At 64.2% G+C, this 905,253-nt stretch carries 843 protein-coding genes, 1 tRNA gene, 12 pseudogenes and 3 riboswitches (1 of these 859 only partly in view); of the genes and pseudogenes, 482 read left to right on the forward strand and 374 right to left on the reverse strand.

Features of this window, described 5'->3' with window-relative positions; genetic code table 11:
- The 9 genes from HAP40_RS13645 to HAP40_RS13685 all read left to right on the forward strand — a co-directional run.
- Window positions 1-944, forward strand: the 3' portion of a protein-coding gene (locus HAP40_RS13645) for a Bug family tripartite tricarboxylate transporter substrate binding protein (RefSeq protein ID WP_166817307.1). 25 nt of this gene lie to the left of the window's left edge; 944 of the gene's 969 nt are visible here — the last part of the coding sequence; its start codon lies off the left edge, out of view; its stop codon occupies window positions 942-944.
- Window positions 941-1,426, forward strand: a complete 486-nt coding sequence (locus HAP40_RS13650; protein WP_166817306.1) for a tripartite tricarboxylate transporter TctB family protein — start codon at window positions 941-943, stop codon at window positions 1,424-1,426. The genes HAP40_RS13645 and HAP40_RS13650 overlap by 4 nt, the downstream gene beginning before the upstream one ends.
- Window positions 1,426-2,925: a tripartite tricarboxylate transporter permease gene (locus tag HAP40_RS13655; protein WP_166817305.1), complete on the forward strand. Its 1,500-nt coding sequence runs from the start codon at window positions 1,426-1,428 to the stop codon at window positions 2,923-2,925. Before HAP40_RS13650 ends, HAP40_RS13655 begins: the two co-directional genes overlap by 1 nt.
- Before the next feature lie 53 nt (window positions 2,926-2,978).
- Complete coding sequence (locus HAP40_RS13660) at window positions 2,979-3,779, forward strand: NYN domain-containing protein (RefSeq protein WP_166817304.1); 801 nt, start codon at window positions 2,979-2,981, stop codon at window positions 3,777-3,779.
- An 85-nt stretch (window positions 3,780-3,864) separates the two neighbouring features.
- Complete coding sequence (locus HAP40_RS13665; protein WP_166817303.1) at window positions 3,865-5,667, forward strand: adenine deaminase C-terminal domain-containing protein; 1,803 nt, start codon at window positions 3,865-3,867, stop codon at window positions 5,665-5,667.
- A 152-nt stretch (window positions 5,668-5,819) separates the two neighbouring features.
- Complete coding sequence (gcl, locus tag HAP40_RS13670; protein WP_166817302.1) at window positions 5,820-7,610, forward strand: glyoxylate carboligase; 1,791 nt, start codon at window positions 5,820-5,822, stop codon at window positions 7,608-7,610.
- A gap of 11 nt (window positions 7,611-7,621) precedes the next feature.
- A complete protein-coding gene (gene hyi / locus HAP40_RS13675) occupies window positions 7,622-8,407 on the forward strand; it encodes a hydroxypyruvate isomerase (protein ID WP_166817301.1) in 786 nt (261 codons plus the stop codon).
- A gap of 11 nt (window positions 8,408-8,418) precedes the next feature.
- Window positions 8,419-9,306, forward strand: coding sequence for a 2-hydroxy-3-oxopropionate reductase (locus tag HAP40_RS13680; protein WP_166817300.1), 888 nt, complete (start codon window positions 8,419-8,421; stop codon window positions 9,304-9,306).
- A 113-nt stretch (window positions 9,307-9,419) separates the two neighbouring features.
- Window positions 9,420-9,803: a DUF1236 domain-containing protein gene (locus HAP40_RS13685; RefSeq protein WP_166817299.1), complete on the forward strand. Its 384-nt coding sequence runs from the start codon at window positions 9,420-9,422 to the stop codon at window positions 9,801-9,803.
- 42 nt (window positions 9,804-9,845) lie between these two features.
- On the opposite strand, the gene HAP40_RS13690 is transcribed toward HAP40_RS13685, so the two are convergent.
- From HAP40_RS13690 to HAP40_RS13700, 3 genes are all read right to left on the reverse strand, one after another.
- A complete protein-coding gene (locus tag HAP40_RS13690; protein WP_166817298.1) occupies window positions 9,846-10,223 on the reverse strand; it encodes a VanZ family protein in 378 nt (125 codons plus the stop codon).
- 62 nt (window positions 10,224-10,285) lie between these two features.
- On the reverse strand, window positions 10,286-10,882 hold the full coding sequence (locus HAP40_RS13695) for a thiamine pyrophosphate-dependent enzyme (protein WP_166817297.1): 597 nt from the start codon (window positions 10,880-10,882) through the stop codon (window positions 10,286-10,288).
- Between the two features lie 8 nt (window positions 10,883-10,890).
- On the reverse strand, window positions 10,891-11,457 hold the full coding sequence (locus HAP40_RS13700) for a thiamine pyrophosphate-binding protein (RefSeq protein WP_166817296.1): 567 nt from the start codon (window positions 11,455-11,457) through the stop codon (window positions 10,891-10,893).
- Window positions 11,458-11,712: 255 nt separating this feature from the next.
- Between HAP40_RS13700 and HAP40_RS13705 the strand changes: the two genes are divergently transcribed.
- Window positions 11,713-12,762 (forward strand): hydroxyacid dehydrogenase, encoded by a 1,050-nt coding sequence (locus HAP40_RS13705; protein WP_166817295.1) that lies wholly within the window; start codon window positions 11,713-11,715, stop codon window positions 12,760-12,762.
- Between the two features lie 117 nt (window positions 12,763-12,879).
- Window positions 12,880-13,329 (forward strand): flagellar basal body rod protein FlgC, encoded by a 450-nt coding sequence (locus HAP40_RS13710; protein WP_166817294.1) that lies wholly within the window; start codon window positions 12,880-12,882, stop codon window positions 13,327-13,329.
- Between the two features lie 71 nt (window positions 13,330-13,400).
- Here the strand turns inward: HAP40_RS13710 and HAP40_RS13715 are convergent, their stop codons facing one another.
- Entirely contained in the window at window positions 13,401-14,342 is a 942-nt protein-coding gene (locus HAP40_RS13715) for an ornithine cyclodeaminase family protein (RefSeq protein ID WP_166817293.1), read from the reverse strand.
- 153 nt (window positions 14,343-14,495) lie between these two features.
- Here HAP40_RS13715 and HAP40_RS13720 point away from each other — a divergent pair, with 153 nt between their 5' ends.
- Entirely contained in the window at window positions 14,496-14,708 is a 213-nt protein-coding gene (locus tag HAP40_RS13720) for a hypothetical protein (protein WP_166817292.1), read from the forward strand.
- A gap of 3 nt (window positions 14,709-14,711) precedes the next feature.
- On the opposite strand, the gene HAP40_RS13725 is transcribed toward HAP40_RS13720, so the two are convergent.
- From HAP40_RS13725 to HAP40_RS13750, 6 genes are all read right to left on the reverse strand, one after another.
- Window positions 14,712-15,287: a GNAT family N-acetyltransferase gene (locus HAP40_RS13725; protein ID WP_166817291.1), complete on the reverse strand. Its 576-nt coding sequence runs from the start codon at window positions 15,285-15,287 to the stop codon at window positions 14,712-14,714.
- Window positions 15,288-15,293: 6 nt separating this feature from the next.
- Window positions 15,294-17,651 carry an Orn/Lys/Arg decarboxylase N-terminal domain-containing protein gene (locus tag HAP40_RS13730; protein WP_166817290.1) on the reverse strand — a complete coding sequence of 786 codons (2,358 nt, stop codon included), beginning with the start codon at window positions 17,649-17,651 and terminating at the stop codon, window positions 15,294-15,296.
- Window positions 17,652-17,748: 97 nt separating this feature from the next.
- Complete coding sequence (locus HAP40_RS13735) at window positions 17,749-19,953, reverse strand: xanthine dehydrogenase family protein molybdopterin-binding subunit (RefSeq protein ID WP_166817289.1); 2,205 nt, start codon at window positions 19,951-19,953, stop codon at window positions 17,749-17,751.
- Between the two features lie 7 nt (window positions 19,954-19,960).
- On the reverse strand, window positions 19,961-20,977 hold the full coding sequence (locus HAP40_RS13740) for an FAD binding domain-containing protein (protein WP_166819517.1): 1,017 nt from the start codon (window positions 20,975-20,977) through the stop codon (window positions 19,961-19,963).
- Entirely contained in the window at window positions 20,974-21,465 is a 492-nt protein-coding gene (locus tag HAP40_RS13745) for a (2Fe-2S)-binding protein (RefSeq protein ID WP_166817288.1), read from the reverse strand. The genes HAP40_RS13740 and HAP40_RS13745 overlap by 4 nt, the downstream gene beginning before the upstream one ends.
- A gap of 142 nt (window positions 21,466-21,607) precedes the next feature.
- A complete protein-coding gene (locus HAP40_RS13750; protein WP_166817287.1) occupies window positions 21,608-22,087 on the reverse strand; it encodes an Lrp/AsnC family transcriptional regulator in 480 nt (159 codons plus the stop codon).
- 140 nt (window positions 22,088-22,227) lie between these two features.
- Between HAP40_RS13750 and ald the strand changes: the two genes are divergently transcribed.
- On the forward strand, window positions 22,228-23,343 hold the full coding sequence (gene ald, locus HAP40_RS13755; protein ID WP_166817286.1) for an alanine dehydrogenase: 1,116 nt from the start codon (window positions 22,228-22,230) through the stop codon (window positions 23,341-23,343).
- A 3-nt stretch (window positions 23,344-23,346) separates the two neighbouring features.
- Here ald and HAP40_RS13760 read toward each other — a convergent pair whose 3' ends face one another.
- The 4 genes from HAP40_RS13760 to HAP40_RS13775 all read right to left on the reverse strand — a co-directional run bounded on the left by HAP40_RS13760 (window position 23,347) and on the right by HAP40_RS13775 (window position 28,220).
- Window positions 23,347-23,982 carry a 2-hydroxychromene-2-carboxylate isomerase gene (locus HAP40_RS13760; protein ID WP_166817285.1) on the reverse strand — a complete coding sequence of 212 codons (636 nt, stop codon included), beginning with the start codon at window positions 23,980-23,982 and terminating at the stop codon, window positions 23,347-23,349.
- A gap of 193 nt (window positions 23,983-24,175) precedes the next feature.
- Window positions 24,176-26,086, reverse strand: a complete 1,911-nt coding sequence (locus tag HAP40_RS13765) for a flavin-containing monooxygenase (protein WP_166817284.1) — start codon at window positions 26,084-26,086, stop codon at window positions 24,176-24,178.
- The gene (locus HAP40_RS13770; RefSeq protein WP_166817283.1) at window positions 26,083-26,730 is read right to left on the reverse strand and encodes a TetR/AcrR family transcriptional regulator; all 648 of its coding nucleotides are present in this window, start codon (window positions 26,728-26,730) and stop codon (window positions 26,083-26,085) included. Before HAP40_RS13770 ends, HAP40_RS13765 begins: the two co-directional genes overlap by 4 nt.
- Window positions 26,727-28,220: an AMP-binding protein gene (locus tag HAP40_RS13775; protein ID WP_166817282.1), complete on the reverse strand. Its 1,494-nt coding sequence runs from the start codon at window positions 28,218-28,220 to the stop codon at window positions 26,727-26,729. The genes HAP40_RS13770 and HAP40_RS13775 overlap by 4 nt, the downstream gene beginning before the upstream one ends.
- Window positions 28,221-28,391: 171 nt before the next feature.
- On the opposite strand from HAP40_RS13775, the gene HAP40_RS13780 reads away from it, so the two are divergent.
- The 7 genes from HAP40_RS13780 to HAP40_RS13810 all read left to right on the forward strand — a co-directional run bounded on the left by HAP40_RS13780 (window position 28,392) and on the right by HAP40_RS13810 (window position 34,681).
- Window positions 28,392-29,651 carry an ABC transporter substrate-binding protein gene (locus HAP40_RS13780; protein WP_166817281.1) on the forward strand — a complete coding sequence of 420 codons (1,260 nt, stop codon included), beginning with the start codon at window positions 28,392-28,394 and terminating at the stop codon, window positions 29,649-29,651.
- A gap of 90 nt (window positions 29,652-29,741) precedes the next feature.
- Window positions 29,742-30,644: a branched-chain amino acid ABC transporter permease gene (locus HAP40_RS13785; protein ID WP_166817280.1), complete on the forward strand. Its 903-nt coding sequence runs from the start codon at window positions 29,742-29,744 to the stop codon at window positions 30,642-30,644.
- Window positions 30,641-31,660: a branched-chain amino acid ABC transporter permease gene (locus HAP40_RS13790; protein WP_166817279.1), complete on the forward strand. Its 1,020-nt coding sequence runs from the start codon at window positions 30,641-30,643 to the stop codon at window positions 31,658-31,660. Before HAP40_RS13785 ends, HAP40_RS13790 begins: the two co-directional genes overlap by 4 nt.
- A 2-nt stretch (window positions 31,661-31,662) precedes the next feature.
- A complete protein-coding gene (locus tag HAP40_RS13795) occupies window positions 31,663-32,418 on the forward strand; it encodes an ABC transporter ATP-binding protein (protein WP_166817278.1) in 756 nt (251 codons plus the stop codon).
- The gene (locus tag HAP40_RS13800; protein WP_166817277.1) at window positions 32,415-33,128 is read left to right on the forward strand and encodes an ABC transporter ATP-binding protein; all 714 of its coding nucleotides are present in this window, start codon (window positions 32,415-32,417) and stop codon (window positions 33,126-33,128) included. Before HAP40_RS13795 ends, HAP40_RS13800 begins: the two co-directional genes overlap by 4 nt.
- A 165-nt stretch (window positions 33,129-33,293) precedes the next feature.
- On the forward strand, window positions 33,294-33,512 hold the full coding sequence (locus HAP40_RS13805; protein ID WP_166817276.1) for a hypothetical protein: 219 nt from the start codon (window positions 33,294-33,296) through the stop codon (window positions 33,510-33,512).
- A gap of 110 nt (window positions 33,513-33,622) precedes the next feature.
- Window positions 33,623-34,681, forward strand: a complete 1,059-nt coding sequence (locus tag HAP40_RS13810) for a YeiH family protein (protein ID WP_166817275.1) — start codon at window positions 33,623-33,625, stop codon at window positions 34,679-34,681.
- A 95-nt stretch (window positions 34,682-34,776) separates the two neighbouring features.
- On the opposite strand, the gene HAP40_RS13815 is transcribed toward HAP40_RS13810, so the two are convergent.
- Window positions 34,777-35,664, reverse strand: a complete 888-nt coding sequence (locus HAP40_RS13815) for a LysR family transcriptional regulator (protein ID WP_166817274.1) — start codon at window positions 35,662-35,664, stop codon at window positions 34,777-34,779.
- Between the two features lie 243 nt (window positions 35,665-35,907).
- Here HAP40_RS13815 and HAP40_RS13820 point away from each other — a divergent pair, with 243 nt between their 5' ends.
- The 14 genes from HAP40_RS13820 (at window position 35,908) to HAP40_RS13885 (ending at window position 52,339) form a co-directional block, all read left to right on the forward strand.
- Window positions 35,908-36,720 carry an MBL fold metallo-hydrolase gene (locus tag HAP40_RS13820; protein WP_166817273.1) on the forward strand — a complete coding sequence of 271 codons (813 nt, stop codon included), beginning with the start codon at window positions 35,908-35,910 and terminating at the stop codon, window positions 36,718-36,720.
- A gap of 253 nt (window positions 36,721-36,973) precedes the next feature.
- Complete coding sequence (locus HAP40_RS13825; RefSeq protein ID WP_166817272.1) at window positions 36,974-38,146, forward strand: fumarylacetoacetate hydrolase family protein; 1,173 nt, start codon at window positions 36,974-36,976, stop codon at window positions 38,144-38,146.
- Window positions 38,147-38,549: 403 nt separating this feature from the next.
- Window positions 38,550-39,515: a galactofuranose ABC transporter, galactofuranose-binding protein YtfQ gene (gene ytfQ, locus HAP40_RS13830; protein WP_166817271.1), complete on the forward strand. Its 966-nt coding sequence runs from the start codon at window positions 38,550-38,552 to the stop codon at window positions 39,513-39,515.
- Window positions 39,516-39,628: 113 nt separating this feature from the next.
- A complete protein-coding gene (locus HAP40_RS13835) occupies window positions 39,629-41,173 on the forward strand; it encodes a sugar ABC transporter ATP-binding protein (RefSeq protein WP_166817270.1) in 1,545 nt (514 codons plus the stop codon).
- Window positions 41,170-42,162 (forward strand): ABC transporter permease, encoded by a 993-nt coding sequence (locus HAP40_RS13840; RefSeq protein WP_166817269.1) that lies wholly within the window; start codon window positions 41,170-41,172, stop codon window positions 42,160-42,162. The genes HAP40_RS13835 and HAP40_RS13840 overlap by 4 nt, the downstream gene beginning before the upstream one ends.
- Complete coding sequence (gene yjfF, locus HAP40_RS13845; protein WP_166817268.1) at window positions 42,159-43,139, forward strand: galactofuranose ABC transporter, permease protein YjfF; 981 nt, start codon at window positions 42,159-42,161, stop codon at window positions 43,137-43,139. Before HAP40_RS13840 ends, yjfF begins: the two co-directional genes overlap by 4 nt.
- On the forward strand, window positions 43,136-43,912 hold the full coding sequence (locus HAP40_RS13850) for a FadR/GntR family transcriptional regulator (protein WP_166817267.1): 777 nt from the start codon (window positions 43,136-43,138) through the stop codon (window positions 43,910-43,912). The genes yjfF and HAP40_RS13850 overlap by 4 nt, the downstream gene beginning before the upstream one ends.
- Window positions 43,909-44,835: a Gfo/Idh/MocA family protein gene (locus HAP40_RS13855; protein WP_166817266.1), complete on the forward strand. Its 927-nt coding sequence runs from the start codon at window positions 43,909-43,911 to the stop codon at window positions 44,833-44,835. Before HAP40_RS13850 ends, HAP40_RS13855 begins: the two co-directional genes overlap by 4 nt.
- 2 nt (window positions 44,836-44,837) lie before the next feature.
- Entirely contained in the window at window positions 44,838-45,914 is a 1,077-nt protein-coding gene (locus HAP40_RS13860; RefSeq protein WP_166817265.1) for an aldose epimerase family protein, read from the forward strand.
- Window positions 45,914-46,792, forward strand: a complete 879-nt coding sequence (locus HAP40_RS13865) for an SMP-30/gluconolactonase/LRE family protein (protein ID WP_166819516.1) — start codon at window positions 45,914-45,916, stop codon at window positions 46,790-46,792. The genes HAP40_RS13860 and HAP40_RS13865 overlap by 1 nt, the downstream gene beginning before the upstream one ends.
- Before the next feature lie 72 nt (window positions 46,793-46,864).
- A complete protein-coding gene (gene chvE, locus HAP40_RS13870) occupies window positions 46,865-47,935 on the forward strand; it encodes a multiple monosaccharide ABC transporter substrate-binding protein (protein WP_166817264.1) in 1,071 nt (356 codons plus the stop codon).
- A 130-nt stretch (window positions 47,936-48,065) separates the two neighbouring features.
- Window positions 48,066-49,643: a multiple monosaccharide ABC transporter ATP-binding protein gene (mmsA, locus tag HAP40_RS13875; RefSeq protein WP_166817263.1), complete on the forward strand. Its 1,578-nt coding sequence runs from the start codon at window positions 48,066-48,068 to the stop codon at window positions 49,641-49,643.
- On the forward strand, window positions 49,640-50,830 hold the full coding sequence (mmsB, locus tag HAP40_RS13880; protein ID WP_166817262.1) for a multiple monosaccharide ABC transporter permease: 1,191 nt from the start codon (window positions 49,640-49,642) through the stop codon (window positions 50,828-50,830). The genes mmsA and mmsB (HAP40_RS13880) overlap by 4 nt, the downstream gene beginning before the upstream one ends.
- 252 nt (window positions 50,831-51,082) lie before the next feature.
- The gene (locus HAP40_RS13885) at window positions 51,083-52,339 is read left to right on the forward strand and encodes an ATP-binding protein (protein ID WP_246741111.1); all 1,257 of its coding nucleotides are present in this window, start codon (window positions 51,083-51,085) and stop codon (window positions 52,337-52,339) included.
- 25 nt (window positions 52,340-52,364) lie between these two features.
- Here HAP40_RS13885 and HAP40_RS13890 read toward each other — a convergent pair whose 3' ends face one another.
- A complete protein-coding gene (locus tag HAP40_RS13890; protein WP_256380475.1) occupies window positions 52,365-52,496 on the reverse strand; it encodes a hypothetical protein in 132 nt (43 codons plus the stop codon).
- Between the two features lie 194 nt (window positions 52,497-52,690).
- Here HAP40_RS13890 and HAP40_RS13895 point away from each other — a divergent pair, with 194 nt between their 5' ends.
- The 15 genes from HAP40_RS13895 (at window position 52,691) to HAP40_RS13965 (ending at window position 67,803) form a co-directional block, all read left to right on the forward strand.
- Window positions 52,691-53,269, forward strand: coding sequence for a cytochrome c oxidase subunit 3 family protein (locus tag HAP40_RS13895; protein ID WP_166817261.1), 579 nt, complete (start codon window positions 52,691-52,693; stop codon window positions 53,267-53,269).
- Window positions 53,269-53,529, forward strand: a complete 261-nt coding sequence (locus HAP40_RS13900) for a cytochrome C oxidase subunit IV family protein (RefSeq protein ID WP_166819514.1) — start codon at window positions 53,269-53,271, stop codon at window positions 53,527-53,529. The genes HAP40_RS13895 and HAP40_RS13900 overlap by 1 nt, the downstream gene beginning before the upstream one ends.
- 94 nt (window positions 53,530-53,623) lie before the next feature.
- Complete coding sequence (locus HAP40_RS13905) at window positions 53,624-54,076, forward strand: c-type cytochrome (protein WP_166817260.1); 453 nt, start codon at window positions 53,624-53,626, stop codon at window positions 54,074-54,076.
- A gap of 38 nt (window positions 54,077-54,114) precedes the next feature.
- The gene (locus HAP40_RS13910) at window positions 54,115-55,461 is read left to right on the forward strand and encodes a cbb3-type cytochrome c oxidase subunit I (protein WP_166817259.1); all 1,347 of its coding nucleotides are present in this window, start codon (window positions 54,115-54,117) and stop codon (window positions 55,459-55,461) included.
- A 62-nt stretch (window positions 55,462-55,523) separates the two neighbouring features.
- Window positions 55,524-56,333, forward strand: a complete 810-nt coding sequence (locus HAP40_RS13915; RefSeq protein WP_166817258.1) for a CbbQ/NirQ/NorQ/GpvN family protein — start codon at window positions 55,524-55,526, stop codon at window positions 56,331-56,333.
- A 10-nt stretch (window positions 56,334-56,343) separates the two neighbouring features.
- Window positions 56,344-58,260, forward strand: a complete 1,917-nt coding sequence (locus HAP40_RS13920) for a nitric oxide reductase activation protein NorD (RefSeq protein ID WP_166817257.1) — start codon at window positions 56,344-56,346, stop codon at window positions 58,258-58,260.
- 76 nt (window positions 58,261-58,336) lie between these two features.
- A complete protein-coding gene (locus tag HAP40_RS13925) occupies window positions 58,337-59,002 on the forward strand; it encodes an HAD family hydrolase (protein ID WP_166817256.1) in 666 nt (221 codons plus the stop codon).
- 8 nt (window positions 59,003-59,010) lie between these two features.
- Window positions 59,011-59,961, forward strand: coding sequence for a sugar-binding transcriptional regulator (locus HAP40_RS13930; protein ID WP_166817255.1), 951 nt, complete (start codon window positions 59,011-59,013; stop codon window positions 59,959-59,961).
- 281 nt (window positions 59,962-60,242) lie between these two features.
- Complete coding sequence (locus tag HAP40_RS13935) at window positions 60,243-61,556, forward strand: ABC transporter substrate-binding protein (RefSeq protein ID WP_166817254.1); 1,314 nt, start codon at window positions 60,243-60,245, stop codon at window positions 61,554-61,556.
- A gap of 91 nt (window positions 61,557-61,647) precedes the next feature.
- Entirely contained in the window at window positions 61,648-62,520 is an 873-nt protein-coding gene (locus HAP40_RS13940) for a carbohydrate ABC transporter permease (protein ID WP_166817253.1), read from the forward strand.
- 3 nt (window positions 62,521-62,523) lie between these two features.
- On the forward strand, window positions 62,524-63,354 hold the full coding sequence (locus tag HAP40_RS13945) for a carbohydrate ABC transporter permease (protein WP_166817252.1): 831 nt from the start codon (window positions 62,524-62,526) through the stop codon (window positions 63,352-63,354).
- A gap of 14 nt (window positions 63,355-63,368) precedes the next feature.
- Window positions 63,369-64,376, forward strand: a complete 1,008-nt coding sequence (locus HAP40_RS13950) for an ABC transporter ATP-binding protein (RefSeq protein ID WP_166817251.1) — start codon at window positions 63,369-63,371, stop codon at window positions 64,374-64,376.
- Window positions 64,377-64,407: 31 nt separating this feature from the next.
- Window positions 64,408-65,181: an SDR family NAD(P)-dependent oxidoreductase gene (locus HAP40_RS13955; protein WP_166817250.1), complete on the forward strand. Its 774-nt coding sequence runs from the start codon at window positions 64,408-64,410 to the stop codon at window positions 65,179-65,181.
- Between the two features lie 37 nt (window positions 65,182-65,218).
- A complete protein-coding gene (locus tag HAP40_RS13960; protein WP_166817249.1) occupies window positions 65,219-66,862 on the forward strand; it encodes an FGGY-family carbohydrate kinase in 1,644 nt (547 codons plus the stop codon).
- A gap of 5 nt (window positions 66,863-66,867) precedes the next feature.
- The gene (locus tag HAP40_RS13965) at window positions 66,868-67,803 is read left to right on the forward strand and encodes a carbohydrate kinase family protein (RefSeq protein ID WP_166817248.1); all 936 of its coding nucleotides are present in this window, start codon (window positions 66,868-66,870) and stop codon (window positions 67,801-67,803) included.
- Between the two features lie 7 nt (window positions 67,804-67,810).
- Here HAP40_RS13965 and HAP40_RS13970 read toward each other — a convergent pair whose 3' ends face one another.
- Complete coding sequence (locus tag HAP40_RS13970; RefSeq protein ID WP_166817247.1) at window positions 67,811-68,698, reverse strand: LysR family transcriptional regulator; 888 nt, start codon at window positions 68,696-68,698, stop codon at window positions 67,811-67,813.
- Between the two features lie 144 nt (window positions 68,699-68,842).
- Here HAP40_RS13970 and HAP40_RS13975 point away from each other — a divergent pair, with 144 nt between their 5' ends.
- The 8 genes from HAP40_RS13975 (at window position 68,843) to HAP40_RS14010 (ending at window position 77,013) form a co-directional block, all read left to right on the forward strand.
- Window positions 68,843-70,264 (forward strand): amidase, encoded by a 1,422-nt coding sequence (locus tag HAP40_RS13975; RefSeq protein ID WP_166819513.1) that lies wholly within the window; start codon window positions 68,843-68,845, stop codon window positions 70,262-70,264.
- Between the two features lie 84 nt (window positions 70,265-70,348).
- Window positions 70,349-71,299, forward strand: a complete 951-nt coding sequence (locus HAP40_RS13980) for an ABC transporter permease (RefSeq protein ID WP_166817246.1) — start codon at window positions 70,349-70,351, stop codon at window positions 71,297-71,299.
- The gene (locus HAP40_RS13985) at window positions 71,296-72,183 is read left to right on the forward strand and encodes an ABC transporter permease (protein ID WP_166817245.1); all 888 of its coding nucleotides are present in this window, start codon (window positions 71,296-71,298) and stop codon (window positions 72,181-72,183) included. Before HAP40_RS13980 ends, HAP40_RS13985 begins: the two co-directional genes overlap by 4 nt.
- Before the next feature lie 2 nt (window positions 72,184-72,185).
- Window positions 72,186-73,181: an ABC transporter ATP-binding protein gene (locus HAP40_RS13990; protein ID WP_166817244.1), complete on the forward strand. Its 996-nt coding sequence runs from the start codon at window positions 72,186-72,188 to the stop codon at window positions 73,179-73,181.
- Window positions 73,178-74,188, forward strand: coding sequence for an ABC transporter ATP-binding protein (locus tag HAP40_RS13995; RefSeq protein WP_166817243.1), 1,011 nt, complete (start codon window positions 73,178-73,180; stop codon window positions 74,186-74,188). Before HAP40_RS13990 ends, HAP40_RS13995 begins: the two co-directional genes overlap by 4 nt.
- Before the next feature lie 56 nt (window positions 74,189-74,244).
- On the forward strand, window positions 74,245-75,741 hold the full coding sequence (locus HAP40_RS14000) for an ABC transporter substrate-binding protein (RefSeq protein ID WP_166817242.1): 1,497 nt from the start codon (window positions 74,245-74,247) through the stop codon (window positions 75,739-75,741).
- A 314-nt stretch (window positions 75,742-76,055) separates the two neighbouring features.
- Complete coding sequence (locus tag HAP40_RS14005) at window positions 76,056-76,679, forward strand: amidase family protein (RefSeq protein WP_246741110.1); 624 nt, start codon at window positions 76,056-76,058, stop codon at window positions 76,677-76,679.
- Window positions 76,666-77,013: a hypothetical protein gene (locus HAP40_RS14010; RefSeq protein ID WP_246741109.1), complete on the forward strand. Its 348-nt coding sequence runs from the start codon at window positions 76,666-76,668 to the stop codon at window positions 77,011-77,013. Before HAP40_RS14005 ends, HAP40_RS14010 begins: the two co-directional genes overlap by 14 nt.
- Before the next feature lie 20 nt (window positions 77,014-77,033).
- Here HAP40_RS14010 and HAP40_RS14015 read toward each other — a convergent pair whose 3' ends face one another.
- Window positions 77,034-77,861 (reverse strand): class I SAM-dependent methyltransferase, encoded by an 828-nt coding sequence (locus tag HAP40_RS14015; protein ID WP_166817241.1) that lies wholly within the window; start codon window positions 77,859-77,861, stop codon window positions 77,034-77,036.
- Between the two features lie 413 nt (window positions 77,862-78,274).
- Between HAP40_RS14015 and HAP40_RS14020 the strand changes: the two genes are divergently transcribed.
- Complete coding sequence (locus HAP40_RS14020; RefSeq protein ID WP_246741108.1) at window positions 78,275-79,519, forward strand: glycosyltransferase; 1,245 nt, start codon at window positions 78,275-78,277, stop codon at window positions 79,517-79,519.
- Window positions 79,520-79,814: 295 nt separating this feature from the next.
- On the forward strand, window positions 79,815-80,789 hold the full coding sequence (locus HAP40_RS14025; RefSeq protein ID WP_166817240.1) for a magnesium transporter CorA family protein: 975 nt from the start codon (window positions 79,815-79,817) through the stop codon (window positions 80,787-80,789).
- Window positions 80,790-80,831: 42 nt separating this feature from the next.
- Here HAP40_RS14025 and HAP40_RS14030 read toward each other — a convergent pair whose 3' ends face one another.
- Window positions 80,832-81,458: an alpha/beta hydrolase gene (locus HAP40_RS14030; RefSeq protein ID WP_166817239.1), complete on the reverse strand. Its 627-nt coding sequence runs from the start codon at window positions 81,456-81,458 to the stop codon at window positions 80,832-80,834.
- A complete protein-coding gene (locus HAP40_RS14035; protein WP_166817238.1) occupies window positions 81,455-82,393 on the reverse strand; it encodes a ring-cleaving dioxygenase in 939 nt (312 codons plus the stop codon). Before HAP40_RS14035 ends, HAP40_RS14030 begins: the two co-directional genes overlap by 4 nt.
- 129 nt (window positions 82,394-82,522) lie before the next feature.
- Between HAP40_RS14035 and HAP40_RS14040 the strand changes: the two genes are divergently transcribed.
- The 4 genes and pseudogenes from HAP40_RS14040 to HAP40_RS14055 form a co-directional block, all read left to right on the forward strand.
- Window positions 82,523-83,452 carry a LysR family transcriptional regulator gene (locus tag HAP40_RS14040; RefSeq protein ID WP_166817237.1) on the forward strand — a complete coding sequence of 310 codons (930 nt, stop codon included), beginning with the start codon at window positions 82,523-82,525 and terminating at the stop codon, window positions 83,450-83,452.
- A 450-nt stretch (window positions 83,453-83,902) separates the two neighbouring features.
- Entirely contained in the window at window positions 83,903-84,379 is a 477-nt protein-coding gene (locus HAP40_RS14045; RefSeq protein WP_166817236.1) for a hypothetical protein, read from the forward strand.
- Between the two features lie 137 nt (window positions 84,380-84,516).
- Entirely contained in the window at window positions 84,517-85,518 is a 1,002-nt protein-coding gene (locus HAP40_RS14050; protein ID WP_246741107.1) for an acetylserotonin O-methyltransferase, read from the forward strand.
- A 46-nt stretch (window positions 85,519-85,564) separates the two neighbouring features.
- Window positions 85,565-85,747 (forward strand): annotated as a pseudogene (locus tag HAP40_RS14055) (LysR family transcriptional regulator); the annotation flags it as partial.
- 46 nt (window positions 85,748-85,793) lie between these two features.
- Here HAP40_RS14055 and HAP40_RS14060 read toward each other — a convergent pair.
- Window positions 85,794-86,663 carry a LysR family transcriptional regulator gene (locus HAP40_RS14060; protein WP_166817235.1) on the reverse strand — a complete coding sequence of 290 codons (870 nt, stop codon included), beginning with the start codon at window positions 86,661-86,663 and terminating at the stop codon, window positions 85,794-85,796.
- Window positions 86,664-86,769: 106 nt separating this feature from the next.
- Here HAP40_RS14060 and HAP40_RS14065 point away from each other — a divergent pair, with 106 nt between their 5' ends.
- Both HAP40_RS14065 and HAP40_RS14070 read left to right on the forward strand, forming a co-directional pair.
- Complete coding sequence (locus HAP40_RS14065) at window positions 86,770-87,873, forward strand: HlyD family secretion protein (protein ID WP_166817234.1); 1,104 nt, start codon at window positions 86,770-86,772, stop codon at window positions 87,871-87,873.
- Between the two features lie 62 nt (window positions 87,874-87,935).
- Window positions 87,936-88,997: an FUSC family protein gene (locus tag HAP40_RS14070; RefSeq protein ID WP_166817233.1), complete on the forward strand. Its 1,062-nt coding sequence runs from the start codon at window positions 87,936-87,938 to the stop codon at window positions 88,995-88,997.
- Between the two features lie 122 nt (window positions 88,998-89,119).
- Here the strand turns inward: HAP40_RS14070 and HAP40_RS14075 are convergent, their stop codons facing one another.
- A complete protein-coding gene (locus HAP40_RS14075) occupies window positions 89,120-91,813 on the reverse strand; it encodes a hybrid sensor histidine kinase/response regulator (RefSeq protein WP_166817232.1) in 2,694 nt (897 codons plus the stop codon).
- Complete coding sequence (locus HAP40_RS14080; protein WP_166817231.1) at window positions 91,810-92,853, reverse strand: ABC transporter substrate-binding protein; 1,044 nt, start codon at window positions 92,851-92,853, stop codon at window positions 91,810-91,812. The genes HAP40_RS14075 and HAP40_RS14080 overlap by 4 nt, the downstream gene beginning before the upstream one ends.
- Before the next feature lie 292 nt (window positions 92,854-93,145).
- On the opposite strand from HAP40_RS14080, the gene HAP40_RS14085 reads away from it, so the two are divergent.
- From HAP40_RS14085 to HAP40_RS14095, 3 genes are all read left to right on the forward strand, one after another.
- Window positions 93,146-93,901 carry a hypothetical protein gene (locus tag HAP40_RS14085; RefSeq protein WP_166817230.1) on the forward strand — a complete coding sequence of 252 codons (756 nt, stop codon included), beginning with the start codon at window positions 93,146-93,148 and terminating at the stop codon, window positions 93,899-93,901.
- 68 nt (window positions 93,902-93,969) lie between these two features.
- Window positions 93,970-110,304 (forward strand): leukotoxin LktA family filamentous adhesin, encoded by a 16,335-nt coding sequence (locus HAP40_RS14090; protein ID WP_166817229.1) that lies wholly within the window; start codon window positions 93,970-93,972, stop codon window positions 110,302-110,304.
- Between the two features lie 11 nt (window positions 110,305-110,315).
- Window positions 110,316-112,001: a ShlB/FhaC/HecB family hemolysin secretion/activation protein gene (locus HAP40_RS14095; protein WP_166817228.1), complete on the forward strand. Its 1,686-nt coding sequence runs from the start codon at window positions 110,316-110,318 to the stop codon at window positions 111,999-112,001.
- Window positions 112,002-112,200: 199 nt separating this feature from the next.
- Here HAP40_RS14095 and bluB read toward each other — a convergent pair whose 3' ends face one another.
- From bluB to cobU, 3 genes are read right to left on the reverse strand one after another with little or no spacing between them, the layout of a single operon-like run.
- On the reverse strand, window positions 112,201-112,833 hold the full coding sequence (gene bluB / locus HAP40_RS14100; RefSeq protein ID WP_166817227.1) for a 5,6-dimethylbenzimidazole synthase: 633 nt from the start codon (window positions 112,831-112,833) through the stop codon (window positions 112,201-112,203).
- A gap of 4 nt (window positions 112,834-112,837) precedes the next feature.
- Complete coding sequence (gene cobS, locus HAP40_RS14105; RefSeq protein ID WP_166817226.1) at window positions 112,838-113,620, reverse strand: adenosylcobinamide-GDP ribazoletransferase; 783 nt, start codon at window positions 113,618-113,620, stop codon at window positions 112,838-112,840.
- On the reverse strand, window positions 113,617-114,120 hold the full coding sequence (gene cobU / locus HAP40_RS14110; RefSeq protein ID WP_166817225.1) for a bifunctional adenosylcobinamide kinase/adenosylcobinamide-phosphate guanylyltransferase: 504 nt from the start codon (window positions 114,118-114,120) through the stop codon (window positions 113,617-113,619). Before cobU ends, cobS begins: the two co-directional genes overlap by 4 nt.
- Window positions 114,121-114,242: 122 nt before the next feature.
- On the opposite strand from cobU, the gene cbiB reads away from it, so the two are divergent.
- Together cbiB and cobD are read left to right on the forward strand one after the other, a co-directional pair.
- Window positions 114,243-115,184 carry an adenosylcobinamide-phosphate synthase CbiB gene (gene cbiB, locus HAP40_RS14115; protein WP_166817224.1) on the forward strand — a complete coding sequence of 314 codons (942 nt, stop codon included), beginning with the start codon at window positions 114,243-114,245 and terminating at the stop codon, window positions 115,182-115,184.
- Between the two features lie 11 nt (window positions 115,185-115,195).
- On the forward strand, window positions 115,196-116,161 hold the full coding sequence (cobD, locus tag HAP40_RS14120) for a threonine-phosphate decarboxylase CobD (RefSeq protein WP_166817223.1): 966 nt from the start codon (window positions 115,196-115,198) through the stop codon (window positions 116,159-116,161).
- Here the strand turns inward: cobD and HAP40_RS14125 are convergent.
- Both HAP40_RS14125 and cobO read right to left on the reverse strand, forming a co-directional pair.
- A complete protein-coding gene (locus HAP40_RS14125) occupies window positions 116,150-117,598 on the reverse strand; it encodes a cobyric acid synthase (RefSeq protein WP_166817222.1) in 1,449 nt (482 codons plus the stop codon). The two genes, cobD and HAP40_RS14125, sit on opposite strands and share 12 nt — an antisense overlap.
- A gap of 24 nt (window positions 117,599-117,622) precedes the next feature.
- Window positions 117,623-118,258, reverse strand: a complete 636-nt coding sequence (cobO, locus tag HAP40_RS14130; protein ID WP_166817221.1) for a cob(I)yrinic acid a,c-diamide adenosyltransferase — start codon at window positions 118,256-118,258, stop codon at window positions 117,623-117,625.
- A gap of 40 nt (window positions 118,259-118,298) precedes the next feature.
- A riboswitch (cobalamin riboswitch) is annotated at window positions 118,299-118,520 on the forward strand.
- Window positions 118,521-118,614: 94 nt separating this feature from the next.
- On the opposite strand from cobO, the gene HAP40_RS14135 reads away from it, so the two are divergent.
- The 7 genes from HAP40_RS14135 to cobJ are packed head-to-tail and all read left to right on the forward strand — an operon-like array spanning window position 118,615 to window position 126,522.
- Window positions 118,615-118,989 (forward strand): DUF1636 family protein, encoded by a 375-nt coding sequence (locus HAP40_RS14135; RefSeq protein WP_008554367.1) that lies wholly within the window; start codon window positions 118,615-118,617, stop codon window positions 118,987-118,989.
- Complete coding sequence (gene cobW, locus HAP40_RS14140) at window positions 118,986-120,020, forward strand: cobalamin biosynthesis protein CobW (RefSeq protein ID WP_166817220.1); 1,035 nt, start codon at window positions 118,986-118,988, stop codon at window positions 120,018-120,020. Before HAP40_RS14135 ends, cobW begins: the two co-directional genes overlap by 4 nt.
- Window positions 120,020-123,268 carry a cobaltochelatase subunit CobN gene (gene cobN / locus HAP40_RS14145; protein WP_166817219.1) on the forward strand — a complete coding sequence of 1,083 codons (3,249 nt, stop codon included), beginning with the start codon at window positions 120,020-120,022 and terminating at the stop codon, window positions 123,266-123,268. Before cobW ends, cobN begins: the two co-directional genes overlap by 1 nt.
- Window positions 123,265-124,428 (forward strand): precorrin-3B synthase, encoded by a 1,164-nt coding sequence (cobG, locus tag HAP40_RS14150; protein WP_166817218.1) that lies wholly within the window; start codon window positions 123,265-123,267, stop codon window positions 124,426-124,428. The genes cobN and cobG overlap by 4 nt, the downstream gene beginning before the upstream one ends.
- Window positions 124,428-125,057, forward strand: coding sequence for a precorrin-8X methylmutase (locus HAP40_RS14155; RefSeq protein ID WP_166817217.1), 630 nt, complete (start codon window positions 124,428-124,430; stop codon window positions 125,055-125,057). Before cobG ends, HAP40_RS14155 begins: the two co-directional genes overlap by 1 nt.
- A 2-nt stretch (window positions 125,058-125,059) precedes the next feature.
- On the forward strand, window positions 125,060-125,791 hold the full coding sequence (locus HAP40_RS14160; protein ID WP_166817216.1) for a precorrin-2 C(20)-methyltransferase: 732 nt from the start codon (window positions 125,060-125,062) through the stop codon (window positions 125,789-125,791).
- The gene (cobJ, locus tag HAP40_RS14165; RefSeq protein WP_166817215.1) at window positions 125,788-126,522 is read left to right on the forward strand and encodes a precorrin-3B C(17)-methyltransferase; all 735 of its coding nucleotides are present in this window, start codon (window positions 125,788-125,790) and stop codon (window positions 126,520-126,522) included. Before HAP40_RS14160 ends, cobJ begins: the two co-directional genes overlap by 4 nt.
- Here cobJ and HAP40_RS14170 read toward each other — a convergent pair.
- Window positions 126,498-127,244 (reverse strand): cobalt-precorrin-6A reductase, encoded by a 747-nt coding sequence (locus tag HAP40_RS14170; RefSeq protein WP_166817214.1) that lies wholly within the window; start codon window positions 127,242-127,244, stop codon window positions 126,498-126,500. The two genes, cobJ and HAP40_RS14170, sit on opposite strands and share 25 nt — an antisense overlap.
- On the opposite strand from HAP40_RS14170, the gene cbiE reads away from it, so the two are divergent.
- The 8 genes from cbiE to cobT all read left to right on the forward strand — a co-directional run bounded on the left by cbiE (window position 127,243) and on the right by cobT (window position 134,438).
- Entirely contained in the window at window positions 127,243-128,424 is a 1,182-nt protein-coding gene (gene cbiE / locus HAP40_RS14175) for a precorrin-6y C5,15-methyltransferase (decarboxylating) subunit CbiE (protein WP_166817213.1), read from the forward strand. The two genes, HAP40_RS14170 and cbiE, sit on opposite strands and share 2 nt — an antisense overlap.
- Window positions 128,421-128,789 carry a cobalamin biosynthesis protein gene (locus HAP40_RS14180; RefSeq protein ID WP_166817212.1) on the forward strand — a complete coding sequence of 123 codons (369 nt, stop codon included), beginning with the start codon at window positions 128,421-128,423 and terminating at the stop codon, window positions 128,787-128,789. The genes cbiE and HAP40_RS14180 overlap by 4 nt, the downstream gene beginning before the upstream one ends.
- Window positions 128,786-129,568: a precorrin-4 C(11)-methyltransferase gene (gene cobM, locus HAP40_RS14185; RefSeq protein ID WP_166817211.1), complete on the forward strand. Its 783-nt coding sequence runs from the start codon at window positions 128,786-128,788 to the stop codon at window positions 129,566-129,568. Before HAP40_RS14180 ends, cobM begins: the two co-directional genes overlap by 4 nt.
- On the forward strand, window positions 129,568-130,878 hold the full coding sequence (locus HAP40_RS14190) for a cobyrinate a,c-diamide synthase (protein WP_166817210.1): 1,311 nt from the start codon (window positions 129,568-129,570) through the stop codon (window positions 130,876-130,878). The genes cobM and HAP40_RS14190 overlap by 1 nt, the downstream gene beginning before the upstream one ends.
- Window positions 130,875-131,606, forward strand: coding sequence for a uroporphyrinogen-III C-methyltransferase (cobA, locus tag HAP40_RS14195; RefSeq protein ID WP_166817209.1), 732 nt, complete (start codon window positions 130,875-130,877; stop codon window positions 131,604-131,606). The genes HAP40_RS14190 and cobA overlap by 4 nt, the downstream gene beginning before the upstream one ends.
- A gap of 39 nt (window positions 131,607-131,645) precedes the next feature.
- A riboswitch (cobalamin riboswitch) is annotated at window positions 131,646-131,865 on the forward strand.
- 37 nt (window positions 131,866-131,902) lie between these two features.
- A complete protein-coding gene (locus tag HAP40_RS14200) occupies window positions 131,903-132,580 on the forward strand; it encodes an energy-coupling factor ABC transporter permease (protein ID WP_166817208.1) in 678 nt (225 codons plus the stop codon).
- Window positions 132,581-132,625: 45 nt separating this feature from the next.
- Window positions 132,626-133,375, forward strand: coding sequence for a precorrin-6A synthase (deacetylating) (gene cobF / locus HAP40_RS14205; protein ID WP_166819510.1), 750 nt, complete (start codon window positions 132,626-132,628; stop codon window positions 133,373-133,375).
- Between the two features lie 10 nt (window positions 133,376-133,385).
- The gene (gene cobT, locus HAP40_RS14210) at window positions 133,386-134,438 is read left to right on the forward strand and encodes a nicotinate-nucleotide--dimethylbenzimidazole phosphoribosyltransferase (RefSeq protein WP_166817207.1); all 1,053 of its coding nucleotides are present in this window, start codon (window positions 133,386-133,388) and stop codon (window positions 134,436-134,438) included.
- Here cobT and HAP40_RS14215 read toward each other — a convergent pair.
- Window positions 134,431-135,003, reverse strand: coding sequence for a histidine phosphatase family protein (locus HAP40_RS14215; RefSeq protein ID WP_166817206.1), 573 nt, complete (start codon window positions 135,001-135,003; stop codon window positions 134,431-134,433). The two genes, cobT and HAP40_RS14215, sit on opposite strands and share 8 nt — an antisense overlap.
- A 72-nt stretch (window positions 135,004-135,075) precedes the next feature.
- Window positions 135,076-135,277: riboswitch (cobalamin riboswitch) on the forward strand.
- A 113-nt stretch (window positions 135,278-135,390) separates the two neighbouring features.
- Here HAP40_RS14215 and HAP40_RS14220 point away from each other — a divergent pair.
- The 8 genes from HAP40_RS14220 to HAP40_RS14255 all read left to right on the forward strand — a co-directional run bounded on the left by HAP40_RS14220 (window position 135,391) and on the right by HAP40_RS14255 (window position 146,646).
- A complete protein-coding gene (locus HAP40_RS14220; protein WP_166817205.1) occupies window positions 135,391-137,748 on the forward strand; it encodes a TonB-dependent receptor in 2,358 nt (785 codons plus the stop codon).
- Window positions 137,749-137,760: 12 nt separating this feature from the next.
- Window positions 137,761-139,194: a PepSY domain-containing protein gene (locus HAP40_RS14225; protein ID WP_166817204.1), complete on the forward strand. Its 1,434-nt coding sequence runs from the start codon at window positions 137,761-137,763 to the stop codon at window positions 139,192-139,194.
- 170 nt (window positions 139,195-139,364) lie between these two features.
- Window positions 139,365-140,798 carry an NAD-dependent succinate-semialdehyde dehydrogenase gene (locus HAP40_RS14230; protein ID WP_166817203.1) on the forward strand — a complete coding sequence of 478 codons (1,434 nt, stop codon included), beginning with the start codon at window positions 139,365-139,367 and terminating at the stop codon, window positions 140,796-140,798.
- Between the two features lie 369 nt (window positions 140,799-141,167).
- Window positions 141,168-142,772 carry an ABC transporter substrate-binding protein gene (locus HAP40_RS14235; protein WP_166817202.1) on the forward strand — a complete coding sequence of 535 codons (1,605 nt, stop codon included), beginning with the start codon at window positions 141,168-141,170 and terminating at the stop codon, window positions 142,770-142,772.
- A 17-nt stretch (window positions 142,773-142,789) separates the two neighbouring features.
- On the forward strand, window positions 142,790-143,731 hold the full coding sequence (locus HAP40_RS14240) for an ABC transporter permease (RefSeq protein WP_166817201.1): 942 nt from the start codon (window positions 142,790-142,792) through the stop codon (window positions 143,729-143,731).
- Window positions 143,728-144,651 carry an ABC transporter permease gene (locus HAP40_RS14245; RefSeq protein WP_166817200.1) on the forward strand — a complete coding sequence of 308 codons (924 nt, stop codon included), beginning with the start codon at window positions 143,728-143,730 and terminating at the stop codon, window positions 144,649-144,651. The genes HAP40_RS14240 and HAP40_RS14245 overlap by 4 nt, the downstream gene beginning before the upstream one ends.
- Before the next feature lie 19 nt (window positions 144,652-144,670).
- Complete coding sequence (locus tag HAP40_RS14250; RefSeq protein WP_166817199.1) at window positions 144,671-145,660, forward strand: ABC transporter ATP-binding protein; 990 nt, start codon at window positions 144,671-144,673, stop codon at window positions 145,658-145,660.
- The gene (locus HAP40_RS14255; protein WP_166817198.1) at window positions 145,657-146,646 is read left to right on the forward strand and encodes an ABC transporter ATP-binding protein; all 990 of its coding nucleotides are present in this window, start codon (window positions 145,657-145,659) and stop codon (window positions 146,644-146,646) included. Before HAP40_RS14250 ends, HAP40_RS14255 begins: the two co-directional genes overlap by 4 nt.
- 28 nt (window positions 146,647-146,674) lie before the next feature.
- Here the strand turns inward: HAP40_RS14255 and HAP40_RS14260 are convergent, their stop codons facing one another.
- From HAP40_RS14260 to HAP40_RS14320, 13 genes are all read right to left on the reverse strand, one after another.
- The gene (locus HAP40_RS14260) at window positions 146,675-147,883 is read right to left on the reverse strand and encodes an ABC transporter substrate-binding protein (protein ID WP_166817197.1); all 1,209 of its coding nucleotides are present in this window, start codon (window positions 147,881-147,883) and stop codon (window positions 146,675-146,677) included.
- 27 nt (window positions 147,884-147,910) lie between these two features.
- A complete protein-coding gene (locus HAP40_RS14265) occupies window positions 147,911-149,656 on the reverse strand; it encodes a class I adenylate-forming enzyme family protein (protein WP_166817196.1) in 1,746 nt (581 codons plus the stop codon).
- A 249-nt stretch (window positions 149,657-149,905) separates the two neighbouring features.
- Window positions 149,906-150,193 carry a YciI family protein gene (locus HAP40_RS14270; protein ID WP_061848728.1) on the reverse strand — a complete coding sequence of 96 codons (288 nt, stop codon included), beginning with the start codon at window positions 150,191-150,193 and terminating at the stop codon, window positions 149,906-149,908.
- Window positions 150,194-150,268: 75 nt separating this feature from the next.
- Entirely contained in the window at window positions 150,269-151,243 is a 975-nt protein-coding gene (locus HAP40_RS14275) for a sugar ABC transporter substrate-binding protein (protein ID WP_166817195.1), read from the reverse strand.
- A 42-nt stretch (window positions 151,244-151,285) separates the two neighbouring features.
- Window positions 151,286-152,263, reverse strand: a complete 978-nt coding sequence (locus HAP40_RS14280) for an ABC transporter permease (RefSeq protein WP_166817194.1) — start codon at window positions 152,261-152,263, stop codon at window positions 151,286-151,288.
- Entirely contained in the window at window positions 152,260-153,210 is a 951-nt protein-coding gene (locus tag HAP40_RS14285) for an ABC transporter permease (protein WP_166817193.1), read from the reverse strand. The genes HAP40_RS14280 and HAP40_RS14285 overlap by 4 nt, the downstream gene beginning before the upstream one ends.
- Window positions 153,203-154,726, reverse strand: coding sequence for a sugar ABC transporter ATP-binding protein (locus tag HAP40_RS14290; protein WP_166817192.1), 1,524 nt, complete (start codon window positions 154,724-154,726; stop codon window positions 153,203-153,205). The genes HAP40_RS14285 and HAP40_RS14290 overlap by 8 nt, the downstream gene beginning before the upstream one ends.
- The gene (locus HAP40_RS14295; protein WP_166817191.1) at window positions 154,723-156,117 is read right to left on the reverse strand and encodes an FAD-linked oxidase C-terminal domain-containing protein; all 1,395 of its coding nucleotides are present in this window, start codon (window positions 156,115-156,117) and stop codon (window positions 154,723-154,725) included. Before HAP40_RS14295 ends, HAP40_RS14290 begins: the two co-directional genes overlap by 4 nt.
- A 55-nt stretch (window positions 156,118-156,172) precedes the next feature.
- Window positions 156,173-157,057, reverse strand: coding sequence for an intradiol ring-cleavage dioxygenase (locus tag HAP40_RS14300; RefSeq protein WP_166817190.1), 885 nt, complete (start codon window positions 157,055-157,057; stop codon window positions 156,173-156,175).
- Window positions 157,058-157,072: 15 nt separating this feature from the next.
- Window positions 157,073-157,975 (reverse strand): NAD(P)-dependent oxidoreductase, encoded by a 903-nt coding sequence (locus HAP40_RS14305; protein WP_166817189.1) that lies wholly within the window; start codon window positions 157,973-157,975, stop codon window positions 157,073-157,075.
- Window positions 157,976-157,996: 21 nt separating this feature from the next.
- Window positions 157,997-159,364: an amidohydrolase family protein gene (locus tag HAP40_RS14310; protein WP_166817188.1), complete on the reverse strand. Its 1,368-nt coding sequence runs from the start codon at window positions 159,362-159,364 to the stop codon at window positions 157,997-157,999.
- 4 nt (window positions 159,365-159,368) lie between these two features.
- Window positions 159,369-160,448: a maleylacetate reductase gene (locus HAP40_RS14315; RefSeq protein WP_166817187.1), complete on the reverse strand. Its 1,080-nt coding sequence runs from the start codon at window positions 160,446-160,448 to the stop codon at window positions 159,369-159,371.
- Window positions 160,445-160,768, reverse strand: coding sequence for a Dabb family protein (locus tag HAP40_RS14320; protein WP_166817186.1), 324 nt, complete (start codon window positions 160,766-160,768; stop codon window positions 160,445-160,447). Before HAP40_RS14320 ends, HAP40_RS14315 begins: the two co-directional genes overlap by 4 nt.
- A 107-nt stretch (window positions 160,769-160,875) precedes the next feature.
- Between HAP40_RS14320 and HAP40_RS14325 the strand changes: the two genes are divergently transcribed.
- Complete coding sequence (locus HAP40_RS14325; RefSeq protein ID WP_166817185.1) at window positions 160,876-161,799, forward strand: LysR family transcriptional regulator; 924 nt, start codon at window positions 160,876-160,878, stop codon at window positions 161,797-161,799.
- 50 nt (window positions 161,800-161,849) lie between these two features.
- Here HAP40_RS14325 and HAP40_RS14330 read toward each other — a convergent pair whose 3' ends face one another.
- Both HAP40_RS14330 and HAP40_RS14335 read right to left on the reverse strand, forming a co-directional pair.
- Window positions 161,850-163,055 carry an MFS transporter gene (locus HAP40_RS14330; protein WP_166817184.1) on the reverse strand — a complete coding sequence of 402 codons (1,206 nt, stop codon included), beginning with the start codon at window positions 163,053-163,055 and terminating at the stop codon, window positions 161,850-161,852.
- 102 nt (window positions 163,056-163,157) lie between these two features.
- Window positions 163,158-164,510 carry a glycosyltransferase gene (locus HAP40_RS14335; protein WP_166817183.1) on the reverse strand — a complete coding sequence of 451 codons (1,353 nt, stop codon included), beginning with the start codon at window positions 164,508-164,510 and terminating at the stop codon, window positions 163,158-163,160.
- 565 nt (window positions 164,511-165,075) lie between these two features.
- Between HAP40_RS14335 and HAP40_RS14340 the strand changes: the two genes are divergently transcribed.
- The 6 genes from HAP40_RS14340 (at window position 165,076) to HAP40_RS14365 (ending at window position 170,729) form a co-directional block, all read left to right on the forward strand.
- Window positions 165,076-165,801 (forward strand): response regulator, encoded by a 726-nt coding sequence (locus tag HAP40_RS14340; RefSeq protein WP_166817182.1) that lies wholly within the window; start codon window positions 165,076-165,078, stop codon window positions 165,799-165,801.
- Window positions 165,802-165,972: 171 nt separating this feature from the next.
- Window positions 165,973-166,593 (forward strand): DUF1127 domain-containing protein, encoded by a 621-nt coding sequence (locus HAP40_RS14345; protein ID WP_166817181.1) that lies wholly within the window; start codon window positions 165,973-165,975, stop codon window positions 166,591-166,593.
- Complete coding sequence (locus HAP40_RS14350) at window positions 166,583-166,813, forward strand: hypothetical protein (protein WP_166817180.1); 231 nt, start codon at window positions 166,583-166,585, stop codon at window positions 166,811-166,813. Before HAP40_RS14345 ends, HAP40_RS14350 begins: the two co-directional genes overlap by 11 nt.
- 132 nt (window positions 166,814-166,945) lie before the next feature.
- Window positions 166,946-167,809: a cytochrome-c peroxidase gene (locus HAP40_RS14355; protein ID WP_246741105.1), complete on the forward strand. Its 864-nt coding sequence runs from the start codon at window positions 166,946-166,948 to the stop codon at window positions 167,807-167,809.
- Between the two features lie 14 nt (window positions 167,810-167,823).
- Complete coding sequence (locus HAP40_RS14360; RefSeq protein WP_246741104.1) at window positions 167,824-170,307, forward strand: two-component system VirA-like sensor kinase; 2,484 nt, start codon at window positions 167,824-167,826, stop codon at window positions 170,305-170,307.
- 143 nt (window positions 170,308-170,450) lie between these two features.
- The gene (locus HAP40_RS14365; RefSeq protein WP_166817178.1) at window positions 170,451-170,729 is read left to right on the forward strand and encodes a hypothetical protein; all 279 of its coding nucleotides are present in this window, start codon (window positions 170,451-170,453) and stop codon (window positions 170,727-170,729) included.
- A 29-nt stretch (window positions 170,730-170,758) separates the two neighbouring features.
- Here the strand turns inward: HAP40_RS14365 and HAP40_RS14370 are convergent, their stop codons facing one another.
- Together HAP40_RS14370 and HAP40_RS14375 are read right to left on the reverse strand one after the other, a co-directional pair.
- Entirely contained in the window at window positions 170,759-172,294 is a 1,536-nt protein-coding gene (locus tag HAP40_RS14370) for a glucosamine inositolphosphorylceramide transferase family protein (protein WP_166817177.1), read from the reverse strand.
- A gap of 29 nt (window positions 172,295-172,323) precedes the next feature.
- Window positions 172,324-173,499: a glycosyltransferase family 4 protein gene (locus tag HAP40_RS14375; RefSeq protein WP_166817176.1), complete on the reverse strand. Its 1,176-nt coding sequence runs from the start codon at window positions 173,497-173,499 to the stop codon at window positions 172,324-172,326.
- Window positions 173,500-173,783: 284 nt separating this feature from the next.
- On the opposite strand from HAP40_RS14375, the gene HAP40_RS14380 reads away from it, so the two are divergent.
- Entirely contained in the window at window positions 173,784-175,874 is a 2,091-nt protein-coding gene (locus HAP40_RS14380; protein WP_166817175.1) for a GumC family protein, read from the forward strand.
- A gap of 44 nt (window positions 175,875-175,918) precedes the next feature.
- Here the strand turns inward: HAP40_RS14380 and HAP40_RS14385 are convergent, their stop codons facing one another.
- Window positions 175,919-177,265, reverse strand: a complete 1,347-nt coding sequence (locus tag HAP40_RS14385) for a lipopolysaccharide biosynthesis protein (protein WP_166819508.1) — start codon at window positions 177,263-177,265, stop codon at window positions 175,919-175,921.
- A gap of 464 nt (window positions 177,266-177,729) precedes the next feature.
- Between HAP40_RS14385 and HAP40_RS14390 the strand changes: the two genes are divergently transcribed.
- Window positions 177,730-178,953 carry an FAD-dependent oxidoreductase gene (locus HAP40_RS14390; protein ID WP_166817174.1) on the forward strand — a complete coding sequence of 408 codons (1,224 nt, stop codon included), beginning with the start codon at window positions 177,730-177,732 and terminating at the stop codon, window positions 178,951-178,953.
- Between the two features lie 28 nt (window positions 178,954-178,981).
- Here the strand turns inward: HAP40_RS14390 and HAP40_RS14395 are convergent, their stop codons facing one another.
- Window positions 178,982-180,118, reverse strand: coding sequence for a GNAT family N-acetyltransferase (locus HAP40_RS14395; RefSeq protein ID WP_166817173.1), 1,137 nt, complete (start codon window positions 180,116-180,118; stop codon window positions 178,982-178,984).
- A 228-nt stretch (window positions 180,119-180,346) separates the two neighbouring features.
- Between HAP40_RS14395 and HAP40_RS14400 the strand changes: the two genes are divergently transcribed.
- The 26 genes and pseudogenes from HAP40_RS14400 (at window position 180,347) to fhuB (ending at window position 237,104) form a co-directional block, all read left to right on the forward strand.
- On the forward strand, window positions 180,347-181,651 hold the full coding sequence (locus HAP40_RS14400; RefSeq protein ID WP_166817172.1) for an O-antigen ligase family protein: 1,305 nt from the start codon (window positions 180,347-180,349) through the stop codon (window positions 181,649-181,651).
- Window positions 181,648-182,670: a glycoside hydrolase family 5 protein gene (locus HAP40_RS14405; RefSeq protein ID WP_166819507.1), complete on the forward strand. Its 1,023-nt coding sequence runs from the start codon at window positions 181,648-181,650 to the stop codon at window positions 182,668-182,670. Before HAP40_RS14400 ends, HAP40_RS14405 begins: the two co-directional genes overlap by 4 nt.
- A gap of 525 nt (window positions 182,671-183,195) precedes the next feature.
- Window positions 183,196-185,571: a TonB-dependent receptor gene (locus HAP40_RS14410; RefSeq protein WP_166817171.1), complete on the forward strand. Its 2,376-nt coding sequence runs from the start codon at window positions 183,196-183,198 to the stop codon at window positions 185,569-185,571.
- Between the two features lie 359 nt (window positions 185,572-185,930).
- Window positions 185,931-186,158, forward strand: coding sequence for an MbtH family protein (locus tag HAP40_RS14415; RefSeq protein WP_166817170.1), 228 nt, complete (start codon window positions 185,931-185,933; stop codon window positions 186,156-186,158).
- 20 nt (window positions 186,159-186,178) lie between these two features.
- Window positions 186,179-186,934: a thioesterase II family protein gene (locus HAP40_RS14420; protein ID WP_166817169.1), complete on the forward strand. Its 756-nt coding sequence runs from the start codon at window positions 186,179-186,181 to the stop codon at window positions 186,932-186,934.
- Complete coding sequence (locus HAP40_RS14425; protein WP_166817168.1) at window positions 186,903-187,871, forward strand: TauD/TfdA family dioxygenase; 969 nt, start codon at window positions 186,903-186,905, stop codon at window positions 187,869-187,871. Before HAP40_RS14420 ends, HAP40_RS14425 begins: the two co-directional genes overlap by 32 nt.
- A gap of 90 nt (window positions 187,872-187,961) precedes the next feature.
- Window positions 187,962-197,702 (forward strand): non-ribosomal peptide synthetase, encoded by a 9,741-nt coding sequence (locus tag HAP40_RS14430; protein ID WP_166817167.1) that lies wholly within the window; start codon window positions 187,962-187,964, stop codon window positions 197,700-197,702.
- 2 nt (window positions 197,703-197,704) lie between these two features.
- The gene (locus HAP40_RS14435) at window positions 197,705-204,271 is read left to right on the forward strand and encodes a non-ribosomal peptide synthetase (RefSeq protein WP_166817166.1); all 6,567 of its coding nucleotides are present in this window, start codon (window positions 197,705-197,707) and stop codon (window positions 204,269-204,271) included.
- A 196-nt stretch (window positions 204,272-204,467) separates the two neighbouring features.
- A pseudogene (locus HAP40_RS14440) lies at window positions 204,468-210,239 on the forward strand (amino acid adenylation domain-containing protein); the annotation flags it as partial.
- Between the two features lie 313 nt (window positions 210,240-210,552).
- On the forward strand, window positions 210,553-211,059 hold the full coding sequence (locus tag HAP40_RS14445) for an AMP-binding protein (RefSeq protein ID WP_334270988.1): 507 nt from the start codon (window positions 210,553-210,555) through the stop codon (window positions 211,057-211,059).
- Window positions 211,060-211,323: 264 nt separating this feature from the next.
- Complete coding sequence (locus HAP40_RS14450; RefSeq protein WP_334270989.1) at window positions 211,324-211,539, forward strand: hypothetical protein; 216 nt, start codon at window positions 211,324-211,326, stop codon at window positions 211,537-211,539.
- On the forward strand, window positions 211,523-212,116 hold the full coding sequence (locus tag HAP40_RS14455) for a phosphopantetheine-binding protein (RefSeq protein WP_334270990.1): 594 nt from the start codon (window positions 211,523-211,525) through the stop codon (window positions 212,114-212,116). The genes HAP40_RS14450 and HAP40_RS14455 overlap by 17 nt, the downstream gene beginning before the upstream one ends.
- 64 nt (window positions 212,117-212,180) lie before the next feature.
- Window positions 212,181-212,678 (forward strand): condensation domain-containing protein, encoded by a 498-nt coding sequence (locus tag HAP40_RS14460; protein ID WP_334270991.1) that lies wholly within the window; start codon window positions 212,181-212,183, stop codon window positions 212,676-212,678.
- Window positions 212,596-215,502, forward strand: coding sequence for a condensation domain-containing protein (locus tag HAP40_RS14465; RefSeq protein WP_334270992.1), 2,907 nt, complete (start codon window positions 212,596-212,598; stop codon window positions 215,500-215,502). Before HAP40_RS14460 ends, HAP40_RS14465 begins: the two co-directional genes overlap by 83 nt.
- 13 nt (window positions 215,503-215,515) lie before the next feature.
- Window positions 215,516-216,676 (forward strand): AMP-binding protein, encoded by a 1,161-nt coding sequence (locus tag HAP40_RS14470; protein ID WP_334270993.1) that lies wholly within the window; start codon window positions 215,516-215,518, stop codon window positions 216,674-216,676.
- A 545-nt stretch (window positions 216,677-217,221) separates the two neighbouring features.
- Window positions 217,222-217,296, forward strand: a complete 75-nt coding sequence (locus tag HAP40_RS14475; RefSeq protein ID WP_334271024.1) for a hypothetical protein — start codon at window positions 217,222-217,224, stop codon at window positions 217,294-217,296.
- 333 nt (window positions 217,297-217,629) lie between these two features.
- Window positions 217,630-218,097, forward strand: a pseudogene (locus tag HAP40_RS37315) (condensation domain-containing protein); the annotation flags it as partial.
- Window positions 218,089-219,381 carry an AMP-binding protein gene (locus HAP40_RS14480; RefSeq protein WP_414645399.1) on the forward strand — a complete coding sequence of 431 codons (1,293 nt, stop codon included), beginning with the start codon at window positions 218,089-218,091 and terminating at the stop codon, window positions 219,379-219,381. The pseudogene HAP40_RS37315 and the gene HAP40_RS14480, both read left to right, overlap by 9 nt.
- Window positions 219,378-219,887: an AMP-binding enzyme gene (locus tag HAP40_RS37465; protein WP_422653178.1), complete on the forward strand. Its 510-nt coding sequence runs from the start codon at window positions 219,378-219,380 to the stop codon at window positions 219,885-219,887. Before HAP40_RS14480 ends, HAP40_RS37465 begins: the two co-directional genes overlap by 4 nt.
- 55 nt (window positions 219,888-219,942) lie before the next feature.
- A pseudogene (locus tag HAP40_RS14495) lies at window positions 219,943-220,116 on the forward strand (hypothetical protein); the annotation flags it as partial.
- 205 nt (window positions 220,117-220,321) lie between these two features.
- Window positions 220,322-220,654, forward strand: a complete 333-nt coding sequence (locus tag HAP40_RS37275; RefSeq protein WP_349259201.1) for a condensation domain-containing protein — start codon at window positions 220,322-220,324, stop codon at window positions 220,652-220,654.
- Window positions 220,558-220,893 (forward strand): annotated as a pseudogene (locus HAP40_RS14505) (condensation domain-containing protein); the annotation flags it as partial. The gene HAP40_RS37275 and the pseudogene HAP40_RS14505, both read left to right, overlap by 97 nt.
- A 120-nt stretch (window positions 220,894-221,013) precedes the next feature.
- On the forward strand, window positions 221,014-233,109 hold the full coding sequence (locus HAP40_RS14510) for an amino acid adenylation domain-containing protein (RefSeq protein WP_334271027.1): 12,096 nt from the start codon (window positions 221,014-221,016) through the stop codon (window positions 233,107-233,109).
- A gap of 4 nt (window positions 233,110-233,113) precedes the next feature.
- Window positions 233,114-234,094, forward strand: a complete 981-nt coding sequence (locus tag HAP40_RS14515; RefSeq protein ID WP_166817164.1) for an alpha/beta hydrolase — start codon at window positions 233,114-233,116, stop codon at window positions 234,092-234,094.
- An 84-nt stretch (window positions 234,095-234,178) separates the two neighbouring features.
- Window positions 234,179-235,111, forward strand: a complete 933-nt coding sequence (locus HAP40_RS14520; RefSeq protein WP_166817163.1) for an ABC transporter substrate-binding protein — start codon at window positions 234,179-234,181, stop codon at window positions 235,109-235,111.
- Window positions 235,098-237,104: a Fe(3+)-hydroxamate ABC transporter permease FhuB gene (gene fhuB, locus HAP40_RS14525; protein ID WP_166817162.1), complete on the forward strand. Its 2,007-nt coding sequence runs from the start codon at window positions 235,098-235,100 to the stop codon at window positions 237,102-237,104. The genes HAP40_RS14520 and fhuB overlap by 14 nt, the downstream gene beginning before the upstream one ends.
- A 6-nt stretch (window positions 237,105-237,110) precedes the next feature.
- On the opposite strand, the gene HAP40_RS14530 is transcribed toward fhuB, so the two are convergent.
- The gene (locus HAP40_RS14530) at window positions 237,111-237,965 is read right to left on the reverse strand and encodes an ATP-binding cassette domain-containing protein (protein ID WP_166817161.1); all 855 of its coding nucleotides are present in this window, start codon (window positions 237,963-237,965) and stop codon (window positions 237,111-237,113) included.
- Entirely contained in the window at window positions 237,962-239,062 is a 1,101-nt protein-coding gene (locus HAP40_RS14535; protein ID WP_166817160.1) for a siderophore-interacting protein, read from the reverse strand. Before HAP40_RS14535 ends, HAP40_RS14530 begins: the two co-directional genes overlap by 4 nt.
- 261 nt (window positions 239,063-239,323) lie before the next feature.
- Between HAP40_RS14535 and HAP40_RS14540 the strand changes: the two genes are divergently transcribed.
- From HAP40_RS14540 to HAP40_RS14550, 3 genes are all read left to right on the forward strand, one after another.
- Window positions 239,324-241,024 carry a cyclic peptide export ABC transporter gene (locus tag HAP40_RS14540; RefSeq protein ID WP_208024779.1) on the forward strand — a complete coding sequence of 567 codons (1,701 nt, stop codon included), beginning with the start codon at window positions 239,324-239,326 and terminating at the stop codon, window positions 241,022-241,024.
- Between the two features lie 177 nt (window positions 241,025-241,201).
- Entirely contained in the window at window positions 241,202-242,263 is a 1,062-nt protein-coding gene (locus HAP40_RS14545; RefSeq protein WP_166817159.1) for a GNAT family N-acetyltransferase, read from the forward strand.
- 23 nt (window positions 242,264-242,286) lie between these two features.
- Window positions 242,287-243,582, forward strand: a complete 1,296-nt coding sequence (locus HAP40_RS14550; protein ID WP_166817158.1) for a lysine N(6)-hydroxylase/L-ornithine N(5)-oxygenase family protein — start codon at window positions 242,287-242,289, stop codon at window positions 243,580-243,582.
- Here HAP40_RS14550 and HAP40_RS14555 read toward each other — a convergent pair.
- On the reverse strand, window positions 243,579-244,196 hold the full coding sequence (locus HAP40_RS14555; RefSeq protein WP_166817157.1) for a 4'-phosphopantetheinyl transferase family protein: 618 nt from the start codon (window positions 244,194-244,196) through the stop codon (window positions 243,579-243,581). The genes HAP40_RS14550 and HAP40_RS14555 overlap by 4 nt on opposite strands.
- Before the next feature lie 311 nt (window positions 244,197-244,507).
- On the opposite strand from HAP40_RS14555, the gene HAP40_RS14560 reads away from it, so the two are divergent.
- Entirely contained in the window at window positions 244,508-244,933 is a 426-nt protein-coding gene (locus HAP40_RS14560) for a hypothetical protein (protein ID WP_166817156.1), read from the forward strand.
- On the opposite strand, the gene HAP40_RS14565 is transcribed toward HAP40_RS14560, so the two are convergent.
- The 19 genes from HAP40_RS14565 to HAP40_RS14655 form a co-directional block, all read right to left on the reverse strand.
- Window positions 244,899-245,525 carry an FMN-dependent NADH-azoreductase gene (locus HAP40_RS14565; protein ID WP_166817155.1) on the reverse strand — a complete coding sequence of 209 codons (627 nt, stop codon included), beginning with the start codon at window positions 245,523-245,525 and terminating at the stop codon, window positions 244,899-244,901. The two genes, HAP40_RS14560 and HAP40_RS14565, sit on opposite strands and share 35 nt — an antisense overlap.
- Before the next feature lie 6 nt (window positions 245,526-245,531).
- Window positions 245,532-247,106: an isochorismatase family protein gene (locus tag HAP40_RS14570; protein WP_166817154.1), complete on the reverse strand. Its 1,575-nt coding sequence runs from the start codon at window positions 247,104-247,106 to the stop codon at window positions 245,532-245,534.
- A 24-nt stretch (window positions 247,107-247,130) separates the two neighbouring features.
- A complete protein-coding gene (locus HAP40_RS14575; protein WP_166817153.1) occupies window positions 247,131-247,979 on the reverse strand; it encodes an MBL fold metallo-hydrolase in 849 nt (282 codons plus the stop codon).
- A gap of 31 nt (window positions 247,980-248,010) precedes the next feature.
- The gene (locus HAP40_RS14580; protein ID WP_166817152.1) at window positions 248,011-248,895 is read right to left on the reverse strand and encodes an amidohydrolase family protein; all 885 of its coding nucleotides are present in this window, start codon (window positions 248,893-248,895) and stop codon (window positions 248,011-248,013) included.
- On the reverse strand, window positions 248,892-250,013 hold the full coding sequence (locus HAP40_RS14585) for a vWA domain-containing protein (RefSeq protein WP_166817151.1): 1,122 nt from the start codon (window positions 250,011-250,013) through the stop codon (window positions 248,892-248,894). Before HAP40_RS14585 ends, HAP40_RS14580 begins: the two co-directional genes overlap by 4 nt.
- Entirely contained in the window at window positions 250,010-250,891 is an 882-nt protein-coding gene (locus HAP40_RS14590; protein ID WP_166817150.1) for an AAA family ATPase, read from the reverse strand. Before HAP40_RS14590 ends, HAP40_RS14585 begins: the two co-directional genes overlap by 4 nt.
- Window positions 250,892-250,901: 10 nt before the next feature.
- Window positions 250,902-251,924 (reverse strand): xanthine dehydrogenase family protein molybdopterin-binding subunit, encoded by a 1,023-nt coding sequence (locus HAP40_RS14595; protein WP_166817149.1) that lies wholly within the window; start codon window positions 251,922-251,924, stop codon window positions 250,902-250,904.
- A 1-nt stretch (window position 251,925) separates the two neighbouring features.
- On the reverse strand, window positions 251,926-253,518 hold the full coding sequence (locus HAP40_RS14600) for a xanthine dehydrogenase family protein molybdopterin-binding subunit (RefSeq protein WP_166817148.1): 1,593 nt from the start codon (window positions 253,516-253,518) through the stop codon (window positions 251,926-251,928).
- A gap of 9 nt (window positions 253,519-253,527) precedes the next feature.
- Window positions 253,528-254,004 (reverse strand): (2Fe-2S)-binding protein, encoded by a 477-nt coding sequence (locus HAP40_RS14605; RefSeq protein WP_166817147.1) that lies wholly within the window; start codon window positions 254,002-254,004, stop codon window positions 253,528-253,530.
- Window positions 254,005-254,016: 12 nt separating this feature from the next.
- Window positions 254,017-254,835, reverse strand: a complete 819-nt coding sequence (locus HAP40_RS14610; protein WP_166817146.1) for an FAD binding domain-containing protein — start codon at window positions 254,833-254,835, stop codon at window positions 254,017-254,019.
- Between the two features lie 2 nt (window positions 254,836-254,837).
- Complete coding sequence (locus HAP40_RS14615; protein ID WP_166817145.1) at window positions 254,838-255,281, reverse strand: SRPBCC family protein; 444 nt, start codon at window positions 255,279-255,281, stop codon at window positions 254,838-254,840.
- A 2-nt stretch (window positions 255,282-255,283) separates the two neighbouring features.
- Entirely contained in the window at window positions 255,284-255,721 is a 438-nt protein-coding gene (locus HAP40_RS14620) for an SRPBCC family protein (protein ID WP_018643039.1), read from the reverse strand.
- A gap of 10 nt (window positions 255,722-255,731) precedes the next feature.
- The gene (locus HAP40_RS14625; RefSeq protein WP_166817144.1) at window positions 255,732-258,635 is read right to left on the reverse strand and encodes a flotillin family protein; all 2,904 of its coding nucleotides are present in this window, start codon (window positions 258,633-258,635) and stop codon (window positions 255,732-255,734) included.
- A 25-nt stretch (window positions 258,636-258,660) separates the two neighbouring features.
- Window positions 258,661-259,494, reverse strand: coding sequence for a phosphoenolpyruvate hydrolase family protein (locus HAP40_RS14630; RefSeq protein WP_166817143.1), 834 nt, complete (start codon window positions 259,492-259,494; stop codon window positions 258,661-258,663).
- Window positions 259,495-259,497: 3 nt separating this feature from the next.
- Complete coding sequence (locus tag HAP40_RS14635; RefSeq protein WP_166817142.1) at window positions 259,498-261,711, reverse strand: ABC transporter permease; 2,214 nt, start codon at window positions 261,709-261,711, stop codon at window positions 259,498-259,500.
- Window positions 261,704-262,486, reverse strand: coding sequence for an ABC transporter ATP-binding protein (locus HAP40_RS14640; protein ID WP_035699142.1), 783 nt, complete (start codon window positions 262,484-262,486; stop codon window positions 261,704-261,706). The genes HAP40_RS14635 and HAP40_RS14640 overlap by 8 nt, the downstream gene beginning before the upstream one ends.
- Window positions 262,479-263,561 carry a branched-chain amino acid ABC transporter permease gene (locus HAP40_RS14645; protein ID WP_166817141.1) on the reverse strand — a complete coding sequence of 361 codons (1,083 nt, stop codon included), beginning with the start codon at window positions 263,559-263,561 and terminating at the stop codon, window positions 262,479-262,481. Before HAP40_RS14645 ends, HAP40_RS14640 begins: the two co-directional genes overlap by 8 nt.
- Window position 263,562: 1 nt before the next feature.
- Complete coding sequence (locus HAP40_RS14650; RefSeq protein ID WP_166817140.1) at window positions 263,563-264,573, reverse strand: branched-chain amino acid ABC transporter permease; 1,011 nt, start codon at window positions 264,571-264,573, stop codon at window positions 263,563-263,565.
- Between the two features lie 191 nt (window positions 264,574-264,764).
- A complete protein-coding gene (locus tag HAP40_RS14655; protein ID WP_166817139.1) occupies window positions 264,765-265,592 on the reverse strand; it encodes a helix-turn-helix domain-containing protein in 828 nt (275 codons plus the stop codon).
- On the opposite strand from HAP40_RS14655, the gene HAP40_RS14660 reads away from it, so the two are divergent.
- Complete coding sequence (locus HAP40_RS14660; RefSeq protein WP_166810901.1) at window positions 265,494-265,697, forward strand: hypothetical protein; 204 nt, start codon at window positions 265,494-265,496, stop codon at window positions 265,695-265,697. The two genes, HAP40_RS14655 and HAP40_RS14660, sit on opposite strands and share 99 nt — an antisense overlap.
- A gap of 19 nt (window positions 265,698-265,716) precedes the next feature.
- On the opposite strand, the gene HAP40_RS14665 is transcribed toward HAP40_RS14660, so the two are convergent.
- The 3 genes from HAP40_RS14665 to HAP40_RS14675 form a co-directional block, all read right to left on the reverse strand.
- On the reverse strand, window positions 265,717-266,967 hold the full coding sequence (locus HAP40_RS14665) for an ABC transporter substrate-binding protein (protein WP_166817138.1): 1,251 nt from the start codon (window positions 266,965-266,967) through the stop codon (window positions 265,717-265,719).
- Between the two features lie 206 nt (window positions 266,968-267,173).
- Complete coding sequence (locus HAP40_RS14670; RefSeq protein ID WP_166817137.1) at window positions 267,174-267,908, reverse strand: SDR family NAD(P)-dependent oxidoreductase; 735 nt, start codon at window positions 267,906-267,908, stop codon at window positions 267,174-267,176.
- Window positions 267,909-267,918: 10 nt separating this feature from the next.
- Complete coding sequence (locus HAP40_RS14675) at window positions 267,919-268,959, reverse strand: LacI family DNA-binding transcriptional regulator (protein ID WP_166817136.1); 1,041 nt, start codon at window positions 268,957-268,959, stop codon at window positions 267,919-267,921.
- 191 nt (window positions 268,960-269,150) lie between these two features.
- On the opposite strand from HAP40_RS14675, the gene HAP40_RS14680 reads away from it, so the two are divergent.
- The 9 genes from HAP40_RS14680 to HAP40_RS14720 all read left to right on the forward strand — a co-directional run bounded on the left by HAP40_RS14680 (window position 269,151) and on the right by HAP40_RS14720 (window position 278,840).
- The gene (locus tag HAP40_RS14680) at window positions 269,151-270,449 is read left to right on the forward strand and encodes an ABC transporter substrate-binding protein (RefSeq protein WP_166817135.1); all 1,299 of its coding nucleotides are present in this window, start codon (window positions 269,151-269,153) and stop codon (window positions 270,447-270,449) included.
- Window positions 270,450-270,508: 59 nt separating this feature from the next.
- The gene (locus HAP40_RS14685) at window positions 270,509-271,396 is read left to right on the forward strand and encodes a carbohydrate ABC transporter permease (RefSeq protein WP_166817134.1); all 888 of its coding nucleotides are present in this window, start codon (window positions 270,509-270,511) and stop codon (window positions 271,394-271,396) included.
- Window positions 271,397-271,400: 4 nt separating this feature from the next.
- Window positions 271,401-272,228, forward strand: coding sequence for a carbohydrate ABC transporter permease (locus tag HAP40_RS14690; RefSeq protein ID WP_166817133.1), 828 nt, complete (start codon window positions 271,401-271,403; stop codon window positions 272,226-272,228).
- A 7-nt stretch (window positions 272,229-272,235) separates the two neighbouring features.
- Window positions 272,236-273,240 carry a zinc-dependent alcohol dehydrogenase family protein gene (locus HAP40_RS14695; RefSeq protein WP_166817132.1) on the forward strand — a complete coding sequence of 335 codons (1,005 nt, stop codon included), beginning with the start codon at window positions 272,236-272,238 and terminating at the stop codon, window positions 273,238-273,240.
- Window positions 273,241-273,246: 6 nt separating this feature from the next.
- The gene (locus HAP40_RS14700; RefSeq protein WP_166817131.1) at window positions 273,247-274,320 is read left to right on the forward strand and encodes an ABC transporter ATP-binding protein; all 1,074 of its coding nucleotides are present in this window, start codon (window positions 273,247-273,249) and stop codon (window positions 274,318-274,320) included.
- The gene (locus tag HAP40_RS14705) at window positions 274,317-275,276 is read left to right on the forward strand and encodes a sugar kinase (protein WP_166817130.1); all 960 of its coding nucleotides are present in this window, start codon (window positions 274,317-274,319) and stop codon (window positions 275,274-275,276) included. Before HAP40_RS14700 ends, HAP40_RS14705 begins: the two co-directional genes overlap by 4 nt.
- On the forward strand, window positions 275,273-276,310 hold the full coding sequence (locus HAP40_RS14710; RefSeq protein ID WP_166817129.1) for a tagatose 1,6-diphosphate aldolase: 1,038 nt from the start codon (window positions 275,273-275,275) through the stop codon (window positions 276,308-276,310). The genes HAP40_RS14705 and HAP40_RS14710 overlap by 4 nt, the downstream gene beginning before the upstream one ends.
- A 39-nt stretch (window positions 276,311-276,349) precedes the next feature.
- Window positions 276,350-277,474: a mandelate racemase/muconate lactonizing enzyme family protein gene (locus HAP40_RS14715; RefSeq protein WP_166817128.1), complete on the forward strand. Its 1,125-nt coding sequence runs from the start codon at window positions 276,350-276,352 to the stop codon at window positions 277,472-277,474.
- Between the two features lie 187 nt (window positions 277,475-277,661).
- The gene (locus HAP40_RS14720; RefSeq protein WP_166817127.1) at window positions 277,662-278,840 is read left to right on the forward strand and encodes an acyl-CoA dehydrogenase family protein; all 1,179 of its coding nucleotides are present in this window, start codon (window positions 277,662-277,664) and stop codon (window positions 278,838-278,840) included.
- 27 nt (window positions 278,841-278,867) lie between these two features.
- Here HAP40_RS14720 and HAP40_RS14725 read toward each other — a convergent pair whose 3' ends face one another.
- Window positions 278,868-279,995 carry a GlxA family transcriptional regulator gene (locus HAP40_RS14725; RefSeq protein ID WP_208024778.1) on the reverse strand — a complete coding sequence of 376 codons (1,128 nt, stop codon included), beginning with the start codon at window positions 279,993-279,995 and terminating at the stop codon, window positions 278,868-278,870.
- On the opposite strand from HAP40_RS14725, the gene HAP40_RS14730 reads away from it, so the two are divergent.
- Window positions 279,994-280,821 carry a dienelactone hydrolase family protein gene (locus HAP40_RS14730; RefSeq protein WP_166817126.1) on the forward strand — a complete coding sequence of 276 codons (828 nt, stop codon included), beginning with the start codon at window positions 279,994-279,996 and terminating at the stop codon, window positions 280,819-280,821. The two genes, HAP40_RS14725 and HAP40_RS14730, sit on opposite strands and share 2 nt — an antisense overlap.
- A gap of 18 nt (window positions 280,822-280,839) precedes the next feature.
- Here HAP40_RS14730 and HAP40_RS14735 read toward each other — a convergent pair.
- The 4 genes and pseudogenes from HAP40_RS14735 to HAP40_RS14750 form a co-directional block, all read right to left on the reverse strand.
- A pseudogene (locus HAP40_RS14735) lies at window positions 280,840-282,117 on the reverse strand (carbamoyltransferase); the annotation flags it as partial.
- A complete protein-coding gene (locus HAP40_RS14740; RefSeq protein WP_166817125.1) occupies window positions 282,054-283,832 on the reverse strand; it encodes a hypothetical protein in 1,779 nt (592 codons plus the stop codon). The gene HAP40_RS14740 and the pseudogene HAP40_RS14735, both read right to left, overlap by 64 nt.
- Before the next feature lie 182 nt (window positions 283,833-284,014).
- Window positions 284,015-285,052 (reverse strand): Bug family tripartite tricarboxylate transporter substrate binding protein, encoded by a 1,038-nt coding sequence (locus tag HAP40_RS14745; protein WP_166817124.1) that lies wholly within the window; start codon window positions 285,050-285,052, stop codon window positions 284,015-284,017.
- 209 nt (window positions 285,053-285,261) lie between these two features.
- Entirely contained in the window at window positions 285,262-286,233 is a 972-nt protein-coding gene (locus HAP40_RS14750; protein ID WP_166819504.1) for a LysR family transcriptional regulator, read from the reverse strand.
- Between the two features lie 155 nt (window positions 286,234-286,388).
- Between HAP40_RS14750 and HAP40_RS14755 the strand changes: the two genes are divergently transcribed.
- From HAP40_RS14755 to HAP40_RS14800, 10 genes are all read left to right on the forward strand, one after another.
- Window positions 286,389-287,009, forward strand: a complete 621-nt coding sequence (locus tag HAP40_RS14755; protein WP_166817123.1) for a UbiX family flavin prenyltransferase — start codon at window positions 286,389-286,391, stop codon at window positions 287,007-287,009.
- A gap of 26 nt (window positions 287,010-287,035) precedes the next feature.
- A complete protein-coding gene (locus HAP40_RS14760) occupies window positions 287,036-288,457 on the forward strand; it encodes a UbiD family decarboxylase (protein ID WP_166817122.1) in 1,422 nt (473 codons plus the stop codon).
- Window positions 288,458-288,581: 124 nt separating this feature from the next.
- A complete protein-coding gene (locus HAP40_RS14765) occupies window positions 288,582-289,421 on the forward strand; it encodes a helix-turn-helix transcriptional regulator (protein WP_166817121.1) in 840 nt (279 codons plus the stop codon).
- A 130-nt stretch (window positions 289,422-289,551) separates the two neighbouring features.
- On the forward strand, window positions 289,552-292,563 hold the full coding sequence (locus HAP40_RS14770; RefSeq protein ID WP_166817120.1) for a xanthine dehydrogenase family protein molybdopterin-binding subunit: 3,012 nt from the start codon (window positions 289,552-289,554) through the stop codon (window positions 292,561-292,563).
- Window positions 292,560-293,375 carry an FAD binding domain-containing protein gene (locus HAP40_RS14775; protein ID WP_166817119.1) on the forward strand — a complete coding sequence of 272 codons (816 nt, stop codon included), beginning with the start codon at window positions 292,560-292,562 and terminating at the stop codon, window positions 293,373-293,375. Before HAP40_RS14770 ends, HAP40_RS14775 begins: the two co-directional genes overlap by 4 nt.
- On the forward strand, window positions 293,372-293,890 hold the full coding sequence (locus HAP40_RS14780) for a (2Fe-2S)-binding protein (RefSeq protein WP_166817118.1): 519 nt from the start codon (window positions 293,372-293,374) through the stop codon (window positions 293,888-293,890). The genes HAP40_RS14775 and HAP40_RS14780 overlap by 4 nt, the downstream gene beginning before the upstream one ends.
- Window positions 293,883-295,427 carry an AMP-binding protein gene (locus HAP40_RS14785; protein ID WP_166817117.1) on the forward strand — a complete coding sequence of 515 codons (1,545 nt, stop codon included), beginning with the start codon at window positions 293,883-293,885 and terminating at the stop codon, window positions 295,425-295,427. The genes HAP40_RS14780 and HAP40_RS14785 overlap by 8 nt, the downstream gene beginning before the upstream one ends.
- A 30-nt stretch (window positions 295,428-295,457) precedes the next feature.
- Window positions 295,458-296,264: an enoyl-CoA hydratase/isomerase family protein gene (locus HAP40_RS14790; protein ID WP_166817116.1), complete on the forward strand. Its 807-nt coding sequence runs from the start codon at window positions 295,458-295,460 to the stop codon at window positions 296,262-296,264.
- Window positions 296,265-296,335: 71 nt separating this feature from the next.
- Window positions 296,336-297,667: an MFS transporter gene (locus tag HAP40_RS14795; RefSeq protein WP_166817115.1), complete on the forward strand. Its 1,332-nt coding sequence runs from the start codon at window positions 296,336-296,338 to the stop codon at window positions 297,665-297,667.
- Window positions 297,668-297,724: 57 nt separating this feature from the next.
- Window positions 297,725-299,437 carry a GMC family oxidoreductase gene (locus HAP40_RS14800; protein WP_166817114.1) on the forward strand — a complete coding sequence of 571 codons (1,713 nt, stop codon included), beginning with the start codon at window positions 297,725-297,727 and terminating at the stop codon, window positions 299,435-299,437.
- Window positions 299,438-300,194: 757 nt separating this feature from the next.
- On the opposite strand, the gene HAP40_RS14805 is transcribed toward HAP40_RS14800, so the two are convergent.
- From HAP40_RS14805 to HAP40_RS14815, 3 genes are all read right to left on the reverse strand, one after another.
- Entirely contained in the window at window positions 300,195-301,373 is a 1,179-nt protein-coding gene (locus tag HAP40_RS14805; protein ID WP_166817113.1) for an MFS transporter, read from the reverse strand.
- 86 nt (window positions 301,374-301,459) lie between these two features.
- Window positions 301,460-302,101: an HD domain-containing protein gene (locus HAP40_RS14810; RefSeq protein WP_166817112.1), complete on the reverse strand. Its 642-nt coding sequence runs from the start codon at window positions 302,099-302,101 to the stop codon at window positions 301,460-301,462.
- Between the two features lie 328 nt (window positions 302,102-302,429).
- The gene (locus HAP40_RS14815; protein ID WP_166817111.1) at window positions 302,430-303,605 is read right to left on the reverse strand and encodes an alkene reductase; all 1,176 of its coding nucleotides are present in this window, start codon (window positions 303,603-303,605) and stop codon (window positions 302,430-302,432) included.
- A 118-nt stretch (window positions 303,606-303,723) separates the two neighbouring features.
- Between HAP40_RS14815 and HAP40_RS14820 the strand changes: the two genes are divergently transcribed.
- Entirely contained in the window at window positions 303,724-304,635 is a 912-nt protein-coding gene (locus HAP40_RS14820; RefSeq protein WP_166817110.1) for a LysR family transcriptional regulator, read from the forward strand.
- Window positions 304,636-304,685: 50 nt separating this feature from the next.
- Here the strand turns inward: HAP40_RS14820 and HAP40_RS37320 are convergent, their stop codons facing one another.
- The gene (locus HAP40_RS37320; RefSeq protein ID WP_166817109.1) at window positions 304,686-304,892 is read right to left on the reverse strand and encodes a helix-turn-helix transcriptional regulator; all 207 of its coding nucleotides are present in this window, start codon (window positions 304,890-304,892) and stop codon (window positions 304,686-304,688) included.
- 813 nt (window positions 304,893-305,705) lie between these two features.
- Between HAP40_RS37320 and HAP40_RS14825 the strand changes: the two genes are divergently transcribed.
- The 4 genes from HAP40_RS14825 to HAP40_RS14840 all read left to right on the forward strand — a co-directional run bounded on the left by HAP40_RS14825 (window position 305,706) and on the right by HAP40_RS14840 (window position 307,839).
- Window positions 305,706-306,086 (forward strand): hypothetical protein, encoded by a 381-nt coding sequence (locus tag HAP40_RS14825; protein ID WP_166817108.1) that lies wholly within the window; start codon window positions 305,706-305,708, stop codon window positions 306,084-306,086.
- On the forward strand, window positions 306,016-307,062 hold the full coding sequence (locus tag HAP40_RS14830) for a transglycosylase (protein WP_166817107.1): 1,047 nt from the start codon (window positions 306,016-306,018) through the stop codon (window positions 307,060-307,062). Before HAP40_RS14825 ends, HAP40_RS14830 begins: the two co-directional genes overlap by 71 nt.
- A gap of 210 nt (window positions 307,063-307,272) precedes the next feature.
- Window positions 307,273-307,650: a hypothetical protein gene (locus HAP40_RS14835; RefSeq protein WP_166817106.1), complete on the forward strand. Its 378-nt coding sequence runs from the start codon at window positions 307,273-307,275 to the stop codon at window positions 307,648-307,650.
- Between the two features lie 57 nt (window positions 307,651-307,707).
- Window positions 307,708-307,839, forward strand: a complete 132-nt coding sequence (locus HAP40_RS14840) for a hypothetical protein (RefSeq protein WP_256380441.1) — start codon at window positions 307,708-307,710, stop codon at window positions 307,837-307,839.
- 686 nt (window positions 307,840-308,525) lie between these two features.
- Here the strand turns inward: HAP40_RS14840 and HAP40_RS14845 are convergent.
- On the reverse strand, window positions 308,526-308,912 hold the full coding sequence (locus tag HAP40_RS14845) for a recombinase family protein (RefSeq protein ID WP_246741102.1): 387 nt from the start codon (window positions 308,910-308,912) through the stop codon (window positions 308,526-308,528).
- 88 nt (window positions 308,913-309,000) lie between these two features.
- Between HAP40_RS14845 and HAP40_RS14850 the strand changes: the two genes are divergently transcribed.
- From HAP40_RS14850 to HAP40_RS14865, 4 genes are all read left to right on the forward strand, one after another.
- Entirely contained in the window at window positions 309,001-309,219 is a 219-nt protein-coding gene (locus HAP40_RS14850) for a hypothetical protein (RefSeq protein WP_208024777.1), read from the forward strand.
- Window positions 309,220-309,289: 70 nt separating this feature from the next.
- Window positions 309,290-309,874 carry a DUF3124 domain-containing protein gene (locus HAP40_RS14855; RefSeq protein WP_166817105.1) on the forward strand — a complete coding sequence of 195 codons (585 nt, stop codon included), beginning with the start codon at window positions 309,290-309,292 and terminating at the stop codon, window positions 309,872-309,874.
- Between the two features lie 343 nt (window positions 309,875-310,217).
- Entirely contained in the window at window positions 310,218-311,660 is a 1,443-nt protein-coding gene (cls, locus tag HAP40_RS14860; RefSeq protein WP_166817104.1) for a cardiolipin synthase, read from the forward strand.
- A 272-nt stretch (window positions 311,661-311,932) separates the two neighbouring features.
- Window positions 311,933-313,375: a potassium channel family protein gene (locus HAP40_RS14865; RefSeq protein ID WP_246741101.1), complete on the forward strand. Its 1,443-nt coding sequence runs from the start codon at window positions 311,933-311,935 to the stop codon at window positions 313,373-313,375.
- Between the two features lie 990 nt (window positions 313,376-314,365).
- Here the strand turns inward: HAP40_RS14865 and HAP40_RS37470 are convergent.
- A pseudogene (locus HAP40_RS37470) lies at window positions 314,366-315,213 on the reverse strand (transposase); the annotation flags it as partial.
- A 193-nt stretch (window positions 315,214-315,406) separates the two neighbouring features.
- Window positions 315,407-315,634, reverse strand: a complete 228-nt coding sequence (locus HAP40_RS14875) for a hypothetical protein (RefSeq protein ID WP_166817103.1) — start codon at window positions 315,632-315,634, stop codon at window positions 315,407-315,409.
- Window positions 315,635-315,996: 362 nt separating this feature from the next.
- On the opposite strand from HAP40_RS14875, the pseudogene HAP40_RS14880 reads away from it, so the two are divergent.
- A pseudogene (locus HAP40_RS14880) lies at window positions 315,997-316,779 on the forward strand (TrkA C-terminal domain-containing protein); the annotation flags it as partial.
- 376 nt (window positions 316,780-317,155) lie between these two features.
- Here HAP40_RS14880 and fabI read toward each other — a convergent pair.
- The 5 genes from fabI to pflB all read right to left on the reverse strand — a co-directional run bounded on the left by fabI (window position 317,156) and on the right by pflB (window position 323,877).
- Window positions 317,156-317,938 (reverse strand): enoyl-ACP reductase FabI, encoded by a 783-nt coding sequence (gene fabI, locus HAP40_RS14885; RefSeq protein WP_166819500.1) that lies wholly within the window; start codon window positions 317,936-317,938, stop codon window positions 317,156-317,158.
- A gap of 299 nt (window positions 317,939-318,237) precedes the next feature.
- Window positions 318,238-319,107 carry a formate/nitrite transporter family protein gene (locus HAP40_RS14890; protein ID WP_166817102.1) on the reverse strand — a complete coding sequence of 290 codons (870 nt, stop codon included), beginning with the start codon at window positions 319,105-319,107 and terminating at the stop codon, window positions 318,238-318,240.
- A 27-nt stretch (window positions 319,108-319,134) separates the two neighbouring features.
- Window positions 319,135-320,766, reverse strand: a complete 1,632-nt coding sequence (locus tag HAP40_RS14895; protein ID WP_246741100.1) for an aspartate:alanine exchanger family transporter — start codon at window positions 320,764-320,766, stop codon at window positions 319,135-319,137.
- Entirely contained in the window at window positions 320,767-321,594 is an 828-nt protein-coding gene (gene pflA / locus HAP40_RS14900) for a pyruvate formate-lyase-activating protein (RefSeq protein WP_166817101.1), read from the reverse strand.
- Window positions 321,595-321,609: 15 nt separating this feature from the next.
- Window positions 321,610-323,877, reverse strand: coding sequence for a formate C-acetyltransferase (gene pflB / locus HAP40_RS14905; RefSeq protein ID WP_166817100.1), 2,268 nt, complete (start codon window positions 323,875-323,877; stop codon window positions 321,610-321,612).
- Window positions 323,878-324,234: 357 nt separating this feature from the next.
- Between pflB and HAP40_RS14910 the strand changes: the two genes are divergently transcribed.
- Both HAP40_RS14910 and HAP40_RS14915 read left to right on the forward strand, forming a co-directional pair.
- Window positions 324,235-325,200, forward strand: a complete 966-nt coding sequence (locus HAP40_RS14910) for a phosphate acetyltransferase (protein ID WP_166817099.1) — start codon at window positions 324,235-324,237, stop codon at window positions 325,198-325,200.
- A 5-nt stretch (window positions 325,201-325,205) separates the two neighbouring features.
- A pseudogene (locus HAP40_RS14915) lies at window positions 325,206-326,409 on the forward strand (acetate/propionate family kinase).
- A gap of 210 nt (window positions 326,410-326,619) precedes the next feature.
- Here the strand turns inward: HAP40_RS14915 and HAP40_RS14920 are convergent.
- Window positions 326,620-327,072 (reverse strand): hypothetical protein, encoded by a 453-nt coding sequence (locus tag HAP40_RS14920; RefSeq protein WP_166817098.1) that lies wholly within the window; start codon window positions 327,070-327,072, stop codon window positions 326,620-326,622.
- Window positions 327,038-327,490 carry a hypothetical protein gene (locus tag HAP40_RS14925; protein ID WP_166817097.1) on the reverse strand — a complete coding sequence of 151 codons (453 nt, stop codon included), beginning with the start codon at window positions 327,488-327,490 and terminating at the stop codon, window positions 327,038-327,040. The genes HAP40_RS14920 and HAP40_RS14925 overlap by 35 nt, the downstream gene beginning before the upstream one ends.
- Before the next feature lie 328 nt (window positions 327,491-327,818).
- Here HAP40_RS14925 and HAP40_RS14930 point away from each other — a divergent pair, with 328 nt between their 5' ends.
- The 3 genes from HAP40_RS14930 (at window position 327,819) to HAP40_RS14940 (ending at window position 330,341) form a co-directional block, all read left to right on the forward strand.
- The gene (locus HAP40_RS14930) at window positions 327,819-328,685 is read left to right on the forward strand and encodes a carbonic anhydrase (RefSeq protein WP_166817096.1); all 867 of its coding nucleotides are present in this window, start codon (window positions 327,819-327,821) and stop codon (window positions 328,683-328,685) included.
- 495 nt (window positions 328,686-329,180) lie between these two features.
- Window positions 329,181-329,627 (forward strand): potassium channel family protein, encoded by a 447-nt coding sequence (locus tag HAP40_RS14935; protein WP_166817095.1) that lies wholly within the window; start codon window positions 329,181-329,183, stop codon window positions 329,625-329,627.
- Between the two features lie 24 nt (window positions 329,628-329,651).
- Window positions 329,652-330,341, forward strand: coding sequence for a MarC family protein (locus HAP40_RS14940; protein WP_208024776.1), 690 nt, complete (start codon window positions 329,652-329,654; stop codon window positions 330,339-330,341).
- A gap of 32 nt (window positions 330,342-330,373) precedes the next feature.
- Here the strand turns inward: HAP40_RS14940 and HAP40_RS14945 are convergent, their stop codons facing one another.
- Complete coding sequence (locus tag HAP40_RS14945; protein ID WP_166817094.1) at window positions 330,374-331,057, reverse strand: helix-turn-helix domain-containing protein; 684 nt, start codon at window positions 331,055-331,057, stop codon at window positions 330,374-330,376.
- A gap of 301 nt (window positions 331,058-331,358) precedes the next feature.
- Here HAP40_RS14945 and HAP40_RS14950 point away from each other — a divergent pair, with 301 nt between their 5' ends.
- Entirely contained in the window at window positions 331,359-331,982 is a 624-nt protein-coding gene (locus HAP40_RS14950; protein WP_166817093.1) for a response regulator transcription factor, read from the forward strand.
- A 240-nt stretch (window positions 331,983-332,222) separates the two neighbouring features.
- The gene (locus HAP40_RS14955; protein WP_334270999.1) at window positions 332,223-332,534 is read left to right on the forward strand and encodes a response regulator; all 312 of its coding nucleotides are present in this window, start codon (window positions 332,223-332,225) and stop codon (window positions 332,532-332,534) included.
- 13 nt (window positions 332,535-332,547) lie between these two features.
- On the opposite strand, the gene HAP40_RS14960 is transcribed toward HAP40_RS14955, so the two are convergent.
- From HAP40_RS14960 to HAP40_RS14970, 3 genes are read right to left on the reverse strand one after another with little or no spacing between them, the layout of a single operon-like run.
- Window positions 332,548-333,138: an invasion associated locus B family protein gene (locus tag HAP40_RS14960; RefSeq protein WP_166817091.1), complete on the reverse strand. Its 591-nt coding sequence runs from the start codon at window positions 333,136-333,138 to the stop codon at window positions 332,548-332,550.
- A gap of 23 nt (window positions 333,139-333,161) precedes the next feature.
- Entirely contained in the window at window positions 333,162-334,040 is an 879-nt protein-coding gene (locus tag HAP40_RS14965) for an alpha/beta hydrolase family protein (RefSeq protein WP_414645401.1), read from the reverse strand.
- Window positions 334,041-334,063: 23 nt separating this feature from the next.
- On the reverse strand, window positions 334,064-335,752 hold the full coding sequence (locus HAP40_RS14970; protein ID WP_166817089.1) for an aspartate:alanine exchanger family transporter: 1,689 nt from the start codon (window positions 335,750-335,752) through the stop codon (window positions 334,064-334,066).
- Window positions 335,753-335,889: 137 nt separating this feature from the next.
- On the opposite strand from HAP40_RS14970, the pseudogene HAP40_RS14975 reads away from it, so the two are divergent.
- The 5 genes and pseudogenes from HAP40_RS14975 to HAP40_RS14995 form a co-directional block, all read left to right on the forward strand.
- Window positions 335,890-336,012 (forward strand): annotated as a pseudogene (locus HAP40_RS14975) (DUF1275 domain-containing protein); the annotation flags it as partial.
- 44 nt (window positions 336,013-336,056) lie between these two features.
- Entirely contained in the window at window positions 336,057-337,760 is a 1,704-nt protein-coding gene (locus HAP40_RS14980) for a SulP family inorganic anion transporter (RefSeq protein WP_166817088.1), read from the forward strand.
- 135 nt (window positions 337,761-337,895) lie between these two features.
- Window positions 337,896-340,649: a decarboxylase gene (locus tag HAP40_RS14985; protein WP_166817087.1), complete on the forward strand. Its 2,754-nt coding sequence runs from the start codon at window positions 337,896-337,898 to the stop codon at window positions 340,647-340,649.
- Window positions 340,650-340,667: 18 nt separating this feature from the next.
- A complete protein-coding gene (locus HAP40_RS14990) occupies window positions 340,668-342,368 on the forward strand; it encodes an aspartate:alanine exchanger family transporter (RefSeq protein ID WP_166817086.1) in 1,701 nt (566 codons plus the stop codon).
- 23 nt (window positions 342,369-342,391) lie between these two features.
- Window positions 342,392-342,826 carry a hypothetical protein gene (locus HAP40_RS14995; protein ID WP_166817085.1) on the forward strand — a complete coding sequence of 145 codons (435 nt, stop codon included), beginning with the start codon at window positions 342,392-342,394 and terminating at the stop codon, window positions 342,824-342,826.
- A 43-nt stretch (window positions 342,827-342,869) separates the two neighbouring features.
- On the opposite strand, the gene ppk2 is transcribed toward HAP40_RS14995, so the two are convergent.
- On the reverse strand, window positions 342,870-343,670 hold the full coding sequence (gene ppk2 / locus HAP40_RS15000; protein ID WP_166817084.1) for a polyphosphate kinase 2: 801 nt from the start codon (window positions 343,668-343,670) through the stop codon (window positions 342,870-342,872).
- 21 nt (window positions 343,671-343,691) lie between these two features.
- Window positions 343,692-344,144, reverse strand: coding sequence for a hypothetical protein (locus HAP40_RS15005; protein ID WP_166817083.1), 453 nt, complete (start codon window positions 344,142-344,144; stop codon window positions 343,692-343,694).
- 165 nt (window positions 344,145-344,309) lie between these two features.
- Here HAP40_RS15005 and HAP40_RS15010 point away from each other — a divergent pair, with 165 nt between their 5' ends.
- From HAP40_RS15010 to HAP40_RS15060, 11 genes are all read left to right on the forward strand, one after another.
- Entirely contained in the window at window positions 344,310-344,720 is a 411-nt protein-coding gene (locus HAP40_RS15010) for a hypothetical protein (protein ID WP_246741366.1), read from the forward strand.
- Window positions 344,713-345,945, forward strand: a complete 1,233-nt coding sequence (locus HAP40_RS15015; RefSeq protein ID WP_166817081.1) for an HlyD family secretion protein — start codon at window positions 344,713-344,715, stop codon at window positions 345,943-345,945. The genes HAP40_RS15010 and HAP40_RS15015 overlap by 8 nt, the downstream gene beginning before the upstream one ends.
- 18 nt (window positions 345,946-345,963) lie before the next feature.
- On the forward strand, window positions 345,964-346,377 hold the full coding sequence (locus tag HAP40_RS15020; RefSeq protein WP_166817080.1) for a hypothetical protein: 414 nt from the start codon (window positions 345,964-345,966) through the stop codon (window positions 346,375-346,377).
- 194 nt (window positions 346,378-346,571) lie between these two features.
- A complete protein-coding gene (locus tag HAP40_RS15025) occupies window positions 346,572-347,246 on the forward strand; it encodes a DUF2092 domain-containing protein (RefSeq protein ID WP_246741099.1) in 675 nt (224 codons plus the stop codon).
- A complete protein-coding gene (locus HAP40_RS15030) occupies window positions 347,243-347,527 on the forward strand; it encodes a hypothetical protein (protein ID WP_166817079.1) in 285 nt (94 codons plus the stop codon). The genes HAP40_RS15025 and HAP40_RS15030 overlap by 4 nt, the downstream gene beginning before the upstream one ends.
- A gap of 94 nt (window positions 347,528-347,621) precedes the next feature.
- Window positions 347,622-349,505, forward strand: coding sequence for a sensor histidine kinase (locus HAP40_RS15035; protein WP_246741098.1), 1,884 nt, complete (start codon window positions 347,622-347,624; stop codon window positions 349,503-349,505).
- Between the two features lie 160 nt (window positions 349,506-349,665).
- Window positions 349,666-351,363 carry a DUF3300 domain-containing protein gene (locus HAP40_RS15040; protein WP_166817078.1) on the forward strand — a complete coding sequence of 566 codons (1,698 nt, stop codon included), beginning with the start codon at window positions 349,666-349,668 and terminating at the stop codon, window positions 351,361-351,363.
- Entirely contained in the window at window positions 351,360-352,277 is a 918-nt protein-coding gene (locus HAP40_RS15045; protein WP_166817077.1) for a DUF2950 domain-containing protein, read from the forward strand. Before HAP40_RS15040 ends, HAP40_RS15045 begins: the two co-directional genes overlap by 4 nt.
- Window positions 352,261-352,731 carry a hypothetical protein gene (locus HAP40_RS15050; protein WP_166817076.1) on the forward strand — a complete coding sequence of 157 codons (471 nt, stop codon included), beginning with the start codon at window positions 352,261-352,263 and terminating at the stop codon, window positions 352,729-352,731. Before HAP40_RS15045 ends, HAP40_RS15050 begins: the two co-directional genes overlap by 17 nt.
- 349 nt (window positions 352,732-353,080) lie before the next feature.
- Window positions 353,081-354,145, forward strand: coding sequence for an NAD(P)H-dependent flavin oxidoreductase (locus tag HAP40_RS15055; RefSeq protein ID WP_166817075.1), 1,065 nt, complete (start codon window positions 353,081-353,083; stop codon window positions 354,143-354,145).
- A 446-nt stretch (window positions 354,146-354,591) separates the two neighbouring features.
- Complete coding sequence (locus tag HAP40_RS15060; RefSeq protein ID WP_166817074.1) at window positions 354,592-355,473, forward strand: helix-turn-helix domain-containing protein; 882 nt, start codon at window positions 354,592-354,594, stop codon at window positions 355,471-355,473.
- Window positions 355,474-355,675: 202 nt separating this feature from the next.
- On the opposite strand, the gene HAP40_RS15065 is transcribed toward HAP40_RS15060, so the two are convergent.
- Together HAP40_RS15065 and HAP40_RS15070 are read right to left on the reverse strand one after the other, a co-directional pair.
- Entirely contained in the window at window positions 355,676-356,392 is a 717-nt protein-coding gene (locus HAP40_RS15065) for an SDR family NAD(P)-dependent oxidoreductase (protein ID WP_166817073.1), read from the reverse strand.
- A 204-nt stretch (window positions 356,393-356,596) separates the two neighbouring features.
- Window positions 356,597-359,131 (reverse strand): ATP-binding protein, encoded by a 2,535-nt coding sequence (locus HAP40_RS15070; RefSeq protein ID WP_246741097.1) that lies wholly within the window; start codon window positions 359,129-359,131, stop codon window positions 356,597-356,599.
- Between the two features lie 603 nt (window positions 359,132-359,734).
- Between HAP40_RS15070 and HAP40_RS15075 the strand changes: the two genes are divergently transcribed.
- The 3 genes and pseudogenes from HAP40_RS15075 (at window position 359,735) to HAP40_RS15085 (ending at window position 363,023) form a co-directional block, all read left to right on the forward strand.
- Window positions 359,735-360,508: a winged helix-turn-helix domain-containing protein gene (locus HAP40_RS15075; RefSeq protein WP_166817071.1), complete on the forward strand. Its 774-nt coding sequence runs from the start codon at window positions 359,735-359,737 to the stop codon at window positions 360,506-360,508.
- Between the two features lie 300 nt (window positions 360,509-360,808).
- Window positions 360,809-361,792 (forward strand): helix-turn-helix domain-containing protein, encoded by a 984-nt coding sequence (locus HAP40_RS15080; RefSeq protein WP_166817070.1) that lies wholly within the window; start codon window positions 360,809-360,811, stop codon window positions 361,790-361,792.
- Window positions 361,793-362,292: 500 nt separating this feature from the next.
- Window positions 362,293-363,023, forward strand: a pseudogene (locus tag HAP40_RS15085) (response regulator).
- Between the two features lie 224 nt (window positions 363,024-363,247).
- On the opposite strand, the gene HAP40_RS15090 reads toward HAP40_RS15085, so the two are convergent.
- Window positions 363,248-364,210 (reverse strand): helix-turn-helix domain-containing protein, encoded by a 963-nt coding sequence (locus HAP40_RS15090; protein WP_166817069.1) that lies wholly within the window; start codon window positions 364,208-364,210, stop codon window positions 363,248-363,250.
- Window positions 364,211-364,565: 355 nt separating this feature from the next.
- Between HAP40_RS15090 and HAP40_RS15095 the strand changes: the two genes are divergently transcribed.
- Window positions 364,566-365,093, forward strand: coding sequence for a cupin domain-containing protein (locus HAP40_RS15095; RefSeq protein ID WP_166817068.1), 528 nt, complete (start codon window positions 364,566-364,568; stop codon window positions 365,091-365,093).
- 71 nt (window positions 365,094-365,164) lie between these two features.
- Here HAP40_RS15095 and HAP40_RS15100 read toward each other — a convergent pair whose 3' ends face one another.
- Window positions 365,165-366,400: a dienelactone hydrolase family protein gene (locus HAP40_RS15100; protein ID WP_166817067.1), complete on the reverse strand. Its 1,236-nt coding sequence runs from the start codon at window positions 366,398-366,400 to the stop codon at window positions 365,165-365,167.
- 101 nt (window positions 366,401-366,501) lie between these two features.
- Entirely contained in the window at window positions 366,502-366,867 is a 366-nt protein-coding gene (locus HAP40_RS15105) for a hypothetical protein (RefSeq protein ID WP_166817066.1), read from the reverse strand.
- A 339-nt stretch (window positions 366,868-367,206) separates the two neighbouring features.
- Between HAP40_RS15105 and HAP40_RS15110 the strand changes: the two genes are divergently transcribed.
- From HAP40_RS15110 to HAP40_RS15125, 4 genes are all read left to right on the forward strand, one after another.
- Window positions 367,207-368,073, forward strand: a complete 867-nt coding sequence (locus HAP40_RS15110) for an FAD-dependent oxidoreductase (protein WP_208024775.1) — start codon at window positions 367,207-367,209, stop codon at window positions 368,071-368,073.
- Window positions 367,982-368,887, forward strand: a complete 906-nt coding sequence (locus HAP40_RS15115) for a cytochrome b5-like heme/steroid binding domain-containing protein (protein WP_208024774.1) — start codon at window positions 367,982-367,984, stop codon at window positions 368,885-368,887. Before HAP40_RS15110 ends, HAP40_RS15115 begins: the two co-directional genes overlap by 92 nt.
- Before the next feature lie 444 nt (window positions 368,888-369,331).
- Window positions 369,332-370,525 (forward strand): M14 family metallopeptidase, encoded by a 1,194-nt coding sequence (locus HAP40_RS15120; RefSeq protein ID WP_166817065.1) that lies wholly within the window; start codon window positions 369,332-369,334, stop codon window positions 370,523-370,525.
- Between the two features lie 235 nt (window positions 370,526-370,760).
- Window positions 370,761-371,999, forward strand: coding sequence for a cytochrome P450 (locus HAP40_RS15125; RefSeq protein ID WP_166817064.1), 1,239 nt, complete (start codon window positions 370,761-370,763; stop codon window positions 371,997-371,999).
- A 290-nt stretch (window positions 372,000-372,289) separates the two neighbouring features.
- On the opposite strand, the gene prpB is transcribed toward HAP40_RS15125, so the two are convergent.
- A complete protein-coding gene (gene prpB, locus HAP40_RS15130) occupies window positions 372,290-373,213 on the reverse strand; it encodes a methylisocitrate lyase (RefSeq protein ID WP_166817063.1) in 924 nt (307 codons plus the stop codon).
- 21 nt (window positions 373,214-373,234) lie between these two features.
- Complete coding sequence (locus HAP40_RS15135; RefSeq protein ID WP_166817062.1) at window positions 373,235-374,413, reverse strand: 2-methylaconitate cis-trans isomerase PrpF family protein; 1,179 nt, start codon at window positions 374,411-374,413, stop codon at window positions 373,235-373,237.
- Window positions 374,414-374,663: 250 nt separating this feature from the next.
- Here HAP40_RS15135 and HAP40_RS15140 point away from each other — a divergent pair, with 250 nt between their 5' ends.
- From HAP40_RS15140 to HAP40_RS15195, 12 genes are all read left to right on the forward strand, one after another.
- Window positions 374,664-375,368 carry a GntR family transcriptional regulator gene (locus HAP40_RS15140; RefSeq protein WP_166817061.1) on the forward strand — a complete coding sequence of 235 codons (705 nt, stop codon included), beginning with the start codon at window positions 374,664-374,666 and terminating at the stop codon, window positions 375,366-375,368.
- A 210-nt stretch (window positions 375,369-375,578) separates the two neighbouring features.
- Window positions 375,579-377,099: an FAD-dependent tricarballylate dehydrogenase TcuA gene (tcuA, locus tag HAP40_RS15145; protein WP_166817060.1), complete on the forward strand. Its 1,521-nt coding sequence runs from the start codon at window positions 375,579-375,581 to the stop codon at window positions 377,097-377,099.
- Complete coding sequence (locus HAP40_RS15150; RefSeq protein WP_166817059.1) at window positions 377,096-378,085, forward strand: MmgE/PrpD family protein; 990 nt, start codon at window positions 377,096-377,098, stop codon at window positions 378,083-378,085. The genes tcuA and HAP40_RS15150 overlap by 4 nt, the downstream gene beginning before the upstream one ends.
- 97 nt (window positions 378,086-378,182) lie before the next feature.
- A complete protein-coding gene (locus HAP40_RS15155; protein ID WP_166817058.1) occupies window positions 378,183-379,340 on the forward strand; it encodes an ABC transporter substrate-binding protein in 1,158 nt (385 codons plus the stop codon).
- 70 nt (window positions 379,341-379,410) lie between these two features.
- The gene (locus HAP40_RS15160; RefSeq protein ID WP_166819495.1) at window positions 379,411-380,280 is read left to right on the forward strand and encodes a branched-chain amino acid ABC transporter permease; all 870 of its coding nucleotides are present in this window, start codon (window positions 379,411-379,413) and stop codon (window positions 380,278-380,280) included.
- Complete coding sequence (locus tag HAP40_RS15165) at window positions 380,277-381,263, forward strand: branched-chain amino acid ABC transporter permease (protein WP_166817057.1); 987 nt, start codon at window positions 380,277-380,279, stop codon at window positions 381,261-381,263. Before HAP40_RS15160 ends, HAP40_RS15165 begins: the two co-directional genes overlap by 4 nt.
- The gene (locus tag HAP40_RS15170) at window positions 381,260-382,021 is read left to right on the forward strand and encodes an ABC transporter ATP-binding protein (protein ID WP_166817056.1); all 762 of its coding nucleotides are present in this window, start codon (window positions 381,260-381,262) and stop codon (window positions 382,019-382,021) included. The genes HAP40_RS15165 and HAP40_RS15170 overlap by 4 nt, the downstream gene beginning before the upstream one ends.
- A complete protein-coding gene (locus HAP40_RS15175; protein ID WP_166817055.1) occupies window positions 382,014-382,721 on the forward strand; it encodes an ABC transporter ATP-binding protein in 708 nt (235 codons plus the stop codon). The genes HAP40_RS15170 and HAP40_RS15175 overlap by 8 nt, the downstream gene beginning before the upstream one ends.
- A gap of 37 nt (window positions 382,722-382,758) precedes the next feature.
- Window positions 382,759-383,652, forward strand: coding sequence for an NAD(P)-dependent oxidoreductase (locus HAP40_RS15180; RefSeq protein WP_166817054.1), 894 nt, complete (start codon window positions 382,759-382,761; stop codon window positions 383,650-383,652).
- A gap of 67 nt (window positions 383,653-383,719) precedes the next feature.
- Window positions 383,720-384,679 (forward strand): Bug family tripartite tricarboxylate transporter substrate binding protein, encoded by a 960-nt coding sequence (locus HAP40_RS15185; protein ID WP_166817053.1) that lies wholly within the window; start codon window positions 383,720-383,722, stop codon window positions 384,677-384,679.
- Between the two features lie 9 nt (window positions 384,680-384,688).
- The gene (locus HAP40_RS15190) at window positions 384,689-385,492 is read left to right on the forward strand and encodes an N-acyl homoserine lactonase family protein (protein WP_166817052.1); all 804 of its coding nucleotides are present in this window, start codon (window positions 384,689-384,691) and stop codon (window positions 385,490-385,492) included.
- An 87-nt stretch (window positions 385,493-385,579) separates the two neighbouring features.
- Window positions 385,580-387,058 carry an aldehyde dehydrogenase gene (locus HAP40_RS15195; protein WP_166817051.1) on the forward strand — a complete coding sequence of 493 codons (1,479 nt, stop codon included), beginning with the start codon at window positions 385,580-385,582 and terminating at the stop codon, window positions 387,056-387,058.
- A gap of 171 nt (window positions 387,059-387,229) precedes the next feature.
- Here the strand turns inward: HAP40_RS15195 and HAP40_RS15200 are convergent, their stop codons facing one another.
- The 13 genes from HAP40_RS15200 to HAP40_RS15260 form a co-directional block, all read right to left on the reverse strand.
- On the reverse strand, window positions 387,230-388,675 hold the full coding sequence (locus HAP40_RS15200) for a GntP family permease (protein ID WP_166817050.1): 1,446 nt from the start codon (window positions 388,673-388,675) through the stop codon (window positions 387,230-387,232).
- A 48-nt stretch (window positions 388,676-388,723) separates the two neighbouring features.
- Window positions 388,724-389,740: an urea transporter gene (gene yut / locus HAP40_RS15205; RefSeq protein ID WP_166817049.1), complete on the reverse strand. Its 1,017-nt coding sequence runs from the start codon at window positions 389,738-389,740 to the stop codon at window positions 388,724-388,726.
- A gap of 36 nt (window positions 389,741-389,776) precedes the next feature.
- The gene (locus HAP40_RS15210) at window positions 389,777-390,727 is read right to left on the reverse strand and encodes an urease accessory protein UreD (RefSeq protein ID WP_166817048.1); all 951 of its coding nucleotides are present in this window, start codon (window positions 390,725-390,727) and stop codon (window positions 389,777-389,779) included.
- On the reverse strand, window positions 390,724-391,365 hold the full coding sequence (gene ureG / locus HAP40_RS15215; protein WP_166817047.1) for an urease accessory protein UreG: 642 nt from the start codon (window positions 391,363-391,365) through the stop codon (window positions 390,724-390,726). The genes HAP40_RS15210 and ureG overlap by 4 nt, the downstream gene beginning before the upstream one ends.
- 19 nt (window positions 391,366-391,384) lie before the next feature.
- Window positions 391,385-392,104, reverse strand: coding sequence for an urease accessory protein UreF (locus HAP40_RS15220; protein WP_166817046.1), 720 nt, complete (start codon window positions 392,102-392,104; stop codon window positions 391,385-391,387).
- The gene (gene ureE, locus HAP40_RS15225) at window positions 392,088-392,780 is read right to left on the reverse strand and encodes an urease accessory protein UreE (RefSeq protein WP_246741096.1); all 693 of its coding nucleotides are present in this window, start codon (window positions 392,778-392,780) and stop codon (window positions 392,088-392,090) included. Before ureE ends, HAP40_RS15220 begins: the two co-directional genes overlap by 17 nt.
- 7 nt (window positions 392,781-392,787) lie before the next feature.
- Window positions 392,788-394,509 (reverse strand): urease subunit alpha, encoded by a 1,722-nt coding sequence (locus tag HAP40_RS15230; protein ID WP_166817045.1) that lies wholly within the window; start codon window positions 394,507-394,509, stop codon window positions 392,788-392,790.
- Window positions 394,510-394,555: 46 nt separating this feature from the next.
- A complete protein-coding gene (locus HAP40_RS15235) occupies window positions 394,556-394,993 on the reverse strand; it encodes an urease subunit beta (RefSeq protein WP_166817044.1) in 438 nt (145 codons plus the stop codon).
- A 20-nt stretch (window positions 394,994-395,013) separates the two neighbouring features.
- Entirely contained in the window at window positions 395,014-395,316 is a 303-nt protein-coding gene (locus HAP40_RS15240; protein ID WP_166817043.1) for an urease subunit gamma, read from the reverse strand.
- 144 nt (window positions 395,317-395,460) lie between these two features.
- Entirely contained in the window at window positions 395,461-395,619 is a 159-nt protein-coding gene (locus HAP40_RS15245) for a hypothetical protein (RefSeq protein ID WP_166817042.1), read from the reverse strand.
- Window positions 395,620-395,642: 23 nt separating this feature from the next.
- A complete protein-coding gene (locus HAP40_RS15250; RefSeq protein ID WP_166817041.1) occupies window positions 395,643-396,758 on the reverse strand; it encodes an AI-2E family transporter in 1,116 nt (371 codons plus the stop codon).
- Between the two features lie 22 nt (window positions 396,759-396,780).
- Window positions 396,781-397,104, reverse strand: a complete 324-nt coding sequence (locus HAP40_RS15255) for a hypothetical protein (RefSeq protein ID WP_246741095.1) — start codon at window positions 397,102-397,104, stop codon at window positions 396,781-396,783.
- Window positions 397,105-397,261: 157 nt separating this feature from the next.
- Window positions 397,262-397,474: a DUF6894 family protein gene (locus tag HAP40_RS15260; RefSeq protein ID WP_166817040.1), complete on the reverse strand. Its 213-nt coding sequence runs from the start codon at window positions 397,472-397,474 to the stop codon at window positions 397,262-397,264.
- Between the two features lie 239 nt (window positions 397,475-397,713).
- Here HAP40_RS15260 and HAP40_RS15265 point away from each other — a divergent pair, with 239 nt between their 5' ends.
- Entirely contained in the window at window positions 397,714-398,427 is a 714-nt protein-coding gene (locus HAP40_RS15265) for a Bax inhibitor-1/YccA family protein (RefSeq protein ID WP_166817039.1), read from the forward strand.
- Window positions 398,428-398,485: 58 nt separating this feature from the next.
- On the opposite strand, the gene HAP40_RS15270 is transcribed toward HAP40_RS15265, so the two are convergent.
- From HAP40_RS15270 to HAP40_RS15300, 7 genes are all read right to left on the reverse strand, one after another.
- The gene (locus HAP40_RS15270) at window positions 398,486-398,989 is read right to left on the reverse strand and encodes a DUF1269 domain-containing protein (RefSeq protein ID WP_166819492.1); all 504 of its coding nucleotides are present in this window, start codon (window positions 398,987-398,989) and stop codon (window positions 398,486-398,488) included.
- 185 nt (window positions 398,990-399,174) lie between these two features.
- Window positions 399,175-400,899, reverse strand: coding sequence for a complex I subunit 5 family protein (locus tag HAP40_RS15275; protein WP_246741094.1), 1,725 nt, complete (start codon window positions 400,897-400,899; stop codon window positions 399,175-399,177).
- A gap of 56 nt (window positions 400,900-400,955) precedes the next feature.
- The gene (locus tag HAP40_RS15280) at window positions 400,956-401,297 is read right to left on the reverse strand and encodes an NADH-quinone oxidoreductase subunit K (RefSeq protein WP_166817037.1); all 342 of its coding nucleotides are present in this window, start codon (window positions 401,295-401,297) and stop codon (window positions 400,956-400,958) included.
- Window positions 401,294-402,241 carry a hydrogenase subunit MbhD domain-containing protein gene (locus HAP40_RS15285; protein ID WP_334271002.1) on the reverse strand — a complete coding sequence of 316 codons (948 nt, stop codon included), beginning with the start codon at window positions 402,239-402,241 and terminating at the stop codon, window positions 401,294-401,296. Before HAP40_RS15285 ends, HAP40_RS15280 begins: the two co-directional genes overlap by 4 nt.
- Complete coding sequence (locus HAP40_RS15290; protein WP_166817036.1) at window positions 402,238-402,531, reverse strand: monovalent cation/H(+) antiporter subunit G; 294 nt, start codon at window positions 402,529-402,531, stop codon at window positions 402,238-402,240. Before HAP40_RS15290 ends, HAP40_RS15285 begins: the two co-directional genes overlap by 4 nt.
- Complete coding sequence (locus HAP40_RS15295; protein ID WP_166817035.1) at window positions 402,528-402,818, reverse strand: monovalent cation/H+ antiporter complex subunit F; 291 nt, start codon at window positions 402,816-402,818, stop codon at window positions 402,528-402,530. Before HAP40_RS15295 ends, HAP40_RS15290 begins: the two co-directional genes overlap by 4 nt.
- On the reverse strand, window positions 402,811-403,308 hold the full coding sequence (locus tag HAP40_RS15300; protein WP_166817034.1) for a Na+/H+ antiporter subunit E: 498 nt from the start codon (window positions 403,306-403,308) through the stop codon (window positions 402,811-402,813). Before HAP40_RS15300 ends, HAP40_RS15295 begins: the two co-directional genes overlap by 8 nt.
- 513 nt (window positions 403,309-403,821) lie before the next feature.
- On the opposite strand from HAP40_RS15300, the gene HAP40_RS15305 reads away from it, so the two are divergent.
- From HAP40_RS15305 to HAP40_RS15325, 5 genes are all read left to right on the forward strand, one after another.
- Window positions 403,822-404,898 (forward strand): efflux RND transporter periplasmic adaptor subunit, encoded by a 1,077-nt coding sequence (locus HAP40_RS15305; protein WP_166819491.1) that lies wholly within the window; start codon window positions 403,822-403,824, stop codon window positions 404,896-404,898.
- Window positions 404,895-407,951 (forward strand): efflux RND transporter permease subunit, encoded by a 3,057-nt coding sequence (locus HAP40_RS15310; protein WP_166817033.1) that lies wholly within the window; start codon window positions 404,895-404,897, stop codon window positions 407,949-407,951. The genes HAP40_RS15305 and HAP40_RS15310 overlap by 4 nt, the downstream gene beginning before the upstream one ends.
- 596 nt (window positions 407,952-408,547) lie before the next feature.
- A complete protein-coding gene (locus tag HAP40_RS15315; RefSeq protein ID WP_246741092.1) occupies window positions 408,548-409,582 on the forward strand; it encodes an ATP-binding protein in 1,035 nt (344 codons plus the stop codon).
- A gap of 91 nt (window positions 409,583-409,673) precedes the next feature.
- Window positions 409,674-410,303, forward strand: a complete 630-nt coding sequence (locus HAP40_RS15320) for a response regulator (protein WP_166819489.1) — start codon at window positions 409,674-409,676, stop codon at window positions 410,301-410,303.
- Window positions 410,304-410,464: 161 nt separating this feature from the next.
- Complete coding sequence (locus HAP40_RS15325; RefSeq protein WP_166817032.1) at window positions 410,465-411,100, forward strand: response regulator; 636 nt, start codon at window positions 410,465-410,467, stop codon at window positions 411,098-411,100.
- A 774-nt stretch (window positions 411,101-411,874) separates the two neighbouring features.
- On the opposite strand, the gene HAP40_RS15330 is transcribed toward HAP40_RS15325, so the two are convergent.
- Genes HAP40_RS15330 through HAP40_RS15340 form a run of 3 tightly spaced genes read right to left on the reverse strand, consistent with a single transcriptional unit; the run spans window position 411,875 to window position 414,468 of the window.
- Window positions 411,875-412,870 carry an ABC transporter substrate-binding protein gene (locus HAP40_RS15330; RefSeq protein WP_166817031.1) on the reverse strand — a complete coding sequence of 332 codons (996 nt, stop codon included), beginning with the start codon at window positions 412,868-412,870 and terminating at the stop codon, window positions 411,875-411,877.
- A 21-nt stretch (window positions 412,871-412,891) separates the two neighbouring features.
- On the reverse strand, window positions 412,892-413,701 hold the full coding sequence (locus tag HAP40_RS15335; protein ID WP_166817030.1) for an ABC transporter ATP-binding protein: 810 nt from the start codon (window positions 413,699-413,701) through the stop codon (window positions 412,892-412,894).
- Window positions 413,698-414,468: an ABC transporter permease gene (locus HAP40_RS15340; protein ID WP_166817029.1), complete on the reverse strand. Its 771-nt coding sequence runs from the start codon at window positions 414,466-414,468 to the stop codon at window positions 413,698-413,700. The genes HAP40_RS15335 and HAP40_RS15340 overlap by 4 nt, the downstream gene beginning before the upstream one ends.
- A 106-nt stretch (window positions 414,469-414,574) precedes the next feature.
- Here HAP40_RS15340 and HAP40_RS15345 point away from each other — a divergent pair, with 106 nt between their 5' ends.
- Genes HAP40_RS15345 through HAP40_RS15355 form a run of 3 tightly spaced genes read left to right on the forward strand, consistent with a single transcriptional unit; the run spans window position 414,575 to window position 418,048 of the window.
- The gene (locus tag HAP40_RS15345; protein WP_166817028.1) at window positions 414,575-415,702 is read left to right on the forward strand and encodes a mandelate racemase/muconate lactonizing enzyme family protein; all 1,128 of its coding nucleotides are present in this window, start codon (window positions 414,575-414,577) and stop codon (window positions 415,700-415,702) included.
- Window positions 415,702-417,297: a GMC family oxidoreductase gene (locus HAP40_RS15350; RefSeq protein ID WP_166817027.1), complete on the forward strand. Its 1,596-nt coding sequence runs from the start codon at window positions 415,702-415,704 to the stop codon at window positions 417,295-417,297. Before HAP40_RS15345 ends, HAP40_RS15350 begins: the two co-directional genes overlap by 1 nt.
- A 28-nt stretch (window positions 417,298-417,325) precedes the next feature.
- A complete protein-coding gene (locus HAP40_RS15355) occupies window positions 417,326-418,048 on the forward strand; it encodes a GntR family transcriptional regulator (protein ID WP_166817026.1) in 723 nt (240 codons plus the stop codon).
- Window positions 418,049-418,053: 5 nt separating this feature from the next.
- Here HAP40_RS15355 and HAP40_RS15360 read toward each other — a convergent pair whose 3' ends face one another.
- The 9 genes from HAP40_RS15360 to HAP40_RS15400 all read right to left on the reverse strand — a co-directional run bounded on the left by HAP40_RS15360 (window position 418,054) and on the right by HAP40_RS15400 (window position 428,593).
- Window positions 418,054-419,844 (reverse strand): chloride channel protein, encoded by a 1,791-nt coding sequence (locus tag HAP40_RS15360; RefSeq protein WP_166817025.1) that lies wholly within the window; start codon window positions 419,842-419,844, stop codon window positions 418,054-418,056.
- Window position 419,845: 1 nt separating this feature from the next.
- A complete protein-coding gene (locus HAP40_RS15365) occupies window positions 419,846-420,820 on the reverse strand; it encodes a formylglycine-generating enzyme family protein (RefSeq protein ID WP_208024772.1) in 975 nt (324 codons plus the stop codon).
- Window positions 420,821-420,822: 2 nt separating this feature from the next.
- A complete protein-coding gene (locus tag HAP40_RS15370) occupies window positions 420,823-422,466 on the reverse strand; it encodes an arylsulfatase (RefSeq protein WP_166817023.1) in 1,644 nt (547 codons plus the stop codon).
- Window positions 422,467-422,498: 32 nt separating this feature from the next.
- The gene (locus HAP40_RS15375; RefSeq protein ID WP_166817022.1) at window positions 422,499-423,272 is read right to left on the reverse strand and encodes a GntR family transcriptional regulator; all 774 of its coding nucleotides are present in this window, start codon (window positions 423,270-423,272) and stop codon (window positions 422,499-422,501) included.
- 4 nt (window positions 423,273-423,276) lie between these two features.
- A complete protein-coding gene (locus HAP40_RS15380) occupies window positions 423,277-424,329 on the reverse strand; it encodes an ABC transporter ATP-binding protein (RefSeq protein WP_208024771.1) in 1,053 nt (350 codons plus the stop codon).
- The gene (locus HAP40_RS15385) at window positions 424,326-425,165 is read right to left on the reverse strand and encodes a carbohydrate ABC transporter permease (protein WP_166817021.1); all 840 of its coding nucleotides are present in this window, start codon (window positions 425,163-425,165) and stop codon (window positions 424,326-424,328) included. The genes HAP40_RS15380 and HAP40_RS15385 overlap by 4 nt, the downstream gene beginning before the upstream one ends.
- On the reverse strand, window positions 425,162-426,097 hold the full coding sequence (locus tag HAP40_RS15390) for a carbohydrate ABC transporter permease (RefSeq protein WP_166817020.1): 936 nt from the start codon (window positions 426,095-426,097) through the stop codon (window positions 425,162-425,164). Before HAP40_RS15390 ends, HAP40_RS15385 begins: the two co-directional genes overlap by 4 nt.
- Before the next feature lie 3 nt (window positions 426,098-426,100).
- A complete protein-coding gene (locus tag HAP40_RS15395) occupies window positions 426,101-427,495 on the reverse strand; it encodes an ABC transporter substrate-binding protein (protein ID WP_166817019.1) in 1,395 nt (464 codons plus the stop codon).
- Between the two features lie 315 nt (window positions 427,496-427,810).
- The gene (locus tag HAP40_RS15400; protein ID WP_166817018.1) at window positions 427,811-428,593 is read right to left on the reverse strand and encodes a DeoR/GlpR family DNA-binding transcription regulator; all 783 of its coding nucleotides are present in this window, start codon (window positions 428,591-428,593) and stop codon (window positions 427,811-427,813) included.
- Window positions 428,594-428,845: 252 nt separating this feature from the next.
- On the opposite strand from HAP40_RS15400, the gene HAP40_RS15405 reads away from it, so the two are divergent.
- From HAP40_RS15405 to HAP40_RS15430, 6 genes and pseudogenes are all read left to right on the forward strand, one after another.
- On the forward strand, window positions 428,846-429,865 hold the full coding sequence (locus HAP40_RS15405) for an ABC transporter ATP-binding protein (protein WP_166817017.1): 1,020 nt from the start codon (window positions 428,846-428,848) through the stop codon (window positions 429,863-429,865).
- A 49-nt stretch (window positions 429,866-429,914) separates the two neighbouring features.
- Complete coding sequence (locus tag HAP40_RS15410; RefSeq protein WP_166817016.1) at window positions 429,915-431,192, forward strand: ABC transporter substrate-binding protein; 1,278 nt, start codon at window positions 429,915-429,917, stop codon at window positions 431,190-431,192.
- A 45-nt stretch (window positions 431,193-431,237) separates the two neighbouring features.
- On the forward strand, window positions 431,238-432,158 hold the full coding sequence (locus HAP40_RS15415) for a carbohydrate ABC transporter permease (protein ID WP_166817015.1): 921 nt from the start codon (window positions 431,238-431,240) through the stop codon (window positions 432,156-432,158).
- On the forward strand, window positions 432,155-432,964 hold the full coding sequence (locus HAP40_RS15420; protein ID WP_166817014.1) for a carbohydrate ABC transporter permease: 810 nt from the start codon (window positions 432,155-432,157) through the stop codon (window positions 432,962-432,964). Before HAP40_RS15415 ends, HAP40_RS15420 begins: the two co-directional genes overlap by 4 nt.
- Window positions 432,964-433,839 (forward strand): endonuclease/exonuclease/phosphatase family protein, encoded by an 876-nt coding sequence (locus tag HAP40_RS15425; RefSeq protein WP_166817013.1) that lies wholly within the window; start codon window positions 432,964-432,966, stop codon window positions 433,837-433,839. The genes HAP40_RS15420 and HAP40_RS15425 overlap by 1 nt, the downstream gene beginning before the upstream one ends.
- A gap of 6 nt (window positions 433,840-433,845) precedes the next feature.
- Window positions 433,846-434,223, forward strand: a pseudogene (locus tag HAP40_RS15430) (NUDIX hydrolase).
- A gap of 497 nt (window positions 434,224-434,720) precedes the next feature.
- Here HAP40_RS15430 and HAP40_RS37335 read toward each other — a convergent pair.
- A complete protein-coding gene (locus HAP40_RS37335; RefSeq protein ID WP_414645383.1) occupies window positions 434,721-435,014 on the reverse strand; it encodes an amidase family protein in 294 nt (97 codons plus the stop codon).
- A 191-nt stretch (window positions 435,015-435,205) separates the two neighbouring features.
- On the opposite strand from HAP40_RS37335, the gene HAP40_RS15440 reads away from it, so the two are divergent.
- The gene (locus HAP40_RS15440; RefSeq protein WP_166817012.1) at window positions 435,206-435,343 is read left to right on the forward strand and encodes a hypothetical protein; all 138 of its coding nucleotides are present in this window, start codon (window positions 435,206-435,208) and stop codon (window positions 435,341-435,343) included.
- Here HAP40_RS15440 and HAP40_RS15445 read toward each other — a convergent pair.
- Window positions 435,340-436,434: a site-specific integrase gene (locus tag HAP40_RS15445; RefSeq protein ID WP_166817011.1), complete on the reverse strand. Its 1,095-nt coding sequence runs from the start codon at window positions 436,432-436,434 to the stop codon at window positions 435,340-435,342. The genes HAP40_RS15440 and HAP40_RS15445 overlap by 4 nt on opposite strands.
- A 169-nt stretch (window positions 436,435-436,603) precedes the next feature.
- Between HAP40_RS15445 and dusA the strand changes: the two genes are divergently transcribed.
- On the forward strand, window positions 436,604-437,563 hold the full coding sequence (gene dusA / locus HAP40_RS15450) for a tRNA dihydrouridine(20/20a) synthase DusA (RefSeq protein WP_246741364.1): 960 nt from the start codon (window positions 436,604-436,606) through the stop codon (window positions 437,561-437,563).
- A 31-nt stretch (window positions 437,564-437,594) separates the two neighbouring features.
- On the opposite strand, the gene HAP40_RS15455 is transcribed toward dusA, so the two are convergent.
- The 5 genes from HAP40_RS15455 to HAP40_RS15475 all read right to left on the reverse strand — a co-directional run bounded on the left by HAP40_RS15455 (window position 437,595) and on the right by HAP40_RS15475 (window position 442,672).
- Complete coding sequence (locus HAP40_RS15455; RefSeq protein ID WP_166817009.1) at window positions 437,595-438,149, reverse strand: TIGR02281 family clan AA aspartic protease; 555 nt, start codon at window positions 438,147-438,149, stop codon at window positions 437,595-437,597.
- A 28-nt stretch (window positions 438,150-438,177) separates the two neighbouring features.
- Window positions 438,178-438,381, reverse strand: a complete 204-nt coding sequence (locus HAP40_RS15460; RefSeq protein ID WP_166817008.1) for a DUF1289 domain-containing protein — start codon at window positions 438,379-438,381, stop codon at window positions 438,178-438,180.
- A 44-nt stretch (window positions 438,382-438,425) separates the two neighbouring features.
- Window positions 438,426-440,021: a sensor histidine kinase gene (locus tag HAP40_RS15465; protein ID WP_166817007.1), complete on the reverse strand. Its 1,596-nt coding sequence runs from the start codon at window positions 440,019-440,021 to the stop codon at window positions 438,426-438,428.
- A 156-nt stretch (window positions 440,022-440,177) separates the two neighbouring features.
- Window positions 440,178-441,569, reverse strand: a complete 1,392-nt coding sequence (locus tag HAP40_RS15470; protein WP_166819486.1) for a sodium:proton antiporter — start codon at window positions 441,567-441,569, stop codon at window positions 440,178-440,180.
- Window positions 441,570-441,799: 230 nt separating this feature from the next.
- Window positions 441,800-442,672: an NAD(P)-dependent oxidoreductase gene (locus HAP40_RS15475; protein WP_166817006.1), complete on the reverse strand. Its 873-nt coding sequence runs from the start codon at window positions 442,670-442,672 to the stop codon at window positions 441,800-441,802.
- A gap of 183 nt (window positions 442,673-442,855) precedes the next feature.
- Here HAP40_RS15475 and HAP40_RS15480 point away from each other — a divergent pair, with 183 nt between their 5' ends.
- From HAP40_RS15480 to HAP40_RS15495, 4 genes are all read left to right on the forward strand, one after another.
- The gene (locus HAP40_RS15480; RefSeq protein ID WP_166817005.1) at window positions 442,856-443,296 is read left to right on the forward strand and encodes a VOC family protein; all 441 of its coding nucleotides are present in this window, start codon (window positions 442,856-442,858) and stop codon (window positions 443,294-443,296) included.
- 106 nt (window positions 443,297-443,402) lie between these two features.
- Window positions 443,403-444,539: an Mrp/NBP35 family ATP-binding protein gene (locus HAP40_RS15485; RefSeq protein ID WP_166817004.1), complete on the forward strand. Its 1,137-nt coding sequence runs from the start codon at window positions 443,403-443,405 to the stop codon at window positions 444,537-444,539.
- Between the two features lie 206 nt (window positions 444,540-444,745).
- Window positions 444,746-445,834 (forward strand): TRAP transporter substrate-binding protein, encoded by a 1,089-nt coding sequence (locus HAP40_RS15490; RefSeq protein WP_166817003.1) that lies wholly within the window; start codon window positions 444,746-444,748, stop codon window positions 445,832-445,834.
- A gap of 164 nt (window positions 445,835-445,998) precedes the next feature.
- A complete protein-coding gene (locus HAP40_RS15495) occupies window positions 445,999-447,087 on the forward strand; it encodes a TRAP transporter substrate-binding protein (protein ID WP_166817002.1) in 1,089 nt (362 codons plus the stop codon).
- Window positions 447,088-447,552: 465 nt separating this feature from the next.
- On the opposite strand, the gene HAP40_RS15500 is transcribed toward HAP40_RS15495, so the two are convergent.
- Window positions 447,553-447,762, reverse strand: coding sequence for a hypothetical protein (locus HAP40_RS15500; RefSeq protein WP_166817001.1), 210 nt, complete (start codon window positions 447,760-447,762; stop codon window positions 447,553-447,555).
- Window positions 447,763-448,094: 332 nt separating this feature from the next.
- Between HAP40_RS15500 and HAP40_RS15505 the strand changes: the two genes are divergently transcribed.
- Window positions 448,095-448,769, forward strand: coding sequence for a response regulator transcription factor (locus HAP40_RS15505; RefSeq protein WP_166817000.1), 675 nt, complete (start codon window positions 448,095-448,097; stop codon window positions 448,767-448,769).
- A gap of 85 nt (window positions 448,770-448,854) precedes the next feature.
- Window positions 448,855-450,174, forward strand: a complete 1,320-nt coding sequence (locus HAP40_RS15510) for an ATP-binding protein (protein WP_166819485.1) — start codon at window positions 448,855-448,857, stop codon at window positions 450,172-450,174.
- Window positions 450,175-450,265: 91 nt separating this feature from the next.
- Here the strand turns inward: HAP40_RS15510 and HAP40_RS15515 are convergent, their stop codons facing one another.
- From HAP40_RS15515 to HAP40_RS15535, 5 genes are all read right to left on the reverse strand, one after another.
- Entirely contained in the window at window positions 450,266-451,942 is a 1,677-nt protein-coding gene (locus HAP40_RS15515) for a TRAP transporter large permease (protein WP_166816999.1), read from the reverse strand.
- A 27-nt stretch (window positions 451,943-451,969) separates the two neighbouring features.
- Window positions 451,970-452,551 (reverse strand): TRAP transporter small permease subunit, encoded by a 582-nt coding sequence (locus HAP40_RS15520; RefSeq protein ID WP_166816998.1) that lies wholly within the window; start codon window positions 452,549-452,551, stop codon window positions 451,970-451,972.
- Between the two features lie 167 nt (window positions 452,552-452,718).
- Complete coding sequence (gene moaA, locus HAP40_RS15525; RefSeq protein WP_166816997.1) at window positions 452,719-453,753, reverse strand: GTP 3',8-cyclase MoaA; 1,035 nt, start codon at window positions 453,751-453,753, stop codon at window positions 452,719-452,721.
- Window positions 453,754-453,872: 119 nt separating this feature from the next.
- Window positions 453,873-454,355 carry a hypothetical protein gene (locus HAP40_RS15530; protein WP_166816996.1) on the reverse strand — a complete coding sequence of 161 codons (483 nt, stop codon included), beginning with the start codon at window positions 454,353-454,355 and terminating at the stop codon, window positions 453,873-453,875.
- Window positions 454,356-454,490: 135 nt separating this feature from the next.
- On the reverse strand, window positions 454,491-455,183 hold the full coding sequence (locus tag HAP40_RS15535; RefSeq protein ID WP_166816995.1) for an HAD family hydrolase: 693 nt from the start codon (window positions 455,181-455,183) through the stop codon (window positions 454,491-454,493).
- A 161-nt stretch (window positions 455,184-455,344) separates the two neighbouring features.
- Here HAP40_RS15535 and rpiA point away from each other — a divergent pair, with 161 nt between their 5' ends.
- The 4 genes from rpiA to HAP40_RS15555 all read left to right on the forward strand — a co-directional run bounded on the left by rpiA (window position 455,345) and on the right by HAP40_RS15555 (window position 458,431).
- The gene (gene rpiA / locus HAP40_RS15540) at window positions 455,345-456,064 is read left to right on the forward strand and encodes a ribose-5-phosphate isomerase RpiA (RefSeq protein ID WP_208024770.1); all 720 of its coding nucleotides are present in this window, start codon (window positions 455,345-455,347) and stop codon (window positions 456,062-456,064) included.
- Window positions 456,061-456,603 (forward strand): DUF2059 domain-containing protein, encoded by a 543-nt coding sequence (locus HAP40_RS15545; protein WP_166816993.1) that lies wholly within the window; start codon window positions 456,061-456,063, stop codon window positions 456,601-456,603. Before rpiA ends, HAP40_RS15545 begins: the two co-directional genes overlap by 4 nt.
- 46 nt (window positions 456,604-456,649) lie before the next feature.
- Window positions 456,650-458,038: a glutathione-disulfide reductase gene (gene gor, locus HAP40_RS15550; RefSeq protein ID WP_166816992.1), complete on the forward strand. Its 1,389-nt coding sequence runs from the start codon at window positions 456,650-456,652 to the stop codon at window positions 458,036-458,038.
- Between the two features lie 84 nt (window positions 458,039-458,122).
- Window positions 458,123-458,431, forward strand: coding sequence for a hypothetical protein (locus tag HAP40_RS15555; protein ID WP_166816991.1), 309 nt, complete (start codon window positions 458,123-458,125; stop codon window positions 458,429-458,431).
- A 12-nt stretch (window positions 458,432-458,443) separates the two neighbouring features.
- Here HAP40_RS15555 and HAP40_RS15560 read toward each other — a convergent pair whose 3' ends face one another.
- Genes HAP40_RS15560 through HAP40_RS15570 form a run of 3 tightly spaced genes read right to left on the reverse strand, consistent with a single transcriptional unit; the run spans window position 458,444 to window position 460,760 of the window.
- On the reverse strand, window positions 458,444-458,629 hold the full coding sequence (locus HAP40_RS15560) for a hypothetical protein (RefSeq protein WP_166816990.1): 186 nt from the start codon (window positions 458,627-458,629) through the stop codon (window positions 458,444-458,446).
- A 60-nt stretch (window positions 458,630-458,689) separates the two neighbouring features.
- Window positions 458,690-459,916 carry a carboxylate-amine ligase gene (locus HAP40_RS15565; RefSeq protein ID WP_166816989.1) on the reverse strand — a complete coding sequence of 409 codons (1,227 nt, stop codon included), beginning with the start codon at window positions 459,914-459,916 and terminating at the stop codon, window positions 458,690-458,692.
- Between the two features lie 19 nt (window positions 459,917-459,935).
- Complete coding sequence (locus HAP40_RS15570) at window positions 459,936-460,760, reverse strand: class II glutamine amidotransferase (protein WP_166816988.1); 825 nt, start codon at window positions 460,758-460,760, stop codon at window positions 459,936-459,938.
- 428 nt (window positions 460,761-461,188) lie between these two features.
- Here HAP40_RS15570 and HAP40_RS15575 point away from each other — a divergent pair, with 428 nt between their 5' ends.
- The 5 genes from HAP40_RS15575 to HAP40_RS15595 all read left to right on the forward strand — a co-directional run bounded on the left by HAP40_RS15575 (window position 461,189) and on the right by HAP40_RS15595 (window position 464,060).
- A complete protein-coding gene (locus tag HAP40_RS15575; protein WP_166819484.1) occupies window positions 461,189-461,569 on the forward strand; it encodes a nuclear transport factor 2 family protein in 381 nt (126 codons plus the stop codon).
- A 422-nt stretch (window positions 461,570-461,991) separates the two neighbouring features.
- The gene (locus tag HAP40_RS15580; protein ID WP_166816987.1) at window positions 461,992-462,459 is read left to right on the forward strand and encodes a TerB family tellurite resistance protein; all 468 of its coding nucleotides are present in this window, start codon (window positions 461,992-461,994) and stop codon (window positions 462,457-462,459) included.
- Window positions 462,456-462,812 (forward strand): hypothetical protein, encoded by a 357-nt coding sequence (locus HAP40_RS15585; protein WP_166816986.1) that lies wholly within the window; start codon window positions 462,456-462,458, stop codon window positions 462,810-462,812. The genes HAP40_RS15580 and HAP40_RS15585 overlap by 4 nt, the downstream gene beginning before the upstream one ends.
- Window positions 462,809-463,444, forward strand: a complete 636-nt coding sequence (locus HAP40_RS15590) for a TerC family protein (protein ID WP_166816985.1) — start codon at window positions 462,809-462,811, stop codon at window positions 463,442-463,444. Before HAP40_RS15585 ends, HAP40_RS15590 begins: the two co-directional genes overlap by 4 nt.
- A 31-nt stretch (window positions 463,445-463,475) precedes the next feature.
- The gene (locus HAP40_RS15595) at window positions 463,476-464,060 is read left to right on the forward strand and encodes a TIGR00645 family protein (protein WP_166816984.1); all 585 of its coding nucleotides are present in this window, start codon (window positions 463,476-463,478) and stop codon (window positions 464,058-464,060) included.
- Window positions 464,061-464,174: 114 nt separating this feature from the next.
- Here HAP40_RS15595 and HAP40_RS15600 read toward each other — a convergent pair whose 3' ends face one another.
- On the reverse strand, window positions 464,175-465,257 hold the full coding sequence (locus HAP40_RS15600) for a substrate-binding domain-containing protein (protein WP_166816983.1): 1,083 nt from the start codon (window positions 465,255-465,257) through the stop codon (window positions 464,175-464,177).
- A gap of 112 nt (window positions 465,258-465,369) precedes the next feature.
- On the opposite strand from HAP40_RS15600, the gene HAP40_RS15605 reads away from it, so the two are divergent.
- A complete protein-coding gene (locus tag HAP40_RS15605; RefSeq protein ID WP_166819483.1) occupies window positions 465,370-466,854 on the forward strand; it encodes an aldehyde dehydrogenase family protein in 1,485 nt (494 codons plus the stop codon).
- Between the two features lie 186 nt (window positions 466,855-467,040).
- Window positions 467,041-467,304 (forward strand): hypothetical protein, encoded by a 264-nt coding sequence (locus tag HAP40_RS15610; RefSeq protein ID WP_166816982.1) that lies wholly within the window; start codon window positions 467,041-467,043, stop codon window positions 467,302-467,304.
- A gap of 49 nt (window positions 467,305-467,353) precedes the next feature.
- On the opposite strand, the gene HAP40_RS15615 is transcribed toward HAP40_RS15610, so the two are convergent.
- Genes HAP40_RS15615 through HAP40_RS15635 form a run of 5 tightly spaced genes read right to left on the reverse strand, consistent with a single transcriptional unit; the run spans window position 467,354 to window position 471,811 of the window.
- Window positions 467,354-468,640 carry an MFS transporter gene (locus tag HAP40_RS15615; protein WP_246741090.1) on the reverse strand — a complete coding sequence of 429 codons (1,287 nt, stop codon included), beginning with the start codon at window positions 468,638-468,640 and terminating at the stop codon, window positions 467,354-467,356.
- 45 nt (window positions 468,641-468,685) lie between these two features.
- Window positions 468,686-469,129 carry a cupin domain-containing protein gene (locus tag HAP40_RS15620; RefSeq protein WP_166816981.1) on the reverse strand — a complete coding sequence of 148 codons (444 nt, stop codon included), beginning with the start codon at window positions 469,127-469,129 and terminating at the stop codon, window positions 468,686-468,688.
- A 23-nt stretch (window positions 469,130-469,152) separates the two neighbouring features.
- Window positions 469,153-469,953: an alpha/beta fold hydrolase gene (locus tag HAP40_RS15625; RefSeq protein ID WP_166816980.1), complete on the reverse strand. Its 801-nt coding sequence runs from the start codon at window positions 469,951-469,953 to the stop codon at window positions 469,153-469,155.
- A gap of 48 nt (window positions 469,954-470,001) precedes the next feature.
- The gene (locus HAP40_RS15630) at window positions 470,002-470,550 is read right to left on the reverse strand and encodes an NAD(P)H-dependent oxidoreductase (RefSeq protein WP_166816979.1); all 549 of its coding nucleotides are present in this window, start codon (window positions 470,548-470,550) and stop codon (window positions 470,002-470,004) included.
- Between the two features lie 28 nt (window positions 470,551-470,578).
- Window positions 470,579-471,811, reverse strand: coding sequence for an acyl-CoA dehydrogenase family protein (locus HAP40_RS15635; RefSeq protein WP_166816978.1), 1,233 nt, complete (start codon window positions 471,809-471,811; stop codon window positions 470,579-470,581).
- Window positions 471,812-472,231: 420 nt separating this feature from the next.
- Between HAP40_RS15635 and HAP40_RS15640 the strand changes: the two genes are divergently transcribed.
- Entirely contained in the window at window positions 472,232-472,999 is a 768-nt protein-coding gene (locus HAP40_RS15640; RefSeq protein ID WP_166816977.1) for a LuxR C-terminal-related transcriptional regulator, read from the forward strand.
- A gap of 34 nt (window positions 473,000-473,033) precedes the next feature.
- Here the strand turns inward: HAP40_RS15640 and HAP40_RS15645 are convergent, their stop codons facing one another.
- Complete coding sequence (locus HAP40_RS15645) at window positions 473,034-473,930, reverse strand: alpha/beta fold hydrolase (RefSeq protein WP_166816976.1); 897 nt, start codon at window positions 473,928-473,930, stop codon at window positions 473,034-473,036.
- Window positions 473,931-474,110: 180 nt separating this feature from the next.
- Here HAP40_RS15645 and HAP40_RS15650 point away from each other — a divergent pair, with 180 nt between their 5' ends.
- From HAP40_RS15650 to HAP40_RS15660, 3 genes are read left to right on the forward strand one after another with little or no spacing between them, the layout of a single operon-like run.
- Window positions 474,111-475,499 (forward strand): class II 3-deoxy-7-phosphoheptulonate synthase, encoded by a 1,389-nt coding sequence (locus HAP40_RS15650; RefSeq protein WP_166816975.1) that lies wholly within the window; start codon window positions 474,111-474,113, stop codon window positions 475,497-475,499.
- A gap of 4 nt (window positions 475,500-475,503) precedes the next feature.
- Window positions 475,504-475,857, forward strand: a complete 354-nt coding sequence (locus HAP40_RS15655; protein ID WP_166816974.1) for a diacylglycerol kinase — start codon at window positions 475,504-475,506, stop codon at window positions 475,855-475,857.
- A 23-nt stretch (window positions 475,858-475,880) separates the two neighbouring features.
- Window positions 475,881-477,638 (forward strand): NAD+ synthase, encoded by a 1,758-nt coding sequence (locus HAP40_RS15660; protein ID WP_166816973.1) that lies wholly within the window; start codon window positions 475,881-475,883, stop codon window positions 477,636-477,638.
- A 26-nt stretch (window positions 477,639-477,664) separates the two neighbouring features.
- On the opposite strand, the gene HAP40_RS15665 is transcribed toward HAP40_RS15660, so the two are convergent.
- From HAP40_RS15665 to HAP40_RS15685, 5 genes are all read right to left on the reverse strand, one after another.
- Entirely contained in the window at window positions 477,665-478,057 is a 393-nt protein-coding gene (locus HAP40_RS15665) for a cytochrome C oxidase subunit IV family protein (RefSeq protein WP_166816972.1), read from the reverse strand.
- Between the two features lie 9 nt (window positions 478,058-478,066).
- Window positions 478,067-478,789: a heme-copper oxidase subunit III family protein gene (locus HAP40_RS15670; protein WP_166816971.1), complete on the reverse strand. Its 723-nt coding sequence runs from the start codon at window positions 478,787-478,789 to the stop codon at window positions 478,067-478,069.
- Between the two features lie 14 nt (window positions 478,790-478,803).
- Complete coding sequence (locus HAP40_RS15675) at window positions 478,804-479,508, reverse strand: cytochrome c oxidase subunit 3 (RefSeq protein ID WP_166816970.1); 705 nt, start codon at window positions 479,506-479,508, stop codon at window positions 478,804-478,806.
- Window positions 479,505-481,283: a cbb3-type cytochrome c oxidase subunit I gene (locus HAP40_RS15680; RefSeq protein WP_166816969.1), complete on the reverse strand. Its 1,779-nt coding sequence runs from the start codon at window positions 481,281-481,283 to the stop codon at window positions 479,505-479,507. Before HAP40_RS15680 ends, HAP40_RS15675 begins: the two co-directional genes overlap by 4 nt.
- A 78-nt stretch (window positions 481,284-481,361) precedes the next feature.
- The gene (locus HAP40_RS15685) at window positions 481,362-482,195 is read right to left on the reverse strand and encodes a cytochrome c oxidase subunit II (RefSeq protein WP_166816968.1); all 834 of its coding nucleotides are present in this window, start codon (window positions 482,193-482,195) and stop codon (window positions 481,362-481,364) included.
- Between the two features lie 564 nt (window positions 482,196-482,759).
- Here HAP40_RS15685 and HAP40_RS15690 point away from each other — a divergent pair.
- Window positions 482,760-483,668 carry a DUF2189 domain-containing protein gene (locus tag HAP40_RS15690; protein WP_166816967.1) on the forward strand — a complete coding sequence of 303 codons (909 nt, stop codon included), beginning with the start codon at window positions 482,760-482,762 and terminating at the stop codon, window positions 483,666-483,668.
- Window positions 483,669-483,722: 54 nt separating this feature from the next.
- On the opposite strand, the gene HAP40_RS15695 is transcribed toward HAP40_RS15690, so the two are convergent.
- Together HAP40_RS15695 and HAP40_RS15700 are read right to left on the reverse strand one after the other, a co-directional pair.
- Window positions 483,723-484,907 (reverse strand): DUF2865 domain-containing protein, encoded by a 1,185-nt coding sequence (locus tag HAP40_RS15695; RefSeq protein WP_166816966.1) that lies wholly within the window; start codon window positions 484,905-484,907, stop codon window positions 483,723-483,725.
- Between the two features lie 131 nt (window positions 484,908-485,038).
- Window positions 485,039-485,344 carry a hypothetical protein gene (locus tag HAP40_RS15700; protein ID WP_166816965.1) on the reverse strand — a complete coding sequence of 102 codons (306 nt, stop codon included), beginning with the start codon at window positions 485,342-485,344 and terminating at the stop codon, window positions 485,039-485,041.
- Between the two features lie 290 nt (window positions 485,345-485,634).
- Between HAP40_RS15700 and cysS the strand changes: the two genes are divergently transcribed.
- From cysS to HAP40_RS15720, 4 genes are all read left to right on the forward strand, one after another.
- Window positions 485,635-487,017, forward strand: coding sequence for a cysteine--tRNA ligase (gene cysS, locus HAP40_RS15705; RefSeq protein WP_166816964.1), 1,383 nt, complete (start codon window positions 485,635-485,637; stop codon window positions 487,015-487,017).
- Between the two features lie 115 nt (window positions 487,018-487,132).
- Window positions 487,133-487,624, forward strand: a complete 492-nt coding sequence (locus HAP40_RS15710) for a GNAT family N-acetyltransferase (RefSeq protein WP_166816963.1) — start codon at window positions 487,133-487,135, stop codon at window positions 487,622-487,624.
- The gene (gene cimA, locus HAP40_RS15715; protein WP_166816962.1) at window positions 487,621-489,219 is read left to right on the forward strand and encodes a citramalate synthase; all 1,599 of its coding nucleotides are present in this window, start codon (window positions 487,621-487,623) and stop codon (window positions 489,217-489,219) included. The genes HAP40_RS15710 and cimA overlap by 4 nt, the downstream gene beginning before the upstream one ends.
- 139 nt (window positions 489,220-489,358) lie before the next feature.
- Complete coding sequence (locus HAP40_RS15720) at window positions 489,359-489,736, forward strand: VOC family protein (RefSeq protein WP_166816961.1); 378 nt, start codon at window positions 489,359-489,361, stop codon at window positions 489,734-489,736.
- 3 nt (window positions 489,737-489,739) lie between these two features.
- On the opposite strand, the gene HAP40_RS15725 is transcribed toward HAP40_RS15720, so the two are convergent.
- Entirely contained in the window at window positions 489,740-490,345 is a 606-nt protein-coding gene (locus HAP40_RS15725; protein ID WP_166816960.1) for a TIGR00730 family Rossman fold protein, read from the reverse strand.
- Window positions 490,346-490,546: 201 nt separating this feature from the next.
- Between HAP40_RS15725 and HAP40_RS15730 the strand changes: the two genes are divergently transcribed.
- The 4 genes from HAP40_RS15730 to HAP40_RS15745 all read left to right on the forward strand — a co-directional run bounded on the left by HAP40_RS15730 (window position 490,547) and on the right by HAP40_RS15745 (window position 495,092).
- Window positions 490,547-492,505, forward strand: coding sequence for an ABCB family ABC transporter ATP-binding protein/permease (locus HAP40_RS15730; RefSeq protein WP_166816959.1), 1,959 nt, complete (start codon window positions 490,547-490,549; stop codon window positions 492,503-492,505).
- Between the two features lie 78 nt (window positions 492,506-492,583).
- Entirely contained in the window at window positions 492,584-493,282 is a 699-nt protein-coding gene (locus tag HAP40_RS15735) for a phosphatidylserine decarboxylase (RefSeq protein WP_166816958.1), read from the forward strand.
- Between the two features lie 86 nt (window positions 493,283-493,368).
- Window positions 493,369-494,250 (forward strand): CDP-alcohol phosphatidyltransferase family protein, encoded by an 882-nt coding sequence (locus HAP40_RS15740; protein WP_166816957.1) that lies wholly within the window; start codon window positions 493,369-493,371, stop codon window positions 494,248-494,250.
- Between the two features lie 122 nt (window positions 494,251-494,372).
- Window positions 494,373-495,092: an RraA family protein gene (locus HAP40_RS15745; protein WP_166816956.1), complete on the forward strand. Its 720-nt coding sequence runs from the start codon at window positions 494,373-494,375 to the stop codon at window positions 495,090-495,092.
- 16 nt (window positions 495,093-495,108) lie between these two features.
- Here HAP40_RS15745 and HAP40_RS15750 read toward each other — a convergent pair whose 3' ends face one another.
- Complete coding sequence (locus tag HAP40_RS15750; RefSeq protein ID WP_166816955.1) at window positions 495,109-495,402, reverse strand: hypothetical protein; 294 nt, start codon at window positions 495,400-495,402, stop codon at window positions 495,109-495,111.
- 404 nt (window positions 495,403-495,806) lie between these two features.
- On the opposite strand from HAP40_RS15750, the gene HAP40_RS15755 reads away from it, so the two are divergent.
- From HAP40_RS15755 to HAP40_RS15785, 7 genes are all read left to right on the forward strand, one after another.
- Window positions 495,807-496,580, forward strand: a complete 774-nt coding sequence (locus HAP40_RS15755) for a motility protein A (protein WP_166816954.1) — start codon at window positions 495,807-495,809, stop codon at window positions 496,578-496,580.
- Between the two features lie 33 nt (window positions 496,581-496,613).
- Window positions 496,614-497,441, forward strand: a complete 828-nt coding sequence (locus HAP40_RS15760; RefSeq protein ID WP_166816953.1) for an OmpA/MotB family protein — start codon at window positions 496,614-496,616, stop codon at window positions 497,439-497,441.
- A gap of 172 nt (window positions 497,442-497,613) precedes the next feature.
- The gene (locus HAP40_RS15765) at window positions 497,614-499,515 is read left to right on the forward strand and encodes a potassium transporter Kup (protein ID WP_166816952.1); all 1,902 of its coding nucleotides are present in this window, start codon (window positions 497,614-497,616) and stop codon (window positions 499,513-499,515) included.
- 141 nt (window positions 499,516-499,656) lie between these two features.
- The gene (locus HAP40_RS15770) at window positions 499,657-501,585 is read left to right on the forward strand and encodes a potassium transporter Kup (protein ID WP_166816951.1); all 1,929 of its coding nucleotides are present in this window, start codon (window positions 499,657-499,659) and stop codon (window positions 501,583-501,585) included.
- A 159-nt stretch (window positions 501,586-501,744) separates the two neighbouring features.
- Entirely contained in the window at window positions 501,745-502,071 is a 327-nt protein-coding gene (locus HAP40_RS15775; protein WP_166816950.1) for a rhodanese-like domain-containing protein, read from the forward strand.
- Between the two features lie 8 nt (window positions 502,072-502,079).
- Window positions 502,080-503,258, forward strand: coding sequence for an aminotransferase (locus HAP40_RS15780; RefSeq protein ID WP_166816949.1), 1,179 nt, complete (start codon window positions 502,080-502,082; stop codon window positions 503,256-503,258).
- Window positions 503,259-503,265: 7 nt separating this feature from the next.
- Window positions 503,266-504,390, forward strand: coding sequence for a polyamine ABC transporter substrate-binding protein (locus tag HAP40_RS15785; protein ID WP_166816948.1), 1,125 nt, complete (start codon window positions 503,266-503,268; stop codon window positions 504,388-504,390).
- Window positions 504,391-504,493: 103 nt separating this feature from the next.
- Here the strand turns inward: HAP40_RS15785 and HAP40_RS15790 are convergent, their stop codons facing one another.
- The 6 genes from HAP40_RS15790 to HAP40_RS15815 all read right to left on the reverse strand — a co-directional run bounded on the left by HAP40_RS15790 (window position 504,494) and on the right by HAP40_RS15815 (window position 509,304).
- Window positions 504,494-505,426 carry a lipid A biosynthesis lauroyl acyltransferase gene (locus HAP40_RS15790; protein ID WP_166816947.1) on the reverse strand — a complete coding sequence of 311 codons (933 nt, stop codon included), beginning with the start codon at window positions 505,424-505,426 and terminating at the stop codon, window positions 504,494-504,496.
- Between the two features lie 8 nt (window positions 505,427-505,434).
- A complete protein-coding gene (locus HAP40_RS15795) occupies window positions 505,435-506,712 on the reverse strand; it encodes a beta-ketoacyl-ACP synthase (RefSeq protein ID WP_166816946.1) in 1,278 nt (425 codons plus the stop codon).
- Between the two features lie 46 nt (window positions 506,713-506,758).
- Complete coding sequence (locus HAP40_RS15800; protein ID WP_166816945.1) at window positions 506,759-507,964, reverse strand: beta-ketoacyl-ACP synthase; 1,206 nt, start codon at window positions 507,962-507,964, stop codon at window positions 506,759-506,761.
- Entirely contained in the window at window positions 507,961-508,431 is a 471-nt protein-coding gene (locus HAP40_RS15805; protein ID WP_166816944.1) for a 3-hydroxyacyl-ACP dehydratase FabZ family protein, read from the reverse strand. The genes HAP40_RS15800 and HAP40_RS15805 overlap by 4 nt, the downstream gene beginning before the upstream one ends.
- Window positions 508,432-508,441: 10 nt before the next feature.
- Window positions 508,442-508,729, reverse strand: a complete 288-nt coding sequence (locus tag HAP40_RS15810; RefSeq protein WP_007592476.1) for an acyl carrier protein — start codon at window positions 508,727-508,729, stop codon at window positions 508,442-508,444.
- Between the two features lie 233 nt (window positions 508,730-508,962).
- Window positions 508,963-509,304 (reverse strand): hypothetical protein, encoded by a 342-nt coding sequence (locus tag HAP40_RS15815; protein WP_166816943.1) that lies wholly within the window; start codon window positions 509,302-509,304, stop codon window positions 508,963-508,965.
- A 327-nt stretch (window positions 509,305-509,631) separates the two neighbouring features.
- Between HAP40_RS15815 and HAP40_RS15820 the strand changes: the two genes are divergently transcribed.
- On the forward strand, window positions 509,632-510,255 hold the full coding sequence (locus HAP40_RS15820) for a ParB-like protein (RefSeq protein ID WP_166816942.1): 624 nt from the start codon (window positions 509,632-509,634) through the stop codon (window positions 510,253-510,255).
- 17 nt (window positions 510,256-510,272) lie between these two features.
- Here the strand turns inward: HAP40_RS15820 and HAP40_RS15825 are convergent, their stop codons facing one another.
- Window positions 510,273-510,428 (reverse strand): hypothetical protein, encoded by a 156-nt coding sequence (locus HAP40_RS15825; protein WP_166816941.1) that lies wholly within the window; start codon window positions 510,426-510,428, stop codon window positions 510,273-510,275.
- A 264-nt stretch (window positions 510,429-510,692) separates the two neighbouring features.
- Between HAP40_RS15825 and HAP40_RS15830 the strand changes: the two genes are divergently transcribed.
- Window positions 510,693-510,836 carry a hypothetical protein gene (locus HAP40_RS15830; RefSeq protein ID WP_166816940.1) on the forward strand — a complete coding sequence of 48 codons (144 nt, stop codon included), beginning with the start codon at window positions 510,693-510,695 and terminating at the stop codon, window positions 510,834-510,836.
- A 197-nt stretch (window positions 510,837-511,033) separates the two neighbouring features.
- A complete protein-coding gene (locus HAP40_RS15835) occupies window positions 511,034-511,201 on the forward strand; it encodes a hypothetical protein (protein WP_166816939.1) in 168 nt (55 codons plus the stop codon).
- A gap of 127 nt (window positions 511,202-511,328) precedes the next feature.
- Here the strand turns inward: HAP40_RS15835 and HAP40_RS15840 are convergent, their stop codons facing one another.
- Window positions 511,329-513,068, reverse strand: a complete 1,740-nt coding sequence (locus tag HAP40_RS15840) for an ATP-binding protein (RefSeq protein ID WP_166816938.1) — start codon at window positions 513,066-513,068, stop codon at window positions 511,329-511,331.
- A gap of 448 nt (window positions 513,069-513,516) precedes the next feature.
- On the opposite strand from HAP40_RS15840, the gene HAP40_RS15845 reads away from it, so the two are divergent.
- Entirely contained in the window at window positions 513,517-514,485 is a 969-nt protein-coding gene (locus HAP40_RS15845) for a catechol 2,3-dioxygenase (RefSeq protein WP_166816937.1), read from the forward strand.
- A gap of 13 nt (window positions 514,486-514,498) precedes the next feature.
- Here HAP40_RS15845 and HAP40_RS15850 read toward each other — a convergent pair whose 3' ends face one another.
- A complete protein-coding gene (locus tag HAP40_RS15850) occupies window positions 514,499-518,026 on the reverse strand; it encodes a molybdopterin cofactor-binding domain-containing protein (RefSeq protein WP_166816936.1) in 3,528 nt (1,175 codons plus the stop codon).
- Window positions 518,026-518,508 carry a (2Fe-2S)-binding protein gene (locus HAP40_RS15855; protein WP_166816935.1) on the reverse strand — a complete coding sequence of 161 codons (483 nt, stop codon included), beginning with the start codon at window positions 518,506-518,508 and terminating at the stop codon, window positions 518,026-518,028. Before HAP40_RS15855 ends, HAP40_RS15850 begins: the two co-directional genes overlap by 1 nt.
- A 250-nt stretch (window positions 518,509-518,758) precedes the next feature.
- On the opposite strand from HAP40_RS15855, the gene HAP40_RS15860 reads away from it, so the two are divergent.
- The 8 genes from HAP40_RS15860 to HAP40_RS15895 all read left to right on the forward strand — a co-directional run bounded on the left by HAP40_RS15860 (window position 518,759) and on the right by HAP40_RS15895 (window position 526,997).
- Complete coding sequence (locus HAP40_RS15860) at window positions 518,759-520,216, forward strand: 6-hydroxynicotinate reductase (RefSeq protein ID WP_208024941.1); 1,458 nt, start codon at window positions 518,759-518,761, stop codon at window positions 520,214-520,216.
- Window positions 520,213-521,106: a UPF0280 family protein gene (locus HAP40_RS15865; RefSeq protein WP_166816933.1), complete on the forward strand. Its 894-nt coding sequence runs from the start codon at window positions 520,213-520,215 to the stop codon at window positions 521,104-521,106. Before HAP40_RS15860 ends, HAP40_RS15865 begins: the two co-directional genes overlap by 4 nt.
- 15 nt (window positions 521,107-521,121) lie before the next feature.
- A complete protein-coding gene (locus HAP40_RS15870) occupies window positions 521,122-521,706 on the forward strand; it encodes an amino acid synthesis family protein (protein ID WP_084803796.1) in 585 nt (194 codons plus the stop codon).
- Between the two features lie 80 nt (window positions 521,707-521,786).
- Window positions 521,787-522,989 carry an ABC transporter substrate-binding protein gene (locus tag HAP40_RS15875; RefSeq protein ID WP_166816932.1) on the forward strand — a complete coding sequence of 401 codons (1,203 nt, stop codon included), beginning with the start codon at window positions 521,787-521,789 and terminating at the stop codon, window positions 522,987-522,989.
- Window positions 522,990-523,149: 160 nt separating this feature from the next.
- Window positions 523,150-525,039, forward strand: a complete 1,890-nt coding sequence (locus HAP40_RS15880) for an ABC transporter permease (RefSeq protein ID WP_166816931.1) — start codon at window positions 523,150-523,152, stop codon at window positions 525,037-525,039.
- A complete protein-coding gene (locus HAP40_RS15885) occupies window positions 525,036-525,827 on the forward strand; it encodes an ABC transporter ATP-binding protein (protein ID WP_166816930.1) in 792 nt (263 codons plus the stop codon). The genes HAP40_RS15880 and HAP40_RS15885 overlap by 4 nt, the downstream gene beginning before the upstream one ends.
- The gene (locus tag HAP40_RS15890; RefSeq protein WP_166816929.1) at window positions 525,824-526,528 is read left to right on the forward strand and encodes an ABC transporter ATP-binding protein; all 705 of its coding nucleotides are present in this window, start codon (window positions 525,824-525,826) and stop codon (window positions 526,526-526,528) included. The genes HAP40_RS15885 and HAP40_RS15890 overlap by 4 nt, the downstream gene beginning before the upstream one ends.
- Window positions 526,529-526,541: 13 nt before the next feature.
- Complete coding sequence (locus HAP40_RS15895) at window positions 526,542-526,997, forward strand: MarR family winged helix-turn-helix transcriptional regulator (protein WP_166816928.1); 456 nt, start codon at window positions 526,542-526,544, stop codon at window positions 526,995-526,997.
- Window positions 526,998-527,010: 13 nt separating this feature from the next.
- Here HAP40_RS15895 and HAP40_RS15900 read toward each other — a convergent pair whose 3' ends face one another.
- Window positions 527,011-527,700 (reverse strand): hypothetical protein, encoded by a 690-nt coding sequence (locus HAP40_RS15900; protein WP_166816927.1) that lies wholly within the window; start codon window positions 527,698-527,700, stop codon window positions 527,011-527,013.
- A 121-nt stretch (window positions 527,701-527,821) separates the two neighbouring features.
- On the reverse strand, window positions 527,822-529,018 hold the full coding sequence (locus HAP40_RS15905; RefSeq protein WP_166816926.1) for an amidohydrolase family protein: 1,197 nt from the start codon (window positions 529,016-529,018) through the stop codon (window positions 527,822-527,824).
- A 157-nt stretch (window positions 529,019-529,175) separates the two neighbouring features.
- On the opposite strand from HAP40_RS15905, the gene HAP40_RS15910 reads away from it, so the two are divergent.
- The 5 genes from HAP40_RS15910 to HAP40_RS15930 all read left to right on the forward strand — a co-directional run bounded on the left by HAP40_RS15910 (window position 529,176) and on the right by HAP40_RS15930 (window position 532,402).
- A complete protein-coding gene (locus tag HAP40_RS15910; RefSeq protein WP_166816925.1) occupies window positions 529,176-529,949 on the forward strand; it encodes a ferredoxin--NADP reductase in 774 nt (257 codons plus the stop codon).
- Between the two features lie 106 nt (window positions 529,950-530,055).
- Window positions 530,056-530,379 (forward strand): hypothetical protein, encoded by a 324-nt coding sequence (locus tag HAP40_RS15915; protein WP_166816924.1) that lies wholly within the window; start codon window positions 530,056-530,058, stop codon window positions 530,377-530,379.
- 88 nt (window positions 530,380-530,467) lie between these two features.
- Window positions 530,468-531,739, forward strand: a complete 1,272-nt coding sequence (locus HAP40_RS15920; protein WP_166816923.1) for a cytochrome P450 — start codon at window positions 530,468-530,470, stop codon at window positions 531,737-531,739.
- Between the two features lie 145 nt (window positions 531,740-531,884).
- Window positions 531,885-532,070, forward strand: coding sequence for a hypothetical protein (locus HAP40_RS15925; RefSeq protein WP_166816922.1), 186 nt, complete (start codon window positions 531,885-531,887; stop codon window positions 532,068-532,070).
- A gap of 89 nt (window positions 532,071-532,159) precedes the next feature.
- The gene (locus HAP40_RS15930) at window positions 532,160-532,402 is read left to right on the forward strand and encodes a hypothetical protein (protein ID WP_166816921.1); all 243 of its coding nucleotides are present in this window, start codon (window positions 532,160-532,162) and stop codon (window positions 532,400-532,402) included.
- Window positions 532,403-532,439: 37 nt separating this feature from the next.
- On the opposite strand, the gene HAP40_RS15935 is transcribed toward HAP40_RS15930, so the two are convergent.
- The gene (locus HAP40_RS15935; RefSeq protein WP_166816920.1) at window positions 532,440-533,684 is read right to left on the reverse strand and encodes a DUF763 domain-containing protein; all 1,245 of its coding nucleotides are present in this window, start codon (window positions 533,682-533,684) and stop codon (window positions 532,440-532,442) included.
- A 123-nt stretch (window positions 533,685-533,807) separates the two neighbouring features.
- Between HAP40_RS15935 and HAP40_RS15940 the strand changes: the two genes are divergently transcribed.
- Entirely contained in the window at window positions 533,808-534,950 is a 1,143-nt protein-coding gene (locus HAP40_RS15940; protein ID WP_166816919.1) for a mechanosensitive ion channel family protein, read from the forward strand.
- Window positions 534,951-535,005: 55 nt separating this feature from the next.
- On the opposite strand, the gene HAP40_RS15945 is transcribed toward HAP40_RS15940, so the two are convergent.
- A complete protein-coding gene (locus HAP40_RS15945) occupies window positions 535,006-535,986 on the reverse strand; it encodes a tripartite tricarboxylate transporter substrate binding protein (RefSeq protein WP_166816918.1) in 981 nt (326 codons plus the stop codon).
- A gap of 115 nt (window positions 535,987-536,101) precedes the next feature.
- Between HAP40_RS15945 and HAP40_RS15950 the strand changes: the two genes are divergently transcribed.
- From HAP40_RS15950 to HAP40_RS15975, 6 genes are all read left to right on the forward strand, one after another.
- On the forward strand, window positions 536,102-536,812 hold the full coding sequence (locus tag HAP40_RS15950; protein ID WP_166816917.1) for a TetR/AcrR family transcriptional regulator: 711 nt from the start codon (window positions 536,102-536,104) through the stop codon (window positions 536,810-536,812).
- 31 nt (window positions 536,813-536,843) lie between these two features.
- Window positions 536,844-537,728, forward strand: a complete 885-nt coding sequence (locus tag HAP40_RS15955; RefSeq protein WP_166816916.1) for an amidohydrolase family protein — start codon at window positions 536,844-536,846, stop codon at window positions 537,726-537,728.
- A gap of 65 nt (window positions 537,729-537,793) precedes the next feature.
- On the forward strand, window positions 537,794-538,507 hold the full coding sequence (locus HAP40_RS15960; protein WP_008552603.1) for a PIG-L deacetylase family protein: 714 nt from the start codon (window positions 537,794-537,796) through the stop codon (window positions 538,505-538,507).
- Complete coding sequence (locus HAP40_RS15965; RefSeq protein ID WP_166816915.1) at window positions 538,504-539,187, forward strand: 4-carboxy-4-hydroxy-2-oxoadipate aldolase/oxaloacetate decarboxylase; 684 nt, start codon at window positions 538,504-538,506, stop codon at window positions 539,185-539,187. Before HAP40_RS15960 ends, HAP40_RS15965 begins: the two co-directional genes overlap by 4 nt.
- Window positions 539,188-539,211: 24 nt before the next feature.
- A complete protein-coding gene (locus HAP40_RS15970; RefSeq protein ID WP_166816914.1) occupies window positions 539,212-540,081 on the forward strand; it encodes an ABC transporter substrate-binding protein in 870 nt (289 codons plus the stop codon).
- Complete coding sequence (locus HAP40_RS15975) at window positions 540,081-541,001, forward strand: NAD(P)-dependent oxidoreductase (protein WP_414645384.1); 921 nt, start codon at window positions 540,081-540,083, stop codon at window positions 540,999-541,001. The genes HAP40_RS15970 and HAP40_RS15975 overlap by 1 nt, the downstream gene beginning before the upstream one ends.
- Here the strand turns inward: HAP40_RS15975 and HAP40_RS15980 are convergent, their stop codons facing one another.
- From HAP40_RS15980 to HAP40_RS15990, 3 genes are all read right to left on the reverse strand, one after another.
- Complete coding sequence (locus HAP40_RS15980; RefSeq protein ID WP_166816913.1) at window positions 541,002-541,322, reverse strand: hypothetical protein; 321 nt, start codon at window positions 541,320-541,322, stop codon at window positions 541,002-541,004.
- A gap of 174 nt (window positions 541,323-541,496) precedes the next feature.
- Window positions 541,497-542,702 (reverse strand): amidohydrolase family protein, encoded by a 1,206-nt coding sequence (locus tag HAP40_RS15985; RefSeq protein WP_166816912.1) that lies wholly within the window; start codon window positions 542,700-542,702, stop codon window positions 541,497-541,499.
- Window positions 542,703-542,782: 80 nt separating this feature from the next.
- Window positions 542,783-544,024: an amidohydrolase family protein gene (locus HAP40_RS15990; RefSeq protein ID WP_166816911.1), complete on the reverse strand. Its 1,242-nt coding sequence runs from the start codon at window positions 544,022-544,024 to the stop codon at window positions 542,783-542,785.
- A 148-nt stretch (window positions 544,025-544,172) separates the two neighbouring features.
- On the opposite strand from HAP40_RS15990, the gene HAP40_RS15995 reads away from it, so the two are divergent.
- Window positions 544,173-544,589, forward strand: coding sequence for a nuclear transport factor 2 family protein (locus HAP40_RS15995; protein ID WP_166816910.1), 417 nt, complete (start codon window positions 544,173-544,175; stop codon window positions 544,587-544,589).
- Here HAP40_RS15995 and HAP40_RS16000 read toward each other — a convergent pair.
- Window positions 544,586-545,344, reverse strand: coding sequence for a GntR family transcriptional regulator (locus tag HAP40_RS16000; RefSeq protein ID WP_166816909.1), 759 nt, complete (start codon window positions 545,342-545,344; stop codon window positions 544,586-544,588). The genes HAP40_RS15995 and HAP40_RS16000 overlap by 4 nt on opposite strands.
- A 189-nt stretch (window positions 545,345-545,533) precedes the next feature.
- Between HAP40_RS16000 and HAP40_RS16005 the strand changes: the two genes are divergently transcribed.
- The 4 genes from HAP40_RS16005 to HAP40_RS16020 are packed head-to-tail and all read left to right on the forward strand — an operon-like array spanning window position 545,534 to window position 549,692.
- Window positions 545,534-546,397, forward strand: coding sequence for an ABC transporter ATP-binding protein (locus HAP40_RS16005; protein ID WP_414645385.1), 864 nt, complete (start codon window positions 545,534-545,536; stop codon window positions 546,395-546,397).
- Entirely contained in the window at window positions 546,397-547,173 is a 777-nt protein-coding gene (locus tag HAP40_RS16010; protein WP_166816907.1) for an ABC transporter permease, read from the forward strand. The genes HAP40_RS16005 and HAP40_RS16010 overlap by 1 nt, the downstream gene beginning before the upstream one ends.
- Window positions 547,174-547,216: 43 nt before the next feature.
- Complete coding sequence (locus HAP40_RS16015) at window positions 547,217-548,242, forward strand: ABC transporter substrate-binding protein (RefSeq protein ID WP_166816906.1); 1,026 nt, start codon at window positions 547,217-547,219, stop codon at window positions 548,240-548,242.
- Window positions 548,243-548,258: 16 nt separating this feature from the next.
- Window positions 548,259-549,692 carry an amidohydrolase family protein gene (locus HAP40_RS16020; protein ID WP_166816905.1) on the forward strand — a complete coding sequence of 478 codons (1,434 nt, stop codon included), beginning with the start codon at window positions 548,259-548,261 and terminating at the stop codon, window positions 549,690-549,692.
- A gap of 70 nt (window positions 549,693-549,762) precedes the next feature.
- Here HAP40_RS16020 and HAP40_RS16025 read toward each other — a convergent pair whose 3' ends face one another.
- The 5 genes from HAP40_RS16025 to HAP40_RS16045 are packed head-to-tail and all read right to left on the reverse strand — an operon-like array spanning window position 549,763 to window position 554,294.
- Window positions 549,763-550,902 (reverse strand): ABC transporter substrate-binding protein, encoded by a 1,140-nt coding sequence (locus tag HAP40_RS16025; RefSeq protein ID WP_166816904.1) that lies wholly within the window; start codon window positions 550,900-550,902, stop codon window positions 549,763-549,765.
- 20 nt (window positions 550,903-550,922) lie between these two features.
- A complete protein-coding gene (locus HAP40_RS16030) occupies window positions 550,923-551,900 on the reverse strand; it encodes a branched-chain amino acid ABC transporter permease (protein ID WP_166816903.1) in 978 nt (325 codons plus the stop codon).
- Window positions 551,897-552,751 (reverse strand): branched-chain amino acid ABC transporter permease, encoded by an 855-nt coding sequence (locus tag HAP40_RS16035; RefSeq protein ID WP_166816902.1) that lies wholly within the window; start codon window positions 552,749-552,751, stop codon window positions 551,897-551,899. The genes HAP40_RS16030 and HAP40_RS16035 overlap by 4 nt, the downstream gene beginning before the upstream one ends.
- Window positions 552,748-553,491, reverse strand: coding sequence for an ABC transporter ATP-binding protein (locus HAP40_RS16040; protein WP_166816901.1), 744 nt, complete (start codon window positions 553,489-553,491; stop codon window positions 552,748-552,750). Before HAP40_RS16040 ends, HAP40_RS16035 begins: the two co-directional genes overlap by 4 nt.
- Complete coding sequence (locus tag HAP40_RS16045) at window positions 553,488-554,294, reverse strand: ABC transporter ATP-binding protein (protein WP_166816900.1); 807 nt, start codon at window positions 554,292-554,294, stop codon at window positions 553,488-553,490. The genes HAP40_RS16040 and HAP40_RS16045 overlap by 4 nt, the downstream gene beginning before the upstream one ends.
- A gap of 334 nt (window positions 554,295-554,628) precedes the next feature.
- Between HAP40_RS16045 and HAP40_RS16050 the strand changes: the two genes are divergently transcribed.
- A complete protein-coding gene (locus HAP40_RS16050; protein ID WP_166816899.1) occupies window positions 554,629-555,537 on the forward strand; it encodes an amino acid ABC transporter substrate-binding protein in 909 nt (302 codons plus the stop codon).
- A gap of 228 nt (window positions 555,538-555,765) precedes the next feature.
- On the opposite strand, the gene HAP40_RS16055 is transcribed toward HAP40_RS16050, so the two are convergent.
- The 3 genes from HAP40_RS16055 to HAP40_RS16065 form a co-directional block, all read right to left on the reverse strand.
- Window positions 555,766-556,977: an acyl-CoA dehydrogenase family protein gene (locus HAP40_RS16055; RefSeq protein WP_166816898.1), complete on the reverse strand. Its 1,212-nt coding sequence runs from the start codon at window positions 556,975-556,977 to the stop codon at window positions 555,766-555,768.
- A 34-nt stretch (window positions 556,978-557,011) separates the two neighbouring features.
- Window positions 557,012-558,130: a glycoside hydrolase family 172 protein gene (locus HAP40_RS16060; RefSeq protein WP_166816897.1), complete on the reverse strand. Its 1,119-nt coding sequence runs from the start codon at window positions 558,128-558,130 to the stop codon at window positions 557,012-557,014.
- Window positions 558,131-558,231: 101 nt separating this feature from the next.
- Window positions 558,232-559,857, reverse strand: a complete 1,626-nt coding sequence (locus HAP40_RS16065) for a long-chain fatty acid--CoA ligase (RefSeq protein WP_166816896.1) — start codon at window positions 559,855-559,857, stop codon at window positions 558,232-558,234.
- Between the two features lie 165 nt (window positions 559,858-560,022).
- On the opposite strand from HAP40_RS16065, the gene HAP40_RS16070 reads away from it, so the two are divergent.
- The 7 genes from HAP40_RS16070 (at window position 560,023) to HAP40_RS16100 (ending at window position 565,889) form a co-directional block, all read left to right on the forward strand.
- On the forward strand, window positions 560,023-561,882 hold the full coding sequence (locus tag HAP40_RS16070; protein ID WP_166816895.1) for a flavin-containing monooxygenase: 1,860 nt from the start codon (window positions 560,023-560,025) through the stop codon (window positions 561,880-561,882).
- Window positions 561,883-561,887: 5 nt separating this feature from the next.
- Window positions 561,888-562,688, forward strand: a complete 801-nt coding sequence (locus HAP40_RS16075) for a shikimate dehydrogenase family protein (RefSeq protein ID WP_166816894.1) — start codon at window positions 561,888-561,890, stop codon at window positions 562,686-562,688.
- A 108-nt stretch (window positions 562,689-562,796) separates the two neighbouring features.
- A complete protein-coding gene (locus HAP40_RS16080; RefSeq protein ID WP_166816893.1) occupies window positions 562,797-563,615 on the forward strand; it encodes a lytic murein transglycosylase in 819 nt (272 codons plus the stop codon).
- A 198-nt stretch (window positions 563,616-563,813) separates the two neighbouring features.
- Window positions 563,814-564,035 (forward strand): hypothetical protein, encoded by a 222-nt coding sequence (locus HAP40_RS16085; RefSeq protein ID WP_007592399.1) that lies wholly within the window; start codon window positions 563,814-563,816, stop codon window positions 564,033-564,035.
- Between the two features lie 12 nt (window positions 564,036-564,047).
- The gene (locus HAP40_RS16090) at window positions 564,048-564,470 is read left to right on the forward strand and encodes a hypothetical protein (RefSeq protein WP_166816892.1); all 423 of its coding nucleotides are present in this window, start codon (window positions 564,048-564,050) and stop codon (window positions 564,468-564,470) included.
- Window positions 564,471-564,848: 378 nt separating this feature from the next.
- A complete protein-coding gene (locus HAP40_RS16095) occupies window positions 564,849-565,295 on the forward strand; it encodes a MaoC family dehydratase (RefSeq protein ID WP_166816891.1) in 447 nt (148 codons plus the stop codon).
- A 96-nt stretch (window positions 565,296-565,391) separates the two neighbouring features.
- The gene (locus HAP40_RS16100) at window positions 565,392-565,889 is read left to right on the forward strand and encodes a hypothetical protein (RefSeq protein ID WP_166816890.1); all 498 of its coding nucleotides are present in this window, start codon (window positions 565,392-565,394) and stop codon (window positions 565,887-565,889) included.
- Window positions 565,890-565,974: 85 nt separating this feature from the next.
- Here HAP40_RS16100 and HAP40_RS16105 read toward each other — a convergent pair whose 3' ends face one another.
- A complete protein-coding gene (locus HAP40_RS16105; RefSeq protein ID WP_166816889.1) occupies window positions 565,975-569,163 on the reverse strand; it encodes an efflux RND transporter permease subunit in 3,189 nt (1,062 codons plus the stop codon).
- 165 nt (window positions 569,164-569,328) lie between these two features.
- On the reverse strand, window positions 569,329-570,573 hold the full coding sequence (locus HAP40_RS16110) for an efflux RND transporter periplasmic adaptor subunit (RefSeq protein WP_166816888.1): 1,245 nt from the start codon (window positions 570,571-570,573) through the stop codon (window positions 569,329-569,331).
- Between the two features lie 199 nt (window positions 570,574-570,772).
- On the opposite strand from HAP40_RS16110, the gene HAP40_RS16115 reads away from it, so the two are divergent.
- Window positions 570,773-571,378, forward strand: coding sequence for a TetR/AcrR family transcriptional regulator (locus HAP40_RS16115; protein ID WP_212286260.1), 606 nt, complete (start codon window positions 570,773-570,775; stop codon window positions 571,376-571,378).
- A gap of 28 nt (window positions 571,379-571,406) precedes the next feature.
- On the opposite strand, the gene HAP40_RS16120 is transcribed toward HAP40_RS16115, so the two are convergent.
- The 4 genes from HAP40_RS16120 to HAP40_RS16135 form a co-directional block, all read right to left on the reverse strand.
- Window positions 571,407-572,885, reverse strand: coding sequence for an amidase (locus HAP40_RS16120; protein ID WP_166816887.1), 1,479 nt, complete (start codon window positions 572,883-572,885; stop codon window positions 571,407-571,409).
- Window positions 572,886-573,081: 196 nt separating this feature from the next.
- A complete protein-coding gene (locus HAP40_RS16125; RefSeq protein WP_166816886.1) occupies window positions 573,082-574,449 on the reverse strand; it encodes an MFS transporter in 1,368 nt (455 codons plus the stop codon).
- Window positions 574,450-574,523: 74 nt separating this feature from the next.
- Window positions 574,524-576,053, reverse strand: a complete 1,530-nt coding sequence (locus HAP40_RS16130; RefSeq protein ID WP_166816885.1) for an aldehyde dehydrogenase — start codon at window positions 576,051-576,053, stop codon at window positions 574,524-574,526.
- On the reverse strand, window positions 576,050-576,700 hold the full coding sequence (locus tag HAP40_RS16135) for a GntR family transcriptional regulator (protein ID WP_166816884.1): 651 nt from the start codon (window positions 576,698-576,700) through the stop codon (window positions 576,050-576,052). Before HAP40_RS16135 ends, HAP40_RS16130 begins: the two co-directional genes overlap by 4 nt.
- A gap of 155 nt (window positions 576,701-576,855) precedes the next feature.
- Between HAP40_RS16135 and HAP40_RS16140 the strand changes: the two genes are divergently transcribed.
- The 5 genes from HAP40_RS16140 (at window position 576,856) to rnz (ending at window position 582,498) form a co-directional block, all read left to right on the forward strand.
- Window positions 576,856-577,629, forward strand: a complete 774-nt coding sequence (locus HAP40_RS16140) for an alpha/beta fold hydrolase (RefSeq protein ID WP_166816883.1) — start codon at window positions 576,856-576,858, stop codon at window positions 577,627-577,629.
- Window positions 577,630-577,939: 310 nt separating this feature from the next.
- Entirely contained in the window at window positions 577,940-579,157 is a 1,218-nt protein-coding gene (locus HAP40_RS16145) for a multidrug effflux MFS transporter (RefSeq protein ID WP_166816882.1), read from the forward strand.
- A 15-nt stretch (window positions 579,158-579,172) separates the two neighbouring features.
- Entirely contained in the window at window positions 579,173-580,570 is a 1,398-nt protein-coding gene (gene guaD, locus HAP40_RS16150; RefSeq protein ID WP_166816881.1) for a guanine deaminase, read from the forward strand.
- 15 nt (window positions 580,571-580,585) lie between these two features.
- A complete protein-coding gene (locus HAP40_RS16155; protein WP_166816880.1) occupies window positions 580,586-581,569 on the forward strand; it encodes an antibiotic biosynthesis monooxygenase in 984 nt (327 codons plus the stop codon).
- A 26-nt stretch (window positions 581,570-581,595) separates the two neighbouring features.
- A complete protein-coding gene (gene rnz, locus HAP40_RS16160; protein ID WP_166816879.1) occupies window positions 581,596-582,498 on the forward strand; it encodes a ribonuclease Z in 903 nt (300 codons plus the stop codon).
- A gap of 20 nt (window positions 582,499-582,518) precedes the next feature.
- Here rnz and HAP40_RS16165 read toward each other — a convergent pair whose 3' ends face one another.
- Together HAP40_RS16165 and HAP40_RS16170 are read right to left on the reverse strand one after the other, a co-directional pair.
- A complete protein-coding gene (locus HAP40_RS16165; protein WP_166816878.1) occupies window positions 582,519-583,250 on the reverse strand; it encodes a DUF3750 domain-containing protein in 732 nt (243 codons plus the stop codon).
- A gap of 97 nt (window positions 583,251-583,347) precedes the next feature.
- Complete coding sequence (locus HAP40_RS16170; protein WP_246741089.1) at window positions 583,348-584,190, reverse strand: IclR family transcriptional regulator; 843 nt, start codon at window positions 584,188-584,190, stop codon at window positions 583,348-583,350.
- A gap of 105 nt (window positions 584,191-584,295) precedes the next feature.
- On the opposite strand from HAP40_RS16170, the gene HAP40_RS16175 reads away from it, so the two are divergent.
- The 10 genes from HAP40_RS16175 to HAP40_RS16220 all read left to right on the forward strand — a co-directional run bounded on the left by HAP40_RS16175 (window position 584,296) and on the right by HAP40_RS16220 (window position 593,187).
- Entirely contained in the window at window positions 584,296-585,216 is a 921-nt protein-coding gene (locus HAP40_RS16175; protein WP_166816877.1) for a dihydrodipicolinate synthase family protein, read from the forward strand.
- A gap of 22 nt (window positions 585,217-585,238) precedes the next feature.
- Window positions 585,239-586,684, forward strand: a complete 1,446-nt coding sequence (locus HAP40_RS16180) for an FAD-binding oxidoreductase (RefSeq protein WP_166819479.1) — start codon at window positions 585,239-585,241, stop codon at window positions 586,682-586,684.
- Window positions 586,681-587,787: a four-carbon acid sugar kinase family protein gene (locus HAP40_RS16185; RefSeq protein ID WP_166816876.1), complete on the forward strand. Its 1,107-nt coding sequence runs from the start codon at window positions 586,681-586,683 to the stop codon at window positions 587,785-587,787. Before HAP40_RS16180 ends, HAP40_RS16185 begins: the two co-directional genes overlap by 4 nt.
- Entirely contained in the window at window positions 587,784-588,821 is a 1,038-nt protein-coding gene (pdxA, locus tag HAP40_RS16190) for a 4-hydroxythreonine-4-phosphate dehydrogenase PdxA (RefSeq protein ID WP_166816875.1), read from the forward strand. Before HAP40_RS16185 ends, pdxA (HAP40_RS16190) begins: the two co-directional genes overlap by 4 nt.
- A gap of 13 nt (window positions 588,822-588,834) precedes the next feature.
- The gene (locus tag HAP40_RS16195) at window positions 588,835-589,965 is read left to right on the forward strand and encodes an iron-containing alcohol dehydrogenase (RefSeq protein WP_208024769.1); all 1,131 of its coding nucleotides are present in this window, start codon (window positions 588,835-588,837) and stop codon (window positions 589,963-589,965) included.
- Window positions 589,966-590,025: 60 nt separating this feature from the next.
- On the forward strand, window positions 590,026-590,997 hold the full coding sequence (locus tag HAP40_RS16200; RefSeq protein WP_166816873.1) for a Bug family tripartite tricarboxylate transporter substrate binding protein: 972 nt from the start codon (window positions 590,026-590,028) through the stop codon (window positions 590,995-590,997).
- A gap of 487 nt (window positions 590,998-591,484) precedes the next feature.
- A tRNA-Gln gene (locus HAP40_RS16205) sits at window positions 591,485-591,558 on the forward strand.
- 411 nt (window positions 591,559-591,969) lie between these two features.
- Window positions 591,970-592,335 (forward strand): hypothetical protein, encoded by a 366-nt coding sequence (locus tag HAP40_RS16210; RefSeq protein WP_166816872.1) that lies wholly within the window; start codon window positions 591,970-591,972, stop codon window positions 592,333-592,335.
- A complete protein-coding gene (locus HAP40_RS16215) occupies window positions 592,325-592,762 on the forward strand; it encodes a helix-turn-helix domain-containing protein (RefSeq protein WP_166816871.1) in 438 nt (145 codons plus the stop codon). Before HAP40_RS16210 ends, HAP40_RS16215 begins: the two co-directional genes overlap by 11 nt.
- On the forward strand, window positions 592,759-593,187 hold the full coding sequence (locus HAP40_RS16220; RefSeq protein ID WP_166816870.1) for a DUF6941 family protein: 429 nt from the start codon (window positions 592,759-592,761) through the stop codon (window positions 593,185-593,187). The genes HAP40_RS16215 and HAP40_RS16220 overlap by 4 nt, the downstream gene beginning before the upstream one ends.
- A 23-nt stretch (window positions 593,188-593,210) precedes the next feature.
- On the opposite strand, the gene HAP40_RS16225 is transcribed toward HAP40_RS16220, so the two are convergent.
- The 6 genes from HAP40_RS16225 to HAP40_RS16250 form a co-directional block, all read right to left on the reverse strand.
- The gene (locus HAP40_RS16225; RefSeq protein WP_166816869.1) at window positions 593,211-593,885 is read right to left on the reverse strand and encodes a hypothetical protein; all 675 of its coding nucleotides are present in this window, start codon (window positions 593,883-593,885) and stop codon (window positions 593,211-593,213) included.
- Window positions 593,876-594,619, reverse strand: coding sequence for a terminase (locus HAP40_RS16230; protein WP_166819478.1), 744 nt, complete (start codon window positions 594,617-594,619; stop codon window positions 593,876-593,878). The genes HAP40_RS16225 and HAP40_RS16230 overlap by 10 nt, the downstream gene beginning before the upstream one ends.
- Window positions 594,619-595,263: a hypothetical protein gene (locus HAP40_RS16235; protein WP_166816868.1), complete on the reverse strand. Its 645-nt coding sequence runs from the start codon at window positions 595,261-595,263 to the stop codon at window positions 594,619-594,621. The genes HAP40_RS16230 and HAP40_RS16235 overlap by 1 nt, the downstream gene beginning before the upstream one ends.
- Window positions 595,264-595,463: 200 nt before the next feature.
- Window positions 595,464-595,652, reverse strand: a complete 189-nt coding sequence (locus HAP40_RS16240) for a hypothetical protein (protein ID WP_166816867.1) — start codon at window positions 595,650-595,652, stop codon at window positions 595,464-595,466.
- A gap of 475 nt (window positions 595,653-596,127) precedes the next feature.
- Window positions 596,128-597,828 carry an AAA family ATPase gene (locus HAP40_RS16245; RefSeq protein WP_166816866.1) on the reverse strand — a complete coding sequence of 567 codons (1,701 nt, stop codon included), beginning with the start codon at window positions 597,826-597,828 and terminating at the stop codon, window positions 596,128-596,130.
- A gap of 138 nt (window positions 597,829-597,966) precedes the next feature.
- Entirely contained in the window at window positions 597,967-598,554 is a 588-nt protein-coding gene (locus HAP40_RS16250; RefSeq protein WP_166816865.1) for a hypothetical protein, read from the reverse strand.
- Between the two features lie 95 nt (window positions 598,555-598,649).
- On the opposite strand from HAP40_RS16250, the gene HAP40_RS16255 reads away from it, so the two are divergent.
- Window positions 598,650-598,946, forward strand: a complete 297-nt coding sequence (locus HAP40_RS16255) for a hypothetical protein (RefSeq protein WP_166816864.1) — start codon at window positions 598,650-598,652, stop codon at window positions 598,944-598,946.
- Between the two features lie 3 nt (window positions 598,947-598,949).
- On the opposite strand, the gene HAP40_RS16260 is transcribed toward HAP40_RS16255, so the two are convergent.
- Entirely contained in the window at window positions 598,950-599,264 is a 315-nt protein-coding gene (locus HAP40_RS16260) for a hypothetical protein (protein WP_166816863.1), read from the reverse strand.
- Complete coding sequence (locus HAP40_RS16265; protein ID WP_208024768.1) at window positions 599,261-599,752, reverse strand: helix-turn-helix transcriptional regulator; 492 nt, start codon at window positions 599,750-599,752, stop codon at window positions 599,261-599,263. Before HAP40_RS16265 ends, HAP40_RS16260 begins: the two co-directional genes overlap by 4 nt.
- A gap of 129 nt (window positions 599,753-599,881) precedes the next feature.
- Here HAP40_RS16265 and HAP40_RS16270 point away from each other — a divergent pair, with 129 nt between their 5' ends.
- Genes HAP40_RS16270 through HAP40_RS37340 form a run of 3 tightly spaced genes read left to right on the forward strand, consistent with a single transcriptional unit; the run spans window position 599,882 to window position 600,787 of the window.
- Window positions 599,882-600,310, forward strand: a complete 429-nt coding sequence (locus HAP40_RS16270; protein WP_166816862.1) for a hypothetical protein — start codon at window positions 599,882-599,884, stop codon at window positions 600,308-600,310.
- On the forward strand, window positions 600,307-600,468 hold the full coding sequence (locus HAP40_RS16275; protein ID WP_246741087.1) for a hypothetical protein: 162 nt from the start codon (window positions 600,307-600,309) through the stop codon (window positions 600,466-600,468). The genes HAP40_RS16270 and HAP40_RS16275 overlap by 4 nt, the downstream gene beginning before the upstream one ends.
- Window positions 600,452-600,787 carry an HNH endonuclease gene (locus HAP40_RS37340; protein WP_414645402.1) on the forward strand — a complete coding sequence of 112 codons (336 nt, stop codon included), beginning with the start codon at window positions 600,452-600,454 and terminating at the stop codon, window positions 600,785-600,787. Before HAP40_RS16275 ends, HAP40_RS37340 begins: the two co-directional genes overlap by 17 nt.
- 123 nt (window positions 600,788-600,910) lie before the next feature.
- Here the strand turns inward: HAP40_RS37340 and HAP40_RS16280 are convergent, their stop codons facing one another.
- From HAP40_RS16280 to HAP40_RS16330, 11 genes are all read right to left on the reverse strand, one after another.
- Window positions 600,911-602,350, reverse strand: a complete 1,440-nt coding sequence (locus HAP40_RS16280; protein ID WP_166816860.1) for a discoidin domain-containing protein — start codon at window positions 602,348-602,350, stop codon at window positions 600,911-600,913.
- 42 nt (window positions 602,351-602,392) lie between these two features.
- On the reverse strand, window positions 602,393-603,256 hold the full coding sequence (locus HAP40_RS16285; protein ID WP_166816859.1) for a hypothetical protein: 864 nt from the start codon (window positions 603,254-603,256) through the stop codon (window positions 602,393-602,395).
- Between the two features lies 1 nt (window position 603,257).
- Window positions 603,258-603,956 (reverse strand): hypothetical protein, encoded by a 699-nt coding sequence (locus HAP40_RS16290; RefSeq protein ID WP_166816858.1) that lies wholly within the window; start codon window positions 603,954-603,956, stop codon window positions 603,258-603,260.
- The gene (locus HAP40_RS16295) at window positions 603,953-604,177 is read right to left on the reverse strand and encodes a hypothetical protein (RefSeq protein ID WP_166816857.1); all 225 of its coding nucleotides are present in this window, start codon (window positions 604,175-604,177) and stop codon (window positions 603,953-603,955) included. The genes HAP40_RS16290 and HAP40_RS16295 overlap by 4 nt, the downstream gene beginning before the upstream one ends.
- Complete coding sequence (locus HAP40_RS16300) at window positions 604,174-604,689, reverse strand: hypothetical protein (RefSeq protein ID WP_166816856.1); 516 nt, start codon at window positions 604,687-604,689, stop codon at window positions 604,174-604,176. Before HAP40_RS16300 ends, HAP40_RS16295 begins: the two co-directional genes overlap by 4 nt.
- Before the next feature lie 4 nt (window positions 604,690-604,693).
- Window positions 604,694-605,431 (reverse strand): hypothetical protein, encoded by a 738-nt coding sequence (locus tag HAP40_RS16305; RefSeq protein WP_166816855.1) that lies wholly within the window; start codon window positions 605,429-605,431, stop codon window positions 604,694-604,696.
- Window positions 605,432-605,471: 40 nt separating this feature from the next.
- On the reverse strand, window positions 605,472-605,672 hold the full coding sequence (locus HAP40_RS16310) for a hypothetical protein (RefSeq protein WP_166816854.1): 201 nt from the start codon (window positions 605,670-605,672) through the stop codon (window positions 605,472-605,474).
- A gap of 93 nt (window positions 605,673-605,765) precedes the next feature.
- Complete coding sequence (locus tag HAP40_RS16315; protein WP_166816853.1) at window positions 605,766-605,987, reverse strand: hypothetical protein; 222 nt, start codon at window positions 605,985-605,987, stop codon at window positions 605,766-605,768.
- A 175-nt stretch (window positions 605,988-606,162) separates the two neighbouring features.
- A complete protein-coding gene (locus HAP40_RS16320) occupies window positions 606,163-607,428 on the reverse strand; it encodes a tyrosine-type recombinase/integrase (protein ID WP_166816852.1) in 1,266 nt (421 codons plus the stop codon).
- 234 nt (window positions 607,429-607,662) lie between these two features.
- Window positions 607,663-608,889, reverse strand: a complete 1,227-nt coding sequence (locus HAP40_RS16325) for a peptidase S8/S53 subtilisin kexin sedolisin (RefSeq protein WP_166816851.1) — start codon at window positions 608,887-608,889, stop codon at window positions 607,663-607,665.
- A 68-nt stretch (window positions 608,890-608,957) separates the two neighbouring features.
- Entirely contained in the window at window positions 608,958-610,016 is a 1,059-nt protein-coding gene (locus tag HAP40_RS16330; protein WP_166816850.1) for a DUF3616 domain-containing protein, read from the reverse strand.
- Between the two features lie 272 nt (window positions 610,017-610,288).
- On the opposite strand from HAP40_RS16330, the gene HAP40_RS16335 reads away from it, so the two are divergent.
- The gene (locus tag HAP40_RS16335) at window positions 610,289-610,651 is read left to right on the forward strand and encodes a DUF1428 domain-containing protein (protein ID WP_166816849.1); all 363 of its coding nucleotides are present in this window, start codon (window positions 610,289-610,291) and stop codon (window positions 610,649-610,651) included.
- Window positions 610,652-610,657: 6 nt separating this feature from the next.
- Here HAP40_RS16335 and HAP40_RS16340 read toward each other — a convergent pair whose 3' ends face one another.
- The 3 genes from HAP40_RS16340 to HAP40_RS16350 form a co-directional block, all read right to left on the reverse strand.
- Window positions 610,658-611,227, reverse strand: a complete 570-nt coding sequence (locus HAP40_RS16340) for an invasion associated locus B family protein (protein ID WP_166816848.1) — start codon at window positions 611,225-611,227, stop codon at window positions 610,658-610,660.
- A gap of 64 nt (window positions 611,228-611,291) precedes the next feature.
- Complete coding sequence (locus tag HAP40_RS16345; RefSeq protein ID WP_166816847.1) at window positions 611,292-614,438, reverse strand: multidrug efflux RND transporter permease subunit; 3,147 nt, start codon at window positions 614,436-614,438, stop codon at window positions 611,292-611,294.
- Window positions 614,435-615,598: an efflux RND transporter periplasmic adaptor subunit gene (locus HAP40_RS16350; protein WP_166816846.1), complete on the reverse strand. Its 1,164-nt coding sequence runs from the start codon at window positions 615,596-615,598 to the stop codon at window positions 614,435-614,437. Before HAP40_RS16350 ends, HAP40_RS16345 begins: the two co-directional genes overlap by 4 nt.
- 344 nt (window positions 615,599-615,942) lie before the next feature.
- Between HAP40_RS16350 and HAP40_RS16355 the strand changes: the two genes are divergently transcribed.
- From HAP40_RS16355 to HAP40_RS16380, 6 genes are all read left to right on the forward strand, one after another.
- Window positions 615,943-616,182, forward strand: a complete 240-nt coding sequence (locus HAP40_RS16355) for a hypothetical protein (protein ID WP_166816845.1) — start codon at window positions 615,943-615,945, stop codon at window positions 616,180-616,182.
- A 400-nt stretch (window positions 616,183-616,582) separates the two neighbouring features.
- Window positions 616,583-618,982 carry a TonB-dependent receptor gene (locus HAP40_RS16360; RefSeq protein WP_166816844.1) on the forward strand — a complete coding sequence of 800 codons (2,400 nt, stop codon included), beginning with the start codon at window positions 616,583-616,585 and terminating at the stop codon, window positions 618,980-618,982.
- A gap of 2 nt (window positions 618,983-618,984) precedes the next feature.
- Window positions 618,985-619,674 carry a Fe2+-dependent dioxygenase gene (locus HAP40_RS16365; RefSeq protein ID WP_166816843.1) on the forward strand — a complete coding sequence of 230 codons (690 nt, stop codon included), beginning with the start codon at window positions 618,985-618,987 and terminating at the stop codon, window positions 619,672-619,674.
- Window positions 619,671-620,633, forward strand: a complete 963-nt coding sequence (gene exbB, locus HAP40_RS16370) for a tonB-system energizer ExbB (RefSeq protein WP_166816842.1) — start codon at window positions 619,671-619,673, stop codon at window positions 620,631-620,633. The genes HAP40_RS16365 and exbB overlap by 4 nt, the downstream gene beginning before the upstream one ends.
- Before the next feature lie 3 nt (window positions 620,634-620,636).
- A complete protein-coding gene (exbD, locus tag HAP40_RS16375) occupies window positions 620,637-621,095 on the forward strand; it encodes a TonB system transport protein ExbD (protein ID WP_166816841.1) in 459 nt (152 codons plus the stop codon).
- Between the two features lie 11 nt (window positions 621,096-621,106).
- The gene (locus HAP40_RS16380; RefSeq protein ID WP_166816840.1) at window positions 621,107-621,928 is read left to right on the forward strand and encodes a TonB family protein; all 822 of its coding nucleotides are present in this window, start codon (window positions 621,107-621,109) and stop codon (window positions 621,926-621,928) included.
- Here HAP40_RS16380 and HAP40_RS16385 read toward each other — a convergent pair.
- From HAP40_RS16385 to HAP40_RS16395, 3 genes are all read right to left on the reverse strand, one after another.
- A complete protein-coding gene (locus tag HAP40_RS16385; RefSeq protein WP_166819477.1) occupies window positions 621,916-622,338 on the reverse strand; it encodes a hypothetical protein in 423 nt (140 codons plus the stop codon). The two genes, HAP40_RS16380 and HAP40_RS16385, sit on opposite strands and share 13 nt — an antisense overlap.
- 62 nt (window positions 622,339-622,400) lie before the next feature.
- Window positions 622,401-623,081 (reverse strand): site-2 protease family protein, encoded by a 681-nt coding sequence (locus HAP40_RS16390; protein WP_166819476.1) that lies wholly within the window; start codon window positions 623,079-623,081, stop codon window positions 622,401-622,403.
- A gap of 77 nt (window positions 623,082-623,158) precedes the next feature.
- Complete coding sequence (locus HAP40_RS16395) at window positions 623,159-624,022, reverse strand: LysR family transcriptional regulator (RefSeq protein WP_166816839.1); 864 nt, start codon at window positions 624,020-624,022, stop codon at window positions 623,159-623,161.
- Between the two features lie 90 nt (window positions 624,023-624,112).
- Here HAP40_RS16395 and HAP40_RS16400 point away from each other — a divergent pair, with 90 nt between their 5' ends.
- A complete protein-coding gene (locus HAP40_RS16400; protein WP_166816838.1) occupies window positions 624,113-625,021 on the forward strand; it encodes a DMT family transporter in 909 nt (302 codons plus the stop codon).
- A 2-nt stretch (window positions 625,022-625,023) separates the two neighbouring features.
- Here HAP40_RS16400 and HAP40_RS16405 read toward each other — a convergent pair whose 3' ends face one another.
- The 5 genes from HAP40_RS16405 to HAP40_RS16425 all read right to left on the reverse strand — a co-directional run bounded on the left by HAP40_RS16405 (window position 625,024) and on the right by HAP40_RS16425 (window position 630,101).
- A complete protein-coding gene (locus HAP40_RS16405; RefSeq protein ID WP_166816837.1) occupies window positions 625,024-625,416 on the reverse strand; it encodes a GFA family protein in 393 nt (130 codons plus the stop codon).
- A gap of 7 nt (window positions 625,417-625,423) precedes the next feature.
- Entirely contained in the window at window positions 625,424-626,170 is a 747-nt protein-coding gene (locus tag HAP40_RS16410) for an SDR family NAD(P)-dependent oxidoreductase (RefSeq protein WP_166816836.1), read from the reverse strand.
- Window positions 626,171-626,187: 17 nt separating this feature from the next.
- Window positions 626,188-626,919, reverse strand: coding sequence for an SDR family oxidoreductase (locus tag HAP40_RS16415; RefSeq protein ID WP_166816835.1), 732 nt, complete (start codon window positions 626,917-626,919; stop codon window positions 626,188-626,190).
- Between the two features lie 133 nt (window positions 626,920-627,052).
- Window positions 627,053-628,879 (reverse strand): IlvD/Edd family dehydratase, encoded by a 1,827-nt coding sequence (locus tag HAP40_RS16420; RefSeq protein ID WP_166816834.1) that lies wholly within the window; start codon window positions 628,877-628,879, stop codon window positions 627,053-627,055.
- Window positions 628,880-629,000: 121 nt separating this feature from the next.
- The gene (locus HAP40_RS16425) at window positions 629,001-630,101 is read right to left on the reverse strand and encodes a LacI family DNA-binding transcriptional regulator (RefSeq protein ID WP_166816833.1); all 1,101 of its coding nucleotides are present in this window, start codon (window positions 630,099-630,101) and stop codon (window positions 629,001-629,003) included.
- 201 nt (window positions 630,102-630,302) lie between these two features.
- Here HAP40_RS16425 and HAP40_RS16430 point away from each other — a divergent pair, with 201 nt between their 5' ends.
- The 14 genes from HAP40_RS16430 (at window position 630,303) to HAP40_RS16495 (ending at window position 643,085) form a co-directional block, all read left to right on the forward strand.
- Window positions 630,303-631,364 (forward strand): ABC transporter ATP-binding protein, encoded by a 1,062-nt coding sequence (locus HAP40_RS16430; protein ID WP_166816832.1) that lies wholly within the window; start codon window positions 630,303-630,305, stop codon window positions 631,362-631,364.
- Window positions 631,365-631,419: 55 nt separating this feature from the next.
- A complete protein-coding gene (locus HAP40_RS16435) occupies window positions 631,420-632,733 on the forward strand; it encodes an ABC transporter substrate-binding protein (protein WP_166816831.1) in 1,314 nt (437 codons plus the stop codon).
- Between the two features lie 64 nt (window positions 632,734-632,797).
- A complete protein-coding gene (locus tag HAP40_RS16440) occupies window positions 632,798-633,745 on the forward strand; it encodes a carbohydrate ABC transporter permease (protein ID WP_409363726.1) in 948 nt (315 codons plus the stop codon).
- Window positions 633,746-633,747: 2 nt separating this feature from the next.
- Window positions 633,748-634,623, forward strand: a complete 876-nt coding sequence (locus tag HAP40_RS16445; RefSeq protein WP_166816830.1) for a carbohydrate ABC transporter permease — start codon at window positions 633,748-633,750, stop codon at window positions 634,621-634,623.
- A gap of 63 nt (window positions 634,624-634,686) precedes the next feature.
- Window positions 634,687-635,673 carry a D-erythronate dehydrogenase gene (gene denD / locus HAP40_RS16450; RefSeq protein ID WP_166816829.1) on the forward strand — a complete coding sequence of 329 codons (987 nt, stop codon included), beginning with the start codon at window positions 634,687-634,689 and terminating at the stop codon, window positions 635,671-635,673.
- A 23-nt stretch (window positions 635,674-635,696) separates the two neighbouring features.
- A complete protein-coding gene (locus tag HAP40_RS16455) occupies window positions 635,697-636,671 on the forward strand; it encodes a sugar kinase (protein ID WP_166819474.1) in 975 nt (324 codons plus the stop codon).
- Between the two features lie 25 nt (window positions 636,672-636,696).
- A complete protein-coding gene (gene eda, locus HAP40_RS16460) occupies window positions 636,697-637,347 on the forward strand; it encodes a bifunctional 4-hydroxy-2-oxoglutarate aldolase/2-dehydro-3-deoxy-phosphogluconate aldolase (RefSeq protein WP_166816828.1) in 651 nt (216 codons plus the stop codon).
- 59 nt (window positions 637,348-637,406) lie between these two features.
- The gene (locus tag HAP40_RS16465) at window positions 637,407-638,576 is read left to right on the forward strand and encodes an acetyl-CoA acetyltransferase (protein WP_166816827.1); all 1,170 of its coding nucleotides are present in this window, start codon (window positions 637,407-637,409) and stop codon (window positions 638,574-638,576) included.
- Between the two features lie 140 nt (window positions 638,577-638,716).
- The gene (locus HAP40_RS16470) at window positions 638,717-638,923 is read left to right on the forward strand and encodes a hypothetical protein (protein WP_166816826.1); all 207 of its coding nucleotides are present in this window, start codon (window positions 638,717-638,719) and stop codon (window positions 638,921-638,923) included.
- A 124-nt stretch (window positions 638,924-639,047) separates the two neighbouring features.
- The gene (locus HAP40_RS16475) at window positions 639,048-640,247 is read left to right on the forward strand and encodes a CaiB/BaiF CoA transferase family protein (RefSeq protein WP_166816825.1); all 1,200 of its coding nucleotides are present in this window, start codon (window positions 639,048-639,050) and stop codon (window positions 640,245-640,247) included.
- Window positions 640,248-640,255: 8 nt separating this feature from the next.
- On the forward strand, window positions 640,256-641,392 hold the full coding sequence (locus HAP40_RS16480) for a thiolase family protein (RefSeq protein ID WP_166816824.1): 1,137 nt from the start codon (window positions 640,256-640,258) through the stop codon (window positions 641,390-641,392).
- Window positions 641,389-641,748: a Zn-ribbon domain-containing OB-fold protein gene (locus HAP40_RS16485; RefSeq protein WP_166816823.1), complete on the forward strand. Its 360-nt coding sequence runs from the start codon at window positions 641,389-641,391 to the stop codon at window positions 641,746-641,748. The genes HAP40_RS16480 and HAP40_RS16485 overlap by 4 nt, the downstream gene beginning before the upstream one ends.
- A 481-nt stretch (window positions 641,749-642,229) precedes the next feature.
- The gene (locus tag HAP40_RS16490) at window positions 642,230-642,757 is read left to right on the forward strand and encodes a carboxymuconolactone decarboxylase family protein (RefSeq protein ID WP_166816822.1); all 528 of its coding nucleotides are present in this window, start codon (window positions 642,230-642,232) and stop codon (window positions 642,755-642,757) included.
- Between the two features lie 25 nt (window positions 642,758-642,782).
- Entirely contained in the window at window positions 642,783-643,085 is a 303-nt protein-coding gene (locus tag HAP40_RS16495; RefSeq protein ID WP_166816821.1) for a nucleoside triphosphate pyrophosphohydrolase family protein, read from the forward strand.
- A gap of 88 nt (window positions 643,086-643,173) precedes the next feature.
- Here HAP40_RS16495 and glsA read toward each other — a convergent pair whose 3' ends face one another.
- From glsA to HAP40_RS16515, 4 genes are all read right to left on the reverse strand, one after another.
- Window positions 643,174-645,021 carry a glutaminase A gene (gene glsA, locus HAP40_RS16500; RefSeq protein WP_166816820.1) on the reverse strand — a complete coding sequence of 616 codons (1,848 nt, stop codon included), beginning with the start codon at window positions 645,019-645,021 and terminating at the stop codon, window positions 643,174-643,176.
- Between the two features lie 21 nt (window positions 645,022-645,042).
- Window positions 645,043-647,118 carry a TRAP transporter permease gene (locus tag HAP40_RS16505; protein WP_166816819.1) on the reverse strand — a complete coding sequence of 692 codons (2,076 nt, stop codon included), beginning with the start codon at window positions 647,116-647,118 and terminating at the stop codon, window positions 645,043-645,045.
- Between the two features lie 134 nt (window positions 647,119-647,252).
- Window positions 647,253-648,419, reverse strand: coding sequence for a TAXI family TRAP transporter solute-binding subunit (locus tag HAP40_RS16510; RefSeq protein WP_166816818.1), 1,167 nt, complete (start codon window positions 648,417-648,419; stop codon window positions 647,253-647,255).
- Between the two features lie 144 nt (window positions 648,420-648,563).
- Window positions 648,564-648,785: an acetyl-CoA carboxylase biotin carboxyl carrier protein subunit gene (locus tag HAP40_RS16515; RefSeq protein WP_166816817.1), complete on the reverse strand. Its 222-nt coding sequence runs from the start codon at window positions 648,783-648,785 to the stop codon at window positions 648,564-648,566.
- Between the two features lie 94 nt (window positions 648,786-648,879).
- Between HAP40_RS16515 and HAP40_RS16520 the strand changes: the two genes are divergently transcribed.
- From HAP40_RS16520 to HAP40_RS16545, 6 genes are all read left to right on the forward strand, one after another.
- Window positions 648,880-649,854, forward strand: a complete 975-nt coding sequence (locus tag HAP40_RS16520) for an IclR family transcriptional regulator (RefSeq protein WP_166816816.1) — start codon at window positions 648,880-648,882, stop codon at window positions 649,852-649,854.
- Window positions 649,784-651,343 carry an acyl-CoA carboxylase subunit beta gene (locus HAP40_RS16525; RefSeq protein WP_166816815.1) on the forward strand — a complete coding sequence of 520 codons (1,560 nt, stop codon included), beginning with the start codon at window positions 649,784-649,786 and terminating at the stop codon, window positions 651,341-651,343. The genes HAP40_RS16520 and HAP40_RS16525 overlap by 71 nt, the downstream gene beginning before the upstream one ends.
- A 107-nt stretch (window positions 651,344-651,450) precedes the next feature.
- Window positions 651,451-653,145 (forward strand): GMC family oxidoreductase, encoded by a 1,695-nt coding sequence (locus HAP40_RS16530; protein ID WP_166816814.1) that lies wholly within the window; start codon window positions 651,451-651,453, stop codon window positions 653,143-653,145.
- 438 nt (window positions 653,146-653,583) lie between these two features.
- Complete coding sequence (locus HAP40_RS16535; RefSeq protein WP_166816813.1) at window positions 653,584-655,011, forward strand: TadE/TadG family type IV pilus assembly protein; 1,428 nt, start codon at window positions 653,584-653,586, stop codon at window positions 655,009-655,011.
- Window positions 655,012-655,023: 12 nt separating this feature from the next.
- On the forward strand, window positions 655,024-655,581 hold the full coding sequence (locus HAP40_RS16540; protein ID WP_166816812.1) for a TadE/TadG family type IV pilus assembly protein: 558 nt from the start codon (window positions 655,024-655,026) through the stop codon (window positions 655,579-655,581).
- Window positions 655,581-656,234, forward strand: a complete 654-nt coding sequence (locus tag HAP40_RS16545) for a TadE/TadG family type IV pilus assembly protein (RefSeq protein WP_166816811.1) — start codon at window positions 655,581-655,583, stop codon at window positions 656,232-656,234. The genes HAP40_RS16540 and HAP40_RS16545 overlap by 1 nt, the downstream gene beginning before the upstream one ends.
- Before the next feature lie 7 nt (window positions 656,235-656,241).
- Here HAP40_RS16545 and HAP40_RS16550 read toward each other — a convergent pair whose 3' ends face one another.
- The 5 genes from HAP40_RS16550 to HAP40_RS16570 form a co-directional block, all read right to left on the reverse strand.
- Entirely contained in the window at window positions 656,242-657,711 is a 1,470-nt protein-coding gene (locus tag HAP40_RS16550; protein WP_166816810.1) for an FAD-binding oxidoreductase, read from the reverse strand.
- A 77-nt stretch (window positions 657,712-657,788) separates the two neighbouring features.
- Window positions 657,789-658,052, reverse strand: coding sequence for a hypothetical protein (locus tag HAP40_RS16555; protein WP_166816809.1), 264 nt, complete (start codon window positions 658,050-658,052; stop codon window positions 657,789-657,791).
- A gap of 65 nt (window positions 658,053-658,117) precedes the next feature.
- Window positions 658,118-659,407: an MFS transporter gene (locus tag HAP40_RS16560; protein WP_166816808.1), complete on the reverse strand. Its 1,290-nt coding sequence runs from the start codon at window positions 659,405-659,407 to the stop codon at window positions 658,118-658,120.
- 115 nt (window positions 659,408-659,522) lie between these two features.
- A complete protein-coding gene (locus HAP40_RS16565) occupies window positions 659,523-660,719 on the reverse strand; it encodes an acetyl-CoA C-acyltransferase (RefSeq protein WP_166816807.1) in 1,197 nt (398 codons plus the stop codon).
- A 290-nt stretch (window positions 660,720-661,009) separates the two neighbouring features.
- Complete coding sequence (locus HAP40_RS16570) at window positions 661,010-661,780, reverse strand: enoyl-CoA hydratase (protein WP_166816806.1); 771 nt, start codon at window positions 661,778-661,780, stop codon at window positions 661,010-661,012.
- Between the two features lie 155 nt (window positions 661,781-661,935).
- Here HAP40_RS16570 and HAP40_RS16575 point away from each other — a divergent pair, with 155 nt between their 5' ends.
- Both HAP40_RS16575 and HAP40_RS16580 read left to right on the forward strand, forming a co-directional pair.
- Window positions 661,936-662,463: a PaaI family thioesterase gene (locus tag HAP40_RS16575; protein WP_166816805.1), complete on the forward strand. Its 528-nt coding sequence runs from the start codon at window positions 661,936-661,938 to the stop codon at window positions 662,461-662,463.
- 70 nt (window positions 662,464-662,533) lie between these two features.
- Window positions 662,534-663,154 (forward strand): TetR/AcrR family transcriptional regulator, encoded by a 621-nt coding sequence (locus tag HAP40_RS16580; protein ID WP_166816804.1) that lies wholly within the window; start codon window positions 662,534-662,536, stop codon window positions 663,152-663,154.
- 113 nt (window positions 663,155-663,267) lie between these two features.
- Here the strand turns inward: HAP40_RS16580 and HAP40_RS16585 are convergent, their stop codons facing one another.
- On the reverse strand, window positions 663,268-664,176 hold the full coding sequence (locus HAP40_RS16585; RefSeq protein ID WP_166816803.1) for a LysR family transcriptional regulator: 909 nt from the start codon (window positions 664,174-664,176) through the stop codon (window positions 663,268-663,270).
- Between the two features lie 102 nt (window positions 664,177-664,278).
- Between HAP40_RS16585 and HAP40_RS16590 the strand changes: the two genes are divergently transcribed.
- From HAP40_RS16590 to HAP40_RS16625, 8 genes are all read left to right on the forward strand, one after another.
- Window positions 664,279-665,775, forward strand: coding sequence for a CoA-acylating methylmalonate-semialdehyde dehydrogenase (locus tag HAP40_RS16590; RefSeq protein WP_166816802.1), 1,497 nt, complete (start codon window positions 664,279-664,281; stop codon window positions 665,773-665,775).
- A 24-nt stretch (window positions 665,776-665,799) separates the two neighbouring features.
- Window positions 665,800-666,945: an isobutyryl-CoA dehydrogenase gene (locus HAP40_RS16595; RefSeq protein WP_166816801.1), complete on the forward strand. Its 1,146-nt coding sequence runs from the start codon at window positions 665,800-665,802 to the stop codon at window positions 666,943-666,945.
- On the forward strand, window positions 666,942-668,009 hold the full coding sequence (locus HAP40_RS16600) for an enoyl-CoA hydratase/isomerase family protein (protein ID WP_166816800.1): 1,068 nt from the start codon (window positions 666,942-666,944) through the stop codon (window positions 668,007-668,009). The genes HAP40_RS16595 and HAP40_RS16600 overlap by 4 nt, the downstream gene beginning before the upstream one ends.
- Before the next feature lie 27 nt (window positions 668,010-668,036).
- Complete coding sequence (gene mmsB, locus HAP40_RS16605) at window positions 668,037-668,924, forward strand: 3-hydroxyisobutyrate dehydrogenase (RefSeq protein ID WP_166816799.1); 888 nt, start codon at window positions 668,037-668,039, stop codon at window positions 668,922-668,924.
- Window positions 668,925-669,051: 127 nt separating this feature from the next.
- A complete protein-coding gene (locus HAP40_RS16610; RefSeq protein ID WP_166816798.1) occupies window positions 669,052-670,770 on the forward strand; it encodes an AMP-binding protein in 1,719 nt (572 codons plus the stop codon).
- Window positions 670,770-671,249, forward strand: coding sequence for a MaoC family dehydratase (locus tag HAP40_RS16615; protein ID WP_157332382.1), 480 nt, complete (start codon window positions 670,770-670,772; stop codon window positions 671,247-671,249). The genes HAP40_RS16610 and HAP40_RS16615 overlap by 1 nt, the downstream gene beginning before the upstream one ends.
- A 233-nt stretch (window positions 671,250-671,482) precedes the next feature.
- Complete coding sequence (locus tag HAP40_RS16620) at window positions 671,483-672,400, forward strand: SDR family NAD(P)-dependent oxidoreductase (protein WP_166816797.1); 918 nt, start codon at window positions 671,483-671,485, stop codon at window positions 672,398-672,400.
- Window positions 672,401-672,438: 38 nt separating this feature from the next.
- Entirely contained in the window at window positions 672,439-673,620 is a 1,182-nt protein-coding gene (locus HAP40_RS16625; RefSeq protein ID WP_246741086.1) for an NAD(P)/FAD-dependent oxidoreductase, read from the forward strand.
- A 99-nt stretch (window positions 673,621-673,719) separates the two neighbouring features.
- On the opposite strand, the gene HAP40_RS16630 is transcribed toward HAP40_RS16625, so the two are convergent.
- The 3 genes from HAP40_RS16630 to HAP40_RS16640 are packed head-to-tail and all read right to left on the reverse strand — an operon-like array spanning window position 673,720 to window position 677,108.
- A complete protein-coding gene (locus HAP40_RS16630) occupies window positions 673,720-674,799 on the reverse strand; it encodes a D-TA family PLP-dependent enzyme (RefSeq protein ID WP_166816796.1) in 1,080 nt (359 codons plus the stop codon).
- Between the two features lie 3 nt (window positions 674,800-674,802).
- Window positions 674,803-676,614: an ABC-F family ATP-binding cassette domain-containing protein gene (locus HAP40_RS16635; protein WP_166816795.1), complete on the reverse strand. Its 1,812-nt coding sequence runs from the start codon at window positions 676,612-676,614 to the stop codon at window positions 674,803-674,805.
- A gap of 2 nt (window positions 676,615-676,616) precedes the next feature.
- Entirely contained in the window at window positions 676,617-677,108 is a 492-nt protein-coding gene (locus HAP40_RS16640) for a YaiI/YqxD family protein (protein ID WP_166816794.1), read from the reverse strand.
- 107 nt (window positions 677,109-677,215) lie between these two features.
- Here HAP40_RS16640 and HAP40_RS16645 point away from each other — a divergent pair, with 107 nt between their 5' ends.
- Window positions 677,216-678,016 carry a hypothetical protein gene (locus HAP40_RS16645; RefSeq protein WP_166816793.1) on the forward strand — a complete coding sequence of 267 codons (801 nt, stop codon included), beginning with the start codon at window positions 677,216-677,218 and terminating at the stop codon, window positions 678,014-678,016.
- A gap of 39 nt (window positions 678,017-678,055) precedes the next feature.
- Here the strand turns inward: HAP40_RS16645 and HAP40_RS16650 are convergent, their stop codons facing one another.
- A complete protein-coding gene (locus tag HAP40_RS16650; protein WP_166816792.1) occupies window positions 678,056-680,428 on the reverse strand; it encodes a xanthine dehydrogenase family protein molybdopterin-binding subunit in 2,373 nt (790 codons plus the stop codon).
- Window positions 680,429-680,636: 208 nt separating this feature from the next.
- On the opposite strand from HAP40_RS16650, the gene HAP40_RS16655 reads away from it, so the two are divergent.
- A complete protein-coding gene (locus tag HAP40_RS16655; RefSeq protein ID WP_166816791.1) occupies window positions 680,637-681,710 on the forward strand; it encodes a Ppx/GppA phosphatase family protein in 1,074 nt (357 codons plus the stop codon).
- A 1-nt stretch (window position 681,711) separates the two neighbouring features.
- Entirely contained in the window at window positions 681,712-682,428 is a 717-nt protein-coding gene (locus HAP40_RS16660; protein WP_166816790.1) for an RlmE family RNA methyltransferase, read from the forward strand.
- On the opposite strand, the gene HAP40_RS16665 is transcribed toward HAP40_RS16660, so the two are convergent.
- Together HAP40_RS16665 and HAP40_RS16670 are read right to left on the reverse strand one after the other, a co-directional pair.
- Window positions 682,425-684,038 carry a calcium-binding protein gene (locus HAP40_RS16665; protein WP_166816789.1) on the reverse strand — a complete coding sequence of 538 codons (1,614 nt, stop codon included), beginning with the start codon at window positions 684,036-684,038 and terminating at the stop codon, window positions 682,425-682,427. The genes HAP40_RS16660 and HAP40_RS16665 overlap by 4 nt on opposite strands.
- 374 nt (window positions 684,039-684,412) lie before the next feature.
- On the reverse strand, window positions 684,413-685,903 hold the full coding sequence (locus HAP40_RS16670) for an MFS transporter (RefSeq protein ID WP_166816788.1): 1,491 nt from the start codon (window positions 685,901-685,903) through the stop codon (window positions 684,413-684,415).
- Window positions 685,904-686,358: 455 nt separating this feature from the next.
- On the opposite strand from HAP40_RS16670, the gene guaB reads away from it, so the two are divergent.
- From guaB to HAP40_RS16685, 3 genes are all read left to right on the forward strand, one after another.
- Window positions 686,359-687,852 (forward strand): IMP dehydrogenase, encoded by a 1,494-nt coding sequence (guaB, locus tag HAP40_RS16675; protein WP_166816787.1) that lies wholly within the window; start codon window positions 686,359-686,361, stop codon window positions 687,850-687,852.
- A gap of 248 nt (window positions 687,853-688,100) precedes the next feature.
- Entirely contained in the window at window positions 688,101-689,123 is a 1,023-nt protein-coding gene (locus HAP40_RS16680) for an NADP-dependent oxidoreductase (protein WP_166816786.1), read from the forward strand.
- 193 nt (window positions 689,124-689,316) lie between these two features.
- Entirely contained in the window at window positions 689,317-689,622 is a 306-nt protein-coding gene (locus tag HAP40_RS16685; protein WP_166816785.1) for a hypothetical protein, read from the forward strand.
- A 1-nt stretch (window position 689,623) separates the two neighbouring features.
- Here HAP40_RS16685 and HAP40_RS16690 read toward each other — a convergent pair whose 3' ends face one another.
- Both HAP40_RS16690 and HAP40_RS16695 read right to left on the reverse strand, forming a co-directional pair.
- Window positions 689,624-690,463: a metallophosphoesterase family protein gene (locus HAP40_RS16690; protein ID WP_166816784.1), complete on the reverse strand. Its 840-nt coding sequence runs from the start codon at window positions 690,461-690,463 to the stop codon at window positions 689,624-689,626.
- Between the two features lie 70 nt (window positions 690,464-690,533).
- A complete protein-coding gene (locus tag HAP40_RS16695; protein ID WP_166816783.1) occupies window positions 690,534-691,148 on the reverse strand; it encodes an acriflavin resistance protein in 615 nt (204 codons plus the stop codon).
- A 155-nt stretch (window positions 691,149-691,303) separates the two neighbouring features.
- Between HAP40_RS16695 and HAP40_RS16700 the strand changes: the two genes are divergently transcribed.
- Window positions 691,304-691,726, forward strand: coding sequence for an MAPEG family protein (locus HAP40_RS16700; RefSeq protein ID WP_166816782.1), 423 nt, complete (start codon window positions 691,304-691,306; stop codon window positions 691,724-691,726).
- A gap of 57 nt (window positions 691,727-691,783) precedes the next feature.
- Window positions 691,784-693,085 carry an RsmB/NOP family class I SAM-dependent RNA methyltransferase gene (locus HAP40_RS16705; RefSeq protein WP_166816781.1) on the forward strand — a complete coding sequence of 434 codons (1,302 nt, stop codon included), beginning with the start codon at window positions 691,784-691,786 and terminating at the stop codon, window positions 693,083-693,085.
- Between the two features lie 152 nt (window positions 693,086-693,237).
- On the opposite strand, the gene HAP40_RS16710 is transcribed toward HAP40_RS16705, so the two are convergent.
- From HAP40_RS16710 to HAP40_RS16720, 3 genes are all read right to left on the reverse strand, one after another.
- Complete coding sequence (locus tag HAP40_RS16710; RefSeq protein WP_008141931.1) at window positions 693,238-693,447, reverse strand: cold-shock protein; 210 nt, start codon at window positions 693,445-693,447, stop codon at window positions 693,238-693,240.
- 263 nt (window positions 693,448-693,710) lie between these two features.
- On the reverse strand, window positions 693,711-694,043 hold the full coding sequence (locus tag HAP40_RS16715) for a DHCW motif cupin fold protein (protein WP_166816780.1): 333 nt from the start codon (window positions 694,041-694,043) through the stop codon (window positions 693,711-693,713).
- 64 nt (window positions 694,044-694,107) lie between these two features.
- Window positions 694,108-695,364, reverse strand: a complete 1,257-nt coding sequence (locus HAP40_RS16720) for an MFS transporter (RefSeq protein ID WP_166816779.1) — start codon at window positions 695,362-695,364, stop codon at window positions 694,108-694,110.
- A 92-nt stretch (window positions 695,365-695,456) separates the two neighbouring features.
- Between HAP40_RS16720 and HAP40_RS16725 the strand changes: the two genes are divergently transcribed.
- The gene (locus tag HAP40_RS16725) at window positions 695,457-695,909 is read left to right on the forward strand and encodes a winged helix-turn-helix transcriptional regulator (RefSeq protein WP_166816778.1); all 453 of its coding nucleotides are present in this window, start codon (window positions 695,457-695,459) and stop codon (window positions 695,907-695,909) included.
- A gap of 18 nt (window positions 695,910-695,927) precedes the next feature.
- On the opposite strand, the gene HAP40_RS16730 is transcribed toward HAP40_RS16725, so the two are convergent.
- Entirely contained in the window at window positions 695,928-696,299 is a 372-nt protein-coding gene (locus tag HAP40_RS16730) for a nuclear transport factor 2 family protein (RefSeq protein WP_166816777.1), read from the reverse strand.
- A gap of 148 nt (window positions 696,300-696,447) precedes the next feature.
- On the opposite strand from HAP40_RS16730, the gene guaA reads away from it, so the two are divergent.
- Together guaA and HAP40_RS16740 are read left to right on the forward strand one after the other, a co-directional pair.
- A complete protein-coding gene (guaA, locus tag HAP40_RS16735; protein WP_166816776.1) occupies window positions 696,448-698,046 on the forward strand; it encodes a glutamine-hydrolyzing GMP synthase in 1,599 nt (532 codons plus the stop codon).
- Between the two features lie 53 nt (window positions 698,047-698,099).
- Window positions 698,100-699,002 carry an HNH endonuclease gene (locus tag HAP40_RS16740; RefSeq protein WP_166816775.1) on the forward strand — a complete coding sequence of 301 codons (903 nt, stop codon included), beginning with the start codon at window positions 698,100-698,102 and terminating at the stop codon, window positions 699,000-699,002.
- 196 nt (window positions 699,003-699,198) lie between these two features.
- Here the strand turns inward: HAP40_RS16740 and HAP40_RS16745 are convergent, their stop codons facing one another.
- Complete coding sequence (locus HAP40_RS16745; protein WP_166816774.1) at window positions 699,199-699,753, reverse strand: YdeI/OmpD-associated family protein; 555 nt, start codon at window positions 699,751-699,753, stop codon at window positions 699,199-699,201.
- 75 nt (window positions 699,754-699,828) lie between these two features.
- On the opposite strand from HAP40_RS16745, the gene HAP40_RS16750 reads away from it, so the two are divergent.
- Window positions 699,829-701,082 (forward strand): serine hydrolase domain-containing protein, encoded by a 1,254-nt coding sequence (locus HAP40_RS16750; RefSeq protein WP_166816773.1) that lies wholly within the window; start codon window positions 699,829-699,831, stop codon window positions 701,080-701,082.
- A gap of 6 nt (window positions 701,083-701,088) precedes the next feature.
- Here HAP40_RS16750 and HAP40_RS16755 read toward each other — a convergent pair whose 3' ends face one another.
- Window positions 701,089-702,639, reverse strand: coding sequence for a carboxylesterase/lipase family protein (locus HAP40_RS16755; protein ID WP_166816772.1), 1,551 nt, complete (start codon window positions 702,637-702,639; stop codon window positions 701,089-701,091).
- 127 nt (window positions 702,640-702,766) lie between these two features.
- On the opposite strand from HAP40_RS16755, the gene HAP40_RS16760 reads away from it, so the two are divergent.
- A complete protein-coding gene (locus tag HAP40_RS16760) occupies window positions 702,767-703,558 on the forward strand; it encodes an AraC family transcriptional regulator (protein ID WP_166816771.1) in 792 nt (263 codons plus the stop codon).
- An 84-nt stretch (window positions 703,559-703,642) separates the two neighbouring features.
- The gene (locus HAP40_RS16765) at window positions 703,643-704,524 is read left to right on the forward strand and encodes an AraC family transcriptional regulator (protein ID WP_166816770.1); all 882 of its coding nucleotides are present in this window, start codon (window positions 703,643-703,645) and stop codon (window positions 704,522-704,524) included.
- A 76-nt stretch (window positions 704,525-704,600) separates the two neighbouring features.
- Here HAP40_RS16765 and HAP40_RS16770 read toward each other — a convergent pair whose 3' ends face one another.
- Window positions 704,601-704,951, reverse strand: a complete 351-nt coding sequence (locus HAP40_RS16770; protein WP_166816769.1) for a cupin domain-containing protein — start codon at window positions 704,949-704,951, stop codon at window positions 704,601-704,603.
- Between the two features lie 175 nt (window positions 704,952-705,126).
- On the opposite strand from HAP40_RS16770, the gene HAP40_RS16775 reads away from it, so the two are divergent.
- Both HAP40_RS16775 and HAP40_RS16780 read left to right on the forward strand, forming a co-directional pair.
- Complete coding sequence (locus HAP40_RS16775) at window positions 705,127-705,789, forward strand: SRPBCC family protein (protein ID WP_166816768.1); 663 nt, start codon at window positions 705,127-705,129, stop codon at window positions 705,787-705,789.
- Window positions 705,789-706,151, forward strand: coding sequence for an ArsR/SmtB family transcription factor (locus HAP40_RS16780; RefSeq protein ID WP_166816767.1), 363 nt, complete (start codon window positions 705,789-705,791; stop codon window positions 706,149-706,151). Before HAP40_RS16775 ends, HAP40_RS16780 begins: the two co-directional genes overlap by 1 nt.
- A gap of 57 nt (window positions 706,152-706,208) precedes the next feature.
- Here the strand turns inward: HAP40_RS16780 and HAP40_RS16785 are convergent, their stop codons facing one another.
- Entirely contained in the window at window positions 706,209-706,709 is a 501-nt protein-coding gene (locus tag HAP40_RS16785) for a peptide deformylase (protein WP_166816766.1), read from the reverse strand.
- A 77-nt stretch (window positions 706,710-706,786) separates the two neighbouring features.
- Between HAP40_RS16785 and HAP40_RS16790 the strand changes: the two genes are divergently transcribed.
- Both HAP40_RS16790 and HAP40_RS16795 read left to right on the forward strand, forming a co-directional pair.
- The gene (locus HAP40_RS16790; protein ID WP_166816765.1) at window positions 706,787-707,371 is read left to right on the forward strand and encodes a TetR/AcrR family transcriptional regulator; all 585 of its coding nucleotides are present in this window, start codon (window positions 706,787-706,789) and stop codon (window positions 707,369-707,371) included.
- Window positions 707,372-707,457: 86 nt separating this feature from the next.
- Entirely contained in the window at window positions 707,458-708,036 is a 579-nt protein-coding gene (locus HAP40_RS16795) for a DUF308 domain-containing protein (RefSeq protein WP_166816764.1), read from the forward strand.
- A gap of 17 nt (window positions 708,037-708,053) precedes the next feature.
- Here HAP40_RS16795 and HAP40_RS16800 read toward each other — a convergent pair whose 3' ends face one another.
- Complete coding sequence (locus tag HAP40_RS16800) at window positions 708,054-708,512, reverse strand: cupin domain-containing protein (protein ID WP_166816763.1); 459 nt, start codon at window positions 708,510-708,512, stop codon at window positions 708,054-708,056.
- Window positions 708,513-708,884: 372 nt separating this feature from the next.
- On the opposite strand from HAP40_RS16800, the gene HAP40_RS16805 reads away from it, so the two are divergent.
- Complete coding sequence (locus tag HAP40_RS16805) at window positions 708,885-710,105, forward strand: MFS transporter (RefSeq protein ID WP_166816762.1); 1,221 nt, start codon at window positions 708,885-708,887, stop codon at window positions 710,103-710,105.
- A gap of 79 nt (window positions 710,106-710,184) precedes the next feature.
- Here the strand turns inward: HAP40_RS16805 and HAP40_RS16810 are convergent, their stop codons facing one another.
- The 4 genes from HAP40_RS16810 to HAP40_RS16825 form a co-directional block, all read right to left on the reverse strand.
- Window positions 710,185-710,586, reverse strand: coding sequence for an ester cyclase (locus tag HAP40_RS16810; RefSeq protein ID WP_166816761.1), 402 nt, complete (start codon window positions 710,584-710,586; stop codon window positions 710,185-710,187).
- 57 nt (window positions 710,587-710,643) lie between these two features.
- Window positions 710,644-711,516 (reverse strand): bifunctional helix-turn-helix transcriptional regulator/GNAT family N-acetyltransferase, encoded by an 873-nt coding sequence (locus HAP40_RS16815; RefSeq protein ID WP_166816760.1) that lies wholly within the window; start codon window positions 711,514-711,516, stop codon window positions 710,644-710,646.
- Window positions 711,517-711,630: 114 nt separating this feature from the next.
- Window positions 711,631-711,780: a hypothetical protein gene (locus tag HAP40_RS16820; protein WP_166816759.1), complete on the reverse strand. Its 150-nt coding sequence runs from the start codon at window positions 711,778-711,780 to the stop codon at window positions 711,631-711,633.
- Window positions 711,781-711,891: 111 nt separating this feature from the next.
- Window positions 711,892-712,251 carry an MmcQ/YjbR family DNA-binding protein gene (locus HAP40_RS16825; RefSeq protein WP_166816758.1) on the reverse strand — a complete coding sequence of 120 codons (360 nt, stop codon included), beginning with the start codon at window positions 712,249-712,251 and terminating at the stop codon, window positions 711,892-711,894.
- 204 nt (window positions 712,252-712,455) lie between these two features.
- Here HAP40_RS16825 and HAP40_RS16830 point away from each other — a divergent pair, with 204 nt between their 5' ends.
- The 5 genes from HAP40_RS16830 (at window position 712,456) to HAP40_RS16850 (ending at window position 718,368) form a co-directional block, all read left to right on the forward strand.
- The gene (locus tag HAP40_RS16830; protein WP_166816757.1) at window positions 712,456-714,111 is read left to right on the forward strand and encodes an acetolactate synthase large subunit; all 1,656 of its coding nucleotides are present in this window, start codon (window positions 712,456-712,458) and stop codon (window positions 714,109-714,111) included.
- A 107-nt stretch (window positions 714,112-714,218) separates the two neighbouring features.
- Window positions 714,219-716,057: a chloride channel protein gene (locus HAP40_RS16835; protein ID WP_166816756.1), complete on the forward strand. Its 1,839-nt coding sequence runs from the start codon at window positions 714,219-714,221 to the stop codon at window positions 716,055-716,057.
- Between the two features lie 12 nt (window positions 716,058-716,069).
- The gene (locus tag HAP40_RS16840; RefSeq protein WP_018646107.1) at window positions 716,070-716,417 is read left to right on the forward strand and encodes a Lin0512 family protein; all 348 of its coding nucleotides are present in this window, start codon (window positions 716,070-716,072) and stop codon (window positions 716,415-716,417) included.
- A gap of 4 nt (window positions 716,418-716,421) precedes the next feature.
- Entirely contained in the window at window positions 716,422-717,114 is a 693-nt protein-coding gene (locus tag HAP40_RS16845) for a GNAT family N-acetyltransferase (RefSeq protein WP_166816755.1), read from the forward strand.
- Window positions 717,115-717,183: 69 nt separating this feature from the next.
- Window positions 717,184-718,368, forward strand: a complete 1,185-nt coding sequence (locus HAP40_RS16850) for a serine hydrolase domain-containing protein (protein WP_208024767.1) — start codon at window positions 717,184-717,186, stop codon at window positions 718,366-718,368.
- A gap of 243 nt (window positions 718,369-718,611) precedes the next feature.
- Here the strand turns inward: HAP40_RS16850 and HAP40_RS16855 are convergent, their stop codons facing one another.
- The gene (locus HAP40_RS16855) at window positions 718,612-719,952 is read right to left on the reverse strand and encodes an RtcB family protein (protein WP_166816754.1); all 1,341 of its coding nucleotides are present in this window, start codon (window positions 719,950-719,952) and stop codon (window positions 718,612-718,614) included.
- A gap of 538 nt (window positions 719,953-720,490) precedes the next feature.
- Here HAP40_RS16855 and HAP40_RS16860 point away from each other — a divergent pair.
- From HAP40_RS16860 to HAP40_RS16870, 3 genes are all read left to right on the forward strand, one after another.
- Window positions 720,491-721,156 carry a DUF429 domain-containing protein gene (locus HAP40_RS16860; protein ID WP_166819471.1) on the forward strand — a complete coding sequence of 222 codons (666 nt, stop codon included), beginning with the start codon at window positions 720,491-720,493 and terminating at the stop codon, window positions 721,154-721,156.
- Between the two features lie 148 nt (window positions 721,157-721,304).
- Window positions 721,305-721,691 carry a hypothetical protein gene (locus tag HAP40_RS16865; RefSeq protein ID WP_166810899.1) on the forward strand — a complete coding sequence of 129 codons (387 nt, stop codon included), beginning with the start codon at window positions 721,305-721,307 and terminating at the stop codon, window positions 721,689-721,691.
- 85 nt (window positions 721,692-721,776) lie between these two features.
- A complete protein-coding gene (locus tag HAP40_RS16870) occupies window positions 721,777-722,481 on the forward strand; it encodes a glutathione S-transferase family protein (protein ID WP_166816753.1) in 705 nt (234 codons plus the stop codon).
- Between the two features lie 7 nt (window positions 722,482-722,488).
- On the opposite strand, the gene HAP40_RS16875 is transcribed toward HAP40_RS16870, so the two are convergent.
- The 3 genes from HAP40_RS16875 to HAP40_RS16885 form a co-directional block, all read right to left on the reverse strand.
- Window positions 722,489-723,262 (reverse strand): sulfite exporter TauE/SafE family protein, encoded by a 774-nt coding sequence (locus HAP40_RS16875; RefSeq protein ID WP_166816752.1) that lies wholly within the window; start codon window positions 723,260-723,262, stop codon window positions 722,489-722,491.
- A gap of 3 nt (window positions 723,263-723,265) precedes the next feature.
- A complete protein-coding gene (locus HAP40_RS16880; protein WP_166816751.1) occupies window positions 723,266-723,898 on the reverse strand; it encodes a TetR/AcrR family transcriptional regulator in 633 nt (210 codons plus the stop codon).
- A 199-nt stretch (window positions 723,899-724,097) separates the two neighbouring features.
- Window positions 724,098-724,469 (reverse strand): tRNA-binding protein, encoded by a 372-nt coding sequence (locus HAP40_RS16885; RefSeq protein WP_166816750.1) that lies wholly within the window; start codon window positions 724,467-724,469, stop codon window positions 724,098-724,100.
- Between the two features lie 104 nt (window positions 724,470-724,573).
- Between HAP40_RS16885 and HAP40_RS16890 the strand changes: the two genes are divergently transcribed.
- Window positions 724,574-724,933, forward strand: coding sequence for an ArsC family reductase (locus HAP40_RS16890; protein ID WP_166816749.1), 360 nt, complete (start codon window positions 724,574-724,576; stop codon window positions 724,931-724,933).
- Between the two features lie 3 nt (window positions 724,934-724,936).
- Here the strand turns inward: HAP40_RS16890 and HAP40_RS16895 are convergent, their stop codons facing one another.
- A complete protein-coding gene (locus tag HAP40_RS16895) occupies window positions 724,937-725,617 on the reverse strand; it encodes a PAS domain-containing protein (protein ID WP_208024766.1) in 681 nt (226 codons plus the stop codon).
- Between the two features lie 316 nt (window positions 725,618-725,933).
- On the opposite strand from HAP40_RS16895, the gene HAP40_RS16900 reads away from it, so the two are divergent.
- The 7 genes from HAP40_RS16900 (at window position 725,934) to HAP40_RS16930 (ending at window position 732,407) form a co-directional block, all read left to right on the forward strand.
- Window positions 725,934-726,689 carry an ABC transporter ATP-binding protein gene (locus HAP40_RS16900; RefSeq protein ID WP_018317619.1) on the forward strand — a complete coding sequence of 252 codons (756 nt, stop codon included), beginning with the start codon at window positions 725,934-725,936 and terminating at the stop codon, window positions 726,687-726,689.
- Window positions 726,682-727,428: an ABC transporter ATP-binding protein gene (locus tag HAP40_RS16905; RefSeq protein ID WP_166816748.1), complete on the forward strand. Its 747-nt coding sequence runs from the start codon at window positions 726,682-726,684 to the stop codon at window positions 727,426-727,428. Before HAP40_RS16900 ends, HAP40_RS16905 begins: the two co-directional genes overlap by 8 nt.
- 33 nt (window positions 727,429-727,461) lie before the next feature.
- Window positions 727,462-728,685 (forward strand): ABC transporter substrate-binding protein, encoded by a 1,224-nt coding sequence (locus HAP40_RS16910; RefSeq protein ID WP_166816747.1) that lies wholly within the window; start codon window positions 727,462-727,464, stop codon window positions 728,683-728,685.
- Between the two features lie 71 nt (window positions 728,686-728,756).
- On the forward strand, window positions 728,757-729,620 hold the full coding sequence (locus HAP40_RS16915; RefSeq protein WP_166816746.1) for a branched-chain amino acid ABC transporter permease: 864 nt from the start codon (window positions 728,757-728,759) through the stop codon (window positions 729,618-729,620).
- A 1-nt stretch (window position 729,621) separates the two neighbouring features.
- Window positions 729,622-730,590 carry a branched-chain amino acid ABC transporter permease gene (locus tag HAP40_RS16920; RefSeq protein WP_166816745.1) on the forward strand — a complete coding sequence of 323 codons (969 nt, stop codon included), beginning with the start codon at window positions 729,622-729,624 and terminating at the stop codon, window positions 730,588-730,590.
- 155 nt (window positions 730,591-730,745) lie between these two features.
- Complete coding sequence (locus HAP40_RS16925; RefSeq protein WP_166816744.1) at window positions 730,746-731,390, forward strand: DUF47 domain-containing protein; 645 nt, start codon at window positions 730,746-730,748, stop codon at window positions 731,388-731,390.
- Window positions 731,391-731,399: 9 nt separating this feature from the next.
- Window positions 731,400-732,407 carry an inorganic phosphate transporter gene (locus tag HAP40_RS16930; RefSeq protein ID WP_166816743.1) on the forward strand — a complete coding sequence of 336 codons (1,008 nt, stop codon included), beginning with the start codon at window positions 731,400-731,402 and terminating at the stop codon, window positions 732,405-732,407.
- On the opposite strand, the gene sugE is transcribed toward HAP40_RS16930, so the two are convergent.
- Entirely contained in the window at window positions 732,400-732,714 is a 315-nt protein-coding gene (sugE, locus tag HAP40_RS16935) for a quaternary ammonium compound efflux SMR transporter SugE (RefSeq protein WP_166816742.1), read from the reverse strand. The genes HAP40_RS16930 and sugE overlap by 8 nt on opposite strands.
- Before the next feature lie 158 nt (window positions 732,715-732,872).
- Here sugE and HAP40_RS16940 point away from each other — a divergent pair, with 158 nt between their 5' ends.
- From HAP40_RS16940 to HAP40_RS16975, 8 genes are all read left to right on the forward strand, one after another.
- Window positions 732,873-734,495, forward strand: coding sequence for a peptide chain release factor 3 (locus tag HAP40_RS16940; RefSeq protein ID WP_166816741.1), 1,623 nt, complete (start codon window positions 732,873-732,875; stop codon window positions 734,493-734,495).
- 222 nt (window positions 734,496-734,717) lie between these two features.
- Window positions 734,718-735,296 (forward strand): hypothetical protein, encoded by a 579-nt coding sequence (locus HAP40_RS16945; protein ID WP_166816740.1) that lies wholly within the window; start codon window positions 734,718-734,720, stop codon window positions 735,294-735,296.
- A gap of 72 nt (window positions 735,297-735,368) precedes the next feature.
- Complete coding sequence (locus HAP40_RS16950; RefSeq protein ID WP_166816739.1) at window positions 735,369-735,953, forward strand: NnrU family protein; 585 nt, start codon at window positions 735,369-735,371, stop codon at window positions 735,951-735,953.
- A 73-nt stretch (window positions 735,954-736,026) separates the two neighbouring features.
- Window positions 736,027-737,619, forward strand: a complete 1,593-nt coding sequence (locus HAP40_RS16955; protein ID WP_166816738.1) for a class I adenylate-forming enzyme family protein — start codon at window positions 736,027-736,029, stop codon at window positions 737,617-737,619.
- Between the two features lie 168 nt (window positions 737,620-737,787).
- Window positions 737,788-738,441: a tetratricopeptide repeat protein gene (locus HAP40_RS16960; protein ID WP_166816737.1), complete on the forward strand. Its 654-nt coding sequence runs from the start codon at window positions 737,788-737,790 to the stop codon at window positions 738,439-738,441.
- A gap of 30 nt (window positions 738,442-738,471) precedes the next feature.
- Window positions 738,472-739,023 (forward strand): hypothetical protein, encoded by a 552-nt coding sequence (locus HAP40_RS16965; RefSeq protein ID WP_166816736.1) that lies wholly within the window; start codon window positions 738,472-738,474, stop codon window positions 739,021-739,023.
- Window positions 739,024-739,071: 48 nt separating this feature from the next.
- Complete coding sequence (gene der, locus HAP40_RS16970; RefSeq protein WP_166816735.1) at window positions 739,072-740,454, forward strand: ribosome biogenesis GTPase Der; 1,383 nt, start codon at window positions 739,072-739,074, stop codon at window positions 740,452-740,454.
- A complete protein-coding gene (locus HAP40_RS16975) occupies window positions 740,451-741,707 on the forward strand; it encodes a TCR/Tet family MFS transporter (protein WP_166816734.1) in 1,257 nt (418 codons plus the stop codon). The genes der and HAP40_RS16975 overlap by 4 nt, the downstream gene beginning before the upstream one ends.
- A gap of 172 nt (window positions 741,708-741,879) precedes the next feature.
- Here HAP40_RS16975 and HAP40_RS16980 read toward each other — a convergent pair whose 3' ends face one another.
- The 17 genes from HAP40_RS16980 to HAP40_RS17060 form a co-directional block, all read right to left on the reverse strand.
- The gene (locus HAP40_RS16980; RefSeq protein ID WP_166816733.1) at window positions 741,880-743,106 is read right to left on the reverse strand and encodes an ABC transporter substrate-binding protein; all 1,227 of its coding nucleotides are present in this window, start codon (window positions 743,104-743,106) and stop codon (window positions 741,880-741,882) included.
- 167 nt (window positions 743,107-743,273) lie between these two features.
- On the reverse strand, window positions 743,274-744,419 hold the full coding sequence (locus HAP40_RS16985; protein ID WP_166816732.1) for a hypothetical protein: 1,146 nt from the start codon (window positions 744,417-744,419) through the stop codon (window positions 743,274-743,276).
- Between the two features lie 82 nt (window positions 744,420-744,501).
- A complete protein-coding gene (locus tag HAP40_RS16990) occupies window positions 744,502-745,242 on the reverse strand; it encodes an SDR family NAD(P)-dependent oxidoreductase (RefSeq protein ID WP_166816731.1) in 741 nt (246 codons plus the stop codon).
- 147 nt (window positions 745,243-745,389) lie between these two features.
- Window positions 745,390-746,913 (reverse strand): amidophosphoribosyltransferase, encoded by a 1,524-nt coding sequence (gene purF, locus HAP40_RS16995; protein WP_166816730.1) that lies wholly within the window; start codon window positions 746,911-746,913, stop codon window positions 745,390-745,392.
- Window positions 746,914-746,940: 27 nt separating this feature from the next.
- A complete protein-coding gene (locus HAP40_RS17000) occupies window positions 746,941-747,570 on the reverse strand; it encodes a CvpA family protein (RefSeq protein ID WP_166816729.1) in 630 nt (209 codons plus the stop codon).
- Window positions 747,571-747,736: 166 nt separating this feature from the next.
- A complete protein-coding gene (radA, locus tag HAP40_RS17005) occupies window positions 747,737-749,182 on the reverse strand; it encodes a DNA repair protein RadA (protein ID WP_166816728.1) in 1,446 nt (481 codons plus the stop codon).
- Window positions 749,183-749,253: 71 nt separating this feature from the next.
- The gene (locus HAP40_RS17010) at window positions 749,254-749,664 is read right to left on the reverse strand and encodes a hypothetical protein (RefSeq protein ID WP_166816727.1); all 411 of its coding nucleotides are present in this window, start codon (window positions 749,662-749,664) and stop codon (window positions 749,254-749,256) included.
- 39 nt (window positions 749,665-749,703) lie between these two features.
- Complete coding sequence (locus HAP40_RS17015; RefSeq protein WP_166816726.1) at window positions 749,704-750,423, reverse strand: sulfite exporter TauE/SafE family protein; 720 nt, start codon at window positions 750,421-750,423, stop codon at window positions 749,704-749,706.
- 57 nt (window positions 750,424-750,480) lie between these two features.
- Window positions 750,481-751,398, reverse strand: a complete 918-nt coding sequence (locus tag HAP40_RS17020; protein WP_166816725.1) for a ribokinase — start codon at window positions 751,396-751,398, stop codon at window positions 750,481-750,483.
- A 13-nt stretch (window positions 751,399-751,411) separates the two neighbouring features.
- Entirely contained in the window at window positions 751,412-751,858 is a 447-nt protein-coding gene (rpiB, locus tag HAP40_RS17025; RefSeq protein WP_166816724.1) for a ribose 5-phosphate isomerase B, read from the reverse strand.
- 68 nt (window positions 751,859-751,926) lie between these two features.
- Window positions 751,927-752,721 carry a transporter substrate-binding domain-containing protein gene (locus tag HAP40_RS17030; RefSeq protein ID WP_166816723.1) on the reverse strand — a complete coding sequence of 265 codons (795 nt, stop codon included), beginning with the start codon at window positions 752,719-752,721 and terminating at the stop codon, window positions 751,927-751,929.
- 19 nt (window positions 752,722-752,740) lie between these two features.
- Window positions 752,741-753,499 carry an amino acid ABC transporter ATP-binding protein gene (locus HAP40_RS17035; protein WP_166819469.1) on the reverse strand — a complete coding sequence of 253 codons (759 nt, stop codon included), beginning with the start codon at window positions 753,497-753,499 and terminating at the stop codon, window positions 752,741-752,743.
- A gap of 1 nt (window position 753,500) precedes the next feature.
- Window positions 753,501-754,169, reverse strand: a complete 669-nt coding sequence (locus tag HAP40_RS17040) for an amino acid ABC transporter permease (RefSeq protein ID WP_166816722.1) — start codon at window positions 754,167-754,169, stop codon at window positions 753,501-753,503.
- A 7-nt stretch (window positions 754,170-754,176) separates the two neighbouring features.
- Window positions 754,177-754,860 carry an amino acid ABC transporter permease gene (locus tag HAP40_RS17045; RefSeq protein ID WP_166816721.1) on the reverse strand — a complete coding sequence of 228 codons (684 nt, stop codon included), beginning with the start codon at window positions 754,858-754,860 and terminating at the stop codon, window positions 754,177-754,179.
- Between the two features lie 10 nt (window positions 754,861-754,870).
- Window positions 754,871-755,770, reverse strand: coding sequence for an NAD(P)-dependent oxidoreductase (locus HAP40_RS17050; RefSeq protein WP_166816720.1), 900 nt, complete (start codon window positions 755,768-755,770; stop codon window positions 754,871-754,873).
- A gap of 52 nt (window positions 755,771-755,822) precedes the next feature.
- On the reverse strand, window positions 755,823-756,563 hold the full coding sequence (locus tag HAP40_RS17055) for a FadR/GntR family transcriptional regulator (RefSeq protein WP_166816719.1): 741 nt from the start codon (window positions 756,561-756,563) through the stop codon (window positions 755,823-755,825).
- A gap of 366 nt (window positions 756,564-756,929) precedes the next feature.
- Window positions 756,930-757,202 (reverse strand): hypothetical protein, encoded by a 273-nt coding sequence (locus HAP40_RS17060; protein WP_166816718.1) that lies wholly within the window; start codon window positions 757,200-757,202, stop codon window positions 756,930-756,932.
- A 368-nt stretch (window positions 757,203-757,570) separates the two neighbouring features.
- On the opposite strand from HAP40_RS17060, the gene HAP40_RS17065 reads away from it, so the two are divergent.
- Window positions 757,571-758,347, forward strand: a complete 777-nt coding sequence (locus HAP40_RS17065) for a potassium channel family protein (RefSeq protein WP_166816717.1) — start codon at window positions 757,571-757,573, stop codon at window positions 758,345-758,347.
- A gap of 234 nt (window positions 758,348-758,581) precedes the next feature.
- Window positions 758,582-758,950 (forward strand): GFA family protein, encoded by a 369-nt coding sequence (locus HAP40_RS17070; RefSeq protein WP_166816716.1) that lies wholly within the window; start codon window positions 758,582-758,584, stop codon window positions 758,948-758,950.
- A 3-nt stretch (window positions 758,951-758,953) separates the two neighbouring features.
- On the opposite strand, the gene HAP40_RS17075 is transcribed toward HAP40_RS17070, so the two are convergent.
- Window positions 758,954-759,724, reverse strand: coding sequence for an exodeoxyribonuclease III (locus tag HAP40_RS17075; RefSeq protein WP_166816715.1), 771 nt, complete (start codon window positions 759,722-759,724; stop codon window positions 758,954-758,956).
- A 39-nt stretch (window positions 759,725-759,763) separates the two neighbouring features.
- On the opposite strand from HAP40_RS17075, the gene HAP40_RS17080 reads away from it, so the two are divergent.
- On the forward strand, window positions 759,764-759,982 hold the full coding sequence (locus tag HAP40_RS17080) for a hypothetical protein (protein ID WP_166816714.1): 219 nt from the start codon (window positions 759,764-759,766) through the stop codon (window positions 759,980-759,982).
- Between the two features lie 149 nt (window positions 759,983-760,131).
- On the opposite strand, the gene alr is transcribed toward HAP40_RS17080, so the two are convergent.
- Window positions 760,132-761,442, reverse strand: a complete 1,311-nt coding sequence (alr, locus tag HAP40_RS17085; RefSeq protein WP_414645386.1) for an alanine racemase — start codon at window positions 761,440-761,442, stop codon at window positions 760,132-760,134.
- Between the two features lie 40 nt (window positions 761,443-761,482).
- Window positions 761,483-762,994: a replicative DNA helicase gene (locus HAP40_RS17090; protein ID WP_166816712.1), complete on the reverse strand. Its 1,512-nt coding sequence runs from the start codon at window positions 762,992-762,994 to the stop codon at window positions 761,483-761,485.
- A gap of 553 nt (window positions 762,995-763,547) precedes the next feature.
- Here HAP40_RS17090 and HAP40_RS17095 point away from each other — a divergent pair.
- Window positions 763,548-763,754, forward strand: coding sequence for a transcriptional regulator (locus HAP40_RS17095; protein ID WP_166816711.1), 207 nt, complete (start codon window positions 763,548-763,550; stop codon window positions 763,752-763,754).
- A 63-nt stretch (window positions 763,755-763,817) separates the two neighbouring features.
- Here the strand turns inward: HAP40_RS17095 and HAP40_RS17100 are convergent, their stop codons facing one another.
- Entirely contained in the window at window positions 763,818-765,068 is a 1,251-nt protein-coding gene (locus HAP40_RS17100; RefSeq protein WP_166816710.1) for an SAM-dependent methyltransferase, read from the reverse strand.
- A gap of 280 nt (window positions 765,069-765,348) precedes the next feature.
- Between HAP40_RS17100 and HAP40_RS17105 the strand changes: the two genes are divergently transcribed.
- The 3 genes from HAP40_RS17105 to HAP40_RS17115 all read left to right on the forward strand — a co-directional run bounded on the left by HAP40_RS17105 (window position 765,349) and on the right by HAP40_RS17115 (window position 767,353).
- Window positions 765,349-766,167 (forward strand): hypothetical protein, encoded by an 819-nt coding sequence (locus tag HAP40_RS17105; RefSeq protein WP_166816709.1) that lies wholly within the window; start codon window positions 765,349-765,351, stop codon window positions 766,165-766,167.
- A gap of 110 nt (window positions 766,168-766,277) precedes the next feature.
- Window positions 766,278-766,874 carry a TetR/AcrR family transcriptional regulator gene (locus HAP40_RS17110; RefSeq protein ID WP_166816708.1) on the forward strand — a complete coding sequence of 199 codons (597 nt, stop codon included), beginning with the start codon at window positions 766,278-766,280 and terminating at the stop codon, window positions 766,872-766,874.
- 11 nt (window positions 766,875-766,885) lie between these two features.
- Entirely contained in the window at window positions 766,886-767,353 is a 468-nt protein-coding gene (locus HAP40_RS17115) for a PaaI family thioesterase (protein ID WP_166816707.1), read from the forward strand.
- A 115-nt stretch (window positions 767,354-767,468) separates the two neighbouring features.
- Here the strand turns inward: HAP40_RS17115 and rplI are convergent, their stop codons facing one another.
- The 4 genes from rplI to rpsF all read right to left on the reverse strand — a co-directional run bounded on the left by rplI (window position 767,469) and on the right by rpsF (window position 769,975).
- A complete protein-coding gene (rplI, locus tag HAP40_RS17120) occupies window positions 767,469-768,071 on the reverse strand; it encodes a 50S ribosomal protein L9 (protein ID WP_166816706.1) in 603 nt (200 codons plus the stop codon).
- Window positions 768,072-768,119: 48 nt separating this feature from the next.
- The gene (locus tag HAP40_RS17125) at window positions 768,120-769,097 is read right to left on the reverse strand and encodes a DUF2232 domain-containing protein (RefSeq protein ID WP_166816705.1); all 978 of its coding nucleotides are present in this window, start codon (window positions 769,095-769,097) and stop codon (window positions 768,120-768,122) included.
- Between the two features lie 132 nt (window positions 769,098-769,229).
- Window positions 769,230-769,469 (reverse strand): 30S ribosomal protein S18, encoded by a 240-nt coding sequence (gene rpsR, locus HAP40_RS17130; protein WP_007592020.1) that lies wholly within the window; start codon window positions 769,467-769,469, stop codon window positions 769,230-769,232.
- Between the two features lie 5 nt (window positions 769,470-769,474).
- Window positions 769,475-769,975, reverse strand: coding sequence for a 30S ribosomal protein S6 (rpsF, locus tag HAP40_RS17135; RefSeq protein ID WP_027542989.1), 501 nt, complete (start codon window positions 769,973-769,975; stop codon window positions 769,475-769,477).
- Between the two features lie 342 nt (window positions 769,976-770,317).
- Here rpsF and HAP40_RS17140 point away from each other — a divergent pair, with 342 nt between their 5' ends.
- From HAP40_RS17140 to gmk, 9 genes are all read left to right on the forward strand, one after another.
- Entirely contained in the window at window positions 770,318-771,022 is a 705-nt protein-coding gene (locus HAP40_RS17140; RefSeq protein ID WP_166816704.1) for a TetR/AcrR family transcriptional regulator C-terminal domain-containing protein, read from the forward strand.
- A 3-nt stretch (window positions 771,023-771,025) separates the two neighbouring features.
- Window positions 771,026-772,051 (forward strand): fatty acid desaturase family protein, encoded by a 1,026-nt coding sequence (locus HAP40_RS17145; protein ID WP_166816703.1) that lies wholly within the window; start codon window positions 771,026-771,028, stop codon window positions 772,049-772,051.
- 172 nt (window positions 772,052-772,223) lie between these two features.
- A complete protein-coding gene (fabD, locus tag HAP40_RS17150; protein ID WP_166816702.1) occupies window positions 772,224-773,183 on the forward strand; it encodes an ACP S-malonyltransferase in 960 nt (319 codons plus the stop codon).
- A gap of 11 nt (window positions 773,184-773,194) precedes the next feature.
- Window positions 773,195-773,932, forward strand: coding sequence for a 3-oxoacyl-[acyl-carrier-protein] reductase (gene fabG, locus HAP40_RS17155; RefSeq protein ID WP_166816701.1), 738 nt, complete (start codon window positions 773,195-773,197; stop codon window positions 773,930-773,932).
- A 312-nt stretch (window positions 773,933-774,244) separates the two neighbouring features.
- Complete coding sequence (locus HAP40_RS17160) at window positions 774,245-774,484, forward strand: acyl carrier protein (RefSeq protein WP_008551805.1); 240 nt, start codon at window positions 774,245-774,247, stop codon at window positions 774,482-774,484.
- A gap of 107 nt (window positions 774,485-774,591) precedes the next feature.
- On the forward strand, window positions 774,592-775,857 hold the full coding sequence (gene fabF / locus HAP40_RS17165; protein ID WP_166816700.1) for a beta-ketoacyl-ACP synthase II: 1,266 nt from the start codon (window positions 774,592-774,594) through the stop codon (window positions 775,855-775,857).
- A gap of 125 nt (window positions 775,858-775,982) precedes the next feature.
- Window positions 775,983-777,281, forward strand: a complete 1,299-nt coding sequence (gene mltG, locus HAP40_RS17170; protein ID WP_166816699.1) for an endolytic transglycosylase MltG — start codon at window positions 775,983-775,985, stop codon at window positions 777,279-777,281.
- A 113-nt stretch (window positions 777,282-777,394) separates the two neighbouring features.
- Entirely contained in the window at window positions 777,395-778,282 is an 888-nt protein-coding gene (locus tag HAP40_RS17175) for a YicC/YloC family endoribonuclease (RefSeq protein WP_166816698.1), read from the forward strand.
- Window positions 778,283-778,285: 3 nt separating this feature from the next.
- Complete coding sequence (gene gmk, locus HAP40_RS17180; protein WP_166816697.1) at window positions 778,286-778,945, forward strand: guanylate kinase; 660 nt, start codon at window positions 778,286-778,288, stop codon at window positions 778,943-778,945.
- Here the strand turns inward: gmk and HAP40_RS17185 are convergent.
- The 3 genes from HAP40_RS17185 to HAP40_RS17195 form a co-directional block, all read right to left on the reverse strand.
- Window positions 778,878-780,107: a hypothetical protein gene (locus HAP40_RS17185; protein WP_166816696.1), complete on the reverse strand. Its 1,230-nt coding sequence runs from the start codon at window positions 780,105-780,107 to the stop codon at window positions 778,878-778,880. The two genes, gmk and HAP40_RS17185, sit on opposite strands and share 68 nt — an antisense overlap.
- 150 nt (window positions 780,108-780,257) lie before the next feature.
- Window positions 780,258-780,758, reverse strand: coding sequence for a hypothetical protein (locus HAP40_RS17190; protein ID WP_166816695.1), 501 nt, complete (start codon window positions 780,756-780,758; stop codon window positions 780,258-780,260).
- A gap of 26 nt (window positions 780,759-780,784) precedes the next feature.
- The gene (locus tag HAP40_RS17195; protein WP_166816694.1) at window positions 780,785-782,131 is read right to left on the reverse strand and encodes a caspase family protein; all 1,347 of its coding nucleotides are present in this window, start codon (window positions 782,129-782,131) and stop codon (window positions 780,785-780,787) included.
- On the opposite strand from HAP40_RS17195, the gene HAP40_RS17200 reads away from it, so the two are divergent.
- Window positions 782,112-782,540, forward strand: coding sequence for a hypothetical protein (locus HAP40_RS17200; protein WP_166816693.1), 429 nt, complete (start codon window positions 782,112-782,114; stop codon window positions 782,538-782,540). The two genes, HAP40_RS17195 and HAP40_RS17200, sit on opposite strands and share 20 nt — an antisense overlap.
- A gap of 425 nt (window positions 782,541-782,965) precedes the next feature.
- Window positions 782,966-783,322, forward strand: a complete 357-nt coding sequence (locus HAP40_RS17205; RefSeq protein ID WP_166816692.1) for a hypothetical protein — start codon at window positions 782,966-782,968, stop codon at window positions 783,320-783,322.
- A 115-nt stretch (window positions 783,323-783,437) separates the two neighbouring features.
- On the opposite strand, the gene HAP40_RS17210 is transcribed toward HAP40_RS17205, so the two are convergent.
- Window positions 783,438-783,776 (reverse strand): H-NS family nucleoid-associated regulatory protein, encoded by a 339-nt coding sequence (locus tag HAP40_RS17210; protein ID WP_166816691.1) that lies wholly within the window; start codon window positions 783,774-783,776, stop codon window positions 783,438-783,440.
- Window positions 783,777-784,318: 542 nt separating this feature from the next.
- Here HAP40_RS17210 and HAP40_RS17215 point away from each other — a divergent pair.
- Together HAP40_RS17215 and HAP40_RS17220 are read left to right on the forward strand one after the other, a co-directional pair.
- The gene (locus HAP40_RS17215; protein ID WP_166816690.1) at window positions 784,319-785,041 is read left to right on the forward strand and encodes a hypothetical protein; all 723 of its coding nucleotides are present in this window, start codon (window positions 784,319-784,321) and stop codon (window positions 785,039-785,041) included.
- A 1,353-nt stretch (window positions 785,042-786,394) separates the two neighbouring features.
- Entirely contained in the window at window positions 786,395-786,715 is a 321-nt protein-coding gene (locus HAP40_RS17220) for a low affinity iron permease family protein (protein WP_166816689.1), read from the forward strand.
- A gap of 18 nt (window positions 786,716-786,733) precedes the next feature.
- Here HAP40_RS17220 and HAP40_RS17225 read toward each other — a convergent pair whose 3' ends face one another.
- Window positions 786,734-787,429: a Crp/Fnr family transcriptional regulator gene (locus HAP40_RS17225; protein WP_166816688.1), complete on the reverse strand. Its 696-nt coding sequence runs from the start codon at window positions 787,427-787,429 to the stop codon at window positions 786,734-786,736.
- A gap of 17 nt (window positions 787,430-787,446) precedes the next feature.
- A complete protein-coding gene (locus HAP40_RS17230; protein ID WP_166816687.1) occupies window positions 787,447-787,680 on the reverse strand; it encodes a hypothetical protein in 234 nt (77 codons plus the stop codon).
- 158 nt (window positions 787,681-787,838) lie between these two features.
- Here HAP40_RS17230 and HAP40_RS17235 point away from each other — a divergent pair, with 158 nt between their 5' ends.
- Window positions 787,839-788,570: a Crp/Fnr family transcriptional regulator gene (locus HAP40_RS17235; protein ID WP_166816686.1), complete on the forward strand. Its 732-nt coding sequence runs from the start codon at window positions 787,839-787,841 to the stop codon at window positions 788,568-788,570.
- Window positions 788,571-788,638: 68 nt separating this feature from the next.
- Window positions 788,639-788,866, forward strand: a complete 228-nt coding sequence (locus tag HAP40_RS17240; protein ID WP_166816685.1) for a hypothetical protein — start codon at window positions 788,639-788,641, stop codon at window positions 788,864-788,866.
- 66 nt (window positions 788,867-788,932) lie between these two features.
- Here HAP40_RS17240 and HAP40_RS17245 read toward each other — a convergent pair whose 3' ends face one another.
- The 9 genes from HAP40_RS17245 to lptF all read right to left on the reverse strand — a co-directional run bounded on the left by HAP40_RS17245 (window position 788,933) and on the right by lptF (window position 798,372).
- On the reverse strand, window positions 788,933-789,103 hold the full coding sequence (locus HAP40_RS17245; protein WP_166810897.1) for a hypothetical protein: 171 nt from the start codon (window positions 789,101-789,103) through the stop codon (window positions 788,933-788,935).
- Window positions 789,104-789,343: 240 nt separating this feature from the next.
- Window positions 789,344-789,577 (reverse strand): hypothetical protein, encoded by a 234-nt coding sequence (locus tag HAP40_RS17250; protein WP_166816684.1) that lies wholly within the window; start codon window positions 789,575-789,577, stop codon window positions 789,344-789,346.
- Between the two features lie 74 nt (window positions 789,578-789,651).
- A complete protein-coding gene (locus tag HAP40_RS17255) occupies window positions 789,652-790,710 on the reverse strand; it encodes an alcohol dehydrogenase (protein ID WP_166816683.1) in 1,059 nt (352 codons plus the stop codon).
- Window positions 790,711-790,732: 22 nt separating this feature from the next.
- Window positions 790,733-791,590, reverse strand: coding sequence for a 16S rRNA (adenine(1518)-N(6)/adenine(1519)-N(6))-dimethyltransferase RsmA (rsmA, locus tag HAP40_RS17260; RefSeq protein WP_166816682.1), 858 nt, complete (start codon window positions 791,588-791,590; stop codon window positions 790,733-790,735).
- A complete protein-coding gene (gene pdxA, locus HAP40_RS17265; RefSeq protein ID WP_166816681.1) occupies window positions 791,590-792,615 on the reverse strand; it encodes a 4-hydroxythreonine-4-phosphate dehydrogenase PdxA in 1,026 nt (341 codons plus the stop codon). The genes rsmA and pdxA (HAP40_RS17265) overlap by 1 nt, the downstream gene beginning before the upstream one ends.
- Window positions 792,615-793,550, reverse strand: a complete 936-nt coding sequence (locus HAP40_RS17270) for a SurA N-terminal domain-containing protein (RefSeq protein WP_166816680.1) — start codon at window positions 793,548-793,550, stop codon at window positions 792,615-792,617. The genes pdxA (HAP40_RS17265) and HAP40_RS17270 overlap by 1 nt, the downstream gene beginning before the upstream one ends.
- Window positions 793,551-793,619: 69 nt before the next feature.
- A complete protein-coding gene (locus HAP40_RS17275; protein WP_166816679.1) occupies window positions 793,620-796,109 on the reverse strand; it encodes an LPS-assembly protein LptD in 2,490 nt (829 codons plus the stop codon).
- The gene (gene lptG / locus HAP40_RS17280; RefSeq protein ID WP_166816678.1) at window positions 796,109-797,206 is read right to left on the reverse strand and encodes an LPS export ABC transporter permease LptG; all 1,098 of its coding nucleotides are present in this window, start codon (window positions 797,204-797,206) and stop codon (window positions 796,109-796,111) included. Before lptG ends, HAP40_RS17275 begins: the two co-directional genes overlap by 1 nt.
- Window positions 797,203-798,372, reverse strand: a complete 1,170-nt coding sequence (gene lptF / locus HAP40_RS17285; RefSeq protein WP_166816677.1) for an LPS export ABC transporter permease LptF — start codon at window positions 798,370-798,372, stop codon at window positions 797,203-797,205. Before lptF ends, lptG begins: the two co-directional genes overlap by 4 nt.
- A gap of 342 nt (window positions 798,373-798,714) precedes the next feature.
- Here lptF and HAP40_RS17290 point away from each other — a divergent pair, with 342 nt between their 5' ends.
- From HAP40_RS17290 to HAP40_RS17300, 3 genes are all read left to right on the forward strand, one after another.
- On the forward strand, window positions 798,715-800,214 hold the full coding sequence (locus tag HAP40_RS17290) for a leucyl aminopeptidase (RefSeq protein WP_166816676.1): 1,500 nt from the start codon (window positions 798,715-798,717) through the stop codon (window positions 800,212-800,214).
- A gap of 7 nt (window positions 800,215-800,221) precedes the next feature.
- On the forward strand, window positions 800,222-800,674 hold the full coding sequence (locus HAP40_RS17295) for a DNA polymerase III subunit chi (RefSeq protein ID WP_166819468.1): 453 nt from the start codon (window positions 800,222-800,224) through the stop codon (window positions 800,672-800,674).
- Between the two features lie 156 nt (window positions 800,675-800,830).
- Window positions 800,831-801,322 carry a hypothetical protein gene (locus HAP40_RS17300; protein WP_166816675.1) on the forward strand — a complete coding sequence of 164 codons (492 nt, stop codon included), beginning with the start codon at window positions 800,831-800,833 and terminating at the stop codon, window positions 801,320-801,322.
- Between the two features lie 69 nt (window positions 801,323-801,391).
- On the opposite strand, the gene HAP40_RS17305 is transcribed toward HAP40_RS17300, so the two are convergent.
- Together HAP40_RS17305 and HAP40_RS17310 are read right to left on the reverse strand one after the other, a co-directional pair.
- Window positions 801,392-801,865, reverse strand: coding sequence for a hypothetical protein (locus HAP40_RS17305; protein ID WP_166816674.1), 474 nt, complete (start codon window positions 801,863-801,865; stop codon window positions 801,392-801,394).
- Window positions 801,866-801,889: 24 nt separating this feature from the next.
- Entirely contained in the window at window positions 801,890-802,258 is a 369-nt protein-coding gene (locus HAP40_RS17310; RefSeq protein WP_166816673.1) for an antibiotic biosynthesis monooxygenase family protein, read from the reverse strand.
- 95 nt (window positions 802,259-802,353) lie between these two features.
- Between HAP40_RS17310 and HAP40_RS17315 the strand changes: the two genes are divergently transcribed.
- On the forward strand, window positions 802,354-802,824 hold the full coding sequence (locus HAP40_RS17315) for a MarR family winged helix-turn-helix transcriptional regulator (protein WP_166816672.1): 471 nt from the start codon (window positions 802,354-802,356) through the stop codon (window positions 802,822-802,824).
- 169 nt (window positions 802,825-802,993) lie between these two features.
- Complete coding sequence (locus HAP40_RS17320; protein WP_166816671.1) at window positions 802,994-803,962, forward strand: tripartite tricarboxylate transporter substrate-binding protein; 969 nt, start codon at window positions 802,994-802,996, stop codon at window positions 803,960-803,962.
- A gap of 153 nt (window positions 803,963-804,115) precedes the next feature.
- On the opposite strand, the gene HAP40_RS17325 is transcribed toward HAP40_RS17320, so the two are convergent.
- The 3 genes from HAP40_RS17325 to HAP40_RS17335 form a co-directional block, all read right to left on the reverse strand.
- On the reverse strand, window positions 804,116-805,975 hold the full coding sequence (locus tag HAP40_RS17325) for an ABC-F family ATP-binding cassette domain-containing protein (RefSeq protein WP_166816670.1): 1,860 nt from the start codon (window positions 805,973-805,975) through the stop codon (window positions 804,116-804,118).
- 56 nt (window positions 805,976-806,031) lie between these two features.
- Window positions 806,032-806,205, reverse strand: coding sequence for a hypothetical protein (locus HAP40_RS17330; RefSeq protein WP_166816669.1), 174 nt, complete (start codon window positions 806,203-806,205; stop codon window positions 806,032-806,034).
- Between the two features lie 225 nt (window positions 806,206-806,430).
- Window positions 806,431-806,694 carry a sulfur globule protein precursor gene (locus tag HAP40_RS17335; RefSeq protein ID WP_166816668.1) on the reverse strand — a complete coding sequence of 88 codons (264 nt, stop codon included), beginning with the start codon at window positions 806,692-806,694 and terminating at the stop codon, window positions 806,431-806,433.
- A gap of 251 nt (window positions 806,695-806,945) precedes the next feature.
- Here HAP40_RS17335 and ndk point away from each other — a divergent pair, with 251 nt between their 5' ends.
- Entirely contained in the window at window positions 806,946-807,368 is a 423-nt protein-coding gene (ndk, locus tag HAP40_RS17340) for a nucleoside-diphosphate kinase (RefSeq protein WP_166816667.1), read from the forward strand.
- Between the two features lie 44 nt (window positions 807,369-807,412).
- Window positions 807,413-808,273 (forward strand): TerC family protein, encoded by an 861-nt coding sequence (locus HAP40_RS17345; RefSeq protein ID WP_166816666.1) that lies wholly within the window; start codon window positions 807,413-807,415, stop codon window positions 808,271-808,273.
- A gap of 237 nt (window positions 808,274-808,510) precedes the next feature.
- On the opposite strand, the gene ppx is transcribed toward HAP40_RS17345, so the two are convergent.
- The 4 genes from ppx to HAP40_RS17365 all read right to left on the reverse strand — a co-directional run bounded on the left by ppx (window position 808,511) and on the right by HAP40_RS17365 (window position 813,676).
- On the reverse strand, window positions 808,511-810,013 hold the full coding sequence (gene ppx / locus HAP40_RS17350; RefSeq protein WP_166816665.1) for an exopolyphosphatase: 1,503 nt from the start codon (window positions 810,011-810,013) through the stop codon (window positions 808,511-808,513).
- Window positions 810,014-810,028: 15 nt separating this feature from the next.
- On the reverse strand, window positions 810,029-812,221 hold the full coding sequence (locus tag HAP40_RS17355; RefSeq protein WP_166819467.1) for an RNA degradosome polyphosphate kinase: 2,193 nt from the start codon (window positions 812,219-812,221) through the stop codon (window positions 810,029-810,031).
- 142 nt (window positions 812,222-812,363) lie between these two features.
- A complete protein-coding gene (locus HAP40_RS17360; protein WP_166816664.1) occupies window positions 812,364-813,041 on the reverse strand; it encodes a DnaA ATPase domain-containing protein in 678 nt (225 codons plus the stop codon).
- 92 nt (window positions 813,042-813,133) lie between these two features.
- Complete coding sequence (locus tag HAP40_RS17365) at window positions 813,134-813,676, reverse strand: CDP-alcohol phosphatidyltransferase family protein (protein ID WP_166816663.1); 543 nt, start codon at window positions 813,674-813,676, stop codon at window positions 813,134-813,136.
- A 152-nt stretch (window positions 813,677-813,828) separates the two neighbouring features.
- Between HAP40_RS17365 and purM the strand changes: the two genes are divergently transcribed.
- Complete coding sequence (gene purM / locus HAP40_RS17370) at window positions 813,829-814,902, forward strand: phosphoribosylformylglycinamidine cyclo-ligase (RefSeq protein ID WP_166816662.1); 1,074 nt, start codon at window positions 813,829-813,831, stop codon at window positions 814,900-814,902.
- Between the two features lie 14 nt (window positions 814,903-814,916).
- On the forward strand, window positions 814,917-815,570 hold the full coding sequence (gene purN / locus HAP40_RS17375; RefSeq protein ID WP_166816661.1) for a phosphoribosylglycinamide formyltransferase: 654 nt from the start codon (window positions 814,917-814,919) through the stop codon (window positions 815,568-815,570).
- An 82-nt stretch (window positions 815,571-815,652) separates the two neighbouring features.
- Here purN and HAP40_RS17380 read toward each other — a convergent pair whose 3' ends face one another.
- Entirely contained in the window at window positions 815,653-815,859 is a 207-nt protein-coding gene (locus HAP40_RS17380) for a cold-shock protein (RefSeq protein ID WP_008551638.1), read from the reverse strand.
- Window positions 815,860-816,217: 358 nt separating this feature from the next.
- Here HAP40_RS17380 and HAP40_RS17385 point away from each other — a divergent pair, with 358 nt between their 5' ends.
- Window positions 816,218-817,336, forward strand: coding sequence for an autotransporter outer membrane beta-barrel domain-containing protein (locus tag HAP40_RS17385; RefSeq protein ID WP_166816660.1), 1,119 nt, complete (start codon window positions 816,218-816,220; stop codon window positions 817,334-817,336).
- A gap of 69 nt (window positions 817,337-817,405) precedes the next feature.
- Here the strand turns inward: HAP40_RS17385 and HAP40_RS17390 are convergent, their stop codons facing one another.
- Window positions 817,406-818,446 (reverse strand): LysR family transcriptional regulator, encoded by a 1,041-nt coding sequence (locus HAP40_RS17390; RefSeq protein WP_166816659.1) that lies wholly within the window; start codon window positions 818,444-818,446, stop codon window positions 817,406-817,408.
- A gap of 77 nt (window positions 818,447-818,523) precedes the next feature.
- Between HAP40_RS17390 and HAP40_RS17395 the strand changes: the two genes are divergently transcribed.
- From HAP40_RS17395 to HAP40_RS17415, 5 genes are all read left to right on the forward strand, one after another.
- Entirely contained in the window at window positions 818,524-819,135 is a 612-nt protein-coding gene (locus HAP40_RS17395) for a hypothetical protein (RefSeq protein WP_166816658.1), read from the forward strand.
- Window positions 819,122-819,742 carry a GNAT family N-acetyltransferase gene (locus HAP40_RS17400; protein WP_166816657.1) on the forward strand — a complete coding sequence of 207 codons (621 nt, stop codon included), beginning with the start codon at window positions 819,122-819,124 and terminating at the stop codon, window positions 819,740-819,742. The genes HAP40_RS17395 and HAP40_RS17400 overlap by 14 nt, the downstream gene beginning before the upstream one ends.
- Before the next feature lie 25 nt (window positions 819,743-819,767).
- The gene (locus HAP40_RS17405) at window positions 819,768-820,331 is read left to right on the forward strand and encodes an isochorismatase family protein (protein ID WP_166816656.1); all 564 of its coding nucleotides are present in this window, start codon (window positions 819,768-819,770) and stop codon (window positions 820,329-820,331) included.
- 31 nt (window positions 820,332-820,362) lie between these two features.
- The gene (locus HAP40_RS17410) at window positions 820,363-820,530 is read left to right on the forward strand and encodes a hypothetical protein (RefSeq protein ID WP_166816655.1); all 168 of its coding nucleotides are present in this window, start codon (window positions 820,363-820,365) and stop codon (window positions 820,528-820,530) included.
- 164 nt (window positions 820,531-820,694) lie between these two features.
- Window positions 820,695-822,077, forward strand: coding sequence for an aspartate aminotransferase family protein (locus HAP40_RS17415; RefSeq protein WP_166816654.1), 1,383 nt, complete (start codon window positions 820,695-820,697; stop codon window positions 822,075-822,077).
- A 91-nt stretch (window positions 822,078-822,168) separates the two neighbouring features.
- On the opposite strand, the gene rnd is transcribed toward HAP40_RS17415, so the two are convergent.
- Both rnd and HAP40_RS17425 read right to left on the reverse strand, forming a co-directional pair.
- The gene (gene rnd, locus HAP40_RS17420) at window positions 822,169-823,317 is read right to left on the reverse strand and encodes a ribonuclease D (protein WP_166816653.1); all 1,149 of its coding nucleotides are present in this window, start codon (window positions 823,315-823,317) and stop codon (window positions 822,169-822,171) included.
- 353 nt (window positions 823,318-823,670) lie between these two features.
- Window positions 823,671-824,570: a LysR family transcriptional regulator gene (locus HAP40_RS17425; protein ID WP_166816652.1), complete on the reverse strand. Its 900-nt coding sequence runs from the start codon at window positions 824,568-824,570 to the stop codon at window positions 823,671-823,673.
- 103 nt (window positions 824,571-824,673) lie between these two features.
- Between HAP40_RS17425 and HAP40_RS17430 the strand changes: the two genes are divergently transcribed.
- On the forward strand, window positions 824,674-825,663 hold the full coding sequence (locus HAP40_RS17430) for a zinc-dependent alcohol dehydrogenase family protein (RefSeq protein ID WP_166816651.1): 990 nt from the start codon (window positions 824,674-824,676) through the stop codon (window positions 825,661-825,663).
- A gap of 76 nt (window positions 825,664-825,739) precedes the next feature.
- Here HAP40_RS17430 and HAP40_RS17435 read toward each other — a convergent pair whose 3' ends face one another.
- From HAP40_RS17435 to HAP40_RS17460, 6 genes are all read right to left on the reverse strand, one after another.
- Entirely contained in the window at window positions 825,740-827,074 is a 1,335-nt protein-coding gene (locus HAP40_RS17435; RefSeq protein ID WP_166816650.1) for an ABC transporter substrate-binding protein, read from the reverse strand.
- A gap of 11 nt (window positions 827,075-827,085) precedes the next feature.
- Window positions 827,086-827,955: a carbohydrate ABC transporter permease gene (locus tag HAP40_RS17440; RefSeq protein ID WP_166816649.1), complete on the reverse strand. Its 870-nt coding sequence runs from the start codon at window positions 827,953-827,955 to the stop codon at window positions 827,086-827,088.
- On the reverse strand, window positions 827,952-828,902 hold the full coding sequence (locus tag HAP40_RS17445) for a carbohydrate ABC transporter permease (RefSeq protein WP_166816648.1): 951 nt from the start codon (window positions 828,900-828,902) through the stop codon (window positions 827,952-827,954). The genes HAP40_RS17440 and HAP40_RS17445 overlap by 4 nt, the downstream gene beginning before the upstream one ends.
- Window positions 828,899-829,753 carry a phosphodiesterase gene (locus HAP40_RS17450; RefSeq protein ID WP_166816647.1) on the reverse strand — a complete coding sequence of 285 codons (855 nt, stop codon included), beginning with the start codon at window positions 829,751-829,753 and terminating at the stop codon, window positions 828,899-828,901. Before HAP40_RS17450 ends, HAP40_RS17445 begins: the two co-directional genes overlap by 4 nt.
- A gap of 394 nt (window positions 829,754-830,147) precedes the next feature.
- Window positions 830,148-830,405 (reverse strand): hypothetical protein, encoded by a 258-nt coding sequence (locus HAP40_RS17455; protein ID WP_208024765.1) that lies wholly within the window; start codon window positions 830,403-830,405, stop codon window positions 830,148-830,150.
- A gap of 18 nt (window positions 830,406-830,423) precedes the next feature.
- Window positions 830,424-831,896 (reverse strand): protein adenylyltransferase SelO, encoded by a 1,473-nt coding sequence (locus HAP40_RS17460; RefSeq protein WP_166816646.1) that lies wholly within the window; start codon window positions 831,894-831,896, stop codon window positions 830,424-830,426.
- A gap of 197 nt (window positions 831,897-832,093) precedes the next feature.
- Between HAP40_RS17460 and aspS the strand changes: the two genes are divergently transcribed.
- Window positions 832,094-833,866: an aspartate--tRNA ligase gene (aspS, locus tag HAP40_RS17465; RefSeq protein WP_166816645.1), complete on the forward strand. Its 1,773-nt coding sequence runs from the start codon at window positions 832,094-832,096 to the stop codon at window positions 833,864-833,866.
- Window positions 833,867-834,026: 160 nt separating this feature from the next.
- Here the strand turns inward: aspS and HAP40_RS17470 are convergent, their stop codons facing one another.
- Window positions 834,027-835,988: a hypothetical protein gene (locus HAP40_RS17470; protein ID WP_166816644.1), complete on the reverse strand. Its 1,962-nt coding sequence runs from the start codon at window positions 835,986-835,988 to the stop codon at window positions 834,027-834,029.
- Window positions 835,989-836,236: 248 nt separating this feature from the next.
- On the opposite strand from HAP40_RS17470, the gene HAP40_RS17475 reads away from it, so the two are divergent.
- Together HAP40_RS17475 and HAP40_RS17480 are read left to right on the forward strand one after the other, a co-directional pair.
- Complete coding sequence (locus HAP40_RS17475) at window positions 836,237-838,546, forward strand: NADP-dependent malic enzyme (RefSeq protein WP_166816643.1); 2,310 nt, start codon at window positions 836,237-836,239, stop codon at window positions 838,544-838,546.
- 296 nt (window positions 838,547-838,842) lie between these two features.
- Window positions 838,843-839,295 (forward strand): DoxX family protein, encoded by a 453-nt coding sequence (locus HAP40_RS17480; RefSeq protein ID WP_166816642.1) that lies wholly within the window; start codon window positions 838,843-838,845, stop codon window positions 839,293-839,295.
- A gap of 4 nt (window positions 839,296-839,299) precedes the next feature.
- On the opposite strand, the gene HAP40_RS17485 is transcribed toward HAP40_RS17480, so the two are convergent.
- The 4 genes from HAP40_RS17485 to HAP40_RS17500 all read right to left on the reverse strand — a co-directional run bounded on the left by HAP40_RS17485 (window position 839,300) and on the right by HAP40_RS17500 (window position 843,339).
- A complete protein-coding gene (locus HAP40_RS17485) occupies window positions 839,300-839,851 on the reverse strand; it encodes a dihydrofolate reductase (RefSeq protein WP_166816641.1) in 552 nt (183 codons plus the stop codon).
- A gap of 4 nt (window positions 839,852-839,855) precedes the next feature.
- A complete protein-coding gene (locus HAP40_RS17490) occupies window positions 839,856-840,881 on the reverse strand; it encodes a polysaccharide deacetylase family protein (protein ID WP_166816640.1) in 1,026 nt (341 codons plus the stop codon).
- Window positions 840,882-841,047: 166 nt separating this feature from the next.
- On the reverse strand, window positions 841,048-841,617 hold the full coding sequence (locus tag HAP40_RS17495) for a glutathione peroxidase (RefSeq protein ID WP_166816639.1): 570 nt from the start codon (window positions 841,615-841,617) through the stop codon (window positions 841,048-841,050).
- Window positions 841,618-841,716: 99 nt separating this feature from the next.
- Window positions 841,717-843,339, reverse strand: a complete 1,623-nt coding sequence (locus tag HAP40_RS17500) for a L,D-transpeptidase (RefSeq protein ID WP_166816638.1) — start codon at window positions 843,337-843,339, stop codon at window positions 841,717-841,719.
- Between the two features lie 208 nt (window positions 843,340-843,547).
- Between HAP40_RS17500 and HAP40_RS17505 the strand changes: the two genes are divergently transcribed.
- Window positions 843,548-844,096, forward strand: a complete 549-nt coding sequence (locus HAP40_RS17505) for a CreA family protein (protein WP_166816637.1) — start codon at window positions 843,548-843,550, stop codon at window positions 844,094-844,096.
- On the opposite strand, the gene HAP40_RS17510 is transcribed toward HAP40_RS17505, so the two are convergent.
- A complete protein-coding gene (locus HAP40_RS17510) occupies window positions 844,086-844,295 on the reverse strand; it encodes a hypothetical protein (protein WP_166816636.1) in 210 nt (69 codons plus the stop codon). The two genes, HAP40_RS17505 and HAP40_RS17510, sit on opposite strands and share 11 nt — an antisense overlap.
- 12 nt (window positions 844,296-844,307) lie before the next feature.
- A complete protein-coding gene (locus HAP40_RS17515) occupies window positions 844,308-844,652 on the reverse strand; it encodes a hypothetical protein (RefSeq protein WP_166816635.1) in 345 nt (114 codons plus the stop codon).
- A 59-nt stretch (window positions 844,653-844,711) separates the two neighbouring features.
- Between HAP40_RS17515 and HAP40_RS17520 the strand changes: the two genes are divergently transcribed.
- Complete coding sequence (locus HAP40_RS17520; protein WP_166816634.1) at window positions 844,712-844,876, forward strand: hypothetical protein; 165 nt, start codon at window positions 844,712-844,714, stop codon at window positions 844,874-844,876.
- Between the two features lie 35 nt (window positions 844,877-844,911).
- Entirely contained in the window at window positions 844,912-845,274 is a 363-nt protein-coding gene (locus HAP40_RS17525; protein ID WP_166816633.1) for a hypothetical protein, read from the forward strand.
- 12 nt (window positions 845,275-845,286) lie between these two features.
- Here the strand turns inward: HAP40_RS17525 and HAP40_RS17530 are convergent, their stop codons facing one another.
- Window positions 845,287-845,532 (reverse strand): DUF6719 family protein, encoded by a 246-nt coding sequence (locus tag HAP40_RS17530; protein WP_166816632.1) that lies wholly within the window; start codon window positions 845,530-845,532, stop codon window positions 845,287-845,289.
- Window positions 845,533-845,598: 66 nt separating this feature from the next.
- A complete protein-coding gene (locus HAP40_RS17535) occupies window positions 845,599-847,086 on the reverse strand; it encodes a PLP-dependent aminotransferase family protein (RefSeq protein WP_166816631.1) in 1,488 nt (495 codons plus the stop codon).
- Between the two features lie 72 nt (window positions 847,087-847,158).
- Between HAP40_RS17535 and HAP40_RS17540 the strand changes: the two genes are divergently transcribed.
- The 5 genes from HAP40_RS17540 (at window position 847,159) to kynU (ending at window position 852,444) form a co-directional block, all read left to right on the forward strand.
- On the forward strand, window positions 847,159-847,884 hold the full coding sequence (locus tag HAP40_RS17540; RefSeq protein WP_166816630.1) for a pyridoxamine 5'-phosphate oxidase family protein: 726 nt from the start codon (window positions 847,159-847,161) through the stop codon (window positions 847,882-847,884).
- A 56-nt stretch (window positions 847,885-847,940) separates the two neighbouring features.
- The gene (locus HAP40_RS17545) at window positions 847,941-849,218 is read left to right on the forward strand and encodes an ArgE/DapE family deacylase (RefSeq protein WP_166816629.1); all 1,278 of its coding nucleotides are present in this window, start codon (window positions 847,941-847,943) and stop codon (window positions 849,216-849,218) included.
- 332 nt (window positions 849,219-849,550) lie between these two features.
- Window positions 849,551-850,360, forward strand: a complete 810-nt coding sequence (locus HAP40_RS17550) for an alpha/beta hydrolase (RefSeq protein WP_166816628.1) — start codon at window positions 849,551-849,553, stop codon at window positions 850,358-850,360.
- Between the two features lie 33 nt (window positions 850,361-850,393).
- A complete protein-coding gene (gene kynA, locus HAP40_RS17555; protein WP_166816627.1) occupies window positions 850,394-851,233 on the forward strand; it encodes a tryptophan 2,3-dioxygenase in 840 nt (279 codons plus the stop codon).
- Window positions 851,234-851,241: 8 nt separating this feature from the next.
- Window positions 851,242-852,444, forward strand: coding sequence for a kynureninase (kynU, locus tag HAP40_RS17560; protein ID WP_166816626.1), 1,203 nt, complete (start codon window positions 851,242-851,244; stop codon window positions 852,442-852,444).
- Window positions 852,445-852,558: 114 nt separating this feature from the next.
- Here the strand turns inward: kynU and HAP40_RS17565 are convergent, their stop codons facing one another.
- Window positions 852,559-853,347 carry a cobalamin-binding protein gene (locus HAP40_RS17565; RefSeq protein ID WP_166816625.1) on the reverse strand — a complete coding sequence of 263 codons (789 nt, stop codon included), beginning with the start codon at window positions 853,345-853,347 and terminating at the stop codon, window positions 852,559-852,561.
- A gap of 118 nt (window positions 853,348-853,465) precedes the next feature.
- Between HAP40_RS17565 and HAP40_RS17570 the strand changes: the two genes are divergently transcribed.
- Together HAP40_RS17570 and HAP40_RS17575 are read left to right on the forward strand one after the other, a co-directional pair.
- Window positions 853,466-853,864 (forward strand): PaaI family thioesterase, encoded by a 399-nt coding sequence (locus tag HAP40_RS17570; RefSeq protein WP_126258398.1) that lies wholly within the window; start codon window positions 853,466-853,468, stop codon window positions 853,862-853,864.
- Window positions 853,865-854,016: 152 nt separating this feature from the next.
- Entirely contained in the window at window positions 854,017-854,622 is a 606-nt protein-coding gene (locus HAP40_RS17575) for a GNAT family N-acetyltransferase (protein ID WP_166816624.1), read from the forward strand.
- Between the two features lie 59 nt (window positions 854,623-854,681).
- Here HAP40_RS17575 and HAP40_RS17580 read toward each other — a convergent pair whose 3' ends face one another.
- The 3 genes from HAP40_RS17580 to HAP40_RS17590 form a co-directional block, all read right to left on the reverse strand.
- A complete protein-coding gene (locus HAP40_RS17580; protein WP_166816623.1) occupies window positions 854,682-854,987 on the reverse strand; it encodes a hypothetical protein in 306 nt (101 codons plus the stop codon).
- 95 nt (window positions 854,988-855,082) lie between these two features.
- On the reverse strand, window positions 855,083-855,769 hold the full coding sequence (locus tag HAP40_RS17585; RefSeq protein WP_166816622.1) for a DUF2161 domain-containing phosphodiesterase: 687 nt from the start codon (window positions 855,767-855,769) through the stop codon (window positions 855,083-855,085).
- Between the two features lie 98 nt (window positions 855,770-855,867).
- Window positions 855,868-856,548, reverse strand: coding sequence for an SDR family oxidoreductase (locus HAP40_RS17590; protein WP_166816621.1), 681 nt, complete (start codon window positions 856,546-856,548; stop codon window positions 855,868-855,870).
- A gap of 129 nt (window positions 856,549-856,677) precedes the next feature.
- Here HAP40_RS17590 and HAP40_RS17595 point away from each other — a divergent pair, with 129 nt between their 5' ends.
- Entirely contained in the window at window positions 856,678-857,406 is a 729-nt protein-coding gene (locus tag HAP40_RS17595; RefSeq protein ID WP_246741085.1) for an SGNH/GDSL hydrolase family protein, read from the forward strand.
- 17 nt (window positions 857,407-857,423) lie between these two features.
- On the opposite strand, the gene HAP40_RS17600 is transcribed toward HAP40_RS17595, so the two are convergent.
- On the reverse strand, window positions 857,424-858,167 hold the full coding sequence (locus HAP40_RS17600; RefSeq protein ID WP_166816619.1) for a tyrosine-protein phosphatase: 744 nt from the start codon (window positions 858,165-858,167) through the stop codon (window positions 857,424-857,426).
- 72 nt (window positions 858,168-858,239) lie between these two features.
- Here HAP40_RS17600 and HAP40_RS17605 point away from each other — a divergent pair, with 72 nt between their 5' ends.
- Window positions 858,240-858,566 (forward strand): MliC family protein, encoded by a 327-nt coding sequence (locus HAP40_RS17605; protein WP_166816618.1) that lies wholly within the window; start codon window positions 858,240-858,242, stop codon window positions 858,564-858,566.
- 111 nt (window positions 858,567-858,677) lie between these two features.
- On the opposite strand, the gene HAP40_RS17610 is transcribed toward HAP40_RS17605, so the two are convergent.
- The gene (locus HAP40_RS17610; protein WP_166816617.1) at window positions 858,678-858,881 is read right to left on the reverse strand and encodes a DUF2735 domain-containing protein; all 204 of its coding nucleotides are present in this window, start codon (window positions 858,879-858,881) and stop codon (window positions 858,678-858,680) included.
- 540 nt (window positions 858,882-859,421) lie between these two features.
- On the opposite strand from HAP40_RS17610, the gene HAP40_RS17615 reads away from it, so the two are divergent.
- The 4 genes from HAP40_RS17615 (at window position 859,422) to HAP40_RS17630 (ending at window position 862,928) form a co-directional block, all read left to right on the forward strand.
- The gene (locus HAP40_RS17615; RefSeq protein ID WP_166816616.1) at window positions 859,422-860,456 is read left to right on the forward strand and encodes a glutamine synthetase beta-grasp domain-containing protein; all 1,035 of its coding nucleotides are present in this window, start codon (window positions 859,422-859,424) and stop codon (window positions 860,454-860,456) included.
- Window positions 860,457-860,655: 199 nt separating this feature from the next.
- Complete coding sequence (locus HAP40_RS17620; RefSeq protein ID WP_166816615.1) at window positions 860,656-861,357, forward strand: GrlR family regulatory protein; 702 nt, start codon at window positions 860,656-860,658, stop codon at window positions 861,355-861,357.
- A gap of 33 nt (window positions 861,358-861,390) precedes the next feature.
- A complete protein-coding gene (locus HAP40_RS17625; protein ID WP_166816614.1) occupies window positions 861,391-862,074 on the forward strand; it encodes a substrate-binding domain-containing protein in 684 nt (227 codons plus the stop codon).
- Between the two features lie 32 nt (window positions 862,075-862,106).
- On the forward strand, window positions 862,107-862,928 hold the full coding sequence (locus HAP40_RS17630; protein WP_166816613.1) for a tetratricopeptide repeat protein: 822 nt from the start codon (window positions 862,107-862,109) through the stop codon (window positions 862,926-862,928).
- Window position 862,929: 1 nt separating this feature from the next.
- Here HAP40_RS17630 and HAP40_RS17635 read toward each other — a convergent pair whose 3' ends face one another.
- Window positions 862,930-863,388 carry a hypothetical protein gene (locus HAP40_RS17635; RefSeq protein WP_166816612.1) on the reverse strand — a complete coding sequence of 153 codons (459 nt, stop codon included), beginning with the start codon at window positions 863,386-863,388 and terminating at the stop codon, window positions 862,930-862,932.
- A 107-nt stretch (window positions 863,389-863,495) separates the two neighbouring features.
- On the opposite strand from HAP40_RS17635, the gene HAP40_RS17640 reads away from it, so the two are divergent.
- Together HAP40_RS17640 and HAP40_RS17645 are read left to right on the forward strand one after the other, a co-directional pair.
- Window positions 863,496-863,645: a hypothetical protein gene (locus HAP40_RS17640; RefSeq protein ID WP_166816611.1), complete on the forward strand. Its 150-nt coding sequence runs from the start codon at window positions 863,496-863,498 to the stop codon at window positions 863,643-863,645.
- A gap of 308 nt (window positions 863,646-863,953) precedes the next feature.
- Window positions 863,954-864,658, forward strand: a complete 705-nt coding sequence (locus HAP40_RS17645) for a hypothetical protein (RefSeq protein ID WP_166816610.1) — start codon at window positions 863,954-863,956, stop codon at window positions 864,656-864,658.
- A 195-nt stretch (window positions 864,659-864,853) separates the two neighbouring features.
- Here the strand turns inward: HAP40_RS17645 and HAP40_RS17650 are convergent, their stop codons facing one another.
- Window positions 864,854-866,308 (reverse strand): FAD-binding oxidoreductase, encoded by a 1,455-nt coding sequence (locus HAP40_RS17650; RefSeq protein ID WP_166816609.1) that lies wholly within the window; start codon window positions 866,306-866,308, stop codon window positions 864,854-864,856.
- Between the two features lie 106 nt (window positions 866,309-866,414).
- Here HAP40_RS17650 and HAP40_RS17655 point away from each other — a divergent pair, with 106 nt between their 5' ends.
- On the forward strand, window positions 866,415-867,113 hold the full coding sequence (locus HAP40_RS17655) for a winged helix-turn-helix transcriptional regulator (protein WP_166816608.1): 699 nt from the start codon (window positions 866,415-866,417) through the stop codon (window positions 867,111-867,113).
- Window positions 867,114-867,452: 339 nt separating this feature from the next.
- Here the strand turns inward: HAP40_RS17655 and HAP40_RS17660 are convergent, their stop codons facing one another.
- The 6 genes from HAP40_RS17660 to HAP40_RS17685 all read right to left on the reverse strand — a co-directional run bounded on the left by HAP40_RS17660 (window position 867,453) and on the right by HAP40_RS17685 (window position 872,675).
- Window positions 867,453-867,623, reverse strand: coding sequence for a hypothetical protein (locus tag HAP40_RS17660; protein ID WP_166816607.1), 171 nt, complete (start codon window positions 867,621-867,623; stop codon window positions 867,453-867,455).
- On the reverse strand, window positions 867,620-868,954 hold the full coding sequence (locus tag HAP40_RS17665; RefSeq protein WP_246741084.1) for an amidase: 1,335 nt from the start codon (window positions 868,952-868,954) through the stop codon (window positions 867,620-867,622). The genes HAP40_RS17660 and HAP40_RS17665 overlap by 4 nt, the downstream gene beginning before the upstream one ends.
- A gap of 97 nt (window positions 868,955-869,051) precedes the next feature.
- On the reverse strand, window positions 869,052-870,401 hold the full coding sequence (locus HAP40_RS17670; protein WP_166816605.1) for a TRAP transporter large permease: 1,350 nt from the start codon (window positions 870,399-870,401) through the stop codon (window positions 869,052-869,054).
- On the reverse strand, window positions 870,398-871,000 hold the full coding sequence (locus tag HAP40_RS17675; RefSeq protein WP_166816604.1) for a TRAP transporter small permease subunit: 603 nt from the start codon (window positions 870,998-871,000) through the stop codon (window positions 870,398-870,400). Before HAP40_RS17675 ends, HAP40_RS17670 begins: the two co-directional genes overlap by 4 nt.
- A 113-nt stretch (window positions 871,001-871,113) precedes the next feature.
- Window positions 871,114-872,241, reverse strand: coding sequence for a TRAP transporter substrate-binding protein (locus HAP40_RS17680; RefSeq protein WP_166816603.1), 1,128 nt, complete (start codon window positions 872,239-872,241; stop codon window positions 871,114-871,116).
- A 155-nt stretch (window positions 872,242-872,396) separates the two neighbouring features.
- Complete coding sequence (locus HAP40_RS17685) at window positions 872,397-872,675, reverse strand: hypothetical protein (protein WP_166816602.1); 279 nt, start codon at window positions 872,673-872,675, stop codon at window positions 872,397-872,399.
- A 264-nt stretch (window positions 872,676-872,939) separates the two neighbouring features.
- On the opposite strand from HAP40_RS17685, the gene HAP40_RS17690 reads away from it, so the two are divergent.
- A complete protein-coding gene (locus tag HAP40_RS17690) occupies window positions 872,940-874,562 on the forward strand; it encodes an ABC-F family ATP-binding cassette domain-containing protein (protein WP_166816601.1) in 1,623 nt (540 codons plus the stop codon).
- Here the strand turns inward: HAP40_RS17690 and HAP40_RS17695 are convergent.
- A complete protein-coding gene (locus HAP40_RS17695; RefSeq protein ID WP_414645387.1) occupies window positions 874,559-875,542 on the reverse strand; it encodes a glycerophosphodiester phosphodiesterase family protein in 984 nt (327 codons plus the stop codon). The two genes, HAP40_RS17690 and HAP40_RS17695, sit on opposite strands and share 4 nt — an antisense overlap.
- A 144-nt stretch (window positions 875,543-875,686) precedes the next feature.
- On the opposite strand from HAP40_RS17695, the gene HAP40_RS17700 reads away from it, so the two are divergent.
- Complete coding sequence (locus HAP40_RS17700; protein ID WP_166816600.1) at window positions 875,687-876,562, forward strand: MBL fold metallo-hydrolase; 876 nt, start codon at window positions 875,687-875,689, stop codon at window positions 876,560-876,562.
- A 138-nt stretch (window positions 876,563-876,700) separates the two neighbouring features.
- On the opposite strand, the gene HAP40_RS17705 is transcribed toward HAP40_RS17700, so the two are convergent.
- The gene (locus HAP40_RS17705; RefSeq protein WP_166816599.1) at window positions 876,701-877,801 is read right to left on the reverse strand and encodes a DUF937 domain-containing protein; all 1,101 of its coding nucleotides are present in this window, start codon (window positions 877,799-877,801) and stop codon (window positions 876,701-876,703) included.
- Window positions 877,802-878,679: 878 nt separating this feature from the next.
- Window positions 878,680-878,928, reverse strand: coding sequence for a hypothetical protein (locus tag HAP40_RS17710; RefSeq protein WP_135165309.1), 249 nt, complete (start codon window positions 878,926-878,928; stop codon window positions 878,680-878,682).
- A gap of 196 nt (window positions 878,929-879,124) precedes the next feature.
- On the opposite strand from HAP40_RS17710, the gene HAP40_RS17715 reads away from it, so the two are divergent.
- Window positions 879,125-879,589: a cupin domain-containing protein gene (locus HAP40_RS17715; RefSeq protein ID WP_166816598.1), complete on the forward strand. Its 465-nt coding sequence runs from the start codon at window positions 879,125-879,127 to the stop codon at window positions 879,587-879,589.
- Between the two features lie 6 nt (window positions 879,590-879,595).
- Here the strand turns inward: HAP40_RS17715 and HAP40_RS17720 are convergent, their stop codons facing one another.
- A complete protein-coding gene (locus HAP40_RS17720) occupies window positions 879,596-880,558 on the reverse strand; it encodes an alpha/beta hydrolase (protein WP_166816597.1) in 963 nt (320 codons plus the stop codon).
- A gap of 159 nt (window positions 880,559-880,717) precedes the next feature.
- Here HAP40_RS17720 and HAP40_RS17725 point away from each other — a divergent pair, with 159 nt between their 5' ends.
- Complete coding sequence (locus HAP40_RS17725; protein ID WP_246741083.1) at window positions 880,718-880,972, forward strand: nitroreductase family protein; 255 nt, start codon at window positions 880,718-880,720, stop codon at window positions 880,970-880,972.
- Between the two features lie 362 nt (window positions 880,973-881,334).
- On the opposite strand, the gene HAP40_RS17730 is transcribed toward HAP40_RS17725, so the two are convergent.
- Genes HAP40_RS17730 through HAP40_RS17745 form a run of 4 tightly spaced genes read right to left on the reverse strand, consistent with a single transcriptional unit; the run spans window position 881,335 to window position 883,941 of the window.
- Window positions 881,335-882,456: an HD-GYP domain-containing protein gene (locus HAP40_RS17730; RefSeq protein WP_166816595.1), complete on the reverse strand. Its 1,122-nt coding sequence runs from the start codon at window positions 882,454-882,456 to the stop codon at window positions 881,335-881,337.
- A gap of 53 nt (window positions 882,457-882,509) precedes the next feature.
- Entirely contained in the window at window positions 882,510-882,836 is a 327-nt protein-coding gene (locus tag HAP40_RS17735; protein ID WP_166816594.1) for a PilZ domain-containing protein, read from the reverse strand.
- Window positions 882,833-883,222 carry a DUF2336 domain-containing protein gene (locus HAP40_RS17740; RefSeq protein ID WP_334271029.1) on the reverse strand — a complete coding sequence of 130 codons (390 nt, stop codon included), beginning with the start codon at window positions 883,220-883,222 and terminating at the stop codon, window positions 882,833-882,835. Before HAP40_RS17740 ends, HAP40_RS17735 begins: the two co-directional genes overlap by 4 nt.
- Window positions 883,177-883,941, reverse strand: a complete 765-nt coding sequence (locus tag HAP40_RS17745; RefSeq protein ID WP_256380440.1) for a DUF2336 domain-containing protein — start codon at window positions 883,939-883,941, stop codon at window positions 883,177-883,179. Before HAP40_RS17745 ends, HAP40_RS17740 begins: the two co-directional genes overlap by 46 nt.
- A gap of 297 nt (window positions 883,942-884,238) precedes the next feature.
- Here HAP40_RS17745 and HAP40_RS17750 point away from each other — a divergent pair, with 297 nt between their 5' ends.
- Window positions 884,239-885,192: an AraC family transcriptional regulator gene (locus HAP40_RS17750; protein ID WP_166816593.1), complete on the forward strand. Its 954-nt coding sequence runs from the start codon at window positions 884,239-884,241 to the stop codon at window positions 885,190-885,192.
- Between the two features lie 50 nt (window positions 885,193-885,242).
- The gene (locus HAP40_RS17755) at window positions 885,243-885,833 is read left to right on the forward strand and encodes an NADPH-dependent FMN reductase (RefSeq protein WP_166816592.1); all 591 of its coding nucleotides are present in this window, start codon (window positions 885,243-885,245) and stop codon (window positions 885,831-885,833) included.
- A 6-nt stretch (window positions 885,834-885,839) separates the two neighbouring features.
- On the opposite strand, the gene HAP40_RS17760 is transcribed toward HAP40_RS17755, so the two are convergent.
- The 3 genes from HAP40_RS17760 to HAP40_RS17770 form a co-directional block, all read right to left on the reverse strand.
- Window positions 885,840-887,921 (reverse strand): methyl-accepting chemotaxis protein, encoded by a 2,082-nt coding sequence (locus HAP40_RS17760; RefSeq protein ID WP_166816591.1) that lies wholly within the window; start codon window positions 887,919-887,921, stop codon window positions 885,840-885,842.
- A 97-nt stretch (window positions 887,922-888,018) separates the two neighbouring features.
- Entirely contained in the window at window positions 888,019-888,804 is a 786-nt protein-coding gene (locus HAP40_RS17765; RefSeq protein ID WP_166816590.1) for a 2-keto-4-pentenoate hydratase, read from the reverse strand.
- A 14-nt stretch (window positions 888,805-888,818) separates the two neighbouring features.
- Window positions 888,819-889,406: a TetR/AcrR family transcriptional regulator gene (locus HAP40_RS17770; protein WP_246741082.1), complete on the reverse strand. Its 588-nt coding sequence runs from the start codon at window positions 889,404-889,406 to the stop codon at window positions 888,819-888,821.
- 124 nt (window positions 889,407-889,530) lie between these two features.
- On the opposite strand from HAP40_RS17770, the gene HAP40_RS17775 reads away from it, so the two are divergent.
- The gene (locus HAP40_RS17775) at window positions 889,531-890,007 is read left to right on the forward strand and encodes a tautomerase family protein (RefSeq protein WP_166816588.1); all 477 of its coding nucleotides are present in this window, start codon (window positions 889,531-889,533) and stop codon (window positions 890,005-890,007) included.
- Window positions 890,008-890,048: 41 nt separating this feature from the next.
- On the forward strand, window positions 890,049-890,825 hold the full coding sequence (locus HAP40_RS17780; protein ID WP_166816587.1) for a crotonase/enoyl-CoA hydratase family protein: 777 nt from the start codon (window positions 890,049-890,051) through the stop codon (window positions 890,823-890,825).
- Here HAP40_RS17780 and HAP40_RS17785 read toward each other — a convergent pair whose 3' ends face one another.
- From HAP40_RS17785 to HAP40_RS17810, 6 genes are all read right to left on the reverse strand, one after another.
- Entirely contained in the window at window positions 890,826-891,269 is a 444-nt protein-coding gene (locus tag HAP40_RS17785; protein ID WP_166816586.1) for a DUF1810 domain-containing protein, read from the reverse strand. It lies immediately after the preceding gene.
- Between the two features lie 162 nt (window positions 891,270-891,431).
- The gene (locus HAP40_RS17790; RefSeq protein ID WP_166816585.1) at window positions 891,432-891,713 is read right to left on the reverse strand and encodes a helix-turn-helix transcriptional regulator; all 282 of its coding nucleotides are present in this window, start codon (window positions 891,711-891,713) and stop codon (window positions 891,432-891,434) included.
- A 10-nt stretch (window positions 891,714-891,723) separates the two neighbouring features.
- Window positions 891,724-892,146, reverse strand: coding sequence for a hypothetical protein (locus HAP40_RS17795; RefSeq protein WP_166816584.1), 423 nt, complete (start codon window positions 892,144-892,146; stop codon window positions 891,724-891,726).
- The gene (locus tag HAP40_RS17800; protein WP_166816583.1) at window positions 892,139-892,432 is read right to left on the reverse strand and encodes a hypothetical protein; all 294 of its coding nucleotides are present in this window, start codon (window positions 892,430-892,432) and stop codon (window positions 892,139-892,141) included. Before HAP40_RS17800 ends, HAP40_RS17795 begins: the two co-directional genes overlap by 8 nt.
- A gap of 2 nt (window positions 892,433-892,434) precedes the next feature.
- Window positions 892,435-892,824 (reverse strand): hypothetical protein, encoded by a 390-nt coding sequence (locus HAP40_RS17805; RefSeq protein WP_166816582.1) that lies wholly within the window; start codon window positions 892,822-892,824, stop codon window positions 892,435-892,437.
- An 87-nt stretch (window positions 892,825-892,911) separates the two neighbouring features.
- Window positions 892,912-893,325: a hypothetical protein gene (locus HAP40_RS17810; RefSeq protein ID WP_166816581.1), complete on the reverse strand. Its 414-nt coding sequence runs from the start codon at window positions 893,323-893,325 to the stop codon at window positions 892,912-892,914.
- 197 nt (window positions 893,326-893,522) lie between these two features.
- Here HAP40_RS17810 and HAP40_RS17815 point away from each other — a divergent pair, with 197 nt between their 5' ends.
- From HAP40_RS17815 to HAP40_RS17875, 13 genes are all read left to right on the forward strand, one after another.
- A complete protein-coding gene (locus tag HAP40_RS17815) occupies window positions 893,523-893,738 on the forward strand; it encodes a hypothetical protein (RefSeq protein WP_166816580.1) in 216 nt (71 codons plus the stop codon).
- A gap of 5 nt (window positions 893,739-893,743) precedes the next feature.
- A complete protein-coding gene (locus tag HAP40_RS17820; RefSeq protein ID WP_166816579.1) occupies window positions 893,744-893,983 on the forward strand; it encodes a hypothetical protein in 240 nt (79 codons plus the stop codon).
- Entirely contained in the window at window positions 893,961-894,161 is a 201-nt protein-coding gene (locus HAP40_RS17825; RefSeq protein ID WP_166816578.1) for a hypothetical protein, read from the forward strand. The genes HAP40_RS17820 and HAP40_RS17825 overlap by 23 nt, the downstream gene beginning before the upstream one ends.
- Window positions 894,158-894,658: a siphovirus Gp157 family protein gene (locus HAP40_RS17830; RefSeq protein ID WP_166816577.1), complete on the forward strand. Its 501-nt coding sequence runs from the start codon at window positions 894,158-894,160 to the stop codon at window positions 894,656-894,658. Before HAP40_RS17825 ends, HAP40_RS17830 begins: the two co-directional genes overlap by 4 nt.
- Before the next feature lie 13 nt (window positions 894,659-894,671).
- Window positions 894,672-895,145 carry a hypothetical protein gene (locus HAP40_RS17835; RefSeq protein ID WP_166816576.1) on the forward strand — a complete coding sequence of 158 codons (474 nt, stop codon included), beginning with the start codon at window positions 894,672-894,674 and terminating at the stop codon, window positions 895,143-895,145.
- Between the two features lie 8 nt (window positions 895,146-895,153).
- Window positions 895,154-895,831, forward strand: coding sequence for a Rad52/Rad22 family DNA repair protein (locus HAP40_RS17840; RefSeq protein WP_166816575.1), 678 nt, complete (start codon window positions 895,154-895,156; stop codon window positions 895,829-895,831).
- On the forward strand, window positions 895,818-896,231 hold the full coding sequence (locus tag HAP40_RS17845; protein ID WP_166816574.1) for a hypothetical protein: 414 nt from the start codon (window positions 895,818-895,820) through the stop codon (window positions 896,229-896,231). Before HAP40_RS17840 ends, HAP40_RS17845 begins: the two co-directional genes overlap by 14 nt.
- Window positions 896,228-896,701: a hypothetical protein gene (locus tag HAP40_RS17850; RefSeq protein ID WP_166816573.1), complete on the forward strand. Its 474-nt coding sequence runs from the start codon at window positions 896,228-896,230 to the stop codon at window positions 896,699-896,701. Before HAP40_RS17845 ends, HAP40_RS17850 begins: the two co-directional genes overlap by 4 nt.
- Before the next feature lie 60 nt (window positions 896,702-896,761).
- Window positions 896,762-897,058, forward strand: a complete 297-nt coding sequence (locus HAP40_RS17855) for a DUF968 domain-containing protein (protein ID WP_166816572.1) — start codon at window positions 896,762-896,764, stop codon at window positions 897,056-897,058.
- Entirely contained in the window at window positions 897,055-897,258 is a 204-nt protein-coding gene (locus HAP40_RS17860) for a hypothetical protein (protein ID WP_166816571.1), read from the forward strand. Before HAP40_RS17855 ends, HAP40_RS17860 begins: the two co-directional genes overlap by 4 nt.
- A 1-nt stretch (window position 897,259) precedes the next feature.
- Window positions 897,260-897,574 carry a hypothetical protein gene (locus HAP40_RS17865; RefSeq protein ID WP_166816570.1) on the forward strand — a complete coding sequence of 105 codons (315 nt, stop codon included), beginning with the start codon at window positions 897,260-897,262 and terminating at the stop codon, window positions 897,572-897,574.
- Between the two features lie 9 nt (window positions 897,575-897,583).
- Complete coding sequence (locus HAP40_RS17870; protein WP_166816569.1) at window positions 897,584-898,009, forward strand: DUF1376 domain-containing protein; 426 nt, start codon at window positions 897,584-897,586, stop codon at window positions 898,007-898,009.
- Window positions 898,010-898,201: 192 nt separating this feature from the next.
- Window positions 898,202-898,711 (forward strand): hypothetical protein, encoded by a 510-nt coding sequence (locus HAP40_RS17875; protein ID WP_166816568.1) that lies wholly within the window; start codon window positions 898,202-898,204, stop codon window positions 898,709-898,711.
- Between the two features lie 206 nt (window positions 898,712-898,917).
- Here the strand turns inward: HAP40_RS17875 and HAP40_RS17880 are convergent, their stop codons facing one another.
- Window positions 898,918-899,166, reverse strand: a complete 249-nt coding sequence (locus HAP40_RS17880) for a DUF6894 family protein (RefSeq protein WP_166816567.1) — start codon at window positions 899,164-899,166, stop codon at window positions 898,918-898,920.
- A 969-nt stretch (window positions 899,167-900,135) separates the two neighbouring features.
- Here HAP40_RS17880 and HAP40_RS17885 point away from each other — a divergent pair.
- Window positions 900,136-900,462, forward strand: coding sequence for a nuclear transport factor 2 family protein (locus HAP40_RS17885; protein ID WP_166816566.1), 327 nt, complete (start codon window positions 900,136-900,138; stop codon window positions 900,460-900,462).
- A gap of 203 nt (window positions 900,463-900,665) precedes the next feature.
- Here the strand turns inward: HAP40_RS17885 and HAP40_RS17890 are convergent, their stop codons facing one another.
- The 3 genes from HAP40_RS17890 to HAP40_RS17900 all read right to left on the reverse strand — a co-directional run bounded on the left by HAP40_RS17890 (window position 900,666) and on the right by HAP40_RS17900 (window position 902,982).
- Window positions 900,666-900,908: a helix-turn-helix domain-containing protein gene (locus HAP40_RS17890; RefSeq protein WP_166816565.1), complete on the reverse strand. Its 243-nt coding sequence runs from the start codon at window positions 900,906-900,908 to the stop codon at window positions 900,666-900,668.
- A complete protein-coding gene (locus tag HAP40_RS17895; protein ID WP_166816564.1) occupies window positions 900,895-901,557 on the reverse strand; it encodes a recombinase family protein in 663 nt (220 codons plus the stop codon). The genes HAP40_RS17890 and HAP40_RS17895 overlap by 14 nt, the downstream gene beginning before the upstream one ends.
- 123 nt (window positions 901,558-901,680) lie before the next feature.
- Window positions 901,681-902,982 (reverse strand): AAA family ATPase, encoded by a 1,302-nt coding sequence (locus HAP40_RS17900; RefSeq protein ID WP_166816563.1) that lies wholly within the window; start codon window positions 902,980-902,982, stop codon window positions 901,681-901,683.
- Window positions 902,983-903,872: 890 nt separating this feature from the next.
- Here HAP40_RS17900 and HAP40_RS17905 point away from each other — a divergent pair.
- A complete protein-coding gene (locus HAP40_RS17905; RefSeq protein WP_208024764.1) occupies window positions 903,873-904,259 on the forward strand; it encodes a hypothetical protein in 387 nt (128 codons plus the stop codon).
- A 736-nt stretch (window positions 904,260-904,995) separates the two neighbouring features.
- Entirely contained in the window at window positions 904,996-905,184 is a 189-nt protein-coding gene (locus HAP40_RS17910) for a hypothetical protein (RefSeq protein WP_166816561.1), read from the forward strand.
- The last annotated feature ends 69 nt before the right edge of the window (window positions 905,185-905,253 follow it).

Here is a 905,253-nt window from a genome sequence, read left to right on the forward strand (position 1 = left end):
TCGGCGCAGCCGTCGCGCTGACCCTGGCGGCAGCCACGCCTTCCGTTGCCCAGCAGCTCGAGCTCAAGCTGATGGCGCCGGCCGCACCCGGCGGCGGCTGGGACCAGACCGCGCGCTCGATGCAGCAGGCGCTGGTGGCTTCGGGCGTCGCGCGCAGCGTGCAGGTCACCAACGTTCCGGGCGCGGGCGGCAGCGTCGGCATCGCGCAATTCGTCAACGGCGCCAAGAGCGACGGCAACCAGCTGATGGTCAACGGCTTCGTCATGGTGGGTGCGCTCGCCATGAACAAGTCGCCGGTGACGCTGGAGCAGGTGACGCCAATCGCGCGCCTCACCGAGGAAATCCAGGTGATCGTGGTGCCCGCGAATTCGCCGATCAAGACGGCGCAGGATCTCGCCGCCGCGGTGAAGGCGGATATCGCCAAGGTGACCTTCGCTGGCGGCTCGGCCGGCGGCGTCGACCATGTGATGGCCGCGTTGTTCGCCGGCGCGGTCGGCGCCGATGCGAAGAAGATCAACTACATCCCGTTCTCCGGCGGCGGCGAGTCGCTGGCGGCGATTCTCGGAGGCAAGGTCACCGCGGGCATTTCGGGGCTCAGCGAATATGAAGGGCAGATCAAGTCCGGCAAGCTGCGCGCGATCGGCGTGACCTCGGAGAAGCGCATCGCCGGCAGCGATATCCCCACCTTCAAGGAACAAGGCATCGACCTCGTGATCGCCAACTGGCGCTCGGTGGTCGCGCCTCCCGGCATCACGCCTGAGCAGCGCAAGACCTTGAGCGATGCGGTCGAGAAGATGGTGAAGTCGGACGCCTGGAAGGAGATCCTCAAGCAGAAGGGCTGGGACGACGCCTATCTCGGCGGCGACGCCTTCGCCGACTTCCTGAAGAAGGAAACGGCGCGCGTCACCGACGTGCTGAAATCGGTCGGCCTCGTCAAGTCATGACCTCAGGCGATCCGGCCCAGCCGCCGCGGCGCGTCGATCGCGCCGGCCTCGTCATCGCAGCATTGCTTGCGGTGCTCGCCGCGGTCCTGGTCTGGGACGCGCGCGGCCTGTCATCCACCACGATGTACGGCATGGGCCCGGAGGCGATGCCGATCGTGGTCGCCAGCGGCCTTGCGCTGCTTGCGATCGGCAGTTTCGTCGACGCGCTGCGCGGCAATCTGCCGGCGCGCGAGAGTTCCGATCCAGTGCCGGTGGTTCTGATCCTCATTGGCCTTGCGCTCCTGATCGCCATCATCGGCTTCGGCGGCGGCTTCATCCTGGCGACGTCGGCGCTGTTCGTGACGACCTCGGCGGCCTTCGGGCGCCGCGCCATCCTCGTCGACAGCGTCATCGCGCTCGTGATGTCGACCCTCATCTACCTCGCGTTCTACCGCCTGCTGACGCTGAGCCTTCCGACCGGCCCGCTGGAGCGACTGCTGTGATGGACACTTTTGCGGCGCTGGCCCACGGCATGGCGGTCGCCGTCCAGCCGATGAATCTTCTTTATGCGCTGATTGGCGTGTTCCTTGGCACAGCCGTCGGCGTGCTGCCCGGCATCGGCCCGGCGTTGACGGTCGCGCTGCTGCTGCCTGTCACCTACAAGCTCGATCCCGGCGGCTCGCTGATCATGTTTGCCGGCATCTATTACGGCGGCATGTATGGCGGATCGACCACCGCGATTCTCATCAACACGCCCGGCGAGAGCGCCTCGATGGCGACCGCGCTCGAAGGCAACAAGATGGCCAAGGCCGGCCGCGGTGGCCCGGCGCTCGCGACCTCCGCGATAGGCTCCTTCGTCGCCGGCACCATCGCGACCATTGGGCTCGCGTTCCTTGCGCCGTGGCTGGTCGATTTCGCCGTGCGCTTCGGGCCTGAGGATTATTTCGCGCTGATGTGCGTCGCCTTCGTCACGGTATCGGCGACCTTCGGCGATTCACCGGTCCGCGGCCTGACCAGCCTGTTCATCGGCCTGACGCTCGGCCTCGTCGGCATCGACAAGCTGACCGGCCAGGCTCGGCTCGCGTTCGGCGTTCCTGAATTGCTCGACGGCGTCGAGGTGACGACGCTCGCGGTCGGCCTGTTCGCGGTGGGCGAGGCGCTCTACGTCGCATCGCGCCGCCACCACACCGAGGAAAAGCTGGAGCCGGTGCGCGGCTCGCTGTGGATGACGAAAGACGACTGGAAGCGGTCGTGGAAGCCGTGGCTGCGCGGCACCATGTTCGGCTTCCCGATCGGCGCGCTGCCTGCCGGCGGCGCGGAGATCCCGACTTTCCTGTCCTATTCCGCCGAGAAGCGGCTCACGAAACACCCCGAGGAGTTCGGCAAGGGCGCGATCGAAGGCGTCGCGGGACCGGAAGCTGCCAACAATGCCTCCGCCGCCGGCACGCTGGTGCCGCTGCTCACGCTCGGCCTGCCGACCTCGGCGACGGCCGCGATGATGCTGGCAGGCTTTCAGCAATACGGCCTCAACCCGGGGCCGCTGTTGTTCGCCGAGCGGCCCGATCTGGTCTGGGGCCTGATCGCCAGCCTGTTCATCGCCAACGCGATGCTGCTGGTGCTCAACCTGCCCCTGGTCGGCCTGTGGGTGCGGTTGCTCGCGATCCCGCAGCCCTGGCTCTATGCCGGCATTCTCGTCTTCGCGACCATGGGCACCATCGCCGCAAAGCCGTCGGTGGTCGAATTGTCGATGCTGGCCGGCTTCGGTGTGCTTGGCTTCCTGATGCGCCGGTTCGATTTTCCGATCGCGCCCGTCGTCGTCGGCCTGATCCTCGGACCGATCGCCGAGAGCCAGCTGCGCCGTGCGCTTGCGATCAGCCTCGGCGATCCCATGGCGCTGGTGCAGAGCCCGATCTCGGCAACGCTGCTCGCGCTGGCGCTGATCGCGCTGCTGGCGCCTTTCGTGCTGAAGGGGCTCGGGCGGTTCAAGGCGAACGAGGATTAGCCCTTCCGACGCATGCATGTTCTAATGCTGCGTCCATCTCTTGGGGAAACGCCATGCCGTCGGAACTTCGTTCGCCCCGTCTCGCCGTCCTGATCGATGCCGACAATGCCTCCGCGAAGATCGCGGATGGACTGTTCGAGGAGATCGCCAAGATCGGCGAGGCCAGCGTTCGCCGCATTTACGGCGACTTCTCCAACGCGCGGTCCAGGGGCTGGGCCGATATTCTGTCGAAGCATGCCATCATCCCACAGCAGCAATTCGCTTATACGACGGGAAAGAATGCTTCCGACATAACGCTGGTCATTGACGCAATGGACCTGCTTCACAGCGGTCGGTTCGATGGCTTCTGCCTTGTTTCATCCGACAGCGATTTTACCCGTCTGGCCGCTCGCATCCGGGAGCAGGGCATTGATGTCTTTGGGTTCGGAGAGCAGAAGACACCGGAGAGCTTCAGGCAGGCCTGCCGAAGGTTCGTCTACACGGAGAACCTGCTTGCCGGCACGGCAACCACCCAAGACGCCGCCGTGAGGTCCTCGTCGCTTCAGCCGTCCGATGCCGCCACGCCCATCATCAAGAAGGTCATCGCCCAGATGGAGAGCGAGGACGGTTGGGTTGCGCTCGGTGAGGTTGGAAAGCGGCTCGCCAATCTAGCTTCCGATTTCGATCCGAGGACCTTCGGCTTCCGCAAGCTGAGCGACCTCGTCCGAAAGACGAATTCGTTCGAGATTGATGAGACAAACGGCCGGTCCCTGCGGATTCGGGTCAAGGCATCTGCCGCACCACCCCCGAAGAGGCGGAACTCGCCCAGAACTCCAAGGTCGGGGGCCGCAAGTAGTTCGGCGCCTAAAGCCTAAGCAGGGCGTGCCGTTATATTTGAGCTTGCCCGGCTGGACACAGGGCGTAACCATCGCTCGGACGTAACGTCACGCGAGGGTCCCGATGACCAAACTTACCCGCTTCGCCGTCGCGCCGCTGCACAGCATGACGCGGCGCCTTGCCGATGTTGCCTCGGCGCGCGTCGCACCGGATCTCGTCGTCACGGGGGCACGAGTACTATCGACCTATTCGGAGCGCATCCACGCGAACCGCGAGGTCTGGATTGCCGGCGGCCGCATCGCCGCGGTGAAGCCATCAGGCATGGCGAAGAAGATCTGGAGCGGCGTGTCGCTCTATGACGCGGCAGGCGGCATCATTGCGCCGGGGCTGGTCGATCCGCACATCCACATCGAATCCTCGATGGTGACGGCCTGTGCCTACGCGGAAGCCGCGCTGCTGAACGGCACCACCACGATCTTCTGCGACAGCCACGAGATCGGCAACGTCATGGATGTCGCCGGCGTCGAGGCGATGCTGGAGGACGCGCGGCAGGCGCCGCTCTCGATCTTCCTGACGGTGCCGAGCACGGTGCCGGCGACGTCGGCGGAACTGGAAACCGCGGGCGGCGACCTCACGCCGGACAAGATCGCGGGCCTGTTCGACCGCTGGCCGGAAGCGGTGGCGCTCGGCGAGAAGATGGACTTTGTCCCCGTCACCATGGGCGACGAGCGCAGCCACGCCATCCTGGCGGCAGCGCTGAAGCGGGGACGGCCGGTGTCCGGTCACGTCTACGGCCGCGAATTCGTCGCCGCCTATGCGGCGTCCGGCGTCACCGACACCCATGAGGCGATCGACCGCGACATTGCCGACGATCTGCTCGACGCCGGCGTCTGGGTCTTCCTGCGCGGCGGTCCGCCGACCACGCCCTGGCATTCGCTGCCGCAGGCGATCCGGACGGTCACCGAGCTCGGGGCCTCGCACAAGCGCACCGCCGTGTGCACGGACGACCGCGATGCCGACGACCTGCTGCTGTTCGGCCTGGACTGGGTGGTGAGGGAAGCCGTGAAGGCGGGGATGTCACCGGAACAGGCCTGGTCGATGGGCTCGCTGCATGGCGCGACACGCTTCGGCATGGAGGGCGATATCGGCGGACTCGGTGGCGGCCGCCGCGCCGATCTCGTGCTGATGGACGATCAGCTCAAGCCGCAATGCACCTGGTATGGCGGCGAACTCGTGGTCGAGCACGGCAAGATCACGCCGCGTCTCGATCAGGCGCTGTCGCAGCGATACCAATATCCCAGGACGGCCTATGCGACGGTCAAGCTGCCGGAGGCGATGAAGTTGACGCCGGAGCTGCCGGTGAAAGCCTGCACCGTCAACGCGATCAAGACCGCGTTGCCCGGCATCACGCTGATCCACGAGAAGGTTGCGGTCGAGCCCGTCGGGGATTGGCCGTCGCTGTTCGCGCGCTACGGCCTGTGCTTCGTCACGGTCGTCGAGCGTCACGGCAAAACCGCGGGCAATGTTGCCCATGGCCTGCTCAAGGATTTTGGCCTGAAGCGCGGAGCGGTCGCGTCCAGTGTGGGGCATGACAGCCACAACATCATCGTCGCCGGAACCAACGAGCCGGATATGCGCGTGGCTATCGCTGCGATCAAGGACCACCAGGGCGGCGTATGCGTCGTCGCGGACGGTCAGGTGAGGGCGCTGGTTCCGCTGCCGATCGCGGGGCTGCTCTCCGACAAGCGCGTCACGGAGGTGGCCGAAGAGGTCAAGGCGCTCAAGACCGAATGGACGGAGGCCGGTTGCACCATTCCCTACATGGGCTTCAATTTGATTCCGCTATCGGTCATTCCGGAAATTCGCATCACCGACAAAGGCCTCGTGCTGGTGCCGCAGATGGAGCTGGCGCCACTGTTCGAGTGATCTGCTTTCACGTGTATCTCGATCTAACCGACTGAGACCGCCACGATTTTTCCGCGGCTGCCGCATCGTGGAAAATAAAATCGATCTCGTTGAGATCGCACCGTGCAGACCGGATGATCTCGCTCGCTGACGCAACTCAAGCGAGGTCCGATATGGCGAAGATGCGAGCCGTCGATGCTGCCGTGCGAATTCTGGAGAAGGAAGGCATCTCGACTGCCTTCGGGGTTCCCGGGGCCGCGATCAATCCGCTTTACTCGGCGCTGAAGAAGCGCGGCTCGGTCCGCCACATCCTGGCGCGCCATGTCGAGGGCGCCTCGCACATGGCCGAAGGTTATACGCGGGCGAAGGCCGGAAATATCGGTGTCTGCATCGGCACGTCAGGGCCGGCCGGCACCGACATGATCACCGGGCTTTACTCGGCGATCGCCGATTCCATTCCGATCCTCTGCATCACCGGGCAGGCGCCGCGGGCACGGCTCTACAAGGAGGATTTTCAGGCCGTCGACATCGAGTCGATCGCAAAGCCCGTGACCAAGTGGGCGGTGATGGTGCGCGAGCCGGCGCTGGTCCCGCGCGTGTTCAGCCAGGCTTTTCACGTGATGCGCTCGGGCCGGCCGGGGCCGGTGCTGATCGACATGCCGCTCGACGTGCAGCTCGCAGAGATCGAGTTCGACGACGAGACCTACGAGCCGCTGCCGGTCTACAAGCCTGCCGCAACGCGCAAGCAGATCGAGAAGGCGCTGGAGATGCTCAACGCGGCCGAGCGTCCGCTGATCGTCGCGGGCGGCGGCATCATCAACGCCGATGCGTCGGACCTGCTGGTCGAATTCGCCGAGATCGCCAACGTGCCTGTGGTGCCGACGCTGATGGGGTGGGGCGCGATCCCCGACGACCATGTGCTGATGGCCGGCATGGTCGGGCTCCAGACCAGTCACCGCTACGGCAACGCGACGCTGCTGGAATCCGATTTCGTGCTCGGCATCGGCAATCGCTGGGCCAACCGCCACACCGGCTCGGTCGAGACCTATACCAAGGGCCGCAAGTTCGTCCACGTGGACATCGAGCCGACCCAGATCGGGCGTGTGTTCAATCCCGATCTCGGCATCGTCTCTGACGCGAAGGCGGCGCTCGAGCTCTTCGTCACCGTCGGCAGGGAGTGGCGCCGGTCGGGCAGGCTCCGCGAGCGCCAGGCGTGGCCCGCGTCCTGCCGTGACCGCAAGAAGACGATGCTGCGCAAGAGCCATTTCGACAACGTCCCGATCAAGCCGCAGCGCGTCTACGAGGAAATGAACAAGGCGTTCGGCCGCGACACCACCTATGTCACCGTGATCGGCCTGTCGCAGATCGCCGGCGCGCAGTTCCTCGGCGTCTACAAGCCGCGCAACTGGATCAATGCCGGCCAGGCGGGACCGCTCGGCTGGACGTTGCCGGCGGCGCTCGGCGTGCGCGCCGCATGCCCGGATCGCGAGATCGTCGCGCTCTCGGGCGACTACGACTTCCAGTTCCTGATCGAGGAGCTCGCAGTCGGTGCGCAATTCAATCTGCCCTACATCCACGTCGTCGTGAACAATTCCTATCTGGGCCTGATCCGCCAGGCCCAGCGCGGCTTCGACATGGACTATCACGTCCAGCTCTCCTTCGAGAACATCAACGCGCCCGAGATCGGCGTGTACGGCGTCGACCATGTGACGGTCGCCGAAGGCCTCGGCTGCAAGGCGATCCGCGTCACGGACCCGAAGGACACGCAGGCGGCGTTCGCGACCGCGCGCGAATTGATGGCCAAGCACCGTGTGCCTGTGGTGGTCGAATTCATCCTCGAACGCGTCACAAACATCGCGATGGGCACGGAGATCGACAACATCGTCGAGTTCGAGGAGGTGCTGGACCTGCCGCTCGACGAGGTCGGGACCAAGCGGGCCGGCGTGCTGCAGCCGGCGGAATAGGGGAGAGCATCATGCCGAAATTCGCCGCCAACCTCACCATGCTCTTCAACGAGATGCCGTTTCTCGATCGCTTTGCTGCTGCGAAGGCGGCGGGTTTCTCCGGGGTCGAGTATCTGTTTCCCTATGACTTCGACAAGGCGCAGCTGCGCGAGCAGTTGGAGGCTCACGGACTGACACAAGTGCTGCACAATTTGCCGGCCGGCAACTGGGCGGCAGGCGAGCGCGGCATCGCCATCCTGCCCGATCGCACCAGCGAATTCCGCGACGGCGTGTTCCGCGCCATCGACTACGCCAAGGCGCTCGATTGCGAGCAGCTCAACTGCCTCGTCGGCATCGCGCCCAGCGGTGCCGATCCGCGCGAGCTTCAGGAGACACTGGTCGGCAATCTGCGCTTCGCGGCCTCGACGCTGGCGCGGGAAAACATCAAGCTGCTGGTCGAGCCGATCAACACGCTGGACATTCCTGGCTTCTACCTCGATGGCACCGAGCAGGCGGTCCAGCTCATCTCCGAGGTGCGGTCGAGCAATTTGTTCGTCCAGTACGACATCTATCACATGCAGATCATGGAGGGTGATCTCGCCCGCACCATGCAGGAATATCTCCCGCAGATTGCGCACGTGCAGCTTGCCGACAATCCCGGCCGCCACGAGCCAGGCACCGGCGAGATCAACTATCCCTTCCTGTTCCGCCACCTCGACGCGATCGGCTATCGCGGCTGGGTCGGCTGCGAATACAAGCCGCGCACCACGACGCTCGAAGGGCTCTCGTGGCACGCGGCACAGACGTTCGAGACCTGAGGAAACAAGACATGATTGACATCGGCTTCATCGGAGTTGGCACCATGGGACGGCCGATGGCCGGCCATCTCCTTGACGCGGGCTATCGCGTACTCCTGCACGACGTTTCGCCTGTCGCACCCGAGCTGATCGCCGCCGGCGGAATCGCCTGCAAGTCGGCCAAGGAAGTTGCCGAGGAGGCGGATGCGGTCATCATCATGGTGCCGGATACGCCGCATGTGGAAGCGGTGCTGTTCGGCAAGGATGGCGTCGCGAGCGGCATTTCAAAGGGCAAGATCGTCGTCGACATGAGCTCGATCTCGCCGCTGGCGACCAAGGAGTTCGCAAAGGAGATCGAGGCGCTGGGCGCCGATTATCTCGACGCGCCGGTGTCGGGCGGGGAGGTCGGCGCAAAAGCTGCGAGCCTCACCATCATGGTCGGCGGGCCCGAGCGCGCCTTCGGCACCATGAAGCCGGTCTTCGACAAAATGGGCAAGAACATCACGCATGTCGGCGCCAATGGCGACGGTCAGACCACGAAGGTCGCCAACCAGATCATCGTCGCGCTGACGATCGAAGCCGTGAGCGAAGCGCTGCTATTTGCATCCAAGGCCGGGGCGAACCCTGCACTGGTGCGCAAGGCGCTGATGGGCGGGTTCGCATCGTCGCGGATTCTGGAGGTCCATGGCGAGCGCATGGTGAAGCGCAATTTCGATCCGGGCTTCCGCATCGAGCTGCACCAGAAGGATCTGAATCTGGCGCTCGAAGGCGCGCGTGCGCTCGGCCTCTCGCTGCCGAGCACGGCGGTGGCGCAGCAGTTGTTCTCGTCCTGCACGGCGCATGGCGGCAAGGCCTGGGATCATTCCGCAATGGTGCGTGCGCTGGAACTGATGGCAGGGCACGAGATCGCCGCGGTCTGATCTGTTACCGCGTAACAGTCTCTGGATTGGCGCGTCTTTGGCCGCAGGGGAACCGGAACAATGCTTCGGCCCCGCGGTTGATGGCGCATAACAACCACTGGAGACTTAAGGACATGAAAACCCGTCTTGCGATTTCGTTGGCTGCCGCCTCGCTGCTGGCGTCGAGCGCAGCCTTTGCCCAGTCGACGACCGAACAGGGCGCCAGGGACGGCGCGCGCGCGGGCGGCGACATTGGCGGTCCTATCGGCGCGATGGTCGGCGGCACCGTCGGTGCGGCCGTTGGCGCCGGTCTCGAAATTCCGAATGCGATCCTGGGTGGAATCCCGCGCAGTGAATCGGTTGTCGTAGAGGAGCGCGTCGTGGTCGGCGAACCCCTGCCTCCGAGGGTGGTGCTGCGCCCGGTGCCGAACTACACCGAGTACCGCTATGCGGTCGTGAACGACCGCCGCGTGATCGTCGAGCCGCGCACGCGCCGCGTGGTCAAGATCATCGACTGATCTGCGCTAGCCTAAGCGCTGAGAAGTTGGCCCTGCGGCGTGTCACTCCGCGGGGCCTTCGCTCGTCAGGGCCGAATTTGCGCGAAGCCAGCTTATGGCCCAATCGGCAGCGGCCGCGAGCGCAAAGCCGACGCAAGCAGTGGAGGCATCGACCAGAAAATCCTCCAACCGCGCATGGCGTCCGGGTGCCCAAAATTGCATCAGTTCGAGCACGCCGATCAGGACGACCGCAACCGCAGTGGTCAGCAGGCGTCGCCGCCGATAGGCGATGCCGAAGGCCAGCCCCACCAGGATGAAGGCGAGCGCATGCTCGCCATCCTGACCGAGGTCGGAATGGGGCCGCAGGCCCGGCGGGCCGAGGGTTGCGAAGGTGACGGCGGCTGCGAGCAGCCAGGCAAAGGAACGAATGAAAATGGACATCCAGACCGCTTAGCACGGATTTGGCGGGGCTGTCGCGAGGTCGGTTAGTTAATGACAAAATGTTAAAGGGGCTCGCGGACACCGAGCCCGTGCATGAAGCGCTCCCGGATTTGTACGGGGTCCCTGCGGGTGGTGCCGACGCCGGGCTTGTCGTCGATGCGGACCGCGATCAGGCTCGGCTCGTCAGCCGACATGGCCGCCTCCACCAGCCGCTCGAAATCCTCCTCGTCCGCGGCCCAGGCGCTCTTGGCGAGGCCCGAGCCGAGCGCGATGGCGACGATGTCGGCGACGTTCGCTGCCGGCGTCGGCTGCGCGCCGGTGATTTGGTAGATGCCGTTGTCCATCACGATCATCGTGAGGTTCTTCGGCCTCAAGGCCGCAATCGTCGAGAGCGCGCCGAGCTGCATCAGCAGCGAGCCGTCGCCTTCCAGCGCGACGACGTGCCGGTCGGGCTGCGCCAGCGCCACGCCGAGCGCGATCGGAAAGGCGAGCCCCATGCTGCCCAGCATGTAGAAATTCTGCGGGCGGTGGCCGGCGGCCCAGAGATCGAAATTGGTGTTGCCGATGCCGCCGATCACGGCTTCCTCGTGCTTGAGCCTGGCGATCAGGCGCGAGGTCACATCAAAGCGGTTCATCACCTTGGTGTTGCGGGTGTTCATGGCGGCGCTCACTTGTCGAAGACCTTGCCGCCGGTGAGCAGCGGATTGAGGATCAGCGCCACCGGCGCCTGCGTGGTGACAGCCTGCTTGATCGAGCGGTCGGCGATGAATTCGAGCTCGTCGAGCCGGGTGATGGTGTGGTGCTCCAGCGCCAGCGAATCCAGCACCGGACGCATGGTGCGGCAGACCAGCGACTGGCCGTAGTTGAACTCTCCGAGCGTGCCGCGCTCGGAGACGAACATGATCAGCGGGATCTGGTAGGGCACCGCGAGCGAGGCCAGCACGTTGGCGAGCGTCGCAAAGCCGGAGGTCTGCATCAGCACCGCGCCGCGCCGTCCGCCCATCCAGGCCCCGGAGACGATGCCGACCGCTTCCTCCTCGCGCGCGGCGGCAAAGGTGGTGAAGAAGGGGTCGGCGTGCAGATTCTTGATCAGCGGCGTCAGCACGCGGTCGGGAACGTAGGGGATGAGGCTGATCTCGTTCCGCTTCAGGGTTTGCAGGACGATGCCGTGCCAGCTGCTCTCGCCGGCCCCCTGTGCCGCCTGGGGCGAGGTCTTCTGCTCCGCAATCGCCATTGCGTTCTCCCTTGCGCCGCGCATGCTTCTTGGTCTTGGCCATCGTTCTGGCCGTCGCGGCGGTCCGCCGAACTTGACGCGGCGGGCGGGATTGTCAACATGTCCGGGCCGGCACCGTGATCTGCGCCAGACGGCCTGCCGTGGCCGGCGTCGCCATGTCATATAGGCGGCAACGAAAAGCGGGAGGAAGCACGAAGGAGCGCGTGTCGCGCTGGCCTTGCCGATATCCCTCGCGAGCGAGCCGGAAGGGTCCTGATGTCCGTCAACAACAAGCGCGTCTTCTACGTCAAATACCTGGCCAATCCGATCTATATCGACATCCTGAAGGCGCGGCCCGACGTCCGGCTCGATCGCATCGAGAACGAAAGCCCCGAGGATTTCTATGCGCCCATCCTCAGCGCCGCCCATGTCTACCAGGTCGGCGCGGCCCGCGATGAACTGGCGCCGCATTTCCATGTCGATGCCGCCTTCCTGAAGCGCACGCCGAACTTGCTGCTCGTCTCCAGCAATGGCGCGGGCTTCGATCCTGTTGACGTCGAGGCCTGCACGGACGCGGGCGTCGTGGTGGTCAACCAGTCCGGCGGCAACGCCCATTCGGTCGCCGAGCATGCGCTGGCGATGATGCTGACGCTGTCAAAGCGCATCATCCAGTCCGACCGCCGCCTGCGCCGCGAGCGCGACGTCAACCGCAACGAGCTCGTCGGCAACGAGGTCGAACACAAGACCGTCGGCATCATCGGGCTCGGCAATGTCGGCCGGCGCATCGCCGCGCTGTGCAAGGGCCTGCTCGGGATGAAGGTGCTGGCCTATGATCCCTATCTGTCGGCCGAGGTCATGGCGGAGCGGGGCGGGGAGAAGGTCGAGCTCGACGAGCTGCTGCGCCGGTCCGATTTCGTCTCGATCTCGTGCCCGCTCAACAAGGGCAGCCGCAACATGATCAGCGTGCGCGAATTCGGGCTGATGCAGCCGCATGCCTATTTCGTCACCACGGCGCGCGGCTTCATCCATGATGAGGACGCGCTGCTCCAGGCGTTGCGCGACAAGCGCATTGCGGGTGCCGGCCTCGACGTCTGGTCCAAGGAGCCGCCGCCGCCGGAGCATCCGCTGCTCCAGCTCGACAACGTGCTGGCGAGCCCCCATACCGCGGGGGTGACCATCGAGGCGCGTCAGAACATGGGTCGCATCGCCGCCGAGCAGGTGCTGGAGACGCTCGACGGCAAGCGCCCGCCGCGCATCATCAATCCCGAAGTCTGGCCGCGCTATGCGGAGCGCTTCAAGCAGGCATTCGGCGTGACGCCGGGGTAGGGGCCCGCCAGGTTTGTTCGTGCTCCGACCGTTGGTTACGAGGATCAGAACAGAAAGCGGCGGATTTTACTGATGGCATAAGTGAACGCGTATCGCTTGTGCTGTACTTGAAAGTCCATGAACGTATTCTCGATTGCGACATCTGGACTTTCTGCGGCGAGCTTGCGCGTGAACGTGGCGGCGAGCAACATCGCCAATGTTCGCACGAACGGCCCGCTGCCTTCGGCAGGCGGATCGGATCCTGCAGCGAGTGCGGCCGGTTCGAGCATTGGCCCGGCTTTTCCCCCGGCCTATGTGCCGTTGCGAGTGGATCAGGTTGCCCAATCGAGCGGCGCGACCGCGGGCGGTACGGTTGCGACCGTGTCGGCGGTCTTGCCGAGCTTCACATCCCAGTCCGACCCGAGCTCTCCGTTCGCAAACCAGGACGGCCTGGTCGCAGCGCCGAATGTCGATCTCGCTGGTGAATTCGTTCAGCTGGCCACCGCGAAGTACAGCTTCATTGCCAATGCGAAGGTCATTCAAGCCTACGCGGAAACGACAGAGTCGCTGCTCGACATCACGGCGTGATGCTTGATGTCAGCTTGCTTCGCCAGCCCTCGCTCATCCCCCTTCACTGGCGCGACGGCGGGATAGGGCGTCTACCCCAGCTTTGCGCCGAGCTGCTGGAACACGGCTTCGCAGGTCATGAGGTCAAGATGGCCGCCGCCCGCGTTCTTGAAGAACGTGATGTCTGAAGGTGATGTCCGCCCCTGCACGCGGCCGCCGGCGAGGTCGTAGAGGTCTCCGAGGACATCCTTGTCGCTGATTGCGCCGCTGGCGATCGGCTGCAGGATGTCGCCGACACCGTGAAAGGCGGATTCCCGACGGTCCACGAAGACGCGCGACAGCTTTGCCGCCTCGTCGTCGGCCTCCCGCGTTTGTGGCGTGTAGCCGCCGACGAGGTCGAGATGCGTGCCGGGCCGCAGGTTGCGGCCTTTGATCAACGGATGATGCGCGCGGGTGCAGGTGGTGATGATATCGGCCTCTCGCGTTGCCGCGTCGAGGTCCGTGATCGTCTCCGCCTTCACGCCTTCCCTTGTCAGTCGCTCCGCGAGATTGGCCGCCCGCTCGGCGCTCCGATTCCAGATCAGCACACGTTGTAGCGAGGGCCGCACGGCGCGATGGCCCCGGATCAGCCACTCGGACATCTCACCGGCGCCGACGCAAAGCAGGGTCTCGGCGCCGGGCGACGCAAGCAATTTCGTGCCCAGCGCGGAATCGGCCGCGGTGCGCCAATGTGTGATCTCGGTCCCGTCCATTGCCGCGAGCGGTTTTCCGTCGGTGCCGTCGAACAGCACGCACACGGCTTGCACCGCCGGCATCTTGCCTCCCGCCAGATTGGCCGGGAAGCTGGTGAACATCTTGCTCGCCATGTAGCGGCCGGGATCGACGGCGCTGCGAATGACGTACTGCCCTTTCTCGTCTCCCAGAAAAGCGTCCAGCACCTCCATCTTCGGACGGCGATGCGCCGCTTCCAGAGCCGCAATGAGGATCGGAAAGGTCAGAACTTTCGTGACTTCTGTATCGGAGACAAAGTGCAAAGCAAATCCTCGTGGCTTGCTGCCGGCATTTTCGCCTTTAGCCCCGGCCGGCTGGTTCCGCAATCGCTTGCTCGAGTTTGATCCGCGTCAAAATCTCCTTCCCCCGTGCGGCCTAAATGGGATTAGAGTGCCGCCGGGCAGGCAGGAGGTCCCATGTCAACCTATGTCGTCAAGTTCATGAAGGACGTGCTCGGTCAGTACGGCCGGCAGATCGAGGTGTGCCAGGGCACGCTCGAAATTGACGCCTCCGACGAGAACGAAGCCAGAGAACGGGCCAAGGCGAAGTTTTGCAAGGATCAAGCCTTGCATCATTGGTCACTGCATGCCGACCGCATCCAGGTCAGAGCGGCTGACTTTCCATCGTGAACCTTACCGGCCAGGCGTCGTGACGGGCGGGGCTGCCGTCGTGCCTGCGCCGAGCGACCGCTGTACCATCACGGTGTCGGACCAGCGGCCGTGGCGATAGGCGACGCCGCAGAGCAGGCCGGCGCGCGCGAAACCGAACTTTTCGTGCAGCGCCAGCGAGGGCGCGTTGTCGGCATCGATATAACCGATCATCTGGCGGAAGCCCGTCGCCGCGCAGGCGTCGATCAAGCCCTGGAGCAGCAGCCGTCCGATCCCGCGGCCGAGATGCTCGTGATGAACGTAGATGGAATGCTTGGCGGTGTAGCGATAGGCCGGCCGCTTGCGGAACTGCACGGCATAGGCATAGCCCACGACCTCCCCGCGAAACGTCGCGACCAGATGCGGCAGGCGGGTCTGCTTAAGGTTCTTGCGGCGGTCGCGCAGATCGTCCGGCTCGGGCGCGCCGGTTCCCTCGACGTCGCGCGGCACGCCGTTGCGGACGTGATGGCGGTAAATCGCCAGCATCGCCTCGACATCGCCCTCGCGTGAGGGCCGGACCAGAACCTGTTCGTCACTTGCGCGCGCGGCTGTTTCGTTCATCGGCACCTACTCGGCAACGACGTAAGTATAGAGCCCGATGCGGCCGTTCGCATCGATCTCCTTGTAGACGCCCTGAATTTCCACATCGAACCCTGGAAACGTGTTGAAGCACGTCTCGAACATCCTGAGATAATCGATCATGGGCTTGGCCCGTTCGTTCAGCCTTTCGCCGGGGACGATGGTGGCGATGCCGGGCGGATAGACCACGAAAGGCGTGGTGGCGATGCGGCCCGCGATCGCCTCGATTGGCAGATAGTCGACGTCGTTCTTGAACAGATAGCGCGCGGCCTCGCGGGGCGACATCGCGATCTCAGGCATGTGCTCGGGCATGAACTGCCGCGCCTGCAGCGCGCTGACGTCGGCGGCGCGGAAGAAGCGATGCATCTCGCCGCAGAGGTCGCGCAGCCGTGCACCGGCATAGCGCGCCTGCCGCCGCTGGTAGAATTCCGGGATGACGTCGGCCAACAGCGCGTTGTCGTCGTGCAGCTTCTTGAACGCGACAAGTCCCGAGATCAGCGTGCCGGCCTTGCTCGCCTCGACGCCGGGTGTGAGCAGGAAGAGCAGGGAGTTGAGGTCGTTTTTCTCCGGGACGATGCGGTTCTCGCGCAGATATTGCGCGACGACCGGCGCTGGGATGCCGTGTTCGGCGTAGGCGCCGGTGGTGCGATCGAAGCCGGGCGTGAGCAAGGTCAGCTTGTTCGGGTCGGTCATGGCAAAGCCTTCGGTGAGGCCGGGGAAGCCATGCCAGGCGCTGTCGGCAGAGAGCTGCCACCGCGCGGGATTGGTGGCGAGCTCATCGGTGGACAACGTTTCCCAGGCGACGTTGTGCGCGGCGCCGGGGCGGCTGACGTCGGGAATGGCGACGCGATCCGGAACGAACGGCTCGAAGAACCACCGTCTATCGGGGTTCTGCTCCTTCTCCTCGAATTCTCGGCGCATCGCGCGAATCTTCTTGCGGAGCTCGATGCCGAGGCGGATCGTGTCGTCCCACAGCACTTCGCCCGAGCGGCCCTTCATCATCTGCGCACCGACGTCGAGTGAGGCGAACAGTGGATAGAACGGCGACGTGGATGCATGCTGCATGAAGCTCTCGTTGAAGCGGCGGTGTTCGACGCGCCGCTTCTGGCCGCGGATGTGGCGGTCCTTGATGTGGATCTGCGAGGCCTGCGAGAAGCTTGCGAGCTGCTTGTGGGTCGACTGCGTCGCGATGATGCCGGGTGCCTCGGGGGGAAGATTGGCCAGGCCCATGGCGAAGCGGCCGGCATAGAGCGGGTGGAACTTCATGAAGCCGGCCCAGGCCTCATCGAACAGGATGTAGTCGCAGAGATGGCCGATGCGCTTGAGGATCATCTCGGCGCTGTGGATCGTGCCGTCATAGGTGCATTGCTCGACGACGGCGACGCGGAACGGCCGTTCCTTGCGCCAGGCGTCCTTGTCCGTGACCAGGGGATGATGGCGGATCGTCTCGCGCAAGGCCTTCTCGTCCAGCAGGTCCCAGCGCATCGGGCCGATCAGGCCCCAAGCATTGCGGACGGTCGGCACGTAGATCGGGACGCCGCCATTGATCATCAGCGCGCCGTGATGGGCGGCCTTGTGGTTGTTGCGGTCGAACAGCACGAGATCGCCGTCGGTGACGAGGGCGCCGAGCGCGACCTTGTTCGAAGTCGAGGTGCCGTTGAGCACGAAATAGGTCTTCTCCGCACCGAAGATCTGCGCGGCCTCCTTCTGCGCCCTCAGCGCGGGACCTTCATGCGTGAGGAGGTCGCCGAGATCGAGCACGGAATTGTCGAGGTCGTCGCGGAACACGGACTCGCCGAGATGCTCGACGAAGACCCGGCCGATCGGGCTGCGGTTGTAGAACACGCCGCCATTGTGCCCCGGGCAGGTCCAGAGCTGGTTGCCTTCCTCGGCATAGTCGACCAGCGCGCCGAAGAACGGCGTCTTCAGCGTCTCCGCATATTGCTTCAGCCGGCTGATCAGGTTCTTGGCGATGAAGGTCGGTGTTTCCTCGGACAGGAAAACATAGCCGTCGATGAAGTCGAGCACTTCGACCGGCAGATCCTCGAACCGCTTGCGGCGGATCAGGAGGATAATCGGGAAGTCGAGGCCGCGGCGCCGCATCAAGTTGATCAGCGCGGAAGTCTTGCCCTCGAGGCCCTTCTTGCCCCAGTCCACCACCATGCAGCCGATCGCGGCGTCGGTCTGCACCGCCATCTCCGCGTCTTCCAGCTTGCGGGCCCGGACCACCTCGAAGCCGGAGCGCTGGATCTCCTCGATGATCTGGTTGAAACGGACGCCTTCGAGATCGTCGGCGTCGAACACAGGTGCGGCGAACAGGAAGTTGAAGCGCTTGAAATAATCCATTGTCTGTCCCGGATGTGCGAGCGACACAGCTCTCTGCACATTTGATGACAGTTAGATGACGGTCATCGGATCCATGCGGCGATCGTGTGACGGGCGATCAGTCCAGTAGCTTGTCCAGCGTGATCGGGAAGCGCCGGATGCGCTTGCCAGTGGCGTGATAGACCGCATTCGCGATCGCCGCAGGCACGCCGACGATGCCGATTTCGCCAAGGCCCTTGACGCCCAGCCTGTTGATCCGGTCGTCGGGCTCGTCGACGAAGATGACGTCGATGTCGTGAACGTCGGCATTTACGGGAATGTGGTACTCGGCGATGTTCGCGTTCATGATGCGGCCGAAGCGGTGATCCATCAACGTCTCCTCGTGCAGGGCCATCCCGATTCCCCAGACGACACCGCCCATGATCTGGCTGCGGCCCGTCTTGGTGTTCAGGATGCGCCCAGCGGCGACCGCGCTCACGACCCGCGTGACGCGAATGACGCCGAGCTCTTCGTCCACCTTGACCTCGGCGAAGACGGCAGAATGCGTGTTGCGTGCGTGCGACTTGTCGTCGGCGAACTCGTTCAGCTTCTCTTTCTCGATCCGTTCGACCTGGCCATGGCGCATCGCATCAGCAATAGATACGGACCGGCTGCGGTCGGCGGCCTTGGCGACGGTGCCGCCGAGGAGAACGATGTCTGGCGCATCGACGCCGGCGAGTGGCGAGGCGGGAATGGCCTTGGCATATCGCGCGAGTTCACGGCGAATCTCCTCGGCTGCTCCCAGCACGGCGTGGGCGCTCGAGGCGGCCATCCACGAGCCGCCTTCCACGGGTGCCTGCGGTAGAGACGAGTCCGCGAGCTTGACGCTGATGTTCTCGATCGGCAGCCCGAGGGAATCGGCCGCGACCTGCGCCACGATGGTGTACGTGCCGGTTCCGATATCGGACGCGGCGCAGGAGACCTCGGCATGACCATTGGCCGTCAGCACGATGCGGGCGGCGACCGGCATCTGCAGCGCCTCCCAAACCCCTGTCGCCATGCCCCATCCGACGAGTTCCTTGCCGTCGCGCATCGAGCGGGGGGCGGGTTTGCGGCGGCTCCAGCCGAAAGCTTCCGCGCCGCGGGCGTAGCAGTCGCGCAACTGCTTGCTGGTGTAGGGCAGGTCTCCGCTCTGGTCGCGATCCGAGTAGCACTTCAGGCGCAGCTCGACAGGGTCGAGCTTGAGCGCGACGGCCAATTCGTCCATGGCACATTCGAGCGCGCAAACGCCTGTGGCGGCACCGGGTGCCCGCATGTCGCAGGGAGTGGCGACGTCGAGTTGGGCGAGCTTGTGGGAAAAGTGGCTGTTGCGGCTCTCGTAGAGCTGCTCCGCCCAGCCGGTATCGTTGCGCGCGAAATCCTCATAGCGTGAGGTGACGGCAATGGCTTCGTGGGTGACCGCATCGAGCGTGCCGTCCGGCTTTGCGGCGAGCGCGACGTGCTCGATGGTCATGGGACGATAGCCCAGGCCGTACATCTGCTGCCGGGTCAGCACCACGCGGACAGATCGCTTCAGTGCGAGCGCGGCAAGCGCTGCCAACACCACCTGATGCTGCGGCCGCAGGCCTGAACCGAAGGCGCCGCCGACATAGGGCGAGATCACGCGGATGTCGTCCGGCTTCTTGCCGAAAACGCTGCAGAGAAACTTCTGCACGTTCTGAACGCCTTGCGTCTTGTCGTAGACCGTGAGCCTGCCCCTGCCGTCCCAGACCGCCGTTGTCGCGTAGAGCTCCATCGGATTGTGATGCTCGCTCGGAATGACGTAGTCTGCCGCATGATGGACGGCCGCCCGCTTCAATGCTGCTGCGGCGTCACCACGCGGCTTGTGCGGTTGATCCACTTTGACAGCCTTGCCGCGTTCGGATTCGAGGTCGGTTGCAAACTCCTCCGGCTCATATTCAACGCGAACGCGTGTTGCGGCGAACTTGGCGGTCTCCCAGTCCTCGGCGACGACCAGTGCGATCGGCTGGCCGTTGAACTTGATCCCGTCGTCATAGAGTGGGCGGAAAGGCGAGCCCTTCTCGGGCGCCACCTCGTCCTTCCAGGCTTCGTCCTTGTCGGCGAGGGGCGGGCGATGCACATGGGTGAGCACGTCGACGACGCCCTTCACCTTGAGTGCGTCGGCGGTGTCGAGCCGAGTGATACGCCCGCGCGGAATGGTGGCCTCGACGACGAAGCCGTGGAGGAGACGCTCTGCTGCGAATTCGCCGGCATATTTGGCGGAGCCTGTGACCTTTGCCCGGCCGTCGACGCGCGACGTTGGTGTTCCGACATAGGCGTTCATCGGTCCCTCACGCGACCTTCTTGTGGGTTTGTGATTGCGGCGTGGCGCTTGTGGCCTGCATCAGCGTGCGCACAATGGCTCGACGCGCGAGCTCGATCTTGAATCCGTTGTGCGAATGAGCAACGGCTCCCTGCAGCAGCAGGTCGGCGGCGTGGCCGAAATGATCCGGTGTCGCCGCCTGGCCGCGCAATGCCGCTTCGGCCTCGAGGCTTCGCCATGGCTTGTGAGCCACGCCGCCGAGCGCCAGGCGCGCTTCGCCGATCGCGTTGCCCTCCAGTTCGAGCGCGGCCGCGACCGAGACCAAAGCAAAAGCGTAGGACAGGCGGTCGCGGATCTTGAGATAGCTGTAGTTTCGGGCAAGGCCAAGCGGCGGCAGCTCGATTGCGGTGATGATCTCTCCGCGGCCCAGAATCGTATCGAGATGAGGCTTGTCGTCCGGAAGCCGATGAAAGTCGGTCAGCGCGACGGTGCGCGTACCGGTGGAACCCGCGATGTGCACGAGCGCGCCGAGCGCGGCCAGCGCCACGCTCATGTCGGATGGGTTCGTCGCGATGCAGGATTTGCTGGTGCCGAGGATTGCGTGGTTGCGGTTGAGGCCATCGAGTGCAGAGCAGCCCGTGCCGGGGCTTCGCTTATTGCAAGGCGTCGTGGTGTCATAGAAATAGGCGCAGCGCGTTCGCTGCATCAGATTGCCGCCCACCGAGGCCATGTTGCGCAACTGCGCGGAAGCGCCGGCCAGGATGGCGCTGGCGAGCAGGGGGTAGCGCTGTTCGATCAGCGGATGGTAGGCGAGATCCGAATTCGGCACCAAAGCGCCGATCCGCAGGCCGCCGTCGGCGGTCTCCTCGATGTCGCGAAGCGGCAGGCGCGATATGTCGATGAGCCGAGTGGGCCGTTCGACATCCTCCTTCATCAGGTCGATCAGGTTGGTGCCGCCGGCAATCAACTTCGCGCCTGGATCGGCGATCAGCAGGCGAATGGCGTCGGCGATATCGGTGGCGCGGGAGTACTGGAAGTTGTTCATGGCCGGCCCATTGCCTGCTGGATCGCGGCGACGATGTTCGGATAGGCGCCGCAGCGGCAGAGATTTCCGCTCATGAGCTCTCTGATCTCGTCGGCATCCCGGGCGTGACCTTCGGCCAGAAGGCCGGTCGCCGAGCAAATCTGTCCCGGCGTGCAATAGCCGCACTGAAAGGCGTCGTGGTCGATGAAGGCCTGTTGCAGGGGATGCAGCGCGCCATTCTTAGCCAAGCCTTCGATCGTCGTGATCTCGGCGCCATCCTTCATGACAGCGAGCGTTAGGCACGAATTGACGCGCCGGCCGTCGATCAGAACGGTACAAGCGCCGCATTGACCGTGATCGCAACCCTTCTTGGTGCCGGTCAGTTCGAGATGATCGCGCAACGCGTCCAGGAGCGTAGTCCAGGGCATGAGATCGAGCTCGTGGCCGATGCCATTGACGACGAGACGAATGGGAATGCGTTCGGGAAGCTCATGCGTGGCGTCGCTCATGTCCTGCTCCCTGCGACGGCGACCAAGCCGAGACGTCAGCCGTGCTGACGCGGAGGCGCCGTCGCCTCCGCTTGCCATGGCGTCCAACGGACAACCAGCCGCTTGGTTCCTTGCCGAGATTATTGCACCCGCGATGAAGCGGTCAGCGTTTCGCCTCGCCGAACACCACCGTCGGCACCGCGCGGTTGACGATCTCGCGAAGTGCAAAGCTGGACTGCACCCGGGCGACGCGCGGCAGGCGCGACAGCTCGGTGCGGTGGATGCGCTCGAAATCCTGGATGTCGCGGGCGAGCACGATCAGAATGTAATCATCCATTCCCGACATCAGGAAGCAGCGCACGACGGAGGGGCATTTCACTACCTCCGCCTCGAACGCTTTCAGCGCATCGTCGCTCTGGCTCTCCAGCGCAATCCGGACCAGCACCGTCGTCGTGAGGCCGAACTGCGCCAGATCGAGCGCGGCCTGATAGGCCTGGATGTAGCCGTCGTCTTCCAGCGCCTTCTGCCGCCGTGCCATCGCCGTGCTCGACAGGCCGATCTTGTTGGCAAGCTCGGTGTGGCTGGCCCGCGCATTGGTCGTGAGTTCCGCGAGAATGGCGAGGTCTTTCCGGTCGAGGGCCAAGGTTTGGTTTCCAGCGTGAAAGGACATTTCCGCGCCGGAAACCGGCGCGCGAGGCGCGAACCTAGCGGATTTTTGTTCGAAACCAAACCGTCGCCATCGCTACGATGATGAACGGAATCAATACTTTGAAGGAGCTGAGGATGCGCGTCGGCGTTCCCAAGGAGATCAAGGTGCAGGAATATCGCGTCGGGCTCACTCCGGGCGCGGTTCGTGATTATGCCGCGGCCGGCCACCAGGTGACGGTCGAGACCGGCGCCGGCAGCGGCATCGGTGCGTCCGACGACGTGTATCGGCGGGCAGGGGCGACGATTGCCGAAAGCGCCCGCGAAATCTTCGCCAAGTCCGACATGATCGTGAAGGTGAAGGAGCCGCAGAAGAGCGAATGGGTCCAGCTCGGCGAGAACCAGATTCTGTTCACTTATCTCCATCTTGCGCCGGATCCGGAGCAGGCCAAGGGCCTGCTTGCCTCCGGGTGCACCGCGATCGCCTATGAGACCGTCACGGACCCAAGCGGTCACCTCCCACTGCTCGCGCCGATGAGCGAAGTCGCCGGCCGCCTTGCGATCGAGGCTGCCGGCGCCGCGCTCAGGCGGTCTGCCGGCGGCCGCGGTCTGCTGCTCGGCGGGGTGCCGGGCGTGCAGCCGGCACGGGTGGTCGTGCTCGGCGGCGGCGTGGTGGGAACGCAGGCGGCGCGCATGGCCGCAGGGCTCGGCGCCGAAGTCACGGTGATCGACCGCTCGATCCTCCGGTTACGCCAGCTGGATGATCTCTTCATCGGACGCGTGCGTACCCGCTTCTCGACGATCGAATCGGTCGAGGAGGAGGTGTTCGCTGCCGACGTCGTGATCGGCGCGGTGCTGGTGCCGGGCGCAAGTGCGCCGAAGCTGGTCACGCGCGCGATGCTGAAGTCGATGCAGCCGGGCGCGGTTCTGGTCGATGTCGCGATCGACCAGGGCGGCTGCTTCGAGACCTCGCATCCGACCACGCACACGGAGCCGACCTACGAGGTCGACGGCGTCGTGCATTATTGCGTCGCCAATATGCCCGGAGCGGTGCCGGTGACCTCGAGCCAGGCGCTGAACAATGCGACGCTGCCGTTCGGGCTGCTGCTCGCTGGCATGGGCTTGGCCGCGGTGCAGGAGAATCCTCACCTGCGCAACGGCCTCAATGTCCATCGTGGCCGGATTACGAACAAGGCGGTGGCGGAGAGCCTCGGGCTGGAGTTTGCTCCGGTGGAGAGCGGGCTGGCGGCGTAGCGATTACGTTGGCTTTCGGTGACGGGTGCCGAGCGCTGCCTCGATCGTCTCTGGGCGCTCAATTCGCTCGATCAGCATGTCGATGCGGTCTCCGCCCCAGAACAGCTCGCCGTTGAACACCATGGTGGGCACGCCGAACACGCCCAGCGCTTCGGCCTCGTCGATGATGCGGTCATGCTCGGCGCGGGCAGGGCCGTTCGCATAGGCCTCGAATGCGCTCGCCGAGCCGCCGCACGATGTGATGACATCCGCGATCGCTGCGAGATCGTCGATCTCCAGCTCATGGCTCCAGAATTTGCGGAACACCGTCTCGTGGTAGGGGCGGAAGAAGCCGTGCCGCTGGGCGAACAGCATACCGACGCTAGAATAGAAGGCGTCGTAGATCCGCCGCGGCCCCTTCATGACGAGCCCTTGCGCATTGGCATAGCGCCGCGCGTCCATATAGGCGTAGCGCACCTTGCGCCAGAAATGCGGCGTGCGCTCCTCGACCTTCCCCATGAACTCGGCGATGCGTAGGGTGTAGGGCAGCCATTCGAGCGCGACGCCGTGCGTCTCTTCAAGCGCGAACAGCCGCTTATTCGCCACGAACGCGTAAGGACTCTTGTAGTCGGTGTAGACGCAGACGATCGGCTTGGACATTGGCGAACTTCCTTTCGAACGAGCGGCATTGCCTGCGATGCGGGAGACTCATGCCGCATGTTCCGTCATTGCGAGCGCAGCGAAGCAATCCTGACTAGCTCCGCGGAAGGATTCTGGATTGCTTCGCTGCGCTCGCAATGACGACGTGGCAAGAGCGCAGCGTTACCGCTCAGCCGGTCCGCGGCGACAATAATCACCCCTTCGTCAGCCTGTATTGCCTCAGATCCGGATCATGCGTCATGCGCCAGTAATCCACGAACCGCCACGGCATCGCCGAAAACACGCGGCCGCTCGCATTGCGGTAGTAAGTACTCATGCCCGGGTGGGTCCAGATCATCGCCTCGTGCTCGGCATCGACCTTGCTGACGTAGTCGTCGAGCACGTCCTGGCGGACGTCGATGGCGGCGACGTCGTGCTCGATCATGTCAGCGAGACAGGCCGAGATGTAACGGCTCTGGCATTCCGACTGGAAGATGACACTGCCACCGTGGGCGGGCCCGGAATTCGGTCCGAGCATGCAGAAGAAGTTCGGAAAGCCCGGGACGGTGAGGCCGAGATACGCAGTCGGATTGTCGTTGGCCCAGGCCTCGCGCAAATCCTTGCCGTCGCGGCCGCTGATGTTGAGGCGCGCCGCCATCTCCGTGACCCTGAAGCCTGTCGCAACCACGATGACGTCGGCGGGGCGGTGTCTGCCGTCGGCGGTGACGATGCCGCCTTCGTCAAAACGGTCGATCGCGTCGGTGACGAGCTCTACATTCGGCCGCGTCAGGGATTTGAACCAGTTGTTGTCGAGCAAGATGCGCTTCCCGTAGGGCGGATAGGCTGGCACGCATTTTTCGATCAGATCGGGCCGGTCCTTCAGCTCGGATAGGATGAAATCGGTCAGCTCCTGGCGGTGCCGGTCATTGCCCTTGTTGACGGCGCGCTCCGGGTGCGGCCACGCCGGGTCCTTGCGCAGGAAAGGCAACAGACCGTCGCCGTAGCGCCAGAACATGTTGAAGCGATACCACTGCACATAGAATGGAAGGTGCGCCAGCAGCCAGCGCGCGCCCTCGCTGATCGGATCGGCATAACCCTTCACCGGCCGTGCCCATTGCGCGCTGCGCTGATAGACGGTGACCGAAGCCACACGTCCGGCGATTGACGGCACCAGCTGCATCGATGTCGCACCGGTGCCGATCACTGCGACATGCTTGCCGTCGACGTTGATGTCGTCCGACCATAGCGCCGAGTGCAGGATCGTGCCCTTGAAGTCTTGCTCCCCTTCGAAGTGGGCGCGCGAGGGATCGTTGAGCTGGCCGATGGCCGACACCAGCGCGGTGGATTCGAAAGTCTCTTCGCCGGTCTTCGTTCTGAGCGTCGATATCCAGCGCCGCTTGCCTTCGTCCCAGCGCGACGAAGTTAGCTCCGTGTTGACCCGCAAATGCTTGCGGATACCATATTCGTCCGCGACCTTCTGGAGATAGCCGAGCAGCTCCTCGCGCTGGCAGAAATAGCGGGTCCATGCATTGCCGGAGCCGAACGAGTAGGAATAGGAGTGGTTCGGCGTGTCGACGCCGCATCCGGGATAGCGGTTGATCCACCAGGTGCCGCCGAGCTCGGCGTTCTTCTCGACGATGGTGTAGCGAATGCCGAGATGGCCAAGCGCGACGCCGAGCGCGATGGCACAGACGCCCGCGCCGACGATCAGGACATGCTGGTCGGCAAGCTTGTCGTCGGCAGGACGCTTTGTCCAGCGTGCCTGGCGCGGCACGAAGCCCATCTCCTCGCGCATCAACGGGGCATATTCCGGCGCGACATTCTCGCCGAGACAGGCGCGCATCATCTTCAGGAGCAGCTCGTCGCCGGGATCGGTGATCACGGGCTTCGGCGTGCCGTTGGCGAAGAGCTCGACGACTGCGGCGCGGATCTCGTCCTGGATATTGCCGGGCACACCGGCCTCGGGATCGGGAATGAGGCGAATGTCGCGCTTGGGCAGATAGGGCGGGGCAAGCCATTTCTCGTCGCCGGTCATGTGCACCAGCACCATCAGGAGACAGCGGATGTCGCCTTCGGCGATCGTGGAGGCGAGATCGAGCGGCTGGTGTGGAGATGCGATGTTCATGGCGTGTCCTGATCTCCGGATGCAGTGAAGAGGCCGCGCGTCATCAGCTTGCGATAGGCGGAGATGACGTGGTCGGGCACGACGGTGACGCCGCCGTCCGAATAGGAGTAGCGGCGGCTGAGATAACCGCGCGAGCCCATCAGCATGTGGACGATCGCCTCGAATTCCTCGTCGCTGTAGTCTTCGATGGCGCCTGCAAGGCGAGCTCGGCGCAGGATGCGGACATAGGCGGTCGCGATGTTGTCGAGATGCTTCTGGTAGCCGATGGGTGCGAAGAATTCGGCCTCGTTGAGTATGCGGAGGAATTCCGGAACCTCGCGGATGAAATCGAAGAAGGCGGCAAAGCGCGCGATTTCCTGCCGCGCCGCGTCCGCCGTGCCTGTGCGCACGCGGATGAACTCGACCATGTCGAGACCGATCTTGGGCAGAAGCTGGTCGAGCAGCTCCTGCCGGTTCTCGAAATGATTGTAGAAGGTGCCTTGCGCGACGCCGGCTTCCTCGGTGATGCGCGCGACCGAGGCCTCGGCATAGCCATGCTTGCCGACGACCTTGGTGGCAGCCTCGAAAATCTTCTGCTTGGTCCAGGCGTTGCGCTCGACCCGGTTGAGCTTCGTCACTTTCGCGGTGGCTGGAGTTTGCGTCATGCCACGGTCTCCAGTTCAGCGCGCAGCACGCGCTTGAGGATTTTTCCGGATGGATTGCGCGGCAAGCTGCTGCGGATGACGAGCTGTTTCGGTACCTTGAAGCTCGCAAGCCGCGCGCGGCAGTGCGCGGTGAGGGCAGGGAGGTCGAGGCGGGCGCCCTCGGCCAGCACGACGATCGCAACCGGCCGCTCCCCCCAGCGCGGATCGCGCAGACCGATCACCGCGACCTCACGCACCTCCGGCAGATCATAAATGACGCGCTCGACCTCGGAGGAGGCGATATTCTCGCCGCCGGAGATGATCATGTCCTTCTTGCGGTCGGTCAGGTACAGAAAGCCGTCCTCGTCGAGATAGCCGATGTCGCCACTGCGGAACCAGTCGTCGAAGAAAGCCGATGCCGTCTTTTCCGGATCCCTCCAATAGCTGCGCGTGATTTTGGGGCCGCGCAGGCAGATCTCACCGTTGACGTTCGGCGGCAGCGTCTTGCCGTTTTCGTCTCGGATCTCGATCTCGACATGGGCGATGGCGCGTCCGGTCGAGCCGATCTTCTCGATCTCGCGGCCTTTCTCCATGAAAGTGTCGCCGCCGACGGTCTCGGTGAGGCCATAGGCGTCGATATAGCGCGCGTTGCGGAAGTACTCTGAGAAGGCGCGGATTCGCAGCTCCGGCGTCTTCTCGCCGCCGCCAATCGCCCATTGCAGGCTCGAGACGTCGTAGCGATCGCGTGTCGGGCAGGTGAGCATCGCGGTGGTCATCACAGGCGCGAACCACGCCGCGTTGAGCCTGTCTTCTGCGATCGCCGCGAGCGCCGTCTCCGGTTCGAAATTGCGTTCGATGCGGATGAAGCCGCCATGCCAGAGCACGGCGATGCCCGGCAGGTCGAGCGCGCCGACGTGATAGAGCGGGCCGACGACGAGAAGGCGCGTGTCGGCGCCGAGACCGAGCGCGATCGTCTGGTCGGCGGATTTCCAGTAGAAATTATCGTAAGTGAGCATCACCCCCTTGGGGCGGTCGGTCGTGCCCGAGGTGTACATCAGTCGCATCAAATCGGATGGTTGGCGGACATGCATGGGCGCGGGCGGCGTGCCGCCTGCGAGATGCGTGATGCTCTGCTGGGCGGCTTCGTTCAGCGCGACAATCGTGGCACCCGCTGCATTCGCGGCGAGTTCTTCATCGGCGATCAACAGCCGCGCGCCGGCATTGCCGGTGATGTAGCCGACCTCGTCGCGCGAGAGGCGGAAGTTGATCGGCAGGCACACCGCGCCGAGGTGGCTGGTCGCGAAGACAAGCTCCAGGAACGCCGCGCTGTTCTTCATCAGCAGGGCCACGACATCGCCGGCGCCGATGCCCTGCGTGGCGAGCCAGCCTGCAACCCGGCGGACGCGCGCATCGAAGACCGCGTAAGAGATTTCTTCGCCGCGATATTTCAGCGCAGGCCGGTCCGGCGTACGCCGTGCATGAAAGGCGATGAAGCTCGACAGGTTGATCATTGCGCTTGTTTTGAGCCGGTTGCGGCCTCATCCCCTCCATCGATGAATTCTGACTCGTAATTCATCTTTGGCTTGACGTCACCCCCCTTGCTCTGAAATCCTTGGAAACACGGAGACGAGACGATCTCCGGCAGGGATCAGGAAACGCCGACCCGAGAGAGGGAGGGGAAAATGACGAGAACCCGCACGCCGGGCATCAGCCGCCGTTCGACACTGGCGCTGATGGGCGCCGGTGCAATGACATTTGCCGCGCCGCGGGTGGCGCGGGCGCAAGCCAAGACGATCAAGATCGGGATGCCGACGATTCTGTCGGGTCGCGTCGCGCAGCTCGGCACGTCTTCGCGCAATGCCGTGATGCTCGAGGTCGAGAAGGTCAACGCTGCCGGCGGTCTCGCCGGCCGGCAGATCGAGATGGTGATCCGCGACTCCAAGGGCCAGCCGCAGGAAGCCGCTCGCGTCGCGCGCGAGCTCGTCAACACCGATGGCTGCGAATTGCTGCTCGATGGCGAGGCGTCCTCCGGCTCGTTCGCGGTGCACGAGGTGGCGCGCGATCTCGGCGTGCTCTGCATCCACACTTGCTCGGAGGCATCGTCGCTGACGGCCGATCCGAAGCAGCACATCCCGAACGCGTTCCGCTGCGTGCGCCAGGGCATCCACGATTCCATCGTCGGCGGCAGCTATGCCGCCTCGATCGCGAAAGCCAAGGGCCTGAAGAAATGGGCGACCTGCTCGCCGGACTATGCCTATGGCCGCGACACCACCGGCGAATTCACACTGTATCTGAAGCGCTTCGCGCCTGACGTCGAGATCGTCAGCGAGTCCTGGCCAAAGCTGTTCCAGCCCGATTACACCGAGGTGGTGACGAAGATTCTTCAGGCCAAGCCGCAGGCCCTGTACTCCTGCCTATGGGGTGGCGATCTCACCTCCTACATCGATCAGGCCAACATCTATGCGATGTTCAGCCAGATGGAGGTGTTCGCGGTCAACATGGCCGACTACACCGCGCTCACGGTGGTCAAGAACCTGCCCAAGGGCATCCACTCCGGCAACCGCTACATCAAGACCTTCCCCACTACGCCGGAGAACGCCGCCTGGGGCGATGCTTACAGGGCGAAATACAACGAATATCCCACCAACTGGTCGTGGCAGAACGCGACGGCGGTGATGTTCCTGGCCGAAGCCGCCAAGAAGGCGAACGCGGCCGACGGCAAGAAGATCGCGGAGGTGCTGAAGGGCCTCACCATCAAGTGCCCGTTCGGCGCCGACGGCACCGTGACGATGCGCGGCGACGACCACACGCTGGTCGGCTACGCCATCGGCTGGGGCACCACGATCCCGCAGGAGCCCTACGTCCCCGAGGTCAAGGCAGGCGACTGGAAGACCATCTTCGAGCTCGAAGCCGAGTGGAAGAAGAGCAAGGGCTACACCTGATCTGAAATGCCGGCGGAGGCGGGTGACCGTCTCCGCCGCTTCGCCTGGCCCTCCGCGCCGTATCGGGCGCGCTGCAATGAAAGTGCTCCTGTGGATCTCGACGCGCTCGCCGGTTGCCTCTCCAGCTCCGCCTGTCTGGTGACGCAGACAACCAGCGGCCTCATCATCGGCATGCTGCTGTTCCTCGTCGCGGTCGGGCTGACGCTGATCTTCGGCGTGCTCAAGGTCGTCAACTTCAGCCACGGCGCCTTCTACATGTTCGGCGCCTATTTCGCGATGACGGCCTATCAGCTCACCGGCAGTTTTGCGCTGGCGATGCTGGCCGGCGCGGCCGGCACCGCCATTCTCGGCCTGATCTTTGAGCGCGTCTTCATGAGCCGAGTCTATGGCGCCGACGTGCTGATGCAGTTGCTGGTATGTTACGCCTTTGTGCTGATCTTCGACGATGTCGTGCGCATCATCTGGGGGCCGGAGTTCAAGTCGATGGGCATGCCGGCGGCGTTCCAGGTGATGCCGCTGTTCATCGCCGGCGGCGTGGTGCCGCCTTATTATCTCTTGCTGATCGGTGTTGCGCTGGTCGCCGCGATCGTCCTGGGCATCGGCCTGTCGCGCAGCCGTATCGGCAAGGTCATCCGCGCCGCTGCACACAATCCCGGCATGGTCTCGGCGCTCGGCATCAACACCGGTCTGATCTATGGCGGCGTGTTCGCACTTGGCGGCATGCTGGCGGGACTTGCCGGTGCGCTGGCCGCGCCCGTTCGCTCGCTGACCCCCGGCATGGGATTTTCGGTCCTGATCGAGTCATTCATCGTCACCGTGATCGGAGGGATGGGATCGATCCTGGGCGCGCTGATCGGCGCGCTGCTGCTCGGGCTGATCCGTTCATACGGCTCGCTCGGCTTTCCCTTGTTCACGGAAGGGCTGATGTATCTGTTCATGGTGATCGTGCTGGTTTCCAAGCCCACAGGCCTGTTCGGCAAGGAGGCGGCATGACCGAGCTGGAGGCCGGGCGAGCGCAATCGTTGATGCCGGTGCGGAACGCCGCCGCGTTCCAACGCTATCGCGACGTCCTGATCGCGCTGATCGCCTTTGCCGTGCTGGCGAGCCTGCCGCTGTTCACGGGCAGCAAGGCGCTGCTTGATTTCGTCATTCGCTGCTCGGCCTACGGCCTGTTTGCGACTTCACTCAATTTGCTGGTCGGCTATACCGGCCTGACCTCCTTCGGTCACGGCATGTTCTTCGGCCTTGGCGCCTACAGTTTCGGCTTGATCATGCAGAAGCTCGGCGTGCCCATTCCGGTCGCCTTCGTCGCGACGCTGGCGATCACGGCGGTGGTCGCCGCGATCATCGGCGCGATCTGCGTGCGGCTGAAGGAGATCTATTTCGCCTTCGTCACGCTCGCGTTCCAGATGCTGATCCATTCGACGATCCTGTCCTGGGCGTCCTTCACCGGCGGCGATCAGGGCCTGCGCGGCGGCATTCCGCGACCGGTCTTTCTCGGCATCGATCTTTCCAACCACGTCCATCTCTATGTCGCGAGCTGCGCACTGCTGATCATTGGGCTGCTCGCGATGCGCCAGATCGCGCAATCGCCGTTCGGCTACACGCTGCGCATGATCCGCGACAACGCCGCGCGCGCGAGCTTTCTCGGCATCGACGTCTGGCGCGCCAAGCTCACCGTGTTCGTGCTGGCGGCACTGTTCGCGTCGATGGGTGGCATGGTGATGGCGCTGTTCGTCTCCGGTGCCTATCCGGAATTCGCCTATTGGACGATCTCGGGCGAGGGCATCTTCATCAACATGCTCGGCGGCGTCTCGACCTTCCTGGGGCCGATGGTCGGGACCGTGCTGCTGCTTCTGCTCAACGACACCGTCACGCGCTTCACCGAATACCACGGCATCGTGCTCGGGATCGTCATCCTGTTCTTCGCGCTCGGCCTGCGCAAAGGCCTTTTGGATTTCGTCGCCGAATGGGTGGCGCATCGCCGCGATGCAGGCGAGGGGCGCTGATCATGCTCGAGATCCGCAACCTTGCAAAATCATTCGGCGGCGTGAAGGCGACCAACGACGTCTCGCTTGACTTTCCCGACGGCTCGCTCACGGCCGTGATCGGACCGAACGGCGCCGGCAAGAGCACCTTCTTCAACCTGATCACCGGCGCGTTGAAGCCGGATTCCGGACAGGTGCTGCTCGACGGCGTCGAACTCGCCGGCCGCTCACCGCCGGAGATCGTACGCCACGGCATCGGCCGCGCCTTCCAGGTCGCCAGCATCTTCAAATCGTTGACGGTGCAGGAGACCATGCTTGCCGCCGTCAGCGCTGACCAGCGTACCTCGGCGGTGTTGCACAAGCGCTTTCCGCTCCTCGAGACGCGCGACCGCGCCGAGCATGTGATGGAGCTGCTGGGCCTCGCCGGCAAACGCCATCGCACGGCCGCCACGCTGTCGCACGGCGATCAGAAGCTGCTCGATATCGCTTTGGCTCTGGTGCTCGATCCAAAGGTGCTGCTACTGGACGAGCCGACCGCCGGCATGGGCCCGGAAGAACGCTGGCGCATGATCGACAAGGTGCGCGAGCTCTGGGAAACCCAGAAGATCACCGTCGTGTTCATCGAGCACGACATGGACATCGTGTTCAAGATCGCGCCGAAGATCGTCGTGCTCTGCTACGGCCGTATCCTCGCCATCGGCACGCCTGACGAGATCCGCAACAACAGCGCCGTGATCGACGCCTATCTCGGCACCGAACATGCGGGAGCTGCCGCATGAGCGGTGCCGTCATCGAAGTCGCCGATCTCGATGTCTATTACGGAACCAGCCAGATCCTGTTCGGCGTCGGCCTGTCGGTGCGGCAGGGCGAGACCATGGCGCTGCTCGGCCGCAACGGCGCGGGCAAATCGACGACCATGAAGGCGATCATGGGGCTGGCGCCGCCGCGGCGGGGAAGGGTCAGCCTGCGCGGTGCGGTGATTTCCGGCCTGAAGCCGCACGCGATCGCGCGCGCCGGCCTTGGCTTCGTGCCGGAGGACCGCCAGATTTTTCCGGAGCACACGGTCGAGGACAATCTCGTCATCGGCCAGAAGAAGGGACCGGAGGGCCAGGACGAGTGGCCGATCAAGCGCATCTATGAGGTGTTTCCACTCCTGGAACCGCTGCGCCACCGTATCGCCGGTCGCCTCTCCGGCGGCGAGCAGCAGATGCTCGCGATCGCGCGTACGCTGATGGGCAATCCGGCGCTGCTGCTGCTGGATGAGCCGAGCGAGGGCCTCGCGCCGATCATCGTGCAGCGGATCGGCGAGCTGCTGCGGCAGCTCCGTCAGCTCGGATCGACCGTGCTGATCGCCGAGCAGAACATGCATTTCTGCCTGGGGCTGGCGAGCCATGCGACGATCATCGACAAGGGCCAGATCGTCTATGCCGCCGGCATCGACGAGCTGAAGGCCAACGAAGCGATCCGGCGGCGGTACTTGGCCCTGTAGGCCGGGCGCGGTGTCCAAATAGGCCGAAAGAAGAAAACTATTGTTCGGCAGTGATCCAACGGAAGGAGTTTTCCTTCGGAAGGACAAAAACGCCAATCGCTTCCATTGCTGTTTCGGGCCGAAACGACGACATTCCCATCAGAATTTGATGGATTGGCCAGAGCCATGGAACGCACCGGATTTGAACCCTTCGGCGAGCAATTGGTGTCCGCAACGGACACCCAGACGCGGTCGCGTGCGTCAAAGCTCCTGCTGCGGGCTGGTACCGGCCTGTTCTGGTCCCTGGTCGCCGGGATCGTGCTGGCGCGCGCCGCCTTTTTCGAGCCCGGCATCTATGACGGTTTCAGCCGCGTGGCTTCGCTTGCCAAGAGCCTGATCTTCTGACGCCGGTCATTCCGGGCTGAGGATAGAACTTCCCTCGGGCCTGATATGTCGAAAACATATTTCCCTCTCGGGTCGCGCTGCGTATAAATCTTTCTCCTTGGGAGAGATTTGTGTCGCAGAATCAAGCATCCAGCCCGGCCGACGCCAAGCCGGCCACAGTCGCGAGCCGCATTGCGGCGCTGATTCCCGGCATTCTCCTTTGCGTTCTGGTCGCCGGTGTCTCGGCCCTGCTTGAGCGCGCCGAGCTGGGCATGTTCGAGCATCCCTACGTCGAAGCCCTGGTGATGGCGATCCTGCTCGGAATGGTGCTGCGCAGCTTCTGGAAACCGGCGCCGCGCTGGCAGGCCGGCATTGCCTTCAGCGCCAAGCAGCTTCTCGAAGTCGCGGTCATGCTGTTGGGTGCCTCGATCAGCTTTGCCGCGATCGCGGCCTCGGGCATCGCGCTCCTGGCCTCGATCGCGGCCGTTGTTGTGATCGCGCTCTGTGTTTCCTTCGGCCTCAGCCGCATGCTCGGTCTGTCGACGCGACTGTCGATCCTGATTGCCTGCGGCAACTCGATCTGCGGCAATTCCGCGATCGCCGCCGTGGCTCCGATCATCGGCGCCAACAATGACGAGATCGCGTCTTCGATCTCCTTTACCGCGATCCTCGGCGTGATGATGGTGCTGGGCCTGCCGCTGTTGATTCCGCTGTTGCAATTGTCTGCGACGCAATATGGCATCCTCGCCGGCCTGACCGTCTACGCCGTGCCCCAGGTGCTGGCCGCGACGGTGCCGGCCGGCCTCGTCTCGACGCAGATCGGCACGCTGGTCAAGCTGATGCGGGTCCTGATGCTCGGCCCAGTCGTCGTCGGCCTGTCGCTGGTCGCCTCGCGCTGGCAGAGCGACGCCAAGAAGGCCAATGTCGGTTTCTTCCGTCTGGTGCCCTGGTTCATCCTCGGCTTCCTCGCACTCGCGACCCTGCGGTCCCTGGAGATCGTGCCCTCCACGGTGGTCGGACCCGTGACCAAGATCACCGGCTTTCTCACCGTGGTCTCGATGGCTGCCCTGGGCCTCGGTGTCGACGTGCGCGTGCTGGCCAATGTCGGCGGCCGCGTGACGGCCGCCGTGACGCTGTCGCTGATGCTGCTGCTCGGCATCAGCATCGCACTGGTGCACTGGTTCAAATGAAGCGGGAGCGGTCCTTGCCTGCTCCGCTGGAGCGGCAAGATGGCGAGGCGGAGTTGTTCGCCGGGGGCGGGCCCTCGCAACACGCGGCGCGCAGGCTATTGTCGAGAGAGTCGCAGCGCGTTCGCTAACGCAGACAGCGCAGCAGGCTGATGCTGACGGCTTGGATAGTACATGAAGAAGCCGGGAGTTGGCGGCGTCCAGTCCTCCAGGACACGAACAAGCTGCCGCTTCGCAATGTATCCTGCGACCTGCTCTTCATAGGCGAGACCGAGGCCAACTCCATCGAGCGCCGCCTGAATCACCAAGTGAGTATCGTCGACGATGAGCGGGCCATTGACGCCCATCCTGACCGACTGTCGTCCGCGTTCGAACTCCCATCGATATGGACCGCCTGGTAGACGAAGGGTTATGCATCGATGTTCATTCAGATCTTTCGGCTTTTGCGGGATGGGTCGTGACGCGAAATAGCGGGGCGATCCCACGACGGCCAACCGCAGTTGCGGCGTGACCCGCACTGCGATCATATCCTTTTGTATGTACTCGCCAAGCTGAATGCCGGCATCGAACTCGCCTGCAACGAGGTCAACAGGGCCAGTGGTGGTGACAACGTCGAGAACGATGTCAGGATAGGCCTCAGCGAACGCCGTGAGCCGCGGCAACAATACCATCACGGCGGCCGAGCGCGACATCGCAATTCGAAGGCGCCCGGCGGGTCGGTGCCGTATGCTTCGGGCTCTGTCGAGGGCACGAGCGATTTGCTCCAGTGCCGGAGCCAAGTCTTCCAAAAGAGCTGCCCCTGCAGCGGTTGGTGCGACGCTCTTCGTCGTTCGAGCAAGAAGCTGCAACTCGAGCCGCTGCTCAAGCCCGCGGATCGTGTGGCTCAGGGCAGATTGAGACACACCCAGCTTTACGGCCGCCCGTGTGAAGCTCCGTTCACGAGCGACCATCGCAAACGTAGCAAGCTCGTTCAGTTCGTTTCTCATGACTTATGAATATCGCTCATGACCCTATTCAATGCAATCCGCATAGTCTCATAAGCTACTTCGTCGTAGGACTTGCCGGCGTGCTTCGAGGCTCGGTACCGAAACGGCCAGACGGCATGGACCGGTTCGATGTAACAGCTCGTCAGGATAGCTAATGGACACGGATGTTCGCGCCTTGCGCTTATTAGCGCAGACCTATTTCGACGCCGCCTGTGAACTGCTCGAGATCGCAGCGGTGGCCTCATGATCGTTACAACCCACAGCGATAATGTCCTCTGCGGCACTTCGGGAGGACGGTGCATCTGGTCTCTCTCGGACGGCTATCTCGACATGCCGGCGGATCTTTTGCGGGACGCGCAGAATAGCCCTGTGCTGCAAGCCATGCAGGCAGAGGCGCTTCGGCTCTCCGTCAATTGCTTCGCTCTTGCAGGCCCGGGCACTGAGCGCGTTCTGATCGACTGCGGAGGAGGGGGCTGGGCACCGACAGTGGGGCGTCTGGAGCAGACCATGGCGGAGGCCCGGATCGATCTTGCGTCGATCACGCTCCTGGCGCTCACCCACACTCATCAGGATCATGTGCGCGGGCTTTTGACCCCCGACGGTCGAGTGCTCTTGCCAAACCTGAAGGCGATCATGATTGCCGAGGCGGCTGTGGAGAGTTTTCTCGCCGACGTGCACCTTGCGCGGTTTCGGCCCTTGCTGTGGCCCATACGGAATGGCGACCAGGTCGCTGGGGGACTAAAGGCGATTGCCTTGCCCGGTCATGCTCCCGGTCACATCGGCTACACGCTGGACACGAACGAGGACCGTTTCCTGTTCTTCGGGGACGTCGTTCACGTGCCTGGCTTGCAGTTCGGCAATCCCACGTTCAGTTGGGGCTATGACGACGATCAACCCATTGCACGCGCAACCCGCCTGAAGGTGCTCCATGACGCGGCCGAGGCGGGGACGTGGATCGCCGGAGCGCATCTTGGCTGGCCAGGCATCGGTCGCGTGGCGCGCAAGGGCGAAGCATATGGCTTTGAGCCGGCATGGGGCTCGCCGGACAGGCGATGACCCAAAGGGGAGAATGGAAACGAGCGCGTCGGGAGGAAGCTGGATCACGTTCGCTGCATGATGACGCGGGTCTGCGCATCAAGCGCGCCGAAAGGCTCGTCGAGCGGCGCGTCGCGGCGCTGAAGGCGCGGGCTGGGGCATAGCGGCCCTCGCCGCTGCTCTGGACTTCCGGAGCCAGACGTTTATTGGTCTTCGCCAAAGTGACCGGTCAGCGGTTGACGCGGCCGGTCGAAAAGCAGCGAGGACGCCAGCCATGACCACATTGTCGGTGAAAGACCTTCTCCCCGAGGACGGAACGCGGGGCACGTTGGCGGGCCGCGTCTGGCTGCCGCAGGTGAGTGGCCCCGCCGTGGTCGCCGTGCGGAGCGACGGTGTCTTCGATGTCACCGCAAAATTTCCGACCATCAGCGCGCTCTGCGAGGAAGACAATCCGGCCGGGGCGCTTGCCGCGACCAAGGGCGAGCGTATCGGCGACCTCGAAGCGATCGTTGCGAACACGGCGCCCGATGGGCGCGACCCGAAAAAACCGTGGCTGCTCGCCCCCGTCGATCTCCAGACGTTGAAGGCCGCCGGCGTCACCTTCGCCATCTCGATGCTGGAGCGCGTGATCGAGGAGCGGGCCAAGGGCAATCCGGCCTCGGCCGACGCGATCCGGAAGGAGGTGACGCGGCTGATCGGCGACGATCTGTCCAAGCTCAAGCCCGGCTCGGATCAGGCGATGCATCTGAAGCAGGTGCTGATCGACCAGAACGCGTGGAGCCAGTATCTCGAAGTCGGCATCGGCCCCGATGCGGAGGTCTTTACCAAGGCCCCGACACTGTCCTCCGTTGGCACCGGCATGGATGCCGGTCTGCATCCGAAATCGACCTGGAACAACCCCGAGCCGGAACTGGTGCTGTTCGTGTCGAGCCGCGGCAAGATCGTCGGCGGTGCGCTTGGCAACGACGTCAATTTGCGCGACTTCGAGGGGCGGTCGGCGCTGCTGCTGTCGAAGGCCAAGGACAACAACGCCTCCTGCGCGATTGGGCCATTGCTGCGCCTGTTCGATGACAGCTTCACGCTCGACGACGCACGCAAGCTGGACATCAGCCTCAACGTGAAGGGCGCGGACGGCTTCGTCCTCAACGGCCATTCCTCGATCAGCAAGATCAGCCGCGATCCAACCGATCTGGTCGAGCAGACCATCGGCAAGGTGCATCAATATCCGGATGGATTCGTGCTGTTTCTCGGCACGATGTTCGCGCCCGTCGAGGATCGCGACGCGCCGGGGCAGGGGTTCACCCATAGGCGCGACGACATCGTCACGATCGCCGCACCCCAACTCGGCAAGCTCGTCAACCGCATGCGCACGAGCGATGAGTGCGAGCCGTGGAGCTTCGGCATCGGCGCGCTGATGAAGAACCTGGCGCAGCGGAAGCTGATCTAGCTCTTCGCCACTGCGGGCTCTCCGCGAGTCGATTGGTCGACATACGCAGGCCTCATCGTCAGCGCAACGAAGCAATCCAGTGTCTTTCCGCGGGAGGATTCTGGATTGCTTCGCTGCGCTCGCAATGCCGGGAAGAGAGGCTGCGGATTGCACTATCAACGGCGTCGCCCGACCGCCCATAATTTCTTCATCCGCGCGTTGCATAGCCGGAACAAAATCGCGCTTAGCGTGTCAAAGAGGTGCCCGCTGTCGCTTGATTGCGCTTTCCACCAAATAGTCAAATAATATGACTAGTCGGAACGCACCTTCCGTGAAATAGTGCCTCCTGCCGCCTCGAAGGCCGGCCTGCGGGTGCCATGCTACCAATCGGCGCCCCGGATAAACATCTTGGGAGACACGCCTGATGACCCTCAAAGCCCTCCTTGCGGCCAGCGCCACGGCCGCGTTGCTGCTCGCTCTGCCGGCAAATGCCGCCGAGCTCACCATCGGATTCTCGCAGATCGGATCGGAATCCGGCTGGCGCGCGGCCGAGACCTCGGTCTCCAAGCAGGAAGCCGCCAAGCGCAAGGTCAACCTCAAGATCGCCGACGCGCAGCAGAAGCAGGAGAACCAGATCAAGGCGATCCGCTCCTTCATCGCGCAGAACGTCGATGCGATCTTCCTCGCGCCGGTCGTGTCGACCGGCTGGGATTCGGTGCTGAAGGAAGCCAAGGAAGCCAAGATCCCGGTCGTGCTGCTCGACCGCGACATCGATCCCTCCGGCAAGGATCTCTATCTCACGGCCGTCACCTCCGACAGCGTGCACGAAGGCGCCGTCGCCGGCGACTGGCTCGCCAAGACCGTCGGGACGAAGGCCTGCAACATCGTCGAATTGCAGGGCACGGTCGGCGCCAGCGTCGCCGCCAACCGCAAGAAGGGTTTCGACACCGCCATCGCCAAGCATCCGAACCTGAAGGTGGTGCGCAGCCAGACTGGCGACTTCACCCGCGCCAAGGGCAAGGAGGTGATGGAAAGCTTCATCAAGGCCGAAGGCGGCGGCAAGTCGATCTGTGCCGTCTATGCTCACAACGACGACATGATGGTCGGCGCAATCCAGGCGATGAAGGAAGCCGGCCTCAAGCCGGGCAAGGAGATCCTCACCGTCTCGATCGACGCTGTCCCCGACATCTTCAAGGCGATGGCCGCCGGCGAAGCCAACGCGACGGTCGAGCTGACGCCGAACATGGCCGGTCCTGCGCTCGACGCCATTGCAGCCTTCAAGGGCAAGGGCACGGTTCCGCCGAAGTGGATTCAGACCGAGTCCAAGCTCTACACCGCCGCCGACGATCCGCAGAAGATCTACGACAGCAAGAAGGGGCTCGGTTACTGAGGCGCAATGCGCCGGGCCGCCCTCGTGGTCCGGCGCACGCCTTCGAAACCGTTGTGTTAACGGCTAGGCCGGGTGTCCGCCTCATCGCGGGCATCGGTGGGAGTGACGTTGCCATGGAGAACAGCCCCGATCCGGCTCCGGCCCTTCTGGAGGTGCGCGGGATCAGCAAGAGCTTCGGTGCTGTGCGTGCGTTGCAGGAGGTCAACTTCACGCTGCGCGCCGGTGAGATCCATGCGCTGCTCGGCGAAAACGGTGCCGGCAAATCCACGCTGATCAAGGTAATCACCGGCGTGTTTCCGCGCGATGCCGGCATCGTCAGGATCGGCGGCGAAGAAATCGCCCCGCGCTCGGCCAAGGCCGCACTTCAGGCCGGCATTGCCACCGTCTACCAGGAGGTCAATCTGCTGCCGAACCTCTCGGTGGCGCAGAATCTGTTCCTCGATCGCCAGCCGATGCGCTTTGGCATCGTGCGCGAAGGCGAGATGCGGCGTCGCGCCAAGGCGCTGCTTGCAGACTTCGGCCTCGACATCGATGTCGCCGCACCGCTTGGCAACTATTCGGTCGCCATCCAGCACGTCACCGCGATTGCGCGCGCCGTCGACCTCTCCGCGCGCGTGCTGATCCTGGACGAGCCGACCGCGAGCCTCGACCGCCACGAGGTCGAGATCCTTTTCGGCATCATGCGCCAGCTCGCAAAGCGCGGCATCGGCATCGTCTTCGTCAGCCATTTCCTCGATCAGGTCTACGAGATTTCCGACCGCATCACGGTGCTGCGCAACGGCCGCCTGGTGGGGGAGCGCGAGACGGCTTCGCTGCCGCGGCTCGATCTGATCCGGATGATGCTCGGCCGCGAGCTGGCCGAGACCACCAGCGCGCGCGCGACTGCCGCCGGGCACAAGCCGCGCGAAATCTGCGCGAGCTTCGAGGGTTACGGCAAGGCTGGCTATGTCGCGCCGTTTAATCTCGAGCTGCGCCATGGCGAGGTCGTAGGTCTTGCCGGCCTGCTCGGTTCGGGCCGCACCGAGACGGCGCGGCTGGTGTTCGGTGCCGAACGCGCCGATCGCGGGCAGGCGAGGGTGGAGGGCGCGCCCGTGCGGCTGCAGTCGCCGCGCGACGGCGTTCGCCACGGTTTTGGCTATTGTCCCGAAGAGCGCAAGACCGACGGCATCGTCGCGGAGCTCAGCGTGCGCGAGAACATCGTTCTCGCGCTCCAGGCCAAGCGCGGCCTGCATCGCCCGTTGTCGCGCCGCGAGCAGGACGAGATCGCAAGCCGCTACGTCAAGATGCTCGACATCCGCCCGCCCGATCCGGAGCGGCCCGTAGGCCTGCTCTCCGGGGGCAACCAGCAAAAAGTGCTGCTGGCGCGCTGGCTCGCGACCTCGCCGCGGCTCCTGGTGCTGGATGAGCCGACCCGCGGCATCGATGTCGGCGCGCATGCCGAGATCATCCGCCTGATCCGTGAGCTCTGTGACGACGGCCTCGCACTGCTCGTGATCTCTTCCGAGCTCGACGAGATCGTGACCTATTCCGACCGCGTCGTGGTGCTGCGCGACCGCGCGCATGTCGAGGATCTCGCGGGCGAGGCGATCGACGTCGGCAGCATTCTCGCCGCCATCGCCGCCGACGGCAAAGCCATCGCGCATGAGGGGCGGGCATGACAGCGCTGCTGCCGCGCCGCGGCCTTGCCCAGATCCTCGCGCTGATCGTCATCCTGGCAGTCGATCGCGCGGTGTCGCCGCAGTTCTTCGACCTGCGTCTCCAGGACGGCCGGCTGTTCGGCAGCCTGATCGACGTGCTCAATCGCGGCACGCCGGTGGCGCTGCTCTCGCTCGGCATGGTGCTTGTCATCGCGACGCGCGGCATCGACCTGTCGGTCGGCGCGGTCATGGCGATCTCGGGCGCCATCGCCGCAAGCTTTGCCGACAGTCATGGTCTGCCGGTGGTGCTGGCGGCTGCGCTGGGTGCCGGACTCGTCTGCGGCCTCTGGAACGGCTTCCTCGTCGCCGTGCTCGGCATGCAGCCGATCGTAGCGACGCTGATCTTGATGGTGGCGGGACGCGGTATCGCCCAACTCATCACCGAAGGGCGCATCGTCACCTTCTCCTCGCCTGATCTGGTCTGGCTGGGCAATGGTGCAGTGCTCGGCCTGCCGGTGCCGGTCGTGATTGCCTTGGGCATGCTGATCCTGACCGCCGCGGTGGTGCGAGGCTCGGCGCTCGGGCTGCTGATCGAGGCGACCGGCGGCAATGCCAGGGCGAGCGAGCTTGCCGGCGTCGGCACTCGTGCCATGATCCTGGCCGTTTATGTCTGGTGCGGGGTCTGCGCCGCGCTCGCCGGCGTGATCGCGGCGGCCGACATCATGGGAGCCGATGCCAACAATGCCGGCCTTTGGCTCGAGCTCGATGCCATCCTCGCCGTGGTGATCGGCGGCACTTCGCTGTTCGGTGGCCGCTTCAGCCTCATGCTCGCGGTGTTGGGAGCCCTGATCATCCAGACCATGAACACCGGCATCCTGCTGTCGGGCTATCCGCCCGAGTTCAATCTGCTGGTCAAGGCGGTGGTGGTGCTCGCGGTGCTGCTGCTGCAATCGCCGAAACTGTCCGGAATTGCCGGGTTCGCGGCACGGCTGCGGAGGACGAAAGCATGAAAGGCCTGCCGCCCGTCCTCATCACGGCGATCGTGCTCGTCGCGGGCTTTGCGCTCTGCGCGATGCAATTCCCCAACATCGCCTCGACCCGCGTGGTCGGCAACCTCCTCACCGACAACGCATTTCTGGGGATCGTCGCGACCGGCATGACCTTCGTCATCATCTCCGGCGGCATCGATCTATCGGTCGGCTCGGTCATCGGCTTCACCACGGTGTTCGTGGCGCTGGCGATCGAGCGCTGGGGTGTGCCGCCGCTGGTCGCCTTCGTCGCGATACTCGTTCTCTCGGCGGGGTTCGGGGCTGCGATGGGCGCCGTAATCCATGCCTTCGACTTGCCGCCCTTCATCGTCACGCTGGCCGGGATGTTCCTGGCACGCGGTGCGAGCTTCCTGCTCTCGACGGAATCGGTGCCGATCACTGCGCCGGTCTACTCCACCGTGTCGGACTTCGCGCTGCGCATGCCCGGCGGCGGACGGCTGACGGCGGTCGCGATCATCATGCTAGTGATCGTGATCGGCGGCGCCCTGCTGCTGCAACTCACCAGGTTCGGCGCCAATGTCTACGCGCTCGGTGGCAGCCGGGCGACCGCAAGCCTGATGGGCGTTGCCGTCGGCAAGATGACGGTGAAGATCTACATGCTGTCGAGCCTGCTGGCTGGCATCGCCGGCATCGTGTTCTCCTTCTACACGAGCGCCGGCTACTCGCTGTCCGCCGTCGGCGTCGAGCTCGACACCATCGCGGCCGTCGTGATCGGCGGCACCCTGCTCACGGGCGGACAGGGCTCGGTGATTGGCACCTTCCTCGGCGTCCTGATCCAGGGCCTGATCCAGACCTACATCAATTTCGACGGCACATTGTCGAGCTGGTGGACCAAGATCGCGACCGGTGTCTTGCTGTTTGCTTTCATCGCCTTGCAGCAGGGGCTGGTCGCGCTCGCGCGCCGGCCGGTGAAGGCGAGCGCGGGAGCTGCCTCATGACTTCGCGCATCGTCGTCATCCCGACGCGGCGGGCCCACTCCAACCATGCGGAAGTGGCTCGTTCGATCGGCGTCGACATCATCGCCGGACGCTATGCGGAGGGGACGCGGCTGCCCGGTGATGCCGAAATGATCGCGATGTTCGGCGTTTCGCGCCCGGTGCTTCGCGAGAGCGTGAAGACCCTGGTCGCCAAGGGCCTGCTCACCACCAAGGCACGCGTCGGCACCGTCGTGCGCGAGCGCGCGGCCTGGAACATGTTCGACGCCGATGTCTTGGCCTGGCATCTGGATGCCGGCATCGACAAGCGCTTCCTCAATGACCTTGCCGAGATACGTCTGGCTGTCGAGCCGCGCGCCGCGATGCTGGCGGCGGCGCAGCGATCGGAGGAAGATCTCGTCGAGCTTCGACGCTGCATGGACCGTATGCGACTTGAAGCGTCCGATTCCGTCGGCTTTGCCGACGCCGACCTCGCGCTCCACGTTGCGGTGGCGCGCGCCTCCGGAAACCTGTTCATGCGCTCGATCGGGCATGTCATCGAGGCTGCGCTGCGCGCCTCGTTCCTGCTCAGCGCCCCGGTCGAGCCGGAGGATCGTGACACCGTGCTGCTCTGGCATCAGAAGATCGTCGATGCCATTGCGGGGGGCGATGCCGATGCCGCCTCGGAGGCGATGGTCTACGTCATTCACAACGGCATGCGCCGCCACGAAGGCACGGTGATCGAGACCGTGCAAGCCGAGGCGCTTCCGTCAATCGATACTGGAGAACAACCGTGACAGACCTTCGCATCGCCATCGTCGGCTTCGGCAAGATCGCGCGCGACCAGCACGTCGGTGCGATCGGCGCGACGGCGGGCGCGACGCTCGCGGCTGTCGCCAGCCGCAACGCCTCGCTGCCGGGACTGCCGCATTTCGCGACGATTGAAGAATTGCTGGAGAAGGGACCGCCGATCGACGCGGTCTCGCTCTGCACGCCACCGCAGGTGCGCCGCGCCCAGGCTGCTGCGGCGCTGGCCGCCGGCAAGCATGTCATGCTGGAGAAGCCGCCGGGCACGGGCATCGCCGAACTCGATCCGCTGATCGCAATGGCGGCGGGTGCGAAGCGGACGCTGTTTGCGACCTGGCATTCGCGCTACGCGCCGGCGGTCGAGCCGGCACGGCAATGGCTCGCCGGGCGCCGCATCGCCTCGGTGCACATCAGCTGGAAGGAGGACGTGCGCGTCTGGCATCCCGGGCAGGGCTGGATCTGGGAGCCGGGCGGCCTCGGCGTGTTCGACCCCGGCATCAACGCGCTGTCGATCCTGACCCACATTCTGCCGCAACCCGTGTTCGTCACCGCGGCCGAGCTGGCCTTTCCGGCCAATTGCCAGGCGCCGATCGCCGCGAATCTGTCGTTGACGGACATCGGGGGCCTGCCGGTCAGCGCCGAATTCGACTTTCGCCAGACGGGACCCCAGAGCTGGGATATCGTGGTGGAAACCGACCAGGGACGGTTGACCCTGTCGAATGGGGGAGCGCGCATGGCGATCGACGGCAAGGTGCTTGCCGAAGCGCCCGACGAGGAATATCGCGGGCTCTATCGGCGTTTCGTCGCGCTTGCCGCGACCGGCGCAAGCGATGTCGATCTGGCGCCGCTTCGCCTCGTCGCCGACGCCTTCCTGCTCGGCAGGCGCTCCGTCGTCGAACCGTTTGTGGACTGACCATGGCCGCATCAAGGATCACAAGAGACGTTTTTGGAACGCTGCCGGACGGCCGCAAGGTCGAGCGCATCGTGCTGCGCGGGGAGGGCGGCTTCGAGGCGCGCATCATCACCCATGGCGCGGTGCTGCAAGCGCTGATCGCGCCCGACGCCAATGGTAGCCATGACGACGTCGTGCTTGGCCATGACGCGTTCGCGGGCTATTTCGCCGAACGAAAGTTCCTGGGCGCCACGGTCGGCCGCTATGCCAACCGCATCGCCAAAGGGAAGTTCTCGCTCGACGGCGAGACGGTGCAGCTTCCCGTCAACAACGGTCCCAATGCGCTGCATGGCGGGCTCGATGGTTTCGATCGCAAGCTCTGGGAGATTGCGGAGATCGATGAGGGCGCTGCGCCCGCGGTGACGCTCACTTATGTCAGTCCGCATGGCGAGGAGAATTATCCTGGTCGTCTCGACGTCCGCCTGACCTATCGCATCACGGGTCCGACCGAGCTGTCGCTCACCATGGACGCCCGCACGGACCGGCCGACCATCGTCAACCTCACCAACCACAGCTTTTTCAATCTGGAGGGCGCGACGTCCGGCACGCCCATTCTCGATCACAAGCTGACCGTTGCCGCCGACCATTTTCTCGCGATTGATCCCACGGCCATTCCGCTTCCGGAGCCGCCGCGCAGCGTTGCCGGCACGCCGTTCGATTTTCGCGAGGCTCGAGCAGTCGGTGCGCGGATCCGCGAGAGCGATCTGCAATTGCAGAGCGGCAGGGGTTACGACCACACCTACTGCCTGGGCCGTGACGGCAAGCTCGCGTTCGCAGCGCGGCTGGAGGCGCCGCGCTCGGGGCGTGTCATGGAGCTGTTCACCGACCAGCCCGGACTTCAGGTCTATTCCGGCAATTATCTCGACGGCACGATTTCGGGGAAGGGCGGCAAGCTGATCCGGCAATCGGATGCCATGTGCCTGGAGCCGCACGTCTGGCCCGACGCGCCGAACCGGCCGGATTTTCCGAGCCCTCGGCTGGCGCCCGGGGAGGTCTACCGCCATCACACGGTCTATCGCTTTTCGGTGAGGTCACCATGATGGAACAGGTGCCCACGTCCGTCCTCTCGGACCATCCCTGCCATCTCGGCGAGGGGCCGACCTATGACGCGACCACCGGCACGGCGTGGTGGTTCGATATCCGTGAAGGGCTGCTGTTCGAGGCGCAGCTCGGCAGCGGCAGCGTCCGCGTTCACGCACTCGGCCGGATGGCGAGTGCGCTCGGGCGGATCGATGCCGAACGGCAATTGATCGTCGCCGAGGACGGCCTCTATGTCCGCAAGCTCGCCAACGGCGCCATGACGCTGCTCTGTCCGCTCGAAGCCGACAATCCTGCGACGCGCTCCAATGACGCGCGCGTGCATCAATCCGGCACGTTCTGGATCGGCACGATGGGCCGCAAGGCGGAGCCGGGGGCGGGCGCGATCTATGCGTTCCATCGCGGCAGGATCTCGCTGCTGTTTCCCCGCATCAGCATCCCCAACTCGATCTGTTTCTCGCCGGACGGCGCGATCGGCTATTTTGCCGATACCGCGCGCGCGGTGCTCTACGCGGTGCCGCTCAATCCCGCGACCGGCCTGCCGCGCGGCGAGCCCGAGGTGTTGCTGCGACACACCGGCATCGGCGGCCTCGACGGCTCGGTGTGCGATGCCGACGGGCGGATCTGGAACGCGTGCTGGGGTGCGAGCCGCATCGACGTCTACTCTCCACAGGGTGAGCGCCTGCGCTCGCTCAGCGTGCCGGCGAAGCAGGCGAGCTGTCCCGCGTTCGTCGGTCCGGATCTGTCGCGCCTCCTCGTCACCTCCGCCTGGCAGGACATGGACGCGGCGACGCGCGCCGCTGATCCGCAGGCAGGCCAAACCTTTCTGCTCGAGGCAACAGCGCGCGGTCGCGCGGAGCCCGACGTCAAGCTCGCATAGGAGATCCGAAGCAACCCGACCCGACGTCCTCGACGAAACGAAGAACAGTCTGACACCCAAAGGGAGTGAAACATGCTGAAACTGAAGACCACATTTCTGGCGCTGGCGCTGGCCGGCGCTGCGACCATGGCCACAGGCGTCGCCGCCTCTGCCCAGAAAGCGACGGTCGGCATCGCCATGCCGACCAAATCCTCGGCGCGCTGGATCGACGACGGCAACAACATGGTCAAGGTGCTGAAAGAGCGCGGCTACAACACCGACCTGCAATATGCCGAGGATGACATTCCGAACCAGCTCTCGCAGGTCGAGAACATGGTGACCAAGGGCGCGAAAGCGCTGGTGATCGCCGCGATCGACGGCACCACGCTGTCCGACGTGCTCAAGCAGGCGAAGGCAAAGGGCATCACCGTGATCGCCTATGACCGCCTGATCCGCGGCACGCCCAATGTCGACTACTACGCGACCTTCGATAATTTCCAGGTCGGCGTCCTCCAGGCGCAGTCGATCGAACAGGGGCTCGGCCTGAAGGAAGGAAAGGGGCCGTTCAACATCGAGTTGTTCGGCGGCTCACCCGACGACAACAATGCCTACTTCTTCTACAACGGCGCCATGAGCGTGCTGAAGCCCTATATCGACAGCGGCAAGCTCGTCGTCGCGTCGGGCCAGATGGGCATGGACAAGGTCGCGACGCTCCGCTGGGACGGCGCCACCGCGCAGGCGCGCATGGACAATCTGCTCAGCGCCTATTACGGCAACAAGAAGATCAATGCCGTGCTGTCGCCCTATGACGGCATCTCGATCGGCATCATCTCCTCGCTGAAAGGTGTCGGCTATGGCAGCGCCGACCAGCCGATGCCCATCATCTCCGGTCAGGACGCCGAGGTGCCCTCGATCAAGGCGATGCTGCGCGGCGACCAATACTCGACCATCTTCAAGGACACCCGCGACCTCGCCAAGGTCACGGCTGACATGGTCGATGCAGCACTCGCCGGCAAGCAGGTCACCGTCAACGACACCAAGACCTACGAGAACGGCGTCAAGACGGTGCCGTCCTATCTGCTCAAGCCGGTGGTGGTCTACAAGGACAATTGGGAGAAGGTGCTGGTCGACAGCGGCTACTACAAGAAGTCGCAGTTCCAGTAGATTTCTCGTGCCGTCGTTCCGGGGCGCCCGAACGGCGAACCCGGAACCTCGAGATTCCGGGTTCGATGCTTCGCATCGCCCCGGAATGACGGCGGAGGGACTGACGAAAGTTTCCAGGGACACGAATGCCATGACCGCCATGCTGGAGATGCGCAACGTCAGCAAGAGCTTTGCCGGTGTGCAGGCGCTGCGCGACGTCAACTTCTCGGTTGAGGCCGGGCAGATCCACGCGCTCGTCGGCGAGAACGGCGCCGGCAAGTCGACGCTGATGAAGGTGCTGAGCGGGGTCTATCCGCACGGCAGTTACGAAGGCACCATCGAATTCGAGGGCGAGGAGCGGCGCTTCCGCGACATCAACGATTCCGAGGCGCTCGGCATCATCATCATCCATCAGGAGCTGGCGCTGATCCCGCTGATGTCGATCGCGGAAAACATCTTCCTGTCGCATCCGCCGTCGAAGCTCGGGGTGATCGACCGAGACGAGGTTTACCGGCGTACGCGGGAGCTGCTCGCGCAGGTCGGCCTGAAGGAATCGCCGGATACGCTGATCACCGATCTCGGCGTCGGCAAGCAGCAGCTCGTCGAGATCGCCAAGGCGCTCTCCAAGCGGGTGCGGATGCTGATCCTGGACGAGCCGACCGCGAGCCTCAACGAGGCCGACAGCGCTGCCCTGCTCGAACGCCTCATGACATTTCGCGAGCAGGGCATTGGTTCGATCCTGATCTCGCACAAGCTGAACGAGGTCGCCAAGGTCGCCGACCACATCACGGTGCTGCGCGACGGCCGCACGGTCGACAGCATCGATTGCCATGCCGAGCCGATCCAGGAGGACCGGATCATCCGCAGCATGGTGAACCGCGATATGGCGCACCGTTTCCCGGACCGCAGCGCGACGATCGGCGATCCCGTGCTCGACGTCGCGAACTGGTCGGTCCATCACCCCATTCACCCCGAGCGGCAGGTGATCAAGAACGTCAATTTCAGCGTCAAGCGCGGCGAGGTCGTGGGCATCGCCGGCCTGATGGGTGCCGGCCGTACCGAATTCGCCATGAGCCTGTTCGGCCGCTCCTGGGGCACCAGCATCAGCGGCAGCCTCCGGCTCGAGGGCAGGGAGATGACGCTACCGAACGTCGCGGCCGCGATCGACGCCGGCCTTGCCTATGTCACCGAGGACCGCAAGCAACTCGGCCTGATCCTCGCCGATGACGTCCGCAAGAACATCACGCTGGCGAGCCTCGACCAGGTCGCGCCGGGGCGGGTGATCGACGACATCGCCGAGCTGAAGGTCGCGAGCGACTACCGCAACCGCATGCGCATCCGCTGCTCCGACGTCTACCAGGAGACCGGCCAGCTCTCCGGCGGCAACCAGCAGAAGGTCGTGCTGTCGAAATGGCTGATGACCGACCCCAAGGTGCTGATCCTGGACGAGCCGACGCGAGGCATCGACGTCGGTGCCAAATACGAGATCTACTGTATCATCAACGAGCTGGCGGAGGCCGGCCGCGGCGTCGTGGTGATCTCCTCGGAGATGCCAGAGCTGCTCGGCATCTGCGACCGCATCTGCGTCATGAACGAAGGCGCCTTCGTCGGCGAGTTCAGGGGATCCGAGGCGACGCAGGAAAAGATCATGCGCGCGATCATGCGCAATGAGAGAAGCAACGAAGGCGGCGCTCATGCGACCGCGGAGATGGGAGGATCGCAGCCATGACCGACAAGACGGTGTCGCTGCCCGAGGAGCGCCGGCACGGCAGCTTCATCAAGAACAACTTGCGCAACTACGGCATGCTGATGTCGCTGGTCGCGATCATGCTGTTCTTCCAGATCATGACGGGCGGCACGCTGTTGCAGCCGCTCAACCTGACCAACCTTGTGCTCCAGAACAGCTATATCGTCATCATGGCTTTGGGCATGCTGCTGGTGATCGTCACCGGCCATATCGACCTTTCGGTCGGCTCGGTCGCGGGCTTCATCGGTGCCGTAGCCGCCGTGCTGATGGTGACCTACAAGGTCGACTACACGCTCGCCTTCATCGCCTGCCTGCTGGTGGGCGCCGCGATCGGCGCCGCGCAGGGCTATTGGGTGGCCTATTTCAAGATACCGTCCTTCATCGTGACGCTGGCGGGCATGCTGGTGTTTAAAGGGCTTGCGCTCGCGGTGTTGCAGGGCCAGTCGCTTGGGCCGTTCCCGGCGACCTTCCAGAAGCTGTCGTCGGGGTTCATTCCGGAGCTGTTGCCCGAGGCGGGTACGCTGCATCCGACCTCAATGTTGATCGGCGCGGTGCTTGCGCTCGGTCTCGTCTATGCCAGCGCCAAGGGCCGCTCGCGCGAGCAGTCGCATGGCATCGAGGTCGAGCCGTATGCGTTCTTCCTGGGCAAGAGCGTTCTTTTGGCCTGTGCCGTGCTTTATTTCACCTATCTGATCGCCTCGCATCGCGGCCTGCCGAACGTGCTGGTCATCATGACGGCACTGATCGCGCTCTACGGGTTCGTGACGCGCCGCACGGTGGTCGGCCGGCAGATCTACGCCGTCGGCGGCAACGCCAAGGCGGCGAGCTTGTCGGGCATCAAGACCGAGCGGCTGACCTTCCTCACCTTCGTCAACATGGGCGTGCTCGCCGCGCTCGCCGGCCTCGTCTTCGCTGCGCGTCTCAACACGGCGACCCCGAAGGCCGGTCTCGGCTTCGAGCTCGACGTCATCGCCGCCTGCTTCATCGGCGGCGCCTCGGCCTATGGCGGAGTGGGGCGCGTCGGCGGTGCCGTGGTCGGCGCCATGATCATGGGCGTGATGAACAACGGTATGTCCATCCTCGGCATCGGCATCGACTATCAGCAGGTCATCAAGGGCCTGGTGCTGCTGGGGGCGGTGTGCATCGACGTGTATAACCAGCGGCGCTGACGCTTCGCAGCCCGGATGGAGCGTAGCGCAATCCGGGTTGTCTCCGCGTGGCGAGATTGCCCCCGCATTTCGCTGCGCTTTGTGCGGGCTACGGTCTACAAATATTGCCCACGGGTTCCAGGGCGGCCTTGCAATGTGTCCCAGCCTGAAACGTCGCACGGCCGGTGTGTACCGTTGATCTAGATCAACCGGTGACCGGTTTCGTGCTAATTTCATGCAACTGGCGGAGGGGCGATCACGGGGGGAACCCGAGTGACGAGCATTGTGAGGTCATCGCCGGCCTCGGAGGTGACGCTGGTTTCGACGTTGCCGGCGTTGCAACTGATCTACGATACGGCCCCGATTGGGCTTGCCTGTCTGTCGCTAGACTGCCGATACCTGTTGATCAACCAGCGGCTGACCGAAATCTGCGGCATATCCGTCGAGGGCCATCTCGGGTGCACGGTCAGGGATTGCGTGCCTGCGCTGGCGGATTCCGTGGAGCAGATCGTGCGATCGATCGTCGCAACGGGCGATCCCGTGATCGGCATCGAGGTGGCGGGGCAACGGGCCGATCAGCGCGAGGACCGCTCCTGGGTCACCTATTGGCATCCGCTGCGAATGCCTGATGGCGAGATCGTCGCGATCAACGTGGCGGCGGAAGAGATCACCGAACGCAAGCGCGCAGAGCGGGAGATCCGCAGCGCCAGGGATGCGGCGGAGACCGCGCTTCGGCATTTGCGCGATATCCAGGACACCCTGATCGAGGCCGAGAAATTGGCGGCCCTCGGGCGCATGGTCGCCGGTGTCGCCCACGAGATCAACACGCCGCTCGGCAGCAGCCTGACGGTCGCCTCGACGCTCCAGCGCAAGGCAGAGCAGTTCGCGGCGGAAGTCGCGCGCGGCAATCTCAAGCGTTCCACATTGACCGGATTTCTGGAGCTGGTGACCGATGCATCGGCACAGCTTGTCACCAATCTCGGCCGCGCCGCCGAACGGGTGCAGTCCTTCAAGCAGGTGGCGGCCGACCAGACCGTGTCACACCGGCGTAGCTTCGACGCCGGCGAGCTGACGGGCCAGGTTCTCTCCCAGTTTGAGCGGCAGTTGCGCACGCGCGATATCGCGCTCAGTCTTCACAGCGAACCCGGCCTTGCCATGGACAGCTACCCGGGACCATTCGGCCAGGTGTTGACCAATCTCGCCGTCAACGCGATGACGCATGCCTTCTCCGGCGGCGAGACCGGGAAGATCCACGTATCGCTACGCACCGTAGATCATGGTCACGTCGAGCTGCTGTTTGCCGACGACGGTTGCGGCATGGCTCCCGACGTGGAGCGACGGGCCTTCGACCCGTTCTTCACCACCCGCCGGCATGACGGCGCGAGCGGCCTCGGTCTGCACATCGTCCACAGCATCGTCGTCGATCGATTGGGCGGCCAGCTCCGGCTCGAGAGCAAGCCGGGGGGAGGCACAAGGTTTCAGCTCATTCTGCCGAGAAGGGCGCCCGACCGGTGGTCCGTCGAGAGCTGATCGCACCCTGATCGGAGCAACAGGATTACTGCGTCGTGAACAACACCGTCGCGATCGCGACGGCGAGGCTCACCGCCGATACGGTCGCGACCGTCGACAGCACGCCCATCCGGCGGAGCGCGATGGCAAACGCGATGATGATGGGTGTCGCGGTCATCAGTCCAATCTGTGCATCGCTCATAGGGTCGTTCGTCGTTTCGTGGAACCGCCGGATGTATGCATCCTATGACGGCGCGGCTGGCGGGATGTTGCGTTAGCGCAAACGTCCACGCCGCTTGCCCTCTTTGTGCAGCATCAAAGTGGAACCGCGCCGTCGCGGTATCGTCTTCGCATCTTCGATGCGGAAAGCAGATGTCGGCAACGGATTGCGAGCAACGGGAAACCGGCTGGGGAGTTCTCGAAGATCTCCCCGGCGATCCCATGATCTGGGTTTTGATCTTCAGTGAGCTCGCCGCCTTCGGCCTGTTTCTCGGCGCCTTCAGCGTCGCCCGTGCGATCCATCCCGCGACGTTCGCGGCAGGGCAGGCCACGCTCGATGCACATCTCGCCGGGATCAACACCGTCGTTCTGGTGACCAGCGGATGGGCCGCGGCCCGCGGGACGGCTGCCGCGCGTGGGGGCCGCAGGCAGGCCGCGCGCGGCTGGCTGTTTGGCGCCATCGCGCTCGGCGCATTCTTCATCGCAGTCAAGTTGTTCGAATATGCAGGGGAGATCGCCCAGGGAAATGGTCTGGAGACCAGCCCGTTCTTCACCCTCTATTTTCTGCTCACCGGCTTCCACCTCCTGCATGTCGGCCTCGGCATCGTGATCCTGGCCGTAGTTTCCCGGAATGCCGAAGCATCTGGCGTGGAGACGGGTGCCGCCTTCTGGCACATGGTCGATCTCTTGTGGGTCGTCATGTTCCCGATCATCTATCTGGTGCAGTCGTGATTCCGGGGCGTCTCGACGTCACCTGGATCGCGCTGATCGGTCTTGCGCTCGCGACCATTCTGGTCCCATCGCTTGTGGCGCGTCCACTCCTCGGCAATGCCCTGCTGCTGGCATTTGCGGCCCTCAAGGGGCACCGTATCGTGCTCGATTTCCTCGACCTTCGGGCTGCGCCCGCGCTCTGGCGCGGTCTCGTCAGCGCATGGCTCTTCATCGTGCTGTTGCTTGCCTGGCTCGCATCCGCTGCCGTCGCCCTGATCTGACGCGCTCATTGCGCCCTGACAAAGAACACGCCGGGCAAGTCGGCAATAAATCGCAGCATCGCTTTTTGCAGGACTCAACCGGAAAGGATTGGCAATGGCTGAACGCCTGACCAAGTCGGCCGCTCGAAACGTCTTCTACGGCGGCTCGGCCTTTTTCTTCGCCATCTTCATCGGGCTGACGGCGCACAGCCACTACTACATGGCCACGACCTCCACCGATGCCAAGACGCTGACGTCCTCGGTGGCCCGCGGCAAGCATGTCTGGGAGAAGCACTCCTGCATCAACTGCCACACGCTGCTCGGCGAAGGTGCCTATTTCGCGCCCGAAGTCGGCAACGTCTGGGATCGCTGGGGCGGCAACGAGGACCCGGCGGGTGCACGCGAGACGTTGAAGGCCTGGATGCAGGCACAACCTTCAGGCGCGCCGGGTCGGCGGCAGATGCCGCAGTTCAACCTCACCGATCAGGAGCTCAACGATCTCGCCGACTTCCTGCAATGGACCTCTACGATCAAGCGCCAGGAGTGGCCGCCGAACAAGGCCGGTTGAGCGCATCGCTTCCTGAATCCCTCAAGAGAGAGCCAGAGATGAAATATCAGACCCAGAAAGTCGCGATGCTGTATTTCTACGGCGCGCTGACGCTGTTCCTCGCGCAGGTCCTGTTCGGCCTTGTCGCCGGAACGATCTACGTCCTGCCCAACACGCTGTCGACCCTCCTGCCGTTCAACATCGTCAGGATGATCCATACCAACGCGCTGATCGTGTGGTCGCTGATCGGCTTCATGGGTGCGACCTACTTCCTGCTTCCGGAAGAGACCGAGACCGAGCTGTACAGCCCGCTTTTGGCAAAGATCCAGTTCTGGATGTTCTTCGGCGCGGCGGGTGTGGCCGTGGTCGGCTATCTCTTCCACTACCATGAGGGCCGCGAGTTCCTCGAGCAGCCCTTCATCATCAAGATCGGCATCGTCGTCGTCTGCCTGATGTTCCTGTTCAACGTGACGATGACGGCGCTGACAGGTCGCAAGACCACCGTCACGAACATCCTGCTGTTCGGGCTGTGGGGCGTTGCGATCTTCTTCCTGTTCGCCTTCTACAATCCGATCAATCTGGCGGTCGACAAGATGTACTGGTGGTACGTCGTCCATCTCTGGGTCGAGGGCGTCTGGGAGCTGATCATGGCCTCCATTCTCGCCTATCTGATGATCAAGCTAAACGGCATCGACCGCGAGGTCGTGGAGAAATGGCTCTACGTCATCATCGGCCTTGCGCTGTTCTCGGGCATCCTCGGCACCGGCCATCACTTCTACTGGATCGGCGCACCGGGCTATTGGCGGTGGATCGGCTCGCTGTTCTCCACGCTGGAGGTCGCTCCGTTCTTCACCATGGTGATCTTCACGGTGCAGATGACCTGGAAGGCCGGCCGCAAGCATCCGAACCGCGCTGCGCTGCTGTGGTCGGTCGGCTGCTCGGTGATGGCGTTCTTGGGAGCCGGCGTCTGGGGCTTCCTGCACACGCTGTCCTCGGTGAACTACTACACCCACGGCACCCAGGTCACCGCTGCGCACGGCCATCTCGCCTTCTTCGGCGCCTATGTGATGCTGAACCTGTCGGTGATGGCCTACGCGATCCCGCAGCTCAAGGGACGCGCGCCCTACAATCAGTGGCTCTCCATGGCGAGCTTCTGGATCATGTGCACGGCCATGATGGTGATGACCTTCGCGCTGACCTTTGCCGGCGTGGTCCAGGTTCACCTCCAGCGCGTGCTCGGCCAGGGCTACATGGACGTGCAGGACCAGCTCGCGATGTTCTACTGGGTCCGGCTCGGCTCCGGCGTGTTCGTGGCGATCTCCGCTCTGATGTTCGTCTGGGCGGTGCTGGTGCCCGGCCGCGAGAAACAGGCGACGATTCCCGCCGCGCTGCAGCCGGCCGAGTAAATGCAAACGGCGGCCGTGGTTCGCCGCGGCCACCCGCTTCCCGAACAAACCGGAGAGACGTTATGAAAGCTGTCCTTCACACGGTGACCTCGGCTCCCGAGCTGCCGGCCTATGTTCCATCCGGAAACGAATGCGGGCTGTTCGAGCATGCCTGGCGACGCCGGCTGCCGGTCCTGCTCAAGGGCCCGACCGGTTGCGGCAAGACGCGTTTCGTCGCGCATATGGCGGCGCGGCTGGGATTGCCGCTTCACACCGTCGCCTGTCATGACGATCTCACCGCGGCCGATCTCACCGGCCGCTATCTGCTTCGCGGCGGCGACACGGTGTGGACCGATGGTCCGTTGACGCGCGCGGTTCGCGAGGGCGGCATCTGCTATCTCGACGAGGTGGTCGAGGCGCGCAAGGACGTCACCGTGGTGCTTCATCCTCTGACCGACGACCGCCGTATCCTGCCGCTGGAGCGCACCGGCGAGGAATTGGTGGCGCCGAGCAGCTTCATGCTCGTGGTCTCCTATAATCCCGGCTACCAAACGCTGCTCAAGGCGCTGAAGCCGTCGACGCGGCAGCGCTTCGTCGCCATCGAATTCGGCTTCCTGCCGCCGGAGCAGGAGATCGCCGTCGTGTCCGCCGAAAGCGGACTGCCGCCGGAGCGCGTGCGGCCGCTGGTCGGGCTGGCTGGCCGGCTGCGTGCGCTTAGGGGCCACGACCTGGAGGAGGGCGTCTCGACCCGGCTCGTGGTCTATTGCGCGAGCCTGATCGCCGCCGGCACGCCGATCGCCGATGCCGTGCTTGCCGGCATGATCGAGCCGCTCACCGACGATGGCGACGTCAAGGCGGCGCTGCTGGACGTCGCGCGTGCCGTGATCGGCTGAGGCTGCTGCGATGCTCGATTTCCTCGAACTGGAGGAGACGGTTGGCCGCGCCTGGCACCGGATGGTCGGTGGCACCGCGAGCTACCCGGTCCACGACGATCACGCCGTCACGCTCGCCGAGGTGAGGAGCCGGCTTACGGTGACGTTCCGCGCGCTCGGCGGCGAGACCGGTGTGCAGATCGCGAGCGCAAGCGCGCGAAACTCCGCGCACCGGCTCGGCTGGCGGCAACGCATCGGCCTTGGAGACGAGCGCCTCGAGCAGCCGGGCCGCGACGCCGCGACGATCTTCCTTCCCGATCGCATCGCGATCTTCGCCGACCGCGCACTGAACGCATCGCTCTATCGCTGGCTTGCTGCGTGGTTCGCGGCCGCACCGGTCGAGGCGATCAAGGAAGCCGATCCGCTGCGGCGGGATCTTCTGGTGTTGCGCCGGGCGAGTGAGACCGCGGTCTGGGTGCTCACGGAGTTCCCGGGGCTTGTCGCCGATTACGCGCAGCTTGCCGCGGCCACCGCCGCCGCTCGGCCTCGTCGTCCTTTGCCGCGCATTGAGCAGGAGATCGAACAGATCGTCCTGGCATTGCTCGGCGCCGGAAAGGCGCCCGCAGGCAAGCTGTGGCCGGCGATGATGGGGACGGGCCCGCTGCCCGACAAGGCGCCGCCGGGCTATCGCTCCATCCTGCCCTGTCCGCTCTGGGGCGACTGCTGGACGCGCCAGCTCTCGCCCGCGCATGCGGGTGAAGACGAATGCGTGCCGGGCGCGGCACCTGCGCCCTCGGACGATCGTAGACGGTTTGCCGCCCGCGAGCGCGAGGACGATTCAAACCGTCGCGATCCCTTCGTGCTCAATCGCATCGAGAAGATCCTGGCGATGGCCGAGATGGTGAATGTCGATCGTCCGGCCGATGACAGCGAAGACGAGGATGCGCAGAAGGCAGCCGACGATCTCGAGGAGATCACGCTCAGCCGCCGCAGCGGAAAGCCGGCGACACGGCTCAAGTTCGATCTCGACCTTCCGCCCGAGGCGCTCGATGCTTCTCCACTGAATGCGGATCTCACCTATCCCGAATGGGACTACCGCAGCAGCTCCTATCTGCCCAATCATTGCCGCGTGCTCGCTGGCGCGGCCTCCGAGCGGGGCGAGGACTGGAAACCGGATGATGCCATGCGCCGGCACATCCGCCAGGTGCGCCGCCGCTTCGAGGTGTTGCATCCGCGTTACGAAGTGATGCGCGCCCAGACCGACGGTCACGACCTCGATCTCGACGCGCTCGTCCGCGCACGGTGCGACCTTCGTGCCGGCAGCAGCACTGGCCTCGCCCGCATTCACGTCGCGATGCGTCCGCAGGGTCACGATCTCGCCGTCACGCTGCTCGTCGACGTCTCGCTCTCGACCGATGCCTGGGTCGACGGTTATCGCGTAATCGACGTCGAGAAGGAGGCGCTGCTCGTGCTCGCGCACGGGCTGTCGGCCTGCGGCGACCACAACAGCATCGTGACCTTCACGTCCCGTCGACGGTCCTGGGTGCGGCTCGAAACCGTCAAGGCGTTCGGCGAGCCGATGAGCGGGGCGGTGGAGCGCCGCATCGGCGCGCTCAAGCCGGGCTATTACACGCGGATCGGCGCCGCGGTGCGCCATACCTCGGCCGAGCTCGCGCGGCAGCCGCAGCGCAAGAAGCTGCTGCTCGTCCTCACCGACGGCAAGCCCAACGATGTCGACCATTATGAAGGCCGCTTCGCGGTCGAGGACGCCCGCAAGTCCGTGCAGGAGGCGCGCCGGCTCGGCTTTGCCGCATTCGGCGTGACCGTGGATGCGACGGCGCAATCCTACTTCCCGACCCTGTTCGGCCGCGGCGGCTACGCCATCGTCGGCAACATCAAGCGGTTGCCCGCTGCGCTGCCGGCGATCTACCGGCAACTGGCGCATTGAGGGACAGCAGATGGCACCCACGGCTCGCCCGTACTGAGCTATTGCTCATTTGATGAGCATATGATCGAATGATCGGATGGACCAGGCCCGGCCAACACCCGATCTCATCATCTTCGATTGCGACGGCGTGCTCGTCGACAGCGAGCTGTTGAGTTGCCGCTGCCTGTCCGACGTGCTGGCCGAGTTCGGCTTCGCACTCACCGAGGCGCAGGCGCTCGAGCTCTTTCTCGGACGTAGCACCAAGGCGATCGAGCAGCATTATCGCAATCTCGGGCAGATCGTGCCGGATGGCTTCCTGCCGCGATTGAAATCGCGCGTGCTCGAGACGTTTGCCGCATCGCTCGAACCGATCCCCGGGGTGAGGGCGGTGGTATCGGAACTGACGGTACCGTTCTGCGTGGCCTCGTCCAGCGACATCGACCGTGTATCGCTTTCGCTCGACGTCACCGGCCTCAGGCCGCTGTTCGACGATCGCATCTACACGGCTCAGATGGTCAGACACGGAAAGCCCGCGCCCGATCTCTTCCTTCATGCGGCCGCGCAAATGCGCGCCTCGCCAGCGCGCACGCTGGTGATCGAGGACAGTGTCAGCGGCGTGCAGGCGGGCAAGGCGGCCGGCATGACCGTCTGGGGATTTGTCGGCGGAAGCCATTACAGCGCCCGGGACGGGCGGGCTATATTGTCCGCTGCCGGGGCCGATCGGGTCTACGGACGCATGAGCGATTTCTGGAAGGACGTCTGACGCCTGCCATGGCCGCCGAAAACGAGAAATCAAGGCTCGATGACGCCGCGCGTGCCGGCTGGCTCTATTTCATTGCCGGCCATACCCAGGACGAGATCGCAAAGATGCTCCAGGTCTCGCGCGCCTCGGCGCAGCGCCTGGTCTCGCTCTGCCTCGCGGAGCGGCTGATCACGTTTCGGCTCGAGCATCCCATAGCCGCCTGCATGGAACTGGCGGCGCGGCTGAAGGAGCGCTTTGATCTCGTTCACTGCGAGGTGGTGCCGGCCGACCCTGCGGCGCCGCAAGCCACCGCGGGCATTGCCGAGCGCTGTGCCAATTTGCTCGATTCCACGCTTCGCTCGGAGACGCCTGTCATCGTCGCGCTCGGCACCGGCCGCGCGGTACGCGCCGCTGTCGAGCGCGTCACGCCGATCGACCGGCCCAACCACCAGATCGTCTCGCTGGTCGGCAACATCTCCGCCGACGGCTCGGCGAGCTTCTACGACACCGTCGGCCGGCTCGCCGACCGCACCGGCGCGCGGCACTATCCGATGCCGCTGCCGTTCCTGATGTCATCGGAGGACGAGCGCAACAAGATGGTCCGCATCGAGCCGATCGCCAAGGTGAAAGCGGTCGCGGCCAAGGCGGACTTGCGCCTCGTCGGCGTCGGTCAGATGGACCAGAAGGCGCAGGTGCATGTCGACGGCTTCGTCACCCGTGACGAATTGTTCGAGATGATGCGGTTGGGCGCTATCGGCGAGATCACCGGCTGGGCCTATGACTCCAAGGGCCGCCTGCTCAAATCCGGCACCAACAAGCGCCTGACCAGCATTCCGCCGGAGGTCCCGGCCAAAACCATCACGATCGGCGCTGCGGTCGGTGCTGCGAAGGTTGGAGCAATCGCGGCGGCGCTGAGCGGGGGCTTGATCAACGGCCTGATCACCGACGAGACGACGGCACGGGCGATTCTGGAGCGATAGGGCGCGACCTCTCCACTTGCTCTCCACCTGCCCATGGTCCGCGAAGGCGGACGATCCGGTGCGCCGTGGCCCGGGTTGAGACAACAAACCCACTGGACGGAGTACTGGATGCCCGCCTGCGCGGGCATGACAGCGAGAGTGCGGCGGCATCTAATCCCGCACCGCAGCACTCATAAGTTGCCGAAGCGCCCGCGCGCCTGCTTGACAAGCGTCATCCCAATGTTGAACATACGCCCAACGCGTGGGCATATGCTCAAAGACGCGACTCAAGGGAGGTCACCGTGAAACATGTCCTGGGCGCCGTCTGCGGCGCGTCCTGCCTGCTGCTGGCCGTCCCCGCGATGGCCGAAACGACCCTGACGATCGCCACCGTGAACAACGGCGACATGATCCGCATGCAGGGACTTACGAGCGAATTCACCAAGAAGAATCCGGACATCACCGTGAAATGGGTGACGCTGGAGGAGAACGTGCTGCGCCAGCGCGTCACCACCGATATCGCCACCAAGGGCGGCCAGTTCGACGTCCTCACCATCGGCACCTACGAGGTGCCGATCTGGGCCAAGAAGGGCTGGCTGGTGCCGCTCGCCAATCTCGGTGCCGATTACGATGTCGCCGATCTCCTGCCCAAGATCAAGGACGCGGTCTCCGCCGACGGCAAGCTCTACGCCGCGCCGTTCTACGGCGAGAGCTCGATGGTGATGTACCGCACCGATTTGTTCGAGAAGGCTGGCCTGAAGATGCCGGAGAAACCGGCCTGGGATTTCGTGATCGACGCCGCCAAGAAGCTCACCGACAAGAGCGCCGGCACCTACGGCATCTGCCTGCGCGGCAAGGCCGGCTGGGGCGAGAACATGGCGTTCCTTTCGGCCATGGCCAATTCCTACGGCGCGCGCTGGTTCGATGAGAAGTGGCAGCCGCAGTTCAATACGCCGGAATGGAAGGCGACGCTCACGACCTACGTCAACCTGATGAAGGAAGCCGGCCCGCCCGGCGCGAGCTCCAACGGCTTCAACGAGAATCTGGCGCTGTTCAACGCCGGCAAATGCGCGATGTGGATCGACGCCACGGTCGCGGCGTCCTTCGTCACCAACCCGAAGGAGTCCAAGGTCGCCGACAAGGTCGGCTTCGCGCTCGCGCCCAACACCGGGCTCGGCAAGAACGCGAACTGGCTGTGGGCCTGGAACCTTGCGATTCCCGCCGGCTCGAAGAAGACCGAGGCGGCCGAGAAGTTCATCGCCTGGGCGACGAGCAAGGACTACACCAAGCTTGTGGCGTCGAAGGAGGGCTGGGCCAACGTACCGCCGGGCACGCGGACCTCGCTCTACAACAACGAGGACTATCTGAAGGTCGCTCCCTTCGCGAAGCTGACGCTGGCCTCGATCGATGCCGCCGATCCGAACAAGCCGACGGTGAAGCCGGTGCCGTATGTCGGCGTTCAATACGCCGCGATCCCCGAATTCCAGGGCATCGGCACGCAGGTAGGTCAGCAATTCTCCGCCGCGCTCGCAGGATCGATGACAGTCGATGCCGCACTGACGGCCGCGCAATCGGCGACCGAGCGCGAGATGAAGCGCGCCGGCTACATCAAGTGAACCCGGGCTCTTCCTCCTGAGCTCAGACTTGCGGCCATTCGATCCACTCGCGGATGGATGGCCGCCTTCTTCCCCGAAGGAGAAGCCAGGGATGGCGACCCGGCAGACGCAGCTTCTTGCGCGCTCGCTCCTGACGCCAGCCGTCGGGCTGCTCTTCGTCTGGATGATCGTCCCGCTCGCGCTGACGATCTATTTCTCGACGCTGCACTACAGCCTGCTCGATCCCGGCTCGGAATCCTTCGTCGGCCTGGAAAATTTCCGCTACTTCCTCACCGATCCCGCCTTCCTCGCCTCGCTCCAGAACACGCTGGTACTGGTCGGCTCGGTGCTGGCACTCACCATCCTGCTCGGCATTCCGCTCGCGCTATTGATGGACCAGCCGGTGATCGGGCGCAATTTCGTCCGGCTGATGGTGATCGCGCCGTTCTTCGTGATGCCGACGGTGAGCGCGCTGGTCTGGAAGAACCTGCTGATGCACCCGGTGTCCGGATTGTTCGCCTGGCTCGTCTCGCTGATCGGCCTGACGCCGATCGACTGGTTCAACGATGTGCCGCTGTTCGCGGTGATCCTGATCGTGACGTGGCAATGGTTGCCGTTCGCGACGCTGATCCTGCTGACCGCGCTGCAATCGCTCGACGAAGAGCAGAAGGAAGCCGCGGAGATGGACGGTGCCAGCGCGGTCTCGACTTTCATCTACATCACCCTGCCGCACCTTGCGCGTCCGATCACCGTGGTGATCCTGATCGAGACCATCTTCCTGCTCACCGTGTTCGCCGAGATCTTCGTGACCACCGGCGGCGGGCCAGGCCTGCAGACGACCAACATCGCCTTCCTGATCTATTCGCAGGCACTGATCCAGTTCGACGTCGGCAGCGCCTCCGCGGGCGGCCTCGTTGCCGTCGTGATCGCCAATGTCGTCGCCTTCTTCCTGGTCCGCGTCGTCGGCCGCAATCTGGAGGCATGACGCATGGCACGGATGGCGACGAGGCGGCGGGTGGTGGTCTCGACGATCGGGGCGTGGTTCTTCGGCTTTCTGATTTTCTTTCCGATCCTGTGGATGGTGCTGGCGAGCTTCAAGACCGAGCTCGAAGCGTTCGCGGTCCCGCCATCCTTCCTGTTCTTCCATTGGACCACGGAGAACTACGCAACCGTGCAGGAGCGCAGCGACTATCTGCACCACGCGATGAACTCGATCATCATCGCCGGCGGCTCGACGCTGATCGCGCTTCTGATCGCCATTCCCGCGGCTTGGTCGATGGCATTCTCCCCGACCAAGCGCACCAAGGACGTTCTGCTCTGGATGCTCTCGACCAAGATGATGCCGCCGGTTGGCGTGCTGGTGCCGATTTATCTGATCTACAAGACTTTCGGCCTGCTCGATTCCCGCATCGGCCTCGTCTTGATCCTGTGCCTCGGAAACTTGCCGATCGTGATCTGGATGCTGTTCACCTATTTCAAGGAAATCCCGCGCGACATTCTGGAAGCCGCGCGCATGGACGGCGCCACCATCGGCCGCGAGCTCGTCTATGTCCTGACGCCGATGGCAATCCCGGGACTTGCGTCCACGCTGCTGCTCAATTTGATCCTGGCCTGGAACGAGGCGTTCTGGACGCTCAACCTGTCGACCTCAAACGCCGCGCCGCTCACCACGTTCATCGCGTCCTATTCGAGCCCGGAAGGGCTGTTCTGGGCAAAGCTGTCGGCGGCCTCGACGCTGGCGATCGCGCCTATTCTCGTCCTCGGTTGGTTCAGCCAGAAGCAGCTCGTGCGCGGGCTCACCTTCGGCGCGGTGAAGTAGGGGGCTGCCGGATCATGGGTCAGATCACACTTCGGGGCGTGCAGAAATCCTTCGGCCCCGTGCACATCATCAAGGGCGCCGATTTGGACATCGCCGACGGCTCCTTCGTCGTGTTCGTCGGTCCCTCCGGCTGCGGCAAGACCACGCTGTTGCGATTGATCGCGGGGCTCGAGGACGTCACCGGCGGCAGCATCCTGATCGATGGCAAGAACGTCGTCGACACGCCGCCTGCCAAGCGCGGGCTCTCGATGGTGTTCCAGTCCTACGCGCTCTATCCGCATATGAGCGTCCGCGGCAATATCGGCTTCGGCCTGAAGATGGCGGGCCTTGCCAGGGACGAGATCAATCGCAAGGTCGAGGCGGCCGCCGCGACGCTGAACCTCACGCCCTATCTCGACCGCAAGCCGCGCGAGCTTTCCGGCGGCCAGCGCCAGCGCGTCGCGATCGGACGCGCCATCGTGCGCGAGCCCAAGGCGTTCCTGTTCGACGAGCCGCTCTCCAACCTCGATGCGGCGCTGCGCGTCCAGATGCGCATCGAGGTGACGCGGCTGCAGAAGCAGCTCGGCACCACCGCGATCTACGTCACCCACGACCAGGTCGAGGCCATGACCATGGCCGACAAGATCGTCGTGCTCAACGGCGGCAAGATCGAGCAATATGGCTCGCCGCTGGAACTCTACGAACGGCCCGCCAACCTGTTCGTCGCCGGCTTCATCGGCTCGCCCAGGATGAATTTCGTCACCGGCGAGCCCGCCTTGCAAAAGGGGGCGGCGACGATCGGCGTCCGGCCGGAGCATCTCAAGATCGAGCGCGACGGCGGCGGAGGCTGGCAGGGCACGATCGCGGTGGCCGAGCATCTCGGCAGCGATACCTTTCTTTACGTCGATGCCGGCCCGATCGGCATGCTGACGGCGCGCTACATCGGCGAATTGAGCCTGCATGCCGGCGACCGAGTGTCGCTGGCGCCGGACCCTGCGCGCATCCATCGCTTCGACGAGAGCGGCAACGCGCTTCGGGGCTGACAAGAAACGGCAAGAGAACGGAAAGACCAACATGTACCTGGACAAATTCAAGCTGAGCGGCAAGACCGCGTTCATCACCGGCGGCGGACAGGGCATTGGGCTCGCCTGCGCCGAAGCGCTGGCCGAGGCTGGCGCGAGAGTCATCATCGGTGACCGCGACGGCAAGGTCGCCGACAGCGCAAAGGCCAGCCTCAAGGCCAAGGGCTACGACGTCGAGACCGCGATCATGGACGTCACCGATACCAAACGTGTGGCGGAGGTCGCGGGCGACCTCGCCGCCCGTCACGGCAAGGTCGACATTCTCGTCAACAATGCCGGCATCGCGCGCAGCGAGACCCCGGCCGAGACCGTCACCGACGAACACTGGCTCAACGTGATCGACGTCAACCTCAACGGCACCTTCTGGTGCTGCCGCGAGTTCGGCAAGCACATGCTGAGGGCCAAGAGCGGCGCCATCGTCAATGTCGGCTCGATGAGTGGGTTCATCGTCAACAAGCCGCAGGAGCAGTGCTTCTACAATGCCTCCAAGGCCGGCGTGCACCATTTGACCAAGTCGCTCGCGGCCGAGTGGGGTGCGCGCGGCATCCGCGTCAACGCGGTGGCGCCGACTTATATCGAAACGCCGCTCAACGCCTTCGTGAAGAGCAATCCGAGAATGTACGACGCCTGGATCGGTGGAACTCCGATGGCGCGGATGGGGCAGGTCGAGGAGATCGCCTCCGTCGTGCTGTTCCTCTCTTCGGAGGCCGCGAGCCTGATGACCGGCAGCATCGTGCTGGTGGATGGCGGCTATACTTGCTGGTAGGCTTGCGTCAAAGCTGGCGAAGCGACCGGGAGCGACAATGCCGCGAGCCTATATCGGCGTCGACGTAGGGACCACGAGCACGCGGGCAGGGGTGTTCGACGAGGCCGGCACGCTGCTCGCAATGGCACGGCATCCGATCCGGATCTGGCACGAGGCCGGCGATATCGTCGAGCAGTCGTCCCAGGACATCTGGGACGCATGCGCGGCATCGGTCCGCGCCGCGATGACGGAAGCTGCCATTGCGCCCGAGAGCATCGGCGGTATCGGCTTCGATGCCACTTGCTCACTGGTGGTGCTCGACGAGGCGGGTGAGCCGGTCACCGTCAGCGCTTCCGGCGATCCTCAGCGCAACGTCATCGTCTGGATGGACCATCGCGCCACGGCCGAGGCGCGGCTGATCAACGAGACCGAGGATGCCGTGCTGCGCTATGTCGGCGGCTCGATCTCGCCCGAGATGGAGATGCCGAAACTGCTGTGGTTGAAGCGGCACCTTCGCAGCAGTTTCGACGCGGCCGGCCACTTCTTCGATCTGGCGGACTACCTGACCTGGCGTGCGACCGGCTCGCTCCAGCGCTCGACTTGTACCGTCACCTGCAAATGGAACTATCTCGCGCATGATGGCCGCTGGAGCGCGCCGTTCTTCCAGCGCATCGGGCTGTCGGATTTCGCCAGCGAGAAATACGCCCGCATCGGCACCGAGATCGTCGCTCCGGGCACACGGCTCGGTGCAGGTCTCACCCGAACTGCCGCGGCCGACCTTGGCCTGTCGCCGGGCACGCCGGTCGGCGCCTCCCTGATCGATGCCCATGCCGGCGGCATCGGCGCGATCGGTGGACGCGACGGATCGGGTGACGCGGCCGATGTCTGCGATCGCCTCGCCTACATCATGGGAACGTCGGCCTGCATCATGGCGACGACGAGGGAACCTTGTTTCGTGCCGGGCGTGTGGGGCCCTTATTATTCCGGCATGGTGCCGGACTTCTGGCTCAATGAAGGTGGCCAGTCGGCCGCGGGCGCGGCGATCGACCATCTGCTCAAATCGCATCCGGGGCATGCCGAGGCGAGTGCGGCGGCGCGCAAGGAGGGCGTCGACCTCATCGACTTCCTCGAACGCCGCATCATCGCGCGCGCAGGCGATGCCAGCCGCGCCGCGTTGCTCGCCCACGACGTCCATGTCCTGCCTGAGTTCATCGGCAACCGCTCGCCTTACGCCGATCCCGACACGCGCGCGGTGATTGCGGGCCTCGATCTCGACACCGACGTCGGGTCGATGGAGCGGCTGTTCGTCGCCGGCCTGTGCGGACTTGCCTACGGGCTTGCCGAGGTGATCGAGGCTTTTGCCGCGCATGGCGTGCGCTCCAGCATCATGATTATGGGCGGTGGCGCCAGCCGCAGCCCGCTTGTGCGGCAGATCATGGCCGACACGACCGGTCTCACGGTCGCGCTGCCGCAGACGAAGGAGCCGGTGCTGCTGGGCGCCGCGATGCTGGGGGCGGTGGCCGGTGGCGCCTATGCTTCCATCGGCGAGACCATGGCCAGGATGTCGGCGCTGGGGCGCAAGAGCGAGCCGACCGCGTCCGACATGGCCGCGTTTCACGGCCGCAAGCGCGAGGTCTACAAGCTGCTGCGCGACGTTGATCGCGGCAGCCGCGCGGCAATGCGCGACATCGCGAGAGGTTGAAGCGGATGCTGATGACCAGCGGCGATGCGTTGATCGATTTCGTGCCGACGCGAAACGCCGACGGCCGCGAAGCGGTGATGCCGGCGGTCGGCGGCTCCTGCCTCAACGTCGCGATCGGCCTGGCACGGCTGGGCGCGCCGACCGGTTTTGTCGGCGGCATCTCGACCGACCTGTTCGGACGGATGATCGCCGATCACGCCGCGGCGTCGAATGTCGAGCTCGATCTTGCCACCCGTAGCGATCACCAGACCACGCTCGCCTTCGTGCGGATCGTCGCGGGCGAGTCGCACTATGCGTTCTATGATGCCGAAACTGCGATGCGGGAATGGACCTATCGGCGCGGAACAATTCCCTTCGACAGGGTCGAAGCGCTGCATGTCGGCTCGACCACGTTGGTCAATGATCAAGGCGCGGCGGAGGCGATGGCGCTGATCGCCGACGCGCGGGCGTCATCGACGATCTCCTTCGACCCGAATTGCCGTCCGAACCTCGTCAAGGACAAGCCGGCCTATCTCGCGCACATGGCCGCGTTCGCCGCCAAGGCCGACCTCATCAAGATGTCCGATGTGGATTTCGCCTATCTCTTCGGCGACGAGCCGTATCGGCAGCGGGCGACGGCGCTGCTCGGGCAGGGCGCGAGCCTCGTCGTCGTCACCCGCGGCAACGATGGCGCGATGGCCTGGCACGCGGAAGCAGGGCAGATCGAGGTCGCCGCGCCTGAGGTCAAGGTGGCCGACACGATCGGGGCGGGCGACAGTTTTCAGGCGGCGTTGCTGTTCGCCCTGCACAAGCAGGGTCGCATTGCCCGGCAAACCTTGAAGGGCATCGCTGCCGACGAGCTCCGCCGCGCGCTGTCCTTCGCCGCCAATTGCGCCGGCCTCACGTGCACCCGTCCGGGCGCCGATCCACCCTGGAGCCACGAGATCAGCTGGCGTTTGTAGCGTCGCCTCACATCCGCGCGACGGCCTTCTCGGCGCATTTGAGGAAGGTTCCGATCAGCGGACTCTGGGAATCCCGCCGCCAGCAGACCGCGATGTCGAGGGAATCGGTGACGTCGCGCAGGGGTCTGAATACGATGCCGCGTGGCGCGCCGAGCTGCGCGCAAGCCGGCAGGATGGCGAGACCTTCGCCTGCCAGAACCAGGCTCATCGCCGAATGCACCGTCTCCACCCGGCTGGCGATCGGCATCACCACCTGATGCCGGCGCAACAAGGGCACGACGGCGGAGGAGGCGGGCCCATGGTCCGGATGCGGGAGCGCTATGAGCGGGCGGCCCTGCAGCCGGGCCATCGGCACGGACGTCAGGCGGGCGAGCGGCGAGCGGATCGGCATGGCCAGCATCAAGGGCTGTGCGCCGATCCGTGCCACCTGGATCTCGGGATGGTTGATGGCCGGCATGCATAGCGCGACCGTGACGCTGCGGTCGAGCACGCGGGCCTCCCGCGTCGAGGCGCTGAGCTCGGCGAAGCCGAGGTCGACGCCGGGAACCGCGCGGCGGAGCTCGGGGATGAGCCGCGGCAGCATCGCATTGGCCAGCACGAACATGTAGCCTACCGACAGCCGTCCGCGCCGCCCCGAGGCAACCGCGCGCGCGGCTTCGGCCCCGTCGGCCGCAAGGGCGAGCGCTTCGCTGGCACGCGCCAGCAGCGCCCGTCCCGCCTCGGTCAGGTCCATGCCGCGGGTGCCGCGGCGGAACAGCGGGGCGCCGATCTCGGCCTCGAGCTTGCGAATCTGGACCGAGAGCGGCGGCTGCGCCATCCGGAGCAGCTCGGCGGCCTTGCCGATGCTTCGCGCCTCGGCGACGGCGACGAAATAGCGGAGCCGGCGGAGATCCATTGGCATACCGAAAATGTATGGGTTAGCGCTCAAAATCGTATTGGACGGCGAGTTAACAAAACTGTCATTCTCGCTGTCAATGCCTTGTCAATACTTGTCAATGCCTGGGCCAACGGCGGCCCGCCTTCGGAGCGTGATTTGACGATGAACGGCGATCCCTGTCTGCTGTCCGCAACCGAATTGCGCGGCCTCGTTGCGCGAAAGCAGATTTCGCCCGTCGAGATCGTCCGCGCCGTGCTCGCACGCGCCGAGGCGCGCCAGGCCGAATTGAACTGCTTCATTACGTTGTGCGGCGACGATGCGATCGCAGCAGCGCGCGAAGCCGAGCGCAAGGTGATGGCCGGCGAGCCGCTCGGTCTGCTGCACGGCCTCCCCGTCACCGTCAAGGACATCGTCAACACCAAAGGTGTGAGAACCACCTTCGGTGCCGTTCCCTACAAGGACAATGTGCCGGCCGAGGATGCCGTCGCGGTAGCGCGGCTGCGCAGCGAGGGCGCGATCCTGATCGGCAAGACCACGACGCCGGAATTCGGCAGCAAGTGCCTGACGGACTCGCCGTTGTTCGGCCGCACCCGCAACGCGTGGAGCGCGGAGCGCTCTTCCGGCGGCTCCAGCGGCGGTGCGGCAGTTGCCGTTGCGAGCGGCATCGCGCCGCTCGCGATCGCGACCGACGGCGGCGGCTCGACGCGAATTCCCGCCGCCTGCAACGGCGTGGTGGGCTTGAAGCAGAGCAACGGCGTGATCCCGCACAGTCAGGCGCTGGACGCGTTCGGCAACCAGACTTATGTCACGCCGACCACGCGCACCGTCGCCGACACCGCGCTGATGATGCAGGCGATGGCAGGCGAGGACGCTTGCGATCCCTGGTCGATCAGCATTCCCGTGCCCGATTTCGTCGGCGCCGCCGCCGCTCGTGGCGATCTGCGCGGGCAGAGGGTCCTTTACTGCCTGACGCCGCCGGGCCGTCCGGTCTCCGCCGATGTCGCCGCCAGCTTCAAGGCAAGCCTTGACCTTCTGGCGGGGCTCGGCGCCGAGATCGAGGAGTTCTCCGGCGACGACTTCGACATCGAGCCGATCTGGCGCGCCATCAACCACACGGTCTGGCGCACGCGCTTCGCAAAGCTCGCGGCCGAGCATAAGGACGAGCTAAGCGAGGCGTTTCTCAAGCAGCTCGCGCTTGCGACCGAAGTCAGCGGCGTCGACTATCAGGAGGCGATGTTCGCGCGCACCGCGCTGTTCCGCCGGGTGCAATCGCTGCTTGCGCGCGGGCACCTGCTGGCGATGCCGACACTGACGCGCACCGCGCTGCCGATCGAGCAGGACCTTTTCGGCACCATCGAGATCGACGGCAGGCATTTCGACAGCGTCCGGCCGCATTGGTTTCCCTGGACCATGCCCTTCAACATGACCGGTCATCCCGCGGTCAGCCTGCCCTGCGGCTTCGGCCGCGACGGTTTGCCGATCGGGCTCCAACTCGTCGGCCGTTTCCGCGGCGACGCCGAATTGCTGCGCGTGAGCGCGCTGTTTGAGGCTTCGAGCGATCTTCTGTCCCGCCGGCCGGCTTGAGGAGACGGACATGCCGCAAAGAGCTTGCCTCCGGCGTCCAGACATGTTGATCGTGCCGTGGGTGAGCCCTGAAGCCGAGTACGCATGAGCGTCTTTGTCCTCCGACGTCTGTTGACATTGCTGGCGACGCTGGTCGGCGCGTCGCTGATCATCTTCCTGGTGTTGGATGCGCTCCCCGGCAACGCCGCGCAGATGCTGATGGGCGCCGATGCCTCGGCAGACGCGGTCCGCGCGCTCACCGTCAAGCTCGGGCTCGACCAGCCGCTGGCGGTTCGCTATCTGCACTGGATCAAGGGGCTTCTCTCCGGCGATCTCGGCAACTCCTATGTCTACGGCACGCCGGTCGCCAGCCTGATCGCGGAGCGGCTGGTGCTGACCGTTCCGCTCGCGATCATGGCCATGACCATCACGGTGACGCTGGCGCTCTCCGCCGGCATCTACACCGCCGCCAACCACAACAAGCTCGGCGATGTCGGCGTGATGTCGCTGACGCAGGTCGGCATCGCGTTGCCGAATTTCTGGTTCGCGATCCTCCTGGTGCTGTTGTTCTCGGTGCGGCTGCAATGGCTGTCGGCGGGCGGCTTTGCCGGCTGGGAGGACGGCATCTGGCCGGGCGTCAAGTCGCTGCTGCTGCCGGCGATCTCGCTCGCCGTGGTGCAGGCCGCGATCCTCGCCCGCGTCACACGCTCCGCCGTGCTGGAAGTGCTGCGCGAGGACTTCGTCCGCACCGCGCGCGCAAAAGGGCTTGGCAAGCGCGAGGTGCTGTGGAGCCATGTTCTGCGCAACGCCATGATCCCCGTGATGACCGTGATGGGGCTGCAATTCGCCAATCTGCTCGCCGGCACCATCGTGATCGAGAACGTGTTCTACCTGCCGGGCCTCGGGCGGCTGATCTTCCAGTCGATCGCCAACCGCGACCTGATCGTGGTTCGAAACTGCGTGATGCTGCTCGCCGCCATGGTCGTAATCGTCAATTTCGTGGTCGATGTGCTCTACGCCTTCATCGATCCCCGCATCAAGGTCCACGATTTGTGAGCGCGCCCATGACCATCGACGCGCCGCTCGCAACGCGGCCGCTGCCGCCCCGCACGTTCTGGCGCCGCGCACTGCGCCATCGCAGCTTCGTGCTCGGCGGTGCGCTGAGCCTGCTGGTGCTCGCCTCGGCGCTGTTGTCGCTGGTGTGGACGCCCTGGTCGCCCTACGAGATCGACATTGCCTCGAAGCTGCGGCCGCCGTCGGCCGCGCACTGGCTCGGCACCGATTCCTTCGGCCGCGACATCGTTTCGCTGCTGCTCGCCGGCGCGCGTTCGACCATCATGGTCGGCATCATCGCGGTGAGCATCGGTCTCACCTTCGGCGTCTGCCTCGGCCTGATCGCATCTGCCAAGCGCGGCTGGACCGAAGAGATCATCATGCGGTTCGCCGATTTCAGCTTCGCCTTTCCGGCCGTGCTGTCCGCGATCATGCTGGCCGCGGTGGTGGGACCGGGCATGGTGACCTCGATCGTCGCGATCGGAATCTTCCAGATCCCGACGCTGACGCGGCTGACGCGTGGTTCGGCCAACGCGATCTGGGCGCGCGAATTCGTGCTGGCCGCGCGCGCGGCGGGGAAGGGGCGCTTCCGCATCACCATCGAGCACGTGTTGCCGAATATCCTGTCGATCCTGATCGTGCAGGTCACGATCCAGTTCGCGCTCGCCATTCTCGCCGAAGCTGCGTTGTCCTATCTCGGTCTCGGCACCCAGCCGCCGCAGCCATCCTGGGGCCGCATGCTGAATGATGCGCAGACGCTGCTGTTCCAGTCGCCGATGCTTGCGGTCTATCCGGGTGCTGCGATCGCGATCGCCGTACTCGGCCTCAATCTTCTTGGTGACGGATTGCGCGATCTGCTCGACCCTAGACTGGCGCGGGAACGGTGACAATGGCCGATCCCGCAACCATGCCGCTGATCGAGGTCGCCAATCTCGGCGTCCGCCTCAACACCAGCCGCGGGCCTGCGCAGGCCGTGCGCGGTGCCGGCTTTGCGCTCAAGCGCGGCGAGACGCTCGGGCTCGTCGGCGAATCCGGTTGCGGCAAGTCGGTGACGGCGTTGTCGCTGATGGGGCTCTTGCCGGACAGCGCGGTCGTCACCGGCAGCATCAAGCTGGACGGCAATGAGCTCGTCGGGCTTTCCGATGGGGATTATTGCCGCCTGCGCGGCAACCGCATCAGCATGATCTTCCAGGAACCGATGACCGCGCTCAATCCGATGCACACGATCGGTCATCAGGTCGCCGAGCCGCTGCGGCGTCACAAGAAATATTCGGCGTCGCAGGCGCGGCGCGAGACCATCGCCTTGCTCGACCGCGTCGGACTGCCCGATCCGGCACGGCGGGTCGATGCCTATCCGCACCAGTTCTCCGGCGGTCAGCGCCAGCGCGTCACCATCGCGATGGCGCTCGCCTGCGAGCCGGATCTTTTGATCGCGGACGAGCCGACCACCGCGCTCGACGTCACCATCCAGGGCCAGATCCTCGATCTCATCGCCGATCTCGTCGAGGAGCGCGGCATGTCGATGATCCTGATCTCGCACGATCTCGGCGTCATCGCCGAGAATGTGCAGCGCATGATGGTGATGTATGGCGGCACCGTCGTCGAGAGCGGGCCGACCGACGAGGTGTTCCGCCGTATGGGACATCCTTACACGCAGGGCCTGTTCCGTGCCCGGCCCAAGCTCGGCGCGCGCAAGGGGACGCGGCTGACGACGATCTCGGGCACGGTGCCGGAACTCGCCGATCTGCCGTCCGGGTGCACCTTCTCCGATCGATGTCCGCTCGTGATCGACCAATGCCGCGCCGCACTGCCGCCGATGGTGGATGTCGGCCCCGGCCACTTCGTGCGTTGCATCCGAACCGACGTCGGAGTGCTGACCGCATGATTGCCGCTGCAGAGCCGCTTCTCGAAGTGAAGGATCTGGTGCAGCGTTACACGCTGCCGCGCGAAAGCCTGTTCCGTCCGCCGGGGCAGGTCCGCGCGCTGAACGGTGTCACCGTGCAGGTCCAGGCCGGCAAGAGCCTTGGCATCGTCGGCGAATCCGGCTCTGGCAAGTCGACCTTCGCACGGGTCGTGATGGCGCTGGAGCGGCCGACGTCGGGCCAGGTGGCGCTGCTCGGCCGCGATCTCAACCGCATCCCGGCCGACGAACTGCGACGTGCGCGCCGCGATTTCCAGATGGTGTTTCAGGACCCCTACGGCTCGCTCGATCCGCGCCAGACCATCGCCCGTATCGTCGCCGAGCCGCTGACGGTGCTGGAAGGCGCAGACCGCACCACGTTCCGCGACCGCGTCGCCGCGGTGCTGCGCCAAGTGGGGTTGCGCGACGCGGACATGGAGAAATATCCGCACGAATTCTCCGGCGGCCAGCGCCAGCGCATCGCCATCGCGCGCGCCTTGATCACGCAGCCGAAGCTGATCGTCGCCGACGAGCCGGTCTCTGCGCTCGACGTCTCCGTGCAGGCGCAGGTGCTGAACCTGATGCAGGACCTCCAGGAGCAGTTCGGCCTCAGCTACATCCTGATCAGCCATGACCTCGCCGTCGTCGACTATCTCTGCGACGAGGTCGCGGTGATGTATCTCGGCCGCATCGTCGAGCAGGGCCGCCCCGAGGATCTGTTCGAGCGCTGTGCCCATCCCTACACGCGCGCGCTTCTGGATGCGGTGCCACGGGCGCGGGCCGGCGGCGGCCGGCGGCGGCGCGGGGCCCAGGCGATCGCCTCGCAGTCGACGGCGGCCACCGGATGCCCCTATGTCTCGCGCTGCGCCCTTGCTGACCAGCATTGCCGCGAGGTTCCGCCTGAGTTACGCAAGATGGGCGAGAGGCACCTTGCCGCCTGCCACAAGGCCGAGGCCGTCATGGCGTTGCCGCAGGCGGCAATGGAAGGTTAGTCTCCAGAGCAGGATTGGCGTAGGCTTAAAGAGCAGAGCAGGCCGGGGAGTTACGCATGTTGAGGAAACTATCGATCGTCGCTTTTGCCGCCGCGTTCATCGCGGCGCCTTTGCCCGTACTGGCACAGGGAAAGAAGGACAGCGTCGTCATGGCGATGGCGCTGGAGCCGCCGGGGCTCGATCCGACCAATGCCGCCGCTGCCGCGATCGCCGAGGTCACGCTCTACAACATCTACGAGACCCTGACCAAGATCAACGAGGACGGCTCCGTCTCGCCGCTGCTGGCTGAAAGCTGGACGGCCTCGCCCGATTTGAAGTCCTATACGTTCAAGCTGCGCAAGGGCGTCAAATTCCATAATGGCGAGCCGTTCAATTCGGCCGCGGTGAAATTCTCATTCGAGCGCAACGCCGCGCCAACCAGCACCAACAAGGACAAGAGCCTGTTCCAGGCTTTCGAGAAGGTCGAGGCGCCTGACGCCGACACCATCGTGGTCACGCTGAAATATGGCGAGCCGAACCTGCCGTTCCTGCTGGGGCAGGCGAGCGGCTCGATCGTCGAGCCCAAGAGCGCCGCCACCAACGTCACGCAGCCGGTCGGCACCGGACCTTATCAGCTCGGGGCGTGGGCGAAGGGCTCCTCGATCACCCTGACCAAATGGGCCGACTACCGCAACGCCGCTGCGGTCAAGCTGTCCAAGGTGACGATCCGCTTCATCTCCGATCCGGCGGCGCAGGCCGCCGCGCTGCTCTCGGGCGACGTCGATGCGTTCCCGCGCGTCGCCGCGCAGCGCACCATCGCGCAGTTCAAGGCCGATCCGCGCTTTACGGTTCTGGTCGGCGGCTCCAGGGCCAAGACCATCGTCGGCATCAACGAGAAGAAGAAGCCGCTCGACGACGTCCGCGTCCGCCGCGCCATTCTCGCCGCGATCGACCGCAAGGCGATGATCGACGGCGCCGTCGACGGCTTCGGCACGCCGATCGGCAGCTTCTACGTGCCGGGCGCGCTCGGCTATGTCGACACGACGGGCATCAACCCCTACGACCCCGAAAAGGCCAAGAAGCTGCTCGCTGAAGCCGGCGTCACCACGCCGCTCGAATTGTCGCTCAAGCTGCCGCCGCCGTCCTATGCGCGGCAGGGCGGCGAGATTCTCGCGGCTCAGCTCGCCAAGGTCGGCATCGTCGCCAAGATCGAGAACGTCGAGTGGGCGCAGTGGCTTTCGCAGGTGTTCGCCGGCAATGGTCCGCACAATTTCGATCTCACCATCGTCAGCCACGTCGAGCCGTTCGACCTCGTCAAGATCACCGAGCCGGACTACTATCTGGGCTACAACAACGAGGCCTTCAACGCGCTCTACAAGCAGATCGTCTCGACGCCAGATGAGGCCGGCCGCGCAAAGCTGCTCGGCGATGCCCAGCGCATGCTGGCCACCGACGCGGTCGCCGGCTTCCTGTACCAGCCGCAGCTGATCACCATCACCAGCAAGAAGCTGAAGGGCGTCTGGAAGGACGTTCCGCAATTCGAGAACGATTTCTCGACCTGGTACTGGGAGTAGGGGCGGCGTCCGTTCCTTGCCCTCTCCGCTCACGGGAGAGGGCAGCTCCAAACAAAAAGTGCAAAAACAACCCCATGCACAGTAGACGGGGCCAGTGATTTCAATGACTTGCCAGACCGCCTTGTGCAGCTCGTGCGGAGACGCGGTGCCGTTAACACCGGCAATATGGGACCATCGCGGCCTCATGGTTCGGGACGCGCCGTCAGGCGAGGCACGCCATGAAGAAACCGGCGATGCGCGCGCTGCTACGACTGTTGTCGGCGCCAAGGCGCAAAGCACCCTCAAGCTCGATCATGCGCCGATGAGCGATATCGTTGCTGTATCCGGCCAGCCAGAACGGCCTCGTCACGGTGAAGCCCACCGTGGGACTGGTCAGCTGTGCCGGCATCCTGCCGATCTCGCATAGCCAGGACACCGCAGGTCCCATGACGCGCACCGTGCGCGATGCGGCGATGCTGTTGAATGCGCTTGCGGCCGAGGATCCGCTCGATCCTGCAACCGAGCGGCAGCGGCGGCCGACCGATTACACTGCCGATCTCACCGGCGATGCGATGAAGGGCGCCCGCATCGGCGTCCCAAGCGACCCGGCCGATCTCCTGAACGATCGCTATTACGACAAGCTGCCGCCGGGATCGGCCAAGGCGATGGCTGACGCGATCAAGGTGCTGGAGGATCTCGGCGCGGTCATCGTACGCGCGAACATTCCGACGGCAGGCTGGATCGGTGGGCCGGGGACGAGCATGAATGTGCTCAACCGCAATCCGCTGAGCCGCAACAAGGGCAACGTGGCGACGCCGCCGATCGTCTTCCTCTACGAGCTGAAGCGCGATCTCAATCTTTACCTCCGTCGGACATCGTGGCCTTCAACGAGGCGAATGCGGAGCGGACGCTGCGGTTCGGCAGGACCTGTTCCTCGCCGCCGACATGACCAGGGGTGACCTCAGCGAGCGCGAGTACAAGTCGGCACGTGCCATGGATCTGCTCTCCGCGAAGACACGTGGCATGGACGCCTACATGAACCAGCACAAGCTCGACGCGGTGCTGTTTCCCGGCGCGAGCGGCTGTGTGATCGCGGCGAAGGCGGGCTATCCCAGCGTCATGGTGCCCGGCGGTTTCATCTCGGGCGCCGACGACAGGGACACGCCCGAATATCCGCTGGGCGTCACCTTCGCAGGCCGAGCCTGGAGCGAGCACAAATTGTTGTGTCTGGCCTACGCCTATGAGCAGGCCTCCAACATGCGCCGGCTGCCGCCGGGATTATCCGCTCTTTAGATATTTCTCATCCGTGTCAGTCAGGTTTCGGTCTTCGTCGCATGCCCATACAGCACGTTGGCCTCGACCGCTGCCATGCCGTGGTCGCGAATATAGTCGAGGCAACTCGTGCGCACCCGCTCGCGTTGGGTCGCATTCAGCTGCTCGATCGTGCCGCGATAGCCTGTTCCCAGCACCATCGGCCACCAATCCTCAGGTGAGCGCAGGCGATGCTGCCTGGTTTCCGGTTCTATGTCGGGCGCGTGCGCGCCGGCCGAGGCAAACAGCTCGTGCAGGGCTTCCGGTTCTGAAATCCGATCCCATGGATTGAACCCTCGGTAGAGATCTGGCCGCTGCTGCCGCACCGCATTCCAGAACACGGTGCTCGCAGGCTCGAAGAACCGTGGTCCCCAGGTGGTGATCGCGAGCCGCCCATTTGGCCGCACCAGTTTCCACAATGTCCGTACGGCTTGCTGCATGTCCGGCACGAAGAAGATGCCGAAAACGCAGATGACCGCGTCGAAGGTCGCAGGCGGAAGATTCAGTTCGAGCATGTCGCCCACGCGAAATTCGGCGTTGTCGAGCCCGCGTTCATTGGCCCTGGCTCTGGCGGCTTCAATCATGTGCTCGGCGAGGTCAACGCCGAGAACCAATCCATCGGGGCCGACAGCCTTCGCGGCCGGAAGCGCGGAGGCTCCGGTTCCGCAGCAGACATCCAGGATGGTGCTGCCGGCCCTTAGCTGGAGCCGCGAGATAGTGGTCTGACCGGCGTGGTCCCAGAAGGTATTGGCGGCGTGGTTGTAGAAGTCGGTTGCCGCGGCGTTGTACGCGGACAATGCACTCGACCTCGCTTCGATCGGCGTGCCCATGTGGATGCCTCCTTATCGGGATCGCATCGACACTCTGGCGCTGCGTTGCCGACGTTTCACCCGGATTCCTGTTACGAATGTAATCTCTCGACGTTGTGTGCGAGGTGACGATCGAGCCTCGCTTTGACCCCGCGTCAAAGCGCTGCGTTTCCTTCGCTGTGACCGCTTTGTGTCACAGGTGGGAGTCCTCATCCCTACAGACGTAACCATCCTACTTTGAACGGACATCGTTCAGTAGTGGCGTCCCGCTTCATGTGTGAGGCGGGGCGCGCGGACTGAGGCGCGCCCTAACCTCTGTCCGGAAGCCTGCATCGGCTTGCCGCAGACCGACTTCAACACCGCGAAGGAAGGGTTTGATGATGTCGTATCGATTTCTGTTGGCGTCGTGGGGGACTCTCGGGAACTTGAGTCCCATGCTGACCGCGGCGCGGCGGCTGCGCCGAAATGGACACCATGTCCGGGTGATGGCGGATCCGGCGATGCGGCCCGAGGTCGAGACCTCCGGCTTTCCATTCGTCACATGGCGCCGCGCCCCGACCGGAACGGCTGCCGATCCCGTCGACGTCTCGAACATCCAGGATTTTCTCCGCCGGGCCGTCTTCGATCCCGCCGGGCTCTATGCGGCCGACCTGCGGGATGAGATCGAGCGGATGCCGACGGACGCCGCTCTGGTGCTCGACGCGCTCTTTGGCGGCACGCTCGGGGCTGAGGCATCCGGCGTGCCCTTCGCGCTTCTGTCACCTCATGTCAGCCTTCGGCCTCTGCCGGGAATGCCGCCGGTCACGAGCGGATTGACCCAGCCGGAGACGCCGGAAGAACGCGCCGAGATCGACGCCGCCAATGCGAAGCAGGCCGAAACGATCAACGAGTTTCTGCCCCATCTCAATCGCACGCGTGCCAGTCTCGGCCTTGCTCCGCTGGCTGATGTGTTCGACTTGTTCGATCGCGCCGACCGGCTCCTGCTCGCGACCAGCCGGGCGTTCGATTTTGAGGCCGACGCGCTGCCCGACAATTTCCGCTACGTCGGACCGTTACTGGATGTGCCGACCTGGTCGCAATCCTTGCAAGCTGAGGCGTGGCGCGCGCCATGGCCGGTCGCATCGGGGCGTCCGCGCGCGCTGATCGCCTGCAGCACCGGCGCGCAGGGGCAGCACGATATGTTTCAGCGCATGATCGACGCCATGGGATCGCTCGAGATCGATGCGCTTGCGACCGCCGGTCCCAATCTCGACGTTGCCGATCTCAGGGCTCCGAAGAACGTGCATCTGACCAGGGGCGCGCCCCATGACCTCGTCATGAAGAATGTTTCCGTGGTGATAGCGCAGGGCGGCCACGGAACCACGACACGTTCGCTGATCAACGGACTGCCGCAGCTCATTCTGCCGATCGGACGAGACCAGGCTGCCAACGCCGCGCGCGTCGAGGCGAAGGGGGCGGGGCTTCAACTGCCGCCTTCGGCCTCCGAAGCGGACATTGCCGCAGCGGTGAGCCGGTTGATCGCGGAGCCGCAATTCACATTGGCGGCGCGTCTGATCGGCGAGGCCATGAAGGCCGACATCGATCGGTCCGGCCTCGTCGACGAGATGGAGGCGATCGCCGCCGCCGGCCGCGCCGCGAGACAGCTATCGAAGAGGCTGTCACTGCGAAAATCGGCCTGAGCTTGCGGCCATCCCGCGAGACGCTCGCCTTGGGGCGGGCCCTCAGGATGAGGTCGGAGTGTGGCCGCTGTTTCCGCGGGCAAGGCTGCCGCTGAGCTCTCATCCTGAGGAGCCCGCAAAGCGGGCGTCTCGAAGGACGAGGCGCTCGCGCAGGTCGCGCCAGGGTCATACGCGATTGTCCTGGGACGAGGTCGGTGCGCTTCGCTTGGCGCTCATGGACATTGAACGTTCGGAACCCTCATGCGTTAGTCGGCAGATCAGGCCGGCATGACGATGTGGCTACGGAGTTCGGTTCTTGCTCAAGCTGTACAGGTGGCCAACCGACGATTGGCAAGGCATCGGCGCGGAAATGCCCTCGGAGATCATCTGGGCCGATCTGCTGAATGCGACGGACGAGGAAAAGCGGTTCGTCGAGAAGCTGCTCAAAATTCGGATCCCGAGCGAGGACTCGCTCAGCGAGATCGAGGCGTCGAGCCGCCTGATCTTCGAGCACGGTACGCTTTATCTCGGCTCGCCCGCGGTCCGGCTCAACGAGGACAACGACGCCGAGATCACGCCGGTGGGCTTTATCATCGGCCCGCATGTGCTGGTGACGGTGCGCTTTGCGGAGCTGCCGATCTTCGACCAGATCGGCAAGCGCGTCGGCTCCGATGACAGTCTCGAGAACGGCATGTGCGTCTTCACGAGCCTGCTCGAAGCCATGATCGACCGCGGCGCTGATGCCCTGGAGCATCTCGCTGCGAGGGTCGACACGCTTTCGCGGGGCGTCTTCAAGGGCGGGCTTGTGCGCAGCAAGCGGCCGGTCCGCTCCAGCCGCAGGATGCGCGAGGCACTGGAGAACATCGGCGAATTGGCCGACCGTCTTGCCAAGACGCGCGACGTCCTGTTGGGCGTCGGACGAATTGCTTCGTTCGCCGGCGATGTGGGCAGCGAGTGGATCACGGAGGCGTCGAAGAAGCGCCTTCACGCAGTTTCGAAAGATGTCGCTTCGCTCAACGATTACGAGACGCGTCTCACAGACAAAATTCAGCTTCTGCTCGACGCCGTGCTCGGCTTCATCAACATCCAGCAGAACGAGCTGTTCAAGATCCTGACGATCGTGTCCGTCGTCGGCGTGCCGCCGACGATCCTCGTCGGTATCTGGGGCATGAACTTCAAGCATATGCCCGAGCTGGACTGGACCTTTGGCTATCCGCTGGCCTGGCTCGCGATCCTGGCGAGCGCCTTGTTGCCGCTGGTCTGGTTCAAGCGGCGTGGCTGGTTCGATTGATGGCAGCGGCGCACCGCCGGGCAACGATGCGCCGCTGTTCAACTATGCTGCCTTGGCCTCGACCTTGCCGATCCAGTCACGGGCGAGCGTCACGTCGGCCTGCGACAATTGATGGCCCACCGGCAGGACCCGGTGGGTCACGCTCGCGCCTGCTTGCGAGAGCAGGGCGGCAAGCTTAGCCGAATTGCTCGCCGGCACGATCGGATCAGTCTGCCCGGACAGTAGCAGGATCGGCTTGCTGCCAAGCTCGGCCTTGGGCGGATCCGACAGCGGCACCATGGCGCGCAGCAGGATCGCGCCTGCGAGCACGTCCGGCCTGAGCAGCAACAGTGCCGCGGCGATGTTGGCGCCGTTGGAGAAGCCGACGGCGACGGGCGCGGCGATGCCGTATTGCTCTCGCGCCTCCGCGACGAAGTCGCCGAGTTCGCGTGCGCGGTGGCGCACATCCTCCTCGTCGAACACGCCTTCGGCGAGACGGCGGAAGAAGCGCGGCATGCCGTGCTCGAGCACGCGGCCGCGCGGCGAGAGCAGGGCGGCGCCGGGCGAGATCATCCTGCCGAGCCCGAGCAGGTCATTCTCGTCGCCGCCGGTGCCGTGCAGCAGCAGCAGTGGAGGGGAACCCGCGCTCGTCGCGGGCTCGAAGCGATGGATGAATTCAGTTGCGGTCATGACGCGGTCTCTTCCAGGTTCGGCAGAACGCCCTCGATCTGCTTGCGATGCTGTTCGAGGAAAACAGGCAGCTTCAGGTCGCGGCCCAGGGTCGCGACGGGTTCGTCGACGGCAAAGCCGGGGATGTCGGTTGCGATCTCGAACAGCACGCCGCCGGGCTCGCGGAAGTAGATCGAGCGGAAGTAGTTGCGGTCCCGCTGCTCGGTCGGGTGCAGGCCGTGATTGCTCACGAGCTTTTGCGCCATCTTGCCCTGCTCGGCATCGTCGGCCGCGCGGAAGGCGATGTGATGCACCGAGCCGCCGCCCTGGTGTCCGCGCAGAAAACCCTTGGCCTCATAGATGTCGACGACACTGCCCTCGGCATCGCCCGGTGCCTTGAAGCGGATCACCGAGCCTTCGCGTCCGGTCTCCTTGAAGCCGAACACATCGGTGAGGACGGAAGCCGTCTTCGCGGCGCTGTCGAGCAGCAGCGTCACGCCATGGAAGCCGCGGATCGCATGCTCGGCCGGCACGTCGCCATTGCTCCAGCCGGGCTCGTTCTCGGCACCGGGAATGCCGACCAGCGCGAGCGCCATGCCGTCGGGATCGATGAACGGCAGCACGGACTCGCCAAAGCGCTTTTCCAGGGCCTCGTAACGAATGCCCTTCTCGGTGAACCGCTGCGTCCAATAGCCGAGCGAGCGCTGCGGCACGCGGAAGGCGGTCTGATGGGTCTCGCCGACGCCGCGGCGCCCGGCCGAAACGCCAGCCCAGGGGAAGAAGGTCAGGATGGTGCCGGGGCGCCCGGTCTCGTCGCCGTAATAAAAGTGATAGGTGCCGGGATCGTCGAAATTGACCGTCTTCTTGACGAAGCGCAGGCCGAGATCGCGGGTGTAAAAGCCGAAATTGCGGATGGGATCGCCGGCGATCGCGGTGACATGGTGCAGTCCAGACATTTGTCGTCCTCCAGATTCGGGGAGCGGTCTTGCTCTGGACGGAAATATCGTTCTGCTTTGGATTGGAGACAATCCATGCAAATATGACGACTATGTCTACGATTTGGAAACAATCGCCGGGGCCGGCCCTTGGATAAGGTCGCCAGCCTCCGCGCCTTCGTGAAGGTGGTCGAAAGCGGCAGCTTTGCCGAGGCCGGCCGGCAGCTGCGGCTGTCGCGCTCGGCGATCAGCAAATACATCGCCGACCTCGAGGAGAGCCTCGGCGTCCAGCTCCTGAACCGGACCACCCGGCACGCCAGCCCGACCGAGAACGGCCAGCGCTATTTCGAGCGCGCGGTCGTGATCCTCTCGGAGATCGAGGCGGCTGACCAGGCCGTGACGCAGGCCCAGTCGGCGCCGCGAGGTCTGCTCCGCGTCAACGCGCCGATGTCGTTCGGCACCATGCGGCTCGGGCCGATGCTCGCCGATTTCATGGCGCGTTACCCGGAGCTCCAGCTCCAGATCGTGCTCAGCGACGATCTGCTCGATCCTGTGCAGGACGGCTTTGACGTGACGTTGCGGATCGCGGAATTGGAATCCTCCAGCCTGATCGCGCGAAAAATCACGCCGGTGGCGCGCATGATCTGTGCTTCGCCCGACTATCTCGCGCGCCACGGCACGCCGGGGCATCCGCAGGATCTGCGCGAGCATGCCTCGCTGACCTACGGTTTCCTGCTCACCGGCAATCAGTGGAAGCTCACAGGTGCCGACGGCGATCATTGGATCCAGCCGGCCTGGTCGCTCTGCGTCAACAATGCCGAGGTGCTGCGCGACGTCGCGATCAAGGGCAGGGGGCTGGCGCTGCTGCCGGAGTTCATTGCCGCCGATGCGTTGAAGAAGGGCGAGCTGCGAACGGTGCTGGATGATTATTCTGCGCCGCCGCTCGCGCTCTATGCGGTCTATCCGCCGACCCGGCATCTGTCGGTGAAGGTGCGGCTGTTCATCGATTTTCTGGTCGCGCGGTTCGGGCGGGAGGATGAGGAAGTTGGCGGGCGCAGGCGTGCGGAGGCTGGGTCGTGAAGCCACGAATCTGCCGGGGCAACGGCTCGCAGCGATCTGTCGCCATAGGTCATGAAGGCGAGCTACACGGCGGCCAGTCTAGGGATCTGCCTTTGAATTGGTGAGCGGCATGGGTTCTCCCATTGTCAACGTTGTTGACAGCGATTCCTCGGAATTGCTCTTGCGCGAACGATTGGATGAAGTCCGGCAACCAGCAGAGGCCACAATAGTCGTGCCTTTGCTGAGAGTCCCGCGCAGTGGCCGGATACGATTATACCGCAACTGATAATTGAACTTTATTTCCGTGGCTTGGGACTCATATTGGCGCCCCGACTTCGCGACTCAGGACACAGAGAGTTCAGCCGCGGCCGGGGCGTTGCAGAGGGCTCTCTTCCGTGCCACCGCGAAGAGCCTGGCACGATGAGTAGCCCGCACTTCTCGACTTGGTTTCAACAAGCGCAGGAGGAAGCTATGCGGAAGTCTCTCACCTTTTTCCTTTCTGGCGTGGCATTGGCCGTCGCGGCGTCAACCGCCGTAGCCGGCGAGCGGGTGCTCGAATTCAAGCTCGTCACCAAGCCGCTCGACCTCAAGGTCATAGAGGCCGCAAACGTCGAAGGACAGACGGTCGTGTCTGGCAAATTCTTCGGGGTGGCCGTCTTCAGCGATGGCCGTATCGGCGTGAAAGAGTTCGTCAATGCTTCGGACTTGCTCAAGGGGTCGGGCCCCTTCTTCGGCTATAGCACTTACACGTTCGAGGAAGGCTCGATCACGGCGCGGTACACCGGATCGGCCAAAGACGGCAAATCGACGGGCGAGTACACGATCCTGTCGGGCACAGGCGCCTATGCGAACGCCACGGGTACGGGAACCATCGAAAGCGCGCCGAATCCGTTCAAGGGCGTCAACCTGCTCAACATAAAGCTCGTCGTCAAAACCTCCGGCTCATGACGGCGCAATGTTGACAGGTCCTGCACGAAGGAAGTGATCCCTTGCATGGCGTATTGGCCCGGCCGGCGGCGGCATTGCCGGCCGGGCGATACGCTGAAGAACCGACTGGAGTTGACCGACACCTTGGAGATTGTGACGTGACGCTCAATCCCTGGCTCGACATGCTCAACTTGATCAATGGCTTTCAGGTAACGCAGGCCATCAGGGTCGCGTCAACACTCCGAATCGCGGATCATCTAAAGGATGGAGCGCGTTCCGCTGAGAAGTTGGCTTCCTTGACGGAGAGCAACGCAGACGCGCTCTATCGGTTGCTGCGTGCACTCGCCGGCGTTGGTATCTTTCGCGAAGGCCCGGACCGAACCTTTGCTTTGACTCCGATGGGTGATTGCTTGCGGACAAACTCGGCAACGCCCATTGGCGGCTGGGCAGAGCATGTCGGCAATACTGCCTATTGGCAGGCGTGGGGACACTTGTTGCATAGCGTCCGCACCGGAGGGAACGCATTCAGAGATCTTCATGGCGAAGATGTCTGGGAGTACCGCGCCAAGCATCCTGAAGCTAACGCCATCTTCAACCGCGCAATGACCGACATGTCTCGAGGCGGCGGCGAGGCGATAGTCAAGGCTTACGATTTCTCAAGCTTTCGACATGTTGTGGACGTGGGGGGCGGACAAGGCACGCTGTTGGCGGTTATTTTGCGAGCCTGCCCACGGGCCCGTGGCACGCTGTTCGACCAGCCCCAAGTCATTGCGGGAGCGAAGACGCAATTGCAAGCGCATGGCGTAGCCGACCGCTGCGAAGTCATCGGCGGTAGCTTTTTTGATGCGGTGCCGGAAGGCGGAGACGTTTATGTGATGAGACACATCATTCACGATTGGGAGGACGACGAGGCCACAGCTATCCTCAAATCCTGCCGTCGGGCCATGATCAAATCGGCAAAGCTGCTGCTCGTCGAGCGCACCGTGGCGCCCCCCAATCAATTGCCGGGAAAATTCAGTGATCTGAATATGCTTGTTGCACCTGGAGGCCGAGAGCGGACCAGCGAAGAATATGCCGCCCTGTTCGAAAAATCCGGTTTTGAACTGACCCGAGTCTTGCCGGCTGGTGGCTTCAATGTCGTGGAGGCTCGGCCCTGTTGATCGTCCATCAAATTAGGCCTTGGTCCATGCCTGCTTCGGGTCACAAGCTGATGCGTCGAAGAATGGCGAGCTGCGGACGGCGCTGGACGATTGTTCTGCGCCGCCGCTTGCGCTCTATGCGGTCTATCCGCCGACCCGGCATCTGTCGGTGAAGGTGAGGTTGTTCATCGACTTTCTCGTCGAACGTTTCAACCGCGAGGACGAGGCGGCGTCAGGCCGGCCGAAATGATCCGCGCGGAAGAGTCGGGCCGAGATCTGTCGGCTCCGGTCTGACTTCACGCCACCGCTTTAGCAATGAAGTTGCGGACGATCTTCGAGGTCTCGCCACGCCGAAACGCCAGAGTCAAGCGCGCGACTGGGGAGTCCCCTTTGACCTCACGATAGGTGACGCCGGTGACTTGAAGCTGGCGCATCGACGCCGGTACCAGCGAAAAGCCAAGCTCGGCTGCCACCAGGCTGACGACCGAGCTGATCTGAGGCGCGGACTGCCCGAGGGTCGGCTCGAAGCCCGCCCGCCGACAGGCCGTGATGACGGTGTCAACCCAGGCCGATCCGCGCGGCGTCAGAATGAGCGGATCCCCCTTCAGCCTGATGAGATCGATTTCAGTCGACTTCGCCTCCGGATGGCTTGCGGGCAATACGACGAGCATCGGCTCGCTGGAGAGGCGCCGAAACTGCAGATCGTCCTCGCCCTCATTGGGGCGCAGGAACACCGCGTCCAGCTCGCCGTCCCGTAGGCCCGCAATGAGGCGGGCTGTACTCGCCTCCTCGAGGGTCAGATCCACATCGGGATAAGCCCGGCGAAACGATCGGATCGTCGAGGTGACAACAGGACTAAATGGGGCCGAGTTGGTAAAGCCCACCCGGAGCGATCCGATTTGACCCCGCGCAGCCCTTTGAGCCGCTCGAATGGCGCGCTCCGCCTGCATAGGAATGACCTGCACGTTCTCCAGAAATGCGCGCCCCGCCTCGGTCAGTTCGGCACCTTGGGGAATGCGATGGAAGAGCGCAGCCCCGACTTCGGCCTCAAGATCCTTGATCTGCTGGCTCAGCGGCGGCTGCCCAATTCCAACCCGCGCAGCGGCGCGTGTGAAATTTTTCTCCTCTGCAACCGCGAGGAAATAGCGGATGTGGCGAAGTTCCATGCCAGTGCCAAAAGCTATCGAGATCGTTCTTCCTATATATTTGACTGCACGTCGCCAGAAATCAAATATCCCTTATTGGGAGGCTGACTGACCTGGACGATCGAAATTGGACCAGAACCTGAATGTCATCCTGAAAGGCAAGTCCATCCCTGAGCCGACGGTCAGGGACAAAGAGCCAAGTCTTCCGTTTGCTGTAACTTCGCTGTCCGCGATACCCGAACCCGATCGATCGCCCATTCCTTCACGACGCCGGCGTGCCCTGCTGTTTCTCCTTGCCGTTGCAGCAGCTGTCTTGGCTTGGTGGATATCGGGCTATCTGTTCGCCTACACGGACGACGCATACGTCACGTCCGATGTGCTGTCGATCACGCCGGAAGTCACGGGTCCGATCGCAGCGGTTCTTGTGAAGGACAACGAATGGGTGAAGCGAGGAACACTCCTTTTCACCATCGATCCGGTTCCGTTCAGATTGGCTGTCGAGCAAGCGCGCGCGGAGGAGGCGCGAACTGAGGCTCAGCTGCCGGTCGACCGGGCACAGTTGCAGGTTCTGCAGGCGCAGAAGGAAGCGGCGGGTGCTGCCGCGAGCCTTGCGGCGGCAAATCTGCGCCGTGACACGCCGCTTGCCCAGTCCGGTACGATCTCCGTCCAGGCCCTCGACACGACGCGTACCACCGAGAAGCAAAGCGCGGCCCAGCAACATGCCGCCGAAGCTGCCTTGAAGAAGGCGAACGAGACGCTCAACCTGGATAAGGCTGCCGTTTCATCGGCCCACGCTGCACGTCTTCTCGCCGAATGGCGCCTGGACCGCACCAAAGTTGTGGCGCCCGTCGATGGTTACGTGACGCATCTTGCCATTCAAACTGGCGACATGGCTTCTACGAGCCACGCAGCGGTCGCGATCGTGGATGGAAACGCCTGGCGCGTCGTTGCCAATTACAAGGAATATTATCTACGGCACCTGCATCCCGGCGGCACCGCCTGGATCTGGCTCGACAGCAATCCATGGCATTTCTACCGCGCGCGCATCCAGGGTCTGGCGCACGGCATTAGTCGCCAGCGAGGGAGCGAGACGCTCGTCCCTTACGTATCTCCAACGGTGAACTGGATCCGACTGCAACGACGGATTCCAGTTCGATTCACGCTGCTCGAATCTCCTGGGAGCGACCAGCTGTTCATGGGCGCCGACGCTCGCGTCCTGGTCATCTACTGATTGGGAGAACCTTGACGATGCCGCTCCTGATATCGGCCCTGCGACCGATACCGCGAGCCCTGGTGCGTGAGCTCAAATCGCTCGAGCTTCGCGGCCCGCGCGCCAGAGAGGCAGCAAAACGCGTGCTGTCGGTGTTGGTCGCTGTCGCAACGTCATCCGTTCTCAACCTTGATGATCTCTCCTGGGCGGCGTTCAGCGGCTACATGGTGATGCGTGGCAGCGTCGCCGAGACGTTCCAGCGGGGACTCATGCGCATCGTGGGCACCGCTGGTGGAGCACTGCTGGGACTCCTGCTGGCGCCCGGGACTGCGAATGACCCTTTGCTGTTGATGGTTTTCCTCTTCATTGTGTCATGGATCGGCACCTTTCAGTCGCTGACGACCAACTACAGTTACGCATGGCTGTTCTTTGGCCTTACGGCCGGGATGGTGACCACCGAGGCGCTCGCCTCGCCAGACGCTGTCGTGCATTTCGCAGCCACGCGGGTGGCGGAGATTACGGTCGGAACGTGCATGAGCCTTTTCGTTGCAAGCCTGTATTCGGATACGGCAGGCCGCAGGGAACAACATGCCAACGACGTGCTCTGGTGCGGACGCCTGCATGATGTCTTGAATGAGAACTGGCTGCGAGAGCATTGGCTGCTGCTCGAGCACTGTACACGCGCGGCGCTGGCCGTCGCCTTGCTACCTCTCATCTGGCGGTGGTTCGGCATCGAGGATTTCTCACAAACTGCGATCACCTCGTACGTCATCATGATCGTCCCATCGGCCGCGGTGGGGGATCGCCGATACGCCGCGATCTACGAGAGGATCGCCCACAGGACGCTCGGATGCCTGCTTGGTAGCGCGTTCGCTCTTGTCTCTATTGGCCTGTTCGGCACGGGATTGCCGGTAACCGTGCTCACCCTCGCTGCCGGCGTCTGGGTTGGCTGCCAAATTCAGACGGGACGGGAGATCAACTATCTCGGAACGCAGTTCACGCTCGGGCTTCTCGTCACCCTTGTTCAGGGACCGGCTCCGATCACAGATATCACCCCCGGGCTGGAGCGTTTTGTTGGCATCGCGATCGGCTCCGCCATGCTGTGTATGACGACCTGCCTTTGGCCCTTGGTTCAAGACAAGTAGCGTCTCCGACGGAAGCTGACCGCCTTCTTCCCAATGTCGGCCGCCCCTTCGTCGTATGCCCCCTCCAGCGGCTGGACATCGCGCATGCGATCCTCGATCACGCTGATTGATGGGGACACGGTCTAGCCGACGAAGCGCTGCTCGGCTGGCAGAAGCAGGTCGTCTAGCGCCCTCATCGATGCCTGCCGTAGCGCGGCGAGTTCGCGGGCGGCACTTTGGCACTGGGTGGGGGACATCGAAGCCACAGCCAGTTCCACTTCGCGGCACTGCTCGAACAGGCGCACGAGTCCGAGCGCGCTCGCAGCGCTGCCGAGCTGATGCGCGGACCGCGCGAGCTGCCTGCGATCGCCGGCTGCCGCAGCCGTCGTGATGTCCTTGATCAGGTCTTCACCGGTCTGCGCCAGCAAGGCGTGCAGCTTCGCGATTTGCGCAGGCCCGAGCAACTCCTTCTGGTCGTCGAGAAAGTGCCGGTCGATCAATTCGGCCGCGGCGCGTTGCGCTGCCGCCGGTTCGTCCTTGGGATCGTCCTCGATCGCCTCGCGCAGCGCGTTGATCAGGATCGGCTTGCTGACGACCCTGGCGATGCCGGCGCCGGCGAGCCGTTCGCGGGCGCTGGTCGACACGTCGGCGGTTACGGCGATGATGCGCGGCATCCTGGGCAGATCGAGCTTGCCGATCCGCGACGCCGCCTCCACCCCGTCCATGTCCGGCATGTGCAGATCCATCAGGATGACGTCGAACGCCTGGTCTCGGGCGAGCTCTATGGCCGATGCGCCGTTCCTCGCGATCATGGGGCAATGGCCGAGCTTGTTCAGGATCGCTTCGCCGACCTCGCAATTGACGGGATCGTCGTCGACCAGCAACACGCGGAGGCGTCGCGAGGACGGCGCAAGCGCGCCTTGCGCGATGCCGTTTCCGGCAAGGGCCAGCGGCACTTCAAGCGTGAACGTGCTGCCTGCGCCCGGCGTGCTCTCAACCGTCAGCTCGCCGCGCATCAAGCGGGTGAGGCGCCGCGCGATCGCAAGGCCAAGGCCCGTGCCGCCGAACCGCCGCGCGATGCTGTCGTCGGCCTGGACGAAATCCTCGAAAATCCGCTCGTGCAGCTCGGGCGCGATGCCGATGCCGGTGTCGCGAACGCTGACGCGCAGCAGGACGTGATCGTCGTGCCGCTCGGCCGTCGCGCTCAAGCCGATCCCGCCGCTGGGGGTGAACTTGATCGCGTTGCCGATCAGGTTGAGCAGGATGCGATTGAGCCTGACGGGATCGCCATGCACGACGGTGTTGACCGTGGCATCGGAGGCGAGATCGAAGGTCAGATTCTTGCCGATGGCTTGCGGACGCAGCAGATCGGCCGCAGCCTCGATGAGCTGGTCGAGCCGGAAGTCGCGCGTCTCCAGCATTTCGGTGCTGGCCTCCAGGCGGGCATATTCCAGCACTGCATCGACCAGTGCGATCAGCGTCTCGCCCGATGCGGCCGCGGTGGCGAGATGGCGCCGCTGGGTCTCGCTGAGGCCGCCGTCATTCAGCAATTGCAGCACGCCCATGACGCCGTTCAGCGGCGTGCGCAGCTCGTGGCTGACGACGGCGAGGAAGCGCGACTTGGTCTCGTTGGCCGCCACGGCCGCGCTGCGCGCGCGCTCTGCGGCGTCATGCTCGGCCAGCGCATGATCGCGCGCCTTCTCGAGCTCGGAGGTCCGCTCGACCACCTTGCGCTCGAGCGTGGCATAGGACTCCCGCAAATGCGCGGCCATCCGGTTGAACTGGTCGCCGAGCGCCTCCAGCTCGTCACCGGTCTTGATCGCGAGTCGCTGGCCGAGATCGCCGCTGCCGATCCGCTTCGCGCCCTGCGTCAGCATCTGGATCGGCACGGTCATGCGCCGGCTGAGAAAGAGCGATACCAGCACCGCGCAGGCCAGCAGGATGACCAGCAGAAGCGTCGAGCGCCCGATCGACGCATAGATCGGCGCGTAGGCTTCGGTGAGCGGCAGTTCCACGAACACCAGCCAGCCGAGCGAGGGCACCGTCGCATAGGTCGACAGCACGCGCTGGCCGGACAGATCCTCCTTGACGAGGCCGCTCGATGGCGGCCCGACTCCGTCGAGCGCGGCACGCACGTCCGCATGTCCCGACAGATCGCTCCGCTGCAGCGCCCGCCACAGATCGGGATGCGCGATCAACACGCCCATGCGATCGACCACATAGGCCTTCCCGGTGTTGCCGACCCTGATCCCGGTGACGAGGTCCCAGATGAAGCGCAGATTGACCTCGGCGACGATCACGTCAGGAGCGCGGCCGGTGCCGCGCGTGGCGAGCGTCATGAACGGCTCGGTATCGCCGAAGAAGTAGACGGGCCCGTAATAGGCCCGGCTGTCATTGGCACCGCGAAAGGCCGGCGTGGTGGAGAGATCGAGCTTGCTGCCGATCCTGTCGGCGACGCGGCGTGACACGCGCACCTGCTCGCGGCCTTGCGCGTCGAGCTGGGCGATTTCCGCGATCGCGGGCGAGAGGCGCAGGAGGCGGATGGCGTTCAGCCGCTCGTCCTCGTTGGTCGCCAGCTCCGGGGGCAGGCGGGAGAGCCATCTGATCTGGTTCTCGATCTGGCCGACGAACTGGCCGATCTGGATGGCCGCGGACGCCGCCTGCTCGCGCTGGGTCGCCGCCAGCAGCTGCTTCTGCTCGCGATAGGAGAACCAGACGTCGAAGCCGGTGTTGACGGCAAGCGCGGCAAAGGCGAGGGCAACGATCGAGTAGAGATATTTTCTGAACAGCCGGCCGGGAGGCGTCCGCAACGGTTCCTGGTCGGCCGTCTCGTTCACTCGCGGATCTCGTCGGCGCGCGCGAGCAGCGTGAACGGGATCGTCAGTCCCAGCGCGCGGGCGACCGTGCGGTTGATCAGCAGCTCGTATTTCCGCGGCGATTGCACCGGCAGATCGCCGGCCTTGGTGCCGCGCAGGATGAGATCGACGTAATCCGCCGAGCGCACTTCGAGCGTCGGCCCGTAGCTCATCAGCCCGCCGGCATCCATGAAATAGTGGAACGGATAGATGGTGGGCACGCGATATTTGTCGGCCGCCGCGACGACCGCCTTGCGGTTGACGACGAGGAAGCTGTCGACCAGTGCGACCATCGCCGCCTTGGGCGGTTCGGAAAAGCGCTTGACGGCCTCGTCGATCTCCGCGGGCGCGTTGACGGGCGCCGGGATCGCGGACACGCCGCTCGCCGCGGCCTCCTGCTCGATCGATTCGAGGAAGAAGCGCCCGCCGCGCGGCGTGGTCGCGGGATTGAACAGGATGCCGACACGCGTGACGTCGGGCACGGCCTCGCGGATCAGCTGAAGCCATTTGCCGCCCATCTCGGCGGTGCTGTTGGTGAAGCCGGTGACGTTGCCGCCGGGATGGGCGAGGCTTTGGACGAAGCCGTTGCCGACGGGATCGTTGGCGGTGGCGAACACGATCGGGATGGTCTTGGTGGCGGCCAAGACGGCCGCGGTTTCGACCGTCGAGCCGGTCAGGATCACGTCCGGCTTGAGGTCGAGCAGCTCCTGAACCGCCGCCTTCAGCCGATCCGGTGCACCGAAGGTCGAACGCAGCTCGAGGCGGAAGTTGACGCCTTCGACCCAGCCCCGCTGCCTCAAGCCGACGATGAGGCCACCCAGGCGGGAGGTTGCGCTGTTGATCATGCTTCGTCTGGTCAGCTCGTCGTCGAGCGGCAACGCGGTCAGCGAGGCGACGATCCGCACGCGATCGGACGTTGCGCCGAGCGCAATCCATCCTGCGGCGGTTGCGCCCACGAGGCGGAGGACGTCGCGGCGGGCAACCGCCGGCACAGTGTGGGCAGGAGCGGGCCGCTCGATCATGAAATGCTTCGCAAAACTTTCCCCAGGCGGTTTGCATAACGCGAAAGGCTGGTGACCACAATTGATGAAAAAATGCGCTTGTGAATGTTCATTCGCAGCGTTTGGCAGCCCGATACCGTATGCCTTTGCTGCCAAAGAGTCGCTGTTTCGAGCTTTGTCTTCTCCGTGACGCTTTGTAACGCCTTGTGGCGTTGCAGCAATTTCCGTCCGGTTGAGCTGACGGTTCGGGGAAGCCGATTTCGCTGCTGCTGATTTTTGAAGCGTTGTTTCAGGTTTGTTTCGAAGGTTTTCGATGCGCAAAATCTATCTCGTTCCGGCCCTGGTCGGCCTGCTCACCTCCGTTGCAATCGAGCCGCTCGCGGCCCAGGGCGCCGTGCCCAACCAGGTCGCCGTGCCCAAGCAGAAGGCCGCGCCGGCGCCCAAAGCCAGCGCTGCCGCGGCGCCGGTTGCCGCCGGCGCGACAGCGGCGGCCGCAGCCGAGACACCTGCGGCAGAGGACAAGACCAAGGCGATCGACGGCTTTCGCTCCGCCAAGTTCGGCATGAACGAGACCGACGTTCGCGCGGCGATGGCAAAGGACTTCAGCCCCAAGCCCGACGCGATCAAGATACAGGACAACGCGTCCGAGCTGACGCGCAGCCTGCTGCTCTCCGCGCCGGAGCTGCTGCCGAACGGCGGCACCGCCGAGCTCTCCTACGTGTTCGGCTACAAGTCCAAGTCGCTGATCCAGGTTGGCGCGGTCTGGTCGAAGGGGACCGACGCGGCGATGACGCCCGAGAAGCTGTTCTCCAACGCCAACATCCTGCGTGCCCATTTCATGGGCGAAGGCTTCAAGCCCGACTCGATCGCGGTCAACATGCCCGTCGCCGGCGGCATCGTGATGTTCCGCGGCAGCGACGCCAAGGATCGGTCGGTGATCCTGCTTCTGCAGGGGACGTTCGAGACCAAGGAGAACAACCGCGTGCTGACGCCGACCAGCCTGCTGCTGTTCTACGTCGCCGACGCCAAGAGCCCCGACATCTTCAAGCTTCCGCCCGGCCAGTTTTGATGCTGGACGATCACAACATTCTCCCACCGGTCGTGGATCGGCGCCAATGCCGATGAAGAGGATCTGAAATGCGCGGACCATCTGCGAGGCGGGACACTGACGAACGCGGCTTGCGCAAACTTGCGCATTTCCGTTCGATGTCGCTGCTCTGCGCGATGCAGATGGTCTTCCTGCCGGTGTACAGCGTCCGTGTTCAGGCGCAGACCGCGAACGTCATCGTTCCCGACGGCCGCACCGGCACCTCGTTGCAGACCTCCGGCAACGTGACCAACGTCACGACGTCGACGGTCTCCGGCAACAACGCCTTCAACTCGTTCTCGCAGTTCAGCGTCGGGCAGGGCAACACCGTCAATCTGCAGCTGCCGACCGGCACGCAGAACCTCGTCAACATCGTTCGCGACGCCCCGGTCTACGTCAACGGCACGCTGAACTCGTACATGAACGGCTCAATCGGCGGTAACGTCTATTTCGCCGATCCCAAGGGTTTCGTGGTCGGCCGCAGCGGCGTGGTCAATGTAGGCAGCCTCAACGTCTCGACGCCGACGCGCGAGTTCACCGACAGCCTGATCGGCCCGCAGGGGCAGATCAACCAGTCGGCCGTCGGCAATCTGATGGCTGGCTCGTTCCCGGTCTCGCCGGACGGCAACATCCGCATCTATGGCCGCGTCAATGCCCAGGACGGCGTGCGTCTGACCGGGCAGAACGTCTATGTTGGCGGCGCCAGCCAGCGCGACATCGCCAATCTCGATCACGCCGCGAAATTCGCCGCTTCGGTCAATTCCAAGGGCCTGCGCAGCGCGAGCGCCATCAGCGTGCGCAACGGCTCGATCCATATCGGCGCGGTCAACGATGCCAGGGTCAACGGGCGCCTGACCGCGCGGAGCACCACCTCGACGCCTGGCAACATCACCGTTCAGGCCGGCAACAACATCGAGATCGGCAAGAACGCCAAGCTCAACATCGCGAGCAGGACCGGTGATGCCGGCGAGATCCGCCTGAAGGCGGCGCAGAACCTCACCGTTGCGGGCGGGGCCGCCTTCAATGCGAGCTCGAAGACCGGCAATGCCGGCCTGGTCGATTTCAGTGCAAACGGGATCATCGACGTCGGCAGCGGTGTGTCCGTCAAGGTTGCCGCGCCGAACGGCAAGGCGGGCACGTTGCTGTTCGATCCGATCGATCTGGTGATTGGCGACGCGAGCCAGGGCGACACCGGTGTGACGCTGTCGAACAGCTCGATCGTGAATGCGCTCAACGGGCTCAGCGCCGGTGCCGACTACCTCATTCAGGCGGATCATTCGATCACGCTCGCCGCGCACGCGGTGATCGATGCCCGCCGTCTCGATGGTTCCGGCCATTCGACCGGCAACGCCAACAACGTCATCATCGACGCGCCGAATATCGAGATCATGAATGGCGCGCAGATCCTGGCCCAGTCGGTCAATTTCGGCGGAACCTCCTACGCCGACGGCAATGTGACGCTGAGGGCCACGGCGAGCGATATCAAGCTGTCCGGCCAGGCCACCGCGGCGACGGCGATCATCGTCGACGGCAAGATCACCGGCGGCACCGTCTCGATCACCGCGACCTCGACCGCCGTGTCGAGTTTCCTGGACGGCTCGCCAGTCGGGGCCTTGGCGCTCGTCGGCTCGACGCTTGCCGGCTCGCTGCTCGGCCTCAACGGCGGCTACGTCGCGGCCAGCGCCACGGCGACCATCAACATCAACAGCCATGCCGACATCAACGGCCGTGGCGATGTCACCATTTCCGCGCATGCATCGGAGACCGCCTCGGATCCGGCGGTCGCGTCCACCTTGCTCGGCAGCCTCACGCCGGTCGCGGCCGGTGTGGTCGTCGGCAAGATCGACGGCGTTGCCACGACCAACGTCGCCTCGGGCGCGACGATCAATGCCGGCGGCAATCTCGAGATCAAGGCGCTCAACGATGCGACCCTCGCCGTCTCGGCCGTCGCCGCGTCGACGAGCGCTCAGATCGTCCCGACGGTGGCCTATTCCAAGGGATCGGTGACGACGATCGCGAACGTCGAGAGCGGCGCGCATCTTGCTGCGGGTACGGTGAACACCAGCGGCAGCACGCTGAAGGTGCGTGCGATCAACAACAATTCGTTCTCGACCAGCGCAACGTCGGTTGCGGCGCCCGGACTGGGAGCGAGCGGCGCCGTCGGTGGCGCGTTCGCCATCAGCGACATCACGACGTCCGTGACCGCGACGCTCGGCGCATCGCTCGGAACCGATACCGCCAACCGGATGAACGGTTCCGTTCTGGTCGAGGCGACGTCCGACACGACGAGCAATTCCACGATGGCTTCGTCGATCGCAGGCCTGCCGGCGCTGATCGCGGCGATCGAGCGAGGACTGCGCGCCGTCACCGCGCCGACGTCCATCATCCAGGACCACATGTCCTCGCTGGTGCCGCTGAACTTCAATTTCAAGGCCGCGGGCGCGCTTTCCCTGGCCAACAGCACCCAGAGCGCGACCGCTGCAATCGCGCAGAATCCGAGCGGCGGCGCGCCGAGCATCTATGCCAGCGGCAACGTCGCCGTCGCCAGCAACGTCATCGATCGCGGCGTTCGCAGCAATGCGACGGCCAGCGCGATCACCAAGGACGTGGTGTCTGGCGAGAGCACGGCCATCAGCGCGGCCGTCGCCTGGGGCAATTTCACCCACAACTCGAACGCTTATGTCGGCAACGGAACCCTGGTCAACGCGGCGAACATCGCCGTCGACGCGACCACCGAGCTGCCCATCACCAACACCTGGCTGAAATGGGATGGACTGGGTGCGGTGCTGAGCCACCTGAACGGCAATCTCGGTGTCGGCGGCAACATCCTGACCAGCTACGCCAATGCCACGGCGGACGCCGGCGACACGATCGGCATTTCCGGTTCGCTGAACCATTTCGTCGTGAACAACAACACGACGGCATGGGTCGCGGGCAGCGCGAGCCTGACGGCGACGTGCACGAGCGCGACATGCAGCAGCAGCTGGGCGGCCGGGATGGACAACGGCGACCTCCACACCTACAACGCCAGCATCCAGATCGCGGCGACCACGACCACGGCGTCGATCGACGCCGCCGGCAATGTCGGCACGCTCGGCTTCCTGACCGGCAACACGTCGGGCGGCTCTTCGGTCGGCGGCGCGCTCAATCTCGTTCAGTTCAACACCAACACCATTGCCGGCGTTTCGGACCGCGCGACGGTGCGGGCGGCGGACGACATCGCCGTCAACGCGATCACGTCCGACAAGTTCGTCGCCGTCGCGCCGTCGTCCGGCAAGGCCGCGGGCGCGCTGGCGCTGAACGGCATCACCTCGCTCGGCTTCCTGAACAACACGACCCATGCGTCGATCTCGAGCCAGGCCACCGTCTATGCCCCGACCGTCGGCATCCTGGCGCAGCAGGACATGTCGGTCGTGACGCTGTCCGGGGCGATGAGCCGGAATAGCAGCGGCGGCTCCGCGGTCGGATTGTCGGTCGCCTATTTGGGAGCCAATGCCGACACCTCCGCCTATATCGGCGATAACCATTCCGACATTCGCCCGGGCGTGTTCAGCTCCAACGATCCGTTTGCCGGCAACAGTGGCGGGAGCGGGGCGGTCAACGTCGACAATCTCACGATCAGCGCGACCACCTCGGGGCGCATCACCGCGGCTGCCGTGGCCGCGTCGATTTCGGAGCCGGCGGCCTCCAGTTTCTCCGACAAGGCGGGCGCTGCAGGTGCCGGCGCAACCGGAGGAACCAGCGGCGTGACGACGGCCGCGAGCAAGATCGGCTCGACTTCGGGATCGAGCACCGACGGCTTCAGCCTCGACCTCGCCGGCAGCTCGTCCGTCAGCGACGTCTCGTTCGGCACCAGCGCCTATATCAGGAACACGACGGTCAACAAATACACCACGACCGGCGCGGTGGCGACGAACACGATCGTCCAAGCGCTCAACGACACCATCCTCAGCAACGGTTCCGGCTCAGCGGCACTCAATCTGGCCGGAGCGTCCGCCCAGGGGGCTGCGATCGGCGGCGCCATCGCGGCGGCGATGTCCAACAATGCGACGCTCGCCTACATCTACGGCACCACCATGAACAACCAGAGTTCGGTGACGGTGCAGGCGCTCAATGGCGGCTCGGAGACCGTCGTCGCCATCGGCGTGGCGGGATCGAAATCCAACGCGGCCTCGCTGTCGGCCTCCGTCGGCATCATCACGGATAGCGCCAACGCCTATATCGAGAGCTCGACGATCACGGGGCAGGCAAGCGGTGTCAATCGGGCGCTCGAGGTGGATGCCTACCAGACTACGAACGTCGCGATCGGCGGCGGCTCGCTCTATATTTCGGGTGGCCAGGCCGGCGTCGGCATCGGATTGACCTATGCTTCGATCGCCGACCCCACCGGAGGAAATGCGACCGACGCGCACATCCGCAGCAGCTCGATCTCGAACTACGACACGCTGCTGGTGATGGCCGACACCGCCAGCGTCATTGCGGCCGGTGCGGCCTCGGGCGGGGCAGGGTCCAACGGTCTTGCCGGCGCGATCGTCGTCAGTGAGATCACGCCCACCACGACGGCCTACATCAGCAGCGGTTCGACCGTGAACATCAGCGTCGGGCGCGTGACGGTGCTGGCGGATAGCGGTGCGGTGTCGGCGCTGGACACGGCGCTCGGCAACCTCGTCAAGAAATCGAACAACAATCTTCTCGCCTCGGACACGTGCACCGTCGCCGGCGGCACGGGCGGGCAGAACTGCATCGACTTCGGTGCGGCCGCGCTCAACGGCGGCACCGGCAACGGTCCGGGCGCCAGCATCATCTCCGTTGCTGGCCTGATCCAGGCCGGCAAGAACAATGTCGGGGCCTCGATCGTCTATAACACCATCGCGACCACGCATTCGGCCTATATCGCCAACGTCCTGATGTCGGCGGGCAGCAACGGCAATGTCAGCGTGAGTGCGGTCGATTCCTCGAAGATTCAGGCGGTCACGATCGGCTTTGGTCTTGCGACCGGACAGTTTGCGGGCGTCGGCGGCACCACGATCAGCAGCATCTCCAACACTGTTTCGGCGGCCATCGGCAACAGCCAGTCGAGCACGACGCAATCGAGCGTCACGGCCAGGAACGTGTCCGTCACCGCGACAGACAATTCCAGCATCACCGGAAACGCCGCCGTCGCGGGTGCCTCGACGCAAGGCAGCGCCGCGGGCCTGGCGTTGGTGAACAGCAGCATCGCCAACAATGTCAGCGCCGGTGTGACCGGCTCCAAGCTGATCGCCTCGGGCAACGTCGCGATCGGCGCGAACTCCAACGCCAGCATCTCGACCGTGGCCGTCGGTATCGCGATGTCCTCGCAGGTGGGGCTGGCCGGCTCCGTCGCCACCAATCTGATGGGCACGAACGTCACGGCCAGCATCACTGCCGCCGGCGCCAACGGCATCAATGGTGCCGACGTCACCGCCACCAACAATGTCGCCGTGATCGCCGGCAACAACGACAAGGCGGCGGTGTTTGCCGGCGCCGTGTCGATCAGCAAGGGCGCGGCCGGTGGCGCGGGCTCGCTGGTGACCAACCAGATCACCGGGACCACCGCGGCCTATATCAGCGGGGCGAACACCAAGGTCGATGCACTCGGCACCAGCTCGACCGATACCCTCTCGGTCAACAACGGCACGCTCGTCCATGCCTTCGATCTCGGCACGGCCCGCGCGCCGAGCGACACGACGCCCGATCTCTCGGAGAACCAGGACACCGTGCGCGGCCTCGCCGTCGTCGCCAGCTCGCACCAGGCGGTCGTGACCAACGTCGCTTCGCTCGCCGCGAGCAGCGGCATCGCCATCATGATCAACCCGATCACCAATGTGATGAGCGGGGCGACCCAGGCCTATATCGACAGTGCGGCCATCGACACGCGCCTGACTTCGTCGACGCTGGCGCCCCAGATCGAAGTCGCGGCGTCGAGCTTCTCCTATTCCGGCGCGTTCGGCGCCGGCATCGTTCCGCCGACCGGAAACGGCGGCGGCGGCGCCACCATCATCAGCACGACGATGTCGCGCGGGACATTCGCATACATCACCAATGCCACAGTTGGCGGCGTGCAGTCGTCGAGCCCGACGGTCGGCGCCGTCACGGTGAAGGCCAATGCCGAGCAGGATGCGTCCTCGATCGCGGTCGGCTTCAACACCGGCTCGGTCGGGCTGAACGTGTTCCTGGCGACGACGGAAGCCTATGTCGACGGCGGCGCGCTGACGGCCTCGTCGCTAACCGTGAACGCCAACAACAACACCGGAATCTTCTCCGCGAACGGCTCGGGCGCCTATGGCAGCCAGGCCGCGATCGGCGCGGCCTTTCTGGTCCAGGTCTCCTCGAACCGGACCGAGGCCTATGTCGGCGACGAGTTCCACTACCAGGGCAACGGCGCCGCGCACACCACCGCGCTCAATCTGAGCGGCGCGCTCGACGTCGAGGCCACCACCAAGAACCGCTTCGAGGCCTATGCGGTGGGCGGCGCGCTCTCGACCGGCACGGCGGCGATCGCCGGCATGGCCAACATCGAGATCGCCAACAACACTACCATCGCCGGCGTCTACGACACCACGCTGCAATCGGTGACAGGCGGCGCGGCCGGCGCGGTCACCATCAATGCGACCGAGGACGTCGCGATCAAGGAGATCGCCGGCGCGCTCGCGGTCGGCGCCAGCGGGGCCGGGGTCGGCGTCGGCGCCGCCGCCAACATCGTCGCGTTCAAGAGCCAGACCATCGCGGAAAGCCGCAACAGCAATCTAAATTCGTCCGGCGCGATCAACGTCAATGCGCTCAGCACCAAGGAAGTACTGTCCTACGCGGTGACGGCCGGCATTGGCGGCAGCGTCGGCATCGGTGCGACCGTCGGTGTCATCATGATCGGCACCAACACCGCCGATCCCGACACGCAGGGGCAGCAGACCGGCCAGCTCAACCAGAATGGCAACGGAACGATCGCGGCAGTGAACGCGAGGACGAGCACCGCGCAGGGCAGCGATGCGGTCGCGAGCGGGACGGCCGGTAATCCCAACAGCGCCAACGTGACGTCGACCTACAACGTCAGCAACGTGCTCACCGGCGGCGATGACGGCGTCACCGCGCAGATCGCCGGCGGCAACGTCACGGGCACGCAGGTCAATGTCGGCGCCACCAGCGCCAATGCGGCCAAAATGTATCTGCTCGGCGCAGGCTTTGCGAAGAACGTCGGCATCGGCGCCGGTATCGGCTACACCAGCGTCAACAGCAGCGTGCTCGCAAATCTGAGCGCGATCGTGTCCGCGCCGACCGTGACTGTCGCGGCGGTCGTCAGGGATGCCAGCACCGGGCCTTATGGCGGCAAGACCATCGACACCGAGGCGATCGCGGGCGGCGCGGCGCTTTACTTCGGCGCCCAGGCAGCGGTGGCCTTCGGCAATGTCACCAACACCGTGACGGCCCAGCTCGGCGGCCAGGTCACCGGCACGGGCGGTACCGGTGTCGCCGTCATGGCGCAGGACTCCACGACCCAGTCCGTCTTCACGGGCGGCGTCACCGCCGGAGCCGCGGCGGTCGGCGCCTCGGTGGCGACGGCCGGACGGTCGAGCTCGGTCGCGGCGAAGGTTCTGGACGATGCGACCGTCAATGCCTCGACGCTCGCGGTGGGCGCGGCGGGAGCCGGCAAGTTGTCGACGACCGCAACGGCACTCGGCGGCGGCATCCTCGCTGGCGTCGGCGCGGATGCGGAGGCGCACGAGAATTCGACCGTGACCGCAGAGATCGGCGCGGGTTCCTCGATCACCACCTCCGCGACCGGTGTCGGCACCTTGGTGACGGCATCGGTTACGCCCAATCTGTCGAGCGAGGCGATCGGCGTCTCGGTGGGGGGCGGTGCAGTTGGCGTCGCCATCGCCCAGTCGACGGTCGGAGCCACTGTTACGGCTGATGTCGGCGACAACACCGTCTTCTCGGGCGGCGCGCTCGCCGTGACCGCGATGGCGCTCGTCCCGATCATCGGCACGCAGACCAATACGGACGGAAGCACGACGACGCTCTATGGCACGACGACCTGGGCCAAGGCGCTCGCCGGTGGCGGCGGCTCGCTGATCGGCGCGCAGGGCAGCTACGCCAGGGCTTCCCAGAACGCGACCGTCAGCGCGTATGGGGGAACCGGGATCGAGCTTCCCAACGCCGATGTGCTCATCGCGGCGCAGAACGACAGCGCTCAATACGCCGAAGCGACCGGCCTTTCGAGCGGCTTCCTTGCCCTGGGCGCGACCGTCGCCCAGACCTCGTCGAACGCGCATACCTACGCCTATCTGGGCGCGCCCGCGGACATGGATAACCTCAACCGCGCCAACTACACCGGCATCCTCGAGATCACGGCCACCGGCACGGATGCCAATGTCTCCAACGCGACGGTGGGCGCGGGCGGCACCTATGCCGGCGCGGCGGCGGTCGCCACGACCAACTCCACAGCCGTGACCAACGCGCGGTTCGACGGTGGCACGACGGATGACACACTCTATTTCGGCGGCATCAAAGTCGCGGCAGAGCACACCACCAACTATGCCGCGAGCGGCGACGCCTTCCAGGCGTCCACGGCCGGCGTCTCCGCCGGCAAGGCGCAGAACGACGTCACTTCGACCACCACGGCCGAGATCGGAACCCACCTGATCATCAACTCGGATGGCGGCGACATGGTCGTCACGTCCAAAGATAACGTGAACCAGGCCGGTGGCGGCGCGCGTTCGGGCTCCGGTGGCTCGTTCTCCGGTGCTGCTGCGCTGAGCGACTCCGATGTCACCCAGACCGTCACCACCAATATTGGCGCCGGGACGATCCTGAGCCTCAACGGTGACCCGCGGACGGCGATCGGCGTGATCGACATCGAGGCCTATAACACGCTGAACACCAGGGACACGGCGAGCCTCGCTACGGCCAGCTTCTTCGCCGGCGGCGGCGCCGAATCCAACATGACGGCGAACGCCACCCTCGCGGTCAACATCCATGCCCGGGAGCTGTTCAGCGTCGGCAAGATCTTCATCGGCACGGCTGCGAAGATGGCGGCGTCCAACAATGCCAATGCCAGTCTCTACGGCGCGATCGCGGGCGTTGGCGCCAGCACCAACACCTGGGTCCACGCCAACCAGGACGTCACCGTCGACAGCGGCACGACGATCCAGGCCTGGCGCGACATCAACATCTTTGCCGGCATGTCCGGCGATACCATCACCTTCAGCAGCATCCAGGCGACTGCGACGACGGTCGTCTACAACAATACCGCCATTCCGATCTCGACCCTCTACCGCGGCACGGCCAATGCCGGCGACGACAGCACCCTGACGCTCTCCGACGGTTCGCGTGTGCTCGGCGTTCGTGACATCTACCTGGGCGCAACCCAGGGGCAGGTCACCGCCTCCGGCAACGGCAGCAACTACAATCCGTATCTGGACATCTTCAGCGCCAAGAACAGCGACAACCACAGCCTCACCAGCGGAACCGGCGATGTCGCGCTCAACGGCCTGGTGGTGGCGGGCATCAACAGCGACGTGCTCATCACCATCGATCTCGGTGCAGGCGCGCCGACCCTGAGCACGACGAGCCCGTACTCGTCGCTGTCATCCACGCTCGAATACGTCTCCGATATCGATCATTTCAGCCCGGTGAAGAGCTGGAACCACCAGACGGTGCAGTACACCATCGTCGGCGGCTTCAACCCCTACCAGAACGTCGTCAACCAGCTCGTTACGCTGACCGGCCTCACCGAGACGCAGATCCGGAGCGCGCTCGCGGTGCGGACCCCGACGCCGACGATGGCGCCGTCCGGCGCCGATCCGACCGGCGATATCCAGCGCCAGATCAACGCGTTGATCCAGCAGGCGCCGTATACCTCCGACGCCCCTGGCAATGCCTTCGCGTTCGGCGACATGCTGGTGTCTGCTGGCAACGTCTCGATCCTTGCGCAGAAGCTGACCGGAAACAGCCTCGCCGGTCATTCGGCGCCAGCGGTCATCGCGCGCGGTTCGCCGATGATCAAGGTCGAGAACCGCGGCCTCGACTTCATGGACTTCGCGAACCTCACTGTCACCAATGTCACCGGCGGCAACATCACCTACCGTCAGGTCAACCATGTCGATCCGGATTCGCATTCCAACGTGACCTTCACCGCCACGCCGAGCGCGACGCCGATCATCGACATCTCGGCGACCTACAACCGCGTCGATCCCGACAGCGGACTCGGCGTCGACGGCAGCGGCAACCAGCTGACCCGCAAGCCCGACATCTATTTCGACGGCATCGTCACCAACGAGGGCGGTCTGCTCAAGATCACCAACAATCTCGGCAGCATCGTCGCGTCGCAGTCGCTCAATGCCGCCACCATCCAGATGGTGGCGCCGAACGGCTCGTTCGTGTTCCTTGGGGGAATCGGCAGCTTCTACAACTCCAACCACGATGTCACCGCGCAATGGGCTGGTGTCCAGTACAAGCCGGCGGACAACGACACGCTGACGGCGGTGATGGCGGCGGCGACCTACCTCGGCGCCTATGGCGCATACGAGTACAGTCCGCATATCGGCGCAGGCGGCAATCACCCGTATTTTTACTACTGCTGCGTCGACGGCAATACGGGCGTTCAGCAAACGGCCGCCAACAGCACGATCTTCACCGCGCGCATGCTGATGACGTATTACGACGGCCTGTCGCTCTATTCGGCAATCTTCCTGCCGATGGGATCCGGCGCGCCCGGTAACGGCAACCCGAACGCCGGCAGCGTGGGCAGCACCGCCACCCTCGCGGCGATGGAAGGTCCGACCGTTCAGACCATCACGACCGCGCCCTGGGAGCGGAATACCTATACGGGCCAGGGCGTCTACAGCAACACGACCTACGATTACACCACGACCTCGACGGACGCCCAGGGCAATACCGTCACCACCAACCACACGTCGACGTTCTACTCGCCGTTCAACTGCTCGGGATGCTCGGCCTACTTCCAGGTCGTCAATGTCCAGAATGACGTGATCACGCCGAGGACCGCGGCCACCAACGCTCAGTCGAACTGGAGCTCGACCACGCCCTCGGGATACCAAAACCCCGCGAACGCGCCCTTCATCCTCGGCCAGGCGATCATCATCTCGGCGGGTGTCATCAACGTCAACGGCCTCATCCAGAGCGGCACGAGCAGCAATTACTCGGTCGACATCGGCGGCGGTGCATTGTCCGCCATCAACAGCCTCAAGAGCGACAGCGCGGCCTTTGCCCAGGCCCAGGCCAACGCGCGGAACGGCAGCTATTACGACATCACGGCCGCTGCGACGACGCAGGTCGCCAGCGATCTCAAGATCGGAGTGAGGTACAACGCGCTCACCGACCAGATCCTCGTGAACGGCGTGGTGCAGGGCTCGGGCGGCTACGTCTATCTGAACGGCAAGATCATCTCGACCTCGACCGACGGCACGTCCCAGGGCACGATCGCGGTCAAGGGTGGTGCCGGCTCGATCACGGTCAACAACACGACCGGGCTCCAGCTCGTCACCAACACCATCAACACCGGCGTCAGCGCGCCCAGCGTGATCCAGATCGTCGATCAGCTCCAGCAGCAGACGACCTGGTACGTCTACAATCCTTCCGCTGCGGGCGCGCAGCAGGTGTCGACGTACAGGACGGCTGGCGTCAATGCGAGCGCGTACACCGCCGCGATGCTGACCGGTATGAGCGGAACTGCGAACATCCAGTACGCGGTGAAGCCCAACATGTACTACCAGTGGGTCGACACGGCGACGCTCGATCGTCCGGCGACCAGCACGCAGTTCGATTATGGCTGGCACTACACGCCGAATGCGGCGACCGGTGAAAATTGGACCCGCACCATCAGTCTGGTCGAGAACGTGATGCAGGCCACGGGCGGCGGCGGCAACACCGGCCAATTGCAGACTGCGAATTTCCAGGAAGTCATCACCGCGACCGGTTCGTACCACGATGCCGGCGGCAACACCCATCCCGACAAGTGCTGCGGCACGGACGCCCAGTTCAACTGGTACCAGCAGATCTACGATCACCTGACCCTGACGCTGACCAACACGGTCAAGGCGTCGAACCCGATCAATATCCAGTTCAGCGGCGGCGGCGCGAGCACTGTCAATGTCAGCTCGAATTCCGGAATCGTCATCAACGGGCCGATCAACAACCTGTCGGGGTCGACGACGGTGATCGCCACCGGTGCCAATTCGGCCATCACGTCCGGGGCGAACGCGAACAACCCGATGATCTCGGGCAAGAACGTGACGCTCCAGGCCGATGGCGGCATCGGTTCGCTCGGCGCGAACGGCGTTCCCGTCCAGGTGCAGGTCTACGGCGGCAATCTGACCGCCACCTCGATCGATCGCGACATCGCGATCGCGGCCGTCGGCTCGCTCTCGATCAACCAGGTCGCCGTCACGTCGGGTGTCTCCGGCCGCGCGCCGCAGGGCAGCGTCTTCATCTCGGCGACCGGCGACATCAACTCGGTGGCCGCTTACAACGTCGCCACCCCTGTGGTGATCGGCAAGAATGTCGAGATCAACTCCAGCGCCGGCGCGATCGGCGCGACGAGCGCCGTCGTCAACGGCGCGTCCACCCTGACCAACATCAATCCTCTGGTGATCCAGGCGACGGGCACCACGCAGGCCGACGGCGCGGTCGACGGCGGCGTTCTCGACAGTGCTTCGGCTACCGGCACCTACATCGTCCAGTCCAAGGGTGATTTGCGCCTCGGCACGATCCAGTCGACCGGCGGCCCGGTCTTCCTGGAGGCGGCGGGGTCCGACGGCAACCAGGCCAGCATCCTGAACGGGCGGGCAGTGGTTGGTCTCACCCCTGCGCAGACCCAGCATCTCCAGAGCGTCTGGGCGAGCCTCGACCTGCTCAGCGGCAACGCCGCGACCAACGCCGTCAACAGCTACCAGTCCATGGTGACGTCGGCCTATAACGACTACTTCCAGCTCAAGAACATCGCGTTCCCGAACGGCACCACCTACGCTCCGACCTCGGTCGGCCTGACGGTGCTGCGGGCGCAGGTGGCCGCCAAGCTCGGCATCGACCCCGCCAACGTCACGACGACGCAGATGAAGAACGAGGCCACGACGCGGTTCCTGAGGGATCAGTTCCTGCTCGGCCAGATCACCACCGACCAGCTCAAGAGCTCGCTGACGACCTTGCTCGGCACCGCTCCGGCGGACCCGCTGGGGACGCTGTTCGGCAGCTCGCTGTCGTCGACCCTGTTCACCAAGCTGTTCGATGGCGTCTCGACGGCCAATCAGCGCATGCCGAGCAATACGGCGCTGCAGACGGCGCTCAATGCCTACAATGCGAGCTACACCTACACGCTCGCGTCGACCGAGCGGGTCTACGGCATCATCACCGCGGGTTCGCAGTGGACGCAGAGCCAGCTCGCCTACACGGTGTCGTCGTCGGCCGTCGGTGCGGCTCCGCCGCCGATCGACGACAATGTCATCGCGAATGTCAGCGCCAACCAGATCATGCTCTACGCGCCGCGCGGCTCGGTCGGCAATTCGGCCGCGCCCCAGACGTTCACCTTCACCAGCGTCGATTCCTCGTCGCTGACGCCGGAGCAGAGGGGCCTGCTCGCCACGGCCGGCCCCGGCCAGCTGACCGTCGGCGCGGTCACGGACCCGACGACCCATGTCACGACCTATACCGTCAGCCTGTCGCAGCAGAACCTCGTCGTCGTCGACAACCCGATCGCGATCTCGGCCAAGGCGCTGACCAATATCTATCTCGGCAGCAAGAACAGCCTCGCGCTCGGCGGCGTCACCGCCAATTACGGCCCGATCGTCGCGGCACAGGCCAACGGCATCGAGGTGACCGGCCGCGGCGACGTCAAGCTCGACGCCGTCACCAGCGTCTCCGCCAATGCGAGCGGGCCGGTGATATCAGGTGACATCGGCAACCTGACCCTGATTGCCGAGCATGGCAATGTCGGTACCAGCTCGAACGCGCTCCAGATCGCGTTCGCCGACCCCGGCAACGACCAGCTCGACCGGGTCTCGTCGGCGCAGGGCATCTATGTGAAGCAGACCACCGGCGATCTCATCCTCGGCAACATTTCCGCCGGCAATGCGATCCAGCTCGCCGCAACCGGCAGCATCTTCGCCGAAGCCGGCTTCACCGACCGCACCGCGATCCACATCCTCGGCACCGACCTCGACCTGCGCGCCGGCGGCGATATCGGCTTCAACGGCTCGGCCTTCCAGCCGCTCCAGGTGAACATCTCCGGCGCGCTGACCGGCTCGGCCGTCGGCGACCTCAGCATCCTCGCGGTCACCGGCGACCTCGTGGTCGGCGGCACCTCCGGGACGCTGACGGCCGGCGGTGCTCTGACGCTGAACGTTTCGCGCGGCGCGCTCACCGTCAATGCCGACATCACCAGCGGCGCCCTGATGCAGCTGCTCGCCAACCGCGGCATGACCTTTGCGGCCGGCACCAGCGCGGCGCCGGTGGTTGCGACCAGCAGCTCGAATGGTGTCACGCTGGTCGCAGCGACGCTGTCGATGGGCGCCCATGCGGCCATCAATGCGGCCGGACTGATCTCGGTGACCACAACGGGCGATGCGGCGATCGGTCAGCTGAACTCGTCGCTGTCCTACGCGGCGGCCTCGAACGCACCGTCGATCATCGTCACCGCCGGCGGCGTCGCCTCGCTTGGAGCGATCATCGACAATGGCGACGGCCAGACCAAGTTCGTCGCGTCCGGCGCGGGCTCCGAAGTTTCGCTGAGCGCATCGAACGGCATCGGCAACGCGACCAGCCGGTTCATCCTCAGCGCCGCACGGCTGTCGGCCAGCGCGAGCGCCGGCGACATCTACGTCAAGGTTCTCACCGACATCGAGGCGAGCCTGTTGTCGGCAGCGAGGGGCAGCGTGGACATCATCGGCACGGGCGGCCTGACGCTCGACCAGGTGGTGGCGGGCACGGCAACGGGCGCGAGCGGCAGGTTCAGCGCCGTCGCGAACAACGGCAGCATCGTCATCGGCACCGCCGACAGCAGCGGCTCGCAGACGGTCCATGCCACCCAGAACGTGACGTTCAACGCGCTGGCCGCCACCGGCAATGCCGGCGATGCCGGCAATATCAACGTCACCGCCGACAACGGCTTCATCTTGGCGCAGACGGTGACGTCGGGCGGCGCAACCACGCTCGGCTCGGTGTCGGCCAACGGCTCGGCAAGGCTGATCGCGGCGGGAACCAATACCGGCCACAATCTCACGACGTCGACCGGCAACGCCGTGCTGCAAGGCACCGTCGTCCGTTGGGACAATCTCGGTGTCGGCGGCTCGCTCGGCGTCACGGCGACGACGGGTGCGATCACGCTCGGAACGGCCGTGAGCGGCGGCACGCAGACGCTGCATGCCGTGAACGACATCGTCTTCAGTCAGCTCACGACCACGGGCATCGCGGGCGATGCCGGCGATATCGACCTGCGCTCCGACACCGGTTCGATCCGGGGCGGGTCGATCTCCGCCAACGGCGACACGCGTTTCGTCTCGGCGGGCGCGATCTCGCTCGACCGCATCCGGGGCAACACCATCAAGCTGACTTCGCCGGGCGACCTCACGATCGGCTGGGTCAGCGTGGTGAAGCAGCTCGACCTCGCGGCCGACACGATCAACGTCAACGGTGAGCAGGTCCGCTCGACGCCGGCGATCCCGCTCATCATGAACATCACCGGCTATAATGGCGGCGTCGCGAAGTCCGCCAACGTCTCGATCGACCCCGACCACATCATCATCAACCAGTTCAGGGCGGTGGATGCGACCTTCTGGACCGACGCGCCTGCCGTCTCGATCGTCAACGGCTATATTCCGGGCCAGCTGATGCTCACCACCGCGAACGCGCAGGTGCTGCTCAACAATCGTACGCCGGCGCCGTCCAATTGGCCTGCGCTCCAGCTCTACCAGCCGGGCGGCGTGTTCACGATGAGTCAGATCGGCAACGCCAATGTCAGCAATGCCTATGTGGTGTTCTATACCGGCAACATCTCGGCGACCGTGACCAATTACGGTCCGACCCACACCTGCTGCTACGACTTCACCGGCGCCAGCATGGTGCGCAACATCTCGGTCGACGGCGAGGGCAACGAGAGCATCGAGACCTGGCTCGCGAAGAAGGACGGCGGGACGTTCTATCTGCTCGGCCTCTCCGGCCAGGCGAGGCTCGACGCACTGCTGACGCCGCGTCCGGTCGAGACCATCGGAGCCGGCCCCGCCGTCAACATCGAGGGGCTGAGCGACATGCGCAAGCTGCGCCAGAAGGGGCAGCGCGCGGGACGACCGGGCTGGAAGGATGCGGCGATCGAAACAGTGAAACCGGCAATCGGCCGTCTGGCAGAGGCATGGTGACGGGATTGGGCATGCGGGCTCTGCGGGCAGCGTTGGCGTTCGGGTTGGCAGCGTCCTGCATCGCCTCCGCGCGCGCCCAATCGATCAATCCCGGCGTGATTCAGAACGACATCGACCGCCAGCGACGGCAGCTCGAGCAGCAGAGTGCGCCGCCCAAGCTCACAGGGCCGGCGGTGATCGGCGGCGAACGGGAAAAGTCCCAGCTCCTGAAGCCGGGTGGGCCGAAATTCCGCCTGCGCAAGGTCACGTTTAACGAGTCCAAGTTCATCACGCCGGCGGAGCTGGACGAGATCGCGAGGAAGTATGTCGGCAAGGATGTCGACATCGCCGCGCTGTTGCAGCTCGTTGCCGACATCAACGCCGTCTACGCCGCGCGCGGGATCGTCACCGGCATCGCCACGCTGCCGGAGCAGGACGCCAAGGGCGGCATCGTCCGCGTCAAGCTCACCGAAGGCCGGCTCCAGAAGACGACCGTCGAGGGCAACAAGCAGACCCGTACCGACTATATCCTCGATCGCGTGAAGGCGCCCGAAGGCGAGGTCCTGGACGTTCCCAAGCTCAACCGCGACGTGATCTGGTTCAACCGCACCAACGACGTGCAGATCAAGGCGCTGCTCCAGCCCGGTACGAGTTTCGGTCTGACCGATCTCCAGTTCGCGGTGATCGAGCCCCCGGTCGACACCTGGCAGCTCTTCGTCGACAACCAGGGCGTGGAGAACACCGGCCGCTGGGAAGGGGGCACCTTCTACAAGCGCCATGGCCTGTTCGGCGTCGATGACCGCCTGACCCTCTACGGGGTCCGCTCCGACGGCAATCTCAACGGCAATGCCGCCTACAGCATTCCGGTCAATCCCTGGGGCGGCCGCGTCGGCGTCAGCTACACCGAGGGCAAGATCAAGATCATCCAGGGGCCGTTCGTCGCGCTCGACGTCACCGGACGCTCAAGCCAGGCTTCGGTCAATTTCAGCCAGCCGGTCTGGGTGACCCAGGACTGGCTGGTGCTGCTCAACGCAGCCCTGACCGAGGGCAAGACGGTCAGCCGCTTCGCCACGGTCGCCGTCACCGACGATCACTACGACAGGGCCACCGCCGGCGTCTCGGTGACCAAGTCCGGCAACACCTATTCGATCACGGTCTCGCCCGCCGTGAACTACATCGAATGGCAGGATCACGTGCTGGGCTACAACCGCACGTTCAACACCTATACCGGCTCGTTGCTCGGAACCAGCGCGGCGGGACCGGCGAATTTCAGCGCCAATGTGCTGGCGAGCTGGCAGTACACTCAGGAAAAGCTGCTGCCTGGCGACCAGGTCTTCTCGATCGGCGGTCCCACCACCGTGCGCGGCTATCCCTCCAACTCGGCGTCCGGCGACAGCGGCTATTATTTCAATGCAGAGCTGCACTACAATTGGTCGCAATGGCTGAGGGGTTTCGACACCTACATCTTCACCGACTGGGGCGCGGTGTATTCGACATTCCCTGGGGTCACCGAGCTCGCCTCGGTCGGGGTCGGCTTCTCCTGGACCTACGCGCCGTGCATGACGTTCGAGGCAAATTACGCGACGCCGCTGAAGATGGCGGTCTCGACCCAGAACCATTACGAAGCCTATGGCCGCATCATCTTCCGGCCGTTGCTGATGTTCCAGAAGGAAGCCCCCGCGCCCGTGGCGGCGGTCGCCGGCAAGAGCAGGTCGTAGCCGCGCGCTGCCTCGTGCCCCGGACGCAGCGCAGCGCCACTTTGGCGGTGCGCTGCAGAGCCGGGGTCCAAGCAGCGGCAAGTGCTGTGGCTTCCTGGGTCCCGGCTCTGCGGAGCGTCACTGCGTGCCGCACCGCGTCGGGGACACGAAGATTGTTGCCCGACGCTGCGCTTGCAATGACGGAGGATGGTGCGGCGTGCTACCGCCGCAGCGTAAATTCCGTTGCGCTGCGCCGATGCTCCCATTTCGCCTGCTCCAGCTCGGGCCGGTCGCATTCGGCTTCCGGATAGCCGATGCAGAGATAGGCGATGAATTTCCAGGATGGCGGCACCTCGAGGATGGCGTGAATGCGATCCGGATTGAGGATCGACACCCAGCCGAGGCCGATGCCTTCGGCCCGCGCGGCAAGCCACATCGCGGTGATCGCGGCGACCACGGAATATTCCGTCGTTTCCGGCATCGTCGCGCGGCCGAGACCGTGGCCGATGTCGCTTTCCTTGTCTGCGAACACGGCGAGGTGGCCGGGCGCCTGTTCGAGGCCCGACAATTTGAGCGTGGCATAGCGCGTCGCGCGCTCGCCGGCATAGGCGTTCAGGGCATCGGCGTTGCACGATGTGAAATCGTCGACCACGGCGCGGCGGCATGCCGGATGGTCGACGATGACGAAGCGCCAGGGCTGGCTGAGGCCGACCGAGGGCGAGAGGCACGCGGTCTCGATCAGGCGATCGACGGCACCGTCCGGCAGCGGGTCCGTTCGAAAGCGGCGCACGTCGCGGCGCCACACGAACAACTCGCGCAATTTCTGGCGGAAGATGTCGTCGAACTCGACCATGAGGTCAGCGTCCCATCTGGAAGGAAGCGGTCACCAGCAGGATCAGGATCTCGCCCGTCTGCTCGAACGCACCGAGGATGTCGCCAGTCTGCCCGCCGATCTGGCGGACGGCGAGCCGCGCCAAAATCAGGCCGGCGAGTGTTAGCAGGATCAGGGCGGTCAGCGCCTTGCCCGGCCCGAGCGCGAGGGCGAGAACGAACGTCCCAAGTGCGAAGGCGATGGCCACGCTGCGGCCTGGCGGCGATCCCGCGCCGGCCGACAGACCGTCGGGCCGCGCGGGCGGCACCAGCGACATGAAGGCGGGCACGCCGGCGCGGGCAGCCGTGTGCGCCGCGCACAGTGCGAGCATCACAGCAAAAGGATTGGCGATCGCCGCGAGCGCACCCCAGCGCAAGCCGAACGACAGGATCAGCGCGCAGACCCCGTAAGTGCCGATCCGGCTGTCGCGCATGATCTCGAGCTTGCGTTCGCGCGTGCGCCCGCCGCCGAGTCCGTCGGCGGTGTCGGCAAGCCCGTCCTCGTGCAGCGCGCCGGTGATGAGGGCGGTCGTGGCCAGCGCGAGCAGGGCGGCAAGGTTTGGCGTCAGTCCGACGCGGATGGCGACCTTGTAGACGAGCGCGCCGGCAAGTCCGACCAGTAGTCCCGCGACAGGCAATGCCCAGGTCGCGCGCGCGATCGCGCCGTCGCCGGCGGGCTTCGCCGATGCCACGGGAAGGATCGTGACGAAGGATGCGGCCATCCTGAGATCGGCGACGAGGTCTTTCAAAAGTTCCACGCGCGGCGTCATTTCAGTTTCATCGGCAGGCCGGCCACGACGAACTCGACTTCGTCGGCAGCAGCCGCGGTGACCTGGTTCATGATGCCGGCGGCGTCGCGAAAGCTGCGCGCCAGCGCATTGTCGGGCACGATGCCGAGACCGACTTCGTTGGTGACGAGTACAACCGGGCTTTTCAGCCGGGGCAGGGCGCCGGCAAGCGCCTCGACCTCGCGCTCCCAGTTGCGCTCCGCATGCATCAGGTTGGAGAGCCACAGGGTCAGGCAATCCACCAGCCTTGCGCCGCCGCCATCGCTTGCGACCAGCGCGGGAACGAGATCGAGCGGCACCTCGCGTTCGATCCAGTCGGTTTCGCGGCGCGCACGATGCCTGGCGATGCGCGCTTCCATTTCGGTATCAAGCGCCTCGGCCGTCGCGACATAGACGGGCCGGCCGGGAAAGGCCTTCGCGCGCGCTTCCGCACGCGTGCTCTTGCCCGATCGCGCTCCGCCCGTGATCAAGATGACGGCCATCAAAATCTCCTGTCGGGCAGCACTAATCACCAATCACGGCCAAAGACAAAGCCGAAATCAGCCAGGCGGGGGCTTGCGCTCCGGGTTGGCTTTGCGCAACAGGAGCGGGACAGGAGACGAATGTGGGCTTTGCGGGGGCGATGGTGGTGGCGATGGCGGTGGATGCCCTTCTGGGCTGGCCGTCGTGGCTGTTCGCCCGGATCGGCCATCCCGTGACCTGGCTGGGCCGGCTGATAGAGGCCATCGACACCGCGTGGAATCGCGCGTCCGATCCGCCGGCGCTGCGCCGCGCTGCTGGCGTCGCTGGCGCGCTGCTGGTCATCACGCTCTCCGTTGCAGTCGGCGCGGTGGTTCAGTCCTTGCTACCATGGGGCTGGATCCAGATCGCGCTGGTCGGCATCCTCGCCTGGCCGCTGGTCGCGCTGCGCTCGCTGCATGATCATGTGGCTGCCGTCGCAAAGCCGTTGAGCGCCGGTGACGTCGCCGCTGCGCGAGACGCGGTCTCGCGCATCGTCGGCCGTGATCCCGCGGCGCTCGATGAAGCCGGCATCGCGCGCGCGGCGATCGAGAGCCTCGCGGAGAACGCCTCCGACGGCATCGTGGCGCCGGTTTTCTGGGGTGCGCTGTTCGGCCTGCCCGGCATCTTCGGCTACAAGGCGATCAACACGCTGGACTCCATGATCGGCCATCGCAGCGAGCGGCACGAAGCCTTTGGCTGGGCTGCCGCGCGCATCGACGATGTCGCCAATTTCATTCCGGCGCGCCTGACCGGATTCCTGTTCGTGCTGCTGGCGCCAAGGCGATCGGAGGCGCTGGCGTGCATAACGCGCGATGCGCGCCGTCATCGTTCGCCCAATGCCGGCTGGCCGGAAGCGGCCATGGCCGGCGCGCTCGGCGTGCGGCTCAGCGGCCCCCGCATCTATCACGGCAGCGTCACCAACGAGCCCTGGCTCAACGAAGGCGGGCGCGAGCCGCTCGCTGCTGATATCGACGAGGGCCTGGCCGTGTATCGCCGCGCCATGCTGCTGCTCGCCGGCCTGCTTGCGATCCTGGCCTTCGCGTGAAACAACGGGGCATGCGCGAGCACGGTGGAAATCTCGATCTGGCCCAGCAGCGGTTTGGCGGACGCGCTGAGGACTGGATCGACCTCTCGACGGGGATCAACCGGCTGCCCTACACGGTCGGCGAGGTGAACGGCCGCGCTTGGAGCGCGTTGCCGTCGCGCGCCGAGATCGAGGCGCTGCATCAGGCCGCGCGGCACGCCTACCGCACGAGCGCGCCGATCGTCGCGATGGGAGGTGCGCAGGCTGCCATTCAATTGCTGCCGCAACTGGCGGCGCCCGGCCGCGTGCGCATCCTCGCACCGACCTACAATGAATATGCGGGGGTGCTGTCGGCCGCGGGCTGGGACGTCCAGGAGGTCTCCGGGCTGGACGCGCTGGCGGGCGCGGACCTGGCGATCGTCGTCAATCCCAACAATCCCGATGGCCGGACGTTTACGCCGGAGGATCTGCTTGCGCTTTTGCCGCGTGTTAACCGTCTCGTCATCGACGAGAGCTTCGCCGATGCGGTTCCGCAGCTGTCGCTTGCGTCCGAAGCGGATCGGCCGGGGCTGCTGGTGCTGCGCTCATTCGGAAAGTTTTACGGTCTTGCCGGCCTTCGCCTTGGCTTCGCGATCGGAAATGCGGCCGACGTCGGCAAGCTCGCGGCGATGTCGGGTCCATGGCCGGTGTCGGGCGCGGCAATCGAAATCGGCTGTCGCGCCTTGCGCGATGATGCCTGGGCCGAGACCACATCCGCGCGGCTTGTTCGCGATTGTGTACGTCTCGATGAGATGGCGTGCGGTCAGGGATGGACGCTCGTTGGTGGCGCGCCGCTGTTCCGTCTCTACGAAACTCCGGATGCACTTGCCGCGCAGGAGAAGCTCGCGCGTGGTCAAATCTGGTCGCGCGTGTTCGGGCGAGAACCGACATGGCTACGCCTCGGCCTTCCCGGCAGCGAATCCGAATGGATTCGCCTTGCCGAAGCCCTAGCGCGCTAGCGCGAGCAGACCGTCAACGTCGAGATGCTTTTCGATGTGATCGGCGAGGGCGTCGAGCGCACTCTCGACCCTGGCATGATAGGGCTCGTCGCCTGCGGGGATGTCGAGCTTGGCCAAGAACGCCTTGCGGAAATCATCCGACGTGAATACGCCGTGCAAATAGCTGCCCTGCACGCGCCCGTCGCCCGAGATCGCGCCTTCCGGCTCGCCATCCACGGTCGCAAATGGCCGCGCGCGATCCGGCCCATTGGTGCGGCCGATGTGGATTTCGTAGGCCTGGATAGGTTGCCCGGTCGCTGCATGCACGGCCGCAACGCGCGTCAGCGTCTTCTGCGGGCTCATCACCGTTGTCACATCCAGCAGCCCGAGGCCCGGCGTGTCGCCCGCAGGGCCCTCGATCCCATCGGGGTCGGCGACGCTGCGCCCGAGCATCTGATAGCCGCCGCAGAGGCCGAGCACATGGCCGCCCCTGCGGTGATGCGCGATGAGGTCGATGTCCCAGCCCTGCGCGCGCAGGAAGGCGAGGTCGCCGCGGGTGGATTTGGAGCCGGGGATGATGACGAGGCGCACGTCGCCGGGAATGGCATCGCCCGGACGCACCATGACGAGATCGACGCCGGCCTCGAGCTTGAGCGGATCGAGATCGTCGAAATTGGCGATCCGCGACAGCGCAAGGCAGGCGATCTTGCACTGGCCCGGCTTGCGCGCGTCGCTCAGGCCCAGCGCATCCTCGGCCGGCAGCTCGCCGGCGCGTGCGAACCAGGGCAAGACGCCCAGGCCGCGCCATTCGGTCTTCTGCGCGATCAGCCTGTAGCCGTCGTCGAACAGCGTGGGATCGCCGCGAAACTTGTTGATGACAAAACCCTGGATCATCGCGGCATCGTCAGGATCGATCACCGTCTTGATGCCGACGAGCTGGGCAATGACGCCGCCGCGGTCGATGTCGCCGACCAGCACGACCGGAACGTCCGCCTTGCGCGCGAAGCCCATATTGGCGATGTCGGCCTTGCGCAAATTCACCTCGGCCGGACTGCCGGCGCCCTCGACCAGCACGAGATCGGCGCGCGCCTTCAGGCGCTCGAAACTTTCCAGCACCGCGCCCATCAGTGACGGCTTCATCGCCGCATAGTCGCGCGCCCGCGCGGTGGCGATGCGCTTTCCATGCACGACAACCTGCGCGCCGACATCTGTCTCGGGTTTGAGCAGCACCGGGTTCATGTCGGTGTGCGGCTCGACGCCGGCGGCGAGCGCCTGCAGCGCCTGGGCGCGGCCGATCTCGCCGCCATCGACGGTGACAGCCGCGTTGTTCGACATGTTCTGCGGCTTGAACGGGAGCACGGGCAGGCCGCGCCGCGTGAAAGCGCGCGCGAGACCGGCGACGATGAGCGACTTGCCCACGTCCGAGCCGGCCCCCTGGATCATCAATGCGCGCGCCATGGTGTTTTCAGAAACTTGGTGCCGTCAGAACTCGACGCCCGCCTGCCCCTTGATGCCGGAGCGGAAGGGATGCTTCACCAGCGTCATCTCGGTGACGAGATCGGCGATCTCGATCAGCTCGTCCTTGGCGTTGCGCCCGGTGAGGACGACATGCGTCATCTCAGGCTTCTGCGTCGTCAGGAATTCGACCACTTCGGCGATGTCGAGATAGTCGTAGCGCAGTGCGATGTTGATCTCGTCGAGCACGACCATGCGCAGGCTCGAATCGCGGATCAGCTCCTTGGCCTTCTCCCAGCCGGCGCGGGCGGCGGCGATGTCGCGCGCGCGGTCCTGCGTCTCCCAGGTGAAGCCTTCGCCCATGGCGTGGAACTGGCAGAGGTCGCCGAAATGGCCGGTGAGCAGGCGCCGCTCGCCGGTATCCCAGGCGCCCTTGATGAACTGCACGACCGCGCAGGGAAAGCCATGGGCGACACAGCGAACGATCATGCCGAAGGCCGAGGAGGACTTGCCCTTGCCGGCGCCCGTGTGGACGATGATGAGGCCTTTTTCGCCGCTCTTGGTCGCCATGATCTTGTCGCGCGCGGCCTTCTTCTTCGCCATTTTTTGGGTGTGGCGGGCGTCGCTTTCCTCGCCCGTTTGGGTCTCCGGTTCAGGTGTCATCGGTCCCGGTCCTTCGGCTTGACAAGTGGCGGCCGGCGGCAAATGGTGGGCCGGCGTTGGTTCCTGTCCTATGACAGGCGAAGAGGGAATGCGATAGGGTCCGAATCGGCAAGATTTGGGTCCAAAATGCAGCCGCCCCCGCGACCGTGACCGGAGAGATGCCCGAAGCCACTGACTCCCAAAAGGGAATCGGGAAGGTGGGGATCGAAGGGCAAAACCCTGCTCCGCAAGCCGGGAGACCTGCCAGCGCGGACGATTTTGGACCGGCGGACGGGGTGTTCCGCGACGGGGAAACGGGCCTCCAAAAAACGGTCCGTGCGCCTCTTCGCTTCCCGCTGTTTATTCTGGAAGGGGCGATGACGGTCACACTTCACGTCTGCATTACCTGCCGCGCCGGCCAGACGCTTGGCGAGGGCGAGACGACGCCCGGCAAGCGCTTGCATGGTGCGATCCTCGACGCCGGCGTGCCCGACGGCGTCCAAGTGGTTCCCGTCGAATGTCTGTCGGCCTGCAGCCAGGGCTGTTCGGTCGCGCTCAGCGCGCCCGGCCGCTGGTCCTATGTCTACGGCCGCCTGTCGGATGCGAATGCGCATGATGTCGTCGCGGGCGCGGCGGCCTACGCGGCCGCACCCGATGGCCTCGTGCCCTGGCGCAGCCGCCCGGAAATCTTCCGCAAGCAATCGCTTGCCCGCATTCCCCCCATTGCCGTCGTGCCGGAGGCCGCCGAATGAACTCGCTCGCAAAAGTCCCCGTCACGGTGGTCACCGGTTTCCTCGGCTCCGGCAAGACGACGCTGATCCAGCATCTGCTCGCCAATCCGGGCGGCAAGAAGCTCGCCGTGCTCGTCAACGAGTTCGGCAGCGAGGGGGTCGATGGCGAGATCCTGAAGTCCTGCGCCGACGCCAATTGTCCGGAGGAGAACATCGTCGAGCTCGCCAATGGCTGCATCTGCTGCACGGTCGCCGACGATTTCATTCCGACCATGGAGCAGCTCCTGGCGCGCCCGGTGCGGCCCGATCATATCCTGATCGAGACCTCGGGCCTGGCGTTGCCAAAACCGCTCCTGAAGGCGTTCGACTGGCCAGAGATCCGTTCGCGCATCACCGTCGACGGCGTGATCGCGCTGGCCGATGCCGAAGCCGTCGCGGCCGGCCGCTTCGCGCCCGATCCCGCCGCGGTGGAAGCGCAGCGCGCGGCGGACGAGAACCTCGATCACGAGACGCCTCTGTCCGAAGTGTTCGAGGACCAGATCGCCTGCGCCGACATCGTGCTGCTGACCAAGGCCGATCTTGCGGGCACGGCGGGAATCGAAGCGGCCAAGGCCGCGATCACCGCCGAGATGCCGCGCCGAGTGCCGATGCTGCCCGTCACTGACGGTGCGGTCGATGCGCGCGTCATCCTCGGTCTCGGTGCTGCCGCGGAGAACGATCTCGCGGCGCGTCCCTCCCATCATGACGGCGAGGAGGAGCACGAGCACGACGATTTCGCCTCGGTCGTGATCGACCTGCCCGAAGTGGCCGACATCGACGCGCTGGTCGCATCGGTCCAGAAGCTGGCGCGCGAGCAGAACGTGCTGCGGGCCAAGGGCTATATTGCCGTCGCAGGCAAGCCGATGCGCCTGTTGCTGCAGGCGGTCGGCGAGCGTGTGCGCCATCAGTTCGACAAGCCCTGGGGCGCAGGTGTCAGGCAGTCGAAGCTCGTCGTGATCGGCGAGCACGGCGATATCGACGAGGGCGCGATCAAAGCGGGACTCGGTGTCTGATGCACGTCGTCTTCCGCGAGAGCCGCGGTCTCGAGGAGACCGCGACGCCAAGAGACATCGGCCAGGACCCGGCCGATCTCGTGGTGCTCTCGTATTCGGATTCCGACCTTGCCGCGTTCGCGGCCGGCTGGCGGCGCGGCCGGCGCGGCCTGCCGTCGCTGCGGCTCGCCAACCTCGCAGAGCTCCGTCATCCGCTCTCGGTCGACACCTATATCGAGCGCACGCTGTCGCAGGCGCGCGGCATTCTGGTGCGGCTGATCGGCGGTGAGTCCTACTGGGCGTACGGGCTCGCGGCCCTGCAGCAACTTGCGAAGGATCGCAACATCGTGCTGGCCGTGTTGCCGGCGGACGGCCGCGATGACACGCGGCTCGATGCGTATTCGACCTTGCCGGTCTCGACACTGCGCCGGCTCAAGGTGCTCTGCGACACCGGCGGTCCGGTCGCCGCGCAGGCGGCGATTGCGCAGCTCGCGCTGGCCTCGGGTCTCTATGCGGGGCCGGTCGTCGGTGAAATGATCGTGCCCGAGATGGGATTTTATGATCCGGCGCGCAGTGTCATTGCTGCGCCGGTGGGCGGCGAGGGGAAACCGCGCGCGCTGGTGACGTTCTATCGTTCCTATCTCACCGCTGCCGACACCGGCCCGATCGATGCCCTGATCGCCGCGCTGCTCGAGAAGGGATTTGACGCCTATGGCGTGTTCGTCACCTCGCTGAAGGCTCCGGGCGTTGCCGATTGGCTGCGCGCGCATCTTGCGCAAAATCCTGCGGCGGCGATCGTCAACGCGACCGCGTTCTCGGGCCTGGGCGATGACGGCACGACGCCGTTCGATGCCGCGTCCTGTCCGGTGTTCCAGGTCGCGCTCTCGACGGCGCGGCGCGAGGATTGGGCGGAGTCGCTGCGCGGCCTGTCGCCCGGTGATCTCGCGATGCATGTGGTGCTGCCCGAGGTCGATGGCCGCCTGTTCGCGGGCGTTGTGAGCTTCAAATCCGCTGCGGAGCGCGATCCCGAGCTGCAGTTCTCGCATCTGGCGCACAGGCCCGATGAGGAGCGCGTGAGCGCCGTTGCCGCGCGCGTGGCGGCCTGGCGCCGTCTTGCGGAGACGCCGGCCAGCGAAAAGCGACTGGCGCTCGTGCTCCCGAATTATCCGGGCCGGCCGCACCAGATCGCGCATGCGGTGGGGCTCGATGCGCTGGCGTCGGTAGAAGCCTTGGCGTCCGATCTCGCGGAGGCCGGCTTCGATGTTGCGCCGGTCGATGCGCTCGGCGAAGCGCTGCTGAAGCAGTGTTTGACCTGGAGCGTGGCCGATTATCGCGCAGCGCTTTCGCGCCTGCCGCAATCCCTGCAGGACGATCTCGCGCAGGCCTGGGGCGCGCCGGAGAATGATCCGAGCTGCCGCGACGGCGCGTTCCACTTCGCCGCTGTCGCGTGCGGCAAGTCGATCGTCGCGGTCCAGCCCGAGCGCGGCGATACGTCCGCGCGCGATACCGACTATCACGATCTCGCGCGCACGCCGCGCCACTCCTATGTCGCGTTCTATCTGTGGCTCCGAGAGCAAGGCAGCGATGCCGTCGTGCACATGGGGGCGCATGGCACGCTGGAATGGCTGCCCGGCAAATCCGTGGCGCTGTCGTCGGGCTGCTGGCCGGAGGCCCTGATCGGCGATCTCCCCGTCATCTATCCCTTCATCGTTAACGATCCCGGCGAGGCCGCGCAGGCCAAACGGCGTATCTCGGCCGTCACTATCGGCCACCTGCCGCCGCCGCTTGCGGCGTCCGTCGTGCCGGAGGGGTTGCGCCGGCTCGAACGCCTGCTCGACGAATATTCGACCGCCGACGGACTTGATCCCGCGCGCCGCCAGCGCTTGATCGCAGCGATCCGCGACGAGGCGCGTGCGGCAGGCCTCGAAAATGATCTTGGCCTCGATGCATCGGCAGCGCCCGCCGAAGCGATCCCGCGAATCGACCGTTTCGTCTGCGATCTCAAGGAGAGCCAGTTCGGCGATGGCCTGCACGTGTTCGGCCGCGGCGCCTGCGGCGAAGCGGAGCGCGATGCGCTGCACGCCGCGCTCGCAGGCCGGCGCATTGCGCCGGGGCCGTCGGGCTCGCCCTATCGCGGGCGGCAGGACGTGCTGCCGACCGGCCGCAATCTCTTTGCCGTCGATCCGCGCGCGGTGCCGACGCCATCGGCGCATGCGCAGGGCATCAGGCTCGCCGAAGAGCTGCTCCGCCGGCACTTGCAGGATCATGGCGATTGGCCCAAGGGCCTCGTCGTCGACCTCTGGGGCTCGGCAACGATGCGCACCGCGGGCGAGGAGTTCGCGATGGCGCTGCATCTGGCCGGCCTTGCGCCGCGCTGGGATCACGCCGCCGGGCGCGTCACCGGCTACGACATCATCGCGCCGGCCGAGCTCGGCCGCCCCCGCATCGACGTCACGCTGCGCGTTTCCGGCCTGTTCCGCGACGTATTTTCCGGCCTGGCGCAATTGTTTGAAGCCGCCGCCGAGGCGCTCGCGAGCCGCGAGGACGAGGGCGACGAAAACCCCTATCGTCACCGTGCTTCCCGCGTGTTCGCGCCGCGGCCCGGACAATACGGCGTCGGCCTGTCGGCAATCCCCGATGCCTTCACACCCGAGACGCGTGATGCCGCCGGCGAAGCCTGGCTGTCGGCATCGTCCTGGGCATTCCAGGCGGATGGCGCGTTGCAGCCGGATCGCGCCGGCATCGAACAGCGGCTCGCATCCGCTGACGCGTTCGTCCATGTACAGGACCTGCCGGAAACGGATCTCTTGCTCGCCGCCGACTATGCCGCGCATGAAGCCGGTATTGCGGCCGCAGCGGCGCATCTCGGTGCGGCAGGGCCGGCGCTCTATCACCTCGACACGACACGCCCCGACCAGCCGCACGCGCGCACATTGACCGAGGAAATCTCGCGCGTGGTCCGGGCCCGTGCAGCCAACCCGGCCTGGATCGCCGGCATGCTGCGCCACGGTTTTCGCGGGGCGGCCGAGATCACCGCAACGCTCGAGCACATGGCCGCCTTCGCGCATCTGGCCGACGCCGTGCCGCCGCATCTGTTCGATCTCTACTACGATGCGACGCTCGGCAATGACGATGTCCGCGCCTTCATGGCGCGCGAAAACCCGGCGGCGCTTGCTGCGATGGAGACATGCTTCACCCGCCTGCATGAGGCCTCGCTCTGGCGAACGCGCCGCAATTCGATCGCGGCTGCGCTGCGGGAGGCATCATGAGCGCGTCGGTGGTCAAGGGCTGGTGTCCCGGCGCGCTGCGGCCGATGCAATCGGGCGACGGGCTCGTGGTCCGCGTGCGCCCGTTCGGTGGGCGGCTCGAGGCAGCGCAGATCGCCGGCCTTGCGGAACTCGCCGATCGGCACGGCAATGGCCTGATCGACGTCACGAGCCGCGCCAATCTCCAGATCAGGGGTGTCAGCGATCAGAGCCACCGGCCGCTGCTCGACGGCCTCGCGCGGCTGACATTACTCGATCCTGACCCGGAGACGGAAACGCGCCGCAACATCCTGGTGACGCCGTTCTGGAGCCCCGGCGACGAGACGCAGGCGCTCGCGGCCGAGCTCGAGGAGGCGCTTGCCAATAGCGCGCTCGCACTTCCGACAAAATTCGGCTTTGCCATTGATGACGGCAGGTCGCGCGTGCTGGCCGGCGATTCCGCCGACGTGCGCATCGAGCGCGATCGCAGTGGCCGGCTCCTGGTGCGCGCCGACGGTGCGAGGCTCGGCCGTTCCGTCGGGCGTGGCGGCGCCGTGCCGACTGCGCTCGCGCTCGCAAACTGGTTCATCACGTCCGGCGGCATCACGGGTGGGCGAGGGCGCATGGCGGCGCACATCGCTTCCGGTGCGGCATTGCCCGGAACCTTGCGCGGAGAGACCGAGCCGGCCCCTGTGATGGCCGCGCTGCGGCCTGGACATTATCCGCAAGGCGCGATGGTCGGGGTCGCGTTCGGTCAGATGCTGCACTCGACCCTGCATCAATTCGCCGGTTGCGGACACGCCCTGCGCATGACGCCGTGGCGGATGGTTCTCAGCGAAGGCAAGCGTGCGATGCCGAACGGGGCGGGTCTCATCACTGAGCCTCATGATCCCGCGCTGCGCGTCATTGCCTGTAGCGGCGCGCCGCGCTGCCGCGAAGCCCATGCCGACACGCGCGCGCTTGCCGCCGCGCTCGCCCCGCGCATCGCGCCCGACACGCGACTTCACGTCTCCGGCTGCGCCAAGGGCTGCGCGCATTCCGGCACCGCCGCGGTGACGCTGGTTGCGACCGGCGCCGGCTTCGATCTCGTCCGCGGCGGCTCGACGCGCGACGAGCCTGCCTTGCGCGGCCTGAACGGCGCCGACATCGTCAGCGATCCCTCCATCCTGGTCGGAGGACACTGATGCCGCATATTTACGAGACCGACGGCGCGGCGATCTACCGGCAATCCTTCGCGACCATCCGCGCCGAGGCGGATCTTGCCCGCTTTTCGCCCGAGGAGGAACAGGTGGTGGTGCGGATGATCCACGCCGCCGGCATGGTCGGCCTCGAGGCGCATATCCGCTTCACGCCGGGCATGGCGGCCGCTGCACGCGCGGCCTTGCAGAAGGGGGCGCCGATCCTGTGCGACGCGCGCATGGTTTCGGAGGGAATTACGCGCGCGAGATTGCCCGCGGCCAACGCCGTGATCTGCACGCTCGGTGACGCCGCCGTTCCCGCCCTCGCGCAGTCCATGCGCAACACGCGTTCGGCCGCCGCGCTGGAGCTCTGGAGGCCGCATCTGGGTGGCGCGATCGTCGCGATCGGCAACGCGCCGACCGCGCTGTTTCACCTGCTGAACATGCTGGAGGACCGCGACTGTCCGCGGCCGGCAGCGATCATCGGCTGCCCCGTCGGCTTCGTTGGAGCTGCCGAATCCAAGGCCGCGCTGATGGCCGATCCGCCGGTGCCGGCGCTGACGGTCGAGGGCCGCCTCGGCGGCTCCGCGATCACGGTTGCTGCCGTAAATGCATTGGCGAGCCGGAGCGAATAGAGATGGGGCGCATCATCTGCTGCGGTCTCGGCCCCGGCGATCCTGATCTGATGAGCGTGCGTGCCGACCGCACGGTGCGCGGGGCGCAGCATGTCGCCTATTTCCGCAAGAAGGGCAGGCCGGGTCAGGCGCGTCGCATCGTCGAGGGCATGCTGGCTGCCGGTGTCACCGAATATCCGATGGAATATCCTGTCACCACCGAGCTTGCCTTCGACAGCCCCGAATACGTCCAGTTGCTCGCCGGCTTCTACGACGAATGGGCCGAGCGCCTGGCACGGCTTTCGCGCGCGGTCGACGTCGTCGTGCTGTGCGAGGGCGATCCCTATTTCTACGGCTCCTTCATGCATCTGCACGCGCGTCTGCAGGGCCGCGTCGAGATCGAGGTGATCGCGGGCATTCCCGGCATGGTCGGCTGCTGGAACGGCGTCGGACAGCCGATCGCGCTCGGCGACGACGTCACGACGGTGTTGATGGGCACGCTTCCCGAAGACGAGCTCGAGCGGCGCATGCGCGATTCCGATGCGCTCGTCGTCATGAAGACCGGCCGCAATCTCGCGAAGGTGCGCCGCGCGCTCGCATCCGCCGGGCGGCTGGACGATGCCTGGCTGGTCGAGCGCGGCACCATGCCGGGCGAGCGTGTCGCGCGGCTCGCGGAGATCGATGCCGACGACTGTCCTTATTTTGCGATCGTGCTCGTGCACGGCAAGGGCCGGCATCTGGACGCGGCCGAATGACGGGCACGCTGACCATCGCGGGCCTCGGGCCTGGCAGCGACGCGCTGGTGACGCCGGAAGTCTCCGCCGCGCTCGCAGCTGCCACCGATATTCTGGGCTATGCGCCCTATGTCGCGCGCGTGCCGCCGCGAGCCGGGCTCACCTTGCATCCGTCGGACAATCGCGAAGAGCTGCAGCGCGCGAGCCAAGCCCTGCAGCTCGCGGCCGAAGGCGGCCAGGTCGTCGTTGTCTCCTCCGGCGATCCCGGCGTGTTCGCGATGGCCTCAGCCGTGTTCGAGGCGCTCGAACAGGCGCCGCAATATCGGGAGCTGCCGATCCGCGTGCTGCCGGGCATCACGGCGATGCTGGCGGCGGCTGCCCGCGCCGGCGCGCCGCTCGGCCATGATTTCTGCGCGATCAACCTCTCCGACAATCTCAAGCCCTGGGCGGTGATCGAGAAGCGCCTGCGGCTTGCGGCGGAGGCTGATTTTGCCATCGCGATGTACAATCCGCGCTCGGCGAGCCGGCCGGAAGGGTTTGGCCGCGCGCTTGCGACGCTTCGCGACGCCGGCTGCGGCGAGCGGCTCGTGATCTTCGCGCGCGCGATCAGCGCGCCGGATGAGAAGATCCAGGCCGTCACGCTGAACGAAGCGACGCCCGAAATGGCCGACATGCGCACGCTTGTCATCGTCGGCAATTCGCAGACGCGCCGCGTCGGCCGCTGGGTCTATGCGCCGAGGCGGGCAGAATGACCAAGCCACTGCATGATCTCGGCCACGCTCTCGACCCGCAAACGTTCCGGCAATTGCGGTCGCGAGATCATGATCACGGGCAGGCCGAGCATGCGGGCCGCCTCGAGCTTGGCGCGCGCGCCGTCGCCGCCGGAATTGCGGGCGACGATCCACGCGATGCCGCGCGTGCGCATCATCTCAAGCTCGCCGTCGAGGGTGAAGGGGCCGCGCGACACGATCACGTCGGCCGCGAAGGGCAGGGGCGATTCGGGCGGGTCGACGAAGCGCAGCGTGTAGATGTGCTGCGGCTTCATCGCGAATGGCGCGATGTGCTGGCGGCCGATGGCGAGGAAGACTCTTGCCGGCGCCTCGGGCAGCGCGGCGACGGCGGCATTGACGTCGACGGCCTCGATCCAGTCGTCGCCGGGCGTTTTGGTCCAGGGCGCGCGCTCCAGTGCAATCAAAGGCGTGCGGTTGTCCGCACACGCCGCGGCGGCGTTGCGGCTCATCTCGGCGGCGAAGGGATGCGTCGCATCGATCACATGCGTGATGCCTTCGCGGCGGATGTAATCGGCAAGCCCGCTCACACCGCCGAATCCGCCGATGCGGGTCGGCAATGGCTGATCGGCCGGCGCGCGGGTGCGACCGCCATAGGAATACACGGCCTCGATGCCGGCACGCGCGATCTCCGCGGCGAGCAGGCTCGCATCGGCGGTTCCGCCCAGAATGAGGGCGCGAATCATGACTGATCCCTGGCTGACCATCATCGGTATCGGCGAAGATGGCCTTGCCGGCCTCTCCGAGGCAAGCCGAAAGGCGCTTGCCAGGGCAGAAACGGTCTTCGGCGGTAAGCGCCATCTTGCGCTCGCGGAAGTCGGCAGCCGCGGCCGTCCATGGCCGTTACCGTTCGACGCCGACGTCGTGCTGAGCTGCCGTGGGAGGCCTACGGCGGTGCTCGCTTCCGGTGATCCGTTCTGGCATGGCGCCGGAGCGGGCCTTGCTGAGAGGCTGAGTGCCGGCGAGTGGATTGCGTATCCCGCGCCGTCGACCTTCTCGCTCGCTGCCGCGCGGCTGGGCTGGCGTCTCGAAGCCGTCATTTGTCTCGGCCTGCACGCCGCACCATTCGAACGTCTCGTTCCGCATCTTGCGCATGGGGCGCGGATCATTTGCCTCCTGCGTGATGGCAAGGCGGCCAATGATCTTGCGAGATGGTTGACGGATCGCGGATGGGGCGCTTCTGCATTCTGGGCTCTCGCCGCGCTCGGCGGGCCGCGCGAAAATGTCCGGGAGCATTGCGCAAAGGACTTTGCCGGTGATCTCGCCGGAAATCTGGTCGCAGTCGCCGTGGAGGCGAGGGGCGCACCGGGCATTTCCCGCAGCTCGGGACTGCCGGACGATCTCTTCGTCCATGACGGCCAGATCACCAAGCGGCCGGTGCGCGCGCTCGCGCTATCGGCGCTGGCGCCGCGTGCCGGCGAGCGGCTGTGGGACGTCGGCGCCGGCTCGGGCTCGATCTCGGTGGAGTGGGCGTTGTGTGGGGGGACGGCGATTGCGATCGAGGTTCGCGAGGATCGCGTTGCCCATATTCGCGGCAATGCGGCAGCGTTCGGATTGGCGCATCGGATCAGTATCGTCACGGGACGGGCGCCCGACGCACTGGATTCACTGGACGCGCCGGACGCCGTCTTCATCGGCGGTGGTCTCGATAGCGCGATGTTCGATGCGATCTGGTCCCGACTGCCTCCGGGGGCGCGGCTGGTTGCACACTCCGTCACGCTGGAGACCGAAGCGCTGCTCGGCGAGCTGCACCGGCGCCACGGCGGCGAGCTGATGCGGATCGAGGTCGCGCATGCAGCCCCACTCGGTCGCTACCGTTCCTGGGAGGCGGCAAGACCTGTCGTGCAGTGGAGTGCGGTCCGATGAAGGTCGCCGGATTCGGATTCAAGCAGGATGTGACGCTGGCCGCGCTGCGCGAGGTGTTGCTGGCGGCCGGCGGACCGGAAGGCCTCGCTGCGATCGCAACGGTCGGCGACAAGGCTGACGCACAAGTGCTCAAGCAGCTCGCGCTCGAATGCGGCGTGCCGATCAAGGCTGTTCCTGCCGATACGCTTGCGAGCATCGATACGCCGACGCAGTCAAAACGCGTTGCGGAAAGGTTCGGCGCCGGATCGGTCGCCGAAGCCGCGGCGCTCGCAGCGGCCGGCCCGCGCGCGCGACTGATCGCAACGCGGGTGGTCTCGCAGGATCGCACCGCGACCGCCGCGATCGCCGAAGGAGACGGCGCATGACGGTGCATTTCATCGGCGCCGGGCCAGGCGCTGCCGACCTCCTGACATTGCGCGGACGCGACCTGATCGCGGCCTCTCCGGTCTGCCTCTATGCCGGGTCGCTGGTGCCGGAGGGGGTGCTGGCGCATTGCCCGCCCGGCGCGCGCATCGTCAACACCGCGCCATTGTCGCTCGAGGCGATCATCGCGGAGATCGCCGCCGCGCATGCGGTAGGCAAGGATGTGGCTCGCTTGCATTCCGGCGATCTCTCGATCTGGTCGGCGATGGGCGAGCAGCTCCGCCGCCTGCGTGCGCTCGGCATTCCCTATACGGTCACGCCGGGCGTTCCGTCTTTCTCCGCCGCTGCAGCGGCACTGGAGACTGAGCTGACGCTGCCCGGCCTTGCGCAGACGGTGGTGCTGACGCGCACGCCGGGCCGCGCCAGTGCGATGCCCGAAGGCGAGAAGCTCGCCGCCTTCGCCGCCACTGGTGCGGTGCTCGCGATCCATCTGTCCATCCATCTGATCGAAAACGTCGTTGCCGAGCTGACGCCGCATTACGGTGCGGACTGTCCGGTCGCGGTCGTCTGGCGCGCGAGCTGGCCGGAGCAGCGTATCGTCCGCGCGACGCTCGGGACCCTCGATGCGGCGGTGGGCGGCGAAATGGAGCGCACCGCGCTGATCCTGGTCGGCAAGACGCTGGGCGCTGCGGATTTCGACGAGAGCCGCCTCTATGCCGCCGACTATGACCGCCGCTATCGGCCGGTCGGCGCCGCGCCGCGATTTCCGGAGGCGACGTGATGGCGGCCGGCCTCGTCATCTCCGCGCCGGCCTCCGGCGTCGGCAAGACCACGCTGACGCTGGCGCTCGCCCGCGCCTGGCGCAATCGCGGCCTGAACGTGCAGTGCTTCAAGAGCGGCCCCGACTATATCGATCCCGCCTTTCACGCCGCCGCCACGGGACGCGCCTCCGTCAACATCGATAGCTGGGCGATGGATCGCGGCACCGTCGCGCATCTCGTCAGCCGCGGTGTGGACGCCGATGTCGTGCTTGCCGAGGGCTCGATGGGCCTGTTCGACGGTGTCGCTGCGCGCGGCGTCTCCGGCACCGGCGCCACCGCTGATATTTCGGAGATGCTGGGCTGGCCGGTGGTGCTGGTGATCGATCCTTCTGGACAGGCGCAGACCGCGGCGGCGATCGCCGCAGGCCTTCGTGACTATCGCAAGGGCGTGCACCTTGCCGGCGTCGTGCTCAACCGCGTCGCCAGCCCGCGTCACGAAGCTCTCGTGCGACGTGCGCTCAACGACGCGGGCATTGCCGTGTTCGGCGCGCTGCCGCGCCACGCCGAGATCAGTCTGCCGAAGCGACATCTTGGCCTCGTGCAGGCCGAGGAGCAGGCGGAAATCGGCAAGTTGATCGACGAGGCCGCGCGCTTCGTCGCCGAGCATGTCGATCTCGAGGCGGTGCTACGATCGGCAGCGAACTGGACGCCAGAGCCTGCGGCGAACGGCCTGAACGTGACGCCGCCCGGTCAGCGCATCGCGCTGGCCCGCGATGCGGCGTTCTCTTTCGTCTATCCGCATATGCTGGAAGGCTGGCGCGCGGCCGGTGCCGAGATCGTGCCGTTCTCGCCGCTGGCCGATGAAGTGCCCGACGCAAGCGCCGATGTCTGTTGGCTGCCCGGCGGCTATCCCGAGCTTCATGCCGGCAGGATCGCGGCCAACGCACGCTTTCGCAGCGGCTTGCAGGCCTTTGCCGAGACCAGGCCCGTGCATGGCGAATGTGGGGGCTATATGGTGCTGGGTGCCGCTCTGACCGACGGCGATGGTATCAGCCATGAGATGGCGGGGCTGCTTGGTCTTGAGACCAGCTTTGCCAAGCGCCGCATGCATCTGGGCTATCGACTTGCCGAACTGGCTGCGCCGATGCCGGGGCATCACATCGGCGCGCGCCTGCGCGGCCACGAGTTCCACTACTCGACCATCCTCACCCAGCCCGACACGCCGCTGGCGGTCGTGCACGACGCAACCGGCGCGGTCATCGCCGAGACCGGCTCGCGGCGGGGACAGGCCACCGGCACATTCTTCCATCTGATTGCGGAGGACCGGTGAGCGGTTTTGTCTCCTTCATCTCCGCCGGCCCCGGCGATCCCGAGCTCCTGACGGTGAAGGGCGCCGCGCGGCTGCGCCAGGCCGACGTCGTGCTTTATGACGATCTTGCCTCCGGCGCGATCCTCGACCTCGCCCGGCCCGGTGCCAATCTCGTCGCAGTGGGGAAACGGGCCGGGCGGCCCTCGACCAAGCAGCACCACGTCAACCGACTTTTGGTCGACTATGCCGCGACAGGCTCGCGCGTGGTGCGCCTCAAGTCCGGCGATGCCGGCATTTTCGGCCGGCTCGAGGAGGAGCTTGAGACGCTGCGCGATGCCGGCATCGGCTACGAGATCATTCCGGGCGTCACATCCGCCTGCGTCGCCGCCGCTCAGGCCGGCATTCCCCTGACCCGGCGGCACACCTCGCGGCGGGTGCAGTTCGTGACCGGGGCCGACGTCACCGGTGAGCTGCCGCCAAACCTGAATTGGGCGGCGTTGGCGGATCCGGAGGCGACCACGGTGGTCTATATGGGCCGGCGCACTTTTCCGGCGCTTGCCGCAAGATTGATCGAGCATGGTCTCGCTGCGGATACGCCGGCGCTGTTCGCGGAATCCCTTGGCCGTCCCGACGAGCGACTGGTCCGCACCACCATTGCCGAGCTCGCCGAGCAGCTTGCGCGCGGCGGCGCCGCTTCCACGGCCGCCGTCATCCTGTTCGGGGCGCTGGCGGGGGATTATCGCTCATGATCGCCGCGCTTCGCCCCTTGACGCAAGCTCTGCGAAAGGGGCACACAGGAGAGGCATGGTGCTCGACGCGGCGCAAAGCGCCGGAGCATAATTGGGAATGGGGATGGGCGGACCCAGTTGCGGCGCCCAAAACCCCAGCCGCCCCCGCGACTGTAAGCGGTGAGGGGCTCCGATCAGCCACTGGGCCGCAAGGCACGGGAAGGCCGGAGAACCCCAGTGAACCGCGAGCCAGGAGACCGGCCGTGCACGTTTTTGGGCCAAGGCCGTCGGGTGTGACAGCAGGAAGGATCTGAGCCATGCATATCGAGCCAGGAGTGGTGACGGGCGCCAAGCTCGTGTTGAGTTACGCAACCGGCATCGCGGCAGGCGGCGTTGCCTTGAAGCTCGCAGTCGAGACCGTGCGCGAGCAGGGCGTCGGCTCGTTCGCCGCGCGCACGCTGGCCACCACGGCCCTCGTGTTCGTTTTCTTCGAGATCCTGCCGCACTTCCCGGTCGGGGTGTCGGAGGTGCATTTCATCCTCGGCTCGACGCTGTTCCTGCTGTTCGGCGCTGCGCCTGCCGCCTTCGGCCTCGCATTCGGCCTGCTGCTTCAAGGCCTGCTGTTCGAGCCGGTGGACCTGCCGCAATACGGCATGAACGTGACCACGCTGCTGGTGCCGCTGTTCGCCATTCAGGCCATCGCCACGCGCATCATCGGTCGCAACACCGCCTACGTCGATCTGAAGTACGGTCAGGCGCTGGCGCTTTCGACGACCTATCAGGCGGGCGTGATCGCCTGGGTCGCGTTCTGGGCGCTCTATGGCTCGGGCTTTGCGATGAGCAACCTCGCCAACATCGCAACCTTCGCGGCCTCCTATGCGCTGGTCATCGTGATCGAGCCGCTGGCCGATCTCGCCGTGCTGGCGCTGGCAAAGTCGCTGCGCGGTGTCACCGCGCCTGGCCTCGTCACTCCGCGCCTGCACAACGCGGCGTAAGAGATCAGCGAAGGGCGGCCGGTGCGGCCGCCCTTCGCGCTCGCGATGCTCACGCTCTCCCTGATAGGCATCGGTTGCGGCGATCCCGCGCAGCTCACGCGCGCCGCGATCGCTGCCATCAACGCCGCCGATCTCGTCCTGATCCCGCGCAAGGGGACGGCGAAATCCGATCTTGCGGATCTGCGGCGGACCATCTGCGCGGAGGTGCTCACCAGCGCGCGTGCGCGCATCGCCGAGTTCGATCTTCCCGTGCGCGACGCAGCCGAGGCGGATTACCGCAAGGGCGTGGACGATTGGCACGATGCCGTGGCCGCGACCTGGTCGCAGACGATCGCAAATCATCTCGAAGGCGACGGCAGGGTTGCGCTGCTGATCTGGGGCGATCCTTCGCTCTATGATTCCTCGCTGCGCATTGCGCGGCGGCTCGATCCACCACCGGCAATCGAGGTCGTGCCCGGCATCACCTCGATCCAGGCGCTGTGTGCGGCGCATGCGCTGCCGCTCAACGACATCGGCGAGCCGTTCCTGGTCACGACAGGCCGTCGCCTGCGCGAAGGCGGCTGGCCGCAAGGCGTCGACACCGTGGTGGTCATGCTCGACGGCGGCGCGGCGTTCCAGTCGCTCGATCCGGCCGGCCTCCACATCTGGTGGGGCGCTTACCTCGGCATGCAGGATCAGGTTATCATGTCTGGTCCGCTCGCCGAAGTCGGCCCGCGCATCGTCGCCCTGCGGCAAGAGGCGCGCGAGCGGCATGGCTGGATCATGGACAGCTACATTCTCAAGCGCCTGATGTAAGCGAGGCAGCATGCTCCCCGAATGGGTCTACAAAAAGTGCGCCGAGATCTCTGCCGTCCATCGCGAGGCGGCGATTGCGCGGCAGGCGCAACTGACGAAGCCGACCGGTGCGCTCGGACGGCTGGAGCAACTCGCGATCGAACTGGCCGGCCTTCAGGCGACCGGGCAGCCACGTGCCGCGCGCGTGCCGATCATCGTCTTCGCCGGCGATCATGGCATCGTCGCGCAGGGCGTGTCGGCCTATCCGCAAGAAGTGACCATCGCGATGATGGCGAATTTTGCCGCCGGCGGCGCCGCGATTTCGGTGCTGGCGCGCGAGCTCGGCTCCAGCCTGGAGGTGATCGACGCCGGCACGCTCGCGCAAGGAAAGATGGCGGGCGTCGTTACCGACAAGCCGCGCTCTGGCACGCGCGATTTCAGCGTCGAAGCCGCGCTCATACCTGCCGAGTTGGCATCCGCCTTCGAAACCGGTCGGCGTGCGGTCGCGCGCGCGGAGGTCCATCAGCCCGATCTTCTTGTCTTCGGAGAGATGGGCATCGGCAACACCACGGCGGCGGCGGCGATTGCAGCAAGCCTGCTCGGCATCAACGCCGAGGAGATCGCGGGCAGCGGTACCGGTGTCGATGCGGCCGGCCGCACGCACAAGGCGCGCGTGATCGACGCTGCGATCGCGCGCCATGGCATTGCGGGAGCGGCGCCGGAGCAGATCCTGTGTGCCGTCGGCGGTTTGGAGATCGCGGCGATCTGCGGCGCGATCATCGCGGCTGCGCAAGCGCGCATTCCCGTATTGATCGACGGCTTCATCGTGTCGGTCGCAGCGCTGGCGGCGGTGCGGATCAACCCGTCGTGCCGGCCATTCCTGCTGCCGTCGCACCAGTCGGCGGAGCAGGGACATCGGCTGGTGCTCCGCGCGCTCAACGTGCAGCCGCTGATCAGCCTCGATCTCAGGCTCGGCGAGGGATCGGGCGCGGCGGTCGCGCTCCCCCTCGTGAGGCTCGCCTGCAGCCTTCACAACGGCATGGCAACCTTTGCGCAGGCCAATGTGCCTGACAGGCCTAGCTGATCCGTTGATTGACCGACACGACACGCCAGCCGCTGGCGAGCCGGTCGATCCGGGTCAGCGACAGCGGATCGATCACGAAGCGCAGCGCTGCTTCGGGTGTGAGATCGAGCGCGATGCAGAGCACCGCGCGGATCGTGCCGGAATGCACGACGAGCGTTGCTGGTCCAGCTCCGACCCGTGCGAGCCCCAGCCGGGCGCGCACGACCTGATCCTCAAAGCTCTCGCCGCCCGGCGGCCGCCCGTGCGCCGGATCGCTCCAGAACCGCGCGTAGGCCTCGTCGCCTTCCGCGGCGATGTCGTCATGCCGGCGGCCGGTCCATTCGCCAAAATCCTGCTCGCTGAATTCGGGCATCAGCTCGGGTGCAAGTCCCAGCGCTCGCGCGGTCTCGACCGTGCGCCGCGACGGGCTGGCGTAGCTCGCGGCGCCTTTCGGGAGGTGCTGCCGCAGCGCCTGCAATGGCCTGGGATCGCCGAGATCGGCCGGCGCGTCGGCCGCATGGATCGTCCCTTTGATGCCGTCGACCGGCGCATGCCGTATCAGCCAGAGGAAGGTCTCGCCTTCCATGCTCGCCTCCAAGGAAGTTGGCCACTGTGGCCATCGCGCCGCAACTAGCACATTGACTCTATCTCGACGGTAATCCTAGATGCTCGCGACGGTTTTCCCGAGAGGGAATGAAAAGGGAATGCGGTGCGGGGACATTGTCCCCAATGCCGCGGCTGCCCCCGCAACTGTAAGCGGTGAATCCTTCGTCGGAAGCCACTGGGTCCTCGGTCCCGGGAAGGCGACGAAGCGGTCACGACCCGCGAGCCAGGAGACCTGCCGTCAGCCGTGGTCACACGCGAAGTGTCGGTCGGGGAGTACAGACATTCGGCTTCATCGGACGGCTTAAAAGCCCAGGATGAGACCTCGTTCGCTGTGACGTGCCACTGACGTCATACCGAGGCCTAAACCGTGCCTTCCATCCCGGGTGTACGACCACGCAAATTCCTGCTCGCGTCTGCGGCGCTTACGTCGCTGGCCGCCGCCGATGTTCCTGCCGCGCTGGCGCAGCAGGCCCGCGAACCCGTGCCGCCCGTCGAGGTGTCGCCCGCTCAATCCCGCAAGCAGGCGAGGCCAGTCAGCCGGGAGGCGCAGAGCACACGCCGTGCGGCTGCACGCAGGCCGGCGGCCGCATCCGCAGTGCCCAAGCCTGTCTTTCCAACCGATGCAGCGCAAACGCCGCTCAACACCAATGTGATCGCCGAAAGCGCCTCGCGCCTCGGCTTGACGGTGCAGGAGACGCCCGCGACCGTCGAGGTGATCTCGGCCCGGACCATGCGCGAGCAGGGCTATCGCACCGTGTCCGAGGTGGCGCAGGGCGCGGTCGGCGTCACCTCCGGCGACAATCCGGCCGAGCCCGCGGCCTTCTCCATGCGCGGCTTCACCAACAGCCAGATCAACACGCTCTACAACGGCATCAAGATCGGCCCGCAGAACATGACCTCGCGGATCACGGATACCGCGAATCTGGAAGCCGTGGAGTTCGTGAAAGGCCCGGCTTCGGTGATGTCGGGCGAAGGCGCCGCCGGCGGCGCGATCAACCTCGTCACCAAACAGCCGTACACCGGTCCGATCCGGAACGAGGCGGATTTCTCCTGGGATTCGCTGAACTCGTTCCGCGCGCATTATGGTTCGGGCGGCAGTACCAATGTGCAGGGCTTGGACTATCGCTTCGACATCAGCCGCGCCTCACTCAATGGTTTTGCCGACGACACCAACACCAAGACGTTCGACGTCTCCGGGCAGCTCAACTATCGCGTCTCCGACAGCCTCAAGATCTGGGGCGCGATCGAGTATCGGGAGGACCGCTCCAAGGCCTATTGGGGTGCGCCGCTGGTGCCGATCGCCTACAGCGGCGCGCACGCGACGAGCGGCATTGTCTCCGGCAACTACGTCTCCAACTACAACGGAACCAATCTCGGTGCCGTCACCATCGACGACCGCACCTTCAACACCAATTACAACGTGCTCGACAATCGCAACGTGGCACAGGAGGTCTGGCTGCGCGGCGGCTTCGAGCTGAAGCTGGCGCCGGACCTCACGCTGAAGAGCCAGGCCTATGGCTATGGCGCGGAACGCTCGTGGTTCAACAACGAGATCGAGGCGTTCAATTCCACCACGAACCTGGTCGATCGCGAGCGCTTCTATGTCGCGCACAGCCAGCGTCTGGTCGGCAACATCACCGACCTGATCTGGGACAGCAATATTGCAGGCTTCGACAACCGGCTAGTGACGACGCTGTCGTCGAGCTATCTCGATTTCGTCAGGCCCGGCGCGGCAAACTTTCCCGGCGATTCCGTTTCGCTGGTCGATCCCAACCGCGGGTTTTACGGCCTGCTCACGACGCAGCAGCAGACCGCGCGCATCGACAACGAAGCGCTGTCGTTCGAGGACCGGCTGAGGCTGACACGCAGCTTCGCGCTGGTCGGCGGCCTGCGCGTCGAGCATATCGGCCTCGACCGCAATTCGACCGACGTCAACGGGCTGGTGAAGGCGGGCTTCCCGTTCACGAATGACTGGGCCCCGGTGACGGGTCGGATCGGCTACACCTGGGATGCCATTCCCGGGCTGACCTTCTACAGCCAGTACGCCACCGGCGCCGACGTCGCGGCGAACAACATCTTCCTGCTGGGGCCGACCCAGCCGCTCGACCTGACCACCGCGCGCACCTATGAGACCGGTGTCAAACATCTGTTCTGGGACAACCGGGCGGAGTGGTCGTTCGCGGCCTATGACATCCTGCGCAAGAACGTCTACGCCGCGGCCGGCGGCATGCAGCTCAACATCGCCGGGCGGCAGGAATCGAAGGGCGTGGAGCTTGCGGCGGCCATCCGCCCGATCGAGCCGTTGCGGCTGTGGGGCAACATCGCCTATGTCGACGCGCGCTATGCCGACTATAATTTCGTGGGCGGCTCGTTCTCCGGCAACACGCCGCCGAACGTGCCGCGCATCGTCGCGAACGCCGGCGCGTCCTGGCGCTTCTTCACGCCCTGGCCGGTGGAGCTCGGCATCACCGGCCGTCACGTCGGCGATCGTTACAACACCGACGCCAACGTCGTGACGATGAAGGCCTACACGGTGGCCGACGTCTATGCCTTCGTCGACATCCCCAGAACGGTGTTCAACGCGGTCGACAAGGCCCGCCTGACGTTCCGCGTCCGCAACATCACCGACAAGCGCTACGCGATCTGGGGCGATCCGTTCTATCCCGATCAGATCCTCCTGGGCGCGCCGCGCACCTACGAACTCTCGGCGGCGTTCAAATGGTGAGGCCTTGAGCGCATGCTGAGCGCGATCGTCCTGTTGCACCGCTGGCTCGGGATCGCGTTCTGCCTGCTGTTTGCGATGTGGTTCGCGACCGGGATCGTGATGCACTTCGTTCCGTTTCCGTCGCTGACGGCAGCGGAGCGATTTGCCGGACTCGTGCCGCTGGATCGCGGCGAAACCAGGATTTCGATCGCAGACGCCGTGGCGGCGAGCGGGATCGCGGATGCTACGCGCGTTCGGCTGATCCAGCGGAGCGATGGCGCTGTCTACATCGTGTCGGGCCTGTCCGGCTCGCGCGCGGTCCGTGCTTCCGACGGGCAGGATGCGGCCGTGATGTCCGCCGATGTCGCACTCGCCATCGCAGAAGGTCATGCCCGTCAGCGCGGGCTCGATGTGGCACGGGCTGCGATCGTCGCGAGATCGAACTACGACCAATGGAGCGTGCCGAACGGTTTCGATCGTCATCGTCCGTTGTTTCGCGCTGCTCTCGGCGATGCCGCTGCAACGGAGATCTATGTCTCGTCGCCGACCGGCGAGATCGTGCTTGATACGACGCGTAGCGAACGCGCGTGGAATTGGGCCGGCAGCGTGCTGCACTGGATCTATCCGACGGTTTTGCGACGCAACTGGGCGCTGTGGGACCGGGTGGTCTGGACGCTGTCGCTGCTGGCGCTGATCGCAGCATTGCTCGGTGCGGTGCTCGGAATCGTGCGGATCCAGCCGCGCGCAGGCCGGATCTCTTCGCCATACCGGGGCTGGCATGCGCTGCATCATCTTATAGGCCTTGCGGCGGCGGTCTTCCTGCTGAGCTGGATTTTCAGCGGCTGGCTCTCGATGGATCACGGCCGACTGTTCTCGCGCGGGCAATTAACCCCGACGGAGGCCGGCGTGATGAACGCCGCGCCGGATTGGAGAGAGGCCGCATCGCTCGATCGGCAGCCAATATCTCCCTCGGCTCGCGAGGCCGAATGGTTGGCCTTCAACGGTAACATCTATCGGCGCGATCGGATCGGCCTGCACGGTCAGACATTGATCAGCGCGGGAGGTGCGCCTCGCGACGGAGGGGCGGCATTCCTGGATGTGCACGAGATCGGGGCGTTGACGGCGCGCCTCGCCGCTGGCTGCACCGCACCGTCGCTGCTCGCCGGCAACGATGACTATCCGGCGCGATCCGTGATCCCGGGTGCACCGGTCTACCGCTCCGCCTGTGGCGACCTCTGGTTCGATGTCGACGGCGCCGATGGCAGCGTGCTGCAAAGACTGGACCCGTCGCGGCGCGCTTATCGTTGGCTCTACGGTGCGCTGCACACGCTTGATTTTCCGATTTTTCTGGCCCATCCGCGGCTGCGTGATGTCGTGATCGTCGGCCTCTGTGCGCTCGGGCTGGTGTTCTCCGTCACCGGCATCGTCATCGGTTGGCGGCGCTTGCGATCCTCGCTGGCAGCCTGAAATGAGCCGCAATTTGCGGCTCGATCCGGTACCGGGTCAGCAGACCAGCAATGCCTTGTGGCGGCATCATTGATCCTTTTCGCCGGCGGCCTTTCGGTGTAGCTCTGCGCTCGCCCGAAACGGCGGCACCGACCCGTCGAAGCCCGAAAATCATGCAGGAGACAGCAAGGATGTACCCGAAAGTTCAGATGTTCATTGCCGGCGAGTGGACCGACGGCACGTCCGGCAAGTCGGAGGACATCCTCAATCCCGCCACCGGCCAGCCGATCGGCAAGACCCCGCACGCCTCGAAGGCCGATCTCGACCGCGCGCTGGTGGCCGCCAAATCCGGCTTCGAGGTCTGGCGCAAGATGTCGCCGTTCGACCGCTACAAGCTGATGCGCAAGGCCGCCGACATCATCCGCTCGCGCGCCGCCGAGATCGCGCCGGTGATGACGATGGAGCAGGGCAAGCCGGTGGTGGAAGCGCAAGGCGAGACCATGCTGGCCGGTGACCTCATCGACTGGTTCTCCGAGGAAGCCCGCCGCGCCTATGGCCGCATCGTGCCGCCGCGGATGGGCAATGTCTCCCAGCTCGTGACCAAGGAGCCGGTCGGCCCGGTCGCGGCCTTCACGCCGTGGAATTTCCCGATCAACCAGGCCGTGCGCAAGATCTCGGCCGCGCTCGCTGCGGGCTGCTCGATCATCGTCAAGGGCCCGGAAGAAACGCCGGCGAGCTGCATGGAGCTGGTGCGCGCCTATGCGGACGCCGGCATTCCCCCGGGCGTCGTCCAGCTCGTGTTCGGCGTGCCGTCGGAAGTGTCCGAATATCTCATCCCGCATCCGATCATCCGCAAGATCAGCTTCACCGGCTCGACCGCGGTCGGCAAGCACCTGGCCGCGCTCGCCGGCCTGCACATGAAGCGCGTCACCATGGAGCTCGGCGGCCACGCGCCGGCGATCGTGTTCGCGGATGCCGATCTCGACAACGCCGCAAAAATCCTGTCGGCCAACAAGTTCCGCAACGCCGGCCAGGTCTGCGTCTCGCCGACGCGCTTCCTGGTGCATGAAAGCGTCTACCAGCCCTTCGTCGACAAGTTCGTCGCTGCCGCCAAGAGCCTGAAGGTCGGCAATGGCCTCGACAAGGACACCCGCATGGGTCCGCTGGCGAACCCGCGCCGTGTCGACGCCATGGAGGGCTTCGTCTCCGACGCGGTCCAGCGCGGCGCCAAGGTGCAGGCCGGCGGCAAGCGGATCGGCAATGAAGGCTTCTTCTTCGAGCCGACCGTGCTGACCGACGTGCCGCGCGATGCGCGCATCATGAACGAGGAGCCGTTCGGACCTCTTGCGCCCATCACCTCGTTCCGCAGCTATGACGAGGTGGTGGCGGAAGCGAACCGCCTGCCTTACGGCCTTGCGGCCTATGCCTACACGACCTCGACCAAGACGATGCAGGCGATCGGCGCCGACGTCGAGAGCGGCATGGTCTCGATCAACCATCACGGCCTCGCGCTGCCGGAAGTGCCGTTCGGCGGCATCAAGGATTCCGGTTACGGTTCCGAAGGCGGCCTCGAGGCGATCGAGGGGTATCTCAACACGAAGTTCGTCACGCAGGCGAGCGCGTAACGCGCAAGAAGAGTGCAGGGCGGGTTAGCCTTGCGACTGTGCGCAGCGCAGTCTGCAAAGGCTAACCCTCCCTGCGACGCTGCCGGTGGCCGTGATCGTGGCCCCGCCAGTCCCTTCGCAGGTGCCGGAAGGGCATCCGTCGTCCCTCCGTGATGAGGGTCCGAAGGAAGCGAAACTCCCGCAATACAAGCCGCGAGAGCGATGTGCCGTGTTTGATCACGGCAACGTCTCCCAGGATGCGCGACGTCCCAGCCAAATCCCGCTGGCGAAGGCGGAATTAGTGGCATACCATTTGCACGCCAATGGGTTCTGGTTTCACCCGCCCTTGGCCAATGATGGCCGGCATCACGGCAATAGTGGGAGGACTTCATGGATCGCAGGACCGTATTGAAGGGACTGGCCGGCGCGAGCAGTCTGGCGTTGACGGGCGGCCTCTCGGCGCCTGCGCTGTCGCAAGGCGCTTCCGCGCGCACGCTGCGTTTCGTGCCTCAGGCCAACCTTGCCAATTTCGATCCGATCTGGGGCACCCAATATGTCGTGCGCAATGCCGCCGCGATGGTCTGGGACACGCTCTACGGCATCGACGCGCAGCTGCAGCCGCAGCGGCAGATGGTCGAGTCCGAGGAGACCTCCGACGACGGCAAGACCTGGACGTTCAAGCTGCGCCCGGGCCTCAAATTCCACGACGGCGAGCCGGTGCTGGCCAAGGACGTCGTTGCGAGCCTGTCGCGCTGGGCCGCGCGCGATCCGATGGGCCTGATGATCATCCCGATCCAGCAGGAATTGACCGCTGTCGACGACCGCACCTTCAAATGGGTCTTGAAGCAGCCTTTCCCGAAAATGCTCTACGCGCTGGCCAAGAACAACGCGCCGTGCTCGTTCATCATGCCCGAGCGCATCGCCAAGACCGATCCCTTCAAGCAGATCACCGAATATGTCGGCTCGGGTCCGATGAAGTTCGCCAAGGGCGAGTGGGTGCCCGGCGCCAAGGCCGTGTTCGAGAAGTTCGCCGACTACGTCCCGCGGCAGGAGAAGGCATCCTGGCTCGCCGGCGGCAAGCAGATCATGGTCGATCGCGTGGAATGGATCGTGATGCCGGACCCGGCGACCGCCGCGGCCGCATTGCAGAACGGCGAGGTCGACTGGTGGGAGAACCCGATCGCCGATCTCGTGCCCGTGCTGAAGAAGAACAAGAACATCAGCGTCGATATCGGCGATCCCCTCGGCAATATCGGCTCGTTCCGCATGAACCACCTGTTCGCGCCGTTCAACGACGTGCGGGCGCGGCGCGCGGTGCTGATGGCGCTCAGCCAGGAAGACTATATGCGCGCGATCGTCGGTGACGACGACGCGTTGTGGAAGTCGCTGCCCGGCTTCTTCACGCCGGGCACGCCGCTCTACAGCGAGATGGGCGGCGAGATCCTGAAGGGCAAGCGCGACTTCGACGCCGCCAAGAAGCTGCTGGCCGAGAGCGGCTATTCCGGTCAGCCGGTGACGTGTCTGGTGGCGCAGGACCAGCCGATCACGAAGGCGCAGGGCGACGTCACTGCGGACCTCCTGAAGAAGCTCGGCATGAATGTCGACTTCATCGCCACCGATTGGGGCACGGTCGGCTCCCGCCGCGCCGCAAAGACGCCGCCGGGACAGGGTGGCTGGAACATGTTCCACAGCTGGCACGCCGGCGCCGATTGCATCACGCCTGCCTCCTACACCGCCATTCGCGCCAATGGCGACAAGGCCTGGTTCGGCTGGCCCACCAGCGCCGGCACCGAGAAGGAGGTGACATCCTGGTTCGAGGCCAAGAGCCTCGACGAGGAGAAGGCCGCGGTCGGTCGCCTCAACAAGGCCGCGCTCGACGACGTCGTCTATGCGCCGACCGGTTTCTTCCTGACCTACACGGCCTGGCGCAAGAACATTTCGGGCATCGCCAAGGGGCCGCTGCCGTTCTTCTGGGGGGTGTCGAAGTCCGCATGATCGCGCGCTGAAGCCAGATGCTCTCCTACATCCTCCGTCGCATCGTCGCGACCTTGCCGGTGATGGCGATCGTCGCGCTGTTCGTGTTCAGCCTGCTCTACATCGCGCCGGGTGATCCCGCCGTGGTGATCGCGGGCGACCAGGCGAGCCCGGAGGATGTGGAGCGCATCCGCCAGAGCCTCGGTCTCGACCGTCCGTTCCTGGTCCAGTTCGGCAGCTGGGTCTGGCGCATCCTGCACGGCGATCTCGGCACCTCGATCTTCACCAACCTTCCGGTGTCGGCGATGATCGGCCAGCGGCTGGGACCGACGCTGTCGCTGATGACCATCACGCTGCTGCTCACGATCGTGGTCGCGGTGCCGCTCGGCGTGGTGGCGGCGTGGAAGGCCGGCAGCCTGATCGACCGCGTCATCATGGGCTTTGCCGTGTTCGGCTTCTCATTGCCCGTCTTCGTGGTCGGCTACATGCTGGCCTACATCTTCGCGCTCGAGCTGGAATGGCTTCCGGTGCAGGGCTATACGCCGCTCAGCTCGGGCTTCTGGCCATGGCTGGAGAATCTGATCCTGCCGGCGATCGCGCTCGGCTGCGTCTATATCGCGCTTGTCGCGCGCATCACCCGCGCCGCCATGCTCGAAGTGTTGCAGCAGGATTATATCCGCACCGCGCGGGCGAAGGGGCTCGGGCAGGGCGGCATCCTGTTCATTCACGCGCTCAAGAATGCGGCGGTGCCGATCGTGACCGTGATCGGGATCGGCATCGCGCTCCTGATCGGCGGCGCGGTGGTCACCGAAAGCGTGTTCGCGATCCCCGGCCTCGGCCGGCTCACGATCGATGCGATCCTGCGCCGCGACTATCCCGTGATCCAGGGCATCGTGCTGCTGTTCAGCTTCGTCTACGTCCTCGTCAATCTGATGATCGACGTCATCTACACGCTCGTCGACCCGAGGATCCGCTATTGACCGATACGACCGTCAATCCGCAATCGCTCCCGGCCGGTCTCGTCGTCGCGCCGCAGCTGCCTGAGATCCTCCGCCCGGTCACGATCCGGCGCGGCTTCGTCGGGCTCCTGCGCGGACATCCCACCGTTGCGATTGGTGGCGCGTTGTTGCTCACACTGGTCCTGATCGCGATCTTCGCGCCTTATCTCGGGACGGTCGATCCGACGGCACTCGCGCCCGCCAAGCGCACGCGGGCGCCATCGGCCGCTTTCTGGTTCGGCACCGACGTGCTCGGCCGCGACATCTATTCGCGCGTGCTGTTTGGCGCGCGGGTCTCGCTCACGGTCGGGCTGTCGGTTGCGATCTTTGCATCTGTCGCGGGCCTCGCCATCGGCATGGTCTCCGGCTTCATCCGCTGGGCCGACGGCATCCTGATGCGGTTCATGGACGGACTGATGTCGATCCCGCCGATCCTGCTTGCGATCGCGCTGATGGCGCTGACCCGCGGCAGCGTCGGCAACGTCATCCTCGCCATCACCATCGCGGAGATTCCGCGTGTCTCGCGCCTCGTCCGCAGCGTCGTGCTGTCGCTGCGCGAGCAGCCCTATGTGGACGCGGCGGTCGCCTGCGGCACGCGTACGCCGATGATCATTTTGCGCCACATCCTGCCCAACACGGTGGCGCCGATGCTGGTGCAGGCGACCTATATCTGCGCCAGCGCCATGATCACGGAGGCGATCCTGTCTTTCATCGGCGCGGGCACGCCGCCGACCATTCCGTCCTGGGGCAACATCATGGCCGAGGGCCGCGCGCTGTGGCAGGTCAAGCCCTACATCGTGTTTTTCCCGGCGGCGTTCCTTTCGGTCACCGTGCTTGCGGTGAACCTGCTCGGCGACGGCCTTCGCGATGCGCTCGATCCGCGCATGGCCAAGAGCCTGTGATGTCGCGAGGCTGATCACGATGGCGCTGCTCGAAGTCGAGAACCTCCAGACCCATTTCCGCACCCCCGGCGGCATCAACCGCGCGGTCGACGGCGTGTCCTTCCACGTCAACGAGGGCGAGACGCTGGCGATCGTCGGTGAGTCCGGTTGCGGCAAGTCGGTGACGTCGATGTCGCTGATGCGGCTGATTCCGGAGCCGCCGGGCAGGATCGCCGGTGCGATCCGCTTTGCGGGCAGGGACCTCCTGCGGCTCTCCGATCGCGAGATGCGCGCGATCCGCGGCAACGACATCTCGATGATCTTCCAGGAGCCGATGACGAGCCTGAACCCGGTGCTCACCGTCGGCCGCCAGATCCGCGAGACCCTGATGATCCATCAGGGCCTCGACAAGCAGGCCGCCGAGGCGCACGCCGTCGAGATGCTGACGCTGGTCGGCATTCCCGAGCCGAAGCGCCGCGTGCGCGAATATCCGCATCAGCTCTCCGGTGGCATGCGCCAGCGTGTCATGATCGCGATCGCGCTCGCCTGCAACCCGAAGCTCCTGATTGCGGACGAGCCGACCACGGCGCTCGACGTGACGATCCAGGCGCAGATCCTCAAGCTGATGCTGGATCTGAAGCGCCGGGTCGGCGCCGCCATCATCCTGATCACCCACGATCTCGGCGTCGTCGCCGAAATCGCCGAACGCGTCATGGTGATGTATGCCGGCCGCAAGGTCGAGGAGGCGCCGGTGGCCGAGCTGTTCCGCTCGCCGCGCCATCCCTATACGCAAGGCCTGCTCGGCGCGGTGCCGAAGCTTGGCTCCTCGCTGGCCGGAACGGCGACGCGGCTCGCCGAGATTCCCGGGCAAGTGCCTGACTTGCGCAAGCCCATCGCCGGCTGCGTCTTCGCCGGCCGCTGCGCGCGTGCGACCGATCTGTGCCGGCAATATGCGCCGGGGCTCGAAGAGAAAGGGGCCCGTCACATCGCGGCCTGCCATTATGCGGCCAAGGGAGCCGTCGCGGCATGAGTCCTCCGCTGCTCCAGGTCAACGACCTCAAGAAGCATTTTCCGGTCAAGAGCGGCCTGTTCGGCCGCAAGTCCGAACGGGTTTACGCCGTCGACGGCGTGTCGTTCGAGATCGCGCGCGGCGAGACGCTGTCGCTGGTCGGCGAGTCCGGCTGCGGCAAGTCGACGGTCGGGCGCGCCATCCTGCGGCTGTTCGACATCACCGCGGGGCAGGTGATCCTCGACGGCCAGCGGATCGACGACGCCGCGCCGAGCACGATGCGCCAGATGCGCCGCCGTGTGCAGGTGGTGTTCCAGGATCCGTTCTCGAGCCTTAATCCGCGGATGCGCGTGCGCGACATCCTGGCCGAGCCGATCCGCAATTTCGGCCTCGCCAAATCGGCGGAAGACCTCGAGGTCCGCGTCACGGCGCTGATGGACACCGTGCGCCTGCCGCGCGAGGCGCTCAATCGCCGGCCGCACGAGTTCTCCGGCGGGCAGCGTCAGCGCATCGGGATCGCGCGGGCGCTTGCGGCCGAGCCCGAGCTGATCGTCTGCGACGAGGCGGTCTCCGCGCTCGACGTCTCGGTCAAGGCGCAGATCGTCAACCTGCTCCAGGACCTCCAGCGCGAGTTCGGCCTCGCGCTGCTGTTCATCAGCCACGATCTCGCGATCGTCGAGCACATGACCCACCGCGTCGCGGTGATGTATCTCGGCAAGATCGTCGAGGTCGCCCCGCGCCGCGAGATCTTTGCGGCACCGAGGCATCCCTACACCAGGGCGTTGCTGTCGGCGGTGCCGCTGCCAGAGCCCGGCGCCCAGCGCAATCCCATCATCCTCAAGGGCGACGTGCCGAGCCCGATCAATCCGCCGAAGGGATGTCGCTTCCACACCCGCTGCCCGCTCGTCTTCGATCGCTGCCGCAGCGAGGAGCCGACGCTGCGATCGGTCGGACCGGAGCAATGGGTGGCCTGCCATCTCGAAGACGCTGCGCCGGCGACGGCTTGAACAGCCGCCGCCGCGCGCTGGTCCGGACCTACTCCACGGTCACGGCCGTGACCTGGACCCAGTCATTGCCGTCGAACTTCTGCACCACCAGCCGCTTGAACGGCACGTAATTGTCCGGCGTCGTATTGTAGGTGGTGCCGGGCAGCAGCGAGGGCGCAGCCACGTTGTTCAGATGCGTGGCCTGATACAGCAGGTTCTCGCGCGTCAGATTGTCTCCGCAGCCCTCGATGATCTTCCCCATGATGTAAGCGAACGAGTAGACGGCAAAGCCGATCTCGTTCTTGGGATCCTCGTTTGGAAGATACTTCTTCATGAAGGCTTGATAGGCGACGACATCAGGGTCCTCAGCCCATTTCGGGCTCGACACCTGCTTGTAGGGCGTTGCCGCGATGATGCCGGTGACGGAATCGAAGCCGGCGGCCTCGAGGAATTGCCGGCCGACCGACGGGCTGACGACGAGCTGCAGCGGCTTCCAGTCGAGCTCATAGGCCTTCTTCATCGATTGCGAGGCAGCCTTGCCGAGCGAGACGTTGAAGAAGACGTCGGCGCCCGAAGATTTGAGCTGTGCGACCTGCGAATCCATCGTGGGATCGGTCAGCTCGTAGGTGACTTCCTTGACGATCATGGTGGAGGCCTTGTCGCCGAGGCCCTTCTTGAACCCGGAGACGTAGTCGCGGCCGAAATCGTCGTTCTGCATGAGGATCGCGACCTTCGCGTCCGGCTTCACCGACAGCAGGTACTTCGCGAGGATCTCGCCCTCGGTGCCGTAGAGATGGAACGCCGGCGTCGACCATTTGAACGCCTTCGGCTGATTCCATTTGTTGGCGCCGGTCGAAACCAGCAATTGCGGGATGCCTTTGCTGTTGAGGTACTTCTGCACGGAGGATTGCGCGGCGGTGCCGGACGAGCCGAACAGCGCGAGCACGCCGTCGCTCTCGACCAGCTTGCGGGTCTGCTCGACGGTCTTGGGCGGCGAGAACGCATCGTCGAGCGAAATCAGATTGATCTTGCGGCCGTTGATGCCGCCCTTCTCCTCGTTGAGCATTTTGAAATAGGCGACTTCGGTGCGGCCTTGGATGCCGTGGATCGACAGCGGGCCGCTATAGGGCATGGTCTGGCCGAGCTTGACTTCGGTGTCCGAGGCGCCTTCGTCGTATTTCTTTTCAGCGGCAGTGGCGCTTGTCGCAAAGAGGAGCCCGGCGGACAAGGCCGCGATCGCCGACAACAGTCTCTTCATTTCATCCTCCCGATCTTGTTTTGTTATTCACCCTGATCCGGGCGCACTTGCCTTTGCGGCGAGTTCTTCGCGGAGCTGGCGCTTGACGATCTTGCCACTGGCGGTGCGCGGCAGCTCCTCGGTGCGGATATCGACATGGACGGGCAGCTTGAACGCGGCGAGCCCGGGGCGCAGGTGCGCGATCACCTGTGCCTCGGTCAGCTGCGATCCGGCCCTCGCGCGCACGACGGCGCCGACGAGCTCGCCGAGCACGCGGTCGGGAATAGCGACGATGGCGGCCTCAAAGATATCGGGGTGCGCGAGCAGGGCGTCCTCGATCTCGACGCAATAGACGTTCTCGCCGCCGCGGATCAGCATGTCCTTGGCGCGATCGAGCAAATAGACAAAACCTTCCGCGTCCATCCGGACGATGTCGCCGGTGCGATACCAGCCGTCGCGAAATGCAGCTGCCGTCGCCTCCGGATTGCTCCAATAGCCCTTCACGACGTTGCCGCCGTAGATCTCGAGCTCGCCGATGGCGCCTGTGGGCAGAACGTTTCCGGCCTCATCGATGACACGGAGATCGCAACCGGGAACGGCCGGTCCGACGGAGTCGGGGTGCGCGAGATAATCCTCGGCTCCGTTCGAGGTCGAGACCGAGGACGTCTCTGTGGCGCCGTAGCCTGTAGCCCCGAACTTGCCCGGGAAGAGAGCCGCGACTTTCCGCGTCAGCTCTGGCGACGCGGCCGCGCCGCCATAAGAGAGCCCTTCGAGGCTCGAGACGTCGCGCCGCTCGAAGTCGGGCGATTCCAGCAATTGCCATGTCATCGACGGCACGCCGGACATGGCGTTGATGCGCTCGCGCTCGATCAATTCGAGTGCAGCCTCCGCGTTCCATTTGCGCATCAGTACGATCTTCGCGCCGTTCGCGAGCGCCGGAATCATGATCGAATGGCACCCCGTGACATGGAAGAATGGCACTGGCAGCAGCACCGCCTTCTGCGTCTCCGGCGGCGCGGGCAGGGGATCGCCGCGCCGGATCGCGGCGCGTGCGCCCGAGAACGTGATGTTCACGAGGTTGCACATGATGTTGCGATGCGTGCCCAGCGCGCCCTTGGAGCGGCCGGTGGTGCCCGACGTGTAGAGAATGGTCGCGTCGTCGTCGGGATGGATGTAGCGGTCGGGCGGCGGCCGGTCCGGCAAAGCGCCGTATTGCGACGGTGGCCCGATCAAATCCTCCAGCGCAGTGGTTTCGCCCCGAATTTCCGGCGCAGCCCGCACTGCGATCAGCGCGGCAGCGTGATCGGCCGCGAGCGATTTGAGACGCGCCAGCCGCTCGCCGTCGACGATAGCGACGTTCGCGCCGGAATCGCGCAGGCCGTAGGCGAGGTCGTCTCCGGTTCCCCAGGCATTGAGGGGTACCGCGATTGCGCCAATGGTCGTTGCGGCCCAGAACGCGATCGGCCATTCCGGGAAATTCCGCATGGCGATGGCGACGCGGTCGCCCTTCTTTACGTCGAAATCATCGGCCAACCGCCACGCCAGCGCGGACACCGCGCGATAATGTTCGGTGAAGGTGAGCCGCTCGTCCTCGAAGACGAGGAAGGTGCGGTCGCCCCAGGCCTTGCTGGCCTCGAATATCGCCCGGAGATCGCGATGGGCCTTCTTGTAGACCCGGACAGGACGTCCCGCGACGTCGATCGTCTCCATCTCGAACGGCGCACCGGGAGCGGAGAGGATGCGGTAAGTTTCGTCGAGCGACACCGCCGGCCAATCGCGTCGCCCGCCTGTCATGAGACCAACCTGCGAGGCGAGGCCACGAGTGACGGCATGCGCTTTCCTCCGCTGAACACGGCTTGTCGTGCACCGAGCATTGTTGGCGCGACGCAGTCGTCGCCGCGCGTCAAAAGCTTCGGTGATGCGGAGGAAGCTGACTTGCGTTGACCTGCTGGCGAGCTCTCACCGATCCGCGAGGGGTGATATGCAGCCAGCAACTGGTCAGCGCTGGCGCAGTCGTGGCGCCCGCGCTTGATTTGGCCGGTCTCAACCCTGCCGGCGCAGGAAGCCCGTGATCGTCACTTTCTCCCAGATGCCGGCCGCGGCAAAGGGATCGGCGCGGTTGAAGGCCTCGACCTCATTGCGGCCGGGCGCCTCGATCAGGAACAGGCTGCCGATCATCGTCCCGCCATCGTCGGAGACGAGCGGGCCGGACATCACGATCTTGACGCCGAAGCGCGAGGTGTCGCTCAGGAAGGACTTGTGGGCGTCGTAATTGGCGAGCCGGGTCGGCAGTGCGCCGGCGCGGTCGACGGCGTGAATGGCGAACAGCATGGTGTCTCCGTGTCTTGCGTCGATTCTTGGGACGGCCGCAGGAGCGGCCGTCCGGGTTTGTGGTGATCGGCTGGCTTATTTCGCGCTGAGCTTGCCGGCGTCCTCGAAGGTCGGGCAGGTCCGCTGCTCCAACGGCACGTCGAACGGCTGGTAATTGTCCTTGGTGATGACGGTCGGCTTCAGCACGATCTCGCTGATGACCGGCTGACTGCGCAGGGAGCGGATCGCCATCATGGTGCCGAGGCAGCCTTGCGCGAATCCGTTGTAGTCGCCGCTCGCCAGCAGCTTGCCGGATTTGATCGCGTCGATCGCCTCCTTGGTGCCGTTGATGCCGATCACCTGCGCCTTGCGGTTGGCGCCGTCGAGCGCCTCGATCGCACCGACCGCCATGGCGTCGTTGGCGGCGAGCACGCCGTCGATCTGCGAATTCGACTGCATCAGATTCTCCATCACCTGGAGCGCCTGGAGCCGCTGATAGTTTCCGGGCTGCGAGGCCAGGAGCTTGGCGCCCGGCGCTTCCTTCAGCGCGTCGTTGAAGCCGCGGACCCGGTCGACATTGGTCAGCGAGCCCTTGACGCCCTCGATGATGACGATGTTGCCTTTGCCGCCGAGCGTCTTGAGCAAGAAGCGCGCGGTCTCGAGCCCGAGGCTGTAATCGTCGGCGCCGACGAAGGACAGGAACTTGCCGCCGGCCGAACGGTCGGTGATGTTGATGACCGGAATCTTGGCTTCGTTGATCTTCTCGACGCCCGGCACCATCGCCTTGTAATCGACCGGCGTGAACACGATCGCGCTCGGCTTCTTCACCACGACGTCCTCGATCTGGCTGAGCTGCTCGGGGATCGAGTCCGGCTTGGTCGGGATGTATTGCAGCGTCTTCGCGTTCAGCGACTTCGCCATGTTGTCGGCGCCGACCCGCACCGTCTGGAAGAACGGGTTGGTCTGGTTCTTGGTGAAGACGGCGATGGTCTCGCCGTCCGCATGTGCTTGCGTGGTGAACGCAGCCGCCATCAGCAGCGGCAGCGCCATATAGCCCAGTTTCCGTTTCATGTTGCCTCCATCCCTCATTTTGCTTGTTGGAACCTCAAGAACTCATTGCGTGCGGCGGCGGGTCTTCATGTCGAGCCAGACCGCGAGGATGACGATGACGCCTGTGACGAGCGGCTGCCAGTTGGCGCTGACCGAGAGCAGGTTCATGCCGTTCAGCACCAGCGTCAGGATCAGCGCGCCGATGAACGTGCCGAACACGGTGCCGACGCCGCCGAACAGCGAGGTGCCGCCGATCAGCACGGCCGCGATGGCGGGCAGCGTCAGGCTCTCGCCGATATCGGCCTCGGCCGAATTCAGCCGCGACAGGAAGATGATCGAGGCGAGCCCGGCCATGGTGCCGGAGACCGCGTAGACCAGCAGCAGGCGACGCGCGACCGGAATGCCGGAGAGCCGTGCCGCGACCGGATTGGCGCCGATGGCATAGATCTCCTGCCCCCAGATCGTGCGTTGCGCGAAGAACGTGCCGATGCCGAGGAACACCAGCAGCAGATAGACCGGGATCGGCAGGCCGAACAGATAGCCGCTGCCAATCTGTCGGAAGCCGGCCGGGAAGCCGTGCAGGGTCTCGCCCGCCATGTACCAATAGGTGAGGCCGTTTAGCACCCAGAGCATGCCGTAAGTAGCGATGAAGGAGGGGATGCGCAGCGCCGTGACCATGACGCCGTTGAGGAGGCCAACGACGCCGCCGCAGGCAAGCCCGGTGAGGATGCCGAGCGCCGGCGAGCCGGTCTTGTGGATCACGGTCCCAGCGATGCAGGCCGAGAGCGCGACATTGGCGCCGACGGAGAGATCGAGGCCTGCGGTCAGCACCACCAGCGTCAGTCCGGAGGCGATGAAGAAGGTCAGGCTCGCTTGCCTCAGCACGTTGAGGATGTTGCCGAGGCTCAGGAAGGAGTCGCTGAGCACGGCGAGCACCGCGCAGATCAGGAACGCTGCGAGCAGGCGATAGAAGACCTGGATCGCGTCCTGCGACAGAAAGGAGCGGGGCGGCATCATCGCCTCTTTGGTGATGTCGGTCATGCGCGGCTCCTGAGGCCGTCGAGGAACAGTGCGAGGATGACGAGCACGCCGACGCTTGCCACCTGCACCGAGGACGGCAGCGAAATCAGGTTCAGCCCGTTGCGCAGCACGCCGACGGAGAGGACGCCGAGCAGCGTGCCGAGCAGCCAGCCATTGCCGCGCTCGAACGAGGTGCCGCCGACGGCAACGGCCGCGATGGCATCGAATTCAAGCCCGAGGCCGGCGGTCGGGTGGCCGGAGTTCATCCGCGCGGTCATCAAGAGACCGGCGATGCCGGCCATCGCGCCGCCGATTGCGTAGACCGCGATCAGCAGCCGGTTCGGCGAGAGACCGGCATAGCGCAGGGCCTCGCGGTTGCCGCCGAGGGCGAAGATGTAGGTGCCGAAGCGGGTGTGATAGAGCAGGCCGTGGAAGACCGCATAGGTCACCAGCGCCATCACGATCGGAACGGGGATACCCAGAAGCGTCGCCGAATAGATGTCGCGCACGCTGTGCGGAATGCCGACCACGCTCTGGCCGTCGCTGACGATCAGCGACAGGCCCTGCGCCATGCCCAGCGTGCCGAGCGTCGCGACGAAGGGCGGGATGCCCAGGATGGCGACGAGCCAGCCGTTGGCGACGCCGAAGGCCGTGCCGACCAGCAGGCCGGCCCCGAGCCCCAGCAGCATCGAGTGGGTCGCGAGCGACACGATCGCGACGCAGAGCGAGGTCAGCGTCAGCACCGCGCCCATCGACAGGTCCAGCCCCTCCGTCATGATGATCAGCGTCATCGGCAGTGCGAGCATGGTCAGGATGGTGGACTGCACCAGCACATTGGAGAGGTTGGCGACCGAGAGGAAGCCGGGCGCGATCACGCTGAACAGCGCGATCAGCAGCACCAGCACCATGGCAACGCCGGGAATGCGTTGCAGCGGATTGGGTTCCGAGACGATCGCGGCTTCACGCATGATGCATCCCCAGTCGCACGATGTTCTCCTCGGTCAATTCGTTGCGTGTCAGGTGTCCCGCGATGCGGCCCTCGCGCATCACATAGGCGCGGTCGCAGACATGGCAGATCTCGACCTGCTCGGACGAGATCATCAGGGCGGCCGCGCCTTCCGCGACAAGGCGGTCGATCAGGGCAAAGATCTCCGATTTGGCGCCGATGTCGATGCCGCGCGTCGGCTCGTCGAAGATGAAGAGCTTCGAGCCGGCCGCCAGCCATTTGCCGATCACGACCTTCTGCTGATTGCCTCCCGAGAGCAGGCCGACGGTCTGGCGCGCGCTCGGGGTTGCAATGCGCAGCTGCCGGATCAGGCCGTCGGATGTGCGCTGCGCGCTGCGCTGGTCGAACAGGCCCCTCGGGAACAGCTTTCGCAGCGCCGACACCACGAGATTGTCGCTCACCGAGCGCAGCAGCGCGAGGCCCTCGCTCTTGCGGCTTTCCGGGATCAGCGCGATGCCGCGGCGGGCGGCAAGGTCGGGCTCGCCGGAAATGATCTTGCCGTCGAAGATGATCTCGCCCGATGTCACGGGATCGGCGCCGAAGATGGCGCGCGCGACCTCGCTGCGGCCGGAGCCGACCAGGCCGCACAGGCCGACGATCTCGCCCCGGCGCACCTCGATGTTGATGTCGGAGATGCCGGTCGCCGCGCTCAGGCTCTTGACCTCGAGCAACACGTCCCCGGGCTTGTCGGCAAAATTGCGCGGATAGGTCATGTCGACGTTGCGGCCGACCATCATGCGCACGAGCTGGTCCGGCGTGACGTCGGCCGGCCGGACGCCGTCGATGCGGCGACCGTCGCGCAGCACGGTGATGCGATCGCCGAGCGCGAACACCTCGGCCATACGATGCGAGATGTAGACGATCGAGACGCCGTCGGCCTTCAGCCGGCCGATCAGCGCGAACAAGAGTTCGGTCTCTCGGTCGGACAGCGCCGCGGTGGGCTCGTCCATGACGAGGATGCGGGCGTTCTGGCTGATCGCCTTCGCGATCTCGACCATCTGCTGCTGCGCCACGCCGAGCTTGTCGACGGTGGTGGAGGGATCGATGTCGAAGCCGATGGTGCCGAGCACGCGCCTTGCGTCGGCCAGGATCTGGCGGCGGTCGATGGTGCCGGGGATGCGGCCCTTCGGCTCGCGGCCGAGAAAGATGTTCTGGGCGATGTCGAGATAGGGGACGAGCGAGAATTCCTGGAAGATCACTGCAATGCCGAGCTTCTGTGCATCGGCGGTCGAGGAGATCGCGACCTTCTCGCCCTTGTAGTAGAACTCGCCGGCGTCAGCGCGGTAGGCGCCGCACAGCACCTTCATCAGGCTCGACTTGCCGGCACCGTTCTCGCCCAGCAGCATGTGGACTTCGCCGGGGTGGACGGCAAAGGACACGTCGTCCAGTGCCTTGACGCCGGGAAACTCCTTGCTGATGCCGCGCAGTTCCAGCAGCGGTGTGGGCGAGGTGACTTCGATGGGGAGCGCGTCGCTCATGCCTTGGCTCCGCTCGCAAAGATCTTTCCAGGATTCATCAAGCCATTCGGATCGAGTGCAGCCTTGATCGATCGCATCACGTCGACGGCCTCGCCGAGCTCGTCGGTGAGATAGCCGATCTTGCCGAGACCGATGCCGTGCTCGCCGGTGCAGGTGCCGTCCATGGCGATGGCGCGGGCGACCATGCGGGCCTGCAGCGCCTTGGCGCCTTCGGCCTCTTCGGGTCTGGCCGGGTCGATCAGAATCAGCATGTGGAAATTGCCGTCGCCGACATGGCCGACGATCGGAGCCGTAAAGCCGTGCTCGTCCGCATCGCGGCGCGTCTCGGTCAGGCATTCCGCCAGCCGCGAGATCGGCACGCAGACATCGGTGATCACGGCGCGCGCGCCGGGCCGCAGGCCGAGTCCCGCATAGAGCGTGTTGTCGCGGGCGTGCCAGAGCCGGCTGCGGTCTTCCGGCGCCTTGGCCCAGGCAAAGCCGTGACCGCCGTGGTCGGCGGCGATGGCCTGCGCGGCCTCGGCCTGCTCCGCGACGGAGGTCTCGGAGCCGTGGAATTCGAAGAACAGGGTCGGGGCCTCACGATAGCCGAGCTTGGCATAAGCGTTGATGCCGCGCATCATGACGTCGTCGAGCAGCTCGATGCGCGCGACGGGGATTGCGGACTGGATCACGGAGATCGCGGTGTCGACGGCGTCGTGGAGTGTGTCGAAGCTGCAGACCGCGGCCGAGATCGCCTGCGGCACGGGGTGGACCTTCAGCGTGATCTCGGTGATGATTCCGAGCGTGCCCTCCGCGCCGACGAACATGCGCGTCAAATCGTAGCCGGCCGCCGACTTGCGCGCGCGCTTCGCGGTCTGGATCACGCGTCCGTCAGCCAGCACCACCTCGAGTGCCATGACGTTGTCCTTCATGGTGCCGTAGCGCACCGCCATGGTGCCGGAGGCGCGCGTCGAGGTCATGCCGCCGATCGAAGCGTCGGCGCCGGGGTCGATCGGAAAGAACAGGCCCGTGTTGCGCAGCTCCGCATTGAGCTGCTTGCGCGTGATGCCGGGCTGCACCACCACGTCCATGTCGCTGTCGTGCACCGCCAGCACCTTGCTCATGCGCGCGAAGTCGAAGCAGACGCCGCCCGCGACCGCGGCCGCATTGCCTTCGAGCGAGGTGCCGGCGCCGAACGGGACGATCGGCATGCCCGCGCTGGCGCACAGTTTCACGATCTCGGCGACCTCCTGCGTGGTTTCAGGAAAGACGACGATGTCGGGCGGCAGGCTCTGATAGTGTGACTCACTCTGCCCATGCTGATCGAGCACGCCGCGCGCGACGCTGGCGCGCGGACCGATCATGCCGGTGAGGCGCTCGGCCAATATGCCCGTGTTGACCCGCGGTCCCATCCTCAGCTCCCGTCTGCTCCCTGTTGCCGGACTCTTGTTTGGTCCGTCGTTCAGCTTAAGCGGCTCTCGCGTTGCTCGCGAGCTGCTTCAGGCCGAAATCGTAGTTGAGATGAAAATACTCGCTGTCCACCATGCGACCATCCGGCGCACGGGCGGCGGGCTGACGGACGAACTCCCGGACCAGGCTGTCCTTGACGCCGAATACGACGTCGCTGTCGAGATATTGGTCGCCCGCAACGAAGACGTGCGTCACCAATTGCTCGAAACCGGGCGCCGAGATCATGAAGTGCACATGGGCAGGGCGCCAGGGATGGCGGCCCTGGACCTCCAGCATCTCGCCGACCGGGCCGTCATGCGGAATGGGGTAGGCCGCGGGCTTGATCGACCAGAAATGGAAACGGCCACTGGCATCGGTTTGGAAGCGGGCGCGCATCGCGAGATCGCCGATGTCGTCGAGCTGCTGCACGTCGTAATAGCCGTCGTCGTCGGAATGCCAGACGTCGACGGTGGCGCCCGCAAGAGGCTTGCCGTCGACGGTCGAGACCGAACCGGTGACCAGCATGGGATCGCCTTCCATCGGACCGGAGATGTCAGCGCCGCTGTCCCTCTCCGGCGCGGCCTGGACGAAGAACGGCCCGAGCACCGTGGTCTCGGTCGCGCCTTCCGGCACCGGGTGATTGATCGCGTCGACCAGCATGGAGACGCCGAGCGTGTCCGAGAGCAGGATGAACTCCTGGCGCTTGTCGTTGCACATGTGCCCGGTGCGGGTCAGGAAGTCGATGCCGTACTCCCATTCCTTCTGGGTCGGCCGCACCTCGCGGACGAAGGCGTGAAGATGGCGCACCAGTGCTTCGCTGACCTCTTTGATCCGCGGATCCGTTGCGCCCGCGATCCGCTCCAGCACCGCATCCGTGATCGTGTTCTCGTTGAAGTTACGCATGGAGGCCTCCGTTGATCACAGCTTCGGTTCGCCGAGGCCGGACAACCGTTCGAGATGCTTGACGGTCGCAATGAAGTCGGTCTCGCCGTCGCCCTGCGCGACCAGCGAGCCATAGGTCTCGCGCACCTGCGCCGCGAGCTGCAGCGGCACGCCGACGGCGTGGCCGGCACCGAGGATCAGGTCGAGATCCTTGGCCATCTGCTTGCAGGAGAAGGTGGACTCGAAATCGCGGTTGCGCAGCGGCGTGGTCTTGTACTTCACCATCGGGGACGCCACCGCGCTGTCGTCCAGCACCTTCAGGATGTCCTGCCACGCAATGCCGCCCTTGCGCGCCAGCGCCAGGCTCTCGGCCATCATCGCCGCGGACACCGCGATCATCAGATTGACGGAGAGCTTTGCGTAGCGTGCTTCCTCGGCAGGTCCGAGATAGGTCTGGGCGCGGGTGAAGGCGGCGAACAGCGGCTTTGCGCTTTCAAAGGCGTCCTTCGGCCCCGACACGAAGCAGGTCAGCGCGCCGGTGTGCACGATGCTGGCGTTGCCGGAGACCGGGGAACGCAGATAGGCAATGCCGCGTGCCTGCGCAGCGGCGGCAACCTCTGTCGAAGCCTCAACACTGACGGTACTGGTTTCGATCAGAACGGCTCCGGGCGGCATCGCGGCGATGAGGCCCGTGGGGCCAAGCAGCGCGCCGCGCAGGGCAGCGTCGTCTGGCAAGGAGGTCACGACAGCGGCCTTGCCGCCGACGGCCTCGGCCGGCGATGCGGCTATCGTAATGCCTTGCGCGCGTGCCTCGCTGATCCGCGCCGCGCTCTGGTCGAACGCAGTGACGGAAAAACCGGCCTTGGTGACCAGTACCGACATCGGCAGGCCCATCTTGCCGATCCCGATGAAAGCAACATTCTTCGAGGCGTCAGTCATTGTCGTTGTCCATTGGCGCCGTCAGGCAGCGCGTCCCTGTCGTTCGATGTCCTGCACCAGCCGCTGGCCGGATTGCGCAAGCAGCTGCTTCTTGGTCTCCAGCCCGTCAACCAGCAACTGGCCATTGCGCTTCTTCCAGGTGCCGCCGATCATGACGGCCTCGATGTTGGCAAGGCTGGTCTGCATCACGACGGTTGCGACGGGATCGTGCACCGGGAAGAGGTTGAGGCCGGAGGCGTTGATGATGACGAGGTCGGCGAGCTTGCCCGGAGTCAGCGAGCCGATCTGGTGCTCGCGGCCAAGCATGCGGGCGCCTTCCGTCGTGATCCAGCGCAGCGCTTCGCGGACGGGAATGGTGGTGGTCACCGGAATGGTCCCGCTGGTCTTGCGCGACTCCGCATTGTCGAGCGCCCGCTGCATCGAGAGCGCGACGCGGGCGGCGGCGAAGAGGTCTCCCGCCAGCACGGATTCGAGATCAATGCCGACCGTCGGCCGAACGCCGCGCTTCAGGAGGCGTCCGGTGATCGGGAAGCCGTGGCCCTGGATCATTTCGTTCTCTGGTGTCACCGAGAAGGACACGCCGAGATCGACCATCCGGTCCAGGAGATCATCGGGCAGATCGTTGCCGTGGACGATGTTGATGCCGGCGCCGACGAGCCCGGCCTCGATCAGCTTCTCCCAGCCGCCGGACGTCTTGGCCGGACCGCCGCCCTGGTGCATCGAGGCGATCAGCTTGAGCTCGCGCGCCAGGCGGAAATCGTGCATGGCGACGTCGAGCGTCGAATAATGCGGGCCGAGAATGGCCAGGCCCAGCGTGACGAGACCGTCGCGATCGGCGAGGGGGCCGGCGAGCAGCCGCTCGACCTCGCGGCGCGGATGCGGCACTTCCGAGAAATGCGGCTCGCCGGGCTTCGGCTCGGGTTTCGGCGAGCCGTGGAAGAAGGCGGCGCGGATGCCGCTCTCGATCAGGCCGCGCACGGCAGCGTCGGTATGATCGGGTGTCGGGTTGTTGTGGCACCAGTCAACGAGTGTGGTGGTGCCGCAATTGATCTGGTTCAGTGCGCCGACGAGGGTTGCGATGTGGATGTCATCCGGCCGGAAGACAGTTGCGAGCCCGGCGTGCATGCGCCGGAAATATTCGAGCAGCGTCCAGTTCGCGGCATAGCCGCGCAGTGCCGTCTGCCAGGTGTGCATATGCGCGTTGATGAGACCGGGGATGACGATGCGTCCGGCACCGTCAACGATCTCAGCCTCGCCGCTGCCGAGGTCAATCGACGGCCGCACGTCGACGATACGATTTCCCTCGACCAGCACGTCGCCGGCAGGGAGATCGCCGATCGCGTCATCCATGCTGATGACGGTGGCGGATTTGATGAGCGTGCGCCGCATCGCCTCAAGCCGCAGCTTTAATGGCAGTCGGCGGCTCGCCGGCCCAGGCACGTGCAATCAAGTCGCGAATGGCGTTTCGCTCGAGCGAACGTGGATTCCAGTAGGCATTCGTCACCGCCAGATCGGCCGCCTTGTCGATGCCGCTTTCGGGCATGCCGACGTCGCGTAGGGCGACCTTGGCGCCCAGTCGCTTGGCAAGTTCGAAAAGCCCCTGCGATGCATCGGCCGCTCCGATCGCGCGGGAAATGCGTGCCATCGCTTCGGGCACGGCCGGTGCGTTGTAGGCGAGCGCGTGCGGCAGCACGATGGTGTGGGTTTCGGCGTGCGGCAGGTCGAAGGTGCCGCCGAGCGTGTGGCAGAGCTTGTGATGCAACGCCATGCCGACCGTGCCGAGGCAGACGCCGCAGAGCCAGGCACCGTAGAGCGCTTCGGTGCGGGCCTCGCGGTCATCAGCCTTGGCGGCGATGGCGGGCAGGGCACGCGCGAGCGCGCGGATGCCTTCTTCCGCCATCAGGCAGGTCACGGGGTTGGTGTCGCGCGCATAGAGCGCCTCGACGGCATGCGCGATGGCGTTGATGCCGGATGTGACGGCCAGACTCGCGGGCAGCGTCAAGGTCAGATCGACATCGTAGATCACGGTCTCCGGCAGCACGGCGGCGTCGCGCACCGTGGTCTTCAGGCCGTTCTCGGTCTGGCCGACGATCGGCGTCATTTCCGAGCCGGCATAGGTGGTGGGGATGCAGAGCTGGTTGATGCCGGTGCGCAAGGCCAGCGCCTTGCCGAGGCCCGTGGTCGAGCCGCCGCCGAGCGAGACGACGCAGTCGGCATCGCACGCCTTCATCGCGGCGAGGGCACGTTCCGTGACCTCGACCGGCGTGTGCATCGTGGCGCCGGGAAAGATGCCGGCATAGAGCGGGCCGAGCGGCACGCCAAGGCTCTTGCCCTGCGCCTCCTGCTGCGGCGTCGTCAGCACCAGCGCACGCTTGCCGCCGAGCCGCTCGACCTCGGCTTTGGCGGAGGCAAGCGTTCCGCTGCCGAACACGACGCGGCAGGGCAGGTTTTCAAAGGTGAATGAACCGATCATGCGCCGGTCTCTTTGATGGGATAATCGACCTGGAAGCGCCCGATCCGCAAGTCACCCAGCGCCTCGCGCACGCGCAGATGTTCCGGGTGATTGGCATAGGACGCGAGCGCCGCCTGGTCGGTGAATTCGGAGAACAGGACCACGTCGCAGGCGTAGTCGACCGCGCTGACGTCCATGCCGACTTCGATATGGGTGAGGCCGTCGATCCGGCCTTTGAGGCCCTCGAACAGGGTCTTGACCTTGACCCGGGCGGCGGAGCGCTCCTCGGGGGTCTCCCCGCGCAGCCGCCACATCACGATGTGCCTGATCGGCCCCGACATTTCCTGGTTTCCTCGCCTGCGATTATGCTTCGTTGGTGTCATTTTGCCTTGCAGAAAATGGAAATAAAGGTCAAAATTTGTAAGTCTCTTTTCCTTATTATGCAAAAATGGACCGGCTGCTCCAACTCGAGGTCTTCTCCAAAACCGCCGAACTCGGCAGTCTTTCCAAAGCTGCCGAAACCCTGCGGATGTCCAACGCGGCCGCCAGCCGTCATCTCAGTGCGCTGGAGGAGCGGCTCGCCGTCCGGCTGATCGAGCGCAACACGCGCCGGCAATGGCTGACCGAAGCAGGGCAGGAGCTGCTGCAGCGTTGCAGCACGCTCTTGAACGAGCTCGCCGAAGCCGAGGATGCCGTCTCCGACCGCGCTCTGTCGCCGAAGGGCATGCTGCGCGTGACGAGCTCGCTGTCCTTCGCGATGATCTACCTCGCGCCGATGCTGCCGGCCTTCCGCGCGCTCTATCCCGATCTCAGCGTGCAGATCATCAGTGCCAACCGCTATCTGGATTTCATCGAGGCCGGCATCGACGTTGCGATCCGCACGCGCGAGCACGAGCCGGATTCCAACATCATCGTCCGCCGCATTGGCCAGATGCATCGTGTGCTCGCGGCAGCTCCCTCCTACCTGGAGAAGCACGGCAGGCCGGAGCATCCCGCCGATCTCGCCCGCCACAACATGCTGATCTACAACCTCGCCAACGATCCCTATTCGCTGCGGCTGAGCCAGGGCAGCACGACGCAGACGGTGCGGATCGCGCCGACGCTCGACAGCAATGACGGCCAGATCATCTGTGGCGCGGCGCGCGCAGGGCTCGGAATCCTGATCCAGCCGCTCTACATCGTGCAGGGCGATATCGCGGCCGGCCGGCTGGAGCCCGTCCTGATGGGCTGGGAGCTGCCGCTGCTCACCATGAACATCGCCTATCAGAACCGCGTCAGGTTGCCCGCCAAGATCAGGGTCTTCTCGGACTTCCTGGTCAGTCACATCCGCGAGCATTCGCAGCCAGGGATCTGGATCGACGCGGCGAAGTAGCGTTGAAGCAGATTATGAAGCGCGTGGTACGTTCGGCCGCCGCGTTGGTCTCACGTTGCGAGTGGGCGTCCGGCCGAGCGGGTAAATCGCAAATAGAGAGTCAGCGCCAACAGCGTCGTCGCCGCCATCACGGCCGCCATCGACAGCGCGCTGCGTCCGTCGAAGAGCAGCGCAACCAGGCCGCTCGCGATCGCGCCGGAACCCAGTTGAATGGAGCCTGCCGCGGCGCTGACCGCGCCGGCGATATCGGGCAAAGGCTGCATCGTGGCATTCATGAGGTTCGGCATGCTGAGGCCGAAGGCCAGCGCAACCACCATCAGAAGCGAGGTGACCAGGGCAGGCGGGCTCAGGCCGGCCAGGGTCGTCACGAGCATCGTGCTGGAGGCGACAAACAACAGCACCAGGCCAACCGTCAGCACGTCCGCGGGCGCGACGCCACGGCGGCCCAGCTGGCCGTCGAGAAAAGCGCCAAACATCACCGCCGCCGAGCAGGCGCTGAAGATCATGCCGTATTGCTGCGGCTGCAGGCCGGCGACTTTGATGAAGTACAGCGAAGAGCCCGTGACATAGGCAAACACGGCGGATCCGGCGGCGGCGCCGATCAGGATGAAGGCCATCGAAACCGGGTGCGTGACGATGCGCAGATAGTCCTTGAGGACTGTAAACGCCGCAATGCGATTGGCAGCATCGAACTTCGCACTCTCGGCCAATCCGTACAGCACCGTCGGTATCAGGATGAGTCCGGCCACGGCCTGAGCTGCATAGATCAGGCGCCATCCCCCGATCGCGAGCAGAGCCGCACCGGCAGTTGGTGCAATCACGGTGACCACGTTGATGGCTATCATGACGCTGCCGATCTTCGCGCGTCCCGACGCCTCGTCGAACAGGTCGCGGATGACCGCGAAAATCGTTGTCGTGCCGGCCGCGCCGACGCCCTGAACCGCGCGGCATATCAGCAGCATCGGCAGCGATTGCGCTGCCGCGCAGGCAAGGCTTGCGAACACGAATAGCACGAGGCCGAACACGACGACCGGCTTGCGGCCAACCCGGTCGGAGATCGGTCCGTAGAGAAGCGGCGCAATCGCAAGACCTAGCATGTAGACGCTCATCGTCAGGCCAACATGCGAGGGGCTTGTTCCGAGCGCAGCGCCGGTCGCGGCCAGCGCCGGAAGGTTGATGTCGATGCCGGAATACGGCACGGCGGCGAGGAAGCCGAGCACAACGGTAAAGGCGGCGGAAGCAGGCTGGATCTTCATGGTCGTTCACGGGCGATGGAGCGTGGGAAGGAGGGGAAGGGGACGGTCCCCTCCTTCCCCGGGCGGTGGTCAGTTGCAGCGGTCAGATGACGTCAGCGCGCGTCAGCTCACCTGGCGATGCACCTGCATGCCGCCTGTCTCCATCGCGCCGGTTCGTCGCGTCTCGTCCCCATCGGCGACGAGGCGCTTGATGATCCGCAGCACCGCCGAACGGGTCCCGATGCTGGAGAACTCGTCAGCCATTCGTGAGGCACGCATGCGATAGGCCGGACGATCGAGCACGGTGCGCACCGCCTCGCGCAACGCCTCGGGCGTCGGCTCGTTGGTGGCGAGATTGAGGCCGACGCCGGACCACGCCACGCGCGCATTGACGTCGGCCTTGTCCTCCGTCAGGCCCGCCGTGACAAGCGGAATGCCGAAGCTCATGGCCTGGTTGACGCTGCCATAGCCGCCATTGGTGACGAGCGCGTCGACGCGCGGCAGCAGCCATTCAAACGGCAGATAGCTCGCCAGCCGTGCATTGGACGGGATGGGGCCGGGAATGGCGTCAACCGGGCGGCCGCCGGCCGTCGCGATAACGAGTACGTCAGGTTCGTTCGCCAGCGCCTTGAGTGTTGGGGCGACCAGGAGGTCGAAATTGTGATTGGCCACCGTGCCCTGGGTCACCAGCACCACCTTTTTCGAGCCGTCGAGTTCGTCAGCCCAAGGCGGCAAGGGAACCTGATCCCGGATGATGGGTGGTGTGCCGACGAAATGGACCGTCGAAGGAAACCGTCGCGGAAATTCGAAGCTCGGCACCGACAACTGCATATAGGCATCGGCGAGTTCGATGACGGAATGGAACAGCGGTATCGTCACGGGTCGGACGCCGTAGGATTTCAGCACCTTGTTCAGGCTGCGCAGCACGGGCTGATCGACGTTGACGTCGTACTCGTCCGCGATGACGGCGTATTGCCGGCGCTGCTCTTCCGTTGTCGCCGGCGGCAGGCCGACGAAGTTCGGTGCACCGTCATCGCGCGCCCAGTGCAGGAACGACGTCCCGCACAGAACGACGGGCGGCCGTTCCTCGCGCGGGCCGAGCAGCATCGGCAGGATGCCGAAGATCATGTCGTCGCCGACGATGACGTCGGCCTGAAAATGCTCCAGCGACTCGTGGAGGCCCTGGTTCTGCGCCGGGATGGCGTCGACGAAGATGCGTTCGCAGGCGACGCGCAGCCATTCGGGCCCCGGTGCGATGGTCTTGAGCTCCGGCACCACCGAGAGAATGTCGCGCAAGTCGAAATCGGCGCCTTTCGGAAGCGCAAAGAATTTCGCCCCGCTGGCCTCGACGCGGGCGCGAAACACGGTGCCTGTCAGGAACGCGATCTCGTGGCCGTCGGCGATGAGGATGTCGGCAATCGCCAGCATCGGATTGAGATGGCCTGTCGCAGGCGTCGAAGCGAAGAGAATTTTCATGTGATCGATCCTCTGATTCTCGAACGGCGGTCTGGTGCCGGTCGATGAGCAGAGGTGAAATGTCGGCATCGCCGTTACGGGAAAACTTCGCGGCAGCCGCGAAATGGTTACGGCGGCAACGCAACGTGGCTTTGTGACGACGCAGGCTCTCGGGAATCGGCGCCGTATTACAATTGTAACCGTCGCCGGCCGCGCTCAACGAGGCCGCAATTCGGCGTGCGATCTGGAAAAATAGCAGCGGGTTGCGCGGGCGCCGCGTCCGCTCAAGTAGTAAATGGTAGGGATCACAAGTCTTCACGACTAGGAGATTTGGCGCGATGCGACGGATAAATGACCTAGTTCGCGGTCCAAGATCGCGAACGTTATTGTTCGTCGCCGGTACATATCTAGATACGCCGTCGGTAAATGATCGTTCGTTTCGGACAGTCGAAATTCCCGCCGGCGGACCGCGTGCCTTATTTTCCGCTTCAGCCGGAGCAGTCTTTTGCCTGTCCAGACCCTGACATTGCGCGGCAAGCGGGATTGGCCTGAGGCAGGCTCCTGGGGCAAGTTTGAGAGACCAAATATGTTGGCAGACGTCGGCCATATCATCGTCGTCGATGACGACACCACCCTACGGCAAATGGTGATCAAATATCTGGAAGAGCATAACGTACCGAGCAAGGCCGCATCCACTCGGGCCGAACTGCATCGGCATCTGGAAGGAGCGCAGCCCAGCCTGATCATCCTCGATCTCCAGCTGGGAAAGGACGATGGCCTCGACATGCTCAGGGAAATCCGTGCGCAGTCCGATGTGCCTGTCATCATCACGACGGGGCATCGGCCCGATGAAATCGACCGCATTGTCGGCCTCGAGCTCGGCGCTGACGATTACATCATCAAGCCGTTCAGCCTGAGGGAGCTGCTGGCGCGGGTCCGCGCCGTGTTGCGCCGTCAGGAGATGGGCCGGGCCGCGCGCGCTCGCGATCCGGAGCGCGGCGGCTATCGCTTCAACGGCTGGAAGCTCGAACGCCGTGGCCGAAGGCTGCTGGATGAAAAAAACGAGCAGGTTCCCTTGAGCAAGGGCGAATACGCGCTGTTGCTGGCCTTTCTTGAAGCGCCGCAACGGCCGCTGACCCGCGAGCACCTGCTGCAGGCGACCCGCGTCCACGAAGACATCTTCGACCGGAGCATCGATGTTCAGGTATTGCGGCTGCGGCGCAAGCTGGAGACCGATCCGAGCGCACCGCGCATCATCCAGACCGAGCGCGGCGTTGGTTACGTCTTCACGCTCCCCGTAGAACCATTCTAATTGCGCTACGAACGAAAACCCGGATCAGTAACGATGGAAAGCCTGCCGGCGATACTGCAAACGTGGCGCCGCCGGGCTGCGTCTGTAACCTTTTTCGGCGTGGCGGTGACGGTGACGTAACAGGGCGGCTTCAGTGTCACTCCTGCAAACATCGTGCAGGAGAATCATCCGATGCTGGAACAGCAACTGCCTTCAAGCGTGAGCCGGATCGTTCGGCCGTCCCAGCGGCGGAGCGGCGTCAACGCGCACGGCCTGGTTCTGCCGGGTGATCGGGGCGACATGGCTCGCGCCACGCGGGACATGTCGAAATACACGGGGCCGTCGGCTGTGGTGCTTTCGGCGGATACGGAGCGTCCGGCCACCGCTTGGTGGTGGGTGGCGCTGGCGTTCTTCATGGAAGGCTTTGCGGTTTACGGCGCGTCGATGCATCCGATCGCGGTTTTCCCGGTCGATGAGGCGTCGGTTTCCGCAAATCCGCACCAGGCCCGCCCCGCCGGCAATCAGCATCCCGCCGTGGTGCACGAGCAGGGCGCCTTTCATGCCTTGGATGGATCCAACATCATCGCGCCTGGTGTCGCCGCGTGGGCCGAGCAACGTTCGCGCGACCGCAGAAATCGGCTCGCCGGGCTCGGGGAGCAGATTATGGCGTTGTGGATGTACTGGCGCAGGGAGCAGGAGATCAGACGGGCCGTCACGGCGCTTGCGCAATACGACGACCGGACCTTGCGGGATCTCGGGATCCAGGGCCGGGCGGACATCGAGCGAATGGTGAGGTACTGCCATGATTGCTGATGCGATCTTCTGCGCAATCGCTGGGTTGGACTACTACCACGCGATTGCCTGCGCGCTCATCCCGCGCGGCCTGGAGACCGGCTTGATGCTGTACGGTTGGACAAGACGGCTGATCGATGCGACAGCGAGAGCCCGCCTCATCGATCAAGAAGACTTGAAGGTCGGAGGCGAATTGTGCCGCAACGATATATTGTTGAAGTGCGCGATAACGCCTACTTGAGGCGAAGTGTCCGGATCTCCCCAGACTCGTTCGTTGCGTGAGCTGATGCCGTGGCGCCCTGCCGTGGCCGTCTGTGTGTTGGTCGTCAGTGGCCTCCAGCCCTCGCCGGCACCGCCACGGGCGGCGCCTCCGATGCCGCCCGCCTTGCGCGGCATGGACGAGCCGATCACGCCGATGCCGCCGGCTCCTGCGCTCGATCCGCGAAAGGTCCAGCTCGGTGAACGCCTCTTTGGCGACCGGCGTCTGTCGCGCGATGATTCGAAAAGCTGCTTGTCATGCCACGACATCAGCACGAATGGCGCGAGCACGAGGCCGCACGACGTCGATCTGGACGGCGCGGAGCTGCCGTTCAATACGTTGACCGTCTTCAACGCAACCCACAATTTTCGTTTCGGCTGGGAAGGAAAATATCGCGAGGTCGGCGCAGACGTCACGTCGTCGCTGGTCAACCCGCGGATCATGGGCAGCGATCTGAACACGATCGCGAACAAACTCAAGCAGGATCCTGTGGTACGCGCCGGCTTCTTCGCGGCCTATGGCCGCGGTCCGGATGGCGACAACATCGTCGATGCCCTCGTCAATTATGAGAAGACGCTGGTGACGCCCGGCAGCAGGTTCGATCGCTGGCTCGAGGGCGATGGCACCGCGTTGAGCTCCGAGGAATTGGAAGGATATCACCAGTTCAAATCGCTGGGCTGCGTCTCTTGCCATCAAGGTGTCAATGTCGGCGGGAATCTGTTTCAGCGTCGCGGCATATTTCATCCTCTGTCCTCGCCGGACCCGGCCATTCTGCGCGTGCCGAGCCTGCGCAATGTCGGAACGACCCCACCTTACTTTCACGATGGCAGCGCACCGACTCTGGAAGAGGCTGTCCGGAAAATGGGGGTATCTCAGTTAAACGCGACTCTGACAGACCATCAAATCAAGGCGATCGTCGCCTTTCTCCGCAGCCTGACCGGAGAATACCGCGGCGCCCAGGTCGGAGGTGAGCCATGAAAGTCGCCCCCGCGATGGTCGGTGTGGCGTTCCTGCTCGCGCTGCTAACCTGGCTTCTGCTGAACGGCCTGAATTTGAACTCGGACCGCTATGACCGCCAAACGCAGGCGCTTTCCGACTTCACCCGGTTCGAGCGCGCCGTGAACCGCGAGGTGCTGACGTCACGGGCCGGCCTGTCGAAGAATTACGATGCCCTCGTCGCCATGGTGGATGCCTACGACGCCGCTCTAGTGCGGCTTCGCGAGGCGGCCGACACGGACAAGGAGCAGATTGCCGCGATCGACGTGCTGGCGGCGCGTGCCGCCAGGCAGGAGGAGTTGATCGAGCAGTTCAAGAGCAAGAACGCCCTGCTCCGGAATTCCTTCACCTATTTCAGCCTGTTCAGTTCCCGTCTGTCGTCGTCGAACGACAGGCCGCTGGTGGCGGATGTCTCGGCGCTTTCCGCGGCGATGCTGCAACTGACGCTCGACACGTCCGATGCCACCGCGGGCGAGCTGCAGTCCCGGCTCGACAATCTCGAACGCCTGCAGATCACGTCCGAAGACAACGAGCTGCTGCACGCTGCCGTTGCGCACGGCCAGCTGCTGCACGACCTGCTTCCGGATGTCGACGCCATTCTGAAGGCGTTGGTTGCCGAGACCAACAACCGTGAGCAGGATGCGGTCCATGCGCTGATCGTCAAGCGCCAGATCGCTGCCCGGGTGGCGGCACGCAAAAATCGCTTGTTGCAGTATCTCACGTCACTGCTGCTGCTCGGTGCTCTCGTCTATTTCGGCCTGCTGTTGCGCGCCCGCGCCAAGGCCCTGCGCCGTCGCGCCGCATTCGAGCATGTGATCGCAAATATCTCCATGCGCTTCATCGAGTCGCATGGCGATGGCCTCCGCGGTCATGTTGAGAGTGCGCTCGAGGAGCTTGCGGGATTTATCGGTGCGGACAGGGCTTATTTCGCGTGGTCGGCGGCGGGGACCGACAATGTCTACGGGTGGGTACGCGAGGGTGTTCGCCTCGACGCGACCTGGCCGAACCGGGCACGCGATCTGGCCCAGCGCTACGATGATCGCGAGGATGCGATCATCTACATACCCAGGGTCCGGCCATCGTATCCCGACGATCTGGCGAACCTCCTCGACGAAGCCGGAATTCGCGGCTGGCTGTGCATTAAGGCTGCGTCCGGACACGGACATGCCGCCATTCTCGGCTTCGACGCGATAGAGGCCGCTGCGCTAAGCCAGTGGGCCGAATTTGCGCTCTTCCGCACCGCCTTCGATGCGATCCGCAACGCCGTGGGACGCGTGGTCCTCGAGCAGGAGAAGGAGCGGCTCCAGGCAAGCCTGCAACAAGCTCGGCGGATGGAGACGATCGGCACCTTCGCCAGCGGCATTGCCCACAACTTCAACAATATCGTCGGGGCGATCCTCGGCTATGTCGAGATCGCTGAAGCCGGCATCAAGTCGGGAACCCGGTCCGCGACGAACCTCGCCGAGATCCGCCGGGCCGGCGAGCGAGCGAGTGAGCTCGTCGGCCAGATTTTGACTTTCGGCCGGCGTAGCCAGGGACGACAGGAGCGCATCTGCATGAGTACGCTGGTGGCCGAAACCGAGGCGCTGCTCGCCGCATCGTTGCCTGCGCATGTGAAGTTTGTGGTCAGCCAGCGTGCTGAGGGCATCGTCGTCTCCGGCGAGCCGGCGCAATTGCAGCAGGTCATCCTCAATCTTTGCAACAACGCCGCCCAGGCGATGGAACAGCCCGGCACCATCGACCTGCAGATCACCGAACGGGAGGTCATGCATTCCTTGTCGATCGGGCGGACCGGGTTGCTGCGTGGACGCTTCGCCGTCATCTCGGTCTCCGATCCGGGGCTGGGAATGGACGAAGCGACGCTGGAGCAGGCGTTCGAGCCGTTCTTCACGACGCGCTCGGAAGGCAATGGTCTCGGGCTTGCGACGGTCAGGGAGATCGTCGAGCAGCACGGCGGCGCGGTGGCGGTGCGGAGCACCGTTGGCGCCGGGACACGCTTCGACGTCTGGCTGCCGTGCGGGTCGCTGGACGAACCGATATCGGTGCAGCACGCGCCGTCGCTCGCGTTGCGCGGCAATGGGGAAACCGTTCTGGTGTTCGAAGCGGACCGTAAGCGATTGCTGCGCTACGAGGAGATTCTCGCAGCGCTCGGTTACGAACCGGTCGGATTCTCGGTACTGGCCGAGGCCGAAGCGGCCTGCCGCGCCGCGGGGACCCGTTTCGACGCGGCGCTGGTGTGCCATGTGCCGGGAGGGTCCTCGCTCGATCTTGCCTACCTGCTGCATGATGTGGCGCCGCATCTGCCAATCATTCTCGCAAGCCCCTCGATGCATCACTTTGCTGCGCCCTTGCTTGCGACCGCGGGCGTCTCCGAGCTCGTCCATCATCCGTTGATGTCGGCCGAGCTCGCCGCGGTGCTGTCGCGATGCCTCGCGGCGTCGGCAAGCAAACGAATGAAGCGCATAGCCACCGCCGGCTAGCGACTGCCGAACGGTGCATCATCTATTTCACAGGTAACGCGATCTCGGAGGCGGGAAGCCTTCATGTAACTCCTTCGTTCTATCCATCGCATCAGGTTGCTCGTCTCGAAGTGACCCAACCCGATCGCGATAGGAGAATGATGATGTCCAACCGATGTGGTCCGATGGTCGTCGCCGCCTTGCTCTTGTTCGGCTCGTCCTCCAACGGCGCAGATGCCGAAGCGATGACAGGCGCCGGGATCCGCAAGATTGCGTCGGCCGGCGACATGGCTTCGGCCGAGCGATCCCGGGTGCCTATAGGTCACCGGCAGCCGCGCCCACGTGACATTCCGCTGAGTGCCGGATTGACGCCGGTCGATGCCGAGCTGCGGCGCCTCGACGCTGACGTCGACAGGAAGCTGATCATCTGCCACGGCTGTTGACACGGTTGCCGGCCGCGCCTTGGCGTGCGTCAGCAGGCAGTGGATGGACTGGTTCGTGTGGGCACGAGCGCCGATGGAAGTCTGCTCGCGAAAACGCGAATCTTGGGCTGGACGCGCGATCCGTCGATCACCTCCAGCCGGCCGCAGCGGTTCAGCGTATGCAGCTTGCGCCCGGGCCATGCCGGTCCGGGCGCTATGGAGTGGCGGACGATCTGCTTGAATGTCGTCGGCGACAATTCGACGATCTCCGCCAGCGCAAGTGCTGCACCGTATCCGTCGGCACAATTCTGAATGGGGCGCCACAGTTTGTCATCGATGGTGACGAAGTGCCCCGCCGGTCGCGTGCTCGCACGATCGATCAGGATCGGATTGCTGGCATGGGGCAACCAGGGACCCAGGAGGCGATCGGCGTAGTAGATCGCCAGCGAATCCGAATAGCCACCCGTTCCGTCGCGCCAGGCTCCAAAGAGATAGTACAGTCCATTGTGCCGCGTGATCGTGGCATCGGCGAGTTCGAGTCCGGCAAGGAGCGTGGTGTGCCGCTCCCATTTGTCTGGAAAACGAACGCATTTGTAGAGCGCGACGTCACCATGGAGGGAGCTCTCCGGAATCATCCACAACGCGCCGTCGTCCTCGATCAGGAACGGATAGGAGAGGTGCCAGGGCTCCTCCAGCACCGGCACGACTTTCCCAACCGGACCCGCGTCATTGAACTCGATGGCTGAAATGGTGCCCTTGCCAACCCTGTGATCGAGATCTTCAAAGAAGACGAATGTTCGTCCCTGCCATTTGATGGGAAACGGGTCGGCGTAGAAGTGATTGCCGGGATCGCCCAGCACATTCCATCCTGGCCCGGATAGATCTCCGCTCTGCCAGACGCCTGGGCCGTCGTTGAAGCGCCATCCGACATGCCAATGCGGAGCATAGCAGCAGAGGCGATAGATCTCCTTGGCGATCGATACGGTGAGGCCACGCGCGACAAAAGCCGCCGGGTGGCGGCCGGTGCCGTCTCCGGCTGGACGCGCCAGTTGCGGCACGATGCGCGGGCGTTCCGACAGAATTGCCGCCACCAGGGTCAGGGTTCGCGCCATGACGGTTTCGAGCGCGCCGCTCAAGCCGGCTGCGATCTCTGCGGATGGGTGACCGCGATCGAGGACTGCGCCGTCGATCTCGTTGACGATCTCGATCACCGGCAGGTCGCCGGCGAGAATGGCGGCGAGAGCAGCGTTTTCGCCAGCGGCTCCGTTGAAGAGAGGGCGCAGATACAGCCGGGCGGAACAGTTGGGAGCGCGCGCGGCCCCCGTAAAATCGACGATCACGTCGGCCGTGCCAATGCGGGCCTGCGTCGATTCCGGGCTGATCTTCAGCTTGCCGGCACCGCTGTGCTTGCCCCTGTGCAACACCATGCGTTCGAGCTCGAACAGCGCGTCGAGCCCCGTGGGGCGCGCCTCTGTCGTCGCCGTCCAAGCGATTTGAAGCGGGACGTCCCGGCCGTCGATCGACAGCGTCTCGCGGTCCATCCAGCGCCGCGCATGCTCACGTTCACAGCGAAACTCGATGATCATGTCGAGCCAATCTATTCCAACGTACCCCGTCAAAGGACTTGGCTGAGAAGCCGAACGTATTCCTCCACCATGGCGTCTACCGAATAGCGCAACCGCAGGCCTTTGGCGTTTTGTCGCAGTTCGTCACTCAGTTGCTGGTCCGTCAGAAGCCGTGAGACGGCCGCCGACAGTTTCGTGTGATCGGAGGCATCGACGAACAGCGCCGTCGGCTTTCCTTCGAAGGACAGCACCTCGCGCAGGACGGGAAGATCGGTGACCACGGAGGGAACACCGGCGTTTGCGGCCTCGACCGCAGCCAGACCGAAGGTTTCGGCCTGCGTCGGGAAGACGAACACGTCCAGACAGGCGAGAAAGTCTGCCATCCTGCGCGGGGGGATTTCGCCGAGCAGATACAGCCGGTCCGACACTTTCAAGTCGTCAGCCAGCTGCCTCAGCCGGGCCTCGTCGGCGCCCTGTCCGGCCAGCGCCAGGTGCCAGGAAGGCTCCTCCGGCAGCAGGCGTATTGCCGCATCAAGCCGCTTGTGCGGATGCAGCCTCGCCGCGCAGCCGAGCAGGATGCGATCGGGCGGCAGGTTGAACGTCGCTCGTGCGGCGTCCTTCGACAGGGTGAGGGCCTTGTCGTCGAAGCCGTGTGGGACATGGACCATGCGTGACCGATAGGCCGCCGGGTAGCGCGAATATTCGCGTTCCATGTCATGCGAATTGAGCGTGATGCGGTCGAAGAAGCCGAGGCTGCCCATGACGATGTCGGCCGTGCGGACTGGCCAGTTCATCGACAGCGCGGATGAAACCTGGTTGGCGATGACAGGCGCGCGGCAGACGAGGCGCGACACGCCGGCGCCGATGACATTGCCGAAATGCTGAAACGTCAGCACGGCGTCGGGCTTGCTGGTGCTGATCTGACGGCCGAGCGTCCACAGCATTCGCGCCAGGGCCACCGGATGTCCCGGCCGGCTCGCAGCGCAGTAGAGCGTATCGGGAGGCTCGTCGAACGAGTCCGACTTGCGGAAGAAGAAGAGATTGGTGACGCGGTGGCCGCGGGCGGAGAGGCCGGCTCCGAGCAGCCTGGAGATCTCCTGCGCGCCGGCGTTCTCGGCCTGGGTCTGTACGAGAAGGACGTGCAGCTTCCGTCCGCTACCGGTGGGCGGCGTGAGTGCTGTCGCAGCCGTCGCGCCCAACTCCTTGTTTGGCTGGTAATGGAGCACGGATCCCGACCCGCTGAAGAAACGAAATTTTCACCTTCTTGATCCGGTACCTACCATGCGAGCATCCCGCGGACACCGACTAGCAACAAACGGAGTTAATGCACGGATTGCCGGAACGGCATCCTTCGCGAGGGAATTCTGCTGGTTCCCAAAGCAAGTTAAGCTAGCGTATTAACCAATTGGTCATGCTCGCGAACGCGGCGGGTAACTGCGGATTAACCATAGATATTTACGGTGGAGCAGGCCACTGAACAGTGTTCGCCAGTTGAATCCGAGTAAAGTCCATGACGTTCGGTCGCCGCGCAGAGCCGACAAGTTCCGGATCGACCGGCGTCGCCGCGTCGTGGAGCCGGACGTCGTCGAACGGTGAGACCGGCAAGACCGGCGCACGCGTTGGCGGCGCACTCACTGCGACCGGCGCGCTCGCCTTCCTTCGCGCAAACGTTCGACGGATCTTGACGCTCGCTCTCGCGATTTTCGCGTTCGGCGCGGTCGTCCTGCTGGTGATTCCGACCAGATATGCCGCGACCGCACTGGTCGTCGTCGATCCCCGCGAGCAACGTGTCACCACGGAGCAGGACGTTCTGCCGGGCATAGGGCAGGATAGCGCCGCGCTGCAGAGCCTGGTCGAGGTCGCGAAGTCCGACGGCTTTCTCAAGCCGCTGATCGAAGAGCTCAAGGTTCGCGACGACCCGGACCTTTCCGGCGGATACACCGACCCCGCGCGCCTGCTCGAGCGTTTCCGCAACCGCCTCGACATTTCCCGTCGCGGGCTGACCTATGTCATCGCCTTCCGGTTCACTTCGAACCGGTCCGAGCGGGCCGCCTACTACGCCAACGCCATTGCCGAAGCTTTCGTCGCCAGACAGAGCCGCATCCGCACCGAGGCGACCGACGAGGCCGCCGATTGGCTCGGCGGCCGGCTCAAGACCTTGAGCGACCGGCTGAAGGCGTCGGAGGACGCCGTTGCCACGTTCAAGCTCGAGCACAGGATCGTCAACGCCGGCAAGGATGCCACGACCCAGCAATTGCGGGTGACCGAGCTGTCGCAGCAAGTGGCCGCTGCGCGCGCGCGGACCGAGGAAGCCAAAGCCCGCTACGAGCAGGCGCAGCGCGACGTGAAGGCGAATGTCGAGAGCCCCGTCAAGCAGGATCTCCTCAGCGCGCTGCGGGGCCAGAGATCGGCGCTCAACGATCAGATTGCGCAGAAGCGGGCGGTGCTCGGCGATCGCCACCCCGACCTCGTGATGTCTTACAGTCAGCTGAACGATCTGAACCGCCAGATCGAGGTCGAGCGGAAGAAGGGCATCGATACCGCAAAGTCGGAATACGAGGCGCAGCGCGACCAGCAGAAGGCGCTCGAAAGCCAGATGAAGGCGGCTGAATCGCAGCTCCTCGTGGATGGTCAGGCTCTGGTCAAGCTCCAGGAGCTGCAGCGCGACGCCGAGGCCAACAGGAACATCTACGAGCAATTCCTCTCGCGGTCCAAGACCACAAACGAGCAGCGACTGCTGCAGAGCTCGCAGACCAAAATTGCCTCGTCCGCCATTCCACCGCTTCGCTCGACCCTTCCGCCGCTGTCCCTGCTGCTCGCCGCGCTCGCGATCGGTTCGCTGCTGACATCGACGGCGGTCGTTGTCGCAACGGGACGCGGAGTAGGCCGGTCCGTCCCGGACGTTCGTGATCCCGAACCGGCTCAACGCCAGCCCGGGGCATGGACACGTCCGCCCGTGTGGGCCCGCATTCCCGATCTGGCGTCCGGCGAGGTCAGCCGGAACATCTGGCAAGGCCCGGTGTCTCCGACGGAGCTCGATCTCGGTCCCCATCTAGAGCCGCTGCTAGACAGGCTCGAGAAATTGCCGGGGCCGTTGGGGAAGGTCGTTCTCGTGATGTCGGTCGGGAAGCGTGCCGGCGGCAACACCGTCGCGCGGTCGCTGAACCGGTGGGCCGTGAACAGTGGAAAGCTGAGCGTGCTGATCCGCGTCGAGCCGGACCTCGGCGGTACCGGAACTCACCTCGCCAAGGCGCCAGCGGACGGCACGACCACGGCGGATTTTCGCAGCGTCGACGAACTTCTGCGCGCGGGCAGGAGCCCCGAGCCGTCGCCCACGGACGATATTCGTTCGGAGTTCGATCTGATCATCGTTCACGCAACGTCGCTTGCCCTGCAGCCGGAGGCGGCGGCGCTGGCTGCTCATGCCGATCTGGTAATTCTGGTTGGCCGCGAAGACGCAATCGATTCAGCCGCAATCCGCAGGGTGACGGCTGCGCTCTCCCGCTTTGGCAGCGTGCCGACCGGGATCGTCGTCAATCGTGTGCCGGCGGATCCTTCGTCGGCTCAACGTCGCGGCGAGGCGCTCGGCTTGGCCGGTTGAGGGCGCCGGGCTGCGCCGTTCCCGCGGCGTCTTCAACTAACCCCTTAATCGCCTGCGTCGGCGCCGCGGACGGCATAGGTGCCGCGTTTCGGTCCACCGAAGCGCAAGAGCGCGAGAATCGAAGGATCAACTCCGGTCCGCCGGCGACAGAGCACGTTGAGCGCGATGGTCGCAAGCGCCAGCGACACCGTGGCGGAGATCGCCGCGCCAAGCACGCCGAGCCAGGGAATCAGTACGAGAAATCCGACCAGCCGCAAGGCCACGTTCGCCGCGACGACGGGGACATAGATGCGCTCATGGCCGGTGAGCTGCAAGATCGCCGCAGACGGGCCGCCCGCTGCCTGAAACGCCGTTCCGATCGCCAGCACGATCAGGACCCCGTGCTGCGCGGCGAAATGAGGCCCGAACAGGTTGAGAAGATAGGGCCCGCCAATCCAGATCAGGAAGAGGCCGCTGATCACGCAAAGCCCGGTCACTTCCGCCATCAGCTGCAATGTCCGCTCGAACTCCTGATGGTTCTTGCTGAAGTACAGCGAAGGAAGCCGGCGCGCCCCGAAACTGTACAGCGCGGCCGACAGCATGGCGAAGATGTTGGCAAGACGCGAGGCGGCGAAATAGATTCCGGCGGTCGCCGGATCCAGCATCCAGTAAACCAGAATGACGTCGAAATACTGGTTCGCGGCTTCGAGGACGGACGCAATCCAGAAATGCAGCGCGCTCGATCTCCAGCGGGACGGCTCGGTTCGTGCCGCCGTATCGCGGAGATCCGGCAGAGCCCGCGCAATCGAAATGACCTGTGCAATCAAGCCAGCCGACATTACGATCGTCATCACGGCAAACAGTTCGGCGGGATCGAGCCGTCCATGGCCGAACATGAATGCGAGCAGGAACAGGACGACGCCGAGCCGCCAGAAGAACTCCCTGTTTCCTTCCCCCATGAGGATGCTGACCAGCGAGCGCGCAATCTGGCTGCCCAGCATCAGCCCCGCATTCACGGCGGTATAGGCGGACACGGCGAGGATCAGCAGCCACCAGTCCCCCTTCATGTACGCCGCGACCGCGATGGCACCGATCACGATCAGCATCGCGACCGAGGAAATCTTCAGGCTCGATAGCAGCACACCCTTGGTGAGATCGGGCCGATTTCCCACCTGATACTCGTTCAGGAAGCGCACCAGGAGCGCTTCCTGGCCGACCAGGCCCACGACCGATGCGATCTGGGCGACCGAAAGCCAGGTCGCAAAGATGCCGAACCCATCTGGCGACATCGTCCGCGCGGCGAGCGAGAACAATGCAAACGCAAGCGCGCCGCTACCAACCTTGAGAAGGATGGTCCCGGCGACACCGCGCGTCACATCGCGCCGCATGAACTGGATGATGGATTGGATCATGGAGGCTAAAGGGCAACTCTCCCCTGAGGAGATACGTTCCGATACCGGCGCCAGCCTAGCATGCCGAAAAATCGCGAGTGTTAATGAGCGGCTGTGAGGATGTTGCCGGCCAGAACGACGTCGCAGCTCGGTCGGTTGGTTCACGGTGGTACATCGCCGTCTCCATTGTCCCAGATCAAGCAAAGCCCGGTTCGACCGAATGGCGGCACAGGGCTGCATTGACGGCCGAAGGAAAACGATCGGCCGTTTGAGTGCGGAATGGCCGGCCGGAATGGCCGCCGATCTGCCAAAGCGCGAACTTTGCAGAGCCTGCCGAGCAAAGTCCGTGCCGGGACATCGCTGGTTCCGATCGGTCTTCTGGTTCATTAACCTCGATTGCCGGAAATGATCGCTTTCGGCCCTGCGATGCGACATCAGGCGAGAAAATTGCACGTGGAGCCACGTTAATCGTGGGGACCTGGACCATGACGTCGGACAGAACCGTGACCGAGCCGCTCGCCGCTGCCGGAAGCGCGACGATCGCCGCGGACATCGCGATCGTCGGCGGCGGTCTTGCGGGATCGCTGGCGGCAGCTGTTCTTGCGCGTGCAGGGCATCGCGTGGCTCTGATCGACAAGCGTGCAGTCTATCCGGATGAGTTCCGGGTCGAGAAAATCGGAGGCCCTCAGCTGGAGACATTCCGCAGGCTGGGCTTCATCCGCGGCCTCGAAAGCGCCGCCTGTCCATACGACCGCGTGCTCAACATCAGGGAAGGCAAGGTGGTCGATGTCAGCGTCGGCCAGGCCTATGGGCTTCCCTATGCCGATCTCGTCGCCATGGCGCGCGGCCAGTTGCCCGATCCATCCAGCCTGATCGTCGACGAGGTCACTGCGATCAACTGCAGCGACGACGCCCAGCATCTCGAGCTTGCCTCCGGACGGCGCGTCACTGCGCGCCTCGTGGTTCTGGCCACGGGCATGGCAGGAGTTCTCGGCTACAAGCTCGGCATCAGGCGGCGCGTGCTGGCCGCGGGCCACTCGGTTTCGTTCGGATTCACGATCGCCCGCCGCGACGGCGCGCCGTTCGATTTCAAGGCGCTGACCTGTTACGGCGAGCGCACGGCGGACGGCGTTGACTACCTCAGCCTGTTTCCGGTGCGCGCGGGTATGCGGGCGAACCTCTTCATGTTCCGCGATCCGACCGATCCGATCATGCGCGAGCTGCGCCGCGAGACGGAAGCGACGGTTCTGCGCCTGCTGCCGGGATTGCAGACCTATCTCGGCGATTTCCACGTGGTTGACCGGATACAGAACTGGGTCATGGACCTCTCCGTCGTCGAGGGACACCTTCGGCCCGGCGTCGTGCTGATTGGTGATGCCTTCCAGACCAACTGTCCCGCCGCAGGAACCGGCGTCGCCCGCCTGCTGACGGACGTCGAACGTCTTTGCACCGAATATGCACCGCGGTGGCTCACGACGCTTGGCATGAGCCGAGAGAAGATCTCGGAGTTCTATTCCGATCGCGACAAGGTTGCGGCAGACCAGCAATCATTGAAGATGGCGCGATTCCGCCAGGCCCTGACCTCGCGCAACGATCTCGGCTGGGACGTGCGCCGACGGCTGCACTTCCTGCGGCGTAGCCTCACCCATCGCGTCGATCAGATGCGGCCAGGCTGGCTCGCGCAGGTCCGCAGTGCACTTCGGGCCTGAGTCTCGCGGCCGTCTCGCCTCGCGCTCATCAGCGCGTCGGCGTCGAGGTGCGGGGCGGCAGGAGCTTGAACTCCAACATGCGCTTGGCGGCCAGTTTGAGCCAGGGAGCCTGCTCCAGCGCGAACAACGCCACGGCACCTGCGGTGCTGCCGGCCTGCGCGACTGCCCACATCGGCGACGGCCGACCGCCGAACAGCTTCTTGTACGGCTCGTCGCCAATGGTGAAATCGAGCATCTGGTCGCCGCGTTCGATGCAATCTCTCGCCACCTGTTCGAACATCAGCGCACCCAGCGACTGGCTCTTGTAGCCGGCGATGTCGAAGGCGCTCATGATGACGTGGAATGTGCCCTGATGGCACAATCCGAGTACGGCGGCGATCACGTCGCCGTCCATCTTCATGGCATAAAGGCGCACGAAGGAGCCAAGGCCGCGGAGCGCCACGTCAGCATAGAAGCCGAAATATTCGGGGCGCTGAAGCAGGTCACCGTCGCCCTGCGATTGAAACCGCGGACCGCGAAACTTCTTCATCACTTTCAGCGCCTCGAGGGTTGAGGCTTCGTCGTTGCAGCATGAGAAGCTCAACGCGCCTTTCTTCTGGAGCTGGCGGTATTTCTTCGCGAGCTCCTTCTGATAGGAGCGATCCATCGCACTGGTCCGCCATTGCTCGAACGGCGCGATCAGAACGGTCGCATAGGCATTGGTATCCATCGAGACGCGGCGCGGCGCGGCTAGGAGGCTCTCGACCGGAAGCCGTCCGTCCGGGAGCTTGGTCATTCGAAGCAGGTCGAAAGGGCGCAGGAGGGCTCGAAGCTCGGTGCACGCGCTCTCATCAGCGAGCAGTTGCGAAAACACTCCCGGGCCGCAAACCGGCGTCAGATAGTCGGAAACGCGGAGGTCGGCGAATTCGATGGTTCGTATCGGACCACGCCGGATCCGCAGCAGGGGCAGCAGCATCGCAAGCGCGCGCGTCGCGCGATGGCGGACCACGACGACGAGAGGTGTTGCCCCCGCATGAGGCGCCAGCCGGGCGTAGAGGCTGTGCAGCCAGAGTGGATGCTGGAACGCGGTGGCGGCGGAGTTGCCGAACAGCTCAGCGTATTCCGGGGACAGAAAATCGAACGCCTGTTCGATGGCGATATCGAACGTGCTGCTGGAACTGTTCATGCGCAACCAGGGAAACCGGACAATCCGTCAAAATTCGATCGAGCTCGATCGGCGCCTTATAGCAGGGTCGTTACAAGCGACACACTGTCGCGGTACGATTTGCGTTAATGCACCGGGCCGGAGCTCTTGTCGTTACCAAATCCTTAAGCTCCGGCATCGTACGAGCCGGAGTGCCGGACATCGACCGCGCTAGCAAATTATTAACCGACCTTAAGGAAGGTCGGATCCATGGCCAGCCTGCAGACCGAGGTGGATTCCGGGGCACTCGAGAGCGCGTTCTGGGAGACGCGCAGCGTTGGCGTTGAGAAAATCGCCCGAATTGCAATCAGCTGCTCGATCACCGTCAACGTGGTCGCGTCGATGGGCATCTTCAACGCGAAGCTTCTGCCGCCGGAACTGACCTTTGTGCAACAGGCCGTGGCGCTTCTGATGTGGGGCGTCCTCATCTACGCAAGTGCATTCGTGCGTCCGCGTCTGCGGCTGCAGCTCAATCCCGATCTGATCGTACTGCTCGCTTTCTACGCCTTCGCCGTCTTCTCCGTGTTCTGGTCGAGCCTGAGCGCGGCAGCGCTCATGAAGAGTGCCGCGCTCGCGATGACGACCTTCGGCGCATTCTGCCTCGTCACCCGCATCGACATCGACGAGGTCGTGAAGGCCACGTCCCATGGGCTCTTCATTCTGGTTGCCGCATCGGCATTCTGTGCGCTCGCCGTCCCCGATATCGGGATCGACCAGACATGGATGCACAGCGGCCAATGGCAGGGTGTCTATGAATCGAAGCAGACGCTCGGCTTCGTCGGCGCATATCTGATGTTCTTTGCCTGCTATCGCATGATGACGGGACAGGGCTGGCTGGCCTTCCTCGTGGTGTTCCTTCTGGCCTCGACGTGCGTCCTGGCGTCGGAATCGCGCGGTGCCGGTGCCGTTGCCCTGGCCGCCTGCGCACTGCTCGTGACCTCGATGTGGTCGGTTGGCTGCATGAGGGTCTATACGATCCTGCCGTTCGTGATGTGCATTCTGGCCGGTATCCTGTTTCTCTATTTTTACGTCACGGGATACGACGCCATCCATGTCGGCGACGCGAGCATCAATTTCACCGAGCGGACGTTCATCTGGCACTACGCCATCAGCCAATTCAATGACGCGCCGTTGCTCGGATTCGGAATCAACGGCTTCTGGACGGTCCCGTCGATCTACGATTACTTCGAGCAGAACCACGGCTGGGTGCTCGACAATTATCACAGCGGTTACATCGCGATCCTGATGGAAACCGGATTTCTGGGATATGTGCTGTTCGCCGCCAGCGTCCTTCTGTTCTCGAACAAGATGCTGCATCTGATTTCGACGCGATCCATCGATCGGTCGCACTGCGCCCTCATCATCGGATTTGTCGTCCTCAGCTTTCAGACCAATTTCACCGAGACGACGTTTCTTCGCTCGACGATGTTCACGTCGGTGCTCCTGGTGTCCTTCCTCCTCGCAACGTGCAGGCCGGTGCCGGAGCTTCAGTCGCTGGAGACGGATGCGAGATGACCGCCATCCGAGCCCCATGGTCGCGAGGCTTCAGGCTTGTCGCGGCGGCATTCGTCCTTGCGTCGCTCTCCGCCGCCCACGGGACCGAGCAGGCAGCTGCCCGTAACGTTCCGAAACTCGGGCGTGGCATCAACATTCTCGGTTATGACGGAATCTGGGATGGCGGTCGGAACGCGCCATTCCGCCTGGACAATCTGGCGACGATCAAGAAGGCCGGGTTCGCGCACGTCAGGATCAACTTCTTCGGCTTCAAGTTCATGGGCCCCGAGAACGTCCTGGACGAGATCGTGCTGAGGCGGCTCGATGCCGTCATCGAGGAAGTCCTCGCGAGGGGGCTCATTCCCATCGTCGACGAACACGATACGCACATCTGCCAGCGCGACGTTTCCGAATGCGCTCCGAAGCTCAGGGCGTTTTGGCGGCAGATCGCCGAGCGATACGCCGGTAGGTATCCCGAACTCGTCTTCGAGATCCTGAACGAGCCGGGCGGGCTAATGACGTCGTCCAGCTGGAATACGCTCCTCAATGAATGCCTCGAGATCGTCCGTCGCACCAATCCGGAGAGGCCGGTCATCGCCGCCGTTCTCAATATCGATGAGATCCCCATCGACGAACTGGCTCTGCCGGCCGACGACCGGAACCTGATCGTGACGTTTCACTACTACGCGCCGATACGATTCACGCATCAGGGCGCGCCGTGGTCGCAGACATTTTCGCGGATCGGGCCGCTGGATTGGGGCAGCGCGGACGACGAAGCGAACGCTGCCGCCGACTTCAGGAAGGTGAGCGTCTGGGCGGAGAAGGAAAAGCGTCCGATCTATCTCGGCGAATTCGGAGTGTATGAGCGGGCGCCATCCGACGGTCGCCTGAGATATTTGTCATTCGTGGCGAGAAGCGCCGACAGGCTTGGCTGGTCATGGGCCTATTGGCAGTTCGATCATGACTTCGCGGCCTTCGACAGCGCTCGTCAGGCCTGGAAACCGGACATCCTGCGCGCCCTGATCCCGCCGCAGCGTTGAAGCGATCGCGCTGGCCTTCACGGCTCTCCTGCACGCCGCTGGCTCTATGACACGAGGAACGTCGCCGGTGGCGGAGAGGGTGACATTCCGCGCAGTGTCTCCGCCGCAACAGTATGTGGATATCGGATGCTCTGGTTCCGCTCCGAGGCCATCCTGCTTCGTCCTGGAGCGCGCGAGGAAGAGTCCAAATCGCACCAACCGGGTTTGCGATTTCAGTGACGGGCCGGAAGAGCCGGTGCAGGAAATACCCGCATGAGCGATACGCAACCTATTCGACTCGATCGAATATCTGGCACGTAGTGACATCGCGTCGTCCGGCTTCTGCATGCAGAACGATGATTAGAACGATTAGAAAATAGAAAGATTCAAAATTCGAGCGGCGACTTCGACGCCGACAGCGATCGTTCAATCGCGACGGTTTGTCGTGCAGCCTTAGACAGCTTCTAGCTCCCAATCCCTTCTCGGACCACCCTCCTATGTTAGGAAGCGCGGGGACGTGCTTGCCAGTGGAATTGGGGTGCAGGAATGACGCGTGAACTTTCGGCCAGGAAAATCGTGCGTACGCTATCGCTGGGGGCAGTGAGTTATCTCGCGCTGTCGCTGGAATCGTCGGGCGAATTTCGGCAGGCGTTTGCGCAAGCGAATCTGCCGCCGGTGACCGTCGATGCGTCCAAGCCGAGAGTTCGGCAGCCGATTCAGAGATCCCAGTCGACGCGCGGATCGCGGGGGCAGAGATCCGTCGCTGCGGCGGCTCCGCGCCAGGCCGCGCCCGTTCCCTATGTTGTGCCGTCGACCGGTACGATCGGCACGGTGCCGCCCGCCTATGCAGGCGGCCAGGTCGCAACCGGGGGAAGTCTCGGTCTCCTCGGCAATCGCGGCGTAATGAACACGCCGTTCAATCAGACGAGCTATACCGCAGAGCTGATACAGAACCAGCAAGCACGCACAATCCGTGACGTCCTCGCCAACGATCCCTCAGTCAGGGTCATTCAAGCCGCGGGCGGTGGTGCGGACAGTCTTTTCATTCGCGGCTTCTACTACGACAGTGGCGACTATGGATTGAACGGTCTCTACGGAATCGCCCCATATTACTCTTCGGGTGCGAACTTCGTGGAGCGCGTTGAAGTGCTGAAGGGCCCCAGCGCATTGCTCAATGGCATGACGGCCGGTGGTACCGGTGTTGCCAGCGGTGGCGCGGTCGGCGGAAGCGTCAATCTGATCACAAAGCATGCGCCCGACTTCGACATTACGCAGCTCACGGCAACCTACGTTTCAAAATCGCAGTTTGGCCAGAACGTTGACGTTGCTCGCCGCTACGGCGAGCACAAGGAGTGGGGCGTTCGGCTGAACAGCACCTACTCGAACGGCAACACGCCCTGGAACCGCCAGACCGATGAATTCGGAAACGCCGTTCTGGGCCTCGACTATCGCGGGGAGCGTGTGCGCGCGGCAGTCGATATCGGATACCAGGCCGACAATCTGAATCCGCCGATGCGCTTCTTCAACATCCCGGCCACGACAACGTTCATTCCGCCGCCACCAAAAGCGGGGCTGAATTTCCAGGTCCCGTGGGCCTATTATGCCCCGACCGATTTCTTTACGACTGCCAGAGGCGAAGTGGATGTCACCGACTGGATGACCGCCTATGGGGCGTTTGGCTACCACGACAGCAACATCAACTATGCCTATCCGTCGCCCAATATCTCCAACGTCGCGGCGGGCGCGTTGACGTCTCCGCCCGGCGTCTCCCAATTGGGAGGTTTGTGGTCGCGGCCGTTTGCTGGCAAGGAAACCTTCGAGACGCTCGCGGGCGAGGCTGGTATCCGGGCAACGGTGGATACGGGTCCTGTCAATCATGCGGTGAACGTCAATTACTCGATTAATGACCGGACCTACAATCAGAGGGTCTGGACCCGCTCGAACAATGCTCTTGCGGATCTGATTTTCTGGAATCTGTACACCGAGCCGACAAACATCGCGAAGCCCAATTTCTCGACGCTATCTGCCAGCCAGACCACCGGGGTATCTCTCTCGAGCGTCGGCGCTTCCGACACGATGTCGATCCTCAACAAGCGCGTTCAGCTCACGCTTGGCGTTCGCCGTCAGACCGCTGGAACGGAAGTGACGAACTTCCTCACCCCGGCGTCGAGCCGGCCCGAGCAGGACACGTCCGTCTGGAGTCCGGCCTACGCACTTCTCGTCAAGCCGGTCGAGAACGTCGCGCTCTACGCGAACTACATCGAAGGTCTCCAGACGCCCGTTGTGGTCAGCGGCGCATTTGCGAACGTCGGGACCGTTTTCCCGCCGGCGCAGACGAAACAGGCTGAAGGCGGCATCAAGATCGACGCAGGCCGATTCACGACCACGCTGAGCGTGTTCGACATCAGCCAGCCGAGCATCATTTCGGTGGGGACCGGCGTTACAGCGATTCAGCAACTCAACGGCAGGCAGCGAAATCGGGGTGCGGAGCTCAATGTTTTCGGCGAGATCACGCCCGACATCCGCGTTCTCGGCGGCGTCGCCCTGATCGATGGCGTGCAGGAGCAAACTCAAGGCGGCATCAACAACGGAAAGGCGGCGGTCGGCGTGCCCGTCGTCAACGTCAATTTGAACGCGGAATGGGATACGCCGTTTGTCCCTGGTCTTACCTTCACGGGCAGGGTCATCTATACCGGGTCGCAGTACGTCAACGTCGCCAATACGCTGACTTTGCCCGAGTGGACGCGTTTCGATATTGGGGCGCGATATACCTTTATTTCTCCCTGGAACGGAAAGCCGATCGTCGTGCGCGCCAATATCGAAAATGTCGGCAACAAGGCGTACTGGGCTTCAGCCTATAGCGGGGTCATCACGCTTGGTGCGCCTCGGACCTATCTGGTGTCCACCACCTTCAATTTTTGAAATACCTGTCACTCGGAAGTTACGCCGCCGCGGTTGATCCGCGGCGGCGTTGTTTCGTCGTGAGCCATTCAATGCAATTGATGACAGTGCGATGAAAGAGTGCCCCGCGACAAAACGCGCGATCATGTCGCGTCGAAAAAGTTCCTCCTTGTGCAGTTAGAATTACAGCAATCCGCGACGTGTCCTGAAATCCCGATATTTTTCCGCGTGTTGGTGCGCAAGCGCGGAGGTTGCATTGTGCTCGTCCGTCGCCAGTTTTGAGGTCTTAAAAAGAGGCGCGTCGATATTGCTTTGACCCTCGTCTGCTTCTGACCTACTCAAACGTCTCTGCTTTCGCTTTTCGAAGAGGGGACCGAGTCATGATGGTGTTCGACAGGGACGACGTCACCTTCACCGTCGTCGTCAACCACGAAGAGCAATATTCCATCTGGCCGACGTTCAAGGAGATTCCCGGCGGCTGGAAGGCGGTGGGCAGGACCGGCAGCAAGAAGGAATGCCTCGATCACATCGAACAGGTGTGGACCGACATGCGTCCGCTCAGCTTGCGCAAGTTCATGGACGACGCGGCGCCTCGGCAGTCGTCGTAGTCGGCGGAGTTGGTCTTTCGATGCGGCTTCTTTGTCTGCCTTACTCCGGCGGCAGTGCCATGTTCTATGCGCGGTGGCGAAGGCTTCTGCCGTCGTGGATCGACGTGCGGCCGGTGGAATGGCCCGGGCGCGGCGCGCGCATGGACGAGCCGCTGCCGACCGATCCGCGTGTATTGGCAGCGCAACTCGCTGCTGAGCTTGGCGCGCAGCTCGATGGTCCTTACGCATTGTTCGGGCACAGCCTCGGCGCGGTGATCGCGTTCGAGCTTGCGCATGGACTGCTCGATCGCGGCGTGCCAGCGCCGACCGTTCTCTTCGCTTCGGGTGCGGAAGCACCGTCGGTTCGGGACGTCAGCAAGTGGCGCGAGCCGCTGAGCGACGAAGCTCTGATGCAGGAGTTGCGCGATCTCCAGGGCACGCCCGACGAGGCCCTGTCGAATGCGGAACTGATGCGATCCGCGCTGCCGGTGCTCCGCGCCGACTTCCTGATGTGCGGAGCCTATGTCTACCGGCCGCGTCGTCCGCTGCCATGCCCCGTCCATGTCTTCGCCGGCACGGACGACGAGACCGGCCGCGAAGCGCTCGAGGCCTGGCGGCAGGAGACCTCGACCTCATTCACGCTCGATATGCTGCCGGGGCATCACTTCTTCATTCACACGCAGCAGGCCGAACTGATCGATCGGATCGGTGCGGCGCTGGCCCGGCAATCGGGTCGATCGATTGATTTGCATCGGAGCGAGGATCATGAGCGCGTTCTCCGTCCAGCCACTCATTGAGGGCAGAACTCTTCCGCTGCTGCTCAAGGCAGATGCGGCCGGGCAGCCGCTCGGCGAAGCGCTGCCAATGCTGCGCGAGACGATCGACCGGAACCTGATCGACAGCGGCGGCATCGTGTTCCGCGACTTCTCGCTCGATGGTCCGGATGCGTTTCGGGCCTTCGCGGCCGATTTCGGTCACCCGCTGCTCACCTACGAGTTCGGATCGACGCCGCGTTCGCAGGTGATCTCGGGGGTCTATACGTCAACGGAGTATCCGCCGCACCAGCATATCCCGCTGCACAACGAGCAGGCCTATACCCGCGATTGGCCGATGAAGATCTGGTTCTATTGCATGCAGCCGGCGCTGGAAGGCGGGGAGACGCCGATCGCCGACAGCCGCGTCATCTATCGCGACATGCCGCCAGCCATTCGCGAGCGGTTCGCCGACAAGGGCGTGATGTATGTGCGGAACTACGGCAATGGCCTCGACGTCGACTGGCAGCAGGTGTTCGGCACCGAATCCAGAGCGGAGGTGGAAGCTTACTGCGCGCGCCACGACATCGAATGCGAGTGGAAGGAGGATGGCGAGCTTCGTACGCGCCAGATCTGTCAGGGCACGGCGCAGCACCCGGTCACGGGTGAGTGGGTCTGGTTCAACCAGGCACATCTCTTCCACGTCTCCAACCTCGAGCCGGAGGTACGCGAGAGTCTGCTCGACGTGGTCGATGACGAGGCCGACCTGCCGCGCAACGTCTTCTACGGCGATGGCTCGGCGATCGACGATGAGACCTTGTCGACGGTCCGAACCGTTCTCGAGAGGCACAAGATCAGCTTTCCCTGGCAGGCCGGCGACGTCGTGATGCTCGACAACATGCTCACCGCGCACGCACGTGCTCCGTTCAAGGGGCCGCGCAGGGTGATTGTCGCCATGGCCGAGGCTCATCGACAGGAGTGATCGGCAGGGCTGATCAGCAAGGTGATCGGCGGCGCTCGCCATGCGGGCGGTGAGGATTTCGGGCCCGCGGCCGGACAGGGATTCGAGAACATGGACAAAGCCAACCTCGTCGAACGCCTGCGGGAACACGCTGCCTTGCGATCCGAGAAGCTGGCGTTGCGGTTCCTGGAAGGCGACGACGTCGCCGATGAGCTGACATTTGCCGCGCTCGATGGCCGGATCAGGGCGCTGGCTGCGTGGCTGCAGCAGAGTGGCGGCGCAGGCGAGCGGGCGGTGATCCTGCTTCCGAGCGGGATCAATTATGCCGTGGCGTTTTATGCGTGCCTGTATTCGGGCGTGATCGCCGTTCCGGCCTATCCGCCGGAGGGCGGCCCCGAGCGCTATGCCGGACGTCTCAACGGCATCTTGCGGGATGCGGCACCTCGCTTCATCCTGGCGGACACGGCTCTGCGCGCCGTCATCGAAGCAACGCTGCCGGAACTAGGCAACGTGGAAATCGTTGCGGTGGATACCATCCCGTCCGAACTCGCGTCGGACTGGCGCGAGACGAGGCCCGCCGCCGACGCGATCGCGTTTCTCCAGTACACGTCCGGATCGACGTCGCAGCCGAAAGGCGTTTGCGTCTCTCATGGCAATCTGGCGGCCAACGAGCGGGCCATTGAAGCGCTTGCTGGCGGAACGCCGGACGACGTCTTCGTGAGCTGGCTGCCGCTCTATCACGACATGGGGCTGATCGGTGGGCTCCTGAACCCGCTGTTCACGGGTTTTACCGGCGTCTTGATGTCACCGCGGAATTTCCTCGAGCGGCCGCGACGCTGGCTCGAGGCCATCGACCGCTGCGGCGGCACGTTGAGCGGTGGCCCCGACTTCGCGTATGCGCTGTGTGCCGACCGCATTTCGGACGAGACGATCGGCCGGCTGGATTTGAGCCGATGGAGATTCGCATTCTCGGGGTCGGAGTTTGTCCGCCGGACCACCCTGGAGAAGTTCGGCAGCCGGTTTGCGCGCGCCGGGTTCAATCGGCGGGCGTTGACAGCTTGCTATGGCCTTGCCGAAGCGACGCTGCTGGTCACCGGCGGCGACATCACCGTCGACGCGGTCAGCCATACGCTCGACACCGCGGAGCTTGCCGCGGGCCGCATTGCGAGCGCCAGCGTGGGCACCGATCTGGTGGCATGCGGCCGAACCGCTGCAGGCCACGACACGCGCATCATGCGTGTCGACGGCTCGGCCGTGGCCGAGGCAAATGAGGTGGGGGAGATCTGGGTCGCCGGTCCCAGCGTCGCACTCGGCTACTGGAACAATCCCGACGCGACGCATCAAGCCTTCGTCGAGCGGGCCGGCACGCGCTGGCTGCGGACCGGCGACGTCGGTTTCATTCGCGATGGGGTGCTGGTCGTGGCCGGACGCCTCAAGGACCTGCTGATCGTACGCGGGCAGAACGTCTATCCGACGGATGTCGAGCAGGCGGTCGAAGCCGAGGTCGAATCCGTCCGCAGCGGGCGGGTTGCCGCATTTCCGGTCGAAATGGACGGGCGTGAAGCCATCGGCGTGGCAGCGGAGTTCAGCCGCGCCGTACTCAAGCGCAGCGATCCGGAAACGCTCGCGCATGCGATCGGCGAGGCCGTGCTCCGGCAGGCGCAGGAATATCCGGCGGTGATCGCTCTGCTGAACCCACAAGCGATGCCGTTGACCACCAGCGGCAAGCTGCAGCGGTCGGCCTGTGCGGCGCGCCTCGCCGACAACACCCTCGACAGTTTCATGGTGTTCGACAGGGGCCGTCGCCGCGGCGGCGGATCCTTGACGGCGCCGGCGACCGCTACCGAGCGTACCGTCGCCGCGATCTGGTGCGACGCGCTTGGCGTCGCCGTGGTCCATCGCGAGGACGATTTTTTTGTGCTGGGCGGAAACTCGATCGCGGCCGGGCAGGTCGCCGCGGCGATCCGGGACCGCTTGAACGTGGAAGTGGAGCTGCGTGCCTTCTTCGACGCGCCGACGCTTGCGGCTTTCGCTGACCAGATCGATGCCCTCGCGAGAACAGGTGCTGGCCGGGCGCTGCCGCCAATCCCGTGGGCCGCCTCGGCCGATCGCGCCATGCTGTCGCACGCACAGGAGCGGTTGTGGTTTCTCTGGAACATGGATCCGGCCGGGACCGCCTACACGGTTGCAAGCACGATCGGTCTGAAGGGACGGCTCGACCATGCCGTGCTGTCGCGCGCTTTCGGTGAGATCGTCCGTCGTCACGAGATATTGCGCACCACGTTCATCGCCAGGGACGGCCGTGGAACGCAGCTCATCCACGATGTCATGAGCATTGGCATCCGGCACGAGGATGTCCGGTCCTATCCTGTGCAGGAACGGGCCGAGTGCGTGGAGAAGCTCAGGCAATCCGAGCTCGGCAAACCGTTCGATCTCGTGAACGGGCCGCTATTGCGCGCGGTGTTGCTTCAGCGCGCCGACGATGCTTATGAGCTGCTCCTTCTTGCCCATCACATCATTGCCGACGGCTGGTCGCTCGACGTGTTGCTCGCAGAGCTGGCCGCGCTCTATCGTAGCGGCATCGGTCAGGGCGCGAGCGTGCCGGCGATCCCGGCGATTCAATATGCGGACTTTGCGGCCTGGCAGCGAAATTGGCTCTCCGCAGGCGAGGGCGACCGGCAGCTCGCGTATTGGCGCGCCAAACTCGGCGACGTTCATCCGGTCCTCGCATTGCCGCATGACCGGCCCCGTCCGGCGGTCCAGAGCCATGCCGGCGATACCATTGGCCTTCCGATCGACGGCGCACTCGCCGCCCGGCTGCGGGTTATCGCCGGGAAACAGCGCGTCAGCGTCTTCATGCTGCTACTCGGCGCATATCAAGCGCTGCTCCATCGCTACACCGGACAGAGCGATATGCGCGTCGGCGTGCCGATCGCAGGACGCCGGCACACGCAGATCGAGCGGTTGATCGGATGCTTCGTCAATACGCTGGTGCTGCGAGCCGAGATTGTCGGCGAATCGAGCTTCCCGAGCCTGCTGCAGCAGGTCAAGAAATCGGTGGTCGAGGCACTATCGCACCAGGACCTTCCTTTCGACATGCTGGTCGACGGCGTCAGGCCCGAACGCAGCGGCGGCCACAATCCGCTGTTCCAGGCCAAGTTCAACTACATGACGGCACCGGAAGGATTCTCCGGCGTCGAGGGGCTCACCGCCGAAATCGATATTGCCGATCTTGCGGGCTCGCACTTCGATCTCGCGCTCGACGTCATCGATGGCGCCGTCGGCATGAAGGTCACGTTCAACTACGCCACCGATCTGTTCGATCGTCCGACCATTGCGCGGCTGGCGGCGCAATTCGGTTCGATGCTGCGCCAGATCGCCGACAATGCCGAACGGCGGATATCGGACTTCGCCATCGACAGTGAGCACCGGCAGACCGTGCCAAAGCAGGCTGCGGCGTTCGACTTCACTGACGTGCTCAGCCTTCACCGCGCATCGACCGCCGATAGACGGAACGCCGTAGCCGTTCGATGCGGCCAGGAGCAACTGACCATTGCTGATCTCGAGCGCAGCTCGAACCGCATCGCGCATGTCCTCACCGCCAAGGGCGTGGCGCGCGAGACACCGGTCGCGTTGTGGATCGAACGCTCGCCGGCCTTTGTGGCCGCCTTGCTCGGTGTGCTCAAGGCCGGCGGTGCCTATGTCCCGCTGGATCCGAAATGGCCGCTCGAGCGTATCCGCCGCATCCTCAAGGACGGCGGCATCGACATCGTGCTGGCGGCGGGCGAGAAGTTGGCGGATGCGCGCGGGCTCGGCTGCCTGGTGCTCGATGCGGAGGCAGAGGCTGCGCACGCGGAGGTGTCGAGTCTGCCGCTCGACACGACCATACACCCGGAGCAGACGGCCTACGTCATCTATACGTCGGGATCGACCGGCGCGCCGAAGGGCGTCAGCGTTTCGCACGGCGCCCTGGCCAACTACGTGCAGGCCCTGTTGCAACGCCTGGAACCGCGTCCGTCGGCGAACATGGCGATGGTTTCGACGGTGGCGGCCGATCTCGGCCACACCGTCCTGTTCGGTGCGCTCGCATCCGGCCGAACGCTGCATCTGCTGTCTCCGGAGGCGGTGTTCGACGCGGATGCGTTCGCGCAAGCGATGCGCGAGGGTGAGATCGACATTCTCAAGATCGTGCCGAGCCATCTGCGCGGGTTGCTCAACGCCTCGCGGTCGGCCGATCTTCTGCCTCGCGACACGCTCATCCTCGGGGGAGAGGCTTGCGACCAAGCACTATTGGTTGAAGTCCGGCGCTTGCGGCCGGACTGCCGGATTCTGAATCACTACGGGCCCACGGAAACGACGGTCGGCGCGGTGACGCATGCGTGCGCGGCTGAACGCGAGGACGGCCCGATTCCGATCGGATTGCCTCTTGCAAATCTGCGCGCCCATGTGCTGGACGACGCGCTGAATGAGGTGCCGATCGGCGCTACCGGCGAGCTCTATATCGGCGGAGCCGGTCTGGCGCGCGGTTATCGCGGTGCAGCGGGCCTGACTGCGGAACGCTTCGTGCCGGATCCATTCGGGATTGCGGGCGAGCGGCTCTACCGGACCGGGGATCGTGTCCGCTGCGACGGAGCGGGCCGGCTGATATTCCTGGGCCGCGCCGATGACCAGATCAAGTTGCGCGGCTATCGCATCGAGCTTGGCGAGGTCGGGCGCGTCATCAAGTCGTTGCCGGGGATCGACGATGCGGTGGTGGTCCCGCGTGCGATCGGGGCGAGCGCCGAGCGCCAGGAGCTGGTCGCCTATTGTGTGCCTGAGAGCGGCGCTGGTCCGCAGGCCGACGCGATCAAGCAACAATTGGCTGCGGTCGTGCCGGACTACATGGTGCCGGCGCACATCGTCATGTTGGCGCAACTGCCGCTGACGCCCAACGGAAAGATCGATCGTCGCGCGTTGCCCGAGCCGGCTGAAGACGAGACCTCCGCCGGCTATACTGCACCCGAGGGGGATGTTGAAGTTGCGATCGCGGCGGTCTGGTGCGAAGTGCTCGGCCGCGAGCGTGTCGGTCGCAATGACAATTTCTTCGAGCTCGGCGGCGATTCCATCCTCAGCCTGCAGATCATCGCCCGCTTGCGCAAGCGCGGCATTCGGCTGACTCCGAAGCAGATCTTCAGCCAGCAGACCGTTGCCGGACTGGCGACGGTCGCCGTCATATCGAAGGTCACGACCGCGAAGAAGGAGAAGCCGGACACGGCCTCGAGCAGTGGCGATGCCGGGCCTGGCCCGCGTCACCTGATGCCGATCCAGGCGCGCTTTTTTGCCGAGGATATCGGCAATCGGGATCACTGGAATCAGGCCGTTCTGCTGCGGCCTCAAACGCAGATCGACTGGGAGACGCTGCGGCGCGCGCTTGTCGTCATCGTGGCGCACCACGATGCGTTGCGCCTGCGATTCAAGAAGATGGATGGCGCCTGGCGGGCGGAGCAGGGGCCACCACCGGTGTCGTCCGAACTGTTATGGAGTCACGCAGACGTCGGCGGCGCGGCGGAGATCGCCGAGCTTGCCCGCGCCGCGCAGCAAAGCCTGTCGCTATCGTCGGGCCCACTGCTGCGGGCGGCCGGCATGGACCTCGCCGATGGCGGCCAACGGCTGCTGCTCGTGATCCACCATCTCGTCGTCGACGGCGTGTCCTGGCGTATCCTGCTGGAAGACCTGGCGTCGGCCTATGATCAGCTGGAGCGCGGCGGTCTCGTCACGCTGGCTCAGAAAAGCGACTCCTATGCCTGGTGGAGCGAGCGGCTGCATGCCTATGCGGCCTCCGCGGACATCGCGGCCGAGTTGCCCCATTGGCTGGATTGCGGGGCCGGCGCGCGCCTGCCATGTGATGATGATCATGGCGACGTCGATCGCGTCGGTGACGGCGGCGAGGTGTCGCTCGTGTTTGATACCGACCTGACGTCACGGCTGCTCGAACAGGCGCCCGCCGCCTATCGGACCCAGGTCAACGACCTGCTGCTTGCCGGTCTCGCGCGTGCGGTCTCGCGTTGGAGCCGGCACGACGAGGTCACGGTGGAGCTCGAAGGCCACGGCCGGGAGGATATTTTTCCGGACGCGGATGTATCGCGTACCGTGGGCTGGTTCACGACGGCATTCCCGGTCCGGCTTGAAGATGCGGGTGCCGACGAGCCGAAGTTGATCAAGGCAGTCAAGGAGACACTTCGTGCGATTCCGAATCGCGGGCTCGGCTATGGCCTGCTGCGCCATCTCGGCTCCGAGCGGCAGCGCCAAGCCCTCGCGCAATTGGCGGAGCCGCAGATCGTCTTCAACTACCTGGGTCGGTTCGACGGCAGCGTCGGGACAACCCAGCGCTTCTCCTTCGCACCGGAGAGTGCGGGTCCCTCGCGCAGCGCCACGGCGCCCATGCGCGGATGGTTGAACATCAATGGCCTCGTGCGTGACGGCCGGCTGGAATTGTCTTTTGGATATGGACGCAAGCGCTACCGGCACGCGACGGTCGAGCGACTGGCGGCGCATTATCGGGATGCGCTGCATGAACTGGTCGGGCATTGCTGTAATGGTGCGTTCGGCCTCACGCCATCGGATGTTCCATTGTCCGGGCTCGCTCAGGTTGACCTCGATCGGCTAGCCACGACCTTGGATCTTCGCGGTATCGAAGACATCTATCCGCTCTCGCCGATGCAGCAGGGCATGCTGTTCCATGCGCTGCGTGATGGTGCCAACGACGCCTATGTGAACCAGGTCGGGCTCGAGCTGTTCGGCGTCGATGCCGGCCAGCTGCGAGCCGCGTGGCAGGCGGTCAGCGATCGCCATGCCGCCCTGCGGACGGGGTTTGTCTGGCAGAACCTGTCCGGCGCAGCGCAGCAGGTGGTGCATCGCCATGTGACCGTGCCGTTCGTCGAAGAGGACTGGCGCGGCGGCTCGCATGTGGATCTGGAGGCTGCGCTGGCCGAGATATCCCGGCGTGACCGCGAGTTGGGCTTCGACGTTTCACAGCCACCTCTCCAGCGCATTCGCCTGATACGTCTGGATGACAGCCGTCACTGGCTGATCTGGACCCATCATCACATCTTTGTCGATGGTTGGAGCTCGGCTCGGTTGGTCGCGGAAGTGTTGCAGCAGGCGAGCGACGGCAGGCTACCGGCCGTGCAGGGCAGCTATCGCGACTACATTGCGTGGCAAAGGAGCCGCGATCACGAAAGTGCCGAGACATTCTGGCGCGAGGCGTTGGCGGAGCTCGAAACGCCGACGTTGCTCGCGAATGCGTTGGTGACCACCAAGCTCTCCGGCGAAGGCCACGCCAGCATCGGACTTGCCGTAGATGCGATGCTGACCGAACGCCTGAAGTCGTTCGCAAAGCACGAACGCGTGACGCTCAATACGCTCATACAGGGTGCTTGGGCCCAGTTGCTGCGCAGACATTCGGGACAGTCCGCGGTCTCTTTCGGCGTGACCATATCCGGTCGTCCGGCCGAACTGCCCGGCTCGGAGGAGATGGTGGGTCTCTTCATCAACACGCTTCCCATCGTCGATGCGCCGAGCCCCCAGGCCACCGTCGGCGATTGGCTACGCCAGCTGCAGGAGCAGAACCTGGCTCTGCGGGAGCACGGCTGGACGCCGCTCTACGAGATTCAGCGCCTCGCCGGCCATGCGGGGCAGCCGCTGTTCGACACGATCCTGGTGTTTGAGAACTATCCCATCGAGGAAGGATTGCTGCGGGGCAGGGAGGGCGGCCCTCGGCTGGGGAGTGTGGCGCATGTGACGCCGACGAACTACGCGCTGGCGGTTGCGGTGTTTGCCGCAAGCGACAGGCTGAACATCGAGTTCAATTATGATCCGTGCCGGTTCGACGAGGCGACAGTCCTTCGTCTTCGCGACGTTCTGCACGGATTGCTGGAACAGATCGCAGCGGATGCCGAGCGGGTGCTCGGAGATCTCAGGGCAGCGGCAGATCAGGATGCACGACGAATTCTCGAATGGAGCAGCGCAGCGCAGCCGACGTCGGCATCGTCCTGTGCCGACGTCGTGACCCACATCGAAGCGCAGGCCGCGCAGGCGCCGTCCGCCGTTGCCATCGTATGGGGCGACCGGCGGATCTCCTATGGCGAGTTGAACAAGCGTGCCAATGCGCTGGCACGGCGGCTTTGCCTTTGGAATCTTGGCCCGGATCGGCTGGTCGGCATTGCCCTGACGCGAAGCCCGGACATGATCATGGCACTGCTCGCGGTGCTGAAGGCCGGCGGCGCCTATTTGCCGCTTGATCCGGAATATCCGGCCGAGCGGCTTTCCCATATGCTGCGCGACAGCGGCGCGGCGTTGGTCCTGACGCAGGGCGTGCTGCTCGAGTCGCTCGCGCCGGTGCTGCGCGAAGCCGGGGTCGAAGCGCTCTGCATCGAAGAGTCAGCTTCGCCCGTCGGCGAGGACAGCGGCAACCTGGACGTCGAACTGCATCCGGACAGCCTGGCCTATGTCATCTACACGTCGGGATCGACGGGAATGCCCAAGGGCGTGGCTGTTGCGCGCGGGCCGCTCGCGATGCATTGCGAAGCGATCGGCCGGCTGTACCGCATGACGTCGCGCGACCGCGAGTTCCAGACGGCGTCGATCAATTTCGATATCGCCCACGAGCGTTGGCTGGTGCCTCTGATGACGGGTGGCTCGCTCGTCCTGCCCTCGAAGCCCGGCCTCTTGATCGAGGATCTCGTCAACGAGATCGCACGTAGTGCGGTGACCTCGATCTTCCTTCCGCCGGCCTATGCGGATCAATTGAGCGCGGCGTTGCGGCAGAGCGGGCGCAGGCTCGCGATCAGGGCCTGTATCGTTGGCGGCGAGGCTTGGTCGGATACAGGGATCAAGGCATTTCGCGCCTCTGCCGATGTCGATCTCCTGGTCAACGCCTACGGCCCGACCGAGACGGTGATCGCACCGACGGCATGGATCGTCGATGACGCTGTACTGACACCTCACCAACCGGCACCAATCGGGCGGCCCGTCGGTGCGCGGTCCGTGCACATCCTCGATTCCGACCTGAACTTCGTCCCTGTCGGTGTCACTGGCGAGCTGTTCATCGGTGGCGTTGGCCAGGCCCGCGGCTATCTGAACCGGGAGGCGCTGACTGCGGAACGGTTCGTCCCCGATCCGTTCGGCGACAGCGGCACGCGGCTCTATCGCACCGGCGATCTCGCGCGCTGGCGGGACGACGGCGTGATCGAGTATGTCGGCCGTGCAGACCAGCAGGTGAAGATTCGCGGCTTCCGCATCGAGCTCGGAGAGATCGAGGCGCACCTGCTCGAGCAGCGCGGCGTGCGTGCGGCGGCCGTTGTGGCCGGCGAGGGCAGGACCGGTCGCCAATTGTTCGCTTACGCGAGCGGTGAGCCGTCGCTCGACGGCCGAGCCTTGCGCGACGCACTGTCCGCCATTCTGCCGGATTACATGGTGCCGTCGGTCGTGACGGTACTGGAGCGATTGCCGCTCACTCCCAACGGGAAGATCGATCGGCGGGCACTGCCGGCGCCGGGCGAAGACGCGTTGGCGCGACGCTCCTACGTAGCGGCCGAGGATGAGATCGAGCTTGCGCTGGCCGGGATCTGGGCGGAGTTGCTCGGCGTCGACCGCGTCGGGCGCAACGACCACTTCTTCGAGCTCGGCGGGCATTCCCTGCTCGCCGTGCGGGTGCTGAGCCGGGTGTCGCAGGAGATTGGTGTGTCGATCGCGATCTCGGATCTGTTCGCTCACCCAGACCTTGCGTCATTTGCACGCGTCGTGTCGATCAGGCTGATCGAGCAGGAATTCGATGCCGAGGAGCTCCAGGAACTCGTCGGAGCGGAGCAGTGAGCATGGCTGAGGCGGCGAAGCCGAGTTTGCGAGATCTCGATCCCCAGCAGATGAGAAAGCTCGTCTCGCTGGCCAGGGACCGCGGCCGGAATGCCGACAGGACCGGCGCTGGGGCGATTCCCGTGGTGGCGCGTGACGGATGTCTGGAGATGTCCTTTGCGCAGCAACGCCTCTGGCTGCTGGCGCAACTCGATGGTGCCAATTCCAGCTATCACATACGTGGCGCATTGCGGCTTTCGGGCGAGCTCGACGTCAAGGCGCTGCGACGGAGCATCGACCGTCTGTTCGCGCGCCACGAAGCGCTACGCAGCGTCTTTCGCGTCATCGACGATCAGCCGTGCGTGGTGCTGCTGCCCCCCGATGACCACGTGCCGTTGCTCGAGCAAGATTTGCACCGCCGGGACGATCGCGAGCAGGAGCTCGCGCACCTTTGCCGTGAGGAGGCGGCGGCGCCGTTCGATCTGGCCGCAGGACCGTTGATCCGCGGCCGCCTGATCCGGACCGCGGAGCGGGAATATCTCTTTCTGCTCACCCAGCATCACATTGTCTCCGACGGCTGGTCGATCGGCGTGCTCGTGCGCGAGCTCGGTGCTCTCTACCTGGCGTTCGTCGCCGGCAAGGGCGATCCCCTGCCGCCATTGGCCATCCAGTATCCGGACTATGCCGCCTGGCAGCGACGATGGCTGTCGGGCGAGCGATTGCAGCGGCAGGTCGACTATTGGCGAGAGGCGCTGGCAGATGCCCCTGCCGTGCTCGAAATACCGACGGACCGGCCGCGGCCGCCGGTCAGGGCGCTCGCCGGTGCGTCCTTGCCGATCGAGATCGATGCGGAGCTGGCATCCGGCATCCGGCGACTGGGTCAGTCGCATGGCGCCAGCGCTTTCATGACGTTGCTGGCGGCCTGGGCAGCGGTGTTATCGAAACTCTCCGGGCAAACGGATATCGTCATCGGTACGCCCACGGCCAACCGAAACAGGCCCGAGATCGAAGGCCTGATCGGATTCTTCGTCAACATGCTCGCAATCCGTGTCGATCTCGCGGCCGAGCCCAGCGTCGCCGAGCTGCTCCGCCGGGTCCGCACCGCTGCAATCGCGGCGCAGGATCATCAGGACCTGCCGTTCGAGCAGGTCGTCGAGATCGTTCAGCCGCTGCGAGGGCTGGATCAGACGCCGGTCTTCCAGGTCGTGTTCGCCTGGCAGAGCAACGAGTCAGGGGCCCTCGAGCTGCCCGGCCTCAAGGTCGAGGTTGCCGACATCCCGCTCCAACGGGTCAAGTTCGATCTCGAGCTTAATCTAGGCGAGATGGATGGACGCATTCTTGGTTCTCTGAACTATGCGACGTCGCTGTTCGATGAGGCAACGATCGGGCGCTACCGGGACTATCTATTGGCCCTGCTGCGGGCCATGGTTGCCGATGCGGACCAGGTGGTCGATCGAATCGATATTGTCGGCGCCGAGGAGCGCAGACGCGTTATCGAAACGTGGAACGAGACGGCGGTACCGTTTCCCTGTGAGCGCTGCATCCACGAATTGTTTGCGGAGCAGGTGAGAGAGACGCCGGATGACGCCGCGCTGGTGTTCGAGGATGTTCGTCTGAGCTACGGCGAACTCGATGCGCGAGCGAACAGACTTGCGCGGCGCTTGATTGCCTTGGGTATCGCGCCGGACCAGCCCGTCGCGATATGCCTGCCGCGCGGCATCGCCATGGTGGTGAGTCTGCTGGCCGTGCTGAAGGCGGGGGGTGCCTATCTGCCGCTCGATCCCGCCTATCCGGCGGAGCGGCTGCGTCAGATCGTCGACGACGCCGGGCCGAAAGTGCTGATTGCTGACGAAGCGGGAAGCGCGATGTTCGCGCACGGAACCTGCGAGATCGTCGGTCCCGACGCGGACGCATCGACCGTCGCAGGGCTGGCGACGTCGGATCCGATCGAGCTCGTTGATGGACTGACCTCGCGAAGCCTCGCTTACATCATCTACACGTCCGGCTCGACCGGCAGGCCAAAGGGGGTGATGGTCGAGCACCGTGGCCTGGTGAATCTGGCCTTGGCGCAGCGGGCGCTGTTCAACGTCAATTCAAGCAGCCGCGTCGTGCAGTTTGCATCGTTCAGCTTCGATGCCAGCATCTGGGAAATTGTCATGGCGCTGTGTTCGGGCGCCACGCTGTTTCTGGCCGGCTTGCGAGAACATCAGGATACACCGGAGTTGCTCGGCTTCCTCGCCGAGAACGCGATTACGCATGCGACCTTGCCGCCGGCAATGCTGCACGGACGTGACGATCTCGACCGGCTGGCTTCGCTGCGGGTTCTCGTTCTGGCCGGTGAATTGCCGAGGGCCGAGCTGATCAAGGGATTGCCTGCCGGCATCGCCGTTTTCAACGGTTACGGGCCGACGGAGGCGACGGTCTGCGCCACGAGCTGGCTGCGAACGCCGGGTTTTGACGGCGACGCTGCCCCGATCGGCCGCCCGCTGCCGAATGCGCGGATCTATCTCCTGGACCGGTTCGGCGCGCCCGTTCCGCTTGGCGCGGTCGGCGAAATCTGGATCGGCGGAGCCGGAGTTGCGCGCGGTTATCTCAATCGTGCCGATCTGACGGCAGAACGCTTCGTGCGCGATCCCTTCCACGGCGATGCGGATTCGCGCATGTACCGCACCGGTGATCTCGGGCGTTATCTGCCGGATGGCAATATCGTTTTTCTTGGCCGCAACGACCACCAGGTCAAGATCCGCGGGTTCCGCATCGAGCCGGGGGAGATCGAGTTTCGGCTCAACGAGCACGCCGACGTGGTCGATTCCGTCGTGCTGGTGCAGCGCGACCATGGCGGCGATATGCGGCTGGTCGCCTATGTGGCCGCGCGTCGCGACGACGGCGCGGGGCTCGACGCCGGTGAATTTGCCGGCGCGATGCGCGAGCATCTGCGTGCGCGGCTGCCGGACTACATGGTGCCGTCAGCCTTCGTGCGCCTCGATGCGTTGCCGCTCACACCGAACGGCAAGATCGACCGCAAGGCGCTGCCGGCACCGGAAGACGATGCCTATGCGCGACGGCGCTTCGAACCGCCGCAAGGCGATGTCGAGCGGATTGTCGCGAATGTCTGGGCCGAGCTCTTGGGCGTCGATCGCGTTGGACGCTGCGACCACTTCTTCGAGCTCGGCGGCCACTCGCTGCTCGCGGTCCGCATGCTGGAGCGCTTGCAGCGGCATGCGCTGAGAGCGGACGCGCGCACGCTGTTCGCAAAGCCGGTGCTGGCGGACTTTGCCGCCAGTCTCGATGGCGGCAAACAAGCCGACGTCCCGGTCAACCGGATCACCCGGCAGACGACGGCGATCACGCCCGAATTGTTGCCGCTGATCGCGTTGACGCAATCGGACATCGACGGCATCGTGGCCGGCGTTCCCGGCGGCGTTGCCAACATCCAGGACATCTACGGCCTCTCGCCGCTTCAGGATGGTATCCTCTTTCATCATCTGCTGTCGAAGGAAGGCGATCCATATCTGCTGGCCGGCCAGATGGCATTTGCCAGCCGCAACCTGCTCGATCGCTATCTCGACGCGGTGCGCCAGGTGGTCGACCGACACGACATCCTGCGAACGTCCATCGTGTGGAACGGCCTGGCCACGCCGGCACAAGTCGTTTGGCGGCAGGCGCCCCTGGTCGTCAGCGAAGTCGTGCTGGATGGCGAAGGCCCGGGGGAGGAGCAGCTCGCGAGGCGCTTCGACCCGCGCCTCCATCGGATCGAGCTCGGCAAGCCGCCGCTGCTGCGATTTGCGGTTGCCGCCGATCCCAAATGTGGGCGCTGGCTGCTCCTGGTCCTGCTGCATCACCTGATCGGCGATCACTCCACGCTGGAGGTGATGCACGACGAGGTCGGGAAGATCCTCTCCGGGCGGAGCCACGAATTGCCGCCGCCATTTCCGTTCCGGAACCTGGTGGCGCAGTCGCGCGGCTCGGCAGCAACGGACGAGCACGAGCGCTTCTTCCGCGGCATGCTCGCCGACATCGATGAGCCGACCACGCCCTTCGGACTGGACCGGGTGCACGGGGACGGTGGCGGCGTGACCGAAGCCCGGCGGACGCTGCCTGAACAGCTGAGCGCAAGGCTCCGTGCGCAGGCGCGGCGGCTGGGCGTCAGCCTGGCCAGCCTTTGCCATCTCGCCTGGGGGCAGGTGGTGGCGCGAACCAGCGGGCGCGAGCGCGTCGTGTTGGGGACCGTCCTGTTCGGCCGCATGCAGGCCGGCACCGGGGGCGACCGCACCATGGGCTTGTTCATCAACACCTTGCCGCTGCGGCTCGATCTCGATGATACCGCGGTTGAGGACAGTGTTCGTGATGCACATCGCCGGCTGACCGAACTGATGGCGCACGAGCACGCCTCACTGGCGCTTGCGCAGCGATGCAGCGGCGTCGTGGCGCCGGCGCCTCTGTTCAGCGCAATCCTGAACTATCGGCACAATGCAATGCCCGCCGATCTGGCTGCCGACAGGGACAATACCGGCATCGAATGGCTCGGCGGCGAGGAGCGCACCAACTATCCGCTGATGCTGGCCGTCGAGGATTATGGCCAGGCGCTTGGTCTGACCGCTCAGATCGTCCAACCGTTCTCGGCCGACCGCATCTGCGCCTTGATGCAGCAGACGCTCGATCAGTTGGCCGGGATGCTGGAGCACGCGCCGCGCGCGCCGGTCCGGCAGCTCGACATCCTGCCTGCCGAGGAGCGCCAGCTGTTGCTGGAGGCTTGGAATGGGACGCAGGCGTGTCTTCCGCGAGAACCGTTCGTCGCGCAGTTCGAGACCCAGGTCCGGAAGTCGCCCGAGGCGGTCGCGCTGGTGTTCGGCGAGACGGAGCTGAGTTACGCCGCGCTGAATGTGCGTGCCAACCGGTTGGCGCGGCGATTGCGCGACCACGGCGTCGCGACCGATACCGTGGTCGGGCTGGCGCTCGACCGCGGCGTCGAGATGCTGGTCGCGCTGCTGGCCGTGTTGAAGGCGGGCGGGGCCTATCTGCCGCTCGATCCGGACTACCCGCCGGAGCGGCTGGCGCACATGCTGCGCGACAGCGGTGCGGCGCTGGCGCTGACGCAAAAGGAATTGCGCGGTCAGTTCGCCGCCGTGCTGGCAGAGACCGGGGCCGAGGCGTGGCTGCTCGATGACGAGGACGGCGAGGGTGGGGATGCCGCCGATCTCGACGTCGCCGTGCACGCCGAGAGCCTTGCCTATGTGATCTACACCTCGGGCTCGACCGGCCTGCCCAAGGGCGTGATGGTCCGCCACGACGCCGTGACGAACTTTCTGGCGACCATGGCGGAGCAGCCCGGCATGACGGCCGGCGACCGCGTGCTCGGCTTGACCTCGCTGTCCTTCGACATCGCGGTGCTGGAGCTGTGGCTGCCGCTGACGATCGGCGCCTGCGTGGTGCTGGCGGATCGTGCGGCTGCGCATGATCCTGCCAAGCTCAAGGCGATCGTGCAGCGGCACGGCGTGTCGCTGATCCAGGCTACGCCATCGACCTGGCGGATGCTACTCGATCATGACGGCCCTTCGCTGCCGGCGAACTGCCGGGTGCTGTCCGGCGGCGAGGCGCTGCCGCCGGATCTGGCGCGGCGGCTGGTCGGGCAGGCCGGCGAGGTCTGGAACCTGTACGGCCCGACCGAGACCACGGTGTGGTCGGCGCGTCACCGGCTCGATGCACAGGACGATCGTCCGTTGCTCGGCGGTCCGATCGGCAACACCACGCTTTACGTTCTCGACGGGGACCTCAACCTCGCGCCGGTCGGCGTCGCCGGCGAGCTCTATATCGGCGGGAGCGGACTGGCGCGCGGCTATTGGCGGCGCGGCGGCCTGACGGCGGAGCGCTTCATCCCTGATCCGTTCGGTGCACCGGGGGCGCGGCTGTACCGCACCGGCGACGTGGCGCGGTGGCGCGCCGACGGCGTGCTCGACTATGTCGGCCGTGCCGACCACCAGGTGAAGATCCGCGGCTTCCGCATCGAGCTCGGCGAGATCGAGGCGCGGCTGCAGGCGCAGGATGGCGTCCGTGCGGCCGTGGTGGTGGCGCGCGAGGCCGGCGCCGGCCGCCAGCTGGTCGGCTATGTCAGCGGCGAGGCGCTGGATGGCGCCGCGCTCAAGACGGCGCTGTCCTCGCTGCTGCCGGACTACATGGTGCCGGCGCGGATCGTGGTGCTGGAGCGACTGCCGCTGACGCCGAACGGCAAGATCGATCGCAAGGCGCTGCCGGCGCCGGATCAGCTCGCAACGTCCGTCGCGCATGTGGCGCCGCGCACGCCGGCCGAGGCGGCGCTGGCTGCGATCTGGGCCGATCTGCTGCGCCAGCCCAATATCGGCGTCACCGACAATTTCTTCGAGCTCGGCGGCGATTCCCTGATCGCCGTCCAGCTCGTCAGCCGCATCAAGCGCGATCTCGGCCACGACCTGCCGCTCAACCGTCTGTTTGAGATGACGACCGTTGAGACCATGGCGGCTGCACTGGGCCTTGAGAGTGAGACCGAGAAGCGGAGCGGCGACATCGCCGCGATGCTCGACATGTTGAAGGAAGTCGAACTGTCCGATGAGTGACACGGCAACCACGCAAAAGAAGCAGCTTCGCGACATCTCGCGGCGCCTGATGCGGCTCGACGCCGGCAAGCAGCACGCGTTCCTGTCGCAGCTCGCGGCCAAGGGCGTCAACCTCGCCATGCTGCCGATCGTGCGTCAGGGGCGCAAGCGGGCGCCGCTGTCCTTTGCGCAATCCCGCCTCTGGTTCCTGTGGCGGATGGATCCGGGTAGCGCCGCCTACAACATCTCGGCAACGGTGCGCGTGCGGGGCAAGCTGCAGCCACGCGCGCTGCAACAGGCGTTCGATGCGCTCGTTGCGCGTCATAGCGCGCTTCGCACCGTGTTTCGGCAGGACGGGGAAGCCGCCGAGCAATTCATATGCGATCCGCAACCGGTCGCGTTGCGGTATGTGACCGTCGATGGCGAAGACCGTGAAGGACGGGTGCGTTTGCTGGCGCGGCAGGAAGCTTCGCTGCCGTTCGATCTCGAAGCCGGCCCGCTGATGCGCGTGGCGTTGCTGACGCTGGACGAAGGCGATCACTTCCTCGTCGTCAGCCTGCACCATATCGTGACCGACGGCTGGTCGATGGGCGTGCTGGTCGACGAATTCTGGAAGCTGTACGCGGCATTCGCTTGCGGTGAAGCACCGGCCTTGCTGGAGCCGGAGATCGATTATGCCGACTACGCCGATTGGCAGCGGCTCTGGATGAGCGCGGTCGATGGCGAGCGGCAGGTCGACTATTGGACCAGGCGTCTCGCGGATCCGGCCGTGCTCCAGCTGCCGATTGACCGGCCGCGCCCGGCGGTCCCGGACCTGGCGGGATCGGCAGGTCGCATTTCGCTCGATCCGGCGCTGGCAGATGGCTTGCGCGCTCTGGCGCGGCGCCGCCGCACGACACTTTTCGTCGTCATGCTGGCGAGCTTCAAGCTGCTGCTCCATCGCTACACGGGCCAAGCCGACATCAATATCGGCGTGCCCGTCGCCAACCGGTACCGCGACGAAGCACGCGGCGTGATCGGCTTGTTCGTCAACACCCAGGTGCTTCGTACGCAGATCGAGGGCCGCGCGGCGATCGCGGACTTCATCGCGACGGTCCATGCGGCCACCATCGAGGCACAGGAGAACCAGGATCTTCCGTTCGAACGACTGCTCGAGATCCTGCAGCCGACGCGCAGCTTGAGCCAGAATCCGCTGTTCCAGGTTCTCTACAATCACCAGCGCCGTCGGGCATCGGGCAATCCACTCGATCGGACCGACCTCCAGATCGAGACGATCGACGCCGAGGTTGACACGGTCAAGTTCGACCTCGCGCTCGATACGGACGAAGGGCCATCAGGCGAAATCCGCGCGATCTTCACCTACGCGACGGCGCTGTTCGAAGCGGCGACGATCGAGCGTCTGACCGCGCATTGGACCACGATACTGAAGGCGATGGTTGCCGACGACACGCAAGCGACCGCCGATGTGGCGTTGCTCTCCGAACAGGAGCTGGAGCGGCTGCGACAATGGAATCGTGCCGATGACGGAACGACAAGCTCATCGTTCACGCCGGTGCACCGGACGGTTGCACGGCTGGCTGCCGAAACGCCCGATGCGCCCGCGCTGGTCTTCGGCGACGAAGACATCACCTATGCCGAGCTCAACCGGCGCGCCAATCGCCTCGCGCACCACCTGATCCGCCTGGGCGTCGGGGGCTCCGACCTTGTCGGCGTCTCGGCGCGACGCTCGCCGCATCTGATCGTGGCGCTGCTCGCCATCTTGAAGACGGGGGCGGCCTATCTGCCGCTCGATCCCGAGCATCCGGCCAGGCGGCAGGTTGGCGCCATCCGCGATGCCGGCGCGCGTGTCGTGCTGGTCGATGCGGATGGTTCGGCGCTGACGCCGCCGCCATCAGGCATCGAGGTCGTTCCGCTCGATGCGATCGACCTTGCGCGGGAGAGCGAAGGCGATCCGGAGATCGCGGTGGCCGCGACCAGCCTTGCCTATGTGATCTACACCTCCGGCTCCACCGGCATCCCCAAGGGCGTCGCGGTCGAGCACGGACCGTTCGCGATGCATTGCGAGGTGACCGCCGGGCTCTACGACATGAACCGGCGCTCGCGCGAGCTGCACTTCCTGTCCTTCACCTTCGATGGTGCCCATGAGAGGCTCTGGACCGCGTTGACCTGCGGCGCTGCGCTCGTGATGCGCGATGCCAATTTGTGGTCGGCCGAGCAGACCATCGAGGTTTTGCGCCGGCAGCGCGTCACCAACGCCGGGTTTCCGCCCGCCTACCTGCAACAGCTCGCCGACTTCGCGATGTGGCGCGGCGATCCGCCGCCCGTGGAGCTGTATTCTTTCGGCGGCGAGGCCATGCCCAAGGCTGGCTTCGACAAAGTCAAGCGCGCGCTCAAGCCGCGGACTTTGATCAACGGCTACGGGCCGACGGAAACCGTGGTGACGCCGCTGGTCTGGAAAGTCGATGCCAGCGAGGAGATCGAGGGCAATTACGCGCCGATCGGTCGTCCGGTAGGCCGTCGCTCAGCCTATATTCTGGACGGTGATCTCAACATCGTTCCGGTCGGCGTGACCGGCGAGCTGTTCATCGGCGGCGAGGGACTTGCCCGCGGTTACTGGCGGCGCGCCGGGCTGACGGCCGAACGCTTCGTCCCCGATCCGTTTGGCGCGCCGGGCGCGCGGCTCTATCGCACCGGCGATCTGGCCCGGTGGCGTGCCGATAGTGTGATCGAATATGCAGGCCGCTCCGATCATCAGGTGAAGATCCGCGGTTTCCGGATCGAGCTCGGCGAGATCGAGGCATGGCTGATGCGGCAGGCTGGCGTGCAGTCGGCCGTGGTCGTTGCCCGCGAAGCCGGCGTCAGCCGCCAGTTGGTCGGCTATGTCGCCGGCACTGGCCCGTTCGACGAAGCGACGATGCGCGCGGCGCTCTCGGACGAGTTGCCCGACTACATGGTGCCGGCCCGCATCGTGCGGCTGGAGCGGCTGCCGCTCACCGCGCACGGCAAGATCGATCGCGACGCCTTGCCGGCGCCCGAGACGCCCATCGCAACGGCCGCACATGTCGCGCCGCGCTCGACGGCCGAGACAGCGCTCGCCGCGATCTGGGCTGAGCTGCTGGGTCAGCCCGTCATCGGTGTCGAGGACAATTTCTTCGAGCTCGGCGGCGATTCCATCATCTCGCTGCAACTGGTCGGCCGCGCCCGCCAGGCAGGCCTGCTGATCGAGCCGCGTGACGTCTTCCGGCATCAAACCCTGCAGGAGCTGGCGCGCGTGGCGCGGCGCGAGGACATGGCGAAGGACATCGCGCCTGAAACTGATGTCGAAGGCCGCGAGCATCCGCTTCTGCCGATCCAGTTGCGGTTTTTCGGCGAGGATGCAGGGGATCGCCATCACTGGAACCAGGCCGTTCTGTTGATGCCGAAGTCACCGCTCGACTGGAAGCTAGTCGAACGCTCGATCGCCGCTCTCGTCGCGCATCACGCGGCCTTGCGCCTGCGTTTCGAGGAGGTTGATGGCGACTGGCGCGCGACCTATGGCTCGTCGCCCGCGATATCGGAGCTGCTTTGGATTCGCACTGGCGTTCGCGATGCGGCCGAGGTCACGGATGTTGCCTCCTTGGCTCAGGCCAGCCTGGCGCTGGCCGGGCCGCTGCTGCGTGTGGTCGGTATGGACCTCGCGGACGGCAGCCAGCGCCTTCTGGTGGTCGTGCATCACCTTGTCATCGACGGTGTATCATGGCGCGTGCTGCTCGAGGATTTCGCGACGGCGTACGATCAGCTCCGCCAAGGCGCAGCTTCGGTCGCGCTGGCGAAGAGCGAGCCTTATGCGGCCTGGGGCGCGCGGTTGCAGGCCTATGCCGCGACCGATGAGCTGACCGCCGAGTTCGACTATTGGCTCGATCGAGGATCGCAGGCCGCGTTCCCCTGCGACGATGCTCATGGCGGAGTCGACCGGGTTGCCGACGGCGAGGAAATCTCGCTGGCATTCGACGCAGGATTGACGACGCGGCTGCTGAAGGAAGCCCCGTCCGCTTATCGCACCCAGGTCAATGATCTCCTGCTGGCCGCGCTTGCACGCGCCGTGTCGCGCTGGAGCGGAATTGAGGATGTCGTCGTCGAGCTCGAAGGGCACGGCCGTGAGGACGTCTTCGCCGGTGCGGACGTGTCACGCACCATTGGCTGGTTCACCACGGCCTTTCCGGTTCGTCTGCCGGGCGGCTCAAGGGATGACGCCGCGCTGATCAAATCCGTCAAGGAAGAGCTCCGCGCCGTTCCCAACCGGGGACTGGGTTACGGCGTCCTGCGCCATCTCGGCTCAGAAGCGCAGCGCGACGCGCTGAGCGCGCTTGCCGAGCCGCGTATCGTCTTCAACTATCTCGGCCAGTTCGATTCCAGCATGGGTGAGCACACGCCCCTCCAGTTGGCGCCCGAGAGCTCCGGGCCGATGCGCAGCGACAGCGCGCCGCTTGGCCGCTGGGTTAGCATCAACGGACAGGTCGGCGACGGACAATTACGCCTGTCGTTCGCCTATGGCCGCAGGCGTTACCGGCGGGAAACGATCGAGCGCCTTGCGGAGCATTATGCTTCGGCCCTGCGCGAACTCGTCGCGCATTGCACGGGGAGCGCCCGCGGCGTGACGCCGTCAGACTTCGCACTGTCGGACTTGAGCCAGACCGATCTCGATGCGCTGGTCGCAACGGCCGACTGTCGTGAGATCGAGGACATCTATCCGTTGTCGCCGATGCAGCAGGGAATGCTCTTCCATGCTTTGCGTGATGGCGAGAGCGGCAACTACGTCAACCAGATCGGTCTGGAGGTCCGCGGCCTCGATGCCGGCCGGCTGCGCGCAGCCTGGCACGAGGTCAGCGCGCGGCACGCCGTGTTGCGAACCGGATTTGCGTGGCGCGACCTGTCGGGGGCGGCGCAGCAGGTGGTCTATCGCTCCGCGCATTTGCCATTTGAGGAAGAAGACTGGCGCACGCAGGCGGTCGTCATGGGCGTCAAAGAGCTCCGGGCTGCGCTCGCGCGCGTCTCGCAAGCCGAGCGCGCCAAGGCATTTGAGCTGTCGCAAGCGCCGCTGCAGCGGGTCCGGCTGATCCGGCTCGACGACGCACGCCACTGGCTGATCTGGACGCACCACCATATCCTGCTCGACGGCTGGAGCGCGGCGCGCTTGATGGCCGAGATCCTGCAGCATGAACGCGGCGAAGGCTTGCCGGCCGTGAAAGGCCGCTATCGCGATTACATCGCGTGGCTGCAAAGGCAGGACCGCAATGCGTCGACGTCGTTCTGGCGCACCGTGTTGTCAGAATTGGAGGAGCCCAGTTTTCTCGCGGACGCACTGGGAGGGCCTGCAACCGGCGGTGCTTCCGGCCATGGCTCGCTGGACCTGCTGCTCACGGCGGATCTGACGGCAGGCTTGCAGGCGTTTGCCAGGCGCGAGCGCGTCACGCTGAACACGCTGGTGCAAGGCGCCTGGGCCCAGTTGCTGCGTCGTCACACCGGCCAGCGCGCGGTCTGTTTCGGTGCGACGGTCTCCGGCCGGCCGGCCGAGATCGGCGGGGCCGAGGACATGGTCGGCCTGTTCATCAACACGCTGCCCGTCGTCGATCAGGCAAGCCCGCAAGCCGAAGTAGGGGCGTGGCTGCGCGACCTCCAGACGCACAACACGGACCTGCGCGATCATGGCTGGATGCCGCTCTACGAAATTCAGCGCCTCGCCGGGCGATCCGGGCGCGCGCTGTTCGACAACATTCTCGTGTTCGAGAACTACCCGATCGATCAGGCGCTGCGAGGCGAGAGCGAAGGCGGTCGCCGGTTCGGCCGGGTCGACCAGATCTCGATCACCAATTATGCGCTGACTGTGGCGGTGTTCGCCAAGCCCGACGGCATCAATCTGGGTTTTCGCTACGATCGAGGCCGCTTCGACGACGACCAGATCAGATATCTGCAAGCCTCGCTGTCGCGGCTGCTGGCCAGGATCGTGGAACACGCGTCGCGGCCGCTTGGCGCGCTCGACCGCCTCGATGCCGACGAAGCGCGGAAGGTGCTCGGCTGGAGTGGCAGCGTCGAGCGGGCGCCGACGTCTGGCGATGGCATCGTCGCGCAGATCGAAGCCCGTGCCGCGGCCTCGCCATCTTCTGTCGCATTGATTTTCGAGAGCCAGCAGATCAGCTACGGCGAGCTGAACGCACGCGCCAATCGGCTGGCGCGACGCTTGCGAGACCACGGGATCGGTCGCGACCGGCTGGTCGGCCCTGGCGCTCGAGCGCAGTGTCGAACTGATCGTCGGTGTCCTGGCCGTGCTGAAGGCCGGTGGCGGCTATCTGCCGCTCGATCCCGACTACCCGTCCGATCGCCTCCTTCACATGCTCCGCGACAGCGGGTCAGCGTTGCTACTGACCCAGGAACGGCTGCTCCCGGACCTGGCGCCGGTGATCGCGGATGCGGGCGCCGAGGCCTGGACCATAGATGGAGAGGGTGTATCTCGCATTGAGGAGTCCGCCGACAACCCTGATGTCGCGCTTCATCCGGACGGTCTGGCCTATGTCATGTATACCTCGGGCTCGACCGGCGTGCCCAAAGGCGTGGCCTGCTCGCATCGCGCGCTTGCGGGGCGGCTTGGCTGGATGCAGGCGGAATATCGTCTCGATGTCGGCGAGACTTTGCTTCACAAGACCCCGTTCAGCTTCGACGTCTCTGTCTGGGAGATCCTGTGGCCGCTCGCAACCGGCGCGCGGCTTGCGATCGCGGCTCCGGGGGCACATCGCGAGCCGCGGGCTTCTTGTGGATGCCGTCATCGCCCATGACGTGACGACGCTGCACTTCGTGCCGCAGATGCTCGAGCATTTCGTGACCGAGCCCGGAGCAACCCGCTGCTCCTCGCTCAAGCGCCTGTTTGCCGGCGGCGAGGCGTTGTCGCTCCGACCTGATGTCGCGCGTCCTCGCGGCATTTCCCGATGTCCGGTTCGACAATCGCTACGGTCCGACCGAAGCCCTGATCAACGCCACCTATTGGACCTGCCGCAACGAGGGTGCAGCGCGCGTGCCGATCGGGCCGCCCCATTCCCGGCGTGACGATCCGCATCCTCGACGCCGATCTGAACATGGTTCCGGCAGGCGTGACGGGCGATTTGTACATCGGCGGGGAAGGTCTGGCGCGGGGCTATTGGCGGCGCGAAAAGCTGACGGCGGAACGCTTCATTCCCGATCCCTTTGGCGAAGCCGGTGAGCGGCTCTATCGATCGGGAGATCTGGCGCGATGGCGGGCCGATGGCGCGATCGACTAATGTCGGGCGCGCGGACCATCAGATCAAGATTCGCGGCTTCCGCATCGAGCTTGGCGAGATCGAATCGCGGCTGCTTGATCAGCCCGGCGTTCGCGCTGCCGTCGTGGTGGCGCGAGAAGTCGGCGCCAGCCAGCAGCTCGTTGGCTATGTCAGCGGCACGGGGGAATTGGAAGAGGCAGGCTTACGGACCGCGCTGTCGACTGTCCTGCCCGATTACATGGTGCCGCCGAGAATTGCGGTGCTGGAGCGGCTGCCCTTGATGCCGAGCGGCAAGGTGGATCGCCAAGCGCTGCCGGCACCCGACATGGCTCAGGGACATGCGGAGCATCAGGCGCCACGCACGCCGGTCGAGATCGTCTTTGCGGCGATCTGGGCCGAGCTGCTCGGCCGGCCAGCGGTCAGCCTCACCGACAATTTCTTCGAGCTCGGCGGCGATTCGATCATCTCGCTCCAGATGGTGAGCCGCGCCCGGCGCGCCGGATACCTCATGGAGCCGCGAGACGTCTTTTCAGCATCAGACGCTGGAAGCGCTGGCACTCGCAGCGCGGATCGAGCAGCGCGCGGGGACGCCCGCTGACCAGGGGCAGGCCACCGGACCGCATCGGCTCTTGCCGATTCAGTCCCGCTTCTTTGCGGAGGGCATGGAAAATCGGGATCATTGGAATCAGGCGGTGCTGTTGCAGCCGAGAGATCGCCTCGACTGGGATGTGATGCGGCGCGCACTCGCCGCCGTGATCGATCACCATGACGCGCTGCGCCTGCGCTTCGAGGCGAGGCACGGGGGCTGGCATGCCGAGCACGGCGCTGCTCCGGCTGCGGACGCGCTGCTCTGGGTCCGGCAGGCGATCGACCGCGACTCCGTGACGGCGCTGGCATCGTCGGCGCAGGCAAGCCTGTCGATCTCCGGCGGCTTGCTGTTGCGGGCGGTCGGAATAGATGTCGCCGATGGCAGCCAGCGCTTCGTGATCGTGATCCACCATCTGGTGGTCGACGGCGTGTCATGGCGCATTCTGTTCGAGGACATCGCTTCCGCGTACACGCAGCTTGCGCAGGGCGATGCCACCGGTCGCGCTTCCGCCGAAGAGCCACGCGTACGCGCTGTGGGGACAGCGCTTGCGGGAATACGCAACGTCGCCTGAACTGGCGACGGAACTGTCCTACTGGACGGCCGCGGCGCGAACGCGGATATTCCCTGCGACGACGATCATGCGGCATCGATCGCATGCGGATGCCGACGAAGTCCTGTTGTCATTCGAGAACGAATGGACGCAGCGCCTGCTGACCGATGCGCCGTCGGCCTATCGCACGCAGATCAACGACCTTCTCCTTTCCGGCCTTGCACGTGCTGTCTGGCGGTGGAGCGGGCAGGATGAGGTTCTGGTCGAACTGGAGGGGCATGGCCGCGAGCATCTCTCCGGCGATCTCGATCTCTCGCGCACCGTCGGCTGGTTCACGACGGCCTTTCCTGTGCGTCTGGCCGGCGGCTCGCAAGAATCCTCTCTGTTGATCAAGACCGTGAAGGAGGAGCTTCGCGGCATTCCCGGCCGCGGGCTGGGTTACGGCCTGTTGCGCCATCTCGGCTCCGAAGCGCACCGCATGGCGCTGTCGCACGTCGCCGAGCCGAAGATCGCCTTCAACTATCTCGGCCAGATCGACGGCGGCGACGCAGAGGCGGCGCTGTTCACGATGGCGGCGGAAAGCGCCGGCCCGTCACGCGATGCATCGAGCCCATTGCAACGATGGCTGAGCGTGAACGGCACGGTGCGTAATGGCCGGCTGCAGCTGTCATTCGGCTTCGGCCGGAAGCGCTATCGGCGCGAGAGCGTCGAGCGACTGGCCGCCTTGTACGAGGCTGCGTTGCGGGAGCTGGTCGACCACTGCACTGGCGGCGCCTGCGGCCTGACGCCATCCGATGTGGCATTGTCGGGGCTTGATCAGGCCGAGCTCGACAGGCTGGCGCTGGATTGGCGCGAAATCGAGGACATCTATCCATTGTCGCCGATGCAGCAGGGCATGTTGTTCCATGCGATGCATGACGGCGAGAGCGGGCTCTACGTCAATCAGGTCGCCGCCGAGATCCGCGGCCTCGATGCCGGAAAATTGCGCCGCGCCTGGCAGGCGGCCAGCGATCGCCACGCGATGCTGCGGACCGGATTTGCCTGGCGCGATCTGTCGGGCGCGCCGCAACAGGTCGTCTATCGACGGGCCGAAGTGCCCTTTGCGGAGGAAGATTGGCGTGCGCGAAGTGCAGCATGGGACCAGGCGCAGCTGGACGCGGCGCTGGCCCGCGTCTCGCGGCAGGAGCAGGCTGCCGGGTTCGACCTGTCACGGCCGCCCTTGCAGCGGGTCCGGCTGATCCGGCTCGGCGACGACAGGCATTGGTTGATCTGGACGCATCATCACATCCTGCTCGACGGATGGAGCTCGGCACGGTTGATCGCCGAGGTCATGCAGCATAATGGCGAGGGGCGTCTGCCGGCATTGCACCATCGTTATCGCGACTACATCGCGTGGCTGAAAGGCTACGACAGCAATGCTTCGGCGGCGTTCTGGCGCAATGCGACGGCAGAACTGGACGAGCCGAGTTTCCTGGCAGACGGCCTGGCCGAACGGGCGGACGCGCAATCGTCCGGTCACGGCATGCTGGCGCTCGAGCTGGCCCCTGACCTGACCGCACGGTTGCAGGAATTCGCGGTGCGTGAGCGGATCACGATGAACACGCTGGTGCAGGCGGCATGGGCGCAGTTGCTGCGACAGCACACCGGGCAGGGGACAGTTTGCTTCGGTGTCACCGTGTCGGGCAGGCCGCCTGAGCTCGCCGGGGCCGAAGAGATGGTCGGCTTGTTCATCAATACGTTGCCGGTCATCGACGGCGTCAGCCCACAGCAGACGGTCGGCGTATGGCTGCGCGAGTTGCAGGATCGCAATCTGGCCTTGCGCGAGTTCGGCGCGACCCCGCTCTATGAGATCCAGCGCCTGGCGGGGCGTCCCGGGCGGCCGCTGTTCGACAGCATCCTGGTGTTCGAGAACTATCCTATCGACCGCGCGCTGATCGGGACGGACCGGCAGATCCAGGTCGGAAAGACGCGGATCGTCGAGACCAGCAATTACCCGTTGTTCGCCAGCGTCGGCGTCGATGACCGCCTGCGCCTCGTCTTCAACTATCGGCGCAAGCATTTCGACGAGGCGCAGATCGCGAGGCTACAGCAGGCCTTTGTGCGGCTGATCGAAGCCCTGAGCATCGATGCCGATCGACCGGTCGGCATGATCGCGGCCCGCGATCCCGCGGATGTCGTCCTGCTCGAACGGGCGAACGACACGCGACGAGATCAACCGCGCGAGGGAATTGTCGCGCAGTTCGAGGCCCAGGTCCGGAAGTCGCCCGAGGCGGTCGCGCTGGTGTTCGGCGGGACGGAGCTGAGTTACGCCGCGCTGAATGCGCGTGCCAACCGGTTGGCGCGGCGATTGCGCGACCGCGGCGTCGCGACCGATACCGTGGTCGGGCTGGCGCTCGACCGCGGCGTCGAGATGCTGGTCGCGCTGCTGGCCGTGCTGAAGGCGGGCGGGGCCTATCTGCCGCTCGATCCGGACTACCCGCTGGAGCGGCTGGCGCACATGCTGCGCGACAGCGGCGCGGCGCTGGTGCTGACGCAAGAGGAATTGCGCGGTCAGTTCGCCGCCGTGCTGGCGGAGACCGGGGCCGAGGCCTGGTTGCTCGACGCGCAGGATGGCGAGGGCGGGGATGCCGGCAATCTCGACGTCGCCGTGCACGCCGAGAGCCTTGCCTATGTGATCTACACCTCCGGCTCGACCGGCCTGCCCAAGGGCGTGATGGTCCGCCACAACGCCGTGACGAACTTCCTGGCGACCATGGCGGAGCAGCCCGGCATGACGGCCGGCGACCGCGTGCTCGGCTTGACCTCGCTGTCCTTCGACATCGCGGTGCTGGACTGCTGCCGCTGACGATCGGCGCTGCGTGGTGCTGGCGGATCGTGCGGCTGCGCATGATCCTGCCAAGCTCAAGGCGATCGTGCAGCGGCACGGCGTGTCGCTGATCCAGGCTACGCCATCGACCTGGCGGATGCTACTCGATCATGACGGCCCTTCGCTGCCGGCGAACTGCCGGGTGCTGTCCGGCGGCGAGGCGCTGCCGCCGGATCTGGCGCGGCGGCTGGTCGGGCAGGCCGGCGAGGTCTGGAACCTGTACGGCCCGACCGAGACCACGGTGTGGTCGGCGCGTCACCGGCTCGATGCACAGGACGATCGTCCGTTGCTCGGCGGTCCGATCGGCAACACCACGCTTTACGTTCTCGACGGGGACCTCAACCTCGCGCCGGTCGGCGTCGCCGGCGAGCTCTATATCGGCGGGAGCGGACTGGCGCGCGGCTATTGGCGGCGCGGCGGCCTGACGGCGGAGCGCTTCATCCCTGATCCGTTCGGTGCACCGGGGGCGCGGCTGTACCGCACCGGCGACGTGGCGCGGTGGCGCGCCGACGGCGTGCTCGACTATGTCGGCCGTGCCGACCACCAGGTGAAGATCCGCGGCTTCCGCATCGAGCTCGGCGAGATCGAGGCGCGGCTGCAGGCGCAGGATGGCGTCCGTGCGGCCGTGGTGGCGCGCGAGGCCGGCCGCGCGCCGCAGCTGGTCGGCTATGTCAGCGGCGAGGCGCTGGATGGCGCCGCGCTCAAGACGGCGCTGTCCTCGCTGCTGCCGGACTACATGGTGCCGGCGCGGATCGTGGTGCTGGAGCGACTGCCGCTGACGCCGAACGGCAAGATCGATCGCAAGGCGCTGCCGGCGCCGGATCAGCTCGCAACGTCCGTCGCGCATGTGGCGCCGCGCACGCCGGCCGAGGCGGCGCTGGCTGCGATCTGGGCCGATCTGCTGCGCCAGCCCAATATCGGCGTCACCGACAATTTCTTCGAGCTCGGCGGCGATTCCCTGATCGCCGTCCAGCTCGTCAGCCGCATCAAGCGCGATCTCGGCCACGACCTGCCGCTCAACCGTCTGTTTGAGATGACGACCGTTGAGACCATGGCGGCTGCACTGGGCCTTGAGAGTGAGACCGAGAAGCGAGCGGCGAACATCGCCGCGATGCTCGACATGTTGAGGAAGTCGAACTGTCCGCATGAGTGACACGGCAACCACGCAAAAGAAGCAGCTTCGCGACATCTCGCGGCGCCTGATGCGGCTCGACGCCGGCAAGCAGCACGCGTTCCTGTCGCAGCTCGCGCCAAGGGCGTCAACCTCGCCATGCTGCCGATCGTGCGCTCAGGGGCGCAAGCGGGCGCCGCTGTCCTTTGCGCAATCCCGCCTCTGGTTCCTGTGCGGATGGATCCCGGGTAGCGCCGCCTACAACATTCGGCAACGGTGCGCGTGCGGGCAAGCTGCAGCCACGCGCGCTGCAACAGGCGTTCGATGCGCCTCGTTGCGCGTCATAGCGCCTTCGCACCGTGTTTCGGGCAGGACGGGGAAGCCGCCGAGCAATTCATATGCGATCCGCAACCGGTCGCGTGCGGTATGTGACCGTCGATGGCGAAGACCGTGAAGGACGGGTGCGTTTGCTGCGCGGCAGGAAGCTTCGCTGCCGTTCGATCTCGAAGCCGGCCCGCTGATGCGCGTGGCGTTGCTCGACGCTGGACGAAGGCGATCACTTCCTCGTCGTCAGCCTGCACCATATCGTGACCGACGGCTGGTCGATGGGCGTGCTGGTCGACGAATTCTGGAAGCTGTACGCGGCATTCGCGTTGCGGTGAAGCACCGGCCTTGCTGGAGCCCGGAGATCGATTATGCCGACTACGCCGATTTGGCAGCGGCTCTGGATGAGCGCGGTCGATGGCGAGCGCAGGTCGACTATTGGACAGGCGTCTCGCGGATCCGGCCGTGCTCCAGCTGCCGATTGACCGGCCGCGCCCGGCGGTCCCGGACCTGGCGGGATCGGCAGGTCGCATTTCGCTCGATCCGGCGCTGGCAGATGGCTTGCGCGCTCTGGCGCGGCGCCGCCGCACGACACTTTTTCGTCGTCATGCTGGCGAGGCTTCAAGCTGCTGCTCCATCGCTACACGGGCCAAGCCGACATCAATATCGGCGTGCCCGTCGCCAACCGGTACCGCGACGAAGCACGCGGCGTGATCGGCTTGTTCGTCAACACCCAGGTGCTTCGTACGCAGATCGAGGGCCGCGCGGCGATCGCGGACTTCATCGCGACGGTCCATGCGGCCACCATCGAGGCACAGGAGAACCAGGATCTTCCGTTCGAACGACTGCTCGAGATCCTGCAGCCGACGCGCAGCTTGAGCCAGAATCCGCTGTTCCAGGTTCTCTACAATCACCAGCGCCGTCGGGCATCGGGCAATCCACTCGATCGGACCGACCTCCAGATCGAGACGATCGACGCCGAGGTTGACACGGTCAAGTTCGACCTCGCGCTCGATACGGACGAAGGGCCATCAGGCGAAATCCGCGCGATCTTCACCTACGCGACGGCGCTGTTCGAAGCGGCGACGATCGAGCGTCTGACCGCGCATTGGACCACGATACTGAAGGCGATGGTTGCCGACGACACGCAAGCGACCGCCGATGTGGCGTTGCTCTCCGAACAGGAGCTGGAGCGGCTGCGACAATGGAATCGTGCCGATGACGGAACGACAAGCTCATCGTTCACGCCGGTGCACCGGACGGTTGCACGGCTGGCTGCCGAAACGCCCGATGCGCCCGCGCTGGTCTTCGGCGACGAAGACATCACCTATGCCGAGCTCAACCGGCGCGCCAATCGCCTCGCGCACCACCTGATCCGCCTGGGCGTCGGGGGCTCCGACCTTGTCGGCGTCTCGGCGCGACGCTCGCCGCATCTGATCGTGGCGCTGCTCGCCATCTTGAAGACGGGGGCGGCCTATCTGCCGCTCGATCCCGAGCATCCGGCCAGGCGGCAGGTTGGCGCCATCCGCGATGCCGGCGCGCGTGTCGTGCTGGTCGATGCGGATGGTTCGGCGCTGACGCCGCCGCCATCAGGCATCGAGGTCGTTCCGCTCGATGCGATCGACCTTGCGCGGGAGAGCGAAGGCGATCCGGAGATCGCGGTGGCCGCGACCAGCCTTGCCTATGTGATCTACACCTCCGGCTCCACCGGCATCCCCAAGGGCGTCGCGGTCGAGCACGGACCGTTCGCGATGCATTGCGAGGTGACCGCCGGGCTCTACGACATGAACCGGCGCTCGCGCGAGCTGCACTTCCTGTCCTTCACCTTCGATGGTGCCCATGAGAGGCTCTGGACCGCGTTGACCTGCGGCGCTGCGCTCGTGATGCGCGATGCCAATTTGTGGTCGGCCGAGCAGACCATCGAGGTTTTGCGCCGGCAGCGCGTCACCAACGCCGGGTTTCCGCCCGCCTACCTGCAACAGCTCGCCGACTTCGCGATGTGGCGCGGCGATCCGCCGCCCGTGGAGCTGTATTCTTTCGGCGGCGAGGCCATGCCCAAGGCTGGCTTCGACAAAGTCAAGCGCGCGCTCAAGCCGCGGACTTTGATCAACGGCTACGGGCCGACGGAAACCGTGGTGACGCCGCTGGTCTGGAAAGTCGATGCCAGCGAGGAGATCGAGGGCAATTACGCGCCGATCGGTCGTCCGGTAGGCCGTCGCTCAGCCTATATTCTGGACGGTGATCTCAACATCGTTCCGGTCGGCGTGACCGGCGAGCTGTTCATCGGCGGCGAGGGACTTGCCCGCGGTTACTGGCGGCGCGCCGGGCTGACGGCCGAACGCTTCGTCCCGATCCGTTTGGCGCGCCGGGCGCGCGGCTCTATCGCACCGGCGATCTGGCCCGGTGGCGTGCCGATAGTGTGATCGAATATGCAGGCCGCTCCGATCATCAGGTGAAGATCCGCGGTTTCCGGATCGAGCTCGGCGAGATCGAGGCATGGCTGATGCGGCAGGCTGGCGTGCAGTCGGCCGTGGTCGTTGCCCGCGAAGCCGGCGTCAGCCGCCAGTTGGTCGGCTATGTCGCCGGCACTGGCCCGTTCGACGAAGCGACGATGCGCGCGGCGCTCTCGGACGAGTTGCCCGACTACATGGTGCCGGCCCGCATCGTGCGGCTGGAGCGGCTGCCGCTCACCGCGCACGGCAAGATCGATCGCGACGCCTTGCCGGCGCCCGAGACGCCCATCGCAACGGCCGCACATGTCGCGCCGCGCTCGACGGCCGAGACAGCGCTCGCCGCGATCTGGGCTGAGCTGCTGGTCAGCCCGTCATCGGTGTCGAGGACAATTTCTTCGAGCTCGGCGGCGATTCCATCATCTCGCTGCAACTGGTCGGCCGCGCCGCCAGGCAGGCCTGCTGATCGAGCCGCGTGACGTCTTCCGGCATCAAACCCTGCAGGAGCTGGCGCGCGTGGCGCGGCGCGAGGACATGGCGAAGGACATCGCGCCTGAAACTGATGTCGAAGGCCGCGAGCATCCGCTTCTGCCGATCCAGTTGCGGTTTTTCGGCGAGGATGCAGGGGATCGCCATCACTGGAACCAGGCCGTTCTGTTGATGCCGAAGTCACCGCTCGACTGGAAGCTAGTCGAACGCTCGATCGCCGCTCTCGTCGCGCATCACGCGGCCTTGCGCCTGCGTTTCGAGGAGGTTGATGGCGACTGGCGCGCGACCTATGGCTCGTCGCCCGCGATATCGGAGCTGCTTTGGATTCGCACTGGCGTTCGCGATGCGGCCGAGGTCACGGATGTTGCCTCCTTGGCTCAGGCCAGCCTGGCGCTGGCCGGGCCGCTGCTGCGTGTGGGTCGGTATGGACCTCGCGGACGGCAGCCAGCGCCTTCTGGTGGTCGTGCATCACCTTGTCATCGACGGTGTATCATGGCGCGTGCTGCTCGAGGATTTCGCGACGGCGTACGATCAGCTCCGCCAAGGCGCAGCTTCGGTCGCGCTGGCGAAGAGCGAGCCTTATGCGGCCTGGGGCGCGCGTTGCAGGCCTATGCCGCGACCGATGAGCTTGACGCCGAGTTCGACTATTGGCTCGATCGAGGATCGCAGGCCGCGTTCCCCTGCGACGATGCTCATGGCGGAGTCGACCGGGTTGCCGACGGCGAGGAAATCTCGCTGGCATTCGACGCAGGATTGACGACGCGGCTGCTGAAGGAAGCCCCGTCCGCTTATCGCACCCAGGTCAATGATCTCCTGCTGGCCGCGCTTGCACGCGCCGTGTCGCGCTGGAGCGGAATTGAGGATGTCGTCGTCGAGCTCGAAGGGCACGGCCGTGAGGACGTCTTCGCCGTGCGGACGTGTCACGCACCATTGGCTGGTTCACCACGGCCTTTCCGGTTCGTCTGCCGGGCGGCTCAAGGGATGACGCCGCGCTGATCAAATCCGTCAAGGAAGAGCTCCGCGCCGTTCCCAACCGGGGACTGGGTTACGGCGTCCCTGCGCCATCTCGGCTCAGAAGCGCAGCGCGACGCGCTGAGCGCGCTTGCCGAGCCGCGTATCGTCTTCAACTATCTCGGCCAGTTCGATTCCAGCATGGGTGAGCACACGCCCCTCCAGTTGGCGCCCGAGAGCTCCGGGCCGATGCGCAGCGACAGCGCGCCGCTTGGCCGCTGGGTTAGCATCAACGGACAGGTCGGCGACGGACAATTACGCCTGTCGTTCGCCTATGGCCGCAGGCGTTACCGGCGGGAAACGATCGAGCGCCTTGCGGAGCATTATGCTTCGGCCCTGCGCGAACTCGTCGCGCATTGCACGGGGAGCGCCCGCGGCGTGACGCCGTCAGACTTCGCACTGTCGGACTTGAGCCAGACCGATCTCGATGCGCTGGTCGCAACGGCCGACTGTCGTGAGATCGAGGACATCTATCCGTTGTCGCCGATGCAGCAGGGAATGCTCTTCCATGCTTTGCGTGATGGCGAGAGCGGCAACTACGTCAACCAGATCGGTCTGGAGGTCCGCGGCCTCGATGCCGGCCGGCTGCGCGCAGCCTGGCACGAGGTCAGCGCGCGGCACGCCGTGTTGCGAACCGGATTTGCGTGGCGCGACCTGTCGGGGGCGGCGCAGCAGGTGGTCTATCGCTCCGCGCATTTGCCATTTGAGGAAGAAGACTGGCGCACGCAGGCGGTCGTCATGGGCGTCAAAGAGCTCCGGGCTGCGCTCGCGCGCGTCTCGCAAGCCGAGCGCGCCAAGGCATTTGAGCTGTCGCAAGCGCCGCTGCAGCGGGTCCGGCTGATCCGGCTCGACGACGCACGCCACTGGCTGATCTGGACGCACCACCATATCCTGCTCGACGGCTGGAGCGCGGCGCGCTTGATGGCCGAGATCCTGCAGCATGAACGCGGCGAAGGCTTGCCGGCCGTGAAAGGCCGCTATCGCGATTACATCGCGTGGCTGCAAAGGCAGGACCGCAATGCGTCGACGTCGTTCTGGCGCACCGTGTTGTCAGAATTGGAGGAGCCCAGTTTTCTCGCGGACGCACTGGGAGGGCCTGCAACCGGCGGTGCTTCCGGCCATGGCTCGCTGGACCTGCTGCTCACGGCGGATCTGACGGCAGGCTTGCAGGCGTTTGCCAGGCGCGAGCGCGTCACGCTGAACACGCTGGTGCAAGGCGCCTGGGCCCAGTTGCTGCGTCGTCACACCGGCCAGCGCGCGGTCTGTTTCGGTGCGACGGTCTCCGGCCGGCCGGCCGAGATCGGCGGGGCCGAGGACATGGTCGGCCTGTTCATCAACACGCTGCCCGTCGTCGATCAGGCAAGCCCGCAAGCCGAAGTAGGGGCGTGGCTGCGCGACCTCCAGACGCACAACACGGACCTGCGCGATCATGGCTGGATGCCGCTCTACGAAATTCAGCGCCTCGCCGGGCGATCCGGGCGCGCGCTGTTCGACAACATTCTCGTGTTCGAGAACTACCCGATCGATCAGGCGCTGCGAGGCGAGAGCGAAGGCGGTCGCCGGTTCGGCCGGGTCGACCAGATCTCGATCACCAATTATGCGCTGACTGTGGCGGTGTTCGCCAAGCCCGACGGCATCAATCTGGGTTTTCGCTACGATCGAGGCCGCTTCGACGACGACCAGATCAGATATCTGCAAGCCTCGCTGTCGCGGCTGCTGGCCAGGATCGTGGAACACGCGTCGCGGCCGCTTGGCGCGCTCGACCGCCTCGATGCCGACGAAGCGCGGAAGGTGCTCGGCTGGAGTGGCAGCGTCGAGCGGGCGCCGACGTCTGGCGATGGCATCGTCGCGCAGATCGAAGCCCGTGCCGCGGCCTCGCCATCTTCTGTCGCATTGATTTTCGAGAGCCAGCAGATCAGCTACGGCGAGCTGAACGCACGCGCCAATCGGCTGGCGCGACGCTTGCGAGACCACGGGATCGGTCGCGACCGGCTGGTCGGCCTGGCGCTCGAGCGCAGTGTCGAACTGATCGTCGGTGTCCTGGCCGTGCTGAAGGCCGGTGGCGGCTATCTGCCGCTCGATCCCGACTACCCGTCCGATCGCCTCCTTCACATGCTCCGCGACAGCGGGTCAGCGTTGCTACTGACCCAGGAACGGCTGCTCCCGGACCTGGCGCCGGTGATCGCGGATGCGGGCGCCGAGGCCTGGACCATAGATGGAGAGGGTGTATCTCGCATTGAGGAGTCCGCCGACAACCCTGATGTCGCGCTTCATCCGGACGGTCTGGCCTATGTCATGTATACCTCGGGCTCGACCGGCGTGCCCAAAGGCGTGGCCTGCTCGCATCGCGCGCTTGCGGGGCGGCTTGGCTGGATGCAGGCGGAATATCGTCTCGATGTCGGCGAGACTTTGCTTCACAAGACCCCGTTCAGCTTCGACGTCTCTGTCTGGGAGATCCTGTGGCCGCTCGCAACCGGCGCGCGGCTTGCGATCGCGGCTCCGGGGGCACATCGCGAGCCGCGGCTTCTTGTGGATGCCGTCATCGCCCATGACGTGACGACGCTGCACTTCGTGCCGCAGATGCTCGAGCATTTCGTGACCGAGCCCGGAGCAACCCGCTGCTCCTCGCTCAAGCGCCTGTTTGCCGGCGGCGAGGCGTTGTCGCTCGACCTGATGTCGCGCGTCCTCGCGGCATTTCCCGATGTCCGGTTCGACAATCGCTACGGTCCGACCGAAGCCCTGATCAACGCCACCTATTGGACCTGCCGCAACGAGGGTGCAGCGCGCGTGCCGATCGGGCGCCCCATTCCCGGCGTGACGATCCGCATCCTCGACGCCGATCTGAACATGGTTCCGGCAGGCGTGACGGGCGATTTGTACATCGGCGGGGAAGGTCTGGCGCGGGGCTATTGGCGGCGCGAAAAGCTGACGGCGGAACGCTTCATTCCCGATCCCTTTGGCGAAGCCGGTGAGCGGCTCTATCGATCGGGAGATCTGGCGCGATGGCGGGCCGATGGCGCGATCGACTATGTCGGGCGCGCGGACCATCAGATCAAGATTCGCGGCTTCCGCATCGAGCTTGGCGAGATCGAATCGCGGCTGCTTGATCAGCCCGGCGTTCGCGCTGCCGTCGTGGTGGCGCGAGAAGTCGGCGCCAGCCAGCAGCTCGTTGGCTATGTCAGCGGCACGGGGGAATTGGAAGAGGCAGGCTTACGGACCGCGCTGTCGACTGTCCTGCCCGATTACATGGTGCCGCCGAGAATTGCGGTGCTGGAGCGGCTGCCCTTGATGCCGAGCGGCAAGGTGGATCGCCAAGCGCTGCCGGCACCCGACATGGCTCAGGGACATGCGGAGCATCAGGCGCCACGCACGCCGGTCGAGATCGTCTTTGCGGCGATCTGGGCCGAGCTGCTCGGCCGGCCAGCGGTCAGCCTCACCGACAATTTCTTCGAGCTCGGCGGCGATTCGATCATCTCGCTCCAGATGGTGAGCCGCGCCCGGCGCGCCGGATACCTCATGGAGCCGCGAGACGTCTTTCAGCATCAGACGCTGGAAGCGCTGGCACTCGCAGCGCGGATCGAGCAGCGCGCGGGGACGCCCGCTGACCAGGGGCAGGCCACCGGACCGCATCGGCTCTTGCCGATTCAGTCCCGCTTCTTTGCGGAGGGCATGGAAAATCGGGATCATTGGAATCAGGCGGTGCTGTTGCAGCCGAGAGATCGCCTCGACTGGGATGTGATGCGGCGCGCACTCGCCGCCGTGATCGATCACCATGACGCGCTGCGCCTGCGCTTCGAGGCGAGGCACGGGGGCTGGCATGCCGAGCACGGCGCTGCTCCGGCTGCGGACGCGCTGCTCTGGGTCCGGCAGGCGATCGACCGCGACTCCGTGACGGCGCTGGCATCGTCGGCGCAGGCAAGCCTGTCGATCTCCGGCGGCTTGCTGTTGCGGGCGGTCGGAATAGATGTCGCCGATGGCAGCCAGCGCTTCGTGATCGTGATCCACCATCTGGTGGTCGACGGCGTGTCATGGCGCATTCTGTTCGAGGACATCGCTTCCGCGTACACGCAGCTTGCGCAGGGCGATGCCACGGTCGCGCTTCCGCCGAAGAGCCACGCGTACGCGCTGTGGGGACAGCGCTTGCGGGAATACGCAACGTCGCCTGAACTGGCGACGGAACTGTCCTACTGGACCGGCCGCGGCGCGAACGCGGATATTCCCTGCGACGACGATCATGCCGGCATCGATCGCATTGCGGATGCCGACGAAGTCCTGTTGTCATTCGAGAACGAATGGACGCAGCGCCTGCTGACCGATGCGCCGTCGGCCTATCGCACGCAGATCAACGACCTTCTCCTTTCCGGCCTTGCACGTGCTGTCTGGCGGTGGAGCGGGCAGGATGAGGTTCTGGTCGAACTGGAGGGGCATGGCCGCGAGCATCTCTCCGGCGATCTCGATCTCTCGCGCACCGTCGGCTGGTTCACGACGGCCTTTCCTGTGCGTCTGGCCGGCGGCTCGCAAGAATCCTCTCTGTTGATCAAGACCGTGAAGGAGGAGCTTCGCGGCATTCCCGGCCGCGGGCTGGGTTACGGCCTGTTGCGCCATCTCGGCTCCGAAGCGCACCGCATGGCGCTGTCGCACGTCGCCGAGCCGAAGATCGCCTTCAACTATCTCGGCCAGATCGACGGCGGCGACGCAGAGGCGGCGCTGTTCACGATGGCGGCGGAAAGCGCCGGCCCGTCACGCGATGCATCGAGCCCATTGCAACGATGGCTGAGCGTGAACGGCACGGTGCGTAATGGCCGGCTGCAGCTGTCATTCGGCTTCGGCCGGAAGCGCTATCGGCGCGAGAGCGTCGAGCGACTGGCCGCCTTGTACGAGGCTGCGTTGCGGGAGCTGGTCGACCACTGCACTGGCGGCGCCTGCGGCCTGACGCCATCCGATGTGGCATTGTCGGGGCTTGATCAGGCCGAGCTCGACAGGCTGGCGCTGGATTGGCGCGAAATCGAGGACATCTATCCATTGTCGCCGATGCAGCAGGGCATGTTGTTCCATGCGATGCATGACGGCGAGAGCGGGCTCTACGTCAATCAGGTCGCCGCCGAGATCCGCGGCCTCGATGCCGGAAAATTGCGCCGCGCCTGGCAGGCGGCCAGCGATCGCCACGCGATGCTGCGGACCGGATTTGCCTGGCGCGATCTGTCGGGCGCGCCGCAACAGGTCGTCTATCGACGGGCCGAAGTGCCCTTTGCGGAGGAAGATTGGCGTGCGCGAAGTGCAGCATGGGACCAGGCGCAGCTGGACGCGGCGCTGGCCCGCGTCTCGCGGCAGGAGCAGGCTGCCGGGTTCGACCTGTCACGGCCGCCCTTGCAGCGGGTCCGGCTGATCCGGCTCGGCGACGACAGGCATTGGTTGATCTGGACGCATCATCACATCCTGCTCGACGGATGGAGCTCGGCACGGTTGATCGCCGAGGTCATGCAGCATAATGGCGAGGGGCGTCTGCCGGCATTGCACCATCGTTATCGCGACTACATCGCGTGGCTGAAAGGCTACGACAGCAATGCTTCGGCGGCGTTCTGGCGCAATGCGACGGCAGAACTGGACGAGCCGAGTTTCCTGGCAGACGGCCTGGCCGAACGGGCGGACGCGCAATCGTCCGGTCACGGCATGCTGGCGCTCGAGCTGGCCCCTGACCTGACCGCACGGTTGCAGGAATTCGCGGTGCGTGAGCGGATCACGATGAACACGCTGGTGCAGGCGGCATGGGCGCAGTTGCTGCGACAGCACACCGGGCAGGGGACAGTTTGCTTCGGTGTCACCGTGTCGGGCAGGCCGCCTGAGCTCGCCGGGGCCGAAGAGATGGTCGGCTTGTTCATCAATACGTTGCCGGTCATCGACGGCGTCAGCCCACAGCAGACGGTCGGCGTATGGCTGCGCGAGTTGCAGGATCGCAATCTGGCCTTGCGCGAGTTCGGCGCGACCCCGCTCTATGAGATCCAGCGCCTGGCGGGGCGTCCCGGGCGGCCGCTGTTCGACAGCATCCTGGTGTTCGAGAACTATCCTATCGACCGCGCGCTGATCGGGACGGACCGGCAGATCCAGGTCGGAAAGACGCGGATCGTCGAGACCAGCAATTACCCGTTGTTCGCCAGCGTCGGCGTCGATGACCGCCTGCGCCTCGTCTTCAACTATCGGCGCAAGCATTTCGACGAGGCGCAGATCGCGAGGCTACAGCAGGCCTTTGTGCGGCTGATCGAAGCCCTGAGCATCGATGCCGATCGACCGGTCGGCATGATCGCGGCCCGCGATCCCGCGGATGTCGTCCTGCTCGAACGGGCGAACGACACGCGACGAGATCAACCGCGCGAGGGAATTGTCGCGCAGTTCGAGGCCCAGGTCCGGAAGTCGCCCGAGGCGGTCGCGCTGGTGTTCGGCGGGACGGAGCTGAGTTACGCCGCGCTGAATGCGCGTGCCAACCGGTTGGCGCGGCGATTGCGCGACCGCGGCGTCGCGACCGATACCGTGGTCGGGCTGGCGCTCGACCGCGGCGTCGAGATGCTGGTCGCGCTGCTGGCCGTGCTGAAGGCGGGCGGGGCCTATCTGCCGCTCGATCCGGACTACCCGCTGGAGCGGCTGGCGCACATGCTGCGCGACAGCGGCGCGGCGCTGGTGCTGACGCAAGAGGAATTGCGCGGTCAGTTCGCCGCCGTGCTGGCGGAGACCGGGGCCGAGGCCTGGTTGCTCGACGCGCAGGATGGCGAGGGCGGGGATGCCGGCAATCTCGACGTCGCCGTGCACGCCGAGAGCCTTGCCTATGTGATCTACACCTCCGGCTCGACCGGCCTGCCCAAGGGCGTGATGGTCCGCCACAACGCCGTGACGAACTTCCTGGCGACCATGGCGGAGCAGCCCGGCATGACGTCCGCCGACCGCGTGCTCGGCTTGACCTCGCTATCCTTCGACATCGCGGTGCTGGAGCTGTGGCTGCCGTTGACGATCGGCGCCTGCGTGGTGCTGGCGGATCGTGCGGCCGCGCATGATCCTGCCAAGCTCAAGACGATCGTGCAGCGGCACGGCGTGTCGCTGATCCAGGCTACGCCATCGACGTGGCGGATGCTGCTCGATCATGACGGCGCTTCGCTGCCGGCGAGCTGCCGGGTGCTGTGCGGCGGCGAGGCGCTGCCGCCGGACCTGGCGCGGCGGCTGGTCGGGCAGGCCGGCGAGGTCTGGAACCTGTACGGCCCGACCGAGACCACGGTGTGGTCGGCACGTCACCGGCTCGATGCACAGGACGATCGTCCGCTGCTCGGCGGCCCGATCGGCAACACCACGCTTTATGTTCTCGACGGGGACCTCAATCTCGCGCCGGTCGGCGTCGCCGGTGAGCTCTATATCGGCGGCGCCGGACTGGCGCGCGGCTATTGGCGGCGCGGCGGCCTGACGGCGGAGCGCTTCATCCCTGATCCGTTCGGTGCACCGGGCGCGCGGCTGTACCGCACCGGCGACGTGGCGCGGTGGCGCGCCGACGGCGTGCTCGACTATGTCGGCCGTGCCGACCACCAGGTGAAGATCCGCGGCTTCCGCATCGAGCTCGGCGAGATCGAGGCGCGGCTGCAGGCGCAGGATGGCGTCCGTGCGGCCGTGGTGGTGGCGCGCGAGGCCGGCGCCGGCCGCCAGCTGGTCGGCTATGTCAGCGGCGAGGCGCTGGATGGCGCCGCGCTCAAGACGGCGCTGTCCTCGCTGCTGCCGGACTACATGGTGCCGGCGCGGATCGTGGTGCTGGAGCGACTGCCGCTGACGCCGAACGGCAAGATCGATCGCAAGGCGCTGCCGGCGCCGGATCAGCTCGCAACGTCCGTCGCGCATGTGGCGCCGCGCACGCCGGCCGAGGCGGCGCTGGCTGCGATCTGGGCCGATCTGCTGCGCCAGCCCAATATCGGCGTCACCGACAATTTCTTCGAGCTCGGCGGCGATTCCATCGTCTCGCTGCAAATGGTGAGCCGCGCGCGGCGCGAAGGCGTGCTCATCGAGCCGCGCGACGTGTTCCGGCATCAGACCATCGAGGCGCTGATTGCAGCGTCCCGAGAGGTCGGCCCCGGCGAGGACGCCCCGGCATCGGAGCGCGGCTCGCTCGCGGGGCTTGCCAGCGAGCAGCTCGAACGGCTTGGTCTGGACTCAAGTCGCGTCGAGGACGTCTATCCGTTGTCGCCGATGCAGCAGGGCATGCTGTTTCACAGCCTGCGCGATGCCGGCAGCGGCGTCTACGTCAACCAGGTCAGTGTCGAGATCCGCGGCCTCGATCCGGAGCGACTGGGCACAGCATGGCGCGAGGTGAGCGCGCGCCATCAGATGCTTCGGACCGGCTTCCTGTGGCGTGAGCTCTCCGGTTCCCCGCTGCAAGTGGTCTATCGCGACGCCATGGTGCCGTTCGAGCAGGACGACTGGCGCGGTCAGGCGACCGACGACGAACGGATTGCGGCAGCCCTTGCCGAGGAGCGCGCCGCCGAATTCGATCTCCAGGCGCCGCAACTCCAGCGGGTGCGGCTGCTGCGGCTCCAGGACGACTTCTACCGGCTGATCTGGACCTATCATCATATCCTGATGGACGGCTGGAGCTCGGCCAGGTTCGTCGGAGAGGTCCTGGAATGCTATTACGGGGGCACGCCCGCTGCGAACGCGACGCGCTATCGTGACTACATCGCCTGGCTGCTGGCGCAGGACGCCGGGGCTGCCGAAGCTTTCTGGCGCGAGCAGCTCAAGGGCTTCGACCAGCCGACGCAACTCGCCGATGCCTTCGGCGCGCGCCGGCATCAGGCATCGGGCCATGAGCGCTGTTACACGCGTCTCGGAGAGGCCGCGACCGCGGAACTGAAGGCGTTTGCGCGTCGGGAACGTATCACGTTGAACACGATCGTCCAGGGCGTGTGGGCGCTGCTGCTGCAGCGCTATACCGGCCAAGGCACCGTGACGTTCGGCGTGACGGTCGCCGGTCGTCCGGCCGGTCTCGACGGGTCGCAGCAGATGCTCGGACTCTTCATCAACACGCTGCCTGTGATCGAAACGCTTCCGCCCGCCAGCGCCATCGGAGAATGGCTGCGCGCGCTGCAGGACCGCAATTCGGCGATCCGGGACTACGAGCACACGCCGCTCTATGACATCCAGGGCTGGGCCGGCCGCGCCGGCCAGACGATGTTCGACAGCATCATCGTCTTCGAGAACTATCCGATCGAACGCAGCATGCACGGCGGCGCGGGCGCGTTGCAGTTCAGCGGCCTGAAGAATGTCGATGTGACGAACTATCCGATGGACCTGTCGGTGCTCGTCGAAGATACGCTTCAGGTCGAATACACCTACATGCCGAGCCATTTCACCGCGGCGCAGGCGATGCAGATCAAGACGCAGTTCGAGCATTTGCTGGCAGCGCTGACGCGGGACGCCGCGGCCTTGCTCGGCGGCATCGGTCCCGTCACGGAACTCGACGCCGCGCTTGCGGATCGTTGTAATCGTCACGCGACGTCAAGCGCCCCGCTGCCGCCGGTGCACGAGGCGATCAGCAGCCATGCGCGGCATCATCCGGAGCGGACGGCGCTGACCATCGGCAGCTCGGTGCTGTCGTTCGGGGACTTCGAGCGCAGGGCCAACCGTCTGGCGCATCACCTGATCGCCCGTGGGCTCAAACCCGAGCAGCGCGTCGGCGTGGTGGTCGAGCGAACCGCAGTCACGATGATTGCGCTTTTGGCCGTCCTCAAGGCGGGCGGAGCCTACGTTCCACTCGATTCTGAGCTGCCATCGGAGCGGCATGCGTTCGTCATGCGCGATGCAGCAATCGCGTTCCTGTTGACGGGACGGCTCGAGATCGAGGGCAGCCCGGACGGTATCGAGAGAATCTCGCTGTCGACGTTCGAATTCGACTCGGGACCCAACCATCCGCCGCAGCCTGAACTGCATCCCGAAAACCTGGCCTATCTGATCTACACCTCGGGCTCGACGGGGACGCCAAAGGGCGTCGCCGTCGCTCATGGGCCGCTGGCGATGCACTGCCACGTCACCGGCAGCCTCTACGAGATTGACGAAAGTTCCTGCGAGCTGCATTTTCTGTCGCTGGCCTTCGACGGCGCTCATGAGCGCTGGCTGACGGTCCTGTCGCACGGCGCGCGGCTGTTGATGCGTGACGGTGAATTGTGGACGCCGGAGAAGACGGTCGAGAACCTGCACGCCCATCGCGTCAGCCATATCGGATTGCCGCCGGCCTACCTCCAGCAGGTCGCCGAATGCGTCGAGCAGAACGGCAATCCGCCGCCGGTCAAGCTCTATTCGTTCGGTGGCGAGGCGATGCCGAAGGCGGGCTTCGACAAGGTCAGGCGCGTTCTCAAGCCACGCATCCTGATCAATGGTTATGGCCCGACCGAGACCGTCGTCACGCCGCTGGTCTGGAAGGTCGATGGCACGTCGGACTGCGACACGCCCTATGCGCCGATCGGCGTTCCGGTCGGTGACCGCCGCGCCTACATTCTCGATGCCTCACTCGACATCATTCCCGCCGGTGTCGCGGGCGAGCTTTATCTCGGCGGTTTCGGGCTGGCGCGCGGCTATCACGGCAAGGCGGGCATGACCGCGGAGCGGTTCGTGCCTGATCCCTTCTCGACGGTGCCGGGCGCCCGGCTGTACCGCACTGGCGATCTGGCGCGATGGCGCGACGACGGCACGGTCGAATATCTCGGTCGCAGCGATGATCAGGTGAAGGTCAACGGCTTCCGGATCGAGCTCGGCGAGATTCAGACCTCGCTGCTCCGCCACGAGGCGATCGCGCAGGCGGCGGTGGTGGCAGTGCCGAGCGCAGCTGGAAATCAGCTCATCGCCTATGTCGCGCCGAAGGCGGCAGGTGACGCCGCGTCCGATGCGGCCGAGGCGCTGGTCGAGCGGCTGACCGGCTTTCTGAAGCAGATCCTGCCGGCCTATATGGTGCCGTCGCGGATCATGGTGCTGGAGCGGTTGCCGACATTGTCGAGCGGCAAGATCGACCGGCGTGCATTGCCCGCGCCCGACGCGTCGATGCGGAGCTTCGTCGCGCCGCAAAGTTCGGCGGAGACGGCTATGGCGCGTCTGTGGTCCGAGATTCTGAAGGTGCCGCAGGTCGGCGTCACCGACAATTTCTTCGAGCTCGGCGGCAATTCGATTCTGTGCCTCAAGGTCGTGGCGCGGGTCCGCCAGGACAAGACGTTCGGAATCGAGATCAAGCTGCGTGACCTGCTTCAGAAGCCGACGATTCGTGCCCTGCTCGCCGGCAGCGCCAACGTGACGTCCGCCGTCGCGCCGGCACCGCCGGCGCTGCTGCCGCTGAATGCGGCGGTTCGCGGCGAAGCTCCGGTGTTCTGCGTGCATGGCGGCTTCGGCACAGTGTTCGACTACGGCCCGCTGGCGCGCCGTCTCGAAGGGCGCCGGCAGGTGATCGGCCTGCAATCGAGAATGCTGGTCGATCCGTCGTGGATCGACAGCTCGCTCGAAGCGATGGCCGTGGACTATGCGGCCGAGATCCGGAGGATGCAGCCGCGCGGTCCCTACGGCCTGGTCGGCTGGTCGCTGGGAGGGCTGCTGGTCAGTCTCGTCGCGGCCGAGCTCGAACGCGGCGGTGAGCGCGTCGATCGTCTTGCGCTGGTCGACAGCTTCGTGCCGCGACAGCTGGACGGATCGGGCCGGCCGGAGGCGATTGCCCACTGGGCCGATGGCCTCGCCGGATTGCTGTCGGCCGTTCTTCCGAACGCTGCGGTCTCTCGCATCAGGGCGCAGGTCGAGGCAGCGAAGCGCGCTGACTTGCCGGAGACGCCGGAGAGTATCCGCGATCTGGTCGCCTCTGTTGTGGAGCAGGGCAGGAGCGTGAGGGCAGACGATGCGTTGCTCGGCGCGGACGACCTATCCGCCGCGTTTGCGGTCGGACGGCATCTCAACAGGCTGGCGCAGAACGCGACGCTGCCGCGCGAGCTCGCAGCCACGCCGCTCTGCTGGTGGACGTCGCCGCGTCTGGCGCAGCGCGATCGGCTGGAATTGCAGCTGCCGACGGCGGTCGATCGGGGCGTGGTGGGCGACAACCATTTCACGATCCTGAAGGACGCCAGCCTGCTGGATGATATCTGCAGCCTGCTCGTGCCGGCGATGATGTCGACGATTGCGCAGGATACCGTTCCGGAACCGGCGGAGTGAGCCTTTGAGCCTTGATCCAGATATCGCCGCATTGCTCGAGATGGTGCAGGCCGGCACCGAAAGCGGCGCGCGCATTCCGTTTCCACAGCTGACCGCCATGCAGGCCCGCGCCGATTTCGATGCGTCCTCGCCGCTGCTCGATGTCGACCCGCCGGCGCTTGCCTGCGAGCGGCGTCTGTCGCTGCCGACGCGGGATGGCGCGATGATCGAGGCGCGGCTGTACGCAAGGGAGACGCCGAGCGATCGCAGTCCTGTTCCGGTCCTCCTCTATATGCACGGGGGCGGCTTCGTCGTCGGCAGCCTCGATTCGCATCAGCCGTTGTGCCGCGGTCTCGTCGAGGACAGTGGCGCCGCCGTGCTGTCGATCGGCTACAGGCTTGCGCCTGAGCACAAGTTTCCGAAGGCCTTCGAGGATGCAGCCGATGCGCTGGCGTGGATTGGCCGCGAAGGTCACGCGATCGGACTCGATACGCGCCGCGTGGCCGTCGGCGGCGACAGCGCCGGCGGGACGCTTGCCGCTGCGCTCGCGATTGAGGCGAAGACAAATGCGAGCCTTCCGCAGCCCGTGCTTCAGGTTCTCGCCTATCCCGGCCTCAGCTCGCGACAGACCTCCGCCTCCTACGAAAGATATGGCTCCGGCCATCTCCTGGAGCGCGGCACCGTCGACTGGTTCTTCCGGCAATATCTGCGTGATGATTCAGATCGCGACGATTGGCGCTTTGCACCGCTTGCCGCGGACGATCTGTCGGGTCTGGCGCCGGCATTCATCGTCCTCGCCGAGTTCGATCCTCTGGTGGATGAGGGGCGTGACTATGCGGCACGCCTCAGCGCGGCCGGCGTCCCCGTCGACATGCGCGTCTATCCCGGCATGATCCATGAATTCTTGCGCATGGGGAATGTCGTGGCCGATGCCTTGCACGCGAGGGCGGCGATCGGGCAGGCGCTCGCAGATGCCTTTCGCGCCGCTGGAGAAAGGGCGGCATGATATGGAAATGCGGCGCGAACGAGGGTATGTCATGACTGTCGCTATCCTGCGGCCGCTCTGCAAGGGGCTCCCCAACCGAATTCCATGAGCACGTTTGTCCCAGACCACAGGCTGTCCCGCCGCGCCTTTCTCGGCGCGGGCGCGGCGATCGGAGGCACGGCGCTTGCCGGTGCATGGCCGATGGCATTTGCCCAAACCGGTGGATCGCGATCCGGGCCCCGCGTCGCCGCGCTCGGCTGGGCCTGCGCCCAGACGATACTGGCGCTCGGCGTCGTGCCGCTGGTGATTCCCGAGATCGAGCGCTATGGCCGGCTCGTCGTCGAGCCCGCCGTCCCGTCCGGCGTGCAGGAGATCGGCCTGCGCTCGGAGCCAAATCTGGAGCTGCTGCAGAGCTTCGCGCCTGACATCATCATCATCGATCCCAGCATCGCTGCCGCCGTCCCCCGGCTCAAGCTGATCGCGCCGGTCGAGATGTTCACGATCTTCAGGCCAGGCGGGCATCCTTTGGACACGGCGCGACGTTCGACGATGGAGCTTGCCAAGCGTCTCGGGGTGCAGGGGGCCTGCGAAGCCTATTTCGCGCGCTTCGATGTCGCCATGGCCGGCTATCGTGAGCGGCTCCGCGATCGCGGCGGCAAGCCGCTCTACCTCGTCAGCGAGATCGCGCGCAACCGCGCGCTCGTGTTCGGCCCGAACAGCCTCTATCAGGAGGTGCTCGATCAGTTCGGATTGAAGAACGCCTGGACCGGGCAGAGCGGCCCATGGGGCTACACCAGTGTGGGGCTCGAAGTGCTCGCCGCGGTTCCGGACGCGCGGCTGGTGCTGATGACCTCGCGCGTCGCCGACGTCGAGGCCTTGCTGAAGGCAAGCCCGGTGCTCCGGACCCTGCCGTCCCTTCGGTCGCATCGGCTGACGGTTTTGGACAATCAGTTTTTCTATGGCGGCGTGCCGGCGGCGGAACGTTTCGCTCGGCTTCTCGCCGAACGTCTGCCACGGGAAAGCCATGAGCAAGGTTGAGGCGCTGCCGGCCCGGTCCGGCTTCAACATGAATCCGGCGGTGCTGATCGGGTTGCTGGTGGCGGCCGCGGCTGCGCTCACCTGGCGCAATCTGTCCGGATATCTGCCCGCGGGCGCATGGCTGCCGGTGTTATGGCAGCCCGAGGTCACCGATCCGCAGCAGATGCTGGTGCATTACACCGTGTTTCCGCGCATCGCGGTGGCGCTGCTGGCCGGCGCAGCCCTTGGCCTCGCCGGCACCGTCTGTCAGCAGGTGCTGCGCAATCCGCTTGCCGAACCAAGCACTCTCGGCGTCCTGAATGGCGCCTATCTCGCATTGGCTGTGACGACCCTGTGGGCACCCTCGTTGCTGGTCTTCGGCCGCGAGTGGATCGCGTTGCTCGGCGGCTTCGCTGCATTCCTGTGTGTATTCGGTCTGACCTGGAAGCGAGCGCTGTCGCCTGTCATCCTGGTTCTGGCCGGGTTGATCGTCAGCTACTATTGCGCCGTGACCACCCAGGCGCTGGTGCTGCTCAACCACGAATATCTGATCGGCCTGTTCATCTGGGGCGCGGGCTTCCTCAATCAGCAGGACTGGAGCAACGTCACGTTCCTGGCGCCGCGGCTGCTGATCTCGATCGTCCTGATCGCGGCGATGGTTCGTCCGCTGACCCTGCTCGGCTTCGACGACGAGACCGCGCGCAATCTGGGCCTCGGATTGACGAGAGCACGGGTCTTCGCGCTCGTCATCGCGATCGCGCTCAGCGCGTCGGTCGTCAGCGTGGTCGGCGTCATGGGATTTATCGGCCTGTCCGCGCCGGCCATCGTCATGCTGTCGGGCGCGCGCCGTTTCCGCGACCGGCTGATCTGGGCGCCGCTGTGCGGCGCCGTGCTGCTGTGGCTGACGGATCAGCTCGTGCTGTTGATCCCGCCCGGTTATCGCGAAATGCCGGCCGGTGCTGTGACGGCCCTGATCGGCGCACCCATGTTGCTCCTGTTGCTGCCGCGGCTGCGGTCCGCCATGCCGATGGGAAACCTCACGCCATCCACTCCGCCGCGTCTCGACCACCCCTGGCGCGTGACCCTGTTTGCTCTCGCCTTGTTGCTTCTCGCCGTCTGGATCGCGCTCGCCCTGGGTGTCGGCTCCGACGGCTGGCACTGGAGCGGTTTGTCCGGCTTGCAGGAATTCTGGCCATGGCGCTGGCCGCGCGTGGTGTCGGCGCTGGCGGCGGGTGCGACATTGGCGGTCGCCGGCACGCTGCTGCAACGGATGACCGGAAACCCGATGGCCGCGCCGGAAGTCATGGGCATCAGCTATGGCGCCGCGATGGGCGTGATCGTTCTGCTCTATCTCTTTCCTGCTCACACGCGGCTGGCGCAGATCGCGGCGGCCGGGATCGGCGCCTTCATCGTGCTGGCGCTGGTGCTGTTGTTCAGCCGCCGGTCCGAGTTCAGTCCGGAACGCGTGCTGCTGGCTGGTGTCGCCATGAGCGCGGCATTCGGCGCGATCATCGCCATGGCGCTCGCCACCGGCGATCCGCGCATCGGCACGCTGCTGTCGCTACTCACCGGCTCGCTCTACCAGATCGGTCCGGCCGAAGCCGCTATCCTCGCCGCCGCGGCGCTCGTTCTGCTGATCATGGTGCCGATGCTGTCGCGCTGGCTCGACATCCTGCCGCTGGGACCGGCGACTTCACGTTCGATCGGCATCTCGCTGGTGAGGAGCCGGATCATCATCATGCTGCTGACGGCCTTGCTGACGGCAACGGCGACGCTGATGGTGGGTCTTCTGAGCCTGGTAGGCTTCATCGCGCCGCACATGGCGCGGATGATGGGGGCGCAGCGCGCGCTGCATCAAGCCGCGCTGGCCGCGTTGATCGGGGCGATCCTGATGGTCACGGCGGATTGGGCCGGACGCATGGTGATCTTTCCGTTCCAGATGCCCGCCGGGATCTTCGCCATGATGCTTGCCGGCCCCTATCTCATCTGGCTGCTGCGGCCGCAGCGCGGTTGACGGCGCTTACCGCGCGAAGCTGATGAGATGGCCGTGATCGGGTGACGGCATTACGCCCATCGGGATGCCGTAGATGGTTTCGAGCTCGGCGGGCGTCATGATCTTGTCCGGCGTGCCACGGGCAATCAGCTTGCCGGAATGGAGCGCGATGATCTCGTCGCAGAAGCGGGCAGCCATGTTGACGTCGTGGAGCACGACGACCACGCCGAGATTGCGCTCGCGAGCGAGCTGCTTGACCAGCGACAGCACCTCGATCTGATGGGCGATGTCCAGCGCCGAGGTCGGTTCGTCGAGCAGCAGGCATTCGGCATCTTGCGCGACCAGCATGGCGATCCAGACCCGCTGGCGCTCGCCGCCCGACAGCGTATCGACCAGGCGGTCCGCGAACGGCTCGATATGGGTCAACGCCATGGCGCTTTCGACCTTCTCGCGGTCGATATCGCCGAACCGGCCGAGCGCCCCGTGCCAGGGATAGCGGCCGAGTGCGACCAACTCCTTGACCAGCATGCCGGCGGCGGGCGGCGTCTGCTGCGGCAGGTAGGCGACCTTGCGGGCGTAGTCCCGATCGCTCCAGGCGCGCAGCGCGCGGCCCTCGAAATGAATCGTTCCTGACGAGCTTGGCTGCTGGCGCGCCAACAATTTCAGCAAGGTCGATTTACCGGAGCCGTTATGCCCGATCAGGCCGACGACGCTGCGCGCGGGAAGCGACAAGGAGAGCGGTTCGAGCAACGCGCGCCCGGCCACCGCGAAGCCGACCTGGTCGAGCTCGAACAAGGGTGCCGGTACATTGGGTGAGGCCTGCGCGATATCGGTCGGCAAGGCGAGCGCTGCTTCGCCCGGCTGCGCCTGTTGGAACGTCATGGTTGGCGCAGGCTCCAATATGCGACGGCCAGATGCTGGTCGCGCGCGAGCTTTCGCTCGTCGCGCAAATGATCGCGCAAGGCCTTCAGCGCCTGCGCCTCACATGCGACCCAGGCGAAGACCTCCCGATGGTCCGGCCATTGCACCGCCTTGACGGCGTCGACCAGCAGCTGCGTCGTCCCGGCCGGCCGGCCCGCGCGATGCAGCCAGCGGATCGCGACGCCGCGCGGCGCGACCAGCGGAACTTCCTCGTCCCGGTCGGCGACCTCGATGAAGACTTCGCCCGTCGCCGTCGCCGGCAGCGTCTCGAGAATTCGGGCGATGGCGGGCAGGGCGGTTTCATCGCCCGCCAGCAGCAGCCAGCGCGCCGGACGAATGGCTCGGCCGAGCGGGCCGGCCATGCCGCAGATGGCGCCGGCCTTCGCGTTGACGGCGAACGCCGAGCCAGGTCCGGCGTGATCATGGACCACGAAGTCGATATCGATCTCGCGGCTCTCCAGGTCGATACGGCGGATCGTGTAATAGCGGGTAAGGGGCCGGCGGTCGGGCTCAGGCCACAGGATACGTCCGTCCGGGGCGGGCCACGGCCATTCGGGCTTGGCGAGGCCTTCGGGAGGGAAGTACAGCCGCACGTGAAGGTCGTCGTCATTCACGAAACGGGCGATATCCTCGCCGGTGAAGGTCAGCCGGCGCATGTGCGGCGTCAGGGTGATCGCGGCCTTCAGCCGCACTTCCCGGAAGTTGGCCAGTGTGCCGCCGTTGGATTCATGGCCGGACCAGATGATGGTCGGGGCAATGTCGCCCGCGAACTCGATCACATGCGAGGCGACGACCGAACGCAGCATTTCGAGATTGCCCTTGTCGTCGGCCTCGACGCGGATCTTGAGCGCGTCGGCCTCGACGGCGAGGGAACTGCTGCCGAACGGCAGTTTCGCCACCATGAGGCCATCCCGGTCCTCGAAGGCGATGTCGTGCTCGGCGAGATGATCGATCATCCGTGCAGCAAGGCCGGCGGCATCGGGAAGTGCGATGCGGGTTTCGGAGATAAGCGGGTCCAAAGTCATTCTCCATCGGGCCTGCCCGATGCTGGCCTGCAAGCGCTTCGATGTCCGGATGTCGCGGCCTGGCACGGCGCTGGATCAAAATCCTGCTCGCTCGCCGGCTGCGATGCAAAAGCGGTACTACCCGCATCATATTAAAGGCATTGCCGATCCCAAATTAGAATCCATCGAAAGAGCGGAGAAAATAAGCGCTGGAAGTGCGGTGCCGCCATCATGTATGCGCATCGCATCGGCACGGCTTGTTCTGATGCTGACGGGCCGTATAGGTTCGCCCAGGTCTTCTCCAGCGCGGCTCTCATGATGAACTCACCAAGCGGCCTGACGGCGCAGATCCTGCATCTCCTGCGGCCCTACTGGCCGCTCGTGCTCGGCGGCGTCGTTCTGGGTGTGGTGGGCGGCGCCAGCGTCGCGGCGCTGCTCGCGGTGGTCAATCGTGGACTCTATGCCACGCAGGCTGACGTCGTCACGCTGCTCCTCGCGTTCGCGGGCCTCTGCCTCCTGATCCTGATCGGTTCCATCGGAGCCGACATCAGCGCCAATTACGTCGGGCAGCGGATCATCGCCGAGCTTCGCAAGTCGCTGGCGGCCAGGATCCTGGCCGCGCCGATCGATCAGCTCGAAATCTACCGCACGCATCGCCTGATTCCGGTTCTCACGCAGGACGTGGATACGATCAGCGATTTCGCGTTCTTCTTTTCGTCCTTCTTCGTGTCGCTCGTGATCGCGCTCGGCTGCATGGTTTACCTGGCGGTGTTGTCGTGGCCTCTCTTCCTGATCACGGGAGCCGTCATCGTCCTGGGGTCGCTCGCGCATGGATATGCGAGGACCCGGGGCGTCCACGGCTTCAACGTGGCGCGCGATTCGGAAGATCAGCTGCACAAGCAGTATCGGGCGATCGCCGAGGGCGCCAAGGAGCTGCGTCTCAATCGCGTCCGGCGCCGGCGCGTCTATGTCGAGCAGCTCCAGCAGACCGTCGACCGGATCAGCTCGGTGCAGATCAGGTCGATCAATCTGTTCGTGACGGCGCGGGCGTTCGGGACGATGCTGTTCTTCGTCGTGATCGGCGTCGCTCTGACCTTGCGCCCGTTCCTGTGGCCCGACAGCCCCGCCGCGGTGTCCAGCGGCTTCGTTCTGGTGCTGCTCTACATGCGCGGACCCATCGATCAGGTCATCGGCATTTTGCCGGCGCTTGGGCGCGCCCAGGTCGCAATGCGCCGCATTGCGGAGCTCTCGGAGCAGTTCTCGACTCCCGAGCACGATCTGCTGGTCACTGCTCCCACTGCGCCGGGCAAGACTGCAATCGAATCCATCGAGCTCCGCGGCGTGACCTATGCTTTTCGCGCCGTACCGGGCAGTGAGCCCTTTATCCTTGGGCCGGTCGATCTGCTTGTCCGGCAGGGAGACATCGTCTTCATCGTGGGACAAAATGGCAGCGGAAAGACGACGCTCATCAAGCTGTTGCTGGGCCTCTATGCGCCGCATGGCGGCACGGTGCTACGCGACGGCGCTCCCGTCCTGACGGAGACGCGAGACGATTACCGCCAGCTCTTCACGACCATTTTTTCCGACTACTATCTTTTCGAAGATCTCATCCGCGGAGACGGCGTGGTTCCCGATGTCGCGGAGCGCTACCTCGAGCGGTTGGAGGTCGCGCACAAGGTCTCGGTCGAAAACGGCGTGTTTACGACGACGGATCTGTCGACCGGACAGCGCAAGCGATTGGCCCTGATGAATGCGTGGCTCGAGGAACGCCCCGTTCTCGTATTTGACGAGTGGGCCGCGGATCAGGATCCGGCGTTCCGCCACATCTTCTACACGGAGCTGCTGCCCGATCTGAAGCGTCTCGGAAAGACCATCATCGTGATTTCACATGACGATCGCTATTTCGGGATTGCGGATCATCTGGTGCGCCTGCGCGGGGGCAAGATCGTCGCAAGCGAGGCGAGGAGCGATAACGTTGCGGGGCCTTCCGCGGTTCCAACCGGCGCGCCGCTTTAGACACATTGTAGCGAATTGCTGGTGCTTTTGTCGCACGCAAACGACGGCTTGCGATCCGCTTTGCGACAGGTTGTCAGATTTGTAGAGAATCTAATCTGCGTGTGCGCGCATTTCTTGTCAGCCTGTACGCGAGTGATCTACACCACGCCTCAGCGATGATCGAGATGCGAGGGCCGGATGAACAAGGCTTCGGATTCCGGGACCGGACCTCGTGCGTTTCCGGTCGGCCCATATTCCGCTCTGACCGTCTCCCAGGAGGACGATCGGCTTCGCGTCGTTGCCCGCGACGTGACGGCACTGGAGCTTCGCCTTCGAGAGCGCGTCGATCACCTCGAGGTCCTCAACGCGTCTGACGACCGTGAGCTTGCGGTACGGGCCGTGTCTGCATCGGCCGAGGCGCTGTTCGCCTGGCGGCCGGGTGTCGATCGGCTCGTTCTGCATTTCGTCGGTAGAGCCTCGCTTGCGCGGGAGCTGATCGATGGCGGCCTCGCCATCATGTCCGAGGGGCAGCCGGTGCTGCTTCCCGAGCTGGTCATGCAGCGGCGCGACAATTGGCTGGTGAACCCGGAACGACCGCCGTTGCCGCAACTCCACGTCATGACGGACGGCAAGCGACATCCGCGACGCGCCGCAAAGCCGACGGGAAAAGTGTACGGCCGGTTCATCCCCTGGTTGTCGCAGGTCATCTCGTTTCGCGTGGCCGACCTCGAGAACGACCTCCATTTGCTGCATCGCTGGATGAATGACCCCCGCGTCGATGCGTTTTGGAACGAGGCGGGCGATCTCGACAAGCATCGACGATATCTGGCCGGCATCCTGGCCGATCCTCACATGCTGCCGCTGATAGGCTGCTTCGGTGATGAACCGTTCGGCTATTTCGAGCTCTATTGGGCCAAGGAAAACCGCATCGCGCCGTTCTATGATGCCGACGACTATGACCGGGGATGGCACGTGGTCGTGGGCGAGGACGTCTTTCGCGGGGGGCGCTACATCAGCGCGTGGTTGCCTTCGTTGATGCACTACATGTTCCTCGATGATTGCCGCACGCAGCGGATCGTCGGTGAGCCGGCGGCGGCGCATTCCCAGCAGCTTCGCAATCTCGAACGCTCGGGCTTTGCCAGGATCAAGAATTTCGACTTTCCCCACAAGCGCGCGACCTTGGTGATGCTGTTGCGCGAACGCTTCTTCGGCGATCGGCTCTGGCTTCCGGCGGCTGCCGGTCCGGCGGTCTCGTCCTAAAAGCGCGAGCGGAGCGCGGTTTCATGTCTCAACTTGCGATCGAGCACGACGTCATCGGCGTCGGATTCGGACCTTCCAACCTCGCGCTCGCCATCGCATTGGACGAATGCGCGAAGCGTTCGCGGCAAAAATGCGCGCCGCTGTTCGTGGAGAAGCAGCCGCATTTCACCTGGCATGGTGGCATGCTGCTTCCGGGCAGCGACATGCAGATATCGTTTCTCAAGGACCTAGTTTCGCTGCGCGATCCGACCAGTCCCTTCACCTTCGTGAACTACCTGCACAAGCGCGGCCGCTTGCTGGATTTCATCAACTGCCGCACGTTCTATCCGAGCCGGGTCGAGTTCAACGATTACCTCCAATGGGTGGCGGGCCATTTCAAGTCGCAGTCCGCCTACGGTGAAACCATCGTCGCCGTCGAGCCGGTGACGGCCGGGCAGACGGTGACGTCGCTGCGGGTGCATTCACGCTCGCTCGCCGGCGGAGAGACCGTGCGCCTTGGACGAAACCTCGTGGTCGCGGCGGGAGGCCAGCCCTATGTCCCGCAGGTGTTTGCCAAGGCTCATGACGATCGCAGGCTGCTGCATTCCAGCCGCTATCTCGACCTGATCGAGCGCGTCGTCCCGCAAGGTCGGGCAGCGCGCGTCGCCATCGTCGGCGGCGGACAGAGCGCGACCGAGGTGACGGTCGACCTCCATGGCAGACGTCCCGAGGCGCACATCGATCTGATCTTTCGCGGCCACGCCCTCAAGCCGTCCGACAGCAGCCCTTTCGTCAACGAGATCTTCAACCCCGGTTATACCGACTTCGTCTACACGCAGCCCGCCGAGCGGCGGGACGCAATCGTCCGCAACTTTCGGAATACGAATTATGCCGTGGTCGATTCCGACCTGCTGGACCAGTTGTACCGGTTGCTCTACCAGCAGCGCGTCGGTGGCGACGAAAGGATCGTGTTGCGTCCCCGCAGCGAGATTACGAACGTGGACGTGGGACCGGACGGTATCGAATTCGGCCTGGTCGACAAATTCCGTGGCGAAAGCCGCCGTTCGACCTATGACGTCGTGGTCCTGGCGACGGGATACGACAGGGAAACGCCGCACGGATTTCTCGATCCGGTCCGCCGCTACATTCGCGATGCGGCGTTGGATCGCAACTACAGGCTCGTCACCAGCCCGGCATTCCGGCCGCAGATCCATCTCCAGGGATATTCGGAATCCTCGCACGGCCTGAGCGACACGCTGCTGTCGGTGATTGCCATGCGGTCCCAGGAGATTGCGGAATCGCTGCTCTCGACGATCTCGCGCCGGGAGCTCATCGCCTAGCTCGCGGTGATCAGGCGCCATTGCTCTGCCGGACCAAGTGCCTCCGGCACCGCGAGCACGGCCGGAGAGGGGCCCGCATCGACGATCAAGGTGTGCGGCGAAACCGCAAGGCCGACGCCTGCGGCCTTGAGGATCGCCTCCTTCAACGTCCAGTAGCGAAGAAAGAGACGGGAGCGCAGCGCCTCCGGCGTTCGTGCGAGCGTCTTGCGTTCCTCCGGCGACAACGCGATGTCGACCATCTCGTCCAGATCGGACATCTGGCGCAGCGGCTCGATATCGACCCCGATCGGCATGTAGGCCGCTGCGACGGCGACCGCGCCTCTGGCATGGCTCAGGCTGAAGTCGAAGCCTTTGGCGCTGCCGACGAGCCGGGGTTTGCCCAGCGGCGAAGTCGCGAACCGTAGTCGATCGGCTGCTCGTCCCGTCAGGGCACCCAACAGCAGGCGCGCGCCGGCGTGTGCGGCAAGATAGCTCATGCGGTCTTCCACGTGGAGAAATCGCGCCAGCCGGCTGGATTCCTCGGGGTCGAGCAGCTTTCTCGCTTCGTCGGCACGGGGTGCCGCATGGTTGCCGTGCGCCTCGCAGCGCAAGCCATGTGTTGCGCCAAGCCACAAGAGAATCTCCCATGGACTCTGGAACTCGCCTGAACCCACGATGCAGGGATCCGGCAGGGATCGCAGGCGCAGCTGGGCAGGCGGGGCGGCAGATTTGACGGCGATCGACCAAACGAAGGCCTCGCCTGCGAGCCCAGCCGAGAACGCACGTGCAAATGCTCCGTATCCCGTCTCCAGTTGCCTCATCTCCTCGCATTCGCGATGTCCGACCGGCGCAATTTGCCGCGTTCCAATATCGATTTGGAGCGCGGTCTATCTAGAACTTGTCTAATCGAGATCAACCAAGGCGTGTACAGCTGGGACAACGCCGGATGGCTCTGGTAGAGGTGTTCTTAGAACGATCTTTGGAATGTTTGCAGGTTCGGGTGGAACTGACCGTGAGGAAGGCCTTCGAGCAAAGCCACAGCCATTTGCCGGAGAGAATTGCAGTCATATTGGTTCACAGCCCGCTTGCGGCGCTGATCGGCAAAGAGCCGGTGACCCGCATGAGCTATCTCCTCGAGATTGCCTCGCTCCATACCAGGGCCGAACTGCTCGCGCAGCCGGGGCTGGGACGTTCGGGCCTGCGCCGGATCGAGAAGTGGATGGCCTTTCACGGGCATCGTACGCGCGACGTCAATGAGAGCCTCGATAGCGTCATTTGCCAGTTTGCGTTCCGCCGCGCTTCGGTTCGAAAGGGGCATCGTCGCTCTCTGTCCTTCATTAGAAATTTGCAGCCATTGCAGCGAGGCGTTTAGAGGCCCGTTCCCGGGCGGCTTCGACCGATGGCCGCGGTCCGGTGGTCGGGCCGATCGCCACGAAACGGACGTCGCTGATGCCAATGAAGCGCAGGACCTCGCGCAGATAGGGCGTGGCCATATCGATGCGGCCGCGGTTCATGCCGGTGGAAAAATCGCTGCCGCTGGCGAGGACCACCAGCGTCGGCCGGTCCTTCAGCAGCGGGATATATCCCTGCGACGGATCGAATCGAAAGGTGAGCCCGGGCTGGACGATGATGTCGATGAACTGCTTCAGCTTGTAGGGAACGCCGAAGTTCCACATCGGCGTCGAGATCAGTACGCGATCGGCGAGTGAAAGGCGCAGCGCCATGCGCTCGGCCTCGGCAAAACCGGCGCGTTGAGCATCGCTGAAGCCCTGACCGTTCATGCGGGCATATTTGGCTTCGAGGATCGGACCCGCGAAATCGGGCATCCGCTCGCGCCAGAGGTCCGCGACGTCGATGTCCCAATCGGGATGGAGCTGACGAAACCGATCAAGGAAAACCTGCGCGCAGGCACCCGATTCTGAATCGGGGCGGGGCGAGCAGGAGAGGTGCAGGAGCTTCGGCACTGTGCATCATCCCAGCGCCCGGATGACCGTATCCGCCCTGGTCACGACGGCGACGTTCTGCATGGCAAAGTTGATCGAGGCATTGTGCCAGTCGGCATTCATGGTCGAGCAGCAATCCTCGGGAACGATCATGAAATAGCCCTTGTCGGCGCCGGTGCGTGCGGTGTGCTCGACCGACATGTTGGTCCAGGCGCCGGTATTGATGATCATGTCGCGACCGGTTGCCTTGAGGATCGTCTCCAGCCGCGTGCCCTCCCACGCGCTCATCCGCATCTTCTCGACGACGAAGTCGCCGGGCCGCGGCTCCAGGCCGGACACGGGCGCCGCCCCCCAGCTTCCGCGCACCATTGCCTTGCTGTCGACGAGGCCCTCGAACAGCGGCGCGTTCAGCGTGACGCCGGGTGCGCCGGGCTCGACGATGAACCAGACATGTATGATGGCGACGCCACGGGCGCGCGCGGTCTCGGCGAGGCGGCGGACGTTCTCGATCACATGCTGCTGGCGTGCGTGCTGGGGAGCGCCGGACTCGGCAAAGGCGCCGCCGTCCATGACGACGTCGTTCTGGAGGTCCTGGATGATCATCGCGCAGCGCTGCGGATCGAGCCGCATCTCGCCCTCGGCGAGAATGGGTGCCGCCGGCGCGAAGCTTGGCGTTGCACCACTGCCGCTTCGCCGGCCGTTCATATGGGGCTCGTGCCGCGGGCCGGCCTTGGTCGGGATCGCGTACACCGAATGGGTCGAGGTCAGGTACAGCGTGCGGAAATCCGGCCCGCCCCAGGCGAGGTTGGCGACGAGCTCGGGCACGCGGACCTTGCCGAGCAGCTCGCCGTGCGGCGAATAGACCCAGATGCCGCCGGGCGCGGTCACCCAGACATTGCCGTGCTGGTCGCACTTCATGCCGTCGGGCAGGCCGGGCTCGAGCTCGGAGCGGATGCCGCTCGCGAACACGCGCGCGTTCGACAGCGAACCGTCACCATCGACGTCGAAGACGCGGATCAGCGCCTGCACGGTGTCGTTGACGTAGAGCAGCCTCTCGTCCGGCGAGAAGCACAGCCCGTTCGGCTGGTCGAACAGGTTGCGGTCGACGACGAGCTTCGGTTCGCTGCCGGGCACGAGGCGATAGACGCCCTGAAAGCCGAGCTGTCGCGGCCGCTCGACGCCATAGACCGGCATGCGGCCGTACCAGGGGTCGGAGAAATAGATCGCGCCGGACGAATGAACGCAGACATCGTTCGGGCTGTTGAGCTCCTGTCCCCCAAAATGCGAAGCCAGCACCTCGCGTCGTCCGTCCGGACGTTCGCGGACCAGCGAGGAGGTCGCGTGTTCGCAGACGATCAGGTTGAGCTCGGCATCGTAGGTCATGCCGTTGCACTTGTTGGAGGGGCGCTTGACCTCGACGACGCCGCGCCGCGCGTCCCAGCGCCGCCGCACGTCGGCCGGCATGTCCGAGAACAGGAGATGATGATCGACCGGATGCCAGATCGGCCCCTCCGTGAAGTCGAAGCCGGTACCGACCTGCGCGACCGGCGCATAAGGGTCGATCAGGGTCTCGAATTCGGCGCGCAAGGTGACGTGCGTCATCGGTCGATGTCCTCAGAGATCGCGTCAGGCCGGAAACCAGTTGCGCGGGGGCAGGGACTGCACGATCGGTCCGGGGACCTGGTCATGCAGCCGCCCGACCACATGGCCGCCTTCGATCTTGGCGGGACGATCGTGCACGGGAAGGAGATAGCGCGAGCTGCTCAGCAGCTTCTTGATCGCCGCCTTTTCCGCGCGTTTGCTGGTACCGTGGTTGCCGGTGGTGCGCGGCTCCCAATCGTGGATTTCGTTGAAGGGCGTCACGATCTGGTCGTTGAAATCATAAATCACGTCGCCGCAAATGGTGGCGATGCCGTCGGCGGTCTCGACGATGATGTTCATGGAGCCCTCGGTGTGGGCATTGGCCGCGTCGCAATAGACGCCCGGCATCAGCTCGATCGGGCCGGTGATCTCCAGGTCGAGGAAGCGCAGCGCGCTCTTGGTGTGCAGGCGGTCGATCAGGTGCTTGATGTCGGGCGCAGGATATTGCGGGTGCATCAGGCCGGAGACGGAGTATTCGAGCTCCTTGCGATTGAGGACGACGGTCGTGTTCATCGGAAACAGATCGTCCTTGCCGGCGTGGTCGATGTGCAGATGGGTATGGCAGACGAAGCGGACATCGCCCATGCGCACGCCGTGGCGCGCGAGCTGGTTCTCGATCATGTGCTCATGGTATTGCAGGCCCCGCATGCCCAGCGTCTCCATGATCTGGTTGGAGCGATAGCCGGTGTCGACTACGACCGGATATTTGCCGCCGAGGATCAGGAAGCCCAGGGTGAGGACGCGGCGGGTGCGGCCGCAGTCGCGGCCGAGCACCAGGAAGCTCGATTCCAGCTCGATATCGCCATAGTCCAGGATCTTGATCTCCAGCGCCATTCGTTGCCCTCCCTCGTCTGTTTTTTGTCTGTCAAAGCCGATAGACGCGCGTCGCGGTGGTCCTGAAGATCGCGTCCTGCTGCGCCGGGCTGAACGGTGCGGCCGCAGCGCGAAACGCATCGACGAGCTCGCGATAACTAGTCCATAGCTTCTCGATCGGGAAATTGGAGCCGAACAGACAGCGCTCGGCGCCGAAGATCGCAACTGTGTCGGCGAGCACGGCGGCGATGTGTGCAGGATCGTTGCGATGGATGAAGGTGCCGAGCCCGGAAAGCTTCGACACAACGTTCGGGCAGGCCGCAAGCCGCGCCATGCCGGCGCGCCAGGCGGCGCGGCCTGCAGGCGAGAGGTCCTCCGGCATGCCGGCATGCTGGAGGATGAAGGTCACCTTTGGACAGGCGTCGGCCAGCTCGGCGGCTTCCGGCATCTGCGGGGTGAACACCTGCAAATCGAAGCTCCAGCCATAGTCGGCGAGACGTGCGACGTTGCGGCGGATCATTGGATCGGCACAGAGATCGCGGCGGGCTGCAAAACGGTAGAGCGGGTTCTCGTGCCAGTGCAGCTGCATGCGCACGCCGCGCAGGAGCGGATAACGCTTGAGGCGATCGAGCTGGGGACGGACGTCCTCGACGGCGAAATTGGCGTAGGCGACGATCGCGTGCGGCCAGCCGCGCTCGTCGGCGGTCTGCTGCACCCAGGCGGCCTCGTCCTCGAAACGGTCGTTGGCCCAGTTGGTCTGCACATAGACCGAGCGTGTGACGCCGGTGCCCTTGAGATCGTCGAGATATTCCTGGATCGGATAATCGCGCCGGATCGGCTCGTAGGGACCGAAGATCCGCGGCTGCATGGGGCCGATCAACCAGGGAAGGTCGGCCTGCCGCCAGATATGATGATGTCCGTCGACAATATCGGTCACGCCGCTCTCCTTCTTCCCAACACCAGAATATGCGCCACGATCGACGCGCTCGAGCCGCCATCCACGAGGTCATCGACGAAGCGCTCGATGGCGACGAGCGCCTCCGTCTGGGGGCGGAAGGCCGGGCTTGTGGCGAGCGGTGTCAGCCAGCTCAGACGCCAGGCCCGGCGCGACAGCTTCGCGACGGCATCGCGAAGCGCGTCGGGTTCGCCGCGTTCGAGCCCATCGGAGACGACGATCACGGCGGCGCCGCGCGCGTAACCGCCGAAGCGGGGAACAGCGAGAAACGCCTGCAGCGCGTCGCCGATGCGGGTGCCGCCGTCCCAGTCGCTGACGAGGTGGGCGGCCGCGTTCAACGCCTGCTCGCGACGCTTCATCCGCAACGGGCGGGTGATCCGCGTCAGCCGCGTGCCGAAAGTGAAGACCTCGACACTGGGGGCCGCCTGCACCAGCGCATGCGCGAGCTTCATGTTCTCCTCGGTGCGGCTCTTCATCGAACCCGAGACGTCGATCAGCAGCAATATCTTGCGTGGCCGCTGCCGCCGCTTGAGCTGACCGAGCCGCAGGATCTCGCCGTCGCTGCGGACGGTGTCGCGCAAGGTGCGGCGAAGGTCGGCAAAAGGTCCGCGGCGGGCGCGCATGCGCCGGTGGCCGCGCCGCCGTGGCAGACGTCGCGGCGCTTCGCGTGCCAGGCGGCGTAGCGCGTCCAGGGTCGGCGTGGCCCCGAAGCGGCGCTCGACCAGGGCCTCGCTTCGGGTCGCGGTGAGTCCGGACTCGCTCGCCTCGTCGGAGAGCAGGGGCTCCTCGTCGCCGCGGCCCTCTTCCTGGAGCCGGACCGTCTCGTCGTCCTCCCCCTCGTCGTCGCGCGTAATCGCCTCGCTGCCGCGGAAGTGGAGATCGAACAGCCGGTCGAAGGTGGCGCGACGTTCGGGCGGCGGAGCCAGCGTCGCCAGTGCAGCTTGTCGGATATCCGCGAGGCTGCCGGGGCCGAGCAGCTCGATCGCCGCCAGGAACGTCGTGGTCTGCTCAGGCGCCACGGCAAAGCCGTTCGCGCGCAGCAGTGGAACGAAGGCTACGAAGACGCGCGCGGCGCGCGGGAGCTGCGGCTCGGTGCTCATGCGGTCGCCTCCGCCAGCATCGCATCGAGCCGCGGCGAGATGAAGTGAAGGTCCTCCTCGTCCTTCAGCGCCACGCCGATCGACCGCTTGAATGCGTCCGGCCACCGCGCGCCGCCCTTGTGAAGGAGCGTCGCCGCCTCGGCCCAGTCGACGGCCTCGGCGATCCCCGGCGCCTTGCTCAGCGGCTCGCGGCGCAGCCTTTCGACGGCTGAGACGACCGCGCGGGCCGTGGCTTCAGCCACGCTGGAAGCGCGCATCATGATGATTCGCGCTTCGCGCTCAGCGGTCGGATAGTCGATCCAGTGATAGACGCAGCGGCGGCGCAGGGCTTCATGCAGGTCGCGCGTCCGGTTCGAGGTCAGCACGACCACGGGGCGCTCCGCCGCGCGCACGGTGCCGCGCTCGGGAATCGAGATCTGGAAGTCGGAGAGGAATTCGAGCAGGAACGCCTCGAACTCCTGGTCGGCGCGGTCGATTTCGTCGATCAGCAGCACAGTGGAATCGGGCGCACGGAGCGCCGCCAGCATCGGCCGCTCGATCAGGAACGTCTCGCCGTAGATGTCGATGCCCTCGTCACCGGCCTGGCGGATCGCCAGCATCTGGCGCGGGTAGTTCCATTCGTAGAGCGCAGCGGACGCGTCGATGCCCTCATAGCATTGCAGGCGGATGAGGCGGCGGCCGAGCACGGCGGCGATCGCCTTGGCCGCTTCAGTCTTGCCGACGCCCGGCGCGCCCTCCAGCAGCAGCGGCTTGCCGAGGGCAAGGCCGAGATAGGCGGCGGTCGCGAGGCCCTCGTCGGCGAGGTAATAGGCCGCGCGCAGCGCCTTCCCCAGCGCCTCCGGGCTGTCGATGCCGACGATGTTGCTGCGAACCGCCACGGCCGATCCTCTAGCGCCGCGCCTGCGGCCGCGCGCCGCCTTGCGCCTTGATCGCGCGCAGCACCTTTTCGGGGGTGATCGGCAGCTCGTCGATGCGCACGCCGACCGCGTTGAAGATCGCGTTCGCAACGGCCGGGAGGACGGGGTTGGCGCACATCTCGCCGGGGCCTTTCCCCCCGAACGGACCATCAGGGGCAGGCCGCTCAAGCACTGCGATATCGTGCGGGCAGATGTCGCCGGGGCCCGGCATCAGATATTCGACGAAGTCGCGGGGGCCGTGAGCGGGATCGGGATAATACGGCTCCGGCGTTTCGTAGAGCGCGTGGCTGACGCCCATCCAGGCGCCGCCGACCAGTTGCTGCTCGACGAGACGCGGGTTGAGCGCACGGCCGAGTTCATAGGCGGAGTCCATGCGGACCATCGCGACCTCGCCGGTCTCATCATCCACCTCGACCTCGGCAACGAGGCAGGCATGGGCATAGCAGGTCGCCGGCGACATCTCGCCGGTTTCGGGATCGACGTTGGAGAGCGGCACCAGGAAGATGCCACGACCGGAGATGGTCTTGCCCTGCTTGAATTGCGCGGCGATGGCGACGTCCTTGGTCGAGATCGAGCGATGGGGCGCGCCCTTGACGTGAATGTTCCCGCGCCCGTCGGTGTCGAGATCGGCGGCGTTGACCTCCAGTTCCTCGGCCGCCGCCTCCATCATCACGCCGCGCGCTTCGCGGGCGGCAGCCATTACGGCATTGCCGACCCGATGTGTGCCGCGCGAGGCGAACGAGCCCATGCAGTGCGGGCCGGTGTCGGAGTCCGCCGTGTCGACATAGACGTCCTCGACGGGGACGCCGAGCGTCTCGGCGCAGATCTGCCGCGTCACCGATTTCATGCCCTGGCCGAGATCGATCGACGACAGCGCCACAGTGAACTTGCCGCTTGGATTGGAGTGAACCAGCGCCTGGCTGGGATCCCCGCCGAGGTTCATGCCGATGGGATAGTTGATCGACGCCATGCCGCGTCCGCGATGCCTCGTCATCTCAGCGTCTCCTGGTGCCGAACACGGACGAGAACCGGGTCGCGCCGTGCGATGGGGCGGCCGGGCGCGGCGGCGGGGGTGGCGGTGCTGGCGGCGGCGGCTCGCGCGGCGGTTCCCGCGTCGCGCTCACCGGCGCGCGATCATAAGTCGTGCGCTGCTGTACAGGCGCGGCGGGCCGGCTACGCGAATCCGTCGGGGTCGGCGGGATCGCGGCGCGGCTGCCGCCGCCATCCTTGCGGGAGGAGGCACGCCTGAACTCGTCGCGGATCGGCCACTTGGCCTTTTCGGCGGCAACCTGAACGCATTCGATCAGTGCCGTGTTCTTGGCCTCGCGGCGATGGGCCTTCATGTCGCCGTCGCGATAGGCGTTGAGGATGCGAAACTCCATCGGATCCATGCCGACGAGGTTTGCGAGCTTGTCCATCTGACACTCGATGGCAAAGTCCATCGCGGTAACGCCGAAGCCGCGCATCGCGGTTGCCGGCGTGCGGTTGGTGAAGACGCAATAGACGTCACCGTGCACGTTCGGAATGGTGTAGGGACCGGGCAGATGCGCAGCGCACTTCACGGCGGCATAGCTGGATAGTCGCGTGTAAGCGCCGCTGTCGAAATAGGCGCGGATCTTGCGCGCGACGATGCGGCCGTCGCGCATGACGCCGTCCTTGATGTAGATGCGTTCGGCGCCACGCGGCGGGCCGTATTGCATCTCCTCCTCGCGCCCGAACACGTAGCGGACGGGACGCCCGGTCAGCATTGCGCCGAGAATCGCGAGCGGTTCGGTCAGGGTATCCACCTTGCCGCCGAAGCCGCCGCCGACGGTGCCGCCGATGAAATGGAAGGTGTTGGAGGGGACGTCGAGGATCTTGGCGCAGGTGTCGACTGAGAAGAACAGCGCCTGGGTCGAGGTGTAGACGACGTAGCGGCCATTGGTGTCGGGCGCGGCAATCGCGCCATTGGTCTCGGTCGGCGCATGCTCGATCGGCGACATCTGGTAGCGCTGTTCCAGCACGTGGTCGGCACTGCCGAGCGCTGCATCGGCGTCGCCGAACCGCAAACGCTGGTGATCGTAGACGTCGTGATAGATGAAGGCGTTCTTCGGATAGGTCTCGTTGACCACGGGCGCCCCGGGCTTGAGCGCGTCCTCGACGTCGAACACGGTCGGCAGCGGCTCGTAATCGACCTTGACCTTTGCAATGGCCTCGAAGGCCTCACGTTCGCTGTCGGCGACGATGGCGAGGATCGGCTCGCCCTTGTAGCGGACCTTGTCGACGGCCAGCGACGGCTCGTCGTCCTTGCCGAAATTGATCAGGCTGAGAAGCGTGTTGAGATTGACCGGAACATCGCTGCCGCGGATGATCCGGCGTACGCCGGCAGAGCGTTCTGCGTCCGTGGTATCGATGCGGCGCAGCCTTGCATGGGCCTGGGTCGAGCGAACGACCTTCAGGTGCAGCATGCCCTGGAGCATATGATCGTTGAAATAGCTCGACGTGCCCGTGATGTGGCCGAGCATGTCCTGGCGCTGTGTGCCCTTGCCGATCTCCTTGAGATTGTCGTCGCGCTCGTCGGCGAAGATGTCCTTGCGTAACTCGAGCATGGTTTGACCTCAGGCGCTGGCCCGGCCGCCGGCGGCGGCGAGGATGGCATTGATGATCGGCTCGTAGCCGGTGCAGCGGCAGATGTTGCCGGAGATTGCTTCAATCACGTCGGCCCGGCTCGGGGAGGGATTGCGGTCGAGCAGCGCCTTTGCGGCCATCAGCATGCCCGGCGTGCAATAGCCGCACTGGGCGGCAAAATGATCGGCGAACGACCGCTGCAGCGGATGCAGATTCGGGCCTTGCTTCATGCCATCCAGTGTTTCGACGGAACGGCCGGCAACGGCCTCGGCCAGCGTCAGGCAGGAGAGGTGGATTTCTCCGTCAACCAGAACGCTGCAGGCGCCGCAGCCCCCCTGGCCGCAGCCGAATTTCGGCGTCATGTCGCCGATCAATTCGCGCAGCGCGACCAGCAGGTTGGTGCCGCCATCGACGAAGATCGCGACGTCGCGGCCGTTATGACGAAATTGCAGAGGCGTCTTGGACATGGCGGTCCCTGTCTATTCCTGGCCGGACAGCAGACGGCGCAGATGCACGCCGACAATCTCGCGGCGGTACCAGGCGCTGCTGAGCGCGTTGTCGGATGGCGATGTTCCCTCGGACGCTGCGGATGCGGCCGCCGCGATGGTCGCGGCATCCAGCGAGCGGCCTTCGAGCGCACGTTCCGCTCCCTTGGCACGGATCTGGGTCGGCGCCATCGAGCCCAGCGCGATCCGGGCGCCGGCAATGCGGCCGCCGCTGACCGGCAGATGTGCGGCCAGCGTGATGACCGAGCCACCTTTCGGCTTGATGCGGGCCACCTTGCGATAACGAAAGGCCTCAGCGCTCGCCGGTCGGGTGCAGGAGACCGAGAGCACCAGCGCGCCGGACTGCCGCTCGCGCGATTGCAGGAACTCCTCGATCGCGACGTCACGGGCGCCGAAGCTGCCTTGCACCGCGACCGTTGCGTCGAGCGCCAGCAGCGCCACGGTGAAATCGCCGTAGGGGTTCGGCGCGAAGAGATTGCCGCCGACCGTGCCCATGTTGCGCACGGCGGGGCCTCCGATCGAACGGGCGGGTGCGTGCAGGAAGGCGAGGTCGCGTTCGGCGAGGACGCGCGCGAAGCTGACGCCGGCTCCCAGCGTGACGCGCGGGCCCGACGCGTCGATCCGGGTCAGCGCCTGGTCGCTGGCGCGAACGATGGTCGATACCGACACGTCGCCCTCGTTGAGCGCCCGCATCACCAGCGTGCCGCCGCCGAGATAGCGGGCGCTGCGATCCGAAGATAATGCCCCGGCGGCCTCGCCGGCACTGGCAAAGGTTTTCACCGTTACAGCCATGGCTAGGCGACCTCCTTCAGGTGGCGGCGGATTGCCTCGAATCCGGCCTGGTAGATGTCTTCCGCGACCATATGGGTGATGCGGTCCTTGTCCTCAGGTCTGGTGGTGAAGCGCGATTCCCAATGCCAGAAGGTGCGGTCGCCGTCGGTCACCGGCAACAGGCGGACATGAGCGACGTAGTTGAACATCGGCACCGGCGTATCGAGCAGGCAATAGCTGAAGGATTGTTCGAGGTCGGAGAGCGCGAGCAATTGCTCGCGCAGCTCGGAACCATCCCTGAGCTTGAAGCGCCTGACGCAGCCGATCTTGTCGGCGGATTGCGCGCGCTCGATCGAGGAGGTCGCGACCGCCGGATGCCAGCGGTCGTGGCCGTTGAAATCCCGCAGCACGCTCCACGCCGCGTCCGTCGGGGCGTCCAAGATCGTGCTCTTGACGATATGCGGCACGCCTAGCCTCCGAACACGCGCTTCAGGGCGTCGAAGCCGCCCTGAAAGACGCCGCCGCCGATATTGCTGACGAGCTCGGTTTCCCGCTCGGGCGCGCAGTCGAATTCGGCGGTCCATTCCATGAAGGTCTGGTCGCCGTCGGTGACCGGCGTCAGCCGCAGCGTCGCGACGTAGTTCTCGACGCCCATTGGCGATTCCAGGATCGAATAGGTGCAGAACATGTCGTAGTCGGAGAGGCCAAGCAGCTTCTCGCGGATGCGGTCGCCATTGCGCAGGCGGAAATCCCTGACGCAGCCGATCTTGTCGGAGGGCTCGCCGCCCTCGATGCGGCTTTCGGCGATGGCGGGATGCCAGTTCGGCAGGCCGTTGAAGTCGCGCACCCGCGCCCAGACGCGGTCGTTGCGGGCGTTGACGACGGTAGAGACGTAGACGCGGGCCATGGTTCAGACCTCAGCTCTTCTTTCGCGGCCCGCGCTCGGCCGGTGGCTCGCCACCCTCGGCTGCAGGCGGGGAGGCCGCGGGCTTGTCGCCGCCACCGCCGCTCTTGCGTGCGGAATCCTTGATGCCTTGCATGTCGCGGGCCTCGCGGATCAAGCCCGGCATTTTGGCGAGACTGCCGCCCTCGACGCCGATGTCGGACAGGATGGAGTCGATCAGCGGCGCCTGGACCCGGTAGCGCAGCGCCGAATCGATCACCTCGTCGGTGGCGCTGCGGCCGCCGTTGCCGCCATGCCCATTGCCGTTGAGGCCGTCGACCTGGAGAATGCGGATGCCCTCGATCTTTTCCATCGGCTTGACGCTCTCGCGGACGATGCCCTCGATGCGGTCGAGCAGCTTTCTGCGGAACAGCGAGTAGCGCGCCTGGTCGGTGAGCACGTTCTCGGCCTCGTTGAGCATCCGCTGCGCCTCGGCCTCGACCGCGGCGCGGACGCGCTCGGCCTCCGCGGCGATGCGGGTTTCCTCGGCCTGTTTCTCGGCGAGCAGCACCTCGACGGTCTTGCGGCGCTTGGCGATTTCGCTTTCGCGCGCCGTCACCACGCGCTCGGCGGCTTCGGTCGCTCGTATCCGCGCTTCTTCTGCGGCGGCGCGGGCTGCCGACTCCTCCAGCGACTTCTGATGGATGGCGATGGCCTTCTCCATCAGCACCGTCTCGACGTCCTTCTCGCGGTTGACCTCGAGCTTGCGCAGCTCGCGCTCGCGGCCGACGCGGGCTTCGTCGAGGCCGCGGTCCGAGGCGATGCGCGCGCGCTCGACCTCCTCGCGGGAGGCGATCTCGGCTTCCTGCAGGGATTGCACGCGGGCGACCTCGAGCTGCTCGATGGCGCGGCGGCGTTCGATGCGGGCAGCCTCCAGCGCCTGCTCGCGCGAGACGTCGGTGGTCTCGACCTCCTTGCGCGCGACGATCTCGGCCTGCCGGACCTGGCGGTCGGCGTCGATCCGCTCGGACTTCTTGGTTGACAGTGCGATGACGCGGTCCTCGTCGGCGATCTCGATCGCCTTCTTCTGCTCGATGTTGAGCACCTCGCGCTTCTTGGAGGAGTTGATGCGCTCGGCCTCCAGCGCCAGGTCGACCGTGATGCGCTGGCGTTCGATGGCGTCGCGCCGCTTCAATTCGGCCGCCTCCAGGACGCCGGTCCGCTCGATTTCGAGCGAACGCGTGTCGCGTTCGGCCTGGATGCGTTCGGCCGCAACCGCCTTCTCCTGGGCGATGCGGGCCGCCTCGATCGCCTCGCGCGAGGCGATATCGGCTTCCTCGACGGCGCGGTTGCGGGCGATCTCCAGCGAGCGCACGCGCTCCTCCTGCGCGATGCGCGAGGCTTCCGTGGTCTCGCGCGCGGTGATGCCGGCGACGTCGAGCGCCTGGTTGCGCTCGATTTCCAGTTGCCGCGTGTTCTGCTCGGCGGCGATCCGTTCGGCGGCGAGCGTCCGCTCGCGGGCGATGCGGGCGGCTTCGACCGCGCGCTGCGCCTCGATCTCGGCCTCCTGGATGGTTCGCACCTGCTGGATCTCCAGCGCGCGAGTCCGCTCGTCCGAGGAGATGCGTTCGACATTGACGATCAGCGTCTGGGCGATGCGGGCCTTCTCGGTGGCCTCGCGCGCGGCGATCTCGGCCTCGTCGACCGCACGCGTGCGCTCGATCTCGCGGCGCCTCGTCTCCTCCTCGTTGGCGATGCGGGCATCCGTGACGACACGATCCTGCTGGATCCGCGCCTTCTCGATGGCTTCGCGCGCGGCGATCTCGGCTTCCTCGACCGTGCGCATCCGCTCGATCTCACGCTGGCGGACCTCACGCTCCGAAGCGATGCGGGTGGTGTCGATCGAGCGCTGGTTGGCGATCCTGGTCTTCTCGATCTCCTCGCGCGCCAGCAGCTCCTTCTCCTCGATGGTGCGGGTCCGCTCGATCTCCTTCTGGCGTGTCTCGCGCTCGGAGGCGATGCGAGCCTCCGCGATCGCCTGGTCGTTGGCGATGCGGGCGCGCTCGATGGCCTCGCGGGCGGAGATCTGCGCCTGTTCGGCCTCGGTCTCGCGCAGCGCCCGTTCGCGGGCCACTTCCGTGCGCTGCAGCGCGCGGCGCATCTCAATGTCGCGTTCCTGCTCCAGGCGCGCGGTCTCGCTCTCGCGCTCGATCTCCAGCGCCTGCCGCTCGGCTTCGAGATTGCGGGTGCGGATCTTGATCATCGAGTCCTGCTCGATGTCGTTGCGCAGCTTGCGCCGGGCTTCGATGTCCTCCATCAGCCGCGTCAAGCCCTCGGCGTCGAAGCGGTTCGAGGGGTTGAAGAACTCGAGATCGGTCTGGTCGAGATCGGTGATCGCGACGGATTCCAGCTCGAGGCCGTTCTGGGCGAGGGCCTCGGCGGCATTGGTCTTGACCCGTGCGACATAGTCGCCGCGCCGCTCGTGCATCTCCTCCATGGTCATTTCGGAGGCGACCGAGCGGATCGCGGAGATGAATTTGCCGGCCAGCAGTGCATGCAGCTGTCCGGGTTCCATGGTGCGGCGGCCGAGCGTCGCCGCGGCGATCGAGACGGCCTCGCGGGTCGGCTGCACGCGGACATAGAAGTCGGCCTCGATATCGACGCGCATGCGGTCGCGCGTGATCACGGCATCCTGCCTGGAGCGGACGATGCCCATCGGCAGCACGTTCATGTTGACCGGCGTGTAGTCATGGATGAACGGGAGCACGAAGGCGCCGCCGTTGATCACCACGCGTTCGCCGAGGAAGCCGGTGCGGACGAACGAAGTCTCCTTGGAGGAGCGATGGTAGAGCCAGTTCACGATGTAGACGCCAACCACGATCACGACGATCGCGACGATCAGCCAGAGGATCAATTCACCGATCAGATTCCCCGACATCTTTCCCTCCCTCGTACCTTCGGCGTTACCGCGCGCCGATCGCCTTGAATTGACGCACCTGTTCCGTCAGCGCCCGCTCCACGGGCAGCCGCTCCATCGAGGAGGCGCCGTAGAAGCCATGGCAATGGCGGGTGTTCTTCATGATGAAATTTGCGTCGGCGGGATCGGCGATCGGACCGCCATGCGCCAGCACCAGGATATCCGGATTGACGCTGAGCGCGGCGGACGCCCAGGTGTCGATCTGGGCGGGGCAGTCCTTGAGCTTCGGAGCGGTCTGCGCGCCGATCGAGCCGCCGGTGGTCAGGCCCATGTGACAGACGATGATGTCGGCGCCGGCGATCGCCATCGCAGCGGCTTCCTTCTCGCTGAAGACATAGGGCGTCGTCAGCATGTCCTTGTCGTGCGCCTTGGCGATCATGTCGATCTCCAGCGCATAGGACATCCCGGTCTCTTCGAGATTGGCGCGGAAGGTGCCGTCGATCAGGCCGACGGTCGGAAAGTTCTGGACGCCGGCAAATCCGAGCGCCTTCAGCTGGTCGAGAAACACGTCCATGTCGCGGAACGGATCGGTGCCGTTGACCCCGGCGAGCACCGGCGTCCTGGTGACCACGGGCAGCACTTCGTTCGCCATTTCGAGCACGATGGCATTGGCATCACCGTAAGCCATCAGGCCCGCGAGCGAGCCGCGGCCGGCCATTCGATAGCGGCCGGAATTGTAGATGACGATCAGGTCCACCCCGCCGGCCTCTTCGCATTTTGCCGACAGCCCCGTGCCGGCGCCGCCACCGACGATCGGCTCGCCGCGGCGCGCCATATCGCGAAACCGCTTCAGCAGAGCTGCGCGTTCAAACCTCGCCATCGGTCACCTCGCTAGTCTCCGCCGCACACCCGTGCGACCGAACAGGATTCGGAACGCACCGACGATGGCGGCGGCAAAGTCGGGATCGTTGATGTTCTTGGGGATACGAATGAGCTGACGATTGCCGGTCTGCCGCACGGTGCGCTCCAACGTGCGGAACAGCGCCGCGTCGGCGTCGGGGTCCCAGAATGGCTGGCCGCGCGCATCGAGCGCGGAAACGCCGCCCTCTGGCAGGAAGAAGCGCACGGGGCCATCCATCTGGTTGAGCCGTTCGCCGATCCAGCGGCCCATGCGCTCGTTCTCTTCGGCCGTCGTCCGCATCAGCGTCACCTGCGGATTGTGGACGTGGAGTTTGCGGCCGCGATAGCGTTCGGGAATGGTCTCCGGCGCGCCAAAATTGACCATGTCGAGCGCGCCCACCGAGCCGACATAGGGCAGGCGGCTGCGAATGATCGCGCCGAAGCGGTCGTCCGTCGCGGGAAACACGCCGCCCATCAGCAGGTCGCAGATCTCGGTTGTGGTCAGGTCGATCACGCCGGCGAGCTGGCCGGACTCGACGAGCTTCTCCATGGAACGGCCGCCGACGCCGGTGGCGTGGAAGACCAGGCACTCGAAATCGTCGCGCAGCTCGGCCGCGATCTTCTGCACGGCCGGTGTCGTGACCCCGAACATGGTGATGCCGACCGAAGGCAGCCCGGCGCCGGCCGTTCGCTCCCTGGCCTCGCGCCCTTCGATCCGCGCCTTGACCATGCCGGCGATCGCATGGGCACCGTTGGCCAGCACCGCCCGCGAGATCGCGTTCAGCCCCTGCACGTCGGTGACCGAGTACATCATCGTGATGTCGGCCGGTCCGACATAGGGCCCGACATCGCCGGAGGCGACGGAGGAGATGATCAGCTTGGGCACGCCGACGGGAAGCGTGCGCATGCCCGGGGCGACCAGCGAGGCGGCGCCGGAGCCGCCGGCCGAAATCACGCCTGCGACATTGCCCTGGCGCCGCAGCCAGCTGGCAAACGCATCTGCCATGGCGGTCACGGCCGCCCCGCGATCCGGGCCGAACACGGCGGAGCCGCCGCGACCGTGGTTGAGGGCGATCTCCTGCGCGGAGACATCGCAGGATGAATGCCTGCCGCTGGTCGAAACATCGACCAGCCGCGTGCGCAGGCCGCTTTCCGCGATGATGTCGCGGATGAAGCGCAGCTCCTGGCCTTTGGTGTCGAGCGTGCCGACGACCAGCACGACGGGTGGCCCGGAGGCCTGCGTCGTTGTCGGCTCGCGCTTGCGCCGCGCGGTCTCGTCGAGCCGCGCGACCTGCGTCGAGAGGGTACGCGCGGCCGCTTCGATGCGGGCGATCGGCACCGGCTGCGACCATCTTGTCGGGAGGGTCGGGTTGGAGATGTAGATTCGGACCGGGCCGTCGCGGCGGACCGCCGGTGCCGGCTTGGCTTCGGCGCCCGGTGCGGCGACGTCGATATCCGGCTCGAGCTCGGCGTGAAGCCCGACGCCGAGCAGTCGCTGCTGGAGCTCGCGGTCGGCGGCGAGGCGCGCGGAGTCGATGATGCGGTTGATGCGGCCGTTGACCATGATCGCGACGTTGCGCGAGATCGCGGTGGCAACGCCGATGTTCTGCTCGATCACGAGCACGGACATGTCGCCGTCCTCCCCCAAGCGCAGCAGCATCTCCTCGACCTGCGCCACGATGACGGGCGCGAGGCCTTCGGTCGGCTCGTCCATGATCAGGAGCTGCGGATTGGTGAGCAGCGCGCGCGAGATCGCCAGCATCTGCTGCTCGCCGCCGGAGAGCTGGCCGCCTCCATGGTCCTTGCGCTCGGCCAGACGCGGAAAGGTCTCGTAGATGCGCTCGACCGTCCAGGCGCCGGGCCGCATGCCGCCGGCGAGCCGCAGATGCTCGTCGACGCTGAGCGAGCGCCAGAGGCGGCGGCCCTGCGGCACATAGCCGACACCGAGCCGGGCGATCTGGGCCGGCGGCCGCCGCGTGATGTCCTCGCCGCGGACGCGGATCGAGCCGCCACTCACGGCAACCAGCCCCATGATCGCCTTGCAGAGCGTCGTCTTGCCCATGCCGTTGCGGCCGACCACGGAGAAGACGCCGCCCTCCAGCGTGAGATCGACCCCCTGCAGCGCGTGCGAATGGCCATAGTAGACGTCGAGGCCGCGGACCTCGAGCGCTGCGCTGGTGCGGCGGGCCTCATTCATGGCCGCCTCCAAGATATAGCTCCTGGACTTCCGGGTCGGACTGGATCTCCTGCGGCAGGCCTTCCTTGAACACGCGGCCGTTGTGCATCATCGTGACGCTCTCGACGACGCGCAAGGCGACGTCCATGTCGTGCTCGATGATGATGTAGCCGATATGCGCCGGCAGCGAGGTCAGGATTTCGATCAGCTCGGCGCGTTCTGTCGGCGACAGGCCTGCGGCCGGTTCATCGAACAGGACGAAGCGCGGCGCGCCGGCGAGCGCGAGCGCGATCTCGAGCTGGCGCTGCTGGCCGTGCGCGAGCTCGGCCACGCGCTGGTCCTTCACGGCGGAAAGATGCACGGCCTGCACGAGATTGTCGGCCGCATGCATCAGGGCATCGTTCTGTCCCGGGCGCAGGAACGAGAAGCGCCCGCGCGAGACGCCACGGCAGGCGAGATAGACGTTGTCCTGCACGGTGAGGCCGGGGAACAGCGCCGAGATCTGGTAGGTCCGGCGCAGCCCGCGTCGGATGCGCTCATAGGGCGGGAAATGCGTGACGTCCTCGCCAAAGAAGCGGATGGTGCCGGAGGAGGGCGGGAAATCGCCGGTAATGCAGTTGAACAGCGTGGTCTTGCCGGCACCGTTGGAGCCGAGCACGGCCCGCCGCTCGCCGGGACGCACGGTGATGGTGACGTCGGTCAGCGCGGCGAGTGCGCCGAACAATCGCGTCACGCCGCGCAGCTCCAGCGCAGCGCCGGCACCGACGGCGGAGAGGCGCTGGGCGACGCTATCCATGACTGCGCCCTCCGGGGGATCGGTCGGCGCCGCGGCGCTGACGCTGGCGCCAGCGCTGCCACAGGCCAATGACGCCATCCGAAGACCAGAACACGATGGCGAGGAAACCGAGCCCGATCAACAGGCGGAAGCGGTTGCCGTCGAGCCCGAGCCTGACCAGGAAGTCGAGCGCGAAGGTACGCAGCAGCACGAAGATCAGCGCACCGATGAAGGGGCCGATCGGGCGTGTGATGCCGCCGACGACGGCGATGATCAGCACGTCGATGCAGGCGCCGACGCTGACCGAGCCCGGCGAGATCTGGCGGTAGTTCCAGACCTGGAGCACGCCGGCCAGCGCGGCCACGAAGGAGGCAAAGGCATAGGCGGCGACGCGATGCGCATTGACGTTGAAGCCGAGCGCGGCCATGCGCCGCGGATTGTCGCGCACGCCCTGGAGAGCCAGGCCGAAGGGCGCGCGCGAGAGATATTCGACTGCGAAGTAACAGAGCGCGGCGACCGCGAGCACGACGTAATAGAAGGGAATGTCGGCGCGCCAGTTCACGCCCCAGAAATGCGGCGTGGCCACGGTGTTGATGCCGGTATGGCCGTTGAAGATCGCCCAGTTCTGGTTGGTGAAATAATAGAACGCCGCGCCGATCGCGAGCGTGATCATGATGGTGTAGATGCCTTCGGTGCGCACCGCGAGCGCGCCGCCGAGGGTGCCGAAGGCGGTCGCCAGCGCCAGCGCCATCGGCACCGCGAGCCACCACGGCCAGCCCAGGCTGATATTGGCGTTGCCGCTGACGCCGAACACGGCGACCATATAGGCCGAGAAGCCGGCGATGGTGAGCTGCATCAGGCTGACCATGCCGCCATAGCCGGCGAGGAACATCAGGCTCAGCGCCATGGTGCCGAGGATCAAGGTGGAGGCGAAGATCTCGATCAGGAAGAAGCCGTTGGCGATCAGCGGCATGATCACGAGAATGACCGCGACGATCCAGGCCGCGGGATGGTTGATCTCCGGCCACGTCCGCGCCGGGCGCTGCGCCATGGTGGCGGGCTGCAGGGTAACGCGGCTATCGTGGGCGAGCGACATCTCAGCGCCTCGCCAATAGGCCTTGCGGCCGGATGGCCAGCACCAGCACCATGATCAGGAAGGTCACGACGATGGCGTAGGTCGGGATGTAGACCGAGCCGAGCTGTTCGGCGAGGCCGATGATGAGCGCGCCGAGCGCCGCGCCGGGAATCGAGCCCATGCCGCCCACGATCACGACGACGAGCGAGGCCAGCAGGAAGCGGATGTCCTCGCCGGGCGACAATGACTGGAAGGTGCCGCCGACGACGCCGGCGATGCCGGCAAGTCCCGCGCCGAACGCGAACACCAGCACGAAGACGAGCTGGATGCGCACGCCGGTCGCAGCTAGGATATCGCGATCGTCGACGCCGGCGCGGATGATCATGCCGACGCGGGTGCGGTTGAGCGCGAGCCACATCGCCACGCCGATGACCACGGAGGCGGCGAAGATCACGAGCCGCACCAGCGGATATCTGAGATAGACCGGCTCGCCCGAGGATTTGATGGCCGTGACCAGCGGCAGCTCTATCGGACCGATCAGCCAGTTCGGCGTCTGGATCTGATAGAAGTTGCCACCGCAAGCCCATAGCATGAGGTCGGCGAACACGATCGAAAGCCCGATCGTCACCATGGTCTGCCTGAGATCCTGTCCCTCCATCCGGCGGAACACAAGGACCTGAAGCAGGACACCGACCAGGGCGGTCAGGATGAAGGCGGCGATGAAGCTGAGGATCCAGGACCCGGTCGATGCGCTGACGGCGTAGCCGACATAGCCGCCGAACAGATAGAGCGAGCCATGCGCGAGATTGACGTTGCGCATCAGGCCGAAGATCAGCGTGAAGCCGCTGGCGACGAGGAAGTACAGGCCTCCGAGCGTGATGCCGTTGAAGACCGCGTTGAGGAAGACGCGCTTGCGGCCGATCGCCTCTTCGAGGCCGGGCGGCCAGACTGCGAAGGCCAGCCAGAGCAGAATCGCAACGGCAATGATCGCGATCAGCGCCCAGGCCGGGTGACGTTCGACGAAGCGGCTCATGCGTGCTGCCCGCTCTTGCAGGCGGCGCGCCTGAGGCCCGTCGAATGCAGGTCAGACAGCCTTGCCGCGGCCGCTAGCCTCGCCATGAACGTACGCTCCCGTCGGTCGCGACCATCTTGGGATCGCGTTGCCCGCATCCTAGCCGGGCTGCGAGAGGGACGTTTGATCGTGAGTATCTTTTCGCGCAGCGATCAGGTGCGCAAAACCTTGGCTGCGCGACGATAATCGGTCGGCGCCATCCCGACATTGGCGGCGAAGAAGCGGGTGAAGCCGCTTTGCGAGGAGAAGCCGAGATCAAAGCCGATATCGGCGATCGGCGCTTCGCTCGCCACCAGCGCTTCGAGCGCCTGTTCCATGATCAGCGTGTTGAGATAGAGGTTCGGCGTGACGCCGGTCTGGACACGGAACAGCCGGTAGAAATGTGGCCGGGACAGCCCGGATTCCCGCGCGATCGTATCGAGCTCCATCTCCGCCCCGGGACTCTCCGACATCAGCCTGATGCATTTGCGCACACGGAAGTCGGTCACGGCGCCGTTGGCGCGCGCATCGCGCGCGCTCTCGGCCTGCTGCCAGCTTTCATCGTAGCAGATGTCGATCAGCCGTCGCAGCTCGGAATCGAGGCTGGAGAGCGATGGTGCGCCGCAAACGAGCGCGGCGGTTCGCCTGATGTGCTTGTCGAGGGCCGGCGTCCGCTTGAACTGGGTGCGGCCGAAACGCAACCGGTCGGAGCCGGAGGCGTCGGGCGCAAACCATTCGGCATTGACATACAGCACGAAGAAGATCGCGCCACCGTCGACATCGGCCGGCAGGAAGTTGTGCGGCTCCCAGGGATTGACCGCGACGACAGAGGATTCGGTGAGGTCATAGTGCCCGTTGGAGACGTCAATGCATGCGGGCATGCCGCCGACATGGAAGATCAAATGACCTTCACGATGGGCGTGAATATTGAAAGGCCGGTTCAACTGATAAACCGTCGCCCGGCCGAACCGGCCGTGGAAGACGGCGAGCGCACGGCTCATGCCTTCCCCTCCCGAATGTTCTTGTCTTTTCCGCCAGCGTTCATCAACGCCGACGAGATTGCAAGAGCGGAGAGCGACCGCGTCAGCAAGTCGCTCTCCGTTTGAGCGTTCCGGAGGTGATGCGTCAGTATTTCTTACATTCCGGTACGGTCCGGCTTGGCAATCCGATCTTGGAGAACACCGCCGGATCGTAGCCGAGCGTCTGGTTCACGTTCGGGATCACCTTGACGACCTTGCTGAACAGCGCGCCCTTGCCGTCGTCGACCACCTCGGTGACGAAGTTGGTGCCGATCGCCTGGCGGTTGGAGTCGAGCTTGATCTTGCCGTTCGGCGCATCGAGTTCGATCTTCGCCAGCGCTTCCTTGAACTTCGCCTGGTTGTTCGAGAGGTCGCCGTTGACCTGACGCAGTGCGAGGATCAGCGCCATGGTTGAATCATAGTAGTTGGTCGCCAGCAGCGACGGGCTCGGGAAGCGCTTGTTGGGTGGGAAGGCGTCCTGATAGGCCTTCACGAACTTCTGCCAGCCCGGATCCTCCCAGGTATCGGCCTGGCCGCTCGCCGCGATGGTACCGACCAAGGCATTCTTGGCGTTGCCCTTTGACGACAGGATGGTCTGGTCGATCATGATGGAACCTCCCATCAGATGCGCCTTGCCGCCGGCCTGCTGGTACTGATTGAGGAAGTTGACGGCATCGGCGCCGCCAAGGCCGAGATAGATGGCATCGACGTCGTCGGGCAGGGCGGCGATGACGGAGGCGAAGTCCTTCGTTCCCAATGGCACCCATTGCCGGTTGGTCACCTGTCCGCCGGCGCCGCAAAATTCAAGCACGAGGCCGAAGACCTGCGTGTAGATGAAGGAATAGTCTTCGCCGACGGTCGCGATCTTGCGATACTTCTTTTCCTCATAGGCGTATTTGCCGAGGCCGACCTGCCACTGCGCGCCGTCCATGTTGTAGCGGAAGAAGTTCGGGGCGGGATCAACGTAAGTCGTTTCCTGGGCGCCGGAGGCCGCGTTGATGAAGGTCAGCTCGGGGTGGGTTTTGGCGAAGTTCTTCACGGCGATGCCTTCGTCGCCGGAGAGCGGCGACAGCAGGATCTGCACCTTGTCCTGCTCGATCAGCTTGCGCACGGCCCGCACTGCGGAGTCCGGCGTTGCGTCGGTCGAGGCGACGATGAATTCGAGCTCCTTGTCGCCGATTTTCTTGCCGAGCACGTTGAGGGCGGTCTGATGGCCGCGCATGCCGTCCTCGCCGAGCACCGTATAGGTGCCTTCGAGCGTTGCGGTGACGCCAACCTTGATCTTCTCCTGAGCGATCGCGGCGCCTGAAAGAAACAGGCTGCTCAGCGCGAGCAGCCCCACACTGCATTTCGACATCGTGCTCCTCCCTGTGTGTCGTCGATTTGTCGCCGCGCCGGGCCGGCGCTGCGCCCGCAGCTCGAAAGGCGTGCGGATTTGACGGGGAGGCTAACCGAAGTTGCATGCCGTGCATGCGTGGACGTCCCGTCCGGCTTGACGGGCAGTCTCATTTTGGATGTTGCGGCGCAAATGGTTCTGCGGTGCAGCAGGTAACGGCTGCAGGATCACCCCGCGAGGAATCCACCATCCACGGCAACGACGGTGCCGGTCGCATATTGCGAGGCCGGCATACAGAGGAAGGCGACAGCCCCGGCGATGTCTTCGGGCTGCCCCCAGCGCTTGAATGCGGTGCGGTCGGCGATGCGCTGATAATGGGCGCGATCGGTGCGGCCGGCGGCGTTGATCGCGGTCTCGATATAGCCGGGCGCGACGGCATTGACGCGTATGCCCTCTTCGGCCCACTTCAGAGCCAGCGCCTTGGTCAGCATCACGACGCCGCCCTTGCTGGCGCAATAAGCGGGAATCCGTGGCAGCGCCAGCGTCGCATTCATCGAGGCGATGTTGACGATCGAGCCCCTCGTCTGCGCGAGCCGCGGATGGAACGCCATGCAGGTCCGGAACGTGCCGGTGAGATTGACGTCGATCACCTTCATGAAGGTCTCGATCTCGAACTCTTTGTCGCGGGCGAGAATGCCGGCGCAGTTCACCAGCGCGTCGACGCGCTGGTGCTGCCGCGCAAAGGACGCGACGGCCGCATCGTCGGTGACATCCAGTGTCGCGAGCGTGAGCCCGGTGCGCGGCTGCAGCAGCGTGCGGGCAAGATCGGCCTCGTTCGCGCCGGTCGCCGTCACCGTCGCGCCGAGCTCGCAAAACTGGTTGCTGATCGCAGCGCCTATGTCGCCGGCGCCGCCGATTACGACGGCATGAAAGCCGGGTGCGAGGGAGAAATTCGAATTCATCGGTGGGGTCTCACTTCAGTTCTTTCGGCGGCGGCGCCGTCGACTCGCGAACCACGAGCGAGAAGTCGATCTCGCGGTGCATGATGGTCTGCTCGCCGGCAAGGCTCCGCACCAGATATTCCCCGGCGCGCTGCCAGGTTTCTCCGGTCGGAACGTGGATCGTCGTCAGGCTCGGCCGCAGATGACGGCTCCAGTCGAGGTCGTCGAAACCAACGACTGAAAGGTCGCGCGGCACGGAGAACCCGTCGCGCTCCGCCTCGAGCAGCACGCCATAGGCGATGACGTCGTTGCCGCACACAACGGCGGTCGGACGTTCCCTGAGGTTGAGGAGATAGCGCGCCGCCTCGCGCGCGTCGTCCAGCGTGTAGGGCACCTCGACATGCCATTGCGGCGGAAGCTCCAGACCGTTTTCGGCGAGCGCTCGGCGAAATCCGGCGACCCGGGCGCTGGCGCGGTCGTTGTTGCGCTGGAGCGCCGAGACGATCCCGATGCGGCGGTGGCCAAGCTCGATCACATGCGCGGCGGCGCGATGGGCAGCGGCCTCGTTGTCGGTGCCGACGCAAGGGTAGGGCCTGTCAGGCTGGTAGATGCCGACATTGATGAACGGCACCGCATTGTCGGACAGCAGCTTGCGCAATCCGTCGTGATGGCAATCGCCGCGCAGCACGAGGCCGTCGACACCCCGGCTGATCAGGTTGCGCGCCTGCTGCAATTCGACGTCGAGATCATAGCCGCTCGTGGTGAGAAACAGCATGTATCCGACCGAGGACAGATATTGCTGCAGCGAGGCGATGCCGCGCGCGAACATCGTGTTGTCGATGGTCGGCACGATCGCGCCGAGGGTGCGCGAGCGGCGCGACGACAGGATCCGTGCCGGCGCGTGCGGGATGTAGCCGAGCGCCTCGATAGCCTGCTCGATGCGCGCGCGCAGGGACGGGCTCACCGCATCGGGATTGTTGAGGGCGCGCGAGACCGACGCCGTGGACACGCCCGCGCGCGCCGCCACGGCGCGGATGCCCTGTTTCACGGATTTGGCGTTGGTCAGCCTCATGTATGTAACGTTACATCTTGCATGAAGAGCGAGCGGTAGCGGTATTGTCGCGAATTTGCCGCAGATTGCGCGGCTTGTCCATCGCTTGACACGGCGGATGTGAGGTCTATTTTGTAACCGTTTTCAAGTGATGCTCAAACACGTTCAAAAGGGTCTGCCAGTTTAAGGCGGCCAGCCGGGAGGAGAGTTCGATGAAGGCCAGGATGCTCGCGACGCATGTCGCGTTGCCCGTTCTCGCGTTTGCCGCCAGCACGCAGGTCCACGCAGCCGATTTCGACTGGATGAAGTTCAAGGGCAAGACCGTCACCTTTCTCGCCAACAACAATCCGGTCGCCCAGGCGCTGCTGACCTACAAGGCCGATTTCGAGAAGCTGACCGGCATGACCCTGAAGGTCGATGGCTATCAGGAGCAGCAGATGCGCCAGCGTCTGGTCACCGTCATGAATGCGAACAGCGACGAGGTCGATGTGTTCATGACGCTGCCCTCGCGCGAGGGTGAGCAGTTCGCCGCGGCCGGCTGGTACGGCGATCTCACCGCGATGGCCAAGACCGAGGTGGCCAAGGAGTACGATTCGGCGGGGCTGAGCCAGGCCCTGCTCAAGGCCGCCACCTTTGGCGGCAAGCTGACCAGCATGCCGATGAACATCGAGGGCCCGATCTTCTATTACCGCACCGACATCTTCAAGAAGTGCGGCCTCGAGGCGCCGAAGACCATCAAGGAGGTCGAGGCTGCGGCTGCGAAGATCAAGACCTGCGACAGCGCGGTCACGCCCTTCGTCTCGCGCGGCCTCAAGCCCGCGATCGCCTACACCTTCAGCAATATGCTGCACAATATCGGCGGCGCGTATATCGCGAGCGGCAAGTCGAACCTCTGCTCGGCGAAGGGCAAGGAGGCGCTCGACACCTATAGCCGGCTGCTGCGCGACTTCGGACCGCCCGGCGTCGTCAATTACAGCTTCCAGCAGATTTCCGCGCTCTACCGCAGCGGCCGTGCGGCGATGGCGTTCGAATCCTCGAATGAACTGCGTACGGTGATGGAGGGCGGCGCGCGCCTGAAGGACACCGGCCTGTTGCCGTTCCCGGCGGGCGAGGCCGGCCAGGTGCCGACCACGATCGGCTGGGGCATGGCGGTGTCCTCGCACAGCAAGCAGCCGGAGGCGGCCTGGTACTTCGTGCAATGGGCGACCAGCCCCGAGGTGCAGAAGAAGATGGCGCTGCAGGGCATCGCCCCGCCGCGTCCGTCGGTCGCCAAGGACCCTGAATATCGCAAGTGGATCGACGAGGAGCCGGTTCGCAAGGAATGGCAGGCCGCGCTCGACGTGCTCGCCACCAAGGGCTCGTCCGAAGTCGGCTATCCCATCGTCGCGAACCCGGAATCGCGCGAGTTCATCGGCCAGGCCGTGCAGGATCTCATCCTGAAGCAGAAGCCGATCGACCAGGCCTGCGCGGATGCCGACAAGGCGCTGGATGCGCTGATCGCCCAGAAGTAACGCTCGGTGCCGGCTGGCTTTGCCGGCCGGCGCCTCGTCCCTCTCAAGGAAACGCACGCATGTCTGACGCGGCTGCGACACTCACGCAGGACCGGCAGAAGCTGGAAATGTCCGCGCTCTCCGCGCCGGCCGTGATCTTCACGGTCGCGATGATCGCGTTCCCCGTCGTCTATACGGTCTGGCTCGGCTTCCAGAATTTCTCCTCGACCGGAAAGCAGTCCTTTGCGGGCCTTGCCAATTATTCCAGGCTGGTCGCCGACTACGAGTTCTGGCACGGCCTATGGGTCACGATCGCGCTTTATGTGCTGTCGCTGGCGCTGCAACTCGTCTTCGGCGTCTGGCTGGCGCTGGTGCTGTTCCACGCCAAGCGCCTGCCGGGCATCGTGCGCTCGCTGTTCATCTCGCCCTTCATGATGCCGCCGGTGGTCGCGGGCATGATGTGGCTGGTCATCCTCGATCCCTCGCTGGGCGCGGCCAATTACATCCTGCAATCGCTCGGCCTGCCGCCGTCGGACTGGCTGGCCTCGCCATCGCTGGTCATTCCGACCGTCGCGCTGATCGACAGCTGGCAGTGGACCCCCTACGTCGCCCTGATCGTGCTTGGCGGTCTGCAATCGCTGCCGCCGAGCGTCTATGAGGCCGCGCAGATCGACGGCGCATCGCCGTTCAAGACCTTCCAGCGCATCACGCTGCCGCTGTTGCTGCCGACCATCGTCACCGCGGCGATCCTGCGCAGCGTCGATCTCTTGCGCTTCTTCGACATCATCTACATCACCACCCAGGGCGGCCCGGGCAACGCCTCGAACACGCTCAACATCTACGGCTTCCGGGTCGGCTTCGAGTTCTTCAACATCGGCTATGCCAGCGCCCTGATGCTGACGCTGACGGCGATCGTGTTCGGCGCCGTGCTCGCCTTCAATCGCCTGCGCGGCGCGGTTGCCTGGTGACGCCATGACCGACGCTGCCAACACCGATCGCTGGATCCGCTGGCTCAACACCGTGCAGCTCGTGCTGGCCGGCGTGCTCATCATGGCGCCGACGGTCTGGATGGTGCTGTCCTCGTTCAAGCCTTCCTTCGAGGTCACCGCCTATCCGCCCACGCTGTTGTTCACGCCGACGTTGGAAAACTATGTCGAGCTGACCAGGACCACGCCGTTCCTGAGCTACGCGCTCAACAGCCTCATCGTCACCGTCGGCTCGACGGCGCTTGGATTGCTGTTCGGTATCCCCGCGGCCTTCGCCGTCTCGTGGACGCGGATTTCGTGGCCGGCGATCCTGACGCTGGCGGCGCGCATGGCGCCCGGCACGCTGTTTCTGCTGCCGTGGTACGTCATGTTCCGGCAGGTCGGCATGATCGGTTCCTACACGGCGCTGATCCTCAGTCACGCCGTCATCACGCTGCCGATCGTGATCTGGGTCTTGCTGCCGTCCTTCGACGGCATTCCGCGCAGCGTGTTCGAGGCGGCGCAGGTCGATGGATGCAGCGTCACGCGCATCCTCTGGCGCATCGCGCTGCCGCTGGTGGCCTCAGGCGTCGCGGTGTCGGCGATCCTCGCCTTCGTGTTCTCGTGGAACTACTTCCTGTTTGCGCTGGTGCTCTCCAATGGCGACACCAAGACGCTGATCGCGGCGGCCTTCAACTTCATCGGCGAAGGCTCGACGCAATGGGGCGCCCTCATGGCCGCGGCGACGCTGATCGCATTGCCGCCGCTGGTGCTGGCGGCCCTGGTTCAGCGCTGGCTGGTCTCCGGACTGACGCTCGGCGCGGTGAAAGGCTAGGTCTCTGATGAATGTATCACCCCGTCCGAACGCGATCATGCAGGCCGCGGTCTTCCACGGCAACGATCGCATCACCATCGAGCGCGTGGCGATGCCCGAAATCGGCACCGGCGAGGTGCTGGTGCGCGTCTCGCGCACCGCGCTGTGCGGCTCGGACTTCAAGCTCTGGCACAAGGGCGCCGAATTCACCGCGGGCCATGAGATCTTTGGCGTGGTCGAGCAGCCGGGTCACCGGCTGCATGGCCGCCGCTGCGCCGTCTATATCCCCTTGCACTGCGACCGCTGCGCCGCCTGCAAGCGCGGCGATACCCAGATGTGCCTGGAGGTCTCCAGCCTGATCGGCTGGAACAGGCCTGGCGGCTATGCCGAATATGTGCCGGTGCCGGAAAATTGCCTGCTGCCCGTCCCCGATGACATCGAGGACAGCCTTGCGCCGCTGCTGCTCGACACCATCGGCACGTCGGGCCACGCCGTGCGCTTCGTCGGCCGCGTGGTGCCGCCGGCCGAGGCCGGACCGGTTCTCGTGATGGGGGCAGGGCCTGTCGGCCTCGGCGTCGTGCTGGCGCTCCGCGCGCTCGGTTACCACGACATCTACGTCGCGGATCCGAACGGGGCGCGTCTCAGGATCGCGCAATCCTTCGGTGCCAAGGCGCATCCCGTCGGCGACACGTCGAAGCGTTTTGCCCTCATCATGGAATGCTCAGGCGCGCATGCGGCGCGCAATCTCGGCATCGAGCTGGTCCTGCCGCGCGGCGCCCTGGTGCTGGTCGGCGAGAACGCGGCGCCCTGGACCATCGAGGAAGGCAAGGTGTTCCGCCGCAAGGATTTCTACATGATCCGAACCTTCTATTTCCCGGTCTCCGATTTCGAGCCGAATGTCGAGCTGTTGCGCAGATACAAGGACGAATACCGCGTCCTCGTCGACGGCGAGTTCGGCCTGTCGGCTCTTCCCGAGAATTTCGCCCGCTTCGCCAGGGGCGAGCTGATCAAGCCGGTTCTGGCACTGGACTGAGCGGTCATGGCCTCGATCTCGATCCGCAATCTCGTCAAGCGCTACGGCAATTTCACCGTGATCCCCGATCTCAACCTGGAGATCGCGGACCACGAGTTCGTCGTCTTCGTCGGCCCATCCGGCTGCGGCAAGTCGACCCTGCTGCGCATCATCGCCGGCCTCGAGCCGATTTCGTCAGGCGACCTTTATATTGGCGACAAGCGCGTCAACGGGGTGCAGGCGGCGCAACGCGACATCGCGATGGTGTTCCAGGACTACGCGCTCTATCCGCATATGAAGGTCTACGACAACATGTCGTTTGCACTGGAGCTGCGCGGAGTGGCGAAGGCCGAGATCGATGCGCGCGTGAGGCGGGCGGCTGCGCTTCTGCACATCGAGCCTTATCTCGACCGCAAGCCGAAGGAGCTCTCCGGCGGCCAGCGCCAGCGCGTCGCCATGGGCCGCGCCATCGTGCGCAATCCCAAGGCGTTCCTGTTCGACGAGCCGCTGTCGAACCTCGACGCAAAACTGCGCGGGCAGGTGCGGGCCGAGATCAAGGCGCTGTCGCAGGAGCTGAAGACCACCATGGTTTTCGTCACCCACGACCAGATCGAGGCCATGACCATGGCCGACCGGATCGTGGTGCTCCAGAGCGGCACGATCCAGCAATATGACACGCCGGAGACGGTCTATGAGCGTCCCGCCAACCAGTTCGTCGCCGGCTTCATCGGCTCACCCGCGATGAACTTTTTCCCGGTCGAATGGCGTCAGGAACGTGCGATCCTCGCGCAAGGTGGGACGGTGCTGCCGCTGGACGGCGAGACCGCGGCGCACCTGAGCAAGGCCGGCAACGCCGTGCTGGGCATTCGCCCCGAGCATTTCGCAGTCGCTACGGATTCCGCCGATGGCATCGCCATCAACGTCAAGCTGGTCGAGCCGCTCGGCTCGGATACCCTGATCCATTTCGATCTCGCCGGCGGCTCCGCCATCGCGCGGGTCGACCCGGCACTGCGGCCGAAGGTCGGCGACCGCCTCAGCCTGCGTCCGCAGCCGGGCAAGACCCATTTGTTCGATGCTTCCAACGGGCAGGTGCTGCGGTGAACTCGGCAGCCAACATCGGTGATCTGTCGGCGCTGGCGGACGTTGCGTCCAAAGCCCGGCCTGCGCATGTGATTTGCCTGGGCCTGTCCGCGCTCGACCAGGTCTGGCGCGTCGAACGGCCGTTCGCGGGTGGAAGCGAGAAGATCAAGGCCGTCGAATACGGCACGCTTGGCGGCGGCATGGCTGCCAATGCGAGTGTTGCCGTGGCAAAGCTCGGTGCGTCCGTGGCGTTCTGGGGACGGGCAGGGAATGACGCCGCGGGCCACGAGATGAGGTCGGCCTTCGTGGCCGAGGGCGTCGACGTCGAGAATTTCCGCCTGTTTCCCGACGGCCGCTCGTCCGTCTCCGGAGTCATCGTCGACAGCTCCGGAGAGCGCCAGATCGTCAATTTCCGCGGCCTCTATCCCGAAGCCGCCGATTGGCTGCCGCTGAAAAGCGTCGCGCGCGCATCGTCCGTGCTGGCCGATCCGCGCTGGGTCGAGGGCGCCGCGACGCTGTTCCGCGAAGCGCGAGCGCGCGGCATTCCGACGGTGCTGGACGGCGACATGGCCGACGCCGAGGTGTTCGAGCGTCTGCTGCCGCTGACGGACCACGCGATCTTCTCCGAGCCCGCGCTCACCTCCTTTGCCGGCTCGGCCAGGGACGACTCCCTTGCAGCGGTCGCGCGTTTCGGCTGCGGGGTCATCGCCGTCACACGCGGCGAGGGCGGCGTCAGCTGGTACGAGAACGGTCAGCTGCACCAGCAGACGGCTTATGCCGTCGAGGTTGTCGACACCACGGGTGCCGGCGACGTCTTTCACGGCGCCTACGCGCTTGCGATCGGCGTCGGCCTCGATGTGCGCGCCGCCATGGCGTTTTCGGCCGCTACGGCCGCGATGAAATGCCGCCACGCCGGTGGCCGTAACGGAATCCCCGATATCAACGAGTGTCTTGCATTCATGAGGACGACGCCATGAGAACGATTGGAAAAAACCGCGGCCTGGCACGGCTTGCCGATGCGGACGGCCACTTTCGCATGGTTGCGCTGGACCAGCGGCCGCCGCTGTTCGATGCCATCGCCAAGGCGAAGGGCATCACCCGGGAGCAGGTCGAGTATTCCGACGTCACGGCGGCAAAGCGCCTTCTCGTCGAGAACCTTGCGCCGCATTGCAGCTCGATGCTGTTCGATCCGAATTTTGCCGTGCCCGCGGCAATCGACCTGTTGCCGCCGCGTTGCGGCCTGATCATGACGCTGGAAGAGCATCGCGTCGAAGAGACTGCAGGCGGCCGCAAGTCCCGCGCCATCACCAATTGGAGCGTGGAGAAGATCCGCGCCATGGGCGGGGACGCCGTCAAGGTGCTGGCCTGGTACCGGCCGGACGCCGATGCTGCCGTGAACGAGCACCAGAAGCGCTTCGTGCGCGAGATCGGTGTCGAGTGCGCCCGCCACGACATTCCGTATGTCCTCGAGCTGCTGGTCTATCCCTTCCTCGGCAGCGCCAATCACACCGCCGACTATGTGGAATCGCCGGGCAAGCTGCCGGGCCTCGTCATCGACAGCGTGCGCGAGTTCGCCAAGCCGGAATATGGCGTCGATCTGCTCAAGCTGGAAAGCCCGCTTGCGGCCAACGGCCTGCCGGCCCGCGACGGCGGCGCCGAAGCCAAGGCCGCACAGAAGGAGTTCGATGCGATCGGCGATATCTGCCGTGGGCGCAGCATCCCCTGGGTGCTGCTGTCGGGCGGCGCTGCCCCGGAGAAATTCGAGCGCGTTCTGGATTACTCCTATGCCGCAGGCGCAAGTGGCTTTCTCGCCGGCCGCACGATCTGGCTCGACGCCGTCCTGAAGAATTTCCCGGACCGCGCAGCGGTGGCGGCCAGCCTGCGCAAGGATGGCTTCGGCGTACTGGAGCGGCTCAACCAGCTCACCACCGCCAAGGGAACGCCGTGGAAGGCGCGCTTCCCGGGGTTCACCGATATCAAGCAGGAAGGTGACTTCGCGCGCGCCTACTGAAATGGTAGCGGTTCCGCGTGGTCTCGCAGGATCTGCAACATGACTGACAGCTTTACCATCCGCTCGATCCAGGCGTTCTGCTATCGCTATCCCCTGGCGACGCCGGTGGTGACGTCGTTCGGCAGGATGCTCAACCGTCCCGCCGTTTTCGTTCGCGCTGTCGATGAGGACGGCGTCGAGGGATGGGGTGAAGCCTGGTCGAACTTCCCAGCGCCCGGCGCGGAGCACCGCGCCCGGCTCGTCAACGAGGTGCTCGCGCCCGGCCTCGTCGGACGCAAATTTGACGGCCCGGCTCAAGCCTTCGAGACCCTCACCAAGGGAACCGAGGTCCTGGCGCTTCAATGTGGCGAACCCGGCCCGTTCGCGCAGGCAATTTCCGGCATCGACCTCGCGCTGTGGGACCTCTCCGCACGCCGTCAGCATTTGCCGTTATGGCAGTTGCTCGGCGGGTACTCGCGCAGGATCAAGGTCTATGCCAGCGGCATCAATCCCGGCGGGGCCGCGCAGACGGCGGAAGCCGCGCTAAGGCGCGGTCATCGCGCGCTGAAGCTGAAGGTCGGGTTCGGTGCGGAGACCGATCTTGCCAATCTGGCCGCGCTGCGCGGGATCGTCGGCGCCGGCATGCTTTCCGCCGATGCCAATCAGGGCTGGTCTGCGGCGCAAGCGATCGAGATGCTGCCGCGGCTCGCCGAGTTCGATCTGCGCTGGCTGGAGGAGCCGCTTCGCGCCGACCGGCCGCGCGCAGAGTGGCGCAAGCTGCACGCTGAAGCGAAGATGCCGATTGCCGCCGGCGAGAACATCTCGAGCGTCGAAGCCTTCAAGGACGTGCTGTCAGAAGGCGTGCTCGGCGTGGTTCAGCCCGATATCGCGAAGTGGGGCGGCCTCAGCGCCTGTGCCGGGCTGGCGCGCGACATCCTGAAGTCCGGCAAGACGTTCTGTCCGCACTATCTCGGCGGCGGAATCGGCTTGCTTGCGTCCGCACATCTGCTCGCCGGTGTCGGAGGTGACGGCTGGCTGGAAGTCGATGCCAACGACAACCCGTTGCGCGATCTGTTCTGTGGACCGGTCCTGAACGTCAGGGAAGGCACCGTTGAATTGGAGCAGGACCCGGGCCTCGGGATTATGCCCGATCTGAAATCCATCGAACCATATCGCACCATTTAGTCTCTGGGACGCATCCGGCCCTGTGGTTGGACCCATCAGCCGCCCGCATTTCGCGGGAGCGCGGCGCCTTGACAACGTCACCGGAGAGGGAAATATTTTAGGCTTAAAACAATAGCCGATCTGGCCGCGTGGCGGATCCGATCCCCATTGCTGCATGCGGCAGACCCCCGATCTTGTGGAGCGACAGATGAGCTCACCGGCAAAGGCAATCTTCCGCGACTGGCTGGACTGGCCGTTCTTCGAGCCGCGTCATCGCGCCGTCTGCGAGGCGCTTGATCGCTTCGTCACGCAGGGCGGACTTGATGCGGTCGATCACAGCGATGTCGACGGCGCATGCCGCAAGCTCGTGCGTGCGCTCGGCGCGGCGGGGCTGCTCGACTGCGCGGTCGCAGCGCCCGACGGCGACGTGACGAGCATCGATTCCCGCTCGATCTGTCTGTCGCGCGAGTCGCTCGCCTATGCCGACGGTCTTGCCGATTTCGCCTTCGCCATGCAGGGGCTCGGATCCGGCGCCATTGCGCTTGCCGGCTCGCAGGAACTGCGAAACGCGGTGTTGCCCAAAGTCCGTTCCGGCGAATGGCTGGCGGCCTTCGCGCTTTCGGAGCGGGAGGCGGGCTCGGACGTGGCGGCGATGACGTGCACGGCGCGCGAAGACGGCGACAGCTACGTTCTGGACGGCGAGAAGACCTGGATATCGAATGGCGGGATCGCCGACGTCTACACGCTGTTCGCGCGAACCGGGGAGGCGCCTGGCGCGCGCGGCATCTCGGCCTTCGCGGTGTTTCCGGATGATCCCGGTTTCAGCGTCGCCGAGCGCATCGACATCATCGCGCCGCATCCGCTGGCGACGCTGCGTCTGGACGGTTGCCGCATTCCGACCGGCCGCCGCCTCGGGGCGCCGGGCGGCGGGTTCAAGATCGCGATGCAAACCCTCGATATCTTCCGGGCCTCGGTCGCCGCTGCCGCGCTGGGTTTTGCAAGGCGGGCGCTGGAGGAGGCGCGACTTCACGCGCAGACGCGGCGCATGTTCGGGACGACACTGTCCGACCTGCAACTGACCCAGGCCGCTCTCGGTGACATGGCGACTGAAACGGATGCCGCGGCGCTGTTGACCTATCGCGCCGCATGGCGCAGGGACGTCCAGAAGCTTCCGACCACCCGCGAAGCGGCGATGGCCAAGCTGGCTGCCACCGAAACCGCCCAGCGCGTCGTCGACCGCGCGGTGCAGATGTTCGGCGGCCGCGGCGTGCGTAAAGGCGAGATCGTCGAAAGCCTCTATCGCGAAGTCCGCGCGCTTCGCATCTATGAAGGTGCGACCGAGGTTCAGAAGCTGATCGTCGCGCGCGAGCTTCTCAAGCCGCGCTGACGTCAAGCTCCGATTGAGCCCGGACCGTCAGCGCTGGCCGGACGCCCCGCGCCTTGCATTTCGCCGTGCTCCATGCGTCGAAGGCGCGGCCCCATTGTCCCGTTTGCGAACGGCACGCAGGGCCCGCGCACCGGGCGTCTTCTCTCGATGCAAAAGCCTGCGAAGCGTAGAGGGATCGGCATACCCGACCTTCTCCGCGATGTCGTCGAGGCCAAGGCGCGTGGTCTGCAGAAGCTCCATCGCCTTGTCGACGCGCAGCTTCTGGAGAAACCTCACCGGCGAAAGCCCGGTGGCGCGCTGGCATCGGCGCGCAAAGGTGCGCGCACCCAGTCCCGCGGCCTTTGCAAGTTCGGAGATCGTAAAGGTCCGGTGCAGTCGCGCCCGTGCCCAGCGTTCCGCTCGCGACACGCGATCGTCAGCGGCGGTGAGGAAGGATAGCGCCATATAGCGGGATTGCGATTGCCTCAAGTCCAGCAACAGAAAACGGGCGCAGCTGTCCGCAAGATCAGGTCCGGCATGGCGGGCAATGATCGACAACATCAGGTCCAGTTGAGCCATCGCCGCGCCGGCGGTCGTCGTGCGACGGTCGGTCAGCACCATCGCATCCGTGTCGAGCGTCACTTTCGGAAACAGCTCCCGAAACAGGGGCGCGAGCCACCAGGTCGTGGTCGCGCGGCGGTCATCCAGCAGTCCCGTGCTCGCAACGAGGAAGACGGCCGAACAGGAGGCGGCAATCTCGGCTCCGGATCGAAACGCCGCCTGCAGGGCCTTCCTGGCCGTGGCGGCATCCCGTCGCTGCAAACCCTCGCGAACGAGCCGCTCATCCATCCAGGCCAGCCCGGGAACGATCACCACGTCTGCTGGCCTGTTGGCGTTTCCCTTTGAGGGCAGCCGTGCAAGCCGCGTTGCCCATTTTGCCCCGGAGCCGGAGACTTTCACGTCAAAGCAGGGCGGCCGTCCGGCCCTTGCGCGTATGCCGTTGGCCGCTCCGATCAATTCGAAAGTGATGGCGACACTGGCCGCAGAGGCGCCTTCCAGCACCAGGACGTCAATGAGCGGCATGGCAAAATCGACCCGATCAATGGCATTTTTGACACTTGTCGACATCAATGCCCGGGAAATACCGTTCGCGCAACCTTTTCCGGAGGACGACATGAGCGATGCGCTGCTGAAGCCCGACGATCTATCCGATTTCGAGCAGCGGATGCTCTCGCTGGAGGCCGCGACAAAGCCGGTCTATGTCGCGGGCCGGGGACCCGCGGTCATCGTCATGGCGGAGATGCCGGGCATCAGCCCGCACGTTGCGCGTTTCGCCCGCTGGGTTCGTGACACCGGATTCCGCGTCTACATGCCGTCTCTGTTCGGAAGGGATGGCGATGTTCCCGACGCGGAGACTGCGGCCGGCGTTTTCAAGCGCGCCTGCGTCAGCGCCGAATTCCGCGCGCTCGGCGGCGGATCATCGAGCCCTGTGTCGAACTGGTTGCGGGCGCTCGCGAGGCTGGCTCACGACGAGAGCGGCGGCCCGGGCGTCGGCGCCATCGGCATGTGCTTCACCGGCAATTTCGCGCTGAACATGATGCTGGATCAGGCCGTGCTGGCTCCAGTGGTGTCCCAGCCGTCCCTCCCGCTCGACAATCCCGCCGGCATCGAGAGCTCTGCCGACGAACTTTCGCAGATCCGCTCACGGCTCGAACGAGAGGACCTCACCGTCCTTGCCTATCGGTTTGCGGGCGATTCATTCTGCCGCGCCGAACGGTTTGCCGCCTATCAGGCCGCGCTCGGCGAGCGCTTCATCGGTCGCGTCCTGCCTGACACGGCCGCGAATACCGGGCCCAGGCCACCGTTCTTCGCGCAGTTCGTCAAGACACCCCACAGCGTCGTCACGGTCGATCTCGTGGATGAGGCGGGTCAGCCCACGCTTGCAGCCCGGGACGAGATCATCGCATTCTTCCGAATGCGCCTGACATCAGGCCCGGCCTGACCGGCTTCGCGCCAGAGCTCAGTCCAGCGCGAAGGCGGAACTGTAGTCGCGCTTGAGGGCGGGGTCCTGCTGCTCTTTTCTCAAGATGCAGTTGCCGACCACCAGCATGTCGAGCTCGTTGCCCATGAAACAGCGGAAGGCATCCTCCGGCGTGCAGACGATGGGTTCGCCGCGGACGTTGAAGCTGGTGTTGACCAGTACCGGGCATCCGGTCATCGCCTTGAAGCGTGACAGCAGGCGATGGAAGCGCAAATTGGTGTCGGCGCTCACCGTCTGAATTCGGGCTGAATAGTCGATATGCGTCACGGCGGGGATCGTCGAGCGCACCACATTGAGCTTGTCGATGCCGAACAAGGCCTGCTCGTCCGCGCTCATCAAGTGACGCCGGTCGGCCTTCACGCCGGCAACCAGAAGCATGTACGGACTGTCGCCGTCGAGCTCGAACCAATCCGCCACGTCCTCGCGCAGAACCGCCGGTGCAAACGGCCGGAAGCTTTCGCGATATTTCACCTTGAGATTGAGGTTCTTCTGCATGGAAGGCGAACGCGGATCGCCCAGGATCGAGCGTGCGCCGAGCGAGCGCGGACCGAATTCCATCTTGCCCTGAAACCAGCCGACCGCGAGCTGGTCGGCCAGGGCCACCGCTGTCGCCTCGATCATGGCATCTTCGCTGAGCACATCGAACCGGCCGCCGGCGGCGCGTAGCCGCTGCTCGATCACGTCCTGCGGGAATTCAGGACCGAGAAAGGCGCCGGACATGCCGTCGCCGGCCACGGCATGGCGCGGTTGTTGTCTGAACTGATGGTAGGCTGCAAGTGCAGCGCCAACTGCGCCGCCGGCGTCGCCGGCCGCCGGCTGAATCCAGATCGAATCGAATTTGCCGTCTTGCAGCACCTTGCCATTGGCGACGCAATTGAGTGCGACGCCGCCGGCAAGACACAGATTGCGTGCGCCGGTCTGGCCTGCAAGGCTGCGGGTCAAACGAAGCACCGCCTCCTCGAGCACGGCCTGAATGGAGGCCGCGATATCCATGTGGAAGGACGTGAGCAACTCGTCCGGCGAGCGCACCGGCTGGCCAAACAGGTTGGCGAACCGGTCATTGGTCATCGTCAGCCCGGTGCAATAATCGAAATACGACATGTCGAGGCGAAACGAGCCGTCAGCCTTCAGGTCGATCAGCGAGTCGAGGATGCGCTGCGCGTATTTCGGCTCGCCGTAGGGCGCAAGCCCCATCAGCTTGTACTCGCCGGAATTGACCTTGAAGCCGGTGTAGTACGTGAAGGCGGAGTAGAGCAGTCGGGGTTGTTGAAGCAGTACATGTATCGCGGCGGCATAAGCCAGATGTACCACCGCCAGCTCAGAACGTTGTTACGCAAAATCTGGCCGTTTCCACCGTTCTTGCGCATGTTGTCGTCTTGCCAATCCCAAATGCGCATGCCACGGCCGTCGAATGTCGGAGGCTCCGATTGCCCGCGAAGGGTTGCGATCGCGTCGTTCACGGCGGTTGTCGAAAAAACTAGGTGGAATAGCTCTCCGATCTGAAACGCCGCCCTTCCGAGCGCCTGCCAACGCGACAGGAGCGCGTCCGAAAAATCGGCGGGCGGAAACCCGCCCGTCAGTCCCTGTTTCTGGCCGACTGCGGCGTAGTGCGAATAACCGTCGCTGTATTCGCCAAGCGCCAATCGAATGCGCGCGTCGGGATTCTTGGAGAGATAGTTGGCTTCGTTCCAACCATCGGGCAGGAAGCCGCCCATGCGCTTTTCCGCGCGTCCGGCAGCAAGATAGTGGTGATACCCGTTGAGAAAGAGTCCTTGCGAGACCTGATATTCGACGTCGCGGTTGACTTGCAGATATCGCGCGTCGTTCCATGCCTTCGGGATGAAACCGCCCTCGCGACGCTCCACCTTGCCGGCGGCAAGATAGTGGTGATAACCGCTGACGAAGGTGCCGCGAGCGACCTCCGCTCTCACGTCGGAATTCACGCGCAGATAGAGCTCTTCGTTCCACCCGGGCGGCGGCGTGCCGTCCTGTCGGCCTTCGGCGCGCCCGGCCGCAAGATAGTGGTGATAGCCGCTAACGAAGGTGCCTCGTCGAACTTCGGCGGCGACGTCAGGATAGATTCGAAGATATTGCGCCTCGTTCCAGCCGGGTGGCGGCACTCCGTTCTGCCGACCCTCCGCGCGTCCGGCAGCAAGATAGTGGTGATAGCCGCTGACAAAGGTGCCTCGCCGGACTTCGGCGGCAACATCCGGATAAAGTCGAAGATAGAGCGCTTCATTCCAGCCTGGCGGGGGATCGTTCTCCGCCGTCCCGGCTGGTAGGCACTTCTCACGGTCGAGCGTCTTGCAATCAGGGTCCGTGGAGGCTTCCGTGGGAGGCGCCGGCTGCGCCTCTGTGTGCGCCGATTCCCCGGACACGCGTGGCGCGCTGGAAGCAGAAGATTGGCCGGCGTGATCGGGCCGGCGCTTGGCAAGCTCGGCCGTCAGAAAATCGGCGAAGGCCCGAACCCCGTCGCCGGAGAAGCGCCCCTCCAGATATGCCTGGTCGCGCGGGAAGAAGATGTTGAAGCCGAAGAAATCGAGGCCGATCACGGCCTGCTTGAGTGGCGCGACCGATTGCGCGTGGAGAAACGCCAGCATGACCTCGTAGCTGGTGGCCGAAGGCAGGCCGAAGTTGAAGACATTCTTGCCGTTCCATGCAGGATGTTGCGGATCGAGCGCGACCTCGGCGCGGGAGCTTCCCAATGTGACTGCGTCAGGCTTGATCCGCCGCACCTGATAAGGCTTCACGGCCGGATCGTGGTTTTCGTAGCGCGGCCGTACGACGTTGATCCCCGGAATGTCAGGGGTTCCGAACACGTAGTAGGGATCGACCAGTAGGATGAGCGCGGAGAGGGCGAGCGGCGGTATCGCTACAAATCCAATGAATCCGACGGTAAAGCGTCGAAAGCTGGAGACCATTGGCGATGCGGAATCGGCAGCCTTGCTGGTCGCAATGTCGAATGCGCTCACCTTGGTCGTGGCTCGCATGAGTTGACGTTGGAGGTTGAGCGCAACCTATCCAAGGACTCCACGAGGGTCAAATGCGCAGGACCGCGAACAGCAGCAAGCTATGTGCGCTGCTGGAGCTTGACGGTCCTGAACTTCCGCGCCATGGGGGCGGGTCGTGCAGAGGCTGCGTAGAGCCCGGGGAATCACATCGGCTCGATGCCGATCCTCTTGATGATCCCGGCCCATTTCGTGGTTTCCGCGGTCATGAAACCCTTCAGCGCTTGTGAGTCCATCACCAGCGGCTCGGCACCTTGCTCCACGAAGAGGGCGCGAACCTTCGGATCGTTCGCGGCTTCGACCATGGTGGCATAGAGCTTGTCGATCACGGCTTTGCCGGTGCCGGCTGGGGCGAGCAGCGCGAGCCACGCCGCGCTTTCGTATTCCTTAAGGCCGGCCTCCGCCGCCGTCGGCACGTCCGGCAGCGCTGTCAGGCGCTTGTCGCTGGCAACAGCGAGCGGGCGCGCATCGCCGCTCTTGATCAGGCCGATGACATTCGGCAAGAGCTGGAAGCCCAGCGGAACCTGGCTCGCGATGAAATCCGGCGTGTAAGCGGCAATGTTGCGGTAGGGAACGTGAGTGAGTTCGGTGCCCGTCAGCTGCTCGAAATAGGCGGCTGCGAGGTGTTGCGACGATCCGACGCCGACCGTCCCGTAATTCAGCTCTCGCGGGTGAGCCTTGGCGTAGTCGATCAGCTCGGGCAGGGATTTCGGCGGCAGCCTCGAATTGATCACGATGACGTTCGGCAACGTGGCGAACAGGCCGATCGGGGCAAAATCCTTCAACGGGTCGTAAGGCAGCTCCTTGTAGAGCGACTTGTTGGCAGCCAATGGGCCGGAGGTGCTCATCAGCAACGTGTAGCCGTCGGGGGCTGCATGCGCTGCGGCCGCCGTGCCGATATTGCCGCCGGCGCCGGGGCGATTGTCGACCACGAAGGCCTGCCCGACTGACGCGGACATGCGGTTGAGCAGGATGCGTGTGATCACGTCGCTCGCGCTGCCGCCGGCAAAGGGCACGAGCATCTGGATGGGTCGTGCGGGATAGTCTTGCGCTTGTGTCGGACGGAGCCCGGCGGCCAGAAACGCGCCTGCGCCAAGCGATAGCAAAGACCTGCGGTCGGGGCGAAACCCCTCAGCGGCCGGCGCCGTGATGTCCGTGAAATTGCTGCGACCGAACCTTGGCATCCCGGACGAATCTCCCGACTGTGTCTTATTCCACGAGCCATGGAACCGTCTGGGACGAGCGTCGTCCGGATGAGCGCCAGGTCGCGATTTTCTGCGCCTGAACCATAGTTGGCAGATCGATGAGGCCGTCATGCCGGCTCGTCTCAAAACTTACCAGCCCGTCTCATTTTGCAGTGGCGCGGCAACTTGTCCGGCGGGCAATTCGCAGATCAGGTGACCGCCTTGCTCCGCGGCTTGCGACGTCCTCTTCGGGACGGCGAGATCGTGCCCCGGGCGTGCGGCTCCGCGAATTCCCACGCCGCTTTCGCTGCGTGCGCAAGATCGTGGCTGATGACGTCGAGCACGGCTTTTGCCGCGACCGACACTGCTCGTCGCGGGTGATGCACCCAGGCGATCGAGCGCACGATCCCCTGCGCGTCGAAGCGGTGGGCGCGGATGGTCCCGCTGGCGAGCGATTGCCGGAGCGCAATGGTCGGCAGCACCGTTGCGAAATCGGTGGTCGCGATGACGTCGCAGAGGGCGGGCAGGGTGTCGAGCTCGAGCCGCGGGTGCAGGTCGATGCCGATTGCGGCGGCATGTTCGTCCAGGATCAGTCGCAGGCCGTGCCGCTTGGAGGGCAACACGAGGTCGACATTCGCGATGTGATCGAAGCGCAATTTGGCGGGCGGCCGGATCGGACCGTCCTTCCGGCAGGCAAACACCATCTCCTCGTCCATGATGTGATGGGCGGCGAGCGGCGTCCTTCGGCGCGGCACGTTGATCAGCGCAAAATCGAGCTGACCGCTATTGACCCAGTCGATCAGCGTCTCGGTGTAGCCTTCGCACGCGGAGAGCATGATCTCGGGATAGCGACGGGCAACCGTCGCCGACGAGCTCGCCATGGTGCTCTGCGCGACCGAAGTGATCAGCCCCACTGAGACACGGCCCGATATGCGGCCGCCGAGCTGCGCCATTTCCTGCCGGGCATGCTCCGCATCGCGAACGATCGGCGCCGTGAGGCGCACCAAGGCTTCGCCGGCGCTGGTCAGCGTCATGCCCTGGACGCTGCGGTCGAACAGTTTCTGACCGAGCTCGGCCTCGAGCTTCGCGATCTGCATGCTCAGCGCCGGCTGCACGATGTTGAGCTGGCGTGCGGCCCGGGTGACGTTCTTCTCCTCGGCCAGGCACAGGAAATATTGCATCTGCCTGAGTTCCACGGGGCCTGTCCTTCGGTAGACGATATTGCTCCAAATCATCATTTCAGATGATTGATGATATAATCAATCATTATTTGTGCTGATGGATGCGATTACCTAGTCTCGCGGCGGGCATGTCCCAGGGAGCGAAAATCAGACAGATGCAGGACTCAACGCCCAAGCGGATGATCATCGGCATTTCCGGCGCTTCCGGCGTCACCTATGGCGTGCGCCTGCTTCAGCTCCTGCGCAACGCCGGCGTCGAGACGCATCTGGTGATGTCGAAGACCGCCGAGCTGACCTTTGCCTACGAGACCGACCTGAAGATCGCGGAGGTGAGGGAACTCGCCAATGTCTGCCATGCGATCGACGACATGGCCTCGGCGATTTCCAGCGGGTCGTTCCGCACTGCCGGCATGATCGTGGCGCCGTGCTCGATGCGCTCGATGTCCGAGATCGCCTCGGGCGTGACCACGACGCTGCTCACCCGTGCCGCCGACGTCGTCCTCAAGGAGCGCCGACGTCTGGTGCTGATGGTGCGCGAGACGCCGCTCCATACCGGACATCTCAGGACAATGACCGCGTTGTCCGAGATGGGCGCGATCATCGCGCCGCCGATGCCGGCCTTCTACGCCAAGCCCGAGAACCTCGAAGACATGGTCGAGCACACCGTCGGCCGCGTGCTCGACCTGTTCGACATCGATATCGGCGTCGTGCGCCGCTGGGGCGAGGACGAGGCGCTCAAGCGCCGTTCGCCGACGTTGCGCAAGATCGCGCCCTGATCTGAAGACCTGAAGAAAGATCCTACATGCAAATGGAAACTCCGGCCGGAAAGAGCGCCAAGGCGCAAGCTGACCTGCGTGGCTGGCTCGCTTATCTCGCCGAGCGCGGCAAGCTCGCCGTTGCTCGCGAGGGCATCGGGCTGGCCGATGAGCTCGCCGCAATCGCCAAGCGGCTGGAGCGCGACAGCGCCGTGCTGTTTCCGCGCCCCGACGGCCACGCGATTCCCGTCGTCGCCAACCTCTTTGCCGGCCGCGACTGGGTCGCCGAGTCCATCGGCGTCACCGAAGACCAGTTGCTGCCGCACTTCCTCGCCGCTGCGAGCCACCCGCTGCCGACCCATGAGGTGCCGAGCGGGCCGGTGCAGGAGGTCGTCCATGAAGACGTCGACTTGCTCCGCCAGCTTCCGGTGCCCAAGCACAATGAACGCGACAGCGGTCCCTACATCACGGCGGGATTGCTGATCGCCCGTAATCCGAAGACCGGCGTGCAGAACGTCTCGATCCATCGTTGCCAGATCAGCAGCAAGAACCGTATCGGCGTATTGCTGCTGCCGCGGCACACTTTCTCCTATTATCGCCTCGCCGAAGAGCTGGGGCAGGCGCTGGAGATCGCAATCGTCATCGGCGCGCATCCGGCGCTGCTGCTGGCCTCGCAGGCGATCGCGGCGCTCGACGAGGACGAGATGGCGATTGCCGGGGCGCTGTTGGGCTCGCCGGTGGACGTCATCAAATGCCGCACCAATTCGGTCCGTGTGCCCGCCCACGCCGAGATCGTGATCGAGGGGCGGATCCTGCAGGGCGTGCGCGAGCCCGAAGGGCCGTTCGGCGAGTTTCCCCAATATTACGGCCCGCGTGCCAATCGCGAGGTGATCGAGGTCGATGCGATCACGCATCGCAAGGCGCCGATCTTCCATACCATCGTCGGCGGCGGCTTCGAGCATCTGATCCTCGGCGGCGTGCCGCGCGAGGCGACGCTGCTCCAGCATCTGCGCCGCAGTTTTCCCAACGTGCTCGACGTTCGCCTCACGCGCGGCGGCACCTGCCGTTATCATCTCGCGATCAGGATCGACAAGGCCAATGACGGCGAGCCGAAGAACGTCATGATGTGCGCCTTCGGTGCACATTACGACATCAAGCAGGTGATTGTGGTGGACAAGGACGTCGACATCTCCTCGCCCGAGGAGATCGAGTGGGCGGTCGCGACGCGCTTCCAGGCCGATCGCGACCTCATGGTGGTCGCGGGCGCGCTCGGCTCGAAGCTCGATCCGACAACCGACAACGGCGTCAGCGCCAAGATGGGCCTCGATGCGACCGCGCCGCTCAGCGCACCCGAGCTCGCGTTCAAGCGCATCCGCGTCAAGGGCGAGGAGGAGGTCGATCTGGCGATGGCCCTGCAGGCCGACCCGAGCGCGGCCGTCGCGCGATTGCTGGCCGAGGCGCGGTCATGAGCCGATTACCGCCCGGGAGTGACTTGCGCCCGTTTGCGCCGTTGGAATATGAAGCGGGGGCCGCGTATAGTGCCGCGCCAACAAGCCAATCATTTTGCAGCGCAATGCTGGGAGGAACAAACTGATGTCGACGGCCCTGCGCATCGCTCATGGCGCTTTCGGCAGGGTCGCTCTGCTCGACATGGACCGTTCGCTGGTCCGCCACGCCCATCATCACTGCCATGTGCTGCTCAAGGTCGAGGGCGCAGACACCCAGTTCCTGGTCGGTGACCAGACCACGCCGCTGACGGACACCGCCGCCGTCCTCGTCGACGGCTGGAAGCCGCACGCCTATGTGCACGACGTCAACCGTCCGCGCACGCTCATCATGGCGCTCTATATCGAGCCGGAATGGCTGAAGGAGTTCCGTCCCGGATGGGCGGCGAGCGGCGCGCCGGGCTTCTTCGAGCGGCCGTCCGGGGAAGTGTCGCCGCGCATCCGCCAGCTCACCCTGCATCTTGCGGCCGAAATGATGGCGAACCCGGATGCGGTGCGCACACACGAGCAGACGCTGTCGGACCTCATGATCGCGGTGATCGAGCGTTTCACCCCCTGGCGCAGTTTTCCCACCTCGATCCGCGGCATGAGCGCGGTGAGCTGCGACTGGCGGATCCGGCGCGCCATGGACGCGATGCGGACGCACGACTCCTATGGCAACGTCGACCAGTTCGTGAAGGGCGCGGGCCTGTCGCGCGCGCAGTTCTTCCGCTTGTTCGAGACCTCGCTCGGGGTTTCGCCAAAACTCTATCTCAACGTCGTCCGCATGGAGCGTGCACTCGATGCGGTGATGCGTGAGGACACCCCGCTTGGCGAGCTCAGCGAGCGTTTTGGCTTCCCCGAGCCCGCGCATTTCACGCGCTTCTTCCGTGACCACGCCGGGGTCAGCCCGCGCGAGTTTCGCAACGTCTCGCGTCTTGCGGGTTGATTTTGCGCCGCACGCGCCTGCAAATGAGACGATTTGGTAAGTCGTGAGAACGGGCGGTATGGGCCCTGCATCCCCGTCCTGACAAACGTCACCGTCGCGTCAAAGAACGCGTCGGGAGGGTTGCCGGGACATGGTGCAGGCTGCGGTTCGATCCGCAAATTCAGTCGATCAGAGTGGCGAGACGGCATGGGTCGGGCGTTCGATCGAACGCGTCGAGGACGCTGCGCTGCTCAGCGGCCGTGGCCGCTTCATCGACGATCTCGGCGTTCAGCCCGGCACGTTGCACGCCGCGATCTTGCGCTCGCCGCACGCACATGCCGACATTCTCTCGATTGACGTCGAAGCGGCAAGCCGGCTGCCGGGCGTTGCGGCGGTTCTGACCGGCCGCGACGTCAAGGCCGTCACCACGAGCCTCGTCGTCGGCGTGAAGGCGCCGGTCGAGTGCTGGCCGATCGCGATGGACCGTGTGCGCTATGTCGGCGAGCCCGTCGCGGTCATCGTGGCCACCGACCGCGCCCGCGCCGAGGACGCGGCCGAGCTGATCAACGTCGAATACCGCCCGCGTGGCGCGGTCGTCGATCCGCTTGGCGCGATCGCACCTGATGCGCCGGTGCTGCACGACGGCTTTCCCGGCAATCTCGCCAGCGACCGTGCCTTCCGCTATGGCGATCCCGAAAAGGCCTTTGCGGACGCGCCGCATCGCTTTTCCATCGACATCAGATATCCCCGCAATTCCTGCACGCCGATCGAAACCTATGGCGTCGTGGCCTCGCACGATGCCGGCGAGGACGCTTACGACGTGATCGCCAATTTCCAGGGTCCGTTCAGCATCCACACCGTGATCGCGCGCGCCCTCAAAGTGCCGGGCAACCGGCTGCGGTTGCGCACGCCGCCGGAGTCCGGCGGCAGTTTTGGCGTCAAGCAGGGCGTGTTTCCCTACATCGTGCTGATCGCCGCCGCCGCGCGCGTCACAGGACGGCCGGTGAAGTGGATCGAGGACCGGCTCGAGCATCTCACTGCATCGGTCTCGGCGACCAACCGCGCGACGACCCTGGCCGCGGCGGTCGCGGCCGACGGGAAGATTCTCGCGCTCGACTGGGACCAGGTCGAGGATTGCGGCGCTCATTTGCGCGCGCCGGAGCCGGCGACGCTCTATCGCATGCACGGCAATCTGACCGGCGCCTACGACATCGGCCACGTCAGGATCCGCAACCGTGTCGTCGTCACCAACAAGACGCCGACCGGCCTCAATCGCGGCTTTGGCGGGCCGCAGGTCTATTTCGCGCTGGAGCGGCTGGTACAGCGGATCGCGATTGGCCTCGGGCTCGATCCGCTCGATGTCATCAAGCGCAATCTGATCGATGCGGGCGCATTTCCCTATCGCACCGCGACCGGCGCCTTGCTCGATTCCGGAAATTATCGGGAAGCCGTCGCGCGTGCGGTTGAGCAGGGCAAGCTTGCCGAGCTGAGAGCGCGGCGCGACGAGGCGCGGGCGCATGGCCGACTCTACGGCATCGGCTTCACCGCGGTGGTCGAGCCCAGCGTGTCCAACATGGGCTACATCACGACGGTGCTGACGGCGGCCGAGCGCCGCAAGGCCGGGCCGAAGAACGGTGCGCAGGCGACCGCGACCGTCGGGCTCGATCCGGTCGGCAGCGTCACCGTTCACGTCGCTTCCGTGCCGCAGGGGCAGGGTCATCGCACCGTGCTGTCGCAGGTCGTCGCCGACGTCTTCGGCCTCCAGCCCAAGGACATTCGCGTCAACACCGAGATCGACACCGCCAAGGACGCCTGGTCGATCGCGTCAGGCAACTACGCCAGCCGTTTCGCCGCGGCGGTGGCGGGCACGGCGAAGCTCGCGGCCGAACGCGTTGCCGGGCGTCTCGCCCGTATTGCCGCGAGCCAGCTCAATGTCGAGGCCGCCGACATCGTGTTCGCGAAAGGCTTCGTTGCCTCCAGGCACAATCCGGAGAACCGCATCGCGTTCTCGCGCGTCGCCGCGCTCAGCCATTGGTCGCCGGGCTCGCTGCCTGACGATGCCGGCCAGACCATTCGCGAAACCGTGTTCTGGACGCCGCCCGAGCTGACCCCGCCCGATGAGGACGATCGCATCAATTCCTCGCTCTGCCACGGCTTCATCTTCGACTTCTGCGGCGTCGAGATCGACCGCACCACGCTTGAGACGCGGATCGATCGTTACGTCACCATGCACGATTGCGGCACCATCCTGCATCCCGGCATGGTCAACGGCCAGATCCGCGGTGGTTTCGCCCAGGCGCTCGGTGCTGCGCTGTACGAGGAATACGCCTACGCCGACGATGGCAGCTTCCTCACGGGAACGCTCGCCGATTATCTGCTGCCGACCACGACGGAGGTGCCCGAGCCCGAAATCATCCACATGGAGACGCCGTCGCCATTTACGCCGCTCGGCGCAAAAGGTGTCGGCGAAGGCAATTGCATGTCGACGCCGGTCTGTCTCGCCAACGCGGTCGCCGATGCGCTCGGCGTTGCGGACGTCACTTTGCCGCTGGTGCCGGCACGCCTTGCCGAGTTGGTGCGCGGCGCCGAGCCGCCGCCCCCCGCAGGGGGCATTGCGGCCGCGCCCGCGCGCGAAAGCGACCGGCGGCTGCGCGGCGAAGGGCAGGCCTCGGTCAAGGGTGCACCCGAGCAGGTCTGGGCGATGCTGCTCGATCCCGCCACGCTGCAATCCGTCATTCCGGGTTGTCAGCGCGTCGACAAGGTCACGGACACGCATTTCCGCGCCGACGTCACGCTTGGCATCGGTCCCGTCACGGGACGCTATCGCGCCGACGTCGAACTGTTCGATCTCGACCCGCCCCGCGCAGTCACCTTGCGCGGAGGCGCCACCGGCGCACTCGGCTTCGGCAGTGCCGAGGGGCGGATTACGCTCACCCCCGACGGCGATGGCGGGACGAAACTGACCTACAGCTACGACGCTGCGATCGGCGGCAAGGTCGCGAGCATCGGCGGCCGCCTGCTCGATGGCGCGACGCGGGTGATCATCGGCCAGTTCTTCACCGCGCTCGCCCGCAAGGCCGGCGGCGGCGGTGCGACGGGCGGAGGCTTCTCGCTGTTCGCACTGCTCGCGAAGGTGGCCAGCCTGTTCGGGGGGCGCCGATGAAGCCCCCCGCATTCGACTATCTCCGCGCCGAAACCGTCGGCGACGTCCTCGAAGGGCTGGCGCAGCAGGGCGGAGACGCCCGCGTGCTCGCCGGCGGGCAGTCGCTGATGGCGATGCTCAACATGCGCCTCGCCAAGCCGAAGCTGCTGATCGACATCATGCGCATCGGGGAATTGCGCCAGATCGAGCGGAAAGGCGATGCCGTCGTCATCGGCGCCGGCGTGCGCCAGGCCGATCTGCTGGCGTGGCCGGATCTGGCCGCGGCGCTGCCGCTGGTGGCGCTGGCGCTGCCGTGGGTTGGGCATGTGCAGACCCGCAGCCGTGGCACGATCTGCGGCTCGCTCGCGCATGCCGATCCCAGCGCGGAGATGCCGCTCGCCCTGGTCGCGCTCGGCGGCGAGGTGCACCTGCGCAGCGCCCGGCGCCGCCGCCGCGTCGCGGCCAGGGATTTCTTCGCCGGCATGATGCTGACCGCGCGGAGCGACGACGAGCTGATCGAGGGCATCTCGCTTCCAGTCGTCAAGGGATCGCGCTTCGCCTTCCGCGAAGTCGCGCGCCGGCACGGCGATTTCGCCATCGTCGCCTGTGCCGCGATGAAAACGCCGACGGGCGTGCGTCTCGCCGTCGGCGGCGTCGCCGATGTTCCGACCGCCCGCGACTGGCCGCGGCTCGAGGGCGACGCCCTCGACGACGCCCTCAACGCCTTTGCCTACGACCTCGGCGCCCGCGACGACGTCCATGCCACCGCGCGCTACCGCCGCGATCTCGTGCGCATGATCGGCCGCGACCTGATCGGCGAGGTGCTGCAATGACCCGTCTCGAGTCCGATCGCCGCCATCCCATTCGCTTCATGCTGAACGGCAAGCCGGTCGAGGGGGAAGCCGAGCCGCGCATGCCGCTCTCCGATTTCCTGCGTCACCAGCTCGGTGCGACCGGAACGCATGTCGGCTGTGAGCACGGTGTCTGCGGCGCCTGCACGGTGATCGTGGACGGCATGCTGACGCGATCCTGCCTTACGCTCGCGGCGCAGGTCGATGGTTGCGAGGTCAGGACGGTCGAAGGGCTCGCGCCGTCTGCCGACCGGCTTGGCGTGCTGCAACAGGCCTTCCGCCGCAACCACGCGCTCCAATGCGGCTTCTGCACCGCCGGCATCTTGATGTCACTCGACCTCTACCTCGGCAGCAATCTGACGCCGACCGAGACGGAGATCCGCGATCTCCTCAGCGGGCATCTGTGCCGCTGCACCGGCTACACCCCGATCATCCGCGCGGCGCTCGAAGCCGCCGCGGAGCTCGCTTCATCCAAAGAAGAGACGTCAAATGCTTGATCTCGCCAGCAGTTTCATTGCCAGCGCCGCGCGTGATCCCCAGGCGATCGCGCTGGTCGACGGCGAACTGCGCCTGACCTACCGGCAGTGGTACGACAAGATCTCCGCGCTCGTGGCTTCGTTCGAGCGCCTCGGCCTTAAGCCCGGCGATCACGTCGTCACGCTGCTGCAGAACCGGTGGGAAGCGGCGACGCTGCACTGGGCCTGTCAGTTCGCCGGCCTCGTCATCACACCGATCAACTGGCGCGCCAAGGCCGACGAGCTCGACTACTGCATCGGGAATGCCGAGGCCTGCGCGATCTTCTATCAAGACATTTCCGCCGAGGCGGTGCAGGGCTCGGCGCTATCAGGCAAGCTGCTGCGCGCGTCCGTCGATCCCGGGACGGGGGAGGGGACCAGCTTTGCCGAACTGATCAAGGACAGTGCGCCCGATGCCGAGCCGCGTGTCGGTGCCGATGCATGGTCGATCATGCTCTACACGTCCGGCACGACGTCACGGCCGAAGGGCGTGCCGCGCCGGCATCGTGCGGAACGCGCCGCCGCGATTGCCCATGTCGCGCAGAACCTCTACGGCCGCGGCGAGCGTACGCTCGGCGTGATGCCGCTCTACCACACCATGGGCGTCCGCTCGCTACTGGCGATGTCGCTGATCGGCGGAAGCTTCATCTGCCTGCCGCGCTACGACAGCCGCCAGGCCCTGTCGCTGATCGAGAAGGAGGAGATCACCAATTTGTATCTCGTGCCGACGCTCTATCACGACCTCGTCCATCACGAGGCCTTCGCCGGGACCGACGTCTCCAGCGTGCGCAAGCTCGGCTTTGCCGGCGCGTCGATGACCGATGGGCTGTTGAAGAAGCTGAACGGGGCGTTCAAGCCGGAGCTGTTCGTCAATCACTACGGCAGCTCCGAGATCTACACGTTTACGATCGACCAGAACGCTGCGGCCAAGCCCGGATCGGCCGGCAAGGCCGGGTTGAACCAGCACGTCAAGGTCGTGCGGATCGGCGCACGCTCGATCGCAGAGCTCGCCGCGGTCGGCGAGGAGGGCGAGATCATCGCAACGCTTGCCGGCGACGAAGCCTTCGAAGGCTATTGGCGTCGTCCCGAGGCCGACGCCAAATCGCTGCGCGAGGGCTGGTATTTCACCGGTGATACCGGCTTCGTCGATCCCGACGGCGACCTCTTCGTCACCGGCCGTGTCGACGACATGATCATCACCGGCGGTGAGAACGTCTCGCCGGTCGAGATCGAGAGCTGCCTGTCGCTGCATCCCGCCGTCGATGAGGTCGCGGTGGTCGGTGTCGCCGACGAGAAATGGGGCAAGGTCGTCGCCGCGTTCGTCAAACGCAATCGCGTCGTCACCGAGGTCGAGCTGGAGCAGTTCTGTCGCACCTCGGGCCTCGCCAATTTCAAGCGGCCGCGCCGCTACGTCTTCGTCGATGCGATCCCGAAATCGCCCGTCGGCAAGCTGCTGCGGCGATTGCTCGTCGCCGGAGAATACGAGGCCGAGCGGATGCCGCCGTCGGACGCCGCCTGAACATCGCCCATCAACAGAAGGAAGCACAAAATGCCGTCACCCTACACGTTTGCCGATCCCCGGCTTGCCAAGCTCGACGGGTTCAAGGTCGAGATCGACGAGGCGCATGAGCGCGCCGACATCATCCTGGGCCGGCCGCCCTACAATGTCGTGGCGATGCCCCAGCGCGACCAGCTGCGGCTGACCTTCGAGACGCTGGACGAGGATCCGCGGGTGCGCGTCATCGTGGTGCGCGGCGAGGGCGAGCACTTCTCCAGCGGCGGCAATATCGGTGGTTTCATGGAGGCGAGTCCCGAGCACGTCTCCAAGCTCGCCTGGAACATCGCCGCGCCGGCGCGCTGCGCAAAGCCGGTCATCGTCGCCAACCGCGGCTATTGCTTCGGCGTCGGCTTCGAATTGTCGCTCGCCTGCGACTTCCGCATCGCGTCGGAGACCACGCAATACGCGTTGCCGGAGCAGAAGCTCGGCCAGATCCCGGGATCGGGTGGCTCGGCGCGTCTCCAGAAGATGGTCGGCATCACCCACACCAAGGACATCGTGATGCGGTCCAAGCGCATCTCGGCCAAGCAGGCGCTCGAGTGGGGTATTGCCACCGAATGTGTGCCGGATGCCGAGCTGGAAAAGGCGACCGACAAGCTCGTCGACGAGCTCCGCACCTTCTCGCCGCTGGCGCAGCGCACGGCCAAGAAGCTCCTCAACGACACCGAGGATTCGACGCTCGCCATTGCGATCGAGCTCGAAGGCCATTGCTACAGCCGTCTGCGCCAGTCGGAGGATTTCAAGGAGGGCGTCGAGGCCTTCAACGGCAAGCGCCCGCCGAAATTCGTCGGCCGCTGATACGCGAAAAATTGCCGCGGTTCGCAATGGCGCGGACCGCGGCGCTACTCAAACGGGGGAGGTACAAAAAAATGGCTGAGATGAATATGCCGGCCGCGGGTGCGGAATCATCGGCGGACAACAAGCAGATGGTCAATGCGATCATCGCGTCGGTGCTCGGATGGGCGCTCGATCTCTTTGATTTGTTCATTCTGCTCTACGTGGCGCCGGTCGTCGGCGCATTATTCTTTCCGTCGAGCAATGCGGCGTTGTCGCTGGCCGCGGTCTACGGCTCGTTCGCCGTCACGCTGTTGATGCGGCCGCTCGGCTCGGCGGTGTTCGGTCACTATGCCGACGTGCACGGCCGCAAGCAGGCCATGCTGGTCGCCATCGTCGGCGTCGGCCTCAGCACGGCGGCGTTCGGCCTGCTGCCGACCATCGCGCAGGTCGGCGTGATCGCTCCGATCATCTTTCTGCTCCTGCGCCTCGTGCAGGGCGTGTTCGTCGGCGGCGTCGTGGCCTCGACCCACACCATCGGAACGGAATCGGTCCCGCCGCAATGGCGTGGCGCGATGTCGGGCCTGGTCGGCGGTGGCGGCGCCGGCATCGGTGCGCTGCTCGCGTCCTTCATCTTCCTGATCACGTCCTCGATCTTCCCCGGCGATGCCTTCGCGGTGTGGGGCTGGCGCTTCATGTTCTTCTCTGGGTTGCTGAGCTCTCTGCTCGGCTGGTTCATCTTCCGGAATCTGGAGGAGTCCCCGTACTTCAAGGAATTGAAGCGCCAGCAGGGCAACAAGCAGGCGAAGGTCTCGAAAGCCCCGGTCAAGGAGGTCTTGTCGGGTGAATATCGCGGCGTCCTGCTGATCAACCTGCTGATCACCTTCGGCGGCGGCGCCGGCTATTACCTGACCTCCGGCTATCTGCCGAGCTTCCTGAAGGTCATCAACGCGGTTCCGAACCAGACCTCCTCGCTGATCCTGATGGGCGCGAGCGTCTCGGCGTTCTTCTCCGCGGTGCTGGTGGGAGCGCTCAGCGATCTCATCGGCCGCAAGAAGACGTTCCTCCTGATCGGCGTTCTCGCGGCTGTGCTGCTGCCGCTATGCTATCTGAACCTCGCCGGCACCAAGGACACGACACAGATCACGCTCTATGCGCTCGCCATCGCCTTCATCGGCAATGCGGGTTACGCGCCGGTGCTGATCTTCCTGAACGAACGGTTCCCGACCGCGCTACGTGCGAGCGGTACCGGTCTGTCCTGGAACATCGGCTTTGCGCTGGGCGGCATGATGCCGACATTCGTCTCGCTGGTGAGCGGCAGTCCGGCGGAGATTCCGATGTCGCTGGCCTACTTCGCGGTCGGAGTGTTCCTGGTCTACCTGATCGGTGCGGTCGTGATTCCCGAGACCAAGGGAAACTTCCGCTGAGGTCAATCGGCGCGGCTGCACCTGTGGCCGCGCCGCCGGATACGTATCGAGACGGGAATGGATGAGCTGCATTTCGACGATGTGATCGTCGGCGGGGGATCGGCGGGCTGCGTGCTTGCCAATCGGCTTTCGGCGGATGGACAGCGCCGCGTGCTTCTGATCGAAGCGGGGATGGACACGCCGCCCGAGGCAACACCACCGGAAATCCTCGACAGCTATCCCATGACGCTGTTCTTCGGCGACAGATACATCTGGCCCGGCCTGTCGGCCGCGGCCGGCCGCAATGCCGAGGGCCAGCCGGTCGTTCGTGCCTATGAGCAGGGCCGGGTGATGGGCGGGGGCTCCAGCATCAACGTGCAGTCGGCCAATCGCGGGCTGCCACGTGACTATGACGAATGGCGCGACCTTGGCGCGCGCGGCTGGGGTTGGGCGGACGTGCTGCCGTACTTTCGCAAACTCGAGACCGATCTGGATTTCGACGGCCCGCTGCATGGCAGGAGCGGTCCGATCCCGATCCGCCGTATCGCGCGGGAGGCGATGCCGCAGTTTGGCCTCGCTGTGGGCGAGGCATTGTCGGCAACGGGCCTGCCGTTTCGCTTGGATCAGAACGGAGAGTTCGAGGACGGGATTTTTCCGCCGGCCTTCTCGAACCGCAACGACCGCCGTGTCTCCACCGCCGCCGGCTATCTCGACACCGCGACGCGGGCGCGACCGAACCTGACCATCTGGGCCGATAGTGAGGTCGAGCAGCTTCAGGTCGACGGCCGCCGCGCGACGGGTGTGGTGGTTTCGCGCGGCGGACAGAAACTCACGGTCGATGCTGGCCGCGTGATCCTGACCGCGGGCGCGTTGCAATCGCCGGCGATCCTGATGCGGGCAGGCATCGGTCCGGGGGCAGCGCTGCAGGCGCTCAGCATTCCCGTCGCCATCGATCTGCCGGGCGTCGGCAGCAATCTGCGCGATCATCCGGCGCTGACCTTCTGCCAGTATCTGCCGCGCCAATTGCGGCTGCCTCTTGCGCGGCGCCGTCCCAATTTCGCGGCGATGCGATTCTCGTCGGGACATCCGGGCTGCGATCCCTCCGACATGTACATCACGGCCTCGGCCCGCGGCGGCTGGCACGCGCTGGGCAGGCGGCTTGGCCTGTATTTCCTCTGGTGCAACCGGCCCCATTCGAGCGGCACGCTCACACTGGCGACGTGCGATCCCAGGACCGATCCGACCGTCGATTTCAACCTGCTGTCCGATCCGCGGGATCTCGAACGGCTGGTTGCTTCGGTCCGGCTGCTCGCCAGGCTGGTCGTTCATCCCGCGCTCAACCCGGAGGCCGACGATTTCTTTCCGGCCTCCTATTCCCCGCGGATCAAGCGGCTGAGCCGGTATGGCACGGCCAACCGCATCATCGCCTCCATCCTCGGGCCGATGCTCGACGTGCCTCCGGGGCTCAGGCAGTTGCTGATCCGACTCGTGCTGCTGAATGGCACCGCCTTCCGGGCGACGCTCGCGGATAACCGCGCGCTCGAAGCCTTCGTGCGACAGAGTGTGTTCGGGGTCTGGCACCCCGTGGGCACCTGCCGCATGGGCGACCCCACCGACCCGATGGCGGTGGTCGATCCCGCGGGCAAGGTGATCGGCAGCGACAACATCTTTGTGGCGGACGCTTCGATCATGCCGCGGCTGCCGACGGCCAATACCAACATTCCGGTGATCATGGCAGCCGAGAAGATCAGTGATGCTCTGCTGTCACGAGATCCAGCCTTGCTGCGCTGACGCACTCTGTGTCGGGCCCGTCAACCCCTTCCAGCAAAAATATTCCACTTTACCGAAATTCGGAAACGGCGTATGTGTCACCCATCCCGGCTCACCCTTGAGGGGCGGTCATGTGTCGTGTGATCGCAGGGCCGGGCTTGCGGTGGACGCAGCAGCGTCGTGCGCGAACAGCCTGAGGCAGGGCGGATTGCTCTCCGTGAGCTCTCTAGGTTTCGCGTTGACGAGCGGCGCTGTCAGGTTCGTCGCGTCATATTCCGATGGCAACGTGCACAACGCCGTCGGACCCTGTGGCGCCAACGGGCCGTGCGTACGGCAAAACCGTGTGGTCCTGGCCGCAAGCACTATCTCGGATCACGTTGAAGTGCAGAAAATATTCTTTCTCTCAGCGGCTTACGACGTCTTTGCTGACGATGAGAGCATCATGCCAAACTCGCCAGGCCCCAATAGGCCCTAGTTCAGACAGGGCGCAAGCGTAGGATCGCTGCGACGGTCGCCATGTCCGATTTGCCTCCGAAGGCGGAACCATTGCGGTTAGGTCGGATGCTAAAGGTGAACCAGATGCCGACGGCGCGGCTTCTATACGAAGGGCCGGGGGTCCAAAGCTTGGTCATCGCCAATTGTGTCTCCGTCGGAACACCATTGCCGAGCGGCCGCCGGCACATGGATGCTGCCGAACAGGCTCACCGGCGATTGGTTCGGCTCCTGCACCGAAGATCGCGGCATTTATGGCGCGCGACACACCTATATGACGATAGCATCAATCCCCTTCTGACGTTTTGAGGCTACGAGCACGCATTGGAACAGTCAGCAGAGCGGCCACGCTGAACGCCGCCGCCATCCAGCTAAGCCATCGCACTCCGCCGTCGGCGATAACCAGCGCCCCCACTGCCGCACCCATTGCGCTTCCCAAATAGATGGCAGACGAGTTCAGCGATAGGCTGACCGGGGCCAAGCTCGGAGCCAATGCAACCAGCCGCGCCTGCTGCGCTGTCGTTAAGCCCCAGCTGGCCAAGCCCCACAACAAGACGGCCGGCAGCAGCGCCAACATGGAATATGTAGGTTTGAGCGCTGCCCCCAGTGAAAGGGCAAGATACGCCAGAACGGTCAGGCCAGCACCCGCGATCACCGCATGTCTCGCGCCCCACCGGTCCGCGAAGACTCCGCCGAGCCGTGCTCCAGCCGCACTTGTAAGCCCAAAGCCAAGCAACACCAACGCCAGCCCATGCGGCCCTATCCCAGCGACATCGGCAAGGAAGACTCCCATATACGTGTAAACCGTGAAGGTTCCGGCTACCGTAAGCACGGTCGTCACGAGGACGGCCAGCACATCGGAGCGCTTTGTTAGCGCTACGCGCTCGGTCAGGCTTGCGCTCCTGTCGGGAGCTAGGCTTGGCAATCGGCCAATAATCCCGAGGAGCGAGAGCGCCGCCAATCCGCCCACGCCGAGAAAGGTGGCGCGCCAGCCGAGTCTCTCGCTGACCAATACGCCGAGCGGCACACCGGCGATGATCGCCAACGTGAGACCGTTGGTCACCACGGACAAAGAGAGACCACGCCGCTCCTGCCCGCCAAATGTTGCGGCATACCCACTGGCGGCTGGCATAAAGGTGGCCGCGGTCAACGCGAGCAGCAGCCGAGCCATCAACAACTCGACATAATTTGCCGAGAATGCGGCCAGCAGATTAGCGATACCAAAACCAGCCATGGCGAAGGCCAAGAGGCGGCGTCGCTCCAACCCGGCCGTCAGCACCGCCATTACTGGGGCACCGACCGCATAAGCGAGAGAGAAGGCTGTGACCAGATAGCCGGCGGCGGGAAGACCAACGTCCAGGTCTCGGGCCAGGGCAGGCAACAACCCGGCGATCATGAAACCCTCAGTGCCGATCGCGAAGGCGCCAAGAGCCAACCAGATAAGAGCGTTCGGAGATTGACGCATCGAAACCTCGCATCAGAGGCGTGCCGAAAGCAACGAGTTGAGTGCATCCACAACGGTTACCGCATCGCAGCTCTCGGCAGGGTGGTTCAGGTTCGCCACGGCGCGTTGCGAATGAGAGCGCACGCTCCTGGCAGATGAAACGCGGGATCGTGCTGATGGATGTAATCGAAATTAACTGTGCCGAGGGTCGTCAGAGGCTTCTTCAGGGCAGAGCAGGTTTGAGCCTGGATAAAATCATTCTTGAAATTCTCGCCGCGAGGAAAGGCGGCGAGAACCTGGTCGCGTTGCTCCGGCGTGTATTCGTCGTATCCAACTCCAATGACGTCGAGGAGGACCCCCGCATTTGTCAGAGCAATCTCGGGCCGCATGTATTGGGGGATGCCCGGCGTCGTATGAAGAGCGATGGCTTCCCAGACCAGATCCGCTTTCGGGTCGGGAATGCCATGGCCACGGAGGAAATCGCGCGCCGCGTCGGCGCCATCAACCTCAAACCGCTTTGAATCTGTATGATAAGCGTCGACGAGGCCCAAGTCATGAAACAGCGACGCGACATACAGCAGTTCAGGATCAAATTTCAGCTTCTGGCGAGCACCTTTCATTGCGCCAAAGAGAAAGACGCGAACCGAATGGTTGAACAACAGCTCGGACTCGTACTGTCGCACCAGTTCGGCGGCTTCGCGCGCGATTCTGCTGTCGGGGATCTTGATATCAGATAGAGTGCCAGTCATTGTCTAACTCCTGTTCATGTGTGTAGTTCGTAGCTGTCCGCCGTGAGCTGAGACGGATCGCTGGGATCTGACCGCGCTCCGTCGAAGCCATTCTCGCCGCGCCGGACGCGATGCGTTGAGATCAACGTGACAGCAGGATCGGAATAGACGCCTGCATCAGCAACGTCCGCGTTACGCCGCCGAAGATCATTTCCATGGAGCGAGCGTGGCTGTAGGCGCCGATGACGCTCACAGCCTCACCTCGCTATCTCGGCAATGCCGGGTGAGATGGTGTGTTTTAGCGAGCGTCCAAAAATGCTGCGAACAGTCCACGCATCTCCGCCGCGGGTCATCCCGCGCGACGTGCAGCGCTGTCGGCTTGGTACCTGGGGAAGTCCGTGAAACCCACCTCGCCGTGTCGCGTGTAATAAGCGGATCGGTCTGCTACGGCTAACGGCCAGCCGTGCATGAGACGCTCGGGCAGGTCAGGATTCGCGATGTAGGATCTGCCGAAGGCTATTAAGTCCACCAGCCCGCTGTCGAGCGCAGCTTGGGCGCGCTCGCGGTCGGTGAAGCCGCCGCACCAGATGATGGCGCCGGGAAACACTGCCCGAGCTTTGGCAAGCAGAGCGTGGTCCAGGTACCGCGGCCTGAATTGCGCGGTCTCCATGTTTCCTTCGGGCAGTAATTCGTAGAGCAAGTGAATGTACGCGACGCCGCGGCGCCCCAATTGCTCTGCAAGGTAAAGAAGCGCCTCCTCGACAAGCGGCTCTTGCGTCATGGAGTTGTACTTGCCGAACGGAGAGAGGCGAACACCCACGCGCCCCGGACCAAATTCGGCCACCACCGCATCGACGACTTCCATCACGAAGCGCGTCCGATCTTCCATGCTGCTTCCGCCGTAGCGGTCGGCGCGCGTATTGAGAACGGAGTTCATGAACTGCTCGAACAGATAGCCGTTGGCCGCATGAAGCTCGACACCATCGAAACCAACATGCCGTGCATTGGCGGCGGCTTTAGCGAAGGTGCCGACCATCGCCGACACCTCATGCGTGGTCAGCGCCCTGGGCGTCTCTGCAGGCATATAGCCCAACCGTCCGTCCGGTCCGTGAGCGAACACCGACGAGCCCTCTGCCCGTTGCCCAGTCGCGCCCACCGGGGGCTGGCCGTTTGGTAGAATCGAGGAATGGGCCATCCTGCCGACATGCCACAACTGCTGAAAGATCGTGCCGCCTTGACGGTGGACCTCATCGGTTACCAGGCGCCAGCCCTGCATTTGGGCTTCCGAGTGGATGCCGGGTGTCCTCGCATAACCGTGTCCGGACGGATCGACGTCGGTGGCCTCGGCAATGATCAGGCCGGCACTTGCCCGCTGTCCGTAGTAGGTCGCCATCAGCGCATTCGGGACGTCTCCATCACTCGGATGTTCGCCCTCGGACGTTCGCGTGCGGGTCATGGGCGGCATGACGATGCGGTTCTGGAGGTTGATCGGGCCTAGATCGAAGGGGTCGAATAGGGAGGACATAAGACAGCTCCATTGGTCAGGACGAGGTTTGGTGCTGCGGATGAGTTAATCCCTCTCGAGAGGCCTATTAGCCGCTTCAAACTCGACACACTGTAGCTGTTATCGCTACAATAAGCTCATGGACACCCGTTTTGATGGCATTTCAGAGTTCGTCGCCGTGACGCGATTGGGTAGTTTCACTGCCGTGGCTGCAGAGCTTGGCACGACCAAGTCCGCAGTAGGACGGGCGGTGTCGCGGCTTGAGGCCCGATTAGGGTCCAAGCTGCTACACCGGACGACACGCCGTCTGACCTTGACGCCTGCGGGTGAGGCTTGGCTCGAGCATTGCGCCGCGGCACTTGCCGAGCTCGATCGCGGCGAGAGCGCACTCATACTCGCTCGGGACATGCCGGGCGGCCAAGTACGGATCGACCTGCCGACGGCGTTCGGCCGTCTGTATGTGATGCCAGTGCTCCTCGAAGTCGCTGAGCGCTATCCGGCATTGCAACTCAACGTGAGCTTCACAGACCGAAACGTCGACGTTGTTAACGAAAATATCGACCTCGCAGTGCGGATCGCCGACCTCGACGACTCGGCTGACTTGGTCGCTCGTCAGATTGGCGTGCAACACGTGGTGATCGTTGGAGCGCCCGGCTATCTCGCAAGACGAGGGATTCCCCGTTCGGTATCCGAGCTTGAAACTCACGATTGCATCGTAGGACGACGGCAGGGAAATCGCATTGCGTGGTTGCTGAAGCAGCCGGATGGCTCAATCGCGCGGCATGTTGTCTCTGTCAAACATGAATTCCAGGATTTCGAGACGGTGCATAAGGCAGTAAGAGTAGGACACGGCCTGGCGCAGCTTCCCCAATGGATGGTCCAAGATGACATTCGAGATGGAAGACTGCAGACGGTCCTGGACGGAATGTCAGGCGGCGAGGTTCCGATCAACATACTTTGGCCGCGCTCAAAAACCCTGCCGGCCAAAATAAGAGTCATCGTAGATGGATTGGTTCAAGGGATGCGCGAATCATCGCGTGCTATCGTTTAGGCGATGCTGCTTTCCGCGAATGCTCCCTTGGTGTCGAGTATTCCTCGCGTTTAAGTCCCGTGCCGCCGTCGTCCCCCGCCTCGTCCTCGATCCGGATTGCGCGCGTCGTTGTCGTTGATGGCCGTCTGCCACGTGACCACTTCATCGCGAAACCAAAGCCGTCTGTTCGGGCTCACGTACACCGAGCGCGGAAATTTTCCCGCGCGCTCCAACCTGTACAACGTGGTACGCGAGACCGGCACGAGCTCGAGCACCATGCGCCGTCATCATGGGGCGCAGTGCGAGGTCATCGTGTTTGCCGTTGTCATTGCCCATGGACAACTCGACGTCTGGTGAAACAGCGTGGCGGGGACGATAGCTCGCCATAGACTTCTGTCGAGCGAATAGTCGATCACATCCGCGGGACTAATCAAAAGAAAGCTGTTTGAAAAAATTCCTGTGCTGCAGCGACTCTTTTAATTTGTTTTCTTTGGTGAGCTTTTCTCTGGGTGCGAAATGTCTTGCGTCGAAGTTCAGCCGATCCAATGATCGCGTGTAGCGAGGCGGGTGAAGGCACTCGCTGTAAATGCGAGGAGTGATGAGCATGGCATGTCGGTCGCGTCAGGAGAACAGCAGGCGCAACCCGGTGCCGCGAGCATCTTGGACCGTCGACGAGTTCCGTTCTGCAGTCGGCATCTCGAGATCGACCTACGAACGAGCAAAGCGCGAGGGGTGGGGGCCGCGCGAGATGGTGCTCGGCCGTACGGGAATCAGAATTGCCGACGAGGCTGTTGCTGACTGGATTCAGGAAAGAGAGAAGAAGGCCGCTGCAGATGTGAGCCGGCGGAATCGTCGCCTCGAAGGGGACGCTGCGGCCTGACTGGGAGCTGCGTGGAGCCACGCAGCGAGCGAAAGTACCTTGAGCCCGTCGGCGCAGCCTCTGTTGGCTCAACGGCTTATCGGCGGGGACAAAAAAGTTGAAGTCGAACACGTCCGGGTTTGCCGCTCCGCCGGACGAAGTCTCATTCCTGAAAGTAGCGGCGCGGCAGCTGGATGCAGTGCCAGTGCATCCAGCCAAAAGGAGACCTAAAATGCGTGATTTCATTATTGTAGTTGAAACGAGCGCCCGCGTCAAAGCAGGGCATCTGCACGATCTCTTCGAGCGTGCTAAGAGCATCAGCGCCCGCCTCGATGTTGTCTGCACAGGAGTTGCAGGCGAGCTCAACCAGTTGGAGCGCGGCGAAGATGCCTCAGACTTCATCGATCATTTCGCTGATGAGCTCCTCGAAATCGAACGTTCACCACATTTAAACCTTAAGATTCTACGAAGAGGGGTCACCCCACAGGCGGCAGGACCATGCAAACAGCCTTTGTATGGAAGTCATCCGGGGACTTCGGGCAATGAAGGTTTGGCAGACCAGCTGCCTCGCGGCTGCGATCGCATCGTTGGGACTTTATCTGGCCGCGGGTAACAGACCGGGCGCGACGGTGCCGGATGTCATGCCGGAAGCTGCAGCGAACATAGCGGCTCCCGCGAACATGACGGCTCCTGCGAACATCGTGACGCCTGCCTTGTACGCAGACGCATCCGCCAGACTTGCGGCAGCGCTTCGGGCAGAAGGAGCAGAGCCTGGCTCGGTGACGTCAGCCGGCTCCGGGCCGTTGAGCACCGGAGCCGAGATCGTCGATGAGCCCGTCGCGCCAAAATTGGGGTCGTTGGGACAGGATATTGTCCAACCGCTCCCGGCAGAACGCGATGCCTCCAACGATGCTCCGAAAGCGGCGTCGACGCAGGATTTCCGTTATCTAATCTACTACGTCTGGTCCGAACTGCCGCCTGCCGAGAAACCGGCACAGATCGTCTTGCGTGCGTTCAAGGACATTCCGGTCGGAACGCCGACCGAAGAGATCAAGCGCGCCTCCGACGCGTTTGGTCTCGATTTCAATTTCATGATGGCGGTTGCCAAGATCGAATCCGGTTTCAACCCCAATCAACGTACTGGGTCGTACATCGGTCTTTTTCAGCTGAGCCATTATGAGTTCGGGAAGTTCGGCTTCGGGCAGATTCGCAGCCCGCGGGACAATGCCGTCGCAGCCGCCTACAAAATCATTACCGAGGGGGTTCAGTTCGGGTGGATCACGCACCGAACGCCGGACATGAGCGATCTTTACCTGATCCATCAGCAGGGCTGGGAAGGCGCCGCCGAGCACATCAGCCGGCCCGCTCGCGCCGCCTGGAAATCCATGTGCGCCACCAGCGAAGGCAAGGAGAAGGGTGAGAGGTGGTGCAAACGCGCGATTTGGGGCAATGCACTTCCGGCGTTCAAGCGCACTTGGAAATCGGTGGACAACGTGACGTCAGAGGCGTTCGTCGGCATGTGGCGCGGCCGAGTCGCCGAATTCTACACGAAATATGTGGCGACCGCCGCTGCGGCGGCAAGCCAATAGTTCCGTTGTCGGCTTGCATTGCCTTTAGCCGCCATGGAGAAGCAGACCCAGCTGGATAGACCAAGTCCGCTTATGGAATGGACGTCCCCGCAGGCGAGCTTTAGGCCGCTACCGAGGCACAAGCGACATTATTCGCTGGTCCACCTGTTCAATTCTGAGTACACGCCAAGGCGACGGTCAGTGGTTCGCACCATTAGGGGAGGCATGGGGATGCGGTTGTCTATCCTTGCTGTTCCAGCGCTTATCCTGGCGGCTTCCGGCTCAACTTGCATTTCTGCGGCGTTGGCAGCTTCGGAATGTTCGAGATCAATGGAACTGGCGGATTGGGGTGAGAACTCGACCGCTGACATCAGCGTCACGCCTGGGAGCAGTTGCGTTTTCCCGATCACGGTACGCGGCGCGGCCAGTAGCTCGGAGATCTCGTTGAAGCCTGTGCATGGCAAGTTGAAGAAGCTCAACGTTGCAACTTACGAATACAAGACGAAGGGCAGATTCAAAGGAACCGACACCTTCGTCATTAAGGCAACGGGTAAAGGGCCTAAGGCGTCCGGTACGTCGATAATCACGGTCCACGCGACGATCAAGTAGGATAAAGCGGCGGCATCTAACTTGCCTGGACGGCTTGGAAATCTAAAGGACTGGATCATGCGGACGACGCGGGTGCCCTGGACGGGCAACCATCACTGGGTTATGCCGTCGCGCGACAACGTCGTCGTGGCCGAGATGACGCTCGACAACTGGGTTAAGCTGTCGGCAACCAGAACTTCTGGTGACTGACGCTGTTGAGGCCCGCAACAGAATGCGCGCCAAGAGACGCAAAGGGATACGGCTAGATCGGCGTGCATGTTCCAAGGCAGGCTCGGCCAGCTTTGGCAAATTGTCCCGGCGTCACGACTACGATTTTGATGGTTTGAAAGCTAACTCCCGGTTGCCGTTGCCGGTCTCTACCGCGCAGTGCTCGGCTTCGATAATACTTTGATCGCGGCTCGCTGCGCCTCTGTAGGAAACGGCGGGTCTCTTAGTAGATTTATTCTCGCGAACACTACGCGCCTATGGCCGGGGGGCCGCGAAACTCACTTGCGACTCGTACTGTAAAGAGGAATCCAGCGTATGAAATCGCAAATCGGTCGGAAAATGCCATTCAACGATTGTTGCCGTGAAACGAGGTATCATTCCGACGTTGATCGCCGTGAGCGTTTACGCACAAAATAGACCTAGAGATTTCCTTTGACCGAGAGGAGGGGAAAGAAAAAATTGCAGAAAAGCATGCTTTGCGAATGCGAGCGGAGGAGGGCAATCTCGCTTACATTCGTGAGTTCGTTGATCGCTTGGACGGCAAGGCCGTTCAGGTTGTTGACCGGCGCGACGTGCCGATTGAGGAGCTGAGCGACGCTGAGCTGTATCGGATCGCTGCCGGTGGCGGACTGAACCCGGACATGATGCTGCTGCCGCCGCCGGTAAAGTCAGGTCGGACGAGCCGAGTTGAGAACAGCAATGTTCAGGCGGCCTAGCATTCTGATGACCTGATTCGCCTGCCACTTGCCACCTCGCGGCGTAGTCACCCCACGTTCATTCAAGATGACCGAGATCCGCTTGGCGGGCAGGTCGCGTAGCGGTGCGAGAATGGGCCGGAAATGCTCGGCATGCAGGTCTGCTTCGGCCTTGCGGACCTGACCGATGGTGGCATTGCCTAGGATCTGACCGCGAGCCTTGGCCGCGGCCAGGGCTTCCCTGGTGCGCTGGGCGATCCGCTCGCGCTCCTTCTGGGCTACGGCGGCATGAATGTGCAGCATGAATGGATCAACGTCGGGACCGAGCTCGGTGACGATGAAGGGGATGCGCTGCACCATCAGGCCGCTGATGAAGTGAACGTCACGGCTCAGCCGGTCGAGTTTGGCGATGATGATGGGGGCGGCGCCGGCTGCCTACGAGAGGCAGATGCTTGCTTCGCCGGATCAGCAAATCTTCCTGGCCGATCCGGATAGCCGTTCGCTGGCAACCAGCGGCCGCGGATCCGGCGTTGTCGGCTACAATTTCCAAGTCGCCGTCGATACCGACCATCACCTGATCATCGCGGATGAGGTGACGAACAGCGGCTCTGACCCATACCGGACATGGACCCTAGCTCGGCCAAGCCAAAGCGGTCTCAGAAAATGACTGTTTCAGCGTGTTGATTGGCCGGAGGTAGCGGGCAGGTGAGCGAGTTGTGGTTGTCTGGGGGCCTTCGTTGATCTACGTCAACGCGACCAATTGCGACACGTATCCCATGGTGCGCGCATGGATAGAGAACAGTACGATGAAAAAGGTCGCTGTAATCTTAGCTCTAATGCTCTTGGCGGCAGCAGGTGTGAGTGGTCAGCCCGTTCTGCTTCCATCTAATATTGCGCAGTTTGCAAGTTCTATGACAGATCTTCCGCACGAGCCTTTAACTGTTCGTGGAAGGATTTACGTCCCAGCACATTCAAGTCTGCTAGTACGCGACGAAAGTACTAGGTTCGACTTTTCCGTAACGCTTGCCGTGCAGAATACCTCGGACAAGAGAACGCTCGTTATCGAGCGAATTGACTTTTTCAATGTGGACGGCCAACCAATCGAGAAGTATCTATCGCGACCGATTGCGTTGAAGCCTTACGGCGCAATCCAGATTGTGGTTGCGGAACGAGATTTGCGCGGAGGTCTAGGTGCAAATTTCATTGTAGACTGGTCCTCGACTGAAACAATCGATGAGCCGTACGTCGAGGCCGTCATGATTGGTGGACCGGGCACAACGGGCATCAGTTTTGCTTCAGTCGGCCGAAAGGTCGGCCGGTGAGTGCAATAGTTTCGACCGCGTTTTCAGCCGAGCACGCCTAGCAGGGGTCGCTGCTAAGCGAGGATTTGTTGCCGACCACGAATGGCAGCAGCCTTTGTGTCGGGGCAATCTCAACCATGATAATCGCTTTCGGGCTGGTGTCCACTTGGAAGTCCTTGTCGGAGAGTGCATGCAAACGAAAATGGTGAAGTGGGATTAAAGCCCGCCAGAGTAGCGTGATGCTTTGGACGTGGCGGACTCAACTTGGTTGAGGCGCCGCGGTTGGGCCGTGACCCGATTCAGACTTTGGGCCGGTGGTATGAGCTCTTTCACGTATGCACATTGAAGAAACTGAGGCTCTGTTATGGGTTTTGTACAGATTGTCTCGCATTGGCTTGCTTGGGTTTTCCTTCTCAGCGAATGGGCAATCCGGTTGGTCATGCTCGCCGTCGTGCCATTCAGGCGCACCCCGGCAGCAGCCAAGGGCTGGCTGCTGTTGATTTTTTTCGAGCCCTGGATCGGCTTGTTGCTCTATGTCCTTATTGGGCGGGCGACGATGCCTCGACCACGTATTGAGCAGATGGCCAGAGTGCCGCAAGCCTTGGCCAAGGTTCGCGAGCGCCTGCTTAAACATCCAAATATCTTCCACCCCGAACTCTCGCCGGGACTCGAGTGGACGGGTTATCTGGCAGAAAAGCTGGGGCGCATGCCGACTTTTGCCGGAAACGCGGCGGAGATCATGGTCGATTACGATGCCATCTTTGCTCGACTGGTGACAGACATCGATCGCGCGAAGAACCACGTCCATTTGCTGTATTTCTTGTTTATCGCTGATGCTGCAACAGCTCCGGTAATCGCCGCACTGGGCCGAGCGGTCGAGCGAGGGGTGGTGTGCCGGGTGCTCGTGGACTCACTAGGCTCTCGTTCTGGGTTGCACATTCTGATACCTAAATTGACCGCATTGGGAGTCGAAGTCAGGGAGATGCTCCCCGTCGGCCGCTTCCGCTCCAAGCGAAAACGACTGGACCTGCGCAACCACCGAAAAATTGCGATCATAGATGGTCGGATCGCATTTACCGGATCACAAAATCTGGTCGCCGCTGATTTCGTCGGAGGGGTCACTTACGAAGAACTCGTGCTTCGTCTCACGGGTCCGGTCGTTCTGCAGTTGCAGTACATTTTCGCCACGGACTGGTTCTTGGAAACCAACGGGGCACTCGAGAGCGGCAACATTTTTCCCGATCCTGAAATCACCGGATTGATTCCCATTCAAGCCTTGGCGAGTGGGCCGGATTTCCCAATCCAAAACAACCAACGTTTCATAGTTGCTTTGATTTACGCCGCTCGCAAACAGGTCAAGATCACCACGCCGTACTTTATTCCTGACGAACCGATGCTTCAGGCCTTACAAACCGCCGCGCTTCGCGGCGTTGACGTCCACCTCATAGTTTCCGAAACAGGGGATCAAGTTCTCGTGTCGTGGGCCCAGAGATCGTACTACAAGGAGCTGCTCGAGGCTGGGATCAAGGTCCACCTCTACCAAACGAGCTTTCTCCATGCCAAGCTCCTGACCATCGACGATCATATCGGCCTGGTTGGTACAAGCAACATGGACATCCGCTCGTTCGTTCTCAATGCCGAGCATATCCTCGTGATACATGATCCGGGCATGACCGGTCGGCTGAAGACTGAACAGAGCCGCTACATCTCCAATTGTCGGTCACTCGATTTGCAGCAATGGCGTCAGCGGCCTTTCCGACTCAAACTCGCGGAACATCTGGCCCGCCTAGCAAGCCCGCTCCTGTGACGAATGAAAGATTGGACGCGAGCAGGTTGGGCTCGCACCTCAGATGCCGCAATGAGCGCTAATAAGATGACCGCTGTTCTCATTTTTCATCTTCTCACATTGGGGCGTTTTGCGATACGGGCGCTTCTCGAGCCTCGGCGTGCTAGCCTCTTAGCGGGGGAAATCCCACACTCCCTTGATGCTAAGTTGTCGTGCGCGTGTCTTCAACTGAATAGAACGGCCGCTACACACGCGAGAGCTAACATCAAGTCATCGGGGCACCGAAGAATGTCATGACCCCCATAAGCGGAGCACGCCGACTCGGGCGGAGATATAGCGATCACCTGCTTACGGCGCTGGCCATAGTGCTCGCGCTCTATATGTTCGTATTCGCACCGTTTCACGCGATGGGCTTCTTTATATTTCATGGTTTCATCACGATCGCTTTGGTCGGCATCATTGGTGCAATGATCGCAATCGCGGACCGCCCGGTGGCGCTTTACACGATGGCGGTCGGGCTTGGCGCTAATGGTGCTGTTTTGTTTCTGCATCTGTTTTACCCGCCATGGCCGTACAACCTCTACATAATGGCGGCAGCCTGGCTTGGGATTTCGATCTCGTTCGGAGTGGTCGTCGCTGAAGCGGTGTTTGGAGGTGGCCGCATCACCTACCATCGTATCATAGGTGCGATCCTGCTGTATTTGCTCATCGCGTTGGCTTTTGCGACGCTCTACATATTTGTCGGATTGCTGTTTCCTGAAGCCTTCAAGGGAATAACATTTGCAGACGATTGGGGCGTTGGCAGCGCGGCCATTTATTTGAGTCTGGTCACTCTGACCTCGACGGGATACGGCGACATCGTTGCGGTGCATCCGATCGCACGAAGCCTGTGCAGCATCGAAGGCATAATTGGTCAACTTTTTCCCGCAATCCTGTTAGCGCGGCTTGTCACGCTCGAACTAAGTCAGAGCAGTCCTAACGAGAAGTCAGTGAACGTTCCTTCAACTACTCTTGGAGAACCCGCGACAAGCAGCGCAGTCGACGGTGCGATAAAGCTCGGCTTCGCCGACAGCATGCGGACCTTCGGGCGAGACTATAGCGACTGGTTGCTCACATTATTGACCGGGCTGCTCGCGCTCTACATGTTCGTATTTGCACCACTGCATTCATCTGGTGTCTTTGCATTTCACGGTTTCACAATCGGCGCGCTTATCGCCATGATCGCAGCCATGCTCGTCATTTCGGATCATCGGGTCGCACTCGCGATCATGTCGGCGGGAGTCATCGCCAACGTGGTGGTCCTGGTGTTGCGCCTGCTTTATGAGCCATCGGTGTTCAATATTGTTGCCATGGCCGGTGGCTGGCTTGCTATTGTGATTGCTCTCGGGGCGGTAGTTGCGGATGCCGTGTTCCGGCGTGGCCGCGTTACCTATCACCGGATCGTTGGCGCTGTCCTGCTCTACCTGCTGATCGGACTAGGATTCGGAACGCTGTTTGTCTTGGTCGGGCTGTGGTTTCCAGATGCTTTCAAGGGAATAAGTTTTGCGGATGACTCGGCCCTCGCGAGTTCGGTCTATTATCTGAGTTTGATTACGCTCACATCTACCGGCTTTGGCGACATTGTCCCTGTTCATCCGTTAGCGCGCAGCTTATGCAACATCGAGAGCGTGGTCGGCCAGCTATTCCCCGCAACGCTGCTGGCAAGACTCGTCGCCCTCGAACTGAGAGACTCGTAGCTCGACCGAATCGAATGGGGCACTTCGGCTTTGGCCTAGCCGAACCGCTCTGATCTCGTTGTGATGCCGGCTATTGGCGGCAACTCGGACGCCGGCTGTGTTCGCTTCGGCCATCGCTTGTGACTCTCCTGGGTAAATTCGAGCATAGGCCAGGTCGGCATTCGGCTCTGGTCGGTGCAGTGTCTCAGTACTTGCCGTGCCCATCCCGTTCGCTTTTGGAAGATTATTCTCATGGCCGTAAGCTCGGTTTTGCGGGGCGAACCGCGAACCATTCGTGGCAGTGGGGAATAATCTTCTCCGGCTGGGGGAGCGCTACCGAGACGCATTAAACCGGTGGGAGCTGCGTAGCCGATGGCGGATATCTTGTTGGGAAAGTCCGGCGTCACGACTGCTGAGCGGCTCGGCGTTCTGCGCGCGTCACGTCCCGGGCCGCTTGTCGACGTGGGCGAGCGATGACCAAGGTCCGCCGTGGTGCAATCGCGTTTGGTTTGTTCTTCCCGCGATCATTTCTGATCAGCCACGGTGAGCGGACATCTTCAGTACCCATCGCGAGGTCTCAAATGGGCATGAAGCGGAAGAGGACATGACCGGATGTCGGGGCGCGAACACAGGCGGCGTCTTCATTGTCCCGCGGTTGACGCCCACTTCTTTGCATTCATTGTAGGTCTTGAAGTTGGCTCCGTTTCGGCAGCTCGCTGGATAGGTCCCGAAGCCGCCGCCAGAGATGGAACACGCTACAGCAACCTTGAGCGCAGTGGGCGGAGCTGCTTTAGGGGCGGCATTGGCAGAGGTGATCGACATAAGGGTTCACCTGGCAAGGAGAAAACATCAAAGTCTTCGGCGCCGTCTTCTCCAAAATGGAGGATAGCCTTCCGCTACGGGCCGATTTTGTTGCAAAAGTTGGCTGTTATCGATGGATCGTTCGGCCATCTCGCTAAGGACGACCGGCTTTGATCCGCCGGTCGAGACGCTCTCTACGCAACTCCAACTCTACGCGGTGCACACAGCTTGTGTCGGTGGCGGCCGTGCGACCAGGCTCGCGAGCCGCCGCAGGTTCTGAGCGATGGCGGCCAGAACAAACTCATCCTGGGCGCCTCGGGGGCCACGCAGTCGCAGTCAGCCGAGCCTCAGGATGCGCTTCAGGTGTGCGAACCGCATCTCAATCTTCTTTCGCTCACGTCGCGATTGCTCGAAGCCCTCGGTGCCAGCAAAGGAGCGTGCAATGTCTCGGGCGTGTTCATGGACGTCGCGCGGGATCTTGCGCGAGGGCTCCTTTGGGGAGCACTGCGGTTTGAGTGGGCATCCATCGCTATCGAGCTTGCTTGCGCGTTACAGAAGCGTCTTGCCCTTGTGTACTGTGCCGCTCGTCCCGAGCCGCTTTCCACCTGGGCAGTGGTAGACGTTGCTGGCCGTATCATATCGAAAGTCGTTGCGCGAGAAGGTGCCATCCTCTCGCTTTGACTTGTCGATGACCGGAATGTGTGGCGTGATGTCCTTCTCGACCAGCCAGTTCAGCATCGGAGCCGATCCATAAGCGGTATCGGCCGCGAGCCGCTCCGGCTTGAGGCCAAAACGCTCCTTCATCGTGCCGAATGGATGTTCGACCGTCTCCCGACGCTGGCGCATGGCTTCTGGGTTTGCATCAAGCCGCTGCTGCACGGCCTCGAGCAGATGCTCGTGATCACCATCGTGTAAATTCGCCGCTCTGGCCCCGTCGTGCACTGCGATTTGAGCGAACAATTTTGACAGGCCGTGGTCCAGTAGCGCCGCAGCATCTTGCCGTCTTCGCTTGTGTAGCGATATCGCAGCCGCTCCCCAGCTGGACAGCGGTAGGCGTCCTAGCGCCTCATCGATTCCCCCACAGAATCACGGGAGAATCATAACAGCACCCCAGCGTTTTCACACAGCCAGGGTCAAAAGCGGCCGTGGCGCACCATGCCTCGATTGGTCCGCCAAGGGCCAGGATGAAGCATGGCTCCAGCACATTGGCCTGGCCAGATAACGGGCGACGCCTGAGACATTGGTTTCAACTCAGATGGCAGCTCCGGCCAGCAAGAACGCGCCGCCAAGCGCGACCATCACAAGTCCAGGCCAGTTCGATTTGATGCCGAAGCCGCTGCCCGGTCTTTCAGGCTCCAGCGTGTCTCGCCCGGAGCGAAGCCGCTTTCCACCGCTGAGTCGGCTTCGCCAGATGGGTTGAAATGCCATTTGGAACACGCCGCCGAAAACAAGGAGCGCACCAAGCCATATGAGGGTCATGCTCGCCTCCTTTACCCGCCAACGCCGAGAGGTTGCTGGACCGAGAACCCCCGGTCCATTCAGCATCTGTCCGCTGCTCTCGGAATCAGAGAACGCGGGTGCTTTCCTGCCATGATTCCGGAGCAGCTCCGCAGATTGCGCAGACCGCGTCACCTGTATGCGGTACCAAGAACTTTTCTCGGAGCGTCTGTATTCAGCACCGCAAGTGCATTGCACAACCGTCACCATCCCGGTGATATGTGCTTCGGATCAGGAATTTCCAGCCGCAACTTTCCTTGTTCTCTCGCGAGTTTGGCCGGCGCGCTTAGGGAAGTCCGCTTGGGGTCAAAAGCAGGGGTCAGTCTATCAGTCGGGCGGCGTCCGAAGGCCTCGACGTCTACGTCACCAGCAAGGACATCGACGGAAAGACGCTGACCGAGATAGCCGGGCGCCCGGAGGCGCGTGGTGTTTTTGTGCGCAAGATCACCCGCGGTGCGACCGCCATCGATATTCCTATTCTGCCCGACACTGAGCTGCAGCGGGGCGATATAGTCACTCTGGTCGGACGCACGCCGGAGATAGCGGCGGCGACGAGAATGCTGGGCTATCCGGACCGTGCGACCGACATGGCAGATATCGCGTTCATCGGCGCGGCCGTTACGCTCGGCGCCGTCCTCGGCACGCTGGTCTACACCATCGGCAGAGTGCCTCTTACGCTGGGCACCTCCGGCGGCGCGTTGATCGCCGGACTAGTCTTCGGCTGGTTACGCTCGGTGCGGCCGACGTTCGGACGGATTCCTTCATCCACCGTGTGGTTCATGAACTCGGTCGGCTTGAATGTCTTCATTGCCGTGGTCGGCATCTCGGCGGGGCTCAGCTTCGTCGCCGGACTCGAACTGCTTGGCTTCAGCCTGCTGCTCTGGGGCGTGGTGGCCACGATCGTCCCAGTGACCTTGGCGATGCTGGTTGGAAAATACGTCTTCCGATTCCACGACGCCATCGTGCTGAGATGCTGCTGCGGGGCTCGCACGACGACTGCTTCGCTGGGCATGGTGACTGATCGGGCTGGAAGCAGGATTCCCGCACTGGGCTATCCCGTTCCCTACGCGGTCGCGACTACGACGCTTGCGCTCGGCGGGATGGCACTGGTTATGCTGTTGGGCTAGGTCACCTGTCAGACTGGTTTTGTGCGCCAGGAAGCGCGCGGAACGCTCGATTTGGATACGACGACCTATGTCGCCTTTGGGTCACAATCGGCCGATGGCAGCCCATCCTTGGGCAGCATCTTACCGCTGCTAGAATCTACATCCTCGGGGGCAGTCGGCGGAGCTACCGAAACGACTCCGATGCACGGTGTCACGCGAGCTGCGAGTCTGATTATAGCCTGTCGCCGACACCGATGCCCCGCGGACGCGACGGCTCCTAGAGGCAAATCTGGCGCGGCCGATAATGCGTTAATGTTCGCAATTGGCCCGGTGCCGTGCGGAAAGCGGCGGTCCTTTCTTCACGCACCTCGTGTCCGAATTGGAGGCGGTATCACACCTAGTCAACGACGTGATATCCGCCGTCGATATAGATGGTGTCGCCGGTGATCAGCCGAGCCACATCGTGAGCTAAAAACGCCGTTGCTGCGCCGACGTCTTCAATGCTCACAAGCCTGCGTGCCGGGGCCTTGGCCTTCGCCTTCTCGAGCAGCTTATCAAATTCAGGAATGCCGGACGCCGCCCGGGTCGCAAGAGGCCCCGGAGAGATGGCATGAACACGAATGCCTTTCGGACCGAGTTCTGCAGAGACGTATCTGACAGCGCTTTCCAGCGCAGCTTTGGCGACTCCCATGACGTTGTAGTTCTTTACGACGGTCCGGCTGCCATAATACGTCATCGTAAACAGGGTTCCGCCTTTCTTCATCAGTGGTTCAGCCAAATGAGCCATCCGAAGGAAGGTCCAGCAAGAAACCTGCATGGTCGTCAGAAATCCCTCCAGGGGAACGTCGACTAGTCGGCCGTGCAGCGCCTGCTGTGGAGCGAATGCAATCGAATGCACAACAAAGTCCAGTTCGCCCCAATCCTTGGCGATTTTCTCGAACACGGCTTCCATTTGTCCCGGGGCGCGGACATCAAGCGGCATCACGATGGAGCACTCGAGCGCGCGCGCTAGCGGATCAACGTGCTTCTTGGCCTTGTCGTTGAGGTAAGTGACCGCGAGATCCGCACCGAACGCGCGGAAGGCTGCCGCACAACCCCATGCAATAGATTGCTCGTTTGCGATGCCAACGACGAGCCCCTTTTTCCCTTCCAGCAGCTTGGCCCTCACGGCTGGAATCAGTCGAGCCTTGCCATTATTCGGTATGTCGAGGGGCTCTCCACGCGCGTACCTCTCGGCAGCCTGCTTCAGGATGTTGAAGGCTTGGTGTCGATTCTTGGCTTCGGCAGTTCTTGCGACTTCCTGACCGTTCACCTTCAGCTGTCCTTCGCCCCATGGAGCTACATTGATTTCGAACCGGTCCTTGCCAAGGATTGTAAAAAACTGCTGAACCGTGGCTCCTCTACCTGTTGGCATCTCCTTATTGGGTTCCCAATTCGCAGTGTGTAGCGGCATAGCAATGACCTTGGATAAGTTGCTGATTACTTTTCGTCTCGATGCGACGCGCCGAAAGTTGCTCGATAGATTACCCAGTAGACGGCGCCGACAAGGCCGGCACCGCCCACGATGTTGCCCAGCGTTACCGGCACGAGATTGTGGAATATGCCGGAAATGGTGATGAGCGACGCGTCGAAATTTGCCGGAGCGTGACCCGTCTGGACCAGCAGCCACGCCAACGGCAGGAAATACATGTTGGCAACGCAATGTTCGAAGCCGGCTGCTATGAATGCCGAGATCGGCAATACGACGGCAACCATCTTGTCGGTGACCGATCGGCCCGCATAGGCGAGCCAGACTGCCGCGCACACGAGCACGTTGCACAGGACGCCCTTGAAAAATAGCGTCGCCATATCAGGCCGAATCTTTCCCGCTGCCGTGTTCAGGACCGACAAGCCGATGCGGCCATCATTCATGTCCAGATGATGCGAGAAGTAGACCAGGACAACGAGCCCAAGCGCTCCCAACAGGTTTCCCAGCCAGACGATAGTCCAGTTGCGCAGCATCGTGCGGGTCGAAACCTTGCCGCTGGCCCAGGCCATCACGATCAAATTGTTGCCCGTGAATAGCTCGGCTCCGCCGACAAGAACGAGGACCAGCCCGAGAGTGAAAGCGAGCCCTCCGACGACGCGCACGGTGGCAAAGCTGAACGTGGGATCGCTTGCAACGATGGTATAGTAGACCGCGCCAAAGCCGATGCCGCCGCCGGCAACGATGGCCAGCATGAAGGACGTGAGAAAGGGCAGAGTGGCCTTCTTCACGCCGACCCTTTCGACAGCTTCCTTGATCTCCGCAGGGCTGTAGGCCTCCAGATTGAAGATGGGGACCTGTGGCGAGGGCGGCGATTCGGCCATCCTGATTTTCCTGCGCTGAAGCCGCCGTCACCCGCCCGCTGCGCCACCTAGCGTCAGGAGCCCGACGATCTGCACCGCTATCACCTTCACCAGCGTCATCGATGGGAAAATCATGGCGTAGCCGATGTCAGGCCGCTCTGTCGGCGCCATCTTGGTCGAGTAGACGAGAATGGCGGGATTACCAGTTGCACCTGACGCGACGCCGACGAGGTCGTCATACGGAATGCGCATCACGTAATGACCGACGAGCAATACGATCGCCACGGTGGTGAGGAGGACAGCGGCACCGATGAACAGCATGGTGAAGCCCGATTCGGCGACCGTGCGGACAAAGGGTTGCCCCGCATTGACGCCGACGGTGGCAAGAAACATCGCAAGGCCGAAGTTTCGCAGGACGATGTTCGCCGGCAATGGCATTGTCCAGAGCATGGGCCCGGTGCGACGCAATTGGCCGAGGATGAGGGCGACGATCAACGGTCCGCCACCGATGCCAAGGGTCACGATGCCGACGCCCGGAATTGGGATCGGAATCAGGCCGAGTAGAACGCCCATCACCATCCCGAGCCCGAGGGAGACGTAGCTGAACTCGGCGGTCGCCTTCACCGTGTCGCCGAAATGCTTGCGGATTTCCTCTTTGCGATCCGGAGGCAGCAATATGCCGACGCGGTCGCCAAATTCCAACATCAGATCGGGTGATGGCACAAGATCGGCATCGTAACGGCGCACATGCAGGAGGTGTGTCGCAAAGCCTGACGGCATAGGGAGACTAGAGAGTGGAATCCCGACCACGCTGGCTTTGCCAACGAAAACGCGAATGTAATCCAGATCGGCGCGGTCGCTCGCCAGCCGGCCCGGGTCGAGCTTTCCAACCTTGGCTGCGGCGTTTGCGATAGCCTCCTGGCTTTCTGCAACGACCAGTACCGCATCACCAGGGGACAGACTGGTGTCGCCGGTCGGAACGATGTTCTGCCCGGCCTTGCGAACCATGGTGACCTGGACGTCACTCAGAACTTCCTTGCTCAGCTCATCAAGGGTATGGCCGGCAAGGCCGGCGCCAATCGAAATCTCGCCCATGTGAAAGCGCTGGACCTTGGCCGGAAATTTCGGCTTCACCATGCGCGTCATGAAGTAGATGCAGAGGATCGGGCCAATGACGCCGAACGGGTAGGCGATCGAATAGCCGATGGATGGATCCTTGCTCTTGGTGACGTCAAGCGCAGCTTGGAGGGTCGCCGTGCTGGTCATCGACCCCGCGTAAAGGCCAAGCGTATGTCCCATCTTGATACCAAAGGCTTGGCCGAGCCCGAGTGCCACGCCGAGGCCGGCGAGACACGCAATGAGGGCGAGAAAATTATACTTCCGGCCCGAGCCGACAATACCCTCGAAGAACTGCCGGCCGTAGAGGATGCCGATGCCGTAGAGGAACATGATCAGGCCGGTGAGGCCGATCGGACCGATGATCTGGGCTTTCGGCGCGAACGCACCGATGGCGAGGCCAACAAAGAGCACGGCGCCGACGCCGAGGGAGAAGCCGAAGATACTGATCTGGCCCACCAGGTAGCCGACGCCGATCGCCAGAAATGCCGTCAGGATCGGCTGGCTGCCGATGATGTCCCGGGCTAGATTCAACATTTCATTCTCCACTTCAATTTGGAGCAATCAGCGGGCGTTACAGCCCGCATCGCGAAACTGGCCGATGACCCTATTCACCAATTCGCGGGAGGGCGGTGGCGTGTCGTAGTGCTTGTAGTCGAGACCCATTGCCTTCCACTTGAACTCACCCATTTGATGGAAGGGCTGAACCTCGACCCATTCGACGTTTTTCATGGGCGCTACGAATTTGGCGATCCCCTCGACATTCGCCGGATCATCGGTCGAGCCTGGCACGAGCGTGAAGCGGACCCAAACGGGCTTGTTGGTCGATGCGAGGCGCTCGGCGAAGCGCAGTGTCGGCGCGATGTCTCGCCCCGTCACCTTGCGATAGGTGTCGGGGTTGGAGCTCTTGATGTCGAGCAAAATCAGGTCGACGACTTTGAGAAATGAATCGTCAGCTCGATCTCCGAGGAAACCCGATGTCTCGATGGCCGTATGCAGGCCCATCGCCTTGGCCCCGGCGAAGATGCGTTTGGCAAAAGCGAGCTGCACCATCGCCTCGCCACCCGAGATGGTGAGCCCGCCGCCGAGGCTGCGCAGCGAGGGAGCAAAATCAGCAAGGCGCTTCAGGACCTGTTCGGCCGACACATGGGTGCCGTCCTTGAGGTGCCATGTGTCGGGGTTGTGGCAATAGGTGCAGCGCAAGAGGCAGCCAGACATGAACAACACGACACGCAGGCCCGGACCGTCGTATCGCGACGACGTTTCGTAGGAATGGCAGTACCCGAACGCACCTTCCTCGTCCTTGAACTTGTCCTCATCGGGAGCGTCGGGTGAAACACCCGTACGCAGGTCGTGGCGGCTTCCCGATTCGAGTGCCTGCGGGGTCGACATTGTGGAGACCCCGGTTCAGATCTGGCCGTGGAAGGTACGGCTGATGACGTCCCTCTGCTGTTCGGGTGTCAGGCGGACGAAATTGACGGCATAGCCGGACACCCGGATCGTGAGCTGCGGATACTTATCCGGGTTCTTGACGGCGTCCTCCAGCGTGTCCTTGTCGATCACGTTCAGGTTCATGTGGAAGCCGCCGCGCTTGAAATAGACGTCGAACGCCTTGGTGGCTTCGTCGATCAGTTGAGTTTCGGAGAGATGCGCCTTCTGCGGTGCGACCGACACCGTATAGCTGATGCCGTCGAGCGAGTCTTTGTAGGGCAGCTTTGCGACCGACAGGCACGACGCAAGCCAGCCATGGCTGTCGCGGCCATGCATCGGGTTTGCGCCAGGTCCGAACGGCTCACCCTTGCGGCGGCCATCCGGCGTATTACCAGTCGTCTTGCCATAGACGACGTTGGAGGTGATGGTCAGGACGCTCTGCGTATGCGTCGCGTTCCGATAGGTCGGATGCTTGCGGATCTTTTCCATGAACCGCGTTACGAGATCCGATGCGATCTGGTCGACCCGGTCGTCGTTGTTGCCGAATTGCGGCGTCGAAGCGTTGCCCTCGTTCTGGTAATCGACAACCAGTCCATTCGTGTCGCGAGTGACACGGATCTTGCCGTATTTGATCGCGCTGAGACTGTCGGCGACCACCGAGAGTCCGGCGATGCCGAATGCCATGGTGCGCAGTATGTCGCGATCATGGAGCGCCATCTCCAGGCGCTCGTAGAAGTACTTGTCGTGCATGTAGTGGATGCAGTTCATGGCATGCACATAGGTCTTGGCGAGCCACTCCATGGTGGTGTCGAACTTCGCCATGACGTCATCATAGTCAAGGAAGTCGCCGGTTACCGGCAGGGTCCGGGGCGCGACCTGGTCGCCGGAAACTTCATCGCGGCCGCCGTTGATGGCATAGAGCAGAGCCTTTGCGAAATTCACCCGAGCCCCGAAGAACTGCATCTGCTTACCGAGGCGCATGGCCGAAACGCAGCAAGCGATTGCATAATCATCGCCCCAGTACGGGCGCATCAGATCGTCGTTTTCGTATTGCAGGGACGAGGTGTCCTTGCTCACCTTGACACAGAAGCGCTTGAAGGGCGCCGGCATGTGATTTGACCACAGCACAGTGATGTTCGGCTCCGGAGCGGGGCCGAGGTTGTATAGGGTGTGGAGCATGCGGTAGCTGCTCTTCGTCACCAGCGCTCGCCCGTCGAGGTCCATCCCGCCGACGCATTCGGTTGCCCAGTAGGGGTCACCGCTGAACAGTGCATCGTAGTCGGGCGTGCGCAGGAAGCGCACGATGCGCAGCTTTTGCACCAGTTGATCCCAGAGCTCCTGCGCGTCGGCCTCGTCGAGAGCGCCCTCTTTCAGGTCGCGCTCGATGTAGATGTCGAGGAAGCTCGAGATGCGTCCGATGGACATGGCCGCGCCGTTGGCTTCCTTGATCGCGCCAAGGTAGGCGAAGTAGGTCCATTGGAATGCTTCCTGCGCGTTTGTCGCGGGCTGCGTGATGTCATGGCCATAGAGCTTCGCCATCGACGCGAGGTCTTCCAGCGCCCGCATTTGCTCTGCGAGTTCTTCGCGCTGGCGGATCACTTCATCCGTCGGCCACATGTCGTCGATCTGGGCCCGTTCTTGCCGTTTGACCTCGCGCAGGCGGTCGCTGCCGTAAAGTGCGACGCGGCGATAATCGCCGATGATGCGGCCGCGGCCATAGGCGTCGGGAAGGCCGGTGATGATGCCGGACCGCCGGCAGTTCATGATCTCCGGGGTATAGGCGTCGAATACCCCATCATTGTGCGATTTGCGGTATTTGGTGAAGGCTTCGTGCACCTTTGCATCGGGCTCGAACCCCGCGGCTTTGAGGCCCGCTTCCACCATGCGCAGTCCGCCGAACGGAAAGATCGCCCGCTTGAAAGGCTGGTCCGTCTGGAGGCCGACAATGACCTCATTGTCGCGGTCGATGTATCCGGCCTGATGCGCCAGCATTGTTGACGGATGCTGCGCATCGACGGCGAGAACGCCCTTTTTTCTTTCTTCGGCAAAATAAGGCTGCAGCTTCGCCCACACCGCCTTGGTGCGCTGTGTGGGGCCTGCAAGGAAGGTCTCGTCTCCAGTATAGGAAGTGACATTTCTAACGATGAAGTCGCGTACGCTGATGGAGGAAGACCAGTCGCCGGGCTGGAAACCCCTCCAGCTATCCACTTTCGCGTCCTTCCTGAGCGCTGCGCTGCCCTTCATGGCGAATCTCCCTGGCCAAACGATATTGTTGACCTGGCCCTGCATCCGACCTGAAACGATGCATCGGCGCGCCAGGCTGTTGGGTGATGCTAGAGGCACCAAGCCGACGTTCTGCTTGATCTATGTCAAGCTGGAGATGCGTACTGCGGGCATCAGCTAAGGCGAGCACCAGCGAAGACTTGTGAGGCGTCGGCGGTCGCGTGGATCGTCTCGCGCTCGACTCCGAAGGGAAAGCGCTCGTTGACCTAGATCAAATTTGCAGCGCGCGCCCCAATGGATTGGCCGTGAACGGTCGAACGCCGCAGGCGCGACCAGGATCGACCACGTCCTCGAAGGTCTAGGGAACGGAGCTCACCGATGAGTGCTATGCCAGCAGCGAGTGGGACGGGATCGAAGTACGACAGGCTGATTACGGCAGCGAAGAATGCTCCGTCGGTTTCGACCATCGTCGTGCATCCCTGCGACGAGAGCTCGTTGCGCGGGGCGATCGAGTCGGCGGAAGCCGGAATTATCAAAGCGGTCCTCGTTGGCCCCGCAGCCAGGATTCGGGACATCGCTGCCAGGCACAACCTCAACATTGGCGGTTATGAGATCATCGACACGCCTCCCACAGAGGCCGCTGCTGCCGCGAGGAGCGTGGAACTGATCCACGAGGGCAAGGGTGAAGTCCTGATGAAGGGCAGCTTGCACACCGACGAGATCATGCGCGCCGTTACGGCAAAGGTGGGTGGGCTGCGCACGGATCGGCGGATCAGCCACGTCTTCATCATGGATGTGCCGACCTACACTGAGACGCTTTTCGTGACAGATGCCGCCATCAACATCTTCCCGGATATCGATGGCAAGCGCGACATCATTCAGAACGCTGTCGATCTCTACAACGAAGTCGGCTTCGGCACGACGCCGCGAGTGGCAATCCTCTCGGCGGTCGAGACCGTCACCTCGAAAATCCCTTCGACCATCGAGGCTGCAGCGCTTTGCAAGATGGCCGATCGCAAGCAGATCACAGGGGCGGTGCTGGACGGGCCGCTCGCCTTTGATAACGCCATTGACATGGAGGCCGCGCGCATCAAGGACATCAAGTCGGAGGTCGCCGGCCGGGCGCAGATACTGGTCGTGCCCGACCTCGAATCCGGCAATATGCTGGCGAAGAACCTCGCTTATTTCGCCAAGGCTGATGGCGCCGGCGTCGTGCTTGGCGCGCGTGTGCCGGTCGTGCTGACATCACGGGCGGATTCCGCCCGGTCGCGGATGGCGTCCGCAGCGGTAGCCGCCCTTCATGCCGAGGCCCGACGGCGCAAAGCGCCAATTGCTGCAGCGTGACCGTTATGGACACGATCCTCGTCAATGCCGGCTCTTCCAGCGTGAAGTTCCAGATCTTTGCCGTGGACGGCGAGGACGCCTTGCGGCGGCAGGTCAAGGGGCTGATGGACGGAATCGGTAGCCGGCCGCGGTTGCGCGCCAGCGGCCCAACCGGCGATCTGACCGGGCCTATCCGATCGAAGCGGTTGCCGACGTTTCGGCCGCGATGTCGGTCGCAGGTGCTTGGCTACGCGACGAGCTCAACATCAATCCCGTCGCGGTTGGCCATCGCGTCGTGCATGGCGGGCCGGATCATGCGCGCCCGGTGCTGATCGATCACGCCGTGGTGTCGCGGCTTGAGCGATATGTTTCGCTGGCACCACTGCACCAACCTCATAACCTGGCTCCGGTCAGGACATTGCTGAGCAGGTTCCCGACGCTGCCGCAGGTCGCCTGCTTCGATACCGCGTTCCATCGCGACCACGATGCGCTTGCGGACCACTACGCGATCCCGCACCAGCTTCACGCCGAAGGCATCAGGCGCTACGGCTTCCACGGGCTGTCCTATGAATACATTGCGAAGCGTCTGCCGCAGGTAGCGCCTGACATCGCCGATGGACGGGTGATCGTCGCCCATCTCGGCAGCGGTGCGTCAATGTGCGCGATGAAGGGTGGAAAGAGCGTCGAGAGTACGATGGGCTTCACGGCGCTTGACGGGCTTGCGATGGGAACGCGACCAGGCCAGCTCGACCCCGGCGTCGTGCTCTATCTCATCTCGGAAAAGGGCATGTCGGCATCGAACGTACAGAGCTTTCTGTACCGCGACTGTGGCCTGAAGGGCCTGTCCGGCGTCAGCAACGACATGCGCGAACTTGGGACCAGCGGGGACCCGCGCGCAGAGTTCGCGATCGACTACTTCGTCTACCGGATCGGCTTGAACGCCGGGATGCTCGCAGCTGCGCTGGAAGGTCTCGACGCTTTCGTGTTCACGGCTGGGATCGGCGAAAACTCGGCCTCCATCCGCGCCCGCATTGCGGAGAAGTTGGCTTGGCTCGGTATAGCCCTCGATGGGCCCAGAATGACAGGCATGCGAGCAAGATCTCGCGATCTGACAGCCGTATTTCCGTCTACGTAGTTCCCACCGACGAAGAGCTGATGATTGCGCGGCACACGCTTGCATTGCTCATGAGCCGGCGATCGCCCAACCAGAAGCGCAATACGGTATCGTGAATATCCGGAGGATCTGCGTCGCGCTGAAGGGGTATCGAGAATATGGAGCGCCTTCACGTGAGTTGGAGGCCGAAGATAGCCGTAGTACCTCTGAGCGACATGCGCCGATTACGGCGTAAATGCACTGACCGGCTACTGACGCCGCTGCCTTGTACATAGCGGCAACAGAGATAGTCAGTAACAATGGTGACCAGCGAGCAGATCATCAGCTCAAGCAGGACCGTGCACTTCCTGCTTGGCGGCCGCGTGCAGCCTTGCGTCTTGGCCATCGGCCTGCACCGCGGCTGTCTCGATGCTTTCTTCGAAAGGTGGCACGTCGATGGTATCAGCGATGCGCTCTACTGAGCCGGCAATGCTGCGCATCGGCGTGGAAAAATCCGGCAGGTCGATCATGGCAAGCAAGAGGCCGGCGATCCAGAAGATGTGCATGTGGGTAAACAACGAGATCAGGCCGAGGACGGCGACGATCTCGAACTGAAGCTTGTGCGTCCGATGCGCCATCCGCTCCGGCAGGCTGTGCAGCTTCCAGTACAGGGTGCCCACCCACAGGACGGTTGCGACTAGGAAGATACCCATCGCCACCATCAGGGGATCCGACCCGTCCGGGCCGGAAATAAAAAACGGCAGGTTATGGGGGGCTAATGGATGGATACGTTCGCTCAAAGCGCATCTCCACGATCGCGGCCTGTGTCTGCCGGATAACAATCGCCTCTTGATGGCGAGAATCGATTGAGGGCGCCCGCAAATCGCAACCGGTGATGCGCTTGACCGCCTTCATGTACTTGAGGTGAAGGGCGCTGCCGTCTTTATCCGGCGGGGCGTTGCGCCCCAGTACCCGATCAGAGTCAGGGCACGTCTGCAGGTCAAGCTTGATGTGCGAGCAAGAGCCCAACGCGTTCTTCTCTGCCTCTTCCTTTGACGCTCCAAAACCAACAAACACTTGCACATGGCCAGCCTCGGTATCGGCCGGCGAGACAAGTGTGATCTCCGAAATGTAGTAGGACGAGCACTCGGCACCGATCACGGCCGAGTGCGCACCGGGAGTCACTAGAAGAGCGATCACCAGCAAGCCGGTCTTCATTTCTACTCCTCGCCAAACCTGGCGCAGCGACGGTTTATCCGTATTCCGAACGCTGCAGTGCCTGAGCGCACCGCAGACAGGAGGGCCTGCGAGCACTCGCAGTACTTACCTGGAGTTGCCGCCGCTTTCAGTTGCCTGGCTTCTTCAAAAGATCTTGCCAAGGGCGCCGTCCATACGCGACCCAGCGTGACGTCCAATGAATGTGCCTTGATTTAGATCAACGGTTGTTGGTGACCGCCGCGCTCGATTGGCGTTACCCGGGTCTGTTGCGTCGCGGCGAGCGCCTTCGGTCGCCGGCTTGGATCACCCCGACACCAAGATGGCCATCATGACGAGCATCGATATCACATATCGCTATTGCGCCGACGATACTGCGATCAGGCCGTTGCCGGCCGACAGCAGCGCTGCCTTGCTAAGACTGGAGCAGGGCAACAGAAGTTTCGCCAGGCTTCTCGACCAGGATGACAAAACGCGCGGGATACAGCAGATTATCCCGGTTGATCTGCGTGATTTGGGCTTTGCAGCGGGCGCCAGCATGGTGCCAAAGCAACGGCCTTTCGCGGCTGTTCTGGGCTGCGCCGATGCCCGTGTTCCGGTAGAGCTCGTTTTCAACGAGGGGCCCAACGATCTTTTTGTCGTCCGCGTTGCAGGAAACGGCCTGGGTGCGGAAGTGCTTGGAAGCCTGAAGTATGCGGTTGAGAATTTGGGCGGCAGCCTCAAGCTTATCGTTGCGCTGGGCCACAGCGGATGCGGTGCGCTGACGACGGCCGTGGACGTTTTTCTGAACCCAACGGACTATCTGCCGCTCGCGAACAAGCACACTCTTCGCGGCATTCTCGATAGGTCGCTCCTTGTCGTCCAGACGTCCGCGAGAAAGCTACTGGCGGCGTTTGGTCCAGATGTCGTCATGCGTCCGGGGTATCGAAAAGCCCTGGTTGAAGCCTCAATCGTGACGAATGCGGCGCTGGCGGCTTACTCCATACAGGAGGAATTGAGGAGCAGCGGGCTAACTGATATCGGGGCAGTTTACGGCGTCTATCTGCTCGAGACCCGAGAGATATGGGCTCCTCGTATTGGCGAGAGTGAGGGGGGCGGGTTGGCCGCGGCACCTCGGGATCTCGCAGGCTTTGTCGACCTTGGTGAGGCGATCGTGCGATCGCGTCGCATAGCGTCAATGATCGATGCCAGCAAATGAAGTCGCTCCGCGAAGCGTTGGACTAACGGACGCACAACAGGCGCATCCATTCCTCGCGAATGCTTACGGCGGATAAAATCTAGTATCCTTCGCCCCATCGATGCCAGTACTGGCATTGAGCTTGATCGAATTCTGACGGTTGATCGGTAGAGCAACCGTGAAGCCCGCCCGCACGTTTTCCTGCTCATTGTCGCCCGGGAGACGCTTGTGGTTGTAGCTGGTCGACCGTAGTTAATACCAGTGTTGGAATGCTCCAGTTCCGGCCTTCGGAGATCGTCACTGGTTCCTGCAAATCTGTGACCAAATCTAGGCTGCCCAACCCCAAACCACCGCGATCCACCATTGACGTGGATCAATCGGACGTCTGCCGGGAGCGCGCAGGTACGCATGTCCGAACGGCTGATCTGATGCCGCGGTGGCGGACGCACCCTCGGAACTCGGTGTCCAGAGACGGTGACCAATGGCTCGTCAATTGAAATGCGGTGGAAAGCTACGATGCTGCAGTTTCTCGTCGGCACGCTGGTCAGCCTGGTCAGTATTGGGCTGCACGCACTAGCGACCGTCGTTGCGATCGGTTTTGCCCGCAGCGCCGGCCTGCGTCATACGGCGCGGCCGAGATCGCATTTGATCGGCGTGATGATGGCAACTGCCGTGGTGTTGATGGTCGCGCACATGCTCGAAGTTCTCGTGTGGGCTGCGACTTACGGCATTGTCGGTGCGACAGCTGTCGAAAATGGACTGCTCTATTTCGCCTTCGTCAATTATACAACGCTCGGCTACGGCGATGTCACTCCGGTCCGCGAGTGGCGGCTCATCGGCCCACTCACGGCCATGAACGGGGTGCTGCTGTTTGGATGGTCGGCGGCCGTCCTGTTCGAGGTTCTCCGCAAGACGCTCGACCATCTCGAAGCCGCCAAGGCACCTGGATTTACAAAGTCGTAGTCCCGTGACCGGGACGGGAAAGACATGGGTGACATGACGGCATCGGGACTCATCGCCGATTTCCTGTTCGGCTTCGGCGCGCTGTTCGCGATCATCAATCCTTACGGGCTGGCCTTCATCTTCCTGGACAAGACGAGGGGCCTTTCGGACGATGAGCGGGCCAGTCTTGCGGGGCGCGTCGCCGGATATGCCTTCGTGGTCCTGCTGGTGTCGCTGTTCCTCGGCAGCCAGATCCTTAACTTCTTCGGCGTGACCATCCCGGCCCTGCGCATCGCCGGCGGCCTCGTGGTCGCCTCCGCCGGCTGGTCGATGCTGCACGCCCCGATCGGCCCGGCGGGACCGCACGAGGCTTCATCGTCAAATCTTGCGACCATGAAGCGCATGGCCTTTTTTCCGCTCACGATCCCGCTGACGACTGGACCGGGGACGATCGCGACAGCCATCGCGATCGGGATCAGCCGCACCAGCAGTCTCGATGCGATGTTCGAATCCTCGATCGTCTCGTTTCTTGTGGCGCTTGCCGTGACTGCCGCGATCTATCACGCCTACCGGAAGTCGAGCGCGATGGCGCGGCTGTTTGGCGAGGAGGGCACCAGCGTGGTAACGAAACTGTCAGCATTCCTGCTGCTTTGCATCGGTGTTCAAATCATTGTCACCGGCGTGTCCGAGGTCGCGCAATCGATATTGGACAGCGCTACGCGCGCCGCACAATAAACGCCGGCCAGGGCCGCGAATTGCGCCGCAGATCAAGGCTGCAGATCGAGACTGGCGAGTTGCTGCCGGTCGAGGAGCACGATCTGACGCTGGGTGTTGCCCACGAAGCCGATAACTCCGAGCTCGTGCAGGCGTGACAGGGCGCGCGAGACGGTTTCCAGCGTCAGGCCCAGATAGTCAGCGATATCGCGCCGCGACATCGGCAATGCCATGACACCGGCAGCGGTCAGACGCTTGTCCATCTCGAGCAGGAAGGCCGCGACGCGTTCCAGCGAGGTCTTGCGTCCCAGCAGCAGCATGTGGTCTTCGGCGTGCTGAAGATTGTTGGTGGTCATGCTCAGGAGATTTCTGGCCACCATTGCATCGGTCTGGGCGACCGTTTCCAGACTATGGCGTCGCACAAGGCGCACGGTGGTGTCGACGATCGCCTCGGTCGTGAATCGGTGCTCGCTGGAGTTCTCCAGCCCGAAAATGTCGCCGACGAGGTGGAATGCGCCAATCTGCCGCCGGCCATCCGACAGCAGCTTGTAACTTCGTACCGCTCCGGACTTGACCTGATAGACATATTCCGCTGGCTCTTTCTCGCCGTAGATTTCGGTTCCCTTCCGATAGGAAAATTCGCTTAAACTGACCAGCGCATTTGATTCACTTCTCATGCCGAGGTCACGAAGCGAATTGGGACGTAGAGCGGAATCCGTTGTGATGCGAACAAACATAGGCCAACTCCTCAGCTCTCGCCGATTGGTCAGTCAGGCGAAATTCTTAGCCGGAATGCGCCGCGCTATCCCACTCCCGCCGAATTGATTTTCGATTATGGAAGTGGTTCAATCCATTGGCCCAAGGTTCATTGTACCAAGGGACAGGGCAGCCGCTTGGTGCGCAGAATGAGAAGGTACCGGCGCTGCGGGAATTTGGCTCATTGCATAGCGGATATTTTCATTCCCAATCTGTTGAGGATGGTTTTGCGGGTTGAGGGGATCTCAACGGGTCCCCGCTGGAATTGGCAAGAGGTGGAGGGTGCCGGGTCTCGTTCACGTTGTCGATGACGACGAGTCCTTTCGCACGGCGATTGAGCGCCGGCTGAAGCTCGCGGGTTACGACGTTGCCACTTATGCGTCGTCACAGGCGCTGCTGGAGTCCGCGCCGAATGACGAGCAGGCGGGGTGCATTCTGCTCGACGTGCGGATACCGGGACTGAGCGGCCCCGATTTACAGACCCGATTGGTCGCGTCCGGCTCGACTTTGCCGATTATCTTCCTGACCGGACATGCAGATACGCCGACCACCGTGCGGGCGATCAAGGCCGGTGCGGAAGACTTCCTGACCAAGCCCATATCCTCGGAGCAGTTGATCGATGCCATCGAGCGCGCGCTGGCGGGCCAGCGGACGTCGCGCGCCCAGCGCAGCAGGCTCGATGCGTTTCGTGGGCATCTGGCCACGCTGACGCAGCGCGAGCGACAGGTGTTCGATCTCATCGTGCGCGGACGGATCAACAAGCAGATCGCGCATGAACTCGGGACCACCGAACGCACCGTGAAGGCGCATCGCCATCAGGTGATGGAGAAGATGCAGGTTCATTCGCTTGCGGAACTCGTTTCGATCGCCGAGCGGCTGGGAATGCTCGATGTGAATGGCGATTAGCGCGTCTGTTTTCAATTCGCACAGTTCCCTCGATGTCCCTTCCCGAAGGGACAATAGAAAAGTCGTTGGCTCAATGCTGCGATGCGGGCAGGCTGTGGCCTATTCCCCGATGCACGATGGACGGCCGGGTCATATTGCGTTCAGCCATAGCGCATCACCGCTGATGCGCCTGAGAGGGTCCCGGTGCCGACACGCCAATCCGTTTTTATCGTCGATGACGATCCGTCCGTTCGGACAAGCATGTCCAGGCTGTTACGCGCGCATGGCTTCGTCGCCACGCTGTTCGACTCGGCCGGTGCCTTGCTCGATTACGGCGGATTGGAAAGGGCGATCTGCATCGTGCTCGACATCAATCTCGACGGGAAATCCGGCATCGACCTGCGCCGGAGCCTGACCGAGAAGGGCGTCACCACGCCGGTCATCTACATCACCGGCAACGACAGTCCCGCGAACCGCACCGCGGCGATCGCATCAGGCTGCGTCGCCTATCTCAGCAAGCCATTTTCCGCAGAATCTCTGATCGAGTCGGTGACGCGCGCGGCCGCCGCATAGGGTTCCGATCCGCTTACTCCTCGACATGCTGCTCCAGTGTCTTCGCCGGCGCCCCCTTGTGAACGGAAGCAAACTGCGCCAGCGGAATCGTGGTCGTCAGGGCAAGGAGGTTCGAATCGACGAGTTCGAGCGTCAATGCCTTGCCGGCCTCCATCTCTTTGATGGCGTTCGGCGCCGCTACGTCTGCCGCGATGCACAGATTGGTGAGGCACCAGGTATAGGGTACGCGGAAGGGGGTGCCTTGGTCGACGCTCAGTTTGGGTGGCTGCTGCAGGTACATGCCGACGGGTACGAACAATTGCAGGCGAGCGTTGGCAGAATCCTCGCGCTGGATCAGGTCGACGCGCACTGCCGTCTGGCCTGTCGGAAATTGGCCGGTGATCGAGGTGCGGCACAGCGTGGGCGCGCCACCGGCCTTGAAGCAGAGCTTCTGCCAGTCGCCGTAGCTGATGTCCTTTGCTTCGCGCTGACCACGCGTTGCGAATTCGGCGGGCTTATCGGCCTGGGCTGTCTCCGGTGCGGCACGGCCTGGCAGTGCTGCGGTGCCGGCGATGGCGATGGCGATGGCGAGAAGAGAGGCAAGGCAGTCGCGTGCATTGGGCATGGGTACGCCTCCGGATTGGAGCTCTATTTCTGCGCGTCGAGGAACTTCGTCACTAGCGGCGACCACAGCGGGATCGCATCCGGCGAGCCGATGAAGAAATGCCCCTCGTTGCCGAACGGCGGCATCAGGTGATACTCGGCCCTGCCGCCCGCAGCAGTGAAGGCCTGATACATACGCTTCGACAGGTCGGGGCCGAAGAAGGTGTCGTTCTCGATATAGATCCACAGCATCGGCACCCGCGATGTGCGGCCGAAATCAGCGGTCGCCTCGACCAGCTTGTCCGGAGCGCAATTGTTGTTGGGCTTGCCGCCGACGCGCCCGCCGCGGCCCGCGGCGAAGGTGATAATGGCCTTCACCTGCGGCGGGTTCACGCTCGACAAGGCGATCGAGGCCCAGCCGCCGGCAGACTGCCCGACCACGATCACGTCTTTGGGGATGATCCGCTTCTCGGCCGCCATGTAGTCGATGATCCAGAGATCGACCTGCGCGACCGCACGTCCCGCATCATGGAAATTGGGATTGATGCACTTGCCGACCTTGGAGAAGAACGGGCCAAAGAGGGCGCGCTCGGTCATGTCGATGGCGGCTGCACCGTAGCCGGTGCCAACGGGCGCCACCACGAGGTAGCCGCGCTTGGCGAACCATTTGGCGGCATCGCGGAATTCGACGAGCGGGAAGAAGCTGCGATCAGTCGGGTTGAGCGACACACCATGATTCATGATCACGAGGGGGAAGGGACCATCGCCGACCGGGCGCACCAAATAGGCGAACATCGGCAGCGGCAGTGGCAGCACCCAGACTTCCTCCTGGATGCGGCTGGCATCCTCGGCGCGCGCGGGTGCGGCCAAGGCCACAAGGACGAGCAACGTGGCCGCGACGCGTCCCAGCACCAAGTTGACCATCCGCCCCATAGCTGATCTCTCCCTTATGCGGTGTAGGTGGCAGCCACGATGATCGGGCCCAGCACGGTCAGAACCACGTTTCCGACTGCATATGGGACGGCAACGCCGAGGACCGGTGTCTGGCTTTCGGCGATTTCGCACGCGCCGGTCACGGCGGCATCGACCGTCATGGCCCCGGCCAACGCGCCGCAGGTCACGACCGGGTTCATGCGCAGGACGTGACGGGCAAATAGCGTTGCCACGATGAGCGGCACGATCGTGATGACGAGGCCCATGCCGACCAGCAGCATCCCGTGGGCCTGGATCGCGGCCCAGGCAGCGGCGCCGTTGCCGAGCCCGATCGCCGCGATGAAGCCGCCGAGTCCGAGATCGCTGAGGGTCTGCTGCGCTGCCGGCGGCAACGCACCCAAGGTCGGCTTGCGCGTCCGCAGCCAGCCGCAGATGAGGCCGGCGATCAATGCGCCGCCACCGCCGCCGAGCGTGAGCGCGACACCGCCGATCCTGAAGCTGATCAACCCGGCGAGCAGACCGGCCGCGATGCCGGCCGCAAGAAACGCGATGTCGGTGCGATCGCCCGAACGCAGGACGTGGCCGATGGCCTTGGCGGCACGCTCGATGTTGCGCGTGGTGCCGACAAGCGTCATGACGTCGCCGACATAGATTCGCGTCTCCGCGCTCAGGGGTACCTCGCGGCCCATACGAGTGAGGGCTCGCAGGAAAACACCTCGGGCGTCGGTGCCGACGCGCGCGGCGATCTCCTGGATCGAGCGGCCATGGAGATGACGGTTGTCCACGAGCACCTCCAGCACGTTGCCCGGGACGGCTTTGAGGATTTCGTCGGCATCGATCTCCGTGCCGATGATCGGCCTTGCGGCGACGATGACCGCGGTACGGCCGGCGATGACGATATCGTCGCCGGCTTCGAGGACAGTGTCCAGATGCGGCTCGACATCCGCGCCCTGCCGGACGATGCGCTCGACGACCGTGCGACTTCCAATCTCCTCCTCGATCGACTTGACGGTGCGGCCGGCGCCTGCGGTCACGCGATAGGCGCGGGCCTGAAACTTGCGGTAGGAGAGGTTTTCGGCTTTTGGCGGATCACCGCCGGCAAGCTCGGCCTCGAGCTTCTTTGCCTCTACCTTCAGATCGATCCCCATCAGCTTCGGCGCGACGAAGGGGACGAAGAGCAGTGTGAGGATGTAGCCGAGCACGTAGGTCACGGCATACCCTGCGGCGATGTTCGCCTCCTGCTGGCTGAGCACGTCCCTTGGCAGGTTGAGCTGGGCCAGCGCGCCCGATGCCGTGCCGATGACCGATGATTGGGTCAGGGCTCCGGCCGCGATGCCGGAGGCCGTTCCGGGATCCAGCCTGAAGCCGTAGGCGAACAACAATACGATAAGAAGGCCCGTGCCGCCCAGCACCAGTGCCATCGCGACCTGGGCAAGCGTGCGGAAGCTCAGGGAGGCAAAGAACTCCGGTCCCGACTTATAGCCGATCGTGAATACGAACAGGCTGAACAGGATTACGCGGAGCAGGGGCGGGAATGAGAAGTTGCCGAGTTGCCCGAGCAGTACAGAAACGATCAGGATGCAAGCTGTGGTCCCGATGGCAAAGCCGCGGATTCGGACCCGTCCGAGGATGGTGCCGACCGCAATCGCCAGCAGCAGGAAGATTTCCGGTGCGGTGGTGATGATCCACCTGACGGTATCCATAGTCGCAATTCCCCCGGCGCTTTGGCACGATTTGATTGGCGGTGCGAGGGACATTGCTTGATCCAGATCAAGCTCCGACGGGGACGGAACGATCCCTATGACTTGATGAAGTGTTTGCGACAGCCCTCACTACCGACATGAGTCCGATGGACGTCGCTGTCGGCGCGGTCCGCCGCGATGGATCGGTCGAGATCGTCCTGTTGCTCGCCTTCGCGGGCGGCTACATCGACGCCTATACCTGGATCATCCACGGCGTGTTGATCGTTCTGCTGCGCTGCGAAGCGACGCCACGTGGGGTGACCTGATGAATTCGCCTCCCGATCCCGTTTGGACGCGATTCTTCCCGCCCGCTGGGTGGCTTGCAGCCTACCGACGTGAGTGGCTGCCATCCGACGCGATCGCCGGCGTCACGCTGGCCGCTTACGCCATCCCGGTCTCGCTCGCCTATGCCGCGCTGGCTGGCCTGCCGCCGCAGATCGGCGTCTATGGCTACATGCTGGGCGGCATCGGCTACGCCCTGCTCGGGTCATCGCGCCAGCTCGCGATCGGGCCGACCTCGGCAATCTCCCTGATGATTGCAGGCACGGTCGGTGCGCTGGCCGGAGGAGATGCGGTGCGCTACGCTCAGATCGCGAGCCTCGCGGCCTTTGCCGTGGCGGTGCTGTGCCTGATCGCCTGGCTTTTCAAGCTCAGCGTCTTGGTCCGGCTCGTCAGCGACAGTATTCTGGTCGGCTTCAAGGCGGGAGCTGGGCTCACCATCATCATGAGCCAATTGCCGAGCCTGCTCGGGGTCGCGGGGGGCGGCCACAATTTCTTCGATCGCGCCATCAAGTTGGTCGGGCAGCTCGGCGGCATCGACCCGCTGGTGCTGAGCATCGGCGCGGTCGCGCTCTTGTTGCTCCTGCTTGGCGAGCGGCATTTTCCAGGAAAGCCCGTCGGCATCACCATCGTTGCGCTTGCAATCATTCTGGCAACACTTCTGGGCCTCCCGGCGCTCGGTGTGCCCGTCACCGGGAAGATACCGGAAGGGCTGCCGGCGCTGGCGATCCCAACATTCGGCCTGCTGGAATTCGACGATCTGTTTCCGCTCGCCGCAGGTTGTGTTCTGCTGGCCTATATCGAAGGCGTGTCGGCGGCCCGCAGCTTTGCCGCCAAACACGGTTATCCACTCGACGTTCGCCAGGAGTTCCTGGGATTGGGCGCGGCGAACCTTGCCGCTGCTTTCGGCCATGGCTATCCCGTTGCCGGAGGCCTGTCGCAATCGGCCGTCAACGACAACGCCGGGGCGCGGACGCCGCTGGCGCTGGTGATCTGTTCGGTGACGCTCGGGCTGTGCCTGTTGTTCTTCACGGGGCTGCTGACCAACCTGCCCAAGGCGGTGCTCGCCGCGATCGTCTTCGCCGCCGTTTACAGGCTGGTCGATATTCGCGCGCTGCTGCGAATGTGGCGGGTCAGCCGGATCGATTTCTATGCGGCGGCGATTGCCCTGATCTCCGTGCTGCTGCTCGGCATCCTCCAGGGCGTCTTGCTGGCGTCGATCGCGTCGATCTTCCTGCTGCTGGCGCGGGCCTCGCGGCCGAATGTCGCGTTCCTGGGCCGGTTGCCGGGGAGCGGCCGATATTCGGACATTGCGAGGCATGAGGGTGTCGAGCCCCTGGTCGGAATCATCGCCTTCCGGCCCGAAGCGTCACTGCTCTACATCAATGCCGAGACGATCCTGGAAACCGTCATGACGGCGCTGCGGAGGTGGCCGGACGTCCGGCTGGTGGCGTGCGATCTGTCGGCCTCGCCCTATATCGATCTGGCGGGCGCGAGCATGCTGCACGACCTCCACGACGAACTCGCGTCACGCGGGGTCACCTTCTGCATCGTCGGGGCGCATGCGCAGCTCCGCGATCTCCTGCGTGCCGAAGGACTCGCGGAGAAGACTGATAGTGGCCAGTGGCTGCGCTCGCTCGACAGCCTGCTCGACGATGATCAGGCGAGCACCGCGCAACGAACGGCCTGACGCGTCGTATTGCGTTGCGAACGGCACAGCATCCCCTTTCGGAATGCGCATGACCGTTGACTTGGATCAATGGAGCGACCTGCGCCGTATTCACGATCCCGCATCACCGTTGCCCTCATGGATCGGGAGAGACGCATGTCCAAAGAGCCCAAGGCCGCGCAGAAGCGCATCGACCAGTTCTTTTCCGGCCCCGGCGCGCGGGCAGACGACTGGCGCGACCTGGTCGAGGCCGCCAAGACCTGGGCCCGGGTTGGTCATCGCGCAGCCTACGACGCAGCGCTGGCTGATCTCTCGATCACTGAGGAGTTTCACGGCTATCCGGGCCTGCAATTGATGGCGGCGCTGCGGGAGGCCGCGGCCGCCGGGGACGGTGCGACATCGTTTGCCCTTGCAACAAGGATCGCCCAGGCGCTGGCCACGCGGTCCTTCCGCCAGCATGCCGGCGACTGGAGCGCAAAGGACGACGGCAATGGCGATGCGCCGGAATTGGTGCCGCCTACCTTCGGTGCCCACGCGGCGCGCCGGCCTTATTTCGAGACGCTGATCGTAACCGGCGTGTCACCCGGCCAGTGGCCGGCGCTCGCGGCCGAATGGCGCAAGCTGCGGCGTCCGGTCGATGCCTTCATCTATGAACCCGTTATCGTAGGAAGCCTGGAAGATGCTTTCTGCGCGACGATACTCAATCCGAACATCGGCGCCGTCATCATCAACGAGGGATTTGGGCTGCGTTCGCGGCACAACGCGCCGGTGCTGCGTTCGATCATGGCCGCGGCCGGTCTCAACGACGAAACCGACGCATCCGCGCTGCGGCTCGCCCAGATCATCAAGCGCGTCAGGCCCGAGCTCGATCTCTACATGATCTCGAACCGCGACGTGGAAGAGCTGGCCGGCAATCCCGAGGCGGACGTGGTTCGCCGCATATTCTATTCCGTCGAAGAGCTTCTGGAGCTGCACTTGTCGATCCTCGAAGGTATCCAGGATCGCTACGACACGCCGTTCTTCGACAATCTGAAGAAATATGCCCAGCGCCCGATTGGGACCTTCCACGCGCTGCCGATCGCCCGCGGCAAGTCGATCTTCAAGTCCGACTGGATTCGCGACATGGGCGAGTTCTACGGGCCGAACCTGTTCTTGGCCGAGAGCAGCGCGACCACCGGCGGCCTCGACAGCATGCTGGAGCCGACCGGCAACATCAAGAAGGCGCAGGAGAAGGCGGCAAGGGCGCTCGGCGCCGACCGCGTCTTCTTCGTCACCAACGGTACGTCGACGTCGAATAAGATGGCGGTGCAGGCGCTGCTCGCGCCCGGCGACATCGCGATCGTCGACCGCAACTGCCACAAGTCACATCACTACGGCATGGTGCTGGCGGGAGCGCAACCGCTCTATGTCGAAGCCTTCCCGATGACGGAATATTCGATGTACGGCGCGGTGCCGCTGAAGACGATCAAGCAGGCGCTGCTGGGCGCCAAGGCTGACGGCCGGCTGGATCGCGTCAAGATGGTCGATCTGACCAACTGCACCTTCGACGGCCACATCTACAACACCCGCCGGGTGATGGAGGAATGTCTCGCCATCAAGCCGGACTTGATCTTCCTGTGGGACGAGGCCTGGTTTGGCTTCGCGCGTTTCTCGCCGTTCCTGCGGCGGCGCACCGGACTAGGCGCCGCCAACGAGATCGAGGCATGGATGCGCGATCCGAAGTCGGTCGCGGCCTACGAGGCGCAGCAGGCCGAGCTCGGCAAGAACCCATCCGAGGAGGTTCTGCTCAAGACCCGGCTCATTCCCGACCCGAGGCAGATCCGCCTGCGCGTCTACCAGACCAACTCGACCCACAAGTCGATGTCGGCCATCCGCCAGGGTTCGATGCTTTCGGTCAAAGACGTCGAATTCCACACCGTCGAGCAGCAGTTCAAGGAAGCCGTCTTCACCCACGCCTCCACCAGCCCGAACCAGCAGCTCATCGCCAGCCTCGACGTCTCGCGGCGGCAGATGGAGTTGGAAGGCTATGGCCTCGTCGCCAATGCGATCGAGATCGCGTTCGCAATCCGCCAGGCAGTCAACAACAACCCGCTGATCTCGAAATATTTCCGGATCCTCGGCGCCGACGTCATGGTGCCGGCACAATACCGCCAGAGCGGCTTCACCGACTTCCTCGCTCCCGGCGTCAACTGGGCGAATACGCTCAAGAGCCTGGACGACGACGAGTTCTGCCTCGACCCCACCCGCATGACGCTGGTGTGCGGCATGGCCGGCTATGATGGGACGCAGTTCAAGGGCCTTCTCGCCAGCGAGTACAACATCCAGGTCAACAAGACCTCGCGCAACTCGGTCCTGGTCCAGTCCAACATCAACAACACCCGCAGCGACGTCGCGCATCTCGTTCGCGTCCTCGCCGAGATCGCGGGCGAGATCGATCGAGGTCTTGCCCAGGGCGGCGCCAATGCCCGAAAGACATTCGAGGGACGGGTGACGAGCCTGATGAAGGACGTGCCCGATCTGCCCAACTTCTCGCATTTCCACCCGAGCTTCCGCGGCGATGCCGGTGCCAAGACGAACGAGGGCGACATCCGGACCGGCTTCTACGCCGCCTATGATGTCGCCGGCTGCGAGCACATCCGGCTCAACGATCCCGAGATCGACCGGCGGCTGAAGTCCGGTCCCGAGCTCGTCTCGGCGAACTTCGTGATCCCGTATCCACCGGGCTTCCCGATCATGGTGCCCGGCCAAGTGATCACCCAGGAGACCATCGACTTCATGCGTAAGCTCGATGTGAAGGAGATTCACGGCTACGACGCCAAGGAAGGCCTGAAGCTCGTGCGCACCGAAGCTTTGGCGAAGCTCGGCCGACCGAAGCCCGACGCGAAGCCGAAGCTCAAGGCCGCATCTTAAGGCTTGGAGGGGACCAACATGCAATCGTTTTTCCAGTTCTTGCAGCAATATCCATATCTGCTGCTGTTCTTCGTCGTTGGTCTCGCCGTCTATATCGGCCGGGCCAGCATCAAGGGTTATGGCCTCGGCATGGTTGCCGGCGCCATCGTGGTGGGGGCCGGGCTCTCGGTTTGGGCGTCCAGCTATGGTGTGAAGCTCGAGCTGAACAACTTTGTCAAAAGCCTGTTCTACTATCTCTTCATGTACGGCGTCGGCTTGCGGGTCGGTCCGTCCTTCGTCAACAGCCTGAGGGGCGACGGCATCAAGTTCCTCGTCCTCGCCGTCGTGTCGAGCGTCCTCGGCCTCACGCTGGTCGTGCTGGGCGCCAAGATGTTCTCTCTGCCACCCGGTGCTGCCGGCGGCATGCTGGCGGGATCGCAGACGATGTCTGCTGCGATCGGTTCGGCTGAACAGGCCGTCACGTCGGGCGTCGTCAAGCTGCCCGAGGGCATGAAGCCGGAAGACGCCACCGGCATGATCGCGCTGTCCTACGGCATCACCTACATCTGGGGTACCGTCGGCATCATCCTGATCTGCAAATATCTGCCACGGTGGTGGGGAGTTGACGCCAAGGCCGCCGCGAAGCAGTACGAGCAGGAGTTCGGAGTCAAGGATCTCGAAGGCGGCGGCCTGACCGGTTATCGCCAGTTCGGCCTGCGTGCCTACCGGCTCGAGAATCCGGCGACAATCGGCATGAGCATTGCCAAGTTCCGCATGGTCAATCCGGAATACCGGATCGTCAATGTCGGGCGGAACGGCGAACCGCAGGGGGCCGATGCCGATCTGGTCCTGCAGAAGGGCGACATTGTCGCCCTTGGCGGAGCAACCGAGCATCTCACCGGCAAGATGGGTCTGATCGGGCCGGAAGTTGCCGATGCCAAGACGCTCGGCATCCCCATGGACCAGGCGGACATCCTCATCACCAACAAGGAGATGGTGGGACGTACCTTCGAATCTTTCCGCGACACGGCGATCGCGGGCCAATTGCAGGTGACCAAGGTCGAGCGCGGTGGCGTCCAGATTCCGGCTGGTCTCAAGACGAAGTTGGAGCGGATGGACATCGTCTCGGTGGTCGGTCTGAAGTCTGCCGTCAACGAGCTTGGCGAGATGTGGGGCCGCATTGCGCGGACCAACACGTCGACTGACTTGCTGACCCTATCGGTCGGCATGATCATCGGCTTCCTGATCGGCATGATCGAGTTCCCGGCGTTCGGTGCCAAGGTCGGCCTTGGCAACGCCGGCGGCCTGTTGCTGTCGGGCGTGATCGTGTCCTCGGTGGTGTCGCGGCTGCGCTTCTTCGGCAACACGCCGAACGCGGCGCGCAACGTGCTGGAGGATCTCGGCCTGGTCGTCTTTGTCGCCATCGTCGGCGTCAATGCTGGCGCGGGGTTGCTGGCGCAGCTCACCGGTGCGGTCGCGCTAAAGATCTTCATTGTCGGCTTCATCGCCTGCACGATCCCGCCGTTCATCGTCTGGGCGATCGGGTTCCATGTCTTCAAGATCAACCCCGCCGTGCTGATGGGCGGCGTTGCCGGGGCGCGGTCTCATTCGGGCCCGTGCCGCGAGGCTGCGGTCGAGATCCAGAGCTCGGTACCCTGGATCGGATTCCCGGTCGGCTATGCCGTGTCGGGCATCCTGCTTACCATCTTCGGCTACTTCGCGATGCTGCTTGCACAATGACCACAAAAGGGGAAAGAAACGTCATGAGGAAAGTTACTATCTGCGCCGTCCTGATTGCATCGATCGCAGCCGCTACCGGATTCAGTACGCCGTCGCGTGCTGACACCGGCCAGGTTGCCGTCGTGTTTACCAAAGGCGGATTCGTCATCGGCGTCGGGGGCGGTGAGGGCGTTCTGGTTTACCGAGGCAAGAAATATCCCTTCACAGTCTCCGGCATGAGCGTCGGCCTGACGGTCGGAGCGTCGACCACGAAGTTCGTCGGCCGCGCACTCAATCTGAAGGGGCCGCAATCCATCGAAGGCTCTTATGCCGTGGGTGGCGCCGGCGGAGCCGTCGCCGCAGGCGCGGGTGCCGTTCAGCTGCAGAACGCCAATGGCGTGATCCTTCAGCTCAGCGGTCCAAGGGTCGGCGCGGAAGTGTCGGCTGCGGTCGGCGGCGTCACGATACGCCTGAAATAGGCTGGCGCCGATTGGGTCGCGCGAAGGCGCGGCCCAATCCTGCTCAATATCGTTCCTCCACGAACTTCAGTCCGCGCAGGCTCGCCTGGTCGTTGTAGCGCCCCTTGTGGGACCGTGCCGGCAGCTTGACCTTCTCACGCTTGATCTTTTTGTAGGGTATCGTTCTCAGGATGTGCGAGATGACGTTGAGCCGCGCGCGCCGCTTGTCGTCGGAGCGGATCAGTCGCCACGGCGCATGTTTGGTGTCGGTCGCCTCGAACATCATGTCACGCGCGCGCGAGTAGTCATACCAGCGCCCGAAAGACTCGGTGTCCATCGGGCTCAGCTTCCATTGCCGTAGCGGATCCTCGATGCGCGCCTGGAAGCGGAGTTCCTGCTCCTCCATCCCGACCTCAAGCCACAGCTTGATCAGGATGATGCCGGCGTCCACCGCGAATTTCTCGACCAACGGGCACAATTCCAGGAAACGCTTGTGCTCGGCCGGCGAGCAGAAGCCCATGACATATTCAACACCGGCGCGGTTGTACCAGCTGCGGTCGAAGATCACGATTTCGCCGCCGGCCGGGAATTGCTCGATGTAGCGCTGCAGGAATAGCTGGGATTTTTGCCGGTCGGAGGGCGCCGGCAGGGCGCAGACACGGAACACGCGCGGGCTCACCTTCTCGGTCAATGCCTTGATAGTCCCGCCCTTGCCGGCCGCGTCTCGCCCCTCGAAGATGATGATCACCTTCAGTTTCTCGGATTTCACCCATTCCTGAAGGTGACAGAGCTCGACCTGAAGTTTTTCCAGCTCCTTCTCGTAATCCTTCCGCTTCATCCGCTCCGCAGGCGCGTCCTTGGCCATGCCGTTTCCCCCTGCTGCGCTTCATTCATCCCAGGCGATGGTCACGCCGATATCGCCGGGCACGCCGCCAGGGAAATCGATGATCTGATAGGAAATGCGGTAGCCACGCGGTTTCAGATAGTCGGTCCAGAGTTGGAAGATCTCCTTGGGAATTCCGGTCAGGGTGTTCTCCCAACCCTTCTCCATTTGATTGATGGCCCGTCCCTTGTCCGTGCAGAGCGAGTTGGGGAAGCGATAGACGAGCACTTCCGTCAGGCCGTTTCGCACCGCGCGCTGGATGATGGTCGAGGCAAGCTTGATCTTCTCCTCCTCGCTCTTGCCCGAGGGTTTGCTCAGGCGTTCAATCAGAGCGCGCTTCTCCGCGTCGGCCGCGGCTGCGAGGCGGACATATTGCTCCGCCTTTTCGGCCTCCTTGAGAGCGGCTTCCTTTCGAATTTGGGCGGCGTTGGGGATGAGATCGTCGAGGCCCGGCATGGCTGAGGCTCCTGATGATTGTCCAATCAGCATCCGGAAAACGCTAGGTCGGCCGGAAGGCGTTCCCTTGATTCAAATCAAGCAAATTGGGAAGCTGCCTGAACACAGTGCCGCAAGTGCACCTTTGCTGACCGGGAGAGACGTTTGAGCGACCAGCTTCATCCGATGGCCCCACACCATCTGCCGTTCTTTCTCGCACCGGGAAGCGGTACCGATACGCTGATGGTGGTGATGGGCATATTTCTGATCGGCACCATCCTCTGGGTAGGCACGCTTTATTGGAGGCTGCACAGCCTCCCCGAGCGCATGGCGCACAAGTCACAAAAGCTGCAGTTCGAGATCGTCGCGGTGCTCGGCCTGATCTCGCTGTTCACGCACCTGCACATCTTCTGGGTTGCAGGCCTCCTGCTCGCCCTGATCGACATTCCTGATTTTGGAACGCCGCTGCGCAGCATCGCCGACTCCGTCGAGAAGATCGCCGATGCGTCGCCAGGTCAGGACGATGCGCCGGTAGAGGCCGCGCCTGGCCCCGCGGCTGCGCAGGATAGCATCAGGAAGGAGCCCAGCCATGCTTGAGCTGATGATCTGCTCCCTGGTGACGATCCTGCCGGACTATCTCTACCGCCGCTACGTCCAGGGCAAGCGGTTCGGCAAGGAGATCACCTTCTTCTCCGTTTGGTACGAGCTGCGCTGGGGCATCACCGGCTGCCTGATGCTGACGGTGTCGCTGATCACAGTGATCTTCTACTTCCACCCCTCGACGTCATCGGCCACGCTCTATTTCCGCACCGTGCCGATCCTGCCCGAAGGTTCAGGCCGCGTGGCAGAGGTGAATGTCAAGTTCACCCAGGCCGTGAAGAAGGGCGACGTGCTGTTTACGCTTGATGACTCCAAGCAGAAGGCTGCGCTCGAGACGGCGAAGCGGAAGGTGGCTGAGGTCGACGCCACAATGCAGACGGCCCAGGCCGACGTAATCAAGGCCGAGGCGCAGGTCGGCGAGGCCAAGGCCAACTATCAGCAGGCCAAGGACGAGCTCGAGGTCAAGAGCGAGCTCCAGCGCCGCAATCCCGGCATCGTCCCGCAACGTGACATCGACAAGCTGCAGGTGCTGGTCGATCAGCGCCAGTCCGGCATCGATGCCGCGAACGCCGCAAGACAAGCGGCGGCGTTGCAGGTCTCGACTTCGCTGCCTGCGCAGAAAGCCAGCGCGGAGGCCGCGCGCGATCAGGCCCAGGTCGATCTCGACAAGACCATCGTGCGCGCCGGCGTCGACGGCCGCGTCGAGCAGTTCCTGGTTCGTCCCGGCGACGTCGTCAATCAGCTGATGCGCCCCGCCGGCGTGCTCATTCCTGAGGAGGCGGGCCGCAAGGTGCTGCAAGCCGGATTCGGCCAGATCGAGGCGCAAGTGATGCAGACGGGTATGGTCGCCGAAGCGACTTGCATGTCGAAGCCATGGGTGATCATCCCGATGGTGATCACGACAGTGCAGGACTACATCGCGGCCGGACAGTTCCGTTCCGGCGAGCAGTTGCTCGAGGCGCAGAATGCGATTCGACCCGGCACCATCCTCGTGTTCCTGGAGCCGCTCTACAAAGGCGGTCTCGACGGTGTGACGCCGGGTAGCAGCTGCATCGTCAACGCCTATACCAGCAATCACGAGGAGGTTTCGGCCAAGGACACGCCCGCGGGCCGGAGATTCGTACTGCACGCCATCGACGCCGTCGGCCTCGTTCACGCGCTGTTGCTGCGCATCCAGGCGCTGCTGCTGCCGGTCAAGACGCTCGTGCTGAGCGGACATTGAGTGTGGGGGAATGACAGGATGACGACACGGAAAGCAGCCGCGCTCGCTGCGATCATGCTCGCCTCGGGGCTTGCGGCAACCGGCCATGCCAATGCGCTCGAGCTCAACGGCGCATGGGCGACCGGCGCCGACAACTGCGCCAAGGTGTTCGCTCGTAAGGGAACCCAGCTCGGCTTTACCGAGATGTCGGATGTTTATGGCGGCGGCTTCATTGTCGATGGCGATCAGATCATCGGAAAATTCGCACGCTGCCGGATCAAGGCGAGGAAAGACAGTGGGCCAAACGTCAACCTGATTGCCGCTTGCGCCACCGACATGATGCTCTCCAGCGTCCAGTTCAGCCTCAAGGAGCTGGATGCGAACAGCATCATCCGCCAGTTCCCGGGTATGGAGGACATGGAGATCCGTTATCAGAGATGCCCGGCGTCCTAGCGACAAGATGTTCCGGTCTTGACTCATGTCAAGCAAATGAGTGGCCGGCGCCCTCAAGGTCCTTCACTCCTGGAGGATACGCGATGAGATCAACAACGACCCTTCGTGCGACATTGCTCACAATCGGCGCAGCGACACTGCTGGCGTCAACCTCGCCTGCGCGAGCGGATGACCCGGCCAAGATACTAAAGTCGATGACAGACTATTTGACCGGCCAGAAAACACTGGCCGCGTCCTTCGACAGCGATATCGAGATAATTACGCCCGAACTGCAGAAAATCCAGTTTGCGAGCTCCGGCCAGATCAAGCTGAGCAGGCCCGACAAGCTGCGCGTCAGGCGCACCGGCGGCTATGCCGACGTCGAGCTGGTCTATGACGGCAAGACCGTCTCGCTTTATGGCAACGACGCCAAGGCCTACATGCAAGCCGAGATGGCCGGCACCGTCGATCAGATGATCGCAGAGATGCAGAGCCATTCCGGCCTTGGCATGCCCGGCACAGACCTGTTGCTCACCAACACGTTTGACGAGCTGACGGCCACCGTTACTGAAGGCAAGCATGTCGGTCAGGGTGTGATCGACGGCGTCGAATGCGAGCACCTCGCCTTCCGCACGCCTGACACCGATTGGCAGATTTGGATCGAAACAGGCGCAAAGCCCGTACCGCGCAAATATGTGATCACCAGCAAGACGGTCACGGGCGCTCCGCAATACACACTGCGGATCAAGGACTGGAAGACCGACGTTCTTGCCGACGAGACATTCACGTTCAAGGCGCCTGCCGGTGCGGCAAAGATCGAGCTCAGCTCCGCCGCCATGGCCGATTTCGACGAACTGCCACCGGGCACACCGACAGGAGCCAAAAAATGATCGTGCTGCGAAAAGTATTGATCGGCGCGGCCGCAATGGTCGCCTTCGCCGCCGGACTGTCCTGGAATGGTACGTCTCGCCTCGGTGAGGGCACCTTGCTCTCGGAGGCACAAGCGAGGGTGGGGCGTCCGCTCACGCCGATGAGCTATGCGGGCGTCGCGCGTCGAACCACGCGCCGGGCGGTTGCGGTCGGTGCCGCGGCGGGAGCTGCCGGCGCCTATGCCGCCCCATCCTGCGTGCAGGTCGTGGACGCCTATGGGCGGGTCACCACCCGCTGCTGAGGCGTCGGGTTGGGCCTGTCCGCCCCGCGAAATTCCCGCTAGAATTGCCTGGAAAGCAGCAGTGGAAGCTGCGGGAATGGAGCTGAGCGGGCGCATGTGCCGTGTTTCGGTCAGGCCGTGGCCAGCCGCGGCCGCACTGTTGTGCCTCGGCGTGTTCCTCGCCGCGTGCCTGCCGCCCAAGCGCGCCGATGCCGTCGAGCGAAACCGGGGCGGCGAGCTCAAGCGCGTGCTGGTGCTGCACTCCTTTGGCCGCGAGTTTAGGCCGTGGAGCGAGTATGCGCGCGACATCAAGACCCAACTCGAGCGGCAATCGCCATGGCCCCTCGATATCCAGGAGCACGCGCTGCTCACGGCGCGGTTCAACAGTCCCGGTCCCGAGGCGCCTTTCGTCGAATATCTGCACTCGCTGTACCAGGGCGCGTTGCCCGACATCGTGTTGAGCATTGGCGCGCCTGCGGCCCGGTTTGCCCAAAAATACCGCGCGAGACTGTTTCCGGACACGCCGCTCATTCTCGCTGCGGTCGAGCATCGGCTAATCAATCGCGCCGATCTCAGCGGCAACGACGTCGTCGTGGCGGTCCGCAACGATTTCCTGGCCGCATTCGAGAACATCCTGCAGGTTCTGCCGGACACCAGGTCGGTTGCTGTCGTGGTCGGAGCCTCGCCGCTGGAAAAGTTCTGGCTGGAGGAGGTGAAGCGGGAGCTGAAACCTCTCGACGAGCGGATCGAGCTGGTCTGGTACTCGGATCTCTCATTCGATGACATACTAAAGCGCGCAGCAAAGCTCCCGCCACACACTGCGCTGTTTTGGGGCCTGATGTCGGTTGATGGGGCTGGGGTTGTCCACGAGAGCGACGTCGCCCTGCGAAGCCTGCATGCAGTCGCGAATGCTCCGATCTTCTCCTATCAGGAGCCGTTCTTCGGTGACAGCACCGTGGGTGGGCCGATGCATCGGATCACGGAAACGAGTTCAAGGACCGTCAGCGCCGCGATCGGCGTTCTCGGCGGCGCCAAACCGGGGAGCATCAATTACGAGCCTATCGGCTTCGCGGCGCCGCGATATGATTGGCGGGAATTGCGGCGCTGGGGCATCAGCGAGACCCGTTTGCCTCCCGGCAGCGAAATCCTGTTTCGCGAGCCGAACATCTGGCAGCGCTATCGCTGGCAAATGTTGATGATCGCAGCGGTATTCCTGGTGCAGGCTGGTCTCATCAGCGGGCTGCTGCACGAGCGGCGGCGGCGGCGGTTTGCCGAGGTCGAATCGCGCCAGCGTCTGGCCGAACTCGCTCACGCCAATCGCTATTCCGCTGTCGGCGAGTTGACCACGTCCATCGCCCACGAACTGAACCAGCCGCTCGGCTCCATCCTGACCAATGCCGAGACGGCGGAACTCATCCTCAGCGCCAATTCGCCCGACATCAACGAAGTTCGTCAGATTCTCGCCGACATCAGGCGCGACGATCATCGGGCAAGCGAGGTGATCCGCAGGCTGCGCTCAGTTCTGAAAAAGTCGCCCTTCGAGGTCAAGGACATCGAGCTCAACGATACCGTTCGCGAAGCGCTCGGCCTTGTGAAGGCCGTCGCCGACGGGCGCCGCATCGCTTTGACATACGTGCCTGTCCTGGCTGATCTCCACGTCAGGGGCGATCCGGTCCAGCTTCAGCAGGTCATCCTGAATTTGATCATCAACGCGATGGATTCGGTGTCCGATGCAGACGCCGGAAAGCGAGAGGTCAGCGTCTCAACCCTCCTGGCCGGCCATCAGGCTGAAATCAGGATTGCCGATACCGGACCCGGAATAGCCGCGACCGACCTCGCCAACGTCTTCGATCCGTTCTTTACGACCAAGCCGCAAGGCATGGGAATGGGACTCGCGATCGCCAAAACCATTATCGAGGCCCATCACGGCGAAATTGTCGCGGCAAACCATGCCGCGGGTGGCGCCCTGTTCACGATCCGGCTTCCGATCGCGAGCTGACCGAATGCCCGCGGTCGGCGTATTGACCTCCTGATGGATGCCGAACTGATCGAATGAGAGCTTGCTCTTGCGCTGCAGCAGTCTCGTTTCGTTGATCTTGATCAACGAACGCCTCCGATCTGGCTCGATCTTCCGAAGCTGAAGTGCGAAGGAGGATGTGATGTTTCGCTGCGGCAAGGTCCTGATGGCGCTTGCGTTCACAATGGCGACTTCGTTCGCTGCAACGGCGCAGACCCCAACGACGCCTGCGGCCCCGACTTCGCAGGCACAGCCGGCGAGCCCGCCGGCGCCGTCGGCCGAGCTTCTGAAGCCCGAGCAGCTCGAGGCTCTCGTAGCCCCGATTGCGCTCTATCCGGATGAACTCCTTGCCAACGTTCTGGCCGCCTCGACCTATCCGCTCGAGGTGGTGCAGGCTGACCGCTGGCTGAAGGAGCGCAAGAGCCTCAAAGGTGACGCACTGAAGACCGAGGTGGACAAGCAGGGCTGGGATGACAGCGTCAAGGCGCTGGCCAGCACCGCTTCCGTTCTGACCATGATGAGCGACCAACTCGAATGGACCCAGAAGCTTGGCGACGCCTTTCTCGCGCAGCAGCCCGACGTGATGGATGCGATCCAGCGTTTGCGCACCAAGGCCTATGACAACAAGAAGCTGGTCACGACCAAGCAGCAGAAGGTCAGTGTCCAGTCTCAGGAAGGCAAGCAGGTCGTCGTGATCCAGCAGACCGATCCTGCGGCCATGTACGTGCCGTATTACGATCCGGCGACCGTCTACGGCAGCTGGCCCTATGCAGAGTATCCGCCCTATTATTGGGGTTACCCGTCCTATATCGGCGCCGGAGTGATCGCGGCCGGCCTCGCCTTCGGCACGGCCTGGGCGATCGGGCGCTGGGGCAATTACTGGGGCGGCGGCTGCAACTGGGGCAACCGCAACGTCTATGTCAATCACCGTACTACTAACATTGGCAACGGCTGGCAGCACAATCCGGCGCACCGCCAGGGCGTGCGCTACAACAACGTCAATGTCCAGCAGCGCTTCGGCAACAACAACATCAGGGCCGGCGCGTCGGACCGGATGGATTTTCGCGGTCGTGACGGCAACCAGGTTCTGCGTCCCAATCAGGGCGCGGGAGATCGCGCCGGTGATCGTGCGGGCGACCGCGCTGGCGATCGTGGCGGGCCGGGTGATCGTGCTGGCGATCGCGCAGGTGATCGGGCCGGCAACCGCGGCGATCGGCCCGGCGGTGGCGATCGCGCTGGGGCCGCGGATCGTGCCAAGGGCGGCGGCGACCGGGCCAAGGGAGCAAGCAAGGGTAGCGGAGATCGCGCCAAGGCCGCGAACCGCGCCGGCGGCGGTGCTGCTGCCAACCGTGGTGGCGGCAATCGCGGCGGAGCGATGAATGTCTCGTCCGGCCGGTCTGCGGCAGCGGCGTCGGCGCGTGGACGATCCAGCATGGCGAGCATGCCGCGAGGTGGCGGCGGACCGAGCATGGCCGGCCGTGGCGGCGGCGGCGGAATGGCGATGCGTGGTGGCGGCGGCGGTGGCTTCCGCGGTGGAGGCGGCGGAGGCGGCCGCGGAGGTGGCGGCGGCCGACGCTCCGATATCGCATTGAAGCATGATGTCGTCCTGCTCGGCCATCTCGGTAACGGCCTCGGCTACTATCGCTTCAGTTATATCGGCAGCGACAAGGCCTATGTCGGCGTCATGGCGCAGGAGGTCGAGCAAGTCATGCCTGCCGCCGTGACGCGCGGCAGCGACGGATATCTGCGTGTCCATTACGAAAAACTCGGACTGACATTCCGCACCTACCGCGACTGGCTCGCCGGCGGCGCGAAGATTCCTGCGGAGGTGACGCCATGACTGGTCTGAGATCGTTCCGCCGCGCGGTAATGCCGGGCATCGTCACGCTGGTGATGTTCGGCTCTTTGTCACAGGCCCAGCAGTCCTTCAAAACGCCGGAGGATGCGGCGGCTGCGCTCGCAGCCGCGGTCAAGAACGGACCAAGCGACATCCTGAAAGTGCTTGGGCGCGCTGCGGACGACATCGTTTCCTCCGGCGACGAGATCGCCGACAACGACATCCGCCAGCGCTTCACGTCGATGTATGACGCCAAGCACGGCATCAAGGCCGAGGGCAACAAGACCGCGACCCTGATGCTGGGACCGGACGATTTCCCGTTCCCGATTCCGCTGGTCAACTCCAAGGCCGGCTGGGAATTCGACACCGCCGAGGGACGCATCGAGGTGTTGCGCCGGCGCATCGGACGCAACGAGCTCGACGCGATCCAGACCGCGCTCGCCATTGTCGATGCGCAGAACGAATATGCCGACAAGGACCGCGGCGAGGGCGCCGGCGTCTATGCGCAGCGCATCGTCTCATCGCCCGGCAAGAAGGACGGCCTGTTCTGGCGCGACGACAACGATCCGAGCCCGCTTGGCGCGCTGGCGGCCGAGGCCTCGAAGGAGGGCTACCGCGCAGGCGACGTCGGACCAGCGCCCTATCACGGCTACTACTTCCACATCCTCAAAGGGCAGGGACGGGATGCGCCCGGCGGCGCACTCAACTACGTCGTCAAGGGCAAGATGATCGGCGGCTTTGCCCTGATCGCCTGGCCAGCGGAGTACGGCAATTCGGGCATCATGACCTTCCTGGTCAATCACGACGGCACCGTCTTTCAGAAGGATCTCGGCAAGCGCACGGAGTTCGTCGCCGAGCGCACCACGCTGTTCGATCCCGATGAGACTTGGAAGAAGGTCGATGCGGCAAAACCCTGAAGGGCGCACGCCCACGCGCCGGCCCGCGTTCCGCCTCGTGACGCTCCTCCTGCTGGTGCTCGGGCTGACCCTGCCGACGCCGCCGTCCTTCGCGCAGGCGACCGGTCACGTCAGGGCCAAGATCGTCAAGGCCGGCCTTGTGGTCGGCGGCGGCGCCGGAAATGGTGTGCTGACATATCGCGGCAAGGCCTATCCGTTCAGGATCAGCGGTGTCAGTTTCGGCATAACGGTCGGCGCGACGATCGGCCGGCTCGATGGCTGGGCTTCGGGGATCCGCGAGGTCGGCGACTTCGCCGGCACCTACAGCTCCGTCGGCGGCGGTTTCGCTCTGGTCGGCGGCGTCAACGGCGTCCACCTCCGCAATGAGAAGGGCGTGACGATCGTGCTGCAAGGCCCCAAGGCGGGGCTCGAGCTGGCGGCCAATATCAGCCGAATCACCATCTTTCTGCGATAGGCAGCATGAGGTCGCGTCACCGAAGTTCAGGGCCGGACATTTTGACCTGTCCGTCGCTTGCACCGGAAGGGCGGCCGACCGAGACACACAGTCGAAGCCGATAAGCTTTCACGGAAAGCTGAAGCGCATGTCCGAAAGCACCAAGACGTTGTTCACAGGGACCGTCACATTGGTGGCAGCGATTTGCCGGGCTCAAGATTGCCGGCAATAGCTCGCAGCTGGAAGCGGCCTCGTTGGCTGTTGCGCAGCGAAGGACCACTGGTGGGATCGATGCCGTGATCCGGCCCATCGCAATCCGATTACCGGTAACAGATTCACAAAGCAAATCAAAAAGAGAGATGAAAGAGACATGAGCTTCCAAAGCCAGTCAATTGTTGATCTGCTAGGAATCGAAGTTCCGATCATTCAAGCGCCAATGCTGGGTGCTGTTACGGCCGAGATGATAATTGGAGTCGCGGAAGCGGGCGGGCTAGGTTCGCTTCCTGCGTCTCATTTGGGTGCAGAAGAGACGCGAGATATTGTCGCCAAGATTCGACGGCAGACGTCGAAACCTATAAGTCTGAATTTTCTTTGCCATGAACAACCGATGGCGAACCCGGAGCAGGAGGAGGCCTGGGTTCAGCGTTTGAGGCCGTACTATAGCGAGCTCGGCCTCGCATCCGAGCCAAGCCGTTCCAGCATTCAATTGTCGACATTCGGGAGTGCCCATTGCACGCTCTTGGAAGAACTTGCGCCTGAGGTCGTCAGCTTTCACTTCGGCCTTCCGCCCAAACATCTTCTGAAGCGAGTACGCAACACCGGCGCAAAGATCCTATCGTCGGCGACGACCGTCGAAGAAGCGGAGTGGCTTGAGGAAGCCGGTTGCGATGCCATTATCGCCCAGGGCCTCGAGGCTGGAGGGCATCGCGGAACGTTCCTCCGACACAAACTTGACGCGCAAATCGGCACGATGGCATTAGTCCCGCAGATCGTCGACGCGGTGAAAGTGCCAGTCATAGCAGCCGGCGGTATCGCAGATCCCAGGGGAGTCACCGCTGCATTCGCGTTGGGAGCTGCCGCGGTCCAGGTCGGCACTGCATTTCTCTTCTGTGAGGAAGCGAACATTTCTCCTTTGTGCCGCAAGGCGCTAAAGGCTGCTCGCCCCGAGCAAACGCTGGTCACAAATGTCTTTACCGGGCGGCCGGCCCGCGTGTGCGAGACGAGGATCGTTCGAGAGCTTGGTCCAATTGCGAAGAATGTACCGGCCTTTCCCCTCGCCGCGAGCCCTTTGGCGCCCTTGCGCGCCGCTTCTGAGCCGCATGGCAGCACAGACTTCATGCCTTTATGGTGCGGTCAGGCTGCGCGGCTAAGCCCGGAACTGTCGGCCGCGGAACTGACGATATGGTTGTCGAAGTCGGGTGAGCGACACTTGTAGAGCCTCGTTCGCGATACAGCCTCCTGCCACGTCGTGCGGCGTCAACGGCAAGCCCGTCGCATCGGTTGAACCACATGGAGCATCCCAACCGGGTCGCTCAGAGTTTCCGGAATATGTCGCGGGCGCCGCAATTCACAACCAGCGCTGCTATTCTTGTCAAGATTGGCGGTTCGCGGTCGCAGTTGCGGCCTTGTATTTCAACACCTGCAAAACGCAGCATGCCTGTCCGCGGTGGGAGAGCTGCAATTGGACAGCGGCTGCTGTCTCTCTGCCAAACAGGCATTCCGGCGTCGGAGCCCTTTCGGCCTTGGTGCATTTCGGACAAAATTGTCAACTTCCTGTGACATTCAGCTTCCAGTGGCTTGAACCGCAATTGTGGTCCGGGATTTGATGCCAAATGTGCTAGCTCGCGAACACTGAGAAGGCATTGGCAAGGTACGAGCCCCATGAACTTCATCGACCATTCCACTGACTTCGGAACGCGAGAGCCAGCTGCGATTGGCGCCGGCTCCATTCGATGTTTCCGCCCAAAATTGCTGACGGGTATCATTGATGCGATCTGGGATCTGGACATTCCTGATAGCGAAACGGCCAAAGCGTTCACCATCAAATGGGCGCCTGGCACGTCTCTGCTGTTGATGGCGCAATACAGAGCGCCGGCGCTCGTCCGTCAGGGAGGACGAATCTTACCGTACAAATGCGCAACCCAGATCCAATCCTCGTCTCTCACGCTTCAGCCGACGGGGGCGCTTGGATTCGTCATAGTGTGTCTGCGGCCCGACGCGGCCAACCGCGTCGTCAGCGCGCCACTCGGCCAATTTGCAAATGCCAACATTCACCTGGGAAACATCTTTAGTCGCGGCGATGTATCGGCATGCGACGAACTTCTCGCCGGGGCGCGCAATAGCTCTGAGAGGATTGCAACCGTTGAAGCCTTCTTGATTCGGCGCGCCCGACCAGAGCGGGACAGCTTGGCTTCTCACGCCGCATCCTGCCTTAGAAGAAATCCGACGTTGCCGATGAAGCAGGTCGCATCGATGCTGAACGTCAGCACAAGGCAGTTATCGCGATCTTTCAACGCTACATTTGGAATGCCTCCGAAGCAGTTCGCACGCCTTGCGCGCATCGAGAAGATTGTGGCCGAGCGGCGCAAGGGGTTGTCATGGGCTGAGATCGCATGCGCTTGCGATTTGGCCGATCAGTCGCATCTCGCCAGAGAGTTCAGGGGCATCATCGGCGAAGGACCTACGGAATTCTTCGCCCACGAGATACGCGAGGGTACTGGAAGAATGACAGAGGCCAATTTTGTCGTTCAGCGGAGCGTTTGAAGCGAGCGGCTTTGAGATTCCGCGCGCGTGCGGCTTGCCGCCGCCGTGACAAACGCAGGTTTCAAACTTTCGGCGCCGGTCCGAAACGTCGATAAATCCATGGTGCTTCCGGAATCGGCATCGGGATGATCGGTTCCTGCGAATCCAGGCAGAGCGCCGATCGCTCAACAGCGTCCGCCTGATATTCGGATGTCAAATTCGCTCACCAGCGACCGGCGTGAGCTCCGCCATCGACGTGCAAGATCTCTCCGGTGACGAAAGCGGCGCCTTCGAGATAGAGTACTGCGTCGGCGATTTCCTCAATTTCGCCGATGCGGCCCATTGGGTGTAGCGTTGCGAGGGCGGCGTGTGTATCGATCGCGTGCATTGGGGTGCGGATCGCTCCGGGAGCCACTGCGTTCACGCGGATACCCTTGTCCGCATATTCGATCGCGAGGGATCGCGTCACGGCGTTGAGTCCACCCTTGGTGATCGCTGTCATGGCCGCGGGGAGGCTTTTCAATGGCTGCTCGGCCAGAAGACTGGACGTCATGTTGACGATGTGTCCGCTCCCTCGATTGAGCATTTCCACGATGGCTCGCTGCGTGACGTGAAAGAAGCCTCCGAGGTTTACTTGCGCGAGCGTCGCAAATTCGCTCTCGGTGTACTCGGTAAAAGGTTTTGGCAGAAAGGCTCCGACATTATTAACGAGAGTGTCCACGCGTCCGAAGCGCTGTTTCGCTGTCCTGACGACCAACGAGGCCGTTTCTGGCTGAGAGATGTCACCGGCGACTTCGGCCAGGTTTGGTTGACCGGTTGTCGCGATCGTTCGTGAACAGGCTACGACTCCATAGCCCTTCGCGAGGAGCCGCTGGACTATTCCGGCGCCAATTCCCCGAGAGGCGCCCGTTACTATGACAACTTTCTCAGCTTGATCCATCGTGCCGCCCTCGTTGATGTGTACCAAAAAGCGAGCACAAGTCTGACGATGGATGTGTAGATCGTCTTGGGTTTTTCGGACGCGCGCTTCAGCTTTTCGTGACGATGCCAGCGCAGAATCCAAGCGAGATGCGGCAAACGAACGTGCTCATTTCGAAGGCGGGGGATAGATCTTGAGGGTTCGCCAATCCGGTCAGGCAAGAGATCATGTTTCGCGCAAGGCTGACCGGACACGTCTCGCCAGGTCGGCCAAGCTGAAGGGCTTGTCGATAACAGGAAATTCGCCAACGGCATCATTTCGTTGCAGCATGCCCTCGGCGTAGCCGGAGGTGAGCAGCACCTTGATATCTTTGCGTAGCCGCCTCGCTTCGCGGGCTAGCTCAATGCCGTTTATTCCGTTTGGCATCACGATATCACTGAACAGAAGTTCGAACTGTTGGTCGCCCCGGAGAGTCCGAAGCGCTTCTGCGCCATTGTGGGCACAGGAAACCTGATAGCCGAATGTGGACAGCATTGCCGAAGTGACGTTCAGGAGGTCATCGTTGTCGTCGACGACCAAAACTCTCTCCGAGCCCGCGGGCAGTGTGAGAGTCTCGGTGGCATCCGGTTTGGTGTCGCGCTCCTGTCTGCTTGCAGGCAGATATAGCGTGATCGTGGTACCTGCTCCCTGTGCGCTCTGTACAGCTATATGTCCTCCGGATTGTCGGACAAAGCCATAGACCATGCTGAGCCCGAGCCCGGTACCCTTACCAGGCTCTTTGGTCGTGAAGAAAGGTTCAAACACCCGATCCTGCACTTCGCGGGGCATGCCGCTGCCGTTATCTGTGACGGACAGGCGAACGTACGATCCTGGAGAACATTCAGGCATGCCCGGTTCCACGACAATGTTCTGCGTCTCGATGCAGAGAACGCCTTTTTCCGCCATGGCGTCCCGAGCATTCAGGGCAAGGTTAAGCAGAGCGGTCTCCAGCAGAGCAGGATCGACATGGCACAGCCACAGCTTCTCATCCGTCTGCAGACGGACTTCGCAGCCATCCCCGACGGCCTGTTGAATGAGCCCTTGAAACTCGAAAATGAGCTCGTTAGCGTCGACCAATTTCGGCCTTAGCGCCTGCCGCCGCGAGAAGGCGAGTAGTTGGGCCGTCAGCTTTGCCCCCCGATCAGTAGCGCGTCGCGCGGCCTCGGCACACCGACGGATTTTACCAAGATCCGTCGTGCCCTCGATGAGCTCAAGGTTCGCGGAAATGACAGTAAGGAGGTTATTGAAGTCATGAGCAACGCCGCCGGTAAGCTGTCCGACGGACTCCATTTTTTGACTCTGATGGAGTTGCTCTTCGATCGAACGCCGTGCTTCAAGGGCGTGCTTGTGTTCGGTGATATCCCGTAGGAAGACCGCCAGGCCCTGACTCGATGGGAACGCGCTTATTGTGTACCAGACTTGAGTGAGTTGACAGAATGTCTCGAGAAAGATCGGTCGTTGCTCCGACGCCGCCTCACGAATTTGCTTCAGGACGGCGAGGTCGGCGGCGGCGGGAAAGGCTTCCGCAAGGGGTAGGCCGATGACATGTCGGTCATGGGCCAGTCGCAGCTTGGCAGGTCCGTTGAGATAGCTGACTGACCAGTCTCGATCGATTATGATCACGCCGTCGGTGGTACTCTCGAAGATCATCGTGATCCGAGCTGCAGCTTCCTCTGCTTTCTCCTTTGCTTCGGATAATTGATGCTCACGGTGGTCCAGCGCGTCTGCCATCGTATTGAATGCCTCGGCCACTCTTGCTATTTCTGACGTACCGTGGATGTCCACACGCTGGTCAAATTTGCCGAAGCGCCATTGATTGGCGGCATCGACGAGCTTCCCGAGCGGACGATGGATAAATCGACGGGCGCTTAACGATGTCAGGATCAGAACCAGTGCCGTGCTCAGCACGATCTGAAGGATCCCCCTCTGAGTACCGCGTTGGATCTCGGCGAATGCCCGGGCCTTGTCCAGACCAAAGCTGATGAGAAGCCCTCCGGAAACATCCTTCAGCGTCGAGTAGCCCACGATCCGTTCAACGCCATCGCGGTCAACGAGATCGGCCGTGGTGCGATCGTTGCGGCTGAGATCATGGTCACTAGCCATCTTGCGGCCGACAAACCGGGCATTGTCGGGGTAGTGGGCAAGGTATGTGCCATTCCGGTCGACGACGGCAAGCGCGGCACCAGGCGGAACATTCCGCCGATTGAGGGAGTCGGCCAGCCAATCCAGGCCGAGAGCGGCTATAACGACACCGCCGACGCTGCCATCATCGCCGAAGAACGGCAGAGCGAAATGAAGGACGTTCCGGCCGGTCTGGCGGCCGATCGCGAATTGGCCGACAGTAAATTCACCGGATCTCAGCACATCCGCGAAGTAGGGTCTACCCGCAGCGGTCGAAGGCTTGTGGTCATCGGTCGCATCGCAGAACGAGGTACCATTTCTGTCGACCACGACGAAACTGATGAACCCCGGAGATCGTTGCTTGATCTTGGCGAGGTAAGCATTGCATCCCGCTGCGTCCTTGGCCTTTATCGCAGGAAGCTCCGACAAGGCAATCAGCGTCTGATGAATCCCCTGGACGATCTGCCGCTGCTCAGCAGCGGCGAGTTCGGCGAGGTTGAGAGCCTGACCCTGCACCTCAATCTGGCGGGTTCGACGCAGGTCGAACTCGTTGTAGATCAGCAGCGCGATCGCGGGCAGCAACGCGACAACGATCAGCACATGTAACCGCAGTAGGAGAGTCACCTCTCATCGTGCTCCATCCTGGCGTCCGGTCGCGTTGAAAACAATGTCGCATCTGTCTGGGGCGACGGTCCAACAATGTTGCTGACGCATCCGTTGTCCCGTCCGGTCTGCGTCATCACAGCTACGCCCGTCCCGCCTCATGCAAGCCTCCTTGGTATGCACTGCAAAATCGCTACGCCGTGTTACGGCTCTGTTTCAAATCCCGGAAAACCCGGTTACACGGGCAACGGGCCCTCCCAGAAAATCTTTGCATCGATGCCGGCAGTGTTGGGGTTGACCGTGCATCGGCAATCGCGCGCTCACCCCGGTCCCCGATGGGAAGCGATTGGAACTACCTCGGCCGATGACGTGACGCGGGCTCCGAGCCTTGACATGAAAATGTCATGATATTGTCATGTGCAAACTATCCGAGGTGCCAGAAGGGTGCGTGTGGAATCTCCTTGTCGCGGCGCGTCCTAGTGAGTGCTCCGGAGCGCACTTCTAGGCGCAGCAGAACTGTCGGCTGCTCGGGCCAACTTCTATATGGCTCGTGCACGAAATTGGCTTCTTAGCCCGCAGCCGACAAGCAAGAGAGCAAGCATGAGCGTCCGCGAAGGAACTGCACTCATTAGAACGGACACGGCGGAAATACTCGTCCCCACCAGTCATCTTCTCCTTATCGACGGCGATCCCGGTATTCGGCGGTCACTGGCCAGCTTCTTCGAGGCGCACAACATGCCGGTCCGTGCTGTCCCAGACTGGCGCACGAGCCGCCAGGATTTCGAGGCAAGCAATCTAAGCCTGATCGTCCTTGATCTGCCATTGGGAGGCGATGATCGCCTCCGGCCTTTGCGAGAGATACGATCCCGCTCCGACCTGCCGATTATCGTGACGACCGATCATCAATGCGACGAGAGTGATCGCATAATCGCGCTGGAGATGGGAGCCGATGACCACCTGGCCAAGCCATTCAGCATGAGGGAGCTTCTCGCGCGCGTACGCGCCGTGCTCAGGCGCAGGAAAATGGGAAAAATGGCTCGAGCGCGCGACCCCGAACGGGGAGGATTCAGGTTCAGTGGATGGCAGCTTCATAGACGCGCGCGGCACCTCGCTGGCCCCAAGGGCAATACCGTACTGCTGACCAAAGGCGAGTACGCTCTGCTCCTCGCCTTCCTCGAGACACCGCAGCGGCCGCTCTCGCGCGAGCGTCTGTTGCAGGCGACCCGCGTCCTCGAAGACGTTTTTGATCGAAGCATCGATGTCCAGGTGATGCGTCTCAGGCGCAAATTGGAGGATGACCCGGGTTCGCCTCAAATCATCAGAACCGAACGTGGCGTCGGCTACGTCTTCATTCCCTCAGTCGATCCATTCTAGCAGAGTTGAGGTCGAATCCGGGAAACGTCCAGCGTGCCTCTCGGGTCGCAAACTATTGACCCTGATCCGGGCGACCTTTTGGTGGCCTCGGCCGTGAATGATCCAGCGATGATATAGCGATGGTCGTAAGTCGCTATGCCGCGCTTACGTGGCGCGGGCGGGTACGGTGTCAACAGATGTTCAGAAGTTGAAGACGGTCGAAACATCACGCTTTCGTTAGGCGATAAGCCGGGGATGTTGGGATATTCGAAGCCGCTCGACCTTCATCGCACACTCGTTGGCTCGAAGACCGGAGGTAGCATGATTGCCAGTCGCAAATTTCTCATTGAGTCGACCTCGAACTACGAGGCTTGGGTCACCGGCCTCCAGTCGCTCGGTTACAGCTCGTTTGAATCCGATGTTTTTGAGGGTTCTGTGCGTCGCTCGGATATGTGGGGAATTTCCGCGGTTGATGTGGCATTTGCAAGCCGCCGTGTTAGCAGAGCCGAGCGAACGCATCGGCAGACACGCGTTGATGGGAGAGATTACTACAAAGCGGTGTTTCAGATCTCGGGTAGATCAACCGTGATCCAGAATGATTGCGTCATGGAGATCGCTGCAGGTGAGTTTGCACTCGTCGACATGGCGCAGTCATCAAGCCTCATCACCAATAGCAGCCGGTGGCTTGCCATGTATATGCCGCGGCGATCGCTGAGGTCCCATCTGGGCATGGAGCCGCGCGGCGGCACGTGCTGGCATAATGCGGCACCCGTAAGTCGCGTCCTTTTCCGCCTCGTTTCGGACACTCTTGCCGAAATCGACGAGCCGTTCTGCGCGGGTGAGCCATACATGGAGTTGGCGATTTATGATCTTTTCGGCGCACTACTCCGAGTGTCGGATGCTTCGCCAAGTCGTTCTCCGTCCGACAAACTGTTTATGCGTGTCTGTAGCATCGCCAAGGGGCGATTCTCGGAGCCTGGAATTAGCTACCTTGATGTAGCCAATGAAGCGGGCATTTCCTTGCGCTATCTCCAGAAGCTGTTTACGACCCGCGGAACGACCTGTGGCCGGTTCATTCAATCCCTTCGCCTGGACCAGGCGGCGCGTCTTCTGAGGCGACGCAAGCTCATCAAATCTGACCAGCCTCTCTCGGAGATTGCCCACGCTTGTGGGTTTCGTGACTACGGCCATTTTTGCCGTACGTTCCGCCGTCGATTCGGGTGCTCGCCGACCGCGGCTTCAGACGGACATCTTGCCGGCGACGAATGGCCTCGCGAAGCTGGCAGACGGATCGAAATTGCCTGAAGGCTAGCGCCCTTTGGGGACGCGCTCAGTTCAACGGCGCGCGCCGGCCGCGACTGGCGTTGGCGCCCACTGGCCGCTTTGTCGCGATGGATGCGTCGGGTTCACGGGGTTTCGATCATGCGGCTGCTCGCTAAACTGTGAGCGCTGGCGGTAGGAATCTTCAAGACCGGATAGTCCCGCTCATCTAGATCGAGGTCTCTGCACGCGGACTTATCTGTGCCGCCGAAACTGCGAGATAGGAGGATGATGCACGGAATCGGAGGCGTTCCTGGTCGCCGTCGAAACGCGCGGTCGAGCAGGAGCGGACCGAAACGTATGATTGTGAATTAGCGAGATGGATCGAAATGCAGTCGTCCCACGGATACGCTCGAGGGCAGGTGACACGCGATCTTGCCTGAAAGTAATTTTGCAATCGGGGCTGATTTCATCCTTGGCGAAGTGGCCGGGCGAAGATGGTGCAAGCCTTCGCGATAAGTTCGCCTCAATTCAAGAGACTGAGTATGTTGGCAGATGTCGGTCACATCATAGTCGTCGATGACGATTCCGCGTTGCGTCAAATGGTGATTACCTATCTGGAAGAGCACAATGTGTCGACCAGGTCTGCATCCGATCGAGTAGAACTGCACCGGCTTCTCGAAGGGACGCAGCCGAGCTTGATACTTCTTGATCTTCGGCTCGGTCAGGACGATGGACTGGATCTGCTGCGAGAAATCCGGTCGCATTCGGATGTACCCGTCATCATCACGACCGGGCATCATCCGGACGAAATCGATCGCATCGTCGGTCTTGAGCTTGGTGCCGACGACTACATCATCAAGCCCTTTAGCCTGAGAGAGCTTCTGGCGCGCGTTCGCGCGGTGTTGCGGCGTCAGGAGATGGGACGGATCGAGCGCGTCCGTGATCCGGAACGCGGCGGGTACCGCTTCAACGGCTGGATCCTCGAACGTCGCGGTCGCAAGGTCATTGACCCGAATGGCGTGCCAGTTCTATTGAGCAAAGGCGAGTATGCGCTGCGCTACTACTGGCCTTTCTCGAGGCGCCGCTGCGGCCTTTGACACGCGAGCATCTTCTGCAGGCAACACGCGTGCACGAAGACATATTCGACCGTAGCATCGACGTGCAAGTCTTGCGGCTGCGACGCAAGTTGGATACCGAACCCAGCGCGCCACGCGTTATCCAGACCGAGCGTGGCGTTGGTTACGTCTTTGCAGTACCAGTGGAGCCATTCTAAGGCGTGACCGGCCAGTGCGTGCGGTGCGTGACCAGGCATACGCTCGTGTAGACGCAATGTCGGCAGGCTGCAGATGTAACCGTATTTCCCGGTGATGGTGGCATAACAGCGAAGCGCCAGGCTGCCTCCTGCACACATCGAGCAGGAGCTCATGTGTTGAAGCAGAATTGCTACGATGCGCCGGGCGAGGGCATGCGAACTCGTTCCGGTTGCCGGCGCCGCGCTCAACCCGGCGCCGAAAGACGTCCTTCGGAGGCGGCACTTGGCGTGCAACCAAATCGAAGGTGGAATGTCCGAGAGAAATGCGCGTAGTCGCGGAAGCCGCAGGCATAAGCGATCTCGGTAAGCGGCTGGCCGGAGTCTAGCAGGTTCTGTCTGTTCAGAAGTTGCGCCGCGTGGTCTAGGCGAAGCGATTGTATGAACCGGCTGTACGTTGTTCCGCGCGCGGTAAAAAGCTTCTGAAGATAGCGCAATGAAATGCCTGCTTCACCGGCCACATCGCGGAGAGAAAGCTCGGGATTGGAGAAGTGGTTCGTGGCGATGCGGCATATGCGTGTGAACAACTTGTCGGTATGAGAGGTACCGGACGGCAAATCGGAGTCAGCGAACAAAGCGCCGATAAGGTCGTAGACCGCGAGCCGCATAAAGGCATCGGCTGCGCCGGCTGAAGTATCGCCCTCGCCAAGGGCGTCGGAAACGAGACGGAACAGGCGGCGGCTCGCGGGTGTTGCACCGTGGCAGTGCATCCCGCCGTGCGGCTCCCGACCCACGTGGGAAACTAGCGCACGTCGTGGCAGGGACAGAGAAAGCCATCGGCAGGACGGGTCGCAGGAGATCAGACTGACCGGTCTCGCCACATCGACAAACCCGATGTCACCTACAGCAAGTGTCATCACACGATCTTTCTGAATCAGGGTCGAGCGGCCAAAGATCTGAAACACGGCGTTGTAATAGTCGCTACATTCTAGACGCGGGTCCCGATGCATCCGTTCAAACCGGCAGACGCTGAGGCTTGCAAACGTAGTTTCGAGTGTAGTGATCCCCCACAGGCATGAGCCACGCACCGAACCTCTAAACGCATTGGATTCGACGCCCTGAGAGCTGAGAACGCCGACTGAGCGGATGCCGGTCAGCCATGCCTCGCGATCGGACGTTGGCCCGATGAGAAAATCACTTCCGCTGGTCATGTTGCCGTCCTTTTCGCACCGAGGAGCAAAGCAACCCGCATACTCCAAGTCGGCGCAAGGCTGGAAGCTGCGGCCGCGGCACACTAAAATGTGTTCGCCAAGTCGTTGCCGAGAACGGGAGCTCCGGATCGTTCAATGAGTGCGCATTACCGCATTGGAAAGGGCGCGCCAACCACTCCAGAGTCATGCTTCATTGTTCTAGATATTGGTCGCCCGGGAGAGTGAATGGACCGGCACAGTCCCTGTGTCAGCCTGATGCTCTCTGACGGCATTGGAGTCAAACTGCTGCGGTCAACACGTTGATCGTCACCTGCAAATGGTTAGTCTGCCAGCATCATGAAAGAGGCCTCCGACAATGTCTGACAATCTCAATCCGAATGATCTTCGTTCGAAGAGTGCACCCGATGTCCAGGAGGTGTTCTCGCCGCAGGAGCACCTGCGTCCGACGAACGAGTATCTCACGGAAATTTCCGGTACGGCGGGAGACTACTGTCTCATTCGATGTACCCTGCCGGCGGGCGTGGTGGTGCCGATGCATAGTCACGCCGATCGAGAGACGTTTTACGTGCTGTCCGGGAAGATAGATGCTCTGAGGGAAGATCGGTGGGAGGTGCTTGGACCGGGTGACGTTTTCGACGTGCGAGACGGGGCCAAGCATGCGTGGAGAAACGCGTCGCAGGCGGCCGCTTCGATCATGTGCGTGACGACGACGGAGATGGCCCGATTTTTGCAGGATATATCGATCTCACCCGCCGGCTCCTCGCCGGAAGAGCAGGCACGGCGCTTCCTCGATCTTGTCCATGCAAAAGGGTATTGGTTGGCAAGTCCGGCCGAGAATGCGGCGGTCGGGCTGGACGTCAATTGGGGTGGACCTCGTGATTGACGGTGGCGCTCTCCTGACACCGCAATCCGGGCATGGCGCCGTGAGCTGCCGTGATGGAGTGTATTCAGCGTTCAAGCTTTCGGCGCGCTCTCGGTCCAGCGCGCCATCATCGTGTTGGAAGGTAGGGACTTCTCGACGAGCTTCCTCGCGGTCTCCACCCCCGCCACGGGAAGCGTCTTTGGATCCAGCAACCCGATCTGCACCAGCACCGAGGCTTGGTCCCAGTAGATGTGCTCGTTGTAGAGCTTGTCGCCGCGGAAGCATACGATCGCAACCAGCGGAATCTCGACATACCTGCCGGTCGGGGACACGCCCGGGAGCATCCAGTCGATCTCGATGTCATGGGTGAAGCAAAACAGCATCTCGTCGACGACCCGGTCGGCGCCAATGGTGCGCGAGATGGGGGTGAGCCTGGTGTCCTTGGGCGTCTTCGGGATGAAGTGATTCTTATAGAAGCGCAGGAGATCGTGGTAGCCGACACCACCCGTCATGGTCGGGATGTGGTTGACATAGGGCTCGGCCACCATGGTACTCATGGTCGCTTCCGCCGAGCGGGTCACAAATTCCAGCTCGGTGTGCTTGTCCCACAGTGACGAGAGATCGTAATGGGGGCCGAGAAATGTTCGGAACATCGCGATCGAGCGCGAGTGCGCGATCAAGGTCGCCGTTTTGTTGAAGCTCGCACGTTCTGGCACCGCGAAGCCATGGTCGCAGCCGGGATAGAGATACAGCTCGACATCCGGACGACTTGCAAAGACTGCCGTGATCTGCATCCGCACTTCGGCAGGGACAACGCGATCGAGTTCGGCGAGGTGAAATACGACCGGTCCCTTGATCCTCGCGGCCTCTCCAAATTCGGCCTCGATACCGACGCCATAGTAGGAGACTGCGCAGTCGACGTCGGCGCGCGCTGCAGCGAGATAGGCGAGCTTGCCGCCAGGGCCAAAGCCGAGCGCGCCGACCTTGCCAGTGCATTCGGGGCGCGCGCGCAGTGCCTGCAATGCGTCGGCGGAATCCTTGATCGACTGGTTGGTGTCGAAGTCCTGATAGCGGTCCATCGCCCCGTCGAGATCGCCGTCGCCGTCGGCAAGCTCGATGCCCGCTCCCACACGCCATAGCAGGTCGGGTGCCAATACCACATAGCCTTCCTCGGCATAGTAGTCGGCGAGGTTCCGCATCGAGGCGTTGACGCCGAAAATCTCATGCAGCAGCAGAATGCCGGGACCGGAGCCTGAAGCGGGAAGAGCGAGATAGCCTTTGAAAGTGCTGCCATCTGTAGCCCCGATGTCGATCCACTGTTCCGCCATCGCTTTGTCCTTCGTGTCGAGTTTCGCGAAAGTCTGCATAGAGACGTTCACAAGGTGAGCTTCTTTGCGGCGCCGCCGCTCTTTACGCGAAACTTTGCTTTTCAATTGGCGACAAGTGACGGGATGTCAAAGCCGAGCGTGGTCAGGGCCAATGCCTCGGACAGTTCCTGTAAGTCAACGTTGATCGGCTCGAGATTCGTCCGGCTCAGGTCGTGCGCGCTATCCTCAACGAGGACGAAGCCTCGGCAATCGGTGACACCATCGGCGGTCTCCTCACCATGGAAGTGCGCATAGCAGGCGTCGGCCGAACTGTGCATCAGAGGTTGGACCAGGAGGCGACAAGTCATGCCCAATTTGTAGCAGAAGACGACGGCCGCCCCGGCGCTGCCAACCTCAGAAGAAAAGTCTGCGACCCAAGTGCCGGCGTTGCGTCGCTCACGGCGATACGTCCAGCGTAGATAGTGCACGCTACGACGTCACTTCAGTGTCGAGCGAACGCGTTACGATTGTCACAGAGCGCTTGTTAGAAGTCCGTCGCCGTCCTCGGTCATTAAAACGCCTCTGCCGTACGAGCTGGAGTTAGAGCGGGCGCTGGCGACCGAACCGGATGAGATGGTTTGAGATGCGCACGATTGGCTCACTTTGCGGGGGCTTTGCGCGGCGCGCGCATACCTTGCTCACGCGAGAAGCCGCTTTATCGCTGAGCCCCTCGCAGCTAGTCTCGCTCGCCTGTTTGGGCGTCATCCTCCTTACTCTCGTCGGGAGACAGGAAATCGGTGCGTCGCTCACTTCGGAAGGAAGACAGGATGAGGGCGGTAATCGTTGGTGCGGGGATGGGCGGGCTGATGACGGCATTGGCGCTGCGACAGTCCGGTGTGTTCTCGTCGGTCGATGTCTACGAGCAAACAAAAGTGCCCAGCACCGCGGGTGCCGGGTTGAACATTCCGCCCAACGGGGCGCGGATATGTCGTTGGCTGGGCGTCGACCTCGATGGCGGGGATCCCAAGGGCCCTGATGGAGCGATCGACGGTGGCCGGGCGGCAATTCTGGAATCAACACGGCAGTTCAACGCGGACGGGAGCGTGACGCAGAGGCCGTTCGATCATGTCACTGCCGTGGGTGACGGCGCCGGGTTCCATCACATGCACAGGCTGGACCTGTTGATGTGCCTGTACAAGCGGGTGTTCGAGTTCGGTCCCGACAGCGGGGCGCCGTGCCCGATCATCTTGCACATGGACTGCAGGCTGACACAGTTGAGCCAGGCTGCCGGCGAGGTAACCGCCATCTTTTCGAATGGCCGAGCCGCTACCGGAGAGGTCCTCGTCGGTGCAGACGGCATCAATTCAGCCACGTTGCAACTGGCGTGGCCGAACCCGCGTCCCAAGCGCTGGACCGAGGTGACATGCTTTCGTGGCCTCATTCCGCGGGCAGTGGTCGCCTCGCTCCGCAAGGCCGACGGGAGCTCGCTGGACAACAATCCGATCGACTCCTTCAGCATGGACCGTCACCGGAACGACAGGAGCGGGGCAACGACATATTGGGTTCGCGGCGGCGAGTTGTTGAACGTGTGGATCGCCCGCTATGAGCCCGACGCGGCTGCGTTCGAGCGGGAGGAGGGCGACTGGTTTCCCGTCAGCCGGGAGGAGATCCTTCGCGAGGTGGGAGAGGCGTGAGGGGAGCACCGGTCGCGAAGACCTGCTCGCACTGGCAGGGGCAATCGTTCGTCCGACCAAATGGGGTCTCTACGATCGTGATGCACTCGAAACCTGGGTCCAAGGCCGCATCTGTCTTCTTGGAGACGCGGCGCACCCGATGCTTCCCACATTTGGCCAGGGCGCTGCGCAGTCCTTCGAGGACGCCGCCGCGCTCGCCGGCGCCTTCGCCTTGCATAAGCGCGATGTCGCGACAGCGTTGTTGCACTACGAGCGCGTGCGGCATTACCGCGCCACTCGTTTCCAACTCGGTTCCAAATTCGCCTTCGATCACTTGCGGGCAAAGGACACCGCTGAGCAGAAGGCGTTGCTCGAGAAGCTCGACGAGCGGGTGAGTCCGGCCTTTGCCCACGACAAGCGCGGCGGCGAGGACGACTCCTGGATTTACGCGTACGACGCCCGCAATATCGGCGCCGAACTGCCCTACAAGAGATTGGGGCCGTGGGATTTCCGCCGAGCCGCCAAGGCCAACTACGCCACGATTACCGGTGCGCTGTGGAAGCCAGCTTCTCCTGCCAGCGCTCCACGCTCCGTCACGCGGGAAGAGGTCGCTCGGCACAACACGCGAAACGACTGCTGGGTCATTATCTCAGGCAAAGTTTACGACATCTCCGAGTGGGCGCCCCATCATCCCGGTGGTGCCGGGATTGCCCGAATGTATGCCGGCAGGGAAGCCACGGCGGAATTTGGGGACTACCATAGTGCCGAAGCTGTCGCGCACATGGCTCATTTTTGCATCGGCACCCTCGTTGAGGCTCCCGCCACCCTGCCGTGACCGGGCACGACGGCAGCCCGGCGTTTCCAGCGCGGGGCAGTGCTCGCCTTCCGCAAGTGATCCACACGGACATTGGTGTCGGATCGGAAAGAAAGTAATATGTTGATCCGCTAGCGTCAGGGGCCGATATGAAGGCGCTTTATCGCCGCAGCCTTCTTCAGCCTTTTAGCTGCGCACTCGGTTCAAGCTGCCGACTCCGGCAACACGGTGACCCCAACGTGGACCGGGTCTTCCGACATCACAAAGCGCATCGACGCCGGTGAGGCTTTCGATCTTGTTATCGTGGGCGCGGCAGACAGCGACGCCTTCAATCAAGGACGGTAAGCTTGCGCGCGGAAGTCGCGTGGATATCGCAAGCACTGGGGTCGGCATGGCGGTCGACGACCGATGTGGATGCCGTGTCGTCGTATGAAATTGCCCTTCACAATCACCGAGGATTCCATCATGCCTGACAAGTCTGCAAAAGGCGTCGATCGCCGCGATCTGATAATGGCATCCATTGCCACGGTCGGCTCCGCGGCCGCCGTCGCCGTCAACGCTGGTGCTGCGAATGCCCAGGGCGCAGCGACACGCCCTGTCAAACCGACATCAGGAACAGTCTATACCGGTGATGTTATCGAAGGCAAAAGGGTCGTCAGCGCGCTCGACGTCAACGATCTGGAGTCCGGAAAGAAGCACCTCTTGTATTTTCAGGGCGTTGAGATGCCAACCGGACAGCACTGGTATGTGTCTGTGACGGTCGCGAAGGGAGCAAAGCCGGGCAAGCGCGGCGTCCTGACCAGTGGCGTGCATGGCGACGAGATGAGTTCTGTGCACACAGTCCAGACCGTGATGAGCCAACTCGACCCGGCGCAGATGTCAGGCACGGTGATGGCGGTCACGGACGTGTCCCGCCCGGCCCTGGAAAGCATGCAGCGCAGATGGCCCAATCAGGGCAGAGGCATCGATCTGATCGATATGAATCGGGAGTGGCCCGGGAACGAGAACGGCGCCACGGCACCGAGCCGACACGCCGGGCTTCTGTTCAACCGGCTGCTGCGGCCGAACGCCGACTTCGCGATCGACTTCCACACTGGGACGACCGGATTCGAAGTCACCGCATTCAATATAGGCGGTATGGATGTGCCGGAGGTCAAGGCGATGGTTGAGCTCTATCCCGTCGGCCAGATCTTCGACAATCATGTATATCCCGGTGTCCTGCACAACGCGTTCATGGACGTGGGCATCCCGTCCTTCACGCCAGAAATCGGCGCTGCGCGCGTCCTGGACCTTGAGATGATCTCGCTCTTCGTGGAAGGCACAATGAACGTCCTCAAGCATCACGGCATCGTTGCCGGGCGACTAGGACGTACAGGCAAGGACGTGGCTGTCTTTGTCGGTAACAGCGCCTACCCAATCCTGGCCACCGCGGGCGGTCTCGTTGAGCATCTGGTCAAGCTCAAAGACAAGGTCGAAGCCGGACAGAAGGTTGCCATTCAGCGCAATAGCTTCGGCGAGGTGATTGCGGAATATACAAGCGGCGTGGCCGGAGAGATAACGGGCCAGCGCAGCGATGCAATGTCCGAGCCTGGCAACCCCCTGGTATTCATCCTGTTCAACAAGCCGGGGCCGAAGGACGTTCAGGTCTATCCCGAGTAGTTGCCGCGACCTCAAGGCTGGTGACGCAACTTCACTGTGGCCGTTCACGAGGTTCATTCGTCCTGGGGCAATGTCACAAATTGGCCGATCGCGTCATTGGCGGTGCGACGGGAATTGGAGCGGTAGCGCGGCGGCCCATTACGATTGCAACGAACTTGGGCTGTCCAGCAATCGAGATGTAAAACTGGAAGTCTAGAGAGAGGAGAAGTCGCGGTCAGGGACGAGAGGAATGCCAATGGCAGACGTTGTCGGCGCAAACGATCTGGTGGCTCTCGCGGCTCCTGAAGATCTGCCGGTTCTCAATGTGGCAGACCTCGACGCGGATCCTCACGCCATGTTCCGCAGGTATCGCGCCGACTATCCCGTTGTCGGACATGAAACGGGAGCTTTTCTGGTGCTCCGTCATGCCGACATTGAGCGGCTTGGCAGCGGTTCCTGCATGGCCGCATCCGAAACGGTCCACCCTGAATTGTTCGGTGTCACGGAGGGAGCGCTCTTTGACTTCTTCGATCAGGGAATGCTCACCGCCAATGGAGCCATTCATCGTCGCCGGCGATCACCGTTCTCAAGAAGCTTCGCGGCTCGAACGATCGCCGGTCTGCGGCCGCACATACGGCGTTCGTCGGAGGAATTGATCGAGAGCTGGTATGCCGATGGTCAGGTCGAGTTTGTCGGTCAGTTCGCGGCTCAGCTTCCCGCCCGCGTCATTGGCGATCTTCTCGGCCTGCCGCGAGCCGACATCCCATCCTTCACAGAACTTGTCTACTCCGTGACACGATTCATTAGCTCCAGCGTACTGCCGGACGAAATCCCTGAAGCGGATGCGGCGTGCCAACAGTTGCGCGACTACGTGGAAAAGACGCTCGAAGACAGGCGGCGCGCCCCTCGCGACGATTTCCTCTCGGATTTCCTGGAGAGGGTAGACGCAGCGGGTGAACTATCACCTCTCGAGATCATATTTCAGATCGTTCAGTTGATCGTCGGCGGCACCGACACGACTCGCGTCGCCATCGTGGTGCAACTGGCGCTTCTGCTCCAGCACAGGGAGCAATGGGAAGCGGTATGTCGCGATCCCTTGCTCATTCCAGGCGCGGTTGCGGAGGCGATGCGATTCGAGCCGAGCGTGGCGTCGTTCGTCAGGGTGACAACTGAAGACATCGAGGTTGGCGGCGCTGTTCTTCCGGCCCGGCAATTCGTCATCTTGTCAACCATGTCCGCCGCGCGTGACGAAGAGGCCTATGAACATCCCGACGTGTTTGACATCCGTCGAACCGACCAACCACGTTTACTTCCCGCCTTCGGTGCCGGCGCCCATCGTTGCATTGGTGAAGCGCTGGCACGTGTCGAACTCGAGGAGAGCCTGGCGGCGCTCGCGGCCCGCATCCCGAAACTTCAATTGGATGAAGCGCCTGTGATCAAGGGGCACAGCGGCATCCGTCGCGTCGATACTATGCGGATATCCTGGCAGCCGTGAAATCCGGATGAGGCATCGGCGTCAAGGTCCGAAGATCGGCCCGTGCTGAGGGCCTCACACGCGTTCGCTGGAGATGCAAATGATGATAGGCGCAACGGCGATATCGCGCCAGACCGAGCTCGTTGCGGCGGCGTGTCTTCGTCTCAGGGAGCTCGATTCAGCAGACAATTGCGCGTTGGCAACAACGCCGATCGATAAGCTGCCGCCACGCTGGGAACCGGATGCGCGGGCGCATGAAGTCGCTCTGCACATCTTTCCGGAGCCAACGTGATCGTCCGCGCTCCCGGTCGTCACTCGCGCTGTGGCATACTGCTGGGAACGATCGTTTGAACGATCGACGAATCGAGCGCTTCATAGTCGTGCAGGCCGATGGTCGCGTAGAGCTCCGCGCGTGTCTGCATCCGTTCGACGACCCTGTGCGTGCCTCCATCCCGCGAGATCGCGGCGTATAGATCGGCCTGGGCCTTGTTTGCCATCCGCAGAGAAGACACCGGCCAGATCACCATCGCGTAACCCATGGCTTCGAACTCGGCAGCGGTGAAGAACGGTGTCTTGCCGAACTCCGTCATGTTAGCGAGGAGAGGGACACCAGGCATGCGCTCGGCGAAGGCGCGGAACATCTCGGCCGTGTTCAGCGCTTCTGGAAAGATCGCATCGGCACCCGCTTCGATATAGAGTTTTGCGCGCGCGATCGCGCCGTCGAGACCTTCGCTTGCGGCGGCGTCGGTCCTGGCGACGATGACGAGATCGCGCCGTGCCTTCGCGGCGGCTGCGACCTTGGCGGCCATGTCGTGCGCGTCGGCGATCTTCTTGTCGTTGAGATGGCCGCACTTTTTTGGCAAAATCTGATCTTCGAGATGAAGCGCGCCTGCACCTGCGTCCTCGAAGACACGCGTCGCATGCATCACGTTCAACGCTTCGCCGTAACCGGTGTCGGCGTCGACGAGGAGCGGAAGTCCCGCCGCGCGGACGATCTGGCGAACGAAGAAGGCGACTTCATCTACGGCGATGATGCCGAGATCGGGCAGGCCCATCGATGCTGTCATCGCTGCGCCAGACAGATAAAGCGCGTCGAAGCCGGCGGCCTTGGCTTGCAGCGCTGCCATGCCGTTGTGAGCGCCCGGCAGTTGCAGAATGCCGGGCTGTTTCAACAACTCGCGGAAACGCCGGCCGGCGGATTCGCGGGGAAGGTCGGCGGCAACGAGATAAGTCATCCTTCAGAGCTCCAGCAATGATTATGCGCTGCGCCGTGCTTGCACAGTTGCTTTGGCAGGTCGATAGAACACGCTGCCTTCGAATAGCCGCCTGGCGGTGCGATACACCGCGCCATGAATGGCGCGCGCCTTGGCGGGGTCGTCGGCGTGTTCGACGGCGGCATCGACCACGGTCGTGCCGGAGGGATGCGCGATGGTGATCGGACCATCCCCGACGCGGGCCAGCCGATTCGCAAGCGTGCCCTTGATACGCACCGCGATGGCGAGGCAGGTGGCGCCGGTGATTGGGACCGCGCGATGCGGCTGGCCGATCGAAATCATCCGGATGCCGAGCGACATGTCGGAAGGCTCGAGCCCCTGACCCGACAAGGTCGTCATCTGCCGCGGTGCCACGATCATCGCGACCTTGGGCACGCTCGGGATCTTTGCGGCCGCCGCGACATCGGGAGCAAGGTCCATCGCCACGGAGGCCGCGCAGCGAATCGCCTCCATCCGTTCGAGGAAGCCCGCATCGCTCTCCAGCGCTTCGGGCATCTCGCTGCCGTCCTTGCCGAGCGCGGCGGCAGCGACGAAGACGCAGGGGTTGGCGGCATCGACGAGCGATGCCTCGACCGGACCGAGGCCGGGAATATCGAGGGTGTCGGAGACGTGTCCTGTCGGCAGCAGGCGTCCGGTCCTGGTGCCGCCGGGATCGGTGAATTCAAGCCGGACCGGCGCGCCCTGTCGGCCGACGCCGTCGATGCTCATCTCACCTTCGGTCTCCACCTCCCCATCATTCATCGGGAAACGCGCGACGATGATCTTGCCGGTGTTGGTGTTGTGGATGCGTACAACGGCCTCGCCGTTCGCGGGCGCCGTTACCAGCCCTTCGCTGACGGCGAACGGGCCCATCGCCGAAGACATGTTGCCGCAATTTGCGCTGTAATCGACTGCGGCGCTGTTCACCGAGATTTGCGCAAAGGTGTAATCGATATCGGCATCGGAGCGCGTCGGTGCGCCGACTACGCAGACCTTCGACAAGGACGACAGCCCACCGCCCATTCCGTCCAGCTGACGGCCATTGGGATCCGGCGAGCCCATCACGGCCAGGAAGATCGGGTCCCATAGGGCGGGATCTGCCGGCAGGTCTTTTCTGTTGAAGACGACGGCCTTCGACGTGCCGCCGCGCATGAAAGTGGCTCTGAGCTTGTGCTGCGGCATGAAGCTGCCTTTTTATGTATACCGTTGTATCCTTTGGATGCTTGTGTATACATTATCGAGGCGGCCCGCTACCCTTATTCTATTCGGTGGACGCTGATGGCCTCGTTCCAGACAGGCGGCGCGACGCCGAATATCCTGCGTCGCTCGCGTGCCTCGTAAGGTCGGAAGAATCGACGCAGATCAGTGATGGACGGCCTGGTGCGCCTCGCTCGTATGAGCAGTGCCTGCCGAATGAGATCGGAAAGACTTCATGAACGACGACATGGTGTTGCCGGACCGGGCGAAGTTTGCATCTGCTGCCGACTACGCCTACGCGGCGCTGCGGCGTGAGATCGTGGAGGGGCGTTTTGCTCCGGGGCGGCGCATGCGCGAAGTGGAGTTGGCGGAACATCTCGGCATCAGCCGAACACCGACGCGCCAGGCGCTGACGCGGCTCGAGCTGGAGGGGCTGCTCGATCTTCGCCCGAGGACGGGGCTCGTCGTATCGGTTCTCGACATGGATGCGGTCGAAGAACTCTACGAAATGCGTGCCGCGCTCGAAGGCACCGCGGCTGCGATGGCCGCCAAGCACGCAAGTCCGAAAGATCTTGCTGCATTGGCCAGGCTCGTTGCCGAAGGTGAAACGCTCGATCGCGATCCGCTCAAGCTTTATCGCCACAACAGGGAATTGCACGACGCCATTCATGTTGCGGCTCACAACCGGTATCTCGAAAAGAGCTTGTCCGCTCTTCAGGATGCAATCGCGCTTCTCGGGCCGACGACATTGGCTGACAAGGGGCGTTTCGCTGTCGCTCAGGCGGAACACGCTGCGATCGTGCAGGCCATTTCGCAAAGGGAAGGCGAGAAGGCCGATCGCCTGGCGCGCACGCACGTCTTGAATGCGCTCGAGACACGCCGTGTCATCCTGGCGAAGGAGCGTGAGCTCGAGGCCCGCCGGGAACAGGAGGGCGCCTGAATCGACGTGCGAGCTGCAGCTCGACTGCCGCTCGTACTGCTGCGCTGCCTGCTGACCCTTCTCCGTTGATATCTCCGTAACAGGCTGTTTTCATGGGAATTTTTCCAGAAAATGGCTGTCTTCAAATTGTCTTGCATTCCAATGTATACATTGGTATTCACCAGAATACAGAAGCACAGAAGGCCGCGGGCCAAGCGGGAAGGAACGGAAATGCACGAAGAGTTCGATGTGATCGTCGTCGGCGCGGGAAACGCTGCCTTGGCCGCGGCGGTCTCCGCGAAGGAAAACGGCGCAGATCGTGTCGTCGTTCTCGAGAAGGCTCCCCGCGAAATGCGCGGCGGCAATACGCACTGGAGCGGCGGCGTGCTGCGCTTCGCCTATGACGAGCCGCGCGAGATCGGCGCCTTGCTGCCGGGCGTCGAGGACGAGTTCGACAATTTCTACGACGGCATCTCGCCCTATACGCAGGAAGATTTTCACGGCGATCTCATGCGCGTGACCAATGGGCGCACCGATCCGACCTTGTCGCGGCTGCTGGTGTCGAACTCGCAGGCGACCGTTCGCTGGATGAAGGATACCGGCGGCATCAAGATGGAGCCGGCGATCAGCCTGTCCGCCGTCAAGAAGGACAATGTGATGGTGTGGGCGCGCGGCCTCGTGGTGCGCGCCGCCCATGAAGGTGTCGGCCTTTCGCGCAGCTGGTTCGCCACCTGCGAGCGCATGGGCATCGAGGTCCGCTACGGCAATGCGGTCTCGGAACTGCTCGTCGATGACAATGGCCGCGTGGTCGGCGTCAAGACCAAGGACGATGACGGTGTGCGCTCGCTCGGCGCAAAAGCCGTTGTGCTCGGCTGCGGCGGGTTCGAAGCCAACGTCCAGATGCGCACGCAGCACATCGGCCCTCTGGTCGGCGCGGCGAAGGTTCGCGGCACGCCGCACAATCAGGGCGACGGCCTGCGCATGGCGCTGGCCATCGGTGCTATGCCCTGGGGGCAGTGGAGCGGCTGCCATGCGACGCCGATCAGCGCGGACTGGGGCGATTTCGCGCCGCGTGAGATGACCGACCGCAGCAATCGGCTGTCCTATGTCTACTCGGTGATGATCAATCGCAAGGGCAAGCGCTTCGTCGACGAGGGCGAGGACGGCGCGCTCTTCACCTACGCCAAGTTCGGCCGCGCCATCCTGGCCGAGCCGGGTGCCAAGGCCTATCAGCTGTTCGACAGCAAGGTGATCCACCTGCTCGAGCCGCGCTATTCGACCAGCGATCCGATCAAGGCCAATTCGCTGGAAGATCTGATTGCGCAGCTCGACATCGACGACAAGGCGCAGGCGCTCAAGACCGTCCTCAACTACAACGACCACGCGCGTGCGGCGGACGAAGGCTTCGATCCCACGAAGAAGGACGGCCTCTCGACCAAGGGGCTCGATCTCGAAAAGACCAACTGGGCGCTTCGGCTCGACAAGCCGCCTTATTATGCTTACAGCGCGACGGGCGGCATCACCTTCACCTTCGGCGGATTGAAGATCAACGAGAACGCCGAGGTGATCGGCACCGACTGGCGTCCGATCAAGGGACTGTTCTGCTGCGGCGAACTGGTCGGCGGTCTCTTCTACGACAACTATCCCGCGGGCACCGGTCTCGTCTCCGGCGCGACCTTCGGACGGATCGCGGGCCGCAACGCTGCAAGCCAGCAGAGTGCGGCACCAGCCAAAGCGGTGGCTTCGCGATGAGCGTCGCCGCCACGACCTCGGGATCCGGCTTTTGCGCCGAGAGTCTGGCCGAGCAGATCCTGACCCCGCAGCCGCGGGACGCCAGGACGCTTGCACAGGCGAGGGCAGCGGTCATTCAGGCGTTTGGCCAGACGCTGTCCGGTACCCGGGCAGGCCTGACGAAGGCCCTGCTGAATACATCAGGCGTCGCGATGGCCGACGGCGCGTCGCTCGTCTTCGGGACGGAGCGGCGGACCAGCGCGGTCGATGCTACGCTGATCAACGCCACCGCAGCGGCGGCCGGGTCCGAAGCATCGCATGGTGGTATGAATGCGGCCTGCATCGTGACGCTGTTCGCGCTCTGTGAGGAGCGGCAAACGACCGGGCAGGAATTCCTCGATGCGTTGATATCGGGCGCAAAGGCGTCCGTTAGTCTCGCGCCCGCGCTGTCGCTGGCAGGCGACCAGTTCGGGCCCGCCTTGCTCGGTGGGGTAGCGGCCGCAACGCACGTGCTCGGATTGAGTCGTCCGAAAATTGCAGCCGCATTGCTCATGACCGGGATGGCGAACGTTGACAGTCCCGCCACGCAGGGCGGGCCGAAGTCGTTGATGGCTGGACTGAGCTTCAGGAGCGGACTGCTGGCCGCGCTGCTCGCCGAGGCGATGGACGAGGCTTCCTGCGCCGAGGTGATCGGCAGTGAGGGCGAAGCGATCTCACCTCAGGCCGCGGACAGCAGCGCGTCCGAAGCGGCGGCGTTCGATCTTCTTGCCGTTCAATTGCCGCCGGAAGCCGATCTCTGGGACCAGTTCGAACGGCAGGCGAGCGTCGTCCTGCAGCGCGATCAGATCGCTCCGCTGTTCGAGCGGCTTGAGACCATCGACAAGGTGAAGGATCTCGCGACGGTTTCGCGTCTGTTGCAGACGCGCGGCGCTCAGGCGGCGCCGAAGAAAGTCGTCTTCGCCGCGCGTGGAACGCACGAGCCGGAGGAGACGACCTGGGTTCCCTGAACCCGCGAAGGAATGCGAGGCAGCGAGGCTGCTTCGTGACAACAAGCCTGACAACAAGAGCAAGGCCGACAAAAGCAACATCTGGGGAGAGATTGGAATGAAGCGTTTTGAGTTGATTGCCGTACTCGCTGCATCGGCCGTGTGCTCTGCGGCGCACGCCGAAGACAGTGTCACGATCGGTGTTCACGCCAGCTTTTCCGGGGCCGGCGCAGCGTTCGCCGAAGGCATGCTCGCCGCGACGAATTTTGCCGCCGAAGATGTCAACAAGGACGGCGGCCTTGAGGTCGCCGGCAAGCGCTACAAGGTCCTGATTAAGCAATATGACGACCGCTACCGCGCCCAGGATGCGGTCACGGCCATGGATCGCCTCATCACCCAGGACGGAATTCGCTTTGTCGTCGGTCCGATGGGGTCGGCGGCGGCGGTGGCGACGAAAGATCAGACCACCTCCGGTAAGGTCATCACCATGACGCTGGCGTTCACGCCGCGCGCGCTGGGCGCCGACGCGCCCTATGCGTACCGGCCGGTCATAACCACGGGTGAATTTTCCGACCCGCAAGTTGCGTGGCTCATGAAGAATACAGCGGCCAAGCAGGTCGTGTCGCTGCTGCCTAACGACGAGACCGGGCAGCAGATCGGTGTCGCGAACTTCAACTCCTACGCCAAGACCGGCGCAAAGCTGCAGGTCGAGTATTTCGAGCGCGAGCGCGTCGATTTCGTGCCGATCCTCACCCGCATCCTGATGAAGGCCGACGGCCTTGAGCTCGGCGGCAATTCTCCGACTACGGCCGGACTCATTCTCAAGCAGGCGCGCGAGCTCGGTTACAAGGGCCCGGTGTTCGTGACCGGCGGCGACGTCGCGGCCGAGATGCTCAAGGTCGCTGGCAAGGATGCGGCCGAAGACGTCTACGTCCACCTGCCGATCGACACCGGTCTGCCGGATACGGCCGCCTATGTCGCCCGCTTCAAGGCCAAGTATGGCCCGAATATGAACGGCTTCAGCCCGTTCTTCTATGCCGGCCTGCAGATGCTGTTCACCGCCATGAAGAAGGCCGGGACCGTGGACGACACCACCAAGATCGCAACGACGCTCGACGGATTGTCCGACGTTCCCACCGCAATGGGCAAGGCGGGTTGGACCGGCGAGCAGAAGTACGGGATCAAGCACCAGATCGACCTGCCGTTCTATGTCGGGCAGTTCAAGGACGGCGTCGTCGCGAAGGTGGCGACCTGCGACGTCAACGCGTGCAGATAAGCAGCCGCTACATCGGGCGAGGCGCGCTGCTGCGCCTCGCTGAAGCGATTGGAGTTGTCGTCCCGTGAGCATGAACATCATTCTGGCCCAGACGGTCGTGAACGGCCTCATGGTGGGCATGATCTATGTGCTGATGGCCATCGGCTTCACCATGGTGTTCGGCATCATGCGCATCGTGAACTTCGCGCATGGCGAATTCTACATGGTCGGCGCTTTTCTGTTCGCCATCCTCTACGGCAGCAACGATATGCCGTTCGCCGTCAGCGTCCTGCTCGCGGTTGGCGCCACGGCCGTGCTGGGACTGCTGATGGAGCGAGTCGTATTCCGAAAGTTTCGCGGCAACGAGCTGAACGGCATGATCGCTTCCGTCGGCGTCGCTCTCATAGTGCAGAACAGCGCGCTTCTGCTGTGGGGATCGTCGGCGCGCACCGTGGCCCCGATCGTCTCTGGAGTAGTGTCCGTCGGCGGCATCGTCTTTCCGTGGTCGCGGCTGGTAGTTATCATCGGTGCGATCGTGGCGGTGGTGTCGCTCAACCTGTTGGTCGGCCATACCAGGATCGGCCGTGCCATGCGCGCCGTCGCGCAAGACGCGGAGATCGCGCAGGTGCAGGGCATTCGCGTCGACCTCATCTTCCCGGTCGCATTCGTGCTCGGGGTGAGCCTTGCCGCCTTTGCCGGTGTGCTGATGGCTCCGGTGCTGTCGGTCTCGCCGTTCATTGGTCTCGCGCCGACGTTGAAGGCCTTCGTGATCGTCGTGATTGGCGGGCTCGGCAGCGTCCCGGGTGCGGTGGCCGGCGGATTGCTGATCGGCCTGATCGAGAGTTTCGCCGGGACGTTCGTGAGTGCCTCGCTGTCCGAGATCCTCCAGTTCCTGGTCGTGATCGCCGTCGTGTTGCTGCGTCCGCAAGGTCTGCTTGGCCGAAAGGAGCGTGAGGCGTGATTCCTTCCACAACCAAGCCGATGCATTATCTCGGTGTCGCGATGGCGGTGATCGTCGCCGCCCTGCTGCCCTGGTTCGCGCCGAACCAGTTCTATATCCATCTGGCGACGGTCGGTTGCATCAATCTCATGCTCGTGCTGGGCCTTGCCGTCATTGCGCGGGCAGGGCAGCTCTCGATGGGCCATGGTGGCTTTGCGCTGGTCGGCGGATATGTCTCGGCGTTGCTGTCGATGAAGGGGTGGCCGCCGCTGCTCACCCTGTTCATCGCCGGGTTGGTCGCGGCCGTCATTGCCGCCGCTCTCGGCTGGATCATCCTCCGCTTGCGCGGCGTTTACTTCGTGCTGGTGGCCTTTGCGTTCGGCCAGATCGCGGTGTTGTTGGCGCTGGACATGAGCTCCATAACGGGCGGTGCCAACGGGCTGGTCGGCGTGCCCCCGATCTCGATCTTCGGCTACGTGCTTCGTGCCAAGCCGCAATTCTATCCCTTCGCACTGGCCTGCGCGCTGACGACGCTGCTTCTGATCTGGCTGCTTTATCGGTCGCCGCTGGGCACGATGATGGCGGCCACCGCCGAGAACCAGCGCCTCACCGAATCGAGTGGCATCGATACGCACCGGGTCCAGGTGATTGCCTTCACCATCGGCTCCGGCATCGCGGGCTTCGCCGGTGCGTTGTCCACGCACTATCTCCGCTTCATCTCGCCGGACTCATATACGTTCTGGGAATCCGTTTCCTATTTGACCATGCTGGTCGTCGGCGGACGGGATGGCGTGCTGGGACCGATCGTCGGTGTGCTCGTGCTGACACCCTTGCCGGAGCTGCTGCGCTCCACCGAAGGATTGCAGCACATCATCTACGGCGCCGTGCTCGTGCTCTGCCTGATTTTCGTGCCGAACGGACTGGCAAGTCTCGTCCAGACCTGGCGTTCGCGCCAGCGGGTTGTAGCAGCAGGCACAGCGCGTGTGGCCGAGGAGGTCACATGAGCATGCTCGTGGTCGATCACCTGAAGCGGTCTTTCGGCGGACTTGTCGCCGTTCGAGACGTATCCTTCGAGGTCGAGGAGGGCGACTTCCTCGGCCTTATCGGCCCGAACGGCGCGGGCAAGACCACGTTGTTCAACGTGATCTCGGGCGTGTTGAGGCCTTCGGCGGGCACGGTCCGCTTTATGGGCCGGGACATCTCGGGGCAGCCCGCCAATCAAACGGTGCGGCAGGGGCTTTCGCGGACCTTCCAAGCCGCGACCATCTATCCAGAGGCGACGGTCATCGAGAATGCCGCGCGCGGCACGTTGGCCTCTGATATCACCGGCCTGTGGAGCGGGTTTCTCTCGAGCAAATGGCGGCGGACCGCCGAGGAGAAAGCGCTTCATGTGCTCGACCTCCTTGGCCTGATGCGGCGCGCGGGCCTGAAGGCGCGCGAGCTGTCTTATGGCGAGCAGCGCCGTCTCGGCGTTGCAATCGCACTTGCGAGTGACCCAAAACTCTTGATGCTCGATGAACCCGTTGCCGGCCTCAATCCGGAGGAGGCCGCGGAACTCGCCTCGGTGCTCCGGCGAGTGAGATCGGAGCGCGACGTCACCATGGTTATGGTCGAGCATCACATGCGCACCGTCATGGGCCTGTGCAATCGCGTCGTGGTGCTGGATCACGGCACGCTGATCGCGCAGGGAACGCCCGCGGAAGTCGTCGCGAATCCGGTCGTGATCGAGGCGTATCTCGGCAAGGAAGCCGTCCATGCTTGATGTTCGCGGAATTAGTGTCGCCTACGGTGCGTTGACGGCGGTGCGCAATCTGAGCGTGTCTGTGGCCGACGGCGCGATCGTCTCCCTGATCGGCTCGAACGGTGCGGGGAAGACCACGACGATGAAGGCTATCATCGGCCTCAAGCCGGTCAGCGGCGGCGAGATCTATTTCGACGGCGAACGCATCGACGGCACGTCCGCGCCGCAGCGCGTCGGACGTGGCATCGCATTGTCGCCGGAGGGGCGACGCGTGTTCCCGCAAATGAGCGTGCTCGACAATCTGCTCGTCGGTGCCTATTCGCAGGGCGACAAGGCGAAGCAGAACAAAACGCTGGATCAGATCTACGGCTATTTCCCGCGCCTGGTGGAGCGAAGGAGCCAAATGGCAGGCTCACTGTCGGGTGGCGAGCAGCAGATGGTCGCCATCGGCCGGGCGCTCATGGCAAGGCCACGCCTGTTGCTGCTGGATGAACCCTCGCTCGGGCTTGCGCCGATCATCGTCGATGAGATCGCGCGCATCATCGTGGAGATCAACCGCGATATCGGCATGTCGATCATCCTGGTCGAGCAGAACGCGAAGCTTGCGCTCAATCTATGCAACGAGGCCTTCGTGTTGGAGACTGGCGCGGTCGCGCTGAGCGGGAAAGGCAAGGACCTTCTGGCCAGCGACTATGTGCGGCGCGCCTATCTCGGCATCTGAAACATATTCCTCTATCTGGAAATTCCGGAGTTCTGACATGACTGGATCTCTCACCTTCGGCTTCATCGGCTTGGGCGTCATGGGCGAGCCCATGTGCCGACACCTCGTTCAGAAGACCAAGCAGCAGGTGCTGGTTCACGACCTCAACACTGAGCCCGTCGCGCGACTGATTCAGGCCGGCGCCGTCGATGCGGGCTCGGTCGCCGCGGTGGCCAAGGCCGACATCGTTTTCATCTCGATGCCGAGCGGCGAGCACCTCAAGAAAGTCTGCGAGATGCCGGGCGGGCTGCTCGAATTCGCGCGCGCCGGCCAAACCATTGTCGATCTCTCGACAAGCCCGCTGAAACTGACGCGCGAGCTGGCCGGCGCTTTTGCCGCCAAGGGTGCCGAATACGCCGATGCGCCCGTCGCCAGGACGCGTGCTGCGGCCGAGGCTGGCACGTTGGCAATTTCTGTCGGTGCGACCTCGGATGTGTTCAGCCGCATCGAACCGTTGCTGCGCCACTTCGCGTCCGAAGTGACCCTTTGCGGCGACGTCGGCTCGGGCCAAGTTGTGAAAATCCTCAACAACATGGTTGTGGTGGGCACCGTGACAGCGCTGTGCGAGGCGGCTGCGATCGCGGAATCGGCGGGTGTCTCGACCAAGACCCTGTTCGACGCCCTCTCGAAGGGCTCCGCCGACAGCTTCGCGCTGCGCAACCATGGATACAAGGCCGTCGCGGCGCGGGAGTTTCCCGAGCGCGTCTTCTCGACTGACTACATGCACAAGGACATGTCCTATGCGCTCGACATGGCGAAGGATGCCGGGATCGATGCCAGGGAAGCGGCGCTCGGCGCCCGTGTGCTGGTCGAAGCGTCCCAAGCGGGCTTTGGAGCGAATTACTGGCCGGTCATCGTGAAGGTCATCGAGCGCTCCTCGAAAAAGTCATGACCGATGCGTGAAGGGCGGTCGAGCGTCGCCATTCGAGTTCAAGCAATAATGATCAAGGGAGGGCTCCGTGCGGGTGTTGTTGTTGACGATCACGCTGCTTCTGTCACACATGAATCTGGCCGCAGCCACTGAAACCTATCCCTCTCAACGGATTACCGTCATCGCGCCGTTTGCTCCCGGCAGCGGAACCGATGGCGTCGCGCGCATCGTGTTTCAGCGGCTGTCGGAGCTGCTGAAAGCGACGATCATCATCGACAATCGCGTGGGCGCGAACGGCGCGCTGGGAGCGACAGCCGCCGCGCGTTCAGCGCCCGACGGCTACACGTTGCTAGTTGGCGGAACGTCGACGCACGCCGCGAATCCAAGCCTGCTGAAATCCATCCAGTACGATCCCATCACGGACTTTGTTCCGATTTCGCAGTTCGGCGTGTTTCCATATTTTCTGATTGTCGATCCATCACTGCCCGTCCAGAGCGTGGCCGACCTCGTAGCCCTTGCGAAGAGCAAGCCCGGCACGTTGACGTTCGGTTATGCCAATGCACTCGGCCAATTGTCCGGCGAGGCGTTCAAGCGGCGGGCGGGGATCGACATTGCAGCCGTGCCCTACCGGAACAGCCCGCAAGTTGTCACCGACATCATCGCCCAGCGCGTCTCCATGACCTTCATGGACATGGCGCCTGCGGTCTCCCAGGTCGAGGCTGGTTCGGCCCGTGCGCTTGCGACCACGAATCCGGACCGCGCGTCGCTCTTCCCGCAGATCCCGACGATGAAGGAGGGAGGCCTTGCATTCATCAACATCTCCGCATGGTCCGGCCTGTTCGCTCCCAAGGATACACCGCCGGAAATCGTCACGAAACTCTCCGAGGGCGTGCGTGAGGTGCTGGCGGAACCCGAGATCAAGAGCCGCCTCGCCGATATCGGCTTCGAGGTTCAGTGGATGGCCCCGTCCGATTTCGCCAGGCATCTCAAGGACGACATCGAATTGTGGGCCACGACAACGAAGGAAGCTGGCATCGAACGCCAGTGAAAGATCGACATGTCCGAGTATGAAGTCTATGCCGTCCGATATGCCGCGAAGGACGAGCGCCGCGCATCAGAGAACTTCATCGACAATAGCGGAATACCCGATGCTCCGATGCCGCTGGATTTCTTCGTCTGGGCGCTGGTCGGCCGGGGCCGCACGGTGATCGTCGATACCGGCTTCGATGAGAAGGCAGGAAAGCCGCGTAATTATGCCGTCACAAGACCGGTGGCCGAGGGCCTCAAGCAGGTCGGTATCAACCCTGACAACGTCAAGGACGTCATCCTGACCCACATGCATTGGGATCATGCCGGCAACCACGATCTGTTCCCGCAGGCCCGCTATCACGTGCAGGAGCGCGAGATGCATTTCTGTACGAGCCGCTGCATGTGCGATGCCGAACAGAAGAAGGCCTACAACGCAGAGGACGTCAGCCACATCGTCAGGCGCAACTTCGAAGGGCGCGTGACCCTTCACGATGCCAATTCCGATTTCGACGACGGGATATCACTGCACTGGCTGGGTGGCCATACCGCGGGACTTCAGGTCGTGCGGGTGAAGACGCGCCGCGGCTACGTGGTGCTGGCCTCGGACGCCTCGCACTATTACGCCAACATTCTGCGGCGCCGGCCATTCCCGGTGCTGTTCGACACGAACCAGATGCTGAACGGCTTTGCGGTCATCCGGCAACTGGCCGACAGCCCCTCGCACATTATTCCGGGGCACGACCGGCAAGTGCTCTCGCTGTTTCCCGCCGCCCGCGAAGGGATCGACGGGATCGCGCGACTGGATGCTGATCCCCGCGGAAGTCCTGCCTAAGCATCAACGAAGCTAGTCCAGACGGCCGGCGCAGCCTGCGCCATCCGGATCAGACACACCATTCGCCGGTTGCGGAGATGATCGACCATGTCGAAGAAGTACGGAATTGCCATTGCCAACGAGACGGTGACCGCGCCGAACCAGGAATGGTTTGCCGCCATCAATCCCTTTAGCCGCGAGGAATGGGCGCAGATACCGCAGGCAATGCCCGCGCAGGTCGCCGATGCGGTCGCGGCGGCGAGACGAGCCTATGATTCCGTCTGGAGCAAGACCACCGGTCTTGCCCGCGCGAAATTGCTGAACGGGCTGGCCGACCTGCTCGATGCGCAAGCCGAGCGCATCGCCATCATGGAGAGCACCGACAACGGCAAGATCATCCGCGAGACGCACGGGCAGATGCATTTCGCCGCGCGTGCCTATCGGTTTTTCGCCGGCTGCGCCGACAAGATTTTTGGCGATACGATCCCGCTGGATCAGCGCGACGTCTTCGACTTTACGCGTCGGGAGCCGATCGGCGTCGCCGTACTTATCACCGCCTGGAACTCGCCCATGGGGCTGCTTGCCAACAAGCTCGCGCCGGCGCTGGCGGCGGGCAATTGCGTCGTCATCAAGCCGTCCGAGCATGCATCCGTGACGACGCTGGAATTCGCTGAGTTGGTGCGGGAGGCGGGCTTCCCGCCGGGCGTTGTCAACGTCGTGACCGGTGATTACAGGGTAGGGCAGGCACTGCTGACGAGCGGCCGGATCGATCGTGTCAGTTTCACGGGCAGTCCGAACGTCGGTCGTCAGATCGCGGCGGAGGCAGGCCGGTCTCTCGTCCCGGTGACGTTGGAGCTGGGCGGCAAGTCTCCCAACATCATCTTCGAAGACGCTGACCTCGACAAGGCGACGGTCGGGGCTCTCGCCGGCATTTTTGGCGCAACCGGGCAGACATGTATCGCCGGCTCGCGGCTGCTCGTTCAGCGCTCGATTCACGATGAGATCGCCAAGCGCCTGGTTGATCGGGCGGGCAAGATTCGTCTGGGCAATCCGTTGGACAAGACGACCGATATGGGCACCGTGGCGAACGAACCGCAATTTGGCCGCATCCTGAAATTCGTTTCCGACGCGCAAGCGGAGGGGGCGGTTCTGGCCTGCGGCGGAAAGCCTGCAGCTGGTGACGGATTGGGGAGAGGCCTGTTCATCGAGCCGACCATCTTTACCGGGGTGGATAACAGGATGGCCATTGCCCAGGAAGAGGTGTTCGGACCAGTGCTGTCGATCATTCCTTTCGACACCGAGGAACAGGCGATCCTTATCGCCAATGACAGCAAGTATGGGCTGGCTTCCGGCGTCTGGACGACGAACCTGTCGCGCGCCTTGCGCGTGTCGCGGGCTGTCCATGCCGGGACCGTCTGGGTGAATACCTATCGCGCCTCAAGCGCGATGGCGCCGTTCGGCGGGTTCAAGGAGTCGGGCTTCGGCAAGGAACGCGGTGTCGCGGCGCTGGATGAATTTCTGCAAACCAAGAATGTGATGATCGATTTTTCCAACGAAGAGCGTGATCCGTTTGCTCTTAAATTGTAAGACACAGACTGAGGCCTCCGGATGAAAGACAAATCGATCGCGAACGTCGCGGGGCCAGCGCCCCGCCTGGCGCGCTTTCTTCCGAATTCGATCAACTTGTTTGACGACGGCATGCCCGTCCCAAGGCTGGTGCCACACCTCCACAGCGCGGCGACCGTCGACTTTCATCTGTCAAAATGACCCAAATATCGACCCCAGTATCAGGACAGCAACAAGTGCGATGATGCAGCTGACGATCACGGTCATCACCATGTCGAGATAGCTTTCACGATGAGTGAGACCACTGATCTGCAATAGCAGCAAGACCGTTCCGTTGTGTGGGAGGGCGTCCAGGGTGCCGGCGCTCATCGTTGTGATACGATGCATCAATTCGCGGTCGAGGTGATACTCGCTGGCAAGACGCAAGAAGTCGTCGCCAAATGCATTGAGAACGATGGCCATTCCGCCGGAAGCAGTGCCGGTCAGCCCCGCCAGCACATTCATGGAGACGGCCAGCGAGACCAGCGGCCCTCCGCCAATCCCGAATAGCGCATCGCGAACCGTCGCGAATGCCGGCAACGCGGCAACGACCGCGCCAAAGCCGACAAGACTGGCGATCATCAACATCGGCAAGGCCGCCGAATTCGCACCGGCGTCGAGACTTTCGCGGAGGGTTGGCAAGCGTCGAAGGTTGCAGAGAAGGACGGTCAGGTTCGCCGCCGTGAGCGCCACGATCACTGACCAGACACCGGACACGGAGCCGATCGTCGTACCGCCCCACTGGTCCTCGGACAGGAACGAAAAATCGAGCCGCGGGAACACCACGAGAGACATCAGGAAATTCGTGGCGATAACGACCACGAGCGGCAGCACGGCCACGGCAAAGGGAGGATCGCTGTCGGCCTGCTTACCGTGTGGCAACTCCGCCGGGTCGAAGTCACCCGCCGGCGCCGCCTGCTCGCGAACGATCTCACTGACGACAGGAGCGGTTTCCGTCTCGCCACCGTAACCTTCGCCGGCCTTGCGCGCGGCCGCCTCGGCGCGGCGAAGCCACCACATGCCGAAGACGAAGATGATAGCCGATGCGATGATGCTCAGCCCGGGGGCCGCGAAGGTGGTGGTGCCGAAGTACGGCATCGGAATGGCGTTGTTGACCGAGGGGGTTCCCGGCATCACCGACATGGTGAACGTGAATGCGCCGAGGCCCACGGTTGCCGGCAACAACCGGCGCGGGATGTTCGCGGCCCGGAACATCTGATGTGCCATGGGCACCAGCACGAAGAATGCGACGAACACGCTCACGCCGCCGTAGGTCACAATGGCCGAGGCGATCACCACCGCCAGCATTGTGCGACTGGTTCCTAGCCTGTTGGTCAAATATCGCGCGATGGAGCTGATCGAACCGGTGTCGCCCATCAGCTTTCCGAACAACCCGCCCAGCATGAACATGGGGAACCACTGCGCCACGAACCGCGCTCCCCCGCTCATGAACGTCTGCGTCCAGTGGGCGAGCAGCGGCTCGCCCGAGAACACGGCCGCGATCAGCGCCGCGATTGGCGCGACCAGCAGAACACTCACGCCTCGGTATGCGAGCCACATCAGCAGGGCCAGACCAAGCAATATCCCGACAAGTCCCATCGTCCACTTCCTCCGACAAATCCGAATCCCGAACGACCATGATGAGGGTTACGCCACGGCGGCGGGCCTTTCGCTTTCGTGGGTAGCGGCCGGCGCTGCCTCCAGGCGCTGCCGTGGCAACAGGAACAGCCACGTGACCAGCACGAACGGTACCGTCAGAGCCGGAATGGCGAACGGTGTCAGCGCCACGTTCAAGGCTGACTGGACAATCACCGTGAAAACCGTGGCGAGGACCGTGTACACCGCGACGCGCCAGCTCGGCTGATAGAAGACAGTGCCGAGTGCGATCGCCGTCAGGACAGGGCTGAATCCAAGGAGGCCGCCGGTGATCAGGTCGCTCTCAGCGCCGAAAAGATGGGCCGTCAGCACCGCCAATATCGCACCTCCAAGAGCGAAGGCGGCGGCTGCGAGCGAGCTTACGGCGAGCCCCGCAAGCAGGAGCAGCGCCGCAATGCTACTGGCCTTGAGGAAGACTTGCGAGATGCTCAGGAACACGCCCTGGACAAGGTCAACCAACTGGAGCGGGCTTCCCTTGTAAGGCTGGAACGCCGTCACAACGTTGCCGCTCGGCAGTGCTGCTCCCGCGAGGCCGGAAAATCCATATGTGGCCAACAGGAGAAGCCACGTTGTGAGCACGAAAGGAAATGTGAGAGCGCCACCCCATGATTTGACGACGTTGGTGGTCCCCAGCATCACGACGACGGATACCGCAGCCCCCAATATGACATACACCCAAAGCAGCGGTCCGGGAGCCAGGAACGTCGCCAGCGCAAGGCCGACGAGGATGCCGTTGAAGCCATAGAGCCCGGCATGGAGCGACTCGGTCTCGGCGCGCAGCAGCACCGCGGTGAGGTTTGCGACGAGGACTGCGAGGACGCCTGCGATTGCCACCCGAGGGGCGCCGGCTGCATATGAGCCCCAGGCGATCGCAGCGAGGAAGAGAACCCCGGTCAGCGGGTTACTCTGAAACATGACTTGCCCAATGCTGCGCAAATTGATGTCCAGGAACCGCAGTAGGCCTGACGATGCGGCGAGGCTTTCCCACTTTGCCAAGGCCTGCTCCATTGCTGCCTCCTCTGAGGTGTCGGCACCCGCTCTCGGCTAGCGCCATAGATGGCGCGGAGGTAGCGCGGCGCCGATGATCTCCTGACGAACGATTTCCCAGAACTCGCGAACCTTGGCCTTCACCTGCGCAGTTTCGCGACCCAGCACCTTGAAGATCAGGCCGGCATCTTTGGGCAGACGACCAGCGCCGAACGCCAGGCCTTCCGCAAAATTCACATCGGCTCCCACACGCTCGTGTATGCGTTCGGCCTTGTCTTTGGGAGCGCACAGGATCACGTTGGCGAACACGTCGAAGGAGTCCATCACGCCGATCTGCCGCATCACATATCGCCGAGGCTCGATGACCAGCTTCTCTGCGAACAACGAACGACCATCGGGCCGCACAGCTGACGTGGATAGCGACAGAACGCTCACTCCGAAGCACTCATCCGGATGATGGTGCTTGCGGCCTGGCTGAATGACTTCCGAGAAAAGCAGCGTTGCTGACGGGGCGACGGAGATCTGTGTGTCACTGAGAAACCGCGAGTGCCGGTGCGGGATCACGGGATCGGGAAGAAATTCCAGATATGCCTCATCGGCAAGCGTAATCGTCTGGATTTGCGCCGCGTAATTGGCGTCCATCCCGTGAATCTTGGTGGCCGACTGCGAGGTGAGGTGTGCCTGCGCGCGGGGACCAAGGGTGACGTCGAGAGCGAGCCTGTCTCCCTGCAGTACGCAGCCCGTGGTGGTGATCAGGAATACGCAGGCAAGGCCGGGCATTTCCTCGTCGCAATGCAGTGCGCGTTGCACCATGTAGGGCGCGCGGCGTTCCAGGGTCGCCAGGATCGTTTGGCCGGAGCGGCGCTCGAAGCCAAGACGCAGGAAGCCCGTCTTGCCAACTGTGCCGCTCCTCATCTGCAGCGGCTCATCCTGGAAGGAGGCGAACTCCGGCATCGATGCGCCGAGCGCTTCGGCGCGAGCCCAGGGAGGGAAGGCTGTCGGTATCATGACGCCCGCGCCCGCGGATTGATATCGAACAAAAACTCCCGTTCGATCAGGGCGACCAACTCCGGAATTCCTTCCCCGCTCTTGCAGTTCGTGAAGAGGAACGGCTTGCTGCCGCGCATCATCCTTGAATCCTGTTTCATCACGTCAAGGCTCGCTCCGACGTGGGGTGCAAGGTCGGTCTTGTTGATGACGAGGATGTCGGAATGCGTGATCCCGGGTCCGTTCTTGCGTGGGATCTTATCGCCCGCAGCGACATCGATGACATAGATGAAATAGTCCACCAGTGCCGGCGAGAAGGTCAGCGTCAGGTTATCGCCTCCACTTTCGATCAGCACGACGTCGCTGTCCGGAAAGCGCCGTTCCATGTCCTCGACGGCGGCGAGGTTCATGCTTGGGTCTTCGCGCACCGCGGTATGAGGGCAGGCGCCCGTCTCAACTCCGAGAATACGTTCCTGGAGCAGAACACCCTTGAGCGTTCGCTGAACGTGCTTGGCGTCCTCGGTCGTCACCACGTCATTGGTAATGATGAGCACCTTGATGCCCAAATCGAGCAAACGCGGTGTGATGGCTTCCACGATCGCGGTTTTGCCCGACCCGACCGGGCCGCCGATGCCGATGCGCGTGATACTCTTTGACATTCGGGAAGCTCCATTCGCGTCAACTCATGAACAGGCGTACATGCGCTCGTGTGTGGATGGCGGCCAGGATTTCTGTCAACGGAGCAAAGCCCGCCATGTCTGACAGCCGTGCCGCGGCGGCCGTCACGTACATCCCTTCTGTCTGGTCGGAGAGATCGTAGAGAATCTTCTGCGTCTCGATGTGGCTGACCTTCATCAGTCGCAGGGCTGCACCGAGGATCGTTGCCGCGACGCCATACTGGTGCACGACAAATGCCTGGCGGGCAGGCAGGCCTTGTGCGGCGAAATTGACTGCCAAGGCTATGGGGTAGCAACCGGGGGTAACGGACGTTTCAATGCAGTGACGCCAGGCACGAAGCAGCGGTGCGCCGACCACTTCCACACCCATCTCGGTGAACTTCTTGCCCATGCGTACCGACATTGCCCGGGCCTCGTCTGAAAGCTTGCGCTCATAGACCTGCGAATCAATTCGGGCGAGGGCATCGACGTCGCCCGCAATTGCCGCGCGATGCGCGGCGATCAACGCGATGCCGTCTCCGCGCGCCGCCTGCTCGACTGCAGTGCGCGTGAACGCTCGAAGCGTGGCCGCGTCGATGACGACACGTTTCTGGATGGCCGATTCCAGGCCGGACGAAAACGAGAACCCGCCGATGGGAAACATCGAGTCGCCAAACTGCAGCGCCCGCGCGAGAAGGGCGGCAGTTCCAGATGCATCGTCGCCGTCACTCTCGATGATCATGCGCAGATCCGGTCATGGCCGGCGATGTCTGTTCCTGAGAACTGGCTCCCGAATGGGCGTGGACGTGCAACGGCGGATGTCCGTATGCATGTCCAGTCTCGTCGATACCGGCGTAGCTCTCGTGTGTATGGGAGTGCACAGGACCTTCGGCGCCACCGAAGAGTCGGCGTGATTCATGTGGAGCGAGATAGGGAACAACCTCGCGGCCGGGCACGAACTCGTAACGAATCCCCTCAAAGTGATGGGTATTCATCACGGACGTCATGACCTTGCGATCGACGGTGAGCGGGACATAGACAACGTTGTCCTTGACCAGTGCTGGCCAATGCTGATTGCCCATTGCGTGGCCCACTTCAACGCAGGTGCGCATTGCGACTTCGGGAGCGAATCTCGTCAGACCATCCAGATGCACGACCATCACGTCGCGCAGTTCGATTCGTACGACGAGCGCCGAGAGAGCCTGCGCATCCCAGAGCAGCACATCACCATCGCGGATGTGAGTGCCGCGGTCGACTGAGACTGCAATCTCTGCCCCCTTTGCGGTCGTCTTCCGGAAGCGGCTCTTCTGCGCTTCCCATTGGTCGATTTCCATCAGGTCGATGCTGGCGGTGGACAGACGTGCGGCCCAGGCGGGCTCACCGATATTGCCCAGAACGGTCTTGATGAGGATCACCATACACTCCTCAGCTGAAGAAATATTTTTGGTTCAGAGAGATCGTCTTCAGGGGCGGCACGGTGGCGTGCTGTCCGTCGACGGTCACAGCGAAGGTTTCCGGGCTTACTTCAATGTTCGGCGTTCCGGCATTTCGGATCATGTCGCGCTTGCCAATCTTGCGCACATTCCGCACCGGCATCACCTGCCGACGAAGCCCCAGCCGCTCCTTGACACCGGCAGCATGCGCCAGGCCGGAAACGAACGTGATGCAGTTGGCTGCCAACGCACTTCCGTAGGCGCCGAACATCGGTCGATAGTATGTGGGCTGCGGCGTTGGCAGTGAAGCGTTCGGATCACCCATCACGGCCCAACTGATGAAGCCGTTCTTGATGACGATCTTGGGCTTGGCACCGAAGAATGCGGGCTCCCACAGGACGAGGTCGGCGATCTTGCCGACCTCGACCGAGCCCAGCACGTCGGCAATACCGTGGCTGATCGCCGGATTAATCGTGATCTTCGCCACGTAACGCAGCACGCGGAAATTATCGTTGCCCGGTGCATCCTCCGGCAGCTTGCCTCGCCCGGTCTTCATTGCGTCGGCGGTCTGGATGCAGCGCAGCCAGCATTCTCCGATGCGTCCCATGGCCTGCGAATCGCTTGAGAACATCGAGATTACGCCGAGGTCCTGAAGGACGTTTTCCGCTGCGATGGTTTCAGCGCGGATTCGGCTCTCGGTGAATGCAACGTCCGACGGGATGTCGGGGCTGAGGTGGTGACACACCATGATCATGTCATAGAGCTCGGCCTGCGAATTGATGCCGTAGGGGAGCGTGGGATTGGTTGAAGACGGCAAGACATTGGGAAGTCCCGCGATCTTGATGATATCCGGCGCATGGCCGCCGCCGGAGCCCTCGGTATGGAACGAATGGACCGTCCGCCCCTCAAATGCCTCGATCGAATCGTCGACGAAGCCGGATTCGTTCAACGTGTCCGTGTGGATGCATACTTGAGTGTCCGTCTCGTCTGCGACGGTGAGCGCGGACCGAAGCACCGCCGGCGTGGTGCCCCAGTCCTCGTGACATTTCACGCCGACGGCACCGGCCTCGATCTGTTCAATCAGGGCCGCCTTGCCGTGTCCGTGCCCCTTGCCAAGAATGCCGACGTTGATCGGCCAGCTCTCGAACGCGCGCAACATCATGCTGATGTTTCCGGGACCCGAGGTGACCGTCGTGGCGTTGGAGCCGTCCGAAGGACCGGTTCCGCCGCCGATCAACGTCGTGGTGCCGTTTGAGAGCGCTGCCTCCGCCTGCTGCGGCGAAATGAAATGAATGTGTGTATCGATGCCGGCGGCCGTCAGGATCAGATGCGAGCCCGAGATGGTGTCGGTGGCCAGGCCAATCTCGAGGCCTGGTGTAACACGATCCATGACCTGCGGATTGCCCGCCTTGCCGATCGCACAGATGCGGCCATCCTTGATGCCCACATCTGCTTTCACCACGCCCAGCACCGCGTCGATGACGGTCACGTTGGTGATCACCAGGTCAGGGGCACCCCCCGCCCGCGTCACCTGATTGTCCATGCCCATGCCCTCACGCATGCTCTTGCCGCCGCCGAAGACGATCTCGTCGCCATAGCCGCCGCGCAAATCGCGCTCGATCTCGACGAACAGCCCGGTATCGCCCAAGCGGATGCGGTCACCCGTGGTCGGTCCAAAGAGACCCACATATTCTTGACGAGAGATGGTCGCCATGGTGGTCCTCGCTCATTGAGTTTCGGCGGGCTCTCAGGCGTTTCCTCTATCGGGAGCGAAAGCCCCGCTTCGACGCCAGCGTCACCGCCTCGGATTTGACCGTGGCCGCGTCCTTGCCTGCCGTGGGGCCATCGACGAGGTTGTTGAAGCCGTAAACCGCGCGCTTGCCGCCGTAGGGGACGAGTTGAACCTCGCGTTCGTCTCCGGGCTCGAACCGCGTTGCCGTTGATGACGGGATATTCAGGTGCAGCCCGAAGGCTGCTGCGCGATCAAATTCCAGCGCGCGGTTGACTTCAAAAAAATGGAAGTGCGATCCAACCTGTATCGGTCGGTCCCCCGCGTTACGCACCTTGAGCGTTGTCACCGGGCGGTCGGCGTCGAATGTGACCGCTGCCGAACTGCACACATAACCGCCGACCGATACCTCGACTGTGGCCGGATCGACATCGGCAGCAACAGTGGGGCCCACTTTTGGTCCAGCCATGTTAACCTCCCGTTAGACACTCACTGGATCGGCGTATGCACGGTGACCAAGCGGCTGCCGTCGGTGAAAACCGCCTCGATCTGCACCATTGGAATGAGATCGGCGACGCCATCCATCACGTCTGCCTTGGAAAGGGCGGTCCGCGCGTCCTTGGTCACGTCTTCGATGGTCTTCCCGCTGCGTGCACCGTCGAGGGCGACGGCCGAGATGACAGCGACGGCCTCCGGATAATTGAGCTTCAGGCCCTTGGCTTTTCGCTTCAAAGCAACGTCAGCCATCATGTAGACGAGCAGCTTATCGAACTCCCTCGGAGTGAGCTGCATGTGATCCTCCTGAGCCTTGACTGCCTTAGCGGAAGAGCAGGCGCGCAAGCGGACTGCGTGAGCATATACACTTGCCACCCCTGCATTTAGGGGCGCCGCCCTTGGATGCGTCAATCAGGGTTTCCCTCGGGTTCATGTCGGAAATCACCTGATGGACTGGCTGTCGCGCGGACGCATCTTTTGCTCGGCGAGGGCGATCAGCACGACGAGCTCTATCTGTCCATAGAGATCGAGATTGGGTCCGGCGAGCTTGATCCCGACATAGCGGCGAGGGAGGCTCCGCGCCCTCGCTCCGCTGCACATCGATCTCACTCATGGCCGTCCACTCACGATTGCTCGCCATTGAATCTCTGCCTGCGATCATCGCCAAGCCAGTCCTCGACGTAGAATCTGAGGATCGCGACCCGTCCGATCGCGATGAGCGGCATGGCGAGCGCGATGCCCAGGACGCCGAACAGCGCGCCGAGGAGGACGATCGCGACCAGTGTCCACGCTGGAGGGATCTCGACGGCCTGACGCTGGATCAGCGGGCCGATCACATAGCCCTCGATCGACTGGATGATCGTGTAGATGACGACGGCCCAGATCAGCAGGGAGGCGCCGAGCGGCATCGCCACAAGAGCGATCGGGATCGCGGCCACGATCGGCCCGAGATAGGGGATGAAATTGGAGAGACCCGCCTGGAGTCCCAGCACGAAGGGACCAGGCAGTCCGATCCAGTAGAGCGCGACCCAGACGCACAGGGTCATGAGGACGATGCGGATCGACTGCCCGACGAGCCACAGCCGCATGACGCTACCCATCTCGTCCATGACGTCGCGGGTCCGCGCGCGGTAGGACTGCCTCACGAGCATGACCAAGCTGTCGCGGTGGCTGGTCGGATCGAAGGCAAAGAGGATCCCGAGGAACAGGATCACGAGTGCGCCGGTCAGAAGGCTTGATGCGCCGCCAAGGACGAACTGGGCGTGGCTGAGGAACCTGCCCTGGTCGGAGAGCAGCCATTGCGAGAAGTTGCGGCCACCTTCCGGCCCGAGCAGTTCCACGCCATAGGACAACAGGTGCCCCTGCACGACGTCGAGCTGGGTATCCATGACCTTGATCAGCAGCCGCGTCTGTTCCGGCAGTTTGCCGGCGCCCCAGTCAAGGCCAAATCCTGTGAGGCCCGCAAGCAGCAACAGCACCAGCGTCAGCCGCCAGGCGCGATTGAGCGGAACAACCGGCGCCAGCGCCCGCGCCGAGGCGTCCAGAAATGCTGCAAACAGCACGCCTGCGAACAGGACAAGCAGGCTCGACATCGTTTGCCAGACCAGGAACAGCGCGACGCATGCGGCGAGCAAAGTGAGGCCCGTCGCCAACATGCTGCGGGGTGCGGGATGATCGGCCGGATCATCGCGGAGCGCGACCTCGCCGTGTCTCTCCTGTCCCGCCCTCGTGTCGTTCATTGGTCAGTCAACCCGCCGGGATCTATTGTGACGCTTTTTGTTGGGCTTGGGACTGGGTGCGGACACGCCGACTGCCAAAGTGCGGATGAGTGCCGCCGCGATGACGCCAGTAACGGTGCTTGGTCGGGGTCATGTTGGTGTTGGGCGTCGCGGTCTTCGTCGCGCCCTTCGCCCCGCCCTTGACCTCGTCCGTGGGCGCAGGTGCGGCGGGAGCATTCGACTGGGCCAGGGACAGGGGCGACGGCGCGGCAACCGCCATTAGTCCGGCCAGGATCAGAGCGCCGCAGAGAGTCCGGGTCTTCATGTTCGCCTCCACGTAGTCGGCCTCGTTCGACGAAGGAGCCATGACGCACGCCGGCCTTCCAATCCGGGCTGAGGCGGGCACGGATGTGGCCAACCACCTGGTGAAGACTTTAGAGGCGGCTTTCCCGCTCGCACATCAGGGTTTCTCTGTAGGGAGCCTGGGCAGGAAATCGGCTGCCGTCGGCTTCTGTGAGCCGTCGTCAGGTCGCACCCGGATCACGACTGCAGGATGATGCGGGAACGGCGGCCCGCGCCACAAACACGACACCGGCGCGGAAGAATTCACCAGCCTTCGCGAGTTCGGCCGCGATGTGTCTGGCGTGCAGGATGGCCGCATCCTGATCGGGGTGTTCGCACCCGGTCGCGTCGGATGAGAGGCCGTATTTGTCGACGATGTGGAAGAAGAAGCGCATGCCACCGGTTAAGCCGGGCCACGGCCGGCTTCCAAGTGACAACGGCGTAAGGAGCGCCATCCAAAGGGATGAGACGTACGCGGCAGTTCCGGATTGCACTTCTTATCTGCCGTGAAAGCTGCCTGAACTGCCACGGAATACGTGATTATCGCAGCCGGAACTCGGGTGAATGTCCGATGCCGCCGCGTGGGCAACGGGGATAGCGTGGCCTGGTCCGCGAGTTCAGGAGGAGGCAAGCGATGTCAAATTTTGATCAGAAGCTGACTACCTCCGGCGCGACCGGCCGCGGCACAATCGCGGTGGACGCCGGGCTGCGCAACTACATGATGCGCATCTACAATTACATGGCTGCGGGCGTCGGCCTCACCGCTGTCGTCGCGTGGCTGACCTACCAGCTTACCGGCCCGGAACTACTTCAAAATCCACTGATGTGGGTCTTCATCCTGGCGCCGCTGGGGTTGGTGTTCTTCATCGGCGCGCGTATCAATACGCTGTCGGTGGCAACAGCGCGCCTCCTGTTCTTTGTCTATGCAGCGCTGGTCGGCGTATCGCTCTCGACCCTGTTCCACATCTATACCAGTGCCTCGATCACCCGCGTCTTCTTCATCTCAGCCGCGACGTTCGGCGCGCTCAGCGTCTTTGGCTACACGACGCGGCGCGACCTGTCGGGCCTCGGCACCTTCCTGTTCATGGGCCTGATCGGAATCATCATCGCGAGCCTGGTCAACCTATTTCTGCGGTCGACCGGGCTCGACTGGCTGATCTCGATCGTCGGTGTGGGTGTCTTCGCAGGCCTCACAGCCTACGATACGCAGCGGATCAAGGCGATGTACGACAGCAGGGATGACGAAACCTCCGCCGGCCGCAAGTCCGTGATCGCCGCGCTGTCGCTCTACCTTAATTTCATCAACCTTTTCATGATGATGCTGCGCCTCTTCGGCGGCCGGCGTTGACAGATCAGCGTACGACAACCGATCGCGTGAAGACGCTACGCGAGGCGATCGCCGCGCTTCAAGCCGCTGGGCGCGCCGCCTCGCTGGCGAGCGCGTCGCGCAGCACTTTTTCCTTGGTCTCGTCCAGGGAGGTCTTCAGCACGATCCCGCCGGCGTCCTTGATTTCCTTGAGGACCTTGTCCGCAGTCATGTGCTTGATCAGGACGAACAGCGCCGCGTTGCCGGGCTGAAGGGTTTTGGACAGATCCTTCATGAAGGCGTCGTCGATGCCGAAATCGGACAGCGCGCCGCCGAGCGCGCCGGATGCAGCGCCCACTGCAACACCGATAATCGGGTTCAGGAACAGCACACCGATCAGGAGCCCCCAGAAGCTCCCCGTCATCGCGCCGACCGCGGTCGTGTTGACGAGCTGATTGAGCTTGATGCCGCCGGAGTCGGTTTTGACTGCGATCACCGCGTCGCTGATGGTGATCAGATACTCCTTCTGCAATTTGAAGAGGCGTTGACGTACATCTTCGGCTTTCGCTTCGGACGGATACACGATCGCTACTAGATCGGACATGGACACCTCCTGCTGGATCGCGCTCGGCCAATGCGGCTGCTAGGCGCACGTCTTGAGATTAACTATCGGCCCGCGCGCGCGGCATCGGAGGAAACCCTGAGGCGCCGGGATGAATGTTCCTGATCATCCGAACCGGAGAATTCTTCTACTCGCCCGGCAGGCCACCGACTCATGCGATCGTTTGCTCAGGGAGCCAGGAACATGAGCGCGCCGAGCAGCAGCGCCAGCATCAGAAGGCAGATGCTGGCCACCGGCCACTGGCAAAGGACCTCGTTCGCCCCCTCGACAATCCGTCCGAATGCCAGGCAAGTGCGTCGGAAAGGACCGAGCGGTCGCATGAGGGGCTTCCAGGCGGTCGAAGACGTGTGCGGATGCGGCCAGGGACTAAGCAGGATTGCCAATACGGCGCCTCCCATGATCGGCAGAAGTAATTTGGATAGCATCTCAGGGATAAAGAGACCCGATTTGCCTTCGTAGCTGATTGGCAGATACCGCTCCCAGGGCAACAGGCCGAGCAGCAATGAGCATAGCGCGAGAAGAAGCGGCGCCATGTCCCGAATGCGCGGCGTGACAGGACCAGCCGAGGCAAGCGACTGACCTGACGGTGCGAGCGCATACGCGAGGACGAGCATGACGTAGGCAGCCGTAAACATTCCGCCAACCTGGATCACGACCACCCACCACCACTGCTCCTTGTCGGCCGCCGCCTGGAGCAACAGGTCCTTCGCGAGGGATGCACCACTTGGTTGTATGCCCATCAAGGCGACGCCGCCCAATGCAAAGGCCAGGACGCTTAAGGGCAGGGCCCGCGCGGCCCCGCGCAGCTCCGCGATGCGATCGTGACCGAGCGCCGCGTAGATTGATCCGACGGCCATGAACATCGCTGCCTTCGCGGTCGCATGAGAGATCGCCTGCAGCAGGCCGCCCGCCAACGCGTCGCCACTCTCAAGCCTGCCTGAAGCATCGAATGCAAGCGGAAACATCAGGAAGAGATATCCGATCTGGGCCAGCGTCGAATATGCGATCAAAAGCTTGAGGCGCTCCTGTCGCAGCGCGACGATGCTGGCGAACACGATTGCTGCGGCTCCCAGCGCAGCAAGCAGCTGTGATGCGGCGAAACCAGGCAGGCCGGGCATGACGTTGAACCAAAGCCGTACAATGATGAAGAAGGACCCCTTCACGACTAGGCCGGACAGGATGGCACTGGCGGCGGCCGGCGCGCCAGCATGGGCGGGCGGTAGCCAAAGGTGCAGCGGAAAAAGCGCAGTCTTCGCCAGAAGGCCCGTTGTCATCAATGCCGCGGCAACAAGCGCAGCAGGCTCTGGCCCAACGCGTCGCGACAGCAGCACGATGTCAAGTGTGCCATGGAGGCCATAGAACAGCGCCGTGCCCAGCAAGTAGAGGACCGAACCGAGCAATGCAAAGAGCAGATATCGCATGGCGGCGCGCAGCGTCTCCGGTCGGCCATCGAGCGAGACCAGCGGCACCGCGGCAAATGTCAGCAATTCGAGGGCAACATAGAGGGTGAAGAGATCCCCACCGACGAAAATTGCGTTCAGCGCCCCCCAGATCGCCAGCAGCAAGATCCAGAACGCGAACGATGCACGCGCTTGCGTCGTCGCGGGACCAAAGTCAGTTGTAGCGAAGATGGCCACTGCGGAGATCACGACCGCCGTCGCCGCGAGCATCACCGCTGACAATCCGTCCGCCCGTAGCGCGACACCCAGCGGTGGCGTCCAGCCGCCAAGCAGATAAGAGAGCGGGCCATCATGCTGTGGTAGCGCGAGGAGGATAGCGGCGGCAATCGCGAGCCCAAGCGGAATGGCTGCGAGCACGACCAGCCGGACGTAGCGGACGCCAAGAACAAAAGCCAGCAGAATGCCCGCGACCGGGACGACGATCGAGAGCACGAGCAGGAGACCACCTGTGGTCGTCTCGGCAGCCGACGTTGCGTCAGGGGGGAGCATCAGCCACCGGACGGATCGGGGCCGACGCGCGTGGGCTCGCCACCGCGCAGCGACGTGGAGCCGGAAGTCTGGAACAACCGCAGCAACAGGGCGATCGTCAACGCGGTTGCGGAAAATGCGACGACGACCCCGGTAATCACCAGGGCCTGCGGCACCGGATCGTTGCCAAAGCCCGCTGCCGCCCCCCGCCGTCCGACGATGCCGAACAGGAGGAATACGCCGCTGCCCAGAAGATTGAATGCGATGACCTTACGAAGCGGTTGCGGATTCGTGATCAGGCCATAGAGCCCGAGCCCGACTGCGGCTGCAGCGCACAACCCGAACACCGTGACGCCGCTCATGGCTCCGTGCTCCGTTCCGGTGCACCGGCGAGCAGCAGGCCGAGTGTCGCCGCGATCGTCAGGACCATGGCAACCTCGATGCCCAGGATCAGTGGCTTGGCGAACGTCGGTGGATAGCCGAGGAATGCCGGACCAAAATGGATGCCGCCGAGGCCGACAAGAAGGAACAGGCCGGGGCCGGCGATCAGGACGAGCCTCAGCAATCGGTTGCTTACGGGTGGCGTGTCCGCCAATCCTGCCATGATGACCAACAGCCACATGGCCGCAAGAATTGCGCCGCCCTGAAAGGCTCCCCCAGGGTGGTTGGCTCCCGTCCAGAAGACATAGATGCCCACGACGATGCCGACTGGCGGCAACAAGCGAGCCAGAAACGCGAGGATCCCGCGTGGATCCGACCGATGGCGTGGTCCGGGGCGTCCGTCCCAGGCGCGGTCCGATGCAAGCGACCAGACACCTACGATCGCCAGCAGGAGTACGACTTTTTCGAGCATGGTATCCATCGCGCGAAACGCCATGAGCACATTGGTGACGGGATTGGCCAAGCCCGTCGCGGAGGCATTCGCAACCGCCGCCGGCGCGAGCGTGGGTGCAGGTTCGGGCAATTGCAGCACCGCGCTTGCGATCGCCGCCGCGACCGCCGCGGAGAGCGCCGCCGCGCCAAGGCGCACGCCCTTGCCGGGTACTTCCGCCGCAGCCATCACCTCGGTCGCCCGCAGTCGCGCGGCTGCACCCAGCAGCAGCACGCCGCCAAGTCCTCCGCCGATTGCAGCTTCAGTCAAGGCAACATCGACCGCGTCGAGACGCACCCAAATGAGCGCCACTAGGAGCCCGTAAACGATGAAACCCACGGCCGCCGCATAAGTATCGCGGGCTACGATCGTCCAGATTCCCAGCCCCAACACCACGGCCGCGAGCATAATCTCGAGGAACGTTGCGAAGGTCATCTCGTTGGCTCGTCCTGACGCGCAGTGCGCGCGATGAGTTGGGAGACCGTCGCGCCGGCCAGCAGCCCGAGCAGCCAGATGCTGAGGAGCTTCAACCCGTCGCGTACACTTCCAGCCTGCGGGAGAAGCCCCAGCACGACGAGACCCAGGCCGAGATTGTCGGCCTTGGAGAGTGCGTGCAGGCGCGTCAGAGTGTCCGGGAAACGAAGCAGGCCGACCGTGCCAGCGAGAAAAAAGAACGCGCCGGCCGAAACGGCGACAATCGTCATCGTGTCGAGTGCGAAGCTCATCGATCCTCCCCTGACGCGGCCTCGTCAGCTTCAAGATGGGCGCGCCCCTTCTTGACAAAGGCGATGGAAGCGAAGGTGGCGAGAAGTGCGAGCGTTAACGCGACGTCGATTGCTGCGGGCACGCCCGTCACCGTGCCGAGCAGCAGCAAGGCTGCGATACCTCCGGTCCCGATCAACTGCGCTGCCATCATGCGGTCGGCGTCTCCAGGGCCCCGCAGAATGGGCACGAGCCCAAGCGCGACCATCACGAGAATGAAGCCGAGGGCAGCGGTCAGGAACTCAGCCACCGTCGAGCACTCGGGCCAACGCAGCTTCCTCCGCTGCAAGCTGGGCCGCGATAGGCTGCCCGACATCGAGACAGTGGTAGATGAGCTGCTCCTCTTCATCTCCGGTTGGCACAGTACCAGGCAACAGGCTGGTGAGCGTGGCGAACACGTTGCGACGCTCACCACGTGGAAGCTCGGTCGGGTAGAGCACGAACCCCGGGTGCAGGGGCAGCCGCGGATCGAGCGCGCGCCTTGCGACATCTACACTGGCAACGACGGACTCGCAGAAAAAGCGCAACGCTAGTTGTGCCATGGCGATCGGCGAGCGGCGCTGGGTGCCGGGCGCCAGGAGGCGCAGGCTCGTCCAGGTTGCCGCGATAACCGCTGCTGCCGCGGCAGGAAGGTCGACGGGATCGACGCCGGCAAGCACGAGCCAGAGGCAGAGAAACCATACCGCGCGCGATGCTGCGCTCGTCACCGCGGCCGCATGTTCATGGACGCCCCCGGGCATCTGAAACCTCCCTGGTCCATCGAGTCGATTGAAGCGTCATTCGAGCGCCAGTTGCGGCGCCCACCCGGGGACTCTTCCGTCATCACGCCATGACGGCTTCGACGGCTGTCGGCCACGAGTTCCACCAGCATTGCATCGCGCGATCACCTTGCTTGAAGCCTGCACCATGCGCTCTCAGTGGATTCCGGGATATCGGGTGATTGCCTGATCAAGGCCAAGGAATCCCCTAGGAGATTTTCGCCACTATCGGCGGCCTCAATTGGGCCGAGCGACGGGCGTTTGCCTGATTTGGCTCAACGCGGCAGACCACGATTACATCCGCCAGTACCGGGTAGATTTACTGATACCTGGGACCTATTCCTTGGGCAAAAGTACTGGGTGGCGATGCTGAGAACTCCAATCTCGCCCGAATGCTAACCTGTCGCTCTGATGCAGTTGACCGGCCGGGCGAAGCTTGCGGAATTCGAAGGGGTAGTCATGGCTATTGCCGGCGGCCGAACGACACCAAGATCCATGCTCGAGGGGGTGCTCATGGCGGCGCTATCCTCACTCGTGTTGGCAGCCTGCAACCGAGACGCGGGAACGGCGACTACGCCGACACCGCGCGCGGTACGGACGGTGACTGTCGAGAAGCGCGAGACGTCAACACCGCTGACCTTTAGCGGCCGAATCGAAGCCGAAGATGAAGTGAGCATCGCATTCCGGATTTCGGGGCGCCTTTCGGCGAACGACACCAAGATCGGCGACCGCGTCAAGGCCGGGCAGGTATTGGCGCGATTGGAGCCACAGAACGAGCTGAACGCGCTGCGACAGGCGCAAGCCGCCCTTGCCGCCGCTCAGGGCCAGCTGACGCAGGCGCGAAATCATTTCGATCGCCAGCAGACCTTGCTGGGACAGGGATGGACCACGCGCGCCAATTTCGATGCGGCAACCCAGGCCCAACAGACCGCGCAGTCCCAGGTGGACGCAGCCGAAGCTCAGCTCAACTCCGCACACGACCTGGTCGGCTTCACCGAAGTCAAGGCCGATGCACCGGGCGTAATCACCGCGACGGGGCCTGGTGCCGGCGAAGTCGTCCAGGCCGGGCAGATGATAGCCAGGATTGCCCGACAGGATGGCCGCGACGCGGTCTTTGATGTTCCCGCCCAATTGATCCGGTCGGGATCGGCCGATCCGCAAATCACTGTCAGTCTCGCGGATGACCCGACGATAACGGCACAAGGCCGTATCCGGGAAGTCGCCGCGCAAGCCAGTCCTGTAACCCGGACCTTCGAGGTCAAGGTCGGGCTGACGGATCCACCGGCCGCGATGCGACTCGGTGCGACCGTCGTGGGGCGGGTCAAAACGAATGCGGGGCCCATGATCGACATTCCGGCGACGGCCTTGACCAAGATGAATCAGCAGCCCGCCGTTTGGGTTGTCGATCCATCGGCCAAAACGGTCTCAATCCGCAACGTCGATGTGGCGCGGTTCGACGAGGCGCAAGCGATTATTTCCCAGGGACTTGATACCGGCGAAATAATCGTCACGGCCGGAGTCCAGGCACTTCATCCGGGTCAAAAGGTCCGGGTGCTCGGGGCAGAGCCATGAATCTCTCCGATTGGGCCCTCAGGCACCGCTCGCTCGTCGTCTACATGATGATCGTGGCAGTGGTCGCCGGCGTGCTGTCCTATTACCGGCTCGGCCGGAACGAGGATCCCGCGTTCATCATCAAGACCATGGTCGTTCAGGCTGCCTGGCCGGGTGCATCCGTCGAAGAAACGATGAAGCAGGTGACGGAGCGGCTCGAACGCCAGCTTCAGGAAACGCCTCATCTGGATTTTCTGCGCAGCTTCACCCGGGCAGGCGTCACGACCATCTTTGTAAATCTGCAAGGAAGTGCCAGTGCCAAGCAAGTCTCCGACACCTGGTATGAGGTCCGGAAGTCTGTCGGCGACATGCGCCACACGCTGCCTGCCGGTGTTATCGGGCCCGGCTTCAACGACGATTTCGGCGACACGTTCGGAATAATCTATGGCTTTACCAGCGACGGCTTCACACAGCGCGAACTGCGCGACCGTGTCGAGGATATCCGCTCCAGGCTGCTTCTTGTGCGTGACGTGTCAAAGATCGAGCTGCTGGGCGCGCAGGACGAAGTGATTTTCGTCGAGTTTTCCAAGCAGCAGCTTGCGACTCTGGGGGTCGATCGATCGGCTCTGGTTGCGGCGCTGCAGGCGCAAAACTTCGTGCGGCCGGCCGGAATGATCCAGACCGGCTCCGAAAGCATTTCGCTTCGGGTGTCGGGAGGCTTCTCGTCCGAGCAGGACATTGCCAACATCAACTTTGCCGCAGGTGGTCGCATGCTCCGCTTGAGCGACATCGCGCGGGTGCGGCGCGGTTATACCGACCCACCCCAGCCGATGTTTCGCATCAACGGCCACCCGGCCATCGGGCTTGCCATTTCTATGCGGGAGGGCGGCGACATTCTCGCGCTCGGCGCAAATATCAAGAAGGCAATGGAGCAGATCACTACGGATCTGCCGATCGGCATCGAGCCGAGCCTGGTCGCGGACCAATCGGTCGTCGTGCACAATGCGATCGGCGAGTTCATGACGTCGCTACTGCAGGCGATCGCGATCATTCTCGCCGTCAGCTTCATCAGTCTCGGCGTACGTCCCGGCCTCATTATCGCGCTTGCGATTCCATTGACGCTCGCGATCGTGTTTCCGATCATGGAGCTCGCCCGCATCGATATGCAGCGAATATCCCTTGGTGCGCTGATCATTGCGCTTGCCCTGCTCGTCGACGACGCGATGACGACTACCGACGCCACGCTTACGCGGTTGGCACAGGGCGGTAGCAAGGTCGAGGCTGCGACCTACGCATTCCGGACCCACGCCTTCGCCATGCTGGCGGGGACGCTGGTGACGATTGCCGGGTTCATTCCGGTCGGCTTTGCCGCCAGCTCGGCGGGCGAATATACCTTCTCGCTGTTTGCCGTGGTCACCATCGCACTGCTCGTGTCCTGGTTCGTTGCAGTCATCTTCACGCCTTTGCTGGGCGCCGTCATTCTGGTTCCGCCAAAGCAGAACAACGCCGATTCGCCCGGCAGGATCTACCGGCTGTATCGAAACTTCCTCACATCCGCGATGCGGGCAAAATGGTTGACGATCCTCGTGTCACTGGCGCTGTTCGTCGCATCCCTTCTCGCGCTCCCTCTCATCCCGCGTCAGTTCTTTCCGTCGTCCGATCGACCGGAACTGCTTGTCGATCTCAGCCTGCCGCAGAACTCATCGATCTATGCGAGCGAAACGGCCGCCAAACGCCTCGACACGAAGTTGACAGGAGATCCGGATGTCGCGCACTGGAGCACTTACGTGGGTCGCGGTGCCATTCGCTTCTATCTGCCACTTAATGTCCAGCTACCCAATGATTTCTTCACGCAAGCGATTGTCGTTGCAAAAGACGTCGCGGCTCGCGAGCGCTTGCATGCGAAACTTGAGAAATTCCTGGCCGAGGAGTTTCCAAACGCGATTTCGTACATTTCTCCGCTCGAGCTCGGCCCCCCGGTTGGATGGCCGGTGCAGTATCGGGTCAGCGGTCCTGACATAGGGCGGGTCCGTGAGATCGCGCTCAAGGTGGCGCAGATCGTGTCCGCCAATCCCCAGGCCAAGCAGGTAAACTTCGACTGGATGGAGCCCGACCGCCAGGTGCGTATTCGCGTCGATCAGGATGAAGCGCGTCTTCTCGGGCTCGGCTCGCAGGCGATCGCAACCGTCCTGAACACCGTCATATCCGGCAGCCCGGTTACCCAGGTTCGCGACGATATCTATCTGGTCAACGTGTTGGCGCGCGCAACCGACGAAGAGCGTGTGTCGCTGGCCAACCTGCGGACCTTGCAGGTGCCGCTGCCGGGCGGGCAAACGGTCCCGCTCAGTCAGTTTGCTACCTTCGAGTATGACCAGGAATTTCCTCTGATCTGGCGACGTGACCGCGTTCCGACACTGACGGTCCAAGCTGCCATCGCCGGCGACACACTGCCGGACGCGGTGGTGGACTCGCTTTCGCCCGCGATAGAGAATCTGAAGAAGACGCTCCCCGCATCATACGATGTGGTTGTCGGCGGCACCGTGGAAGAAAGCCGGAAGTCGCAAGCTTCCGTCATGGCTGTGATACCCTTGATGCTGTTCGTGATGTTCACGATTCTCATGGTTCAGCTGCAGAGCTTCGCACGATTATTCATGGTCGTGAGCGTGGCGCCGCTCGGCTTGATAGGTGTCATTGCGGCGCTGATGCTTTTCGGCAGACCCCTGGGTTTCGTCGCCATTCTCGGCGTCCTGGCGCTGATCGGCATGATCAGCAAGAACGCGGTGATCCTGATCGGTCAGATTGAAGCCGAGCGGGCTCAAGGGAAGACGCCCTGGGAAGCCGCGGTGGATGCGAGCAGCTCCCGCTTCCGTCCCATCATGTTGACGGCCGTGTCCACGGTCCTCGGCATGATACCAATCGCCCCGACGGTGTTCTGGGGACCGATGGCCTTTGCGATCATGGGCGGCCTGCTGGTCGCGACCGTTTTGACGCTGGTTTTCCTGCCGACCCTTTATGTGACCTGGTTCGGGAACAAGGGGCCAGCCGATGCTCCGGCCGTATCAACGCCACCTTGAGCGTCCATGCGGCGAGGTGAAGAAGTCCAGCGCGCAGTCGCAGCGACCGGTAACGCATGTTGTCCGACAGTTGTGACGGTCCGGCAATGGTGCCAACGATTCCTGCGTGATACTCGATCGTGTGTCAGCATTGATGCGCTCGCACGAGCAGCAGCTTGTGAACCATCTAAGGCAGTTTTAGTATTTGTTGCATTGCTTTTGATTTTCACTGCGGGGCTGGCACAAACTGCATAATGGTATCTCCGGATTTCATCTCACACATTCGCGAATTCAGTCCGGCCAGAATGCTACCTGATGGTGTAGTGCATCTGGCGGTGTATAATCCTCCGAGCCTAGGGGCGTGGGTTTTCTGATCCGGTGATGATGCCTCGCTGGCGGGCAGGGAGGAGAGTTCCGATGTTGAGCTTCAATGTCTGGAGTCGCCGGAGAAGAGTGAGCGTACCGTGAAGCTTCATAACTCCCCCGCCTGTGAGTCGAACCGAGCCGGCGTCAGCCGGTGGCCTCGAATTGCTTCGGAAGAGGCGAGCGACCGGCTCTACTGGATGTTTTCGACGGATCTGCTCTTCGCGGTACGCCCTTCATACGGAGGTCGCTTCGTGTACGAGGGGATCAATCCGGCGTTCGAGTCTGTTCTTGGCATCTCTTCCGACGAGATCCAGCAGAGGGACGTCCCCGACTGCATGAGCCAAGAGGATGCTGAATCCGTCTGCGAAGCCCTTCGGGCGTGTCTCGCGGAAGGCGCTGAGCTCAGAATTCGCCATCGACTTGCATTGGGGAGCGCGCGTCGAAATATGGAGACGATCGTCGTTCCAGTCGTCGATCCGGCTGCGGGTCGCGTAATCCGGCTGATTGGCTGCCATCGTGCCGTGTGCAAGGGCAGCACTTTCGAGAATGTCGCCGACGACGCTCATATGGGCGTCAGCCTCATCTCCATTCAAGAAGACATCCAGCAGCGGATTGCGTCCGATCTCCATGATTCGACCTGTCAGCATTTGATTGCCGCAAGCCTAAGCCTCATGCGAATCCGGAGCAGCCTGAGCGACCCGGCCGCTGCCGAGCGGCTTTGCGATGAGATAGATGCGTCGATTGACGAAGCGCTCAGGGAGATCCGTGCGTTTGCCTATCTGCTGCACCCGCAGAATCCGACGGTCGATGGCCTGAAGGCCACGATCGAAAATTACGCCGCGGGATTCGCGGTGCGTACATCGCTGCGGGTCACGACCAACATCATGCCCCAGATCGACCGGTTACCCAGCGAGACGCAGCGTACCTTGCTGCGGGTGATCCAGGAAGCGCTCACGAACATATTCCGCCATGCGAAAGCGACGAAGGTGAGAATCGATATGGACGCAGCCAATGACCATTTTCGGCTGACGATCACGGACAATGGGTGCGGCTTCTCGGTCGACCCCGCGCGGCCCGGCGCGAAGGTGATATCGATCGGCGTCGGAATTCCCGCGATGAAGGCTAGGCTCCAGGAGATCGGGGGCACGCTCGATATCCGGTCCGATTCCCGGGCGCGGCATTCCGGCACGGTGCTGTGTGCCGTGTTCCCGCATGGGCTCGGTGCGAACGGCCGCAACCGTCGCTGGACCGCAACAATCACGGGGGCCCGCGCAGACACAAGATAGGAAAAACACTGCCCACCGGCGGCGAGCGAAAATGTCTGATCAGCTTCAGGCGCTCCAACTCCTAGCCGCCGTGTCAACGGAGTGCTCTGCCATGAAGCGGTTTCTTGTCGCGGATGATCACGAAGCGGTGCGATCGGGCTTGCGCGCCGTGCTTGAGCAACGGGCGGATTGGGAGGTGGTGGCCGAGGCCAATGACGGTGGCAAGGCGGTGGCCGCTGCAATCCAGAGCCGGCCTCATGTCGCCATCGTCGATTTTTCCATGCCGCGAATGACGGGCGTAGAGGTCGCACGGCGCATCCGGGATTATCCGCTCCAGACCGAGGTGCTGATCTTCACGGTCCACGATTCGAGTCTCCTCGCCCAGCAGGCGTTCGAGGCCGGTGCACGCGCGTTTCTGCTGAAGTCGGACGCGAACAAGCTGCTGCTGGCCGCGGTCGAGTCGCTTCTGCTGCACAGGCCGTTCTGCCCCCGAAGCTGCCGGAACGATCTGGACCAGGGACCGGGCAGCGAGCGGGATGGACAGCACGAATTGACGCCGCGCGAGCAACTCGTCGTCAGGCTGGTCGCGGAGGGCTACAGCAACAAGGGCATCAGCGCCATCCTGAACCTCAGCGTGAAGACGACCGAGGCACATCGGGCGGCCGCGATGCGCAAGCTCGACGTGAAGTCCACCGCCGGGCTGGTCCGGTACGCGGTCCGGGCGAAGCTGGTCGATGCCTGACCGCGGCGTGGTTGCGGACACGTCAGTACATTCGCCGGGATGTCTCAGGGTTTTGTGGGATAACCCCTCGGGCCGCGATCAGTATGATCGTTCGACTTTGCTGCCGCTCACCTGCGCCGATCGCCTGAAGGCGCGGTGGCCGGCGTACGGGAAACGACGCCGTGAAACGCATCGTGATTGCGGATGATCATGAAGTCGTACGTTCCGGGCTTCGTGCGATCGTCGAAACGCGCCCCAACTGGACCGTCAGCGGGGAAGCGAGCAATGGCGAGCAGGCCGTCGCATTGACCCTGGAAACCAGGCCGGACATCGTGATCGTCGACTATTCCATGCCCATTATGAACGGGCTGGAGGTCAGTCGCCGCCTCAAGGCACTGCATCTGCGCACCGAGGTCCTGATCCTGACCATGCACGAGAACGAGGAACTGTTGACGGAAGCCATTCTGGCGGGCGTCCGCGGCTTCCTGTTCAAGTCGGACGCGCGGAAGCATCTCATTTCTGCGATCGAGGCCCTGCTCGACGGCAGGCCCTATTTCACGAGCGTGCTGTTGGAGAGGCTGCTCCATGACTACCGGGTCAACAAGCAGAACAAGCCGGACATATTGCTGACGTCGCGTGAGCAGAGTGTGGTTCAGCTGATCGCCGAGGGCCACACCAACCGGTCCATCAGCGCCATCTTGAAGCTGAGTGTGAAGACGGTCGAGACCCATCGCGCCTCGGCCATGCGCAAGCTTGGAATGTCCTCCACTGCCGAGTTGGTCCGCTATGCCATTCGCAAGAAACTGGTCGCGCCTTGAAGTGTGCGGGCTGAACTGGAGTTGGCACTTGAAATCTCGCAAGGGCAAAGGCAAGGGCGAGGAGACGAAGCTGTGCGTCATCGGGCGCGGGCTGATGGGAAAACCGCCACAGAACAGCTGAGGCCGTAGTGAGCGCGGCCGCCGCCGGGCCGAGCGTCATGGGGCGCTGCAGGTCTGCGCTTTGCGTCCGGCAGACCTCACAAACCTAACCGCAAGTTAAAATCCCGTCCCGCAACCCCCGATCCTTGCTGAGATCGGCGCAAGGAGCCTGGGCGCATTTCGCGCCGTGAGCGCCATTGCGCAGAAACCTACGTGTGCGGCACCGCCACGGTGACGGCGCGCCCGATCACGGTCCCTCGCAGAGGGCGGCTATGCTATTCTTGCGGAAATAGTATAACGGGGCGAGTTCAAAGAGGATCAAGTAACATATTGAAATCGCCGAAATATCGCTTTTCCGTGGCCCCCATGATGGATTGGAGCGAGAGTTCAGAATTCTCAATGGGTTAGAGGGCGGCGTGTGCGCGGCGTGTGCACCGAGAGATCAAGAAAAGTCCACCGACAGCAAGTGTGGGCGTCGTTTTCCAAAGCAATTTGGTGTCCAAGAGTAGCCCGAAAGTGCCGCGACTTATCAAGCGCAGAACTGGCAACTTCCGGCTAGCATTTGGATGATTGGGTAGCAGCGCAACGCAGATAGGCCCAGTTCGACAATTCAAGCCGGCCTTTCTGCGTCAGCTACCGTCGATCTTTTCGCCCTTGTGGTTGGTCGCAGTCGAGCTAAGCGATCGTCTTGAGATAAAGGCTTGGATCAAAGTATTTCGAAGCCGGCGTGAAGTCCTTGATGCCGGCGTTGGCCATGAAGAAGTCTGTCGACTGCTGCAGCCAGTTGGTGACCGTCCCGTCCGAGTACATCCGTTTCCAGTCCTTGGACGTGAACATCTTCTGCGCCTTGAACGACTCGTTGATGTCCGACAGCGGCGTCTGGCTGTAGTGGCCTTTCTGCAGCTTCTCCATCGCTTCAGCGCTGTTCGCGACGATATAGTCATTGGCATCCGCCCAGCCGCGGATCAGCTTGGCCAAAGTCTCTTTGTTGGGCTCATAATAGTCATTGGCGGCGGCCCAGCCGCCGATGATGGCCGCCTTCGGATAGTAGGCTGACGCATCGGCGAGCATGGTCGCGCCTGGCACCTTGTCGCGGACCGTGACGTTGAAGGGCACCCAGAGCGCGACGGCAGGGACGGCGCCGGAAATGAAGGCGGTCACAGCTGCCGGCATGGTCTGGTTGACGAGCTCAACCTCCTTGGGATCGACTTTGTTGGCGCGCAGTGCCGTATCAAGGAAGACGTGCGCGGTCGTGCCCGTCGCGGTCGCGATGCGCTTGCCCTTGAGGTCCGCGAATGACTTGATGCCCTGATCACCGCGCACCCAGAGCTGAGCGGTCGCCACCTCGATATCGTTGATGAGGAACACCTTGCCCTGGCCGCGGGCTGGGAAGTTCGAAAGGACCGCACCGGTTGCCAGCACATCAAGGCTGCCGCCGATCAGCGCCTGAAAGATCTCCAGGCCGGTGTTGAACTGTCGCAATTCGAGATCGAGGCCCTGCTTTTCGAAGGAGCCGCGATCCATGCCGGTCCAGATCTGGCCGTCGACGGCGACGGTGTGAAGGTAGCCGACGCGAACTTTTGTTTTCGCTTGGGCGATCGCTGGTGCTGAGGCCGTGAAGGTGCCGAGCGCAAGGCCCGCCGTCGTGGTCAGAAATTGCCGCCGATCCATGATGTGTCCTCCGTTTGCTTGTTATTCCGAGAAAGAGACTGGACGCACCTGCGCCTGCTGGGCGCGGTACTCGTCCATCACGAGCTGCTTGATGTAGCTGCGCAGTTCGCTGAATTCGGGCCGCTCCTGTATCGATTCATCGCGCGGATAGGGGAACGGTACGTCGATGATTTCCCTGATGCGCGCCGGTCGCGCCGTTACCACTACGATGCGGGAGGCGAGGTAGATCGCCTCTTCCACGGAGTGGGTGATCAGCATCACCGTCTTGCCCTCGGTCGCAAGCACTTTGAGCAGCAGGTTCTGCATGTTGGAGCGGGTCTGAGCATCGAGCGCGCCGAACGGTTCGTCCATCAGCAGGAACTGTGGCTTCACGGCATAGGCGCGCGCGATCGCGAGCCGCTGACGCATGCCGCCGGACAGATGCTTCGGATAGGAGTTGGCGAAGTCCGATAGCCCCATCAGGCCGAGATAGTGGTCGCAGATGGCATCGCGCTCGGCGGTCGGCACATGGTTGGCGTTGAGCGTCAGGCCGAAGGCGATGTTCTGCTTCACCGTCAACCAGGGGAACACGCCATATTCTTGGAAGATGACGCCGCGCTCGGGGCCGGGGCCGGCGACGGGACGTCCGTCGAACAGCACATTACCGGTCGTCGGCTTCTGGAAGCCGGCGAGCATGCTCATCATCGTCGTCTTACCGCAGCCGGACGGGCCGATCACCGCTATGAAATCGCCGTCGTTGATATCGTAGCTGACGTTCTCAACGACGTTGAGGCGTCCCTTCGCCGTATCGAAGGATAACGAAACGTTTTCGAACTGTGCACGCCTAGTCATGCGACGGCCCGATCCTGCCAGACCAATAGCCGCGCCGTGATCCTGCGCAAGATCATGTCCATGATCAGCGCGATCAGACCGATGCAGATGATGCCGACATAGATGACGTCGAGGAGGAAGTAGGTCGAAGCGTTCTGAATCATGGCGCCGAGTCCGCGCTGGGCCGCGATCAGCTCGGACGCCACCAGCGTTGCCCAGGCCACGCCCAATGCGACCCGCAGCGCGGTGAGGATATGCGGGACGGTGAGGGGAATAATGACCTTGCGGAAAATCTCCGCCTGATTGGCTCCCAGCGTCTGCGCCACGCGGATATAGAGCGGCGTGATCTGCGACACGCCCTCATACATCACGATCACGCCGGAGAAGAACGAGGCGTAGAACAGGATGACGAGCTTGGCGACCTCGTCGACGCCGAAATAGACGATCACCAGCGGGATCAGCGCGATCGGCGGCAGCGCGCGGAAGAAGTTGATCATGGGATCAGCGAAGGTGCGGGCCGGGCGATACCAGCCGAGCAGGAAGCCGACCGGGACGGCGACGAGGATGCCGAGCGAGACGCCGAGAAAGACACGCCGGGTCGAGGCGAAGATGTCGATCAGCAGGCCTTCTTTGGTGAGAAGCTCGAAGAATTTCGTGGCGACCTGGTGTGGCGCGGGGATCAGTGAGACGTTGACGAAGCCGCTCCAGCGTACGCAGTACCAGAGCAGGATCGCACCGAGCCACGGCAGCAATCCGAGACCAAGGCGTCTCAAGCCAGCTCCGTTCATTCGACGCGTCCACCCAGATTGCAGTTGATGTTTTCAGTGGTCATATTATAAATAGGAGGACCATACAAGTGGCGCCTTTGGTCGTAGGCGTCGCAGGCTCTCCCGCATGACACCGTCGCCCTTCACCCTCCGAAGCGTTCAGGCCTTTGGCTATCGCTACCCGCTGACGACGCCGGTCATCACGTCCTTCGGGCGGATGAAGGACCGGCCCGCCGTCTTCGTCCGCGTCGAAGACGCCGACGGGAACACCGGCTGGGGCGAGGTGTGGTGCAATTTTCCAGCACCAGGTGCAGAACACCGTGTCCGGCTCGTCAACGAGGTGCTTGCGCCGGCTCTCGTCGGATTCACCGTGCCCGAGCCGTCTGCCGCATTCGAGCATCTGACGCAGGGAACCTCGGTGCTCGCGCTGCAATCAGGCGAAGCCGGCCCGTTTGCGCAGTCGATCGCAGGCATCGATCTCGCCGTCTGGGATCTCCACGCCCGCCGCCAGAACCTCGCACTGTGGCGGCTGCTCGGTGGGGCGAAGCGGAAGATCAAGGTCTACGCTAGTGGCATCAATCCGGTCGGCTCCGAGCGGACGGCCGAAGCGGCCCTCGGCCGCGGCTATCGCGCGTTGAAGCTGAAGATCGGCTTCGATCCGGCAGACGACCGCGCCAATCTCGCAGCGCTGCGCCGTCTCGTGGGCGAAGGCCTGCTTGCCGCCGATGTCAACCAGGGTTGGGCCATTGAGCAGGCGCTGGAGCTTGCGCCGCAGCTCGAACGCTTCGGTCTTGCCTGGCTTGAGGAGCCGATCCGCGCCGATCGCCCCCGCCGTGAGTGGACGCAATTGCGCGAAGCCATCCACTTTCCGCTCGCAGCCGGTGAGAACATCGTGAGCGACGCCGACTTTGCCGAGGTACTGCGCGAGCCGGCGCTCGGTGTCGTCCAGCCCGACATCGCCAAATGGGGCGGGCTGTCGGCGTGCGCGGGCATTGCCCGCGACATCCTGACGTCGGGGAAGATGTTCTGCCCGCACTATCTCGGTGCCGGCATCGGGCTTCTGGCATCCGCGCATCTTCTCTCCGGCGTCGGCGGCGACGGACTGCTCGAAGTCGACTGCAACGAAAACCCGCTGCGCGACCGGTTCTGCGGTCCCGTGCTCGATGTCCGCGACGGCATGATCGAGCTCGGCGACGAAGCGGGCCTCGGCATCATGCCCGATCTTGCCTCCATCGAAAAATACCGGACGAGCTGATGCCAGCACGCGGCTACGACTACATCATCGTCGGCGCTGGCTCGGCCGGCTGCGTCGTTGCGAATCGGTTGTCGGCTGATCCGTCTTGCCGCGTGCTGTTGCTGGAGGCTGGCGGATCGGACCGGAATTTCTGGCTGAAACTTCCGGTCGGCTATTACCGGACCATCTACAACGAACGCTTCTCGCGCCTGTTCAGGACTGAGCCCTCGGAAGGGAGCGGCGGACGTGCTATCGTCTGGCCGCGTGGCCGCGTGCTCGGCGGCTCCTCGTCGATCAACGGGCTGATCTTCATCCGCGGTCAGCATGAGGACTTTGACGATTGGGAGTGCCTCGGCGCCGATGGCTGGAGCTATCGCGAACTCCTGCCCTATTTTCGGCGCTACGAACGCTACCGCGGCGGCGAAAGCCAGTTTCACGGCGGGCTTGGGGAGTTCGAGGTCTCTGATCTCCGCAACGACAATTCGGCATCGAAGGCCTGGGTCGAGGCGGGTGTAGAGTTCGGCCTGCCGCGCAATCCCGACTTCAACGGCGCCACGACGCTGGGCGTCGGCACCTACCAGCTCGGCATCGGGCGGCACTGGCGGACCAGTGCGGCCTCCGCGTTTCTGCGTCCCGTCGCCGATCGTCCGAACCTCACCATCATCACCCATGCGCAGGTCAGCAGGATCGTTTTCAACGGTCGCGTCGCGACCGGCGTCGAGTGGATCAGCAAGGGGCAGGTGCACAGTTCGACGGCCGATCGTGAGATCATCCTGTCCGGCGGCGCGCTGCAGTCGCCGCAAATCCTCCAGCTCTCCGGCGTCGGTCCGGCGGACCTGCTGCGCAAGCTCGGCATTCCTGTCATTGCCGAGTCTCCTGACGTCGGCGCCAATCTCCAGGACCATTATCAGGCCCGGCTGATCGTCCGGCTCAAGGACCGAATTTCGCTCAACGACCAGGTCCGCAATCCCGTCGAGCTCGCAAAGATGGGGCTGCAGTGGATGCTGGCGGGCAGCGGCCCGTTGACGGTCGGCGCAGGGCAGGTCGGTGGCGCGGCCTGCACCGAATATGCCGTCGGCGGGCGGCCGGACGTGCAGTTCAACGTGATGCCGCTCTCGGTCGACAAGCCTGGCGAGCCTTTGCACAGCTATTCCGGTTTCACCGCTTCGGTCTGGCAATGCCACGGAAAGTCGCGCGGACGGCTCGCGATCAGCTCGACCGATCCGTTCGAGCAGCCGCGGATCGTGCCGAATTATTTTGCCGAGGAGATCGACCGCAAAACCATTGTTGCGGGCCTGAAGATTCTGCGCGAGATCTATCAGCAGAAGGCGTTTCGCTCGCTCTGGGATGTCGAGATGGTGCCGGGCGAGGCGGGCCGGGATGATGCCGGGCTGTGGGACTTTGCGCGCAACACGGGAGGCACGGTATTTCACTGTGTCGGGACCTGTCGCATGGGCAGGGACGCGCAGGCCGTGCTCGATCCGCAGCTGCGTGTGCGCGGGGTCGAGCGGCTGCGTGTGATCGATGCCTCGGTGATGCCGCAGATCACCTCGGCCAACACGAATGCGACCAGCCTGATGATCGGCGAACGCGGTGCGGCGCTGGTCATGGCTTGATCGCGCGACCTGAATTCCGGAGGACGAGATGGAATTGAGTTCCGACAGTCACGTCCCCAAATACGCGCAGATTGCCGACATCTTCCGGCAGCGTATCGCGCGCGGCGTCTGGACTCAGGGATTCCGCCTGCCGGCCAACGAGGAGCTGGCGGCCGAGTTCGGCGTGTCGCGCGTCACGATCAGGCAGGCGGTAGAGCTGCTCGCCCGCGACGGCGTGATCGAGGCTCAGCAGGGCCGCGGCACCTTCGTCACGGGGACCGTGCGGCAGGATCGCTGGCTCAAGGTCGAGACCACGCTGTCCGATCTCGCAGACATGTATCGCGACACCTCGCCCGAGATCATCAACATATCGGAAAGCCGCAGCAATGCCCCGCTGCTTCCCGGGGACGGCAAGCCGGCCGAAAAATACGTCTTCATGCGTCGGCTGCATTCCCGACAGAAGCAGCCTTACTGCGTCATTTCGATCTATCTCGACGAGAAGATCTTTCGCAGGTCGCCCAAGCGCTTCCGCAATGAGACCGTGATCCCGATCCTCAACGATCTCAGGGATCCCGCAATCACCAGCGCGCGCCAGACCCTGACGATCGGCACCGCGGATATCGAGGCGGCGCGGCTGCTGCGCGTGCCGCTGAATTCGCCGGTCGCCGAAGTCCGCCGCATCTTCACGACCGCGGACCGCACCGTGATCTACCTCGGCGAAGTCACCTATCGCGGCGACTTCGTGCGGATCGACATGGATCTGCGGCCCTAGCCGCATCAACGCGAAAACAGTTCCTGGTTCCGACGCTCCAGTTCCTCCCCGTAAGTCCGCAGGACATGGGCTTCGCTCAAAGTGCCAATGGTGGCGCGATGGTCGGTGCCGTCGACAACTGCGAGCACGTCGGCCTCACTGCGTTCAAAGGCCTTCAGGATCTCGCGAACCGGCGTGGTCGGGAGCAAGTATTCGTCCTGTTGCTGCGCCAGGGATCTGAGTAGCTCGTTATCTTGGTTGGCCACCGAATGCAGCGTGGCGGCGGGCACGATGCCCGCATAGATTCCGTTGGGATCGCGTAATACGATCTGGCGGACCAGCGCCGGCGAGAACTGCCTTTGCGCCTCTCCGATCGGCATCGTCGTCAGCGCATTCTCGAAGTCGGCGCGCATCAGAGATGCCGCGCTCATCTGCCGGACCCAGCCGATGTCCTGCGGACCGCGGATCGCCTCGCCGCGCAGATGAAAGCGCCATGTCGCAAAGCTGTAGCCGAACAGCTCGCGAACGATCAGCGCGCAGACCGACGATGCGACCACAGCTCCAACGGTGACGGAGAAATCGCCGGTGATTTCTAGCGCGAGACAGACCATGCTGAACGGCGCTCCGAGGACGCCGGTCCCGAGCGCGGCAAGCGCCGCAATGGCTGCGGTTCCGGGCTGAAGCGCGAGCGCGGGAAAAGGGCCCGTCAGCACGATGCTGTAGAGCTGCCCGATCAGCGCGCCGAGCAAAAGGGAGGCGAAGAACAGGCCGCCGCGAAAGCCGGAGCCGAGCGAGATGGCGGAGGCCAGGATCTTGAACACGATCGTGGTTGTGAGCAGGAGCCAGGTGGGATTGCTGACCAGCAGGATCTGCATGGCGCCATGACCGGCGCCGAGTACGGTCGGCGTCAGCAGGGCAAGACCGCCGAGGAGGAAGCCGCCGAGGATGGGCCGCAGGAAGCCCTTGAACACCGTGACGCGCTGAAAGCATCGCTCGGAGAATGCGACCGCGAGCATGACGAGGATGCTGACGAAGGCGCAGATAATGCCGATCAACACGGTCTGCCCGATCATCTCGACCGAAACCGGTGAGGGGAATCCGGGCACCATCAGGAATGACTGATGCGTCAATTGCCGCGCGACGAGCCACGCGGTGACGGCGCTGGCGATCACCGGCACGAGACCGGCGGACGTATAGGCACCGAGTACGACCTCGAAGGCGTAGAAGGCGCCGGCCAGCGGCGCGGAAAACGCGGCGCTGATTGCTCCTGCGGCGCCACAGGCCACCAGGAGCCGCATGTCGTTACGGCGGGCGGCGAGCCGTTGGCCGACATGAGAGCCGAACATCGAGCAGATCTGGGTATAGCCGGCCTCCAGCCCGACCGATCCGCCGAACCCGTTCGACAGCAGGGTCTGGATCGAGATCAGCAAGCTGCCGCGAAAGGAGACCCGGCCGCCATAGAGCGCATTGGCCTCGATCGCGTCGGCGAGTTGCTGTCCCTTCACGCGCCGGGTGAAATACAGCCCGATCAGTGCAAGCACCAGGCCGCCGAGCATCGGGATGAACAGCGTACGTTGCCAGGAGATCACACCGGTGGCGCTGAGATGTGCGTCGAAGGGAATGTCGAACAGCAGCGCGTGAGAGACCTGGCTGAGGCCCGAGATCGCGGCAACGAGCACGCCACTGAGCAGTCCGACGACGATGGCGACCAGCACGAGGCCGGTCTCGCGACTGCGCACGAAATTCCGCAGGAACAACGGCAGCAAGCGGATGCCGGAAGCCACGACCGGCTTCGCGGGATGTGGTACCGGCTCCATCCTATGCCGGATCCCGCAGCGGCTCGGTGCGCACGACGCGGAAGCCGATATTGCTCGATGAGGAGTCGGGCGTGTTGGAGCTTCGCGCCGCGACGCGGTAGCGATTGCAGTAGGACTCGTGGCAGAGGAAGGATCCGCCACGCATCGATCGATTGGTTCCGGGCTCGCGGTTCAAGGGGTCTCGTGATGGCGTGAGACGGTGATAGCTCGGCGAAAAGTAGTCCTCGCACCATTCCCAGACATTTCCGGCGACATTGTGCAGGCCATATCCGTTGGGCACGAAACTGTGAACCGGCGCCGTGCCGAAATAGCCATCATCTACGGTATTGCGGGCGGGAAAGTTGCCCTGCCAGATATTGCAGCGATGCTCGCCGCCGGGCTGCAACTCATTGCCCCAGGGATAGGTAGCCTGGTCCAGTCCGCCGCGCGCGGCCATCTCCCATTCGGCTTCGGTCGGCAGCCGCGTGCCGGACCATTCGCAGTAAGTCTTAGCGTCGTTCCAGGAGACGTGGACGACGGGGTGATCGAGGCGGTCGAGGATGCTGCTCGCCGGTCCCTCCGGCTGCGCCCAATAGGCACGCAGCACCGGGACCCACCATGGCGTTTCCTGAACGCGTGTCGTACGCGCGGCGTGCGTCTCCTCAGGCAGCAAGCCCTCGAAGACAAAACTCCAGCCGTAGCGTTCGGCCTCGGTCGTGTAGCCGGTCGCGCGGACGAAGTCGCCGAACTGCAGGTTGCTTACGGTGTGACACGCGATGGCAAAGGGCGACAACGTGACCGGCCGCACCGGGCCCTCGCCATCTTCAACAAAGCCCCTGTCGACAGATCCCATGTTGAAAGTACCGCCGATCAGTGAACTCCAGCGGCGCGGGATCGCCGCTGGACTGGGAGGGATCGCTGCTTGCGCATCGCCGGACGTCGCCGGCTCCTCGCCGGCGGCGCTCGGGGTGCAGCAATGTGAGCGATCCCCAGCCATGCCTATTTCTGCTTCTCTTCCTCCCAGAAGGCCGTCCCGCCTTCCGCCTTCATCAGCTCGAGAATCTTCTCGCGCGGGATCACGCCGCAACGATTGGCCCATTGCTGATACTGCGCCGTCATCTCCTTGACGCGGTCCGGGTGTTGCGCGGCCAGATCGTTCATCTCGGTGCGGTCCGTCTCCATGTCGTAGAGCTCCCACGGGCCGGGATATTTCCGCACCAGCTTCCACTTGCCGACGCGCACGGCCGCATTGCCCTCGTGCTCCCAGAACAGCGGGCCGCGATTGCCGTAGGCCGATGCGAAGGACGGCACCAGGCTCTCTCCCTCGCAGGGCAGGATGGCGTTGCCGTTGTATTCCTTGGGATAGGTGGCGCCGCTGACGTCGAGGATGGTCGCCATCACGTCGGTGAGCTGGCTCGGATTGTGCCGCAGGCCGCCTCGCTCGGAGATGCCGCGCGGCCAGTGCACGATGAACGGCGTCGCGATGCCGCCTTCGTGGATCCAGTGCTTGTAGAGCCGGAACGGTGTGTTGGAGAGATTGGCCCAGGCCGTGCCGTAGCTCTGGTAGGTGTCCTCGGCGCCGGGCATCAGGGTCGGGTCGTTGCCGAAGCGTACCGGCTTGCCGTCGCGCGTCTTCGCCTGTGCGATCATGAGCTGGTCCACCAGCTCTTTCGCGGTGACGCCTTCCGGAATGTCCTCGGCGCAGGCGCCGTTGTCGGACAGGAAGATGATCAGCGTGTTGTCCATCTGGCCGGTTTCTTCCAGCGCCTTCAGGATGCGGCCGATGCCTTGGTCCATGCGGTCGATCTGGGCCGCATAGACCTCCATGCAGCGCAGCGTCCATTCGCGTTGCTCTGCGTCGGTCCACGGCGGCTGGGTCGGATCGCGATCGGTCAGGCGCCAGTTCGGATGGATGATGCCGTCGTCGACGAGCCGCTTGAGCCGCTCCTCGCGCAGCTTGTCCCAGCCGGCATCGAAGCGGCCTTTATACTTTGCGATATCCTCGTCATGCGCGTGGAGCGGCCAGTGTGGCGCGGTATAGGCGACATACTGGAAGAACGGCGCGTTGGGCTTTTCGGCCTTGTGCTGGCGGATGAAGGCCGCGGCCTGGTCGCTGATCGCATCCGTATAAAAGAACGAGGGATCCTTGACGGCCTCGTGCTCGATATTGTCGTTGCCGCGCGTCAGCGTGTTCGGGTGATAGAAGCTGCCGGCGCCGATGATGGTGCCGTAGAAATGGTCGAAGCCGCGCTGCATCGGCCACGCGTCGGTCGGTTCAGTCAGGCTGCTTGCGACATGCCACTTGCCGCTGAGGTAGGACGTGTAGTTCTTGCTCTTCAGGGCTTCGGCGATCGTCACGCAGCTCTTGTTGAGGTTGCCGGCATAGCCTTCCGGGCCGTTGCTGTAGGTGAGGATGCCGATGCCGGTCTGGTGCGGGTGCAGGCCGGTGAGCAGCGAGGCGCGCGAGGGGCTGCAGCGTGCGGTGTTGTAGAACTGCGAATAGCGCAAGCCGTTGGCCGCGAGGCGGTCCAGGTTCGGCGTCTGGATCTCGCCGCCGTAACAGCCGATGTCCGAAAAGCCCATGTCATCGTTGAGGATAAGCAGGATGTTGGGGCTATCGGGAGTCTTTGCGCCATTCGGCATGTTTTTGTCCTCGTGATTGACGTGTGGCAGTTTTAGTGGCGGCGCGTCAGGCTGATGCTGAGGCGGAAATATTTCGGCAGATAGACGGCGCGTAGAAGCTCCAGCGCTCGCCCGTCCTTGCCGAATGTGACGCGCTCAATAGAAAGCAGGGGGGAGCCGACTTTCACGCCGAGCAGCTTTGCGCTGCTGGCGTCGGCGAGATCAGCGCTGATGGTCTGCTGCGCGTCCTTGATGGCGAGGCCGAACTCATCCTCGAACACGCGGTACATGATGATCGAGATCAGGTCGCGCTTCTCGAGCTCGAGACCGATATCCGGTGGATAGAAGGCGTGCTCGATCGCGATCGGCGTGTCGTCGGCGAGCCGCAGCCGCCTGAGCTGCCAGACGGCACGCTCGCGCAGCTGCTCGCGGACCGCGGCGTCGTGCCGGTTGGTCATGCCTTGCTGCAGGATCTTCGCGCCGGCCTGGTAGCCGGCATCGCGGATCGTTTCCGAGAACCCCATGAGGTGGCCGACCCAGTTTTCAGGCTGGTTAGAGCGCAGGAAGGTGCCGCGGCCGCGTGAGCGGTCGAACATGCCCTCGTTGACCAGGGGCGCGATGGCGTTGCGGATGGTGATGCGGCTGACGCCAAAATGACGGCCGAGTTCGGCTTCGGTCATCAGGCGGCCGGTCGCATCGATCAGCTTGCCGTCGCGCACCTGGCTGCGAATGGATTCGCGGATCTGGCTGTGCAGGGGCGTCGGGCCCTCCACGGTCACATCGCTACCGAGCGGTGCAGGTTTCTTCTTTCGCGTTTGAACAGCCATGGTGTCAGAGCCGCATGCGTGTCGCTGGGTCGAACAGATGAATGTCTTGCGGACGGGCCGTGATCGAGATCGTGTCGCCTTCGCCGGGAATGTTGCCGTCGGCGACGCGCATTCGGATCAAAGTGCCGGCGCAGTCGAGATCGAGCACGGCGGTATCGCCGAGGTCCTCGATCAGATCGACGCGCGCACCAAGTCCGCCTTCCGTCATCCGCAGGGCCCCGGGGCGAAGGCCAACCACGACATCGCGCTCACCCGCGGTCGTGGCCGTCGTCTTCAGACGATGGCCCGCAATGATAACGTCGCCGTCCACGTAGCGGGCGGGAACGAGGTTCATCGGAGGATTGCCGATGAAGCCGGCAATATCGATCGAATTCGGTCTGGCAAACACCTCTGCGGGCGTGCCGACCTGCTGGATCTCGCCGGACATGAAGACCGCCATGCGATCGGCGAGAGTCATGGCCTCCTCCTGATCGTGCGTGACGTAGACGGCGGTGACGCCCAGCGAGCGCTGCAGCTTCTTTAACTCGGCGCGGGTCTCCAGCCGCAGCTTCGCGTCGAGGTTCGACAGCGGTTCGTCGAGCAGGAACAGGCGCGCCTTGCGCACGATGGCGCGGGCCAGCGCGCAGCGCTGCTGCTGGCCGCCCGAGAGTTGACCCGGCTTGCGGTCGAGCAGATGATCGATCTTCACCTTGCGCGCGGCGTCCTTCACGGCGGGCGCGATCTCGGACTTCGGCAGCTTCGCCATCTCCAGCGGAAAGGCAATGTTCTCGGCCACCGTCATGTGCGGGTAGAGCGCGTAGCTCTGGAACACCATGGCGATGTCGCGGTCACGCGCGTCGGTCGAGGTGACGTCCTTGTCGTCGATCAGCACGCGACCGGCGGTCGGCGCATCCAAGCCGGCGAGGATGCGCAGCGTCGTGCTCTTGCCCGAACCCGATGGTCCGAGCAGGGCGAAGAACTCGCCCGGCTTGATGTCGAAATTGACGCCCTTGAGTGCGGCGAACTCGCCGTGCATCTTGACGATGTTACGAAAACTGACCTGACCCCTGCCGCTCATCGGCGCCCTCCGCCCTTGACTGCGCCGACCGTCAGGCCCTTCACGATATGCTTCTGGGCGACCACGCCGAGCACGACGACGGGCAGCATAGCAAGGACCGAGACCGCAGCGAGCTTGGCCCACAGCGTCTGCTCGACGGAGACAAAATTGAACATGGCGACCGTGACCGGACGCACCGTGTTGCCGCTTAGCACGACGGCGAACAGGAATTCGTTCCACGCATTGAGGAACACGAACACGACGGTCACGGCGATGCCGCCACGGACCTGCGGAATGATGATGCGCCACAGCGTTTTCAGCCGGCTCGCACCGTCGAGATAGGCAGCCTCCTCCATCTCGAAGGGAATATCCTCGAAATAGGAGACCAGCAGCCAGATCGCGAAGGGCAGGGAGAACGACAGATAGATCAGAATGATGCCCTGATAGGTGTCGATCCAGCCGATGTTCCGCAGCACCAGGAAGTAGGGAATGATGATGCCGACCGGCGGCAGCATCTGCGTCGCCAACACATAGAAGCCCGCGAATTTCTTGCCGCGAAAGCGTAAGCGCGCGAGCGCATAGGCGGCCGGCACAGCCATCAGCATGGTGACGATGGTGGTGCCGACCGAGATGATGACGCTGGAAAGGAGGTTCGGCAGGATCGATCCCGAGCCGAACAGCACGTCGCGATAGGCTTCCCACGTCGGCGTGAACACCAATTTGGGCGGATAGGCCAGCACATCGGAATCAGTCTTGAGCGAATTCAGCACGCTCCAGATGATCGGGAACGCCCAGGCCAGCAGGAAGACCATGGAGATCGCAAGCAGCGCGAAGACGCGAAGGCGCTTGGCGGTCATTTCGCCCTCCGCATCGCAAACAGGATCCCGGAGATGATGATGGTCACGATCAGCAGCGCGACCGCGAGCGCCGAGCCGTAGCCAATCGACAGCTCGGTGAAGGATTTCCGATAGGCATAGAGATTGAGGATCTCAGTCGCGGTGCCGGGGCCGCCCGCGGTGACGGTGAAGATCGCCGCGAATGCGGTCAGCGCCACCATGGTCCTCATGATGACGACCATCACGATCGCGGGGCGCAGCAAGGGCAGGGTGATACGGCGGAAGCGCTGCCAGGCGGAGGCACGGTCGAGCCGCGCGGCTTCGTAGATGTCTTCGGGCAGGGAGGCCAGCGAAGCCAGCAGCACCATGAACGCGAATGGCGTCCACTGCCAGGTGTGGATCGCGATCACCGAGACCATTGCGAGCGTGGGATCACCGAGCCAGTTCTTGCTGCCCAGCCCTGCATTGATCGCAAGGAAGTCGACGATGCCGAATTCCGGCGCCAGCATGAAGGTGCGCCAGATCATGCCGACGACCGCCGGCGACAGTACGACGGGCAGGATGGCGATGACCCTGAACCAGCCCTGGCCACGCTTCATGTCCATGACGAGCAGCGCCAGCGCCAACCCGATCACGACCTGAAGCACGACCGTCGAGCCGGTATAGATCAGGCTCACCAGCAGCGAGGTCCAGAACCGCTCGTCGGAGAGCAGTACCTGGTAGTTCTCGAATCCGACGAAGCCGTTGGTGAACGGCATCGCCAGATCCATCCGGAACGCGCTGGTATAGACCAGGAAGAGCAGCGGGAACGTCGTCGTAGCGAGCAGCGCGAGGAACGCCGGTGCGAGTAGGGCTGCCGCAAACCGGCGCTCACGTTGCGCCAATACGCGGCCGAAATCGCTGCGAGGTGCCTCGCTCGTAATCTCGGCCGATGTCACCGCTGTCGTCGTCATGGCTCAGCCGCGCATCATCGGCTCGATGCGGCGCTGCGCATCGTCGAGGGCCGCCTTGATCGTGGCCTGGCCGGAGAGGGCCGACTGGATCGCAGTCGCCATGGTGTCGCCGATCGCCGGCCATTGCGGCACGCGGGGACGCCAGTCGACATCGGTATCGTCCTGAAGAGCGCCCATCGTGGCCTCGACGAAATTGTCGCCAAAGCCGCTCATCAGCTTGATGTAGTCGGGATCCTTCCAGACCGAGGTGCGGTTGACGCCGGAGCGCTTGGTGGGACCGGCAAAACGATGCGCAGTGCGCGCCTGGGTCTCGGCGCTCGCGGCCCACTGAATGAACAGCCAAGTGGCCTTCCGCTTCTTCTCCGGCAGCGCGGAATTGATCGGAAAGCCCCAGTTCCAGATCGAGGTGGTGCGTTTGCCCGAGGGTCCCTTTGGCCAACGCGCATAGGCGACTTTGCCGATCACCTTGGACTTTTCTGGGTTGTTGATGACCGAGGCCGACGAATGAGCATCGATGTAGCTGGCGACAGTGCCTTGCGAGAAGGCGTCGGCGATATCCGGCCAGTTCCAATTGGCCGCGGCGGTCGGCGCGTACTTCTTCATGATATCGACGTACCAGGCGAGCGCCGCCCCTGCCTCGGGCCCGTTGACGGTGAGCTTGCCGCCCTTCATCCAGTCGCCGCCGAACTCGCGGAAAATCGACGGATAGATGTACATATTCTGGCCGGCACCGGCGACACCGCGCAGCGCTGCACCCCAGACGCGATCGTTCGGCGTGTTCAACGCCGAGGCGTTCGCCATATAGGCTTCGAGCGTGTCGGCCGGCTTCAGGCCCTTCGCGTCGTAGAGATCCTTGCGATAGACCTGAATGGTGACTTCGCCGTCGTAGGGCATGCCGTAGAGCTTGCCGTCGATGCCGTTGGCGCTGCGCCAGGCCGGAATGATGTCGTCGAGCTTGAACCAGGCCTGATCGGTCAGCGCCTTGTCGTTCAGATAGGTGTCAAGCGGCTCGACCCATTTATTCGCGGCGTAGAGCGCGTAATACATCGGGTCCGCTGCGTGGGTTGCGTAGGTGCCGGTCTTCGAGGTCAGGTCGATGACGCTCTTCTGGCGGATCTGCGCCGGCGGAATTTTTTCGAAGCGGACATCGATGCCGGTGAGCGCCTTGAACTGCGGCGCCAGCGTGATGAGGTTTTCGAAATAGCTCGCCGGGATCACGGCGACCGTGATGGTCTCGCCTGAGACCTGTTGCCAGTCGATCTGCGCGGATTTGTAGGGCGCGAGGTCGGCGTCCTGTGCGGACGCGTGCCGCAGGATGCCAGGCCCAAACGTCGCCAGAGCCGCAGCCGCGGTTCCGGTTTTGAGTAGCGTTCGTCGCGTCGGCTTGAATGACGTCATGCTGTCCTCCCGAAAATCCGGATTTTAGGCTCCGGTTGGTTAGGACATTTGCTCAAATGTTATAACAAGTCAATCGCCGTGGATTTGATTGCACGGTAGGTGATGGAGGTTGCTTGTGCGGCCCGCGGCACCTGGAATCCCAGCGCGCGAGATCGAGACCACGGAGGCGGCATCCCGAAGCCCGCCCTGAAACATGGTCGAGATCTGAAGCAGCCAGGTGAGCAGGGAGGTGGTTGGATCCGATACCACGATGATCCGCCATGAACTGTCTAAGTTCAGGCACGGCCCTGCAGGCTATGTCGAAGCTGAGCGGACCTAGTCCGGGCGGGCATCATTTGTCGCGCGGATGCGGTCGCTATACTTCGCGGCGATGGTCGCAAACGCTGCCGGTAACGGACCGTCAGTGAACAGATGGTGACAGTCGTCGAGATGCCCGCCTCGCACGGTCGCGTTGCGGCCGAACTTCGTGGTGTCGGCGACCAGCACCGCGGTGCGCGAATTGGCGACGATTGATTGCCTAGCCTGAACTTCAGCGGCGTGGAAATCCAGCAGCGTGCCATCCTGGTCAACGCCACCGACGCCGAAGATGCCAAAATCGGCGCGAAATCCCGAAAAGAAGCGTGCGGCCGCTTCGCCGACGATATCCCGGTCGAGCGGTCGGAGTGTGCCGCCCGCGATCGAAATCTCCACGTCGGGATTCTGCGCGAACGCGGCCGCAACATTCAAGCTGTTGGTGATGATACGAAGATCCTGACGATGAGATAGCGCCTGCGCCACATATTCGGGCGTGGTGCCGAGCCCGATCATCAGTGACGCTCCGTCAGGAATGAACCGTGCGGTCGCGCGCGCAATGCGCTGCTTGGCGTCGGCGTTCAGTCCCTGCCTGCTGCCATAGGCGAGGTTCTGGTTCTGGACGGGCAGGCTGACGCCCCCATGGATCCGGCGCAGCAATCCCTGATCGCAGAGCGCATTGACGACGCGGCGGATGGTTTGCTGCGTGACGTCGAACCGCGTCGCAAGTTGCTCGATCGAGGCGAAACCTTCGCCGCGCACAATCTCGAGAATGTTGGCCTGACGTTCGGTGGGCGTGCTGAGCATGGGCTCTCCGTACCACCTAAAGTATCATTCGAACATCTGCGGGGCAAATTTCTATTTCATATGCTGTCATACTATGTTCATATGAACACAATAACCGCTACGCCGATGAATATTGCGTAGTCATGGGGGAGAGACACGGATGGATCGGTCTGCGTGTCGTGACCGACCTTGCGCTGCTCGGCGCGAGCAGGATGCAACGCGTTTGCGCGTCGATACCTTGCACGCTTCACCGCAATCGAGAGCGAACCGGCCATGTCGGCGATCACGCTGAGCCACGTCTCGAAGTTCTGGGGCGCGATGCGCGCCGTCGACGACGTCAGCCTGACGGCGGACGAAGGTTCGCTGCTGGTCCTGCTGGGGCCGTCCGGATGCGGCAAGTCCACCACACTCCGCCTGATCGCCGGGCTCGAAGAGGCCGATGCTGGCACGATCAGCATTGGCGGCGCCGATGTCACCCATCTTACGCCTGCGCAGCGGAAAATTTCGATGGTCTTCCAGTCCTACGCGTTGTTTCCGCATTTGAGCGTGGCCGAGAACATTGTGTTCGGTCTGCGTGTGCGGCGGGTTTCGCGGGCTGATCGCGATGCGCGGCTCAAGCGCGTCGCCGATATCGTCGGTCTCAGTCATCTTCTTGAACGCAAGCCGTCACAATTGTCAGGCGGTCAGCGCCAGCGTGTCGCGCTAGGGCGGGCGATCATCGCGGAAGCTCGCGTCTGCCTGATGGACGAGCCGCTCTCCAATCTCGACGCCAAGCTGCGTCACGAGATGCGAACCGAGATCCGGGCGCTGCAGCAGCGCCTCGGCATGACGATGGTCTATGTGACACACGATCAGACGGAGGCCATGACGATGGCCGACCGTGTCGTGCTGATGCGCGACGGCAAGATCGAGCAGAACGGCACGCCGGAAGAACTCTATAACCGCCCCGCAACGGCTTTTACCGCGCGGTTCATCGGCACGCCGCCTATGAATCTCGTCCGCCAGGGCGATCACCTCATCGGCGTGCGGCCGGAGCACGTCCAGATCGGCGCCGGCGGCGACCATGCCGCACGCGTCAAGGCTGTGGAGCATCTCGGCGCCGACAGCATCGTTCTCTGCGAGATCGATGGGCAGCCGATCTCCGTGCGGCTGGAGGGGTTCAGCAAGGTGCAGCCGGGCGAGGATGTCAGGATCGCCTGGAATGCCGCGCATGAGCATCGTTTCGATTCGAAATCGGAAGTCAGGCTCGACGACATCGCGAACGAAGACCGGTTGGCCGCATCCGCTCGATGAGAGGTGCTGCGCCAAAGCGGTCGGACAAGACAACGAAGGAGAGACCAAAATGTTTGCTCGAAGAACACTGTTGATGGCCGCGGCGTTCACTGCCCTGTCGCTTGGCGCGGCTTATCCGGCGGCTGCGGTGGATTTGACCATGTATTATCCGGTCGCGGTGGGAGGTCCCGTCACCAAGATCGTTGACGATATGGTCGCGCGCTTCGAGAAGGAAAACTCCGACATCAAGGTGACGGCGGTTTATGCCGGCAATTACACCGATACGATGACCAAGGCGATGACCGCCATGAAGGGCGGCCAGCCGCCGCAGCTGTCGGTGTTGCTGTCGACCGACGTGTTCACGCTGATGGACGAGAACGCCATCGTTCCGTTCGACGACCTCGTCAGCGACAAGGCCTGGTTCAAGGAATTCTATCCGGCGTTCATGGCCAACGGTCAGATCGACGGCAAGACCTGGAGCATTCCGTTCCAGCGCTCGACCATCGTGCTGTACTGGAACAAGGATGCCTTCAAGGACGCCGGTCTCGATCCGGAGAAGGCGCCGGCGTCATGGGACGAAATGACCGAGATGTCGAAGAAGCTGATCAAGAAGGACGGCTCCGGCAACACGACACGCTGGGGTGTGGAGATCCCCACGACCGGTTATGGCTACTGGATGCTGCAGGCGCTCGCCATCGAAAACGGCCAGAAGATGATGAACGAGGCCGGCACAGAGGTCCACCTGAGCGCACCGAAGACGGTTGCCGCGCTCGACTATTGGGTCGATCTGTCCCGCAAGCACAATGTGATGCCTGCGGGCAGCATCGACTGGGCCACGCTGCGCACCGACTTCCTCGAAGGCAAGACCGCGATGATGTGGCACACGACCGGCAATCTCACGGCCGTCAAGGACGCCGCGAAATTCCCGTTCGGCGTGGCCATGCTCCCGGCAAAGGAGCGGAGGGGCTCGCCGACCGGCGGCGGCAGCTTCTACATCTTCAAGAGCGCATCACCCGAGCAGCAGAAGGCCGCCGTCAAGTTCATCCAATGGATGACGGCGCCGGAGCGCGCGGCAGAATGGAGCATGAAGACCGGCTATGTCGCCGTGTCGCCGGCCGCTTACAAGACCAAGGCGATGGAAGAGTACGCCAAGGGTTTCCCGCAGGCGACCGTCGCTCGCGATCAGCTTGAGCACGCGGTGCCGGAGCTCTCGGTTCACGAGAACGGCCGGATCTACAAGTTCGTCAATGACGCGGTGCAGGCCGCGGTCACCGGGTCTCAGAAACCGCAAGAGGCGCTGGCCGCCGCGCAGGCGCAGTCCGACCGCGTGCTGCGCGCTGCCAAGTAAGGAGCGCTGCGGGATGGCGGTTCGCCGCCATCCCGCGATCTCAGCATGACCGACGCCACCGCCGCATCGCCAATTCCCGAACGCCGCGAGCCGTCGCAGGCTTGGTGGAATGCCGTGAATGCGTGGCTGTTGCTGTTGCCGGCGGCGGTGTTGCTCATTGCCTTCACGCATTATCCGATCCTCGCGACGATCCGGCATTCGCTGTTCATCACGAAGCGCAACGGCACCGAGATCTTCGTCGGCCCCGACAGCTACCAGGCCATGGCGGCCGATCCGATCTTCTGGAAAGCGCTGATCAACAATTTCTGGTTCGCGCTCGGCACCATCCCGACCTCGATCGCACTCGCGCTGATCATGGCGATCTGGGTCAATCGCAACATGCGCGGCCGCGGCTTTCTGCGCCTCGCCTACTTCACGCCGACCGTGCTGCCGATGATCGCGGTTGCCAACATCTGGCTGTTCTTTTATACGCCGGATTACGGCCTGCTCGATCAGCTGCGTGGATTGTTCGGTCTTGGTGGCTGGAATTGGCTCGGCGATCCCTCCACGGTGATGGGCTGTCTGATCGTGATGGTGATCTGGAAGGAGGCCGGATTCTTCATGATCTTCTATCTTGCCGCGCTCCAGCAGCTCTCGCCGGATCTCGAGGAGGCCGCCTCGATCGAAGGCGCGAGCCGCTGGTACACGTTCCGCCGGATCACCTTCCCGCTATTGATGCCGACCACGCTGTTCGTGGCGATCAACGCTGTTATCAACTCGTTCAAGCTCGTCGACCACCTTGTCATCATGACCAAGGGCGGCCCGAACAACGCCAGTACGCTGCTGCTCTATTACATCTATGAGGTCGCCTTCACGTTTCAGGATTCGTCCTATGCGGCAACGCTGACGGTGGTGCTGCTGTTGCTGCTGAGCGCGGTGGCGCTGGTCAAGTTCGGCTATCTCGATCGCAGGATCCACTACCAATGAGAGGGCGGACGCACCCCGTCGAAGCGATCGCTGCGTGGCTGCTGGCGTTGGTCTGGCTCGCGCCGCTGGCCTATGCTTTCTGGAGCGCGTTGCATCCGGCGGCCTATGCGACGTCGTTCAGCCTCTCGGCGCCCTGGACTCTGGAGAACTTCGAGCGGGCCTGGAAGCAGGCGCCGTTCGCCCGCTACTATCTCAACACGATCGTTCTGGTGACGCTGGTCCTGGTCGGACAGCTCATCCTGTCGACGCTCGCGGCTTACGCTTTTGCGCGCTTCAAATTCCGGGGCAGCGCTATCGCCTTTGCACTGGTGCTGCTGCAGTTGATGATCATGCCCGACGTGCTGATCGTCGAGAATTACCGCGCAGTCGCCAAGCTCGGGCTATTGGACACGATCCCTGCGATCGCGCTGCCTTATCTTGCCAGCGCCTTCGGCATTTTTCTTCTGAGACAAACCTTCAAGAGCGTACCGCAGGAACTGGTCGAGGCCGCGCGCGTCGAAGGGGCAGGGCCGCTCGGGATTCTCTGGCGGGTCTATGTGCCGCTGGCGCGGCCGACTTATGTGGCGTTCGGCCTCGTCTCTGTCAGTTATCACTGGAACAATTTCCTCTGGCCGCTGATCGTCACCAATTCGGTGGAGGCGAGGCCACTCACCGTGGGCCTTGCGGTGTTCGGCGCGCCCGAGACCGGGGTGGACTGGTCGGTCATCACAGCGGCAACGGTAATGACCATGGCGCCGCTGCTGATCGCGTTTCTGCTGTTCCAACGGCAGTTCGTTCAATCCTTCATGCGCGCAGGTATTCGTTGATGCGGCTCCTGACCTGGAACATTCAATGCGGCAAGGGCTGCGACGGCGTGACCGATCTCGCACGAATCGTCAGGATCGCCAGGGAGACGTGCGACGCGGATGTCTTCTGTTTCCAGGAGGTGAGTACCAGCTTCTCCAGGCATGATGGGGGGAGCGATCAGAGCGCCAAGCTCGCTGCGCTGCTGCCGGGCTACATGCCGGTCTTCCGGCCGGCGATCGAAACCGTCGACCGGACAGGCGGGCTGCATCGCTTCGGCAACATGACTCTGTCGCGCCTGCCGGTCGTTCAGATCAGCAATCACATTCTGCCCTGGCCGCGCGCCGGCACGGGACGCAGCATGCGGCGCCATGCGCTGGAGGTGACGGTCGAGGCGGCTTTCGGCCCGGTGCGCATCGTCAACACGCATCTCGAGTATCATTCGGTCGCTCAGCGCGAAGCTCAGATCGTGCGTTTGCTGGAGTTGCAAGAGGATGCATCGACCAGTCCGAAGGCGCCGACCGGAGCGCCCGACGAGCCCTATGAGAGCCAGACGGTCGCGGCGTCGAGCTTGATGTGCGGCGACTTCAATTTCGACGTGACCGAGCCTCAGCACGCAATGATCGATCGGTCGAGCCGGTCTGGGCTCAATTACCGTGACGCCTGGTCGGTCGTTCGTGGGGGCGGGCAGAGGTCGCCCACCTGCGGGCTGTACGACCACGTTCAATGGACCGCGGGACCCGATTGCCGCGACTTCATTTTCGCGACGGAAGATCTGGCCGGTCGTCTTAGCAAGATTGATGTCAACGGTCAGACCGATGCTTCTGACCATCAGCCGGTTTGGATCGAACTGGCGGATAACATGCAGGTCCAGCGGACCCGACCGGACAGTGGCTGAACGGGCATGGCGAAATCCTCAAAACTCGTTGTGGCGAAGAAGGGACGAGTGTTTCTGGTTCGGCGACGGCGAGACAAGCTCTGGATGTTTCCAGGTGGCCGCAAGGTATGCCGGTGAAGGCGAAAGGAAATGCTTGTTCCGCGAAATCGGCGAGAGGTTGCCCAAGCTCAAGCTTGGATCGGTCAAGCTGTGGGAGGAGGTCAAAGGCAGGAACCAGCAATCCCGCAAGAGGATGACGCGATCTTCCTGACGAAGCGGGTGTCCGGCCCGTTGAAGATCGGCGACAAACGGGAACTCGACAAGGCCGCGTGGCGCAAGCCGCAAGGGCTAAGGCTTACTCCGACATCGCGCTACATTTGCGACAAACTGTTTCCGGTCGGGTGACAAGGATCGGCCCAGGCGGCTGCACCTCGGCCATTGCAGGCCCCGCCGCGTGCTCCTAGTGGGGGTAGGGGACCAAATTCGCGTCCCGATGGGGTAGTCCTCTCACACGCAGCCGCCGAGGCAAGCGGTCGGAAGCTACAAGGGGCAGTCCGGCCAAGGGGTCAACGAAGCGATCTTGCGGATCAGGAGGATGTTGATGCATCTTCGCCATCGAGGTGACGATATTAAATTTGGCTGGCATTTATTGGCTGTACCTAGCTCAAACTTCCTCATGATGGACTGGAGCGAGAATTCCAGTGTTTCATATACGTGGAGGGCTGTGTGTGCACGATGTGTGCACCGGTAGATCAAGAAAGATCAACTAGAGGGATGGTCCCGGCGGCGATCCGCGGCCCGCGGGGTGGTAATCGACTGGTGAACCAGCTGCGTACCTCTATCGTCATTGTCAGCAACGCTCAAATGACGAGCCGGCAAGGCCACGAACGCTATTGTTCGGATTACATGGGCCAAGCCATTGACAGAGCCAATGTGGCTTCGCACAGGGCGGCCGCATGCAGAACTCGGAAATCTTCATGGCGCCGCCCGATGAATTGGACGCCGACGGGAAGGCCGTTTTCGGCGAAGCCTCCGCAAATGACAGCGGCGGGCTGCCCCGTCTGATTGAACATAGCGGTGTATGTCGTGATGTCCAGCAGCCGTCCTTCGTCAGGGGCGGCTCGATCCGCCGGGAAGCCGACGACGTGAGTCGTGGGTGCGACGATCAAATCGAATGGGAGCGTCCGTTCGGTCACAGTGGCTTTTGCGCGTTCCAGTTCGTCGCTCGCCTTCAGGAGTTGCTCGGCATCGACCTTCGCGCCGCAGGTGATCAGTCCGTGAAGCGCAGGATGGACCAGCGCGACGCCGCTCGATATGCACCCACACGCGTGGTGGAAAGGCGCCTGACATTATCGAGTGGCACTTCGAGATCGGAAGCGGCTATGTCTTGAATTTTTCAGATCGTAAGTTTGCGCAATTTTTCGCGGAAGAACTCAGCATCAATATTGACGAGAAAGATCCGCACGCGGTCATCGCGGCGCCACGCCCGCTCTCCGGCGTCGAGCAGCGCATTGCGGACCTCTAGGAGGCAGCTAACGTCTCAATGAATTCTTCCATCGATGGCTGCTGCGCATGCTGCACCTTAAGAAGATCTTCAACCTTGAGATTGGTGTAGCGCTGGAGTTGTCGCCAATCCTTGTGACCGGTGACCAGTGCTACCTTTTCGATTGGAAGTCCTGCTTCGAACAAACGGCTCGTTCCCTCGTGGCGTAGGTCGTGAAAGTGCAGGTCATCGATCTTGAGCTCATCGCACGCCCGGGTGAATGCCGCACTCACGGATCTGTAGTTATGGGGAAAGATCCGCCCGTGGCCTCGAGTCACAATTCGCTGCTGAAGCACGACCTCCCACGCGTCATAGCCCGTTAGGTTAAACAGGGGTACTTTCTGATCATTTCCCTCCTTGTTCCTCGGGTCCTTTCTGTCTTGGATAACCACTAGTCGCTTTTTCATGTCTCCCAGCGACCACTCGGGTTTACAGATCTCTTCCTGGCGCAAAGTCGTTGCCACGGCATATCTGACGATCCGTCCCATCGGAATGAATTGCCGGCGGTTCGTCTCGAAGTATTCGATTAGTTCGTCGAGTTCGCCTTGTGTGGGTCGTCGGGCGCGCTCTTTGCTTTTTCCAACCAGATTTAAGTGACTTAGCGCGACGCGTGCGAGGCGGGCTTCCTCGGCCGAAACCTCGACGCCGCGCACAGCAGCGGCGTGCGTCATGATTGTGCGGATGAAAGACAAATCGATCGCGAACGTCGCGGGGCCAGCGCCCTGCTTGGCGCGCTTTCTTCCGAATTCGATCAACCGCTCTCGATTGAGCGCGGGCAGCTTCACACTGCCGAGCTCAGTCTTGAGCGACGCCATCACGGCAGCCTTTGACCGGCGAGGGGGCTTTCCAACCTCGCGCATGTCTTCGTCGTGCAGGTCCATCAGATCGCCAAACGTGCGAACGTCCCGGACCACGCGTGGCTTGGACGATCCGTTGCGGTCGATATCGCGCTCCATCTCGAGCGCCCATTCTTCGCCGTCCTTGCGTCGCCGGAACGTCTCGGCCACATAACGGGTCTTGCGGCGGACTTGGACGCGCCAGTTTCCAGATGCCAATTGAGTGAAGGTCGCCACGCGTGTGTACTCCGGCTTTCGTGTGCACTATGTGTGCGCCGAGAGGTCAGAAAGGGTACAAGCGTGTGCAATTCCGGCTAGTTTGGAGTGCACACGTTCCTCTTCCATCCCATTGAGATAGTAGGATAAACGTTTGAAATCGCGAGACTATCGCTTTTCCGTCGCGCCCATGATGGATTGGACTGACCGGCATTGCCGGGTGTTCCACCGTCACCTGACGCGGCGGGCGCTGCTCTATACGGAGATGCTGACCACGGGCGCCATCATTCACGGCGACCGGGAGCGGCTGCTTGGGTTCGACGTGTGCGAGCATCCGGTGGCGCTTCAGCTTGGCGGGTCGGATCCGCACGAGCTCGCGCAGGCCGCGCGGATCGGCGAGGCGTTCGGTTATGACGAGATCAATCTCAATGTCGGCTGTCCCTCCGATCGCGTGAAGGATGGCCGCTTCGGCGCCTGCCTGATGGCCGAGCCGGAGCTGGTGGCGCGATGCGTCGAGGCGATGAAGGCTGCAGTCGCCGTTCCCGTCACGGTGAAATGCCGCATCGGCATCGACGATCAGGATCCGGAGGTCGCGCTCGATACGCTCGCGTCCGCGGTGGTGGCGTCCGGCTGCGATGCGCTGATCGTGCACGCGCGGAAGGCCTGGCTCAACGGCCTGTCGCCGAAGGAGAACCGCGACATCCCGCCGCTCGATTATGATCGGGTCTACCGGCTCAAGCGCGCGATGCCTGGCGTGCCCGTCATCATCAATGGCGGCATTCGGAGCATCGACGAGGCCAAGGTGCATCTGGCCCATGTCGACGGCGTGATGCTCGGCCGCGCCGCCTATCAGGAGCCGTGGCGGCTGCTTGGCACCGATGCCGACGTCTTCGGCGAGGCGTCACCGCACGTCTCCATGCAGGACGCACTCGAGGCGATGATGCCCTACATCGAAGAACAGCTGGCGCGCGGCACCCGGCTGCACGCGATCACGCGGCATTTCGTCGGCGCATTCCACGCCGTGCCCGGGGCGCGCGCATTCCGTCGGCATCTCGCCGAGCAGGGGGTGAAGCCGGGCGCCGGTCTCGACGTGCTGCGCGATGCGATCGCGCGTGTCGGTACACGTGCGCCCGCGGAGGCGGCGGCCTAACGCATGATCCGGAATCGCGCTTGAGGTCGGTCTAGTCGACCGCCGCGCGTGAGCGACGGGAGCGGCGCTGCAGCTCCGGATATCCTGTCAGCATCAGCGTGTCCGCGCGCACGCCCCAGCTTTCCAGGCGGTCGAGGAAGCTCATCCCGAGCAGATTGGTCTTCATCTGGCCGCGTTGCACGACGAGGGCCGGCACCGACTTCTCGACCAGCTTGCCGACGGCCAGACGGTCGAGCGTGAGCCGGGCTGCCTTGGTGTGGCCGCCTGCGGTCTCCAGGTCGACATCGTATTCGAGCATCTCGAGCGGCAGCCCGATCGCCTTCGCGGTTTCCCAGGTCAGCACCACCGAGGTCGCACCGGTATCGATCACCATCGGTGCCGCCACGCCGTTGATCTTGGCACGCAGTGCGAACTCGCCGCCCTGGCCGCGCGGGATATGCACGGCAGGGGCCGGGCCGGCAGTCTGCCCGCGGAAGATGTGTGTGACCTTGTGGCTGGCACGCGCGATCTGGTCGGGATCGCCATAGGCGACCACCGCGCCCGCGGTGCCCGCGAGCATGACGACAACGAGCAGGAAGCGGATCATTGCGCGCCTCCGTGCGGGCGCGTGCCGGTCAGGTACGCTTGGGTGATGCCGCGATCGGCGCGAGGCCCGCCTGATTCATGCGCGCCGGCAACAGCGCCATGATCGCAAGCCGTTCCGCGCTGTCCATGGCGTGCCAGCGCGCGATCTCCGGCAAGGTCCGGCCGCAGCCGAAGCACAGCTTGGTCTTGGGATCGATCATGCAGACGGCGACGCACGGCGTTTCTTTGCTCATACGGATATAGTGAGGGATGGTCGGGCATGTCTGCAAGCATCTCGTTAAGAGCCCGTGCCTGCGCTCATGATCGGCTTGTGTCGCGGCCGACGCTTCTCGTCGGGAACGAGCGAACCTTCCGGCTGGAGCGGCGGAGAATCGTCCGACAGCGGTGCCAGCGCGCTCATCACGCGTTCCGGCGGGAAGGTGACGATCACCTCGGTGCCGATGCGCAGCTTCGATTTCAGCGTGAACGTGCCGCCATGTAGGTCGATCAGATTCTTGGCGATGGGCAGGCCAAGGCCCGCGCCCTGTTCGGCTGATTTGATCGAGTTCGAGCCCTGGCCGAACGAGGCGAGCACGACCGGAATCTCGTCCTCGGGGATTCCGGAGCCGGAATCCCTCACCGAGAGATATTGTCCTCCTGAAGCGGTCCATCCTGCCTTGAGCCAGATCTCGCCGCCCTGCGGGGTGAATTTGATCGAGTTTGAGAGGAGATTGAGCACGACCTGGCGGATCGCGCGCTCGTCGGCCCACAGCCGCGGCATGGCCTGCTCGAACATCTCGTGGATGGTGATGCCGCGGCTGGACGCGCGCAGCTTCATCAAATGGTGGCAGTCGGCGACGATGCCGACCAGCGACACCGCTTCCTCGTTGAGTTCATAGCGTCCGGCTTCGATCCGGGACAGATCGAGAATCTCGTTGATGAGATTGAGCAGGTGCACGCCGGAATTATGGATGTCGGCGGAATATTCCTTGTAAACCGGCACCGCATGCGCGCCAAAAATCTCGCTCTTCATCACCTCGGAGAAGCCGAGGATGGCGTTCAGCGGCGTGCGCAGCTCGTGGCTCATCTGCGCGAGGAAACGCGACTTGGCGACGTTGGCGGCTTCGGCGCGGTGGCGTGCTTCGTCCGAGATCGCCTTGGCCTGTTCGAGCTCGCCGATCAGCGCGTCCTTCTCGGCGCGCGCCTCGAGCGTGGCGAAGGTCGAGGAGTGCAGGCGGTGGGCCAGCAGCACGAAATAGCCTTCGGCCGCGAGCGCGAGCGCCGCCAGGATGTAATTGTCCAGCGAGCCCGTCATCACGAAGCTCAGCGCCATCGCGACGGCGACCGGCGCGGTGGCGGCAACGGCGGCGATCGGCAGGTTGGCGGCCAGCATGCTCGATACTGCGATCACCAGCAGCATCAGGAAAACCATCAGCGTTTCCGTGACCAAGTCGAGCACGGGATGGATCAGGATCGCCATCCAGCACAGGCCGTAGAGCAGGTCGAGCACGACGAAACGCGTCCGCCACGCGCGCGTCGCCGCTGGAGAACTGGGCGCGGCCAGGAACCGACGGCAGCTGCGGATCATGGCGGCGTGGATGCAGAGCATGCCGGCGGTCCAGGCTGCGGCCGGGATCGGTTGCATCCAGAGCCCGAACAGCACGCCGGTCGCGACCACCAGCAGCATCACGACATAGGATGCCGACAGCCGCGTCTGGGCATATTGGCGCAGCATCTCGGCGTCGAAGGCGGGCCGGGTTCCGCTGGTCGACGTTAACTTGTCGCGCGCCTCGCGCACCCGCTGCGCCGCAGCCCTTCGACTGCTCGCCGATGGAGCGCTCACCGGCTCGGCCGGAAGCTGCACAACCTCGGGCTTTTCAGCGGGGTTACTCATCAAGCAACACGATTCCTGCCCGCGCCGGACGCGGGCCTTCTGCATTGTCTATCTTTGGCAAGAAATCCTTAAGAGGTGACTTAAGGAGCTAAAGAATTACGTTAACCGGACGTTAATTGATGTCCCGTCCCAGCCTCCGCCGGCTGTGGACCTCTTTCACCTGAAGAAAACGAGCGTGACCAACGCGAAGACCGGCAGCAGGAGGAGGGAGGTCCAGCCCATGTAGCCGAAGAAGCCCGGCATCGCGATACCACCCGCTCGCGCAATCGCATACACCATGAAATTGGGCGCGTTGCCGATGTAGGAGTTTGCGCCCATGAACACCGCGCCGGCGGAAATTGCGGCAAGGGTCAGGGCGCCGTTCGTCATCAGATGCTGGGCGTCGCCTCCGGCAAGCTCGAAGAAGACCAGATACGTCGGTGCATTGTCGAGAAAGGATGAGAGCAGGCCCGTCAACCAGAAATAGGCGGCATTGTTCGGCGTGCCGTCCGCGTTGGTGACCATGTTGACGACGGAGGCAAACGCGCCGGATCGGCCCGCATTCAGCATCGCAAGTACGGGAATGATGGTGATGAAGATGGCGGCGAACAGCTTTGCCACTTCGATCATTGGACCCCAAGAAAAGCCGTTCGCGTCGTGGTCCTCCTTCGGCGTGACGGCAAGGGATGCGAACACGACGCCGATCATCACGGCATCGCGCAGGAGATTTTGCACCTGGAGGTGCGTGCCGAGGACGTCGAACCCGCCGAGGTCTAGCTTGGCGCTCAAGAGGATTGCGGCAACGATGACTCCCATCAGGACGAAGTTGAGGCCGCCGCTGATCCGCAAAGGATTGTCCGGAGTCGGGTCCGGTTTGACCCGGCCTTCCTTGCGATAAAGATATGCGTCGATGCAAAAGAACAGGGCGAGCAGGATCCAGGCCGCGAACGTGGTCTGGGGAAACAGATGCGTCGTCGTCCAGAAGAAGTCCACGCCGCGCAGGAATCCCAGAAACAACGGCGGATCTCCCAACGGCGTGAGCGAGCCGCCGATATTCGACACCAGAAAGATGAAAAAGATGACGACGTGCGCGTTGTGCCGCCGATCGTCATTGGCGCGGATCACCGGCCGGATCATGACCATCGACGCGCCGGTCGTGCCGATGATGCTCGCGAGCAGCGTGCCTATGGCGAGCAGGAGCGTGTTCAGAAGCGGAGAGCCGTGAAGATTGCCGCGTACCACGATTCCGCCGGCCACAGTGAACAAAGCAAGGAGCAGCAGAATGAAGGGGACGTATTCAACCAGCGCGGTATGAACGAGCGCCCGGATGATCGGAAACGGGCCGTACCACATTGCAAACGGCAGCACGATCAGGGCAGCCCACATTGCGGCAATCTTGCCCTGGTGATGCTCCCAGAAGTGGGGTGCAGCGAGCGGGAATATTGCGATGGACAACAGCATGCCGGCGAACGGGAGCGCCCATTGCGGGCGAAGGCTCGCCCCGTCGAGCGATGCGGCCAGCGCCGGCGCGGGTGATGCTGCCAGGATTGCGATGGCAAGGAAGAGCAGGCTTGTAACGAGGGGGGAGCGCCGCCGACAGACCCTGTGCCTGGCGATCTCGGTGCCTCCCCGTCGAAGCGCCGGCGCGACACCGACATAGGCAACAACAAGGATGGCGGCGATTTCGCTGAGCAAGACTTCCCCCGAAGATTATCTTTGTGTCAGTTCGTCGCCTGCAGAAGCTTCGTCGCGGCCGAGGTCGCGACGAAGCTGCATGCTGATGAGGTCGCGGCAGAACGTCAGCGCTGCAGGCGCGCCAGCAGGCTCGACGTGTCCCAGCGCTTGCCGCCCATCTTCTCGACCTCGGAGTAGAACTGGTCGACCAGTGCGGTCACCGGCAGGTTGGCGCCGTTGCGGCGGGCTTCAGCCAGCGAGATCGAGAGGTCCTTGCGCATCCATTCGACCGCGAAGCCGAAGTCGTATTTGTCGTCGTTCATGGTCTTGTAGCGGTTTTCCATCTGCCAGGACTGCGCCGCGCCCTTGGAGATGGTCTCGATCACCGCGGCGACGTCGAGGCCGCTCTTCTTGGCGAAGTGGATACCCTCGGAGAGACCCTGCACCAGTCCGGCGATGCAGATCTGGTTGACCATCTTGGTCAGCTGGCCGCTTCCGGCGGGCCCGAGCAGTTTGCACATCCGCGCATAGGCGCCGGTGATGATCGGCTCGGCGCCGGAATAGGCGTCCTGCGCGCCGCCGCACATCACCGTCAGCACGCCGTTCTCGGCGCCGGCCTGGCCGCCGGAGACCGGGGCGTCGACGAACTTGAAGCCGGCCTTGGTCGCGGCCGCATCGAGCTCGCGCGCGACCTCGGCCGAGGCGGTGGTGTGGTCGACGAAGGTCGCACCCTTCTTCATGCCGGCAAACGCGCCGTCGGGGCCGATCGTGACCGCGCGTAGGTCGTTGTCGTTGCCGACGCAGCACATCACAAAATCCTGGCCTTCGGCAGCGGCCTTCGGGGTCGGTGCGGTCTTGCCGCCGAACTTGTCCGCCCACTCCTTCGCCTTGGCCGCGGTGCGGTTGTAGACGGTGACCTCATGGCCCCCTTTTTTCGCGAGGTGTCCGGCCATGGGGAAGCCCATCACGCCGAGACCGAGGAAAGCGACTTTAGCCATGTATGGTACCTTGTCCGTAGTTGGGTTTTACGGTTCTTGCCGGGCGAGCAGGACGCCTGGTTCCGCCTGGGCGGCGGGTTGGGGCGCACCATAAACCCTTGAGGCCGGAGGGCAACGGCTTCGTTTGGCGGCCCCCTGTGCTAGGATGGCGGACCTCAAGAACCAAAAAAAGGGAGCGAAGACATGAGCGTGGGTGTGAGCGTGGGCGTGCTCGATCATTTCAACATCCGGACCCGGAAACTGGCCGAGACGGTCCGCTTCTACGAGGACGTGCTGGGCCTGGAAAATGGTGCCCGGCCGAATTTCGCGTTCCCGGGTGCCTGGATGTACAGCGAGGGCAGGCCGGTGGTGCATCTCGTCGATATTTCGCCGACCGAAGAGCCACAAAAGCCGGATTCCGGCGTTGTCCACCATGTCGCCTTCGTCAGTCGCGGCTTTGACGGCATGAAGCAGCGGCTGACCTCCAAGGGGATGAAGTTCGACTCCCGCCAGGTGCCGGGCGGCGACCTCTGGCAGATCTTCGTCCACGACCCCAACGGGGTCATGATCGAGCTGAACTACGAGGCTGCCCTGGAGCAGGGGGCGGCGCCCGCCGAGATGGCTGACGATATCGGCAGGCAGTAGCCTTTTGGGCGTTTCCGCTCTAATGGGGCATTCTCAAGCCTTGAGCATGATCTCCGGAAAACCGCTCTACACTTTTCCGGATCATGCTCCGTTCAGGAGATGCGCTTTGAGCGTGACGCAGCAACAGGTTCTCGACAGCCTCGGCCGGATCAAGTCGCCGCGCGGGGTCGCGCTCACCAATGCCAATGTGCTGAGCGGGATCAGCGCCTCCGACGGCAAGGTGTTCTTCTCGATCAATGTCGATGCCGCCGAGGCGCGGGCCTGGGAGTCCATCCGGGCCGAAGCGGAAGCCGCCGTGCGCGCCATTCCCGGCGTTACCACCGTGATGGTTGCGCTCACCGCCGAGCGCAAGCCGGGCTCCGCGCCGCCGCCACCCCCACAGCCGAGCCGCGGCACGCCCGGCGTGCAGCCGGCCCATGCCCACAAGCCGCCGCAGGGCGGCGGCTCGCCGATGGCACGGCAGTCGGAGATCCCCGGCGTCGCCGCCGTGATCGCGGTCGCCTCGGGCAAGGGCGGGGTGGGCAAGTCGACCACCGCGCTCAATCTGGCGCTGGGCCTGCGCGACCTCGGCCTCAAGGTCGGGCTGCTCGATGCCGACATTTACGGCCCCTCGGTGCCGCGACTGACCGGCCTGCACGACAAGCCCGAGCTGAACAACGAGCGAAAAATGATTCCGCTCCGGCGCTTCGGTCTCGCCATCATGTCGATCGGCTTCCTGGTGGAGGAGGAGACCGCGATGATCTGGCGCGGTCCCATGGTGATGTCGGCGGTGACGCAGATGCTGCGCGACGTCGAATGGGGCAAGCTCGACGTGCTGGTGGTCGACATGCCGCCGGGGACGGGCGATGCCCAGCTCACGCTGGCGCAGAACGTGCCGCTGAAGGGTGCCGTGATCGTCTCGACCCCGCAGGACCTGTCCCTGATCGACGCGAGGCGGGGGCTTGCCATGTTCAGCAAGGTCAACGTGCCGGTGCTCGGCATCGTCGAGAACATGAGCTACTTCCAGTGCCCGCATTGCGGCACCAAGTCGGACATTTTCGGGCATGGCGGAGCGCGGCATGAGGCCGAGAAGCTCGGAGTACGGTTCCTGGGCGAGATCCCCCTGCACATGGCGATTCGCGCCACGTCGGATGCCGGCAATCCCGTGGTGGACAGCGAGCCGGACGGACCTCATGCGGCGATCTACCGCGCCATTGCAGGCCAGGTCCGGGACCAGCTCAAGGGTGCCGTCGCCACGGCCTGAACCGGCCGCCACGGCATGCGCTCGGGCATGCGACTTTTGTAGCGCCCCGTCATGCCATTGTCGCGTTCCGCAGGCGGGGCTTCCGTGGTAAAGGCCCACGGCAGTCAAGCCCCTTCGGTTCGACGCGGCCTGAACGCGTCGCCGGAATGCGCGGCGGCAAGAAGAGAAGTTAAGGGGAAAACGCCCCAGCAAGGAGAGACCTGAAGATGAAGCGTCGTGACTTTCTTAAAGTGTCGGCAGCAGGCGCAGCGGCGACCGCGGTGGCCTCGCCGGCGATCGCGCAGTCCTCGCCCGAGATCAAGTGGCGCCTGACTTCGAGCTTCCCGAAGTCGCTCGACACCATCTATGGCGGCGCCGAGCAGGTGGCGAAGTACGTCGCCGAGATGACCGACAACAAGTTCCAGATCCAGGTGTTCGCCGCCGGTGAAATCGTTCCCGGCCTGCAGGCGCTGGATGCGACTTCCAGCGGCACGGTCGAAATGTGCCACACCGTGTCCTACTACTACGTCGGCAAGGACCCGACCTTCGCAATTTTCGCCTCCGTGCCGTTCGGCCTCAATGCGCGTCAGCAGAATTCGTGGCTCTATCAGGGCGGCGGCAACGAACTCGCCAACGAGTTCTTCAAGAAGTCGAATGTGGTCGGCTTCCCCTGCGGCAACACCGGCACCCAGATGGGCGGCTGGTTCCGCAAGGAGATCAAGACCGTTGCCGACCTCTCCGGCCTGAAAATGCGCATCGGTGGCATTGCCGGCCAGGTGCTCCAGAAGGTCGGCGTGGTGCCGCAGCAGCTCGCCGGTGGCGACATCTATCCGGCGCTGGAGAAGGGCACCATCGACGCGGCCGAGTGGGTCGGCCCCTACGATGACGAGAAGCTCGGCTTCGCCAAGGTCGCCAAGTATTACTATTACCCGGGCTTCTGGGAGGGCGGTCCGACCGTGCACGCCTTCGCCAACCTGGAAAAGTTCAATGCGCTGCCGAAGAACTACCAGGCGATCCTCGCCAACGCGACGACGAACGCCAACACCTGGATGGCCGCGCGTTACGACATGCAGAACCCCGCGGCGCTCAAGCGTCTGGTCGCCGGCGGCACCCAGCTTCGCCCCTTCACCAACGAGGTGCTGGAAGCCTGCCTCAAGTCGACCAACGAGTTGTGGGCTGAGATCTCAGGCAAGAACGCCGACTTCAAGAAGACGATCGACGCCATGCAGGCCTACCGCTCCGACGAATATCTCTGGTGGCAGGTCGCCGAGTACACCTATGACAGCTTCATGATCCGCTCGCGCACCCGCGGCTGATCGACGGCTTAAGTCGTATGATCAATAGCCCGGCCTCCCTAGGAGGCCGGGCTTTTTCTTTGCCGCAGTGGCAATCAAGATGGCTTTCGGCCCCGCGATGTTCCATGCTGCCTCCAAGCCTCGACAAGAAGGCTCCACAATCACATTCATCAGGGTAGGAAATCATGAAGAGAAGAGACTTCATCAAGGTCACAGGACTTGGTGCGGCAGGTGCCGCCACGCTCGCGGCACCCGCGATCGCGCAGTCGATGCCGGAAATCAAATGGCGTATGCCGACGAGCTGGCCGAAATCGCTCGATACGCTGTTTGGCGGCGCTGAGATGATGTGCAAGATGGTCGCGGAAGCGACCGACAACAAATTCCAGATCCAGATCTTCGCCGCCGGCGAGATCGTGCCGGGTCTCCAGGTGCTCGACGCCGTGCAGAACGGCACCTGCGAGATCGGCCACACCGCGTCCTACTATTATTTCGGCAAGGACCCGACCTTCACCTTTGGCTCGGCGGTGCCGTTCGGTCCCAACATGCGCATCAACCAGGCCTGGTACATGCTGGGCGGCGGACGCGACGTCTTGAACGAGTTCTACAAGAGCTACAACGTCATCTCGCTGCTCGCGGGCAACACCGGCTGCCAGATGGGCGGCTGGTTCAGGAAAGAGGTCAACACGCCCGACGACCTCAAGGGCATGAAGTTCCGCGTCGGCGGCTTTGCCGGTCGCGTGCTCCAGAAGCTCGGCGTGGTGCCGCAACAGCTCGCCGGCGGCGATATCTATCCGGCGCTGGAGAAGGGCACCATCGACGCCGCCGAATGGGTCGGCCCCTATGACGACGAGAAGCTCGGCTTCTACAAGATCGCGCCGCACTATTACTACCCGGGCTGGTGGGAAGGCGGGCCGATGCTGATGGCCTTCGTCAATCTCGACAAGTGGAACGCGCTGCCGAAATATTACCAGAGCGTGCTGGAGCAGGCCGGCCACTACGCCAACAACTACATGATGGCGCGCTACGACAACGCCAACCCGCTGGCGATGAAGAAGCTGCTCGCGGGCGGCACCAAGCTGCACGCCTTCTCGCCCTCGATCATGGATGCCTGTTTCAAGGCCGCCAAGGAGCTGCACGCCGAAGTCGGTGCAAGCAACCCCAACTTCAAGAAGGTCCACGACTCTCTCGCCAAGTTCACGAGCGACGGCTACGCCTGGTTCCAGGTGGCCGAAGTCGGCTACGACATCTTCATGGCGCGGCGCTCGCAGAGCTGATCACGCCATCCGTAGCCTGCAACGCCCCGGAGCGCAGCTTCCGGGGCGTTGTCGTTTTCAGCGCGGCGGAAAGGGCCTCCAAACAAAAACATCGAAAACAACCCCATGCACAGTAGACGAGGACAAGATTTTCAATGACTTGAAGGCATGCCGCCAATGGCTACGGAATTGCCGAATCCCCTTGACGCGTCGGGCAAAACAGTGGCAGAATTCCAGGATCGCATAATCCGAATTCTGCGACGGCGAGGATCTCGGGCCCTGAGGAGCTTCAACCCCGACGTCGCTCAGAGCGCGCAGCGCAAGGCATGGTCGTCGTCGACCGCCAGCCAATCGACCGCGACCAATTGGCCGAGCTCAGAGCGGCTTTTTGGGAAGCACTGGAACGAACCAGGCTAGCCGCGGCAGCCGATCTTCCGTTCCCGCCAAAGGTTCGCTAACGGCGGTGTCCGAGCGCAGAGAGAACCGTCAGCGAACGACGCCTGCCGCGTCTTTCGCGCGTGGCACGAGCCAATCGAGACTGAGCAGGGCGGCTTCGACGATAACGAAAGCGACAATGCCGCCGAGCCAGCCGAAAAAGACAATCGAAAAGGTGCCGATCAAGATGGCGCAAAAGACGTCGGCGAGCACCTTGCAGATGCGGAAGTCCTGGTCTTCGCCAGATGGAAAGTACGACATTGGGCTTCTCCAGCAATGATCCTGAGGCTTGGATTCAAACGACGAGTAGAAGCTTGTGTTCCCCGGTCGACGCTTCGGCTGCAATGAGGATGTGGTCGTTACTCGTTGTAAGGCTGGCCGTCCGGGCCAACGCCGTCAAGACGAAGCAGCGCCGCGTTGCTCGGTCGGGACGTTTTAGCTTTGCGGGTTTCTTGCGCGGCGCAGGCTTACACGGACCTGATTAGGAGAGGCGATCCAGTGCTTTTTCGCTGGCCGCGGCGCCCCGAATGCTGGAAAAGAACGCAGATGCGGCGCGAGCCGTGGGGTGACCCGGAACATCCGGCGGGATTACGATGCGGCTGCTGATCGTCGAGGACAATGCGGAGCTGTCGCGGCTCGTGGCCGGCGGGCTGGCGGCGGCCGGCTATGAGAGCGATGTCGTCGGCAGTGCGGCCGAGGCGCGCGAGGCAGTGAACAGCGTTAGCTATGCCGCGATGGTCCTCGACCTCGGCCTGCCCGACGGCGACGGCCTGTCGGTCCTGCGTGAGCTGCGCCACCAGATGGAACCGTTGCCGGTGCTCGTGCTGACCGCGCGCGGCGGCTTGCAGGATCGCGTCACCGGCTTGCGGAGCGGTGCCGACGATTATCTGGCGAAGCCGTTCGCCATGGAGGAGCTGGTGGCGCGGCTGGAGGCCATCCTGCGTCGGCCGGGTCAGCTGCTCGGACGCTCGCTCAGTCTCGCCAACCTCGTCTACGATACCGAGAGCCGCCAGATCTTCGTCGACGACCAGCCGCGCGTCATCTCCGCACGGGAGACCTCGGTGCTGGAGATCCTGTTGCGCCGGCAGGGGCGGGTGGTGCCGAAGAAGAACGTCGAGGACCACATCTTCGGGCTCGAAGGCGAGGTCGCCTCCAACGCGGTCGAGGTCTACGTCTCGCGGCTGCGCAAGCAGCTCATCGAGCACGGCGCGAAGGTGGTGATCCACACCATCCGCGGCGTCGGCTACCTCATGGCCGAGGAAAAATAGCGTGGCTCTCGGCCGCCATGCCGGATCGTTCGCGTCCAAATCGCTGATCTGGCGGATCGTCTTCCTGCACATCGTGGCGGTCGCGATGGTCGCGATCGTCCTGCCGCTGGTGCTGTTCTGGCTGCTCAATTCCGAGATCGACCAGTTGCACCGCGACGGCATGCGCGCCCAGGCCGAGGTGCTGGCGGAGCGCATCGTCCTCCAGCCGGACGGCTCGCTGACGTTCAACCTGCCCGACAGCCTGCGCGGACTCTATTCGGACGCTTACGGCCGCTATCAATACGACATTCGCGACGACGAAGGCCGGTTGCTGTTTTCCTCGCATCGGCGGCCCGGCGCCGCGGCGCGTCGGCCCTCCGAGACGATTTCCGGCGCCAGCGTCACCCGGATCATCGACGGCAAGCCGGTGCGTGTCCAGGTCGCCGAAGATCTCGCGCACCGCGACGTCATCATCGACGACATCGTCTCGAACTTCTTCCGGCGGGTCGGGTGGATCACCATCCCGATCCTGCTGGTCCTGCTCGCCACCGACATCATCATCTTCCGCCGCGCGATCGCGCCGCTGTGGAAGGCCTCCGAGGAGGCCAGCAATATCGGCCCGGCGCGCACCCACATCCGCCTGCCGACGAAGCAGATCCCGCGCGAGATCATGCCGCTCGTCACCGCCGTCAACCAGGCGCTCGACCGGCTCGAGGACGGATTTCGGGTACAGCGGCAGTTCACGGCCGACGCCGCGCATCAATTGCGCACGCCCCTCACGATCCTGCGCACGCGGATCGAGACGCTTGGCGACGGCGCAGCCCGGCGGGCGCTGCTAGCCGACATCGAAGCCATGAGCCGCATCGTCGCCCAGCTGCTGGAGATCGCCGAGCTCGACACGCTGGTGCTCGATCCCGGTGAGACCGCGGACGTGCACGCCGTTTGCGCCGAGGTGGTCGGCGCGATCGCGCCGCTCGCGATCGCGCAGCACAAGGAGATCGCATTGAAGGGCACAGACGGGCCGGTCATGATCCACGGCAATTCGGCGATGCTCCAGCGCGCCATCTTCAACCTTGCCGAAAACGCCATCAAGTTCACGGCGAGGGACACCGCCGTCGAGGTCGAAGTGGGGGAGGACGGATCGGTGCGGGTACGCGATTGCGGTCCTGGTGTCGCCGAGGCCGAGCGCGAGCTGATCTTCCAGCGCTTCTGGCGCCGCGACCGCCAGCGCAGCGACGGCGCGGGCCTGGGGCTCTCGATCGTGCGCGCCGTCGCGGACGATCATGCGGCGACCGTGGCGGTGGAGAACCTTCCCGGGGGCGGCGCGGAGTTCACGCTGCGATTTCGGCCGGCGCATCCGGCGACCTCTTCACCCTCTCCACTTGTAGGAGAGGGTGGCGCGCCGCGATGGCGGCGAGCCCGGTGAGAAGTCCTTCTCCGCGCCTTCGACTCTGCGGAGATACCCCATCCGGCGCGCTAAGCGCGCCACTTTCTTCACAAGGGGAGAAGAAAGCTCACTACTTCTGCGGTTGTCCGAGATCCAACTGTGGCGGTCCGAGATCCAGCGGCGGCAGTTCGATCTGCGGCACGTCGATCTTGATCGTGCTGGGGTCGATATTCGACTGGACGCCTTTGTAGTGCATCACCATCGCGGGGAACGCGATGACCAGGCCGACCATGATGAGCTGGATGACGACGAACGGGACCGCGCCCCAATAGATCTGGCCCGTGGTGACCGGCTCCATCCTCTTGCCGGTGACGCGATCGGTGTAGCGCTCCTTCGGCGCGACCGATCTGAGGTAGAACAGGGCGAAGCCGAACGGCGGATGCATGAACGAGGTTTGCATGTTGACGCCGAGGATGACGCCGAACCAGATCAGATCAATGCCGAGATGCTCGGCGGCGGGTCCGAGCAACGGGATCACGATGAAGGCCAGCTCGAAGAAGTCGAGGAAGAAGGCCAGCACGAACACGAGCGCGTTGACGAAGATCAGGAAACCGATCTGGCCGCCGGGGAGCGAGGTGAGCAGATGCTCGACCCAGACGTGGCCATTGACCCCGTAAAAGGTGAGCGAAAAGATACGGGCGCCGACCAGGATGAATATGACGAAAGCCGACAGCTTGGCAGTCGATTCCGTCGCCTGCCGGATCAGGTCCCAGCTCAGCCGTCGCTTCGCTGCGCCGAGCAAGAGGGCACCGGCGGCGCCCATCGCGCCGCCTTCGGTCGGAGTCGCGAGACCAATGAAGATCGTACCCAGCACCAGGAAGATCAGGAACAGCGGCGGCACCATGACGAAGGTGGTCTGCTGCGCCATTTTCGAGAGGAAACGGAAGCCGGTCAGCTTGTCGACCACCCAGTTCAGCACCGCGACGGCGAAGGCGAAGACGATGCCGCAGAACATGCTGAGCACGACGTAGTCGGCTCCGTGCACGTTCGAATTCCGCATCATGAGCCATCCGAACACGCAGCTCGCAAGGAACAGCACACCCAGGGAGACGAGGCCGCGATCGCCGTTGTCTTCGCGGAAGCCGATGGCCTCCTTTGGCAGGCCGGGCGTGGCCTTTGGGAAGAACATGCTGACGAGGAAGGCGTAGCCGGCGTACAAGCCCGCGAGCACGAGGCCCGGGATGAAGGCGCCCTCGTACATGTCGCCGACGGACTTGCCGAGCTGGTCGGCCATCACGATCAGGACGAGCGAGGGCGGAATGATCTGCGCGAGCGTGCCTGAGGCGGCGATGACGCCAGCTGCCACGCGGCGGTCATAGCCATAACGCAGCATGATCGGCAGCGAGATCAGTCCCATCGAGATCACGGAGGCGGCGACCACGCCGGTCGTCGCGGCGAGCAATGCGCCGACGAAGATCACGGCATAGGCGAGGCCGCCGCGGATCGTTCCAAACAATTGGCCGATGGTGTCGAGCAGATCCTCGGCCATGCCCGACCGCTCTAGTACCAATCCCATAAAGGTGAAGAACGGGATAGCAAGCAGCGTGTCGTTGTTCATCACGCCGTAGACGCGCTCCGGGAGGGCCTGGAGGAAGTCGGGGTGGAACTGACCGAGTTCGACGCCGATCACGGCGTAGAACAGGCCCACGGCACCGAGCGAGAATGCCGCCGGATAGCCGAGCAGCAGCATGACCACCAGGGACACGAACATGATGGGCGCCATATTGGCGATGATAAAAGCGGTCATGAATTCCCCCTACACCGTCGCCAACGGCTATTTCTTCTCGATCGCTTCGACGAGATGCTCAACTTCCGCTTCCAACGCCGACACTTGGGAATCATGCGGGTCAGGAATTAATCCGCGCATGACCGCAATCCGCTTGATCAACTCGGAGATGCCTTGCACGAGCAGCAAAGCGAAACCAATCATGATCAGGGATTTCGCGGGCCATTGCGGCAGGCCGCCAGCGTTGCCGGACTGCTCGTTGATTTGGAAGGATCGCAGGAAGAACGGCACTCCTGTAATGATCATGATCATGCATATCGGCATGAGAAAGAACACGTGACCGACCACGTCGATGACGTTGCGCGCTTTCTTCGGCAGCGTGTTGCTCACGATGTCGATACGAATGTGCTCATTGTCGAGCAGCGTCCAGGGTGCGCAAAGCAGGAAGACAATGCTGAACAGCACCCATTGCAGCTCGAGCCATGAATTGGATGAGGTGTCGAACGTCTTTCGGACGATCGCGTTGACCGACGAGATGATGACGGCGAGCAGGATCAGCCACGCGATGCGTTTGCCCGTCCAGCGTGTGAACGCATCAATCCCCTGGCTCAGCTTTAGGAGCGCTTGCAACGATAGGTCCTCCCCCGATTGTGCCCCGGCCGTCTTGACTGCGCCGAGCTGGCGCGTGGCTTATCTCGCCGCGCAGGCATGAGGCAGCCGCACCAAACCAGCGGGCGTGCCGCCAGTCAATCGGAAGTTTGTTGATAGTTCAGAGGAATAAGGCCGCCGATCGACCGTCAGCCGCCGGTGACGCTCATGTGCCTGGAGACGCTGGGACGATCGTGGCGGCGGTCGATGATGAAATCGTGGCCCTTCGGCTTGAGCCCGATGGCGCGGTCGATTGCATCTGCAAGCAGCACATCCTCGTTCGATGCACGTAGAGGTTTGCGCAGATCGGAGGCATCCTCGTGGCCGAGGCAGGTGTGCAGCGTTCCGGTGCAGGTGATGCGCACCCGGTTGCAGGATTCGCAGAAATTATGGGTCATCGGCGTGATGAAGCCGAGCTTGCCGCCGGTTTCGGCGACGCTGACATAGCGCGCCGGTCCGCCCGTGGTCTCGGCTAAGTCCGTCAGCGTGAATTGCTGGGCGAGGCGGGCGCGCACCAGCGACAGCGGCAGATATTGGTCGATCCGGCCCGATCCGATCTCGCCCATCGGCATGACCTCGATCAGCGTCAGGCCCATGCCCTTGCCGTGGGCCCAGCGCATCAGCGAAGGCAACTCGTCCTCGTTGAGATTCTTCAGCGCCACCGCGTTGATCTTGACGCCAAGGCCCGCGGCTCGCGCCGCCTCGATGCCCTCGAGTACCTTGTCGATCTCGCCCCAGCGGGTGATCTCGCGAAACTTTTTGGGATCGAGCGTGTCGAGCGAGACGTTGATGCGGCGTACGCCGCAATCGGCGAGCTCCCGCGCATGCTTTGCAAGCTGGGTGCCGTTGGTGGTCAGCGTCAGCTCATTCAAGGCGCCGCTCGACAGATGCCGCGACAGCGAGCGCACCAGTGTCATCACGTTGCGGCGGACCAGGGGCTCGCCGCCGGTGAGCCGCAGCTTCTTCACGCCCTTGGCGATGAAGGCCGAGCAGAGCCGGTCGAGCTCCTCCAGCGTCAGCAGGTCCGCCTTGGGCAGGAAGGTCATGTCTTCCGACATGCAGTAGAAGCAGCGCAAATCGCAGCGGTCGGTGACGGAGACGCGCAAGTAAGAGATGGTCCGCCCGAACGGATCGGTCATCGCGCTCGACAGCGCGGCGCGGGGGCTCGCAGAAGATCCGTTCATACCAAATGCCTTGTCACTTACGGCGACGGGCGCACCTTCGCTTCAGCGGTGCCTTCGAAGTAGTCTAAGCATCGGGCGCGGCTAGGACAATCGGGTGGTATACGTAATCGGCGCCCGGATCAGCGCTTTTCTGCGTTCGGATCGGGGAACGGCGAGGCTGCCACGGCGGCAGGTGCAGCCTCTGCAGGGGCCGCGGCGGGCGCGGCTGCGACGGGTTTAGGCTTCCTGGGCCGGTGCGGTTTCTTGACCGTCTTGGGCGGCGCCGCCGGCTGAAGCTCTGCAAACACCGGATTCGGGTCGGTGGTGACCGAGGCGGGCGTGGTGAAATCGCCGGGATTCTTGATCAGGTTCACGGGCACGCTGGCCGGCTGGTACTTGGCCAGCGCGAAAGCGACCGTAAAGGGAGCGTCAGGGGCGGGAACCGAGACCGAGCAGGGGGTCTTGCAGCCCGGACCCAGCGATGTCGTGGCGTCAGCTCCCGGGGGATTGGATTCGAGCCGGACCTGGACGGTCGGCGGCGCCGATTTGAACACGTCCCAAGACATTGAGGAGCAGCCACCGAGGCTTGCTCCCGCTAACGCAACCGCGATGACACGACGCATGACCACCCACTTCTACTGCGACGAACCGCCACACCCCGGCCGGACCTTAGGCAGGACGTCCGGCGCGGGCAACCGGCGCGCCGCGCATAGATAATAGATGGTTAACGCAGGGTTCCGTAGAATAATCCTGCTTGATCAGAGGCTTGCGGGAACGGGGTTCGCCATCAGGCTGTGCGCCGCGGCCGGCAGGTCGCGCATGTGATGGATCAGCCGGTCCGGATTCAGCTCGGCGATCGGCACGTCGGTGTAACCGAAGCTGACCCCGATCACGGGCACCCCGGCCCGCCGGGCGACGCCGACATCGGTTCCGGCATCGCCGACCATGATGCTGGCTTTGACCTGTCCGCCCGCCCGCGCCACGGTCTCGCGGAAGATGGTCGGATCGGGCTTCTGGACGCCAAAGGTGTCGGCGCCGCAGATCGCCGCGAAGCGGCGGCTGAGGTCGAGCTGGTCGAGGAGCCGTTTGGACAGCCATTCCAGCTTGTTGGTGCAGACCGCGAGGCGGTGGCCCTGGGCGGCAAACTGGTCGAGCGCGGTCTCGAGCCCCTCGAAGGGGCGGGATTCGACTGCGATATGGTCGGCGTAATAGGCGATGAAATCCGCCGTCATCCGGTCCATGTCGGCGGGGGTGACGGAGCGGCCCTCGGCCTCCAGCCCCCGCTCGATCAGCTTGCGGGCGCCGGCGCCGATCATGTTGCGGGCCGATGCGATCGGCACGGGCGGCAGCCCTTCGCGGTCGAGCACGTAGTTCAGCGCGGTGATCAGGTCGGGCGCCGTATCCACAAGCGTGCCGTCGAGATCGAAGACGAGGGTGTAGGGAGAGGTCATGATTCAAGCGCTATCGGGCCGGCCGGACCGGCGCAAGGGCCGTAGCCATAAGTTCACCTTATAAGATCGACCCAAAGGCCTGTTCCGGCGGGAAAAACGAGGCTACATAGGGCCGCAAGCGGCCATACGGCGGCACTCTCAATAAAGAGGCGGGCGCAGACGTGAACATGGACCAGTTGAAGCGGCAGGCTGCAGCGCGCGCGCTCGAGGAGGTGCGTGACGGCATGCAACTCGGGCTCGGAACCGGGTCGACCGCGAAACATTTCGTCGAGCTGCTCGGCGAGCGCGTCGCCGCCGGGCTCAAGGTGGTCGGCGTACCGACCTCCGAGGCGACGCGCGCGGACGCGATCCGTTGCGGCGTGCCCTTGACCACGCTGGACGAGATCGAGCATCTCGACATCACCATCGACGGCGCCGACGAGATCGATCCCGCGCTCAATCTGATCAAGGGCGGCGGCGGCGCGCTGCTGCGCGAGAAGATCGTGGCGGCCGCCTCGGATCGCATGATCGTGATCGCCGACGACAGCAAATGGGTGCCGACGCTCGGCAAGTTTCCGCTGCCGATCGAGGTGATCTCGTTCGGGCTTGGCGCGACGCGCCGCGCGATCGAGAAGGCATTTGCCGAATGCGGCGTTTCCGGGCAAATGGCAGTCCGCAAGGCCAAGGACGGCCACGTTTTCGTCACCGATGGCGGCCACTGGATCCTCGATGCCCAGCTCGGACGTATTGTGGATCCACCCGGCCTCGCCACGGCGTTGAGCGCCATTCCCGGTGTGGTCGAGCACGGCTTGTTCATCGGCTTGGCCAGCTCGGCCGTTCTGGCGGGCGGCGAGGGAATTCGCGTGATTGAACGGCGTAAGCCGAAAGGAGACCTGGAATGAAGACCGTGCTTAAATATTTGCCGGCCGTGACCCTCGCTGTGGGCCTCGCCCTTTCGGCCATCCCGGCCATGGCGCAGCAGCCGGCAGCCAAGGCCGGCGCAGCGCCGGCCCAGCCGAAATCCTCGCCGGCTGCAATTGCGGCGGCCAAGGAAATCCTCGCGATGAAGAACGCCAGCGCGATGTACGCCAACGCGGTGCCGGGCATGGTCGAGAAAACAAAGATCGCGCTGATCCAGCAGAACCTCAACTACCAGAAGGAACTCAACGAGGTCGCGCAGGTCGTCGCCCAGCAGCTCAACGGCCGCCAGAACGAGATCACCGAGGGCATGGCGCAGGTCTATGCCAGCGAGTTCACCGAGCAGGAGCTCAAGGACCTCGTCGCCTTCTACAAGTCGCCGCTTGGCCAGAAACTGATCACCGCCGAGCCAAAAGCCATCGGCCTCAGCATGGCCTTCATGAACTCGTGGGCGCAGAATTTCACCGAAACGGTGATGGGCGCCTTCCGCGCCGAGATGCGCAAGCGTGGCAAGGAGATCTGAGCGCACCTATCTGATAGGTCGGTCTTGAAAGAGGTCGGAGTGGACAATGGCTGAATTCGACGTCGACCTCTTCGTCATCGGTGGCGGCTCGGGCGGCGTGCGGGCCGCCCGCATCGCGGCCGGCCATGGCGCCCGCGTCATGATCGCGGAAGAGTACCGGATGGGCGGCACCTGCGTGATCCGCGGCTGCGTGCCGAAGAAGCTGTTGGTGATCGGCTCGCATTTCCGTCACGAGCTCGAGGATGCCGCGGGTTTCGGCTGGACCGTTCCGACCGCCACCTTCGACTGGCCGACGCTGATTGCCAACAAGGACAAGGAGATCGCGCGGCTGGAGGCGGCCTATACGGCCAACGTCGAGAAGTCCGGCGCGCAGGTTGTCAAGAGCCGGGCGGTGATCGAGGACAAGCACACCGTCCGCCTGCTCGAGAACGACAGGAAGATCACCGCGAAATACATCCTGATCGCCACGGGCGGTGCGCCGAACCATGGCGCTTCCATTCCCGGCATCGAGCACGTGATCTCCTCCAACGAGGCGTTCCACCTGGAAAAACTGCCGAAGCGGATCGTGATCCAGGGCGGCGGCTACATCGCGCTGGAGTTTGCCGGCATCTTCGCCGGCTTCGGCTCCGACGTCACCGTGATCTATCGCGGCGACAACATCCTTCGCGGTTTCGACGAGGATGTCCGGAGCCATGTCCGCAGCGAGATGGAGAAGCAGGGCATCACCATCCTCACCGGCTGCACGGTGGCCAAGGTCGACCGCCACGGCGAGGAGTTCACCACGCATCTGTCGAACGGCTCGAGCCTTGCCTCCGATCAGGTGATGTTCGCGATCGGCCGCCATCCGGCCGTGGCCAATCTTGGCCTGGAGAACGCCGGCGTCGCCATCAACCCGAAGAATGGCGGTATCGCCGTCGACCATTTCTCCAGGAGCTCGGTCGACAGCATCTATGCGATCGGCGATGTCACCCACCGCTTCAACCTGACGCCGGTGGCAATCCGCGAGGGCCACGCTTTCGCCGACACCGTGTTCGGCAAGCGCGAGGTCAGGGTCGATCATGCCAACATTCCGACCGCCGTGTTCTCGCAGCCGGAGGTCGGCACCGTTGGTTTGACGGAAACCGAGGCGCGCGCGCAGTTCAGCCACGTCGACATCTACAAGACGACGTTCCGTCCCATCAAGGCGACGATGTCGGGCCGCGACACCCGCGTGCTGATGAAGCTCGTCGTCGACGGGGCGACCGACCGCGTGCTCGGCTGCCACATCGTCGGCGATGCCGCGGCCGAGATCACGCAAGCCGTGGCGATCGCGGTGAAGATGAAGGCGACCAAGGCCGATTTCGATGCCACGATCGCGCTGCATCCGACCGCGGCCGAAGAGCTCGTCACGATGCGGACGCCGACCGCACGCCATGTGCGCCAGGCGGCGGAGTAGCGCCGCCTGAGCGTGCTCGGCCCGTGAGGTCTTGACGATTTGTTCATGTTTTGTTCTTATGTTGCACCCCTCATGGAGGCAGCGATGGACAACCGTATCAACGAAATCCGCAGAACGATCAGGGCGCTTCGCGTCAGCATGCTCGAGGCTGAAGCCATCATGCGTGAGCAGGTCGACCGGGACCAGGATTGCAGCTTCATCGCGGAGGAAATCCTCAAGATGCGTTCGGTCATGAGCCTGCTCGCGGGGGAGCGGATAGCGCTCGGCGATGACGAGCCGATCCTCGTCACCTGCCTCTACGCCCCACGGCGCCGGCCGCCCCGAAAGCCGGTAGCCGATCGACTGCCGCAGTCCGTCAATATGCCTGCGCAACGCGTGGCGGCGGGGATCTGACCGGAGCGGGGCTCATTCGAACGGCTGGCGGACCGCCCGCTCAGGCCGGTCCGTCGGGCTGTCCGCCCATTTCGCGATGTCCATCGTTCGCACGTCGAGGCCTTCGCACCACAGGCAGCTGGGCTCCGCGCGGCCCTTGGCCGAAAGCAGCGGGACAAGTCCGTGGCCGCAGCCGGAGCAAGATGTGACGTGATTCATGCGTTTCTCCGCGCTGCCCGAATTTGGAACGACATGTCGTCCCCGAAGCTTGCCTGAACGTTATGACGGGGCAGAGACGCTTCCGATCGGAGCGCTCGTTCCGGATGTCGTGGATGTCGCGATCCACCGGGACACGGCCGCGATGTCGTCGCCGCTGTCGCGATAGGCGCGAAGCTGGAATTCCGCGGAGCTGCCGCGCGCGACGATGGTCCGGCAGTGCTCGACCTCGGCGGCGCAGTTCAGCGCAGCCGCGTCTTCGGCGATGTCGTCGATCACGCGGGAGAGCAGCTCGGAGATCGTGACCGGCCCGTCCTTCGAGGCGAAGATGCAGTCGGTGCCGTAGCGCTGGGCGCGCCACTTGTTTTCGACCGCAATCGCGCGCTCGACCGCGGTGACCTCCTTCGACAGATGGGGGCGCAGATAAAGATGGCGGGTCAGGCAGCGGTAGAGCGAGGCGATCGCCACGGCGTCGTCGACCAAGGTGCAGGTGTCGGGTGCGCGCAGCTCGAGGGTCGGGTGACGCATCGAGGGCCGCATCGCCCACCAGATGTGGCTCTCATCGGGTATCACGCCGGAGCGCTGCAATGCGCCGACATATTCGTCGTAATCCTGCCTGCCTTCGAACAGTTCGGGCAGGCCGGTGCGCGGCAGCTCGGAGTAGGCGGCAAGCCGGTAGCCTTTCAGCCCGGTCTTGTGCGAATTCCAGAACGGGGACGAGGCGGACAGCGCGATGAACAGGGGCAGGTGCGGCAGCATCGCCCGCATCACCGCCATGCGTTTCTCGGGATCGGGTAGCTGGACGTGCACGTGCATGCCGCACATCATGTTGCGGTGGCCGATGCTGCGCAGATCCTCGATCATCTCCTCATAGCGCGGCTTCGGGCTCGGCTGGGACATGCGCCAGACCGCGGTTGGATGTGTGCCGCAGGCCATGACGACGAAGCCGTATTGCGCGGCGACGTTCGCGACCTCACGGCGAAGGAAACGGAGCTCCTCGCGCGCGTCGTTGACATCGACGTGAATGTTGGTCGCGACCTCCAGCTGGGATTGCAGCATCTCCCGCATCGCCTGGCCGCCGGTCGACCAGTTCGCCGATTCGAACAGCTCGTCGGGGGTCTGGATCGCGACCTCGAGGCTGCGGCGATCGGCGAGGAAGTACTCCTCCTCGATGCCGAAAGAATATTCCGCCGCCTTGCCGCTGCCGCCGGCGGAGCGAATGACGAGGTGCTGCCTGTCGTCGGAGGGATCCAGCCGCAGCAGTTTCAGAACGTCTGAAGACAATGTCATCGGTGCCACCCGGCCGATACTACCTGCGGGCAATAATCCTTCTGGCCGGGACCGGTTCCGCGTCGCACTCAGCTGAAATTGCAAGCGGGAACGGAACAATCTTCACGCTTTCGGACGCACGCGCGATCAGGGCGTGATTGGGCGGCACTTCCGCCCAATCCTCCTTGTCGAACGGCTCGGACACGACGACGACCTCGTCGCCTGCCTCGCGGAAGTACAGCGTGTTCGCGGCGTCGTTGACCGCAACCCGAAAGGCGTAGAGATCACGGCCGTTGGCGATCGCGCTGGTGAAGCGCAACCGTTCGCGGAGCTGACCCTCGTTGACGAGACCGACGAGGGCGTGCAGCACGCGCTGCGTTGCGCCGAGCGGATCGCTGTCCAGGCCCGCGCCCATCATGGCGAGGAACACGGCTTCGGAATCGGTCGTGCCGAGCCGCGATGGATAATAGGCATCGGGAATCAGCGCCTCGACCTTGCGCCGCAGCCGGTTCCAGCTCCCGACGAATCCATTGTGCATGAACATCCACTGGCCACAGGCAAAGGGATGGCAGTTCTGCCGCGTGACCGCCGTGCCGGTGGCCGCGCGCACATGCGCGAAGAACAGATGCGAGCGCAGATGCCGGCAAAGATAACGCAGGTTCTCGTCCGACCATGCCGGGCGCGTCTCGCGATAAAGGCCCGGCTCCGGATGCTCGCCGTACCAGCCCAGACCGAAGCCGTCACCGTTCGACCCCGCCGTCGACTGAAGCGAGCGGATGCTCTGCGCGACCAGCGAATGCTCGGGCTCGGTGACATAGGGCTCGAAGGAGGTCGTCTCGCCCCGGTATGCGATCCAGCGGCACATGAGGAATCCTGTCGGGAGATGCCGTGACGTGCAGTAACTGATCGGCCTGCACGATGGTTCCCGACGGCGGCTCTTCGACGTCTTCAGTGGTCGACCAGCGCGGACAAGCGGATCGAGCGCCTGACGCAGAAAACATATGCCCGGGGCTATTTCCAGCCGTCGGACTTCGGAGCCGTTGCGCAGAAGGCAATCGAAACCGTCGTCAGAAGCGAGCGTGGCACGGTTCGTTCCTGCGCGAGCCGAATATTCGTGCGCAGCTCACCTCGTGGGTCTTGTGTCTTGATCTCTAGTTCTGCCCGCCTAGAGTTTCGACGTAAGGCTTGCCATAGGGGAAAAAATGCTCCTTGCGGCCTTGCTCGCAGAGCGCCCTGAGCCCGGGCGCCATGATGTCCCAATTCGGACGGCACTTCATGCTGATGGAGATCGCGATGGACGATCAGGCAAAGTTCGCCGCGCTTCGGCGCCATTGGGAGGCTTCGGACGCGAATGATTTCGAGGCCGAGCATGACATCTACTGCGAGGAGGCGGTGCTGGACTATCCACAGTCCGGCGAGCGAATCCGCGGCCGGCGGAACATTCAGGAGAGTCGGTTCGTGCAGCCGAACAGGAAGCGGTTCACGGTCCGGCGGATTGCCGGGGGCGGCGATTTCTGGGTCAGCGAATTCGTCTTGAGCTATGATGGGGTGCCGTCCTACGTCGTTAGCATCATGGAATTCCGCGATGGCTTGGTGGCGCACGAAACGCAGTATTTTGGCGACAGGTTCGAGCCGTCGCCGTCGCGCGCGCATCTCGTCGAGCGAGTGGGGTGAGTGACGCATGGCCCGGTGCATCCATTCATGCCGGCGCGCTATGCCAAAACCACCAACCCGATGAGGTCGCCTTCAAGGCTCGGCTTGCGATGCGGTCACTTCGTCAGCCTCACGCTTTGGGATGACGGGTTTGAGAATGTGTCGTGCAAGGTCGGTCGGTTCCCACAGACTCGGAACCGATGCGGCGGCTGGTCGCAGTCAGATTGCCTTGATTCCGACAGAGCCATCTCTAATTTCTGAGCGAACAAGAATCCGGGCCCCTCTGGCGAGGACACCGACGATGTCGGCAAACCTCGCGATGTCGGATGACCTATCCCGCGCGAATGCGATGGATCGGCGACCGTCGGGCCTTTTTCGGTTCTCTCCGGCCAGTCGTTCCATCGCAGCTCCGTGCGGTCATTTCGCAAGATTTGGGAGCAACGATGTCTGACGCCAAGCATTCAAGTCCGATCGAGATCGCGGATCCGTCCAGCCTGAACGAGCAGGCTGCGGCCGCACTCGTCATTGCCGGCGCGCTGGTTGCGGTGGCCGACCGGCGCGTTTCGCCGGTCGAGCGCGACGAGGTGATCCGCTTCATCCGGGACCGTGGATTGGCGCCTCACGTCGACGACGAAAAGTTGCTCGCAATGTTCGACACACTCGCCGAACGACTCGAGGAGCCGGATTTTGCCAATGTCGTGATCGACACGCTCCGGCCGGTCTCGAACATGCCGCTGTCGGCGCACCTGGTAGAGCTGTCGGAGCGTGTCGCCGCGGCCGACGAGGACGTGCATCCCCATGAGGTGCAGGCGATCAAGCTGTTGCGCCTACTGACGCTGGTGCTGCCGCGCGCAAAGCAGGTCGCGCCGGACAAGGGCCGCACCGCACACCACACAGCGGCCGAGGAATGAGCATGACCACGACGTCGACGGGAGCAAAGGGCGATCGCAATCAGATGGCTGGCGGTGATCCGCGCCTCGACAAGCTCGTCGACCGGTTGCCGCCGCGCATGGGCGACACCGTCACCTATCTGCTCAAGCCGTCGAGCCGCTGGGTGAGGATTCCCTCGGGCGCGCTGCTCATCGCCGGGGGCGTGCTTTCCTTCCTGCCAATCCTCGGCGTCTGGATGCTGCCGCTCGGTCTCGCGCTGCTTGCCGAGGACGTGCCTGCGCTGCGCTCCTCGCGTTCGAAGGTCCTCGATTGGGTCGAGCGAAAGAAGCCGCACTGGCTCGAACCGTCCACATCGAAGCATGGTCAATCATGACTGAACTCATCACCGCCGAAGCGCTGACCGCGCTGTTTCAGGTCATCCTGATCGATCTCGTGCTCGCGGGCGACAACGCCGTCGTTATCGGCCTTGCCGCAGCCGGCCTGCCGGCCGAGCAGCGCAGCCGCGCCATCATCGTCGGCATTGCCGCCGCCACCGCGCTGCGTATCGTCTTTGCGGGCGTCGCGACCCAGCTCCTGCAGGTGATCGGCCTCCTGCTTGCCGGCGGCGTGCTGCTGCTCTGGGTCTGCTGGAAGATGTGGCGTGAACTGCGCGAACAGTCCGCGCATTCGAAGCAGCTCGCATTCGACCATGGCAGCGCGGGTGCGGCACCAGTGCAGCAAAAAACCTTCGGCCAGGCGGCGGTGCAGATCGTCGCCGCGGACGTTTCGATGTCGCTCGACAACGTGCTCGCGGTCGCGGGCGCCGCGCGGGAGCATCCCTACATCATGGCCTTCGGCCTGCTCTTGTCGGTCGCGATGATGGGTGTTGCGGCGGATCTGCTGGGCCGCGTGCTGCAGAAGCAGCGCTGGATTGCCTATGTCGGTCTCGCGATCATCGTTTACGTCGCCTTCGAGATGATCTATCGGGGCACGCTGGAACTCGCGCCGGTCATTGCGAGTCTCTGAGACGACAATCTACCGCAATCCGGAGTGATCGATGAGGTCTGAACCCAAAGCACCTTCGGCGCATGCCGAACCTCGGCCGCAGATCGGCCCGTTCGCCCAGCTCATCTTCGGCTCGCGATGGCTGCAGGTGCCGCTCTATGTCGGCCTGATCATCGCGCAGGGCGTCTATGTGCTGCTGTTCCTGAAGGAGCTCTGGCATCTGGTCTTGCACTCGTTCGACGCCACCGAGCAGCAGATCATGCTGGTGGTGCTCGGGCTGATCGACGTCGTCATGATCTCGAACCTCTTGGTGATGGTGATCGTCGGCGGCTACGAGACCTTCGTCTCCCGGCTGAATCTGACCGGCCATCCCGACGAGCCGGAATGGCTCAGCCACGTCAATGCCAGCGTGCTCAAGATCAAGCTGGCGATGGCGATCATCGGCATCTCCTCGATCTCGCTGCTCAGAACCTTCATCGAGGCGGGCAATCTTGGCACGACGCGCAGCAATTTCACCGAGAGTGGCGTGATGTGGCAGGTGCTGATCCACCTGGCCTTCATCGTCTCGGCGATCGGCATCGCCTGGGTCGACCGTCTCAGCGATGGCGGCCATCGCAAGGGGGCCGGCCACGCCTGAGCGCGGGCGCTCAGCTGGCGAGATCCCAGATCGGCGAGGGGGCTAGGCCACCTCCGCCCCGGAAACGGGCAAATGCGCCCGTGCTTCGCCGGGTTCGCGCAGAGCCGTCTGGCATCATCGCACGGCGTGCATCTCCAGAAACGCCTTCACGCCGGTGACAGTGCCGGTATCCGACGGCACGTAGCCGGGGAGCGTCGCGACGGCGGCGCGGAAATCGGCGCTGCGGATGATCTCGAGGATGCGCTGCATCGGCCCGGTATCCAGAAACGCGCGCTTGCAGACGAAGAAATAATCCTCGGTGAGGATGCGGATGAAATCGAGGCCGAAATGCCGCGCGGCGGCCTCGACGCCGAAGCTCGCATCCGCCATGCCGCTCGCGACATAGGCGGCGACCGCGGCGTGGGTGAACTCGATCTGCTGCGCGCCGTTGATCCTGCTCTCGTCGATGCCGTGCGCGGCGAGCAATTGGTCGAACAGAAGCCGCGTGCCGGAATCATGGTCGCGGTTGACGAAGCGGACCTTGGGATTTGTGAGATCGTTCAGCGAGGCGATGCGCAGCGGATTGCCGCGGGCGACCATCAAGCCCATCTCGCGCGTCACAAAACTGATGATGCGATCCTCGCGCGGGTCGAGCCATTCGCGCGCGGCCTTGATGCCCTGGGCCCGCAGCGTGCCGTGCGGCAGATGCAGGCCGGAGAGATCGCAGGCGCCCTGCGCCAGCGAGACCAGCGAATGCTGGTTGCTGACATAGCGCAGATCGACGCCGATGCCGGGTTCGCGGTCGAGGAATTCGCGTAGTTTTGCCACCGCGAAGCCGTGGCTCGCATGCACGCGGATCACCGAGGGACGCTGTTCGAGGAACGGCTTGATCTCGCTGGCCAGCTCCTGCGCCAGGTTTTCGAGCTGCGGCCCGAGCCGCGCCTGCATGCGCTCGCCGGCCCACACCAGCCGCTCGCCGAACGGCGTCAGCTTCGAGCCCTTGCCGCGCTGGGTCTCGACCAAGGGCGTACCGAAGAACTCCGACCATTGCTCGATCAGATTCCAGACATGGCGGTAGGAGAGGTGGGCATCGCTGGCCGCGCTCGTGATCTTCCCGGTCTTCCGGATCTCGTTGAGCACGCCGAGCATGATCACGGCGGTGCGCGGGCTGCCCTCGCGGCGAAACCGCCAGACGGCTTCGATCTCGATCTGAAGCATCGGCCTTCCTTATGAACTGCACTTCATATTATAGGCGTCCATCTGCAAATCATATCATATTTACTCCTGTCATCTGAGGCCTAGTCTGGCATACCAGAACGGAGGAAATATGATGTCTGTTGCATATGACTTTGCGCATTCGCCGGCGACTGAATTCATGGCTCGGCCGCAGCATCTCTTGATCGACGGCCGCCGCGTCCCCGCCAGCTCCGGTCGCACCTTCAAATCGCTCAATCCCGCCACCGGGCAGGTCATTGCCACCATCGCCGAAGGCGGCGAGGCCGATGTCGAGCATGCGGTGGCGGCGGCGCGCCGCGCGTTCGAAGGCCCCTGGCGCACGATGCGCGCCTCCGAACGCGGCCAGATCCTGCTGCGCTGGGCCGACCTGCTCAAGGCCCACGCCGACGAGATCATCGAGCTCGAGTCGATCGATGCGGGCAAGCCGATCTCCGCGACGATGCGCCAGGATTTTCCGGCTGCGGTCGACACGCTGGTCTACTACGCCGGCTGGGCCGACAAGATCAGCGGCGACGTCGTCCCGGTGCGCGACGATGCCCTGACCTACACCGTGCGCGAGCCGGTCGGCGTGGTCGCGGCGATCGTGCCGTGGAATTTCCCGCTGATGATCGGCATGTGGAAGCTGGCGCCGGCGCTGGCCTGCGGCTGCACCATCGTGATGAAGCCGGCCGAGCTGACCTCGCTGTCGGCGCTGCGCATCGCGGAGCTGGCCTTGGAGGCCGGCCTGCCGGCGGGCGGCTTCAACGTCGTCACCGGTCCGGGCCGCGTCGTCGGCGATGCGCTGGTCAATCACCCCGACGTCGACAAGGTTACCTTCACCGGCTCGCCCGGCGTGGGGCGCGGAATCATGAAGGGCGCGGCCAGCAATTTCAAACGCGTCTCGCTCGAACTTGGCGGCAAGTCGGCCAACGTCATTTTCGACGACGCCGATCTGGAAGCCGCAAGCAAGGCGGCGGCCTCCGGCATCTTTTTCAATGCCGGCCAGGTGTGCTCGGCGGGCTCCCGCGTGCTGGTGCAGGAGAAGGCCTATGACGAGGTCGTGGAGCGTCTGGCGGCGCGCGCGAAGTCGCTCAAGATCGGTGATCCGCTCGATCGCAAGACCACGCTCGGTCCCGTGATCTCCGAGAAACAGATGAAATCGATCCTCGACTACGTCGAGATCGGACAGAAGGAAGGCGCCACGCTCGTCACGGGCGGCGAGAAGATCGGCGAGCGCGGCTATTTCATCAGCCCGACGGTGTTCGCGGATGTCGCGCACGAGATGCGGATATCGCAGGAAGAGATATTCGGCCCCGTCGTCAGCGTCATCAAGTTCAAGGACGAGGCCGACGCGCTGCGGATCGCCAACGGCACCGCCTATAGCCTCGCCGCGGGCGTCTGGAGCCGCGACATCGGCAAGCTGCAGCGCTTCGCCAAGCGGGCCCGCGCGGGCACGGTCTGGATGAACACCTACGGCTACACCGACGTGCGCCTGCCTTGGGGCGGTGAGCGCGACTCCGGCCTCGGCCGCGAGCACGGCACCGCCGCGATCGACAATTTCACCGAGCCCAAGGCCGTGTGGATGAACCTGGCCGTCTGATAACCTCCCGATCGGCCAATCCTGAGCCCGCCTGATCCGGTCAGGCGGGCTCCCTTTTTTGAAATCGATAAAATTGTCTGCAATCGCCTCAGGGGCGGCAAACCCTGCGGACAAGAACAGTTCCGCCTTAAACCTCGGCTTTGGAACCGGCGTGCATCCTCACCGCAAAAGGGTGGGGCCATCAACATGTCAGTTCTCAGGGAGGTCGTCGCAGCGGCTGTAGGAGTCTACGCGCTCCTGTTCGTTTGCGACGCCTTGTTCGGCGTCGGCGACGTCCGCTTCGACGACGCCTATTACCGCGCCAGCTTCTACGCGCCGCGGCCGAAGGAGTTTCGCTTCGCAAGCGATACGCCGCCGGCGGTGCGCGTCAGCGACGCCTTCGCGCAATTCGCGCCGGGCGAGGGCAAACCGAACAAGCGATACTCGTCGCTGACGACGATCATTCGCTAGGGACAGCCGTCGGCGCGAGACGAATGCCTCGCGCCGAAGCCGTTGCCACCTATTCGGCGGGGCTTTCGATGGTCACTCCCTGCCTGACATCGTCGCGGGCGAGGATCATCAGGAGGCCGACGATGATGAACTCGACCACGGCAAAGGCAATGAAGGCCCCGGTGAACGAGCCGGCGGAGGCGTTGATGATGGCCCCCATCATCCAGGGGGCCACGAACGCCGAGAAGATGCCGAACACTTCGGCATAACCGATCGCCGCCGGCGCGAGCGCATCGGAATACTTTTCGCTCAACAGTGCAAAGATCGCCCCGCCGCCGAGCAGCGCCACGCCGCTGAGCGCTGCAAACAACACCAGCATCCCGAACGGCATCGGCGTGACGACGCTCCACAGGAACATCACGGCCGTGAGGAAGGCGAGGAACGCGGTGAGTTTGATCATGAAGGGCTTGCCCAACCGGTCGGACATGTAGCCGCCGATCACAAGGAACAGCACCTGAGACAGTCCCATCACGGTGCCGATCACGGCGCCGGATTCCGGTGCCATGTGCTGCACGGTGATGAAGGCGGGCACGACCCAGGTGGCCGTGCCGGCGATCGCGAAGGTGCAGGCCACGATGCCGAAGCCGCCAACCGCGATCCATTTCGAACGGAAGATTTCGCCGAGCGGGAGATGCTGCTGTTGCGCTTCGTTGCCCCAACTGAAGCCGTCGATGCCGAGCTCGCGCGGATTGTTGCGCACGACGAGCGCATCGATCGCTGCAACGATCAGCGTGCCGATTGCCAGCACGGCGAAAAAGGTCCGCCAGCCGGTTGCGATCGTCAGGGGGATGCCGAGTGCGAAGTCCATGGTGATGGCGAGGCTGTAGGCGGCGAGAATGATCCCTACCACCGAGCCGCGCCGGCTTTGTGGGAACCAGCCGAAGATCAGCTTCATGTTGCCGATGAAGATGCCTGCGTCGAAGAAGCCGATGACGAGCCGCAGCAACACGAGCTGCATGTAGCTCTGTACGAACACCTGGAGCACCATGCCGAGGCCGGTGCCCGCAAGCCCGATCAGCAGCATGTTGCGCGCCGTCATCGAGCGGCTGACCGGCGACCACACCACCATTCCGATGCCATAGGTCAGCGCAAAGATTCCCTGCGCCAGCCCCGCCTCGGCGGGATTGAGTTTCAGGCTTTCCGAGACGAAGGGCAATACTGCGGCGAAGGCGTACCAGTCCGCGGCAAGAAAGATCTCGCAGAGGATGGCGAGCGCCAACATTCCCTTCTGCCATCGTCCAATCCGCTGGCGGTCGCTCTCGGAAATCGTCGTCCAGTTGGTCATCGGCATGATCATCGTCGGTCCTTCCGGGGTACGTCTCGTCGGAGCACAGGTGCGGCGTCAGGTCGGCGGTGGCAGGAAATTGACCTCGTGCTCGGCGGCGCGGCGTACGACCTCCTGCGGATCGGGGAGGTTATGGATTCGCTCGAACAGCTCCTTCAGCGAGCGCGTTGGCGCCACCCAGAACAGGCTCGTCGCTGTCTCGCCCGACTTGTTGAAGATGCCGTGGGGAATGCCCTTGGGCATGCGCACGAGATCGCCGGCTTTGGCGACAAAATCCTTGCCATCGAGCCAGAGATCGTAACGGCCGGTCAGCACATAGACGAACTCGTCCTGGGTCGGATGCACGTGCGGCGGCACGAAGGTTCCGTCCGGAAACACGGCGTGCCAGGCCATCGAGGCCTCGGAATGCTGCTTGAGCGTGTAGGTCTGGCCTAGAATGTTCCAGACGATGTTGCCGAAGCCTTCCTTGGAGGGGGTTACGCCCGGGGGCATCTCAATCATGCTTGTGTCCTCTGTTGGGGGATTCAATCGGCAAGGAAGTCGATGACGTGTTGCGCGGCAGCGGGCGTCTCCTCGAAGACGAGATGGCCCGTCGCCGGCACCAGCGTCACGCGGGCGTCGGGCAGGCCGGCCCTCCAGGCGTCCGCCTGTGCCGTCGGACGCAGCCGGTCAGCCGCGCCCCACAACACCAGCGTCGGCATCGCAATCCGATGCAGCCAGTTCGCAAGCTTCGGATTGCCCTGCGGCTCGCTGCGGATCAGCTTGGCAAAGCCCGTGACCTCACGCCCCAGGCGCGCGTCGAAGCCGGGATCGGGCGCCTTGGGGAAGTAGCGCAGCGCGGCGGCCGGATCGTGCGCGAGATAGGCCGGCAATTCCTGCGGCGCGATCTCGAACAATCCCGGTGCCGGTGCGCTCGGCACCACGAGGCCGGCGGGCGCGACCAGCACCAGCTTGCGCACGCGCTGCGGCTGGCGGATCGCGAACTCCGCGGCCAGCCATCCACCCAGCGAGAAGCCGGCGAGGTCGAACTGCGCAAGCGTGAGCTTGTCGAACAGATCCATGCAATGGAGGACGTGATCCTCGATCGTGTCGATCGCGTCGCTATCACCGGAGTCGCCGAAGCCGGCGTGATAGGGAATGATCACGGTGTGCCGCTTCGCCCAGTCGCGCGCCATCTCGAAGCCGGTGAAGGTGCCGGTGCCGTGCAGGAACACCAGCGCCGGACCGCTTCCGATCGTGTGGACGACCGTCCGCACGCCGTTGATGTCGTACTCCGCGCGCGCGAAGCCGGTGAGATCGGGCGAGGGTTTGACGGTATCAAGCATGGCGCCATCTCCGGTTGAGGTCGGCAGGTCGTGTGGTGAAAAGGGATCTCATGCGGCGTTCGCCTGGCGCCCGTTGAGAAGCATGGCGAACTGCTCGACGGCATTGGCGAGCCGCGCTGCGATCATTGGCGAGGACGGTCCGTCCGGTGCGAACTCGCTGCTGCTGGCGTAGATGGCGGTCGAGACAGTGCAAGCCTCGAAGAAACCGAACAACGGACGGAGTTGGTGTTCGACCACCAGGGAGTGGCGCAGGCCGCCGCCGACGGCTGTGAGCAGCACCGGCCGATTGCGCAGCACGCCCGGTTCGATCAGGTCGAATACGTGCTTGAACAGGCCGGGATAAGAGCCCTGGTAGACCGGGCAGCCGATCACGAGGCCGTCGGCCTGCTCGATCGCCTCGACGACGGCGCGGGCAGGGCCGTCGAGGCCGATGCGGGTAAAGGCGGCTATGCCTGAGCCGGCATCAACGAGGTCGAGGACGTTGGTCTTGAGTCCATGCTGCCCGAGCAGGTCCGCCGCGACGGCTTCCACCAGGACGCGCGACTTCGCCGGTCGCCAACTATTACCGGAGAAACCAACGATGCGGGATGTCCTCACGTTCAGGCCCTCTTGCCTCGCCGCACGCTCAGCCGGTGACCCCGAACACGGTCCATTGCGCACCGGGGCCGGGAAGGCCGAGCAGCGCGCGGCCGCATTCCTCGACGATCTGGTCGGCCATCAGGATGTGCTGGGTGCCGGAGTGGATGTCGCGATAGAACCGCTGCATCGGCGTGTTGTGCAGCGAGGCGCCTCGGGCGGCACGGTGCGCGAAGGTCCCGACGTCCGACAGCACGTCGTGGATGTGACGCAGCGACAGCTTGATCATGGTCATCTGGTCCAGCGACGGACTTTCGCCGCCGGCGCAGGTCTCCGAGACTTCCTTCCAGGTTTCGTGCACCAGCGCGCTCGCCGCGCGGAAGCGCGCTTCGGCCTGCGCGAACTGAAACTTGAAGCTTGCGCTCTCGCACGATTTGCCGAAGGGATCCTGGCGCTGGACGATCACTTTTACGAGTTCGTCGAGCATGCGGCGTCCAGTTCCGACCGCCCAGGCCGAATGCGCCCAGGCGCTGTAGCCGGCCAGTCCGAGCGCACCCTGCACACCGCCGCGCCTGGGCGCGCCGATGTCGAAGTCGTAGGTCATGTGAGCAGGCACGAACAGCTCGTCGCCTTCGCTCAGGGTATAGTCGAAACTTCCGGTCGCACGCAGGCCGAGCACGTCCCAATTGCCCATCAGCTTGATCGTCGAACGCGGATGGTGGGTCACGACGATCTTGGGCTGACCGTTTGGGCCGAATACCATGTCCTTGCCGGATGGGTCCGTCACGAAGCAGCCGGAATGCACCCACTCGGCATGCTGGATGCCGCTGCCATAGGCCCAGTTGCCGCGGATCATGTAACCACCGTCGACCGGGCGGGCGAAACCGCGCGGAACGCCGTTGCCGGCAATGGTGATGTCGGGGCCGCCCGCGAAGACTTTTCTTATGCCCTCATCCTCGATGTAGATGGCGAGTGTCGTTCCCTCCATGTTGCAGCCGATCGCGCACCAGCCAGCGGATGCGTGGGTGTAGGCGAGACGCTCGATCACGGTCATGGCGTCGTAGGGAAGAAGCTCAGGGCCGCCGACCTCCTTGGGAAACAGCATGTTGTAGATGCCGGCCTTGCGCAGTGCGGCCACCACGTCATCGGTGAGATAGCCCTGCGCCTCGGCTTCGGCGGCCCTCGATTCGACCAATGGCAGCAGGGCGTCGAGGCGCGCATGAAATTCGGCCACCGTCGGCGTTGCGGTGGACTTTGCGGCGCGCTGCACAGAAGGGCTCATGGTCGATGTCTCCACGTCAGGCTGTTTGCCACCCGCGCGCATTGACGACGGCGGGAAGGCTCGGATCTGCGGGGAACACCGGCCGGCTTTTTGCAAAACGATTCCGCCGCGCGCCAATACAGTTGGCGCGTGCGATGAACGGCTTGCGATGGCGTCGACATGTCCCCGTCGGAACCGCGCAAACGTCGTTGCGCGATCACGATGGCTGGATGCTAGAGATGAGGCAGGCAAACCGGCAATCCCCCATGATGGGGGGGCGATAATGGTGCGTTGCCGCAAAGCTGAGCCGTTAGAACAAGGCCTTGCCGCTTCTTTCCGCTTGACCAAGCAACAGGCAAGGAAGAAATTTTAGGCTTATAATAATCGGCAATTCCGGGTCGGCGCTTGCTTGGGCACGACACGATCTCGCAAGGAGCGGTGGTGAGAGCCGAGCAGGAGCATTTGGATGGTCTGCCCGAGCGGCAGCTCGCCGATCGGCTGATGTCCATCGCCGAGAGCCGGTCGGTACGCTCGCTCGGCATTGCCTGCTGTTCAGCGGAAATGACGGGATCGCCGACCGTTGGTCTCTATCTGCTCGACGGGCTCAAGCCCGAGTTGGCCTACAGCAGTCACGTCGCGGAAGGTCTGCTCGACAATTACAAGGCCGGCTTCTGGAAGTGTGATCCCGTGCTCGACTGCATCATGACCAGGGGCTGCGCGGCCGACGGCGAAACCGTGATCGGCCCGCAGCAGTGGCGGCACAGCCCATCCTTCGAGATGCTGCACGAGTGGGGTCTTGCCTACAACATGGGGGCGCCGCTGTGGTCCAGCCGCCAGATTGTCGGCGTGCTGTTCACCGCGACGACCGACGCGCCCTACACGCCGCGGACGCGGCAGCGCATGGAAATGCTGTGCCGCGCCGGTTCGCTTGCTTTGACCAATATGATGAATGTGGGCGAGATCGAGGCGCATCGTGGTGCCATCCCGGTTCCTGAGCGGGCCGCCACGCTTTCGGCATCGCTTCCGCCGCGTTCGGCCGACGTGGCCATTCGTGTCTGTCGCGGCCAAACCAACAAGGCGATCGCGCGTGAGATGGGAATCTCGGATCAGACCGTGAAGGAGCACGTCGCAAACTTGTGTCGCCGCTTCGGAGCGCATAATCGCACCGAGCTGGCGGCCCTCCTGCTGAGCACGACCAGCCGGCAATAGGCGACGAGGCCACGGGCAATCGCTTGGGTCGCCCTCACTCCCCCTGAATCCATTCCGCCAAGCCGCGCCACAGCGTGTCGCGGTGATCGGGACGGAAAAAGCCGAAATGGCCTATTGCCTTGGCGCCGACATCGGACGGCTTGACGGTGAGCACCTCCGGCGTGATCGCGGTGAAGCCGCTCGTCAGCAGCTCGACCGCGGGCCGCGTCGCCCAGGGATCGTCGGAGAAGCACAGCGCGCGCAGCTCGCCCCTGAAGTTCGCGAAATTCTCCAGCGCCGGCAGCTTCGAGTCGAACAGGTAGCGTGGGCTCGAGACCCACTCCGCCCATTGCAGGAAAACACCCTTGGGCAGATCCTCGCCGATGCCGGCCCAGCCGGGCGCGTAGCCGAGGGCGTGGACCAGCGGCACGCCGACAAAGTTCATGAAGGCAAAGACGCGATATTTTTCCGGCGACGTCATCAGCCGCCAGGTCGCGGCCTGCGAGGCCACGAACGCGGCGCGCGAGATGTCCGTGTTGTTCGCGACCAGCCCCAGCGCCTGGCCGCCGAAGGAATGGCCGATATAGGCAAGGGGCAGGGTGTGATAGCGCTCGCGCATCCAGCGTACCGCGGCGGTCACATCGAGCGCGGCCCAATCCGACATCGAGGTCTGGAAGCCGACCAGCGATTTCGGCTGGTTGTGGCCGACCATCGCCGGCAGCCGGGAATCGCCGATGCCGCGATAGTCGTAGGTCAGCACCGCGCAGCCGCGATGGGCGAGATAGGAGGCAAAGCCGCGGTAGATCTTGCGCGGGACCGCGGTGGCCGAGTTGATCAGCACGGCATGGCGTTTGGTGCCGCGCGGCAGGAACAGGGTGCCGGTCAGCGCATACCCATCGGTCGCCGGGAAGCTGATCTCGTCGATGAAAACGTCGTCCAGTGCCGCGTCCATAGGCGCAAGGTTATCCTGCCAGCTGCCCCGCCCTCCCAACAAATGCGAATTTGGCTTTTGCCGCAAGGGTTTGCAGCGCCGAATGGATTTACAACTGGCGGGCCGCGCTCAGCCTGTGTATAAGGCGGCCCTCGCAACCCACAGATCAGGTTGCACTTTTCGCTTTACGGAGAGATTGCGATGTCCGAGCGGTGGACGCCCGAGTCCTGGCGCAGCAAGCCGGTGCTACAGGTGCCCGACTATCCCGACGCCAACGCCCTGGCCGACGTCGAGGCGCAGCTTGCGACCTTTCCGCCGCTGGTGTTCGCGGGCGAAGCGCGCAACCTGAAGAAGGCGCTGGCGCGGGTTGCGGCCGGCGAGGCGTTCCTGCTCCAGGGCGGCGACTGCGCCGAAAGCTTTGCCGAGCACGGCGCCAACAACATCCGCGACTTCTTCCGCGTGCTGCTGCAGATGGCGGTGGTGCTGACCTATGCCGGCGCCGTCCCCGTGGTGAAGGTCGGCCGCATCGCCGGCCAGTTCGCAAAGCCGCGGTCGTCGCCGACCGAGAAGGTGAACGGCGTCGAGTTGCCGAGCTATCGCGGCGACATCGTCAACGACATCGCTTTCACCAAGGAAGCGCGCGTGCCGGATCCGCAGCGCCAGCTGATGGCCTATCGCCAGTCGGCCGCGACGCTGAACCTGCTGCGCGCCTTCGCGACCGGCGGCTACGCCAATCTCGGCAGCGTGCATCAATGGATGCTCGGCTTCCTGAAGGATAGCCCGCAGTCCCGCCGCTACAAGGAGCTGGCCGACCGCATCTCGGATGCGCTCAACTTCATGCGCGCCTGCGGCCTCGATCTCGAGGCCCATCCCGAGCTGCGTGCCACCGATTTCTACACCAGCCACGAGGCGCTGCTGCTCGGCTACGAGCAGGCCATGACCCGCGTCGATTCCACCACCGGCGACTGGTACGCGACCTCCGGCCACATGATCTGGATCGGCGACCGCACCCGCCAGCTCGATCATGGCCACATCGAATATTTCCGCGGCATCAAGAACCCGATCGGGCTCAAATGCGGCCCGTCGCTCAAGCCCGACGAGCTCTTGAAGCTGATCGACGTGCTCGACCCCGACAACGAGCCGGGCCGGCTGACGTTGATCGGCCGCTTCGGCTCCGACAAGGTCGGCGAGCACTTGCCGAACATGGTCCGCGCGGTGCAGCGCGAGGGCAGGGCGGTGGTCTGGTCTTGCGATCCCATGCACGGCAACACCATCACCTCGACGTCGGGCTACAAGACGCGGCCGTTCGACCGCGTCCTGTCCGAGGTGAAGTCGTTCTTTGCCATCCATGCCGCCGAAGGCACCCATGCCGGCGGCGTGCATCTGGAGATGACCGGCCAGGACGTCACCGAATGTATCGGCGGCGCCCGTGCCATCACGGACGAGGATCTCAACGACCGCTACCACACGGTCTGCGATCCCCGCCTCAATGCCGAGCAGTCCATCGACATGGCCTTCCTGATCGCCGAGCTGCTCAAGCAGGAACGCGCCGGCAAGGCCAGGCCGATGCCGGCCGCAGCGGGGCTCTAGGACCTTGCTGCGGATCTGGAAGGCCACGATCAACTCCCGTAACGGTCTGGCCTTTGCGTTCCGGTCGGAGCAGGCCGTGCGCGAGGAGATCTTTGCGCTCCTGCTGTCGCTGCCGCTCGCCTGGTTCGTCGCGGCGACCGCGATGCGCGCGGTCGAATTGGTGTGCTCTGTCGCGTTCGTGCTGACGGTCGAGCTGCTCAACACGGCGATCGAAAAACTCGCCGACCGGCTCACCATGGACCACGACAAGCAGATCGGCCGCGTCAAGGACATGGGCTCGGCCGCCGTCGGCGTTGCGCTGCTGATGGCCGGCGCGTTCTGGATCTTTGCCATCGTCGAGCGATTGGGTTTCGTCTAGCCCGGGGATAGGACGAGCACGCCATGACCGAACGTCTCAACGCCTTCGCGGTCACGCTCGCCCAGCTCAATCCGACCATGGGCGACATCGCGGGCAACGCGGCCAAGGCGCGGGCCGCGCGCGCGCAGGCGATCGCCGACGGCGCCGATCTCGTGCTGTTTCCGGAATTGTTCATCAGCGGCTATCCGCCGGAGGACCTCGTGCGGAAGCCGGCGTTCCAGGCCGCCTGCCGCGCCGCGATCGAAAGCCTTGCGCGCGAGACCGCCGATGGTGGCCCGGCCATGCTGGTCGGCACGCCCTGGGTCGAGGAAGGCAGGCTCTACAATGCCTGTGCGCTTCTCGATGGCGGCCGCATCTCGGGCCTGCGCTTCAAATGCAATCTGCCGAACTACGGCGTGTTCGACGAGATGCGGCTGTTTTCGCGCGGGCCTGCCGCGGGCCCGGTGACGGTGCGCGGCGTGCGCATCGGCGTGCCGATCTGCGAGGACATCTGGCTGGAGGAGTCCGAGGACTACGAGAACGTGGTCGAGACGCTGGCCGAGACCGGCGCCGAGATCATCCTGGTGCCGAACGGCTCGCCTTACGGACGCGACAAGAACGACGTGCGCCTGTCGGTCGCGGTGGCGCGCGTCACCGAAAGCGGCTTGCCGCTGGTCTATCTGAACCAGGTCTGCGGCCAGGACGAGCTTGTCTTCGACGGTGCGTCCTTTGCGCTCAACGGCGACCTCTCGCTCGCCGCGCAACTGCCGACCTTCGAAGAGAGCATCACGACGCTGCGCTTCACCAGAAACGGCGACGACTGGCGCTGCACGGGGCCGGTCGCCGAACAGCTCGAGGGCGACAAGGCCGATTATGCCGCCTGTGTGCTGGGCCTGCGCGACTACGTCGCCAAGAACGGCTTTCCCGGTGTGCTGCTCGGCATTTCCGGCGGCATCGATTCGGCGCTGTGCGCGGCGATCGCGGTCGACGCGCTCGGCGCCGACCAGGTGCACGGCGTGATGCTGCCCTATCGCTACACTGCGCCACACTCGATCGCAGATGCCGGCGAGCTCGCCGGCCATCTCGGCATCCGCTACGAGGTGCTGCCGATCGCGGAAGCCGTGAACGGATTCGAGACGATCCTGTCCGGCATCTTCAAGAACCTGCCGCCTGACATCACCGAGGAGAACCTGCAGGCCCGCACCCGCGGCACGCTGCTGATGGCGATCTCCAACAAGACCGGCCTGATGGTGGTGACGACGGGCAACAAGTCGGAAATGTCGGTCGGCTATGCCACGCTCTATGGTGACATGAACGGTGGGTTCAATCCGATCAAGGACATCTACAAGACGCAGGTGTTTCGACTGGCGAGCCTGCGCAACGGCTGGAAGCCGGAAGGCGCGCTCGGGCCTGCGGGCGAAGTCATTCCACCCGATATCATCACGCGTCCGCCGACCGCGGAATTGCGCGAGAACCAGCGTGATGACGACTCGCTGCCGGCCTATGACGTGCTCGATGCGATCCTCGAACGGCTGGTCGAACGCGAGGAGCCGCTCGATCAGATCATCGCCGCCGGCTTCGACCGCGAGACGGTGACCCGCATCGACCATCTGCTCAACGTCGCCGAATACAAACGCCGCCAGGCCGCGCCCGGCGTGAAGGTGACGGCGAGGAATTTCGGCCGCGACCGTCGCTATCCCATCACCAACCGCTTTCGCGACAAGGGCGAGAGGCCGCCGGCGGCGGACGAGACGCTGGTGTCGCGCGGGAGCAGGGCATCGATCGACGCGTTCGAGGGCTGAACTCCAGTCTTGAGCGACGGCGGGCCCTATGACGGGGTTGCGAAGAACAGCACCCGGAGCAAGTGAGTGTATTCGGATTCGAGCACCATGATCGCCACGAATACCAATACCGCGATCGGCGGCAGCAGGATGGCATAGGCCAAGGCCAGTCGCTCCCAGGCCATGTGCATGAAGACAGCGACGATCAGGCCGGCCTTCAACATCATGAACAGCAGGATCAGCGACCACCTCAGATAGCCATGCAGGCCAAAGTAGTCGACGAGGTAGGAGCACGTGCTGAGAACGAACAACCAGCCCCAGACCACGAGATACAGCTTGATCGGGTGCTGTTGTCCCTCGGCGTGAACGGCTCCCGTTGCGACTGCGCCAAGCGCCGGAGCGTGGAGCTGTCCTTCCATATGTATCGCCGCGTTTGCCATGCTCCGACCTCACCAAAGATAGAAAAACGCAAAGATGAACACCCACACGAGGTCGACGAAGTGCCAGTACAGCCCGGTGATCTCGACGATCTCGTAATGGCCCTTGCGGCTTGTGAAAAAGCCACGCTTCTCGACATCGAAGTCTCCCCGCCAGACCTTTCGCGCGATCGCGATCAGGAAGATCACGCCGATCGTCACGTGAGTGCCGTGGAAACCCGTGATCATGAAAAAGCTCGAGCCAAACTGCGCCGCGCCCCATGGATTGCCCCAGGGTCGAACGCCCTCCATGATCAGCTTGGTCCATTCGAACGCCTGCATTCCGACGAAGGTTGCGCCGAATGCCGCCGTGACGAGCATCAGGATGGCGGTTCTCACGCGATCCCTGCGGTAGCCGAAATTGACGGCCATCGCCATTGTTCCGCTGCTGCTGATCAGGACGAAGGTCATGATGGCGATCAGGATCAGGGGAATGTGGTGGCCGGCGATAGTGAGGGCGAAGACTTCGCTGGGATTCGGCCACGGCACGGTCGTCGACATGCGCGCCGTCATGTAGGAGAGCAGGAAGCAACTGAAGATGAAGGTGTCGCTGAGGAGGAAGATCCACATCATGGCCTTGCCCCAGGACACGTTCTTGAAGGCGCGCTGATCCGACGCCCAGTCGGCGGCGATGCCACGCCAGCCTTCGAGCCGCGCAGTCGATTGGTCCGAAGTTGTCAGCACGGTCTCAGCCATCTGGTCTCGCCTCCCTAGCTCAGCAATTGGCGGCAGATGTCGACGAAATCATCGGTCCAGCCCGTCAGAAGACCGAGCAGGACAAGCCAGACCAGCAGCATGAAGTGCCAGTAGATCGCGCACAGTTCCACGCTCAATCGCATCTCGGCGATCGCGGCGCCACGCCACATCTTGGCCGCGGTTCGGCCCAAGGCTACCAGACCGCCCGCTAGATGCACTCCGTGCACCGCGGTCAACAGGTAGAAGAAGGAATTCGCCGGATTGGACGCCACGAAATATCCGGCCGCCGCGAGCCGTTGCCAGGCCAGGAGCTGTCCGGCGAGGAACATCACGGCAGATGCTCCGCCAGCGAGCAGGCCGATCATGACGCTCTCAGTGTCATGTCGCCGAGCGGCCACGTACGACCATTGCAGCGCGACACTGCTCAGGACCAGGACGCCCGTGTTGACCCACAGCAGCCGCGGCACCGGCAGCGGCCGCCAGTCCACCACGCTCATGCGCATCGAGTAGGCGCTGATGAAGAGGACGAACAATGCGCTCGCGACAGCGAGAAACACGCCAAGTCCGACCTTCGCTGCCGGCCAGATCACGCCATCGCCGCCGGGGAAGTCACCGACCGGGCCTTCCTCCAGCCAGGGCTTGGCGGTCAGTCGCTGCTGCGACAGCCACCATCCGGCGACCACCGCAAGCACAGCCATGAACAGGATGACCGCACTCACGAAGCAGCTCCCTGAACGAGTTGCGTCGCGCGTGGCGGCTGGTTCTGCGGAATGAAGTCCTCCGCGGCACCAGGCACACTGTAGTCATAGGCCCAGCGGTACACGACCGGGAGTTCCTTGCCCCAGTTGCCGTGCCCTGGGGGCGTCTCCGGGGTCTGCCACTCCAGCGTCGTCGCTCGCCACGGATTGCCGCCTGAGGCCTCACCTTTGAACAAGCTCCAGACAAGATTGAACAGGAACACCATCTGGCTGAAGCCGACGGTCAAGGCCACCACGGAGATGAAGGCGTTCAGTGAATGGGCCGAGGGCGGGATGAACGCCGCATCCGCGAGATCGAAATACCGGCGCGGAACCCCGAGCAGCCCAAGGTAGTGCATGGGGAAGAAGATCAGGTAGGCGCCGAGGAAGGTGACCCAGAAGTGAAACTTGCCCAGGGCGTCGTTCAGCATCCGCCCCGTGACCTTGGGGTACCAATGATAGATCGCGCCGAGCACGACCATGATCGGTGCCACGCCCATCACCATGTGGAAATGCGCGACCACGAACATCGTGTCCGAGAGGGGCACGTCCACGACGACGTTGCCGAGGAAGAGGCCGGTGAGCCCGCCGTTCACGAAGGTGATGATGAAGCCGAGGGCGAACAGCATCGGCACCGTGAGATGAATGTCGCCGCGCCACAGCGTCAGGACCCAGTTATAGACCTTGATCGCAGTGGGGATTGCGATGATCAGCGTCGTGGTGGCGAAGAAGTAGCCGAACTGCGGGAACATGCCGCTCACATACATGTGGTGCGCCCATACGATGAAGCTGAGCGCGCCGATGGCCACGATTGCCCAGACCATCATGCGGTAGCCAAAGATATTCTTGCGCGCATGCGTGCTGATCAGGTCGGAGACGATGCCGAAGGCGGGCAGGGCTACAATGTAGACCTCGGGGTGGCCGAAGAACCAGAACAGGTGCTGGAAGAGCAGCGGGCTGCCGCCGCCATATTTCGACAGCTGTCCCATCTCCAGGAGGGACGGCATGAAGAAGCTGGTTCCCAGCAGACGGTCGAACAGCAGCATGACCGAGGCAACGAAGAGTGCAGGGAATGCGAGCAACGCCATGACGGTCGCGGTGAAAATGCCCCACACCGTCAGGGGCAGGCGCATCAACGTCATGCCGCGGGTACGCGCCTGGAGCACCGTGACCACGTAATTCAGCCCGCCCATGGTGAAACCGATGATGAACAGGATCAGCGATGACATCATGAGAATGATGCCCCAGTCCTGCCCGGGCGTTCCGGCGAGGATCGCTTGTGGCGGGTATAGCGTCCAGCCGGCCCCGGTGGGGCCGCCGGGCACGAAGAATGTCGAGGCCAGCACCAGGACTGCGAGCAGGTAGACCCAGTAGCTCAGCATGTTCACATAAGGGAAGACCATGTCCCGGGCGCCGACCATCAGCGGGATCAGGTAGTTGCCGAAGCCGCCCAGGAACAATGCGGTGAGCAGATAGATCACCATGATCATGCCGTGCATGGTGATGAACTGGAGGTACTGGTTGGCATCGATGAAAGAGAAGGTGCCGGGGAATCCAAGTTGCAGTCGCATCAGCCACGACAGCACCAGGGCCACCAGCCCGATGGCCGAGGCTGTCAGCGAATACTGAATGGCGATCACCTTGGCGTCCTGCGAGAAGACATACCGTGTCCACCAGCTCCTCGGATGATAGAGTTCGACCTCAGGTACTTCGGCAGGCGGGGCGCCTGCGATCCCTTCATATGGAATATCGACCATAGAAACCTCCTCGGTCGCTTCCATCGGGGGTGAGGCGTTGACCTCATGCACCCGATCCATCGTCGCGGCGGCAGCTTGCTACTTGCCGCTGGATTGGTACGTCGCCTTGACGACGGCCTTTGCCGTCGACAATTCGGCAAACGTTTTTTGCTGCTCCAGCCACGCGTGATATTCACGCTCCTCGTCAACGATGACCTTGGCTCGCATCTGATAATGAGCAGCGCCGCAAAGCTCCGCACAGAGAACATCGAACGTTCCGGTTCGGATTGGCTTTATCCAGAAATAGGTCACCATGCCTGGAACCATATCCATCTTGGCGCGGAATTCGGGCACGTAGAAATCGTGCAGGACATCAACCGAGCGGAGGAGAACCTTGATCGGCTTTTCCAATTGAAGGTGCAGGTCGCCGTTCTCGATCACGACGTCGTCCTGCGCATGTGGGTCGTCACGATTGAGGCCCATCGGATTGTCGGAAGCGATGTTGCGGACATCGGATGTGCCCAACTTCCCATCCTTGCCCGGAAGGCGGAAGCTCCATTGCCATTGCTGGCCCATGACCTCGACCTCGGTGGCATCCGCAGGCACCGTCACGAACTGGTGCCAGACCACGAGGCCAGGCGCCAGCATGGCCGCGACGCCGACGCCGGTCCCGACGCTCAGCCACCATTCGAGCCTTTTGTTTTCCGGATTGTAGTCAGCGCGTCTTCCCTCTTTGTGGTGAAAGCGGAGGACGCAATAAGCCATGAAAGCGATGACCGCGACGAAAACGAAGCCCGTAATCCAGAAGGTGATGTTGATGGTGTGGTCGATATAGGCCCAGTTCGTGGCGATCGGTGTCCACCACCACGGGCTGTAGATGTGGAACAGCACCGAGCCGATCGCGACCAGAAGCAGTATCAGTGCGACAACCATCCTGATCCATCCTTGCCATCGAAGGCTACGGATACGAATCCAGGGCGGAGCTCACGTCTGTTGCGATGACTGACTTTTCTCTGTCTCTATGTCGGCTCTCGTGTCGGCATATCGGCCATCGCCGCGCCTCTTGCCTCGCCCATTTCAACCGGTCGCGCGATGAAAACCCACGTCGCGACCGCCAATCTCATCGGAGCTGGGGGCGTCTACGAGTTTAAAATGATACCCGGCGGACCCGGCGTCAATAGCGCTTACTCGTGGTCATTTGGCGCGGACGGCTCTGTTGCCGTGCGAAAGCGTCCGGCGTCTAGCGGCCGACTCGTCAGCTGCGCAGCGCACAAATTTGTGCGGCTGCTCAATTCACCTAACCGTGAGCACAGCCGTACGTAGCGCGTACTATGCTCGCCAAGCGGGTCGCGACGGGTTCCGTCCGGCCAGGCTCGTTTCGCTGAACCTGGGTTTGCCGTACTCAGCCCGATCGCGTTTCTCGCTCAAGAGGCGGACACGCGTGGCTGGAGAGCGCGTCGTTTCACCGCCGCGACTTTCAGCAGGGAGGGTGCGTCCATGGCCACTCTGTATTCCGATAACATCGTAAGACGGCACATCTTCGGCGAAGCGGCCTCCTATCCCGTTCGCAAGATCGGCCTGGCTGACCTCGGTGCGGCGCTGCGCCTGGGATGGGAAGATTTCAAGGCGATGCCGAGTCACGCACTCGTCGTGTGCGTGATTTATCCCGTTCTCGGTCTCGTCTTGTTCAGGATGGTTCTCGGCTATTCGGTGCTGCCGCTTCTGTTTCCGCTGGCCGCCGGCTTTGCCTTGATCGGCCCCTTTGCCGCGATCGGTCTCTACGAACTCAGCCGGCGTCGCGAGCGTGGCGAGGAGGTCGATGCATGGGATGCGATCAAGGTGCTGCGCGCACCGTCGTTCGGCGCCATGGTCGAACTCGGCGTGCTTCTGCTGGTCCTGTTCGGGGCCTGGATCGGTGTCGCGAACGCAATCTATGTCGCCATCTTCGGTCACGCGGCGGCCGCGAGCATTCCCGACTTCGCAACGCGCGTGCTGACGACACCGGAAGGCTGGTCGCTCATCATCGTCGGTTGCGGTGTCGGCTTCCTGTTTGCGGTTGTGGCCTTGTGCGTCAGCGTCGTGTCGTTTCCGTTGATGCTCGACCGGCATGCGACTGCGATCGACGCGATCCGCACGTCGCTCCGCGCGGTTGCCGCGAATCCGGTTGCGATGGCCGGATGGGGCCTCATCGTGGCGGCGCTGCTGGTGATCGGCTCGCTACCGCTGTTCGTCGGTCTCGCTGTCGTTCTGCCGGTGCTCGGCCATGCCACCTGGCACCTCTATCGGCGGGTGGTCGAGCCGAATCCGAATCCACCCGACGAGCTGCCACTGCCCCCGAAGGGAAAGCGCTACGCGGCGGACTTTCCGGCCAACCTCTTCCCGTGGAGCCGGGAGGGGGAACAGTAACACTGAAACGGCGGCGCCTGGCGAGCGCCTTCGCGGGGCATGAGGCGGTAGGGCCTATTTCTGCTCCTGCGGCAGGAACGTGGGCCCGACCGAACGGATCGGCTTGTTCTCGGAGCTCGCAGCGGTGCCTGCATCCGCAGGTGGCGTCGCAGCCGGTGCATTCGCCGTGGTCGGCGCCGGTGTCGCGCCCTTCTTGGCATTCGCAGGCGTGCCCTTGTTGAGCCGCTGCTGCTGCATCTTCTTGGCGCTCTCCTCGGTGACGATGATGTCGCCCTGCTGCTCGGCCGTCGCCTTGTCGTCCGCCGATTTCAACGCATCTGCCCAGGTCTGGCCTGCGGCCTTGCAGGAGCAGGACGGGTTGAACTCGCTGCGGAATTTGAATGCGGTCGGCAGCGCGGTGTAGGGCTGGCCGCTGGTGGACACCGCGGAGTTCATGTCTTCGCCGGGATTGCGATGGGTGTAGAGCACGGCTTCCGCGGCCGGGCACAGCGCCTTGCAGGTCTTTTCGTCGTCGGGGAAGCGCGCCGGCACGGTCGCAAACGAGATCGGGAAATAGGCGCCGTCGCACGTGCGCACGCACACAGTGCGGAAGGTGCCGGATTGGGGCCCGAGATCGGAGGGCGGCATGGCTTGCGGATTGCCGGCATTGTTGCCGCCGAACAAATTGCTGAGGAAGTTGCCGCCGCCCTGGGACTGGGCCGCGTTGGCATATTGCGGGCCGCAATTGTTCTGCGCGAGCGCCATCAGCACCGAGCGACGCTGGCTGTCGCGCTCCGGGCTGCCGCCGGGGCCGCCGCCGCGAAGCCGCTCGAGATTGCCGGTGATCTGGTCCAGATTGGCGCGCATCTGCTGGATCTGGGTGTTGACCGGGCCGCATTGCGCCTGCTGGCCGCCGAACAGCGAGAAGAAGCCGGAGGAATCGCAGCCCATGCGCTTGGCCTGCATGGTGACGCGGTCGAGCTCGGCCTGCTGACGGGTCTGAGAATCCTGGTAGCGGCGGATCTGCTCTTCGCGTGCGGGGTCACCGCCGCCGCCGCGATCGAGCGCGGCAAGCTGGCCTTCCAGTCGCACGCACATCGGATTGGGGCCGAGCCCGTTTTGGCCGGGCTGAGGCGGCGGTCCGGGCGGTCCGGCCTGCGCGAACGCGCCGGTGGCGAGCACGACGGCGCTCACGAGCACGGTGCAGGCAAGGAGGAAGCGGGCACGGGACAGGGACAAAAATTCAGGCATATCCGCCATTCTAGCGAGGTCACGGCCCGGCATGACTTTGGAGGGCCGAAGCGCGCCCTCCCATAGCCGCTTCCTGCGGCATCGTCACGTCGTTTCAGGGACCAGGGATTGGGCCTAAGGTCCGCCAGTTCCGAGCGAATTCAGCGCTGGCAGGTGATTGCGACATATTCGTCGCAACGGCCATGGGAGCAGTTTGCGCCGGATTTGGGGACAGAGCCGGTAATTTCATCGGGATCGACCCGGCGATAGGCCGAGGCCTGGGCAAAATCCCGTGATTGGCAATAGGTGCGCGCGACCGAGGCGCCGCATTTGTCGCCCTTGGCCAGGCACTGGTCGACCCCGTAGCCGTCCGCCTGGTTGGCGATGATGAAGACGCGGGTCTCGGCGCAGGCGCTGGAGGCCGCAAGGATGGAGGCGCCGAAAATGAGCGCGAGGAAGGATCGCATGAAAATACCTTGTGGCCAAAGAAACTGCCAGTTCCAGAATGGGCTCAAATGGTTAGGGGATCATGAACCGTCAGGACGAGCGCGCGCGCTTTGCGGAGATAAAGCGGCGCTTTCGCGGCTCCCTTGACGCGGGGCCGCCTCATAGCCCATATGTGGCCGCATGAACGGTCTCCTCGCCATTTGCGCCATTTGCCGCGAGATTACGAGCTAGCGATTCGCTGGCTGGAGCCGTCTTTTCTCAAAAACATTGAGAGCCCTGGACGCCCGGCCAACAGCCGACGGGTATCCATATGGAATTGCGCCTTTACGATACGCTGAGCCGGGAAAAGCGCCCCTTCGTGCCGCTCGATGCGAACAACGTCCGCATGTATGTCTGCGGACCGACCGTCTATGACTTCGCCCATATCGGTAATGCGCGACCGGTGATCGTGTTCGACGTGCTGTTTCGGCTGCTGCGCCACCTCTACGGCGAGGCGCACGTCAAATATGTCCGCAACATCACCGACGTCGACGACAAGATCAACGACCGTGCCGCGCGCGACTTCCCCGGCCTGGCGCTGAACGAGGCGATCCGCAAGGTCACGGAGCAGACCGGCAAGCAGTTTCACGCCGACGTCGATGCGCTCGGCGCGCTCCGGCCGAGCGTCGAGCCGCGTGCGACCGAACATATCGCCGAGATGCGCGAGATCATCGAACGGCTGATCAAAGGTCGCTTTGCCTATGCCGCCGAGGATCACGTGCTGTTCTCGCCGCAGGCGATGAACGCGACCAAGTCCGACCTGCCGCGCTATGGCGCGCTGTCCAATCGCTCGCTCGACGAGATGGTGGCCGGCGCCCGCGTCGATGTCGCGCCCTACAAGAAGGGCAACACCGACTTCGTGCTGTGGAAGCCGTCGAAGCCCGGTGAGCCGTCGTGGCCGTCGCCGGCCGGCATCAAGGCCGAGGGACGTCCGGGCTGGCATATCGAGTGCTCAGCGATGGCCTGGAAGCATCTCGGCGAGCATTTCGACATCCATGGCGGCGGCATCGATCTCGTGTTTCCGCATCACGAGAACGAGCTCGCGCAGACCTGCTGCGCCTTTCACCAGCAGCGCATGGCGAACTACTGGATGCACAACGGCTTCCTGCAGGTCGAGAGCGAGAAGATGTCGAAGAGTCTCGGCAACTTCATCACAATTCATGAGCTATTGAAGGACTGGCCGGGCGAGGTGTTGCGCCTGAACATGCTGAAGACGCATTACCGCTCGCCGATCGACTGGACCATGAAGTCGCTGGAGGAGAGCGCCAAGACGCTCGACGACTGGTATCGCGTCGCGGCCGACGTCGAGCCCGGCAGGCCGGCCGCGTCCGTGCTCGAGCCGCTGCTCGACGACCTCAACACGTCGCTGGCGATCGCAGCGCTGCACGGCTTGCGGAATAGCGACGTGAATGCCTTGGCTGGATCGTTGCGGCTGCTCGGCTTTCTCTCGGAGAGCGCTGCGCAATGGGAGGGCCGCAAGCAGCAGGCGAGTGGCGTTGATGCCAATGAGGTCGAGCGCCTGATCGCGGAGCGAACCGCCGCCCGCAGCCGCAAGGACTTTGCGGAGTCCGACCGCATCCGCGATCTGCTCGCCGCGATGGGCGTCGCGATCAAGGACTCCAAGGAAGGCACGACCTGGGAGATCGCGCGATGAAGCGGCCCGACACGCCGTTCCCGCGGCACTGGCTCTATTACATCGCGCTGAAGATCCTGCTGCTCGGCGCCGCCGTGGCGCTGGTGCTGAAACTCTATGGGATGTGGTGAGGACGATGGCACAAGCGCACCCCAAGCCCGGCCTGCGGCCGTTCCTGCCTGATGACGTGCCGATGCTCGCCGCGATCTTCACCGCCAGCATCGAGGAGCTGACCGGCGACGATTATAACGAAGCGCAGCAGCAGGCCTGGATGGAGGCGGCCGAGGACGAGGAGTTCGGCAAGCGGCTCGCCGCCGACCTCACGCTGATCGCGACGCTCGAGGGCTCGCCGGTCGGCTTCGCCTCGCTGCGCGGCAACGATCACATCCGCATGCTCTATGTGCATCCGGCGGTGAGCGGGCAGGGCATCGCGACCATGCTGGTCGACGCGCTGGAGAAGCTTGCCGGCGGCCGCGGCGCGACAAGTCTTTCGGTCGATGCCAGCGACACCGTCCAAAACTTCTTCGCCAAGCGCGGCTACACGGCCCAGCAGCGCAACAGCGTCACCATCAACGACGAGTGGCTCGCCAACACCACCATGAAAAAGACGCTCGGAGCGGCGCAATGAGCAAGGAGCGTCTTTATCTGTTCGACACCACGCTGCGCGACGGCGCGCAGACCAACGGCGTCGACTTCACGCTGACCGACAAGCAGGTCATCGCGGCGATGCTCGATGATCTCGGCATCGACTATGTCGAGGGCGGCTATCCCGGCGCCAATCCGCTCGACAGCGAATTCTTCGCGACCAAGCCCAAGCTCGCCCATGCGCGCTTCACGGCGTTCGGCATGACGCGCCGGGCAGGACGCTCCGTCTCCAACGACCCCGGGGTCGCGGGGCTCCTCGAAGCGAAGGCCGATGCGATCTGCTTCGTGGCGAAGTCTTCCGCCTATCAGGTACGTGTCGCGCTGGAGACGACGAAGGAGGAGAACCTCGCCTCGATCCGCGACAGCGTCGCCGCGGCAACGACCGCGGGCCGCGAGGTGATGCTCGACTGCGAGCATTTCTTCGATGGCTACAAGGAGGATTCGAGCTTTGCACTCGCCTGCGCCAAGGCCGCCCATGAGGCGGGCGCGCGCTGGGTGGTGCTGTGCGACACCAATGGCGGCACCATGCCTGACGAGGTCGAGGCCATCGTCAGAGAGGTAACCAAGCACATCCCGGGCGACCATGTCGGCATTCACGCCCATAACGACACCGAACAGGCGGTCGCCAACTCGCTCGCCGCGGTGCGCGCCGGTGCGCGGCAGATCCAGGGCACGCTGAACGGCCTCGGCGAGCGCTGCGGCAATGCCAATCTCTGCTCGCTGATCCCGACGCTGAAATTGAAGAAGGATTTTGCCGATGCTTTCGAGATCGGCGTCACCCGAGAGAAGCTGGCGACCCTCGTGAAAGTCTCGCGCACGCTCGACGACATGCTCAACCGCGTGCCGAACCGGCATGCGGCCTATGTCGGCGAGAGCGCCTTCGTCACCAAGACCGGCATCCACGCCTCCGCCGTGCTGAAGGATCCGCAGACCTATGAGCACGTGTTGCCGGAGCTGGTCGGCAACCACCGCAAGGTGCTCGTGTCCGACCAGGCCGGGCGCTCCAACGTGATCGCCGAGCTTGACCGTGCCGGGATTCCTTACGAGAAGAGCGATCCGAAGCTGACGCGCCTCGTGGAAGAATTGAAGGATCGCGAGGCACAAGGCTACGCCTATGAATCCGCAAACGCCTCGTTCGAGCTGCTGGCGCGCCGCACGCTCGGCAAGGTGCCGCATTATTTCGAGGTCGAGCAGTTCGACGTCAATGTCGAGCAGCGCTACAATTCGCACGGCGAGCGCGTCACCGTCGCGCTGGCGGTGGTCAAGGTCGATGTTGCCGGCGAGCATTTGATCTCGGCGGCCGAAGGCAACGGTCCCGTCAACGCGCTCGACGTCGCCTTGCGCAAAGACCTCGGCAAGTACCAGAAGTACATCGAGGGGCTGACGCTGATCGATTACCGGGTGCGTATCCTCAACGGCGGCACCGGCGCGGTCACGCGCGTCCTGATCGAGAGCGAGGACGAGAACGGCGACCGCTGGACGACGGTGGGCGTGTCCCCGAACATCATCGACGCCTCGTTCCAGGCGCTGATGGATTCGGTGATCTACAAGCTCGTGAAGTCAAGCGCGCCGGCGTAAGACCCGCCACGGCCGTCATACCCCGCGAAAGCGGGGTATCCAGTACGCCGCGGCTTCTCGGTCGCTCTCGGGCGTCTCGGAATACTGGATCGCCCGGTCAAGCCGGGCGATGACAGCTGGGTTGAGGAGAGGGCAGGGCATGATCGACCACATCTCCGTCGGCGTCAGCGATCTCGATCGCGCCGCAAAGTTCTACGAGGCGACGCTTGCCGCGCTCGGCCTCACGCGTCTCGTCACGCGGCCGCGGACGATCGGCTTCGGCAAGGCTTACCCGGAATTCTGGATCAACTTGCGCGAGGGCATGCCACGCGTCGCGCCGGAAAGCGGCGTGCACATCTGCCTGCGGACGAGGACGACCGATGAGGTCGATGCATTTCACGCCGCCGCGCTGTCCGCTGGCGGTGCCTCCGACGGCGCGCCGGGCATCCGCCCGCACGATCGCGTGCGCTATTACGCGGCCTTCGTCACCGATCCCGATGGTAACAGGATCGAGGCGGTGACGTTTCCGAGCGAGTAACCGTCAAAGCTTGCGCGCGACGTCCGGGGCCATCTGCTTTTCGGCCTCGGCGACCTGCGCAGCGGCCGCCTTCAGCTTCGGCAGAATATCCTCGACGCGATCGGCCTTGAGGATGTCGACCGAAAGGCCGGCGCGGATAAACTCGGTCTGCCGCATATGAGACAGCAGCGAGAACAGAGGTTCCCAGAAATTGTCGATATTGGCGAGCAGCACCGGCTTGGCGTGGCGGCCCAGCTGCTTCCAGGTCATCTGCTCGACCAGCTCCTCCAGCGTGCCGACGCCGCCAGGGAGCGCGACGAAGGCATCGGAGCGCTCGAACATCAGCCGCTTGCGCTCGTGCATGTCTGGGGTGACGATCATCTCCTGCACCCGCGTCAGCGCGTTCTCGCGCGCGCGCAGGAAGTCGGGGATGATGCCGGTGACGGTGCCGCCGTGATCGAGCACGGAGGTCGCGACCGCGCCCATCAGGCCGAGCGAGCCGCCGCCATAGACCAGACGGACGTTGCTCTCGGCGAGTGCCTTGCCGAATGCCTTGGCACCTTCAACGAAGCGGGGATTGGTTCCAGGGCCGGAGCCGCAATAGACACAGACGGTTTTGATCGTGCTCATTGGTGCCATGATGCATTGCAGCGAAGAGGCGTCAAGCCCCATCGGTGATTCGCAACTCCCGGAAATCTACCGGTAAATGACGGCAAACAATCGAATATTCGCCATCTGGCGGGGTGCGCAGGCATCGGGAAAGCTCTATATGACGAGCGAAAATCGTAAATTGCAGCGACGCCTGCATCCGGCGGGCTTTCAGGCTTCTTGATGGACCAACCTCAATCGTTCGACGACGCCGACGTTCCAGATCCTCCCGCGCAAGGACCACTGGAGCGGGCCACGCTGATGGGGACGCTGGCGCATCTGTGGCCCTATATCTGGCCGGGCGAACGCTCCGATCTGAAGATGCGGGTGGTCTGGTCGCTGGTGCTGCTACTCGCTGCCAAGCTGATCACGCTCACCGTGCCGTTCAGCTTCAAATGGGCGACCGACGCGCTGACTGGCGCGAACACTGCCCCGGTCGCGGCCGACAATTGGCACCTCTGGGTGATCGCCTCGCCGCTGCTGTTGACCGCGAGCTATGGCGCGATGCGCATCCTGATGGCGGTGCTGACGCAATGGCGCGACGGCATCTTCGCGCGCGTCGCCATGCATGCGGTGCGCAAGCTTGCGACCCTCACTTTCGTCCATATGCACGAGCTGTCGCTGCGCTTTCACCTCGAGCGCAAGACCGGCGGCCTGACCCGCGTGCTCGAGCGCGGCCGCGAGGGCATCGAGGTCATCGTGCGCATGGTGATCCTGCAGCTGATCCCGACCATCGTCGAGGTCACGCTGCTGATGGCCGTGCTGCTCTGGCAGTTCGACTGGCGCTACGTGGTCGCGACCCTGATCACGGTCACGCTCTACATGTACTACACCTACATCGCGACCGAGTGGCGGATCGGCATCCGGCGCAAGATGAACGATTCCGACACCGAGGCGAATACCAAGGCGATCGACTCGCTGCTCAATTACGAGACGGTGAAGTATTTCGGCGCCGAGGCGCGCGAGGCGCAGCGCTACGACAGATCGGTGGAGCGTTACGAAGAGGCGAGCGTCCGTACCTACACCTCGCTCGCGGTGCTCAATACGGGCCAGGCCGTGATCTTCACGCTCGGCCTGACCGCGACCATGCTGATGTGCGCGATCGGCGTCCGCAACGGCACCAACACGGTCGGCGATTTCGTGCTGGTCAACGCCATGATGATCCAGCTCTATCAACCGCTGAACTTCATGGGCATGGTCTATCGCGAGATCAAGCAGGCGATCATCGACATCGAGAAGATGTTCAATGTGCTGGGGCGCGAGGCCGAGATCAAGGACGCGCCCGATGCGCAGCCGCTGGTGATCTCAGCCGGCACCGTCCGCTTCGAGGACGTGCGCTTCGCCTATGAGGCGACGCGGCCGATCCTGAAAGGCATCACCTTCGAGGTGCCGGCCGGCAAGACGGTCGCCATCGTCGGCCCGTCCGGCGCCGGCAAGTCGACGATCTCGCGCCTGCTGTTCCGCCTCTACGACGTCTCCGGCGGCAAGATCCTGATCGACGGCCAGGACATCCGCGCGGTGACGCAGGATTCACTGCGCGCGTCGATCGGCATGGTGCCGCAGGATACCGTGCTGTTCAACGACACCATCCGCTACAACATCCGTTACGGCCGATGGGACGCCAGCGATGCCGAAGTCGAAGAGGCGGCACGGCTCGCGCAGATCGATCATTTCATCCGCATGGCACCGATGGGTTACGAGACCCAGGTCGGCGAGCGCGGCCTGAAGCTGTCGGGCGGCGAGAAGCAGCGCGTCGCCATCGCGCGCACCGTGCTTAAGGCGCCGCCGATCCTGGTGCTGGACGAGGCGACCTCGGCGCTCGACACCCACACCGAGCACGAGATCCAGGGCGCGCTCGACCGCGTGGCGAAGAACCGCACCTCGCTGGTGATCGCGCACCGGCTCTCGACCATCGTCGGGGCCGACGAGATCATCGTGCTGGACCAGGGCCGCATCGCCGAGCGCGGCACCCATGCCAAGCTGCTCGCGCAGGGCGGTCTCTATGCCAGCATGTGGAATAGGCAGCGGGAGGCCGAGGCGGCACGGGAGAAACTGGCCAAGATGGCCGACAGCGGCGAGGCGCCAAACCGGGAGCCGCCGCCGGTCGATGATGCCCTGACGGCGCCTGCGGCGGCGGAGTGACCTTGTCTCCGGTCCCAACTCTGGCCTAAACAGGCCCGCGCGACGACCCAAGCCATTAACCCCGAGCGGCAGATAACAATGTCCATTCTCGATTCGATCCAGCGTCAGATCCCGCCGATCCACAAGGAGGGGTATCCCTTCATCGGCGGCTTTGCGCTGGCAAGCCTGGTCCTGTTCTGGCTGTGGTCGCCTCTGGGGTGGATCGGCACGATCCTGACCGTGTGGTGCGCGCTGTTCTTCCGCGATCCCGTCCGCGTGACGCCGGTGCGCGAAGGGCTCGTGGTGTCACCGGCCGACGGCCGCGTCTCGATGATCACCATGGCGCTGCCCCCGGCCGAGCTCGGCCTTGGCGATAGGCCGCTGCCGCGCATCTCGGTGTTCATGAGCGTGTTCAACTGTCATGTGAACCGCAGCCCGATCGCTGGCAGGGTGGACCGCATTGCCTACCGGCCCGGCCTGTTCATCAATGCCGAGCTCGACAAGGCCAGCGAGGACAATGAGCGCAACTCGCTCGTGATCACGACGCCGACGGCGCGGATCGGCGTGATCCAGATCGCAGGTCTCGTCGCCAAGCGCATCGTCTGCTTCGTCAAGGAAGGGCAGGCGATCGGCGCCGGCGAGCGCTTCGGCCTGATCCGCTTCGGCTCGCGCCTCGACGTCTATCTGCCCCTGGGCACCAAGGCGCTGGTGTCGGAAGGGCAGACCGCGATCGCCGGCGAGACGATTTTGGCCGATCTCGCCGGAGACGACCCAAGCCGCTCTTACCGTTCCATTTAACCAATAGTCGATGCTTGCGGGCCTTCCGCCGCAATGGCGGAGGGGGAAACGGCTTGCTATATCTCGTTTTGAGGTGAGGACGAGCCATGACGCCCTATGATTTCAAGGACCCCGATACGCGCCGCCGGCGGTTCCGTCCGATTCCGGTGCGGATGCTGGTGCCCAACGTCATCACGCTGCTGGCGATCTGCGCCGGCCTGACCTCGATCCGGCTGTCGATCGAGGGGCGGATGACGCTCGCCGTCTACGCCATCGTGTTCGCAGCCGCGCTGGACGGCATCGACGGCCGCATCGCGCGCATGATCAAGGGTCAGTCCAAGTTCGGCGCCGAGCTCGACAGTCTTGCCGACTTCGTCAATTTCGGCGTGGCCCCCGGCCTGATGCTGTACTTCTGGCAGCTGCATGAGCTCGGCAATGCCGGCTGGATCGCCGCGATGGTGTTCGCGATCTCCGGCGGTCTGCGCCTGGCGCGCTTCAACGCCACCATGGACGATCCGAACAAGCCCGCCTTCGCCGCCAATTTCTTCACCGGCGTGCCGGCCCCCGCCGGCGCGATCACCGTGCTGCTGCCGATCTATGTCGCGTTCCTCGATCTCGGGCGCTGGCCCGTCGCGATGACCGCCGCCTACACGCTGCTGATCGCCTTCCTGATGGTGTCGCGCCTGCCGGTGTTCTCCGGCAAGACCAAGCGCATGCGCGTAGCGCCCGAGCTGGTGCTGCCGGCATTCGTCGCCGTCATCGTCTTCATCGCGCTCCTGATCGCCTATCCCTGGCACGTGCTCTCGATCGGCACGGTGCTCTATCTGCTCTGCCTGCCGCTCGGCTACAAATCCTACCGCGACCAGGCGCGTGCGTTGGAAGCCGGCGCGCCGGCGGACGGCGAAATCTCGTCACCGCCTTCGGCGCCGACGCTGACGAACCTGTCGGAGCCGCCCCAGGATGACGACCGGCCCGGGCGGCTGCACTGAGCGTTTCCTGCGGATATCTGCCATGAGGGCGCGCCGAGTTGGGTTGAGGCTCGATCTCGGCTATATCGCCCTGTGCCGGCGGCACCGCGCCAACAGCGGCCGCCAATCTGGGAGAGAACGCCGTGACTGATACCGCGACCGGGCCGCTGCCCGCTTCCGTCCTCGAAGCGCTGGGCCGCTATGACACGCCGACGATCTGCAATGCCATGGAGATCGTGGCGCCCGAGCGGCGGCTGATCGGCTACACCACCAAGCAGCTTGTCTGCCCGTTCCCCGATCTGCCGCCGATCGTCGGCTATGCCCGCACGGTCGCAATCCGCTCGGTGCTGAAATCCTCGCTTCCTGCCGAGGAGCAGTCCAAGCGACGCATCGACTACTACGAATATGTCGGCACCGGCCACGGTCCGCGCATCTCGGTGATCCAGGACATCGACGGCCCCGATGTCGGCTACGGCGCTTTCTGGGGCGAGGTGCAGAGCAACGTGCACAAGGCGCTCGGCTGCCTCGGCGTGATCACCGACGGCTCGATCCGCGACATCCCGCAATGGGCCCCGGGCTTCCAGGCGCTGGCGGGCTCGATCGGCCCGTCCCATGCCTGGGTGCATGCGGAGAGCTTCGGCGGCGAGGTGCGCGTTGCCGGCATGACCGTGAAGTCAGACGATCTGATTCACGCCGACCAGCACGGCGCCATCGTGATTCCGCTCGACATCGCGGCGAAGCTGCCCGAGGCCGCCGAGCTCTGTGGCCGCCGCGAGACGCCGATCCTGGAGATCGCCCGCAGCCCCGACTTCTCACTGGAGAAGCTGAAGGCCGCGCTGAAGCGCTCGGCCGAAATTCACTGAGGGTGGGCTGGGCGACCTACGGCCGCGATGCCGACCGTGGGGCGCCCTGTTCCGTCAGGAAGAGGGCGGCCTGATCCGGCTCGCCAAACACGGCGGCGGCGCATCCGATCAGGGTGAAGCCGCCCGCAAGGTCCCACAGGGTGATACCGTCCGCAGTGTCGGGGAGATGAATCAAGCGCGCCGCGATCACGGCGAAGCCGGCCTCGATAAAGAGCAGGATGCTGAACGCAGGCAGAACCAGCTCCGGCTCGAGCAGGTGGACGGACAGCGCCGCGGGAAGCGCGGTGAGAAGACTGAACAAGATCAACATGGCGAATGGCTCCCCACGATGGAGCGTGCCGTATAGAGACAGGATACCGCCTCGATCCAGCGTCACGGATGTGACGCAGGGCCGCAGTCGGGGACCGCGCGCAACGACGATCATGGACAAGATCATCCTGATCGCCGGCTCGACCGATGGCTTCGGCCGCCACGCACACGCGGCCCGGAACTGACTGGGCTGCCGGTCTCGCGCGATCGATCATAGTTAGCAAAGTGTTGAGATTCCGGCCGCCGGCCGGCCGCCGCGGTCGCCCGCGGGATGGCGCACCACACTGTCCGGACTTAACCTTTACGCGTCTTTAATGGCGCCGCTCTAGGGTCTGTAATGCGGTTCGGGGTTGAGCCGCACCAGCGGCCAGGACGGCCGTTGTTGCGTGGGCGTTGGAGTCGATAATGGATATCGCAACACTTGTCGGCCTGGTCGCGGGCGCCATTGTTGTGTCGTCGCTGATCCTGATGGGCGGCAGCTTCGGGATGTTCTACGACATCCACGCCGTCATCGTCATCTTCGGCGGTTCGTTCGCCGCAACGATGATCCGCTTTCCATTGTCGGCGATGGTGCACGGCGTGCCGCTGGGCGCGAAGTTTGCCTTCACCTTGAGCAGCCTTTCGGCCCACGACCTCGTCGACGAGCTCGCCCGCATTGCCGAGATCGCCCGCAAGCAGGGGCCGGTGGGGCTCGAAAAAGTCGAGACCGACGAGCCGTTCCTCGCCAAGGGTATCCGCTACGTCGCCGACGGTTACGACCTCGATTTCATTCGCGACAATCTGGAGCGGGACCGCGACAACTTCCTGATGCATCTCGACGAGGGCAGCAAGATCTATCGCGCGGTCGGCGACTGCGCCCCGGCGTTCGGTATGATCGGCACGCTGCTGGGCATGGTGCAGATGTTCTCCAACATGCAGGATCCCTCGAAGCTCGGTCCCTTCATGGCCACCGCGTTGCTGGCGACGCTGTACGGCGCCGTCGTCGCGAACCTGATCTGCTTGCCGATTGCCGACAAGCTCCATGGCAAGCTGCTCGACGAAGAGACCAACCGGACGCTGATCATCGACGGCATTCTGATGATCCGCGATTCCAAGAGCCCGACGCTCGTGCGCGAGATGCTGCTGGCCTATCTGCCGGAGAAGCATCGCCACGCCGAAGGTGAACCGGTGCCGGCCTGATCGGTCGGGTAGGGCGGTCGCGGAAAGCAGCCAATGGCCAAGAAGAAACGCGGCGGCGCACATGGAGGCCACGGCTGGTTCGTGACCTTCGCGGACCTGATGGCGTTGCTGCTGGCGTTCTTCGTGATGCTGGTCGCGTTCTCCACCCAGGACGCACAGAAGCTGAAGATCGTCGCCGGTTCGATGCGCGAGGCGTTCGGCGTGCAGACCGAAGCACGCTATTCCGGCATCGTCGAGTCCGATGGCTTGCCGACCCGTCCGCGGTTGAAGAACGTCGATCACATCCAGCCCGAGGATGCCTCCAACACGCCGACGCCGGACCAGGAGGATCGCGACAAGACCTCCGGCGCGAAGATCAAGGTCGACCGCAATTTTGCGCTCGCCGCCGCTTCGCTGCGCCAGGCCTTGCAGGACATGCCGGAACTGACGGAGATGTCCAAGCACATCATGTTCGAGGAGACCAAGCAGGGTCTCAACCTCGAGATCGTGGATCAGGATGGCCGCTCGATGTTCGCCGACGGCTCCAAGGTGCCTTACGACCGCACCCGCCGCCTGATCGAGAAGCTTGCGATTCCGCTCAAGGCGACGCCGCTGCGCGTTTCCATCGCCGGCCACACCGCGGCGGGCTTCGTGCCGACCCGCAGCGAGTACGGCGCCTTCGATCTGTCGGCCGACCGGGCCAATGCCGTGCGCCAGATACTCGAACGCCAGGGCCTGCCGCCGTCGCACATCTTCGCCGTCTCCGGCAAGGCGGACACCCAGCCGCTGTTTCCGGACGATCCCTCGCTTGCAGCCAACCGGCGGGTGACCATCACCTTGATGCGTGAAGATCCTCCGCTGCCGCCAAATCTGAAACCCTGACGGTCTTGCATTACCATCTTACCTGAGGCATGTCGTCGCGCTGGCGATGAACGTTGCTACGGTGTCACAGCTTCTGTCTCGGCGGCTGCTATGGTGATGGGCCGTTGACAGGCGCGGCGGAAACGTCAAAAGGCGCCGGATCGAATTCAGGGACGAAACGTTTTCCACCCCCATGACGGCGAGCATCTCATCGACCGAGACCCAGGACGGGCAACCGGTCACATCAGGTTTTTGGGCCCTCACGCTCGGGAGCATCGGTGTCGTCTTCGGCGATATCGGCACCTCGCCGCTCTATGCATTCCACGAGGCCGTCAAGGGCGCGGCTCATGGCGAGCCTGTCTCGCGGGTCATCGTGCTCGGCGTGCTCTCGCTGATCCTGTGGGCGCTGCTGATCGTCGTCACCGCCAAATATGTCCTGCTGCTGCTGCGCGCCGACAATAACGGGGAGGGCGGCACACTCTCGCTGATGGCGCTCGGCCAGCGCGCGCTCGGGCGACGAAGCTGGGTCTTGCTCGCGCTCGGCGTCGTCGGCGCATCCATGTTCATCGGCGATTCCATGATCACGCCGGCGATCTCGGTGCTCTCGGCGGTCCAGGGTCTCAAGCTCGCGACTCCCGCGTTCGAGCACTATGTGGTGCCGCTCACCGTCCTCATCCTCGCGCTGCTGTTCGCGGTCCAGAGCAAGGGGACCGCGCTGGTGGCCTCGGCCTTCGGGCCGGTGATGGTGGTGTGGTTCGCCGTCATCGCGGTGATGGGCGCCGTCCACATCGCCGATGACCCCACCGTGCTGGCGGCGATCAATCCCTATTACGCGGTGCAGTTCGTGCTGTCGCACGGCACGATTGGCCTCGTGACGCTGGGCGCCGTGTTCCTAGCGGTGACCGGGGGCGAGGCGCTTTATGCCGATCTCGGCCATTTCGGCCGCAAGCCGATCCAGTCGGCCTGGATGTTCTTCGTGCTGCCCGCGCTCCTGGTCAATTATTTCGGGCAGGGCGCGCTGGTGCTGTCCGATCCAAGCGCGATCGAGCATTCCTTCTATCGCATGGTGCCTGAAAGTCTGGTGCTGCCGCTGGTCGGCCTTGCCACCGCCGCGACCGTGATCGCGAGCCAGGCGGTGATCACCGGCGCCTATTCGCTGGTCTATCAGGCGGTGCAGCTCGGCCTGCTTCCGCGCTTCGAGGTGCGCTACACCTCCGAGACTCACGCCGGCCAGATCTATCTGCCGCGCGTGAACCGGCTGCTGTTGATCGGCGTGATGCTGCTGGTGCTCCTGTTCCACACACCCAGCAATCTGGCTTCGGCCTATGGTATCGCGGTCTCCACCACCATGGTCGCCGACGGCATCATGGGCTTCGTCGTGATCTGGAAGTTGTGGAACTGGCGCGCTGCCACGGCTGCGGCCGTGATCGTGCCCTTCGTCGTCGTCGACCTGAGCTTCTTCAGCGCCAATCTGCTCAAGCTGCTCGAGGGCGCCTGGGTGCCGCTGCTGTTTGGCATTGCCATGGCAGGGACGATCTGGACCTGGCGGAAGGGTTCGGCAATCCTGATCCAGAAGACGCGTCGGATCGAGGTGCCGCTGGACGATCTGATCCGGAGCCTGGAGAAGCGGCCCCCGCATATCGTCAAGGGCACCGCGGTGTTCCTCACCAGCGATCCCGCTTTCGTGCCGACCGCGCTGCTGCACAATTTGAAGCACAACAAGGTGCTGCACGAGCACAACGTGATCCTGACAATAGAGACCGCGCAGACGCCGCGGGTCGATCTGTCGGAGCGGTTCCGCATGGAGAAGATCAGCGAGAAGTTCTCGAAAGTCCGCCTGCGCTTCGGCTACATGGAGCAACCGAACGTGCCGAAGGCGCTCGCGATCGCGCGCAAGCAGGGCTGGCAGTTCGACATCATGTCGACGTCGTTCTTCGTGTCGCGCAGGTCGCTGAAGGCTTCGGCGCAATCGGGCATGCCGTTGTGGCAGGACCACATCTTCATCGCGCTCAGTCGGTCCGCTAATGATGCCACCGACTATTTCCAGATCCCCACCGGGCGCGTGGTTGAAGTCGGGACCCAGGTCACCATCTAGAACGCAACTGCCATAGCCATGCAAATATGCATGGCTAAGCTCCAGAATCGGGCTAGGCTATGCCGGCAGCGCAGGACTATAAGCCGCGCGCCCTTTCTGCCATTGTGCAGTGAAGCATTTTAGAGGCCACCAGGCTCTCCCATGACAAGCGACGTAGTGATTACCGCCCCGGAAACGGCGGCGGCCAATGGGCATGGCGAGGCCCACACCACCGCCCGTTTCGGTGCGCTGACCCTTGGCAGCATCGGTGTGGTCTACGGCGATATCGGCACCAGCCCGCTCTACGCGTTCCGCGAAGCGGTGATGGCCGCCTCGGGCCCCGAAGGCGCGCCCACGCCGGCAGCCGTTCTCGGCGTGGTTTCCCTCATCCTTTGGGCGCTCATCGTCGTGGTGACGCTCAAATATGTCGTCATCCTGCTCCGCGCCGACAACAACGGCGAGGGCGGCACGCTCGCGTTGATGGCCTTGGCCCAGCGCGCCGTCGGCACCGGAGGTGCCACCGTCGTCCTGCTCGGAATCATCTCAGGTGCGCTGTTCTACGGCGATGCCGTGATCACGCCGGCGCTGTCGGTGCTGTCGGCGATTGAGGGCATGAAGGACGTCACATTACGGTTCGAGCCTTATATCGTTCCCCTGACCGTCGTGATCCTGGTCGCCCTGTTCGCGGTGCAATCCCGCGGTACCGCCCGCGTTGCCGCGTTCTTCGGTCCGATCATGTGCGTCTGGTTCGCGGTGCTCGCGGCCGCCGCGATCCACCCGATCATCGAGCAGCCGCAGGTGCTGTACGCGCTGAACCCGCTCTACGCCGTGTCGTTCATGCTTCACCACGGCGTCATCGGCTTCGTGACGCTGGGCGCGGTGTTCCTGGCCGTCACGGGCGCCGAGGCGCTCTATGCCGACCTCGGCCATTTCGGCAAGCGGCCGATCCAGACCGCCTGGCTGCTCATCGTGCTGCCGTCGCTGGCGCTGAACTATCTGGGGCAGGGGGCGCTCGTGCTCGGCGATCCCGGCGCGATCGTCAGCCCGTTCTTCCAGCTGTTCCCGCAAGGATTCTTCCGTGGCTGCATGGTTGTGCTCGCCACCATGGCGACCGTCATCGCCAGCCAGGCAGTCATCACCGGCGCCTATTCGCTAACGCGTCAGGCGATCCAGCTCGGACTGCTGCCGCGCTTCGAAATTCGCCATACGTCCGAAGCCCATTCCGGCCAGATCTTCATCCCGCGCATCAACCAGCTTTTGCTGCTTGCCGTGGTGCTGCTGGTGCTGCTGTTTCGCTCCTCCAGTGCGCTGGCATCCGCCTACGGCATCTCCGTCACCGGCACCATGGTGGTCACGGCGATGATGGGCTTTGTCGTGGTCTGGAAGGTGTGGCGGTGGTCGCCAATTGCGGCCGCGGCCCTGATTGCGCCGTTCCTGTTCCTCGATCTGACTTTTCTTACCGCCAACCTGCTCAAGGTGGTCGAGGGCGGCTGGGTGCCCCTGGCCCTCGGCGCGCTGATGATCATCCTGATGTACACGTGGCGGCGCGGCAGCCGGCTGCTGTTCGAGAAGTCGCGCAAGCTCGAGTTCCCGCTCGCCGACCTCGTGGCCATGCTGGAGAAGCGGCCGCCGCAGCGCGTGCCCGGCACCGCCGTGTTCCTGACCTCGGACCCGCTCAGCGCGCCCACCGCGCTGATGCATAGTCTGAAACACTACAAGGTGCTGCATGAGAAGAACGTCATTCTCACCATCGAGACCGCCCAGACCCCGCGGATCGACCCGGGCGAGCGGGTGAGGCTGGAGCAGATCTCACCGACCTTCTCCAAGGTGACGCTGAAGTTCGGCTTCATGGAATCGCCCAACGTGCCGAAGGCGCTGGCGATCGCCCGCAAGCTCGGTTGGCAGTTCGACATCATGTCGACCTCATTCTTCCTGTCGCGGAGGGCGCTGAAGCCGGCGGCCCATTCCGGCATGCCGCGCTGGCAGGACCGGCTGTTCATCTCGCTGAGCCGCTCGGCGAACGATGCCACCGACTATTTCCAGATCCCCTCCGGCCGTGTCGTCGAGGTGGGAACGCAGGTGACGATCTGATCGTCCATTTGGTGATCGCACTTCAAGTCGCTGCGATTTAGCTTTAACTTACGCCGCGCGGCTCAAGCCTTTGTAGCGCTTGATTTTCGCGTCCCGAGAGGCGAGGTTGCGCGCCGGCCGGGATCGCCCCGGCCGACAGGCGCGACGTTGGAGGATGATGTGGCGAACCAGGTACAAGATCTGACCCCGGACGAGGTCTCCAAGGGTGTCGAGGAAGGCCGCTATCTGCTCGTCGACGTCCGCGAGCCGAACGAGGTCGAGGCCGAGGCCTATCCCTACGGCGTCGTGGTGCCGCTCTCGACTTTCGATCCCAAGGCGATCCCGGATCCGCAAGGCAAGCAGGTTGTGTTCGCCTGCCGCTCGGGCAAGCGCTCGGTGACGGCCTCGCTGGCGGCGCAGGCGGCGGGCCTGCCTTACGACAAGCACCTCGCCGGCGGCATGCTCGGCTGGAAGGCGGCCGGACTTCCCAGCAAGGTCGGTGGCTGATCCGGCCGATGTCCAAAAGCTCGTCCCTGAACAAGGTCTTCGCCGACCTTCCCGTCACCATCTTCGAGGCGATGTCGCAGGCCGCGCGCGACAACAATGCCATCAATCTCGGCCAGGGTTTCCCCGACGATCCCGGGCCCGAGGACATCCGCCGCGCCGCGGCCGAGGCCTCGCTGAACGGCTACAACCAGTATCCATCGATGATGGGCCTGCCGGAACTGCGTCAGGCCATCGCGACCCACTACGGCCATTGGCACGGCCTCAAGCTCGATCCGATGAGCGAGGTGATGGTGACCTCCGGCGGCACCGAGGCGCTGACCTCGGCGATCCTCGCGGTGGTTCAGCCCGGCGACGAGGTGGTCTGCTTCCAGCCGGTTTATGATTCCTATCTGCCGATCATCCGGCAGGCCGGCGGCATTCCGCGCCTCGTCCGGCTCGAGCCACCGCACTGGCGGCTGAATGAGGATATGCTGAAAAGCGTCTTCAACTCAAAGACCAAGGCGGTGCTCTTCAACAATCCTCTGAATCCGTCGGCGGTGGTCTATCCGCGCGAGGATCTCGAACTGCTCGCGCGCTACTGCCAGGAGTTCGACGCCATCGCGATCTGCGACGAGGTCTGGGAGCACGTCACCTTCGACGAGCACAAGCACATCCCGCTGATCACCATCCCCGGCATGCGCGACCGCACCATCAAGGTCGGCTCGGCCGGCAAGATCTTCTCGCTGACGGGCTGGAAGATCGGCTTCGTCTGTGCCGCGCCGCCGCTCTTGCGCGTCGCCGCCAAGGTGCACCAGTTCCTGACCTTCACCACCGCACCGAACCTGCAGGCCGCCGTCGCCTACGGCCTCGGCAAGTCCGACGACTACTTCCTGTCGATGCGCAAGGACCTGACGCGGAGCAGGGACCGCCTGACCAAGGGCCTCGAAAGCCTCGGCTTCCCCGTGCTGAAGTCGCAAGGAACCTACTTCCTCACCGTCGACCTGTCGCCGCTCGGGCTCAACGAGAGCGACACCGAGTTCTGCTGGCGGATCGTGAAGGACTACAAGGTCGCGGCGATCCCGGTGTCGGCCTTCTACGAGCAGGATCCCGTGACTTCGGTGGTGCGCTTCTGCTTTGCCAAGAAGGACGAGACCCTCGACACCGCACTGGAACGGTTGTCGGACGCGGTGCGCGGGCGGAAGAGGTAGACCTGAGATGACGAACGTCGGCCGCTCCAGGCTTTGCCTCGGTTTTGCAATCGCCGCAGCGCTGACGTTGCTCTCGCCTCGCGCAGGCGCCGAGGAGCGGGTCGTCAACTTCTACAACTGGTCCAACTACATCGCGCCTGACGTCCTTGAGGCCTTCACCAAGGAGACCGGCATCAAGGTGGTCTACGACACCTTTGATGCCAACGAGACGCTGGAGACGCGCCTGATGGCCGGCAAGTCCGGCTACGACGTCGTGGTGCCCACGGCCTATTTCCTGCAGCGCCAGATCAAGGCCAACATCTTCCAGAAGCTCGACAAGTCGAAGCTGCCGAACCTCGCCAACGCTTGGCCGATGGTGACGAAGAATCTCGCGACCTACGATCCCGGCAACGACTTCGCCGCCAACTACATGTGGGGCACCACGGGCATCGGCTACAACGTCGCCAAGCTGAAGCAGATCCTCGGGGCCGACGCCAAGATCGACAGCTGGGACATCGTCTTCAAGCCGGAAAACCTTTCCAAGTTCAAAGATTGCGGCGTGCACATGCTCGACTCCGCCGACGACATCTTTCCCGCAGCGCTGAACTATCTCGGGCTCGATCCGAACTCGACCAAGCAGGCCGACCTCGAGAAGGCCGCTGATGCCGTCGCCAAGGTCCGCCCGTCCGTGCGCAAGTTCCACTCGTCAGAATACCTGAGCGCGCTCGCGACCGGCGAGATCTGCTTCGTGGTCGGCTGGTCCGGCGACATCATGCAAGCCCGCGCCCGCGCGGCGGAGGCCAAGAAAGACAACAGCAGCGGCGTCGAGATCGGCTACGCGATTCCGAAGGAGGGCGCGCAGATGTTCTTCGACAATCTCGCGATCCCTGCGGATGCAAAGAACGTCAAGGAAGCCTACGAGCTGATCAACTATCTCTACCGCCCGGATGTCGCCGCCAGGAATTCGAGCTTCCTGTCCTACGCGAGCGGCAACCTCGCCAGCCAGAAGCTGGTCGATCCGAAGATCCTGAACGACAAGAACATCTATCCGGACGAGGCGACGCTAGCAAAGCTGTTCGTCATCACGGCGCGCGAGCCGGCGACGCAGCGCATCATCAACCGGCTCTGGACCAAGGTGAAGACGGGAAGGTAGAGGTACACTCGCGTCATTGCTAGCTAAGCGAAACAATCCAGAATCTTTCCGCGGAGGCGCTCTGGATTGCTTCGTCGCTTCGCTCCTCACAATGACGGAGCAGCTACCGCCACCTTCGATGCAGCCACAGCCACTGCTCGGGATGCTCGCGTACCCAGCCTTCGACCACGCTGGTGATCGCCTGCGTCGTGCCCTGGATGTCGATCTTGCCGTCGGCGTCGCGCACCGGCTTGATCTCCTCGGTGAGCTCGCCGCGAAAGCGGCCGCCGGGCAGGCGGATGATGCGGACGCCGTGGATCGGGCATTCGATCTGGCGCAAGAGCCGTGCCAGCATCGGGTTGGCGCGGGTCTTGCGGCCGAAGAAGCTGACCTCGACGCCGCCGGTCAGATACTGATCGATCAGCATGGCGACGTGCTTGCCGTCCTTCAGCGCCTGCGCGAGCCGCAAGGGCGCATCGCGGCCCGCCGGGATCAGCGTGCCCATGTTGACCTGGCGCATTTCCTGGATGATGCGGTCGGCAGAGGCGATGTTCGGCCGGCGATAGAGGATCGCGGTATCCAGCCCATGCGCGACGCCAGCGAGCGCCGGCAATTCCCAATTGGCGAGATGCGCGGCGAAGATCAGCGCCGGCTTACCGTCGTCGCGGATCTGGTCGAACAGCTCGATGCTGCGCGGCGACAACTCGATCCGGCTCTTCTCGGGGTGATCGCGGTCGTAATTCCAGACGTGGTCGATATGGGCGAATTCGGCGCCGACGCGGCCGAGATTGTCCCAGACGCCCATCAGGATGCGCTCGATCTCCTCAGGCGATTTTTCCGGAAACGCCGCGGTGAGATTGGCGCGCCCGATGCGGTGCTCGCGCAGGCGCGGCCCGATCCGCTTGACGACGCGCGCAAAAAAGTCCGAGGTCCTGCCTGCATCGAAATAGCGCGTGGTGCGCAGCATGCCGACGGTCGCGGCGCCGATCAGGCTTCCGCCGACCGACTTGGTCACCTCCCGCGCGCGGGCCTTCATCCTCGCAGGAAGCAATTTCATGCGACCGGTCAGGCCGGTTCGCGGGTCAGGATCAGCGAGGCGTTCTGGCCGCCGAAGCCGAACGAGTTCGACATCACAGCGGTGACGCGGGCATCGCGGGCCTTGTTGCCGACGACGTCGAACAGGATCGTGGGATCCGGATTGTCGTAGTTGATCGTCGGCGGGATGCGCTGATGCTCGAGCGTGAGCAGCGAGAAGATCGCCTCGACCGCGCCGGCGGCCGAGATGGTGTGGCCGACCATCGACTTGTTGGAGGTGACCGGAATCTTCTGCGCGAGCTCGCCGAACACGGCCGAGGTCGTGTTGAACTCCATCTTGTCGTTCTCGGGCGTCGCGGTGCCGTGTGCGTTGATGTGGTCGATCTGGTCCGGCGTCATGCCGGCATCGGCCAGCGTCTTGTTCATGCAGCCGATAATCGGCTTCCCATCGGGAGACGAGCGGGTGCGATGGAAGGAATCGGTGAGCTCGCCGCAGCCGGCGATCACACCGAGGATTTTTGCGCCGCGCGCGGTGGCCGCCTCGTAGCTCTCCAGCACAAGGGCGCCGGCGCCTTCGGCCATGACGAAGCCGTCGCGATTCTTGGAGAAGGGGCGGGAGGCCGCCTGCGGCGGATCGTTCTGGGTCGACAGCGCCGAGAGCAGCGAGAAGCGCACCAGCGCTTCCGGATTCACCGTGCCGTCGGTCGCGACGCACAGCGCGGCATCTGTCTCGCCGCGGCGGATCGCCTCGACGCCGAGCTGGATCGAGGTCGCGCCTGAGGCGCAGGCGGTCGACAGCGAGATCGGCGAGCCCTTGGTGCCAAAGGCCTCGGCGAGATGCGCGGCGACCGAGCCGAACATGAAGCGGTGATGATAGGCGGTGTACTTGCCGCCGCCGGAAATGCGCAGCAGATCGTCATAGTTGAATTCGAGCTTGCCGACGGCGCGGCCGAGCTCGCTGCGCTGCGGCCATTCGACCTCGACCGGTGCGACCGCGAGGAAGAGGGGACCCGGAAAATCGGCCTTGGCACCGATGCCGGCCTGCTCCAGGGCTTCCTCGGTCACCAGCTCGGCCATCCGTTCGGACAGGGCGGTGGAGGAGAATGGATCGACGCTGACGAAATCGACAGTGCCGGCCATCGTGGTCTTCAGGCCGTCGACCGGAAAGCGCGTGATGGTGCGGATGCCGGATTCGCCGGCAACCAGCTTTGCCCAATTGTCGGCCTTGCCGGCGCCGAGCGAGGTCATGATGCCCATGCCGGTGACGACGACGACGGGACGCCCGAGTTTGTCGCGTGGTGCAGTCATGTCGATCCCCCGATAGAGCTTAGCATCCGCCAAAGCGCGACGCGCTTTAGCTCACCGCCTCGACCAGCGCCATGCCTTCGCCGCGCCAGTGTCCGGCTCCCACCACCACAATCTGGGTCGGCGCGCCCTGCATTTCAATCTCGGTGCCGGTGGAATCGTTCGGCGGGAACAACGCGCCGCGCGAGATCGCCAGGGCGGCGAGCGCGATGCCGAGCGGGAACTGCGTCTCCATGGCGTGGCCGAACATCGTACCGGTCGAGCGCACCGGCAGGTCCGCATGGTTCTTCAGGAAGCTGCGCTCTTCGCTCGTCGCCGGCTCAGCACCGGTCGCGCCCGTGATGATCGCGGCCTTGCCTTCGCGCTTCGGCAGCTTGGCCCAAAGCTTCTCCAGCGTCGCGGTCATGTCGCCGGTCTGCTTGCGCCTAGCGAGATCGGCAACGACGCTCGACAGCTTTGCGAACGGTTTTGCACCGCGCGCCTCCGCATGCGCCCGCGATTCCAGCACCAGGAACGCACCGGCCGAGCCGAGCGCGAATCCGGGATGGTCCTTGCGGGACCATACCGGCGCGAATTTGTCCTTCAAATTGAAGTCGCCGAATTCGTAGAGAACCATGAGGTCCTTGCGCTCGCCATTGTGCGAGCCGCCGATCAGCGCGATGTCGCTCTCCCCCGAGGCGATGCGCGCGAGCGCAATGCGGGCGGCGTCGGCGCCGGCGACCTCTTCGCCCATGAAGGTCCGCGAGGTGCCGCCGAGCCCGTGGACGATCGCGATATTGCCGGCGAGCAGGTTGGAGAGCTGGGCCAGGAACAGCGTCGGCCTGAGATCGCTCATCAGCCGCTCGTTGAGGAAGCCAGGCGCGTTGGCGCCCTTGGCCTCGGCCGTGAGCACGCCGCAGTCGACATTGAGATCGCGCTCGCCGCCGCCTGCGGCGACCACCATGTCGATTTTCGACAGGATGTCCTTGTTGCCCTTGATCCCGGCGGAATCGAGCGCCAGGCCGGCGGCATAGGTGCCGATGCGCTGCCAGGCTTCCATCTGGCGCTGGTCACCCTTCTTCGGAATCTGGCTGTCGAAGGTAACGGGCATCAAGGGGTGGAAGATGTAGGGCGCAAAGCCCTTCTCGTCGACATTGATGCGCTTCTCCTGGAGCGCGGTCCAGTTGGCGTCCAGCCCCTCGCCCAGCGAGGTGGCAAGCCCAATGCCGGTGATCCAGACTTCCGTCTGGCCGGGCTTCGAAGCAGTTTCAGTCATGGCGATACGGCCTGTTGCGGGAAGCCGACGCGCTTGGCGATCGCGTCCATGTGTCCGCGCATATTCGCATTGGGGAACGGGATCTGCGTGAACGTGAGCGTCGAGTTCGCGCGCAGCTTGCCGCCGACCCGGATCTTGGCTTCGGTCACGGCGTAACCCGAGCCCTGATGGGACAGGATCGCCTCGATGCTCATGACGTCACCGGGGAAAACCGAGCCGCGGACCTTGGCCTCCTTCACGGCGGCGAGGATCGGCATGCGTTCGAACTTCAGAACGCCGAGCTGAAGCCAGCCCGAAGCCTGCGCCATCGATTCGATCAGGAGCACGCCGGGCATCAAGGGATAGCCCGGGAAGTGCCCCTCGAAGATGGTGCTTGCGTTCGGAACCTGGGCCTCGACGACGATCGTCTTCGCGTCGACGTTGAGGTCGACGATCCGATCGATCATGTGGAAGTATTCGAGTTGCATGGCTGCGCGCTTAGGCGCTCGCGCCCTTGGCCGCGACGAGCTCGTCGATGCGCGCGCACAGGTTCTTCAGGACGAAATACTGCTCGGTGGTCGCCTTGCCGTCGTTGACCTCCTGGGTCCACTTTTCCAGCGGGAGCTTGATGCCGAACTGCTTGTCGATCGCGAAGGCGATATCAAGGAAATCGAGGCTGTCGATGCCGAGATCGTCGATGGCATGGCTATCCGGCGTGATCGTGTCGCGCGGGATGTCGCAGGTTTCAGCGATGATCGTGGCGACCTGATCGAATGTGGAAGACATCACTAAGCCTTTGATATATTGCGGATATTTATCAGATTTCCAGAGTGGCGCGGTGGGTGGGCATCGCGCCCCTGATGACGCCCTCAAACCCCCCTCTGGCCGGGTCGAAAGCCCGTATATCGGAGCGCCGCCCTGAGTTCAATGGAGCCGGGCAAGCCAACGGGGATAGCATGAGACAGGGCTGGGGATGCCCGCGATAGCCGGTTCGCCGAGCGTACGGCCGCAAGACGAGCCTAAATGTGCGGCGTCGTGATCTTGGCGCAGTCGCGGCGGCCCATCAGCACGCAATCCTGGGTCCGGCGCAGGTCGGCGATGCTTACCGCGAGCCAGATCCCGATCGCGGTCAGGGCGATGGTAAAGGCGAGTGCTGCGATGTTGGCCAGCATGCGATGGCGGTAATCGTCCGGTCCGCTGCGGGGCTGCTCGTAGCGCGACAGGTCGAGCGACTCAGGCGTCGCACGCAACGGCTGCACGGTACCGTTCCCCCGGCGATCCATCGGAGAAGGCGAGGTGCGCGGCCTGAACTGGAGCACCCGGTGCTCGTCATCAGAGCTTATGGGCCGCTGGGTTTTCATGGGGAAAGGATCACTCCGAAGCAGCGATTTTTAGATAGCATACGTGACGAAGGTGTTGCAGAAAATCTTCTCAACGTGCGCGCGTATTATCTGGTGGCACTATTTTGCATAGCGCACCGTCAATCGTCACGGGCCGGCCGCGACGCGGCGAGGAAATGCGCGGGGTGCGTTGCAGCAAAGGCCGGGGAGCTCGCGCCTCCTTATCCCCGTTCACATCGGCTTGTGATCTCCGCGGGCCGCCCAACGCATTTTGCCGACCGAGGGGCCATGCCATAGTCCGGGGAACCTGATCCCCCAATTTACAATCATGCAAGGGACCGTTCGACCATGACCAATACGCGCGAGCCGAGAGTGCATCCGGTCCCGATCCTGGCGCTTCGGCCGACGCAGATGACGGTCGGCATGCGCGAGGTCAAGGAAAAGCGCAAGCGCTGGCGCGAGCACGACAGCAAGAAGCAGGCCGACCTGCTCGGCAAGCACATGATCCCCGTCGTCTACGGACCCGATGAGCGCTATTACGTGATCGACCATCATCATCTCGGCCGCGCATTGCATGACGAGGGCATCAAGGAGGTGCTGGTCACCATCGTCGGCGACCTCAGAATGGTCGAGCGCGACGCTTTCTGGGGCGTCATGGACAACAAGCGCTGGGTCTATCCCTACGACGCCAAGGGCGAGAGGCGGCCGTTCCGCGACCTGCCGAAATCGGTCGTCGACCTCAAGGATGACCCTTTCCGCAGTCTTGCCGGCGAGCTCCGCCGCATCGGCGGCTTCGCCAAGGATACGACCCCGTTCTCCGAATTCCTGTGGGCCGACTATCTGCGCCGAAAGCTTTCACGCAAGGCCGTCGATGCCGATTTCGGCAAGGCGCTCGAGAAGGCGATGGTCTCCGCCAGAAGCAAGGATGCGGTCTATCTGCCGGGTTGGTGCGGGCCGGCAGAGGATGATTAGGAACGCAACCCGATGAATCAGTCGCGTTGGAAGATCTTGGCGCCGGGATAGATGCGCCGCGCATACGTCACGACCAGAGCGCGGTCCTGGGTTTCCAGGAACGGCGTTCGGATCTGGCACGACCCGACGATGAGGTGCCACAAGCCATTGAGCTTCCGGATGACGACGTCCATTTGAGTAATCCTCGACCACTTCGCATGTCAGCAGATGATGCCTGGTGCGGACAACCTGCGTGATCGCGCGCACAAGATTTCTGGCGCTGTTCACGACCGCCGCAAAACAACGGCGATACTTGTTAGTTGGTTATGGCACGCGCCTTGATAAGCCGGACCTCATCACAGACGCTTGAGCGACATCATTTTTCGTGCCGATGAAACCGTCCTGAAACAGACCGGCCCCACTTCTATGGCGTAGTCGAGCTCACACAGGAGGCCAAAATGCGCCGTCTGGTTTTCGTTCTTGCCGCGCTCGCCCTCGCCTCGGCCGGGATTTCGGCATCCTTCGCCGCGGTTCATCATGCCAAGACACTGACATTCTCCGAGCGCTTTGCTCCGGCGCTGGAGTTGATGGGCAAACGCTAGCGGAATAGCAGCTCGCGGGCGCAAGCAACGCAGATCACGCCGCGATCCGGCATCCGGATGGCGCGCACATAATTGACATGCCGCAAATCCTGGCCGCTGCAAGCCGCTACGGTCGCGATGCATGAGGGGCGAACACGCGTTGCTGGCAATGCGGGAGGCGAGTGAGCTCCGGATCATGCCGACCCGGAGACGCGACAATGAGCCTGATCCTGCGCATTCTGTTTGTTATCGCCGGTGCCATCACCGCGCTGTTCGTGGCGCGCGATGCGCTGAACTTCACCATCATCCAGACCCTTGTCGCCATCCTGCTCGTGACCGCCGTGCTGCTGGCCGGAAGCCTCTGGAGCCTGCGGCGGAAGACGTGAGTGACACGGAGAACGTGAGTCGGGCCGGGCAAAGGGCCGGATGTTCAACGCGCAGCAATCCTGGCGTGGATCCCGGCTCTGCGCTGCAGCGTTGCACGCTGCAGCGCATCCGGGACACGAATGCGGCTTATCGCAACGGCTTCTTGAGCAGCGAGAAGCGATCGGGATCGAGGCCCATCGAGGGCTGCAGCATCGGGGCTTCGACGCTCCCGAGCGTCTTGGCGGGAGGGGCCGAGAATACCGGATCGTTCGGCACGTCGCGCTGCGAGGTGGCGCCGCGCCAGCGTTCGAGCACGGCGCCGACGAAATGCATGTCGTGACCGGACGTGACCGACGGCACGCTCGAGATGGTGGCTTCGCCGCGCGGCAATTGATGCGGCGGCACCTCCTTGAAGCGCAAGCGCGTCGGCAGCGCGACGCCTTCGCCGAAGGCCAGCACCTCACGGGTGCCGAGCGAGGGCACGAAGGACAAGAGGTTCGCGGCCGCGTCCGACACGGCGGCGCGAAGCAGCGCCTGGTCGCGGTCGTTGGCAAGCCGCATCGTGAACAGCGTGTTGCACTGGGAGATGATGGTGGCGTCGAGCTCCGCGGGGCGCTGCGTGATCAGGCCGAGATAGACGCCGTATTTGCGGCCTTCCTTGGCGATGCGCGACACCGCCTTGCGGGTCGGGCCGAAGCCGACGTTGCGGTCGGCGGAGGCGTAGCGGTGCGCTTCCTCGCACACGAACAGCAGGGGCGACACGCCGTCGCTCCAAAGCCCGAAGTCGAAGGCCATGCGGCAGAGCACCGAGACGACGGAATCGATCACTTCGGCCGGGAAGCCCGCGAGCTGCATCACCGTCATCGGCTTGCCGTTGGCCGGCAGGCGGAACAGATGGCTGATGACCTCGGCCATGGTGTCGCCGCCGACATTGGCGTTGTCGAACATGAAGGCGTAGCGCGGGTCGTTGCGCACGGCCTCGATGCGCGAGATCAGCTTGTGATAGATGATGCGCGAGGAGCGGTTTTCCAGCTTGCCCATGCGCTCGTCGATCAGCGACATCAGGTCGACGAGGCGGTAGGGCACCGGCGTATCGACTGTGTAGCCAACCTGCTTGGGATCGATGCGCTTCAGACCGATGCGGTCGGCGTTCTGGTACTGGGTGTAGACGCCCTTGGCGAGCGGGATCACTTCGGCGAGGATGTCGAGCTCCTCGGGCACGCCGGCGCGGCCGCCGAACAGCACGTCGACGATTTCCTCGAAATTGAACAGCCAGAACGGCAGCTTCAGGTTTCGCGGATTGAGCACCAGCGCGCGGTCGCCGAAGCAGCGGCCATATTCGTTGTGCACGTCGAGCAGGAAGATGCGCAGGTTCGGCCGCGCCTTTAGGATCTCGTTGAGCAGAAGCGAGACGCCGGTCGATTTGCCGACGCCGGTCGACCCGAGCACTGCGAAGTGCTTGGACAACATCTCCTCGACGTCGACATAGGCGACGACCGAGCGGTCTTGCTGGAGGAAACCGACGTTGATCTGGTCCGAGCCGGTCGGCGCGTAGATCGTGCGCAACTCCTGGCTCGTGATCAGGTCGACGGCATCGCCGATGGTCGGATAATTGGTGACGCCGCGCTGGAATTTCGCCTTGTCGGCGGCATTGAGGATCTCGCCGAGCAGGTCGACCGAGGCGATCGCGATGTAACTGTCGTTGCCCGACAGGTTTTCGCAGGAGACCTCGGTGATCATCGCGACGATGACCGAACTGGCGCAGCGGATACTGACGAAGCGACCGACAGTCGCCCGAACCTCCGAGACCGGCATCCGGCTTTCCGCCAGGAGCCCGACCCGGGCCAGCGATCCGCGAACAGAAATCACGCGTCCAAAGGATGTCACGATGAGAGAACCTGGCAAGAGCAAGGGGTTTGGCCAGGACTATGCGCGGCCGTGGCTGCACAAACGGTTAAGCCGCAGGCGTGGCCGCTTCGTTAAATCCGCGGTAATTCCGCGATGAAGGCTCGCTCCCGAGCCTGTCTCGGAACATAAATGGCAGAGAAAGCTGCATTTCCGGCTTCAGGGGAAGGCTGAGGGCGTTTAGGAAGATTTTACCATTCGGCCAGTCAGGCCCGCGCTTCGGGAACAATTGTCATCGTGCGCGGGGGCGGGGTTCCGAGCCGCTCCGCTGCTGATTTGTTGACGGGACCTAATCATTTGTACATTAGTACAAATGATCCGGCTTTACGGCCGCCCGCGGGCGCGTGAGCACGTTGCAGCCCGACGCCCGATCGCACGATCCACGGTCACGGATCGCAGCCACGCTTGGCAATCACCTTTGGAGGAAAGCATGCAGCCCGAACCGATCCTCGATCTCGCTCATCTCGGCCACATGGAGCTCTTGACGCCTAAGCCCGACGAGAGCCTGAGATTCTTCGTCGACGTCATGGGCATGACCGTCAGCGGGCAGAAGGGCGAGTCGGTCTACTTGCGCGGCTGGGACGATTACGAGCGCTATTCGCTCAAGCTCACGGCCTCGAAGACATCGGGCATGGAGCATATGGCGCTGCGCGCGCGCAGCCAGCAGGCGCTGGAGCGCCGGGTCGCGGCGTTGAAGGGTTCCGGCTTCGACATCGGGTGGATCGACGGTGACATGGGGCAGGGGCCGACCTTCCGCTGCCGCGATCCCGATGGCCACATCGTCGAGCTCTATTACGAGACCGAATGGTATCAGGCGCCGCCGGAGCTGAAGCCCGCACTCAAGAACCAGGCGCAACGCTTTCCGGCGCGCGGCGTCAACGTTCGCCGCCTCGATCATCTCAACTGCCTCGCCGTCGACATCAAGGCCAACCGCGAGTTCTTCGAGAATTATCTCGGCTGCCGGCTCACCGAGCAGATCGTGCTCAATGACGGGCGGGAAGCGGCGATGTGGCTGACGATGTCGAACAAGAGCTACGACTTTGCCTATTCGCTCGATCATTCCGGCACGCCCGGCCGTTTCCACCACGTCACCTACGCGCTCGACAGCCGCGAGGAGATTCTGCGCGCCGCCGACATCTTTCTGGAGAACGGGGTGCATATCGAGACCGGGCCGCACAAGCACGCGATCCAGCAGACTTTCTTCCTCTATGTCTATGAGCCCGGCGGAAACCGCGTCGAGGTCGCCAATGCCGGCGCACGTCTCATCCTCGCGCCCGACTGGAAGCCGATCGTGTGGACCGAAGAGGAGCGTAAGAAGGGCCAGGCCTGGGGCCTCAAGACGATCGAGTCGTTCCACACCCACGGCACGCCGCCAGTGGAGATCAAGAAGCACGCTTGATTGCGTCCTGCCGCTAATCCACGGACGATCGCACGCGCGCGATCGTCTCGCGCACGCCGGTCCAGGCCGGCTTGCCCGGCGCGAACTGCTTGCGCAAGAAGGTGACGAGCTCCTCGACCTGTGCATCGCTCATGCTGTTTCTGAAGGCAGGCATGTAGCCGAGATCGCTCGACACCGGCTCGGTGATGCCGTGCAGGATCGCCTGCACGAGATTGTCCGATGTCGCGCTATGCAGATTGCTGTTGAGCGCCAGTGAGGGCCGGGTGCCGAACAGCGGCAGACCGCCGACCTCGTGGCAGACGGCGCAGGCGCCGAGATAGAGCCGCGCGCCGGTGGACGAGGCCGCGGAGACTTGCGTTGTGCTCTCGAATTTCGCGGCGAGCGCATCCTGCGCTTGCCGGTCGGTCGCCGTCTCGTTGAACGAGTTCAGATAGACCGCCATCGCGCGAATGTCCTGGTCGGGCAGAGCCTTGAGATCCCTGACGACGGGCGCCATCGGGCCGGCCGCGACGCCGTGGTAGCGAGAATGGCCGGTGCGCAAATAGGCGAAGAGCTCATCTTCGGTCCACGGGATCGGTGCGTGCGAGATCGAGGTCAGCGGCGGTGCTTCCCAACCCTCGGCAAAGCCGCCGGCGAGATAAGCGTTGCGCTGCTCGGCGCCGAGCGTGTTGCGCGGCGAATGGCAGCCGCTGCAATGGCCGAGACCCTCGACGAGATAGGCGCCGCGGTTCCACTGCTCGGACTTCGCGGGATCGGGCTTGAATTCCGTTGTCTGGTGGAACAGCGCATTCCAGCCCGCGAGCAGCGGCCGCAAATTGAATGGGAAGGCGAGTGTATTCGCCGGTGCCGTCGCGCGCACTGCGGGCTGGGCCATCAGGTAGGCATAGAGCGCCTGCATGTCGGCGTCGCTGGTCTTCGCAAAATGCGTGTAGGGGAAGGCGGGATAGAGCTGCCGTCCGTCGCGATGCACCCCGTCGCGCATCGCGCGCTCGAAGGCCGGATAGGACCAGGCGCCGATGCCGGTTTCGACGTCGGGCGTGATGTTGGTCGCGTGGATCGTGCCGAACGGCGTCTGGAGCGCGCGACCACCGGCGTTGGGCGCTCCGCCGAGGCTGGTGTGGCACTCCGCGCAATTGCCGAGCGCGGCGAGCTGCTGGCCGCGCGCGATGGTCGCTGCGGAATAGACCGACGCATCGGGCCGCGCGATCGGCGCGATGGCGCGGGCCGGAAGCAGCGCCGCGCCGATGCCGATCGCGGCGGTGCAGACGGCCGCAATCGTCGCGACGAGACCGGCGCGCTTGGAGAAGGGATTTTCCCAGACGCGAAACGGCGGCGAGGCAGGAGCCGGCAGCGCCTGTGGCGTCGCCGGCGCATCCCTATGCAGCCCTTTCAGGATCCGCTCGGGCGTGAATGGCGGCTCGCGAAAGCGCACGCCGGTGGCATCGAAGATCGCGTTCGCGATCGCCGCGGCGCTCGGCACCGAAGCGGATTCGCCGACGCCGAGCGGCGGCTGGTCCTGACGCGGCAGCATCAGCACGTCGATCTTTGGCACGGCGGGGAAGGGGATGATCGGGTAAGCACCCCATTCGCGCGCCGCCACCGCGCCGCGCTCGAAGGAGACCTCCTCCATCAGCGCGCGACTGGTGGACTGGATGACGTTGCCGTGGATCTGGTGCCGCACGCCGTCCGGATTGATCATCAGGCCGGAGTCCTGTCCCGCGACGATGCGTGTGACGCTGACGTCGCCGGTCGACTTGTTCACGGCGACATCGGCAATCCAGGCCGACCATGCCGCGCCATAACCGGGGAATTTGCTGTGGACGTAGAGCGCATAGGCAAAGCCGCGCCCGTGCACGACCTCGCCGTCCTTCTCCTCACGCACGGGGCGCGGCGTCCAGCCGGCGCGCTCGGCGACCGCGTTGACGAGATCGATCGCGCGCGGGTCTTTCAAATATCGCAGGCGGTATTCGATCGGGTCGACGCCGGCCTCGGTCGCGGCCTCGTCGATATAGGATTCATGCGCGAAGGTATTCGGCAACGCCGAGACGCCGCGAAACCAGGACGCGCGCACGATCGGCGGCATGTCGTGGGCGACCACGCGCATGTGGTCATAATCATAGGGCGGGATCGCGGTGCGGTCGCCCATCTGGAGCACGGCGGGCTCGGGCGAGACCCGCCCCGTCAACAGCAATGCCAGCGTCGGGGCGGCGTTCGAGGGATAGCGCGTGGCGAGATCGTAACCGGCGACGCCGCCGTTCGCGTCCAATCCGCCATTGACGTCGATGAGCTGGGCGGTGCCCTTGGGCTCCCAGGCGTGCTCCTGCTCGCGGGTCAATTGCACGCGGACGGGCCGGCCAACCGCACGCGACAGCAGCAATGCGTCCGCGGTGACGTCGTCGGCACAGTTGCGGCCGTAGCAGCCGGCAGCCTCCAGGCGGACGACCTCGATCTCGCTCTCGGGCCGCTCGATCAGCAGCGCCAGATCGCTGCGCAGCACATGCGGGTTCTGCGTGCCGGACCAGACGCGGATGTTGCCATCCTGGAAATCGGCGACCGCACAGGAGGGGCCGATCGAGGCGTGCATCTGATACGGCCAGACGTAGGTGCGCTGCATCGGCTTGGCGGCGCCGGCAATGGCGGCATCGACGTCGCCCTTGTCGATCAGCGTGCGCGGCGTCGATGGATTGGCGCGCAGCGCGGTCTCGACATCGGCAAGATCGGTGAGATCAGGCGTCGGCTTCCAGCTCACCTGGAGCTGTTCCGCCGCGCGGATCGCATTCTCCTCGCGCTCGGCGACCACGCCGACAAAATCGCCGATGCGCACCACGGCCTTGATGCCGGGAATGTCGCGCACCGAGGTTTCATCTACCGCGATAAGGCTGGTGCCGACGAACGGGCCGGCATCGACGCCGGCATAGGGTGGCCGCACCACGCGGCCGTGCAGCATGCCGGGCACACGGATATCGTGCACGAAGGTGAGCTCGCCCGTGGCCTTGCCGGGCAGGTCGACGCGCGGCATCGACTGGCCGACGATGGCGTAGTCGCCGACGGGCTTCACGGCGACGTCGTCGGCGAGCTCGAGGCGAATGGTTTCGCCGCCGATCAGCTCGCCATAGCTGACGCTGCGATTATCCTGACCGCGCACGAGGCCGTCCTCGATCCTGAGATCGGTCTCCGGCAGCTCGAGCCGTTCGGCCGCGCGCGCGATCAGGAAGTGTCGCGCCTGCGCGGCGGCCCTGCGCAGGGGGACGGCGGTGATCTGGATGGTTTCGCTCGCGATGGTCGCACCTTGGTTGGGCACCAATGCGGTATCGCCGAGCACGACGACGACGCGGGCAAAGGACACGTCCAGCTCTTCGGCGACGATCTGGCCGAGCGCGGTGCGGATGCCGGTGCCGAGATCGACATGGCCGTTATAGGCCGTGACCGAGCCATCCGCGGTGACGCGGATGAAGGTCTCGGATGTGACCTCGTCCACGGTGCGGACGACGACGAGCGAACCGGATGGCCGCTCAGCTCCGTTCGGGATCGGGGAGGCCATCAATCAGCGGCCTCGATGAGCTGGCCTGATGCACGCATCACCGCGCGCAGGATTTCAACATGGGTGCCGCAGCGGCAGAGATTGTAACGCAGCGCCACCATCGCCTCGGTCTCGGTCGGTCGCGGATTGACCGCCAGCAGCGCCTTGGTCGTCATGATCATGCCGTTGAGGCAATAGCCGCATTGTGCGGCCTGCTCGTCGATGAAGGCCTGCTGCACCACATCAGGCTTGTCGCGGGTGCCGAGGCCTTCGAGCGTCACGATGTCGCGCCCGATGCAGCCACTCACGGGAATCACGCAGGAGCGTGCGGCTGCGCCGTCGATCAGGACAGTACAGGTGCCGCATTCGCCGAGGCCGCAACCATATTTGGGGCCATTGAGCTGAAGATCATTGCGCAGCACATAGAGCAGCGGCGTCTGGCGTTCTGCCGTGACGTCGTGGATTCTGCCGTTCACGGTGAGGCGGATCAGTGTCTGCGTCATCCTCGTTCCCAAGCCCGCGGCTAAGTGCTGCAAAATCCATGGCGCGACGATACCGTTTGTACACAAACGTGCAAGCCATGCATGCCGCACTGCAGCGTGACTTGCCTTCTTTGTGGACAGGCCGGATAGGCAAATGAGGTTTTATGCGGCAGCCGCATCTTTTGCGCCGCACCGCCGCTTGACAGCACTCGGCACCGCGCGCAACATCGTTCGTACACGAATGATAACCGCGGTGTCTGCTGGCTCTGACATGGTGATGGATACGACGAGCGCTGCCATCGACAAGATCCGCTGCGATGCCTGTCCGGTGATGTGCTACATCAAGCCGGGCGCGGCCGGCGCCTGCGACCGCTACGCCAACCACGACGGCAAGCTCGTTCGCGTCGATCCACACGTGATCCTGGAGCGCACCGTTTCGCATGGCGGCAAGCTCGTCCCGTTCAGCCGTACCGAAGACTGGGACGGCAAGATCGTCCACGAGCCTTCGACCTTCGTCACCGCGATCGGCGCGGGGACGACCTATCCCGACTACAAGCCGGCGCCGTTCATCGTCTCCGCGGAAGTCGATGGCGTCGACATGGTGACTGTCGTCACCGAGGGCATCTTCTCCTATTGCGGGATCAAGGTGAAGATCGACACCGACCGCTATCTCGGTCCAGAGACCGCGACGGTTCGCGCGCAGGGCGAGGCGGTCGGCCATGTCACGACGAGTGAATACGGCTCGCAGATGCTGTCGCTCGGCGGCGTGCATCATCTCACCGGCGGCTCCAAGAAGGAGGGCCGAGTCACCTGCGACACGCTGATGGATCTCGCCAATTGCAAAGCCGTGGAGCTGACCATCGACGGCGGCGCGAGCGTGGTGGTGCAGGCCGGCCAGCCGCCGATCGTGAACGGCGTGAAGGAAGAGCGCATGCGCGTCGGCTGCGGCTCGGCGACGATCGGCATGTTCGCCAAGCAATGGCATGGCAAGGTCGACGAGGTCGTCGTGGTCGACGACCACATCACCGGCGTGCTCAGTGAGCATCAGGCCGGCAAGCTGCTCGACATCGCCGACACCGGCATCAAGATGAAGGGTCGGCGCTCGACACCCGGCCGCTATTTCCAGGTCGCCGACCCCGGCACGGGATGGGGCGGCACCAACATCTCCGATCCGCTGGCGATCCTCGGCCCCTTCGACAAGAAGGAGGCCAAGGCCGGCCTATCGATGCTGATGGTCTCCACGACCGGCGAACATTCGTCCTATTACGTGCTCGACGAGGCCTTGAATCCGGTCGAGACCGAGATGCCTGCCGACCTCAAATTCTCGGTCGAACGCATCCAGGAGAATTGCGAGCCGGCGCTGTGCACGGTGCTGTTCATGGCTGGCGCAGGGGGCTCCTTGCGTGCGGGCGTCACCGACAACCCGGTGCGGCTGACGCGATCGGTGAAGGACGCGCTGACGCGCGTCACCAGCGGCGGTGCGCCGGTCTATGTCTGGCCGGGTGGCGGCATCACCTACATGGTCGATGTGACGCAGATGCCCGCCGGCGCGTTCGGTTATGTTCCGACACCGGCGCTGGTCGCGCCGATCGAGTTCACGATGAAGCTGTCCGACTATGCCGCGCTCGGTGGCCACATGGACTACGTCAAGCCGCTCTCCGAGGTGCAGGGCGGCGACGATGTTCGCCAGCTGCCCTGGCAGAACCCGATTCCGGGACCTGGGGCATGACGCGGCTCCCGCAAATCGCATTGCTGTCTGATGGCCGGCGGCTGCATTTGCAGGATGGGCCGATTGATCTGATCGTGGAGGCGAGGGGAGAGACGGGTGCGGTGCGCGCGGCCTATGAGGCCGCGGCCCGGCGGTTCACCGGACTCCTCGACGAGCTCTGCGCGGAACTGCCGGAGCTGCGAACGGCTGCCGGGGAGCGGACATCGCTCAAGGGCGTCGTGACGCGGCGGATGCACGCCGCAGTCGCGCCCTATGCCGCTGACGGCTTCATCACGCCGATGGCTGCGGTTGCCGGCAGCGTCGCCGAGGAGATCCTGGGCGCGATGCTCGGTGCTGCGACACTCGATCAGGCTTATGTCAACAATGGCGGCGACATCGCGCTTCACCTTGACAGGGGTGAGCATTTCTCGGTCGGTCTGATGGACCGGCCGGATCGCGCCGGCGTGATGCGGACGATGACGGTGAAGGCGGAAGATCCCGTGCGCGGTGTCGCGACCAGTGGACGCCATGGCCGCAGCTTTTCGTTCGGCATTGCCGACGCGGTGACCGTGCTGGCGGCGACGGCGTCGCAGGCCGATGCGGCAGCCACGATCATCGCCAATGCCGTGGATCTGCCGGGACACGAGGCCGTCATCCGCAAGCCCGCCAACGAGCTTCAACCCGACAGCGATCTCGGCGCGCGCCTCGTCACCCGCGATGTCGGCGCGCTGTCGCACGATGAGGTCGCGACTGCGCTTGAATCTGGCGCGGAATGTGCACGGCGATTGTTCGATCGCGGATTGATCGAAGGGGCCGTGCTGCGGCTTTGTGGTGATATGCTTGTCATCGGACTTAGGGATATAGAAGAGCAACGATCGCGCTCGCTCGTGCTGGAGAACGCGGTTGCCTGAACGGGGAAGTGAAACATGAGCGCGATCATCCGCAAGATCGTCACCGTCGTCGAAGAGACGCAGATGGAGATGGGCCGCCAGGTCTCGCCGCCGACCCGGCGCGCGGCTGCAATCGCCGTGATCGAGAATCCCTTCGCCGGAAAATATGTCGAGGACCTGTCGCCGCTCATCGCGATCGGCGAGGAGCTTGGCGAGCTGCTGTCGAAGCGCGCGGTCGCCGCGCTCGGCATCGATGGTGCCAAGGCGCAGAGCTACGGCAAGGCCGCAGCCGTCGGCGAGAACGGCGAGTTGGAGCATGCGGCCGCGATCCTGCATCCGAAGATGGGCGCGCCGGTGCGTAAGGTCCTGAGCAAGGGCGCGGCGCTGATCCCGTCGTCGAAGAAGCGCAGCGGTCCGGGCACGACGCTGGACATTCCGCTGGGGCACAAGGACGCAGCCTTCGTCCGCAGCCATTTCGACGGCATGGAGGTGCAGATCAACGATGCACCGCGCGCCAACGAGATCATGGTCGCGGTCGCCGTCACCGACAGCGGCCGTCCGCTGCCGCGGGTCGGCGGGCTGACGGTTGCGGAGATCAAGGGCGAAGACGGTTTGAGATGAGACGATCCGGAGAGCCGGGCACAGGCTTTCCGATCAAATCGATTGCGAAAGACAGAGAAGTTCAAAAACTGGAGGTTGGGATGCGAGCAAGAAATTACTTCGTCGGCGCGGCCTTCGCGCTTCTGGCCGGCGGCATGGCCCATTCGGCCCTGGCGCAGGACATCAAGATCGGCGAGATCAACAGCTATTCGCTGTTGCCGGCCTTCACCGAGCCCTATCGCAAGGGCTGGCAGCTCGCAGTCGAAGAGATCAACGCGGCCGGCGGCATCAACGGCAAGAAGCTCGTCGTCATCTCCAAGGATGACGGCGGCAAGCCGGCGGATGCGCAGACGGCGGCCAATGAGCTGGTGTCGAGCGAGGGCGTGGCAATGCTCGCGGGCACGTTCCTGTCGAACATCGGCCTTGCGGTCAGCGACTTCGCCAACCAGAAAAAGGTGTTCTTCCTCGCGGCCGAGCCGCTGACGGACGCCATCACCTGGTCCAAGGGCAACAAATACACTTTCCGCCTGCGTCCTTCCAACTACATGCAGGCGGCGATGCTGGTGGAGGCCGCCAGCAAGCTGCCGGCGAAGCGCTGGGCGACGATCGCGCCGAACTATGAATACGGCCAGTCGGCGGTCGCGGTGTTCAAGAAGCTGATGTCGGAGAAGCGTCCTGACATCCAGTGGGTCGACGAGCAGTGGCCGCCGCAGGGCAAGATCGACGCGGGCCCGGTGGTGCAGGCGGTTGCCGCCGCCAACCCGGAAGCAATCCTCAACGTCACTTTCGGCGCCGACCTCGTCAAGCTCGTGCGCGAAGGTAACACCCGCGGTCTGTTCAAGGGACGCGAGGTCGTCTCGTTCCTGACCGGCGAGCCCGAATATCTCGACCCGCTCAAGGACGAGACGCCCGAGGGCTGGATCGTCACCGGCTATCCCTGGTACTCGATCAAGACGCCCGAGCATGATGCGTTCCTCAGGGCGTACCAGGCCAAGTTCAACGACTATCCGCGCCTCGGCTCGATCGTCGGCTACCAGACCATCAAGTCGGCGGCAGCGATCCTGGCCAAGGCCGGCTCCACTGATCCGGAGAAGCTGATCGCAGCGGCCGAGGGGCTGTCGATGCCCTCGCCATTCGGCGAGATCACCTTCCGCAAGATCGACCATCAGTCGACGCTCGGTGCCTATGTCGGCAAGACGGCGCTGAAGGACGGCAAGGGCGTGATGGTGGACTCCAGCTACAAGAAGGGCGCGGACTATCTGCCCAGCGACGCCGAGGTCGAGAAGCTCCGCCCGAAGGATTGATCTCCGCTGCCGTAGGGTGGGTTAGCCGAAGGCGTAACCCACCACGGTCTGCATCCGCAAAAGCAGAAGAGGTGGGTTACGTTGGGCTAACCCACCCTACGAAGCTCTCTCCTCCCGTAAAGGCGGCGAGAGGTGACGTCAAACCTAACCCGGACCGCCGATGGCCTTTTACGTCGTACAGTTTCTGACCGGTCTCGCCAGCGCAGCGTCGCTGTTCCTGGTGGCGTCGGGCCTGTCGATCATCTTCGGCGTGACGCGGATCGTGAATTTCGCGCATGGCGCCTTCTACATGATCGGCGCCTACATCGCCTTCACGCTCACCGAGCGGCTTTCGGGCGCGTTCGGTTTCTGGGGCGGCATCGTGCTGGCGGCGCTGGCCGTGGCAGTGATCGGCGTCATCGTCGAGATGGTGCTGCTCCGCCGCATCTATCATGCGCCGGAGCTGTTTCAGTTGCTCGCGACGTTCGGCCTCACCTTGATGGTCGAGGACCTCGTCGTCCTGGTCTGGGGACCCGACGACCTTGTCGGGCGCCGGGCGCCGGGCTTCAGGGGCGCGATCGATTTCTTCGGCCAGAACATCCCGAGCTACGACCTGTTCCTGATCGTGCTCGGACCTGTTGTGCTCGGTATTCTCTGGCTGCTGTTCCAGCGCACGCGCTGGGGTGTGCTGGTGCGAGCGGCAACGCAGGACCGCGATATGGTCGCCGCGCTCGGCGTCAATCAAAAGTGGCTGTTCACGAGCGTGTTCGCAGTTGGCGTCTTCCTCGCAGCCCTCGGCGGAGCGCTTCAGATCCCGCGCGATGCCGTGCACCACGCCATGGACCTGCGGATCATCGTCGAGGTCTTCGTCGTGGTCGTGATCGGCGGGCTCGGCAGCATCGTCGGCGCCTTCGTTGCGGCCGTGCTGGTCTCCGAGCTCAATGCCTTCGGCATCCTGATCTTTCCGAAGATCTCCATCATCCTGGTCTTCCTGGTGATGGCGGTGGTGCTGATCGTGCGTCCCTGGGGCCTGTTCGGCAAGCCGGAGGCGGCCGCGCGCAAGACCCCCGGCCTTACCGTCAATCCCTGGCGGCCGCTGACGTCGAACGAGCGGTTGGTGGCGCTTGCGGCGCTCGCCGTCGCGGCGATGCTGCCGCTGTTCGCCGGCAATTATCTGCTCACGGTCGGCTCGGAAATCGCGATCTTCGTGATCTTCGCCGTCAGCCTGCACTTCCTGATGTCGGTCGGCGGCCTCGCGTCCTTCGGCCACGCCGCCTATTTCGGCCTTGGCGCCTACGGCGTTGCCTTCCTCGCCAAGATGGCGGGGTTGCCGATGATCGTTTGCCTGCTGCTGGGGCCGCTGCTCGGCTGCATGGGCGCCGCGGTGTTCGGCTTCTTTGCCGTGCAGCTTTCCGGCGTCTACTTTGCGATGCTGACGCTCGCCTTCGCGCAGATCGTCTGGTCGATCGCGTTCCAGTGGGTGAGCGTGACGGGCGGCGACAACGGCATTTTGGGCGTCTGGCCGGAAAAATGGGCGGCGAGCCCGTCGAACTTCTATTGGCTTGCGCTCGGCGTCGCGGCGCTGGTGACGGTGGCGCTGCGGGCCATGGTGTTCTCGCCGTTCGGCTATGCGCTTCGCGCCACGCGCGACTCGCTTCTGCGCAGCGAAGCCATCGGCATCGATGCCAAGCGTATCCAGTGGACCGCCTTCGTGATCGCCGGCACGACCGCCGGCATCGGCGGTGCGCTGTTCGCCTATCTCAAGGGCAGCGTCTTCCCCGACAATCTCGGCATCTCGCTGTCGGTCGATGCGCTGGTCATGGTGTTGCTCGGCGGCGTCGAGACGGTGTCGGGCGCGGTGATCGGGGCCATCGTCTACAAGGCGCTGAACATCTGGCTGGTCAGCCAGACCGACCTGTCGAAGCTCGTGCTCGGTGGCTTCATCATGCTGATCGTCGTCGTCTTCCCCAAGGGGATCGTCGGCATGCTCGAGATGCTGGCGCAGCGCCGCAGGAAATCATCGCCGCCGGGATCTCCTTTGCTCGCCAAGCCGATCGAGTCTGCCGAATGAGCGTCGCACCCCCACTTCTCGCGGTCGAAGGCCTGACCAAATCCTATGGCGGCATCCACGCCGTGCGCGGCGTCTCGTTCTCGCTGCGGGCCGGCGAGATCCTGGCGCTGATCGGCCCGAACGGGGCCGGCAAGAGCACCTGCTTCGACATGCTCAACGGCCAGAACAAACCGGACTCCGGCCATGTCCGCCTGCTCGGCGAGGAGATCACCGGCAGGAAGCCGCGCGAGGTCTGGCGGCTCGGGGTCGGGCGCACATTCCAGATCACGGCGACCTTTGCCACCATGACCGTGCGCGAGAACGTGCAGGTCGCGCTGATCTCGCACGGCAAGCAGCTGTTCAATCTGTTCGGCTCGGCGCCGAAGTTCGACCGTGGAGAGGCTGGCCGTCTGCTCGAGCTGGTCGGCATGGGCGGCTATGCGGACCGGCCCTGCGGCGAGCTCGCCTATGGTGACCTCAAGCGGCTCGAGCTTGCCGTCGCGCTCGCCAACGAGCCGAAGCTGCTCTTGATGGACGAGCCGACCGCGGGCATGGCGCCGCGCGAGCGGGTCGACCTGATGCGGCTGACCGCGCAGATCGCGCGGGAGAAATCGATCGGCGTGCTCTTTACCGAGCACGACATGGACGTGGTGTTCGAGCATGCCGACCGCATCATCGTGCTCAACCGCGGTGCGCTGATCGCGGAGGGCTCGCCGGCGGAGGTGCGCGGCAATCCGCAGGTGCAGGCGGTCTATCTCGGCGAAGGCCTCGTCTACGACGCCCGCCATCGCGATGGAGCCTCGGCATGAAGCTGACGGTCGAGGCGCTCAACAGCCATTACGGGCCGGCGCATATCCTGTTCGACATCGGCTTCGAGGTCGGCGAGGGCGAGGTTGTCGCGCTGCTCGGGCGCAATGGCGCCGGCAAGTCGACGACGTTCCGCTCGATTGTCGGCCTCGTCGCGCAGCGGACCGGCCGCATCATGTTCGGGGGCAAGGACGTCTCGGTGCGCCCGACACACGAGATCGTCCGCGAGGGGCTCGGCTACGTGCCGGAGGAGCGGCGTATTTTCACGGATTTGACCGTCGAGGAGAATCTCGAGGTCGGCCGTCAGCCCAAGCGTCCAAACGCGCCGTATTGGACGCGCGAGAAGCTGTTCGCGCTGTTTCCAAATCTGGGTGAGATGAAGAACCGCCCGGGCGGCCGCATGAGCGGCGGCGAGCAGCAAATGCTGACGATCGCGCGTACGCTGATGGGAAATCCGTCGCTGGTTCTGCTGGACGAGCCCTCGGAGGGTCTGTCGCCGAAGATCGTGGAGCAGATGGTCGACGCCATCCTGACGATGAAGAAGGAGGGCGTCAGCATCGTCGTCTCCGAGCAGAATCTGCATTTCGCGCGGCTGATTTCCGATCGCGCCTACATTATCGAGCGCGGCCGCATCTGCTTCGGCGGCACCATGGCCGAGCTCGACGCGCGTCCGGATATCCGCGACGCGCATCTGTCGTTGTGAGGGCGGGGAACGGATGGCGAGAAGCGTTGCGGCAAAGAAGAGCGTGAAACCGGCAAAACCGCCTTACGTCCTCGACGAGCAGGTCGGCTTCATCCTGCGCCAGGTCTGGCAGCGCCACAGCTCGATCTTCTCCCGGGACATCGGCACCAATCTGACGCCGACGCAATGGGCGGCGTTGTCGAAGCTCGCCGAGACGGGTGCGTGCTCGCAGAACCAGCTCGGTCGTCTCACGGCGATGGACGTTGCGACCATCAAGGGCGTGATCGACCGCCTGACCGCGCGCGGCCTGACCGAGACCAGCCAGGATCCCGAGGATGGCCGGCGGCTCCTTGTCAGCCTGACGCGCGCGGGTCAGCAGCTCGCCGAGAAGCTGGCGCCGAATGCGCTGGCGATCACCCGCGAGACGCTGGCGCCGCTCGACGCAAGAGAGCGCGAGACGCTGATGACGCTGTTGAACAAGCTGCGATAGCGAAGACGGAAGCTCAGGTCTTGCCTGGCCATTTGGCGCGGTAGCGGATTTCGCTGCCATCGTCGAGGCGTCGCCACGTTCCAAATTCCGGCGTATGCGGTGCCCGGGCCGTCAGGTCAATCGGATAGATCCGGCTCGGCTGGCCCTGGATGTTCACGGCGAGTTGCCGGTGCGAGGTTCGAAACGCGAGTTCGACTTCACCTGCGATGACGCGCTGGTCGCCGTCGCGATAGAAGGCGGCCGGGGTCACTTCGCCGGGCATGGTGTTCAGGTCGGTTTGCAGTTCGATGGTGATCCCCTGCGCTGATGTCGGCACCGTCGCCCCCGCTGGAAAGCGAACCTCGAACACGAGCAGGGGATTGCCGCCGTTCCGGTTGAGCCATGGCGTCGCAGTGGCATAGGCATAGGCAATGTAGATGCCGATACCGGCAACGCAGAGCAGGGCGGCGACCCCGAGGGATTTCAGGCTGTTGCTCGCGACGCTTCCATTGCCTGGGGCCGTGCCTGGACGCGACACCAGCCGGCTGGCGAGCACCGCCCCACCGATCGCCCCCATGGGGGAGTAGACGAACAGTGCCAGCAGGCCCGATGTGATCGGGTCCGCCCGATCGCCAAAATCGAGCAGGGAGAACAGCACAAAGATCGCGACATAGCCCGCCACCGCACCGGCGACGCCGGCGGCAACCCGCGACGAACTCTTCATGATCTCCTCGGAGCTTGAGAATGGGCGGCCCTCGGAGGGCTGTCCGCATTAGACGCAGCAAGCAGGAGACTCGTTCAACCTTATCGAAGGGACGCGCGGAGCGGCGCGCGCTCCGGCAGCGTCACTTGGCGACCACCTCGGGCACCTTGCCGGCCGGCGGCGTGTTGCGGCTGCGCTGGGTGCGGACGATGCCGTCGATGATGGTCATGCCGATGCCGGGGAGGTCGCCGAGCTGGACGCTCTCCAGGATGTTCTTGCCCGGCGAGTGCTGCGCCTTGTCCATGATGACGAAGTCGGCGGCGCGGCCGACCTCGATCAGGCCGCAATCGAGCTGGCGCATCCGGGCGGTGTTGCCGGTGGCAAGGCAGAAGGCAATCTCGGCCGGTAGCTCGCCCAGCGAGGACAGCATCGACACCATGCGCAAGATGCCGAGCGGCTGCACACCGGAGCCGGCCGGCCCGTCGGTGCCGAGGATGACGCGGTGCAGCTCGTTCATTTCGCGTGCGATCCGCAGCGTGTACAGCGCCGACCGCTCATTGCCGTTGTGAACGATCTCGAGCCCGCGCTTGCAACCCTCGCAGATGCAGCGGATCTGGTCGTCGGGGAGGGCGGTGTGGCCGCCGTTGATGTGGCCGACCACGTCGGTGTCGGCCTCCAGCACTACGTCCTTGTCGATCAGGCCGGAGCCGGGGATCGACGGGCCGCCGGTGTGGATCGTGCTCTGGATGCCGTATTTGCGCGCCCAGCCGACCATCTTGCGTGCGGTCGGGCCGTCCTTGACGCCGCCTAGGCCGACTTCGCCGAGCAGCTTGACGCCGGCGGCGGCCATCTCCTTGAAGTCCTCCTCGACCATCTCGCATTCGATCACGGGCGCACCGGCGTGAACCTTCACGCCGCCCGGGCGCAGGGTCCAGAACGCGCGCTGGGCGAAGATCGCCATCGCCTTGAGGCCCACGACGTCGCGGGGACGGCCGGGCATGTGCACCTCGCCCGCCGAGATCATGGTGGTGATGCCGCCATGGAGGGAGCTGTCGATCCAGTTGATCTGGTTCTGGCGCGGCGTCCAGTCGCCGGCGACGGGGTGTACGTGGCTGTCGATCAGGCCGGGGGTCACCGTGGTGCCGTTGGCGTCGACGATGGTGGTCGCGCCTTCCGTGTTGAGATCCTTGTAGCGGCCGATCGCGGTGATCTTGCCGTTCTCGGCGACGATTGTGTCGCCGTCCAGGATCGGCTTTTCCAGGGCGCCGGACAGGATCAGGCCGATATTCCGGATCACGAGCTTCGAGGGTCCGACGGCCTGGGGTGCGTCATGCGCCATGGAGAGGGCTCCTTATTCCTAACTGCAACGCTTCCGATCTTGGGCAGCCTTGACCGCGGGATCAAGCCGGATTATTCATTAGTATACGAATGATCGTGTACAAACGACGCATAGCTGACCGCCTCGGAACCGCATTGGAAGCGACAGGGAAGGTGTGATGAGCAATTTCAATCAGGAAAGCGTTTTGAGCGTCCACCACTGGACCGACACGCTGTTCTCCTTCAAGACCACCCGCAGCCCGACCTTCCGTTTCCGCAACGGCGAGTTCACCATGATCGGGCTCAAGGTCGGCGAGAAGCCGCTGCTGCGGGCCTACAGCGTCGCCAGCGCCAATTACGAGGAGACGCTGGAGTTCTTCTCGATCAAGGTGCCGGACGGCCCGCTGACCTCGCGCCTCCAGCACCTGAAGGAAGGCGACGAGATCATCGTCAGCCGCAAGGCCACCGGCACGCTGGTGATCGACAATCTGGAAGAGGGGCGCAATCTTTACCTGATCGGCACCGGCACCGGTCTTGCGCCCTTCCTGAGCGTGATCAAGGACCCCGAGATCTACGAGCGCTTCGAGAAGGTGGTGCTGTTGCACGGCTGCCGCCACGTCAAGGAGCTCGCCTATGGCGAGATGATCACCGAGACGCTGCCGAAGGACGAGCTGATCGGCGACTACATCCGCGATCAGCTGATCTACTATCCGACCGTGACGCGTGATCCCTTCCGCAATCGCGGCCGCATCACCGACCTCATCACCTCGGGCAAGCTCTTCGCCGACATCGGGCTGCCGGCGCTGGAAGCCGCCCATGACCGCGTCATGATCTGCGGCAGCCCGGCGCTGGTCGCGGATACGCGCGTACTGCTGGGCGAACGCGGCTTCATCGAGGGCAATCACGGCGAGCCGGCCCAGTTCGTGGTCGAAAAGGCCTTTGCCGAGCGCTGAACCCGCAATTCTTGCCCAATAAGACCGTATTTTCGCCGCCCGCCGCCCGTTGCGGCGCCGATTCGGCGCTTGATACACTGTGGGAACGAATCAGCGGAGTTCCCACATGGTTGCGGACAGCGACAGCAACATCGCCTGGCACCGGGTCCAGTTGAAGAAGAACCGCGCCGAGTTGAAGGCGCTGGAGACCGCGCGCTTCACGATGGGCGAGATCGCTTCGTCGAAGCGCAACGGCCAGACCCAGAAGACCCTCGCGGAACTCAAGCGCAAGATCGCCCAGTCCGAGCGCGTGATCGCCGATCACGACAAGCGCACGCGCCGACCGCTTGCGACCGACCTGCAAAGCCTCAGCAACGGCAGCTGGGGCCATTGGGACGCTTACACGCAGCAGCAGCGCAAGGCTGGCCAGCGGTCTCCTGGGCGCGGATAGGCGCCTCGATCGAGGCGCTCGCTCCCCTTGCAGGGGCGGCGCCGCCTACCATTTGGGTGGAACGCCAGCAACCAGCCCGGTGATCACCATGACAGTGCGCCTCGATTTCACCAGCGAGGCCTTCTTTCGCGATCCGCCCAAGGCGATTGCGACGCTGCGCATGTCCGGCCCTGTGGTCGCGACACGTTTTCCTCTCATCGGCGACGTCTGGATCACCACGACCCATGACGCCACTGCGCAGGTCCTGAAGGACGGCGCGACCTTCACGCTGCGAAAGGAAGATGGCGACGTTGCCGGTCTGCGCTGGTGGATGCCGAGATACGTCAGGACCATCGCCAACAACATGCTGACGATGGACGAGCCTGATCACACCAGGCTGCGCAGCATCGTGGACGAGGCATTTCGTCGACGCGCCATCGTCGCGATGGAGCCGCGCATCCGCGCCATCGCCGACGGTCTCGCCGACGAGCTCTTTGCGAACGGAAATCCGGCCGATCTCGTCCAGCGCTACGCGCGCATCCTGCCGCTCGCGGTGATCTCCGAGCTCCTGGGCCTGCCTCCCGCCGACCGTCCGCGGTTCATCGCCTGGGCCAACGAGATGTCCTCGCTGACCAATGTCGTCAGCTTCCTCCGCCTGCTGTTCGCGTTCCGCAAGATGCGTGCCTATCTCGAACGGCAGTTGCAGATCGCGCGCGAACGGGGCGGCGAGGGCTTGATCGCAGAGCTGGTCCAGGTCGAGCGCGAGGGCGGCCAGATCACGCCGGACGAAATGGTCTCGATGGTCTTTCTATTGCTTGCGGCCGGTTCGGAGACCACCACGCACCTCATCAGCGGTTCGGCTTACGAATTGCTCAGGAATCCCGGGTTGCGGGACTGGCTCGAGCAGGACTGGAACCGTGTCGGCCTCGCCGTCGAAGAGTTCCTGCGCTTCGTCTCACCGGTGCAATTCTCCAAGCCGCGCTATGTGCGGCGGGATGTCGAGGTCCAAGGCGTGCGCCTGAAGAAGGGTGATCGCGTCATGGTGATGCTCGCCGCGGCGAACATGGATCCGGCGATGCATGACCGCCCGGAGGGGCTCAATCTCGAGCGCAAGCCGAACCGCCACATCTCGTTCGGGACGGGAATCCATTTCTGCCTCGGTCATCAACTCGCGCGTATCGAGGCGGCCTGCGCGCTGGAGGCGCTGTTCGTGCGATGGCCGAAGCTTGGATTGGCCGTCGATCCCGCCGAGATCCGCTGGCGCAGGCGGCCGGGCTTGCGCGCGATCGCGTCGCTTCCCGTCGCGGCCGAGGGCCGGGGAACACAGGCGGCTACACCCAACGAAGCGAGCGTCGGTCGTTCCCTCGCTGCGGCGAACTAAATCGGCCCTCCTTCGGAAAATCTTCGTCGCGTGCGATCGGTCAGGAACGGCGTGCCGTCGGTGTTGTTGTCATCAGGACATCGGAAGGGGCGATGAGTTCCGCGCCGTCCATGTCGCAGATCGACACCTGACGGGAGACAGCATCATGACCGGCAAGATGCCGCCTGTTCCGACCGAGAACCAGAGCCGCAAAGGAACCGGCGATCGCAAGCAAGTGTCCGCAGATGACGCGCCGCGCGGCCAGCAACGCGTGCAAAATCCGGACCAGCAGGGTCAGCAGGGCAACATCAAGCAGAACACGACCAATCAAACTCATCAGCAGGATCGCTGAGAGGGTAGAGCGGCCACCAGCGGCCGAATCCGATAACGGCGCAATAGACGCACGAAGTCTTCAAACGATGACTGCAAGAGGAGAGACCGATGCCAAGTGGGCACGGCAGCAAGACGCACTTCAGATCGGGCATGCATGGCAAGGGCGACGGCACCGGCGCCTTGACCGACGTGCCGAAGGACATGATCGGCGACAACATGGTCCTGTCCAATCGCGACAAGAAACAGCATTCGGACATTCGGGGCATGGACGGCAAGTCCATTCAGACCGAACAATATCAGGACCACGCCGCGAACCGGCTCGACGAGACGCCGGACGACGACGAGACCTGAGTAGGGACGTTCCTCCGACCACCTCGCGGACCGGTGTTCAGCCGGTCCGCTTTTTTGTGGCCGCGAGATCGCGCTCCCACCCGAACACGGAGCGGCCGTCGAGATCGGGCGAGGCGGCGCGCTCGCCGGCGATGTAGGCCTCGACCGAGGGCCCTCGTGCGGTCCGTTCCAGCCGCCGCGCCTGATCGTCGAGCCGCTTGATCGCCTGCATCTCTTCCTCGCGCCCGAGCTTGGCGTTCTGGATCGCGCCCTTGAGCACGCGAATGGTCTCGTCATAGACCTTGATCGGAACGGGATAGGGGTGCCGGTCCTTGCCGCCATGAGCGAGCGAGAAGCGCGCGGGGTCCTTGAAGCGATAGGGCGCCCCGTGCACGACTTCGGCCACCATCGCAAGTGAGCGCACGGTGCGCGCACCGACGCCGGGCGTCAGCAGCAGCTCCGGGAAATCGACCGGCCCGCGCTCGGCGGCGGCAGCCAGCGTTCCGTGCAGGCGCCGCGCGAACACGTCCTTGGGCCGGACGTCGTGATGCGCAGGCATGATCAGGTGCGGGAGCAGGGCTTGCGCCGGCTCAGTCCCGGTGAGCCGTTCGAACTCCGAGACGATGCGATCCGGGCCAAGACCACTCAACAGCTCGAGCTGCGCGGTGCGCGAGACGTCGGCGCGATGGTCGGTGAGGTTGACGATCTCGCCCTGTTGCGGGCCATCGATGGCGCTGTGCGGTGCGTCGACAAAGCTCTTGAGCGCCTCGGAGTGCCAGTGATAGCGGCGGGCCTGGCGCTTGTCCCCGTTCATGCCCTGCTGCACCACCGTCCACTTGCCGTCGGCGGTGACGAAGAAGCCGTGAAGGTAGAGATCAAAACCGTCCTGCACCGCGGCGCTGTCCACCTTCGCCACCAGCCGGCTGGCGCGCGTCAATCCTGCGCCGTCGAAACCGACGCGCTCGCCGAGTTGCAACAGTTCGTCCGGCGTCTTGCGCGAATGCTGTCCGCGTCCCCCGCAGACATAGATGCCGAGCTCGTCCTGGAGCGGTCCGAGGCCACGCTTCAGCGCGCCGATCACGGATGTGGTGATCCCGGAGGAGTGCCAATCCATGCCCATCACGGCGCCGAACGCCTGGAACCAGAACGGGTGCGACAGGCGCTGCAGAAACGCATCGCGGCCGTAATGATGCACGATCGCCTCGGTGACGATCGCCCCGAGCGAGGCCATGCGGCTTGCAAGCCAGGGCGGAACCCGTCCCGTGTGGAGAGGAAGATCGGCGCTGCCGGTACGTCGAGTCATGAGGGCTTCAAGCTAACGCAGTTCGGCCACGGTTGCATCAGCGGAATGCTGCGTTGCACGGGCCGAGGGAGCCAAGCGCGGCGGAGCGCGTTGGCGAGCAGCAATGCAATACCGGGGACTTCAATGAATTGGCAGGCCCTCATGGCCGACATCGAGAGAATGTTCGGGTGGATACCGTCATGGATCATCGGTCTCGGCCTCGTCGCCGGGGCGATCCTGCTGGCGCTGTCGTTCTATCGGCTCGCGGTCTGGATGCTCAACCGCGCCTTCGGAACCCGGCTTCCGCTCCTAAGCGTCTTTATCGAGCGCACGTCCGGGCCGGCCCAGCTCGCACTGTGTCTGGCTGCGGTCGCGCTGGTGCTGCCGCTGGCGCCGCTCAGCGACGCATTCCGCACGCCGTTGACGAGCCTGTTCGTCGTTGCCTTCATTGCGTTGATCGGCTGGATCTCGATCCGCATCGTCGACATGAGCGCGGCGCGCTACCTCCAGAACTTTCGCGATGTCACCGAGAATTTCGTGGCCCGCAAGCACGTCACGCAGGTCCGCGTGTTCAAGCGCGTGACCGACATCATCATCGTCATCATCACGGTGTCCACCGCGCTGATGACGTTCGATTCGGTCAGACAATACGGTGTCAGCCTGTTCGCCTCCGCCGGCGCCGCAGGTATCATCGTCGGTCTCGCCGCGCGGCCGCTGTTGAGCAATCTGATCGCCGGTTTGCAGATCGCCATCACCCAGCCGATCCGGATCGAGGATGCCGTCATTATCGAGAACGAATGGGGCTGGGTTGAGGATATCGCCGCGACCTATGTCGTGATCCGGCTGTGGGACTGGCGCCGCATGGTGGTGCCGCTGTCCTATTTCATCGAAAAACCGTTCCAGAACTGGACCCGTGACACTGCCTCCCTCATCGGCGTCATCGCACTCCATGTCGACTATCGTGCCGATGTGGCGCGCATCCGTGGCTGGCTGGAGGAGGCGGTGAAGCAGTCGAAGCTATGGGATGGTGCGGTGGTCAATCTCCAGGTGATCGACGCGGATGCGCGCACCATCGAGCTGCGCGCGCTGGTCAGCGCGCGCAACGCTCCGCAATCCTGGGATCTGCGTTGCGAGATCAGGGAAAAGCTCGTGGCCTTCATCCGCGACGAGATGCCGGAGGCCCTGCCGCGCGAACGCGCGATCCTGATTCCGTCGGACGACGACGACGCGGATTTCCCGCGGCGGCCCGCGCCGCCGGAGAAGGTGCGGGCGAGCGTCCACAATTGAACGGCGCGGGCCGAAGCTTGCTATCGGGGCGTTGGCTCCTTGCCGCCGCGCAGCATCACTGCGCGCGGATGTTGGCGGCCTTCAGCACCGGCTCCCACTTCGCCGCCTCGGCGCGCATATAGGCGTCAAAATCCTTGGACGACGAGCCGAGCGGAGCTGCGCCGATCTTGCCGAGCGTCGACAGCACGCCTGGATCCTTCAATGCCGCCCTCAAATCGGTTTCGAGCTTTGCCACGATCTCCGGCGGCATCTTCGCCGGACCGAGCACCCCCCACCAGACCGAGACGTCATAGCCGGGCACACCCGATTCCGCGACGGTCGGAACATCGGGCAGCGCCTTGGAGCGCTCGGCCGAAGTCACCGCGAGCGCGCGAACCGTGCCGCCTTCGAGCTGGCCGATCGCTTCCGCAAGCGGGTTGATGCTGAGCGGGATCTCGCCGGCAATCACCGCCGTCAGCGCCGGGGCGCCGCCTTTGTAGGGGATCGCGACGATCTTGGTGCCGGACATGTGTTTGAGCAGCTCACCGGCGAGATGCGCCGAGGTGCCGTTGCCGGACATGCCGTAGGAGAGCTTGTCCGGCTCCTTCTTGGCGGCGGCGAGGAGATCGCCGAGCGTCTTGTAGGGACTGTCCTTGGCCACGACGATCGCGAGCGGCGAGGAGGCGACTTCGGCGATGGCGGTGAAATCCTTGAACGTGTCGTAGGGCACGCTCGGATAGATGAACTGGTTGAGCGGATGGCCGCTGGCGACCAGGATCAGCGTGTAGCCGTCGGGCGCCGCCTGCGTCAGGGCCTGCGAGGCGACGATGCCGCCCGCGCCGGGGCGGTTGTCGACCACCGGCTGCCGGCCCCAGGTCTTGGCCAGTGCCTGGCCCAGCGTGCGCGCGAGTACGTCGACGGCACCGCCGGCGGCGTAGGGGACCAGAATGTGGACCGGCTTGCTCGGATAATTGTCCGCAGCCTGCGCAGCGCCGCCCGCCAGCAGCAGGCCGACACCGAGCATCAAGCTGCCGATCTTCTTGTTCAAACCCAGCATTCCAGCACTCCTTAGGGGCATTTGCGCGCCTGCCGGCGGTCTCCAGGCCGTTCCAGGACGCTGCCCGTGGTTCTTGTTGACGAGACCTGATCTTTTGTACGATAGTACAAATCACATGGTACGCAAGCCCACCAGCAAGGAAACGGCCCGCAAGCCGAACATGCGCGAGGCGATCCTCGCTGCGGCCGAGGAATTGTTCGCCACCAACGGGTTCAATGCCGTCTCGGTGCGCGACATTGCGCACGCGGCCGGCGCCAATCCCGGCAGCGTGACCTATCATTTCAAGACCAAGGACGGCCTTCTGCTGGAGATCTACCGGCGCCATTGCGCGCCGATGAATTTGCGTCGCTCCGAATTGCTCGCGGCGGCGAGGCGGGTCCGCGATCTCCAGGACCGGCTGGAAGCCGTGGTGCGGGCCTATGTGGTGCCGGCCTTCACCTCGGGCAGCGATCTTGCCGGCGGCGGGGCGCGCTTCACGCGCCTGCGCGCGGTGATGTCAGCGGAAGGCAACGAGGTCGCGCGAAAGATCATCGCGCAGACTTTCGATGATACCAGCCACGCCTTCATCGATGCGATCCACGAAAGCCTGCCGCATATCCCACGCACCGACATCGTCTGGCGCAGCCACTTCCTGCTCGGCGCGCTCTATTATTCGCTCGTGACGCCCGAGCGCGTGTCGCGCCTGTCGCGCGGCGAGGCCGATGGCGGCGACGCCGCCAACGCCATCGAGCAGCTGGTGCAGGCCACGGTGGCCGCGTTTCAGGCGCCCGCGCTGGATCAAGCCACGCCGGCGCGGCGGCGGCCGGCCGTCAGCAACAAGTATTAAAGCAAGCGGTCTCGCTTCGGCGGTTCACCTGATGACGATGATATACACGCCGACCATTCCGCCGCCCGATCCGAATACGCGCACGCCGAAATTCAAGCTGCCGGAGCGGTCCTGTGACGCGCACTGCCACATCTTCGGGCCGGGGGCGAAATACCCTTACGCGCGCGACCGCTCCTACACGCCGCCGGATGCGCCGCTGGAGGATTTCCGCGCGCTGCATGCCAGGCTCGGCGTCGAACGTGCCGTCATTGTCAATGCCAGCGTGCACGGGATAGACAACACAGTGGCGCTGGATGCCATTGCGCAGAGCAATGGCGCCTACCGCGCGGTCGCCAACATCGACGACACCATCACCGAGCGCGGGCTTCGCGTGCTGCACGAGGGCGGCTTCTGCGGCTGCCGCTTCAATTTCGTCCGCCATCTCGGCGGTGTTCCCGACAAGGGCGTGTTCGACCGCGTCATCGCGATGGTCGCGCCGCTCGGCTGGCACATCGACCTGCATTTCGACGCGATCGACCTGCCCGAATATGCCGACATGCTGTCGAAGATGCCGCTCAGCTACACCATCGACCATATGGGCCGGGTGAAGGCGTCCGAGGGGCTCGACCAGCTCTCGTTCAGGATCTTGATCGAGCTCATGCAGCGCGACGAGAAATGCTGGGTCAAGATCTGCGGCTCGGAGCGGGTGTCCTCGATCGGTCCGCCGTTCACTGACGCTGTGCCGTTCGCGCGCAAGATCGTCGAGACGGCGGCGGATCGCGTCATCTGGGGCACCGACTGGCCGCATCCCAACGTCAAGGTGATGCCGAATGATGGCGACCTCGTCGACCTGATTCCGCTGTTTGCGCCGGAGCCGGAGCTCCAGCAGAAGATTCTGGTCGACAATCCTGCGCGCTTGTTCGGGTTCGAAGCGTAGCGGCGTCCCTTGCCGGGGAGCCGCAGGGGACGCCGGCCAATGCATACGAACGAAGGGAGTAATCTATGAAGACAGGTCTCGTGATCACAGCCCATCCCGGCGATTTCGTCTGGCGCGCCGGCGGCGCCATCGCCCTGCATGCGAAGAAGGGCTATCGCATGAAGATCGTCTGCCTGTCCTTCGGCGAGCGTGGCGAAAGCCAGTTCGCCTGGAAGGAAAAGGGCGCGACGCTGGAGTCGGTCAAGGCCGGCCGCAAGGACGAGGCCGAGCGGGCCGCAAAGCTGCTCGGCGCCGAGATCGAGTTCTTCGATTGCGGCGACTATCCGTTGAAGCTCACCGAGGCGCATTTCGACCGCATGGTCGACATCTATCGCGAGCTCAATCCGAGCTTCGTGCTGACGCACGCGCTGGAAGACCCCTATAATTTCGACCACCCGAACGCCGCGCATTTCGCGCAGGAGACGCGCGTGGTCGCGCAGGCGATGGGCCACAAGCCCGGCGCCCAGTACAAATATTCGGCGCCGCCCGTATTCCTGTTCGAGCCGCACCAGCCGGAACAGTGCAACTACAAGCCGGACCTGCTGCTCAAGATCGACGAGGTCTGGAAGGAGAAGTACGAGGCGTTCCAGATATTGGCCGCGCAGAAGCACCTGTGGGGCTATTACGAGCGCGTCGCGCTCAATCGTGGCATCCAGGGCAGCCGTAACACCGGCGTGCCCATGACCTATGGCGAGGCCTATCAGCGTCTGTTTCCGACCGTCGCGGAGGAGCTCGCATGAAGCCGGTCGTCGTTCGCAACATCAAGCGTGCCGATCCCGCCGGCATGGCGGAATACGGCGTCTCGACCGTGCACGAGGCCTATGGCCGCATCGGCCTGATGAAGCCGTATTTGCGCCCCGTATGGCCGGGCGCGTCGATTGCCGGGCCCGCCGTCACCGTGCTGGCGCAGCCCGGCGACAACTGGATGATCCATGTCGCGGTCGAGCAATGCAGGAAGGGCGACATCCTCGTGGTCGGTTGCACCACCGACAACACCGACGGCATGTTCGGCGAATTGCTCGCGACCTCGCTTAGGGCGCGCGGCGTGCAGGGACTGATCATCGATGCCGGTTGCCGCGACGTCAAAGCGCTCCATGAGATGAAGTTTCCGGTGTGGTCGCGCGCGGTTTCGGCCAAGGGCACGGTGAAGGCCACGCTCGGCTCGGTCAACGTTCCTGTGGTCTGCGCCGGTGTCAACGTCGATCCGGGCGACATCGTCGTCGCCGATGACGACGGCGTCGTCCTCGTGCCGAAGCGGCATGCTGCAGACGTCGCCGAGAAGGCAAAAAAGCGCAATGCGGACGAGGGCGGCAAGCGCGCGCGGCTCGCCTCCGGCGAGCTCGGCCTCGACATGTACAGCATGCGCGAGGCTCTGGCGAAGGCTGGGCTGGTCTATGTCGACAACCCCGAGGACGTCTGAAGAGAAACGAAGCGGAGCGGGCGGATGGATCGTCTCAAGCTGAAGGCCGTGCTCAGCAGTCACCCTCATGTCATGGCGGTGAAGAGCGGCGAGCTCCGCTCCAATCGCTTCGACCTCGACTTCATCGCGTACACGCCGACCAACACGGCGTTCAAGCCGATGGTGCGCGAGCAGGCCTTCGACGTCTGCGAGATGGCGATCGTGACCTATCTGATGGCGAAGGCGCACGGCAAGCCGCTGGTGCTGCTGCCTGCGACCATGCTCGGCCGCTTCCAGCATTCTTATGCGCTGTACAATCCCGCGAAGGGGACGCTCGAGCCGTCCGATCTCGAAGGCAAGCGCGTCGGCATCCGCTCCTTCACGACCACGACCGGGGCATGGATCAGGGGCATTCTCGCCAATGATTACGGCGTCAATCTCGACAAGATCCGCTGGGTCACCTTCGAGGATCCGCACGTCGCCGAATATGTCGACACCACCGAGCGGGCGCCGAAGGACAAGAAGGTCCTGCAGATGCTGCTCGATGGCGAGCTCGATGCCGTCCTGGGCGAGACCTCTGATGATCCCAAGCTGAAGCCGCTCTTCCCCGATCCGGCCACGGAGGCCGCCAAATGGTACGCGCGGCGCGCGGTCGTGCCGGTCAATCATCTCGTCGTCGTGACCGAGCAGTTGGCGAAATCGCGCCCCGACGTGGTCGCAGGCGTCTATGATCTCCTCAAGCAGAACAAGGCACAGGCCGGACCTGCGGCAACGCCCGACCTCGTTCCGTTCGGGATCGAGGCGAACCGGAAGCCGTTGGAGCTGATCGTCGACTACGCGTTCCAGCAGGCGCTGATCCCGCGGCGCTACGCGGTCGAAGAGCTCTTCGACGAGACGACACGAGGATTGAACTGATGGCGGATCCGAAGCGGTGGCAGATCGGTCTGGTTGGCTATGGCGAGGTCGGCCGGATCCTTGCTGAGGATCTGCGCCAGCAAGACATCAAGGTCGCCGCTTACGACATCAAGCTTGGAGGCGAGCAGGGCGGTTCGCTGAAGGAGCATGCTGCGAAATTCGGCGTTGCGCTCGCGGCGTCTCACGCCGAGCTGACCACGAAGTCCGATTTCGTCATCTCCGCCGTCACGGCAAGGCAGGCTGTTCCGGTGGCAAGAGCCTGCGCGGCCGCGATCAACCAGGGCACCTGGTTTCTGGATTTCAATTCGGCCTCGCCGGGCGCCAAGCAGCGCGCTGCCGCGTTGATCGACGGCGCTGCCGGCCGTTATGTCGAGGGTGCGGTGATGACCTCGGTGCCGCCTTATCGCATCAAGGTACCGTTGCTGCTCGGCGGTCCGGGCGCGCGAGAGCTCGAGCCGCTTCTGAACGCGATCGGCTTTGCGGCGAAGGTCGCCAGCGACAAGCTCGGCGTGTCCGCCGCGGTGAAGATGTGCCGCAGCATCATGATCAAGGGCCTCGAGGCCATGGTCATCGAAAGCTTCACCACGGCGCGTGCCTATGGTGTCGAGGATGCCGTGCTGGCCTCACTCGCGGAAACCTTTCCCGCGATCGATTGGGAGAAGCAGGGCGCCTATTTCTTCCAGCGCGTGATCGAGCACGGCCGCCGCCGCGCGGAGGAGGTGCGGGAGGTCGCCGAGACCGTGCGCGAGGCGGGGCTGACGCCGTGGTCCGCTCAAGGCACGGCCGAACGGCAGGCCTGGGTGGCAGATCTCGCCGATGAAGGGCTGTTCGGCGCCCGGGGCACCAGGGAGTTCGCCCGCGGCGCCGATTGGCGCACCGAGGCGGACCGCATCCTGTCGAAGATCAATCGCGCAAAATAATCAGCTCAAGACCGTGTCGCGGACCTGAAAGCTCACGACCTCGTCGCGTGCGCGTTCGATCAAGTCGATCAGATACCTGGACTTGCGGGCGAGTTGCTCGGTGCCCGGCTGGGTGCGGAATTCGGCCAGCACCGCGCGAACGCATTTGTTGGCGGCGTCGAGCGTCCAGAGCGTCCGGTTGACGTCGTCCTGGGTCTGGATCCCCGAGATATCGAGATCCGAGAGAACGTGGCCGATCCCGTCGAGCCGCTTCACCGCGGACTCCGTCGGCGTTGCGGCCCGGATGGAATGATAATCGATGCTGCTGAATGCGCTGAACATATCGATGCTTCCCCGTTGAATGCAGACTTCAGCGCAGGTCTCCCATGACCGGCACCGCGGGACTTGCAATGCGCCTAACTATCGGGAATCCGCGCCGTTCTGCTATCCGTTAATCTACCGGGTTCGGAATTTTGGAATATCTGGCGGTAACATGGAACGGAATCCGCGCTGCAATCAGCCCCGCTTCCCCATGATCCTACCGCTCGATGCGACAAGCCTGCTTCCCTTGTAGACCGATCGCCCCTGCGGCACTCCGACCACGGCCTCGGGAACATGTTCCGCCTGTAGGGTCACGAAGTCGGCTTTGGCGCCGACTTGCAGACCGTAGCCTTCGAGCCGCAACGCCTTGGCGCCGGCTTCGGTGACGACATCAAAGGCGACGCGCAGCTCTTCGTCGACGTTGAAGCCTGAGCGATAGCCGAGCGTCGCCGCCCGGCGCAGCATGTCGCCATCGCCATAGGGCCACCAGGAGTCGCGAATGTTGTCGTTGCCGCTGAAGACGGTGACGCCGGCGTTGCGCAGGGCAAGGATCGGCGGAAACGGCCGCGCACCCGGCGCGTTGGTCATGATCGCGACGCCGGAGCGGGCGAGAACTTCACCAATCTTCTTGAGTTGGTCTGTCGTGATGTCGCCGAGCCCGTAAGCGTGGCTGATTGCGACACGCCCTTCCATGCCAAGCACACGCGTGCGCGCCGCGATCTGCTCGATCTCGAAGGCGCCCAGCGTGCCCATGTCGTGCAGGTGAATGTCGACGTCGACGCCATGCTTGTTGGCGACGCCGAACACGACGTCGAGATGTTTCTCAACGTCGCGGTCGAAGCTGGCGGGATCGAGCCCGCCGACGAGGTCGGCGCCGAGCCCGATGGCTTCGTCGAGCAATTGCGGCGTGCCCGGGCTTGCCAAAATGCCGCTCTGGGGAAAGGCGACGAGCTGGATGTCGATCAGGCTCCGGTATTCCTCGCGCACGCGCAAGATCGTCTCGAGCGATTTGAGGCCGACCGAGCCGTCCACCATGACATGGCTGCGCATCTGCGTGGTGCCGTGTCCGATGCAGAGGTCGAGCTGGTTGCGCGCCCGCACGTCCATCGGCGCTGCCTCAGCCATGTTCTGCGCCTGGAAAGCGACGCGCTCATGTACGTCGAAGCCGTCAGTGCAAGGCTTGTGCGGACGCCAGGCATCGCCATAGAAGCTGGTGTCGAGATGGATATGGCCCTCGACGAAGCCGGGGACGACGAGGGCATTGCCGAGGTCGATCGTCTCGGTGCCGGTAGGCCGTTGGTCCGCAGGCATGATCGCCGCAATGCGGCCGTCCTTGACCGCGATGTGATGACGAGACCCGCCGTCGAAACGCGCGTTCAGGAAAATTGTGTCGAAGGTCATTGCGGTTCCTCCGTTGATTGATTGCGGTGATAGTCGTGCAAGCGATGGCTGTGCCGCAAGATGCGGGAGGTGAGGGCCGCTCAGCGTCCGGGGCGGAGCAGGCTGGGCCGCTGCCGCTCGAACGTCTGCCGGCCGGCCTTGAAGCCCATCACGACATCAGGCAGTTCCGCCACGGCGAAGCGGCTGTCCTGGGTGTCGAGCACGATGAGATCGGCGGGATTGCCGACCTTGATCCCGTAATCGGCAAGGTTCATCAGGCGTGCCGGCAGTTCGGTCACGAGATCGAGGCAGGTGTCGAAATCGCTGACCGAGGCGTGCGCGACATTGGCGTAGAAGTTCGCCATCCGCAGCAGCGAAGCGTCCCCGAACGGCGTGAACGGGTTGAGCACGTTGTTGGTGGCAACCGAGCACAACACGCCGTCGCCGGCGAGCTTGTGGGCGAGCGTCAGTCCGCGCGGCGCATTGTGGGTGGCTTCCCGGCCCATCAGATAGAGATCGGTTGCCGGCAGCACGGTGACGGCAACGCCTGATCTTGCCAGTTGCGCGGTGGCGGCCTTCATTCGTTCGGGCGGCAGCGCCGAGAGCTTGGTGGCGTGGCCGATCGCCACGCGTCCCCCATAGTTGCGCCGCTCGGTCTGCCGGCAGACTTCGTCGAGATGCCACCACGAGGGGTCGAGGTCGAAGTCGAGGTGAAGGTCGACGTCGACGTCGAATTCCTGCGCAAGATCGAAGATGCGTTCGAGATGGGCGGGCGGATCGGTGTCCATATAGGGACAGCCGCCGATCACCTCGCCGCCGTCACGCAGCGCCTCGACCAGCAGGTCTTCGGTGCCGGGGTCGTTGGTCAGGCCTTCCTGCGGGAAGACGCAGAGCGACAGGTCGATCGCCCAGGCATAGTCGCGCTTCAACGCCCTGACCGCCTCGAAGCCGCGCAAGCCGATGCGCGGATCGATCTCGACATGGGTGCGCATGCGCGTCGTGCCGTGCACGATCGCACGTTCGAGCACCCGGGCGCCGCGGGCATAGACGTCCTCGACCGTGAAATCGCGCTTCATCCCGGCAACGGCGCGGATGGCATCCGAGACGCTGCCGTGGTCATGCCCGCAGCGGCCGAGGAGGCAGGCCTTGTCGAGATGGATGTGGGTGTCGACGAAGCCGGGCAAGGCGAGGTGGCCGCCGAGATCGACCTCGATCGCTTCGCAAGCGAGCCGCGGCTCGATCGCGGCAATCCGGCCGCCCTTCACGCCGATATCGACGGATCCGGCGGATGATCGGAGCAGCGCGTTACGGAAGATCAGGTCGAGGGCGGTCTGGCTGGTCATGGCATCAGGATCAGGCATTGGAGCTTAGCGGAAGCTGCGGAAGCGGGCAGCTCCAGATTGTGTGCAATCTCGACACTGAATTGTCCAAAAAATGTGCATACAGTTTTGGGCGATGATTGTAGAATATCGATGTCCCGGAGAATTCCCGATGTCCACCCTCGCAAAAGCCGAACGCCCGATGACCGACGCCGAGATCGTTGAAGCCTATCTCACGGCCTCGATGATACCGGATCCTGACGCCGCTTCGGCCTATATGAAGCCGGGGACGGTGATCACGTTCACCGGCGGGCGCGAATTCGATCATCCGCGCGGGCCGACCGGCTTCAATGCGAAGCGCTATCGCTGGGTCAAGAAGAAGATGGATAGGTTCGACGTCTGCCCGGGCGCAGACGAGACCGTCGTCTACAGCGTCGGCACGCTCTACGGCGAGTGGATGGACGGCACGCCCTTCGAGGGCAACCGCTATGTCGATCGTTTCGTTGTCCGAGGCGGTCAGATCGTGAAGATGGACGTCTGGAACGACAGTGCCGAGCGGATCCTGGTCCAGCGCGGGATCGAGGCCTAACGCCTGCGTGCCACCTTCGGCAGCTTGACGACGCGGTCGCTCGTTGCTTCATCCGCGTAGGGCGCGAGGATATCGAGCAGGTCGCGGCCGCGCTGCGGAGCAGGGGCCACCAGCGCGCGATTGGCCACGGAATCCAGGTGATGATGCATCAATTCCATCACCTTGGCCTCGTCGCCCTTGGCGAGCGCCAAGATGATGGCACGGTGCTCGTTGATCGCGCATTCGGTGGAATGCGGCCGGCTGTAGAGCGACAGAGTCAGGCAGCAGCGATAGGCGACCTCGCTGACGTAGCGCACCAGGACCGGGCTGTTCGTCATATGCGCGAGCAGGATGTGGAATTCGGTGGCGAGCCGGATCGAGACCGCATCGGTGCTGCCGCGCGACCGGTCCTCGGCGTCGACATGGGCGTTCAGCTCGGCGATCTGGCTCTTGGTCAGCTTGCCGGCGAGCTGGCGCACGACGAGGCCTTCGAGCTGGATCCGGATGTCGAAGGCATCGCGCGCCTCCTGCCAGCTCGGCGTCGCCACCACCGCGATGCGGTTGCGGCGGAGCTCAACCAGGCCTTCAGCGGCCAGCTGTCCGAGCGCGTGGCGGGCAATGGTGCGGCTGACGCCAAAGCGGTCACCGAGCGCATCCTCCGGCAGCTTCGCGCCGGGCTCGAGCGCCTGCTCGATGATCGCGCGTCGCAAGGCACGACAGATCATGCTGACCTTGTCCGACGATTCTGAAGTCTTGCTGGTGGGGCGCGCCGCCATCGGCGAATCCTTGGAGTGGTCGATAGCTCTCCCTAGCACAGTCTCGCGGCAGTCCGGCGCTCCAATTGCATGCAGTTCGGCGGTTGAACTGCCTAAATCGAATCCGTCTGCCTAGGCGCTTGCTTTGCCAAGCATTTGATTTCGCGGGAATTGGGCTTTGGCATCCCGCTTGCATGCACTTTTGTCGTGATGCGCATGCAACCCAACACCCATTTCGACGGCCAAGCCGTTGCCCAAGGCTCCGTCGCGACCGCCATCGAGCTGTCGGATGCCTCCGTGACCTTCGGGCGCGGCGACCGCGCCGTGCCCGCCCTGTCGAAGACCACGCTCAAGATCGCCGATGGCGAGTTTGTCGCATTGGTCGGCCCATCAGGATGCGGCAAATCGACCATTCTGCGTCTCGTCAGCGGCCTGGTGCACCCGACCGGCGGCGTCGTCATCGTCGGGGGCCGCGAGGTGGCCGCGCGGGCGATGCGGGTCGGCATGGCGTTTCAGAATCCGACCATGCTGCCGTGGATGACGATCGAGCGGAACATCATGCTGCCGCTGAAGATCGTCGAACCATTCCGCTCGAACTTCCGCCGGCTGCGCAAGACCGAGTTTCGCGAGAGGGCCAATGCGCTGCTGGAGCAGGTTGGCCTCAAGGGATTTGGCAGCCGCTATCCCTGGCAGCTCTCCGGCGGCATGCTTCAGCGCGCCAATCTCTGCCGTGCGTTGATCCACGAGCCGCGCATGCTGTTGCTGGACGAGCCCTTCGGCGCGCTCGATCAGTTCACGCGCGAAGAGCTGTGGTCGATCCTGCAGACCCTCTGGATCAGGCATAAGCCGACGGTGCTGCTGGTCACGCACGATCTACGCGAGGCCGGGTTCCTCGCCAGCCGCATCTGCGTCATGAGCGCGCGCCCCGGCCGCATTCTCGACGACAGCCGGGTCGAGTTCGCGCGCCCGCGCACGGTGGCCATGACCTTCGAGCCGGAATTCGTCGCGCTGAACCAGAAACTGCGCGCCTTCATCGAGGACGCGCGCACCGCGGCCCAGCAGGGAGCAGGCTGATGTTCGGGATCGATGTCAGGCAGAAGGCGTGGTCGGCGGGCTTGATCGTGCTGTTCTTCGTCGCCTGGGAGCTGTTCTGCCTGATGACGGGCATGTCCGACCTGGTGCTGCCGCGGCCGTCGCAGGTCTTCGTGACGCTGGTCCAGCGCTTTCCGGTGCTGTGGCCGCATATCGTGCAGACGCTCGCGACGACGATGTTCGGGTTCGTCCTTGGTGTGGCCCTCGGCGTGGCTCTTGGCGCGATCATCGGCGTGTCCAGGACCGCCTATGACACCTGTTATCCGCTGCTGATCGGCTTCTCATCGATCCCCAAGGTCGCCGTGGTGCCGATCTTCGTGCTGTGGTTCGGCTCGGGCACGGTGCCGGCGGTGCTGACCGCGCTGTCGATCTGCTTCTTCCCGATCGTCGTCAATATCGCGACGGGCCTTGCCACCACCGAGCCCGAGCTCGAGGACGTGCTGAAGGCGCTTGGCGCCAGCAAGTTCGACATCCTCTGGAATGTCGGCCTGCCTCGCACCATGCCGTTCTTCTTCGCGTCCCTGAAGGTCGCGATCTCCTATGCCTTCGTCGGCGCCGTGCTGTCGGAAACCGTCGCTTCCAACCGTGGCATCGGTAACGTCATGATGACCGCATCCTCCAATTTCAACGTGCCGCTGGTCTTCGCCGGACTGTTCGTGCTCGCCGGCCTTGGCGTCGCGCTCTACGCCGCGTTCTCGCTGATCGAAGGCCGCGTCACCGGCTGGGCGACGCGCAAGAACGACGTGATCGCCACCTGACCGAATTGAACAACCATCACGCAACGAAGCTGAGGAGGTCTCGATGTTGAGAAAAGTCGCTGTCACGCTCGTGGGATTGGCCCTGACCACGGGCGCGGCCCTGGCCCAGGACACCACGATCAAGTTCACGCTCGGTTGGAAGACACAAGGCAGCGATGCCGCGTTCTTCTACGCCAAGGACCACGGCTATTTCAAAGAGGAAGGCCTCAACGTCGTCATCGACCAGGGCGAGGGCTCCGGCGCCACCGTCACGCGCATCATGTCCGGCGCCTATGACGCCGGTTTCGGCGACGTCAACGCCATCATCCAGAACGCCTCGGCCAAGCCGCAGGATGCGCCCGTCATGGTCTACATGATGTGGAATCAGCCGCCGTTCGCGATCGTCGCGAAGAAGACCAGCGGCATCAACACCATCAAGGATTTCGAAGGCCATACTCTCGGCGGCGCGCAGGGCACGCCGACGACGCGCCTGCTGCCGGTGTTCACGCGCAAGAACGGTCTCGACGGCGAGAAGATCAAGATCTCCAACATGGCTCCGAACCTGCAGGAGCCGATGCTGATCAAGGGCGATATCGATGGAGCCCTGGTCTTCAACATCACCAGCTACTTCAACCTGGTGCTCAACCGCCAGGACCCGGACAAAGACTTCAAATGGTTCTCGTTCGGTGAGTACGGCCTCGATCTCTACTCGAACGGCGTGATGGTTTCGCGCAAGCTGATCGCCTCGAACCCGAAAGTCGTCGCAGGACTGGTGCGTGCCATCAACAAGGGTGCGATCGCGGTCGCCAAGGACCAGAATGCCGGCATGAAGGCGGCGGTGAACTACGACAACCTCATCAACGCGGATGTCGAGAAGCGGCGGCTGCAATATTCCTTTGAGAAACTGATCGTCTCGCCCGAGATGAAGGAGATCGGCATCGGCGACATCAAGGACGATCGCATGGCGCGCGCCATCGGCATCGTGGTCGAGGGTTACCAGCTGACCCGCGCGCCGACGCCGGCGGAAGTGTTTTCGCGCGAATTCCTGCCGTCGCGCGCGGAGCGGGAGCTGGTATATACTGCCAACTGATCCCAGGGAGACGCTCATGGCCACGGAAGTTTCGGCAACCAGCCTGTTCCGTGGCCTTGATCGCGGCGTCAGCGACAACGTCGTGCTGCGGCACGACGGCGGCGTCATCACCGGGATCGCCGAAGGAGCGGGGCCGGGGCCGCGCTCCCTCGTCATTCCGGCCTTCGTCAACGCCCATGACCATGCCCGCGCCACCGCGTCGTCCTTCGGTGCGGTCGGCATGCCCCTGGAAAGCTGGATCCTGCGGACCGCGCTCGGCACGCCGGTCGATCCGTACCTGACCGCAGCCTCCGCTCTGGCTCGGTCCGCAAAGGCCGGCTGCGCGGCCATGATGGTGCACTACACCCGCCCGAGCGGCACGATGCCCCTGGTTGATGAAGCCAAGGCCGTCGCGAAAGCCGCCTCCGACGTCGGTATCCGCATCGCCTTTGCGCTGGCCGTGCGCGACCAGAATCCGATCGTCTATGGTGACGCCGAGCCGGTACTCTCGGGACTCTCGCGGGACGACCGCAACACCATCGAGGATCTCTTCGTCCGCGCGCCGATGTCGCCAGACGCGTACATTGAGCTCACGGACGCCATTGCGGCCGCCATCGCCGGCCCGATGGTCGACGTTCAGCTCGGGCCTGCCGGCGTGCAATGGTGCTCGAAGCCACTGCTGGAGGCGGTGGCGGAGAACTCCGCACGGACCGGCCGCCGCATCCACATGCATCTGTTGGAGACCGTGTATCAGCGGGCCTGGGCCGACCAAAACTTTCCGGACATGGTGCGCTGGCTGCGCGACATCGGTTTCCTCTCGGGGCGGCTGACGCTCGCGCACTGCATCCACGCCAGACCGGATGAGCTGGAGATGATCGCGGCCTCGGGAGCGCGCATCGTGACCAATTTCAGCTCGAACATGCATCTGCGCTCGGGTCTCGCGCCGATTGCCGCCGCACACCAATGCGGCTGCGCCATCGCGGTGGGCGTCGATGGCCTGGCGCTGGATGAGGACGACGACATCCTGCGCGAAATGCGGCTGGTGCAGATGGTCCATGGCGGCCTCGGCTTCAAGCCGAGTTGGACGCCCGCCGAAATGTTCGCGCTTGCCATCCGCAACGGGCGCCGCGCAACCGGCGCGCCCGGGAGCGGAGAGCTCGCCGTCGGCAATCCCGCCGACTACGCCGTGATCGATCTCGACCGGCTCGATCGCGACCGGATCATGCCGGTTGATCCCATGGCGCTCCTGTTCGCGCGCGGCAACGCATTGCTGGTGAAGGAGGTCGTCGTTGCCGGCAAGACGATCGCGAGGGAAGGGGTCTGTGCGGGCGTCGACCTCCCCGCGATCGAACAGGAGTTGCGGGCCATGTACCGCGCCAATGTCGGCAAGCTCGACGGCTTCCGGCGGATGTGGCCGCCGTTGTCGGAGCGGCTGGGCGGCTGGTTCGAGCAGCAGCTCAACTGCGAATAGGGCCTGGGCCAAAGAAAGCGCCCGCCCGGCGATCAGGCGGGCGCTTCCAAAAGCTCGGACGTAGCCCCCGTTATTGCAATGCCTCTAGCTTGGCATTCTTGCCGTCGACCACCTTGAACACGACGTAGCGCGGCTGCATCTGGCCGTTCGGCAGGAATTGGACATCGCCGAATACGGTGCCCTTCACGGGCTTGCCGCGGATCGCCTCCGCCACGGCCTTGCGATCGAGCGATTTTGTCGACTCGACCGCCTGCGCCCAAACCTGCACAGCCGCCGCACCGAGCGCGGCGCTCTTGTCGGGTGGGGCACCATAGGCTTTCGTGTAGGCGGCGACGAACGAGGTGCTTTCGGGCTGCGTCGTGAACGGCGGCAAATCCGGGAAGAAGATGTCGGCAGAGATCACGCCGTTGTTGGCGTCGCCCGCGACCTTGAACACCGTGCTGAGCATGATGCCGACCGCACCGACGAAGGTCGATTTGATGCCGGCCTGACGATACTGGTCCACCATCGCGGGCAGGCCCGACGAGTTGGACGAGTTGGTGACGATGATGACGTCTGCGTCGGCGCCCTTCAGATTGGTGAGCTGGACGCGGAAATCGGTGTCCTTGAACGCGAACTTTTCGGTCATGACGACCTGGCCTGAAAAGTTCAGCTTCTTGAACTCGGCCTCGACCGCGGTCTGAAAACCGTTGCCGTAGACGTCGTTCTGAGTGAGAAAGGCGACCTTCTTCGCTTTCATGGTCTGGACGACATATTTGGCGATCACCTCAGCATCAAAGCCGTTCGAGCTGTTGATGCGTATCGCGTAAGGATTGGTCTCGCCGCTGAGGACCAATTCTGATTTCGAGACGGCGGTGATATCCAGAATGCCGCCGCGGGCGAGGATCGGCTGCATCGCGAGCGTGACAGGCGAATTCCAGCCTTCGATCACGACGTCGGCCTTTTCGGCGATCATCTCGTTGGCGCGGCTGACGCCGACCGCGGGCGTGCTTTCGTCGTCTTTTGAAATCACCGTCAGCTTGCGGCCGAGCAGCCCGCCCTTGTCGTTGATCTGCTGGACCATCAGCTTGACGGCGTTGGTCACGGTCTGACCGTCGGGGCCGGCGCCGCCGCTGAGCGGAAAGATGGTGCCGACCTTGATGTCCTGCGCCGTCGCCGGCGCGGATGCGAGCCCTAGCAGCAGCGCGAGAGCCAGTTTCGTCTTGTGCATGCGCGTCCTCCCCATGTGTTTCACGTTTTCTTGGTGATACGGCGGTACAATCCTACGAGCCCGGCGGGCCAGAAGATCAAGACCAGCGCGAGCACCGTTCCCAGAACGATCTTGTTCCAGTCGCCGCCGAGCGAGAGCAGGTTCTGCTGCGCGATCAGCAAGGCGGTGCCGATCAGAGGGCCGAGCAGGATGCGGCGCCCGACCAGCACGATGGCCGTCAGCATCATGACCAAAAAGTACGATTCGAACATGTCGGGGCCGACATAGGCGCGCTGATAGGCGTAAAGCCAGCCGGCCAGGCCGGTGATCGGTGCTGAGATCACGAACACGGCAAGCCTGATCCGGCGCGGATCGACGCCGAGGCTGGCGGCGAGCGCCGGGTTCATCTGCACCATGAGTGCGGCGGTGCCGAGGCGCGAGCGGCGGAACCGGGCGATGAAGGCCAGCGTCACAAGAAGGAGGGCGAAAGCAATCGGCCAAAGATCCTCTTGCATCGCTCCGGAGAAGTTGGTGATCAGCAATGGCAGCTTCAGCGGAGGAATACCGACGACGCCGTCGGAGCCGCCAACCGCGTCCCAGTTGAAGGCGATCTCGTAGGCGACAACGGCGGCCGCATAGGTCACGAGTGAGAAGACGAATTCGCGGGTGCGCAGGGTGACGGCACCGAGAAAGGCCGCTGCGGCAACGCACAGCGCGATCGTCGCGGCCGCAGTCAGCCAGCCGTTCAGACCGTATTTGGCCGAGAGGTTCGCGGCCGCATAACCGCCAATCGCCCAGAACACCGTGTGCCCGAGGCTGACCTCGCCAAGATAAGACAGGACGATGTCGGCGCCGTAGCACATCACCGCGAAAATCGCGATTGTGGTGAGTGTCGAATAGGCGATTGGCGTGCCGCCGAGCAGGCGCGGCAGGAAGAAGCCGATTACGACGAGCGCTGCGATCGTTGCCAAGCGCAAGAGCGGGATTGGGGCGGGTTGCGGAGCGTCGATCGCGGTCATTTGGTCGCAAGTCCCGCGGGACGGATCACCAGCAATGCCAGTAGCAGCGCAAAGGCCGCGGCCGTCGTGTAGGCCGGCGATACGAACGCGCCAAAGAAGGCGGTGAACAGGCCAAGCCCGAGGCCGGCCGCGAGCGCGCCGCCGATCGAGCCGATACCGCCAACTACGACCACGACAAAGGTCATGATGACCTCGTTGAAGCCCATGCTGGTCAGGATTGGCGAGCGAGGCGCAACCAGCGCAGCGCCGAGCGCAACCGCCGAGCATTCGAACACGAAGACGCCGAGATACACGAACTTTGCATTGATCCCGAACAGCTCTGCAAGCTTCGGGTCCTCGGCTACGGCGCGGATGACGGAGCCGAACCGCGTGCGCTGCGTGAAGAGCCAGACCGCACAATAGAGCAGGAGCGTGACGACCAGCACCAGCACGTCCTGCCAGGTGAACCAGAGCGGGCCGATATCGACTTTGGCGCGTGCCAATGTCCCGGGCAGCGTCTGGGGATTACCGCCGAAGATGAGCGCGCTGCCGCCCTGCAGGACGTAGCCGAGGCCGAGGGTCACGATCATCAGGCTGGTCAGGTTCTGCGTCATGACGAGGCGCATCATCGCGCCCTGCATGAGGAGACCGATGATACCGAGTACGACGATGGCTACGAGGATGGCGAGCGGGTATGAAAGACCCATCTTGGTGATAGCGTACCAGGTGACGAACGCGCCGAGCATGTAGAGCTGACCGTGAGCGAAATTCACCAGACGCGCAACACCGAGCAGGATGGTCCAGCCCAGCGCGATGCAGGCATAGCCGGAGCCGAGCACGATGCCGTTGATGATCTGCTGCGCGACATTCATGACGGCGTTCCATCCGCGATGGTGCCGAGATAGGCTTCGATGATGCGGTGGTCGGCAGCCATGACGTCGGCCGAGCCTTCGCCGACGATCTTGCCGCGTTCGAGCAGATAGAGATGGTCGACGACCTTCAGGGCGGCCTTCACGTTCTGCTCGACCAGCAGCACTGGCAGGCCGCGATCGACCAATTGGCGAATGCGGGAAAGCAGGTCGGTGATCAGTCGGGGCGCGAGACCTGCGGAGGGCTCATCCAGCATCAGCACCCGCGGGCCCGCGAGCAGCGCACGCCCTACCGCAAGCATCTGGCGCTCGCCGCCGGAAAGCGCTGCGCCCTTGTGCGACCGGCGTTCGGCGAGGCGAGGGAAGAACTCGAAGACCTCTGGAGTGGTGAAGAGATGTCGGCCGGTGGCGTCCGCGGGCGGTCGCACCAGCGCCAGGTTTTCATCGACGGTCAGTTCAGCAAAGATGTTTTTGCCCTCGGGGACGAGCGTGAGACCGCGGGCCACCCGTTCATGAGCGGCAAGCCTGTCGAGGCTGCGTCCTTCAAGCTGTACGCCGCCGGTCACGACGGCGTGGCCACGCGACCAGCCGGCCAGCGCATTGACCAGCGTGGTCTTGCCGGCGCCGTTGGCGCCGACGAGGCCAACCATCCGCCCTGCGGGCACGCCGATGCTGACACCTGACACGGCAACATTGCCGGCGTAGCGGACAGAGAGATTATCGCTCTGGAGCACGCCGGTCATTCGTCGCGCCCCAGATAGGCCTCACGCACGCGAGGATCACGCTGGATGTCGGCCGGTGTTCCCGTTGCCAGCATCGCGCCCTGGTCGATCATAACGATGCGGTCGGCAATCGACATGATCAGGTCCATATGATGCTCGATGACGACGAGCGCGAGGTTGCGCTTGCGTAGTCCGATCAGGACGTCGGCCAGCTTCTTCATGTCGCCACCACTGAGTCCTGCGGCGGGTTCATCAAGCAGGAGCACCTTTGCACCGGTCCCATAGGCGAGGGCAACGGAAAGCAGGCGCTGCACGCCGTAAGGGATGTCGCCGGGAAGCTGGTCGTGGTACTGGCGGGCGATCCCGAAGAAGTCGAGCAGCTGCGCGGCGGCGATCTCGGCTGCGCGGCGCGTGGTGGCCTCACGCCACGGGGCGAAGAGCGACGTCGCAAGACCCGTCGAGAAATCGCGGAAGATGGCCGAGATCGCGTTCTGCAGGACCGTCAATTCGCCGAAGAACGAATTCTGCTGGAATGTACGGCGCAAGCCGCGCGCCGCAAGATCGAACGTCCGGAGTCCCGACACGTCGCTGTTGTCGAGGAAAGTGCTGCCGCCGTGGGTGACGGCATTGGTGACGGCGGCAAAACAGCTGCTCTTGCCGGCGCCATTCGGACCGATGATGCCGAGGATCTCGTTATCACGGACCGACCAGCTGACGTCGCGGAGGGCGACGAGCGCGCCATACTGCACGGTCAGTCTTTCGACGCGCAGCACGTCGACCGCGCCGTGTCGCGTTTCTCCGGAACTTGCCACCCGGCCGTCCATCCCTGTTGTCCCGACTGCGCTTACGGCAACCGGTTCTTTTTGGCGCGGCCGCATAGCAATCGATACGGGATCAAATTGCAAACGACAGGCGGCCTCGCGAGTCGAAGGTATTGCGCGCCCGCCATGAAAACTTGTGCTGACTGGTTGTCAGACCACAGGCGCCTGCGCTGCAGCGGGTTCAACCCTGACGAGGCCGTGCGCTATCCACTCCCGCATCGGTACATATAGAACCGCGATAGCTGATAGACCGAGCCACGTCTGGCAGTTGTCGGAGCCGTCGGCTATGAACGCAACGCGACGCTGCGGCGTAGCCGATGTTCACGAGGAGCCCCCGATGCGTTTACCTGCTGTTCTCCTGGCCCTGACATGTCTTGCGAGCGCAGCTTCGGCCCAAGACCTCTCGGGCACGCTCCAGAAGATCAAGGAGACCAAGAAGATCACGCTCGGCTATCAGGAGGCCTCGGTCCCGTTCAGCTATCTCGACGGCAACCAGAAGCCGGTTGGCTTCGCCATGGACATCTGCCTCAGCATCGTCGAGGCCGTGAAGAAGCAGCTCGGCATGTCCGACATCGCCGTCGACACCCTCGCGGTGACGTCGTCGAACCGGATTCCGCTGATGGTCAACGGCACGCTCGATCTGCATTGCTCGGCGACCACCAACAATGCCGATCGCCAGAAGCAGGTCGCCTTCACCAATACCCATTTTCTCAGTGCGACGCGATTTGCTGCGAAGAAGGCCGCCAAGATCAACACCATTGACGATCTCAAGGGCAAGGCGGTCACCGCCGTCGCAGGCTCGGTCAACCTGACGCAGCTCGCCAAGGTCAACACCGAACGTAATCTCGGCATCAACGTGATGCCGGCCAAGGACCAGGCCGAGGCGTTCCTGCTGCTGGAGACCGACCGCGCCCAGGCCTATGCGCTCGACGACGTCCAGCTCGCAGTCGCGATCGCGCGGTCGAAGGAGCCGCAAGCTTACATGATCAGCGAGGAGGCGTTCTCCAAGCCCGAGCCTTACGGCATCATGCTGCGGCGGGAGGATGCACCATTCAAGGCGCTCGCCGACCGTGCCACGGCGGAGCTCTATGCGAGCCCGGAGATCGAGGTGCTCTACAAGAAATGGCTGCAATCGCCGACGCCGCCGAACGGCCTCAACTACAATGTCCCGATGTCGTCCGCCTTGCGCAACGCCTTCAAGAAGCCGAGCTCGAGCGCCGATCCCGATGTGTACGCGGTGAACTGAGGAAAGCACGCGCGCGATCACGCTGCGCGTTGCTGCGCCCTCTCCCTTGAGGGAGAGGGCAGTTCCGCTGGTAACACATACTCACTCGAGGGTATGTTTCCGCGCGCGTCGTGCCGATAGATATCCCTCATCCGGCGCTTCGCGCCACCTTCTCCCGCATCCGCCTCCGCCAAGGCTTCGGCGGACATGAGGGGAGGAGGGCGCCATCCTTCTCGGCCAGCATCTAGTCTAAGCGTTCGAGTATTTCTTCAGCTCGAACCGCGCGATCTGGTTCCTGTGCACCTCGTCCGGCCCGTCCGCCAGTCGTAGCAACCGCGCGGTGGCGTAGGCCTGGGTCAGACCAAAATCGTTCGAGGTCCCACCGCCGCCATGCGCCTGGATGGCCCAGTCGATGATCTGGCAGGCCATGTTGGGTACGGCGACCTTGATCATCGCGATCTCGGCCTTCGCCACCTTGTTGCCGACCGTGTCCATCGCGTAGGCGGCATTGAGCGTCAGTAGCCTGGCCTGCTCGATCATGATGCGTGCCTCCGCGATACGCTCTTGCGTCACCGTCTGCTCCGAGACCGGCTTGCCGAAGGCAACGCGGCTGCGGACGCGGCGGCACATCTTTTCCAAGGTGCGTTCGGCGAGCCCGATCAGCCGCATGCAGTGATGGATACGGCCGGGGCCAAGCCGCCCCTGCGCGATCTCGAACCCGCGGCCTTCGCCAAGCAGCATGTTCTCCTTGGGCACCCGCACGTTGGCGAAGACCACTTCGGAGGCGCGGTCGGGCACGCCGTAGAAGCCGAACACGGGCAGGGGGCGTTTCACTTCGATGCCCGGCGTGTCCATCGGCACCAGGATCATGGATTGCTGCTTGTGCCGGTCCGGATTGTCGGGATCGGTCTTGCCCATGAAGATGCAGATCTTGCAGCGCGGGTCGGTCGCATTGGTCGTGTACCATTTGCGCCCGTTGATCACGTAGTGATCGCCGTCGCGCACGATCGAGCTTTCGATGTTGGTCGCGTCGGACGAGGCGACCGCCGGCTCGGTCATGGCGAAGCAGGAGCGGATTTCGCCCGCAAGCAGCGGCTTCAGCCACCGCTCCTTGTCCTTCTCGGTGCCGTAGCGTTCGAGCACCTCCATGTTGCCGGTGTCTGGCGCCGAGCAATTGAACACTTCGGGCGCAAGGTGCGAGCGGCCCATGACCTCGCAGAGCGGGGCGTATTCGAGATTGGTAAGACCCGCGCCGTGATTGCTCTCGGGCAGGAACAGATTCCAGAGCCCCTCGGCGCGCGCCAGCGGCTTCAGCTCCTCGACGACGGGGTAGACTTTCCAGGGTCCAAGCTCTTCGGCCTCGCGATAGAACCGTTCCTCGTTCGGATAGATGTGCCGGTCCATGAAGCTCTCGAGCCTGCGCTTGAGGTCGACGACTTTTGGCGACATCGGGTACAGCATCGTTCGTCTCCTTGATCGATGGACGTCGGCCGGATCAGCCGATCTCGAGATAATCCGGTTCGGGAAGCTTCGGGAAGGGTGCGGTCGGCAGCGTCTGGTACCAGAACGCCACCGAGGCGATGTCGTCCTGTAACGGAAGATATTTCGCCTCCTTGACGCCCGGCAGCCAGCCCAATGCCTGGATCGTCACGCGCAGATCGGAACGGAAGCGCACGGGATCGGGAATGTGCCAGCGGTACAGGCCGAAACGCTGTTGCGACCTGTAGACGCCATCGGGCCGGATCACCTGCGGCAGGCCGGCATAGGGCGTGGTGAATTCCTGGTAGCGCGATTGCTTCGTCTCGCCCTGGCCGGAATGGGCAACGTAAGGATCGAAATTGTAGGCGCCGCAAAAATAGTCCTCGGTCCCGGTGCCGCAGATGGTCGGGAATGCGCCGTCGCCGTCGATGTAGAACTTGATCTCGCCTTCGCCCCACCAGCCGTTGTTGTTGACGCCCCAGGCCATGTAGGTGCCGACGTATTGGCCGGCGCCGCCGATGCCGTCGAGGATGGTATAGACCTCCTTGTAAGGCAGCGGATTGGTGCGCCTGAACTGGGCATGGAAGTAAGCGCAATCTTCCGGCACGTCGGTCAGGGTGTAGTTGATCTGGTAGTAGACGGTGAGCTGCTCCTCGCTGCGGTTCTCCAGCGTAAAGCGGGCGCGCTTGCGGAACGGCATCTCCCAGTAGCAGTTGAAGGCGCGGCCAGGGTTGACGCAGACCGCGAGCGAGGACACTTGCGCGTATTCTTCCCATCCGCAGGCGAAGAAATCGCCGGCCGGGCATTCGACGCTGGGTAGCGTTTGGTCATCCCAGTAGACGCGCAGGATCGAATGGCGCAGGCGCCCGCGCGCCAGCGTCATCCAGATCTGCTGGATCGCGCCCTGGCCTTCGACGTCGGCGAGCGTGAACGTCGTGCCGGGCTCGATGACGACATAGGGCGACACCTTCCAGCCCTGACCGAGATCGCGGGCCTGACGCGCGGCGGGGCCATCGACCGACATGCCGCCCTTGCCCTTCTCGCCGGTGAAATTCTCGGGGCTGATCGAGCGCGTCTGCGCGTTCGACAGGCGCGAGAGATTGCCGAGATGCAGGCCCAATCCGGAAAACGCCATGGGATCCTCGATAAGGGTTAGCGACGTTCCGATATATCGCTCCCAAATCTACCAAAAGATGAAGGCGGCCGGGCAAAGGCCCGCAAGCGATCGCGTGTCGTTCAGGCGACGCGGTACTCTCTGAACTTCTCGCGCAGTGCCGATTTGAGCACCTTGCCGGTGCCCGTCATCGGGAATTCGTCCAGGAATTCGACGGCGTCGGGCATCCACCAGCTCGCGATCTTCGGGCGCATGTGCTCGAGCAGTGTCTTGCCGTCGACGGTTGCGCCCTTCTTGCGGACGACGAGGAGCAGGGGGCGCTCCTGCCATTTCTCGTGCGAGATCGCGACCACGGCGGCCTGAAGCACGTCGGGATGGGACAGGGCGACGTCCTCGAGCTGGATCGAGGAGATCCACTCGCCGCCGGACTTGATCACGTCCTTGGAGCGATCGGTCAGCGTGACGTGGCCTTGGCTGTCGATCACGGCCATGTCGCCGGTGATCAGCCAGCCGTCGCGGTCGAGGCCCTCATCCAGCTTCATGTAGCCGGAGGCAACCCACGGGCCGCGGGCGCGCAGATGACCGACGCTCTTGCCGTCGCGCGGCAGCTCGACGCCGGCGTCGTCGACGATGCGCAAGGCCGTGCCGAAACAGGCGCGGCCGGAGACCTGGCGCCGGTCGAACTTCTCCTTGTCGCCGAGGTGCTCGGAGCCCGGTCGCAGACCCGGCATCGAGCAGCCCAGGGCCTCGGTCATGCCCCAGGCCTGGATGTAGTCGATGTCGTAGTCGCGCTTGAGCTTCTCGACCATCGCGCGCGGCGGGGCCGAGCCCGACGACAACGTTGCGCGCAGCGTCGAGAATCTGTTGCCGGTGCGACCGAGCCAGTCAAGCAGGATCAGCCAGAAGCTCGGCACGCCCGCCGATAGCGTCACCTTCTCGCCTTCGAGCAACTCATAGAGCTTGTCGGGCTCGTAGTTGCGGCCGGGCAGCACAAGCTTCGAGCCCGTATAGGGCGCAGTGAACGGCATGTTCCAGCCGTTGCCGTGGAACAGCGGCGCCATCGGCATCATCACCTCGCGCACGCCTTCGACATGGCCCGGCAGGAAGTCGAAGCTTGAGCATGTCATGGTCTGCAGGATCGCGGCTCGGTGCGAATAGATCACGCCCTTGGGATTGCCCGTCGTGCCGGAAGTGTAGCAGATGGTGGAGGCGGATCTTTCGTCGAACTCTGGCCAGGCGAAGCCGGCCTCGCTTTCCTTGTCCAGAAGCTCTTCGTAGCAATGGACGTTCTTTAGCTTCGTTTCCGGCATCCGCTCGCGCGAGGACATCACCACGTAGGCTTCGATCGTCGTCAATTGCGGCGCGATGGCCTCGACGATCGGCAGCGTGGCGCGGTCGATGAACAGGAGGCGGTCTTCGGCATGGTTGATGATGTAGACGAGCTGTTCCGGAAACAGCCGCGGATTGACGGTGTGCAGCACGTAGCCCATGCCAGGCGCCGCGTAGAACATTTCGAAATGACGATGGGTATTCCAGGCCAGCGTGCCGACGCGGTCGCCTTTTGTCATGCCGAGCCGCTTCAGGGCCAGCGCCATGCGCTTGATGCGTGGATGAGCATCGGCATAGGTGTAGCGGTGGATGTCGCCTTCGATCTCGCGTGCCACGATCTCGGCTTCGCCGTGATAGTCGGCGGCATACTGGATCAGGCCGCTGATCAGCAGCGGCATGTCCATCATCAATCCCTGCATCGTCTCCTCCACAGCCAAGTCGTTGCATGGCGTATGCTTGTGATTTGCGTTTGAGGTTAGCGGAACGTCACGCAGCGTTCACGCAAAAAGCGAGCGACGTGATTGCATGCGTCACTTTTTCAGGGCTAACTGATCCGAAGCAGCGTTTCGCCGTGGAGGACATGGATGTCAGCGGAAAGACACAAGACCGGTGCAGCCGGCGAGTCCAAGGTCGACATTGCGGCACTCCGCGCGCGCTATCGCGACGAGCGCGACCGCCGTTTGCGCAGCGAGGGCAAGGCGCAGTATGTCGAGGTGACCGGCGAATTCGGCCGCTACCTCGATGATCCCTGGGCTGATCCCGGATTTGCGCGCGCATCCGTCAGCGAACAGACCGAAGTGCTCATCGTTGGTGGCGGCTTCGGTGGCTTGCTCTGTGGCGCACGACTGCGCGAAGCCGGCATCGATGATTTTCGTATCGTGGAAAAGGCGGCCGACTTCGGCGGCACCTGGTACTGGAATCGCTACCCGGGCGCGGCCTGCGATACCGAGAGCTACATCTACCTGCCGCTCCTGGAAGAAACGGGCTACATGCCGGTGCGCAAATATGCGCGGGCGCCCGAGATCTACGAGCATTCCCGCCGCATCGGCCGGCACTTCGGTCTCTACGAGCGCACGCTGTTTCAGACCGTGATCTCGCGCATGACGTGGCAGGACGGGGAGGACCGCTGGCTGGTCGAAACCGATCGCGGCGATCGCATCAATGCGCGCTTCGTCATTCTCGCCGGCGGGCCGCTGAGCCGGCCGAAGCTGCCGGGCATTCCCGGCATCGAGACGTTCAGGGGCCACAGCTTTCACACCAGCCGTTGGGATTATGCCTATACCGGCGGCACGGCGGAAGGTGGTCTCACCGGCCTTGCCGACAAGCGCGTCGGCATCATCGGCACCGGAGCGACCGCCGTGCAATGCGTGCCGCATCTCGGCCGTTCGGCGAGAGAGCTCTACGTCTTCCAGCGCACGCCATCGGCGATCGGCGTGCGCGACGACCGGCCGACCGATTCAGCCTGGGCGCAAAGCCTCAAGTCCGGCTGGCAGCGCGAGCGCATGGACAATTTCACCGCGGTGATCTCGGGCGAGCCGTTCGAGCAAGATCTGGTACAGGACGGCTGGACTGGCCTGCTCGGCGAGATCCTGCTGGCGCCGCGCCGCCAGAAGCAGCCGGTGACCTCAATGGACGAGGCGCTCAAGGTGATCGAGCAGGCCGACTATCGCAAGATGGAGGAGATCCGCGCCCGCGTCGACGCCATCGTCAGGGACGAAGCGGCGGCTGCGGCGCTCAAGCCCTGGTACAAGGCGTTCTGCAAGCGGCCGTGCTTCCACGATGAATATCTCGACACATTCAATCGTCCCAACGTGCATCTCGTCGACACCAAAGGGCAGGGCGTCGAGCGCATCACGGAGAATGCGGTCGTGGTCGACGGCAAGGCCTATGAGCTCGATTGCCTGATCTATGCCAGCGGCTTCGAGGTCGGCACCGATTACGCCCGCCGCATGGGATTTGAGGTGTACGGCCGCGGCGGCGTCAGCCTGTCCGAACGCTGGCACGACGGCGTCAAGACCCTGCACGGCTTCTACAGCCGTGGCTTTCCGAACTGCTTCCTGATCGTCACGGTGCAGGCCGGCCAGAGCGCAAACTTCCCGCACATCATCGACGAGCAGTCGCAGCACATCGCCTATGTGATCACCCAAGCGCGCAAGCGCAAAGCGCGAACCCTGGAGCCGACGCTGGCCGCCGAGAACACCTGGGTCGAGGAGGTCGTCAAGGCCGCGCTCGGCCGCCAGACCTATCTCGCCGAATGCACGCCCGGCTATTACAACAATGAGGGTGTGTTCGATCCGGTCGCGGCCAGAAACAGCCAATATTGGCGCGGACCGGTGGCGTTCCTGCGGCTGCTCGACAAGTGGCGCAAGGAGGGCAATCTGGATGGTCTGGAGCTGACCTATGGGACCGCGCCGGAGGCGGGCGGCTCCCCGATGTCGGCTTGAGCGGCATGATCGCGCCGCCCACCGGCGCCACGCGGCTATTCGTCATCGTCGGCGATCCCATCGCGCAGGTGCGCGCGCCGGCAGGCGTGACGGCCGCGCTCGCGGCACGCGGACACGATGGCATCCTTATGCCGGTTCAGGTCGCGCCAACGGATCTGCCGGATTTCCTCTCTGTGGCGACGCGGTTGAAAAACCTCGACGGCATCGTCGTGACCATCCCGCATAAATTCGCCTGCTACCAGGCCTGCACGAGTGCGACCGAGCGGGCCCATTTCCTGCGCACCGTGAACCTGATGCGTCGGCGTGCCGACGGTTCATGGTATGGTGACATGGTCGACGGCCTCGGCTTCGTCGGTGCCGCGCGGGCGAAGGGCATCGATCCCAAGGGCATGCGGGCGCTGCTTGTCGGCGCCGGTGGCGCTGGCTCGGCCATCGCGCTTGCGCTGGTCGAAGCGGGCGTGAGCGAACTCGCCGTTCACGACAACGCGGCCGAGCGCCGCGACGCGCTGATCGGCCAACTCAACGGGCTTGGCAATGTGCCGGTGCGGATCGGCACCAGCGATCCCGCGGGCTTCGATTTTGTCGCGAATGCGACCCCGGCGGGGATGAAAGAAGGCGATCCGCTGCCTGTCGACGTCGCGCAGCTTGCGCAATCGGCCTATTGCGGCTGCGTCATCACCAAGCCCGAAATCTCGCCCTTCATCGCGGCGGCCCGAAAGGCCGGCTGCGTGACGGGGACCGGCACGGACATGTACGAACATCACGAGGGCATCATGGTAAACTTTCTGCTAGGCGGCGAAGGATAGGCGATCGTACCGCGCACGTTGCCTCAAGCGGGGCTTGAGCGATCAAGGCCGACGTAGGATCATGCACCCGCGCGAGCCGGTCGCGCGTCCAGGTAAGAGGAACGAGGAATGACCAAGGGCAGGACTGTTGTGACGGCCATGATCGGCGCCACTGCGCTGCTACTCTCTCTGGCGCCCACCGTGGAGGCCGCGCAATGCGGCAGCTCGTCGGCCGGCTTCGAGGCCTGGAAGCGCGAGTTTAGCGCGGAGGCGCAGGGCAAGGGCGTCGGCCCCACCGCGCTCTCGGCCCTGATGCAGACCAACTACGCCAGCGCGACCATTGCCGCCGACCGCGGCCAGCGCAGCTTCCGACTGACACTCGACCAGTTCCTCGCCAAGCGGGGCGCCGCCACCATTGTCGCCAAGGGCCGGCAGCTCAAGCAGTCGCAGGCCGCCTTGTTCGCCTCGATCCAGCAGCGCTACGGCGTCCCGCCCGGGCCGTTGATCGCAATCTGGGGCATGGAGACCGGCTTCGGCAGCCAGCGTGGCAACCAAAACATGCTGTCGTCGATCGCGACCCTGGCCTATGACTGCCGTCGCCCCGAATTCTTCACCGATCAGCTTTATGCCGCCTTGAAATTGATCGACCGTGGCACGCTGTCGGGATCGACCCGTGGCTCCATGCATGGCGAGGTCGGCCAGACCCAATTCATGCCCAAGAACATTCTGGCCTATGGCACCGGCAACCTCGAAGTGGCCGCCAACGCGCTGAATTCGACGGCGAATTTCCTGAAAGGTCATGGCTGGAAGGCAGGAGCCGGTTACCAGCCAGGCGAACCGAATTTCGCCGCCATCGAGGCCTGGAATGCCGCCGGCGTCTATCAGAAGGCGATCGCGCTGATGGGTCGGCAGATTGACGAGGGAGGCGGAGCGGCAGCGTCACGGTAACGGAAGCCCCGTTTCGAGCGGGGTTCTCAATTCCTGTTTTGGCGCTTTTTCTCGACGCGAACCGGCGTCCACTTCGCTCGAAAACGTTCCGGCTCAGCAAGGCGTGATGCGCCGGCGCGAGAAAGTTGTTGCCATCAGGAACTGACGGCACGAGGTTTGCTTTGATCAGGTTCGGGGCTGGGCATGAGGAGACTCACCATGGCAACCCAGATCGTAATGGATCAGACGGGCGATACGCGCCACGAGTTTGATCCCGGCAATGCCGAAGCGCTGGCGCGAGCCGAACGGCGCTTTCGGGAGCTGACCGGAGCCGGCTTCACCGCCGCGCTGCGGACCGGACCGGGCGAGGTCACCCGGATCCGATCGTTCGATCCGACCGCGCAGGAAACGCTGTTCTATCCTCGCCTGGTCGGCGGTTGATCTGAGCTGCTCATGATGGCGGCAGTTTGGCTCCGCGCCCCGGCGCGTGCGCGTCTGCATGCGTTGCGCGAACTCTATCGGCGCTTTTTCGGCGAGAACACGCCGGATGCCCGCGGCCGTCGGCTGCTCTTCGAATGGCTCTCGCCCGCACAGCGCGTGCAATTCGAGGAGCACCGCTATTTCGATGTCGTCGGCTGCGACACCGGCAAGATCTATCGCATTCACTATGGCACCGCGGCCAACGTCCACGAGGTCGACGGCGAAGGCCGTGCGACGATGGGATGGTGCTTCGTCCCGTCAGGCTTCCTCGTGCCCGGCGACGTGATGCTGGCGCAGAAGATTGCGCTCGAGACCGACGAGAGGGGCGCACTCGCGCTCGCCAACCGGTTTCCGCCGGCAACGCACTCGGAGCACTTTTACCGACGGCCGTTCTAGCGGCCGAGGAGAGAAGCGGTCAGTGATGGCTGGTGCGGTAGGCATCCAGCGCATGGGCCGCGAAGACGCCAACGCTGCACAGGGCGAGCAGGGCGGAGATCACCTCGATCATAGCTCGTCCTCCCGTTCTGGCTGGGCAACGAGATTTTGACAGCAGGAATATTCGTAGATCAGGTCGAGGAGGAATTGCATGGTGGCCGTCCCTGTATTTATTTTGACAACTACTTAGACGGCTATCTGTTTCAGGCGTGTTTCGTCGCATTGGGAAAGGGGTTTCGCCGGGAACCGCGGGACTGGTTTGTGCGCTGCGGTCCCGCTATTGCTCAAGCCATTTAGCCGCGTTTTCGAGCGCGGCGCATCAGATTGCGAGGCAAAATCATGGCGCAGGTCGAATGGTTTGACGATCTCACCATCGGAATGCGGTTCAGGTCCCCTGAGGTCGAGGTCACCGAGGCGGACATCAAGCGCTTCGCCGCCGAGTTCGATCCGCAGCCGATGCATCTCGACCACGAGGCCGCCAAGCAGACCCTGTTCAAGGGGCTCGCTGCCTCAGGATGGCACACCGCCGCCATTGCCATGAATCTTGCGATCCAGACCCGCCCGTTCGGTCCGCACCCGCTCATCGGCGCGGGCGTCGACGGCCTGCGCTGGACCATGCCTGTGCGGCCCAATGACCGCCTGCATCTGGTCGGGGAGGTCATGAGCCTGACGCCGTCGAAGTCGAAGCCGCAGGGCATCGCGCTGGTGAAGTGGACGATGTTCAACCAGAACGGCGAGGAGGTTTACACCTTCACCCCGATCGCGATCGTGCCGCGGCGGAGCTGACGCCACGGCACGCCCTTGGCCTCATGCCGCGCCGCAGAACTTGCGGCTCGCCGGTAGAGGTGGTCATCTCGGCCCGGGAAGACGCTGGAGGCTGACATGAAACGATTCCTTCTCGCAGCTGGCCTGCTCGCCGGTGCCTTGAGCGCCATGCCCGCACTCGCGCAACAATCCAAGGTCGGCGACTGGACCATCGAGAAACGTACGCAGGACACCCATTGCAACGCGAGTCGCGGCTACAAGGACAAGGAAGACGAGAACCGCGACTACGTCGTCGTGATCACCTATTCCGACAAGGCCATCGTGATCGTCATGATCTATGGCGGCTGGGAATGGGACAAGATCGGCGAGGTCCTGCAGGCCGATGTCGGCACCGACGATGCCGACATCATGAAGAAGGCGAAATGGGAGGTCATGGACCAGACCACCGTGCGCGGCATCTTCGAATACGATCAGTCAATCATCGACCGGCTGTCGAAGGCCAAGCGCCTCACGCTCGATTTCGAAGACGATGAGGACGACAGCATCGAGATGCAGATTCCGCGCGCCGGCGAAGCGCTGGCTGCGCTGAAGTTCTGCGAGGAGAACAGGAAATAGCGGTCTGAAGCTCACAGCGAGTCCGTGAGCCTGGCTCGCGAGCGAGTTCTTGGCTCGCATGGAGCGAGCCAAGACTCATCGCGGTTCAGTGTCCAACTCCCTGGACCGGCGCTGCGCTGATGTCGCTGCCGTGATGCACCAGCGGCCTGTTGCCGGTGACGGTCCGCAGCAGCACATAGAAGACCGGGGTCAGGAACAGGCCGAACACGGTGACGCCGATCATCCCGGAGAACACGGCAACGCCCATGGCCCGCCGCATCTCCGAGCCTGCACCGGTCGAGAGCACCAGCGGCAGCACGCCCATGATGAAGGCCATCGACGTCATCAGGATCGGGCGCAGCCGCAGCCGGCTGGCCTCGATCGCGGCCCGGATCGGTGTGCGTCCGGCAAATTCGAGCTCGCGCGCGAATTCGACGATCAGGATCGCGTTCTTGGCGGAGAGGCCGACGAGCACGATCAATCCGATCTGCGTGAAGACGTTGTTGTCGCCCTTGGAGATCCAGACGCCGAACATCGCGGCCAGGAGGCCCATCGGCACGATCATGATGATCGAGAGCGGCAGGGTCAGGCTCTCATAGAGCGCGGCCAGCACCAGGAACACCAGGAGGATCGCCAACGGGAACACCCAGATGCCGGAATTGCCGGCGATGAACTCCTGATAGGTGAGGTCGGTCCATTCGAAGGCAAAGCCCGGCGGAAGCACCTCCGCAGCGATCCGCGTCGCCGCCTCCTGCGCCTGCCCCGATGAGAAGCCGGGCGCAGCCGCCGCGTTGATGTCGGAAGATAGGAATCCGTTGTAGCGGATCGCACGCTCCGGCCCCGCACTCTGGCGGATGGTGAGCAGCGCCGACAACGGCACCATGTCGCCAGAGGACGAGCGCACCTTGAGCTGCCGGATGTCGTCGGCCCGCGCGCGGAACGGCGCGTCGGCCTGGACGCGGACGGAATAGGTCCGGCCGAATTTGTTGAAGTCGTTGACGTAGTAGGAGCCGAGGTAGATCTGGAGCGTGTTGAACACCTCCGTCACGGGAACGCCCAATTGTAGCGCCTTGGTACGGTCGATGTCGGCGAAGAGCTGGGGCACGTTGACCTGGAAGCTCGAGAACACGCCGGCGATCTCCGGCGCCTTCTGCATCGCCGCCATGAAGGCGTTGGTCGCTTCGTTCAACGCCTCATAGCCGAGACCGGCACGGTCCTCGATCTGCAGCTTGAAGCCACCGATGGTGCCGAGGCCGTTGACCGGCGGCGGGGGGAACATGGCGATGAAGGCTTCCTGGATGCCGGCATATTTCTTGTTCAACTCGGCCGCGATCGCGGGCCCGCTGAGCGAGGGATCCTTGCGCTCGTCGAATGGTTTCAGCGTCGAGAACACGATGCCGGCGTTGGACGAATTGGTGAAGCCGGAGATCGACAGGCCGGGGAAGGCGACCGAGCTTTCGACACCGGGCTGGGTCAGCGCGATGTCGCTCATCTTGCGGATCACCTCTTCGCTGCGGTCGAGCGTCGCGCCATCGGGCAGGCGGGCGAAGCCGACCAGATATTGCTTGTCTTGGCCCGGCACGAAACCGCTCGGCACCTGCTGGAACAGAAGCGCGGTGAGGCCGACCAGCACCGCGTAGAGGCCCATCACCGCGGCCTTGCCCGAGATCACCCTGGTGACGCTGCCGCTGTAGTTTTCCGAAGAGCGTGTGAAGGCCTTGTTGAAGCCGCGGAAAAACCAGCCAAGGCTCTTTTCCATGATCAGCGTCAGCCTGTCCTTCGGCTCGTCGTGCCCCTTGAGCAGCAGCGCCGAGAGCGCCGGCGACAGCGTCAGCGAGTTGACGGCCGAGATCACGGTCGAGATCGCGATCGTCAGCGCGAACTGCTTGTAGAACTGCCCGGTGAGACCGGAGATGAAGGCGAGCGGCACGAACACCGCGATCAGCACCATGGCGATGGCGATGATCGGGCCCGACACCTCGCGCATGGCCTGATAGGTGGCATCGCGCGGCGACAGCCCGGCCTCGATGTTGCGCTCGACGTTCTCGACGACGACGATGGCGTCGTCGACGACGATGCCGATCGCGAGCACCAGGCCGAACAGGCTGAGCGCGTTGATGGAGAAGCCGAAGACGTGCATCACCGCGAAGGTGCCGACGATCGACACCGGCACGGCCAAAAGCGGAATGATCGAGGCACGCCAGGTCTGCAGGAACAGGATCACCACCAGCACCACCAGCGCGATCGCCTCCAGCAGCGTGTGGATGACGGCCTCGATCGAGGAGCGCACGAATTGCGTGGGATCGTAGACGATCTGGTAGGACACGCCCTCGGGCATGTTCTTCTTGATCTCCGCCATGGTGGCGCGGACATTGTCGGAGATCTGCAGCGCGTTGGAGCCCGGCGCCTGGAAGATCGGGATCGCCACCGCCTGCTTGTTGTCGAGCAGCGAGCGCAGGCCGTATTCGGAGGCGCCAAGCTCGACGCGCGCGACGTCGCGCAGGCGCACGACTTCGCCGCGCGCACCGGTCTTGACCACGATGTCGCCGAACTGCTCCTCGTTGGCGAGCCGGCCTTCCGCATTGACGGACAGTTGCAGGTCGATACCCGAAACGTTCGGGGAGGAGCCGACCACGCCGGCGGCGGCCTCGACGTTCTGTGCCTGGATCGCCCTCACGATGTCGCTCGCAGTCAATCCATGCTCGGCAGCCTTCTGCGGGTCGACCCAGACCCGCATCGAATAGTCACCGGCGCCATAGAGCTGCACGTCTCCGACGCCGTCGATCCGCGCGAGGCGATCCTTGACGTTGAGCACTGCGTAGTTGCGCAAATACGTCATGTCGTAGCGGCCGTTCGGCGACAAGAGATGCACGACCATGGTGAGGTCGGGTGACGACTTCTTGGTGATGATGCCGAGCTGGCGCACCACGGCGGGAAGGCGCGGCTCGGCCTGTTGCACCCGGTTCTGCACCAGCTGCGTCGCCTTGTCGGGGTCGGTGCCGAGGCGGAACGTCACCGTCAGCGTCATCGCGCCGTCGGTGGTCGCCTGGCTCGACATGTAGAGCATGTTTTCGACGCCGTTGATCTGCTCCTCGATCGGCGTCGCCACCGTCTCCGCGATCACCTTGGGGTTGGCGCCGGGATAGGTCGCGCGCACCACGACCGACGGCGGCACGACATCGGGATATTCCGAGATCGGCATTGCGAACAGCGAGATGAGGCCCGCAAGGAAGATCAGGACCGACAGCACGCCGGCGAAAATCGGACGATCGATGAAGAACTTTGAGAGATTCATGGCCTTGCCCCTGGGCAATATCGTTTTCGTCTCCACACAGCTCCGCCGTCATTCCGGGGCGGGGGCGAAGCCCGCGAACCCGGAATCCGGAGGTGAGACGCCTGGAGTTTCGTAACTTCCATATTCCGGGATCGCGCTACGCGCGCTCCGGAATGACTGAGAGCGCTAGCGTTGCACCACGTCCTGGTTGCTGTAGTTGGAAGCCTGCTGCGGCCCGCGCGCGCCCATCTGCGCCACTTCCGTCTTGAGGAGGGCGCCCGGACGCACGCGTTGCAAGCCGTTGACCACGATGCGGTCGCCGGACTTCAGGCCCGAGGTGACGATGCGAAGCCCATCGACGGCGCCGCCGAGCGTGACGGGCCGGTAGATGGCCCGGCTGTCGTCTCCGACCGCCATCACGAACTTCTTGTCCTGGTCGGTGCCGATCGCGCGCTCGTCGATCATCACCAGCGTCTGCTGCTTCGGCTGGCCCATGCGGACACGCGCAAACTGGCCGGGAATGAGACGGCCGTCGTCGTTGCGGAAGACCGCGCGGACGCGGATGGTGCCGCTCTGGCCGTTGACCTGGTTGTCGATCAGCTGAATGTGGCCTTTCGCCGAGAGGCCGCCGGAGGTCGCCATCTCCACGGGGATCTGGTCGAGCTTGCCGCGTTCGCCGGAGCCATCGGCAATGGAGTTGAGCGCGCGCAGCACCACCTCTTCGTCCGCATCGAAGGAGGCGTAGATCGGATTGACCGAGACCAGCGAGGTCAGCACCGGGGAGGCGGTGCCGGCGGCAACGAGATTGCCGACGGTGACCTCGATCTTGCCGACGCGGCCGTCCACGGGCGCGCGTACCTCGGTGTAGTCGAGATTGAGCTTTGCGGTCTGGAGCGTTGCCTCGGCCGCTTTGACGTTGGCGATCGCCTCACGATTGGCATTTTCGCGCTGGTCGAAGTCGCGCCGCGTCACCACGGCGTTGCCGACCAGTTGCGCGCCCCGTTCGAGTTCGCTCTGGGTGAAGACGACCCGTGCCTTGGCGGCTTCGAGCTGGGCGTTGGCCTTGTCGACCTCGGCCGCGTAAGGGGCGGGATCAATCTTGAACAGCACGTCGCCGGCCTTCACCAGCGCGCCTTCGGTGAAATTGGTCGACAGGATCGCGCCCGCCACGCGCGGGCGCAGCTCGACGCGGTTGATGGCCTCGAGGCGGCCGGAGAAATCGTCCCACAGCGCGGTCTGGCGCGGCTCGATCATCGCGACGGTGACGGAAACGGCTTGTTCGGTCGCGGCGGCCGGTGCGGTCGCTTGCGCCGGGTGAAGGTAGCGGCCGGTCGCGATCGAGCCGGCGACGGCGAGGGCGCCCACGATGGCGACGCCGCCGAGAAGGCGGCGAAAACGGCCGGCGCGGACGGTATTTTGGGCGGGATGCATTTGCGCGCTCCAGATATGTAGTGTTCACTACAGATGTGGAGCTGGATGTCGCAGTGCAAGATACTTATGTACCATTCACTAAGAAAATTGTAGGCCAATACCGCGACGATGGAAAGACACAAGAAAAAGAAAGCTAGAACAAATAGATAGGATCAGGCGTTAGGCTGATACGGGCCGCCGATTCCGAGGAGACAGGCATATGGGCATGGGACGTCCCCGCGAATTCGACGCCGAGACGGCGTTGGACCAGGCGATGGAAGTGTTTTGGCGCCATGGCTATGAGGGCGCGACGATTGCCCAGCTCACCGAGGCCATGGGCATCAATCCCCCGAGCCTTTACGCCTGCTTCGGCAACAAGGAAGGTTTGCTCAAGGCCGCGCTCGATCGCTACACCAAATTGCGCGGCGTCTGGATGGACGAGGTGGTTGCAGCCCCCACTGCCCGGGCCGTCGCCGAGCGGATGCTGATGGGCATCGCCGAGAAGCAGACCGATCCCGCCAATCCGCCCGGCTGCCTGCTCGTGCAGGGCGGCATCGCCTGTGGCACCGGCTCCGAGAGCGTCCCGTTCGAGCTCGCCGCACGGCGCGCCCAGAACGAAGATCAGCTCCGCGACCGTTTTGTCCGTGCGAAGGCAGAGGGCGACCTGAAGCCGACGTCAGATCCCGCCGCGCTCGCGCGCTATGTGTCCGCGGTTTCCGTTGGCATGGGCGTGATGGCGTCTTCGGGCTCGGACCGCGAGGCCTTGCGGCAGGTCGCGAGCGTGGCGGTGCAGGCGGTCGAGGCGCAGTCGACCGACAGGGTGTAAACGGTCTTTGTCATTTCGCGGATGGTGTTCAACGTAGCGACGGCGGCGGCACGAAGCCGCCGAATTCGCGTTCGATCAGGCCGGCCAGCGCAATCGGGGTTCGGTCTTCGAGATAAGGCCCGATGATCTGCACGCCGACCGGAAGGCCGGAAGCCGTGCGCTCGATCGGAACGGCGGTCGCCGGCAGACCGCAGGTCGAGGCGGGGTCCGCCCAGATGAAGCACGCATCGGCGTAGGGGTAGAGCTTTCCATCGATGTCCAATTGCCGTGCGTCGAACGGCTCGGACTGGTCCTGTGGAAAGGCCGGCACGGCGGCGGCGGGGTAGATCACCGCATCGAACTCGCGGAACAGTTCGTACCATTTTTGTTGCAACTGCAGACGGGCCGCGTCGGCCGCGAGCCATTCGCGATGAAGCATGCCCCAGCCGCGCGCGCGTTCGGCCTCGAGGCTGCGGTCATCGGGCGCGAGTGCGGCGGCAAGGCCCTGCGCCTCTGCAAGGGCGGCCGGGGTCAGGCGAGGACTTCTCGCGCCGTTCAACAGCTTCATGTAGAGCCGGGCGGATTCGGCGAGATCAGGCAATGATGTGCTCGCGCGCGCAATTCGCGCGCCTGATCGTTCGAGCCGTTCCGCCAAGCGCCCGATGGCGGAACGCACGGCCTCACCCGTCGGCATCAGCGGGTGGGTGTCGATCACGAGGATCCGGAAGTTCTTCAGCTCGTCATGGCGCGGCGCAGGCAATGCAAGGCGATAGCCGATCCCGTCGCGCGTCTCGTCGGGGCCCGCAATCACGTCGAGCGCCAAGGCGAGGTCCGCGGCCGAGCGCGCCATCGGTCCAACGACAGCCAGATCGCCCTGCCCAGGAACGGGCGGAGCGGGCGGCAGGCTGTATCCGCGCAGCGGGACCAGGCCGAGGCTTGGCTTGTGTCCGAACACACCGCAGAAATGCGCGGGGACCCGGATCGAGCCGCCGATGTCCGAGCCGATCGAGAGCGGACTGAAGCCCGCGGCCAGCGCCGCGCCGCATCCGCCGGAGGAGCCGCCGGGCGACCGGCCGAGGTCCCACGGGTTGTTGGTGGTCCCGTAGATCTCGTTGTAGCTCTGGAAATCCCGCAAGCCGATCGGGATGTTCGTCTTGCCGATGACGATGGCGCCTGCCGCCTTCAGCCGCGAGACGATGAGGGCGTCTTTCGCTGGCTGGAATTCCCTGAAATGCGGAAAGCCCCATGTGGTCGGCAGGCCGGCGACGTTGAACGGTTCTTTGAGTGTCACGGGAATGCCGAGCAACGGCAATCGATCGCCGCGGCCAAGCGCGGCATCGGCGGCGCGCGCGGCGTCCTTTGCGCGATCGAAATCGCGAACGATGATCGCGTTAATCGGTCCGTCCAGCGCCTCGATGCCCGCAATCGTGTGTTCGAGCAATTCCGACGCAGAAACCTTGCGTGCGCGGAGGGCGCTCAGCAATGCGCCGATCGAGCCATAATTCAGGTCAGCGGCGTCTGCGGTCATCGCGATCTCCACATCTCTTCGTCTCGGCGAACCGATCCGGGCATCGAGCATGCAATGTTGGGAGCGGGATGAGGAGGCGGCGCAACGGGAACCAGACCTGCCTGGGTGAGAGGGCGCAGGGTATTCGAGCAGGAGGTCGTCATGGCCGGGCTTGTCCCGAGCGGGACAAGCCCGGCCATGACGCTGTGGAGGGAGGTCAGGACGCTTCCTTGAGCACCGGCGACGCCGTTTCCTCCGCCTTCAGCTCCTCGAGGCTGCGATGCCGCGGCTCGATGCCCAGGGCCCAGACCGTGATGATCTGCACGATGAGCAGACCGATCATCAGCGCCATCACGCCGGCGACGCCGCGCGACTCGAACAGCGATACGACCAGGAACGGCGTGACGATCGTGGCGCCACGCCCCAGCGTGTTGACGATACCTGAGGCGCGCAGCCGGACCTCGGTTGGAAACAGCTCGGGGATGTAGATGCCGAACAGGAGCGCGACCAGGACGTAGATCGGCACCGTCAGTGCGAAGCCCACGGCCGGCAGCAGGATCGGATCGGAGATCATGGGATAGAGGATGCCCAGCGCCACCGAGATCAGCGATGCGCCGATGATGGTGGGCTTGCGGCCCCAGCGGTCGGCGGTCAATGCGCCGATGGCCGAGCCGACCGGCGCGCCGAGCGCCATCAGCAGCGAATAGCCGAACGATGTCGCGACCGACAGGCCCTGCTTGACGAAGAACACGGGCAGCCATGTCACGAAGCCGTAGAGCAGGGTGTTGATCGTGATCAGGCAGATGGCGCCGACGATCATCCGCGACAGCAAGGGCGCAGTGAACAACGTGCCGAGATCGGGGGCGACCGGCGCGGGTGTCGTGGGCGCGGGTGGAGGCAAGGGCCGTCCCTGCGCCGCTTCCTTCTCGATCGCCTGCATCAACGCTTCCGCTTCAGCGGTGCGTCCCACGGCTTCCAGCCAGCGCGGCGATTCCGGCAGCGACTTGCGCATGTACCAGACGACGAGGGCGCCGACCCCGCCGAGCACGAACATCGAGCGCCAGCCGAAGTGCGGCACCAGCACGGACGCGATCAAAAGAGCCGCGGGCAGGCCGGTCACGACGCACACGGCCGTGAGACCGAGCCATTTGCCGCGGGTGCGGGCCGGCACGAACTCCGTCATCGTCGAATAGCCGACGACGTTCTCCGCCCCGAGGCCGACGCCCATCACGAAGCGGCAGGCGATCAGGAAAGTCATGTTCGGCGAGAATGCCGCGGCGAGGGAGGCAATGCCGAAAAGAAGCAAATTGAATTGATAGGTGAAGCGGCGTCCGAAGCGGTCGCCGAGAAAGCCGGTGCCGAACGATCCGAGCATCATGCCGACGAAGGTTGCGGAGATGAAGGCCGCGTTCTGGGCGAGCGTCGAAAAGCCCGACTTCAGCGTCACGCTGAGCACGGTCCCGGCGATGTAAATGTCGAAACCGTCGAAGAACATGCCGATGCCGATCAGCAGCATGATGCGGCGGTGGAATGGTCCGATCGGCAGCCGATCAAGACGGCTGCCTGCGTTCACCGATGTCGACATTGACGCTCTCCCTTGACTGTTATTCTGCTTGATCCGGTCCGCCTTCTATGGGCGGTCGGCCGCCTCTCGTTTTGTCAGTTCAGCCGCTTCTGATTGGCCGTGTCGCGATACCAGTCGAACGGCTGCTCGTGCGTTGCGACCATCACGCTCTTGGTGTTGAAGTGGTCGTTGAAGCTCTCGGTGCCGCATTCGCGGCCGATACCGGAATCGTCGACGCCGCCCCAGGGCGAGGCCGGGTCGAGTCGGTGATGATCGTTGATCCAGACGATGCCGGCCTTGACGGAAGCTGCGACGCGGTGCGCGCGGGCGACGTCGCGGGTGCGGATGGCCGCGGCGAGGCCGAACGGCGAATCGTTTGCGAGCCGTAGCGCATCGGCCTCGTCCTTGAACGGCGTCACCGAGGTGAAGGGACCGAACACTTCTTCCTGGAAGATGCGCATGTCGGATTTGACGTCGGCGAAGACCGTCGGCTCGACGAAATAGCCGTTGTCGTGACCCGGCACTTTCGCAGCGACGCCGCCGGCGACGAGACGCGCGCCGTCGGCGTGGCCATAGCCCGCATAGGCGAGCACGCGGTCGCGCTGCTTGGCAGAGATCACGGGACCCATCTGAGTGTTTGCATCGAAGGGATCGCCGACGCGGATCGTGCGGGTCTTGGCCTGCAGCTTCTCGACGAATTCGTCGTAGATCGAGGCCTGAACGATGTGGCGCGAGGCGCAGACGCAGGTCTGTCCCGCACCGATGAACGCGCCAAAGGCGGCGTAATTGACGGCGCGATCGACGTCGAAATCGTCGAACACCATCACAGGCGTCTTGCCGCCGAGCTCCATGGTCTGATGCGCAAACACCTTTGCAGCTGCGCTGCCGGCGATGCGGCCTGCCTCGGTGCCGCCGGTCAGGACCAGCTTGTTGATGTCGCCGTGCTCGGCCAGCATCTTGCCGGCGCTCGGGCCAAGTCCCAGCACGATATTGAAGACGCCGGGCGGCAGGCCCGCTTCGGTGAAGATCTGCGCCAGCTTCAGGGTCGTGAGCGGCGTGTATTCGGACGGCTTGACCACGGTGACGCATCCGGTCGCCAGCACCACGGCGAGCGACTTGCACAGGATCATCAGCGGGTGATTGAACGGCGTGCAGTTGGCGACGATGCCGATGGGGGTGCGGAGCGTATAGTTCAGATAGGCGCCTTCGACGGGGATGACGGAATCGCGGCGCGACAGCGCAAGGCCGGCGAAGTAGCGGAAGAAATCGGGCAGGCGGGAGAGCTGGGCGCGGGTCTCGTTGACCGGACGGCCGTTGTTGAGGGTTTCCAGCCGGTACAGGCTGTCGAGATTGGCCTCGAAGGCGTCGGCCAGCCTGTTGACCAGCCTGGCACGCGCGCGCGTGTCCATGCCGCCCCAGGCCTTGCCTTCGAACGCTGCACGCGCGCTCTTCATGGCGCGGTCGATGTCTTCGGCCGTCGAGTTGGGGATGCGGGCGATCACGTCGCCGGTCGCGGGATTGCGGACATCCAGCATCGCGCCGGCACCGGCTTCGACTTCACGTCCATCGATGAAATTGCCGTGGGTTTCGACGTCGATTGACGCGGGTTTGGAGGGAACGTTCATGATGACCTCTCTTCGACGATGACGGCGTTGCGCTTGAGCGCCGGCAGCACACGTTTTTCGGTGGCCCCGATATGGGCCTTGATGATGCGGGCCGCGGTTCGCGTTTCGCGGTTCTGCATGGCGTCGATCAGGGCGACGTGCTCGGCGACGAGCTTGGTGGGGTCGTGGCCCTTCAGGTTGGAGATGCTGACGCGGACCAGCCGGTCGGCTTGGCCGATCAGGTCGCACAGCGCGGTCGCCATGCGGCGATTGCCGGAGGCATGCGCCAGCGCGGTGTGGAAGCCGCGATTGTAGGTGATGAAGTCCTCGTGGCTGCCCGAGAAGCGGCGGAATTCGTCGAGCGATTTCAGAACGCTGTCGGGCGCGCTCTCGATTGCCTCAGCGACACAGGCCGGCTCCAGGGCAAGGCGGAAGCGCAGGAGGTCGCGGGCATCCGAGAGCGAGATCGGCGTGACCCGATAGCCCTGGCGCGGCTGCACCGTGACGAGGTGCTCGCGCTGGAGCCGCAAAAGCGCGTCCCGGACCGGCTGCCGGCTTACCGAATAGCGCTCGGCCAGGTCCTGCTCTCGCATTTCATCGCCTGGCGCAAAGCGACAGGCTAAAATATCAGCTCTGAGAAGATCGTAGATATTCTCGCGCAAAAGCATGTGATCACGCCTCTTCTGATGCTTAATATTCCAGTCGTGATATTTCACGTCAAGAGCCAAATGCTTGAATTCTCTGTCAGTTGATTTATCAATCGGGGCTTCCAGGGCACGCGAGCAGGCGTGATCCGATTGATGCAGCTTGGGAAAGACCGGACATGGACAGGCTTTTTGCCAACGGGACCGTCAACGCCGCGCAGACGGGCGAGGGGCCGCCGCTCTTTCTTTTCCACTCGCTGCTGTCGGATCGGGCAAGCTTCGACGCGATCGTGCCGAAGCTCGAGACGTCGTTTCGCACCATCGTCCCGGAGCTGCCGGGGTTCGGCCGCTCACGCGTGGTCGAGGGTGGACTCGCTGCTGTCGCGGACCGGATGGCCGAGGCGGTGGAGGATGCCGCGGGCGGTGCGCCGCCCATCGTGCTTGGCAATGGCTATGGCGGCTTCGTCGCCCTGCAGATGGCACTTCGCCATCCGGGAATTGCCAGCCGGCTCGTTCTTGCCGATTGCGGCGCAGCTTTTTCCGAGCCCGGCCGCGAGGCGTTTCGCAACATGGCGAAGATCTCGCGCGAGAAGGGACTGGAGGCCATCACCGATGTTGCGATGCGCCGCCTGTTCGCGCCCGAATTTCAGGCGCAGCACCCGGAGCTGATGCGGGGACGCCGTGAAGCCTTTCTGAGGATGGACCCGGATGTGTTTCGCGCCGCGTGCGATGCATTGGCTGGTCTTGATCTTCGTGCCGAGCTCGCTGGCTTGGATGTGCCGGTGCTCGTCATGGTCGGCGAACACGACGAGGCGACGCCGCCGCCAATGTCGCACGAGCTGGCTGCAGGTCTGCCGCGCGCCGAACTCAAGATCATTTCGGGATGTGCGCACGTGCCTCAGCTGCAATCACCGCAACAATTTCTCGGCGCTATCGAGGGCTTCTTGCGTTGATCCCACTCGGGCGGCCCGGCTCTCGATCGAATTGCCATGCCTTCCGGGCGGTTAATGCCTGCCCGGAGGGCGCGTTCATGCGGCGCGAAATTCTTCAATGATTTGTACCGTGCATGGGGTTGTTTTCGCATTTTTGTTTGAGCGCCCGTGGGCCTGAGCACCAGCCCCGGACTCCGTACCGATACCGGACCTCCTAAGAGTTTTTACACACAGTTCTGGCACGTTCCGCGCGTCAAGGCCTGCAACCTGCATCGTGTCTCATTGCGTGCACGAAAAGACGGGACCGGCGGGCGTCGAGGGGGCGTGAGCCATGACTGCAATTGCGTCGGACGCCGATCGCGCGAAGCGGTGGATCGTGCCGATCCTGCTGTGCGTCGTGCCGTTCAGCCAGATTCCGCTCGACGCCTATACGCCCGGCCTGCCGCAGATGGTGGTGGATCTCGCCACTGACGCGGCCTCGATGCAGAACACCGTCACCGCCTACATGCTCGGCATGTCTCTCGCGCTGGTGCCGGTCGGTATCGCCTCCGACACACTCGGCCGCCGCAACGTCCTGCTCGCGGGCCTGACGGTTCTCATCGCGATGAGCATTGCCTGTGCGCTGGCCACCAGCGCGACACTGCTGCTCGCGCTGCGTTTCCTGCAAGGCGTCGGTGGCTGCACCTGTCTCGTCGTCGCCTATGCCGTCGGAGCCGACTGTTATCGTGGACGCGAGCTTACGGCGATTTCCGGCCTGCTCGGCGCGGCCTGGGGTCTCGCGCCCGTGCTGGCACCGGCCGCGGGCGGCTTCATCGTCGAGCTGACGTCCTGGCGCGGCGTGTTCGTCGTCATTGCGATTGCCGCGGCAATCGTCGCCGCGGTCGTCGTGCTGTTCCTGCCCGAAACGTTGCCGGCAGAGCGGCGCGCGCCTTTCGATCCGCGCCGCACCGCCGACATTCTGCGCGAGGCGATTGTCCGCCCAGGCTTCCTCGCCTTCGTGCTGGTCTTTGCTGCCGCCGCAAGCGCGCAGCTGGCGTTCGGCGTCGTCGCGCCGTTCTTCTACCAGACCGGCCTCGGCTACTCCGCGGCGATCTACGGCCTCGTTGCGCTCGGCCTTGGTGGCGTCAATCTCGCCGGCGAGCTCGGCTGCGCGCATTTCGCGCGCTTCATGCCGGCCCGCACGATGGGCTTCGGCGCCTTTGCGTTGTTTCTCGCGGGCTCCGCCGTCCTGACCGTAACAGGCATGACCCTCGGTCTTGATTTTGCATCGATCACGCTCGGCGGCGCGCTGGTGCTCGGCGGCTGCGGCGTGCTGTGCCCGATGATGTACGGCATGGCGCTCGGCCTGTTCGAGCGCGACCACGGCCTGATCGGCGGCCTCATCAGCGCGCTCTGCTATCTCGCGGTCAGCGGGGCCATGGCGATCGCGGCGGTGCTGCCCGAAGCGACGCAGGCCCCGCTCGGATGGCTCTATCTCGGTCTCTGCGCCGTCGCCGGCACGCTGCTTGCGATTTCGCTGCCTTCGGCGCGTCACGCCACACAGACTTAAGGAAGGAACCTCGTCATGACCACCGTTGGTATTCGCGGCACGTTCTTCGACTTCGTCGACGATCCCTGGAAGCACATCGGCAACGAGCCGGCGGCCGCGCGCTTTCACCAGGACGGCCTCATGGTCGTCACCGACGGCGTCATCAAGGCCTTCGGTCCCTATGACAAGATTTCCGCCGCGCATCCGGGCGTCGAGGTCACTCACATCAAGGACCGCATCATCGTTCCGGGCTTCATCGACGGCCACATCCATCTGCCGCAGACCCGTGTGCTGGGAGCCTATGGTGAGCAGCTGCTGCCGTGGCTGCAGAAGTGGGTCTATCCGGAAGAGCTCAAATACCGGGACCGCAACTACGCGCGCGAGGGCGTCAAGCGTTTCCTCGACGCGCTGCTCGCCTCCGGCACCACCACCTGCCAGGCCTTCACGAGCTCCTCGCCCGTCTCGACCGAAGAGTTGTTCGAGGAAGCGGCCCGCCGCAACATGCGCGTCATCGCGGGCCTCACCGGCATCGATCGGAACGCGCCGGCCGATTTCATCGATACGCCGGAGAATTTCTATCGCGACAGCAAGCGGCTGATCGCGCAGTACCACAACAAGGGCCGCAACCTCTACGCCATCACACCGCGCTTCGCCTTCGGCGCCTCGCCGGAACTGCTGAGGGCGTGTCAGCGCCTCAAGCACGAGCACCCGGACTGCTGGGTCAACACCCACATCTCCGAGAATCCGGCCGAATGCAGTGGCGTCCTCGTCGAGCATCCGGACTGCCAGGACTATCTCGGCGTCTACGAGAAGTTCGACCTGGTCGGGCCGAAATTCTCCGGCGGTCACGGCGTCTATCTCTCGAACAACGAGTTCCGCCGCATGTCGAAGAAGGGCGCGGCGGTGGTGTTCTGCCCGTGCTCGAACCTGTTCCTCGGCAGCGGCCTGTTCCGGCTCGGCCGCGCTACCGATCCCGAGCATCGCGTGAAGATGTCGTTCGGCACCGATGTCGGCGGCGGCAACCGCTTCTCGATGATCTCCGTGCTCGACGACGCCTACAAGGTCGGCATGTGCAACAACACGCTGCTCGACGGCAGCATCGATCCCACGCGCAAGGATCTCGCGGAAGCCGAGCGCAACAAGCTTTCCCCCTATCGCGGTTTCTGGTCGATCACGCTCGGCGGTGCCGAAGGCCTCTATATCGACGACAAGCTCGGCAATTTCGAGCCCGGCAAGGAGGCCGATTTCGTCGCACTCGATCCCAATGGCGGGCAAGCGGCGCAAGCGTGGCACCAGTCGCTGATCGCCGACGGTGCCGGGCCGCGCACGATGGACGAGGCGGCGAGCATGCTGTTCGCCGTCATGATGGTCGGTGACGACCGCTGCGTCGACGAGACCTGGGTGATGGGCAAGCGTCTCTACAAGAAGACCTGAAGCGGACGGCGGCCAATGAGCGCAACTCCCGATGCGGCCAGTCAGCCGGTCGCTCTCGTCATCCAGCGCCGCATCACTGACGACGGCTTTGCTGCGTTCGCACGTTGGAACGGCGAGGTCGGTGAGGCGCTCAAGGCATGGCCCGGCTTCCTCAGCCAGGAGGTCGTGCCGCCGCAGCCACCGGCGCATGTCGACTGGGTGACGATCTTGCGTTTCGCCAGCCCGGCCGCGGCGCGCGCCTGGCTTCAGAGCGAGGTGCGGGCGAAGCTGATCGGACAGGTGCAGCGCTTCTTCGTCGGTTCGGAAGACGTCCATATCCTGCCCGACACCGGCGTTCAGCGCGACAATGCGGTCTCCGCCGTCATCTCCTTCGAGGTCCCGGACGGGCTCGAGGATGCGTTCCTCAAATGGCAGCAGCGCATCCAGGCCGCGGAAGCCGAGTTCAAGGGATTTCTGCGCCACAAGATCGAGCGGCCTATTCCGGGCCTGCACGACGAATGGATCATCATCCTGTCGTTCGATACCGATGCCAATCTCAATGCATGGCTGGACTCGCCGCTGCGGCAGACCCTTCTGAGGGAAGGCGAGCGCTTCAACGCCGGGATGAACGTCAAGCGGGCAAGCTACGGCTTCAATTTCTGGTTCCCTTCCGGCAAGGCGCAGGGCCCGGAGCAGAGCTCAAGCCTGATCTGGAAGAGCAACCTGATCGTTCTTCTGGTGCTCTATCCCGTGGTCTATCTCTGGGGCACTTTCATCAGCGCCCCCCTGATCGACAGTCGTGGCGTGCCGGTCTGGTTTTCGCTCTTCATTGGCAATCTCGTCAGCACGCAGCTGCTGGGCTGGTGGCTGGTGCCGGCCGCCTTCAGGGCGCTCGGCTGGTGGGTCACGCCGAAGGCGGCGATCAACCGCCAGATTGCGGGATATGCACTTCTTGTCGCGCTCTATGCCGCGTCAATGGGGCTGTACGCGCTGCTGCTCGCGTGGCATTGGGGACGGTGAGATCGTCCACAGCTAGTACGCGACGCATGTTCGCCCTGACATTTCTCGGAACCTCGGCCAGCGTTCCCTCCGCGGAGCGCAACCATCCGGCGCTTCTGGTGGAAGCCGCGGGCAAGCGCATCCTGGTCGATTGCGGCGAGGGCACGCAGCGCCAGCTGTTGCGCAGCGGCGCAGGCTTCCGGCGGCTCGACCGCATCCTGCTGACGCATGCTCATCTCGATCACGTGCTCGGCATTCCCGGTCTCTTCTCGACGCTCGGCTTGCGGCAGAACGCCGATACGATGACCGTACATGGCGGGCAGGGCACGCTCGATCTCGTCATCAGCATGCTCGCGGGATTGTGGGGCGCGGGCAGGGCGCCGATCGCGGTCGCGTTCGCGCCGCTGACGGAAGGACAGGTCGTCGACGCCGGCGACTTCACCATCGACTGCTTTACCGTCCGCCATCGTGACACCGACAGTTTCGGCTTCGTGTTCAGAAGTCCCGCCCGTCGCCATCTCTTGTCCGATCGTCTCGCAGCGCTCGGCGTTCCCGACGGTCCCTCGCGCGGAGAATTGGCTGCAGGACGACCGGTCATGATCGCCGGCCGAACGATTGATCCGGAAGCCGTCCTGGGGCCGCCGAGCGTCGGCAGCAAGCTCGTCGTGATCGGCGACACCGAGACCACCGAGGGTCTCTCCAGATACGCTTCCGATGCCGATCTGCTGGTGATCGAAGCGACATTCCTCGATCGCGACGCATCGACGGCGCGCGACTATGGCCACCTCACTGCGCGTGATGCGGCCGCGTTTGCGGCCGCGAACAATGTCGGTCAGCTCGTGCTTACGCATCAGTCGGGCCGCTACGAGAACGACGAGGTCCTTGCGGAAGCAGCCGAGATCTTTCCGAACACCCGGATCGCAGCCGACTTCGATCGCATCGCCGTCTAGCCAAGCATCATCGGCAAGCCTTACAGGCCCGCAGCAACACCGAGACGGCCGATGCCCGGCAGCTTGATCGCGGGGCGCCGAACGTCGAAGCCGAGTACGGCGCCGAAGAAGTTGATCTCGAGACCTTCGACCCAGCCGAGCGTGAGGCCGAGATAGCCCGAGAGCGAGGCATAGAAGCCGGTGCGCGAGGCCGTGAGCCCGATCCATCGTCCGGAATAGGGGTAGTCCTTGCCGATCGCGGTCGGCGGCAGGACCGCGTGAAGCTCCGGCACGGCGTCCAAAGCGGCCTGGACGAAGGTGTTCGAGTTCGGACCCGGCCAGGCGCTGTAATCGCCATAGGTTCGAAATCTGTAATTCTCGACGACATGTCGGATCTTGGGGATCAGCGATTCCGCCTTTGCGCCGTCGATGGCGACGACGGCCTCGGGCATGGCTCCGAACCAGCGGCCATCGGGGACGAACCCGTTGCTCCGGATCGGTTCCCCCCACGCCGTATAGTCGTAACGGCTGTAGGTGGCTGCATCCTTTTCCTTGACGACGATCCAGGTGTGTACCGCGAAGATGCTTCGCCACCGTACCGTTCGCGCGGCGTAGACCCGGATCAGGGCGTCCGAATGCGAGATGGCGGGAGGCAGCAGGCCAGCGCTGGAACGGTCCGCGGTCTGCCAATTGCCGCGGCCATCCCCGACCCAGAAATATCGGACGGCCGAAATCCCGATCGGCACGAAGACCAGCAGCAGGAATATGAGCACGGATTTTCTCAAGGGAAATCAGGTTCGGCAGGGCACTTCGACGATATAGGTCTCGAAAGCCCTTTCACAATGACGTTCGAGAGATCGCCGACCGTGTTCAGCCCGTCAATCCCGATTTGATCGCGATATCCTGCACCTGCTTCGTCACGTGCATCAGCTTGGGCAGCGCCTCGTCGCGAAAGGCGGGCATGTCCATGCGCATCGCATCGATCGTGACGCTCAATCCACCGATCGCGAGGCCCTGGGCATCGAAGATCGGCGTCGCCAGCGTGCGCAGGCCGTAGGCGTTCTCGCCGTCCGAGACGGCATGGCCCTTCTTCTTCACCTGATCGAGCCGGGCGAGCAGGGTGTCGAGATCGGTGAGCGTCCGCTCCGACAGCTTCACGCGAGGACGTGATTCCAGCCGCGCGATCTGCTCGTCCCGCGCCAGACACGCCAGCATGACATGGCCGAGCGCGGCGCTGTAGGCGGGAATGCGTGTGCCCGGCCGGCGGTCCATCTTGTGGCGGTCGAGGCCGGCGCCGACGCGCGCGAGATAGACCACGTCGCCGCCGTCGAGGATGCCGAGCGAGGCCGCATCGCCGACATCGGGTACGAGGCCGCGCAGCAGCGGCTCGACGATGCTCCGCAGCGATCCATGCGACAGCACGGTGTAGCCGAGGTCGAGGCAGGCCACGCCGAGGCGGAACCGGCGGCTCTGCGGCACCGCCTGGAGGTAGCCGAGCTCGACCAGGGTCTGGATCAGGCGGAACGCGGTTCCGCGATCGAGGCCGGCGCGTGCGGCAATTTCGCTCAGGGTCAGCTCGAAAGCCTCGCTGGTGAAACATTTGAGCACGGCAAAGGCCTTGCCGACGGAGGCAACGTAATTCTTGGGATTTGGGTTCGCTTTTCGCTTCGCGGCCTTCTTTTCGACCTTGGCCATGTTCGAATGCCCCGCCATGACAGCATCGCCCTTGACGCGGGGGCGCGCTGATTTTACGACTGGATCAGAAAATAACAAATGTTCGCATTCCGAACAATCTTGTTCTGGCGATCGGAGGAAGTTTTGTCGACATCATCGCTCCACCCTCACGGCGTGTTCTCCGCCGCATTGACGCCGCTCGACGCTGAACTCGCGCCCGATCACGCGCGCTTCGTGGAGCATTGCCGCTATCTTCTGGACGAAGGCTGCGACGGCATTGCGATGCTCGGCACGACAGGGGAGGCAAACTCCTTCTCGGTGGCAGAACGCATTGCGCTGCTCGAGGCGGTCGTGGCCGCCGGCATCGCGCCGCGGCAACTTCTTCCCGGCACGGGCGTTGCCGCGCTCAGCGATACCATCGCGCTGACGCGTCACGCGCTCTCGGTCGGCGTCGATACCGTGGTGATGCTGCCGCCGTTCTATTACAAGAACGTCAGCGATGACGGCATCTTCGCCTCCTACAGTGAAGTGGTGCAGCGTATCGGGGATGCGCGCCTGAAGGTCGTGCTCTATCACTACCCGCAGATGTCGGCGCAACCGATCTCGCATGCGCTGATCGAGCGTCTGCGCAAGGCATATCCGGCCACGTTCACCGGCATCAAGGATTCGTCCGGCGACTTCGCCAACATGACGGCGATGGTCGAGCGATTTCCGGGCTTCGCCGTCCTGGGCGGCGCCGATCCGCTGATGCTGCCGCTGCTGCGGAAGGGCGGCGCGGGCTGCATCACCGCGACTTCGAATGTCGTCGCGCGCAGTCTTGCCTATGTCTTCAAGCACTTTGGCGACAGCGATGACGATCCGGCGCTCAAGGCGGCGCAGGCGCGAATCGTGAAGGCCCGCGAGCTCGTCTCGCAATTTCCGCAGATGGCTTCGTTGAAGGCGCTGGCGGCCGATCGCACCAAGCATGCCAGATGGCAGCGCCTGCGCCCACCACTGGAGTCACTGCAGCCCGAGCAGCTCAAACAGCTGCTCGCGAATGCCGCGGCGTTCGCTGCCGCTGTCTAGGCACGGCCGACGAGGCGATCCGATGTCCGATTCCTTCCAGGATGCGCTTGCCGGGCTTGCCGCCATCGTCGGCGACAAGCACGTCATCGCGCCCGGAGCCGGCCAGGAGCCCTATGTGGTGGACTGGCGCGGGCGTTATCACGGCCGCGCGGTTGCGGTGGTGAAGCCCGGTTCGACCGCCGAGGTCGCTTCCGTCGTCAAATACTGCGCTGACAGGCACCTCGCGATCGTGCCGCAAGGCGGCAACACCGGCATGTGCGGGGCCGCAACGCCGGACGATCGTGTGGGCAATGTCGTGATCCGGCTCGACCGTATGCGAGCCGTGCGCGACCTCAGCCCGCTCGCCAACACGATCACGGTGGAGGCCGGCTGCATTCTCGCCGAGGTGCAGAATGCGGCGCGCAGCGTCGACCGTTATTTCCCCATGAGCCTGGGCGCCGAGGGCTCCTGCCAGATCGGCGGCAATATCTCGACCAATGCCGGCGGCACGGCCGTGCTGCGCTATGGGCCGACGCGCGATCTCGTGCTCGGGCTCGAGGTCGTGCTGCCCGACGGGCGTGTGTTCAACGGACTGCGCGCGCTGCGCAAGGACAACACCGGTTACGCCCTGAAGCAGCTCTTCATCGGCGCGGAGGGTACGCTGGGCATCATCACCGCCGCGGTGCTGAAATTGTTTGCGCCGCCACGCAGCTCGGCGCTGGCGCTGCTGAAATTGCAAGGCGTCGGGCAGGCGCTCGACATCCTGCAGCGTCTGCGCGGTGCGGTCGGTGACCGCCTCGGCAGCCTCGAGATCATGTCACGCTCACAGATCGTGGCCATTGCCGCGACCGTGCCGCACGTGGCCATCCCCTTCGAGCTGACGACGCCATGGTATCTGATCGTCGAGCTGACCGACACGCTCGCCGGCATTGATCTCGACGAGCCGCTGGCCACGGTGCTTGCGGAGGCGATGGAGGCGGGGCTCGCGGAGGACGTCATCCTCGCGTCCAGCCTCGCGCAGGCGAAGGCGATCTGGGCTGTCAGGCATAGCGTGTCCGAAGGCAACAAGCGCAGCGGCTACGTGGTGTCGCACGATAGCGTGGTGCCGCTGGAGCGCCAGGCGGCCTTCGTGACCAATGTCGAAGCCAGGATCAAGGCCGCGGTTCCGCATGCGAACGTGGTGATGCACGGCCATATCGGCGACGGCAACATCCACGTCATCGCTCTGATCGACCGCGCTCATTGCCAGGATCCGGCGGCAACCTCCGCGCTGGTGGCGGAGATCAACGGGGTCGTCGACGATGAGACCGCAGCGCAAGGCGGGGCGATCAGCGCCGAGCACGGCATCGGCATCACCAACCGCGGCCGGCTCGCCCGCGTCGCCGATCCGCTCGACATCGAGCTGATGCGCGACATCAAGCGATTGCTCGACCCGAACGGCCTGATGAACCCGGGCAAGATCTTCGCGGCCGGAGGTTCGCGACAATGACGAGTGTCCGCCTGCTCGCCGACGATCTCACCGGTGCGCTCGATACCGCGGCGGAGTTCGTCGGCCTGTGCGGACCGTTCGACGTCACCTGGCCGGAAGCGCCTGCGATGACGTTCGCTTCGAGCCTCGCGATCGATTGCGGGACGCGCGAGCGATCGAAGGCCGAGAGCATCGAGATCGTTGCACGGCTGGCGCCGCAGCTTCGCGGCGCGACGATCGCCTACAAGAAGGTGGATAGCCTCCTTCGCGGCGCGTGGGCGGCCGAGCTCGGCTCCTGCCTGCGCGGTGGGGATTGGGCATCCTGCGTGGTCGCGCCGGCCTTTGACTATCAGGGGCGCCGTACCCTGAATGGCCAGCAATTCGCGCGCACGGTCCAGGGCGAGTGGCACCGCGTCGGTGACAATCTCTTGGCCCAGCTGCGGCAGGAAGGCATCGCGGCGCGGCAGGGCGAGGCCGACACGTTGTCGTGGGGCGGCGTCCAGGTGTTCGATGCCGAGAGCGACATCGATCTCGATCTGGTCGTCGAGATGGGGCGGCGCATGCCTGGGCCCGTGCTGTGGTGCGGCAGCGGCGGCTTGGCCGGCGCGCTCGCCCGCAGCCATCGCGCCGACGCGCCGGACCGGTTGAAGCTGCCAGTGCTCGGCTTGTTCGGCTCGGACCAGCTTGCGACAGCGTCTCAGCTGGCGGCGTGCGGAGTGGCGACCATCGCGCTTGCCGAAGGCGAGGGCGCTGCGCCGGTCCGGTGCAGGCTGGTCGATGACGGCGTGGTGCTGGTCAAATTCTCGCTCGTCGAGGGCCTGACACGCGCCGAGGCGGCGCGTCGGATCGCGCGCGAGATGACGGCACTGATCGCGGCACTCGAACCGCCGGGCACGCTGATCGTTGCGGGTGGGGAGACCCTGAAGGCGGCGTGCGTTGCCCTCGGCGCGCACGCGCTCCAGGTGACGGGACGTATCGTGCCGGGATTGCCGCGCTCGATCCTACAGGGTGGCCGGTGGGCCGGAACGGACGTCGTCTCGAAGTCCGGTGCATTCGGGCCCAGCGAGCTCTGGCGCGATCTGCTCCGGGACAATCATTTGCTCAATATGGGGAGTCCGACATGACCTCTCGTCATCTTGCCATCACCATGGGTGATCCCGCCGGGATCGGGCCGGAGATCATCATCAAGGCCTGCGTCGGACTGAAGGACCGGATCGCGAAGGGCGATCTGCGCCTGCTGATCATCGGCAGCGGGGCGGCGCTCGACGGGGCCAGGGCCGCGCTCGGTGCCGATATTGCCATCCCCGAGGTCAGCAACGAGGATCGCGACTGGCCGAATCTGTGCTTCCTCCAAGCCGACGCCGAAGCCGAGCCGATCAAGCCCGGTGTCCTCAGCGCCGACGGCGGCCGCTTTGCCTACAAGGCGATCGAGCAGGGCGTGCGCCTGACGCAGGCTGGACGGACCTCCGCCATCGTGACGGCACCGCTCAACAAGGAAGCGCTCAACAAGGCCGGCTATCATTTCCCCGGGCATACCGAGATGCTCGCCCATCTCACCGGCGTGCGCGGCTCGGTGATGCTGCTCGCCCATGGCAACATGCGCGTCAGCCATGTCTCGACCCATGTCGCGCTGGAAGACGTGCCGAAGCGCCTGACGCCGGAGCGCCTGCGCCTGGTGATCGACCTCACCAACGACGCGCTGCGCCGACTCGGCATTGCCAAACCGAAGATCGCGATTGCCGCGCTCAATCCGCATGCCGGTGAGGGCGGTCTGTTCGGCCGGCAGGACATCGACGTGTCGGCGCCGACGATTGCCAAGGCGGTCGCCGACGGTCTCGACGTCGTCGGTCCGGTGCCCGGCGACACCATCTTCGTCAAGCTGCGCGCCGGCCAGTACGATGCCGCGGTCGCGATGTATCACGATCAGGGCCACATCCCCGTCAAGCTGCTCGGTTTCCAGGTCGATCCTGCCACCGGCCGTTGGCAGGAGCTCTCCGGCGTCAACATCACGCTGGGTCTGCCGATCATCCGTACCTCCGTCGATCACGGCACCGCCTTCGATATCGCCGGCAAGGGCATCGCCAACGAGCACAGCCTGATCGAGGCCATCGACTATGCCGAACGGCTGGCCGCCGGCGCTTCCGCATCCAAGTCATGAGACCGAGCGTACGATGACCAATGCCTTCACGCCCATCGAGATCCTTCGTCCGACCGTCCTCGAATTCGGCTGCGGCACGATTGCCGCTGCGGCACGCTTCGCCGAGCGGATCGGTGCGAAACGGCCATTGGTGATTTCCGATCCCTTCAACGCGCGCCGCGTCGACACGCTGGCGCTGCCGGGCGTCGTGAAGGTGTTCGGCGACGTGAAGCCGGAGCCCGACCTGCCCAATCTTGAAAAGGCGGTCGCGATGGCGCGCGAAGCCAAGCCCGACCTCGTCGTCGGGTTCGGCGGCGGCAGTGCGATGGATCTCGCCAAGCTGGTTGCGGTGATGTGCACGAGCGATGCGGCCTTCGCCGACATCGTCGGGCCGGAGAAGGTGGCGGGCCGCAGCGTGGCGCTGATGCAGATTCCCACCACGTCCGGGACCGGCAGCGAGGCGGGCACCCGTGCGCTCGTCACCGATCCTGTCAGCCAGAACAAGCAGGCAGTGCAGAGCCGGTTCATGCTGGCCGACATCGCCATCGTCGATCCGGATCTGACGATGACCGTGCCGAAGGAGGTCACCGCGGCGACCGGCGTCGACGCGCTGGCGCATTGCGTCGAGGCCTATACGAGCCGCAAGGCGCATCCCGCGATCGACCTCTATGCGCTCGAAGGCGCGCGGCTGGTCGGACGGTATCTCAAGCGGGCGGCGGCCGACGGCGACGATCGCGAGGCGCGCGCAGGTCTGGCACTGGCCTCGCTCTATGGCGGCTACTGTCTGGGGCCGGTGAACACCACTGCCGGTCATGCGGTCGCCTATCCGCTCGGCACGCGCCATCATATCGCCCATGGCCTGGCCTGCGCCGTGATCTTCCCGCACACGCTGGCGTTCAACATGCCGGCCGTGAAGGCGAAGACCGTCGCCGTGCTTCAGGCGCTTGGATTGCCGAAGCAGGGCGATGCAAAGCTGGCGTTCGACACCACCTACCAGTTCTGCGCCGATCTCGGCATCGAGATGCGGCTGTCAGCGCTCGGCGTGCCTCGGGACGACCTGGAGGTGATGGCCGATGAGGCGCACGCCATTCGCCGCCTGCTCGACAACAATCCACGCGACCTCGGCCGGGATGCGATCCTGAACATGTACGAGGTCGCGTTCTAGCCGTCCCCGCCGCTTGCGCGCGGCAGCCAATCAACAACACGGAAAACAGAGGAAACTTCGATGAGATCGATATGGCTTGTTCTTGCCTCGCTCATGCTGCTGGCGGCCTCGCCGGCAAAAGCCCAGGACGCTTATCCGTCCAAGCAGGTGACGGTGATCGTTCCCTTCGCCGCCGGCGGCACCGCCGACATCTTCGCGCGCAAGGTCTCCAACCATTTGCAGATGAAGCTCGGCAAGCCCTTCGTGGTCGAGAATGTCGGCGGCGCCGGCTCGATCCTCGGCGTGACGCGGTTGGCGAAGTCGGCGCCTGATGGCATCACGATCGGCGTTGCCAGCACGTCCGCGCTCGCGATCAACCCGTCGCTCTATGGTCCGAAGCTCAGCTATCAGCCGGACAAGGATCTTACGCCCGTCGCCCAGATCAGCGTCGTGCCCAACGTGCTCGTCGTCAACCCCAACAAGATCAAGGCGCGCACCGTACCGGAACTGATCGCCTATCTGAAGGCGAATCCGGACAAGGTCTCGTTCGGCTCGGCCGGTGTCGGCACCTCGCAGCATCTCGCCGGCGAGCTGTTTCAGCAGATGACCGGCACCAAGATGGTGCACGTGCCCTACAAGGGGTCCAGCCAGATGCTGACGGATCTGCTTAGCGGCCAGATCGATCTTGCCTTCGACAACGTGCCGCTGCTGCTGCCGCAGGTGAGGACCGGCCAGCTCGCACTGCTCGCGACTGCGACGCCGAAGCGGGCCGCCTTCGATCCGGAAGTGCCCGCCGTTGCCGAATTTCTGCCGGGCTTCGAGGCCGTGGCCTGGCACGGCTTCTTCGTCCCGGCTGGCACGCCGAAGCCGATCGTCGAGAAGCTCTCGGCCGAGATCCGCGCCTTCATGCAGCAACCGGAGACGGTGCAGAAGATGGTCGAGCTCGGCGCTACCGCGGTCGCGCTGGATTCCGAGCCGTTCGCAGCCTACATCACCGCCGAGACGGCGCGGTGGAAGAAGGTGATCGAGGCTGCGAACATCAAGCTGGACTAAAGCGTGACGAGATCAAGTCGCCGCTCGGCGACATGATAAACTTCTCGCGTCGACCATGACTCGGCCGCTTCACGGCGGCCGGGTGCAGTCCTGTCCAGATTTCGCGCTTCGTGCGTTTACGTCGGGGACTGGAACGTGCAGGTCACGCCGATCGGGTCGTTTGAATCTTTCTCCTTCCGTGTCGTCGCGCGTGAGACAATGACGGTACGGTAAGGATCCGCGAAAGCCGCGCGCATCTGGATCATGAGCGCGTTGTCTGCGAGTGTCATCAGACGTCCAGGCCCAAGCGGCTCCGATGATGTTCAGTCTGAGGCGGCCGGGGCAAAGTCCAGCTGTTGAGGAGAGGGCGACCCGTCCACCGCGGCGCTTGCCAGCCCATGGCCGAGCGGGTAGAACGCTGCCACGCCTGAGCCGTGATTTGCGCCAAACGCGCTTCCGGCAACAGTTGAGCAAATCAGCAAGTCATTGAATTTGTTCGACTATTCCTTGGGGAATGGTGTAACGGTAGCACAACAGACTCTGACTCTGTTTGTCTTGGTTCGAATCCAGGTTCCCCAGCCACTGTCTAAATCACTGTAATTGTTGATAAAATTGGCCTTACGATCGATCGATCCGGGGCCATTTTTGTGTTGCGCCTGTCGCGCCAAAATCATGCGCTAATTCAAGGACTCAAGTCCAGTCAAGGCGGCTCGGCGCGACACGGGGCGCGACACGGTTTGTGTGAATATCCAACTTTCCTGATCTGACGCCCTTGTGTGCTCGCGCTACGGTTGCGAAAAATTAATCCTCGGAACGGGCGCACATTTGCCACTCGGCAACTATTTGATCGGAAAGTAGTTGACAAAAAAGTCAACCGAAGCGCATCTCTTGAGCCTGCACCGTGCGGGAAGGCTTGCCCATTATGATCGAACTCTATGGCCCGACGATACATGCCTCCGACGACTTTGGGTTCATCCAAATGTCGCACGCTGGATGAACCAGCCCGGCAACAACGACAGCGAACGCAAATACTTCGCCCAGGTGCGCGCGTTTTTCTCAGCCTTCGTGGCGGGGAATGACTTCGACGATGACGACATGCTCAAGGCACTCTCAGGAGGGCAAGATGGAATTTGGGAATTTAGAATCACTTTCCTGCCTCAAGCGCGTGTCCTCGGCGCCTTCCTGCGAAAAGGCGAGTTCGTTGCGCTCACTTTCGACAAACGGTCGGACCTTGCCGCGCGTGGGTTCGGACCTCTGATTGCGTCGACAAGATCTCGCTGGGCAGGCTTATTTCCCGGCGAGAGCCCATCGATGTTGAGCAGGCACCTCCTATTGCAGGAGTTCGAAGATGACATTTGAAATTAAAGAACTGAGTCAAAGCGAGCAGGCCGATTTCAAGGCAGACGGACGTATGCGTGCGTATCTGTCGATGAAACGCGCATTCAAGAAGCGCGCCTCTGAAAGCGGCGTAACAGTCAAATCGCTTGCTAAGGCTATAGACCGAGACAAAGGTCAAGTTTCCAGAATCCTCTCGGGCCGCAGTGCTGGTGTGACCCTCGATACGCTGGTGTTGATCACGTCTGCGCTAGGATTTCGCTTGTCGTTTGACGCAATCCCAGTCGAAACAATGCACAAACGAAACAGAAATGTTGCCCCTGCCAATTGGCAAAAGGTGGAAGCTCTTAAGCTGAAGGACAACCCACGCGGCCTTGCCGTCTACGTTACTGGCACGACGAAGGCCAACACCGGCAGCACATATTTCAAATACGTTGACAATCGAAAATGACGCCACTGAAAGTCCGCTACGTACTCGTATCCGATTACGCTACGGTCGATCATGCCGGAAAGCTTGTTATCGCGGGGCTGTACACCGAGGACATGGTAGTTCCTGCGCTGCCGGCAATGTTTTCCACTCTGGTGATCACCATACTTACTGAAACACCGACTGAAAGCGTCAGCTTCCGCTTCACGGTTGAAGCTCCTAGCGGCGCGGTGGCGGCAGGTGGCGGAGGTAAGCTTGATCCCTCGGAAAATCTTCAGGGAACGAGGCCTCGCGCGATTGTTGGGTTTCAGTTTAACAGCATAGTGTTTACGGAAGGCGGCGAATATAAGCTTGTTGTTTCGGATATGGACGGCCCGGACAGACATGTGATTCACCAGTTCCGAGTCGTTGTCGATCCAAACGCCAGGCCTGACAACGTGGTAGTTTAATTCGCTGCAGGCTAAGCTTGACTTTAAACCCGCAACTCCCAACTGTCCGTCCGCGGCCCCGACGTCGCCCACCATATCCCGTAACTCACGGCCAACACGATGTCATCGTGCTTGCCGGCTCGCGCCGACCAAGTGTTGGCGCCCGATGCAGTGACGTGCCGTTGAAAGTCGCGCAATTCGTCGCGCAGCGACTCCGCCTCCGTCAAAGCCGCTGCGACGTGCAGTTCTTTCGAGTGCATCGCAGCTTCCAGCTTCGAAATCAGGATCGTTTTGGCCACGCGGAAGATGTTGCCTTCCTGCGTCTGCTCGCTGCCGGCGGTGATCTGCAATCGGATCGGCCGCAATCCGTTCGCTTCCATCAGGTCGACCACGCCCGCGCCAACGCCGCTTTGGTCAATGACCAGCTTGGCTTTTGCGCTCTTGAGTGGTTCGCGCTGCATCAGTTCGCCGATCGCGTGGGCTTGCGCCACGTAGTTCATTCCGAGCGGGAGCCGCTGCAAATGCACAAGGTCAAACCGCTGCACTGAGTCCTGTCTCCATGTCTTCGTCGCGTGGTCGGCCTTTCCAGTGCCCGTACCCTTGATTGTGTGATGCATGATGCCGATGGCCGTACTGTCGACCGACTTTCCAAGGTCCACGCCGACAACCCATGCGTCCCGGTCACGCACTTCAACCACACGATACCCGTTCATACCCATAGCGGCCGCAACTCCTTGTCAAAGATGCCGTCGATAATCTCGTTCGGAAAGGCGGCCTCCTGATCGTCCAAGAACTCAAGGCCGTACTCCGTGCGGAAGGTCGTTTCGCCGAGTGCCTTCCGTTCGCTTGCCAGGAACTCAGGCGTGATCCGTGGGCACATGTCAGGCGTGACCCGGATCTTTTCGAAGTCAGATTCGGGATCGATCCAGCCCTCGTAAAACCAACCACGCTTTGCGGCGCCAGTGGTGAGGCCGATCAATTGACCGCGCGGGTGCACCGCCAGCATGGGACGGACGGCCGCATAGATTTCGTCAGAGACGCGAGCGCCTTCATCGATCAGCACCAGGCGCACGCGGGCGATACCGCGCACGTTGTCCGCCTCGCCAGGCAGGCCGATGATGCGGGAGCCGTTGGGCAGCTCGATGCGCTGCACGGCATCGTTGGCCAATTCCGCGCCGGCCAGGTGCAGATAGCGTCCCTTGGCGCGGCGGATGAATTCCGAGCTGATGCGTTGGGCCGGGCTGATCACGACAATGGTTTCGCCCGGCTCGGTGTGCGCCACGTGGTCGGCGAGCAGCACGCACGTCTCGGTCTTGCCGGCCTGGCGGCATGCCAAGATCAGGCCGCGGCGGGGCGGCCGGCGCAAGAACGCTCGCTGCCATGGGTCAGGCTGCACGCCGCAGTCATTGGCGAATGCCACGGGGTCGCAGGCATACGCCAGGTCTCGCGCCATCAGGGACAAGCTGGGGCCTCCGGTGGCGGGACGGGGCAGGGCGGTGGCGCCGGCTTCGCCTCGATGACCAGTGGCGCCTTGCCGGCGGCCCTGGTGATGTCGTCCGCGGCCTGTGCCTCAATGCCGGCCAGGGCCCGGCCGACCGCGATCCGCGCGTCAGGGAAGGGGGCGAGGGCGCGCAACAGCACTTCACGGAGGCGCAGATAGTCCGGGTGCGTCAAAATGTGCTGGTGCCGCGTCTCATGGACGTTGACCAGCACTCCGAGCAGCTTCGAGACGAGTTGCAGGTTGTTGGTGATCGCCGCTTCGCCGCGGATGGCTGCCCCCGGGTCGCCAACGGCTACGGCCAATTCGATATGGTTCGCTAGGCGGGCACGCTGATGCACGAGGTGGTGCAACAGGTTCTCACCCTCGCTCACCTTGAGTGCGTCGAGGTCAACCGCGCTCGGATGCAGGGCGTGCTGCACAGCCGCCATCATCTGCGGCGACAAGTGGTTCTTGCCGTGGCGCTGGACGCTGTGCGGCGACAGGTTGAAGCGCTTGCCGATCGCGTCATGACCAAGCCCATGCGCGAGCGCGACGTCTACGCTGTGGCGGTGCTCGCTGTTGCAGACTTGGCAGGATCCGGGGCCGGTCTTGACCATCGAGAGTTCGCTTTCAGACAGCGCGAAAGGCGCCCTCGACCCGCATCACCGGCCAAGGGCGCAACATAGGCGCATCACGTTTCGGAAAAGAACGTAAAGTCAGCGGTTTAGAATGTGACCCAAAGATATAAAATCCGTTAATCGCTCGGGCTGTGACGAAGCAGGCGCGAATTGGCTGGAAAACCGGCGCGGATTGACGATCAATCCCGCTCGCGCAGCTGTTCTTCGAGCGCGGCGATTCGCTGCCCCAGTTGATGAACATGCCTGACCAGATTGATCGCCAGGCGGCGCGAAATCCGAACGCTCTGATCTTCAACGGCACTGATACGCCGCTCTTCGTCTATGTTGTGAAGTTGTTCGGCCAAGTCGTGAAGATCTTCGATTGCCATACGTTAAAACCTTTCGATTGAAGACGAGACTGACCATTTAGTTTACGATGCCGGATTTGCCAGTATTGCCGCAACGCCAAAATGCCCGTCTGCGCGTACCCGCGTAGCGTTTCACCCGGAACAATTTCCATGGTCTGAAGGTTTTGACTTCCGGAAATAGAGGGAGACAACACCATGAACGGCATCATCTATATAATCGGACTTATCGTAGTGATCGGTGCAGTGCTTTCGTTCTTCGGCTTGCGATGATCGAAGATCGCCGGCTATCGTTTTCCAATTCACTTCCACGTTGACAACGCTCGTTGGTTCATTGGTTCACCTATGGGGATATGGATGAACCGAACCAGACGATGATGGGGCAAAAATGCCCCCCATCGTATCGTCCGTGGTTCACCGAGTGGTTCAGGTGAATCAGATTGATATTCAAGGTTTTTTTGCCTCTGTTGGTTCGGTTTTGGTTCACTCGTTGGTTCGCTCAACTAGCACCTGGAAATCGTGCGGGCGGCAGCGGTGGTTGGTTCACGCCTGAACCACGCGAATCCATGGCGTTTAATTCCCGCTGGCCCGTGCCGGTCAAAGTCCAACCGCTGCGCTCTGACCTGATCAGCTTTTGCTGCTCCAGCTTCTGCGCAAGGCGGTATACGCGGCTGTCGCTCATCCTAAGCAGTTTTCCGATGTCGCGCCGGCTCTTGCGTGGGTGCTGATCAATCGCACGCAACAGAGCGTCTTCATCCCTCTCGGTCGCGCGCTCGCGCTCCATGATGCCAATATCCGAGACCGGCCGCGCCACAACGGTCGGAATAGGGCGCCCCTTTGTGTCGCGCAGTTTCGGATGCTGCATTGTGACCAGTTCGAAATGGACCGGCTCGAACGACGGCCCGCGGAACTTGCCGAGGGGCTCGAAGGCGATGACTTGACCATCCCGGCGCAAAGCGACGTTCCCGTCGACCTCGTTAAGGAACGCCCCACCACCTTTTGGGATCAGGTCATCGTCACCCGCGCGCTTGGTTGGATGGGCGAGGGCGAGCACGCAGGGGCCGCCCGGAATTTTTGTCATGGACCGCAGCAATCGGGCGTAGTTGCCCATTTGGACGTTGTCGTTGTCGTCATCGCCCTCGAAATACGCCGCGACCGTATCGACGACGATCAGGAACGGCTTCAGGCCCTTGGCTGCGACTTCGGCTTCGATGTTCGTGACGTTCTCCGAAATCTTCACTACGCCGTTGATGAAATGCACGTCCACCGCTTCCGGGTCGATTCCCATCTCTTGGGTCACGCCGAGCCAGCGCGCCTGCACGTCAGTGGGGTTTTCGCCGGCCGCATAGATCACCGTGCCCTTTTCAACCTGAATGCTCCCCATCGGACGACCCGTCGCCACGTGTGCGGCCAGGCGCATGGCCGCGGCGGTCTTGCCGCCCCCGGTCTTGGCTGTCATCGAGTAACAAAAGCGGCGCTGAAAGATCCGGTCGACGACATAGTCGGGCGGTACGAAATCGCGGACGAATTGAGCGGACGTTTGGATTAGATTTGTGGGGGCGGGCGCTTTGAACGGAATGACAGGCATTGGGGGAGTCTTCTCCAGCAGTTCGCGGAAACGGCGTTCAGTCCAGCGTTCGTATTTGACTCCATTAATCTCGGGACGGCCGTCCGCCAGCCACTTGGCATAACCGGCATCGTCGAGGTCAAAGAACCGGTCGAGCCACTTGAGCCGGCTTGCCTCGTGCGCATCCCGTTCGACTTTTGCCGCTGCGCGCTGCGCACCCACCTTGGCCGCCATCTCGTTCAACGTCGCTTCAGTCCGTTCCCAAGCCTCGCCACATGGCTCGTAGCCGCGCTCCTTCTCGCCGGCCAGGACGTCGATGATGAGTGTGTCAGTCCAGTGCTTTGGGCAGTCGTACCGCCGCCATTGGTCAACAAGCGCAGCCTCATATTGCTCCAATGTCACGGGCTCGTGGATGCCGGGTATCCAGCAAGGTGGCTCATACTCGAACATCAGATCGCGCCACAGCGCAAAACCATCGCTCGGCCAGAGGCGGTGCATGTCCCAGCCAAGACAGAGCGGTGGTGACATTTCGGGTTCGGTGCTGCCAGCCCACCATTCGGCGAGATCGCGCAATGCCTCGATCGCGACCGGCGTCGCGAGGCGTTCGGCTTCATCTAGTTCAAGTAAGCACATCGGGAGACTCCTTTGATCATTGGAGCCCGGGCCAAGAGTTGATTGCAAAAATCGCGGAACGTGATAGGTAAAGGCCGCCAAGCAATTCACCGAGACGTCCGCGGCCCTGCGATCAGCCTTGATCCGGGGCCGTTTCGTCTAGTCGGGCGCTTTAAGTTCCAGCAGTTTCGCAATCTCCAGCAACACCCGACCGTGAAATACGGTCAGACGCTCGACATCGCGCCGCTTCCGCTCGCCCCGCTGGTAAAGTGTGTTGGCGAATTGAGCCACTTCGTCGGGCGGCCGATCGAAGATCGATAGCGAAACGAACACGCCATCAGCGTCAAAATTGGCCGTCACGAGATCGTCACCGCGTTCGAGCCTTTCTTTGATCCGCGGCACGAGCATATCGCCAATGAAAAGCGCGAGGCCGTGACCGGCTGTTTTCGCTGAGAGATGTGCAAGATCGTCAGCGTAGTCTTTCGGATTGATGAGAAATTCGTGCATCGGCAGGTCGAGAACGCGCTTCACTTCTTTAGCGAAGTCGCCGCCGCGCTCATGGTCGACCGCGAGCGAGATCAACCACACCGCTGCGTCACGCGCTGTCATCTCGGCTGCGCCGCGGCCGTGTCCCTTAATGTTGAGCAAGCCAGCGGCTCTGAGATGCCGGCCGTATAGATCGACCGTCGAAAACGGCTCTTCGAGTAAGTCAGAGAGTGCCTTTGCGAGATCGCCAGATGTAGCCATTTACGCGGCTCCGTACTTTATCGGTAGTTTTTCCTATTGAATTATGTTCTATACCTGCTATCCTTAAAAAATCAATTACGCGCAGGGGACACCCAATGCAGTTCGACACTTCCACATTTGCCAATGGCGCCGCCTTCGACCGTCATGCTCCGGAGGAGCGCCGCTATCGTGAAGCGGTGCAGACCTTTGCTGTCGACGCCAGCCCGAAGGCCATTAGCAACGCAATCGCGGCAGCGCGTCGATACGGTCTTCGACTGACCAGGGCAGACGCACGGGAAGCCGCCGTGATGGGTCTGCGTGACCGGCTCCTGACTCTACCGGGATATACCGAGGCGGATGTGCAACGGCATGCGGCCCGGCGCGGCCGGCGTGAACGCCACTATTACGCCTGACATTCATTCGCCGGGCGGCCGGGCTTTTGCTCGTGCCGCCTTTCGCTTCGTCGGTAGACGAGACAGCACGAGATCCAGCGCTGCCTTCGATCGCTCCATTGACGCCGCATCTGGTCGGCTCAACGGCATGACCTTCGTCGCCCGGTAGTTGGTGCGAACCGCCGCGTCGACGTTCGCCGCGGTCGTCAGGAGCTTCTTTCCTGGCCGGTAACAGACCAGCTTTCCGGCCCGGTGCATTCGCTTCAAGGTGTCCGCGTCGGCGCCAGGGATGAGCTTGGCGGCTTCATCGAGCGTGATCAGAGGCGCGTCATCTGTCATCGAGGGCGCCCCCTCTTGTTTGGAGCTGGTTTGTCGCCCTTGATGGCTTTCCATGCATTCCAAAGGCCCTGCCTCAACTTCTCAATTTCAGCCGCAGGTTTCGTTGCATAAGGACCTGCGAACTCGGCTAGATGATCTGTCCATGCAGCATCGAAGTCGTCCTCCCATTTGTAGCGTGGCCTTGAATAATCATTACCGGGAATGCCTTCCCGTTTCTCCGCGTCTTCGCGAATCCACTTTTCGAGTGCTGCATCTCCCTCTTCCTGCGCTTTCCACGCTAAATATGGATCGCCTTTGGGTGCAGAGGCGACTTCGATCCCCGACAGCTTATCTAGGGCGAGGTCAATTGCCTTCCGGTCCCAGCGGCGGCCGATAACCGGTCGGGGCATTGATCCATGCGCGACCCACTTCGACCATGTGGCCGGCGTCACGCCGCAATAGCCAGCGGCTTCGGATCCGGACATCAACCGTGGTTCAGGCATGGTCATAAATGATGGCTACTAGCACGGGCGCGGCGTGGTTTATGTTGACAATTTACACTAGCAATTTTTTACACAGAAAGTTCTAGTTGCGCTTGTCTTCCGGCTGCGGTTTGATGGCCTCGGGGGAATTTTCAAATGCGTATTTCGGCAATTGCGGTTGTCTGCACAGTGCTTGGCGGCTGCGTTATCACAAGCGAGAGCGCTGAACCTTACGTCGCGGGATATACCGCGGACGAGCTTCGCGAACTGACGCAAACGGAGAAGTCGATCCTTGCAAAGGAGTTCTCGAAAAGCCTCAAGGATCCCGATTCTGCAAAGTTCGAATGGACAAAGGTGCCCAAGAATTGGTCTGGCAAGAGTATCCTAGACTACTGCGCCACTCTCAACGCAAAAAACTCCTACGGCGGCTATGTGGGTCTCCAACCCTTCGTTGGTCGGATCACTATTGCCGGTGGCAAAATTTCAGGCGGTAGCATCACGGGACTTGCGTCAAATGCGGGCGAGCGACAGATCGTGACTGAGATGTGCGCCAAGAAGGGGTTAGATCCGAGCCCGCGCGTATGACCGGACACGAATTTCTTACCATCGCATCAAGACTGAAGGAGCAGTTCTATGCCGCCGAAGAACATACTCGTCTACTCGGAGAAGAAGATAAACGCTGCTACGCTCAGACGTCACTTTTTGGAATGGCGAGCGGAGCGGAATTTGCCAACGCGATGTGATGAGCCCACCTGCAAATTTCACAACAAGCCCCTAGAATGGAATGGCAAACCCCTGCCGCTAATTCTTGATCACAAGAACGGCGTCAACTCTGACAATCGTCCCCAAAACCTCCGACTTCTATGCCCCAATTGCGATGCCCAGTTAGAGACCCGAGCCGGGGGTAATAAGGGCCGAGTGAAAAAGTCCTCGGGCGGTTTTGGGCTTGTGAGAGGGGTCGCAGGTAAGAAGAACTATGTACTGCCGACTGAGCCGGGCCATTTCGCTTTGACCGGTGGTCAGGCCAAAATGACCATCCATTCCCCAAAAAGGAAGTCATGAGTGAACCAACGCGCGTCCGCGCCGGCTCGGTCGCAGTAGCCACCTCCTAAGCGTCCTCAGTCTCGATGGTCACTTTCTCGCCAAGCTTGGCACCTCACATCCCGATGCCTCCGCTTGGTAGACTCAATGCACCGTCAATGACACCCCGTGAATCGGGATCGATTTGTTGTTAAACGTCTTGATCCGCGCGGCGAACGATACTCCTGACGTGCAGGCCGTGTCCGCTGTCTCGGCAATCGAGCGGCCACCTTGCCCGTTAGAGGACACAAGCGAGAGAGTTGCCGCCGACCAGTTTGTGCCGCCGTTGCAAGTCACCTCGACGGTCAAATCAGTGTTGAGCGTTGGTGTCGCTGTGTTGTCGTACTCGATCAGCACCCGGCCGTTGCTCACAGTGGCATCACCGAACGTCGATTGCGCGGTCGTGACCACCGTCATATTGCTTGGAGTGCTGACGTAGCCGTTCAGATCCTGCAACGTGACATTGACAGTCGAGAAGTCAGTTGCTGGCAGAATGATCGCGACGTAGCGAGCCGTTACGGAACCGTCCCTGGTTGTCGTCGCAGGCGTCGTGCTGGTCATCGGCAGATTCGCGCCCAACTGCGTCCAAGTCGTCCCATCGGTTGAGTAATAAAGGCCAGTTCCTGAGTTGCCGCCCGCGCTCTGCGAGAGGCCGACGGCCTCGATCCTAGTTATCGTTTGGTTCGAACCGTAATCGATTTTGGCCAGTATTCGGCTATTGATTGCAGCAGCCGACAGGTTGCCTGGAGCTGGGCTAATCGATGTGCCCGTGTTGTTGTCGTTGATGTTGCCAGCAGTGCCACCGAGCGGCGCGGTCGGCGTCCCGCCGGTCACCCTGGTAAATCCGCTGCTCGGGAGCACCCTCTTGCCGGATGTGTCCACCGTGTAGTTGGAGCTTGAGCCGGCGGCAATACCGTCGACCGCGCAACCCGCTTCAATTTCGCCCTGCCAGTGCTTTAGCGCTAGCAAGGCGACGTCGTCGAAGGTCACTACTGCGGCCAATGCCGATCCGCCCACGATGCACGCCTGCTTCCCCCACACCGGGTATCGATTTGAGCGCTGCGCTTCCATGATTTCGAGACCTAATTCAAGCGGATCATCCTTGATCGCGAAATCATTGGTCACGGCCGGTCTAAAGCGGCAGCACGTGTCATCGATGTCTTCGACATTGACAGTGCCGTCGACCATATTTCCTTCAATCTCGTAGACGCGCCTCGTGCGATCCTCAGAGAAGCCAGCAACGAAAACTGAAAAATGCGTGCTCGCGCTTACGCCGTCGAAATCGCGAATGAGCAGTTCGACATAATGTCGTACGTCATCCTTCAAAGCCTCGACGGATCGGGGTACGGTCGAGTTGATCAGAAGGAAAAGCTGATCCTTGATAGCCGTGCTACCAGATGTGGCGACCGCCGCTCTAGCGCTCGGGACTGGCAATAGCTTCGTGCCGAAGCCAACAGTGACGCCGCTGGCATCGTACATCGCGGTGTCGCTAAAAAGAAAAATCGCGTCACGTCCCGGAATCTGAATCAAATTACAAGCGGTCATCGGTCTTACCTTCTTTCCTTCGGATGGTTTTGTGCTTCGGCGTCATAGATCCCGCCTTTTCTTCGCGCTCTGCACGATCCGCACGGTGTCCGCGTAGCGAGCGGCGCGATCGCGGGCCAACTCCTCGCGGAGTTGCGTGACGGTCTCAGCGGACGCGCCTTCGCCGATATTGATCTGCCGATTATCCTGCATGACCACGGCCGGGCCGGAACCGCCAGCGGCCGAGCGCGCCATGTTGCCTACGAGTCCGCCGTCGGCGTACCCGCGCAGGCTGTCCAGATTGGCGACGCCGACACGGCGCACCGTCACGGCGTCCATCACATATTCGCCCTTGTGGACGATGCCGGCGGGCTCGTATTTGCCACCCCGACCCGTGAAGCCGCCACTGGCGAACCCTATGGTGGGCATTGAATAGCCGCCCACGTCGACGGAGCCAGTCACGCCATTGCCAAGCCCGAAAAAGGAAGCAATGCCACCGGTTGAGCCACCAAACGCCGACGCGAAGAGCTTGTCGGCCGCTATCGACGTCAGCTTGTCGCTGAGCTTGCCGAGCGCATCGAGGCCGGCGGATTTGAACGCGTCCCATGCATTCGCGCCGCTACGGATCTGTTGGTTAAACGTCGTGAAGAATCCGCGGTTGACGCTCATCCCCTCGACCATCAGGGAGTCGAGTTGTTTTCGCGCGTTGGTCGCGTCGTTCAACGCTTGTTGCAGTTGAGGCAGCGCCGCGCCGGCTACCTTGGCTTGGTCTCTTAATTCCTCGATTTGCTTGGTGGTGTAGTTCAGCGCTGCATTGAACTCGTTTAGGTTCTTTGGATCGATCAGACCTTGTTCCTGCCAGGCCCGAAGCTGATCACCGGCCGCCTTGGTGGCGTCCTTCATCCTGAAAATGCCGATTTGCGCCATGTTAGTGCTCCCCGTCCCAAGTGCGCCAGTCGATCGGCGCCGGTGACATTCGTTCGCCGATGTGGTCGTCTGGCCAGTGGTGAAAAGTCCGCCGATCGATTCCGTCAGGTCGGATGACAGTCAGTTCAGCCCAGCCGCCTACTCGCGAGAAACCGTCTTCGGCCGGCGTACGTCGTTGCAGTTCGAGCAACTTGCGCAGGCCGCGCTCGATCGCCTCTGGTGCATCATTCGGACTCGGCTCGACGAAGCTGGCCGCGGCAATTAGTTCGTCCGATGGACATGGACCAAATGCAGTTGAGTTCATGGCCATAGGCCAAATGAGATAGGGGCGCGATCCGATGCCGCTGCTGTCGTGCCCAGGCGTCCGGATGAAGAACACCATGGGCTTTCCACTAAAGAAGCCGGCGAAAATTAATTCGAAGTGGGAGTTCAACTTGAACTTATCGACGATCAAAGGCAGTTCGCGGGGTGCGATGCAGACCAGTTCGTCAAAACTCGATGCTCGGAGGAACAGTTCACGAGCGGCGGTGTCTAAGCCGTACGAGTTGCCGCGCCCCGTGATCACCGCCGACCACTCGGGAATGGGTCGCACCTTCGATCGGAATTCTGTCACGACTCCATTATCCAGATAGGACGCCGCGTCCGTCGCAATCCAGATGGCCCCGTGCTTTTTGGATGCGACGAAGTTGTTGGCGGTCACGGGCTGATCACCTTCAGCGCCATATCCAGCTTCAGACCGATTTCGCCCGCAACGTCGAAAACCGATTCCAAGCATGGCGGCGACGGACCTTCCTTGGCGGCCCGCAAGCGATCGAATGCCTGGTCACGGACCGCTTTCAAGGCAGCTTCATCGGCGCCGCTTCGGACACCATTCAGCAACTCGGTTTCGAAATCCGTGACGATCTGTTTCAGTTCGGTCATGCGAACCCACCGCTGAGAATAAATTCAGCCGATGCGCCGTCGGCATTTTTGCCCACGAGCAGCGCGCCGGTCGAATATTGCGTGCTCAATTCGGACGTGCTCGAACGCTTCGTCGCGCCGGATCCTGCCGACACGGTGATCGTTCCGGTGCTCCACATCATGAAGCCGCAGGAAAAGCACTCGGGCAGGTCGGGCGGAACGGTGATCGTTACGTCTGACGTGTCGTCGCAGCGCAAAACCTTGCCGTTGTCGTCGGGGCTCAGCGTGCGATTGCCGGTAAAAGGGACGACGTCGCTGTAATAGACGGTATAACTCGCGGTGCCGGAAATTGCTTCGATGGTTACGCGCTTGGCAGGATCGCCGGTCGATAGTCTGCGCTTGTCCCCCGATCGCAGCCACCAAGTGCGACCGCCTTCGATCGTGACCGAAGCTTCGCCGGCCGTCGAAACCTCTAGGATCCGATCGGCCGGAACGAAGACTGCGGCTGAGTTGCCCTGTGATACGGAGGACATGGGATCACTCCGCCGCAGCCGCGAGCGTGCCGAGCAAGTTCAGCGCCTCGGGGTCTTGGCGCCGGTACAGTTCGTCAAAATCGGCGGCGGAGCCCGCCAACAGCGGATCCACCAACGGCTTTGCCCACACTTTGAAATCGGTCGAGTGCGCTACTTCAGCCGCGGCGCGGATTTCCTTGTCGGTTTCGCGAATGAGTTCGTCCGCCATCTCCATTGCCGCGACGTCCGCCGCGATCTTAGCCAGCTCTGCGCCGTGCGTCTTCCGCAGCATGTCGTTGACCAGTTCGGAGTGGACACTCGCGGGGACACCGCTCAATTCGGCCGGCGCCCGGGCCACTGCCGCGGCGATGTCCGGATGCAGGCGCTGCGCGCGCTCCCGCTGTTCCTGCGGCAGACCGCGAACGTAGGCTCGAAATTCCTGATCCTGAAGGACGCCGGCCAAATCTTCCTTTTCGCGGCCCGGCAACTTCGGCAGCGACGACTTGATCTCGGCGCGAAGCTTTCGCAGTGAGACTCGAGCCTGTGCGTTGCTCTTGACGTAGTCAGCGATTTCATCACGCTTGGCCGCTTTGCGTCCGATTTCGTTCAGGTGTTCCCACCGAGCCGACTTCTCCGCCCCGGCCGCCTTTTCTTTCGCCCCATTTTTAATCCCGAGTTGAAGGCGCATGATCTCGCCGACTTGCTTCTGGACAGAGCGGCTTGCGTCGAGCGTGTTGATGAAGTCGGGCCAGAATTTGGACATGTATGTTCCTCTTTGAGTAGGTGTTGCGGTCGACGCGAAATCACCACTTCCGCGGATCGGGCGGCATGATGTGGGTGACGCCGTTCACAGTGCTGCTCATCGGCGCAGGCGTTTCCGATTTGTGGGGACCGAATGAACCGTCGGACTCCATGCGGTGTTGACCGCCCGTGTCGACGTGGTGACCGAAACTGCCGTTGGACTCGGCGAGCGGCGTGTTGGGAACGATGACGACTTTGGACATTGCAAGCTCTCCTGGTTGATTGGGGTGGCGCGGCCCGGTGGGGGGATCGGCACCAGCGCCGCGCCGTACAGCCACCGCGATGCGGCAGCTAGCTCAAGCGGCGACGCTTGCGCGTGGGGCTTCGGTGAAACTGGAAAGGAAGGTGGGGACATGCATTCCCCAGCGGCCGGCGACCTTCTTCGCGCCAGGCACGCGGTTTTGTTCGAGCATGAACCAAGTCGCTTCTTTCGAGCGACCGAGGTACTTGCCGATCTCGGCCGCGCCCCACACGAAATCGTCGGGCTTAGCCATAAGCTTTGAATTTTCGGTTTTCACAGCGAGACTCCGCGAGGGACTCGCTGATGGGCATAACTGCCGAAGCGAGCCACGTATGGCATCAAGCTCCCGGCAGCATCCCGCTGTCGTAAAGGACCGCTACGGCATCCCGCCGCTGGTCCCGTAGAGAGTAAGTGCGTCCATTAAAGCGCGCTAAAGCTTAAGCAAACCTTACCTAGCCGAACTTGCCTTCTGCCGCGGCCAATTCGGCCGAGTCGTCCGCACGTGGGAAGAGGTGTCCGTAAAGATCGGCCGTGATCGCGATGTTGGAGTGCCCAAGTCGTTCGCTCACGACCTTAAGCGGCAGCTCTAAGCCACCGTCCACTTTGCGATTTATGCACCAGCTAGCGAAGAAATGTCGCAGCGCGTGCAGGCCGGTATATTTGGCGGTGAACGTAGGCTTGCCGTCCTCATCGCGAACCGGTTTGCCTTCGTTGTCCAAGGCCGGCGCTGTTACGCCCGAGGCGACCATAGTTGGAATCAATCCGCGGGTGATGATGTTGGCGTGTGATTCGACCTTTCCGGAGCCGTTCGGAAATACATAGTGCTGCGCGCCGTCCGAACCGCGCGGGCACTTTAATTTCCATTCCTTGAGCGCTTTGAGGGTAGTCGGAGGAATGGGCACCGTGCGTTCGCCAGCTTCCGATTTCGGCCGGCCGATTTCGTTGTAGGCATCGGCGCGCTGGTGGACGTGCAGTTCACCTTTCTTCAGATCGACATCTTGCCAGCGGAGTCCTCGGAGTTCGGAAGCTCGGAGCCCGCATCGGATCGCCACGAGCAGGAAAGGGCGCCATCTACCGTCGGCGGCACCAAGCAGCGCTTCGATTTCCGATGGAGTAGGGATGTCGACGCCGAGTTTTAATTTACCCTTCGCCCGGCGCTCTGCCTTTCGCTCTTTGCCACGCTTTCGGTTGGCCTTGAGGCTGCGCACGACGTTCTGACCGACGTGGCCGCGCTCTTGAGCATCGGCAAGCACGGAACCAAGCGAGCCCGTTACGCGCTTCACCATGTCAGCCGACCGTGGCGAGGCTTCGGCCTGGCCCGGAGCAGGTGTACCCTTCCGAAGTTTGTCCTGCCAGTCCCGCACCACGCCAATGGTCAGGGCGGACAGTTTCAAGCCGCCGAGGTACGGGTTGATGTGGTCACGCAAGTGCTGATCGTAGCCGTCCCGCGTCGTGCGTTCGAGATCTGCGCAAGCGTCAATCCAGTTGCGACCGGCTTCGGTTACGGTGGGACTTTTCGATGCGGGCACGTGTGTGCCCTTGCCCAAATCGACTCGCACTTGGGCCTGGAAAGCGTCTGCATCCTTCTTGCGATCGAATGTCTTGATGACGCGCTTGCGCTTACCGCGGCTGTCTAGCTCCGGAATGCTGTACTGGACCACGTAAGCTTCGCGCGTCTCGCCGGACGAGGTAGTCCATGCGCGTTTTCTGACTGACATCGGCCCCGCTCCACCGCTTGATTGCACTGGAGTATACTTGAGGCGCGACAAAGGCGCAACATGCGGCGAATTTTTGTATGTTTTTCAGTGCGAAATCGAAGACTCTGACTCTGTTTGTCTTGGTTCGAATCCAGGTTCCCCAGCCAGCCGCCCGACGAAGGCCGGTGGTCGCCATCCAAGCGGCTCTGCAAGTCCGCAACCTTGTTCGGGCGCCGCCGCCATGGCCGCCGTTCCTCAAGCTCCCGTCACCTCCTCGCAATATTCGGCAAACGCCTTGACGTTTTGCATGTATCGCTCGGCGGCTGCGCCCGAGCCGTTGTAGGCCTTGATGGCCTTCCAGAGATTTCCGCTATGGGCGGTCAATTTGCTGTCGAGCTCGCCGACGGCGCGGCGCAGGCAATTGTCGAAGCTGTACCATTCCTTGTTCTTGAAGAAACCTTCCGCGGGCTCCACGTGCTGCAGGTCGTATTGAAACAGGCCGTAGCCCTTGTAGACCCAGGGCTTGTCGCCCCAGCCTTGCAGGCGACGGGTCTTGTTCGCCTCCTCGATCAGCATGTCGGTGAAGGGCTTACCGTGTTTGTTGCGAAACGCCTGGGTGTTCACTGGGAAAGCGCGGCGCGAAGTGCCGGGGTAATCGCCGCTCGCATCGAACACGGCGCGCTCGACGATGGTCTGCACCGAGTGGGTGCCGAGCCAGGGAATCCACTTATAGGCGGTTTCCTGGCACACGATCGCGCAGAGATGTTTGGGCTTGTAGGCCTTGCCGGCGCAGGCGTTGGTGATCTGGTCGCCGAAATTCTCCATCAGCCATTTGGCGCAAATCAGCACCGATGCCTTCGAGATCGGCAGCAGCAGCGCCGTCTCCGCCGATACCGCTTCGAAAGCAGGGGCGGGCGTCGCGGTGAGCTGTCTCGTCGGTTCGCCGTCGATGACGATCGAGGCACCCTTGATCCGGGTCGAGACTTCATGCGCGAAAGCGGCGGGTGCATGGGCTTTCAGGCTCTCCAGCAGGGCGATCACCCGGCGGCGCGAATCCCAGAAGTCGATCAGGTCCTTCGGGCCGACGGCGCCGGTCGGATTGAGACAGCCGATGCTCGACAGATAGAGATTGGGCGGATGCGCGGGGTGAATCAGAATACCCGTTCGCGCGCCGGTCCCGAGCAGCAGGACGGCGGGCATGGGCGGTTTGCCCGCCACGTCCTGATTCATGGAGTAGCGGATCGAGCGGTACTGACCGAACTGCGTCCACAGCGGATAGGTCTTTGCTTCGACGCGCTTGCCGTTGCCCGCGGTCTTGTTGTCGCCCGGCCCCAATCTTTCGCAGATGAAGCCCGCGAGGGACGGCTGCGCTTCGCCGTCGACATAGACCTGGTAACTGCCATAGGTGCGTTGCCTCGACCCGCTCTTGTGCATCCCGAGGCGCCTGAGATGAAGCTCCCATCCCGTTCCCACGATCGGCATTCGACGCTCCCTGTCAGATCATCGCGCTACTTTCACCCGGCTGCTGCCAACGCTGCCGCAGCCAGCCGTCATTTCGGCGCCGGCAGGGTGAGGGCCCGGAAGGTTTTCTCGGGCCTGTCCGCCTTCTTGCACCTCTTGCTGCCATCGTCGGACAGCAGCATCATGTTGCCCGCAATTGCGAACACCGCTTCCGGGTTGAAATCGGCGGGGATCGTCACGTCCTTCATCTTGGCCGGCTTGTTGTCGCCTTCCTGGCCACTCCAGGTGTAGAGCGCGAACGGCGGCTTGATCTTCGAATCGTCGGCGTCCAGATGCGGTCCCGCGACGATGACATAGGTGTCGTTGATCCGGTCGATGCTGCGGATGCCGCGCCCCTCGAGGTTTTCCAGCTGCCATGAGGTGCCGAAGACGGGCTTCTTGCCGTCCACCACCTCCGCGGGATTGTCGAGCCGGATCACCACGGCATTGTTGCCGGGGCGCGGATTGCGGAATCCGATCAGGAGACGGCCATCCGGCGTAGCAGCCAGTCCTTCGATATTGAACCCGTTGTCCGATTCCGGTGGCGGCCCGTCCTTCTTCTTGTCGGGCGCGTAGGCCTCGGCAAGCTTCAAGGCCTTCAACCTCTCGTCACCGAACATGTCCTCACGCAGGTTCTTGTAGGCGATGGAGTTGACCGGCTCGAGGCGAGGCCCCGCCGGATCCGACACGATACGTGTCGCGAACAAACGCGCGCGGCTCGGCTCGGCATCGCCGTCGGAATCGCGGCCATGCGAACCGATCCAATAGATGCGATCGTCGATCCGCGCCGCTCCCTCGATATCGGCTTCCTTGAAGGCCGGTTTGCCGTCCGGTCCAGGTTGCGTCTTCTTCAGCGGCGCTTCAAGGAACTGATCGAGGTTGAGCGCCTGGGCGTCCGGCTTTCCAATCTGGAAGATGCTGAGGACATTGCTGTCGTCATCAGCGACGGCGAAACGATCCTGACCGAGAGCGACCGCCGCCGAGCCGTCGCAAGCGCCGCGATAGGTAACGATTTGGCCTGGGGTTTGTGCGGTCGCCGGTCCGGACGCCAGGATCGGCGGAAAAGCGGTGATGACCAGCAAGCGCAATGCGTGGGCAATACGAGCCATGCGCAATTCTCCGAAACAATCAATAAAAAAGCCAGCATGCACCTGCATCGCCTGCGTGTCAAATTTTGCAATGCAACCGAAGGGCGCGTCGGATCATCCCGTGCCGGGTGACATCCCGCGCGCAGCGGGTGGACGGCGCAGAACCCGGGCCGGACACGCGATTTGGCCGCGCCGCCGGTCGCGACCGTTTGCCTCATCTGACAATCGCATTTTCGTGTCGGATCGACGCGTACTCCATCGTCCTTGGATCACACAACCCAAGGAGACCCGTAATGTCCTATGTCGATGGTTTCGTGCTCGCCGTGCCCAAGGCCAACATGGAGGCCTACAAGGCGATGGCGACGAGCGCCTGCGCCATCTGGATGGAGCACGGCGCGCTCGACTATGTCGAATGCATCGGCGACGACGTTCCCTATGGCGAGCTCACCTCGTTCCCGCGCGCGGTGATCGCGAAGGAGGACGAAGTCGTGATCTTCGCCTGGATCGTCTATCGCGACAGGGAGAGCCGCGACGCCATCAACAAGAAGGTGATGGAGGATCCACGGCTGAAGATGGAGGGCATGCCGTTCGACGGCAAGCGCATGATCTATGGCGGCTTCACGACGCTGCTGAGGGCAGGCGATATTGCGAGCTGAAGCGCCTTATTTGATCTTGTCGTAGGCCGCCGCGAAATCGTTCAGCGGCATGGGGATCGCGATCGTCTCCTTGGCCATGTTCTGGAAGGAGACCTTGAGCTGCTTGCCCGACCGCAAGGCGGCGAGCAGGTCGGGCGCGACTGGCGTCGAGGCGTAGCAGCCGCGGTTCTCGCAGGTTTGGATCTGGAGATCGAACGTCTTGCCCTCGTCGACCTGGAGCTTGGCACCGATGGGAAGGTTGAGGCCGAGCGGCAGTTGAAGCAGCGCAATCGGCGTGCGCGTGTCGGGCGCGATGCGGATGTTGATCAGGACGACGGTCTGGCCGGTCTTGGTCAGCACCGCGTTCTGCTCCATCGCGCATTCGAGCGGCGCGTCGCGGCTCGGGCTGGTGCAGCGCACGATCCAGCCGGGTTGCCCCGGTGTGCCGTCCGCCTGCGCTTGCGTCGGGGCAGGCGCGGCCTGCGCGGCCGGGGCAGGAGGAGCGGCGTTCTTCTTAGCACTCTGCTGGGCATGCGCAGCGCCGGTCGACAACAGGGCAGCAGCGGCGAGGGCGACAAGTCTGGATTGCATGAGCATGGCGAAACCGCGTTGGCGTGAACCGAGAACTCCGCTGTAACGTCGCGGGAGGCACGGCGCAAGCTTACTCGGCGGCTTCCTTGACGGTACGGTGCGCGGGAGCCTCGTCGCCTTCGCCGTCACCCGAACGGCCCCAGGTGGAGAACCAGTTGTTGAGCTGGTCGAGATAGAGATAGACCACCGGCGTGGTGAACAGCGTCAGCGCCTGGCTGACGATCAGGCCGCCGACCATCGCGTAGCCGAGTGGCTGGCGGATTTCGGCACCGGTGCCGTGACCGAGCATCAGCGGCACGCCGCCCAGCAGCGCGGCCATCGTCGTCATCATGATCGGGCGGAAGCGCAGCAGCGCGGCCTGGCGGATCGATTCCTCCGGTGTCTTGTGCTCGTCGCGCTCGGCGGCGATCGCGAAGTCGACCATCATGATGCCGTTCTTCTTCACGATGCCGATCAGGAGAATGATTCCGATCAAGGCAATGAGGCTGAAGTCGAATCCGGCCGCCATCAGGATCGCGAGCGCGCCGACGCCGGCCGAGGGCAGGGTCGACAGGATCGTGATCGGATGGATGTAGCTCTCGTAGAGGATGCCGAGGATCAGGTAGACCACGACGAGCGCGGCGAGGATCAACAGCGGCACGGTGCCGAGCGATTGCTGGAACGCCTGTGCGGTGCCCTGGAAGCTGGAATTGAGTGTCGGCGGGGTGCCGAGCTCGGCCATCGCCCGCTGCACGGCCTCGGTTGCCTGGCCGAGCGCGACGCCCTGGGCGAGGTTGAAGCTGATGGTGGTCGCCGGGAATTGACCCTGATGGCTGATCGACAGCGGACGGACCGGATCGGTGGTCCAGGTCGCGAAGGTCGACAACGGCACCTGTTCGCCGGTCAACGGCGACTTCAGATAGAGCTTGTTCAAGGTCTCGAGATCGCCCTGCAATTCAGGAAGGACTTCCAGGATGATCTTGTAGGTGTTGAGCTGGGTGAAGAACTGCGTCACCTGCCGCTGTCCGAAGGAGTCATACAGCGTGTCGTCGATCATTTGCGGCTGGATGCCGTAGCGCGAGGCGGTATCGCGGTTGATCTTGAGCTGAACCGTGGTGCCCTGCGTCTGCTGGTCGGTCGCGACGTCGCGCAGCTCCGGCAGCGTCTGCATCTTGGCGAGGATTTTTGGTGCCCACTCGTTGAGCTCGGCGAGATTGGCGTCCTGCAGGGTGAACTCGAACTGCGTACGCGTCGGTCGGCCGCCGAGCCGGACGTCCTGGGCCGCCTGCATGTAGAGGCGGGCGCCGGATACCTTCTCGAGCTTGGGACGCAGCCGGGCGATGATCTGCTGGGCCGAGGCCTCGCGCTCGTTACGCGGCTTCAGCGTGATGTACATGTTGCCGTTGTTGCCGGCCCGGCCGCTGCCGCCAATGTTCATCGCGATCGTGGCGACGTCGGGATCTTCCATCACGATCTTGCCGAGCTCGACCTGGCGCCGCTGCATCTCGGCGAACGAGATGTCCTGCGAGGCTTCGGAGGTCGCAGTGATTAGGCCGACGTCCTGCTGCGGGAAGAAGCCCTTCGGAATCAGGACGAACAGGTAGATCGACAGTCCCAGCGTGGCAAAGAAGATCGCCAGCGTAGTACGGCGCCAGGCCAGGGCGTGGTCCAGAACATACTCGTAGCCTCGCAGCAAGCCGTCGAAGGCGCGCTCGCTCCATTGGTAGAACTTGCCGTGAGTCACTTCGCCGTGCGCGCGCAGGAAGCGCGAGGCCATCATCGGCGTCAACGTCAGCGACACGAACATCGAGACGAAGATGGTCATCGCCAGGACCACGGCGAACTCGCGGAACAGGCGTCCGATGATGCCGCCCATCAGCAGCAGGGGGATCAGAACCGCGACCAGCGAGATGCTGATCGAGACGATGGTGAAGCCGATTTCCTTGGAGCCCTTGAAGGCGGCCTCCATCGGCGAGTCGCCTTCCTCGATGTAGCGGGTGATGTTCTCGAGCATCACGATGGCGTCGTCGACCACGAATCCGACCGCGATGGTGAGCGCCATCAGCGACAGATTGTCGAGCGAATAGCCGACCACCCACATCATGGCGCACGCGCCCAGCAACGCCAATGGCACCGTCACCGTGGGAATGACGGTGGCCCAGAAGCTGCGCAGGAAGATGAAGATGACCATGACCACGAGCGCGATGGTCAGCAGCAGCGTGAACTGGACGTCCTCGACCGCGGCGCGGATGGTCGTGGTGCGGTCACTGATCAGCTCGATCTTGATGGCGGGTGGAATGGCGGCCACCAGCCGGGGCAGGGTCGCCTTGATCCGGTCGACGGTCTCGATGACGTTGGCGCCGGGCTGCTTGAAGATGACCAGGAACACGCCGCGCTTGCCGTTGGCCCAGGCGGCTTGTTTGGCGTCTTCGGCTGCGCTGACCGCCTGACCGATGTCGCGGATTCGCAACGGGCCGCCATTGCGGTAGGCAATGATGACGTCGTTCCAGTCCTTGGCGTCGGTGAGCTGGTCGTTGGCGTAGATCGTGTACGCGCGTTTGGGGCCGTCGATATTGCCCTTGGGGCTGTCGACCGTGGTGATGGCGATCTGGCTGCGCACGTCCTCCATCGAGAGGCCCTTGGCAACGAGTTTCGCCGGATCGACCTGAATGCGGATCGAAGGTTTCTGCTGGCCGCCGATGAAGACTTGTGCGACGCCGGAGAGCTGGCTGATCTGCTGAGCGAGCTGGGCGTCGACGGCGTCACTGACGCTGGTCAGGGGCAATGTGTCTGATGTTGCCGACAGCAGCAGGATCGGGGCGTCCGCCGGGTTGACCTTGCGGTAGGTCGGCGGCGAGGGCAGATTCTTCGGCAACTGGCCGCTGGCGGCGTTGATCGCACCCTGGACGTCGTTGGCGGCGCCGTCGATGCTGCGATTGAGGTCGAACTGAATGGTGATCGACGCCGTGCCCAGATAGCTCGTCGAGGTCATCTGCGCGATGCCGGGGATCTGGGCGAATTGCCGCTCGAGCGGCTGCGCCACCGACGAGGCCATCGTCTCGGGGCTGCCGCCCGGCAAATTGGCGGTGATCTGGATGGTCGGGAAGTCCACCTGCGGCAGTGGCGCAACCGGCAGCAGGGGATAAGCGACGAGGCCGACGAAGAGAATGCCTGCCATCAGCAGCGAGGTGCCGATGGGATAACGGATGAAAGGCGCCGAGATCCCGCCCCCGGTCATTCCTGTCGAACCTTCTTCTGGGCCGGATCCGAACTCGCCACCGCTGTGGAGACGAGACTTCCGGGCTGCACCTTGAACTGACCGCCGGTGATGACCTGCTGGCCGGGAGTCAGGCCTTCATCGACGACCGAACGTCCATCGATGGCATAACTGACCTTGATCTTGTGCACTTCGGCCTTGTTGTCCGGATTGACGGTATAAGCGTACAGGCCATTGGTCGAATGCTGGACCGCGTCATCGGGGACCACCGTCGCGTCCTTCAGCGTCCGCACCAGAAGACGCGTGGAAACGGACTGTCCCGGCCACAGCGCGTGGTCCTTGTTGTCGAACACCGCCTTGAGCCGGATCGTTCCGCTGGTGGTGTCGACCTGGTTGTTGATGACGGCGAGCTTGCCTTCGGCCAGCGTCTTCTTGCCGTCGGTCGTAAAGGCGATCACCTTCAGCGCGCCGGTCTTCTGGCCGTCACTAATATAAGGAAGCTGGTCTTCCGGTGCCGTGAAGATCACGGTGATCGGCTCGACCTGTGAGATCGTGACGATGCCCGTCTGCGTCGAGGCGTTGACGATATTGCCGATGTCGACCTGGCGAAGCCCGGCGACCCCCGTGATCGGGGCCTTGATCTGCGTGTAGTCGAGCTGGGTCTGGGCATTGGCGATCGCAGCTTCGTCGGCAGCGATCTGGGCGGTGAGCTGGGCGACGGTGGACCGCTGGGTATCGACCCGCTGTGCGGTCGCGAATTCGCCGAGTTTCATGGCGCGCTGGAGCTCGAGATTGGCGTTGGCGAGGCTCGCCTCGTCCTGCGCCTTCTTGGCTTTGGCCTGGTCGAGCGCGGCTTGATAGGGGCGGGTATCGATCGAGACCAGAAGGTCGCCCTGCTGGACGATCTGGCCTTCTTTGAACTCGAGCCTGTTGATCTGGCCGTCGACGCGGCTGCGGACCTGGACGGTGTTGAAGCCCTGAACCGTACCGAGACCGGTCAAATAGACCGGAAAGTCGGTCTTCTGGACCGGCGCGACGCTGACGGGAATGGCGGACGGGCGAGGCGGCGCCTTTGCCGTCTGGGTCGTTCCGGCCGGGCTGAATTTCTGCCACCCATAGTAACCTGCGGAGGCCACGGCCGCGATGATCAGAATCCAGAGGATCGGCCGGGACTTTTTCATATCGTCTCGTGTCGGCTCTTGTGCCCTTGGCTTACGAATTATGGGGCAATCATTGGGTTCCAGCGCGCTTGTATAATACACGCCAAGTTCCAGTGTAAACAGCACTATCGGTCGGGAATCCTAAACAATTGGAAAGCTTTGCACCGCTTGGGCAGCCCTCTGTCGTGGCGGTGGGCAGAGCCGCATTTTCATGGGCGCGGACGATCGGCGTGCGACCCTTCTGCAAGGCGTGGTGAAGCTGCGCGGGATGTTGCAAGAACGGTTCTAAACGCGCGCGCTCCGTTTCGGTTGTCAGGAAAATCCGCATCATCCATATCGGCGTCGCCACGAATGGAGTGCAAGGAATGGACGAACTGAACGGCAAGCTGATCGCGTGTCAGATTCTGATCACGGGGCTGATCGCACGCGTGGCCAACGAGCAGCGCGATCCCTTGCGTTTCCTCACCGATTTCCGCGACGAGATCAAAGCCGTGGTCAACGGCGTCAATATCGCCGGCATGGATGACACTGATCGCGTGCGCGCCGTCGCGCAGAAGACCGTCGACGAGTTGTTCTCGCTGATGAAGCCGCCGCGCAGCGATTGAACGCGTGCCGACGGGACTCGCGGGTCCTTTCAACTGTGCGAAATTTCAAACGCACTCCGATCTGGACAGATTCAAATGTGCGGACGGACGAGTTGCATTGACCTGATTTTGCTCGACCGATAGGACCGCATTGCTGCTGGCATCTCCGTCTCGATCACGCGCATCAATCGGTGCGCTGATGAGGCATTGGAGGCAGCAGCAATCGGAAGGCAGATTAGAACGCTTCAACTTTAGAACCGTTTGAAACTGCGGACGCCGTCGAGTTTAGAATCGTTTTGAAATGAACGGATTCAGTCGGAATGTTGCCCTGCTCGCGTTGACCCTCATTCACGCGCCCGATAGCACCATTGCGTCGAGTTGTCGCAATGCGACCAATCGTCGTGGAAAAATGGGGCGTGAAATGGGGAATGTTAGGTTGCCGCGGTCATTGCGTACGGCTGCGGTGAGAAAGTCTGTCGACAATAATTTCGATGCCGCTGCGGGCAAAACGGTTACCGCGGTTGCAAGCCTGATAGCTGTTGCGACGGTGTCGAGTGGCGCTGAGGCGCAGCAGTCGAGCCTGCCGCCAGTGACGGTCGATGCTCCCGTGCAGCGTCCACGTCCGGTGACCTCGAAGCCTTCGCCGGAACAGATCCGCGCCCGCAACGCGATTCGGCGTGCCGCGCAGCGCCAGCAGGCCCGGCAGGCGGCTCCTACCACTCCGTCCGGTGCGCCCGATGGCAATCCCTATGCCGATCCCGCCGCGCCCTACAAGGTCGACCACGTCCAGGCTTCGGGAAAGTTTCCCGAGAAGATGCTGAACACACCCAAGACGATCACGGTGCTCAGCAAGGAAGTGCTCGAGGACAAGAACGCGACGACGCTGAAGGAGGTCGGACGCTCGACCGCAGGCGTCACGCTGGGCTCGGGCGAGGGCGGCAACGCGTTCGGCGACCGCTTCTTCATCCGCGGCTTCGATGCGCGCAACGACGTCTTCATCGACGGCATCCGCGATCCCGCCGTTTCGATCCGTGAGAATTTCTTCACCGAGCAGATCGAGATTCTGCGCGGACCCGCATCCTCCTACGCGGGCCGCGGCACCGCAGGCGGCGCCATCAACATCGTCACCAAGCAGGCCGGCGACGTCAATTTCAAGCGGATGGATTCCGAGTTCGGCACCGACATGACCAAGCGCGTCACGCTCGACGTCAACCAGGTCATCGATCCGACCTTCTCGGTACGCACGGGCGGCCTGTTCCAGGACGCCAACGTCGCCGGTCGCAACTACGTGACCGACAATCGCTGGGGCAGCTTCATCTCGACCAAGTACAACCCGACCAGCGACATCAAGATCACCACGAACTACGTCCATACCGACCTCAGCGGTCTGCCGGATTTCGGCGTGCCTTACTACAGGCAGGGCAATGTGCCGGTGACGTCGGCCGGCATTCCCCGCGGAAACTGGTACGGCTTCCTCAACCGCGACTTCCAGACCGCACGGCAGGATTTCGGCACCGGCGCGATCGAGTACAAGGTCAACGAGGCCATCACGCTCACCAGCAAGGTGCGCGGCGAGCACTCGCTGCTCAACTACATCGGCACGCTGCCGCAGAACCCGAATACGACCAGCCCCAATCCGTTGCTCTGGACCACGACGGCGAGCGCGCAGAGCCGCTACCAGAACGTGGACGTATGGGCCAACCAGAACGAAGCCACGTTCAAGCTTGACACCGGCGGGGTCAAGCACACCGCAGTGTTCGGCGTCGAATATTCGAACGAGAACATCTCGATCGACCGCTACGCCGGCCTCGCGTCGGAACTGTCTGGCGCCGGCTTCACCAGCAACGGTGCCGTCCAGAACGTCAATCTCTACTCCCCGCAGTTCACCTACATTCCCTTCGGCACCCCATCGCTGGTTGGAAATCCGACGCGCTATGGTGTGAACACCACGAGTGTCTATGTCATGGACACCGCGAACTGGCAGGACACGATCATCGTCAACGGCGGCGTGCGCTATGACGGCTATAGCCAGAGCTCGTCCACCAACGCGGCCTATCTAAAGCAGAACGCCGATCTGGTGAACTACAATGTCGGCCTGGTCTACAAGCCGATGGCGATCGGCAGCCTCTATGCGGCCTATGCGACCTCGGCCAATCCGTTCGGATCGGAGCTTGATGCGACCGCCACCGATTACGGCGGTGTCCCGCCCAATACGGCCGTCCTGCTCGGGCCCGAGCGCAACAAGGCGATCGAGCTCGGCACCAAATGGGAGCTTGCCGATCGTCACCTGCTGGTGACCGGTGCGCTGTTCCAGACCACCAAGGACAACGCGCGCGAGACCAACGCCGCGGGCTTGCTCACCGCCAACGCGGCCTACCGTATCCAGGGCATCGACATCGAGGCCGAGGGCAAGATCACCGACCGCTGGAGCATTTTCGGCGGCCTGGTCCTGATGCAGTCGAAGGTCACGCAGAGCAACATCCCCGCCAATATCGGACAGCAACTCGCCAACATTGCCCATCAGTCGTTCAGCATGCTGACCAAGTACAAGTTCGACGACGGCTGGGAGCTCGGCGGGCAGGCGGTGTATCGCTCCAAGGTCTATGGCGGCACCTTCGCGGCCAACACCAACGAGCTGCCGAGCTACTGGCGGTTCGACGCGTTCGTCGAGAAGAAGATCGACCAGAACTGGACCATGAAGTTCTACGCGCAGAACCTGACCAACAAGCTCTATTACGACTCGTTCTATCGCAGTGCCGTGCCGTTCGTGGCGGTCGCGCCGGGGCGGGCCTTCTACGTCGTGACGACAGCGAAGTTCTGATCATGTTGACCTGCCTGCCTGGCGTTCTCAGCAAGCATGATGTGGCGGATTTCCGCCGCATCATGGACGCCAGCGCATGGGAGGACGGCCGCTCCACTGCGGGCGCGCAGTCGGCCATGGTCAAGCGCAATGAGCAATTGCCGCCGGATAGCGAGGTCGCGCGCAAGCTCGGCAACCGCATCATCTCGGCGCTGACGTCGAACCCGCGCTTCGTCGCGGCGGCAATCCCGCTCCAGATCTTCCCGCCGCTGTTCAACCGCTATGCGGCGAGCAGCGGCCACTATTTCGGTCTTCACGTCGACAATGCGATCCGCGGCGACCGTCTGACCGGCCTTCGCATCCGCACAGACCTGTCGGTCACGCTGTTCCTCGCCGAGCCGGAGGAGTACGACGGTGGCGAACTTGTGATCGAGGACACCTACGGTTCGCACGAGGTCAAGTTGCCAGCGGGCGACTGCGTGCTCTATCCCTCGACCAGCCTGCATCTCGTTGCGCCGGTGACGAGGGGAACGCGGGTTGCGTCTTTCTTCTGGCTTCAGAGCATGATACGGGACGATCAAGCTCGCAGCATGATCTTTGATCTCGACACCGCGATTCAGGCGCTGGTGGAACGGCTCGGGCGTGACGATCCCGAAACGGTCAAATTGACGGGTATCTATCACAACCTCATTCGCTACTGGGCCGAAGTATGAAGACCATGACCTTCCAAGCAAGCTTTGCCGCCGCTGCGATGCTGGCGGCCGCCTGGCTCGTATCTCCCGTTTCCGCCCAGACACAAACCCCGCCGGCACCGGTGCAATCGGCGGCGCCGGCCCCGGCCGGTCCGGCTCCTGTGGCGCCGGCAGTCACTCAGCCCAGTGCCCCGGCGCCTTCGGATTCGGCGACAACAGCGCCGGCATCGCCGCCGGCCACCGTCTCGACGACCGCCAAGCCCGATGCGGCGACCGCAGCCGCGCCGGCCATGAAGGAATTGTCGCCCTGGGTCATGTTCCAGTCGGCGGACGTCGTCGTGAAGGCGGTGATGATCGGGCTCGCCTTTGCCTCGCTGATGACCTGGACCGTCTTCATCGCCAAGTCGGTCGAGCTGTCGGTCGCTTCCACCAAGCTTCGTTCGGCACTGAAGAAGACCGCAGAGGCACGTTCGCTCGCGGAAGCCCAGATGGCGCTCGGAGCCAAGGAGGGGATCCTGCCGTCCTTCCTGGCGGCGGCGCTGCGTGAGGCGCGGATGTCGGCCGGTCTGTCCAGCGATGCCGGCATCAAGGAGCGTGCGGCGTCGAGCTTCCAGGAGATCGTGCGCGCGGAACAGCGCCGCATCCGCATCGGCATGGGCGTGCTCGCGACCATCGGCTCTACCTCGCCCTTCGTCGGACTGTTCGGCACGGTCTGGGGCATCATGAACAGCTTCATCGGCATCTCGAAGTCGCAGACCACGAACCTCGCCGTGGTCGCGCCCGGCATCGCCGAAGCGCTGCTCGCCACCGCCATCGGCCTCGTTGCCGCGATCCCCGCCGTCATCATCTACAACCATTTCGCACGCGTGACGAAAGGCTATCTCGAGCTCGTCAGCCGCGCCTCGGGCGCGGCGGGGCGGCTGCTTTCGCGCGATCTCGACCGCAGCCACGGCAGCGTGCATTCGCGCGCGGCGGAGTGAATCATGGGTGTTTCGCTCGCAGACAATGACGGCGAAGACGACGATTTTTCGGAAACGCACGAGATCAACGTCACGCCGTTCATCGACGTCATCCTGGTTCTGCTGATCATCTTCATGGTCGCAGCGCCGCTTTCGACCGTCGACCTCCCGATCGACCTGCCGACGTCGAGCGCAACGCCGCAGAAGAAACCGGACAAGCCGACCTATCTCAGCATCAAGCCCGATCTGACGCTTGCGATCGGAGAGAACCCGGTCCATCGGGCCGAGTTGATCGGCACCCTCGACGGAATGTCGGACATGGCCAAGGACAAGTACGTCTTCCTGCGCGCCGACAAGTCGGTGCCGTACGGGGAGTTGATGGGGGTCATGGAGCTCTTGCGATCGGGCGGCTATAATCGGGTGAAGCTGGTGGCGCTGGAAGGCGCTCCGGGGGCACCTGCGGCCGGCGCCGCTCAGCCTTAAGAAGACGCATTATGCCGAACGAACCTGCACCATCCCGGAAGCTCTGGATCTTTGCGGCGGTCGCCGCGCTCGCGCTTCATCTCGGTGGCGCCGCGCTCGCGCTGGCGCATCTGCAGGCCGATGACGGTGACGATGGTCTGGGTGCGGCCGGCGCCGAATTTGCCGTCGAGATGGCTTCGCCAAAGGCGCCCGATACCGATCTGCCACCGGGACCCGACAGCGAAGCGATGCAGGAGCAGCAGGCGCTCCCCGAGCAAAAGGCCGAGACCAAGGAAACCGAGCTGCCGAAGGATCAGTCGCAAGAGGTTGAGGAGCCCGATCGCGTCGTCACCGAGACCATCTCGAAGAAGCCGCAGGAGGAGGATCCGAAGATCGCGGCTGTCGAGACCCCCGCCGCCGAAGCATCGCCGAAATCGGTTGCGACGGCGCGGCAGACGCTCGACGAAGACGCGCGCGAGGCCGAGAAGGCGCTGGCGCCTGTCATTGGCATTGGCAAGGACATCCTGAAGATTACGGCGGATTGGAACAAAAAAATCAGTGCGCGCATCAAGCAGCACCAGATCAATCCGGAAGGCAGAGAGAACACCAATCAGAAAGTTAAGGTGAATTTCGCGCTCAACCGAAAGGGAAATGTGCTCTCGGTTGACGTGGTGGAGTCGTCCGGTGACGCCGCCTACGATGCGGCCGCGATCTCGATGGTGCGCAAGGCGGATCCTTTCGAGCCGCCTCCCGTTCAACTGATCGAGGAGCGGTTCGAGCGCATCATCGAGATCAGCTTCGCCCCTGAGAAATCGAAGAAGACCGCCAACAAGAAGTCAGCTCAGCGCCAATAGAGCCGGATCCCGACATAGACCACGACCAGGCAGGCGAAGATCAGCGCCACCGGCAGCGGCCGTTTCTGGGTTCCAGCGGCCGCGCCAGCCCCGAAAAAGCTGGTCGTCTTGGGCTTCGGCGCCGGACGGCGGAAAGCGGTAACATTGTCCGCCGCCGCTTCGGGCGCGCGGGCGCGAACATCTGGCGCAGTTCCGCCGCCGCCCATCTCCGCATAATAGGCCTTGTAGATCGCCCCGATGGTGGCCTCGGTGGCCTCGCCCTCGCTCATCTGGGCCAGCAGGTTCTGGTAGCTCGCAAGGAACTCCTGGGCCTCCGGAGGCAGGGCGGACGCGCCATTGAGCTTGGCCATCATTTTCCATGTGGCAAAATCCGCGCGGGCGCGGGTATCGGCGCGTCGCGCGATCAGCATATCGGCAGCTTTGACCAAGTCGGCCTCTGGCCCTTCGGCTCGTGTTCGGGTGTCGCCGTCAACTACGTGTTGCCGGTCAGGAAGAGAACAGCCTGAATCACATAACCGGTCAACGTTCGCAGTATTCCTGAAATAACATCAAGATTTAGACCGAACTGCGAACCCGCCAGCGGCAGCAAGATCAGGAGCGCGATCAGGATCAGCATCCCGAACGGCTCGAGCCGGGCCAAGGGCATGGCGAGGGGACGTGGCAACAGCCCGACCGCGACCCGGCCGCCATCGAGCGGCGGGATCGGCATCATGTTGAAGACTGCCAGCACCGCGTTGATGATCAGAGCATTCTTGAGGTTGTCCGCGACCCATTTCGCCGAACTTGCGGGAACCTGGGGTAGCGCATGGAATGCGAGGGCGGCGGCGAGCGCCAGCAGGATGTTGGTGGCCGGCCCCGCCAAAGCCACCCAGACCATGTCGAGCCGGGGGTTGTTGAGCTTGCGGAAGTTCACTGGCACCGGCTTGGCGTAGCCGAACAGGAACGGCGAATGCGCAAACAGCAGCATCGCCGGCAGGATCAGGGTGCCGAAAGGGTCGATGTGCCGGAGCGGGTTGAAGCTGACGCGGCCGAGCTGCGCGGCGGTATTGTCTCCGAGCCGGTCGGCGACGAAGGCATGCGCAGCCTCGTGGAACGTGATGGCGAGCACGAGGGGGAGCACCCACACCGACAAGTCATAAAAGGAAATATTCACCAGCTCATCCGTTCCGGTTCGGCCCGCGCGCTTCGCAAGGCAGGCCGTATAGGGCCACAACCCTTTACGATCTATCGTTATATGGCATTCATTTCCGAAATTGCCCGTTGCAGATGATCCGCCAGGCGAGCGCTTGCGGGTGACAGCCCGCGTGCACGGTGGAGACGGATCTCCGCCGCCGGCAACGGTGGCATGCCGTCACGCTCGGACAGCGGGCGAAGCGTCGCCGGCAAGGTCCCGGCTTTCACCACCGTAACCGCGAGGCCTTGGGCCGCGATCGTCTCGACCGCCGCGAGTGTGCGGCTGACATAGGCGAGGCGCCAGGGCAGGCCGGCGGCGTCGAGCGCCTCCGCAGCCCATTGCCGAAACAGACACCCCGGAGGGTAGAGCGCCACGGGCAGGGGATTCTGCGCGGCGGCTCGATAGGACGAGGCAGCCGCCCAGACCGCCTGCTCGCGCCTCAATAGCTCGCCGCCGCCACATCCCTGCGGGTGCATGGCGATGACGAGGTCGTAGGCATCGCCGAGCCGGGCCGGCATCGTCGCGGTCAGCCCGGTCTCGATCTCGACCCGGACCAATGGATGGTGCCTGGCAAAGCTCGTGAGCAGAGGCGGAATGACGATGGTGCCGTAATCGTCCATGACGCCGAGGCGGACCACGGCATCGGCCTTGCGTGCGCGGAGCGCCCCGACCGCCTCCTCATTGAGCGCGAGAATGCGCCGCGCGTAGACGCCTAATTCTTCGCCCGTCGCGGTCGGCACGATGCCAGCCCTCGCGCGCACGAACAGCTTGGTCGCGAGCCGCTCCTCCAGCCGCCTGATCTGGAGGCTGACGGCCGATTGGGTGCGGTTGAGCGCTTGGGCCGCGCGCGTGAACGAACGATGCTCGGCGACCGCGAGAAACGCCTTCAGCAGGTCGGGATCGAGATCGGGTGCGCTCATGACGAAAATCTATCCTGGCATTACGAAAATTCCATTCCCTGTTTCGGCGCGCCCCCTATGCTGGCTGCAAAGCGGTTCACGGGAGTGGATGTGGGGGAGATTTCAGGTGTTCTGGCCGCCGTGCTGTCGAGCGCGCTGGGCGGCACCTCGATCGGCGCCACACGCTATCTCGTGAGCAGCCTCGATCCATTGGCAATCGGCTCGTTCCGGTTCGGCATCGGCTTTCTCCTGCTGCTACCGCTGACGCTGCTGCGCGGCGATCGCTGGCCGGAGCGAGGGGATTGGGCCGCCGCAATCGGGCTCGGCCTTCTGTTCTTTGCCGTGTTTCCGATCCTGTTCAATGCATCGCTGATCTTCACGACCGCGGCGCGCGGCGCGCTCGCTTTGTCGACGCTGCCCTTGCTGTCGCTCGTCATCGGAGCTGCGCTCGGCGCCGAAGCGCTGACCTGGCGCAAATCGATCGGCGTCGTGGTTGCGACTCTCGGGGTGGCCGTCGCACTTCTGTCCGACCTGACCTCGGCCCCGGCGGGAGCATGGCGCGGTGATCTCTTGATGATGGCGGCTGCGCTGTGCATGGCGCTCTACGGCATCTGGTCAAAGCCGCTGATCCGGCGCTCCAGTCCGATCGCTTTCACGACGACGAGCATGGCGGCAGGCGCGAGTTGCCTCATCCTGCTCTCGTATGTGCGCGGCAGCTTTATCCCGGTCACCGGCTTCGGTGCGCCGCAATGGCTCGCGGCGCTCTATCTCGGCGCATTCGGCGCGGCACTGACCTTCTATCTCTGGGCCTTCGCGCTGGAGCGCACGACACCGACACGGGTCGCGATCTCGGTGACGGTCAATCCGATCACAGCCTCGCTGGTCGGAGCCTGGCTGCTGTCCGAGCCGCTGCGCTGGAATCTTGCGGCGGGCATCGTTGCGGTCTTCGCAGGGATATGGATTGCGACGACGGACCAGCGCGCTCAGGCGGCGAGCCCATCCGTCTCAGACCGAGCCTGACATCACGCCGGGATCGTCCCCGGATATTGCAGCAGACCGTCGTCGAGCTTCAGCCAGGCGAGCTTTTCCGAGACCCAGATGTGTTCGGTCGGTGCGAAGGCGTTGCGATCGTCGAACGTCGTGAGCGAGACGCCCGCCAGCGTGCCGTTGCGCCGCCAGGCGAACAGGCGCGTGCCGCAGCGCTTGCAGAACACGCGGTCGATGTGCTCGGACGAAGCATACCGCTCCGTCTCGCCCGCGACGGTCAGCGCCCGCTGATCGAACTGTGCGCGGGCGAAGTAGGGCGCGCCCATCGCCTTCTGGCAGATTCGGCAATGACAGATGCGGACGTTGAGCGGCTCGCCCTCCGCCTTGAACCGCACCGCGCCGCACAGGCATCCGCCTTCCCGGATCATGATGTCCTCAATAGGTGGCACGCCCGCCCGAAATGTCGAACACCGCGCCGGTCGAGAACGCGCAGTCCTCGGAAGCGAGCCAGCTCACCATCGCGGCCAGCTCTTCCACCAGCACGAAGCGTCCCTTCGGGATCTTTGACAGCATGAAGTCGATATGCTGCTGCGTCATCTGGTCGAAGATCGCCGTCTTCGCTGCCGCCGGCGTCACCGCGTTGACGAGGATGTCATGTCCGGCGAGCTCCTTGCCGAGCGATTTCGTCAGCGCGATCAGGCCGGCCTTGGAAGCCGAATAATGCGAGGCGTTCGGATTGCCTTCCTTGCCGGCGATGGAGGCGATGTTGACGATGCGGCCGTACTTTTGCTTGAGCATCGCGGGCACGATCGCCTTGCAGCAGATGAAGGGACCATCGAGGTTTATGCGCAGAACCTTGCGCCATTCCTCCAGGTCGGTCTCCCAGACCGGCTTGTTGACGCCGGCGATGCCGGCATTGTTGACGAGGATGTCGATCTTGCCGAAGGCACCGAGCGTGGCGTCGCGGGCCTGCTCGACCGCCGCGGTGTCGGTGACGTCGACCTTGAACACGCGGGCGCCGTCGCCGATTTCCTTTGCGGTTTTCTCGGCCAGCGCAGCATCGAAATCCCAGATCGCGACTTTCGCACCAGAGGCGACGAAGCGCTCGGTGATGGCGCGGCCAAAGCCCTGCGCGCCTCCGGTGACGACGGCAACGCGGCCGTTGAGGTCGATCTTGTTCATGCTGGCGGTCCTCGGCGTCAGAGCATGTAGCCGCCGTCGACCACGAGGTCGACGCCGGTGGTGAACGCGCTTTCGTCGCTGCCGAGATAGACCGCCATGGATGCGATCTCGTCGGCGGTGCCGAGCCGGCCCATCTTCTGGCGGGAGATGAACATCTCCTTGCCCTGCGGCCCTTGCGCTGCTGCGCGGTCGAGCATCGAGGGCGTCTCGACGGTGCCCGGGCAGATCGAGTTGCAGCGAATGCCCTTGGTGATGAAGTCCAGCGCGACCGCGCGCGAGAGCAGCGACACCGCCGCCTTCGACGAGCTGTAAACGTAGCGGTTCGCCGGCGGTCTCAAGGCCGCGCAGGACGAGATGTTCACGATGCTGCCGCCGCCGCCCGCAATCATGTCGGGCAGGAAGGCCTTGATGGTCCGGTGCATCGACTTGACGTTGAGGTCGAACGAGAAGTCGAAATCCTCTTCCGAGCATTCCAGGATGGTGCCGTGGTGCACGAAGCCGGCCGCGTTGAGCAGGATGTCGATCTTGCCGACACGCTTGGCAAAGGCATTGACGTCGGCGGTGTTGCGGACGTCGAGCTTGGCGACCTCGGCGATCCCTTCCTTGGTCAAGCCGGCGATGCCGCTCTCGTTGATGTCGGTGGCAATGACGGTTGCGCCTTCACGCGCGAATGCGATGGCGCATGCGCGCCCGATTCCTGCCGCGGCCGCCGTGACGACGGCGCGCTTTCCCTTGAGGCGGTCTGCCATTTTGTTCTTCTCCCTTGTGAGTTCGTCATTCCGGGGCGCGCCTCTTGGCGCGAGCCCGGAATCCATTGTGCAGCGTGTTCTGTGGACCGATGGATTCCGGGCTCGCGACGTCGTCGCGCCCCGGAATGACGGCCTAGTGATTATCCCGCGCCACGCCAAACGTGCCGGCGACGTTCTGGTATCTCGTGGCGAGCTCCATGCAGGCCCCGGTCGATTGCTGGCCGACGGTATTGCGATAGATCTCCTGCCAAGGCGTCTGGTTCGCCGGATGCTTGAAGCCGCCATTGGCCATCAGCTCGGCATGGCGCTTCTTCACCTCGTCGTCCGAGATCAGGATGTTGGCGCTGCCCTTGTTGAGGTCGATGCGCACCTTGTCCCCGGTCCTCAGGATCGCAAGGCCGCCATTGGCGGCGGCTTCCGGCGAGGCGTTCAGGATCGAGGGCGAGCCCGAGGTGCCGGATTGCCGGCCGTCGCCGATGCAGGGCAGGGACAGGATGCCGCGTTTGATCAAGGCGGCCGGGGGCTGCATGTTCACGACCTCGGCGCCGCCGGGATAGCCGATCGGACCCGTGCCGCGGATGAACAGCACGCAGCGCTCGTCGATGTCGAGCGAGGGATCGTCGATCCGTTCGTGATAGTCCTCAGGCCCCTCGAACACGATGGCGCGGCCCTCGAAGGCGTTGAGGTCCTTGGGGTTGCTGAGATAGCGGTCGCGGAATTCCTTCGAGATCACGCTGGTCTTCATGATCGCGGAATCGAACAAATTGCCCTTCAGCACCAGGAAGCCGGCGTCCTTCACCAGCGGCTTGTCGTAAGCCCGGATCACGTCGTTGTCGGGCGCGGGCGCATTCTTGCAGTTCTCGCCGATGCCGCGGCCGTTGACGGTGACCGCATCCTCATGAATGCGCTTGTGCTTCATCAGCTCGCGCACCACGGCCGGCACGCCGCCGGCGCGGTGGAATTCCTCGCCGAGATAGAAGCCGGCCGGCTGCATGTTGACCAGCAGCGGCACGTCATGGCCGACCTTCTGCCAATCGTCGATCGAGAGCTCGACGCCGATATGGCGCGCCAGCGCGTTGATGTGGATCGGCGCGTTGGTGGAGCCGCCGATCGCCGAATTGATCACGATGCAATTCTCGAACGCCTCGCGGGTCAGGATGTCCGAGGGCTTCAGGTCCTCCCAGACCATGTCGACGATGCGCTTGCCAGTCTCGTAGGCGATCTGGCCGCGCTCGCGATAGGGGGCGGGGATCGCCGCGCAGCCCGGCAGCGAAAAGCCGAGCGCTTCGGCGAGCCCGTTCATGGTCGAGGCGGTGCCCATGGTGTTGCAATGGCCGACCGAAGGCGCCGAGGAGGCCACGATCTCCATGAACTCTTCATAGTCGATCTCGCCGGCGGCAAGCCGCTCGCGCGATTTCCAGACGATGGTGCCCGAGCCGGTGCGCTCGCCGGCGTGCCAGCCGTTGAGCATCGGGCCGCCCGACAGCACGATTGCGGGCAGGTTGACAGTCGCCGCCGCCATCATGCAGGCCGGCGTGGTCTTGTCGCAGCCGGTGGTCAGCACCACGCCGTCGAGCGGGTAGCCGTAGAGGATTTCGACGAGGCCGAGATAAGCGAGGTTGCGGTCGAGCGCCGCGGTCGGACGCTTGCCGGTCTCCTGAATCGGATGGGTCGGGAATTCCATCGCAATGCCGCCGGCCTCGCGGATGCCTTCGCGGACGCGGTGGGCGAGCTCGATATGGTGGCGGTTGCAGGGGGAGAGGTCGTTGCCGGTCTGGGCGATGCCGATGATCGGCTTGCCGGATTGGAGCTCGGCGCGGGTGAGGCCGTAGTTCAGGTAGCGCTCCATATAGAGCGCGGTCATGCCCGGATTATGCGGGTTGTTGAACCATTCCTGCGAGCGGAGGTGGCGGCGAGCGCCGTTGCCGGCGGCATGCCCATTGGTCGGCTTTTTTGTCATTGGTCTCTCCTGCAATGCAAACGCACTGGCGTCCGTTTCAACGTGTCGGCTTGTGCGATGCCCAGCGGCGCGAGCGATGTCTGCCGGCCCGCTGGCGGGTCATTTCCTCACAAATGCGATACTAGTCATGGCTACTTGGTAACGCTACCATTTTGTTCACGGCGGCGGCGCCGGAAGCGGCCGGCCTGCTGTCCGAGCGCCGCGACGACGAGCTTTGCCGCTCGATCACCTTGAAGCCGAGATCGAGCACCGGCAGTTCCGGCCGCCGTCCGTCGATCGCGTCGATCAGCATGGTCGCGGCCGTTCTCCCCATCTCGTAGCGGTTGGTGCGCACGCTGGTGAGGGTGGGGACGGCGGAGGCCATGAATTCGAGATCGTTGAAACCGACGATCGCGATCTGCTCGGGCACCGCAATCTCCCGGCGCCGGCATTCGAACAGCACGCCGAGCGCGAGGTCGTCATTGGCACAGAACACCGCATCGATGCCGGGCTCCCGCGCGAGCAGATCGGTGAACAGCGCGCCGCCGAGAGTCACCGATGTCGGCGTCGCCGTCGTCACGACGAGGCGCTGCTCGAACAGCGCCGCGTCCTTCATGGCCGAGACGTAGCCGTCCAGCCGCCGCTGCACCCTGGGATCCATGCGCGCGCCGACAAAGCCGATCTTGCGGTGACCCTGCGCGAACAGGTGTGCAACCGCCGCGCGCGCTGCATCATAGTGCGAAAAGCCGATCATCATGTCGACCGGATTGGGACCGATCTCCATGATCTGCACGATCGGGCAGTCGGCGGCCTCCAGCATCGCGCGCGATTCCGCGGTCTGGTCGATGCCGGTGACGATCAGCCCGGCGGGCTTCTGCGCCAGAAACAGGCGCAGCAGCTTCTCCTCCTGCAGAATGCTGTAGCGCGTGTTGGACAATTGGATCGAGTAGCGGCTGGCTTCGGAGGCGTCGTAGATGCCGCGCAGCACGTCCGAGAACACGTTATTGGTGAGGGAGGGGATCAACACACCGATCACTTCGGTGCGTTGCGAGGCCAGCGCGCGTGCCGCAAGGTTCGGCACATAGCCGAGCTCCTTGGCGGCGCTCTCGACCCGCGTCCGCTTGGCAACCGACAGCGCTTCCGGATTACGGAAGAAGCGGGACGCCGTGATCGGGCTCACGCCGGCAAGCTCGGCGACTTCCGCCAGTCGGATTTTGCCTGACTTGGTGCGTTTTCGACCCATTTGTTGCTCTTAACACAGTCACCGCTGCAAACAAAGGAACGTTGACAGCGCTACCAGCAACGACTAACCAAAGACAAATTGCCAAAACCGCACAAACTGCCGACAATGTCGCCCGCTAAGATCGGGCTTCGTCGGTGAAGTCTGAAAGAAAAAGACGGTCGCGGCGCTCGAGGCGTCGTGGACTTTCGAGGAGGGAGCTAGATGTCGTCTGTGCAAATCCGCGACGTGCGGAAATCGTTCGGCAATTTTGAAGTCCTGCACGGCGTGACGATACCGATCGAGGACGGCCAGTTCGTCGTTCTGGTTGGCCCTTCCGGCTGCGGCAAGTCGACGCTTCTGCGCATGCTCGCCGGCCTCGAGAACATCACCTCCGGCACGATCTCGATCGGCGACCGTGTCGTCAACAATGTCCAGCCCAAGGAGCGGGACATTGCGATGGTCTTCCAGAACTACGCGCTCTATCCGCACATGACGGTGGCCGAGAACATGGGCTTCTCGCTGAAGCTGCGCAATGCCGGCTCCGACGAGATCAACAAGCGCGTCAAGCGCGCCGCCGAGATTCTGGCGCTGTCCCCGCTGCTCGATCGTTATCCGCGCCAGCTCTCGGGCGGCCAGCGTCAGCGCGTCGCCATGGGCCGCGCCATCGTGCGCGACCCGCAGGTCTTCCTGTTCGACGAGCCGCTGTCGAACCTGGATGCCAAACTGCGCGTCGCCATGCGCACCGAGATCAAGGAGCTGCACCAGCGGCTGAAGACGACGACCGTCTACGTCACCCACGACCAGATCGAGGCCATGACCATGGCCGACAAGATCGTCGTGATGCATGACGGCATCGTCGAGCAGATGGGCACGCCGCTCGAGCTCTACGACAAGCCCGACAACCAGTTCGTCGCCGGCTTCATCGGCTCGCCCGCGATGAACTTCCTCAAGGGTCACGTGCGCGTCAACGGCGTCGCCTCCTTCGAGGGGCCGAATGGCGTCAAGCTGCCGCTCAAGTCGGCGCCGGCGGCGTCCGACGGCCGTCCTGCGGTCTATGGCGTGCGGCCCGAGCATTTCACCATCGCCGACGACGGCGCCGAGGCCGAGATCATCGTGGTCGAGCCGACCGGCTCGGAGACGCAGGTGTTCGCCAAGGTCGGCGGCGAGCAGATCGTCGCGGTCTTCCGCGAGCGCCATCAGTTCAACCCGGGCGACAAGGTGCGGCTGAAGCCCGACCCGTCACTGGTGCACCTGTTCGACGAGGCGACGGGCAAGCGCATGTAGCGACGCGTCGCGAGATCAGACGACCCAATACAAATATAAAATTAGGGAGAGAAGGATGAGCGATTTCAACAGGCGTAGTGTGCTCAAGGCCGGCCTTGGCGGTGCAGCCCTGCTGGCCGGCCCGGGCATCGTCCCGGTGCGCGCGGCGGAGTGGACCAACACGCCGGAGCCGAATGCGTCGATCCGCGTGCTGCGCTGGAAGCAGTTCATCCAGGCCGAGTTCGACAAGTTCGCCGAGCAGACCAAGAAGTTCACCGAGAAGACGGGCGTCAAGGTCAAGCTCGAAGCCGAGAGCTGGGAGGACATCCGGCCGAAGGCGGCGGTCGCCGCCAATGTCGGCGCCGGCCCCGACCTCATCCTCGGCACGCTCGATGATCCCCACAAATTCCCCGAGAAGCTGATCGACGTCACCGACGTCGCCGAATATCTCGGCGCCAAGTATGGCGGGTGGTACCCGGTCGCCGAGAAGTACGGCAAGAAGGGCAATGGCTGGATCGCCATTCCGCAAGGCGCGACCGGCGGCTGCCTGAATTATCGCGTCAGCCACATGAAGGCGGCCGGCTTCGAGCAATTTCCCAAGGATACCGCCGGCTTCCTCAAGCTCTGCCAGGCCCTGAAGAAGAACAACACGCCGGCCGGCTTCGCGCTGGGCCACGCCACGGGCGACGCCAACGGCTGGTGCCAGTGGGCGCTGTGGTCGCATGGCGGCAAGGTCGTCAACGAGAAGAACGAGGTCGTGATTGACTCGCCTGAGACGATTGCTGCGCTCGAATACGTCAAGCAGCTCTACGAGACCTTCATCCCCGGCGTGCTGTCGTGGAACGACTCGAACAACAACAAGGCGTTCCTGAACGGCGAGCTCAGCCTCACGCTGAACGGCATCTCGATCTGGACCGTCGGCAAGAACTCGACGGATCCGAAGCAGCAGGAAATCGCCAAGGACATGGACCACGCGCCGATGCCGATCGGTCCGGTCGGCGTGCCGACCGAGCAGCAGAACGTGCTGGTCGCCTATGGCTACAAGCACTCGAAATATCCCAAGGCGGTCAAGGAATACATCAAGTTCATGTGGGACAAGGAGAACTACGACGCCTGGGAGGTCGCTTCCAACGGCTACGTGTCGCCGCCGCTGCCGGCCTACAACGAGAACCCGGTGTGGACGTCGGACCCGAAGATCACGCCGTTCCGCGACTGCCTGAAGCGCTGCCGCGACAACGGCTTTGCCGGCGATCTCGGCTATGCCTCCGCCGCCGTGATGGGCGACTTCGTCGTCGTCGACATGTTCGCGGAAGCTGCGTCCGGATCGGCCACGCCGAAGCAGGCAGCGGCACGCGCCGCCGAGCGCGCCAAGCGCTACTACCAGGTCTGATCAGCTCCAATCCGCGGCGTCCGGTTCGCCGGACGCCGCAACTTTTCGTCGAGGGAAGTCCGACATGGCAGTCATGGCCGAACAAGGCGCCGCGCCGGTCAAGCGCAGTAGCCTGTGGACCAGAGCATTCGAAAGCCGGAATTTTCTCGGCGCGATGTTCATGGTGCCGGCGATCGCCACTCTCGTCCTGTTCCTGGCCTATCCGCTGGCGCTCGGCTTCTGGCTCGGCATGACCGATACCAAGATCGGCGGGGCGGGCCGCTATATCGGCTTCAACAACTTCGTCTCGCTCTCCAAAGACTCGGTGTTCTGGCTGTCGGTGTTCAACACCATCTTCTACACGTTCACCGCGAGCGTCGTGAAGTTCGCCATCGGACTCTACCTGGCGTTGCTGCTCAACGAGCGGCTGCCGTTCAAGTCGATGATCCGCGCCATCGTGCTGTTGCCGTTCGTGGTGCCGACCGTGCTCTCGGCGATCGCGTTCTGGTGGATCTACGACAGCCAGTTCTCGATCATCTCCTGGGTGCTGGTCAAGACCGGCCTGATCTCGAGCTACATCGATTTCCTCGGCGATCCCTGGAACGCGCGCTGGTCGGTCGTCGCCGCCAACATCTGGCGCGGCGTGCCGTTCGTCGCGATCACGCTGCTCGCCGGCCTCCAGACCATCTCGCCCTCGCTTTACGAGGCCGCCAATCTCGACGGTGCCACCAACATGCAGCGCTTCCGCCACATCACGCTGCCGATGCTGTCGCCGATCATCGCGGTCGTGATGACGTTCTCGGTGCTGATGACGTTCACCGACTTCCAGCTGATCTACACCATTACGCGGGGCGGGCCGATCAACGCCACGCATCTGATGGCGACGCTGTCGTTCCAGCGCGCCATCACCGGCGGCAATCTCGGCGAGGGCGCGGCGATCTCGAATGCGATGATTCCGTTCCTGGTCGCGGCGATCCTGCTCAGCTTCTTCGGGCTTCAGCGCTCCCGCTGGCAGCAGGGCGGGAGGGACTGACCATGACCACGGCTGACGACCAAAGCGTCGGAATGGACTACCTCGAGAGCTTCCCGCGGAAGTTCCTCCGGGTCTACCTTCCGCTCGGCCTGATCATCTTCTTCCTGCTGTTCCCGTTCTATTGGATGGCGGTCGCGACGTTCAAGCCGGACGCGGAGATGTACGATTACGAGAGGTACAATCCGTTCTGGATCATGCATCCGACGCTCGAGCACATCAAGAAGCTGTTGGTCGAGACCGACTATCCGCTCTGGATGTGGAATACCCTCATCGTTTCGGTATCCTCTACCTTCATATCGCTGTTCGCCAGCGTCTGCGCCGCCTATGCAATCGAGCGCCTTCGCTACAAGGGCTCGCGCTATGTCGGCCTTGCGATCTTCCTCGGCTATCTCGTGCCGCCCTCGATCCTCTTCATTCCGCTCGCGGCGATCGTGTTCCAGCTCGGCCTGTTCGACGGCAATCTGGCGCTGATCCTGACCTATCCGACCTTCCTGATCCCGTTCTGCACCTGGCTCCTGATGGGCTATTTCCGCACCATTCCCTACGAGCTCGAGGAATGCGCGCTGATCGACGGGGCGACGCGGCTGCAGATCCTGGTCAAGATCACGCTGCCGCTGTCGCTCCCGGGGGTGATCTCGGCCGGCATCTTCGCCTTCACGTTGTCCTGGAACGAGTTCATCTACGCGCTGACCTTCATCTCCTCGTCGGAGAACAAGACCATCCCGGTCGGCGCCATCACGGAGCTCGTCAGCGGCGACGTCTACCATTGGGGCGCGCTGATGGCGGCGGCCCTGACCGGCTCGATCCCCGTCGTTATCCTTTATTCCTTCTTCGTGGAGTATTATGTGTCGGCAATGACCGGCGCCGTGAAGGAATGATCGCGGGCTTGCCGAGGGTGCGTCAGGAGCGGCGCGCTCCGGCCGACAACAAGGAGTAGGCTCTTGCACATTCTGGTTCTGGGCGCCGCCGGCATGGTCGGCCGCAAACTCTGTGAACGGCTGTTGCGCGACGGCTGGCTTGGCAAGAGCGAGATCACGAAATTGACCATGCATGACGTGGTCGAGCCGAAGAAGCCGGAGAAGGCCGGCTTCCCCGTCGAGACCGTGTCGGGCGATTTCGCCGTCCCGGGCGCGGCCGAGAAGCTGATCGCCGGCCGCCCCGACGTGATCTTCCATCTCGCCGCGATCGTCTCCGGCGAGGCCGAGCTCGATTTCGACAAGGGCTATCGCATCAACCTCGACGGCACGCGGATGCTGCTCGACGCGATCAGGCTCGTCGGCGGCGGCTACAAGCCGCGCGTGGTGTTCACCTCGTCGATCGCGGTGTTCGGCGCGCCATTCCCCGATGCGATCGGCGACGAGTTCTTCCACACCCCGCTGCTCAGCTACGGCACCCAGAAGGCGATCGGCGAGTTGCTGCTCGCCGACTATTCCCGCCGCGGTTTCCTCGACGGCATCGGCATCCGCCTGCCGACCATCTGCATCCGGCCGGGCCTGCCCAACAAGGCGGCATCGGGCTTCTTCTCCAACATCCTGCGTGAGCCGCTGGCCGGCAAGGAGGCAATCCTTCCGGTGTCGGAAGACGTCCGCCACTGGCACGCAACGCCGCGCTCGGCAGTCGGCTTCCTGCTCCACGCCGGCACCATGGATCTCGCCACCGTCGGCCCGCGCCGCAATCTGACCATGCCGGGCCTGTCGGCCACGGTCGGCGAGCAGATCGCTGCGCTGAAGCGCGTCGCGGGCGACAAGGTGGCCGCACGCATCAAGCGCGAGCCGGATCCCTTCATCGTCGGCATCGTCGGCGGCTGGCCGCGCAATTTCAACGCAAAGCGATCCCTCGAGCTCGGTTTCACCACGGCCGAGAAGAATTTTGACGACATCATCCGCATTCACATCGAAGACGAGCTCGGCGGCAATTTCGTCGCCTGATCTCTGACTGAGCGGGTTACATGATGGCGAGCGTAGCTTGCATCGGCGAATGCATGGTCGAGCTCCGGCAGGCCCAGGGCGGCGCGTCTGCGGCGCCGGGGCAGGGCGGCGGGCTGTATTCGCGCGGCTTCGGCGGCGACACGCTCAACACCGCCGTCTATCTCGCGCGGCTCGAGATCAAGGTCGATTACCTCACTGCCCTTGGCGACGACGCCTTGAGCGATGAGATGATCGCGGCCTGGAATGCGGAGGGCGTCGGCACGAGGCGCGTCGTGCGGCTGCCAGGCAAGCTGCCCGGCCTCTACATGATCCAGCTGGACGCAAAGGGCGAGCGCCAGTTCTTCCACTGGCGCGAGAGTGCGGCGGCGCGGCAGCTGATGAACCTGCCGGAGACGGACGAACTGCTCAATTCCCTGATGAGCTACGACATCGTCTATCTCTCCGCGATCACGCTCTCGATCTACGATGCGGCCGGCCGCGAGCGCCTGTTCGCTGCGATCAAGCGCGCGCGCCTGCTCGGGACCCGCTTCGTGTTCGACACCAATTTCCGCGCCCGCGGCTGGCCGGATCGCGATGTCGCGCGCGAGGTGTTCGCGGCGGCCTTCGCGGCTGCCGACATCGTGCTGACCTCGACCGAGGACCTGCTCGCGCTCTATCCGGGCGAGACCCACGAGCAATTGATGGCACGGATTCCCACGCCCGAGCTGGTGTTCCGGCTGGCCGAGCCGGTCAGCCTCTTGCGCTTTCCAAGCGGGACCAGCGAGGTCCGCGCCGAGCCCATGACCAAACCCGTGGTCGACACCACAGCCGCCGGCGACAGCTTTGCCGCGGCCTATATCGCCGCCCGGCTCGCAGGCGCCGAGCCGGACGAGGCGGCTCAGGCCGGGCATCGCCTGGCGAGCCTCGTGATCTGCTATCCCGGGGCAATCATTCCAGGCTATGCCATGCCGCCGAAGAAACGGCACCGGCCGGCTGCCTCTCGCCAAGCCACGAAGTAAAGAGCGACCAGGTGAATCGAGACCTATGACCACGAGCGCGCAACAAAATCACCTCGTTTCGCTGTTCAAGGCGGCGACCGTCATTCCCGTTCTCACCATCGAGCGGATCCAGGACGCCGTGCCGCTGGCGCGCGCGCTGGTCGCCGGCGGCGTCCGCACGCTGGAGGTGACGCTGCGCACCCCCGTCGCGATCGAGGCGGCGAGGGCGATGATGGCAGAGGTGCCAGAGGCGGTCGTCGGTATCGGCACGATCCTCAATCCGGCCGATTTCACACGTGTCGAGAAGCTCGGCGTCGCGTTCGGGATCAGTCCGGGCCTGACCCCCGATCTCCTCAAGGCCGCCGCCCACAGCTCCTTGCCGTTCGCGCCGGGCATCGCGACCGCCTCCGAGTTGATGCTGGCGCTGTCCCACGGCCTCGACGTCGCAAAGTTCTTCCCGGCCGAGCAGGCCGGCGGCGTCAAGGGTCTTCGCGCCCTCGGCGGCCCGTTCCCGAACGTGCGGTTCTGCCCGACTGGTGGCGTCGGCGAGGCTAATGCCGCGAGCTGGCTCGCCGAACCCAACGTGGTCGCGGTCGGCGGTTCCTGGCTGTGCCCGACAGCCGAGATCAGGGCCGGGAACTGGGAGGGCATAACTGCCATCTGCGAGCGGACCCTCAAGGCCCTGAAACCCGCGTGAAGTCTTGCGATCGCTGGGCTAAGACTTAGGTCAGGAAGAGACCCCAGGGAGAAAAGACCATGACCGCCAGCATCGTCGGATGGGCGCATACGCCGTTCGGCAAGTTCGACACCGAGACCGTCGAAAGCCTCGTCACCCGCGTCGCCAACGAAGCGCTGGCAGATGCCGGCATTTCCGCCTCCGACGTCGACGAGATCGTGCTCGGCCATTTCAACGCCGGCTTCTCGCCCCAGGATTTCACCGCCTCGCTGGTGCTGCAGGCCGACCCGAAGCTGCGCTTCAAGCCGACGACCCGCGTCGAGAACGCCTGCGCCACCGGCTCTGCCGCCGTGCACCAGGGCCTGCGCGCGATTGCCGCAGGCGCCGCCAAAATTGTGCTCGTCGTCGGCGTCGAGCAGATGACGCGCACGCCGGGTCCGGAGATCGGCAAAAACCTGCTCAAGGCCTCCTATCTGCCAGAGGACGGCGATACGGTCGGCGGCTTCGCCGGCGTGTTCGGCAAGATCGCCAGCTCCTACTTCCAGAAATATGGCGATCAATCCGATGCGCTGGCGCTGATCGCGGCCAAGAACCACAAGAACGGCGTCGCCAATCCCTTCGCCCAGATGCGCAAGGACTTCGGCTTCGACTTCTGCCGCGCCGAGAGCGAGAAGAACCCTTACGTCGCCGGTCCCCTGAAGCGGACCGACTGCTCCCTGGTCTCCGACGGCGCCGCGGCGCTGGTGCTGGCCGATGCCGAGACCGCCAAGGGCATGAGCAAGTCGATCGGCTTCCGCGCCACCGCGCACGCCCAGGACTTCCTGCCGATGAGCAAGCGCGACATCCTCCAGTTCGAGGGCTGCACGATTGCCTGGCAGCGTGCATTGGAGAAGGCGGGCGTGCAGCTTTCCGATCTCTCCTTCGTCGAGACCCATGACTGCTTCACGGTCGCCGAGCTGATCGAGTACGAAGCCATGGGCCTGACGCCGAAGGGGCAGGGCGCCCGCGCCATCAAGGAGGGCTGGACGCTCAAGGACGGCAAGCTGCCGGTCAATCCGTCGGGCGGCCTGAAGGCCAAGGGCCATCCGATCGGCGCCACCGGCGTCTCCATGCATGTGATGACCGCGATGCAGCTCGCAGGGCAGGCGCCCGAGGGCATGCAACTCAAGAACGCAAAGCTCGGCGGCATCTTCAACATGGGCGGCGCGGCGGTCGCCAACTACGTTTCCGTGCTGGAGCCGTTGAAATAGGCTCGGTCTGCCTCCGCGGAGATGGACGCGGTGGACGACGCCTCCGGCAAGTCCACCCTGCGGCTTTTGCGCTAGATCAAGGTGGGCATGGTTCGTTTTGCCCACCTTGGCGCTCCTGATTGATTTGCGGGAACTGCATCATGAGCACTGACTACGAAGCCTCGCTGTCGATGGACGCCCTCAACGATCGCATCGCGATCCTCGAGGACAATATCCGCCAGCTCATCGAGCAGGCCGCGGCCGCCTCCGGCGAGCAGAGCGAGTCGCGGATCGCCGACCGCATCAACCAGCAGAACGACGAGCTCGACCGCCTGATCAAGATCCGCGAATCCCGCCAGAAGAAATAGCGGGCGATATCGCCGCATGACGCATGCCGCCATACGCCGCTCGCCCTTGCGCGGGCGGTGGCGCTGCCGTTAGCTGGACCGAAATCGCAAGGGCGTTCGAGCCCGGCGCAATCGGGAGAGAACGATGGGGCCGCTGAAGGGCATCAAGGTCGTCGACATGACCTCCGTGCTGATGGGACCCTATGCCACCCAGATGCTCGGCGACTACGGGGCCGACATCATCAAGATTGAATCGCTCGACGGCGACGTCACCCGGCTGATCGGCCCGACGCGGCATGCCGGCATGGGCCCGGTGTTCCTCAACACCAACCGCAGCAAGCGCTCGATCTGCCTCGACCTGAAGAAGCCCGCGGGACGCGAGGCCGTGCTGCGGCTTCTGAAGGACGCCGACGTGCTCGTCTACAACGTCCGCCCGCAGGCGATGACCCGGCTCCAGCTCGGCTACGACGTCGTCTCCGCGATCAATCCGCGCCTGGTCTATGCCGGCGTGTTCGGTTTTGGTCAGGACGGGCCGTATGCCGCAAAGCCCGCCTATGACGATCTGATCCAGGGCGCGACCGCATTGCCGGCGCTGATGGCGCAGACCGGCGATGGCGTGCCCCGTTACGTGCCGAACGCGCTGGTCGACCGCATCGTCGGCCTCACTGCGGTCGGCGCGATCTGCGCCAGCCTCGTGCATCGCGACCGCACCGGGCGCGGCCAGCGCGTCGACATCCCGATGTTCGAGACCATGGCCGGCTTCGTCATGGGCGACCACATGGGCGGGCTCACCTATGAGCCACCGCTCGACAAGGGCGGCTATGCGCGCCACCTCTCGCGCGACCGCAGGCCCTACAAGACCTCGGATGGCTATCTCAGCGTTATCGTCTACAACGACAAGCAGTGGCAGAATTTCTTCGAGGCAACGGGACGCAACGATCTGCGCACCGATCCCAAATTCGCGACCTTCGCCGGCCGGGCCGCCAATATCGATGTCGTCTATGCCGAGCTCGCGCGCATCTTCGAGACGCGCACGACCGCCGAGTGGATCGACCTGCTGACCAAGGCTGACGTGCCGGTCATGCCGATGCACGACCTCGCCTCGATCCTGCACGATCCGCACTTGGAGGCGACGAAATTCTTCCCGGTCGTGAACCATCCGACGGAAGGCCCGATCCGCAGCATGAAGGTGACGGCAAGCTGGTCGGAGACCGAGGCCGAGCCGGTGCGGCTGGCACCGCGCCTCAACGAGCATGGTGCGGAGATTCTTCGCGAGATCGGATACTCGGCCGACGAAATCGCCGCCATGGTCCGCGATGGCGTCACGCGTGCAGCGCCGGAGTAGGGGACACCATGAGTTTCATCACCGGCGTCGGCCTCACGCCGTTCGGCAAGCACGAAGGCTCATCCTCGCTCGACCTGATGAGCAAGGCCGCGCAAGCCGCGCTCGATGATGCCGGCCTGAAGCGCTCCGAAATCGACGGCATCCTCTGCGGCTACTCCACGGTCTCGCCGCACATCATGCTGGCGACCGTCTTCGCCGAGCACTTCGGCATTCGCCCCGCTTACGCCCACGCCGTTCAGGTCGGCGGCGCGACAGGCCTCGCCATGACCATGCTCGCCCATCACCTCGCCGAGGCAGGCGTTGCCCGCAACGTGCTCGTCGTCGCCGGCGAGAACCGCCTCACCGGGCAGAGCCGCGATGCCTCGATCCAGGCGCTGGCACAGGTCGGCCATCCCGACTACGAAGTGCAGCTCGGCCCGACCATTCCCGCCTATTACGGCCTCGTCGCCACGCGCTACATGCATGAATACGGCGTGACAGAAGAGGATCTGGCGGAGTTCGCAGTGCTGATGCGCGCGCACGCCTGCACCCATCCCGGCGCGCAATTCCACGATCCCATCACGGTGGCCGACGTCATGGCCTCGAAGCCGGTGGCGATGCCGCTCAAGCTGCTCGATTGCTGTCCGGTGTCCGATGGCGGCGCCGCGTTCGTCATCAGCCGCGATCGGACCGGCGAGACGGGCGTGCGCATCCGCGGCTGTGCACAGGCCCACACCCATCAGCACGTGACGGCCGCGCCAGCGCTTGGCGAACTCGGTGCCGAGATCTCCGTTGCGCGCGCGAAGGAGGCCACGGGCTTAGCGATCGCCGACGTGCGCTATGCCGCGATCTACGACAGTTTCACCATCACCCTCGCGATGCTGCTGGAGGACCTTGGCCTTGCCGGCCGCGGCGAGGCCGCAGCCCGCGTGCGATCAGGCCATTTCGGCCGTGACGGCGCGATGCCGCTGAACACCCATGGCGGGCTGCTCAGCTACGGCCATTGCGGCGTCGGCGGCGCCATGGCGCATCTGGTCGAGGCGCACCTGCAGATGACGGGGCGGGCGGCGAATCGGCAGGTGCGCGACGCCTCGATCGCGCTGCTGCACGGCGATGGTGGCGTGCTGTCGTCGCATGTGAGCATGTTCCTGGAGCGGGTGCGATGAGTGAACCTCTGGCCGACTGGACCAAGGGTGATCAGGCCATCACCTATCAAACCTGCGCCGCATGCGGCCATGTGCAGTATTTCCACCGCGCCTTCTGCGCCGCGTGTGGTGCATCCGATCCGCATGAGGCGCGCGCCAGCGGCAAGGGCAGGGTCTACGCGACCTCGCTGGTCTGTCGTGCCGCCACGCCGGAGACGCGCGCACACCTGCCCTACAACATCCTGCTGGTCGATTGCGCGGAGGGCTTTCGCATGATGGCCCATGGTGAGAATGACCTCGCCATCGGCGATTCGGTCATTGCGAGCTTCAAGCCCTTTGCCGGCAAGCTCGTGCCGTTCTTCACGAAGGCCAAGTAGAGGGATTCGTCATTCGGGGGCGGTCTCACGACCGAGCCTGGAACGGGTATTCTGGGCCTGGCTTGTGCGAGAGCCACCCCGGAATGACGAAAACTCTAAAACTCTGAACTAACGCCCGTAGAACAAGATGCTGGCGATGACGAGCATCGCCGTCACCGCCAGCATATGCGCGAGCGCTCCCGAGGCCGCCCCCTTGGTGGCTTCCTTCATGCCTTTTTCTCCCTAGACTTGGGCGTGACTCATCGTTGCGCGGTTAAGCGCAAGGACGGTCAATTATTTTACTCGGAACACCCCACTTGCGAGTACTCACCGCGATTTGTCCCCACGCGGCGAATATCGACTGTGTCAGGGTCGATCAGCAATGCGGCGGCAATTTGACTCGATGATGTTGCTCCTGCGTCGGCGCAAGAATAGAGTTCAGGGAACTCTCGCCGATGGCGACAAAAAGCATCAAAAGCTCAGGGAAAACTTCAGGAAAATCATGGCACGCATCAACTACAGCGACCCGTCCAAAGCCTCCGACCGCACGCGCGAAATCCTCGACAAGAACCGCAACGCCAATATTTTCCGCATGATGGCGCACTCGCCGAGCTACTTCGAGCAGTACTGCCGCCTGGGCGGCGCCATTCGCCACAAGGGCGAGCTCGATCCCATCGTGCGCGAGCTTGCGATCACGCGCACCGGTATCCTGTGCGAGGCGCCGTACGAGATCGTCGCGCACAAGCGCATCGGCAAGAATGTCGGCGTCACCGACGAGCAGAACGAGGCGCTCGCGGACTGGCAGGCGGCGAGCTGCTTCAACGAGATGCAGCGCGCAGCGCTCGCCTTCACCGACGAGATCGTGAAGCTGAACAAGCCTACGGAGGCGACGTTCAAGGCGATCGCATCGAAGCTGACGCCGGCCGCGCTGGTCGAGCTGCAGCTCTCGGTCGGCTTCTACATCATGACGTCAAAGTTCCTGGAGACTTTCGAGATCGATCTCCAGCCCGTCACCGAAGTGGTGGGCTGATCGATCAAAGCGACGAGGGATGCCGATGACGATCGATGAATATGCGGCCTGGGCCGCGACCATTGCGAAAGTCGAAGAGCATCCGTCGAACGAACGGCTGTCTTATCTCGGTCTCGGCCTTGCCAGCGAAGCCGGCGAGGTCGCCGATCACATCAAGAAGCTGCTCCGCGATGATTGGCTCGACAAGGCGGGTCTCGTCGACGAACTCGGCGACGTCATCTACTACTGGGCCTGCCTGTGCGCCGCGACCGGCCAGCAGCCATCCGCACTGCTCGAGGCCAGCGCTGCCAAGATCAGGCGTCGGCTCGGCGAGGCAGCGAGCCGCTAGGGCACAAGGCCCATGTTCAGGGCGGACAGCCTCCACATCGTCATCCCGGGACAAGCCCGGGCATGACGAGCTCTTGCGAATGAGGCGGCTACGTCGACGTCAGGATATCCACCTTTGCGTTGGCCACGATCAGGCGGTCGGCCAAGAGCTGCGCCAGATTGCGCATGATGCGCTCGCTGGCGCGCGGGTGCTGTTCGCGGAATCGCTCGAAGTCCTTCAGCGGCACTTCGAACACGGTGGCCGCCATGTCGGCGAACACGTCGGCAGACCGTGTTGCCTCCAGCAGCGCCATCTCGCCGAAGGCCATGCCGGCGGTGAGCGTCGCCAGCCTGACGCCATCGGGCAGCGTGACGTGAACCGCGCCGCTGCGCAGGAAGAACACGGCGTCGGCGGCATCGCCGGTCGTGACGATCTTGGCGCCGGAGGGATAGCTCCTGACGGTGCAGAGTGCGGCGAGATCGGACATCTCGTCCTCGCTGAGCCCCGCGAGCAACGGCTGTTCGTCAAGCTCGGTGGTTTCGTGGAAGTCGATCGAGCCGCCATAGCGGTAGACGATCTGGTCCTCCGCCCATTCGATCGCGGTGTCCAGCAGGTAGAAGTCGCGGACGTTCTTCAACTCCGCGGTCCATTCCCGCAAAGTGTCCCACTCCTTGGACGCGCGCCGGACGCCTGAGATCACGACGGTGACGTTCAGCGCCGCCAGTTCCTCGAAGGCTTCGGCGACGAGCCGCGCACCGGCGCGAGTGGTCGAGGTGACGCGGTGCAGATCGAAGATCACGATTTGCGGCCGCGGCCGGCCAGCGAGCCGGCGCGAGACGTAGTCGACGGCCGACAGCGACAGCGTGCCGACCAGCTCGATGATCCGTACCTCCTGCTCATGCACGGCCAGGATCTCACGCTCCCGCGGCCGTCGCACTCGCCGCGATGGGCTCTTGCCGATGTCGTAATCGGCGATGACGGCGTTGCGCGCGTCGTCGCTGCGGTTGAGCATATGCAGATCGTAATGCGAAGACAGCGCCTCGCAGACCTTGATGCCGCGCACGCTGTTGCCGTGCTTGTCCAGTCTCGGCGAATAGCTGCCGAGCCCGAGCCGGGCGGGAAGCGCGGCCAGAATGCCGCCGCCGACGCCGCTCTTGGCGGGGAGGCCGATCCGGTAGATCCATTCGCCGGCGTAGTCGTACATGCCGGACGAGGTCATCACCGAGAGCGTGCGCGAGATCGCGTAAGGCGTCAGCACCTGCTCGCCCGTCACCGGATTGACGCCGCGATTGGCGAGCGTTGCCGCCATCACCGCGATGTCGCGCGCGGTGACCAGCACCGCGCATTGCCGGAAATAGACGTCGAGCACGGCGGCGACGTTGTCCGAGATCACCGCGTTGGTCTTGAGCAAATAGCCGATGGCGCGGTTGCGGTCGCCGGTCTGGCTTTCGGACGCATAGACCGACTCGTCCACATCGAGCTCGCGGCCGGCAAAGCGGCCGAGTGCCAGGCGGATCTGCTCGAAAGCGTCGGCGCCCTTGCTGTCGTAGATCAGCCCGGTGCAGGCGATCGCGCCGGCATTGACCATCGGGTTGAACGGATGGTTGTCGGAATTGAGCCGGATCGAGTTGAAGGGATCGCCGGAGGGCTCGACGCCGATCGCGCTTTCGACCTTGCCCGCGCCCAACAGGTCTAGCGCCAGCGCGAACACGAAGGGCTTGGACATCGACTGGATGGTGAAGGGCACCCGGGAGTCGCCGACCTCGTAGACATGGCCGTCCAGCGTCGCGAGGCTGATGCCGAAATAGGCAGGGTCGGCCTTACCAAGCTCGGGGATGTAGTCGGCGACGCTACCTGAGGTCTCCGCCGAGAATTCGTTGAGACAATTGTCCAGAAACCGCAGCAAAGGCGGTCTCGAGAGGGTCCAGGCGGAGGTAGCGGGCGATAACGGCTTCATCGCCCCACTTGTGCAACGCAATCAGGGCGCGCGCAACCCGTCCGGCACCATGGTCTGCCGGCGGACCAGGAGAAGGGCGAGCAAGGTCGTAGGCACGAGGATCGCAAGGCCGAGCAGCGTCACCTGCATCTGCGACAGCGGCATGATTCCACCGCCCGGGGTTGCCACTACGAAGCCGCCGATCACCAGCAGCACGCGGATCGGCCATTCCAGCGCACCGGCGCCGCGCAAGTTGCCGACGAAGGGCTGGTAGCCCTGGATGCCGCCGCAGATGAACAGCGTTCCGAACGCAGCAAGGCCCATCAGACCGAGGCCGGCGAGGTAGGGGTTCGGCCCCTGCAGCACCAGCGCCGGATTGAGCACGAAGAAGAACGGGATGAAATAGATGATGCTGCCGACCCACATCGATTCCCAGCCGGTCTTCATCGCCGGCGAGCCGGCGATGCCTGCGGCGGCGAAGGAGGCGATCGCGACCGGCGGCGTGATCGACGACAACATGCCCCAATAGAAGATGAACATGTGCACGGCCATGCGGTTGAGCCCGAGCTTCTCCAGCGCGGGCGCGACCAGGATGGCGAGGAAGATGTAGCAGGCCGTCGTCGTCAGTCCGAGGCCGAGGATGAGGCTGGTGAGGGCGCACATGCCGAGCAGCAAGAAGGCATTGTCGCCCGCGATGTGCAGCAAGTCGTTGGCAAGGCTCGACACCACGCCGGTCATCGAGAACGCGCCGATCAGAAGGCCGCAGCCGGCGAGGATGCCGACCAGCTCGACGAAGGTGCGGCCGTTGACCTCCAGGAATTTGCCGATGGTCGCGAACGTCCACCGCGTGTCCTTGGAGAAGAGCTGGTTGAGGACCAGCAGCAGGGCGGTGGCGTAGAACGGCGCGTGGCTCTCGCGCTTGAAATAGAGCAGCATCACGATCAGGAGCGCGATGACGAAAACGTAGTACCAGCCGTCCTTGATCGTATCCATGACCCGCGGCAGGTCGGCGCGCGGGATGCCTTTCAATCCGTGACGCGCGGCGTAGGTATCGACCTGCATGAACAGGCCGACATAATAGAGCGCAGCCGGGATGATCGCGGCGACCGCGACTTCCGCGTAGCTGACGTTGAGGAACTGTGCGATCACGAAGGCCGTCGCGCCCATCACCGGCGGCGCCAGCACCGCACCTGTGGAGGCGCAGGCCTCGATCGCGGCGGCATAGGAAGCGCGGAAGCCGCTCTTCTTCATGACGGGGATGGTCATGGTGCCCGCGGTGAGCACGTTTGAGATGATCGAGCCCGACATCATGCCGAGCAGACCGCTGGCAAAGATGCAGACCTTCGCGGCACCGCCGCGGAAGGTGCCGCACATCGCGAAAGAGAGGTTGATGAAGAATTTGCCGGCGCCCGTCATCATCAGCGCGGTGCCGAACACCAGGAAGCCGATCACGGTGTCGGCAAAGGCCTGGATGGGAATGCCGAGCAGGCTTTCGCCGGAAAGCACGTGATAGGCGGTCGCCTGTTCGAGCGTCGATTGCGTACCGCGGAACGGCCCGAGCCAGCTGGCCTCGGCGAACAGCGGATAAACGGTGAAGGGCATCACGCTCAGGAGCAGGCTCCAGCCGCCGGTGCGGCGCAGCGCCTCCATCAGCATCACCCACATCACGAGGCCCGCGGCGATCACAGGGGGCGGAGCGCCGCCGAATTCCCAGCCGGCCTCTGCCGCCTTGCGCACGTTCGACATCAGCATGATGGCCGCGGCGAACGTCGCCACGAACAGGACGAGATCGTACCAGGGAATCCGGTCGAGCGGGGCGCGCTTGGTGCCCGGAAAGATCAGGAACGTGAAGGGCAGCATCAATGCGATCAGGAGATAGAAGTACTCCGTGTTGAGCTGAGTGTAGCCGATAAAGAAGCGCAGCGAGAATTGCTGGTTGATGCAGAGCAGGATGGTCGCCGCCGTCGCGACCACCAGCGTCCAGCGCCAGGCGCCGCGCAACGTGCGCACGCGCGTGACCTCCGCCTCCTGCATGTTGCCGGCGGCGCCATGCGGGTCGTCGAACACGACCGGCTTGGCCTCGTCCTTGGGGCCGGTAGAGGTAGCAGTAGAAGACATCATCGACCCCGCACGTGGGCTGGCGACTGACTAGGCGAATGGCCGTTGGTTGAGTCGATAGGCCGCGGGCTCCTCAACCTCTCCCGCTTGCGGGAGAGGGGGCGCATATCGCCTGTGTAAGGAGCCCATTCGCTCTATTCCTCGAACCCGTTCGGCATGTTGGCCTTGGCAAGCGCCGCGGCGCGCGCCTTCATCCAGCCGTCGAGAAACGCCTTGTCGTCCGACGGCGGATTGGACTTGCCGTACTCCGTCCATGCGGCGCCGAGCACCTCCTGGCGCTTGATCAGCTTGTTGTTGTGGGCCTCCTGCGCATCGCTCCATTGCCCGGCTTCCTTCAGCGCCTTCACCGCGCCGGGATGCACCGGCACCACCCAGTTCTTGGTCTGGCGGTCGGCGCCGAGGCCGCCGGCGCCGGGCGCTGAGTCCTTGTAGGCGTCGTAGTTCACGATCATCGACTTGGTGATCGCATAGATCTGGTCGGCCGGTTGCGAGGCATAGGCGACGAAGATCGGGTAGGGATAGTTGCCGAGCTCGACCGGCTTTTCCGGCGTGATGCCGGCACCGCAGGTCGCAAGCTGCGGGAAGAAGAACGAGCCGACCTTCTGCATCCGCGCCCAGCCCTCCTTGTCCTTCGCGGGCAGCGGCGGCCAGATCAGGCCGCGCGGCGAGGTCTCGGCCTCCTTGGCCGGGCCGGTGATGGTGGTGCCGAAGGCGGCATCGACGTCGTTGTTGATCAGGCCCTTCCACATCGCGCCGTAGCTGGCGAACTCGACGGCCTTGACGTCCTTCTGCGTCAATCCCCCGAAGGCCAGCACCGCGAGCGAATTCTGATTCAGCGCGGGCGAGCCGACCACGAAGCCGACGCGCTTGCCCTTGAGGTCCTTCAGTTCCTTCACACCGGTGTCGCCGGCAACGCCGAGCGAGCCGCAATTGCAGTCGACGGATGAGAGCAGGATCTGGAGCGGCTGCGGACCCCATTCCTTGGAGCCGAACTCGAAAACGCCTTCCTGCGCGAAGTAGGTGCCCGATCCCATCGCAGATGAGACCGCGCGCTTGGCGCGCAGCGGCGCAAGGCGCGCGACGTCGTTGCCTGCGGGGAGCACGCGCACATCGGTGCCGAACTTGTCCTTCATCATCTTGCCGACGCCGACCGCGATATTGAATCCGGCGGTGCCGGTGTCGTAGGCGGTGAACGTCAATGTCGCTGGCAGCTTGACGTCTTCCGCAGACGCATAGCGTGTAGACACAACAGAAATGCCTGCCACCAAGGCAGGCGCGAGCACGAGCAGCCCACGAAGCATGTTTCCCTCCATCGATCCTCGCTTCAGCGCGAGGACATTCTTGCTTGAATCGGATCATGTCACCGGCTATCCGCGATGGCAACGCCGGACCGCGAATGCAGAAACGACGCTGACAGATTGTCGCGGAATCAGCGGATCATGCAGTTAATTCGTGATGATCGCGATGGCCTGTCCCTCGGCAACGACGTCGTCGAGCTTCACCAGAAGCGATGTGATCGTGCCGCTCGCGGGCGAGGAAACCGGTATCTCCATCTTCATCGCTTCGACCACCACAACGTCGTCGCCATCCGCAACGGTTCCTCCAACTTGCACGGGAGTTGAGCAGATGCGACCCGCGACCTCCGTGACGATCTTAATTTCTGGCATGCCATCGCCTTTTTGTTGTCGTCGCAAAATGCCTGAGGTAGCGTCGTCTGCAAGTGGAATTTAATTCCGCAGAGCGGAACAAACGGTAGGGAACATGGGACGACGATCGGAGCGGTTGAGTAAGCAAGGCGCGCTCGCTGGCGACGCCGGTGAGGGTGATGTCATCCAGGTGGTGTCGCGCGCGTTCGACGTGTTGCGATGCTTCGAGGGCCACGATAGCAGGCTCGGCAATCTCGAGATCTCAAATCGCTGCGGTCTGCCGCGTTCGACGGTGTCGCGGCTCACGCACACGCTGACCCGCATGGGCCAGCTCGTCTACCTGCCGCGCGATCAGAAGTATCGCATCGGCCCGAGCGCGGTGGCGATGAGCGCCTCGATGATGAAGGGCGCGCAGCTGCGCAGCATGATCCGGCAGCGGCTGCAGGAGCTCGCCGAGCAGCTTCCCGGCACGGTCGGATTCGTCGTGCCCGATCGCTTCCATCTCGTCTATCTCCAGTTTGCGCGCTCGGCGAGTGCGCTCGGCCTGCACGAAGGCACCGGCAGCCGCATTTCGATGGCTTCGACTGCAGCAGGCGCGGCTTACACTGCTGCCCTGGCGCCCGAGGTCGGCGATGCCTTCATCGCGGACATGGAGCGGGAAGCCCCCGAGGCTGCGAAGATCCTCAAGCCCCGCATCGAGGCCAACCGGCAGTCGCTGCGCGAGCGCGGTTACGTCGTGGCCTGCGGCCTGTGGAGCCCGCACATCAACGGCCTCGCGGTGCCGATCTGGTCGCCGCAATATCAGACCTTCGTGGTGATCACGATCGGTCTGCTCTCGGCGATGTATGACGAGCAGCGCCTGCATGACGAAGTCGCCCCGCTGATGCTCACGCTCGGTCGCTCGCTCGGCAGCCTGATGGAGGGCGCCGAGGGCGACGTCTTCAACAACCGTATTTCGCGTAAGCCGGTCGCAATGGCCGTGCACAACAATAACAAGCCGATCAACTCGGAGGGAGTGAATGAACTGGAAGCCGGAACTCGACGAGCTCGCCCGGCGCGAAGCCTTCGCGCGGGAGATGGGCGGCGTTGACAAGGTCAGGCGACAGCATGACCAGGGCCGGCTGACTGTTCGGGAGCGCATCGACGGACTGATCGACAAGGGAAGCTTTCACGAAATCGGTGCCGTCTCCGGCATCGGTGAGTACGATTCCAGCGGCGAGCTGAAGAAGTTGACGCCGGCAAACTGCGTGTTCGGTCGCGCGCGCGTCGATGGCCGCACGATCGTCGTGGTCGGTGACGATTTCACCGTGCGCGGCGGTTCGGCCGATGCGTCCATTTCCGCAAAGCCGTTGATGGCGGAGGAGATGGCGCACGACTTCCGCCTGCCCATCGTCCGCATCATCGAAGGCTCCGGCGGCGGCGGCTCGGTCAAGACCATCGAGACCAAAGGCGCGGCCAATCTGCCCGGCGGCATCGGCGGCACGCGCTGGTATCGCTTCACGACCGAGAACCTGTCGCGCGTGCCTGTCGTGGCGCTCGGCCTCGGCTCGGTGGCGGGCCTGGGCGCCGCGCGCCTTGCCGCCAGCCACTATTCCATCATGACCCGGAAGTCCGCGATGTTCGTCGCGGGCCCGCCGGTGGTGAAGGCGCTGGGGCAGGACCTCACCAAGGAAGAGCTCGGCGGCGCCGACATCCAGACCCGCGCCGGCGCGGTCGATCATGCCGTCGACACGGAAGAAGAGGCGTTCGCCTGCGCGCGGCGCTTCCTCTCCTATCTGCCGTCGTCGGTCTACGAGCTGCCGCCGACCTTGCCGTGCACCGACAATCCCGAGCGCAGCGAAGAGGCGTTGATGAATGCGGTGCCGCGCAACCGCAAGCAGGTCTACAAGATGCGGCCGATCATCGAGTCGGTCGTCGACAGGGGCTCGTTCTTCGAGGTCGCCAAGAATTTCGGCAAGCCGATCATTGTCGGCCTCGCCAGGCTCGAGGGCAGGGCGGTGATGGTGCTCGCCAGCGACAGTTTCCACTATGGCGGCTCGTGGACCGCGGATGCCTGCCAGAAGGTGGTGCGCTGGGTCGATTTCGCAGAGACGTTCCATCTGCCGATCGTCTACCTGATGGACTGCCCGGGCTTCATGATCGGTCTCGATGCCGAGAAGGCGGCCACCATCCGCCACGGCGTCCGCGCCATGGCCGCGGTCAACCAGACCACCGTGCCCTGGTGCACCGTGATCCTGCGCAACGCCTTCGGCGTCGCTGGCGTCGTGCATCAGCCGGCCGACCGCTTCTCGATCCGCTATGCCTGGCCGTCGGCCTATTGGGGCTCGCTCCCGCTCGAAGGCGGCATCGAGGCCGCCTACCGCGCCGACATCGATGCGGCCGAGGACAGGGGGGGCAAGCTGAGGGAGATCGAGGAGCGCCTCAACAAGCTGCGCTCGCCGTTCCGCTCGGCCGAGAAATTCTGGGTCGAGGAGATCATCGACCCCAGGAAGACGAGGTCGCTGTTGTGCGAGTTCGCGCGCCTCGCCGAGCCGCTGCGCAAGGCAGGGCCGCCGGAGAATTTTTCCATCCGGCCTTGATATCGGCCATCATCGCTGCCGCGCGACAATTGTCGCGGCAGCGATGGCGTGACCTCAAAACAATTACACGCTACGGTCCCCCGGCAAGAACAAGAGGACGCGCAATCGTGTTTGACTTCATTATCGTGGGCGGCGGCTCGGCGGGGTCCGTGCTGGCCCACCGGCTCTCCGCAAAGAGTGCCAACAAGGTCCTGCTCTGCGAAGCCGGACAGGACACACCGCCCGGCAACGAGCCGGCCGAGATCAGGGACAGCTATCCGGGCACGGCCTATTTCGATCCGCGCTTCCACTGGACCGACCTCAAGGTCACGACCCAGATCGTCAGCCACAACAATCCGAACGAGGGGCGTCCGCCCTTGCGCAAATACGAGCAGGCGCGGGTGCTCGGCGGCGGCTCCTCGATCAACGGCCAGATGGCCAACCGCGGCGCGCCGACCGATTACGACGAATGGCAGGCGCGAGGCGCCGAGGGCTGGAGCTGGAACGACGTGCTGCCCTTCTTCAAGAAGGTCGAGCGCGATCTCGATTTCGACGGACCGTACCACGGCAAGGACGGCCGGATCCCCGTTCGCCGCATCCCGCGCGAGCACTGGACGCGGCATTCGCAGGCCTTCGCCGAGGCCTTCCAGCAGGCCGGCCACCAGTTCGTGCCCGACCAGAACGGCGAGTTCGTCGACGGTTATTTCCCGGTGACGCATTCTAATCAGGCCGAGCAGCGCGTCTCGGCCGCCATGGGCTATCTCGATCGCGACACCCGCAAACGCGCCAACCTCACGATCTCCACCGGCACGCAGGTTCGGGAGTTGCTGTTCGAAGGCACCCAGTGCGTGGGCGTGAAGGCTATGGTCGACGGGCGGGAGCAGGAATTCCGCGGACGCGAGATCATTCTCTCCAGCGGCGCCATCCATTCGCCGGCGCATCTGCTGCGCGCCGGCATCGGGCCAGTCGGGCACCTCAAGGATCTCGGGATTCCCGTGCTGATGGGCTTGCCGGGCGTTGGCCAGCGCCTGATGGATCATCCCTCGATCTCGCTGTCGTCCTTCGTTCGCCGCGGCGCGCGCATGAACAAGCACACCAGGCGCCACATGCAGCTCGGCCTGCGTTACTCTTCCGATCTGCCGGGCGTGCCGAAAGGCGACATGTTCGTCGTCGTCATCAGCAAGTCGGCCTGGCATGCAGTCGGGGAGCAGATCGGTTCGCTGCTCACCTTCGTCAACAAGACCTATTCCGAGACCGGACAGGTCAAGCTTGCCTCGCGCGATCCCTCGGCGGAACCGATCGTCGAGTTCAATCTCTTGTCCGACCGGCGCGATCTCGATCGCCTGATGAGCGGCTTCCGCAAGATGGCGGCGGTGCAGATGAGCGACGTGGTCAAGACGGTGACGGACAAGCCGTTCCCGGCCGCCTATACCGACAAGGTCCGCAAGATCGGCGTGGTCAACACCAAGAACAAAATTCTGACCAAGGTCGCCGCAACGCTGATGGACGGGCCGGCGGCGCTGCGTCATTACATGATCGATAATTTCGTGGTCGAAGGGTTTACCTTCGATCAGGTGATGAACGACGACGAGGCGCTGGAAGCCTTCGTGCGCAAGGCGACCATCGGCGTGTGGCACGCCTCCTGCTCATGTCGGATGGGCCGGGCCGACGATCCCATGGCGGTGGTCGACAACCAGGGCCGGGTCAAGGGCGTGCAGGGACTGCGCGTCGTCGATGCCTCGATCTTCCCTGTGGTGCCCTGCGCCAACACCAACTTCCCGGTGCTGATGTCGGCGGAAAAGATCGCTGCTGCGATGCAGTGAGTTGCAGGCACCCGCGTTGTCAGCGGCCGCCGGCTTGCCGGTGCAGCGCGCGGGTCCGTGACCAAGGCAATGTCTTCCTCCGGCAGGACTGGGATACCGTCATTCCGGCCTGCCGGCGGCCGGCGGTCCAGCCCGTCGGCAGGACCCGCCGCCACCTCGCGCCGGGCGAGGCCGCCGCCATCCCGCCGTGGAGATGGTCTTTGCCGGGAATCCCCGGGGTCGCGTTTAAGCGACGTTAATGATGCCTTCTCAATACGACACATCGCACTCTGTTGCGGTCCATGTTTGCGGACCGCCCGTAAGTGTTGATTAAGAAGGCCAAATCCATATTCCGACCTGCGATGAGCGGGGATCGGCAGCAGGAATGCTGCGGCCTCCGCCATCACGGGATTTCAGGGAAGGGTTTTTGCCGCAACGCCGGCGATCAGGATGAAGGTCATGTTCCGCCGCGCAGTGCATCGTTTCGCGAGAGATCGGAAGGCCAACGTCGCCATTATCTTCGCGCTCATGATGGTCCCGACCATCTTTCTGCTGGGCATGACGCTCGACTACACGCTGGCCTTGCGCAAGCGCGAGCAGCTGGACGCCGCCGCCGACGCCGCCGCGATCGCGGCCGTGCGGCCTGCGATGCTGACGCAGACCGACACGGCCGTCGTCAAGGCGACGGCGGAAGCCGTGTTCGCGGCGAAGGCCAATCTCCCCGGCCTGTCGTCGGTCCCGACGCCGACGGTCACCGTCACCGATTCCGGTCTCGCGCGAACCATCACGGTTGCCTACACCGCGCAGTCCGTGAATAATTTTCCCGGCGTCCTCGGCAAGCAGACCTGGCAGGTCGGCGGTTCGGCGACGGCGCGGGCGTCAAGCGCGCCCAACATGAACTTCTTTCTGCTGCTGGACGACTCGCCGTCGATGGCGATCGCCGCGACGCAGACCGACATCACCAACATGATCAACGCCACGAAGAATCAGCCGTCGGGTTCGAAGAACTGTGCGTTCGCCTGTCATGAAACGAATCCCCAAAAGGACAGCGGCGCCACCTCGTCGACCAAGGACAATCTCACCATCGCGCGCAACAACAACATCACACTGCGCATCGATCTCGTGACCAACGCCGTCAAGCAATTGCTCGTGGGGCCCTGGTCGTGTCCGCAGTCGGGTGTGTCGGGAGGCGTCATGCAGTGCATGTCGGCGCTCAACAACACCACCTACAAGGCCGCCATCTATACGTTCGATTATGCCCTCAACACGATCCAGACGCTGACCACGCCGACCACCGCCGGCACGAAGATCTCCAACATCCAGCTCATGACGGTCGACCACCAGAACTGCATCATCGTCGCCAGCAACGGCAACTGCGTCTACACCACCGACTACGGCACGGATATTTCGGGCGGGCTCACGGGCGTCAACACCATCATGCCCAATCCCGGCACCGGCACCAACCAGGCGGGCGACACGCCGCAGGAAGTGGTCTTCCTCGTCACCGACGGCGTGGAAGACAAGCTGATGCCGAAGCCCGGGACCTGCGACGCCGCCGCCACCTATCCGCTGCCGACGGGCAGCTCCACGACCGTGCGCTGCCAGCAGCCGCTCGACACGACGATCTGCACGACCATCAAGAACCGCGGCATTCGCATCGCGGTGCTCTACACCGAGTATCTGCAGTTGCCGACCGACAGCTGGTACAACAGCCGCATCGCGCAATTCAACAATCCGTCCTCGTCCACGGGCATGATCGCGCAAAGGCTGCAATCGTGCGCCTCGCCCGGCCTGTACGCGAGTGTGCAGACCGGCGGCGACATCTCCGCGGCGCTGACGAACCTGTTCCTCAAGGTCGCGTCCAGCACGGCCAGCCTCGTGAAGTAGAGAAGACGCGCCATGACCGGCCCTGCCGCAACAACCAAGAGACGCCGCAATCGCTGCGCTGACTTCGCGCGGGACCGCCGCGGCGCCACCGCCGTCGAATTCGCGTTGATCGCTGCACCGTTTCTCGCGCTTATCATCGCGCTTGTTCAGACGTTTCTTGTTTTCTTCGCCCAGCAGATGCTCGAATCCGTCGTGCGCCAGTCGGGCCGCCTCGTCATGACCGGACAGGTCCAATCGGCGCAGATGACGCAGGCGGTCTTCAAGCAGAAGGTCTGCGATCAGATCGTTATCCTGTTCAACTGCACCGGCCTGATGGTCGACATGCAGGTGGCAACCTCGTGGACGTCGGCGAACACCGCGATGCCCACGCTGACCTTCGACAGCACGGGCAAGGTCACCAATACCTGGCAGTACAATCCCGGTGATGCCGGGGATATCGTCGTGCTCCGCGTCATGTATGTGTGGCCGGTGGTCCTCGGGCCGCTCGGCTTCAACCTCTCGAACCTCACCAACGGCAACCGGCTGATCATGTCGTCTGCCGCGTTCCAGAACGAGCCAGGAGCTTCCTGATGTTCTCCGCCCTGTCATCTCGCGCCCGGCATTTGGTGGCCGATGACCGCGCCGTTGCAGCGACGGAGTTCGCCATGGTGGTGCCGTTCATGCTGGTGCTCTATGTCGGCGGCGTCGAGCTCGGCAACGGCCTTGCCATGAACGTCAAGGTCAGCGCGACCGCGCACAGTGTCGCCGACATGATCACGCAGAACACCGCCGTCACGTCCACTCAGATGGACGGGATTCTCGCGGCTGCGAGCGCCATCATGGCTCCCTATCCCACCAAGAAGGGCACGACATCCCTGATGACGATCACGGTCTCGGAAGTCTCGACCGACAGCACGGGGAAGGCGACGGTGCAATGGAGCAAGTCGACGAGCTCCACGGGGGCGAGGGCCGTCGGTCAGCAGATGAGCTTGTCGTCCTTTACCGCGCCGAGCGGGACCAGCAACGCCAATATCTCGCTCATCCTGAGCGAAGTGTCTTACGACTACCAGCCCAATCTCGGCTTCACCATCGCCGGCACCGTGAAGCTGTCCGACAGCTACTATTTGTTCCCGCGCTGCTCGACCAACAGCCCGGCCACCTCCAGTTTTCCCTATTACGACGTGAAATATCCGGCGACGTCGAGCTGCACCTGCGTCCAGCACCTGCAGAAGAAGACCTGTTGATCCACGGTCACAGCCGCAGCACCTTGCCCGGGTTCATGATGTTCTGCGGATCGAGCGCGCGCTTGATGGTGCGCATGATGTCGAGCTCGGTCTTCGAGCGGTAATGGCTGAGCTCGTCGAGCTTGTCGATGCCGATGCCGTGCTCCGCTGAGATCGAGCCACCCATGGAGGTGATGAGGTCGTTCACGGCCCGGGTGATGGCATCCTTGTATTGGGTCAGCGTCTGCTGATCCATGCCCACCGGCCCCATGAACGAGAAGTGCAGATTGCCGTCACCGATGTGTCCCAGCGGGTAGGGGCGAATGGTCGGAAGAATGTCGAGCACGGCCTTGAGCCCCTTGTCGATGAACTCCGGTATTTTGGAGATCGCCACCGACACATCGTAGCTCAGTCCCGGCCCCTCGGCGCGGGAGGCCTCGGCGACACCCTCGCGGATGCGCCACATGTTGCGCGACTGACTGACCGTATGCGCGATCGCCGCATCGAGCACGCGGCCGGCCTCGAGCTGATCGGCGAGGAACTGTTCCAGCTTCTCGGACATGCCCTCGGTCCCGTCCCGGCGTGGGCGCGCAGACGACCATTCCAGCAGGAGATACCACAGCGTGTCCGCCTTCAGCGGATCCTGGGTGCCGGGAATGTGACGCAGCACCATGTCGATCGCGGCGCGGCTCATCAACTCGCAGGAGCCGACATTGTCCTCGGATGCCGCATGCGCGTCGGACAGGATCTCCAGGGCCGCGCGGGGATCGCGGATCGCCAGCCACGCGGTGCTGACGTCCTTCGGCGCCGGCCATAGCTTGAGCACGGCCTTGGTGATGATTCCGAGCGTCCCTTCGGCGCCCATGAACAGGTGCTTGAGGTCGTATCCGGTGTTGTCCTTCTTGAGCGCGCGCAATCCGTCCCAGACGTCGCCATTCGGCAGGACGACCTCGAGCCCCAGCACGAGATTGCGGGCATTGCCATAACGCAGCACCTGCACGCCGCCGGCGTTGGTCGACAAATTGCCGCCGATCATGCAGGAGCCCTGGGCGCCCAGGCTGAGCGGCAGGAACCTGTCGTGACTGGCCGCAGTCTCCTGGAGCGTCTGTAAAACGCAGCCGGCCTCGACCGTCATCGAATAGCCGACGGGATCGACATCCAGCACGCGGTTCATGCGGCCCAGCGACAGCACGATGCCGGTGTGCGCAGGCCAGGGCGTGGCCCCGCCCATCAGGCCGGTGTTGCCGCCCTGCGGCACGATCGCGACGCCGTGCTCATGGCAAAGCCGGACCACTTTCGACACTTCCCCTGTGCTGCCGGGACGCACGACGGCGCCGGCACCGCCGACCAGCACTCCCCGCCAATCCGTCACGAACGGCTGCTTGCCGTGCTCGTCCTCGATAAAGCCCTTCTCGCCGACGATCGCGCGCAACGCATCGCGCATCTCGGCGGTCAAGGGAGCGGTCGGGATGATGGGTTCGGAGGACGGAGCAGGCATTTGTTTCCCCTGGGTACATCTTGGCGTGTACTCGATGTGCCGATCCCGGCAACGTTCAGGCAATCTTTGCAACATTTCTAAACATCTTCGTCAACATCCCGCGGCCATTCGGGTCCAGGACGCGCCCAGACTTCACGGATCAGGATTGGCTCAATGCTATTGAAGTTTTCGGCAGGCCGCATGGGCATCGGTGCGGCCTGTCTCGTGCTCATGGGCGTCAGCCCATTGTGCGCAGAGCCGGTGTTCGACAGCTTGGCCGGCACATGGTCGCGCATCGGCGCGATGAAGCCCTCGGACGGTCCGCGCGAGAAGGTTCGTTGCAAGGTGACGTACAGCGTCACCAGGCCGGGACGGTCGCTGACTCCCGATCTGCGCTGCGCGAGCCAGTCACCACCAAGATCAGGTACTAGGCCATCGCGGCTTGCGGCTTCGGTTGCCGCGACAGCGCCAGCACGATCAGCGCGGCGAACACACAGAGCGCTCCGGCGATGAAGAAGGCGGGCAGATAGCTCTGATAGACCGTCCGCGAGAAGCCGGCGCCGAAGGCGGCCGCGCCGGCACCGAGCTGATGGCCGGCGAAAATCCAGCCGAACACCAGATTGGCGCGCTCGGGTCCGAATTTCTGCGCGGTGAGCCGCACCGTCGGCGGGACCGTGGCGATCCAGTCGAGCCCGTAGAACATCGCGAAGATCGAGAGGCCGTAGAACGAGAAATCGCTGAAGGGCAGGAAGATCAGCGAGAGCCCGCGCAAGCCATAATACCAGAAGAGCAAATAGCGATTGTCGTAGCGGTCCGACAGCCAGCCCGACATGATGGTGCCGAAGAAGTCGAAGATGCCCATTGCGGCCAAGAGGCTCGCGGCCTGCACCTGCGGGATGCCGAAATCGAGGCACATCGGGATCAGGTGCACCTGGACGAGCCCGTTGGTCGAGGCGCCGCAGACGAAGAAGGTGGCAAACAGGATCCAGAACGCAGTCGACTTCGAGGCGTCGCGCAGCGTGCCGAGCGCCACCCCCGTAATCGAGCCGTGGCTCACGGGCGGGGCGGGCAGGGGCGCGGTACCCTCGTCGCCGAACGGGCGGAGGCCGACATCGCTCGGCCGATCGCTCATCGCGAGCAGGACCGCCAGCGCCGACACCACGAGCATGATGCAGACGAAGCCGAGCGCGAGCCGCCAGCCGTAGCGTTCGGTGAGGCTCGCCAGCAGCGGCAGGAACACGAGCTGGCCGGTGGCAACGCTCGCGGTCATGATGCCGACGACGAGGCCGCGCCGCGCTGCGAACCAGCGCGTCGCAATGGTTGCGCCGAGCACGAGCGCGGTCATGCCGGTGCCGATGCCGATCACCACGCCCCACAAGGCGATGAGTTGCCAGACCTCGGTCATGCCGAGCGAGAGCACGAGCGCCGAGACCACGATGAGCTGCGCTGCCAGCGTGACGTTGCGCAGGCCGTAGCGGTTGAGCAGGGCGGCCGCGAACGGCGCCATCAGCCCGAACAGGATGAAGCGGATCGACAGTGCGGAGGAGATCTCCGCCGTGCTCCAGCCGAACTCCTTTTGCAGGGGAACGATGAACACGCCGGGCGCACCGACCGTGCCGGCGCTGATCAGCGCGGCGAGGAAGGTGACGCCGACCATCACCCAGCCGTAGTGGATATTGCGGCGGGAAAGCGCTGCCGCGAGCCAGTTCGAGATCATTGAGCCTCAACGTTGGTGGGCAGGTCTTTGGGAGGCCTGCGCGAGGGTACAGAATGACACGGGACGCGTCTGTCTAAAATGACAGAGTTCCCTCATTTTCGGACTTTCTATCGCGTCAGTGCGCGAGCCGCTCCACCGCGATCGCCGTTGCCTCGCCGCCGCCGATGCAGAGCGCCGCAACGCCGCGCTTGAGGTTCTGCGCCTCGAGCGCGTGCAGCAGCGTCACGATCAGCCGTGCGCCGGTTGCGCCGATGGGATGGCCGAGTGCGCAAGCGCCCCCATTGATGTTGAGCTTGTCGCGGGGAATGCCGAGGTCGCGCTGTGCCGCCATTGCCACCACGGCGAAGGCCTCGTTGATCTCGAACAGGTCGACATCGCCCGCGCTCCAGCCGACCTTGTCGAGCAGCTTGCGGATCGCCGGGATCGGCGCGGTGGTGAACCATTGCGGCTCCTGGCTGTGAGTGGCGTGGCCCTTGATCTCGGCCAGAACCGGCAGGCCGCTGCGATCGGCGAGCGAGCGCTTGGCCAGCACCAGCGCCGCGGCGCCGTCGGCGTTGGCGGAGGAGGCGGCCGGCGTGATGGTGCCGTTGGCCCGGAATGCCGGCTTCAATCCGGGAATTTTCGCGGGATCGACCTTCAGCGGATGCTCGTCATTGGCGATGACGCGGGGGCCTGCTTTCTCGCTCAGCGTGATCGGCGATATCTCGGCCTTGAAGGCGCCGCCCTCGACCGCCTTGCGCGCGCGGCTGAGCGTCTCCATCGCATAGGCGTCCTGGTCCTTGCGGGTGAACTGGTAGGCTTCCGCGGTCGCCTCGCCGAAATCGCCCATCGAGCGGCCGGTCTCGTAGGCGTCCTCCAGCCCGTCCATCATCATGTGGTCGATGATGCGATCATGGCCGACGCGATAGCCACCGCGCGCCTTCGCGAGCAGGTAGGGCGCGTTGCTCATGCTCTCCATGCCGCCGGACACGACGATCTCGGCCGAGCCGGCGCGGATGATGTCGTGGGCGAGCATGGTCGCCTTCATGCCGGAGCCGCAGACCTTGTTCACGGTGGTGGCACCGGTGGCATCGGGCAGGCCGGCCGCGCGCGCTGCCTGCCGCGCCGGTGCCTGGCCCTGGCCGGCCGGCAGCACGCAGCCCATGAAGACCTCGTCGACCTTCTCGGGTGCGAGCCTGGCGCGCTCCAGCGCGGCGCCGATCACGTGCGATCCGAGCTTGTGTGCGGCGAGCGGCGACAGCTCGCCCATGAAGCGGCCGAGCGGGGTGCGGGCGGCGGAAACGATGACGACGGGATCGGCGGCTTCGGCCATGACGGAACTCCCTGCGGTAATAGATAAGATTATGATCATCATATGATGCGGCGCAAAAAATGCAACCGCGGGAGAGATGAGAAAATCTTGCGGTTCGCATGAGATTTGTTGATGGGAGCCGAACTCTCACTCTGTCGTCGTCCCGGCGAAGGCCGGGGACCCATAGCCACGGGTCAAAGTTTTGCGAAGAATGGCAGTCAAGTGACTATGCCGTGGTACGGAGACCACGGTTCATCGAGAAATCACGCGGTATGGGTCCCGGCGTTCGCCGGGACGACACCGAGAGCCGCCTACCGCTTCCGGTTCACGAACGCCTGCATCAGCCGCGTCGGTTCGTCCGTCAGGAACGACTCGCCGAACACCTTGACGCTCAAATTCACGGACTCCGTCAGCGGCAGCTCCTCCCATTGCCGCAGCAGCGCTTTCTGCGACCGCAGCGCCTCCGGGCCGCATTCGAGCAACGCCTTCACGACGTGCTCGACCTCGGCATCGAGCCCGCCTTCCGGCGCGACCTTGTCGACCAATCCCCATGCCAGCGCCGTTGCTGCGTCGATGTTCTCCGCCGTCATGACCAGCCAGCGCGCGCGGGCCCAGCCGATCAGCCGCGGCAAGAGCGCCGCGTGGATCACCGAGGGGATCCCGACCCGCACCTCGGGCATGCCGAAATGCGCATCATGTGCGGCGATGCGGAAGTCGCAGGCCGCGGCGACCTCGAGCCCGCCGCCGAGGCACCAGCCCGGCATGCGCGCGATCACGGGCGCCGGGAAGGTGCGTACCGCTTCGCAGAGATCGCGCAGGCGGCTAATGAAGGCTTCGGCCGATGTCTGGTCGAGCTTGGCCATCTCCTTGATGTCGGCGCCGCCGATCATGCTCTTTTCGCTCTGGCCGCGCAGCACCACGACGCGGATGCTGCGGTCGGAAGAGAGCTGCTCGAGACCTTCGCGCACCGCGTCGGTCACGGGCGAGCCGAGAATGTTGAGCGTGCCGGCGTTGCAGATCGCGACATGAACGACGCCGCGGGCATCGCGCGTGATGCCGCAATGTTGATTGAGCATTTCCATCGTTTGATCTCGAAAGATTTCGTGGCGTTGGGACGCCTATGGGGCGTCCGGACCACTTCCCGTCTGAAATGGGTCAATTGTCAAGCGGGCGGCGACGGAGTTGCCAACGTGAAGTCCGTGATATAGTATGATATATGTCATATAAAGAGGCCGTCATGACCGAATCCAATCAACTCGACCTGTTCTCGCCGGCACAGCGGCGTGAGCGCGTGGTGGACTGGCAGGTGCCCGCGCCGGTCGCGAAAGTGGCGATGGGCCTGTCGGGCATGGACGCCATGCTGGGCATTCGCGACGGACGGCTGCCGCCGCCGCCCTTCGCCAAGCTGATCGGGTTCACCATGGCCGTGGTTGAGCCGGGCCGGATCGTCATGGAACTGGAGCCGCGTGAGGATCTCGAGAACACCATCGGCCTTCTGCACGGGGCGACGGCGGCGGCGCTGATCGATACCGCGATGGGATGCGCAATCTCGACACGGCTGGAAGCCGGGCAATCGTCCGTGACGCTCGACCTGAAAATGACCTTCCTGCGGCCGCTCTCGGTCCGTTCGGGGCGCATCTCGGCCGAAGGCAAGATCATCAAGCTGGGACGCCAGACCAGCTATACCGAGGGTTTCGTGCGCGACGGCAAAGGCGCGCTCTCGGTCCATGCAACTGCAACCTTCTCCATGATCAGCAATGTCTGAACGCGAATTAATTCACCGTCTGGTCCAATACTGTGTTATGAGATGATCTTCGACATTCAATGAGATGCGCATGCGCTATTCCCGGGAACACAAGCAGGAAACCCACGACCGCATCGTGAAGAAGGCCTCGGTGCGGCTGCGTGAAAAGGGGGCCCACGGCATCGGCGTCGCCGATCTCATGAAAGAGGCGGGCCTGACCCATGGCGGCTTCTACGCCCATTTTGATTCCCGCGAGGCACTGGTGATCGAGGCCTTCGCCTACGCCATGGATCGGTCCATGGATCATTGGCGGAAGCTGACCGGCGAGGCCGTGCCGGAGAAGCGGTTGGCGCTGGTCATGGAGAGCTATCTCTCCGCGCTGCATCGCGACAATCCCGGCCATGGCTGCTCGATCCCCGCCCTCGGTGCCGAGATCGCCCGCGAAAGCCCAAAGACGCGGAAGGCCTTTGCGGGCAAGCTCGACGAGATGATCGAGATGATGACTGACTACATTCCCAACCTGCCGCGCAAGGCGGCGCGCAAGCAGGCGATTGCGACATTGGCCACCATGGCCGGCACCATGCTGCTCGCGCGCATCGCCGGATCGAGCGAACTCTCGGACGAGGTGCTGAAGGCAGGCAAGGATAGCGCGCTCGAGGGTGTGAAGCGTGAGCCGAAGGTGGCTGCCGCGAAGAAGGCGAAGCAGAATTAGGCAGGGTATCGTAGGGTGGGCAAAGGCGCGTGAGCGCCGTGCCCACCATCTCTCCACGATTGCGGCTGACATGGTGGGCACGCTTCGCTTTGCCCACCCTACAGGACGGTCGTTCACGGCCCCGCAAACAACGCCCGCTCGCGCTCCACGATCTCCGAGATGTAATCCGCCACAGCCCGGATTCGCGCGAGGTCCTTGCTGTCGGCGTGCATCAGCATCCAGAACGTCCGCGTGATCGAGATCTCGTCAGGCAGCACAGGCACCAGCTGTGGATAGTCGCTCGCCATGAAATGCGGCAGCACGGCGATGCCGAAGCCCGAGAGCGTGGCGTTGAGCTGGGCGATCAGATTGGCGCTGCGGAAGCGCGCGGAGATACGCGGCGACACCTGCGGAAGATAGTCGAGTTCCGGCGTGAACAGGAGCTCCTCGATGTAGCCGACGAAGCGGTGCTGCGGCAGATCCTGTCGTGAGGCGATTTTTGGGAAACGCTCGAGATAGGCGGGGGCGGCGTAGAGCCCGAGCCGGTAGTCGAGCAGCTTGCGGCCGACGATGCGGCCTTCCTTCGGCATGGTCAGGCTGATGGCGATGTCTGCCTCGCGCTTGGAGAGGCTGAACAGCCGCGCAGTCGCCACAAGTTGCAGATCGAGATCGGGATACCGGTCCGCGAAGGGGGCCAGCCGTGGCGCCAGGAAGGCGGTGCCGAACCCATCGGGGGCACCGATCCGCACCGTTCCGGTCAGCCGCGCCACCGAGCCGCCGACCTGCTCCTGGTTGGCGACGATGGTCGATTCCATCGCTTCCGCGCTGTCGGCGACCCGCTGGCCGGCCTCGGTGAGGAGGTAGCCGGTCTTGCGCCGGTCAAAAAGCTTGGCGGACAGGTGCTTCTCCAGCCGGTCGACGCGGCGGATCACCGTGGCATGGTCCACGCCGAGCTGTTTTGCCGCAGCCGACACCGAGCCGCCCCGCACGATGGCGAGCACGAAGCGAAAGTCGTCCCAGTCGATGCTACCTTGATCCAGCATTTTCGCACATCTATGGTGCAATATCTCAGACTTGAATCCCAATAAATGCAGGTCGATAGGATTTGTCAAAGCGTTCAAGCTCGACCTCAAGGAGATCATTCCATGCGTTCAGTCGGACATTTCATCGGTGGCAAGGAAGTGAAGGGCACGTCGGGCCGGACGGCAGACGTCTTTGAGCCGATGACCGGTGACGTCCAGGCCAAGGTCGCGCTGGCCTCCAAGGCCGAGGTCCGCGCCGCCGTCGAGAACGCCCGCGCCGCGCAGCCGGAATGGGCCGCGACCAATCCGCAGCGCCGCGCCCGCGTGATGATGAAGTTCGTGGAGCTGGTTCAGCGCGACTACGACAAGCTCGCCGAGCTTCTGGCGCGCGAGCATGGCAAGACCGTTCCGGATGCCAAGGGTGACATCCAGCGCGGCCTCGAAGTCGCGGAATTCGCCTGCGGCATCCCGCATCTGATGAAGGGTGAATACACCGAAGGCGCCGGCCCCGGCATCGATATCTATTCCATGCGCCAGGCGCTCGGCGTCGTCGCCGGCATCACGCCGTTCAATTTCCCGGCGATGATCCCGATGTGGAAGTTTGCCCCCGCCATCGCCTGCGGCAACGCCTTCATCCTCAAGCCCTCCGAGCGCGATCCCGGCGTGCCGATGCTGCTCGCCGAGCTGATGATCGAGGCCGGCCTGCCGGCCGGCATCCTCAACGTCGTCAATGGCGACAAGGAAGCGGTCGACGCCATCCTGGACGATCCCGATGTCAAGGCCGTGGGCTTCGTCGGCTCCACGCCGATCGCGCAGTACATCTATGAGCGCGCCGCGCAGACCGGCAAGCGTTGCCAGTGCTTCGGTGGTGCCAAGAACCACGCCATCATCATGCCCGATGCGGATATGGATCAGGCTGTCGACGCGCTGATCGGCGCCGGGTACGGCTCGGCCGGCGAGCGCTGCATGGCGGTCTCGGTCGCCGTTCCCGTCGGCAAGTCCACCGCCGACCGCCTGATGGAGAAGCTCATCCCGCGCGTCGAGTCGCTCAAGATCGGCACCTCGATCGACCCGTCGGCCGATTACGGTCCGCTGGTCACGCGCGAGGCGGTCGAGAAGGTGAAGAGCTACATCGACATCGGCATCAAGGAAGGCGCGACGCTGACCGTCGACGGCCGCGGCTTCAAGATGCAGGGCTACGAGAAGGGCTTCTATTTGGGCGGCTCGCTGTTCGACAACGTCACCAAGGACATGCGGATCTACAAGGAAGAGATCTTCGGCCCCGTGCTCTCGGTCGTCCGTGCGCATGACTACAAGGAAGCGCTGGCGCTGCCCTCGGATCACGACTACGGCAATGGCGTGGCCATCTTCACCCGCGACGGCGACGCCGCGCGCGACTTCGCGGCCAAGGTCAATGTCGGCATGGTCGGCATCAACGTGCCGATCCCGGTTCCGATCGCCTATTACACCTTCGGCGGCTGGAAGAAGTCCGGCTTCGGCGATCTCAACCAGCACGGCCCGGACTCGGTCCGCTTCTACACCAAGACCAAGACGGTGACCTCGCGCTGGCCGTCCGGCGTCAAGGAAGGCGCGGAGTTCTCGATCCCGCTGATGAAGTAAACCTCCTTGGAGCGAGAGGCCGGGATGCAATTCGCTCTGAACGGGGATCAGGTCGCGGTTCGCGACATGGCGTTGGCGTTTGCGGCGGAAAAGATCGCGCCGCACGCGCTGCGCTGGGACGAGGAAAAGTATTTCCCCGTCGACGTGATGCGCGAGGCAGCAAGCCTCGGCATGGGCGGCATCTACATCCGGGAGGATGTCGGCGGCTCCGCCATGTCGCGGTTCGACGCGGCGCTGATCTTCGAGGCGCTGGCGACGGGCTGCCCGACCACCTCCGCCTTCATCTCCATCCACAACATGGCGTCCTGGATGATCGATGCCTTCGGCAGCGATACCCAGCGCCAGAAATGGCTGCCAAAACTCTGCACCATGGAGCTGATCGCGAGCTACTGCCTGACCGAGCCGGGCGCCGGCTCGGACGCGGCGGCGTTGCGCACCCGCGCGGTGCGCGAGGGCGACCACTACGTGCTCAACGGCCAGAAGCAGTTCATTTCGGGCGCCGGCGGCACCGATCTGCTGGTTGCGATGGTCAGGACCGGCGGCGACGGTCCCGGCGGCATCTCGACCCTCGTCATCGACGGCAAGACACCGGGCGTTTCCTTCGGCGCCAATGAGCGCAAGATGGGCTGGAACGCGCAGCCGACCCGCGCCGTGATGTTCGAGAACGCCCGCGTGCCGGTCGCCAACCGCCTCGGCGAGGAGGGCATCGGCTTCAAGATCGCGATGGCCGGCCTCGATGGCGGCCGCCTCAACATCACCGCCTGTTCACTGGGTGGCGCGCAGGCCGCGCTCGACAAGGCGCGCAGCTACATGAAGGAGCGCAAGGCGTTCGGAAAACGGCTCGACGAATTCCAGGCGCTCCAATTCCGCCTCGCTGATATGGCGATCGAGCTAGAGGCCGCGCGCACCTTCCTGTGGCGTGCTGCGGCGGCGCTGGATCGCAAGGATCCGGATGCCACCATGCTGTGCGCGATGGCCAAGCGGTTCGGCACCGATGTCGGCTTCGAAGTCGCCAACCACGCGCTGCAGCTTCACGGCGGCTACGGCTATCTCAGCGAATACGGCATCGAGAAGATCGTGCGCGATCTGCGCGTGCACCAGATCCTCGAAGGCACCAACGAAATCATGCGGCTCATCGTGGCGCGCAAATTGATCGAGGGCGCGCGATGAGCGCAGTGGAAGAGGGCGATCTCGTCGTTCGCCGCGAGGGCGCCGCGGGCGTGATCCGGCTCAACCGGCCCAAGGCGCTCAACGCCATGACGCTGGAGATGTCCATCGGCATCGACGCGGCGCTGGACCGCTTCGAGACGGATCCTGCAGTCGCGCTGATCATTCTGGAAGGGGCCGGCGAGCGTGGTCTCTGCGCCGGCGGCGACATTCGCGGCCTCTGGGAGAGCTCGCGCGAGGGCGGCGACCTCGGCGCGCGGTTCTGGCGCCAGGAATACGTGATGAACGCGCGGATCGAGAAGTATCCGAAGCCGTATGTCGCGTTCATGGACGGCCTCGTGATGGGCGGCGGCGTCGGGCTGTCAGGCCATGCCAGCCATCGTGTCGTCACCGATCGCACCAAATTGGCGATGCCCGAGGTCGGGCTCGGCTTCTTCCCGGATGTCGGCGGCACCTGGCTGCTCTCGCGCTCGCCGGGCGAGATCGGCACCTATTTCGGCCTCACAGGGCAGACCATGAACGGTCCCGACGCGATCCACGCCAAGTTCGCGGATGCCGTGGTGCCGGCGGCCAAATGGCCGGAGCTGCGCGAAGCGCTGACGAGGGTTCGGCCAGACGCGACGGCAGCCGACGTCAGCAAGCTCATCGATGGCTTTGCGACGGGCGAGACGGCCGGACCGGTCGCCGTGAAACAGGTGACGATCGATGCGCTGTTCGGTTTCGACCGCATAGAGGACATCTTCGCTGCGCTCGCGCGCGACGGCTCCGAATTCGCGCTGGCCACGCTCAAGACGCTTAATGAGAAGTCGCCGCGCGGCATGGTAGTGACGCTGAAACTGCTGCGGCTGGCGCGCACGGCGTCGAGCCTGGAAGCGTGCCTGGTGCGCGAATATCGTGCCGCGCTGGAAGTCTTCCGCAGCGACGACTTTCGCGAAGGCGTGCGCGCCGCCGTGATCGACAAGGACCGCAAGCCGACCTGGTCGCCGCCGCGGGTCGAGGACGTGACGCCGCAGATGCTTGCGCCATATCTCGCCGAGATCGGCGCCGACGAGCTGAAGTTCAACTAATCAACGAAACCCGCGGAGGAAACGACAATGGCCACGATCGCATTCATTGGTCTGGGCAACATGGGCGGCCCGATGGCGGCCAATCTCGTCAAGGCCGGCAACAAGGTCGTCGCGTTCGATCTCGTCGAAGCTTCGCGCGCGCAGGCCAAGGCTGATGGCGCCGGCATTGCCGACAGTGCCGCCGGCGCGGTGAAGGGCGCCGATGTCGTCGTCACCATGCTTCCCGCAGGCAAGCATGTGCTCGGTGTCTGGAACGAGGTCGTTCCCGCCATGACCAAGGGCGCGCTGATCATCGACTCTTCCACCATCGACGTCGAGAGTGCGCGCCAGGCCCATGCGCTTGCCGCCAAGAGCGGCGTGCTCTCGGTCGATGCGCCGGTCTCCGGCGGCACGGGCGGCGCCAAGGGCGCGACGCTCACCTTCATGTGCGGCGGCGAGGAGGGCGCGTTTGCGGCGGCAAAGCCGGTGCTGGAGAAGATGGGCAAGAAGATCGTCCATTGCGGCGGCGCCGGCGCAGGGCAGGCGGCCAAGATCTGCAACAACATGATCCTCGGCATTTCCATGATCGCGGTGAGCGAGGCCTTTGCGCTCGCTGAGAAGCTCGGCCTCTCGCACCAGGCGCTGTTCGACGTCGCCTCGACCTCGTCGGGCCAGTGCTGGTCGCTCACGACCTATTGCCCGGTTCCAGGCCCGGTGCCGACCTCGCCGGCGAACAACGATTACAAGCCGGGCTTTGCCTCGGCGCTGATGGTGAAGGATCTGACCTTGGCGCAGGACGCCGCCAAGGCCGCGGGCGCGGCGACGCCGCTCGGCAAGCATGCGCAGGAGATCTATCAGTCTTTCGACGCAGCCGGGCAGGGCGGGGTGGATTTTTCCGGAATTATCAAGCACGTTAGGGGACTGGCCGGAAAATAGCCTTCGCTTGGTGCCCGGATGAAGCGAAGCAGATCCGGGACAGCTCTTTCAATCGGCGCGTCCGCCCCCGGATTGCGCTCCGCTCCATCCGGGCTACGCTCGAAGGTCAATTCGACGGGCCCGGATCATGACGACATTTCAGGAAGCGCGCGCGTTTCTCCTACAACACCGAACGGATTACGAGACAGCGGTGAAAGGCTTCCGCTGGCCCGATCCGGCTCCCTTCAACTGGGCGCTCGACTGGTTCGACGCGGAGCTGGCGGCGGATGCGGACAGCAGGGATCGCCCCGCGCTCTGGATTGTCGATGCCGCGCAGGACAAGCAGACAAAACTCTCCTTTGCGGCGCTCTCGAAGCGCTCGAACCAGGTCGCCAACTTCCTCCGCGCGCAGGGCTTGAAGCGCGGCGATCACCTTTTGCTGCTGCTCGGCAATGTGGTTCCGCTGTGGGAGACGATGATGGCGGCGATGAAGCTCGGCGTCGTCGTGATTCCCGCGACGACGCTGCTCACCGCCGAGGAGCTGCGCGACCGGCTCGATCGCGGCAGGGCGAAGGCGGTGGTGGCTGCCGAGGACCAGGTCGCGAAGTTCGCCAGCCTTGGCGTCGAGGATGTCGTTCGCATCGTGGTCGGCGCGGCGTCCGATGGCTGGCTGGCCTATGACGAGGCGGCGAAGGCTTCGGAGGGCTTTGCAGCCGACGGTCCGACCAACGCCGACGACCCGATGCTGCTCTATTTCACCTCGGGCACGACCGCAAAGCCGAAGCTGGTGAGGCACAGCCAGCGCAGCTATCCCGTCGGTCATCTCTCGACCATGTACTGGATCGGGCTGCAGCCCGGCGACGTCCATCTCAACATCTCGTCGCCAGGCTGGGCAAAGCATGCCTGGAGCTGTCTTTTTGCGCCGTGGAATGCGGGCGCCACCGTGTTCGTGGTCAACCAGCCGCGCTTCGATGCCAAGGGCCTGCTCGCCACCATCGGCCGTTGCGGCGTCACCACGCTGTGCGCGCCACCGACGGTGTGGCGGCTCTTCATTCAGGAGAACCTAGCCTCGTACAAGGTGGCCCTGCGCGAGGTCTGCGGCGCCGGCGAACCGCTCAATCCTGAAGTGATCGACCAGGTGCAGGCCGCCTGGGGCCTGACGATCCGCGACGGCTACGGCCAGACCGAAACCACCGCGCTTGCCGGCAATTCGCCGGGGCAAAGGATCAAGGTCGGCTCGATGGGCCGGCCGCTGCCGGGCTATTGCGTGCAGGTGAGCGATGCCGACGGCCATCCGGCGAAGGAAGGCGAGGTGGCCTTGGTGCTCGGCGCCGACCGCCCCGCCGGCCTGATGCAGGGCTATCAGGGCGACGACGGCAAGCTCTCCGGTGCCGAAGGCCAGCTCTATCGCAGCGGCGACGTCGTGTTCGCGGATGAGGACGGCTATCTCACTTTTGTCGGCCGTTCCGACGACGTGTTCAAATCGTCCGATTACCGCATCAGCCCGTTCGAACTGGAGAGCGTACTGCTCGAGCACGAGCTCGTCGCCGAAGCCGCGGTGGTGCCAAGCCCCGATCCGATCCGGCTCGCCATCCCCAAGGCCTTCGTGCTGCTGACGTCAGGTGCGGAGCGCTCGCCGGAAACGGCGCTGTCGATCTTCAGGCACCTGCACACGCGACTTGCGCCGTTCAAGCGCATCCGCCGCCTCGAAATCGTCACCGAGTTGCCGAAGACGATCTCTGGAAAAATCCGTCGCGTGCAGCTACGCAGGCTGGAGCGCGACAATGATCGCAATGACCCGCTGCGCGGCCGGGAATTCCGCGAGGAGGATTTTCCGGAGCTGTCGAAGACACGGAGTGAGACCTAGTGAACGAAGTCTGGAAGAAGCCGCCGATTTCCCTGGAAGCCTATCAGGCCATGGTCGGCAAGGAGATCGGCGTATCGTCGTGGCACCTGATTGACCAGCCGCGTATCGACACCTATGCCGACGTGATCGAGGATCACCAATTCATCCACGTCGATCCCGAGCGTGCGAAGAAGGAAACCGCCTTCGGCACCACCATCGCGCACGGTTTCCTGACGATGTCGCTGATGTCGATCATGTCCTACGAGGTGATGCCCGTCATCGCTGGCACCACGATGGGCGTCAATTACGGCTTCGACAAGTTGCGCTTCATCTCGCCGGTGCGTTCGGGCAAACGCGTCCGCGGCCGGTTCGTGCTGGCCGAAGCCAAGCTGCGCAAGCCCAATGAATTGCAGTCTCGTACCAACGTGACAGTGGAGATCGAAGGCGAGGACAAGCCGGCGCTCGTCGCGGAATGGCTGGGCTTGATCTATTTCGCGTAACTCCCGCCGTCATGGCCGGGCTTGACCCGGCCATCCATCGCTGCTCAAAAGCCTGTCAAATCGCGCTCGGACCCTCTCCCCTTGCGGGAGAGGGTGGCGAAATCGAGCGGAGCGAGATGAAGCCGGGTGAGGGGTATCTCTCCACACGTTCATCTGCGGACAGAGACCCCTCATCCGGCGCGCGTTGCGCGCCACCTTCTCCCACAAGGGGAGAAGGAAGAAAGGAAGCACTCATGGCAATCAGGTTCGACGGACGCGTCGCCATCGTCACCGGCGCGGGCAATGGTCTCGGCAAGGCGCACGCGCTGGGGCTGGCGAGCCGCGGTGCCAAGGTCGTCGTCAACGATTTCGGCGGAGCGCGCGACGGCACCGGCGGCTCGCTGTCGCCGGCGGAAGCCGTCGTCGAGGAGATCCGTAAAGCCGGCGGCACCGCGATGGCCGACGGCGCCGACGTCTCGAATTTCGAGCAGGTCACGGCCATGGTCGAGCGGGCCACCAAGGAATGGGGCAGCGTGGACCTGATGTGCGCCAATGCCGGCATCCTGCGCGACAAATCGTTCGGCAAGATGGAAGCCGCCGATTTCCAGAAGGTGCTTGACGTGCATCTCGTCGGCTCCTTCTATTGCTGCAAGGCGGCCTGGGCCGGCATGCGCGACCGCAATTACGGCCGCATCGTGCTGACCACCTCGTCCTCCGGCCTCTACGGCAATTTCGGCCAGGCCAATTACGGCGCGGCAAAATCCGGCATGGTCGGCCTGATGAACGTGCTGGCCGAGGAGGGCCGCAAGAACAACATCCGCGTCAACATCATCTCGCCGACGGCGGCAACTCGCATGACCGAAGAGCTGCTGCCGCCGCAGGCTCTGCAACTGATGAAGCCGAACGCGATCACGCCGGCAGTCGAGTACATGCTCAGTGAGGACGCGCCGACCCGCACCATCATGGGCGCCGGCGCCGGCTCCTTCGCCGTGATCAAGATCGTTGAGAGCGAAGGCATCAACCTGCCGGAATCCGACTGGACGCCGGACGCGGTGGCCGCGCATTTCGCCGAGATCAGCGACATGTCGAAGGCCAAGGCGCTGACCGGGGCGTTTGAGCAGACGCAGAAATATGTGGCCCAGGCCGCAGCGCGGGCGGGGATAAAACTCTGACATCCATCGCCGTCATCGGTGCCGGTCCCGCCGGGCTGATGGCGGCGGAGGTGCTGGCGCGAGGCGGCGCCCGCGTCACCGTCTACGACGCGATGCCCTCCGCCGGCCGCAAGTTCCTGATGGCGGGGCGCGGCGGGCTCAATCTCACCCACAGCGAACCGCTCGCGCAGTTCATGGCGCGCTATCGCGAGGCGGCGCCGAACTTGAAGGCCGCCATCGACGCGTTTTCGCCGGATGCGCTGCGTGCCTGGAGCGAGGCGCTGGGCGAGCCGACCTTCGTCGGCACCAGCGGCCGGGTGTTTCCGAAGGCGTTCAAGGCCTCACCCTTGCTGCGTGCGTGGCTGCGGCGGCTCGATGCTGTCGGTGTGCGCTTCGCCTTTCGCCATCGCTGGACCGGCTGGGACGCGGAGGGGCGGCTTCAATTTCAAACGCCCGATGGCGCGCTTGCCATCGTCGCCGCCCGCGCGACGGTGCTGGCGCTCGGTGGCGCAAGCTGGCCGCGGCTGGGCTCGGACGGCGGTTGGGTCGATACTTTCGCCGCGAGAGGCATTGCTGTCTCAGAATTGCGGCCTGCGAATTCCGGTTTCACGGTCGCATGGTCCGATGTGTTCCGCGATCGCTTCGAGGGCCAACCGCTCAAGGGCGTAGCTCTGACGGTCGGGGCGCACACGGTGCGGGGCGAAGCGATGATCACACGCAACGGCATCGAGGGCGGCGCGATCTATGCGCTGTCGGCCGAGCTGCGTGAAGCGGTGCTTGATCTCGGGCAGGCCACATTGAGGATCGCATTGCGGCCTGATCTCGACACGGCCGCACTCATCACGCGCCTGTCGGGCACGCGCGGGAAGCAGTCGCTCGCGAATTTCTTGCGCAAGGCGGCGCAGCTATCGCCGGTCGGCATCGGCCTGATGCAGGAGGTCGCCATCGCCTCCGGCCGGCCGCTGGCGTCCTTCTCGCCGGCCGAGCTTGCGCATCTGATCAACGCCGTTCCGGTTCAGCTCACCGGCGTCGCCTCAATCGGGCGCGCGATCTCGACGGCGGGTGGGATCGCCCTCGACGAGCTCGACGAGCGCTTCATGCTGCGCAAGCTGCCCGGCATATTCGCCGCCGGCGAAATGCTGGACTGGGAAGCGCCCACCGGCGGCTATCTGCTGCAGGCCTCGTTTGCGACGGGGGCGGCGGCGGGCAGGGGCGTGTTGCAGTGGTTGGAGAAGTCGTAGGGGGGCAAAGGTGCGAAGCGCCGTGCCCACCATCTTTCCGCAATTGCGACGAGAAGTGGTGGGCACGCTTCGCTTTGCCCACCCTACGGCAGTGCACACTCAGCGCAGCTTGCCCCGCGCCGCGACCGGCAGCGTGCCGATGATCTCCTCGCCGCGCACCATCACCACCTCGTCCATCATGTTGACGACGACGCAGACATGGTTCGGCACGATGCGGACGACGTCGCCGACATTGGGGCGCGTGTTGCTGCGGGAGAGGTCGAGGAAGCCGTGCTCTTCCGCGAAACGCGCGATCTTGGCTTCGGGATGCTCGAGGATCAGGCCGTGGCCGTCGAGCCCGCCGGTGTCCGTCGTCAACGTCTTCGAGCCGGCGTCGAGGATGCCGCGCTCGGGCGCGGCGCGGCTCACCACCGTCGAATAGATGTGCAGCGCGCAGTCGTCCCAACCGGCGACGCCGGCCGCGACCTGCATGCGGTCGTTGTAGATGTAGGTGCCGAAGCGATGCTCGGTGCCGCCCTTGAGCTTCCCGAGATTCTTCAGGTTCGGCGTGCCGCCGGTCGAGACGATCTTTGCATCCAGCCCGTGCGCGCGCACGCCGGCCAGTGCTTCGTCATAAAACTTCTGCGCGTCGGCCCAGCCGGTTTCGGTCGGGTACATCATGAAACCCGCGAATTGCAGTCCCTTCGATGCGGCGATCTCGCGGGCCAGCGCAATCGCCTCGGCCGGCGTCTCGACACCGGCGCGCTTGCGCCCAGTGTCGCATTCGACCACGACCGAAAGCGGACGGCCCGATGCGGCGGCGGACTTGGGCAGACCTGCAATGACGGTCGAATTGTCCGCGGCGACCGTCATGTTGGCCTTCGCCTGCAACGCGCCGAGGCGCGCCATCTTCTCTTCGCCGAGCAGATTGTAGCTGATCAGGATGTCGTCGATGCCGGCATTGGCCATGATCTCGGCTTCACCGAGCTTCTGGCAGGTGATGCCTTTCGCCCCCGCCGCGACCTGCATCTTCGCGATGGTCGGGTTCTTGTGGGTCTTGATGTGGGGGCGGCTGGCGACGCCGGCGTCGTCGCAGGCCTTCTGGATCCGCGCGATGTTGCGCTCAACCCTGTCCATGTCGATGACGGCGCAGGGCGTGCCGTATTCGCGGGCAATCTTGGCGGCGAGGGGAGTTGTCATGGGTTAAGCCTGCTCTATTTCTTCGCGAAGCATTTCAAGTTCGAGCCATCGCTCTTCGGACGCCGACAGCTCTTCATGCGCCTTGGCGATGGCGGCTGACGTGTCGTCGAATTTCTTGCGATCCTTGGTATAGAGGTTGGGATCATCAAGCACGCGTTGCAGCTTTGCAATGTCGGCCTGCAAGCCTTCCATCTTCTTCGGCAGCGTTTCCAGCGCGTGCTTTTCGTTGAAACTCAGTTTGCGCTTCGGCGCGGACGCGGACGCCGCGGCTCGTTCCTCTTTCTTCTCCGCAACAGGTTGTGCCTTCGCCGTCTCGCGTGTCAGGTCGGCGCCGCGCTGTGCCAGCATGTCGCTATAGCCGCCGGCATACTCGATCCATTTGCCGTTGCCCTCAGGTGCGATCACGGAGGTGACGACGCGGTCGAGGAAGTCGCGGTCGTGGCTGATCAGGATGACCGTGCCCTCGTAGTCGCCGAGCATCTCCTCGAGCACGTCGAGGGTTTCGAGATCGAGGTCGTTGGTCGGCTCGTCCAGCACCAGAAGGTTCGAGGGTTTCGCCAGCGCACGTGCCAGCATCAGCCGGCCACGCTCACCGCCCGACAGCACTTCCACCGGCGTGCCGCGCTGCTCCTGCGCAAACAGGAAGTCCTTCATGTAGCCGACGACATGCTTCGGCTTGCCGCCGACCATGATCTGGTCGCCACGGCCGCCGGTCAGGGCTTCGGCCAGCGTCGATTTGGGATCGAGGCTTTCACGGTGCTGGTCGAGGGTCGCGATCTCCAGATTGGCCCCGAGCCGGACGGTACCGGAGTCGGGCTGCGCGCCGCCCGTGAGCAGATTGACCAGCGTGGTCTTGCCGGCGCCATTGGGACCGATGATGCCGAGCCGGTCGCCGCGCTGGATCCGGGTCGAGAAAGTCTCGACGATCCTGCGCTCGCCATAGGCTTTCGTGAGGCCTTTTGCCTCGATCACCAGCTTGCCGGATTGCTCGGCTTCGGCGGCCGCGAGACTGGCGCTGCCGGCGGTGCCACGATAATTGCGGCGCTGGTCGCGCAGCGCATGCAGATTGGCGAGCCGCTTGACGTTGCGCTTGCGGCGGCCGGACACGCCGTGGCGCAACCAGTGCTCCTCATCGACGATCTTGCGGTCAAGCTTGTGCTGGTCGCGCTCTTCCTCGGCCAGCACTTCGTCGCGCCAGCTCTCGAACGAGGCAAAGCCGCGGTCGATCTGCTTGATCCGGCCGCGATCGAGCCATGCGGTCGAACGCGACAGATTGGTGAGGAAGCGGCGGTCGTGGCTGATCAGCACGAGCGCGCTGCGGCGGCTGTCGAGCTCCTTTTCGAGCCACTCGATGGTGGAGAGATCGAGATGGTTAGTCGGCTCGTCCAGCAGCAATATGTCAGGCGAGGGCGCCAGCACGCGGGCGAGCGCGGCACGACGGGCCTCGCCGCCGGACACGTTGGCCGGATTCTCGTTGCCGGTGAGGCCGAGCTGTTCCACCAGGTAGCGCGCCTGGTACGGATCGTCGCCGGGCGCGAGCCCCGCCTCGACATAGGCGAGCGTCGTCTTGTGATCGCCGAAATCCGGCTCCTGCGGCAGGTAGCGAACGGTGGCGCCGGGCTGCACGAAGCGTGTGCCGCCGTCGGGCTCGACGAGGCCGGCCGCAATCTTCAGCAGCGTCGATTTGCCCGAGCCGTTGCGGCCGATCAGGCAGACCCGCTCGGAGGGTGCGACGTTGAGCTCGACGCCCGACAGCAGCGGCGTGCCGCCAAAGGTCAGCCTGATGTCTTTCAGTTGGATCAGCGGCGGCGCCATGCTCAGCCTTGACTTGTTGCGGCCTGGTCGGCACGGCGGCGCTGGATCCGGCGCAGCGTCTGGTCGAGCGCCGACAGGAAAGCGGAGCGGTCGCGTGGCGCGAATGAGCGCGGGCCGCCGGTGACTTCGCCGGCCGAGCGCAGATCCGTCATCAGGTTGCGCACCGCCAGCGTCATCCCGATCGATTCTTCCGTGAACGGCTTCCCGTTCGGCGCGATCACGTCCGCGCCGGCCTTGACGCAGCGGCTCGCCAGCGGAATGTCCGATGTCACGACGACGTCACCTGGCTTGGCGCGCTCGGCGATCCAGTCGTCGGCAGCGTCCATGCCGGCTCCGGCCGCGATGCGCTCGATCAGCGGATCGTGGGGCACGCGAATGAAATTGCCGGCAACGACGCTCACGGGCACGCCGTGCCGGAGCGCGACGCGGTAGATCTCGTCCTTCACCGGGCAGGCGTCGGCATCGACATAGATGCGGGTCGGGGTGTCATTCATTCGCCGCGTGGTACCCCATCCGGGCCGCAAAGGCGAGGGGATTGACCGATGTTCCCGGGGCCCTACGATCGGCCTCGAACCAACAAGAATTCCAGGGAACGCCCGCCATGCCGAACCGGCTCGAAACCTACCGCGTCGCGGCCTACAACACCGCCAAGCAATCCGAGAACAAGATGCATGACGACACGGTGGCACGCCGCTTCGGCTTTTCCGGCGGACTGGTCCCGGGCGTCGACGTCTTCGCCTACATGATGCACGTGCCGATTGCCCGCTGGGGCCGCGATTTCCTCAGCCGCGGGCTGGTCGAGGCCCGCTTCATCAAGCCGGTCTATGATGGCGAGACCGCCGATGTCGACGCGACGGAGCACAATGAGCTGCTCACGATCGAGGTGTTCAGCCGCGCCGAGCTGTGCGCCACGGGCACGGCCGCGCTGCCGGCAGCGGCGCCCGCAGTGTCGTTGAGCGACTATGTGGCGGTGCCCGTCGCGGCCGAGCGCAAGCCCGTCAGCCCTGCAACGTTCGAGACCGGCAAGTGGCTCGGGACGACGCCGCGCCGTTGGGCGGGACAGGATGCGGCCGATTACCTCACGGATGTCAGGGAGGCCGATCCGATCTTTGCGCGCGAAGGTCTCGGCCATCCCGGCCTGATCCAGCGTGTCATGAACCGCGTCCTCGTCGACAACACCATCCTGGGCCCGTGGATCCATGTCGGCAGCCGCATGCAACTGCTGTCGGCCGCGCGCGCCGGGGACGAGATCACCGCGCGGGCGAAAGTCACCGCGAACTACGAGAAGAAAGGCCACCGCTTCGTCGAGCTCGACGCGCTCGTCGTCGCCAACGGCACGACGCCGCTGGCGCATTGCCAGCACACCGCGATCTACCAGCCGCGCGAGCAGGCGGCGGCTTGACTTCACCTCTCCCCGCGAGCGGGGAGAGGTGAACAACAACTACGCCGCCTTTGTCTTCGCGTCCTGGATCGCGCGCCACACCCGCTCCGAGGTCAGCGGCATGTCGATGTGCTTGATGCCATGGTCGGAGAGCGCGTCGAGCACCGCGTTCACCACCGTCGACAGGCTGCCGGCGCAGCCGGCTTCGCCGCAGCCCTTGCTGCCGAGCGGATTGGTGGTGGCCGGCACGGGGTGATCGCCGACCGTCATGTTCGGCACGTCCCCGGCGCGGGGCAGGGCGTAGTCCATCAGCGAGCCCGTGATCGGCTGGCCGCTGTCGTCGTAGCGGATATGCTCCATCAGCGCCTGGCCGATGCCCTGGACGACGCCGCCATGGAGCTGGCCTTCGACCAGCAGCGGGTTGATCACCGTGCCGAAATCGTTGACCGCGCTGTAGCGCACGATCTGCACCACGCCGGTCTCCGGATCGATCTCGACCTCGGCGACGTGGCAGCCGTTCGGGAACGCCGAGGCGACCGGTTCGCTGGTGTGGTCGACGTCGAGCGAGTCGGGCACGCCCTCCGGCACCTTGCCGTCATGCAGCTTCCTGGCGAGCTCCATGATGTCGATGCTGCGATCGGTGCCGGCGATCGTGAAGCTGCCGCCTTCGAATTCGATGTCGGCCTCGGACGCCTCGAGCATGTGCGCCGCGGCGCGCTTGCCCTTTTCGATGACGAGCTTGGCTGCCCCTACGATGGCCTGGCCGCTCGCGGTGATCGAGCGCGAGCCGCCGGTGCCGTTGCCGGTGTGCACGATGTCGCTGTCGCCCTGCACGAGCTTCACGCTCTCGAAGGGAACGCCGAGTTGCTCGCACAGCACCTGCGCGAACGGCGTCGCATGGCCCTGGCCGTAATCGAGCGTGCCGGTGATCAGCTGCACGGAGCCATCGGCATCGAACACGATCTTGCCGAGCTCGGGGCTCGGCGGCGCGGTGACCTCGAGATAGGAGCCGACTGCGATGCCGCGCAGCTTGCCGGCCTTCTTGCTCTCCTTCTTGCGCTTGGCGAAGTTCTCGTGGTCGGAGATTTCCAGCGCCTTGTTGAACACGGCCTGGAAGTCGCCGCTGTCATAGGTGACGCCGGAGGAGGCCGCAAACGGGATCTGGTTCGGCTTGATGAAATTGCGCTTGCGCAGGATGAGCCGGTTGATGCCCATCTCGTCGGCGGCGCGGTCGATCAGCCGCTCCATGTAGTAGTTGGCCTCGGGCCGGCCGGCACCGCGATAGGCGCCCATCAGCGTGGTGTTGGTCAGCACCACCTTGATGTCGACGCCCATTAGCGGCGTGCGATAGACGCTGGCGAAATTCTTGCCGGTGTTGAGCGAGAGCGGACCGGGCGCAACGCCGGTGATGTAGGCGCCGAGATTGCCGTAGCCTTCGAGCTTGGCGGCGAGGAAATGCCCCTCGGCATCGAGCGCCAGCTCGGCGTGGATCTTCTGCGCACGGCCGTGGCTGTCGGAGAGGAAGCTGGTGGAGCGCTCGTCGAGCCACTTCACGGGACGGCCCAGCGCTTTCGCCGCATACAGGATGCACATGTATTCGGGATAGTTGATGTTCTTCATGCCGAAGGAGCCGCCGACATTGGCGGTGAGGATGCGCACCTTCTCGTTCGGCACCTTCAGGTTCTTGGCGAGATTGGCGCGGTTGCCGGCCACGCCTTGCGTCGGGACCTGAAGCGTGTAGCGCTCGGCCGTCTTGTCGTAGGAGGCAAGGCCGACGCGCGGCTCCATCGAGACCACGGCGACGCGGGTGTTCTCGATGTCGATCTTGGTGACATGGGCGGCGCTGGCAAACGCGGCATTCACCTTGTCCATGTCGCCGTAATGGTAGTCGAGCGCGACGTTATCGGGGATGTGGTCGTAGAGCTGCGGTGCGCCGGGCTTGGCGGCTTCCTCGGGGTCGGTCACCGCCGGCAGCTGCTCGACGTCGAGCTCGACCGCCTCGGCCGCATCGCGCGCCTGCGCCAGTGTCTCGGCCACCACGAAGGCGACGGGATCGCCGACGAAGCGTACCTTGTCGGTCGCCAGCGGCTGACGGTTGGTCTGGAGCAGGGGCGAGCCGTCGCGGCTCTTCAGCGGCAGGCCGCAGGTGAAGGGCCCATAGCCGGCGGCATCGAGGTCCTTGCCGGTCCACACGCCCAGCACACCCGGCATCGCCTTGGCGGCATCGATGCCGATGCCGCGGATGACGCCATGGGCGTGGGTGGAACGGACGACCACGGCGTAGGCCTGGCCGGGCAGGTTGAAATCGTCGGTATAGCGGCCCTTGCCGCGCACCAGCGTGTCGTCCTCCTTGCGGCGGACGGGTTGCCCGACACCATACTTTTGCAGTGCAATAGCGTTTTCGAGCGCGGACGATTTGGTGTGTTCTTGCATGGAATTGACCTGAAAAGCCGGCATTTGCGCATTTTTGCGGCAGCGGGGGACCGGACTTCCTCAGATAACCCACCACCCCGTTCACGACAACGCACGAATGGGCATGGTCCTATGTGATGCGTTGTTGCGCAGGCCTGAAGCGCTGCTAATGTTTCAGGCGAAAAAGCAATTCCAGACCGGCCCGTCGGGCCGCGGAAAGACAGTTTGTATGAATGACCACACGCGGCTCCGCGACGGCCATGGGCTGCACGGTGAGCTGGAGGGGTCGATGGCGGCGGTGGCGTTGGCCACCGAACCTTCCGTCCCCGCACAGGCGGGGGGAACCGGCGTCTATGCGGCGCTGGACCTCGGCACCAACAATTGCCGGCTGCTGATTGCCTGTCCGACCCAGGACGGCTTTCGCGTGGTCGATTCCTTCTCGCGCATCATCCGGCTCGGCGAGGGCGTTTCGGCCACGGGCTGCATCAGCGACGCCGCGATCGAGCGTGCCATCGCGGCGCTGAGCATCTGCCGCGACAAGATCAATCTGCGGAAGGCGCGGCGGCTGCGGCTGATTGCGACCGAAGCCTGCCGCGCGGCCTCGAACGCGGAAGGTTTCCGCAGCCGTGTCGCGGCCGAGACCGGCATCGAGCTCGAGGTGATCGACCGCGAGACCGAGGCGGCGCTTGCCGTGCTCGGCTGCTCGCCGCTGGTCGACCCCAGAGGCCGTGGTGCGATCCTGTTCGACATCGGCGGCGGCTCGACCGAGCTGGTGCGGATCGAACGCGACCGGGAAAACCCGGAGCCGCGGATCCGGGCCTGGATGTCGATCCCCTTCGGCGTCGTCACGCTTGCCGAGCAGTTCGGCGGCCGCGACGTCACGCCGGAGATCTATGCCGCAATGGAGCGCGAGGTCGCCAATCACGTCGCGCCATTTGCGGCGGAACACGGCCGCGACCTCGCGGACATGCATCTGCTGGGCACGTCGGGCACGGTGACCACGCTCGCCGGCATCCATCTCAATCTGGCGCGCTACGACCGCCGCCGCATCGACAGCATCTGGATGAACGATGCCGACGTCACCGCGACCATCAACAAGCTGCTCGGCATGAGCTACGAGGAACGCGCCGGCAACAACTGCATCAGCGTCGAACGCGCCGATCTCGTGCTGGCCGGCTGCGCCATCCTCGACGCCATCAGGCATGCTTTCCCGCTGCCGCGGCTGCGCGTCGCCGACCGCGGCTTGCGCGAGGGCATGCTGGTCGAGATGATGCGCGAGGACGGCGCGCTCAGGAGCTGGTGAGATGGCCAAGGACACCACCGGCCGCTTGCACGTTCAGGTCAAGACCGGCGGCAAGCGCAAATTGTCGTCGAAGCTGTGGCTGGAGCGGCAGCTCAACGATCCCTATGTCGCGAAAGCCAAGGCGGCGGGCTATCGCTCGCGCGCGGCGTTCAAGCTCCTGGAGATCGACGACAAGTTTCGTCTGCTGAAATCGGGCATGGCCGTGGTCGATCTTGGCGCGGCGCCCGGCGGCTGGAGCCAGATCGCGGCCAAGCGCGTCGGCTCCACCGAAGGCAAGGGCAAGGTCGTCGCGATCGATCTGTTGGAAATGCCGGAGATTCCCGGCGTCGATTTCGCCCAGCTCGACTTCATGGACAACGACGCCCCCGGGAAGCTCACCGCGATGCTGGGCGGCGGCGCCGACGTCGTGATGTCCGACATGGCCGCCAACACCACCGGCCACCGCAAGACCGATCAGCTTCGCATCGTCGGCCTGGTCGAGACCGCCGCGGCCTTTGCTTGCGACGTGCTCAAGCCCGGCGGCACGTTCCTAGCAAAGACCTTCCAGAGCGGCGCCGATGCCGAACTGCTCGCCCAGCTCAAGCGCGACTTTGCGACGGTGCGTCACGTCAAGCCCGCGGCGAGCCGGCAGGATTCGTCCGAGCGCTACGTGCTGGCGACGGGATTTCGGGGCGCTCCCGGGCACGAGCCGTACGTATCCTCTCGATCAGATGGCTAGGCGAACAGAAAATCATTCGCGCTCAGGTTTACAATTCCTGCGATCGTGAGGTCGTTATTTGCATCGAAGTGAATGATGGTGTCTCCCGCGGTGACCTCGATGCTCAAATCGTCAAGGGCGTGGATGTCATTCGCTCCCAAGGCCGTGAGGTCGATTTTATCGCGCCCCTCTTGGAAATCGGCCGTGTCATGCCCGTTCTGGGCGGCAAAGACGAACGTATCCGCGCCGTATCCGCCAAACATGCCGTCGTTCCCGATGCCGCTCACGAGGGTATCGTTGCCATCGCCTCCATTGAGGACATTTCCCGACCCACCGAACACTGTGAGTTGGTCATTGCCGGTACCGCCAGTGAGGAAGCTCGATCCGAGCGAACCTGGCGCAACGGTTGCGGTCAGGACATCGTTTCCAGCGCCGCCATTCAGGCGGTTCTCGGCAGTAGAATTGTCTGTAACCGCAGGATCAGGAGTTGCCGAAAGAAACGCAGTGAGCTGGTCATCTCCAGCGCCGCCATTCAGAACGTTCGCGACATCGTATAGAGCTTGCGCCGGACCAAATCCACCGTGAGCTACAGCGTCGAGATGCGCCGTGAGATTGTCTCGTCCAGTGCCTCCCTCGAGCTGATTGAGTGCGTGAACAAACCCGCCAAGCGCGGTGGAGTTCGCGATCAGACTGTCATTGCCGCTCCCGCCATCCAGATAATTCGTGACATCCGTGACGGCGTTCTCTCCATCGGTCGAATGAGACGCCTCGAGAGTGTCGTCACCGTCATCGCCCCAGAGCTGGTTGATACCTACCGGAGTTCCGGCATTGGAGTCGGTCAGGTTGAGGGCGTGCAGGACGTCGTTGCCCCGGCCACCGTGCAGCTCATTGGTGACCAAATCGGTTTGATTGGATACGCCCTCGGCGTTTGCATTCAATTCATCGTTGCCGGTTCCACCGAAGAGCACGTTGCTGGCTGTGCCGTGGAGCGCAGAGAATTCCGTTTCAGCATGAGCGGTGACGTGGTCATTGCCCGAACCGCCGTCGATGATGTTCAAGGCGATACTGTTTCCGAAGGCGTTGCGACCATCGGCAACGGCGTTGATGGTATCGTTGCCGCTTCCGCCGATCACATCGGTCCTTACCGTTACATCTCCGAGCACAGGAAGCGCCACATTTGCCGTGGCGCTGATAGTGTCGTTCCCCGTGCCGCCATTGAGCAGCACATCCGCGACCTGCTCCGGGCTCTGAGGCGTGATCCCACCTTGGAGAGTGACGGTCGCATTGAGGTCGTCGTTGCCTGTTCCACCGAACTGAATCGCAAGTCCATGCAAGGGCGCATCGCCCTGAAGCGCGACGATGATATTGGTTGTCAAAGTGTCGTCGCCGCTGCCGCCGATCAATGCTGTCCGGTTGAATGCGCTGTCCAAGTGATCGTTGCCGGCAAGTCCCAACACAATGTCGCCTTCGGCACGCGCGCTCAGGACATCGTCGTGTCTGCTGCCGATGATCAAACTGTTGACCGGGTCCAAGAGGGAGAGCCAGTCAAAGGTTGAAAAATCTGCGAGAGTTCCGTCGATTCCGACCGATTGTTGAGCGACCTGGCTTTTTGTTTGAATGGTATACGCCATGTTTTTCTCCCTGGGGGATCGGATAGCGAGGTCAACAAAACGCGGCGCCGGCATTCAATCCCACAAAGCGCGATTGCAACCGAACAATCGGTTCGCGCGCTGCCGCTCCACGAATTCCGCGCGTCGGAGCGCCACCGGGCCTGTCGCCGCCGGTCTGCATCGCTCTTCCCGTTGGGTTTCCGCCGCCAAAGAAGTCAATCGCTGCGAATTTTCCGCAGGTGGCGTCATTAAATCAAAAGTTGAATTAATGTCTAATCACATTTAATGTGCTTGATTTAAATGGGAGCAAATTAAATATTGCCGCGTTGGGTGATTTGATCCGCGCGATCCCAACGCAGGGAACGTCTGCGTCGCCCGCAAACGCGAGCAATGGCCTATCCCAGCCTTTGATCCCGCACGTTCTGTGTGTCCTCGCTCGCCGCCTTGACGGCCGCCTTCTCCGCGCCCTTGCCGGCGCCCTTGCGGCTGGCGATTTCCACGGCCTTGCGGCCGGAGATCTCGTGGCCGGCGTCGGCCGGCATCTGCCAGAAGAACCAGCTCGAGGCCGCCGAGGTCAGGCCCACCACGACGAAGGCCGGCATGAACACGGCGGCGTTGAGCTCGCTGACATGGCTGAACCACATCGTCGTCTCGACGCAGGCCGCGCCGACCGCGACGCCGGCGGAGACTGCGAGTTGCTGGTTGACGCTGACGAGCGTGGTGGCACGGCTCATCTGCGCGGTCTCGACGTCGGCATAGGCCACCGTGTTGATCGCGGTGAACTCGAGCGAACGGAAGAAGCCGCCGACCACCAGGATGACCATGATGATGAGCAGCGGCGTCGTCACGGTGAACAGCGCACAGACGCCCAGGAAGAACGCGCTGACGATCGCGTTCACGGTCATCAGATTGCGGAAGCCGAAGGTGCGGATGAGGCGCGCGGCCAGCGTCTTCATGCCCATGGCGCCGAGCGAGGACGCGAAGGTGACGAGGCCGGAATGGAACGGCGACAGGCCGAAGCCGATCTGCATCAACAGCGGCAGCAGGAAGGGCAGCGCGCCGATGCCGAGCCGGAACAGGAAGCCGCCGTAGATCGCCGCGCGCAGCGTCGGCAGCTTCAGGAGCGAGAAGTCCAGCACCGGCGATCCGGTCTTACGCGCGTGCAGGACATACAGAGTCATTGAGATCGCGCCGCCCACGACCAGGGCCGCAACCGTGCTCCAGGGCAGCAAATTGAGCCCGGCGACCGACAGGCCGAACGCGATGCCGGCAAGCCCGATGCCCGCGAGCACCATGCCGTAGAGATCGAACGGCTCCTGCGTCTCGCTCTTGATGGGATCGATGAACTTCAACGCCATGAAGATGCCGAGCAGCCCGATCGGGATGTTGATCAGGAAGATCCAGTGCCAGGAGGCGTAGGTCGTGATGAAGCCGCCGAGCGGCGGCCCGATCACGGGGCCGATCAGGGCAGGGACCGTCACCCAGGCCATCGCATTGACCAGCGCGCTCTTGTCGACCGAGCGCAGCAGCACGAGCCGCCCGACCGGCGTCATCATCGCCCCGCCCATGCCCTGCAGGATGCGCGCGAACACGAAATCGGTCACCGAGGTCGAGAGCGCGCAGCCGACCGAGCCGACCATGAACACGCCGACCGCGATCGCGAACACCATGCGCGCGCCGAACCGGTCGGCGGTCCATCCGCTCGCCGGGATGAACACCGCGAGCGACAAGAGGTAGGAGGTGATCGCGAGCTTCAGCGTCAGCGGGCTCGTGCCGATGTCGGCCGCGATCGCCGGCAGCGAGGTGGCGATCACCGTGGAGTCCATGTTCTCCATGAAGAGAGCAGTGGCCACGATCAGCGGGATGACGCGTTGCTTGTCGACCATGACGGATTGGTAATGAAAATCGGAAAGGAAGGGCGGAGTTGCGGCTTATCACCGCCGTCCGGCGGGGACCATTGCGGATCGACGCATGGCACCTAAATCCTGCGTGACGACGGTGCGACTCTCTTCCTCGTCATTCCGGGGCGCGCCTCTTGGCGCGAGCCCGCAATCCATCGGCCGCCGGGCTTGCTGCGGGATGGATTCCGGGCTCGCGACTTCGTCGCGCCCCGGAATGACGGGGATGGGGTCGTGCACCGGCCATCCCCGCCGAATTGACGTAAAAAGCCTGTGCATGGCTGGTCGGCAGTCCGAATTGCTTTGATTCGTCACGCAGCCGTGCTATCGACCCGCGTCAACCCCACCGATGGGCTCCGATTCTCCGGCGTTGCCGCAAGGTACGCCGAGGGCGGCGCTCATCCATAAGCATTTGCGGCAGGGCCGCAGGAAGGAGTTGGCAGATGGCCACGGTGCAACTTCAAGGCATTCGCGAAGCCTTCACGTTCGACGACGTGCTGTTGAAGCCGGGCCTCTCGGACGTCATGCCGGGCGAGGTCGACATCCGCTCCCGCGTCACCCGCGCCATTCCGCTCAACATCCCGATCATGGCTTCCGCCATGGACACCGTCACCGAGGCGCGCATGGCGATCGCCATGGCGCAGGCCGGCGGCCTCGGCGTCATCCACCGCAATTTCGACCCCGAAGGGCAGGCCGCCCAGGTGCGGCAGGTCAAGCGCTACGAGTCGGGCATGGTGGTGAACCCGCTCACCATCAGCCCGGATGCGACGCTGGACGATGCGCTCAAGCTGATGAGCGATCACGGCATCTCCGGCATTCCCGTCGTCACCGGCGCCGGCAAATCCACGCCGGGCAAGCTGGTCGGCATCCTCACCAACCGCGACGTGCGCTTTGCCACCGACCGCCGGCAAAAAGTCTCCGAGCTGATGACGCATGAAGGTCTCGTCACGGTGCGCGAGAACGTCAGCCAGGACGAGGCGCGGCGGATGCTGCACCAGCATCGCATCGAGAAGCTGCTCGTGGTCGACGAGCAATATCGCTGCGTCGGCCTCATCACCGTCAAGGACATGGAGAAGGCGGTCGCCCATCCGCTCGCCTGCAAGGACGCGCAGGGCCGCCTGCGCGTCGCCGCCGCCACCACCGTCGGCGACAGCGGCTTCGAGCGCACCGAGCGTCTGATCGATGCCGGCGTCGATCTCGTCGTCGTCGACACCGCGCACGGCCACTCTCGTCACGTGCTGCACGCCGTGAACCGCATCAAGCGTCTGTCCAACTCGGTGCAGGTCGTTGCCGGCAACGTCGCCACCACCGAAGGCGCGCAGGCGCTGATCGATTCCGGCGCGGACTGCATCAAGGTCGGCATCGGCCCGGGCTCGATCTGCACCACACGCATCGTCGCCGGCGTCGGCGTTCCGCAGCTCACCGCGATCATGGATGCGGTGGAAGCTGCGAAGAAGTCCGACATCCCCGTCATCGCCGACGGCGGCATCAAATTCTCCGGCGATCTCGCCAAGGCGCTCGCCGCCGGCGCCGACATCGCCATGGTCGGTTCGCTGCTCGCCGGCACCGACGAGACGCCCGGCGAAGTGTTCTTGTGGCAGGGCCGCTCCTACAAGGCCTATCGCGGCATGGGCTCGGTCGGCGCGATGGCGCGCGGCTCTGCCGATCGCTACTTCCAGCAGGACATCAAGGACACGCTCAAGCTCGTGCCTGAGGGCATCGAAGGCCAGGTGCCGTACAAGGGCCCGGTCGGCAACGTCATGCACCAGCTCGCCGGCGGCTTGCGCGCCGCGATGGGCTATGTCGGTGCGCGCGACATGAAGGAGCTGCACCAGAAGGCGCAGTTCGTCCGCATCACCGGCGCCGGCCTGCGCGAAAGCCACGTTCACGACGTCACGATCACGCGCGAGGCCCCGAACTATCCGGGCGGGGGTTAGTCCTCGGTCGCGGATTCAACTCCGCTCTCGTGCCCCGGACGCAGCGCAGCACCACTTCGGTGATGCGCTGCAGAGACGGGCCTATGTCTCCGAATGTTGCCATTTTGCTTTCCGGGTCCCGGATCTGCGCAGCAACGTTTCACGTTGCAGCGCGTGCGCCTCTGCGTCCAACCGCTCCATCGCTTTTGTATTGACGCGCCTCGCTGCCTCCGCTTCCGTTCGCGCCGAAGTAAAATCAGGAGGAAGCCATGTCCCAAGCCAAACGCATCGTTCTCGCCGCGCGTCCCGTCGGCGAGCCAAAGCCGTCCGATTTCCGCATCGAGGAATTCGCGGTGCCGACGCCTGCGGCAGGCGAGGTGTTGCTGCGCACGATCTGGCTCTCGCTCGATCCCTATATGCGCGGGCGCATGAGCGATGGTCCGTCCTACGCCGCACCGGTGCCGATCGGCGGCGTCATGGAAGGCGAGGCGGTCAGCGAGGTCGCGGCGTCCAACAATCCTGATTTCGCCAAGGGCGACATCGTCCGCATCCGCTCCGGCTGGCAGACGCATGCGATCTCCAACGGCAAGGGACTGATCAAGGTCGATCCGAAGCTCGGGCCGATCTCGACGTCCATCGGCGTGCTCGGCATGCCCGGCATGACCGCCTATACGGGCCTGCTCGACATCGGCAAGCCGCAACAAGGCGAGACCGTCGTCGTCGCCGGCGCCTCCGGCGCGGTCGGCTCGGCGGTCGGGCAGATCGCGAAGATCAAGGGCGCTCGCGCGGTCGGCATCGCCGGCGGCAAGGACAAGTGCGACTACGTGGTGAAGGAGCTCGGCTTCGACGAGTGTCTCGATCACCGCGAGACCGATTTTCCGGCCAAGCTGAAGTTCGCCTGCCCGAAGGGCATCGACGTCTATTTCGAGAATGTCGGCGGCGCCGTGTTCGAGGCAGTCTTCCCGCTGCTCAATCCGTTCGCGCGCGTGCCGGTCTGCGGCCTGATCGCCCATTACAACGACACCGAGGCTAAGCCGCCGAAATGGGCCGCCTCCATGATGCGCGCGACCCTGACCAAGCGGCTGACCTTCCGCGGCTTCATCGTGTCCGACTTCGCCGCCCGCCATGGCGACTTCCTGCGGGACATGTCGGCCTGGGTCCGCGAGGGCAAGGTCAAGTACAAGGAGTTCGTCACGGAGGGCCTGGATAGCGCTCCCGGCGCCTTCATGGGCCTTTTGAAGGGCGCCAATTTCGGCAAGCAGTTGGTGCGGGTGGGGCCGGACAAGGCTTAGCTGTCAGGCCGGAAGCGTCTCCTCAGGGCCTGGAGCGCCATCGTTGTTGCGCCGGCGTCACACGCCGGGCATCGATGGTTAACAAAGAGTAGCCGAACGGCCACACTTGCCCGCAAAACCCGCAAGTGTGACCGCCGGTTCATTGACGCCAAGTCGAAGGCATTGAATCATCGCGCATATTTTAGGTGTAGCGATGTTAGAGATCAGTGTTTTCTGCGTCATTCTGCTGGCCGCCGGATATTGGGTGGCGATGTTCGTCATGGGTCGCCACGACGACGTCATTCACGGCAAGTTCGTTCACGACGAGGAGGAGGGCGATTTTGCCCGACCCGCGATGCCGACGCCTCCGCCGCCGTTCCCGAAGCGTCCGGTCAAGGCCGGGCCGCCTGGCAGGCAGCTCGTTGCCGATGATGATGAGAGGGCGGGCAAGCCGGTGAACAGCGCTGCGCTGCAATCCTTGCTCGCCGCGATCCAGCAGGATCTGAAGAGCGTCGCGTAGGTCAGTGCTCGCCCATCTGGGCGAGGATCTCTTCGACGTCGATATCGCGCTGGCCCGCGGCTTTCATGTGGCGGACCTCGACGCTGTTCGGCTGGAAGCGGTACTCGACGAAGCCGGTCTCCTTGATCGCGATGCGGTCCTGTCGAGAGTCGTTGATCACGAAGCCGGTCGACGGCGCCCAGACGTGCCGGGTGTGGCGATGAGTGAAGTCGCGCCGCTGGTGCACGTGGCCGCTCGCGATCAGGCGCAGGTCCACATGCGCGAACATCTCGATCAGCCGGGCCCGCGCCGGCTGGGGCACGTAGCGGATCGAGGTCTCCGGCGCCTCTGGGTCGTCAGGCAGGTTGAGGAACACCGGCTTGTGCAGGAACAGCGCGACTGGCCTGCCATTGGTGCGCGCGATCTCTCGGGACAGCCAGTCGAACTGCTCGGCCTCGAAGCCGAGCTTCGAATTCATCACCAGCGAGTTCAAGCCGATGAAGCACCAGCCGGCGGCCTCGAACGACCAATGATCTTCGCCCATGATGTCGCAGAATTGCCGGCGGTGCGCCTCGCTGACCGGGGGCTTCGGCGCAGGCCCGATCGCGGTCGGATTGTCGCCGATGTCGTGATTGCCGGGCAGGTAGCGGCAGGCGACGGGCAGGGCGTCGTGCAGGCTCTTGGCGAATGCGACGTCGTCGCGGCTGGTGGGGCCATCGAAGGAGACGTCGCCGGTATTGATGACGAGATCGGGCCTGTCAGCGTCGATATGGTCGCTGACCGTCTCGAAGTTGGCAATCAGGCCGGGGAAGCGCCGGCCGAGATGGCTGTCGGAAATCTGCGTCAGGCGAAATTCGGACATGGCCCGATCATAGGCCGGGCCAAACGTCGGAACGATGACGGCGAACGCATCATCCGCGACCGAACAAAGTTTAAAGCACGCGGTAGCGGATCGTGTAGCCGTCCTGCGGAGCGACGGGGCCGGCCAGCGGCGAGGCGATGCGGTCGGCGAGGTGCCATGGGCCGAATTGCTCGCTGCGATGTGGCTCGGCAGGCAGACGGAGGCGGAATTCGAACGTGCCCTTGCCCGGCAGGTTCACCACGAGCACGCGGTCCGCGGTGCGGTGGTTGAGCGCCACCGCGCCTCGCAGCAGCGCGCGGCCGTCGGCGAGGTCGCGCACGCCATCGACCAGCGCCAGCGTCTGGTTGCGATCGGTGTGCAGTTCGATCTGGCTGTCGGTCACCCCCGTCAGCATCTCCCTGGGCATGCGAATCTCGAACTCGACCGCCGGCTTGGACGGGTTGAGGCCAAGATAGGCCAGCGCGGCATGGCGCATGTCGTAGGCGGCGAAGGCGAACAGGACGATCGCAGCCAGCGTGGCCAGGCCATGCCTGGCAACGTCACGCCAGGTCCGGTAGCTCAGGCGGAAATAGACCGTCATCGCCAGCGCCACCGCGAGCGCGGCGGCGATGCCCGCCAGCGCCGACAACAGGAGGCCATGCCGGCCGTCGGCGGATTGGGCGAAAAGGCTCGAGAGGATGTTCATGACGGTCTCGTCTCGGTCCCCGGAGGGACCAAAATCGCTTTGATTATCGACGTTTGGTCGCCAGATCGGGAACGCCGGTTCAAGTCGTTCATTGTCAGGGCCAAAAGTCGCGGCTAATGACGGTCGGCGGCAATTCGCCTCGCGGGAAAGTTCCGATGTCCGTTCAAATGGTCCTGCTGCCGGTCTTCGTGCAGGTCGCTCTCACCTTCGCGCTGTTGATCGGCATGGTGCTGGCGCGCCGCAAGACGCTGGTCTCGGGCGAGACCAAGATCCGCGACATTGCGCTGGGCGAGCCGAACTGGCCCAAGGGCGCCACACAGATCGCCAATTGCTACCGCAACCAGTTCGAGCTGCCGGTTTTGTTCTACGTCCTGATCGCGCTGGCCTTGCCGCTGCGCCGGGCCGATCTCTTCATCGTGCTGATGTCCTGGGTGTTCGTGGTGACGCGCTTTGCCCATGCCGGCGTCTTCGTCTCCTCGAACGATCTCGGCCGGCGCTCGACGGTCTGGCTCGCCAGCGTGCTGGTGCTGCTCGCGATGTGGATCTACTTCGCGCTGAAGCTGCTCCTGCTGATCTGACGGCTTGCGGAGGCGCATCATGCGCAACACAGAAAATTCTCGTCTGAAGGCACTGACATGACGCCCGCTGCCCGGCTGTCCGCAGCCATCGAAGTGATCGACACCATTGAGAAGGACCGCGTGCCCGCGGCCAAGGCGCTGAAGGAGTGGGGCACCGCGCACCGCTTCGCCGGTTCCGGCGACCGTGCCGCCATCGCCGGCCTCGTCTGGGACGTGCTGCGCCGCTACGCCTCGAGCGCGCATCTGATGGACGCCGACACCGCGCGGGCGCGCCTGATCGGCATGCTGCGCCTCGAGCGCAACATGGACATGCCCACCATGGCCGCGCTGTGCGACGGCAGCCGGTTTGCGCCTGCGCCGCTCACGGAGGCCGAGCAGGCCGCGCTCGCCTCGCGCTCCCTCGCTGATGCCCCGGCCGCAATCGCCGGCGACTATCCCGAATGGCTCGATCCGCATCTTGCAAAGGTGTTCGGGGAGGACCGCGTCAGTGAAGCCGCGGCGATGGCGAGCCGGGCCCCGCTCGATTTGCGCGTGAACACGCTAAAATCCAATCGGGACAAGGTGCTGCGCGCGCTTGCTCATCTTCATGCGAAACCGACGCAATGGTCCGCGACCGGCCTTCGCATCGAGCTTCCGGCCGATGCCCGCAACCCCGGCGTCCAGGCGGAGGAGGATTTCATCAAGGGCGGAATTGAAGTGCAGGATGAGGGATCGCAGCTTGCAGCCCAATTCACAGCGGCAAAACCCGGCGAGCAGGTGATCGACCTCTGCGCCGGCGCCGGCGGCAAGACGCTGGCGCTCGCCGCGCTGATGCAGGGCAAGGGCCGGCTGATCGCCACCGACCGCGACAAGCGCCAGCTCGTGCCGATCCACGAGCGCCTGTCGCGTGCCGGCGTCCACAATGCCGATGTCCGCACGCCCAAGGGCGAGGCGGATCCGCTGGCTGATATCCGCGCCTCGGCCGACCTGGTCGTGATCGACGCGCCCTGCACGGGAACCGGGACCTGGCGCCGCAACCCCGACGCCAAATGGCGGATGCGGCCGGGCGCGCTGGAGATTCGCCTGCGCGACCAGGCCGAAGTGCTGGAGCGCGCGGTTCCCCTGGTGAAGCCGGGCGGCCGCATCGCCTACATCACCTGCTCGGTGCTGTCGGAGGAGAACGGCGAGCAGGTGAGGGCGTTCGTCGCCCGCCATCCCGAATTTGCTGTCGTGCCGCCGGAGCAGACCGCAGGCGTGCTCTGGGACAAGGCGGAAGCCTTTGGCGAGGCCGCGCTGCAGTCCGAGGAAGGGTGGCTGATGACGCCGCGGCGGACCGGGACGGACGGGTTCTTCGTCTCGGTGCTGAGGAAGACGGGCTGAATTCAGCTCGTCATTCCGGGCTCGCCCTGCGGGCGCCCCCGGAATGACGGTGTCCCAAAACAATAGCCCCGCGAACCGAATCCGGTCGCGGGGCCTTTGTTGGTAGGCGCTTCTGCCGGTACGTCCGTGGTCAGAAGCGCCGTGCGCGGGCGTTAGCCGACGCGGAGATTGTCCGCCGAGGACTTGCCGCTGCGACGATCGGCGACGATGTCGAACGAGACCTTCTGACCCTCATTGAGGGAAGAGAGGCCAGCGCGCTCGACGGCGCTGATGTGCACGAACACGTCCTTCTGGCCGTCGTCCGGCTGGATGAAACCATAACCCTTTTGGGTGTTGAACCACTTCACGGTGCCCATAGCCATGGGAAATTCCTTTAGTTAGTTAGAGAGGTACGCACGCAGACCGGTACGCAGCATTGCGCCCATAGTCCTGATGAGTCGATGTTTGGAGAATTCATCTGAAGCGTGCGCGCCCGTCAGCAACGAAGCGAAGCGGCCCAGTCGTTCGGCCAAGTATCGATGATCACAATATAGCGAGGATTTGGGGCCACTTCAAGGCACCACCCGTGGCTCGGCATCTCCCGCGACTTTGCTATTTTGCGGTGCAAATTAACCGCTCGCGCGTCTCAGTCGACGATGAAGAGCGTCGCGCCGACGGCCGTCGAGGACCGATGGGCGGCGTCGCCGAAATCCGAAACCTGGTAGCTCATCCCCGCCGTCAGCTTGAATTTGCGCCCGTCGCGCAGCTCGCTGTCGAGCTCGCCCTTGAGCACGTAGAGCACGTGGCCGCGATCACACCAATGATCGGCGCGATAACCCGGCGAATACTCCACCATCCGGACCCGGAGATCGCCGATCTCGAGCGTGCGCCATTTGGCCTCGCCGGCCTCGCCGGGATGCGTGGTCGGCTCGACCTTGCTCCAGTCGGTGACGGTGAAGGGTGAGGTGGGGATTTGCATGGGGAGGAATCTGGCTCGATGCGGCGCACGCTTTTAGCCTATTCCGATCTCCGGGTCGTGCACTTTACCTGGGCGGCGAGGCCGTCAGAGCGCAGCCGGCCGCCTGCTGCATCCTGCTCGCATTGATGACCCAGACCAGGAGTGCAGCGGCGCTGATTCCGGAACCCAGCATGCAGACGCCGCTCCAGCCCGCCACCGCGTAGACCATGGTCGCCGCGATTCCGCCGGCTGCGCTGCCGATCGAATAGAAGACCATGTAGCCTCCGACCAGCCTGCTCGCTGCGTCGGGACGCGCGGCGACGATCAGGCTCTGGCTGGTGACGTGCACGGCCTGCAACCCGAGATCGAGCATGATCACGCCCGCAACGACGAACCAGAGCGAGGCATGCAGGGAGGCGATCGCGGCCCAGGCGACGAGCATCAACATGAGCGACAGTCCGGTGGTGCGTTGCGCCCATCCAAGATCGGCGAGCCGGCCGGCGTTGCGCGCGCCGAGCGCTCCGGCGAAGCCGGCGATGCCGAGCAGTCCAATCGTCGTATGCGACAGCGAAAAAGGGGGCGCCGAGAGCGGCAGGACGATCGACGTCCAGAACACGTTGAGATCGGCGAAGATCAGGAACGCAAACAAGGCCCGCTCGCGCAGGATCGGTTCCTGGGCGAACAACACCGCCGTCGAGCGCAGCAGCGACCGATACGAGGAGCCGGCCATTGTCGCGTGCGGGCCGCGAGGGAGGACGCACCACAGCAAAACCGCCATGGCGAGCATGAGGCCGGCCGAAACGAGGTAGACCGTGCGCCATCCGCCGATATCGGCAAGTGCGCCCGAGGCGAAGCGCGCCAGCAGGATTCCCCCGACAACGCCGCTCGTCACCGTCCCGATGGCGCGGCCCCGGCCTTCCGGTGCTGCGAGCGTTGCGGCAAAGGCGACGAGAATTTGAACGACAACGGCAAGCACGCCGACCAGTGCCAGTCCCGCGAGCAGCACCGCGGCGTGCGATGCGGTGCCGACGACCACCAGTCCGATCGCCGTCAATGCAATCTGGCCCGTGATCAGGCGCCGGCGATCCCAGAGGTCGCCCAGCGGCACGATCAGGATCAGGCCGAACGCGTAGCCGATCTGCGTGAAGGTCACGACCATGCCGATCGCTGCGGGAGCGATGCCGAAGTCCCTGGCCATCGCGTCGAGCAATGGCTGGGCGAAATAGATGTTCGCAACGCTGAGGCCGCAAGCCGTCGCCAGCAGGAGCGCCATGGCGGAGGAAAGCCCGGGCCCGGCCGTCCCGGCCTTGTGCATCGGGTTGGCGCGTTCGCTGCTGGTCATCTCTCGTCTCCGGCTCTTATTTGGTACTATAATAGGACCAGTTGCGCGTGCGGCTGTCTAGTCTTATTTTAAGACCAAATGGGAGGGAGACTTTGAAGCGAACGGGTTTTGCCAAGGCCGAATGCCCAGTGGCGCGTGCGCTGGATGCTATCGGGGACTGGTGGTCGCTCCTGATCGTGCGCGATGCCTTCGACGGGCTGCGTCGATTCGGCGATTTCCAGAAGAACCTCGGCATTGCCAAGGGCATGCTCAGCACGCGCCTGCAGAAACTGGTCGAGCTCGACGTGCTCGAGCTGGTTCCGGCATCCGACGGCAGCGCGTATCGGGAATATGCGCTGACGAGGCGGGGACGCGACCTGTTTCCCGTCATCGTCGGTCTGCGCCAATGGGGCGAGGCGCATCTTTACGCGCGTGGCGAGGCGCATTCCGACCTGGTGGACCAGGCCGGCCAGCCGGTCGGGCCGCTGGTGCTGCCGTCGCGAACCGGCCAGCCGCTGACCTGGTCGGACACGAAGGTGCGAAAGGCCAGTGCGCGCAAGCGCTGATGTCGCGACGCCGGCGAATTAATGAGGCAAATGGTTCGCCGATCCCTGCACGATCTTACCAGCCGCATTCAGCCGCAGATACTCGCAGATCTTTTTGCCCCGCTCGTTTTCGTAGAACACCACGACGCTATCCGGGCTGACGAACAGTTCGATCAGCGAGAAATGCAGCTTCGGCAGCAGCCCCAACGCCTTGCCCCAGTAAGCACGCAAGGCGGCCTTGCCGCGCAGGGTGCCGCTGGCATCGAATCCCAGCGCCGGGATGCGGTCCGAGGTCATCACGGCCGCCTCTTCATAGAGTGCGAGCACACGGTCGAGGTCGCGCCCATTCCAGGCCTCGATCCAGGTGCGGCCGAGCGCGGCGAGCGTCGATGGCGGGTGGTGCAGTGACATGGCGTTCTCCCTGATCGGCTCTGTTTCAACTGAGCCCAAATTAGGTCAATAATACTTACCTATGTGCCGCCTGTCCATGCCCAAAGAAGCATGTGGGCGCCCGGCCCCCGCGGTTGCGGGCAGTCGCTCCGTCGCGTATCTGCTGGCCATGACAGCAGCACAGAACGACCGCTCCGCGTCGACGCCCTCGGTGGCCTCGGCGCACGACAAGATTCTCATCGTCGACTTCGGCAGCCAGGTGACGCAGCTGATCGCGCGCCGCGTGCGCGAGGACGGCGTCTATTGCGAGATCGTCCCCTTCAACAAGGCCGAAGAGGCTTTCAAGGAGATGAAGCCGAAAGCGGTGATTCTCTCCGGCGGCCCCGAGTCCGTGCATGAGGCCGGCTCGCCCCGCGCCCCGCAGCTGATCTTCGCCTCCGGCGTGCCCGTGATGGGCATCTGCTACGGCCAGATGACCATGGCGGCGCAGCTCGGCGGCGAAGTCGAGGGCGGCCATCACCGCGAGTTTGGCCGCGCCGATGTCGAGGTCAAGGCAGCGAGCAAGCTGTTCGAGGACGTCTGGTCGTCAGGCAGCAAGAACCAGGTCTGGATGAGCCATGGCGATCGCATCACCAAGATGCCACCGGGCTTCTCCGTCGCCGGCACCTCGCCGAACGCGCCGTTCGCGATCATCCAGGACGAGACGCGCAAATATTACGGCCTGATGTTCCACCCCGAAGTGGTGCATACGCCCGACGGCGCCAAGCTCATCCGCAACTTCGTCCGCAAGATCGCAGGCCTCACCGGCGACTGGACCATGCGTGCCTTCCGCGAGGAGGAGATCGCAAAGATCCGCCAGCAGGTCGGCAAGGGCAAGGTGATCTGCGGCCTCTCCGGCGGCGTCGATTCAGCTGTTGCCGCCGTGCTGATCCACGAAGCCATCGGCGACCAGCTCACCTGCGTCTTCGTCGATCACGGCTTGCTCCGCCTCGACGAAGCCAAGACCGTCGTCGACCTGTTCCGCCACCATTACAACATCCCGCTCGTCCACGTGGACGCATCGAAGCAATTCCTCGGCGAGCTCGAAGGCGTCACCGACCCGGAAGTGAAGCGCAAGACCATCGGCCGCCTCTTCATCGAGGTGTTCGAGCAGGAGGCGAAGAAGATCGGCGGCGCCGATTTCCTCGCGCAAGGAACGCTCTACCCTGATGTGATCGAGAGCGTCTCCTTCACCGGCGGCCCCTCGGTGACGATCAAGTCGCACCACAATGTCGGCGGACTTCCCGAGCGCATGAACATGAAGCTCGTCGAGCCCCTGCGCGAGCTGTTCAAGGACGAGGTGCGCAAGCTCGGGCGCGAGCTCGGCCTGCCCGAAATCTTCGTCGGCCGCCATCCGTTCCCGGGCCCGGGCCTCGCAATCCGCTGCCCCGGCGACATCACCCGCGACAAGCTCGACATCCTCAGGAAAGCCGACGCCGTCTACATCGACCAGATCCGCAAGCACGGCCTCTACGACGAGATCTGGCAGGCCTTTGCGGTGCTGCTCCCGGTGAAGACCGTCGGCGTCATGGGCGACGGCCGCACCTATGACTACGTCGTGGGCTTACGCGCCGTCACCTCCACCGACGGCATGACCGCGGACTTCTACCAGTTCGACATGAAGTTCCTGGGCGAGACCGCCACGCGCATCATCAACGAGGTGAAGGGCGTGAACCGGGTGGTGTACGACGTGACGAGCAAGCCGCCTGGGACGATTGAGTGGGAGTGAGGAGGATGCCTATTCGATCTGTCGCGCTCCGACGAGGCTGCGCCGCGTAGATCATGGGATTTGGGGTATTCATTCATCGATCGGACTCGATCTACGATGACAGCCCGGCTGAACGATATCAGTTTCCCGGTCAGTATCTGCGTCGCGTCGAAGCCTGTATCGGCGATTGGATCATCTATTACGAACCGAGCAAGGTAGCCGAGACGCGCGGCTATTTTGCGATTGCGCGGGTTCAGCGGGTTATTCCTGACCCAGCAGCTTCGGGGATGTATCTCGCTCTAATCGAGCCCGGAAGCTATCTGGATTTTGCCAATCCGGTCGCTTTCAACGGGCCGACAGGTCCCGTGGAGCGGGGCGTCCTGAATGAGCAGGGGCGAATTTCGGGACGCGCTCAGTCGGCAGTCCGTCCAATTTCGCCCGACGATTTCAATAGAATATTCGAGCTCGGTTTTGCGGAAGGTGCTCCATTGCTGCCCCGAGTTGATGCCGATGTTCGGCTATCTCAATTCGAAGAGAGAGAGCAGGCGCCGTTCATCTTTGAGCAGCAGCGCGATCGCGTCAGCCTTACAGTATCGCGAGTTCTGCGCGATCGCGTTTTTCGTCGGATTGTATTGCGCGCCTACGACGAGCGTTGCGTCATTACTGGGCTAAAGCTCATTAATGGAATGGGACGCGCAGAGGTCGCGGCGGCGCATATTCGCCCGGTAGAGGCAAACGGGCCGGACATCGTAAGCAACGGGATCGCACTATCCGGCACCGCTCATTGGATGTTCGATCGTGGTTTGATTAGTTTGGCGGATGATCTGGAAATATTGATCTCGCGTCAGACAAACGATCTGGAAGGAGTTCGATCGGTCATCAACAAGACTGGTCGTGCGCTTGAGCCAAGAAGACCGTCGGATCGGCCGCATCCACATTTCCTGCAGTGGCACCGCGAACATTGCTTCAAGCAATAGCGAGCTCCGAGAGTCACGCGCTTCAGCCCGGCACAAGTGCTTGATGTGGACCGCGCTCTTGCACGCTACGACCTCAGCTACACCGACGGCATCGCGGTGCTGCATCGGGGCAAGCTGATCTATGAGCGCTACTTTGGCGCGTTGAAGCCGCACAAGCCGCGTATCTCGATGTCGGTGACGCCCTACGGTCTTCGATCTATCGCCGCTCCTGAAACCCTCGTCCTTCGAAGATCGCAGGCATCGCCCTCTCGATCCGCGCAGTCCTCGTCGCGGATTGCTTCGCGCCGGTGAAGTGAAACAAATATCCCCGTTGCCGGCCCGGCGTCAGCGCCTCGAACGCGCGCTTGAACTTCGGGTCTTTGCGGAACTTGTCTTTTAGCTCGTCAGGGACGGGTAACTCGCGGGGTTTCGTCTCGACCTTCAGTCCGGCCTTCGCCGCCGCCATGGCCTCGCGCAAATAGGCCTTGATGGTGGACGTCTTCGCTGCGATCTCCTTGACGCCGGTGAACTTCATCACCCGGCCGGCCTGAACCTGCCCGAGCTGTACCAGCAGCTTCTTCGGGTCCTTCAGCAGCGCACCCTGGAAGAAGCCCAATGCGCAATATTCCTTGAAGTCCTGGATGATGACGACGTTTTTCCCATCCAGCGTGTAGCAGGGCTTTCCCCACTTCCGCTCCTCTTTCAAGTCGAACCCGGACAGGATCGCTTGCAGCTCGGCAATCTCGGCCTGCCACCGCTCTCGATACGCCATCTCCAAGCTGCACCTCCGTTGTTGCACCACGCCGTCTGATGATACGACGATCCATCACCTCTGGAGCAAGTGTTCATGTCAGTTCCCGCCGCCGCCAGCCAGCAGCCTGCACCCGCCACCGACCCCGAAACCCTGGGCTGGATGCAGGGCTTCCCGCCGTCCCCCGACCGCACCATCACCTTCCAGGACGGCTCGTTCCGCAGCTTCCCAGAGCTGCGCTGGGCCTGGAGCAACATCCGCCAGCTGGTGCCGACGGTGAATGTCTGGCGCGGGGCGGGGCCGGCGTCGGTGTTGCCGCGCCAGGACCACGACATCGGCGCGGTCGGCTCGACCACGTTGGACGGCCGGCCCATGACCTTCGCAAACATGCTGGAGGAGACCTACACCGACGGCATCGCGGTGCTGCATCGGGGCAAGCTGATCCATGAGCGTTATTTCGGCGCGTTGAAGCCGCACAAGCCGCATATCGCGATGTCGGTGACGAAGTCGTTCACCGGCGTTCTCGCGGGCATGCTGGTCGCGGAGGGCACGATCGATCCGCAGGCACCCGTGACCGACTATGTGCCGGAGCTGAAGGCGAGCGCGTTCGGCGACGCGCGGGTGCACGAGGTCATGGATATGACCACGGGGCTGCTCTACACCGAGGTCTATACCGACAAGAATTCGGACGTGTGGGGCCTGCGGCGCGCCAACGGCATGGCGCCGATTCCGCCGGGTTACGAAGGCGCGACCACGATCTTTGACTTTCTCGTCGCGCAGAAGAAGCAGGGCGAGCACGGCAAGGCCTTTGCCTACAAGACCGTCAACACCGACGTGCTGGCCTGGATCGTCAGGCGCGCCAGCGGCATGACGCTGTCCGATCTTCTCTCCGAGCGCATCTGGCAGCCGATGGGCGCGGAGGAGGATGCGCATTATCACGTCGACCGCATCGGCACCGAGAGCGGCGGCGGCGGCCTCTCCACGACACTGCGAGATCTCGCCCGCTTCGGCGAGACCATGCGCAATCACGGCCGCTTCAACGGCCACCATATCGTGCCCTCGCAGGTGGTCGAGGACATCGCGCGCGGCGGCGACCCCGAAAAGTTCAAGCCGGCCGGCTACACCACGCTGCCCGGCGCTTCGTACCGCAATCAATGGTGGGTCAGCCACAACGCCCACGGCGCCTACATGGCGCGCGGCGTCCACGGCCAGGGCATCTACATCGATCCCAAAGCCGAGATGGTGATCGCGCGCTACGCCTCGCATCCCATGGCCGGCAACGCCGCCAACGACCCCGTCACGCTGCCAGCCTACATGGCGCTCGCGAAGGCGCTGATGGCGGGCGGGTGAGGGCGCCTAACGCACCTCGCGCCAGCGCAGCGGCAGCACGCCGTCCTGCCTGAAACTGTCGAGGAAGCGGAAGCGGGCGGCGTGCGGATTGGGGCGGGCCTCGATCGCCGTGTCGAAGTTCTGCACGACGTCGGTCTCATCATAGCCAGGCCAGGGCGGCAGGCCTGGGCCATTGGGGTTGCCGCGGCTCGCGAAATTCACCCAATAGCTCATCATCGTCCGCGCCAGTGCGCGGTCCTGTTCGGCCGGTGGCGTCGTGCTGCCGATCACCTGCTGCGGCGTCAGCGTGCCGAACACGAACGGGATCTCGGTGACGTGCGAGGCGATCGGCGTGTAGGGGGAGGTATAGCTGAACAGATAGCCGTAGACGGGCACGCGTCCGGACCGTCGATGCAGCCGCAGGCACTGCCAGCACTGCTCGCCCACCACGATATCGCCGGTGAGCGCGGCCGCGGACGCCTTGGCCTGCGCGTCTGATCCGGCAGGATAGACCTTGAGAAAATCGACCAGGCGCTCACGGCCGAACATCGCCTCAGCGGCGGCGAGAAAGGCTTTCGCCGATTGATCGGGAAGCGATTGCGCAGCGAAAGGGAATTCCTCGGTGGCATTCCAGCCCGCCAGCAAGGGGATCTGCATCTGTTCGCCGCGCAGGAATCGCCTCGCGGGCACGTCAGGCACCACGTGATGATCGATGCTCGGTGAGAAGGCCGCAACGACGGGGCTGGACTTGAAACTCCACGGGGCGGCTGCGTTCAGGCGGACGGCCGGCATGGTGCGCAAATCCGCGATCGACGCATTGCCTTGCTGTCGCGCGAAGGCGCGACCCCGCGCCCGGGCTTCATCGAAAGTCTGGAGCGGTCCATGCCTGCCATCCCAGAACGCGCCGCTCTGTCCGATGGCCTTGTGAAACAATCCATGTGCGCGCGGCGAGGCCATCAAGATGCCGACGGCCATGGCGCCGGCGGATTCGCCGAACAGGGTGACATTATCGGGGTCGCCGCCGAAGCCCGCAATGTTGGCCTTCACCCAGCGCAGCGCCATCAATTGATCCTGCAGGCCGTAATTGCCTGACGGCGCTTCCGTGTCGAGATAGGGGTGGGCGAAAAAGCCGAAGATGCCGAGACGATAATTGAAGCTGACGACGACGACCCCCTTGGCTGCCAGCGCGCCGCCGTCGGTCGCGGGGTTCGAAGCGGAGCCGAACTGAAAACCGCCGCCGTGAATCCACACCATCACGGGCCGCTTCTCGTCGGCGTGCTTCGCTGCGGTCCAGACGTTGAGATAGAGGCAATCCTCGTCGCGCGGTCCCGGCCGATGGTCGTTCTCCAGCGCCGACAGGCAGCCTGCGCCAAAGACCAGCGCATCGCGAACACCGTCCCAGGGCGCCGGCGGCTGCGGTGCGCGCCACCGCAGCGGTCCGACCGGCGGTGCCGCGTAGGGAATGCCCTTGAACGCCAGCACGCCGCGTGCATCCCGCGGGCTGCCACGCACGAAGCCGGCGTGGGTGCCGATCTGCCGTCCAAGTTCGGTTGCTGTCGAGGCCTTGAGGGCATGCATGGTCGTATCTCTCAATCGCGGGCCCGCGGCCGCCGCGTCGTGAGCGGGCTTTCACGCGGAAACCTATCGACTTCGGTCTTGGATGAATTTAGATATTCAGCCAATCAATGACTAAAAAACCGCAAGCATGCGCCAGCCCCTTCGCTTCCCCTGGTCGAATCTCGATGTCGATGACCTTTCCGCGCCGGTCATCGCCGTGCGCGTTGACGTGGTTGGGACCAAGGGGGAGGTGCCCGATCATCGGCATCGCAAGGGCCAGCTTGTGTTCGCGCTGGGCGGCGGCGTGACATGTCGCGTTCCCAACGGTCTCTGGATGGTGCCACCGCATTGCGCGGTGTGGATTCCCGGAGGCATGCAGCACAGCAATCTCGCGACGGCGAACGCCCGGCTGTTTTTCCTCTACATCGAGCCTGACATCGTCGATCTGCCGGATCGATGCTGCACGCTGTCGATCTCGCCGCTGCTGCGTGAATTGATCGTCGACTTGTCCGATCACGTCGGCGACGACGAGGCGAGGCGGGAGCTGCTGGCGAGCGTCCTCCTGCGCGAGCTCCCCCGCATGCCGGTTCAGCAGCTCCATCTGCCGCTCTCGTCCGAGCCGCGGCTGAAGAAAATCGCTACGACACTGGCAGAAAATCCCTCCGATCGCAGGACGCTGGCGGAATGGGCGAGGCGCGTCGGTCTCAGCGAGAGCAGCCTGGCGCGTCTCATCGTCAGCGAGACCGGCCTGACCTTCGGGCGCTGGCGTCAGCAATTGCACCTGATCGTCGCGCTGCGGGAGCTGACGTCAGGCGCAAGCGTGCAGCAGGTGTCCGCCGATCTCGGTTACGAGTCCGTCGCAGCCTTCATCACCATGTTCAAGAAGGCGCTGGGCAAGCCGCCGGCGAAATATCTGGCAAGTATCGCGAAGGATTCGTAAGTCCATCCCTGCCACAACCGCAAGATCGGTCGAGCAGACCATGGCCACATGCGCCTAACTGGGAGCCGCCACGGAGGAGGGACGATGAAGGCGGCGCTGCAAAACTACCAGGACCGGATGCGGCGGGTGCTGGAGCATATCGACCGGCATCTCGACGATGATCTGGCTCTCGAAACGCTGAGCGCTGTCGCGGCCTTCTCGAAATTCCATTTCCACCGGCAGTTCACCGCGACCTTCGGCCTGTCGGTGCATCGCTACGTCCAGCTGGCCCGCATGAAGCGCGCGTCGCATCAGCTCGCCCACATGGACGCACTCGGTGTCACCGACATCGCGATGAACGCCGGTTACGACGCACCTGATGCCTTCGCCCGCGCCTTTCGGCAACGGTTCGGGCAATCGCCGTCGTCGTTCCGGAAATCGCCCGTGTGGGAACCGTGGCTTGCGGCCTTCGGGCCTCTCGACCTCGCGAGGAGCAAGCTCATGCAGAGAAACTTCACCACCGGCGATGTGACGATCCGCGACGTGCCCACCACGAGAATTGCGATCATGGAGCACCGCGGCGATCCGGCGACGCTGCCCGCGACCATCCAGCGCTTCATCGCCTGGCGCAAGGCCGCCGGTCTCCACCCCAGCACACATCCAACCTTCAATGTCTGGCGGTCCGAGCGGCGCCCCGCGACGCCCGCCAATTACAGCGTGGACCTTTGCGTCGGCACCGACCGGCCGATCGCGGCTGTCGGCGAGGCGGTCAAGGCCGGTGAGATTCCCGGCGGACGCTGCGCCGTGTTGCGCGTCGTCGGTTACACCGACAATCTGGAGCCGGCCGCGCTCTACCTCTATCGCGACTGGCTTCCCGCCAGCGGAGAGGAAGCGCGCGACTTCCCGATCTATTGCCAGCGGCTGAGCTTCTTCCCGGACGTGCCGGAGCACGAGACGGTCGCGGAGCTTTTCCTGCCGCTGAAATAGCGACCTCGGCCTCCATGGTTCGAGACGCCCGCCGCAGGCGGGGTCTCGAAGGATGGGCCGCGGGCGAGCTCGCGCCTTACTCTCGCGCCTCTTGCCAATGCGGATAGGTGACGTAGGCGGTGACGGCGCCTTGCTCGTGCGAGCGGATCGTGACCGTCTCGCCCTTCGGCATGTGGACGATCTCGCCGGGACCCGCGGTGACGGTGCTGCCGTTGCTCGTGACCGAAAGCTTGCCTTCCAAAACGAGCATGACATCGTCAACCGTGAGCTTCTCGTCCAGGCTCTGGTTCGGCGCATAGCGGCCGAAGCCGATGGTGATCGGTCCGCCATGGCGCTGGTCGATCACATTGCCGGCGAAGATATCGCCGTCCTGTCCCGGCGAGCGTTCGAGCGAAGCATCGGAGATGGCGAATTTGCGAACTTTCATGAGTTCCTTCCGTCTTGACCAGGCCCGGCGGGTAGGGAGGGGACCGATAGACGCTTGAGCAGGTCTTTGGTTCGCATCGCCTTGCGAGGCGGTTTGACGCATATGAATATAAGTATTGACTTATATTAGTGTAGGCCGATATTCCTCCGCGAACGAACCAGTCGGGAGAAGCGCAATGGACATCGACGTCGCCAGGGTCCTGGGTCTTGTTACGCGTTCGGTGAGGAATTTCGAGAAGGACGGCAAAGCGGCGAGCGCAGTGACGCTGACGCGGCTTTACGACACCGGCATCGACGATCTCTGGGACGCCGTGACCAGCAGGGAGCGCATCCCGCGCTGGTTCCTGCCGGTCGAGGGCGACCTTCAGCTCGGCGGAAAGTATCAACTCAAGGGCAATGCCGGCGGCACTATCACCGCCTGCACGCCGCCGACCCATTTTGCAGCGACGTGGGAATTCGCCGGTGCGATGAGCTGGATCGACGTCAGCCTGGCAGCAGAGCGAAGTCAGGCGCGCTTGACGCTTGAGCATACCGCGCTGATCGAGGATCATTGGAATCAGTTCGGTCCGGGCGCGGTGGGCATCGGCTGGGATCTCGCGCTTGCGGGACTTGAGCGCTACGTTGCGACCGGGGCATCGGTGGACCATGAGACGGCCGAGGCCTGGATGGGCTCGCCCGAGGGCAAGGAGTTCATGACGACGAGCGGCGAGTATTGGCGCGCGGCACATGTCGCAAGCGGAGTGGATCCGGCTTCGGCCAAGGAGCGCTCGGACCGCACCATCGCGTTCTATCGCGGCGAGATGCCGCCCGATATCGCACATCCCGGCACGGGAAGCTGATGCACGCCTTCGAGGTCCTCGCCGATCCCGTGCGCCGCCGCATCCTCGAGCTGCTGGCTCCCGGCGAAATGGCGTCCGGCGAGGTCGTCGAAATGATCGGGGCCGAGTTCGGCATCACGCAGGCGGCGGTCTCGCAGCACCTCAAGGTGCTGCGCGAGAGCGGCTTCGCCAACGTTCGGGCCGAGGCGCAAAGACGCCTCTATTCGGTCGACGTGGCGGGGCTTCGCGCGGTCGATGCGTGGATCGGCCAGTTCCGGACTTTCTGGGAGCCGAAGCTGGACGCGCTGGCGACCGAGATCGCGCGCGGCAAACGCGAGCGTCGCAACGCGCCAATGATCAAGCGCGGCGGGAAGAGGGCGTGAGCGGGCTCCATCCGAGCTACAGGAGCGTGTGCAGGGTCGCACTTCCGCTCATCCTCCCTACGAACTCCGCGCGATCTTCTCGAACTTCTTGATCAGCCGCTCCCGCTTCAGTCGCGACAGCCGCTGGATCCAGAACGTGCCTTCGAGCTGGTCGATCTCGTGCTGGTGGCAGACGGCGCGCAAGGCCTCCGATTCCTCGCTTCGTGTCTCGCCGTCGAGATCCTGATAGCTGATCCGAACCCGCGCATGGCGCTGCACCTCGTCGTTGACCCCGGGCATCGAGACGCTGCCTTCGCGGTGCAGGATCATCTCCGGCGATGCCCATGTGATCTCGGGATTGATATAGGTCTGCGGCCCGTCCTTGGGGGCGAGCTCGAGCACCACGACGCGCAAGGGCACGCCAATATGCGGCGCGGTAATGCCGATGCCGGGCGCGGCGCGCATCGTGTCGAGCAAATCCTGGGCGAGCTCGCGCAAGGCATCGTCGAACGCGGTGACGGGGCGGGCAGAGCTCGCGAGCCGGCGGTCGGGATAGCGGAGGATGGGGCGGACGGTCATGGCAAGCTCCTACCACTCACGGATCGTTGAAGCACCCCGGCTTGATTGTCTACCAACTGAAAGGTAGATCATTCGCCATGAGCAATCCATCCACCACGGCCGACGACATTCTCGCCTGCGCGCGCACGCTGATCATCGCGGGCGGCTACAACGGCTTCAGTTACGCCGACATCGCCGATGTCGTCGGCATCCGCAAGCCGAGCATTCATCATCATTTTGCCAGCAAGGTCGATCTGGTCCGTACCCTCGTGTCGCGCTATCGCGAGGAGGCCCAGGCGGGGCTGTCGGCGCTCGAACGCAACGTCGCAGATCCGGACGAGCAGCTCCGGAGCTACGTCGCCTATTGGGAGGCGTGCATCAAGGATGCGACGGCTCCGTTCTGCGTGGGCGCGATGCTGGCCAGCGAGCTACCGATCCTGCCCGAGGAGGTGGCGCTCGAAGTCAGGGCTCACTTCCGCTCCCTGGCCTCCTGGCTGACCTCGGTCCTGGAGCGCGGCAAGCGGCAGGGCCGGCTCCACCTCTCGAGCGCGGCCCGCGTCGAGGCCGAGGGTTTCATGGCGACCGTTCACGGCGCGATGCTGTCGGCGCGCGCCTATGGCGATCCCAAGATGTTCGGCACCATCACCCGGCCGCTGCTGGAACGGCTTTCCACCAGGCACTGACGAGATCGATACCGCCACAAGCCATCGCGGCGGCGGGAGGAATCCGCGTCGCATGAAACTACCAACTAGTAGGTATGGAGAAGACAATGAGACATCATGAAGTGACTTCAGACACGGCAGACCATACGCAATGGCTGAAGCAATATTACTTTCTGCGCGCCGCGTTTTCCCTCGCCTGGGTCATCGCAGCCTTTGCGATCGCGCCGTCCTCTGCGGTGATCGCGGCAACATTGCTCGTCGCCTATCCCGCATGGGATGCCGCGGCCAATTATCTGGACGCGCTTTGCAGCGGCGGCTTGAACCAGAACCGCACGCAGGGTTTCAACGCGCTGGTCAGCCTGGCGACCACCATCGCGGTCATCCTGGCCTTGCAGGTCAGCATGAACTGGGTGCTCGGAATCTTCGGAGCCTGGGCGATCCTGTCGGGATTGCTCCAGCTCGGCACGGCCGTGCGGCGCTGGAAGCTCTTCGGCGCGCAATGGGCCATGGTGCTCAGCGGCGGCCAGTCGGCTCTTGCGGGCGGCTTCTTCATCTTTCAGGCGTCGATGCCTGCCATCCCGTCGATCGCGAACGTCGCGGGCTATGCTGCGGTCGGCGCGCTGTACTTCCTGGTCTCGGCGGTCTGGCTGACCGTCGCAGGATGGCGGCGCGGCGCGGCCGCGTGAAGGTTACGCAACGGGCGTCACGCCGGATAAGGCGTGCCGTCCTTGTGCAGGAAGCGGCCGTCGGATGCCGGGCTCATCATGTCGACGTCGGAGCAGGTGATGAGATCCTCTCGCGAGCGCGAGCCGACCTCGAGATAGACCGCCGTCACATCCGACCTGTTGATCATGTGATGGCCGTTGCCGCTGGCCTTGGGGAAGGCCGCGCAATCGCCCGCACGCAGCACGGTTTCGCCGCCGTCCTCGATCAGCGTCACTTCGCCTTCGAGGATATAGACGAACTCGTCCTCGTGCGAATGCCAGTGCCGCTGGCTCGACCAGCCGCCCGGCGGCAGGCGCATCAGATTGACGCCGAAATCCGACAGGCCTCCGGCGTCGCCGAGCCGCTTGCGAATGCGCTCGGCGCAAGGCGCGTTGAAGGGAGCGGGATAGCCGGAGCCCTTGCGGGCCGGCACTGTGGCGAGGTCGATCTTCGGCATGGACAATCTTCCTGCGCGGCGCAAATGGTGGACCACATCGCGGCGCGTCGCTGGACGCGGTCGACGGATCATCACGATGGACGTCGTGGATGCGATCAGGTTCTGTGGGATGATGGCATTGTGCAGGTGTTTTGCCCGACGTGTCAAACCGGTCTCTGATGGTGCGAATTGTCGGCAAGGCTCGTGTCGTTCGGCCGGTCAATCTCCCGGTCGGTAAGTCTTTGAGAATGCAGGGGCCGGCTACTGTGCATGGGGTTGTTTTTCCAATTTTGTTGGCAGCTCACAAAAGCGTGCGGCAAAAATGACGTGGTCGTGTCGGTCGCCGTCGTTCCCGTTCGTCTTCCACCCAGACTGATCTGACGGGAGACCCGAATGACCCAATCCCCCTATCGCTGGGTGATCGTCGCCGCCGGCGGCTTGCTCGGCTGCGTTGCCATCGGCGGCATGTTTTCGCTGCCGGTGTTCCTGCAGCCGATCGCGAAGGACACCGGCTGGTCGGTGACCGGCATCTCCAGCGCGATGACGATCGGCTTTCTGGCCATGGCCTTCACCAGCATGGCCTGGGGTACGCTCAGCGACAGGTTCGGGCCGCTTCCGGTGGTGCTGACGGGATCGACCGTGCTGACGCTGAGCCTGTTCGCGGCGAGCCAAGCGACCTCGCTGATCGTGTTCCAGATCGTGTTCGGCCTCCTGGTCGGGGCGGCGTGCGCGGCGATCTTCGCGCCGATGATGGCGGCCGTCACCGGCTGGTTCGAGACCCAACGCAGCCTCGCCGTTTCGCTGGTCTCGGCCGGCATGGGCATGGCGCCGATGACGATGGCGCCGTTCGCGGCCTGGCTCGTCTCCGGCCACGACTGGCGCACCTCGATGCAGATCGTCGCGCTGGTGGTCGGCGTCATCATGATTCCGGTCTCGTTCCTGGTGCGCCGTCCGCCCGCGCTCGCGCATGCCGCGGCCGCGCCGGGGAGCGAAGGTGCTGCGCAAAGCGAGATGTCGACGGGTGAGGCGCTGCGCTCCCCGCAATTCCTGATCCTGCTCGCGACCAACTTCTTCTGCTGCGCCACCCATTCCGGCCCGATCATCCACACCGTCAGCTATGCCGTGAGCTGCGGCATTCCGCTGGTCGCGGCGGTGACGATCTACAGCATCGAGGGTTTTGCTGGCCTCGGCGGCCGCATCGCCTTCGGCTTCCTCGGCGACCGCTTCGGCGCCAAGCGCGTGCTGGTCTCGGGCCTGCTGCTCCAGGCATTCGGCGCGCTCGCCTATGTCTTCGCGCATCAGCTCGCGACGTTCTACGCGGTCGGCGCCGTGTTCGGCTTCATCTATGCCGGCACCATGCCGCTCTACGCCGTGCTCATCCGTGAGAACTTTCCGCTCAAGATGATGGGCACGGTGATCGGCGGCACGGCGATGGCCGGCAGCCTCGGGATGGCAACCGGCCCGCTCGCGGGCGGTTTGATCTACGACGCATTCTCGAGCTATGCCTGGCTCTACATCGCCTCCTGGGCGATGGGGCTCGGCGCCTTCCTTATGGCGATGACATTCCGGCCCTTCGCAAGGCCGCAAGGCGAGGCGGCCCCGGCACCGGCGTGAGCCCACCTCCCGTAGCCCGCATGAGCGCAGCGACATGCGGGATTGTACGGCGTCCCGGGTGTCGCTTCGCTCACCCGGGCTACGGCAGCTGCGGCAATAACTGCGCCTCGATCGCCGTCTTGTCGATCACCGACCAGACATGACGGACTTTGTCGTCGCTGAATTCGTAAAACACATTCTCGCAGAAGGACACCCGCCTTCCATTCACGGGAAGTCCCAGGAACGTTCCTGCCGGAGCGCAATCGAACTGCAGCCGCGCGGCAAGACTGGGCGGGTCCGAGACCAGCAGCGCGATGTTGAAACGCAGGTCCGGAATTTCGCGAAAATCCTGCTCCAGCATTGCGCGATAGCCGGACAGGCCGAACGGCCGGCCGTTGTGGACGACATCGTCATGCACGAATTGGCCGAGGGCCGGCCAATCCTGCCGGTTCAGGCAGGCGATGTAGCTGCGGTAGAAATCGGCGAGATCGCCGCTGTTCATCGTGAATCTCCCATGCTGCAAGCACAACGCAGCAGCAGGCGAATTCGTCTCGCGGCGTCACAGCCGTTTTTCGAAGAACAGATCCGGGTAGGGGTCATCGTTGAAGCGCGGGATCTCGCGCCAGCCGGTGGTGCGGTAGAGCTGCCCGGCCTCGGGCAGGGCACTGTTGGTGTCGAGCCGAAGCAGCGTGATGCCGAGCCCGCGCGCAGCATCCTCGGTCGCATCCATCAGGCGGCGGCCGAGCCTTAAGCCGCGCGCGGCGGGCGCGACCCACAGCCGCTTGATCTCGGCATAGCCGTGATCGGTGCCCTTCAGCCCGACGCAGCCGATCGGCAGCGTATCCGACATCGCAACGACGAAGGTGCCGCGCGGGCGGCGCATGTCCTTGGCATCGGGGTCGCGCGACAGCGAGACGTCGAAGCCCTGCTTGAAGCGGCGGCCGAGCTCGGCATAGTACTCGCCGAGGCAATAATGGGCCTCCGCGCTTTGCGGGTCGATCTCGTTCAGCGAGACGCGCTCGCGCGTCAGCGCGGAGGCGATCAGGTCCATCGCCGCCAGCAAGGCCTCAGCTTGCGAATGCTGTGTCAGAAAGCCCTCGGCCTGAGCGTTCGACAGCGCCTCATAAGCCGCGAATTCGCGCCGGCCCGTGCGCGTCAGCTTTGCCACGCGGCGGCGGGCGTCGTCCGCATGCGTGGTGGTCTCGACCAGTCCCTCATCCTCGAGGCTGCGGAGCAGCCGACTCATAAGCCCGGAATCGAGCCCGAGATAGTCGCGGATCTCGGCGACATCCGAACGCCCGTGCCCGATCGCGTTGAGCACCCGCGCCGCGCCGAGCGGCCGCCCGCGCCCCAGGAACGAGGTATCGAGCGCACCGACGGCAGAGGTGACGGCGCGATTGAAGCGGCGGACGCGGGAAATGGCATCGAGCATGATGTCTGACTTTAGTCAGATATCATGCGCAGGTCAATCGGAAGCGCCGGCGACACGCGTCCGAGGCAAGCGCTGCCTCAGGGACGAGATCAAGGTCGACGGACTTTGTTCGATCTAGCCGCAGACAGCGCGCGGAATCATCCACATCGCAAAAGTCTGCCAGACTCCGTCCTCGCGACGCTGATAGGCGACGAAATCGGCACCTTCGCCGTGCACCAGTTCGTAGCGATGAGTCTTGATGGGTGCAGTGTTGGACCTGGTCATTGAAAGTCTCCGTCCGGAATGGACTTTCCATGTAGCTAGTTGCGGTGCAGCATGAGGCCAATGGGAAGGATGGTCATCGCCCCTTCACGTTATGGAGAGAGCTTGCGCCGCTTACGGCAGGTCGAGCCCGAGTTCCTTGCGGGTCTTCCGGGGCAGCTTGCCCGCGATCAGCGCATGCGCGTGCACGAGATAGGTCGTGAGCTCTGCGTCTGACAGGGCGCTGTTGCTGACGAGCTGCACCCATTTGGCGCGCGCCAGATAGGGCGCCGGTCTCGCCAGGCCGTGCTCGATCAGCAGGGCATAGGCCATGTTGGAGACCTTGAACATGTAGCTGCCGGAGCGCGTGGCAAAGCCACCGCCGAGCGCGAACATCTTGCCGCCGACCTTGAACACGGACGTGCCCTCCCATTGCACGACCTTTGTCGCGGCGGGGAGGCGCAGGCAGCGGGCTTCAAAGCACTTCGGCGTCATGGCCGGAGCGATAGCAGGTTGCGTGCGACACGCAACGTTTGCGCCAGCGTCCTTGGAGGCAGACGTTCGATTGTTTCGCCTGGCTCGCACGGCGATGGCGAAGTTGATGCCGTATTGCGCTCTTTGTGAGTTGTGCCGGAACTGCAGGCCGCTACCATGTGCCAGCTGCTGTGGAACACGGGAGCGAACACAAGCGGAGGCGACATGAACCGGCACGACCACAAGGTGAAGGGATCGGACCTGTTTGTCGCGGCGCTCGAGAACGAAGGCGTCGACAAAATCTTCGGCGTCCCCGGCGAGGAGAATCTCGATCTGGTCGAATCGCTCCGCACCTCCAGGATCGATCTGGTCCTGACCCGCCACGAGCAGGCCGCCGCCTTCATGGCTGCCACGCATGGACGGCTGACCGGCAAGCCCGGCGTGTGTCTGTCGACGCTTGGACCCGGCGCGCTCAATCTGTCCACTGGCGCCGCCTACGCGCATCTCGGCGCGATGCCGATGATCCTGGTCACCGGCCAGAAGCCGATCATGAGCAGCCGGCAGGCGCGCTTCCAGATCGTCGACGTGGTCGCGACCATGAAGCCGCTGACGAAGCTGTCGCGGCAGATCGTCAGCGCCTCCAGCATCCCGACCGTGGTGCGCGACGCCTTTCGCGTGGCGATGGAGGAGCGGCCGGGGCCGGTGCATCTCGAACTGCCGGAGGACATCGCCGGCGATGAGGTGCCGCCCGTTCCCGTGATCCCGGTTCATCCGATCGAAATTCCGGTCGCCCATCGTGCGGCGCTCGACCGCGCCGCGGAGATGATCTTGGCCGCGAAACGCCCCTTGGTGATGATGGGCGCTGCGACCAGCCGGCCGCGATCGACGCATGGCATCGCAAGCTTCGTGCGACGAACCGGCATTCCGTTCTTCACCACGCAGATGGGGAAGGGCACCGTGCCCGGCGGCACCAATCTCTATATGGGGACCGCCGCGCTGTCCGAGCGCGACTACGTTCACGACGCGATCGATGCCGCGGATTTGATCGTCGCGATCGGCCACGATCCGATCGAGAAGCCGCCGTTCATCATGGGGCCGTCGGGGCCGAAGGTGATTCACGTGAGCTACACGCCGGCGAGCGTCGAGCTGGTCTATTTTCCCGACGCCGAGGTCGTCGGTGACGTCGGCCCGAGCCTGGAGCTGCTCGCGGACCGGCTCGAAGGCAAGCTGCCGCAGGCCGCGGCGCTCCTGCCGTTGCGTGAAGAGATCCTCAGCCACATCTCCGACCGGGCCACCGAGGCGCGGTGGCCACCGACGCCGCAGCGGATCGTGCACGACATTCGCCAGGTGATCCCGGAGAACGGCATCGTCGCGCTCGACAACGGCATGTACAAGATCTGGTTCGCGCGCAACTACCGCACCCGCGTCGCCAACACGCTGCTGCTCGACAATGCGCTCGCGACCATGGGCGCCGGCCTGCCGTCGGCGATGATGGCCGCGATGCTCTATCCGGACCGCCGCGTCCTTGCTGTCGCCGGCGACGGCGGTTTCATGATGAACAGCCAGGAGATGGAGACTGCCGTCCGCCTCAAGCTGAATCTCGTCGTGCTGGTGCTGGAAGACAACGCCTACGGCATGATCCGCTGGAAGCAGGCCGTCGATCGTTTTGCCGACTATGGCATGACCTTTGGCAATCCGGACTTTGTCCTCTATGCGAAGGCCTATGGGGCGAAGGGAAATCGGATCGAGAGCATCGACAGCTTCGGCCCGACGCTCGATGCGGCCTTCAGGGAAGGCGGCGTGCACCTGGTCGTGATCCCGATCGACTATGCGGAGAACGTGCGGGTGCTGGTCGACGAATTGCGGGCGCGGGAGAAGTAGCATCCCAGACTGTTGAACGGGCGGGCGGGTCATACCAGCCATTCCTTGATATATATCGTGGCACGATATATTGGCAGCGCGAACGATCCTCCCGACACGAGCAATCCATGCGCCAGACCCTGGACATAACCGGCGGCCTCCCGCGTTCTCGCGGCAAGCCCGGAGATTTCACCGCCGACCGCCGGGTGCTGGTCCTGATCGGCATGGCCCTGCTGGTGGGCAGCCTCGGCGCCGGAGCCGCATGGGTCCTGCTGAAGCTGATCGCCCTCGTCACCAATCTGGTCTGGTTCGGTCATTTCAGCACCGAGAACGTGTCGCTGGCGGACGCCCATCCGGGGATCTGGATGGTTCTGGCGCCGGCGGCCGGCGGTCTCTTGATCGGATTGATGGCGCGGTTCGGCTCGGAGAAGATCCGCGGTCATGGCATCCCCGAAGCGATCGAGGCGATCCTGATCGGCGGAAGCCGCATGCAGCCCAAGGTCGCCATCCTGAAGCCATTGTCGTCGGCGGTGTCGATCGGGAGCGGCGGGCCGTTCGGCGCCGAAGGGCCGATCATCATGACCGGCGGCGCGATCGGCTCGATCTTCGCGCAGTGCTTTCATCTCACCGCAGCCGAGCGCAAGACCCTGCTGGTCGCGGGCGCTGCGGCCGGCATGACCGCGATCTTCGGCACGCCCATCGCGGCCGTCCTGCTCGCAGTCGAGCTGTTGTTGTTCGAATGGAAGCCGCGCAGCTTCCTGCCCGTGGTGACGGGTGCGGTGATCTCGGCCGCGTGGCGGCCGCTGCTGTTCGGAACGGGGCCGCTGTTTCCGTTCGCCGAACGGCCGGACCTGCCATGGTGGGGCCTCGTCGCTGCGGTTGGCGTCGGCGTCGTTGCCGGCCTGCAATCTGGACTGATGACGCGGCTACTCTACGCGATCGAGGATCTGTTCGAACATCTGCCGGTGCACTGGATGTGGTGGCCGATGCTCGGCGGCCTTGTCGTCGGGCTCGGCGGCCTCGTCGATCCGCGCGCGCTCGGCGTCGGCTACGACGTCATCGCCGACCTCTTGTCCGGCCACATGGTGCGCGACGAGGCGATACGGCTGCTGCTGGTCAAGTCCGCCGTCTGGGTGATCGCGTTGGGCTCGGGCACGTCAGGCGGCGTGCTGGCGCCGCTGCTCATCCTCGGCGGCACGGCCGGATGGATGGAAGGGCTGGTCCTGCCCGGAGGCGCGTCATTCTGGGCGCTGGTCGGCATGGCTGCGATGATGGGCGGCACGATGCGGTCACCGCTGACGGGCGTGATGTTTGCGATCGAGTTGACCGGCAACATCGACATGCTGCTACCGTTGCTCGCGGCGACCGGCGCGGCGCACGCCGTCACCGTGCTGCTGCTGAAGCGCTCGATCCTGACCGAAAAGATCGCGCGCCGCGGTCAGCACATCACGCGCGAATACGCGATCGATCCGTTCGAACTGCTGCGGGCCGCCGATGTCATGGTCACGAAGGTCGAGACGCTGCCGGTGGACATGTCGATCGACGCGGCGGTTGCTTTCTTCACCTCGGATCAGCGCCGTCACAAATCCTATCCTGTCATCACCGCCGACGGCCGGCTGTCCGGGATGGTCACCCGCGCCGACGTGCTGCGCTGGCGCACCGAGGGCGATCATCAGGCGGCGACGCTCGATGATGTCGTCTCGGACACCTCCGGCGTGGTGGCTTATCCTGACGACGTGCTGGGGCAGGTGGCGGATCTCATGGTCGTCTCCGATCTCGGACGGCTGCCGGTGGTCGACCGCACCGGCCATCGCGTGGTCGGCCTGATCGCGCGCAAGGATCTGCTGCGAATTCGCACGGTCGTGAACGCACAGGAGGAGGATCGCAACGTATATTTCCTGCGCGAAAAGGCGCTTGTGCCGGAGGCGCGGATCGCGGAAGGTCGCCCCTCTGAACTCCAGCACTGACAGGAACAGAAAATGACCCGCGTTCGTTGTGTCACCGAGATGGGCATGGGCGTCGACGTCCACGGCAGGGACGCTACCAAGGCGGCAAAGCGCGCGGTGTCGGATGCGATCAGGCATTCGAGCCTCGGCTTCTTCCGGATGATCGGCAAGACCGCGAACGACATGTTCGTCGATGTCACGATCGGAGTGCCCAATCCCGAAGCCGTCGACAAGGAGGCGGTGGCCAAGGAGCTGCCTTACGGCACGGTCACCGTGACCGCGGTCAAGGGCGGGCTGGAGATTCCCTCGGCCACGGAAGTAGCCAACGATCCCATCCTGATTGCCAATGCGGCGGTGATCGTCAGCTTTGACAAGGACTAGGCCGGTGTCCAACAGCGATGTGGCGCTGCTGGATCGTCCGATCTGGAGCGCGCTGACGACGAGCCAGAAGCATCTGGCCGAAGGCGGCCCGCGAGCGTTGCGTTATCCCGTGGACATGACGCCCTTCGCCGACATGGTCGACATGTCCGCGGCGAGCTTTGCCGCGCTCGGCGATGTCATGTCGGGTTCGCAGGTCGCCGCGCTGTTCACGCCTGACCCGGTCGACGTGCCCGCCGGCTTCAAGGTGGTGCTCGCTGAGTCCGGCGAGCAGATGATCGGGTCGCCGGCCGACAGCCCATTGCGCGATGCGGAGATCGTGACGCTGGGCGCCGCCGACGTGCCCGCCATGATGGCGCTGACCGAACTGACCAAGCCGGGCCCATTCGCGGCGCGGACGCACCAACTCGGCACGTTCTTCGGCATCCGTGCCGGCGGCGAACTGGTGGCGATGACCGGCGAGCGGATGAAGCCCGGCAATTTCACCGAGATGACGGCCGTCTGCGTGCATCCCGATCATCGCGGGCGCGGCTATGCGCAGGCGTTGCTGGCGGCGGTCGCGCGTCAGATCGAGGCGCGCGGCGAAATTCCGTTCCTGCACGTGTTTTCCCACAACACGTCGGCGATCGCGCTGTACCAGCGGCAGGGTATGCGCATTCGCCGTCGCCTGCACGTCACCGCGCTGATGAAACAGGAATAAGCTGCAGCGCGGGCTTCATATCCCGCGAATTCGCGCTATATCCGTCCGAGTCATCATTTGGGGAAACGCATGGACGCCAGGACGCCTGATTTTTCCGCCGCGCGGACGGCGATGCAACGCTACGTCGATCAGGAGATCATCCCCGGGGTGTCCTGGGCGGTGCTGCGCGGCCGCGAAATCGTCGACCAGCAATGCGTCGGCTTCGCCGACCGCGAATCTGGCACCGCGCTTGCCCCCGATCATATCTTCCGTGCGTTCTCCAATACCAAGATCTTCGTCACCTGCGCCGTCATGCTGCTCGTCGAGGACGGCCGCATCGGGCTCGATGACCCCGTCGAAAAATTCCTGCCGCAGCTTGGCAATCGCAAGGTGCTGAAGGAGGGGGCTTCGAGCCTCGCCGATGTCGAGCCGGCAAATGGCTCGATCACGATCCGGCAGCTTCTGACTCACACATCCGGCCTCAGCTACGGCATCTTCGATCCCGGCACGGTGCTGTTCAAGGGCTACAACGAGGCGCGCATCCTCAATCCGCTGACGCCGCTCGCCGACATGATCGACCAGCTCGCCGGTCTGCCGCTGTCCTATCATCCCGGTACCGGCTGGGAATATTCGGTGGCGACCGACGTGCTCGGCCGTGTCGTCGAGGTGGTCTCCGGCCAGCCGCTCGACGCCTTCCTCAAGGCGCGCATCTTCGATTCCCTCGGCATGACCGATACCGGCTTTTACGTTCCGGAAGCGCAGCAGGGCAGGCTGGTCGCGCTCTATAATGGCGCTGATGTGCTCGATCCCATGAAGCCCGGGCTCACGCGCGCGGACAATCTTCCCTTTCCGCAAGCCTATCGGCGGCCATTCCCACGGCTCTCGGGCGGCGGCGGTCTGGTCTCCACCCTGCCGGACATGCTCGCGCTGGTGCGGGCATTGTTGCCAGGGTCGGACGCGCTGCTGAAGCCGGAGACGTTGCGGCTGATGATGACGAACCAGCTGCCGGCGGGCCAGACCATCCGCTTCGCCAATCTCGGGCCGATCCCCGGTAAGGGCTTTGGTCTTGGCGGCGCCGTCGCCTTCGCGCCGACGCCGTTCGATCCCCCGAATTCGACCGGCGAGTTCCAGTGGGGCGGTCTTGCGGGCACCCATTGGTGGATCTGCCCTGAGGCCAATACCGCCGGAGTGCTGATGACCCAGCGTTACATGGGCTTCTGGAATCCATTCTTCTTCGAGTTCAAGCGCCTGGCCTATCAGGCGGTGGGATGCTGATCGGGAGAGAATCTCTTCCGGCACCGCGAATGCTTTTCGGGGATCGGGGCTCTTGGAGACGGCGCAGCCCGACATCCGCCGTTATGCACGCGCGATCTGCCGCAGCTCGGCGCCTCCAGGCAGACCGTGAAGGCCCGCCGGCATCGCGCCCGCGCCCGGATGCGCGAATATCTGACGAGATGAGATCGAAGAGAAAACGAGGTGATGCGGGCGGGAGGCCTGGCTACCCGCCCGCTCTTTGCGTCAGTCCTTCCAAGGATCGAACTCGCCTTCGCCGGCCATGGTGACGGCGAACGGCCGCAGCGTGTGCAGCACCCGCACGGTGCCCGCGTGCTGCGCCAGCACGTCGGGCAGGCGGCGATAGGCCATCGGGCTCTCGTCGAGGTCGGCACCGATCAAGGTGACGCCGCGCTCGCTGAGCCAGCGGTCCATCTCCGTGCGCGAGAAGCGCCGCTTCGCCTCCCGTCGTCCGAACAGGCGGCCGGCACCGTGCACGGTCGAGTAGAGCGAAGCCTTGGCCTCCGGGCTGTCGATGCCTTCGAGGATGACGGCGTCGTCGCCCATGGAGCCGCCGACGAATCCCTTCTGGCCGGGAAACGCCGGCGTCGCGCCCTTGCGCACCACCCACAGATCCTTGCCGTCGTGGGTCTCACGCCAGGCATAGTTGTGGTGGTTGTGCACGCTCTCGGTCACGCTGCCGCCGATGATCTGGCGGACGCGCTCGACGACCCACTCGCGGCCCGCATAGGCGTAACGCCCGGCGAGCTGCATCGCCGCGATGTAGCGGCGGCCAAGCTCGCTATCCTCGTCGACCACGGCGGGCGGGACGTTCATGCCGTCCTTGCCGCCGGCGGCCTTGAGGTAGCGCGTCGCGGAGGTATGCCCGAGACCGCGGCTTCCGAAATGGACGCCGATCCAGACGAAGCCTTCCTCGTCGCGCATGAGGTCGACATAGTGGTTGCCCGATCCGACCGTGCCGAGCTGGCTCACCGCCTTCTGACGGTAGGCCTCCATGTCGCTCTCGCGCCAGGCATCGCCGTCGTCGAACAGATCGTGCTCGGCGCGCTCCGCGTTGGCGCGGCCGACGCCGAACGAGATCGTCCTGACGACGTCGCGGATGATCGTGGGCACGAGACCCGCGATGTCGTCGAAGCGCGTGTCGAGCCGGGCCGCCATGTTGCCGCACCCGATGTCAAAGCCGACGCCGGAGATGCTGATCTGCTTCTCATAGGCGATGACCCCGCCGACCGGCTGGGCGTAACCGAGATGGCCGTCGGCGCAGATCACGCCGGACACGACGTTGCCGACCGCCATGCAGTTGCGCATCTGCGCGATGGTCGCTTCCTCGTGCGGGCCGAACACCTTCAGCGGCGCGTTCTGGAAGCGAGCGTCCTGCATTCGGAGCTCGGCGATCGATCTCGCGGTCGCATTGGCCTCGCGGGCAAGATGCTCCTTGCGCGCGGCGTCCTTGTAAAGGCACCAGGCCGGCTGGCCGCGTCCTTCGCCGACGCGCGAGTCGGGATCGACGCCGGCGGCGAGGCAGAGCTCGCGGGCGCGTTCCATATAGGGATCGGGTCGTCGCATGGTCTTGATTCCTGCTTCACGTCCCGCGCGCACCATGGAGATGTACGCGGATTGGCCAGTAACTGTGCTGGCCCCGGGGGCCGTCGTCGATGCGCATCGGTTCAACGTTATCTTCGCCGCCGCGATCCACGCGACCGCGGCATCGAAGATAACGTCGACACGATGCGCATTTGAGCACGCGCCTTCTCAGCGCGAGCCCCGGGATTCGGGTCCCCCGTTCCGGCCATTGCCGGGATGTTCGGTTGGGCCGCGCGGCGGGCAACAAAAAACCCTCCGGAGCGGCAGGCTCGGGAGGGTCCGTGAGAAGCGGACTGTCGATCTTGCGGTCAGGCAAGATCGTTCCCATGAGCCGGGCGTGCAATATCGACTGGTCTCAGGCCATTCGATATGCAGACTAGGATTTCGTAGCGGTATGACATCGCTCGGTTCATGTGTTGGTCGGGAACGGAAGTGCTCGCGAGGCCGCGGGGACATACGCTCGCAACTTGCGGGTGTCAAGCGAGGCGCGCATGAAACTGCAGAGTGACGGATGTGCGACGTGCCAAACTATCTCGGCCTCGACGGCTTTCGCTTCGGCTGGGTTGCGGCCTGGATCGACGGGCGTGGCGATCACGGCTTCGATTATTCGCCGGGCCTGACGCGGCTGCTCGCGATCGCGCATGCGCGTGCGATGATCGACATGCCGATCGGCCTCGACCGAAGCGGCTATCGCGCTTGCGACCTGCGTGCGCGTGAGCTGATCGGCGCCTCCGTGTTCCTTGGTGCGCGCCGCGACCTCTGGACCTTTCCCGACATGGCCGCGGCCAACCGCTTCTATTGGACGCACGAAGGCAAGGGCAGGGGCGTATCGGCGCAGCTCTGGAACATCAGGGACAAGCTCAAGGAGGTCGACGAGATCATGACACCGGCGCGGCAGGCGACCATAGGTGAAGCGCATCCGGAATTGATCTTCTGGAATCTGGCCGGACGCGTTCGGCTCGAACCGAAGACGTCGCCGCGCGGCCGCGAGCAGCGCATTGCCCTGCTGAAAGCTCGAGGCTTCACCAGAATCGAAAGATGGCTGACGCTGCGCCACGGCACCGGCATCGGCCGCGACGATCTCATCGATGCCTGCGCCTGCGCGGTCGCGGCGCGCGACAGCACGCACTCCGTCGGTGACGGCAAGACCGATCCGCGCGGCCTGCGGATGGAGATCAATTATTGAAGCCCGGTCATCTCTCGCGCGTGCTTCCGTTTCCTGCATAGCTGCGACGATGATGATCTTGCTTGGCGCGGACTCCGTCCTCGTCCAGACTTGCGGCTCGTGCCTCGTAATCCTCGGCCATTGCCTGCAACCGCTGCGCAGCGTCGCGATGCGCAAGCTCGCCGGCGACGCGGCGGCACCGCTCAGCATGGTCCAGGAGGGCGCGCTTCTCGATGCTCATCATCCAGCGACAACGCATGGAAGGCGCAATGGTCCCTTCGCACAGGAGCGGAATAGTGCGATGTCTTCGTTTAGGAGGTCGGGAAAAAATAGCAATATTTTCGGGCAGGCCAGGAACATGGCCTTCGAGCCGACGTTGACGCAAGAGGCTGCTGAGGGACTCATTGCCATGTACGACGCCTGCCAATTGGCAACCGCGATGCTCGCGATTGCCTTTACGGCCCTGCTGTTGGTCACAGGTCAACAGTTCATCGAGTATCGACTGCAACATCAAGTGAGGATCCCGATCGTCGCGATGGCGACGCTGCCACCCTAAGCACGCCCCGGGACGAAGAGTGACTTGCGCCGCGCGGCGTCTTGCCTAGATTGGGCACGCCTCAGTCGATGCACCAAAGGTCCCGATGCCCGATCTGTCCACCTTTCCCGTCACCAAACGTTGGCCGGCGAAACATCCCGAACTGCTTCAGCTCTATTCCTTGCCCACCCCGAACGGCGTCAAGGTCTCGATCATGCTGGAGGAGATCGGACTGCCTTACGAGGTCCATCTCGTCGATTTCGGCAAGGACGACCAGAAGACGGCCGAGTTCCTCTCGCTCAATCCGAACGGCAAGATCCCGGCGATCCTCGATCCCAACGGCCCCGGCGGCAAGCCGCTGCCGTTGTTCGAGTCCGGGGCGATCCTGCAATACCTCGCCGAGAAGTCCGGCAAGCTTCTGCCGCAGGACGCCGCGCGCCGCTATCAGACCATCCAGTGGGTGCATTTCCAGATGGGGGGCATCGGGCCGATGTTCGGCCAGGTCGGCTTCTTCCACAAATTCGCCGGCAAGGATTTCGAGGACAAGCGGCCGCTCGAACGTTACGTGAGCGAGTCCAAGCGCCTGCTCGGCGTGATGGAGACGCATCTTGCCGGCCGGCAATGGTTCATGGATGACGACTACACCATCGCCGACATCTCGATGCTCGGCTGGGTGCGCAATCTCATCGGATTCTACGGCGCCGGCGATCTCGTCCAGTTCAGCCAATTCAAGTCGGTTGGCGCCTGGCTTGAGCGCGGGCTGGCGCGTCCGGCGGTGCAGCGCGGGCTGAACATTCCGAAGCGGCCGTAAATCTAGCTTAGCGCCTTGTCATGTAGAGCGCCATCATCGCGACGAAGCCGACCATCATCCGGCGCAGCAGCGATTTGCCGACGCCATTGGCCATGCGTGCGCCGAAATCGGTGCCCACCCATAGACCGGCGAGGATGCCGATGATGGCGGGCCAGCCGACCACGAGGCCTTTGGTCCAGTAGATCCAGGCCGGAGGAACGGTGGTCGGTATGACCGAGAAGATGAGGCTGACCAGTTGCGCCTGGTGCTGCGGTACGCGCAGGCCCGCGGCGAGGCCGACCGTGATCGCGAGGCCGCCGCCGATGCCCATGAAGCCCGAGGAGAAGCCGGCGAGCGTGCCGACGAGAAGGAGGGGGAGCCAGGGCAGTTCGCGTTGGGCCGTGGTCTCGTCATCTGCGTCGCCGCGCTCACGCCGCAGGACCAACGCCGCGATCAGTGCGACGAGATAGACCACATAAGCCCATTGCAGGAACGAGTCGGAGACGGCGGCCGCGGCGTAGCCGCCGCTGATGCCGCCGACCAGGAAACCGACGCCAATCCAGATGATCCACGGCAGCGGACTGCGCTTGCCGCTCTGCCAGTAGCGGCGCACGCCCGCAAGGCCCGTCGGAGGCACCTGCGCGATCAGCGACGTGCCCTGCGCGACGTGCTGTTCGGCGCCGAGCAGCAGCACGGAGAAGATCACGAGGCCGCCACCCGGGCTCACGCCCATGAAGCCGGAGGTCAGCCCTCCGGCAAGGCCGACGCCGATCCCGGCGAGCAGTTCATGGATCCATGGCATTGCTCACGCCCTGGTTCGTCGCCCGACACTTCGTCTTGTCGTGCGGAATCCTTCGATCACGCTGCCGGTGGCAGCCATGCAGGCTTCGACGTCGATTTGCTCGCCCCAGCATTTTTGCAGGACAAAACCCTGAAAGATCGCGATCAGCACCCGCGCCACGGCGTCCGCGTCGAGGTCGCGCTTGATCAGGCCGTCATGCTGGCCGCGCTCCACCAGCGCCACGATCAGCGCGCGCGGCATGTCGATGCCTTCGACGACGCTGGCGCGGACGCGGCGGTTGCGCAGGGCTTCGGCCCAGCTGTGAATGCCGACACGGCGGCGCGCTTCACCCGCCGGGTCGGTCAGCCATTCCGTGTAGACGCGAACCAGTGCGTGAAGTCCTTCGATCGGATCGCCCGATCCCTGCGCCACTGAGTTGAGCACGGCTTCGCGACGATGCCGGTCGTCGGCGAGGGCCTCGATCAGGTCGTCCTTGCTCTGGAAGTAGAGATAGACCGCGCCATGGCTCAAGCCCGACCGTTTGACGATGTCGGCCATGCCGGTCTGGTGAAAACCATCGTCGGCGAAGCAGGCGAGCGCAGCTTCGAGAATCTGCTGCCGCCGGCCTTCGCGTTGCTTGTCGCTGATCTTGGGCATCTGCGGTGCTCATAAATAACCGACAGCTCGATCGTTTTAGAGACTAGCCAGGAATCCCTTGACCCAAGCCGGATCAAATAAAAAACGATCAGTCAGTCTTTTTTATTCACAAAGACCCTTTTGGTCAAGCCCGTGACCGGAAAATTGGATGATTCAGCCGTCGCGTGGATGGTGACGGCGCCATCCTCGATGGCTGCCGCTAGAACAACCGTCCGCCGTTCGGCACGGGCTTGCTCGGCTGCACCAGCACGACCTTGCCCTCGGCATCGGGGAAGCCGAGCGTCAGCACCTCGGAGACGACGGGGCCGATCTGGCGCGGCGGGAAATTGACGACGGCGGCGACCTGTTGGCCCACCAGCGTCTCGAGCGGATGGTTCTCGGTGATCTGCGCCGAGCTCTTGCGAACCCCGATCGCAGGGCCGAAGTCGATCCACAGCCGAAAGGCCGGCTTGCGTGCCTCGGGAAACGGTTTGGCGTCCACGATGGTGCCGACGCGGATGTCGACCGCGAGGAAGCTGTTGAAATCGATGGTCGGCGAGGCGGCGGCCGCGGGATCGTGGGTGACGTGCATGGTCTTTCCGTTCGGAGGATGGGCTCGTTCGCAATATTGTCGCGCGAACCGGAGTTTCGTACAACGCCAGGGGATCACGATACGACGCATGCACGAGGGACGTCTTGGCCAACATCATCTACGGCATCAAGAACTGCGACACCATGAAGAAGGCGCGTGCATGGCTCGACGGCCATGGCGTCGCGTATGAATTCCACGACTACAAGGCGGCCGGCGTCGAGAAGGACAAGCTCAAGCAGTGGAGCGATAAGGTCGGCTGGGAGACGTTGCTCAACCGCGCCGGCACCACCTTCAAGAAGCTGCCCGATTCCGACAAGGACGGCCTCAGCGAGAAGAAGGCGCTGGTCTTGATGCTAGCGCAACCATCGATGATCAAGCGGCCCGTGCTCGAAGTTGGGGGCAAGCTGCTGGTCGGCTTCAAGCCGGAGATTTATGCCAAGGAAGTCGGGGCCAAGACCCGCTAAAGGCTAGTTCAGCTCGATGGTCTCGGTGGCGACACTTGGGCCGGACTGGTCGGCGAGCTCGACCACGTCGGCCGCCGCGATGCGGCCAGGCGCGCGATGAAACAGGTCGCGGTCGATCACGGCGCGCAGCCTGGGACGCGGCGGCGCGTCATTTCCGCGCATCAGGTTCTTGATCTCGAAGCCTCCGTCCTCGCAAAAGGTCTTCACGGACGCGATGACGTGGCTGACCTTGTCATCGGTCAGGAACGGCAGCAGCAGGCGTTCATAGGCGACGTTGCGTCCATAGATGTCATCGACGTCGGCAACGCTGTAGACCGGAAGCCCGCGCGCGACGCATTCGTGATAGATCGGCATCACGAACGGCGCGAGCCGCGGTCCGACATAGTCTTGCAGCAGGATTCCCTTGCCGGTGTGCCCATAGGCGCGCGAGATGCGCGTGCCTTCGCTCTGGATGATCAGGTGCGGCATCGGCCCCGAGCGGTCCACCGTGTAATAGATGAGATCGGACAGCTCTTCCTCGAGCCGCGCAGGCTGGTACTCCCAGATCGCCGGTGCGACCTGCTGGCGCGCATAAAGTCGCAGCCACGTGTTCAGGAGATCACGCTGCCTGATCGACTTGACGACGGAGGGCGCGGTGCTGGCGAAATCCAAAACAAAAATCCCGGCAGGTAAAAACCTGCACATGATGCTCGCTGCGGGAAAATTTTCTATGAAGGCTGGCGCGCGGGACGAAAGACCGTTAACGACGACTTGATGGCCGGTGCTTTGCGAACCGGGAGGCCGGGCAGGCACGACATCAACGTCTCCGACTAAGGGAGCATTTGTATCCCAGCCGGAGGCCTGATCTGCTCAGCTTTCCGCCTTGCCTAACCCCCGTCACCTCCGGCATATTCCGCGCCCGGAGGCGGCGTTCCGGATGGGCTCCAAGGCCTCCGGAAAGCCGAAGCAACAAGGACAGCCACGCGCGGCCAGCGCGTCGCGCGGGCAGGGGGAAATCTGTTTGGCCGATGAGTTCATTCTCGAAACGGAAGGCTTGACCAAGGAGTTCGCGGGCTTCTTCGCCGTCCGCGACGTTGCGCTCAAGGTTCGCCGTGGGAGCATTCATGCGTTGATCGGCCCGAACGGCGCCGGCAAGACGACATGCTTTAATCTTTTGACCAAGTTCCTGAAACCGTCTGCCGGAAAGATCCTGTACAAGGGGCAGGACATCACTGCGATGGCGCCGGCCGACGTGGCCCGCATGGGCCTCGTTCGTTCGTTCCAGATTTCGGCGGTGTTTCCCCATCTTACCGCGCTGGAGAATGTTCGCGTCGCGCTTCAGCGCCAGCACGGCTCTTCGTTCGACTTCTGGCGTTCCAAATCGGTGCTCAACCGCTTCAACGATCGCGCGCGCGAGCTGTTGAACGACGTCGGCCTCAACGAGTTCGCCAACACGCCCGCCGTCGAGATGCCCTACGGTCGCAAGCGCGCACTGGAGATCGCAACGACGCTGGCGCTCGACCCCGAGATGATGCTGCTGGACGAGCCGATGGCCGGCATGGGTCACGAAGACATCGACAAGATCGCGGCGCTGATCAAGCGTATCTCCGCGAAATATACCATCCTGATGGTCGAGCATAATCTGAGCGTGGTGGCCAATCTCTCCGATATCATCACCGTGCTGACGCGCGGGCAGGTGCTTGCGCAAGGCCATTACTCCGAGCTCACCAAGGACGAGCGCGTCAAGGAAGCCTATCTGGGAGCCGGTCATGCCTGACACTGCGATCGCCGAGGCTCCGGCAAGGACCGCGACCGGCGGACAGATCCTTCAGGTCCGCAACCTGGAATCCTGGTACGGCGAGTCTCACATCCTGCACGGGATCAATTTCGACGTGAATGCGGGCGAGGTCGTCACTCTGCTCGGGCGCAACGGCGCCGGCAAGACGACCACGCTGAAGTCGATCATGGGCATCATCGGCAAGCGTACCGGTTCGGTGAAGTTCAACAACCAGGAGATCATCCGCGCGACCTCCGACAAGATCGCACGCATGGGCATCGCCTTCTGCCCGGAAGAACGGGGGATCTTCTCCAGCCTCGACGTGCGGGAGAATTTGTTGCTGCCGCCGGTGGTCCGCGAGGGCGGGCTGCCGCTCGACCAGATCTTCGACCTGTTCCCGAACCTGAGGGAGCGGCTCAAGAGCCAGGGCACCAAGCTGTCGGGCGGCGAGCAGCAGATGCTGGCGATTGCACGCATCCTGCGTACCGGCGCGAGCTTCCTGATGCTGGACGAGCCGACCGAGGGTCTTGCGCCTGTGATCATCCAGCAGATCGGCCACACCATTGCGCGGCTCAAGAAGGAAGGCTTCACCATTCTCCTGGTCGAGCAGAACTTCCGCTTCGCGTCGACCGTGGCCGACCGCTATTACGTGGTCGAGCACGGCAAGATCATTGACGGGTTCTCCAACGCCGAGCTTGCCGCCAACATGGACAAGCTCCACACCTATCTCGGCGTCTAGTACGCCAAAGAAGAATCGAAAAAGGAAAGTTGCATGAACACCAAGTCGATTGCGTCATTGCTGCTGACCACGGCGCTGAGCTTCGCCGCGGCCGGCGTCGCGTCCGCGCAGGACAAGACCGTCAAGATCGGCGCGCTGTCCGATCAGTCCGGGCTCTACGCCGACCTCGGCGGACCGGGCTCGACGCTCGCCGCACGAATGGCCGTCGAGGATTCCGGCTTGGCGGCGAAGGGCTGGAAGATCGACATCATCTCGGGCGACCACCAGAACAAGCCCGACATCGGGACCACGATCGCGCGCCAATGGTTCGACGTCGACAAGGTCGACGTCATCGTCGACGTGCCGAACTCGGGCGTCGCGCTCGCCGTCAACAACGTCGTCAAGGAAAAGAACGGCGTCTACATCAATTCGGGTGCGGCGACCTCGGACCTCACCAACGCGCAGTGCTCGCCCAACACGGTGCACTGGACCTACGACACCTACATGCTGGCTCATACCACCGGCCAGGCGCTGGTGAAGGCCGGCGGTGATACCTGGTTCTTCCTGACGGCCGACTACGCCTTCGGCGCAGCGCTTGAGCGCGACACCACGGCGGTCATCACCGCCAACGGCGGCAAAGTGGCGGGGGGCGTCAAGCATCCGCTGAACACGCCGGATTTTTCCTCGTTCCTGCTTCAGGCGCAGGCCTCCAAGGCCAAGATCATCGGCCTTGCCAATGCCGGCGGCGACACCACGAACACGATCAAGCAGGCGGCCGAGTTCGGCATCGTCAAGGGCGGTCAGAAGCTCGCGGCGCTGCTGCTGTTCCTCACCGACGTCAAAGCGATCGGTCTGGAGACGGCGCAAGGCCTCAACTTCACCGAGACGTTCTATTGGGACATGAACGACCAGACCCGGGCGTTCTCCAAGCGCTTCGCGGAGAAGATGAAGAACAATGCGCCGCCGACCATGGTGCAGGCCGGCGTCTATGCGGGCGTGCGTCATTACCTCAAGGCGCTGGAAGCGCTCGGCGGAAATCCGCATGACGGCGTCAAGATCGTCGAGAAAATGAAGTCGATGCCGACCGAGGACGATCTGTTCGGCAAGGGCGAGATCCAGCCCAACGGCCGCACCATCCACAGCGCCTACCTGTTCGAAGTCAAGAAGCCCTCGGAATCCAAGGGGCCGTGGGATTTCTACAAGCTCGTCGGCACGGTGCCGGGCGACCAGGCGTTCACGCCGCTGTCCGAGAGCAAGTGCGCGCTGCTCAAGAAGTAAGATCAATAGCCCGCCGGCTGCTTGCCGGCGGGCAGGTCTAGGGAACGCCGAAGGGACCGGGTGCGGGATCGATGCAGGCTCTTTACGCTCAGCTACTGGTGGGACTGATCAACGGCTCGTTCTACGCGCTGCTCAGTCTCGGGCTTGCCGTGATCTTCGGCATGCTCAACATCATCAATTTCGCCCACGGCGCGCTCTACATGATGGGCGCCTTCGTCGCCTATTTCCTGTTGAACCTCGGCGGCATCAACTATTGGTGGGCGTTGTTGCTGGCGCCGATCATCGTCGGCATCTTCGGCATGATCCTGGAACGGACCATGCTGCAATGGCTGACCGGGCTCGATCACCTCTACGGCCTGCTCCTGACCTTCGGCATCGCGCTGATCGTGCAGGGCCTGTTTCAGAATTATTTCGGCTCCTCCGGCCTGCCTTACGCCATTCCGGACCAGCTCAAGGGCGGCATGAATCTCGGCTTCATGTTCTTACCCGTCTATCGCGGCTGGGTCGTCGTGTTCTCGCTGGTGGTGTGCCTTGCGACCTGGTTCCTGATCGAGAAGACGCAGCTCGGCGCTTACCTGCGCGCCGCCACTGAGAACCCGACGCTGGTGCGCGCCTTCGGCATCAACGTTCCGCGCATGATCACGCTGACCTACGGTCTCGGTGTCGGCCTTGCCGCGCTCGCCGGCGTGCTCTCGGCGCCGATCAACCAGGTGCGGCCGCTGATGGGCGCCGACCTCATCATCGTCGTGTTCGCGGTGGTGGTGATCGGCGGCATGGGATCGATCATGGGCTCCATCATCACCGGCTTTGCGCTGGGCGTGATCGAGGGCCTGACCAAGTATTTCTACCCCGAGGCCTCCAACACCGTCGTGTTCGTGCTGATGGTGCTGGTGCTCTTGGTGAAGCCAACGGGATTGACGGGAAGGGCGGCCTGATATGACAACCCTGACGGACGACACGCTGCCGGCAAGCCCGCGTGCGATGCGCGACGAGATGACGGTGTTTGTGGTGATGGCGCTGCTGCTGGCAGCGGTGCCGTTCACGGGAGTCTATCCGTTCTTCGTGATGCAGGCGTTGTGCTTTGCGCTGCTTGCCTGCGCCTTCAATCTGCTGGTGGGTTACGGCGGCCTGCTGTCCTTCGGCCATGCGATGTTCCTGGGAACGGCCGGCTATTGCAGCGCGCATGCGCTCAAGGTGTGGGCCCTGCCGCCAGAGCTCGGCATCCTCGTCGGCGTGGTCGCGGCGTTCGCGCTCTCGATCATCACCGGCTACATCTCGATCCGCCGCCAGGGCATCTATTTCTCGATGATCACGCTGGCGCTGTCGCAGCTTCTGTACTTCATCTACCTCCAGGCGCCGTTCACCCATGGCGAGGACGGCATCCAGGGCATTCCGCAGGGACGCATGTTCGGAGTGCTCGATCTCTCCAAGCCGACGGTACTTTACTACGTCGTGCTGGTCGGGTTCCTCGCCGGCTTCCTCTTGATCTTCCGCATCATCAACTCGCCGTTCGGCGAGGTGCTGAAGTCGATCCGCGAGAACGAGCAGCGCGCGATCTCGCTGGGCTACCGGACCGACCAGTACAAGTTCCTGGCGTTCGTGCTGTCGGGGACGCTGGCAGGTTTCGCCGGGTCGCTGAAAGTGTTCGTGGCGCAGAATGCCTCGCTCACCGACGTGCACTGGACGATGTCGGGCGAGGTCGTGTTGATGACGCTGGTTGGCGGTCTCGGAACCATTTTTGGTCCCGTGGTCGGCGCCTTCGTCATCATCGCCATGCAGCAATATCTGGCGGGCTTCGGCCAATGGGTGACGGTGATCCAGGGCGCGATCTTCGTGATCTGCGTGCTCACCTTCCGCCGGGGTGTCATCGGGGAAATCGCGCATTACTTCCGGCGATCGCTCTAAGTTGCTGATCTGACTTCGATTTACCCGCTGCTTGAAAGCGGTGGATGACCCGGCTCCGCGGGCGTGAGATGGCACGCGCGCGGATCGAAAATGGTCTATGACAGTTTCATGACGGCCCGTTCGGGCCTGACCATTTCCAACCGGTAGCCTACCCCATGATGCGATGGTTTCGTGCTTTCCTGCCCAAGGAGGAACGCTTCTTCGACCTGTTCGACCGCCATGCGCAGACCGTGATCCAGGGCGCAATCGCGCTCCAGGGCATGCTGAACGGGGGCGAGGAGACGCCGGTCTATTGCCAGCGCGTCAACCAGTTCGAGAACGATGCCGACAACATCACCCGTGAGGTGCTGACGGCGGTGCGCCGCACCTTCATCACCCCGTTCGACCGCGGCGACATCAAGAACCTGATCACGTCGCTGGACGATGCCATCGACCAGATGCAGCAGACGGCGAAGGCGGTGATGCTGTTCGAGGTCCGCGCCTTCGAGCCGCCGATGCGCGAGATCGGCGGGCTCCTGATCGAATGCGCCAATCTGGTCGGACGCGCGCTGCCGCTGATGCAGTCGATCGGTCCGAACGTCGCCATGCTGACCGCGATCACCGAAGAGCTGGGCAAGCTGGAGGGGCGTGTCGACGATCTCCACGACATCGGGTTGAAGGAGCTGTTCCTCAAGCATCGCGACGGCAATGCGATGGATTTCATCGTCGGCGTCGAGATCTACGATCACCTCGAAAAGGTGGCCGACCGCTTCGACGACGTCGCCAACGAGATCAACAGCATCGTCATCGAGCAAGTGTAGGGCCGCGCCGTGGATGCAGCGCTGGGGCTTCCCATCCTGGTCGGACTGATCGCCGTCGCACTGCTGTTCGATTTCCTGAACGGCCTGCACGATGCCGCCAATTCGATCGCGACCATCGTCTCGACCCGTGTGCTGCGGCCGCAATTCGCGGTGTTCTGGGCCGCCTTCTTCAATTTCATCGCCTTCATGGTGTTCGGGCTGCACGTCGCCCAGACCATCGGGACCGGGATCATCGACCCCGCGGTGGTCGACGCCCAGGTGATCTTTGCGGCCCTGGTCGGCGCCATCGTCTGGAACCTCGTGACCTGGGGTCTCGGCATTCCATCGTCATCGTCGCATGCGCTGATCGGCGGCCTCGTCGGCGGCGGCATGGCCAAGGCGGGCATTTCGGCGGCCGTATGGAGCGGTCTGTCCAAGACGGTGCTGGCCATCGTGCTGTCGCCCCTCGTTGGCTTCCTGCTCGCGATGATGCTGGTGGCCATCGTGTCCTGGGCCTCGGTACGCTCGACGCCGTTCGCAGTCGATCGTGCGTTCCGCATCCTGCAATTTGCCTCCGCCTCGCTCTATTCGCTCGGTCACGGCGGCAACGACGCGCAGAAGACCATGGGCATCATCGCCGTGCTGCTCTATTCGCAGGGCCATCTCGGCAGCGAGTTCTCGGTGCCGTTCTGGGTGGTGCTGTCCTGCCAGGCCGCGATGGCGCTGGGCACGCTGATGGGTGGCTGGCGCATCGTCCGCACCATGGGCCTGCGCATCACCAAATTGACACCGATGCAGGGGTTCTGCGCCGAAACCGGCGGCGCGGTGACCCTTTTCATGGCGACTTTCCTCGGCGTTCCCGTCTCGACCACCCATACCATCACCGGCGCGATCGTCGGCGTCGGCGCCGCCCGCCGCGTCTCGGCGGTGCGCTGGAACGTCGCGAGCTCGATCGTCTATGCCTGGGTGATCACGATCCCGGCCTCCGCCATTGTCGCGGCGCTGACTTGGTGGGCGGTCCAGATCTTCGTCAGGTGACGAATTTCAGCCCCGCAATGCCGGCGACGATCAGACCGATGCTGGCGAGGCGGAACGCGGTCGCCGGTTCGCCGAAGAGGATGATGCCAAGCGTCGCGGTGCCGACCGCGCCGATCCCGGTCCAGACCGCGTAGGCGGTTCCGACGGGGAGGGATTTGAGCGCGAATCCGAGCAGGATGACGCTGCCGGCCATGGCGACGAGCGTGACGACGGACGGAACAAGCCTGGTGAAACCCTCGGTGTATTTCAGGCCAATCGCCCATGTGATCTCGAGAAGACCGGCGACGAACAGGATGCTCCAGGCCATGACGACCCTCCGTGCAAGGCAGGGTCGTCCCCGCGGCTGATATGCTGCTGAACAGGAGGGCCGTCCCTCCCGAAAGCCGATATGGGGCTGGCCGGAGGGTTCCGCAATCACCAAATGAGGCTTGATCAGGCCCATTTTCCCTGCCAAACGCTCCCGCCATGTCCGACATCGCCACCACCGCAGCCGAATCGCCGGCCCGTTCCCCGCTTGCCGCTGAAGTGGCGCGGCGGCGGACGTTTGCGATCATCTCTCACCCCGACGCCGGCAAGACCACGCTGACGGAGAAGCTGCTTCTGTTCGGCGGTGCCATCAACCTCGCCGGCCAGGTCAAGGCCAAGGGCGAGCGGCGCAACACGCGGTCGGACTGGATGAAGATCGAGCGCGAGCGCGGCATCTCGGTCGTGACCTCCGTGATGACCTTCGAGTTCGAGGGCCTCGTCTTCAACCTGCTGGACACGCCGGGCCACGAGGACTTTTCGGAAGACACCTACCGCACGCTCACCGCGGTCGATTCCGCTGTGATGGTGATCGACGCCGCCAAGGGCATCGAGGCGCGGACCCGGAAACTGTTCGAGGTGTGTCGTCTTCGGGATATCCCGATCATCACCTTCATCAACAAGATGGACCGCGAGAGCCGCGACGTCTTCGAGTTGCTCGACGAGATCGAGAAGACGCTGGCGCTCGACACCACGCCGATGACCTGGCCGGTCGGCCGCGGCCGCGACTTCCTCGGCACCTATGACGTCGTCAATGGCGGCGTGCGCCTGCTTGAAGGCGGCGGCGCCAAGACCGGCGCGGCCCAGCAGATCGAGATCGAGGAGCTCGCCAAGCTCAGCGCCAATCTCGATGTCTCCGCAGTGAAGGACGAGCTCGAGCTGGTCACCGAGGCGTCGAAGCCGTTCGAGCTGGAGGCGTTTCGCGAGGGCCATTTGACGCCGGTCTATTTCGGCAGCGCGCTGCGCAATTTCGGCGTCGGCGATCTGCTGGAAGGCCTCGGCAAGTTCGCGCCCGAGCCGCGCGCGCAGGACAGCGACCAGCGCAAGGTCGAGGCCACCGATCCGCGCATGAGCGCCTTCGTGTTCAAGATCCAGGCCAACATGGATCCGAACCACCGCGACCGCATCGCCTTTGCGCGGCTCTGTTCGGGCAAGCTCAGCCGCGGCATGAAGGCGAAGCTGGTGCGCACCGGCAAGAGCATGCCGCTGTCGAGCCCGCAATTCTTCTTCGCGCAGGATCGTTCGGTCGCCGACGAAGCCTTCGCCGGCGACGTCGTCGGCATCCCCAATCATGGCACGCTGCGCATCGGCGACACGCTGACCGAGGGCGAGGATTTCAACTTCGTCGGCGTGCCGAGCTTTGCGCCGGAAATCGTCCGCCGCGTCCGTCTCACCGACGCGATGAAGGCGAAGAAGCTGAAGGAGGCGCTTCAGCAGATGTCGGAAGAGGGCGTGGTGCAGGTGTTCCGTCCGCGCGACGGTGCGCCGGCGCTGGTCGGCGTCGTCGGCGCGCTGCAGCTCGACGTGCTCAAGGCGCGGCTGGAGGCGGAATATTCGCTGCCGGTCGAGTTCGAGGTCAGCGAGTTCCAGCTGGCGCGCTGGGTCTCCTCGGAGGACCGCAAGAAGCTCGACACGTTCATAGCGGCCAACACCTCGAGCATCGCCGACGATGTCGACGGCGATCCCGTGTATCTGGCGCGAAACGAGTTCTATCTCGGCTACACAAGGGAACGCGCCGAGGGCATCGAGTTCACCAACGTCAAGGACGTCAAGAAGAAGGGGTAGGGCGGCTCGCCGGCAGCCCATGCCTCGGCTCTGGCCCCAGACCCACCGGTGTCATGCCCCGGCTTGACCGGGGCATCCAGTACGCCGCAGCCTATCGATTCAATCACAACCGTCACGGCGTACTGGGTCGCCGGTCGAGCCGGGCGACGACACCGGAGTTGAACGCGAGCCTGTGAACGCGCGTGGGGTTGACGTGTTCATTCGCGATGCCACGTTCTCATCATGTGGCGCAGCATTCTCGTTATCATCCTGCTGGCGATCTCGGTCGTCGCCGCCAACGCGCAGCGCCGCCAGATCAATCCGATCCCGTTCTCCCACGAGCCGTGCAGCGTGCTCGACGGCAGGCCCTGCACACCGTCTTATTGCAGCCCGCTCGAGCCGGGTCCCTGCATTCCCGAGATCGACTATCCCTACGGCCAGAACCTCCAGCTCACGATCGAGAGCGTGCCTGCGCAAGCCGACCGCGCCAAATACCAAAAGCCGGATCACGATCTGGACACGATCGGCGACCTCTTCGCCGAGCTGCGCAGCTGCTGGTCGCCGCCGCCAGACAATGGGCGCGCGGGCATGCAGATGTCGGTGCGCTTCAGCTTCAACAAGGCGGGCGGCCTGATCGGGCCGCCGCGCCTCACATATGCGACCGCGGGCGTGCCCGCAGATACCAGAACCACCTACCTCAACGCGATCAACTCCTCCTTGAAGGCCTGCCTGCCGCTGAAGTTCACCAGCGGCCTTGGCGGCGCGCTGGCGGGCAGGCCGATCGCGATCCGCTATGTCGACAATCGCGAGCTCGGCAAGTAGCGCATCGGTTGCGACAAGCGGCCAATCGATGATACCTCAGAGTCGGGGGCGCTTGCCGAAGGGGAGGATGTCGTGGGTCTGCTGGTCATGATCCTGGGGCTGGTGCTGTTTTTCGCGGCCCATGTTTTCACGACGAAACGCAAGGCGCGCGCGCAGGCGATCGCGAAGCTGGGCGAGGGGACCTACAAGCTCCTCTATTCGCTGATCTCGCTGGCGGGGCTCGCGCTGATCATCTGGGGCTATGCCCATTACCGCAGCTCCGGCTGGATCGACGTCTGGTATCCGCCGAAGGCGATGAAGCACATCACGCTCGCCTTGATGCTGCCGGCCGTCATCCTGGTGGTGGCCTCCTACTTGCGCGGCCGCATCTATGCGACCTTGAAGCATCCGATGCTGGCCGGCATCAAGCTGTGGGCCGCCGCGCACCTGCTCGCCAATGGCGATCTCGGCTCCATCATCCTGTTCGGCTCGTTCCTGGGCTGGGCTGTGTATGATCGCATCACCCTCAAGCGTCGCAGCGATGGCGGCGGGCCGCCGATCCCGGTCGGCGGCGTCAGCAATGATCTGATCGCGGTCGCGGTCGGCGTCGTCGCTTATCTGGCGCTGGCCTTCGCGTTCCATCCGGTCGTGATCGGCGTTCCCGTGATCGGGGTCTAGCCGGTCAGCACAAGACGAGACCCGGCTGTCCATGCGCGGAAGCCGGCAAGAGCAACAAGCCGAGGACCCTTCGATGGATTGGTCGCAATCTCAGATCCCGCCGATGCGCCTCGAGGCGCGCTTCGGCGATCGGGTGGTTCCGGCATTTGCGGATCGGCCTGCGAGCCTGTGGGCGATGATCACCGAGGCGCACGGCCGCAACACCGATGCCGAAGCGCTAATCTGCGGCAACGTCCGCCTGAGCTGGCGCCAGGCGGTGGAGCAGGCGGCGCGGATCGCGGCGGGCTTTCGCAAGCTCGGCCTCGAGCGCGGCGACCGCGTCGCCATCCTGCTCGGCAACCGCATCGAATTTCCGCTGCTGCTGTTCGCTGCAGCGCATGAGGGGCTGGTCACCGTGCTGCTCAGCACGCGCCAGCAGAAGCCGGAGATCGCCTATGTTCTGGGCGATTGCGGCGCCAAGATCCTGATCCACGAAGCCTCGCTCGGCGAGCGCCTGCCCGATGCGCAGGATGCGCCAGATCTGGTCCACCGCATCGCCGTGGACGATGATCCGGCCCGGTCTCGCTTCTCAGCGCTCGCCGACAACGCGCCGGCAACGGCACCGGTCGAGGTGAGCGAAGAGGACACCGCGATGATCCTCTACACCTCGGGCACCACGGGCAAGCCGAAGGGCGCGATGCTGGCCCATTGCAACATCGTCCACTCCTCGATGGTGTTCGTGTCCTGCCTGCAATTGACCGAAGCGGATCGCTCGATCGCGGCGGTGCCGCTCGGCCATGTCACCGGCGTCGTCGCCAACATCACGACCATGATCCGCTGCGGCGGCGCGCTGATCATCATGCCGGAATTCAAGGCCGCCGATTATCTCAAGCTCGCCGCGCGCGAGCGCGTCACCTACACCGTGATGGTGCCGGCGATGTACAATCTCTGCCTGCTGCAGCCCGATTTCGACGGCTACGATTTGTCGAGCTGGCGCATCGGCGGCTTCGGCGGCGCGCCGATGCCGGTCGCGACCATCGAGAAGCTCAAGGCGAAGATTCCCGGCCTGAAGCTGATGAACTGCTACGGCGCGACCGAGACGACATCGCCCTCGACGATCATGCCGGGCGAGCTGACGGAGAGGCATATCGACAGCGTCGGCCTGCCGTGCCCCGGCGCGCGCATCGTCGCGATGGGGGCCGACGGGCGCGAGCTGCCCCCTGACCAGATCGGCGAGCTCTGGATCCAGAGCGCCTCCGTCATCAAGGGCTATTGGAACAACCCGAAGGCCACGGCCGAAAGCTTCACCAGTGGGTTCTGGCATTCCGGTGATCTCGGCTCGGTCGATGCCGACGGCTTCGTCCGCGTGTTCGACCGGCAGAAGGACATGATCAATCGCGGCGGCCTGAAGATCTATTCGGCCGAGGTCGAATCCGTGCTGGCGGGCCATCCCGCGGTGGTCGAGAGCGCGATCATTGCCAAGGCCTGCCCGGTGCTGGGCGAGCGCGTCCATGCCGTGGTGGTGACGCGCAGCCCGGTTGCCGGCGAGGCCTTGCGGGCCTGGTGCGCCGAGCGGCTGTCCGATTACAAGGTTCCCGAGACCCTGGCGATCACGGCCGAGCCGCTGCCGCGCAACGCCAATGGCAAGGTTCTGAAGCGGCAGCTGCGGGAGCTGCTCGGAAGCTGAGCCGGGCCGGCGGTTCTTCCGGGCCAGCCCGGGTGGTTAACGCCTTGATCGGGCTCGCTTTGCCTTGCCACCGCCATATCGTTAGGGTACCTCGCCGCCACGTGGGGACGGGATTCCTGACGCGAACGCTTTGGCGCGCGCACCCGGACGGGCATGGGATTAGCATAAGTGTCTGAATTATTTGACGAAGTCAACGAGGAAGTACGTCGCGAACAGCTCAAGAAGCTGTGGGACAAGTATTCGATCTACTTCATCGCCCTGATGGTGCTGGTCGTGGCTGGCGTCGCCGGCTGGCGCGGCTACCAATACCTTGAGACCAAGAAGGCCGCCGAGGCCGGCGCGGCCTTCGAGAAGGCCGTCGAGCTGTCCGAGCAGGACAAGCACGCCGACGCCGAGAAGGCCTTCACCGAGCTCGCCGCGACGGCTCCGTCCGGCTATCGCATCCTGGCCCGGCTGCGCGCTGCGGCCGAGGCCGCCAACCGCGATCCCAAGGCCGCCGCGAAGATGTATGACGACATTGCTGCCGACCGCAGCGTCGGCGGTGAGTGGCAGGATCTGGCCAAGCTCCGGGCCGCGGGCCTGGTGCTCGACGGTGCGAGCTACGCCGACATGCAGCAGCGGCTTGAGGCCTCCGCCGCGCCGAAATCGACTTTCCGCCACAGCGCCCGCGAGATGCTGGCGCTGTCGGCCTGGCGCAACAACGACATGACCGCCGCCCGCAAATGGCTCGATGCGATCTCCGAGGACGGCGAAACGCCGCCCGGCCTGCGGTCGCGCGCCGAGGCGCTCCAGGCTCTGCTGCCCCCCGTCGCCAAAAGCTGACGACGGCTTCTGATTTAAGCGAGACACAAGATGCGCCGCACGCCACGCTTGATCGCAGCCGCCGTCCTGATCGCCTTCACGGGCGTGCTGGGCGGCTGCTCCAGCTTCGATCCAAGCGACATGCTCGACTTCCTCGACACCAAGAAGAAGCTGCCTGGCGACCGCAAGCCGGTCTTTCCGGAGGGCGTGCCGGGCCTCGAGCAGGGTGTGCCCAGGGAGATGTACAAGGGCGCACAGCAGCAGCCCGATCCGAATGCACCCGCCGTTGCGGCCCTGCCTGCGGAGCCGCCGCCCGAGCCCGCCAAGCCGGCCAAGGGGGCCAAGGCGACGAAGTCCCGGCAGCCAGCCGCCACGGCGGCCGCACCGGCTGACGCACCCGCCGGCGAAGTCGATGGCGAAGCCCAGCCGGAGGCCGCGCCGCCCACGGCCGCTCCCCCGCCCAAGCACAAGATCGTCCGCAGGCGTACCACCGCGCCGCCGCCGGATCAGACTGTCCAGCAGGCGCAACCGACCCAGACCACGCAGCAGCAATCGCAGGGCGCCTTCCCGGCGCCGCTGCCGAGCGGCAGCTTCTCGCGCTAGTTTTTCATTGCATTGACACGCGCAGCCCCGGCAGCGCACGAATGACAGATGTCCTTCACGATCGCCATCATCGGCCGGCCCAATGTCGGCAAATCGACGCTGTTCAACCGCCTGGTCGGACAGAAGCTCGCGCTCGTCGATGACCTGCCGGGCGTCACCCGCGACCGCCGCGAGGGTGAGGCCAGGCTCGGCGATCTCGACTTCACCATCATCGATACTGCCGGCCTCGACGAGGGTGCCAAGGGCTCGCTGACCGCGCGTATGCAGGAGCAAACCGAGACCGCGATCGCGCAGGCCGATGCGCTGTTCTTCGTCATCGACGCCCGCATCGGCCTCACGCCCACCGATCGCGCCTTCGCCGATTTCGCCCGCAAGGCGAACAAGCCGGTGCTGCTGGTCGCCAACAAGAGCGAAGGCAAGCACGGCGATGCCGGCGCGATGGAATCCTTTGCGCTCGGCCTCGGCGATCCCATCCAGATCTCGGCCGAGCATGGCGAGGGCATGGGCGAGCTCTACGACGCGCTTGCCAGGCTGATGCCGGAGCCCGTCGAGGAGGACGACGACGAGGACGAGGCGCCGATCTCGGAGGAAGAGGCGGCGACGCGCCCGATCCGGGTCGCGATCGTCGGTCGGCCCAATGCCGGCAAGTCGACGCTGATCAACCATCTGCTCGGCGAGGAGCGCCTGCTGACGAGCCCGGAGGCGGGCACCACGCGCGATTCCATCGCGGTCGAGATCAACTGGAAGGGCCGTGATTTTCGCGTGTTCGACACCGCGGGCCTGCGCCGGCGCTCGCGCATCGAGGAGAAGCTGGAGAAGCTCTCGGTCGCGGACGCGTTACGCGCGGTGCGCTTTGCCGAAGTCGTCGTGCTGATGATGGACACGCAGAACCGCTTCGAGGAGCAGGATCTGCGGATCGCCGATCTGATCGAGCGCGAGGGCCGGGCCGTGGTGCTTGCCGTCAACAAATGGGACCTGATGGAGACCAAGGGCGGCGGCGCGATCTCGGGCCTGCGCCGCGACGCCGACCATTGGCTGCCGCAGCTCAAGGGCGTGCCTGTCGTCGCCGTGTCCGGCTTGATGGGCGAAGGCATTGACCGCCTGATGCAGGCGATCCAGGACGCCTATGCGATCTGGAACAGGCGCGTGCCGACGGCAGCGCTCAATCGCTGGTTCGAGCAGGCGATCCAGGCCAATCCGCCGCCCGCGGTTTCCGGCCGCAGGCTGAAGCTGAACTACATCACACAGACGAAAGCGCGCCCGCCGAGCTTCGTGCTGTTCTGCTCGCGTGCCGACGCGGTGCCGCAATCCTATTTGCGCTATCTCACCAACTCGATGCGCGAGACCTTCGAACTGCCGGGCACGCCGGTGCGCATCACGTTGCGCGAGAAGGCCAATCCCTTCGCGCACAAGCGCAAGCGGCCGTCGTGAGCGACGGCTCCGGCGAGGCGAAGGCGCAGGGCGCGCCGCCGGTCCGGCGCGGGGCGGTCGCCTTCATCTTCGTCACCATCCTGCTCGACATGCTCGCGCTCGGCGTGATCATGCCGATCCTGCCGAAGCTGATTGAAAGCTTCGTCGACAACGACACCGCGCATGCGGCGCGCATCTTCGGCCTGTTCGGCACCGCCTGGGCATTGATGCAGTTCGTGTTCTCGCCGCTGCTCGGTGCGCTGTCGGATCGCTTCGGGCGCCGGCCGGTGGTGCTGCTGTCGAATTTCGGGCTCGCGGCCGATTACGTGTTGATGGCGCTGGCGCCGTCGCTGGCCTGGCTGTTCATCGGCCGGGTGGTCTCCGGCATCACCTCGGCCAGCATCTCGACCGCCTTCGCCTACATCTCCGACATCACGCCGCCGGAGCGGCGTGCGGCGGTGTTCGGCAGGATAGGCGCGGCCTTCGGCGCCGGCTTCATCCTGGGGCCGGCGCTCGGCGGCCTGCTCGGCGACGTCGATCCGCGCCTGCCGTTCTGGGCCTCGGCAGCCCTCAGCTTCGCCAATGCGCTCTACGGGCTCTTCGTCCTGCCGGAATCGCTCGCGCCCGACAAGCGCGCGCCGTTCCGCTGGCGAAGTGCCAGTCCGGTCGGGGCGCTGCATCTGTTGCGATCCAACGCGGTGCTGGCCGCCTTGTCGGTCGTCAACTTCATCGCGCAGGTCGCGCACGTCGTGTTGCCCTCGACCTTCGTGCTCTATGCGACCTATCGCTACGGCTGGGATTCCAAGACGGTGGGACTGACGCTCGCCATGGTCGGCATCTGCGCCATGGTGGTGCAGGGGCTCGCCATCGGCCCGATCGTGCGCGCGCTCGGCGAGCGGAACGCGCTGTTGGTGGGTCTGTGCTGTGGCGCGCTCGGCTTCGTCGTGCTGGGGGCGGCGCCGACGGGACCGCTATCTTGGCTCGGCATTCCCATTCTGGCGCTGTGGGGCATCTCCGGCGCCGCCTCGCAATCGCTGATGACGCGGCTGGTCGCGCCTGATCAGCAGGGCCAGTTGCAGGGCGCGACCGCGAGCGTGCAGAGCGTGTCGCAGCTCGTCGGCCCGTTCCTGTTCACGCTGACATTTTCCTATTTCATCGGCGCCAGCGCGCCGCTGCACCTGCCCGGCGCGCCGTTCCTGCTGGCGGCGGTACTTATGGTGGTCTGCGTGGCGATCGCGGTGCGGTCGCTGGGTGGGATCAAGACGGTTTCGTAGGGTGGGCAAAGGCGCCTAAGCGCCGCGCCCACCATATCGCCGCGACCTCAAGAAGTGGTGGCACGCTCCGCTTTGCCCATCCTGCGGCGGCGTCTTTCATGGCACCAAATGCAAATGCCCGGGCGGTAGCCCGGGCATGACGTCGTCGAGGGTCTGCGTGACCGCTATGCGGTCACTTCTTCACCAGCGGGCAATCGCTGTCCTTGAGCGGCTTGGCCGCGTCTTCCGGTGCGATGGTGGCGATCTGCTTGTAGTAGTCCCACGGACCCTTCGACTCCTCGGGCTTCTTCACCTCGAAAAGATAGGCCGGGATGAGACGACGTCCGTCCTGGCGCAGGGGTCCGTTGCCGAACAGCGGATCGTCGGTCGGCAGCTCCTTCATCTTGGCGACGACCTTGGCGCCGTCCCGAGGATTGCCGCCGAGCGCCTCCATCGCCTTCAGATAATGCAGCACCATCGCGTAATTGCCGGCCTGGGTCATCGAGGGCATCGCGTTCTTGCTGGCCATCGCCGAGAACCGCTTCGACCATTCGCGGGTCTTGTCGTTCAGGTCCCAATAGAACGATTCAGTGAAGGTCAGGCCCTGCGCGGTCTTGAGGCCCAGCGAGTGCACGTCGTTGATGAACAGCAGCAGCGCGGCGAGCTTCTGGCCACCCTGGACGATGCCGAACTCGGCGGCCTGCTTGATGGCGTTGGTGGTGTCGCCGCCGGCATTGGCGAGGCCGATGATCTTGGCTTTCGACGATTGTGCCTGAAGCAGGAAGGAGGAGAAGTCTGCGGTGTTGAGCGGGTGCTTGACGCCGCCGAGCAGCTTGCCGCCATTGGCCGTGACGACGGCACCGGTGTCGCGCTCCAGCGCATGACCGAATGCGTAGTCGGCGGTCAGGAAGAACCAGCTGTCGCCGCCGGCCTTGGTCAGCGCCTTGCCAGTGCCGTTGGCCAGCATGTAGGTGTCATAGGTGTAGGAAATCGTGTTCGGCGTGCAGGCCTTGCCGGTGAGGTCCGCGGTGGCCGCGCCCGAATTGAGCAGCACCGCATTCTTTTCCTTGACGAGATTGCTCACCGCGAGCGCCACGCCCGAGCTCGGCGTGTCCGCGATCGCGTCGACCTTCTCGTTGTCAATCCATTGCCGGGCGATGTTGACGCCGACGTCGGGCTTGTTCTGGTGATCGCCGCTCAGGACTTCAATCTTCCAGCCCTTCTTGAGCAGGCCGGAATCCTCGACCGCCATCTTGATGGCAACCACAGAGTTCGGGCCGCCGATGTCGGCATAGAGGCTGGACATGTCGTTGAGCACGCCAATCTTGACGGTCTTGTCCTGGGCATGGGCGGATGTGGCAAAACCGAAAGCGGCGCAGGCCAAAAAGGCGGCGGTGCGGCGCGCGAACGTCGTCATCATGAAAGGTTTCCTCCAATGTCAAATATGCGGACGGCTCTCTTGCGGAGCCTTGTTCCGGCTGATGGCTCTACCGTGTCCCACGGCCGGCGGCAATGCACCTAAAGCCGGATGACGCTGCGTCGTAGCGTCATCCGTCGGTTAACTTTTGGGCAAAATGCGTTGAGACGCTATTTGAGCGCATCGGAGGTCAGCTTGAATTTCTGGATGCGCTTACCGGTGTCGACCTCGGCGGTATAGACGTTACCCTTGGCATCGATCGCCATGGCATGGACCCAGTGGAATTGCCCGGCATTGCGGCCATTGTGGCCGAAGCTGCCGACCACGCTGCCGTCCTCGCGCTTGATCACCCGGATCTCGTTGTTCTCGCCGTCGGCGCTGAGGAGATAGGTCTGCTTCGGGTCCGGCCAGATCGCGATGTCCCAGACGGCTCCGTTGCCGAGCGTGTTCTTCTCGTAGAAGAACTCCTTCACGAAGGTGCCGTCCTTCCTGAACACCTGGATGCGGTTGTTGATGCGGTCGCAGACGTAGACCATCCCGTCATTGGAGAGCTTCACGCAGTGAACGGGATTTCCGAATTGCTGCGACACCGGTGCCTTGGGGTCGTAGGCCGCCTGCTTGCCATCATCAGGCTTGTTGCCATAGGCACCCCAGTGCCGCTTGTAGGCCAGCGTCGTCGCATCGAACACGATGACGCGGCGGTTGCCGTAGCCGTCGGCGACGTAGATCTCGTTCGCCTCCTTGTCGAGCGCGGTCTCGGCGGGCTTGCCGAGCTGCGTCGTGTCGTTGCTGCCCAGGCTCGGCGCGATCTTGCCGATCTGGGCCACGAACTTGCCGTCGAGTGTGAACTTCAGGATCGCGTTGTCGTTGTCGGCATTGCCGCCGACCCAGACGAAGCCGCGCTCGTCGACCTCGATGCCGTGCTCGCGGCCGACCCATTCATAGCCCTGACCCGGACCGCCCCAGGACCGCAGCAGATTCCCGTCGCTGTCGAATTCGAGGACCGGCGGCGCCGACACGCAGCATTTGGAGCGCGGCGGGTTGAGGCTTGCGCCTTTCTCGTCGTCGGTGAGCGAGCGCGGGCGATGGATCACCCAGATGTGGCCCTGCCCATCGACGGTGATGCCGCCGACCTGACCGAGGATCCAGTTGTTCGGGAGCTGCTTCGGCCAGGACGGATCGACCGCGAAGGTCGGGACGTCGCCGGCACTCGCCGTGCCCGGAAGCAGGAGCGCGATGGTTGCGATGAGGATGGAAAAAGCGCGACAGACGTTTGCGAGTGCGCGGCCGAGACCTGCGCGATGCCATGGCGCCATGACGACCTCCCTTTATTGTTGGCTTTGCGGCTTGCTACCGCCTAGGCGCGCGCAGTCAAACGCGGGGAGGCACGTGAGTCAATCAGGCGGGCGCGCGGAAGCTCATCAAGCTGCGCGTCTTGTAATCGTAGAACTTGCCGGTCTCGATCCAGTCCGGCGCGCACATCGGCACGATGAATTCGGCGACCTGCTCGGGCGTGTCGAGCGTCGCCGGATCCTCGCCCGGCATCAGCGTGGCGCGCATGCGGGTGCGGATCGGGCCCGGGTTGAACAGATTGATGCGCAGCTTCGTGTTCGCGGTTTCCTGCGCCCACGCGCGCGCCAGCGTTTCCAGCGCGGCCTTTGACGCCGCGTAGGGACTGACATAGGCGGTGGCCTTGTTGGCGGCGCCCGAGGTGATGAAGACGGCGCGGCCTGCGTCGGACTGTTTGAGCAGCGGCTCCATGCAGCGGATCAGCTGGAAGTTGGCGGAGACGTTGACGGCCATCACGTCGTTGAAGGCCTTCAGCTCGATATGGCCGATCGGCGAGGAGGGGCCGAGCACGCCGGCATTGCCGACGAGGATGTCGAGCTTGCCGTAGCGTTCGTGCAGGCCGGCGCCCAGCCGCGCGATGCCGTCTGAATCGGTGAGGTTGAGCGGCACCAGGGTGGCGCTGCCGCCATCCTTGCGGATCTCGTCGTCGAGCTCCTCCAGCCCGCCCTGCGTGCGCGCGACCGCGACGATGTGTGCGCCGGCCTTGGCCAGCGCGATTGCGGTGGCATAGCCAATGCCGCGCGAGGCGCCGGTGACGAGAGCGATGCGGTCGGTGAGGGATGTCGTCATGGAAGCGCTCTATCCAGCGTCGTCCCGGCGAAAGCCGGGACCCATACGCCGTGACGGTTATTATTGACGAAGATGGCCATTGCGACCTTCTTCGAAACCACACAGGCCTGTGGCTATGGGTCCCGGCCTTCGCCGGGACGACGAAAGCTAGCTTGCCTCCGCCAGCAGCGAGAGCTGCCGTGGCTGCTGCTCGGTCTGGGTCTGGTCGGTGAGGTGGGTCGGATAGGCCCCGGTGAAGCAATGATCCGAGAATTTCGGATTGGCGGGGTCGCGGCCGGGCTCGCCCATGGCGCGGTACATGCCGTCGATCGACAGGAAGGCGAGCGAGTCGGCGCCGATGATCTCGCGCATCTCCTCCAGCGAATGCGTCGCCGCCAGAAGTCCGCCGCGGTCGGGCAGGTCGATGCCGTAATAGTCGGGATAGAGGATCGGGGGCGAGGCGAGGCGGAAGTGCACTTCGGTCGCGCCGGCATCGCGCATCATGCGCACGATCTTCTTCGAGGTGGTGCCACGCACCAGGGAGTCGTCGATCAGGATGATGCGCTTGCCTTCGATCGCGGCGCGGTTGGCCGAATGCTTCATGCGCACGCCGGATTCGCGGATCGCCTGCGTCGGCTGGATGAAGGTGCGGCCGACATAGTGGTTGCGGATGATGCCGAGCTCGAACGGCACGCCGGAGAACTGGCTGTAGCCGACCGCGGCGGGCACGCCGGAATCCGGCACCGGCACCACGACGTCGACGGGAACGTGGCTCTCGCGCGCGAGCTGCGCGCCGAAATTCTTGCGCACCTCGTAGACCGAGCGGCCGTGCACGATGGAATCCGGACGGGAGAAGTAGATGTATTCGAAGATGCAGGGGCGCGGCGCCATCGGCGGAAACGGCTTGTGGATGTCCTGGCCGTTCTCGTCGAATACGATGACTTCGCCGGGCTCGATGTCGCGCACGAAGCGGGCGCCGATGATGTCGAGGGCGCAGGTCTCCGAGGTCAGGATCGGGCAGCCGTCGAGCTCGCCGAGCACCAGCGGGCGGATGCCGCGCGGATCGCGCGCGCCGACCAGCTTCTTGTTGGTCAGCGAGACCAGCGCATAGGCGCCTTCGATCTCGCGCAGCGCGTCGATATAGCGCTCGATGAAGCGGGCGCGCTTGGAGCGGGCGACCAGATGGAGGATCACCTCGGTGTCGGTGGTCGACTGCATCATCGCACCGTGCCTGACGAGCTCGCGGCGCAGCGTCAGGCCGTTGGTGAGGTTGCCGTTATGCGCGACCGCGAGGCCGCCGGCGTTGAGCTCGGCGAACAGCGGCTGCACGTTGCGCAGGATGGTGGCGCCGGTGGTGGAGTAGCGGACATGGCCGACCGCGACATTGCCGGGCAGGCGGTCGATCACTTCGCGGCGGGAGAAGGTGTCGCCGACGAGGCCGAGGCGGCGTTCTGAGTGGAAGCGGCTGCCGTCGTAGGAGACGATGCCGGCGGCTTCCTGGCCGCGGTGCTGGAGGGCGTGGAGGCCGAGCGCCGTGATCGCGGCTGCATCGGGGTGACCGTAGATGCCGAAGACGCCGCATTCCTCGCGCAGCGTATCGCCCTCCAGATCGTTCTGAAGCTCGAGCGCGGCCGGGCCCAAACCGGCCCTTGGATCGAGATCAAGCTGGGCGTCCTGGTCAGGGTGTCGCATCTCGTCCGCGCCTTTCTTTAGGGCCAATCAACGCGCCGCAGGTTTCTCGATCAGCTTCTTCATGCCGTCACGAGCCGATTTGCTGTATCCGTCGCCACTGCCCGAAGGCTGCTGCTCGGAATCAGCTTGATCATCATCTGGTTTGTTTTTCTTGAATCTCTTCAAGATGGTGTTCTCGGGGTCGTCGGGCAAGAGGGCCATCAGCCAATCCCCGGTTCCCTGGAGCACGACGCGGGACTTGGCCCCGGTGACCCAGTCCGGGCGCTGCTTGTCCGGAACCAGCCAGGTGAAGAACAGGAAGGCGACCACGACGATCAAAAGCCCGCGAGCCAGGCCAAATAGGAAACCGAGGGTGCGGTCCAGCGCGCCGATGCGCGAATCCAGGATCATGTCGGAGATGCGGACCGTGATCACGGAAACCACGACCAGGGTGCCCACGAACACGCCGGCAACCACGACCACGCTCGCGACCGTGTCGTTGTTGAAATAGGTCTTGGCGGTCGGCAGCAGCTTCGAGAACGAGTACAGCGTCACCACCGCCGCCGCGCCCCAGGCCGCGATCGACAGGATTTCGCGCATGAAGCCGCGGACCATGGCGAGCAGGCCCGAGATCAGCATCACACCGAGCAGGATCAGGTCGAGGAGTGTAACTGGCATCGGCTGGTCTGGTCCGCTCGTACTTCAAAGGTGCTCAGCGAATCGGTGTTTGGCCGCTGCCTTAAAAGAGGGGCAGACGGCGTTCCCGGCAAGGCCGCAACCACGCAATCCCATGCTGCTTTTGTGACGGCTGTATAGCGGCGGGGGCCTCCGGCGTCACCTCCAGCTAACCATCTCCGCGGCGGAATCTTGCCGGTGTGGCATTTTTCTCGGCCGGTCCGTTCGAATCGCCCCGGCGGGCGCCGCGGGCGGCGATTTCGGCAACCAGCGTCGTCAGGCTGTTGACCGCGTTCAGCGACAGTCCGGCGTCTCCGCCGGCATCGCCGCGGGCCGATTCGGGCAGCACGGCACGCTGGAAACCGAGTTTTGCCGCCTCCTTGAGCCGGGCCGGGGTCTGCGCCACCGGACGGATCACGCCGGAGAGCGAGATCTCGCCGAAATAGACGGCATCGGTCGGTAACTGAGCATTAACCAGGGACGATACCAGCGCCGCCGCAGCGGCCAGATCCGCCGCCGGCTCGTGGATGCGCAGGCCGCCGGCGACGTTCAGATAGACGTCGTGGCCCGACAGCTTGACCCCGCAATGGGCCTCCAGCACCGCCAGCACCATCGACAGCCGGCTCGGGTCCCAGCCGACCACGGCCCGGCGCGGGGTGCCGAGGGAGGTCGGCGCCACCAGCGCCTGCAATTCGACCAGGACGGGCCTCGTGCCCTCGATGCCCGCGAAGACGGCCGTGCCGGGCGTGCCGAGATCGCGCTCGGACAGGAACAACTCGGAGGGGTTGGTGACCTCGCGCAGGCCAAGGCCCGTCATCTCGAACACGCCGATCTCGTCGGTCGGCCCGAACCGGTTCTTCACGGCGCGCAGGATGCGGAATTGCTGCGAGCCTTCGCCCTCGAACGACAGCACCGCGTCGACCATGTGCTCGACCACGCGGGGGCCGGCGATCTGGCCGTCCTTGGTGACGTGGCCGACCAGGATGATGGCCGCGCCGGTCTTCTTGGCGAAGCGGATCAGGGCCTGCGCCGAGGCACGCACCTGCGTCACCGTGCCGGGCGCCGATTCCACCGTGTCGGTCCACATGGTCTGGATCGAGTCGATCACGATCAGCCGGGGCACCGCGCCCTCCGACAGCGTCGAGACGATGTCCTCGACCGAGGTCTCGGCAGCGAGTTGCACCGGTGCATCCGACAGCCCCAGCCGCTCGGCGCGCAGGCGCACCTGCGCGACCGCCTCTTCGCCGGAGATATAGACGATGCGGTGGCCGGCCCGCGCCAGCATGCTGGTGGCTTGCGTCAACAGCGTCGATTTGCCGATGCCGGGGTCGCCGCCCACCAGCAGTACCGAGCCGCGGACGAAGCCGCCGCCGGTGACGCGGTCGAGCTCGCTCAACCCTGAGGACAGGCGCGGCGCGTCAGGACTCTTGCCGGCGAGGCTCTCCAGCGCGAACGTTCGCCCCTTGCGCTTCGAACGGATCGACACCGGCACGCTGCCGCTGGTGTCCTCCTCGGCGAGCGTGTTCCACTCGCCGCAGGACTCGCACTTGCCCTGCCAGCGGTTATAGGCCGCGCCGCAGTTCTGGCAGACGAAGGAGAGGGTGCTCTTGGCCATGGAAATGTTGAGTCGTTGCGCTGGTGTGGCTGCTTAGCACGATCAGAGACCGGGGTGCGAAGCGTTCCGCGCTACCGTGCTTTCGGCAGATCGTCCTTGCGCTTGCACAGCAAATGGGGCTTCCCGTCGATCTTGATCGTGCCGTTCGCACCCGGCGCCAGCTTGATCGTGACCTTGCTGCCATTCACGCCCTTGTTGTAGTCGTCCCAGAACTCGAAGCAGGTGGCCGACAGGACGAGGCCGTCGCCGGCCGGCGTCTTGCGGTCGATACGGCAATGGTTCTCGTACCGGTCGACCAGCGGGGCCGGCTTGCCCTTGATGACGTTGTCGAGGTCGATCATCGTCTTGCTGTCCGGGCCCTCCCTGTCGCGGCAATCCCTTTTCGACGAGGCCCACAATCCGTCGAACGTCTGCGCGGCGAACACCGGCTGTATTGCGAACAGAACGATGCCGGCGGCGGCGATCAGGGAGACGGTGCGCATGCATTGGGTCCTTATGCTCGGCGGTATGTCTCTCCGGGGTCAGAATGCGTTCAACAGCATCGTCATGCCTGCCGCCAGCATGATGCCGTCCATCAGCAGGCGAAACACCTCCGGCTTCAGGTGCAGCACGAAGCGCTTTGCGACGAAGGCGCCGACCATCAGCGATGAGCCCGCGATCAATCCTTTCAGGGCGACGTCGGCGGTCAGCGCTCCGAAGCGTTCGAACGTCACCGACTTGCTGAGATAGAGCCCCAGCGAGGAGGCTGCCTCGGTGGCGAGGAAGGCGCCCTTGGACAGGCCGTAGAACAGGAACAGCGGCACGCTGAGCGGACCGGTCGAGACCACGATGCCGGTGAGATAGCCGATCACCGCCCCGCCGATGGCGAGGTGCCAGAGATTGGCCTTGAGGTCGTGCCGCGCCAGCCAATGCCGCACCGGCACCATCGCGATCAGGAAGAGGCCGATGGCAATATCGACGGCGTGCGAAGGCAGCGCCAGCAGCGTCCGCGCGCCGAGCGCTGCGGCCGGAATGCCCGTCACCGAATAGGCCGCGCAGGCCCGCCAGTCGACCTCGCGCCACCAGGCCAGGATGCGCGAGAAATTCGCCATGACGGATGCCACCGCCATGATCGGCACGGCCTCCTTCGGCCCATAGGCATAGACCAGCACCGGCATCAGCATGATCGAGGAGCCGGTGCCGACGATGCCGGAGATGGTGCCGGCGATGAGGCCGACGGTGAGGACGAAGAGAAAGGCCAAAACAGTCTCCACGAATCGGGAGAGTTTAGCCCCGGGCCGCGATATGGGCGATCCGCGCTAGGCGAGGGAACCTATAGCGCTGCGCATGGGCATGCCGGTCTGGGCGCCGGCCTTGAGGCATTTCAACGCCGCGGTTTCGCAGCTCACCTCAAGGGCGCGTTGCAGCAACACGCCTTCGCGGAGCATGGCCGCGAACGCGCCGACAAACGTATCGCCGGCGCCGGTCGTATCCACCGGCGTGATGCGCGGGGCGGGTGCGCGCAGGCGGGTGCCCTCGGCCGTCACCGCCAGCGCGCCTTGTGCGCCGGCGGTCACGGTGCAAGTGAGGTCGCCGGTCCTGGCGAGGTCCGCGGCTGCGGCCTCGTAATTGGACGGAGCGAGGCCGATGGCTCCGGCGGCATCCAGCGCCTCATGCTCGTTGACCAGGAGATGGTCGGTCACGGCGAGAAGTTCCGTCACCATCTCACGGGTCATCTTCTCCGGGACGGGCGCAAGATTCCAGACGACGGTGCCGGCGGCCAATGTCGTCCGGCGCGCGGCCTCGAACGCTTGCTCAAAAGGCACTTCCATTTGAAGCACCAGCACCGTGTCGGGATTGAAGAGTTCGACAGGGAGATCGCCGGCGGTTGCGGTCATGTTGGCGCCGCTCGCCACCGTGATCGCGTTCTCGCCGGCCTGATCGACCGTGATGAAGGCGCAGCCGGTCGGCTCGTCGGCCCTGGTGACGAGATCGGCGTCGACGCCATTGGCCCTGAGATTTTCGATCGCGGTGTCGCCAAATCCGTCCCGGCCGACGCGGCCCGCCATGCGCACATGTCCAGGCCCGGCGATCCGCGCGGCGGCAACAGCCTGATTGGCGCCCTTGCCGCCGAAATGCGTCTGGTACGACGGTGCAAGCACCGTCCGGCCAGGGCCCGGGATGACCGGGACCTTCGCGACCAGATCGATATTGAGCGATCCGAACACCACGATCATGGCACGCAGACTATCAGCCTTGCTCGTCCATGACGCGCAATTTCTCCACCCGCCGGCGGAAATCCTCGTCGGTGGAGAATTCGGCGGAAAGGTATGAGGACACGAGATCCACCGCGAGCCAGGCACCGACGATCTGCGCACCGATGCACATGACGTTGACGTCGTCATGCTCGACGCTCTGATGCGCGGAGTGGACGTCGTGGCAGACCGCGGCGCGGATGCCCTTCATCTTGTTGGCGGCGATCGAGGCGCCGACGCCGGTACCGCACACCATGATGCCGCGCGCGGCTTCGCCCGACGTCACCTTCGCCGCCACGGCGCGCGCGATGTCGGGAAAGTCGACCGGCTTGTCGTCATGGGAGCCGACGTCGATGACGTCGTGGCCGAGCTTGCGGATATGATCGATGACAGTCTGCTTGAGTGGCCAGCCGGCGTGGTCGGATCCGATGACGAGACGCATGTAATGTCCTTCTTGATCTTGCATTGATCGTGACAGCCGCGTGCGGCTGTCACGATTGTTCGTTGGGTTCAGCTGCGCATGTCGGGCGGCAAATCCACCCCGTGGAACTTCTTGTAGATGGCGTTGAGCTTGCCGTTCTTGACGTTCTCGGTGATCCAGGCGTTGAGCTTGTCCATCAGGGGCTGTTCGCCCTTCTTCAGGCCGATGGCGAGGTCGAAGGTCGCCAGCGGAATCCGGGATTCGAACACGCGCGAGAGGTTCTTCACGCCGATCTGGTTGATGATGGTCGCGGACGAGCCGACGCAGTCCACCTGGCCCGACACCGCCGCCGTCACCATGGTGGCGTCGTCGTCATAGCGGGCGATCTTGAGGTCCTTGTCCTTCATGTTGGTGAGGGTGGTGTCCTGGGTGGTGCCGCGCGAGACGCCGATCGACTTGTCCTTGAGGTCGGGCCAGTCCTTGACGGTCGACGATTTCAGGCAGCCGACGTCGGATTGCAGCGTCGCATAGCGCTTGGTGAAGTCGATCACCTTGGCGCGCTCGGCCGTCACCGACAGCGTCGAGATGATGATGTCGGCCTTGCCGGTCAGGACGTTCGGAATGCGGGTCGCACCGGTGGTCTGGACGAACTCCAGCTCGAGCCCCCAGTCCTTGGCGAGCAGCTGGGCCACTTCGACGTCGGACCCGGTGGCCTTCATGGTGCTGTCCATCATGCCCGAGGGCGGGATGGCGAGGTCCGTCGAGATGCGGATCTTCTTCGCCTTCATGATGTCGTCGAGCAGATCGGCCGATGCCGGCGTTGCCGCCATCATGACGAGGCCGAACAGCGCAGCGGCCGTGCCCAGCAATCTCTTGTTTGTCATCCTTGGTTCTCCTCTCCTGTTATGATTTTAGGTTTCCGGTGCCCACGAATTGGGTGAGCTCCGGCGTCGTTGGTGACGTCAGGATCGAGGCGGGTCCGGTCTCGTGGACCTTGCCCCGATGCATGAACACGATCCGGTCGGCGATGCCCTTGGCGAAGCCCATCTCGTGGGTGACCATCACCATGGTCATGCCGTCAGCCGCGAGCTGCTCGATCACCTTCAGCACTTCGCCGGTGAGCTCGGGATCGAGCGCGGAGGTGACCTCGTCGAACAGCATCACCTTGGGCTGCATGGCGAGCGAACGGGCGATCGCGGCGCGCTGCTGCTGTCCGCCCGAGAGCTGCTCGGGATAGGCGTGCAGCTTCTCCTCGAGCCCCACCTGCGCGAGCACTTTTCGCGCAAGGTCTTTGGCCTCGCCGCTTGCCAATCCCTTCACCGCGCAGGGCGCGAGCGTGATGTTCTGCTCGATCGTGAGGTGCGAAAACAGATTGTAGCTCTGGAACACGATGCCGACGTCCTGGCGCAGCGCGCGCAAGTTCACGTCGGGACGGTCGACGCGGTGCCCGCAGACCACGATCTCGCCGCCGTCGACCTTCTCGAAGCGGTCGATGCAGCGCAGCGCCGTGCTCTTGCCGGAGCCGGAGCGGCCGATCAGTGCCAGCACCTCGCCGCGCGCGACGGCAAAGGAGACGCCGTCGAGCACGCGGAGCGAGCCGAAGCTCTTCTGCACGTCGCGGAGCGACACGATCGGTTCGGAGGAGAGGGCGTTCTGCTGCATGTCAGGCTGGCGCGAGGTTGGACCTGCCATGTCCCATCCGCCGTTCCAGCCTCTGGCTGAACAGCGACAGGGGATAGCACATGGCGAAGTAGGTGACGGCGATGATGGCGTAGATGGCGAACGGCTCGAACAGCGAGTTGTTGACGATCTGGCCCGAGCGCATCAGCTCGACGAAGCCGACGACGGAGGCGAGCGAGGTGTTCTTGATGATCTGCACCATGAAGCCGACGGTCGGCGGCGTCGCTATGCGGATTGCCTGCGGCAGGATCACCTTCGTCATGCGCTGCGTGCGGCTCAGCGCCAGGCCTTCGGCGGCCTCCCATTGCGGCTTCGGCACGGACTGGATGCAGCCGCGCCAGATCTCGCCGAGATAGGCGGCGACGTACAGCGTCAGCGAGGCGCCGGCCGCGACGAGTGGCGAGACCTTGAGGCCGATGGCGGCGAGACCGAAATAGCCGAGGAACAGGATGACCAGCAGCGGCGTGCCCTGGACGAGCTGGACATAGACGGCGCTGGCGATCCGCACCGGTTTGAGCGGCGAGATCCGCGCCAGCGCGATCACGAACCCGACGATGCCGCCGCCGATCAGCGCGATCAGCGACAGACCGATGGTCCACAGCGCGCCCTGGCCGAGGAACATGAGATGGTTGATGTTGAGATGTCCGCCCATGGTCATCTCACAACGGCGTGCCGAGCCGGCGGCGGCGCGGAAACAGCACGAGGCCGAGGCCCCAGAAGCCGGCACGCATGACCAGCGACAGGATGACGTAGAGCACGGCGACGATGATGTAGGTCTCGAACGCGCGATACGTGTCGGACTGGATGTAGTTGGCGACGGCGGTGAGCTCCTCGGCCGAGATCTGCGAGCAGACCGAGGAAGCCAGCATCAACAGCACGAACTGGCTGGTGAGTGCCGGATAGACCTTCTCGATCGCCGGCAGCAGGATGATGTGCCAGTAGATCTGCAGGCGAGACAGCGCCAGCCCTTCGGCGGCCTCGATCTGCCCGCGCGGGATCGCCTCGAAGCCGGCGCGCATGATCTCCGCGGTATAGGCACCGACATTGATGGTCAGCGCGGCCACGGCCACGGTGAAGGCGGAGTATTTCAGGCCGAGGCTGGCGAGGCCGAAATAGACCAGGAAGATCTGCACCAGCAGCGGGGTGTTGCGGATGGTCTCGACATAGACCTTGCAGGCGCCTGATATCAGCGCATTGTGCGTGCCGCGTCCGACCGCCGCGAGCGTGCCGAGCAGGGCGCCGAGCACGGTCGCGAAGAACGCCAACTCCAACGTCAGCACCGCGCCGGCCAGAAAGCTCGGCCAACGCTCCAGCACTGCGGGGAAGTCGAGTTGGAGGCTCATCGTGTCAGGGTCAGCCGGTTGTCTGGTTGGTCATGCGGTCATAGACGCGGAACAGCGCCTGGTTGCCGTTGCTGCCTTCGCCATGGGCGCGCGCATCGACATATTGGCTGGTGACGAGCGCCGTGCCGGGCAGCGGCACGTTGAGCGCCTGCGCATGCTCCTGCACGAGGCGAAGGTCCTTGAGCTGCAGATCGATCCGGAAGCCGGCGGATGCGTCGCCCGCGATCATCGCGGGGCCGAGCTTGTCGAGCATCCAGGAGGCGGCGGAGCCACCGAGCAGCACCCGGCGCAGCAGATTGAGATCGATGCCCGAGGCGCGCCCGAGCGCGAGCGCCTCGCAGATCGCCTGGATGTTGATGCCGCAGATCAGCTGATTGCACAGTTTGACGGTCTGACCGGCGCCGGATGCGCCGACATGGGTGATGGTCGTGCCCATCGCGCGGAAGAACGGCTCGGCCTTGGCGAATGCGTCCGTATCGCCGCCGGCCATGATCGAGAGCGCGGCGTTCTTGGCGCCCACCGGCCCGCCCGAGACCGGCGCGTCGATGAAGCCGACGCCTGCCTTTCGCAGGTCGGCATGGATGCGGCGGACGGCAACCGGAGAGATCGTGCTCATGTCGACGATCAGCTTGCCGGGAGGCGGGGATTTCAGCAGGCCCTGCTCGCCGTAGATCGTCGCCTCGACATGGGGCGTGTCGGGCAGCATGGTGATGACGATATCGGCGCCTTGTGCCGTATCGGCGGGGCTGTTGGCGCGGATCGCGCCTTCCTTGACGCTGTCGGCCAGCGCGGCTTCGTTCAGGTCGAAGACGCGGACCGCGTGGCCGGCCGCCTGCATGTTGCGCACCATCTCCCGGCCCATCGTGCCGATGCCGATGAAGCCGACATTGCCCTTGTCGTTTCGTCCCATGTCGTCAGTCCGTTTCTTGTTTGATTGGCGTCTTGATCGATTGGCTGGGCGATCAGCCCGAGGCACTGGTCTTGTCGATGTCGCCGACGATGGCGCGCCTGCGGTATTCGTCGCCGATGGCAAAATGCTTGCGCAGCGTCGCATCCGCGCGCTCCGGGTCGCGCGCAATGAGTGCTTCGAAGATGCGGCGGTGATCGTCGATGAGGTAGGTCTTCATCGAAGGGAAGGCCTGCACCAGCTCGCGGCGGCTGCGGTGCGAATGAGTCAACAGGCCCGCCATCGAGGCGTGCAGCACCGTCAGCGTCTCCGAATGCGAGGCGACGACGATGGCGCGATGGAAGTCAAAATCGGCCATACCGCCGGCATCGGCTTCGTCGATCGTCTCGCCGATCTTCGCCAGCGCGCGCTGCAGCCGTTCGAAATCGGTGATGTTGGCGCGTTCGCAGGCGAGCCTGATCGCCTGGCATTCGATCGCGACGCGCGCCTGCATGACGTCGTCGAGCATGTCCGCCTGCTGGGCGAGTGCGAAGGTGAAGAAGTCGTTCAGCACCGAGACGTCCGGCCGCGTCACGACGGTGCCGATGCGGTCGCGGATTTCGACGATGCCGAGCACGGTGAGGGCGCGCAGCGCCTCGCGCACGATCGGCCGGCTGACGCCAAGCAGGGTGGCGAGCTCGCGCTCCGAGATCAGGCGGTCGCCCGGCCTAAGCGAGCCGGCGAGCAGTCGCTCGCGCAAAAAGGCGAACACCTTCTCGAACCCTTTTTCGCCCTCGCTGGCCCGCTTGAGTTCCATCCCTGTCTCTTTGGTCTGATCTTGGTCAGACCAGTATGCTGACCAAGGCGCGGAGGTCAAGAGGCTCGGCCCTCAACTCCGTCGGAAAATCGCGGTTGCTCTGGTTGCCACGGACCGTGCGCACGCCGGCTGCGCCGGGTGTCGGCCCCGCGGTCTTTGTCATTGGCGATGCCGCCTAAAGGCCGCGTCAAACCAACACGACCATGTTTGCGCCTCCGCTCAGCTCCGCGAGCGGCGGTCGCCATGACTATCTCGGCCGCGGTCGCGGCGCGGACGGCGAAGCTCGAATCTCCGCTACATCGATCAGGACACGACGACTGACCGCTCTCGTTGCTTGCAAGAGCGGTCCAGACGCTGCGAAAAGCCTCAGGCGGCCTTTTCTTTGAGTTCGAAATCCATCTTCCATGTCGATTTTCCGGGCTGCTTTCGGAATATCCAGACGGTGAGGGTTGAGCCGGGCGGGATGACGATGCTGTCGCCTTCATGCATCGTGAATTGCCGAATATTGCTCTCTGTCGCCCATATCGAATGAGAATAAACGTCCTTGTCGCTGGTTTTGGTGCAACTCAGAACGCCTCCGTTCATAACGGCGCGGGTAATGGTCTGGCTAATGGACGAGTCCATGTGGATAGTCGTCATTGTGGCGTTCTCCAAAAAAATATGAATAAAACGCCAGATGCTCCCTCAAGTTGTATCGACGTGTCAATGAGCGACAGCCCAACGTTCCTGGCTGTGTGGCTCTCGGCGATGGTGGCCCGTTGCCTTCAGGACATCCCGGCCGGTCATCCTCGCGCTCTCCTGGCTTTCAACGGACGCGAGGAGCTCCAGCAGGCTGGCCAGCGCGAGATAGACGTTGGCAACGCTCAGAGAACACCTCATCGGTTTGCCACCGTAGCCGCATGACAGTCGAAAGCTCTCCCGTTCAGCCTTGCGTGGCAGGATCTGGCCTGATCTTGCAGCGTGCGTTCCGAGTTGCGATCATCCGTGCAAGCCGAGATCATGATGCCGTGACCCTCACCTCTCTCAGAAGCAACGTCCGTCGCCTCTACGAGGGCGCGACGCCGGGCGGCGTGCGCTTCCGCTACGCGCTGCTCGCCTTCGACATCGTGACCGTTCTGTTCATCATCGCGACCTCGTTCCTGCATCCGAGCGAGATCATCGAAACGCTCGACGTCCTGTTCGGCGTCATGCTGCTTGCCGACTTCTCGGCGCGGCTCCTCGTCGATCGGCATCCGTTCCGGAAGTTCACCCAACTCGCGACGTGGGCCGACATGGTTGCGATCGTATCGTTCCTGGCACCGCTTGCCGGCGAGGCGGGCGGCTTTCTCCGGATCCTGCGAACGTTGGGCCTGCTTCGTGACTACCAAATGCTGGTGAGGTTGCGCATCGATTCTCCGTTCTTCCGCCGCAACGAAGACGTCATCTTCGCCGTCACGAACCTGGCGGTCTTCATATTCGTCATGACCGGTATCGTTTACGAGACTCAGAAGTTTCGGAACGATGAGATCCGGAACTATGCCGATGCTCTGTATTTCACCGTCACGGCGCTGACGACGACCGGCTTTGGCGACATCACCCTGTCAGGCACGGTCGGTCGCCTGATCACCGTCGTGATCATGATTTTCGGCGTGACGCTGTTCTTCAATCTCGCCCGCGCGCTCCTCAGTCCTCACAAGGTGCGATTTCCATGCCCGGCTTGCGGGCTCCAGAGGCACGATGCCGACGCCGTGCATTGCAAGGCCTGTGGCACCGTTCTCAATATTCCCGATGAAGGGGCGATCTGAAGCGCCCTCACTGCTGGCGATGCAACAGAGTTATTCCACAGTGACACGGTGCCAGTGTTTTGCCCGACGGGTCAAGCCGAATTTCGGAATAGCCGTAGATCACTGATCGGGCTGGGATTGGCTACTGTGCATGGGGTTGTTTTTGACCTTTTTGCTTTGGCCAGTCTGCTGCTGACAGCATGTTGGCAGCAGCGCCCGGCTACGACCATCTCCTGACAAAACGGGGAGCGGGTCATGCCGATCGAGGCAAGCTGTCATTGCGGTGAGACGGTCTTCGAGGTGACGGAGGCGCCATCTGGCGTGACACGCTGTACCTGCACGCTCTGCGCCAAGCGCGGCGCGCTGTGGGCCTATTACAAGCCGGCGCAGTTCCGCCTGCTGTCGCCCCCGGAGAACGTTGCGACCTATCTCTGGGGCAGCCGCACCGTCAAACATCATTTCTGCGCGAGTTGCGGTTGCGGCACCTATTCGGAGTCGCCGGACTGGTCGACCGGCAAGCCCGATTTCGACAATCCCAAGGTCGCCGTGAATGCACGCCTGTTCGACGATTTCGATCTGGAGGCCGTGCCGGTCAACGTCATCGACGGCAGAAATTTGTGGTGAGGGTCATCGCAGCACGATCCAGGCCGGCGCGTGGTCGCTCGCGCCGTCCTCGCCCCGGATCTTCCTGTCGACGCCGGCCTTGGCCAGGCGCGGGGCGAGGGCGGGGCTAAGCAGGAGATGATCGAGCCGCAGGCCCGCATCGCGCGGCCAGCGGTTTCGTTTGTAGTCCCAGAACGTGTAGATGCGCTGCTCCGGATGTCGTTCCCGGATGGCGTCACGCCAGCCTTGTGCGACCAGCGAGGCGAATGCCGCACGGCTCTTCGGCTGGATCAGCGCATCCTTGTCCCATGACCGCGTCGGGTAGATGTCGATCTCAATTGGTGCGACGTTGTAGTCGCCGGCGAGCACGACGGGGAGATCCTGCTTGATGAAGGTCTTGGCGTGGCGCTGCAGCCGCGCGAACCAGTCGAGCTTGTAGTCGAATTTCGGCCCCGGCTGCGGATTGCCGTTCGGCAAGTAGATGCTGGTAACGATGACGCCGCGCACGGCGGCCTCGATGTAGCGCGCCTCGTGGTCCCCCGGCCGTCCCGGCAAGCGGTCGCGCGTCAGCACGGGGTCGGCGTTGCGGGCGAGGATGGCGACGCCGTTCCAGGTCTTTTGTCCGCGCCACACCGCGCCGTAGCCGGCTTTTTCGATGGCGGCCGCCGGAAATTCGCCATCACTTGCCTTCAACTCCTGAAGCGCGACCACATCGGGCTTCGCTGCGCGCAGCCATGCCAACAGATTGGGCAGGCGGCGATTGATGTTGTTGATGTTGAACGTCGCGATCTTCATGTAGGTCTAACGCTTCTGCCTTCCGATACCGGAGACACAATGTCCAAGTTGAGCTTTGTTGCCATCGCACTCGTCATCGCGTTCTCCGGAGGCGCATCGGCACAATCGTCCGATCCGCGCGGCGCGTGCAAGGCGGACTATGACAAATTCTGCGCCGGCATCGCGCCGGGCGGCGGCATCGTCGCCTGCCTCAACGCCAAGCGCGATCAGCTCAGCGCGACCTGCAAGGCGGCGCTGGACAACCGGAAGAAGAAGTAAGTCTCGTGTGTCCCGGACGCGCGCAGCGCGAGCCGGGACCAGAAGGCGACACGGCATATGCCGAGAAATGGGCCCCGGCTCTGCAGCGCATTAGGCCGCGAAGCGCGGCGCACTGCGCTGCATCCGGGGCACGGGAGCCTCCGTCGGGCCTAACCCGGCGGCGGCGGCGGGGCCGCGGGCTGTTCGACCGGGGGCGGAGCGGGCGGTTGCTGGATCGGTGGCGGCGAGGGCGGCTGCTCGGCCGCCTGCGCAGGTGCCGGCCTTGCCAGCGGCTCCTCCACATTGCCGCCCTTGTAGACGCGGGCATAGCGGCGGCCGAGGCTGGTCAGTACCTCATAGCCGATGGTGCCGAAATGATGCGCGAGCTCGTCGACGGTGATGCCCTCGCCGAGCAGCGTCACCATGTGGCCGCGCCGCACAGCGTTCGGCGGCAGGTCGGTGATGTCGATCGCGATCAGGTCCATGGAGACGCGGCCCGCGACGGGGCAGCGCTTGCCGGCCACGATGATTTCGGCGCCGCGCGTGCCGTCATTGGAGCTGGAGGCGCGGAAATAGCCGTCGGCATAGCCGACCGCGATGATCGCGAGCTTGGTCGGCCGCCGCGCGGTCCAGGTGCCGCCATAGCCGACGGTCTCGCCGCGCTCGATAGTGCGGATCTGCACGATGCGCGCCTTGAGGTCGACGACCTGCTGCATCGGATTGTCCGCCTCCGGCGTCGGGTTGACGCCGTACAGCGCAGCCCCCGGCCGCACCATGTCGAACTGGAAGGCCGCGCCGAGGAAGATGCCGGAGGAATTGGCGAGGGCTGCCGGCACGCCCGAGAACTCGCTGGCGATGGCGCGGAAGGCCGCGAGCTGTCTTGCATTGACCTGGCTGTTGAGCTGCTCGGCCGCGACCAGATGGCTCATCACCAGCGTGATGCCGTGATCGCCGGCATTGATGCGGGGGATGATGGCCTGCGCTTCGGAGAGCGTGAGGCCAAGCCGGTTCATGCCGGTATCGATGTGCACGGCGGCGCCTCCGGTCCAGCCGGTGCGGCGGCAGAACACGTCCCATTCGGCGAGTTCGTTGAGGTCGCCGATCACTGGCCGGCAATTGATCTTCGCATAATGCTCGCCGGTATTCTGGAAGTAGCCGCCGAGCACGTAGATCGTGGGTTCCGGCACCGCCGCGCGCACCTTGCGCGCTTCCTCGATGGTGGCCACGAAGAAGGACTTGCAGCCGGCCCTGTTGAGCGCACGCGCGACCTCGGGAGCGCCGCAGCCATAGGCGTCGGCCTTGATCACCGCCGCGCACTCGGCCGGCACCGCCGTCTTCTCGAGCTTGCGCCAATTGGCGATGATGGCGTCGAGATCGACGGTGAGCACGCCGCCATAGGCAGCGAGCGCGGCAGCCTGGTTGGCCTCCGTGGAGAGCGGGTCGGCTTGCGGGTTCATTTTCGGTTCGGACGCCATTGTCATGGCGCCGTTTTACGCAAGAGGCCGGTCCGGTTCAAGGAACTCAGTAGTCGCCGCCGCTGCGCGCCGGCAGCTGGCTGTCAGGCGCGAGGTCGCCGAACCGCGTGACCGAGGCTTCGAACGCCAGATCGACGGTGCCGGTCGGGCCGTGGCGCTGCTTGCCGATGATGACTTCGGCTTTTCCGTGCGCAAGACTCATGTCGAGCTGCCACTTCTCGTGTTCAGGCGTGCCTGGGCGGGGCTCCTTCATCGCGAGGTAATATTCCTCGCGGTAGACGAACAGCACGACGTCGGCGTCCTGCTCGATCGATCCGGATTCACGCAGGTCGGAGAGCTGCGGCCGTTTGTCGTCGCGGGATTCGACCTGGCGCGAGAGCTGGGACAGCGCGATCACGGGAACGTTGAGCTCCTTGGCCAGCGCCTTCAGGCTGGTCGTGATCTCCGTGATTTCCTGCACGCGGCTGTCGCTGGCGCGCTTGCCCGAGCCCGAGAGCAGCTGGATGTAGTCGATCACGAGCAGGTCGAGGCCCTTCTGTCGCTTCAGCCGGCGCGCGCGCGCCATCAGTTGCGCGATCGACAGGCCACCGGTCGCGTCGACATAGAAAGGCAGCGATTGCAGCTCGATCGAGACCTCCCGGATCTTCTCGAAATCGGCTTCCGAGATGCCGCCGCGGCGGATGTGGGAGGAGGGAACGCCGGTGCGTTCGGCCACGATACGTGTGGCGAGCTGGTCGGCCGACATTTCGCAGGAGAAGAACCCGATCACGCCGCCATTGGCGGCCTTCGTGGTGCCGTCGGCCTGGAGTTCCGGAACGTAGGCTCGTGCGACATTGTAGGCGATGTTGGTCGCAAGCGAGGTCTTGCCCATGCCGGGACGGCCCGCGACGATGATGAGGTCGGAGTGCTGCAGGCCGCCCATCTTGGTGTCGAGGTCGCGCATGCCCGTCGAGATGCCGGACAGTTTTCCGTCGCGCTGAAACGCCTTGGCCGCGAGATCGACCGCGACCGCCAGCGCTTGCGAGAATTTCTGAAAGCCGCCGTCATAACGGCCTGACTCAGCGAGCTCGTAAAGCTTTCGCTCGGCGTCCTCGATCTGGGCCCGCGGCTGGAAGTCGACCGGCGCGTCATAGGCGACGTTGACCATGTCCTCGCCGATGCCGATCAGGTCGCGCCGCAGCGACAGGTCGTAGACGGTGCGGCCGTAGTCCTGGGCGTTGATGATGGTGGTCGCTTCGGCCGCGAGTCGCGCCAGATATTGCCCGATGGTCATGCCGCCGATATCGGTGTCGGCAGGCAGGAAGGTCTTCAGCGTGACGGGCGTCGCGATCTTGCCCATCCGGATCAGGCTGCCTGCGGTCTCGAAAATGGTCTGGTGCAGCGGCTCGAAGAAATGCTTCGCCTCGAGGAAGTCGGAGACGCGGTAGAAGGCATCGTTGTTGACCAGGATCGCGCCCAGGAGGCTCTGTTCCGCCTCGATGTTGTGCGGCGCGCTCCGATAGGCAGGAGTCCCGGCGTCGGGCGCGAGTTTGAGAACGTTCGAATCAGTCAGGGCCATGGTCGGACGTGCTTAGCAATTTTCTTGGGCGGATGCGGGGCCGGGATAAAGCGCCGCCTCAAGCCAAAGCGGAAGCAAAAGCTGACCGCTATCAACCGTTCAGTGAAAATGGTGGATGATTGGCAGCTGCGACACGCGCTGCGCTTGACGGATTTTCGCGGAACCGGGCGCGGCCGTGGAGGGGGCCGTGACCGTGCCGCGGAAAAATCCTGAAATCGTGAACCTAATGGATGGGCGCGCAGACGTACCCGAATGGGCGCGCGAATTGACGCACGCTGGGAGCTTTCGGCTCGGATTCAGACCAGCAGGAGGTAGACCAGCGCAATCAGGGCCGCCCCAACGCCCGTCGCGATCAGGGCGTAATCGGTGCGGAGGTCGTCCTGCACGTCGAATGAGGTTTGGGTCTCTTTGCTCATGGCGACGATCTAAGCCAGGTCCGACGAGACTTATGTGAAGCAGATCACATGTTCCCGGATTCTTTCGGGGTAGAGGCGGAACGGACCGGCGGGCAGGGGGTTGTTTCCGTCCCGCCAGCAGGGAGACGAGGCAAGCCATGCGGCCAGAACGGCAGCACCAGACGTGGCGAAGCGAAGCCGGCAGCCGGCTCTGGCTGGCAGGCCTGATCGCGGCCATGGAGCACGCTGAGCAACCCGAGGTACGGCGTCAGCCGGTCGCACCCGAACTCCTGGTGGAACTGCGGGCCCAACTGGCGTTGACCGCCTCGTTCCGGCTCTCCCGGATCTCGACCCTGCGTCACTAATTCATGATCCGGAAACGTGCGTAGCGGCTTCCCGAATAGATCATGCTCGGACAACAGGACGGGTCATTCACCTGCCAGCTTCAGCCTGGGCTTGGCGCCGCCTTCGATGGCCCGCAGCCGGCCTTCCTCGCGTGCGATGTAGCCGCGCGTGATCGGCACCACGCCCTGACGCCTTGTGAGCTGGATCTGGAAGTTCATCATGTGCTGCTTGCGGAACGTCATCTCGCAGGCTGCCAGATAAAATTCCCACATCAGGGCGAAGCGCTCGTCATAGAGCTGCACGGCCTCCTCGCGCCGCGCCATGAAGCGCTCCCGCCAGGCCTTCAGCGTGTCGGCGTAATGCAGGCGCAGGATCTCGATATCGCAGACCAAGAGGCCCGCGCGCTCGATCGCCGGCAGCACCTCCGACAGGGCCGGGATGTACCCGCCGGGGAAGATGTATTTGGCGATCCAGGGATTGGTGGAATCGGGCCCCTGCGAACGGCCGATCGAATGCAGCAGCATGACACCGTCCCTGCTCAGGAGCTCGGCGCAGCGCCGGAAGTAGGTGTCGTAGAAGCGGGCGCCGACATGCTCGAACATGCCGACCGAGACAACACGGTCGAACGGGCCAGCGATGTCGCGATAGTCCTGCAACAGGAATCTGGCCGAGCCCGTCAGGCCCTTTTCGGCCGCGCGCGCATTGGCAATCTGCAATTGCTCGGTCGAGAGCGTGATGCCGGTGACGTCGGCGCCGGCGATTTCGGCGAGATAGAGCCCGAGCCCGCCCCAGCCGGACCCGATGTCGAGTACGCGCCGGCCGCGTCCAACGAGCAGCTTCGCGGCGATGTGCCGCTTCTTGGCGAGCTGCGCATCGTCGAGCGTCGTCTCCGGCGTCTCGAAATAAGCGCAGCTATATTGCTTGTCGGCGTCGAGAAAGAGCGAATAGAGCCGGGCATCAAGATCGTAATGGTGTGCCACGTTGCTGCGGGCGCGCGAGCGCGGATTGAACTGCTTCAGGTGTCGCGTCAGATAGCGCAGGTGCCACCAGGGTTTTGCCCACTGCGGCAATAGGTCGGGTTGATCGAGCAGGATCGCGAGGGCATCTGCTATGGTGCCGCGCTCGACGACGAACTCGCCGTCCATATAGGCTTCGCCAAGCCCGAGCTCGGGATTGACGAGGACCCGCCGCTCGGCCTCCGCAGTGACGAAGCGCACCGCGACTGGTAGACCGGAGCCGTCGCCAACGGTGAACTTTGCTCCGCTTGCGCCGGTCACCGTCATCGACCCGCGGCGGATGAATTGAGACAGGAATTTACGCAACAAGCGGTCCATCGCGACCTTCCTCTCGAGCGAACTCGAAAGATGCGACAAACCCGGCCTTCACATCTGACGCCCAGGTGCCGCAGCGGTTCCTATGCGTTTGCATCCAAAATCTAGGGAGCGGGGTCCGGCCTCGCTATTGCGCTGTGTTCACGGCCGATATTCGAAAATCGCTTAATCACTTCCTCGCGCGTGGGAAGCCCGCTTCCATTCGCGGCTCAATCGGCTAAAAGGTGACCGCCGCCGTGCGGGATGCCGGCTGCATTCACGGAATTCAACGGAGATGATGGGAATGTCGAGCCGAGCGCTCAGCCTCGCGACGGTGTTGCTTCTGATCGGCTTCGGCGCGGCCGATACCGTTCTTGCGCAGGCGCAGAACCTCGAGGCCGGCAAGACCCCGTCCCAGCTTTTCGCCCAGACCTGCAATGTCTGCCACAAGAGTCCGCGCGGATTGTTGAAGTCCGTGGCGCCGGGTTCGTTGCCGGGATTCCTGCGCCAGCACTACACCACGAGCTCGGACATGGCGGCCGTGCTCGCCTCCTATCTCGTCTCCAACGGCGCCACCGACACCCGCTACCAGGCCAAGGACGGCAAGAAGGACGCCAATGCCGCTCCGGGCCAGTCGCCCGAACATCAGGGCCGCCGCCAGCGCTCGCAGGACGCCGCCAGGGACGGCGTGAGTCCCGAGGGCCAGACTGCGCCCGAGGGACGCAAGAGCAAGCGTCGCGCCAAGCCCGAGGACGCCTCGAAGGCCGAGTCTGCCGCGCCGGCCAGTGAGGACAAGAAGAGCGAGTCAAAGCCCGAGACCGTCAAGCCTGACAGCGCCAAGGTCGAGCCTGAGGCCAAGCCAGAGGGCGCCAAGGCCGAGCCGCATGGCAGCGAAGCGGCGGCGCCGCGCCCCGATCCGGCCCCGCAAGCCACGCCGGCTGTGCCAACCGCCGCGCCCAAGCCGGCGGAAGAGGCTGCTCCCCGGGCGGCCGCGCCTGCCGCGAGTTCCGAACCGGCGCCCGCAGCCAAGCCGCAGGAATCGGCGCCGCCCGCCACCGCTGCAGCTCCGCCGGCCCCGCCGGCCGATTCCTCCAGACCGCCGGCGCCGCCGATTTCGCGCTAGCTAGCTGACATTCGTTCCGGTCGACCGCGGAGGTCGCGTTCATCGTGGCCTCCGCATCGTCTTGACCACGCTTAGAGTAGTACTCTAGAGTTAAGCTCTAGGAGGCGGCGATGTCGGCGAGCGTACGTGACGACCTGTTGGCGGCGGGGCTGGTCGTGTTCGACCGCGTCGGCTTCGAGGCCGCGACGGTGGCCGCGATCCGCGCCCGGGCGCGCGCCTCCAATGGCAGCTTCTTCCATGTCTTCGGCTCGAAGAAGGAGCTCGCAGGCGCGCTGTTCCTGGACGTGCTCAGGCACTATCACGCCGCAATGCTGGCGGCGCTCGATCCCGTGCCCGATGCAGAGCGGGGCATCGCTTGCCTGATCCGGGCGCATCTCGATTGGGTCGTCACCAGCCGGCGCGAGGCGCGTTATCTGTTCGAGATTTCCCGCAGCGAATGGAGCGAGGACGTCCGCGACGCCCAGCGCGCACAGAATGCGCGCCTTGCCGAAGGCATCGAGCGCTGGCGCGCGCCATTGGTCGCGAACGGCAAGTTCTTGCCGATGACGCCTGTGATGTTCGTCAGCCAGCTGATCGGCCCGGCGCAGATCTTCTGCCGCGCCTACCTATCGGGTCGCGACCGCACCGATCCGCGCATCGAGGCCGACACGCTGATCGCCTGCGCCATCCGTGCGCTGCGGCCACCCGATCGCATCAACAAGGCATGAGGAGAGATCGCATGCGAGCCGAACCGGATCCCGAATTCGCTCCGATCGCCGAGCGCATCCACGCCAGTGTCGGCCAGCAGGGTTTCATGAACCTGGTCGGCGCCGAGCTGTCGGAATTGTCGCGCGGCACCTGCACCATCGCCGTGGAGCGCCGGCCGGAGCTGCTGCAGCAGCACGGCTTCTTTCACGGCGGCGTCACCGCCTTTCTGGTCGACAACGCCACGACGATCGCAGCCGCCACCTCGCGCGGCCAGCCGGCGCTGACGGCGGAGTACAAGCTCAATTTGTTGTCGCCCGCGGTCGGCGAGAAGCTGATCTGCCGGGCCAAGGTGATCAAGCCGGGCCGGCAGGTCGCGGTCGTCGCCGCCGATGTGTTCTGCGTCAGCGACGGTGTCGAGAAGCATACGGCAACCGCGCTTGCCTCGATCGCGATGCTGAACGAGGACGTCGCCGCCAAAACGAAAAGCCCGGCCGCTTGAGGCAGCCGGGCTGATCCATTGTCCGCCGTCATTGCCGGGCTTGACCCGGCAATCCATCGCTTGAGCAAAACTCTTTTGATGGATGCGCGGGTCAAGCCCGCGCATGACGAGTTGCTTACTTCTCTTCTTCTGCAGCCGGCGCCGGCTCGACCTCGTCGTGCTGGGCTTCCGGATCGAAGAACTCGCCGGCGGCGGCGATCGCCTCGGCGGCCGCGTCGCGGTCCTCGTTGCGGGTCGAGATGTCCTCGCCGCGATTGATGCGCTCGGCCTCGTCCTGGCTGCGCGCAACCGTGACGGTGATCTCGACCTCGACCTCGGGGTGGACGGCAACGGTGATAGAGTGCTTGCCGATGGCCTTGATCGGAGCGTCGAGCTGGATCTGCGGGCGAGCCAACGAAACGCCGTCGGCTTCGAACGCGATGACGATGTCACGCACGTTGACCGAGCCGAACAGCTGGCCGGCTTCCGAAGCCTGACGGATCACGATGATGTTCTTGCCCTCGATCTTCTCGGCGACCTTGGATGCTTCAGCCTTGGACGCAAGATTGCGGGCCTCGAGATCGGCCTTCATGCCGTCATACTTGGCGCGGTTGTCGGCGGTGGCGCGCAGCGCCTTGCCGCGCTTGAGCAGGAAGTTGCGGGCATAGCCGTCGCGAACCTTCACGACTTCGCCCATCTGGCCGAGCTTGTTGACGCGTTCCAGCAAAATGACTTCCATATTCGTTCTCCTTTGAAGTGGTCTGAGTTTCAGTTTTCGGGGTTGGACTTAAGGGGTTGGCAGCGGCGGCGGCTGCCGGCTGCGCAGGAAGCGCTCGCGGAAGCCGAACACGGCATCCGCAAGGCCGAGAATCACCACCGCGATCACGGGCCAGCCAAACACGACGACGACGGCATAGGTCGAGCCGAGCCAGAACGTGCGGCTCTTCAGCGCCAGCGTCAGCGTATGCAGCACGGCGAAGCCGGTCAGCGCATAGGCCATCATCAGCGCGGCCGTGCTGATCTGCGCGACAATCGCGAGCATCCCGCCGGTGAAGCAGAAGGCGAGCGCGATGCAGAGCGCGACCAGCGTCATCGGCGGCAGCTCCGCTGTCTTCAAGTCCGGCCACGGCCGGCGCATCCGGCCCGACGTCGCGGTCACCTTGGCGCTGAGCCAGAGGTTGAGCGTCAGCGTCAGCATCGCGACGATGGTGGCGGCGGCCGGTACGACGCGCACCAGGGCATCGACGAACTGACTGGCTTCGCCTGACGTCTGCGGATTGGTGGTACGCAGGAGGCGCATCAGGCCGCGCCGCAGCGTGCCGGTGATGGTCTCTGCGTCGGTGCCGAGCGTGAGCAGGGCGGCGATCGTGGTCAGCGCCGCGAAGCCGGCGATCCAGAGCAGGATGCGGCCGACCGGATACCACTCCATCTCGGGCTCCGCCTGAGGCTCGGCGGAGGCGCCGGGTGGGAGGCTTCCCACCTGCCGGCTCAGCAGGGTGAGATGGCCGAGCCACCAGGCCGGCAGGGCGACGGTGACGGCGAAGGCGATGCAATAGGGCAGACCGAACAGCGCGCCGAGGCCGATCGCGGCGGCAATGCCGCCGAGGCTCGCGCAAAGCGGCCCCCAGCCGATGGCGGCAACCATCAGCGGCAGCGGAGCGAGATAGAACAGGACGAGCGAGATCATCGCGCCCGAGATGATCGAGGCGAACATCAAAGCCGACGCGGCGCCGGCGATCAGGGCTATCAGTCCAAAAGCCATCATCAGCTGTCCCGCTCCCTTCGAGCGGTTAGAGGCATCGTTCGCCCCAACCATCGGCGACCGGACGACCCGGAAGCCTTATGAGTTCAGAAAGTGGCGACCGGCGGCCAACTGCCGCCGGTCGGATTGGTCGTATCAGCGAATGACGTAGGGCAGCAGGCCCAGGAAGCGCGCGCGCTTGATGGCGCGGGCGAGCTCACGCTGCTTCTTCGCGGACACCGCGGTGATGCGGCTCGGCACGATCTTGCCGCGCTCGGAGACGTAACGCATCAGCAGCTTGGAGTCCTTGTAGTCGATCTTCGGAGCATTGGCGCCCGTGAAGGGGCAGCTCTTGCGACGACGGAAAAACGGACGGCGTGCACCAGCTTCAGCCATTGGTCTTACTCCCCATCCGTCGTGGTTTCAGCTTCTTCGCGCGGACGGCGCGGGCCGCGGTCACCGCGGAAGCCGCCGCCGTCGCGATCGCCGCCACGGAAACCGCCCTCGCGGTCGCCACGGAAGCCGCCTTCGCGCTCGCCGCGGAAGCCGCCGCCGCGGTCGTCACGCTCGCGATCGCGGTCGGCCTTGCGCATCATCGCGGACGGGCCTTCCTCGAGCTCCTCGACGCGGACGCTGAGATAGCGGATCACGTCCTCGCTGATGCGCTCCTGGCGCTCGATCTCGGCGATCGCCGCGGACGGCGCGTCGATGTTGAGCAGCACGAAGTGCGCCTTGCGGTTCTTGTTCATGCGATAGGTGAGGGAGCGAACGCCCCAATTCTCGGTCTTGGTGATCTTGCCGCCGAGACCCTCGACGATCCCGGTCATCTGCGCAGTCAGCTCTTCGACCTGCTGCGGGCTCGCGTCCTGACGCGCGAGAAAAACATGCTCGTAAAGAGGCATGGACGTCCTTTCCTCATGTTGGCGCATCGCCCGGCGTCAAACCCTTAAGAGGCCTTCGGAAAGGACTCTGGGATCAAGCTCAGAAGGCGGAAACACGGGACGACGGGCCGACTGGCCCTGCCACACCAAAATCACGAATGACTTGCTGAGACCGTCCGTTCAGCTCCCGGCCGGGGTCTGCGGATGCGCGCCTTATACGGATTTTGGCCGGCTTTGCAAGGTTGCAGCCCCTGCTTTTGGCCCCGAAAGGCTCCGGTCGGCCATCGATCGGCTCTCCATACCACGTCGAGCTTGAATTGTTTGTTTGTATGTCATACAAATAATTTTGGCACAGGACTTCCCATGGCGGACAAGTCGGTTCATGAGCCGCTCGATGCGGTAGGCGACCCCAAGCACGCGGTGCGCGCCACGCGCTCGGCGGGCCGCAAGATGCGCTCGCTGCTGCTCGATGCGGCGAGCCCGCTGTTCCGCGAGCGGGGGCTTTCAGGCACGGCGATCACCGACATCGCGGCCGCGGCGAATGCATTCCCGAGCCAGATTACCTATTACTTCCGCACCAAGGAGGCGCTGTTCGTCGAATGCGCCTGCCGCGAGCTCTTGTATCTTGCGCGTGCGACGGAGCAGGCGGCGCTGAGCGCGCGCACGCCACGGCAATACACCCACGCATTGGCCGAGACGGTCACGGCGAACGATTCGGTCGCCTTCTTCGCCGAAGCGTTGACACTGACGCGGCGGCGCCAGGATCTCGCGCCTTTGGTCGAGCGCACCATCGAGCGCCTGCACAGCGAAGGCGCGCGCGCCTATGCGAGCCAGGTCGAGCGGCACGGCTGGCGTTCCCTGCGCGCGCCCGACGAAAGCTCGCGGCGGTTCTGGGCCGTCGCCATCGGCGTCATCCTCGAGGGCTACGCGATGGGCCGTTCGCCCGAGGAGCTCTGTGCCGAGATGCTGCGCGTGCTCGGCGAGCAGGCAAAATCCACGGGCGAGGTCGCGCGCCTGCGTCTCGTCGAGGAGCGGGGCACCTCAAGCAGTTCAAACGAGGAGAGCTAGGCCATGACCGCGCTTCGCATGCGTGCCCGTGATTTCCTGACCGACGACCAACTGGCTGACGTGCGCCAGCGCGTAACCTGGAAAGGCGTTGCCCTGATCGCGCATGCCTGGGCGCTGATCGCGGGTGCGATCGCTCTGGTGGCGTGGTGGCCCAATCCGATCACTTATATCCTCGCTGTCGCCATCATCGGCTCGCGCCAGCTTGGGCTTGCCATCCTCATGCATGACGGCGCGCATGGCTGCTTGTCCGCAGACGAAAAAACCAATCTGACGCTGAGCCAGTGGTTCTGCGCTTATCCGCTGTTTGCGGAGACGCGCAGCTACCGGCGCTATCATTTGCAGCATCACGCGCGCACCCAGCAGGAGGACGATCCCGATCTCGTGCTGTCGGCGCCGTTTCCGATCACCAAGCTGAGCTATCGCCGCAAGTTCATTCGCGACATCACCGGACAGACCGGATACCAGCAGCGCAAGGCGCAATTGCTCAACGCGCTCGGGCCAAAGGACTGGTCATGGCGACAGCGTGCGGCGCATTTCTGGGAGCAGCTCGGCCCGCAATGTGTGGTCAATGGCATCATGTTCGCGGCGCTCGCGGCGGCCGGCGTGTGGTGGGCCTATCCGCTGCTCTGGCTGGTGCCGCTGCTGACCTGGATGATGGTCATCACCCGCATCCGCAACATCGCCGAGCACGCCGTCGTCCCTGACAGCAATGACCCGTTGCGCAACACCCGCACCACGCATGCCAATTTTCTCGAGCGCCTGTTCATCGCGCCTTACTACGTGAACTATCATCTCGAGCACCATCTCTTGTTCTACGTGCCCTGCTACAATCTGCCGAAGGTGCATCGCCTGCTCGGCGCCAGCCGGCACGCTGGCCGCATGGAGGTGCAGCCGGGTTACGGCGCGGTGCTGCGGCTCGCCACCGCGAAGCCGAACCAGGACGATCGGCCGGGGCAATTGGTCAACAGCGCGCGCCGCGCGCGGGCGGGGGCGGAGGTCGATGCCAACCAGACCGCCGGCGGATTCTAGAAAGCCACATCCCCGGTTGAAGGCCGGCGCCATTCCCATCCTGGCTTGACAGTCCGACCCCGGACAGTGTCTACGGCCCCCTTTGGAGCGTGATCCGGAACCTTGACCTGAGGCCGCGCGTAATCGGCTGCCGGTTCTCTTGAGGATCACGCCCGACAAGCAGGGAGCGCCGATGACGGCAGCATTCACATTTCCTGGACAGGGTTCCCAGGCGGTCGGCATGGGCAAGGCTCTGGCCGACGCCTTTCCGGTGGCGCGCGCCGTGTTCGACGAGGTCGACGCCGCACTGGGGGAGAAGCTGACGGCAACCATCTGGGATGGCCCGGCCGAAACCCTTCAACTCACCGAGAACGCCCAGCCGGCGCTGATGGCGGTGTCGATAGCCACCCTGCACGTGCTGGAGGCTGAGGCCGGTTTTTCCGTGGGGCGGGACGCGGCCTTCGTCGCCGGCCACTCCCTCGGTGAATATTCGGCGCTGGCGGCGGCCGGCAGCCTCACGATCTCGGACACCGCGCGCTTGCTTCGCACCCGCGGTCTCGCAATGCAAAAGGCCGTACCGGTCGGCGCCGGCGCGATGGCAGCGCTGCTGGGTCTCGACTATGAGGCGGCGATGGAGGTTGCCGGCGAGGCGGCGCAGGGGCAGGTCTGCCAGGCCGCGAACGACAATGGCGGTGGGCAGGTCGTGGTCTCCGGCGACAAGGCGGCGGTCGATCGCGCCGTCGAAATCGCCAAGATCAAGGGCGCCAAGCGCGCGATGCTGCTGCCGGTGTCCGCGCCGTTCCATTGCAAGCTGATGCAGCCCGCCGCCGACGCCATGGCTGAGGCGCTCTCGAAGGTCGCGATCAAGGCGCCGGCCGCACCGCTGGTGTCCAACGTGCTGGCGAGTGCCATCACCGATCCCGACGAGATTCGCCGCCGCCTGGTCGAACAGGTCACCGGCACCGTGCGCTGGCGCGAGTCAGTTGCGTATATGGCAGGGCAGGGCGTCACCCGTTTCTTCGAAATCGGCGCCGGCAAGGTGCTGACCGGTCTCGTCAAGCGCATCGCCGACGGTGCCGTCGGCGTTGCAGTCGGCGGTCCCAACGACATCGCCGCCGCCAAGGATGCATTGGCCGCTGCCAAGCAGGGCTAGAGGAGTTTTCAATGTTCGATCTGACTGGCAAAAAGGCGCTTGTCACCGGCGCGACCGGCGGCATCGGCGGCGCGATCGCGCAGGCGCTGCACGCGCAAGGCGCGACCGTTGCGATCTCCGGAACGCGCAAGGAGGTGCTGGATGAGCTTGCCGGCAAGCTCGGCGAGCGCGCCTTCGTGTTGCCCTGCAATCTCTCCAAGGCCGACGAGGTCGAGGCGCTGGTGCCCGCTGCGGAAGCCGCGATGGGGCAGGTCGACATCCTCATCGCCAATGCCGGCATCACCCGCGACAATCTCTTCGTGCAGCTGCGCGACGAGGACTGGGAGGAGGTCATCAACGTCAACCTGACCGCGACCTTCCGTCTGGCGCGCGCCGCAACCAAATTGATGATGCGCAAGCGCTTCGGCCGCATCATCGCCATCACCTCGGTGGTCGGCGTCACCGGCAATCCCGGCCAGGGCAACTACACGGCGTCCAAGGCCGGCCTGATCGGCATGATCAAGACGCTGGGCGCCGAATACGCCAAGCGCGGCGTCACCGCCAATTGCATCGCGCCCGGCTTCATCAAGACGCCGATGACGGATGCGCTCAACGACAAGCAGCGCGAAACGATTCTGACCAAGGTTCCGGCCGCCCGGCTGGGGACCCCCGAGGACATTGCGGCGGCTGCGGTCTATCTGAGCTCGAATGAAGCGGCTTACGTCACCGGGCAAACCATCCACGTCAACGGCGGCATGGCCATGATCTGACGTTCATTCCGCACTGCCCACGGGAGTGGGCGCCGGATGCGGCAAACGGCCGTTTCCGGAGCGAAATGAGGCTTGTAGTCAAGGCAATTGAAGTATGATAACCGGACCTTCAACGGATGGGCAAAGAACGCCATTGCAGGTTTTTGAAACCCTGTATATTGGCGATGCGGAGCCTTGGCCGTCTTTCGCCGGGCCCTGCATCGGTTAGGATGGGGCCAAATCAAAGTTCGTAAGCGAAGGCAGTCAAACGACCACGACGGCTCGTATCGTCCCGGGGGGTCGGGTCTACAGGGAACAACACGAGGTTAAGCAATGAGTGACATTGGCGAGCGGGTTAAGAAGATCGTGGTCGAACACCTTGGTGTTGAACCCGAGAAGGTTGTCGACAACGCGAGCTTCATCGACGACCTCGGCGCCGACAGTCTGGACACCGTCGAGCTGGTGATGGCGTTCGAAGAGGAATTCGGTTGCGAGATTCCGGACGACGCCGCGGAAACGATTCTCACCGTCGGCGACGCCACGAAGTTTCTCGAGAAGAACGCGAAGAGCTAAGGCTCTTCATTTCGCGGGGACAACATTGAAACCGGACGGGCCGCTTTCCAGCGGCCAGCCGGTTTCTTGTTATTGGCCGTGAATCTTTCGATACGGAGTTTTCGGATATGAGGCGGGTCGTCGTCACGGGTCTTGGCATGGTGTCGCCGCTCGGCTGCGGCGTCGAACCGACCTGGAAGCGCATCCTCAACGGCGAAAGCGGTGCGCGCCCGATCGAGAGCTTCGATGTCTCCGATCTTCAGACCAGATACGCATGCACCGTCGTGCGCGGCGACGGCAGCAACGACACCTTCAATCCCGACAAGTGGATGGAGCCGAAGGACCAGCGCAAGGTCGACGACTTCATCATCTTCGGCATGGCCGCCGCCGGCCAGGCGCTCGACGATGCCAACTGGCATCCCGAGACCGAGGAGGACAAGTGCGCGACCGGCACCATGATCGGGTCCGGCATCGGCGGCCTCAACGGCATCGCCGACACCGCGATCCTGCTCAAGGAGCGCGGGCCGCGCCGGGTCTCGCCGTTCTTCATTCCGGGCCGCCTGATCAATCTCGCCTCCGGCTATGTCTCGATCGCACACGGGCTGAAGGGACCGAACCATTCGGTGGTCACGGCCTGCTCGACCGGCGCGCATGCGGTCGGCGATGCCGCCCGCCTGATCGCGCTCGGCGATGCCGACGTCATGGTGGCCGGCGGCGCGGAATCGCCGATCAGCCGCATCGGCATTGCCGGCTTCAACGCCGCGCGCGCGCTGTCGACCGGTTTCAACGAGTCGCCCGAGAAGGCCTCGCGTCCTTATGACAAGGACCGCGACGGCTTCGTGATGGGCGAGGGTGCCGGCGTCCTGGTGCTCGAGGAGCTCGAGCACGCCAGGCGCCGTGGCGCGAAGATCTACGCCGAGGTGATCGGCTACGGCCTTTCCGGCGATGCCTATCACATCACCTCGCCGTCGCCCGACGGCGATGGTGGCTTCCGCAGCATGTCGGCGGCACTCAAGCGCGCCGGCCTCACGGCGGCCGATCTCGACTACATCAACGCGCACGGTACCTCGACGCCGCTCGGCGACGAGATCGAACTCGGTGCGGTCGAGCGCCTGCTCGGCAACGCGGCATCGAAGGTTGCGATGTCCTCGACCAAGTCGTCGACCGGTCATCTGCTCGGCGCGGCCGGCGCGATCGAAGCGATCTTCGCCATTCTTGCGATTCGCGATAATGTCGTGCCGCCGACCATCAACCTCGACAATCCGTCGGTCGAGACCGCGATCGATCTCGTGCCGCACACGGCGAAGAAGCGTGAGGTCAACGTCGCACTGTCGAACTCTTTCGGTTTTGGCGGCACCAATGCCTCGGTGATCGTCCGGCGTTTGGCCAGTTAATTTTACTTTGAGACGAATCCACCGTTTTGCCGTATTCGGCTATAGTCATAGAAGTGGGCGCGTGCATTTGGCTCGGCAAGCGATTGTCAGGCCGCGATTGAACCGGCAGGATTCAGGTTGCTTCGATGAGTGAAAGGCCGCCCATTTCGCCCCGGAGTCCGCGGGCCGCGCTGGAGCCCGAGCAGGTCCCGCCGCCGCCGAAGCGATCGGACCGGGCGCGCAATCCCTTCGTGGTGGTCGGCAACGCCATCATCACTCTGTTGCTGATCGCCATGCTCGGCGCCGGCGGCGTCTATTATTACGGCCGGCAGGTGCTGGAAGCGCCCGGACCGCTGAAGGAAGACAAGATCGTCAACATCCCGCAGCGCGCGGGCAAGCGCGACATCGCCGAGACGCTGAACCGGGAAGGCGTCACCGACATCAATCCGTGGGTGTTCATCGCCAGTGTTGCCGCGCTGAAGGCGAGCTCGGATCTCAAGCCTGGTGAATATTCGTTCCAGAAGAACGCCTCCTTGCGCGACGTCATCGCCACCATCGTCGAGGGCAAGGTGGTGCAGCATTCCGTCACGATTCCCGAGGGCCTGACCTCCGAGCAGATCGTGGCGCGATTGAGCGACAACGACATCTTCACCGGCAGCGTGCGCGAGCTGCCGCGCGAGGGCACGCTGCTGCCGGAGACCTACAAGTTCCCGCGCGGCACCACCCGCGAGCAGGTGATCCAGCGCATGCAGCAGGCGCACAAGCGCGTGCTGGCCGAGATCTGGGAGCGCCGCAACCAGGACATTCCCGTGAAGACGGCGGAGCAGCTCGTCACGCTTGCCTCCATCATCGAGAAGGAGACCGGCAAGCCGGACGAGCGCAGCCGCGTCGCCGCCGTGTTCGTCAACCGCCTCAAGCAGCGGATCAAGCTGCAGTCCGATCCGACGATCATCTACGGGCTCGTCGGGGGCAAGGGCACTTTGGGCCGTCCGATCAAGCGCAGCGAGATCACGCAGCCGTCGCCCTACAACACCTATGTGATCGATGGCCTGCCGCCGGGCCCGATCTCCAATCCGGGCCGCGCCTCGCTGGAGGCCGCCGCCAATCCGGCCCGCACCCGCGATCTCTATTTCGTCGCCGACGGCACCGGCGGGCACGCCTTCACCGAGACCTACGACGCGCACCAGAAGAACGTCGCCAAGCTCCGCGCGATGGAGAAGCAGATCCAGAACGACACGGTCGAGCCGGCCGAGGACGCGCAGCCGCCCGCCGCCGCTGCGCCAGCCGCCACCGACCCGCCGACCGCGACCACGCCGGCGCGGCCCAACCAGCAGAAGAAGCAACCGTCACGGCCTGCCAATCCTGCTAACCCTGCCGCTCCCGCCAATCCCGCGCCGGCCCGGCAGGGCGCGGTGCAGTCCTCGCCGCCGGTGGTCCAGCGCTAGCTGACGCAGAGCTGCCTGCGGACATTGCGGATTCCACTTTCCGGCAAAATAGTCTTAAGATTCGCGTGGCTTGATGGCCTCGCGAATCCCGTGTTCCTGGAGAATCTCAACCGATGGCGCTGTCGTCCATGACCGGCTTTGCCCGAAGCCACGGCGCTAGCGGGCCGTATACGTTCGAATGGGAATTGAAGTCGGTCAACGCCAAGGGCTTTGATCTGCGCGTGCGGCTGCCGCAGGGATTCGACGAGGTCGAGGCCCACGCCAAGAAGCGCGCCGGCGAGCTTCTGTCGCGCGGCACCGTCTACGCCAACCTCAACGTCAAACGCGCCAACGCTGCCGCCACCGTCCGCATCAATGAGGACGTGCTCAACGCCGTCCTGAAGGCGGCCGCGCTGATCTCCGGCAAGGTCGACGCGGTGGCGCCGAGCATCGACGGCCTGCTCGCCATCAAGGGCGTCGTCGAGGTCGCCGAGCCCGAGGGCGACGAGGAGGAGGACAAGGCCGCGCGCGCCGCTGCCGCCGAGGCCTTCGACAAGGCGCTCGCCGATCTCGTCGAGATGCGCAAGCGCGAGGGCACCTCGCTGGGGCAGATCCTGACCCAGCGCGTCGACGAGATCGAGCAATTGGCAAAAAGGGCGGAAGCTTCGCCCGGCCGCAAGCCCGAGGCGATCAAGGCCAAGCTGGCCGAGCAGATCGCCAGCCTGCTCGACACGTCCGACCGTTTCGATGCCGACCGCCTGATGCAGGAGGCGATCCTGATCGCGACCAAGGCCGACATCCGCGAGGAGCTCGACCGCATCGCCTCGCACATCGCGCAGGCGCGGGAGCTGATCGGCAAGGGTGGCCCGATCGGCCGCAAGCTCGACTTCCTGGCGCAGGAGTTTCACCGCGAGGTCAACACCTGCTGCTCGAAGTCGAACGACATCGAGCTCACCAATACGGGCCTCGCCATGAAGAACGTGGTCGAGCAGTTCCGCGAGCAGGTCCAGAATCTGGAGTGATCGATGACGACGGGCGGCCACGGTACTGACGGTGTCGAGCGGCGCGGATTGATGTTCGTGCTGTCTTCGCCCTCGGGCGCGGGCAAGACGACGTTGTCGCGTCTGCTGATCGAGCGGATGGGCGGCTTGAAGATGTCGGTGTCCGCAACCACGCGGCCGATGCGTCCGGGCGAGGTCAATGGCAAGGATTATTCGTTCGTCGACAAGGCGACGTTCGACGCGATGACGAAGGCCGGCGAGCTGCTGGAATGGGCGACGGTGTTCGACAACAGCTATGGCACGCCGCGGGGGCCGGTCGAGGCGGCGCTGTCGGCGGGGCAGGACGTGCTGTTCGACATCGACTGGCAGGGTACGCAGCAGCTGCGCGAGAAGGCGCGCGCCGACGTCGTCAGCGTCTTCATCCTGCCGCCCTCGGCGGCCGATCTCGAGAAGCGCCTGCACTCACGCGCGCAGGATTCCGACGAGGTGATCCGCAAGCGGATGAGCCGCGCCAGCCACGAGATGAGCCACTGGGCCGAGTACGACTACATCGTGATCAACCACGACGTCGACGAGGCCTTCGCCGAGGTGCAGTCGATCCTGAAGGCGGAGCGCCTCAAGCGCGAGCGGCGGATCGGCCTCGCAGGCTTCGTTCGAACTTTGCAAGGTCAGCTTCAAGGTTAGGCCGCGACAGCCGCGGGCCTTCCTTCGCCAGCCGTTCCAGCATCGTCGTCACGACGTCGACATCGACCGCATCCTGGTCGCGACCTGTCGGCGCCTCGTGCTCTTCGCCGCTCTCTTTCGCCACGAGCTGGGGCGATGCAGCCTGGATCTCGAATTTCCGGTCGAACATCTTGATCTCGACCTCGTCGCTTCTGATCTCGTCGGGTTCCGGGGCGCGGACCACGGCACGCTGTTTGCGCGCGTCGATCAGATCGAGCTCACGGCCGATCGCGGCAAGTTTTGTCACTTGTCTCGACGCTTGCGGACGTGCGGCATCGAAGTCGATGGGGCGCGGCTGCACGTCGGCCAAATTTGCGCCGAGCCAGGGCGCGCGGCTTGCCTCCTGATCCTGCGTCGCATGATGGTCCCAATAGGCGTGCCGGTCGGTCGACTTGACGCGGCGGGCGCGCTTGCCGGCGAAGCGGTAGATCAGGCTGCCGAGGAGGCCAGCGAGCGCAAGCGCGCCGCCAATCACGAGCAGCAGCGTCGGGAGCGAGCCGTGCGGCTTATCGATGCTGCTGTCTGCTGCGCCGAAGGCGACCGGGGATTTGGAAGGCTTTGCGCTCGGGGGGGCGGTTGCCGCGGTAACGGCAGGTGCGGGTGCGGGCTGCGGCGCGGGGGCCGCTTGCGCCGGCTGCGGTGCGGGCGGAGCGGACGCGGTGGTCGGATCAGGCCAGCGCGTGGCGACGGCCGCCGGCTCGGCGGCGGTGGCTGGCGGCTGTTGCGCGGCCGGCGCGGGCGCGGTCATGTTCGGCGCGCCCGGGGCGGCACCGGTCTGCTGCGCAACAAATTCGGCACGGGCGTTCTGCACCGTCTGCGGGGCGGCTGAATCCGTGTCCTGTGCCACTTTTGCGTCGGGCGCCGCCTGGGCGGTCCGGGTGACCTTGTCGCCGGCGGCGCGCAGATACCAGCACTTTTGCTTAGTCGAGCGCTCGAGGCGGTAGTACCAATGCTGCCCCTGCGGCGCGGCGCCCTTCGGCGAGGCAAGGCAGTCGCCGGCGGCGTTGGCCGTGCTCGATGCGGTCGGCGCGGTTGGCGCGTTCTGCGACACGGCGGCCAGTGGCGCGCCGGCGATGATGCTGCCGACGAGCACGGATACGAATTTTGCGGTGCGGTTGCCCATCCTGGTCTCCCGGTTACGCATGACGCAACTGTTACCAGGCCTTTGTGGTCAAAGACTTGGGTGGCAATGAGCCGCAAATCCGGAGAGGATGTGGCTTGAATCGGGCCTGCGCGGCGTTGGTTCCGCCACGAATTCAGGCCTGTTTCCGCCTTACTGCTTGGCTGAGGTCCAGGTTCCGCCGCAGCCATCGGAGCGGCGCCATGTCCCGGAGCCGCTGCGGCCGGAGAGGCGGCCCGCGCCGGTAAAGCTGACGCCCTGGCCTTGTCCGCGCGTGCTGACCGAGCCGCTCTGGCTGACGGTTCCGCTCACGCCTTCGCCGATGACCCTGCCCGAGGTGACGACGACTGCGCCGCTCGTAGAGCCGCCGCAGCCGACGCTGGTGACGATCCAGGCGCCGTCAAAGCCTCCGCCACCCCCACCACCACCGCCGCCGCTTCTTCGCGACGACGCGCGCGGCTCCTCGGCCGGCTTGCTCCGGCGGGCGGACGGGGCCGGCTCGGCCGACCGGTCTGAACGCGAGCCGGACAGCGACTTTTCGTCGTTGCCGATCGAGCCGCCCGCGCTGCCGGACTGGGCGAAGGCGGAAGGAAGGGCGAAGGCGAGGTTCAGCAGAAAGGCGAGGGCAGTCGCACGCTTGGCGGCATTGGGCATGATCAAATCCAAAATCAAAACGGATATCAGCGGCCGGAGCCGTCGGCACAGACGGCGCCGATAATGCGGCAAGCTTTGCCAGCCTTGCCGCATTCGTCAAGCGCGGCATCCTTTGCGCGCTGCACGCTGTCGCGCTGGACCAGCGACCAGGACCTGTCGGAGATCGCGAACGCGCCGCAGCGACTGCCATAGAACGAGAGCTCGATCGGGCATTTGGCGCCGGCGCAATTGCCGCGCGCATCCGCCACCGCCGCGCGCCGCGAGGCGTGGTTCCACGACATTCCCCATTTGCTGCCGTCGGGCCCGTAGACGATCGAGCCCCAGGGTTTCAGATCCTCCATCTTGCGCATCCGCAGCAGCAGGCCTTCGGTCGCTTCCCCCGTCGGTGCCATGGCGATGCGTTGCTGCAGCTTCGTGATGGCACGGGTCAGGCCGTCGGGGGTGTCGGGGTCGAAATTGAGCTCGTAGAGCCGCTCGCTGAGCTCGCTGAGCAGCGCGGCATCGCGCAACGGCACGCGGTCCGGATCGGCGCGCAGGCGCTCCGCCGGCAGGGGATCGGGCTGCATTGCGGCCACCTGCGGTGGGGCGGCTTGCGTCGGCGGCACGAAATAGAAGGTGCCGTCGATCGGCGACGATGAGACCCAGGGCTGCTGCGCGCCCGCGGTGGCGCGCTTCACCGCGAGGCCGACCTGGTTGAAAGTCTGAAACACATCGAGGCCCGCGACCCGGATCGTCGTGGCGAGGGCCTTGGTATAGGGGCTATGGCCGTCGCTGCCGTCCTGGGCGACGTTGCCCGGCTGCGTCGCATAGGAGATCAGCGTGCCCTCGGGCGCGCGCATCTGCGCGAGGCCGCCGTCAGCCGCGCGCAGGCCGCGCGAGCCGAACGGATTGTTGCGGCAGGCATCGAGGATCACGAGGTTGAGGCGGGTGCCCGAGCCCTGCATCTGGCGCAGCACGAGATTGACGTCGGTCATCTGGAAGTCGACGTCGGCCTCGCGCGTCGGATTGGCGCCGACCGGTACGAGATAGTTGGAGCCCGACACCTGCACGCCGTGGCCGGCATAGTAGAACAGCGCGACGTCGGCGCCCTGTACCTGCCGGCCGAAGCTCTGCACCGCGACGTCCATCGCGCTCTTGTCGAGGTCGAGCTGCGCGCGGCCGCCGACCAGGATGAAGCCGAGCGCAGTGAGCGTCTCCGCCATCAGGCTCGCATCCTTCGACGGGTTGTCGAGCGGCGTGATGTTCTTGTAGGTAGAGTTGCCGACGACGAGCGCGATGCGCTTCTCGACCGATGCTTGAAGCGCCGTGGTGGCGAGCATGGCGGCGATCAGCGCCGCCAGCACCAGGACGCGATTGAAAATCCTCGCGTGCATGAAAATTCCCCAAATAATGGCGCCAGTCTACCAGCCCGGCACCTGGGCGAAAAGCGGCATGACAGAGGGTGGCGGCGTGATGCACGCCCGTGTCCCGGACGCGCTGCAACGTTCTTGCGCTGGTGCGCAGAGCCGGGACTTCAGCGTCGCAGGACACGACTGCGCCGAATCCGCCCGGCCACTGGATGCGAACGCCAGCGCGACCGGCGGCCGACGTCCCTGGAAAGCGCAGACAGGCGCGCTCGTCGTTCATTTGTATGACGGGTCAATGCGCCTGTCCGACGGTCGCGGTCTTGTCTGGTTCGCTGTGCTTCGCGGTTTGCACGTCGCCGTCGCCGACCCAGCGCGCGAGCATGACGGTCAGGGCAAACATGAACGCGATGATAGCTATGCGCTGCATCGGATCTAAATGCCGAACGAGACGACAAGGTTGCTCGCTCACCCCTGTCAGAACTCAGGAACCGGTCCTTCGGAAAGCTTCATGAAGGAACCAGAAGGAACGGTGCAGGTTACCCCGTCGCCGCAGAGGAGGACGCAATGGATATGAGAGAAGCCTCGGCAATGACGGAAGCGTCCGGACTGACGGACGAGCGCGGGCAGACGTCCAGCCAACGGTCGGTCCCGCGGCCGGAAAGAGCAAGCCGTCGACCGATTGCCTCGGACCTCGCGATGAACTTGGCCGACCAATTGCGCGAGACAACCGTGAAAGCGCCTTTGCGCTCGCTCTTCGTCGCATTTCTTCTCGGCGCCTGGTTCGTACGCCGGCACTAAGTCGCGCCTTCGAGGCGAGGTGCTCGAGGGAATGGGAAACCGGTGGAGTGACGGACGGAGGGAATGATGAAGCGCTTCGCGATCACGGCGACTATCCTGCTAGGCAGCATCTCGTTTGCCATCGCGCAAAGTTCAGGAGGCGGTTCGGGTGGTTCGTCATCCTCTGGAGGCGCGAGTGCGGCCGGGACAAGCGGCACAAGCGGCTCGACGCTTTCGAACGGCACCACGCTGAGCGGAACGGGCGGCGCGCCGGGCCCGAACACGTCCAATGCAAAGAGCCGCGGCACCATGGGTGACAAGCTCGGCGTAGCGGCACCGGATCAGAACGGCAGTGGATCTCGGCCGACATACAACACGCCAGTTGCAGACGCCGCGGTCCGGCAACTTGGAAACACGAACCTTGGCATCTTGAAGAAGTAGGCGTGGGAGCAGGCTTCGTCTCGCATTTGCCGGCGCTGGCTGCTCCAACTGACGCGTTAATTGGTGGCTCGTTGGATGGGGTGAGCTCTTGCGAAACCCATCGCGATCGCGGCGCTCAATTCGACTGCCGCTTGTGAACCGAAGCCTTCTCGATCAGGAAATCGTCCAGCTTCCGACCGCCTCGAAGCTGCGGGCGCAACCACCGCGGCAGCCTGCCGCGACCGGACCATGTCTCCGCCGGGTTCTTTGGATTGCGATATTTGGGACGAACGGGCGGGTACGGCCGGCGCTTTCGATCGAACCGTCGGACCTCGTCGGCCGATCCGATCATGTGGAGCCGTTCCTCCAATCGTGCTTTTTGCACCAAGATTTTCTGAGTCAGGCTAGCGGTGACCTGCTGATGAAGGATCCAGAGCTCGTCAAGGGAGAGCGAGTTGAGATGCTCGGTGTTCATGGCTCGATCCGAATTCTTGGGCGAGAGCCCAGGCAGACAAGTCGGTTATGAATGAGCAGACAAGCCAACACTTAAATGTTAGCCGTACAATCCACATTTAAATGCGTTAGGTAAGGGGGAAAGGCACGACAGCGGTAATACAGCGGTAATACAGCGGTAATATCGTGGCGGGAGCATTTAAATTTGGGTTGGAGGTGACGCTCGCTGGAGCCCGCATCCCGCGGGCATGACACCCATCAACTCCCGCTCGACCATCTGCGCTTTCGCATTGCCAGCACGAAGATGAGTGGAGCGTGTTGCTGCTGCGACGGCGATCAACCGGGCGGTCGGGCTGCAGCCGGGAGCGACGCCCGGCGAAGCGCAGGTGGCTCAATTGATTGTAGGTGCCGCAACAAATTACACTCCAGGAGTGCGGGGTGGGCCTTTTAATTCGGATGGCCCGGAGAATATTAATCCATCCCGGCGCCAGATTTAAGCCGCAAGGTGGCCCATGTCGTGGCGAAGGCTCGTGTCGGGTAGGGGCGCAACACCGGGGGTTTTCAATGTCCGGTTATTTGCGAATTTACTTCGCCAGTCTGGTCCTTGTTGGAGGTCTTTCGGCGACACCGGCGTTCTCTAATGCGTTTACTGACATTTTCAGTATTGCTCCTCGCGAGCCCGCTGCGACGGCTCCGGTGCAGCCGGAATGCTTGGCGCGGCCCGGCAACGCGCCCGGCGCCGGTCAGCGCTGGATGTATCGGCTGGACGGCCACCGCAGATGCTGGTTCTTGGCCGAGGGCGCCGCGACGGTGCGAAAACCGAATCCTGGTCGCCTCGCCAACCGTGCTGCCAGGCCCGACGAGAACGAGACCGCGCGGCAAAGGCGGAGCCCGGTGATCGATGCGCGCGCGGAGTTACCACGCTCTACACCGGCCGACGGGACTTCGCCGACGCCGCCGGCGCGCGAATTCAAGGTAGCTGATGCCGCTTCCGAACCCGGTACGGGCCCCGTCCTGACATCGGCGGCCCGCATTGCTGAGCTTCACAGTCGCCGGCCCATGCCCGAACATTCCGTGCCTAGCCAGGTTGATGTTGAGCAGCTTCTCGCGGCCGCCGATGCGGGGCCTTCGCCCGATCCGCCGGCTATGATGATTGGCGTGCAGATTGCGGACGAGGTGCGGAGCTGGACTTCAATGTGGTTGGGCGCGCTGCTGATGACGCTGGGGGTGCTCTCCGTATTGAGCGCGAGCCGCACACTTCGGCTCGCGATGAGATTAGACCACTGAGGTCGCGCGACACACCAGGCAGGATATCTGACGCGCCGCCACGCGATCGATGAGTTCTAGAGCGCAAGTGCAGCCGAATTGTCACACGCACAAGGGTTCCGCGCGGCTGCACTCAGTTTGCCCACTGCCTTAGACTGACATTCGATTACGATGACAGTCCCCTTTTTTGGATGGGACTGCGATCATGCGGTTCAGAGTTTTCATGGTGGACAGCAGCCGGCGAGTTATCTGCGCCGCAAAGCTTGACTGCATTGACGAGCAGGCGGCGCGACGTCGAGCCGAGCAAATGGTTGGCGAGCACGACGTGGAGCTTTGGGACGGTGATCGGCTCGTTGCTGTATTTCGAGGTGCAACGTCGAACGGAAATCGGTGCGACGGCTCCGTCCTGAACGGACGGCCGGTTTCGCCTCCCGGTTAGTTCGCCAGTCTTGCTCTGCGGCCCGGTTTGGCGTGCCGTCTTTTACCGATCGTTCTCGCTTCCAGGTGTCGGAGCTTCTTTCGAAGCATCTTCACTTCTCTTAGCTCCGCCACAAGCGCTTGGAGCCGTTCACTCAGAACAGCACAAGTATATGTCTCACGAAGACTGGACACGACCCGCCTCAAAATATGACTTGAACTAAGACGTTGATGAGAAAGTACGAAAAAATCGCTGGGCCGACGCTCAGTCAGACAAAGCCGTAGCCGCCAAATGCTCCCAGTACTCTGCCTCAGCGAGCAATCTCCAACTTCTCTCAGGTTGGCGCGCGGCAGCCTGTCGACAAAGTAGCGCCATTGCTCGAAAGCGGCGGGCAACTTCCATTTCCAACCTCCCATTATTTTCCCCAACATATTTTTTAATCTTGCGATGGAGTCATCATGATTATCGATCATAATGAAATTTATCAATTAATGGCGGCGGATTCGGTTCCTTCGGGCAGCTGATCAGAACTGCTTTCGGTTTAAACTTCACATTCGTTTCGAATGCTATTTGCTGGGATCTCCTTGCGCGTTAAAGCGCGTCTCCGCCCTCGCGCGCGTGTTCGAAGAGGTGCGGAACAGCAACACGATTATGCGAAGCTCCTGGGCAAGCATCGCAATGTCGGAATCCGAACGGACTGGACGTGGGGACTCTTCTCTAATTCGTCCGTTGCTGAGAACCGAACCATATTGGCGATCAGCCCGGCGCAAATGCCGGGCTTATTCGCCATCATCATCTCCGGGGCTCAGCTCGAAGGAACGATGAAGCCCAGCCTGGAAACTTCTCATCTCCGCGGCCGTTGAGTGCGACGGGATCGTGAAGGGACGAGAACCGTTCGCGCTCACGTGCCTCAGGTGTCGCCCGGGAACACCGGTGCACCGCGCGAGTTGCCGTGCATGGCCCTTCCGAAGTCAAAAGGGTGGCTCACCGAGATAGGCGTTGCCACATCTCGACCGGCCGCGTTTGCGGTCTTCCTCGTCTATGGCATTGCCTGGATCACGCTGGGCAACGGGCTCGAATGGCACTCCTTTGCGACGCTGGCAACATGGGGCATGACGCTGGTGATCCAGCGTGCCGAGCATCGCGACACGCAGGCGATCCACGCCAAGCTCGACGAATTGCTCAAGGTCGCGGGCCGCGAGCATTTGATGAAGGTCGACGACGAGGACGCCGAGGAGGTCGAGTCCCGCCGGGAGGAAATTCGACGGCGCGGGTAGCGCTGGGTCCCGTTCAGCTCAGATAGTCAGGCTGAAATCCGCAAGCTTACGCAGCTCGTCGGGCTGCAGCAGCTCGATCTCGCTGCCCTCCCATGCGATCAAGCCGCGGTGCCTGAGCTCCTGGATGGTGCGGTTGACGTGGACGATCGAGAGGCCGCAGGCATCGGCGACGTGCCGCTGCGTCATGGGCATCTGGAAGCAGCCATCCGTGACGAGGCCGACGACCTCCAGCCGCGCGGCGAGCTCGCAGATCAGATGCGCCACCTTGGGCAACGCTGCCTGGGCGCCGAGGCGGGCGATCCATTGCCGCGAGATCGCCGCGTCGATCAGCGTTTCGCGCCAGAATGCGCGGGTCAGGTGGATGGAGCCGTCGAGAAGCTGCCTGAGCTGGCCGTGCCCGACATAGCCGACGATAGAGGGGCCGAGGCCGACGAGGTCCGCGTCCATGGGCGAAACCAGCAGCGTGTGCAGGCAAGGCATGTCGCCGGGCACATGGAAGGCGAGGATCTGGCTGCGGTCGCCCACGATGCGGGCCTGGTAGAGGAAGCCGCTGACGACGAAAACGCATCGTGAGGCGGCCTCGCCCTGGCGCAGCACGATCTCGCCGTCCGCGACCTGGCGTAGCGTGGAGGGCAGGCTCGCGATCTGCCGGCGCTCGCCTTCGGAAAGGTTTTCGATCGCCTGGAGACGCGCGATGAACTTCGGATGCGGCATGAGACTGGGGGCGAGCCTCAGCGATCTGGCCGCACTTCGACGAAGCGCTGCGACAGCTTTGCGATGGTCCCGTCGGAAACGGGTCGGGCGCGGAATTCACGGATAGCGCGGGCGAGTTCCTGATCCGACATCGGCTGCGCCGGTTCCCGCAGTCTGCCGTTCAGGAAGGCGTCGTTGATGCAATCCAGGTGCTCGCTTGGCTCCGATGCGAACAGGTGGCGGATGCGTTCCAGGATCGTCGTAGGGGTCATGAGAAGGGCGGGTAAGGTCCGCTTTCGTGGGACGGGATGGATGCGACCGGGCGAAGTCGCAATTGGTTAGCAACCTGTGCTTCCGATGCGAGTTCTAGTCCGCTGAACACAAGCCGGATGTATCATTTGATAGAGCCGGTGCGATTTTTGGCGACCGCATGGAAAAAGCCCACGACGTCCTGATCCAGAACCTGTGCGAGCACACCGCGCTGGCTGAGGAGGATATCGCCGAAATCCAGGCACTCACCTTCGCGCTGCGCGATTACGAGCCGAACGAGGACTTCATCCGCCAAGGCGACCGGCCCGAAGTCTCGGCGCTGGTTGTCGCGGGCATGGTGGCGCGATACCATCTGCTCGGCGACGGGCGCCGCCAATATCTCAGTTTCCATCTCACCGGTGATCTGCCGGATGCGCAGGGCCTGTTCATCGAGGAGATGGATCATGGGCTGAGCGCGTTGGGGCCTGCCACGGTCGCATTCATTCCGCATGGCGAGTTGTTCGCCGCGTTCCGGCGTCGACCGACTTTCGCAATGGCCGTCTGGCGCGAGACCCTGCTCGATGCCGCGATCTTTCGCGAGGCCATCACCAACAACGGTGCCCGGCCGATGCAGGTGCGCATGGCCCACCTGTTTTGCGAGCTCTTCTACCGCGCCCGCGCTGCGAAGCTGGTTCGCGGCAATCGCTGCCGCATGCCGATTAGCCTGGCGCAGCTTGGCGAGACGCTGGGCATGGCGATCGCGACAGTGAACCGGACACTCGCCGACCTCAGGCGGAGCGGGGCGATGGATCTTCGCGAGGGCGAGCTGATCGTGCTGAAATGGCGCGAGCTGCAGCGGATCGGCGATTTCAACGCGGCCTATCTGCACCTGAAGCGTCGGTCACTGCGGTGAGGGTTGCGCCGTCGCGAACGGAACAACTCTCTCGCGGGCACGTCATTCATGGAACGAAGGAGATGCCCATGAAAGCGCTCATCGCTGCGATCGCGTTTGCCGCCATGACCGGGCCCGTCATCGCCCAGAACACCGGACCCGCTCCGCAGAGCGGCATGGAAAAGCCGGAGAACACCAACGGCGCCACGGAGAAGGGGACGATGGACACCACCGGCATGAATGCAAACCGGGCCAATCGGCCCGGCATGAAGGATATGTCCAAGGGAGACAACCGCAGCGACGGCAAGAAGAAATAACGAGGGCGCTCGCGGCTCGGTCGGCGCCATCGACGGCGCCTAGCTCTTGCGTGATATGCAACCGTTTTAGTCGCGCGCGCAGCAATCGACCAGCGCGCGCCAGATGCGGTCGATCTGCGGTGTCCCGCGAGATTCGAAAGCTGCATCGTCCTCCGCACGCGACGACGTCGTTGTTCGCCTGTCGCGCGGCTCGATCCAGCGCTCCGAGATCGGATCGTACCACCGGCCGAGGGTCATCACCTCAATCTCCTACATTGTCCGACGGAGACCAACGCGATGAAGGTTCGCGACGTTCCTTATTTGGCATCACCATATTCGGGGCACGACGGAAACTTTGTTCTTGCCCGGAGAACTACGGGAATCCTGTGCCGACGGCCGTTTCCGGTCGGTGCAGCAGTGAACGTAGGGAAGCTTGGTGGGCTATCCCGCCCCGTGGCGGATACGCCGGGCCGTCGCCCCGAGACCATCACAAGACCATCAGCCAAGGCGTGCTTCACGTTCCGCGGCGTTGTCCTTCGCCGCATGCGCGCGGTAGGTGTCGATGGCCCTGTTGGCGAGCATCAGCTGCCGGCGCTCCCCGGTCCGAAGCTGCGCTTCGATGGCATCGAGAATGACATTGGCGCTCTGGTCCGGGGCACCGAGCTCGCCGCTCTTTTCCAGACAGCTCCAGGCGATGAAGAATGCGCTTTCGACGGTGCAACGGATCGACATGCGCTGCCAACGCGGTGCGGCCAAAGGCGTTCCGTGCGGCGGGCGAGACTTGCGTCAGGCCCGCCGCGCTTCGGTCAGTTCTTCAAGACGATGCGGCCGACGACCTTGCCGGCGCGCAATTCGTCGATCCATTTCTGGACATCGCCCATCGGCTCCTCGCGCATCGGCGTCGGCTTGATCTTGCCGGCGCGGGCCAGCGCCATCAGCTCGTGGGCTTCGGCGAGCGTGCCGACCATGAAGCCCTCGATGGTCATGCGCTTGTAGACCCATTGCACCATCGGCAGCGTGAACTGGCCGCCCATCAGGCCGGAGACCACGATCTTTCCGCCGCGCGCGGAGACTGCGACGGCAAAGGCCATCGACTTCTCGTTGCCGGCGAAATCGACGATCTCGTCGAAGCCGCCCTCGGTCTCCTTGAGGATGCGCTTGATGACGTCCGGCTCGGCCGGATCGTAGGCGCCGGCGGCGCCGTTCTTCAACGCGGTGTCACGCGCGGCCGGCGAGAGGTCGGCGACCGTGATCGGCTGCTTGAACATCGCCTGTGCGAACGACAGGCCCATCATGCCGACGCCGCCGAGCCCGATCAGCAGCAGGTTGCGCTGGCGCGGACGGTCGACCAGGCGCTTGAGCGCGCCATAAGCGGTGACGCCCGAGCACATCAAGGTCGCGGCCTGGTTGACGGGCAGGGGATCGTAGTCGAGCAGATATTTGGCGTCGGGCACCAGCACGTGGGTGGCAAAGCCGCCGTCGATGGAGACGCCGAGGAAGCGCTGCTTGACGCAGAGATTCTCGTCGCCGTTCTGGCAGTCGCGGCACTGCCCGCAGCCGATCCACGGAAACACCGCCTTCTTGGTGCCGACGAGACCGGCCGCGACGTCCGGACCGACTTCGTCGACGACGCCGGCGATCTCGTGACCGAGCGTGAAGGGCAGCGTCATGCCGCGCGTGGTGTCGAGCTTCTTGCCGCCGCCGAGATCGGCGTAGCCGTCCTGGATATGGAGATCGGAGTGGCAGAGGCCGCAGCGCTCGATGCGCACCAGAACTTCGCGGCCTTGCGGCTTGGGCGTGTCGACGATGGTCTCGCACAAGGGCGCGTCGAACTTGACCAGGGACTGCCTGCGCATCAGCGCCATATTCTTTCCTCCGGAATTCCCGTTATTCAGCTTCTTTTCGTATATCGGCCAATTCACGGGCCATGGCAACAAAGCCGGAAATCGGAATGGTCTCGGCGCGCCGCGTCGCATCGACGCCAGCCGCCTGCGCGAGCCGCGCGGGATCGGCGCCCAGCGATTTCAGGCTTTGCCGCAGCATCTTGCGGCGCTGTCCGAAGGCCGCGGCTGCGACCTGCTCGAGCATCCGCCGATCACAGGCAAGTGGATCTGGGCGCGGCTTGAGGCGCACGACGGAGGACGTGACCTTCGGCGGCGGCACGAAGGCGGACGGCGAAATGTCGAACAGGATCTTGGTCTCGCAGCGCCAGTTGGCGAGCACGCCGAGACGGCCATAGGCCTCCTCGTCCTCACGCGCGACGATGCGCTCGCCGACCTCGCGCTGGAACATCAGGACCATCATCTCGTACCAGGGGGGCCACGGCTCGATCGTGAGCCAGTTGATCAGGAGCTGGGTCGCGATGTTGTAGGGCAGGTTGGCGACGATCTTGGCCTTGCCGCCGTCGAGCAGCGGGCGCGGGTCGAAGGTCATGGCATCGCCATGCACGATCTCGAGGCGGCCGGGATAGCGCGCGGAGATGTCCTGCAGGGCCGGGATCGCGCGCTCGTCATGCTCGATGGCGATGACGCGCCTTGCGCCGAGCGCGAGCAAGGCCCGCGTCAGCCCACCCGGGCCGGGGCCGATCTCGACGATGGTGGAATCCTCGAGCGGCGCGGCGGCGCGCGCGATGCGTGCGGTCAAGTTAAGGTCGAGCAGGAAGTTCTGTCCCAGCGATTTTCGCGCCGACAGCGCGTGCTGGCGGATGACCTCGCGCAGCGGCGGGAGGTCGTCGATCGCGCTCATCAGAGTTGCGCTGCCGCCATGCGGCTCGCCAGCCGGAGCGCCGCGATCAGGCTGGCCGGATTGGCCTTGCCCGTGCCGGCGATGTCGAAGGCGGTGCCGTGATCGGGCGAGGTGCGGATGAAGGGCAGGCCGAGCGTGACGTTGACCGCATCGTCGAAGGCGACCGTCTTGATCGGGATCAGCGCCTGGTCGTGATACATGCAGACCGCGCAGTCGTACATAGCGCGTGCGGCCTCGTGGAACATGGTGTCGGCGGGCAGCGGGCCCCTGGCCTCGATGCCGTCGTTGCGCAGCACTTTCAGCGCCGGCGCGATGATGGTCTGCTCCTCGTGCCCGAGCGAGCCCTCCTCGCCGGCGTGCGGATTGAGGCCGGAGACCGCGATGCGCGGCCGGGTGATGCCGAAGCGGGATTTGAGCTCGGCCGCCACGATGCGAACGGTCGAGACGATCAGCTCGCTCGTGAGCTGGGCCAGGGCCTCGCGCAGCGAGACGTGGATGGTCACGGGTACGACGGCGAGCCGCGGTGACCACAGCATCATCACCGGTTGCGGCACGCGGCCGTCCGTCGCGGCGAACTCGGCGAGGTATTCGGTGTGGCCGGGATGGCGGAAGCCCGCGCGGTAGAGCACGCTCTTGGCGATCGGATTGGTGACCAAGGCGCCGGCGCGCCCCTCGCGGACATCAGTGACCGCCTGGCGGATTGAAGCGAGCGCGGCCGGCGCGCTCGATGCGTCGGGCTTGCCGGGCTCGGCGCTCGCGCGCTCGCCGGTGGCAACCACGGGCAACGCGTCGGCGAAGGCGGCCTCGGCCTCGCCGGCGCCGACCGCGGCGATCCTGACGTCGGCGCCCAGCGCCTTGGCGCGCCGTGCGATCAGGGCCTCGTCGCCGAGCAGGTAGAAGGCGGGCAGGTTCAGCTCGCGGCGCCTGAGCCAGGCCGCGATGGTGATGTCGGGGCCGATGCCGGCGGGCTCTCCCAGCGTCAGCGCGAGGGGTCTTGCCGGGCGCTCTGAAGAAGGCTCGGCCATCAGCGATTGCGATATTCGATCATCGCCGCCTTGCGGAGCTCATCGAGATAGGCCTTCTGGGTCTTCTCGTACTTCTCCTGATACATCTTCTCGCGGACCTCGCGCTTCTTCGGCGTGTCGATCATGGTCGGCTTGCGCGAGCACAGCACCACCATCTCGATGCCGTTCTTGGTCATCTCGGGCGCGGTCAGATGGCCGATCGGCGTGTCGTCGAGCACCTTGCGCAGCGCCTCGGGCAGCTCCGCCGTGGTCTTGGTGACGCTGTCGCGGATCGTGGCGTTCGGCGTCGAACGGAACAGCGAGTTGGCTTCCTCGCAGCTTCCGACGCGGGAACGATAGCTCTCGGCTTCCTTCTTGCGGGTCTCCAGGAAGGCCGCCGACGAGCCGCGCGGCACGATCAGCACGATCGGCTGCATCTTGTATTCGGTGCCCTCGATCTGGAGCTTCTCGCCGGTCTGGGCCTGCACGGCCTGCGCGACGTCGCGCTCGCCGACCTGGAGGCGCTCCTTGTAGCGGCCGCGCACGAGGCTGGTCCAGACCATCTCGGCCTTCATGCGGCCCTTCAGCGTCTCGGGGCGGACGCCCTTGGATTCGAGCGACTTGGTGAGTTGGTCCGGCGTGATGCGCATGCGCTGCGCCATGCCCTCGTAGGACTGGTTGATGTCGGAGACGCCGGGATCGACCCCGTACTTCTTGCCCTCCTTCACCTTCACCTTGTCCTCGATCAGCTCGTTAATGACCTGTTCGCGGCTCGGAACCTTCTGCGTCGTCAGCTGGTCGAGCTTGGAGCGCTGCTCGATGTCGAAATCGGTGATGGGATCGCCGTTGACCATGACGACGATGTTCTGCGCACGCGACGGGGAGGGCAGGCCGGTCAGGATCAGCCCTGCACCGAGGGCGAGGAGGAGGCGGAAGACAGGCAGTGGGGTCGTCATGATCATCGCTCGCATGTCAGCCGCCTCAAGCCTGCGATCGGGGCAAACGCGGTCGGCAACTCAAATCGTTCACTGGAGGCCGGCGGAATTGCTGCTCGTCGACGACGTCGCCAGCGTACGCAGGCCGATCTGGAACATGAACGCATGGCTCAGCACGGGCGGTGCGGTGCCCGCGGAATAGCTATACGAAGTTACATAGTTCGCCGCCAGCACGAAGCAATCGTCGACATAGCCGGCACCCACCACGTATTGGTTGAGCTTGTTGGCCTCGAGATCCCAGCGCGCCGAGCCCGATACCACCCAGTTGGCGGCCAACTTGATCGAGCCCGAGGTCAGGATGCCCTCGCGGCGGGTGAGATAGCCGAGTTCCGGCTGCGGCGCGTAATTGCCGTACAGCAAGGCGACCGACCAGCGATCGAAATTGGCGCGGCCTTCCGCCTCGAAGCGCTGGACGTTCCAGGTCTGCTCGTCCATGCGGGAGCGGACGCTGAACGTGTAGGTGCGGTTGGGCGAGTAGCTGGCGCTCGCGACGTAATCGGAACGCGGCTTGTCGAGGCCGGAATCGAGGCCGGTGTTGATGGAGTCCTGGACCGCGAAGGAGTTCAGGCCGAACAGCTGGTAGGACTCGCCGAACAGCACCTTGACGGCGCCGCCCCTGTCGAACTGCGTGGTCGACTGCACGCCGACATTGGCGCGGCCGCCGCCCTCGACGCGGTCGTAACCGGAGAACTTGTCGACGCTGAACAGGTTCGAGGCGTCGAACACCATGCTCTGGGCGTCCTCGTTCGGGAGCTTGCCGGCATAGGTCTCGTTCGGCCGGATGATGATCTGCGCGATCGGCTCGACGGTGGTCGAGCCCCAGGGCTGGATGTTGATGAAGGGGTACCGGTACTCCAGGCCCACGGTCGGCATCAGGCGGAACGCCTGGGTGTCGCCGACGGGCAGGTAGTTCGACACGCCCGGCTGGTTGGAGATCGAGGAATTGATCGCGTCGGCGCGCAGGCTGGCGAACGGCGTCCAGATCTGGCCGAGCGGATCGGTGAAGGACTTGCGCCACTGGGCTTCCGCGGTGAGGCGGGTGTAGGTGCCGGGGAAGCCGCGCAGCAGGCATTGCGAGGGCGTGCGCGCCAGCGGATCGGCCGACGCCGTCGTGCACAGGCTGCTGGTGTTGGCCACCGTGGTGATCGGATCGAACACCGCCTCGTCACGCGACAGGTTCACGAAATTGGTCTTGTAGCTGAACTCGCCGCCGAAGACGGGATAGTTGAGCACGTTCGAGTAGTCGATCACCGGATAGACGATCGGCACCTGGCTCTGGTTGCCCGAATAGCTCAGCCAGTACATCGTGCGCGCATCGAAGAAGCTGCGGTTGCCGACGCCGGTCAGATAGAGCTGCGACAGCGCTTCCGTCGGCAGCAGCAGGAACGAGCCGAGCGGATCGCGGTACTGGTAGAGGCGGTAGTCCGAGAAGAAATAGTAGTCGGACATCAGGACGCCGTCCCAACCCCAGACCCATTTGTCGTTCAGCGCGAACTGACCCTTGGTGTCGATGGCGCCGCGGAAGTCGCGGTCGCCGGGCTGGCCGGCGAACGCTCCGGGATCGAGCTGGTTGATGCCGTAAGCGCGGATCTGGTAGGCGCCGTCGATCAGGCGCTGGCGGAACTCGCCCTGCAGCATCACGCCCTGCCGCGTCATGAAGCGGGGAGTGAAGGTGGCGTCCATGTCGGGCGCGATCGCCCAGTAATACGGAACTTCGGCGCCGAAGCCGGTGTTCGTCGTGCCCGGGAAATAGCCCGGCATCAGGAAGCCGGACTTGCGCTTCACGGTCGGGTCGGGCGTCGAGAAATACGGCATGTAGGCGATCGGCACGCCGAAGAATTCGAGCTGTGCCGTCTCGAAATACAGCATCTTCTCCTGCTGGTCGTGGATGATGCGCGCACCCTTGACCTGCCACAGCGGCGGCTTCTTCGGATCGTCCTTACACGGCGCGCAGGCCGTGTAGACGCCATTCTCGAACACCGTGTAATTGCCGCTGGAGCGGTCGGCGCGGCTGGCGGCCATGCGGGTCTGGTCGGCGGTGTCCACGCGCAGCGAATCGACGAAACCGTCGCGGTAATCGTCGGAGAGATCCATGATCTCGGCATAGGTGATCTTGCCGTCGGCATCCGTCATGCGGATGTTGCCTTCGGCGTGGAGCCGCTTGGTCTTCTGGTCGTAGATGACCCTGTCCGCCTCGACGCTGGTGCCGTTGTAGAACAGCTGGACGTTGCCGACCGCGGAGACGCGCGAGTTGTTGTAGTCGTAGTCGACCTCGGTCGCCTGCACGAGCATCTGGTTGTCGTGGGGGACCGCCGTCGGCTTCGGGCGCGGGGGCAGCGGATTGTACGTGAAGCTCTGGGCTGAGGCGGGGGCGATTGCGGCAACGTCGATCAGCGCGCCGAGCGATGCCACGGCAGCAACGGCCAACAGGACCCTACGAACGGACAAGCCGATCCCGTTCGCGCGCACCCATGTGCGCCGCGTCAAACCAGACACGGGTCCTCGACGGACGGCAGTCACTAACCGTCCTCCTGATACAACAAGGCCAAAAAGCCGGTGAGGCCGCCCACCACCACGGGCAACCACGCCGCAGCGATCGGATGCATCAACTCAGCCTTGCTCAAGTCTTCAGTCACTTTCGACAAAACGTAGAGCAGAAAGCCTGCGCCCACGCCACTCAAAACCATCTTCTGCACGCCGCCCATCCGGAAGAAGCGCAACGACACGGAAGCCGCCAGCATCACCATGGCTGCCAGCAAAAACGGCTGTGCCAGAAGCTTCTGATACTGGAGTCGATATCCTGCTGTCGCGAAGCCCGAGCTCTCGGACGAGCGGATGTAGCTCGGTAGTTGCCAAAAGGACACAGTCTCCGGTGTGGAAAAGCTGTTGCGGACCTGCGCCTCGGTCAGCGTCGTCGGAATCACGAGCTGGGCCTGGTCGACCGGCGGCGAATCCAGCGAGAAGCGTCGGACGCCCTTGAACAGCCAATGGCCCGCCTCCAGCGTCGCCTCGCGTGCCTCGACGCGTTCCTTGAAGTGCTGCTCTGTGTCAAACCGGAACAGCGTGAGACCGGTGAGTCGGACGCCCTGTTTCTCGCTGCGCGCCGCGTTGATGATGGTCTGGCCGTCGCCGGTGACCTGATTGAGCCAGAAGCCGGAAGCATCCTGGATGCCGCCGCCCGGCGCCGAGCCGAACAGCTCCGCCTCCATGCGCTTGGAGAGTTCGCGCAGGTTCGCGGACATCGGGTTGTAGGCGACGGTGGCGATCACTCCGATCAGCAGTGCGCTGCCGAGCGCCGGCGAGATGAACTGCCAGGCCGAGATGCCGGCAGCGCGCGCGACCACCAGCTCGAGCCGGCGGGAGAGCGCGAGATAGCAGGTCATGGCGCCGATCAGCATGCAGAACGGCGTCAGCTTCTCCAAAAGCTGCGGCACCCGGAACAGCGAGGTCTCGGCCACCATGATGGCCGAGGCCGAGGCCAGCCCCGAGGTCTTGCGCACCATCTCGATGTAGTCGACCAGCACCAGCAGCAGGAAAATGCCGCCGAATACGCCGAGCGCCGCGACCACGAAGCGGCCGGCGAAATAGCGCCCGAGTGTGTTGGTCAGCATGCTCATGCGGTGGCCGGCCGTCCGAACAGCCGCGCGATCCGCGCGTTCGATCTGTTGATGGCCTCCATGAGGCGGGGCGGCGGCTCGACCACGATGCCGCCGATGATCATCCACAGCCCGACGCCGATGGCGCCCAGGACCATCGCGTATTGGAACAGCACCGCGCCCGGCGACTTCACCGCCATCACCGAGCAGGCGAAGCCGGCCATGCGAAGCCCGAACACGGCGATCACCGAACCGCCGATCGAGAAGTTGCGGCTCTGGCGGGTGGTGCGCGGCGCCCCCAGGAACGCGAAGGTCAGCACCGCGAAGGCGAAGGGATAGATCGGCGCCAGGAGGCTGTCGTGCAGGGCCGAGCGGAACTGGCCGGGAATCTGCTTGTAGACGGGGTCGTCCTCGGACGGCGAGATCAGCTCCCACAGATAGCGCTCGCGGATGCCGAGGGTGACGTCGCGGCCTTGACCCGAGAATTTCGACATGTCGAAGCCATAGCGGCCGAACGCCACCAGCGCGGGATCGCGCTTGCCGGTCTCGAAGCGCTGGAGATTGCCTTTCTCCAGCACCAGGAACGATCCGGTCTCGTTCTTCACGACCTCGCCGTGCTCGGCGACGATCGAGACGCGCTCGTTGGGATCGCGGCGGTCGTCGATGAAGATGCCGGCGAGGATGCCGCCGGGCTGGCGCTCGCGAATCCGGATCGTCAGGTTCTTGTCGAGCTGGGCGAAGCGGCCGGGCTGCAGGATGTTGGTGAGCACGTCGGCGGTGATCTCGGCGTCCCACTGCTTGATCCGCCGCATGCCGTCGGGGGCGAGATAGGCCGCGATGAAGGCGACCAGCAGCGCCACCACGCACGTGGCGTAGAAGAACGGATAGAACAGTCGGAACGGCGAGAAGCCCGCTGCATTCATCACGATGATCTCGGAATCGGTCGCCAGCTTGTTGAGCGTGTGCGAGATCGCGATCATCAGCGCGATCGGCGAGATGATCAGGACGAGGGCCGGGATGACGAGGCTGGTGATGCCGAGGAAGGTGAGGATGGTCTGACCCTGGCTCGTCATCAGGTCGATGCCGCGCAACGCCTGCGTAATCCAGATCACGCCGGTGAGGCTGACCAGGACCAGCGCAAACGACGACAGCGTCGTGCGGAAGATATACCTATCGATCGACCCCATGCGCTACCGCACGAATTCCCACCAAGGCCCCAATGCCGTCGCCGAATCTAGCTACCCGACCCAATCCCGAAACGGGATCCCCAAGGGACGGCCAGCCATCTGTTCCGCCAGCTTAACTCTCTCACTACCATCCCTTTGATCCGTCAACAAAATGGCTGGCCCGTGGCGCCGTCAATATATGGTTAATATTTCGCTCGTTGTGGCCCGGCGGCCACGGGGGTGCTTGGCATCTGCGGGGCCGCTGGCCCATAGTGCGGAAACCTCACTGAATCGCCGTTCAGCTCCGGCCGGTGGCCGGGATCGCGGAACGGCGAAAAGCCTCATGATTTGAAGGAGTTACTAATGCCCGATGCCATCAAGGTCGGCTTTGTCCCATTGTCTGCCGCCCCCCGTGGCATCCTGGTCGTGTTCTGCGACGACGGCTTGAAGCTCGGTCCGGCGACGGCCAAGGCGCTGGGGGGCGCCGCCGACCTCGTGAAACGGGCGGCCGCCGCCGCGGCCTTTAAGGGCAAGAGCGGGGGCGTGCTGGACATCCTGGCCCCGGAGGGGGTGAAGGCCACGCGTCTTCTCGTGATCGGCGCAGGCAAGGAAGCCAGCCTGAAGGCGAACGATTTCCTCAAATTCGGCGGCGTAGCGGCGGGCAAGCTTCCCGGTGGGACCGCCGCAATGACCATCATGGCCGAATTGCCCGGTGGCGCCATGACCAGCGAGCAGGCAGTCGCGCTCGCCTCGGGCCTTCGCTTACGTGCCTACAAGTTCGACCGCTACAAGACAAAGAAGAAGGACGGCGAGGAGGGTGGCTCGCGCGCCGACATCTCGCTTGCGGTCGGCGATCCCACCGCCGCGAAGAAGACGTTCGCCGCAGCCGGCCACGTCGTCGACGGCGTGATCATTGCGCGCGACCTCGTCAACGAGCCGCCGAACGTCCTTTTCCCCGAGGAATTCGCCCGCCGTGCCGGCCAGCTCCGCAAGCTCGGCGTCAAGGTCGAGGTGCTCGACGTCAAGGCGATGCAGAAGCTCGGCATGGGCGCGCTGCTCGGCGTCGGCCAGGGCTCGGCGCGGCCAAGCCGCACCGTCATCATGCGCTGGGACGGCGGCAAGAAGGGCGAGGCGCCGGTTGCCTTCGTCGGCAAGGGCGTCTGCTTCGACACCGGCGGCATTTCGATCAAGCCGGCCGGCAGCATGGAGGACATGAAGGGCGACATGGGGGGAGCTGCCTGCGTCGTCGGCCTGATGCATGCGCTCGCCGCGCGCAAGGCCAAGGCCAATGTGGTCGGCGCCATCGGCCTCGTCGAGAACATGCCCGACGGCAATGCGCAGCGGCCGGGCGACATCGTCACCTCGATGTCGGGCCAGACCATCGAGATCATCAACACCGACGCGGAGGGCCGCCTCGTGCTGGCCGACGTGCTCTGGTACGTCGCCAAGAAGACCAAGCCGAAATTCATGGTGGATCTGGCGACGCTGACCGGCGCCATCGTGGTCGCGCTCGGCACCGAGCATGCCGGCATGTTCTCCAACAATGACGAGCTCGCCGACCGGCTGCTCTCGGCCGGCATCGAGAGCGGGGAGAAGGTCTGGCGCATGCCGCTCGGCCCCGAATACGACAAGCTGATCGATTCCCAGTTCGCCGACATGAAGAACACGGGCGGCCGTCACGGCGGCTCGGTCACCGCGGCACAGTTCCTCCAGCGCTTCGTCGACGGCACGCCCTGGGCGCATCTCGACATCGCCGGCACCGCAATGGGGGCGCCAAAGACCGACATCAACCAGAGCTGGGGAAGCGGCTATGGCGTCCGTCTTCTGGATCGTCTGGTCGCTGACCATTACGAGCGCAAATGACCGCGAGATGACTGAAGTCCTGTTCTATCATCTGCAAAGCATGACGGTGGAGAACGTGTTGCCGCCGCTTCTCGAGAAATCGCTCGAGCGCGGCTGGCGCGTCGTGGTGCAGTCGACGTCGGAAGAGCGCGCCGATGCGCTCGACGCGCATTTGTGGACCTATCGCGACGATTCTTTCCTGCCGCACGCGACATGGCGCGTGAACGATGCCGCCGACCAGCCGATCGTGCTGGCGATCGAGGAGGGCAATCCGAACGGCGCCAATGTCCGCTTCCTGGTCGACAACGCCGCGCTGCCGCAGGACGCGCAGGGCTATGAGCGCATGGTGCTGCTGTTCAACGGCGACGATCCGGACGCGCTTGCGCTGGCTCGCACCGCGTGGACGGATTGCAAGGCGCGCGGATTTGATGTCACCTATTGGCAGGCCGACGAACGGGGCCGGTGGCAGAAGCGGAATTAGCGGCCGTTCGCAATTAATGATAATTTGCACTTTTCGAACGATGCTGGCCTTGGCCACCTTCGTGCCGCAAAGGGATGTTGGGACAATCGTTTAGGGCTGGTCCTTCAGGCGGGGAATTAGTTTATCGTGCGACATCAAAAGCTTCCCGGCTCGCTCATGATTGTGCTCGTTGCCGTAGCACCGCTGGTTGCGGGCTGCTCGGGCAGCGCGGGCGATCTGCTGTCGAAGGATGCCGAATGGTTTAAGAAACCAGGCCGGCTCTTCATCAAGAACATCTCGATCGAATCGCCGCCGCTCACACCTGACAAGCCGGTGGGAGCCGAAGACCTCGTCAGCGCCGATGGCGGCTGTCCCGGCATGGCGCCGCCCCCCGGGCCGGCCGACGCCAACGCCTCGACGACGGCGCCGATGGGCGGCACGGTCGCGCTCGGCCACACCGAATGCGACGTGGTGCGCGGCATCGGTGCGCCGTCGAGCGTGAATCTGTCCAATGACGCCGTCGGCCGCCGCGTCGCCGTCGTGACCTGGACGACCGGCCCGCGCGCCGGCATCTACACATTCACCGCCGGTCGCCTGTCCGCGATCGAAGGCAATCCCGACCCGCAGCCGGTGCCGAGGGCGGCCAAGCCGAAGAAGAAGCACGCATAGGCGGAGATCGCCTGGGCCGCAGGGCGTGAGCGAGGCGGAACCGGTGGAAAAGCCGGTTTCACGGCGCCCTCAGAGCATCGGCTTGGTGTTGAAGCGATCAGGTTGGCGAACGCGGAAACGGCCCTTCATCTTGAAGCCGTCACGCATATTGAGGACGAGAAGAACGATGTTCGTCGCGCCGGCCAACAATTCGAGAGTCTGCACCGCATAGAACGTCGTGTCGAACTCCGCGGCCTTTGCCTTGGAGGCAAGAAACAACGCGGCGGGAATGAGAATCAGGATGCCGTTGCCGGCGATGAACGGCATACGCTTGATCTTCGCACCGATCAGGCCGGCGCGCCGTCCCCCTGCCAGGAAGAGCCCAGAGCCTCCCGTCACCGCCAGCGCTGGAATCAGCAACAGGAAGCCCCAGGGTATGGTCGTCTTGACCGTGGTGATGCTCGCGTCTGATGCAAATAGCTCGCTGAGAGCCGTGCAAAGCCAGAAGGTCGCAATCGTCGTTAGTGCGACCGCGCCCGCGACTGGATGGATGATCTTGGTCATCGGCGCCTGCCGTTTCGATACCAGCTACGCGACGCAGATGCCGGGCATGGCGACCTTCTCGAACAGGTGCGGAGAGGCGATGGCGGACGTGGGATAGGCTGAGATCTTCGACCTGAACTCAGGATGCGTAAACGCAGTCCGGAAGTGGGCCGTCGATTCCCATACGGCGTAGTTCAGATATGTCGGGCCATCGCCAATCGCGCGGTGAAGCTGGGTGGAGATGAAGCCCGGCTGCCGCTTCATGAAGGCGGCATCGTCTTGCCAGACCTGGAGGAAGCTTTGTTCGTCCGCCTTGTCGAGCGTGAACACATTCACCAGCACCACAGGGCCGGCCTCGATGCCGAGCTGACGTTCGATGGGAAAGTTGGGGTCCAGTGGACGAAGGTGCGCCATGACAAGCTCCGTTCAATTTGGTACTATGGTGTCAAGATGGTGCCGACAAGCTAGTAAATTGACATCATAATGTCAATATAGATTTATGGTGACGAATGCCGAGATTCCAACGAACGCCCGCCGGCGATGCTCTGACCAACCTCATGCTCGACTTGTTCCAGCTGAACAGCCTGCTGTTGACCGCGGGGGACCGCTTGGTGGCCCAACTCGGGCTCACCAGCGCCCGGTGGCAGATTCTCGGCGCTATCGTGCACGCAGAGCGCCCCCAGCCGGTGGCCTGGCTTGCCCGCGATCTGGGTGCCAATCGCCAAAACGTGCAGCGGATCGTCAACGACCTGCACGCGGAAGGCCTTGCTGCCTTCGAGGCCAACCCGCATCACCGCCGAGCGCAACTTGTCGTCCTGACTGACAGGGGGCGGCGCGCTTTCGATGCCGCCATGGCTTTGCAGATGCCGTGGGTCAACAGTCTTTCGGAGGGGCTTGCGGTCAAGGACCTGCAAACCGTTCATCGTATCGTCGCGGCCCTGCGCGCGAAGCTTGAGAGCGAGACCGAAGCGCAGACGTAGCGCGCGGGGTTTCGCCGGAGACGATCCGCAAGCGATTTTGCTTCGCCATGGCAATGGAACTCACGCCGGCGAGCGGGCCTCGCCGCAACACGCCGATAAGGTCATTTTGATGATGGCCGCGCCGCCTGGAATGCGCTTTGATGGCGCCAACAACAATCTGGAGGAGACTATGCGGTTCTTTGTTGCCCTCGTTTCGGCTCTGTTTTTGCCGCTCGGCGCGGCTGTCGCGCAGGATTACCCGACGAGGCCCATCACCGTGCTGGTGCCGTTCGCCGCCGGCGGGCCGACCGACACCGTCGCCCGACTGACCGCAGCGGGCATGGCAAAATCCCTGGGACAGCAGGTCATCGTCGAGAATGCAACAGGTGCCGGCGGCACGATCGGCACGACCCGCGCCGCGCGCGCCCAGCCGGACGGCTACACGCTGCTGATCCATCATGTCGGCATCTCGACCGCCGCGACGCTGTATCGCAATCTCAGTTATGACACGAAGACGGCCTTTGCGCCGATCGGGCTTGTGACCAACGCGCCGATGACCATCATCGCGCGTTCCGATTTCCCGCCCAACACGCTCAAGGAGCTGGTCGCCTACGCCCAGCAGCAGGGCGACAAGCTGACTTATGCCAATGCCGGGCTCGGCGCTGCGTCGCATCTCTGCGGCATGCTGTTTATGACGGCGATCCAGAAGCAGCTCACCACGGTGCCTTACAAGGGCAACGGTCCGATCATGAACGATCTGCTCGGCAAGCAGATCGATCTCACCTGCGATCAGGCGACCAACACCACCGGGCCAATCACGGCCAAGCAGGTCAAGGCCTTTGCGATCACTACCAAGGAGCGGTTGAAGAGCCTGCCCGACTTGCCGACCGCCGACGAGGCCGGCCTCAAGGGCTTTGAGCTCGGCGTCTGGCACGGCCTCTATGCGCCCAAGGGCACGCCGCCGGCGATCGTTCAGAAGCTGACGGCGGCGCTACAGGCCGCGCTCAAGGATCCGACGCTGGTTGCCCGGTTCAACGACATCAACACCGAGCCGGTCCCGCAGGACAAGGCGACGCCCGAGGCGCTGGGCGCGATGCTGACGAGTGAGATCGACCGCTGGGCGCCGATCATCAAGGCAGCCGGGCAGTACGCGGACTGAGCGATTCCGGCGCGAAAGTGCCATCCGGAAGGATAGCAATGGCGCGGGTGAAAAGCAGCCTGCTCAATAACTAACCGGTGGGTATCCAAACACCGCTACTGTGCATGGGGTTGTTTCGCACGTTTTGATGAGTCGGGCTCGCGGGCAGCGGCGCTAACCGGTCGCCTCGTCATATTGCGTGCTCGCCTCGAGCCACTGCTCCTCGGCGCGCACCAATGCATCGGCGGCGTTGGCGCGGGCCTTCGACAATTGCGCCGCCTGCTTGGGGTCGCGCGTGAATATGTCGGGCAAGGCGAGGGCGGTGTCGATCTTGGTGATGATCTCGCTGACGCGGGCGATCTCGGCCTCGGCTTCCGCGATGCGCTTCTTCAGCGAACCGCGATTGTCCGATTTCGGACGCTGCGGCTTCTCGCTCGCCGCGCTGCGCTCGCGCGGGGCTTCCGCGTTGCGGGCGGACAGCACCAGGCGGCGGTACTCGTCGAGGTCGCCGTCGTAATCGGTCACGGTGCGGTCGGCGACGATCCAGAGCCGTTCGGCGCAGGCCTCGATCAGATAGCGATCGTGCGAGACCATGATGACGGCGCCGGGGAATTCGTTGATCGCCTCCGCGAGCGCCGCGCGGCTGTCGATGTCGAGATGGTTGGTCGGCTCGTCCAGGATGATCATGTTGGGGCCGAAGAAAGTGGCAAGGCCCAGGAGCAGCCGCGCCTTCTCGCCGCCCGAGAGCTTGCCGGCCTTGGTGTCGGCGGCCTTGCCGGAGAAGCCGATCGCGCCGGCGCGGGCGCGCACCTTTGCTTCGGGCGCCTCGCCCATCAGCTTGCGGACGTGGTCGTAGGCGGAGGCGTCCTCGTTGAGCTCGTCGAGCTGGTGCTGCGCGAAATAGGCGATCGACAGCTTGTCCGCGCGCGTCACTCTGCCGGAGAACGGCGCCAGCCGTCCGGCGAGCAGCTTGACCAGCGTCGACTTGCCGTTGCCGTTGGCACCTAACAATGCGATGCGGTCGTCATTGTCGATGCGCAGGGTGACGCGGTTGAGCACGGGGCTTGCAGCGTCGTAGCCGACCGACACGTTGTCCGCCGCGATGATCGGCGGTGACAGGATCTTTTCCGGCGCCGGGAAGCTGATCTCGCGCACGTCCTCGGTGACCAGCGCCGTGATCGGCTTCAGCCGCTCCAGCATCTTGACGCGGGACTGAGCCTGCCGCGCCTTGGAGGCCTTGGCCTTGAAGCGGTCGACAAAGGCCTGCAGGCGCGCGCGTTCGGCTTCCTGTCGCTTGACCTGCTTGGCATCGAGCAACTCGCGCGCGGCGCGCTGCTCCTCGAAGGAGGAGTAGGTGCCCTTGTAGAGCGTGAGCCTGCCGCGCTCCAGATGCAGGATCTGGTCGACCGAGCTTTCCAGGAGGTCGCGGTCGTGGCTGATCACGATCACCGTGCGCGGATAATGCGCGAGGTGGTCCTCCAGCCAGAGCGTGCCTTCGAGGTCGAGATAGTTGGTGGGCTCGTCGAGCAGCAACAGGTCGGGCGCCGCGAACAGCGTCGCGGCCAGCGCGACGCGCATGCGCCAGCCGCCGGAGAATTCGGCACAAGGGCGGAGCTGATCGGCAGCGGAGAAGCCGAGACCGGAGAGGATCGCGGCGGCGCGGCTCGGCGCCGAATGCGCGTCGATATCGACGAGGCGAGTCTGGATCTCCGCGATCCGGTGCGGATCGGTGGCGCGCTCGGCCTCGGCCAGCAGCGCGTCGCGTTCGAGGTCGGCCTTGAGCACGACGGAGATCAGGCTTTCGGGACCGTTCGGGGCTTCCTGCGCGAGGCTGCCGACGCGCCAGCGCGGCGGCAGGGTCACCGAACCGTGCTCGGCTGCGAGCTCGCTGCGGATCACCTTGAACAGGGTCGACTTGCCGGTGCCGTTGCGCCCGACCAGGCCGACGCGCGACCCGGGCGTGATTTGCACGGAACTCTGGTCAATCAGAAGGCGTCCGGCGAGGCGGACGGAGAGGTCGGTGATCGCAAGCATGCGGCCTTGTCACCGCAAGGCGCCTCGAACGCAACCCGCTTTTTCGTGTGATCCGGTCAGTGCGATTCGCGTTCGCGCCGTTGCAACTCGTTGAGCAGCTGCTCGAGATGCGTCGGGAGCCGGGGATCGGGGCGCAGGCTCTGCTGAAGCCGTTCTCCCACGGCGTCGCAAATCGAGCGGCTGGTGCGCCGGTCGATCTGTTCGCTGTCATTGGCAGAAAGGCCAGCCATCGCGGGGTTCCGTGTTCAAAGTAGCGTCACGGTACCAAGTCGTTGGCCCCCAAAATAGTTTCGCGGCCCGAGGGGAAAGCGGGGAATTCTAGTCAAAATTGTATGAACGCCGTCCTGTCCGCCCAAATAATAAAAGGGCCCCGGCGGGGGATCGCCGGGGCCTGTCCTGGAAGGGGATACCTTGGGGGCGGCGGTAACCCCTTTAGCAGGAAGGTGCTGTCGGGCTCAGTAGCAGCGGTTGATCAGCCGCCAGCGAGGTCCCCAGGGGGTCGGGACCAGCCGGCGCACATAGCAGCCGCCATAGCCGTAGGAGACGGGGCCGCCCGCATAGAAGCGCGGTCCACCACCCCAGCCGCGGTGCCAGCCGCCGCCATGCCAGCCGCCGCCACCGTGCCAGCCGCCATGCCAGTGAGCGGAGGCGGAGGTCGGCGCCAGCGCGGCACCGAGCGCCAGCGCGGCAACGGCGGCGAGCGAAAGTTTCCTCAACATGGTGATCTCCTCAAAACTGCCGGCGCGGGTCTGTTGCGTCGATGGGGCCGACCTTACGCCGGCGAAGCTGAACCGATCCCTGACGGGGGCTGCAGATTGGGTTCATCAGGGTGAAATTGTTGTAATCTACGCCTGAGGTCCCGGGCCGCGGCCCTGCGCCGAAGTCCCTGTGCGCCGCTTGCCGTCCGGCAAAGGCGCCGATATAAGCCCCGCAACTCCCCAACCACCGCTTCTTCCCAGGAACCAGACTTATGGCCATCGAACGCACTTTCTCGATCATCAAGCCCGACGCGACCGAGCGTAACCTGACCGGCGCGGTCAACGCCGTGATCGAGAAGGCGGGTCTGCGCATCGTCGCTCAGAAGCGCATCCGCATGACCAAGGGCCAGGCCGAGACCTTCTATGCCGTCCACAAGGCGCGCCCGTTCTTCGGCGAGCTCGTCGACTTCATGACCTCGGGTCCGGTCGTGGTGCAGGTGCTGGAAGGCGAGGGCGCGATCGCCAAGTATCGCGAGGTGATGGGCGCGACCGATCCGGCCAAGGCCGCCGAGGGCACCGTCCGCAAGCTCTACGCCAAGTCGATCGGCGAGAACTCGGTGCACGGCTCCGATGCGCCGGAGACGGCCGCGATCGAGATCGTCCAGTTCTTCTCGGGCAACGAGATCGTCGGCTGATCAATCAGCCGATAGGTTAGGAACGACGGGCGAAAGGACTCATTGTGGACTGGCTCTGGCAGATCTTCGATCCCGCTACGATCGGGGCGTTCTTCACCCAGTTTCGCAATGAGATGGCAGCGCCGACCTTCTGGTTGGCGGTCGGCAAGATCATCTGGATCAACATCCTGCTCTCCGGCGACAACGCGCTGGTGATCGCGCTTGCCTGCCGCGGTCTGTCGCCGCGGCACCGGCTCTGGGGCATGATCTTCGGTGCCGGCGCAGCGGTGATGCTGCGGATCATCTTTACCGGCATCGTCGCGACCCTGATGGAGCTGCCGTATCTGAAGCTGATTGGTGGTCTTGCGCTGATCGTGATCGCGGCAAAGCTCCTAGTGCCCGAAAACGAGGACGAGGACGACGTCGATGCCGCATCGCATCTGTGGCAGGCCATCCAAATCGTGGTGGTCGCCGACATCGTCATGAGTCTCGACAACGTCATCGCGGTTGCTGCCGCGGCCAATGGCAGCGTGCCGCTGCTGGTCCTCGGCCTTGCCGTCAGCGTGCCGCTGATCGTCGCCGGTGCTGCGCTGATCATGGCGCTGCTCACGAAGCTGCCGGTCCTGGTCTGGGCCGGTGCGGCGCTGCTCGGCTGGATCTCGGGCGAGGTGATCGCGACCGATCCCGCCGTCGCGCCGAAGCTGCACACGCTGTTCGACGGCTCGCTCGGCGCCGCGCTGGACGGCATGCTTGGCGCCCTTCGCATCCCGCCGCAGTTCGGCCATGGCGGCACGGGCGGCGAATATCTCTGCGCCGCACTCGGTGTCGTCGTCGTGCTGGTCGTCGGTAGCATCTGGCGCCGGCGCAGCCTGACCGCGGCCGCGCTCGAATCCTCCGAGCGGCACGCCAAGGCCTCTGCGGAGTGAATTCGACGTTCTGATCGGTCGTGCTTTCCTCGCCAGCTAGGAGAGGCGAGCACCTCACCGAGATACTCGCCGCGTCGGCAACGGTACGCGTTGCGATTCCTGGCCATGGGCGCAGCTCAAGAGCCGAAATCGGCTGCTGGTGTTCGCAGCAGGCTTCGCACCGCTCGTCCTGTTCGTCAGCGGCTTGATGATGTGGCTCAAGAGACATCCCGGGAAGATGAGGCCGGGCTAAAGGGGTCAGCGCCTCACGATCGAACCGGCGCGGCCAATCAGGCGGGCGAGCTGGCGGAAGCGGCTGCCGACGCGGTCGGCGACAAGATCGCCGAGGCGATGTTCGAACACCAGCATCAATTTGCGGCCCTGGCTGCGGAAATGCGTGGCGGGCAGCACGCCCGGGCGCGCCGCCGAAATCAGATGCGCGACGCGGAACGCCGCCCCCAAGAGGCGGGCGCGCTCGAGCTGCGCCGGCGTCAGTAGGCCCTGCATGGTTGTCGGCGGCTGGTTCTCCTGGCTCAGCCCGGCATAGCGATAGAACACCGACAAACCGACGAAGACGCGTTCGGTATGAGTGATCGCCCCGAAATTGCCGTTGACGACGAGGCTCAGCGTCTGCTCGCCGCGGTGATCGGGGTGAACGCGCCAGCCGATGTCGGAGAGCAGGCAGGCCGTGTGACGCAGGCGGCGGTCCTCTTCGGTCTCGCGCAGCTTCACGACGCGCGCGAGGCGATCGGTCCAGGCGATTAGCTCGCGGGCATGCCTGGCCGAGCGCGACAGCAGCTGGTTGAGTTCCTCGGCGGCGCAGATCAGCCCGTCCTTGCTGCGTTCGGTCTCCGACAGCTTCTCGTGCAACAGGCCTTCGCGCACGCCGAAGGTGGAGAATACGATCGTCTTCGGCTTCGCCACGCGGATGATGTGCTCGAGCACCAGGGCGGCATAGGTGAGGAGCGGGCGGCGCGCATCGGCGACGATCTCGATGTCGGCGAGCATCTCGGCGGCCGCGAGGCGACGGAGACGGCGCGAGAAGTCGAGCGCCTCGGCCGCGGGAATGGAGTAGCCATGCATGACCTGGAGCGGATAGCCGCTCTGGATGATGTGGATGCGCGCGAGCGCGCGCCAGGTGCCGCCGACGGCGTAGAAGGTGCGGCCGCGGCCCGCGGCGAGCTGCGGCACATCGTCGATCGCCTCGCGGACGATGCGGTCGGCGCGCTTGAGCGATTTGTGGGCGAGATCCTGAAGTGCGAGCCCGCCGAGCGGCAGCGTCACGCCGCTGCGTACGCTGTTCCGGCGCACGTCGATCAGCTCGAGCGAGCCGCCGCCGAGATCGCCGACGATGCCGTCGGGATGATGGATACCAGAGATCACGCCGAGCGCCGACAGCCGCGCTTCGCGCGGGCCCGACAGGATCTCGATCTTCACGGCGCAGATGCGCTCGGCCTTGGCGATGAAGTCGGGGCCGTTGGAGGCATCGCGGCAGGCGGCCGTCGCAATCGCGAACACGCGCCCGACCTGCATCACGCGGCAGAGGGCTCGAAACCGCTTCAACGAGGTCAGCGCCTTGTCGACGGCGTCGGGTGCGAGAAGGCCCGTGCTCTGCACCTCGCGTCCGAGGCCGCACAGCGTCTTCTCGTTGAAGATTGGAATGAGGCTGCGCGCCAGCGCCTCGTAGACGACGAGACGAACCGAGTTGGAACCGATGTCGATGACCGCGACGCTCGCGCCGCGCTTGCGCGGCCGCTTCACGTCGAGAACCCGGATTCAGGATTGATGACGTTCATTACGGCGCGTGAGACGGCGCGGCGAGGATTCCTTGAGCGACTTTCCACGGCCAGACAGACTCGGATTTGTCATGAAATAGTTGTGGACATTGAAAGGCTCTTCGCCCTTCGCGGTCTTCATACGCGTTGAGGACCCGTCCGGCAACAATTGCCAACTCTGCTCATTGTCCTTCAGGTTCGCGACCATGATCTGTTCGAGAACCTGCTGATGCACCGTGGGATTTTGCAGCGGACACAGCACCTCGACGCGACGGTCGAGGTTGCGCGGCATCATGTCGGCCGAGGAGATATACACAGCCGCTTTCGCGCTCGGCAGGCCCTGGCCCATGCCGAAGCAGTAGATTCGGCCGTGTTCCAGAAATCGTCCGATGATCGACTTGACGCGGATGTTCTCCGACAGACCTGGAATTCCCGGCCTGAGACAGCAGATGCCGCGTACCACGAGCTCGATCTGGACGCCGGCCTGCGAGGCCTCGTAGAGCGCGTCGATGATATCGGGGTCGACCAGCGCATTCATTTTCATCCAGACCGCGCCGGGCCGGCCGTGCCGCGCATGGGCGGTCTCACCCTGGATGTGCTCGATGATGCGCTTGCGCAAGGTCAATGGCGACACCGCCATCTTCTCCAGATCGCTCGGCGCGGCATAGCCGGTGATGAAGTTGAACACGCGTGCCGCGTCGCGGCCGATGGTCGGATCCGAGGTGAAGTAGGAGAGGTCGGTGTAGATGCGTGCGGTGACGGGGTGATAGTTGCCGGTGCCGGTATGGACGTAGGTCGTGAGGTTGCCGCCTTCACGGCGCACCACCATCGAGAGCTTCGCGTGCGTCTTCAGTTCGAGGAAGCCATAGACGACCTGCACACCGGCACGTTCGAGGTCGCGCGCCCAGCGGATGTTGGCCTCTTCGTCGAAGCGCGCCTTCAGCTCGATCAGCGCGGTGACGGATTTGCCGGCTTCGGCAGCTTCCGCGAGCGCGCGTACGATCGGCGAGTTGTTGGAGGTGCGGTAGAGCGTCTGCTTGATCGCGACGACGTCGGGGTCGCGGGTCGCCTGCTGCAGGAACTGCACTACCACGTCGAAGGATTCGTAGGGGTGATGGACGACGAGATCCTTCTGCCGGATCGCCGCAAAGATGTCGCCGCCATGCTCGCGCACGCGCTCGGGGTGACGCGGTACGTAAGGAGTGAATTCGAGGTCCGGACGGTCGAGGCGCGTGAGCTGTGAGAGCTCGTTCATCGCCTGCACGCCGTCGACCAGGAATACCTCGTCGTCGGCGGCCGACAGCGCATGCTGTACGAAGCTGCGCAGCTCCTCCGGCATCTTGGCGTCGATCTCGAGCCGGATCACCGACCCGCGGCGGCGCCGCTTCAGCGCCGTCTCGAACAGGCGGACGAGGTCTTCCGCCTCTTCCTCGATTTCGAGCTCGGAGTCGCGGATGATCCGGAAAGCGCCCTGGCCGTGCAGATTGTAGCCCGGGAACAGCCGGTTGATGAACAGGGCGGTTGCCTGCTCCAGCGAGATCAGCCGGACGGCCTTGCCTTCGGCAGGCAGGCGGATGAAGCGGTCGATCTTGCCGGGCATGCGGATCAGCGCATTCATCTGCTTGCCGTCGGCGGCGCGCGTGAGCTGGAGGGCGATGGTGAAGCCGAGGCTCGGAATGAACGGGAAGGGGTGGGCCGGGTCGATCGCCAGCGGCGTCAGCAACGGGAACACGTTGCTGAGGAAGTAGTCCTCGATCCAGGTCCGTTCCGCCTTGGTGACGTCCTTGCCTTCGACCAGCACGATGCCGACCTCGGCGAGCGTGTTGCGCAGATCGCGCCAGATCGCCTGCTGGTCGGAGGCAAGCTCGGAAACGGTGCGATTGATCAGCGCGAGCTGTTCGGAGGGCGTCAGGCCGTCGGGGCTGCGTTCGGCAATGCCCTCGCGCACCTGGGCCTTGATGCCGGCGACGCGGACCATGAAGAACTCGTCGAGGTTATTCGCCGAAATCGACAGGAATCGGACCCGCTCCAGCATGGGGTGGCTGGGATTGACCGATTCCTCGAGGACGCGGCGGTTGAAATGCAGCCAGGAGAGCTCGCGGTTGATGAACCGCTCGGGGCTTGTAGCGATCGCCGGCAGGCTTTCGCTCTCTGGATCTTTTTCTTTAATTTCAACAGCTTGCGCGGAGTCCATGAGAAGCCGATCCATCCAGTTCACCCCGATTTGCGACTTACGCGCAAAACCGGCGGGAGCATGTGTTAGTCCGATGACGTTTCGATGACATTGATGTTCCGCCGCTCCGCCGCGTCAAGCGGCCAGGGTGATCGGAGGCGGGTCAGGCGTCGCGAAGGAGCTCGGCGGCCAGCGCCCGGGTGACGGGGCGGCCGAGGCGCAGGGCCTCGCCGTCGAGCAGCTCCACGGCCCGCCGGGCGGCCGCCGAAGATCGCTCCAGCCGGGTGGCGAGGTAGCCGACGACGCTCTCATCCACGGCGAGCTGGCGGTCGGCGCAGAATTTGACGATCAGGCCCCGGAACAGCTGGTCGTCCGGCGGCAGCAGCGCGACAACAGGCACGGCGCGCAGGCGCGAGCGCAGGTCGCGCAGCTCGACTTCAAGCGATGCCGGGACCTCACGCCCGGTGAAGAGGAGGTAGGCACCGTCTTCGCGGGCGAGGTTCATCAAATGGAAGAGCGCGCGCTCGTCAAACGCCTTCGCCTGGAGGTCCTCGACCACCAGCGCTCCGGTGGCGAGCGCACCCGGGACCGCCGTGGCGGTGAGCGCATTGGCCATGGTCGAGCGGGCGCCGGCCTCTTCGGCCCAGATCGCGGCAAGGTGGCTCTTGCCGCTTCCCTCAGGGCCGGCCAGCCACATGATCCGGTTCGGCCATTCCGGCCAGCTGTCGATTAGGCCGAGACCGGCCGCGTTGGCGGGGCCTTCCAGGAAATTGTCCCGGCTCAGGCTCTCCGCGTGGGGAAGCGAAAATGCCAATTGTCGGGGATGCACGCGGCCTGCCACGCTAGCTTTGCTCCGTGCCGGCGCGCCGGCTTCTGCTTGAAGAGTCGATCCTATCGGGCGCGAGTTGGCCTTTTGCGGGGCCGCTCCGCCGCTCATTTGGCCTCGATCGTGCTCATGTGCCGCAGCCACTCGACGAGATAGAGCGACACGGAGGAGAGCGTGAAGACGGTGACGAGGCCCATCAGGATCATATCATAGGGTTGCGGCTTGAAGCCAAAAGCGAGCGCCGCGAGCACCAATGCCGCGAACGCCACCTGGGCCACGGTGTTGAGCTTGGACACCATCGACGGCTTCATCTCGACCGGCCGGTCGAACAGCCAGGACACGATCACGGCGGTGACGATCATGATGTCGCGTGAGACCACCAGGATCACGATCCAGCGCGGGATCGCGCCCCAGATGCCGAGCGCCATGTAGATCGAGACCAGCAGCGCCTTGTCAGCGAGCGGATCGAGCAGGGCGCCGAGCTCGCTCGTCATGTTGAAGCGCTTGGCCAGGAAGCCGTCGACCGCATCGCTGATCCCGGCGATCAGGAAGACGGCGAACGCCACCTCCATCTGGCTGGACACGATGGCCCAGACGATGATCGGGACCAGCATGATGCGGCCCAGGGTAATGATATTCGGAATACTCACGCAGCGCTTCCCGGCACCGGTCTGACCTCAAATCCGGCCCGTTGCAGGCTGAACCGGTTGATATCTACATACTATAGGGTGGGGCGCCACGCTTGCCATTGCGTGTCCCCGGAATTCGACGTAACCAGCCGCAAACCCACTGGAAATCGGGCATGACCGACCGCAAAAACGGCCTCACCTACGCCGATTCAGGCGTCGATATCGACGCGGGCAACCGCCTCGTCGACCTGATCAAGCCCATGGTGCGCGCCACCGCACGCCCCGGCGCCGATGCCGAGATCGGCGGCTTCGGCGGCCTGTTCGACCTCAAGGCGGCCGGTTTCAAGGACCCCGTCCTGGTCGCCGCGACCGACGGCGTCGGCACCAAGCTCAAGATCGCGATCGATACCGGCCTGCATGGCGGGATCGGCATCGATCTCGTCGCCATGAGCGTCAACGACCTCGTGGTGCAGGGCGCCGAGCCGCTGTTCTTCCTGGACTATTTCGCCTGCGGCAAGCTCGATCCGGAGGCCACCGCCGCGGTCGTCGCGGGTGTCGCCGAAGGCTGCCGGGAATCCGGCTGCGCTCTGATCGGTGGCGAGACCGCCGAGATGCCCGGGCTGTACAAGGACGGCGACTACGACCTCGGCGGCTTTGCCGTCGGGGCTGCCGAGCGCGGCACGCTGTTGCCGCGCAAGGACATCGCAGCGGGCGATGCCGTGATCGGGCTCGCCTCGTCGGGCGTCCATTCCAACGGTTTTTCGCTGGTGCGCAAGATCGTCGAGCAATCCGGTCTCGGCTTCGGGGCACAGGCCCCTTTCGCACCCGTGATGACGCTCGGCGGCGCCCTGCTGACGCCGACCAGGCTCTACGTCAAATCCTGCCTGCGCGCGATCCGTGAAACGGGGGCGGTGAAGGGGCTGGCCCACATCACCGGCGGCGGCTTCACCGACAACATTCCGCGCGTGCTGCCGAACAACCTCGGCGTCGGCATCGACCTCGCCCGTCTGCCGGTCTTGCCGGTGTTCAAATGGCTGGCTGCGCAGGCCGGCATCGCCGAGCTCGAGATGCTGCGCACCTTCAATTGCGGCATCGGCATGATCGCGATCGTCGAGCCTGACAAGGTCGACAAGGTGGTCGAGGTCCTCACCGACGCCGGCGAGACCGTGGCGCAGCTCGGCACCGTGATCCCGGCCGAGGGCGAGCACCGCGTCGTCTATAACGGCCACCTCGACATGGCGCTGTAATGTCTGGCGCTGTGATGAAGCGCCGCGTCGCCATCCTGATCTCCGGGCGCGGCTCCAACATGGCCGCGCTGGTCAAGGCAGCGAGCGCGCCCGAATTCCCGGCAGAGATCTCGCTGGTGATCTCGAACAAGGCCGATGCGCTGGGGCTCGAACGGGCGAGGGCGAGCGGCGTGACCACTGAGGTGATCGAGAGCAAGCCGTTCGGCAAGGACCGCGCCGGCTTCGAGAAAGTGCTGCAGGCAGCCCTCGATCGGCACGGCATCGAGCTGATTTGCCTGGGCGGCTTCATGCGCCTGTTTACCGCGGAGTTCACCAGGGCCTGGTACGGCCGGATGCTGAACATCCATCCCTCGCTGCTGCCGTCCTTCCCCGGCCTCGATCCGCACGGCCAAGCCCTGCGTGCCGGCGTCAAGCTGTCCGGCGCGACGGTGCATTTCGTGATCCCCGAGACCGATGCCGGTCCGATCGTGATGCAGGGTGCGGTTCCCGTCGGCGACCACGACACGGGAGACACGCTGTCCGAGCGCATCCTCGAAGTCGAGCACCGCATCTACCCCGAGGCGCTGCGGCTGCTGGCGACCGGCAAGGTCCGGATCGAGGGCGATGTCTGCAGGACGGCGGGAAGCTCTGCGTCGGAGAATTTCCTGGTCGCGCCAATGGTGCGCTGAATCGCTGCTGGTGCCGCAAATAAAATCCCCCGGCAGAGCCGGGGGCAACGTCATGATCTCTCGCGTTCAGCCTTGAGAGAAATCAGGAGACCTTGAGGTTCTCCGCGGATGATTTGCCGCGGTTCTCCACGAGGTCGTATTCAACCACCTGGTTTTCATTGAGGGTCGAGAGGCCTGCACGTTCGACGGCCGAGATATGGACGAACACGTCCTTGTCGCCGCCGTTCGGCTTGATGAAACCATAACCCTTGGTCGGGTTGAACCATTTGACGGTGCCCTTTTGCGGCATCGCTAGTCTCCTCCACTAGACAGAAAAAAGACGCGGCCGCTTTTTCGCGTGCCACGCCACAAACGGGCTTCCGGAAGTCTGTTCGAGTCTCATCGTCGCGAAACGCACAGCCGCGCGGCCAATTCCGATTGTGACCAATATTGCAACATGAAAAGCGCGCGTTAGCAAGCCGCGTGCGGATTTCAAGGCCGGACCGGGTGCCACGGTCTGCAATTTACGACCTGTGGCAGCGGAACCACAATCGGGGCAATAGGCTCGGCCATGGCGCGCCGAGCGGTTGACCCTCCGCGGCAGTTCGGCGCAAATCGGCGCAGACCGTGTTGCATTTTTGCGCCGCCATTGCTTGGGATTGATCGTCATGTGCTGCACGTTGCAGCTCTCCGGGACACGGCAGGTGATTGGCGGAGCCCGGGTTCGCCGGTCGACGGTCAAGGTCGCGAGCACCCTTGTGTTTGGCTTGATGGCGCCGGCGGCTTTCGCCCAGCTGGCGCCGGCGCCTCCCACGCCGCCGGCCCACTCGGTCAATGACGATCAGTCGGCCGGCAACAGCGCGCTCAATCTCGGCTCGAACTTCCTGGAGCGCCTCGGCGACCAGGCATCCGGCGGCGTCAACCGGGCGTTCCGCACCAATCCCGGCGGGGGCGGCGCATCGGCGGCCACCGAGGATCCGCGCTATCGCACCTGGTTTGAAGGCTACGGGATCTCGGTGCGAACGGATGCGCAAGGGGACTTCGTCGGCGACAAGCGCAAGACCTTTGGCGGCGTCGCCGGCTTCGGCGCGCGCGTCGCGCCCGGTGTCAATCTCGGCTTTTCAGTCGACCAGAGCCACACCGACATCGACGTGCCGCTGGCGCTGCAATCGGCGACACTCGATCTGACCCAAATCGGCTTTAGCGGCTCGGTCGACAAGGGCCCCTGGACCTGGGCCTTTGCGGTGGTGCACGGCTTCGGCAAGGTCCGTTCCAGCCGCGATACCGGCCTTGGCCTTGCGACCGCGGGCTACCGTGCCGCGGTGGACGGTGCGCTGACCGAAATCAGCTATTACTGGACCAAGGACCAGATGCGCATCGTGCCCAAGGGCGCGCTCGAATATGTGCGCGCCACCAGCGCCGCATTCCAGGAGGCGGGCGGCCTCGATCCGCTCAATGTCGGTGCGACGGCGCTGTCCCGCGCGCGCGTGATGATCGGAGCCGAGATCGGCCGCTATTTCATCATCGACCAGAAGATTCTGGACCTGTCCGCCTACGGCAAGTTCGTGGACAATTTCCACCAGGACCTCGGATCAATCCAGGTCAGCCTGGGGGGCCAGAGCATTGTCGTTCCCGGCATCGGCGAGGGCCGTTACGGCGCGGATGCCGGCGCCTCGGCCTCGCTCAGCCTCACCAGCGTGGCGCGGCTCTACGTCAACTACGACGGCAAGTTCCGCAACGAGCTCACTTCGCACCAGGGCTTGGTCGGCTTCGAATACAGATGGTGAGCTCGCGAGCATGATCCGAAAAACTGCGTAGCGGTTTTTCGATAAGATCATGCTCGAAGAAAAAGACGCTCACGCCGGCGTCGCCGCGACATACCCCGTCAGCCCAAATCCCTCGCGCGCGGCCGTCATCATCGGCACCAGCGCATTGGGATGGATGAACTCGTCTCGGAAGCAGGGATAGGTCCTGGGATCGAAGATCTTCTTCAGCCAGTCCACCACGATCTTGTGCCGTTCGGAGGTGCGGAACTCCTTGTGATAAGTGAGCCAGAGATCGGCGTGGTGGCTGACGCCGAGATCGACGGCAACCAGCGGCGCGCCGAGCGCGATCGACACCGTCGGCAGGAAGCCGATGCCGGCGCCGCGCTCGACGGCATAGAGCGCGCCGACCGAGGAGTTGGTCTTGATGCCGACGATGCCCTCCAGCGATGTCAGCCCGAGCACGCGGGCATAGGCGCCATCGTCAACCTGCGGCGCGCTCTGCTTGATGATGCGGTGGTTCTTCAGCTCGGCCAGCGTTGCCGGCACGCCGTAAAGCCGCTCGTACTCCTTGGAGACGAACGGATAGATGTGCAGGCGGCCGAGCTTGGCGACGATCAGATCCGGATTGGTCGGCGGCTCGAGCTGGATCGCGATGTCGGATTCCAGCCGCGCGACATCGGCCTGCTCCATTGCGCAGCGCAGGTCGACGGTGATCTTGCGATAGGTCTTCTGGAAGTCGATCAGGCGCGGCAGGATCCAGAAATTGCCGGGCCCCTCCGTCACCGCGACGCGCACCGTACCGGCGGTGTCGCTGGATGAACGCGAGGCGCGACGGAAGACGTTAAAGGCGTGGCGTTCCATATGCGCAACGTCGGCGATCATCGCCGTGCCTTCGTCGCTGAGCGTGAGCCCGCTCTGGTCGCGCAGGAACAGTTTGCAACCGATGCTTTCTTCGAGCCGGTCGATCCTGCGCATCAGGGTGGTGGAGGTGAGTCCAAGCTCCTCAGCTGCATTGCGAAAACTTTTATATTTTGCGCATGCTAAAAACAGCTTCAAATCATCCCAGGACGCATCCAAGGCTTCTTCACGGTGCTGCATCATCGCAGCACCCCGGTGCAATAACTGCTGCATACTCCTGATCCCCAACCGCTAAGGTCATCGCCATAGCGGGGCACGAAAGCCGCAAACGATAGAGGGACGATATCGGTATGGAAAGGGGCTCGTTTGCCGCAAGGCACGATTTCGACGCGCTGCCGTTGAGCCCGGACGTCGATGTCCGTTGTGCGCAATTTTCCGAAATTTCCGCGCTTTCGGAGATGGCGCACCGGCTGGTGCCGGGAGTACGCATCGGCACAGCGGAGCTTGCAAGATATCTCGCGTTCGATCCGGAGAGCATCCTGAGTTTCAGCCGGAAAGGCCGTCTTCTCGGCGGCATGGCCTTCCTGTTTCTCAACGAGCGCGGCCACGATGCGCTGCTGCTCGACGAGATCTGCCTCACGGCGCCCGAAACGCGCTATCTCGCTTCGGCGAAGGGCGACGTTGCGGCCATCTACATCTGGGCGATCGCGGCGACGGGGCGCGGCATTGCCGGTCTCGGTAAGGCGGCGTCTCATCTGCGACAGCTAAGGTTTCGCGGCGCCGATTGCTATGCGCAGCCGTCAACGGTGGCCGGACGCGACATCATGAGGGCGACCGGCTTTGCGCCCGTCCCGAGCTTCCAGCCCGACCTCTGGTGCTACGAGCGCCCCTGGCATCGCCAGCCTATACCCATGCCGGGTGCGATCATCCATGCAAGGAGTTTTGCAGATGCACGGTACTAGGATTCCTCTCGCCAAGCCCGACTCCCGCGCCATTACCATCCGCCTTGCTCGCGATCCCAGCGACCTCATGCTGGTCACCGCGATCCGTTCTGCGGTCTATCTTGCCGAGCAGGATTGTCCGTTCGAGGAAGAGTTCGACGGCAACGACATGGTCGCCGCGCATTTCATCGGCTTTGTCGGCAGCGAGCCCGCGGGCTGCCTGCGCGTGCGATTCTTCGGCGATTTCGCCAAGGTGGAGCGGCTTGCGGTGCGTCACCAGTACCGGCGCTCGCGTGTCTCCTTCAAGCTGGTGCAGGCCAGCGTCGACTATGTGAAGCGCAAGGGTTTTCGCAAGATCTACGGCCAGGCCCAGGACCGGTTGGTCGATTTCTGGGCCCATTTCGGCGCGAAGCCGCTCGGTCACAACCGCAAGGTCACTTTCTCCGATTTCTCCTACACGGAGATGCTGCTGGAGATCGAGCCGGGACCGGATGCGATCACGCTGGACAGCGATCCCTATGTGATCATCCGGCCAGAAGGCGATTGGGATCGGCCGGGCGTGCTCGACGCCTCCGCAGGGCGGGCGGTGACCTCGCCGCTGCGGGACCTCGCGCTCGCCGACCGTTGAAACAGGTGCAGCTGCGCGCAAAACGATGCCGGTTTCCATTCACGATGATCCGCCGATCCTGGTCTGCGCGGATCTGCAGGTCGAATATCTGACCCCCGGGCGCCGCCACGTCATTCTCGATGGCGACGCCGCCACCGCGCGCTGCCTGGAGTTGCTGACGCTGTGGCGCGGCAATCTCTGGCCGGTGATGCATTTGAAGCGGATCGCGCAGGCCGCCTGGTTCAATCCGGCATCCAGGCTGACCGATTGGATCGCTGAGGCGAAGCCCCGTCCGGGCGAAATGACGTTCGAGCATCCGCTGCCGTCGGCCTACAGCTCGTCGCGGTTTGTGGATTACATGTCCAATATCCGCAATGTGCGCTGCGTTCTGGCGGGCTTTTCCCTGGACGAGACCATCCTGGCCACCGCTGTGGACGGGTTTCACCGCAGCCATCGCTATGAGGTGGTCACGGATGCGGTGGCCTGCCGTCAGCCAGGCACGGGCGATGCCGCCGCCTACAAGCGAGCAGTGGTGAATGTCGTCGGGAATTTTGCTACCATCCATTCCAGCGCCGAGCTGATCAGAACCAGCGGCGCCGTTGCGGTGTAGGCGGCCGCGATCGGCGGATGGGGTGGAGACATTGTCACGGGGAGAACAGCTCAAGGAGCTGGCAAGCGATCTGTCGCGTGCCGTCGAGACGGCGCGCCGCGTCGGCTTGCCCACGACGGTCTATCTGCTCTCGATGGCGCTGGTCGAGGTGCGGGAGGCCGCCGCCGCTGACGATGGCCATGACGACGACGCCACCTGAGCGTTGTCGAAGCCCGACATGCGGCTTTGTGCAACGCTGCTGAGCGCTTGCTGCCGGCGAATTGGCGTTGCAAGCTCTGTCTCATCGCAATAGCCAAGTAACTTGATCATCAAGTGATGACGCCGGCTGCGTCGGCGACGTCACGCCTGCAAGGGATCCCTGCAATGTCCATGCTGCCCAATTCGCAAGAGGCCCGGGATGTGGCCTACCAGCTCCATCCCTACACCAATGCGCGCACCCATCAGCAGGCCGGTCCGCTCGTGATCGAGCGCGGCGAGGGGCCTTACGTGTTCGATGCGTCGGGCAAGCGCTATTTCGAGGCGATGGCGGGCCTGTGGAGCGTCGGGCTCGGCTTCAACGAGAAGCGTCTCGTCGAGGCCGCGCACAGGCAGATGCAGGCGCTGCCGTTCTATCACACGTTCTCGGCGAAATCGCACGGGCCCTCGATCGACCTCGCCGAAAAGCTGGTTGCGCTCGCGCCGGTGCCGATGAGCAAGGTGTTCTTCACCAATTCCGGCTCGGAAGCGAATGACACGGTCCTGAAGCTGATCGCCTACCGTTCCAATGCGCTCGGCCAGCCCCAGCGCAAAAAGGTGATCAGCCGCCTGCGCGCCTATCACGGCGTCACCATTGCCTCGGCCAGTCTCACGGGCCTGCCGAACAATCACCGCTCGTTCGACCTGCCGCTGCCGAACATTCTGCACACGGGATCGCCTCACTTCTACAAGGACGGCGCGCCCGGCGAGAGCGAAGAGGCGTTCGCCACGCGCCGGGCCGAGGAGCTCGACGCGCTGATCCAGAAGGAGGGGCCGGATACGATCGCGGCCTTCTTCGGCGAGCCCGTGATGGGGGCGGGCGGCGTCATCGTGCCGCCGGTGACGTATTGGGACAAGATCCAGAAGGTCCTGAAGAAGTACGACATCCTGCTCGTCGCCGACGAGGTGATCTGCGGGTTCGGCCGCACCGGCAAGATGTTTGGCTGCGAGACCTACGGCATCAAGCCCGATGCGATCGTTGTCTCCAAGCAGATCACCTCGAGCTATTTCCCGCTGTCGGCAATCATCCTGAACGACCGCATGTTCGAGCCGATCGCGGACGAGAGCAACAAGATCGGCGTGCTCGGTCACGGCTTCACCGCGGGTGGCCATCCGGTCGGCTCGGCCATTGCGCTGGAGAATTTGAAGATCATCGAGGAGCGTGGCCTGGTCGCGCATGCCGCCGAGCTCGGCGGCTACATGCAGGCCAAGCTGCGCGAGCTCACCAGCCACCCGCTGGTCGGCGAGGTCCGCGGCGTCGGCATGATCGCAGCGCTCGAGCTCGTGCTCGACAAGGGGCGCAAGACGGCAGCCGCAACGCCCGGCGCCGTGGGTGGTATCGCCAGCCGTATGCTGCAGGAGCGCGGCGTGATCTCCCGCAACATGTTGGACGCCATTGCCATCTGCCCACCGCTGATCGCCACCAAGGCCCAGATCGACGAGCTGGTCACCGCGATCTCGGGCGTGCTGGAGGATATGAAGGCGGACGTGGCGAAGCTGACGCCGGCGTAAAGGCTGGCGTTTCACAGCGAGCAGAACGGCTCGTCACACTCTCGGTGTCGTCCTGGCGAAAGCCGGGACGACCGCGGAGGGGGCGAGGCAGCTACGCCCGCTGAACCCCGACCACGCGGCCCTTCTCGATCGCGAGCGCCAGCTCGCCGCGCTTGAGCTTGAGGGCGGCATCGCCGAACAGCTCGCGGCGCCAGCCGCGCAGCGCCGGAACATCGGCGTCGTCACTGGCGGCGATCTCCTCGAGATCGTCGACGGTGGCGATCACCTTGCTGGCGACTGCATGGCGCTCGGCGGTCATGCGCAGCAGCACCTTCAACAGCTCGACGATCGCCGCGCCGTTGTTGTTGTTGCGTGGCTTCTCCAGCTTCGGCAGCGTCGAGAAGTCCTTCGCAAGACCGCGCTCGACCGCGGCGACGATGTCCGCGCCCCATTTCGACTTCTCGAATCCCTTCGGCACCGAGCGCAGGTGGGCGAGCTTCTCCAGCGTGTTCGGCGCATGGGTTGCGATGTCGCTGACGGCTTCATCCCGCAGCACCCGGCCGCGCGGCACGTCGCGGCTCTGCGCCTCCTGCTCGCGCCAGGCCGCGACCTCCATTAGCACCGCGAGGTCCTTCGGCTTGCGCACCCGCGTCTTCAGCCGCTCCCAGGCGCGCTCGGGGTGGAAGTCGTAGGTCCTGGGGGAGGTCAGGACCTCCATCTCGATGGAGACCCATTCGCTGCGGCGGCGCTTCTTGAGGTCGGCGTCGAGCGCCGCGAACACGTCGCGCAAATGGGTCACGTCGGACACCGCGTAGTGCATCTGCTCCTTGGTCAGCGGCCGGCGCGACCAGTCGGTGAAGCGGTGGGTCTTGTCCGGGCGGTGGCCAGTGACCTTCTCGACCAGCTGGTCGTAGGCGATGCTGTCGCCATAGCCCAGCACCATGGCCGCGACCTGGGTGTCGAACACCGGATGCGGGATGATGCCCGCCTGGTGCCAGATAATCTCAATGTCCTGGCGGGCGGCGTGAAAGACCTTCAGCACGCCCTCGTTGCCCATCAGTTCGAAGAACGGCTTGAGGTCGATGCCTTCGGCCAAGGTGTCGATGACGACGGCTTCCTCGGGGCTGGCCATCTGCACCACGCACAGCAGCGGGTAATAGGTGGTTTCGCGCAGGAACTCGGTGTCGACGGTGATAACGGGGTGCTTGGCCAGCCGGCTGCAGGCAGCCGCGAGGTCAGCGGTGGTGGTAATCAAATCCATGAACGGCCCATGACGAGACCATCAGCCGTTCTGCCGAAAGCGCAGTGATGTCAAGGGGCTCGATGCGAATTCGAGCCTTGCATTTGGGCCGGAATCGCATTTTTCCGACAAAAATCCTATTCGTAGCGGACCCGCTGCGAGGATTTCCGGGCGCAGGGCAGCGCCACCACCAGTACGCACATGGCGACCAGAGCCAGTCCCAGGAACTCGAAAACCAACAGATCCACGGCGAAATCTCCAGAAACATTGCTAAACTTGTCCGGAGCGAATTGAGGGTCTGTTAATTCTCGTGGTTACCGGCCGCGGGCCGGCCCGAATGGTGGACGAGAGGTTAATGGCGCCCGGGCCTCCCATCACCTCATCAGCTTCGGCAAGGCCTCGGCGAGGGCGTCCACGGCGGCGCGGACCTTTGGCGGCAACCGGGGTGAACGAGGCCACAATGCGTGGCAGTCGTACAGGAATTCGGGTTGCTCCGCGAACAGACCGACCAGTGCGCCGGTCTTGAGGCGCTCGCGGACCAGCCAATAGGGTAGCCAGGCGAGGCCCATGCCTTGCGCGGCGGCGTCGGCGATCGCCTCCAGATCGTCGAGCCTCAGCCTGCCTGATGGCGTGATCTCGCGCGGAGGCTGGCCTTCCAGCGGAAACAGCCAGGGCCGAATGCGTCCGGAGCGGCGATAGATGATCGCCCGGTGCGCGGCGAGATCGTCAATCGATTTCGGCTTGCCATTGGCGCGCAGATACGAGCGCGCGCCGCACACCACCATGCGCTGGCTTGCGATGCGCCGCGTCGTCAGACCGGACTGGTCGTCGAGATCGCCGGTCCGGATCGCAAGGTCGTAGCCGGCCTCGACAATGTTCGCGATCGGGTCGCCGAACGAAAGATCAAGCTCGAGATGCGGGTGTTTTCGCGCGAGCTTCATCAGCAAGGGTGCGATGCAGTGCCGTCCGAGCAGCGCAGGCGCGGTCACGCGCAACCTGCCGCGTGGCTCGGAAAGCTCGTCGGCCACGACGGCGTCCGCGGCATCTGCTTCGGCCAGGACCGCACGGCAGCGCTCGTAATAGGCCTGGCCAGCTTCAGTCAGGCTCTGGCGGCGCGTGGTGCGGTTGAGGAGGCGGACGCCGAGGCGCTCTTCGAGAAAGCGTACGTGCTTGCCTACCATCGGCCCCGACATCTCGAAGGCGTCGGCCGCGGCCGCGAACGAACCGAGATCGACGGCCCGGACAAACACGGCCATGCTGGTCAGGCGATCCATGTTTGAAAACTCCTGGTTTCGACTGTTCGTTCGTTTACGCGGTTTATCCGGTGCAGCGGGATCGTCATAGCTTCATTCAGTTCAATTATTTTGGAATGTATCCATGACGCGCGCCGTTCGCTTTCATCAACATGGCGGTCCCGAAGTGTTGCGCATCGAGACGGTCGATGTCGCGCCACCTGCGAGGGGCGAGGTGCAGATCCGGATCAGGGCGCTCGGCCTCAACCGCGCGGAAGCCTTGTTGCGGCGGGGGACCTATATCGAGACCGCGAAATTTCCATCCGGCCTTGGTCTGGAGGCGGCCGGCATCGTCGAGGCCGTCGGGGACGACCAGACCGGGTTCATGCCGGGCGACAATGTGAGCATCGTGCCGCCGCTGTCGATGGTGCGCTGGCCGGCCCATGCCGAGCTCGCGAACTTTCCTGCCGGGATCGTCGTGAGGCATCCGCCCGCGCTTGGCTTCGAGGCGGCGGCTGCGGTGTGGATGCAGTATCTGACGGCCTACGGCGCGCTGGTCGATGTCTCAGGGCTCTCGCGTGGGGAGGTCGTCGCCATCACGGCGGCATCGAGCAGCGTTGGGCTCGCCGCCATTCAGATCGCGAACCGCATCGGCGCTATTCCAATCGCCCTGACGCGCACCTCGGCCAAGCGTCGCGCCTTGCTCGAGGCCGGCGCTGCCCACGTCGTCCCCTCGGGCGAAGCGGACATCGGAGCGCGGCTGGCGGAGATCGCCGGTGCGAACGGCGTCCGTGTGGTATTCGACGCGGTCGGCGGTCCCGCATTCGAGCCGCTGACCGCGGCGATGTCGCCGGGTGGTATCTTGATCGAGTATGGTGGCCTGAGCGCTGAGCCGACGCCGTTTCCTCTTCCCAACGTGCTGAGCAAGAGCCTGACGCTGCGCGGCTACCTCGTGCATGAGATCATCCGCGATCCTGTCCGCCTTGCGAGGGCAAAGGCGTTCATTCTCGACGGCGTGTCAGACGGCGCGTTGAAGCCGATCATTGCCAGGACCTTCCGGTTCGAGGAGATCGTCGAGGCCCATCGCTTCCTGGAGTCGAATACACAGTTCGGCAAGATCGTCGTGACGATCTAGCTCGCACCCTCCAAAGACGATTTCGGCGCCCCGCATGCGGAGCGCCGAAACTAGTTTGCGCGATGAGATATCGGTCTTATGGCAGCTTCAGCGAAGTTTCCGCATTGTAAGGCTTGAGCGTCTCGTCGGCGGCCTTCTGGGCGGCGGCGAGGGCTTCCTTCGGCTGCTTCTTGCCGTTGAGCACCAGCATCACCTCGTCCTCAAGGTTCTTGCGTACCGGCACGGTCTTGTAGGTCGCAAACCAGGGCTTTGCGACGTCGAGTTGCTCGACGGCGGTCTTGGCGTCCGGATTCTTGTTCAGGAACTCGAGCATCTCGGGCGTCTTGTAGGCAGCCTTGTTGGGTGCGAAATAGCCGGTGGCGCGGCTCCACCAGCCGCTCTTCTCGGGCGAGGTCATCCATTTGATCAGCGTCCAGGCGGCTTTCTGCTTGTCGGCCTCCAGGCCTGCCGGAACGATCAGCGACGCGCCGCCGATCGGCACGGCATTGCGGACGTTGCGCGGGATGAAGGCGACCTTGTAGTTGAACTTGGCGTTGTCGCGCACATAGGTCAGCGAGCCCGTCGAGAGCATCATCATCGCGGCGTTGCCGGAGATGAAGGAGGTGCTGACTGCAGGTCCGGGCGTCGCGCCGGGCGCATGCACCTTGTGCTTGAAGATGAGGTCATTCCACCAGGTGAGCGCACCGAGCATCGAGGGCGTATCGTAATACACTTCGCCGCCGAACTCCTCGTTGTAGTAGCGCCCGCCATTGCTCATGGTGAGCGTTTCCATCATCCAGCCGCAATAGTCGTAGGCGCAGGGGATCGCGATGCCCCATTGAGTCACCTTGTCGCCCTCGCGCTTGGTGAGCTTCTTGGCCCAGTCGGTGAGCTCGGCCCAGGTCTGCGGCGGCTTGCTCGGATCAAGGCCGACTTCCTTGGCCTTGTCGGCGTTGATGTAGAGCAGCGGCGTCGAATTGTGGAACGGCACGCCATAAACCGAGCGGTCGATCACCGCGTTGCCCTGCAGCGCCGGGAAGAACTGGCCGAGGAACTGCTCCTTGGTAGTACCGTCGGCCTTGATCAGGCTATCGAGATTGGTGAGCTCGTTCTCGATCTGCATGTCGAGCAGGAAATTCGCCGACATGATCACGGCGGCCGGCGGCTTGCCGGCCTTGATCGCGGCGCGTGTCTTGATCAGCGTGTCGTCATACGAGCCGGTGTAGACCGCGGTCGCCTTGACGCCGGGATGGGTCTCGTTGAACTCCTTGATCAGCGTGCCCATGTCGCGGGCGAGCTTGCCGTCGACGGGAACGGGGAAGAACAAATCGATTTCGGTCGTGCCTTCGCCGGCGATGGCCGGAAAAGCGAGGGCGCCTGCCAGTGTGCCTGCCATGGCGAGGCCCAGCATGAGCCTGCGGGAGAACAGCATCGGAAAATCTCCTATTTGATGCCTGAGGTGACGAATGAGCTGATGAAGCGTTTCTGAAAGATCAGGAAGGTGACGAGCAACGGCGCGATCACCATGAGCGTGCCCGCGGCGATGGTGCCCCAGGCCTGCGTGCCTTCGGCCGTGGCGGTGAAGACGGAGAGGCCAACCGTGAGCGGTCGCTTGTCCGGCGAATTGATCACCATTAGTGGCCACAGGAAGTCGTTCCAGTGGCTGGTCACGGAGATGATGGCGAAAGCAGAAAAGCTCGGCATCGAGAGCGGCACGTAGATGTGGCGGATGCACTGGAACAGGCCGGCTCCGTCGATCAGCGCGGCGTCTTCGAGCTCGGTCGGAATGGCCTCGAAGGCCTGCCGCATGAGGAAGGTGCCGAAGGCCGACGCGAAGAATGGCATCATGACCCCGGTGAGGGTGTCGTAGAGGCCGAGCTGCGCCACGAGGCTCAGGTTGGGCACGATCAGCAGCACCGGCACCAGCATCAGCTGCATCAGGAACAGGTAGAAGATCAGCGTCTTGCCGGCGAAGCTCAGGCGCGCAAAGGCAAATCCCGCCAACGTGATGGTGACGAACTGCACCAGGAGGATGCCGGTGCAGATGATCGTGGTGTTGAGGGTGTAACGCGGGAAGTCGCCGATCTCCCAGGCATCCCGGATGTTGTCCAGCGTCGGCTTCACGCTCGGCATCAGCTCGGCCATGAGGTTGATGCCGTCGGAGGCGGGACGCAGCGTCGCCACACCCATCCAAAGGAACGGGATCAGCCAGATCAGCGCGAGCAGGATCGTCAGCACGAAGCCGAGCTTTGGTGTGATCTCGCGGCGCGTGGCGAGCGGGGCGTCCCTAAGCAGCCAGTCGATCACCTTCATGGCCCGCCCTCGCGGTTCGCCATGGTGCGGAACGACAGCGCGGTGAGGCCCATTAGCGCGGCGAGCGTCAGCAGCGTTGCCGCCGAGGCCTTGCCGATGTCGTAATGCTCGACCGCCTGCTGGTAGATGTAGAACAGCACGAGATTGGTCGAATTCGAGGGGCCGCCCTTGGTCATGACGAAGACGTGGTCAACCTGCGTCACCGCGTTGAGCGTGGCGATCACGATGACGAACAGGAAAGTCGGCTTCAGCTCCGGCAGGATGATGTAGCGCAGGCGCTGGAACGGGCCGGCGCCGTCGAGGTGAGCGGCCTCCATGACGTCCTTGGGCACTGCCTGCAGGCCGGCGAGGAAGAACAGCATGTAATAGCCGGCGTTCTTCCAGATGGTGATCATCATGATCGCTGACAGCGCGATGTCGGGGTCGCCGAGCCAGTTCGGCAGCACCGGAAGCAGCCCGCCGATGTAATAGTCGAGCAGGCCGACATTCGGCAGGAAGATGAACAGGAACAGCGCCGAGGCCGCGACCATCGGGATCAGCACCGGCAGGAACAGCGCGGCGCGCAGTGCACTGGTCACGGCGTTGGTGCGTGACAGCGCCAACGCGAACAGCAGCGCCAGGCCGATGCTCGGGATCGCCGTGCCGACGGCATAGATGAGATTGTTGACGACGGCGCCAGTGAAGGCGGGATCGGCCAGCACTGCGCTGACATTGTCGAGGCCGACGAAGCGGACGGGCGCTTTCGGCGTCGTGCGCTGGTAGAGCGCATCGACCAGCACGCGGCCCATCGCGCCATAGGTGAACAGCGCGAGGAAGACCAGCGAAGGCAGCAGCAGCAGATATGCCGGCAGCGATGCCTTGAATCCGGCGGAGAAGCGCTTCAGGAAATGCAGCCGCGGTGCCGCCGACGTCGCGACCGGGAGAGCCGCGGGTTCGGCGAGGCTCATCTCACCGTGCCGGGGAGGTTGAGGGCATAGTCGCGGCCGTCCACGCCCGCCGGCGGGTCGAATGGGAAGCGCAGACTGGTGTCGAGGAAGTCGTGGCTGTGCACGACCAGGTTCTGGTCGTCGATCAGCACCACGCCGTAGGCCGGCGGCTCGTGGCTGGCCAGATGCGGCGCGTCGGCATTGAGCGCGAACCAGACCTGATGGTTGGTACCGCGCAGCGTCGAGAAGGGGATCTTGCCGTAGCTGCCGAAGATCGGCCGGTGCACATGGCCGAAGAAGAGATGGCGGATGCGGGCGCGATAGGGCGCGATCACCTCGGCGAATTCCGCGCTCTGCTTCAGCGCGATCTCGTCCATCGCGAGCACGCCGATCGGGAAGGGCGGGTGATGCATGAAGACGACGAAGGGCATGTCGGCCGGTGCGGCCGCGAGCGTGCTCGCCAGCCAGCCGAGGCGTTTTGAGCACATCTCGCCGGCGTGGCTGGTCTCGTCGAGCGTGTCGAGAAAGATGAACAGGCCGTGCTCGGTGGTGCGCGTGCCCTGCACGAAGCCGTTTGAATCGCGCGGGGCGGACCGCAGGCCGTCGAGACAGGCGACACGCTTGTCGTGATTGCCAACCATGGCGATGTAAGGCATCTTCAGCCCAGCCATGGCGTCGCCGAAATTGGCGTAGGATTCCGGTTCGCCCCAATGGGTGAGGTCACCCGTCACCACCGCGAAGGCGGCATCCGACTGATGCTGGTTGATGTCGGCAATCGCCGCGTCCAGCCGGGCGCGCGGGTCGAGGCCATAAAGCTTCAGCCCGGGATTCGCGAGATGCGTGTCGGTGATGTGGATGAATTTGAAGGGCATGGCGCGCTGGTCAGGACTGTCTAGAGGATGGGCGCCTCCGGCAAGACAGCCCTGACAGGCGGTTAGAGGGCGTGTGTTTCAGTTTGATGACAGCGGTTCCCGGCGTCCCGAATTCCACAGGAAGCGAGGGGGCGCGAGCCGCACACAAAATTCGAAAACAACCCCATGCACAGTAGCCAGTGGTTGTCGAAACAATGGCTTACGCGTCTTTCGATAAAAGTTGACACGTCGGGCAAAACAGCGGCATATTGCGAATATCGGAAAATCCGTAGATCGGGCCGCGGCGACCCGGCGATGGGCGGCTCGATGCAAGTGTGTAGGATGGGTAGAGCGAAGCGAAACCCATCGCTACCACGCACGGAATGAGGATGGGTTTCGCTTCGCTCTACCCATCCTACGAAGAGATCGATCGCAGGCGCTCAATCTCAGCTATCAGCCTTGGAATATCTTGGCGTGCGTGAGCGATGAAGTCCTGATCCGCATCCGTCGCACCGGTGAGATAGATATCCTCGCCTTCGGTCTGGATGAAATCAGATCCGCTGAATTTCTCGCGTGCCTCGATGAACGACCTCCAAGGACCTGGGGTGGCTTGATCGCACCGCGACTTGATTGCTTCGATATCTTCTTCGGTCAGAGGAGGCAGCAAGGTCATCTTGTAATCCAGAAGAGCTCACGTCCCGCAAAACGTCTGCAACACCCGCTGGTCCGGCAGCGGCGGATCGGCGTAGGCCACATACTCCGGCTGGTCCTCGAACGGCCTTGCCAGCACCTTCACCAACTCCTCGAACGGCGCGTAGTTGTCGTTGTTCACCGCAGCCTGGATCACGGCCTCGACGCGGTGGTTGCGCGGGATGAAGATCGGGTTGACGGCGTGCATGACGGCTTGCCGCTCGGCTGCGCTCTGCGGCTCCAGCGCGATGCGCGCGCGCCAGCGGCCGGCCCATTCGTCGTAGGCGGCGGGCTCCATGAACTGCGCGCGCACATCAGTGCCGTCATCGGCCGCGGCGTCGCCGAGCTTGCGGAAGGTGAGGGTGAAGTCGGCCTGGTTCTTCGCCATGGCATCGAGGAGGTCCTGGATCAGCGCCTCGTCACCGTCGCGCTCCGTGAATAGGCCGACCTTCTTGCGCAGGCCGGCCTGATAGGCGTCGCTGAAGATCTCGCCGAAGGCGCCGAGAATGTCCTGGGCCTCGGCGACCGCCTTCTCCTGGTCGTCCGAGAACAGCGGCAGCAGGCATTCGGCGAGGCGCGTCAGATTCCACAGCGCGATGCGCGGCTGGTTGGCGTAGGCGTAGCGGCCCATCTCGTCGATCGAGGAGAACACCTGCGAAGGATTGTAGGCGTCCATGAAGGCGCAGGGGCCGTAGTCGATGGTCTCGCCCGAGATCGACGAGTTGTCAGTGTTCATCACGCCGTGGATGAAGCCGACCAAGAGCCAACGCGCGACGAGATCGGCCTGGCGCGCGACGACGGCCGCGAGCAGGTCGTGATAGGGCCGTGCCGCATGCAGCAGGTGCGGATAGTGACGGGCGATGACGTGATCGGCGAGCCGGCGGATCGCCCCGGTGTCGCGGCGGACGGCGAAGAACTGGAAGGTACCGACGCGGATATGGCTGGAGGCAACGCGGGTCAGCACCGCGCCGGGCAGGGCGGTCTCGCGGATGACGTGCTCGCCGGTGACGACGGCGGCGAGCGAGCGCGTGGTCGGGATGCCCAGCGCAAACATCGCCTCGCTGACGATGTATTCGCGCAGGACCGGCCCGAGCGCCGCGCGGCCATCGCCGCGGCGGGAGAACGGGGTGGGGCCCGAGCCCTTGAGCTGGATGTCGCGGCGGACGCCGTCCCGGTCGATGACCTCGCCGAGCAGGATGGCGCGGCCGTCACCGAGCTGGGGCACGAACTGCCCGAACTGGTGGCCGGCATAGGCCATGGCGATGGGATCGGCCCCGGCGGGGACGGTCTTGCCGGCCAGGATTTCGGCCCCCTCAGGGGTCTCCAGGAGGTCCGGATCGAGCCCGAGCTGGACCGCCAGCGGGCGGTTCAGCTTGATCAGCCGGGGGGCGGCGACAGGGGTCGGCGCGACGCGGGCAAAGAAGCTGTCCGGCAGGGCCGAATACGAGTTCTGGAAGGGGAAATGGACGGTCATGGAGGTAAAGATAGGCGGGGAACACCTGATGGCAAAGCCTTGAGGCCAGATCGGCCAAAAATGGGCGCTTCTAGCCCAAATCAGGCCGTTCCCTTGGTTGCCGCCCCCCGCCTCGTCGGGTAAACCCTGCCGCAACTTCGGACCGGTCGTTTCAGGCCGTCCGATTCGCTTCCTCCGACATTGATTTTGGGACGACCATGCATCGCTACCGGTCACATACATGCGGCGCGCTCCGCGAGAGCAACATCGGCGAGACCATCCGCCTCTCGGGCTGGGTCCATCGCGTTCGCGACCATGGCGGCGTGCTGTTCATCGATTTGCGCGACCATTACGGCCTGACCCAGTGCGTGGTCGACCCGGACTCGCCGGCGTTCTCGCTGGCCGAAAAGCTGCGCTCGGAATTCGTGGTCAAGATGGACGGCAAGGTCCGCCGCCGCCCCGATGGCACCGACAATGACGAGCTGCCGACCGGCAAGATCGAGATCTATGTCAGCGAGATCGAGGTGCTGGGTCCGGCCGGCGACCTGCCGCTGCCTGTCTTCGGCGACCAGGAATACCCCGAAGACATCCGCCTGAAGTACCGCTTCCTCGATCTGCGCCGCGAGAAGCTGCACCAGAACATCATGACCCGCGTCGAGATCATCAAGTCGATGCGCCGGCGCATGGAGGGGCAGGGCTTCTTCGAGTTCAACACGCCGATCCTGACCGCGTCCTCGCCGGAGGGCGCGCGCGACTTCCTGGTGCCCTCGCGCATCCATCCCGGCAAGTTCTACGCGCTGCCGCAGGCGCCGCAGCAGTACAAGCAGCTGCTGATGATGTCGGGCTTCGACCGCTACTTCCAGATCGCGCCCTGCTTCCGCGACGAGGACCCGCGCGCCGACCGTCTGCCGGGCGAGTTCTACCAGCTCGACGTCGAGATGAGCTTTGTCACGCAGGAAGACGTCTTTGCGGCGATGGAGCCCGTGATCACCGGCGTGTTCGAGGAGTTCGCCAAGGGCAAGCCGGTGAGCAAGAACTGGCGCCGCATTCCGTTCGCCGAGGCGCTGCGCAAGTACGGCAGCGATAAGCCGGACCTGCGCAACCCCATCGAGATGCAGGACGTCTCCGAGCACTTCCGCGGAAGCGGCTTCAAGGTGTTCGCGCGCATGCTCGAAGACCCCAAGAACCAGGTCTGGGCGATCCCGGCCACGGGCGGCGGCAGCCGCGCGTTCTGCGACCGCATGAACTCGTGGGCACAGGGCGAAGGCCAGCCCGGCCTCGGCTACATCATGTGGCGCGAGGGCGGCGAGGGCGCTGGTCCCCTCGCGAACAACATCGGGCCTGAGCGCACCGCGGCGATCCGCGCGCAGATCGGCACCAAGGAAGGCGATGCCGCCTTCTTCGTCGCCGGCGATCCCGACAAGTTCTGGAAGTTCTCAGGCCTTGCCCGCAACAAGGTCGGCGAGGAGTTGAACCTCACCGACAAGGAGCGGTTCGAGCTCGCCTGGATCGTCGACTTCCCGATGTACGAGTACAACGAGGACGACAAGAAGGTCGACTTCTCGCACAACCCGTTCTCGATGCCGCAGGGCGGTCTTGACGCGCTGAAGGGCCAGGATCCGCTGACCATCAAGGCGTTCCAGTACGACATCACCTGCAACGGCTACGAGATCGCCTCGGGCGGCATCCGAAACCATGTGCCGGAAGCCATGGTGAAGGCGTTCGAGATCGCCGGCTACGGCGAGCAGGAAGTGGTCGACCGCTTCGGCGGCATGTACCGCGCGTTCCAGTATGGCGCGCCGCCGCATGGCGGCATGGCCGCGGGTGTCGACCGCATCGTGATGCTGCTCTGCGGCACCACGAACCTGCGCGAGATCTCGCTGTTCCCGATGAACCAGCAGGCGATGGACCTCCTGATGGGCGCGCCGTCGGAAGCGACGACAAAGCAGCTCCGCGAGCTGCATGTGCGGGTGAACCTGCCGCAGAAATGACGGGAGCCGATCTCGTGCCCCGGACGCAGCGCGGCGCGTAGCGGTGCGCTGCAGAGCCGGGGCCGATGTCTCGGCGAGCGCAGCGTTCTGGGTTCCGGTTCTGCGCGGCAACGCCAAGGGCGTTGCTGCGCGCCCGGGACGCGAGAGGACCGCTGTCGCCCTACAGCCCCGTCGACGCCTCGATCCTGAACTGCGCCAGCGCGACGATCGGCTCGGTGTCGAGGACATCCATCAGCTGAACCACGGGCACCTTGCCGAGCGGGGTCAGCTTGAGCGAGAGCGTCTGCCCCGAGGTCGCGACGAAGTCGGCGAGCGCGTCGGCGGCCGCTTTGGCGTCGAGGTTGGAGGCCGCGATCTTCTCGCCCTGCGCCCGGATCATGTCGACGATGGCGCTGCGCGCGGCGTCGCGGCTGACATTCTGGATGCGCGAGAATTGCGTCACGACGAGATCGACGGCGCCGCTGTCGTGCAAGGAGAGCTCGATTGCGCCGGTCTCGATCTGGCCGGCATCGGTCCTGGCCTGCACCGGATCGGTCGTGAACACGCCGCGCGGCACGTTGGCGAGCGCCAAGCGGGCCTGCGCCTTGGCGAGGCTGCCGAGCTCGATGCTGGCTGGCGCGAGCGCAAACGCGCCTGACGATTCCGTCCAGGCGGCGCCGAGATCGAGGTTGATCGCGAGCTTGTCGACGCCAGCCATGACCAGTGGCCGCTGCGCCGGATTGGCGGGATCGGTCGGCGTGACCATCTTCACGACCAGATTGGCTCTGCTCGGGATCGATCCGACCAGCTGGCCCCAGTTCAGGCTGAGCGTGTCGATGGTGACGAGCTGGCGGGTGTTCTTGTAGGGCACCGCGACGCCCTTGATCTCCGCACCTTCGAGCACGCGGAACAGACCCAGCATCTGATCGGGCGAGGGCGGTTGCCCGTGGTTGCCGAGGCCTGCCGCCCAGCGCATCAGATTTGGCGCGCTGAACGATTTCAGCGCGAAGCGCTCCATCTTGAACTGCCCTTGCGGGGCTGGCGCGTCGATACCTTCGACCGCGAACTCGCCCTCCCGGTATCTGATGGCATTGATCCTCGCCGTCCCCTGCGGCGTGCCCATCGACGTCTTGCCGACCTCGATCCTGCCGATGCGAAGGCCCTCATAGAATCCGGCGAGCTTCTCCATCATCTCGCGCGATTGCGCGGCGGTCGGGATGATCGACCGGTCCGTCGGCAGCAGCGCAACGATCTCGGCCGGCCGGAATTTCGAGGGCTGCACCGCGATGTCCTCGAAACTGATCTCGTCGATCTCCATCCGCATGCCCTGGGTCGATTTGAGCACATAGGGGCCGGCCGAGATCTGCCGGTAGACGCGGTGGTAGGTGTCGTCGCCGGTTTTCTGCGGGTCGAGCGCCGCGGCGATTGCGGTCGCGTCGAAATCGTTGACGATGACGTTGGAGAGCTCGCCGCTCAGCTTGCCCGGCTGCGGCACGTCGATGGTGAAAACGGCGCGGTCCGCCTTCATCGCATCGATCTTGCCGCGCTTGATATTCTGGATCGCCAGCCCGGAATAGGCGATCTCGCCGCTACCGGCCTTGCTGCCGCTCGCATCGAGGGTCATCGTCAGCGTCGGAGCCGTGATCGACGATGCCGTGACGCTCGCATATTGATCGAGCACATAGCGGTACAGGTCGATCAGGGAGCCATCCTTCGGCGCATTGCCGGCGTGAACCGGGCCGGCATAGTCACGCAGGGTGAGCTGCGGGATCTTGTAGGATGCCTTCAGCTTCGCGGCGCCGACCTGGTCCAGCGCGACTTCGAAACCCCTGACCTCGATGCTGTCGGCCGAGAAGCTATTGTCGTCGATCAGGCGAACGCCGGTGCCCGTGATGACGGCGATCTTGATCTGCGCCTGCGGCTGGTCGCCAGGAGCGATCGCGATGTCCTCGATAGTCAGGGTGCGCGTCGGCAGGTCGAACCCGATCTTGCCATGGCTCGCCTTGCCGCCGCCCGAGCGGATCCTTTCGAACGCGGCCTCGACCTCGACGGTGGCGCGATGCTTGGCGTAGAAATCGAAGCCGAACCATCCGCCCGCGCCGAGCACGGCTGCCACGATCAGGCCGATCAGGATTCGCTTCATTCCCTTGCTCCGATTGCTCGTTCTGCACCGTGCAACCTGCCATATTCGCGAAACCTTGTGCGGTCCAGGGAAGGCTATGGTTTTCAAATATTTGACCGCGCGTCCTGTTGATGGGGCCGCAATCGGATGTTGCCACCGGGGCGGCTGGCGTGCTTCATCCCGTTTCCATGACCCGGAAATACCGTTCATCCTGGGCGATCGCTCCGGATCAGGCATTTCGAGGCCGGTAACGCGAGGCGAGACACCGCATGTCGTCCTATTCTGATGATCTCCACCAGGCGGCGCTCGCCTACCACCGTCTGCCGCGCCCCGGAAAGCTCGAGATCCAGGCAAGCAAGCCGCTTGCGAACCAGCGCGACCTTGCGCTCGCTTATTCTCCCGGTGTCGCCGCCGCCTGTACCGAGATCGCCAAGAATCCCGCCGAGGCCGCCTCGCTCACCACCCGCGCCAATCTGGTCGCCGTGGTTTCGAACGGCACCGCCGTGCTCGGTCTCGGCAATATCGGCCCGCTGGCTTCCAAGCCGGTCATGGAAGGCAAGGCGGTCCTGTTCAAGAAATTCGCTGGCATCGACGTGTTCGACATCGAGATCGCCGCCGACACCATCGACCGCGTGGTCGAGACGGTGGCGGCGCTCGAGCCGACCTTCGGCGGCATCAACCTGGAAGACATCCGCGGACCGGAATGCTTCGAGATCGAGACGCGCCTGAAGGAGCGCATGAAGATCCCGGTCTTCCATGACGACCAGCACGGCACCGCGATCATCGTCGCAGCGGCGATCACCAACGGGCTCAGGTTGAACGGCAAGAAACTGTCCGAGGTCAAGATCGTGGCTTCGGGGGCGGGGGCCGCGGCCATCGCGACGCTGAATCTCCTGGTGTCGATGGGCGCGCAGCGCAAGAACATCTGGGTCTGCGACCTCGACGGCCTCGTGCACGAGGGCCGCAACACCTCGATGGACCGCTGGAAGGCGGTGTATGCGCAGAAGACCGACAAGCGTACGCTGGCAGACGTCATCGGCGGCGCCGACATCTTCATCGGTCTCTCCGCGCCCGGCGTGCTCAAGCCCGAGATGGCGAAGGCGATGGCCGACAATCCGTTGATCATGGCGCTTGCCAACCCGACCCCGGAGATCATGCCGGAAGAGGCGCGCAAGGTGCGCCCCGATGCCATGATCTGCACCGGCCGTTCCGACTATCCGAACCAGGTCAACAACGTCCTCTGTTTCCCGTTCATCTTTCGCGGCGCGCTCGATGTCGGCGCCAGCGCCATCAACGAGGAGATGAAGCACGCCGCCGTCGAGGCCATCGCGCAGCTCGCGCGCGAGGCGCCGTCGGACGCCGTCGCGCAGGGCTTTGACACCGGCGAGACGCAGGGTTTCGGCCCCGGCTCGCTGATCCCGAGCCCGTTCGACCCGCGCCTGATCCTGCGCATCGCGCCGGCGGTGGCGAAGGCGGCGATGGAGTCGGGCGTCGCGACGCGACCCATCACCAACTTCGACGAATACACGGCGCTGCTCGAGCGCTTCGCCTTCCGTTCCGGCCTCGTCATGAAGCCGATGTTCGCCAAGGCCAAGACCCAGCCGGTCCGCGTGATCTACGCCGAAGGCGAGGACGAGCGCGTGCTCCGCGCCACCCAGGTGGTGCTGGAGGAAAAGGTGGCGCGGCCGATCCTGGTTGGGCGTCCTTCCGTGGTCGAGGCGCGCATCAAGCGTTTCGGCCTGTCGATCAAGGCAGGCAAGGATTTCGATCTGATCAATCCCGAGGACGATCCGCGCTATCGCTCCTATGTGCAGTCCTATGTCGAGGTCGCCGGCCGCCGCGGCGTGACGCCCGATGCGGCGCGTACGGTGGTTCGCACCAACAACACCGTCATCGCTGCGCTTGCGGTGACGCGCGGAGAGGCGGATGCGATGCTCTGCGGCGTCGAGGGCCGCTACATGCACCATCTGCGTCATGTCCGCGAGATCGTCGGCTTCTCGCCCGGTATCAGCGACTACGCGGCGCTGGCGCTGCTGATCACCACCAAGGGGGCCTTCTTCATCGCCGATACGCAAGTGCGGCCTAATCCGAGTGCCGAAGAGCTCGCCGAGATCGCCTCGCTCGCGGCCGTCCACGTGCAGCGTTTCAACATCAAGCCGAAGATCGCCTTCGTCTCGCACTCGGATTTCGGCAGCTACGATACCGACTCCTCGCGCAAGATGCGCCGGGCGACCCAGCTTCTGAAGGACAAGCATCCGGAGATCGAGGCTGACGGCGAGATGCAGGGCGACACTGCACTTTCGGCTGCGGCGCGAAGAATGGTGCTGCCGCACTCAAAGCTGGAAGGCGAGGCCAACATCCTGATCATGCCGACCCTCGATACCGCCAACGTCGCCTATCAGATGATCAAGTCGCTGGCGGACGCGCTCCCCGTCGGCCCGATCCTGATCGGTCCGGCGCGTCCGGCGCATATCCTGACCCCGTCGGTGACCGCACGCGGCATCCTCAACATGACCGCGGTCGCGGTCGTGGAAGCGCAGGAGCGGGCAGCCCGGCAGCAGCCGACGCTGTTCACGTAAGGGCGCAGCGGCGAGACGGGTGAGGGGGCCCTCTCTGCGAGCCGCCTCTCCACTAGTTTATGCGGACGCAACCCCTCATCCGGCGCCATAGCCGAAGCTGCGCTTCGGCGTTCTCAAGAACGGCGGCCGACGGTCGCCTATGCCACCTTCGGCCACAAGGGGAGAAGGGACGACCGTCCGCGTCGCCAACTTTGAATTCCTCGTAGTTCGCCATTTCCCCGTTTGAAAACCGCAAACGGACTCTTCATAATCCGCGCACGCGTTCCCTGCTTAGCGCTCTTGCCAAGAGGCCGATCATGCCAGCGTTCGTGACTTTCGGGCGAATCCTGTTCGCCGTGCTGTTCATCTACACTGGCGCGACCAAGCTGTTCGCCATGCAGGCGACGGCGGACTTCATCGCCACCAAGCTCGTGGTGCCCGAGGCGATTGCGCCTTACGCCAAGCAGATCGAGACCGCGACCGCAATGACCACGCCGCAGTTGCTGGCGATCGCGGTCGGAGCACTCGAGGTCATCTCTGGCCTGATGATCGCGCTGAATTTCGGTGCGCGCTTCTTCGCGATGCTGCTGATCATCTATGTCGCGGTCGCGACCGTGCTGTTCTACGATTTCTGGAACATGGCGGCTCCCGATAACGCCAAGATGCTGGTCGACGCGCTCAAGAACCTGTCGATCATCGGCGCGCTGTTCATGATCATGGGGTATGGCCGCGCCACGCGCTCGGCCGAGACGGCTTACGGGGACGTCTAGGGCCTTACGTTCTGCGCCACGGCGTCACGGTCACATCATGCGCCGCGTCAAGCAAATACGGCGTGCCTGGCCTCATCCCGTGCGACGTGAGAACCTCATGCGGAGGGCGCTGCGGCACGCCGACAAAGCAGCCTTCGCCGCCGGGCAGTCGCACATGCGGCGCCTTCGACAGCCAGAACGTGTCGTAGCGATCCATGAACATGTCGAACACGACCGGGCCGCCTATGATTGCCACCATGCCGGAGGCGACGTCGGCGAAGGCGCAGGCCTCCTCGAAGCTCGCGTGATCCGGATTCCACAATGTCGCGTTCGGCACTTCGGGATCGATGGTCAGCGCCTTGATCTTGCGGGTCAGTATCAGGCGCCTGCGCTTGGGTGAGTTCGGCTGCTGCTCGTGCGAATTGCGGCCGTGCACGATCAGCGCGGCGCGATCGAGCGACTGCTCGAAGAACAGCTTGTCGCCTTCGAATTTCAGGCTGTCGGGCATCACCCGATCCGCGTCGGCGAGCATGCCGTCCGCGGAGACGATGACGTAGCCTTCGAACCGGAAAGACAATTGCTTATTCGGAAACGGTCGTCACAACGGAATTGACCGGGCGCTGGCTCACCGTCGGCAGCTTGAGGTCCTTGACCAGCTCCTGGTCGTATTCGGGCAGCGTCGAGGCCGGAAACTTCGCGCGCATCGCCACGACCTTGTAGCCGCCGGCCTTCAGGCGCTTGAGCAGCTCGGGCAGGGCCTCGGCGGTGTGCTTCTGGAAGTCGTGCATCAGGATGATGCCCTTGCCCTTGGTGTCGAGCTTCTTCATCACGGTCTCGACCACCTTCTCCGGCTTGGATGCCTTGAAGTCGAACGAGTCGATGTCGCAGGAGAAGATCCCGACGTTGCGGTTGCCGAGATAGGTGACCATTTCCGGCGGATGCTGGAGGGCCGGGAAGCGGAAGAACGGCGAGGGCGCGATGCCGCCGAGCGCCCACTTCACTGCGGCGAAGCCCTTCTCGATTTCGTCCTTGCGCTGCGCCTCGGTGAACTTCTTGTTGTTGAGGTTGGCGTGCGACCAGGTGTGGGCGCCGACGGTATGGCCGGCCGCATAGACCTGCTTCAGAATCTCCGGCTCATAGGTCGCGTGCTTGCCGATGATGAAGAAGATGCCGGTGGTGCATTCGTCCGCGAGCGCCTTGAGGACCGCGGGCGTGTTGCGCGGCCAGGGGCCGTCGTCGAAGGTCAGCACCACCTCCTTGTCGCGCAGGAAGTCGAGCTCCTTGAAGTGCTCGAAGCCGAAGCCGGGACCGCCCGTGGTGTCGATCTCGACGGTGCGGGCGACACCGAGCGCGCCCGGCGTGTTGCAGGCCGCGCGCGCCGGCTGCGGTGCCTGCTTGGGCGGCGGCGGATTGACGAAGCCGGCTGGCGCGGTGGCAGCTGCTGGAGCGGCGGCCGGAGCCGCAGCAGCCGGTGCGGCGGCCGGCGGCGCCGCAGGTGCAGCTTGCGTCGCGGCTGCAGGCTTGGCGGCCGGGGTCTGCGACCATGCCGCGCCCGTCATGCCCAAAGACATCGCGCTTGCCAAAATCAGTCCTGCCGCCACACGCATGGTGTTGTCCTCGAGATTGATCCCGTTGTTCCGCCGAGGCTTTTTGCCTGCGGCACGAACCGTGCTGTCCCAAACGATCCTAGCCTAGATGGTGGGCCCTCGCCATTGCAACGGCTGTTTGATCCCCCGCCGCGATTGTGCCCAACCGGATGCCGCGCAACGCGCGTCAACTGTCGGCCAGCGCCTTGGCAATGGCGGTCTTGACCCGTGTGTCGGTCGGGGCGACAGCGGACGGGAAGACGTCGGCAATATAGCCGTCGCGGCCGATCAGGTATTTGTGGAAGTTCCACTTTGGAACTTCCCGTGGCCGCGCGTCGGCAGCCCATTTGTAGAAGGGATGCGCCTTCGCTCCGGTCACGACGGACTTCGCCGTGACCGGGAAGGTAACGCCGTATTGGTGATGCGCGGTCTCGGAAATCTCGTTGGTGCTGCCGGGCTCTTGTCCGCCGAAATCGTTGGAGGGCACGGCGATGACGGTCAGCCCGCGCTCGCGAAACTCGTTCCAGAGCTCCTGTAGGCCTGCATATTGCGGGGTGTAGCCGCAGAGCGAGGCAGTGTTCACGATCAGCAGCGGTTTGCCGGCGAAGGCAGCGAGGCGGATGTCGTCGCCGGCCAATGCGGGGAACGAGTAGGCATGGGCCGGGATCCGGCTCATGCCGCCATCGGCCAGGGCGCGCGTCGTCGGCACGAAGGCGCCCGCAAGCGCCGCGGTCAACATGGTCCTGCGGTTCATCATGACGGCGTCCCCGAAATGATCTCGTCGCATGTTACTCCGCCGGCGCGACGGGCCTCGTCAACACCGCGTTATCGGATGCGGAGAGGCGCTGGACCTTCTCTAGTACAGGCGGACGATGAAATCGGTACCTTCGCCGGTCTCGCCCTGGTTGATGCCCTGGTCCGAGACGATGATCGAGCCGCCCGTGGTCAGCATCTCGTTGATCCTCGCCATGGTGTCGGCAGGGATCGTGATGCGGTCGAGGGCTTCGGCCGGGCTGTCCGGCGTGACCACCGGCTTTGCGGCAACGGGGATCACGACAGCACCGCCCTTGCGGCGTGACACGCGTCCGTCGTCATCGCGCGCAGCCGCGCGGACAGAGACCGGCAGCGACACCACCGACCAGCGCAGCGCATTGGAATCGGCCTTGTCGACTTCGGCCGTGAAGACGTGCGTGCCGAGCGGCCGGTCGCTCGGCGCGATGGTCACGGGCACCTCGAACAGCGGCGAGAAATTCTGCCGTACGTAGAGCTTGGAATCCTTGCGGCTGATGAAGACCGCGATCTGGCCGGCGCGCTTCGGCGCGTCCGGCTTTGCCGCAGGCGCGGGATCGGCAACGCGGGTCTCGTCCTTCTTCGCGTCGGGCGAGGCGGTGAGCGCCGGCGCGTCGGGCTTCCTGGCAGCGTCGAGCTTGTCGGTCGTCGTCGTCGGAGCCTTGGGCGCTTCCGCGGCCTCGACGGGCTTCGCGTCGATGCTTGCAGGCTTGGCGGGCTCGTCGGACGGCGGTTTGGCCGGGTCAGATGCCTCGGCCGTCCTGGTCTCGGTCTTGCCGGCCGGCGCAGTCGCGGCCTCGCGGGCGGGCGCATTGCCGGTGGTCACGTCCGACATCACGGTGTGACCGACCGAGGTGCGCAAATCGAGCACGCTGTCCGCACTGGCAGTCTTCGTTTCGGCCGGCTCGGCTTCAGTGGACTTGGCTTCAGTGATTTGGGCTTCAGTGGTTTGGGCTTCGGCCGACTTTGCTTGCGCACCCTTGTCGGCCTTGTCGTCGCCATTGATTTGCGGCGCGAGGCTGGCGGCAGGCTGCGGCGGCACGCGCACCGAGGCGAGCAGCGGATGCGCAAAGCTTTGCGGCGACATCTGGCCGGGCGTGACGATCACGCGTGCGCCCATCCGGGTCCAGTTCCACATCTTCATCGCGAACGCCATCGGCATGCGGATACAGCCATGCGAGGCCGGATAGCCCGGCAGTGCGCCGGCATGCATGGCGACGCCGGACCACGTGATCCGCTGCATGTACGGCATCGGCGCGCCGCTATAGATGTTGGAATGGTGGAATTTGTGCTTCTGGATGATGCTGAAGACGCCCATCGGCGTCGAATGGCCTTTCATGCCCGTCGACACCGGAGATTCCGCGAACACGCCGTTGCCGTCGTAGACTGTGACCTTCTGCCGCTCGATCGAGACGACGATAACCAGCGGTCCTTGCGGCTTGATGCCTGCTTCCTTCTGGACGGCGCCATCCTTCTTGCCCATCGTGGCGCGCTTTTGCGGCTTCTGGGTCGGTATTTCGAGACGCCTATTCTGCCGGGCGTAATAGGATCCGTCGGAATAATCGGTCCAATAATAGTACGCTGCGTCCGCCTGGGTTGCTGTACCGATCGCACCCGCCGCCGTGAGAATGGCGACCTGCCACAGCCGCGACTGCTTGGCAGAAGAACCGGACCCGTTCACGCTGTTCATCCTCGAATCCATAATCCAAATCAGACATTAGTCTCCCAAAGGGGATACGCGTTCACCAGCAGCGCGGTTCTGCGCTCAGCTACATTTGTCCGAGGCGTAGCAAAAAAGCCTCACAGAGCGGTAAACGGCGCCCGCCTCTGACGGCCTGTCGTCTTCCTGTCGGGCTGTCGTATTCCTACATTGCGGTGACTTGTTACCGGAGAACTTCATGTCATCTCGTTTCACTGGTCTTGCCGGTATCCGCTTGAAAGGCCTCGTTTTATTCCTCCTGGCCCTGGCTGCGCCGGCGGCGTCTGCCCAAGCTGCCGACGAGCCGGATCTGATCTTCCGCCGCTCGACCGTCTTCAAATGGATGAGCCCGAACGACAAGCTGGCGACCTATGGTCTCGACGATCCCGAGGTCGAGGGCGTGGCCTGTCATTTCACGGTGCCGGAGAAGGGCGGCTTCAAAGGCTGGCTTGGCCTTGCCGAGGAGGTCTCGGACATCTCGCTCGCCTGCCGCCAGGTCGGCCCGATCAAGTTCAAGAACAAGATGGAGCAGGGCGACGACATGTTCCGCCAGCGCCGCTCACTGTTCTTCAAGAAGATGCAGATCGTGCGCGGCTGTGACACCAAGCGCAACGTGCTGGTCTACATGGTCTATTCCGACAGGCTGATCGAAGGTTCGCCGAAGAACTCGACCTCGACCGTGCCGATCATGCCGTGGGGACCGGCGGACGCGAACGTCCAGAAGTGCGGCGAGTTCTTCACTCACTGACGGTGGTGCGGCCGGCGCGCGGCCTGGCAAGATGCGAGCCGGTCAGCCGCACGAATGCCTGCGGCGCGGCTTCGAAGCCGCGGTTCGATTGCAGCGCCATTTCGCCGGCTGATTTGACGCTGGCGTGGGCGGCGCGTTGATCTCCGCGACCCGTCCGTTGCTCCGCCTCGCGCGTCGCTGCGCGATCTGTCGCCATCATGATGGCCATCCCTCACGTGAATGCGTCCGGTGATTCCGGGCGTCTTGATTTCGATGGCTTGGGTCGCAGCCGAAGCGCCCCCGGTTCGACAGGTCCCAGCCTTCGTTCGGCTTCTTTCAGCAGAAAAACGTAAAATGCATGTGAAGCCCGAAAGGCGGGCGCATGACGGCGCCGGCGTTCGAGGTTCGTCCAAGCCCGCGCGGGAACTTGCAAGGCCGCTTTGGGCAGCGGCGCGACCCGCTTGAAATGATTGGGATTTCCCGCCGATTGTTTCGTCGCCCCGAATGCGACGAAACAATTCTCGCGAAAGACGAAACCATTTTCCGCTTTTCGCGCATCACGGCCGAAACCGCCCATGGTTATCAGCTTCACAACGACGACGGCGCACCGCCGGCCACGAATTTGGAGACGAGACCATGCGCACGCTCAGCCTTATCCTTGCCTTCGGTTTCGTGCTCGCCGGCTCCTCGCTCGCAGGAGCGCCGGACGGCAGTCTGCCCGGTGTCGGCACGTTCCAGTACAGCGGTTCGCCGTTGACGATTCCCGCGCCGCAGCCCATCGTGCTCGCCTCGCGCCTCTGATCGCCAGCAAAGACAATCACCCGGCAATGGCCATCATGCTTGTTCGCTTTTGCGCCGCGGCGTTCATCGCAGTCCTGACCATCAGTGCCGCTGAGGCGCAGGTCCGCTCGCCCTCGAGGTTGCCGGATCCGCGCGGCGAATTTGTGCGTCAGTGTGCGCCGCACATGCTCGGACGCTGGGAGCATCCGGAGGCGGTTTGCACTTGCCTGCACGACCATGCCGCCGCGGTGGTCGAGGACCGCGATTTGCGCGAGGCGCTGCTGCGCGGCATCAGCGAGACCGGCGTGCCGACGATCGAGACTGCCTGGGTGCCGACGTCCAAGCATGGCGAAATCGGCCCGACCTTCACCAAGATCGCCAAGCCGACTTTGCAGTGCATGTTCGACCCGGCGAAGTAGCCATTCAGATCGTCACTTTGTTTTCGGGCCGTAGCGCGGCACGCAGGCGCTGGTCCGCGACACGCCCTTGTCGGTCATCTTCGCGCCGCGCACTTCCTTGACCTGTCCGGCGGGACAGGTTCCATCATCCACGAGCACCCGCTGGCCGAGTTTGAGATCTACGATGTCCTGCTCGCGGCCCACCGTTGCTGCATGCGCCGTCGCGGCGAAAGCAAGGGAGGTCAGAAGCGAAAGGCAAGTCGCTCGGCGCAGCTGCATGGTGTGGATCCCGGCATCGATGCTGCAATTTAGGGAGCGGCAGGCGATTCTGATAGTGAAGCTTCGTCACGCCCGCCGGGACGATTTGCGTCTGGCGCGCAGGGCTGAGCGCGATTCCCGCGCCAGCCGTTCGGCCGAGGCCACCAGCTGCGGAACCGGATGCCCCGAAAATCCCAGCACGAAGCCGGGCAGGGCGCGCGTGCGTGAATAGGTATCGGCCAGGAGCCAGCCTTCCGCACCAGCCGCCTCTTTCGCCTCTGCCGCCAACAACGGGTCGACCGATGGATCGAATCGCGCGACAAGATGCAATCCTTGCGACGGCACCGGCACCGATAGCGCCCCGTCCGACTTGGCTTGCAGCGTCGCGGCCAGGGCATCGCGCGCCTCGCGATAGAGCTTGCGCACGCGCTTGAGGTTCGCGGCGAAGGCGCCGGAATTGAGCATGTCGGCCACGGCACCTTCCATCAGCGTGCCGGGAAAGCGGTCGAGCGCGGCGCGCGCGGCGGTCGCGTCCCCGATCAGCCGCTCGGGCAGGGCGCAATAGCCGATGCGCAGGCCCGGAAACAGGGTCTTTGCGAAGGTGCCCATATAGATCACGCGCTGGAGGTGATCGATGCCGGCAAGTGACATCAGCGGCGCGCCGTCGTAGCGGAACTCGCTGTCGTAATCGTCCTCCAGCACGAAGGCGCCGGCCTGCTTCGCCCACGCCAGCAGCTCGAGCCGCCGCGGCATCGACATCTGGACTCCCAGCGGGAACTGGTGCGACGGCGTGACATAGGCCGCGCGCGCCGACGGCGCTGCAGCGCGCCCTTTGGCCACCTGCAGGCCGTGCGCGTCGACGGGAATGGGCACGGTGCGATAGCCGCATTGAGCGATCGTCCGGCGGACGATCGGATAGCCGGGGTCCTCGCACCAGACCCGATCGCTTGGCTTCAGGATGGCACTCAGCACGATGCGCAGCGCGTGCAGCGTGCCTGATGTGAGCATGATCTGGTCGGGGTCGCAGCGCAGGCCTCGCGCCGACAGCAGGTGATCGGCGATCGCCGCGCGCAGCTCGCGGCTGCCGCGCGGATCGCCATAGTGCAGATGCTCGGGCCCGAACGCGCGCATGCGGCGGCCGACGAAGGCGCGGAAGCGCTGCACGGCGCGCTCGTCGATATGGGTGCAGCCGAGCGCGAATGCGCCTTGGCGCGGCGCTTCGATCACGGCCATGGGCGTCTTCGTTTGGGTCGCGCGTGCCGGAATCTGCGCTGCGACGAAGGTGCCGGAGCCGACTCTTGCTTCGGCAAAACCGTCGGCAATCAGCCGTTCATAGGCGGTAACGACGGCGTTGCGGCGGAAGCCCGTTTGCTTGGCCAATGTCCGCGACGGGGGAAGCGGCTCGCCGGGCCTGACGAGACCGGACACGATCATCTCGCACAGGGCTTGATAAAGCCGGTGCGCGGCGGAGGCGTCCGCCGTGATGTGCGGCCCGGTCAGGTCGAGCGGCAGCTCGGGCTTCGACAGCGAAGCGGTCTTGCCCGCTGGGGGAGAATTGGTCGGAATTTTTCGCATGGAATTGGAACTATCGCAGACCAAATCCGCCGCTACAACTCTCCTCTATCGTTCCAATTCCGAGGTGTGGCCGTGAGCCAGGTTGAGATTTCAGGTTCGTATCCGACGTCAGCGCGCAACCAGGTGAAGCGGCGTCATGACCGCGGCTTCTATGATCACGCGACCGTTCACCGCATCCTGGATTCCTCGATGCTGTGCCACGTCTCCTACGTCATCGACGGCCAGCCCTATTGCACGCCGACCTTCTTCTGGCGCGAAGGGACGAGGCTGTACTGGCATGGGAGCAGCGCCAGCCGCATGCTGCGCAACCAGACCAGGGGCGAGCGCGTGTGCCTGACGGTCGCCCATCTCGACAGTCTCGTGCTGGCGCGCTGCGGCTTCAACCATTCCGCCGACTACCGTGCGGTGATGGCGTTCGGCACGGCCTATCTCGTCACCGACCCCGAAGAGAAGGGGCGTGCGGTGATCGCGATGGTCGACCGCTTTTTCCCAGGTCGCACGGCGAGCCTGCGCCAGAGCAACACGCAGGAGATCAAGGCGACCTCCTTCATCGCGATGGAGATCGAGGAGGCTTCGGCCAAGGTCCGGGCCAAGGGCGTGGCCGACGACGACGAGGACTACGAATTGCCTGTTTATGCCGAGCGCATCCCGGTGCGCACCGTGCTCGGCGCGCCCGAACCTTGTCCGCGCCTGCTCGACGGCGTCAGCCGGCCTGCGACGTTGAATGGCTATTCAGAAGGCCGACTGCTCGAAGATGCATTGCGGGATGCTTATTTTGTGGAGTACCCGAACGGTTGAAATCGGCTAGCTTGCGGCTCCATCGATGATCTGAAATGCCCGATTGGAGTTGCCTGATGAATGCCGAAACGCAGCAGCGGATTCTTGACGCCGTCGATGCCGGCTTCGAAGCCCAGCTTGCGACCACACGTAATTTCGTTGCGATCCCCTCGACCCGCGGAGCCGAGGGGCCTTGCCAGGACATGATCGGCGATCTCCTGCGCGAGCGCGGCTACGAGGTCGACGACTGGCACATCAATATCGACGACCTCAAGGATCTGCGCGGCTTCGGCCCGATCGAACACGATTTCTCCAAGGCGCGCTCGGTGGTGGGCACCTATCGCCCGCAAACGAGCGCCGGCAAATCGCTGATCCTGCAGGGGCACTGCGACGTGGTGCCGGCAGGTCCGCTGGAATTGTGGGACACGCCGCCGTTCTCGCCCGTCATCAAGGACGGCAAGATGTTCGGCCGCGGCGCCTGCGACATGAAGTCGGGCACAATCGGCGCGCTTTATGCGCTCGATGCGATCAAGGCCGCCGGCTTCAGGCCGACGGCACGCGTCCACTTCCAATCCGTGATCGAGGAGGAGAGCACAGGCGTCGGCGCGCTCTCGACGCTGCAGCGCGGCTATCGCGCCGATGCCTGCTTCATTCCCGAGCCGACCGGCGGCAAGATGGTGCGCTCGCAGGTCGGCGTGATCTGGTTCCGCCTGCGCGTGAAGGGACATCCGACCCACGTGGCCTTCGCCGGCTCGGGGGCGAATGCGATCATGGCGGCCTATCATCTGATCCAGGCTCTGCAAAAGCTGGAGATCGAGTGGAACGAGCGCGCGAAGGCCGATCGGCACTTCAAGACGCTCAACCATCCCATCAACTTCAACGCCGGTATCATCAAGGGTGGCGACTGGGCCTCGAGCGTCCCGGCCTGGTGCGACGTCGATTGCCGCATCGCCGTGTTGCCGGGCTGGTCGATCGCCGATCACCAGAAGGAGATTTTGGCTTGCGTCGCGGCCGCCGCGCGCAACCATCGCTTTCTCGCCAACAATCCGCCGCAGATCGAATGGTCCGGCTTCCTGTCGGAAGGGTATGAGCTGACCGACGCTGCAGCGCCGGAGGCTGCGTTCGGCAAGGCCTTCAATACCGTCTATGGCGGCGCCGTCGAGGACCTCGTGTTCACCGCGCTCACCGATACCCGCTTCTACGGCCTCAACCACGGCATCCCCAGCCTGTGCTTCGGCGCAAGCGGCGGCGAGATGCACGGCTTCAATGAGTTCGTCGATCTGGACTCGCTGAAGAAGACCACCAAGGCGATGGCGCTGTTCATCGCCGAGTGGTGCGGCGTGGAGAAGGCGTAGGCCTCTCTCCGCCGTCATTGCGAGAAGCTCTTTCAACGAAGCGAGCCAGGCTGCCGCCGCGGCTAGATTTCCGGATTGCTTCGCTACACTGACGGATGAAAGTCCGGTAGGGTGGGCAATGGCGCGCTTGCGCCATGCCCATCATTTTCCCTCCATCTCGAGGTGGACGGTGGGCACGCTTTCGCTTTGCCCACCCTACGGCATCGCGGCTGGCGCGCCCGCTGCGCGAAACACGGGCGTGCCCAGATCCTTTAAGCTTAAAATAAAGACTAGGATGGCGGCCCCGCCGGTGGCAGACTGGAGTCTGGTTCGCTGGACGAGTGGATACAACGATGCGCGATTGGGATGACGCTTATGCCAATTCGGCCCATATCCCGGGCTCGGACAAGATGCCGGCGCTGTGGGCGGAGCAGGCGGCGGCGTACCGCGCCGGACTGAAGGAGTTTCGTGCGGACATCGCCTACGGCCCCGGTGAGCGCCAGCGCCTCGACCTGATCCTGCCCGACGGTGACAGCAAGGGCCTCGTCGTCTTCGTCCACGGCGGCTACTGGATGCGCTTCGACAAGTCGACCTGGACCGATCTGGCCGAAGGCGCACGGCATCACGGCTGGACGGTGGCGCTGCCGAGCTACACGCTGACGCCGGCCGCGCGCATCTCCGACATCACTGCCGAGGTCACGGCTGCGATCGCCAAGGCGGCCTCGCTGGTCGCGGGACCGATTCGGCTCGCTGGACATTCTGCCGGCGGCCATCTCGTCACACGCATGCTGTGCGACGACAGCCGGCTCGAGCCCGCTGTCTACAACCGCATCGCTGGCACGCTCTCGATCAGTGGCCTGCATGATCTGCGTCCGCTGCTCAAGACCAGGATGAACGAGACGCTGCGCATGACGATGGACGAGGCGACGCTGGAAAGCGCGGCGCTGCACCTGCCACGCGGGCAGTCGCCTGTGACCGCCTGGGTCGGCGGCAGCGAGCGCCCCGAATTCATCCGCCAGTCCGACCTGATGGCAAATGTCTGGACCGGTTTCGACGTGCCGACGCGCCTTGTCGTCGATCCCGGGCTCAACCATTTTACGGTGATCGACGGGCTCAAGGACCCGTCGTCCCCGATCACTGCGCGCCTGATCGGCCTCGATTGACGCAGCCGGGATGATCAATCGAAAGGACCTGTCATGACGTCCAGCGATTACGATCCTGCAAGAGAAGGCGCCGAGACGGATTTCGCCCGGCGCATGTCCTATGGCAACTATCTGGCGCTGGATGCGATCCTCGGGGCGCAGCATCCGCTCTCGGAAGCGCATGACGAGATGCTGTTCATCATCCAGCATCAGACCACGGAGCTGTGGATGCGCCTTGCCATCCACGAGCTCAGCGCCGCGCGTCGGGCTATCGCGCGGGACGAAGTGCAGCCCGCGATGAAGATGCTGGCGCGGGTGTCGCGCATCTTCGAGCAGCTCAACGGTGCCTGGGACGTGCTGCGCACCATGACACCGAGCGAATATACCCGCTTCCGCTCGCAGCTCGGCCAGTCCTCGGGCTTTCAGTCGCGCCAATACCGGCTGATCGAATTTCTGCTCGGCAACCGCAACCATGCCATGCTCAAGCCGCACGCGCACGATGTGGAAACGACAAGACTGCTCGAATCCGAGCTCGCGACGCCCAGTCTCTATGACGAGGTGCTGCGGCTCGCCGACCGCAACGGGCTCAAGATGCCCGCAGCTGTGCTCTCGCGCGACGTCCGCGAGACCCATGGCTTCAACGAGGGCGTGCTGCAGGCTTGGCGTATCGTCTACGAGGCGCCGGAGACGCATTGGATGCTCTACGAGCTTGCCGAAAAGCTGGTCGATTTCGAGGACTATTTCCGGCGCTGGCGCTTCAACCATGTGACGACGGTCGAGCGCGTCATCGGCTTCAAGCGCGGCACCGGCGGCACCGGCGGCGTCAGCTATCTCAAACGGATGCTCGAGGTCGAGCTGTTTCCCGAGCTCTGGCGCGTTCGCACCATTCTGTAGAGATCTTCATGGCCAGGCTTCGCGTCTATGACGACACCAGGGCGTTGTTCCATCTTCCGGGCGACGTGATCTATCTCGACGGCAATTCGCTCGGCGCGCTGCCATCAGGCGTTGCCGAGCGCGTCAACCGCGTCATCACCGACGAGTGGGGCAATGAGCTGATCCGCGCCTGGAACACCGCCGGCTGGTATGCCCAGCCGCGCCATGTCGGCGATCGCATCGCGCGGCTGATCGGTGCGGGCGCAGGCTCCGTAATGGTCGGAGACACGCTGTCGCTCAAGGTCTATCAGGCGCTCGCGGCTGCGCTCGACATGAATGCCTCGCGCAAGGCGGTCTTATCCGATACCGGAAATTTTCCGACGGACCTCTACATGGCCGAGGGCCTGATTCAAACGCTCGGGCGGGGCCATCAATTGCGTCTGGTCGCGCCGGAGGAGATCGAGGCCGCGTTGTCGGAAGAGGTCGCCGTCCTCTACATCACCGAGGTCGATTACCGCACCGGACGCCGACACGACATGGCGAAGCTCACCGCGAAGGCGCATGCGCTCGGGATCGTCACGGTCTGGGATCTCGCGCATTCCGCCGGCGCGCTGCCGGTCGATCTCGCCGGCTGCGGCGCTGATTTCGCCGCCGGTTGCACCTACAAATATCTCAATGCCGGTCCCGGTGCGCCGGCTTTCCTCTACGTCGCGCCACGCCACGTCGACAGCGCGCGTGCCGCTCTGTCGGGATGGATGGGCCATGCAAAGCCGTTCGCATTCGAGCTCGCCTATGCGGCGGCCGGCGGTGTCGAGCGCATGCGTGTCGGCACGCCGCCGGTGTTGGCGATGGCTGCGCTGGAGGCCTCGCTCGACATCTGGGACAGGGTCGATATCGCCGAGGTTCGTGCCCGTTCGCTGGCGCTCGGCGATCTCCTGATCGCCGAAGTCGAGCGCCGTTGCCCATCCTTGAGGCTGGTGACACCGCGCGCACATGAATGCCGCGGCTCCCAGGTCTCCTTCGCCTTCGATGGCGGCTACGCCGCCATGCAGGCACTGATTGCCCGCGGCGTCATCGGTGATTTCCGCGCGCCAGACATCATGCGGTTCGGCATCACGCCACTGTACATCGGCGAAAGCGAGATCGTGCGGGCGGCCGAGATCATCGAAGAGGTGATCACAGGCGAGGTTTGGCGACGGCCGGAGTATCAGGTCGTGAACGCGGTGACGTGAGGAAAGGGCGTCTTTCCACGTCGTTGCGAGCAGCTCTTACGACGAAGCAACCCAGGAGTCTTCCGCAAAGCCACTCTGGACTGCTTTGCTTCGCTCGCTATGACGGCGGAGAGATCAGGGACGTTCGCCCCACAGCGCGCTCAAGATCGCATCGAGCCCGTCCGTGAGCGCCGCAGGTCCTGGCTGCAGGATGATCGGCGACTTGATCTCGACCATGCGGTCGTTGCGCACCGCAGGAATCTCGCTCCAGCCCTCGCGCTGCCTGATGCGGGCAGGGACGACCTTCTTGCCGCACCATGAGGCGAGGATCACATCGGGCGCCGCGTCCCGCACCGTCTCCGTCGAGACAATGCGGTCCTTCGCGGCCTGCCGTGATCGCAGCTCCGGAAACACATCGATGCCGCCGGCGATCTCGATCAGCTCGGACACCCAGCCGATGCCCGAGATCAGCGGATCGTCCCATTCCTCGAAATAGACTCTTGGGCGCGGCGCGGGGCGGGGCGTTGCAGCGATCGCGGCGAGGCGCCGCTCAAGATCCTGAACGAGGTGTTCCGCGCCCTCGGCCGCGCCGACCAGCGCACCGAGCGTGCGGATCATCGTCAAGATCCCGGCGACGTCGCGCTGGTTGAAGACATGGACGTCGACGCCGGCACGGACGAGGTCGGCGACGATGCCGGCCTGCAGATCGGAGAAGGCCAGCACCAGATCCGGTTCCAGTGCCAGGATTTTTGGAATGTCCGCCGACACGAACGCCGACACCCGCGGCTTCTCCCGCCGCACCTGGGGCGGACGGACGGCATAACCGGAGACGCCGACGATGCGGTCCTGCTCGCCGAGTAGATAGAGCGTTTCGACCGTCTCTTCGGTCAGGCAGACGATGCGGCGGGGCGGGAAGTGGCGCATGGGAGAAGCCTATGCACAATGTCCGCGCGGCTGTCAGCCCGTCCATTACCTCGGACGTCATTGCTTTGCTGCGCGAAGCAATTCACGCTGGGACAACAAGGAATTGGGAGGAGATCCGATGACGCCGCTCGAGAAACTCAAAGCGATGAAGATGCCGTTCGCCGAGCTCAAGGGCGTCGAGTTCGTCGAGGCAGGGAAGGACCGTGTGGTGGCGCGGATGACGGTTCGGCCGGACCTCTGCACGCTTCATCACACCATCCATGGCGGGGCGGTGATGGCGCTGGCCGATTCCGTCGGGGCGGCTGCGACGGTGATCAACCTGCCGGACGATGCCAAAGGCACGACGACTCTGGAGAGCAAGACCAACTTCATCGGCGGGGCCAAGGAAGGAACCACGGTCATCGCCACCGCGACCCCTGTCCACCGGGGCCGGCGGACCCAGGTCTGGACCACCCGGCTGGAGACAGAGGACGGCAAGCTGGTGGCCGTGGTGACCCAGACGCAGCTGGTCCTGTAAGACAACGGAGCTTTGATTCCGTTAACGAATTGCTTGTCTCTGGTGCCGCTAAGTTGGGCAGGTTCCCGTCTTGAAAGTGATGGTGCGATGCACAATATAGGGGGCCTAGGGATTCGAACGCCTCCTCGAGGGACACCAAGAGGAGTTTTGACGTGGTACTTGAAGAGACCGTCCGCACCGCTCCAAGCTATGTGCGGACCCTGAGCCAGCAGGAAGAATTGCCGCTTCTGCGCGATCACCTGCTGCGACTTGACGCCGGCAGCCGGCACGACCGATTCAACGGTTTTCTCGACGACAGCTTCATTGAGCGTTACGCCGCCCGCTGCGCCGAAGACGGCACGGTGATCGTCGCGTACATCGTCGACGGCGTGGTCCGCGGCGCGGCCGAGCTGCATCCGCCGGAAGATGACTCGCTGCCCGAGGTCGCCTTCAGCGTGGAGGCCTCCGCGCGCCGCCAGGGCGTCGGCAGCGTGCTGTTCCGCCGCCTGATCGCGGAAGCGCGCTGGAAGGGCTACAAGCGCCTGCGCATCACCACCGGGGCGGAGAATCATGCCATGCGGGCGCTCGCCCGGAAGTTCGGAGCGGACCTCGCTTTCCGGCACGGCGAATCGACCGGAACGATCGATCTCGCCAAGACGCCCGAAGCCGAGCTTGCCGATCTCGCGGCTTCGCCGTTCACGGCCGGTCGGGCCTTGCTCAGCTTCAACTCGACCTGCTGGAAGATCATCTCCAGCATGTATGGCAATCGCGCCGCGTGAATCAAAAAGCGGACCGGCAAGACCGGTCCGCTTCCGTATTCGGGTAGTGCGATGGGCGCTTAAGTGCCGGTGCGCTTGTCGTTGCCGAAACGGCGGACGACGCGGCGCTCCACCACGACCGAGCGCTGCGCGCCCTGTTCGCCGGCGATCACCCGGGTTGCGGTGATGCGGCTATTGGTGCGGGCCTGCTTCTTGACTTCGGCCTGCACGACATCGAGCGGCATGCCCATCAGCGCTGCAGCGATCTCGGCCTGCTGCTCCTGGTCGTCGGTAATGCCGATGGCGGCGAAGATCGCCTCGTCCAGGGTGGGCGGGTCGTGGCGCACGCGCCGCGTGCCATATTTGGTATTCCAGTCTGCGCTCATAACGGCCTCGTTTTGATGCCGGGATACCTAGTGCCGCGAATGTTGCATTGCAATATGGAATCGCTGTGGCATCTCAGCTATGCACCGGTCGGGTGTCAGGGCGGTGACGTGACACCAGCGCTGGCCTCAATCCGTTGCTGGGGCCAGCGTTTCAGTGCTGCGTGTCCTGCCTGGGTCAGTCCGTAGATTCCCCGTTCGGCCCGCTCGAACCACCCATAGACATTGTTAAGCAAGATCTTGCCGGCATCGGGACAGCGTTGGCGCAGCTCGCTCACCCGCCGCGGGCCTTCGGCGAGCGCCGAGGCGCAGGCCAGCGCCTGCTGCCGATAGGCCGTCATGATCGGCGACCGGGTGCTGCCGCCGAGCACGGGATCGCCCTGACGGCGCTGGTGTTCGGCGACGAGGCGGGAGCGGACTTTCGGCTCCCGGCGCGGCGCCGCCGTTGGCGGCTTCACCAGCACCTCGACCTGGCCGCGATCGGTGACCCCGAGCATGCCGAAGCCGAGGCGGCGGCAGAGATTGCGATAGCGCGCGTCGCTCTCGCGTCCCTTGCCGCGGGACGACATCTTCGCCGCGATCCAGACCTCGTCGCCAGCCGGCGCGCGGTCGACCGCCTGGAGGACCAGCTCGAGATTGAAGGCGAGCTTAAGCTCGCCGATCACGACGACCGGTGGATCGCCGGCGCTGAGGCCGACGAGATCGCAGCCGCCGATCTCGCCCTTGACGGTGAAGCCGAGCTCTTCGAGGAAGCGTTTGACGGGCAGGTAAAGCGCGGTTTCCAAGGAAATGTCCGGTCTGAGAATCACTCGGGAGCAGTCTAGAGCCTTCTCGGCTCAGATTGAATCGGAGCCGCCGCTGGGGGCTGCCGGCGAGGCCTTTCTCACACCCGTCCGCCCACTGGAATCAGCGCGCCGGTGATGCCGCTTGCGGCGTCGCTGGCGAGGAACAGGATGATTTCTGCGAGCTCCTGCGGCGTCACCCATTTGGAGAAGTCCGCGTTCGGCATGTTTGCGCGGTTGGCTCTGGTATCGATGATCGACGGCAGCACCGCGTTCACCGTGACCTTGCCTTTCCACTCATTGGCGAGCGCCTCGGTGAGGCGATGCACGCCTGCCTTCGAGGCCGCATAGGGTCCCATGCCGCTGCCGGCCTGGAGCGCGCCGATGGCGCCGATATTGACGATGCGGCCGGCCCTGGAGGCGGCGAGGTGCGGCAGCGCCGCGCGCGAGGCGTTGAGCGCGGTCAGGACGTTCAGCGCATGCATGCGCTGCCACGTCGCGACGGCGCCGTCGCCAACGGTTTCGAAGGCGAAGCCGCCCGCGATGTTGATCAGGGCATCGAGCCTGCCAAAGTGCTTGGCCGCCGTCTCGACTGCCGTCTTCGCCTGCGTGGCGTCGGAGAGGTCGACGCCGCCGATCTCGATGCTGTCAGGCGTTGCTTGGGCTTGCGAAGGGGCGTGATCGATGCCGGCGACGCGCGCGCCGCGCGTTTGCGCGGTGGTGGCAACCACCTTGCCAAGCGCGCCGAGCGCACCGGTTACGATAATCACTTTTCCCTGCACAACGCTCTCCGTCGTTTCCCTGCGCCGACCATCGCGCAGGGTTGATTGCGCTTGCAATGGCGGCAACTTCAAGGCCGGGCTATAGATGCAACTTTAGATCGTTGAGGAGGTTGTCTCATGCCTGACAATTTGCCGACCATCGAGTTTCCCACCGCAATCGTTGATCTGCAGTATCCGCTGGAGAATTTCAGGAAGGCATTAAGCGGAAAGGGGCCCGTGCGCATCGTGGCGATGGGGTCGTCCTCGACCGCTGGGCTCGGCAATGTCGTTGCATATCCCCCGCGGCTCGAGCTGTATCTGAGAAAGCACTACAAGGATGATGATCCTCGTCGAGACATCCGGATCGAGGTGCTCAACCGCGGCAAGGGCGGTGAAGATGCGCCGCAGGAGGTGGCCCGGTTCGACGGCGACATCTTCGCTGACAATCCTTCGCTGGTGCTCTGGCAGGTCGGAACCAACGTCGTCTTTCGCAAGGAGCAGTTTGACTTCGATGAGGTGGTCGAGAAGATCGTCGAGGGATTGGAGCTCCTGCGCGGTCACCCGACCATGGACATCATATTGATCGATCCCCAGTACGTGACGGCGATGCTGTTCGACGACAATGCTGAACTCTCGGAGAAGATGGTCTCCGCGATCCGGTCCGCAGCGCAAAGCGCCAAGGTGAATCTGTTCCAGCGTTGGGCCTTGATGCGGCACTGGCACGTTTACGACAATGCGTCGTTCGAGCAGTTGCTCGCTCCGGACGACGAGTTGAAGCTGCACCAGAGCGACTGGAGCACCATGCAGGTTGCCCGCGCTCTTCGTTCAGCGATCCTCAAGGCCACCGGCGTGACTCAAAGATGCCCGTGTCTGATTTGAGATAACGCTGCTTCAGCTTACGACTTGAGATAGCGCTCCTTCAGCGCCGTCCGCTCCGCCGCGCCGAGCTTGAGGGCGTCGCGCAAATAGGTTTCGATATCGCCATATTCCTGGCCGACGGCTTCGAACGCGGCGGCAAGGTACGAGGCTTCGACGCTGCCGATGGCATTGCGGACGTCCTCCGGCAGGTCGATGGCAGCGGTCGCATCGCGCTTGTAGTGCTGGTTGGTGAGCAAATAGTCCTCGGCAATGATTTCGTCGGGCACACCGAGCGCATGCAGGATCAGCGCGCTGGCAAAGCCGGTGCGGTCCTTGCCCGCCGTGCAATGGATCACGAGCGGCGCGCGGTCTTCCAGAAGATGGCCAAACAAGTTGCGAAAGCTGTGCGTGTTGTGGCGAACGTAGTTGCGATAGGATTCGCGCATGAGCTCCAGCGCGACCGGTGCCGTCAGCGTGCCCCTCGCAAGCTCGGTGCGTAGCGCGGCGACCACCGTCGGCTCGATCGGCAGCGAATGAACCGTGATCTCGTTGACGACGCAGATGCCGGCCGCGCGCTCCTCCACGCCACGAAAATCGAATGCGCTTCGGACGCCGAGCGCGCGAACGATCTCGACATCGGCGGCCGTGAGCTGGCCGAGATGGTTGGAGCGGAAGATGTGGCGCCAGCGCGTGGTGCGGCCGTCGGCCGTCGGATAGCCGCCGAGATCGCGAAAATTGCTGGCGCCTTGCAGGGCGAGGTGGCGGGAAGGGGAGTCTGACATGGGGGATCGGCTTGGGTTATGGTTCCAACGGATGCACTGCGGCGTCCTTAAAGTCCATTACAGGGGTCGAACATGGACCGACACAAGGCCATTGTTTTGGTCATCGCCACGCTGTTGGCCGGAATTTTGGACATCCGGCCGGCCGACGCACAATCGTTCCGGACCTATCGCTGTGTCGATGGTACGCAGTTCATCGTCGGGTTTTATGACGGGGACAAGCGCGCCTTTCTCCAGATCGACGGCGAGCCGGTCACGCTGGCCAGGCGGCTGGCGGTTTCGGGGGCGCGCTATTCGGGGGCGGGAGTGACACTGAGGATTCCCAAGACCGGGGCTACCACGGTGAAGCACCTGAAGCGGCCGGTCACGGCCTGCGCGGTGATTGAAAAGCCCGGAATCTAGGCGGGCAATCTCCGGGAATCAAAAAGGGTCGAAACATCGTTGTTTCGACCCTTTTCGGGAGCTGCCGCCGGGTGCTTGCGAGGGCGTGGCGGTATAAACCGGCCACAGGCATCAGCGGTCCCATTTCGGCTTGGCTTCGTCGACCGCTTCCTGGTGGTACCAGCTGTCACTGCAGATCGAGACGTTCGCGGGAAGCGGCGCGTGGTCGGCAGGAAGGCGGGTCTCGCCATGGCGGCGTCCGGCGAGAGCCGCGCGGCCCCCGGCAGGGAATTGATAGATCTTCGCAGATCCGTGACTCAGACCATTGTTCATCATTGCGATTTCTCCTTGGTCAAAGCGCCTTGGCCTCCATGGTGCGCCCGACTCGTTCGATTGTGGTTACTGGAATCCCCATATCGGCCACGCATCCCGAATTGGAAAGTGCTGAAAAGGAAATCAGTTGCCGCCCAATTTGTAGGCAGGTCGCCCGCTGCATCTCCCAAGGCACCGTGTTGGTGACCAACGCCCAGGCCATTCCAAAGGTTGCTGGGCAGGGCCGTCAGACTTTACGAAAGTTGCTGGACGTTGATGCGCGATTGATCGGCAACTTCTGGAACTCCGCCGCCTGCTTCAGAATCGGGCGGATTTCGCGGGGTTTTTGCGGTGCAGCTTCACGCGAAGGTGCGCGGCTATGACGCACGCCGCCGCAGGCGCGAGGTCAACGGCGAGCCGCGACCGGCCGCGGTGGAAAACCTCCAGGACTGCGGCCTTTTGGCACGACAAATGCTTGTAGACGGCCGGCCGATGATGGCCGGGTACAAAACGTTCGGGGGCCGCCAGGCCCCCAACCTTTCGCATCATCTACAGAGAGGCTCAATGACCAAGTATAAGCTCGAGTACATCTGGCTCGACGGATATACGCCGACTCCGAATTTGCGCGGCAAAACTCAGATCAAGGAATTCGCGTCGTTCCCGACGCTCGAGCAGCTTCCGCTCTGGGGCTTCGATGGCTCCTCCACGCAGCAGGCCGAAGGTCACAGCTCCGATTGCGTGCTGAAGCCGGTCGCCGTGTTCCCGGACGCCGCGCGCACCAACGGCGTGCTGGTGATGTGCGAAGTCATGATGCCTGATGGCAAGACCCCGCATCCGTCCAACAAGCGCGCCACCATCCTCGACGATTCCGGCGCCTGGTTCGGCTTCGAGCAGGAGTATTTCTTCTACAAGGACGGCCGCCCGCTCGGCTTCCCGACGTCAGGCTATCCGGCGCCGCAGGGCCCGTACTACACCGGCGTCGGCTATTCTAACGTCGGCGACGTCGCCCGCAAGATCGTCGAAGAGCATCTCGACCTCTGCCTTGCTGCCGGCATCAACCATGAAGGCATCAACGCGGAAGTCGCGAAGGGCCAGTGGGAATTCCAGATCTTCGGCAAGGGCTCCAAGAAGGCCGCTGACGAAATGTGGATGGCCCGCTACCTGATGCTGCGCCTCACCGAGAAGTACGGCATCGACATCGAATTCCACTGCAAGCCGCTCGGCGACACCGACTGGAACGGCTCCGGCATGCACGCCAACTTCTCGACCGAGTACATGCGCACGGTCGGCGGCAAGGAGTACTTCGAGGCCCTGATGGCCGCCTTCGACAAGAACCTGATGGACCACATCGCCGTCTACGGCCCGGACAACGACAAGCGTCTGACCGGCAAGCACGAGACCGCGCCCTGGAACAAGTTCAGCTACGGCGTTGCCGACCGCGGTGCCTCGATCCGCGTGCCGCACTCCTTCGTCAACAATGGCTACAAGGGTTATCTGGAGGACCGTCGTCCGAACTCGCAAGGCGACCCATACCAGATCGCTTCGCAGATCCTGAAGACGATCGCGTCGGTCCCGGCTGACAAGAAGGCCGCGGCCTAAGATCCTCCCGGCCCGGGCTGGGGGGCTGGCCCGGGTTGGCTCTCAATCCGCCGGAGCTGCAAGGCTCCGGCGGATTTTTGCATTCTGATGACGGCGGTTGCCATGGCCCGCCGGTCCCGGCCCGCGCAAAGCTTGTCCATCGCCCCCGAATGCGGGATAGACTGCCTTCGCATGCGGCGCAGGGCCGGGGACACGGCTGGTGATTGAAGGCTTCTACACGGTGAGATTTCAGCTCGGCGACAACGTCGGCCGGGCCGTGATGCATGCCGGCAACGGCAAGCTGCTCGGCGGCAATTCGGCCTTCGCCCATATCGGCACCTACGAGAAGACCGAAGCCGGCGTCGACATCGTGATCAAGACCGTCCGCCACAACCCGGATCCGAACTACCGCGCCATGGCGGGCACCGACGATGCGACCTTGATCGCGAAGGGCTGGCCCGACGGCGATCTCTACCGCTTGAAGGGCGAGCTCAAGGAGCTGCCGGGCGTACCGTTTCAGTCGCTGATGACGCCGATCACGGAGGAGGACATGCCGATCGCAGGCGGCGTCGGCGAGGCCGGCATCACCGACGGCCTCTACTCGATCCACCTGCGCATGCTCGACGGTCTCGATGGCGGCCTCACCGGCGTGATGCTGCTCAATCAGGGCCGCATCCTCGGCGGCGATGCCGCGTTCTATTATCTCGGCAGCTATACCGCCGCGAAGGGGCGCTGGAAGGGCCAGATCCTCAATCAGGAACACACGCCGGCCAAGGACGATCCGATCTTCGGCGGCCATGAGGTCGGGATCGGCTTCTCCGGCACGTATGATGCGGACCAGGCTGTGCTGGAGGCGGCTGCACTGGCCGGCAAGCGCAGTCTGCGCCTGACCGCCGCGCTCAAGCTGATGCACCGCGCCTGATTGCGATTGGAAGTGGACATATTGGACGCGGACATGGAAAACGTGCGCATGCTCTCGACGCTCGGCCTGATGGGCGCGATGCGCAGCCTGTCCTCCGCCTTCGAGGCCAGCAGCGGCATCCATGTCGATGCCGATTTCGCGCCGACCCTGGCGCTGCTCAAGCGGTTGCGCGCCGGTGAGGCCGCCGATCTCGTCATCCTCACGCGCGAGGGGCTCGACGAGATGCTTGGCGAGGGCCGCGTTGTTGCCGACGGTGCGGCCGACCTCGCACGCTCCTATGTCGGCATCGCCGTGCGGGCAGGGCAGGCGTATCCCGACATCGCCAGCGAGGCCGCGCTGCGCAAGACGCTGCTCGCGGCGCGATCGGTCGCCTATTCGCGGCTCGGCGCCAGCGGCGTGTACTTCGCGCAGCTGATCGTGCGAATGGGCATTGCGGCCGAAGTCAATGCCAAGGCCACCGTCGTGGAGCAGGGTTTTACGGCGGAGCGGCTCGTCAGCGGCGAGGCTGATCTCGCCGTGCAGCAGATCAGCGAGCTGAAGCAGGTCGGCGGCATCGAGGTCATCGGTCCGATCCCGCATGAACTGCAGACGCCGGCGGTGTTCTCGGCCGGCCGCATGGCGAATGCGAGACATGCCGAAGCTGCGGACCGGCTGCTGCGCTATCTGGCATCGCCCGATGTCGTGCCCGTGCTGCGTCAGTCGGGACTCGCGCCTTGAATTTGCCGGGGCGGCGACGCAACGTAGCGGTCATGCGCACATATTTTCTCGCAACGCTGTTGGCGATCGCGGTACCTGCGGCGGCGCAAGCGCAGTCGGCCGATCTCGTGCTCTGCGACCGCCTGGCGGCCGACCCCAGCGATCCCGACAAGCCGGCCGACGTGAAGGGCGTAACCGACATCGCGGCGTCCGACATCGCGACGGCCGTCAAGTTCTGCAAGCAGGCCGCACCATCCTCGCGCCGCGCGATGTTCGCGCTCGGCCGCGCCTATGCGGCCAACCGGCAGACGGCCGAGGCGATGGCGGCCTGGCGCAAGGCGGCCGACAAGGGATCGAGCGCCGCCATGGTCGAGCTCGGCGTCGCCTACGCCACCGGCGCCGGTGTTGCCAAGGACGAAGCGCAAGCGCGAAAACTGTTCGAGAAGGCGGCGCAAGCCGGCAATCCCCGCGGCGTCAGCAATCTCGCGGCGCTCGGCGGCGCAGGCGGCAGCGCGCCCGCCGATCCCGCGCAGGCACGCGCACTGCTTGGCAAGGCCGCCGAGACCAATGCGGAGGCACAGTATCAGCTCGGCCTGATGCTCTCCGAGGGCGCAGGCGGCGCAAAGGACGATGCCGCGGCGCGCGCGCTGTTCGAGAAGGCCGCGGCGCAAAACCATCCCGGAGCGCTGGAGCGGATGGGCGCCTTCGCGCAGGAAGGCCGCGGCGGTCCGAAGGACAAGGACGCCGCAAAGGCCTTTTACGAGCGCGCTGCGGCGCTCGGTGACGACGATGCCAAGAAGGCGCTGGAGCGCTTGCGCTGTCCCTACGCGATCAAGGACAAGCAGGGCAAGCTCGTCACCACGCTGTGCTTCTAAATCACTTCATGTAGTAGGCGAGATCGTTGCGGGCATCGCGATAGGTGGTCTCGAGATAGTCGGGATATTTCCGTGCGGCCTGCGCCACCGCGCGCACCACGCAATCCCAGAAATCGCCGTTCCAGTCGAAATGCTTGTTGTAGGCGTCCTCGAACTTGACCGCCGTGATGATGGCCTGCCGGATCGCCTGATCGTCGGCGCCCGGATGGGCGCGCTTCACATGGCCGAACATCGGCCCTTCATGGGCGCGGTCGCGTTCCCTTCGGTATTTCGCGCCGAACTGCTCCTGCGTGAGGGTGCGATTGATGCGGACCTCTTCGGCAGTCGGATGGCCCGCGATTGTGTCCAGGCGGTAACGCTGGCGCCAGAGCTCGTAGGCGGCATCGAGCAATGGCTGCTTCGCGGCGACGGCGATGATGGCGCCGAGCTCGTCCTGGGCTGATGGCTGTGGCGTATCCATGCCGCTTGGTCGCGCGCCTGTACCGGCGGGTTCGAAGCCGGCCGAGGCGCTTCGAGGAACCGGACCATGTGCCGGTCGTTGCCATGGGCATACCGGGAGATGCAACCATGATCCGCAAGCTCGCATCGGGTGAATATCGTCTGTATTCACGCAAGGCGAATCCCAAGACCGGCAAGCGCCGCAACCTCGGTACCTTCAAGAGCCGTGCGGCCGCCGAAAAGCACGAGCGCGAAGTGCAGTACTTCAAGCGTCACTGACGCGTCCGAGGTCTTGCAGCAAGCCGGACATGAAAAGTCAAAAAACAACCCCATGCACAGTAGCCAAGTGGTTGAAATGTCAGAGGCTCCAGGGAGGCGCCAAGGCGCTGGGAATTGCCGATGACGAATGGTCCAGGAATTGCGGATTTTGCGAAATCGACTTGACGTGTCGGGCAAAACAGGGGCATGATGACATCCTGGCAGCAAACGTACCCCAAGCGGCCCCTGCGCGGAAAAGCAGGGTGGCCTCAGTGCGGCGATGATGCTAGGTAGCCGGCAATATTTTTTGGTTTTGCGGGTTCAGAACATTGCTGGACGGGCTCTACAAGGTTGAATACGGCGTCAATGATGCGTTCGGTCGGAGCATCATGTGTCTGCATGACGGCAAGATGCTCGGCGGCAATTCGGGCTTTGCGCATCTTGGCACCTATGTCGAGCGCGACGGCGAGGTCATCGCCGAGGTGATCACCGAGCGGCATAACCTCGATCCCAACTACAAGCCGCTGATGGGGGCGGACGTCGCCTCGATCGGGGCGCGCGGCCGGCTGGTCGGCAACGAGATCCGTCTTCAGGGCGGTGCGAACACGATGCCGGGCGCCCATTTCTGGGCCAATCTCACGCGGCTCGATGACGGGGCGCTGCCGCCACGCGGCACGATCGGGCAGGGCGGCATCGCCAACGGGCTCTACGGGATGAGCTTGCGCGCGCTCGATGGGGTCGATGCCGGCCTCTCCGGCGTCATGCTGCTGATCGACGGCCGCATCCTCGGCGGCGATGCGTTCTTCTACTATCTCGGCTCGTACTCCTCGGCGGACGGCCGCTGGAAGGGCGAGATGCTGAATCAGGAGCATACGCCGGCAAAAGGCGACAACCCCGTCTTTGGCGGCTTCGAGGTCGGGATCGGCTTCTCCGGCACCTGCAGGGCCGACAGCGGCGAGCTCGAAGGCATCGCGCTCGCGGGCAAGCGGAGCCTGCGCCTTGCGGCCTCGCTCAAGCTGATGAGAAGCGCGTAGGTTACTTACAATTTCGTAGCGTCGGCTCTTAGAAGGCGACATCGAAGTCGAGCACTGGATCTCCGCCTTGGGGCCACAAGCTGGCGTGGGCAAGCGCAGAGGGATCACGGTAGAGACGCTCATTTGCTGAGCGTCCCGGCGTTGTGTACGCCTACTCGGCGCCGCGGCCGGCTCCCGAAATCCCCGCCTCCAGCGCTAGTGTGGCGCCTTGGTGGGCCCGATGATCCGCGTCCCGGCGCGGGGGCGGATGTTCTGGTTGTGGTGAAAGACGTTCTCGGGGTCGTACGTGGTCTTTACGTCCACCAGCCGGTCATAGACGGCGTCGCCGTACGCCTCGCGGACCCGGCCCGGATCTTCGTCGCCGCCGAGGAAGTTGACGTAAACGCCCTGGCGGAAGGGGCGGAGGGCGGCGAAGAACTGCCTCGTCCATGCCGTGTCCCGGTCGCCGAAATCCTCTCCGGACCGCCACACAGCATCGAGCGTGATTGCGTGCGACGCTTGCCGGTTCCCGAATGCCGTCGCGCCCTCGGCTGTTCGTCTCACTGCTCCCTTCAGATGGAACATCGCCGCGTACGACCGCGGTGACGAGGAGGAGAACGCGTGCTCGGTGATCACGTCAATGAGGTCGTCGCGGACCTCGGGGAGGTGGGTGGACTTCCAGTAGTAATTCCAACCGTGGACGACAGTCGAGTCGAGCGCGCTCTGGAATCCCACGTACGGCGCGGGCCCGACGAGGTCGAGGAGGGGAGTCCGGGATGCGCGGAGCGGGCGGAGCACCCGCTCACCTTCCTCGATCGGCCCGGCGTAGCAGGCACCAACCATCACCACTGGGCGCCAGTGCAAATTTTCGGGAATGACCGTTAGCGGCGGCGCGGTGCCGAACCTTACGACCGTGCCGAGTTCGTCAGGCGCGTCTGCGATGAAGTCGCGGTAGAGGCGCAGGACCTCCGCGGCGTCGGTCGCATCCCAGAGGATGGGCCCGGCCAGGACGGTGGGGCCGACGGGGTGGAGGCGGAATTCGAACGAGGTGACCACGCCGAAGTTGCCCCCGCCGCCCCGCAACGCCCAGAACAGATCGGGGTGCTCGTCCTCGGACACCCGCAACAGCCCGCCGTCGGCCATTACGAGGTTAATGGCGAGCAGATTGTCGACCGTAAGGCCGTGCTTGCGCATCAGCCAGCCGAGGCCTCCGCCGAGGGTGAGCCCGGCGACGCCGGTGTGGCTCACGATTCCGCCGGTGGTGGCCAAACCGTGCGCCTGCGTCTCGTGGTCGACGTCGCCCCACAGCGCGCCGCCCTGCACCCAGGCCCTGCGATCGGCGGGATCGACGCGGACGCCCCGCATCGCCGAGAGGTCGATGACGATCCCGTTGTCGCAAACGGCAGTGCCCGCCACGTTGTGGCCTCCGCCCCGTATAGCAATCCCTAGATCGTGGTTGCGGGCGAAACGCACGGCCGCGACCACGTCGGCGGTCCCGATGCATCGGGCGATTAGGTGCGGGCGCCGGTCAATGGCACCGTTCCAGACTGCACGGGCGCTGTCGTAGTCGGCGTGGTCGGCACTGATTAGCCGGCCTCGGAACCCGTCGATCTCCACGAGGGGTGGCCCCTTGCTGCGCTGGCTGACTTCCGCGGGCATTGGTGTTGTCATGGCGTCCTCCTCTCTTCGAGAGGCGAGATCGGACCACGGCGAGCCACCGTCGCATAGTCAAGAATCTGGACTTCAAAGCCGAAGGCGGGTGTGGGACACTGGGCTCATGAGGACGTATGGCCAATATTGTCCCATCGCTCGTGGCGCCGAGATCTTCGCCGAGCGCTGGACACCTCTGATCATCCGCAACCTGCACCTTGGCTGCGGAAACTTCAGCGAGATCTTGGAGGGCACGCCCGGACTCTCCCGTACCCTGCTCTCGCAACGGCTCAAGCAGCTCGAACGGGTCGGTATCGTCGAGTCGGCATTCAAGTCCGACGGGCGCGGGCACCGCTACGAGCTCACGTCCGCAGGCCACGATCTCTTCACGGTCTGTCAGTCGCTCGGCGAGTGGGGTGCGCGTTGGCTCGAGATCGCCTCCGAGCACCTCGACCCCTTTGTGGCCCTGTGGTCGATGTGTAACGCGCTCCGCCAAGACCGGCTCCCGGATCGACGCGTCGTCATCCGCTTCGACTTCACCGGCCGCCCGCGCCGCGAGCGCTATTGGCTACTCATCGAACTCGGAGACACCGAGATCTGCAAGACAAACCCCGGCTTCGAAGAGGATCTCTACATCACGGCGGAAGCGGAAGCATTCGTCAAATGGCATGCCGGCCAGCTCACCTGGGCCCAAGCCACCGGCGAGGGCCGCATCCAACTCGACGGCCCGCCGTCGCTGATAAGAGCGTTCCCAACCTGGAACGCCCGCAGCATGTTCGCGCACGTCAGGCCGGTCTCTCGCGCCTCTACGAGCTCCGCCGCCTGATGTCCGCTTGGCGTCAAAAGCTGACGGTCGGTAGGCTGCGCTACAGGGCCGGCTATGGGGCCCAATAGGCGACATTGGACACGGGCGGACGCAACGTTCTCAATGCCGTAATATGCCCACACCTGCACACAGCTATCGTGCCGCGTAAACAGGCCGAATGGTTGCTCCGGCCAATGCCGCAAAGCGAAGATTCTTCCTGCCAGCCCGGCAGCCAAAGCGCGATGAGATTAGGATGAATCGCCATCGCGCTTCAGGTTATTGTTTGAGCATGATCTCCGCGCAAACGCGTTCGGCGTTTGTCGCGAGGGAAAACCGCTGCACACTTTTCCGGGTCATGCTCTAGCGACGCACGCCGTTCGCCCGCAGGGATCGCACGAAATCGATCACGGCCAGGATCATGACGGCCACAACAATGATGATGAGCGGGATGGCCTTGATCCAAGCCACCAGGATTCCAAGAAATGTCATCACAAGCGCGAGCCCGATGATTCCGGTGATCACATTGGTCATCGCACTTTCCTTTTCTCCGCAGCGGGAGCCGATGTCGCGCCGGCGCTCGAGACTTTGCGCCGAGTGCCACGACCGGTGCGTCCGATAGTCCTGACAAGCCAGTGCGCCGTGCGCAAGAGGCGGGCATCGTTGCCGCGGCGGCCGACAAGCTGGACGCCCAGCGGAAGGCCGGTTTCGGAGCTCATCAACGGCAAACTGATGGCGGGGACGCCGAGATAGGTCCAAAGCGTGCAGAAAATCGGGTTGCCGGTCGTCTCGATTCCTGGCGCCGCGCCCGGCGCTGCGGGCGTCAGGATCGCGTCGTATTCGTCGAAGATATGGTCCAGCGCCTGGTTGAGCGGCGCAATCCCGGACAGCGCGTTGCGATAATCCAGCGCGAGATGCGCGCGGCCGCGCTCGATCGCCTGCCGCAGCCGTGTGCTCAGTCTGTCGCCGCCTCGTTGGTAGTCGCGCCGCAAATTGTGCGCCATATCAACTTCCATGATGATCCGGTGCATATCGACGGCCTGATCGAAGCTGGGCCCAAGCTCGACGTCGCTCGACCCGTCACCCAGGGCGCCGACGAGCTCGGCAAAGGCATCAAGCGTCACCGGCTCGGCCTGGTCGCAGACCGGAGAGCGCACGAAGGCAAATCGCGGCGGCAACGGCGGCTCGCTCGCCGCTACGGCGGAGAAGGGCGGACACGCCACAGGCCGGGTGTCCGGATCCTCCTGATCGAAGCCGACCAGGACCTCGGCGAGCAGGGCCACGTCCGCGACGCTGCGCCCAAACACGCCGACATGATCGAGCGTGCGCGACAATTCGAGCGCGCCGCTGCGCGGAATGAGGCCATGCGTGGGCTTGAAGCCGACCACACCGCAGAAGGCGGCAGGACGGATCACCGAGCCGTTGGTCTGCGAGCCGATGGCACCTGGCACCATCAGCGCCGCTACGGCCGCAGCGGAGCCCGAGGACGATCCGCCGGGCGTGTGAGCCGCGTTGTGCGGATTTCGGGTCTTGCCAGGATTGTAGTACGCGTACTCGGTTGTCACCGTCTTGCCGAGGATCACGGCTCCTGCCGCCCGCAGGCGCGCAACGGCCGCCGCATCGCGGCGCGGCGTGCGTCCGGCCCACAGATCCGATCCGAATTCCGTCGGCATGTCGCCCGTGTCGAAGATATCCTTGATGCCCAGGGGCACGCCATGCAGCGGGCCCACAGCCTTGCCATGCTTGCGATGATCGTCAGCAGCCTCGGCCTGCTGCATCGCGTGGTCGCGATCGAGGAACGCCCACGCCTGGATATCGTGATCGACCTCGTCGATGCGCCTGAGACAGTCGCCGACGAGCTCCACCGAGCTGAACCGGCCGTCGCGGATGCCGGCTGCGGCTTCGGTGAGACCGAGCGCGTTGAGACTCATGCGCAGCCTTTCGGCGGTTTACCGGGTGCGCTCATCGCGATCCATAGAGGTAAGTGGGCAGCCACAATGCGATTCCGGGGAAGATGTAGACCAGTGCCATGGTGAGGAAGACCAGGCCGACAAAGGGAAGCGCGCCGGAGAAGATGTCGGTCAGCTTCACCTGAGGCGGGGCCACGCCCTTCAGATAGAAGGCGGCCATCGCGACCGGCGGCGTGTTGAACGCCGTCTGCGTGTTCAGTGCCACCAGGATGCCGAAGAAGATGGGATCGATGCCGTACTGGGGAAGCAGCGGCAGGAAAATCGGCACGAATATGATGATGATCTCGGTCCATTCCAGCGGCCAGCCGAGCAGAAAGATGATCAGCTGGGTCAGCAGCAGGAACTGGATCGGCGAAAGGTTCATCGAGGTGAAGAACTGCTCCACCACCGTCTGTCCGCCAAGGACGGCAAACACCGCGGAGAACGTCCACGACCCGATGAACAGGTAGCAAACCATCGCGGTGGCACGCACGGTCAGGTACACCGATTCACGTAGCATCTCGTAGTTGAGCGAACGATAGGCGGCCGCCAGAACCATGCTCATGAGGGCGCCCACCGCGGCCGCCTCGGATGGCGTTGCCAGGCCAAACAGGATCGCGCCGAGCACCGAAACGATAAGCAACGCAAGTGGCAGGAATGACGTGGCAACCGCCCAGACGACCTTGGAGATCGGCACGTCGGTCTGCTCGCGCGGCAGCTTCGGCGCCAGCGCGGGATTGATGATCGCGCGTGTCATTGCATAGACAACGTAGAGGCCAGCCAGCATGAACCCCGGGAAGAATGCGGCCGCATAAAGCTTGACCGCCGAAACGCCGGCGGTCGCCGCATAGACGATCAGGAGAATGCTCGGCGGAATCAGAATGCCGAGGCAGCCACCGGCGCAGACCACCCCCGCCGACAGCTTGGTGTCGTAGCCGGCTCGCAGCATCGCGGGCAATGCCAATAGCCCCATCAGCGTGACAACGGCGCCGACGATGCCGGTGGCGGTCGCGAACATCGCGCAGGTGATCAGCGTGGCCACCGCAAGCGCGCCCGGCACGTTCTTCATCGACAATTGCAGCGAGTAGAACAGTCGGTCGAGAATGTTCGCGCGCTCGACTAAATAGCCCATGAACAGGAAGAGCGGGACCGCGACCAGCACGTCGCTGGATGTGACCTCGAACGTCTTCTGCACCAGCAGCGTGAAGATGCGGTTCTGGAAGAAGTCTTGACCGGGGGTGTAGTAGGCGTAGTAGCCGAACGAGACGCCCATCGCCATCAGCGTGAAGGCGATCGGGAAGCCGAGCATGATGATGAAGATGAAGAGGCCCAGCATCAGCATGCCGAGTTGAGGATCGGTCATGCGCCTGGTCCTTTCTCGTTCTGCAGCTCAGCCGCGTGTTGCTGATGTTCGCGGATGACGACGCTCTCGGTCTCCTCCACGTCGTGCAGGCGTTGCGGCCATCGGCCGGTGCGGATGCACAGCACACAACGGATGATTTCGGCGAACCCTTGCAGAAACAGAAGGAAGCCGGTGAGCGGGATCAGCGCTTTGAGCGGAAACACTGGCACGCCGGCCGGACTGAAGATGCTGACTTCGCGGAACCGCACGGACATCTGGGCGTAATTCCAGCCCGAATACATCAGCGCCGCGATCGCCGGCAGAAAGAACAGGATATACAGGATGAGGTCCATCGTTGCCTGGGTGCGCGGCGACCAGAGGCGGTAGACCACGTCGGCGCGTACATGGCCGTTGCGCGAGAGCGTATATGCGCCGGCCATCAGGAACATCGCGCCATAGGTGATATAGCTGATGTCGAACGCCCAGGTGGTCGGCGCACGCAGCACGTAGCGCACGAACACCTCGTAGCTGACACCCAGTGTAAGGACGAGAATGAGCCAGGCGAACGCCTTGCCGACCCACGCGCTGAGCTCGTCGATGAAGAACAGAAATTTCGTCATGCGAGCCGAGCTCGCTGCGAGCGATACATCCGGACGTCCCCCTTCAAATTCGTGGGCGGCGCTTCGATTGCGCCGCCCGTCGATACGGTCTCACGCGAAGCGCCGCGACAGCCTCAGGCCTTGAGCACGCCAGGGAAGTGATGCTCGAAGGCGCCGCGGTAGTCCGTCGCGTTGTTCATGTTGTAGTAGACCACGCGGCGCACCCATTCCTTCTGCGAGTCCATCACCTTCTTCATGAACGGATCCGAGCCGAGCTGGGCGATCAGACCATCCCATGCCTTGATCTGGGCATCGAATACGGATTTCGGCGTTCGCTGGACGTTGACCTTGTCCTTGTTGATCAGCTCCTGCAGGTCCTTGGAGTAATAGTCCATCGCCTTCCACTCGTTGGCGGATGAGACCGCCTCCGAAGCATATTGCAGGATCGCCTGCTGTTCCTTCGGCAGCGCGTTGAACTTCGTCCGGTTGAACATGATCTCGAAATATTCCGTCGCCTGATGGTGGCTGCCCATCATGTAGTTCTTGGCAACGTCCTGTGCGCCAAAGCGCCTGTCCGAGGTCGGGTTGTTGAATTCGAATCCGTCGATCACGCCGCGCTCCATGGCCGGCACGATTTCGCCGCCCGGAAGCTGAGCGACCGAGGCTCCCATCGCCTGGAACAGGTCGGCGGCCAGACCCACCGTGCGGTACTTGAGACCCTTGAGGTCGGCATCGCTGGTGATCGGCTTCTTGAACCAGCCGAGCGGCTGGGTCGGCATCGGCATGGCGAAGAAGCTCTTGATGTTGACGTTCATGATCTTGGTCTGGAGCTCCTCAAACAGCTCCTTGCCGCCGCCGTTGTGGATCCAGCCGAGGCCTTCGTTGGCGTTGAAGCCGAACACCGGGCCCGTACCGAACAGCGAGGCGGCCTTGTGCTTGCCGTACCAGTAGACGGTGACCGTGTGTGCAGCGTCGAGCTGGCCGCCATGAACGCCGTCGAAGACCTGGAACGGATGTACGACCGAGCCGCCGACCAGATAGTCGATGCGCAATCGACCTCCGGCCATTTCGTTGACACGCTTCACATAATCTTCGGCCATCTCGTTGAAGATATCGGCCTTGCCCCACGAGCCCTGCATCTTCAGGGCCACCGTTTGGGCCCGGCTGACTTGCGGCATGGCGATGGTGGCGGCGCCGGCCGCGCCGGCGGTCAGCAAGAATTTGCGACGAGTGGTTCTGGTCTCTGCAGACTTTGCAGTCATGTGGACATCCTCCCTGGCGGCGCTGTTGTTCGAACGCGCTTCGGTACGCTTTTCGTTGATAACCGCTGGAGGTAGGCCGCATTCCAGCGACTTTGATCGGAGTTTGGACGCATTGCTCGCATCCGACAAGCTACCCAATGTCGCATTCCTTAGTCTTAGGCGACCCCATTCGGGCTTTCAGCAGCCGGATGTTCACGCGCTGTCGCGGCGCAGCAAAGATGCAGCCGGACTTCTGATATTCCCAGCCCGCTCGTCGTTGCTGCAGGATTGAGCGGCGCGGCCGATCCGTCGAATACGAGGTGGAACGACGAACCCTGAAGAAGTTCTGTGGCTCCCAACTGTCCCTCCCTGAATCGACAGCGCGACGCCGCCACGCGTCCTGATCTCTCGTCGATGACGGTAATGGCATCCGCCTTCCGCATGTCGGCAAGCATCGTATCGGGACGCCTGTGCGATCGTGCGCGGCGATCGCATCGCCGAGTCTCAACGGGAATGTTGTCGTCAAGCCAACCGCGAGTGATTGGCTCTTGGCGCCTGACGGCTCGGACGGTCCGACAGTCGGGGTTCGAATGCTTTGGGCGGCCTGGCCCATCACAGGAAGCGTCTCGGCCGGGCCGAATCCGTGTCCCGCCGGGCTTCCCCTGGCGGCCCGCATGGCCTATGACGCTGCAACGCAAAAATCCCCTCAAAAAGACCCCATGATCCGCCTCGACAACGTCAGCAAGCAAGCCGGCCACCAGATCCTTTTCATCGAAGCCTCAGCGGCCCTCAACAAGGGCGAGAAGATCGGGCTCGTCGGCCCGAACGGCGCCGGCAAAACCACCCTGTTCCGGATGATCGCCGGCGAGGAAATGCCCGACGAGGGGCAGGTCTCGACCGATCGCGGCATCACCATCGGCTATTTCAACCAGGACGTCGGCGAGATGTCCGGCCGCAGCGCCGTGGCCGAGGTGATGAATGGCGCGGGTCCCGTCAGCGAGGTCGCGGCCGAGCTGCGCGAGCTCGAGGCTGACATGGCCGACCCCGACAAGGCCGACGCGATGGAGGAGATCATCGCCCGCTACGGCGAGGTGCAGCACCGCTTCGAGGAGCTCGACGGCTACGCGCTCGATGGCCGGGCGCGCGAGGCGCTGTCCGGCCTCGGCTTTAGCCAGGAGATGATGGACGGCGATGTCGGAAAACTCTCCGGCGGCTGGAAGATGCGCGTGGCGCTCGCCCGCATTCTCCTGATGCGTCCCGACGTGATGCTGCTCGACGAGCCGAGCAACCATCTGGATCTGGAAAGCCTGATCTGGCTGGAGAAATTCCTGCACGATTATGAAGGCACGCTCTTGATGACCTCGCACGACCGCGAGTTCATCAACCGTGTGATCTCCAAGGTGATCGAGATCGATTCCGGCTCGCTCACGACCTATACCGGCGATTACGAATTCTACGAGCAGCAGCGGGCGCAGAACGAGAAGCAGCAGCAGGCCCAGTTCGAGCGCCAGCAGGCCATGCTCGCCAAGGAGATCAAGTTCATCGAGCGCTTCAAGGCGCGCGCCTCGCACGCGGCCCAGGTGCAGAGCCGGGTCAAGAAGCTCGACAAGATCGAGCGGGTCGAGCCGCCGCGCCGCCGCCAGAGCGTCGCCTTCGACTTCCTGCCGGCGCCGCGCTCGGGCGAGGATGTCGTCGCGCTCAAGAACGTGCACAAGGGCTATGGCACCAAACGCATCTATGACGGGCTCGACTTCATGATCCGCCGGCGTGAGCGCTGGTGCGTCATGGGCGTCAACGGTGCTGGCAAGTCGACGCTGCTCAAGCTCGTCGCCGGCGCGAGCGAGCCGGACCAGGGCACCGTGGCGTTAGGGGGCAGCGTCAAGATGGGCTATTTCGCCCAGCACGCGATGGATCTGCTCGAGGGCGAGCGCACCGTGTTCCAGTCCCTGGAGGACCAGTTTCCGACCGCGGGGCAGGGAAGCTTGCGCGCGCTCGCCGGCTGCTTCGGCTTCTCCGGCGACGACGTCGAGAAGCGCTGCCGCGTGCTCTCGGGCGGCGAGAAGGCGCGCCTCGTGATGGCCAAGATGCTGTTCGATCCGCCGAACTTCCTGGTGCTGGACGAGCCGACCAACCATCTCGACCTCGCCACCAAGGAGATGCTGATCACCGCGCTGTCGGATTTCGAGGGCACCATGCTGTTCGTCTCGCATGATCGGCATTTTCTGGCGACACTGTCGAACCGGGTGCTGGAGCTGACGCCCGAGGGCATTCACCAATATGGCGGCGGCTACACCGAATATGTCGCGCGGACAGGGCAGGAGGCTCCGGGGTTGCGGAGCTAATCCTTGCTCTTGCCCGCGATCTTGGCGATGGCCTCGATCTCGTTGGTCCAGATGCCGCCGGAATAGCCTTGCGGCAGCCGCGCGAACGTGTCCGGCGTATCGATGCCGGTGGAGAACTCGCCGCCACTGTAGGGACCGAGCACGAACACCGCGCTGCTAACGCCGTTCATCCGTGCGAGGAAACGATCGGGCCAGCCCCATAGCCAGGGCGCGGCGTTGATCGGCACCAGGACCATCGCGTTGCGGCACGCCGCCGGCACCAGGCCGGTCCAGCCATAGCCGATATAGCGGATCAGGCAGCTTCTGATCGCCGCGCGCGAGATCGTGCGGACATCGGGGGTGAGGCGGCGGATCACCTCGATGGGTTCGTCGCCGCCATAGACCATGACCGTCCCGCGCCGCTCCGCCGGCAGCGCGTTCAATATGCTGGCAAGTTTCTCGCCTTCGCCAGCGTCCCGGCTCTTCACGTTGATGAGGAGCTTCTTGTCCCGGAAAGTGGCGAACACCTCCTGCAATGTCGGCATCATCCCGACGCCCTTGCCGCGGAACGGGAAAGTCTTGCCGCCGTCGGCTGTGTAGCCGTAGCCGATGTCGAGCGTTTTCAGTGTCGCCATGCTCTGCTCGCGCGTGACGCCGTGGCCATCGGTTCGGCAGTCGAGCGTCCAGTCGTGGAAAACGGCGAACGCGCCGTCGGTGGTCGGGTGCACGTCGAGCTCGACCACATCGGCGCCGGCCTCGAAGCTCGCGCGCATCGAGCGCAAGGTATTTTCGAGATAGTCGTGCACGGGCGGCAACATCCGCGCGGCCGTGCAGGTGTCGTTCTTCAGATCGTGCTCATCGAAGCGCTGCGCCATGCCGCGATGGGCGAGCAGGGCCGGTTTGCCGCCCTGACGCGGTGCCAGAAGACTGGTGTTGTTGATGTACACGCCAGCTGCGATCGCAATCATGATCGCCGCAGTCAATCTCAGTTTCCAGCCCACCAGACATTCCTCATTCCAATATCATCATCCGTGTTGTTTGAGGTTGATTTGCGGCACGTCACGCATAGCTGGCCGATGCGTCCAACGCCTTGAATGCCCCGACTCCGTTCGCTACGCTTTCGCAAAAAGGGGAGCGAAGCAAACATGAAGCAACTCCGGATCGGCGACATCACCATCGATGCGGTGATCGAGCGGGAAGGGCCGTGGCGGCGGCCGCAGGATTTCTTCCCGGCCTACGACGAGGGCGTGTTCAAGCGCCATCTGCCGACGATGGAGCCGGAGGTGTTCGACAGCGCGCGCGGCATGATGGTGATCACCTATCAGACCTTCGTGGTGCGCACGCCACGCTACACCATTCTGGTCGACACCTGCACCGGCGAGGACAAGGGCCATCCGCCGCCGTTCGATTTTCCCGGCAAGGAGCGCTGGCGCAACGAATTGTTCGCGCTTGGCATCGGCTTCGAGCAGATCGATTACGTGTTCTGCACGCATCTGCACATCGATCACACCGGCTGGAATACGACGTTGCGCGACGGGCGCTGGGTGCCGACATTCCCGAATGCGAAATATGTCTTCCACAAGGGCGAGTATGCAGCCTGGGAAGCCGAGTACGCCAAAGGCAACAACCCGCCCGGCACCGTGTTTCGCGACAATTGCCTGCCGATCGTCGAAGCGGGGCAGGCGCTGCTGGTGGACGACGATTACGCGCTCGACGACACCGTGACCCTGACGCCGACGCCGGGGCATTCGCCCTGCCATTGCTGCGTGAACATCCTCTCCAAAGGCCAACGTGCGGTGGTCGCGGGCGACCTCATGCACCACCAGATCCAGTGCCGCGAGCCGGACTGGTCGGCGAAGCCCGATTGGGACCCGAAGCAGTCGGCGGTGTCACGGCGAAAATTCTTCGCGTCGGTTGCCGACACCGACACGCTGATTCTGCCGGTGCATTTTCCGGCGCCGACGGTCGGATGGATCAAACCGCTCGGCGCAGCATTCGACTACCGGTTCAGGCGAGACTAGCTGTGTACTCGCAAATCGGGTTGTTCGGCTCAGAGCACGTTTTTGGTGCAATGGCCTCGTCGTTTTTACATCTTGCAGGACGGGAGGCTGCGAAACACATCCCGTCCTGAAGGGTGGCGAGCTATTGCGCGTGACGCCTTAGACTTTGGCCAACTGGTCGAGCTTGGTACGAAGATTGTCGATCACGGGCTTTGCGATCACGCCGGCCGGTGTCGCCGAGATCTTGTCGCACATCTCATTGATCGCGGGCGCCGCCGCGACGATCAACTTGGCAAGCGCGCGTCGTGAATCCGGAGACAGCTTGGCCGCCCGCGCCGTGATCCCATCCAACTGCGAGATGGCGTCGTTGATCTTGGGCAGGGCCGCCTGCGCGCTGGCTTCATCTGTGATGGTTGGCAATTGAGCCTTCAGCGTACCGAGGGACGAATTAACCTGGTTCGCCAGATTCACCCCGTCGACGGTCAAATCCGCGGGCGCCAGGCCCACCGTTCCGGCTGAAGGCCGCGTGACATTTGTATTCTGAGCGACCGTCTGCTCGGTCGGACGCTGAAGCGCATATAGGGCAAGTCCGCCAAGGATGACGAGCGCGGCGAGCCAATATGGCCATTGCGTCCGGCCGGTGGCCATGGCGGCCTGGCTCGCGCCGGAAGCGCCGGCGATCCGGCTCCCCGTGGCGGCGGCCGTGGTCATCCCACTGCGTGCCTTGTCGATCAGGCCTGAGGCGCTGAGGTGATCACTGAGGCCCGATGGAATCGCCGCCATGATCTGATCTTTCTGCGAGCGCAAAAGCGATGCCAGTCCGTTTGCATCCATCCCGGCGTCATGCTGTTGCTTGCCGAGCATACCCAGGACCAACGGCCCGACCACGGAGAGTAACGACTTGCCGCCGCCATCGCCCATTCCCGCGAAGCTGCCGATCGCCTGGGCCATGGTGTCCGTGGTTCGGCCTCCAAGCAGTCCGGACAACATGCTCGAACCCATCTGAGCCAGGCCCGGAGCGCCGGAGTCGCGCAGCAGGTCCATGGGATTGCCGCCTTGCTGTTGTGACAGCAGTTTTGACAGTTGATTGGCGCCAGCCGGGGTTCCGACCAGATCCGACAGGCTGGCTAGTATTGTCGGGATGGCCGCTACCGCGGCCTTCTGCGCCGCGCCCCGGTCCATGCCAAGGAAGGAGGCGATTTGCGCAATGACTTCAGGGGTCAGGAGCTGTTGTGCAGCTGAAACGAGATTGACGGCCATGGCGGTCTCTCCAATACGTTGCTGGTGTGTTGATTGCCCCCATCCGCAAAGTTGATGTGACAGACGTCGATGGTTCCGAACGTCGCCTATCGGTCAAGTTGAGACGGCATCGATCGCCCGACCATTTGATCCAGATCAACATGTCTCCGGTACAAGTCGAATGCGAAAAATTCGGCGCGAGAAAATCCCCGCCACTACCGCCCATCAAGCGAACCTCGTGGAGCGGTATGTGGTGCAGCACTGTCAGTTCAAATGCCAGCCAAAGCAGTGGGATTGTACCAGAAGACAATTGCTCGTCGCGCAGAGATCTTCGTTACTGGCAGTGCGCGGGTGGACTGCGGTCCGCGCCTAGACGACGGTCCCGGAACCCCAAATGAACCCAGGCCCGGGCCGTCGTTTTGGCGCATCGAAATTGAAAAGGGCTTCATCAACCGTGGTACCGAACTTCGCTGATGAATTTCACCAAAGGATAATCGAACCGCCCGGCTGATCGGATGTGCTTCATTGCACGAAATTCGATCATCGCGAGATGCCCCCAATGAAAGGTGACTTCTAATCGAACGATCGCAGCAATGCGATCGAACTTGACGAAGTCATTTTCCCGGTCCCGCCGACGTCCGGACAACGGAAATTCCTGCACGTTGATCCATGCGGGCTTAGGCTAACAAGCAGCGTTGTTGTCTGGCTGAAACTTGATCGAGGTTGGTCGCTAATTCGGACGGCTCGATGACGAGCGTGCAAGCGGACTCCGCGCCCTGGACTTGTTCCGGCTTTCCAGTTCTGCGCCACGCGAACGGACATGCGTAGATGCCCGGGACAGGCCCGGGCATGACGAAGTTGCAGAGCGTCCCTGAAGCAGTTGACGAAAGCAGCGCTCGTTACGCGCCGACTTCGCACTTCTTCATGAAGCTGTTCTTGGCGGCGCCGGCGAGCGGCTTGCCGTCGGCACTGACGGCCTTGGGCGCGCAGGCGTCGGCCTTGCATTTCTTCAGGAACGAGGTCTTGGCGGCCCCGGCCAGCGGCTTGCCGTCCTTGCCGACGGCCTTGCTCTCGCAGGTTTCTTGCGCGAAGGCCGAGCCCGCCGCAAAGGTGGCGACGATCGCAGCGAGGAAAATCCGCTTCATCATGGGTGTCTCCTAAACCAGAGATGGCGGGCGGATTGGAGCCGGGAATCGTGGCGCAATCAAGCAGGATCAGCCCTCGACGCCCGTCTGCTTGCCGATTTTCGAGCCCGATCGGCAACTGTCCCTCTGTTGCACCGCTCGCTGACCCGGCCGCTCGCTCCTGCTAGCGTCGCGCGGTCGAGATGAAGGGAGTATCGTGATGGACGCTGCGATCCCGAAGGAGCACGAAGCCGCCGATCGGCATTCTCACCTGGTTCAGCCGCAAAGCATGGACTGGCAGAAAACGCGCTTTCCCGGCTGCGAGGCCAAGACGTTGCTGTTCGATTGCCGCACGGGCCTGATGACTGCCCTGATGCGCTTTGCGCCGGGATCGGTGCTGCCCGACCACGAGCATGTCGGCATCGAGCAGAGCTACGTCATCGAGGGCGCGCTCGTCGACAAGGAGGGGCCCGCCAAGGGGATCGCCTGCAAGGCGGGCGAATTCATCTGGCGCGAGGCCGGCAGCCGGCATGCCGCCTGGTGTCCGGACGGCGCCTTGATCCTGGCCATCTTCCAGGTGCCGAACAAGTTCTTCGAAGCCGACGGCCGTGTGGTCGATGCCGCCGGTCAGGATTGGGACGAGACGTGGGGCCACACGGACGCGCAGCGGGCGCGGAGCGTTTGACCGTCCTCAGACACCCCGCATCAGCAGCGCCTTGAAGTCGGCGCGTGCTCGCTGCGCTTCGGCGCGGGCCACGTCCGAGGCGTCGCCCATGCCGAAATAGCCATGGATCAGACCGGGGCCCTCATGGTGCTTGACCCGCACGCCGGCGGCTTCCAGTGCCCGCGCATAGGCCGCGCCTTCGTCGCGCAGGGGATCGAACCAGGCGGTGGTCACGATCGCGGGCGCGACCCCGGCGAGGGATGCCGCGCGCAGCGGCGAGACGCGCCAGTCGCTGGCTTGGGCGGGATCGGCGAGATAATGGCCGCAAAACCATTCCATCGTGGCGCGCGTCAGGAAGTAGCCGTCGGCATTCTCGGCGCGCGAGGGATAGCGCGCGTTCTCGCCCGCATCGGCGTAAGAGCCGAGGACGTCGGTCACGGGATAGACCAGCAATTGCGCGGCGAGCTTGATGCCGGCATCGCGGCAGGCGAGCGCGGTGGTCGCCGCGAGATTGCCGCCGGCGCTGTCGCCGGCAACGCCGAGGCGCTTGGCATCGCCGCCAAATTCCGCGACGCGGTTGACGATGTCGCTGACTGCTGCGAAGGCGTCCTCGAAGGCGCCGGGAAAGCGCGTCTCGGGCGGACGGCGATAGTCCACGGAAACGACGACGGCGCCGGTCTCGATCGCAAGGTTGCGCGCCTGCCGGTCGTGGGTTTCGAGATCGCCCGCAACCCAGCCGCCGCCATGGAAGAACACCACGGTCGGTGCCGGCGTAGCGCCGACCCGATAGACGCGTGCATCGAGCGGGCCGGCGCCGCCCTTCACCTTGATATCCTGCACGCTGTCGACGGACGGGGGTGGGATGGCGGCGCGCGAGGCAGCCAGTGCGCGCAAGGAATCGCGGGCGCTCTGTGGCGTCATGACCGCGAGATCGCGCATCGGCATGAGCGGAATGATCTGGGCGATGACGGGATCGAGCGGCGCGGCCATGGCGTGTCTCCTCGCGAGGTTTCTTGGTCTTGCTTGCGGGTTAGCATAGATTTTGCCCGCCGCATCGGCAACCCGCAGTCTGCCGCAACGCCGGACGAACGGGCAGGGAGGTTCAAGAGGCGGATTTCGAAGCGCTGGTCCAGTCGCGCAGCAGCGTGCGTGGCTTCAAGCACGAGCCGGTTGCTGCGCGCGGTGATCGAGGCGATCATCGAGAGCGCCAAGCGCGCGCCGTCGTCGATGAACACCCAGCCCTGGCATGTCCGCGTGCTCACTGGCGCCAGGATTCCGCAGGACGAGGCCATCATGACCTGCGTTGCGATGGGCTATCCCAACGATGACTTCGCCGCGAACGCAGTGCGCTCGGACCGCGAGCACAATCAGGAGTTTGTACGCTACGTCGTTTTTGCCGATTAGCACGACGAAGGAGATTATTCTCTGCGGAATTTTTTTGGTGCGGAGTCGTCATCGGCCTCTTGCAATCTCGAAGGTGCGGGAGGAACAATATGCAGACTGAGAGGTTTGTTGCTGGCGCGAGGGAATTGACATGCGGCGGCTGGCTAGCCTGGTTCGGCGGTTCTTCGGCCCGCGGATGCGGCGCCCGATCGATGATGATCCAAGTCTTCCTTTCACACCTGAGGAGCTCGGCCGGCTGATCCGCAGCGGCAGGCATGAGGATATGAAGCTGCTGGCCGACGGACTGGCCTGCCGGTCCATCCCGCGCGGCGCCCGGCATCGCGCTACGCATTAGGGCTGCATTGGAAGCGGGGCTGCGGCGCTCACCGCGTGAGTGCGACCTGCTTGAATGATTGGATCAGGGCCTTTTCCAGCTTCCCGTTCATCCCACAGAGAACGTTGTAGGCCTCCGCGCGCGGCATGGTCGGCTTGTAGTGCCGGTGCTCTATCAGCGCTGCGAAAATATCCGAGATCGTTAAAATCCGCACGATATCACCAATGCTCTCGGCGCAGAGGGCGTCGGGATAGCCGCTCCCGTCGAGATACTCGTGATGGTGACGAACGGCATCGAGTATCTCCGGAGAGATCCCCTCATGTCCCTTGAGAAAGTCGTAGCCGGTCGTCGGATGCGTCTCGACCAGAGCGCGTTCGGCGGGATCAAGGCGGCCGGGCTTGTCGAGGATCGCCAGCGGAATCTGCGCCTTGCCGATGTCGTGGAACATGGCAGCGGAATAAAGACGTTCCAGGTCGGCCCTGCCGACGCCGAGGCTCAGTCCGAAGTCGATGGCAACGCCGGTCACGAGAAGGCAATGTTGATAGGTTCCTTCGTGATGGCGTCGCACCGTCATGAGCCATTCCGTCAGACCATGCTGGGTGATACGATCGGCAATCTGGCGACCGGCCTTCTTGGTCCCGGCGACGTCGAGCGGTTGGCCCAAGGTCACAGCCGTGAACATCGATGCGATTGCGGTCGCCGCGATCTCGACGGCATTGTCCGGTTGCTGCGTGTCGCTCGACAAAGCCGGCGTCCCGTCGACTGGATCGATCAATGCTGCCAGAAGTTTGGCACGACCGATTGTGCTAGGAAGGACCAGTGTCGCCCCGAGCGCATAGGCTTGCGAAATGCAGACGTGGGAGGTGTGGTCGAGCAGGAAGATGCGCTTGCTGGCCTTCGCCAGCTTGCTCGCCCGCTTCTTGATGGCCGCGATATTATCGACGTCGCGCAGCTCCGCGCGGATGACGATGGCGGCTGGCGCCTGCGACAGCCTGGAATCTGCGTCCAATCGCTCGCCTGCGATGGTGAATTTCTCTTGAAGGATCGAACAGATGCCGGAGAGCTTGTCGGACGTGTCGGCCCACACATGCAGGAAGGGGCGACCCGCCGCTATCTCTGCGATGCCGGCGTCGCCATTGACGGGACCTGGTCTGGTTCGCGCGTGCTGCACTATCTAACTCGGCGTTACGCCTGCAGGGATGTCGAAACAGGGGGTGTTGGTATCTACTTGCTCTGAACGGCGTTCTGGGCCGAGGCCGGGGCGCTTGCAGATTTCTTCCTGCCATCAGTGATGAAATGGACACCAGCCATGGTGCCGTCGATCCAGACCAGCTCGCAGCGTCGATAGGCGAGGCCGGTCGAAGACAGCAGCATGAAGAACTCTTTGGCCTGGAGCACGTCGAGCGTGCCCTCGACCTCGATCTTGGCTCCGCTTTGCGACACGTCCAGCAGGACGCAACTGCGTCGCCAGGTACCGTCAGAACCCATGAGGTTGACCGGCTGCTTGTGGTCCATTTTCACGCGAGACGCTTTGCGACCGTCGAACCTCATCGGCTAACCCCCATCTTTGCGCCGCGACTTCCCCGACTGCTCTCCTTGACGTTCGCGGCAATTTCTCCCCAACGCACCGTCCACTGGCTGGTTGACAAGAGGAGCGTCTCGAACATGTGCTGCGCGCGTTCGCGTTCGGCGATCGAAAGTCTTGTGCCACTGCGGTTGCTCAAGATGGCAAGCGTGGTCTGCCAGTTCAGCCGCGAGGCACGGCATGCCATGACGAGACCTTCGCAATCATCGTCGGTCATCACATGCTCGACGATCTCGATGGGGGTTCCCGAAAGCACTGACAGGGCTGTGAACAAATTGGCGGTCTCCCCGCGGATCGCGAAGCGGTTCACCGTGGAATCGTTGAGCTTGCCGATGCGGTTGAGCGCAACGATCTCCGGCCGCGCGCTCGCATAGGCGGCCGCGCAGGGAAGCTTGGGCGGGACTGGAGCGGTCGATGTCGATTGGCGCGAGGTGGTGGCCTTCGGCACTGTGTCGGACTCGGGGCACGCGAGGCCGACAGCAATTCTCGCATGACCGCATCGGGCGTGTCGGGCCTGAGTGCCAGCGCCTTCGTGATTTCATCATCGGCTTGGCACCTCTCGGCGAGCGCGACGTACGCGGCATCAGAGAAGCGTGCCTCCGTGTTGCCGATCAGCACGAGACAAGCACTGCGGGCGCCGCCCTTGATCAGTGCCTCGATCACCGGCGGATCGATCGGCGCTCGGGCGGCGATCGCATCTTGCTGGCGTTCGCCGCTCGAACCCGCGATCGACTGGAGATCGGCCGTGGAGAGTGACCGCGATCTGAGCAGGACAGGGCACGCCACCGTCGGATCGGGATGTGAGGCGAGACGTCGCACCGTCTTCGGCGGAGCTATCTCGAGATCGGCCAGCGCCGTGCTGAGCTGAATCAGCGCCCCGGCCTCGACGCGCTCCATCAAGCGCAGCAGAACGCCGTCAGTCACATGGGCGAGCAATTCCTGGGGCCGGTCGCCACGGCTTGTGAGCAACCGCAAAATGCCGGAGAGGATGCGCGTGCAGCGATCCGGCGGACACGTTGCGACCGCGTCTTCCAGCTCGACCAGAATATCAGCAGGCGAATTTGCCTTCATGGCAGGAGCCTGAAAATGAAATAAATCTGACGATCAAACGATCGCCATTTCGCCTGAAAAACGTTAAGGTGAATTTTAGACGCTGCGCTTTTCGGTATTGTTGCACCGTCAATTGTACTCAAACGCTATCGAAATTCGGCGAGGCAGGGCGGCCAGACTTGTCCTTTCGGCGGGACGCTCGCCAATTGATCAGAACAGGTTAGGATCGATTCTATCGGTGCGCGGGAACGCCGAGGGGGGAGCGAACCGGCACTGAGGCCGGACGCAGGTTTAACGCTACGCTGCGTTTTTATTTAAATGAACAGCATTGATGATGTGCCCAGACCGGCACTCAATACATTTCGTTTTTCGGACGTCGACGAATTCCGGAACGCCATACGCGGGCTGAATTTCGAATTTACGCCTTTCGTACGGAAGATTTCGGCCGAACAGACGATCCTATCGCTACCCGGCTGCGACGTGAATTTGACGCGCGCATTTCCTCGGGTCGTCGATGCACAGCTCGTCGGGAATTGCACGGCGATCGGCCTCACAATGGACGACCTCAATGTTCCTATTCGCTTCAATGGCTCGCAACGCGCGCGACCGGCGGTGGTCATTGGCACCGGCGGCGCGGCCTATACCAGCATCGAGGAAGTGCAGCGGCAAATCGCCTCAGTGGTCTTCAGGCCGGAGGTGAGGGATCGCGGCTGGCCGCCCACGCTCACAAGCTTCAAGATTTTTGAAATCTCCGCGGCTGGTTTGCACCGGCTGCGCAGCGTGGTTCGTGAGGTGATGTCCGAGGCGTCCAAGCCGATCGAGGCGTCGGAGCTGTCATTGAAGAGCGCGGCCATGAAGGAATCGCTGCTCGGAGCCGTTGACGACGCTTTCGAAAGCGTCGTTTCGGCTCGCTGGACCCTGCACTCCAATGACGGACGGAACTTCAAGATTTTTCAGGATATCAACACGCTGATTTCTGAGGATCTGTCGCAGCCGATGTACAGTGACGAGATCGCGCGCAAGCTCGGGCTGTCCGTCCGCACCATGCACGACGTCGTCCGCCGCTATCGCGGCATGAGCTTGCACCGCTACCTGCGCCTGCGCCGGCTGTGGCTGGTGCGCCGGCGGCTTCTGGCGGGAGCCGATAGCGTCAAGGGGGTCGCGCTGGCGTTCGGTTTCTGGCATCTCAGCGATTTCTCCAGAAGCTATCGCGACCAGTTCGGCGAGACGCCATCGCAAACGCTGGACCGCGGTCGCGGGCACCGGCGCTAGCGCAATAAAACGATCAGGCGCCGCTGACCTTTCGTGCTACTTTGCCGGCCATGAGCAATCGCATTCTCGTTTTCTACGGTTCCTACCGGTCCGACCGCATGGGCGTCCGCCTTGCGAATTTCGTCATCAATGGTCTGCGCGGCCGCGGCGAGGATGTCGAGTTCATCGACGCCAAGGCGATCGGCCTGCCGATGCTCGATCGCATGTACAAGGAATATCCCAAGGGCTCGGCGCCCGAGGCATTGGAGACGCTGGCCGGACAGATCCGCGGCGCCGACGGCTTCGTCTTCGTCACCGGCGAATACAACTGGGGCATCCAGCCCGGCCTGAAGAATCTCACCGATCATTTCCTCGAAGAATGGTTCTGGCGACCGGCCGCGATCGTGAGCTATTCGGCGGGCCGCTTGTCCGGTGCGCGCGCCGCGACCGCCTGGCACGGCACGCTGTCGGAGATGGGCATGGTCGTGGTGTCGAGCACCATCGGCGTCGGACCGGTCGCGCAGACGCTGTCGGAAGCCGGCGAGCCAATCGGCGATGGCGGCAAGGCGCTGGAGCGCTCGTTCCCGCGCTTCGCCGACGATCTCAATTGGTGGATCGAGGCCGCCAAGGCGCAGCGTGCGCGCAAGGCGCCGCCTTATTGAGCCTTCTTACGCCGCCCTGACCTCACCGAGGAAGCGGTCGAACTGGCCGGCGAGATCGCGAGACTGGGTCGAGAGCTGCTCGGCGGCACCCAGCACCTCCCTTGCGGCAGTTCCCGTATCGTCGGCGGCGCGTTGCACGCCCGAGATGTTGCTGTTGACCTCCTGGGTGCCGCGCGCGGCCTCCTGGACGCTGCGGGCGATCTCCTTGGTTGCCGAGCCCTGTTCCTCGATCGCCGCGGCAATCGCCGTGCCGATCTGGTCGATTTCGCTGATGACCTCGGCGACGTTGCGGATCGCGGCCACGGTCTCGTCGCTCGCGGCCTGGATCGCGTTGATCTGCTCGGAAATTTCGGTCGTGGCCTTGGCAGTCTGGCCGGCCAGCGACTTCACTTCGGAGGCAACCACGGCAAAGCCGCGGCCGGCATCGCCGGCGCGGGCGGCCTCAATGGTCGCGTTCAGCGCGAGCAGGTTGGTCTGCTCGGCGATGCTCTGGATCAGCGTGACGACGTCGCCGATCTTTTGGGCGCCTTCGGCGAGCGCGCGGGCGGTGTCGCCGGTGCGGCGGGCATTGTCGACGGCGCGGGCCGCGATCTCGGTCGATTGCGCGACCTGACGGCCGATCTCGGCGATCGAGGAGGTCAGCTCCTCGGTGGCGCTGGCCACGGTCTGCACGTTGGTCGAGGTCTGTTCGGAGGCGGCGGCGACCACCGCGGCCTGGCTGTTGGTCTGGGCCGCGGTCGAGGTCATCGACTGGGCGGTGCTTTCCATCGTGGAGGAGGCGCGGGAGAGGCCGCCGACGAGCTCGGTGACCTTGGCCTCGAAGGCGCGGGTGAGGTCGTCGAGCGCCTGGGCGCGGCGCATCTTGCCGTCGTTTTCGGCCTGCTTCTCAGCCGCGAGCCGGTCGGCCCGGATCATGTTGTCCTTGAACACCTGAACGGCGGCGGCCATCGCGCCGATCTCGTCGGAGCGTTCGGCACCGGGGATCTCTTCGGCAAGGTCGCCGTCGGCAAGGCGCGACATCCGGCCCGTCAGGCCGACGATCGGGGCGCAGACGCGGCGGCGGACCATCACGATCAGGCCGGCGCTGGCGCCCAGCACGGCGAGGAGGCCGGCGAGCGCGATGGTGAAGCTGGTGCGCGCGGCGGAGGAAGCGCCTGCGAGGATTTGTTCGGCGTTGTCATAGAGCGCATCGCGAACGCCGATGATGGAGCCGAGGCCCTTTTGCGAGGCCGCATAATAGGTGTCGACGTCGTGCTCGTACTTGCCGCTGACGGCGCCGTCCTTGACCATCTTGAGCTCGCGGCCGAATTCCTCGACGTAGCGCGAATTCATCGTCTCCAGCGCCGCGCCGACATTGGCCGGGGTTGCCGGATGGCCGCGCAGCTCCATCAGCGCCATCACGATCTGGTCGCTTCGGCCCTGCATCCGGGCGACGTCGGCCTTCTCGGCGTCGGTTGCGACCTTCTTCCCGCCGACGAGGTTCTTGTGGACGCTGGCATTGAGGCCGCCGATGTCGCGCAGCGTCATGGCGATGTTGGCGTAGTTGGCCTGGCGGAAGGCATCGCCATTGAGGATCGCCATGCGGCGCACCTGCTCGTTGAGCAGGGCGGTGACCCCGGCGTTGAGCACCGCGTTGTCGGCGACGACCTTCCTGGCGGCGTCCTTGCGCGCTTCCGCCGGTCCCGCAATCGCCTTGTCGATGGCCTCGCGCAGCGCCGTGAACTTCGAATTGATGGCGTCGATCTCGGTACCGATGGTGCTGCCGTCGTCGAACGGACCGGGCAACTCCTTGCGCAGCGCATTCATCCTGTCACGGGCAACGTCGGTCTGCTTGCGCAGCTTGTCGTGCTCGGAGAGCTGCGCGGGATCGACGGTGGCGGGCCCGTAGAGGATGTTGGTAGCAAAGCCGCGCTCGGGGTTGAGATAGCGCGGGATGTCGCTGGCCGCGCGCACGATCGCCAGGCGGCCTTGCGCCTCGCTGATTCGCTCCATCGTCTGATATTTCGTCACGGCGACGTAGACGGCGAGGCCGCCGCCGACGGTCGAGAGCGAGACGATGGCGGTGGTCAGGAGCGTACCGATTTTCATGATCTGTCCGGCAATTGGCGCAGGGGAAGTATTTTGCACGGACGATAGGCAGGCGATCTTAATCCCGGGTTTACGCTCCGGCCCGCCGGAGCTCGCCTCAGGCGTAGGTCGCGCTCACGGTTCCCAGCGGACCGAAATCGGCGACGTAAGTCTCCCCGGCCTTCGGCCGCAGCATGCCCGTCAGCGTGCCCGTGCTGACGGTCTGGCCGGCCTTGAGACCGATGCCGGTGCGCGACAGCTCGTTGGCGAGCCAGGTGAGCGGCACCAGCGGATGGTCGATCGCCTCCGCAGCGCTGCCGCGGCGCCTCTCGACGCCATTGCAATTGAGGATGACGTTCTGATTGGCGATGTCGCGGTTGCGCCAGTCGACGATGGACTCTCCAAGCACGATCGTTCCGGATCCGCAGCCGTCGGCTATGATCGCGGGCATCGGCGGAAACGCCGCGTCGTGAACGAAGCGGCATTGCGCGAGCTCGATGCCGGGATGCAGCGAGACGACGGCATCGCCGACCTCGTCCACCGCATAGGGCTTCGAGCGCGGCGGCAGGTCGGCACCGAGGCGTGCCTGGTACTCGACCTCCGGAATCGGGCTGCATTGCCTGGCGTGTTCGACGCTTGCGGGCGAGGCCTTGATCAGGGGCGCGAATACCCGACCATAGATCGGCGAGGAGGTGCGAAGCTGGCGCTGGAGCCCGGCCTTCATGCCGGCGATCTTCCAGCCGACGACATCCCAGCCCAATTCCTCCTCGACCATCCGCGCGATACGGTACGCGGTGTCGGCGTCCGGCGGCACCAGCCTCTCGTCGAGGCCGCTTTGTTGCCGGCCCTCGCGGCGCAGATTGGCGAGATGACGGGCGAGTTCGCGTTGCCGGGACAAATCCATTGCTGCGTTCCGATCTATTGGGTTGGGCGGGTGAGGGCGGCGGTCAGCACCGTCTCCAGTTCCTCTTGAACCTGATCCAGCGCAGCGGCGCTGCGGCTCGCGCGGCACATCGCGACCGTGCCTTCGATCGAGGCGACGACGAGTGTGGCAAGCCGCTCGGCTCGTTCCGCAGCCAGCCCTTCGCGCAGCAAGGCGGCGCGCATGATCTGCCGCCAGTCGGCGAAGACGCCGTCGGCAAGATCGAGCAGATGTCCCTGCGCCGTCTCGTCGTCCTTGTCGGAGGCCTCGCCGACATAGCGGTCGACGGCGACGGCGAGCACCGGGCAGCCCGCGGCGAAGCCGGTCGCCTCCAGCCGGCGGCGCCACGATGCGACGAAAGCTGCCAGGCCGCCGATCACGCCGCGTTCGTTCATGGCCCTCTCCAGGGGGATGGACACCTGCTTGCCGGCAAAGATTACGGCCTCAGCGATCAACTGCCGCTTGCCGTCCGGAAAGTGGTGGCTGATCGAGCCGCGCGGCGTCGCCGTATGGCGCACGACGTCGCGCATGCTGGTGGCATTAACGCCGTGCCGGCTCATCAGGTCGGCGGCGCCGGCGATCATCTTGTCACGTGTGCTTGAGGTCATCGGGAGTCCCGCAAATGGCGTCCTCATCTAGCTATGACGCTTGACATAGGCAAGTCATCCTGAAATATGACGAATGTCATAATGTAAAAAGGGGCGTCACTTGACCATCATCACCGTGACCGCACCTGCCGGCCGGCTCAGCCTGGCGCAGCGCCGCCTGCTTGCGGAAAGCCTGTCCGATGCCGTGCTCGAGCCCGAGATCGGCCAGCATGCGCCAGCAGCGCGAATGGGCTTTCAGGTCCACTTCGCGGACTTGCCGGCCGACTGCATGGCGATCGGCGGCCGGCTCCTCTCGGACCAGCCGCGCGACATCATGACGGTCAACATCGCGGTGATGAACGCAGCCTGGCCTGCCGAGGTGCGAGCCGAGGTGATCCGCACCGTGCTGGCGCGGCTCGCCGAGGCCTGCGGGATGCCAGCGCCTGCGCCAACCTGGTGGGTCAATTTCGAGATCATCGCGGAGGGAAGCTGGGGCTCGCGCGGCGGCGTGCTTTCGATCCTTCAGCTCCTGGAGACCGGCGTGTTCACGCCGGAGCGGATCACCGCCATTCGCGCAGCACTTCAGCCGACGGCCTGACCGGCTGCCAACACCAAGCGATCAATCATGGAGAGAAGCAAATGAGCGAGGGACACATTCGCACCGAGGTCCACGGCCATGTCCTCAGGATCATCATCGACAATCCCACGAAGAAAAACGCGTTCACGCCGGCGATGATGGAGCAATTGTCGGATGCGCTGACCGAGTTGCACGACAACGAAGCCTACCGCGCTGGCGTGCTCTGCGCCGAAGGCAGGGATTTCACTGCCGGTCTCGACATGCCGAAATTCTTCGGGCCTTCCGCCGAAAAGCGCAACGTCAAGGAGGGCAATGTCGATCCGTTCGGGCTCAGCAAGCGTTGCCGCAAGCCTGTTATCACCGCCGTTCAGGGGATCGTATTCACCATCGGTATCGAGCTGATGCTCGCCGGTGACATCGTGGTGGCCGCCGCGGATTCACGCTTTTGCCAGATGGAGTCCAAGCGCGGCATCGCCCCGCTCGGCGGCGCGCATTTCCGCTTCCTGTCGCGCGCCGGCTGGGGCGACGCGATGTACCATCTGTTTTTGTGCGACGAGTTTTCGGCCGAACGCGCCCAGGCGATCGGCCTCGTCCAGGAGGTCGTGCCACCTGGTGAGCAAATCGAGCGGGCGATGGCGCTCGCCGCCATCATCGCGCGCAATGCGCCGCTCGGCATCCAGGTCACCAAGGAAGCGGCGGCCAAATATGTCGAGGGGGGCGAGGCGGCGGCGATCGCCTACATCCCGAACATTCGCGGCCGCGTGCTCGGCAGTGGCGACGCGAAGGAGGGCATTCAATCCTTCATCGAGCGGCGGGCGGCCGTCTTTCAGGGACGCTGATCATCCGCGCGAGGCGCGATCGAGCTTCGAGAGGATCTCCAGCGTGGCCTCGTCGCGTTCGCCCGCGAAATATCGGGCGAGCGCTTCTGCGAAAATGGGCTCATCGGACACCTCGGCGAACAGCGTCATGGACGAGCGGAACTTGGCATCGTCGGGGGCGCCGAGGATCGTGTTGATGGTCCGTCCCTGAACGGCGAGCACGAGCCTGGTGCATTCGCTCAGGCGTCCCCCGAGGATGGGGTGGGCGAGATAGGCCTCGGCCTCTGCCCGGGAGCCGATCGCGTAGCGCTGCGACATGGCGCTGAGGCCGAGGCCGGCGACCTGGGGGAAGACGAACCACATCCAGTGAGTCTGCTTCCGGCCGCGGGCCAGCTCCCCCTGGACGTCGTGATAGACCGGGTCCTGGGCCTGGACGAAGCGCTTTAGATCGAAAGGATCGGTCATTGGATACCTTAGAGAGCCTTGCCGGCCGCGATTATGCCTAACTTTTGGCTCCGGAGTTAGTCAAGCAGCGTAACCATCTGAAATCATTACACAAAATAATTAGCCCGATTGCTCGGGCTAACATTGGGCTAACGGGGTGATGTTGAACATCGTGAAAGGCTGTTAGCCCGCGACCTTCACCGGGCGCGGGAGCGAGCGCGGACGGCCCTTCGTGTTGCGGGCGCGCATCGCCTGCGCCAGCGCCGATTTCGGGTCACGCAGGTCGCGCTGCCACGCCATGACCTCGTCCTTGAACCACAGCTTCCGGTGGGGCGAGATCGCCTCGCCACGAGGAAAGACACCGTCCCGCTCCATGCGAAAAAGCGTCGTGCGGCTGACGGGGATCAGCGCGAGCACCTGCTCGGCCGTGATCATCTCGCGAACGTCTTCTTGGTCTTCGCTCATGGCTGGGCTCCTATCGTTTGCAGACGGGCGGCGGCAGGCCAGCGGCCAGATGCCCCTCGCGCTTGTTGGTTTCCTCGACGAACGCCAGCGCCTGGAGATGATCCCTGAGGTGCCGGACGGCGTCGGCGGCTTGCGGGTAGGCGATGTGGTTCTGCGTGATGCGGTCGATGTGCAGGACCAGATCGCGCGGTGGGCTCGGGTGCCCGGCGCCCAGCTGCGGCAGCGGGTCCGCCATCGAGGCGGGGGCCCAGTCCTGCGTGTAGTCGCAGTGCGGGCAGACCCAGCCGCGCCGGGTCGCCACCAAGGCGCGGTCGGCGCCGATATGCACCGCCGGGCAGGTGAACTCGTGGAACAGGCCCGACCGCTGGAAGGCGTTGAGCCGGTCCACGACGGTGGGCCCCCACGGGGCCCTGATCTTGTCGTCGTCAGCCATGGTGCCCCCGCAGCGATTCGAGACCATTGTCGGTGATGGCGTAGCTGATCGGGTCGTAGCGCTTGCGATGCGGGTCGATCTCGATCAGCCCGCGCACCATCAGCACGGAGCGGATGATGCTCGGCGGGATGCCCGGCCGATTGGGGCCGGTCGGGCTGTTGTCCTTGAACCAGTTGAGAGCCTTGCGCTCGTTGAGTGTCAGCGGGCGCTCGGGCTTCGCCGGGGCCGGTGCAGGCGCGGGCGCGTCAACATCGCCATAGCCCATGAACGTTTCTGCTTCGGCCATGATCAGAGCCTCAGGACGCGCTGGGCGACTTCGTCGATGGTGTCGCCGATCCGCGAGACCTCGTCGTTGACGCGCAGGCAGACCTCGACCTGTTCCTGTAGCGTGCCCTTGGCGGCAGCGCCGCCGACCAGCACCTGCTGCTTCAGCGCGTGCAGCTGCTTCTCCAGCCCGTCGATCTGCTCGCAGACATCGCCGACGACCTTGTCGATCAGCGCGTTGATGGCGTCGCGCTGCGGCGCGCCGGGCGACGGCGGCTGCACCATTGGCTGGACCGGCGGGGCAGCGGTGCGCGGCGGATAGATGCGCGTGGCGTCGCGGTCGATCTCGTCGCGCATCGCGGCGAGCCGTTCACGGTCGTTGTAGATGCTCTGTCGGGATTGTGGTTCGTGCATGACGCAAACTCCCCTTGCTCTCAGAACGAGAGCGAGGAGCCTACATCGTGATTAGTACGAAACTCAAGAAGTGCAGAAACTAAGAACTCAGGCTGCGGACTTTGCCGGTCGCGCTTGCTTCGGCCGCTTCTTCCTTGGCCTCTGCTTTTTCTTGAGGCTTTCCAGCTTCATTTTCGCGGCCTCGAACTCGGCTTCGGCCTTTTCGCGCTCGCGCTTGGTCGCTTCGGCGGCCTGTAGCTTCCTTGTGAATTGCGGTGATAAGTTCCCGGTGTCACCCCACCACAGCCACTCGGCGAGGCTCTCGCCCGTCTGCGCCTTGAGAATGAAGGCTATTTCTCGGGGGATCGGGTAGCCGCGCTCGTAATTGTTCCAGCGCTTCATGTCGATCTTCAGCTTGTCCGCGATCACTTGCTGGCTGCCTGCGGCGACCGCTTCGCGCAGCAGTCTCAATCGAGACTTGTAGCCCTCGAAATCTTCCTCAAACCCCTTGATCTTCTTCATCCTTCGCTCCCATGGCCGCCGCCGCTGGCCAGACTAACCATTACGCAATTAACAAACGCCATACAACCAACGGGTGGGACGCTATCGCACTTATTACGCAAGCGCAACGACCCGGCGTAGCCATGTTGCTTTTGTGCATTTCCGCCGTCATCGTATTAGTGACGAATTTTGTAACGTCACGACCAATGAGATCGAAAATGCGCAAACTGAAGACCGCCAAGGCGGTGGTCGCGCACCTCGGCGGCCTGCCGAAGGTGGCGACCCTGACCGACACCAACATCAACACCGCGAAGAACTGGCCGGGCCGCAAGAAGGCGTTTCCCGCCGCGACCTATGTCGTCATGCACCGTGCCCTGCGGCGGCGCCGGGCGACGGCCAATCCGCTCCTGTGGGGCATGCGCGGTCTGGAGTGACGCGCATGGGGATGAGCCTCGACCGCTGGAACATCGAGATGCGTCCGTCGCTCGATGAAATCCGTTGGCACGCCCACCGCATCATGCAGCACGTCGATGCGCTGCCGGTGCAGGCCGATTTCGAGACGCTCGCCGAAGGCGACATGAAACTGTGCGAGCAGGCGCTCACGCAGGCTCTCGGCCGCGTCTCCCGCGCGCTCAAGACGTACAGGGAGAAGCCCCGTGACACTGGAACTGGTGCATAGCGCACTGACCATCGAGATGGAGCAGCGCGTGCTGCGCATGCAGAGCGACGCGCTGATCCTGAAGAACGAGATGACCAAGGCGCAGGCCCGCGCCGTGTTTCTGATCCTGCAGGACGCCCGCGACAATCTCTCGCGCGTGCTGGATCGCGCCGAATGGGAGGGAGTGATGAAGCGATGAACGAACAAGAAGCCGACATGTTGCGCGGCGAGATCGAGCGGCTGATCCACGACTATCCCGAGATCGCGGAGGACGAGGTGCTGCGCGCCGACATGCTCGACGGCGAAACCGCGATCTCCGACGTGCTCACCGATCTGATCCGCATGGCTGAGGACGCCAAGGCGATGCGCGACGCGACCAAGTCGCGCCAGGACGACCTCAAGGCGCGGGCGCAGCGCTTCGACCGGCGCGTCGAGTTCGTGCGCTCGCTGATGCTGGCCATCCTCGATGCCGCCAACCTGCGCAAGGTCGAGCTGCCGGAAGGCACGATTTTCCTGCGCAACAACGCCCAGCAGATCGTCGGCGAGATCGACCCGGCCGTGCTGCCGGACGATCTCGTCAAGATCGAGCGTAAGGCCGACCGCGCCGCCATCAAGGACGCACTGAAGGCCGGACGTGATCTGCCCGGCCTCGTGCTCAGCAATTCCCCGCCGTCCGTCGTCGTCACCGTGAAATAGGAGAGAAGGTCAAATGGCGAAGAACCAGCATCGCATCCATCGCTTGGATTACATCCGCATCAACGACAAGTTACGCGAGGTCATCGAGCGCCTCGACGACACGACCTGCAAATACAAGGACGCGTGGGACGACACCCGTGTCGCCCGTGAGTTGAAGCTGCCGCTCAACTCGGTCGGCAACCTGCGCCGTGAAGCCTACGGCAACCTGCCGAACGGTGGCGGTCGCACCGACACCGGCCGCCTCAAGAGCGACGTCGAGGGCATGCTGAAGCTGCTGGAGGAGGAGCGTGCGGCGAAGGAGGAACTGCAGCAGACCGTCAGCGAGCAGCAGACCATGATCCTCAACCTCGCCAACGCCGTCGAGAAGGTCACGCGCAACTTCGACGACCTGAACAGCAAGGTCAGCAAGCTGGTCGCGAGCCTCGTCATCAAGGGCTACCACGACCTGCGTCACCTCGATGCCAAGCAGCCTCCCGCAGCACACTGAGGTGAGCCATGACGTTCAACGACGACCAGAAGGCCTCGCTCGGCGCGCCGCTCAACCGCGCGCAGGTGAAGGCGCGCAAGCAGGGCGGGCGCACGTTCAGCTACATCGAGGGCTGGCACGTCATCGCCGAAGCCAATCGCATCTTCGGCTTCGACGGCTGGCAGCGCGAGACCATCGAGACCAAGTGCGTCACGGAAGCCGCGCGCGAGATCGGTGAGAACAAGGCGCCGGGCTTCGGCGTCACCTACAACGCCAAGGTCCGCGTCACGGTGGGCGACATCGTGCGCGAGGGCTGCGGCACCGGCCACGGCATCGACCGCGATCTCGGCCTCGCGCACGAGAGCGCGCTGAAGGAAGCCGAGACCGACGCAATGAAGCGAGCCTTCATGACGTTCGGCAACCCGTTCGGCCTCGCGCTCTACGACAAGGAGCAGGCGAATGTGATGGACGAGAGCGAGATGCGCCTTGCCGCTGAAGTGGCGGCGAAGCGGCAGTCGTTCCTCGAACACTACAAGGCGTCCATCGAGGGTTACACCGACGCGGAGAAGCTGAAGGCGTTCTGGAGCAGCGATGGGCAGAAGGCGGCGCGTCGCGCCTATCAGCTGCTGCCTGACGATGTCGAGATGCTGAAGGGGCTGGTGGTCGCCAAGGTGGCCAAGCTGGGAGGCGGCAATGCAGCGTCCTGACGCCTTCGAGCACGCCAGCATCCAGTGGGGCGACGACGGCAAAAGCGTGCGCGGGCTGATCGTGCGCTGTCCTTGCGGCGCGTGCGAGAAGCTGCCGCTGGGTGGCTCCCGCTTCGTCACGTCGGAACCCGATAGCGCGGCGCGCGAGCATCAGGCCGTGCGGCGCAGGCTGGTGCCGAAGGGATGGTTCATCGGTCGCGCTCGCCGTGAACACCGCTGCCCGCAATGCAATGCGCTGCGCACGACCAGCCAGCACATGCCGCGCCCCTCGCTGCCGAAGCAGATGCCGGTCGAACCGCCACTGCTCAGCCTGGCGCAGCAGGTCGCGCCCGACATCAAGCGCATCATGGCGCTCGCGGAGCAGATCGGTCAGCGGCAGATCAGGAAGGCAAAGCGATGAATCTCGCCGATCTGGCACGCCGCAACGCGATCTCCCTGGAGGTCAGGAAGGACGGGCTGACGCAGCGCCAGTCCGGCGACTGGCAGCTGCGCCTGACCATCGCAGCCATCGACATGGACAGCCGCATCACGCAGGCGCCAATGGGTACGCGCTTCGCCGCCGTACTCGTCGAGATCAACGACGACGAGAGCCCGGTCGATCACGCCAGCGAGGAGCGCGACAAGTGGCGCGACCTCGGGCCCGCGAAGCAGGCGGGCATGCGCTGCAAGGAGCCTGTCTTCTGGGCGTTCATGCGGGAGCGCTACCACTTTCCGATCAGGAACGAGGACGACTGTGCCACCGCCGTCCGCGACATCTGCGGCGTCGATAGCCGCGCCGATCTGTCGAAGCCCGGCAAGACCAGCGAGCGGCAGCGCTGGTTCGACATCGATTGCGCATTTCAAGCATGGAAGGTGAGGGAACATGGATAATCGGCAGAACGTGCTGGTGAACGACGCGACAGACAACGAACTGCGCAAGACGGTCAACTGATGCAGCGCGACCCACGGCAGCGCGACGAGCGGTACCTCGCCTACATCCGCACGCTGCCGTGCTGCATCTGTGGTGACAACACCTCGACCGAAGCCGCGCATCTTCGCGTCGGACTGATCTCTGCCAGCACGCCGAAACGCGCGACCGGCATGGGTGAAAAGAGCAGTGACAAGTGGGCGCTGCCGCTTTGCTCGCGGCACCACCGCGAGCAGCACAGGATGAATGAACTCGAGTTCTGGGCGAGCTACGGCATCAACCCGTTCGAGCTGGCGATCTCACTCAGGAGACCGGCGTGAAGAAGCGATACTCGATCTGGGTGCGCGAAATCGGCTCCGACCACGATGTCGAGCTGATGCAGTGCGACAGCAACCCGCAGCCGCTGGTCGCGGCGTTGTACGGCAAGCGGCTCAACACCACCAAGGAAGGCGCGCGCAAGAGGACGACTATGTCGCGCTACGTCACCATCAGGGTCGTCGATAATCACGCGGAGACGTGACATGGGGTCGATGAAGGACAAGCTGGGCGACATACCCTACAGCCCGGTGCCTGTGCAGGCATTCGACGGCGCGACCTACGAGGCTGGCGGCGACTACCTGCGCCTTACCGGCCAGCTGGCGCGCGTCTACAGCCTGATGAAGGACGGGCAGTGGCGCTCGCTCCAGCAGATCGCCGACGTGGCGGGCGGCAGCGAGGCGGCCTGCAGCGCGCGGCTGCGTGACCTGCGCAAGCCCAAGTATGGCGCACACAACGTCCTGCGTACGCGGGTGACGGGTGGATTGTGGCGCTATCGCATGGTTTCGCGCAACGCATAGGAGTGAAGCATGCGCGGCTCGAAGTCGCTCCACCCCGCGTTCCCGTTCCTCAACTCGGTCTGGGAAGACATCGTCTACGATCTCGGCGACCGCGAGATCGTCGCGCTGTGGCGGCTCGTGCGCTGGTATTGCGACAGCGGGCCTTTGCCGAACGACGACCAGATGCTCGCGCAAGTCGCGCGCGTCGATAAGCGCACATGGGTGAGGGCGGTGCGCCCGAAACTGGCGATCAAATTTTCGAGCATCGGCAGCCACTGGCACTGGGCCGAGATCGACACCAAGATCGCCGACTATCAAAAGAAAATCGGGGATAAGCGGAAGGGTGCGGCTTCGACCAATATGAAGCGCTGGGGCAATTCCGGTCTCCGTTGCAAGCACCGCTGGCAGGACGGCGTGTGTCTCAATTGCGGCCGCACTTTGCGGTTAATTCGTTGATCGGACTCGATGGGGCTGTCGCTGCAGCGACAGCATTTGCCATCGCTGCAGCGACACCGGGAGTGTCGCTCTAGCGGTCGCTCATATGTAAATATAAAAAAACAAACACCTTCTCTGGAGCTGGAGGCGCAGAGGCTTTGCGATGGGAGCGCGCGGATGTAGCGTGCCCCTTGCTTTTCAGTGAGACCGCAGATGCAGTCACCCCTCGACGACGCTGGGCCGACCCAGGAGCGGCTCGCCAAGGCGGGCGAGTTCTTCAACGTCGCCGGACGGTCCCGCTCATCCCGCCGCATCACCATGATGGATGACCCGCTGGGGCGGTCGCTGATGCGCCGGATCATTTCCCCGCTCGAATACTCGTCCCTGCGCCGCTACGCGCTGCACTGGGCTGCAGCGGGCCTGCAGGGACCGTTGAACAGCGTTGATCTGAACCGCATCTACGCCTTCGATCCCGGCGCCATGTCGGGCCTGGCCAAGACCGAAGCCCAGCTCCACCACAAGCAGACCTACTACGGCGCAAAGCAAGCGATTGGCTTCCGGCCCTCGTTCGTGGCCGATCAGGTGGCGTGCTTCGGCAGGGGGCTGCAGGAGACCGGCGAGAGCCTCGGGATGCGGTCGCCCTACCGGGCGCGCCAGAAGGCAGCGGAGCTGCTGTCGGACGCGGGCCACCGGCTGTGCGCGTTCTTCGACGCCTTGCGCTGAGGGGCGAATTGGGCGACAGTTTCGCCAGCTCACGCAACTGCGCCTTGGCGTGATGGATGAGCTGAAAATCCCGGTGCCGCCCTCCGGGGTTTTGACGTTTCGAGGCCTGGCGGCGTCAGCGTGATTGGTGACTACGTCCGCTTTGCTCCTATCGCGACCAAGTTCGGTGTGGCGGCACAATGTCGCGATGGGCCAATAGGCGACCTTCAATCCTCTGAAAGGAGTAAGCGCTCCAGCGAGACTGTGGCGCAGGCTGAAGCCACGACTCGGCCTTCGTCGTCTCGCACCTCAATCTTGGTTAAACCGGTCCTGCGGTTGCGGGCGTCATCGAGGATAGCTTGGCCTAGAGTCTCAAGGGCTAACGTCTCGGCCGCGCCTACATCGACAACATCAATCCCGTCGTCATCGATAACAACGCCGCCGTCATGATGGATATCGAAGTGGTAAAGCGGCATCGGCGCCCCGCGTCCTGTATTTTCTTAAGGTTCACTCCATTCGGGGACAGCGGACCGCTCAGTTCTGGGAACGAACGACCTCCGGCTTATCAGTATTGATCAGCCGGAAACGAGGCACAGCCAGCTTGTCAGGTAAAACGCGAGCGGGTGTGAGTTTCGAATCAGATCGCGTTGCCCGCTTGCAGTTGGGGCACACGAAAAGGCTTGCGATTATTGGTGCGGGCGCGTCTCGAACAAGCTCCGATCGAAACCACCTCATGGCGGTTTGGCAATTCGGGCAATCCGTAGCTTCCAAGTGTTCCGCAGCTTGCTTCAGCACGTCCATTGCCGCCCCCATGTTCGGGAAAAAGTAGCATGGCAACGAGCGGCGTACAGTACCAAAAGATACGCTCAGCAATGACAGATGTTAAATTGAGGTACGGGGAACTTTGCGGGCGATCCGCTTCGAGAGCTTGAGTCTAGGCGCGAGCGGGGAAGTAGCGGCCCTATGACTTTCGGCGCCTTGATCGAGCGATACCGCAGATTGTCGGACTGCTAACGGCCGCCAAGGGGCGCACGTAAGATGTAGCCTCACGCGAGGCGGTTGAGGGCTGGGTAGGCACAGCCCCAATACGTCGTTCCGCCTCTTCGACTCGAAGGCGTAGATCTTCCAAATCTGACAGTTGGGAAGAGAGGTCGTTCAGCCGTTGGACCAAAAGGATCGTGCGAGAGTCCTGCATCAACATCTCCCGCTTGCCGCGAAGACCGCAGCTTCGTGCGTATGCGGCGTGATGAAGCTGGCGTTGTCGCCCTAGGGGATGGGGCGACGGGAAAACAAGATACCCGTCCAACCGTTCCACTTTCCGCTGGCACTATGACTTTCGGCATATGGCCCTAGCGGCGCGAGAACGCCCATAAGTCCTGAACCGATTGGTGAAGAGACTTAGCTGGTGCCCCGGCCAAATCTCGTTTCTTGGCGGAGGTGCTTGGATGTCCTTTGACGCGATGGCCGCGGCGGTCGATTGGCTAGACGCCTACCGTGCCGGCGATGTTGAGAACATTCTGCAAATGTACGCTGAAGATGCCGTCATCCTCTGCGGCTGCGGCGGCATGAAGACGATTACAGGGTCCGAAGGTCGCCGCGCGTATTGGGTCGACCGGATGGTCGAATATCCCGCGTCGAGGCTCGACAACCTGCAGCAGGCCAGTGAAGGAGCTCTGATCTCTTACCTTGCGCGCGACGGCCTGGTCAGCGCGGTCTTGAGGTTCAATGCCGCTGGCCAGATATCGGCACAGACCTGCGGGCCTTCCGACTGAGGTGCGAAAAGGCACCAGCTCGCGGGCAATGGATGCAAGCTGGTGCCTTTCCTCCCGCGCTCGGGAAAACGTGGCAAATGATCTATGGTTCCGAACCCCGGGGCCCGATGGCTAATGAAAGTCGTCAAAACGGGCGCGATATAGCCGAGCGCATGCTCTTAGACGCGCCCGGCCAAGTCAGCATTGGCACATTGTCGGTTCGATTATCGCTCGATCTCGGGGAGTTGCTCGGGTGTGACCTTCGCTTGCAGCATCAAGCGCACCAGAATGGCGATGTGCGTGGGCACGAGGCCGTAGGTCTCGGCGATCCACGAGCGCACCGTGCGCGGGGTGGAGGCGATGGCGCGGGCGAAAGCGGACTGGCGGTTCTCGCCGAAAATCTTGACGAGGGTGGCGTCCAGCTCCGCGCCGGTCATGGGGGCGTTGAGAGGCTTACGCGGCGGCATCGAGCGGCACCTTTGGCTGCAGGCGGGCGATCAGGCGGATGACTTGGGCAGACTGCCACGAGGAGCCTTCAGCGGTGGTGATGCCGCGCGCATTGAGGTGCGCGGCGATCTGGCGCGACGACTGACACATGAGCGGCTCGACGGTCTCGCGCAGGCTCTCGGCAAACGCGGCGGCGGCGGCGGCCTTGCTCTGGCCAGCGTTGGGCGCGCCCAGCTTGACGCCGCGCGCCTTGCAGGCGGCGAGCGCCGCCTTGGTGCGGTCGCTGATGTCCTGCCGCTCCTTCTCGGCGACGGCGAGCATGATGTGGAGCTGGAAGTTGTCGGCATGCGGCATGGCGGCGACGCGGAAGCCAACCCGGCGCGACATCAGCCCGGAGCCGAAGTGAACGTCGCGGGTGAGGCGGTCCAGCTTGGCGACGATCACCGTGCCCTTGGTCTTGGTCGCCAGCTCGATGGCGGCGGCGAGCTGCGGGCGGGTCTCCAGCGCGTCGGCGCCCTTGGCGGTCTCGATCTCAACGAAGGTCTCGGCGATCTCGAAACCCTCGGCGGCGGCGAAGGCGGCGATGGCGGCCTGCTGCGCCTCAAGGCCGAGACCGGAGCGGCCCTGCTTCTGGGTGGAGACGCGGATGTAGGCGACGGCGGTCTTCATGGGGTGCTCCATGGTTGCCATCGCGTTATAGGAAGTAAATTCCTATTCCGTCAAGCCGGACGGGCAGCTTTACAGTCCAACGCCAGTCCCTGGGCGAGCGCTGGCTGGCATAACGCTCAGACCCTAATCCAATTTCCGCAGCTTTACGTAGGCTCTGAAAACGGGATCGGCAAACTCGTAGTGCCCGCGCTGCTCGCCCTTTATGAGCGCGGGGCCATATCTCTCCTCGACCAACCGTGGCATAAGCTGATCTATATACTCGATGCCCAGGCCTTGTGCTGTCGTGCGTGTCCTTTGCAAAACGACCCGTCCAACTTCGTCATTGTAGAGTGTTGCTTCCCCCTGTTGCTCGGCTAGCAGTGTGAGGAGCATTGCCCGTTCTTTGCCGCGTCCGATTGCGAGCTGATATTGCTCTTCAAGGTTGGGGAATGATTTTCCCTCCCTGATCTTACCGAGTACTTCGCCGAAAATCTTCTCGTCGATGTTGTTGGAGCCAACTTCGTTTCCGTATTGGACGGACGATTTGCCAATCAGTTGCGCGAAGTAGGGAAGGCCTTCGCTGAGTTCGACGATCTGCTCCACTACCTTCTTTGCGAAGCTCACTTTCCCGCGAAAGAGTTCGGTCGCTGTCGTAAAAATTTGCCTCGTTTCGTCTCCGCTCATCGGCCTGACGTGTATCGCGCCTTGCTCGATGAGCCTGGCTACGGATTTATGGTCTTTAATCAGTGCGCCGATGTCAGCGCCGATGCCGCAAACGCCAAACTTTACCGTGGGTGATGTCAATGATTTGATCAGTGAGCCCATGCCGAATTTTGTGCCGATAACGTCAAACTCATCAAGCAGGATCAACACGCCGTCGCGCTTCGACCACATGCGATTATTTGCATCAACTGACCCGCTCACAAAATTTCTAAACGACTGAATGGTGTCGTTTGGCACCACGCTCGAATATTTTTGAGAGTCCGATCCTTTGACGCCCCACTTGATCAGCTTGAGGTCCAATCCAGCGGAAGCTTCATCAGATCGGGAGAACTCCGAGAGCTCTTTGCCAGCGTCCGGCACAAGGCGGAGCAGACCGTCCTCGGGATCAGTGTCGTTGCACAAGCGACGAATTAGTTCGTCGGTATTATTGATGTTTGAATCACAAGCGTAATAGACCGTGTAGTACCGCCTCGGATGACGCGGGATAAGGTGGGCAAGACCTGCCTTTTGCGCGATATCATAATTGCCGTTGGCCATCTGCTGAACTTGGCGAACCAACGATGATTTTCCGACTCCTCGCTTTCCATAGACTGCGATCACGCCTTCTCTGGCATTGAGGGCGTTCATGCAGCTTTGGATGAGGTCTGAGCGCCCTACGAAGCGCTTAGGATCGCGGATGACGCTCGATGTGAAACCGATTTCGGGGTCGACGAATTCAAACATTTTGGACACCGGCAATGAGTGATTCGCTCCAAGATGCCTCCGAACGCATAGCGTTGCAATCGCTGGTTGCCAGAAATTCCAGCTGTTGTGAGCATGACTTCACTGGGCGCTGAGCAGTCTAGAGATGGTGTCGAACCGGATGTGGTCCATGACCGGTACGAGTAATAGGGGACGGTGCAGAAGGCGCGGCATCGACGTGACGTGGCGGCGGGCGTCCAGGCTGCGTTCGAGGACGACCGCAGCGCCTGCTGTGAGGTGCTGGCCCATTGGCACCGCACCATCGAGACCGACCGTGCTTATCGCCGTGTCGGCCCAGACGGCAGCGGAGCGCCAGGGATGAGTAGCACTTGGGAAAGCGGCCCCGGCTGGAGGTCGCCATAACGAGGGCCGAGGCCGCCCCACCAGCTCCCGCAAGGTAGAGCCAGCGACCAGAGAACCCTCCGCAGGGTCTGCCGTTCCTACCGTGGCGGAATGCAGCAAGGAGCAGGCAAAGGAGGCGGCCCCGACGACGGATTGTGCGATCCGGAGTAGGCCCAAGGCCGCCCCACCAGCTCTCGCTTTGGGTCAAGAGCCAGCGACCATAGAACCCACTGCACGCGGCAGTCGTTCCTACGGCTGGACACCGGAAGCAGGAGCGCTTGAGAAAGCGGCCCCGGCTTGGAGTTGAACGGCGGGGACGCCGAGGCCGCCGCCAACCCAACGCAGGTGGGTCGGCAACCTCAGAACCGCCGCACGGGTCTGCCGTTCCTATGACCAGCGAGCGGCAATCATGCTGACATTGATTGAGAGGAACCGTGGCACCGTTTAAGCAGACCACATTGCCAGCGCACTACAGGGGCGACCAGACCTTCGGGAGGCCGAGTGAGTATCGGCCTGAATACTGCCAGCTCGTGATCGAGAAGATGCGGGAGGGGATCAGCCTTGGGGCATTCGCCGGGGTGATCGGGGTCAGCCGGGACACGGTGTATCGATGGGTGAGGGAACACACCGACTTCTCTGACGCGGTGTCTCGCGCGCGGGCTGGCCAGCAGCTGGCCTGGGAGCTGAAGCTGCTGCGGTCGCGCAAGGGCGCGGAGACGAGCGCGAGTATCTTTGCGCTGAAGAACATCGCCCCCGACCAGTGGCGTGACGTGCGGTCGGTCGATCACCAGCACAGCATGAAGGTCGAAACCCTCACCGATGCGCAGCTCTACGCCATCGCCAGCCAGAAAGCGGGGGCGAATGGCACTGTGATCGAGGGAGAGTGGGCTCGAACTGACCTCGATCCGCAACGGTGAAACGCACGTTTCAGTGTTGCACCGTACTGAGAACGATGCTTGCCCTGGCGCACGACGCATGTGATCGCATCGCAATAGCGTAGACACTATCAATGGGGTAGGGGCGTGCCCCGGCCTAGGGGCTCCGGGGGAGGGAAAAATCGAGCCGGATAAGCATGCTTATTTGGACACCCCCCACCACATCACCCGCAACTCCAGAAATCCCCGCCCGCATCGGGGCCCCACCTTCGCCATGGTTACGACGTAACCAGTTCCAACGTAACCAGCGTAACCACCATGGACATCGCGACAGTCCACCTGATCGCCCGCCTTCGACGCCTGTTCAGCCGCCAGCCAGATGTGCTGACCGCCTGCGCGGAGTTGGAGCGGCTCCATCGTGTGGTTGCTGATCTGGAACGGCCGGGCAGGATGCTTGCCCCGGATGCTGCGTGCGCTGGTGCCGGGTCGGCATCCACCAGCGCGACAAACCCCAAGCGGGACCGGGCCGCCTATATGCGGGGCTACCGGAAACGGAAGGGGCGGGAAGACGCGCCCGGTTCCTAAGTAACAAAGTGGACAGTCCCTGCGACTAAACAGTGGCATTCGACGGCGATTTGGTCCGTGGCAGGAACGCATGCGCTCGACCAAGCTTGGTGTTGCGCTTCGGGCAAAATCTCGGAGCGCTTTGCAGTACTTCGCGGCTCCCGCTGCCCCCTCAGCTGGAGCCGTTTTTTTATCCTCGGTTTCTCCAGTCAGTATGCTCATCCAGATCACCGCCCCGCACTTCGTCGCCGCCTACGTCGTCGAGGATGGCAAGATCACCGAAGCCGCACCGATCCTGAAATGGGCGCTCGGCAAATCCGACAACGAGATGCGCGGCTACTGCGCACGCAAGAGTTGGCGCGCCTGCGTCGTCCCTCCACACCCATCCCCCAAGAATCTTTAATTCGTACCCTTTTCGACAGGGGCGTTTTGTGCGTACAAATGCGCAAGCCCCGACTTGCCGCCTAAGGCC

Source organism: Bradyrhizobium sp. 1(2017) (assembly GCF_011602485.2).
Taxonomy (GTDB): Bacteria; Pseudomonadota; Alphaproteobacteria; order Rhizobiales; family Xanthobacteraceae; genus Bradyrhizobium.

What these genes read in the sequence shown, in the direction of transcription:
- HAP40_RS13650 (WP_166817306.1), top strand. Translation starts at nt 941, where the DNA reads ATGACCTCAGGCGATCCGGCCCAGCCGCCGCGGCGCGTCGATCGCGCC.
- HAP40_RS13655 (WP_166817305.1), top strand. Translation starts at nt 1,426, where the DNA reads ATGGACACTTTTGCGGCGCTGGCCCACGGCATGGCGGTCGCCGTCCAG.
- HAP40_RS13660 (WP_166817304.1), top strand. Translation starts at nt 2,979, where the DNA reads ATGCCGTCGGAACTTCGTTCGCCCCGTCTCGCCGTCCTGATCGATGCC.
- HAP40_RS13665 (WP_166817303.1), top strand. Translation starts at nt 3,865, where the DNA reads ATGACCAAACTTACCCGCTTCGCCGTCGCGCCGCTGCACAGCATGACG.
- gcl (WP_166817302.1), top strand. Translation starts at nt 5,820, where the DNA reads ATGGCGAAGATGCGAGCCGTCGATGCTGCCGTGCGAATTCTGGAGAAG.
- hyi (WP_166817301.1), top strand. Translation starts at nt 7,622, where the DNA reads ATGCCGAAATTCGCCGCCAACCTCACCATGCTCTTCAACGAGATGCCG.
- HAP40_RS13680 (WP_166817300.1), top strand. Translation starts at nt 8,419, where the DNA reads ATGATTGACATCGGCTTCATCGGAGTTGGCACCATGGGACGGCCGATG.
- HAP40_RS13685 (WP_166817299.1), top strand. Translation starts at nt 9,420, where the DNA reads ATGAAAACCCGTCTTGCGATTTCGTTGGCTGCCGCCTCGCTGCTGGCG.
- HAP40_RS13690 (WP_166817298.1), bottom strand. Translation starts at nt 10,223, where the DNA reads ATGTCCATTTTCATTCGTTCCTTTGCCTGGCTGCTCGCAGCCGCCGTC.
- HAP40_RS13695 (WP_166817297.1), bottom strand. Translation starts at nt 10,882, where the DNA reads ATGAACACCCGCAACACCAAGGTGATGAACCGCTTTGATGTGACCTCG.
- HAP40_RS13700 (WP_166817296.1), bottom strand. Translation starts at nt 11,457, where the DNA reads ATGGCGATTGCGGAGCAGAAGACCTCGCCCCAGGCGGCACAGGGGGCC.
- HAP40_RS13705 (WP_166817295.1), top strand. Translation starts at nt 11,713, where the DNA reads ATGTCCGTCAACAACAAGCGCGTCTTCTACGTCAAATACCTGGCCAAT.
- HAP40_RS13710 (WP_166817294.1), top strand. Translation starts at nt 12,880, where the DNA reads ATGAACGTATTCTCGATTGCGACATCTGGACTTTCTGCGGCGAGCTTG.
- HAP40_RS13720 (WP_166817292.1), top strand. Translation starts at nt 14,496, where the DNA reads ATGTCAACCTATGTCGTCAAGTTCATGAAGGACGTGCTCGGTCAGTAC.
- HAP40_RS13725 (WP_166817291.1), bottom strand. Translation starts at nt 15,287, where the DNA reads ATGAACGAAACAGCCGCGCGCGCAAGTGACGAACAGGTTCTGGTCCGG.
- HAP40_RS13730 (WP_166817290.1), bottom strand. Translation starts at nt 17,651, where the DNA reads ATGGATTATTTCAAGCGCTTCAACTTCCTGTTCGCCGCACCTGTGTTC.
- HAP40_RS13735 (WP_166817289.1), bottom strand. Translation starts at nt 19,953, where the DNA reads ATGAACGCCTATGTCGGAACACCAACGTCGCGCGTCGACGGCCGGGCA.
- HAP40_RS13740 (WP_166819517.1), bottom strand. Translation starts at nt 20,977, where the DNA reads ATGAACAACTTCCAGTACTCCCGCGCCACCGATATCGCCGACGCCATT.
- HAP40_RS13745 (WP_166817288.1), bottom strand. Translation starts at nt 21,465, where the DNA reads ATGAGCGACGCCACGCATGAGCTTCCCGAACGCATTCCCATTCGTCTC.
- ald (WP_166817286.1), top strand. Translation starts at nt 22,228, where the DNA reads ATGCGCGTCGGCGTTCCCAAGGAGATCAAGGTGCAGGAATATCGCGTC.
- HAP40_RS13760 (WP_166817285.1), bottom strand. Translation starts at nt 23,982, where the DNA reads ATGTCCAAGCCGATCGTCTGCGTCTACACCGACTACAAGAGTCCTTAC.
- HAP40_RS13765 (WP_166817284.1), bottom strand. Translation starts at nt 26,086, where the DNA reads ATGAACATCGCATCTCCACACCAGCCGCTCGATCTCGCCTCCACGATC.
- HAP40_RS13770 (WP_166817283.1), bottom strand. Translation starts at nt 26,730, where the DNA reads ATGACGCAAACTCCAGCCACCGCGAAAGTGACGAAGCTCAACCGGGTC.
- HAP40_RS13775 (WP_166817282.1), bottom strand. Translation starts at nt 28,220, where the DNA reads ATGATCAACCTGTCGAGCTTCATCGCCTTTCATGCACGGCGTACGCCG.
- HAP40_RS13780 (WP_166817281.1), top strand. Translation starts at nt 28,392, where the DNA reads ATGACGAGAACCCGCACGCCGGGCATCAGCCGCCGTTCGACACTGGCG.
- HAP40_RS13790 (WP_166817279.1), top strand. Translation starts at nt 30,641, where the DNA reads ATGACCGAGCTGGAGGCCGGGCGAGCGCAATCGTTGATGCCGGTGCGG.
- HAP40_RS13795 (WP_166817278.1), top strand. Translation starts at nt 31,663, where the DNA reads ATGCTCGAGATCCGCAACCTTGCAAAATCATTCGGCGGCGTGAAGGCG.
- HAP40_RS13800 (WP_166817277.1), top strand. Translation starts at nt 32,415, where the DNA reads ATGAGCGGTGCCGTCATCGAAGTCGCCGATCTCGATGTCTATTACGGA.
- HAP40_RS13805 (WP_166817276.1), top strand. Translation starts at nt 33,294, where the DNA reads ATGGAACGCACCGGATTTGAACCCTTCGGCGAGCAATTGGTGTCCGCA.
- HAP40_RS13815 (WP_166817274.1), bottom strand. Translation starts at nt 35,664, where the DNA reads ATGAGAAACGAACTGAACGAGCTTGCTACGTTTGCGATGGTCGCTCGT.
- HAP40_RS13820 (WP_166817273.1), top strand. Translation starts at nt 35,908, where the DNA reads ATGATCGTTACAACCCACAGCGATAATGTCCTCTGCGGCACTTCGGGA.
- HAP40_RS13825 (WP_166817272.1), top strand. Translation starts at nt 36,974, where the DNA reads ATGACCACATTGTCGGTGAAAGACCTTCTCCCCGAGGACGGAACGCGG.
- ytfQ (WP_166817271.1), top strand. Translation starts at nt 38,550, where the DNA reads ATGACCCTCAAAGCCCTCCTTGCGGCCAGCGCCACGGCCGCGTTGCTG.
- HAP40_RS13835 (WP_166817270.1), top strand. Translation starts at nt 39,629, where the DNA reads ATGGAGAACAGCCCCGATCCGGCTCCGGCCCTTCTGGAGGTGCGCGGG.
- HAP40_RS13840 (WP_166817269.1), top strand. Translation starts at nt 41,170, where the DNA reads ATGACAGCGCTGCTGCCGCGCCGCGGCCTTGCCCAGATCCTCGCGCTG.
- yjfF (WP_166817268.1), top strand. Translation starts at nt 42,159, where the DNA reads ATGAAAGGCCTGCCGCCCGTCCTCATCACGGCGATCGTGCTCGTCGCG.
- HAP40_RS13850 (WP_166817267.1), top strand. Translation starts at nt 43,136, where the DNA reads ATGACTTCGCGCATCGTCGTCATCCCGACGCGGCGGGCCCACTCCAAC.
- HAP40_RS13860 (WP_166817265.1), top strand. Translation starts at nt 44,838, where the DNA reads ATGGCCGCATCAAGGATCACAAGAGACGTTTTTGGAACGCTGCCGGAC.
- HAP40_RS13865 (WP_166819516.1), top strand. Translation starts at nt 45,914, where the DNA reads ATGGAACAGGTGCCCACGTCCGTCCTCTCGGACCATCCCTGCCATCTC.
- chvE (WP_166817264.1), top strand. Translation starts at nt 46,865, where the DNA reads ATGCTGAAACTGAAGACCACATTTCTGGCGCTGGCGCTGGCCGGCGCT.
- mmsA (WP_166817263.1), top strand. Translation starts at nt 48,066, where the DNA reads ATGACCGCCATGCTGGAGATGCGCAACGTCAGCAAGAGCTTTGCCGGT.
- mmsB (WP_166817262.1), top strand. Translation starts at nt 49,640, where the DNA reads ATGACCGACAAGACGGTGTCGCTGCCCGAGGAGCGCCGGCACGGCAGC.
- HAP40_RS13890 (WP_256380475.1), bottom strand. Translation starts at nt 52,496, where the DNA reads ATGACCGCGACACCCATCATCATCGCGTTTGCCATCGCGCTCCGCCGG.
- HAP40_RS13895 (WP_166817261.1), top strand. Translation starts at nt 52,691, where the DNA reads ATGTCGGCAACGGATTGCGAGCAACGGGAAACCGGCTGGGGAGTTCTC.
- HAP40_RS13905 (WP_166817260.1), top strand. Translation starts at nt 53,624, where the DNA reads ATGGCTGAACGCCTGACCAAGTCGGCCGCTCGAAACGTCTTCTACGGC.
- HAP40_RS13910 (WP_166817259.1), top strand. Translation starts at nt 54,115, where the DNA reads ATGAAATATCAGACCCAGAAAGTCGCGATGCTGTATTTCTACGGCGCG.
- HAP40_RS13915 (WP_166817258.1), top strand. Translation starts at nt 55,524, where the DNA reads ATGAAAGCTGTCCTTCACACGGTGACCTCGGCTCCCGAGCTGCCGGCC.
- HAP40_RS13920 (WP_166817257.1), top strand. Translation starts at nt 56,344, where the DNA reads ATGCTCGATTTCCTCGAACTGGAGGAGACGGTTGGCCGCGCCTGGCAC.
- HAP40_RS13925 (WP_166817256.1), top strand. Translation starts at nt 58,337, where the DNA reads ATGGACCAGGCCCGGCCAACACCCGATCTCATCATCTTCGATTGCGAC.
- HAP40_RS13930 (WP_166817255.1), top strand. Translation starts at nt 59,011, where the DNA reads ATGGCCGCCGAAAACGAGAAATCAAGGCTCGATGACGCCGCGCGTGCC.
- HAP40_RS13940 (WP_166817253.1), top strand. Translation starts at nt 61,648, where the DNA reads ATGGCGACCCGGCAGACGCAGCTTCTTGCGCGCTCGCTCCTGACGCCA.
- HAP40_RS13945 (WP_166817252.1), top strand. Translation starts at nt 62,524, where the DNA reads ATGGCACGGATGGCGACGAGGCGGCGGGTGGTGGTCTCGACGATCGGG.
- HAP40_RS13950 (WP_166817251.1), top strand. Translation starts at nt 63,369, where the DNA reads ATGGGTCAGATCACACTTCGGGGCGTGCAGAAATCCTTCGGCCCCGTG.
- HAP40_RS13955 (WP_166817250.1), top strand. Translation starts at nt 64,408, where the DNA reads ATGTACCTGGACAAATTCAAGCTGAGCGGCAAGACCGCGTTCATCACC.
- HAP40_RS13960 (WP_166817249.1), top strand. Translation starts at nt 65,219, where the DNA reads ATGCCGCGAGCCTATATCGGCGTCGACGTAGGGACCACGAGCACGCGG.
- HAP40_RS13965 (WP_166817248.1), top strand. Translation starts at nt 66,868, where the DNA reads ATGCTGATGACCAGCGGCGATGCGTTGATCGATTTCGTGCCGACGCGA.
- HAP40_RS13970 (WP_166817247.1), bottom strand. Translation starts at nt 68,698, where the DNA reads ATGGATCTCCGCCGGCTCCGCTATTTCGTCGCCGTCGCCGAGGCGCGA.
- HAP40_RS13975 (WP_166819513.1), top strand. Translation starts at nt 68,843, where the DNA reads ATGAACGGCGATCCCTGTCTGCTGTCCGCAACCGAATTGCGCGGCCTC.
- HAP40_RS13980 (WP_166817246.1), top strand. Translation starts at nt 70,349, where the DNA reads ATGAGCGTCTTTGTCCTCCGACGTCTGTTGACATTGCTGGCGACGCTG.
- HAP40_RS13990 (WP_166817244.1), top strand. Translation starts at nt 72,186, where the DNA reads ATGGCCGATCCCGCAACCATGCCGCTGATCGAGGTCGCCAATCTCGGC.
- HAP40_RS13995 (WP_166817243.1), top strand. Translation starts at nt 73,178, where the DNA reads ATGATTGCCGCTGCAGAGCCGCTTCTCGAAGTGAAGGATCTGGTGCAG.
- HAP40_RS14000 (WP_166817242.1), top strand. Translation starts at nt 74,245, where the DNA reads ATGTTGAGGAAACTATCGATCGTCGCTTTTGCCGCCGCGTTCATCGCG.
- HAP40_RS14010 (WP_246741109.1), top strand. Translation starts at nt 76,666, where the DNA reads ATGACCAGGGGTGACCTCAGCGAGCGCGAGTACAAGTCGGCACGTGCC.
- HAP40_RS14015 (WP_166817241.1), bottom strand. Translation starts at nt 77,861, where the DNA reads ATGGGCACGCCGATCGAAGCGAGGTCGAGTGCATTGTCCGCGTACAAC.
- HAP40_RS14020 (WP_246741108.1), top strand. Translation starts at nt 78,275, where the DNA reads ATGCTGACCGCGGCGCGGCGGCTGCGCCGAAATGGACACCATGTCCGG.
- HAP40_RS14030 (WP_166817239.1), bottom strand. Translation starts at nt 81,458, where the DNA reads ATGACCGCAACTGAATTCATCCATCGCTTCGAGCCCGCGACGAGCGCG.
- HAP40_RS14035 (WP_166817238.1), bottom strand. Translation starts at nt 82,393, where the DNA reads ATGTCTGGACTGCACCATGTCACCGCGATCGCCGGCGATCCCATCCGC.
- HAP40_RS14045 (WP_166817236.1), top strand. Translation starts at nt 83,903, where the DNA reads ATGCGGAAGTCTCTCACCTTTTTCCTTTCTGGCGTGGCATTGGCCGTC.
- HAP40_RS14060 (WP_166817235.1), bottom strand. Translation starts at nt 86,663, where the DNA reads ATGGAACTTCGCCACATCCGCTATTTCCTCGCGGTTGCAGAGGAGAAA.
- HAP40_RS14080 (WP_166817231.1), bottom strand. Translation starts at nt 92,853, where the DNA reads ATGATCGAGCGGCCCGCTCCTGCCCACACTGTGCCGGCGGTTGCCCGC.
- HAP40_RS14085 (WP_166817230.1), top strand. Translation starts at nt 93,146, where the DNA reads ATGCGCAAAATCTATCTCGTTCCGGCCCTGGTCGGCCTGCTCACCTCC.
- HAP40_RS14090 (WP_166817229.1), top strand. Translation starts at nt 93,970, where the DNA reads ATGCGCGGACCATCTGCGAGGCGGGACACTGACGAACGCGGCTTGCGC.
- HAP40_RS14095 (WP_166817228.1), top strand. Translation starts at nt 110,316, where the DNA reads ATGCGGGCTCTGCGGGCAGCGTTGGCGTTCGGGTTGGCAGCGTCCTGC.
- bluB (WP_166817227.1), bottom strand. Translation starts at nt 112,833, where the DNA reads ATGGTCGAGTTCGACGACATCTTCCGCCAGAAATTGCGCGAGTTGTTC.
- cobS (WP_166817226.1), bottom strand. Translation starts at nt 113,620, where the DNA reads ATGACGCCGCGCGTGGAACTTTTGAAAGACCTCGTCGCCGATCTCAGG.
- cobU (WP_166817225.1), bottom strand. Translation starts at nt 114,120, where the DNA reads ATGGCCGTCATCTTGATCACGGGCGGAGCGCGATCGGGCAAGAGCACG.
- cobD (WP_166817223.1), top strand. Translation starts at nt 115,196, where the DNA reads ATGCGCGAGCACGGTGGAAATCTCGATCTGGCCCAGCAGCGGTTTGGC.
- HAP40_RS14125 (WP_166817222.1), bottom strand. Translation starts at nt 117,598, where the DNA reads ATGGCGCGCGCATTGATGATCCAGGGGGCCGGCTCGGACGTGGGCAAG.
- cobO (WP_166817221.1), bottom strand. Translation starts at nt 118,258, where the DNA reads ATGACACCTGAACCGGAGACCCAAACGGGCGAGGAAAGCGACGCCCGC.
- HAP40_RS14135 (WP_008554367.1), top strand. Translation starts at nt 118,615, where the DNA reads ATGACGGTCACACTTCACGTCTGCATTACCTGCCGCGCCGGCCAGACG.
- cobW (WP_166817220.1), top strand. Translation starts at nt 118,986, where the DNA reads ATGAACTCGCTCGCAAAAGTCCCCGTCACGGTGGTCACCGGTTTCCTC.
- cobN (WP_166817219.1), top strand. Translation starts at nt 120,020, where the DNA reads ATGCACGTCGTCTTCCGCGAGAGCCGCGGTCTCGAGGAGACCGCGACG.
- cobG (WP_166817218.1), top strand. Translation starts at nt 123,265, where the DNA reads ATGAGCGCGTCGGTGGTCAAGGGCTGGTGTCCCGGCGCGCTGCGGCCG.
- HAP40_RS14155 (WP_166817217.1), top strand. Translation starts at nt 124,428, where the DNA reads ATGCCGCATATTTACGAGACCGACGGCGCGGCGATCTACCGGCAATCC.
- HAP40_RS14160 (WP_166817216.1), top strand. Translation starts at nt 125,060, where the DNA reads ATGGGGCGCATCATCTGCTGCGGTCTCGGCCCCGGCGATCCTGATCTG.
- cobJ (WP_166817215.1), top strand. Translation starts at nt 125,788, where the DNA reads ATGACGGGCACGCTGACCATCGCGGGCCTCGGGCCTGGCAGCGACGCG.
- cbiE (WP_166817213.1), top strand. Translation starts at nt 127,243, where the DNA reads ATGACTGATCCCTGGCTGACCATCATCGGTATCGGCGAAGATGGCCTT.
- HAP40_RS14170 (WP_166817214.1), bottom strand. Translation starts at nt 127,244, where the DNA reads ATGATTCGCGCCCTCATTCTGGGCGGAACCGCCGATGCGAGCCTGCTC.
- HAP40_RS14180 (WP_166817212.1), top strand. Translation starts at nt 128,421, where the DNA reads ATGAAGGTCGCCGGATTCGGATTCAAGCAGGATGTGACGCTGGCCGCG.
- cobM (WP_166817211.1), top strand. Translation starts at nt 128,786, where the DNA reads ATGACGGTGCATTTCATCGGCGCCGGGCCAGGCGCTGCCGACCTCCTG.
- HAP40_RS14190 (WP_166817210.1), top strand. Translation starts at nt 129,568, where the DNA reads ATGGCGGCCGGCCTCGTCATCTCCGCGCCGGCCTCCGGCGTCGGCAAG.
- HAP40_RS14200 (WP_166817208.1), top strand. Translation starts at nt 131,903, where the DNA reads ATGCATATCGAGCCAGGAGTGGTGACGGGCGCCAAGCTCGTGTTGAGT.
- cobF (WP_166819510.1), top strand. Translation starts at nt 132,626, where the DNA reads ATGCTCACGCTCTCCCTGATAGGCATCGGTTGCGGCGATCCCGCGCAG.
- cobT (WP_166817207.1), top strand. Translation starts at nt 133,386, where the DNA reads ATGCTCCCCGAATGGGTCTACAAAAAGTGCGCCGAGATCTCTGCCGTC.
- HAP40_RS14215 (WP_166817206.1), bottom strand. Translation starts at nt 135,003, where the DNA reads ATGGAAGGCGAGACCTTCCTCTGGCTGATACGGCATGCGCCGGTCGAC.
- HAP40_RS14225 (WP_166817204.1), top strand. Translation starts at nt 137,761, where the DNA reads ATGCTGAGCGCGATCGTCCTGTTGCACCGCTGGCTCGGGATCGCGTTC.
- HAP40_RS14230 (WP_166817203.1), top strand. Translation starts at nt 139,365, where the DNA reads ATGTACCCGAAAGTTCAGATGTTCATTGCCGGCGAGTGGACCGACGGC.
- HAP40_RS14235 (WP_166817202.1), top strand. Translation starts at nt 141,168, where the DNA reads ATGGATCGCAGGACCGTATTGAAGGGACTGGCCGGCGCGAGCAGTCTG.
- HAP40_RS14240 (WP_166817201.1), top strand. Translation starts at nt 142,790, where the DNA reads ATGCTCTCCTACATCCTCCGTCGCATCGTCGCGACCTTGCCGGTGATG.
- HAP40_RS14250 (WP_166817199.1), top strand. Translation starts at nt 144,671, where the DNA reads ATGGCGCTGCTCGAAGTCGAGAACCTCCAGACCCATTTCCGCACCCCC.
- HAP40_RS14255 (WP_166817198.1), top strand. Translation starts at nt 145,657, where the DNA reads ATGAGTCCTCCGCTGCTCCAGGTCAACGACCTCAAGAAGCATTTTCCG.
- HAP40_RS14260 (WP_166817197.1), bottom strand. Translation starts at nt 147,883, where the DNA reads ATGAAGAGACTGTTGTCGGCGATCGCGGCCTTGTCCGCCGGGCTCCTC.
- HAP40_RS14265 (WP_166817196.1), bottom strand. Translation starts at nt 149,656, where the DNA reads ATGACAGGCGGGCGACGCGATTGGCCGGCGGTGTCGCTCGACGAAACT.
- HAP40_RS14270 (WP_061848728.1), bottom strand. Translation starts at nt 150,193, where the DNA reads ATGCTGTTCGCCATTCACGCCGTCGACCGCGCCGGCGCACTGCCGACC.
- HAP40_RS14275 (WP_166817195.1), bottom strand. Translation starts at nt 151,243, where the DNA reads ATGAAACGGAAACTGGGCTATATGGCGCTGCCGCTGCTGATGGCGGCT.
- HAP40_RS14280 (WP_166817194.1), bottom strand. Translation starts at nt 152,263, where the DNA reads ATGACCGACATCACCAAAGAGGCGATGATGCCGCCCCGCTCCTTTCTG.
- HAP40_RS14285 (WP_166817193.1), bottom strand. Translation starts at nt 153,210, where the DNA reads ATGCGTGAAGCCGCGATCGTCTCGGAACCCAATCCGCTGCAACGCATT.
- HAP40_RS14290 (WP_166817192.1), bottom strand. Translation starts at nt 154,726, where the DNA reads ATGAGCGACGCGCTCCCCATCGAAGTCACCTCGCCCACACCGCTGCTG.
- HAP40_RS14295 (WP_166817191.1), bottom strand. Translation starts at nt 156,117, where the DNA reads ATGGGACCGCGGGTCAACACGGGCATATTGGCCGAGCGCCTCACCGGC.
- HAP40_RS14300 (WP_166817190.1), bottom strand. Translation starts at nt 157,057, where the DNA reads ATGCGTAACTTCAACGAGAACACGATCACGGATGCGGTGCTGGAGCGG.
- HAP40_RS14305 (WP_166817189.1), bottom strand. Translation starts at nt 157,975, where the DNA reads ATGACTGACGCCTCGAAGAATGTTGCTTTCATCGGGATCGGCAAGATG.
- HAP40_RS14310 (WP_166817188.1), bottom strand. Translation starts at nt 159,364, where the DNA reads ATGCGGCGCACGCTCATCAAATCCGCCACCGTCATCAGCATGGATGAC.
- HAP40_RS14315 (WP_166817187.1), bottom strand. Translation starts at nt 160,448, where the DNA reads ATGATCGGTTCATTCACCTTTGAAAACCTGCCCTGCCGCGTCGTGTTC.
- HAP40_RS14320 (WP_166817186.1), bottom strand. Translation starts at nt 160,768, where the DNA reads ATGTCGGGGCCGATCAGGCACATCGTGATGTGGCGGCTGCGCGGGGAG.
- HAP40_RS14325 (WP_166817185.1), top strand. Translation starts at nt 160,876, where the DNA reads ATGGACCGGCTGCTCCAACTCGAGGTCTTCTCCAAAACCGCCGAACTC.
- HAP40_RS14330 (WP_166817184.1), bottom strand. Translation starts at nt 163,055, where the DNA reads ATGAAGATCCAGCCTGCTTCCGCCGCCTTTACCGTTGTGCTCGGCTTC.
- HAP40_RS14335 (WP_166817183.1), bottom strand. Translation starts at nt 164,510, where the DNA reads ATGAAAATTCTCTTCGCTTCGACGCCTGCGACAGGCCATCTCAATCCG.
- HAP40_RS14340 (WP_166817182.1), top strand. Translation starts at nt 165,076, where the DNA reads ATGTTGGCAGACGTCGGCCATATCATCGTCGTCGATGACGACACCACC.
- HAP40_RS14345 (WP_166817181.1), top strand. Translation starts at nt 165,973, where the DNA reads ATGCTGGAACAGCAACTGCCTTCAAGCGTGAGCCGGATCGTTCGGCCG.
- HAP40_RS14350 (WP_166817180.1), top strand. Translation starts at nt 166,583, where the DNA reads ATGATTGCTGATGCGATCTTCTGCGCAATCGCTGGGTTGGACTACTAC.
- HAP40_RS14355 (WP_246741105.1), top strand. Translation starts at nt 166,946, where the DNA reads ATGCCGCCCGCCTTGCGCGGCATGGACGAGCCGATCACGCCGATGCCG.
- HAP40_RS14360 (WP_246741104.1), top strand. Translation starts at nt 167,824, where the DNA reads ATGGTCGGTGTGGCGTTCCTGCTCGCGCTGCTAACCTGGCTTCTGCTG.
- HAP40_RS14365 (WP_166817178.1), top strand. Translation starts at nt 170,451, where the DNA reads ATGTCCAACCGATGTGGTCCGATGGTCGTCGCCGCCTTGCTCTTGTTC.
- HAP40_RS14370 (WP_166817177.1), bottom strand. Translation starts at nt 172,294, where the DNA reads ATGATCATCGAGTTTCGCTGTGAACGTGAGCATGCGCGGCGCTGGATG.
- HAP40_RS14380 (WP_166817175.1), top strand. Translation starts at nt 173,784, where the DNA reads ATGACGTTCGGTCGCCGCGCAGAGCCGACAAGTTCCGGATCGACCGGC.
- HAP40_RS14385 (WP_166819508.1), bottom strand. Translation starts at nt 177,265, where the DNA reads ATGATCCAATCCATCATCCAGTTCATGCGGCGCGATGTGACGCGCGGT.
- HAP40_RS14390 (WP_166817174.1), top strand. Translation starts at nt 177,730, where the DNA reads ATGACGTCGGACAGAACCGTGACCGAGCCGCTCGCCGCTGCCGGAAGC.
- HAP40_RS14395 (WP_166817173.1), bottom strand. Translation starts at nt 180,118, where the DNA reads ATGAACAGTTCCAGCAGCACGTTCGATATCGCCATCGAACAGGCGTTC.
- HAP40_RS14400 (WP_166817172.1), top strand. Translation starts at nt 180,347, where the DNA reads ATGGCCAGCCTGCAGACCGAGGTGGATTCCGGGGCACTCGAGAGCGCG.
- HAP40_RS14405 (WP_166819507.1), top strand. Translation starts at nt 181,648, where the DNA reads ATGACCGCCATCCGAGCCCCATGGTCGCGAGGCTTCAGGCTTGTCGCG.
- HAP40_RS14410 (WP_166817171.1), top strand. Translation starts at nt 183,196, where the DNA reads ATGACGCGTGAACTTTCGGCCAGGAAAATCGTGCGTACGCTATCGCTG.
- HAP40_RS14415 (WP_166817170.1), top strand. Translation starts at nt 185,931, where the DNA reads ATGATGGTGTTCGACAGGGACGACGTCACCTTCACCGTCGTCGTCAAC.
- HAP40_RS14420 (WP_166817169.1), top strand. Translation starts at nt 186,179, where the DNA reads ATGCGGCTTCTTTGTCTGCCTTACTCCGGCGGCAGTGCCATGTTCTAT.
- HAP40_RS14425 (WP_166817168.1), top strand. Translation starts at nt 186,903, where the DNA reads ATGAGCGCGTTCTCCGTCCAGCCACTCATTGAGGGCAGAACTCTTCCG.
- HAP40_RS14430 (WP_166817167.1), top strand. Translation starts at nt 187,962, where the DNA reads ATGGACAAAGCCAACCTCGTCGAACGCCTGCGGGAACACGCTGCCTTG.
- HAP40_RS14435 (WP_166817166.1), top strand. Translation starts at nt 197,705, where the DNA reads ATGGCTGAGGCGGCGAAGCCGAGTTTGCGAGATCTCGATCCCCAGCAG.
- HAP40_RS14455 (WP_334270990.1), top strand. Translation starts at nt 211,523, where the DNA reads ATGGCGCGATCGACTAATGTCGGGCGCGCGGACCATCAGATCAAGATT.
- HAP40_RS14460 (WP_334270991.1), top strand. Translation starts at nt 212,181, where the DNA reads ATGGAAAATCGGGATCATTGGAATCAGGCGGTGCTGTTGCAGCCGAGA.
- HAP40_RS14465 (WP_334270992.1), top strand. Translation starts at nt 212,596, where the DNA reads ATGCCACCGGTCGCGCTTCCGCCGAAGAGCCACGCGTACGCGCTGTGG.
- HAP40_RS14480 (WP_414645399.1), top strand. Translation starts at nt 218,089, where the DNA reads ATGGTTGCCGACGACACGCAAGCGACCGCCGATGTGGCGTTGCTCTCC.
- HAP40_RS37275 (WP_349259201.1), top strand. Translation starts at nt 220,322, where the DNA reads ATGGACCTCGCGGACGGCAGCCAGCGCCTTCTGGTGGTCGTGCATCAC.
- HAP40_RS14520 (WP_166817163.1), top strand. Translation starts at nt 234,179, where the DNA reads ATGAGCACGTTTGTCCCAGACCACAGGCTGTCCCGCCGCGCCTTTCTC.
- fhuB (WP_166817162.1), top strand. Translation starts at nt 235,098, where the DNA reads ATGAGCAAGGTTGAGGCGCTGCCGGCCCGGTCCGGCTTCAACATGAAT.
- HAP40_RS14530 (WP_166817161.1), bottom strand. Translation starts at nt 237,965, where the DNA reads ATGACGTTCCAACAGGCGCAGCCGGGCGAAGCAGCGCTCGCCTTGCCG.
- HAP40_RS14540 (WP_208024779.1), top strand. Translation starts at nt 239,324, where the DNA reads ATGATGAACTCACCAAGCGGCCTGACGGCGCAGATCCTGCATCTCCTG.
- HAP40_RS14545 (WP_166817159.1), top strand. Translation starts at nt 241,202, where the DNA reads ATGAACAAGGCTTCGGATTCCGGGACCGGACCTCGTGCGTTTCCGGTC.
- HAP40_RS14550 (WP_166817158.1), top strand. Translation starts at nt 242,287, where the DNA reads ATGTCTCAACTTGCGATCGAGCACGACGTCATCGGCGTCGGATTCGGA.
- HAP40_RS14560 (WP_166817156.1), top strand. Translation starts at nt 244,508, where the DNA reads ATGGCTCTGGTAGAGGTGTTCTTAGAACGATCTTTGGAATGTTTGCAG.
- HAP40_RS14570 (WP_166817154.1), bottom strand. Translation starts at nt 247,106, where the DNA reads ATGACGCACGTCACCTTGCGCGCCGAATTCGAGACCCTGATCGACCCT.
- HAP40_RS14575 (WP_166817153.1), bottom strand. Translation starts at nt 247,979, where the DNA reads ATGGCGCTGGAGATCAAGATCCTGGACTATGGCGATATCGAGCTGGAA.
- HAP40_RS14585 (WP_166817151.1), bottom strand. Translation starts at nt 250,013, where the DNA reads ATGAGCACCGAGCCGCAGCTCCCGCGCGCCGCGCGCGTCTTCGTAGCC.
- HAP40_RS14595 (WP_166817149.1), bottom strand. Translation starts at nt 251,924, where the DNA reads ATGACGAGGCATCGCGGACGCGGCATGGCGTCGATCAACTATCCCATC.
- HAP40_RS14600 (WP_166817148.1), bottom strand. Translation starts at nt 253,518, where the DNA reads ATGCTCGAGTTACGCAAGGACATCTTCGCCGACGAGCGCGACGACAAT.
- HAP40_RS14605 (WP_166817147.1), bottom strand. Translation starts at nt 254,004, where the DNA reads ATGTCCAAGACGCCTCTGCAATTTCGTCATAACGGCCGCGACGTCGCG.
- HAP40_RS14610 (WP_166817146.1), bottom strand. Translation starts at nt 254,835, where the DNA reads ATGGCTGTAACGGTGAAAACCTTTGCCAGTGCCGGCGAGGCCGCCGGG.
- HAP40_RS14620 (WP_018643039.1), bottom strand. Translation starts at nt 255,721, where the DNA reads ATGGCCCGCGTCTACGTCTCTACCGTCGTCAACGCCCGCAACGACCGC.
- HAP40_RS14625 (WP_166817144.1), bottom strand. Translation starts at nt 258,635, where the DNA reads ATGTCGGGGAATCTGATCGGTGAATTGATCCTCTGGCTGATCGTCGCG.
- HAP40_RS14630 (WP_166817143.1), bottom strand. Translation starts at nt 259,494, where the DNA reads ATGGCGAGGTTTGAACGCGCAGCTCTGCTGAAGCGGTTTCGCGATATG.
- HAP40_RS14635 (WP_166817142.1), bottom strand. Translation starts at nt 261,711, where the DNA reads ATGAATGAGGCCCGCCGCACCAGCGCAGCGCTCGAGGTCCGCGGCCTC.
- HAP40_RS14640 (WP_035699142.1), bottom strand. Translation starts at nt 262,486, where the DNA reads ATGGATAGCGTCGCCCAGCGCCTCTCCGCCGTCGGTGCCGGCGCTGCG.
- HAP40_RS14645 (WP_166817141.1), bottom strand. Translation starts at nt 263,561, where the DNA reads ATGTCGCTCGCCCACGATAGCCGCGTTACCCTGCAGCCCGCCACCATG.
- HAP40_RS14650 (WP_166817140.1), bottom strand. Translation starts at nt 264,573, where the DNA reads ATGAGCCGCTTCGTCGAACGTCACCCGGCCTGGGCGCTGATCGCGATC.
- HAP40_RS14660 (WP_166810901.1), top strand. Translation starts at nt 265,494, where the DNA reads ATGACCTTCACGATGGGCGTGAATATTGAAAGGCCGGTTCAACTGATA.
- HAP40_RS14655 (WP_166817139.1), bottom strand. Translation starts at nt 265,592, where the DNA reads ATGAGCCGTGCGCTCGCCGTCTTCCACGGCCGGTTCGGCCGGGCGACG.
- HAP40_RS14665 (WP_166817138.1), bottom strand. Translation starts at nt 266,967, where the DNA reads ATGTCGAAATGCAGTGTGGGGCTGCTCGCGCTGAGCAGCCTGTTTCTT.
- HAP40_RS14670 (WP_166817137.1), bottom strand. Translation starts at nt 267,908, where the DNA reads ATGAATTCGAATTTCTCCCTCGCACCCGGCTTTCATGCCGTCGTAATC.
- HAP40_RS14675 (WP_166817136.1), bottom strand. Translation starts at nt 268,959, where the DNA reads ATGAGGCTGACCAACGCCAAATCCGTGAAACAGGGCATCCGCGCCGTG.
- HAP40_RS14680 (WP_166817135.1), top strand. Translation starts at nt 269,151, where the DNA reads ATGAAGGCCAGGATGCTCGCGACGCATGTCGCGTTGCCCGTTCTCGCG.
- HAP40_RS14685 (WP_166817134.1), top strand. Translation starts at nt 270,509, where the DNA reads ATGTCTGACGCGGCTGCGACACTCACGCAGGACCGGCAGAAGCTGGAA.
- HAP40_RS14690 (WP_166817133.1), top strand. Translation starts at nt 271,401, where the DNA reads ATGACCGACGCTGCCAACACCGATCGCTGGATCCGCTGGCTCAACACC.
- HAP40_RS14695 (WP_166817132.1), top strand. Translation starts at nt 272,236, where the DNA reads ATGAATGTATCACCCCGTCCGAACGCGATCATGCAGGCCGCGGTCTTC.
- HAP40_RS14700 (WP_166817131.1), top strand. Translation starts at nt 273,247, where the DNA reads ATGGCCTCGATCTCGATCCGCAATCTCGTCAAGCGCTACGGCAATTTC.
- HAP40_RS14710 (WP_166817129.1), top strand. Translation starts at nt 275,273, where the DNA reads ATGAGAACGATTGGAAAAAACCGCGGCCTGGCACGGCTTGCCGATGCG.
- HAP40_RS14715 (WP_166817128.1), top strand. Translation starts at nt 276,350, where the DNA reads ATGACTGACAGCTTTACCATCCGCTCGATCCAGGCGTTCTGCTATCGC.
- HAP40_RS14720 (WP_166817127.1), top strand. Translation starts at nt 277,662, where the DNA reads ATGAGCTCACCGGCAAAGGCAATCTTCCGCGACTGGCTGGACTGGCCG.
- HAP40_RS14730 (WP_166817126.1), top strand. Translation starts at nt 279,994, where the DNA reads ATGAGCGATGCGCTGCTGAAGCCCGACGATCTATCCGATTTCGAGCAG.
- HAP40_RS14725 (WP_208024778.1), bottom strand. Translation starts at nt 279,995, where the DNA reads ATGTCGTCCTCCGGAAAAGGTTGCGCGAACGGTATTTCCCGGGCATTG.
- HAP40_RS14745 (WP_166817124.1), bottom strand. Translation starts at nt 285,052, where the DNA reads ATGCCAAGGTTCGGTCGCAGCAATTTCACGGACATCACGGCGCCGGCC.
- HAP40_RS14750 (WP_166819504.1), bottom strand. Translation starts at nt 286,233, where the DNA reads ATGCAATATTTCCTGTGCCTGGCCGAGGAGAAGAACGTCACCCGGGCC.
- HAP40_RS14755 (WP_166817123.1), top strand. Translation starts at nt 286,389, where the DNA reads ATGCAGGACTCAACGCCCAAGCGGATGATCATCGGCATTTCCGGCGCT.
- HAP40_RS14760 (WP_166817122.1), top strand. Translation starts at nt 287,036, where the DNA reads ATGCAAATGGAAACTCCGGCCGGAAAGAGCGCCAAGGCGCAAGCTGAC.
- HAP40_RS14765 (WP_166817121.1), top strand. Translation starts at nt 288,582, where the DNA reads ATGTCGACGGCCCTGCGCATCGCTCATGGCGCTTTCGGCAGGGTCGCT.
- HAP40_RS14770 (WP_166817120.1), top strand. Translation starts at nt 289,552, where the DNA reads ATGGTGCAGGCTGCGGTTCGATCCGCAAATTCAGTCGATCAGAGTGGC.
- HAP40_RS14775 (WP_166817119.1), top strand. Translation starts at nt 292,560, where the DNA reads ATGAAGCCCCCCGCATTCGACTATCTCCGCGCCGAAACCGTCGGCGAC.
- HAP40_RS14780 (WP_166817118.1), top strand. Translation starts at nt 293,372, where the DNA reads ATGACCCGTCTCGAGTCCGATCGCCGCCATCCCATTCGCTTCATGCTG.
- HAP40_RS14785 (WP_166817117.1), top strand. Translation starts at nt 293,883, where the DNA reads ATGCTTGATCTCGCCAGCAGTTTCATTGCCAGCGCCGCGCGTGATCCC.
- HAP40_RS14790 (WP_166817116.1), top strand. Translation starts at nt 295,458, where the DNA reads ATGCCGTCACCCTACACGTTTGCCGATCCCCGGCTTGCCAAGCTCGAC.
- HAP40_RS14795 (WP_166817115.1), top strand. Translation starts at nt 296,336, where the DNA reads ATGGCTGAGATGAATATGCCGGCCGCGGGTGCGGAATCATCGGCGGAC.
- HAP40_RS14800 (WP_166817114.1), top strand. Translation starts at nt 297,725, where the DNA reads ATGGATGAGCTGCATTTCGACGATGTGATCGTCGGCGGGGGATCGGCG.
- HAP40_RS14805 (WP_166817113.1), bottom strand. Translation starts at nt 301,373, where the DNA reads ATGCGTCAATCTCCGAACGCTCTTATCTGGTTGGCTCTTGGCGCCTTC.
- HAP40_RS14810 (WP_166817112.1), bottom strand. Translation starts at nt 302,101, where the DNA reads ATGACTGGCACTCTATCTGATATCAAGATCCCCGACAGCAGAATCGCG.
- HAP40_RS14815 (WP_166817111.1), bottom strand. Translation starts at nt 303,605, where the DNA reads ATGTCCTCCCTATTCGACCCCTTCGATCTAGGCCCGATCAACCTCCAG.
- HAP40_RS14820 (WP_166817110.1), top strand. Translation starts at nt 303,724, where the DNA reads ATGGACACCCGTTTTGATGGCATTTCAGAGTTCGTCGCCGTGACGCGA.
- HAP40_RS37320 (WP_166817109.1), bottom strand. Translation starts at nt 304,892, where the DNA reads ATGGTGCTCGAGCTCGTGCCGGTCTCGCGTACCACGTTGTACAGGTTG.
- HAP40_RS14825 (WP_166817108.1), top strand. Translation starts at nt 305,706, where the DNA reads ATGCGTGATTTCATTATTGTAGTTGAAACGAGCGCCCGCGTCAAAGCA.
- HAP40_RS14830 (WP_166817107.1), top strand. Translation starts at nt 306,016, where the DNA reads ATGAAGGTTTGGCAGACCAGCTGCCTCGCGGCTGCGATCGCATCGTTG.
- HAP40_RS14835 (WP_166817106.1), top strand. Translation starts at nt 307,273, where the DNA reads ATGCGGTTGTCTATCCTTGCTGTTCCAGCGCTTATCCTGGCGGCTTCC.
- HAP40_RS14840 (WP_256380441.1), top strand. Translation starts at nt 307,708, where the DNA reads ATGCGGACGACGCGGGTGCCCTGGACGGGCAACCATCACTGGGTTATG.
- HAP40_RS14845 (WP_246741102.1), bottom strand. Translation starts at nt 308,912, where the DNA reads ATGGTGCAGCGCATCCCCTTCATCGTCACCGAGCTCGGTCCCGACGTT.
- HAP40_RS14850 (WP_208024777.1), top strand. Translation starts at nt 309,001, where the DNA reads ATGCTTGCTTCGCCGGATCAGCAAATCTTCCTGGCCGATCCGGATAGC.
- cls (WP_166817104.1), top strand. Translation starts at nt 310,218, where the DNA reads ATGGGTTTTGTACAGATTGTCTCGCATTGGCTTGCTTGGGTTTTCCTT.
- HAP40_RS14865 (WP_246741101.1), top strand. Translation starts at nt 311,933, where the DNA reads ATGACCCCCATAAGCGGAGCACGCCGACTCGGGCGGAGATATAGCGAT.
- HAP40_RS14875 (WP_166817103.1), bottom strand. Translation starts at nt 315,634, where the DNA reads ATGACCCTCATATGGCTTGGTGCGCTCCTTGTTTTCGGCGGCGTGTTC.
- HAP40_RS14890 (WP_166817102.1), bottom strand. Translation starts at nt 319,107, where the DNA reads ATGGCCGAATCGCCGCCCTCGCCACAGGTCCCCATCTTCAATCTGGAG.
- pflA (WP_166817101.1), bottom strand. Translation starts at nt 321,594, where the DNA reads ATGTCGACCCCGCAGGCACTCGAATCGGGAAGCCGCCACGACCTGCGT.
- pflB (WP_166817100.1), bottom strand. Translation starts at nt 323,877, where the DNA reads ATGAAGGGCAGCGCAGCGCTCAGGAAGGACGCGAAAGTGGATAGCTGG.
- HAP40_RS14910 (WP_166817099.1), top strand. Translation starts at nt 324,235, where the DNA reads ATGAGTGCTATGCCAGCAGCGAGTGGGACGGGATCGAAGTACGACAGG.
- HAP40_RS14925 (WP_166817097.1), bottom strand. Translation starts at nt 327,490, where the DNA reads ATGAAGACCGGCTTGCTGGTGATCGCTCTTCTAGTGACTCCCGGTGCG.
- HAP40_RS14930 (WP_166817096.1), top strand. Translation starts at nt 327,819, where the DNA reads ATGACGAGCATCGATATCACATATCGCTATTGCGCCGACGATACTGCG.
- HAP40_RS14935 (WP_166817095.1), top strand. Translation starts at nt 329,181, where the DNA reads ATGCTGCAGTTTCTCGTCGGCACGCTGGTCAGCCTGGTCAGTATTGGG.
- HAP40_RS14940 (WP_208024776.1), top strand. Translation starts at nt 329,652, where the DNA reads ATGGGTGACATGACGGCATCGGGACTCATCGCCGATTTCCTGTTCGGC.
- HAP40_RS14945 (WP_166817094.1), bottom strand. Translation starts at nt 331,057, where the DNA reads ATGTTTGTTCGCATCACAACGGATTCCGCTCTACGTCCCAATTCGCTT.
- HAP40_RS14955 (WP_334270999.1), top strand. Translation starts at nt 332,223, where the DNA reads ATGTCCAGGCTGTTACGCGCGCATGGCTTCGTCGCCACGCTGTTCGAC.
- HAP40_RS14960 (WP_166817091.1), bottom strand. Translation starts at nt 333,138, where the DNA reads ATGCCCAATGCACGCGACTGCCTTGCCTCTCTTCTCGCCATCGCCATC.
- HAP40_RS14965 (WP_414645401.1), bottom strand. Translation starts at nt 334,040, where the DNA reads ATGGTCAACTTGGTGCTGGGACGCGTCGCGGCCACGTTGCTCGTCCTT.
- HAP40_RS14970 (WP_166817089.1), bottom strand. Translation starts at nt 335,752, where the DNA reads ATGGATACCGTCAGGTGGATCATCACCACCGCACCGGAAATCTTCCTG.
- HAP40_RS14980 (WP_166817088.1), top strand. Translation starts at nt 336,057, where the DNA reads ATGAATTCGCCTCCCGATCCCGTTTGGACGCGATTCTTCCCGCCCGCT.
- HAP40_RS14985 (WP_166817087.1), top strand. Translation starts at nt 337,896, where the DNA reads ATGTCCAAAGAGCCCAAGGCCGCGCAGAAGCGCATCGACCAGTTCTTT.
- HAP40_RS14990 (WP_166817086.1), top strand. Translation starts at nt 340,668, where the DNA reads ATGCAATCGTTTTTCCAGTTCTTGCAGCAATATCCATATCTGCTGCTG.
- HAP40_RS14995 (WP_166817085.1), top strand. Translation starts at nt 342,392, where the DNA reads ATGAGGAAAGTTACTATCTGCGCCGTCCTGATTGCATCGATCGCAGCC.
- ppk2 (WP_166817084.1), bottom strand. Translation starts at nt 343,670, where the DNA reads ATGGCCAAGGACGCGCCTGCGGAGCGGATGAAGCGGAAGGATTACGAG.
- HAP40_RS15005 (WP_166817083.1), bottom strand. Translation starts at nt 344,144, where the DNA reads ATGCCGGGCCTCGACGATCTCATCCCCAACGCCGCCCAAATTCGAAAG.
- HAP40_RS15010 (WP_246741366.1), top strand. Translation starts at nt 344,310, where the DNA reads ATGGCCCCACACCATCTGCCGTTCTTTCTCGCACCGGGAAGCGGTACC.
- HAP40_RS15015 (WP_166817081.1), top strand. Translation starts at nt 344,713, where the DNA reads ATGCTTGAGCTGATGATCTGCTCCCTGGTGACGATCCTGCCGGACTAT.
- HAP40_RS15020 (WP_166817080.1), top strand. Translation starts at nt 345,964, where the DNA reads ATGACGACACGGAAAGCAGCCGCGCTCGCTGCGATCATGCTCGCCTCG.
- HAP40_RS15025 (WP_246741099.1), top strand. Translation starts at nt 346,572, where the DNA reads ATGACAGACTATTTGACCGGCCAGAAAACACTGGCCGCGTCCTTCGAC.
- HAP40_RS15030 (WP_166817079.1), top strand. Translation starts at nt 347,243, where the DNA reads ATGATCGTGCTGCGAAAAGTATTGATCGGCGCGGCCGCAATGGTCGCC.
- HAP40_RS15035 (WP_246741098.1), top strand. Translation starts at nt 347,622, where the DNA reads ATGTGCCGTGTTTCGGTCAGGCCGTGGCCAGCCGCGGCCGCACTGTTG.
- HAP40_RS15040 (WP_166817078.1), top strand. Translation starts at nt 349,666, where the DNA reads ATGTTTCGCTGCGGCAAGGTCCTGATGGCGCTTGCGTTCACAATGGCG.
- HAP40_RS15045 (WP_166817077.1), top strand. Translation starts at nt 351,360, where the DNA reads ATGACTGGTCTGAGATCGTTCCGCCGCGCGGTAATGCCGGGCATCGTC.
- HAP40_RS15050 (WP_166817076.1), top strand. Translation starts at nt 352,261, where the DNA reads ATGCGGCAAAACCCTGAAGGGCGCACGCCCACGCGCCGGCCCGCGTTC.
- HAP40_RS15055 (WP_166817075.1), top strand. Translation starts at nt 353,081, where the DNA reads ATGAGCTTCCAAAGCCAGTCAATTGTTGATCTGCTAGGAATCGAAGTT.
- HAP40_RS15060 (WP_166817074.1), top strand. Translation starts at nt 354,592, where the DNA reads ATGAACTTCATCGACCATTCCACTGACTTCGGAACGCGAGAGCCAGCT.
- HAP40_RS15065 (WP_166817073.1), bottom strand. Translation starts at nt 356,392, where the DNA reads ATGGATCAAGCTGAGAAAGTTGTCATAGTAACGGGCGCCTCTCGGGGA.
- HAP40_RS15075 (WP_166817071.1), top strand. Translation starts at nt 359,735, where the DNA reads ATGAGCGTCCGCGAAGGAACTGCACTCATTAGAACGGACACGGCGGAA.
- HAP40_RS15080 (WP_166817070.1), top strand. Translation starts at nt 360,809, where the DNA reads ATGATTGCCAGTCGCAAATTTCTCATTGAGTCGACCTCGAACTACGAG.
- HAP40_RS15090 (WP_166817069.1), bottom strand. Translation starts at nt 364,210, where the DNA reads ATGACCAGCGGAAGTGATTTTCTCATCGGGCCAACGTCCGATCGCGAG.
- HAP40_RS15095 (WP_166817068.1), top strand. Translation starts at nt 364,566, where the DNA reads ATGTCTGACAATCTCAATCCGAATGATCTTCGTTCGAAGAGTGCACCC.
- HAP40_RS15100 (WP_166817067.1), bottom strand. Translation starts at nt 366,400, where the DNA reads ATGGCGGAACAGTGGATCGACATCGGGGCTACAGATGGCAGCACTTTC.
- HAP40_RS15110 (WP_208024775.1), top strand. Translation starts at nt 367,207, where the DNA reads ATGAGGGCGGTAATCGTTGGTGCGGGGATGGGCGGGCTGATGACGGCA.
- HAP40_RS15115 (WP_208024774.1), top strand. Translation starts at nt 367,982, where the DNA reads ATGAGCCCGACGCGGCTGCGTTCGAGCGGGAGGAGGGCGACTGGTTTC.
- HAP40_RS15120 (WP_166817065.1), top strand. Translation starts at nt 369,332, where the DNA reads ATGCCTGACAAGTCTGCAAAAGGCGTCGATCGCCGCGATCTGATAATG.
- HAP40_RS15125 (WP_166817064.1), top strand. Translation starts at nt 370,761, where the DNA reads ATGGCAGACGTTGTCGGCGCAAACGATCTGGTGGCTCTCGCGGCTCCT.
- prpB (WP_166817063.1), bottom strand. Translation starts at nt 373,213, where the DNA reads ATGACTTATCTCGTTGCCGCCGACCTTCCCCGCGAATCCGCCGGCCGG.
- HAP40_RS15135 (WP_166817062.1), bottom strand. Translation starts at nt 374,413, where the DNA reads ATGCCGCAGCACAAGCTCAGAGCCACTTTCATGCGCGGCGGCACGTCG.
- HAP40_RS15140 (WP_166817061.1), top strand. Translation starts at nt 374,664, where the DNA reads ATGAACGACGACATGGTGTTGCCGGACCGGGCGAAGTTTGCATCTGCT.
- tcuA (WP_166817060.1), top strand. Translation starts at nt 375,579, where the DNA reads ATGCACGAAGAGTTCGATGTGATCGTCGTCGGCGCGGGAAACGCTGCC.
- HAP40_RS15150 (WP_166817059.1), top strand. Translation starts at nt 377,096, where the DNA reads ATGAGCGTCGCCGCCACGACCTCGGGATCCGGCTTTTGCGCCGAGAGT.
- HAP40_RS15155 (WP_166817058.1), top strand. Translation starts at nt 378,183, where the DNA reads ATGAAGCGTTTTGAGTTGATTGCCGTACTCGCTGCATCGGCCGTGTGC.
- HAP40_RS15160 (WP_166819495.1), top strand. Translation starts at nt 379,411, where the DNA reads ATGAACATCATTCTGGCCCAGACGGTCGTGAACGGCCTCATGGTGGGC.
- HAP40_RS15170 (WP_166817056.1), top strand. Translation starts at nt 381,260, where the DNA reads ATGAGCATGCTCGTGGTCGATCACCTGAAGCGGTCTTTCGGCGGACTT.
- HAP40_RS15175 (WP_166817055.1), top strand. Translation starts at nt 382,014, where the DNA reads ATGCTTGATGTTCGCGGAATTAGTGTCGCCTACGGTGCGTTGACGGCG.
- HAP40_RS15180 (WP_166817054.1), top strand. Translation starts at nt 382,759, where the DNA reads ATGACTGGATCTCTCACCTTCGGCTTCATCGGCTTGGGCGTCATGGGC.
- HAP40_RS15190 (WP_166817052.1), top strand. Translation starts at nt 384,689, where the DNA reads ATGTCCGAGTATGAAGTCTATGCCGTCCGATATGCCGCGAAGGACGAG.
- HAP40_RS15195 (WP_166817051.1), top strand. Translation starts at nt 385,580, where the DNA reads ATGTCGAAGAAGTACGGAATTGCCATTGCCAACGAGACGGTGACCGCG.
- HAP40_RS15200 (WP_166817050.1), bottom strand. Translation starts at nt 388,675, where the DNA reads ATGGGACTTGTCGGGATATTGCTTGGTCTGGCCCTGCTGATGTGGCTC.
- yut (WP_166817049.1), bottom strand. Translation starts at nt 389,740, where the DNA reads ATGGAGCAGGCCTTGGCAAAGTGGGAAAGCCTCGCCGCATCGTCAGGC.
- HAP40_RS15210 (WP_166817048.1), bottom strand. Translation starts at nt 390,727, where the DNA reads ATGATACCGACAGCCTTCCCTCCCTGGGCTCGCGCCGAAGCGCTCGGC.
- ureG (WP_166817047.1), bottom strand. Translation starts at nt 391,365, where the DNA reads ATGTCAAAGAGTATCACGCGCATCGGCATCGGCGGCCCGGTCGGGTCG.
- HAP40_RS15220 (WP_166817046.1), bottom strand. Translation starts at nt 392,104, where the DNA reads ATGATCATCGAGAGTGACGGCGACGATGCATCTGGAACTGCCGCCCTT.
- ureE (WP_246741096.1), bottom strand. Translation starts at nt 392,780, where the DNA reads ATGGTGATCCTCATCAAGACCGTTCTGGGCAATATCGGTGAGCCCGCC.
- HAP40_RS15230 (WP_166817045.1), bottom strand. Translation starts at nt 394,509, where the DNA reads ATGGCGACCATCTCTCGTCAAGAATATGTGGGTCTCTTTGGACCGACC.
- HAP40_RS15235 (WP_166817044.1), bottom strand. Translation starts at nt 394,993, where the DNA reads ATGGCTGGACCAAAAGTGGGCCCCACTGTTGCTGCCGATGTCGATCCG.
- HAP40_RS15240 (WP_166817043.1), bottom strand. Translation starts at nt 395,316, where the DNA reads ATGCAGCTCACTCCGAGGGAGTTCGATAAGCTGCTCGTCTACATGATG.
- HAP40_RS15245 (WP_166817042.1), bottom strand. Translation starts at nt 395,619, where the DNA reads ATGTGCAGCGGAGCGAGGGCGCGGAGCCTCCCTCGCCGCTATGTCGGG.
- HAP40_RS15250 (WP_166817041.1), bottom strand. Translation starts at nt 396,758, where the DNA reads ATGAACGACACGAGGGCGGGACAGGAGAGACACGGCGAGGTCGCGCTC.
- HAP40_RS15255 (WP_246741095.1), bottom strand. Translation starts at nt 397,104, where the DNA reads ATGGCTCCTTCGTCGAACGAGGCCGACTACGTGGAGGCGAACATGAAG.
- HAP40_RS15260 (WP_166817040.1), bottom strand. Translation starts at nt 397,474, where the DNA reads ATGCGCTTCTTCTTCCACATCGTCGACAAATACGGCCTCTCATCCGAC.
- HAP40_RS15265 (WP_166817039.1), top strand. Translation starts at nt 397,714, where the DNA reads ATGTCAAATTTTGATCAGAAGCTGACTACCTCCGGCGCGACCGGCCGC.
- HAP40_RS15270 (WP_166819492.1), bottom strand. Translation starts at nt 398,989, where the DNA reads ATGTCCGATCTAGTAGCGATCGTGTATCCGTCCGAAGCGAAAGCCGAA.
- HAP40_RS15280 (WP_166817037.1), bottom strand. Translation starts at nt 401,297, where the DNA reads ATGAGCGGCGTCACGGTGTTCGGGTTGTGCGCTGCAGCCGCAGTCGGG.
- HAP40_RS15285 (WP_334271002.1), bottom strand. Translation starts at nt 402,241, where the DNA reads ATGACCTTCGCAACGTTCCTCGAGATTATGCTCGCGGCCGTGGTGTTG.
- HAP40_RS15290 (WP_166817036.1), bottom strand. Translation starts at nt 402,531, where the DNA reads ATGAGCTTCGCACTCGACACGATGACGATTGTCGCCGTTTCGGCCGGC.
- HAP40_RS15300 (WP_166817034.1), bottom strand. Translation starts at nt 403,308, where the DNA reads ATGCCCGGGGGCGTCCATGAACATGCGGCCGCGGTGACGAGCGCAGCA.
- HAP40_RS15305 (WP_166819491.1), top strand. Translation starts at nt 403,822, where the DNA reads ATGCTCGAGGGGGTGCTCATGGCGGCGCTATCCTCACTCGTGTTGGCA.
- HAP40_RS15310 (WP_166817033.1), top strand. Translation starts at nt 404,895, where the DNA reads ATGAATCTCTCCGATTGGGCCCTCAGGCACCGCTCGCTCGTCGTCTAC.
- HAP40_RS15320 (WP_166819489.1), top strand. Translation starts at nt 409,674, where the DNA reads ATGAAGCGGTTTCTTGTCGCGGATGATCACGAAGCGGTGCGATCGGGC.
- HAP40_RS15330 (WP_166817031.1), bottom strand. Translation starts at nt 412,870, where the DNA reads ATGGATCGGCGGCAATTTCTGACCACGACGGCGGGCCTTGCGCTCGGC.
- HAP40_RS15335 (WP_166817030.1), bottom strand. Translation starts at nt 413,701, where the DNA reads ATGACTAGGCGTGCACAGTTCGAAAACGTTTCGTTATCCTTCGATACG.
- HAP40_RS15340 (WP_166817029.1), bottom strand. Translation starts at nt 414,468, where the DNA reads ATGAACGGAGCTGGCTTGAGACGCCTTGGTCTCGGATTGCTGCCGTGG.
- HAP40_RS15345 (WP_166817028.1), top strand. Translation starts at nt 414,575, where the DNA reads ATGACACCGTCGCCCTTCACCCTCCGAAGCGTTCAGGCCTTTGGCTAT.
- HAP40_RS15350 (WP_166817027.1), top strand. Translation starts at nt 415,702, where the DNA reads ATGCCAGCACGCGGCTACGACTACATCATCGTCGGCGCTGGCTCGGCC.
- HAP40_RS15355 (WP_166817026.1), top strand. Translation starts at nt 417,326, where the DNA reads ATGGAATTGAGTTCCGACAGTCACGTCCCCAAATACGCGCAGATTGCC.
- HAP40_RS15360 (WP_166817025.1), bottom strand. Translation starts at nt 419,844, where the DNA reads ATGGAGCCGGTACCACATCCCGCGAAGCCGGTCGTGGCTTCCGGCATC.
- HAP40_RS15365 (WP_208024772.1), bottom strand. Translation starts at nt 420,820, where the DNA reads ATGGCTGGGGATCGCTCACATTGCTGCACCCCGAGCGCCGCCGGCGAG.
- HAP40_RS15370 (WP_166817023.1), bottom strand. Translation starts at nt 422,466, where the DNA reads ATGCCGAATGGCGCAAAGACTCCCGATAGCCCCAACATCCTGCTTATC.
- HAP40_RS15375 (WP_166817022.1), bottom strand. Translation starts at nt 423,272, where the DNA reads ATGGCTGTTCAAACGCGAAAGAAGAAACCTGCACCGCTCGGTAGCGAT.
- HAP40_RS15380 (WP_208024771.1), bottom strand. Translation starts at nt 424,329, where the DNA reads ATGAGCGGCAGGGGTCAGGTCAGTTTTCGTAACATCGTCAAGATGCAC.
- HAP40_RS15385 (WP_166817021.1), bottom strand. Translation starts at nt 425,165, where the DNA reads ATGACCGCCAAGCGCCTTCGCGTCTTCGCGCTGCTTGCGATCTCCATG.
- HAP40_RS15390 (WP_166817020.1), bottom strand. Translation starts at nt 426,097, where the DNA reads ATGACGACGACAGCGGTGACATCGGCCGAGATTACGAGCGAGGCACCT.
- HAP40_RS15395 (WP_166817019.1), bottom strand. Translation starts at nt 427,495, where the DNA reads ATGACGTCATTCAAGCCGACGCGACGAACGCTACTCAAAACCGGAACC.
- HAP40_RS15400 (WP_166817018.1), bottom strand. Translation starts at nt 428,593, where the DNA reads ATGCTCAGCACGCCCACCGAACGTCAGGCCAACATTCTCGAGATTGTG.
- HAP40_RS15405 (WP_166817017.1), top strand. Translation starts at nt 428,846, where the DNA reads ATGTCGGCGATCACGCTGAGCCACGTCTCGAAGTTCTGGGGCGCGATG.
- HAP40_RS15410 (WP_166817016.1), top strand. Translation starts at nt 429,915, where the DNA reads ATGTTTGCTCGAAGAACACTGTTGATGGCCGCGGCGTTCACTGCCCTG.
- HAP40_RS15415 (WP_166817015.1), top strand. Translation starts at nt 431,238, where the DNA reads ATGACCGACGCCACCGCCGCATCGCCAATTCCCGAACGCCGCGAGCCG.
- HAP40_RS15420 (WP_166817014.1), top strand. Translation starts at nt 432,155, where the DNA reads ATGAGAGGGCGGACGCACCCCGTCGAAGCGATCGCTGCGTGGCTGCTG.
- HAP40_RS15425 (WP_166817013.1), top strand. Translation starts at nt 432,964, where the DNA reads ATGCGGCTCCTGACCTGGAACATTCAATGCGGCAAGGGCTGCGACGGC.
- dusA (WP_246741364.1), top strand. Translation starts at nt 436,604, where the DNA reads ATGATGGATTGGACTGACCGGCATTGCCGGGTGTTCCACCGTCACCTG.
- HAP40_RS15455 (WP_166817009.1), bottom strand. Translation starts at nt 438,149, where the DNA reads ATGATCCGCTTCCTGCTCGTTGTCGTCATGCTCGCGGGCACCGCGGGC.
- HAP40_RS15460 (WP_166817008.1), bottom strand. Translation starts at nt 438,381, where the DNA reads ATGAGCAAAGAAACGCCGTGCGTCGCCGTCTGCATGATCGATCCCAAG.
- HAP40_RS15465 (WP_166817007.1), bottom strand. Translation starts at nt 440,021, where the DNA reads ATGAGTAACCCCGCTGAAAAGCCCGAGGTTGTGCAGCTTCCGGCCGAG.
- HAP40_RS15475 (WP_166817006.1), bottom strand. Translation starts at nt 442,672, where the DNA reads ATGGCTAAAGTCGCTTTCCTCGGTCTCGGCGTGATGGGCTTCCCCATG.
- HAP40_RS15480 (WP_166817005.1), top strand. Translation starts at nt 442,856, where the DNA reads ATGAGCGTGGGTGTGAGCGTGGGCGTGCTCGATCATTTCAACATCCGG.
- HAP40_RS15490 (WP_166817003.1), top strand. Translation starts at nt 444,746, where the DNA reads ATGAAGCGTCGTGACTTTCTTAAAGTGTCGGCAGCAGGCGCAGCGGCG.
- HAP40_RS15495 (WP_166817002.1), top strand. Translation starts at nt 445,999, where the DNA reads ATGAAGAGAAGAGACTTCATCAAGGTCACAGGACTTGGTGCGGCAGGT.
- HAP40_RS15500 (WP_166817001.1), bottom strand. Translation starts at nt 447,762, where the DNA reads ATGTCGTACTTTCCATCTGGCGAAGACCAGGACTTCCGCATCTGCAAG.
- HAP40_RS15505 (WP_166817000.1), top strand. Translation starts at nt 448,095, where the DNA reads ATGCGGCTGCTGATCGTCGAGGACAATGCGGAGCTGTCGCGGCTCGTG.
- HAP40_RS15510 (WP_166819485.1), top strand. Translation starts at nt 448,855, where the DNA reads ATGGTCGCGATCGTCCTGCCGCTGGTGCTGTTCTGGCTGCTCAATTCC.
- HAP40_RS15515 (WP_166816999.1), bottom strand. Translation starts at nt 451,942, where the DNA reads ATGACCGCTTTTATCATCGCCAATATGGCGCCCATCATGTTCGTGTCC.
- moaA (WP_166816997.1), bottom strand. Translation starts at nt 453,753, where the DNA reads ATGAACGGATCTTCTGCGAGCCCCCGCGCCGCGCTGTCGAGCGCGATG.
- HAP40_RS15530 (WP_166816996.1), bottom strand. Translation starts at nt 454,355, where the DNA reads ATGCGTCGTGTCATCGCGGTTGCGTTAGCGGGAGCAAGCCTCGGTGGC.
- HAP40_RS15535 (WP_166816995.1), bottom strand. Translation starts at nt 455,183, where the DNA reads ATGACCTCTCCCTACACCCTCGTCTTCGATCTCGACGGCACGCTTGTG.
- HAP40_RS15545 (WP_166816993.1), top strand. Translation starts at nt 456,061, where the DNA reads ATGAAGACCGTGCTTAAATATTTGCCGGCCGTGACCCTCGCTGTGGGC.
- gor (WP_166816992.1), top strand. Translation starts at nt 456,650, where the DNA reads ATGGCTGAATTCGACGTCGACCTCTTCGTCATCGGTGGCGGCTCGGGC.
- HAP40_RS15555 (WP_166816991.1), top strand. Translation starts at nt 458,123, where the DNA reads ATGGACAACCGTATCAACGAAATCCGCAGAACGATCAGGGCGCTTCGC.
- HAP40_RS15560 (WP_166816990.1), bottom strand. Translation starts at nt 458,629, where the DNA reads ATGAATCACGTCACATCTTGCTCCGGCTGCGGCCACGGACTTGTCCCG.
- HAP40_RS15565 (WP_166816989.1), bottom strand. Translation starts at nt 459,916, where the DNA reads ATGACATTGTCTTCAGACGTTCTGAAACTGCTGCGGCTGGATCCCTCC.
- HAP40_RS15570 (WP_166816988.1), bottom strand. Translation starts at nt 460,760, where the DNA reads ATGTGCCGCTGGATCGCATACCGGGGCGAGACGACCTCCTTCGAGCCC.
- HAP40_RS15575 (WP_166819484.1), top strand. Translation starts at nt 461,189, where the DNA reads ATGGACGATCAGGCAAAGTTCGCCGCGCTTCGGCGCCATTGGGAGGCT.
- HAP40_RS15580 (WP_166816987.1), top strand. Translation starts at nt 461,992, where the DNA reads ATGTCTGACGCCAAGCATTCAAGTCCGATCGAGATCGCGGATCCGTCC.
- HAP40_RS15585 (WP_166816986.1), top strand. Translation starts at nt 462,456, where the DNA reads ATGAGCATGACCACGACGTCGACGGGAGCAAAGGGCGATCGCAATCAG.
- HAP40_RS15590 (WP_166816985.1), top strand. Translation starts at nt 462,809, where the DNA reads ATGACTGAACTCATCACCGCCGAAGCGCTGACCGCGCTGTTTCAGGTC.
- HAP40_RS15595 (WP_166816984.1), top strand. Translation starts at nt 463,476, where the DNA reads ATGAGGTCTGAACCCAAAGCACCTTCGGCGCATGCCGAACCTCGGCCG.
- HAP40_RS15600 (WP_166816983.1), bottom strand. Translation starts at nt 465,257, where the DNA reads ATGCTTCAGATCGAGATCGAAGCCGTCTGGCGGTTTCGCCGCGAGGGC.
- HAP40_RS15605 (WP_166819483.1), top strand. Translation starts at nt 465,370, where the DNA reads ATGTCTGTTGCATATGACTTTGCGCATTCGCCGGCGACTGAATTCATG.
- HAP40_RS15610 (WP_166816982.1), top strand. Translation starts at nt 467,041, where the DNA reads ATGTCAGTTCTCAGGGAGGTCGTCGCAGCGGCTGTAGGAGTCTACGCG.
- HAP40_RS15615 (WP_246741090.1), bottom strand. Translation starts at nt 468,640, where the DNA reads ATGATCATGCCGATGACCAACTGGACGACGATTTCCGAGAGCGACCGC.
- HAP40_RS15620 (WP_166816981.1), bottom strand. Translation starts at nt 469,129, where the DNA reads ATGATTGAGATGCCCCCGGGCGTAACCCCCTCCAAGGAAGGCTTCGGC.
- HAP40_RS15625 (WP_166816980.1), bottom strand. Translation starts at nt 469,953, where the DNA reads ATGCTTGATACCGTCAAACCCTCGCCCGATCTCACCGGCTTCGCGCGC.
- HAP40_RS15635 (WP_166816978.1), bottom strand. Translation starts at nt 471,811, where the DNA reads ATGAGCCCTTCTGTGCAGCGCGCCGCAAAGTCCACCGCAACGCCGACG.
- HAP40_RS15645 (WP_166816976.1), bottom strand. Translation starts at nt 473,930, where the DNA reads ATGGACGCGGCACTGGACGACGTTTTCATCGACGAGATCAGCTTCCCG.
- HAP40_RS15650 (WP_166816975.1), top strand. Translation starts at nt 474,111, where the DNA reads ATGTCCGAGCGGTGGACGCCCGAGTCCTGGCGCAGCAAGCCGGTGCTA.
- HAP40_RS15660 (WP_166816973.1), top strand. Translation starts at nt 475,881, where the DNA reads ATGACCGAACGTCTCAACGCCTTCGCGGTCACGCTCGCCCAGCTCAAT.
- HAP40_RS15665 (WP_166816972.1), bottom strand. Translation starts at nt 478,057, where the DNA reads ATGGCAAACGCGGCGATACATATGGAAGGACAGCTCCACGCTCCGGCG.
- HAP40_RS15670 (WP_166816971.1), bottom strand. Translation starts at nt 478,789, where the DNA reads ATGGCTGAGACCGTGCTGACAACTTCGGACCAATCGACTGCGCGGCTC.
- HAP40_RS15680 (WP_166816969.1), bottom strand. Translation starts at nt 481,283, where the DNA reads ATGGTCGATATTCCATATGAAGGGATCGCAGGCGCCCCGCCTGCCGAA.
- HAP40_RS15685 (WP_166816968.1), bottom strand. Translation starts at nt 482,195, where the DNA reads ATGGTTGTCGCACTGATACTGCTTCTGGTCGCGATCGGCTCGGTGCTG.
- HAP40_RS15690 (WP_166816967.1), top strand. Translation starts at nt 482,760, where the DNA reads ATGGCCACTCTGTATTCCGATAACATCGTAAGACGGCACATCTTCGGC.
- HAP40_RS15695 (WP_166816966.1), bottom strand. Translation starts at nt 484,907, where the DNA reads ATGGCGGATATGCCTGAATTTTTGTCCCTGTCCCGTGCCCGCTTCCTC.
- HAP40_RS15700 (WP_166816965.1), bottom strand. Translation starts at nt 485,344, where the DNA reads ATGCGATCCTTCCTCGCGCTCATTTTCGGCGCCTCCATCCTTGCGGCC.
- cysS (WP_166816964.1), top strand. Translation starts at nt 485,635, where the DNA reads ATGGAATTGCGCCTTTACGATACGCTGAGCCGGGAAAAGCGCCCCTTC.
- HAP40_RS15710 (WP_166816963.1), top strand. Translation starts at nt 487,133, where the DNA reads ATGGCACAAGCGCACCCCAAGCCCGGCCTGCGGCCGTTCCTGCCTGAT.
- cimA (WP_166816962.1), top strand. Translation starts at nt 487,621, where the DNA reads ATGAGCAAGGAGCGTCTTTATCTGTTCGACACCACGCTGCGCGACGGC.
- HAP40_RS15720 (WP_166816961.1), top strand. Translation starts at nt 489,359, where the DNA reads ATGATCGACCACATCTCCGTCGGCGTCAGCGATCTCGATCGCGCCGCA.
- HAP40_RS15725 (WP_166816960.1), bottom strand. Translation starts at nt 490,345, where the DNA reads ATGAGCACGATCAAAACCGTCTGTGTCTATTGCGGCTCCGGCCCTGGA.
- HAP40_RS15730 (WP_166816959.1), top strand. Translation starts at nt 490,547, where the DNA reads ATGGACCAACCTCAATCGTTCGACGACGCCGACGTTCCAGATCCTCCC.
- HAP40_RS15735 (WP_166816958.1), top strand. Translation starts at nt 492,584, where the DNA reads ATGTCCATTCTCGATTCGATCCAGCGTCAGATCCCGCCGATCCACAAG.
- HAP40_RS15740 (WP_166816957.1), top strand. Translation starts at nt 493,369, where the DNA reads ATGACGCCCTATGATTTCAAGGACCCCGATACGCGCCGCCGGCGGTTC.
- HAP40_RS15750 (WP_166816955.1), bottom strand. Translation starts at nt 495,402, where the DNA reads ATGTTGATCTTGTTCAGTCTTCTCACCGCGCTTCCCGCGGCGCTGTCC.
- HAP40_RS15755 (WP_166816954.1), top strand. Translation starts at nt 495,807, where the DNA reads ATGGATATCGCAACACTTGTCGGCCTGGTCGCGGGCGCCATTGTTGTG.
- HAP40_RS15760 (WP_166816953.1), top strand. Translation starts at nt 496,614, where the DNA reads ATGGCCAAGAAGAAACGCGGCGGCGCACATGGAGGCCACGGCTGGTTC.
- HAP40_RS15765 (WP_166816952.1), top strand. Translation starts at nt 497,614, where the DNA reads ATGACGGCGAGCATCTCATCGACCGAGACCCAGGACGGGCAACCGGTC.
- HAP40_RS15770 (WP_166816951.1), top strand. Translation starts at nt 499,657, where the DNA reads ATGACAAGCGACGTAGTGATTACCGCCCCGGAAACGGCGGCGGCCAAT.
- HAP40_RS15780 (WP_166816949.1), top strand. Translation starts at nt 502,080, where the DNA reads ATGTCCAAAAGCTCGTCCCTGAACAAGGTCTTCGCCGACCTTCCCGTC.
- HAP40_RS15785 (WP_166816948.1), top strand. Translation starts at nt 503,266, where the DNA reads ATGACGAACGTCGGCCGCTCCAGGCTTTGCCTCGGTTTTGCAATCGCC.
- HAP40_RS15790 (WP_166816947.1), bottom strand. Translation starts at nt 505,426, where the DNA reads ATGAAATTGCTTCCTGCGAGGATGAAGGCCCGCGCGCGGGAGGTGACC.
- HAP40_RS15795 (WP_166816946.1), bottom strand. Translation starts at nt 506,712, where the DNA reads ATGACTGCACCACGCGACAAACTCGGGCGTCCCGTCGTCGTCGTCACC.
- HAP40_RS15800 (WP_166816945.1), bottom strand. Translation starts at nt 507,964, where the DNA reads ATGACTGAAACTGCTTCGAAGCCCGGCCAGACGGAAGTCTGGATCACC.
- HAP40_RS15805 (WP_166816944.1), bottom strand. Translation starts at nt 508,431, where the DNA reads ATGCAACTCGAATACTTCCACATGATCGATCGGATCGTCGACCTCAAC.
- HAP40_RS15810 (WP_007592476.1), bottom strand. Translation starts at nt 508,729, where the DNA reads ATGTCTTCCACATTCGATCAGGTCGCCACGATCATCGCTGAAACCTGC.
- HAP40_RS15815 (WP_166816943.1), bottom strand. Translation starts at nt 509,304, where the DNA reads ATGAAAACCCAGCGGCCCATAAGCTCTGATGACGAGCACCGGGTGCTC.
- HAP40_RS15820 (WP_166816942.1), top strand. Translation starts at nt 509,632, where the DNA reads ATGACCAATACGCGCGAGCCGAGAGTGCATCCGGTCCCGATCCTGGCG.
- HAP40_RS15825 (WP_166816941.1), bottom strand. Translation starts at nt 510,428, where the DNA reads ATGGACGTCGTCATCCGGAAGCTCAATGGCTTGTGGCACCTCATCGTC.
- HAP40_RS15830 (WP_166816940.1), top strand. Translation starts at nt 510,693, where the DNA reads ATGCGCCGTCTGGTTTTCGTTCTTGCCGCGCTCGCCCTCGCCTCGGCC.
- HAP40_RS15835 (WP_166816939.1), top strand. Translation starts at nt 511,034, where the DNA reads ATGAGCCTGATCCTGCGCATTCTGTTTGTTATCGCCGGTGCCATCACC.
- HAP40_RS15845 (WP_166816937.1), top strand. Translation starts at nt 513,517, where the DNA reads ATGCAGCCCGAACCGATCCTCGATCTCGCTCATCTCGGCCACATGGAG.
- HAP40_RS15850 (WP_166816936.1), bottom strand. Translation starts at nt 518,026, where the DNA reads ATGGCCTCCCCGATCCCGAACGGAGCTGAGCGGCCATCCGGTTCGCTC.
- HAP40_RS15855 (WP_166816935.1), bottom strand. Translation starts at nt 518,508, where the DNA reads ATGACGCAGACACTGATCCGCCTCACCGTGAACGGCAGAATCCACGAC.
- HAP40_RS15860 (WP_208024941.1), top strand. Translation starts at nt 518,759, where the DNA reads ATGGTGATGGATACGACGAGCGCTGCCATCGACAAGATCCGCTGCGAT.
- HAP40_RS15865 (WP_166816933.1), top strand. Translation starts at nt 520,213, where the DNA reads ATGACGCGGCTCCCGCAAATCGCATTGCTGTCTGATGGCCGGCGGCTG.
- HAP40_RS15870 (WP_084803796.1), top strand. Translation starts at nt 521,122, where the DNA reads ATGAGCGCGATCATCCGCAAGATCGTCACCGTCGTCGAAGAGACGCAG.
- HAP40_RS15875 (WP_166816932.1), top strand. Translation starts at nt 521,787, where the DNA reads ATGCGAGCAAGAAATTACTTCGTCGGCGCGGCCTTCGCGCTTCTGGCC.
- HAP40_RS15880 (WP_166816931.1), top strand. Translation starts at nt 523,150, where the DNA reads ATGGCCTTTTACGTCGTACAGTTTCTGACCGGTCTCGCCAGCGCAGCG.
- HAP40_RS15885 (WP_166816930.1), top strand. Translation starts at nt 525,036, where the DNA reads ATGAGCGTCGCACCCCCACTTCTCGCGGTCGAAGGCCTGACCAAATCC.
- HAP40_RS15890 (WP_166816929.1), top strand. Translation starts at nt 525,824, where the DNA reads ATGAAGCTGACGGTCGAGGCGCTCAACAGCCATTACGGGCCGGCGCAT.
- HAP40_RS15895 (WP_166816928.1), top strand. Translation starts at nt 526,542, where the DNA reads ATGGCGAGAAGCGTTGCGGCAAAGAAGAGCGTGAAACCGGCAAAACCG.
- HAP40_RS15900 (WP_166816927.1), bottom strand. Translation starts at nt 527,700, where the DNA reads ATGAAGAGTTCGTCGCGGGTTGCCGCCGGCGTCGCCGGTGCGGTGGCG.
- HAP40_RS15905 (WP_166816926.1), bottom strand. Translation starts at nt 529,018, where the DNA reads ATGGCGCATGACGCACCCCAGGCCGTCGGACCCTCGAAGCTCGTGATC.
- HAP40_RS15910 (WP_166816925.1), top strand. Translation starts at nt 529,176, where the DNA reads ATGAGCAATTTCAATCAGGAAAGCGTTTTGAGCGTCCACCACTGGACC.
- HAP40_RS15915 (WP_166816924.1), top strand. Translation starts at nt 530,056, where the DNA reads ATGGTTGCGGACAGCGACAGCAACATCGCCTGGCACCGGGTCCAGTTG.
- HAP40_RS15920 (WP_166816923.1), top strand. Translation starts at nt 530,468, where the DNA reads ATGACAGTGCGCCTCGATTTCACCAGCGAGGCCTTCTTTCGCGATCCG.
- HAP40_RS15925 (WP_166816922.1), top strand. Translation starts at nt 531,885, where the DNA reads ATGACCGGCAAGATGCCGCCTGTTCCGACCGAGAACCAGAGCCGCAAA.
- HAP40_RS15930 (WP_166816921.1), top strand. Translation starts at nt 532,160, where the DNA reads ATGCCAAGTGGGCACGGCAGCAAGACGCACTTCAGATCGGGCATGCAT.
- HAP40_RS15935 (WP_166816920.1), bottom strand. Translation starts at nt 533,684, where the DNA reads ATGACTCGACGTACCGGCAGCGCCGATCTTCCTCTCCACACGGGACGG.
- HAP40_RS15940 (WP_166816919.1), top strand. Translation starts at nt 533,808, where the DNA reads ATGAATTGGCAGGCCCTCATGGCCGACATCGAGAGAATGTTCGGGTGG.
- HAP40_RS15945 (WP_166816918.1), bottom strand. Translation starts at nt 535,986, where the DNA reads ATGCTGGGTTTGAACAAGAAGATCGGCAGCTTGATGCTCGGTGTCGGC.
- HAP40_RS15950 (WP_166816917.1), top strand. Translation starts at nt 536,102, where the DNA reads ATGGTACGCAAGCCCACCAGCAAGGAAACGGCCCGCAAGCCGAACATG.
- HAP40_RS15955 (WP_166816916.1), top strand. Translation starts at nt 536,844, where the DNA reads ATGACGATGATATACACGCCGACCATTCCGCCGCCCGATCCGAATACG.
- HAP40_RS15960 (WP_008552603.1), top strand. Translation starts at nt 537,794, where the DNA reads ATGAAGACAGGTCTCGTGATCACAGCCCATCCCGGCGATTTCGTCTGG.
- HAP40_RS15965 (WP_166816915.1), top strand. Translation starts at nt 538,504, where the DNA reads ATGAAGCCGGTCGTCGTTCGCAACATCAAGCGTGCCGATCCCGCCGGC.
- HAP40_RS15970 (WP_166816914.1), top strand. Translation starts at nt 539,212, where the DNA reads ATGGATCGTCTCAAGCTGAAGGCCGTGCTCAGCAGTCACCCTCATGTC.
- HAP40_RS15975 (WP_414645384.1), top strand. Translation starts at nt 540,081, where the DNA reads ATGGCGGATCCGAAGCGGTGGCAGATCGGTCTGGTTGGCTATGGCGAG.
- HAP40_RS15980 (WP_166816913.1), bottom strand. Translation starts at nt 541,322, where the DNA reads ATGTTCAGCGCATTCAGCAGCATCGATTATCATTCCATCCGGGCCGCA.
- HAP40_RS15985 (WP_166816912.1), bottom strand. Translation starts at nt 542,702, where the DNA reads ATGACCTTCGACACAATTTTCCTGAACGCGCGTTTCGACGGCGGGTCT.
- HAP40_RS15990 (WP_166816911.1), bottom strand. Translation starts at nt 544,024, where the DNA reads ATGACCAGCCAGACCGCCCTCGACCTGATCTTCCGTAACGCGCTGCTC.
- HAP40_RS15995 (WP_166816910.1), top strand. Translation starts at nt 544,173, where the DNA reads ATGTCCACCCTCGCAAAAGCCGAACGCCCGATGACCGACGCCGAGATC.
- HAP40_RS16000 (WP_166816909.1), bottom strand. Translation starts at nt 545,344, where the DNA reads ATGGCGGCGCGCCCCACCAGCAAGACTTCAGAATCGTCGGACAAGGTC.
- HAP40_RS16005 (WP_414645385.1), top strand. Translation starts at nt 545,534, where the DNA reads ATGCGCATGCAACCCAACACCCATTTCGACGGCCAAGCCGTTGCCCAA.
- HAP40_RS16010 (WP_166816907.1), top strand. Translation starts at nt 546,397, where the DNA reads ATGTTCGGGATCGATGTCAGGCAGAAGGCGTGGTCGGCGGGCTTGATC.
- HAP40_RS16015 (WP_166816906.1), top strand. Translation starts at nt 547,217, where the DNA reads ATGTTGAGAAAAGTCGCTGTCACGCTCGTGGGATTGGCCCTGACCACG.
- HAP40_RS16020 (WP_166816905.1), top strand. Translation starts at nt 548,259, where the DNA reads ATGGCCACGGAAGTTTCGGCAACCAGCCTGTTCCGTGGCCTTGATCGC.
- HAP40_RS16025 (WP_166816904.1), bottom strand. Translation starts at nt 550,902, where the DNA reads ATGCACAAGACGAAACTGGCTCTCGCGCTGCTGCTAGGGCTCGCATCC.
- HAP40_RS16030 (WP_166816903.1), bottom strand. Translation starts at nt 551,900, where the DNA reads ATGACCGCGATCGACGCTCCGCAACCCGCCCCAATCCCGCTCTTGCGC.
- HAP40_RS16035 (WP_166816902.1), bottom strand. Translation starts at nt 552,751, where the DNA reads ATGAATGTCGCGCAGCAGATCATCAACGGCATCGTGCTCGGCTCCGGC.
- HAP40_RS16040 (WP_166816901.1), bottom strand. Translation starts at nt 553,491, where the DNA reads ATGACCGGCGTGCTCCAGAGCGATAATCTCTCTGTCCGCTACGCCGGC.
- HAP40_RS16045 (WP_166816900.1), bottom strand. Translation starts at nt 554,294, where the DNA reads ATGGACGGCCGGGTGGCAAGTTCCGGAGAAACGCGACACGGCGCGGTC.
- HAP40_RS16050 (WP_166816899.1), top strand. Translation starts at nt 554,629, where the DNA reads ATGCGTTTACCTGCTGTTCTCCTGGCCCTGACATGTCTTGCGAGCGCA.
- HAP40_RS16055 (WP_166816898.1), bottom strand. Translation starts at nt 556,977, where the DNA reads ATGCTGTACCCGATGTCGCCAAAAGTCGTCGACCTCAAGCGCAGGCTC.
- HAP40_RS16060 (WP_166816897.1), bottom strand. Translation starts at nt 558,130, where the DNA reads ATGGCGTTTTCCGGATTGGGCCTGCATCTCGGCAATCTCTCGCGCCTG.
- HAP40_RS16065 (WP_166816896.1), bottom strand. Translation starts at nt 559,857, where the DNA reads ATGCAGGGATTGATGATGGACATGCCGCTGCTGATCAGCGGCCTGATC.
- HAP40_RS16070 (WP_166816895.1), top strand. Translation starts at nt 560,023, where the DNA reads ATGTCAGCGGAAAGACACAAGACCGGTGCAGCCGGCGAGTCCAAGGTC.
- HAP40_RS16075 (WP_166816894.1), top strand. Translation starts at nt 561,888, where the DNA reads ATGATCGCGCCGCCCACCGGCGCCACGCGGCTATTCGTCATCGTCGGC.
- HAP40_RS16080 (WP_166816893.1), top strand. Translation starts at nt 562,797, where the DNA reads ATGACCAAGGGCAGGACTGTTGTGACGGCCATGATCGGCGCCACTGCG.
- HAP40_RS16085 (WP_007592399.1), top strand. Translation starts at nt 563,814, where the DNA reads ATGGCAACCCAGATCGTAATGGATCAGACGGGCGATACGCGCCACGAG.
- HAP40_RS16090 (WP_166816892.1), top strand. Translation starts at nt 564,048, where the DNA reads ATGATGGCGGCAGTTTGGCTCCGCGCCCCGGCGCGTGCGCGTCTGCAT.
- HAP40_RS16095 (WP_166816891.1), top strand. Translation starts at nt 564,849, where the DNA reads ATGGCGCAGGTCGAATGGTTTGACGATCTCACCATCGGAATGCGGTTC.
- HAP40_RS16100 (WP_166816890.1), top strand. Translation starts at nt 565,392, where the DNA reads ATGAAACGATTCCTTCTCGCAGCTGGCCTGCTCGCCGGTGCCTTGAGC.
- HAP40_RS16105 (WP_166816889.1), bottom strand. Translation starts at nt 569,163, where the DNA reads ATGAATCTCTCAAAGTTCTTCATCGATCGTCCGATTTTCGCCGGCGTG.
- HAP40_RS16110 (WP_166816888.1), bottom strand. Translation starts at nt 570,573, where the DNA reads ATGCATCCCGCCCAAAATACCGTCCGCGCCGGCCGTTTTCGCCGCCTT.
- HAP40_RS16115 (WP_212286260.1), top strand. Translation starts at nt 570,773, where the DNA reads ATGGGCATGGGACGTCCCCGCGAATTCGACGCCGAGACGGCGTTGGAC.
- HAP40_RS16120 (WP_166816887.1), bottom strand. Translation starts at nt 572,885, where the DNA reads ATGACCGCAGACGCCGCTGACCTGAATTATGGCTCGATCGGCGCATTG.
- HAP40_RS16125 (WP_166816886.1), bottom strand. Translation starts at nt 574,449, where the DNA reads ATGTCGACATCGGTGAACGCAGGCAGCCGTCTTGATCGGCTGCCGATC.
- HAP40_RS16130 (WP_166816885.1), bottom strand. Translation starts at nt 576,053, where the DNA reads ATGAACGTTCCCTCCAAACCCGCGTCAATCGACGTCGAAACCCACGGC.
- HAP40_RS16135 (WP_166816884.1), bottom strand. Translation starts at nt 576,700, where the DNA reads ATGCTTTTGCGCGAGAATATCTACGATCTTCTCAGAGCTGATATTTTA.
- HAP40_RS16140 (WP_166816883.1), top strand. Translation starts at nt 576,856, where the DNA reads ATGGACAGGCTTTTTGCCAACGGGACCGTCAACGCCGCGCAGACGGGC.
- HAP40_RS16145 (WP_166816882.1), top strand. Translation starts at nt 577,940, where the DNA reads ATGACTGCAATTGCGTCGGACGCCGATCGCGCGAAGCGGTGGATCGTG.
- guaD (WP_166816881.1), top strand. Translation starts at nt 579,173, where the DNA reads ATGACCACCGTTGGTATTCGCGGCACGTTCTTCGACTTCGTCGACGAT.
- HAP40_RS16155 (WP_166816880.1), top strand. Translation starts at nt 580,586, where the DNA reads ATGAGCGCAACTCCCGATGCGGCCAGTCAGCCGGTCGCTCTCGTCATC.
- rnz (WP_166816879.1), top strand. Translation starts at nt 581,596, where the DNA reads ATGTTCGCCCTGACATTTCTCGGAACCTCGGCCAGCGTTCCCTCCGCG.
- HAP40_RS16170 (WP_246741089.1), bottom strand. Translation starts at nt 584,190, where the DNA reads ATGGCGGGGCATTCGAACATGGCCAAGGTCGAAAAGAAGGCCGCGAAG.
- HAP40_RS16180 (WP_166819479.1), top strand. Translation starts at nt 585,239, where the DNA reads ATGTCCGATTCCTTCCAGGATGCGCTTGCCGGGCTTGCCGCCATCGTC.
- HAP40_RS16185 (WP_166816876.1), top strand. Translation starts at nt 586,681, where the DNA reads ATGACGAGTGTCCGCCTGCTCGCCGACGATCTCACCGGTGCGCTCGAT.
- pdxA (WP_166816875.1), top strand. Translation starts at nt 587,784, where the DNA reads ATGACCTCTCGTCATCTTGCCATCACCATGGGTGATCCCGCCGGGATC.
- HAP40_RS16195 (WP_208024769.1), top strand. Translation starts at nt 588,835, where the DNA reads ATGACCAATGCCTTCACGCCCATCGAGATCCTTCGTCCGACCGTCCTC.
- HAP40_RS16200 (WP_166816873.1), top strand. Translation starts at nt 590,026, where the DNA reads ATGAGATCGATATGGCTTGTTCTTGCCTCGCTCATGCTGCTGGCGGCC.
- HAP40_RS16210 (WP_166816872.1), top strand. Translation starts at nt 591,970, where the DNA reads ATGAACCAGCCCGGCAACAACGACAGCGAACGCAAATACTTCGCCCAG.
- HAP40_RS16215 (WP_166816871.1), top strand. Translation starts at nt 592,325, where the DNA reads ATGACATTTGAAATTAAAGAACTGAGTCAAAGCGAGCAGGCCGATTTC.
- HAP40_RS16220 (WP_166816870.1), top strand. Translation starts at nt 592,759, where the DNA reads ATGACGCCACTGAAAGTCCGCTACGTACTCGTATCCGATTACGCTACG.
- HAP40_RS16225 (WP_166816869.1), bottom strand. Translation starts at nt 593,885, where the DNA reads ATGGGTATGAACGGGTATCGTGTGGTTGAAGTGCGTGACCGGGACGCA.
- HAP40_RS16230 (WP_166819478.1), bottom strand. Translation starts at nt 594,619, where the DNA reads ATGGCGCGAGACCTGGCGTATGCCTGCGACCCCGTGGCATTCGCCAAT.
- HAP40_RS16235 (WP_166816868.1), bottom strand. Translation starts at nt 595,263, where the DNA reads ATGGTCAAGACCGGCCCCGGATCCTGCCAAGTCTGCAACAGCGAGCAC.
- HAP40_RS16240 (WP_166816867.1), bottom strand. Translation starts at nt 595,652, where the DNA reads ATGGCAATCGAAGATCTTCACGACTTGGCCGAACAACTTCACAACATA.
- HAP40_RS16245 (WP_166816866.1), bottom strand. Translation starts at nt 597,828, where the DNA reads ATGTGCTTACTTGAACTAGATGAAGCCGAACGCCTCGCGACGCCGGTC.
- HAP40_RS16250 (WP_166816865.1), bottom strand. Translation starts at nt 598,554, where the DNA reads ATGGCTACATCTGGCGATCTCGCAAAGGCACTCTCTGACTTACTCGAA.
- HAP40_RS16255 (WP_166816864.1), top strand. Translation starts at nt 598,650, where the DNA reads ATGCAGTTCGACACTTCCACATTTGCCAATGGCGCCGCCTTCGACCGT.
- HAP40_RS16260 (WP_166816863.1), bottom strand. Translation starts at nt 599,264, where the DNA reads ATGACAGATGACGCGCCTCTGATCACGCTCGATGAAGCCGCCAAGCTC.
- HAP40_RS16265 (WP_208024768.1), bottom strand. Translation starts at nt 599,752, where the DNA reads ATGACCATGCCTGAACCACGGTTGATGTCCGGATCCGAAGCCGCTGGC.
- HAP40_RS16270 (WP_166816862.1), top strand. Translation starts at nt 599,882, where the DNA reads ATGCGTATTTCGGCAATTGCGGTTGTCTGCACAGTGCTTGGCGGCTGC.
- HAP40_RS16275 (WP_246741087.1), top strand. Translation starts at nt 600,307, where the DNA reads ATGACCGGACACGAATTTCTTACCATCGCATCAAGACTGAAGGAGCAG.
- HAP40_RS16280 (WP_166816860.1), bottom strand. Translation starts at nt 602,350, where the DNA reads ATGACCGCTTGTAATTTGATTCAGATTCCGGGACGTGACGCGATTTTT.
- HAP40_RS16285 (WP_166816859.1), bottom strand. Translation starts at nt 603,256, where the DNA reads ATGGCGCAAATCGGCATTTTCAGGATGAAGGACGCCACCAAGGCGGCC.
- HAP40_RS16295 (WP_166816857.1), bottom strand. Translation starts at nt 604,177, where the DNA reads ATGACCGAACTGAAACAGATCGTCACGGATTTCGAAACCGAGTTGCTG.
- HAP40_RS16300 (WP_166816856.1), bottom strand. Translation starts at nt 604,689, where the DNA reads ATGTCCTCCGTATCACAGGGCAACTCAGCCGCAGTCTTCGTTCCGGCC.
- HAP40_RS16305 (WP_166816855.1), bottom strand. Translation starts at nt 605,431, where the DNA reads ATGTCCAAATTCTGGCCCGACTTCATCAACACGCTCGACGCAAGCCGC.
- HAP40_RS16310 (WP_166816854.1), bottom strand. Translation starts at nt 605,672, where the DNA reads ATGTCCAAAGTCGTCATCGTTCCCAACACGCCGCTCGCCGAGTCCAAC.
- HAP40_RS16320 (WP_166816852.1), bottom strand. Translation starts at nt 607,428, where the DNA reads ATGTCAGTCAGAAAACGCGCATGGACTACCTCGTCCGGCGAGACGCGC.
- HAP40_RS16325 (WP_166816851.1), bottom strand. Translation starts at nt 608,889, where the DNA reads ATGCCGATCGTGGGAACGGGATGGGAGCTTCATCTCAGGCGCCTCGGG.
- HAP40_RS16330 (WP_166816850.1), bottom strand. Translation starts at nt 610,016, where the DNA reads ATGGCTCGTATTGCCCACGCATTGCGCTTGCTGGTCATCACCGCTTTT.
- HAP40_RS16335 (WP_166816849.1), top strand. Translation starts at nt 610,289, where the DNA reads ATGTCCTATGTCGATGGTTTCGTGCTCGCCGTGCCCAAGGCCAACATG.
- HAP40_RS16340 (WP_166816848.1), bottom strand. Translation starts at nt 611,227, where the DNA reads ATGCTCATGCAATCCAGACTTGTCGCCCTCGCCGCTGCTGCCCTGTTG.
- HAP40_RS16345 (WP_166816847.1), bottom strand. Translation starts at nt 614,438, where the DNA reads ATGACCGGGGGCGGGATCTCGGCGCCTTTCATCCGTTATCCCATCGGC.
- HAP40_RS16350 (WP_166816846.1), bottom strand. Translation starts at nt 615,598, where the DNA reads ATGAAAAAGTCCCGGCCGATCCTCTGGATTCTGATCATCGCGGCCGTG.
- HAP40_RS16355 (WP_166816845.1), top strand. Translation starts at nt 615,943, where the DNA reads ATGGACGAACTGAACGGCAAGCTGATCGCGTGTCAGATTCTGATCACG.
- HAP40_RS16360 (WP_166816844.1), top strand. Translation starts at nt 616,583, where the DNA reads ATGGGGAATGTTAGGTTGCCGCGGTCATTGCGTACGGCTGCGGTGAGA.
- HAP40_RS16365 (WP_166816843.1), top strand. Translation starts at nt 618,985, where the DNA reads ATGTTGACCTGCCTGCCTGGCGTTCTCAGCAAGCATGATGTGGCGGAT.
- exbB (WP_166816842.1), top strand. Translation starts at nt 619,671, where the DNA reads ATGAAGACCATGACCTTCCAAGCAAGCTTTGCCGCCGCTGCGATGCTG.
- exbD (WP_166816841.1), top strand. Translation starts at nt 620,637, where the DNA reads ATGGGTGTTTCGCTCGCAGACAATGACGGCGAAGACGACGATTTTTCG.
- HAP40_RS16380 (WP_166816840.1), top strand. Translation starts at nt 621,107, where the DNA reads ATGCCGAACGAACCTGCACCATCCCGGAAGCTCTGGATCTTTGCGGCG.
- HAP40_RS16385 (WP_166819477.1), bottom strand. Translation starts at nt 622,338, where the DNA reads ATGCTGATCGCGCGACGCGCCGATACCCGCGCCCGCGCGGATTTTGCC.
- HAP40_RS16395 (WP_166816839.1), bottom strand. Translation starts at nt 624,022, where the DNA reads ATGAGCGCACCCGATCTCGATCCCGACCTGCTGAAGGCGTTTCTCGCG.
- HAP40_RS16405 (WP_166816837.1), bottom strand. Translation starts at nt 625,416, where the DNA reads ATGATCCGGGAAGGCGGATGCCTGTGCGGCGCGGTGCGGTTCAAGGCG.
- HAP40_RS16410 (WP_166816836.1), bottom strand. Translation starts at nt 626,170, where the DNA reads ATGAACAAGATCGACCTCAACGGCCGCGTTGCCGTCGTCACCGGAGGC.
- HAP40_RS16415 (WP_166816835.1), bottom strand. Translation starts at nt 626,919, where the DNA reads ATGGCAGACCGCCTCAAGGGAAAGCGCGCCGTCGTCACGGCGGCCGCG.
- HAP40_RS16420 (WP_166816834.1), bottom strand. Translation starts at nt 628,879, where the DNA reads ATGACAAAAAAGCCGACCAATGGGCATGCCGCCGGCAACGGCGCTCGC.
- HAP40_RS16425 (WP_166816833.1), bottom strand. Translation starts at nt 630,101, where the DNA reads ATGGGTCGAAAACGCACCAAGTCAGGCAAAATCCGACTGGCGGAAGTC.
- HAP40_RS16430 (WP_166816832.1), top strand. Translation starts at nt 630,303, where the DNA reads ATGTCGTCTGTGCAAATCCGCGACGTGCGGAAATCGTTCGGCAATTTT.
- HAP40_RS16435 (WP_166816831.1), top strand. Translation starts at nt 631,420, where the DNA reads ATGAGCGATTTCAACAGGCGTAGTGTGCTCAAGGCCGGCCTTGGCGGT.
- HAP40_RS16440 (WP_409363726.1), top strand. Translation starts at nt 632,798, where the DNA reads ATGGCAGTCATGGCCGAACAAGGCGCCGCGCCGGTCAAGCGCAGTAGC.
- HAP40_RS16445 (WP_166816830.1), top strand. Translation starts at nt 633,748, where the DNA reads ATGACCACGGCTGACGACCAAAGCGTCGGAATGGACTACCTCGAGAGC.
- HAP40_RS16455 (WP_166819474.1), top strand. Translation starts at nt 635,697, where the DNA reads ATGGCGAGCGTAGCTTGCATCGGCGAATGCATGGTCGAGCTCCGGCAG.
- eda (WP_166816828.1), top strand. Translation starts at nt 636,697, where the DNA reads ATGACCACGAGCGCGCAACAAAATCACCTCGTTTCGCTGTTCAAGGCG.
- HAP40_RS16465 (WP_166816827.1), top strand. Translation starts at nt 637,407, where the DNA reads ATGACCGCCAGCATCGTCGGATGGGCGCATACGCCGTTCGGCAAGTTC.
- HAP40_RS16470 (WP_166816826.1), top strand. Translation starts at nt 638,717, where the DNA reads ATGAGCACTGACTACGAAGCCTCGCTGTCGATGGACGCCCTCAACGAT.
- HAP40_RS16475 (WP_166816825.1), top strand. Translation starts at nt 639,048, where the DNA reads ATGGGGCCGCTGAAGGGCATCAAGGTCGTCGACATGACCTCCGTGCTG.
- HAP40_RS16480 (WP_166816824.1), top strand. Translation starts at nt 640,256, where the DNA reads ATGAGTTTCATCACCGGCGTCGGCCTCACGCCGTTCGGCAAGCACGAA.
- HAP40_RS16485 (WP_166816823.1), top strand. Translation starts at nt 641,389, where the DNA reads ATGAGTGAACCTCTGGCCGACTGGACCAAGGGTGATCAGGCCATCACC.
- HAP40_RS16490 (WP_166816822.1), top strand. Translation starts at nt 642,230, where the DNA reads ATGGCACGCATCAACTACAGCGACCCGTCCAAAGCCTCCGACCGCACG.
- HAP40_RS16495 (WP_166816821.1), top strand. Translation starts at nt 642,783, where the DNA reads ATGACGATCGATGAATATGCGGCCTGGGCCGCGACCATTGCGAAAGTC.
- glsA (WP_166816820.1), bottom strand. Translation starts at nt 645,021, where the DNA reads ATGAAGCCGTTATCGCCCGCTACCTCCGCCTGGACCCTCTCGAGACCG.
- HAP40_RS16505 (WP_166816819.1), bottom strand. Translation starts at nt 647,118, where the DNA reads ATGTCTTCTACTGCTACCTCTACCGGCCCCAAGGACGAGGCCAAGCCG.
- HAP40_RS16510 (WP_166816818.1), bottom strand. Translation starts at nt 648,419, where the DNA reads ATGCTTCGTGGGCTGCTCGTGCTCGCGCCTGCCTTGGTGGCAGGCATT.
- HAP40_RS16515 (WP_166816817.1), bottom strand. Translation starts at nt 648,785, where the DNA reads ATGCCAGAAATTAAGATCGTCACGGAGGTCGCGGGTCGCATCTGCTCA.
- HAP40_RS16520 (WP_166816816.1), top strand. Translation starts at nt 648,880, where the DNA reads ATGGGACGACGATCGGAGCGGTTGAGTAAGCAAGGCGCGCTCGCTGGC.
- HAP40_RS16525 (WP_166816815.1), top strand. Translation starts at nt 649,784, where the DNA reads ATGAACTGGAAGCCGGAACTCGACGAGCTCGCCCGGCGCGAAGCCTTC.
- HAP40_RS16535 (WP_166816813.1), top strand. Translation starts at nt 653,584, where the DNA reads ATGTTCCGCCGCGCAGTGCATCGTTTCGCGAGAGATCGGAAGGCCAAC.
- HAP40_RS16540 (WP_166816812.1), top strand. Translation starts at nt 655,024, where the DNA reads ATGACCGGCCCTGCCGCAACAACCAAGAGACGCCGCAATCGCTGCGCT.
- HAP40_RS16545 (WP_166816811.1), top strand. Translation starts at nt 655,581, where the DNA reads ATGTTCTCCGCCCTGTCATCTCGCGCCCGGCATTTGGTGGCCGATGAC.
- HAP40_RS16550 (WP_166816810.1), bottom strand. Translation starts at nt 657,711, where the DNA reads ATGCCTGCTCCGTCCTCCGAACCCATCATCCCGACCGCTCCCTTGACC.
- HAP40_RS16560 (WP_166816808.1), bottom strand. Translation starts at nt 659,407, where the DNA reads ATGATCTCGAACTGGCTCGCGGCAGCGCTTTCCCGCCGCAATATCCAC.
- HAP40_RS16565 (WP_166816807.1), bottom strand. Translation starts at nt 660,719, where the DNA reads ATGGCCGAAGCCGCCGATCCCGTCGTCATCGTTTCCGCCGCCCGCACC.
- HAP40_RS16570 (WP_166816806.1), bottom strand. Translation starts at nt 661,780, where the DNA reads ATGGAAATGCTCAATCAACATTGCGGCATCACGCGCGATGCCCGCGGC.
- HAP40_RS16575 (WP_166816805.1), top strand. Translation starts at nt 661,936, where the DNA reads ATGACCGAATCCAATCAACTCGACCTGTTCTCGCCGGCACAGCGGCGT.
- HAP40_RS16580 (WP_166816804.1), top strand. Translation starts at nt 662,534, where the DNA reads ATGCGCTATTCCCGGGAACACAAGCAGGAAACCCACGACCGCATCGTG.
- HAP40_RS16585 (WP_166816803.1), bottom strand. Translation starts at nt 664,176, where the DNA reads ATGCTGGATCAAGGTAGCATCGACTGGGACGACTTTCGCTTCGTGCTC.
- HAP40_RS16590 (WP_166816802.1), top strand. Translation starts at nt 664,279, where the DNA reads ATGCGTTCAGTCGGACATTTCATCGGTGGCAAGGAAGTGAAGGGCACG.
- HAP40_RS16595 (WP_166816801.1), top strand. Translation starts at nt 665,800, where the DNA reads ATGCAATTCGCTCTGAACGGGGATCAGGTCGCGGTTCGCGACATGGCG.
- HAP40_RS16600 (WP_166816800.1), top strand. Translation starts at nt 666,942, where the DNA reads ATGAGCGCAGTGGAAGAGGGCGATCTCGTCGTTCGCCGCGAGGGCGCC.
- mmsB (WP_166816799.1), top strand. Translation starts at nt 668,037, where the DNA reads ATGGCCACGATCGCATTCATTGGTCTGGGCAACATGGGCGGCCCGATG.
- HAP40_RS16610 (WP_166816798.1), top strand. Translation starts at nt 669,052, where the DNA reads ATGACGACATTTCAGGAAGCGCGCGCGTTTCTCCTACAACACCGAACG.
- HAP40_RS16620 (WP_166816797.1), top strand. Translation starts at nt 671,483, where the DNA reads ATGGCAATCAGGTTCGACGGACGCGTCGCCATCGTCACCGGCGCGGGC.
- HAP40_RS16625 (WP_246741086.1), top strand. Translation starts at nt 672,439, where the DNA reads ATGGCGGCGGAGGTGCTGGCGCGAGGCGGCGCCCGCGTCACCGTCTAC.
- HAP40_RS16630 (WP_166816796.1), bottom strand. Translation starts at nt 674,799, where the DNA reads ATGACAACTCCCCTCGCCGCCAAGATTGCCCGCGAATACGGCACGCCC.
- HAP40_RS16635 (WP_166816795.1), bottom strand. Translation starts at nt 676,614, where the DNA reads ATGGCGCCGCCGCTGATCCAACTGAAAGACATCAGGCTGACCTTTGGC.
- HAP40_RS16640 (WP_166816794.1), bottom strand. Translation starts at nt 677,108, where the DNA reads ATGAATGACACCCCGACCCGCATCTATGTCGATGCCGACGCCTGCCCG.
- HAP40_RS16645 (WP_166816793.1), top strand. Translation starts at nt 677,216, where the DNA reads ATGCCGAACCGGCTCGAAACCTACCGCGTCGCGGCCTACAACACCGCC.
- HAP40_RS16650 (WP_166816792.1), bottom strand. Translation starts at nt 680,428, where the DNA reads ATGCAAGAACACACCAAATCGTCCGCGCTCGAAAACGCTATTGCACTG.
- HAP40_RS16655 (WP_166816791.1), top strand. Translation starts at nt 680,637, where the DNA reads ATGAATGACCACACGCGGCTCCGCGACGGCCATGGGCTGCACGGTGAG.
- HAP40_RS16660 (WP_166816790.1), top strand. Translation starts at nt 681,712, where the DNA reads ATGGCCAAGGACACCACCGGCCGCTTGCACGTTCAGGTCAAGACCGGC.
- HAP40_RS16665 (WP_166816789.1), bottom strand. Translation starts at nt 684,038, where the DNA reads ATGGCGTATACCATTCAAACAAAAAGCCAGGTCGCTCAACAATCGGTC.
- HAP40_RS16670 (WP_166816788.1), bottom strand. Translation starts at nt 685,903, where the DNA reads ATGGTCGACAAGCAACGCGTCATCCCGCTGATCGTGGCCACTGCTCTC.
- guaB (WP_166816787.1), top strand. Translation starts at nt 686,359, where the DNA reads ATGGCCACGGTGCAACTTCAAGGCATTCGCGAAGCCTTCACGTTCGAC.
- HAP40_RS16680 (WP_166816786.1), top strand. Translation starts at nt 688,101, where the DNA reads ATGTCCCAAGCCAAACGCATCGTTCTCGCCGCGCGTCCCGTCGGCGAG.
- HAP40_RS16685 (WP_166816785.1), top strand. Translation starts at nt 689,317, where the DNA reads ATGTTAGAGATCAGTGTTTTCTGCGTCATTCTGCTGGCCGCCGGATAT.
- HAP40_RS16690 (WP_166816784.1), bottom strand. Translation starts at nt 690,463, where the DNA reads ATGTCCGAATTTCGCCTGACGCAGATTTCCGACAGCCATCTCGGCCGG.
- HAP40_RS16695 (WP_166816783.1), bottom strand. Translation starts at nt 691,148, where the DNA reads ATGAACATCCTCTCGAGCCTTTTCGCCCAATCCGCCGACGGCCGGCAT.
- HAP40_RS16700 (WP_166816782.1), top strand. Translation starts at nt 691,304, where the DNA reads ATGTCCGTTCAAATGGTCCTGCTGCCGGTCTTCGTGCAGGTCGCTCTC.
- HAP40_RS16705 (WP_166816781.1), top strand. Translation starts at nt 691,784, where the DNA reads ATGACGCCCGCTGCCCGGCTGTCCGCAGCCATCGAAGTGATCGACACC.
- HAP40_RS16710 (WP_008141931.1), bottom strand. Translation starts at nt 693,447, where the DNA reads ATGGCTATGGGCACCGTGAAGTGGTTCAACACCCAAAAGGGTTATGGT.
- HAP40_RS16715 (WP_166816780.1), bottom strand. Translation starts at nt 694,043, where the DNA reads ATGCAAATCCCCACCTCACCCTTCACCGTCACCGACTGGAGCAAGGTC.
- HAP40_RS16720 (WP_166816779.1), bottom strand. Translation starts at nt 695,364, where the DNA reads ATGACCAGCAGCGAACGCGCCAACCCGATGCACAAGGCCGGGACGGCC.
- HAP40_RS16730 (WP_166816777.1), bottom strand. Translation starts at nt 696,299, where the DNA reads ATGTCACTGCACCACCCGCCATCGACGCTCGCCGCGCTCGGCCGCACC.
- guaA (WP_166816776.1), top strand. Translation starts at nt 696,448, where the DNA reads ATGACAGCAGCACAGAACGACCGCTCCGCGTCGACGCCCTCGGTGGCC.
- HAP40_RS16740 (WP_166816775.1), top strand. Translation starts at nt 698,100, where the DNA reads ATGGGATTTGGGGTATTCATTCATCGATCGGACTCGATCTACGATGAC.
- HAP40_RS16745 (WP_166816774.1), bottom strand. Translation starts at nt 699,753, where the DNA reads ATGGCGTATCGAGAGCGGTGGCAGGCCGAGATTGCCGAGCTGCAAGCG.
- HAP40_RS16750 (WP_166816773.1), top strand. Translation starts at nt 699,829, where the DNA reads ATGTCAGTTCCCGCCGCCGCCAGCCAGCAGCCTGCACCCGCCACCGAC.
- HAP40_RS16755 (WP_166816772.1), bottom strand. Translation starts at nt 702,639, where the DNA reads ATGCATGCCCTCAAGGCCTCGACAGCAACCGAACTTGGACGGCAGATC.
- HAP40_RS16760 (WP_166816771.1), top strand. Translation starts at nt 702,767, where the DNA reads ATGCGCCAGCCCCTTCGCTTCCCCTGGTCGAATCTCGATGTCGATGAC.
- HAP40_RS16765 (WP_166816770.1), top strand. Translation starts at nt 703,643, where the DNA reads ATGAAGGCGGCGCTGCAAAACTACCAGGACCGGATGCGGCGGGTGCTG.
- HAP40_RS16770 (WP_166816769.1), bottom strand. Translation starts at nt 704,951, where the DNA reads ATGAAAGTTCGCAAATTCGCCATCTCCGATGCTTCGCTCGAACGCTCG.
- HAP40_RS16775 (WP_166816768.1), top strand. Translation starts at nt 705,127, where the DNA reads ATGGACATCGACGTCGCCAGGGTCCTGGGTCTTGTTACGCGTTCGGTG.
- HAP40_RS16780 (WP_166816767.1), top strand. Translation starts at nt 705,789, where the DNA reads ATGCACGCCTTCGAGGTCCTCGCCGATCCCGTGCGCCGCCGCATCCTC.
- HAP40_RS16785 (WP_166816766.1), bottom strand. Translation starts at nt 706,709, where the DNA reads ATGACCGTCCGCCCCATCCTCCGCTATCCCGACCGCCGGCTCGCGAGC.
- HAP40_RS16790 (WP_166816765.1), top strand. Translation starts at nt 706,787, where the DNA reads ATGAGCAATCCATCCACCACGGCCGACGACATTCTCGCCTGCGCGCGC.
- HAP40_RS16795 (WP_166816764.1), top strand. Translation starts at nt 707,458, where the DNA reads ATGAGACATCATGAAGTGACTTCAGACACGGCAGACCATACGCAATGG.
- HAP40_RS16800 (WP_166816763.1), bottom strand. Translation starts at nt 708,512, where the DNA reads ATGCCGAAGATCGACCTCGCCACAGTGCCGGCCCGCAAGGGCTCCGGC.
- HAP40_RS16805 (WP_166816762.1), top strand. Translation starts at nt 708,885, where the DNA reads ATGACCCAATCCCCCTATCGCTGGGTGATCGTCGCCGCCGGCGGCTTG.
- HAP40_RS16810 (WP_166816761.1), bottom strand. Translation starts at nt 710,586, where the DNA reads ATGAACAGCGGCGATCTCGCCGATTTCTACCGCAGCTACATCGCCTGC.
- HAP40_RS16815 (WP_166816760.1), bottom strand. Translation starts at nt 711,516, where the DNA reads ATGCTCGATGCCATTTCCCGCGTCCGCCGCTTCAATCGCGCCGTCACC.
- HAP40_RS16820 (WP_166816759.1), bottom strand. Translation starts at nt 711,780, where the DNA reads ATGACCAGGTCCAACACTGCACCCATCAAGACTCATCGCTACGAACTG.
- HAP40_RS16825 (WP_166816758.1), bottom strand. Translation starts at nt 712,251, where the DNA reads ATGACGCCGAAGTGCTTTGAAGCCCGCTGCCTGCGCCTCCCCGCCGCG.
- HAP40_RS16830 (WP_166816757.1), top strand. Translation starts at nt 712,456, where the DNA reads ATGAACCGGCACGACCACAAGGTGAAGGGATCGGACCTGTTTGTCGCG.
- HAP40_RS16835 (WP_166816756.1), top strand. Translation starts at nt 714,219, where the DNA reads ATGCGCCAGACCCTGGACATAACCGGCGGCCTCCCGCGTTCTCGCGGC.
- HAP40_RS16840 (WP_018646107.1), top strand. Translation starts at nt 716,070, where the DNA reads ATGACCCGCGTTCGTTGTGTCACCGAGATGGGCATGGGCGTCGACGTC.
- HAP40_RS16850 (WP_208024767.1), top strand. Translation starts at nt 717,184, where the DNA reads ATGGACGCCAGGACGCCTGATTTTTCCGCCGCGCGGACGGCGATGCAA.
- HAP40_RS16855 (WP_166816754.1), bottom strand. Translation starts at nt 719,952, where the DNA reads ATGCGACGACCCGATCCCTATATGGAACGCGCCCGCGAGCTCTGCCTC.
- HAP40_RS16865 (WP_166810899.1), top strand. Translation starts at nt 721,305, where the DNA reads ATGCGCAAGCTCGCCGGCGACGCGGCGGCACCGCTCAGCATGGTCCAG.
- HAP40_RS16870 (WP_166816753.1), top strand. Translation starts at nt 721,777, where the DNA reads ATGCCCGATCTGTCCACCTTTCCCGTCACCAAACGTTGGCCGGCGAAA.
- HAP40_RS16875 (WP_166816752.1), bottom strand. Translation starts at nt 723,262, where the DNA reads ATGCCATGGATCCATGAACTGCTCGCCGGGATCGGCGTCGGCCTTGCC.
- HAP40_RS16880 (WP_166816751.1), bottom strand. Translation starts at nt 723,898, where the DNA reads ATGCCCAAGATCAGCGACAAGCAACGCGAAGGCCGGCGGCAGCAGATT.
- HAP40_RS16885 (WP_166816750.1), bottom strand. Translation starts at nt 724,469, where the DNA reads ATGCACGTCACCCACGATCCCGCGGCCGCCGCCTCGCCGACCATCGAT.
- HAP40_RS16895 (WP_208024766.1), bottom strand. Translation starts at nt 725,617, where the DNA reads ATGTGCAGGTTTTTACCTGCCGGGATTTTTGTTTTGGATTTCGCCAGC.
- HAP40_RS16905 (WP_166816748.1), top strand. Translation starts at nt 726,682, where the DNA reads ATGCCTGACACTGCGATCGCCGAGGCTCCGGCAAGGACCGCGACCGGC.
- HAP40_RS16910 (WP_166816747.1), top strand. Translation starts at nt 727,462, where the DNA reads ATGAACACCAAGTCGATTGCGTCATTGCTGCTGACCACGGCGCTGAGC.
- HAP40_RS16915 (WP_166816746.1), top strand. Translation starts at nt 728,757, where the DNA reads ATGCAGGCTCTTTACGCTCAGCTACTGGTGGGACTGATCAACGGCTCG.
- HAP40_RS16920 (WP_166816745.1), top strand. Translation starts at nt 729,622, where the DNA reads ATGACAACCCTGACGGACGACACGCTGCCGGCAAGCCCGCGTGCGATG.
- HAP40_RS16925 (WP_166816744.1), top strand. Translation starts at nt 730,746, where the DNA reads ATGATGCGATGGTTTCGTGCTTTCCTGCCCAAGGAGGAACGCTTCTTC.
- sugE (WP_166816742.1), bottom strand. Translation starts at nt 732,714, where the DNA reads ATGGCCTGGAGCATCCTGTTCGTCGCCGGTCTTCTCGAGATCACATGG.
- HAP40_RS16940 (WP_166816741.1), top strand. Translation starts at nt 732,873, where the DNA reads ATGTCCGACATCGCCACCACCGCAGCCGAATCGCCGGCCCGTTCCCCG.
- HAP40_RS16945 (WP_166816740.1), top strand. Translation starts at nt 734,718, where the DNA reads ATGTGGCGCAGCATTCTCGTTATCATCCTGCTGGCGATCTCGGTCGTC.
- HAP40_RS16955 (WP_166816738.1), top strand. Translation starts at nt 736,027, where the DNA reads ATGGATTGGTCGCAATCTCAGATCCCGCCGATGCGCCTCGAGGCGCGC.
- HAP40_RS16965 (WP_166816736.1), top strand. Translation starts at nt 738,472, where the DNA reads ATGCGCCGCACGCCACGCTTGATCGCAGCCGCCGTCCTGATCGCCTTC.
- der (WP_166816735.1), top strand. Translation starts at nt 739,072, where the DNA reads ATGTCCTTCACGATCGCCATCATCGGCCGGCCCAATGTCGGCAAATCG.
- HAP40_RS16980 (WP_166816733.1), bottom strand. Translation starts at nt 743,106, where the DNA reads ATGATGACGACGTTCGCGCGCCGCACCGCCGCCTTTTTGGCCTGCGCC.
- HAP40_RS16985 (WP_166816732.1), bottom strand. Translation starts at nt 744,419, where the DNA reads ATGGCGCCATGGCATCGCGCAGGTCTCGGCCGCGCACTCGCAAACGTC.
- HAP40_RS16990 (WP_166816731.1), bottom strand. Translation starts at nt 745,242, where the DNA reads ATGACGACATCCCTCACCGACCGCATCGCTCTCGTCACCGGCGCCTCG.
- purF (WP_166816730.1), bottom strand. Translation starts at nt 746,913, where the DNA reads ATGCGACACCCTGACCAGGACGCCCAGCTTGATCTCGATCCAAGGGCC.
- HAP40_RS17000 (WP_166816729.1), bottom strand. Translation starts at nt 747,570, where the DNA reads ATGCCAGTTACACTCCTCGACCTGATCCTGCTCGGTGTGATGCTGATC.
- radA (WP_166816728.1), bottom strand. Translation starts at nt 749,182, where the DNA reads ATGGCCAAGAGCACCCTCTCCTTCGTCTGCCAGAACTGCGGCGCGGCC.
- HAP40_RS17010 (WP_166816727.1), bottom strand. Translation starts at nt 749,664, where the DNA reads ATGCGCACCGTCTCCCTGATCGCCGCCGCCGGCATCGTTCTGTTCGCA.
- HAP40_RS17020 (WP_166816725.1), bottom strand. Translation starts at nt 751,398, where the DNA reads ATGATCGTGGTGTTCGGATCGCTCAATATCGATCTGGTCGCGAAGGTC.
- rpiB (WP_166816724.1), bottom strand. Translation starts at nt 751,858, where the DNA reads ATGCGTCTCGTCATCGGATCCGACCACGCCGGCTGGCCACTCAAGCAG.
- HAP40_RS17030 (WP_166816723.1), bottom strand. Translation starts at nt 752,721, where the DNA reads ATGACAAACAAGAGATTGCTGGGCACGGCCGCTGCGCTGTTCGGCCTC.
- HAP40_RS17035 (WP_166819469.1), bottom strand. Translation starts at nt 753,499, where the DNA reads ATGCAGCAGAACGCCCTCTCCTCCGAACCGATCGTGTCGCTCCGCGAC.
- HAP40_RS17040 (WP_166816722.1), bottom strand. Translation starts at nt 754,169, where the DNA reads ATGGGCGGACATCTCAACATCAACCATCTCATGTTCCTCGGCCAGGGC.
- HAP40_RS17045 (WP_166816721.1), bottom strand. Translation starts at nt 754,860, where the DNA reads ATGAGCCTCCAACTCGACTTCCCCGCAGTGCTGGAGCGTTGGCCGAGC.
- HAP40_RS17050 (WP_166816720.1), bottom strand. Translation starts at nt 755,770, where the DNA reads ATGGGACGAAACGACAAGGGCAATGTCGGCTTCATCGGCATCGGCACG.
- HAP40_RS17055 (WP_166816719.1), bottom strand. Translation starts at nt 756,563, where the DNA reads ATGGAACTCAAGCGGGCCAGCGAGGGCGAAAAAGGGTTCGAGAAGGTG.
- HAP40_RS17060 (WP_166816718.1), bottom strand. Translation starts at nt 757,202, where the DNA reads ATGACGACTATCCACATGGACTCGTCCATTAGCCAGACCATTACCCGC.
- HAP40_RS17070 (WP_166816716.1), top strand. Translation starts at nt 758,582, where the DNA reads ATGCCGATCGAGGCAAGCTGTCATTGCGGTGAGACGGTCTTCGAGGTG.
- HAP40_RS17075 (WP_166816715.1), bottom strand. Translation starts at nt 759,724, where the DNA reads ATGAAGATCGCGACGTTCAACATCAACAACATCAATCGCCGCCTGCCC.
- HAP40_RS17080 (WP_166816714.1), top strand. Translation starts at nt 759,764, where the DNA reads ATGTCCAAGTTGAGCTTTGTTGCCATCGCACTCGTCATCGCGTTCTCC.
- alr (WP_414645386.1), bottom strand. Translation starts at nt 761,442, where the DNA reads ATGACAATGGCGTCCGAACCGAAAATGAACCCGCAAGCCGACCCGCTC.
- HAP40_RS17090 (WP_166816712.1), bottom strand. Translation starts at nt 762,994, where the DNA reads ATGGCCCTGACTGATTCGAACGTTCTCAAACTCGCGCCCGACGCCGGG.
- HAP40_RS17095 (WP_166816711.1), top strand. Translation starts at nt 763,548, where the DNA reads ATGCGGCCAGAACGGCAGCACCAGACGTGGCGAAGCGAAGCCGGCAGC.
- HAP40_RS17100 (WP_166816710.1), bottom strand. Translation starts at nt 765,068, where the DNA reads ATGGACCGCTTGTTGCGTAAATTCCTGTCTCAATTCATCCGCCGCGGG.
- HAP40_RS17105 (WP_166816709.1), top strand. Translation starts at nt 765,349, where the DNA reads ATGTCGAGCCGAGCGCTCAGCCTCGCGACGGTGTTGCTTCTGATCGGC.
- HAP40_RS17110 (WP_166816708.1), top strand. Translation starts at nt 766,278, where the DNA reads ATGTCGGCGAGCGTACGTGACGACCTGTTGGCGGCGGGGCTGGTCGTG.
- HAP40_RS17115 (WP_166816707.1), top strand. Translation starts at nt 766,886, where the DNA reads ATGCGAGCCGAACCGGATCCCGAATTCGCTCCGATCGCCGAGCGCATC.
- rplI (WP_166816706.1), bottom strand. Translation starts at nt 768,071, where the DNA reads ATGGAAGTCATTTTGCTGGAACGCGTCAACAAGCTCGGCCAGATGGGC.
- HAP40_RS17125 (WP_166816705.1), bottom strand. Translation starts at nt 769,097, where the DNA reads ATGATGGCTTTTGGACTGATAGCCCTGATCGCCGGCGCCGCGTCGGCT.
- rpsR (WP_007592020.1), bottom strand. Translation starts at nt 769,469, where the DNA reads ATGGCTGAAGCTGGTGCACGCCGTCCGTTTTTCCGTCGTCGCAAGAGC.
- rpsF (WP_027542989.1), bottom strand. Translation starts at nt 769,975, where the DNA reads ATGCCTCTTTACGAGCATGTTTTTCTCGCGCGTCAGGACGCGAGCCCG.
- HAP40_RS17140 (WP_166816704.1), top strand. Translation starts at nt 770,318, where the DNA reads ATGGCGGACAAGTCGGTTCATGAGCCGCTCGATGCGGTAGGCGACCCC.
- HAP40_RS17145 (WP_166816703.1), top strand. Translation starts at nt 771,026, where the DNA reads ATGACCGCGCTTCGCATGCGTGCCCGTGATTTCCTGACCGACGACCAA.
- fabD (WP_166816702.1), top strand. Translation starts at nt 772,224, where the DNA reads ATGACGGCAGCATTCACATTTCCTGGACAGGGTTCCCAGGCGGTCGGC.
- fabG (WP_166816701.1), top strand. Translation starts at nt 773,195, where the DNA reads ATGTTCGATCTGACTGGCAAAAAGGCGCTTGTCACCGGCGCGACCGGC.
- HAP40_RS17160 (WP_008551805.1), top strand. Translation starts at nt 774,245, where the DNA reads ATGAGTGACATTGGCGAGCGGGTTAAGAAGATCGTGGTCGAACACCTT.
- fabF (WP_166816700.1), top strand. Translation starts at nt 774,592, where the DNA reads ATGAGGCGGGTCGTCGTCACGGGTCTTGGCATGGTGTCGCCGCTCGGC.
- mltG (WP_166816699.1), top strand. Translation starts at nt 775,983, where the DNA reads ATGAGTGAAAGGCCGCCCATTTCGCCCCGGAGTCCGCGGGCCGCGCTG.
- HAP40_RS17175 (WP_166816698.1), top strand. Translation starts at nt 777,395, where the DNA reads ATGGCGCTGTCGTCCATGACCGGCTTTGCCCGAAGCCACGGCGCTAGC.
- gmk (WP_166816697.1), top strand. Translation starts at nt 778,286, where the DNA reads ATGACGACGGGCGGCCACGGTACTGACGGTGTCGAGCGGCGCGGATTG.
- HAP40_RS17185 (WP_166816696.1), bottom strand. Translation starts at nt 780,107, where the DNA reads ATGGGCAACCGCACCGCAAAATTCGTATCCGTGCTCGTCGGCAGCATC.
- HAP40_RS17190 (WP_166816695.1), bottom strand. Translation starts at nt 780,758, where the DNA reads ATGCCCAATGCCGCCAAGCGTGCGACTGCCCTCGCCTTTCTGCTGAAC.
- HAP40_RS17195 (WP_166816694.1), bottom strand. Translation starts at nt 782,131, where the DNA reads ATGCACGCGAGGATTTTCAATCGCGTCCTGGTGCTGGCGGCGCTGATC.
- HAP40_RS17205 (WP_166816692.1), top strand. Translation starts at nt 782,966, where the DNA reads ATGATGAAGCGCTTCGCGATCACGGCGACTATCCTGCTAGGCAGCATC.
- HAP40_RS17210 (WP_166816691.1), bottom strand. Translation starts at nt 783,776, where the DNA reads ATGAACACCGAGCATCTCAACTCGCTCTCCCTTGACGAGCTCTGGATC.
- HAP40_RS17215 (WP_166816690.1), top strand. Translation starts at nt 784,319, where the DNA reads ATGTCCGGTTATTTGCGAATTTACTTCGCCAGTCTGGTCCTTGTTGGA.
- HAP40_RS17220 (WP_166816689.1), top strand. Translation starts at nt 786,395, where the DNA reads ATGGCCCTTCCGAAGTCAAAAGGGTGGCTCACCGAGATAGGCGTTGCC.
- HAP40_RS17225 (WP_166816688.1), bottom strand. Translation starts at nt 787,429, where the DNA reads ATGCCGCATCCGAAGTTCATCGCGCGTCTCCAGGCGATCGAAAACCTT.
- HAP40_RS17230 (WP_166816687.1), bottom strand. Translation starts at nt 787,680, where the DNA reads ATGACCCCTACGACGATCCTGGAACGCATCCGCCACCTGTTCGCATCG.
- HAP40_RS17235 (WP_166816686.1), top strand. Translation starts at nt 787,839, where the DNA reads ATGGAAAAAGCCCACGACGTCCTGATCCAGAACCTGTGCGAGCACACC.
- HAP40_RS17240 (WP_166816685.1), top strand. Translation starts at nt 788,639, where the DNA reads ATGAAAGCGCTCATCGCTGCGATCGCGTTTGCCGCCATGACCGGGCCC.
- HAP40_RS17245 (WP_166810897.1), bottom strand. Translation starts at nt 789,103, where the DNA reads ATGACCCTCGGCCGGTGGTACGATCCGATCTCGGAGCGCTGGATCGAG.
- HAP40_RS17250 (WP_166816684.1), bottom strand. Translation starts at nt 789,577, where the DNA reads ATGTCGATCCGTTGCACCGTCGAAAGCGCATTCTTCATCGCCTGGAGC.
- HAP40_RS17255 (WP_166816683.1), bottom strand. Translation starts at nt 790,710, where the DNA reads ATGGCGCTGATGCGCAGGCAGTCCCTGGTCAAGTTCGACGCGCCCTTG.
- rsmA (WP_166816682.1), bottom strand. Translation starts at nt 791,590, where the DNA reads ATGAGCGCGATCGACGACCTCCCGCCGCTGCGCGAGGTCATCCGCCAG.
- pdxA (WP_166816681.1), bottom strand. Translation starts at nt 792,615, where the DNA reads ATGGCCGAGCCTTCTTCAGAGCGCCCGGCAAGACCCCTCGCGCTGACG.
- HAP40_RS17270 (WP_166816680.1), bottom strand. Translation starts at nt 793,550, where the DNA reads ATGACGACCCCACTGCCTGTCTTCCGCCTCCTCCTCGCCCTCGGTGCA.
- lptG (WP_166816678.1), bottom strand. Translation starts at nt 797,206, where the DNA reads ATGAGCATGCTGACCAACACACTCGGGCGCTATTTCGCCGGCCGCTTC.
- lptF (WP_166816677.1), bottom strand. Translation starts at nt 798,372, where the DNA reads ATGGGGTCGATCGATAGGTATATCTTCCGCACGACGCTGTCGTCGTTT.
- HAP40_RS17290 (WP_166816676.1), top strand. Translation starts at nt 798,715, where the DNA reads ATGCCCGATGCCATCAAGGTCGGCTTTGTCCCATTGTCTGCCGCCCCC.
- HAP40_RS17295 (WP_166819468.1), top strand. Translation starts at nt 800,222, where the DNA reads ATGACTGAAGTCCTGTTCTATCATCTGCAAAGCATGACGGTGGAGAAC.
- HAP40_RS17300 (WP_166816675.1), top strand. Translation starts at nt 800,831, where the DNA reads ATGATTGTGCTCGTTGCCGTAGCACCGCTGGTTGCGGGCTGCTCGGGC.
- HAP40_RS17305 (WP_166816674.1), bottom strand. Translation starts at nt 801,865, where the DNA reads ATGACCAAGATCATCCATCCAGTCGCGGGCGCGGTCGCACTAACGACG.
- HAP40_RS17310 (WP_166816673.1), bottom strand. Translation starts at nt 802,258, where the DNA reads ATGGCGCACCTTCGTCCACTGGACCCCAACTTTCCCATCGAACGTCAG.
- HAP40_RS17315 (WP_166816672.1), top strand. Translation starts at nt 802,354, where the DNA reads ATGCCGAGATTCCAACGAACGCCCGCCGGCGATGCTCTGACCAACCTC.
- HAP40_RS17320 (WP_166816671.1), top strand. Translation starts at nt 802,994, where the DNA reads ATGCGGTTCTTTGTTGCCCTCGTTTCGGCTCTGTTTTTGCCGCTCGGC.
- HAP40_RS17325 (WP_166816670.1), bottom strand. Translation starts at nt 805,975, where the DNA reads ATGCTTGCGATCACCGACCTCTCCGTCCGCCTCGCCGGACGCCTTCTG.
- HAP40_RS17330 (WP_166816669.1), bottom strand. Translation starts at nt 806,205, where the DNA reads ATGGCTGGCCTTTCTGCCAATGACAGCGAACAGATCGACCGGCGCACC.
- HAP40_RS17335 (WP_166816668.1), bottom strand. Translation starts at nt 806,694, where the DNA reads ATGTTGAGGAAACTTTCGCTCGCCGCCGTTGCCGCGCTGGCGCTCGGT.
- ndk (WP_166816667.1), top strand. Translation starts at nt 806,946, where the DNA reads ATGGCCATCGAACGCACTTTCTCGATCATCAAGCCCGACGCGACCGAG.
- HAP40_RS17355 (WP_166819467.1), bottom strand. Translation starts at nt 812,221, where the DNA reads ATGGACTCCGCGCAAGCTGTTGAAATTAAAGAAAAAGATCCAGAGAGC.
- purM (WP_166816662.1), top strand. Translation starts at nt 813,829, where the DNA reads ATGACCGACCGCAAAAACGGCCTCACCTACGCCGATTCAGGCGTCGAT.
- purN (WP_166816661.1), top strand. Translation starts at nt 814,917, where the DNA reads ATGAAGCGCCGCGTCGCCATCCTGATCTCCGGGCGCGGCTCCAACATG.
- HAP40_RS17380 (WP_008551638.1), bottom strand. Translation starts at nt 815,859, where the DNA reads ATGCCGCAAAAGGGCACCGTCAAATGGTTCAACCCGACCAAGGGTTAT.
- HAP40_RS17385 (WP_166816660.1), top strand. Translation starts at nt 816,218, where the DNA reads ATGTGCTGCACGTTGCAGCTCTCCGGGACACGGCAGGTGATTGGCGGA.
- HAP40_RS17390 (WP_166816659.1), bottom strand. Translation starts at nt 818,446, where the DNA reads ATGCAGCAGTTATTGCACCGGGGTGCTGCGATGATGCAGCACCGTGAA.
- HAP40_RS17395 (WP_166816658.1), top strand. Translation starts at nt 818,524, where the DNA reads ATGGAAAGGGGCTCGTTTGCCGCAAGGCACGATTTCGACGCGCTGCCG.
- HAP40_RS17400 (WP_166816657.1), top strand. Translation starts at nt 819,122, where the DNA reads ATGCACGGTACTAGGATTCCTCTCGCCAAGCCCGACTCCCGCGCCATT.
- HAP40_RS17405 (WP_166816656.1), top strand. Translation starts at nt 819,768, where the DNA reads ATGCCGGTTTCCATTCACGATGATCCGCCGATCCTGGTCTGCGCGGAT.
- HAP40_RS17415 (WP_166816654.1), top strand. Translation starts at nt 820,695, where the DNA reads ATGTCCATGCTGCCCAATTCGCAAGAGGCCCGGGATGTGGCCTACCAG.
- rnd (WP_166816653.1), bottom strand. Translation starts at nt 823,317, where the DNA reads ATGGATTTGATTACCACCACCGCTGACCTCGCGGCTGCCTGCAGCCGG.
- HAP40_RS17425 (WP_166816652.1), bottom strand. Translation starts at nt 824,570, where the DNA reads ATGGATCGCCTGACCAGCATGGCCGTGTTTGTCCGGGCCGTCGATCTC.
- HAP40_RS17430 (WP_166816651.1), top strand. Translation starts at nt 824,674, where the DNA reads ATGACGCGCGCCGTTCGCTTTCATCAACATGGCGGTCCCGAAGTGTTG.
- HAP40_RS17435 (WP_166816650.1), bottom strand. Translation starts at nt 827,074, where the DNA reads ATGCTGTTCTCCCGCAGGCTCATGCTGGGCCTCGCCATGGCAGGCACA.
- HAP40_RS17440 (WP_166816649.1), bottom strand. Translation starts at nt 827,955, where the DNA reads ATGAAGGTGATCGACTGGCTGCTTAGGGACGCCCCGCTCGCCACGCGC.
- HAP40_RS17445 (WP_166816648.1), bottom strand. Translation starts at nt 828,902, where the DNA reads ATGAGCCTCGCCGAACCCGCGGCTCTCCCGGTCGCGACGTCGGCGGCA.
- HAP40_RS17450 (WP_166816647.1), bottom strand. Translation starts at nt 829,753, where the DNA reads ATGCCCTTCAAATTCATCCACATCACCGACACGCATCTCGCGAATCCC.
- HAP40_RS17455 (WP_208024765.1), bottom strand. Translation starts at nt 830,405, where the DNA reads ATGACCTTGCTGCCTCCTCTGACCGAAGAAGATATCGAAGCAATCAAG.
- HAP40_RS17460 (WP_166816646.1), bottom strand. Translation starts at nt 831,896, where the DNA reads ATGACCGTCCATTTCCCCTTCCAGAACTCGTATTCGGCCCTGCCGGAC.
- aspS (WP_166816645.1), top strand. Translation starts at nt 832,094, where the DNA reads ATGCATCGCTACCGGTCACATACATGCGGCGCGCTCCGCGAGAGCAAC.
- HAP40_RS17470 (WP_166816644.1), bottom strand. Translation starts at nt 835,988, where the DNA reads ATGAAGCGAATCCTGATCGGCCTGATCGTGGCAGCCGTGCTCGGCGCG.
- HAP40_RS17475 (WP_166816643.1), top strand. Translation starts at nt 836,237, where the DNA reads ATGTCGTCCTATTCTGATGATCTCCACCAGGCGGCGCTCGCCTACCAC.
- HAP40_RS17480 (WP_166816642.1), top strand. Translation starts at nt 838,843, where the DNA reads ATGCCAGCGTTCGTGACTTTCGGGCGAATCCTGTTCGCCGTGCTGTTC.
- HAP40_RS17490 (WP_166816640.1), bottom strand. Translation starts at nt 840,881, where the DNA reads ATGCGTGTGGCGGCAGGACTGATTTTGGCAAGCGCGATGTCTTTGGGC.
- HAP40_RS17495 (WP_166816639.1), bottom strand. Translation starts at nt 841,617, where the DNA reads ATGATGAACCGCAGGACCATGTTGACCGCGGCGCTTGCGGGCGCCTTC.
- HAP40_RS17500 (WP_166816638.1), bottom strand. Translation starts at nt 843,339, where the DNA reads ATGAACAGCGTGAACGGGTCCGGTTCTTCTGCCAAGCAGTCGCGGCTG.
- HAP40_RS17505 (WP_166816637.1), top strand. Translation starts at nt 843,548, where the DNA reads ATGTCATCTCGTTTCACTGGTCTTGCCGGTATCCGCTTGAAAGGCCTC.
- HAP40_RS17510 (WP_166816636.1), bottom strand. Translation starts at nt 844,295, where the DNA reads ATGATGGCGACAGATCGCGCAGCGACGCGCGAGGCGGAGCAACGGACG.
- HAP40_RS17515 (WP_166816635.1), bottom strand. Translation starts at nt 844,652, where the DNA reads ATGGGCGGTTTCGGCCGTGATGCGCGAAAAGCGGAAAATGGTTTCGTC.
- HAP40_RS17520 (WP_166816634.1), top strand. Translation starts at nt 844,712, where the DNA reads ATGCGCACGCTCAGCCTTATCCTTGCCTTCGGTTTCGTGCTCGCCGGC.
- HAP40_RS17525 (WP_166816633.1), top strand. Translation starts at nt 844,912, where the DNA reads ATGCTTGTTCGCTTTTGCGCCGCGGCGTTCATCGCAGTCCTGACCATC.
- HAP40_RS17530 (WP_166816632.1), bottom strand. Translation starts at nt 845,532, where the DNA reads ATGCAGCTGCGCCGAGCGACTTGCCTTTCGCTTCTGACCTCCCTTGCT.
- HAP40_RS17535 (WP_166816631.1), bottom strand. Translation starts at nt 847,086, where the DNA reads ATGCGAAAAATTCCGACCAATTCTCCCCCAGCGGGCAAGACCGCTTCG.
- HAP40_RS17545 (WP_166816629.1), top strand. Translation starts at nt 847,941, where the DNA reads ATGAATGCCGAAACGCAGCAGCGGATTCTTGACGCCGTCGATGCCGGC.
- HAP40_RS17550 (WP_166816628.1), top strand. Translation starts at nt 849,551, where the DNA reads ATGCGCGATTGGGATGACGCTTATGCCAATTCGGCCCATATCCCGGGC.
- kynA (WP_166816627.1), top strand. Translation starts at nt 850,394, where the DNA reads ATGACGTCCAGCGATTACGATCCTGCAAGAGAAGGCGCCGAGACGGAT.
- kynU (WP_166816626.1), top strand. Translation starts at nt 851,242, where the DNA reads ATGGCCAGGCTTCGCGTCTATGACGACACCAGGGCGTTGTTCCATCTT.
- HAP40_RS17565 (WP_166816625.1), bottom strand. Translation starts at nt 853,347, where the DNA reads ATGCGCCACTTCCCGCCCCGCCGCATCGTCTGCCTGACCGAAGAGACG.
- HAP40_RS17570 (WP_126258398.1), top strand. Translation starts at nt 853,466, where the DNA reads ATGACGCCGCTCGAGAAACTCAAAGCGATGAAGATGCCGTTCGCCGAG.
- HAP40_RS17580 (WP_166816623.1), bottom strand. Translation starts at nt 854,987, where the DNA reads ATGAGCGCAGACTGGAATACCAAATATGGCACGCGGCGCGTGCGCCAC.
- HAP40_RS17600 (WP_166816619.1), bottom strand. Translation starts at nt 858,167, where the DNA reads ATGTCAGACTCCCCTTCCCGCCACCTCGCCCTGCAAGGCGCCAGCAAT.
- HAP40_RS17605 (WP_166816618.1), top strand. Translation starts at nt 858,240, where the DNA reads ATGGACCGACACAAGGCCATTGTTTTGGTCATCGCCACGCTGTTGGCC.
- HAP40_RS17610 (WP_166816617.1), bottom strand. Translation starts at nt 858,881, where the DNA reads ATGATGAACAATGGTCTGAGTCACGGATCTGCGAAGATCTATCAATTC.
- HAP40_RS17615 (WP_166816616.1), top strand. Translation starts at nt 859,422, where the DNA reads ATGACCAAGTATAAGCTCGAGTACATCTGGCTCGACGGATATACGCCG.
- HAP40_RS17625 (WP_166816614.1), top strand. Translation starts at nt 861,391, where the DNA reads ATGGAAAACGTGCGCATGCTCTCGACGCTCGGCCTGATGGGCGCGATG.
- HAP40_RS17630 (WP_166816613.1), top strand. Translation starts at nt 862,107, where the DNA reads ATGCGCACATATTTTCTCGCAACGCTGTTGGCGATCGCGGTACCTGCG.
- HAP40_RS17635 (WP_166816612.1), bottom strand. Translation starts at nt 863,388, where the DNA reads ATGGATACGCCACAGCCATCAGCCCAGGACGAGCTCGGCGCCATCATC.
- HAP40_RS17640 (WP_166816611.1), top strand. Translation starts at nt 863,496, where the DNA reads ATGATCCGCAAGCTCGCATCGGGTGAATATCGTCTGTATTCACGCAAG.
- HAP40_RS17650 (WP_166816609.1), bottom strand. Translation starts at nt 866,308, where the DNA reads ATGACAACACCAATGCCCGCGGAAGTCAGCCAGCGCAGCAAGGGGCCA.
- HAP40_RS17655 (WP_166816608.1), top strand. Translation starts at nt 866,415, where the DNA reads ATGAGGACGTATGGCCAATATTGTCCCATCGCTCGTGGCGCCGAGATC.
- HAP40_RS17660 (WP_166816607.1), bottom strand. Translation starts at nt 867,623, where the DNA reads ATGACCAATGTGATCACCGGAATCATCGGGCTCGCGCTTGTGATGACA.
- HAP40_RS17670 (WP_166816605.1), bottom strand. Translation starts at nt 870,401, where the DNA reads ATGACCGATCCTCAACTCGGCATGCTGATGCTGGGCCTCTTCATCTTC.
- HAP40_RS17675 (WP_166816604.1), bottom strand. Translation starts at nt 871,000, where the DNA reads ATGACGAAATTTCTGTTCTTCATCGACGAGCTCAGCGCGTGGGTCGGC.
- HAP40_RS17680 (WP_166816603.1), bottom strand. Translation starts at nt 872,241, where the DNA reads ATGACTGCAAAGTCTGCAGAGACCAGAACCACTCGTCGCAAATTCTTG.
- HAP40_RS17685 (WP_166816602.1), bottom strand. Translation starts at nt 872,675, where the DNA reads ATGCTTGCCGACATGCGGAAGGCGGATGCCATTACCGTCATCGACGAG.
- HAP40_RS17690 (WP_166816601.1), top strand. Translation starts at nt 872,940, where the DNA reads ATGATCCGCCTCGACAACGTCAGCAAGCAAGCCGGCCACCAGATCCTT.
- HAP40_RS17700 (WP_166816600.1), top strand. Translation starts at nt 875,687, where the DNA reads ATGAAGCAACTCCGGATCGGCGACATCACCATCGATGCGGTGATCGAG.
- HAP40_RS17705 (WP_166816599.1), bottom strand. Translation starts at nt 877,801, where the DNA reads ATGGCCGTCAATCTCGTTTCAGCTGCACAACAGCTCCTGACCCCTGAA.
- HAP40_RS17710 (WP_135165309.1), bottom strand. Translation starts at nt 878,928, where the DNA reads ATGATGAAGCGGATTTTCCTCGCTGCGATCGTCGCCACCTTTGCGGCG.
- HAP40_RS17715 (WP_166816598.1), top strand. Translation starts at nt 879,125, where the DNA reads ATGGACGCTGCGATCCCGAAGGAGCACGAAGCCGCCGATCGGCATTCT.
- HAP40_RS17720 (WP_166816597.1), bottom strand. Translation starts at nt 880,558, where the DNA reads ATGGCCGCGCCGCTCGATCCCGTCATCGCCCAGATCATTCCGCTCATG.
- HAP40_RS17735 (WP_166816594.1), bottom strand. Translation starts at nt 882,836, where the DNA reads ATGAGGTTCGACGGTCGCAAAGCGTCTCGCGTGAAAATGGACCACAAG.
- HAP40_RS17745 (WP_256380440.1), bottom strand. Translation starts at nt 883,941, where the DNA reads ATGAAGGCAAATTCGCCTGCTGATATTCTGGTCGAGCTGGAAGACGCG.
- HAP40_RS17750 (WP_166816593.1), top strand. Translation starts at nt 884,239, where the DNA reads ATGAACAGCATTGATGATGTGCCCAGACCGGCACTCAATACATTTCGT.
- HAP40_RS17755 (WP_166816592.1), top strand. Translation starts at nt 885,243, where the DNA reads ATGAGCAATCGCATTCTCGTTTTCTACGGTTCCTACCGGTCCGACCGC.
- HAP40_RS17760 (WP_166816591.1), bottom strand. Translation starts at nt 887,921, where the DNA reads ATGAAAATCGGTACGCTCCTGACCACCGCCATCGTCTCGCTCTCGACC.
- HAP40_RS17765 (WP_166816590.1), bottom strand. Translation starts at nt 888,804, where the DNA reads ATGGATTTGTCCCGGCAACGCGAACTCGCCCGTCATCTCGCCAATCTG.
- HAP40_RS17770 (WP_246741082.1), bottom strand. Translation starts at nt 889,406, where the DNA reads ATGATCGCCGGCGCCGCCGACCTGATGAGCCGGCACGGCGTTAATGCC.
- HAP40_RS17780 (WP_166816587.1), top strand. Translation starts at nt 890,049, where the DNA reads ATGAGCGAGGGACACATTCGCACCGAGGTCCACGGCCATGTCCTCAGG.
- HAP40_RS17785 (WP_166816586.1), bottom strand. Translation starts at nt 891,269, where the DNA reads ATGACCGATCCTTTCGATCTAAAGCGCTTCGTCCAGGCCCAGGACCCG.
- HAP40_RS17790 (WP_166816585.1), bottom strand. Translation starts at nt 891,713, where the DNA reads ATGAGCGAAGACCAAGAAGACGTTCGCGAGATGATCACGGCCGAGCAG.
- HAP40_RS17795 (WP_166816584.1), bottom strand. Translation starts at nt 892,146, where the DNA reads ATGGCTGACGACGACAAGATCAGGGCCCCGTGGGGGCCCACCGTCGTG.
- HAP40_RS17800 (WP_166816583.1), bottom strand. Translation starts at nt 892,432, where the DNA reads ATGGCCGAAGCAGAAACGTTCATGGGCTATGGCGATGTTGACGCGCCC.
- HAP40_RS17805 (WP_166816582.1), bottom strand. Translation starts at nt 892,824, where the DNA reads ATGCACGAACCACAATCCCGACAGAGCATCTACAACGACCGTGAACGG.
- HAP40_RS17810 (WP_166816581.1), bottom strand. Translation starts at nt 893,325, where the DNA reads ATGAAGAAGATCAAGGGGTTTGAGGAAGATTTCGAGGGCTACAAGTCT.
- HAP40_RS17815 (WP_166816580.1), top strand. Translation starts at nt 893,523, where the DNA reads ATGCGCAAACTGAAGACCGCCAAGGCGGTGGTCGCGCACCTCGGCGGC.
- HAP40_RS17820 (WP_166816579.1), top strand. Translation starts at nt 893,744, where the DNA reads ATGGGGATGAGCCTCGACCGCTGGAACATCGAGATGCGTCCGTCGCTC.
- HAP40_RS17830 (WP_166816577.1), top strand. Translation starts at nt 894,158, where the DNA reads ATGAACGAACAAGAAGCCGACATGTTGCGCGGCGAGATCGAGCGGCTG.
- HAP40_RS17835 (WP_166816576.1), top strand. Translation starts at nt 894,672, where the DNA reads ATGGCGAAGAACCAGCATCGCATCCATCGCTTGGATTACATCCGCATC.
- HAP40_RS17840 (WP_166816575.1), top strand. Translation starts at nt 895,154, where the DNA reads ATGACGTTCAACGACGACCAGAAGGCCTCGCTCGGCGCGCCGCTCAAC.
- HAP40_RS17845 (WP_166816574.1), top strand. Translation starts at nt 895,818, where the DNA reads ATGCAGCGTCCTGACGCCTTCGAGCACGCCAGCATCCAGTGGGGCGAC.
- HAP40_RS17850 (WP_166816573.1), top strand. Translation starts at nt 896,228, where the DNA reads ATGAATCTCGCCGATCTGGCACGCCGCAACGCGATCTCCCTGGAGGTC.
- HAP40_RS17855 (WP_166816572.1), top strand. Translation starts at nt 896,762, where the DNA reads ATGCAGCGCGACCCACGGCAGCGCGACGAGCGGTACCTCGCCTACATC.
- HAP40_RS17865 (WP_166816570.1), top strand. Translation starts at nt 897,260, where the DNA reads ATGGGGTCGATGAAGGACAAGCTGGGCGACATACCCTACAGCCCGGTG.
- HAP40_RS17870 (WP_166816569.1), top strand. Translation starts at nt 897,584, where the DNA reads ATGCGCGGCTCGAAGTCGCTCCACCCCGCGTTCCCGTTCCTCAACTCG.
- HAP40_RS17875 (WP_166816568.1), top strand. Translation starts at nt 898,202, where the DNA reads ATGCAGTCACCCCTCGACGACGCTGGGCCGACCCAGGAGCGGCTCGCC.
- HAP40_RS17880 (WP_166816567.1), bottom strand. Translation starts at nt 899,166, where the DNA reads ATGCCGCTTTACCACTTCGATATCCATCATGACGGCGGCGTTGTTATC.
- HAP40_RS17885 (WP_166816566.1), top strand. Translation starts at nt 900,136, where the DNA reads ATGTCCTTTGACGCGATGGCCGCGGCGGTCGATTGGCTAGACGCCTAC.
- HAP40_RS17890 (WP_166816565.1), bottom strand. Translation starts at nt 900,908, where the DNA reads ATGCCGCCGCGTAAGCCTCTCAACGCCCCCATGACCGGCGCGGAGCTG.
- HAP40_RS17895 (WP_166816564.1), bottom strand. Translation starts at nt 901,557, where the DNA reads ATGAAGACCGCCGTCGCCTACATCCGCGTCTCCACCCAGAAGCAGGGC.
- HAP40_RS17900 (WP_166816563.1), bottom strand. Translation starts at nt 902,982, where the DNA reads ATGTTTGAATTCGTCGACCCCGAAATCGGTTTCACATCGAGCGTCATC.
- HAP40_RS17910 (WP_166816561.1), top strand. Translation starts at nt 904,996, where the DNA reads ATGCTCATCCAGATCACCGCCCCGCACTTCGTCGCCGCCTACGTCGTC.